At 60.1% G+C, this 909258-nt stretch carries 855 protein-coding genes, 4 tRNA genes, 2 other RNA genes, 2 pseudogenes and 3 riboswitches (1 of these 866 only partly in view); of the genes and pseudogenes, 457 read left to right on the top strand and 406 right to left on the bottom strand.

Annotation, left to right across the window (positions count from 1 at the left end):
* The 4 genes from DTW90_RS04340 to DTW90_RS04325 all read left to right on the top strand — a co-directional run.
* Nucleotides 1–173 carry the end of a histidine phosphatase family protein gene (locus DTW90_RS04340; protein WP_149336631.1) on the top strand. Its footprint begins 409 nt before the window's first position, so 173 of the gene's 582 nt are visible here — the last part of the coding sequence; the start codon falls outside the window, past its left edge; it ends in the stop codon at nucleotides 171–173.
* Between the two features lie 131 nt (nucleotides 174–304).
* Nucleotides 305–721, top strand: a complete 417-nt coding sequence (locus tag DTW90_RS04335; protein WP_149336629.1) for a helix-turn-helix transcriptional regulator — start codon at nucleotides 305–307, stop codon at nucleotides 719–721.
* Between the two features lie 59 nt (nucleotides 722–780).
* Nucleotides 781–2649 carry a hypothetical protein gene (locus tag DTW90_RS04330; protein WP_149336628.1) on the top strand — a complete coding sequence of 623 codons (1869 nt, stop codon included), beginning with the start codon at nucleotides 781–783 and terminating at the stop codon, nucleotides 2647–2649.
* A 26-nt stretch (nucleotides 2650–2675) separates the two neighbouring features.
* The gene (locus DTW90_RS04325) at nucleotides 2676–2894 is read left to right on the top strand and encodes a hypothetical protein (protein WP_149336626.1); all 219 of its coding nucleotides are present in this window, start codon (nucleotides 2676–2678) and stop codon (nucleotides 2892–2894) included.
* Nucleotides 2895–2953: 59 nt separating this feature from the next.
* Here DTW90_RS04325 and DTW90_RS04320 read toward each other — a convergent pair whose 3' ends face one another.
* Complete coding sequence (locus DTW90_RS04320) at nucleotides 2954–3352, bottom strand: hypothetical protein (RefSeq protein WP_149336624.1); 399 nt, start codon at nucleotides 3350–3352, stop codon at nucleotides 2954–2956.
* A gap of 151 nt (nucleotides 3353–3503) precedes the next feature.
* Here DTW90_RS04320 and mnmA point away from each other — a divergent pair, with 151 nt between their 5' ends.
* Nucleotides 3504–4703 (top strand): tRNA 2-thiouridine(34) synthase MnmA, encoded by a 1200-nt coding sequence (mnmA, locus tag DTW90_RS04315; RefSeq protein ID WP_149336622.1) that lies wholly within the window; start codon nucleotides 3504–3506, stop codon nucleotides 4701–4703.
* Between the two features lie 130 nt (nucleotides 4704–4833).
* Nucleotides 4834–4910, top strand: a tRNA-Met gene (locus DTW90_RS04310).
* Between the two features lie 676 nt (nucleotides 4911–5586).
* Here DTW90_RS04310 and DTW90_RS04305 read toward each other — a convergent pair.
* Nucleotides 5587–6108: a DUF992 domain-containing protein gene (locus tag DTW90_RS04305; RefSeq protein WP_132518390.1), complete on the bottom strand. Its 522-nt coding sequence runs from the start codon at nucleotides 6106–6108 to the stop codon at nucleotides 5587–5589.
* A gap of 258 nt (nucleotides 6109–6366) precedes the next feature.
* On the opposite strand from DTW90_RS04305, the gene DTW90_RS04300 reads away from it, so the two are divergent.
* A complete protein-coding gene (locus DTW90_RS04300) occupies nucleotides 6367–7611 on the top strand; it encodes an adenylate/guanylate cyclase domain-containing protein (RefSeq protein WP_149337038.1) in 1245 nt (414 codons plus the stop codon).
* A 7-nt stretch (nucleotides 7612–7618) separates the two neighbouring features.
* On the opposite strand, the gene DTW90_RS04295 is transcribed toward DTW90_RS04300, so the two are convergent.
* Entirely contained in the window at nucleotides 7619–8320 is a 702-nt protein-coding gene (locus DTW90_RS04295) for a TetR/AcrR family transcriptional regulator C-terminal domain-containing protein (RefSeq protein ID WP_149336620.1), read from the bottom strand.
* Nucleotides 8321–8515: 195 nt separating this feature from the next.
* On the opposite strand from DTW90_RS04295, the gene DTW90_RS04290 reads away from it, so the two are divergent.
* Nucleotides 8516–9736, top strand: coding sequence for a multidrug effflux MFS transporter (locus DTW90_RS04290; protein WP_132518396.1), 1221 nt, complete (start codon nucleotides 8516–8518; stop codon nucleotides 9734–9736).
* 524 nt (nucleotides 9737–10260) lie between these two features.
* On the opposite strand, the gene DTW90_RS04285 is transcribed toward DTW90_RS04290, so the two are convergent.
* From DTW90_RS04285 to DTW90_RS04270, 4 genes are read right to left on the bottom strand one after another with little or no spacing between them, the layout of a single operon-like run.
* A complete protein-coding gene (locus DTW90_RS04285; RefSeq protein ID WP_149336618.1) occupies nucleotides 10261–11127 on the bottom strand; it encodes an HlyD family secretion protein in 867 nt (288 codons plus the stop codon).
* Nucleotides 11124–11333, bottom strand: coding sequence for a DUF1656 domain-containing protein (locus DTW90_RS04280; RefSeq protein ID WP_132518400.1), 210 nt, complete (start codon nucleotides 11331–11333; stop codon nucleotides 11124–11126). Before DTW90_RS04280 ends, DTW90_RS04285 begins: the two co-directional genes overlap by 4 nt.
* The gene (locus tag DTW90_RS04275) at nucleotides 11330–13429 is read right to left on the bottom strand and encodes an FUSC family protein (protein WP_149336616.1); all 2100 of its coding nucleotides are present in this window, start codon (nucleotides 13427–13429) and stop codon (nucleotides 11330–11332) included. The genes DTW90_RS04280 and DTW90_RS04275 overlap by 4 nt, the downstream gene beginning before the upstream one ends.
* Nucleotides 13422–13889 (bottom strand): MarR family transcriptional regulator, encoded by a 468-nt coding sequence (locus tag DTW90_RS04270; protein ID WP_149336614.1) that lies wholly within the window; start codon nucleotides 13887–13889, stop codon nucleotides 13422–13424. Before DTW90_RS04270 ends, DTW90_RS04275 begins: the two co-directional genes overlap by 8 nt.
* Nucleotides 13890–14088: 199 nt before the next feature.
* On the opposite strand from DTW90_RS04270, the gene DTW90_RS04265 reads away from it, so the two are divergent.
* Nucleotides 14089–14928 carry a TIM barrel protein gene (locus DTW90_RS04265; RefSeq protein ID WP_149336612.1) on the top strand — a complete coding sequence of 280 codons (840 nt, stop codon included), beginning with the start codon at nucleotides 14089–14091 and terminating at the stop codon, nucleotides 14926–14928.
* 122 nt (nucleotides 14929–15050) lie between these two features.
* Nucleotides 15051–15650, top strand: a complete 600-nt coding sequence (locus DTW90_RS04260; RefSeq protein WP_149336610.1) for a DsbA family protein — start codon at nucleotides 15051–15053, stop codon at nucleotides 15648–15650.
* Nucleotides 15651–15854: 204 nt separating this feature from the next.
* Here DTW90_RS04260 and DTW90_RS04255 read toward each other — a convergent pair whose 3' ends face one another.
* From DTW90_RS04255 to DTW90_RS04210, 10 genes are all read right to left on the bottom strand, one after another.
* On the bottom strand, nucleotides 15855–16154 hold the full coding sequence (locus DTW90_RS04255; protein ID WP_149336608.1) for a putative quinol monooxygenase: 300 nt from the start codon (nucleotides 16152–16154) through the stop codon (nucleotides 15855–15857).
* Nucleotides 16155–16200: 46 nt separating this feature from the next.
* Complete coding sequence (locus DTW90_RS04250; protein WP_149336606.1) at nucleotides 16201–16584, bottom strand: DUF427 domain-containing protein; 384 nt, start codon at nucleotides 16582–16584, stop codon at nucleotides 16201–16203.
* Between the two features lie 110 nt (nucleotides 16585–16694).
* A complete protein-coding gene (locus DTW90_RS04245; RefSeq protein WP_149337036.1) occupies nucleotides 16695–18377 on the bottom strand; it encodes an ABC transporter ATP-binding protein in 1683 nt (560 codons plus the stop codon).
* Nucleotides 18377–19321, bottom strand: a complete 945-nt coding sequence (locus DTW90_RS04240) for an acetamidase/formamidase family protein (protein WP_132518414.1) — start codon at nucleotides 19319–19321, stop codon at nucleotides 18377–18379. The genes DTW90_RS04245 and DTW90_RS04240 overlap by 1 nt, the downstream gene beginning before the upstream one ends.
* Nucleotides 19322–19496: 175 nt before the next feature.
* Nucleotides 19497–21131, bottom strand: a complete 1635-nt coding sequence (locus tag DTW90_RS04235) for an ABC transporter substrate-binding protein (protein WP_149336604.1) — start codon at nucleotides 21129–21131, stop codon at nucleotides 19497–19499.
* Nucleotides 21132–21164: 33 nt separating this feature from the next.
* The gene (locus DTW90_RS04230) at nucleotides 21165–22085 is read right to left on the bottom strand and encodes an ABC transporter permease (protein ID WP_149336602.1); all 921 of its coding nucleotides are present in this window, start codon (nucleotides 22083–22085) and stop codon (nucleotides 21165–21167) included.
* Nucleotides 22085–22933 carry an ABC transporter permease gene (locus DTW90_RS04225; protein WP_132518420.1) on the bottom strand — a complete coding sequence of 283 codons (849 nt, stop codon included), beginning with the start codon at nucleotides 22931–22933 and terminating at the stop codon, nucleotides 22085–22087. The genes DTW90_RS04230 and DTW90_RS04225 overlap by 1 nt, the downstream gene beginning before the upstream one ends.
* The gene (locus tag DTW90_RS04220) at nucleotides 22933–23514 is read right to left on the bottom strand and encodes an ANTAR domain-containing protein (RefSeq protein WP_132518422.1); all 582 of its coding nucleotides are present in this window, start codon (nucleotides 23512–23514) and stop codon (nucleotides 22933–22935) included. The genes DTW90_RS04225 and DTW90_RS04220 overlap by 1 nt, the downstream gene beginning before the upstream one ends.
* On the bottom strand, nucleotides 23511–24644 hold the full coding sequence (locus DTW90_RS04215) for a transporter substrate-binding domain-containing protein (RefSeq protein ID WP_149336600.1): 1134 nt from the start codon (nucleotides 24642–24644) through the stop codon (nucleotides 23511–23513). Before DTW90_RS04215 ends, DTW90_RS04220 begins: the two co-directional genes overlap by 4 nt.
* Before the next feature lie 258 nt (nucleotides 24645–24902).
* On the bottom strand, nucleotides 24903–25922 hold the full coding sequence (locus tag DTW90_RS04210; RefSeq protein WP_149336598.1) for a Tim44 domain-containing protein: 1020 nt from the start codon (nucleotides 25920–25922) through the stop codon (nucleotides 24903–24905).
* 108 nt (nucleotides 25923–26030) lie between these two features.
* Between DTW90_RS04210 and DTW90_RS04205 the strand changes: the two genes are divergently transcribed.
* Both DTW90_RS04205 and DTW90_RS04200 read left to right on the top strand, forming a co-directional pair.
* Nucleotides 26031–27107, top strand: a complete 1077-nt coding sequence (locus DTW90_RS04205; RefSeq protein WP_149336596.1) for a DUF2252 family protein — start codon at nucleotides 26031–26033, stop codon at nucleotides 27105–27107.
* A gap of 98 nt (nucleotides 27108–27205) precedes the next feature.
* Nucleotides 27206–28570 carry an LLM class flavin-dependent oxidoreductase gene (locus tag DTW90_RS04200; protein WP_149336594.1) on the top strand — a complete coding sequence of 455 codons (1365 nt, stop codon included), beginning with the start codon at nucleotides 27206–27208 and terminating at the stop codon, nucleotides 28568–28570.
* A gap of 9 nt (nucleotides 28571–28579) precedes the next feature.
* On the opposite strand, the gene DTW90_RS04195 is transcribed toward DTW90_RS04200, so the two are convergent.
* The 3 genes from DTW90_RS04195 to DTW90_RS04185 form a co-directional block, all read right to left on the bottom strand.
* Nucleotides 28580–29236 carry a methionine ABC transporter permease gene (locus DTW90_RS04195; protein WP_132518431.1) on the bottom strand — a complete coding sequence of 219 codons (657 nt, stop codon included), beginning with the start codon at nucleotides 29234–29236 and terminating at the stop codon, nucleotides 28580–28582.
* Nucleotides 29217–30311, bottom strand: a complete 1095-nt coding sequence (locus DTW90_RS04190; protein ID WP_149336592.1) for a methionine ABC transporter ATP-binding protein — start codon at nucleotides 30309–30311, stop codon at nucleotides 29217–29219. The genes DTW90_RS04195 and DTW90_RS04190 overlap by 20 nt, the downstream gene beginning before the upstream one ends.
* Nucleotides 30312–30439: 128 nt before the next feature.
* A complete protein-coding gene (locus DTW90_RS04185) occupies nucleotides 30440–31285 on the bottom strand; it encodes a MetQ/NlpA family lipoprotein (RefSeq protein ID WP_149336590.1) in 846 nt (281 codons plus the stop codon).
* A 440-nt stretch (nucleotides 31286–31725) separates the two neighbouring features.
* Between DTW90_RS04185 and DTW90_RS04180 the strand changes: the two genes are divergently transcribed.
* The 3 genes from DTW90_RS04180 (at nucleotide 31726) to DTW90_RS04170 (ending at nucleotide 34784) form a co-directional block, all read left to right on the top strand.
* The gene (locus tag DTW90_RS04180) at nucleotides 31726–32109 is read left to right on the top strand and encodes a hypothetical protein (protein WP_132518437.1); all 384 of its coding nucleotides are present in this window, start codon (nucleotides 31726–31728) and stop codon (nucleotides 32107–32109) included.
* A 208-nt stretch (nucleotides 32110–32317) separates the two neighbouring features.
* Nucleotides 32318–33481 (top strand): CaiB/BaiF CoA-transferase family protein, encoded by a 1164-nt coding sequence (locus tag DTW90_RS04175; protein ID WP_149336588.1) that lies wholly within the window; start codon nucleotides 32318–32320, stop codon nucleotides 33479–33481.
* A 25-nt stretch (nucleotides 33482–33506) separates the two neighbouring features.
* Entirely contained in the window at nucleotides 33507–34784 is a 1278-nt protein-coding gene (locus tag DTW90_RS04170) for an L-fuconate dehydratase (RefSeq protein WP_149336586.1), read from the top strand.
* Here the strand turns inward: DTW90_RS04170 and DTW90_RS04165 are convergent.
* Entirely contained in the window at nucleotides 34781–35788 is a 1008-nt protein-coding gene (locus DTW90_RS04165; protein ID WP_149336584.1) for an AraC family transcriptional regulator, read from the bottom strand. The two genes, DTW90_RS04170 and DTW90_RS04165, sit on opposite strands and share 4 nt — an antisense overlap.
* Before the next feature lie 116 nt (nucleotides 35789–35904).
* On the opposite strand from DTW90_RS04165, the gene DTW90_RS04160 reads away from it, so the two are divergent.
* Nucleotides 35905–36906 (top strand): oxidoreductase, encoded by a 1002-nt coding sequence (locus tag DTW90_RS04160; RefSeq protein ID WP_149336582.1) that lies wholly within the window; start codon nucleotides 35905–35907, stop codon nucleotides 36904–36906.
* Here the strand turns inward: DTW90_RS04160 and DTW90_RS04155 are convergent.
* From DTW90_RS04155 to DTW90_RS04130, 6 genes are all read right to left on the bottom strand, one after another.
* On the bottom strand, nucleotides 36872–38428 hold the full coding sequence (locus DTW90_RS04155; RefSeq protein WP_149336581.1) for a VOC family protein: 1557 nt from the start codon (nucleotides 38426–38428) through the stop codon (nucleotides 36872–36874). The genes DTW90_RS04160 and DTW90_RS04155 overlap by 35 nt on opposite strands.
* A gap of 136 nt (nucleotides 38429–38564) precedes the next feature.
* Nucleotides 38565–40013, bottom strand: coding sequence for an MFS transporter (locus DTW90_RS04150; protein WP_132518449.1), 1449 nt, complete (start codon nucleotides 40011–40013; stop codon nucleotides 38565–38567).
* A 297-nt stretch (nucleotides 40014–40310) separates the two neighbouring features.
* On the bottom strand, nucleotides 40311–41024 hold the full coding sequence (locus DTW90_RS04145) for a hypothetical protein (RefSeq protein WP_245512592.1): 714 nt from the start codon (nucleotides 41022–41024) through the stop codon (nucleotides 40311–40313).
* Between the two features lie 120 nt (nucleotides 41025–41144).
* Nucleotides 41145–41993, bottom strand: coding sequence for a hypothetical protein (locus tag DTW90_RS04140; protein WP_132518451.1), 849 nt, complete (start codon nucleotides 41991–41993; stop codon nucleotides 41145–41147).
* A 130-nt stretch (nucleotides 41994–42123) separates the two neighbouring features.
* Nucleotides 42124–43137 (bottom strand): HAD family hydrolase, encoded by a 1014-nt coding sequence (locus DTW90_RS04135; RefSeq protein WP_132518453.1) that lies wholly within the window; start codon nucleotides 43135–43137, stop codon nucleotides 42124–42126.
* Nucleotides 43138–43230: 93 nt separating this feature from the next.
* Complete coding sequence (locus tag DTW90_RS04130; protein WP_245512622.1) at nucleotides 43231–44865, bottom strand: arylsulfatase; 1635 nt, start codon at nucleotides 44863–44865, stop codon at nucleotides 43231–43233.
* A gap of 811 nt (nucleotides 44866–45676) precedes the next feature.
* Between DTW90_RS04130 and DTW90_RS04120 the strand changes: the two genes are divergently transcribed.
* The 3 genes from DTW90_RS04120 to DTW90_RS04110 all read left to right on the top strand — a co-directional run bounded on the left by DTW90_RS04120 (nucleotide 45677) and on the right by DTW90_RS04110 (nucleotide 48272).
* Nucleotides 45677–46744, top strand: coding sequence for a hypothetical protein (locus DTW90_RS04120; protein ID WP_149336578.1), 1068 nt, complete (start codon nucleotides 45677–45679; stop codon nucleotides 46742–46744).
* 173 nt (nucleotides 46745–46917) lie between these two features.
* Nucleotides 46918–47712, top strand: coding sequence for a hypothetical protein (locus DTW90_RS04115; protein ID WP_149336576.1), 795 nt, complete (start codon nucleotides 46918–46920; stop codon nucleotides 47710–47712).
* Nucleotides 47713–47933: 221 nt separating this feature from the next.
* Complete coding sequence (locus DTW90_RS04110; RefSeq protein ID WP_132518459.1) at nucleotides 47934–48272, top strand: YciI family protein; 339 nt, start codon at nucleotides 47934–47936, stop codon at nucleotides 48270–48272.
* 19 nt (nucleotides 48273–48291) lie between these two features.
* Here DTW90_RS04110 and ggt read toward each other — a convergent pair whose 3' ends face one another.
* On the bottom strand, nucleotides 48292–50034 hold the full coding sequence (ggt, locus tag DTW90_RS04105; protein ID WP_149336574.1) for a gamma-glutamyltransferase: 1743 nt from the start codon (nucleotides 50032–50034) through the stop codon (nucleotides 48292–48294).
* A 130-nt stretch (nucleotides 50035–50164) separates the two neighbouring features.
* A complete protein-coding gene (locus DTW90_RS04100) occupies nucleotides 50165–50809 on the bottom strand; it encodes a ThuA domain-containing protein (RefSeq protein ID WP_132518463.1) in 645 nt (214 codons plus the stop codon).
* 719 nt (nucleotides 50810–51528) lie between these two features.
* Between DTW90_RS04100 and DTW90_RS04090 the strand changes: the two genes are divergently transcribed.
* Nucleotides 51529–51957 carry an OsmC family protein gene (locus DTW90_RS04090; RefSeq protein WP_132518465.1) on the top strand — a complete coding sequence of 143 codons (429 nt, stop codon included), beginning with the start codon at nucleotides 51529–51531 and terminating at the stop codon, nucleotides 51955–51957.
* An 18-nt stretch (nucleotides 51958–51975) separates the two neighbouring features.
* On the opposite strand, the gene DTW90_RS04085 is transcribed toward DTW90_RS04090, so the two are convergent.
* The 3 genes from DTW90_RS04085 to DTW90_RS04075 form a co-directional block, all read right to left on the bottom strand.
* On the bottom strand, nucleotides 51976–52521 hold the full coding sequence (locus DTW90_RS04085; RefSeq protein ID WP_132518467.1) for a hypothetical protein: 546 nt from the start codon (nucleotides 52519–52521) through the stop codon (nucleotides 51976–51978).
* 64 nt (nucleotides 52522–52585) lie between these two features.
* Nucleotides 52586–53932, bottom strand: coding sequence for an LLM class flavin-dependent oxidoreductase (locus DTW90_RS04080; protein ID WP_132518469.1), 1347 nt, complete (start codon nucleotides 53930–53932; stop codon nucleotides 52586–52588).
* Between the two features lie 108 nt (nucleotides 53933–54040).
* Complete coding sequence (locus tag DTW90_RS04075; RefSeq protein ID WP_149336572.1) at nucleotides 54041–54946, bottom strand: LysR family transcriptional regulator; 906 nt, start codon at nucleotides 54944–54946, stop codon at nucleotides 54041–54043.
* Between the two features lie 122 nt (nucleotides 54947–55068).
* Here DTW90_RS04075 and DTW90_RS04070 point away from each other — a divergent pair, with 122 nt between their 5' ends.
* The 3 genes from DTW90_RS04070 (at nucleotide 55069) to DTW90_RS04060 (ending at nucleotide 58305) form a co-directional block, all read left to right on the top strand.
* On the top strand, nucleotides 55069–55809 hold the full coding sequence (locus DTW90_RS04070) for an SDR family oxidoreductase (protein ID WP_149336571.1): 741 nt from the start codon (nucleotides 55069–55071) through the stop codon (nucleotides 55807–55809).
* A 232-nt stretch (nucleotides 55810–56041) separates the two neighbouring features.
* Nucleotides 56042–56944 carry an SDR family oxidoreductase gene (locus DTW90_RS04065; RefSeq protein ID WP_149336569.1) on the top strand — a complete coding sequence of 301 codons (903 nt, stop codon included), beginning with the start codon at nucleotides 56042–56044 and terminating at the stop codon, nucleotides 56942–56944.
* 152 nt (nucleotides 56945–57096) lie between these two features.
* A complete protein-coding gene (locus DTW90_RS04060; protein WP_149336567.1) occupies nucleotides 57097–58305 on the top strand; it encodes an adenylate/guanylate cyclase domain-containing protein in 1209 nt (402 codons plus the stop codon).
* Between the two features lie 27 nt (nucleotides 58306–58332).
* Here DTW90_RS04060 and DTW90_RS04055 read toward each other — a convergent pair whose 3' ends face one another.
* From DTW90_RS04055 to DTW90_RS04020, 8 genes are read right to left on the bottom strand one after another with little or no spacing between them, the layout of a single operon-like run.
* Entirely contained in the window at nucleotides 58333–60300 is a 1968-nt protein-coding gene (locus DTW90_RS04055; protein ID WP_149336565.1) for a 3-hydroxyacyl-CoA dehydrogenase NAD-binding domain-containing protein, read from the bottom strand.
* Nucleotides 60301–60307: 7 nt separating this feature from the next.
* Nucleotides 60308–60703 (bottom strand): RidA family protein, encoded by a 396-nt coding sequence (locus DTW90_RS04050; RefSeq protein WP_132518481.1) that lies wholly within the window; start codon nucleotides 60701–60703, stop codon nucleotides 60308–60310.
* Nucleotides 60681–61112, bottom strand: coding sequence for a thioesterase family protein (locus DTW90_RS04045; protein WP_149336563.1), 432 nt, complete (start codon nucleotides 61110–61112; stop codon nucleotides 60681–60683). The genes DTW90_RS04050 and DTW90_RS04045 overlap by 23 nt, the downstream gene beginning before the upstream one ends.
* A gap of 8 nt (nucleotides 61113–61120) precedes the next feature.
* Complete coding sequence (locus DTW90_RS04040) at nucleotides 61121–62308, bottom strand: acyl-CoA dehydrogenase (protein ID WP_149336561.1); 1188 nt, start codon at nucleotides 62306–62308, stop codon at nucleotides 61121–61123.
* A 14-nt stretch (nucleotides 62309–62322) separates the two neighbouring features.
* The gene (locus DTW90_RS04035; RefSeq protein ID WP_149336559.1) at nucleotides 62323–63504 is read right to left on the bottom strand and encodes an acyl-CoA dehydrogenase family protein; all 1182 of its coding nucleotides are present in this window, start codon (nucleotides 63502–63504) and stop codon (nucleotides 62323–62325) included.
* Between the two features lies 1 nt (nucleotide 63505).
* Nucleotides 63506–64357, bottom strand: coding sequence for an enoyl-CoA hydratase family protein (locus tag DTW90_RS04030; RefSeq protein ID WP_149336557.1), 852 nt, complete (start codon nucleotides 64355–64357; stop codon nucleotides 63506–63508).
* Nucleotides 64354–65142: an SDR family NAD(P)-dependent oxidoreductase gene (locus DTW90_RS04025; RefSeq protein WP_149336555.1), complete on the bottom strand. Its 789-nt coding sequence runs from the start codon at nucleotides 65140–65142 to the stop codon at nucleotides 64354–64356. Before DTW90_RS04025 ends, DTW90_RS04030 begins: the two co-directional genes overlap by 4 nt.
* Before the next feature lie 6 nt (nucleotides 65143–65148).
* The gene (locus DTW90_RS04020) at nucleotides 65149–67479 is read right to left on the bottom strand and encodes a bifunctional salicylyl-CoA 5-hydroxylase/oxidoreductase (protein WP_149337034.1); all 2331 of its coding nucleotides are present in this window, start codon (nucleotides 67477–67479) and stop codon (nucleotides 65149–65151) included.
* A 246-nt stretch (nucleotides 67480–67725) separates the two neighbouring features.
* Here DTW90_RS04020 and DTW90_RS04015 point away from each other — a divergent pair, with 246 nt between their 5' ends.
* From DTW90_RS04015 to DTW90_RS04000, 5 genes are all read left to right on the top strand, one after another.
* Nucleotides 67726–69336, top strand: a complete 1611-nt coding sequence (locus DTW90_RS04015; RefSeq protein ID WP_132518493.1) for an AMP-binding protein — start codon at nucleotides 67726–67728, stop codon at nucleotides 69334–69336.
* Nucleotides 69337–69593: 257 nt separating this feature from the next.
* Nucleotides 69594–69920: a hypothetical protein gene (locus tag DTW90_RS04010; protein WP_132518495.1), complete on the top strand. Its 327-nt coding sequence runs from the start codon at nucleotides 69594–69596 to the stop codon at nucleotides 69918–69920.
* A 155-nt stretch (nucleotides 69921–70075) separates the two neighbouring features.
* A complete protein-coding gene (locus DTW90_RS04005) occupies nucleotides 70076–70366 on the top strand; it encodes a hypothetical protein (protein ID WP_132518497.1) in 291 nt (96 codons plus the stop codon).
* 336 nt (nucleotides 70367–70702) lie between these two features.
* Nucleotides 70703–70867 (top strand): hypothetical protein, encoded by a 165-nt coding sequence (locus DTW90_RS36980; RefSeq protein WP_165927754.1) that lies wholly within the window; start codon nucleotides 70703–70705, stop codon nucleotides 70865–70867.
* A gap of 18 nt (nucleotides 70868–70885) precedes the next feature.
* Complete coding sequence (locus tag DTW90_RS04000) at nucleotides 70886–71233, top strand: hypothetical protein (protein ID WP_132518499.1); 348 nt, start codon at nucleotides 70886–70888, stop codon at nucleotides 71231–71233.
* Between the two features lie 352 nt (nucleotides 71234–71585).
* Here DTW90_RS04000 and DTW90_RS03990 read toward each other — a convergent pair whose 3' ends face one another.
* The 6 genes from DTW90_RS03990 to DTW90_RS03960 form a co-directional block, all read right to left on the bottom strand.
* On the bottom strand, nucleotides 71586–72194 hold the full coding sequence (locus DTW90_RS03990) for a VOC family protein (RefSeq protein ID WP_165927755.1): 609 nt from the start codon (nucleotides 72192–72194) through the stop codon (nucleotides 71586–71588).
* Between the two features lie 119 nt (nucleotides 72195–72313).
* A complete protein-coding gene (locus DTW90_RS03985) occupies nucleotides 72314–73156 on the bottom strand; it encodes an ATP-binding cassette domain-containing protein (protein ID WP_149336554.1) in 843 nt (280 codons plus the stop codon).
* The gene (locus tag DTW90_RS03980; RefSeq protein ID WP_132518505.1) at nucleotides 73156–74028 is read right to left on the bottom strand and encodes an ABC transporter ATP-binding protein; all 873 of its coding nucleotides are present in this window, start codon (nucleotides 74026–74028) and stop codon (nucleotides 73156–73158) included. The genes DTW90_RS03985 and DTW90_RS03980 overlap by 1 nt, the downstream gene beginning before the upstream one ends.
* A 13-nt stretch (nucleotides 74029–74041) precedes the next feature.
* A complete protein-coding gene (locus tag DTW90_RS03975; protein WP_132518507.1) occupies nucleotides 74042–74938 on the bottom strand; it encodes an ABC transporter permease in 897 nt (298 codons plus the stop codon).
* The gene (locus DTW90_RS03970) at nucleotides 74931–75941 is read right to left on the bottom strand and encodes an ABC transporter permease (RefSeq protein WP_132518509.1); all 1011 of its coding nucleotides are present in this window, start codon (nucleotides 75939–75941) and stop codon (nucleotides 74931–74933) included. The genes DTW90_RS03975 and DTW90_RS03970 overlap by 8 nt, the downstream gene beginning before the upstream one ends.
* 298 nt (nucleotides 75942–76239) lie before the next feature.
* Complete coding sequence (locus tag DTW90_RS03960) at nucleotides 76240–77775, bottom strand: ABC transporter substrate-binding protein (RefSeq protein ID WP_132518511.1); 1536 nt, start codon at nucleotides 77773–77775, stop codon at nucleotides 76240–76242.
* 360 nt (nucleotides 77776–78135) lie between these two features.
* On the opposite strand from DTW90_RS03960, the gene DTW90_RS03955 reads away from it, so the two are divergent.
* The 3 genes from DTW90_RS03955 to DTW90_RS03945 all read left to right on the top strand — a co-directional run bounded on the left by DTW90_RS03955 (nucleotide 78136) and on the right by DTW90_RS03945 (nucleotide 83240).
* Entirely contained in the window at nucleotides 78136–80289 is a 2154-nt protein-coding gene (locus DTW90_RS03955) for an indolepyruvate ferredoxin oxidoreductase subunit alpha (RefSeq protein ID WP_132518513.1), read from the top strand.
* Between the two features lie 10 nt (nucleotides 80290–80299).
* Nucleotides 80300–81850, top strand: a complete 1551-nt coding sequence (locus DTW90_RS03950) for an indolepyruvate oxidoreductase subunit beta family protein (RefSeq protein ID WP_149336552.1) — start codon at nucleotides 80300–80302, stop codon at nucleotides 81848–81850.
* Nucleotides 81851–81926: 76 nt separating this feature from the next.
* The gene (locus DTW90_RS03945) at nucleotides 81927–83240 is read left to right on the top strand and encodes an MFS transporter (RefSeq protein ID WP_149336550.1); all 1314 of its coding nucleotides are present in this window, start codon (nucleotides 81927–81929) and stop codon (nucleotides 83238–83240) included.
* Between the two features lie 55 nt (nucleotides 83241–83295).
* Here DTW90_RS03945 and DTW90_RS03940 read toward each other — a convergent pair whose 3' ends face one another.
* The 3 genes from DTW90_RS03940 to DTW90_RS03930 form a co-directional block, all read right to left on the bottom strand.
* Nucleotides 83296–83802, bottom strand: a complete 507-nt coding sequence (locus DTW90_RS03940) for a MarR family transcriptional regulator (protein ID WP_132518519.1) — start codon at nucleotides 83800–83802, stop codon at nucleotides 83296–83298.
* 26 nt (nucleotides 83803–83828) lie between these two features.
* Nucleotides 83829–85418, bottom strand: a complete 1590-nt coding sequence (locus DTW90_RS03935; RefSeq protein WP_149336548.1) for an NAD(P)/FAD-dependent oxidoreductase — start codon at nucleotides 85416–85418, stop codon at nucleotides 83829–83831.
* Between the two features lie 308 nt (nucleotides 85419–85726).
* Nucleotides 85727–86512: a cyclase family protein gene (locus tag DTW90_RS03930; RefSeq protein WP_132518522.1), complete on the bottom strand. Its 786-nt coding sequence runs from the start codon at nucleotides 86510–86512 to the stop codon at nucleotides 85727–85729.
* Between the two features lie 340 nt (nucleotides 86513–86852).
* On the opposite strand from DTW90_RS03930, the gene DTW90_RS03925 reads away from it, so the two are divergent.
* The 5 genes from DTW90_RS03925 to DTW90_RS03905 all read left to right on the top strand — a co-directional run bounded on the left by DTW90_RS03925 (nucleotide 86853) and on the right by DTW90_RS03905 (nucleotide 90660).
* Entirely contained in the window at nucleotides 86853–88421 is a 1569-nt protein-coding gene (locus DTW90_RS03925; RefSeq protein WP_149336546.1) for an NAD(P)/FAD-dependent oxidoreductase, read from the top strand.
* Between the two features lie 104 nt (nucleotides 88422–88525).
* Nucleotides 88526–89143, top strand: a complete 618-nt coding sequence (locus DTW90_RS03920) for a glutathione S-transferase family protein (RefSeq protein WP_132518526.1) — start codon at nucleotides 88526–88528, stop codon at nucleotides 89141–89143.
* A 116-nt stretch (nucleotides 89144–89259) separates the two neighbouring features.
* Nucleotides 89260–89775: a MarR family transcriptional regulator gene (locus DTW90_RS03915; protein WP_132518528.1), complete on the top strand. Its 516-nt coding sequence runs from the start codon at nucleotides 89260–89262 to the stop codon at nucleotides 89773–89775.
* Nucleotides 89776–89846: 71 nt separating this feature from the next.
* On the top strand, nucleotides 89847–90167 hold the full coding sequence (locus DTW90_RS03910; protein ID WP_132518530.1) for a nucleotidyltransferase domain-containing protein: 321 nt from the start codon (nucleotides 89847–89849) through the stop codon (nucleotides 90165–90167).
* Nucleotides 90154–90660, top strand: a complete 507-nt coding sequence (locus DTW90_RS03905; protein ID WP_246664884.1) for a hypothetical protein — start codon at nucleotides 90154–90156, stop codon at nucleotides 90658–90660. The genes DTW90_RS03910 and DTW90_RS03905 overlap by 14 nt, the downstream gene beginning before the upstream one ends.
* Here the strand turns inward: DTW90_RS03905 and DTW90_RS03900 are convergent.
* From DTW90_RS03900 to DTW90_RS03885, 4 genes are all read right to left on the bottom strand, one after another.
* Nucleotides 90657–91331 (bottom strand): amino acid ABC transporter permease, encoded by a 675-nt coding sequence (locus DTW90_RS03900; RefSeq protein ID WP_132518532.1) that lies wholly within the window; start codon nucleotides 91329–91331, stop codon nucleotides 90657–90659. The genes DTW90_RS03905 and DTW90_RS03900 overlap by 4 nt on opposite strands.
* 93 nt (nucleotides 91332–91424) lie before the next feature.
* Complete coding sequence (locus tag DTW90_RS03895; RefSeq protein WP_132518534.1) at nucleotides 91425–92222, bottom strand: ABC transporter substrate-binding protein; 798 nt, start codon at nucleotides 92220–92222, stop codon at nucleotides 91425–91427.
* A 75-nt stretch (nucleotides 92223–92297) separates the two neighbouring features.
* Nucleotides 92298–93503 carry a pyridoxal phosphate-dependent aminotransferase gene (locus DTW90_RS03890; protein WP_149336544.1) on the bottom strand — a complete coding sequence of 402 codons (1206 nt, stop codon included), beginning with the start codon at nucleotides 93501–93503 and terminating at the stop codon, nucleotides 92298–92300.
* Between the two features lie 194 nt (nucleotides 93504–93697).
* On the bottom strand, nucleotides 93698–94474 hold the full coding sequence (locus DTW90_RS03885; RefSeq protein ID WP_149336542.1) for an aldolase/citrate lyase family protein: 777 nt from the start codon (nucleotides 94472–94474) through the stop codon (nucleotides 93698–93700).
* Between the two features lie 141 nt (nucleotides 94475–94615).
* Here DTW90_RS03885 and DTW90_RS03880 point away from each other — a divergent pair, with 141 nt between their 5' ends.
* Nucleotides 94616–95707, top strand: a complete 1092-nt coding sequence (locus DTW90_RS03880; RefSeq protein WP_149336540.1) for an LLM class flavin-dependent oxidoreductase — start codon at nucleotides 94616–94618, stop codon at nucleotides 95705–95707.
* Between the two features lie 53 nt (nucleotides 95708–95760).
* On the opposite strand, the gene DTW90_RS03875 is transcribed toward DTW90_RS03880, so the two are convergent.
* A complete protein-coding gene (locus DTW90_RS03875; RefSeq protein ID WP_132518542.1) occupies nucleotides 95761–96000 on the bottom strand; it encodes a hypothetical protein in 240 nt (79 codons plus the stop codon).
* 156 nt (nucleotides 96001–96156) lie between these two features.
* The gene (locus tag DTW90_RS03870) at nucleotides 96157–97434 is read right to left on the bottom strand and encodes a cysteine desulfurase-like protein (RefSeq protein WP_149336538.1); all 1278 of its coding nucleotides are present in this window, start codon (nucleotides 97432–97434) and stop codon (nucleotides 96157–96159) included.
* 239 nt (nucleotides 97435–97673) lie between these two features.
* Between DTW90_RS03870 and DTW90_RS03865 the strand changes: the two genes are divergently transcribed.
* Nucleotides 97674–98546 (top strand): aldose 1-epimerase family protein, encoded by an 873-nt coding sequence (locus tag DTW90_RS03865; RefSeq protein WP_149336536.1) that lies wholly within the window; start codon nucleotides 97674–97676, stop codon nucleotides 98544–98546.
* A gap of 100 nt (nucleotides 98547–98646) precedes the next feature.
* Here the strand turns inward: DTW90_RS03865 and DTW90_RS03860 are convergent, their stop codons facing one another.
* A complete protein-coding gene (locus DTW90_RS03860) occupies nucleotides 98647–100098 on the bottom strand; it encodes an MFS transporter (RefSeq protein WP_149336534.1) in 1452 nt (483 codons plus the stop codon).
* A 114-nt stretch (nucleotides 100099–100212) separates the two neighbouring features.
* Between DTW90_RS03860 and DTW90_RS03855 the strand changes: the two genes are divergently transcribed.
* Entirely contained in the window at nucleotides 100213–101088 is an 876-nt protein-coding gene (locus tag DTW90_RS03855) for a helix-turn-helix transcriptional regulator (protein WP_149336532.1), read from the top strand.
* A gap of 46 nt (nucleotides 101089–101134) precedes the next feature.
* Here DTW90_RS03855 and DTW90_RS03850 read toward each other — a convergent pair whose 3' ends face one another.
* Nucleotides 101135–101863, bottom strand: a complete 729-nt coding sequence (locus DTW90_RS03850) for a GntR family transcriptional regulator (RefSeq protein ID WP_149336531.1) — start codon at nucleotides 101861–101863, stop codon at nucleotides 101135–101137.
* A gap of 105 nt (nucleotides 101864–101968) precedes the next feature.
* Nucleotides 101969–102739, bottom strand: coding sequence for a polysaccharide deacetylase family protein (locus DTW90_RS03845; protein WP_149336529.1), 771 nt, complete (start codon nucleotides 102737–102739; stop codon nucleotides 101969–101971).
* 244 nt (nucleotides 102740–102983) lie between these two features.
* Between DTW90_RS03845 and DTW90_RS03840 the strand changes: the two genes are divergently transcribed.
* Nucleotides 102984–103511 (top strand): hypothetical protein, encoded by a 528-nt coding sequence (locus DTW90_RS03840; protein WP_132518556.1) that lies wholly within the window; start codon nucleotides 102984–102986, stop codon nucleotides 103509–103511.
* Nucleotides 103512–103644: 133 nt separating this feature from the next.
* Nucleotides 103645–103809, top strand: a complete 165-nt coding sequence (locus DTW90_RS03835) for a DUF1328 domain-containing protein (protein WP_132518558.1) — start codon at nucleotides 103645–103647, stop codon at nucleotides 103807–103809.
* Nucleotides 103810–103852: 43 nt separating this feature from the next.
* Here DTW90_RS03835 and DTW90_RS03830 read toward each other — a convergent pair whose 3' ends face one another.
* Nucleotides 103853–105544 (bottom strand): FAD-dependent monooxygenase, encoded by a 1692-nt coding sequence (locus DTW90_RS03830; RefSeq protein WP_149336527.1) that lies wholly within the window; start codon nucleotides 105542–105544, stop codon nucleotides 103853–103855.
* Between the two features lie 20 nt (nucleotides 105545–105564).
* Between DTW90_RS03830 and DTW90_RS03825 the strand changes: the two genes are divergently transcribed.
* Nucleotides 105565–105780: a hypothetical protein gene (locus DTW90_RS03825; protein WP_132518562.1), complete on the top strand. Its 216-nt coding sequence runs from the start codon at nucleotides 105565–105567 to the stop codon at nucleotides 105778–105780.
* A 39-nt stretch (nucleotides 105781–105819) separates the two neighbouring features.
* Here DTW90_RS03825 and DTW90_RS03820 read toward each other — a convergent pair whose 3' ends face one another.
* The gene (locus DTW90_RS03820; protein WP_149336525.1) at nucleotides 105820–106806 is read right to left on the bottom strand and encodes a DMT family transporter; all 987 of its coding nucleotides are present in this window, start codon (nucleotides 106804–106806) and stop codon (nucleotides 105820–105822) included.
* Between the two features lie 132 nt (nucleotides 106807–106938).
* Here DTW90_RS03820 and DTW90_RS03815 point away from each other — a divergent pair, with 132 nt between their 5' ends.
* Entirely contained in the window at nucleotides 106939–107703 is a 765-nt protein-coding gene (locus DTW90_RS03815) for a helix-turn-helix transcriptional regulator (RefSeq protein ID WP_149336523.1), read from the top strand.
* Nucleotides 107704–107749: 46 nt separating this feature from the next.
* On the opposite strand, the gene DTW90_RS03810 is transcribed toward DTW90_RS03815, so the two are convergent.
* Nucleotides 107750–107971, bottom strand: a complete 222-nt coding sequence (locus DTW90_RS03810; RefSeq protein ID WP_149336521.1) for a hypothetical protein — start codon at nucleotides 107969–107971, stop codon at nucleotides 107750–107752.
* Nucleotides 107972–108165: 194 nt separating this feature from the next.
* Nucleotides 108166–109080 (bottom strand): LysR family transcriptional regulator, encoded by a 915-nt coding sequence (locus tag DTW90_RS03805; protein ID WP_132518570.1) that lies wholly within the window; start codon nucleotides 109078–109080, stop codon nucleotides 108166–108168.
* 170 nt (nucleotides 109081–109250) lie between these two features.
* Between DTW90_RS03805 and DTW90_RS03800 the strand changes: the two genes are divergently transcribed.
* From DTW90_RS03800 to DTW90_RS03790, 3 genes are all read left to right on the top strand, one after another.
* Nucleotides 109251–110063, top strand: a complete 813-nt coding sequence (locus DTW90_RS03800) for an alpha/beta hydrolase (protein WP_132518572.1) — start codon at nucleotides 109251–109253, stop codon at nucleotides 110061–110063.
* A 62-nt stretch (nucleotides 110064–110125) separates the two neighbouring features.
* Nucleotides 110126–111310, top strand: coding sequence for an efflux RND transporter periplasmic adaptor subunit (locus DTW90_RS03795; RefSeq protein WP_149336519.1), 1185 nt, complete (start codon nucleotides 110126–110128; stop codon nucleotides 111308–111310).
* A 123-nt stretch (nucleotides 111311–111433) separates the two neighbouring features.
* Nucleotides 111434–114619 carry an efflux RND transporter permease subunit gene (locus DTW90_RS03790; protein ID WP_149336517.1) on the top strand — a complete coding sequence of 1062 codons (3186 nt, stop codon included), beginning with the start codon at nucleotides 111434–111436 and terminating at the stop codon, nucleotides 114617–114619.
* 72 nt (nucleotides 114620–114691) lie between these two features.
* Here the strand turns inward: DTW90_RS03790 and DTW90_RS03785 are convergent, their stop codons facing one another.
* Nucleotides 114692–115555, bottom strand: coding sequence for a DMT family transporter (locus DTW90_RS03785; protein WP_149336515.1), 864 nt, complete (start codon nucleotides 115553–115555; stop codon nucleotides 114692–114694).
* A gap of 108 nt (nucleotides 115556–115663) precedes the next feature.
* Here DTW90_RS03785 and DTW90_RS03780 point away from each other — a divergent pair, with 108 nt between their 5' ends.
* The 5 genes from DTW90_RS03780 (at nucleotide 115664) to DTW90_RS03760 (ending at nucleotide 122835) form a co-directional block, all read left to right on the top strand.
* Entirely contained in the window at nucleotides 115664–117067 is a 1404-nt protein-coding gene (locus DTW90_RS03780) for a PLP-dependent aminotransferase family protein (RefSeq protein WP_149336513.1), read from the top strand.
* A 155-nt stretch (nucleotides 117068–117222) separates the two neighbouring features.
* Nucleotides 117223–118209 carry a D-erythronate dehydrogenase gene (gene denD / locus DTW90_RS03775; RefSeq protein WP_149336511.1) on the top strand — a complete coding sequence of 329 codons (987 nt, stop codon included), beginning with the start codon at nucleotides 117223–117225 and terminating at the stop codon, nucleotides 118207–118209.
* Nucleotides 118206–119102, top strand: a complete 897-nt coding sequence (locus DTW90_RS03770) for an NAD(P)-dependent oxidoreductase (RefSeq protein WP_281407553.1) — start codon at nucleotides 118206–118208, stop codon at nucleotides 119100–119102. The genes denD and DTW90_RS03770 overlap by 4 nt, the downstream gene beginning before the upstream one ends.
* Before the next feature lies 1 nt (nucleotide 119103).
* Nucleotides 119104–120888 (top strand): IlvD/Edd family dehydratase, encoded by a 1785-nt coding sequence (locus tag DTW90_RS03765; RefSeq protein WP_149336509.1) that lies wholly within the window; start codon nucleotides 119104–119106, stop codon nucleotides 120886–120888.
* A 117-nt stretch (nucleotides 120889–121005) separates the two neighbouring features.
* A complete protein-coding gene (locus DTW90_RS03760) occupies nucleotides 121006–122835 on the top strand; it encodes an EAL domain-containing protein (RefSeq protein ID WP_149336507.1) in 1830 nt (609 codons plus the stop codon).
* Here the strand turns inward: DTW90_RS03760 and DTW90_RS03755 are convergent.
* Nucleotides 122798–123820 carry a YeiH family protein gene (locus tag DTW90_RS03755; RefSeq protein WP_149336505.1) on the bottom strand — a complete coding sequence of 341 codons (1023 nt, stop codon included), beginning with the start codon at nucleotides 123818–123820 and terminating at the stop codon, nucleotides 122798–122800. The genes DTW90_RS03760 and DTW90_RS03755 overlap by 38 nt on opposite strands.
* A gap of 115 nt (nucleotides 123821–123935) precedes the next feature.
* Here DTW90_RS03755 and DTW90_RS03750 point away from each other — a divergent pair, with 115 nt between their 5' ends.
* The gene (locus DTW90_RS03750) at nucleotides 123936–124820 is read left to right on the top strand and encodes a LysR substrate-binding domain-containing protein (protein WP_132518590.1); all 885 of its coding nucleotides are present in this window, start codon (nucleotides 123936–123938) and stop codon (nucleotides 124818–124820) included.
* A 3-nt stretch (nucleotides 124821–124823) separates the two neighbouring features.
* Here the strand turns inward: DTW90_RS03750 and DTW90_RS03745 are convergent, their stop codons facing one another.
* Nucleotides 124824–125627 carry a DeoR/GlpR family DNA-binding transcription regulator gene (locus DTW90_RS03745; protein WP_132518592.1) on the bottom strand — a complete coding sequence of 268 codons (804 nt, stop codon included), beginning with the start codon at nucleotides 125625–125627 and terminating at the stop codon, nucleotides 124824–124826.
* A gap of 232 nt (nucleotides 125628–125859) precedes the next feature.
* On the opposite strand from DTW90_RS03745, the gene DTW90_RS03740 reads away from it, so the two are divergent.
* The 8 genes from DTW90_RS03740 (at nucleotide 125860) to DTW90_RS03705 (ending at nucleotide 134093) form a co-directional block, all read left to right on the top strand.
* Complete coding sequence (locus tag DTW90_RS03740; protein ID WP_149336504.1) at nucleotides 125860–126735, top strand: phosphotransferase; 876 nt, start codon at nucleotides 125860–125862, stop codon at nucleotides 126733–126735.
* Between the two features lie 7 nt (nucleotides 126736–126742).
* Nucleotides 126743–129193, top strand: coding sequence for an FAD-dependent oxidoreductase (locus DTW90_RS03735; RefSeq protein ID WP_188079887.1), 2451 nt, complete (start codon nucleotides 126743–126745; stop codon nucleotides 129191–129193).
* 97 nt (nucleotides 129194–129290) lie between these two features.
* On the top strand, nucleotides 129291–129992 hold the full coding sequence (gene ung / locus DTW90_RS03730) for a uracil-DNA glycosylase (protein WP_149336500.1): 702 nt from the start codon (nucleotides 129291–129293) through the stop codon (nucleotides 129990–129992).
* Nucleotides 129993–130056: 64 nt separating this feature from the next.
* Nucleotides 130057–130575, top strand: a complete 519-nt coding sequence (locus DTW90_RS03725) for an AAA family ATPase (RefSeq protein WP_149336498.1) — start codon at nucleotides 130057–130059, stop codon at nucleotides 130573–130575.
* A 165-nt stretch (nucleotides 130576–130740) separates the two neighbouring features.
* Nucleotides 130741–131673, top strand: coding sequence for a VOC family protein (locus tag DTW90_RS03720; protein ID WP_149336496.1), 933 nt, complete (start codon nucleotides 130741–130743; stop codon nucleotides 131671–131673).
* A gap of 74 nt (nucleotides 131674–131747) precedes the next feature.
* Nucleotides 131748–132359, top strand: a complete 612-nt coding sequence (locus DTW90_RS03715; protein WP_149336494.1) for an alpha/beta hydrolase — start codon at nucleotides 131748–131750, stop codon at nucleotides 132357–132359.
* 142 nt (nucleotides 132360–132501) lie between these two features.
* Nucleotides 132502–133398 (top strand): DMT family transporter, encoded by an 897-nt coding sequence (locus tag DTW90_RS03710; RefSeq protein ID WP_149336492.1) that lies wholly within the window; start codon nucleotides 132502–132504, stop codon nucleotides 133396–133398.
* A gap of 164 nt (nucleotides 133399–133562) precedes the next feature.
* Nucleotides 133563–134093 (top strand): flavin reductase, encoded by a 531-nt coding sequence (locus DTW90_RS03705; protein WP_132518608.1) that lies wholly within the window; start codon nucleotides 133563–133565, stop codon nucleotides 134091–134093.
* 13 nt (nucleotides 134094–134106) lie between these two features.
* Here the strand turns inward: DTW90_RS03705 and DTW90_RS03700 are convergent, their stop codons facing one another.
* Both DTW90_RS03700 and DTW90_RS03695 read right to left on the bottom strand, forming a co-directional pair.
* Entirely contained in the window at nucleotides 134107–135111 is a 1005-nt protein-coding gene (locus DTW90_RS03700; RefSeq protein ID WP_149336490.1) for an NAD-dependent epimerase, read from the bottom strand.
* Nucleotides 135112–135113: 2 nt separating this feature from the next.
* A complete protein-coding gene (locus DTW90_RS03695; protein ID WP_132528655.1) occupies nucleotides 135114–136448 on the bottom strand; it encodes a UDP-glucose/GDP-mannose dehydrogenase family protein in 1335 nt (444 codons plus the stop codon).
* A 400-nt stretch (nucleotides 136449–136848) separates the two neighbouring features.
* Here DTW90_RS03695 and DTW90_RS03690 point away from each other — a divergent pair, with 400 nt between their 5' ends.
* The 4 genes from DTW90_RS03690 to DTW90_RS03675 all read left to right on the top strand — a co-directional run bounded on the left by DTW90_RS03690 (nucleotide 136849) and on the right by DTW90_RS03675 (nucleotide 142731).
* Nucleotides 136849–137703 (top strand): GNAT family N-acetyltransferase, encoded by an 855-nt coding sequence (locus tag DTW90_RS03690; RefSeq protein ID WP_149336488.1) that lies wholly within the window; start codon nucleotides 136849–136851, stop codon nucleotides 137701–137703.
* A gap of 172 nt (nucleotides 137704–137875) precedes the next feature.
* Nucleotides 137876–138697, top strand: a complete 822-nt coding sequence (locus DTW90_RS03685) for a class I SAM-dependent methyltransferase (protein WP_149336486.1) — start codon at nucleotides 137876–137878, stop codon at nucleotides 138695–138697.
* Nucleotides 138698–138890: 193 nt separating this feature from the next.
* Nucleotides 138891–140186, top strand: coding sequence for an adenylosuccinate synthase (locus DTW90_RS03680; protein WP_149336484.1), 1296 nt, complete (start codon nucleotides 138891–138893; stop codon nucleotides 140184–140186).
* Nucleotides 140187–140247: 61 nt separating this feature from the next.
* On the top strand, nucleotides 140248–142731 hold the full coding sequence (locus tag DTW90_RS03675) for a hypothetical protein (RefSeq protein ID WP_149336482.1): 2484 nt from the start codon (nucleotides 140248–140250) through the stop codon (nucleotides 142729–142731).
* Nucleotides 142732–142815: 84 nt separating this feature from the next.
* Here DTW90_RS03675 and rpoH read toward each other — a convergent pair whose 3' ends face one another.
* Together rpoH and DTW90_RS03665 are read right to left on the bottom strand one after the other, a co-directional pair.
* Nucleotides 142816–143724 (bottom strand): RNA polymerase sigma factor RpoH, encoded by a 909-nt coding sequence (gene rpoH / locus DTW90_RS03670; RefSeq protein ID WP_149336480.1) that lies wholly within the window; start codon nucleotides 143722–143724, stop codon nucleotides 142816–142818.
* A gap of 331 nt (nucleotides 143725–144055) precedes the next feature.
* Nucleotides 144056–145081 (bottom strand): RluA family pseudouridine synthase, encoded by a 1026-nt coding sequence (locus tag DTW90_RS03665; protein WP_149336478.1) that lies wholly within the window; start codon nucleotides 145079–145081, stop codon nucleotides 144056–144058.
* A gap of 47 nt (nucleotides 145082–145128) precedes the next feature.
* On the opposite strand from DTW90_RS03665, the gene DTW90_RS03660 reads away from it, so the two are divergent.
* Together DTW90_RS03660 and DTW90_RS03655 are read left to right on the top strand one after the other, a co-directional pair.
* Entirely contained in the window at nucleotides 145129–145509 is a 381-nt protein-coding gene (locus DTW90_RS03660) for a hypothetical protein (RefSeq protein WP_149336476.1), read from the top strand.
* A gap of 10 nt (nucleotides 145510–145519) precedes the next feature.
* Entirely contained in the window at nucleotides 145520–146350 is an 831-nt protein-coding gene (locus DTW90_RS03655) for an RNA methyltransferase (RefSeq protein ID WP_149336474.1), read from the top strand.
* 1 nt (nucleotide 146351) lies between these two features.
* On the opposite strand, the gene DTW90_RS03650 is transcribed toward DTW90_RS03655, so the two are convergent.
* Both DTW90_RS03650 and DTW90_RS03645 read right to left on the bottom strand, forming a co-directional pair.
* Nucleotides 146352–147548, bottom strand: coding sequence for a hypothetical protein (locus tag DTW90_RS03650; RefSeq protein ID WP_149336472.1), 1197 nt, complete (start codon nucleotides 147546–147548; stop codon nucleotides 146352–146354).
* 150 nt (nucleotides 147549–147698) lie between these two features.
* Nucleotides 147699–148289 (bottom strand): EipA family protein, encoded by a 591-nt coding sequence (locus DTW90_RS03645; protein WP_132518632.1) that lies wholly within the window; start codon nucleotides 148287–148289, stop codon nucleotides 147699–147701.
* Nucleotides 148290–148491: 202 nt separating this feature from the next.
* On the opposite strand from DTW90_RS03645, the gene DTW90_RS03640 reads away from it, so the two are divergent.
* Together DTW90_RS03640 and DTW90_RS03635 are read left to right on the top strand one after the other, a co-directional pair.
* The gene (locus tag DTW90_RS03640; RefSeq protein WP_149336470.1) at nucleotides 148492–149139 is read left to right on the top strand and encodes a histidine phosphotransferase family protein; all 648 of its coding nucleotides are present in this window, start codon (nucleotides 148492–148494) and stop codon (nucleotides 149137–149139) included.
* 117 nt (nucleotides 149140–149256) lie between these two features.
* Nucleotides 149257–149619: a response regulator gene (locus DTW90_RS03635; RefSeq protein ID WP_132518636.1), complete on the top strand. Its 363-nt coding sequence runs from the start codon at nucleotides 149257–149259 to the stop codon at nucleotides 149617–149619.
* 287 nt (nucleotides 149620–149906) lie between these two features.
* Here the strand turns inward: DTW90_RS03635 and ctrA are convergent, their stop codons facing one another.
* Nucleotides 149907–150608 carry a cell cycle two-component system response regulator CtrA gene (gene ctrA / locus DTW90_RS03625; RefSeq protein WP_003542362.1) on the bottom strand — a complete coding sequence of 234 codons (702 nt, stop codon included), beginning with the start codon at nucleotides 150606–150608 and terminating at the stop codon, nucleotides 149907–149909.
* Between the two features lie 442 nt (nucleotides 150609–151050).
* Between ctrA and DTW90_RS03620 the strand changes: the two genes are divergently transcribed.
* Nucleotides 151051–151401, top strand: coding sequence for a flagellar export protein FliJ (locus DTW90_RS03620; RefSeq protein ID WP_149336467.1), 351 nt, complete (start codon nucleotides 151051–151053; stop codon nucleotides 151399–151401).
* A gap of 112 nt (nucleotides 151402–151513) precedes the next feature.
* On the opposite strand, the gene DTW90_RS03615 is transcribed toward DTW90_RS03620, so the two are convergent.
* Nucleotides 151514–151795 carry a GNAT family N-acetyltransferase gene (locus DTW90_RS03615; RefSeq protein WP_149336465.1) on the bottom strand — a complete coding sequence of 94 codons (282 nt, stop codon included), beginning with the start codon at nucleotides 151793–151795 and terminating at the stop codon, nucleotides 151514–151516.
* 137 nt (nucleotides 151796–151932) lie between these two features.
* On the opposite strand from DTW90_RS03615, the gene DTW90_RS03610 reads away from it, so the two are divergent.
* Nucleotides 151933–152397, top strand: coding sequence for a paraquat-inducible protein A (locus DTW90_RS03610; RefSeq protein ID WP_149336463.1), 465 nt, complete (start codon nucleotides 151933–151935; stop codon nucleotides 152395–152397).
* Nucleotides 152398–152422: 25 nt separating this feature from the next.
* Here DTW90_RS03610 and DTW90_RS03605 read toward each other — a convergent pair whose 3' ends face one another.
* The gene (locus DTW90_RS03605; RefSeq protein WP_034476390.1) at nucleotides 152423–152698 is read right to left on the bottom strand and encodes a DUF1153 domain-containing protein; all 276 of its coding nucleotides are present in this window, start codon (nucleotides 152696–152698) and stop codon (nucleotides 152423–152425) included.
* Nucleotides 152699–153070: 372 nt separating this feature from the next.
* On the opposite strand from DTW90_RS03605, the gene DTW90_RS03600 reads away from it, so the two are divergent.
* Complete coding sequence (locus DTW90_RS03600; protein WP_149336461.1) at nucleotides 153071–153796, top strand: LuxR C-terminal-related transcriptional regulator; 726 nt, start codon at nucleotides 153071–153073, stop codon at nucleotides 153794–153796.
* A 28-nt stretch (nucleotides 153797–153824) separates the two neighbouring features.
* Here DTW90_RS03600 and DTW90_RS03595 read toward each other — a convergent pair whose 3' ends face one another.
* The 3 genes from DTW90_RS03595 to cysQ all read right to left on the bottom strand — a co-directional run bounded on the left by DTW90_RS03595 (nucleotide 153825) and on the right by cysQ (nucleotide 156860).
* Nucleotides 153825–154460, bottom strand: coding sequence for a sugar transferase (locus tag DTW90_RS03595; protein WP_281024834.1), 636 nt, complete (start codon nucleotides 154458–154460; stop codon nucleotides 153825–153827).
* 427 nt (nucleotides 154461–154887) lie between these two features.
* Nucleotides 154888–155925: a DUF2793 domain-containing protein gene (locus tag DTW90_RS03590; RefSeq protein ID WP_149336459.1), complete on the bottom strand. Its 1038-nt coding sequence runs from the start codon at nucleotides 155923–155925 to the stop codon at nucleotides 154888–154890.
* A gap of 143 nt (nucleotides 155926–156068) precedes the next feature.
* Nucleotides 156069–156860, bottom strand: a complete 792-nt coding sequence (gene cysQ / locus DTW90_RS03585; RefSeq protein WP_149336457.1) for a 3'(2'),5'-bisphosphate nucleotidase CysQ — start codon at nucleotides 156858–156860, stop codon at nucleotides 156069–156071.
* 339 nt (nucleotides 156861–157199) lie between these two features.
* On the opposite strand from cysQ, the gene DTW90_RS03580 reads away from it, so the two are divergent.
* From DTW90_RS03580 to DTW90_RS03525, 12 genes are all read left to right on the top strand, one after another.
* Nucleotides 157200–158450: a sarcosine oxidase subunit beta family protein gene (locus tag DTW90_RS03580; protein ID WP_149336455.1), complete on the top strand. Its 1251-nt coding sequence runs from the start codon at nucleotides 157200–157202 to the stop codon at nucleotides 158448–158450.
* Nucleotides 158451–158462: 12 nt separating this feature from the next.
* Entirely contained in the window at nucleotides 158463–158741 is a 279-nt protein-coding gene (locus tag DTW90_RS03575) for a sarcosine oxidase subunit delta (RefSeq protein WP_149336453.1), read from the top strand.
* Nucleotides 158738–161695 carry a sarcosine oxidase subunit alpha family protein gene (locus DTW90_RS03570; protein WP_149336451.1) on the top strand — a complete coding sequence of 986 codons (2958 nt, stop codon included), beginning with the start codon at nucleotides 158738–158740 and terminating at the stop codon, nucleotides 161693–161695. The genes DTW90_RS03575 and DTW90_RS03570 overlap by 4 nt, the downstream gene beginning before the upstream one ends.
* A gap of 10 nt (nucleotides 161696–161705) precedes the next feature.
* On the top strand, nucleotides 161706–162260 hold the full coding sequence (locus DTW90_RS03565; RefSeq protein ID WP_149336449.1) for a sarcosine oxidase subunit gamma family protein: 555 nt from the start codon (nucleotides 161706–161708) through the stop codon (nucleotides 162258–162260).
* Nucleotides 162261–162490: 230 nt separating this feature from the next.
* Complete coding sequence (locus DTW90_RS03560; RefSeq protein WP_149336447.1) at nucleotides 162491–164917, top strand: FAD-dependent oxidoreductase; 2427 nt, start codon at nucleotides 162491–162493, stop codon at nucleotides 164915–164917.
* A 307-nt stretch (nucleotides 164918–165224) separates the two neighbouring features.
* The gene (locus DTW90_RS03555) at nucleotides 165225–166127 is read left to right on the top strand and encodes a branched-chain amino acid ABC transporter permease (RefSeq protein ID WP_132518662.1); all 903 of its coding nucleotides are present in this window, start codon (nucleotides 165225–165227) and stop codon (nucleotides 166125–166127) included.
* A gap of 4 nt (nucleotides 166128–166131) precedes the next feature.
* On the top strand, nucleotides 166132–167523 hold the full coding sequence (gene livM / locus DTW90_RS03550) for a high-affinity branched-chain amino acid ABC transporter permease LivM (protein ID WP_132518664.1): 1392 nt from the start codon (nucleotides 166132–166134) through the stop codon (nucleotides 167521–167523).
* Nucleotides 167523–168401: an ABC transporter ATP-binding protein gene (locus DTW90_RS03545; protein WP_246664882.1), complete on the top strand. Its 879-nt coding sequence runs from the start codon at nucleotides 167523–167525 to the stop codon at nucleotides 168399–168401. The genes livM and DTW90_RS03545 overlap by 1 nt, the downstream gene beginning before the upstream one ends.
* 1 nt (nucleotide 168402) lies before the next feature.
* Nucleotides 168403–169131 carry an ABC transporter ATP-binding protein gene (locus tag DTW90_RS03540; protein ID WP_149336445.1) on the top strand — a complete coding sequence of 243 codons (729 nt, stop codon included), beginning with the start codon at nucleotides 168403–168405 and terminating at the stop codon, nucleotides 169129–169131.
* A gap of 24 nt (nucleotides 169132–169155) precedes the next feature.
* Nucleotides 169156–169509, top strand: a complete 354-nt coding sequence (locus DTW90_RS03535; protein ID WP_132518668.1) for a DUF6867 family protein — start codon at nucleotides 169156–169158, stop codon at nucleotides 169507–169509.
* A 121-nt stretch (nucleotides 169510–169630) separates the two neighbouring features.
* On the top strand, nucleotides 169631–170758 hold the full coding sequence (locus tag DTW90_RS03530) for a branched-chain amino acid ABC transporter substrate-binding protein (RefSeq protein ID WP_132518670.1): 1128 nt from the start codon (nucleotides 169631–169633) through the stop codon (nucleotides 170756–170758).
* A 175-nt stretch (nucleotides 170759–170933) separates the two neighbouring features.
* A complete protein-coding gene (locus DTW90_RS03525; RefSeq protein ID WP_188079869.1) occupies nucleotides 170934–171272 on the top strand; it encodes a hypothetical protein in 339 nt (112 codons plus the stop codon).
* A gap of 2 nt (nucleotides 171273–171274) precedes the next feature.
* Here the strand turns inward: DTW90_RS03525 and DTW90_RS03520 are convergent, their stop codons facing one another.
* Both DTW90_RS03520 and DTW90_RS03515 read right to left on the bottom strand, forming a co-directional pair.
* A complete protein-coding gene (locus DTW90_RS03520; RefSeq protein WP_149336441.1) occupies nucleotides 171275–172198 on the bottom strand; it encodes a response regulator transcription factor in 924 nt (307 codons plus the stop codon).
* Nucleotides 172191–175580: an ATP-binding protein gene (locus DTW90_RS03515; protein WP_149336439.1), complete on the bottom strand. Its 3390-nt coding sequence runs from the start codon at nucleotides 175578–175580 to the stop codon at nucleotides 172191–172193. Before DTW90_RS03515 ends, DTW90_RS03520 begins: the two co-directional genes overlap by 8 nt.
* A 216-nt stretch (nucleotides 175581–175796) precedes the next feature.
* On the opposite strand from DTW90_RS03515, the gene urtA reads away from it, so the two are divergent.
* The 17 genes from urtA to ureG all read left to right on the top strand — a co-directional run bounded on the left by urtA (nucleotide 175797) and on the right by ureG (nucleotide 190963).
* Nucleotides 175797–177086: an urea ABC transporter substrate-binding protein gene (gene urtA, locus DTW90_RS03510; protein ID WP_149336437.1), complete on the top strand. Its 1290-nt coding sequence runs from the start codon at nucleotides 175797–175799 to the stop codon at nucleotides 177084–177086.
* Nucleotides 177087–177351: 265 nt separating this feature from the next.
* On the top strand, nucleotides 177352–178977 hold the full coding sequence (gene urtB, locus DTW90_RS03505; RefSeq protein ID WP_149336435.1) for an urea ABC transporter permease subunit UrtB: 1626 nt from the start codon (nucleotides 177352–177354) through the stop codon (nucleotides 178975–178977).
* Nucleotides 178974–180134: an urea ABC transporter permease subunit UrtC gene (urtC, locus tag DTW90_RS03500; protein WP_149336433.1), complete on the top strand. Its 1161-nt coding sequence runs from the start codon at nucleotides 178974–178976 to the stop codon at nucleotides 180132–180134. The genes urtB and urtC overlap by 4 nt, the downstream gene beginning before the upstream one ends.
* Nucleotides 180135–180137: 3 nt before the next feature.
* On the top strand, nucleotides 180138–180893 hold the full coding sequence (urtD, locus tag DTW90_RS03495) for an urea ABC transporter ATP-binding protein UrtD (protein ID WP_149336431.1): 756 nt from the start codon (nucleotides 180138–180140) through the stop codon (nucleotides 180891–180893).
* Between the two features lie 208 nt (nucleotides 180894–181101).
* Nucleotides 181102–181797, top strand: coding sequence for an urea ABC transporter ATP-binding subunit UrtE (urtE, locus tag DTW90_RS03485; RefSeq protein WP_132518686.1), 696 nt, complete (start codon nucleotides 181102–181104; stop codon nucleotides 181795–181797).
* 173 nt (nucleotides 181798–181970) lie between these two features.
* The gene (locus tag DTW90_RS03480; RefSeq protein WP_149336429.1) at nucleotides 181971–182792 is read left to right on the top strand and encodes an urease accessory protein UreD; all 822 of its coding nucleotides are present in this window, start codon (nucleotides 181971–181973) and stop codon (nucleotides 182790–182792) included.
* Between the two features lie 22 nt (nucleotides 182793–182814).
* Entirely contained in the window at nucleotides 182815–183117 is a 303-nt protein-coding gene (locus DTW90_RS03475; protein WP_028751899.1) for an urease subunit gamma, read from the top strand.
* Between the two features lie 14 nt (nucleotides 183118–183131).
* Nucleotides 183132–183437: an urease subunit beta gene (locus tag DTW90_RS03470; RefSeq protein ID WP_149336427.1), complete on the top strand. Its 306-nt coding sequence runs from the start codon at nucleotides 183132–183134 to the stop codon at nucleotides 183435–183437.
* A 32-nt stretch (nucleotides 183438–183469) separates the two neighbouring features.
* Nucleotides 183470–183892 carry a lysozyme inhibitor LprI family protein gene (locus DTW90_RS03465; protein ID WP_188079868.1) on the top strand — a complete coding sequence of 141 codons (423 nt, stop codon included), beginning with the start codon at nucleotides 183470–183472 and terminating at the stop codon, nucleotides 183890–183892.
* A 28-nt stretch (nucleotides 183893–183920) separates the two neighbouring features.
* Nucleotides 183921–184535 (top strand): Urease operon accessory protein, encoded by a 615-nt coding sequence (locus DTW90_RS03460; RefSeq protein ID WP_149337026.1) that lies wholly within the window; start codon nucleotides 183921–183923, stop codon nucleotides 184533–184535.
* An 8-nt stretch (nucleotides 184536–184543) separates the two neighbouring features.
* Nucleotides 184544–186256, top strand: coding sequence for an urease subunit alpha (gene ureC, locus DTW90_RS03455; RefSeq protein ID WP_132518694.1), 1713 nt, complete (start codon nucleotides 184544–184546; stop codon nucleotides 186254–186256).
* Between the two features lie 11 nt (nucleotides 186257–186267).
* The gene (locus tag DTW90_RS03450; protein WP_149336425.1) at nucleotides 186268–187032 is read left to right on the top strand and encodes a SprT family zinc-dependent metalloprotease; all 765 of its coding nucleotides are present in this window, start codon (nucleotides 186268–186270) and stop codon (nucleotides 187030–187032) included.
* A 168-nt stretch (nucleotides 187033–187200) separates the two neighbouring features.
* Nucleotides 187201–187740: a peroxiredoxin gene (locus tag DTW90_RS03445; RefSeq protein ID WP_132518698.1), complete on the top strand. Its 540-nt coding sequence runs from the start codon at nucleotides 187201–187203 to the stop codon at nucleotides 187738–187740.
* A 372-nt stretch (nucleotides 187741–188112) separates the two neighbouring features.
* Complete coding sequence (locus DTW90_RS03440; protein ID WP_149336423.1) at nucleotides 188113–188979, top strand: GGDEF domain-containing protein; 867 nt, start codon at nucleotides 188113–188115, stop codon at nucleotides 188977–188979.
* 86 nt (nucleotides 188980–189065) lie between these two features.
* Complete coding sequence (gene ureE, locus DTW90_RS03435; protein ID WP_132518702.1) at nucleotides 189066–189563, top strand: urease accessory protein UreE; 498 nt, start codon at nucleotides 189066–189068, stop codon at nucleotides 189561–189563.
* A 7-nt stretch (nucleotides 189564–189570) separates the two neighbouring features.
* Nucleotides 189571–190242 (top strand): urease accessory protein UreF, encoded by a 672-nt coding sequence (locus DTW90_RS03430; RefSeq protein ID WP_149337024.1) that lies wholly within the window; start codon nucleotides 189571–189573, stop codon nucleotides 190240–190242.
* 109 nt (nucleotides 190243–190351) lie between these two features.
* Nucleotides 190352–190963 (top strand): urease accessory protein UreG, encoded by a 612-nt coding sequence (gene ureG / locus DTW90_RS03425; RefSeq protein ID WP_132518704.1) that lies wholly within the window; start codon nucleotides 190352–190354, stop codon nucleotides 190961–190963.
* A 42-nt stretch (nucleotides 190964–191005) separates the two neighbouring features.
* On the opposite strand, the gene DTW90_RS03420 is transcribed toward ureG, so the two are convergent.
* From DTW90_RS03420 to DTW90_RS03400, 5 genes are all read right to left on the bottom strand, one after another.
* Nucleotides 191006–191404, bottom strand: coding sequence for an HIT family protein (locus DTW90_RS03420; RefSeq protein ID WP_149336421.1), 399 nt, complete (start codon nucleotides 191402–191404; stop codon nucleotides 191006–191008).
* Nucleotides 191405–191573: 169 nt separating this feature from the next.
* Nucleotides 191574–194900 carry an efflux RND transporter permease subunit gene (locus tag DTW90_RS03415; protein WP_132518706.1) on the bottom strand — a complete coding sequence of 1109 codons (3327 nt, stop codon included), beginning with the start codon at nucleotides 194898–194900 and terminating at the stop codon, nucleotides 191574–191576.
* Between the two features lie 16 nt (nucleotides 194901–194916).
* Complete coding sequence (locus tag DTW90_RS03410; RefSeq protein ID WP_149336419.1) at nucleotides 194917–196107, bottom strand: efflux RND transporter periplasmic adaptor subunit; 1191 nt, start codon at nucleotides 196105–196107, stop codon at nucleotides 194917–194919.
* A gap of 462 nt (nucleotides 196108–196569) precedes the next feature.
* The gene (locus tag DTW90_RS03405; protein WP_149336417.1) at nucleotides 196570–197586 is read right to left on the bottom strand and encodes an iron ABC transporter substrate-binding protein; all 1017 of its coding nucleotides are present in this window, start codon (nucleotides 197584–197586) and stop codon (nucleotides 196570–196572) included.
* A gap of 138 nt (nucleotides 197587–197724) precedes the next feature.
* Nucleotides 197725–198339, bottom strand: coding sequence for a TetR/AcrR family transcriptional regulator (locus DTW90_RS03400; RefSeq protein WP_132518712.1), 615 nt, complete (start codon nucleotides 198337–198339; stop codon nucleotides 197725–197727).
* A 118-nt stretch (nucleotides 198340–198457) separates the two neighbouring features.
* Between DTW90_RS03400 and DTW90_RS03395 the strand changes: the two genes are divergently transcribed.
* A complete protein-coding gene (locus tag DTW90_RS03395) occupies nucleotides 198458–199216 on the top strand; it encodes an SDR family NAD(P)-dependent oxidoreductase (protein WP_149336415.1) in 759 nt (252 codons plus the stop codon).
* A gap of 62 nt (nucleotides 199217–199278) precedes the next feature.
* Nucleotides 199279–200310 (top strand): aldo/keto reductase, encoded by a 1032-nt coding sequence (locus tag DTW90_RS03390; protein WP_149336413.1) that lies wholly within the window; start codon nucleotides 199279–199281, stop codon nucleotides 200308–200310.
* A gap of 257 nt (nucleotides 200311–200567) precedes the next feature.
* On the opposite strand, the gene DTW90_RS03385 is transcribed toward DTW90_RS03390, so the two are convergent.
* The 5 genes from DTW90_RS03385 to DTW90_RS03360 form a co-directional block, all read right to left on the bottom strand.
* Nucleotides 200568–201536, bottom strand: coding sequence for an ABC transporter substrate-binding protein (locus DTW90_RS03385; RefSeq protein ID WP_149336411.1), 969 nt, complete (start codon nucleotides 201534–201536; stop codon nucleotides 200568–200570).
* A gap of 62 nt (nucleotides 201537–201598) precedes the next feature.
* Complete coding sequence (locus DTW90_RS03380; RefSeq protein ID WP_149336409.1) at nucleotides 201599–202726, bottom strand: ABC transporter permease; 1128 nt, start codon at nucleotides 202724–202726, stop codon at nucleotides 201599–201601.
* Complete coding sequence (locus tag DTW90_RS03375; protein ID WP_132519867.1) at nucleotides 202723–203610, bottom strand: ABC transporter permease; 888 nt, start codon at nucleotides 203608–203610, stop codon at nucleotides 202723–202725. Before DTW90_RS03375 ends, DTW90_RS03380 begins: the two co-directional genes overlap by 4 nt.
* A 2-nt stretch (nucleotides 203611–203612) precedes the next feature.
* Nucleotides 203613–203948, bottom strand: coding sequence for a hypothetical protein (locus DTW90_RS03370; RefSeq protein WP_132518722.1), 336 nt, complete (start codon nucleotides 203946–203948; stop codon nucleotides 203613–203615).
* Between the two features lie 201 nt (nucleotides 203949–204149).
* Nucleotides 204150–204941, bottom strand: coding sequence for an ABC transporter ATP-binding protein (locus DTW90_RS03360; protein ID WP_132518724.1), 792 nt, complete (start codon nucleotides 204939–204941; stop codon nucleotides 204150–204152).
* A 124-nt stretch (nucleotides 204942–205065) separates the two neighbouring features.
* On the opposite strand from DTW90_RS03360, the gene DTW90_RS03355 reads away from it, so the two are divergent.
* On the top strand, nucleotides 205066–205485 hold the full coding sequence (locus DTW90_RS03355; protein ID WP_132518726.1) for a cupin domain-containing protein: 420 nt from the start codon (nucleotides 205066–205068) through the stop codon (nucleotides 205483–205485).
* A gap of 187 nt (nucleotides 205486–205672) precedes the next feature.
* Here the strand turns inward: DTW90_RS03355 and hydA are convergent, their stop codons facing one another.
* From hydA to DTW90_RS03340, 3 genes are all read right to left on the bottom strand, one after another.
* Complete coding sequence (hydA, locus tag DTW90_RS03350; RefSeq protein WP_149336405.1) at nucleotides 205673–207127, bottom strand: dihydropyrimidinase; 1455 nt, start codon at nucleotides 207125–207127, stop codon at nucleotides 205673–205675.
* The gene (locus DTW90_RS36975) at nucleotides 207124–207564 is read right to left on the bottom strand and encodes an endonuclease domain-containing protein (RefSeq protein ID WP_188079867.1); all 441 of its coding nucleotides are present in this window, start codon (nucleotides 207562–207564) and stop codon (nucleotides 207124–207126) included. Before DTW90_RS36975 ends, hydA begins: the two co-directional genes overlap by 4 nt.
* Nucleotides 207565–207767: 203 nt before the next feature.
* On the bottom strand, nucleotides 207768–209021 hold the full coding sequence (locus tag DTW90_RS03340) for a Zn-dependent hydrolase (protein ID WP_149336403.1): 1254 nt from the start codon (nucleotides 209019–209021) through the stop codon (nucleotides 207768–207770).
* A gap of 298 nt (nucleotides 209022–209319) precedes the next feature.
* On the opposite strand from DTW90_RS03340, the gene DTW90_RS03335 reads away from it, so the two are divergent.
* Complete coding sequence (locus DTW90_RS03335; RefSeq protein ID WP_149336401.1) at nucleotides 209320–209967, top strand: TetR family transcriptional regulator C-terminal domain-containing protein; 648 nt, start codon at nucleotides 209320–209322, stop codon at nucleotides 209965–209967.
* 3 nt (nucleotides 209968–209970) lie between these two features.
* Here the strand turns inward: DTW90_RS03335 and DTW90_RS03330 are convergent, their stop codons facing one another.
* The 3 genes from DTW90_RS03330 to DTW90_RS03320 form a co-directional block, all read right to left on the bottom strand.
* Entirely contained in the window at nucleotides 209971–212553 is a 2583-nt protein-coding gene (locus DTW90_RS03330) for an HWE histidine kinase domain-containing protein (RefSeq protein WP_149336399.1), read from the bottom strand.
* On the bottom strand, nucleotides 212550–213089 hold the full coding sequence (locus DTW90_RS03325) for a biliverdin-producing heme oxygenase (RefSeq protein WP_149336397.1): 540 nt from the start codon (nucleotides 213087–213089) through the stop codon (nucleotides 212550–212552). Before DTW90_RS03325 ends, DTW90_RS03330 begins: the two co-directional genes overlap by 4 nt.
* Nucleotides 213090–213253: 164 nt before the next feature.
* Entirely contained in the window at nucleotides 213254–213679 is a 426-nt protein-coding gene (locus DTW90_RS03320; protein ID WP_149336395.1) for a rhodanese-like domain-containing protein, read from the bottom strand.
* Nucleotides 213680–213747: 68 nt separating this feature from the next.
* Between DTW90_RS03320 and ftrA the strand changes: the two genes are divergently transcribed.
* Complete coding sequence (ftrA, locus tag DTW90_RS03315) at nucleotides 213748–214773, top strand: transcriptional regulator FtrA (RefSeq protein ID WP_149336393.1); 1026 nt, start codon at nucleotides 213748–213750, stop codon at nucleotides 214771–214773.
* Nucleotides 214774–214828: 55 nt separating this feature from the next.
* Here the strand turns inward: ftrA and preA are convergent, their stop codons facing one another.
* The 4 genes from preA to DTW90_RS03295 all read right to left on the bottom strand — a co-directional run bounded on the left by preA (nucleotide 214829) and on the right by DTW90_RS03295 (nucleotide 219834).
* Nucleotides 214829–216142, bottom strand: a complete 1314-nt coding sequence (gene preA, locus DTW90_RS03310) for an NAD-dependent dihydropyrimidine dehydrogenase subunit PreA (protein ID WP_132518743.1) — start codon at nucleotides 216140–216142, stop codon at nucleotides 214829–214831.
* A 15-nt stretch (nucleotides 216143–216157) separates the two neighbouring features.
* The gene (locus tag DTW90_RS03305) at nucleotides 216158–217519 is read right to left on the bottom strand and encodes an NAD(P)-dependent oxidoreductase (RefSeq protein WP_132518745.1); all 1362 of its coding nucleotides are present in this window, start codon (nucleotides 217517–217519) and stop codon (nucleotides 216158–216160) included.
* A gap of 338 nt (nucleotides 217520–217857) precedes the next feature.
* Nucleotides 217858–218811, bottom strand: coding sequence for a sensor histidine kinase (locus tag DTW90_RS03300; RefSeq protein ID WP_132519870.1), 954 nt, complete (start codon nucleotides 218809–218811; stop codon nucleotides 217858–217860).
* Nucleotides 218812–219039: 228 nt separating this feature from the next.
* Complete coding sequence (locus tag DTW90_RS03295; RefSeq protein ID WP_132518747.1) at nucleotides 219040–219834, bottom strand: response regulator; 795 nt, start codon at nucleotides 219832–219834, stop codon at nucleotides 219040–219042.
* Nucleotides 219835–220095: 261 nt separating this feature from the next.
* Here DTW90_RS03295 and DTW90_RS03290 point away from each other — a divergent pair, with 261 nt between their 5' ends.
* Entirely contained in the window at nucleotides 220096–220302 is a 207-nt protein-coding gene (locus tag DTW90_RS03290; protein WP_149336391.1) for a NepR family anti-sigma factor, read from the top strand.
* A gap of 11 nt (nucleotides 220303–220313) precedes the next feature.
* Entirely contained in the window at nucleotides 220314–220868 is a 555-nt protein-coding gene (locus DTW90_RS03285; RefSeq protein WP_132518751.1) for an RNA polymerase sigma factor, read from the top strand.
* A gap of 303 nt (nucleotides 220869–221171) precedes the next feature.
* Here DTW90_RS03285 and DTW90_RS03280 read toward each other — a convergent pair whose 3' ends face one another.
* The 7 genes from DTW90_RS03280 to DTW90_RS03250 all read right to left on the bottom strand — a co-directional run bounded on the left by DTW90_RS03280 (nucleotide 221172) and on the right by DTW90_RS03250 (nucleotide 226205).
* Complete coding sequence (locus DTW90_RS03280) at nucleotides 221172–221576, bottom strand: hypothetical protein (RefSeq protein WP_132518753.1); 405 nt, start codon at nucleotides 221574–221576, stop codon at nucleotides 221172–221174.
* A gap of 9 nt (nucleotides 221577–221585) precedes the next feature.
* Nucleotides 221586–221924, bottom strand: coding sequence for a DUF883 family protein (locus DTW90_RS03275; protein WP_149336389.1), 339 nt, complete (start codon nucleotides 221922–221924; stop codon nucleotides 221586–221588).
* A 206-nt stretch (nucleotides 221925–222130) separates the two neighbouring features.
* Nucleotides 222131–222922 carry a heme ABC transporter ATP-binding protein gene (locus DTW90_RS03270; protein ID WP_149336388.1) on the bottom strand — a complete coding sequence of 264 codons (792 nt, stop codon included), beginning with the start codon at nucleotides 222920–222922 and terminating at the stop codon, nucleotides 222131–222133.
* Nucleotides 222923–222929: 7 nt separating this feature from the next.
* Nucleotides 222930–224015, bottom strand: a complete 1086-nt coding sequence (locus DTW90_RS03265) for an iron ABC transporter permease (RefSeq protein WP_149337022.1) — start codon at nucleotides 224013–224015, stop codon at nucleotides 222930–222932.
* Between the two features lie 37 nt (nucleotides 224016–224052).
* The gene (locus DTW90_RS03260; RefSeq protein WP_149336386.1) at nucleotides 224053–224985 is read right to left on the bottom strand and encodes a hemin ABC transporter substrate-binding protein; all 933 of its coding nucleotides are present in this window, start codon (nucleotides 224983–224985) and stop codon (nucleotides 224053–224055) included.
* 11 nt (nucleotides 224986–224996) lie between these two features.
* The gene (locus DTW90_RS03255; protein ID WP_149336384.1) at nucleotides 224997–226052 is read right to left on the bottom strand and encodes a ChuX/HutX family heme-like substrate-binding protein; all 1056 of its coding nucleotides are present in this window, start codon (nucleotides 226050–226052) and stop codon (nucleotides 224997–224999) included.
* A 9-nt stretch (nucleotides 226053–226061) separates the two neighbouring features.
* Nucleotides 226062–226205, bottom strand: a complete 144-nt coding sequence (locus tag DTW90_RS03250; protein ID WP_348633727.1) for a hemin uptake protein HemP — start codon at nucleotides 226203–226205, stop codon at nucleotides 226062–226064.
* A gap of 179 nt (nucleotides 226206–226384) precedes the next feature.
* Here DTW90_RS03250 and DTW90_RS03245 point away from each other — a divergent pair, with 179 nt between their 5' ends.
* The 5 genes from DTW90_RS03245 to DTW90_RS03225 all read left to right on the top strand — a co-directional run bounded on the left by DTW90_RS03245 (nucleotide 226385) and on the right by DTW90_RS03225 (nucleotide 229392).
* On the top strand, nucleotides 226385–226831 hold the full coding sequence (locus DTW90_RS03245) for a hypothetical protein (RefSeq protein WP_149336382.1): 447 nt from the start codon (nucleotides 226385–226387) through the stop codon (nucleotides 226829–226831).
* 59 nt (nucleotides 226832–226890) lie between these two features.
* On the top strand, nucleotides 226891–228267 hold the full coding sequence (locus DTW90_RS03240) for an energy transducer TonB (RefSeq protein ID WP_149336380.1): 1377 nt from the start codon (nucleotides 226891–226893) through the stop codon (nucleotides 228265–228267).
* A 126-nt stretch (nucleotides 228268–228393) separates the two neighbouring features.
* Entirely contained in the window at nucleotides 228394–228792 is a 399-nt protein-coding gene (locus DTW90_RS03235; protein ID WP_149336378.1) for a DUF2325 domain-containing protein, read from the top strand.
* On the top strand, nucleotides 228789–229067 hold the full coding sequence (locus DTW90_RS03230; RefSeq protein ID WP_149336376.1) for a hypothetical protein: 279 nt from the start codon (nucleotides 228789–228791) through the stop codon (nucleotides 229065–229067). Before DTW90_RS03235 ends, DTW90_RS03230 begins: the two co-directional genes overlap by 4 nt.
* Before the next feature lie 10 nt (nucleotides 229068–229077).
* Nucleotides 229078–229392 carry an antibiotic biosynthesis monooxygenase gene (locus tag DTW90_RS03225; RefSeq protein WP_132518773.1) on the top strand — a complete coding sequence of 105 codons (315 nt, stop codon included), beginning with the start codon at nucleotides 229078–229080 and terminating at the stop codon, nucleotides 229390–229392.
* Between the two features lie 48 nt (nucleotides 229393–229440).
* Here the strand turns inward: DTW90_RS03225 and DTW90_RS03220 are convergent, their stop codons facing one another.
* Entirely contained in the window at nucleotides 229441–229827 is a 387-nt protein-coding gene (locus DTW90_RS03220) for an ester cyclase (RefSeq protein ID WP_149336374.1), read from the bottom strand.
* A 309-nt stretch (nucleotides 229828–230136) separates the two neighbouring features.
* Here DTW90_RS03220 and DTW90_RS03215 point away from each other — a divergent pair, with 309 nt between their 5' ends.
* The gene (locus tag DTW90_RS03215; RefSeq protein ID WP_149336372.1) at nucleotides 230137–230781 is read left to right on the top strand and encodes an outer membrane protein; all 645 of its coding nucleotides are present in this window, start codon (nucleotides 230137–230139) and stop codon (nucleotides 230779–230781) included.
* 105 nt (nucleotides 230782–230886) lie between these two features.
* On the opposite strand, the gene DTW90_RS03210 is transcribed toward DTW90_RS03215, so the two are convergent.
* The 3 genes from DTW90_RS03210 to DTW90_RS03200 form a co-directional block, all read right to left on the bottom strand.
* On the bottom strand, nucleotides 230887–231699 hold the full coding sequence (locus DTW90_RS03210) for a class I SAM-dependent methyltransferase (RefSeq protein WP_132518779.1): 813 nt from the start codon (nucleotides 231697–231699) through the stop codon (nucleotides 230887–230889).
* Between the two features lie 122 nt (nucleotides 231700–231821).
* Nucleotides 231822–232190: a DUF423 domain-containing protein gene (locus DTW90_RS03205; protein WP_149336370.1), complete on the bottom strand. Its 369-nt coding sequence runs from the start codon at nucleotides 232188–232190 to the stop codon at nucleotides 231822–231824.
* On the bottom strand, nucleotides 232187–232588 hold the full coding sequence (locus DTW90_RS03200) for a group II truncated hemoglobin (protein ID WP_149336368.1): 402 nt from the start codon (nucleotides 232586–232588) through the stop codon (nucleotides 232187–232189). The genes DTW90_RS03205 and DTW90_RS03200 overlap by 4 nt, the downstream gene beginning before the upstream one ends.
* A 206-nt stretch (nucleotides 232589–232794) precedes the next feature.
* Here DTW90_RS03200 and DTW90_RS03195 point away from each other — a divergent pair, with 206 nt between their 5' ends.
* The 5 genes from DTW90_RS03195 (at nucleotide 232795) to DTW90_RS03175 (ending at nucleotide 236746) form a co-directional block, all read left to right on the top strand.
* Nucleotides 232795–233358 carry a TetR/AcrR family transcriptional regulator gene (locus DTW90_RS03195; RefSeq protein ID WP_149336367.1) on the top strand — a complete coding sequence of 188 codons (564 nt, stop codon included), beginning with the start codon at nucleotides 232795–232797 and terminating at the stop codon, nucleotides 233356–233358.
* Between the two features lie 15 nt (nucleotides 233359–233373).
* Complete coding sequence (locus tag DTW90_RS03190) at nucleotides 233374–233715, top strand: SMR family transporter (protein ID WP_132518787.1); 342 nt, start codon at nucleotides 233374–233376, stop codon at nucleotides 233713–233715.
* A gap of 163 nt (nucleotides 233716–233878) precedes the next feature.
* Complete coding sequence (locus tag DTW90_RS03185; protein WP_149336365.1) at nucleotides 233879–234664, top strand: ThuA domain-containing protein; 786 nt, start codon at nucleotides 233879–233881, stop codon at nucleotides 234662–234664.
* 8 nt (nucleotides 234665–234672) lie between these two features.
* A complete protein-coding gene (locus tag DTW90_RS03180; protein WP_132518791.1) occupies nucleotides 234673–235716 on the top strand; it encodes a Gfo/Idh/MocA family oxidoreductase in 1044 nt (347 codons plus the stop codon).
* Nucleotides 235717–236173: 457 nt separating this feature from the next.
* Complete coding sequence (locus DTW90_RS03175) at nucleotides 236174–236746, top strand: helix-turn-helix transcriptional regulator (protein ID WP_165927758.1); 573 nt, start codon at nucleotides 236174–236176, stop codon at nucleotides 236744–236746.
* 55 nt (nucleotides 236747–236801) lie between these two features.
* Here DTW90_RS03175 and DTW90_RS03170 read toward each other — a convergent pair whose 3' ends face one another.
* The gene (locus DTW90_RS03170; RefSeq protein WP_149336363.1) at nucleotides 236802–237695 is read right to left on the bottom strand and encodes a LysR family transcriptional regulator; all 894 of its coding nucleotides are present in this window, start codon (nucleotides 237693–237695) and stop codon (nucleotides 236802–236804) included.
* A 120-nt stretch (nucleotides 237696–237815) separates the two neighbouring features.
* On the opposite strand from DTW90_RS03170, the gene DTW90_RS03165 reads away from it, so the two are divergent.
* Both DTW90_RS03165 and DTW90_RS03160 read left to right on the top strand, forming a co-directional pair.
* Entirely contained in the window at nucleotides 237816–238211 is a 396-nt protein-coding gene (locus DTW90_RS03165; RefSeq protein ID WP_149336361.1) for a cupin domain-containing protein, read from the top strand.
* Between the two features lie 11 nt (nucleotides 238212–238222).
* Nucleotides 238223–239212 (top strand): aldo/keto reductase, encoded by a 990-nt coding sequence (locus DTW90_RS03160; RefSeq protein WP_149336359.1) that lies wholly within the window; start codon nucleotides 238223–238225, stop codon nucleotides 239210–239212.
* Nucleotides 239213–239385: 173 nt separating this feature from the next.
* Here DTW90_RS03160 and DTW90_RS38020 read toward each other — a convergent pair whose 3' ends face one another.
* Nucleotides 239386–239511, bottom strand: coding sequence for a hypothetical protein (locus tag DTW90_RS38020; RefSeq protein WP_281407552.1), 126 nt, complete (start codon nucleotides 239509–239511; stop codon nucleotides 239386–239388).
* Nucleotides 239512–239767: 256 nt separating this feature from the next.
* Between DTW90_RS38020 and DTW90_RS03155 the strand changes: the two genes are divergently transcribed.
* The 5 genes from DTW90_RS03155 (at nucleotide 239768) to DTW90_RS03135 (ending at nucleotide 244267) form a co-directional block, all read left to right on the top strand.
* Nucleotides 239768–240592, top strand: coding sequence for an aspartyl/asparaginyl beta-hydroxylase domain-containing protein (locus tag DTW90_RS03155; protein ID WP_132518801.1), 825 nt, complete (start codon nucleotides 239768–239770; stop codon nucleotides 240590–240592).
* Nucleotides 240593–240783: 191 nt separating this feature from the next.
* The gene (locus DTW90_RS03150; protein ID WP_149336357.1) at nucleotides 240784–242172 is read left to right on the top strand and encodes an MFS transporter; all 1389 of its coding nucleotides are present in this window, start codon (nucleotides 240784–240786) and stop codon (nucleotides 242170–242172) included.
* Nucleotides 242173–242307: 135 nt separating this feature from the next.
* Nucleotides 242308–242871 (top strand): DJ-1/PfpI family protein, encoded by a 564-nt coding sequence (locus DTW90_RS03145; protein WP_188079866.1) that lies wholly within the window; start codon nucleotides 242308–242310, stop codon nucleotides 242869–242871.
* A gap of 51 nt (nucleotides 242872–242922) precedes the next feature.
* Nucleotides 242923–243273 carry a ribbon-helix-helix domain-containing protein gene (locus tag DTW90_RS03140; protein WP_132518805.1) on the top strand — a complete coding sequence of 117 codons (351 nt, stop codon included), beginning with the start codon at nucleotides 242923–242925 and terminating at the stop codon, nucleotides 243271–243273.
* A 193-nt stretch (nucleotides 243274–243466) separates the two neighbouring features.
* On the top strand, nucleotides 243467–244267 hold the full coding sequence (locus tag DTW90_RS03135; RefSeq protein ID WP_149336355.1) for a DUF1444 family protein: 801 nt from the start codon (nucleotides 243467–243469) through the stop codon (nucleotides 244265–244267).
* A 58-nt stretch (nucleotides 244268–244325) separates the two neighbouring features.
* Here the strand turns inward: DTW90_RS03135 and DTW90_RS03130 are convergent, their stop codons facing one another.
* On the bottom strand, nucleotides 244326–244823 hold the full coding sequence (locus DTW90_RS03130) for a GAF domain-containing protein (RefSeq protein ID WP_149336353.1): 498 nt from the start codon (nucleotides 244821–244823) through the stop codon (nucleotides 244326–244328).
* Nucleotides 244824–245101: 278 nt separating this feature from the next.
* On the opposite strand from DTW90_RS03130, the gene msrB reads away from it, so the two are divergent.
* The 4 genes from msrB (at nucleotide 245102) to DTW90_RS03110 (ending at nucleotide 247344) form a co-directional block, all read left to right on the top strand.
* Entirely contained in the window at nucleotides 245102–245548 is a 447-nt protein-coding gene (msrB, locus tag DTW90_RS03125) for a peptide-methionine (R)-S-oxide reductase MsrB (RefSeq protein ID WP_149336351.1), read from the top strand.
* A gap of 1 nt (nucleotide 245549) precedes the next feature.
* Nucleotides 245550–246059 (top strand): peptide-methionine (S)-S-oxide reductase MsrA, encoded by a 510-nt coding sequence (gene msrA, locus DTW90_RS03120; protein ID WP_149336349.1) that lies wholly within the window; start codon nucleotides 245550–245552, stop codon nucleotides 246057–246059.
* A gap of 31 nt (nucleotides 246060–246090) precedes the next feature.
* Nucleotides 246091–246486, top strand: a complete 396-nt coding sequence (locus tag DTW90_RS03115) for a DUF6314 family protein (protein ID WP_149336347.1) — start codon at nucleotides 246091–246093, stop codon at nucleotides 246484–246486.
* A gap of 471 nt (nucleotides 246487–246957) precedes the next feature.
* Complete coding sequence (locus DTW90_RS03110) at nucleotides 246958–247344, top strand: hypothetical protein (RefSeq protein WP_149336345.1); 387 nt, start codon at nucleotides 246958–246960, stop codon at nucleotides 247342–247344.
* A 59-nt stretch (nucleotides 247345–247403) separates the two neighbouring features.
* On the opposite strand, the gene DTW90_RS03105 is transcribed toward DTW90_RS03110, so the two are convergent.
* Both DTW90_RS03105 and DTW90_RS03100 read right to left on the bottom strand, forming a co-directional pair.
* Nucleotides 247404–248336, bottom strand: coding sequence for a cobalamin biosynthesis protein CobT (locus DTW90_RS03105; RefSeq protein ID WP_149336343.1), 933 nt, complete (start codon nucleotides 248334–248336; stop codon nucleotides 247404–247406).
* Between the two features lie 158 nt (nucleotides 248337–248494).
* Nucleotides 248495–249388, bottom strand: a complete 894-nt coding sequence (locus DTW90_RS03100) for a LysR family transcriptional regulator (protein ID WP_149336341.1) — start codon at nucleotides 249386–249388, stop codon at nucleotides 248495–248497.
* Between the two features lie 213 nt (nucleotides 249389–249601).
* Between DTW90_RS03100 and DTW90_RS03095 the strand changes: the two genes are divergently transcribed.
* Together DTW90_RS03095 and DTW90_RS03090 are read left to right on the top strand one after the other, a co-directional pair.
* Nucleotides 249602–250378: a methyltransferase domain-containing protein gene (locus DTW90_RS03095; RefSeq protein WP_149336339.1), complete on the top strand. Its 777-nt coding sequence runs from the start codon at nucleotides 249602–249604 to the stop codon at nucleotides 250376–250378.
* Nucleotides 250379–250388: 10 nt separating this feature from the next.
* A complete protein-coding gene (locus DTW90_RS03090) occupies nucleotides 250389–251033 on the top strand; it encodes a pyridoxal 5'-phosphate synthase (RefSeq protein WP_149336337.1) in 645 nt (214 codons plus the stop codon).
* Nucleotides 251034–251065: 32 nt separating this feature from the next.
* Here DTW90_RS03090 and DTW90_RS03085 read toward each other — a convergent pair whose 3' ends face one another.
* Complete coding sequence (locus DTW90_RS03085) at nucleotides 251066–251503, bottom strand: universal stress protein (RefSeq protein WP_132518825.1); 438 nt, start codon at nucleotides 251501–251503, stop codon at nucleotides 251066–251068.
* 449 nt (nucleotides 251504–251952) lie between these two features.
* On the opposite strand from DTW90_RS03085, the gene DTW90_RS03080 reads away from it, so the two are divergent.
* Complete coding sequence (locus DTW90_RS03080) at nucleotides 251953–252153, top strand: hypothetical protein (RefSeq protein WP_132518827.1); 201 nt, start codon at nucleotides 251953–251955, stop codon at nucleotides 252151–252153.
* 36 nt (nucleotides 252154–252189) lie between these two features.
* Here the strand turns inward: DTW90_RS03080 and DTW90_RS03075 are convergent, their stop codons facing one another.
* Nucleotides 252190–253260 carry a D-TA family PLP-dependent enzyme gene (locus DTW90_RS03075; RefSeq protein ID WP_149336335.1) on the bottom strand — a complete coding sequence of 357 codons (1071 nt, stop codon included), beginning with the start codon at nucleotides 253258–253260 and terminating at the stop codon, nucleotides 252190–252192.
* Between the two features lie 191 nt (nucleotides 253261–253451).
* Here DTW90_RS03075 and DTW90_RS03070 point away from each other — a divergent pair, with 191 nt between their 5' ends.
* The 6 genes from DTW90_RS03070 (at nucleotide 253452) to DTW90_RS03045 (ending at nucleotide 257755) form a co-directional block, all read left to right on the top strand.
* The gene (locus tag DTW90_RS03070; protein WP_132518831.1) at nucleotides 253452–254300 is read left to right on the top strand and encodes a transporter substrate-binding domain-containing protein; all 849 of its coding nucleotides are present in this window, start codon (nucleotides 253452–253454) and stop codon (nucleotides 254298–254300) included.
* A gap of 74 nt (nucleotides 254301–254374) precedes the next feature.
* Entirely contained in the window at nucleotides 254375–255037 is a 663-nt protein-coding gene (locus DTW90_RS03065) for an amino acid ABC transporter permease (RefSeq protein ID WP_149336334.1), read from the top strand.
* Nucleotides 255038–255041: 4 nt separating this feature from the next.
* The gene (locus DTW90_RS03060; protein WP_188079865.1) at nucleotides 255042–255707 is read left to right on the top strand and encodes an amino acid ABC transporter permease; all 666 of its coding nucleotides are present in this window, start codon (nucleotides 255042–255044) and stop codon (nucleotides 255705–255707) included.
* A 10-nt stretch (nucleotides 255708–255717) separates the two neighbouring features.
* Nucleotides 255718–256488 (top strand): amino acid ABC transporter ATP-binding protein, encoded by a 771-nt coding sequence (locus DTW90_RS03055; RefSeq protein ID WP_149336332.1) that lies wholly within the window; start codon nucleotides 255718–255720, stop codon nucleotides 256486–256488.
* Nucleotides 256489–256508: 20 nt separating this feature from the next.
* Nucleotides 256509–256898 carry a RidA family protein gene (locus DTW90_RS03050; RefSeq protein ID WP_149336330.1) on the top strand — a complete coding sequence of 130 codons (390 nt, stop codon included), beginning with the start codon at nucleotides 256509–256511 and terminating at the stop codon, nucleotides 256896–256898.
* 56 nt (nucleotides 256899–256954) lie between these two features.
* Nucleotides 256955–257755: an IclR family transcriptional regulator gene (locus DTW90_RS03045; protein WP_132518839.1), complete on the top strand. Its 801-nt coding sequence runs from the start codon at nucleotides 256955–256957 to the stop codon at nucleotides 257753–257755.
* 95 nt (nucleotides 257756–257850) lie between these two features.
* Here DTW90_RS03045 and glf read toward each other — a convergent pair whose 3' ends face one another.
* From glf to DTW90_RS03010, 7 genes are all read right to left on the bottom strand, one after another.
* The gene (gene glf / locus DTW90_RS03040; RefSeq protein WP_149336328.1) at nucleotides 257851–259008 is read right to left on the bottom strand and encodes a UDP-galactopyranose mutase; all 1158 of its coding nucleotides are present in this window, start codon (nucleotides 259006–259008) and stop codon (nucleotides 257851–257853) included.
* Between the two features lie 138 nt (nucleotides 259009–259146).
* On the bottom strand, nucleotides 259147–260397 hold the full coding sequence (locus tag DTW90_RS03035; protein ID WP_132518843.1) for a hypothetical protein: 1251 nt from the start codon (nucleotides 260395–260397) through the stop codon (nucleotides 259147–259149).
* A gap of 40 nt (nucleotides 260398–260437) precedes the next feature.
* Complete coding sequence (locus tag DTW90_RS03030) at nucleotides 260438–262486, bottom strand: glycosyl transferase (protein ID WP_149336326.1); 2049 nt, start codon at nucleotides 262484–262486, stop codon at nucleotides 260438–260440.
* Between the two features lie 200 nt (nucleotides 262487–262686).
* On the bottom strand, nucleotides 262687–264075 hold the full coding sequence (locus DTW90_RS03025) for a hypothetical protein (protein ID WP_132518847.1): 1389 nt from the start codon (nucleotides 264073–264075) through the stop codon (nucleotides 262687–262689).
* A gap of 578 nt (nucleotides 264076–264653) precedes the next feature.
* Complete coding sequence (locus DTW90_RS03020; protein WP_149336324.1) at nucleotides 264654–268253, bottom strand: hypothetical protein; 3600 nt, start codon at nucleotides 268251–268253, stop codon at nucleotides 264654–264656.
* Between the two features lie 470 nt (nucleotides 268254–268723).
* Nucleotides 268724–268924 carry a hypothetical protein gene (locus DTW90_RS03015; RefSeq protein ID WP_132518880.1) on the bottom strand — a complete coding sequence of 67 codons (201 nt, stop codon included), beginning with the start codon at nucleotides 268922–268924 and terminating at the stop codon, nucleotides 268724–268726.
* 22 nt (nucleotides 268925–268946) lie between these two features.
* Nucleotides 268947–270050 carry a hypothetical protein gene (locus tag DTW90_RS03010; protein ID WP_246664881.1) on the bottom strand — a complete coding sequence of 368 codons (1104 nt, stop codon included), beginning with the start codon at nucleotides 270048–270050 and terminating at the stop codon, nucleotides 268947–268949.
* A gap of 342 nt (nucleotides 270051–270392) precedes the next feature.
* Between DTW90_RS03010 and DTW90_RS03005 the strand changes: the two genes are divergently transcribed.
* Nucleotides 270393–270683 carry a hypothetical protein gene (locus tag DTW90_RS03005; RefSeq protein ID WP_149336322.1) on the top strand — a complete coding sequence of 97 codons (291 nt, stop codon included), beginning with the start codon at nucleotides 270393–270395 and terminating at the stop codon, nucleotides 270681–270683.
* 205 nt (nucleotides 270684–270888) lie between these two features.
* Nucleotides 270889–272622: a tetratricopeptide repeat protein gene (locus tag DTW90_RS03000; protein ID WP_149336320.1), complete on the top strand. Its 1734-nt coding sequence runs from the start codon at nucleotides 270889–270891 to the stop codon at nucleotides 272620–272622.
* A 71-nt stretch (nucleotides 272623–272693) separates the two neighbouring features.
* On the opposite strand, the gene DTW90_RS02995 is transcribed toward DTW90_RS03000, so the two are convergent.
* The 3 genes from DTW90_RS02995 to DTW90_RS02985 all read right to left on the bottom strand — a co-directional run bounded on the left by DTW90_RS02995 (nucleotide 272694) and on the right by DTW90_RS02985 (nucleotide 274246).
* Complete coding sequence (locus tag DTW90_RS02995) at nucleotides 272694–273086, bottom strand: DUF1236 domain-containing protein (protein WP_149336318.1); 393 nt, start codon at nucleotides 273084–273086, stop codon at nucleotides 272694–272696.
* A gap of 148 nt (nucleotides 273087–273234) precedes the next feature.
* Entirely contained in the window at nucleotides 273235–273819 is a 585-nt protein-coding gene (locus tag DTW90_RS02990; protein WP_132518888.1) for an OmpA family protein, read from the bottom strand.
* 4 nt (nucleotides 273820–273823) lie between these two features.
* On the bottom strand, nucleotides 273824–274246 hold the full coding sequence (locus DTW90_RS02985; protein ID WP_132518890.1) for a cysteine rich repeat-containing protein: 423 nt from the start codon (nucleotides 274244–274246) through the stop codon (nucleotides 273824–273826).
* Nucleotides 274247–274639: 393 nt separating this feature from the next.
* On the opposite strand from DTW90_RS02985, the gene DTW90_RS37595 reads away from it, so the two are divergent.
* Nucleotides 274640–275002 (top strand): hypothetical protein, encoded by a 363-nt coding sequence (locus DTW90_RS37595; RefSeq protein WP_246664880.1) that lies wholly within the window; start codon nucleotides 274640–274642, stop codon nucleotides 275000–275002.
* Nucleotides 275003–275058: 56 nt separating this feature from the next.
* Here DTW90_RS37595 and DTW90_RS02975 read toward each other — a convergent pair whose 3' ends face one another.
* The 6 genes from DTW90_RS02975 to DTW90_RS02950 form a co-directional block, all read right to left on the bottom strand.
* A complete protein-coding gene (locus tag DTW90_RS02975; protein WP_132518892.1) occupies nucleotides 275059–275871 on the bottom strand; it encodes an SDR family oxidoreductase in 813 nt (270 codons plus the stop codon).
* A complete protein-coding gene (locus DTW90_RS02970; RefSeq protein WP_149336316.1) occupies nucleotides 275868–276653 on the bottom strand; it encodes a 2-oxo acid dehydrogenase subunit E2 in 786 nt (261 codons plus the stop codon). Before DTW90_RS02970 ends, DTW90_RS02975 begins: the two co-directional genes overlap by 4 nt.
* Before the next feature lie 11 nt (nucleotides 276654–276664).
* Nucleotides 276665–277252 carry a protein-S-isoprenylcysteine O-methyltransferase gene (locus DTW90_RS02965; protein WP_149337014.1) on the bottom strand — a complete coding sequence of 196 codons (588 nt, stop codon included), beginning with the start codon at nucleotides 277250–277252 and terminating at the stop codon, nucleotides 276665–276667.
* A gap of 89 nt (nucleotides 277253–277341) precedes the next feature.
* A complete protein-coding gene (locus DTW90_RS02960) occupies nucleotides 277342–277920 on the bottom strand; it encodes a hypothetical protein (RefSeq protein ID WP_132519888.1) in 579 nt (192 codons plus the stop codon).
* A gap of 156 nt (nucleotides 277921–278076) precedes the next feature.
* Entirely contained in the window at nucleotides 278077–278196 is a 120-nt protein-coding gene (locus tag DTW90_RS02955) for an ABC transporter (RefSeq protein ID WP_132518896.1), read from the bottom strand.
* A 167-nt stretch (nucleotides 278197–278363) separates the two neighbouring features.
* Nucleotides 278364–278957: a L,D-transpeptidase gene (locus tag DTW90_RS02950; protein ID WP_149336314.1), complete on the bottom strand. Its 594-nt coding sequence runs from the start codon at nucleotides 278955–278957 to the stop codon at nucleotides 278364–278366.
* Nucleotides 278958–279157: 200 nt separating this feature from the next.
* Here DTW90_RS02950 and DTW90_RS02945 point away from each other — a divergent pair, with 200 nt between their 5' ends.
* From DTW90_RS02945 to DTW90_RS02925, 5 genes are all read left to right on the top strand, one after another.
* On the top strand, nucleotides 279158–279913 hold the full coding sequence (locus DTW90_RS02945; RefSeq protein ID WP_132518900.1) for a glucose 1-dehydrogenase: 756 nt from the start codon (nucleotides 279158–279160) through the stop codon (nucleotides 279911–279913).
* A gap of 243 nt (nucleotides 279914–280156) precedes the next feature.
* Entirely contained in the window at nucleotides 280157–281005 is an 849-nt protein-coding gene (locus tag DTW90_RS02940; RefSeq protein WP_149336312.1) for a hypothetical protein, read from the top strand.
* 304 nt (nucleotides 281006–281309) lie between these two features.
* Nucleotides 281310–281960: an HAD-IA family hydrolase gene (locus tag DTW90_RS02935; RefSeq protein ID WP_149336310.1), complete on the top strand. Its 651-nt coding sequence runs from the start codon at nucleotides 281310–281312 to the stop codon at nucleotides 281958–281960.
* Entirely contained in the window at nucleotides 281957–282910 is a 954-nt protein-coding gene (locus DTW90_RS02930) for a phosphotransferase (protein WP_132518906.1), read from the top strand. The genes DTW90_RS02935 and DTW90_RS02930 overlap by 4 nt, the downstream gene beginning before the upstream one ends.
* On the top strand, nucleotides 282907–283962 hold the full coding sequence (locus tag DTW90_RS02925) for a hypothetical protein (RefSeq protein WP_132518908.1): 1056 nt from the start codon (nucleotides 282907–282909) through the stop codon (nucleotides 283960–283962). The genes DTW90_RS02930 and DTW90_RS02925 overlap by 4 nt, the downstream gene beginning before the upstream one ends.
* Before the next feature lie 108 nt (nucleotides 283963–284070).
* Here DTW90_RS02925 and DTW90_RS02920 read toward each other — a convergent pair.
* From DTW90_RS02920 to xylF, 4 genes are all read right to left on the bottom strand, one after another.
* Nucleotides 284071–284147 (bottom strand) — tRNA-Arg (locus DTW90_RS02920).
* 171 nt (nucleotides 284148–284318) lie between these two features.
* On the bottom strand, nucleotides 284319–285104 hold the full coding sequence (locus DTW90_RS02915) for an ATP-binding cassette domain-containing protein (protein WP_132518910.1): 786 nt from the start codon (nucleotides 285102–285104) through the stop codon (nucleotides 284319–284321).
* Between the two features lie 14 nt (nucleotides 285105–285118).
* A complete protein-coding gene (locus DTW90_RS02910; protein ID WP_132518912.1) occupies nucleotides 285119–286447 on the bottom strand; it encodes a sugar ABC transporter permease in 1329 nt (442 codons plus the stop codon).
* A gap of 271 nt (nucleotides 286448–286718) precedes the next feature.
* The gene (gene xylF / locus DTW90_RS02905; RefSeq protein WP_132518914.1) at nucleotides 286719–287759 is read right to left on the bottom strand and encodes a D-xylose ABC transporter substrate-binding protein; all 1041 of its coding nucleotides are present in this window, start codon (nucleotides 287757–287759) and stop codon (nucleotides 286719–286721) included.
* Nucleotides 287760–287979: 220 nt separating this feature from the next.
* On the opposite strand from xylF, the gene DTW90_RS02900 reads away from it, so the two are divergent.
* The 3 genes from DTW90_RS02900 to DTW90_RS02890 all read left to right on the top strand — a co-directional run bounded on the left by DTW90_RS02900 (nucleotide 287980) and on the right by DTW90_RS02890 (nucleotide 292401).
* Nucleotides 287980–289227: an ROK family transcriptional regulator gene (locus DTW90_RS02900; RefSeq protein WP_246664879.1), complete on the top strand. Its 1248-nt coding sequence runs from the start codon at nucleotides 287980–287982 to the stop codon at nucleotides 289225–289227.
* A gap of 103 nt (nucleotides 289228–289330) precedes the next feature.
* Nucleotides 289331–290671 carry a di-heme oxidoredictase family protein gene (locus tag DTW90_RS02895; RefSeq protein ID WP_246664878.1) on the top strand — a complete coding sequence of 447 codons (1341 nt, stop codon included), beginning with the start codon at nucleotides 289331–289333 and terminating at the stop codon, nucleotides 290669–290671.
* Nucleotides 290668–292401, top strand: a complete 1734-nt coding sequence (locus tag DTW90_RS02890; protein ID WP_246664877.1) for a CRTAC1 family protein — start codon at nucleotides 290668–290670, stop codon at nucleotides 292399–292401. The genes DTW90_RS02895 and DTW90_RS02890 overlap by 4 nt, the downstream gene beginning before the upstream one ends.
* Before the next feature lie 222 nt (nucleotides 292402–292623).
* On the opposite strand, the gene iolG is transcribed toward DTW90_RS02890, so the two are convergent.
* Nucleotides 292624–293616 (bottom strand): inositol 2-dehydrogenase, encoded by a 993-nt coding sequence (gene iolG, locus DTW90_RS02885; RefSeq protein ID WP_149336306.1) that lies wholly within the window; start codon nucleotides 293614–293616, stop codon nucleotides 292624–292626.
* Nucleotides 293617–293771: 155 nt separating this feature from the next.
* Here iolG and DTW90_RS02880 point away from each other — a divergent pair, with 155 nt between their 5' ends.
* Nucleotides 293772–294044 (top strand): hypothetical protein, encoded by a 273-nt coding sequence (locus DTW90_RS02880; RefSeq protein WP_149336304.1) that lies wholly within the window; start codon nucleotides 293772–293774, stop codon nucleotides 294042–294044.
* On the opposite strand, the gene DTW90_RS02875 is transcribed toward DTW90_RS02880, so the two are convergent.
* The 3 genes from DTW90_RS02875 to DTW90_RS02865 form a co-directional block, all read right to left on the bottom strand.
* On the bottom strand, nucleotides 294041–294541 hold the full coding sequence (locus DTW90_RS02875; protein ID WP_149336303.1) for a GNAT family N-acetyltransferase: 501 nt from the start codon (nucleotides 294539–294541) through the stop codon (nucleotides 294041–294043). The two genes, DTW90_RS02880 and DTW90_RS02875, sit on opposite strands and share 4 nt — an antisense overlap.
* A 97-nt stretch (nucleotides 294542–294638) precedes the next feature.
* Nucleotides 294639–295181 (bottom strand): hypothetical protein, encoded by a 543-nt coding sequence (locus tag DTW90_RS02870; protein WP_132518928.1) that lies wholly within the window; start codon nucleotides 295179–295181, stop codon nucleotides 294639–294641.
* A gap of 51 nt (nucleotides 295182–295232) precedes the next feature.
* Nucleotides 295233–296240: a LysR family transcriptional regulator gene (locus DTW90_RS02865; RefSeq protein WP_132518930.1), complete on the bottom strand. Its 1008-nt coding sequence runs from the start codon at nucleotides 296238–296240 to the stop codon at nucleotides 295233–295235.
* A 272-nt stretch (nucleotides 296241–296512) separates the two neighbouring features.
* Between DTW90_RS02865 and chvE the strand changes: the two genes are divergently transcribed.
* From chvE to araD, 6 genes are all read left to right on the top strand, one after another.
* On the top strand, nucleotides 296513–297577 hold the full coding sequence (chvE, locus tag DTW90_RS02860) for a multiple monosaccharide ABC transporter substrate-binding protein (protein WP_132518932.1): 1065 nt from the start codon (nucleotides 296513–296515) through the stop codon (nucleotides 297575–297577).
* A 97-nt stretch (nucleotides 297578–297674) separates the two neighbouring features.
* On the top strand, nucleotides 297675–299210 hold the full coding sequence (mmsA, locus tag DTW90_RS02855) for a multiple monosaccharide ABC transporter ATP-binding protein (RefSeq protein ID WP_132518934.1): 1536 nt from the start codon (nucleotides 297675–297677) through the stop codon (nucleotides 299208–299210).
* On the top strand, nucleotides 299210–300520 hold the full coding sequence (mmsB, locus tag DTW90_RS02850) for a multiple monosaccharide ABC transporter permease (protein ID WP_149336301.1): 1311 nt from the start codon (nucleotides 299210–299212) through the stop codon (nucleotides 300518–300520). The genes mmsA and mmsB overlap by 1 nt, the downstream gene beginning before the upstream one ends.
* Before the next feature lie 119 nt (nucleotides 300521–300639).
* Complete coding sequence (gene araD1 / locus DTW90_RS02845; RefSeq protein WP_132518938.1) at nucleotides 300640–301638, top strand: AraD1 family protein; 999 nt, start codon at nucleotides 300640–300642, stop codon at nucleotides 301636–301638.
* A gap of 71 nt (nucleotides 301639–301709) precedes the next feature.
* On the top strand, nucleotides 301710–303143 hold the full coding sequence (locus DTW90_RS02840) for an aldehyde dehydrogenase family protein (protein WP_149336300.1): 1434 nt from the start codon (nucleotides 301710–301712) through the stop codon (nucleotides 303141–303143).
* A 59-nt stretch (nucleotides 303144–303202) separates the two neighbouring features.
* Nucleotides 303203–304942, top strand: coding sequence for an L-arabinonate dehydratase (gene araD / locus DTW90_RS02835; protein WP_132518942.1), 1740 nt, complete (start codon nucleotides 303203–303205; stop codon nucleotides 304940–304942).
* Between the two features lie 101 nt (nucleotides 304943–305043).
* On the opposite strand, the gene DTW90_RS02830 is transcribed toward araD, so the two are convergent.
* The 4 genes from DTW90_RS02830 to DTW90_RS02815 form a co-directional block, all read right to left on the bottom strand.
* On the bottom strand, nucleotides 305044–306099 hold the full coding sequence (locus tag DTW90_RS02830; protein WP_149336298.1) for an HD domain-containing phosphohydrolase: 1056 nt from the start codon (nucleotides 306097–306099) through the stop codon (nucleotides 305044–305046).
* Nucleotides 306100–306359: 260 nt separating this feature from the next.
* Nucleotides 306360–307184 (bottom strand): transglutaminase family protein, encoded by an 825-nt coding sequence (locus tag DTW90_RS02825; protein WP_149336296.1) that lies wholly within the window; start codon nucleotides 307182–307184, stop codon nucleotides 306360–306362.
* Between the two features lie 106 nt (nucleotides 307185–307290).
* Nucleotides 307291–308235, bottom strand: a complete 945-nt coding sequence (locus DTW90_RS02820) for an alpha-E domain-containing protein (RefSeq protein WP_149336294.1) — start codon at nucleotides 308233–308235, stop codon at nucleotides 307291–307293.
* Nucleotides 308236–308241: 6 nt separating this feature from the next.
* The gene (locus DTW90_RS02815; protein WP_132518951.1) at nucleotides 308242–309651 is read right to left on the bottom strand and encodes a circularly permuted type 2 ATP-grasp protein; all 1410 of its coding nucleotides are present in this window, start codon (nucleotides 309649–309651) and stop codon (nucleotides 308242–308244) included.
* A gap of 408 nt (nucleotides 309652–310059) precedes the next feature.
* Here DTW90_RS02815 and DTW90_RS02810 point away from each other — a divergent pair, with 408 nt between their 5' ends.
* Nucleotides 310060–311319: a GNAT family N-acetyltransferase gene (locus tag DTW90_RS02810; RefSeq protein ID WP_149336292.1), complete on the top strand. Its 1260-nt coding sequence runs from the start codon at nucleotides 310060–310062 to the stop codon at nucleotides 311317–311319.
* A gap of 120 nt (nucleotides 311320–311439) precedes the next feature.
* On the opposite strand, the gene DTW90_RS02805 is transcribed toward DTW90_RS02810, so the two are convergent.
* From DTW90_RS02805 to DTW90_RS02770, 9 genes are all read right to left on the bottom strand, one after another.
* Entirely contained in the window at nucleotides 311440–313149 is a 1710-nt protein-coding gene (locus tag DTW90_RS02805; protein ID WP_149336290.1) for an arylsulfatase, read from the bottom strand.
* A gap of 364 nt (nucleotides 313150–313513) precedes the next feature.
* The gene (locus tag DTW90_RS02800) at nucleotides 313514–315295 is read right to left on the bottom strand and encodes a radical SAM protein (protein WP_149336288.1); all 1782 of its coding nucleotides are present in this window, start codon (nucleotides 315293–315295) and stop codon (nucleotides 313514–313516) included.
* Nucleotides 315296–315668: 373 nt separating this feature from the next.
* Entirely contained in the window at nucleotides 315669–317360 is a 1692-nt protein-coding gene (locus DTW90_RS02795; RefSeq protein WP_149336286.1) for a DEAD/DEAH box helicase, read from the bottom strand.
* Nucleotides 317361–317710: 350 nt separating this feature from the next.
* Nucleotides 317711–318037 carry a nuclear transport factor 2 family protein gene (locus DTW90_RS02790; protein WP_210251405.1) on the bottom strand — a complete coding sequence of 109 codons (327 nt, stop codon included), beginning with the start codon at nucleotides 318035–318037 and terminating at the stop codon, nucleotides 317711–317713.
* Complete coding sequence (locus tag DTW90_RS38015) at nucleotides 318018–318140, bottom strand: hypothetical protein (protein ID WP_281407551.1); 123 nt, start codon at nucleotides 318138–318140, stop codon at nucleotides 318018–318020. The genes DTW90_RS02790 and DTW90_RS38015 overlap by 20 nt, the downstream gene beginning before the upstream one ends.
* A gap of 72 nt (nucleotides 318141–318212) precedes the next feature.
* Entirely contained in the window at nucleotides 318213–320270 is a 2058-nt protein-coding gene (locus DTW90_RS02785; protein WP_132518966.1) for a hybrid sensor histidine kinase/response regulator, read from the bottom strand.
* The gene (locus DTW90_RS02780) at nucleotides 320254–321762 is read right to left on the bottom strand and encodes an ATPase domain-containing protein (RefSeq protein WP_132518969.1); all 1509 of its coding nucleotides are present in this window, start codon (nucleotides 321760–321762) and stop codon (nucleotides 320254–320256) included. The genes DTW90_RS02785 and DTW90_RS02780 overlap by 17 nt, the downstream gene beginning before the upstream one ends.
* 174 nt (nucleotides 321763–321936) lie before the next feature.
* Nucleotides 321937–322242, bottom strand: a complete 306-nt coding sequence (locus DTW90_RS02775; protein ID WP_132518972.1) for a hypothetical protein — start codon at nucleotides 322240–322242, stop codon at nucleotides 321937–321939.
* A 137-nt stretch (nucleotides 322243–322379) separates the two neighbouring features.
* Nucleotides 322380–323966 carry a trimethylamine methyltransferase family protein gene (locus tag DTW90_RS02770; protein WP_149336284.1) on the bottom strand — a complete coding sequence of 529 codons (1587 nt, stop codon included), beginning with the start codon at nucleotides 323964–323966 and terminating at the stop codon, nucleotides 322380–322382.
* Between the two features lie 216 nt (nucleotides 323967–324182).
* Between DTW90_RS02770 and DTW90_RS02760 the strand changes: the two genes are divergently transcribed.
* On the top strand, nucleotides 324183–328010 hold the full coding sequence (locus DTW90_RS02760) for a response regulator (protein WP_246664876.1): 3828 nt from the start codon (nucleotides 324183–324185) through the stop codon (nucleotides 328008–328010).
* On the opposite strand, the gene mnmD is transcribed toward DTW90_RS02760, so the two are convergent.
* Complete coding sequence (mnmD, locus tag DTW90_RS02755; protein ID WP_132518978.1) at nucleotides 327991–328737, bottom strand: tRNA (5-methylaminomethyl-2-thiouridine)(34)-methyltransferase MnmD; 747 nt, start codon at nucleotides 328735–328737, stop codon at nucleotides 327991–327993. The genes DTW90_RS02760 and mnmD overlap by 20 nt on opposite strands.
* On the opposite strand from mnmD, the gene DTW90_RS02750 reads away from it, so the two are divergent.
* The 9 genes from DTW90_RS02750 (at nucleotide 328736) to uraH (ending at nucleotide 334884) form a co-directional block, all read left to right on the top strand.
* A complete protein-coding gene (locus DTW90_RS02750; protein WP_132518981.1) occupies nucleotides 328736–329920 on the top strand; it encodes an FAD-binding oxidoreductase in 1185 nt (394 codons plus the stop codon). The two genes, mnmD and DTW90_RS02750, sit on opposite strands and share 2 nt — an antisense overlap.
* A 108-nt stretch (nucleotides 329921–330028) precedes the next feature.
* Complete coding sequence (locus tag DTW90_RS02745) at nucleotides 330029–330736, top strand: DUF1045 domain-containing protein (protein ID WP_149336282.1); 708 nt, start codon at nucleotides 330029–330031, stop codon at nucleotides 330734–330736.
* 112 nt (nucleotides 330737–330848) lie between these two features.
* Nucleotides 330849–331787 carry an allantoinase PuuE gene (puuE, locus tag DTW90_RS02740; protein ID WP_149336275.1) on the top strand — a complete coding sequence of 313 codons (939 nt, stop codon included), beginning with the start codon at nucleotides 330849–330851 and terminating at the stop codon, nucleotides 331785–331787.
* The gene (uraD, locus tag DTW90_RS02735) at nucleotides 331787–332284 is read left to right on the top strand and encodes a 2-oxo-4-hydroxy-4-carboxy-5-ureidoimidazoline decarboxylase (protein ID WP_132518989.1); all 498 of its coding nucleotides are present in this window, start codon (nucleotides 331787–331789) and stop codon (nucleotides 332282–332284) included. Before puuE ends, uraD begins: the two co-directional genes overlap by 1 nt.
* Nucleotides 332285–333307, top strand: a complete 1023-nt coding sequence (alc, locus tag DTW90_RS02730; protein ID WP_132518992.1) for an allantoicase — start codon at nucleotides 332285–332287, stop codon at nucleotides 333305–333307.
* Nucleotides 333308–333375: 68 nt separating this feature from the next.
* Nucleotides 333376–333666, top strand: coding sequence for a nucleotidyltransferase family protein (locus tag DTW90_RS02725; RefSeq protein ID WP_132518995.1), 291 nt, complete (start codon nucleotides 333376–333378; stop codon nucleotides 333664–333666).
* Nucleotides 333663–334025 (top strand): DUF86 domain-containing protein, encoded by a 363-nt coding sequence (locus tag DTW90_RS02720; protein ID WP_132518998.1) that lies wholly within the window; start codon nucleotides 333663–333665, stop codon nucleotides 334023–334025. Before DTW90_RS02725 ends, DTW90_RS02720 begins: the two co-directional genes overlap by 4 nt.
* A gap of 5 nt (nucleotides 334026–334030) precedes the next feature.
* A complete protein-coding gene (locus DTW90_RS02715) occupies nucleotides 334031–334531 on the top strand; it encodes an ureidoglycolate lyase (RefSeq protein ID WP_149336274.1) in 501 nt (166 codons plus the stop codon).
* Complete coding sequence (gene uraH, locus DTW90_RS02710) at nucleotides 334528–334884, top strand: hydroxyisourate hydrolase (protein ID WP_149336273.1); 357 nt, start codon at nucleotides 334528–334530, stop codon at nucleotides 334882–334884. Before DTW90_RS02715 ends, uraH begins: the two co-directional genes overlap by 4 nt.
* A gap of 141 nt (nucleotides 334885–335025) precedes the next feature.
* Here the strand turns inward: uraH and DTW90_RS02705 are convergent, their stop codons facing one another.
* Nucleotides 335026–336168, bottom strand: coding sequence for an alpha-hydroxy acid oxidase (locus tag DTW90_RS02705; protein WP_149336272.1), 1143 nt, complete (start codon nucleotides 336166–336168; stop codon nucleotides 335026–335028).
* A 97-nt stretch (nucleotides 336169–336265) separates the two neighbouring features.
* The gene (locus tag DTW90_RS02700) at nucleotides 336266–336682 is read right to left on the bottom strand and encodes a helix-turn-helix domain-containing protein (protein WP_132519010.1); all 417 of its coding nucleotides are present in this window, start codon (nucleotides 336680–336682) and stop codon (nucleotides 336266–336268) included.
* Nucleotides 336683–336779: 97 nt separating this feature from the next.
* Between DTW90_RS02700 and DTW90_RS02695 the strand changes: the two genes are divergently transcribed.
* Both DTW90_RS02695 and DTW90_RS02690 read left to right on the top strand, forming a co-directional pair.
* Complete coding sequence (locus DTW90_RS02695; RefSeq protein ID WP_132519013.1) at nucleotides 336780–337109, top strand: nuclear transport factor 2 family protein; 330 nt, start codon at nucleotides 336780–336782, stop codon at nucleotides 337107–337109.
* The gene (locus tag DTW90_RS02690; RefSeq protein ID WP_132519016.1) at nucleotides 337106–337906 is read left to right on the top strand and encodes an SDR family oxidoreductase; all 801 of its coding nucleotides are present in this window, start codon (nucleotides 337106–337108) and stop codon (nucleotides 337904–337906) included. Before DTW90_RS02695 ends, DTW90_RS02690 begins: the two co-directional genes overlap by 4 nt.
* A gap of 7 nt (nucleotides 337907–337913) precedes the next feature.
* Here DTW90_RS02690 and guaD read toward each other — a convergent pair whose 3' ends face one another.
* Both guaD and puuD read right to left on the bottom strand, forming a co-directional pair.
* A complete protein-coding gene (gene guaD, locus DTW90_RS02685) occupies nucleotides 337914–339230 on the bottom strand; it encodes a guanine deaminase (protein ID WP_132519019.1) in 1317 nt (438 codons plus the stop codon).
* Entirely contained in the window at nucleotides 339227–340468 is a 1242-nt protein-coding gene (gene puuD, locus DTW90_RS02680) for a urate hydroxylase PuuD (RefSeq protein ID WP_149336271.1), read from the bottom strand. Before puuD ends, guaD begins: the two co-directional genes overlap by 4 nt.
* Before the next feature lie 300 nt (nucleotides 340469–340768).
* Here puuD and DTW90_RS02675 point away from each other — a divergent pair, with 300 nt between their 5' ends.
* The gene (locus DTW90_RS02675; RefSeq protein WP_132519025.1) at nucleotides 340769–341107 is read left to right on the top strand and encodes a hypothetical protein; all 339 of its coding nucleotides are present in this window, start codon (nucleotides 340769–340771) and stop codon (nucleotides 341105–341107) included.
* 16 nt (nucleotides 341108–341123) lie between these two features.
* Here the strand turns inward: DTW90_RS02675 and DTW90_RS02670 are convergent, their stop codons facing one another.
* Nucleotides 341124–342020, bottom strand: coding sequence for a LysR substrate-binding domain-containing protein (locus tag DTW90_RS02670; protein WP_149336270.1), 897 nt, complete (start codon nucleotides 342018–342020; stop codon nucleotides 341124–341126).
* 101 nt (nucleotides 342021–342121) lie between these two features.
* Between DTW90_RS02670 and DTW90_RS02665 the strand changes: the two genes are divergently transcribed.
* Nucleotides 342122–342325: a hypothetical protein gene (locus DTW90_RS02665; RefSeq protein WP_149336269.1), complete on the top strand. Its 204-nt coding sequence runs from the start codon at nucleotides 342122–342124 to the stop codon at nucleotides 342323–342325.
* On the opposite strand, the gene xdhC is transcribed toward DTW90_RS02665, so the two are convergent.
* From xdhC to DTW90_RS02640, 5 genes are all read right to left on the bottom strand, one after another.
* Entirely contained in the window at nucleotides 342301–343113 is an 813-nt protein-coding gene (gene xdhC / locus DTW90_RS02660; RefSeq protein WP_149336268.1) for a xanthine dehydrogenase accessory protein XdhC, read from the bottom strand. The two genes, DTW90_RS02665 and xdhC, sit on opposite strands and share 25 nt — an antisense overlap.
* 49 nt (nucleotides 343114–343162) lie before the next feature.
* Nucleotides 343163–345502 carry a xanthine dehydrogenase molybdopterin binding subunit gene (gene xdhB / locus DTW90_RS02655; protein WP_149336267.1) on the bottom strand — a complete coding sequence of 780 codons (2340 nt, stop codon included), beginning with the start codon at nucleotides 345500–345502 and terminating at the stop codon, nucleotides 343163–343165.
* A 178-nt stretch (nucleotides 345503–345680) separates the two neighbouring features.
* A complete protein-coding gene (xdhA, locus tag DTW90_RS02650) occupies nucleotides 345681–347147 on the bottom strand; it encodes a xanthine dehydrogenase small subunit (protein ID WP_149336266.1) in 1467 nt (488 codons plus the stop codon).
* A 66-nt stretch (nucleotides 347148–347213) separates the two neighbouring features.
* A complete protein-coding gene (locus tag DTW90_RS02645; protein ID WP_149336265.1) occupies nucleotides 347214–347990 on the bottom strand; it encodes a 3-hydroxybutyrate dehydrogenase in 777 nt (258 codons plus the stop codon).
* A gap of 69 nt (nucleotides 347991–348059) precedes the next feature.
* Nucleotides 348060–348557 carry an N-acetyltransferase gene (locus DTW90_RS02640; protein ID WP_149336264.1) on the bottom strand — a complete coding sequence of 166 codons (498 nt, stop codon included), beginning with the start codon at nucleotides 348555–348557 and terminating at the stop codon, nucleotides 348060–348062.
* A 171-nt stretch (nucleotides 348558–348728) separates the two neighbouring features.
* Here DTW90_RS02640 and glpK point away from each other — a divergent pair, with 171 nt between their 5' ends.
* The 5 genes from glpK (at nucleotide 348729) to DTW90_RS02615 (ending at nucleotide 354540) form a co-directional block, all read left to right on the top strand.
* Nucleotides 348729–350219, top strand: coding sequence for a glycerol kinase GlpK (gene glpK / locus DTW90_RS02635; RefSeq protein WP_149336263.1), 1491 nt, complete (start codon nucleotides 348729–348731; stop codon nucleotides 350217–350219).
* Nucleotides 350220–350403: 184 nt separating this feature from the next.
* Nucleotides 350404–351165, top strand: coding sequence for a membrane-anchored protein (locus tag DTW90_RS02630; protein ID WP_149336262.1), 762 nt, complete (start codon nucleotides 350404–350406; stop codon nucleotides 351163–351165).
* Between the two features lie 55 nt (nucleotides 351166–351220).
* Nucleotides 351221–351297: riboswitch (Fluoride riboswitch) on the top strand.
* 113 nt (nucleotides 351298–351410) lie between these two features.
* The gene (locus tag DTW90_RS02625; RefSeq protein WP_149336261.1) at nucleotides 351411–352799 is read left to right on the top strand and encodes a voltage-gated chloride channel family protein; all 1389 of its coding nucleotides are present in this window, start codon (nucleotides 351411–351413) and stop codon (nucleotides 352797–352799) included.
* Between the two features lie 95 nt (nucleotides 352800–352894).
* Nucleotides 352895–353269, top strand: a complete 375-nt coding sequence (locus DTW90_RS02620; RefSeq protein ID WP_132519058.1) for a YciI family protein — start codon at nucleotides 352895–352897, stop codon at nucleotides 353267–353269.
* Nucleotides 353266–354540, top strand: a complete 1275-nt coding sequence (locus DTW90_RS02615; protein ID WP_132519061.1) for an RNA polymerase sigma factor — start codon at nucleotides 353266–353268, stop codon at nucleotides 354538–354540. Before DTW90_RS02620 ends, DTW90_RS02615 begins: the two co-directional genes overlap by 4 nt.
* Here DTW90_RS02615 and DTW90_RS02610 read toward each other — a convergent pair.
* A complete protein-coding gene (locus DTW90_RS02610) occupies nucleotides 354537–355436 on the bottom strand; it encodes a LysR family transcriptional regulator (protein ID WP_149336260.1) in 900 nt (299 codons plus the stop codon). The genes DTW90_RS02615 and DTW90_RS02610 overlap by 4 nt on opposite strands.
* Before the next feature lie 190 nt (nucleotides 355437–355626).
* Here DTW90_RS02610 and DTW90_RS02605 point away from each other — a divergent pair, with 190 nt between their 5' ends.
* The 5 genes from DTW90_RS02605 (at nucleotide 355627) to map (ending at nucleotide 360087) form a co-directional block, all read left to right on the top strand.
* Nucleotides 355627–356937: an MFS transporter gene (locus tag DTW90_RS02605; RefSeq protein ID WP_149337006.1), complete on the top strand. Its 1311-nt coding sequence runs from the start codon at nucleotides 355627–355629 to the stop codon at nucleotides 356935–356937.
* 134 nt (nucleotides 356938–357071) lie between these two features.
* Nucleotides 357072–357539, top strand: a complete 468-nt coding sequence (locus tag DTW90_RS02600; RefSeq protein WP_149336259.1) for an SRPBCC family protein — start codon at nucleotides 357072–357074, stop codon at nucleotides 357537–357539.
* A 30-nt stretch (nucleotides 357540–357569) separates the two neighbouring features.
* Nucleotides 357570–357992 (top strand): DoxX family protein, encoded by a 423-nt coding sequence (locus tag DTW90_RS02595; protein ID WP_149336258.1) that lies wholly within the window; start codon nucleotides 357570–357572, stop codon nucleotides 357990–357992.
* A gap of 233 nt (nucleotides 357993–358225) precedes the next feature.
* On the top strand, nucleotides 358226–359287 hold the full coding sequence (locus DTW90_RS02590; RefSeq protein WP_149336257.1) for an LLM class flavin-dependent oxidoreductase: 1062 nt from the start codon (nucleotides 358226–358228) through the stop codon (nucleotides 359285–359287).
* A gap of 41 nt (nucleotides 359288–359328) precedes the next feature.
* The gene (map, locus tag DTW90_RS02585) at nucleotides 359329–360087 is read left to right on the top strand and encodes a type I methionyl aminopeptidase (RefSeq protein WP_132519076.1); all 759 of its coding nucleotides are present in this window, start codon (nucleotides 359329–359331) and stop codon (nucleotides 360085–360087) included.
* Nucleotides 360088–360113: 26 nt separating this feature from the next.
* Here map and DTW90_RS02580 read toward each other — a convergent pair whose 3' ends face one another.
* Nucleotides 360114–360686, bottom strand: coding sequence for a PadR family transcriptional regulator (locus DTW90_RS02580; protein ID WP_132519900.1), 573 nt, complete (start codon nucleotides 360684–360686; stop codon nucleotides 360114–360116).
* A gap of 419 nt (nucleotides 360687–361105) precedes the next feature.
* Here DTW90_RS02580 and sbmA point away from each other — a divergent pair, with 419 nt between their 5' ends.
* Complete coding sequence (gene sbmA, locus DTW90_RS02575) at nucleotides 361106–362371, top strand: peptide antibiotic transporter SbmA (protein ID WP_149336256.1); 1266 nt, start codon at nucleotides 361106–361108, stop codon at nucleotides 362369–362371.
* A gap of 241 nt (nucleotides 362372–362612) precedes the next feature.
* Complete coding sequence (locus DTW90_RS02570) at nucleotides 362613–364484, top strand: glycoside hydrolase family 15 protein (RefSeq protein WP_246664875.1); 1872 nt, start codon at nucleotides 362613–362615, stop codon at nucleotides 364482–364484.
* Between the two features lie 188 nt (nucleotides 364485–364672).
* On the opposite strand, the gene DTW90_RS02565 is transcribed toward DTW90_RS02570, so the two are convergent.
* Nucleotides 364673–365653: a polysaccharide deacetylase gene (locus tag DTW90_RS02565; RefSeq protein WP_149336255.1), complete on the bottom strand. Its 981-nt coding sequence runs from the start codon at nucleotides 365651–365653 to the stop codon at nucleotides 364673–364675.
* A 123-nt stretch (nucleotides 365654–365776) separates the two neighbouring features.
* Between DTW90_RS02565 and DTW90_RS02560 the strand changes: the two genes are divergently transcribed.
* From DTW90_RS02560 to der, 3 genes are all read left to right on the top strand, one after another.
* Complete coding sequence (locus DTW90_RS02560; RefSeq protein WP_149336254.1) at nucleotides 365777–366364, top strand: NnrU family protein; 588 nt, start codon at nucleotides 365777–365779, stop codon at nucleotides 366362–366364.
* Nucleotides 366365–366465: 101 nt separating this feature from the next.
* Nucleotides 366466–367149 carry a tetratricopeptide repeat protein gene (locus DTW90_RS02555; protein ID WP_132519088.1) on the top strand — a complete coding sequence of 228 codons (684 nt, stop codon included), beginning with the start codon at nucleotides 366466–366468 and terminating at the stop codon, nucleotides 367147–367149.
* Between the two features lie 75 nt (nucleotides 367150–367224).
* A complete protein-coding gene (gene der / locus DTW90_RS02550; protein ID WP_132519091.1) occupies nucleotides 367225–368643 on the top strand; it encodes a ribosome biogenesis GTPase Der in 1419 nt (472 codons plus the stop codon).
* 177 nt (nucleotides 368644–368820) lie between these two features.
* On the opposite strand, the gene DTW90_RS02540 is transcribed toward der, so the two are convergent.
* Nucleotides 368821–369879 carry a glycosyltransferase family 1 protein gene (locus DTW90_RS02540; RefSeq protein WP_245512625.1) on the bottom strand — a complete coding sequence of 353 codons (1059 nt, stop codon included), beginning with the start codon at nucleotides 369877–369879 and terminating at the stop codon, nucleotides 368821–368823.
* Between the two features lie 339 nt (nucleotides 369880–370218).
* On the opposite strand from DTW90_RS02540, the gene DTW90_RS02535 reads away from it, so the two are divergent.
* Both DTW90_RS02535 and DTW90_RS02530 read left to right on the top strand, forming a co-directional pair.
* Complete coding sequence (locus DTW90_RS02535; protein ID WP_149336252.1) at nucleotides 370219–371118, top strand: hypothetical protein; 900 nt, start codon at nucleotides 370219–370221, stop codon at nucleotides 371116–371118.
* Nucleotides 371115–371432 (top strand): hypothetical protein, encoded by a 318-nt coding sequence (locus DTW90_RS02530; RefSeq protein ID WP_132519103.1) that lies wholly within the window; start codon nucleotides 371115–371117, stop codon nucleotides 371430–371432. The genes DTW90_RS02535 and DTW90_RS02530 overlap by 4 nt, the downstream gene beginning before the upstream one ends.
* Here the strand turns inward: DTW90_RS02530 and DTW90_RS02525 are convergent, their stop codons facing one another.
* The 6 genes from DTW90_RS02525 to DTW90_RS02500 all read right to left on the bottom strand — a co-directional run bounded on the left by DTW90_RS02525 (nucleotide 371433) and on the right by DTW90_RS02500 (nucleotide 378109).
* Nucleotides 371433–372368: a sugar kinase gene (locus DTW90_RS02525; RefSeq protein WP_149336251.1), complete on the bottom strand. Its 936-nt coding sequence runs from the start codon at nucleotides 372366–372368 to the stop codon at nucleotides 371433–371435. It lies immediately after the preceding gene.
* Between the two features lie 256 nt (nucleotides 372369–372624).
* A complete protein-coding gene (locus tag DTW90_RS02520) occupies nucleotides 372625–373635 on the bottom strand; it encodes an oligopeptide/dipeptide ABC transporter ATP-binding protein (RefSeq protein WP_149336250.1) in 1011 nt (336 codons plus the stop codon).
* Nucleotides 373628–374635, bottom strand: a complete 1008-nt coding sequence (locus DTW90_RS02515) for an ABC transporter ATP-binding protein (RefSeq protein ID WP_149336249.1) — start codon at nucleotides 374633–374635, stop codon at nucleotides 373628–373630. The genes DTW90_RS02520 and DTW90_RS02515 overlap by 8 nt, the downstream gene beginning before the upstream one ends.
* Nucleotide 374636: 1 nt before the next feature.
* Nucleotides 374637–375554 (bottom strand): ABC transporter permease subunit, encoded by a 918-nt coding sequence (locus DTW90_RS02510; RefSeq protein ID WP_149336248.1) that lies wholly within the window; start codon nucleotides 375552–375554, stop codon nucleotides 374637–374639.
* Nucleotides 375551–376474 (bottom strand): ABC transporter permease subunit, encoded by a 924-nt coding sequence (locus DTW90_RS02505; RefSeq protein ID WP_149336247.1) that lies wholly within the window; start codon nucleotides 376472–376474, stop codon nucleotides 375551–375553. Before DTW90_RS02505 ends, DTW90_RS02510 begins: the two co-directional genes overlap by 4 nt.
* Nucleotides 376475–376528: 54 nt before the next feature.
* Entirely contained in the window at nucleotides 376529–378109 is a 1581-nt protein-coding gene (locus DTW90_RS02500) for a peptide ABC transporter substrate-binding protein (protein WP_149336246.1), read from the bottom strand.
* A 292-nt stretch (nucleotides 378110–378401) separates the two neighbouring features.
* Here DTW90_RS02500 and DTW90_RS02495 point away from each other — a divergent pair, with 292 nt between their 5' ends.
* Complete coding sequence (locus DTW90_RS02495) at nucleotides 378402–380051, top strand: alpha-glucosidase family protein (RefSeq protein WP_149336245.1); 1650 nt, start codon at nucleotides 378402–378404, stop codon at nucleotides 380049–380051.
* Here DTW90_RS02495 and DTW90_RS02490 read toward each other — a convergent pair whose 3' ends face one another.
* From DTW90_RS02490 to choX, 10 genes are all read right to left on the bottom strand, one after another.
* On the bottom strand, nucleotides 380052–380306 hold the full coding sequence (locus DTW90_RS02490; protein ID WP_149336244.1) for a hypothetical protein: 255 nt from the start codon (nucleotides 380304–380306) through the stop codon (nucleotides 380052–380054).
* Nucleotides 380307–380581: 275 nt separating this feature from the next.
* Nucleotides 380582–381790 (bottom strand): TIGR03862 family flavoprotein, encoded by a 1209-nt coding sequence (locus tag DTW90_RS02480; protein ID WP_149336243.1) that lies wholly within the window; start codon nucleotides 381788–381790, stop codon nucleotides 380582–380584.
* Between the two features lie 17 nt (nucleotides 381791–381807).
* The gene (ade, locus tag DTW90_RS02475; protein ID WP_149336242.1) at nucleotides 381808–383505 is read right to left on the bottom strand and encodes an adenine deaminase; all 1698 of its coding nucleotides are present in this window, start codon (nucleotides 383503–383505) and stop codon (nucleotides 381808–381810) included.
* 133 nt (nucleotides 383506–383638) lie between these two features.
* Nucleotides 383639–384124, bottom strand: a complete 486-nt coding sequence (locus DTW90_RS02470; RefSeq protein WP_149336241.1) for a RidA family protein — start codon at nucleotides 384122–384124, stop codon at nucleotides 383639–383641.
* 69 nt (nucleotides 384125–384193) lie between these two features.
* Complete coding sequence (locus DTW90_RS02465) at nucleotides 384194–385522, bottom strand: aspartate aminotransferase family protein (RefSeq protein ID WP_149336240.1); 1329 nt, start codon at nucleotides 385520–385522, stop codon at nucleotides 384194–384196.
* 315 nt (nucleotides 385523–385837) lie between these two features.
* Entirely contained in the window at nucleotides 385838–386155 is a 318-nt protein-coding gene (locus DTW90_RS02460; RefSeq protein ID WP_132519142.1) for a metalloregulator ArsR/SmtB family transcription factor, read from the bottom strand.
* Between the two features lie 116 nt (nucleotides 386156–386271).
* Nucleotides 386272–387021 carry a pyridoxamine 5'-phosphate oxidase family protein gene (locus DTW90_RS02455; protein WP_149336239.1) on the bottom strand — a complete coding sequence of 250 codons (750 nt, stop codon included), beginning with the start codon at nucleotides 387019–387021 and terminating at the stop codon, nucleotides 386272–386274.
* Between the two features lie 41 nt (nucleotides 387022–387062).
* A complete protein-coding gene (gene choV / locus DTW90_RS02450; RefSeq protein WP_132519148.1) occupies nucleotides 387063–388118 on the bottom strand; it encodes a choline ABC transporter ATP-binding protein in 1056 nt (351 codons plus the stop codon).
* Nucleotides 388115–389008, bottom strand: coding sequence for a choline ABC transporter permease subunit (gene choW, locus DTW90_RS02445; protein ID WP_149336238.1), 894 nt, complete (start codon nucleotides 389006–389008; stop codon nucleotides 388115–388117). The genes choV and choW overlap by 4 nt, the downstream gene beginning before the upstream one ends.
* Nucleotides 389009–389143: 135 nt before the next feature.
* Nucleotides 389144–390106: a choline ABC transporter substrate-binding protein gene (choX, locus tag DTW90_RS02440; protein ID WP_149336237.1), complete on the bottom strand. Its 963-nt coding sequence runs from the start codon at nucleotides 390104–390106 to the stop codon at nucleotides 389144–389146.
* A gap of 238 nt (nucleotides 390107–390344) precedes the next feature.
* Between choX and DTW90_RS02435 the strand changes: the two genes are divergently transcribed.
* From DTW90_RS02435 to DTW90_RS02420, 4 genes are all read left to right on the top strand, one after another.
* A complete protein-coding gene (locus tag DTW90_RS02435; protein WP_132519157.1) occupies nucleotides 390345–390926 on the top strand; it encodes a thymidine kinase in 582 nt (193 codons plus the stop codon).
* 103 nt (nucleotides 390927–391029) lie between these two features.
* Nucleotides 391030–391416, top strand: coding sequence for a cytochrome c family protein (locus tag DTW90_RS02430; RefSeq protein WP_188079863.1), 387 nt, complete (start codon nucleotides 391030–391032; stop codon nucleotides 391414–391416).
* Nucleotides 391417–391500: 84 nt separating this feature from the next.
* Nucleotides 391501–392526, top strand: a complete 1026-nt coding sequence (locus DTW90_RS02425; protein ID WP_149336235.1) for a hypothetical protein — start codon at nucleotides 391501–391503, stop codon at nucleotides 392524–392526.
* Nucleotides 392527–392637: 111 nt separating this feature from the next.
* Nucleotides 392638–393774: a DUF2333 family protein gene (locus DTW90_RS02420; RefSeq protein ID WP_132519166.1), complete on the top strand. Its 1137-nt coding sequence runs from the start codon at nucleotides 392638–392640 to the stop codon at nucleotides 393772–393774.
* A 21-nt stretch (nucleotides 393775–393795) separates the two neighbouring features.
* Here DTW90_RS02420 and DTW90_RS02415 read toward each other — a convergent pair whose 3' ends face one another.
* The 3 genes from DTW90_RS02415 to DTW90_RS02405 form a co-directional block, all read right to left on the bottom strand.
* Nucleotides 393796–394251: a diguanylate cyclase gene (locus tag DTW90_RS02415; protein ID WP_132519169.1), complete on the bottom strand. Its 456-nt coding sequence runs from the start codon at nucleotides 394249–394251 to the stop codon at nucleotides 393796–393798.
* Between the two features lie 46 nt (nucleotides 394252–394297).
* Complete coding sequence (locus tag DTW90_RS02410) at nucleotides 394298–395029, bottom strand: LuxR family transcriptional regulator (RefSeq protein ID WP_132519172.1); 732 nt, start codon at nucleotides 395027–395029, stop codon at nucleotides 394298–394300.
* A gap of 136 nt (nucleotides 395030–395165) precedes the next feature.
* A complete protein-coding gene (locus tag DTW90_RS02405; protein ID WP_132519175.1) occupies nucleotides 395166–395627 on the bottom strand; it encodes an Lrp/AsnC ligand binding domain-containing protein in 462 nt (153 codons plus the stop codon).
* Nucleotides 395628–395739: 112 nt separating this feature from the next.
* Here DTW90_RS02405 and putA point away from each other — a divergent pair, with 112 nt between their 5' ends.
* Complete coding sequence (putA, locus tag DTW90_RS02400; protein ID WP_149336234.1) at nucleotides 395740–398859, top strand: bifunctional proline dehydrogenase/L-glutamate gamma-semialdehyde dehydrogenase PutA; 3120 nt, start codon at nucleotides 395740–395742, stop codon at nucleotides 398857–398859.
* Between the two features lie 171 nt (nucleotides 398860–399030).
* Nucleotides 399031–400020, top strand: coding sequence for a hypothetical protein (locus DTW90_RS02395; protein ID WP_149336233.1), 990 nt, complete (start codon nucleotides 399031–399033; stop codon nucleotides 400018–400020).
* Here DTW90_RS02395 and DTW90_RS02390 read toward each other — a convergent pair.
* The gene (locus tag DTW90_RS02390; protein ID WP_132519181.1) at nucleotides 400010–400549 is read right to left on the bottom strand and encodes a TIGR00645 family protein; all 540 of its coding nucleotides are present in this window, start codon (nucleotides 400547–400549) and stop codon (nucleotides 400010–400012) included. The two genes, DTW90_RS02395 and DTW90_RS02390, sit on opposite strands and share 11 nt — an antisense overlap.
* 223 nt (nucleotides 400550–400772) lie before the next feature.
* On the opposite strand from DTW90_RS02390, the gene DTW90_RS02385 reads away from it, so the two are divergent.
* Nucleotides 400773–402452, top strand: a complete 1680-nt coding sequence (locus tag DTW90_RS02385; protein ID WP_149336232.1) for a formate--tetrahydrofolate ligase — start codon at nucleotides 400773–400775, stop codon at nucleotides 402450–402452.
* A 15-nt stretch (nucleotides 402453–402467) separates the two neighbouring features.
* On the opposite strand, the gene DTW90_RS02380 is transcribed toward DTW90_RS02385, so the two are convergent.
* The 3 genes from DTW90_RS02380 to DTW90_RS02370 form a co-directional block, all read right to left on the bottom strand.
* Nucleotides 402468–402758: a type II toxin-antitoxin system RelE/ParE family toxin gene (locus DTW90_RS02380; protein ID WP_149336231.1), complete on the bottom strand. Its 291-nt coding sequence runs from the start codon at nucleotides 402756–402758 to the stop codon at nucleotides 402468–402470.
* On the bottom strand, nucleotides 402758–403003 hold the full coding sequence (locus DTW90_RS02375) for a hypothetical protein (RefSeq protein WP_149336230.1): 246 nt from the start codon (nucleotides 403001–403003) through the stop codon (nucleotides 402758–402760). The genes DTW90_RS02380 and DTW90_RS02375 overlap by 1 nt, the downstream gene beginning before the upstream one ends.
* Before the next feature lie 95 nt (nucleotides 403004–403098).
* Entirely contained in the window at nucleotides 403099–403944 is an 846-nt protein-coding gene (locus tag DTW90_RS02370; RefSeq protein ID WP_246664874.1) for an extensin family protein, read from the bottom strand.
* Nucleotides 403945–404224: 280 nt separating this feature from the next.
* On the opposite strand from DTW90_RS02370, the gene DTW90_RS02365 reads away from it, so the two are divergent.
* The 5 genes from DTW90_RS02365 to DTW90_RS02345 all read left to right on the top strand — a co-directional run bounded on the left by DTW90_RS02365 (nucleotide 404225) and on the right by DTW90_RS02345 (nucleotide 412000).
* Nucleotides 404225–406441, top strand: a complete 2217-nt coding sequence (locus tag DTW90_RS02365; RefSeq protein WP_149336228.1) for a TonB-dependent hemoglobin/transferrin/lactoferrin family receptor — start codon at nucleotides 404225–404227, stop codon at nucleotides 406439–406441.
* Nucleotides 406442–406861: 420 nt separating this feature from the next.
* Nucleotides 406862–408388, top strand: coding sequence for an ABC-F family ATP-binding cassette domain-containing protein (locus tag DTW90_RS02360; RefSeq protein ID WP_149336227.1), 1527 nt, complete (start codon nucleotides 406862–406864; stop codon nucleotides 408386–408388).
* Between the two features lie 257 nt (nucleotides 408389–408645).
* Nucleotides 408646–410835, top strand: coding sequence for an anthranilate synthase (locus DTW90_RS02355; RefSeq protein WP_149336226.1), 2190 nt, complete (start codon nucleotides 408646–408648; stop codon nucleotides 410833–410835).
* Nucleotides 410836–410883: 48 nt separating this feature from the next.
* Nucleotides 410884–411441: a DUF2199 domain-containing protein gene (locus DTW90_RS02350; protein WP_149336225.1), complete on the top strand. Its 558-nt coding sequence runs from the start codon at nucleotides 410884–410886 to the stop codon at nucleotides 411439–411441.
* Between the two features lie 52 nt (nucleotides 411442–411493).
* A complete protein-coding gene (locus tag DTW90_RS02345; RefSeq protein WP_149336224.1) occupies nucleotides 411494–412000 on the top strand; it encodes a GNAT family N-acetyltransferase in 507 nt (168 codons plus the stop codon).
* A gap of 54 nt (nucleotides 412001–412054) precedes the next feature.
* On the opposite strand, the gene DTW90_RS02340 is transcribed toward DTW90_RS02345, so the two are convergent.
* The gene (locus tag DTW90_RS02340; RefSeq protein ID WP_246664873.1) at nucleotides 412055–412945 is read right to left on the bottom strand and encodes a LysR family transcriptional regulator; all 891 of its coding nucleotides are present in this window, start codon (nucleotides 412943–412945) and stop codon (nucleotides 412055–412057) included.
* A 105-nt stretch (nucleotides 412946–413050) separates the two neighbouring features.
* Here DTW90_RS02340 and DTW90_RS02335 point away from each other — a divergent pair, with 105 nt between their 5' ends.
* Nucleotides 413051–413272: a tautomerase family protein gene (locus DTW90_RS02335; RefSeq protein WP_149336223.1), complete on the top strand. Its 222-nt coding sequence runs from the start codon at nucleotides 413051–413053 to the stop codon at nucleotides 413270–413272.
* 54 nt (nucleotides 413273–413326) lie between these two features.
* Here DTW90_RS02335 and DTW90_RS02330 read toward each other — a convergent pair whose 3' ends face one another.
* Together DTW90_RS02330 and DTW90_RS02325 are read right to left on the bottom strand one after the other, a co-directional pair.
* Nucleotides 413327–414010, bottom strand: a complete 684-nt coding sequence (locus tag DTW90_RS02330; RefSeq protein WP_149336222.1) for a GNAT family N-acetyltransferase — start codon at nucleotides 414008–414010, stop codon at nucleotides 413327–413329.
* A complete protein-coding gene (locus DTW90_RS02325; protein ID WP_149336221.1) occupies nucleotides 414010–414498 on the bottom strand; it encodes a MarR family transcriptional regulator in 489 nt (162 codons plus the stop codon). The genes DTW90_RS02330 and DTW90_RS02325 overlap by 1 nt, the downstream gene beginning before the upstream one ends.
* A 253-nt stretch (nucleotides 414499–414751) precedes the next feature.
* Between DTW90_RS02325 and DTW90_RS02320 the strand changes: the two genes are divergently transcribed.
* Nucleotides 414752–415666, top strand: a complete 915-nt coding sequence (locus DTW90_RS02320; protein WP_132519213.1) for a cation diffusion facilitator family transporter — start codon at nucleotides 414752–414754, stop codon at nucleotides 415664–415666.
* Complete coding sequence (gene queF / locus DTW90_RS02315; RefSeq protein ID WP_132519216.1) at nucleotides 415667–416131, top strand: preQ(1) synthase; 465 nt, start codon at nucleotides 415667–415669, stop codon at nucleotides 416129–416131. It abuts the gene before it with no gap.
* A gap of 211 nt (nucleotides 416132–416342) precedes the next feature.
* Here queF and DTW90_RS02310 read toward each other — a convergent pair whose 3' ends face one another.
* Both DTW90_RS02310 and DTW90_RS02305 read right to left on the bottom strand, forming a co-directional pair.
* Nucleotides 416343–417146 carry a DUF2076 domain-containing protein gene (locus DTW90_RS02310; RefSeq protein WP_149336220.1) on the bottom strand — a complete coding sequence of 268 codons (804 nt, stop codon included), beginning with the start codon at nucleotides 417144–417146 and terminating at the stop codon, nucleotides 416343–416345.
* A gap of 104 nt (nucleotides 417147–417250) precedes the next feature.
* Nucleotides 417251–417970 (bottom strand): hypothetical protein, encoded by a 720-nt coding sequence (locus tag DTW90_RS02305; RefSeq protein WP_149336219.1) that lies wholly within the window; start codon nucleotides 417968–417970, stop codon nucleotides 417251–417253.
* A gap of 142 nt (nucleotides 417971–418112) precedes the next feature.
* Between DTW90_RS02305 and DTW90_RS02300 the strand changes: the two genes are divergently transcribed.
* Nucleotides 418113–418715, top strand: a complete 603-nt coding sequence (locus DTW90_RS02300) for an ATP-dependent Clp protease proteolytic subunit (RefSeq protein ID WP_132519912.1) — start codon at nucleotides 418113–418115, stop codon at nucleotides 418713–418715.
* 89 nt (nucleotides 418716–418804) lie between these two features.
* Here DTW90_RS02300 and DTW90_RS02295 read toward each other — a convergent pair whose 3' ends face one another.
* A complete protein-coding gene (locus DTW90_RS02295; RefSeq protein WP_149336218.1) occupies nucleotides 418805–419836 on the bottom strand; it encodes an aldehyde reductase in 1032 nt (343 codons plus the stop codon).
* A gap of 130 nt (nucleotides 419837–419966) precedes the next feature.
* Here DTW90_RS02295 and DTW90_RS02290 point away from each other — a divergent pair, with 130 nt between their 5' ends.
* Nucleotides 419967–420938: an AraC family transcriptional regulator gene (locus tag DTW90_RS02290; protein ID WP_149336217.1), complete on the top strand. Its 972-nt coding sequence runs from the start codon at nucleotides 419967–419969 to the stop codon at nucleotides 420936–420938.
* Nucleotides 420939–420993: 55 nt separating this feature from the next.
* Here DTW90_RS02290 and DTW90_RS02285 read toward each other — a convergent pair whose 3' ends face one another.
* Nucleotides 420994–421722, bottom strand: coding sequence for an alpha/beta hydrolase-fold protein (locus DTW90_RS02285; RefSeq protein ID WP_149336216.1), 729 nt, complete (start codon nucleotides 421720–421722; stop codon nucleotides 420994–420996).
* Nucleotides 421719–422684 carry an acetylxylan esterase gene (locus DTW90_RS02280; RefSeq protein ID WP_149336215.1) on the bottom strand — a complete coding sequence of 322 codons (966 nt, stop codon included), beginning with the start codon at nucleotides 422682–422684 and terminating at the stop codon, nucleotides 421719–421721. Before DTW90_RS02280 ends, DTW90_RS02285 begins: the two co-directional genes overlap by 4 nt.
* A 241-nt stretch (nucleotides 422685–422925) precedes the next feature.
* On the opposite strand from DTW90_RS02280, the gene DTW90_RS02275 reads away from it, so the two are divergent.
* Together DTW90_RS02275 and leuA are read left to right on the top strand one after the other, a co-directional pair.
* Nucleotides 422926–424110, top strand: coding sequence for a benzoate/H(+) symporter BenE family transporter (locus DTW90_RS02275; protein ID WP_149336214.1), 1185 nt, complete (start codon nucleotides 422926–422928; stop codon nucleotides 424108–424110).
* Nucleotides 424111–424434: 324 nt separating this feature from the next.
* Nucleotides 424435–426162, top strand: coding sequence for a 2-isopropylmalate synthase (gene leuA, locus DTW90_RS02270; RefSeq protein ID WP_149336213.1), 1728 nt, complete (start codon nucleotides 424435–424437; stop codon nucleotides 426160–426162).
* 128 nt (nucleotides 426163–426290) lie between these two features.
* Here leuA and DTW90_RS02265 read toward each other — a convergent pair whose 3' ends face one another.
* The 4 genes from DTW90_RS02265 to DTW90_RS02250 form a co-directional block, all read right to left on the bottom strand.
* Entirely contained in the window at nucleotides 426291–427106 is an 816-nt protein-coding gene (locus tag DTW90_RS02265; protein ID WP_149336212.1) for an anti-sigma factor, read from the bottom strand.
* Between the two features lie 20 nt (nucleotides 427107–427126).
* Complete coding sequence (locus DTW90_RS02260) at nucleotides 427127–427636, bottom strand: RNA polymerase sigma factor (RefSeq protein ID WP_149336211.1); 510 nt, start codon at nucleotides 427634–427636, stop codon at nucleotides 427127–427129.
* Between the two features lie 242 nt (nucleotides 427637–427878).
* Nucleotides 427879–428433 (bottom strand): tetratricopeptide repeat protein, encoded by a 555-nt coding sequence (locus DTW90_RS02255; RefSeq protein WP_246664899.1) that lies wholly within the window; start codon nucleotides 428431–428433, stop codon nucleotides 427879–427881.
* Between the two features lie 159 nt (nucleotides 428434–428592).
* Nucleotides 428593–429531, bottom strand: coding sequence for a metallophosphoesterase (locus DTW90_RS02250; protein ID WP_132519299.1), 939 nt, complete (start codon nucleotides 429529–429531; stop codon nucleotides 428593–428595).
* A gap of 143 nt (nucleotides 429532–429674) precedes the next feature.
* On the opposite strand from DTW90_RS02250, the gene DTW90_RS02245 reads away from it, so the two are divergent.
* Nucleotides 429675–430106, top strand: a complete 432-nt coding sequence (locus DTW90_RS02245) for an NUDIX domain-containing protein (RefSeq protein ID WP_245512609.1) — start codon at nucleotides 429675–429677, stop codon at nucleotides 430104–430106.
* A gap of 2 nt (nucleotides 430107–430108) precedes the next feature.
* Here DTW90_RS02245 and DTW90_RS02240 read toward each other — a convergent pair whose 3' ends face one another.
* Nucleotides 430109–431098 carry a glutathione S-transferase family protein gene (locus tag DTW90_RS02240; RefSeq protein WP_149336209.1) on the bottom strand — a complete coding sequence of 330 codons (990 nt, stop codon included), beginning with the start codon at nucleotides 431096–431098 and terminating at the stop codon, nucleotides 430109–430111.
* A 266-nt stretch (nucleotides 431099–431364) separates the two neighbouring features.
* On the opposite strand from DTW90_RS02240, the gene DTW90_RS02235 reads away from it, so the two are divergent.
* Entirely contained in the window at nucleotides 431365–431928 is a 564-nt protein-coding gene (locus DTW90_RS02235; RefSeq protein ID WP_132519305.1) for an N-acetyltransferase, read from the top strand.
* Between the two features lie 10 nt (nucleotides 431929–431938).
* Here DTW90_RS02235 and DTW90_RS02230 read toward each other — a convergent pair whose 3' ends face one another.
* The 5 genes from DTW90_RS02230 to DTW90_RS02210 are packed head-to-tail and all read right to left on the bottom strand — an operon-like array spanning nucleotide 431939 to nucleotide 439218.
* Nucleotides 431939–432379, bottom strand: a complete 441-nt coding sequence (locus DTW90_RS02230) for a GNAT family N-acetyltransferase (protein ID WP_132519308.1) — start codon at nucleotides 432377–432379, stop codon at nucleotides 431939–431941.
* Entirely contained in the window at nucleotides 432376–434448 is a 2073-nt protein-coding gene (locus tag DTW90_RS02225; RefSeq protein WP_149336208.1) for a hypothetical protein, read from the bottom strand. The genes DTW90_RS02230 and DTW90_RS02225 overlap by 4 nt, the downstream gene beginning before the upstream one ends.
* Nucleotides 434448–437273 (bottom strand): DUF4159 domain-containing protein, encoded by a 2826-nt coding sequence (locus DTW90_RS02220; protein WP_149336207.1) that lies wholly within the window; start codon nucleotides 437271–437273, stop codon nucleotides 434448–434450. The genes DTW90_RS02225 and DTW90_RS02220 overlap by 1 nt, the downstream gene beginning before the upstream one ends.
* The gene (locus DTW90_RS02215) at nucleotides 437270–438190 is read right to left on the bottom strand and encodes a DUF58 domain-containing protein (RefSeq protein ID WP_132519317.1); all 921 of its coding nucleotides are present in this window, start codon (nucleotides 438188–438190) and stop codon (nucleotides 437270–437272) included. The genes DTW90_RS02220 and DTW90_RS02215 overlap by 4 nt, the downstream gene beginning before the upstream one ends.
* A gap of 14 nt (nucleotides 438191–438204) precedes the next feature.
* Nucleotides 438205–439218 carry a MoxR family ATPase gene (locus tag DTW90_RS02210; RefSeq protein ID WP_149336206.1) on the bottom strand — a complete coding sequence of 338 codons (1014 nt, stop codon included), beginning with the start codon at nucleotides 439216–439218 and terminating at the stop codon, nucleotides 438205–438207.
* A 159-nt stretch (nucleotides 439219–439377) separates the two neighbouring features.
* On the opposite strand from DTW90_RS02210, the gene DTW90_RS02205 reads away from it, so the two are divergent.
* Genes DTW90_RS02205 through DTW90_RS02195 form a run of 3 tightly spaced genes read left to right on the top strand, consistent with a single transcriptional unit; the run spans nucleotide 439378 to nucleotide 441886 of the window.
* Complete coding sequence (locus tag DTW90_RS02205; protein WP_132519323.1) at nucleotides 439378–440001, top strand: DUF1285 domain-containing protein; 624 nt, start codon at nucleotides 439378–439380, stop codon at nucleotides 439999–440001.
* Nucleotides 439998–440633, top strand: coding sequence for a CoA pyrophosphatase (locus tag DTW90_RS02200; protein WP_149336205.1), 636 nt, complete (start codon nucleotides 439998–440000; stop codon nucleotides 440631–440633). The genes DTW90_RS02205 and DTW90_RS02200 overlap by 4 nt, the downstream gene beginning before the upstream one ends.
* The gene (locus DTW90_RS02195) at nucleotides 440630–441886 is read left to right on the top strand and encodes a CCA tRNA nucleotidyltransferase (RefSeq protein WP_132519329.1); all 1257 of its coding nucleotides are present in this window, start codon (nucleotides 440630–440632) and stop codon (nucleotides 441884–441886) included. Before DTW90_RS02200 ends, DTW90_RS02195 begins: the two co-directional genes overlap by 4 nt.
* A gap of 2 nt (nucleotides 441887–441888) precedes the next feature.
* On the opposite strand, the gene DTW90_RS02190 is transcribed toward DTW90_RS02195, so the two are convergent.
* From DTW90_RS02190 to hemF, 3 genes are all read right to left on the bottom strand, one after another.
* Nucleotides 441889–442074 carry a DUF1059 domain-containing protein gene (locus tag DTW90_RS02190; RefSeq protein ID WP_132519332.1) on the bottom strand — a complete coding sequence of 62 codons (186 nt, stop codon included), beginning with the start codon at nucleotides 442072–442074 and terminating at the stop codon, nucleotides 441889–441891.
* A gap of 152 nt (nucleotides 442075–442226) precedes the next feature.
* Complete coding sequence (locus DTW90_RS02185) at nucleotides 442227–442496, bottom strand: hypothetical protein (RefSeq protein WP_149336204.1); 270 nt, start codon at nucleotides 442494–442496, stop codon at nucleotides 442227–442229.
* Between the two features lie 84 nt (nucleotides 442497–442580).
* Nucleotides 442581–443492, bottom strand: coding sequence for an oxygen-dependent coproporphyrinogen oxidase (hemF, locus tag DTW90_RS02180; protein WP_132519338.1), 912 nt, complete (start codon nucleotides 443490–443492; stop codon nucleotides 442581–442583).
* A gap of 171 nt (nucleotides 443493–443663) precedes the next feature.
* On the opposite strand from hemF, the gene DTW90_RS02175 reads away from it, so the two are divergent.
* Nucleotides 443664–443924, top strand: a complete 261-nt coding sequence (locus DTW90_RS02175) for a hypothetical protein (protein WP_132519341.1) — start codon at nucleotides 443664–443666, stop codon at nucleotides 443922–443924.
* 13 nt (nucleotides 443925–443937) lie between these two features.
* Here the strand turns inward: DTW90_RS02175 and DTW90_RS02170 are convergent, their stop codons facing one another.
* The 4 genes from DTW90_RS02170 to DTW90_RS02155 form a co-directional block, all read right to left on the bottom strand.
* Nucleotides 443938–444348, bottom strand: coding sequence for a VOC family protein (locus DTW90_RS02170; RefSeq protein ID WP_149336203.1), 411 nt, complete (start codon nucleotides 444346–444348; stop codon nucleotides 443938–443940).
* Nucleotides 444349–444424: 76 nt separating this feature from the next.
* Nucleotides 444425–446065, bottom strand: coding sequence for a Na/Pi cotransporter family protein (locus DTW90_RS02165; RefSeq protein WP_149336202.1), 1641 nt, complete (start codon nucleotides 446063–446065; stop codon nucleotides 444425–444427).
* 216 nt (nucleotides 446066–446281) lie between these two features.
* Nucleotides 446282–447412 carry a hypothetical protein gene (locus DTW90_RS02160; RefSeq protein WP_246664872.1) on the bottom strand — a complete coding sequence of 377 codons (1131 nt, stop codon included), beginning with the start codon at nucleotides 447410–447412 and terminating at the stop codon, nucleotides 446282–446284.
* A gap of 109 nt (nucleotides 447413–447521) precedes the next feature.
* On the bottom strand, nucleotides 447522–447983 hold the full coding sequence (locus DTW90_RS02155; RefSeq protein WP_132519350.1) for a tRNA (cytidine(34)-2'-O)-methyltransferase: 462 nt from the start codon (nucleotides 447981–447983) through the stop codon (nucleotides 447522–447524).
* 390 nt (nucleotides 447984–448373) lie between these two features.
* Between DTW90_RS02155 and DTW90_RS02150 the strand changes: the two genes are divergently transcribed.
* Entirely contained in the window at nucleotides 448374–450227 is a 1854-nt protein-coding gene (locus tag DTW90_RS02150) for an ABC transporter ATP-binding protein (RefSeq protein ID WP_132519924.1), read from the top strand.
* Nucleotides 450228–450272: 45 nt separating this feature from the next.
* Here the strand turns inward: DTW90_RS02150 and DTW90_RS02145 are convergent, their stop codons facing one another.
* Together DTW90_RS02145 and DTW90_RS02140 are read right to left on the bottom strand one after the other, a co-directional pair.
* The gene (locus DTW90_RS02145) at nucleotides 450273–450548 is read right to left on the bottom strand and encodes a type II toxin-antitoxin system RelE/ParE family toxin (RefSeq protein ID WP_149336201.1); all 276 of its coding nucleotides are present in this window, start codon (nucleotides 450546–450548) and stop codon (nucleotides 450273–450275) included.
* A gap of 4 nt (nucleotides 450549–450552) precedes the next feature.
* Nucleotides 450553–450807, bottom strand: coding sequence for a ribbon-helix-helix domain-containing protein (locus DTW90_RS02140; RefSeq protein ID WP_149336200.1), 255 nt, complete (start codon nucleotides 450805–450807; stop codon nucleotides 450553–450555).
* Between the two features lie 142 nt (nucleotides 450808–450949).
* Between DTW90_RS02140 and DTW90_RS02135 the strand changes: the two genes are divergently transcribed.
* Complete coding sequence (locus DTW90_RS02135; protein WP_149336199.1) at nucleotides 450950–452812, top strand: ABC transporter ATP-binding protein; 1863 nt, start codon at nucleotides 450950–450952, stop codon at nucleotides 452810–452812.
* Nucleotides 452813–452815: 3 nt separating this feature from the next.
* Here DTW90_RS02135 and DTW90_RS02130 read toward each other — a convergent pair whose 3' ends face one another.
* Complete coding sequence (locus DTW90_RS02130; protein ID WP_149336198.1) at nucleotides 452816–453751, bottom strand: endonuclease/exonuclease/phosphatase family protein; 936 nt, start codon at nucleotides 453749–453751, stop codon at nucleotides 452816–452818.
* Nucleotides 453752–454134: 383 nt separating this feature from the next.
* Here DTW90_RS02130 and petA point away from each other — a divergent pair, with 383 nt between their 5' ends.
* The 4 genes from petA (at nucleotide 454135) to DTW90_RS02110 (ending at nucleotide 457555) form a co-directional block, all read left to right on the top strand.
* Complete coding sequence (gene petA, locus DTW90_RS02125; RefSeq protein ID WP_149336197.1) at nucleotides 454135–454713, top strand: ubiquinol-cytochrome c reductase iron-sulfur subunit; 579 nt, start codon at nucleotides 454135–454137, stop codon at nucleotides 454711–454713.
* Nucleotides 454714–454728: 15 nt separating this feature from the next.
* Nucleotides 454729–456003: a cytochrome b N-terminal domain-containing protein gene (locus DTW90_RS02120; protein WP_132519374.1), complete on the top strand. Its 1275-nt coding sequence runs from the start codon at nucleotides 454729–454731 to the stop codon at nucleotides 456001–456003.
* Nucleotides 456004–456026: 23 nt separating this feature from the next.
* Nucleotides 456027–456893 (top strand): cytochrome c1, encoded by an 867-nt coding sequence (locus DTW90_RS02115; protein WP_132519377.1) that lies wholly within the window; start codon nucleotides 456027–456029, stop codon nucleotides 456891–456893.
* 119 nt (nucleotides 456894–457012) lie between these two features.
* On the top strand, nucleotides 457013–457555 hold the full coding sequence (locus DTW90_RS02110; RefSeq protein WP_149336196.1) for an adenine phosphoribosyltransferase: 543 nt from the start codon (nucleotides 457013–457015) through the stop codon (nucleotides 457553–457555).
* 54 nt (nucleotides 457556–457609) lie between these two features.
* On the opposite strand, the gene DTW90_RS02105 is transcribed toward DTW90_RS02110, so the two are convergent.
* Nucleotides 457610–458077, bottom strand: a complete 468-nt coding sequence (locus tag DTW90_RS02105) for a MaoC family dehydratase (RefSeq protein ID WP_132519383.1) — start codon at nucleotides 458075–458077, stop codon at nucleotides 457610–457612.
* Entirely contained in the window at nucleotides 458074–458538 is a 465-nt protein-coding gene (locus DTW90_RS02100) for a MaoC family dehydratase (protein ID WP_149336195.1), read from the bottom strand. The genes DTW90_RS02105 and DTW90_RS02100 overlap by 4 nt, the downstream gene beginning before the upstream one ends.
* Before the next feature lie 173 nt (nucleotides 458539–458711).
* Here DTW90_RS02100 and DTW90_RS02095 point away from each other — a divergent pair, with 173 nt between their 5' ends.
* Nucleotides 458712–459854 carry a hypothetical protein gene (locus tag DTW90_RS02095; protein ID WP_149336194.1) on the top strand — a complete coding sequence of 381 codons (1143 nt, stop codon included), beginning with the start codon at nucleotides 458712–458714 and terminating at the stop codon, nucleotides 459852–459854.
* A 40-nt stretch (nucleotides 459855–459894) separates the two neighbouring features.
* On the opposite strand, the gene ychF is transcribed toward DTW90_RS02095, so the two are convergent.
* Nucleotides 459895–460998, bottom strand: coding sequence for a redox-regulated ATPase YchF (gene ychF / locus DTW90_RS02090; protein ID WP_149336193.1), 1104 nt, complete (start codon nucleotides 460996–460998; stop codon nucleotides 459895–459897).
* A gap of 144 nt (nucleotides 460999–461142) precedes the next feature.
* On the opposite strand from ychF, the gene DTW90_RS02085 reads away from it, so the two are divergent.
* The 3 genes from DTW90_RS02085 (at nucleotide 461143) to clpS (ending at nucleotide 462192) form a co-directional block, all read left to right on the top strand.
* A complete protein-coding gene (locus DTW90_RS02085) occupies nucleotides 461143–461400 on the top strand; it encodes an AbrB/MazE/SpoVT family DNA-binding domain-containing protein (protein WP_149336192.1) in 258 nt (85 codons plus the stop codon).
* Entirely contained in the window at nucleotides 461397–461798 is a 402-nt protein-coding gene (locus tag DTW90_RS02080) for a type II toxin-antitoxin system VapC family toxin (protein ID WP_149336191.1), read from the top strand. The genes DTW90_RS02085 and DTW90_RS02080 overlap by 4 nt, the downstream gene beginning before the upstream one ends.
* A gap of 82 nt (nucleotides 461799–461880) precedes the next feature.
* The gene (clpS, locus tag DTW90_RS02075; RefSeq protein ID WP_149336190.1) at nucleotides 461881–462192 is read left to right on the top strand and encodes an ATP-dependent Clp protease adapter ClpS; all 312 of its coding nucleotides are present in this window, start codon (nucleotides 461881–461883) and stop codon (nucleotides 462190–462192) included.
* Nucleotides 462193–462206: 14 nt separating this feature from the next.
* Here the strand turns inward: clpS and DTW90_RS02070 are convergent, their stop codons facing one another.
* The 5 genes from DTW90_RS02070 to DTW90_RS02050 form a co-directional block, all read right to left on the bottom strand.
* Nucleotides 462207–462671, bottom strand: a complete 465-nt coding sequence (locus DTW90_RS02070; protein WP_149336189.1) for a GNAT family N-acetyltransferase — start codon at nucleotides 462669–462671, stop codon at nucleotides 462207–462209.
* A gap of 1 nt (nucleotide 462672) precedes the next feature.
* On the bottom strand, nucleotides 462673–463404 hold the full coding sequence (gene pth / locus DTW90_RS02065) for an aminoacyl-tRNA hydrolase (protein ID WP_149336188.1): 732 nt from the start codon (nucleotides 463402–463404) through the stop codon (nucleotides 462673–462675).
* A gap of 91 nt (nucleotides 463405–463495) precedes the next feature.
* Nucleotides 463496–464212, bottom strand: a complete 717-nt coding sequence (locus DTW90_RS02060; RefSeq protein WP_149336187.1) for a transporter substrate-binding domain-containing protein — start codon at nucleotides 464210–464212, stop codon at nucleotides 463496–463498.
* 28 nt (nucleotides 464213–464240) lie between these two features.
* On the bottom strand, nucleotides 464241–466607 hold the full coding sequence (locus DTW90_RS02055; protein ID WP_149336186.1) for an EAL domain-containing protein: 2367 nt from the start codon (nucleotides 466605–466607) through the stop codon (nucleotides 464241–464243).
* Between the two features lie 255 nt (nucleotides 466608–466862).
* Nucleotides 466863–467474 (bottom strand): 50S ribosomal protein L25/general stress protein Ctc, encoded by a 612-nt coding sequence (locus DTW90_RS02050; protein WP_132519410.1) that lies wholly within the window; start codon nucleotides 467472–467474, stop codon nucleotides 466863–466865.
* A 353-nt stretch (nucleotides 467475–467827) separates the two neighbouring features.
* On the opposite strand from DTW90_RS02050, the gene DTW90_RS02045 reads away from it, so the two are divergent.
* The 5 genes from DTW90_RS02045 to DTW90_RS02025 all read left to right on the top strand — a co-directional run bounded on the left by DTW90_RS02045 (nucleotide 467828) and on the right by DTW90_RS02025 (nucleotide 474776).
* On the top strand, nucleotides 467828–469927 hold the full coding sequence (locus DTW90_RS02045) for a bifunctional diguanylate cyclase/phosphodiesterase (RefSeq protein WP_149336185.1): 2100 nt from the start codon (nucleotides 467828–467830) through the stop codon (nucleotides 469925–469927).
* 93 nt (nucleotides 469928–470020) lie between these two features.
* Nucleotides 470021–471511, top strand: a complete 1491-nt coding sequence (locus tag DTW90_RS02040; protein WP_149336184.1) for a hypothetical protein — start codon at nucleotides 470021–470023, stop codon at nucleotides 471509–471511.
* Nucleotides 471512–471643: 132 nt separating this feature from the next.
* Nucleotides 471644–472603, top strand: coding sequence for a GAF domain-containing protein (locus DTW90_RS02035; protein ID WP_149336183.1), 960 nt, complete (start codon nucleotides 471644–471646; stop codon nucleotides 472601–472603).
* A gap of 201 nt (nucleotides 472604–472804) precedes the next feature.
* Nucleotides 472805–474313, top strand: a complete 1509-nt coding sequence (gene adh, locus DTW90_RS02030) for an aldehyde dehydrogenase (protein WP_132519422.1) — start codon at nucleotides 472805–472807, stop codon at nucleotides 474311–474313.
* Between the two features lie 76 nt (nucleotides 474314–474389).
* Entirely contained in the window at nucleotides 474390–474776 is a 387-nt protein-coding gene (locus DTW90_RS02025) for a DUF779 domain-containing protein (protein WP_149336182.1), read from the top strand.
* Here DTW90_RS02025 and DTW90_RS02020 read toward each other — a convergent pair whose 3' ends face one another.
* Complete coding sequence (locus DTW90_RS02020; RefSeq protein WP_149336181.1) at nucleotides 474777–475688, bottom strand: LysR family transcriptional regulator; 912 nt, start codon at nucleotides 475686–475688, stop codon at nucleotides 474777–474779.
* 115 nt (nucleotides 475689–475803) lie between these two features.
* Here DTW90_RS02020 and DTW90_RS02015 point away from each other — a divergent pair, with 115 nt between their 5' ends.
* Nucleotides 475804–476832 (top strand): aldo/keto reductase, encoded by a 1029-nt coding sequence (locus DTW90_RS02015; protein ID WP_149336180.1) that lies wholly within the window; start codon nucleotides 475804–475806, stop codon nucleotides 476830–476832.
* Nucleotides 476833–476867: 35 nt separating this feature from the next.
* Here DTW90_RS02015 and DTW90_RS02010 read toward each other — a convergent pair whose 3' ends face one another.
* The 6 genes from DTW90_RS02010 to lgt all read right to left on the bottom strand — a co-directional run bounded on the left by DTW90_RS02010 (nucleotide 476868) and on the right by lgt (nucleotide 482882).
* Nucleotides 476868–477800 (bottom strand): ribose-phosphate pyrophosphokinase, encoded by a 933-nt coding sequence (locus tag DTW90_RS02010; RefSeq protein WP_132519434.1) that lies wholly within the window; start codon nucleotides 477798–477800, stop codon nucleotides 476868–476870.
* Nucleotides 477801–477906: 106 nt separating this feature from the next.
* Nucleotides 477907–478782, bottom strand: coding sequence for a hypothetical protein (locus DTW90_RS02005; protein ID WP_149336179.1), 876 nt, complete (start codon nucleotides 478780–478782; stop codon nucleotides 477907–477909).
* Between the two features lie 80 nt (nucleotides 478783–478862).
* Nucleotides 478863–480014, bottom strand: a complete 1152-nt coding sequence (locus DTW90_RS02000; protein WP_149336178.1) for a Xaa-Pro peptidase family protein — start codon at nucleotides 480012–480014, stop codon at nucleotides 478863–478865.
* Entirely contained in the window at nucleotides 480015–480812 is a 798-nt protein-coding gene (gene pgeF, locus DTW90_RS01995) for a peptidoglycan editing factor PgeF (protein ID WP_149336177.1), read from the bottom strand.
* Between the two features lie 95 nt (nucleotides 480813–480907).
* Nucleotides 480908–482008 carry a class I SAM-dependent methyltransferase gene (locus DTW90_RS01990; protein ID WP_132519443.1) on the bottom strand — a complete coding sequence of 367 codons (1101 nt, stop codon included), beginning with the start codon at nucleotides 482006–482008 and terminating at the stop codon, nucleotides 480908–480910.
* Between the two features lie 22 nt (nucleotides 482009–482030).
* Nucleotides 482031–482882 carry a prolipoprotein diacylglyceryl transferase gene (lgt, locus tag DTW90_RS01985; protein WP_132519446.1) on the bottom strand — a complete coding sequence of 284 codons (852 nt, stop codon included), beginning with the start codon at nucleotides 482880–482882 and terminating at the stop codon, nucleotides 482031–482033.
* Nucleotides 482883–483087: 205 nt separating this feature from the next.
* Between lgt and DTW90_RS01980 the strand changes: the two genes are divergently transcribed.
* From DTW90_RS01980 to DTW90_RS01965, 4 genes are all read left to right on the top strand, one after another.
* Nucleotides 483088–483348: an accessory factor UbiK family protein gene (locus DTW90_RS01980; protein ID WP_132519449.1), complete on the top strand. Its 261-nt coding sequence runs from the start codon at nucleotides 483088–483090 to the stop codon at nucleotides 483346–483348.
* A 390-nt stretch (nucleotides 483349–483738) separates the two neighbouring features.
* Entirely contained in the window at nucleotides 483739–484239 is a 501-nt protein-coding gene (locus DTW90_RS01975; protein ID WP_132519452.1) for a YbjN domain-containing protein, read from the top strand.
* 7 nt (nucleotides 484240–484246) lie between these two features.
* Nucleotides 484247–485077 (top strand): pyrroline-5-carboxylate reductase, encoded by an 831-nt coding sequence (proC, locus tag DTW90_RS01970; RefSeq protein ID WP_132519455.1) that lies wholly within the window; start codon nucleotides 484247–484249, stop codon nucleotides 485075–485077.
* 15 nt (nucleotides 485078–485092) lie between these two features.
* Nucleotides 485093–485434, top strand: a complete 342-nt coding sequence (locus DTW90_RS01965) for a tRNA-binding protein (RefSeq protein ID WP_149336176.1) — start codon at nucleotides 485093–485095, stop codon at nucleotides 485432–485434.
* Nucleotides 485435–485500: 66 nt separating this feature from the next.
* Here the strand turns inward: DTW90_RS01965 and DTW90_RS01960 are convergent, their stop codons facing one another.
* The 3 genes from DTW90_RS01960 to DTW90_RS01950 are packed head-to-tail and all read right to left on the bottom strand — an operon-like array spanning nucleotide 485501 to nucleotide 488045.
* The gene (locus tag DTW90_RS01960; protein ID WP_132519461.1) at nucleotides 485501–486880 is read right to left on the bottom strand and encodes an ATP-binding protein; all 1380 of its coding nucleotides are present in this window, start codon (nucleotides 486878–486880) and stop codon (nucleotides 485501–485503) included.
* A 16-nt stretch (nucleotides 486881–486896) separates the two neighbouring features.
* Entirely contained in the window at nucleotides 486897–487601 is a 705-nt protein-coding gene (locus DTW90_RS01955; protein WP_132519464.1) for a response regulator, read from the bottom strand.
* A complete protein-coding gene (locus DTW90_RS01950) occupies nucleotides 487602–488045 on the bottom strand; it encodes a MarR family transcriptional regulator (protein WP_245512628.1) in 444 nt (147 codons plus the stop codon). It lies immediately after the preceding gene.
* 311 nt (nucleotides 488046–488356) lie between these two features.
* Between DTW90_RS01950 and DTW90_RS01945 the strand changes: the two are divergent.
* Nucleotides 488357–489249: pseudogene (locus DTW90_RS01945) on the top strand (branched-chain amino acid aminotransferase).
* A gap of 59 nt (nucleotides 489250–489308) precedes the next feature.
* Here the strand turns inward: DTW90_RS01945 and DTW90_RS01940 are convergent.
* Nucleotides 489309–489584, bottom strand: coding sequence for a hypothetical protein (locus DTW90_RS01940; protein ID WP_132519473.1), 276 nt, complete (start codon nucleotides 489582–489584; stop codon nucleotides 489309–489311).
* Between the two features lie 239 nt (nucleotides 489585–489823).
* Nucleotides 489824–490456: a DUF1236 domain-containing protein gene (locus DTW90_RS01935; protein ID WP_149336175.1), complete on the bottom strand. Its 633-nt coding sequence runs from the start codon at nucleotides 490454–490456 to the stop codon at nucleotides 489824–489826.
* 185 nt (nucleotides 490457–490641) lie between these two features.
* Between DTW90_RS01935 and DTW90_RS01930 the strand changes: the two genes are divergently transcribed.
* A complete protein-coding gene (locus tag DTW90_RS01930) occupies nucleotides 490642–491286 on the top strand; it encodes an MBL fold metallo-hydrolase (protein ID WP_149336174.1) in 645 nt (214 codons plus the stop codon).
* A 66-nt stretch (nucleotides 491287–491352) separates the two neighbouring features.
* Here the strand turns inward: DTW90_RS01930 and DTW90_RS01925 are convergent, their stop codons facing one another.
* The 4 genes from DTW90_RS01925 to DTW90_RS01910 form a co-directional block, all read right to left on the bottom strand.
* The gene (locus DTW90_RS01925; RefSeq protein ID WP_132519482.1) at nucleotides 491353–491781 is read right to left on the bottom strand and encodes a BA14K family protein; all 429 of its coding nucleotides are present in this window, start codon (nucleotides 491779–491781) and stop codon (nucleotides 491353–491355) included.
* 145 nt (nucleotides 491782–491926) lie between these two features.
* Nucleotides 491927–492142: a cold-shock protein gene (locus tag DTW90_RS01920; RefSeq protein ID WP_004116423.1), complete on the bottom strand. Its 216-nt coding sequence runs from the start codon at nucleotides 492140–492142 to the stop codon at nucleotides 491927–491929.
* A 501-nt stretch (nucleotides 492143–492643) separates the two neighbouring features.
* Nucleotides 492644–493534: a DMT family transporter gene (locus DTW90_RS01915; protein WP_149336173.1), complete on the bottom strand. Its 891-nt coding sequence runs from the start codon at nucleotides 493532–493534 to the stop codon at nucleotides 492644–492646.
* Nucleotides 493535–493665: 131 nt separating this feature from the next.
* A complete protein-coding gene (locus DTW90_RS01910; protein ID WP_149336172.1) occupies nucleotides 493666–494817 on the bottom strand; it encodes a PQQ-dependent sugar dehydrogenase in 1152 nt (383 codons plus the stop codon).
* A 446-nt stretch (nucleotides 494818–495263) separates the two neighbouring features.
* On the opposite strand from DTW90_RS01910, the gene DTW90_RS01905 reads away from it, so the two are divergent.
* Nucleotides 495264–496466 carry a pyridoxal phosphate-dependent aminotransferase gene (locus DTW90_RS01905; RefSeq protein WP_149336171.1) on the top strand — a complete coding sequence of 401 codons (1203 nt, stop codon included), beginning with the start codon at nucleotides 495264–495266 and terminating at the stop codon, nucleotides 496464–496466.
* 171 nt (nucleotides 496467–496637) lie between these two features.
* Nucleotides 496638–497825: an OpgC domain-containing protein gene (gene opgC / locus DTW90_RS01900; protein WP_149336170.1), complete on the top strand. Its 1188-nt coding sequence runs from the start codon at nucleotides 496638–496640 to the stop codon at nucleotides 497823–497825.
* A 58-nt stretch (nucleotides 497826–497883) separates the two neighbouring features.
* On the opposite strand, the gene DTW90_RS01895 is transcribed toward opgC, so the two are convergent.
* Entirely contained in the window at nucleotides 497884–498978 is a 1095-nt protein-coding gene (locus tag DTW90_RS01895) for a calcium:proton antiporter (protein WP_132519497.1), read from the bottom strand.
* Between the two features lie 232 nt (nucleotides 498979–499210).
* Here DTW90_RS01895 and DTW90_RS01890 point away from each other — a divergent pair, with 232 nt between their 5' ends.
* Entirely contained in the window at nucleotides 499211–499492 is a 282-nt protein-coding gene (locus tag DTW90_RS01890) for a DUF2188 domain-containing protein (RefSeq protein WP_132519500.1), read from the top strand.
* A gap of 42 nt (nucleotides 499493–499534) precedes the next feature.
* On the opposite strand, the gene DTW90_RS01885 is transcribed toward DTW90_RS01890, so the two are convergent.
* Complete coding sequence (locus tag DTW90_RS01885) at nucleotides 499535–500419, bottom strand: LysR family transcriptional regulator (protein ID WP_149336169.1); 885 nt, start codon at nucleotides 500417–500419, stop codon at nucleotides 499535–499537.
* A 93-nt stretch (nucleotides 500420–500512) separates the two neighbouring features.
* On the opposite strand from DTW90_RS01885, the gene DTW90_RS01880 reads away from it, so the two are divergent.
* A complete protein-coding gene (locus DTW90_RS01880; RefSeq protein ID WP_132519506.1) occupies nucleotides 500513–501481 on the top strand; it encodes an SDR family NAD(P)-dependent oxidoreductase in 969 nt (322 codons plus the stop codon).
* Between the two features lie 554 nt (nucleotides 501482–502035).
* Here DTW90_RS01880 and DTW90_RS01875 read toward each other — a convergent pair.
* The 5 genes from DTW90_RS01875 to trxB all read right to left on the bottom strand — a co-directional run bounded on the left by DTW90_RS01875 (nucleotide 502036) and on the right by trxB (nucleotide 507104).
* Nucleotides 502036–503148 carry an alkene reductase gene (locus tag DTW90_RS01875; protein ID WP_149336168.1) on the bottom strand — a complete coding sequence of 371 codons (1113 nt, stop codon included), beginning with the start codon at nucleotides 503146–503148 and terminating at the stop codon, nucleotides 502036–502038.
* A gap of 43 nt (nucleotides 503149–503191) precedes the next feature.
* Nucleotides 503192–504352, bottom strand: coding sequence for an MFS transporter (locus DTW90_RS01870; protein ID WP_149336167.1), 1161 nt, complete (start codon nucleotides 504350–504352; stop codon nucleotides 503192–503194).
* A 1-nt stretch (nucleotide 504353) separates the two neighbouring features.
* Nucleotides 504354–504647 (bottom strand): metalloregulator ArsR/SmtB family transcription factor, encoded by a 294-nt coding sequence (locus DTW90_RS01865; RefSeq protein WP_132519515.1) that lies wholly within the window; start codon nucleotides 504645–504647, stop codon nucleotides 504354–504356.
* A gap of 562 nt (nucleotides 504648–505209) precedes the next feature.
* Nucleotides 505210–506106 (bottom strand): LysR family transcriptional regulator VtlR, encoded by an 897-nt coding sequence (locus tag DTW90_RS01860; protein ID WP_132519518.1) that lies wholly within the window; start codon nucleotides 506104–506106, stop codon nucleotides 505210–505212.
* A 23-nt stretch (nucleotides 506107–506129) separates the two neighbouring features.
* On the bottom strand, nucleotides 506130–507104 hold the full coding sequence (gene trxB, locus DTW90_RS01855; RefSeq protein WP_149336166.1) for a thioredoxin-disulfide reductase: 975 nt from the start codon (nucleotides 507102–507104) through the stop codon (nucleotides 506130–506132).
* Nucleotides 507105–507342: 238 nt separating this feature from the next.
* On the opposite strand from trxB, the gene DTW90_RS01850 reads away from it, so the two are divergent.
* Genes DTW90_RS01850 through DTW90_RS01840 form a run of 3 tightly spaced genes read left to right on the top strand, consistent with a single transcriptional unit; the run spans nucleotide 507343 to nucleotide 509719 of the window.
* The gene (locus DTW90_RS01850; protein WP_132519524.1) at nucleotides 507343–507810 is read left to right on the top strand and encodes an Lrp/AsnC family transcriptional regulator; all 468 of its coding nucleotides are present in this window, start codon (nucleotides 507343–507345) and stop codon (nucleotides 507808–507810) included.
* 4 nt (nucleotides 507811–507814) lie between these two features.
* Nucleotides 507815–508747 (top strand): glycosyl transferase, encoded by a 933-nt coding sequence (locus DTW90_RS01845; RefSeq protein ID WP_132519527.1) that lies wholly within the window; start codon nucleotides 507815–507817, stop codon nucleotides 508745–508747.
* A gap of 60 nt (nucleotides 508748–508807) precedes the next feature.
* On the top strand, nucleotides 508808–509719 hold the full coding sequence (locus DTW90_RS01840) for a glycosyltransferase family 92 protein (protein ID WP_149336165.1): 912 nt from the start codon (nucleotides 508808–508810) through the stop codon (nucleotides 509717–509719).
* A gap of 6 nt (nucleotides 509720–509725) precedes the next feature.
* Here DTW90_RS01840 and DTW90_RS01835 read toward each other — a convergent pair whose 3' ends face one another.
* The 3 genes from DTW90_RS01835 to DTW90_RS01825 all read right to left on the bottom strand — a co-directional run bounded on the left by DTW90_RS01835 (nucleotide 509726) and on the right by DTW90_RS01825 (nucleotide 512587).
* Nucleotides 509726–510793, bottom strand: coding sequence for a glycosyltransferase family 4 protein (locus DTW90_RS01835; RefSeq protein ID WP_188079886.1), 1068 nt, complete (start codon nucleotides 510791–510793; stop codon nucleotides 509726–509728).
* Between the two features lie 30 nt (nucleotides 510794–510823).
* Complete coding sequence (greA, locus tag DTW90_RS01830) at nucleotides 510824–511300, bottom strand: transcription elongation factor GreA (RefSeq protein ID WP_132519536.1); 477 nt, start codon at nucleotides 511298–511300, stop codon at nucleotides 510824–510826.
* A gap of 216 nt (nucleotides 511301–511516) precedes the next feature.
* Entirely contained in the window at nucleotides 511517–512587 is a 1071-nt protein-coding gene (locus DTW90_RS01825) for a serine hydrolase (protein ID WP_149336163.1), read from the bottom strand.
* A gap of 79 nt (nucleotides 512588–512666) precedes the next feature.
* Between DTW90_RS01825 and DTW90_RS01820 the strand changes: the two genes are divergently transcribed.
* The 3 genes from DTW90_RS01820 (at nucleotide 512667) to DTW90_RS01810 (ending at nucleotide 516485) form a co-directional block, all read left to right on the top strand.
* Nucleotides 512667–513899: a putative DNA modification/repair radical SAM protein gene (locus DTW90_RS01820; RefSeq protein ID WP_149336162.1), complete on the top strand. Its 1233-nt coding sequence runs from the start codon at nucleotides 512667–512669 to the stop codon at nucleotides 513897–513899.
* Nucleotides 513899–515350, top strand: a complete 1452-nt coding sequence (locus DTW90_RS01815; protein ID WP_149336161.1) for a UdgX family uracil-DNA binding protein — start codon at nucleotides 513899–513901, stop codon at nucleotides 515348–515350. The genes DTW90_RS01820 and DTW90_RS01815 overlap by 1 nt, the downstream gene beginning before the upstream one ends.
* A 154-nt stretch (nucleotides 515351–515504) precedes the next feature.
* Nucleotides 515505–516485: a GGDEF domain-containing protein gene (locus DTW90_RS01810; protein ID WP_246664871.1), complete on the top strand. Its 981-nt coding sequence runs from the start codon at nucleotides 515505–515507 to the stop codon at nucleotides 516483–516485.
* Nucleotides 516486–516504: 19 nt separating this feature from the next.
* On the opposite strand, the gene DTW90_RS01805 is transcribed toward DTW90_RS01810, so the two are convergent.
* The 5 genes from DTW90_RS01805 to DTW90_RS01785 form a co-directional block, all read right to left on the bottom strand.
* Complete coding sequence (locus DTW90_RS01805; RefSeq protein ID WP_149336160.1) at nucleotides 516505–517743, bottom strand: DUF2235 domain-containing protein; 1239 nt, start codon at nucleotides 517741–517743, stop codon at nucleotides 516505–516507.
* 103 nt (nucleotides 517744–517846) lie between these two features.
* Nucleotides 517847–521344, bottom strand: a complete 3498-nt coding sequence (carB, locus tag DTW90_RS01800; RefSeq protein ID WP_149336159.1) for a carbamoyl-phosphate synthase large subunit — start codon at nucleotides 521342–521344, stop codon at nucleotides 517847–517849.
* A 189-nt stretch (nucleotides 521345–521533) separates the two neighbouring features.
* Nucleotides 521534–522700: a glutathionylspermidine synthase family protein gene (locus DTW90_RS01795; RefSeq protein WP_149336158.1), complete on the bottom strand. Its 1167-nt coding sequence runs from the start codon at nucleotides 522698–522700 to the stop codon at nucleotides 521534–521536.
* A gap of 15 nt (nucleotides 522701–522715) precedes the next feature.
* Nucleotides 522716–523297, bottom strand: coding sequence for a DUF1190 domain-containing protein (locus tag DTW90_RS01790; protein WP_149336157.1), 582 nt, complete (start codon nucleotides 523295–523297; stop codon nucleotides 522716–522718).
* Between the two features lie 95 nt (nucleotides 523298–523392).
* The gene (locus DTW90_RS01785; RefSeq protein WP_149336156.1) at nucleotides 523393–524412 is read right to left on the bottom strand and encodes a zinc-dependent alcohol dehydrogenase family protein; all 1020 of its coding nucleotides are present in this window, start codon (nucleotides 524410–524412) and stop codon (nucleotides 523393–523395) included.
* Between the two features lie 220 nt (nucleotides 524413–524632).
* On the opposite strand from DTW90_RS01785, the gene DTW90_RS01780 reads away from it, so the two are divergent.
* Both DTW90_RS01780 and DTW90_RS01775 read left to right on the top strand, forming a co-directional pair.
* Complete coding sequence (locus DTW90_RS01780) at nucleotides 524633–525748, top strand: phosphatase PAP2 family protein (protein WP_149336155.1); 1116 nt, start codon at nucleotides 524633–524635, stop codon at nucleotides 525746–525748.
* Between the two features lie 141 nt (nucleotides 525749–525889).
* Nucleotides 525890–526828 carry a neutral zinc metallopeptidase gene (locus DTW90_RS01775; RefSeq protein ID WP_149336154.1) on the top strand — a complete coding sequence of 313 codons (939 nt, stop codon included), beginning with the start codon at nucleotides 525890–525892 and terminating at the stop codon, nucleotides 526826–526828.
* Nucleotides 526829–526964: 136 nt separating this feature from the next.
* On the opposite strand, the gene DTW90_RS01770 is transcribed toward DTW90_RS01775, so the two are convergent.
* Nucleotides 526965–527960, bottom strand: a complete 996-nt coding sequence (locus tag DTW90_RS01770) for an aldo/keto reductase (protein WP_149336153.1) — start codon at nucleotides 527958–527960, stop codon at nucleotides 526965–526967.
* A gap of 115 nt (nucleotides 527961–528075) precedes the next feature.
* Between DTW90_RS01770 and DTW90_RS01765 the strand changes: the two genes are divergently transcribed.
* The 3 genes from DTW90_RS01765 (at nucleotide 528076) to DTW90_RS01755 (ending at nucleotide 531931) form a co-directional block, all read left to right on the top strand.
* A complete protein-coding gene (locus DTW90_RS01765; RefSeq protein WP_149336152.1) occupies nucleotides 528076–529014 on the top strand; it encodes a LysR family transcriptional regulator in 939 nt (312 codons plus the stop codon).
* A 128-nt stretch (nucleotides 529015–529142) separates the two neighbouring features.
* Complete coding sequence (locus tag DTW90_RS01760) at nucleotides 529143–530384, top strand: TCR/Tet family MFS transporter (RefSeq protein ID WP_149336151.1); 1242 nt, start codon at nucleotides 529143–529145, stop codon at nucleotides 530382–530384.
* A gap of 149 nt (nucleotides 530385–530533) precedes the next feature.
* Nucleotides 530534–531931 (top strand): MATE family efflux transporter, encoded by a 1398-nt coding sequence (locus DTW90_RS01755; protein WP_149336150.1) that lies wholly within the window; start codon nucleotides 530534–530536, stop codon nucleotides 531929–531931.
* Between the two features lie 18 nt (nucleotides 531932–531949).
* Here the strand turns inward: DTW90_RS01755 and DTW90_RS01750 are convergent, their stop codons facing one another.
* The gene (locus tag DTW90_RS01750) at nucleotides 531950–532267 is read right to left on the bottom strand and encodes an antibiotic biosynthesis monooxygenase (protein ID WP_149336149.1); all 318 of its coding nucleotides are present in this window, start codon (nucleotides 532265–532267) and stop codon (nucleotides 531950–531952) included.
* 169 nt (nucleotides 532268–532436) lie between these two features.
* Entirely contained in the window at nucleotides 532437–533642 is a 1206-nt protein-coding gene (carA, locus tag DTW90_RS01745) for a glutamine-hydrolyzing carbamoyl-phosphate synthase small subunit (RefSeq protein WP_149336999.1), read from the bottom strand.
* A gap of 313 nt (nucleotides 533643–533955) precedes the next feature.
* Between carA and DTW90_RS01740 the strand changes: the two genes are divergently transcribed.
* On the top strand, nucleotides 533956–534408 hold the full coding sequence (locus tag DTW90_RS01740; protein ID WP_149336148.1) for a GatB/YqeY domain-containing protein: 453 nt from the start codon (nucleotides 533956–533958) through the stop codon (nucleotides 534406–534408).
* Here DTW90_RS01740 and DTW90_RS01735 read toward each other — a convergent pair.
* Both DTW90_RS01735 and DTW90_RS01730 read right to left on the bottom strand, forming a co-directional pair.
* On the bottom strand, nucleotides 534389–535309 hold the full coding sequence (locus DTW90_RS01735) for a hypothetical protein (protein ID WP_246664870.1): 921 nt from the start codon (nucleotides 535307–535309) through the stop codon (nucleotides 534389–534391). The genes DTW90_RS01740 and DTW90_RS01735 overlap by 20 nt on opposite strands.
* A gap of 264 nt (nucleotides 535310–535573) precedes the next feature.
* On the bottom strand, nucleotides 535574–535840 hold the full coding sequence (locus DTW90_RS01730) for a DUF1344 domain-containing protein (RefSeq protein ID WP_132519587.1): 267 nt from the start codon (nucleotides 535838–535840) through the stop codon (nucleotides 535574–535576).
* Nucleotides 535841–536434: 594 nt separating this feature from the next.
* Here DTW90_RS01730 and dnaG point away from each other — a divergent pair.
* Nucleotides 536435–538450, top strand: a complete 2016-nt coding sequence (gene dnaG, locus DTW90_RS01725) for a DNA primase (protein ID WP_149336147.1) — start codon at nucleotides 536435–536437, stop codon at nucleotides 538448–538450.
* Between the two features lie 506 nt (nucleotides 538451–538956).
* Nucleotides 538957–540861: a DNA helicase RecQ gene (gene recQ / locus DTW90_RS01720; protein ID WP_149336146.1), complete on the top strand. Its 1905-nt coding sequence runs from the start codon at nucleotides 538957–538959 to the stop codon at nucleotides 540859–540861.
* Nucleotides 540862–540880: 19 nt separating this feature from the next.
* Here recQ and DTW90_RS01715 read toward each other — a convergent pair whose 3' ends face one another.
* Both DTW90_RS01715 and DTW90_RS01710 read right to left on the bottom strand, forming a co-directional pair.
* Nucleotides 540881–541918, bottom strand: coding sequence for an acyltransferase (locus DTW90_RS01715; protein ID WP_188079859.1), 1038 nt, complete (start codon nucleotides 541916–541918; stop codon nucleotides 540881–540883).
* 50 nt (nucleotides 541919–541968) lie between these two features.
* Entirely contained in the window at nucleotides 541969–542979 is a 1011-nt protein-coding gene (locus DTW90_RS01710) for an SGNH/GDSL hydrolase family protein (protein WP_188079858.1), read from the bottom strand.
* A gap of 403 nt (nucleotides 542980–543382) precedes the next feature.
* On the opposite strand from DTW90_RS01710, the gene DTW90_RS01705 reads away from it, so the two are divergent.
* The 8 genes from DTW90_RS01705 (at nucleotide 543383) to panE (ending at nucleotide 551985) form a co-directional block, all read left to right on the top strand.
* A complete protein-coding gene (locus tag DTW90_RS01705) occupies nucleotides 543383–544570 on the top strand; it encodes a glycine C-acetyltransferase (protein ID WP_149336143.1) in 1188 nt (395 codons plus the stop codon).
* Between the two features lie 36 nt (nucleotides 544571–544606).
* The gene (gene tdh, locus DTW90_RS01700; protein ID WP_149336142.1) at nucleotides 544607–545644 is read left to right on the top strand and encodes an L-threonine 3-dehydrogenase; all 1038 of its coding nucleotides are present in this window, start codon (nucleotides 544607–544609) and stop codon (nucleotides 545642–545644) included.
* Nucleotides 545645–545655: 11 nt separating this feature from the next.
* Nucleotides 545656–546003, top strand: a complete 348-nt coding sequence (locus DTW90_RS01695) for a GFA family protein (protein ID WP_149336141.1) — start codon at nucleotides 545656–545658, stop codon at nucleotides 546001–546003.
* A gap of 466 nt (nucleotides 546004–546469) precedes the next feature.
* The gene (gene rpoD / locus DTW90_RS01690) at nucleotides 546470–548530 is read left to right on the top strand and encodes an RNA polymerase sigma factor RpoD (RefSeq protein WP_149336140.1); all 2061 of its coding nucleotides are present in this window, start codon (nucleotides 546470–546472) and stop codon (nucleotides 548528–548530) included.
* A 309-nt stretch (nucleotides 548531–548839) separates the two neighbouring features.
* Nucleotides 548840–550147 carry a DUF930 domain-containing protein gene (locus DTW90_RS01685; RefSeq protein ID WP_188079857.1) on the top strand — a complete coding sequence of 436 codons (1308 nt, stop codon included), beginning with the start codon at nucleotides 548840–548842 and terminating at the stop codon, nucleotides 550145–550147.
* A 121-nt stretch (nucleotides 550148–550268) separates the two neighbouring features.
* Nucleotides 550269–550430 (top strand): hypothetical protein, encoded by a 162-nt coding sequence (locus DTW90_RS36970; RefSeq protein WP_188079856.1) that lies wholly within the window; start codon nucleotides 550269–550271, stop codon nucleotides 550428–550430.
* 143 nt (nucleotides 550431–550573) lie between these two features.
* Complete coding sequence (locus DTW90_RS01680; RefSeq protein ID WP_132519617.1) at nucleotides 550574–550864, top strand: GYD domain-containing protein; 291 nt, start codon at nucleotides 550574–550576, stop codon at nucleotides 550862–550864.
* Nucleotides 550865–551046: 182 nt separating this feature from the next.
* On the top strand, nucleotides 551047–551985 hold the full coding sequence (gene panE / locus DTW90_RS01675; RefSeq protein ID WP_149336138.1) for a 2-dehydropantoate 2-reductase: 939 nt from the start codon (nucleotides 551047–551049) through the stop codon (nucleotides 551983–551985).
* Nucleotides 551986–552030: 45 nt separating this feature from the next.
* On the opposite strand, the gene DTW90_RS01670 is transcribed toward panE, so the two are convergent.
* On the bottom strand, nucleotides 552031–553008 hold the full coding sequence (locus tag DTW90_RS01670; RefSeq protein ID WP_149336137.1) for a zinc-binding dehydrogenase: 978 nt from the start codon (nucleotides 553006–553008) through the stop codon (nucleotides 552031–552033).
* Between the two features lie 98 nt (nucleotides 553009–553106).
* Between DTW90_RS01670 and DTW90_RS01665 the strand changes: the two genes are divergently transcribed.
* Both DTW90_RS01665 and DTW90_RS01660 read left to right on the top strand, forming a co-directional pair.
* Complete coding sequence (locus tag DTW90_RS01665) at nucleotides 553107–554042, top strand: LysR family transcriptional regulator (protein ID WP_348642622.1); 936 nt, start codon at nucleotides 553107–553109, stop codon at nucleotides 554040–554042.
* 93 nt (nucleotides 554043–554135) lie between these two features.
* A complete protein-coding gene (locus DTW90_RS01660; RefSeq protein ID WP_149336135.1) occupies nucleotides 554136–555362 on the top strand; it encodes an MFS transporter in 1227 nt (408 codons plus the stop codon).
* Here DTW90_RS01660 and DTW90_RS01655 read toward each other — a convergent pair.
* On the bottom strand, nucleotides 555354–556280 hold the full coding sequence (locus DTW90_RS01655; RefSeq protein ID WP_149336134.1) for an AraC family transcriptional regulator: 927 nt from the start codon (nucleotides 556278–556280) through the stop codon (nucleotides 555354–555356). The two genes, DTW90_RS01660 and DTW90_RS01655, sit on opposite strands and share 9 nt — an antisense overlap.
* Before the next feature lie 166 nt (nucleotides 556281–556446).
* Here DTW90_RS01655 and DTW90_RS01650 point away from each other — a divergent pair, with 166 nt between their 5' ends.
* Nucleotides 556447–557226, top strand: coding sequence for an SDR family oxidoreductase (locus DTW90_RS01650; protein WP_149336133.1), 780 nt, complete (start codon nucleotides 556447–556449; stop codon nucleotides 557224–557226).
* Nucleotides 557227–557315: 89 nt separating this feature from the next.
* Here DTW90_RS01650 and DTW90_RS01645 read toward each other — a convergent pair whose 3' ends face one another.
* Nucleotides 557316–557768 (bottom strand): VOC family protein, encoded by a 453-nt coding sequence (locus DTW90_RS01645; RefSeq protein WP_132519638.1) that lies wholly within the window; start codon nucleotides 557766–557768, stop codon nucleotides 557316–557318.
* A gap of 114 nt (nucleotides 557769–557882) precedes the next feature.
* Between DTW90_RS01645 and DTW90_RS01640 the strand changes: the two genes are divergently transcribed.
* Together DTW90_RS01640 and zwf are read left to right on the top strand one after the other, a co-directional pair.
* Nucleotides 557883–558416: a GNAT family protein gene (locus tag DTW90_RS01640; RefSeq protein ID WP_149336132.1), complete on the top strand. Its 534-nt coding sequence runs from the start codon at nucleotides 557883–557885 to the stop codon at nucleotides 558414–558416.
* Nucleotides 558417–558690: 274 nt separating this feature from the next.
* Nucleotides 558691–560205 carry a glucose-6-phosphate dehydrogenase gene (gene zwf / locus DTW90_RS01635; protein WP_149336131.1) on the top strand — a complete coding sequence of 505 codons (1515 nt, stop codon included), beginning with the start codon at nucleotides 558691–558693 and terminating at the stop codon, nucleotides 560203–560205.
* Nucleotides 560206–560265: 60 nt separating this feature from the next.
* Here the strand turns inward: zwf and DTW90_RS01630 are convergent, their stop codons facing one another.
* Nucleotides 560266–561600, bottom strand: a complete 1335-nt coding sequence (locus tag DTW90_RS01630; protein WP_246664869.1) for a DUF2778 domain-containing protein — start codon at nucleotides 561598–561600, stop codon at nucleotides 560266–560268.
* Nucleotides 561601–562144: 544 nt separating this feature from the next.
* On the opposite strand from DTW90_RS01630, the gene DTW90_RS01625 reads away from it, so the two are divergent.
* From DTW90_RS01625 to DTW90_RS01605, 5 genes are all read left to right on the top strand, one after another.
* The gene (locus DTW90_RS01625; RefSeq protein ID WP_149336130.1) at nucleotides 562145–563170 is read left to right on the top strand and encodes a methyltransferase; all 1026 of its coding nucleotides are present in this window, start codon (nucleotides 562145–562147) and stop codon (nucleotides 563168–563170) included.
* Between the two features lie 54 nt (nucleotides 563171–563224).
* Nucleotides 563225–563998 (top strand): 2'-5' RNA ligase family protein, encoded by a 774-nt coding sequence (locus DTW90_RS01620; protein ID WP_246664868.1) that lies wholly within the window; start codon nucleotides 563225–563227, stop codon nucleotides 563996–563998.
* 529 nt (nucleotides 563999–564527) lie between these two features.
* Nucleotides 564528–564950 carry a secondary thiamine-phosphate synthase enzyme YjbQ gene (locus DTW90_RS01615; RefSeq protein WP_149336129.1) on the top strand — a complete coding sequence of 141 codons (423 nt, stop codon included), beginning with the start codon at nucleotides 564528–564530 and terminating at the stop codon, nucleotides 564948–564950.
* 148 nt (nucleotides 564951–565098) lie between these two features.
* Nucleotides 565099–565422: a hypothetical protein gene (locus tag DTW90_RS01610; protein WP_149336128.1), complete on the top strand. Its 324-nt coding sequence runs from the start codon at nucleotides 565099–565101 to the stop codon at nucleotides 565420–565422.
* 166 nt (nucleotides 565423–565588) lie between these two features.
* Nucleotides 565589–565945 (top strand): hypothetical protein, encoded by a 357-nt coding sequence (locus DTW90_RS01605; RefSeq protein WP_132519656.1) that lies wholly within the window; start codon nucleotides 565589–565591, stop codon nucleotides 565943–565945.
* Between the two features lie 128 nt (nucleotides 565946–566073).
* On the opposite strand, the gene DTW90_RS01600 is transcribed toward DTW90_RS01605, so the two are convergent.
* Complete coding sequence (locus DTW90_RS01600) at nucleotides 566074–566820, bottom strand: SIMPL domain-containing protein (protein WP_149336127.1); 747 nt, start codon at nucleotides 566818–566820, stop codon at nucleotides 566074–566076.
* A 157-nt stretch (nucleotides 566821–566977) separates the two neighbouring features.
* Between DTW90_RS01600 and DTW90_RS01595 the strand changes: the two genes are divergently transcribed.
* A tRNA-Ile gene (locus tag DTW90_RS01595) sits at nucleotides 566978–567053 on the top strand.
* A gap of 126 nt (nucleotides 567054–567179) precedes the next feature.
* Here DTW90_RS01595 and DTW90_RS01590 read toward each other — a convergent pair.
* Nucleotides 567180–567689, bottom strand: coding sequence for an arsenate reductase ArsC (locus DTW90_RS01590; protein WP_149336126.1), 510 nt, complete (start codon nucleotides 567687–567689; stop codon nucleotides 567180–567182).
* Nucleotides 567690–568228: 539 nt separating this feature from the next.
* Between DTW90_RS01590 and DTW90_RS01585 the strand changes: the two genes are divergently transcribed.
* A complete protein-coding gene (locus tag DTW90_RS01585; protein ID WP_149336125.1) occupies nucleotides 568229–568447 on the top strand; it encodes a hypothetical protein in 219 nt (72 codons plus the stop codon).
* A 178-nt stretch (nucleotides 568448–568625) separates the two neighbouring features.
* On the opposite strand, the gene DTW90_RS01580 is transcribed toward DTW90_RS01585, so the two are convergent.
* The 3 genes from DTW90_RS01580 to DTW90_RS01570 all read right to left on the bottom strand — a co-directional run bounded on the left by DTW90_RS01580 (nucleotide 568626) and on the right by DTW90_RS01570 (nucleotide 570483).
* Nucleotides 568626–568832, bottom strand: coding sequence for a hypothetical protein (locus tag DTW90_RS01580; protein ID WP_132519668.1), 207 nt, complete (start codon nucleotides 568830–568832; stop codon nucleotides 568626–568628).
* A gap of 319 nt (nucleotides 568833–569151) precedes the next feature.
* Nucleotides 569152–569448, bottom strand: a complete 297-nt coding sequence (locus tag DTW90_RS01575; protein WP_132519671.1) for a hypothetical protein — start codon at nucleotides 569446–569448, stop codon at nucleotides 569152–569154.
* A gap of 87 nt (nucleotides 569449–569535) precedes the next feature.
* Complete coding sequence (locus DTW90_RS01570; protein ID WP_246664897.1) at nucleotides 569536–570483, bottom strand: polysaccharide lyase; 948 nt, start codon at nucleotides 570481–570483, stop codon at nucleotides 569536–569538.
* A gap of 391 nt (nucleotides 570484–570874) precedes the next feature.
* Here DTW90_RS01570 and DTW90_RS01565 point away from each other — a divergent pair, with 391 nt between their 5' ends.
* Entirely contained in the window at nucleotides 570875–572014 is a 1140-nt protein-coding gene (locus tag DTW90_RS01565; RefSeq protein WP_246664867.1) for a polysaccharide biosynthesis protein GumK, read from the top strand.
* A gap of 14 nt (nucleotides 572015–572028) precedes the next feature.
* Here the strand turns inward: DTW90_RS01565 and DTW90_RS01560 are convergent, their stop codons facing one another.
* A complete protein-coding gene (locus DTW90_RS01560) occupies nucleotides 572029–573525 on the bottom strand; it encodes a lipopolysaccharide biosynthesis protein (RefSeq protein WP_149336123.1) in 1497 nt (498 codons plus the stop codon).
* Nucleotides 573526–573607: 82 nt separating this feature from the next.
* Between DTW90_RS01560 and DTW90_RS01555 the strand changes: the two genes are divergently transcribed.
* Together DTW90_RS01555 and DTW90_RS01550 are read left to right on the top strand one after the other, a co-directional pair.
* The gene (locus DTW90_RS01555) at nucleotides 573608–574549 is read left to right on the top strand and encodes an ATP-grasp fold amidoligase family protein (RefSeq protein ID WP_149336122.1); all 942 of its coding nucleotides are present in this window, start codon (nucleotides 573608–573610) and stop codon (nucleotides 574547–574549) included.
* 173 nt (nucleotides 574550–574722) lie between these two features.
* Nucleotides 574723–575217: a heme-degrading domain-containing protein gene (locus tag DTW90_RS01550; protein ID WP_132519683.1), complete on the top strand. Its 495-nt coding sequence runs from the start codon at nucleotides 574723–574725 to the stop codon at nucleotides 575215–575217.
* Nucleotides 575218–575390: 173 nt separating this feature from the next.
* Here DTW90_RS01550 and DTW90_RS01545 read toward each other — a convergent pair whose 3' ends face one another.
* On the bottom strand, nucleotides 575391–576647 hold the full coding sequence (locus DTW90_RS01545; RefSeq protein ID WP_149336121.1) for an AGE family epimerase/isomerase: 1257 nt from the start codon (nucleotides 576645–576647) through the stop codon (nucleotides 575391–575393).
* Nucleotides 576648–576822: 175 nt separating this feature from the next.
* On the opposite strand from DTW90_RS01545, the gene metH reads away from it, so the two are divergent.
* The 3 genes from metH to DTW90_RS01530 all read left to right on the top strand — a co-directional run bounded on the left by metH (nucleotide 576823) and on the right by DTW90_RS01530 (nucleotide 581416).
* Entirely contained in the window at nucleotides 576823–580596 is a 3774-nt protein-coding gene (metH, locus tag DTW90_RS01540; RefSeq protein WP_149336120.1) for a methionine synthase, read from the top strand.
* A 188-nt stretch (nucleotides 580597–580784) separates the two neighbouring features.
* Nucleotides 580785–581018, top strand: a complete 234-nt coding sequence (locus DTW90_RS01535; RefSeq protein ID WP_149336993.1) for a type II toxin-antitoxin system prevent-host-death family antitoxin — start codon at nucleotides 580785–580787, stop codon at nucleotides 581016–581018.
* Nucleotides 581015–581416, top strand: a complete 402-nt coding sequence (locus DTW90_RS01530) for a type II toxin-antitoxin system VapC family toxin (RefSeq protein ID WP_149336119.1) — start codon at nucleotides 581015–581017, stop codon at nucleotides 581414–581416. Before DTW90_RS01535 ends, DTW90_RS01530 begins: the two co-directional genes overlap by 4 nt.
* Before the next feature lie 2 nt (nucleotides 581417–581418).
* Here the strand turns inward: DTW90_RS01530 and DTW90_RS01525 are convergent, their stop codons facing one another.
* Nucleotides 581419–582183 (bottom strand): GntR family transcriptional regulator, encoded by a 765-nt coding sequence (locus DTW90_RS01525; RefSeq protein ID WP_132519698.1) that lies wholly within the window; start codon nucleotides 582181–582183, stop codon nucleotides 581419–581421.
* Nucleotides 582180–583061: an N-acetylglucosamine kinase gene (locus DTW90_RS01520; protein WP_149336118.1), complete on the bottom strand. Its 882-nt coding sequence runs from the start codon at nucleotides 583059–583061 to the stop codon at nucleotides 582180–582182. Before DTW90_RS01520 ends, DTW90_RS01525 begins: the two co-directional genes overlap by 4 nt.
* A gap of 543 nt (nucleotides 583062–583604) precedes the next feature.
* On the opposite strand from DTW90_RS01520, the gene DTW90_RS01515 reads away from it, so the two are divergent.
* The 5 genes from DTW90_RS01515 to DTW90_RS01495 all read left to right on the top strand — a co-directional run bounded on the left by DTW90_RS01515 (nucleotide 583605) and on the right by DTW90_RS01495 (nucleotide 588933).
* Nucleotides 583605–584864, top strand: coding sequence for an ABC transporter substrate-binding protein (locus DTW90_RS01515; RefSeq protein ID WP_132519704.1), 1260 nt, complete (start codon nucleotides 583605–583607; stop codon nucleotides 584862–584864).
* A gap of 194 nt (nucleotides 584865–585058) precedes the next feature.
* Entirely contained in the window at nucleotides 585059–586003 is a 945-nt protein-coding gene (locus DTW90_RS01510) for a sugar ABC transporter permease (RefSeq protein WP_149336117.1), read from the top strand.
* Between the two features lie 12 nt (nucleotides 586004–586015).
* Nucleotides 586016–586855, top strand: a complete 840-nt coding sequence (locus DTW90_RS01505) for a carbohydrate ABC transporter permease (RefSeq protein WP_132519710.1) — start codon at nucleotides 586016–586018, stop codon at nucleotides 586853–586855.
* Nucleotides 586852–587916: a Gfo/Idh/MocA family oxidoreductase gene (locus DTW90_RS01500; protein ID WP_149336116.1), complete on the top strand. Its 1065-nt coding sequence runs from the start codon at nucleotides 586852–586854 to the stop codon at nucleotides 587914–587916. The genes DTW90_RS01505 and DTW90_RS01500 overlap by 4 nt, the downstream gene beginning before the upstream one ends.
* Before the next feature lie 12 nt (nucleotides 587917–587928).
* Complete coding sequence (locus DTW90_RS01495) at nucleotides 587929–588933, top strand: ATP-binding cassette domain-containing protein (RefSeq protein ID WP_149336115.1); 1005 nt, start codon at nucleotides 587929–587931, stop codon at nucleotides 588931–588933.
* 77 nt (nucleotides 588934–589010) lie between these two features.
* Here DTW90_RS01495 and DTW90_RS01490 read toward each other — a convergent pair whose 3' ends face one another.
* A complete protein-coding gene (locus DTW90_RS01490) occupies nucleotides 589011–589574 on the bottom strand; it encodes an acyltransferase (RefSeq protein ID WP_149336114.1) in 564 nt (187 codons plus the stop codon).
* A gap of 197 nt (nucleotides 589575–589771) precedes the next feature.
* Here DTW90_RS01490 and DTW90_RS01485 point away from each other — a divergent pair, with 197 nt between their 5' ends.
* On the top strand, nucleotides 589772–590458 hold the full coding sequence (locus tag DTW90_RS01485) for a class I SAM-dependent methyltransferase (RefSeq protein WP_149336113.1): 687 nt from the start codon (nucleotides 589772–589774) through the stop codon (nucleotides 590456–590458).
* Nucleotides 590455–591192 carry a phosphonate metabolism transcriptional regulator PhnF gene (gene phnF, locus DTW90_RS01480; protein ID WP_245512618.1) on the top strand — a complete coding sequence of 246 codons (738 nt, stop codon included), beginning with the start codon at nucleotides 590455–590457 and terminating at the stop codon, nucleotides 591190–591192. The genes DTW90_RS01485 and phnF overlap by 4 nt, the downstream gene beginning before the upstream one ends.
* 5 nt (nucleotides 591193–591197) lie before the next feature.
* On the opposite strand, the gene DTW90_RS01475 is transcribed toward phnF, so the two are convergent.
* Nucleotides 591198–592091 carry a LysR substrate-binding domain-containing protein gene (locus DTW90_RS01475; protein ID WP_245512619.1) on the bottom strand — a complete coding sequence of 298 codons (894 nt, stop codon included), beginning with the start codon at nucleotides 592089–592091 and terminating at the stop codon, nucleotides 591198–591200.
* Nucleotides 592092–592178: 87 nt separating this feature from the next.
* Between DTW90_RS01475 and DTW90_RS01470 the strand changes: the two genes are divergently transcribed.
* Complete coding sequence (locus DTW90_RS01470; protein ID WP_132519725.1) at nucleotides 592179–592400, top strand: hypothetical protein; 222 nt, start codon at nucleotides 592179–592181, stop codon at nucleotides 592398–592400.
* A gap of 94 nt (nucleotides 592401–592494) precedes the next feature.
* On the opposite strand, the gene DTW90_RS01465 is transcribed toward DTW90_RS01470, so the two are convergent.
* The 6 genes from DTW90_RS01465 to DTW90_RS01440 all read right to left on the bottom strand — a co-directional run bounded on the left by DTW90_RS01465 (nucleotide 592495) and on the right by DTW90_RS01440 (nucleotide 598327).
* Complete coding sequence (locus DTW90_RS01465) at nucleotides 592495–592968, bottom strand: 6,7-dimethyl-8-ribityllumazine synthase (RefSeq protein WP_132519728.1); 474 nt, start codon at nucleotides 592966–592968, stop codon at nucleotides 592495–592497.
* Nucleotides 592969–593060: 92 nt separating this feature from the next.
* Nucleotides 593061–593229, bottom strand: a riboswitch (FMN riboswitch).
* A 102-nt stretch (nucleotides 593230–593331) separates the two neighbouring features.
* The gene (locus DTW90_RS01460) at nucleotides 593332–594393 is read right to left on the bottom strand and encodes an ABC transporter ATP-binding protein (RefSeq protein ID WP_132519731.1); all 1062 of its coding nucleotides are present in this window, start codon (nucleotides 594391–594393) and stop codon (nucleotides 593332–593334) included.
* A gap of 11 nt (nucleotides 594394–594404) precedes the next feature.
* On the bottom strand, nucleotides 594405–595193 hold the full coding sequence (locus DTW90_RS01455) for an ABC transporter permease (protein WP_132519734.1): 789 nt from the start codon (nucleotides 595191–595193) through the stop codon (nucleotides 594405–594407).
* Complete coding sequence (locus tag DTW90_RS01450; RefSeq protein WP_132519737.1) at nucleotides 595190–596086, bottom strand: ABC transporter permease subunit; 897 nt, start codon at nucleotides 596084–596086, stop codon at nucleotides 595190–595192. The genes DTW90_RS01455 and DTW90_RS01450 overlap by 4 nt, the downstream gene beginning before the upstream one ends.
* Nucleotides 596087–596162: 76 nt before the next feature.
* Entirely contained in the window at nucleotides 596163–597266 is a 1104-nt protein-coding gene (locus tag DTW90_RS01445; protein WP_132519740.1) for an ABC transporter substrate-binding protein, read from the bottom strand.
* A gap of 188 nt (nucleotides 597267–597454) precedes the next feature.
* A complete protein-coding gene (locus DTW90_RS01440; RefSeq protein ID WP_132519743.1) occupies nucleotides 597455–598327 on the bottom strand; it encodes a MurR/RpiR family transcriptional regulator in 873 nt (290 codons plus the stop codon).
* A gap of 179 nt (nucleotides 598328–598506) precedes the next feature.
* On the opposite strand from DTW90_RS01440, the gene DTW90_RS01435 reads away from it, so the two are divergent.
* The 7 genes from DTW90_RS01435 to DTW90_RS01405 all read left to right on the top strand — a co-directional run bounded on the left by DTW90_RS01435 (nucleotide 598507) and on the right by DTW90_RS01405 (nucleotide 606663).
* A complete protein-coding gene (locus tag DTW90_RS01435) occupies nucleotides 598507–599274 on the top strand; it encodes an N-formylglutamate amidohydrolase (protein ID WP_149336112.1) in 768 nt (255 codons plus the stop codon).
* A gap of 123 nt (nucleotides 599275–599397) precedes the next feature.
* Nucleotides 599398–600993 (top strand): amino acid permease, encoded by a 1596-nt coding sequence (locus DTW90_RS01430; protein ID WP_132519749.1) that lies wholly within the window; start codon nucleotides 599398–599400, stop codon nucleotides 600991–600993.
* 132 nt (nucleotides 600994–601125) lie between these two features.
* Nucleotides 601126–602496, top strand: a complete 1371-nt coding sequence (locus tag DTW90_RS01425) for a glutamine synthetase family protein (RefSeq protein WP_149336111.1) — start codon at nucleotides 601126–601128, stop codon at nucleotides 602494–602496.
* 120 nt (nucleotides 602497–602616) lie between these two features.
* Nucleotides 602617–604002, top strand: coding sequence for an aldehyde dehydrogenase family protein (locus tag DTW90_RS01420; protein ID WP_149336110.1), 1386 nt, complete (start codon nucleotides 602617–602619; stop codon nucleotides 604000–604002).
* Entirely contained in the window at nucleotides 603999–605150 is a 1152-nt protein-coding gene (locus tag DTW90_RS01415) for an iron-containing alcohol dehydrogenase (RefSeq protein ID WP_149336109.1), read from the top strand. The genes DTW90_RS01420 and DTW90_RS01415 overlap by 4 nt, the downstream gene beginning before the upstream one ends.
* A gap of 82 nt (nucleotides 605151–605232) precedes the next feature.
* Nucleotides 605233–605775: an AAA family ATPase gene (locus DTW90_RS01410; RefSeq protein ID WP_149336108.1), complete on the top strand. Its 543-nt coding sequence runs from the start codon at nucleotides 605233–605235 to the stop codon at nucleotides 605773–605775.
* A gap of 174 nt (nucleotides 605776–605949) precedes the next feature.
* Entirely contained in the window at nucleotides 605950–606663 is a 714-nt protein-coding gene (locus DTW90_RS01405) for a ParA family protein (RefSeq protein WP_149336107.1), read from the top strand.
* A gap of 75 nt (nucleotides 606664–606738) precedes the next feature.
* On the opposite strand, the gene DTW90_RS01400 is transcribed toward DTW90_RS01405, so the two are convergent.
* Entirely contained in the window at nucleotides 606739–608172 is a 1434-nt protein-coding gene (locus DTW90_RS01400; protein ID WP_149336106.1) for a L,D-transpeptidase, read from the bottom strand.
* A 180-nt stretch (nucleotides 608173–608352) separates the two neighbouring features.
* Here DTW90_RS01400 and DTW90_RS01395 point away from each other — a divergent pair, with 180 nt between their 5' ends.
* From DTW90_RS01395 to DTW90_RS01385, 3 genes are all read left to right on the top strand, one after another.
* Nucleotides 608353–609192: a DUF4432 family protein gene (locus DTW90_RS01395; protein WP_149336105.1), complete on the top strand. Its 840-nt coding sequence runs from the start codon at nucleotides 608353–608355 to the stop codon at nucleotides 609190–609192.
* A gap of 72 nt (nucleotides 609193–609264) precedes the next feature.
* Complete coding sequence (locus DTW90_RS01390) at nucleotides 609265–609603, top strand: sulfur transferase domain-containing protein (RefSeq protein WP_132519773.1); 339 nt, start codon at nucleotides 609265–609267, stop codon at nucleotides 609601–609603.
* 95 nt (nucleotides 609604–609698) lie between these two features.
* Nucleotides 609699–610043 carry a RidA family protein gene (locus DTW90_RS01385; RefSeq protein ID WP_132519776.1) on the top strand — a complete coding sequence of 115 codons (345 nt, stop codon included), beginning with the start codon at nucleotides 609699–609701 and terminating at the stop codon, nucleotides 610041–610043.
* Between the two features lie 340 nt (nucleotides 610044–610383).
* Here the strand turns inward: DTW90_RS01385 and DTW90_RS01375 are convergent, their stop codons facing one another.
* Genes DTW90_RS01375 through DTW90_RS01360 form a run of 4 tightly spaced genes read right to left on the bottom strand, consistent with a single transcriptional unit; the run spans nucleotide 610384 to nucleotide 615180 of the window.
* A complete protein-coding gene (locus DTW90_RS01375) occupies nucleotides 610384–612042 on the bottom strand; it encodes a thiamine pyrophosphate-binding protein (protein WP_149336104.1) in 1659 nt (552 codons plus the stop codon).
* Nucleotides 612042–613256 carry a CaiB/BaiF CoA-transferase family protein gene (locus DTW90_RS01370; protein ID WP_149336103.1) on the bottom strand — a complete coding sequence of 405 codons (1215 nt, stop codon included), beginning with the start codon at nucleotides 613254–613256 and terminating at the stop codon, nucleotides 612042–612044. The genes DTW90_RS01375 and DTW90_RS01370 overlap by 1 nt, the downstream gene beginning before the upstream one ends.
* Nucleotides 613257–613272: 16 nt before the next feature.
* On the bottom strand, nucleotides 613273–614232 hold the full coding sequence (locus DTW90_RS01365; protein ID WP_149336102.1) for a DMT family transporter: 960 nt from the start codon (nucleotides 614230–614232) through the stop codon (nucleotides 613273–613275).
* A gap of 15 nt (nucleotides 614233–614247) precedes the next feature.
* Nucleotides 614248–615180 carry an alpha/beta hydrolase gene (locus DTW90_RS01360; protein WP_149336101.1) on the bottom strand — a complete coding sequence of 311 codons (933 nt, stop codon included), beginning with the start codon at nucleotides 615178–615180 and terminating at the stop codon, nucleotides 614248–614250.
* 188 nt (nucleotides 615181–615368) lie between these two features.
* Here DTW90_RS01360 and DTW90_RS01355 point away from each other — a divergent pair, with 188 nt between their 5' ends.
* The 5 genes from DTW90_RS01355 to DTW90_RS01335 all read left to right on the top strand — a co-directional run bounded on the left by DTW90_RS01355 (nucleotide 615369) and on the right by DTW90_RS01335 (nucleotide 621129).
* Complete coding sequence (locus DTW90_RS01355; protein ID WP_246664896.1) at nucleotides 615369–616091, top strand: ribonuclease; 723 nt, start codon at nucleotides 615369–615371, stop codon at nucleotides 616089–616091.
* A gap of 122 nt (nucleotides 616092–616213) precedes the next feature.
* On the top strand, nucleotides 616214–617863 hold the full coding sequence (ettA, locus tag DTW90_RS01350) for an energy-dependent translational throttle protein EttA (protein WP_132519797.1): 1650 nt from the start codon (nucleotides 616214–616216) through the stop codon (nucleotides 617861–617863).
* 171 nt (nucleotides 617864–618034) lie between these two features.
* Nucleotides 618035–619060: a metalloregulator ArsR/SmtB family transcription factor gene (locus tag DTW90_RS01345; RefSeq protein ID WP_149336099.1), complete on the top strand. Its 1026-nt coding sequence runs from the start codon at nucleotides 618035–618037 to the stop codon at nucleotides 619058–619060.
* Nucleotide 619061: 1 nt separating this feature from the next.
* Entirely contained in the window at nucleotides 619062–619967 is a 906-nt protein-coding gene (gene metF / locus DTW90_RS01340; protein ID WP_149336098.1) for a methylenetetrahydrofolate reductase [NAD(P)H], read from the top strand.
* Between the two features lie 625 nt (nucleotides 619968–620592).
* Nucleotides 620593–621129 carry a GNAT family N-acetyltransferase gene (locus DTW90_RS01335; protein WP_149336097.1) on the top strand — a complete coding sequence of 179 codons (537 nt, stop codon included), beginning with the start codon at nucleotides 620593–620595 and terminating at the stop codon, nucleotides 621127–621129.
* A gap of 95 nt (nucleotides 621130–621224) precedes the next feature.
* Here the strand turns inward: DTW90_RS01335 and DTW90_RS01330 are convergent, their stop codons facing one another.
* From DTW90_RS01330 to DTW90_RS01315, 4 genes are all read right to left on the bottom strand, one after another.
* Complete coding sequence (locus DTW90_RS01330) at nucleotides 621225–622469, bottom strand: lytic murein transglycosylase (protein ID WP_132524207.1); 1245 nt, start codon at nucleotides 622467–622469, stop codon at nucleotides 621225–621227.
* A 79-nt stretch (nucleotides 622470–622548) separates the two neighbouring features.
* Complete coding sequence (locus DTW90_RS01325; protein ID WP_132524382.1) at nucleotides 622549–623343, bottom strand: GH25 family lysozyme; 795 nt, start codon at nucleotides 623341–623343, stop codon at nucleotides 622549–622551.
* A gap of 138 nt (nucleotides 623344–623481) precedes the next feature.
* Complete coding sequence (locus DTW90_RS01320; RefSeq protein ID WP_132524383.1) at nucleotides 623482–624129, bottom strand: class I SAM-dependent methyltransferase; 648 nt, start codon at nucleotides 624127–624129, stop codon at nucleotides 623482–623484.
* Between the two features lie 23 nt (nucleotides 624130–624152).
* Entirely contained in the window at nucleotides 624153–625400 is a 1248-nt protein-coding gene (locus DTW90_RS01315) for a DUF3419 family protein (protein ID WP_132524208.1), read from the bottom strand.
* A gap of 187 nt (nucleotides 625401–625587) precedes the next feature.
* Here DTW90_RS01315 and DTW90_RS01310 point away from each other — a divergent pair, with 187 nt between their 5' ends.
* Nucleotides 625588–626967, top strand: a complete 1380-nt coding sequence (locus DTW90_RS01310; protein ID WP_149336096.1) for a serine hydrolase — start codon at nucleotides 625588–625590, stop codon at nucleotides 626965–626967.
* Nucleotides 626968–626999: 32 nt separating this feature from the next.
* On the opposite strand, the gene DTW90_RS01305 is transcribed toward DTW90_RS01310, so the two are convergent.
* From DTW90_RS01305 to DTW90_RS01295, 3 genes are all read right to left on the bottom strand, one after another.
* On the bottom strand, nucleotides 627000–627908 hold the full coding sequence (locus DTW90_RS01305; RefSeq protein WP_246664895.1) for a lytic transglycosylase domain-containing protein: 909 nt from the start codon (nucleotides 627906–627908) through the stop codon (nucleotides 627000–627002).
* Between the two features lie 482 nt (nucleotides 627909–628390).
* On the bottom strand, nucleotides 628391–629026 hold the full coding sequence (locus tag DTW90_RS01300; RefSeq protein WP_149336094.1) for a LysE family translocator: 636 nt from the start codon (nucleotides 629024–629026) through the stop codon (nucleotides 628391–628393).
* Between the two features lie 58 nt (nucleotides 629027–629084).
* Complete coding sequence (locus DTW90_RS01295; protein WP_149336093.1) at nucleotides 629085–630296, bottom strand: pyrophosphate--fructose-6-phosphate 1-phosphotransferase; 1212 nt, start codon at nucleotides 630294–630296, stop codon at nucleotides 629085–629087.
* Nucleotides 630297–630608: 312 nt separating this feature from the next.
* On the opposite strand from DTW90_RS01295, the gene DTW90_RS01290 reads away from it, so the two are divergent.
* From DTW90_RS01290 to murB, 17 genes are all read left to right on the top strand, one after another.
* On the top strand, nucleotides 630609–631316 hold the full coding sequence (locus DTW90_RS01290; protein ID WP_132524213.1) for a DnaJ family molecular chaperone: 708 nt from the start codon (nucleotides 630609–630611) through the stop codon (nucleotides 631314–631316).
* Nucleotides 631313–632074, top strand: a complete 762-nt coding sequence (locus tag DTW90_RS01285; protein ID WP_149336092.1) for an N-acetylmuramoyl-L-alanine amidase — start codon at nucleotides 631313–631315, stop codon at nucleotides 632072–632074. The genes DTW90_RS01290 and DTW90_RS01285 overlap by 4 nt, the downstream gene beginning before the upstream one ends.
* Nucleotides 632075–632352: 278 nt before the next feature.
* A complete protein-coding gene (locus tag DTW90_RS01280; RefSeq protein WP_149336091.1) occupies nucleotides 632353–632910 on the top strand; it encodes a transglycosylase SLT domain-containing protein in 558 nt (185 codons plus the stop codon).
* Between the two features lie 93 nt (nucleotides 632911–633003).
* Nucleotides 633004–634197 (top strand): FAD-dependent oxidoreductase, encoded by a 1194-nt coding sequence (locus DTW90_RS01275; protein WP_149336090.1) that lies wholly within the window; start codon nucleotides 633004–633006, stop codon nucleotides 634195–634197.
* A gap of 67 nt (nucleotides 634198–634264) precedes the next feature.
* An RNA gene (rnpB, locus tag DTW90_RS01270) (RNase P RNA component class A) lies at nucleotides 634265–634665 on the top strand.
* Between the two features lie 432 nt (nucleotides 634666–635097).
* A complete protein-coding gene (mraZ, locus tag DTW90_RS01265) occupies nucleotides 635098–635538 on the top strand; it encodes a division/cell wall cluster transcriptional repressor MraZ (RefSeq protein ID WP_188079885.1) in 441 nt (146 codons plus the stop codon).
* 14 nt (nucleotides 635539–635552) lie between these two features.
* A complete protein-coding gene (rsmH, locus tag DTW90_RS01260) occupies nucleotides 635553–636578 on the top strand; it encodes a 16S rRNA (cytosine(1402)-N(4))-methyltransferase RsmH (RefSeq protein WP_149336088.1) in 1026 nt (341 codons plus the stop codon).
* Between the two features lies 1 nt (nucleotide 636579).
* A complete protein-coding gene (locus tag DTW90_RS01255) occupies nucleotides 636580–637098 on the top strand; it encodes a hypothetical protein (protein WP_132524219.1) in 519 nt (172 codons plus the stop codon).
* Nucleotides 637098–638843, top strand: coding sequence for a penicillin-binding protein 2 (locus DTW90_RS01250; RefSeq protein ID WP_132524220.1), 1746 nt, complete (start codon nucleotides 637098–637100; stop codon nucleotides 638841–638843). Before DTW90_RS01255 ends, DTW90_RS01250 begins: the two co-directional genes overlap by 1 nt.
* Nucleotides 638844–638907: 64 nt before the next feature.
* The gene (locus DTW90_RS01245) at nucleotides 638908–640371 is read left to right on the top strand and encodes a UDP-N-acetylmuramoyl-L-alanyl-D-glutamate--2,6-diaminopimelate ligase (protein WP_149336087.1); all 1464 of its coding nucleotides are present in this window, start codon (nucleotides 638908–638910) and stop codon (nucleotides 640369–640371) included.
* A complete protein-coding gene (locus tag DTW90_RS01240; RefSeq protein WP_149336086.1) occupies nucleotides 640368–641798 on the top strand; it encodes a UDP-N-acetylmuramoylalanyl-D-glutamyl-2,6-diaminopimelate--D-alanyl-D-alanine ligase in 1431 nt (476 codons plus the stop codon). Before DTW90_RS01245 ends, DTW90_RS01240 begins: the two co-directional genes overlap by 4 nt.
* A 24-nt stretch (nucleotides 641799–641822) precedes the next feature.
* The gene (gene mraY, locus DTW90_RS01235; RefSeq protein ID WP_132524223.1) at nucleotides 641823–642923 is read left to right on the top strand and encodes a phospho-N-acetylmuramoyl-pentapeptide-transferase; all 1101 of its coding nucleotides are present in this window, start codon (nucleotides 641823–641825) and stop codon (nucleotides 642921–642923) included.
* Nucleotides 642924–642930: 7 nt separating this feature from the next.
* Complete coding sequence (gene murD, locus DTW90_RS01230) at nucleotides 642931–644343, top strand: UDP-N-acetylmuramoyl-L-alanine--D-glutamate ligase (RefSeq protein WP_149336085.1); 1413 nt, start codon at nucleotides 642931–642933, stop codon at nucleotides 644341–644343.
* Nucleotide 644344: 1 nt separating this feature from the next.
* Nucleotides 644345–645499, top strand: a complete 1155-nt coding sequence (gene ftsW, locus DTW90_RS01225) for a putative lipid II flippase FtsW (protein WP_132524225.1) — start codon at nucleotides 644345–644347, stop codon at nucleotides 645497–645499.
* Nucleotides 645500–645503: 4 nt separating this feature from the next.
* The gene (gene murG / locus DTW90_RS01220) at nucleotides 645504–646628 is read left to right on the top strand and encodes an undecaprenyldiphospho-muramoylpentapeptide beta-N-acetylglucosaminyltransferase (protein WP_132524226.1); all 1125 of its coding nucleotides are present in this window, start codon (nucleotides 645504–645506) and stop codon (nucleotides 646626–646628) included.
* The gene (gene murC, locus DTW90_RS01215; protein ID WP_132524227.1) at nucleotides 646625–648040 is read left to right on the top strand and encodes a UDP-N-acetylmuramate--L-alanine ligase; all 1416 of its coding nucleotides are present in this window, start codon (nucleotides 646625–646627) and stop codon (nucleotides 648038–648040) included. Before murG ends, murC begins: the two co-directional genes overlap by 4 nt.
* Nucleotides 648037–649011, top strand: a complete 975-nt coding sequence (murB, locus tag DTW90_RS01210) for a UDP-N-acetylmuramate dehydrogenase (protein ID WP_149336084.1) — start codon at nucleotides 648037–648039, stop codon at nucleotides 649009–649011. The genes murC and murB overlap by 4 nt, the downstream gene beginning before the upstream one ends.
* 93 nt (nucleotides 649012–649104) lie before the next feature.
* Here murB and DTW90_RS01205 read toward each other — a convergent pair whose 3' ends face one another.
* Entirely contained in the window at nucleotides 649105–650415 is a 1311-nt protein-coding gene (locus DTW90_RS01205; RefSeq protein ID WP_149336083.1) for an MFS transporter, read from the bottom strand.
* Between the two features lie 256 nt (nucleotides 650416–650671).
* On the opposite strand from DTW90_RS01205, the gene aqpZ reads away from it, so the two are divergent.
* From aqpZ to recN, 8 genes are all read left to right on the top strand, one after another.
* Nucleotides 650672–651358, top strand: coding sequence for an aquaporin Z (gene aqpZ, locus DTW90_RS01200; protein ID WP_149336082.1), 687 nt, complete (start codon nucleotides 650672–650674; stop codon nucleotides 651356–651358).
* Between the two features lie 305 nt (nucleotides 651359–651663).
* Entirely contained in the window at nucleotides 651664–652590 is a 927-nt protein-coding gene (locus DTW90_RS01195; RefSeq protein WP_149336081.1) for a D-alanine--D-alanine ligase, read from the top strand.
* Nucleotides 652578–653510: a cell division protein FtsQ/DivIB gene (locus DTW90_RS01190; RefSeq protein ID WP_149336080.1), complete on the top strand. Its 933-nt coding sequence runs from the start codon at nucleotides 652578–652580 to the stop codon at nucleotides 653508–653510. The genes DTW90_RS01195 and DTW90_RS01190 overlap by 13 nt, the downstream gene beginning before the upstream one ends.
* A complete protein-coding gene (gene ftsA, locus DTW90_RS01185) occupies nucleotides 653507–654838 on the top strand; it encodes a cell division protein FtsA (RefSeq protein ID WP_132524232.1) in 1332 nt (443 codons plus the stop codon). The genes DTW90_RS01190 and ftsA overlap by 4 nt, the downstream gene beginning before the upstream one ends.
* Before the next feature lie 104 nt (nucleotides 654839–654942).
* Nucleotides 654943–656685 (top strand): cell division protein FtsZ, encoded by a 1743-nt coding sequence (gene ftsZ / locus DTW90_RS01180; RefSeq protein WP_149336079.1) that lies wholly within the window; start codon nucleotides 654943–654945, stop codon nucleotides 656683–656685.
* 288 nt (nucleotides 656686–656973) lie between these two features.
* Nucleotides 656974–657927 (top strand): UDP-3-O-acyl-N-acetylglucosamine deacetylase, encoded by a 954-nt coding sequence (gene lpxC / locus DTW90_RS01175; protein WP_132524234.1) that lies wholly within the window; start codon nucleotides 656974–656976, stop codon nucleotides 657925–657927.
* Between the two features lie 275 nt (nucleotides 657928–658202).
* Nucleotides 658203–659072, top strand: coding sequence for an outer membrane protein assembly factor BamD (locus DTW90_RS01170; RefSeq protein WP_188079855.1), 870 nt, complete (start codon nucleotides 658203–658205; stop codon nucleotides 659070–659072).
* 13 nt (nucleotides 659073–659085) lie between these two features.
* Nucleotides 659086–660759: a DNA repair protein RecN gene (gene recN, locus DTW90_RS01165; protein ID WP_149336077.1), complete on the top strand. Its 1674-nt coding sequence runs from the start codon at nucleotides 659086–659088 to the stop codon at nucleotides 660757–660759.
* A gap of 2 nt (nucleotides 660760–660761) precedes the next feature.
* On the opposite strand, the gene DTW90_RS01160 is transcribed toward recN, so the two are convergent.
* Nucleotides 660762–661277 (bottom strand): GNAT family N-acetyltransferase, encoded by a 516-nt coding sequence (locus tag DTW90_RS01160; protein WP_149336076.1) that lies wholly within the window; start codon nucleotides 661275–661277, stop codon nucleotides 660762–660764.
* A gap of 114 nt (nucleotides 661278–661391) precedes the next feature.
* On the opposite strand from DTW90_RS01160, the gene ligA reads away from it, so the two are divergent.
* Nucleotides 661392–663542 carry an NAD-dependent DNA ligase LigA gene (ligA, locus tag DTW90_RS01155; protein ID WP_149336075.1) on the top strand — a complete coding sequence of 717 codons (2151 nt, stop codon included), beginning with the start codon at nucleotides 661392–661394 and terminating at the stop codon, nucleotides 663540–663542.
* A gap of 30 nt (nucleotides 663543–663572) precedes the next feature.
* Here the strand turns inward: ligA and DTW90_RS01150 are convergent, their stop codons facing one another.
* On the bottom strand, nucleotides 663573–664109 hold the full coding sequence (locus DTW90_RS01150; RefSeq protein ID WP_149336074.1) for a GNAT family N-acetyltransferase: 537 nt from the start codon (nucleotides 664107–664109) through the stop codon (nucleotides 663573–663575).
* Between the two features lie 273 nt (nucleotides 664110–664382).
* Here DTW90_RS01150 and DTW90_RS01145 point away from each other — a divergent pair, with 273 nt between their 5' ends.
* Both DTW90_RS01145 and DTW90_RS01140 read left to right on the top strand, forming a co-directional pair.
* The gene (locus DTW90_RS01145; RefSeq protein WP_149336073.1) at nucleotides 664383–664973 is read left to right on the top strand and encodes a 3'-5' exonuclease; all 591 of its coding nucleotides are present in this window, start codon (nucleotides 664383–664385) and stop codon (nucleotides 664971–664973) included.
* 69 nt (nucleotides 664974–665042) lie between these two features.
* Nucleotides 665043–665531 carry a CreA family protein gene (locus DTW90_RS01140; RefSeq protein ID WP_149336072.1) on the top strand — a complete coding sequence of 163 codons (489 nt, stop codon included), beginning with the start codon at nucleotides 665043–665045 and terminating at the stop codon, nucleotides 665529–665531.
* 288 nt (nucleotides 665532–665819) lie between these two features.
* Here the strand turns inward: DTW90_RS01140 and DTW90_RS01135 are convergent, their stop codons facing one another.
* Both DTW90_RS01135 and DTW90_RS01130 read right to left on the bottom strand, forming a co-directional pair.
* Nucleotides 665820–666284 carry a chemotaxis protein CheW gene (locus DTW90_RS01135; protein WP_132524241.1) on the bottom strand — a complete coding sequence of 155 codons (465 nt, stop codon included), beginning with the start codon at nucleotides 666282–666284 and terminating at the stop codon, nucleotides 665820–665822.
* A 2-nt stretch (nucleotides 666285–666286) separates the two neighbouring features.
* Complete coding sequence (locus tag DTW90_RS01130) at nucleotides 666287–668248, bottom strand: methyl-accepting chemotaxis protein (protein WP_149336071.1); 1962 nt, start codon at nucleotides 668246–668248, stop codon at nucleotides 666287–666289.
* 316 nt (nucleotides 668249–668564) lie between these two features.
* On the opposite strand from DTW90_RS01130, the gene DTW90_RS01125 reads away from it, so the two are divergent.
* The 3 genes from DTW90_RS01125 to DTW90_RS01115 all read left to right on the top strand — a co-directional run bounded on the left by DTW90_RS01125 (nucleotide 668565) and on the right by DTW90_RS01115 (nucleotide 672594).
* Nucleotides 668565–669170, top strand: a complete 606-nt coding sequence (locus tag DTW90_RS01125) for an SCO family protein (RefSeq protein WP_132524243.1) — start codon at nucleotides 668565–668567, stop codon at nucleotides 669168–669170.
* Nucleotides 669171–669245: 75 nt separating this feature from the next.
* Nucleotides 669246–670124: a 50S ribosomal protein L11 methyltransferase gene (locus tag DTW90_RS01120; RefSeq protein ID WP_132524244.1), complete on the top strand. Its 879-nt coding sequence runs from the start codon at nucleotides 669246–669248 to the stop codon at nucleotides 670122–670124.
* Between the two features lie 631 nt (nucleotides 670125–670755).
* Complete coding sequence (locus DTW90_RS01115; RefSeq protein ID WP_149336070.1) at nucleotides 670756–672594, top strand: aminopeptidase P family protein; 1839 nt, start codon at nucleotides 670756–670758, stop codon at nucleotides 672592–672594.
* A gap of 10 nt (nucleotides 672595–672604) precedes the next feature.
* Here the strand turns inward: DTW90_RS01115 and DTW90_RS01110 are convergent, their stop codons facing one another.
* The gene (locus tag DTW90_RS01110; protein ID WP_149336069.1) at nucleotides 672605–672913 is read right to left on the bottom strand and encodes an AzlD family protein; all 309 of its coding nucleotides are present in this window, start codon (nucleotides 672911–672913) and stop codon (nucleotides 672605–672607) included.
* 2 nt (nucleotides 672914–672915) lie between these two features.
* Nucleotides 672916–673638, bottom strand: coding sequence for an AzlC family ABC transporter permease (locus DTW90_RS01105; protein ID WP_149336068.1), 723 nt, complete (start codon nucleotides 673636–673638; stop codon nucleotides 672916–672918).
* A 137-nt stretch (nucleotides 673639–673775) separates the two neighbouring features.
* Between DTW90_RS01105 and DTW90_RS01100 the strand changes: the two genes are divergently transcribed.
* Both DTW90_RS01100 and DTW90_RS01095 read left to right on the top strand, forming a co-directional pair.
* Entirely contained in the window at nucleotides 673776–674030 is a 255-nt protein-coding gene (locus DTW90_RS01100; RefSeq protein ID WP_149336067.1) for a DUF2164 domain-containing protein, read from the top strand.
* A 105-nt stretch (nucleotides 674031–674135) separates the two neighbouring features.
* The gene (locus tag DTW90_RS01095; RefSeq protein ID WP_149336066.1) at nucleotides 674136–675533 is read left to right on the top strand and encodes a hypothetical protein; all 1398 of its coding nucleotides are present in this window, start codon (nucleotides 674136–674138) and stop codon (nucleotides 675531–675533) included.
* Between the two features lie 29 nt (nucleotides 675534–675562).
* On the opposite strand, the gene DTW90_RS01090 is transcribed toward DTW90_RS01095, so the two are convergent.
* The 3 genes from DTW90_RS01090 to fucP form a co-directional block, all read right to left on the bottom strand.
* On the bottom strand, nucleotides 675563–676648 hold the full coding sequence (locus DTW90_RS01090) for a glycosyltransferase family 1 protein (protein WP_149336065.1): 1086 nt from the start codon (nucleotides 676646–676648) through the stop codon (nucleotides 675563–675565).
* Nucleotides 676649–676714: 66 nt separating this feature from the next.
* Nucleotides 676715–677344, bottom strand: a complete 630-nt coding sequence (pncA, locus tag DTW90_RS01085) for a bifunctional nicotinamidase/pyrazinamidase (RefSeq protein ID WP_149336064.1) — start codon at nucleotides 677342–677344, stop codon at nucleotides 676715–676717.
* 150 nt (nucleotides 677345–677494) lie between these two features.
* Nucleotides 677495–678775: an L-fucose:H+ symporter permease gene (gene fucP / locus DTW90_RS01080; RefSeq protein ID WP_245512806.1), complete on the bottom strand. Its 1281-nt coding sequence runs from the start codon at nucleotides 678773–678775 to the stop codon at nucleotides 677495–677497.
* A 1078-nt stretch (nucleotides 678776–679853) separates the two neighbouring features.
* On the opposite strand from fucP, the gene DTW90_RS01075 reads away from it, so the two are divergent.
* Nucleotides 679854–682271 (top strand): arylsulfatase, encoded by a 2418-nt coding sequence (locus DTW90_RS01075; RefSeq protein ID WP_149336991.1) that lies wholly within the window; start codon nucleotides 679854–679856, stop codon nucleotides 682269–682271.
* 231 nt (nucleotides 682272–682502) lie between these two features.
* Here DTW90_RS01075 and DTW90_RS01070 read toward each other — a convergent pair whose 3' ends face one another.
* Nucleotides 682503–683381, bottom strand: a complete 879-nt coding sequence (locus tag DTW90_RS01070) for an aldo/keto reductase family oxidoreductase (protein WP_149336063.1) — start codon at nucleotides 683379–683381, stop codon at nucleotides 682503–682505.
* 124 nt (nucleotides 683382–683505) lie between these two features.
* A complete protein-coding gene (locus tag DTW90_RS01065; protein WP_149336062.1) occupies nucleotides 683506–684471 on the bottom strand; it encodes a helix-turn-helix domain-containing protein in 966 nt (321 codons plus the stop codon).
* Nucleotides 684472–684587: 116 nt separating this feature from the next.
* Here DTW90_RS01065 and DTW90_RS01060 point away from each other — a divergent pair, with 116 nt between their 5' ends.
* From DTW90_RS01060 to DTW90_RS01050, 3 genes are all read left to right on the top strand, one after another.
* Nucleotides 684588–684881 carry a hypothetical protein gene (locus DTW90_RS01060; RefSeq protein ID WP_149336061.1) on the top strand — a complete coding sequence of 98 codons (294 nt, stop codon included), beginning with the start codon at nucleotides 684588–684590 and terminating at the stop codon, nucleotides 684879–684881.
* Between the two features lie 18 nt (nucleotides 684882–684899).
* Nucleotides 684900–685766, top strand: coding sequence for an NmrA family NAD(P)-binding protein (locus DTW90_RS01055; RefSeq protein WP_149336060.1), 867 nt, complete (start codon nucleotides 684900–684902; stop codon nucleotides 685764–685766).
* 61 nt (nucleotides 685767–685827) lie between these two features.
* Complete coding sequence (locus DTW90_RS01050; protein ID WP_246664866.1) at nucleotides 685828–686568, top strand: hypothetical protein; 741 nt, start codon at nucleotides 685828–685830, stop codon at nucleotides 686566–686568.
* A 14-nt stretch (nucleotides 686569–686582) separates the two neighbouring features.
* Here DTW90_RS01050 and DTW90_RS01045 read toward each other — a convergent pair whose 3' ends face one another.
* The gene (locus DTW90_RS01045; protein WP_149336059.1) at nucleotides 686583–689063 is read right to left on the bottom strand and encodes a UvrD-helicase domain-containing protein; all 2481 of its coding nucleotides are present in this window, start codon (nucleotides 689061–689063) and stop codon (nucleotides 686583–686585) included.
* A 345-nt stretch (nucleotides 689064–689408) separates the two neighbouring features.
* Between DTW90_RS01045 and DTW90_RS01040 the strand changes: the two genes are divergently transcribed.
* A complete protein-coding gene (locus DTW90_RS01040) occupies nucleotides 689409–690077 on the top strand; it encodes an OmpA family protein (RefSeq protein ID WP_132524258.1) in 669 nt (222 codons plus the stop codon).
* Between the two features lie 323 nt (nucleotides 690078–690400).
* On the opposite strand, the gene DTW90_RS01035 is transcribed toward DTW90_RS01040, so the two are convergent.
* Nucleotides 690401–690808 carry a DUF2000 family protein gene (locus tag DTW90_RS01035; protein WP_149336058.1) on the bottom strand — a complete coding sequence of 136 codons (408 nt, stop codon included), beginning with the start codon at nucleotides 690806–690808 and terminating at the stop codon, nucleotides 690401–690403.
* Between the two features lie 54 nt (nucleotides 690809–690862).
* On the opposite strand from DTW90_RS01035, the gene DTW90_RS01030 reads away from it, so the two are divergent.
* Nucleotides 690863–691732, top strand: coding sequence for an AraC family transcriptional regulator (locus DTW90_RS01030; protein WP_246664894.1), 870 nt, complete (start codon nucleotides 690863–690865; stop codon nucleotides 691730–691732).
* Between the two features lie 11 nt (nucleotides 691733–691743).
* Here the strand turns inward: DTW90_RS01030 and DTW90_RS01025 are convergent, their stop codons facing one another.
* Nucleotides 691744–692646 carry a LysR family transcriptional regulator gene (locus tag DTW90_RS01025; protein WP_132524260.1) on the bottom strand — a complete coding sequence of 301 codons (903 nt, stop codon included), beginning with the start codon at nucleotides 692644–692646 and terminating at the stop codon, nucleotides 691744–691746.
* A 94-nt stretch (nucleotides 692647–692740) separates the two neighbouring features.
* On the opposite strand from DTW90_RS01025, the gene DTW90_RS01020 reads away from it, so the two are divergent.
* The 3 genes from DTW90_RS01020 to DTW90_RS01010 all read left to right on the top strand — a co-directional run bounded on the left by DTW90_RS01020 (nucleotide 692741) and on the right by DTW90_RS01010 (nucleotide 699237).
* Complete coding sequence (locus tag DTW90_RS01020; RefSeq protein ID WP_149336057.1) at nucleotides 692741–693775, top strand: aldo/keto reductase; 1035 nt, start codon at nucleotides 692741–692743, stop codon at nucleotides 693773–693775.
* Nucleotides 693776–693945: 170 nt separating this feature from the next.
* A complete protein-coding gene (locus DTW90_RS01015) occupies nucleotides 693946–695358 on the top strand; it encodes an FAD-linked oxidase C-terminal domain-containing protein (protein WP_149336056.1) in 1413 nt (470 codons plus the stop codon).
* 153 nt (nucleotides 695359–695511) lie between these two features.
* Nucleotides 695512–699237: an AsmA family protein gene (locus DTW90_RS01010; RefSeq protein WP_149336055.1), complete on the top strand. Its 3726-nt coding sequence runs from the start codon at nucleotides 695512–695514 to the stop codon at nucleotides 699235–699237.
* 66 nt (nucleotides 699238–699303) lie between these two features.
* Here DTW90_RS01010 and DTW90_RS01005 read toward each other — a convergent pair whose 3' ends face one another.
* The 4 genes from DTW90_RS01005 to ssrA form a co-directional block, all read right to left on the bottom strand.
* A complete protein-coding gene (locus DTW90_RS01005; protein WP_149336054.1) occupies nucleotides 699304–699519 on the bottom strand; it encodes a ribbon-helix-helix domain-containing protein in 216 nt (71 codons plus the stop codon).
* Between the two features lie 104 nt (nucleotides 699520–699623).
* Nucleotides 699624–699818, bottom strand: coding sequence for a DUF4169 family protein (locus DTW90_RS01000; RefSeq protein WP_149336053.1), 195 nt, complete (start codon nucleotides 699816–699818; stop codon nucleotides 699624–699626).
* 52 nt (nucleotides 699819–699870) lie between these two features.
* A complete protein-coding gene (locus DTW90_RS00995; RefSeq protein WP_149336986.1) occupies nucleotides 699871–700377 on the bottom strand; it encodes an SspB family protein in 507 nt (168 codons plus the stop codon).
* Nucleotides 700378–700501: 124 nt separating this feature from the next.
* Nucleotides 700502–700862, bottom strand: a transfer-messenger RNA (tmRNA) gene (gene ssrA / locus DTW90_RS00990).
* Nucleotides 700863–700998: 136 nt separating this feature from the next.
* Between ssrA and DTW90_RS00985 the strand changes: the two genes are divergently transcribed.
* The 6 genes from DTW90_RS00985 to DTW90_RS00960 all read left to right on the top strand — a co-directional run bounded on the left by DTW90_RS00985 (nucleotide 700999) and on the right by DTW90_RS00960 (nucleotide 707128).
* Nucleotides 700999–701793, top strand: a complete 795-nt coding sequence (locus DTW90_RS00985) for a thymidylate synthase (RefSeq protein WP_132524266.1) — start codon at nucleotides 700999–701001, stop codon at nucleotides 701791–701793.
* A 65-nt stretch (nucleotides 701794–701858) separates the two neighbouring features.
* The gene (locus DTW90_RS00980) at nucleotides 701859–702179 is read left to right on the top strand and encodes a hypothetical protein (RefSeq protein ID WP_132524267.1); all 321 of its coding nucleotides are present in this window, start codon (nucleotides 701859–701861) and stop codon (nucleotides 702177–702179) included.
* 25 nt (nucleotides 702180–702204) lie between these two features.
* The gene (locus tag DTW90_RS00975; protein ID WP_132524268.1) at nucleotides 702205–702723 is read left to right on the top strand and encodes a dihydrofolate reductase; all 519 of its coding nucleotides are present in this window, start codon (nucleotides 702205–702207) and stop codon (nucleotides 702721–702723) included.
* 151 nt (nucleotides 702724–702874) lie between these two features.
* Nucleotides 702875–703981 (top strand): FtsH protease activity modulator HflK, encoded by a 1107-nt coding sequence (gene hflK, locus DTW90_RS00970; protein WP_132524269.1) that lies wholly within the window; start codon nucleotides 702875–702877, stop codon nucleotides 703979–703981.
* Nucleotides 703981–704961, top strand: coding sequence for a protease modulator HflC (locus DTW90_RS00965; protein ID WP_132524270.1), 981 nt, complete (start codon nucleotides 703981–703983; stop codon nucleotides 704959–704961). The genes hflK and DTW90_RS00965 overlap by 1 nt, the downstream gene beginning before the upstream one ends.
* A gap of 262 nt (nucleotides 704962–705223) precedes the next feature.
* Nucleotides 705224–707128, top strand: coding sequence for a Do family serine endopeptidase (locus tag DTW90_RS00960; RefSeq protein ID WP_246664865.1), 1905 nt, complete (start codon nucleotides 705224–705226; stop codon nucleotides 707126–707128).
* A 9-nt stretch (nucleotides 707129–707137) separates the two neighbouring features.
* On the opposite strand, the gene DTW90_RS00955 is transcribed toward DTW90_RS00960, so the two are convergent.
* Genes DTW90_RS00955 through serB form a run of 3 tightly spaced genes read right to left on the bottom strand, consistent with a single transcriptional unit; the run spans nucleotide 707138 to nucleotide 709205 of the window.
* Entirely contained in the window at nucleotides 707138–707704 is a 567-nt protein-coding gene (locus DTW90_RS00955; RefSeq protein WP_149336052.1) for a GNAT family N-acetyltransferase, read from the bottom strand.
* Nucleotides 707701–708267 carry a GNAT family N-acetyltransferase gene (locus tag DTW90_RS00950; RefSeq protein ID WP_149336051.1) on the bottom strand — a complete coding sequence of 189 codons (567 nt, stop codon included), beginning with the start codon at nucleotides 708265–708267 and terminating at the stop codon, nucleotides 707701–707703. The genes DTW90_RS00955 and DTW90_RS00950 overlap by 4 nt, the downstream gene beginning before the upstream one ends.
* A gap of 47 nt (nucleotides 708268–708314) precedes the next feature.
* Nucleotides 708315–709205: a phosphoserine phosphatase SerB gene (serB, locus tag DTW90_RS00945; RefSeq protein WP_149336050.1), complete on the bottom strand. Its 891-nt coding sequence runs from the start codon at nucleotides 709203–709205 to the stop codon at nucleotides 708315–708317.
* A 27-nt stretch (nucleotides 709206–709232) separates the two neighbouring features.
* On the opposite strand from serB, the gene miaA reads away from it, so the two are divergent.
* On the top strand, nucleotides 709233–710114 hold the full coding sequence (miaA, locus tag DTW90_RS00940; RefSeq protein WP_149336049.1) for a tRNA (adenosine(37)-N6)-dimethylallyltransferase MiaA: 882 nt from the start codon (nucleotides 709233–709235) through the stop codon (nucleotides 710112–710114).
* A 10-nt stretch (nucleotides 710115–710124) separates the two neighbouring features.
* On the opposite strand, the gene DTW90_RS00935 is transcribed toward miaA, so the two are convergent.
* Nucleotides 710125–712188, bottom strand: coding sequence for an ATP-binding protein (locus DTW90_RS00935; RefSeq protein ID WP_149336048.1), 2064 nt, complete (start codon nucleotides 712186–712188; stop codon nucleotides 710125–710127).
* A 338-nt stretch (nucleotides 712189–712526) separates the two neighbouring features.
* On the opposite strand from DTW90_RS00935, the gene DTW90_RS00930 reads away from it, so the two are divergent.
* Both DTW90_RS00930 and ilvN read left to right on the top strand, forming a co-directional pair.
* The gene (locus tag DTW90_RS00930) at nucleotides 712527–714320 is read left to right on the top strand and encodes an acetolactate synthase 3 large subunit (protein ID WP_149336047.1); all 1794 of its coding nucleotides are present in this window, start codon (nucleotides 712527–712529) and stop codon (nucleotides 714318–714320) included.
* 24 nt (nucleotides 714321–714344) lie between these two features.
* Entirely contained in the window at nucleotides 714345–714917 is a 573-nt protein-coding gene (gene ilvN / locus DTW90_RS00925) for an acetolactate synthase small subunit (RefSeq protein WP_149336046.1), read from the top strand.
* A 92-nt stretch (nucleotides 714918–715009) separates the two neighbouring features.
* On the opposite strand, the gene DTW90_RS00920 is transcribed toward ilvN, so the two are convergent.
* Nucleotides 715010–715354 (bottom strand): helix-turn-helix domain-containing protein, encoded by a 345-nt coding sequence (locus DTW90_RS00920; RefSeq protein WP_149336045.1) that lies wholly within the window; start codon nucleotides 715352–715354, stop codon nucleotides 715010–715012.
* 144 nt (nucleotides 715355–715498) lie between these two features.
* On the opposite strand from DTW90_RS00920, the gene gstA reads away from it, so the two are divergent.
* A complete protein-coding gene (gstA, locus tag DTW90_RS00915) occupies nucleotides 715499–716134 on the top strand; it encodes a glutathione transferase GstA (RefSeq protein WP_149336044.1) in 636 nt (211 codons plus the stop codon).
* 18 nt (nucleotides 716135–716152) lie between these two features.
* On the opposite strand, the gene DTW90_RS00910 is transcribed toward gstA, so the two are convergent.
* On the bottom strand, nucleotides 716153–716998 hold the full coding sequence (locus tag DTW90_RS00910) for an aldo/keto reductase (RefSeq protein WP_149336043.1): 846 nt from the start codon (nucleotides 716996–716998) through the stop codon (nucleotides 716153–716155).
* A 207-nt stretch (nucleotides 716999–717205) separates the two neighbouring features.
* Here DTW90_RS00910 and DTW90_RS00905 point away from each other — a divergent pair, with 207 nt between their 5' ends.
* Both DTW90_RS00905 and DTW90_RS00900 read left to right on the top strand, forming a co-directional pair.
* Nucleotides 717206–717769, top strand: a complete 564-nt coding sequence (locus DTW90_RS00905) for a hypothetical protein (protein WP_132524279.1) — start codon at nucleotides 717206–717208, stop codon at nucleotides 717767–717769.
* A 145-nt stretch (nucleotides 717770–717914) separates the two neighbouring features.
* Nucleotides 717915–718511, top strand: a complete 597-nt coding sequence (locus tag DTW90_RS00900; protein ID WP_149336042.1) for a LysE family translocator — start codon at nucleotides 717915–717917, stop codon at nucleotides 718509–718511.
* Here the strand turns inward: DTW90_RS00900 and DTW90_RS00895 are convergent.
* From DTW90_RS00895 to DTW90_RS00885, 3 genes are all read right to left on the bottom strand, one after another.
* The gene (locus DTW90_RS00895) at nucleotides 718503–718979 is read right to left on the bottom strand and encodes a DUF2269 domain-containing protein (RefSeq protein ID WP_149336041.1); all 477 of its coding nucleotides are present in this window, start codon (nucleotides 718977–718979) and stop codon (nucleotides 718503–718505) included. The genes DTW90_RS00900 and DTW90_RS00895 overlap by 9 nt on opposite strands.
* Entirely contained in the window at nucleotides 718979–720268 is a 1290-nt protein-coding gene (locus DTW90_RS00890) for an SDR family oxidoreductase (protein ID WP_149336040.1), read from the bottom strand. The genes DTW90_RS00895 and DTW90_RS00890 overlap by 1 nt, the downstream gene beginning before the upstream one ends.
* A 72-nt stretch (nucleotides 720269–720340) precedes the next feature.
* Nucleotides 720341–720937: a TetR family transcriptional regulator gene (locus DTW90_RS00885; RefSeq protein WP_149336039.1), complete on the bottom strand. Its 597-nt coding sequence runs from the start codon at nucleotides 720935–720937 to the stop codon at nucleotides 720341–720343.
* A 139-nt stretch (nucleotides 720938–721076) separates the two neighbouring features.
* Here DTW90_RS00885 and DTW90_RS00880 point away from each other — a divergent pair, with 139 nt between their 5' ends.
* From DTW90_RS00880 to DTW90_RS00865, 4 genes are all read left to right on the top strand, one after another.
* Complete coding sequence (locus DTW90_RS00880) at nucleotides 721077–722045, top strand: SDR family NAD(P)-dependent oxidoreductase (RefSeq protein ID WP_149336038.1); 969 nt, start codon at nucleotides 721077–721079, stop codon at nucleotides 722043–722045.
* A 156-nt stretch (nucleotides 722046–722201) separates the two neighbouring features.
* On the top strand, nucleotides 722202–722849 hold the full coding sequence (gene nthA, locus DTW90_RS00875) for a nitrile hydratase subunit alpha (protein WP_149336037.1): 648 nt from the start codon (nucleotides 722202–722204) through the stop codon (nucleotides 722847–722849).
* The gene (gene nthB / locus DTW90_RS00870) at nucleotides 722846–723505 is read left to right on the top strand and encodes a nitrile hydratase subunit beta (protein WP_149336036.1); all 660 of its coding nucleotides are present in this window, start codon (nucleotides 722846–722848) and stop codon (nucleotides 723503–723505) included. Before nthA ends, nthB begins: the two co-directional genes overlap by 4 nt.
* A complete protein-coding gene (locus tag DTW90_RS00865; RefSeq protein WP_149336035.1) occupies nucleotides 723492–723863 on the top strand; it encodes a nitrile hydratase accessory protein in 372 nt (123 codons plus the stop codon). Before nthB ends, DTW90_RS00865 begins: the two co-directional genes overlap by 14 nt.
* Nucleotides 723864–723925: 62 nt before the next feature.
* Here DTW90_RS00865 and DTW90_RS00860 read toward each other — a convergent pair whose 3' ends face one another.
* From DTW90_RS00860 to DTW90_RS00845, 4 genes are all read right to left on the bottom strand, one after another.
* Nucleotides 723926–724717, bottom strand: a complete 792-nt coding sequence (locus DTW90_RS00860) for an anti-sigma factor (protein ID WP_149336034.1) — start codon at nucleotides 724715–724717, stop codon at nucleotides 723926–723928.
* Complete coding sequence (locus tag DTW90_RS00855; protein WP_149336033.1) at nucleotides 724714–725268, bottom strand: RNA polymerase sigma factor; 555 nt, start codon at nucleotides 725266–725268, stop codon at nucleotides 724714–724716. The genes DTW90_RS00860 and DTW90_RS00855 overlap by 4 nt, the downstream gene beginning before the upstream one ends.
* Complete coding sequence (locus tag DTW90_RS00850) at nucleotides 725252–725632, bottom strand: hypothetical protein (RefSeq protein WP_149336032.1); 381 nt, start codon at nucleotides 725630–725632, stop codon at nucleotides 725252–725254. Before DTW90_RS00850 ends, DTW90_RS00855 begins: the two co-directional genes overlap by 17 nt.
* Nucleotides 725633–725748: 116 nt before the next feature.
* On the bottom strand, nucleotides 725749–726738 hold the full coding sequence (locus tag DTW90_RS00845; protein WP_149336031.1) for a LysR family transcriptional regulator: 990 nt from the start codon (nucleotides 726736–726738) through the stop codon (nucleotides 725749–725751).
* 116 nt (nucleotides 726739–726854) lie between these two features.
* Between DTW90_RS00845 and DTW90_RS00840 the strand changes: the two genes are divergently transcribed.
* Nucleotides 726855–728264: an MFS transporter gene (locus tag DTW90_RS00840; protein ID WP_149336030.1), complete on the top strand. Its 1410-nt coding sequence runs from the start codon at nucleotides 726855–726857 to the stop codon at nucleotides 728262–728264.
* A 121-nt stretch (nucleotides 728265–728385) separates the two neighbouring features.
* The gene (locus DTW90_RS00835) at nucleotides 728386–729513 is read left to right on the top strand and encodes an ATP-dependent RecD-like DNA helicase (protein WP_149336029.1); all 1128 of its coding nucleotides are present in this window, start codon (nucleotides 728386–728388) and stop codon (nucleotides 729511–729513) included.
* 15 nt (nucleotides 729514–729528) lie between these two features.
* Here DTW90_RS00835 and DTW90_RS00830 read toward each other — a convergent pair whose 3' ends face one another.
* Nucleotides 729529–730224 (bottom strand): MerR family transcriptional regulator, encoded by a 696-nt coding sequence (locus DTW90_RS00830; protein WP_132524293.1) that lies wholly within the window; start codon nucleotides 730222–730224, stop codon nucleotides 729529–729531.
* A 444-nt stretch (nucleotides 730225–730668) separates the two neighbouring features.
* Here DTW90_RS00830 and DTW90_RS00825 point away from each other — a divergent pair, with 444 nt between their 5' ends.
* Nucleotides 730669–731421, top strand: a complete 753-nt coding sequence (locus tag DTW90_RS00825) for a pyridoxine 5'-phosphate synthase (RefSeq protein WP_149336028.1) — start codon at nucleotides 730669–730671, stop codon at nucleotides 731419–731421.
* 137 nt (nucleotides 731422–731558) lie between these two features.
* On the opposite strand, the gene DTW90_RS00820 is transcribed toward DTW90_RS00825, so the two are convergent.
* Complete coding sequence (locus tag DTW90_RS00820) at nucleotides 731559–732446, bottom strand: SDR family oxidoreductase (RefSeq protein ID WP_149336027.1); 888 nt, start codon at nucleotides 732444–732446, stop codon at nucleotides 731559–731561.
* Between the two features lie 133 nt (nucleotides 732447–732579).
* Here DTW90_RS00820 and DTW90_RS00815 point away from each other — a divergent pair, with 133 nt between their 5' ends.
* Nucleotides 732580–732996 (top strand): helix-turn-helix domain-containing protein, encoded by a 417-nt coding sequence (locus DTW90_RS00815; RefSeq protein WP_132524296.1) that lies wholly within the window; start codon nucleotides 732580–732582, stop codon nucleotides 732994–732996.
* A 39-nt stretch (nucleotides 732997–733035) separates the two neighbouring features.
* Here DTW90_RS00815 and DTW90_RS00810 read toward each other — a convergent pair whose 3' ends face one another.
* Nucleotides 733036–734256, bottom strand: coding sequence for an MFS transporter (locus DTW90_RS00810; RefSeq protein ID WP_149336026.1), 1221 nt, complete (start codon nucleotides 734254–734256; stop codon nucleotides 733036–733038).
* A 58-nt stretch (nucleotides 734257–734314) separates the two neighbouring features.
* Entirely contained in the window at nucleotides 734315–734929 is a 615-nt protein-coding gene (locus tag DTW90_RS00805; protein ID WP_149336025.1) for a TetR/AcrR family transcriptional regulator, read from the bottom strand.
* A 286-nt stretch (nucleotides 734930–735215) separates the two neighbouring features.
* On the opposite strand from DTW90_RS00805, the gene DTW90_RS36965 reads away from it, so the two are divergent.
* The gene (locus tag DTW90_RS36965; protein WP_188079854.1) at nucleotides 735216–735386 is read left to right on the top strand and encodes a hypothetical protein; all 171 of its coding nucleotides are present in this window, start codon (nucleotides 735216–735218) and stop codon (nucleotides 735384–735386) included.
* A gap of 104 nt (nucleotides 735387–735490) precedes the next feature.
* On the opposite strand, the gene DTW90_RS00800 is transcribed toward DTW90_RS36965, so the two are convergent.
* Nucleotides 735491–736702, bottom strand: a complete 1212-nt coding sequence (locus DTW90_RS00800) for an alpha/beta hydrolase (RefSeq protein WP_149336024.1) — start codon at nucleotides 736700–736702, stop codon at nucleotides 735491–735493.
* Between the two features lie 120 nt (nucleotides 736703–736822).
* Nucleotides 736823–737542 (bottom strand): aspartate/glutamate racemase family protein, encoded by a 720-nt coding sequence (locus DTW90_RS00795; protein WP_149336023.1) that lies wholly within the window; start codon nucleotides 737540–737542, stop codon nucleotides 736823–736825.
* 151 nt (nucleotides 737543–737693) lie between these two features.
* Here DTW90_RS00795 and DTW90_RS00790 point away from each other — a divergent pair, with 151 nt between their 5' ends.
* The 5 genes from DTW90_RS00790 (at nucleotide 737694) to DTW90_RS00770 (ending at nucleotide 741004) form a co-directional block, all read left to right on the top strand.
* The gene (locus DTW90_RS00790) at nucleotides 737694–738158 is read left to right on the top strand and encodes an Lrp/AsnC family transcriptional regulator (protein WP_149336022.1); all 465 of its coding nucleotides are present in this window, start codon (nucleotides 737694–737696) and stop codon (nucleotides 738156–738158) included.
* A 319-nt stretch (nucleotides 738159–738477) separates the two neighbouring features.
* Entirely contained in the window at nucleotides 738478–738687 is a 210-nt protein-coding gene (locus tag DTW90_RS00785) for a cold-shock protein (protein ID WP_132524302.1), read from the top strand.
* Nucleotides 738688–738816: 129 nt separating this feature from the next.
* Nucleotides 738817–739041: a hypothetical protein gene (locus DTW90_RS00780; protein WP_149336021.1), complete on the top strand. Its 225-nt coding sequence runs from the start codon at nucleotides 738817–738819 to the stop codon at nucleotides 739039–739041.
* A 32-nt stretch (nucleotides 739042–739073) separates the two neighbouring features.
* Entirely contained in the window at nucleotides 739074–739454 is a 381-nt protein-coding gene (locus tag DTW90_RS00775; protein WP_149336020.1) for a DUF6481 family protein, read from the top strand.
* A gap of 287 nt (nucleotides 739455–739741) precedes the next feature.
* Nucleotides 739742–741004 carry an NAD(P)/FAD-dependent oxidoreductase gene (locus DTW90_RS00770; protein ID WP_149336019.1) on the top strand — a complete coding sequence of 421 codons (1263 nt, stop codon included), beginning with the start codon at nucleotides 739742–739744 and terminating at the stop codon, nucleotides 741002–741004.
* A gap of 50 nt (nucleotides 741005–741054) precedes the next feature.
* Here the strand turns inward: DTW90_RS00770 and DTW90_RS00765 are convergent, their stop codons facing one another.
* A complete protein-coding gene (locus DTW90_RS00765; protein ID WP_149336018.1) occupies nucleotides 741055–742101 on the bottom strand; it encodes an NAD(P)-dependent alcohol dehydrogenase in 1047 nt (348 codons plus the stop codon).
* Between the two features lie 156 nt (nucleotides 742102–742257).
* Nucleotides 742258–743307, bottom strand: coding sequence for an NAD(P)-dependent alcohol dehydrogenase (locus tag DTW90_RS00760; RefSeq protein ID WP_149336017.1), 1050 nt, complete (start codon nucleotides 743305–743307; stop codon nucleotides 742258–742260).
* 191 nt (nucleotides 743308–743498) lie between these two features.
* On the opposite strand from DTW90_RS00760, the gene DTW90_RS00755 reads away from it, so the two are divergent.
* From DTW90_RS00755 to ilvC, 3 genes are all read left to right on the top strand, one after another.
* A complete protein-coding gene (locus tag DTW90_RS00755) occupies nucleotides 743499–744407 on the top strand; it encodes an AraC family transcriptional regulator (protein ID WP_132524308.1) in 909 nt (302 codons plus the stop codon).
* A gap of 109 nt (nucleotides 744408–744516) precedes the next feature.
* Nucleotides 744517–745167 carry a TetR/AcrR family transcriptional regulator gene (locus DTW90_RS00750; RefSeq protein ID WP_132524309.1) on the top strand — a complete coding sequence of 217 codons (651 nt, stop codon included), beginning with the start codon at nucleotides 744517–744519 and terminating at the stop codon, nucleotides 745165–745167.
* A 41-nt stretch (nucleotides 745168–745208) separates the two neighbouring features.
* Nucleotides 745209–746228, top strand: coding sequence for a ketol-acid reductoisomerase (gene ilvC / locus DTW90_RS00745; protein WP_132524310.1), 1020 nt, complete (start codon nucleotides 745209–745211; stop codon nucleotides 746226–746228).
* Nucleotides 746229–746337: 109 nt separating this feature from the next.
* On the opposite strand, the gene DTW90_RS00740 is transcribed toward ilvC, so the two are convergent.
* Nucleotides 746338–746910 (bottom strand): TetR/AcrR family transcriptional regulator, encoded by a 573-nt coding sequence (locus DTW90_RS00740; RefSeq protein ID WP_149336016.1) that lies wholly within the window; start codon nucleotides 746908–746910, stop codon nucleotides 746338–746340.
* Between the two features lie 170 nt (nucleotides 746911–747080).
* Between DTW90_RS00740 and DTW90_RS00735 the strand changes: the two genes are divergently transcribed.
* Nucleotides 747081–747644: a DUF308 domain-containing protein gene (locus DTW90_RS00735; RefSeq protein ID WP_149336015.1), complete on the top strand. Its 564-nt coding sequence runs from the start codon at nucleotides 747081–747083 to the stop codon at nucleotides 747642–747644.
* A 133-nt stretch (nucleotides 747645–747777) separates the two neighbouring features.
* Here DTW90_RS00735 and DTW90_RS00730 read toward each other — a convergent pair whose 3' ends face one another.
* The gene (locus tag DTW90_RS00730; RefSeq protein ID WP_132524313.1) at nucleotides 747778–748035 is read right to left on the bottom strand and encodes a GlsB/YeaQ/YmgE family stress response membrane protein; all 258 of its coding nucleotides are present in this window, start codon (nucleotides 748033–748035) and stop codon (nucleotides 747778–747780) included.
* Between the two features lie 153 nt (nucleotides 748036–748188).
* Here DTW90_RS00730 and DTW90_RS00725 point away from each other — a divergent pair, with 153 nt between their 5' ends.
* The 5 genes from DTW90_RS00725 (at nucleotide 748189) to DTW90_RS00705 (ending at nucleotide 752581) form a co-directional block, all read left to right on the top strand.
* Nucleotides 748189–748659, top strand: coding sequence for a YidB family protein (locus DTW90_RS00725; RefSeq protein WP_149336983.1), 471 nt, complete (start codon nucleotides 748189–748191; stop codon nucleotides 748657–748659).
* Nucleotides 748660–748904: 245 nt separating this feature from the next.
* Nucleotides 748905–749261: a YciI family protein gene (locus DTW90_RS00720; protein WP_132524314.1), complete on the top strand. Its 357-nt coding sequence runs from the start codon at nucleotides 748905–748907 to the stop codon at nucleotides 749259–749261.
* A gap of 18 nt (nucleotides 749262–749279) precedes the next feature.
* Complete coding sequence (locus tag DTW90_RS00715) at nucleotides 749280–750521, top strand: DUF6596 domain-containing protein (RefSeq protein ID WP_149336981.1); 1242 nt, start codon at nucleotides 749280–749282, stop codon at nucleotides 750519–750521.
* Nucleotides 750522–750721: 200 nt separating this feature from the next.
* On the top strand, nucleotides 750722–751945 hold the full coding sequence (locus tag DTW90_RS00710) for a PLP-dependent aminotransferase family protein (RefSeq protein WP_132524315.1): 1224 nt from the start codon (nucleotides 750722–750724) through the stop codon (nucleotides 751943–751945).
* A 189-nt stretch (nucleotides 751946–752134) separates the two neighbouring features.
* Entirely contained in the window at nucleotides 752135–752581 is a 447-nt protein-coding gene (locus tag DTW90_RS00705) for a GNAT family N-acetyltransferase (protein WP_165927871.1), read from the top strand.
* A gap of 44 nt (nucleotides 752582–752625) precedes the next feature.
* Here DTW90_RS00705 and DTW90_RS00700 read toward each other — a convergent pair whose 3' ends face one another.
* Both DTW90_RS00700 and DTW90_RS00695 read right to left on the bottom strand, forming a co-directional pair.
* Nucleotides 752626–753006: a cupin domain-containing protein gene (locus DTW90_RS00700; RefSeq protein WP_132524317.1), complete on the bottom strand. Its 381-nt coding sequence runs from the start codon at nucleotides 753004–753006 to the stop codon at nucleotides 752626–752628.
* 295 nt (nucleotides 753007–753301) lie between these two features.
* On the bottom strand, nucleotides 753302–754360 hold the full coding sequence (locus tag DTW90_RS00695) for an aldo/keto reductase (protein ID WP_149336014.1): 1059 nt from the start codon (nucleotides 754358–754360) through the stop codon (nucleotides 753302–753304).
* A gap of 185 nt (nucleotides 754361–754545) precedes the next feature.
* Between DTW90_RS00695 and DTW90_RS00690 the strand changes: the two genes are divergently transcribed.
* The 7 genes from DTW90_RS00690 to DTW90_RS00660 all read left to right on the top strand — a co-directional run bounded on the left by DTW90_RS00690 (nucleotide 754546) and on the right by DTW90_RS00660 (nucleotide 761475).
* Entirely contained in the window at nucleotides 754546–755529 is a 984-nt protein-coding gene (locus tag DTW90_RS00690; RefSeq protein WP_149336013.1) for an ABC transporter substrate-binding protein, read from the top strand.
* Between the two features lie 17 nt (nucleotides 755530–755546).
* A complete protein-coding gene (locus DTW90_RS00685; protein ID WP_149336012.1) occupies nucleotides 755547–757241 on the top strand; it encodes an iron ABC transporter permease in 1695 nt (564 codons plus the stop codon).
* Entirely contained in the window at nucleotides 757229–758260 is a 1032-nt protein-coding gene (locus DTW90_RS00680; protein ID WP_149336011.1) for an ABC transporter ATP-binding protein, read from the top strand. Before DTW90_RS00685 ends, DTW90_RS00680 begins: the two co-directional genes overlap by 13 nt.
* Before the next feature lie 177 nt (nucleotides 758261–758437).
* Nucleotides 758438–759550: an endonuclease/exonuclease/phosphatase family protein gene (locus DTW90_RS00675; protein ID WP_149336010.1), complete on the top strand. Its 1113-nt coding sequence runs from the start codon at nucleotides 758438–758440 to the stop codon at nucleotides 759548–759550.
* On the top strand, nucleotides 759547–760287 hold the full coding sequence (locus DTW90_RS00670) for an NUDIX hydrolase (RefSeq protein WP_149336009.1): 741 nt from the start codon (nucleotides 759547–759549) through the stop codon (nucleotides 760285–760287). Before DTW90_RS00675 ends, DTW90_RS00670 begins: the two co-directional genes overlap by 4 nt.
* 69 nt (nucleotides 760288–760356) lie before the next feature.
* Nucleotides 760357–761274: a PhzF family phenazine biosynthesis protein gene (locus tag DTW90_RS00665; protein ID WP_132524324.1), complete on the top strand. Its 918-nt coding sequence runs from the start codon at nucleotides 760357–760359 to the stop codon at nucleotides 761272–761274.
* A gap of 125 nt (nucleotides 761275–761399) precedes the next feature.
* Nucleotides 761400–761475, top strand: a tRNA-Lys gene (locus tag DTW90_RS00660).
* A gap of 285 nt (nucleotides 761476–761760) precedes the next feature.
* Here DTW90_RS00660 and DTW90_RS00655 read toward each other — a convergent pair.
* The 6 genes from DTW90_RS00655 to DTW90_RS00630 all read right to left on the bottom strand — a co-directional run bounded on the left by DTW90_RS00655 (nucleotide 761761) and on the right by DTW90_RS00630 (nucleotide 768842).
* The gene (locus DTW90_RS00655; RefSeq protein WP_149336008.1) at nucleotides 761761–763008 is read right to left on the bottom strand and encodes a polysaccharide biosynthesis/export family protein; all 1248 of its coding nucleotides are present in this window, start codon (nucleotides 763006–763008) and stop codon (nucleotides 761761–761763) included.
* Nucleotides 763009–763022: 14 nt separating this feature from the next.
* Nucleotides 763023–765167, bottom strand: coding sequence for a polysaccharide biosynthesis tyrosine autokinase (locus tag DTW90_RS00650; RefSeq protein WP_149336007.1), 2145 nt, complete (start codon nucleotides 765165–765167; stop codon nucleotides 763023–763025).
* A 50-nt stretch (nucleotides 765168–765217) separates the two neighbouring features.
* Nucleotides 765218–765991 carry a response regulator transcription factor gene (locus tag DTW90_RS00645; protein WP_132524327.1) on the bottom strand — a complete coding sequence of 258 codons (774 nt, stop codon included), beginning with the start codon at nucleotides 765989–765991 and terminating at the stop codon, nucleotides 765218–765220.
* Nucleotides 765992–766096: 105 nt separating this feature from the next.
* Nucleotides 766097–766750: a PIG-L deacetylase family protein gene (locus DTW90_RS00640; protein WP_188079853.1), complete on the bottom strand. Its 654-nt coding sequence runs from the start codon at nucleotides 766748–766750 to the stop codon at nucleotides 766097–766099.
* A complete protein-coding gene (locus DTW90_RS00635) occupies nucleotides 766747–767550 on the bottom strand; it encodes a sugar phosphate nucleotidyltransferase (RefSeq protein WP_132524328.1) in 804 nt (267 codons plus the stop codon). Before DTW90_RS00635 ends, DTW90_RS00640 begins: the two co-directional genes overlap by 4 nt.
* On the bottom strand, nucleotides 767547–768842 hold the full coding sequence (locus DTW90_RS00630; RefSeq protein WP_149336006.1) for a class I SAM-dependent methyltransferase: 1296 nt from the start codon (nucleotides 768840–768842) through the stop codon (nucleotides 767547–767549). The genes DTW90_RS00635 and DTW90_RS00630 overlap by 4 nt, the downstream gene beginning before the upstream one ends.
* 312 nt (nucleotides 768843–769154) lie before the next feature.
* Between DTW90_RS00630 and rfbC the strand changes: the two genes are divergently transcribed.
* Nucleotides 769155–769697, top strand: a complete 543-nt coding sequence (gene rfbC / locus DTW90_RS00625) for a dTDP-4-dehydrorhamnose 3,5-epimerase (protein ID WP_149336005.1) — start codon at nucleotides 769155–769157, stop codon at nucleotides 769695–769697.
* Here the strand turns inward: rfbC and DTW90_RS00620 are convergent.
* The 4 genes from DTW90_RS00620 to DTW90_RS00605 all read right to left on the bottom strand — a co-directional run bounded on the left by DTW90_RS00620 (nucleotide 769694) and on the right by DTW90_RS00605 (nucleotide 774477).
* Entirely contained in the window at nucleotides 769694–771025 is a 1332-nt protein-coding gene (locus DTW90_RS00620; protein WP_149336004.1) for a DUF4910 domain-containing protein, read from the bottom strand. The two genes, rfbC and DTW90_RS00620, sit on opposite strands and share 4 nt — an antisense overlap.
* 9 nt (nucleotides 771026–771034) lie before the next feature.
* Nucleotides 771035–772084 carry an NAD(P)-dependent oxidoreductase gene (locus DTW90_RS00615; RefSeq protein ID WP_149336003.1) on the bottom strand — a complete coding sequence of 350 codons (1050 nt, stop codon included), beginning with the start codon at nucleotides 772082–772084 and terminating at the stop codon, nucleotides 771035–771037.
* 99 nt (nucleotides 772085–772183) lie between these two features.
* On the bottom strand, nucleotides 772184–773551 hold the full coding sequence (locus tag DTW90_RS00610) for a glutamate-1-semialdehyde 2,1-aminomutase (protein ID WP_149336002.1): 1368 nt from the start codon (nucleotides 773549–773551) through the stop codon (nucleotides 772184–772186).
* 254 nt (nucleotides 773552–773805) lie between these two features.
* A complete protein-coding gene (locus tag DTW90_RS00605) occupies nucleotides 773806–774477 on the bottom strand; it encodes a response regulator transcription factor (RefSeq protein WP_149336001.1) in 672 nt (223 codons plus the stop codon).
* A gap of 1025 nt (nucleotides 774478–775502) precedes the next feature.
* On the opposite strand from DTW90_RS00605, the gene DTW90_RS00600 reads away from it, so the two are divergent.
* Entirely contained in the window at nucleotides 775503–776702 is a 1200-nt protein-coding gene (locus tag DTW90_RS00600; protein ID WP_149336000.1) for a glycosyltransferase family 4 protein, read from the top strand.
* A gap of 25 nt (nucleotides 776703–776727) precedes the next feature.
* On the opposite strand, the gene DTW90_RS00595 is transcribed toward DTW90_RS00600, so the two are convergent.
* Nucleotides 776728–777909 carry an alpha-hydroxy acid oxidase gene (locus tag DTW90_RS00595; protein WP_149335999.1) on the bottom strand — a complete coding sequence of 394 codons (1182 nt, stop codon included), beginning with the start codon at nucleotides 777907–777909 and terminating at the stop codon, nucleotides 776728–776730.
* A gap of 387 nt (nucleotides 777910–778296) precedes the next feature.
* Here DTW90_RS00595 and DTW90_RS00590 point away from each other — a divergent pair, with 387 nt between their 5' ends.
* From DTW90_RS00590 to DTW90_RS00580, 3 genes are all read left to right on the top strand, one after another.
* Nucleotides 778297–779409: an MraY family glycosyltransferase gene (locus DTW90_RS00590; RefSeq protein WP_165927873.1), complete on the top strand. Its 1113-nt coding sequence runs from the start codon at nucleotides 778297–778299 to the stop codon at nucleotides 779407–779409.
* A gap of 382 nt (nucleotides 779410–779791) precedes the next feature.
* Entirely contained in the window at nucleotides 779792–780145 is a 354-nt protein-coding gene (locus DTW90_RS37585; RefSeq protein WP_246664864.1) for a putative colanic acid biosynthesis acetyltransferase, read from the top strand.
* Nucleotides 780146–780335: 190 nt separating this feature from the next.
* On the top strand, nucleotides 780336–781319 hold the full coding sequence (locus DTW90_RS00580) for a phosphotransferase (RefSeq protein WP_149335997.1): 984 nt from the start codon (nucleotides 780336–780338) through the stop codon (nucleotides 781317–781319).
* A gap of 76 nt (nucleotides 781320–781395) precedes the next feature.
* Here the strand turns inward: DTW90_RS00580 and DTW90_RS00575 are convergent, their stop codons facing one another.
* Together DTW90_RS00575 and DTW90_RS00570 are read right to left on the bottom strand one after the other, a co-directional pair.
* Complete coding sequence (locus tag DTW90_RS00575) at nucleotides 781396–782664, bottom strand: glycosyltransferase family 4 protein (RefSeq protein ID WP_149335996.1); 1269 nt, start codon at nucleotides 782662–782664, stop codon at nucleotides 781396–781398.
* Entirely contained in the window at nucleotides 782661–783917 is a 1257-nt protein-coding gene (locus DTW90_RS00570) for a glycosyltransferase family 4 protein (RefSeq protein ID WP_149335995.1), read from the bottom strand. Before DTW90_RS00570 ends, DTW90_RS00575 begins: the two co-directional genes overlap by 4 nt.
* Before the next feature lie 305 nt (nucleotides 783918–784222).
* On the opposite strand from DTW90_RS00570, the gene gmd reads away from it, so the two are divergent.
* The 5 genes from gmd (at nucleotide 784223) to DTW90_RS00545 (ending at nucleotide 791607) form a co-directional block, all read left to right on the top strand.
* The gene (gmd, locus tag DTW90_RS00565; RefSeq protein ID WP_132524342.1) at nucleotides 784223–785293 is read left to right on the top strand and encodes a GDP-mannose 4,6-dehydratase; all 1071 of its coding nucleotides are present in this window, start codon (nucleotides 784223–784225) and stop codon (nucleotides 785291–785293) included.
* On the top strand, nucleotides 785277–786242 hold the full coding sequence (locus DTW90_RS00560; RefSeq protein WP_149335994.1) for a GDP-L-fucose synthase: 966 nt from the start codon (nucleotides 785277–785279) through the stop codon (nucleotides 786240–786242). Before gmd ends, DTW90_RS00560 begins: the two co-directional genes overlap by 17 nt.
* A gap of 158 nt (nucleotides 786243–786400) precedes the next feature.
* On the top strand, nucleotides 786401–788869 hold the full coding sequence (locus tag DTW90_RS00555) for a glycosyl hydrolase family 28-related protein (RefSeq protein WP_246664863.1): 2469 nt from the start codon (nucleotides 786401–786403) through the stop codon (nucleotides 788867–788869).
* A gap of 282 nt (nucleotides 788870–789151) precedes the next feature.
* Nucleotides 789152–790621, top strand: coding sequence for an oligosaccharide flippase family protein (locus DTW90_RS00550; RefSeq protein WP_149335993.1), 1470 nt, complete (start codon nucleotides 789152–789154; stop codon nucleotides 790619–790621).
* 14 nt (nucleotides 790622–790635) lie between these two features.
* A complete protein-coding gene (locus DTW90_RS00545; RefSeq protein WP_246664862.1) occupies nucleotides 790636–791607 on the top strand; it encodes a glycosyltransferase family 2 protein in 972 nt (323 codons plus the stop codon).
* Here the strand turns inward: DTW90_RS00545 and DTW90_RS00540 are convergent.
* Nucleotides 791590–792843, bottom strand: a complete 1254-nt coding sequence (locus DTW90_RS00540; protein ID WP_149335991.1) for a polysaccharide pyruvyl transferase family protein — start codon at nucleotides 792841–792843, stop codon at nucleotides 791590–791592. The two genes, DTW90_RS00545 and DTW90_RS00540, sit on opposite strands and share 18 nt — an antisense overlap.
* A gap of 325 nt (nucleotides 792844–793168) precedes the next feature.
* Here DTW90_RS00540 and DTW90_RS00535 point away from each other — a divergent pair, with 325 nt between their 5' ends.
* Nucleotides 793169–794524, top strand: a complete 1356-nt coding sequence (locus DTW90_RS00535; RefSeq protein WP_149335990.1) for a DUF4038 domain-containing protein — start codon at nucleotides 793169–793171, stop codon at nucleotides 794522–794524.
* 148 nt (nucleotides 794525–794672) lie between these two features.
* A complete protein-coding gene (locus DTW90_RS00530) occupies nucleotides 794673–795830 on the top strand; it encodes a glycosyltransferase (protein ID WP_149335989.1) in 1158 nt (385 codons plus the stop codon).
* Here the strand turns inward: DTW90_RS00530 and DTW90_RS00525 are convergent.
* The 4 genes and pseudogenes from DTW90_RS00525 to DTW90_RS00510 form a co-directional block, all read right to left on the bottom strand.
* Nucleotides 795799–796380: a YdcF family protein gene (locus tag DTW90_RS00525; protein ID WP_188079852.1), complete on the bottom strand. Its 582-nt coding sequence runs from the start codon at nucleotides 796378–796380 to the stop codon at nucleotides 795799–795801. The two genes, DTW90_RS00530 and DTW90_RS00525, sit on opposite strands and share 32 nt — an antisense overlap.
* An 86-nt stretch (nucleotides 796381–796466) precedes the next feature.
* Nucleotides 796467–797300: a glycosyltransferase family 2 protein gene (locus tag DTW90_RS00520; RefSeq protein ID WP_149335987.1), complete on the bottom strand. Its 834-nt coding sequence runs from the start codon at nucleotides 797298–797300 to the stop codon at nucleotides 796467–796469.
* Between the two features lie 298 nt (nucleotides 797301–797598).
* Nucleotides 797599–798018: an organic hydroperoxide resistance protein gene (locus DTW90_RS00515; RefSeq protein WP_149335986.1), complete on the bottom strand. Its 420-nt coding sequence runs from the start codon at nucleotides 798016–798018 to the stop codon at nucleotides 797599–797601.
* A gap of 366 nt (nucleotides 798019–798384) precedes the next feature.
* A pseudogene (locus DTW90_RS00510) lies at nucleotides 798385–799644 on the bottom strand (cytochrome c biogenesis protein DipZ); the annotation flags it as partial.
* A 300-nt stretch (nucleotides 799645–799944) separates the two neighbouring features.
* Between DTW90_RS00510 and DTW90_RS00505 the strand changes: the two are divergent.
* Nucleotides 799945–800829, top strand: coding sequence for a GntR family transcriptional regulator (locus DTW90_RS00505; protein WP_149335984.1), 885 nt, complete (start codon nucleotides 799945–799947; stop codon nucleotides 800827–800829).
* On the opposite strand, the gene DTW90_RS00500 is transcribed toward DTW90_RS00505, so the two are convergent.
* Nucleotides 800830–801894 carry a lactonase family protein gene (locus DTW90_RS00500; protein WP_149335983.1) on the bottom strand — a complete coding sequence of 355 codons (1065 nt, stop codon included), beginning with the start codon at nucleotides 801892–801894 and terminating at the stop codon, nucleotides 800830–800832.
* A 154-nt stretch (nucleotides 801895–802048) separates the two neighbouring features.
* Here DTW90_RS00500 and DTW90_RS00495 point away from each other — a divergent pair, with 154 nt between their 5' ends.
* Nucleotides 802049–803386, top strand: coding sequence for an MFS transporter (locus tag DTW90_RS00495; RefSeq protein ID WP_132524355.1), 1338 nt, complete (start codon nucleotides 802049–802051; stop codon nucleotides 803384–803386).
* Between the two features lie 31 nt (nucleotides 803387–803417).
* Nucleotides 803418–806045 carry an aconitate hydratase AcnA gene (gene acnA / locus DTW90_RS00490; protein WP_149335982.1) on the top strand — a complete coding sequence of 876 codons (2628 nt, stop codon included), beginning with the start codon at nucleotides 803418–803420 and terminating at the stop codon, nucleotides 806043–806045.
* A gap of 47 nt (nucleotides 806046–806092) precedes the next feature.
* Here acnA and DTW90_RS00485 read toward each other — a convergent pair whose 3' ends face one another.
* Both DTW90_RS00485 and DTW90_RS00480 read right to left on the bottom strand, forming a co-directional pair.
* Complete coding sequence (locus DTW90_RS00485) at nucleotides 806093–807082, bottom strand: substrate-binding domain-containing protein (RefSeq protein WP_149335981.1); 990 nt, start codon at nucleotides 807080–807082, stop codon at nucleotides 806093–806095.
* Between the two features lie 47 nt (nucleotides 807083–807129).
* The gene (locus tag DTW90_RS00480) at nucleotides 807130–808110 is read right to left on the bottom strand and encodes an NAD(P)-dependent oxidoreductase (protein WP_149335980.1); all 981 of its coding nucleotides are present in this window, start codon (nucleotides 808108–808110) and stop codon (nucleotides 807130–807132) included.
* Nucleotides 808111–808320: 210 nt separating this feature from the next.
* Between DTW90_RS00480 and DTW90_RS00475 the strand changes: the two genes are divergently transcribed.
* Both DTW90_RS00475 and DTW90_RS00470 read left to right on the top strand, forming a co-directional pair.
* Nucleotides 808321–809088, top strand: a complete 768-nt coding sequence (locus DTW90_RS00475; RefSeq protein WP_132524394.1) for an ATP-binding cassette domain-containing protein — start codon at nucleotides 808321–808323, stop codon at nucleotides 809086–809088.
* A gap of 42 nt (nucleotides 809089–809130) precedes the next feature.
* Nucleotides 809131–810129 (top strand): ABC transporter permease, encoded by a 999-nt coding sequence (locus DTW90_RS00470; protein ID WP_132524359.1) that lies wholly within the window; start codon nucleotides 809131–809133, stop codon nucleotides 810127–810129.
* Between the two features lie 53 nt (nucleotides 810130–810182).
* On the opposite strand, the gene DTW90_RS00465 is transcribed toward DTW90_RS00470, so the two are convergent.
* On the bottom strand, nucleotides 810183–810458 hold the full coding sequence (locus DTW90_RS00465; protein ID WP_149335979.1) for a DUF1127 domain-containing protein: 276 nt from the start codon (nucleotides 810456–810458) through the stop codon (nucleotides 810183–810185).
* 179 nt (nucleotides 810459–810637) lie between these two features.
* On the opposite strand from DTW90_RS00465, the gene DTW90_RS00460 reads away from it, so the two are divergent.
* The 3 genes from DTW90_RS00460 to DTW90_RS00450 all read left to right on the top strand — a co-directional run bounded on the left by DTW90_RS00460 (nucleotide 810638) and on the right by DTW90_RS00450 (nucleotide 814875).
* Nucleotides 810638–812308 (top strand): winged helix-turn-helix domain-containing protein, encoded by a 1671-nt coding sequence (locus tag DTW90_RS00460; RefSeq protein ID WP_149335978.1) that lies wholly within the window; start codon nucleotides 810638–810640, stop codon nucleotides 812306–812308.
* Nucleotides 812309–812763: 455 nt separating this feature from the next.
* On the top strand, nucleotides 812764–814203 hold the full coding sequence (locus DTW90_RS00455) for an FAD/NAD(P)-binding protein (protein WP_149335977.1): 1440 nt from the start codon (nucleotides 812764–812766) through the stop codon (nucleotides 814201–814203).
* A 213-nt stretch (nucleotides 814204–814416) separates the two neighbouring features.
* On the top strand, nucleotides 814417–814875 hold the full coding sequence (locus DTW90_RS00450; RefSeq protein WP_132524363.1) for an Rrf2 family transcriptional regulator: 459 nt from the start codon (nucleotides 814417–814419) through the stop codon (nucleotides 814873–814875).
* A gap of 58 nt (nucleotides 814876–814933) precedes the next feature.
* Here the strand turns inward: DTW90_RS00450 and DTW90_RS00445 are convergent, their stop codons facing one another.
* Nucleotides 814934–816151, bottom strand: a complete 1218-nt coding sequence (locus DTW90_RS00445) for an SfnB family sulfur acquisition oxidoreductase (protein ID WP_149335976.1) — start codon at nucleotides 816149–816151, stop codon at nucleotides 814934–814936.
* A gap of 199 nt (nucleotides 816152–816350) precedes the next feature.
* Between DTW90_RS00445 and DTW90_RS00440 the strand changes: the two genes are divergently transcribed.
* From DTW90_RS00440 to DTW90_RS00400, 9 genes are all read left to right on the top strand, one after another.
* Nucleotides 816351–816950, top strand: coding sequence for an alpha/beta hydrolase (locus DTW90_RS00440; RefSeq protein ID WP_149335975.1), 600 nt, complete (start codon nucleotides 816351–816353; stop codon nucleotides 816948–816950).
* A gap of 326 nt (nucleotides 816951–817276) precedes the next feature.
* Nucleotides 817277–818692, top strand: coding sequence for an FAD/NAD(P)-binding protein (locus DTW90_RS00435; RefSeq protein ID WP_149335974.1), 1416 nt, complete (start codon nucleotides 817277–817279; stop codon nucleotides 818690–818692).
* A 138-nt stretch (nucleotides 818693–818830) separates the two neighbouring features.
* Nucleotides 818831–820345: a CHASE3 domain-containing protein gene (locus DTW90_RS00430; RefSeq protein WP_188079851.1), complete on the top strand. Its 1515-nt coding sequence runs from the start codon at nucleotides 818831–818833 to the stop codon at nucleotides 820343–820345.
* Complete coding sequence (locus DTW90_RS00425; protein WP_149336975.1) at nucleotides 820345–820788, top strand: response regulator; 444 nt, start codon at nucleotides 820345–820347, stop codon at nucleotides 820786–820788. Before DTW90_RS00430 ends, DTW90_RS00425 begins: the two co-directional genes overlap by 1 nt.
* Nucleotides 820785–821843 carry a histidine kinase dimerization/phosphoacceptor domain -containing protein gene (locus tag DTW90_RS00420; protein ID WP_149335972.1) on the top strand — a complete coding sequence of 353 codons (1059 nt, stop codon included), beginning with the start codon at nucleotides 820785–820787 and terminating at the stop codon, nucleotides 821841–821843. The genes DTW90_RS00425 and DTW90_RS00420 overlap by 4 nt, the downstream gene beginning before the upstream one ends.
* Before the next feature lie 77 nt (nucleotides 821844–821920).
* On the top strand, nucleotides 821921–822481 hold the full coding sequence (locus DTW90_RS00415) for a DUF924 family protein (RefSeq protein ID WP_149335971.1): 561 nt from the start codon (nucleotides 821921–821923) through the stop codon (nucleotides 822479–822481).
* Between the two features lie 151 nt (nucleotides 822482–822632).
* Nucleotides 822633–825230: a mechanosensitive ion channel family protein gene (locus DTW90_RS00410; protein ID WP_246664893.1), complete on the top strand. Its 2598-nt coding sequence runs from the start codon at nucleotides 822633–822635 to the stop codon at nucleotides 825228–825230.
* A 209-nt stretch (nucleotides 825231–825439) separates the two neighbouring features.
* A complete protein-coding gene (locus tag DTW90_RS00405; protein WP_132524371.1) occupies nucleotides 825440–826270 on the top strand; it encodes a response regulator in 831 nt (276 codons plus the stop codon).
* 279 nt (nucleotides 826271–826549) lie between these two features.
* A complete protein-coding gene (locus DTW90_RS00400) occupies nucleotides 826550–827797 on the top strand; it encodes a diguanylate cyclase (RefSeq protein ID WP_188079881.1) in 1248 nt (415 codons plus the stop codon).
* A 33-nt stretch (nucleotides 827798–827830) separates the two neighbouring features.
* On the opposite strand, the gene DTW90_RS00395 is transcribed toward DTW90_RS00400, so the two are convergent.
* The 3 genes from DTW90_RS00395 to DTW90_RS00385 all read right to left on the bottom strand — a co-directional run bounded on the left by DTW90_RS00395 (nucleotide 827831) and on the right by DTW90_RS00385 (nucleotide 829801).
* Nucleotides 827831–828850 (bottom strand): GlxA family transcriptional regulator, encoded by a 1020-nt coding sequence (locus tag DTW90_RS00395; protein ID WP_132524372.1) that lies wholly within the window; start codon nucleotides 828848–828850, stop codon nucleotides 827831–827833.
* A gap of 263 nt (nucleotides 828851–829113) precedes the next feature.
* Complete coding sequence (locus DTW90_RS00390; protein WP_149335968.1) at nucleotides 829114–829344, bottom strand: hypothetical protein; 231 nt, start codon at nucleotides 829342–829344, stop codon at nucleotides 829114–829116.
* Nucleotides 829345–829498: 154 nt separating this feature from the next.
* Nucleotides 829499–829801 carry a DUF1330 domain-containing protein gene (locus DTW90_RS00385; RefSeq protein WP_149335967.1) on the bottom strand — a complete coding sequence of 101 codons (303 nt, stop codon included), beginning with the start codon at nucleotides 829799–829801 and terminating at the stop codon, nucleotides 829499–829501.
* A gap of 492 nt (nucleotides 829802–830293) precedes the next feature.
* Between DTW90_RS00385 and DTW90_RS00380 the strand changes: the two genes are divergently transcribed.
* Together DTW90_RS00380 and DTW90_RS00375 are read left to right on the top strand one after the other, a co-directional pair.
* Complete coding sequence (locus DTW90_RS00380) at nucleotides 830294–830968, top strand: type 1 glutamine amidotransferase domain-containing protein (RefSeq protein ID WP_132523979.1); 675 nt, start codon at nucleotides 830294–830296, stop codon at nucleotides 830966–830968.
* Nucleotides 830969–831368: 400 nt separating this feature from the next.
* The gene (locus DTW90_RS00375) at nucleotides 831369–831953 is read left to right on the top strand and encodes a hypothetical protein (protein ID WP_149335966.1); all 585 of its coding nucleotides are present in this window, start codon (nucleotides 831369–831371) and stop codon (nucleotides 831951–831953) included.
* Here the strand turns inward: DTW90_RS00375 and DTW90_RS00370 are convergent.
* On the bottom strand, nucleotides 831925–832170 hold the full coding sequence (locus DTW90_RS00370; protein ID WP_149335965.1) for a hypothetical protein: 246 nt from the start codon (nucleotides 832168–832170) through the stop codon (nucleotides 831925–831927). The genes DTW90_RS00375 and DTW90_RS00370 overlap by 29 nt on opposite strands.
* A 120-nt stretch (nucleotides 832171–832290) precedes the next feature.
* On the opposite strand from DTW90_RS00370, the gene DTW90_RS00365 reads away from it, so the two are divergent.
* Complete coding sequence (locus tag DTW90_RS00365; protein WP_149335964.1) at nucleotides 832291–833187, top strand: LysR family transcriptional regulator; 897 nt, start codon at nucleotides 832291–832293, stop codon at nucleotides 833185–833187.
* Between the two features lie 91 nt (nucleotides 833188–833278).
* On the opposite strand, the gene DTW90_RS00360 is transcribed toward DTW90_RS00365, so the two are convergent.
* The 7 genes from DTW90_RS00360 to DTW90_RS00330 form a co-directional block, all read right to left on the bottom strand.
* Nucleotides 833279–835282: an ASKHA domain-containing protein gene (locus DTW90_RS00360; protein WP_149336973.1), complete on the bottom strand. Its 2004-nt coding sequence runs from the start codon at nucleotides 835280–835282 to the stop codon at nucleotides 833279–833281.
* A 48-nt stretch (nucleotides 835283–835330) separates the two neighbouring features.
* Nucleotides 835331–835684 (bottom strand): hypothetical protein, encoded by a 354-nt coding sequence (locus tag DTW90_RS00355; protein ID WP_132523983.1) that lies wholly within the window; start codon nucleotides 835682–835684, stop codon nucleotides 835331–835333.
* On the bottom strand, nucleotides 835681–836652 hold the full coding sequence (locus tag DTW90_RS00350) for a methyltetrahydrofolate cobalamin methyltransferase (protein WP_149335963.1): 972 nt from the start codon (nucleotides 836650–836652) through the stop codon (nucleotides 835681–835683). Before DTW90_RS00350 ends, DTW90_RS00355 begins: the two co-directional genes overlap by 4 nt.
* A 98-nt stretch (nucleotides 836653–836750) precedes the next feature.
* Nucleotides 836751–837851, bottom strand: coding sequence for a methylenetetrahydrofolate reductase (locus DTW90_RS00345; protein WP_149335962.1), 1101 nt, complete (start codon nucleotides 837849–837851; stop codon nucleotides 836751–836753).
* Between the two features lie 3 nt (nucleotides 837852–837854).
* The gene (locus DTW90_RS00340; protein WP_149335961.1) at nucleotides 837855–838433 is read right to left on the bottom strand and encodes a methylenetetrahydrofolate reductase C-terminal domain-containing protein; all 579 of its coding nucleotides are present in this window, start codon (nucleotides 838431–838433) and stop codon (nucleotides 837855–837857) included.
* Complete coding sequence (locus DTW90_RS00335; protein WP_149335960.1) at nucleotides 838426–838725, bottom strand: virulence factor; 300 nt, start codon at nucleotides 838723–838725, stop codon at nucleotides 838426–838428. The genes DTW90_RS00340 and DTW90_RS00335 overlap by 8 nt, the downstream gene beginning before the upstream one ends.
* Nucleotides 838726–838964: 239 nt before the next feature.
* Entirely contained in the window at nucleotides 838965–839555 is a 591-nt protein-coding gene (locus DTW90_RS00330; protein WP_149335959.1) for a DUF1638 domain-containing protein, read from the bottom strand.
* Nucleotides 839556–839626: 71 nt separating this feature from the next.
* On the opposite strand from DTW90_RS00330, the gene DTW90_RS00325 reads away from it, so the two are divergent.
* Nucleotides 839627–839785: an entericidin gene (locus DTW90_RS00325; protein WP_149335958.1), complete on the top strand. Its 159-nt coding sequence runs from the start codon at nucleotides 839627–839629 to the stop codon at nucleotides 839783–839785.
* A gap of 56 nt (nucleotides 839786–839841) precedes the next feature.
* On the opposite strand, the gene DTW90_RS00320 is transcribed toward DTW90_RS00325, so the two are convergent.
* Complete coding sequence (locus tag DTW90_RS00320) at nucleotides 839842–840543, bottom strand: B12-binding domain-containing protein (protein WP_132523990.1); 702 nt, start codon at nucleotides 840541–840543, stop codon at nucleotides 839842–839844.
* Nucleotides 840544–840825: 282 nt separating this feature from the next.
* Here DTW90_RS00320 and DTW90_RS00315 point away from each other — a divergent pair, with 282 nt between their 5' ends.
* The 3 genes from DTW90_RS00315 to DTW90_RS00305 all read left to right on the top strand — a co-directional run bounded on the left by DTW90_RS00315 (nucleotide 840826) and on the right by DTW90_RS00305 (nucleotide 844014).
* Nucleotides 840826–842406, top strand: coding sequence for a trimethylamine methyltransferase family protein (locus tag DTW90_RS00315; RefSeq protein ID WP_132523991.1), 1581 nt, complete (start codon nucleotides 840826–840828; stop codon nucleotides 842404–842406).
* A 101-nt stretch (nucleotides 842407–842507) separates the two neighbouring features.
* Nucleotides 842508–843197 carry a 4Fe-4S dicluster domain-containing protein gene (locus tag DTW90_RS00310; RefSeq protein WP_149335957.1) on the top strand — a complete coding sequence of 230 codons (690 nt, stop codon included), beginning with the start codon at nucleotides 842508–842510 and terminating at the stop codon, nucleotides 843195–843197.
* Nucleotides 843198–843273: 76 nt separating this feature from the next.
* Nucleotides 843274–844014, top strand: a complete 741-nt coding sequence (locus DTW90_RS00305; RefSeq protein WP_246664892.1) for a phosphodiester glycosidase family protein — start codon at nucleotides 843274–843276, stop codon at nucleotides 844012–844014.
* A gap of 1 nt (nucleotide 844015) precedes the next feature.
* Here DTW90_RS00305 and DTW90_RS00300 read toward each other — a convergent pair whose 3' ends face one another.
* From DTW90_RS00300 to DTW90_RS36960, 6 genes are all read right to left on the bottom strand, one after another.
* Complete coding sequence (locus tag DTW90_RS00300; protein WP_149335955.1) at nucleotides 844016–844363, bottom strand: hypothetical protein; 348 nt, start codon at nucleotides 844361–844363, stop codon at nucleotides 844016–844018.
* A gap of 102 nt (nucleotides 844364–844465) precedes the next feature.
* Nucleotides 844466–845479, bottom strand: a complete 1014-nt coding sequence (gene bmt / locus DTW90_RS00295; RefSeq protein WP_132523995.1) for a betaine--homocysteine S-methyltransferase — start codon at nucleotides 845477–845479, stop codon at nucleotides 844466–844468.
* A 120-nt stretch (nucleotides 845480–845599) separates the two neighbouring features.
* Nucleotides 845600–846652, bottom strand: a complete 1053-nt coding sequence (locus DTW90_RS00290) for a glycine betaine/L-proline ABC transporter ATP-binding protein (RefSeq protein WP_149335954.1) — start codon at nucleotides 846650–846652, stop codon at nucleotides 845600–845602.
* Entirely contained in the window at nucleotides 846645–847556 is a 912-nt protein-coding gene (locus tag DTW90_RS00285) for a proline/glycine betaine ABC transporter permease (RefSeq protein ID WP_149335953.1), read from the bottom strand. The genes DTW90_RS00290 and DTW90_RS00285 overlap by 8 nt, the downstream gene beginning before the upstream one ends.
* A gap of 237 nt (nucleotides 847557–847793) precedes the next feature.
* Complete coding sequence (locus tag DTW90_RS00280) at nucleotides 847794–848792, bottom strand: ABC transporter substrate-binding protein (protein ID WP_149335952.1); 999 nt, start codon at nucleotides 848790–848792, stop codon at nucleotides 847794–847796.
* 717 nt (nucleotides 848793–849509) lie between these two features.
* The gene (locus tag DTW90_RS36960) at nucleotides 849510–849653 is read right to left on the bottom strand and encodes a hypothetical protein (protein WP_165927861.1); all 144 of its coding nucleotides are present in this window, start codon (nucleotides 849651–849653) and stop codon (nucleotides 849510–849512) included.
* A 233-nt stretch (nucleotides 849654–849886) separates the two neighbouring features.
* Here DTW90_RS36960 and DTW90_RS00275 point away from each other — a divergent pair, with 233 nt between their 5' ends.
* Nucleotides 849887–851344 carry a cobyric acid synthase gene (locus DTW90_RS00275; protein ID WP_149335951.1) on the top strand — a complete coding sequence of 486 codons (1458 nt, stop codon included), beginning with the start codon at nucleotides 849887–849889 and terminating at the stop codon, nucleotides 851342–851344.
* 76 nt (nucleotides 851345–851420) lie between these two features.
* Nucleotides 851421–851708 (top strand): hypothetical protein, encoded by a 288-nt coding sequence (locus DTW90_RS00270; RefSeq protein WP_149335950.1) that lies wholly within the window; start codon nucleotides 851421–851423, stop codon nucleotides 851706–851708.
* A gap of 39 nt (nucleotides 851709–851747) precedes the next feature.
* Here DTW90_RS00270 and DTW90_RS00265 read toward each other — a convergent pair whose 3' ends face one another.
* Nucleotides 851748–853538: a chloride channel protein gene (locus DTW90_RS00265; protein ID WP_149335949.1), complete on the bottom strand. Its 1791-nt coding sequence runs from the start codon at nucleotides 853536–853538 to the stop codon at nucleotides 851748–851750.
* A gap of 207 nt (nucleotides 853539–853745) precedes the next feature.
* Nucleotides 853746–854167, top strand: a riboswitch (cobalamin riboswitch).
* A gap of 153 nt (nucleotides 854168–854320) precedes the next feature.
* On the opposite strand from DTW90_RS00265, the gene cobU reads away from it, so the two are divergent.
* Genes cobU through cobO form a run of 5 tightly spaced genes read left to right on the top strand, consistent with a single transcriptional unit; the run spans nucleotide 854321 to nucleotide 861141 of the window.
* Nucleotides 854321–854845, top strand: a complete 525-nt coding sequence (cobU, locus tag DTW90_RS00260) for a bifunctional adenosylcobinamide kinase/adenosylcobinamide-phosphate guanylyltransferase (protein WP_149335948.1) — start codon at nucleotides 854321–854323, stop codon at nucleotides 854843–854845.
* A 4-nt stretch (nucleotides 854846–854849) separates the two neighbouring features.
* Complete coding sequence (cobW, locus tag DTW90_RS00255; RefSeq protein ID WP_149335947.1) at nucleotides 854850–855899, top strand: cobalamin biosynthesis protein CobW; 1050 nt, start codon at nucleotides 854850–854852, stop codon at nucleotides 855897–855899.
* 9 nt (nucleotides 855900–855908) lie between these two features.
* Nucleotides 855909–859907: a cobaltochelatase subunit CobN gene (gene cobN / locus DTW90_RS00250; protein ID WP_149335946.1), complete on the top strand. Its 3999-nt coding sequence runs from the start codon at nucleotides 855909–855911 to the stop codon at nucleotides 859905–859907.
* Complete coding sequence (locus DTW90_RS00245) at nucleotides 859904–860503, top strand: dimethylsulfonioproprionate lyase family protein (RefSeq protein ID WP_149335945.1); 600 nt, start codon at nucleotides 859904–859906, stop codon at nucleotides 860501–860503. The genes cobN and DTW90_RS00245 overlap by 4 nt, the downstream gene beginning before the upstream one ends.
* Nucleotides 860500–861141, top strand: a complete 642-nt coding sequence (gene cobO, locus DTW90_RS00240) for a cob(I)yrinic acid a,c-diamide adenosyltransferase (RefSeq protein ID WP_149335944.1) — start codon at nucleotides 860500–860502, stop codon at nucleotides 861139–861141. The genes DTW90_RS00245 and cobO overlap by 4 nt, the downstream gene beginning before the upstream one ends.
* A gap of 8 nt (nucleotides 861142–861149) precedes the next feature.
* On the opposite strand, the gene DTW90_RS00235 is transcribed toward cobO, so the two are convergent.
* On the bottom strand, nucleotides 861150–861734 hold the full coding sequence (locus DTW90_RS00235) for a YigZ family protein (protein ID WP_149335943.1): 585 nt from the start codon (nucleotides 861732–861734) through the stop codon (nucleotides 861150–861152).
* 182 nt (nucleotides 861735–861916) lie between these two features.
* Here DTW90_RS00235 and DTW90_RS00230 point away from each other — a divergent pair, with 182 nt between their 5' ends.
* Nucleotides 861917–862579, top strand: coding sequence for an isochorismatase family protein (locus tag DTW90_RS00230; protein WP_132524008.1), 663 nt, complete (start codon nucleotides 861917–861919; stop codon nucleotides 862577–862579).
* A gap of 29 nt (nucleotides 862580–862608) precedes the next feature.
* Here DTW90_RS00230 and DTW90_RS00225 read toward each other — a convergent pair whose 3' ends face one another.
* Nucleotides 862609–864996 (bottom strand): glucan 1,4-alpha-glucosidase, encoded by a 2388-nt coding sequence (locus tag DTW90_RS00225; protein WP_149335942.1) that lies wholly within the window; start codon nucleotides 864994–864996, stop codon nucleotides 862609–862611.
* A 250-nt stretch (nucleotides 864997–865246) separates the two neighbouring features.
* On the opposite strand from DTW90_RS00225, the gene DTW90_RS00220 reads away from it, so the two are divergent.
* The gene (locus tag DTW90_RS00220; RefSeq protein ID WP_132524010.1) at nucleotides 865247–865978 is read left to right on the top strand and encodes an ROK family protein; all 732 of its coding nucleotides are present in this window, start codon (nucleotides 865247–865249) and stop codon (nucleotides 865976–865978) included.
* A 24-nt stretch (nucleotides 865979–866002) separates the two neighbouring features.
* Here the strand turns inward: DTW90_RS00220 and DTW90_RS00215 are convergent, their stop codons facing one another.
* The 3 genes from DTW90_RS00215 to DTW90_RS00205 all read right to left on the bottom strand — a co-directional run bounded on the left by DTW90_RS00215 (nucleotide 866003) and on the right by DTW90_RS00205 (nucleotide 868089).
* On the bottom strand, nucleotides 866003–866818 hold the full coding sequence (locus DTW90_RS00215; RefSeq protein WP_149335941.1) for a helix-turn-helix transcriptional regulator: 816 nt from the start codon (nucleotides 866816–866818) through the stop codon (nucleotides 866003–866005).
* Nucleotides 866815–867183 (bottom strand): nuclear transport factor 2 family protein, encoded by a 369-nt coding sequence (locus tag DTW90_RS00210; RefSeq protein ID WP_149335940.1) that lies wholly within the window; start codon nucleotides 867181–867183, stop codon nucleotides 866815–866817. Before DTW90_RS00210 ends, DTW90_RS00215 begins: the two co-directional genes overlap by 4 nt.
* Nucleotides 867184–867303: 120 nt before the next feature.
* A complete protein-coding gene (locus tag DTW90_RS00205) occupies nucleotides 867304–868089 on the bottom strand; it encodes a TSUP family transporter (RefSeq protein WP_149335939.1) in 786 nt (261 codons plus the stop codon).
* A gap of 114 nt (nucleotides 868090–868203) precedes the next feature.
* Here DTW90_RS00205 and DTW90_RS00200 point away from each other — a divergent pair, with 114 nt between their 5' ends.
* Nucleotides 868204–868644: a cobalamin biosynthesis protein gene (locus tag DTW90_RS00200; protein WP_149335938.1), complete on the top strand. Its 441-nt coding sequence runs from the start codon at nucleotides 868204–868206 to the stop codon at nucleotides 868642–868644.
* Between the two features lie 148 nt (nucleotides 868645–868792).
* Nucleotides 868793–869743, top strand: coding sequence for a nucleoside hydrolase (locus DTW90_RS00195; protein ID WP_149335937.1), 951 nt, complete (start codon nucleotides 868793–868795; stop codon nucleotides 869741–869743).
* 60 nt (nucleotides 869744–869803) lie between these two features.
* Here DTW90_RS00195 and DTW90_RS00190 read toward each other — a convergent pair whose 3' ends face one another.
* Together DTW90_RS00190 and DTW90_RS00185 are read right to left on the bottom strand one after the other, a co-directional pair.
* Nucleotides 869804–870835, bottom strand: coding sequence for an aldo/keto reductase (locus DTW90_RS00190; RefSeq protein ID WP_149335936.1), 1032 nt, complete (start codon nucleotides 870833–870835; stop codon nucleotides 869804–869806).
* A gap of 248 nt (nucleotides 870836–871083) precedes the next feature.
* Entirely contained in the window at nucleotides 871084–871680 is a 597-nt protein-coding gene (locus DTW90_RS00185) for a DUF922 domain-containing protein (protein WP_132524017.1), read from the bottom strand.
* Nucleotides 871681–871836: 156 nt separating this feature from the next.
* Here DTW90_RS00185 and cobA point away from each other — a divergent pair, with 156 nt between their 5' ends.
* The 12 genes from cobA (at nucleotide 871837) to DTW90_RS00125 (ending at nucleotide 883103) form a co-directional block, all read left to right on the top strand.
* Nucleotides 871837–872679, top strand: coding sequence for a uroporphyrinogen-III C-methyltransferase (cobA, locus tag DTW90_RS00180; RefSeq protein ID WP_132524018.1), 843 nt, complete (start codon nucleotides 871837–871839; stop codon nucleotides 872677–872679).
* Nucleotides 872676–873983 carry a cobyrinate a,c-diamide synthase gene (locus DTW90_RS00175; protein WP_149335935.1) on the top strand — a complete coding sequence of 436 codons (1308 nt, stop codon included), beginning with the start codon at nucleotides 872676–872678 and terminating at the stop codon, nucleotides 873981–873983. Before cobA ends, DTW90_RS00175 begins: the two co-directional genes overlap by 4 nt.
* Nucleotides 873980–874981 carry a threonine-phosphate decarboxylase CobD gene (gene cobD / locus DTW90_RS00170; protein ID WP_149335934.1) on the top strand — a complete coding sequence of 334 codons (1002 nt, stop codon included), beginning with the start codon at nucleotides 873980–873982 and terminating at the stop codon, nucleotides 874979–874981. Before DTW90_RS00175 ends, cobD begins: the two co-directional genes overlap by 4 nt.
* The gene (gene cbiB / locus DTW90_RS00165; protein ID WP_132524021.1) at nucleotides 874978–875958 is read left to right on the top strand and encodes an adenosylcobinamide-phosphate synthase CbiB; all 981 of its coding nucleotides are present in this window, start codon (nucleotides 874978–874980) and stop codon (nucleotides 875956–875958) included. Before cobD ends, cbiB begins: the two co-directional genes overlap by 4 nt.
* 145 nt (nucleotides 875959–876103) lie before the next feature.
* Nucleotides 876104–876532, top strand: coding sequence for a L,D-transpeptidase (locus DTW90_RS00160; protein ID WP_149335933.1), 429 nt, complete (start codon nucleotides 876104–876106; stop codon nucleotides 876530–876532).
* Between the two features lie 204 nt (nucleotides 876533–876736).
* Entirely contained in the window at nucleotides 876737–877021 is a 285-nt protein-coding gene (locus DTW90_RS00155) for an acyl carrier protein (protein ID WP_132524023.1), read from the top strand.
* 134 nt (nucleotides 877022–877155) lie between these two features.
* Nucleotides 877156–877629 (top strand): 3-hydroxyacyl-ACP dehydratase FabZ family protein, encoded by a 474-nt coding sequence (locus DTW90_RS00150; protein ID WP_132524024.1) that lies wholly within the window; start codon nucleotides 877156–877158, stop codon nucleotides 877627–877629.
* 37 nt (nucleotides 877630–877666) lie between these two features.
* The gene (locus tag DTW90_RS00145) at nucleotides 877667–878869 is read left to right on the top strand and encodes a beta-ketoacyl-ACP synthase (protein ID WP_149335932.1); all 1203 of its coding nucleotides are present in this window, start codon (nucleotides 877667–877669) and stop codon (nucleotides 878867–878869) included.
* A 13-nt stretch (nucleotides 878870–878882) separates the two neighbouring features.
* Nucleotides 878883–880169, top strand: coding sequence for a beta-ketoacyl-ACP synthase (locus DTW90_RS00140; RefSeq protein WP_149335931.1), 1287 nt, complete (start codon nucleotides 878883–878885; stop codon nucleotides 880167–880169).
* A gap of 59 nt (nucleotides 880170–880228) precedes the next feature.
* Complete coding sequence (locus tag DTW90_RS00135; protein WP_149335930.1) at nucleotides 880229–881257, top strand: zinc-binding dehydrogenase; 1029 nt, start codon at nucleotides 880229–880231, stop codon at nucleotides 881255–881257.
* A 5-nt stretch (nucleotides 881258–881262) separates the two neighbouring features.
* Nucleotides 881263–882201 (top strand): lipid A biosynthesis lauroyl acyltransferase, encoded by a 939-nt coding sequence (locus DTW90_RS00130; protein WP_149335929.1) that lies wholly within the window; start codon nucleotides 881263–881265, stop codon nucleotides 882199–882201.
* A gap of 188 nt (nucleotides 882202–882389) precedes the next feature.
* Nucleotides 882390–883103 carry a PAS domain-containing protein gene (locus tag DTW90_RS00125; protein WP_149335928.1) on the top strand — a complete coding sequence of 238 codons (714 nt, stop codon included), beginning with the start codon at nucleotides 882390–882392 and terminating at the stop codon, nucleotides 883101–883103.
* A gap of 190 nt (nucleotides 883104–883293) precedes the next feature.
* Here the strand turns inward: DTW90_RS00125 and DTW90_RS00120 are convergent, their stop codons facing one another.
* Both DTW90_RS00120 and DTW90_RS00115 read right to left on the bottom strand, forming a co-directional pair.
* Complete coding sequence (locus DTW90_RS00120) at nucleotides 883294–884499, bottom strand: GTP-binding protein (protein WP_149335927.1); 1206 nt, start codon at nucleotides 884497–884499, stop codon at nucleotides 883294–883296.
* Between the two features lie 87 nt (nucleotides 884500–884586).
* The gene (locus DTW90_RS00115) at nucleotides 884587–885558 is read right to left on the bottom strand and encodes a zinc ABC transporter substrate-binding protein (protein ID WP_149335926.1); all 972 of its coding nucleotides are present in this window, start codon (nucleotides 885556–885558) and stop codon (nucleotides 884587–884589) included.
* A gap of 101 nt (nucleotides 885559–885659) precedes the next feature.
* Between DTW90_RS00115 and znuC the strand changes: the two genes are divergently transcribed.
* Genes znuC through DTW90_RS00095 form a run of 4 tightly spaced genes read left to right on the top strand, consistent with a single transcriptional unit; the run spans nucleotide 885660 to nucleotide 888749 of the window.
* Nucleotides 885660–886538, top strand: coding sequence for a zinc ABC transporter ATP-binding protein ZnuC (gene znuC / locus DTW90_RS00110; protein ID WP_188079850.1), 879 nt, complete (start codon nucleotides 885660–885662; stop codon nucleotides 886536–886538).
* The gene (locus tag DTW90_RS00105; RefSeq protein WP_149335925.1) at nucleotides 886531–887358 is read left to right on the top strand and encodes an iron chelate uptake ABC transporter family permease subunit; all 828 of its coding nucleotides are present in this window, start codon (nucleotides 886531–886533) and stop codon (nucleotides 887356–887358) included. Before znuC ends, DTW90_RS00105 begins: the two co-directional genes overlap by 8 nt.
* Nucleotides 887355–887750, top strand: coding sequence for a Fur family transcriptional regulator (locus tag DTW90_RS00100; protein ID WP_132524032.1), 396 nt, complete (start codon nucleotides 887355–887357; stop codon nucleotides 887748–887750). The genes DTW90_RS00105 and DTW90_RS00100 overlap by 4 nt, the downstream gene beginning before the upstream one ends.
* Nucleotides 887751–887801: 51 nt before the next feature.
* A complete protein-coding gene (locus tag DTW90_RS00095; protein ID WP_149335924.1) occupies nucleotides 887802–888749 on the top strand; it encodes an alpha/beta hydrolase in 948 nt (315 codons plus the stop codon).
* Nucleotides 888750–888753: 4 nt separating this feature from the next.
* Here the strand turns inward: DTW90_RS00095 and DTW90_RS00090 are convergent, their stop codons facing one another.
* Together DTW90_RS00090 and DTW90_RS00085 are read right to left on the bottom strand one after the other, a co-directional pair.
* Nucleotides 888754–889284 carry a gamma carbonic anhydrase family protein gene (locus tag DTW90_RS00090; protein ID WP_149335923.1) on the bottom strand — a complete coding sequence of 177 codons (531 nt, stop codon included), beginning with the start codon at nucleotides 889282–889284 and terminating at the stop codon, nucleotides 888754–888756.
* Nucleotides 889285–889298: 14 nt separating this feature from the next.
* Nucleotides 889299–889991, bottom strand: a complete 693-nt coding sequence (locus DTW90_RS00085) for a fumarylacetoacetate hydrolase family protein (protein ID WP_188079880.1) — start codon at nucleotides 889989–889991, stop codon at nucleotides 889299–889301.
* A gap of 398 nt (nucleotides 889992–890389) precedes the next feature.
* On the opposite strand from DTW90_RS00085, the gene DTW90_RS00080 reads away from it, so the two are divergent.
* Nucleotides 890390–891484 carry a porin gene (locus tag DTW90_RS00080; protein ID WP_149335921.1) on the top strand — a complete coding sequence of 365 codons (1095 nt, stop codon included), beginning with the start codon at nucleotides 890390–890392 and terminating at the stop codon, nucleotides 891482–891484.
* 84 nt (nucleotides 891485–891568) lie between these two features.
* Here DTW90_RS00080 and ugpC read toward each other — a convergent pair whose 3' ends face one another.
* The 6 genes from ugpC to DTW90_RS00050 form a co-directional block, all read right to left on the bottom strand.
* Nucleotides 891569–892648, bottom strand: a complete 1080-nt coding sequence (gene ugpC / locus DTW90_RS00075) for a sn-glycerol-3-phosphate ABC transporter ATP-binding protein UgpC (RefSeq protein WP_149336970.1) — start codon at nucleotides 892646–892648, stop codon at nucleotides 891569–891571.
* A 38-nt stretch (nucleotides 892649–892686) separates the two neighbouring features.
* Nucleotides 892687–893757 (bottom strand): Gfo/Idh/MocA family oxidoreductase, encoded by a 1071-nt coding sequence (locus DTW90_RS00070; protein ID WP_149335920.1) that lies wholly within the window; start codon nucleotides 893755–893757, stop codon nucleotides 892687–892689.
* A 6-nt stretch (nucleotides 893758–893763) separates the two neighbouring features.
* On the bottom strand, nucleotides 893764–894789 hold the full coding sequence (locus DTW90_RS00065) for a Gfo/Idh/MocA family oxidoreductase (protein ID WP_149335919.1): 1026 nt from the start codon (nucleotides 894787–894789) through the stop codon (nucleotides 893764–893766).
* A gap of 28 nt (nucleotides 894790–894817) precedes the next feature.
* Entirely contained in the window at nucleotides 894818–895591 is a 774-nt protein-coding gene (locus DTW90_RS00060) for a carbohydrate ABC transporter permease (protein ID WP_245512783.1), read from the bottom strand.
* Between the two features lie 103 nt (nucleotides 895592–895694).
* Nucleotides 895695–896606, bottom strand: coding sequence for a sugar ABC transporter permease (locus DTW90_RS00055; protein WP_149336968.1), 912 nt, complete (start codon nucleotides 896604–896606; stop codon nucleotides 895695–895697).
* A 58-nt stretch (nucleotides 896607–896664) separates the two neighbouring features.
* A complete protein-coding gene (locus DTW90_RS00050) occupies nucleotides 896665–897951 on the bottom strand; it encodes an ABC transporter substrate-binding protein (protein WP_149335917.1) in 1287 nt (428 codons plus the stop codon).
* Between the two features lie 535 nt (nucleotides 897952–898486).
* Here DTW90_RS00050 and DTW90_RS00045 point away from each other — a divergent pair.
* Nucleotides 898487–899920, top strand: a complete 1434-nt coding sequence (locus tag DTW90_RS00045; RefSeq protein ID WP_149335916.1) for a mandelate racemase — start codon at nucleotides 898487–898489, stop codon at nucleotides 899918–899920.
* 61 nt (nucleotides 899921–899981) lie between these two features.
* Nucleotides 899982–901247 carry a Gfo/Idh/MocA family oxidoreductase gene (locus DTW90_RS00040; RefSeq protein ID WP_149335915.1) on the top strand — a complete coding sequence of 422 codons (1266 nt, stop codon included), beginning with the start codon at nucleotides 899982–899984 and terminating at the stop codon, nucleotides 901245–901247.
* A 15-nt stretch (nucleotides 901248–901262) separates the two neighbouring features.
* Here DTW90_RS00040 and DTW90_RS00035 read toward each other — a convergent pair whose 3' ends face one another.
* Nucleotides 901263–901841 carry a hypothetical protein gene (locus DTW90_RS00035; protein WP_149335914.1) on the bottom strand — a complete coding sequence of 193 codons (579 nt, stop codon included), beginning with the start codon at nucleotides 901839–901841 and terminating at the stop codon, nucleotides 901263–901265.
* Between the two features lie 168 nt (nucleotides 901842–902009).
* Here DTW90_RS00035 and DTW90_RS00030 point away from each other — a divergent pair, with 168 nt between their 5' ends.
* Nucleotides 902010–902411 (top strand): hypothetical protein, encoded by a 402-nt coding sequence (locus tag DTW90_RS00030; protein WP_149335913.1) that lies wholly within the window; start codon nucleotides 902010–902012, stop codon nucleotides 902409–902411.
* A 53-nt stretch (nucleotides 902412–902464) separates the two neighbouring features.
* Here DTW90_RS00030 and DTW90_RS00025 read toward each other — a convergent pair whose 3' ends face one another.
* Genes DTW90_RS00025 through DTW90_RS00015 form a run of 3 tightly spaced genes read right to left on the bottom strand, consistent with a single transcriptional unit; the run spans nucleotide 902465 to nucleotide 906377 of the window.
* Nucleotides 902465–903475, bottom strand: coding sequence for a hydroxyacid dehydrogenase (locus DTW90_RS00025; RefSeq protein ID WP_149335912.1), 1011 nt, complete (start codon nucleotides 903473–903475; stop codon nucleotides 902465–902467).
* Complete coding sequence (locus DTW90_RS00020) at nucleotides 903472–905328, bottom strand: DUF2264 domain-containing protein (RefSeq protein WP_149335911.1); 1857 nt, start codon at nucleotides 905326–905328, stop codon at nucleotides 903472–903474. Before DTW90_RS00020 ends, DTW90_RS00025 begins: the two co-directional genes overlap by 4 nt.
* 26 nt (nucleotides 905329–905354) lie before the next feature.
* A complete protein-coding gene (locus DTW90_RS00015) occupies nucleotides 905355–906377 on the bottom strand; it encodes a LacI family DNA-binding transcriptional regulator (protein WP_149335910.1) in 1023 nt (340 codons plus the stop codon).
* Nucleotides 906378–906524: 147 nt separating this feature from the next.
* On the opposite strand from DTW90_RS00015, the gene DTW90_RS00010 reads away from it, so the two are divergent.
* Nucleotides 906525–907823 (top strand): extracellular solute-binding protein, encoded by a 1299-nt coding sequence (locus DTW90_RS00010; RefSeq protein WP_149335909.1) that lies wholly within the window; start codon nucleotides 906525–906527, stop codon nucleotides 907821–907823.
* A gap of 279 nt (nucleotides 907824–908102) precedes the next feature.
* Nucleotides 908103–909104, top strand: a complete 1002-nt coding sequence (dusA, locus tag DTW90_RS00005; protein ID WP_149335908.1) for a tRNA dihydrouridine(20/20a) synthase DusA — start codon at nucleotides 908103–908105, stop codon at nucleotides 909102–909104.
* The last annotated feature ends 154 nt before the right edge of the window (nucleotides 909105–909258 follow it).

The raw sequence follows: 909258 nt of genomic DNA, 5'->3' as shown, positions 1-909258 counted from the left end.
GCACGATCCTGGTGTTTTCAAGCGCACATTTTCTGCGCGTGCTTGCCGCACGCTGGTTGGGCCTGCCTCCGGAAGGCGGCGCGTATTTTGCGCTCGATACCGCCAGCATCAGCGTTCTCGGCTATGAGCACGATCTCACGGAGCCGGTTGTCCGCAGGTGGAACCAGAAGTAAACGGAGCCAGCGGTAAGCGTTTCTCAGCAACCATGGTTCCGGTCGATCGCCAGCGTGTCTTTCTACGTGAATTTACTTGGCAACCATACGCAGAGGTTGCATATCCGCATCGGATACAGCAGAGTGCATCCATGGCCGCCCAGGACGTGAACGATATGGCGTCTGATTCGATCAACAGATTTATTGGATCCCGCGTAAGGGCACGTCGCCTAACTCTGGGGATTGAAGCCGCAACGTTTGCCGGGGATCTAGGCCTTGCAATTCGGGACCTGGAGGAATTTGAAATAGGTGCCAAGCCGATCGGCGCTGCTCTGCTTCAGAGGATCGGGAAAATACTTCTTGTTCCTGCCATGTATTTTTTTCAGCAAGAACCGGAGCAGCCTTTGACGTTGAATGGGGTCTACGAGCCCGATCGTGAGCCTGACGTTCCACCGCAAGGGTTGAACCTGGGAAACGCAATGCACAAGATAACGGATCCCGATCTTCGTGAGCAGCTCATGTTGGTCGTTCAAGCCTTGGTCCAGGCACGCCCAAGATATCGTTCCTGATCGGTGGACAATGATGCAACCGATCGCGCAATCTTGCATGAATACCGAAAGGTGAGGGCATGACACAGCCCGAATTCAAACTCGTAACACTTGGTCGGTTGCGGCTTGTTGATGGAGCCGGAAATACCGTTTCCTTCCCGGAAAAGGGGCTGCTCATTCTTGCGCATGCGTGCCTGAAGAATTGGGAGCGGAAATCGCGGACGGAAATCGCTCGCCAGTTTTGGGCGGATGTCGATCAGGCCCAGGCCTCTGCGAACTTAAGAAAAACCGTAAGCCGCATCAGCGACCGGCAGGCGCAGCTCGATTTCCGGCCTTTCGAATTTGACAGTCGCTCGGTCGCAGTTTCGCAGTCCGCGTTCCGGCACGATATAGACGAACTGACGTCTGTAGAGGGTGTTTCGCCGCTCGATCACTTTCTCAAGTTGGCCGGGTTGCTTCAGGAAGAGTTTCTTTCAGATGTCAGGGCTCACGATGAGACGCTGAACGGCTGGATCGAAGATCGCCGCAATGAATGTTTTGCCATGCTGCGCGAAGCCTTTCTGGGGGCTGCGGAAGCTGTTCCCGAGGCGCATAGGTCGGTTTTCAAGACGGTCGCCATGCGGCTTCTCGACCGGGATTCCGGAGACGAGACCGTTCGCGCGGCAATAACGTCGATCTATGACTATCAAGGTTACGGGCAGGAGGAACGGGGTCTCGACGTCAGGGGATTGCAGGCTGGGCGCCGGCTTCCTGCCGAGGCTGCTGCAGCCGCAATTCAGCTCGAGGGCGAAACCAGGCGGCCCCCGAGGATGGTTCTCCTTCCGCCGAAAATCAGCGGCAACAGCGCCGACGCCTATGGTGCAGCGCTTGTGGAAGATGTGACGATCGGCCTGTGTGCGTTACGATCGGTTTCGGTGCTTGCGCCTTATACGGCCGCGCAGATTGCAGGCCGCGCGAACAAATCCCAAAGCTATGAGCGACATAGCATCAGCTACGTGCTCGAGACGCGGATAACCGATGAGGCTCAGGGGCATACGCTTTTCGCCCAATTGATATTCTTCGGGAACGACGAAATCGTGTGGGCGGATCGTTTCAATATAGCCGAAGCGGGCCTCATCCACTCGCGCAGGGAACTTGCGGGCAAGATAGCGTCGGCGATTTCGAGACAGGTCGAGAGAAATGAGCTGCAGCGTCTTTTCTTCGAAGAGAATGCTGCAGCCTACAAGCATTTCCTGATCGGGCAGCAGACGTTGACGTTCCTCGACCTTGCCCGCGTTCGCCGCGCACGTGGGCATTTTCGCGAGGCACTGAAGGAGCAGTCCAGCTTTGCGCCGGCCTTGAGCGGCCTGGCGCGGAGTTTCTTCTTCGAATGGCTTCTGACTGCTCGTGGCGACAGCGAACTTCTGTCGCTGGCGGAACGGCATGCCAATGACGCCATCACCGCAAACTCCTCGTTGGCGCCGGGATATCGTGAACTCGGCGTGGTGAAGCTTTACCAGCGGCAATATGACGAGAGCATCGCGTTCCTCAGCACTGCGGAAAAGCTGAGCCCCAACCATGCCAATATTCTGGCGAGCCATGCCGACACGCTGGTGCAGGCATCCCAACCGGGTGAGGGGCTGGAGAAGATCAAGGCGGCCCTGGATCTCAATCCGCTCGCGCCTGATGAATATTTCTGGACTGCCGCCGGAGCGAGCTATTCGCTGGAAAAATACGAGGAAGCGCTCGGCTATATCGACCAAATGAAAGATAAGCTTCCGGCAGACCGCCTTGCGGCGGCGAGTTGGGGCATGCTCGGCAACGCAAAAAAAGCAAAACAGTTTGTAGCGAGTACCTTCGAGGTTCATCCAGACTTTAGTTTGGAGAAATGGATGTCAATTGTGCCATTCAAAGAAGATTGGCAGAAGGCGCATTACCTCGAAGGCCTGAAAAGTGCGGGCTTCAAGTAAATCCAGTTAAATCAAAGGAGATAATCATGGCGAATGTTGTCGTATTCGGAATTGAAGGCGAAAGCGACCTCTGGATCGCTGATTTGAGTGCTGGCACGGTGTCGAAAATCGGCAAGCCCACGCAGGGCGAGCTGGCGACCGTCGACAAGCTGCGCGCGGCAGGAACCACCATCGTGAAGGGCGTCAACCTGGCGGTTACCGCACAGTCCAGCGCTTCCGTCGCCGGCGGTTTCATGGACGGCTGATCGAGCCGCGTTAGATACCAAGATTGATGGCGAGGCTGCCTCGCCATCAGTTCAGCCTATCAGTTTGGGATGTGGTCGTTCTGCGGAGCGAGAGCAATGTCCGGCCTGGCCTGCTCGCCGATTTCGTCCAACAGGGCGACCAGGGCTATGTTCAGGGATTCAGCGACTTTTTCGAAGCCGATCTCTTCGGCACTATCGCGGGCAGAGGCTACAAGTCTAGCAAGAGCAGCAAGTTCCTGCTCTCGTTCATTGGGATGCGACGTCATCTCGGGTATTTCACTCACAATTTTCAAATCAATTCTTTCACTATAGCTGCCTCCGTCTCTTCTGTGCGTAACATCGGCGTTACACCTCCCGTTATTATTGGTGTTAGCGCTATCCAAGGACAGGTTCTTCGTGATGGTCAGTTGCCCGGGCTGCCGTGAAAGTGCGTCGTGACGGCCAACCCTTGCGCGCAAGGGCAATCCTTTCTATATCCGTCAGGAAATAGTCCGGCGGCTGGTCATCTCCCGACGGCTGGCAGCATGAAATCCGCCGCATTTGCATGACACTCGACGGATCGACATTATCAATTGAACACTGTGACGAAAGCATCGACGGTAGGTGGCCGTGAACACGCTCGATTTTGACAAGAAGCCGGAAGATACCCGCGTCGTGGTCGCCATGTCGGGGGGCGTCGATTCATCCGTCGTTGCCGGTATTCTGAAACGGCAAGGCTATGACGTGCTCGGCATCACGCTGCAGCTCTATGATCACGGGGCGGCCGTCCATCGCGCCGGCTCCTGCTGCGCAGGGCAGGACATAGACGATGCGCGCCGCGTCTGCGAGACGCTCGGCATTCCGCATTATGTGCTCGATTACGAGAAGCGTTTCCGCGACACAGTCATCAATCCCTTCATGGAAAGCTATGTTGCCGGCGAGACGCCGATCCCGTGCGTGTCCTGCAATCAGACCGTAAAATTTGCCGATCTGCTGGCGACGGCGAAGGAGCTCGGCGCCGATGCCTTGGCAACCGGCCATTACATCCGGTCGCGCGCCAATCCTTCGTCCGACAATCCCGGTCGCCGTGCACTCTATCGCCCGGCCGATGCCGATCGCGACCAGAGCTATTTTCTCTTCGCAACGACGCAGGAGCAGATCGACTATCTACGTTTCCCGCTCGGCGGACTGCCCAAGTCTGAGACACGCAAGCTGGCCGAAGAGATGGGCCTCGTCGTTGCCAAGAAGGCGGACAGTCAGGACATTTGCTTTGTGCCGCAGGGCAAATATTCCGACATCATCACCAAGCTGAAGCCGAATGCGGCGCTCGCCGGCGAGATCGTTCATCTCGATGGCCGCGTGCTCGGAAGCCACGAGGGCATATTGCACTACACGATCGGCCAACGTCGCGGTATCGGCATCGCAACCGGGGAGCCGCTCTATGTGGTCTATCTCGACGCCCGTTCGCGCCGCGTCATCGTCGGGCCGAAAGAGGCGCTGGAGACCCACCGTGTCTATCTGCGCGATGTGAATTGGCTGGGCGACGAGCCGCTCTCGGTCGCTGCTTCCGGTGAGGGGTTCGCCTGCTATGCCAAGGTGCGCTCGACCCGCGCGCCTGCGCCTGCCGTTCTGCATGCCGACGAGACCGGCATCTATGTCGACCTGACGGTCGGCGAGGCCGGTGTGGCGCCTGGACAGGCCTGCGCGCTTTATTCCGCGCCCGGTGACGATGCCCGTGTCTACGGCGGCGGCTTCATCGAACGTTCGGAGCGCGAACCTGCGGCCGAAGCTTCGCTCAAGGCCCTCCTTTGCCAGCCGGTTGCTGCATAAAATTCTTTGGAAAAGGCCGGGCTTTAACGCGGCCTTTTTCTCTATGACATGCTTGACACAAAGGCGAGACGCCCTTTATAAGCCGCTCATTCGACGGGCCGGGCGCTTTGCAAACGGCATTGTTGTTCATGGCTGGGTAGCTCAGTTGGTGAGAGCGCAGGATTCATAACCCTGAGGTCGGCGGTTCAATTCCGCCCCCCGCTACCATTCAAGCTTAAAATTGTTGAATGAATTCCTTGCCTTGCGAGCGTAAGGCTTGTGGTCTCTGTTTAGCGCCGTCCTTAGGCTACGGGTTGGCCACATTCGCTGTGTAGTTTGAAACCATGCGCCTCCAGATTTATATCATCGTGGTTCTCCTCAGCGCCATAATGTGGGTCCTGTCTTTTCATGCCACGCCGGACGGGTATCGCCATGCCTGGCGCGCCGGATTGATGCCGGATCTGCATATCAAGCATCATATCCATCGCGTGCTTTGACCCACCCCTAGTCCGGTAGCAGCATCGTGATTCAACGATCCTAAAAAGAGCTGCCAAGGCATTTGCAAAATAATCGATAGCAGGCTACCATTCGCACAACTACTGAATGTGAGGAATGGGGTAACACACATACGCCCGCCCGTATGGCAATGACGATGCTCGTGGCTAAGAACCTCCGTCCCATTCCCTGCGTCGTCAGGAACATAGCGGACAAGCACGTAAGGCGGACGAAATTTTACCAATCTATTGGTTCAGCTGGGCTGCTGAATAGCCCCGCGGCGCTGATCAGCATCAGCCTTCGATAATCTTGAAAGAAAAATAAGGTCGCCAAAACGGCTACCGGGAAAAGCCGCGACGACAATGACGGCGTCGCGGCCAAATAATAATAGAAATAACCCGAACCGCTATCAGCCTTCCGGCGTCAGCGTCATCGAGGTGCCGGTTGCCGCGACATTGAGGCCGAGCTGACCGGTTACGCTGATGGTCTGAAGATGGATCGAGCCCTCGGTTCCTCCGAAGAGGATGTTGGTGCCGACGCCTGCTGCAACGGTGGCCTCAGCGGTAGCGCCCTGATAGAGGCCGGCCAGCGAGCCATGGTGATAGCCCGATGTCGGCGCGAACACAGCCCAGATCAACCGTCCGCGCGTCGTGAAGCCGAGGTCGACACCGAATTTGCGAATGCTTCCGGAATAATGATCGACACGGTCACCGCCGAAGCTCGAATGAAATGTGCAGTCGACGGTTTTCGAGGAACCGAGAAGGTAGCCCACGCCGGGGCCGATCAAGCAGTCGAGGTATCCGATCTTTACGCCGCCCTGGACATCCGTTTGTTGTGGGCGCGTCGTCACCAGGTCTGCAGAATTTGCGCTCGAGATGCAAACCTGCGTTAGGGCTGCCGCGCCAAGCAATACTGCAATGGTCTTTTTCATCGGGTTCTCCTTTAAATATGACATGTCGGATATAGAGTTCGCCTGCGGTTTACCAAGGCCATGTCTGAAGAATGCCTTAACGGAGGGTTGGGCGACGATGGGGCAATGCAAATCGAACTGTTGACCGCGCCATCCATCATCGGCATCTGTGGCGGAATTCTGAATGCAGATTTCACCACTTATCAAAGCCGGGCCAATCCCCCACATTACGCAGCAGCCACCCAATCCTATTGTCTGGACGAGAATACGGAGTGCATCATGGAACCTCTCAACGACAATACCGCTCGAGCGGCTGCCGCAGAGGACGGCGTGTGGCCGGCTCAGCGGCACAGCATTCTCGACTGGTTGATCACCGATACACGCAACGAGCGTTTCATCGACAATATCTTCGTGGAGATGTGCCGGCGGCTTTCTGAGGCCGGGGTCCCGGTCGCGCGGGCGACGCTGCATTTCAGAACGCATCATCCGCAGTGGCTCGGCGCACGCATCCTATGGCGCACCGGTTTGACGGAGGCGAAGATAACGACGTTCGGATACGGCGTCGAAACCACTCCGCAATTTCAGAACAGTCCGGTCAACGTAATCTATAGTGGATCGGAAGAGGTCCGCCAGCGTCTCGAAGGTCTCCCAAAAGATGCTGAGGTGAATTCGCTTTATCTGGAACTCAGCGAAGATGGCCTCACCGACTATGTCGCCTGGCCGATCCATCACACGTTCGGCAAGCGTCACGTGGTGACTTTTTCGAGCGACAGGCCCGGTGGCTTTGCGGAGAAGGATATCGCTTTCCTCAGGGATCTGCTGCCTGCCCTGACGCTAGTCAGCGAGATCAGGCTGAAGAATGTGATGGCGCGGACGCTGTTGCAGACATATGTCGGGCCGCATGCCAGCGAACAGATATTGGCGGGTGCTACGACACGCGGCAGCGGCGTGACGGTTGGTGCCGCGATCATGATATGTGATCTGCGCGACTTCACGTCCATTTCCGATCTCTGGCCGCGCGACGATGTGATCGAACTGCTCAACGCCTATTTCGACGCCATCTGTGACCCCATCCAAAGGCATGGCGGCGAGATATTGAAGTTCATGGGTGATGGCCTCTTGGCTATTTTTCCGCTCAGCAAGCCGACGGCCTGTGCCGATCTCCTGCAGTCCATCCGAGAAGGTCAGGCGGCGATGGCCGCTCTTAACGCTCAGAATGCCGGCAAGGGGCGTCCCGTGTTGAACTATGGCGTTGGCGTCCATGTCGGAGACGTGATGTACGGCAATATCGGCTCGAGCAAGCGGCTGGATTTCACCGTCATCGGTCCGGCCGTTAATGTCGCTTCGAGGCTGGAGACGCTGACGAAGGATATCAAGCGGCCGGTTTTGCTCTCAAAGGCTTTCACCGAAATGGCAAAATGCGAGTCCGAGCTGGAAAGCCTCGGTTCCTTCCCGCTTCGGGGATTGGGCGAGCCCGTGGATGTCTTTGCCTTGCCGGTCGGAGATGGCGCTCAGGCCGTATGATCGGCAATTACCCCGGGAGTAATTGATTCTCATTCGCTGCCGCGGTTTTGTCCGATGACCTTGTATAGGCGCGCAGGAAGGTCTGCACTGCCTTGCGAGCTGCGGTCTGGACCTGCTCGTCGCTCGGCGTTTCGCCGAAGAGGATCATCATCTGCAGATCGGCATTGACGAGTGCGAGGAATTGTCGTGCTGCAAGATCGAAATCATCGATATCAAAGTGAGCCTGGCGCGAAAGGCGCGACAGGAGTGCGGCGAGCGCCGCATCGATGCGACCCGGACCCTGCTTGCGCCAGGCCTCGAAGAGGTGCGGATAGCGCTCGCCTTCCGTCTGAACCAGGCGGCGGAGGAATTTTCCATCATGATTGCAGGAGCAGTTGCACATAAGCCCGGCGGCAAAGGCCGTCAGCTCGTTTTCGAGATCGTCCGCATTGCTGGGGAATGTTGCCAGGACAGAGAAGAGCGCGGCGTTGGCGCGATCCATGACATCCTGCACGACCGCCATGAAGAGCGTCTCTTTCTCGCGGTAGTGATTGTAGATCGTCTGTCGGGAAACGCAGGCCTCCATCGCGATCTCATCAATGCTCGCTCCGGAGAAACCTTCCCGGCAGAAGACGTCGGCGGCCGCATCCAAAATGGAGACGCGCTTGGCGAACTGGCCTCGCTGGGTATGCCCGCTTGCCTTTCGTGCCGAGGGAATTCGATCTTTCATAAGCGGAAGATAAGACGTGTTGACGTTTTAGACAATAGTGTCTAATTTTACATCTGTGTCCAAGTTTATGGACGAAGAGTACCAACGGGATGTGTGGTTCTCCCAAGTCATCGCATTTGCCCGACCAATCCATTGAAACTCCGCCAAAAGCGATGCGACGCGCTAAGCGTTGCGCCTTCTTGAAAGATCATCATCATGACGACATCCTTCTTTCGCATGGCGCTCATCCTCGGTCTGCTATCCGCCATCGGTCCTTTTGCAATCGATATGTATCTTCCGGCGTTGCCGTCGATCGGCAAGGACTTGCATGCCGAGACCAGTGTCGTGCAGCTCAGCCTCCTGTTTTTCTTCATCCCATTTGCGGTTGCGCAGCTTCTCTATGGTCCCATCTCGGACATGTGGGGACGCAAGCTGCCGCTTTACATGGGTATCGGCCTGTTTGCCGTCGCCAGCGTCGGTTGCGCGCTCGCCGACAATATCGAAACGCTGATCGCGTTCCGTTTCGTTCAAGGCATCGGCGGAGCCGCCGGCATGGTTGTTCCGCGCGCGGTCGTGCGCGATATGCACACGGGCGTTCAGGCCGCCAAGCTCATGTCACTGCTGATGCTGGTTTTCAGCATCTCGCCGATCCTCGCGCCGCTGACCGGCAGCGCCGTCATCAGCTTCTATGGCTGGCGTGGTGTGTTCTGGGCAGTGACGATCGCCGCCGCCATCGGGCTCGTTCTCCTCTCGACCCAGCTTGAGGAGACGCGGACGAAGGCCGATCGCCATGGAAGCAATCTCGGCAGCGCCATGAGGGCCTATGGAATGCTGTTGAAGGACGGTCATTTCCTCGCGATGACATTCATCGGCGGCTTCGGGCTTTCCGGATTTCTGGTCTATCTGGCGAATTCGTCCTTCGTGCTGATCGAGCATTACGGCCTGACGCCGACGGAATACAGCTTCGCGTTCTCGATCAATGCCGTATCCTTCTTCGCCGTCTCGCAGCTGACCGGCTGGCTTGGCCACAGGTTCGGCCTCGTCCGCGTCATGCGGATCGCGGTGATCGCTTTCGCCGTTGCGATGGTGGCACTGGTCATCGTGATGAGCGCAGGGCTCAATCAGTTGCCTGTCATGGCCGCCTTCCTGTTCGTCGGCTTCGGCTGCCTCGGGTTGGTTATCCCGACGACCGGGGTGCTTGCGCTGGAGGATCACGGCGCGATTGCCGGCACGGCGTCGGCATTGATGGGAACGCTGCAATTCGTGGCGGCCGCCGTCGCGATGACTATCTCCGGCCTCTTTTTCGATGGGACGGCACTACCGATGGTGATCGGCATCGCACTCTGCGCGCTGATTGCCTTCGGGCTGGCGCAGGCAACGTCAAGTCGGCGGCACGCTGCTATCAACATCGAGGCCGAAGCACCGGCTGCGGAGTAGCCTTTGCTCCCCTAACTATGAAAAGGCCCGGCTGTCGTCCGGGCCTTTTGTGTGAGGGTCGTCACACAGAAACTTCCGCCCATCGCTGATTTCTGCAATGCGGGGAGAGCTTATTTTTTCTGGTTATAGTTGCCGTACGAAGAACCCCGTAGACTGGCAGGCCGATATTTATCTAATTGATATTAGCGGATTTCTCTATTTGTGAAGGTTGCGTGACGTGATCTTTATGCAACGCATCGTAATGCTGTCTTGCTTTTTGCCAAAATCTGACGTCCGCAATCTTGTTGTGCAAAATTGAATCCCCCATATGGCCTTTCGTAAGGAAAGGCGGACGGCCCGGTTACTCGAATCGCGGCCAAATCAGTTGGATGCTGACGACGAGGATCACCCCGGTCATCGCTGCCTTTCGAGCGCAGATTCTAATCTGATCCGATTGACCTCCGATCAGAGAAGTGGAAAGGCCCGGCTGTTCCCTGCCGGGCCTTTTTCAATATTGCGAGATAACAATCGAGCGTGGCTCGATATCAGTTGACGATGGTGACGCTTGCAGTGCGGCCGGCAACGAGTGCCGTATCGGCTGGGACGTCGTCGAGTGCGACGCGGACAGGTACGCGCTGGGCGAGCCGGACCCAGGTGAAGGTTGGCGTCACGTTGGCAAGCGAGCTCGATGTATCGGAGCGCTCGCGGTCCTCGATACCGCCGGCAACGCCAACGACGTGGCCCTTGAGGCCGTTCTTGCTGCCCATCAGGTTGACGATGGCGGTGTCACCAACTTTGATGCGGTCGAGCTTGTTCTCCTCGAAATAGCCGGCGATGTAGTAGGAATCACCGTCGATCAGGGCAGTTACCGCGCTGCCGGCCGTGACATAGTTGCCGGGCTGCAGCGAGAAGTTGGTGAGGATGCCGTTGACGGGTGCGCGGACGGTCGAGCGGTCGAGGTTAAGCTGGGCGGTGTCGCGGGAAACGATGGCCTGGCTGAGCGCCGCTTCGTCCTGCTGGACCGTCGTCTGCGCCTGCTGGATCTTCTGGCGGGTGACAGAACCGTCGCCGAGCTTCTGGTAAAGATCGAGGTCGCTTTTGGCCATGTCGAGCGCTGCCTGGGCGCTCGTAACCTGGGCCTCAGCCTGGCGCAGCGCCAGATCGAAGCGAGCAGGGTCGATGCGGAAGATCACGTCGCCCTTCTTGACCATCTGATTGTCCTTGACCTCGACATCGCTGACGAAGCCCGAAACGTCGGCCGCGACATGAACCACGTCGGCTCGAACCTTGCCGTCACGGGTCCATGGCTCGTTCATGTAGTAGTCCCAGAGGTGCCATCCAAGCACACCGGCAAAGACGACGACGACACCGGTCAGCACGAAGCGACCGAGAAAAGCGAAGAACGATTTCATAGCGGTATCCGATTGATTGACAGCGTAATGACGCCGAGCAGGCAGAAATACATCGCCGTGTCGAACAGCGGTCGATGCCAGACGAGGCGGTAGAAGCCGATATAGGCGAGTACCCGTCTCAGAATTGCGTTTAGGAAGAAGCAGACGAGGGCGATGGCGGCAAGTGTCGGGATGTACACGCCGTAGATATTGACATCGGTGATCATGCCGCATGCTCCTTCAGGTCCTGTTCGCCGGGCTTTTCAGCCGGGCGGTTCTCGTTCGCCGCAAAGTCCCGTGCATCGGGGAACAGGCTGTAACGCAGGCCCGTCAGGGCGCGGCGCGCACCCTCTGCCGCCGACGAGGATCCGTTGTCGCTGAGGGCGCTCAGCGAATGGTCGAGCGTTTGCAGCAAGTTATTGTCCGGGGCGGCTTCGGTCTTCTGTTGCTTCCTTTGATAGAAGGAGGCGACCGAGGAGAGCACGTCGTCGATTGCCATGCGGCTAGGCTGGGGAAGCAGCTGCTTGTGGCGCTGAAGCTCGACCGTATTCAGCCCATTGCGCAGGTCCTTCATCACATCGTTTTGAACGACGTAGGAGTCGGCAGGCAGCGCGGCCAGGCGGGGAGCGAGCAGGCCGAGGCGATCGACCATGCGGTGCAGGAGTGCGGTTACGTCGGAACCCTGCGGCTTGCGGGCGGCAGCGGCGATATCCGTCCAGCCGGCGCGTAGCAGGCGGAAGGCGCTCCATTCGGTACCGACCGAGCGAACAAGCGCGGTCGTTCCGCAGGCGATGATCAAGCCGAGGACGAGTGCGGTGTTCGAATTGAGGAACGATGCCAGGTCAAGGCTGAGCCGGCCCTGCAGGCCGAGCATGCTCGGCAGGTTGACGCCGAAACCCATGCCGACCAGCATGGTCGACGGACGCGCCATCAAGGTGCCGACGGGGATCAGCACCAGCCCCAGAGCAGCAAGAAGCATGACATAGCCATGTATGGCCGGGAAGACGGCGAATTCGAGCACGAAGGCGCATCCCACCGCCGCGATGCTGGCGAAGAGGAATTGCTTCATCATCGGCGTCGGGTCGTCCGTTGTCGCGAAGATGCAGCAGAGCACACCGGCCATCATGGCTGCGGCACTGCCCTGGGACCAGCCGGTTGCTATCCAGAAAGCCGTGGCGATGAAGGTTGCAAGCATTGCGGAAACACCGGAATAGAGCGCCATGCCGTAATCCTTGTGCATCGGCCGCTTGTCGAGAGAGGAGCCGAAACGGTTCCATCTCAGGTCATGGCGAGACCCTGCAGTGATATCCTGCTTCAGGTCGATGCAATCGCTCCAGATCTGGATAAGGTCGCGCAGCCGGGCGACGGCATTGTGAACGAGCAGTTCCTGCCATTGCGGCATTGCGGCTGCTTCGGTCTCTGCGCGGGCGATGATGTCGAGGAATTCCGCCCGCTTGTCTTCCGACAGCGCCTGTCCGCTTTCGAGCCACACAGCGGTCTGGTCCTTGAGTTCTACGATGGCGGGCGTTTGCTGGCCGTTCGTTGCGCGTGACAAGGCCGAGAGCACGTCGGCGAGGCCCGACACGATCGGCAGCATGGCGACCATGCGACGTTGCAGCGTCCGTGCCAGTCTGACGAGATCCCTGTGTCCCGACGTGTCATAGGCAACATGCGTGGTGAAGCCATGCAGGTCGACGGCATCGGCGGCCATTTTCTGTGCTGTCGAAGCCAGTTCCGGATCGTTGCGCTCGCCTTTCAACGTAGCTGTCGCCAGCGTGGTCGCATCTTTCATCCAGGCATCGATGCGGTCTGCAAGGACCGGACCGGCATGGCGCGGGAAGACCAGGCGGCTGACGAGGGCGGCGCAAATGATGCCGACCGCAATCTCGATGACGCGAGCAGTGACATAGGTAAAGGCGGTATCGGGGCTGTCGACGATCGGAAAGCCTGTCAGCGCGGTGGTGTAGCCGGCGAGCATGAACGTGTAGCTCCGCGGCGTGCGATCCAGCAAGCTGATGGCAAGGCAGATGCCCATCCATAGCGAAATCGCCAGTGTCAGTAGCACGGGAGAATTCACGAGGTTCGGTATGAGGATGACAGTCATCGCACCGCCGATGACGGTTCCGAGCAGACGATAGATCGCCTTCGAGGTGCTGGCACCCGAAAGCGGGTGCGAGACGATGTAGACCGTTCCCACGGCCCAATAGGGATTCTGCAGGTCGAAATAAAGCGCGACGAACAGTGCCAGCATTGCCGCTGCAAAGGTCTTAAGCGAGAAGACGACATCCCGTATTTCGGGCCAGAGAATGGCGTATCTATTCATCGCTGTCCTGAGCCCCTGCAAATGTTGCCGACTTCGCGGCGATGATGCGCAACACCTCAAGGGCGGCGCCTACGCGCTCGGGATCGATATCGCCGAGCATCTTTTCGCGCAGTGCTGCGGCTTCCGCTTCGCAGTGCTCGGCGACCTTGGTGCCTTCCTCGGTCAGCTGCACCAGCTTGATGCGACGATCGGTATCTGCCGGTACACGGCAGATCAGGCCGTCGCTTTCGAGGCCGTCGAGTACGCGGACCAGTGTAGGCCCCTCGACGCCGACGCGTTCCGCAAGCACACCCTGTGGCACGAGATCGCCGTGGCGCAGCAGCATGATCAGCGGCGTTGCCGTGGCATCCGACAGATTGTGTTCCATCAGCATGACGTTCAGCGCGCGTCTCCATCCCCGGCCGCAGGCAAGCAGCAAGGGGGCGAATTCGATCCAGGATTTCTTGGGGTCATCGTTCATAAGCTATTAGATAGTATCCTACTGATTTGAATGCAATCGTTGTCGATGGCTGATGAGACCGTTATTTTCGCATGGCTGATATTCGCATGCGACGCGGGTGAACGGTCGCGCTATAACCGGACGCGAACCGCAGGGTTCGTTCTTTCGCCGATCGGATGGAGGTCGATCGACGGATTGGCATCATGGAGGAAGTGTTGACATGACCGATAATTCGAAGACCGACCGCTTTGCCGTCTCGACATGGTCTCTGCATCGCGCGCTGGGCGTGACCTATCCGTATCGACCGGGTGACGAGCGTGAGCCGGAGCGGCGGCCGTCCTATGGGGAGGGCTCCGTCGATCTCATCGATCTGCCCTCGGCCCTGCGCGATCATGGACTATCCCGGCTGGAAATCTGCTCATTCCACCTGCCGACGCTTTCGGCATCCTATCTTGCCGAACTGTCCGATGCCTTTGTGCAAGCCGGCGTTCGCGTTCAGACGTTGCTCGTCGAAGATGGCGATCTCAGCAATCCGGAGACGGCCGCGCGCGATGCCGAATGGATCGCAAGCTGGATTCCTGTTGCCTCGGCGCTGAAGGCCGAGAATATGCGCGTCATCGCCGGCAAGGCGCAGCCGACAGAAGAAGCGCTGTCCCGGGCCGAGGGCCATCTGCGTTGGTTGGCGCAGCAGGCGGATGGGTCCGGCATTCGCATCGTCACCGAAAACTGGTTCGCTTTGCTGCCGGGTGCGCGAGAGGTCAAAAGGCTGCTTGGCGCGCTCGACGGCAAGGTCGGTCTCAACGGCGATTTCGGCAATTGGACAGGACCCGGCAAATATGACGAGCTTGCGCAGATCATGGGCAAGGCCGAACTCTGCCATGCCAAGGCGCATTACGGCGCTGGCGGCATGGACGCGGAGGACTATCGGCGCTGCGTCGAACTTTCCGAAGCTGCGGGATACCGAGGTCCCTATACGCTGATCTACGATTCCGATTTCCATCCGAACGAGTGGAATGGAATTGTCGAGGAGCGCGATTTGATCGTGAAGGTCTTGGGCTGACCAGTCGGGGTTCGATCATTGATTCAAAACGCTAATTTGATCGCCGAACGGGCTTGCGAACCCGTCGCGATTGTCGATCATGCACCCGTGTTCGATTTCTCTTTCAACAGGACAAACAGGCAATGGCCAAAGTCATAGACTATTTCTTTTCGATCAGTTCTCCCTGGGCCTTCATCGGCCTGAAGCCGTTTGCCGAGCTGGCCGAGCGCATGGGTGCCGAGGTTCGCCCGTATCTGACGACTGTTGTCGAGGAAAATGGAGGCATCTATTCGCGCAATCGCCCGGATGCGCGCAGGCTCTATTGGCAGAAGGATCTGCAGCGGTGGAGCCGCGTGCGCGGCCGCGAGATGAAGATGGATGGCCGTGCATCGCTGAGCGACGCCACGCCCGCATCCTTCATGGTCATCGCCGCGATCCTCGACGGCAAGCCTTGGATCCCGCTGACATTGGCACTGCAGGAGGCATTCTGGACGCGTGCCGAAGACATCGGCAACCCCGAGGTTCGCAAGCAGCTTGCCGACGCTGCCGGCCTGGATGGCGCCGCACTCTTGAAGCGCGAGCAGGATGCCGACGTGCAGGCGAAGTGGAAAGCGGATCGCGACCAGGCGATCGAAAAGGGCGTCTTCGGCTTCCCCACCTTCCTGATCGATGGGGAACTCTATTGGGGGCAGGACAATCTGCCGTTCCTCGAGCAGCATTTGAAGACCGGGAAGCCGGCCTGATCTAGGCTGCCTTGGAGATGGCAGGCACCATCTCCCGCCGTCATTCCTGTGCTCGTCACAGGAATCCAGCGCATTCAAGTCTTTGAATGCAAAAGACTCTCTTCACGGCGCAGACGCGCCGTTGCTGGATTCCTGTCACAAGGACAGGAATGACGAGAGTGGGGAGGACGAGCGCCGGCAAAATGGTCGCCGGCGCAAATTGCCTTAAGCTGCCTCCAGAACATGCACAGCGCGTGCGGCGACCAGATGCGCGGTCTTCTCGCCAAGCGCCTTCATATGCGGCGCGGCCGCATGTGCCTTCAGCGCAGCCATGCTCGCCCACTTCTCGACAACGACGAACGTATCGGGACCGAATGCCGGATCGGCGCCGGCGACGTCGACGGTTGCGGCATATTCAATGCAGCCGTCTTCGGCATGTACCGCCGGGACGTTGGCCTGGAACAGTTCCAGATATTCGGCCCGCTTGCCGGGCTTTGCAGTCAGTATGGCGATGACATGGATCACGTCGAAGGTCCTTTGATGTGGGATTGCAGGCGGTGAGACGAGGTGATCAGGCTATCGGGAATTCCTCTATCGCGTCAACACGATCCGGATAGAAGGCGAGGTGGTCCTTGATCTCCGAGACGGCATCATGCGGGGTCTCGTAGGTCCACACCGCATTCCTGGAACGCTCGCCGCCGGCGGGGATGCTGTAATAGGAGGCGTCGCCCTTGTAGGGGCAATGGGTCTCGTGATCGGTCCGCTGCAGCATCGACATGTCGACATCTTTGCGCGGAATATAGAAGACCGCGGGGTAGGAGGCTTCCTTCAGCCTCAGCGCATCCTTCGTGTCGGCGATCGTGCGGCCGGCGATCTTGACCACCACATGCGATCGGCTCGGCTCCACTGATATCGGATGGTCGGGGCCGGGGATCTTCATCAGCTTCACGGACATGTCTCTTCCTCGCGTGTTGCGTTTGACTTGAAACAGAGAGGTGGGGCGCAGACGCCGCCACCGCAATGCGTGGAAGAAGAGTTTTTGGCCGAAAGCCGGGGAAAAGTCCGTCAGGCGATTTTCCGATAGGCTTCCGGGTCCGGGATCGGAACGGCGGCCATCAGCGTCCTCGTATATTCATCCTTCGGATTTTCGAAGATCTCGCGGCGCGTGCCCGTTTCCACGATCCGGCCGCCGCGCATGACGGCGACGTGATGCGACATGCGCTCCACGACAGCCATGTCATGGGAGATGAAGAGGTAGGAAAGGCCCATCTCTTCCTGCAGCTCCAGCATCAGATCGAGCACGCGGGCGCGCACGGACACGTCGAGGGCGGCCACGCTTTCGTCCGCGACGATCAGTTTCGGCTTCAGGGCCAGTGCGCGGGCGATGCAGATGCGCTGGCGCTGGCCGCCGGAAAATTCGTGCGGATAGCGGGTTGCGGCGTCAGGCGTCAGGCCGACGCGACGGAGCAGCTCCGCCACCGTATCCTGCCGTTCCGACTTGTCGCCGAGGCCATGGATGACCAGAGGTTCGGCGATGGCTGCGCCGACGCTCATGCGCGGATCGAGCGAGGCATAGGGGTCCTGGAAGATCATCTGTGCGGTGCGGCGGATCGGCTGCATGGCGCGTTGTCCAAGGCCGCCGATTTCCTGGCCGCCGATCGCAACACTGCCGGTAAAGGGGATCAGGCCGAGCACGGCCTTGCCCGTCGTCGACTTGCCGGAGCCGCTTTCGCCGACAAGGCCGAGCGTCTTGCCGGGCAGGATGTCGAACGAGACATCATCGACGGCTGCCGCCGGCGCCTTGCCCTTGAACAGCCAGCCTGCCTGGCTGCCATAGGTGACGTTCAGGCCGCGCACGTTGAGGATCGGCGTCCGGTCTGCCGGCGTGTCCGATGCAATGCCTGGGGTAATGCGTGGCGGGCCATCGGTGCCCGACAGCGCGCCGAGCCTCGGGACGGCGGCCAGCAATTGCTTGGTGTAATCTTCCCGCGGCTGCTTGAAGACGGCGAGCGCACTGCCGTCCTCGACGATCTGGCCGTTCTGCATGATGACGACGCGGTCGGCCATCTCGGCGACCACGCCCATGTCATGGGTAATGAGGATGATCGAGGTGCCGAATTCGGCCTTCAGCTCGCGCATCAGCTTCAGGATCTGCGCCTGCACGGTCACGTCGAGTGCCGTGGTCGGCTCATCGGCGATCAGCACCTTGGGCCGGCAGGAGAGCGCCATGGCGATCATCACGCGCTGGCGCATGCCGCCGGAGAGTTCGTGCGGGAACTGCTTCAGGCGTCGGGCGGGATCGGTGATGTGCACGGCGTCGAGCATGCGCAGTGCGGTTGCCTCGGCCGTGTTGCCTTCCGTGCCCTGATGCTCGCGGATCGCTTCCATCAGCTGGGTGCCGATGGATATGACCGGATTGAGCGAGGTCATCGGCTCCTGGAAGACCATGGCGATATCGCCGCCGCGGATCCTGCGCATCTGCCGGTCGGAGAGTTTTGCAAGGTCGCGGTCGCCGAAGAGGATGCTGCCTGACGCAATCTGGAGCGATGCCTTGGGAAGCAGCCCCATGATCGCGAGCGAGGTAACCGACTTGCCCGAGCCGGACTCGCCGGCGATGCACAGCGTCTCGCCGGCCTTCAGGTCGAAGCCGACGTGATCCAGGACCCGCCGCCGCCCCTCCGGGGTACGGGCGTCGATGCTGAGCTCGCGAACCGAGAGCACGGAGGGGATGGCGGAAGGGGCATGCATCACGCGAACACGATCCTCGGGAAGTAGAAGGAGACGACCCAGTTCGGGACGTCGACGATTTCGCTGATGCGCAGGTCGCCGCAGACGGAGCAGAGCAGATAGGCATCGACCGCGCTCATGCCGTGTTCGGCTCCAAGGAGATCGATCATGCGCATCAGGCTTTCGCGGGCGCCGGTCATCAGGTCGGGGCCGATACCAGTCGTGACTTCGTATCCCGCGCCGTCGAGATGGCGGGTCACGGGCTCGGTCGTGGTGAAGCGCGGGCTCTTCAGCCTGGCGTCCTTGACGAGTTCCAGCGTTGCCTCGACGTTCATCTGGCTCTCGATCGCGGTACCGCAGACTTCGCCGTCGCCCTGGGCGGCATGGGTGTCGCCGATCGAGAAGAGCGCGCCTTCGACTTCGACGGGCAGGTAGAGCGTCACGCCGGCCGAGAGATCGCGGATATCCATGTTGCCGCCGACATTGCGCGGCGGGACGACGGAATGCAGGCCCGGCTCGGCGGGAGCAAGGCCGATGGTACCGGCAAAGGGCTTCAGCGGCACGCGGCCACCGGGGCCGTAAAGGGCCGGCGTCAGGCTGTTCGCATCATATTTCCACATGTGCAGGGCCGGATCGGGGAACTGGTCGGCCAGCAGGCCGAAGCCCGGAATATTGGCCGTCCAGCCCACCCCCGACGGAATGAAGCGGCGGAGCGTCACCTTCAGCGCATCGCCGGGCATCGCGCCTTCGACATAGATGGGACCGGAGACGGGATTGATCCTCTCGAAATCGAGATTGTTCAGCGTGTCTAGCGTGGCGCCGTCGCCAAGCTGTCCGCCTGAGGAATCGAGGCATTCGAAATGGATGGTCTCGCCCGGCTTGGCGACCAGGGCAGGCTCGAAGTCGCGGTTCCAGCCGAAATTATGCTGCGCGCGGTGAATGGTGTGGGTGCATACGATGCACATGGGAATTTCTCCGTATCTAGATATTCGCTCCTAACCCTCTCCCCGCTCGCGCCGAGAGGGGACGTGCCCTGAGAGGGGCGGGAGAAGGGACGAAGAGGTCGCCACTTGTTCCTTCGCCCCGCTTGCGGGGAGAAGGTGGCGGCAGCCGGATGAGGGGCTGCCGCGCAATCCAGACTTACTTCTTCACGTAGATCGCGTCGTAATCGATGACGCGGGTCGGATCGATGTAGATCTGGTCTTCACCGCCCATGCGCTTAGACTTTGCGACCACGCGGCGCTCGTTGAATACGGGGATCCACGGTGCATCCTTTTCCTGGATTTCCGTGAAGATCTTGCCCCATTCGGCGTTGCGCTCGGTTGCCTTCGCCGGAAGCGGCAGGGCGTCTGCGGCCTGGGCGCGCGGCTCCATGTCCTTGTTGCAATACCACGACCAGTTCCAGCCGCCGGCGACCGCGCTGGAGCAGGAGAGGATCGGCCCGTAGAAGTCGGACGGATCCGGGAAGTCGGCAATCCAGCCGAGACCGCCCGACCAGACCATTGCCGCCTGGCCCTGCGTGCCGCCTGCGGCGATCACGTTCGGGTTGGCGAGCGCCTTGATCTCGGCCTTGATGCCGATCGCGGCCAGATCCTGCTGGATCGCCTGGGCGATGCGCGGCTGCGGATCGGTGTTGGATGTGTAGAGCTCGGTCGTGAAGCCATCCTTCAGGCCGGCTTCGGCGAGCAGTGCCTTGGCCTTGGCGACGTCATAGGCATAGCCCTTGTAGTCCTTGTCGTAGCCGGCCATCAGCGGCGGCAGCACCTGGTTTGCCGGTACGGCGCGGCCGTTGATGATGCGGATGATGCGATCCTTGTTGATCGCCATGTTGACGGCCTGGCGGACCTTGACGTTGTCGAAGGGCTTCACCTGCGTATTGAGCGTCACGTAGCTCGTCTCGAGCTGCTGGCGGTCGACGATCATGCCTTCGAAGTCCTTGGACTTCTTCATTTCGAGGTACTTGGCCGGCGGGATGCCGTCGCCGGCGATATCGACCTCACCCTTCTGCAGGCGCAGCAGAGCGACCAGCGGCTCCTGGCCGATTTCGACGGTGTAGCCATCGATGCGCGGACGATCCTTGACGAAGTAATCCGGGTTCTTTTCGAAGACGAGGCGCTGGCCGACGGTCCATTCCTTAAGGATGAAGGCGCCCGATCCAACCGGCTTCTTGCCGAAATCGCCACCGGCGGCGTCGACGGCTTCCTTCGGAACGATCGAGGCGAAATTGAGCGCGAGATCGTTGAGGAAGGTCGCATCCGGCTGGGTCAGCGTGAATTCGACGGTGTGGTCGTCGACGACCTTCACGCCGTCGAGCGAATCCGCCTTACCGCCGATCATCGCATCATAGCCTGATATTGAGTGGTAGAAGCCGGCGCCCGGGCTTTGCGTCTTCGGGTTGACGGTACGCTCGATCGAATATTTGACATCCGACGCAACCAACGGGCGGCCGTTGGTGAACTTCACACCGTCGCGCAGCTTGAACGTATAGGTCTTGCCATCGTCCGAAACGGTGTAGCTCTCGGCGAGCGAAGGCTTCAGGTCGGCTGTGCCCGCCGGATAGTCGACGAGGCGCGAAAACATGGCGTTGATCATCGACCAGTTCTGCCAGTCGTAACCGATGGCGGGGTCGAGGGTGGCGATATCGTCCTTGTAGGTGACGATGATCTTGGCGCCGGGGGCAGCTTCGTCGGCTGCGTGAGCGACGACGGCCGGCACGAGCGAACTCGTGGCGAGCATGGCGGCAAGTGCCGCGCGTTTTAGAAATCCGTTGGTCATCAAATGCTCCTCTGAGGTTTTGCTTTTGCTTGGTTATTGCGCGCGGATGCGCGGGTCGATGAACGGGGCAATGACATCGGCAGCTAAGTTGCCGAGGACGATGGCGAGGGCGGAGATCAGGGTCACGCCCATGATGATCGGGATGTCCACCTGCTGGATCGCCTGCCAGGCAAGCTGGCCGATGCCGGGCCAGCCGTAGACGGCCTCGACGACGACCACGCCGCTCATGAACTGGCCGATATCGATGCCGATCATGGCGATGATCGGCAGGATGGCGTTCGGCAGGACATGGCGGAAGATGATGCGGCGACCTGAGAGGCCCTTGGCGCGGGCCGTGCGGACATAGTCGTGGTTCAGGACATCGATCATTGCAGAGCGGACCATGCGGGCATACCAGCCGGCGCCGAGGACGCCGAGGGTGGTTGCCGGCAGCACCACATGGGCCGGGGTGCCGAAGCCCGACATCGGAAACCAGCCGAGAGTGGCGGCAAAGACGTAGAGCAACAGCAACGCGACGACGAATTGCGGCGAGGAAACGCCGACAAAAGAGAGCATCATGACCGTGCGGTCGACAAGCCCGCCGCGCCTGATGGCGGCGATGATGCCGAAGGTCAGGCCGAGCACGACTTCGACGACGATACCTGCAGCCATCAGGATCAGCGTTGCCGGCAGGCGGGCAAGGATCAGCGGCAGGACCGCGGTTCGCTGGGTGTAGGAGCGGCCGAGATCTCCATGCACGAGATTGATGAGATAGTGCAGGAACTGCATGAGCAGCGGCTGGTCGAGGCCGAGTTCATGGCGGATGTTGGCTACCATCTGCGGCGTGGCGCTGCGGCCGGCGATCAATACGGCTGGGTCGGCGGGAAGCGCATAGAGCAGCAGGAAGGTGATCGCGGCGACCCCGAGCAGGATCAGCACCGATTGCACGAGGCGGCGAAGGATGACTGCTATCATCAGCCCCTCCCGCGCTGGGTCGGATCAAGGATATCGCGGAGCGCATCGCCGACCAGATTGAAGGAGAGGGCGGTCAGGAGAATGACGGCGCCGGGGATGAAGACGAGCCAGGGCGCATCCTGGAAATAGGTCTGGTTGTCGAAGATGATATTGCCCCAGGAAGCATCCGGCGGCTGCACGCCGATGCCGAGGAAGGAAAGGGTCGCTTCGAGCAGCACGGTCGTTGCGATGCCGAGCGTGCCCCAGACGATCGCCGTCGGCATCAAATGCGGCAGGATGTGCTTGAAGAGAATGCGGAAATGGCCGGCCCCGAGCGAGCGCTCGGCCATGATAAAGTCACGCTCCACGAGGCCACGGGTCTCGGTATAGACGATGCGCGCCACCTGCACCCAGTTCACCAGCGCGATGACCAGCGCGACGATCCAGAGACTCGGCTTCAGCAGGGCAGCCAGCACGATGGCTAGCAGCAGGGCGGGGAAGGCCATCATCAGGTCGGTGAAGCGCATCAGCAGATTGCCGACAAAGCCTCTGATATAGCCGGCAAGGATGCCGATGAAGAGGCCGATTGCGACGGCGACGCCGTTGGCGACGAGGCCGATGACGAGCGAAGTGCGCGCGCCGAAGAGCAGGCGCGAAAAGAGATCGCGGCCTAGCGTGTCGGTGCCGAGCAGGAATTCATGGCCGGGCGGCAGCGGCGCGCCTTCGAGCGAGAGGCCGTCGGCGATCTGCTCATCTGGGCTGAAAGGGGCGATCAGTGGTGCGGCGATTGCCATTGCGACGACGAGGATGACGACGATCAGGCCGAAGACCGCCGCCGGCTGGCGCAACATGGATTTCAGGACGCGCATCAGCCTGCCTCCGGCAGCGGCTCTGCCCCGCCAAGAATAAAGGCCGATAGTTGCTCCATCGGCAGGCGACGACGCATCGCGCATTGGCGCAGGATGCTGTAGGCACGCTCTTCATCCACCTTGTGCTGCTCCATGATCTTCTGGACGGCGGCATAGACCAGGGGCCGCAGGCGGATACGCTCTTCCAGATATTGCAATTTTTCCGTGGCGGCCTTCCGTTCCTCGTGGATCGAGAGCGCCATGACGAGTGCCGGATAGACGGCAGAGGCGGCAACGGGCTTGGCGACGATGGCGCTTGCGCCCTGTTCCAGCGCCCAGGCGATGCGGCCCGGCGCTTCGGAGCCGAGAAGGGCGACGACGGGGATCGGCGGATTTGTGCCGCGCCAGGGCAGGAGATCGTCCCAGCCCTGGTCGGCATCGACGATGACCATGTCGGGAAGTGCGGCCGCCTCGATCGGCTTCCACTGCACCGACGGGCGCAGGCCCAGCAGCTTGAGCTGGCGGATCAGGCGTTCGGTATTGCTGTCCTCACGGTGGAGGATGATCGCGTTCCAGCCCGCGAAGTTCGGTGTCTCTCTCATGAAACCACCCGCAATTTCGGGCTCGCACGTCCGCGTTTGCCGGTCAGGTAGGGGTCGGCTGCCAGTGCCGGTCGCGAGGCGATGACGTCGAAGCCGTTCTCGGCGTTGATCCGACCGAGATGAAACGGCAGCGCCGCGTGATTGGTTTCCGCGTCGATGGCAAGCGGGCCGAAGAGGCTCGGCCAGGATGACGCGTAGAGTTCGCGGCGGACGGCCTGCGGCTCGTCGCTGCCGGCGGCAAGGATCGCCTCGGCGCAGAGCTTCACGGCGGTATAGGCGCTGGCAAATATGCTGGAAACGCGGCGATCGGGACCATATTGCGCTTCCACCCGTGCCTTGAAGGCAAGGTTTTCCGCGGAATCGACGCTATCGAAATAGGAAGCCGCGCAGAGCTGGCCAGTAGCGGCTCCAGCCTTGATGTCGTCGAGCTCGCATTCCATCAGGTCGCAGCTGACGACGGGGCAGTTTTCCGCCGAAAAGGCTTGGTCGCGCTCGCCGAGCGCCTTGATCGCCTCCAGGAAGGCATAGCTCGACGGTCCGATCAGATTGTTGAGGATGAAGCTTGGGCGGCGCTGTTCGATATCCGCGACGATGCGCTCGACCGATGTCTCTTCCAAGGGCAAATAGCGTTCGCCCAGCACTTCGCCGCCGGCATTGGTGATGAGTTCGCGGGCCAGCCGGTTCATCTCCCAGCCCCAGACGTAGTTGGCGCCGACGAGATAGGGGCGCTTGCCGTAGCCGGGAAGCAGATGGTCGAAGAGCGGCAGAAGATGCTGGTTCGGGCATCCGCCGACATAGATCACGTTCTCGTTGGCCTCGAACCCTTCGTAGGGGCACATGTACCACAGAAGGCCGTCATGCTTTTCGACGAGCGGGATCACCTCCTTGCGCGCGGCCGAGGTGATCGTGCCGACGATATGGCGGCAACCGGCGTTGCGCAGCATGTGCTTGGCGGCTTCGAGATAGGCGGGAATGTTGGCGTGCGGATCGATGAAGACGGGTTCGATGCGCTTTCCGGCCGCCGTCAGCTCCTCGATGGCGAACAGTGCGCCGTCGCGCGCATCACGGCCCATCGAGCCGTAAGGCCCGGTGGTGGAATAAAGGATGCCGATCTTCAGCGCGTCATTCATCAGCTGCTCTAAAACGAAAAACCTCACGACGCGGATCCCATCGAGCGATGGGGCGTCATGAGGCGAAACTGCCCGGCGACTATCGAAGTCATGTGATTGCAGCCGGCGCATGCCTAATCTGCGAGCTTGATTAAAATCCGGGCACGTGGCCGTTGTCAAGGAGCTTTCACGCAGATTCGGTTCGAAACGCCCCACGTTTTACGCAGGACGTTTCAAGCTTCAAGAAATGTCCGGGCAGAGGTCAAATCGACCGGACCCCTAAGCCTCTGAAACTCGGGCTGCGTGACGATCGACGCCCTGAATGGCGGAAAGCTTCCATTCGGAGCCGGGGCGGCGGACGAAGGTCCAGATTTCAGTCGTCTCGGACGCGTTATGGTCGTCGCCATCGACGAGGCGGCCGGTGTTGCGGTCCACCATCGCGTCGATGCTGGAATAGCGCATGGCAAGGGTGGCGTACTCGCCGCTGTTCTCACGCCAAGCCTCGGCGATGTCACCCTGCAGCAGGTGAACGTTCGAGACGCTGTTGCGGACCCCGCGGGTTGCGTTTTCCCCGAGTTCTTCGGCGAGATAGGACATGGCCTCCGGCGTCGTCAACGTGCGCAGCCGGCCGTAATCCTCCATGCCATAGGCGGTCTGGATTTCCGTCAGCAATTGTTCGAAGCGATCCAGGTCGCGCTGGCTCAGGCCGATTTCGTCATTCGCGCGGGCGTTGCGCGGCTGCGTGTTCGCGGCTGCGCCGCCACCGATCGCGGGAATGCCGAAGGAGGGCCGCTGCGAAGGCTGCGGCGGGCTCATATTGTAGCTCTGGCCGCCCCCGGAGGCCGATGAAGCCGAGCCCTGGCGGTTTGCGAACAGGCGAAAGACGAAGGATGCGGCCCAGACAAGCAGCACGATCTGCAGCAGCATGCCGAGGAAGCCGAAACCGCCGCCGAAGCCATGACCGATCAGCATGCCGAGCAAGCCGCCGGCGATCAGGCCGCCAATCATGGATCGGCCGAAGCCACCATTGAAGAAGCCAGGCCTCGGCTGCGCGCCGAGCGGAGACTGGGTGGCGACGCTGGGTTGCTGCGTCATCGAGCGATTGATCGGGGCTGCCTGCGTCGGAGCGGTATTGGTGACCGGCGGCGCCTGGAAGGTGCGCGCCCCACGGCTGCCGAAGCCGCCGCCAAAGCCTCCGGCCCTGCGTGCCTCGGCGCTGTCGAAAGTCGCGACGACGGAGGCGAGCGTCAGTGCGGCGATGGCTGCGATCTGGGCGATACGCGGAACGGTGCGAAGCATTGTTTTCCTGTCCTTGGGCAGAAAGATTGTTCCATGCGTATATAGGAATGCTTTTTGCGATTATAAGTTCGTATTGCAGGACGGGTCTAACCTCCAAGGGCCAAACGGATGCTGACGATCGTACAATCGACGCATAATTACGAGGCATGGTTGCGGGCGCAACTCGGCAACGATCTGGTTGAAGCCGATCTGCAGAAAAAACACGCCAGGATGCGGGACAGCAGTTTTGCCTTCCTGCGCGCCACCTATTGGCGGTGGAGCGAAACGATCCTTGATATCTGTCCGCAACTTGCCTCGGCGCCCAAGCTTCTTGCGATCGGCGATACGCATCTCGAAAACTTCGGAACATGGCGCGACGCGGAGGGACGGCTTGTCTGGGGCGCCAATGATTTCGACGATGCGGCGGTCATGCCCTATGCGCTGGATCTCGTGCGCCTGGCGGCCAGCGCAATACTGGCGCGGGAGGGGGACATTCCTTCCTCCCACGATATCTGCGACAGCATCCTTGGCGGTTATCGGCGCGGCCTTGCCGCTCCATCGCCGATCATCCTCGAGCGCGATCATAAATGGCTGCGCAATACCGTCCTGCTGCCGAATTCCGAGCGCGAGGATTTCTGGCAGAAATTCGAGGAACTGAAGCCGGACGCGAGACCCGTGCCGCCGCCGCATCTGCAGGCACTTCGCTCGTCCTTGCCGGAGCCGGCTACCGCGATCGTCGCGATGCCGCGGACGGCGGGAACGGGAAGTCTCGGCCGTCCGCGCTTCGTGGTGCAGGTGGAATGGCGAGGCGGACCCTTGCTTCGCGAGTCGAAATCCCTGCTGCAGTCGGCCTGGTCGCTCCCTCACGACCCGCGCGATACTGCGATCCATGCGGCCGTGATCGCGGACGGTGCGGCCCGCTCGCCGGATCCGGAATACAAGCTGATCGGCACGGTCCTTGTTCGCCGGCTCTCGCCCAATAGCCGCAAGATCGAAGTGAAGAACGATCCTTCCACGCTGTTGTCTTCGCAGATGCTTGATCTGATGGGCTTCGAGATCGCCAATTGTCATGTTGGCGATGCGGCCCAGACCCACGCGATCCTCAGCGACCTTCGCCAGCGGGACGGCGACTGGCTGCGCGATGCCGCAAAGGCGGCCGTCGCGACTATCGAGGCCGAACAGAAGCTCTTTGCAGCTTCGCCATGAGGCTTGCTCCTAAACCTCAGGGTGCAGAAGTCGAAAGCACTTGACGAAGGGAGGACAGCGGGAAGAAATGTCGCTCCAACTCACCGGCGAAAGAGCGACTGGACCCAATGCAGATCTATGCCTTTGACATGAATTGTATCGGCCACATCAATCATGGCCTGTGGACGCATCCGCGGGACATGTCGCTCAACTATACGGATCTGGACTATTGGGTCGACTTCGCCCGGACTGCCGAGCGCGGTAAGCTGGACGGCATCTTTCTGGCCGATATCGTCGGCGTCTACGATGTCTACAAGGGGAGCCCGGATACGGTCATCCAGACGGCCGCGCAGATACCGGTCAATGATCCGATCATTCCGATCTCGGCCATGGCCTATGCAACGACGCATCTCGGCTTCGGCGTCACCGTCAATACCAGCTACGAAGCACCCTTCCTGTTTGCGCGGCGCATGTCGACGCTCGATCATCTGACGAAGGGACGAATCGGCTGGAACATTGTCACTGGCTATCTCGACAGCGCCGCGCGCAGCATGGGCTTTGACCGCCAGCCGGATCATGACGCCCGCTACGATGCCGCGGAAGAATACCTGGAGGTGCTCTACAAGCTCTGGGAGGGAAGCTGGGACGACGATGCCGTGCTCCGCGACAAGGCAGGCGGCGTCTTTGCCGATCCCTCCAAGGTGCGCGCCGTAAAGCACGAGGGCAAACATTACCGCATGGAAGGCATCCATCTGAGCGAGCCTTCGCCACAGCGCACGCCTCTGCTCTTCCAGGCCGGTGCTTCGGCGCGAGGCCAGGATTTTGCCGCCCGCCATGCCGAATGCGTCTTCATTGCTGGGCCTTCGGCGCAGGCAGCGCGCTCGACGGTAGAGGCTCTACGTGGGCGTGCGGTTGATTTCGGGCGCGGGGTAGACGATCTGCGCGTCCTCAGCCTCGTCACGGCCGTTGTGGGGCGCACGGAAAAGGAAGCGCAGGACAAGCTCGAGGACTATCGCCGCCATGCCAGCGTCGAGGCGTCGCTGGCCCATTATTCCAGCTCCATCGGCGTCGACCTCTCCAAGTTCGGCATGGACGAGCCGATCGTCGATCAGACGAGCAATGCGCAGCAGGCGGCGCTTGCCAATGTCACCGGCAAGGCCGGCAAACCGCCGATGACGCCGCGCCAGATCATCGACCAGATGGTGCTCGGCAGCCGCATGAAGCCCATCGTCGGCTCTGCCGAACAGGTTGCGGATTATCTTCAGGCCTGGGTGGAGGAAAGCGGTATCGACGGCTTCAATCTTGCCCGCACGGTGGCGCCGGAAAGCCTGCGCGATTTCGTCGATCTCGTCATTCCCGTCCTACAGGAACGCGGCCTGTTCAAGGCCGACTATAATGAAGGTCCGATGCGCCAGAAGATCTTCGGCAGGGATAATGGCCGGCTGCCGTCATCGCATCCGGCAGCCGTTCATCGGCTGGGATAGAGCGCCGGATCAGGCCCGATGATCGAGGCGGGCGACCAGGCGGTCGCCGAGCCATTGCATGCCGCAGACCAGAATGATCAGGACGATGACGACAGCGATCATGACATTGGTCTCGAAGCGCTGGTAGCCATAGCGGATGGCAAGATCGCCAAGGCCGCCGGCGCCGATCGCGCCGGCCATGGCCGAGGCGCCGATCAGGGTCACCAGCGTCACGGTGAAGCCCGCGACAATGCCGGGCAGGGCTTCGGGCACCAGCACCTCGCGAATGATCGTCCAGCGATTGCCGCCCATGGCGCGCACCGCGTCGATCAGGCCGCGATCGACTTCGCGCAGCGAGACTTCTGCGATGCGGGCATAGTAAGGCGTCGCCGCGATCGCGAGCGGGACGATGGCTGCCCATGTGCCGATCGCGGTTCCGACGATCAGTCGCGTCAACGGTATCAGCGCGACAAGCAGGATGATGAAGGGCACGGAGCGGAAGCCGTTGATGACGGCGCCAAGGACGCGATTGATCCAGAGATGCTCCGCTATGCCGCCGCGTGCGGTCACGACGAGCGCGAGGCCGAGCGGCAGGCCGGCGACCAGCGAGATGAGGCCGGATGCACCGGTCATCAGGATCGTTTCCCAAAGGGATCGAAGCAGCATTTCAAGCATGATCGGTGTCATAGCCCAGCACCTCCACCCGGGCGGACCGGGCTTCAAGAAATTGTTGTACGCGGCCGGCAAGTGCTGCATCGCGTGCGGGGACGGCGATGAAAAAGCGGGCGACCGGCTGGTTCTGAATATGGTCGATGCCGCCGTGGACGAGGCGGAAGGAATGCGGCAGGGCGGCCGAAAGGTCGGAGAAGACTGCCCCTTGTGCATCCGGGCCGGCGAGATCGACGCTGAGGATCGCTTCGGTGCCGCCAGTCTGCGAAAGGCGGGCGGCGATATGCTCTGGAAGCTGCGGGCGGATGCCGCTCAGCAGGCTTGCCGTGATCGGCGTTTGCGGGTTGGCGAAGACGGACCAGACCGGGCCTTCCTCGACGATCCGCCCGGCGTCGATGACGGCGACGCGATCGGCGATGCCGCGCACCACTTCCATCTCGTGAGTGATCAGGAGAATGGTGAGGCCAAGCTTGCGGTTGATATCCCTAAGGAGCGCCAGGATCGAACGCGTCGTCTCGGGATCGAGCGCCGAAGTCGCTTCGTCGGATAGCAACAGGGCAGGGCGGGCAGCAAGCGCGCGGGCAATGCCGACGCGCTGTTTCTGGCCGCCGGAAAGTTCTGCCGGATAGGCCTTGGCCTTGTCCGAGAGCCCGACGAGATCGAGCAGTTCATGCGCTCGTTTAAGACGTTCGGCTTTCGCAACACCTTCGATCTTCAGCGGCAGGGCGACATTTTCCTCGACCGTCTTGGCCGAGAGCAGATTGAAATGCTGGAAGATCATGCCGATGCGACGACGAAGCGGCTGAAGGTCGCGCTCCGCTAGGCCGGTAATGTTGCGTCCCTCGATGTGGATCTCGCCGGAATCGGCCCGCTCCAGCCCGTTCAGGCAGCGGATCAACGTAGACTTGCCGGCACCGCTTCGACCGATGATGCCGACGATCTCTCCGCGCCGGGCGCTGAAGGTGATGCCGTCAAGTGCCGCGGTCCTGCCGAAGCGGCGGCGAACATCGATGAGGCGGACGATGTCGTCCTTCTGGCGCTCGCCGGGGGAGGAATTTCCCTTAATTGCGGAGGCGGTGACGATGGAATTCATGTCTGTCCTTTCTGGCGCCAGGGTATCCAGCTATCGAAGTATCGCGCCCAACACCGAAGGCGGCCCAGGCATCCGATGCCCAGGCCGCCCCGATGCCCTGCGCTGCCCCCCAGCGCGCGAACCGATGCTTAGTAGGCGCTGATGCCCGTGCCCTTGTAGACCTTGTCGAACACCGCCTTGACCGCGTCGTTCTGGTAGGAGGCGACCAGCGTCTTCACCCAATCCTGGTTTTCGTTGCCCTGCTTGACGGCGATGAAATTGCGGTAGGGATTATCGGCGACCGGTTCCTGCGCGATACGGTCCTTGTCCGAAAGGCCGCTCTTCAGCGCCCAGTCCGTGTTGACGACCGCAGCGTCGAGATCATCGACCGAACGGCCGACGATGCCGGCATCGAGTTCCTTGATCTCGACATTCTTCGGGTTTTCGACGATGTCGGCGGTCGTGGCCAGAATGCCGGTGCCAGCCTTGAGCTTGATGACGCCTTCGTTCTGAAGCACGCGAAGCGCACGGCCTTCGTTGGACGGATCGTTGGGCAGGCCGATCACAGCACCTTTCGGCAGTTCGGCGACGGACTTGTACTTCTTGGTGTAGAGGCCGATCGGCCAGACGCCGGTGTAGCCGACGCGAACGATATGGTAGCCGTGCGTCTTGATCTGGTTGTCGAGATAGGGCTGATGCTGAAAGGCGTTGGCATCGACTTCGCCGCGCTCCAGGGCTTCGTTCGGCTGGGTATAGTCGTTGAAAACGACGGTCTCGATCTTGAGGCCTTTCTTGGCGGCCTCTGTGGTCACCGCGCGCCAGACATCCTCGTCCTCGCCACTCATGATTCCAACCTTGATTGTCTTGTCGGCGGCGAGTGCCGGGGCTGAGGCGCCGACGCCGAAAAGGACGAGAGCGGAGGCGGCGAAGGCGGCAAGGCCGGCGCGGCGCGTGAGGTTGAGCGTGGCAAGGCGCGGGTTGGACGTTTTCGTCATGGATGTTTCCTGTTTCGCACGGATAGGTTTGGTGTTTGTCTGACGCTTTGATCATTTCAGACGGTTGTGGCTGGCGCGACGCAGGATCATCCGTTGTATTCGAAGGACAGGAAAAACTCTTTTTGAAACTGCTGAAATTCAGAACTAATATTCTATAGATATTGTGGATAATTGAGTCGTCGGCGATTGTCGAAATTGCCTCGCTGGTCCGGAAATTTCATTCAATCGCTATGCGTAACAGGGCGAAATGGTCTGTGATTGAAACTTTAAATATTTGAAAATAATACACTATTCAGGAAAATTCAGAAAAGGACTTCCCAAAAAATCATAAGCCTATAGACTCTCTAGTGTTAAAAGCCGGTGAGACGGTGGTTGTTTGTCTCGTGTTGCACCCGGCGCCATAGGAGGACTAAAGGCTTCTAATCTGAGAGGAGACAGCCATGACGAATGTACTGCCACCCCTTCACCAGGGCCATGCCCCAATTACCCTTCAAGAGCTGTTTCGCGAGGCGCTCTATGCGTTCGAGGAATGGGATACAGAACTGACAGAGCCGATCGTGACGTTTGAGGGCAAGATCCTCCCGATCAGTGCCGTCTTTGAATCCATGCGCGATTGCACCGATATCGTGCCCAATGTCATCGTCGGCGCCGTGACCGAACGATTGACCAAACCCTGGGAAGGCGAAGGTCCGCTCGACCAGATGACTTTCTCCACTGCGGCCCGAGTGATGGGCGTTCTCGTCCGTAAACGTCTCTTTGCCAATGGCGGCGCTATTGCCGCAAGCGCCTCGAATTCCGAGCCGGCAGAGCTTTCGGGCAAGTAAGAAATAGCAGGATTTTTTGATCAAGCCGTCGGCAATTTGCCGGCGGCTTTTTCGCGTCCGGCTGTTTCAACAGGCTTGTCAAAATAACTCATATGTGAAAATAATCTTCACATAAGAAAATTAGGGGCAGAGAGTCCCGGCTTGGTTACAGGGCGGAACTGCCTTCCGAATGCCGATGTCTCTGCTTTTTTGAGGGAGGCTAGTCGCCATGACGCAGGAAAATGAATTGCCGCTGAGCGGTCTCGTCGTCATCGACATGAGCCAGTTTCTGTCAGGGCCTTACTGCTCGCTGCGGCTGATGGATCTCGGCGCTCGCGTCATCAAGGTGGAGCGCCCCGACGGCGGCGATCTGTCCCGGCGGCTCTACCTCAACGATTCCGAGATCGGCAATGATTCGACGATCTTCCACGCGATCAATCGCTCCAAGGAAAGCTTCGCGGTCGACCTCAAGAACGAGGACGACATGCGGGCGCTGCGGCAACTCATCTCGAAGGCGGATGTGCTGATCCAGAATTTCCGACCGGGCGTGATCGAGCGGCTCGGTCTTCACTACGAGGCCGTCAAGGAGATCAATCCGCGGCTGGTCTATGCCTCGATCAGCGGATATGGCGACGAAGGACCCTGGGTCAAACGGCCGGGACAGGACCTTTTGGCGCAATCGCGCTCGGGCGTCATGTGGCTGAACGGTGACGAAGAGCAGGGGCCGGTGCCTTTCGGCCTGGCGGTCGCCGATATGCTGGCGGGTGCGGCGACGGCGCAGGGCATTCTCGCGGCGCTTGTTCGGCGTGGGGTGACGGGCAAGGGCGGTCTGGTCGAGACGAGCCTGTTGGAAGCGCTGGTGGATTTCCAGGTCGAGGTGCTGACGACGCATCTGAACAGCGGCCGCAAGCTGCCGGTCCGCTCCTCCTTCCGCAGCGCCCATGCCTATCTTTCTGCGCCCTATGGCGTCTATCCGGCCAAGGACGGATATCTTGCGATCGCGATGACGCCGATCGCCAAGCTTGCCGATCTGCTTTCGATGCCGGAACTTGCGCCCTATCGCGACGATCCTTCCAAGGCGTTCACCGCCCGCGACGAGATCAAGCGGCTGATCGCGGTCAAGCTTGCGACCGGGACAATCGACGATTGGCTGGCGATCCTCGAACCGGCTGATATCTGGTGCGCCAAGGTGCTAAACTGGCAGGAGATGCTTGAGAGCGACGGTTTCAATGCGCTCGACATGCTGCAGACTGTCACGCGCGACGATGGCGTTTCCATCCTCACCACCCGCTCTCCGGTTCGCGTCGATGGCGTAAGACCAAAGGTGGAGCGGGCGGCGCCTGTCGTCGGCGAGCACAATGATAAGATCCGCCGTGAGTTTGGATTGGAATAATTTGGACCGGAATAGGGAGACCCTCATGACACGCATCACCAACCTTCGCGTTTTCGATCTGCGTTTCCCGACGTCGCAGAGCCTCGACGGATCGGACGCGATGAACCCCGATCCGGATTATTCGGCCGCCTACGTCATTCTCGATACCGACAAGCCTGGGCTCTCGGGCCATGGCCTGACGTTTACGATCGGCCGCGGCAACGACATCTGCTGCATGGCGATCAAGGCGATGTCGCATCTCGTCATCGGCACCGAGCTTTCGACCGTTCTCGAAAATCCGGGCAAATACTGGCGCCACCTGACGAGCGACAGCCAGCTGCGCTGGATCGGCCCGGAAAAGGGCGCGATGCACCTGGCGACCGGCGCCGTCGTCAACGCCGTCTGGGATCTGCTCGCCAAGGAAGCAGGCAAGCCGGTCTGGCGCCTTGTCGCCGAAATGGATGCCGAGCATATCGCCGACATCGTCGACTATCGCTATCTGACTGACGTGCTGACGCGGGACGAAGCCGTGGCGATCCTCAAGAAGGCTGAGACCGGCAAGGCCGAGCGCATCGCGACGCTCGAAGCCGAAGGCTATGCCTGCTACACGACCTCGGCCGGCTGGCTCGGCTATGACGACGCCAAGCTGCGCCGTCTCTGCCAGGAAGCGATCGATGCCGGCTTCAACCATGTGAAGATGAAGGTTGGCCGCGATCTGGAAGACGATATCCGCCGCCTGACCATCGCTCGCGAGGTGATCGGCCCTGATCGCTACCTGATGATCGACGCCAACCAGGTCTGGGAAGTCGGCCAGGCGATCGAATGGGTGAACAAGCTCGCCTTCGCCAAACCCTTCTTCATCGAGGAGCCGACGAGCCCCGACGATGTCGCCGGCCATCGAAAGATCCGCCAGGCGATCGGCCAGGTGAAGGTTGCGACCGGCGAGATGTGCCAGAACCGTATCATGTTCAAGCAGTTCATCGCCGAGGGCGCGATCGATATCGTCCAGATCGATTCATGCCGCATGGGCGGATTGAACGAGGTGCTGGCCGTACTGCTGGTGGCTGCGAAATACGGCCTGCCGGTCTGGCCGCATGCCGGCGGCGTTGGGCTCTGTGAATATGTGCAGCATCTGTCGATGATTGACTATGTCGCTGTATCGGGCACCAAGGACGGGCGCGTGATCGAATATGTCGATCACCTGCACGAGCATTTCATTGACCCCTGCATCATCAAGGACGCGGCCTATATGCCGCCAACCCTTCCCGGCTTCTCGATCGAAATGAAGCCTGAATCGATCGAAGCCTATACGTTCCGGGGCTAGAATCCGCTCTGGTTTCCGGAGGAGGGATGTCCCGCCGGCTCCGGGCCGTTGCGGGGCATGTCTCGTTTATCGGCGGGCTGGAAACTTTCATTGCGCATCCGGCGATAATGCTGCGGCGAGATGCCTGTCACCCGCTTGAAGGCATTGCTGAAGGCGCTTTCGGATTGGTAGCCGAGCGTATAGGCGATGGCAGAGACCGGCTCCGGACTTGTGAGCAGGGCCTTGGCTCCGAGACGCATGCGCCATTTCACGAGATAGTCGAGGGGTGACAGGCCGGCCAGCTCGCGAAAGCGCAGGGCGAAATTCGAGCGCGACATGCCGATCGAGGCCGCCAGTTCCTCCAGCCGCCATTGCCGCGCCGGATCGGCATGCATCAACCGAATTGCCCCGCCGATGCGGCGGTCGCCGATGGCGCGGAGCCAGCTTGCAGCCGGTGCCTCGGCAGAGCGCTGCCAGGCGCGGAGAATCTCGACCATCAGGAGCTGCGCCAGATGGTCGGCCGCGACGGAGCCGCCCGCTCGGCTGTCATGCCACTCGTCGCGCAGGCGCGACAGCATCCAGCGGATGCCCGAGGCCTCCTGCGTCTTGCCGCTGATGAGCAGGATCGGCGGAAGCTCGTCAAGAAGCAGGCTTGCATCCGTCTCGTCGAAGACGATGCGGCCGCCGACGATGAAGGTCGTCTCGCCCGGCGCATCGGGATTGAGCGAGGCCGTGTAGTCCTCACGAAAGACTGAACTCGCCTTGACCGGCGTGAGGTCCGGATCGCTGCAGAGGATATAGGCTCCGCAATTGACGAGGAGATAGCAATCTCCAGCTTCAAGATGGACAGGCTCCGGCAGGCTTTCGGAGATCAGGCAGCAGGAACCGTTCAATACCGCATTGAACTTCACGCCTTCCGAAATGAAGCGCACCGACCAGTCTGCCTTGGTGTGAATGGCTGCCGAAAGCAGGGTCCGGGCAGAAAGTACCGACAGAAGATCGGAGAGAGGATCCGGGAGTAGCATTTAGGACGATCGCGCATCTGGATTGGACTTTGCAGCATGGATCATCCCATGGCTGACGCGATAGGTCTAGGCATGGCGAGACGAAATCCGTTTCGCATCATTCGCAAGAGGCTATCATGCAAATGCTTCAACACCCCATTCCATCGGGCTTCGGCCCCAAGACAACCGCCGAGGAAGCGCTCGGCGCGACCGATCTTTCCGGCAAGCTCGCCATTGTCACCGGTGGTTATGCAGGGCTCGGGCTCGAGACTGTTCGCGTGCTCGTCAAGGCAGGCGCGACGGTCGTCATACCCGCGCGCGACGTCGAAAAGGCCCGCGCCGCGCTCGATGGCATGCCGCGCATCGAGATCGGCTCGCTCGATCTGGCCGATCCGGCCTCGATCGACGCTTTTGCTCGCGACTTCGTCGCGTCGGGTCGTGCGGTCGATCTGCTGATCAACAACGCCGGCGTCATGGCGACGCCGCTCTCTCATGATGCCAGAGGGTACGAACGGCAGTTCGCGACCAATCATCTTGGACATTTCCAGCTGGCCGGGCGGCTCTGGCCGAGCCTGCTGAAATCGGGCAAGGCCCGCGTCATCGCGCTTTCGTCAGGCGGACACCGCTTTGCGGGCGTCGATTTCGACGATCCCAACTACCAGCGCCGCGCCTATGATGCCTGGAAGGCTTACGGGCAGGCCAAGACGGCGAATGCGCTTTTTGCCGTCGGCCTCGACAAGCGCGGGCAGGATCGCGGCGTTCGTGCGTTCTCAGTCCATCCTGGTGTCATCATGACGGAACTGACGCGGTACGTTTCGCTCGAGGACATGCAGGCCATCGGTTTCCGCGATGCCGAGGGCAATCTGACGCCGTTCCTTCTCGATCGGATGAAGACGGTGGAGCAGGGAGCGGCGACCACGATCTGGTGCGCGACCAGCCCGCAGCTTGACGGCATGGGCGGCCTCTATTGTGAGGATTGCGACGTGTCGCCGGCTCTGCCCGCAGATTCCAAGGAGCTCTATGGCGTCTCACCCTGGGCGATCGATCCCAATGATGCGGAGCGGCTCTGGGCGCTTAGCGAAGAACTGACCGGCGTGTCGGCGCCTAGGCGCCGATCCGCTCCAACCATGCCCGGATAAGCTCGATATCCTCGTCGCCGATCCCATGGTGCTGCTTGATGGTCTCCAGCTGCAGCCTGGCGCCGCCGTTGCCGAGTTGCTCGACCAGCGCCGGAGTGCGCTGGTTGAACTCGTCCTCGCTGCCGGCGATGACCAGCACCTCGGCGTCGGACATGTCTGATGCTGGCGGGTTTTCCAGTGCCGGCTGCGAACGCAAGAGGACCGCGCGGCGGATCAGGTGGGGGTGCAGGGAAAGGATGGCGTTGATGAGGTTGGCGCCGTTGGAATAGCCGATGAAAGTGAGGCGATCGCGGTCGATATCGTAGATGCGGATCGCCTCCTCGACGAAGGCCGCGAAGGCTTGCGCCTCGGCGATGACGTCGGGCTGGTCGAAGACGAAGTTGGAGAAGCGGCGGAACCAGCGTGGCAGGCCTTCCTCCGACGCCCGGCCGCGGGCGCCGAGCAGGATGGCCTGCGGATCGAGCTTGTGGGCAAAAGCCATGACCGTCGTCTCGTTGCCGCCCGAACCGTGCAGCAGGATCAGCGTGCGTCCGTTCGGTTCGTCAGGCGTGAAGAAGCGATGGACGAAATCCAGTTCGCGGTAGATCACCCGCGGCTCGCCGGGCAGCGAGAATTGCGGCAGCAGCACGGTCTGTTCGGCGCGGCTTTCCGGCGTTTCGCCCGGGACGAAAAGGTGCGTGCCGAGCGTTGCCTCATTCTCGTCGACCAGCATGCCGGGCGCGTCGGTCGCCAGCTCGAATAGGATGCGGCCGGGCTCGCGGACATAGAGAGAGCGGAAATATTTTCGGTCATGCATGCTGGTCGGCCAGGAATTGGCGCCCTGCAGATCGCGTCGAACCGACAATATCTGCTCGTCGCTTTCGGCACGGAAGGCGATGTGGTCGGCGGTGCCGGTACCTGGCGCGCTCGCCCAGAAGCCGTTCGCGTCCCTGACGTCGACGATATCGCCGGATGGCGAAGCAAGGCGGCTGATCGTCCCTGAAGTCGCCTCGTGGCGATAGCCGAAATAGCGCTCGACGAAGCCTTGGGTTTCCGCCGGCGTTTCGGTGAAGAGCGTGGCGCCGCGGATGCGGCGGATGGCATCTTCCGGCGGGATGCCGTCGCTCGCCCAGGGTGCGCTCGACTGCAGCTTGCTGGTGCCGACGAGCTTCAGGATTATGCCGTCGGGATCCTTCAGCCGCAGCACGGGCTCGCCGAATTCCTCGCTCGGTCCTTCCGGCTTCAGGCCGAAGCGTAGGGCGCGCGTGAGCCAGAAGCCGATGCTGCCGGGATCGATCGCCAACGAAACCTCGCCGATCTGGCCGATGCCTGATCGCCCGGAGGAGCCGTCTTCCCAGACGAGGAAGGTAATCAGCGAGCCGGGAGAACCGACAGCATCGCCATAGAAGAGATGGAGCTGGGCGGTATCTTCGAAGCCGCCGGTGCGCTTGACGAGTCTCAGGCCCAGGAAGCCGACGTAGAAATCGACATTTGCCTGAACCTTGCGGGTGATCAGCGTGATGTGATGGATACCTGACGTCATCGTGCTCTCCTGCGTATGCATGAAGCGCATCTAAGACAGAAACCGTTGCGAATTCAATTCGGTGAGGCGCAATCCACCCGCCGTTGCCCGATAGCCACCGCGGCGAAGGAGCGCCGCCATGTTTGCGGCGTCGGGTCTAGTGGTCGCTGGCGGCGTCGGACTTCCTGCGGTGACCGCTCATTTCAGCGCCGGCGGTGCGTGAGAAACCGACGTTCCAGATCGTGGCGGTGAGCGCGATCAGGGTCACGACGATAAAGGCGACGGAGAAATCGTTGAGATCGGCATTTTCAGCGCCGCGAATAGCCATGGAGCCGTGCAAGGCAAGCGCTGCGACACAGATGCCGAGCGAGAGCATCAACTGCTGGAAGGTCGTGTAGAAACTCGTGGCCGAGCTCATGCGGTCCCTGTCGATCTCGTCATAGGCGATCGTGTTGTAGGCCGTGAACTGGAACGACATGAAGAAGCCGCAGAGGTAGAGGATCACGAAGATCAGCGCCATCGGCCAGTCCGGGCGGAAGATCGCGCAAAGGCCGTAGCCGAGCGTACCAATCAATCCGAAGATGATCAGGCTGGTGCGGAAGCCGAGCTTGCGCAGGATATAGGACTGCACCGCCTTCATCGTCATCGAGCCGAGCGCGGTGGCGATTACCACGCGACCGGCCGACGCAGCCGAAAGACCGAAGCCCAATTGCAGCATCAGCGGAATGAGAAAGGGCTGCGCACCCTGGCTGATGCGTGTCAGGGAGCCGGCGATGACGGAGGCACGAAAGTTCGTGAACTTCATCAGCGAGAAGTCCATGATCGGGGCAGGGTGCTTGCGCGCGTGGCGCAGGTAGGCGATGCCGAAGAGCAGGCCGATCGCGATCAGGAATATCGACAGCGATCCCTGGCCCTCATGGCTCGAAAGCTCGAAACCGAAAAGCAGGGAGCCGAGCGAAAGGCCTGACAGAATGAAGCCCAGAAGGTCGAACGGGCCGTCCGCCTTGCCTTTCACGTCCTCGATGAAAATGCTGACGAGGACAAAGCCGAGAAGGCCGATCGGCAGGTTGATGTAGAAAATCCAGCGCCAGTCGAGATAGGTCACGAACATGCCACCGATCGGAGGGCCGAGGATCGGGCCGATCAGCGCGGGAACAAGAAGCCAGGACATGGCCGAAACCAGGTCCTTCCGGGCCACGCTGCGCAAGAGAACGAGGCGGCCGACAGGGATCATCATTGCTCCGCCCAGACCCTGCAGCAGCCGGGCGATAACCAGGAAGAGAAGGGTTGGCGCCTGCGCGCAGAGGATCGAGCCGAGCATGAAGACGCCAATGGCGGTCCGGAATACGGTGCTGGAACCGAAGTGATCGGCGATCTTGCCGCTGGCAGGAATGAAGATGGCAAGGCTGAGCAGATAGGAGGTGAGCGCGATGCTCATCTCGGGGGCGCCGACACCGAAATCCCGTGCCATGGTCGGCAGCGCCGTCGCCAGTACGGTGGCGTCGAGTTGTTCCATGAACATGGCGCTTGCCACGATAAGGGCTATCGTACGAAAGTTAGGTGCGGCCCGCTGTCTGGCAGCGACCGGATACATTTGATCCGACATTGTCGGGTTCGCTCTCGATGGTGCGGTGGGGTCGGTTGACAGAACCGCAAATCTGGTGACGGCGCATAGCCCGTGTGAATTGTGGTCTCTATACGCGCAGGCTGGTTAATTGACTATATACAATTGCGCAAAGCTGCCTTCACGAATCCGAAAAAGCGCCATGGGTGGGCAGGTCTGCAACAGTGTCGATTTCCGCCCTTCGTAAGACTGCCGAGGGCGGCTGCAGGCCAGCGAATAACGGCGCCTGGTTGAAAGCGCCGATTGCTGTCAGGGATTGCCGGACGAAGTGGGTGTGGCTCAGTAACAAAGCTCAAACGGCTCATCGACGCAGTTGTTGTGATAATAGTTGCTATAGTAAGGCGGAGGGACGGTACTGGATTCTGCTTCCGACGCGATGCTGGGCAAGGAACTCCGATACCATGCGCCATGATAGACGGGCGCATGCCAATAGTTTCCTTTGCCGTCGTTTCCGGCGGCGTAATCGCGGCTGTCGCCACCATAGCCGCTGTCGAAGTTGTCGATAAAGACGGCGGCCGGACCGCTTAATCCAGTAAGGCTTCCTTCAAGCACGGAAACATCGAACGTCAGCGTATTGTTATCGAGTTTGGGTGATCTCAGTGTTACGACTGCGTCAGCGACCTGCGAGCCATCTCCTCCGAGAACGGAGACCGTGGCGTTCGGCGGGTTCCTGGCGAAATTGTTCTTCCCTTCATCCCACTGCATGATGAACTGCTCGGTCGTGACGTGACCGGCTGCCCGCACCGGGCGGTCGGCAAACACGATCGAACTGGCCGATACGCCAGTCAGCGTCAGCTTGCCATTCTCCAAGGTTGCCCCTGCCGAATTGATGACCGCCAGCGACGGAACCGGCCCGGTCGGCGTCACCTGTCCGATCGTCTTCTGAAGGGGTATATGAGGTTTGACATTCGCCTCCTGGGCAGACGCCCCGATAACGGTGCAACAAAGCACGGTTACGGCAAAGGCAAGGCAGGAGAGATTTCTGGCAAGCATTGCTGATCTCCATCTTCTGGGGCGGCCAGGCCGCATTGACCTTTCTTGAACCGTAGCCGTCGAAGTCCTGGTCTCGCTGACGAGGTGGTTCGGCGGGGCGGAGCGGTATCCGAACCGTCGTCAGTAGCACCGCGGATATGGATAGTAGCCGCACCGATAGCCGTTATAGTAGTACGGCGGGTACCCGTAATAAGGACGTGAAGCGGCTGCTCCAACGGCCACTCCGGCGGCTACGCCGGCCGCAACAGGCGCGCCGGCATACCACGCACCATGATAGACGGGAGCGTGCCAGTAGTTATCGCCATGCCATGCATATGTATTTCCCGTCCGGTTGCTGTGGTACACGCCCGTGTCTCCGACGCGCGCATAATCTCCACCGGCGCGGTCGAAGTCTCCTCCACCGAAGTCGCGACCGCCGCCGCCAAAACCGCCGCCACCGCCGAAGCCGCCCCCTCCGAATCCGCCGCCGCGATCGATGAAGAGTGCCGCGGGTCCGTTTGAACCGGTAAGGCTCCCCTCCAGGACCGAAACATCGAATGTCAGGTTGCCACCTTCGAGCTTGGGCTCCTTCAGCACGACGACAGCGTCGGCGACCTTGGAGCCGTCTCCGCCCAGCACTGAGATGGTGGCGTTGGGCGGATCCTTGATGAAGTTATCCTTGTCCTTGTCCCACTGCATGATGAACTGTTCGGTCGTTACATGACCTGCGGCTCGCACCGGCCGGTCGGCGAATACGATCGAGTTCGCCGCGACACCTGTCATGGTCAGCTTGTTATTTTGCAGCGTCGCGCCCGCCGAGTTGACGACGAAGAGCGATGGGACCGGTCCCGTCGGTTTGACCTGGCCGATGTTCTTTTGAAGCGGGACATGCGGCGGCGGGGTGCCAGCATCCTGCGCGAGCGCAATGCTCGCCGGCGCGAGGAAACTTCCAGCCACCAGGGTGGCGCGTACCAGATTTCCGGTGAGCATGACTTAGCTCCTTTTTCGTACTGGGTTCAACACATGAACCACCGGCTCTAGCCCTCAAGTCGAGCGCGGCGGTGTCCTGTGATCTTCGATATGCATGCGGAACCTTCAGAGTGGTTGTTCACATCGATCGTCAGTTCGGAGGAAAGATCTGTTTCCAGTCGGCCTTCATGTCGACGACGGTCCAATTGGCTATCGGAGCCGCGTTCAGTGCCTTGTCGAGGCGGCCGAAGTCGGTATCGCGGTCGTAGGCATATTCACGGTCCGCATCGGTGTGGTGGATGAGCATGCCAAGGCGCGCAGGCGCACCTCCCATCGTCGTCCACTGCAGCATTTCGAGATCACCGTCGGAATTGCCGAAGGCTGCTATCGGCCGGTGGCCGATATACTCGTTGATCCCGACCGGCTTTCCCGCGCCGTCGTCGACGAAGTTGACTTCAGGCAGGCGGTAGAGGGTCGGCGTGTCGTCCTGCATCTTGAACTGGGTCTTGATCGACGAGCCGACCACCTGTTCCGGCGGAATGCCATAGACCTGCTCCGTCCACGGCCGCATGAACTCGACGCCGCCGCCAGAGACGATGAACGTCTTGAAGCCGTTGGCGCGCAGATATGAAAGAAGCTCGAGCATCGGCTGATAGACGAGCTTGGTGTAGGGGCGATTGAATTTCGGGTCGCGCGCTGCAGCAAGCCAGTCGGTTACGATTTTTTCGAAATTGGTGGTGGTCATTCCCGCATGCGTGGCCATGACGAGTTGAACGACACCCTTTTCGCCCAATGTGCCGAGCGTCTTCATATCGCCCTCGATCGCTGCCTTGAAGGGTTGCGTGTCCTTCCACTCCGGATGCATCGGGGCAAGTGTCTTTATGCGATCCAGGACGAACGCCAGCTGCGTATACATCGGGTGCTCGACCCACAACGTGCCGTCATTGTCGAACACGGCGATACGTTCCGGCTCGGGAACGAACTCGGGGGAGCCCTGTTTGGTCACCTTTTCGACGAAGGCGACGATGGTCGCTTTCGGCGCGGTGTCGTTCCACGACGGCAGGGGATCGCTTTGCGCCTGCGCCGAGGCAAGAAAAAGAAGAGAGGCTACGATGCCGAATGCGGCGCTGCGGACGAGCCTTAAAATCTCTGTGAATTCAGGCATCATGGTACCCTTCGCTGGCGGATGAATGCGCATTTCTGAAGCCGCTTGGAAGAAGACGGGAGGCGCGAAAACGCCGCCCGTCATGATGTTTTCTCAGTTGCCCGGCTGTTTCTTGATTGCTTCGTCGATCTGCTTTTTCACGGCATCCAGGTTGAAGGATGCCGGATCCTGCATCGGCGGATAGTCGATCGCCGTCAGCGCCAGCTTCTTGACGAAGTCCTGCACCGATACGAACCGCCAGAATTCTCGAGCGTAGAAGTCGTTCATGTAGCCGCCGCCCAGATCGTTGAGGCTCTGCTCGCCGATCGATGGCGTCCGCTCGAAGGGATCCTGCCGGATATTGACCATGGTGGGCATGTCGGTCGTCACCTTCCCGCCCGGCCAGCCTTGCGGCTGCTGGAAGAACTGGAATTTGAAGTCGTCGATGCGAACGGCACCGAGCTGCGGGCCGCCGAAGTAGAAGAATTCGTGCCGCTTCGACGGTCCATTGCCCTGCAGCAGATCGATCTGGTTGTAACCGTCGAGGTGGTTCTTGTAGGTCTCGTCTCCGAGCTTCACGCCCTTCAGAAGTTGGTCGGTGATGTCAGAGTTGCCGGCTGCCGCCAGGAGCGTCGGGAACCAGTCGAGGGCCGAGAAGATGCCGTTTTCGACCGAGCCTGCCTTTACGTGTCCCGGCCAGCGGATAATCGCCGGCGCGCGGAAGCCGCCTTCCATGACCGTGCCCTTGGTGCCTTTAAACGGCGTCATGCCACCATCCGGCCAGGTGAACACCTCTGCACCATTGTCTGTCGTGAAGACGATGATCGTATTGTTGGCGTCGCCCGAGTCCTCAACGCACCTCAGCAGGGCGCCGACGCTATCGTCGAGTTGCGCCATTCCGGCCTCTTCGAGACCGTAGTTCGTCTGGCTGTTCATCATGGCCTGATATTTCGGCGACAGGAACGTCCAGACGTGCATGCGCGTGGTGTTGTGCCAGACGAAGAAAGGCTTTCCGTTCGTCTTGGCCTTGTCCATGAAGTCGCAGGACGCTTTGACGAGCACCTCGTCGAACGTCGTCATGTCGTATTTCGCCTTCGGCGTGATGTCGTGCATGTTCGGCACGTGGCTCATGTCGGGATAGGGGGCGAGCGGTCCCTCGTCGACTATCCTCTGCTTGCCGATCCGGCCCCAGCGCGGCTGCTCGGTCGCATCGTCGGTATCGGTCGCGAAGGTGTGGATCAGATCGCGTGGGCCGACCTTGTCGCGATAGGACTGGTCGTCCGGAAACGAATACCAGTAGGGATCGGACATGGCGTCGAGGTGATAGAGGTAGCCGAAGAACTCGTCGAAGCCATGCAGCGTCGGCAGGTACTTGTTAAGGTCGCCGAGATGGTTCTTGCCGAACTGTCCCGTATCATAACCCTGGGCCTTGAGTGCCGATGCTATCGTCGCTGCCTTGTCGGGCATGCCCACATCGGCGCCGGCCTGGCCAACTGTCGTCAAGCCGGTTCGCAACGGGATCTCGCCGGTGATGAAGCTGGCGCGGCCGGCCGTGCAGCTTGCTTCGGCATAATAGTCGGTGAACATCATGCCCTGGGACGCGAGCCTGTCGAGGTTCGGCGTCTTCCCGGACATGATGCCGCGATGATAGGCACCAATGTTGAACCAGCCGACATCGTCGCCCATGATGACGAGGATGTTGGGTTTCGTTTGCTCCTGAGCCTGTGCGGGCGTATGCCCGCCGAACATCAGCGCGCTGCCGCATAGCAGCGCAGTCGTTAGCATGCCCTGTTTCATGTTCATCGAATTCTCCTCTTGGGTCCCCGTTTCAATCCGATTTGCTTCGATCCGATTTGCCTGGGCTTCTGGGCCCGCCGCACTCGTAGATGTGCAAATGCGTAAGTAATCCGGGGCGCAAAAATTGAACTGCGCCCATTGGCAGGGAGAACGTCGGCCGGGAGAGCGTTGTTCTTCGCTCCTAAACGTGGCCCATCCCGCCTCGACTATGACCCTCCCGCAGGGAGATCGAGCATGCGTTCGATCTCGGCCTCGATCTCCACCGCCAGGCTGCTGTATTCCTCCGCCTTCGGCTCGCTGCCGGCGGCTTGCCAGTGCCGCATTGCACGAAGCGCTTCCTCGTAATCCTCGGATAATGTTCGAAAATCGACGTTCCTATTAAACAGCCTGCGTATGGATAGCTCGCGGTGAGGCCAACGAGCGACGAGGAGGTCTGGTCCCGACATGACGCTTGCCCTCTGATGGCGACAAAGGTCCGCGGGCGAAGGCTGCGCATTAGAGGGAAAAGGATCAAGATACGAACAGGTTCGCACTGCGAAGGCCAATGGTACGAACATGTTCGCACCGCCCCGCAGCTAAATGGTCTGTTCACTGTCCTCGGCGTGTTGGTGTATATTAGCTAATCTTAAATTTCTATACCAGTGAACACGGAAAAGGTGCATACTCCCGCGGTGTCTCGCGCTAGGGGAAGCTGGGTCGTCGCGAACGACAGGGCAGGTGGTGAAGGGTCGGCTTGTCGCTCGGACATCCAATGGGGGGATCGATGGCATCTATCCGGAACCTATTTGGCGACGAAGAAGGGGTGATCGCTGCCGAGCCGTCACCGAGAGAGCGGCGATTGCAAATGGAGCGGATCCTGGCGAACCCGACGCTTCAAGCCAGCGCCCGCCGCCGTCTGCTGCTTCGATATGTCGTGGAAGAGACGTTGGACGGAAGGGCGGATTTCCTCAAGGGCTATCCGATAGCGCGGGCTGTGTTCGGTCGCGACGAAACCTTCGACGCCCAGTCGGACCCTGTCGTCCGTCTGGAAGCCCGTCGTCTCCGGCGCGATCTCGACTGCTATTATGCCGGGGAGGGAAGCCGTGACATGATCCGCATTTCCATTCCACGCGGCGGATATATTCCTCATTTTGAATGGATGGATGCGAGTGCAAGATCGCGCCCACTCAACCTAGCGGAACCGAACGATGTCGCCACAGGCCCCCTGGAAAAAGAAAGCCAGACAACGGTGACGCTATCAGCTCCCGTGGAAATCCGTGAAGCTGACGGCCGCAAATGGCGGCCCGGACGGGCTACCGCCATGTTTGCAGTCCTCCTTATCTGTGCCGCGGCCGCCGGTGCCTGGATTTGGAACGACATGGGCGCACGGTCCTCCAACGCTGTGGCCGGAGGACCGGCAATAATCGTTCTGCCCTTCGACGCGCTGAGCCTGAGCGACAACGACCGATTTCTGGCCACCGGGCTGACCCAGCAACTCATCAGCAACCTGATCCAGTTCGACACGATGAGACTTTATTCGCTGCCCCCGGGCTTCGTTCAGGACAGTGTGACCGATATCGGGCGTCACCTTGCTGTCGCCTATGTCGTGAGGGGCAGCCTGCGTTCGCAAGGCGACACGGTTCGGCTGAATACGCAGCTTGTGGACGCACATAGCGGCCAAGTCGTCTGGAGCGAAACCTATGATCGCCCCTTTGCGACCACAACGCTTATAGATGTGCAAAAGGAACTGGCCGATCGCGTCGCGCGCGCGCTCAGCCAATCCCTCGGCGTCATGACGGCAAACCCGGACGATCGCCCAGTTGCCAAGGCGGCAGATGGCCCCGGCTCCTAGCGCAAGCGCAACCTCGAAGCATTGCGGCAGAAAAGCCACAACCGCCACTCGTTTTCGCAACGGTGTCGTGGGCTGCTGGACAGGTAGTATTAGAGCATCCTAACATCGTGGGGTAGAGACGGCGATTCTACGGGGTGTATAGCCTTGACTCATTGGATAGAGGGGATTCAGTGATGAAACTTAAGAATGCGGCTATTGCTGCCGTTGCGGTCGGTTTGGCGCTATTGCCTTCCACCATCCTGCGGGCGGCTGATCTCACGCCGCTTGCTCCTGCGCCTGCCGCGGTTCAGGCGCCGTCGGGATGGACCTTTGAAGTCACCCCCTATTTCTGGGCCGCCGGAATATCAGGGGATGTTGGCCACGGCAGACTGCCGCCCGCTCACGTCAGCGCGGATTTTGGCGATCTTTTCGACCATCTCGACTTCGCCGCCATGATCACCGGCGAAGCCCGATACGATCGCTTCAGCGTCTTCGGCGACGTGCTTTACACGAAGTTATCGTATAGCACAGGGACGCCGAGAGGCATCATAGCCAACAGCGTCGATGTCACTGCGAAGTCCTTTGCTGGCCTGATCGGGGTGGGATATGCGCTTCTCGACGACCCGAGCGGCCATCTGGATATCGTCGGCGGTGCGCGAATCTGGTCCGTCGATACCAGCCTGTCCCTCAACGGCGGCTTTTTGGGCGGATTCGACGGCGACCTTTCAAAAATCTGGGTCGATGCGGTCGCTGGGCTCAGGGGCAATTACTTCTTCACGCCGCATATCTATGGGACCGGGTGGGGCCTGGTCGGCGGTGGCGGCGCGAAGGTTGATTGGGATGTCGGCGCCGGGCTCGGATACAAATTCAACGACACAATCTCTGCCACGGCAGGCTACCGCGCCTTGGGTGTCAATTACGACAGGGACAACTTCCTCTTCGATGTCGTCGAGCAGGGCCCCATCCTCGGCCTGACGATCCGCTTTTAGGAACAGCGCAAACGGTTGTGCGCGATCGGTCTTCACGTGAGAAACGCCCCGTCCTGAGGGCGTCGTGGAGCGTTGTCCGCTCGCGCCAACGGCCGGCCAAAGGCCAAATCGGCACCGTGCTGGAAAAATCTCCCGGAAATTTGTCGGATCGCGATTCGATCGTTCGTCTAGACAGTGACGGCGGGGCGATCGGCCCGGCCGAAAACCCTGGAGGCAACGACATGGCGCGCTATCTGGTCGCAATCCACCATCCTGACGACTACGATCCGTCCACGGAGGACGAGGCGATGCACCGTGATATCGATGTCCTCAACGAGGAGATGATAGCCGCCGGTGTCAGGCTGTTCGTTGGCGGCCTGCATCCTGTAAGCAGCGCAAGATCGCTGCAGGCGAGGCCCGATGGTCAGGTGCTCGTCATCGACGGGCCTTATCTGAAAACCGGCGAGCATGTCGGCGGCTTCTGGGTGCTGGATGCCGCTGACATGGACGAGGCGATGGCATGGGGGAAAAAGGCGGCCATAGCCTGCCGTGCGCCGGTCGAGGTGCGGCCGTTTCACTGAGGAAACGGCCTGTCAGCTCTCAATATCCCTCGGCTGTGCCGGAGCCGGCACGGCTGTCCATGGCGCCGTTGTAGCGGGCGCCGCCGCCCTCACTGATTTCGCCAAGGCTCTTGCCGCCGACGAGGATGCCTGCGGCCTGACCCCAGACCGGCCAGCTCTTGTCGACCTGCACGTCATATCCCATGCCGGCCAGCAGCTTGAGGGTGTCGGGCGAGAGGGCGTAGGGTTCGGTATAGACCTTATCGGGCAGCCATTGATGATGGATGCGCGGCGTATCGATCGCCTGGCCGATATCCATGCCGAAATCGATGACGTTGATGATCGCTTCGAGTGTGATGGTGATGATGCGGGAGCCGCCCGGGCTGCCGATCACCATGAATGGCTTGCCGTCCTTAGCAATGATCGTCGGGCTCATGGAGGAGAGGGGGGTCTTCTTCGGCTGAATGGCGTTGGCCTCGCCCTGCACGAGGCCATAGAGGTTCGGTACGCCGGGCTTGGAGGTGAAGTCGTCCATCTCGTTGTTGAGTAGGATGCCAGTACCGTCGGCCACCACGCCGGCGCCGAAGGAGCCGTTCAGCGTGTAGGTCACGGCAACGGCGTTGCCGTCATTGTCGATGATCGAATAGTGGGTGGTCTCGTGACTCTCGCCCATGCCCTTCGGCATGAGATCCTTCGAGACGCCGGCGCGATAGGGATCGATGCTGTCGCGGATCTTGGCGGCATAGGCCTTGTCCAGCAGTTTGCTCACGGGATTGTCGACGAAGTCAGGATCGCCGAGGGCGGCATTGCGATCGACATAGGCATGGCGCATGGCTTCGACCATCAGATGCACGGTCTCAGCCGAACCCTGGCCGAGATAGGAGAGCGGATAGCCTTCCAGCACATTCAGGATTTCGCAGATGATGACGCCACCTGACGAGGGCGGCGGCGAGGAAATGATGTCGTAGCCGCGATAATTGCAGGTGACGGGTGCGAGTTCACGCACCTTGTACTGCTCGAAATCTTCCTTTGCCAGGATGCCATGCTTAGCCCCACTCGCCTTGACGATCAGATCGGCGATCGCGCCCTTGTAGAAAGCGTCCGGTCCCTGGTCCGATATGCTGGAGAGGGCGTTGGCGAGGTCCGGCTGCACGAGCTTGTCGCCCGAGGAGAAGGGTGCGGCATTCGGCTTGACGAAGATGGCGTCGGCGGCCGGATCTTGCGACAGACGCTTCTCGCTGTCATTCAGCGTCTTGGCATCGGCCTGGTTGAGGATGAAGCCTTCTTTTGCGTAGCGAATGGCCGGGGCCATCAGTTCCTGACGGGACTTGGTGCCGTATTTCTCCCGCGCCGTTTCGAAGCCCATGACGGAGCCGGGGACGCCGACGGCGAGATAGCCCTCGGTGCTTGCGCCTTTCACGACGTTACCCTTGTCGTCGAGATACATGGTCTTGGTGGCGGCGATCGGCGCACGCTCACGAAAATCGAAGAAAGTCGTCTTGCCGTCCTTCATGCGGATGGTCATGAAACCGCCGCCGCCGATATTGCCGGCCGTGGGATAGACAACCGCCAGTGCATACCCGACCGCAACAGCTGCGTCGACCGCATTGCCGCCGCTCTTCAGCACGTCGACGCCAATGTCGGTAGCCAGATGCTGAGCGGTGACGACCATACCGTGCTCGGCCTCGACCGGTTGCGGCGAGGCGGCGAAGCTGGTCGTTATACCAATGAAACCGAAAGACAGAGCAGTGATCGAGGCGAAAACGCTTCGGCGTAGATGCATGGTAACTCTCCCCCATTGATCCCGATAAGACCTAGGGGACCCTTTCGGGAAGGCCATGTCCAGCCCTCCCTTTCCACTGGTCCCTAGGTTTTTGCTGTCAGCGTGTGCTTTTTGGGGCTCACACATGCGGTCAGCGGCGTGCGGCCCAGGAAAGGCCACGCCGCAGGATGACCGGCATGTGGGGATGGTCGAATTCGGCCGCGACATGGCCGAGGGCGGAATAGAAGATGCGGCCGGCGCCGAAATGGCGCTTGAAGACGACGGGCATGGTGACGTTGCGCGTCGCCTGATCATGTTTGCCCGTGAATGTCGTGGTCGCCAGCACTTCGACCGACGGATCGTAGTGCAGGTAATATTGCTCCGAGCGGTAGTCGAAATCCGGGATGTCGGCCATGAGAGGGTCGTCCTGGCGGGTCACGGCGACGCGGAAATCGATAATGTTGCCGGGATGGGCGACCCAGGTGACGCCGGTCAGATAGTGGAAGGCGGGGCTTTCCTTGAAGGAGGTGGCAAGCGCGCAATGGAAGCCGGCGAGGCCTAAGCCGCCGCGGACGGCCGATGTCAGCGAATCGACGTGGGGCTTCTCGATCGTCTCGCCGGTAATGATCGGCACCAGCAGGCTTGCGCTGCGCAATGTCGGCGAGCCCAAGATGCCGAGATCCGGTGTGATCTCCACCTCGAAGCCGTCTTCAGCGAGCATCCGCCCGACGATATGCGCGCCTTCCTCGGGTTCGTGACCTTTCCAGCCACCCCAAACCACGATTGCCTTGCGCATATCGGCTCCCCTTCAAGTCTTGCTGGATAAGGCTTTCGCCAGTGAGCGTGCGATAGCCGCTTTACCCCGAGATAGCGTCAGATTTCGTCTGCGACCAGTGCAGCGCCGATTGCAACCACAATCGGTGGCGTCTGCAATGTGCCTTGACGACGCAGGGCGTCGGCGAATCGCGAATCAGGATGCCGATAACCCCTCGCGCCGCTTCGGACCGGTAACTAATACTTAAGAGTTACTACCCATGGGTTAAGCGAAAACGAAAGTATAACTCCATATCGTTAGAGCAATATTCGCCAAACTATCCTTTTGTGTCCTGTTTGTAGAGAATATCGGGGATAACTTACCGTTATTATCCACAGTAAGTCGGACTGGCGTTTTCTTAAATTTAGGATTTTCTACAATGAAGGAAATTGATCGAGCGGGGGATAGCATGATCACGAAGCTGGAGCAGTGGAGAGCGGAGCGGGTCAGCCGACCAAAGCCGTTTGTGGTTGCCAAGAAAACGCATGTCGTCGAAATCGAGTGCGTATATTGCCACCAACGGTTCTTCCGCTGGACATCCACGGCGCCGGCCTATGGATGTTGCGAAAGCTGCTGGACCGCCCATTGAGAGCCGGAACGGCCCGTATTGTGTTGTCGTAAATTCACTTGGATTGTTTCCGGTCGCGAAAATCCCTATTTGTTTTCAAACGTTGTTTTGAACAGGTAGGGCAAATTTTCCCATGGCTGAGCTGAAGATTAAGACGCGGCAGACGGGCGCAACCGCGGTCGTTGGACGCACCGGATTTCCGCATGTGACGACAGTTACCGGCGGCGCGCTCGATATCGTCACCGGCCCATCGCAGCCGGGATTCAATCCGCTCGATCTGCTCTATTCCTCGCTGTCGGCCTGCCTTGTGCTCAGCGCCCGCATGGCGGCAAGCAATATGGGCGTTCTCGACAAATTGACCGAGGTCACCGCGGTCGTGACCGGCGAGAAGGCGACCGAGGGCCTGTCGCGCGTCGAGAAATTCAACATCGCCTTCACGATCAAGGGTGCTTTCGACGAAGAGACCCGCGAGGCGATCGCGCGCGCCGCCGAAGACGAGATCTGCACCGTCAGCAACACGATCCGCGGCAACCCTGAGTTCTCGACCACGATTTCGGGGTGAGATGATCGGGCGGTAGCGTTACGATCTGGCTGGCAACTCAAAGCCTTCCAGATAAGGCCTCAGCTCCGCATCGACGTCCACATCCACGACATTGTTGAACACGGCCGTCGCGATCATGATGCCGGCGAAGGCGACGAGGTTCACCAAGGTCGGCTCGTCGTAGCGCGCTTTCAGCTGGTCCCACAGTTCCTGAGGCACGGCGTTGGCATCGACGACGATCGCCCTGCCGAATTCCATCAGCAGCGCCTCGTCTTCCGTCGCCACAACAGCATCGGGCGTAAGACCCGCATTGATCAATGCCCGGCGAAAGAAGCCGACGGGAATGATCGACCGGCTCTCCAGTGAGATGGACAGGCAGAAAAGCCAGACGGCGCGGTCGTCCAGTGCAGGCCGCAGTTCCTCGCGCAGCGTGAACCACTCGGCATAGATCCGGTGTGCCGCCGGCGAATGCAGCAGCGTGCGCTTCATGTTGGTCATGCGACCGCGCAGGGCGACTTCACGATCATGCTCGGCGCGGGCGGCTTCGGAGGCGGTGTCGTAGTCGAAATGGGATAGCTGGCTCATCGGCTGGTCTCTTGAAATGATGGTTTCTTCTGACCGATTTGGCTGCCGATGTCACCCGGATCCCTCATTGGGCCGCGTGTGCTGCCGGCGCAAAGAAGCGGTTTTCCGGGCGCGGCAGGCCAAGATGTTCGCGCAGCGTCGTTCCCTCATACTCCTTGCGGAAGAGACCGCGGCGCTGCAGTTCGGGAATGACCCGATCCGCGACGTCATTCAGGCCCTGGGGCAGGAAGGGGAAGACGACGTTGAAGCCGTCGGAGCCTCGTTCGTCGAGCCATTTCTCCATCTCGTCGGCGATGGTCGCTGGCGTGCCGACGAAGGCAAGCCCGCCATAGCCGCCGAGGCGCTGGGCAAGCTGCCGGACGGTCAGATTTTCCCTCTGCGCCAGACGGATCGCCTGCTCGCGACCGCTCTTGCTGGCGTTGCTCTCAGGGATTTCCGGGAGTGGAGCGTCGGGATCGAATTTCGAGGCATCGTGGCCGAGCGTGATCGACAGCTGGGCGATGGCGCTGTCGTAATGGACCAGGCTGTCCAGCTTGGCGCGCTTGGCCTTGGCTTCGTCGACCGTGTCGCCGACGACGATGAAAGCGGCCGGCAGGATCTTCAGATGGTCGGGATTGCGACCGACGCGCTGCATCCGGCCCTTGATGTCGGCATACATCGGCTTGGCCGTATCGAGGTCGCGGGGTGCGGCGAAGACGACTTCGGCGGTTTCGGCGGCAAGCTGTCGGCCGGCTTCGGATTGTCCGGCCTGCACGATAACCGGCCAGCCCTGCGGCGAACGGGCGATATTCAGCGGGCCGCGCACGCTCAGTTCCGCGCCCTTGTGGCCGAGGACATGCATCCTATCAGGATCAAAGAAAATGCCGCTTTCGGTATCGCGAATGAAGGCATCGTCGGCAAAGCTGTCCCAGAGGCCGGTCACGACATCGTAGAATTCACGGGCCCTGCCATAGCGTTCGTCGTGCTCCATGTGCTCTTCCAGCCCGAAATTCAGCGCTGCATCGGGATTGGACGTGGTGACGATGTTCCAGCCGGCGCGGCCACCGCTGATGTGGTCGAGCGAGGCGAAGCGACGGGCGATGTGATAGGGCGCATCGAACGTGGTCGAGGCGGTCGCGACGAGGCCGATCTTCTCGGTGAGGGCCGCAAGCGCGGAAAGCAGGGTGAAGGGCTCGAAGGAGGTGACGGTGTGGCTGCGCTTCAGCGCCTCGATCGGCATGTTGAGCACGGCCAGATGATCGGCCATGAAGAAAGCGTCGAATTTCGCCTGCTCCAGCTTCTGTGCGAAGCTGACAATATGCTTGAAATTGAAGTTGGCATCGGGATAGGCACCCGGGTAACGCCATGCGCCGGCATGAAGGCTGACAGGACGCATGAAGGCGCCGAGTTTCAATTGTTTCCGCTCAACCATTCGCCCCATCCTTCCGCAGATTCCTTGCCTGTATTGCAGGCCCGGCGTTTCTCTTCGCACGTAGGGATGTCGGCTGCATATTCAAAGGGCTGTTACCGCTTATTTGTTTCAGGCGGTGGTTTCATCCCGGTGCTGCGCGAAGACTCTGGTGAGCCAATCGATGAAGACGCGCACGCGGGGAGAAAGCTGGCGGTTGCGGGGATAGAGCAGCGATACCGGCGTCTTCGTCAGGGGATAGTCCGTCAGGATCGATACCAGCTCGCCGGAATCGAGATATTGTTGCATATGGTACCGCGGCACCTGGATGATGCCTAGCCCGAGCCTTGCCGCAGCGTGCATGCTTTCGGCAGCATTCACCGAAACCGTCGTCGGCAGCATGATATTGCGCACCTCCCCGTCGATGATGAATTCAAGGGGCAGCAATCCGCCTGCTGCCGTCGAACGGAAGCCGACCATGCGGTGGCCCTCCAGCCTTTCCGGATGCTCCGGCATCCCATGGCGTTCGATATAGGCGGGTGAGGCAAGTGTCAGCTCTTCCAGCATCGCAACGCGGCGGGCGACCATGTCGCTATCCTGGGGAATGCCGACGCGCAGCACGCAGTCGATACCCTCGCGCACCAGGTCCACCAGCCTGTCGCCCTCGCTCATGTAGAACTCGATGTCGGGATAAGTCTCGAGGAACGAGGGCAGGCTCGGCAGCACGAAATGCCGCGCCAGCGTCCCGTGGACATCGACGCGCAGCAGCCCTTTCGGCTTGGCGCCGGCAAAGGCGCCCTCGGCATCCTCGATGTCGGCGAGTATGCTGAGGCATCGCTGGTAATAGGCCTCGCCGTCGAGCGTCGGGCTGACATGGCGGGTCGTGCGCTGCAGCAGGCGCACGCCGAGGCGCGCCTCAACCTGCTTGACCGCATCGGTCACCGTCGAGCGTGGCAGCCCGGTGTCCTCGGCCGCCAGTGTGAAGCTGCGTCTTTCAACGACGCGGGTGAAGACCCGCATGGCATCGAACCTGTCCATCGTATTTGTTCGCATTTCCCGGATAGTGATGCCGGATAATGGCCGATTATCCGCCGTTCGAAAAGGGGCATCTTCCTCTCATCGAAACGCGCTGAGGCGCAAACACACTGAGGAGAAAGACAATGTCCGTTGAGAGCAACAAGGTCGCCATCGTCACCGGCGCTTCCAGAGGTATCGGCGCCGCGATTGCCGAGCGTCTCGGCAAGGATGGTTTCACCGTCGTCGTCAACTATGCAGGCAGCGCCGCCTCAGCCGAGGACGTGGTGCGCAAGATCGAGCAGGCCGGCGGCAAGGCCGTGGCGGCACAGGCCGACGTTTCGGATGCCGAAGCCGTCCGCCGGATGTTCGATACGGCAGAAACCGCATTCGGCGGCGTAGATGTGCTCGTCAACAATGCCGGCATCATGCTGCTTTCGCCTCTGGTGAATGTCGATGACGCCAGCTTTGATCGTCAGATCGCCATCAATCTCAAGGGCACGTTCAACACGCTGCGCGAAGCTGCAAAGCGCCTGCGCGAAGGCGGCCGGGTCATCAATTTCTCGTCGAGCGTCGTTGGCCTGAAGCCGGAAAGCTACGCCGTCTATGCCGGCACCAAGGCTGCGGTCGAAACCATGACGGGCATCATGTCCAAGGAAATGCGCGGCCGCAAGATCACGGTCAATGCAGTCGCTCCTGGTCCGACCGCCACCGATCTCTTCCTCAACGGCAAATCTGACGAACTCATCGACCGGCTGGCCAAGGCAAACCCGCTCGAACGTCTCGGCACGCCGGAGGATATCGCCAGCGTTGTCGCCTTCCTCGCCGGTCCCGATGGCGCCTGGGTCAATGGTCAGGTGCTGCGCGCCAATGGCGGCATGATCTGAGGTTCTAACTGGCAGGTGGGGCGCGTGACTCGGTCACGGCGCTGTCCCCCGTCATTCCTGCGCTTGTCACAGGAATCCAGTCACGGCGCGTCTGCGACGTGAAAAGACTCCCCTCGGCCCAAGGACTTGGGCCGGCTGGATCCCTGTGACGAGCACAGGGATGACGGAGGAGAGGGAGAGCCGCCTCCGCCTTTCGTAAATCCCATTTACCCCATCCCGAAGGATCAAGATCATGAGCAAGCAAGTTATCGTCATCACGGGCGCATCGAGCGGCTTTGGTGCGCTCACGGCTCGCGCCCTCGCCAAGGCCGGGCACACCGTCTATGCCGGCATTCGCGGCACTGAAGGACGCAACGCTCCTGCCGTTGCCGAGGCTGCCGCCTTCGCCAAGGACAACACCGTCGACCTTCGCACCGTCGAACTCGACGTCGCCAACGATGCCTCCGTCGAGGCGGGCATCGCCAAGGTCATTGCCGACGAAGGCCGCATCGACGTGCTCGTACACAATGCCGGCCACATGTCCTTCGGCCCGGCCGAAGCCTTCACGCCGGAACAATATGCCGAGCTCTTCGATATCAACGTCCTTTCGACCCAGCGCATCAATCGGGCAGCGCTACCCTATATGCGCAAGGCAGGGAAGGGCCTGGTCGTCTGGGTGTCCTCATCAAGCACCCGCGGCGGCACGCCGCCCTATCTCGCTCCCTATTTCGCTGCCAAGGCCGCGATGGATTCGCTTGCGGTCTCCTATGCAAGCGAGCTGAACCGTTGGGGTATCGAAACCGCGATCATCGTGCCCGGCGCCTTCACCAAGGGCACCAACCATTTCGCTCATTCCGGCTCTCCGGCCGACACGGCCCGCGCTGCCGAATATAATGACGGTCCCTACAAGGGCGTGACCGATCAGGCACTGAAAGGCCTTGCCTCGCTCGAACCGGCTGATGCGGACGCAGGCGCCGTGGCTGTCGCGATCGTCGACGTGGTCAACATGCCGTTCGGCAAGCGCCCGTTCCGTACCCATATCGATCCGTCGGAAGATGGAGCGGAGATCGTCAACGGCGTTGCCGACCGTGTTCGCGCCGAGCTCTTCCGCCGGATCGGCCTGGACGACCTTTTGAAGCCGACTGCCAGAGGCTGATTGCCTGTCGGTATATCCATCGCGTCAAATCGCCGCTTTGCAGCCCGCAAAGCGGCGATTTCCATGTTTTCGGCCGCGAATTCGATATCGCGGCTTTCTTGCGTCGTTGAATGGTATTAAAGCGAACCCTCAGAAGCCCCGGGATTACCTTCATGCAAGATAAAGATATCAGCGAGATTGCTGCATGGTTGATGCAGCAAGGCCTGAAAGGCACTTCGGAATCCGCGTTGCTCAGCGGTTTCTGCGATGCCTGCTATCAGCACGGCCTCGAGCTTGGCCGAGCGATGGCGCTCATGGACACGCTGCACCCCGTTTACGAAGGCCGCGCATTTCGCTGGGATCGGCGCGAAGCCGTCGAGCCGGTATTCGAATACGGCCCGACGGGACGCGGCATCGCGCAGGAAAACTGGCTGCGCTCGGCTTTCTATTACCTGCTGAGCAGCGGCGAGCCCGAAGTTCGCCGGCGCATCACGGGTGGCGATCCGATCGATTTCTACGGGCTGGACAGCATGCAGGAGTCCGGCCACACCGATTTCATCGCCTTTGCCCAACGCTTCGAAGAAGCCGGTACGATCGGCGAGATGGATTGCTTTTTCTCGCATTTCGCAAGCACTGCCAAGGACGGTTTTTCCGGGGAAGACCTGGCGACCCTGCGCCGCCTCGTGCCTGCGCTCGGGCTTGCGATCAAATGCACGGCGCTCGGCCGCATCGCGCGCACCATTGCCGAGGTCTATCTCGGCGAGGATGCCGCCCGGCATGTGCTGGAGGGCAAGATCAGCCGCGGCAAGGCAGAGCGGATCTCGGCGGCGCTATGGTTTTCCGACCTTGCGAACTATACGCGCATTTCGGATACGGCCGAGCCGGATGAGCTCATCCCGATGCTGAACGACTATGCCGATGCCGTCATATCCTCGATCCATGAGGCCGGCGGCAACGTGCTGAAATTGATCGGTGACGGGACGCTTGCCATCTTCAAAGCCGAGGATACCAGCGATGCCTGTGCTGCGGCTCTCAAGGCCGAATCCCTGTTGCGCCAGCGTCTGAGGGACCTCAATTCACAGCGGCAGATCGAGGGGCGGCCGGTGACGGAAGTCTATCTCGGGCTGCATATCGGCGATGTCTTCTATGGCAATATCGGCAGCCAGGATCGGCTGGATTTCACGGTCATCGGGCCTGCTGTCAACGAGGTGAGCCGCATTGCATCGATGTGCCATTCCGCGGATCGCGATATCCTGATGTCGTCGAGTTTCGCCTCATCGGCGCAGGTCGTGCAGCGCAACGATATCGTCTCCGTCGGCCGTTATGCACTGCGCGGCGTCAAGCGCGCGCAGGAGCTTTTCACGTTGATCTCCGCAGCCTGAGTAATTTCAGCAAAGGCGTCCTACGGCTTATCGACGGCCGGCGGCAAACATCGGGCCGCCGCGATGGGACGGGAAACCGTAGCCGTTGATCATGACGAGATCGATATCGCCGGGGCGTGCTGCCACACCCTCGGCAAGCAGCGCCTCTCCCTCGTCGGACATGGCCTTCAACAGGCGAGCGGTGATCTCGTCGGCGTTGAAATGTCTGGGTTCGATGTCTTTTTCGGCTCGGACCTGCTCGATCAAGGCGGTGACATCAGGATCGACAGAGCGCTTGCCGTTCGGATAGACGTACCAGCCCTTGCCGGCCTTCTGCCCGAAACGCCCGGCCTCGCAAAGCCGGTCGGCGATATCGACGTAGCGAGCTGCAGGATCGCGGGTTGCGGCCTGGCGTTTGCGTTTTGCCCAGGCAATCTCGAGGCCCGCCATGTCGTAGACCGCGAAAAGGCCCATCGGAAAGCCGTAGGCCTCCAGCGCCGCATCGATCTCGTGCGGCAGGGCGCCGTCCTCCAGCATGAATTCAGCCTCGCGGCGATAGGCCGAGAAAATGCGGTTGCCGATGAAGCCTTCGGTCACGCCGCAGACGACAGGCAGCTTGCCGAGCTTCTTGGCAACGGCGAGTGCGGTGACGAGGACGTCGGGTGCTGATTTCGCGCAGTTCACGACTTCGACCAGCCGCATGATATGGGCCGGCGAGAAGAAGTGCAGGCCGACCACCCGCTCGGGATGAGCGGTGGCGGCGGCAATCGCGTTCGGGTCCAGATAGCTGGTATTGGTGGCAAGGATCGCGTCCGGTCGGACGATGTTGTCGAGGCGCTGGAAGAGTTCGGTCTTGACCACAAGGTCGTCGAAGACGGCTTCGATGACGAGATCGGCGGCGGCAAGTTCCGACGCGTCAGATGTTACGGTCAGCCGCTGCAGGCGCCCGTCGCGTCCGGCGGCATCCAGCCGGCCGGTCTGCACGGCCTTGTCGAGAAGGCCAGAGATCCGCTCACGGCCCTTGTCGGCCGCATCCTGTGTCTGCTCGACGCCGATGACGCGATAGCCGCCATTGAGCGCAGCAACGGCGATGCCCGAGCCCATCAGGCCGGTGCCGACGATGCCGATCACGTCGACCTTGCGTGCCTTCACCGTTTCGAGGCCATCGACCTTGCCGGCGGCGCGCTCGGCGAAGAAGACGTGGCGAAGGGCGGCGGCTTCGTCGCTGTCGCGCAGTTCGAGAAAGGTGCGGCGTTCCTCTGCCAAGCCCTCGGCAAGCGGGGCAGTGGCGGCAAGGCGCACGAGGCGGATCGCTTCGAGCGGCGCGCGCTGGCCTTTGGCCTTGCGGGCGGCATCGGCGGCCGCCTTCTCGAGGGTGTCGGCCGGCGCATCGGGAACTGTCAGCGCGCCGGTGCGGCGAAGAGGCTTGCCGACGAGGCCTTTCGCGACCTCGGCAGCGGCGCCGACCACATCGGCGTCTACAACCGCGTCGACAATGCCAAGCGACCGCGCTTCACCGGCGCCGACGAGGCGGGCCGACGAGATCAGTTCGATGGCTGCGGGTGTTCCGGTCAGGCGCGGCAGGCGCTGCGTGGCACCCGCGCCCGGCACGATGCCGAGCTTGACTTCGGGCAGGCCGATCTTCGCCGAAGAAAGGGCGATGCGATGATGGCAGGCGAGCGTCAGCTCGCAGCCGCCGCCGAGGGCCGCGCCATTGATAGCGGCAACGGCAGCCTTCCTGAAGGCTTCGATGCGCTCGATGACCTGCGGCAGCGTCGGTTCGACGGGCGGCTTGCCGAATTCCTTGATGTCGGCGCCGCCGACGAAGGTATTGCCGGCGCCAGTCAGCGCGATTGCCTGCACTGTCGCGTCCACTTCGGCGCGGTCGAGCGCCGCCATCAGACCAGCGCGAACGTCCGCCGATGTGGCGTTGACCGGCGGATTGTCGATGGTGACGACAAGAACGCCGTTACGCACCGAGCCCGAGATCGTGTCGGAAAAGCGCAAGTCCGGCATGGTTCACCTATTCCGGGATGACGGCGGTTGCCTGGATCTCGATCTTGGCGCGGTCCTCGACGAGGGCGACGACCTGCATTGCGGCCATGGCCGGGAAATGCCGGCCGATGATGTCGCGATAGGCCTGGCCGATGCCTTTGAGGTTGCCGAGATATTCAGCCTTGTCGGTGAAATACCAGGTCATCGAGGTGATGTGCTGCGGTTCGGCGCCACCCTCGGCGAGGATCGCAACGACGTTCTTCAGCGTCTGACGCACCTGCTCGACGAAATCGTCGCTCTCGAATTCGCAGGCGGCGTTCCAGCCGACCTGACCGCCGACGAAGACCGTACGACCGGTTGCGGCGACGCCGTTGGCATAGCCGATGGGCTTGGCCCAACCTTCAGGTTGCAGGATGGTGTGCATCGGCGGTCTCCAAATGAGAGGTCAGCGCGGCACGGATATCCTCCGGCCAGGCAAGGGATTGATGGGTATCGAGCGAGGTCGAGACGACGCGGTGCTTGGCGCTCCACAGTAGCTTGCCGTTGGCGGATATCTCATGCTCGAGATCGAGCGAGGACCGGCCGACGCCGCGGACATGGAGTGCAAATTCCAGCGTATCGCCCTGGAAGCCGGGGCTGGAAAAGGTGAGATCGAGGCGCACCGTCGGAACGCCGATGCGCCTGTCGTCGACCATCATCTTCCAGGGAAAACCGAGCGACGCGAAGAAATCCTCCAGAACACCGACGAGGATGTTCAAGTAGGACGGGAAATAGGCGATCCCTGAAGGATCGCAATCCCCGAAGCGAAGCGGTCTTTCGGTGCGAAACGCCAATTCCGTCCTCAATTCGCGAAAGCGGCAATGCCTGTTATGGCGCGGCCGAGGATGAGGGCGTGGACGTCGTGGGTGCCTTCGTAGGTGTTGACCACTTCGAGGTTGACCATGTGGCGGGCGATGCCGAATTCGTCGGAAATGCCGTTGCCGCCGAGCATGTCGCGGGCTGCGCGGGCAATGTCCAGCGCCTTGCCGCAGGAGTTGCGCTTCAGGATCGAGGTCAGTTCGACCGGCGGATGGCCGTCTTCCTTCATGCGGCCGAGGCGCAGGCAGCCTTGCAGGCCGAGCGTGATCTCGGTCACCATGTCGGCGAGCTTCTTCTGGATCAACTGGTTGGCGGCAAGCGGCCGGCCGAACTGCTTGCGGTCGAGCACATATTGCCGTGCCTTGGCATAGCAGTCCTCGGCGGCCCCCAGCGCACCCCAGGCAATACCGAAGCGGGCGGAGTTGAGGCAGGTGAAGGGACCCTTGAGGCCCGATACGTTGGGCAGCAAGTTTTCCTCGGGCACGAAGACGTTATCCATCACGACTTCGCCCGTGATCGAGGCGCGCAGCCCGACCTTGCCGTGGATTGCCGGGGCGGTGAGACCCTTCCAGCCCTTTTCGAGAATGAAGCCGCGGATAACGCCGTCCTCGGTCTTGGCCCAGACGACGAAGACGTCGGCGATGGGCGCGTTGGAGATCCAGGTCTTGGCGCCGGTCAGGCTGTAGCCGCCATCGACCTTCTTCGCGCGCGTCACCATCGAGCCCGGGTCGGAACCGTGGTTCGGTTCGGTCAGGCCGAAGCAGCCGATCCATTCGCCCGTCGCGAGCTTCGGCAGGTATTTCTGCTTCTGTGCTTCCGAACCGAAGGCATCGATCGGCACCATGACGAGGGAGGACTGCACGCTCATCATCGAGCGGTAACCGCTGTCGACGCGCTCGACCTCGCGCGCGATCAGGCCATAGGCGACGTAACCGAGGCCGGCGCCGCCATATTCCGGTGCGATTGTCGGCCCGAGCAGGCCGAGTTCGCCCATTTCGCGGAAGATAGCGGGATCGGTCTTCTCATGACGGAAGGCGTCAAGCACGCGCGGCGCCAGCTTCTCCTGCGCATAGGCATGCGCGGTGTCGAGCACCATGCGCTCGTCGTCGTTCAACTGCTCCGTCAGCCGGAATGGATCCGCCCAATCAAAGACTTCGCGTGTCGATGCCATGAGTATGTCTCCCGTCAAATGGTCTTGAGGAGTTCGCGGGCGACGATGAGTTTCTGAACCTCCGTCGCACCTTCGTAGATGCGCAGCGCGCGAATCTCCCGATAGAGTTTTTCCGTTATTTCACCAGTCCGCACCCCGCGGCCGCCGAAGAGCTGGACGGCGCGGTCGATGACACCCTGTGCCGTCTCGGTCGCCGTCATCTTCGCCATCGCCGCTTCGCGCGTCGTGGAAAGCTTCTGCACATCGCGTCGCCAGGCCGCCCGATAGGTTAAAAGCGCTGCCGCATCGATGCCGGTCGCCATATCCCCGAGGGCGGCTTGCGTCAACTGAAGGTCGGCAAGCGCTGCGCCAAACATCGGCCGCGCCTTGGCATGAACGAGGGACTCGTCGAGCGCTCGGCGCGCGAAGCCCAGGGCCGCTGCGGCGACTGAGGCGCGGAAGATGTCCAGCGTGCGCATGGCGATCTTGAAGCCTTCGCCGGGCGCGCCCAGGCGGCGCGAGGCCGGGATGCGGCAGTTTTCGAACCGGATCGTCGCCAGCGGATGCGGCGCGATCACCTCGATGCGCTCGGAGATCGAGAAGCCGGGATCATCGGCAAAGACGACGAAGGCCGAGATGCCGCGTGTGCCCGGCGCCTCGCCGGATCGAGCGAAGACGGTATAGACGTCGGCGATGCCGCCGTTGGAAATCCAGGTCTTTTCGCCATCCAGCACATAATGGTCGCCATCGGCGTGGGCGGCGCAGGCCATGGCGGCGACGTCGGAGCCGGCATCCTTTTCCGAGAGCGCGAAGGCGGAGAGCCATTCGCCGGAGCGGACCTTGGGCAGAACGGCAGCGCGCAGTTCCGCGGAGCCGGTCAACCCGATCGCGCCGGTACCAAGACCCTGCATGGCGAAGGCGAAATCGGCAAGGCCGTCATGCCAGGCGAGCGTTTCGCGGGCAAGGCAGACGGAACGGCTGTCGATCAGCGGCTCGGCATCCGATGTCCCGGTCGCCGCAGTGAGGAGCCCGGCTTCGCCCAGCGCCTTCACCAGCTTGCGGCAGGCCCCATCGACATCGGCGTGATCGATGCTTGATATGACGCCCGATCTGGCGAAGTCGTCGACCCTGGCCGCGAAATCGCGGTGGCGCTGTTCGAAGAACGGCAAGTCCAGATGGTCCCGCGACGGACCGGGAAGCGTCGATGCCTGACCCATGTTAGTTCCCCTGGAACTCGGGCTTGCGCTTGGCGGCGAAGGCCTCGAAGGCGCGGCGGAAATCCTGTGTCGCCATGCAGACGGCTTGGGCCTGGGCCTCCGATTCGATCATCTCGTCGATGCCCATCGCCCATTCCTGATTGAGCATGGTCTTGGTCATGCCATGGGCGAACCAGGGGCCATCGGCGAGCGAATGGGCGAGTTTTTTGGCTTCGCCTTCGAGATCGGCGGCGGCGTGCAAGCCGTTGTAGAAGCCCCAGGCATTGCCCTCGGCAGCGCTCATGGAACGGCCGGTGAAGAGCAGTTCGGCGGCGCGGCCCTGGCCGATGATGCGCGGGAGGATGCCGCAAGCGCCCATGTCCGCCCCGGCAAGGCCGACGCGGGTAAAGAGGAAGGCGGTTTTGGCTTCCGGCGTCGCGAGCCTGAGGTCCGAGGCCATTGCGAGGATCGCGCCGGCGCCGGCGCAGATGCCGTCGACAGCCGCGATGATCGGCTGCGGGCACTTGCGCATCGCCTTGACGAGATCGCCGGTCATGCGGGTGAAGGCCAGAAGCTCCGGCATCGCCATGCGCGTCAGGGGCTCGATGATCTCGAAGATGTCGCCGCCCGACGAAAAATTGCCGCCGGAGCCGGCCAGCACGATCGCGCGGATATCCGAGGCATAGACGAGGTCGCGGAAGAGATCGCGCAGCTCGGCATAGCTTTCGAAGGTGAGCGGGTTCTTGCGCTCCGGCCGGTTCAGCCGGATGGTCGCGACGCGGTCGTCCTCACTGACTTCCCACACGAAATGCTTCGGCTGATAATCCCTGAAGGGCGTCAAATGACCCCGCATCGTCATATCATGATCGCTCATCCTGCCAAAACCTCCCCACCGGCAACCGCGATTGCCTGTCCTGTTATCGATGCCGCGTTGGGCGATGCGAGCCAGATCACCGTATCGGCGACCTCCTCCGGCCGCACCAGCCGCCCCTGCGGATTGGATTTCGTGAATTCCGCCATGGCCTGCTCGGGCGTGCGGCCAGTCTTGGCGACGATCGTCTCGATTGAGCGCGCGATGATCGGGGTGTCGGTAAAGCCCGGGCAGACAGCATTGACCGTCACGCCCGTCTTTGCCAGCTCCAGCGCCAGCGAGCGGGTCAGGCCGACGACGCCGTGCTTGGCGGCGACATAGGCTGAGACATAGCCGTAGCCGGTCAGCCCAGCCGTCGAGGCGATGTTGATGATGCGGGCGACGTTTCCATGCGCCTTCAGATCGGGCAGGGCGGCTTGCGTCACCAGGAAGACGCCGGTCAGATCGACAGAGAGAACGTGGTTCCACATGTCGAGGCTGGTCTTCTCGAAGGGCGCGGTCGGAGCCTCGCCGGCATTGTTGACGAGAACGGAGACCGGGCCGAATTTTTCCCGTGCGGCGGCAAAGCCTGCGGCGATCGCCTCGGGGCTGGTGACGTCGAAGCCGGCGGCGACGAAGGCGTTTTCGCCCAGGTCTGCGGCGAGCGCTTGCAGCGGTTCGCCGCGACGGCCGGCAAGCGTCACGCGGGCGCCCTCGGCAGCCAGCGCGCGGGCTATCGCCGCGCCGATGCCGCTGCCGGCGCCCGTGACCAGCGCATGACGTCCTGCCAGTTTGCCTTCAGCGCTCATCCTGCGTCACTTTGCCGGTGCTGGAGTGGATGTCGGCGCTGCCGCGCGGGCGAGGTTCGCTTCGTATTGATACTTGCTCGACTGATATTGCTTCGGCCACGGAATTTCGGTGAGGCCGATCTTGGCCGCCTCGTGCAGCGACCAAGCGGGATCGGCCAGATGCGGGCGGGCGACGGCGCAGAGATCGGCGCGGCCGGCGGCAATGATCGAATTGGCGTGATCGGCCTCCGAAATTGCGCCGACGGCGATCGTCGGAATGCCGATCTCGTTGCGGATCTTGTCTGAGAAGGGCGTCTGGAAGAGGCGGCCATAGACCGGCTTTTCCTCTTTCGAGACCTGGCCCGACGAGCAGTCGATCAGGTCGGCGCCAGCATCCTTGAACATCTGCGCGAAGATTGCCGCATCCTCGGGCGTGTTGCCGTCGTCGGTCCAGTCATGGCAGGAGAGGCGCACCGACATCGGCTTTTCCTCCGGCCAGACTTCGCGGATGGCGCGGAAGACTTCCAGCGGAAAGCGGGCGCGGTTCTCGTGGCTGCCGCCATATTCGTCGTCGCGCAGATTGGTAAGCGGCGACAGGAAGCTCGAGAGCAGATAGCCGTGGGCGCAGTGCAACTCCAGCCAGTCGGCGCCGGTCGTGGCCGCGAGCTGGGCGGCTCGGACGTGATCGGCCTTGACGCGGTCCATGTCCGATCGGTCCATGGCCTTCGGTACCTGGCTGTTCTTCAGATAGGCAATGGCTGACGCCGAGATCAGCGGCCATTCGCCTTCCGAAAGCGGCTGGTCGATGCCTTCCCAGGCAAGCTTCGTCGCGCCCTTGCGGCCGGCATGGCCGAGCTGGATGCCGACCTTGGCGGCGCTGCTCGTATGCACGAAATCGACGAGGCGTTTCCACTGCGCGGCCTGTTCCTCGTTCCAGAGGCCGAGGCAGCCGGGGGTGATGCGCGCATCCGGCGAGACGCAGGTCATTTCCGCGAAGATCAAGCCTGCGCCGCCGAGCGCGCGGGAGCCGAGATGGACCATGTGGAAGTCGTTGATGAGCCCGTCGTCGGCCGAATACATCGCCATCGGCGAGACGACGACGCGGTTGACGAGCGAGGTGCCGCGCAGCTGATAGGGCGTGAACATTGGCGGTAGGCAGCGGTCGCTGCCGACAGGCAGACCGGATTTCTTCGCAAACCAGCGCTCATAGCCTTCCAGCCAGGTCTTGTCGCGCAGGCGAAGATTCTCGTGGCTGATGCGCTGCGAGCGGGTCAGCATGGAATACATGAACTGTTCCGGCTCCAGCTGATCGGCATAGCGGCGGCCGACCACTTCGAACCATTCCATCGCGTTGCGCGCGGCATTCTGGATGCGGGCGACATCGACGCGACGGATTTCCTCGTAGGTTTCGAGGACATCAGGGATCCTGTCCTTGCCGTGGCCATGGATTTGGAACTGGTTGGCAAGCTCGATCGCATCGTCGATTGCAAGCTTGGTGCCGGAGCCGATGGCGAAATGGGCGGTGTGGGCGGCGTCGCCCATCAGCACAACATGCGAATTGCCATTGAAATGGCTCCATTTGCCGCAGATCAGGCGGTTGAAGTTCAGCCAGGCCGAGCCACGCAGATGGCGCGCATTGGTCATCAGCTCGGCGCCGTCGAGCACTTCCGAAAAGAGGCCCTGGCAGAAATCGATCGAGCCCTGCTGGTCGATCTTGTCGAGACCATGGGCGAGATAGGCTTCTTCCGTTGTCTCGACGATGAAGGTCGAGGTCTTGTCGTCGAACTTGTAGATATGCGCCTGGAACCAGCCATGATCCGTCTTGCGGAAATCGAAGGTGAAGGCGTCGTAGAGCTTGTTGGTGCCGAGCCAGATATAGCGGTTCGGCCGAGTGATCATGTCCGGCTGGAAGATATCGGCATAGCGATTGCGGATCTTCGAGTTCAGGCCGTCGGAGGCGATGATGAGGTCGGCGTCGGGGTAGTCGAGATCGGAACTGACGTCGGTTTCGAAGACGAGTTCAACGCCGAGTTCCTCACAACGCTTCTGCAGGATGTTCAGCAGCTTCTTGCGGCCGATGCCGACGAAGCCGTGGCCCGAGGTGCGCTGGCGCGTGCCCTTGAACAAGACCTCGATATCGTCCCAGTGGTTGAAGGCATCCTCGATCTCGGCCGCACTTTCGGGATCCCATTTGCGCATGGAAACCATGGTCGCGTCCGAGAAGACGACGCCCCAGCCGAAGGTATCGTAGGGCTTGTTGCGTTCGACGACCCTGACATCATGTTCGGGATGCAGCTTCTTCATCAGAAGGCCGAAATAGAGGCCCGCCGGGCCGCCTCCGATACAGACGATGCGCATGGCAATTCCTTTCCGCATTCCGAAGTCGGTCATTACTTTAAACCTAAAATATATCCACATCCTTCGGGTGGTCAAGCGATAGATGCGGCTTTCGACAGTAGAAATCAAATTTATTTTAGGCTTAAAATTTCAAGCTTGAAATGGAGAAGGTGCGATGCCATCCTGCTCGCGCAGGCACAGATCAAGGTCTCGTAGAAGGCCGTGCCGCCGCATGTTGCAATCGCGCTGCAGAGCAGGGGAACGAAGATGCTTGGACCGACCGGTCACGCCGATACATTTACCCGGGACAATCTACCGCCGCTTGCCGAGTGGCCGGAATTGCTGATGGATGGCTTCGACTATCCGGAATGGCTGAACGCCGCCTACGAGCTGACCGACCGCATGGTCGAGCGCGGCTTCGGAGACCGGGTGGCGCTGATCGGCAATGGCCGCCGCCGCACCTACAAGGAGCTGACGGACTGGACGAGCCGGATCTCCCATGCCCTCACCGAGGATTACGGGCTGAAGCCCGGCAATCGCGTGTTGATCCGATCCGCCAATACGCCGGCCATGATCGCGTGCTGGCTGGCCGTGACCAAGGCCGGCGGCGTCGCGGTCAATACCATGCCGATGCTGCGCGCAGGCGAGCTTGCCAAGGTCGTCGACAAGGCGGAGATCGGGCTGGCGCTCTGCGATACGCGGCTGATGGACGAGATGGTCGCTGTTGCCAAGGACAGCCGCTGCCTGAGGCAGGTGGTCGGCTTCGACGGCACCGCCAATCACGACGCTGAGCTCGACCGCATCGCGCTGAACAAGCCCGTGCATTTCGATGCCGTGAAGACCGGCCGCGATGATGTCGCGCTGCTCGGCTTTACCTCGGGATCCACAGGCGTGCCGAAGGCGACGATGCATTTTCATCGCGACCTGCTGATCATTGCCGATGCCTATGCGAAGGAAGTGCTTGCCGTCACGCCCGACGACGTTTTCGTCGGCTCGCCGCCGATCGCCTTCACCTTCGGGCTCGGCGGGCTGGTGATCTTCCCGCTGCGATTCGGGGCGTCTGCGGCTCTCTTGGAAACCGCCTCGCCGCAGAACATGGTGCAGATCATCCAGGATCTGAAGGCGACGATCACCTTCACCGCGCCGACGGCCTATCGCGCCATGCTGGCCGCCATGGATGCGGGCGCCGATCTCTCGTCGCTGCGCATCGCGGTCTCGGCGGGCGAGACCCTGCCGGCGCCGGTCTATCATGAATGGGTTACGAAGACGGGAAAGCCGATCCTCGACGGCATCGGCTCGACCGAGATGCTGCATATCTTCATCTCCAACCGGCTGGGCGATGCGAAACCCGGCTGCACCGGCAAGCCGCTATCAGGCTACGAGGCGCGCATCGTCGATGAAGCGATGAACGAGGTGCCGCGCGGCGGCATCGGCCGGCTCGCCGTTCGCGGGCCGATCGGCTGCCGCTATCTCGCCGACACGAGGCAGGCGGACTATGTCCGCGCCGGATGGAATCTGACGGGCGATTCCTTCACGCAGGACGAGGACGGCTATTTCCACTTCGCCGCCCGCTCGGACGACATCATCGTCTCCGCCGGCTACAACATCGCCGGCCCGGAGGTGGAAGCCGCGCTGCTGCAGCACCCTGATGTCCGCGAATGCGCCGTCATCGGCGCTTCCGACGAGGCGAGGGGGACGATCGTGCAGGCACACGTCGTTTTGGTCGATGGCGCGCAGGCGTCAGATGCCATGGCGAAGCTGCTGCAGGAACATGTGAAGGCGGTCATCGCGCCCTACAAGTATCCGCGGTCGATCGTGTTCACCGAGGCGCTGCCGAAGACGGAGTCGGGGAAGATCCAGCGGTTTCGGTTGAAGTGAGAGAGAAATCGCGCGTAGCGGTGATCCGCTGCCTGACCCCTTGGTTTGGGCAGTGTGAGTAGCCGTGGCCGTCGGTTCGTTAGGATGTCAGTGCAAAGACGTCTCTACAGGCGGGCTCGGGTCAACGCTGGTTTTCGCGCAACCTTTCGCTTGCTATCGGAGATGAGACGGCGCAGGGTGCCGCTGCCGATAGCCATTTATCCGGGCGCTGTCGCTAAAGGGCACTACCACCCTTGCCCCAACAAAAGGAGGACACGATGTCTTCCACTCACAACAGTACATATCTTTCTTCCTCAGACCTGAACATGCTTGAGGCCATTCTTTCCCAGGAAGGTCTTCTACAAGGAAAAGCGGGCGAACGAGCCGATATCGCCAGAAGATTGATTCGTTCCTTGTTTCACGCCGGTAAAAAGTCTTCAGCGGAGCTATCGAGCGCGCTTCGGCTTCAAATGAAGAGAACCCGATCGCGCGGCATGGCAACTGCACTTCATCGATATGCGATTCAGGGGCTTCCGGTTTCAATGCAGGCCAAGCCTAACTTAGAGGTAGGGCGAGAAAACCCAGCCTCATGTTCTGGGATTTAATCCTCCTCGCAATCATCGTCGGCGCCATCATCATACGGCACGAGGCCAACCTGATCCTCGCGCGTGCCCAGGCTCAGGGCTGGCAGCATCTTCCAATGCGATGATCCTTCACCGACCTTCGATTGAAAGCATATCGTAACACAAGGACAAAGTCGTTGGTGGACAAATGGGACTTGGACGAGCAAGGCAACATCCGGGTGAATCCTCTGTTTGGATATGAGACAGCTACTGTCGCGGCAAGGTTGGCACTCATCCGACTGGACTATGCCAACGGCGAAGAGGAATGGAACAGTCGAACGATCCATCGCCTTCAGATGACGCTCACCCCGACCCAATGTCGTGCCCTCGCTCAAACGCTGTTTGAGGTTGCAGAGGCCGTTGACGGTCGGGGTGGCGAACAAGAGCATTTTCGTTCGCGATTTGAGCAGGCGCCAGACCAAGGCTGAAAGAACTGGAACAATACCGCACACATCACTTCGGCGAATGGGGCGAAGATCATCCGAATTAACTCGCTATTATCCCGCGTATGTGAGCTAGTGCCGAAAGCCGGTGGTTTGTTCTCGAGGGGACCGTAGAACAGCCTCATGGAGCTCGTCGGAGCCCGCTTTGTGCCCTTAGCGGGCTCCTTCTGGGGCTGCGCTGGACTCTGCTGATTGGTGTCGGGGTGGCGATGCAGACCATACACGTTCTTACCTTCCCTCACGCTGTTCTAAAGTTGTTGCTAATAAAACAAAGCGAGCGCAAGGTGTTTTGTGGAAATATTTCCATGGAAGGAAAATGCCATGGATCGCCTCATCACAATCGCCAACATCCAGTACTTTCGCGAGCGCCTTGCTGCGGCAATGGACGAGAGTGAAATCACAGAATTGAGCTTCCTACTCGCACGGGAAAAGTGCCGTTTGCGCGGCATCAGCCCTCGGCAAGCTCAAATAACCACCCGCCATTGAGCTGCGGTGGAGCCGATCGTGTTCGACGCCTCGGCGATCGATTGGCTGCCTTTTGATCGATTTCAATCGGAGCGCTTGTCCGATCCGCAGGGGTGGTCAGGCGAAAGATTCGCTGCCAGAACCATCGCATCGGGCAGCAGCACCTTCCGTAAATCCGCAAAAACAAGGAATGCTATCGTGCCAGATAAAGTCAGCCATGTTTCGAAGGTCGCAAAGGGCTTTCAATGCAGCATACGCGAGAAGACGACCACGGTATTTCGCTCAATCAATTCCGGCGACGTTGCCAAACGACGGGAGAGGGCTGGCCTTCTCAAGGCGTTGCGTATCGAGCGCAACAGACCGACACGTCCACAACGCGAGGGGTGAAAATGCCAAACAAGCAAACAAATCTCAGGCGAGTCCTTCAACATGCCGACTATGCTACCTCGGATATGGAACCTTCGCATGGCAACGAGCATCATGAGGACATGATGATCATCCGCAGGATTCGCGCAGCGACGATTTCGCCCGCCGATTACCCGCGCACGCGGAGGCAAAAGCGGAATGCAGATCCAGGCGCCCTCGCAGCGTGGGAAAATGAAGGAGGAGCCCTTCGCAAAACATAAGGCGCACCTACACCCTTGATTAAGGAGGGGGCGAACCGACAGGGAGTGTCTGCCGCGATCACCCCACCCCGGAGCTGCGCTCCGACCCTCCCCCGAGGGGGAGGTTATAGCCGTTACTTCCCCGGATCCTTCGGAGACCAAAGCTTCACTTTGCTGGTCTTCTCATAGGCCATCCCCTTGGGATAGCTGATCGCTTCCAGCTGCAGGCCCCAAGGGGCCTGGAAATACATGATGGTCTGGCCGGCATTGGCGCCTTCGGTCATCGGCACGGGGCCCATGCGGGTGGCGATGCCCTTGCTGTCGAGATATTTCTTGGCGACACCGACATCATCGACATAGAGCGCGATGTGAAAGGCGCCGATGTCGCTGTTTTTCGCTTTCAGGTCGCGCTGGTCGGGCGCTTCGTACTGGAAGAGCTCGATATTGGAGCCGTAGCCGCAACGGACCAGCGTGACCTGGTCGATCGTGGCCTTGGCATCGACGCCGACGAGGTCGGACATCAGCGTGCCCTTGTCGTCGGAGATCGGGCCGAAATGCATGGCCTCCTTGCAGCCGACGACGCCGACGAAGAAATCCAGCGCCTGCTTCATATCAGGGACGGTGATGCCGGTATGGTCGTGGCCGCGCATGCCGGGAATGCCGTCGGCATGGGCGATGCCAGTACCGGCCAACGCAGCTGCTAGTGTAAGGGCGGCTGCGGCGATGCTTTTGCGAGATATCATGTCTTTGTTCCCCTGTTTGGCGGGCATGAAACGAAAGGCAACAGCCCTCCAGCGCCCGAAAGCCCGCGGCTTCGGAGCGTGTCTCTCATATCGGCATGCAATTCTCGGGCGCGGCCTGGTCAGGCCGCGTCTTCATGCTCCGTCCTGCGGCCGAGCCATTCCGGATCGATTTCTGGTAGAGGAATGGCGTCGAGCAGTATGCGGGTATAGCTCACGGCAGGCGCGGTGAAGACGCGCTCGCATGAACCTTCCTCGACCACCCGGCCCTGACGCATCACGTAGACGCGGTCGCAGACGGCGCGGATGACGGAGAGATCGTGGCTGATGAAGGCCATGGAGAGGCCGAGGTCGCGGGAGAGTTCCTTCAAGAGGTTCAGCACCTGGGCCTGGGTCGAGACGTCGAGGCCGGAGACGATCTCGTCGGCGAGCACGAAGTCCGGCTTCAGCAGGGCTGCGCGAGCAATGCCGACACGCTGGCGCTGGCCGCCCGAGAGTTCGTGCGGGCTGCGGTCGAGGCAGGCCTGCGGCAGCGTCACGCGCTCGAGGATTTCGACGACGTGGGCATCGGCTTCCTTCCGGCTCTTCGCGAGCCCGTGCAGCAGCAGGGGCTCGACGAGGATGCGGCGGATCGTATGGCGCGGATTGAGCGAGGCCATCGGATCCTGGAAGATCATCTGCATGCGCCGGCGTAGCGGCCGCATGGCATTGTCCGGCATATGGGTGATATCGGATCCGTCGAAGCGGATTTCGCCGGCGGAGACGTCAACGAGGCGCAGCAGGGCGCGACCGAGCGTCGTCTTGCCCGAGCCACTTTCGCCGACGATGCCAATGGTCTCGCCCCTGTTGATCGACACATCGATGCCGTGCAACACCTTGTGGCCGCCGCCTGATTTGCCGAGCAGGCCGTGGGTGGCGCCGTAGGTGACTTCGATGCCTGTGGCGGTGAGAAGCGCGTCGGTCATCAGCGGCCCCCCTTGGCGATGCCGATTTCGGAGCGCAGCTGGTCGAACACCGCCTGCGGCACCGGCGTCAGCCCGGCATCCGGCCGGTCGTAGCGGGGGCCGGCCGAGAGCAGCGATTTCGTGTAGACATGGCGCGGCTTGGTCAGGACGTCCACGGTCGGTCCTTCCTCGATGACCTTGCCGGAATAGAGGAGCGTGACCGTATCGCAGATCTGCGCGACGACGCCGAGATCGTGGGTGACGAAGATGACGCCGGTGCCATGCGCCTCCTGCAGGCCGCGGATCAGGCGCAGAATCTGCTTCTGCACCGTCACGTCGAGCGCCGTCGTCGGCTCGTCGGCGACGACGAGCTTCGGCTCCAGGGCGAAGGCGGCTGCTATCAGCACGCGCTGGCGCATGCCGCCGGAGAGTTCGTGCGGATAGCAACGCATGACGCGTTCGGGGTCGCGGATATGGACTTCTTCCATCAGCGCCAGCGACCGCAACCGCGCTTCCTTGCCGGAGAGACCGCGTTTCATTCGGAGCCCGTCCGTTAGTTGCGCCTCGATGCGCCGGCCGGGATTGAGGGCGGTTTGCGGGTCCTGCGGGATCAGCGTGATCTCGCTGCCCATGATGTTGCGCAGCTCTTTTGCCGGCAGCGCGAGCAGGTCGCGACCCTCGAAGAGCACGCTGCCGCCGGTGACGCGCACCGTGCGCGGCAGGATGCCGAGCAGGGCCTTGGCGATGGTCGATTTGCCGGCGCCGCTTTCGCCGACGAGGCCGCGGACTTCGCCGCGCTGCAGGCTCAGCGACACGTCGCGCAGGATCGGCGCGCCGCCGTCGCGGTCGGAGATGGCATCAAGGCCGGATATGGACAGAAGAGGCTGATTCATCGGCGCATCCCCTTCATCGGCGCATGACTGGGTCGAGGGCGCGGCGCAGGCCGTCGCCGAGCTGGTTGAAGGCGAGCACTGTGGCGAAGAGCGCGATCAGCGGCGCCACAAGCACCCACCAGCCGTCATAGATGATCTGCCGTCCCTCGGCGATCATGCCGCCCCAGGTCGGGGTGTCCGAGGAGACCGAGAGACCGACGAAGGAAAGGATGGCCTCGACGATGACGGCGATGCCCATTTCCAGGCTGACGAGGCCGATCAGGACAGGGCCGACATTCGGCAGGATCTCGCGGAAGAGGATGTGCAGGCGCGAGAAGCCGATGGTCCGGGCGGCGGTGACGTAATCCATCTGCGCCTGCGCCTGGGTCTCGGAGCGGACGACGCGGCAGAAGCGGGTCCAGTCGATGATGACGATCGCGGCAATGACCGAGTGCACGCCGGAGCCGAAGACGGCGACGAGCAGGATCGACAGCAGCACCGGCGGAAAGGCCATCCAGATATCGACGAGGCGGGAGATGATGCGATCCGCCCAGCCGCCGTACCAGCCGGCGACGAGGCCGAGCAGCGTGCCGATGACCGCGGCGAGGCTGGCGGCGACGAAGGCGACGGTCAGCGCAATACGGGTGCCGAAGATGACGCGCGAGAGCACGTCGCGGCCGAGATCGTCGGTGCCGATGAGGAAGCCAGGATCGCCGTTTTCCATCCAGGCGGGCGGCAGCGTGCCGGACATCAGATCCTGGTCGAGCGGGTTCTTCGGGGCGATCTCGGGCGCGAAGAGGGCGATGACGATCAATAGAAGGATGAAACCGCCGCCGAAGATGACCTTCGGTTCGCGCAGCAGGGCGCGGAGCTGCTTTGCGGCGGGAGAGCGGGTTTTCGGCATGGATGCCGCAGCGAGCGTATTAGCCATGGGCGAGCCTTGGATTGAAGGCGGCCACCAGCAGGTCGACCAGGATATTGACGATGATGAAGAGGGCGCCGAAGACGAGGACGAGGCCCTGGATCAACGGCAGGTCGCGATTGATGACTGCGTCGATCGCCATGTTGCCGATGCCCGGATAGGAGAAGATGCGCTCGACGATGACCGTGCCGCCGATCAGGAAGGTGAATTGTACGCCCGTCAGCGCGATGGTCGGGCCGACCGCGTTGCGTAGCGCCTCTCCGGCGACGAGCCGGAATTCGGACATGCCTTTCAGCCGGGCGAGAAGAATGTAGTCCTGCAGCATCGCCTCCGAGAGCGCCGCTTTCAGCACCCTGGCGATGATCGCGGCGAGCGGCAGCCCGAGCGCCAGCACCGGCATCACCATATGGGCTGCGACATCGGCAAAGACTGCGAAGCGGAGGGTGACGAGGCTTTCGATCAGGTAGAAGGGCGTTGCGAACTGTGCATCAGTACTGGGATCGATGCGGCCGGATAGCGGAAAGAGCGGCCAGGCGACGCCGAGAACAAGAACCAGCGCCAGCGCCCAGACGAAATCAGGCACGGCGAGGAAGAGGCCGTTGACGCCATCGACGACGGGCTCCGCCGGCGTGCGGCGCAGCAGCGTTCCTGTTATCGCGACCGCGCCACCGAGCAGGACGGCGAGGACGAGGGCGGCGACGGCAAGCTCCAGGGTCGCCGGCAGGCGATCACCGAGCAGCGAGAGGACGTCGCGTTTCAGCGAGATCGAGGTGCCGAAATCGCCCGACAGCACCGATTTCAGCCAGATGCCGAACTGCACCGGCACGCTGGCGTCTAGGCCGTAATGCGCGCGGAGCGCGGCAATGTCGGCAGGCGTGGCGCCGGGGGAGATCATCATGGCAATGGGATCGCCGGGCACGACGCGCAGCAGCACGAAGACGATGACGGCGACGCCGAACAGCGTGACTACGGCCATGATCAGGCGATTGAGGATGGCGAGGGCGATTGTCATGGTGCAATTCCACACGGCGCGGACGAGTCGGGATACCCCCCTCTTTCCTGCCGGACATCTCCCCCGCAAGGGGGGAGATTACAAGCGGGCTGATCACCGCGACTCTTGATCGTCTCGTCGTGTTGCATCGGGTTCTGTCCACCGGCGGAGGTGCGCCGAGCCGATCTCCCCCCTTGAGGGGGAGATGCCCGGCAGGGCAGAGGGGGGTGGCCTCCGCATCCTGCCCATGAGGTATCGACGCAAGACCGCTTCTCTCTCCCAGCAAGCTGGGAAAGAGAAGATGACAGGTTCCGTCGCATCAAGCCTTCGACACCAGCGTCGGCTGCAGGGCGCCCGACTTGTTTGGCGTCACCTTCAGGCTCGTCTTGTAGACGACTGGCTGAGCATATTGCAGCAGCGGCAGAACGTAGCCCTGCTCGGCGATGTACTTGATCGCGGCCTTCCAGCCGGCGATGCGCTTGGCCTCGTCTTTTTCGCCCCAGAGCGGGCCAAGCATGTCGTCGACATCCTTGGTCTTCCAGGCCGAGTGCGGCGAGGGGCCGAACATGGCAAAGCCGGTGGAGGTCGTCGGGTCGCCGATCGCGTTGCCCCAGTTGTAGAAGGCGGCCGGGCCGAGCTGGTGGGCGGCGCGCAGCTCGTAGTGCTTGGCGATTTCGTAGACCTCGATATTGGCCTCGATGCCGACCTTGCGCCACATGCCGACGATCGCCTGGATCATTTCATAATCCTTCGGCTTGAAGCCGCGGGTCGTCTTGATCGTGAACTTGACCGGCTTTTCCGGCGAATAGCCGCTGGCAGCGAGCAGCTTCTTGGCCTGTTCGGGGTCATAAGGCGTCTTGATCGAGGGATCGTAGGCGTCGTATTCCGGCGCTTCCAGCGTTTCGAGCGGAACGCCATAGCCGCGCAGCAGACGCTTGATGATTGATTCCTTGTCGACGGACATGATCGCCGCAAGCCGGACATTTTTGTCCAGCATGGGATCGACGTTGGAAATGAAAATCATGCCGATATCGGAGATGGGCGTCGCTTCGCCGGCATAGCCCTTCTTCTTTTTCAGGCGGTCGAAATCCTCATAGGGAATTTCGAGCGTGACGTCGGACGAGCCGGATTCGATTTCGGCGACACGGCTCGTCTGGTCGGTCACGAACTTGAAGATGACGGTGTCGAAGGCCGGCTTGCCGCCGAAATAGTTCGGATTGGCCTTGAGGCGCAGGAAGGAATTGCCCTCGTAGGCATCGAACATATAGGGGCCGGTGCCAACCGGCTTCTTCTCGAAGCCTTCGGCGCCGACCTTGGTGTAATAATCCTTCGGCAGCACGTAGCCGGTGAGGAAGGCCATCCACTTGAAATAGGTCGGCTCGAAGCGGACGACGTCGCCGGTGATGCGATTGCCTTCGACCTTGTAGTTGTTGGCCGTGGACCAGATGAAGGAGATCGGATTGCCGCCCTTCTGGTCGGCGGCGCGGTTCAGCGACCAGACGATGTCGTCGGGCGTGAACTTGGAGCCGTCGTGCCAGGTGACGCCCTCGCGGACATCCATCCAGACCTTGGTCTTGTCGTCGTTCCAGCCCCACTTGGTCAGAAGACCCGGCTGGAATTTCAGATCCGGGCCCTGGCCGATATATTGATCGAAGATCGAGCGGTAGATCGCCTGGATCGTCGGATTGACGGCGGACGGACCCGTGGTCGGATCGAAGGCCGGCAGGTTGACGTTGAAGGCTATGGTCAGCGTGCTCGCGTCAGCAGCTTCGACGACCGTGCGGCCCGATAGAATCCCCGTAATGAATGCGGCTGCGCCGAGGCTCAAGGCCTCGCGCCGAGTAAGCGTCGTCATGGTCACTCCGTTCCCCTGTTGAGCGGCAAGATGACACGACGCCGGCCTGCCGCTGGCGATTTATTGTCGGAATGTTTCAACCTTAAAATAAGCGTTGGGAACGTCAAGCGCTTTCTGTGCGGCAACTGTCGATTTCCGGGCACACATTGGAAGCGACTATTTTTTGATCTTTTGCCCACGTTGATGTATGCTGTTGCATATATTTTGATGCTGTACCGCAAGCGCATTGCCGCTCTGCAAAACTGTTTATCCCATGATCCCTCGTGGGATCGATTTGCCGATTGACAGTTCGATGACGCTCAAAATATGCTTTTGCAAATGATTGAATAAGAAGCCCCACAGGGGCAAAGGGGTACTGCAATGGCCGAACGGTCTTTTGCGCGCGAGGTCGAGGACCTCAAGCTGGGAGAAGGCGAGATCTTCCGGGGCGAGGGCATTCTCGCCATCACCAAGGCGCTGCTGCAATCCGGCGTCTCCTATGTCGGCGGCTATCAAGGATCGCCGATTTCGCATCTCATGGACGTTCTGGCCGACGCAAAGGACGTGATGCAGGAGCTGGGTGTCCACTTCGAGACCTCGGCGTCGGAAGCCGCTGCAGCCGCCATGCTCTCGGCCTCGGTCATGTATCCGGTGCGCGGCGCCGTGACCTGGAAATCGACGGCCGGCACCAATGTCGCGTCGGATGCGCTGTCGAATCTCTCTTCCGGCGGCGTTACTGGCGGCGCGCTTATTATCATCGGCGAGGACTACGGCGAGGGCTCCTCGATCATGCAGGAGCGCAGCCACGCCTTTGCGATGAAGTCGCAGCTATGGCTGCTGACGCCCCGCCCGAACCTGCCGTCGATCGTCGAGGCTGTCGAAAAGGGCTTCGAGCTCTCCGAAGCATCGAATACGCCCGTCATGTTGCAGGTCGGCATCCGCAGCTGTCATGTGCATGGACAGTTCGACGCCAAGGACAACAAGCGCCCGGCCTTTACGCTGAAGCAGGCGCTGGAAAATCCGGTGCGTGACGTTAACCGTATCGTGCTGCCGCCGGCCTCTTTCATCCATGAGAAGGAAAAGCTGGAGAAGCGCTGGCCGGCCGCAGTCGACTTCATCAAGAAGCACGCGCTCAACGAATATTTCGGGCCCTCCGAAGGCGAGGTCGGCATCATCCTGCAGGGCGGGCTTTACAATGGTGTGATGCGCGCGCTGCAGCAGCTGGGCCTCGCCGATGTCTACGGCAATTCCTCCGTGCCGCTCTATGTGATGAACGTCTCCTATCCCCTGATCGATGAGGAGATCGTCGATTTCTGCGCCGGCAAGCAGGCGGTGCTGATGGTCGAGGAAGGCGCGCCGGAATATATCGAGCAGTCGCTGAACACGATCCTGCGCCGCCGCGATATCCAGACCAAGGTGTCGGGCAAGGACGTGCTGCCGATGGGCGGCGAATATACTGCGCCGGTCATGGTGAAGGGCATCAAGAATTTCCTGGAAATGTACCAGCGGGTGCTACTGGGTAACCAGCCGCCGATCCCGGATCCGTCGCCCATCCTCAACGATCCGAAAGTGAAGGCTTTGGCCGAAGTCGTGCCGCCGCGGCCGCCGGGTTTCTGCATCGGCTGTCCCGAAAGGCCGATCTTTGCCGCCATGAAGATGGTGCAGAATGAGCTGGGCCAGCATCATATCTCCGGCGATATCGGCTGCCATCTCTTCTCCATCCTGCCGCCCTTCAATCTGGGTTCGACGACGATGGGCTACGGCTTGTCGCCGGCCGCGGCCTCCGCCTTCAACGTCAAGGCCGACAAGCGCGTGATCTCGGTCATGGGTGACGGCGGCTTCTGGCACAATGGTCTTGCCACTTCGATCGGCAATGCCGTCTTCAACAAGCAGGATGGCGTCATTCTCGTTGTCGATAATTTCTACTCCGCGGCAACAGGCGGACAGGACATTCTGTCGTCGCGCGCCATCAATCCGCGCCGCAAGACCAACAATTCCATCGTCGATGCCGTAAAGGGCGTGGGTGCCACCTGGGTGCGCCAGATCGACCGGACCTATGACGTCACCAAGATGCGCGACACGCTGCGCGAGGCGCTGACGACGAAGGAAGAGGGGCCGAAGATCATCGTCGCCTCCTCCGAGTGCATGCTGAACAAGCAGCGCCGCGTGAAGCCGCAATTCGCCAAGGCGGTCAAGGACGGCAAGCGCATGGTGAAGGAGCGCTTTGGCGTGGATGAGGATGTCTGCACCGGCGATCACGCCTGCATCCGCCTTTCCGGCTGTCCGTCGCTCTCGGTCAAGCATACGGACGACCCGCTGAAGGATGATCCGGTTGCGGCGATCGACAACAACTGCGTCGGCTGCGGCAATTGCGGCGAGGTCTCGGAGGCCGCAGTGCTGTGTCCGTCCTTCTATCGCGCCGATGTCATCCACAACCCGACCGGCTGGGACCGCTTCGTCGCCCGCATGCGTGCGCATGTCATTGGCTGGCTGCAGGCCCGCCGCGATGCCGGCCGCGTCGTCTTTGCGGATTGAGGAGGTCGCCATGAACGAGCATGTAAACTTCTCTTCGTCGCGTCTTTCTACCGACAAGCCGCTGTCGATCGCCATTCTCGCCATGGGCGGGCAGGGCGGCGGCGTCCTAGCGGACTGGATCGTTGGCCTTGCCGAAGAGCAGGGCTGGATGGCGCAGACCACTTCGGTTCCCGGCGTCGCACAGCGCACGGGCGCGACCATCTACTATATCGAGATGCTGCCGGCCCTCGACGGACATGCGCCGATCTTCTCGCTGATGCCGACGCCGGGTGATGTCGATGTCGTGATGGCGGCCGAGCTGATGGAAGCCGGGCGCTCCGTGCTGCGCGGTATCGTGACCCCCGACAAGACGGTGCTGATCGCCTCGACGCATCGCTCCTTCGCGGTCTCGGAAAAGCAGACGCCGGGCGACGGCATCGGCAATCCCGAAGTGGTGGTCGAGGCAACCGATTTCGCTGCCAAGCGTACTATTGCCTTCGACATGGAGACGCTGGCGATCAAGAACGGCAGCGTGATTTCCTCCTCCATGTTCGGGGCGCTCGCCGCTTCCGGCAGCCTGCCGTTTCCCAAGGAGGCCTTCGAAGCGACGATCCGCGCCGGCGGCAAGGGCATCGAGGCGAGCCTTCGCGCCTTCAACGCCTCCTTTGAACGCGCCAGTGGCAAGCCGAACGAGGCGCTGTCGGCGACGCCGTACAAGCGGCTGGAGGGGCTGCCGGAAACGGCCGGCCATCCTGATCTCGACCGGCTGGTGAACCGCATCCGCGCCGAGTTTCCGGAAGCAGCGTGGCCGCTGCTCTTCGCCGGCGTCAAGAAGCTGACGGATTTCCAGGATCCGGCCTATGCCGGCGAATATCTGGACCGGGTCGCGGTGCTGCATGCGCTTGACCGCAAGGCTGGCGGCGTGGACAAGGGCTTTGCCTTCACCGTTCAGGCGGCGAAATATGTGGCTGTCGCCATGGCCTATGACGATGTGATCCGCGTTGCCGATCTCAAGGTGCGGGCCTCGCGCTTCGATCGCGTCCGCAAGGAGGTCGGCGCCAAGGACGACCAGATCGTCTACATGACGGAATATATGCATCCGCGCATGGACGAGGTTTGCGGCACGCTGCCGAAGGGGCTCGGCCTCTGGATCGAGAACCGGCCTAGTCTTTTCAAGGCGCTTGATCGTATGGTCAACAAGGGGCGCCGGGTGCAGACGGGGACGCTCTTCTGGTTCCTCGGCCTCTATTTCGTGTCGGGGCTGCGCAAAGGGCGTCGCGGCACGCTGCGGCATGCGCGCGAGGTTGAGCATCGCGAAGCGTGGCTCTCCACTGCGACGGGGCTGCTCTCTTCCAACTACGATCTTGCTGTCGAGGTTCTGAACAATCGCCGCCTGGTAAAGGGGTATTCCGATACGCATGCGCGCGGCCTCTCCAAGTTCGACCGCGTCATGTCGGCGCTGTCGATGCTGCGCGACCGCGAGGACGGCGCGGCCTGGATGCGGCGGCTCCGGCAGGCGGCACTTCTCGACGAAAACGGCGTCGCGCTCGATGGAGCGCTGAAGACGGTTGGGACGCTCTGATTGCAATGATCAGAGCGAATGGAACAGGCAAAAGCCTGAACATGCGAGGCACAAGACCTCCAAAAGGGAACATAGAATGGATAATATTCAAAACACTGCTGTGGAGGGTGTAGCAACTCTCCGCAGGGGCGAGATCTCGCATTCAAAAAGTTTGCTCGTCGTCCTGCTCTGCTGGGTCGCGATCTTTGCGGAAGGCTATGATGTCGGCGTTCTCGGCGCGATCCTGCCGTCGCTTTCGACCGATTCCGTCTGGCACCTGTCGCCGCTGCAGCTTGGCGCCATGGGCAGCTATACCGTGTTTGGCATGCTCGTTGGCGGTATCGTCATCGGGACGCTCAGTGATCTCTATGGCCGCAAGCCGATGTTTCTGGCTTGCCTCTCGCTTTTTGCGGTCTGCACCGCCGTTACCGCGTGGTCGCCAACACCGACATGGTTTGCCGCCAGCCGCTTCGTCGCAGGCCTTGGTCTTGGCGGGATCATTCCCCTCGCAGCGGCGCTTACGATCGAATACTCGCCGGCTGCAAAGAAGAACGTCAATTACGGGCTGATGTATTCCGGCTATTCGCTCGGTCTCTTTGCCGCCGCGCTCGTCGGCCGCTGGCTGCTGCCGGATTACGGCTGGCGGCCGGTCGTGCTCATCGGGGCGCTTCCGGTTCTTTGCGTGCCCGTCATGGCCGCGTTGCTGCCGGAATCACTCGATTTCCTGGTCGGTCGCCGTCAGGACGACAGGGCAAAGAGGCTGGCTGCGAGGCTCGGCATTGCCGTTCCGGCCCCGTCGGCCCGTGAGGCTGGTGTCGGCTGGCGTGCCGTTCTCGGCGAAATCTTCTCGCCGAAGAATGCCTTTGCCACGGCCTGCTTCTGGATCGCGCTTTTCATGGGCCTGCTTCTCGTCTACGGACTGGCGCAATGGCTGCCGCAGATCATGCGCAAGAGCGGCTATGACCTGGGCGACAGCCTGCTGTTCCTGGCGGTTTTCAGCTTCACCTCCGCGATCGGCGGCATCGTTCTCGGCCGGTGGGCGGATCGGTTCGGCGTGCGTCGGACGGTGGCGCTGTCCTATCTGCTCGGCGCGATCGGCATTGCCCTTCTCGCCTTCAAGGGATCGATCCTGCTGAATTATATCGTGGTGGCAGTCGCGGGCTTCGGCACGGTTTCGGCTTCGCTCATTCTGACGGGATATCTTGCGGATTATCTTCGGCCATTCGTTCGCGCGGCCGGGACCGGCTGGGCATTGAGCTTCTCGCGTATCGGCGCGCTCAGCGGCCCGCTCATGGGCGGCTATATCGCCAGCCTCAATGTCGGCCCGGAGTGGAATTTCTATATTTTCGCGATCGTCGCGGCCAGTGCAGCACTGGCGACGGCGTTGATACCCAACAAACCCAGAGCGTAGATTTGCGTTTCAATGAGCCGCGACAAATCGCGGCTCATTGAGAGTACCGCAATGATCAAATCTCATGCTTCCTGATATTCACCAGCACCTTGTGCAGCGTCGAGAGAAAGGCGCGATATTCCGCCTCGTCCACGCCGTCGAACATCTGGAGAAACAGATCGTACATTGTCGGCCAGATCTTCTCGAAGGCGACACGGCCTTCCTCGGTAATGGAAACATCGCGGATGCGCATGTCTTCGGCACGCGGCTGGCGACGGATGTAGCCCTGGTCCTCTAGTGAATCCAGCGTGCGGCTCAAGGTCGATTGTTCGGTAACGGCGAAGACCGACAGCTCATTGATCGTCACGGAAGAGGAGACGCTGAGGACGGCCAATGCCCGCATCTTTGCCGTGCTGATATCGTATTCGCGGAGTTCTTCGGCAAGATTGGCGTTCCAGCGTGCCATCAGCCGGTTCATAAGATAAGGCGCGAAATGGTTGAGGCCGATCTCGCCCATGGTCGGGCGTCTGGCATCGCCTTCCTGCCTGCGCTGCAATACGGGGCCTGAAAACCGTTCCTCCATGAAAGATCCGTCTCCTTACGTTGCCGTTATTTCAGGGAGGAAGCGAGCAGGAAGCCCGAGCCACCGCCGAGCCCCGGTCCGGGATGGGTAGAAGCACCGATGTGATACAGGCCCGGAACGTGGGTGCGGTGGTTAACAGAAGACTTAAACGGGCGCCAGAGGAAAAACTGGTCCAATCCGGAGAAGCCGCCATAGGGGTCGCCGCCGACGAGGTTCATGTTCATGGCCTCGAGATCGGCCGGGGAATAAGCGCGGCGGGCAAGTTTTATCTCGGAAAAGTTCTCGATATGGCGGGCGAGCGTCGCCTCGATGCGGTCGGCATAGCGCTCGCGGATTGCTTCTGTCCATCGGCCATCGGCAGGTGTGGCGATCTCGCCCGCGGCATCGCCCTTGATGTGGCGCGGCGCTTCGGGCAGCTGCAGCCAGAGGATGGATTTGCCATCAGGCGCGCGGCTCGGATCAAAGGAGGCGGGCTGGCCGACGCAGATGGAGGGTTCGGCCGGCAGGAGGCCACGTTCGCATTCGTTGGTGGCGCGCGAAACGCCGTCTAGGCCCGGCGTCAGGTGCAGCAGCGCCACCTTGCCAAGTTCCGGATTGGCCTTCCAGCGCGGCGGGGCGGAGAGGGCATAATGGATCTGCATATTGCCCTTGCCGTAGCGATATCGGGCGACGCCATCGGTGATGGCGTCGGGCAAGGGCGCGGGCCAGTCCTTCATCAACCGCCCGTAGAGCTGGTTCGGCGTCGACGATACCACGACACCCGATGTCGCCATCAGCCGCTCGCCGCTCGCAAGCTTGACGCCGGTGGCGCGATGGCCCGGGCCGGGCAGAATGCGCTCGACATCAGCGCCGGTACGGATTTCACCGCCATGGTCGTTGATCAGGCGTTCGAAAGCGCCGAGCAGGCTCGCGGCACCGCCCTTGGCGACAGGGCACCCGGCGAGTTCGATCGCAAAGCCGATCACCTTCAACATCTGTGCAGAGTAAGCGCTTTCCGGGCCGATACCGCAATGTAGCACCCAGGGCGCCCAGAGCGCCTGGATGTCCTCGGATTTATAGGTCGTTTCGAGATAGGCGCGGGCGGGAACCAGCGCCTCGCCGAACCAGGCGACGAGGTTGCGGAGGCCGCGGCCCCAGCCCTGTTTGGCGATTGTCTTCAGCATGGTCGTGGACCAGAGCGCGCCGCCGAGCAAGGAGAAGAGGAATGGCGCGTCAGCGCCGAGCTTGTCCATGTCGTGGGCAAAAGCCTTGCCGTCGCCGGGGCTGAGCGCCTCGAAGGTCGCGATGTTGCGCTGGCGGTCCTTGGAGAAGATCACATGGGCGCCATCAGGGCGCAGAACGCCGGTCGGCAAGTCGGCATGGGCGAATTCCAGCCCCCGCGTTTCCAGATCCTTGCCGATCGCGCCATAGGCGGGCGAGGTCATGAACAGCACCATCGTCGTGGCCATGACGTCGTGGATGAAGCCGGGCTCGGTGATCTCCTCGGTGCGCAGGCAACCGCCGATGCGATCGTTGCGCTCCAGAACGAGGACCTTTTTGCCCTTCTTGCCGAGCATCGCGGCCGCGACCAGCGCATTGATGCCGCTGCCGACGATGATGAAATCATGGGTGCTCATGCAGGGGCTCCGGGAACTAAGATTTTAGTCTTCGCTCGACGGCGAGCGGGCGACTGCTGTGAATATCTTCTCCCCAGCGGGGAGAAGATGCCCTATAGGGCAGATGAGGGGCGGAGCGCTAAGCGACGCCTTGAGCGAAGCGAAGGGCAATTGCTTGGAGAAAAGGCGGCAAATGCTGTGCCGTGCCGCCACCTCATCCCCGGCGCAACGAGTTGCGCCTGACCTGCCTGCACCTTCTCCCCGCTGGGGAGAGGAGACTTGTGGCAACGCCTTGCCCCTGTAGCGGCAGCACGACGATGCGTCGCCTCTTACTTTGCAATCAGCGCCAGCGCGCGGACCGGCGAGCCGGTGCCCTTGACAAACTTCAGCGGGGCGGCGATCAGGACTGCGCCCTTGGCGGGCAGCTGGTCCAGATTGCTGAGGCTGGCGAGGCCATAGCGGTTGTTCTTGTGCATGAGATTATGCGCCGGGAAGGGCGGGTTCATGCCGCCGGCGGAACCGGCGTCGGTGCCGATCGTTTCCGAGCCCCAGCCGATGACGCCCTTGTCGACGAGATATTGGATCGCTTCAGCAGTCGGGCCGGGCGAATGCGGGCCGTTTTCATCCGCATTCAGGAAGGTCTCGGTCGAGCCGTTGCGCTTGTACCAATCGGTGCGCAGCAGCACCCAAGTGCCGGCTTCGATCTCGCCGTTCTCTGCTTCCCATTCCTTGATGCTATCGACGGTCAGCAGGTAATCGGGATTGGCGGCTGCTTCCTTGGAGCGGTCGATGACGTTGACCGGGGCGACGAAATTCTGCGGCGGGATCGTATCCGTGGTGTTGTTCGGATTGTCCTTGCCGGTGATCCAGTGAGAGGGCGCGTCGAAATGCGTGCCGGTGTGCTCACCGAGTTCCAGCCAGTTCCAGGCCCAGAACGGACCGTCCTGATTGTATTCGGAAATGGTGTGGACCTTCACCGACGGTGTGTTCTTGCCGAACTGCGGGGGCAGGTAGAGGACCGGCGTGTCCGGGCCGAGCGGCGCGGTCAGATCGACCACCTTGATGGAGCCCGAAACGAGGGCGGTGGCGAGACTTGCGAGAGTGTTGGATGTCATATTGAGTTCCCCTTAAAGGCCATGACAACAGGGAGAGGGCTTTGCGCGTTATTCCGGGCTATGCCCGTTCCGAGGTGTCTGGATGAGGGGAGCCTATGTCACAAAATATGATATTGCAAGTATTGGACAGGGCCGAAACCGATGCAAATCGGCGGCCCTTCCGGCACCCTGCCGTCATTTGGAATTGCGAGAAAATAAGGGCCTTTTAGCCGGCTTTCTTGCGTTTCGGCCGCCGTCATCTCGCGGGATTTGAGTGGTTCATCAGCCTTTGCCTCTTGAAGGCTTCCATTCAAGATGTATGCATATGCGAATAAAAATAAAAGCAAAGAGGGGTTGTTGAATGAGCTACGATGCGGTGGTTGTGGGCGCCGGTCATAATGGACTGGCAGCGGCGGTCCATCTGGCGGCGAAGGGATGGAAAGTCGCCGTCGTCGAGGGCAATGCCGAGCCGGGCGGCGCGGTGAAAACCCGCGAAGTGACGCTGCCGGGTTTCCGTCACGATCTCTGTGCCATGAACCTTTCGATGTTCGCAGGCTCCGCCTTCTTCGCGCAATACAAGGACGATCTCATCGCCCAAGGGCTCGATTTCGTACCGGCTGCGGATTGCTTCGCCAGCGTCTTTCGCGACAATACCTATCTCGGGGTCAGTACCGATCTTGAGAAGACGACAGGATCGATCGCCGACATCTCGCGGGAGGATGCGGCCGCCTGGCGCGCCATGCTTTCGGAATTCGGATCCGACGCGCCGCATATCTTCGGGCTGCTCGGCTCTCCCATGCCGTCCGCCGCAGCGGCCAAGGTGGTCTGGAGGGCGTGGCGGCAAAAGGGGACCGGCTGGCTCTACGATACGGCGCGCATGCTCTTTGCCTCGCCGCGCGATTTTTTAGATGCTCGCTTTCGCAGCGCCAAGCTGAAGACGATGATGGCGGCGTGGGGGCTGCACCTCGATTTCGCGCCTGACATCGCCGGCGGCGCGCTTTTTCCCTATCTGGAATCGATGGCGAACCAGGCATTCGGCATGGTGATCGGAAAAGGCGGCGCCGATACGATCGTCAAGGCAATGATTGGCGCATTTGAAGCCAAGGGCGGGGAGCTGATTCTCGGCACTTCAGTCGAGAAGATCATCACGTCAGGCAGGAAGGCGACGGGGGTTGTGCTGACGGACGGCCGGCGGCTGGAGGCCAGGCGCGCCGTGATCGCCAACGTTCATCCGAAGCTCCTCTTCGGCGGGTTGGTCGCCGCCGATGCGAAGCGCGAGCAGTTCGATCGGAAGGTCGCCGGTTTCCGCGCCGGGCCGGGGACGATGATGGTCCATCTGGCGCTGAGCGCTTTGCCAGACTGGGCTGCAGGGGCGGACCTCAAGAAGTTCGCCTATGTCCATATCGCCCCTGACATGGAGATGATGTCCAAGGTCTATGCCGAGGCGGCGGCAGGGTTGCTGCCGGTCGAACCGGCGCTGGTCGTCGGCCAGCCGACGGCGATCGATCCGTCGCGAGCGCCGTCCGGACAGCATGTGCTCTGGGTGCAGGTGCGCGTCTTGCCGGCGGAATTTACCGGCGATGCGGCTGGCCAGATCGCCGGCAAGAGTTGGGACGAAGCGAAGGAGGCCTATGCCGAGCGGGTCATCGACATCATCGAGCGCTATGCGCCAGGTCTTCGCGGCAAAATCCTCGGGCGCTCCGTCTTCTCTCCCGTCGATCTGGAGCGGGAGAACCCGAACCTGATCGGCGGCGATAATCTCTCCGGCAGTCACCATCTCGACCAGAATTTCCTCTTCCGCCCGGTCGCCGGCTATTCGCGCTACAGGACGCCGGTCGATTCCCTCTATATGTGCGGCGCCTCGACATGGCCGGGCGCCGGAACGGGGGCCGGCTCGGGCTTCATGCTGGCGAAAATGCTGGCCCGCTAAGAAGAGTGCGCCTGCCGAGGCTGGCGGCGCTTCAGAAATCTGATAGCCATTCAAGTTGGCAAATGCCTCGCCGAAATCAGGAGGCCAAAATCAGGAGGAATACGATGCGGCTGATCGGAATGCTCGACTCTCCCTATGTTCGCCGCGTGGCGATTTCGCTCACAGCTGTCGGCATCCCTTTCGAGCACGAGCCGCTGTCGGTCTTCCGGACCTATAAGGAATTCGAGGCCATCAATCCTGTTGTCAAAGCTCCGACGCTGGTGCTCGACGACGGCACGGTGCTGATGGAATCCTCGCTCATCCTGGAATATATCGAGCGCCTCGCCCCGCAGGAGCGGCGCTTGACGCCATCGGAGACGGCCGATTTCGCCAGGGCGCAGCGCATCGTCGGGCTGGCGCTGACCGCCTGTGAGAAGAGCGTGCAAATCGTTTACGAACACCATCTGCGACCTTCCGAAAAGCTGCACGAGCCGTGGCTCGACCGCGTGAAGGGCCAGCTTCTGGCCGCCTACGGCCTGCTGGAGAAGGAGATCGGCACGGGTGAAACCTGGCTGTTCGGCGATCGGCCGCTGCAGGCGGATATCAGCGTTGGCGTCGCATGGTACTTCACGCAGGACATGTGTTCGGGCGTTGTCGATCCGGCCGCATATCCTGCTCTAGCGCAATTTTCCCGGCGCGCGGAAGCATTGGACGCGTTTCGTGCGATGCCTCACGAAGGCTAGTTCCGCCGTCATCAATCGAAATCTGAATGGCCTCTACCGAAACCTTTGACATTTCAAATATTGCTCCGTAGACCTTGAAGGATGCGGATTGCAACCGAATGATTTGAGCGAGGATCATGGCCGAGGCCGATAGCGGAACCGTCGATCTGGAAATCATCGTCCAGGATGCGCAAGAGGGCAAGAAGCGCGAGCTTCGGCTGTGGTTGCGCATGCTGTCGACGACCAAGCTGATTTCGCAGGAAGTGCGTCGCCGCTTGCGCAACGAGTTCGGCGCGACCCTCCCGCAGTTCGACCTGATGGCGCAGCTCTATCGCGAAAGCGACGGCCTGCGCCTTGGCGAACTTTCCAAGCGCACCATGGTCACGAACGGCAATGTCACCGGTCTGGTCGAGCGGCTGGAGAGTGACGGCCTCGTGGTTCGCGAGACGCCCGACGGCGACCGCCGCGTTACCGTGGCCAAGCTGACGCCGAAAGGCGAGGAACTGTTCGGCGCCATGGCGGCCGCCCACGAAGGCTGGCTACGGGACATGATGGCGGATGTCGATCCCGCCATCATAGCGGAGCTCTGGGCCGACATCGGCGCCGTCAAATCCTCGGTGAACGATCACTTATCGGGCGCCGCGTTCGACTGATTGCTACCGGCTATGCTTGGCTTCACGATTGCCAGCCAATGCTATAGGGTTCTGTTTGCATGGAGCCCAGCATGAACCGGATGAATGCACTGACAGCAAAGAGACGTGCGACGCGGCAAGAGCTTGCGTCGGCGGCAGTCGTGCGCATTTTGCATGAGGCCAGCAGTAAGGGCATCGACGTCACGCTGGTCGGCTCGCTCGCGAAAGGCGATTTTCGCGCGCATTCAGACGTCGATCTCCTTGTCCGCGGGTCGGTGGATTCCAAGCGCCGCCTGCTGATCGAAAGATTGGTCGCAGATGGCATGCGCGGTCCCGGTATTCCTTACGATCTCATCTTCGAAGATGACTTGACTGAAGATCGCCGTCAGGAGCTTCTTGATGGCATCGTTTAGCCTACCGGTCTTTTCGAGACTTTCCCCGAAGATCGCCCGCGCCGAGCACGAGCTGGCGCAGATGGCGGAATATTATGCGAGCCATTCGGATCAGGTGGCAGCTGGAGACTGGGGAGCCATGGCGGCGGTCTCCTCCGGTGTCCACAATGTCTACAACGGGATCGAGGACATTCTTCTCAGCATCGCGAGAGACGTGGATGACTCCGTGCCGGCAGGCCCTTCAGCGCATCAGGATGTTCTCGATCAGATGGCGGCGCAGGTTGCCGGAACGCGTCCGGCTTTATTGGATACAGGCCTCTACGAAGCCTTGGTGGAACTCAAGGGATTTCGCCATCTGGTACGCCATAGATATGGCTTTGACCTCAAGCCCGAGAAGGTCATCGAGAACCTTGATCTTCTCCAGAAGGTGTTCCCCGCTTTCATCGAGGCGGTGGTTGAACTGGAGAAGATAATGAGGGAAGGCGACGATCTTATTCCCCGACCGCCGCGTTAGCGCGTGCGCTCAGCCTTGAATTTCTTCTCCAGCAGGCTGACGAGCCGGACCATCGGCCAGAGCAGGATGATGTAGACGATCGCAGCACCGATCAGCGGTGATGGATTGGCGTAGAGCGCTTGTGCATCCTGGCCTTCCTTCAGCAGTTCCGGCAGGGCGACGGTCGATGCGAGCGAGGTATCCTTGAACATGGAGATGCAGTTGCTCGTGGTCGGCGGGATGACGATGCGCAGCGCCTGCGGCAGCACCACTTTGTAGAGCGTCACCAGGAAGGGGATGCCGAGGGCGGCGGCGGCCTCGAACTGGCCGCGCGGTACGCTTTCGATGCCGGAGCGGAAGACCTCAGCCGAATAGGCGGCCATGACGATCGAGAAGGCCATGACGGCCGAGGTCCAGGAATCCAGACGGATGCCGAGGAAGGGCAGGGCGTAGTAGATCAGGATCAGCACGACCAGGACAGGCGTGGCGCGCAGGATATCGATGTAGCCCACGGCGAGATACTGCAGGGGCTTCGGCGCATAGAGTCGGATCAGGCTGATGACGAGGCCGCCGGGGACGCCGATGATGATGCTCATGATGCCAAGCAGCAGGGTGTTCCACAATCCGCGCATGAGAGCGGGAAAGGCCGACATCAGGACGTCAGTATTGAAGAAAGTATCGACGAGCGACATGGGCATTCCTTACAGGCGCGACGAAACGAGGACTATCACGAAAGTGCCGGCCGTTGGCCGGCCGGCACAATGTTTTGCACATTGATCTTTTGATCACGCCTTCGGGATGGGAGCTTCCGTAACGGTGGACGATCCTGCGGGAGCGGGATTGCCGAACCACTTCTGGTGGATCTTATCCATCGTGCCGTCCTTCTTCATGGACGTGATGGCGTCGTTGATCTTGGTGACCAGCGGCGAATCCTTGGTCATCATCAGGCCGTACTGTTCGCCGGTCTTGATGCGGTCCTTGATCGCGAAGCCCTTCATTTTCACGAAGAGGTACTGCATGCCGGGAACGTCGCTGACGACGGCGTCGACACGGCCTGCGCCGAGATCGAGGAACATGTCCTGCTGGCTGTTATAGCCCTTTACGTCAGCAAAGCCGTTGGCCGCCTTGTTGTCGTTGACCCATTTTTCGCCGGTCGAGCCGGAGAGAACGCCAACGGTCTTGCCCTTGAGATCGGCGATGCCCTTGACGGCGCTGCCGTCCTTGGTGGCGACGCCCATGTCGGAATCGTAATAGGGCTGCGTGAAGGACTGCGACTTCAGGCGCTCGGGCGTGATCGTGATCGAGGAGATCGCGACGTCGATGCGCTTGGAGCTAGTAGCGGCGAAGAGTGCCTGGAAGCCGTAATCTGCAATGTTCGTCGTCATACCGGCGCGCTTGGCGGCCTCATTGACGATGTCGACCTCGAAGCCTTCGAAGCTGCCGCTGTCGGTCTTGTATTCGAAGGGCGGGTTATTCGGGTAGGAGCCGACATTCAGCGTGTCGGCAGCATAGGCACAGGAAGCACCGCCGGCGATGCCGACGGCGGCTGCAAGCGCCAGAAGATTGCGACGTGTAAAGTTCATTCGTTAGTCTCCCTCTGGTTTTGACCCGCAGACACGATCTCCACGGGGTATCGCCGGCCGCCGCGAGGGCGACCGTCATTTCATGGCGTCGACCATGCGATCGAGCGCTGTTCGGATTTGTCCGATGTCCCTGAAGATACACATGCGCAGGAAGGCGCGCGAGCTATCTCCGAAAAGATAACCGGGGGCGAGGCCAACGCGCGCGCTATCGAGAATGCGGGCGCAGGCGGCGCGCGCATCTGTCTCGCCTTCGAGCGCGAAGAAGGCATACATGCCGCCGCGGGGCTTGTCCGGCAGGATCATGCCCGGGATCTGCGGCAGCTTTTCATAGGCAAGATCGAGGCCGGCCTTGATCTTCGTGCGGATTTCCTCGACCAGCGGTTCGCCATCGCGGATCGCAGCCAATGCACCGGCCTGCACCATACCCGCCGTGCCGCTGTTGATATACTGCGTCATGGCGGCGAGCTGGTCGGCGACGCCGGACGGATGCGTCAGCCAGCCGATCCGCCAGCCGGTCATCGCCCAGGCCTTGGAGAAGCTGTTGATCGAGATGACGCGATCGCCATCCTCAGCGATCTGCAGGATCGAAGGCGCGACCAGGCCGTCGAAATAGAGGCGGCCGTAGACCTCGTCCGAGATGATCCAGATGCCGGTGCGGCGGCTGAAATCGAGCAGCGCCTTCATCTCCTCGAGGCTGGCGGTCCAGCCGGTCGGGTTCGACGGCGTCGAAAGGAAGATCGCCCGCGTGCGGGCGTCGCAACGGGCGAAAAGCTTGTCGAGGTCGAGGCGCCAGTCGGTGTCGAAATCGAGTGCGACGGGGCGTGGCTCGCCGCCGATCAGGTGGATGGCATTGTGGATGTTCGGCCATTGCGGCGCGACATAGACGACGTTACTGCCGACGTCGACCAGAAGCTCCAGCGCTATATAGAGCGCCTGCATGCCACCCGGCGCGATCGTCGTGCGCTCGATCGGGATTGAACAGTCGTGCAGGCGCGACTGATATTCCGACAGCGCCTCGTTCAGCGGGCCGTAGCCACGCATGTTCGGGATGTAGAAGGTCGCGCCGTCGTCGAGCGCCTGCTTCGCCGCCTCGCGGATGAAGGCGGGAGTGACCATGTCGCCTTCGCCATACCATAGTGGGATGACGCCGCCGAGTTCGCGGGCGCGCATGGCAAGCTCGGCGATGTTTTCCGTATGCAGGTCGCGGATCTGCGCGCGAATGCCCTCGAAGGCATGGCGGGCGCCGTCAGTCTCGGCGCTATAAGGCGGTTGAAAGGACAATGAACTTTCCCTGAAAGCCTGACATGAAAACTATCGCCCGCCGCTCACGGCGACGGTCCGAGCGCTCCTTATTTGGAATGGTTATCCAAAATCGACGGCATTTCAAGAGAAAAAGTTTAAGCTTAAAAAATCTCCCTTCGAGATATATTTTATCGTTCGCTTATCTTCATATAACATTCTGAATTATTTCAGTTTTATGCTGATATTGGTTTGGTGCCGAGATGGCGCGCCTGTGCCAGTCCCGATGCAAGCGAGGCCCCCAGGAACATCGTATCGCTCGCCAACATGAAGAAGCTGATCCCGGCATTCGACCACTCCGCGATATCATCCGGCGAGGGGCGGAATATCCCGACGGTTCGGCCCGTATCGAGCGCTGTTCGCGCGATGGTGTGGATGGCTTCGTCAAGCTTCGTTTTGCCTGCCGGACCCATGGCGTCGATGGAGACGGAGAGATCGCCGGGGCCGATGAAAATGATGTCCACACCCTCGACCGCGGCGATCTCGGCAATGTTGGCAAGGCCGTCTGCGGTTTCGACCTGAATGGCAAGAACCAGTTCTTCATTGGCTTTCGCGAGATAATCGGGAATGCGGTAGCCGTAGGCGGCTGCGCGGCCAGGGCCGACGCCGCGGTTGCCGATCGGCGGATAGCGAGTCGCCATGACGGCGGCTTTTGCCTCCTTCGCAGATGATACCCGCGGTACCAGCACGCCCGCCGCGCCGGCATCCAATACCGCCGCAATCTGCTCCTGTCCGTGACCGGGAACGCGAACCATGGCTGGAACGCGATGGACATCGGCGGCGCGGATCAGGTCCTCGATCCGCTCGCGGCTGATCTGCGAATGCTCCCAGTCGATGCAGAGGAAATCCGGTCCGGCCTGCGCCGTCACCTCGATCGCGACGGGGTGGGGGATTGCGGCGAAGGGGCCGACGAGCAGGTCGCGGTTGAGGCATTGCTGACGGAAATTGCTCATGGGCGGTCCTTCGAAAATCGATATTCCTTTCGGTAAGGGATAGCGCCAAAGGTAATCGATGCGAAGTCTCAATCTATTTTATGCTTGAAATATTCTTGGCGGACCGTACCGTTCTGACGGCAGGCTAGAGGAGGCGCAGGCATGATCAAACAACATCCGCTCAAGGGTTCCAACCGGCTGAAGCTCGGTGTCTTCTCGGCCAATGCCGATGGCGGCCTTGCCATCACCGACGTGCCGGAGCGCTGGATAGCGAGCTGGCAGGACAATCTGACCGCGGCCCAGATAGCCGACCGCGCGGGCCTTGAATTCTTCCTGCCGATCGCCCGCTGGCGCGGCTTCGGCGGCAAGAACCGGGTTCGGGAATGGTCGTTCGAAACCTTCACTTGGGCCGCGGCACTGGCGGCCGCGACCGAACAGATCGGTCTTTTCATGACGGTGCACGTCCCGCTCTTGCATCCGCTTTATGCGGCCAAGTCGCTCGCAACCGTCGATCACGTCAGCCAGGGGCGGGCAGGGCTCAACATCGTCTGCGGCTGGAATCCAAAGGAATTCGGCATGTTCGGCGTGCCGCTGGTCGAGAAGGGCTATGACCAGGCGGCCGAATGGCTCGATATCGTCGAGCGGGTCTATGCGTCAGACGAGCCGGTGGATTTCAACGGTAGCTATTACAAACTTCAGGGGGCAGTGAGCCGCCCGGCAAGCCTGCAGACCCCGCGTCCGGTGACGATGAATGCAGCCTTCGGCGGCCCGGGACGGGATTTCGCGGCCGGCCATTGCGATTATCTTTTCACTACTTTCACCGAGATATCAGACGCCGGAAAGCATGTGGCCGATATCGGTGAACGCTCGGCAAAGCAGGGGCGAGAGGTCGGTGTTTATACCGTCTGCCACGTGGTCTGCCGCGAAACCCAGACCGAGGCGGAGGATTATTACACCCGCTATGCCGTCACCATGGCCGACCACGCCGCCGTCGATGACCACATGGCCGGAAAGAAGGAATTCTCGCAATCGCACGACCGTGACGCCTATGACCGCTATCGTCAGCGCTTCGCCGGCGGCGCGGGCAGCTATCCGCTGATCGGCACTCCGGACAAGATCGCTGCGGAGATGATCGCGATCGCCGAACAAGGCTATGCCGGCATCGCGCTCTCCTTCGTGAACTACACGCAGGAGCTTCCCTATTTCTGCGACCGGGTGCTGCCGATCCTGAAAAATGCCGGTTATCGTGGCTAGGCATGCGGAGATTACGGGGCTTATTCTCCGCATTCTTTGCGGAGATGGCGCTGTTAGCCGCCGTTGATGTCGGCGATCTCGCCGAATTGGGCGAGCAGGCGCGGCGAAGACATGTCACCGCTTTCTTCGTCCACGATGACGGCATAGGCGGCAACGCCGACGAAACGTTCCGACATCGACAATGCGATTTTCTCGGCACTGACGGCATTCGATGCTTGGCGCATTTCGCCGGGCACCAGATTGCCGCGGTTCTTGCGGTAGGGGATGACTATGAATTTTTCCGCATTTGCCACGATGTTCTTCCCGGATGATCGTTCGTGCAATGTTCTGATTTGATCGGGGAAGTCAATCGCCGTTTGTCGTGGGATGCGGGTGAGATGCGGCGGAGCGGGGAGAGAATGCGGTGGCGAGAGTTGTTCGGGCGCTCGCCACCGCTTCAGACACGCGGCTTATTTGCGCCGCGCGATGATGTCGCCGAGGACCTTGTCGAAGCGGGCTGCTTCCTCGACCTTGTTGTAGTGGACCATGGAGATGCGCAGGGCGCCTTGTTCCATCGTCAGGCCGAGGCGCTTCATCAGGCGCGGGGCGAACATGTGTCCGTCGCGCAGGCCGATGCGGGCTTCGCCCATTTCCTTGGCAATATCCTGCGGCGTGATGCCGGGGATGTTGAAGCAGATCGTCGGTACGCGGCCGGCAACCTTGTCTTCATCGGATATGCCATAGATGACAGCGCCATGGCGCTTGAGGATCGACAGCAATTCGCGCGAAAGCGTCATTTCATATTCCCGGATCGCGCCCATGGCAGCGACCAGAGCGTCGCGGCGGGAATGTTCTCCAGTCGGCAGGAAGCGGCGGCCGAGGGCTTCGAGATATTTCACGGCGGCGTTCATGCCGGCGACGTTTTCATAGGTGAAGGTGCCGACCTCGATCTTGTAGGGCGGAACGTCGGGAATGAAGTCTTCCTTGAAGGTCGGCAGCTTGACCAGCGCGTCATAGCGGCCCCAGAGGAAGCCCATGTGCGGCGAGAAATTCTTGTAGCCCGAGCAGACGAGATAGTCGCATTTCCAGTCCTGAACGTCGATCAGGCCGTGCGGGCCGTAATGAACGCAGTCGAGGAAGACTTCGGCGCCGGCGGCATGGGCGATTTCACCGACGGTCTTGACGTCGACGATGGTGCCGATCGAATGGGCGGTGACGGTGCAGGCGACGAGGCGGGTCGTGTCGTTGACAAGCGGCTTCAGGTCCTCGGTGTGAAGCGTGCCGTCCTCGCGCATGCGCCACCAGACGATCTTGGCGCCATCGGCTTCCAGCGCCAGCCAGGTGGCGATGTTGGCGTCGTGGTCCATGTCGGTCACGACGATTTCGTTGCGCTCCTTCAGCATCTTGGCGATGCCGAGGCTGACGAGGCGGATGAAGGAGGTGGCGTTGAGGCCGAAGGAGATTTCCTCCGGGCGATAAGCGTTCACCAGCAGGCCTACGCTTTCGCGGCCTTCGTCGAGGTTGCGGTCGACACCTTGGCTGTGCTGATATTTCGCCATGCGCTGGACGTTGTAGTCGACCAGATGTTCGGCGACGGCATCGACGACCGACTGCGGCACCTGGGCGCCACCGGCATTGTCGAGGAAGACGAAGTCGCCGGCCTTCTGGATCGCCGGGAACATGGCGCGGATCTCATCGACGGGGAAGCTGTTCTGGCCGGTGAACTTTGCGGATGGGGAAGCGCTCATGGGCGGGGCCTCTTTGGACTTGGAAACGGAATGTGAAGGCGCGGAACAAGACGCCGATCGCCAATGTTGATCATTTGATCACAAGATATTTTATAGTTCAACTAAATTCGTGTCATCCGTTGGTAACGGCGTGCGGCGAAGATCCGCTATCTGCCTGTGAGGGGACTTGCATGATGGAAATCCCTGATGGCTGGCGATATGGTTCGATGCAGAAGCGAAGCAACGTGAAAGGACACTCGATGTCAACTCCAAGCCGGATCGGGAACGAATATCTTACCGTCGATGTCTCCTCTCTCGGCGCCGAAATGCAGGCGCTGACCACCAAGGACGGCCGCTCCTGGCTGTGGAACGGCGATGCGGCATTCTGGACCGGTCGTTCGCCTATCCTGTTTCCGATGGTTGGCAGGGCGCCGGAAGATACGGTTACGATCGACGGCAAGGCCTATTCGATGGGCCAGCACGGCTTTGCCCGCAGAAGCGAATTTGTGCTTGCGGGTTCCTCACCGACCATGTGTCGCTACGAACTCGCCGCGTCGGATGCCACGCGGGCAGTCTATCCTTTCGAATTCCTTCTTGCCGTAGAGCATGCCGTTGAAGGCCGTTCGCTAACGGTTTCGGCCGAAGTGACCAATCGCGACGAAAAGCCGATGCCGTTCGGGCTCGGGTTCCATTCGGCCTTTGCCTGGCCCTTGCCGGGCGCCTCGGCGGGCACGGTTCACACGGTCACGCTCGACAACGGTGCAGAGCCGGCGCTGGCGCGGCTGGAGGGTGGATTGGTGCGTCCGGGCACCTTGCCTTCGCCCTTTGCGGCTGGCCGGCTGGTGCTGGATCATTCGATGTTCAACGAAGATGCGATGATTTTTCCGCAGGGCGCCGGCAACGGCCTGCGCTATGCCGCAGAGGGCGGTCCCGCGATGCATTTCAGCTTCGAAAACCTGCCGAACCTTGCGCTGTGGCAGAAGCCGGGCGCGCCCTTCCTTTGCATCGAACCATGGCATGGCACGGCGGCCGAACTCGGCGGTTCAAACGACCTTGCAAATCGCCCCTACAGCCAGACCCTGGCGCCGGGTGCAAAGGCCCGCTTTGCGTTTACGCTCGAGATTTTGGACTAGGACAATCTGCATTCGTCCCAGCTGGACTCTAGCTTCGGCGAGCGCCGGCTGACGTCTTTCGAAACGTCAGCCGGCGCGTTCGCCGAAGCGTTGCCGCTATTTATTCCGGCACCACGATCATCGCTTCGACCTCTGCGGAGACCGGCGCTACTCCCCGCTGGCTAAGGAGCCGGTGGATGGCTGCGGCCAGGAGGATGACCATCAGGCCCAGCTCTACCATGATGGTTGTGATGCCGGCGGTCAGGTAAAGGTTCGAATGCTGCAACGTCTCGGCAAAGACCGCGCCGAGTATCGCCGGCCCGAGGCCAAGCGAGACCTGCTGCATGGTGGCCAGCATTGCGCTGCCCGAGCCGGCATGCTCGTGCGGCACATCGGCAAGACCTGCCCTGTAGAAGCAGTTGACGATGAATGCCTGGCCGAAGCCGATCAGGGCGGTCGCGGGAATGAGGTTGACGAGACCGGGGTTCGGCCAGACCCATTCCAGCGTGACGATGAGCAGGCAGAGCCCCACCATCTGGATCAGGCAGCCGGCGACCAGCACGGCTTCGCGGCGGACGTCGGAAAGCCGCGGCACCACGACGACGGCGGAGAGGAAATAGGAGGCGCCCAGCGCGATCAGGGCATCGCCGGATTGTAGGGGCGTCAAGCCCGCGCCGCTTTGCAGCGTCAAGGCAAACACGAACATGAAACCGCTCCACGACGTGAAGAAGATGATCGCGATCAGCCCGCCAAAACGCATGCTGGATATGCGCACCAGCGAGGGTGGCAGGATCGGGAAGCTGCCGCGCTCTTCCTTGCGGCGCTCTATCCGCCAGAGCAGCGCGGTCAGCGGCAGGATCGGCACGTAGCCGAGCAGGCAGGTCCAGCTCCAGTGCAGCGAGGGGCCGAGCGCCGTCGGCAGCAGGATCGACAGCGTCAACAGGGCGAGCGTGATAGTGCCGGACCAATCCACCGGCACATTCCTCTGGCCGCGCGTCTCGGGCACCTGACGCCAGACACACAAGAGAATCAGCACGCAGATGGGAAGGTTGATCAGGAAGATGCTGCGCCAACCGGAGCCGGCGATATTCGCCGAGATCAGGAAGCCTCCCAGCACCTGGCCTACGATGAAGGCGAGGCCGCCGATTGCGCCATAGAGCGCGACGGCGCGCGCGTGATCCCGCCCGCTCAGCGTCACATGGATGGTGGCAAGGATCTGCGGCACCATCAGTGCTGCGGCAAGGCCCTGCAAGGCGCGTGCGGCGACCAGAAACATGACCGAGTTTGCCACTCCGCACAAAAGCGAGGCGAGCCCGAACATCACGACAGCGATGGCGAAGATCCGCCGGCGACCGAAATTGTCACCCAGGCGCGCGCCCATGGCGAGGCAAATTGCAAAGGCGAGGCCGTAGGCCGAAACGAACAGTTCGAGCTCGGTTTCGCTGGCTTTGAGGGAGGCGGATATGGCGGCAAGGCCGACGTTGATGATGGAAAAATCCAGCTGCAACAGCAGCTGGCCGGCGAGCAAAATCACAAGGCCGAACTGGCCAAGGCTGATTTTCGCGGAAGACATGGCGACCTCTAGGGGGAAATGGAAAATAGCGGTTTCCCGCTTTCTATACCAATGTTAGACTGGTACAAGACCCGTGGTTAGACTGGTATAAATAATGCCAGGCTGGAGGCTCGCATGCACGGAATGTTCGATGTAGATCTCAATTACGCCTCGTCGCGGGCGCAGGAGCTCGGCGATATGCTGCGCCGGCGGCGGGAAAGCCTCGATCCCAACAGCCTTGGCCTTTCGCGCAGCGGCCGCATCCGTACGCCGGGATTGCGGCGGGAAGAGGTTGCGACGCGCGCGGCTATCGGAATTACTTGGTACACCAAGCTGGAGCAGGGGCGTCCCATCAAGGTTTCGCCGCGCGTTCTCCGTTCGGTGGCGCAGGCGCTGGATTTCACCGATGTCGAGACCGAGCATCTGTTCAGGCTGGCTGGCCTGTCCGCATCGCCCCTGTCGGCGCCGTCTTCCGTCTGCGAGCCGCTTTCCGCGTCCAGTCAGGCCATCCTCGATCAGCTCTGTCCCTATCCGGCGCTTATCCAGACCAAGCGTTACAATATTCGCGGCTTCAACGAGGCCTATTGCCGTCTGGTCGGCGTCAATCTCAACGCCATCCCGCCGGAGGACCGAAACTGCATCTATCTTGCCCTGATAAATCCGGCATGGCGCGCCAGCCTTGTGAACCCGGAAGAGGTGGTCGCCAACATGGCCGCCCTATTTCGCGCCTCCATGGGGGAACATCTCGACGATCCCTTGTGGGAGCGTCAGCTGGAACGCTATCTGGCTGCATCCGAGCATTTCCGCACCACCTGGCAGCAATATCAGCTGCGTGGGGTCGAGAATATGGTGAAGCTCTTCCGCGCGCCCGATGGATCCATTCTCACCCTGCAATCCAACAACTGGTGGTCCACCCCTGGCCATAACGATCGGATGATCGTCTACACGCCGGTCAATGACGAAAGCGCTGCCGGGCTGAAAGCGATGATGAAGAGGAAAAGGGCGTGGTGAAGCGCCCGCGCTGAAGGCTATTCGGCAGCGATAATCGAAAGTCTGCTCAGCGCCGCAATCCGGAGGCGGGGCTCTTGAGGCGCTGCTCCTCTTCGGTTGCCGGGCAATAGTCCCGTAAAATCTCGTGCGTGCGGCGGATATCGTTGACTATTGCGTCGCGGGTTCGTGTCACATCGCCGGCCTTCAGAGCGTCGATGATGGGCAGGTGCGGGTCCGCGGGATCGATCTCGCCGCTTCTCATCAACGGCTCGACCGAGGCGGAAAGCATGCGCATGTAGGGGCCGAAGCGAAGCCACAGCGTCTCGATCAGCTGCAGCAGCACTTCGGAGCCCGAGGCGCCGTAGATGGTGAAATGGAATTGCTGGTTCTTCGCCATCAGCTCGTAGACGTTGCTGTTGCGGCCGATCGCATGCTGCTCGGCGGCGATCGTCTCCAGCTTTTCGATATCCCTGGCCGTGAGGTGCGGCACGCCGAGTTCAGTCGCCAATCCTTCAACGGCGATGCGCGCCCGGCAGAGATCGTCGAGCCGCGCGCGTGTCACCATCGGAATGCGCGCCGAGCCGTTCGGGGCCACTTCAAGCGCATTTTCCGCCGCAAGCCTGCGCAAGGCTTCGCGCACCGGCATGTTGCTTGTGCCGAAGGTTTCGGCGAGCGAGGCGATCGTCAGCGTCTGGCCCGGATCGAAGTTGCCGGCCATCAACGCGTTGCGCAATTGCTGGTAGACGCCCTCCTGGATGGTCGTTCGGGAGGATACGGGCTCCAATGCAATGCGCATGCTGTCAGTCCTTCTCCGCAGGCGATTCAATTCGAAACGTCATCCTAGATCGAAGGATAGCCGGAGGGAACAGAGCAGTTGAGCGAATTCTGAAGCACTGGCTGCCTACTGATGGTAACTGCCGATATCCCCGAAAGCGTAACCGCGCTGTTTCAAGGCATCGATCAATGCGGCCAGTTTTTCTCGTCCGTTGAACTGGTCCTGAAACATCTCGTCATGCATCAGTAGGATCATCTTTCCTGGTCGGACGAACTTATTGTAGCGGAAAAGATGGTCGATTTCGCTCACGAGCGTATCGACCGACTGAACGGGCTTGCCGTCGTTGCTGTGGATCCACTCGAAATCCCATCCGTAAAGATAGAACCCGGCCTCGGAGACGAGTTCGTAGTCCAGCCATTCCCGCTGCCATTCGGCGACATTGATCGACAGGTCTTCGGTGGCAATATGCGGCAGGCGGAAGACATCGCGTCCCGGCAATCGTGCGTTGACGATCGGCGAGAGGCCAAGCACCTGATTGGCGTGCAGCATGTCGGAAACGACAGCCCGGGTGTTGGAATAAAACACCCTGTAACGGTTATTGGCGTGGGTGTAGCTGTGGTTCCCCAATGTCACCAAAGGCAAGGCCTTGGCTTGTGCCAACAGCTCGCGCCCCCGAGGACTGGTCTCGACATGAAGGCCGACCATGAACATGGCGGCGGGCACGTTTTCCTGCTTCAGGACGGAGAGGACATTCTCCGTGCCGGGCAGGGGGCCGTCATCGAAGGTCAGGTAGATCGTTCTGTCTGTCGCCAAAGCTTCGGCGGAGCTGGCGAAGACGAGAAATGTGGCGGCAAGCAATGTTTGAAATATGTTTCGTGGAAAATCGTATCGACCCATTGGTGCCTCGCCCCGAATTCCCGGCAATCTGGCATATCGGTACCAGCAAAGGAAGCCGACGGCGGGTACGGGGCCAACGTGTCGCTGAAGGATCCCGGGAGATGAATTCGGCCGGTTGGCGTGATGCAATCATGCAAGCGTGACCCGGAATATTCATGATCGGTAATCTTTGCCCGTTCTCGCCACGATGATGACCAAATTCCGTGGTGTTCCCGCATTCCTGCAATAGGGAACCGTATCGGGCATGAACTGGATCAATCGCTATATCGACCATCCTTTGCTGGATGGCGCGGCTGGGTCGCTTCGGGCCTGGCATCTCTATACCGGACAGCCGCCGGAACGGCTGGAGCCGGTCTGGAATATCGTCGTTCTTGCCTTTCTGCTAGTTATCAGCGGGCATTTTCTGGATGGCCGCGCGCTTGTCCTCAGTGTCGCAGCACTTCTCATGCTGGCGCTGCCGTCGGCATGGCGGCTGATTTCCTCTTCGCGGCGGGGCGGGCAGGGCTACGGCGCACGGGAGTACAAGACCTTGAGGGCGCGGGCGATTTTCAACCGCGAGGCCCAGTGGGCGCTGAGGGTCATGGTTCTCTTCACATCCGCCTGCCTGCCGTTCCTGGCGCATACGAGCGATCCGGTCGGTGCGGCGTTCCTGCTCGGCGGCAGCATCTGGTTCGTCCTGACGGCGCCTGCCAAATTCTATCTGGATGCGGCCGAACCGCCGATGCCGAATGACGGCGACCGGGCATTCCGGAGCAATCTTCAGTTCGGCTGATTGCCCGTTCTTCAAGTCCAGCTGCGGCCGGCGACTATGCTGGCCGGCGATCTTTCGTCCTTGCGTTGAAGCAATCGGGAACCAATTTCGCAGGTCTCCGTTATCTTCGCAGCAGACGCAAAGGAGATCGCAAATGCTTTATTATGCCTTGGTATTCCTCGTTGTTGCCCTGATTGCCGGTGTACTTGGCTTCGGTGGTATTGCCGGTGCTTCGGCATCGATCGCTCAGGTTCTGTTCTTCATCTTCCTGGTGCTGTTCATCGTGTCGCTCGTCGCGCGCCTGATGCGCCGGGTATAGCTCGAACAGGAACGAACTGCCCGAATAATAAACAACCGGCGCATCAAGCGCCGGATGTTGCTATCTTGGCCGCGAGCCCCGCTAAATAGCTTTCCGCCTCTTCCCAGCCATCTTCGCGTGTCGAGAGGCCGATATAGCCATCGGGACGCACGATGAGCAGCGTCTCTTCGTGTGGAGGGGTTCTCGGGTCGGCGGCCAGCAGATGCGGATATCGAGCTGTCAGCTCGGCACCTTTTTTCCCGTCGGTTGCATAGAGTACGAAACGCGGCTCGCTGCCGGCGCCGGGAGGAGCGCCGGCATATTGTTCCGGTGCAAGCCGTGCGCCGGCTCCCCGGCCATGGGACAGCGGGCTTCTTGTATATTCGATCTCGATCTCGCTCATGGTCGCCGCCATCTTGTTGCGAACCATCTGGAAGCCGAGCAGGGTATGGAAGGCGAGATTGCGCAGCGCCTGAGCTGCCGGGTTACTGAGCGTTCCGATATCGGTGAGCAGGGTGGCGTTACGCAGCACCATATCTCCGACAACGGTCCGTTCCGGACTATAGCTGTCGAGCAGCGAGCTATCGGCCTGTTCGCGCATGACCATCGCTAATTTCCAGGCGAGGTTGATCGCGTCCTGCATGCCGGTATTCATCCCCTGGCCGCCTGCCGGGCTGTGCACATGCGCGGCGTCGCCGGCGAGGAAAGCCCGTCCGCGCCTGTAGTCGGAGACCTTGCGCTCGTTGATCCGGAAATTGGAAAGCCAGACCGGATCGGTCGGCCGAAAGCCGCCGCCGGCGCGACTGTCGATCATGGACTGAACGTCGGCGAGGGTCGGATCGGGGCGCGGATGCGTCGGGTCGGTCTTGCCGACGGTTGCGATCACGCGCACGCGACCGCCCGGTATCGGGAAGATCACGAAAGGCCCGTCGCGGTGAAGATAGGTCGAGATCTCGTCCCCGGCGGGTGCCGCATCACCTTCGAGCCGCACGTCGGCCAGCATCCAGTCGTCGCCCTGGGCGGAGCCGCGGAATTCGACGCCGAGCCCGTGCCGAACGGCACTATGGGCTCCGTCGCAGCCGATGAGCCACGGTGTTTGGACGTTCTCCTGCCTGCCGTCGGCATGGCGCAAGGTTGCTTCCATGTGGTCGCTGCCATCCGCAAAGCTGATGAGTTCAACCTGACGTTCGACGGTCACGCCGAAGCTTGAGAGGTGAGCGGTGAGCAGGCCTTCCGTATCGCTTTGCGGGATCATCAGGGCATAGTTATAGGCGCTTGCGATCTCGTCGAAATCGGTGTGGCCGAGAACGCGGCCCCCGCTGCGCATCGAGGCGCGCTGAGCACGCAGTCCCTTGTCGAGGAAAGCCTGTGTGCAGCCCATGCGGTCCATGAGCTCGAGGGTTCGCGACCAGACGGCCAATGCCTTTGATGTCCGCGTCGGTTCCGGGCTGCGATCGATGAGACGGACCGGAACGCCATAGCGCGCCAATTCCGCCGCCATGGTGAGGCCCACCGGCCCGGCGCCGACGATCAGGATCTGCTGCATCTCTTCCCTCCTTTTTAGGATTTCATCCTCGGCTATACCCCCGGCGAGTGACAGCAAATCTACATGAGGCCTTGGGCGAAGGACAGATTTTGCGCGACCGTTAGCCGCGATGATCGCGCCGGCTATACCGAGACGTGCGTGGGCCTTATCATGTGCGCTCAGATATGTAGCAGGCAAAACGCGAACGCCGGCCGGTGCGTTCGAAATCATCGGAAATGGAGGTCAGGACCATGCACAAGTTCACGGTGGCGGTCACGCAGGAGATCGAAGCGGATACCGCGGAGGAGGCCGCCCTCTTGATGTATCAGGAGCTGACCAAGGGACCGGTACCGATCCGCTATTCGGTGAGCGATGAGACAAAGCTGACGACCGATATAAAACTCGATCGCGAAAAGGCGGAGGAATTCGCTGCGGTCGATCACACTGCGGATCCTGGAAACTGGTGAGCGTGCCACCCGGAACCGGAATATCGGCGGCGGCCATACTTACAGCTCTTCTGTCTCCCAGGCTGCCAGATCGCCTCCTTCGACCGTTTCTCCTCTTGCCACCTTTGCCTCGCGCAGGCCGAGACCGACGCCGATCAGCGCGAGTGCGCCGCCGATGAAGTGATAGGAGAAGAGCTGTTCGCCGAGGATGCCCCAGGCGAGTGCTGCAACGACGATCGGAAGCAGATTGATGAACAGCGAGGTGCGCGCGGCACCCAGCTTCTGGATGCCGATCATCCAGCATAGCGGCGCCAGCAGGGAGGTCGGGATCGCAGCGTAAAGGACGAGCGGCAGGTTGGCCGATGTGATCGGGGAGATCGTGCCCATCAGCCAGATCGGCAGCAGAAGCAATGTCGAAAAGCCGATCTGCCAGAAAAGCTGCTGCCACATGGTGAGCGGAATGGTCCAGCGCCGAAGCATGACGCCGTAGAGCGAGTTCGCGAGCACTGCCACCAGCATCATCCCGTCACCACTATGGAAACCGCCCGTCAGCAAGCTTGCGGGAGCGCCGTGCGAGGTCAGGTAGATAAGGCCGGCCAGGGAGACGACGCCACCCAGAATGCGGCCGGTCGTCAATCTCTCGCCGGCGAGGATGCTGGCAAGCAGGGTAGAAAGCAGCGGCATGAGGGCCAGCATCACGCCCATGTTGACGGCCGTCGTCGTCTTGGCGGCCTCATAGGCAAGGCTCTGATAGATGACCATGCCGAGCGCGCCGAGGCAGGCGAGCCTCCACCAATGGTGGACAAGCACGGCGCGTCGCTCCCATACGCCTTTGGCGACGAAAGGCAGCAGAACGATGAAGGCCAGAAACCAGCGGTAAAAGGAGATCGACCCCGGCGAGATGACCCCCGCGGCAGCCTCTGTCACGATCACGTTGCCGGACCAGATGAGCACGGTCAGAAGCGGCGCAAGCGTCGTTCCTATCGTCGAGGAGGGGGCCATCGCGGAGGAGGGGCTCGAAGCAGCTGGGTTGGCTTGGGTGCTCATGATCGCAATCTCGTTGCGCCCATACTCGTCGGCATCGAAGAGGCGGGCGGATTGTCTTTCGGATGCGCTTTTACTCTTTGTCCGATTTCAGGTATATAACGATTTTCGGACAATGCCTGTCGGAATGCAGACATGAAGAGTAGCGCGCCACGCACGCAAGGGGATCCACCGAAGCCGGTCTCCTTCAGAACTGAGAATTACAAGGGCGGTACGCGATTTCCGCCGGCGCGACAGGATTGGGGCGAACTCAATTATGCTCTCGTCGGTGTCGTCGAATTCAACGTGGAGGGCGTGCGCTATCTCTCGCCGCCGCATTATGCTATCTGGCTGCCGCCCGATACGCTGCACGATGCCTGGAACCAGCACGACATCCGCTATGTCACCATCTATGTCGAGCGGGCGCTATGTGCCGACCTGCCGGCGACAACCTCAACGCTCAGCATCAGCCCGCTCCTAAAGGCAATCCTTGCCGACTTTGCTTCTAGGGATGTCACAGCGCCGGAGACCGCGGAAGACCTGCGGCTCGCGCAAGTGCTGGTCGATCAGATCAGGCTCGCACGCCGTTTCGATAGCTATCTTCCGCTATCCAGCGATGCCCTGCTCGGCCCGATCCTGCGGTCGCTACAGGAACATCCGGGCGACCGGCGATCGCTTGCGGAATGGGCGCGAATGGTGAAAACGACCGAAAGGACGCTCTCAAGACGCTGTCAAGATGAGCTTGGAATGTCGTTCAACGAATGGCGCCAGCGCATGAAATTGATCGCCGCGCTGGCCTTGCTCGACGCCGGACAGCCCGTACAGGAGATTGCGCGGCAATTGGGGTACAGCAACGCCTCCGCATTTATCGCCATGTTTCACCGGTTGACGGGAATGAGCCCGACGCAGATGAAGGGTTAGCCCTTAAGGAGCATGGAACTCAACGCGGCTTCGATTGCCTTGAAAATCAGGCGATGGCAGCGTCCGGCCGGTTCGCATGGGGCAGGTGTGCCAAGGTCTGCGACACGGCATAGTGGTTCATCTTGAGGGAAGATGCGTCGCCGCGTCCAAGAACGCGCGCTGCACTCTCAAGGAACTGAGCGAATGAACGCCGCGAAATATGATCGGCGTCCAGCATCATCGCGATCATCGGATCGTCGACAGCGTCGGAAATTGTGAGATCGGTCATCATAGGTCACCTCTGCTCTGGCTGCCGTTCTACAGCCATTGCGTTACACGCCGATGTCAGGAATTGTTAAATTAGAAATGAATTATACAGATCGTCGTGCTGTCGCAAATCGCACAAGCGGATTACGCCTGTGAACTAATGTGGAAACTTGAACTGGGGCTTGTTCCTATTCGATTCAAGTGGGCTTGGAAAATTCAGATTTCTCCGACCTTTGATGTCACCAGCAATTTCGCCAGCCAATCGACGAAGACGCGCACCTTGTTGCTGAGATGGCGGTTCGGCGGATAGACGATGTGAAGGGGAAGGGGACTGCGCTGCCACTCGGACAGGATGCGGACCAGCTTGCCCTCGGCCAAGGCCTCGCGGATCATGAAGCCGGGAGCCTGCACGACGCCAAGCCCGGTCATGGCCGCCGAAACATAGCTCCGGCTGTCATTGACGGACACCACATAGCGCGGAGATATTTCAAGCGCCTCGTTGCCGCGATTGAACTCGAATGGAATCGTTCGTCCTGTCTGGGCGCGGAAATAGCTGACGGCATGATGGGCCGGCGTTTCCAGGTCTTCCGGCCGCTCGGGAATGCCGAACTTTTCGATATAGAGGGGAGAGGCACAGGTGATGAGGTTGACCTCCGCCACGCGGCGCGCAATCAGCGACTGGTCCGAAGGCATGCCTGCACGCAGCGCGCAGTCGACGTTTTCTGCCAGATAATCCACGAGCCGGTCGCCGACACCCAGGTCGATATGGATGTCAGGATAGCGCAGATGGAAATCGCAGAGCGCCGGAATGACGATCTGGTCGGCAAAGGCACCGGCCATTTCAACGCGCAGACGCCCGCTCGGCAGGCTCTGGGAACTGCTGACGCTGCCGTCGAGTTCCTCTATTTCGGAGAGGATCTGCACGGCGCGCTCGTAATAGAGCGCCCCATCGGTAGTCACCATCACCCGGCGCGTCGTGCGGTTCAAAAGCTTGGTGTGAAGATGCGCTTCGAGAGACTGGATAAGCGTCGTTACAGTCGCCTTCGGCATGGAGAGGGTTGTCGCGGCGCGCGTAAAGTTACCCGTTTCGACAACGCGGGCAAAGGCGCGCATGGCTGAAAGCTGGTCCATCCTGTAATAATCCCTGAGGCCGTTTGAAAGATGCTCATTGTTCGTGAACTTGAACAGTCTGATCGAATATAGGGTACTTATTCTCAAAACGGAATAACAATATGTTCTGGTCAAGTGATGAGGCAGAATGACCTTTGGCTGGTTGATCGCCTCTGTATGGGAGCCCCTCGATGCGTGCCCCTTTTAAGGAAGTAGTACTGGAAGGCGTGGCCACTGGCCCCGTTTCCGCCCGCGTCTTTTGCGATGCGATGGATAACAAGACGGCGCCGATCGTGCTTTATCTGCATGGTGGCGCCTTCCTCGATACCGCGGTCAATATCGGCCGTCCCGTCGCGGAATGTCTTGCTGATGCCGGCGCAATCGTTGTCGATGCAGACTGCAGCGGACCGAGCCAGAACGGTTTTCCGAAGGCAATCGAATATGCCTACGGCGTTCTGGAATATCTCGCCCGCAAGCGTGAACTGGGCGGTAAGAAGTCGCTGCTGTTTGTCGCCGGTGAGGAATCGGGTGGCAATCTGGCAGCGGGTGTCGCACTGAAAGCGCGTGACGGGATGCCTGGCAAGCTCGATGGCCAGATCCTGATTTCGCCTCTGCTTGATCCCTTCATGGGGACCAAGTCTTTCAGGAAGGCCGAAGAGGCTGGCATGCGCGAGCGCTGGACGGAAGGTTGGAACCATTATCTGGGGTTCCTGGGTGGCGTTTGCCATCCCTACGCAGCGCCCTGCTACTGTTCGCGGCTTGCCGGTGTTGCGCCGGCGCTGGTGTTGACGGCGGAGGACGATCCTCTCCGCGACGAAGGTATCGGATACGGCGATCGCCTGAAATCGGCGGGCGTATCGGTCCTGCAGCAGGTTTTCCCCGCCGGGACCGGCTGGCCGACAATTTATGGTGGGCGATCGGACGATACGCCGCGCTGGCCGGAAAAAATCCGGCAGTCGTTCAGCGGCTTCGTCCAGGATATCCGGATGATGTCCGGCACATAGACATACGAATTCATTTCCGGTCCCGGTCCTCCCAAGTCGGGGCTGAAAAAGGAGAGAACACAATGAAGTCCAACGACAAGCGCTGGGCCCTGTGGGGCGCTAGCATAGCTGTTGTTGCGTCAGTTTCCGGCGCAGCATTCTATCTCGACCTGCCACGCGGCGCTGCTGCAAGCGAAACTGCGGCTGCTGCTCCGCCGGCAATTCCGGTGACGGTCGCAACGGTGCAGGCGCGTGACATTACCGCCTGGCAGGAATTCTCGGGCCGCCTCGAAGCGATCGATCGCGTCGAAGTCCGCCCGCGGGTTGCCGGTGCTGTCCAGTCCGTGCATTTCCGCGAGGGTGCACTGGTGAAGCCGGGCGACCTGCTTTTCACCATCGACCCGGCGCCCTATGAAGCATCCGTCGCCCAGGCCCAGGCCCAGGTTGCGGCCGCCAAGGCAAAGCTCGACCTTGCCAAGGTAGAGCTTGATCGTGGCCAGCGGCTTTCCGACAACCGCACGATTTCGCAGAGCGATCTCGACCAGCGTTCGGGCACCTATAGCGAGGCTGACGCCGACCTGAAGGCTGCGCAAGCTGCACTACAGACGGCCCAGCTGAACCTCGACTATACCCAGGTTCGCGCTCCGATTGCCGGCCGCGTCGGCAAGATTGCTGTCACCGTCGGCAACCTCGTTGCTGCAGGGTCTGCTTCTCCGGCTCTTACGACACTGGTATCGGTCAATCCGATCTATGCCAGCTTCAACGCCAACGAGCAGGTGGTGACGCAGGCACTGGCCCAGCTGCCGGCCGATGGCAATGCGGCGCCGCCGGTCGAGCAGATCCCGGTGCAGATCGGAACGACCAGCGATGATGGCACACCGATTTCGGGCAAGCTGCAACTCATCGACAACGAAGTCGATGCCGCAAGCGGCACGGTCGGCGTCCGCGGTGTCTTCGACAATGCCAATGGCCGCCTCATCCCGGGCCAGTTCGTTCGCGTGCGAATGGGCCAGCCGAAGACCGAGAACCATCTTCTGATCAGCGAGCGGGCAATCGGCACCGACCAGGACAAGAAGTTCGTCTTCGTTGTCGATGGCGATAACAAGATCGTCTATCGCCCGATCGTGGTCGGCGACATCAGCGATGGCATGCGGATTGTCGAAAGCGGCCTGAACGCCGGTGATCGCATCGTGACCAACGGCTTGCAGCGCGTGCGCCCCGGTGCGCTCGTCGATCCGCAGCCGGAACAGAAGGTCGCCGCAAACTAAGCGACCGCAGCCGGGAGGCTCAGTCTCCCGGTCATCCAATTCCTGAATTCGTCTTGCCCGTGGCGTCTTTTGCCGCGCGGCCATAGACGTCGTGTCCGTTGTTCATCCCGGAGAGGGTTAGATATGAACATCTCCAGATTTTTCGTCGACCGCCCGGTGTTTGCCGGGGTCCTATCGGTCCTCATCGTCGTTGCCGGTCTCATCGGCATGAAATTGCTGCCGATTTCCGAGTATCCGGAAGTCGTGCCGCCCTCCATCGTCGTCACGGCGCAATATCCGGGCGCCAACCCGAAGGTCATCGCCGAGACGGTCGCAACGCCGCTCGAAGAGCAGATCAACGGCGTCGACGGCATGCTCTATATGAACAGCCAGGCGACTTCGGACGGCCTCTTGACGCTGACCGTCACCTTCAAGCTGGGCACCGACCCAGATAAGGCGCAGCAGCTCGTGCAGAACCGCGTCAGCCAGGCTGAACCGCGTCTGCCGCAGAACGTCCGCGATCTCGGCATCACCACGGTCAAGAGCTCGCCCGACCTGATGATGGTCGTGAACCTGATCTCGCCCGACAATCGCTACGACATCACCTATCTGCGCAACTACGCGACCCTGAACATCAAGGACAGGCTGGCTCGCATCGACGGCGTCGGTCAGGTCGAAATCTTCGGCTCGGGCGACTATTCGATGCGCGTATGGATCGATCCGCAGAAGGCTGCCGAGCGCAACCTTGCCGCTGACGATATCGCCAACGCCATCCGCCAGCAGAACGTTCAGGCCGCCGCAGGCATCATCGGCGCGTCGCCGAACATTCCGGGCCTCGATGTCCAGCTCAACGTCAATGCGCAGGGCCGCCTGACGACGCCGGAGGAATTCGGCAACATCATCGTCAAGTCCGGCTCCAACGGCGAAATCACTCGCCTTCGCGACGTTGCCCGCATCGAAATGGGTGCTTCGGACTATTCGCTGCGCTCGCTGCTCGACGGCAAGGCTTCGGTCGCCGTTCCCGTCTTCCAGGCGCCTGGCTCGAACGCCATCGAGATCTCCGACAACGTCATCAAGACCATGAACGAGCTGCAGGCGGCCATGCCTGATGGCGTAAAGTACGAGATCGTCTACGACACGACACAGTTCGTCCGTGCCTCGATCGACAAGGTCGTTCACACCCTGCTCGAAGCGATCGCACTCGTCGTTATCGTCGTCATCCTGTTCCTGCAGACGTGGCGCGCCTCGATCATCCCGCTGATCGCGGTTCCGGTCTCGATCATCGGCACGTTCGCTGTCATGTATATCTTCGGCTTCTCGATCAACGCACTCAGCCTTTTCGGCCTGGTGCTTGCGATCGGTATCGTCGTCGACGACGCGATCGTGGTCGTGGAAAACGTCGAGCGTAACATCGAAAACGGCCTCAGCCCGCGCGATGCGACCTATCGGGCGATGAAGGAAGTGTCCGGCCCGATCATCGCGATCGCGCTCGTGCTCGTCGCCGTCTTCGTTCCGCTCGCCTTCATCTCCGGCCTGTCGGGCGAGTTCTATCGCCAGTTCGCGCTGACGATCGCCATCTCGACCGTCATCTCCGCCTTCAATTCGCTCACCCTGTCGCCGGCGCTGGCTGCTCTTCTCCTGAAGGGCCACCATGAGCCGAAGGACTGGCTGACGCGTGCGATGGACCGGGTTCTCGGCTGGTTCTTCCGCGGCTTCAACCGAGTGTTCCATGCCGGCTCGAACGGCTACGGCAAGGCTGTCGGCGGCCTCCTGTCGGGCAAGGGCCTCGTGATGATCGTCTACTTTGCGATGATCGGCGCGACCTACTTCCTGTTCCAGGCAGTGCCGGGCGGCTTCGTGCCGGCACAGGACAAGCAGTACCTCATCGGTTTCGCGCAGCTGCCTGATGGCGCCACGCTCGACCGCACCGAGGACGTCGTCCAGAAGATGAACGACATCGTCATGAAGCAGCCGGGCGTCGATCACGCCATCGCCTTCCCGGGCCTGTCGATCAACGGTTTCACAAACTCGTCGAATGCCGGTATCGTCTTCGTCAAGTTGAAGCCGTTCGAAGAACGCACGACGCCTGATCTTTCGGGCGGCGCAATCGCCATGCAGCTGAACAGGAAGTTCGGTGCGATCCAGGAAGCCTTCATCGCCATGTTCCCGCCGCCGCCCGTCCAGGGTCTCGGCACGACGGGCGGTTTCAAGCTCCAGATCGAAGACCGTGCCGGTCTCGGCTACCAGGCGCTCGACGAAGCCAACAAGGCCTTCCTTGCCAAGGCTTATCAGGCACCTGAACTAGCAGGCCTGTTCTCGAGTTACCAGATCAACGTGCCGCAGCTCTATGCAGACCTCGATCGCGCCAAGGCCGAACAGCTCGGCGTGTCCGTGACCGACGTCTTCGATACGCTGCAGATCTATCTGGGTTCGCTCTATGTGAACGACTTCAACGCCTTCGGCCGTACATACTCGGTCCGCATTCAGGCCGATGCCAAGTTCCGCTCGCATGCGGATGATATCGGCCAGCTTAAGGTGCGTTCGGCTTCGGGGCAGATGATCCCGTTGTCGGCTCTCTTGAACGTCAAGTCGACCGCCGGTCCTGAACGTGTGACCCGCTATAACGGCTTCCTCGCCGCCGATATCAACGGTGGTCCGGCGCCGGGCTATTCGTCGGGTCAGGCTCAGGCCGCCGTCGAGCGGATCGCCAATGAAACGCTGCCGAAGGGCATCGGCTTCGAATGGACCGATCTGACCTATCAGCAGATCATCGCCGGCAGCTCGGGTATCATCATCTTCCCGCTCGCGCTCCTGTTGGTCTATCTCGTGCTGGCTGCCCAGTATGAGAGCCTGGCTCTGCCGCTTGCGATCGTCATGATCGTGCCGATGGGCGTGCTTGCCGCGCTGACAGGCGTCTGGCTGATAGGAGGCGACAACAACATCTTCACCCAGATCGGGTTGATGGTGCTGGTGGGCCTCTCGGCGAAGAACGCGATCCTGATCGTGGAATTCGCCCGCGAGCTGGAATTCGACGGCCGCACGCCCTACCAGGCGGCGATCGAAGCGAGCCGGCTGCGTCTGCGCCCGATCCTGATGACCTCCATGGCCTTCATCATGGGTGTCGTGCCGCTGGTGACGTCTACCGGGGCAGGTGCGGAAATGCGCGCTGCCATGGGTGTTGCCGTCTTCTCGGGCATGATCGGCGTCACCTTCTTCGGCATCTTCATGACGCCGGTCTTCTACGTCCTCATTCGCCGCCTCTCGGGCAACCGTCCGCTGACGCAGCATGAGGAGCATACGGCGGAGATCATTCCTCTCGCTGCCGAATGAAAGCTTTGATACCGGCCGCTGACCCCCCGGTGCCGGTATCTTAGGGGCGGAGCCGAAAGGCTCCGCCCTTTTTTATTTGGCGAATTTCTTTGCGCCGGCCACGCAGGCGACGACCGCCAGCGTCACCGCGATCATCACGCCGCTGACGCTTTCGTGCAGCAGGGTCGCCGCCAGCACCAGGCTGAAGAAGGGCTGCAGCAACTGCAGCTGCCCGACCGCCGCGATGCCGCCGAGCGCAAGGCCGCGGTACCAGAAGATGAAGCCGATCAGCATGCTGAACAGCGACACATACCCTAATCCGATCCACGCTGGCCCGCTGATCTGGCTGAACGAGGCCGGCAGGAAGAGCAGCGCAATCGCGAGCATCACGGGTAGCGACAGCACCAGCGCCCAGGAGATGACCTGCCAGCCGCCGAGCTTCCTCGACAGCCGGGCGCCTTCCGCATAGCCGAGCCCACAGACGGTGATGGCCGCGAGCATCAGCAGATCGCCTACTGATGAGGCGGAACTTGCCTGCGAGAGCGCGAAACCGGCAACGAGCGCGCTGCCGAGGCAGGAGAACAGCCAGAAGACCGGCCGCGGTCGCTCGCCGCCGCGCAGCACGCCGAAGATCGCCGTCGAGAGCGGCAATAAGCCGATGAAGACCGTGGAATGGGCCGAGGTGATGTGCTGAAGAGCAAACGCCGTCAGCAGTGGAAAGCCGATGACAACGCCAAGGGCTACGACCGCTAGCGATATGAGATCGACGGAGGCCGGACGCTTTTCGCGAAAGGCGAGCAGCAGGATAAGCGCCAGCGCGCCCGCGATCGTGGCGCGCGCAACCGTGAGGAAAACGGGATCGAAACCCGTCACCGCCGCGCGCGTTGCCGGCAGCGATCCGCTGAAAATCAATATGCCGAGAAATCCGCTGATCCAGCCACTCGCAGTCTTGTCCATGATTCACTCCTGACATTTTCTCTCTCCTCATCTGCCGATGCCTCTGGATCGGCAAGAGACAGACCTGTACAATTGCTGCAAACTGTTGTGGTATCGAGGGCAGTACGGATGGCAGACGATCTGGCGGCGATTGATGTTGGCAATACAAGGATAGATGCGGTCATGGCGGCGGTCCGCAGCCGGGTTGCGGCGCGCAGCCTCGTGCCGGGCTCCCGGCTTCCCTCCGTGCGCGCCTTCGCCAAGACGATGCAGGTGTCTACTTCGACCGTCGTCGAGGCCTATGAGCGGCTTGTTGCGGAAGGGCTGATCCGTTCACGGCCGGGCTCTGGCTTTTACGTCTCGGCCCAACTGGCGCCGCTGTCGCTTTCCGAAATTGGCCCGAAACTCGACCGGGAGATCGATCCGCTCTGGGTTTCCCGTCAGTCGCTGGAGGCGGGCGAGGAGGTGCTGAAGCCCGGCTGTGGTTGGCTGCCTCCCTCCTGGATGCCCGAGGCGGGGATGCGCAAGGCGCTCAGGACGCTGGCGCGAGGGCCGGACAGCGTGCTGTCGGACTATGCCACGCCGCTCGGTCTGCCGGCCCTGCGCCAACTTCTGTCGCGGCGGATGGGCGAGCATGGCATCGGCGCATCGCCCGACCAGATCCTGCTGACTGAGTCGGGCACGCAGGCGATCGATCTTCTCTGCCGGTTGTTCCTGGAGCCGGGCGATACGGTTCTCGTGGACGATCCCTGTTACTTCAATTTCCATGCGCTGCTGAGGGCGCACAGGGCCAAGGTCGTCGGCGTGCCCGTCACGCCAGCGGGGCCTGACGTGCAGGCCTTTGCCGAGGCGCTCGAAGAGCATCGGCCGCGGCTCTACATCACCAATTCTGGTATTCACAATCCGACTGGTGCAACGCTCTCGCCCGTCACGGCGCATCGGATCCTGAAGCTAGCCGACCAGGCGGGGCTGACGATCATCGAGGACGACATTTTTGCCGATTTCCAGCATGTGCCGGCGCCCCGGCTCGCTGCTTTCGACGGGCTCGATCGGGTGGTCCATATCGGCAGCTTCTCCAAGACACTTTCGGCCTCGGCCCGCTGCGGCTTTATCGCGGCGCGGCCGGAATGGATCGAGGCGCTGACCGATCTCAAGATCGCCACCAGCTTCGCCGGCGGCAGATTGTCGGCGGAACTGGTGCTGGCGCTGCTGACCGATGGCAGTTATCGCCGGCATATGGAAGCTCTGCGCGCCCGGCTGCACAAGGCGATGGAGGAGACGATCGCGCGTCTCGGCTCGCTCGGCATCACGCCTTGGCTGAAGCCGCAGGCCGGCATCTTCCTCTGGTGCAGCCTACCGGAGGGATGCGATGCCGCTGACGTCGCGCGGTCCGTTCTTGCCGACAATATCGTGCTGGCACCCGGCAATGCCTTCAGCCTGTCGCTCACGGCCAACAGCTTCATGCGCTTCAACGTCGCGCAGTCTGGCGATACGCGGATTTTTCGCGCGCTGGAGAATGCGCTTCGACAATAAGGGTTCGGGCGAGGCAAGCCCGCGCAAAATTGTCCCAGCATGGCCGATTTGATTTGCAAGATCGGTCCATGGGTTTATCAAGCAAAGGGAAAATGATTGACGTACGTCGGCCGGAGGAGTGGTCGGCCAGCGCGTCTGTTTCGCGGAGGAGCGACATGCATATTGCCATCATCGGTGCTGCCGGAATGGTCGGCCGGAAACTGACGGCCAAACTGGTTGCCGACGGCGTTCTCAGCGGTGAGCCGATCAAGCGCCTGACCTTGCTCGATGTGGTCCAGCCGGCCGCTCCGGAGGGCTTTGCCGGCAGGGTAGATGCCCGCGCTTCCGATCTGTCAGACGAGGGCGAGGCGGAGAAGATCGTCGCGGCGCGGCCGGATGTAATCTTTCATCTCGCGGCCATCGTCTCCGGAGAGGCGGAGGTCGACTTCGAAAAAGGATATCGCATCAATCTCGACGGCACGCGGTTGCTGTTCGAGGCGATCCGCCATGCGAATGGCGAGGATGGATACAAGCCGCGACTGGTGTTCACCTCGTCCTGCGCCGTCGTCGGCGCGCCTTTTCCCTATCCCGTCCCCGACGATTTCAATCTCACGCCGCTCACCAGTTATGGCACGCAGAAGGCGATCAGCGAATTGCTGCTGGCGGACTATAGCCGTCGTGGTTTCTTCGACGGAATCGGCATTCGCCTGCCGACCATCTGCATCCGTCCGGGCAAGCCGAACCGCGCAGCATCGGGATTCTTTTCCGGCATTCTGCGCGAACCGCTGATTGGCATGGAAGCCGTTCTGCCGGTGCCGGAGAGCGTGCGCCATTGGCATGCCTCGCCGCGCTCGGCGGTTGGTTTCCTCGTTCATGGTGCGACGATCGATCTGGCGCCGCTCGGCGTGCAGCGCAGCCTCAATATGCCAGGTGTCAGCGCGACGGTCGGCGAGCAGATCGAGGCGTTGCGTCGCGTCGCCGGCGAAAAGGCCGTGAAGCTGATCCGCCGCGAGCCGGACGAGCTGGTTCAGCGTATCGTCTCCGGCTGGGCGCAAGGGTTCGAAGCCAAGCGTTCGCGAGAACTGGGCTTTACGGCGGAAAGCTCCTTCGACGAGATCATCCGCGTCCATATCGATGATGAGCTTGGAGGGCAGTTGCCGTGAATGCTGTGAGACGCAGGATAGCATTTCTCGGGCTCGGCCTGATGGGTGCTCCGATGGCGCGTCGGCTGATCGGGGCCGGCTTTACCGTCGCCGTCTGGAACCGCGACAGGGCGAAGGCGCAGGCGCTGTCGGGCGAGGGAGGTATCGTCGCCGATACCGCTGCAGAAGCGGCAGAGGGTGCTGTCGTCGTCGTCACCATGTTGACGAACGGCGAGGCGGTCGGAAAGGTGCTGTTCGACGGCGGGGTTGCCGATGCATTGAAGCCGGGTGCGGTCGTTATCGACATGAGCTCCATTCCGCCTTCTGTCGCCCGCGAGCATGCCGCAAGATTGGCGGAGCGCGGCATTCGCCATATCGATGCGCCGGTTTCCGGTGGCGTGGTCGGTGCTGCAGCCGGAACGCTGGCGATCATGGCCGGCGGTGAGCCGGAGGTGATCGCTGAGCTTGCTGATGTTTTTGCGCCGATGGGACGCATGACGCATGTCGGCCCCAGCGGCTCCGGCCAGCTTGCCAAGCTTGGAAACCAGCAGATCGTCGCGGTGACCATTGGTGCGGTTGCCGAAGCCATGATGCTGATCGAGGCGGGTGGCGGATCTGCCGAAGCGTTTCGAAACGCCATTCGCGGCGGCTTTGCCGAAAGCCGGATTCTTGACTTGCACGGCCAGCGCATGGTGTCGCGTGACTTCGAGCCCGGCGGTTCCTCGAATAACCAGCTCAAGGATTTGAACACGGTCCTGGCAACCGCGAAGGATCTGTCGCTGGCTCTGCCGCTGACGGAAGCGGTGCAGGCCGAGTTTGCCGCCTTCGTTGCCGATGGCGGCGGCGAAAAGGATCACAGCGGCCTGTTGCTGCATCTGGAAAAGCTGAATGCCCGTCCGAAAAGGGATGCCTGACATGACCGACAAGAACATGCCGAAGCGCCGCCTGCGTTCGCAGGATTGGTTCGACAATCCGGATCATATCGACATGACGGCGCTCTATCTGGAGCGCTTCATGAACTATGGCATCACGCCGGAGGAATTGCGGTCCGGCAAGCCGATCATCGGCATTGCCCAGAGCGGCAGCGATCTTACCCCGTGCAATCGACACCACATCGAGCTTGCCAAGCGCGTGCGTGACGGCATTCGCGATGCCGGCGGCATACCGATCGAGTTTCCGACACATCCGATCTTCGAGAACTGCAAGCGTCCGACGGCAGCGCTCGACCGCAATCTTGCCTATCTCAGCCTCGTCGAAGTGCTCTACGGCTATCCGCTTGACGGCGTCGTGCTGACGACGGGATGTGACAAGACCACGCCCTCGGCACTGATGGCGGCGTCCACGGTCGACATTCCGGCGATCGTGCTGTCCGGCGGCCCGATGCTCGACGGCTGGCATGACGGCGAACTGGCAGGCTCCGGCATGGCGATCTGGCGGTCGCGGCGCAGGCTGGCTGCAGGCGAGATCGACGAGGAGGAGTTTCTGCAGACGGCGTTGGATTCGGCGCCGTCGGTCGGGCATTGCAATACGATGGGGACCGCTTCGACGATGAATGCCCTTGCCGAAGCACTCGGCATGTCGTTGACGGGCTGCGCCGCCATTCCCGGACCTTACCGCGAGCGCGGCCAGATGGCCTATCGCACCGGCCGGCGGGCGGTGGAACTGGTTCTCGAAAACATCAAGCCATCCGATATTCTGACGCGTGAGGCTTTCCTCAACGCGATCCGCGTCAATTCCGCGATTGGCGGCTCGACCAATGCGCAGCCGCATCTGGCCGCCATGGCGAAGCATGCCGGTGTCGAACTCCATCCCGACGATTGGCAGGTGCATGGTTTCGACATTCCGCTGCTTGCCAATGTGCAGCCGGCCGGCGCCTATCTCGGCGAACGGTTTCACAGGGCAGGCGGGGTGCCGGCGATCATGTGGGAACTGTTGCAGGCCGGAAAGATCGACGGGAGCTGTCCCACGGTGACAGGCAAGACGATGGCCGAGAACCTGAAAGGACGTGAGGCGAAGGACCGCGAGGTCATCCGTCCGTTCGCCGAGCCACTCAAGGAGCGCGCCGGTTTCCTTGTCCTGAAGGGCAATCTGTTCGATTTCGCGATCATGAAGATGAGCGTCGTGTCGGAGGATTTCCGTCGCCGCTACCTGCAGGAGCCGGGCAGGGAAGGTGTGTTCGAGGGCAAGGCCGTCGTCTTCGACGGCTCGGAGGATTATCACAAGCGCATCAACGATACCGAACTCGGCATCGACGAAAATACGATCCTCGTCATTCGCGGCGCTGGGCCACTTGGTTGGCCGGGCTCCGCCGAGGTGGTGAACATGCAGCCGCCGGACGCGCTGTTGAAGCGCGGCATCAAGAGCCTGCCCACCATCGGCGACGGCCGCCAGTCGGGGACGGCAGACAGCCCCTCGATCCTCAATGCGTCACCTGAAAGTGCAGCGGGCGGCGGCCTGGCATGGCTGCGATCCGGCGACATCATTCGCATCGATTTCAATAAGGGCCTTTGCGACATGCTGGTGGAGGACGCGGAAATCGAACGTCGCAAGGGTGATGGCATTCCGCCTGTTCCTGCAGATGCTACGCCGTGGCAGCGCATCTATCGCGGCTCGGTCACGCAACTGTCTGACGGTGCGGTTCTCGAAGGTGCGGCCGATTTCCGAAAAATCGCGGAACATCCGCCGCGGCATAATCATTAACCAGGAAACAGCCCTATCAAAAGTTGCGAACGAAAAGCCATAAAATCACGAGGGTAGTCATTAAGCATCGCTAAAGGATGAGATGATAGGATCGCACGGAAATCATGCAATCTTTCCATGTGCTTCCGGGGAGGAGCAGCAAGCTCGGTGCCAAAGACCAGAAAACGCCGATCCGAACAGGAATTCCAGGATCTCTTGAGGAGATTGGAATTGGCTGTCGAGGCGTCCCAAATCGGGGTGTGGGAGCACAGCATCGGTGACGACAAGATCCTCTGGGACGACCAGATGCACCGGCTTTATGCCACGGGGCGCAGGGATCGGATGGTGAGCGCGGAAACATGGACGATGAGCATCCATCCCGACGACCGCGCGCAGGCCGAAGCGGAATTCGACGAAGCCATTGCGGCTAGGAGCCTCTATAACTCGCAGTTCCGCATCGTGTGGCCAAATGGCGAAATTCGCCATATGCGGTCGCGCGCCCATTTCTACGAAGGGCCTGGCGGCGTTCCGTCCTTTATCGGCGCCGAATGGGACATTACAGCGGATGTCCTGCTCAACCGGGAGCTTGCCGAGCAGAAGAGCGTTGCAGAGGCTCGCGCCGTAGCGCTCGAAGAAAGCAATGCGCGCATAGAATATGCCGCGGATCATGACTATCTGACGGGCTTGCCGAATCGCCGCTATTTCGACCGACGGCTGGCGGAATTGGGGGATGAAGACGGCGCTAATACAGCCGCCATTCTCCACATCGACCTCGATCGCTTCAAACAGATCAACGACAAGTCCGGTCATGCGGCGGGCGATGCCATGCTGCGGAACACGGCGGCGCGCATATCCGATGCAATATCGGAAGCCGACATGGTTGCCCGCATTGGAGGCGACGAGTTCGTGGTGTTGCTTCTCGATTTCGGCGGTGTCGAGGCGCTGAGAACGATCGCCGGCGACATTCTCGAACGTCTGAGCGCCGATATCCATTTCGGTCCGGAGACGCTTCAGAGCGGTGCTTCCATCGGTGTGGCCTGGGGCAGGGCGGCAGACGCCGGCAATCTATTGGCGGAATCCGATCTTGCGCTTTATCAGGCAAAGAAACTTGGCCGCAATCGCGTGGAGTTCTTCACGCTGAAACTGCAATCCGATCTGCAGGGCGAGCGGCAGCTTGCCGAGGAATTGAAGCTGGCGCTCTCGCGGCAGGAGATCGTGCCCTATTATCAGATCCAGGTCGATGCGCGCACGCGACAGATATTCGGGCTCGAGGCGCTCGCACGCTGGCATCATCCTGAGCGGGGACTATTGCTGCCCGGCGTGTTCATGAAGATCGCCGACGAATACGGACTGACGGCGGATGTGGATGCTGCAATCCTCAACCAGGCCCTGCGGGACCGGCGCGAATGGGAGCGGCATGGCATCGTTCCGCCTCGCATTGCGGTCAATATTTCAGGCAGTCGTCTCAACGATCCGCAATTGATCGAGGGGTTGGCGCGCCTCAACATCCCGCCGCATGCCATCGTCTTCGAACTGGTCGAGACCATCTTCCTCGACGATACCGACGAAAGCCTGCTGCTCGACATAGACCGGATCAAGAAGATGGGCATCGATATCGAGATCGACGATTTCGGTTCCGGCCACGCCTCGCTGATCGGTCTGGTCAAGCTGAAGCCGAAGCGGTTGAAGATCGACCGACAATTGGTCACCGCGATCACCGTCTCCGACGAGCAGCGGCGGCTCGTCGCCTCCATCGTCGAAATCGCCAGGGCGCTCAATGTCGAGGTCATAGCGGAGGGGGTGGAGACCGAGGAACATGCGCGGCTGCTGGCCCGCATCGGGTGTGATGGTCTCCAGGGTTACGCGCTCGGCTATCCGAGTTCGGCCGCGCAGACGAAAGCCCTTTTGTCCTCCGATCGGAGGCCCGTCGTCAGGGAATCTGCAGAACTGCAATCAGCCCATAACTGATCGTTCCAAGGACGATAAGCGACAGCGTTGCTGCGCATATCACCCGGCCACCGGCATGGGCGACGGAACGAATGTTGACCGAGAGCCCGAGCGCGGCCATCGCAATCACCGTCAGGACCGTGGAGACGGCTGCCATCGGCGCGATCACCTGTTCCGGGATGAGGCCGAAGGAACGCAGGGCCATCGTTGCAAGGAAGCCGACGATGAACCATGGAACCAGCGAATGATGATGCCCTGTTCGGGCGTCCTCACCCCCGGTTTCGGCCTTTACCAGAATGCCGAGCAGGAAGATGACCGGGCCAAGCATCAGGACGCGCACCAGCTTGACCAGCGTGCCTGTTTGAACAGCGAGGACGCCGACCGGTGCGGTTGCGGCAAGGACCTGGGGTACGGCATAGACAGAGAGACCGGCCAGCACGCCATATTGCGGAATACTCATGCCGGCGTCGAAGTAGAAGGTGGGAAGCAGGAATACGGCCGCGACGCCGAGGACCGCCGTGAAGGCCAGCGCCGCTGCGATCTCTTCCGAGCCGGCTTCGATGACGGGAGCAACCGCGACGATTGCCGAATTGCCGCAGATGGAATTGCCGCAGGCGATCAGCGTTGCAAGCTTCGGCGGCAGGCCGAGCAGGCGCCCGATCGTATAGCTGGCACCGATCGACAGGACGACGACAACGGCAATGCCCGCGATCAGGGCAACGCCGGCGCCGCGGATGGCGGCGAGGCTGATGGAGGCGCCGAGCAGCACGATCGCTATTTCAAGCAGGATCTTGGCGCTGAAATTGATCCCGGGACGGAAAGAGTCCGGCAGGGGGCGGATGGTGCAGACCGCAATTCCGAGCGCTATCGCAAGAACCAGGCTTTCGATCCATTTGCCGCCGAAGAGGTTCATTTCCGCTCGCTCGCCTAGATAGGCTGCCAGGGCAACGGCACTGCACAGAACCAGTCCGGGAACGATGTGGGAGGTGCGCTTGAGGAGGGGCATTCTGAACCGCCATTCGGAGTGTTATTTCTCAATGGCAGGAATGTCTCATCTGCGAACATCGACATCCATCGAATATTATCCTACGTTTCGTTCGCTAAAATAGAATGATTTGCCCATGACCTTTGAGCAGCTTGCCATCTTCGTCGCTGTGGCCGAGCGGGAGCATTTGACCCACGCGGCCGAAGCCATTCATCTGACGCCTTCGGCCGTCAGCACGGCAATCAAGAATCTCGAAGCCTATTACGGGGTCGAGCTCTTTCATCGCGTCGGACGACGGATTGAACTTACCGAGACCGGGCGGACCTTTCTCGACGAGGCAAGGGCGACGCTTGCACGAGTGAATGCCGCGGAACTTATGCTCTCGGAACTCGGCGGACTGCAGCGCGGGCGGCTTACGCTCTGCGCCAGCCAGACGATAGCGAGCTACTGGCTTCCCCCGGTCATGATGCGTTTTCATCGCGATTATCCGGGAATCGATCTCGATTTGATGATCGGCAATACGCGCACCGTCTCCGATGCCGTCATCGAGGGGCGGGCCGAGCTTGGCTTCGTCGAGGGAGAGCTGGATGCGCCGGTCCTTTCCTCGCGCGTCGTGGCCCAGGATGCGTTGGCCTTGATCGTGGCACCGGATCATCCCTGGGCGGACGGACGTCTGCTGTCGGCAGCAGATCTTGTCGCCGACAGCGGCTGGGTCATGCGCGAAGAGGGGTCGGGAACGCGATCGGAATTCGAAAATGCGATAGAGAGGCTCGGCGTATCGCGCAGCGATCTGCAAATTGCCCTGACGCTGCCTTCGAACGAGGCGGTCCTGGCGGCGGTGCGGTCGGGGCCTTGCGCGGCGGTGATATCAAGTGCTGCAGCTGCCCTCTATCTGCAGGAGGGATTGCTTGTCAAAGCAGCTTTCGATCTTCCGGTCAGGAATTTCCGGCTGCTGCGGCATAAGGAGCGCCATGCCAGCAAGGCGGCACTGACGCTCGAGGCGATGTGCAGAACCGGTTGAGCTTCAGTCCAGGCGCTTCTGGCCGGCGACGACGAGTTCGATTTCGTTGCGCGCCAACATCGCCTGGATGTCGCCCGGCGGTTGGTCGTCGGTCACCATGACGTCGTAGGTGGAAGGGTCGTCGATGATGATTGGCGCGCTTCGGCCGAACTTCTTGCTGTCTGCAACGATGATCCGGTTCTCGGCGCGCCGGGCCGCCTCGCGGGAATATTCCGCTTCCTCCAGATCGTGCAGCATGAAGCCTGACGTGGCGTTGACGGCGCCGACCGAAAGGATGGCGTGACGAACGCTGAAGCGCCGCAGGAAGTTGATCGCTTCCATTCCGAAGGCGCCGCCGTCATGCGTGCGCAGTTCGCCGCCGGCGAAGAAGACGCGATTGCCATTACGGGTCGCCAGCGCATGAGCAACCGAGACGGCGTTGGTGACGATGAAAAGATTCTGGTGCTTCTGCAGCGCGACAGCAATGAAGGCCGTCGTCGAGCCGATGTCCAGGAAGAGTGTGTCGCCGTTCTCGATCATGCTGGCGACGCTGGCAGCGATGAGCCGTTTGGCCTCGGGATTTTCGTTCATGCGAAAATGCAGCGGTTGCTCGATGACGGAATCCTTGATGTGGACACCGCCATGCACTTTCGTCACGAGGCCGTTGGCCTCCAGGGTGCGGATATTGCGCCGGATCGTTTCCTCCGACACGGCCAGCCGGTCAGCCAGAAACTGAATGCGACTGGCTCCCCCCGCAAGCCGCAACTCCTCCAGTATTTCGCGCTCGCGGTGGTTCGAATGTATTGGAAGTTGGTCGACGTCGGTCATTTTTCCAACCTGCTTGGTTCCCTTAAACCAATTTTTAAGTCAAATTTGACCGTTCGTGAAGCATTCCGTTCGCTAAGTGCTGCGAATTCGCGATTTCCAGAGGGATTCGCCCGATAAAACTCAACAAAAAGCCAAATATTCGTTTCTTTATGTGGTTGGCGCTTGACACGTCGGCGTTTGTGAAGAACCTTTTATCACAAATGGCTTAAATGCCATGCGGCTCGGAGGGGGAATGAGCGTAACGCCGGAAGACAGGATTCATACTCTCGGGATCTGGCATGGATCAATCGAGATAACTCCTCTCTTTGGCGGCCTCACCAACCGAAACTATCTGGTCAGAGACAATTGCCGCCGTTGCGTGGTACGTCTCGGTACCGATATTCCCGTCCACCATATCAGCCGGGCCAACGAGCTTGCCGCCAGCAAGGCCGCCCACGAGGCCGGCATTTCGCCCGCAGTCATCCACCATGCGCCCGGTGTCCTCGTCCTCGACTATATCGACGGGGCGCCGCTTGTGCCGGCAGATGTTCGACATGCATCGATGTTCGAGCGTGTGGTCGCGCTTGTACGCGAATGCCATTTCGAGATTCCAAAGCATTTCCGCGGTCCGGCGATGATCTTCTGGGTCTTCCATGTCATACGCGACTATGGAGCGGCCCTCCGTTGTGGCAACCGGCATGCAGAGTCGATCCCGTCGCTCATCGAGAAGGCGGAACGGCTGGAGCGGGCGGCGGGACCGTTCGAAATCGGTTTCGGCCACAATGATCTCCTGGCTTCCAATTTCCTCGACGATGGAAAGAAGCTCTGGCTGATCGACTGGGACTATGCCGGCTTCAACACGCCGTTGTTCGATCTGGGCGGGCTGGCGTCCAACAACGAGTTTTCCGCGGAGCAGGAAGCTGCAATGCTGGAGACCTATTTCGAACGGTCGATCGATGACGATCTGTGGCACCGCTACGTGGCGATGAAATGCGCTTCGCTCCTGCGCGAAAGCATGTGGAGCATGGTTTCGGAAACCCATTCCAGCATCGATTTCGACTATCCCACATATACCGATGAAAACCTGGCGCGGTTCGACCGCGCTTACGAGATATTTTGTGGATATTGAGGTTCATTTGATGAAGACCCTGCCAACAACAGCAAAAGCGATCGTCATAGGCGGCGGCATCATCGGGTGCTCCACGGCCTATCACCTTGCCAAGCTCGGCTGGACGGATACTGTTCTTCTGGAGCGCAAGAAGCTGACATCCGGCACGACGTTCCATGCCGCCGGTCTTGTCGGCCAGCTGCGGACGAGCGCCAATATTACCCAGCTGCTCGGCTATTCCGTCGGCCTCTACAAGGAACTCGAAGCCGAGACGGGGCTTGCCACCGGCTGGAAGATGAATGGCGGCCTGCGGGTTGCCTGCAACGAAGAGCGCTGGACCGAGGTCAAGCGCCAGGCGACGACAGCGCAGTCCTTTGGTCTCGAGATGCAGCTGCTGACGCCTAGGGAAGCACAGGACCTCTGGCCGCTGATGGAGATCGACGATCTCGTCGGCGCGGCCTATCTCCCGACCGACGGCCAAGCCAATCCCTCCGACATCACCCAGGCGCTGGCCAAGGGTGCAAGGATGGCCGGCGCCTCGATCTTCGAGGACACCGAAGTTCTCGATATCGAGATCGACAAGGGCCGCATCCGCGCCGTTGTGACAGACAAGGGCCGCATTGAATGCGAGCGGGTTGTCGTTTGCGCCGGGCAGTGGACGCGGGCCTTCGCCGCCCGTTTCGGCGTCAACGTGCCGCTCGTCTCGGTCGAGCATCAATATGTCATCACCGAATCCTTCGGCGTTCCTTCCAATCTGCCGACGCTGCGCGATCCCGATCGGCTGACCTATTACAAGGAAGAGGTCGGCGGCCTTGTCATGGGCGGCTACGAGCCCAATCCGATCGCGTGGGCGGTCGACGGCATTCCTGAAAATTTCCACTATTCTCTGCTCGATTCCAATTTCGACCATTTCAACCAGATCATGGTGCAGGCGCTCGGGCGCGTGCCGGCGCTTCAGACCGTTGGCGTCAAGCAGCTGCTCAACGGCCCGGAGAGCTTCACGCCCGACGGCAATTTCATCCTTGGCGAGGCGCCGGAGCTGAAGAACTTCTTCGTCGGCGCGGGCTTCAATGCTTTCGGCATTGCGTCGGCCGGTGGTGCCGGCATGGCGCTGGCCGAATGGGTGTCGAAAGGCGAGCCCCCCTACGACCTCTGGCCTGCCGACATCCGGCGCTTCGGCCGCCCGCATTTCGATACGGACTGGGTGCGCACCCGCACGCTGGAAGCCTATGGCAAGCACTACACGATGGCATGGCCATTCGAGGAGCATTCCAGCGGCCGGCCCTGCCGCAAGTCGCCGCTTTACGACCGGCTGAAGGCGCAGGGCGCCTGTTTCGGCGAGAAGCTCGGCTGGGAGCGGCCGAACTGGTTTGCGGATCTCTTTGCCGGCGAGGAGCCGAAGGATATATACAGCTATGCCAGGCAGAACTGGTTCGATGCCGTCGGCCGCGAGCACAGATCGACGCGCGAGGCTGCCGTCATCTTCGACCAGACCTCGTTTGCGAAGTTCCTGCTCAAGGGGCGCGACGCGGAAGCGGCGATCTCGTGGATTGCGTCCAACGATGTCGCGCGGCCGGTTGGTTCGCTTGTCTACACGCAGATGCTGAACGACAAGGGCGGGATCGAGTGCGACGTGACGGTTGCGCGCATTGGCGAAGAAGAGTTTTACATAACCACTGGCACGGGTTTCGCGACCCATGACTTCAACTGGATATCGAAGAATATCCCGCCCGATCTGCATGCCGAGCTGGTCGACGTCACTTCCGCCTATTCCGTCCTGTCGCTGATGGGGCCGAATTCGCGTCTCATTCTCGAAGCGGTCACCAATGCGGATATCTCCAACGCGAGCTTCCCTTTCGGTACTGTGCGTACGGTCGGGATTGCCGGGTGCCCGGTCAGGGCCTTGCGCATCACCTATGTCGGCGAACTCGGTTACGAGCTGCATGTACCGATCGAATATGCTGCGACCGTCTATGATGCGTTGATGATAGCGGGGCGGGACCACGGGCTCGTCAATGCCGGGTACAGGGCAATCGAGAGCTGTCGGCTGGAAAAGGGCTATCGCGCCTGGGGATCGGATATCGGGCCGGATCATACGCCTGTCGAGGCCGGTCTCGCCTGGGCGGTGAAGATGCGGAAGAACATCGCCTTCCGCGGCCGTGATGCGATCGAACGGCAGCTGGCAACGGGTGTACGCAAGATGCTCGCCTGCTTCGTGCCGGATGATCCTGATGTCGTGCTGCTTGGTCGCGAGACGATCTACCGGGACGGCAAGCGCGTCGGCTGGCTCTCGAGCGGCGGCTTCGGCTACACCGTCGGCAAGCCGATCGGTTACGGCTATGTGCGCGACCCGGAGGGTGTCACCGAGGACTTCGTCTTGTCAGGAACATACGAGCTCGACGTCGCCAGGCAGCGTGTGCCGTGCAAGGTGTCGATGAAGCCGCTCTATGACCCCGACATGCTGAGGATCAAGGCGTAAAATCTGTGACTCGTCGCCGCCTGGCGTGTGCTTTTCTTGACTCGGCAAGCTATTCGTCCTCAATCGGTTGACGGTTGAAAAGACGGAGCAGCGCGACATGGCAGAGGCAGGTGTCAAGCTGGAGGAGAGCTGGCGAGCAGCGTTGTCGCATGAATTCGCAAGCCCCTACATGCATCAGCTGAAAACATTTCTTGTCGAGGAAAAGGAGCGCGGCAAAAGCATTTTTCCGCGCGGCCCGGAATATTTCCGAGCGCTCGATCTGACGCCGATCTCTGAGGTAAAAGTCGTCATCCTCGGGCAGGACCCCTATCATGGGCTCGGGCAGGCGCATGGCCTCTGCTTCAGCGTCAGGCCGGGTGTCCGCATCCCGCCGTCGCTGGTCAATATCTACAAGGAAATGGAGAGCGATCTCGGAGTCCCTCCGGCGCGCCACGGCTTTCTCGAGAGCTGGGCGAAACAGGGCGTGCTCCTGCTCAACAGCGTGCTGACCGTCGAGGAGGCCCGCGCGGCTTCGCACCAGGGCAAGGGCTGGGAACGCTTTACCGATGCCGTCATCCGCACGGTCAACGATGAATGCGATGCCGTCGTCTTCATGCTCTGGGGCTCCTATGCGCAGAAGAAGGCCGCTTTCGTCGACACAGCGAAGCATCTGGTGCTGAAGGCACCACACCCATCGCCGCTTTCAGCCCATAACGGTTTCTTCGGCAGCAGGCACTTTTCCAAGGCGAATGCATTTCTCAAATCGCGCGGCCGCGAGGCGATCGATTGGGCGCTGCCGCAGGATCCTGGCGGCCATTGAGTAACTGCCGCCGGCCGAGGGGCGGATCGGCCGTGGATGCAGACCAAGGGGGAAGGGGGATTTCATGCTCATTATCTTCGGTGGTTTACCCGGCAGCGGAAAAACCACGACTGCGCGCGCTCTCGCCGCGCGCATGGAGGGTGTGTATGTGCGGGTCGATACGATCGAGCAGGCGATCCGGCGCTCAGACGTGCTGAAGGGGGAGGTAGGCCCGGCTGGCTATGTCGTGGCCTACAGTGTTGCCGAAGACAATCTCAGCCTCGGCCGAACCGTCGTTGCCGACTCGGTCAATTCCATTCAGATAACGCGGGATGCCTGGCTGGATGTCGCCAGGCGTTGCAACGTGCCGGCGGTCGAAATCGAGGTCATTTGTTCGGACAAAGCCGAGCATCGCCGTCGTGCCGAAACGCGTCCCACCGACATCGAAGGCCTGGTGAAACCGACATGGCAGGAGACGGTGGCCAGGGAGTATGATGATTGGGGCGGCCGCGCCATCGTGGTCGACACGGCAGCAAGGGGTGTTGACGAAATCGTCGCTGAACTCGTGGTGCAGCTACGACGTTACGAATTGCGGGACATGTAGGTCTCCACCATTCCTCAATTGGGTATTTTGAACGATCGAATTTCATCGTTCAGTAATTGAAGACAATCCGTTTGGCTCTTCGGGTCTATCCCTGAGGCGCCCGTGGGACCATCTTCTGCCTCATGGAAGCGCCCGACGGTTTCGGGCGAGATAAAGGGGTTTGAAATGCTCGACCAGATCAAGGGCCTGCACCACGTCACGTCGATGGCGGAGGACGCCCGCACCAACAACAAGTTCTTCACGCAGTCGCTCGGTCTGCGCCGGGTGAAGAAGACCGTCAACTTCGACGCGCCGGATGTCTATCACCTTTACTATGGTGACGAGATCGGAACGCCCGGTACCGTCATGACCTATTTCCCGTTCCCGAAAATGGCCCGCGGCCGTCCGGGTACCGGTGAAGTCGGCACGACCGTGTTCTCCGTTCCCGAAGGCGCGATCGGCTATTGGACCGAAAGGCTCGGCAAGCTCAATGTCGAGGGCCTGAAGACGGACGAATCCTTCGGTCAGAAGCGTCTGCACTTTGCCGGCCCTGACGGCGACGGCTTTGCACTCGTCGAGGTCAAGGACGACAACCGCCAGCCCTGGACACATGGCGGCGTTGCGGCCGACCTGGCGATCCGCGGCTTTCATTCCGTTGCCATGCGGCTTAGGGACGAGGGCGCGACTGCCGAGCTTCTGAAATACATGGGCTACGAAGTCGTCGACACACATGAAGGCGTCAAGCGCCTGGCAATTCCGGGCGGTAATGGCGCCGACTTCGTCGATCTCGAAACCATGCCGAACATCAACCGGTCTCTACCGGGTGCCGGTTCGGTCCACCACGTTGCCTTCGCCGTCGAAAACCGCGCAAAGCAGCTTGAGGTGCGGAAGGCGCTGATGGATACCGGTTATCAGGTAACCCCGGTTATCGACCGCGATTACTTCTGGGCGATCTATTTCCGCACGCCGGGCGGCGTGTTGTTCGAGGTCGCAACCAACGAGCCCGGCTTTGACCGCGACGAGGACACGGCCCATCTCGGCGAAGCTCTGAAACTGCCCGAGCAGCACGCGCACCTGCGCACGCTGATCGAACAGCATCTTGAGCCGCTGGAAGGCTAATTTGTTTTGACGCAATTCCGGACGGAAAGCCGCAGCGCGGTTTTCCTGGAATTGCTCTTGTCAGGAGAAACGACATGACCGACCAAGGTTATGTGCACCGGCTGCGGGCCGGTGCACCAGGGAAACCCATTCTCTTCGTCTTTCACGGAACGGGTGGGGACGAAAACCAGTTCTTCGATTTCGGAAGCCGGCTGTTGCCTGACGCGACCGTGGTTTCGCCGCGCGGCGACGTCTCGGAGTATGGCGCAGCCCGCTTCTTCAAGCGCACGGGCGAGGGGGTCTACGACATGGCCGATCTTGCCCGGGCAACCGACAAGATGGCTCGCTACGTCAAGGAACTGGCTGTCGAACACAGTGCATCGCAAGTCCTCGGATTGGGCTTTTCCAACGGCGCCAACATTCTGGCCAACGTGCTCATCGAGCATGGCGGGCTCTTCGATGCGGCGGCGCTGATGCATCCGCTGATCCCTTTCAAGCCGCGTGACAACGCGGCTTTGCAAGGCACAAAGGTCTTGATCACGGCGGGAGAGCGCGATCCGATTTCGCCTGTGCCGCTCACCCAGGCGCTTGCCGACTATTTTGGCCGGCAGAAGGCGGAGACGAAGGTCGAGTGGCATCCGGGCGGCCACGATATCCGCCCTAATGAGATCGAGGCCATCCGTGCTCTCTTTGCTCCCTATGCCTGACCGATCTTGACATAAAATCCGGCGTGGCGGTTTTGCAACCGGCACGCCCGAACGCCTGTCCACGACAGCCGACGGCGCAAGTCTTGCTTGTGGCTCATTCGCTCGCTCGCTAATAGTCGAAGCTTGAAATGGGGGATGCGTCGTGACGCTCGGGGAGCAAAAACAATATCGGCTGGGCGTCGCCTATGTTGCGCTCTCCGCGCTCGCCTGGTCATCGTCGGGCCTTTTCGTCCGCACAATCCACGCCGATTTCCTGACCATTCTCTTCTGCCGTGGCATCGTTTCCGGGCTTGGCGTTTTCGCGCTGTTTTTCTATATCGAACGCGGCCGGGCGTGGCGGATCATCCGGTCGATGCGCGGACCTTCGCTTGCAGCGACCGTGCTTTCCACGGCCGCGATGATCAGCGGCATCGGTTCGATCTATTACACCTCGGTTGCCGATGCGATGGTGATCTATGCGACGGTTCCCTTCGTGACCGCTGGCATCGCCTACCTCTTCATCCACGAACGGCCGAGCCGGACGACGTTGATCGCAAGTGCCGTGGCGCTCGCCGGCGTTATCGTCATGTTGCTGGGCGAGACCGGCGGCGGTGGAAGCTGGCTCGGCAAGGGACTGGCGGCTATCATGTCGCTAACGGTGGCAGGTCTGGCCGTTGTCATGCGTCAGCATCGCGAAGTCCCGATGCTGCCTGCCATGGCGGCGTCCGCTTGGCTCTGCTCCCTCGTCACCTTCTGGTTCGCATCCCCGGGTGCCGTTTCCGTCCATGACCTTGGATTGATCATTGCCTTCGGGCTTGTTCAGAATGCGATGGGGCTTAGCCTTTACACATTCGGCTCGCGCCTTATTCCGGCGGCCGATGCCAGCCTGCTGACCTCGCTGGAAGTGCCGCTCACGCCCCTTTGGGTCTGGATATTCCTCAGCGAAGCGCCGTCCCCTGCAACGATGATCGGCGGCCCGATCGTGCTTCTCGCGCTCTTCGGCCATATATTCCTCGAAGTCCGCAGAAATCGTGTGCCGGCAACGGTGGAGATCGCTTGAAATTCAGGCCGGGCAGCGGATGAAATTTGGCATAGTCGATAGTTTTTATAGAAAATTAAATACCACCGGCTGCTCGTTTGGCGGAATGCGCTTGCTTGAGATGGCAGATGGAGCGAACTAAGTTGAGACCATTGAAGGCCATGTCGGCCGGATGGGATGACGCTATGAACATGAAGACTTCCGCTTCGATCGAGAGTGCAACACCGTTTGCCGATCCGGAAGCCGTCAAATTCGAGTTTCGCAATGCGATGTCGCGCATGGCGGCGGCCGTCAATATCGTCACGACGAACGGTCCCGGCGGCCTTGCCGGTTTCGCAGCGACGGCAGTCTGCAGCGTCACCGACAGTCCGCCGACGCTGCTCGTCTGCCTCAACCGGACCGCATCCGTCCATCCCGCGATCTCGGCCAACAGCGTGCTTTGCGTCAACGTCCTAGCGCATGACCATCAGGAACTTTCGCGCCTATTCGGCGGCAAGACGCCGGTTGCAGAGCGCTTTGCGGCTGCGGCATGGTCGGAGCTGGTAACGGGTTCGCCCGTGCTCGACGATGCGCTGGTTTCCTTCGATTGCCGCATCGTCCATCGCGGCGATGGCGGCACGCATGACATTCTGATGTGCGAGGTCGATGCCATCCGTCGTCGCGACGACGGGCAGGGGTTGGTCTATTTCGACCGCAACTATCACCCGGCCGGCTGAGCGGCCGATCGGTTCAATAGTTTTCCAGATACCATTCGACGAAGCGGCGAACGCCTTCCTCGACCTCGATCTTTGGCTTGAAGCCTGTCAGCGCGACCAGCAGATCCGGGACGGCATAGGTGCGGTGCACGTCGCCGGGTTGCATCGGCAGCATGTGGCGGATCGCCGGCTTTCCAAGCGTCGCTTCGATCGTTTCCACGAAATGCATCAGTTCGACCGGCTGGCCGCCGCCGATGTTGACGACGCGGAAGGGGGCGTTCTTCGACAAGGTGTCGATCACCGTGTCGGAGACGATCCGGTTTTCCTCCGACGGCACGACACCGATCAGCCGCACGATGCCTTCGACGAGATCGTCGATATAGGTGAAGTCGCGGCTCATTTTGCCTTCGCCGTAGATCTCGATCGGCCGATCATGCTTCATGGCGTCGACGAACTTGAAGAGCGCCATGTCGGGGCGGCCCCAGGGTCCGTAGACCGTGAAGAAGCGGAAGGCGGTCGTCGGGATGTCGAAGAGATGGGCGTAGCTGTGCGCCATCAACTCCATGCTCTTCTTCGTCGCCGCATAGATCGTCATCTGCTCGTCGGCCTTGTCGCTTTCGGCAAAGGGGATTTTTTCGTTCGCGCCGTAGACTGACGAGGTCGAGGCGAGCAGCAGGTGCTTCGGCTTCAGCGCCCTTGCCAGTTCCAGAACGTTGAACGAGCCGGTCACGTTCGAATCCACGTAGGATTTCGGGTTCTCGAGGCTGTAGCGAACGCCTGCCTGGGCGGCGAGGTGGACGATCACTTCCGGTTCGGCCAGTTCGGCTGCCTTTTCCAGGGCGCCCTTGTCTTCCAGCAGGCCCGTCACGGCCTTGAAGCCGTTCGAGCGGGAAAGGATGGCTACGCGCTTCTCCTTCAGCCTCACGTCGTAATAGGGCGTCATGCCGTCGAAGCCGATGACGAAATGGCCTTCGTCCAGCAGGCGCTTGGCGAGATGGAAGCCGATGAAGCCGGCGGTGCCGGTGATGAGATAGCGCATGATCAGCCTTCCGAAGTTGCCGCAAGATCCATCGCCGGCCTGCCGACGGATGTGTAGGTGAAGCCATGCTTGGCGATTTCGTCGCGACGATAGATGTTCCTGAGGTCGACGAGCAGCGGCGCCTTCATGATCGACTTCAATCGCGCAAAGTCCAGCGCGCGGAACTGGTTCCATTCGGTGACGATAACGACGGCATCCGCGCCTTTTGCAGCCCCATAGGCATCTTCGGCATAGGCGATGCCGTCGATCACCTTGCGGGCATTCTCCATGCCCTCAGGGTCGTAGCCGATGACTGTCGCCCCCGCATCCTGCAGCGTCTGGATGATGGAGATCGCCGGGCTGTCGCGCATGTCGTCGGTGTTCGGCTTGAAGGTGAGGCCAAGCACGGCGATCGTCTTGCCGCGGACTTCGCCGCCGAGTGCTGCGATCACCTTGCGTCCCATTGCGCGCTTTCTGGCGTCGTTGATCGAGATCGTCGTCTCGATCAGGCGCACGGGGCTGTCATAGTCCTGGGCAGTCTTCGCCAGCGCGAGCGTGTCCTTCGGAAAGCACGAGCCGCCATAGCCGGGGCCGGCATGCAGGAATTTCGAGCCGATGCGGCCGTCGAGGCCGATGCCGCGCGACACTTCCTGGACGTTGGCGCCGACTTTTTCGCAAAGATCTGCCATCTCGTTGATGAAGGTGATCTTCATGGCGAGGAAGGCGTTGGCGGCGTACTTGATCAGCTCCGAGGTGCGGCGTTCGGTGAAGAGCAGCGGCGCCTGGTTGAGGTAGAGCGGTCGGTAGACTTCGGTCATCACAGGGCGGGCGCGATCGTCGTTCAGGCCGATGACGATGCGGTCAGGGCGCTTGAAGTCCTCAATGGCGGCTCCTTCGCGCAGGAATTCCGGATTGGAGACGACGGCGACGTCGGCATCAGGGTTGGTCTCGCGGATGATGCGCTCGACCTCGTCGCCGGTGCCCACAGGGACGGTCGACTTGGTGACGATGACGGTGAAGCCTTTGACATGCTCGGCGATCTCGCGGGCGGCGGCATAGACGTAGGACAGGTCGGCATGGCCGTCGCCGCGGCGCGATGGCGTGCCGACGGCGATGAAGACCACATCGCTCGCAGCCACGCTTTCCCTCACATCAGTCGAGAAGGACAGGCGCCCGGCGCGGACGTTGTCGGCCACCAGATGCTCGAGGCCCGGTTCGAAGATCGGGATCTCTCCGCGCTTCAGCGCATCGATCTTGCCTTCGTCCTTGTCGACGCAGATCACGTCATGGCCGAAATCCGCAAAGCAGACCCCGGATACCAGACCGACATAACCTGAACCAATCATCGTGATGTGCATGAAGCGTCCTCAAACTGCAAAACAGGCGCGGCTTTGGCAGCGGCTGCCGCGACGGCTGCGCTTATACACAGAGTTTGCGGCCTCGCCTATATCGCCATGCCGATGTCCACCCAAGTGTCACGAACATGTCATGAAATTGCCGATTGAAGTAAACGCGCAACCATGACGCCAATTCTTCTATCGGGTTTTGATTCAGGCGCAGTATATCGCTTGAGATTACAATGGCTTTGTCCCATGCTGATTCGTAAAGCAGTCGCGAATATATGCCGCTGGTCATCTTCGATCTTAATATTCTCGAAGGTTGCCGCCGGTGGTTGATGGGGGCGCTGCGGTTGTCGGACCTGCCGGGATAGTCCTCGCGGGTCGGCATCTTGTGGGCGCGGCAATTCGGGAAGGTTGCATGAATTCTGCATTTGCGGTGCGCACGATGCGACCGGGGGAACTGGAACTCGCTCTGGAGTGGGCGCGGCAGGAGGGATGGAATCCCGGTCTCGACGATGCCCTTGCCTTTCATGAGGCCGATCCTTCCGGCTTTTTCGTCGGTGTTCTGGGCAGGTTGCCGGTGGGTTGCATTTCGGTCGTCAAGTATAGCGAGAGCTTTGCGTTTCTGGGCCTTTACATAGTCCACCCGGATTTTCGGGGCAGGGGCTATGGCAAGATGCTGTGGGACAAGGCCATGGTCTCGGCTGAGGGCCGCACGGTTGGCCTCGATGGAGTTCCTGCGCAACAGGACAATTACCGCCGTTCCGGTTTCGAACTGGCGTTCCGAACCGTGCGTTACGGCGGCATTGCCGATCTGCCAAAGCAGCTTTCCGGAAGCCCTGATGTCGTGACGGTATCGCCGGAAAAGCTGGCCGGCTTGTTGCGCTATGATGCCCGCATTTTTCCGGGAGAGCGCCGATCTTTCCTTTCCGCATGGTGCGGCGCGCCGGAGAAACGGAAATCGGTAACGGTCGGAAGGGGGGGCAATATCCGCGGCTACGGCACCATCCGTCGTTGCTTCGATGGCTACAAGATTGGTCCCCTGTTTGCGAACGATACCGAGACGGCAAGAGCAATCCTGGGCGCTCTGGCATCGGAGGCAGAGGGTACGCGCGTCTATCTGGATATCCCGGTCGACAATGCCGACGGGATCGCTCTAGCCGAGAGTTTCGGGCTGAAACCGGTCTTCGAAACGGCGCGCATGTATCGCGGTACAATACCCGCCATGCCGCTCAATCGCGTCTTCGGAATTACGACGCTCGAACTGGGATAAGCGTTGGTCTCCAAGGCATTGGCGCGGCCCTGTTAACCTTAACAGGTGATTAACAGCCTTCTTCTCCCGTCATCTACTTTTCTTATTCCCTGTCGCGAAATACAAAACAGGCGGCTGTCTTTCGTGGGGCTGGACAACCATTGAGGGTTATTTTTATCGATGGAATTCAGCCATGCACGCAATGGAAGCGATCAACCGTCAGACCTGGCGCAACACCTGGGCTTTGCGGGATTACCGCCGCAGCAGCGGCTATCTCAATTCAGGTGAGCGCCGCGCCTTCGAGGCAGGTGCCTTCGACATGCGTCGAGGTCGGGGCCAGGGTAGGGTCCTTGATATCGGCGTTGGCGGTGGCAGGACGGCAGGGCTGCTGCGTGACGTGGCGGCGACCTATCTCGGCATCGACTATACGGCGGAGATGGTGCAATCGGCGCGCCAGAACCATCCGGACCTGCGCTTCGAGCAAATGGATGCGCGCGACCTTTCGGCATTGGCGGATCGCTCCTTCGATCTGGTGGTGTTCAGCTACAATGGTATCGATTCCGTCGACGCGGCCGGGCGGCGGGCAATCCTGTCGGAAGTGTCACGCGTGCTTGCGCCCGGTGGCTCCTTCGTCTTCTCGACCTTTCATCGCGATTGGCAGGGTTTTCAGGAGAGAATCGATTATTGCCGTCTCGAATGGACGTCCAATCCGGTAAAGCTCGGCTTCCGCACGTTTCGTTATGTCGAGGGCCGGATATTCGGGAGCTTGCGCATGCGCCGCTTTAGTGCGCTCGAGGAGCGGACGGGCGAACACGCCATTCTTCTGCACGGCGCCCATGATTTCGGCGTCATGGTCTATGCGACGACGCCGGTGCAGTTGCAGGCGCAGTTGTCTGAGGCCGGTTTCGAAACGCCGGCGCTTCTCTTCGACATTGATGGGAGTATCATTGGCTCCGTAGCGTCGAGCGATAACGAGTATTTTCATGTGGTGACGCGCAAGCCCATTCTGACATGAGGCTGAATGGGGGATCGAGACAGGGTTCACAATTGGGCCGGTTTTCCCCGAAAGAGACCGGGAAAAAGCCTGCATTGTCATGCAAAAAGCCCATTCTGATGGGATTGAAGGGTCGCTTTCGCAAAAACAAAGCTTTATAGATGCGCGGGTTTGAGCAAGGCGCAAAACATGCGCGGTAAGCGGGATTAGCTAAATGACGAATGTAGTCGTGATCGGTTCGCAATGGGGTGACGAAGGCAAGGGCAAGATTGTCGATTGGCTTTCGGAACGTGCGGATGTGATCGTGCGCTTTCAAGGCGGCCATAATGCTGGCCATACGCTGGTCGTGGATGGGGTGAGCTACAAGCTTGCGCTTCTGCCTTCCGGCCTCGTCCGTGGCAAGCTGAGTGTCATCGGCAACGGCGTTGTCGTCGACCCCCATCATTTCGTCGCGGAAGTCGAGAAGCTGCGTGCCCAGGGTGTTGCTGTTACGCCTGAGGTGCTGCGCATCGCCGAGAACGCGCCGCTGATCCTGTCGCTGCATCGTGACCTCGACGCCCTGCGCGAGGACGCCGCCTCCAACAGCGGCACCAAGATCGGCACCACGCGCCGCGGCATCGGCCCGGCCTACGAGGACAAGGTCGGCCGCCGCGCTATCCGCGTCATCGATCTGGCCGAGCCGGAAACGCTGCCCGCGAAGATCGACCGGCTGCTGACGCACCACAATGCGCTTCGCCGCGGCATGGGCCTCGACGAGATTTCCTTCGAGGCGCTGCATGAAGAGCTGACCTCGGTTGCCCATCACATCCTGCCTTACGTCGACCAGGTCTGGCGCCTGCTCGACGAAAAGCGCAAGGCCGGTGCGCGCATCCTGTTCGAGGGCGCTCAGGGCGCGCTGCTCGACAACGATCATGGCACCTATCCCTATGTCACCTCTTCCAACACGGTTGCTGGCCAGGCAGCTGCCGGATCTGGCCTCGGGCCGACGGCGCTCGGCTATATCCTTGGCATCACCAAGGCCTATACGACCCGCGTCGGCGAGGGACCGTTCCCCTGCGAGCTGCATGACGAGATCGGCAAGCATCTGGCGACCGTCGGCCGCGAAGTGGGCGTCAATACCGGGCGTCCGCGCCGTTGCGGCTGGTTCGATGCGGTTCTGGTGCGCCAGACCGTAAAGACCTCGGGTATTACGGGCATCGCGCTCACCAAGCTCGACGTACTCGACGGATTGGAAGAGCTGAAGATCTGCGTCGGCTACAAACTGGACGGCAAGGAGATCGACTACCTGCCGGCAAGCCAGGCGGCACAGGCACGGGTGGAGCCAATCTACATCACGCTCGAAGGTTGGAAGGAATCGACCGTCGGCGCGCGCAAGTGGGCCGATCTTCCCGCCCAGGCGATCAAATATGTCCGGCAGGTGGAAGAGCTGATCGGCACGCCGGTGGCGTTGCTTTCGACCAGCCCCGAGCGCGAAGACACCATACTTGTGACCGATCCGTTTGAGGATTAATGTCGCGGATTAACAAGGAATCCCTGTCCGGTTTTGGGTCGGACATCATGAGAAAGTGCTGATGGCGGATTTTGTAGCAGTCATTCGGCGGGCCGTTGACGGTCTGTCTGACAATACACCGGAAATGCGAGTCAAGGTCTACGAGCGTGCACGCGGCGCTGTGCAGCGGCAGCTCGAGAGCATGAAGCCGCGTCCGCCGGAAACAATGCTGCAGCGCCAGCTTGAAAAGTTGGATGCCGCCATCAGGGATGTCGAGGCTGAATATGCCGAGGCGCTGCCCGTCGCGGAAGAGCCGCCTGCTGAAGAGCCGCCCGCCGAAGAACTGACACTTCAGGAACAGCCCCAGCCTGTCGAAGAGCACTTTGCTGCCGAGCCCGAGGCTCCTGTGGAGCATGAGGAGCCGGTTGCGCCTCATTACGAAGAGCTCGAGCCGGTTCGCGCCGCAGAAGAGGAACCTAAGGCCTGGCATGCGCCCGCCGAGGAAAACCGGGCGGTAGAGGAATGGCACGCCGCGCAGCCGCAGGAGGTTGAGGCACCACCAGCCGAGGAGCCGCAAATCGAGGAGACGCCAGCCGCTGCTTATCAGCCGCCGGAAGAGCTTCACGATGTGCCCGAAATTGCCCGGCATGAGGAGCGCGTCGAGCCGAGCCAACACGTCGAGCCTATCCACGAAGAGTGGCCGCAACAGCCGCAGGCCGAAATTCAATATTCGGTTGACGACGAACACCATCGGCTGACCGAAGTCGCTGCGGAAGAGGCGGCGACACTGCCGCGTGCAGAATTCATCACCGAGCCGCTCTATGCCGATGGCAGCGGTCGTCTTGAGGACGTATGGGCCGAACAGGCCGCTCCCGCCGCCGAGAGCCGGACGGAGGAGCCTGCGCATAGTTGGGCGCCTGAGCCGGAGGTTGCCCCTGAGCCGCGTATTGCGGCGGTCGACGCTCCTCGTCCTATTCTTGCCTTCAGCGATCCCCTGGCTGATTTGGATACCCCGGTTCAAAGGCCTGTCGCCGCAAAAGCGGCTGCAGAGCCCTTTGCCTGGGATGCGGATGCGTTCGACGAGCTGCCGCCAATCCCCCCGGCGAAAAAGCCGGCAGAGCCGGTTGCGCTGGGCGATTTCGACGACGTCGATCTTTTTGCCGACGTGCACAATACTCCTGCAAAGCCGGCCCCGAAGAATGATGTTCCGGGCGACGGCTGGCGTGAGCTGAAGGAGCTTGCGGGCTACGACAGATTCGGCGGTGATGACCAGGTTTCGTCGACATCGGTGCCGCCAGACCTCGACGCGGTCACGGTCTCCAAGCTGCAGGGCAAGAGCTACCGCATGGAACCGAAGCGTCGGCGCTTCGGCATCAAGGGTATTTTGCTGACGCTCATCGGCCTCGCCATCGTCGGCGGCGCCGGCTATGCGGCATGGCAAAATCGCAATGCCATCAACGGCATGGTCGCAGGTCTGATCAGCTCGGCGCCGAAGACGGCGACGGTTGTCGACAGCAAGCCTGCGACACCGGCGGCCAACACGGCAGCCAATACACCGTCCACGCCCGCCCAAGCCAATAACGGGGCGGCCCAGAAGCCGGCAACCGGCAACACCGATGTCGCTTCGGCAGATGCGGATAACACGGTGAATACCAAGTTCACCCAGCGGCTTATGGCCAATGGCAATGAGGTCGACGACGGACCTGCACCGGCTCCCAGCCAGTCGCAGGTCGCCGAGGGCAAATCGGTCGCGCAACAGAATATAGCCGCTGCGCCTGTTCCTGCTCCCGCTCCGGCAGCATCCGCTCAGCCGAACGTAGCCCAGCCCGCCCCCGCAGCACCTGCTCCCCAGCCGCAATCGAATGCGGCTCCGGCAGCGACGCCGCCGGCAGGAGGCGATCCCGCCGCGCCGGCACAGGCTGCAGCAGCCGCCAATGCTGCCACTCCGGCTGCGACGGGCGATACGGCATCCGCAGCAGCGAGCTCGCAGCAGACGGCCCCGGTCGGTTCGGAAAAGATGTTCCTCTATGAGGAGCGCATCGGTCAGACCTCGCCAACCGCGATCGAAGGTTCGGTCACCTGGACGCTGCAACAGGAAAAAGGAACGGACGGCCGTCCTGAACCTTCCGTTCAGGGCAGCATCTCCGTGCCTGAACGTGGCCTGACCGCCATGATCACCTTCAAGCGCAACTCGGATCCGTCGCTACCCGCAAGCCATCTGGTTGAGCTGGTTTTCTCGGTACCGCCGAATTTCGAAGGCGGCAGCATCGATAGCGTCCAGCGCATCGCCATGAAGGCGACCGAGCAGGATCGCGGCGATCCGCTGATTGCAGTCCCTGCCAAGATCACCGACGATTTCCACATGGTGGCGCTCAACGACTTCCCGGATGCCCGCAAAACCAATCTGGATCTGCTGCGCAGCCGCGACTGGATCGATATCCCGGTCACCTATCGCAACGGCCGCCGTGCGCTGCTGACGATGGAAAAGGGTCAGACCGGCACCGACGACTTCAATAAGGCGATCACCGCCTGGGCAGCGCTTGGCGACGTTTCCAGCAGCCAATAAGGACTACGGATATCCCGGAATCAGAAAAGGCGGACCGCGATGCGGTCCGCCTTTTTGTTTGTCTCGAATGATGTGCAGGGCCGCTTAAGCCGTGGCTTCCACGACCCGCAGCGCCTTCGCGCGCTCCAGAGCATCCTTGCGGACGGCATCCTGGACCTTCTCGAAGGCACGGACCTCGATCTGGCGCACACGCTCGCGGCTGATGTCGAATTCGGACGACAGGTCTTCCAGCGTGACCGGCTCATCGGCAAGGCGACGGGCCTCGAAGATGCGGCGTTCACGATCGTTGAGCACGCTCATGGCCTTGGACAGCATGCGGCGGCGCGTATCGAGTTCGTCCTGCTCGATCAGCACGTCTTCCTGGCTGTCGTGATCGTCAACGAGCCAATCCTGCCATTGGCCGGAATCGCCCTCCGCAGCCTTGATCGGAGCGTTCAGCGAAGCGTCGCCCGACAAGCGGCGGTTCATCGAAACCACTTCCTCTTCAGACACGTTCAGCTTCGTTGCGATTTCAGCCACATGCTCCGGCTTCAGGTCGCCTTCGTCGATGGCCTGGATGCGGCCCTTGAGGCGGCGCAGGTTGAAGAACAGGCGCTTCTGATTGGCAGTCGTACCCATCTTCACCAGAGACCACGAGCGCAGGATATATTCCTGGATCGAAGCCTTGATCCACCACATCGCATAGGTCGCCAGACGGAAACCGCGCTCCGGATCGAATTTCTTGACAGCCTGCATCAGGCCGACATTGCCTTCGGACACGACTTCGCCAATCGGTAGGCCGTAGCCGCGATAACCCATGGCGATCTTCGCCACGAGGCGCAGATGGCTGGTGACGAGCTTGTGGGCAGCCTCGCGGTCGCCGTGTTCGGCATAGCGCTTGGCGAGCATATATTCCTGCTGCGGTTCCAGCATCGGGAACTTGCGGATTTCGTCGAGATAACGATTGAGACCGGCTTCGCCGGCCGTGATGGACGGCAAGGTATTACGGGCCATGAATGCACCCTCCTATTTCCAGAATTCAACCCCTCTAGCGGGCGCGGGGAGCGCCCCTCACGAAGCAGGCTGAGACGTGCAGGTCAGCTAGACCCCGCACTAAATCCATATACAGATAAGTACGGCGAAACAGTGATTCAAGGCCAGTTTCACGCAATGGTGACCCCGGTGTGACTGGTTTCGTCCCACCGCTATTTCGCGCAGCTATTGCAGTTTCTGCACTTCCCAGTCTTGTCGAAAACGATCAACCATTTCGGAAAATCGCCGTCGATTGCCGGAAGCTGCGGGCATTATAGTCTGCCGGGGCGCTTCGGTCCAGCCACAGGGCGGGTTAACCGCGAAGTGCTTCCGCCAGCTCTTCCATGTCTTCGGGCAACGGAGTCTCGAAGCGCATGACTTCGCCGGTGCGGGGATGTTCGAACTGCAGCATGTAGGCGTGCAGCGCCTGACGCGGGAAGCGGTTGACCACTTCGCGGGCTCCGTCCGGCAGCAGGTTCGCCTTGGTCCTGAAGCCGGCGCCATAGGTGGTGTCGCCGAGCAGCGGATGGCCGATATGGGCCATGTGCACGCGGATCTGATGGGTGCGGCCGGTCTCGAGGTGGCACTCGACCAGGGCGGCAAGCGCGGTGGCATCCGGCGCTTCGTGGAAGCGCTCGAGCACTTCGTAATGGGTGATCGCCTCGTCGGCATCCTGCGTGCCGGGTTTCTTGACCGTGCGCTTCGTCCGGTCGGTGTTCGAGCGGCCGAGGGGAGCATCGATCGTGCCGATCAGTTGGCGCGGACGTCCCCAGACGATCGCCTGGTAGGCGCGCTCGAGCTGCGTGGTGCGGCCGTGATCGGCGAACTGTTCGGAAAGATGGCGATGGGCCGTGTCGTTCTTGGCGACGACCATGACGCCCGTCGTGTCCTTGTCGAGGCGGTGAACGATGCCGGGCCGACGCACGCCACCGATGCCGGAAAGGCTTTCGCCGCAGTGATGGATCAGCGCGTTGACCAGCGTGCCCGTCCAATTGCCGGCACCGGGATGGACGACCAGGCCAAATGGTTTGGAGATGACGATGAGATCATCGTCCTCGTAGAGCACGTCGAGCGGAATGTCCTCGCCCTGCGGGGTCGGGTCTTCCGGCTCGGGCAGGGCGATCTCATAGGCGTCGCCGGGGCGAACCTTGCGGCTGGCGTCGGTGACGGGCTTTCCGTTCAGCAGGACCGCACCTTCGTTGACCAGTGCCTTGACGCGGCTGCGAGAGAATTCCTCGCCGAGTTTTCCGGTCAGCCAGGCATCGAGCCGGCCTTCAGCGGTTTCGTCGGCGGTTAGGACTTTTCTATTGTCCGCAGCTTCTTTAAAGGGGTCGCTCAACTCTTTCTCCAGCGCGGAAAGCGCTCACAAGGAACAAGGACGCATCGATGACGAATTTCGAGCCAGACGATCAGGAGGAAAAGCCTCTCGATCCGGCCCTGGAAAATGTTCGACGCAAGATGGTGCGACTGCAGATCGTCTCCGTCGCCATCATGGTGGTGAGCCTTATGGCGGTCTTCGGCGCCGTTGTCTACAAGACGATGCGCCCGGCCCCGAAGGCCGTGGCGGCGACAACGGCTGACGTGCCTTCCGATGCGCCTGTTGCGGCCACCGCTGCTCTGCCGCAGGGATTTGCGGTTCAATCCGTGGCGCTTTCGGGCCGCCAGGTTTTGTTCTACGGCGCGACGGCTGCCGGCCAGCATCAGGCGATCGTCTTCGACTATGGCATCGGCAGGATCGTCGCGACGATTTCTCTCGCCGGCAACTGACGGTCCTGACATGGAGAACGACCGGCTGATAGCGATTGATGATCCGGATGATCCCCGCATCGCCGAGTTCCGCGACATCCGCGAGCGTGACCTGACCGGACGCGAAGGCCGGTTCATTGCGGAAGGAACCGTTGTCCTGCGGCTGCTCGCCGATGCGCATTCGCGCCGGCGGGGTTTCGTGGCTGAAAAGCTGTTGCTCCTGCGCAATCGTGTGGCAGGTCTCGAAGAGATCATCGCAGCGTTTCCGCAGGACGTGCCGATCTATACGGCAGAAGCGCCTGTCATCGACGGCATTGTCGGCTTTCATCTGCATCGCGGCGTTCTGGCGCTTGGCAGGCGGACTGCCGAGGACAGTTTCGATGATTTTCTCGACCGTCTTCCGCCACAGTCCCTCGTGCTCGTGGGTTGCGGCATCTCCAACCATGACAATGTCGGTTCGATGTTCCGCAACGCTGCCGCCTTCGGCGCGGACGCAGTGCTGCTCGATGAGACTTCCTGCGACCCGCTCTATCGCAAGGCGCTGCGCGTTTCGGTGGGTTCGGTCCTGACCACGCCCTATTACCGGCAGGCCAATGCGCTCGATCTCCTCGCTGCGCTGGCCGCTCGCGGGTTTTCAATATGGAGCCTGTCGCCGCGCGGGAAAACGGATATCCGCGAAGTGCCCCCTTCGGGCCGCATGGCATTGGTGGTCGGAACCGAGGGCGAAGGGCTTCCGGAGGCTATCCTTGCCGCCTTCGGCAGCGCCCGGATTCCGCAAGCGCCCGGACTGGATAGCCTGAACGTCGCCACCGCAACCGGCATCGCCTTGTTCGAAATGGCCTCAGCGGCCGGGCGAATATAGGTCAGCGGTTCGGAAGCAGGTCGGCCACGCGCTGCGCGAGGCTGGTTCGCCCATCCTGGCCAGCCTCGATATTTTCCGGCAGAAGATTGCGAATGGCCGATTGCTCGCCTTCCTTCAGCGCAGTCAGCGCCACCATGTTGGCGGCGATGACGGCAATCTCCTCGCGCATGGCGTTGTCCTGGGCTGCGGAGCGTGATTTCAGCAGGCGGTCGGAGAGTGCCTTGCTGCGATTGCGCACATCGTCCGTCATCCTGGCAATCTCCGTCTCCACCTGACGTTCCGGCGCCGCGACAGCGGCAATGGTCGGGGTTTCCTTGCCCGTGTTTTCGGCAGGCTGCGGGCTGGGCTGCAGTTTCGCGAGCCTGGAAGAGGAGGGTCTCGGGATGCCGGCGGCGCGCAACGCGCGGCTCGCCTCCCGGGTTTCGGCGTTGGCCGCCTTCAGTTTTTCCTTAAGCCGTGCGACTTCGGCGAGACGGCGCTCGATGAGAGTTTCCCTGTCGGCATTGCCGGCAACCTCGCGGTTGAGCTTGTCTTCCAGCCGTGACGTCTTGTTTTCCTCCTGGCCGAGCCGCAATTCGGCATCTTTGGCGCGCTTGGTAACCAGGCTGACATCGTTGCGCAGCCCGTCGCGTTCGTCGCGCAAGGCGTTCATTCGGAACCGGAGATTCTCTATCTCGGTTTCGCGGGTGGCAAGGTCGATCTTCAGGTTGTCGGCATCCGCGGTTATCTTGGCAAGGCGCCGGCGCAGGGTCTCGATGTCGGATTCCTTTTCGGCATGCGCCTGCTCCGAAACACGAAGGCTGGCTTTCAGCTGGCTGATATAGCTTTCCTCGCGGCGCAGGCGGGAGCGCAGATTGCCGGCTTCCACGTCCATTTCGTCGATCTGCGACTGGAGGTCGGTGTTTTCGGATGCCAGCCGCCCGGCCTCCTTGAGCAGCGTATCCTGGCGAAGCTGCAGGCTGACGGCCTTTTCGCGTTCCTGGGACAGGGCCTGCTCGGTCTTGGCATTTTCAGCGGCATAAAGGGCACGCGCCATGTCTTTCTGGGCGCGCACTTCCTGCGGGCTCAGCGGCATGGTGGCTTTCAGTCGCTTTTCGGTGAACCAGACAATACGGCGATGGACCGCAGGCGCTATGAGGAAGACCAGAAAGATCGCGGTCAGGAAACCCAACCCGAACAGCAGAGCGAATTCAATCACAGGAGAGCCATCGTCTAACAGTTGATTCCGGTTCTAACAGCTCTCGATTAAACATGAGGCAGTGAGAGGGGCAAGCCTTTAAATGGGCGTAGCACTTGTTGTCTCAAGGCTGGCCCAAGCTCTGCGGCCTGGGCCAAATAGGAAATATCCTCAGAAGGGATTCCAGGTCGGGGTGCTGGTAACCTTTAGATAGCCGACGTTCAGGCCAAGGCGGGCGCCGATGCCGGTGCGGATCGGCACGATTAGCACATTGTCGTTCTTCAGCAGTGTCATGCCGACGCCGGCGACCATGAAGGCCTGGCCGCTGACGCCGCCGTAGCGGGCATAGAGCGCATTGGTCGAAGGAAGATCGTAGACGAGCATCATCACGCGCGTCCCCTGGCCGCCTGCATCCAGTCCGAGCGAGGGACCCTGCCAGTAAACGGGGTGCTCGCCGGCATTCTTGGTGTTCAGCTGGCCTTCGCCATAGGTGAGACCGGCGATGAAGGCGCCGGAGCCTTCCTGGCCGAGAATATAGCCGTTCGGCAGGCCATAGCGCTCGAAGGCGGTTTCCACCACCTTGGCAAGGCCGCCACTGGTGGAGCCGAAGAAGGCGTGACCCGAATCAACAATCTCCTGCATGGTGTACTGGCCGCTTGTCGCCGCCGAGGCCTGCCGCGGCGGGAGCGAAAAGCTCACAAACGCCAACAGGGCCAGAATCAGGCCCAGGCTCGAAATTCTCCGCGGAAATTGATGGCGCATAGTGTCACCCGTTCATCATGGTCGGTGCGATGAGTCGTCTGTTGCGACTGAGGTGCATTTTGCGGTCATCGTCTTAACAATGGGTTTACCAAATATGGTGTCATTATGACGCGCGATACACTGGCAATTGCAATGCTCGTGCAAACCTGCTGTGGCATCGTTTGGCGACAATTTCGTTTGCCCAGCATTCAGGAGACAATGAATGTCCAAGAATCCGAATCTCACTCTGGCAGGACCGGATCTGGCTGCGCTCCTTTGCAGCCGTGTTTGCCATGATGTCATTTCACCCGTTGGTGCAATCAACAACGGCCTTGAGCTCCTGGATGAAGGCGGCGCCGATGCCGACGCCATGGACCTCATCCGCACCAGCGCGCTCAACGCCTCTGTCCGGTTGAAATTTGCCCGCCTTGCCTTCGGCGCCTCCGGCTCGGTCGGCGCGTCGATCGATACGGGCGAAGCCGAACGCGCGGCCAAGGATTTCGCCGCCGCCGAAAAGAAGACGGAAGTCGTCTGGATCGGTCAGCGGGCGATCATCGCCAAGAACCGCGTCAAGCTGTTGCTCAACCTCTTTCTCGTCGCCTACGGGTCCATCCCTCGCGGCGGCACCATCGAAGTGACGATGGAAAATCCAGAACTCGATGCGACGTTCAAGATCGTTGCTCGTGGTCGCCTGATGCGGCTGCCGCCGAAATTCGTCGAGATATGCTCCGGTACCGTCGAAGAAGCGATCGATGCTCATTCCATCCAACCCTACTACACCGTCCTGCTGGCGGAAGAGAGCGGCATGGAACTGACCTACCATGCGACGGCGGAAGAGCTGATTTACACAGCTACGGTAAGCAATTCTTAGGTCATACGCGGCAAAATTGCGTCAATATCGGTAACGATTCCTTAGCCCGGCGTCATTATCGTCTCAGTTGAAGGCGGTGCTCGCCGGGACTTACAGGCGGGCACAGAGGAGTGACTGATGCAAAGGTTCATGATTACTGATACCTCCGACGTTGTACGCAAGGTCGGCAAGCGTATCTTGTCCGAACTCGACTTTCTGGTCAGCGAAGCCTCCAACGCCCAGGAAGCCCTTGCTCGCTGCCAGATGGAACTTCCAGAATATCTGATCGTCGATGCCGGAATGGAAGGCGCGCTGGAGCTGATCGCCAACATCCGGGCGATGCCAAACGGCAAGGACGCCAAGATTTACTACTGCGTCGTCGAGGCCGATCTGAAGAAGCTCATGGCCGGCAAGCGCGCCGGAGCAACCGATTTCTTGTTGAAGCCGTTCGATCGCAAGATCCTGACGGCCGTGTTCGGGAATCGGGCAGTCGCGGCCTAAGGCCCAGTTGCATTTCATCGCAGATATAGCCGCGCGCAGCCGCCGTTTGACCGCACTGCACGCCTCTTGCACCATCCTCGGGCCTGTCCCGAGGGTCTATGACCGTTGATTTTATTGATATGTTGCAGATCCTCGGCACAAGGCCGAGGATGACGAACATATTGTGCGGATCCATGCAGAAGTGTTGGCTTGCTCGATGCGCACGGCAACTTCCAGGCAAAAGAAAACCCGCCATAAAGGCGGGCTCTCGAAAAAGCGGCGGTGTCTGGGGTAGGCGGCGGTAGCTATCAGGCGGTTTCGGCGTATTCGGCGCCATCCGGCTCGCGCAGAACGTAGCCGCGGCCCCAGACGGTTTCGATGTAGTTCGCGCCGCCGGCAGCATTTGCGAGCTTCTTGCGCAGCTTGCAGATGAAGACGTCGATGATCTTGAGTTCGGGCTCGTCCATGCCGCCGTAGAGGTGGTTCAGGAACATTTCCTTGGTAAGGGTCGTACCCTTGCGGAGCGAAAGCAGCTCCAGCATCTGGTATTCCTTGCCGGTGAGGTGAACGCGCTGGCCACCAACTTCGACGGTCTTGGCGTCGAGGTTGACGATCAGTTCGCCGGTCATGATAACCGACTGGGCGTGACCCTTGGAGCGGCGGACGATAGCGTGGATGCGGGCGACCAGTTCATCCTTGTGGAAGGGCTTGGTCATGTAGTCGTCGGCGCCGAAGCCGAGACCGCGAACCTTGTCCTCGATGCCGGCCATGCCGGACAGGATAAGGATTGGCGTCTTTACCTTCGACAGGCGGAGCGTGCGGAGCACTTCGTAGCCGGACATGTCGGGAAGGTTAAGATCCAGGAGAATGATATCGTAATCGTAAAGCTTACCGAGATCGACGCCTTCTTCACCGAGATCGGTGGTGTAGACGTTAAAGCTTTCCGACTTGAGCATCAACTCGATGCTCTGCGCTGTCGCGCTGTCGTCTTCAATGAGTAGAACCCGCATAATTATCCCCTTTACCGCCGCCGAAAGGTCGTCAGCCCCTTTACGCGATACCGATCCAGTCACTACCTGATTTGGAAGCTGCCACGGAATGGTTAACAAATTCTGATTCACTCTGGCAAGATGTATCGAATTTATTAAATAATTTTTCCATTCCACTGTTTTCCAATGTGAATCAGCAAGTGCTATTCCTTAACCAACACCTTAAGAAAACGATCCAAACGATTCATTCGACTCATCAATGCCGTTGTATCGAAATCTGCTCGCTTCATTTACTGACCCTTAAAAGATCATGGCTATCATTAACGATGCCCGTAAACGAAAGGTTACCAGCGGTAGGTTTTTGTTAATGCCGCTGTAATTTTTTTAATCCAAGCCGTTTCAAAGCGGTGCGGAGGGCAATGTTGTAAGAGAGCCGGGGTCTCGCATCACGGGAGTAATGCGTATGAAGTCACGTGAGAGCCTAGTGCGCCTGAAGGAATTTCAGGTGAATGAAAAACGTCGCCAGCTGCAGCAACTGCAGATGATGATGGCGGAATTTGACCGGATGACCAAGGATCTGGAAAGCCAGATCGTCCTGGAAGAGAAGAAGTCCGGTATTTCCGACCCTAATCATTTCGCCTATCCGACCTTTGCAAAGGCTGCACGTCAGCGTGCCGACAATCTGCAGGTCTCGATACGGGAATTGCGGGCACAGGAAGAGGCGCTGGAAACAGCGCTCGAGGAAACGCAGGCGGAATATGCCAAGGCGGCAGCCATCGAGGAGCGCGACGGGGGTGTAAGAGCGCGCGCCTGATCCGGATTTTCCGTCGTCGGTGGCGGCGAAATTCCTGAAAAGCCGTGCATGACTGGCCATAAAGGCCGGCCATGCACGGCTTTTGGTGTTTTCTGAATGACGGGTTCAGCGCTCAGCCATTGATGACATCGCGCCACTCTTCATGACGTGTCGCCTGTGCCTTGAAGAACGGGCAGAGCGGAATGATCTTCCAGCCGCCACGCCTTGCTTCCTCGACTGCATGAAGGGCGAGCGCCTGGCCGACGCCCTTGCCGCGTAAGGCATCGGGAACGCCGGTATGGTCGATGATAATCAGCTTCGGCGAGGTCCGCGAATAGGTCATCTCGGCCTCGTGCCCGTCGACGGTCGCAACGTAACGTCCGCCGGACCCGGTTTCTTCAAGTCTTATGTCCATGATTTTTTCACCTTGGGATTCAAGACTTCAGCATAACTTCACATGGTGGAGCGTGGAAAGCTGATGTTCGCGCCCGGCTGGATTTACTAGGCTGAGACGAATTCCACTACAGGCGATTCTCGATAGGGGGTGGTTTCATGCGTCAATTGCAGGCCATTTTACTTGTGGCCGCGCCGTTCCTGCTCGCGCTCGGGCTCGTCCTGCCGCTCGTTCGTTTCGAAAAGCTCTATTTTTTCAGCGAGACGCCGTCGCTTTTGGCCATCGTCCTATCGCTGTGGCAGACCGGCGATGGTTTTCTGGCAGTGATCGTCACTCTCGTTTCGATCGCGTTGCCTGTTCTCAAGATATTCAGTCTTGCGATCGAAGCGATATCCGAGGGGAAAGGGGGAACCGGCACGTTCTTTTTCAATCACGTCGTACCGCAGCTATCCAGGTGGTCCATGATGGATGTGCTTTTGGTCGCGATCGTGATTGCCGCGGCAAAGACCAGCGGGCTTGCCAGCGCATTCACGCAGCCAGGCCTATGGTGCTATGCCGGTTCCACAATAATTTCGGGCCTTCTGCATTCCCTGCTCAGGAAAGCGTCCGGCCCGAAAAAATGAATTCATCAGTTGGTGAGAATTTCCATCAATGACGATATTGCTGGATGCGCGTCGTGCGCAAACCTGCAAGGCCATGGCTGCTGATGGAGGACTGCCAGGACAGGAATTCTTCAACTGTGAGCGTATAGCGCTCGCAGGCTTCTTCCAAGCTCAACAGGCCACCGCGAACCGCCGCAACAACCTCTGCCTTGCGACGGATCACCCAACGGCGCGTATTCGGCGGGGGCAGATCGGCAATCGTAAGCGGGCTGCCATCGGGGCCGATGACATATTTTACTCGGGGACGTATCATTTCGGTCATTGGGACTCTCTACACAACTCAAGACCACGTCCATCACTCTAGCTTGCCACATTTAAAAATTGACTAAGCGGTTAGTAAGACTTTGATAACAATTTTAAGCAGATGGCGTCGGGGCTGATTTGCCGGATCAAAAGAAGATCGTCAGCTTCCGTGCCGTGAATTTGAGTAAAATGCATGATAGGCATGCAAAAACGATGTTACAATCCTAAAGCGATCTAGACTATAAGGCAGACATTCAAGAACAAGTGTCGGTTTTCCGCTCTTATCGCGCCTTCTATCCAATCTCTTTTGCGTCGTTCCAGCCGTTTGTTTGGCCGGGCGATGTTTCGTTTTTGGTCGCTCGCGGAAAGACTTCGGCACCCGGAGTCCCATATGCCGAAGTATGAAAGCGCGGTTCGCCGCGCGCCGCGTGGCAAAGAACCGTCGCCCGAACCTTTGACGACTCACGCCGAGTTGCTTGGCGGGGCCGTCGCCAGAGCGGGTTTCGATTACTATTTGATGGCCCGCTTTCCGCGGGGAGACAGTGTCGGCTTTGCCGATAACCAGATCGCCTGCAATTGGCCACAGGAACTTGTCGAACATTATTCAAGCAGCGATGTGTTTCACTGCAGCCGCCTCGTATCCGCACTTAAATATACGAACATGCCTGTCTTCTGCGAGGGCGGCGGATTTGCAAGTGCGGCTGCGAACCACGAGAGCAGGGCACTGACCGGCTGGTTTATGGATCGCGGTTTGCGAACGACTTTTGCCTTCAGCCTGCACGATGCAGCATTGCGTCACTACATCTTCGCCTTCTCGGGCAAACGCGCGAAACTCTCTGACAGGGAGAGCATGGAGCTTGTCTACGGCGCGATGCAGATCCTGCATGCTTTCGCCCGCGATCTCGATGACGGCGACGGACCGGCAGAGCAACTGAGCAAACGGGAAATCGAATGTCTGCGCTGGTCGGCTGCAGGCAAGAGCAGCGAAGAGATCGCAATCATTCTCGATCTCTCGTCGCATACCGTCGCCAGCTACCTGAAGAGCGCGATGCGGAAGCTCGACTCGGTCAATAGAATGCAGGCGGTCGCCCGCGCTTTCCGGTACAGGCTGATATAGCGATCCGATCCTGAGGCGGCGCCGACGGTTAGAAACCGTTGCCGCCGCGCATTTCGGAGATGAATGTGCCGACGATGATCCGGATATCGAGGAAGACCGAGAAGTTCTCGACATAGAATAGATCGCTGGCAATGCGCGCCCGGGCTTTTGCGGCACGATCCGTTGGGCCGCGCAGCCCGCGCATCTGGGCAAGACCCGTGATTCCCGGCCGCACAAGATGGCGGTAGTGGTATTCGGGAACCAATTCCTCATAGACCATTCCTGCCGCCAGCATGCCGATTGCATGGCAGCGAGGTCCGACCAGCGACATATCCCCCTTCAGCACGTTCAGGAGCTGAGGCAGTTCATCAAGATTGGTTCGGCGCAGGATCGCACCGATACGGGTGATGCGCGGGTCGTTCTGCACGGTCTGGGCTACGCCGGATGCGTCGCACATATCGGTGCGCATCGAGCGGAATTTATACACCCTAATTTTTGTGCAGTTTTTGCCCCAGCGAACCTGGGTGAACAGCACCGGGCCGGGGCTGTCGATGCGAATCAACAGAGCAATTGCAGCAAAAAAAGGCAGAAGAATAATGAGGGCGCTCAAAGAAGCGGCAATGTCTATCGTACGCTTCAGGAAATGTTGAAGCGGGCGAGGCTTGCTGTTGGGGACGCGAATGATCCCAGATGAGGCCGAGCGACCAAGAAAGCGATTGCGCTCAATTTCGAATGCGCCACCGGGAATACTGTTATGTAAGTCCGTGATGCTCAAAATCTTGGCTCTTAATTCTGTTGGAGACCTAATGCTTAAACTTAAATATTCATTAAGTCATTCAAGCAGCTTTGTCACTATGTAGCTTAACGATTGGTTAATCGCATAAAAGCACGCATTTGCAACAATAGTATCACGTTACCCCACAAAGATCATTGCGTTGCAGTAACGCTTTTGCTGCAAATGCGTTATGTAGCTGATTTCCCGAGAAATTTGAGATTTTTGAAAAAGAGTTCAACTTGGTTGAACTTCATCCACAGCGTTTCCGCATATCTGGGTTGCAATTCATGCATGTTTCCAAATAGAACAAAGAACTGCTCCCTTTGGGCTATTGTTTCTAAAGCAAAAGGGCGACGATCTCCGTCTTGCCGTTACCGAATTCCACTTGCGCCGTTCCGGAATAAAGCAGTGTCAACCCATCGCCCGCGGTCAGAAAGGCTAGTCCTGCCGCGGTCTGACGCTCCGGCCCGGATAGGGCAGGCGAAGTAACCATCGCCAGCGTTACGGAACCATTTGCAAGAAGACTGATGGAATGACCGCCGGAGGAGACGACGCTGGCGGAGAGCAGCAGCAGATAAATTCCGCTGGCCGGCACCACGAGGCGATGCCCCACGCCGCCAGCGACCGCGTCCCCGAGCGAAAAGCCGCCTTGTACTATGCCTGGATCGCCAAAGCCGGTCTGGCTGCCGCTTGCGGGCGATGAGGTCCCTGATGGAGGCGAGGCTCGCACAAGGGGCTTGCCGGGCGTGGTGACGACGCCTTGTGGCGAGATGGCAAGTCCTGTTTGCCAGGCGCTGCCGTCGGGGCTGACCTTGATGGCGAAATCGTCGTTGCCGGCAAGTCCCATTTCGGCTCGCCCCGACCATGCCGTCTGGAAGAGAAGGGATGCCGTATCGGCCGGCGCCGCCTTATTGACCTTGATCTGATGCCCGTTTCCGACATGGCTGAAAAGGCTGGCGGGCGAGGCGACCGCCAGCCTGTTGGTCTCATCGGCCGTCGCATTTATCCCGAGCTTGGGCATTGAATCGGAGGAGGGCGGGTTGATCTCCGTCCATGCGCCGCCTGTCAGCACGCGAAGCTGCGCCTCGGACAGGAACCATGCCTGCCAGCCCTCCCGAGGCTCGATGAGGATCCAAGCGCCGTCCTGCCGGAAGGCGATCGATCCGGATTTGCCGGACCACGGTCCGGTCGATGCCGCAGCGATCAGATAGCAATCGCCTTCGACCGGGGCATCCGGGGGTGCGGAAAGCTCGGCCGATATGACTAGTTGCACGACGGCGTCGAGCCGCTGCAAAGCCTCGTTGTGGGTGACATGCTTCTGCGCCTGGGAGGGTAGGATGTAGGGCAGGGCAAGATTGACGGTTTCTTCGGACACAGGCGTTCTCCCGCTTGGCGGCAGGCAAGCGCCGATATGCGGGCCGAACCATGCCGTTGTTTCGCCACGAGTTTATGTGGGGCGAAACGAGCGGGGAAAAATCGGCGGTGTAGTGCTTGAATTCGTTCGGCTTTACGCCGTTCTCATGCCACAGCGGCGCTCTTGCCGCCCCAGCAGATGAAGCTGGGATTGGCGAAATCGGCGTCATGTGATTGATCCGTCTTGCCGTAACGCAGCGGCTGGCCATCCGTCATCACGGTAGTGCCGCCGGCGGCACGCAACACTGCGTCGCCCGCTGCGGTATCCCATTCCATCGTGCGGCTGAAGCGCGGATAGACGTCCGCCTTGCCTTCCGCAAGAAGGCAGAATTTCAGGGAAGAACCGATCGAGGTGCAGGCGCTTACCGCATTCTCCGCCAGGAAATCGTCGGTGCGGGCGTTGCCGTTGCATCGGCTTGCCAGCGCCAGCAGATTTTCCGGCCGTTCCCGGACGCGGATCGGAAGGCGTTCCGTGATTTCGAAATCTTTCCCGACTACCAGCCTCTCCGCCTTCCGGTCGTCAGCCACGAAGGCAACTCCGATTGCGGGTGCATAGACGATGCCGGTTACGGGAATGCCGTCCTTTATATAGGCGATGTTGACCGTGAACTCGTCGCGATGCTCGACGAATTCACGCGTGCCATCCAGGGGATCGACGAGAAAGAAGGACTTGCCTCGTACATCGGGAACATGTCCGGCAGAGACTGATTCTTCCGCGATGACGGGGATGTCGGGGAATTCCTTCGAGAGGTGAGCGAGAATGATCTGCTCGGCGCGTTCGTCGGCAATGGTGACCGGCGACAGATCCTGCTTGAGCGACACGGCACAGTCGGACCGGTAGACCCTAAGAATCGCCTTGCCCGCTTCCAATGCAGCCTGTTCGAATGTCTCGAGCATATTCCGGTCGTCTCTCCGCAGCAACTAAGCTTTCAATCTACACTAATCCTGCAATGCAGTATTTAAGAAGTCTCAACCGATAAGTTTAGGTCGTGGTTGCATCACATTTACCCTGTCTAGCCGCTGAAACGTGATTTCGCAATTGGCGACCCTTTGCCTGCTCTATTGGTCGCATCCACGATGCCCGCACTCTCGCGCTTCGGTTAAATTCATCTGCCGATTCAGCATATTCACAATAAACGAAATCACGTCTCATCCGGCCAAATTAGTGTCCTTTACGGGCTTGTCGTTTTTATTGCATGTGCGAATGTGTGCGCCGTTTGATACTAGGGCCTTTGCATGCGCTATTCCGCTTTTTCCATCCTGAAGAATGCGTTTTCCGGAAATCGTAACTGGGAGCCGGTCTGGCGAACGCCGGAACCGAAGCCGCATTATGACGTGATCATCGTCGGCGGCGGGGGACATGGGCTGGCGACAGCCTATTATCTCGCCAAGGAATTCGGCATCACCAATGTCGCGGTTCTGGAGAAGAGCTATCTCGGTTCCGGCAATGTGGGCCGCAACACGACGATCATCCGTTCCAACTATATGTTGCCCGGCAACGAGCCTTTCTACGAATTTTCCATGCAGCTCTGGGAAGGGCTGGAACAGGACTTCAACTACAATGCGATGGTCTCGCAGCGTGGCGTCCTCAACCTCTTCCATTCGGATGGCCAGCGCGATGCCTATGCGCGACGCGGCAATGCGATGAAAATGCATGGGGTGGATGCCGATTTGCTGGACCGGGAGCAGGTCCGCAGGATGGCTCCTTATCTAAATTTCGATCACGCGCGCTTCCCGATCATGGGCGGCCTCCTGCAGAAGCGCGGCGGCACGGCCCGCCACGATGCAGTCGCCTGGGGTTATGCCCGCGGCGCCGACATGCGCGGCGTCGACCTCATCCAGCAATGCGAAGTGACAGGCATCCGCCGCGAAAACGGCCGCGTCACCGGCGTCGAGACGACCCGTGGCTTCATCGGCTGCAACAAGCTTGGCTTGGCTGCTGCCGGCCACACTTCGACGCTTGGCCGCATGGCTGATCTCGAGTTGCCGATCGAAACCCATGTGCTGCAGGCCTTCGTGTCGGAGGGTCTGAAACCCGTCATAGACAACGTCATCACCTATGGCGCCGGCCATTTCTACATCTCGCAGTCCGACAAGGGTGGCTTGGTCTTCGGCGCCGATATCGACTACTACAGCTCCTACGCCCAGCGCGGAAACCTCGCCACCGTCGAACATACGATCGAGGAGGGGGTGGCGCTCATTCCCGGCCTGTCGCGTGTCCGCGTGCTGCGCACCTGGGGCGGCGTCATGGATATGAGCATGGATGGCTCGCCGATCATCGACCGAACGCCGATCGATAACCTCTATCTGAATTGCGGCTGGTGCTATGGCGGCTTCAAGGCGACGCCCGCCTCTGGCTTCTGTTTCGCGCATCTGATCGCCAACAACGATTCCCATCATGTCAGCCGGCTGCTCCGTCTCGACCGTTTCCAGCGCGGTTTCCCGATCGACGAGAGCGGCAAGGGCCCGCAGCCGAACCTGCATTGAGGCAATAGAGTCATGGCAAGTCTGATTAACTGTCCGCATTGCGGCGTCCGTCCGAAAGAAGAATTCTCGATCCGCGGCGATGCATCCGTCGAGCGCCCCGCACCGGCTGCTCCCGATGAAGACTGGCATCGCTACGTCCACATCCGTGACAATCCGCGTGGCCGCTATCTCGAGCATTGGCACCACACGTCAGGCTGCCGCCGCTGGCTGGTCGTCGATCGCAGCAATGTGACCCACGAAGTCTTCTCTGTCGGCGATGCCGCCGACAAGGCGCGGGAGAATGCGCAATGACCGCCTATCGTCTGTCCTCTGGCGGTCTCGTCAATCGCGGCCGGCCGCTCTCCTTCTCGTTCGACGGCAAGGAGATGAAGGGTTTTGACGGCGACACGCTGGCCGCGGCCCTGCTTGCCAACGACCAGCTGCTCGTCGGCCGCAGCTTCAAGTATCACCGCCCGCGCGGCATCGTGACCGCAGGCTCGGCAGAGCCGAACGCGCTGGTTACGATCGGCAAGGATGGCCGCACTGAGCCGAACACCCGCGCTACCGTCGCCGAGCTCTACCAGGGCATGACCGCCGTCAGCCAGAACCGCTGGCCGTCGTTGAAATATGACGTCGGCTCGGTCAACAGCCTGCTGTCGCCCTTCCTCGGTGCAGGCTTCTACTACAAGACCTTCATGTGGCCGGCCGCCTTCTGGGAACGGGTCTATGAGCCCTTCATCCGTCGCGCCGCAGGTCTCGGCAAGGCCGTGATGCAGGCCGATCCGGATCGCTACGAAAAGGCCTGGGCGCATTGCGACCTGCTGGTGATCGGTTCCGGCCCGACCGGATTGATGGCGGCGCTGGTTGCGGCGCGTGCCGGACTTCGGGTGATCCTCGCCGATGAAGGTTTCCGTCTCGGCGGTTCGCTGCTTTCGGAAAAGGTTTCGATCGGCGGAACTGCCGCTGACGCTTTTGTACAGGCGACGTTGGAGGAGCTTTCGAGCTTTACCAATGTGACGCTGATGCCGCGCACGACGGTTTTCGGCTGGTACGACGACAATGTCTTCGGTGCTGTCGAAAAGGTACAGAAACATGTCGCCATGCCATCTCCGGAGCTGCCGGTCGAGCGGCTCTGGCGCATTGTCGCCAAGCGCGCGATTCTGGCGACCGGTGCCGAGGAGCGGCCGCTTGTCTTCGGCGGCAACGACCGCCCCGGCGTCATGATGGCAGGCGCCATGCGCAGCTATCTCAACCGTTACGGCGTCGTTGCCGGCAAGAGCGTCGCGATCTTCACCAATGGCGGGTCGGGCTATCGCACCGCGCAGGACCTTGTCGCTCAGGGCGTCGACATTGCGGCCATCATCGATACGCGCAATGCCGTTCCCGAAACTGCGCCAAAGAACGTTCGCGTCATTCATGGCGGCACGATTTCGGCCACCAAGGGCGGGCAGCGTATCAAGGGCTTGCTGGCGGACCGCGGTGGCCTCGACGAGGTCATCTCCTGCGACGCGCTTGCCATGTCGGGCGGCTGGTCGCCGATCATCCATCTTGCCTGCCAGCGTGGCGCCAAGCCGGTCTGGTCGGACGAGAAGCAGGCCTTCATGGCGCCATCAGTCGGCGGCGAGCTGGAGGTTGCAGGCTCTGCGGCGGGCATCGAGAGCATCTCGGGATGCCTGAGGGACGGTGCGGATAAGGCTGCGCGCATTGCCGCGAGCCTCGGCGTGACAGCCGCAGCATTCGAAACGCCTGAGGTCGAGGGCGAGTATGATCCGGCATTCGCGGCGATGTGGCATGTGCCCGGCGCCAAGGACAAGGCTTTCATCGACTTCCAGAACGACGTGCATTCCAAGGATCTGAGCGCTGCCCTGCGCGAAGGTTTCGGGCATATCGAGCACGCCAAGCGCTACACGACATCAGGCATGGCGACCGATCAGGGCAAGCTTGGCAATGTCAACGCTGCCGGCATCATCGCGGGCATGCGCGGCGTCAGCCCGGCTGCCGTCGGCACCACGACATTCCGGCCCTTCTACACGCCCGTCTCCTTCGGGGCGATGGCGGGCACGGCGCGCGGCAAGCATGCGCGCCCGACACGCGAATCGCCGTTGCATGGCTGGGCGAAGAAGAACGGCGCCGTTTTCGTCGAGGCCGGCTTCTGGTATCGCTCCTCCTGGTTCCCGCGCGCTGGCGAAAAGACCTGGCGCGAAAGCGTCGACCGCGAAGTGCTGAACGTCCGTGCCAATGTCGGCATCTGCGATGTCTCTACCCTCGGCAAGATCGAGGTCTTCGGCACCGATGCTGCCGAGTTCCTCAACCGTCTCTACACCAATGCCTTCCTGAAGCTTCCGGTCGGCAAGGCGCGTTATGGATTGATGCTGCGCGAAGACGGTTTCGTCTTCGACGACGGCACGACCAGCCGCCTGTCCGAGAACCATTTCTTCGTCACCACGACGACGGCCTATGCCGGCGAGGTCATGACGCATATGGAATTCTGCGCCCAGACTCTCTGGCCAGATCTCGACGTGCGCTTCGTTTCCTCCTCGGATCAATGGGCGCAGATGTCGATTGCCGGGCCGAAGGCGCGGCTGGTGCTGGAGCAGGTGGTCGAGGATGATATCTCGAATGCGGCATTCCCGTTCCTGGCGGCAGCGCCCGTTACGCTGAAGGGCGGCCTCAAGGCGCGCCTGTTCCGCATTTCCTTCTCCGGCGAGCTTGCCTACGAACTGGCGGTTCCGGCCGGTTACGGCGAGGCGGTGGCGGATGCGATCATGGAAGCCGGAAAGGCGCATGATATCTGCGCTTACGGCGTCGAGGCGCTGAACGTCATGCGCATCGAGAAGGGCCATGTCACCCATTCCGAACTGGACGGCCGTACGACGCCCGACGATATCGGTCTGGGACGGATGATGTCGCAGCAGAAGCAGGATTTCATCGGCAAGCGCCTGTCCAGCCGTTTCGGCCTGACGGCTGCCGATCGCGGCCAGCTCGTCGGCCTCAAGCCGATCGACCAAGCGAAGATTTTCAAGGCAGGCGCGCATCTCTTGAAGGAGGGCGCAAAGCCTTCGACGGCGGCAGATCAGGGGCACGTTTCCTCGGTCTGCTTCTCGCCGGTGCTCGGCCATTCGGTCGCGCTCGCCTTCCTGAAATCAGGCCGCGAACGGCTGGGCGAGAAGATCGTCGTCTGGGACGGGCTCCGCGGCGAGGAGATCGCAGCAGAAGTCTGCAGCCCTGTTTTCGTCGATCCCGATAACAAGAAGCTGCATCTTTAAGGAGCTGGCCATGGGTTTTGCATTTGTAAACAGGCATCCGCTCGAGGATCATCTGGCCGGCTTCGAGGTAGGGCCGAACCCGAATCATCTCGCAGTGGTTCGCAACCCGGCGATCTTCTCGGTTCTTGCCCATGCCGGTCACGAGGATTGGGCCAATGCGGCCCTTTCCGCGATGTCGGATGTCTCCGTTCGCCGGGCGGCTCCCGCGGAATGGCTGGTGGTATCGGAAACGCTGCCGGCCGAGAGCCTTGCGCGCGATCTCGCCGCGCTCGATGCGACGCGGCTGTCCTTCTTCGAGCAGAGCGACGGAAGGGCGCTGATGCGCATTTCCGGGCCGAGCGTTCGCCGCATCCTGGCGAAATGCGTGGCTGTCGATCTGCATCCTTCGAACTTCGCCGAGGGTCATTCCGCCAACATGCTGTGCTGCCATGTCAGCGCCAATGTTGCGCGGATCGGTCCCGACAGCTTCGAGATAGCTGTCATGCGCTCCTATTCCGGGACGGTCTTCGAGGAGCTGATGGAGATGGGCCGCGAATTCGCGCTGACGGCCAGTTTCGCTTTGTGACAGCATGGCGCGATCCGGACAATTGCGATGGCGCAAACAGGCAGATCGGCTTCGCACATCGGGCTATGTGGTTTTTTGAATTGCCACTAGGCTGACCTACAATTCGGTTGATCGCCAAGGGTTTCCGGCCTGATTTCCAGGTATTCGCGGGATCCTTTTCGGCGGCGAAAGCCGAGGATCCCTGACCGTTTCGATCGCGCCTCGTTTGCGCCAATAGCCGGAGTGTTTTCATGAAAAGCCATGCCAAGGTCGTCGTCATCGGCGGCGGTGTCGTCGGGTGTTCCGTCCTTTACCACCTGACGAAATTCGGCTGGACCGATGTCGTTCTTCTGGAGCGCTCGGAGCTGACGTCGGGCTCCACATGGCATGCAGCCGGCGGCATGCACACGATCAACGGCGATCCGAACGTTGCCAAGCTGCAGAAATATACCGTGGAGCTCTACAAGGAGATCCAGGAATACTCCGGCCAGGACGTCGGCCTGCATATGACCTCGGGCCTGATGCTGGCGGCGACGCCGCAGCGTTTCGACTGGCTGAAGTCGATCCTCGCCAAGGGCCGATACAACGGTCTCGAGGCGACGCTGCTGACGCCGAAGGAAGCGCATGAGATGATGCCGCTTCTCGACCCCGACCAGTTCGTCGGCGCGCTCTATGACCCTGTCGAAGGCCATCTCGATCCCTATGGCACGACGCATGCCTATGCCAAATCGGCCAAGAAGAACGGCGCTGATATCTACCTGCACACCAAGGTCGAGGATCTCGTGCAGCGCGAGGACGGCAGCTGGCGCGTCATCACCAATCAGGGCGAGATCATCGCCGAGCATGTCGTCAACTGCGGCGGTCTCTGGGCGCGCGAAGTCGGCCGCATGGTGGGGCTGGAACTGCCGGTTCTTGCCATGGAGCACATGTACCTCATTACCGAGGATATGAAGGAAGTCACCGACTTCAACGCTGCATCAGGCAAGGAACTGATGCACTGCGTCGATTTCGACGGCGAAATCTATCTCCGCCAGGAGCGCCAGGGCATGCTGATGGGCACCTATGAAAAGGCCTGCCGCCCGTGGTCGCCGCTGAACACGCCCTGGGATTTTGGCCACGAGCTGCTGGCGGAAGACATCGAGCGCATCACGCCGGAGCTGGAAGTCGGCTTCCGTCACTTCCCGGCCTTCAACAATGCCGGCATCAAGAAGATCATCAACGGTCCCTTCACCTTCTCGCCCGACGGCAATCCGCTCGTCGGTCCGGTCCGCGGCCTGAAGGGTTTCTGGTCGGCCTGCGCGGTCATGGCGGGCTTCAGCCAGGGTGGCGGCGTCGGTCTCGCGCTCGCCAACTGGATGATCCACGGCGATCCGGGCTTCGACGTCTTCGCGATGGACGTCTCGCGCTACGGCGACTATGCGACGCTTGCCTATACCAATGCCAAGGTTCGCGAGAACTATCAGCGCCGCTTCTCGATCCGCTATCCGAACGAGGAACTGCCGGCCGGGCGTCCGCTGCTGACGACGCCGATCTACGACAAGCTGAAGGCATCGGGCGCAGTCTTCGGCGCATCCTACGGCCTCGAACAGGTGCTCTGGTTCGCGCCTGAAGGGGAGGAAGACAAGTTCTCCTGGCGCCGCTCGAACGACTTTGACGTCGTGGGTGCCGAGGCAAAGGCGGTTCGCGAAAGCCTCGGCCTGATGGAGACCTCCGGCTTTGCCAAGTACACGATCAAGGGCAAGGGCGCTGAAGCCTGGCTTGACAAGATGCTCACCTGCCGTATTCCTGATATCGGCAAGATGACGCTCGCGCCGATGCTGAAGGAAGACGGCAAGCTGATCGGCGACTTCACGCTCGCCAAGCTGGGCGAGGGGGATTTCCTGCTGATCGGCTCGGGCATCGCCGAGGCTTATCACATGCGCTGGTTCGAAAGCCATCTGCCAAAGGACGGTTCGGTGGAACTGACGGCGGTCGGCGTGGCTCTGCTTGGCCTTTCCGTTGCCGGCCCGAATGCGCGCAAGCTGATGGAGAAACTGACGCATCTCGACATGTCCGATGCGGCCTTCCCCTTCATGGCGATTCGCCGCATGGATCTCGGCATGGCGCCGGCCATCGTCGGTCGCGTGTCCTATACTGGCGATCTCGGCTACGAGATCTGGATGAAGCCGGAGTACCAGCGCTATCTCTTCGATCTCATCATGGAAGCCGGCGCGGAATACAACATCAGGCTCTTCGGCCTCAGGGCGCTGAACGCCCTGCGCCTCGACAAGTCCTATGGCAGCTGGGCGCGCGAATATCGTCCGCTCTATGGGCCTCTGGAGGCGGGGCTTGGCCGATTCGTGGCGCTGTCCAAGGATGCCGATTTCATCGGCAAGGAAGCGGCCCGGAAGGAGAAGGCGGAGGGCGGTGCGCTTCGCCTGCGCACCTTCATCGTCGAGGCGAAGGACGCGGATGTCATCGGCGACGAGCCGATCTACCATAAGGGCGCGGTTCGCGGTTGGGTCACGTCAGGCGGCTATGCTCATGCCTCAGGCGTATCGGTTGCAGTCGGTTACGTGCCGAAGGAAATTGCCGACGAAGCCGACGGCTGGTCCGTGGAATTGCTCGGAGATCTGCTGCCGGCGAAGTTGCAGCCGCAGCCGCTTTTCGACGCAAACGGCTCGCGGATGCGTTCGTAAGCGATATGTCCCGAAAGATATAAAGGCGGCATTTGCCGCCTTTATTTGTGAAAATAGTTTCAGCTTCAAATAATTTTTTACACCAAGTGTCTATTTTTGAGACAAACGGTGCTCTTTTTCTGTCAAGTCTGGCCTCAAATGCACCACCTCACGGCCGTTTGAAAAGAATTTGTCAATTTCCCGCCTTTTTGGCTTCACATTTCCTTCGAAAACGTTATGGAATCGAGCCAATGGGATGCCTCCTCAAGAGGTAAGCCTGAACAAATAAGAGATGCGACATATTCATCGCATCCAGGGGAAATGATATATGGAGTACTTCGTACAGCAGCTCCTTAACGGGCTGACTCTCGGATCCATCTATGGCCTTGTGGCTATTGGCTATACGATGGTTTACGGCATTGTCGGTATGATCAACTTTGCTCATGGCGACGTTTTCATGCTAGGCGGGTTTGCCGCCCTCATTGTCTATCTCGTTCTCGTCGGTCTCTTCGCAGGTCTGCCGGTAGCCGTCCTGCTTCTGGTGATGTTGGTCGTCGCCATGCTGATGACGAGCCTGTGGAACTGGGTCATCGAGCGGGTCGCTTATCGCCCGTTGCGCGGTTCGTTCCGCCTGGCGCCGCTGATCACCGCGATCGGCATGTCGATCACGCTTTCGAACTTCATCCAGGTTGCCCAGGGCCCGCGCAACAAGCCGATCCCGCAGCTCGTCGGCGAGGTCTTCACCGTCGAAGGCGTGGCGATCTCGCTGAAGCAGATCATCATCCTCGTCATCACGGGCGTGCTGCTGACGGTCTTCTGGTATCTGGTCAACCATACCTCGCTGGGACGTGCGCAGCGCGCAACCGAGCAGGATCGCAAGATGGCCGCTCTTCTCGGCATCAATGTCGACCAGACGATCTCCGTCACCTTCATCATGGGTGCAGCGCTCGCGGCCGTCGCAGGCACGATGTACCTGATGTACTACGGCGTTGCCTCGTTCACCGACGGTTTTACGCCAGGCGTAAAGGCCTTTACGGCGGCCGTTCTCGGCGGCATCGGTTCGCTTCCCGGCGCCGTGCTCGGCGGGCTCATGATCGGGCTCATCGAATCCTTGTGGTCGGCCTATTTCACCATCGCCTACAAGGATGTCGCAACCTTTGCGATCCTGGCTTTCGTACTGATTTTCAAGCCGACAGGTATCCTGGGACGGCCGGAAGTCGAGAAGGTTTAACGCCATGGACAATTCAAGAACTGTTGCAGGCAAGTCCGCTCCCGGTCTTGTCCGGCGAGGGCTTACCGAAGCCTTTTACACGGCGCTCATCACTCTCGGCATGTTCGTGCTCTATATCGGCCTCAAGACCGATCAGAACATCAACAACGAACTGATCATCGTTCAGCGCTGGGGACTGCTGGCGATCTTCGTTGCCATCGCCGCGGTCGCCCGCTTCGCCATGATCGTGTTCATTCAGCCGCACATCAACCAGCGCAAGCTGGAGAAGGCAAAGCGCGGCGAACTCGAGATTTCGACGGAAAAGAGCTTCTTCCACAAGCACTTCCTCAAAATCGTGCTTGTCATCCTGCTGCTTTATCCGATTGCGGCCATCCAGCTGTTCGGCGCTCAGGGATCGCTCAAATATGTCGATAATTTCGGCATTCAGATCCTCATCTACGTGATGCTCGCCTGGGGGCTCAACATCGTCGTCGGTCTCGCCGGTCTGCTCGATCTCGGGTATGTCGCCTTCTATGCGGTCGGCGCCTATTCCTACGCACTGCTGTCGACCTATTTCGGCCTGTCCTTCTGGTTGCTGCTTCCGCTTTCCGGCATCTTTGCCGCTCTGTGGGGCGTCATTCTCGGCTTCCCGGTTCTGCGTCTGCGCGGCGATTATCTTGCGATCGTCACGCTCGCTTTCGGGGAAATCATCCGGCTGGTGCTGATCAACTGGACCGACCTTACCAAGGGTACCTTCGGTATATCGGGCATTCCGAAGGCGACGCTGTTCGGCATCAAGTTCGACGCCTCGGCCGGCGGGTTTGCCAAGGTTTTCCACCTGCCGATGTCGTCGGCCTATTACAAGATCTTCCTCTTCTACCTCATCCTCGCGCTCTGCATGCTGACGGCTTATGTGACGATCCGTCTGCGCCGCATGCCGATCGGCCGTGCTTGGGAGGCGCTTCGCGAAGATGAGATCGCCTGCCGTTCCCTCGGCATCAATACCGTTACGACCAAGCTGACCGCTTTTGCGACCGGTGCGATGTTCGGCGGTTTTGCAGGCTCGTTCTTTGCAGCCCGCCAAGGCTTCGTTTCGCCGGAATCCTTCGTGTTCCTCGAATCCGCCGTCATCCTTGCCATCGTCGTTCTCGGCGGAATGGGGTCGCTGACCGGTATCGCGATCGCTGCCCTGGTTATGGTCGGCGGTACCGAGTTGCTGCGTGAACTGGACTTCCTCAAGGTGATCTTCGGCGATGATTTCACGCCGGAACTCTACCGCATGCTGATCTTCGGCCTTGCCATGGTCATCGTCATGCTCTTCAAGCCGCGCGGCTTCGTCGGCTCGCGAGAACCGACCGCCTTCCTCAAGGAGCGCAAGGCCGTTTCTGGAAGCTTTACCAAGGAGGGCCATGGCTGATGAGCGCTGCAGAAGCAACAACCATGTCCAGCGATACCCTGCTCAAGGTCGAGCACCTGTCGATGCGCTTCGGCGGCCTGATGGCCATCAACGACTTCTCGTTCGAAGCCAAGCGCGGCGACATTACCGCGCTGATCGGCCCGAACGGTGCCGGCAAGACGACGGTCTTCAACTGCATTACCGGCTTCTACAAGCCGACGATGGGCATGATCACCATGCAGCAGAAAAGCGGAAAGCAGTTTCTGCTGGAGCGGCTGCCGGACTTCCGCATCACCAAGGAAGCCAAGGTCGCCCGTACCTTCCAGAACATCCGCCTGTTTTCCGGCCTCACGGTTCTGGAAAATCTGCTGGTCGCGCAGCACAACAAGCTGATGAAGGCCTCGGGCTATACGATCCTCGGTCTTCTCGGCATCGGTCCTTACAAGAAGGAAGCCGCAGCGGCGATCGAGCTTGCGCGCCATTGGCTGGAAAAGGCCGAACTGATCGATCGTGCCGACGATCCGGCCGGCGATCTTCCCTACGGCGCCCAGCGCAGGCTGGAAATCGCCCGCGCCATGTGCACGGGTCCGGAGCTGCTTTGCCTGGACGAGCCGGCTGCAGGCCTCAATCCGCGCGAATCGGCTGCCCTTAACGCATTGCTGCGCAGCATTCGTGCCGATACCGGCACCTCGATCCTGCTGATCGAGCATGACATGTCCGTGGTCATGGAAATTTCCGACCACGTGGTCGTGCTCGAATACGGCCAGAAGATTTCGGATGGAACGCCGGAGCAGGTCAAGAACGATCCACGCGTGATCGCGGCCTATCTCGGCGTAGAGGATGATGAAGTGGGCGAGGTAATTGCCGCCGTCGAGCACCTCGAAGGGGGCGCAAACTAATATGACAAGCCAACCACTTCTCAAGGTACAGGGCGTCGAGACCTACTACGGCAATATTCGCGCACTTGCAGGCGTCGACGTTGAGGTAAAAAGCGGCGAGATCGTCAGCCTGATCGGTGCGAACGGTGCCGGAAAGTCGACCCTGATGATGACGATCTGCGGCAGCCCGCAGGCGCGCAATGGCTCTATCATCTTCGAGGGCCGCGACATTACCCGCCTGCCGACGCATGAGATTGCAAGGCTGCGTATCGCGCAGTCGCCGGAAGGGCGCCGCATCTTCCCGCGCATGACCGTGATGGAAAATCTTCAGATGGGCGCCGGTCTCGACAAGCTCAAACATTTCAACGAGGACCTGGAAAAAATCTTCACGATGTTTCCGCGTCTGAAGGAGCGCCATGCGCAGCGCGGCGGCACGCTTTCGGGCGGCGAGCAGCAGATGCTGTCGATCGGCCGCGCATTAATGGCGCGCCCCAAGCTGCTTTTGCTGGACGAACCGTCGCTCGGTCTGGCGCCGCTGATCGTCAAGGGCATCTTCGAGGCAATCAAGGCGCTCAACGAGAAGGAAGGCCTCACCGTGTTCCTGGTCGAGCAGAACGCGTTCGCGGCCCTCAGGCTTTCGCACCGTGCCTACGTGATGGTGAACGGCAAGGTCACGATGAGTGGCTCCGGCAAGGAACTCCTTGCCAATCCTGAAGTGCGCGCCGCCTATCTCGAAGGTGGACGGCATTGAGCGTCGCGCAGGGGAGAGTTTGATATGCAGGGACTGTTTTTCGAGGATGATACCGGTGTCCGTCTGGTTATCCGGGCGTTGGTCGTCCTCATCGGCTTCTGGACCGCTTGGCGGGCCGGCAAGGCCGTTGCCGAAGGCTGGGGTAACTATCCGTTGGTGATCGTCTATACGATCCTCCTGGCGGCGGCGATGCAGTTCCTGCATCACGCCCTGTTCGATGGACCCTTCCTCAGCGCCTTCTATTACATCATCGATTTCGTGCTGCTGCTGGTCTTTTCGACCGCGGGATTCCGCTATCGCCGCACCAATCAGATGGTCAACAACTATTACTGGCTGTACGAAAAAACATCCGCGTTTTCGTGGAAGAACAAACATTGACAGCCAGTTTAAACTGGGCATCAATTGCCCAAAAAAGTGGAACAGCTTCCCCGGTGCAGGCAATGGTGGGTAATGCACCGGGTCTAGGGTCCGAACCCACCCAAAAACTGGGAGTAACAATATGAAGAAGTCTCTTCTGTCGGCAGTGGCTCTGACGGCCATCATGGCTTTCGGTGGTATCGCCAAGGCCGACATCCTCATTGCCGTCGGCGGCCCGCTGACCGGTCCAAACGCTGCCTTCGGCGCACAGCTCCAGAAGGGTGCTGAGCAGGCTGCCGCAGACATCAATGCCGCCGGTGGTATCAACGGCGAACAGATCAAGATCGAGCTCGGCGACGACGTTTCGGATCCGAAGCAGGGCATCTCGGTCGCGAACAAGTTCGTTGCCGATGGCGTGAAGTTCGTGATCGGTCACTTCAACTCGGGCGTTTCCATCCCGGCGTCGGAAGTCTATGCCGAAAACGGCGTTCTTGAAATCACGCCTGCTGCGACCAACCCGACCTTTACCGAGCGCGGCCTCTGGAACACGTTCCGTACCTGCGGTCGTGACGACCAGCAGGGTGGCATCGCCGGCAAGTATCTGGCTGATCACTTCAAGGACAAGAAGATCGCAATCGTTCACGACAAGACGCCTTACGGTCAGGGCCTTGCCGATGAAACCAAGAAGACCATGAATGCCGACGGTCTCAAGGAAGTCATGTACGAAGGCATCAATGTCGGCGACAAGGACTTCTCGGCCCTCATCGCGAAGATGAAGGAAGCTGGCGTCTCGATCATCTATTGGGGCGGTCTGCACACCGAAGCCGGTCTCATCATCCGCCAGGCCAAGGACCAGGGCCTGAAGGCTACGCTCGTTTCGGGCGACGGTATCGTTTCGAACGAACTGGCTTCGATCGCCGGCGACGCCGTAGAAGGCACGCTGAACACCTTCGGCCCGGATCCGACGGTCAACCCGGCCAACAAGGATCTGGTTGCGAAGTTCAAGGCTGCTGGCTTCAACCCGGAAGCCTACACGCTCTATTCCTACGCTGCGATGCAGACGATCGCAGGCGCTGCCAAGGCCGCCGGCTCGACCGACCCTGAAGCAGTGGCCAAGGCCATGAAGGAAAAGGGACCGTTCCCGACCGTTCTCGGCGACATCTCCTTCGACGACAAGGGCGACCCGAAGCTTCCCGGCTACGTCATGTACGAGTGGAAGAAGGGCCCGGATGGCAAGTACAGCTACTTCCAGCAGGCTGCTGCGAAGTAAGGCTGAACGCCAGACAAGCCAATCTATCGGGAGCCCGGCCATGTGCCGGGCTTCTTTCTTTTGGTGGCGGTTTGAATTTGATGGAATTCAGCTTAACTGTTGCGACGCAAGGTGAAGCAGTAGCCGTCTAAAAATGATGTCGCCAAATCGTCTCGACGACAGGGATAAACTATCGTTGTTGCTGCCGTCCGCAGGTCGACAGGACGATATCCTTGTGCAGGCTGCGTTGGACCTCGGCGGCGAAGGTTCGGTCTACCATCTGCTTGCTCACATTCCCGAACAGGGCGAAGACATCTATGCGGTGTTGATCGACGATCACTCGGTTGCTTGTTTCGAGCTGTCTCGCGACGAAGGTACAATCATTCGGGAGCGGTCCAGCGTAATCTCGTTCGATCAGTATCGAAGCCAAATCGGCCAGGGCAAGCGCAGGATCGGGCTCGATAAGGCAGCTGCAAACGCCAGGGAACTGATCAAGCGCGCCGCAAGCGATGCTGGTCGGCCGTCGCAGCGCTAGCCTCAAATCTCATGCAGCACATGCGCCGCCTTGACCGCAGCCGAGGCGCGGTTTTCGACGCCGAGCTTCACATAAATCTGCTCCAGATGCTTGTTCACCGTGCGGGCCGAGAGGCCGAGGATTTCGCCGATGTCGCGATTGGCCTTGCCCTTGGCGATCCAGAGCAGCACTTCGGATTCGCGCTGGGTCAGCGAAAAATGTTGGCGCAGGATTTCGTCGTCGCTGCGCTTGCTCGACGCGGTGAGGCGGAAGAGATGTTCGTCCGGGCCGATCGTGCCGAGAAAGGCGAGCTGCAGCGCGGACTGGCCGCCGTGGCTGATCGAAAGAGCGTTGTCGCGCGGCGCGCCGGCCTTGTTGCGCTCGCGCATGAAGGCGCTGATTTCGCGGACGACGACATCGAGGCCATCGTCGCTGCCCGTCGCGGCATTCACGAGGCGGGTCGCCTGCGGCGTCGACCAGTGGATGGAGCCGTCGCTGCGCACCGCGAGCAGATGGCGGCCGGCGGCGTCGAGGGCGACGCGGGCGCTCTGGGCGGAACGAGCGTTGCGCAGGTGGACGCGGATACGCGCGCGCAGCTCATCGACATTGATCGGCTTCGTCAGATAATCGACGCCGCCCGATTCCAGCGCGTGGACGACATGCTCGGTCTCCGTCAGCCCGGTCATGAAGATGACGGGGACCTGGCTGATCGCGGCATTGGCTTTGATGCGCCGGCAGGTCTCGAAGCCATCCATGGAAGGCATGACGGCATCGAGCAGGATGATATCGGGCGTGATGCGCTCGACGATGTTCAGCGCTGCCTGCCCTGATGTCGCGATCAGCGCGGAAAAGCCGGATTGCTCCAGCGCATCCGTCAGGAATCCGAGCGCGTCCGGGGAATCATCCACCAGCAGAACGATATCGCGGGGAAGGGCGGGTTCAGCCAAGCGGTTCTACCTTTTCGTCGTCGAATGTCTTCAGGAAAGCCAGGAAGCCGTCGAGATCGAAGGCCTGGACATAGGGGCGGAGCGCTGTCGTGAAGGGCTGGTTTTCATCGAGCGCGGCAAGCTCGGTGAGCTTTGCGTCGATGCCCCTGACATAGCCGATTTCGCCGAGGCGGATCAACTCCTGCACATGCGCGATGCCGGGGGTTCTTAGCGGTGGTGGTGGCTTGGGGATAGGGGTCGCCTGCGGATCGGCGTAGGTCCACTTCAGACCGAGATGCAAAGCGAGCTTGTCGCGGATCTGGCGGATATCGACAGGCTTGGCAATGGCGTCGTTATGACTGTCGTCGCTACCCTGTGTGGCCGCGGCATCGCCAATATTGGCCGACAGCATCAGGATCGGCGCCGTCTGGCCGCTCTCCCTGAGACGAGAGACGAGCTGCCAGCCGTTCATGCCCGGCATGGAAATATCGACGAGGAAGAGGTCGGGCTTGATGCCCTCGATCAAGGTCAGGCAATCCGGGCCGCTCGCCGCTGTCAGCACCACGAAGTCGAGCGGCACCAGCACCTCGCGCATCAGCTCGCGGTGATCCTCATTGTCATCGACGACGACGATGGTGCGGCGGGGGCCGTCATAGCCCGAGATCTTCTGCTCCTGTGCCGGCGGCTTCATCTGGCGGTGGACGCCCGACAGCATCAGGCGGACGCGGAAGGTCGAGCCCTTGTCCTTTTCGCTGGCGACGGAGATTTCGCCGCCAAGCGTGTTGGTCAGGAGCTGGGTGATGGTGAGGCCGAGGCCGAGGCCGGGCATGGGACGGACGCTGTCTGCCTCGCCGCGCTGGAATGGCTCGTAGATGCGGCCGAGATCCTTCTCCGCAATCCCTCTGCCGGTATCGGCAACGGAAAAGGTCGCGACCTGGCTGCGATAGGCGACATCGAAAGTGACGCTGCCGTGGTCGGTAAATTTGATCGCGTTGGAGAGAAGGTTGACGAGGATCTGGCGAAGGCGTTTTTCATCGGTGCGCACGAAATCGGGAAGGCTGGGCGCGCGGGTATCGACGAATTCCAGGCCTTTGGCTATCGCTTGTGGGCGGAACATATCGACGATCTGGTCGAGGAAGTCGCGGATGTTGATCTCGTTGGAATAGACCTGCAGTCGGCCGGCCTCGATCTTGGAAATATCCAGCAGGCCGTCGATCAGGCCGGAGAGATGCTCGGCCGAGCGGCGGATGACCTTGATCGAGGATTGCCGGGGCGCCGGAATCGTCTCGTCGCGTTCCAGGATCTGGGCATAGCCGAGTACGGCGTTCAGCGGCGTGCGCAACTCGTGGCTGAGGCCGACGACATAGCGGCTCTTGGCGCGGTTGGCCGCTTCCGCCGCCTCCTTGGCGCTTTGCAGCGCCGCATCCGTCTTCTTGTGGGCGGCGATTTCCTTCAAAAGTAGCGTGTTCTGGCGCGAAGATTCCTCCTCGGCCACCACGCGGCTGTCATGGGCCAGCACATAGAACCAGCAGACCACGCCGGAAATGACGGCGAAGACGAAGAAGACGATCAAGATCGTGCGATCGACGACCTCTGCCGTCTCCGGTAAGGCCGAGCCGACCTGATGGGCGATCATGGCGAGGATCGCGCCGACGGCTGTTAGCGCAAGGACAACGGCGATGCCGTAGCGGCCGAGACGCGTCGTCAGTTTCTCGACGATGGCAATGGGCAGCAGCGTCTTCGCGACCGTGCCGACCTGCGCGTTGAAATGCGCCTTCGGCTTGCACATGTCGTGGCAGCGGCTGTCGAGCGAGCAGCAGAGCGAGCAGATCGGGGCGGCATAGGCCGGGCACCAGGCCATGTCCTCCGGCTCGAAGGGATGTTCGCAGATCGAGCAGGTGATGCTGGTGAGGTTCTTCCAGCTTTGGCGCGGCTTGCGGGCGAGATAGAACTTGCCCCTGGTCGCCCAGGCGATGGCGGGCGAGGCGGCAAAGGCGATGACCAGCGTGATATAGGGGGCGAGCGAGTCGGCGACCGCGCCGAAAGCGCCGAAATGGGCGATCAGCGAGATCGTTGCGGACAGCGTCATGGCGCCGAGGCCGACGGGGTTGATATCGTAGAGATGCGCGCGCTTGAACTCGATGCCCGGAGGGGCAAGGCCGAGCGGCTTGTTGATGAAGAGATCGGCGGAGATTGTGCAGAGCCAGGCCATGGCGACGATCGAGAAGATGCCGAGCGTTTCCTCCAGCAGCCGATAGATGCCGAGCTCCATCAGGAGAAGCGCGATAGCGACGTTGAAGACGAGCCAGATGACCCGGCCCGGATGGCTATGCGTCAGCCGCGAGAAGAAATTCGACCAGGCGAGCGACCCCGCATAGGCGTTCATGACGTTGATCTTCAGCTGCGAGACCATGACGAAGGCGGCCATCAGCAGCAGCGCCGCGTTATGCCAGGGGATCATGTAGCCGAAGGCCGTCAGATACATCTGCGCCGGATCGGCGGCGCGATCGGCGGGCACGCCCGATGTCAGCGTCAGCACGACGAGGAAGGAGCCGGCCATCAGCTTCGGCGCACCGATGATGACCCAGCCAGGTCCGGCGAGGAAGATCGCCAGCAGATGGCGCCATTTGCGATGGCCTTCCGGCGGCAGGAAGCGCAGGAAGTCGGCCTGTTCGCCGATCTGCGACATCAGGGCGAGGATGACTGCGGAGGCGGCGCCGAATTCGACGAGATCGAAGGGCGCGATGGTGCCTGCAGGGCCGGAGGAATGGTGGATGCCGGCAAAGGCGCGCCAGACATCGAATTTCTGCCAGTCGGAGAAGGCGATGAAGATGAAGGGCAGGACGTTCAGCACGATCCAGAAAGGCTGGGTCAGGAGCTGGAAGCGGCTGATCAGTCTCACGCCGTGCGTGACCAGCGGAATGACCATGCAGGCGCTAAGGATATAGCCGATCCACAGCGGGATGCCGAGCGTCAGTTCCAGCGCGCCGGACATGATCGAGGCCTCGATCGCAAACAGCATGAAGGTGAAGCTTGCATAGATCAGCGAGGTGATGGTCGAGCCGATATAGCCGAAGCTCGCGCCGCGCGTCAGGAGGTCGATATCGACGCCGTGGCGGATGGCATAGCGGCTGATCGGCAGGCCGATCGCGAGCATGGCGATCGAGGCAACGATGATGGCGAAAAAGGCATTGGTCGTGCCGTAGGAGAGGGTGATGGCACCGCCGATCGCTTCCAGCGCCAGGAAGGAGATGGCGCCAATCGCAGTCTGCGAAATGCGCTGCGAGGAGAATTGCCGGGCACTCTTGGCGGTGAAACGCAGCGCATAGTCTTCCAGTGTCTGGTTGGCGACCCAGCGGTTATATTCGCGCCTGACTGGAATGATGCGTTGCCGCGCTGCCATGCCTCTCCTTCAAGCTCTTCCTTCAGCCTGTCATGATGTCGTAACACGGATCGGAAGGTCGCTTAAGAGTGCAGGGCAGCATAAAACTGCACATTTCCCCCCGGCGCCTACGTCAAATTGCGTATACGGTTTTGCAGCGCAGCACCGGATAGTTCCCCCAGGCAGCGGTTAACCTTCGTTAAAAGCCGCTGAACTGCCTAAAAGAGGGGAACTATCATGAAACTCAAGGCACAGATCTCTGCCGCACTTCTCGCCGCCGTAATGTCGACGACCGCGCTTCACGGCGTCTTTGCCGCCGACGACACGATCAAGGTCGGCGTGCTGCATTCGCTTTCCGGCACGATGGCGATTTCCGAGACGACGCTGAAAGACGCCATGCTGATGCTCATCGACGAGCAGAACAAGAAGGGCGGCGTTCTCGGCAAGAAGCTCGAGCCTGTCGTCGTCGATCCGGCTTCCGACTGGCCGCTCTTTGCCGAAAAGGCGCGCGAACTGGTCGAGAAGGACAAGGTTTCGGCCGTCTTCGGTTGCTGGACTTCCGTTTCGCGCAAGTCGGTCCTCCCTGTTTTCAAGGAGCTGAATTCGATCCTCTTCTACCCTGTTCAGTTCGAGGGTGAGGAATCCGAGCGCAACGTCTTCTACACGGGTGCCGCTCCAAACCAGCAGGCGATCCCGGCTGTCGATTACCTGATGCAGAACGAAGGCGTTCAGCGCTGGGTTCTCGAAGGCACGGACTATGTCTACCCGCGCACGACCAACAAGATCCTCGAAGCCTATCTGAAGTCCAAGGGCGTCAAGGACGAAGACATCATCGTCAACTACACGCCGTTCGGCTTCTCCGACTGGCAGACGGAAGTCTCGAAGATCAAGTCCTTCGGTGGTGCCGGCAAGAAGACTGCCGTCGTCTCGACGATCAACGGCGACGCCAACGTTCCCTTCTACAAGGAACTCGGCAACCAGGGCGTCAAGGCTGAAGACATTCCCGTCGTCGCCTTCTCGGTCGGCGAGGAAGAACTCTCCGGCATGGACACGAAGCCGCTGGTCGGCCATCTCGCCGCCTGGAACTACTTCGAATCCGTCGATACGCCTGCCAATGCCGAATTCATCAAGGAATGGCACGCCTATACGAAGAACGACAAACGGGTAACGAACGACCCGATGGAAGCTGCCTATATCGGCTTCAACATGTGGGTGAAGGCCGTCGAAAAGGCCGGCACGACAGATCCGGACAAGGTCATCGACGCGCTGCCGGGCGTTTCCGTTCCGAACCTGACGGGCGGCATCGCGACGATGATGCCGAACCACTACATCACCAAGCCGGTTTTGATCGGCGAAATCCAGGACAACGGCCAGTTCGACGTCGTCTCCCAGACCCCCGAGGTCATCGGCGACGAATGGTCCGACTATCTGCCCGACTCCAAGGACCTGATGTCCGATTGGCTGGCGCCGATGAAGTGCGGCAACTTCAACGTCTCGACAGGCAAGTGCGGCGGCAAGGGCTCCTGATCGGCTCCGGCTCGATAATGAAAAAGGCCGCGGGCAGGATTTTTTGCCCGTAGCAGTCTGAGGCCGAGGTAAGTGCGTTTGGCTGCAAGACCCTCTCTGCCCTGCCGGGCATCTCCCTCACAAGGGGGAGAAGACCCGCGGCGCCCGCTCGCTTTCATGGGGACGCAGACGGTGCGGCGGGCGAGCCCCTCCTCCTTGTGGGGAGGGGTTGGGGAGGGGTCTTTGAGCCGCACGCACCAACCCGGCAATCCGAGGGGACGGCGCCATGTTCGACACATTCGTTTATCGCATAGGCCTGGCGATATCGGCCGGCTTTCTTCTTTGCGTCCTCGCCGTCGGCGGCTTGAGGGCGCAGGACGATCCGCATGGCCTGATCAATTCCCTCGGCCCGGCGAATTTCCAGCAGGCCGACGAGATCGTGAAGAACCTCGCCAAGACGGGCGATGCGAAGATCGTGCCAGCCCTCGAAGCCTTCTCCAACGGCGATCTCTATGTCCGCAAGTCGGACAACCAGGTCTTCATGACCAAGCCCGCCGGCTCCTTCGACCTTGCCATCATAGATCCCATCAGCGGCGAGAAGGTCGGTCAGGAAAACAAGGGCAACCTGACCAAGATCAAGGTCAACAACAATCTGCGCCGCTCGATCCGCGCGGCGATCGGCGGCCTGACGCTGATGAGCCCGGATCGCGGTGTCCGGCTCGAAGCCGCCGAATCCATCCTGAAAGCTCCTAGCGCCGACAGCCTCGAGGCCATCGAAACCGCGCTGAAGAGCGAGAAGGACAGCGAGATCCGCAGTGCTCTCGACAAGGCACGCTCTGTCGCCATCCTCTCCTCCGACCGGTCGATCGATGACAAGAAGGCGGCGATCCAGGCGATCCGCGAGGAGGGTGGCCGCGATGCCATCGGCATTCTGTCCGCCATTTCCGTCGATGACAGCTTGAAGCCCGATGTCGCCGCGGCGATCAAAAGCGTGCAGGAGAAACTGGCGATCTGGGACGGCGTGCAGAACGTATGGTACGGACTGTCGCTCGGCTCGGTGCTGCTGCTCGCCGCCATCGGCCTTGCCATTACCTTCGGCGTCATGGGCATCATCAACATGGCGCATGGCGAGATGGTCATGCTGGGCGCCTATTCGACCTATGTCGTGCAGGCGATCATCCGCTCCTCCTTCCCCGGTCTCTTCGACTGGTCGCTGGCGATCGCGCTGCCGGTTGCCGTCATCGTCACGGGCGCGGTCGGGCTGGTCATCGAGCGCTGCGTTATCCGTTTCCTCTATGGCCGGCCGCTGGAAACGCTGCTCGCCACCTGGGGCATTTCGCTGATCCTGCAGCAGGCTGTGCGTTCGATCTTCGGGCCGACCAATCAGGAGGTCGGCAATCCCTCCTGGATGTCCGGTTCCTTCGACGTCGGCTATATGAGCGTCACCTGGAACCGTGCCTGGATCATCGTCTTCTCGCTCGCGGTCTTTTTCGCCCTGCTGATGCTGCTCAAGCGCTCGTCCTTCGGGCTGCAGATGCGGGCGGTGACGCAGAACCGGCGCATGGCCTCCTCCATGGGTATCCGCACGCCCTGGGTGGATGCCTTCACCTTCGCGCTCGGATCGGCGATCGCCGGCATGGCGGGTGTCGCGCTTTCCCAGATCGACAACGTCTCGCCCAATCTCGGCCAGAACTACATCATCGACAGCTTCATGGTCGTGGTCTTCGGCGGCGTCGGCAATCTCTGGGGCACGCTGGTCGGCGCCTTCTCGCTCGGCATTCTCAATAAGTTCCTAGAGCCCTATGCCGGTGCCGTTCTCGGCAAGATCCTGGTGCTCGTGCTCATCATCCTCTTCATCCAGAAACGTCCGCGCGGCCTGTTCGCGCTCAAGGGAAGGGCGGTGGAAGCATGATTACGGCCTTCCTCCTGCGGTCGCTGGACCGCAAGATCAGCATCGCGATCCTTATCCTGCTGGCGGTCGCTGTGCTGGTGCCCGTCTCCAATCTCATGACGCAGGAAACGAGCCCGCTGCACATTCCGACCTATCTGATGTCGCTGTTCGGCAAGTATCTGACCTATGCGCTGCTGGCGCTGGCGCTCGATCTCGTCTGGGGCTTCTGCGGCATCCTTTCGCTCGGCCACGGCGCCTTCTTTGCGCTCGGTGGTTATGCGATGGGCATGTATCTGATGCGCCAGATCGGTTCGCGCGGCACCTACGGCAATCCGATATTGCCCGATTTCATGGTGTTTCTGAACTACAAGGCATTGCCCTGGTTCTGGTACGGCTTCGATCATTTCTGGTTCGCCGTGCTGATGGTCTTTGCAGCACCCGGCCTGCTCGCCTTCGTCTTCGGCTGGTTCGCCTTCCGCTCACGTGTCAACGGCGTCTATCTGTCGATCATCACGCAGGCCATGACGTATGCGCTGCTGCTCGCCTTTTTCCGCAACGACATGGGCTTCGGCGGCAATAACGGCCTGACCGACTTCAAAGATATCCTCGGCTTCAACATCCAGGCCGACGGCACGCGCGCCGCGCTCTTTGCCGCGACCGCCATCATGCTGGCGATCTCGCTGATGCTTTCCTCGGCGATCGTGCGCTCCAAGTTCGGCAAGGTGCTCGTCGGCGTGCGCGATGCCGAAAGCCGCACGCGCTTCCTTGGCTACCGCGTCGAGCATATCAAGCTCTTCACCTTCGTCGTCTCGGCGATGATGGCGGGTGTCGCCGGCGCGCTCTACGTGCCGCAGATCGGCATCATCAATCCCGGCGAATTTGCCCCCGCCAATTCGATCGAGGTCGTCATCTGGACGGCGGTCGGCGGCCGCGCCACCCTGATCGGCCCGATCATCGGCGCGATCCTCGTCAATGGCGGCAAGACGATCTTTACCGGCCTGTTTCCCGATTTCTGGCTGTTTGCGCTGGGCGGCCTCTTCGTCCTCGTCACGCTCTTCCTGCCGCGCGGCGTCGTCGGCACGATCATGAGCTACGGGGCGGGCGGGCGGCGCCTGCGCAAGGCCTCGGCCGAGGCGGAAGACGGCGAGAGCGACAAGAAAATCCAGGCGGCGGAGTAGACCATGATTCCGGACGGCAAACCCACCAGCATGCTCTACCTCAACAACGTCTCGGTCTCCTTCGACGGCTTCAAGGCGTTGAATGCGCTGTCGATCGTCATCGAACCCGGCGAACTGCGCGCCATTATCGGCCCGAACGGCGCTGGCAAGACGACGATGATGGACATCATCACCGGCAAGACGCGGCCGAATTCTGGCGAAGTCTTCTTCAACGGCAGCATCGACCTGACCAAGAAGGATGAGGCTGACATCGCCCAACTCGGCATTGGCCGGAAATTCCAGAAGCCCACGGTCTTCGAGAGCCATACGGTCTGGGACAATATCGAACTTGCGCTGAACCGCTCGCGCGGCGTCTTCTCGACACTGTTCTACCGGCTCTCCAATGCCGATCGTAATCGCATCCATGAAATCCTCGATACGGTGCGCATGCATCACCGCAAGGACGAACTCGCCGCCAATCTTTCGCACGGCCAGAAGCAATGGCTGGAGATCGGTATGCTGCTGGCACAGGAGCCGAAACTGCTGCTCGTCGACGAACCGGTCGCCGGCATGACTGATGCGGAGACGGCCGAGACGGCGATCCTGCTGAAGGAGATCGCCAAGACCCGCTCCGTCGTCGTGGTGGAACACGACATGGGCTTCATCCGAGACCTCGGCGTCAAGGTGACGTGCTTGGCGGAAGGCTCGGTGCTGGCCGAGGGATCGATCGATTTCGTCAGCAGCGATCCGAAGGTGATCGAGAATTATCTGGGGCGGTGATGGGGATGAGTGTTGTGCGCGTGATACCCCCCTCTGCCCTGCCGGGCATCTCCGCCACAAGGGGGGAGATTGACTCGTGGCGGGCGTCTCACCAATCCATGAACGTTGGAGCGAGCGGGTGCGCCCAGCCGATCTCCCCACCTGTGGCGGAGATGCCTGGCAGGGCAGAGGGGGGCGTCCCAGCCTCAAACCATCATAGGGGACAGCCATGCTGAAAGTCGAAAACGCCAACCTCCACTACGGCGCCGCCCAGGCGCTGCGCGGCATCTCGATCAAGGCCGAGATGGGCAAGATCACCTGTGTTCTCGGGCGAAACGGCGTCGGCAAGAGCTCGCTGCTGCGGGCCGTCACCGGCCAACACGCTTTATCGGGCGGCAGCGTCACCTTCAACGAGGTGAAGCTGAACGGCATGGCGCCGTTTGCGCGCGCCAAGCAGGGTATCGGTTACGTCCCGCAGGGGCGCGAGATCTTCCCGCTGCTCACCGTCAAGGAAAATCTGGAAACGGGGTTTGCGCCGGTCGGCCGCAAGGACAAGAACATCCCTGACGACATCTACAATCTCTTCCCGGTGCTGAAATCCATGCTCGGCCGTCGCGGCGGCGATCTGTCGGGCGGGCAGCAACAGCAACTGGCGATCGGCCGGGCGCTGGTGATGCGGCCGAGGATCCTGGTGCTTGACGAGCCGACCGAGGGCATCCAGCCGTCGATCATCAAGGATATCGGCCGGGCGATCCGCTACCTACGCGACTCCACCGGCATGGCGATCCTGCTCGTCGAGCAATATCTCGATTTTTGCCGCGAGCTTGCCGACTACGTCTACATCATGGATCGCGGCGTGATCATGCATGAGGGACTTGCCGAAACTTTGGACACGCCCGAAGCAAGGCGTCACCTGACCGTATGATCCGTGCTGCAGATTTCATCCCCTGCTGAAAAATCGTGCAGTCTCGTGCATCGGACGTTCCATGCGTCTTCGACGCGCGCTCGCTTCTGCATGAGGCACGGAAATTGCGTCAATGTCTCGGTAGACGGGTTCGGTAAAGCCCGTGGAACGACATGCCAGGATCGGAAGAGCAGATGACCGCAGCAGCGGTGAGCACCAGACCGCAGAGAGCCGAGGGATACGGACATCTCGCCGCAAAGGCATTGAATGGTCGCACGCGCCTTGCCGAGCTTTTTCAGGAAGGTGCAGCGAAGATCCGGCTGCCCGACACGTTCGACCATTCCATGGAAGCGGTCATCATCAATACCGCGGGAGGTCTCACCGGCGGTGACCGCATGAACTGGAGCGTGGTCGCAGCGCCAGGCACGCGCATCGACGTGACGACGCAGGCTTGCGAGAAGATCTACAAGGCTTCGGCAGGGACCGCCGAAGTCTCCACGTCGATCAAGGTTGGGGCCGGAGCGCGCGTCGACTGGCTGCCGCAGGAAACGATCCTCTTCGATCGGGCATCGCTTTTCCGCAGGCTCGACGTCGATCTCGCCGAAGGCGCCGAATTCCTTGGCGTCGAGGCGGTCCTGCTGGGGCGCAAGATGATGGGGGAGGCGATGGTGACGGGCCTGTTTCGTGACCGCTGGCGCATCCGCCGCTCCGGCAAGCTCATTCACGCGGAAGAGCTCCGGCTGGAGGGCGCTGTCGCCGACCTTGCCGCTACTCACGCCGTGCTCAGCGGTCAGGTCGCCTTCGCGACCTTGCTCTACGCGGGTGCATCCGCCGAAGCCTACCTAGCGAAGGTGCGGCCGCTGCTTGAAGGGCATATGGGCGGTGCCAGCCAGTGGCGCGACAAGCTGGTGGTGCGGCTTGCCGCTGCCGATGGCTTCGCGCTCAGAAAAATTCTGATCCCGGTCATTTCCGCCTTGCGTAACGGCGGGCCGGTGCCGAAAGTCTGGAATCTGTAAATTCGAAGCACATAGGTAGACGATGAACCTCACTCCGAGAGAAAAAGACAAGCTGTTGATTTCCATGGCGGCAATGGTGGCACGGCGACGCTTGGAACGGGGCGTCAAGCTGAACCATCCGGAAGCAATCGCATTGATCACCGACTTCGTCGTCGAGGGCGCGCGGGACGGCCGCCCGGTTGCCGAGCTGATGGAAGCCGGCGCCCACGTCATCAGCCGAGACCAGGTGATGGAAGGCATTGCCGAAATGATTCACGACGTGCAGGTCGAGGCGACGTTCCCTGATGGAACCAAGCTCGTCACCGTGCACGAGCCGATCCGGTAAGGTTAGGAATAGACATGATCCCAGGTGAAATTATTGCCGCAAGCGGCGATATCGAGCTCAATGCAGACGCGCCGACCGTGTCGATCGAGGTGTCCAATACCGGCGACCGGCCTGTTCAGGTCGGCAGCCACTATCATTTCGCGGAAACCAATGGCGGCCTTTCGTTCGATCGCGCCAAGGCACAGGGCATGCGTCTTGATATTCCCGCCGGAACAGCGGTGCGTTTCGAGCCCGGGCAGACCCGCTCGGTGACGCTCATTCCGCTTTCCGGCAAGCGTGAGGTTTATGGCTTTCGCCAGAAAGTCATGGGCAAGCTCTAGGCTGCCTCGACAAATGCAGCCGGGAGGGCGGAATGAAATTTTCATGGTTGGGAGCATGTGCGGGGATCGGCATGCTGTGTTTTGCAGGCATGGCGCATGCCGAAGACGATGCGCAGGTCGATTGCAAGAATGCGGTCACGCAGACGGACATGAACATTTGCGCGGATCGCGACTACAAGGCGGCGGATGCCGAGCTGAACGTGCAGTACAAGGAGACCCGCGCCACGATGGTTTCCTGGGATGCGGACCTGGATGACGATCTGAAGGGAGCGGAAAAAGCGCTCCTCAAGGCACAGCGCGCATGGGTCGATTATCGCGACGGCGAATGCGAGGCCGAGGGTTTCGAGGCGCGGGGCGGAACGATGGAACCGATGTTGGTTTCGGCCTGCCTCGCCTCGGTGACGCGTGAGCGGACGAAACAGCTGAAGCAATTGGCCGATGGGCTTGGGAACTAGTACGACAGTGAGTGTCAGGCAGATCATCATGATCGTCGGCAACGGCGAGGTTTCCGAGGCGGCGGCAAAAACGATCGATGCTGCCGACCTCGTCGTACGCTTCAACGATTGCCGTTCGGCGACCGATATTCGATGCCGCACCGATGTCGTTGCGGTCTGCAATACCGGCAGGCCGGGAAAGGCGATGCTGGCCTCGCCGGACTGGCGCAATCATTTCGCCGTCAAGTCCGCCTCGGAAATCTGGAGCGTGCGTGATCCAGCGAAATTCGCGGAGATGCGGGCGCCGCTTGCCGTCTCCCATCCGGAACTCGATGATTTCTGCGACGATTATACGGATGGCTTCGAGGCCTTCGCGCGGGAGACCGGCAAACGGCATGTGATCATCGATCGCACCATCCACGAAGGTGTCGACGAGGCACTCGAGGCTTATCAGCCAGGCCCTTACGTCGTGCCCAGCAGCGGCATGGTTGTCATCGCCGAGGCGCTTGCCCGCTATCCCGACGCCGATGTGGCGATTGCGGGCTTCGGGCATGTCGGCTGGGAGTGGCATCCCTTTTCCGCAGAAAAGAAGCTGGTCGAAGCAATGATATCGGCCGGGCGGCTCCGGCGCCTGGACCCCAATTTTTCCGAACCCCAGAGGTAGAACAGACGATGCCCTACAAGATCTCCCGTGCCGCCTATGCCAACATGTTCGGCCCGACCGTCGGAGACAAGGTTCGTCTCGCCGATACCGAACTCTTCATCGAGGTGGAAAAGGATTTCACGACCTATGGCGAAGAAGTGAAATTCGGCGGCGGCAAGGTCATCCGCGACGGCATGGGGCAGAGCCAGGTGACGCGGGCGAACGGCGCGGTCGACACCGTCATCACCAATGCGTTGATCGTCGATACCTGGGGGATCGTGAAAGCCGATATCGGGCTGAAGGACGGGCGGATCGTGGCTATCGGCAAGGCGGGCAATCCTGACATGCAGCCTGGCGTCAACATCATTGTCGGCCCGGGCACCGAAGCGATCGCAGGCGAGGGCAAGATCGTCACTGCCGGCGGCATGGACAGCCATATCCACTTCATCGCGCCACAGCAGATCGAGGAAGCGCTGATGTCGGGCATTACCTGCATGCTCGGCGGCGGCACCGGCCCGGCGCACGGGACGCTTGCGACCACCTGCACGCCCGGCCCCTGGCACATTGCCCGGATGATCGAGGCGGCCGACGCATTCCCGATGAACCTTGCCTTTGCGGGCAAGGGCAATGCCTCGCTGCCCGGCGCGCTGGAGGAGATGGTGCTTGCCGGCGCAACTTCGCTGAAACTGCATGAGGACTGGGGTACGACGCCGGCTGCGATCGATTGCTGCTTGACGGTTGCCGACCAATACGACGTGCAGGTGATGATCCATACCGATACGCTGAACGAAAGCGGCTTCGTCGAGGACACGATCGGCGCGATCAAGGGTCGCACCATCCACGCTTTTCACACCGAAGGTGCGGGCGGCGGGCACGCGCCTGACATCATCAAGATCTGCGGCCAAGCGAACGTCATTCCCTCGTCCACCAATCCGACGCGGCCCTATACGGTCAACACGATCGCCGAGCACCTGGACATGCTGATGGTCTGCCATCACCTGTCGCCGTCGATCCCGGAAGATATCGCCTTTGCCGAAAGCCGCATCCGCAAGGAGACGATCGCCGCGGAAGACATCCTCCACGACATCGGCGCCTTCTCGATCATCTCGTCCGATAGCCAGGCCATGGGTCGGGTCGGCGAAGTGGCGATCCGCACCTGGCAGACGGCAGACAAGATGAAACGCCAGCGCGGCCGGATGAAGGAAGAAAAGGGCGAGAACGACAATTTCCGTGTCAAGCGCTACATCGCCAAATACACGATCAATCCGGCGATCGCCCATGGCCTCAGCCATGAGATCGGCTCGGTCGAAGTCGGCAAGCGCGCCGACCTCGTGATCTGGAACCCGGCTTTTTTCGGTGTGAAGCCGGACATGATCCTGCTCGGCGGCTCGATCGCAGCCGCCCCCATGGGGGACCCGAACGCCTCGATCCCGACGCCGCAACCGGTCCACTACCGCCCGATGTTTGCGTCCTACGGCAAGAGCCTCACGAATTCCTCCGTCACCTTCGTCAGCCAGGCCTCGCTCGATGCAGGCCTCAAGGGCAAGCTCGGCGTCGCCAAGGATCTCCTCGCCGTCAGGAACACGCGCGGCGGCATCTCCAAGGCCTCCATGGTGATGAACAGCCTGACGCCACATATCGAGGTCGATCCGGAGACTTACGAAGTGCGCGCCGATGGCGAGCTCTTGACCTGCGAGCCCGCAACCGTGCTACCCATGGCGCAGCGTTATTTCCTGTTCTAGCAGGGGCATAGATGTTCTGGAAAGCGAAGCCGACGATCAGCTTCCACGATGAAGAGTGGCAGATCTCTGCCTGGGAATGGCTATTCGACAATCTGGGTGGACTTGAGAGGCTGAAGCGGCTGCCATCTCACTATCCGCGACAGGTCGATTTTCCGCGTTCGGGCCTCTCCGGGCACGCGCATGTCGCCTTTGTGTTCTCGCAGCTTTGCGGATTGCTGGGGCTTGATAGTGGCGCTTTTGAGCTGCTTCCCCAGCAGGCCGCGATTAATCCGCATCTTGGCCCCCTGGCTGTCGTCCAAAATGCGCCACATGAGCCATTGGGTACCTATAGCAGCCACGAGAACGCCCATGTGATTACCTACGATCCGGTGGCCGCCAAGGATTTGGAACGCCTGATCGCGACACTGGCGCATGAGCTTTGCCACGCCATCCTCTTTTCGATCCCGGAACGGCCGGCAGACTGGGCTGAAAACGAAGAGTTCGCAACAGATCTTGCGACAGTCTTCTTCGGGTTCGGAATATTTGGAGGGAATGGTTCCTTCGAATTTTCTCAGTTTCGTGACGACGCCACCGGCAGTCAGGGTTGGTCGACAAGACGGGCTGGATACCTGACGCAAAACGAGTGGGGTTTTGCTCTCGCCGTACGTGCCATCCTGACCGGCGAAGATGTCGCGCCGATCAAGAAGTATAGCAGCGACGGCCTCTATCTCAATTTCCGAAAAAATTACGCCTACCTTGAGCGGAATCCGGATAAATTGGCGGGTCTGCGAGCTTAGCGCCGCCCCAATCCATGCGCTCACGGAATAGCTGTCATGCGCTGCAATATATTAGCGCATTTTATGCTGCGGCGCGGCAAAGTCTCCGTTAGTGAGGGGCCACAAAATAGGGGTCGCGGATTTTCCCAAGACTTGCCGCGACCCCACCCCTCGACCAAGGAGATTTCGATGATCGGCAAAAAGGTTCCCGCCGTTACCTTCCGCACCCGCGTTCGTGACGAAGCCGTTGGCGGCCCCAATCCGTTCCGCTGGCAGGACGTTTCGTCCGAGGATTATTTCGGCGGCAAGCGCGTTGTATTGTTCTCGCTGCCGGGGGCCTTTACCCCGACATGCTCGACCTACCAGCTGCCCGACTTCGAAAAGCTCCATGAGGATTTCAAGGCCGAGGGCGTCGACGAGATCTACTGCATTTCCGTCAACGACGCCTTCGTCATGAATGCCTGGGGCAAGTCGCAGAATCTCGAGAACGTCAAGCTCATCCCCGACGGCTCGGGCGAATTTACGCGCAAGATGGGTATGCTCGTTGCCAAGGATAATCTCGGCTTTGGCATGCGCTCCTGGCGTTATGCCGCCGTGATCGATAACGGCGTCGTAGAGCACTGGTTTGAAGAAGAAGGCTATGCCGACAATTCGGAAACCGATCCGTACGGCGTTTCTGCCCCGCAGAACATCCTTGAGAGCCTGAAGTCTCTGAAGGCTGCTGCCTGAGCGAAGCTCGGTTCTCTTTAACGAATCATTGATGGAGGCCCTTTCGAGGGCCTTTTTCATTGGTGGCCAGGGGACCAAAATTGAAATTTAAAAGACGATGCTAAAATACAACTATGTGTGTCGTCGCGTCGCCATGAAACACAATTTAATCGCTAATTTGTGATCTGCGATGTTAAAGTAAATATTATCATAGGCTTGGCTATCCCAACCTGGCACGTGCCATTTTTGAGCGCTTCCTATACGTGTAGTTCGCTTATTTCTCACCAGTCACATATCATAGAATAGTTGCATTTTAACTGCGCTGTTAAGCACTTGGAAGAGTCTTGGCCTCTATCTGAACGCATTGGATTCTGGAGCGTGAGGGGCCAGAGCATGAAAAAGTGGATTTCGCTCCAGGCCGAATTTGGTAACTTTCATCGACGGGCGACCATTTTTGTTTTCGCCATTAAGATGAGTTTTTCTTCGGTGATTCTCTCGTCGATTGTTATCGCCGTTGCGCTTCCGTTGATGCAGTTCTTCGGTGTGCTTCCGCTTCCGCTCCTGCCCGCAATTCAGTTCGGGGTTGTTCTATCCTGGCTCATAGGCGGCGGCGTTTCCGGCGTGCTTGCCATGTTTGCCGGTGTCGCTATTCACGAGCTCTCCGTCTCCCGTGTAGAGTTTGAGCGGCTGAGCAGGACCGACACGCTGTCCGGCCTTCTCAATCGACGCGCATTTACCGAGGCGCTGGAATGCGTTGAAGAGGACGCCTCATTGGCCATTTTCGACGTCGATCGGTTCAAGGCGATCAACGACCGCTATGGACATGCATCCGGCGATGCCGTCATCGTTGCCGTCTCGAGAATATTCGCCAGCGTTTTCAATGGCTGCAGCGTTGTAGCGCGCCTCGGAGGCGAGGAATTCGGCGCCATCCTGCGAGGTGGCACTCTTAGCGAGCGCATCGAAGATATCGAAAAGGCAAGAGCGATGATCTCGCGGGAGATGATCCCGGTCGAAGGCGGAGATGCACGGATCACCATATCGGCCGGCATCGCGGATATCTGGAGCGGACGCAAGAAGGAGGCCGTTTATGCGGCGGCAGACAAGGCGCTTTATCTTGCCAAGGCGCTGGGTCGTAATCGCATGGTCCACGAAAGCGAGAACCTGCAGCATGGCTGGCATCCGCGGGCGCCGGAGAGCATTTCAGAGATACAGATTTCGCCAAATGCCTATGAGTGGCAGCAATATGGCCACGGAATATAAGGCGACTACCGGCGATTACGGCATTGGCTCTTGTCGCGCAGGGCGCTATTTTGCATGGTCTTTTAGAAGCTTGAAGCGAGATCAACATGCAGCGCGTCACCTCCTATCTGCCGGCAGGCACTCCATCCTCCCATCCCATCGATCGCGTGGTGCTGTCGCACGACCTGCGCCATCTGCGGCGGAAACTGCTGCATCTCGAGAATGGCGAGATGGTGATGCTCGACCTGAAGGAGCCGGTGCTGTTTGCAAGCGGCGACCTTCTGGTGCGCGAAGACGGCGAACTGATCGAGATTGTTGCGGCAGAGGAAAAGCTGTTCGAGATCAAGGCGCGTGACACCAGGCACCTGATCGAACTCGCCTGGCATCTCGGCAATCGCCATTGGACTTCGCAGATCGACGAGGACCGCATCCTCATTCCGCGCGACCATGTCCTGCGGTCCATGCTGGAAGGTCTCGGCGCCACGGTGCGCGAGGTGACCGAAGCGTTCCAGCCGATGCGCGGCGCCTATCATGGCAATAGCGGCCATTCCCATGGCCACGACCATCATGGACACGACCATGATCATCACCATTCCCACGACTGATTCCACGCTGTCGGAAGTCAGCGACCTGCAGGCACTGCTGCGATTGATGGCCTGGCTGTCGCCGGCTTTTCCTGTCGGGTCCTTTGCTTATTCGGGCGGGCTGGAGAGGGCTGTCCACGACGGGCTTGTCGGCGATGCTGCCGGGCTCGGAGAGTGGATATCGACGCTGCTGAGACACGGCACGGCGTGGAACGACGCCGTGCTCGCGGCTGAGGCCCACAGGGCGTTTGATGATGCCGCACAATTGGCTGACGTTGCCGAACTCGCTGAGGCGCTCGCCGGTTCGCGGGAGCGGCATCAGGAGACAATGCTGCTTGGCGAGGCTTTTCTTTCGGTCGCCGCCGCCTGGCCACACCCTGTCTTCTCGCTGCTTTCGCCAAAAACGGCTTACCCCGTTGCAGTCGGGGCAGTGGCAGGCGGGCACCGGATCGGTTGCGAAAAGATGCTCGCCGCCTTCCTGCACGCGCTGGTTTCCCAGGCCGTATCGTCGGGCATTCGTCTCGGTGTTGCGGGACAGAAGGATGGGGTGGCGATCCTCGCCAGGCTCGAGGTGGATATCAGCGATATCGCCAGGCGCGCATCGCGTTCCAGCCTCGACGATCTCGGTTCGGCCACTGTTCAGGCCGATATCGCCAGCGTCCGGCACGAAACTCAGGCAACGAGGCTTTTCCGGTCGTGATCTCAGCATCGCGCAGCGATGGTGAATCGGGCGTTAGTCCATACGTCATTCGCCGCTGTGCGCCCGGCACAGTGTTCGCTATTCTAGCGTTTTATCGGAGTTTTAAATCATGAAATCCAGAAACGGACCCTTGCGCGTCGGCATCGGCGGCCCTGTCGGCTCGGGTAAGACGGCGCTGACCGAAAAGCTCTGCAAGGCCATGCGGGAAGATTATTCAGTCGCCGTCGTCACGAACGACATCTATACGACAGAGGATGCAGAGGCGCTGGTGCGCATGCAGGCGTTGCCGTCCGACCGCATCGTCGGCGTGGAAACCGGCGGCTGCCCGCATACGGCCATTCGCGAGGATGCGACGATCAACCTGCAGGCCATTGCCGGCCTCAACGAGCGCATCCCCGACCTCGACGTCGTGTTCATCGAGTCCGGCGGCGACAATCTCGCGGCCACCTTCTCGCCCGATCTCGCCGACATCACCATCTACGTCATTTCCGTCTGCCAGGGCGAGGAAATCCCCCGCAAGGGCGGCCCGGGCATCACCAAATCCGACCTTCTCGTCATCAACAAGAAGGACCTCGCCCCCTTCGTCGGCGCTGATCTCGACGTCATGGATCGCGATGCGACCAAGGGGCGGGCTGGGCGGCCTTTCGTGTTCTCGGACATGAAGCGCGGCGACGGCATCGGCACGATCGTCGGCTTCTTGAAGGAGTATGGGGGGCTTTGAGGCCAGTTCGGCTCGAAGACGAACGCACCGAAATTGCTTCGGTTAGTCCGGCCGCCCGACTGGCGCTTGGCGGTGCATAAAGCGAATGCCCTTTCCGGCGTTGGGCTCGTTGGCGAAGCGGGCGATTACATGCAGATGTGTATGGAAAACATGCTGGCCCCCAACGGCGCCGACGTTCCAGCCGATGGTGAAGCCATCCGGCTTCAAGGGCGAGAGATGCGATTTCGCGAGTGCAAGCATCTCGGGCATTTGCTGCCATTCCTCGGCGGTCATGTCGAAGGGTGTTTCCGAATGCTGGCGCGGGATGATCATGACTGACGTCGTCAAGTCGGGATCGATGCTGCCGAGCATATAGAACGCATGATTTTCGCCGAGTGGCGTATCGGCGAGCAGGTCGTTTGCGAGACAGAAACGGCAGTTCGGAACTGTGTCTGATGGCATGATACGGTCGTCATCAAGGAGCGGGAGGTGATTTTCCGCTTTTAGTCGTGGAATGTGACAGGACCTTCAGTGGCATGAAATCAGTCAAAACAGAAACACCCCGGCCGCGTTTGCGGCGGGGTGTCCCGATAGGTTGGCGGGTCATTCCTGTTGAATGACCGTAGTGCCGTCACTCTGCCCTGAACGGCGGCATCTTGAAGATGTTGGTCTTGCCGCCGGCGGCGCGCTGTTGCTGCTCGCCGCTGTCGTCGGCACTGATCCGGTCCTGGAGCACTGCAATCGCCTGGCTGTTTGCGGCAACTGAGGCGGCAAGCGTTTCCTTGGTCACGACCTCGTCGTCCGGATCCTTGCCGCCGACCATACGGCCAAAGAGCTTGGACATCAGCCATGACAGGTCGTCCATGATCAGGAAGAAGGACGGAACGACGACGAGGCTCAGCACCGTCGAGACGATGATGCCGCCGATCACCGCGATCGCCATCGGGGCGCGGAAGGAGCCGCCTTCGCCGACGCCGAGCGCTGACGGCAGCATGCCGGCAGACATAGCGATCGAGGTCATGATGATCGGGCGGGCGCGCTTGCGGCCGGCCTCGACCACGGCCTCGAGCCGTCCCATGCCCTGATGCTTCATCTCGATTGCGAAATCGACGAGCAGGATGGCGTTCTTCGTCACGATGCCCATCAACATCAGGATGCCGATCATGACGGGCATGGAGAGCGGATTGGACGTGATGATCAGAGCCAGCGCCACGCCGCCGATCGCAAGCGGCAGCGACAGCAGGATGGTGAAGGGCTGGATCACGTCCTTGAAGAGCAAGACCAGCACGGTCAGCACGAGCAACAGGCCGAGCAACATCGCATTGACGAAGCTCTGCTGCATTTCGTTCTGGACCTTGGTGTCGCCGCTTTCGGCCAGGTGCACCGTTGCCGGGATCTTGGCGTCTGCGACGATCTGGCGGAAGCGGTTGGACGCTGAATTCAGCGCCACGCCCTGCGGCAGGTCGGCGCCGATCGAAACAACGCGGAAGCGGTTGTTGCGCTTGATCGAGCTCAGGCCCTCCGAATAATCGATATCCGCGACGCTGGCGAGCGGCACTGTCGCACCCGACGCGGTTTGAATACGCAGCGAACGCAGGGCGGCAAGATCGCGGCGCATGCCGATGGCGGCCTGCACGCGGATCGGGATTTGCCGGTCATCGAGCGAAATCTTCGGCAGGGCGGCGTCGATATCGCCGATCGTCGCAACGCGAATCGTGTCCGATATCTGCTGCGGTGTGATGCCGAGGCGGGCTGCCTCGTCCTTGCGCGGGAAGATCTGCAACTCCGGCCGTGGCAGGGCGCCGTCGGCGCTGACATTGGCGAGCAGCGGGTCGGCGCGGAGTTTGGCTTCGAGAATGCCGACCGCCTCGTTCAGGTCCTTGTCGTTGCGCGACAGGAAGTTGAAGGCGAGGTCGCGGTCGCCGCGGTCGTTCAGCTTGGTGATGCGCACGTCGGGGATCGAGCGGAGCTTGGCGAAGACTTCCTTCTCGATCGCCCATTGGGGCTTCACGCGGCCATGGACGGCGACTTTCGGCAGATACGGACCGATGACAGGGATGCTACCCAGAACGTCGTTAACCAGCTTCTTGACGAGTGACTGATCGAGCTTATTCAGCGCCAGCGTCACGGTTGCGCGGCGCAATTCGAGATCGCCCTTCGGCGAAGCGCCGCCGAGCACAAAGACGCTTTCGACGCCGTCTATGTCCTTGACCCGGTTGTAAACGACGTTGGTCACCGCAGACGTGTCGTCCAGCCGCGCGTTGGGCGGCAGCTCGACCGACAGCACGATGCGCGAGGCGTCGTCAGGCGGCAGGAAGCTGCCGGGCACGAACATGACGAGGGCGACGACGGAGCCAATCGAGAACAAGAAGGCGGCAATCAGCGTGGTGTAACGCATGTACCAGCGCCGGGTGGTTGCCTTCACGAAGCGCGTATAGCCGCGCATGAAGAAGCCATCATTGTCGTGGTGATCGTCGACACCGTCCTCGCCGCGCATCAGGTAGGCGGCCATCATCGGCGTTATGAGGCGCGCCACCATCAGCGAGAAGAAGACGGAGAAGGCGACGGTCAGGCCGAACTGGATGAAATACTGGCCGGGAATGCCGGGCATGAAGGACACGGGCACGAAGACCGCGATGATCGTGAACGTCGTAGCGATAACGGCGAGGCCGATCTCGTCGGCTGCCTCGATCGCGGCGCGATAGGGCGTCTTGCCCATCTTGATGTGACGAGCAATGTTTTCGATTTCGACGATGGCATCATCGACGAGGATACCGGTCGCCAAGGTCAGCGCCAGGAAGCTGACGAGGTTCAGCGAGAAGCCCATCAGGTCCATGATCCAGAAAGTCGGGATCGCCGAAAGCGGCAGTGCGACTGCCGAGATCAGCGTCGCTCTCCAGTTCCGGAGGAACAGGAAGACGACGATGACGGAGAGCAGCGCGCCTTCCATCAGCGTATGGATCGCGGCTTCGTAGTTGCCGTAGGTGAAGTAGACGGAATCGTCGATCAGCTCGATGGTGACGTTCGGGTTCTCGGCGCGCACCTTATCCAGCGTGTCGGAGACGGTCTTTGCGACAGTCACTTCGCTGGCGCCCTTGGCGCGGAAGACGCCAAAGGTGACGACCGGCGTGTCGTTGAAGCGCGAGAAGGACTTCGGCTCCTCGTAGGTGTCCTTGATGACACCGAGATCGGAAAGCTTTACGAAGCGGCCGTTGGTGAGCGCGATCGTGGTGTTGGCAAGCTGCGCGACATCGCGGGCATCGCCGAGCACGCGGATCGCCTGCTCGCTGCCGGCCACCTGGCCGCGGCCGGAACCAAGATCGATATTGGTGCCGCGGAGCTGCTGGCTAACGCCTGCTGCGGTAATTCCGTAGGCGTTCAGCTTGTTCGGATCGAGCTCGATGCGGACTTCGCGGTCGGCGCCGCCGTAGCGGTCCACGCGGCCGATACCGGCCTGTCCCTGCAGCGCGCGCTTGACGGTGTCATCGACGAACCAGGAGAGTTCCTCAAGCGTCATGTTGGGCGAGGAGACGGCAAAGCTCTGGATGGCCTGACCCTCGACATCCACCTTGGAAACGATCGGCTCGTCGATGGTGGAGGGGAGGTTGCCGCGAATACGGTCGATCGCGTCCTTGGTGTCTTGCACGGCCTGCTCGGTCGGCACTTCGAGACGGAAGATCACGACAGTCTGCGACTGGCCATCCGTTACCGTCGACTGGATTTCGTCGATGCCGTTGATGCTGGCGACCGCGTCCTCGATCTCCTTGGTCACCTGCATTTCCAGCTCGGCAGGCGAGGCGCCGCTCTGCGTCACCGTGATGTTGACCACGGGAACGTCGATGTTCGGAAAGCGCGTGATCGGCAGCTTGTAGAAGGCCTGTATCCCGACGAACATAAGCAGGAAGAAGACCAGAAGCGGGGCGACCGGATTTCGGATGGACCAGGCGGAGAAGTTCATCGTGCGGCTCTCTCGCTCAATTGGCGGCGGCGGGCATGTCGTGCACCGGCGTGATGTGGTCGCCGTCGCGGACATAGGCCCCGGCCTTGGCGACAACTTCCTCGCCGGCGTTCAGGCCGTTGACGATCTGGACATAGGCACCGTCCTGAATGCCGGTCTCGACATTGGCGAACTTGACGACGCCGTTCTGGACCTTGCGGACTGAGGAGCCATCCTCGTCGCTGTTGACGGCGGTCAGCGGCAATGCCACGCCCTGAGTTTCGCGAATGATGATCTCGGCGCTGCCATACATGCCGGCGCGGGCCTTGGAATCGTCATCGATGGAGATATGAACCGCGCCGAGGCGCGTCGTCGCATCAACTGTCGGCGAGACCAGTCGGACGGAGCCTGTCAGCTTGTCACGGCTGCCCGAAAGGGCGATCGTCGCCTTTTGCCCGGGAACGATCTTCACGATATCCACCTCCGAGACATCAGCGATCAATTCTACGTCGCTGTCTCGGATGATGGTGAAGAGCGGATCGCCGCTGCCATTGGCAATTGCGCCGACGCGGGCGTTGCGTGAGGCGACCGTGCCCGAGACCGGCGTCTTCACGCCTGTTCGAGCGAGCTTGAGATCGATATCTGCGATCTGGGTGGCCGTCACCTTGAGATCGGCCTCGGCGACGATGATCGCCTGCTGGGCGGAGACGACGCGGGCATTGTTGGCGGCAGCAGACGCATTCGCCTGTTCTACCTGCGAGGTCGAGACGGTGCCCTTGGCGCCCATTGCGACCGCACGGGCGCGCTGCTGTTCGGTTTCGGCCGCATTGGCCTGGGCTTCGACGAGCTGGGCATGAAGCTGGGCAAGCGTCGCCTCACCCTTTGCATTCGTCGCTTCCATCTGGCTCTTCTGCAGGACAAGCGCGTCGTCGTTAAGTGTCGCGAGCGTGCTGTCTGCCTTCACGCGGTCGCCGACATCGGCGTTCAGCGTGCGGATCGACAGGCCGTCGACCTGCGGCTGGATATAGACCTCTTCCACTGCCTTGACCGTGCCTGTCGCAACGACCTTGTCGGTGAGCATGCGGGTTTCAGCCTTCGTCACGACGATGGCGGGCAGGTTCTGCTTGGGAGCGGTCACGACCGGTTCCGCGGCAAAGCTCGCCGTGGAGGCCAGGAGTGCGAGCAGCATTGCGGAGGCGCTGAGGATGTTAATCGGCGTGCGAGCCATACGTCGGTTCCGGTTGTTTGATAGTGTCTTGCAGTAGATGCATGCGGCCGATCCACCCGGGTGGATCATGCTTTCGGGCAGTTCCAGAGGACGAACAAATCCGTCCTTCATGGCCTGCAGGTTCCTCATCCTAAAGTCGATCTTGTACGTGGGAATCCCTTCCAACTTTCACAAGATCACGAGAAAATGATTTCTCGTCGGTGATAATTTTAGTTTGCCCAATTGGGTAAATCAATCACGCGACCGTGATGAGTTCCATTCCTATCGTTGATCGCCATTCGGCATCTCTGTGACATAGACGTTTGATGGGGCGTTTTTCCGACATAGACGCCGAAAATATTTTCGGGGTGGTCTGCGGATCAGGGGCTATCCAGGATGCCGTCAGTCGTGAGCAGGTTCATCAAAAAGCAAACGGCCGCCTCCCGGGCGGCCGCGACATTTTTAATGAGCGTACCGAGCAAATCAGAGGATACCGGCCGCGGTCATGAGATCCGCCACCTTGGCGCTGTTCAGCTTGGAAGGTTCGACCTTCGGGGCCTGTAGATCCGCCAGCGGTATGAGCTTGGGGTTGGAGGCATCGCCTGTTCCAACCGCATATTCAAACGAATCGCCGTCGCGCAGAATCGCCTGGCCGGCCTTGCCGGTGACGTATTTGAGGAAGGCCTGGGCTTCCTTCTGATGCTTGCTGGAAGCGAGCACGCCGCCGCCTGATATGCTGACGAATGCGCCCGGGTCCTGGTTCTTGAAGTAATGAAGCGCGACGTTCTTGCTGTTCTCGCCAGTCTTCGCCTGATCGCCGAACCAGTAGTAGTGGTAGATGACGGCGCCTTCGGTCTGCCCGGCATTGACGGCCTTCATGGCGACGCTGTTGCCCTTGTAGAAGGTCGCGTTCTCCTTCAGCGCCTTCAGCCACTTTGCCGTCTCGTCTTCGCCCTTCAGTTCCAGAAGCGCGCTGACGATCGCCTGGAAGTCGGCGCCGGTCGGGGATGCGGCCCAGCGGCCCTTCCATTTCGGGTCGGCGAGATCGAGCATCGACTTCGGGAGATCGGCTTCCTTGAGCTTGGTCTTGTCATAGGCAAAGACGGTCGAGCGGGCGGCAACGCCGGTCCACTTGCCGTCGGCCGACTTGAAGGTCTCCGGCACCTGGGCGAGCGTGTCGGTATCGACCGGCGCGAAGAGGCCCTTGGAATCGACGAGCGTCATGGCCGGCGAGTTCTCCGTGAGGAAGACGTCGGCCGGCGAGTTTTCGCCTTCCTGGATGATCTGGTTGGCCATTTCGGTGTCGCCGCCGTTGCGGATCGTCACCTTGATGCCGGTCTCCTTGGTGAAGCCGTCGATCCAGGCCTTGCCGAGCGATTCATGCTGGGCGTTGTAGACCACGATCCCGGCAGAATCGTCAGCGAAAGCCGGTCCGGTCGCGACGATTGCCGCCGTGCCGATGGCAAGAAGGGTACACAGCTTTGAAGATAGGAATGTCATTGATTAGGCCCCACACGTTAAACGACGAGCGAGCTTTAAATAAACATGACTATTTAGATCAACTTAATTTCGCATTCCTGGGATCACGATAATGTGAACGCCGAGGGCGAGTTAGGGGAGGCGCCCGCTGCGCGCAAATTACCCCTTTGCTCCGTAGCGCAGGCCGTCCACAAGGAGGGCGACCATGCGCCGACCCATTTCGATATTCCCGTCGGGTCCGGGCGCCGCGAGCCTTGGAACGGCATGCAGCAATTCGTTCGGATCGATGCCGTCCCTGACATCGCCGGCCGCCACGGCCGCATCGAGCAGGGATTGGAGTGCTGGGCGCAGCCGCTTGTCGAAATAGGAGGGCAGGGCCTCATAGGCCGGGTCGCCGGAATGCAGGGCGGCGGCGAGGCCGCGCTTGGCTGAAATGAAATCGACATAGCGCTGCATCCAGCGCGCCAGCGCTTCGGCGGGCTCATATTCCCCAGCCAACAGGGGAGCTGAATCGGCGCAGGCATCGATCTCGCGGCGAAACACGGCCTTGATGAGATCGGAGCGCTGCGGGAAATGCCGGTAGACCGTGCCGACGCCGACGCCAGCTTCCTTGGCGATCTCGCGCACCGGCGCATCGACGCCCGAGGTGGAAAAGACCTTCATTGCAGCCTGCAACAGCCCATCGAGGTTGCGTTGCGCATCGGCGCGGACGCGCTTTTCCGCAGGCTGCGGCGACTCCAGGGCATGATTCTGCTCGTCGGACTGGTCTTCCATCACATTCCCACTTGATAAACGGAACAATGTTCCGTATTTAAACGGAATGTTGTTCCGTTTCTTATGTAGCACGGTGCGGAGCGGCTTACCACAGATGAGCAGGGAAAAGGAGATCAGCATGCAGGACAAGCGCATCGCCCTGGTAACCGGGGCCAACCAAGGAATTGGTCTTCAGATCGCCAAGGATCTCGTGTCGCACGGGCTGACTGTATTGGTCGGGTCTCGCAATCTCGCGCGCGGTGAGGCGGCAGCCGAGGAGATCGGGCCAGATGCCCGTGCACTTCAGCTCGACGTCACCGATCGCGCCTCGATCGCTGATGCAGCCGAGCGTATCCGCAGCGAATTCGGCCAACTCGACATTCTCATTCAGAATGCGGCGATCTCGAATACCAACCGAAAGCCCGGCCAATCGGTCGAGGACTATGCAAAGACGACGCGGGCCAGCAATGTTTCGCTCGACGAAATGCGTGCGGTCTGGGAGACGAATGTCTTCGGCGTCCTCGCCGTTTATCAGGCGATGCTGCCGCTCCTGCGCAAGGCGCCTGCGGCCCGGATCGTCAACGTCTCCAGCGGCGCCGGCTCGCTGACGATGAATGCGGCGCCCGATGCCCCCTACCGCTCGATCTTCGGACCCGTCTATCCGGCCTCCAAGACGGCGTTGAATGCGCTGACGCTCGCCATGGCGATCGAGCTGGAGCCGGAGGGGATCGCGGTCAACGCCGTCTCGCCCGGCTTCACTAAGACCAATCTTAACGGATTTGCCGGCACCGACAGCGTCGAGGAGGGGGCTCGCGAGGCGGTGCGCGTCGCATTGCTCGACGCGGAAAGCCCGACCGGAACCTTCACCCATGCAACGCTCGGGACGATCCCCTGGTGAGCCGGCCCGTAATGATCCGGTCGCGCCTGTCCATGCCAATCACCACACGAAAGGAATAGACCATGCAATATCGCACGCTCGGAAAAACCGGCATCAAGGTCAGCCCCTATTGCCTCGGCGCAATGATGTTCGGCGCCGCCGGCAATCCGGATCACGAGGAAGGCATCCGGATCATCCATAGGGCGCTGGATGCCGGCATCAACTTTATCGACACGGCCGATTTCTACAGCCGCGGCGAATCCGAAGAGATCGTCGGCAAGGCGCTGAAGGGAAGGCGAGACAATGTCGTGCTGTCTACCAAGGCGCATCTGCCGATGGGCGAGGACCCCAATCAGCAAGGCAATTCGCGCCGCTGGATCACGCAGGCGCTGGAGGATTCGTTGCGCCGGCTGCAAACCGACCATGTCGATCTCTACCTGATCCACCGCCCGGCGCCGGACACCGACATCGAGGAGACGCTCTCCGTGCTGAGCGACCTGATGCGGGCAGGCAAGGTGCGCGCCATCGGTTCCTCCACCTTCCCTGTCTCCGAGATCATCGAGGCGCACTGGGTTGCCGAGAAGCGGGCGCTAGCCCGATTCCGTGTCGAGCAGCCGCCCTATTCGATCCTCGACCGTGGCATCGAGCGCGAGGTGCTGCCGGCCTGCGAGCGTTACGGCATGGGCGCGATGGTTTGGAGCCCGCTTGCCATGGGCGCTCTGACCGGCAAGTACCGCAAGGGCCAGGAGCAGGCCGAGAGCGCCCGTGCCAAGCGCTTTCCAAAGCAGATGTTCGACGAGCGTCGGCTCGATGCCGTCGAAAAGCTGATCCCGCTCGCCGAGGAGGCCCGGCTATCGCTGACCCACATGTCGATGGCTTTCGTCATGGCCCACCGCGGCGTCACCTCTGCCATTCTCGGACCACGCACCATGGCGCATCTGGACGATCTGCTCGAGGGATCGCAGGCGCGGCTGACGGACGATATTCTCGATCGCATCGACGCGATCGTGCCGCCGGGGACGGATATCGGCGGGCTCGAGGCGAACTACAGGCCGCCGGCGGTTATGAAGGCGGAGCTGCGGCGTCGGCCGCTGGGGGATCGGGCGGCGGCGTGAGGTTTCCTTCGCCGCGCGGGGAGAGTGGTCGCTTAAAAAAGACCCCTTCTGGCCTGCCGGCCATCTCCCCCACAAGGGAGGAGAAGACTCGTGGCGGCGGCTTGCCCCAATTGGAATCTCGGCCGCCCGGCAGGTTAGCCCCTCCCCTTGTGGGCAGGGGTTGGGGAGGGGGGTTACCGCCACTCAAGCCCAGCAAACAAAAAATGCGCGGAGGTCTCCCTCCGCGCATCCGTTTCTCCATGTCTCGACGCAGTCGCCTACTTCAGGGCAGCGTCGGTGATTTCATGCGTATAGGCGCCTTCGGGCTTCTTGGTGATGATCTTCTGGTCCAGCAGGGCCTTCTCGGTGCGCTCGTAGAGCGCCTTGTCGAGCTTGCCATTACCGATCAGCTTGGCAACTTCGCCAGCCATGAACTTCTGGTGCGCTTCGTCCTGGCCGCCATTGTCGGTGACGATCTCGGCAGCTTCGTCAGGATGCTCAACGGCGTATTTCCAGCCCTTCATCGAGGCGCGGACGAACTTGACCATCTTTTCCTTGAAAGCCGGGTCCTTGAGCTTGGTCTCGTTGGTGTAGAGGCCGTCTTCAAGCAAGTCGACGCCGAGCTTGGTGTAGTTGAAGACGGTGAGGTCGGACGGCTTGAAGCCGGCATCGAGCACCTGGCCATATTCGTTATAGGTCATGACGGAGATGCAGTCGGCCTGCTTCTGGATCAGCGGCTGAACGTCAAAACTCTGCTTCAGGACGGTGACGCCGTCCTTGCCGCCTTCGGTCGGGATCTTCAGCTTGTTCATCCAGGCGAAGAACGGATATTCGTTGCCGTAGAACCAGACGCCGAGCGTGTGGCCCTTGAAATCGGCTTCCGTCTTGACCGGGCCGTTCTTGCGGCAGACCAGTTCCAGGCCGGATTTGTCGAAGGGCTGGGCGATGTTGATCAGCGGCACGCCCTTTTCGCGGGCAACCAGAGCGCCACCCATCCAGTCGACGATGACGTCAGCGCCGCCGCCGGCGATGATCTGTTCGGGCGCTACGTCAGGGCCGCCCGGCTTGATGTCGACGTCGAGGCCCTCATCCTTGTAGAAACCCTTGTCCTTGGCGACGAAATAGCCGCCGAACTGGGCCTGCGCGACCCATTTCAGCTGCAGCGTCACCTTGTCGGCAGCCGACGCTGCCTGCGCGGCAGCAAGCGCCATGGTGCTTGCCATCAATGTAACTATCAGTCTTTTCATGTTTTTTATCCTTTTCCCTCTGAAGTTATGCCCTGTCCCCTTAGTGAGGACTTGAGCGACGCCTAGCCACCACGGATAGACGGATGCCAGAATGTCGTCAGTCTTTCCAAGAAAGCGATGACGCCATAGAAAACAGAACCGGCGACCGCGGCGACCGCGATTTCCGCCCAGACCATGTCCACGTTCATACGGCCGATTTCCGTGGAGATACGGAAACCCATGCCGACGATCGGAGTCCCGAAGAATTCCGCCACGATGGCACCGATCAGCGCCAAGGTCGAGTTTATCTTCAAGGCATTGAATATAAAGGGTGCCGCGGCCGGTAGCCGCAGCTTTACCAGCGTCTGCCAGTAGCTCGATGCATAGGTGCGCATCAGGTCGCGTTCCATGTTGCCCGAGGCGGCAAGCCCGGCCACCGTGTTCACCAGCATCGGGAAGAAGGTGATGATGACGACGACGGCAGCCTTCGACTGCCAGTCGAAGCCGAACCACATGACCATGATCGGCGCGACGCCGATCATCGGCAGGGCGGAGACAAGATTGCCTATCGGCAGCAGCCCGCGGCGCAGGAAGGCGACGCGGTCGGCGAGGATGGCGACGATGAAGCCTGAGCCGCAGCCGATGACGTAGCCGGCGAGCACGGCCTTGAAGATGGTCTGCTGTACGTCGGCGCCGAGGATCGGTAGGGAATTGGCGATCCGGGCGGCAATCGCGCTCGGCGGCGGCAGCAGGATGAAGGGGATGCCGGCACCGCGCGTCACGCTTTCCCAGATGACCAGAATCCAGACGCCGAAAATCGTTGGTATCAAGAGACGCAGCAGCGACCGGCTGAAGGTCGAGCGCGCTCTGATGTCGGAGAGGATAGTGACGCAGCGCCAGGCGAGCAGCCAGGCGGCCGCGATCAGCAGGAAGTAAGAAGGGCGCGCCGTGCCCTCGTCGCCGGCAACGCCCGTCACGAGTAGCCAGGCGCTTTCATGGGCGCCGATGAAGAGGATCGCGGCCGCAATTGCCGCCGGCATGTTGATCTGTGACAGCACCGCCGAGACCAGCAGCAGGAAGAGAACGAGCGCGGTGACGCCGGGCGAGATCGGATCCTTTGCGCTCTCGACGAGCAGCGGCAGGAAGAAGAAGGCGGCGATGCAAAAGAGGATCGCGAGGACACTTTGCCAGGCGGGATGGACGATCTTCATGCCGGCCGCCCTCCCATCGCCTTGTCGACGATCTTCGCGACGATGCTGACGATCGCCACCAGGATCGCGGCCAGGATGGAGCCGGCGATCAACGCGGCCCAGATATCGATGGTCTGGCTGTAATAGGAGCCTGCAAGCAGCTTGGCGCCAATGCCGGCGACAGCGCCGGTCGGCAGCTCGCCGACGATCGCGCCGACGAGGCTCGCAGCGACCGCGACCTTCATCGAGGTGAAGAGGAAGGGAACCGAGGCCGGTACGCGCAGCTTCCAGAAGGTTTGCATGGCGCTGGCATTATAGGTCCGCATCAGGTCGAGATGCATCATTTCCGGCGAGCGCAGTCCTTTCACCATGCCGACGGCGACGGGGAAGAACGAGAGGTAGGTCGAGATCAGCGCTTTCGGCAGCAGGCCGGTGATGTTGACGGCGGCGAGAACCACGATGACCATCGGCGCGATGGCGAGGATCGGGATCGTCTGCGAGGCGATGATCCAGGGCATCAGGCTGCGGTCGAGTGTGGTGACATGGACGATGCCGACGGCGATCAGGATGCCGAGCACGGTACCGAGGACGAAGCCCACCGCCGTGGAGGACAGCGTGACCCAGGCATTGTAGACGAGGCTGCGGTTGCTGGTGAGAGGCCGCAGGAAGGTGTTCTCGAAGACGTTCTGCGCCACCTGATGTGGCGCCGGCAGCAGCGGCTTCGGCTGCGACATGGTGCCGGCGATGAATTCCAGCGTCGTCGGGGTGGCGTCGGTGCGACTGTCGAGATCTTGCTGGAAGGGCGTGTTCATGATGATGGCGGCGATATACCAGATGATGATGATCGCCAGCGTGATGACAGCGACGGGCAGGACCTTGTGCCTGAAGAAGCGTTCCTTCTCCATACTCACGCCTTTCCCTGCAGCGGAAACATCATCAGCGCCATGGCAAGGATGCCGAGACCGACGCCGGCAAGCTGCGGCGTGCTGAGGCGCTCGCCGAAGACGACGAAAGCGATGATGTTGACGACGATCAACTGGACGATGGCCGAGGCCGAGATCGCAAGGCCGAGGCCCGCCTCGCGCATCAGCTTCACCATCATGAGGTTGCCGATGCAATAGAGCGTCAGGGAGAGGACGAGGATGAGGACGTTGCTGGTGGCGATATAGGCGCGCGAGGCCGTCGCGCCTGATATGAAGATCGCCATGGCGCCTGCGAGCCAGAGGAAGAAGGTGGGGTTCATTGGCAGGGTCCTTCGAAAACACCCCCCTCTGCCCTGCCGGGCATCTCCCCCCCAAGGGGGGAGATCGGCAGGATGCAAGGCGTTGTTCCACGATTGAAAAGGAGCGGATGACGAGCGCTATGGATTGAGAGTGATCTCCCCCCTTTTGGGGGAGATGTCACGAAGGTCCGAAGGACGAGGGGGATGGCCACCGTCGCAGACCTATTCCTCATAACTATGCCCCGCTCTCAGCCCGTCGCGGACGCGGCGGGCGATTTCCAGGAATTCGGGGGTCTCGCGAATGTCGAGGGGGCGTTCGGCCGGAAGGGTGGATTCGATGACGTCGGTGACACGGCCGGGGCGGGGCGACATGACGACGATCTTGGTGGAGAGGTAAACGGCTTCGGGGATGGAATGGGTGACGAAGCAGATGGTCTTGTTGGTGCGCGCCCAGAGCTTCAGCAACGCCTCGTTCAGGTGGTCGCGAACGATTTCGTCGAGTGCGCCGAAGGGCTCGTCCATCAAGAGCAGATCGGCATCGAAGGCGAGTGCGCGAGCGATCGAGGCGCGTTGCTGCATGCCGCCGGAAAGCTGCCAGGGGAATTTCTTCTCGAAGCCGGAGAGGTTGACGAGATCAAGCGTCTGGGCGATGCGCTTTTTCTGCTCCTCGCGCGGATAGCCCATGATCTCAAGCGGCAGGGCGATGTTCTTTTCGATGGTGCGCCAGGGATAAAGCGCCGGCGCCTGGAAGACATAGCCGTAGGCGCGCTTCTCGCGCGCTTCTTCCGGTGTCATGCCGTTGATGTCTATATCGCCCGACGTCTTTCTCTCGAGATCGGCGATGACGCGCAGGAAGGTCGTCTTGCCGCAGCCGGAAGGGCCGATGAAGGAGACGAAATCCCCCTTGCGGACTTCGAGATCGACATCGCTCAGCGCATGCACCGGCCCGTCATTGGTTTGATAGGTGAGACAGAGGTTCCGTGCGGAAACGACGGAATTATCGGATGATGTCATGAATACGGACCAGTCAGGTTTTCGCAGGTCGGCCGGGGCGTATTGCGTGCTATTGTTATTGAGGAGCAGTCTTGCGGCAAACGGAGAAGAACCACCGTCGCGCCGGTTTCAGAGGAGGAGTGCAATGAGCGTATCGTCAAAGCCCACCTGCCATGTCGTTCGGCCGAACCATGCCTATGACGGCAAGCAGGGGCTCAGCTATTTCCAGGGCATCGCCGCCGAGACGGTCGGCGCCAAGGGCATCTGCATGCACCTCCTGACGATCCCGCCGGGTGTTCGCGCGCGGGCGCATTTGCACGAGGCGCACGAGACGGCGATCTACATGCTCTCCGGAGAGGCGCATACCTGGTACGGCGACAACCTGGAAAACCACGTCGTCGTCCATGCCGGCGAACTCTTCTATATTCCGGCCGGTGTTCCGCACCTGCCGGCGAATTTGAGCAGCACGCCCTGCACGGCAATCATCGCCCGCACCGATCCGAACGAACAGGAGAGCGTTGTCTTGCTGCCGGAGCTCGATGCGCTGGCGATCGTGCCGGCGTGAGGGCCACCCCCCTCTGCCCTGCCGGCCCCGGGGGCGAGCCACTCGTCTCGCGCCGTCCTTCGGACCCCCACAAGGGGGGAGATCGGATGGAGCGATGCCGCGAGCAACCAATCTCCCCCCTTGTGGGGGAGATGTCACGGAGTGACAGAGGGGGGTAATGCCACAAAAGCCTGCCATCTTTACCCGATCAAACCCCGCTCGCCGGTATGCCCGACCGCTCGACCTTGCGCGGCGCGGTGATTTCCTTCCAGGTCGAGAGCGCCTTGCTGACCGTCGTGACAGGCTCGCGCTTGACGAATTCGCCGTGGCCTTCCTGGGTCTTGATCGTATCCTCCTCGATCGCGACGACGCCGCGGGTCAACGTGTAGCGCGGCAGGCCGGTCACCGTCTTGCCTTCGAAGACGTTATAATCAATCGCCGATTGCTGCTTGGCTGATGTAATCGTCTTCGAACGCTTCGGGTCCCAGACGACGAGATCGGCGTCTGATCCAACGAGGATCGCGCCCTTCCTTGGATAGATGTTGAGGATCTTGGCGATATTGGTCGAGCTGACGGCGACGAATTCATTCATCGTCAGGCGGCCGGTGTTGACGCCATAGGTCCAGAGCATCGGCATGCGGTCCTCGAGGCCGCCGGTGCCGTTCGGTATCTTGGTGAAATCGCCGACGCCGAAGCGCTTCTGCGCGGTCGTGAAGGCGCAGTGATCGGTCGCAACCACCTGTAGCGAACCAGCGGCGAGACCTGCCCAGAGACTGTCCTGATGCTGCTTGTTGCGGAAAGGCGGCGACATGACGCGGCGGGCGGCATGGTCCCAGTCCTTGTCGAAATATTCGGTCTCGTCGAGCGTCAGGTGCTGGATCAGCGGTTCGCCGTAGGCACGGATGCCCTTCTGGCGGGCGCGGCGGATCGCTTCATGCGCCTGTTCGCAGGAGGTGTGGACGATATAGACGGGGCAGCCGGCCATGTCGGCGATCATGATGGCGCGGTTGGTGGCCTCGCCCTCGACCTCGGCAGGACGGGAATAGGCATGCGCTTCCGGGCCGTTGTTGCCTTCCGAGAGCAGTTTTGCCGATAGCGAGGCGACGACGTCGCCGTTTTCGGCGTGAACCAGCGGCAGGGCGCCGAGTTCGGCACAGCGCTGGAAGGAGGCAAACATCTCGTCGTCGTTCACCATCAAGGCGCCCTTGTAGGCCATGAAGTGCTTGAAGGTGTTGATGCCCTTGTCCTCGACGATCGTCTTCATCTCGTTGAAGACCTGCTCGCCCCACCAGGTGATCGCCATGTGGAAGGAATAGTCGCAGTTGGCGCGGGTAGATTTATTGTCCCACATGGTCAGCGCTTCGAGCAGCGACTGGCCGGGCGACGGCAGGGCGAAATCGACGACCATCGTCGTGCCGCCGGAAAGCGCTGCGCGGGTGCCGCTCTCGAAATCGTCGGAGGAATAGGTGCCCATGAAGGGCATTTCGAGATGGGTGTGCGGATCGATACCGCCCGGCATGATGTAGCAGCCCGTCGCATCGAGCGTTTCCGTGCCCGACAGGTTCGGCCCGATCTCGACGATCTTCCCGCCGTCGATCTTGATGTCCGCCTTGTAGGTCAGGTCGGCGGTGACGATGGTGCCGTTCTTGATGACTGTGGTCATGCCTTGATCTCCTCATGCCTAGAAGCCGCGTGTGCGGGCGAAAAACGCGCTGTCGCGCATGGAGCAGAAAGCCTGCCCTCCAATAAGGAAAGTATCGTTTCGAGAACCGCGCGGCGCTCGCGAAGAATTTCATCGTTCCAGAAGCGCAGGACCGAATATCCTTGCGCATTCAGCCAGTTTGTTCGCGTAACGTCGTGTTCGCTCTCGGCGTGCTGAGAACCGTCGAGTTCCACGATGAGGTTCTTTTCGCGGCAGATGAAATCGACGAAATAGGGACCTAGCGGAATCTGGCGGGCGAATTTGTAGCCGTTCAGCCGGCGGTTTCTGACTTCGATCCAAAGGCGGTATTCCGCATCCGTCTCGGTTTGGCGAAGATTGCGAGCGCGGCTGGTTGCGCCGGATTTTCGGACCCAGGCGTCGGTTTTATCGCTTGCCATTGGGAACCCCTCATCGCCTCGCTCTGCTCGGCACTTCTCCCCAAGGGGAGAAGGGGGCGCGAGCCTCGCCCTTGCGTTTTCAGCCTGTCTGCGCCGAACTGAAGATATGTCGCTGAGCGTGTGCCGTAGGCCTGTCTTCTCCCCTTGGGGAGAAGGTGCCCGAAGGGCGGATGAGGGGTTCTCAGTGGCGTAGGCGTCGCGACTCACGCCACTATCTCCGCCGTCTCCACCACCGCATGGAACAGCACGTCCGCGCCGGCGGCGGCCCATTCCTTGGAGATATCCTCGGCTTCGTTGTGGCTGAGGCCGCCGACGCAGGGGCACATGACCATGGTCGCCGGCGCTACCTTCGCGGCCCAGCAGGCGTCGTGGCCGGCGCCGGAGATAAGGTTCATGTGGCTGTAGCCCAGCTTTTCGGCTGCTTCGCGAACGCGCTCGACCAGAACTGGGTCGAAGGTGACGGGCTCGAAATGGCCGATCGCCTCAACCGAACAGCCGACGCCGAGCGCGTCGCAGATCTCGGGCGCCTTGGCCTCGATTTCCGCCCGCATGCGGTCGAGCTTGGCCTTGTCAGGCGTGCGGATGTCGACCGTGAAGACTACCTTGCCCGGCAACACGTTGCGGGAGTTCGGTGAGAAGAAGACCTGGCCGACGCCGCCCACCGCACCCGGCTGGTTTGCCATCGCGACCGATTGCACCATTTCCAGGATGCGCGACATGGCAAGGCCGGCATTAACGCGCATCGCCATCGGCGTCGAGCCCGTATGGGCTTCACGGCCGGTCAGCGTGAATTCCAGCCACCACAGGCCCTGACAGTGGGTGACGACGCCGATCTGCTTGTTTTCGGCTTCCAGGATCGGGCCCTGCTCAATGTGGTATTCGAAATAGGCGTGCATCTTGCGCGCACCGACCTCTTCCTCGCCGAGCCAGCCGATGCGCTTCAGCTCGTCGCCGTAGGTTTTGCCCTCGGGGTCCTTGCGACCATAGGCGTAGTCCAGCGAATGCACACCGGCAAAGACGCCTGACGCCAGCATGGCGGGGGCAAAGCGGGCGCCTTCCTCGTTGGCCCAGTTGGTGACGACGATGGGGTGCTTCGTCTTGATGCCGAGATCGTTCATCGTGCGCACGACTTCGAGCGCCGAAAGCACGCCAAGCACGCCGTCATACTTGCCGCCGGTCGGCTGGGTGTCGAGGTGACTGCCGACATAGACCGGAAGAGCATCTGGGTCGGTGCCGGGACGGGTCGCGAACATGGTGCCCATCTTGTCGACGCCCATGGTCATGCCGGCCTTTTCGCACCAGGACTTGAAGAGATGGCGTCCTTCGCCATCCTCGTCGGTCAGCGTCTGGCGATTGTTGCCGCCGGCAATGCCGGGGCCGATCTTCGCCATGTCCATCAACGCATCCCAAAGGCGGTCGCCATTGATACGCATGTTCTCGCCTGGCGCTGCCACCATCTGAAAGTCCTCACCTGTTTTTCGCGGGGCAATGCAAGTCGCATGCCCATTTTGTTCCCGTGGTCTCGACCGGAGCGCTGTTGTTTTTGTAGCCCCGGAATTTCCGCGATTGCCTTTACTTGACAACTGACAGATAATTTGACCGATTGGTAAACATTACAACTTCCGTGGCAACGCTCAAGACGAAAAAGACGAAAAGCACCGACAAAATTACAGGCAGCTGCCCAAAATTCCGTCAATGAATACTTGGCGCAAACCTGACTGAAAGGGTTGGATTTTCAAGGGAATTAGAATCGACATGGCTATTCCGAGAGCCGCGAAGACGCAGCGCCGCACCCGCATCCAGGAAGAGAAGGAAGAGCAGATTCTCGAAGCGGCGCTCGACGTGTTTTCCGTACATGGATTTCGCGGATCGACCATCGACCAGATTGCCGAGGTTGCCGGCATGTCGAAGCCCAATCTTCTCTACTATTTCCGCACCAAGGAAGCCATGCATCGCGCGCTGATCGACCGGGTGCTGTTCACCTGGCTGGAGCCGTTGCGCGCCTTCAATGCCGAGGGCGATCCGGAGAGCGAGATCCGAAGCTATATCCGCCGCAAGCTGGAAATGGCGCGCGATTTTCCGCGCGAAAGCCGGCTGTTTGCAAACGAGATGCTGCAGGGCGCGCCGCATGTGGTGGATGAGTTGAAGGGACCGCTGAAGAGCCTTGTCGACGAGAAGGCCGAGGTGATCCGCGCCTGGGCGAAGGCCGGCAAGATCGCCAAATGCGATCCCTATCACCTGATCTTTTCCATCTGGTCGACGACGCAGCATTATGCCGATTTCGACGTCCAGGTCCGCGCCGTGCTGGGCGACCAGCATTCCGGCGAAGGGCGCTTCGAGGATGCTGCCCGCTTCCTCGAACAGCTCTTCATGGGCGGACTGTCGGTGCCGCCGCCGACTTAAAGCTCATTTTCCGTTTGTTGCCATTGCCCGCAGCAGGAGTTCGGCGGCGCGTTCAATCGTGTATGGCTTCTGCAGGATCGGTGCATCGGCATGGCTTTTTGCCTGAGCGACCCCTTCGCCGTAACCGGTTGCGAAGGCGAAGGGAATGCCTTGCGCCTGCAGCTTTTCGGCAATCGGGAAACTGGTGTCGTCGCCGAGATTGACGTCGAGAAGCGCCAGGTCGAAGGTCTTTTCGCCGAGGATTTCCAGGGCATGAAGAACGGTGGCGGCGGTGATCACTTCCGACGCTCCGAGACGATGCAGTATGTCCTCGCTGTCCAAGGCAATGATGAGATTGTCCTCGACCAGCAGCACGGACAATCCCTCGAGCGGCCGCTCCGGAATGTTCTCGCGGTTGGGGTCCATGGCGTTTTCATTCAGGGATGCGAGTGCCGTGGTGCCGGACGCAAAGGTCGCGTATGCGGCCGGTATGCGGAAATCGGCTTCCAACCCCGTTGACGAAAAGCGCATCTCCGCCTTGCCCTCGAGGTCATAGGGGATCGAGCGGCGAATGATGGTGGTGCCGAACCCCTGTCTCTTCGGCTCCTGCACCTTTGGTCCGTCGCTTTCGCGCCATGAGATCAGGAGATCGCCATCCTTGCCCTTCTCCCCGTCCTTGCCCTTTTCCCAGGTGACGGAGACGGTGCCTCTTGCAGACAGGCTTCCGTATTTTGCGCTGTTGGTCACCAGTTCGTGGAAGACCAGGGCTGCCGTCGAAAAGGCCCGTGGGGCCAGAAGGACGTCTGGACCTGACATGTGAAGACGGTCGGCATTCCTGCCGAGATAAGCGGCGGCCTCCGCCTGCAGCAATTGCGGGAAGGACGCCGGCGCCCAGTTGTCGCGCGTAATCTGGTCATGGGCGCGGGCGAGCGATTGCACGCGGCCTTCAAGCTGGCTGACATAGTCGCCTATCGACGTTTCCGACGTCTTGGATTGGCGCACCAAGCCGTTGATGAGGCTTAGAATATTGCGGACGCGATGGTTCAGCTCGGCAATCAGCAGTTCCTGGCGTTCGCTGGCCTGCTGGCGCGCCACGCTTGCCTCATCCGCCAGCCGAAGCACGACCTCGATCAGCGTCACGCGGATCGTGTCGGCGACGCGCTGTTCGGCTGACGTGAAAGGCGCCGAACGGCCGCGCACGAGTTCCGACCAGGCCTCAAAGCTCTTGCGCGGTGTCAGGCGAGGGCCGTTCGGTCCGTATTCGACAGGCTTGTGGGGGTCGCCGGCCCAACGGACCGAGCGCACGATTTCCTGGCGGAATAGAATGACGTAATCGCGCGGCGAGCGGGAAATCGGGATCGCGAGCAGGCCGGCGATGTCCTCGCTTTTCAGTTCGGGATAGGTCTTGCCGATATTGTCCGTTGCAAAGACCTTGCCGGCGGCGGTGCGGTTGAGCAATCCCACCATCTTTGCGAAATCGGTCTGCGATGGGGCAAGCCCGCTGAGGGCCGAACGGCCGTTAATCCAGACCCCGATGCCATCGGCGGGGATCGCGTTGGCAAGTGCGTCGATCAGCCAGGCGGGATCATCGAGCAGGCTTGCATTGTCTGCGACAGATGTCAGCAGCTTGTCGGCGATCTGCCGGGCTTTGGTTTCGTATTCCAGAGCCATGCGTCGCTCTCGGCTCTCCAGGCGCGAGGCGAACATCTGGCCAAAAAGCTCCGATGTCGAGCGCCGCTCGGCGGAGGGCAGGCGAGGGCTGTAGTGATGGCAGGCGAACAGGCCCCAAAGCTTACCATCGACGACGATGGAGATCGAAAGCGAGGCCCCGACCCCCATGTTCTTCAGATACTCAATATGGATCGGCGAGACCGAGCGCAGCACCGACATGGAAAGATCGAGTGTACGGCCGTGCTCATCGACCTCGGGCAGGACCTGTACCGGCTTGGCATCGATGTCGGAAATGATGCGGAAGAGGTTGCGGAGATAGAGCGCGCGGGCCTGGACCGGGATGTCTGACGCCGGATAGTGCAGGCCGAGGAAGGAGCCGATGCCGGGGCGGGCGACTTCGGCCACGACCTCGCCGGAGCCGGTCTCGTCGAAGCGATAGACCATGACCCGGTCGAAACCCGTCAGTGCGCGCGCCTGTCTTGCTCCTTCACGGAAAAAGGCTTGCAACGTTTCCGCCTGGTCGAGCCGACCCATCATGCTGCGGATCGATATGGCGGAGCCGTGGTGTTCCTCCTGCGAGGGTTCCGCCTCGATGATGACCTGTCCCTCGACCACGTGGACGGCGACGTCGAACGCACCGCGTCCCTCCTGCAGGACCACGCCAAACAGCCTTTCCACGACATCTGGCCCGTGAATGATGGCCAGGCGGTTGCGTAACGCGTGCACCGCCACCTTCGACAGGATTTCGCCGACAGGCCGGCCCAGGATCTCCGAATGGGGAACGCCGAGGAAGGTTTCGACATTGACCGATGCTCGCGAGACCAGCCAGTCCGACGACAGGACCAGAAGGAAGCCGAAGGGCTGGATCGCCCCGAGACGGTGGATGGGTTCGCGGTCGCAATTCGTCAGGTCGACATGCGTCAATTCGACAGTCACGAGGGGATAAGCTCCAGTTCGAGTTCGGCAGCTCTCTTGAAGAGAGTGAAGACGGATCTCGCGGCGGCGATGGCTCGATCCTCTTCGAGAGGGCTGAACTCGTCGAGCTTTTCCATGAATGTCTTCATTGCGCCCTTCGGTCCCTGAAAGCCGAGGTAGCTAGACGGAAATTCCACCGGCACCTGCCTTGCCAACATTGCGCCTCCAAGCTTCGATCCCTCCAGCACGTATGCAGCCCCCCAGATTTCGTCCTCGGTCGAGAATGTCGGGGCGGGGAGGTGCTCAGGAGCGCTCGTGCCGAGAGCCGTCAGATCATCCATCAATTTTCCCCGCCTGCGTCGATCGCGCCAGTCGGGAATAATGTCTTCGACGCCAGCTTGTTCCAGCGCGATCTCGATGGGTGGCAGAACCCGCGCATGGGCGCAGAGGAAGGAGGCGTATCGGTTCCGATCGGCAAGATCGAAGTGCCCGAAAATGTGGTCTACGGCTTTGTGATCATCACTTGTGTCTGTGCGAAGCGTCATACGGAGGGGCATTTATGGCTATGTCCGAACTGATATGATTTCCCAATCTATTCAAGGGTTAGCCATATGTCGCGGTGGCGGACGATTTCCAGAGCATTTGCAAAAATACTGCCCGTGCGCGGGCGGCGAGCCGCACACGGGCCGAACCTTCGGACTCGACCGCGACAGTTCTCCTCCTATGCAGCAGTCTCCACGCCGCTCGCAAAGGTGTAACCTTCGTCGGCCCAGCCGGTCAGGCCGCCGATCATGAGCTTGACAGAGAGGCCGAGGCGAGAGAGGCGGAGTGCTGCCTTGTCGGCGCCGTTGCAGTGCGGGCCGGCGCAATAGACGACGAAGAGCGTATCGGCAGGCCATTGCGACATACGATGCGCGGTCATCTTGCCATGCGGCAGGTTGATGGCGCCAGGCACATGCTGAAGCGCGAAGAGCGCCGGCGAACGCACGTCGAGCAGCACGAAATCTACCTTATCGGCTGCGAAGGCGGCATTGACATCGGAGCAATCGGTTTCGAATGCCAGCTTGCGGGCGAAATGATCGGCAACAGTTTGCGGATCGGCGGCAGGGGTTTCGGAGACGGGGCTTTTTGAAACGGAGTTTGTCATGATTTTCCTTTCTTGATTTCGTTGCCGCCGATCCTCGCCGATGTTAGAGCTTGGCGAAATTGGCCGTAATGACAGATAGCGTAAAGATCATGCCAAATTCATCTATGCATAAGACGCAAGGGCCACACGTGGTTGTTCTCGCCTATGACGGGCTCTGCACCTTCGAATTCGGGATCGCCTATGAGGTCTTCGGGCTGTCGCGTCCGGAAATGGGGGAGGGGTGGTATCGCTTCTCCGTTGCCGGCGTCGAGCCGGGGCCGCTACGCGCAAGTGGCGGGCTGACAGTCGGCGTTGATTGCGGGATTGAACTGCTTGAAGAGGCGGACCTGATCGTCGTGCCCGGTTGGAGGGCGATCGATGCGCCGGTGCCGGAGCCTTTGGTTGCCGCGCTGCGGGCCGCGCATGCGCGTGGCGCGCGCGTGATGTCGCTCTGCTCCGGCGTCGCGGTACTTGCCGCTTCCGGCCTGCTCGGCGGACGCCGCGCCACGACGCATTGGCGATATGTCGCTTCCATCGCGGCACGCTATCCCGAGATCACGCTCGATGCCGACGTGCTCTATATGGACGAGGGCAGCATCATGACGGCGGCAGGCAGTGCGGCCGGCATCGATCTCTGCCTGCACGTGGTGCGTCGCGATTTCGGCGCGGATGTCGCCAACAGCGTAGCGCGTCGGCTCGTCGTGCCGCCGCATCGCGAGGGCGGGCAGGCGCAGTTCATTGCCGCGCCTGTGCCGGAGGAGCGCGAAGGCATCCGCCTCGGACCGCTTATCGAATCGATGCGCGAGCGCCTGTCGGAAGACCAGCCGATCCGCATCCTAGCGGACCGGGCCGGCATGAGCGTGCGTACCTTCCAACGCCGCTTCGAGGCGGCGACCGGCGATAGCGTCGGCGAATGGCTGATGAAGGAGCGGCTGCGCCGTGCCCGCGACCTTCTGGAAAGAGAGCTTGCCGTCTCGCTCGACGACATCGCCGCCGCGAGTGGTTTCGGCACACTTGCCACCATGCGCCATCATTTTCGCCGGCGCCTCGGAACAAGTCCAAGCGCCTATCGGCGTTCCTTCGGGGGATGCATGGAGAGTGCGGCGCGCAGCTAGCTTCTAACCGCCGGTCATCCCAAGGGGCGACCGGCGTTATATCGTTGCAGCCGGATTACTCCGCCGCCTGCCTTGCCATCGGGTTGTTCGGGTGGGTCGTCCAGTTGGCATAGTTGGGATCGACCACCTTGCCGGTGCGTTTGTCGAGGGCGCCTGCGGGCAGGGCTTCCATGGTGATGCAGTTCTCGACGGGACAGACGCTGACGCAAAGATTGCAGCCGACGCATTCCTCGTCCTTCACCTCGAAGTGGCGGACACCGTCCACGAAGTTGGTGATCGCCTGATGCGAGGTATCCTCGCAGGCGATGTAGCAGCGGCCGCACTTGATGCAGGCGTCCTGGTCGATCTTGGCCTTGGCGATGTAGTTGAGGTTCAAATATTGCCAGTCGGAGACATTCGGCACGGCACGACCGGTAATATCATCGAGAGTGCGGTGGCCCTTTTCGTCCATCCAGTCGGACAGGCCCGTGATCATCTCTTCCACGATCTTGAAGCCGTAGGTCATGGCCGCCGTGCAGACCTGCACGTTGCCGGCGCCGAGCACCATGAATTCGGCTGCATCGCGCCAGGTGGTGATGCCGCCGATGCCCGAGATCGGCAGGCCGCGCGTATCGGGGTCACGGGCGATCTCGGCCACCATGTTGAGCGCGATCGGCTTCACCGCCGGGCCGCAATAGCCGCCGTGGCTGCCCTTGCCGCCGACCGTCGGGTTGGGGGCGAAGTTGTCGAGATCGACCGATACGATCGAGTTGATGGTGTTGATCAGCGAAACGGCATCGGTGCCACCGGCCTTGGCGGCGCGGGCAGGTTTGCGGATGTCGGTGATGTTAGGCGTCAGCTTGGTGATGACGGGCATGCGCGTATATTGCTTGCACCAGCGCACGACCATCTCGATATATTCCGGCACCTGGCCGACCGCGGAGCCCATGCCGCGCTCGGACATGCCGTGCGGACAGCCGAAATTGAGTTCGATGCCGTCGGCTCCGGTCTCTTCGACCAGCGGCAGGATCGCCTTCCAGGCATTTTCCTCACAAGGGACCATGATCGAGGCGATCAGTGCCCGATCGGGCCAGTTCATTTTCACCTGCTTCATTTCGCGCAGGTTGGTAAAGAGGTCGCGGTCGGTGATGAGCTCGATATTGTTGAGACCGAGAAGACGGCGGTCGGCCCCCCAGATCGCGCCGTAGCGCGGGCCGTTGACGTTGACGACGGGCGGGCCTTCCTCGCCGAGCGTTTTCCAGACCACGCCGCCCCAGCCCGCCCTGAAGGCACGCTCGACGTTATAGGCCTTGTCGGTCGGCGGCGCGGAGGCGAGCCAGAACGGGTTCGGGGATTTGATGCCGACGAAATTATTGCGGAGATCAGCCATTGTTCATCCTCCCCTTCAAGCGACGGCCACGGCCGGCTGCGCACCGGCAGCAAGCACGCGGTTGATGGATTCGGCGGCATCCCGTCCTTGCGCGACGGCCGCAACGGTCAGGTCTTCTCCGCCGAGTACGCAGTCGCCACCGGCCCATACGCCTGATAGCGAGGTGCGACCATCGGTATCGATGACGATGCGGCCGGCTTCCATCTTGAGAGCGCCAAGACCGGAGGCCTCAAAGGTCTGGCCGATCGCCTTGAAGATCTGGTCGGCGGCGATGACGCCTGTATCGCCCGTGCCGGTCAGCTTGCCGTCGACGAGTGCGGTATATTCGACCTCGATGCCGGCGACCTTGCCGTCCTTGGCGATGATCTGCTTCGGCGCCAGCCAATGGCGGATGATGACGCCCTTGGAGGCTGCCAGGTCCTGCTCGAATTCCGAGGCGTTCATGTGCTCCTTGCCGCGGCGATAGCAGATCGTCACCTCTTCGGCGCCGAGGAGTTTTGCCTGCACGGCGGCGTCGATCGCCGTCATGCCGCCGCCGATGACGACGACGCGGCGGCCGATCGCCATGTCGGCCTTGTCGTCGGCCTGGCGCAGATCGGCGATATAGGCGACCGCATCGGCAACGCCGTCGAGGTCTTCGCCGGCTGCACGCAGCGCGTTGACGCCTGAGAGCCCGAGACCAAGGAAGACGGCGTCATACTGGCTCGAAAGATCGGCGAGCGAGAAGTCACGGCCGAGCATCTGGCCGTTCCTGACCTCGATGCCGCCGATCGAGAGCACGTAATCAACTTCCTTCTGGGCGAAATCATCGACCGTTTTATAGGTGGCGATGCCGTATTCGTTGAGGCCGCCGGCCTTTTCGCGCGCGTCGAAGATGACGACGGAATGGCCCTTGACAGCTAGGCGGTGGGCGCAGGCAAGGCCGGCGGGTCCCGCGCCGACGACGGCGATGGTCTTTCCGGTCGCCGCGGCTCGGCTGTAGAACTGCTTGTTCTCGGCCATGGCTATATCGGTTGCATAGCGCTGCAGGCGGCCGATCTCGACCGGGCGCTCTTCGGCCGTGTTGCGCACACAGGCCTCTTCACAGAGCTGTTCGGTTGGACAGACGCGGGCGCACATGCCGCCGAGGATGTTCTGGTCGAAGATCGTCTTTGCCGAGCCGATCGGATTGCCCGTCGATATCTGCCGGATGAACATCGGGATATCGATCGAGGTGGGACAGGCCGTCATGCACGGCGCGTCATAGCAGAAATAGCAGCGGTCGGAAGCGACCAGCGCCTCGTGCTTGTCGAGGCGCGGATGAAGATCGGAAAAATTAGCCTCGTACTCGGCGGGCGTGAGCCGGCCTTTCTGAATCCCAGTTTCCAGTCGTCCCATTGAAGTTCCCTCATTATTGGATAACGGCCAGTAAAGGGGAGCGTAACCCAGTCCAAAAAATTTATCAAACGGTAAAATTTTGAGCTAAATAGAGCGCAGAAAAAGGTTTCGAAAAAAATCGAGATTTTTTTATTTGAGTGGGAACCAACTTTATGGCGGGTAGTTATTCGGGTGTCCGGATGACGATCGCATCGACCCAATGCGCGCCCCCAATCATCCGGATTAATGTACTCACGGTCCCCTCCCGATGAGTAGAAAAAGCAGCCGGTGCGCCGCCCTCGCACTGGCTGTTTTTCGTTGTGAAATCATCAAGAAAGGGATCGCGGCCAGCGCAGCTTCTAGGGGCGCCTGAGGATCTCGTATTCGGTTTCCGGAATGAGGATGCTGTAGTCAATACGATCGGGGCGCAGCTCGAACTTCACGCGGCCGTTCATCGATGTGGGCACGACACGCTCGAGGACAGTTCTGCTGAAGCTGTTGTCTTCGAATTCCTGTACGGCCGAGGGCGTCGATATCTGCTCCGACCAGATCACCTCGATGGCTTTCTTGCCGTCCAGATTTGACTCATTGCAATTCAGCAGGATCTTGGTCGTGCCGGCCGATATCGCGCCATGCGAGGCGGAATTGACGATCAACTCGTGTAATGCCAGCCCCAGATGGACGGCGGCGTTGGGCGTCAGATGCGCGTTGATGCCGTAGATCGGCATGGGCACCGCGACATCGGGCCAATAGGGGGCGAACTGCTTTTCCGCCAGTTCGAAGAGATAGGCGCCGCGCCAGCTTGAATCGGTGATGAGATCCTGGGAGTTGGAAAGGGACTGCAGGCGGCCTCGGAATTTTATGAGAAAATTGTCCAGCGACAATGTATGCCGCGCAGTCTGGGTGGCGATGCCCTGAATGATGGCAAGCAGGTTCTTCGACCGGTGAGACAACTCCCTGAGCAGCGATTTCAGGACCTTTTCGCGATGACGGCTCTCGGTGATCTCCGACATAACCGAAAGCAGGCCATAGTCGCCGGATCGTCCGGTTCGTTCGATTTTGATTTCGAAGATTCTGGAACCATCGGTCGTCAGAAAGTCTATTTCGGTCCTGGACGGCGCACCGTTCTCCAGCACCTTGCGCTTGAGGTCTGCAAGACGCTGTCCGTCCCTGGCCCCGAATAGCTGCAGGTCACCCTTGCCGAGAATGAGGGAAGGCTTGAGATGTTCGGGGAGATTTTCAGCGTAGACAATTGCCAGGCTGGAATCCTGGAACATGATCGAAATGCCGGCGCTACCGAGCGCCCGCTCCATTATGGCGGCCTTGCCCTCCAAACCGAAGGCGGCGCTCGACAATGGTTCAGTGGTATTCACAAAGTCGCCTTTCCCTCGGTTTTCCCTGAACAACGCCGGAATCGCGTGCCCCGTGGAAATCCATGGTGTTACTCATATAACAATTCGTCACGAAAGCTAGCGAAGCGCTTCGGCTGAGCCGAAACGCTTGCTGCTTTTCTTTGTTCCATTCTGAAATACAAGGGTAACTCAGGCTGCGACGCGCGTCGTTTCGTTGAAGAACAGAGCTTGGCTGATCAATGCCTTGACCATATCGGGGTTGAACGGCTTGGTGACCAGGAAAGTCGGTTCCGGCCGTTCGCCGGTCAGCAAGCGCTCCGGGAAAGCGGTAATGAAGATCACCGGGACGCTAGAGGTCTTCAGGATGTCGTTGACGGCATCGATACCGGAGCTGCCGTCGGCGAGCTGAATGTCGGCCAGAACCATGCTCGGCTTGGTCGCATTGTAGAGCGCCACTGCTTCGGAGTGGGTACGGGCGATGCCGGTGACACGGTGGCCGAGGCTTTCGACCATCTGCTCGATATCCATGGCGATCAGGGGCTCGTCCTCGATGATCATGATATCGGTTGCCACCTGGCGAGAGATTTCCTGCGATGCCTTGTCGAGCAGGCGAACGACTTCCGGTTCTTCGACCTCGAGAATATCGGCTATTTCCGCAAGGCGGAAATTCTCGACGGAGGCCAATAGGAATGCCTGCCGCGCGACCGGAGAAACCTTGGCAAGATTGACGGTTGCGCGCTGCTCCCACGCATAGGGGGAAGTAGGCTCCGGTATCTGCACTGCGGTGGAACCAAAGAGCTTGGTGAAAAGTTTATAAAGTGCGACCCGGTCATTGGATGTATCGGGGAAGATGGAGATGTCTGCGATAATCGCTTCCAGCACCGCCGCGACATAGGCGTCGCCTGAAGTCTGTGTTCCGGTGAGTGCGCGGGAATAGCGACGCAGATAAGGAAGGTGCGGCGCAATTCGAGTGGAAAGTGTCATAAATAACTCCCGTCCTTAAGACGCTATCGGCTTTAATGAGAGCTAAATGCCAGGGGGTCAAAAAAGTTCCGAAATGCAGGAACTTTTTTTATTGCCGGGCATTATGGTGGCGACAAACGGTGGGTTTGTTCGCGTGTGATCCGTTCCTGATGGCGACAGCGTGGATGAGGCTTCTCCCTACCTTATCCACGACGTGAGAACGGTGATCCCCAGGCTGAAGACGACCCGCAGATGTAAACGATCCGAAAGCGAATTTTTTAGATGACAGCACAGAAGCAGGAAAAAGCAGATGCCAAACAGCCCGATCTCCGGGTTGTCGACATTCTGGATCCCACCAATCAGATCGGCGTCAAGCTGCGCTCCCTTTATGCAGCTGCCCAGGACGAGGCAATCCCTGACCGTTTCCTGGATTTACTGGAGAAGCTGGACCGTGCGGAAAGCATGGCTTCAGCCAAAGTGGCCGAATAGGGATATCCCGGATGGAAAAAGCGGAACCGAGTTTCAAACGTGAACTCCTGGCAGCTCTCCCGAGCCTGCGTGCGTTCGCCATTTCGCTCATTGGCCGACATGACCGTGCCGATGATCTCGTTCAAGACACCATCATGAAGGCCTGGGCCAAGCAGGACCATTTCGAGATGGGCACGAACATGAAAGCCTGGCTCTTCACGATCCTGCGCAACGAGCTTTACAGCCAGATGCGCAAGAGCGGTCGTGAAATCCAGGACAGCGACGGGCTCTTTACCGAATCTATGGCGACGCATCCGTCTCAATACGGTGCGCTCGATCTGCAGGATTTCCGAAAGGCGCTCGATCAGCTGCCGCCGGACCAGCGCGAAGCGATCATCCTGGTCGGCGCCTCCGGCTTCTCATACGAAGAGGCTGCCGAAATTTGCGGCTGTGCGGTCGGCACGATCAAGAGCCGCGTCAACCGCGCCCGCCAGCGTCTGCAGGAACTGTTGCAGATATCAGGCGAAGCGGATTTCGGACCGGATGCAACATCGTCCCCGCTGACGTCGAGGGCGTTTGCTTTCTGAGGAAGACTGCTTGCTACAAAAGAAAGCCTCCGGGCAGGGATGCGCGGAGGTTTTGTTTTTTGTTGGCGCGCCTGCGTTGGTGAAAAACCCCTCATCCGTCCTTCGGGCACCTTCTCCCCAAGGGGAGAAGACAGGGGCGCCGCACCGTCGCAGCGTATATTCCACTCGGACAAAAAAGGCCTACAACGCGATGGGGCGGCTCGCTCCACTTCTCCCCTTGGGGAGAAGTGCCGAGCGTAGCGAGGCGATGAGGGGTTCCCTCTCGGCGAGAGACTGGGGCCTAAGTTAGGCGGGCGGCCCCAATCAATCCTCTTCGCGCTTCGATCCCAAAAGGTTGCTCAGCACAAAGGCCGCGGCGATGGCGACCGTCAACAGCGGCTGGCTACGCACGACGCCCAATGCGGCTGCCGCCATCGATTCCAGTTCTCTCTTTCGTTCGCGGGCGCGGCGCTCTTCCTGCGCATTCATGACGGCCATGACCACGAGAACGATGATGCCCAGGAGCAGGGCGCCGGCTGCCATGAACAGTGCCGCGCCGATTGCGCCGTATATGGTCGCGAGCCAGATCGCGGTCGCGACGAGCGCAAAGACATAGGCCGTCAGCAGCAGCAGGACGGCAATGGCTACAAAAATACCGTTGCGCTTGGTGCGCGCAACGGTGCGGCTGACGGACCCTGACAGCAGGAGGCTGACGATCGGAAACAGCATCAAGCCTCCTCAGCGGCGGGCAAGAAAGGCGATCAACAGGCCGACGGCTGCCGCCGCGCCGATGGTTGCTGCCGGATGGCGGCGAACGGTTTCGCGCATTTCGCGGGCGCCGCGGCTGTAGCTATCCTGGAGGTCATGCAGAATGTCTTCGCTGCGGCTCAGGAGATCGTCGTATCCCGCCTGCGCCTGATAGCGGATCTTCTTGCTCGTGTTGCTCTTGCTGATGAGCTTGGTCAGCGCAGCGATCTCGTCGCGGAGCGTTTCGAGTTGATCCTCGATCGTGGCCTCGAGATCGTGCAGGCCGCCATTGTGCTTGCTGCGAAGGGGATGGAGGAAGGACGTCACCATAATCGGGTCTCCATTGTTCTGACGCGTCGCTCGCGTCGTTCTAGTCTGTAGTCGCCACTCTGTGCTGGATCCGCCTTGCTGCTGGCACACGCCTGCTCATCCGGCATTGATCCATGTCGTTGGCAAATCAACGCGTCGAACGATGAAAGGTTCCAGTGGTCGCTCGCTGCGAGAGACGTCTTGGAGACTGCGCAAGGGTGCAGCTGTCATTCATCGAATGCGCTGTGGGCGAGGACGAAGGGAGTGGCATCCTTCGGTACGCGATTGACCCTGAGCGGGCAGCCGAAGACCTGCTCCAGCATCTCGTCGGTCATGACCTCTGCGACCGACCCGCCAGCGGCGAGCATGCCGTTCTTCAACAGGACCATTCGGTCGGCGAAGAGGGCAGTCAGGTTCAGGTCGTGCATGACTGATATGACGCCGCCGCCGCGCCGGCAGAAGTTGCGCGCCAGGGTCATAATCGTCAGCTGGTGGCTGATGTCGAGGCTGGAGACCGGCTCGTCGAGGAACAGCCAGCATGGCTTTCCGTCGACGGCGGGCTCGGGGATCTGGCAGAGAACGCGAGCAAGCTGGACGCGCTGCTGCTCGCCACCGGAAAGTTCCTGATAGAAGCGCCCTTCGAAACCGGCGAGATCGACGGCCGCCAGGGCGTCGGCGACGATCCGCGCCGTCTGTTCCGGATGGCTGTTGCGCCCTGATGTCAGGCCCATGGCGATGATTTCGCGAACGGTGAAAGGAAAGGAGATGGTGCTTGCCTGCGGCAGCACTCCGCGCATCATCGCGAGCTGCCAGGGCGCCAGACTATGGATCTCCTCGCCATTCAGCCGGGCCGAACCCTTATAGGCAAGCTCTCCCGAGATTGCCTTCATCGTGGTGGTCTTGCCCGAACCGTTGGGGCCGCAGATCGCGGTCAGTTCACCGGCTCGCGCAACGAAGGATAGATCGCCGACGACTGTCTTGCCAGACAGCTGGACGGAAAGGTTTTTGGCTTCGATCATGTTGATGTCACAGGCTGAGGCGCGAGCGCTGGCGCAGCAGGATCCAGAGGAAGAACGGTCCACCGACGGATGCGGTGATGATGCCGATCGGCAATTCTGCCGGCACGACGAGGGTACGTGCCAGAACGTCGGCAAAGATCAGGAGCGAGCCTCCGAGGAGTGCCGAAGCCGGCAGGAGATAACGATGATCGGGGCCGATGACCATGCGCAGCAGATGCGGCACGACGATGCCCACGAAGCCGATGCCGCCGCTGACGGCGACGGATGCGCCTGTCGCGCCGGCGACGGCAACGATCGCGATCGTCTTCAGCCGCTGGACGGGTATGCCCACGTGGAAGGCTGCCGCTTCTCCAAGCGTGATCGCGTTGAGGCCGCGGGCTATGAAGGGCATGGCGACCAGCGACAGCAGGATGATCGGGCCGGCGGCCGCGATCTTGATCCAGGTGGCTCCGGAGAGCGAGCCCATGCCCCAGAAGGTGAGGTCGCGCAATTGCCGGTCGTCGGCCATGTAGATCAGCACGCCGGTCAACGCCATGGTCATGGCGCCGAGCGCGATGCCGGCAAGAAGCATCGTCGCAACAGAGGTTTGGCCGTTGCGGGTGGCGATCCGATAGAGCAGCAGTGTCGTCACCAATCCGCCCGTGAAGGCGGCTAGCGGCAGGGCGTAGATGCCGAGCCCATTGTAAAGCGGCGCGGCAATTCCGTTGCCGAGTACGATCATCACGACCGCGCCGAAGCTTGCGCCCGAGGAAACGCCGACGAGACCGGGATCGGCAAGCGGGTTGCGGAACAGCCCCTGCATGATCGCGCCCGAGACTGCCAGCGAGGCGCCGATCAGGAAGCCCAGCGTGGCGCGAGGCATGCGGATGTCGAAGATTATGATCCGGTTGCGGGTGCTGAGCACACCATCGGCATTGCCCATGGCCACGCTTCTGACGACGTCGACGAAGGAGGCGTCCGATGCGCCTGTCGTTACGGAAAACAGCAGAGAGAAGATCGCCACGACAATCAACGCAGCGATCATCAGCAGAGCCAGCCGCGAGCGATCGCCGGCGCGATAGCGTGACAGGATGGTGTCTTGCCGCCTTGCCATGTCCGTCTGCCGCGGCGCCGCTTCGCCGAAGGCCATGTCAGCCCCCGTAGATCGCGGTGTTCAGTTCGCGCACCGTGCTTGCGGTGCGCGGGCCGAAGCCGAGCAGATGAAGGCCGTCCATGCGGATGACGGCCTTCTTTTCGGCAGCCGGCGTCAGCGACAGAGCCGGCTGCTTCAGCAGCTCGTCGTTGGTGATCGGGTGCTCTCCGCCATTGCTCATGACCAGGATCACGTCAGGTTTCGCCTCGATGATCGCCTCGTCGGTCAGCGGCTCGTAGCCGGGGAAGGTGCCGACCGCGTTGACGGCGCCGGCGAGCTTTATGATGCCGTCGGCGGCGGTGCCGGTGCCCGAGGCGAGGATCTTGCCGCCCTGGGCGCTGAGGACGAAGAGCACGCGCTTGCGCTCGGCCTCCGGACGCTTGGCAGCGTCGGAGATCGCAGCATCGAGATCGGCGGACACCTTGTCTTCCAGCGCCTTGGCCTTGTCGGGCACGCCGAGGACTGCACCGACAGTCTCGATCTTCTTGACGATGCCGGCGCGGTCATAGCTCTGCGGCACGGTCTCGAAGGGGACGCTGGCATTGCGCAGAACAGCAAGCGCCTCCGGCGGTCCTGATCCATCGACGGCGATGATCGCGGTCGGGTTGACCGCAAGGATGCCTTCCGGCGATAGCTGGCGCATGTAGCCGACATCGGGAAGCTTTTTTGCTTCCTCCGGATAGGTGCTGGTGGAGTCGCGGGCGATCAGGCGTTTCTCTTCGCCGAGCGCGTAGACAATCTCCGTCACGTCGCCGCCGATCGAGACCAGGCGGGAGGTGTCGACCTTGGCCGATTCCGTGGCATGGGCTGGCCGGACGAAGCCGTAGCTGCCCTTGACCGGACCGACGGGCACAAAGGGTAGCGACATGACGACGAGCGTCAACGCGACTTCCCAGGGTCTGATGCGCCGGGCATTCATCAGAATGTTCATGATCCCAACCCTCAAGCTGCGACGCTGGTTCCGGCCTTCGGCAAGGCCTCGATGATCGCGCGCCATTCCTCGCGTTCCGCAACCCCTTCCTTCCGCTTGCCGAAGAACTGGATGATCATCTCGCCCTTGGCATCATAGGCTTCGAAAGATGTGACATGGCCGTCGATGGTTGGCTTGCGCACGGCCCAGGCCTCAGCGATGTGGTCCTGGCGCAGATGCAGGTGGAAGGTCGGGTCCATGACGTTGATCCACGGACCCATGGTCTTGACGTTGAAGATCGGCCCTGAGTGAATCTGGACGATGCCGTCATTGGCGACGAAGCACATGATCGGCAGTCCATCTTCGACGGCGGCCCGCATCATCTCGGCCACGGTGCCGTCTTCGAGCTTCCAGGCATAGTCGTCGCCGACGCTGCGGATCGCGGCCTGACGCCCGATCTTCAGCTTCTTCAGCATGCCGAAGAACTGGTGCGTATCCGTCATGCGGCTCCAGTGGTCGCGCAGCTCCTCGCGGCTGACATCGCCATCCGGCTCGTCGTTGCCGCCCGCGGAATGGTCCTCGATGAATTCCTGGGATTGATCGTCGATCCCGAGCTCTGCGACCATGGCGTGATAGGCTTCCACGTTGGAATCCGGCCGTAGGTGAACCTTGTGGACCGCGGTGCCCGCCTTGTCGAAGAACTGAAGGCTGAGACGCTGCGTCTCGCCATCATCCTTGGTGACGGCAAAGCCGTGAACCCAGCGGCTGGGGAAGATGCGCAGGTCGATGTTCTCGCCGAGGACGATCGCCGATTGCTTACCGGCCTTGATGTTCTCGTAGACGCCGATTTTCTCGTGCACGGCACTCTCGTTTCGCGACAGAGCGAGAACCTCGCCCAGCCCTGCGACGCGCGCCAGAAAACGTTCGACATCGGCGTCGATGCGGGTTGCCGTCAGCCCGACTTCGGCGGCAACGAGAGCCGCCTCGGAAATGCCGAGCCGGGCTGCGATATCGCGCTCACGCATTTTCGGGTTTTCGAGCCGGTAGGCGCGGATTTCGGCGGGGGTCGGTCTGGTCCTGTCAGTCATCGTTCATGCCTATTTGTTGAGAATGAGCTTGCCTTGGCGGGTGATCTTCATCCGGTAGACGGCGCCCTCATGCCTGATCATGATTTCGCTCTGGCCACGGAAAATCTCCGCACTTTCGACGGTTCTTACCTGCTGCACGACCGGTGGCGGCATCGGTTGTAGTGGTTTCTTCTCAGCAATCATCTTGCCTTTTTGCCTGAAAATTCATGGGGCCCTGGGGGTGCTTCCGGGCCAGATTTATCTTGACTCACATACTCATCATTTTTTAATGACGCAATAGAAGACAATAAGAGTCAAGTTTAATTTTCAGTCCGGATATTTGGAGTAGATCGATGCGAATGAAGACGATCCTGACAGTGGTTGCCGCCGGTGTGGTCGGAGCTTTCAACGTCGTTCAGGCAGGCGCTGAGGATGCGCCTGCCGCGACCGCCCAGACGCAGAAAATCAATGTCGAACTGAATGCGCTCGCCCCCTCGCAGAAGGGCTGCATGATGACCTTCGTCGCTGAAAACGATCTTCCGACTGATATCAACAAGATCTCCTTCGAGCTCGCCTTCTTCAACGAGAGGAACACCGTCGATCGCGTCACCGTACTCGATTTCCGCGATCTGCCAGTCGGCAAGAAGCGGGTGCGGCAGTTCGATATGCCTGGTGTCAAATGCGAAAGCGTCAGCCGCATCATCATCAACGACACGCCTGTCTGTGACGGGCCGGCTGCGGGTGAATGCAAGAAGGCGCTTCAGACTAGATCACAGCTTTCCGTTCCCTTCGAGGGCTGAGCAATCGAGCCGGCGCCGATTCCGGTTTGCCCGGCATGCCACCAACGGCGGATAGTGTCATGAAGAGTTCAATCAAGGTCAGATCGAAGCCTCCCGTCGCGATCATCCCGCGCGTCGAGGATGGGCCGGGTGTCAACGACAATGTGCCGGCAATGCTGCCGGGCCACCAGCTCTCTGATCTCGAAGGCGTACCGCGCCAGCCGGCGGCGGAGTCGGTCGTCTACTACAACCGCGTGACGCTGATTGAATCCTTTCCAGCGCATCCGAAGCAAGAGCCCGATAAGGCCGCCGACGTGCCTGTCATGGAGGCTAAGCGCGAAGCAAAGGTCTCGATCGCGAAGCCCGGCAAGCGCCGTGTTGCGATTGCCTGCCTCTGCTCCTTCGTGTTTCACGCTGCCGTCTTTGCGGCGCTGGTGACGACCTTCGTCGTCACGCCTGAGGAGCCGCAGGAAGAGGCGGGTGAGGTCGTCAGCGTCATCATGCTTGGAAGCGATGCAGACGAGCAGGCTGCCGGCGAGGAAAGCAAGGAGCCGGAACAGGTCGTTGCCGATGCCGTCCAGCCGGATACCGTGCAGCCGACAGAGACAAAGCCGGAGCAGGTCCAGCCCGTGGAGCCGCAGCCGACGGAGGCCCAACCGACCGAAATCACCCAGGCGGTGCAGCCGACGGAAGCACAGCAGCCGCAACCGGATGAAGTTCAGCCCGCCCAACCCGAGGTCTCGCAGGTTTCGCCCGAGACCGTGGTGACGCCCGAGCCTGAGGTGTTGACCTCGACGGCACCCGCAGAGTCGACCGTCGTCCAGCCGATGGCGACGCAGGTGCCTGAGACCGTCCAGCCGGAAGCGCAGCCGCCGCAGCCGGCGGAGGTTCAGCCGAGTGTGCAGCCGGTCGAGGCCGCCGAAGTCCAGCCGGAGCCGCAGGCGCCCGAACAGGTCGTAACGCCGGTCGAAAAGCCGCCTGCGCCGAAGCCGCCGGTGGAGAAGCCGAAAGTCACCAAGAAGGAGCCGCCCAAGCCGGCGAAGGTCAAATCCGGATCGAGGGGGCAGGACGAGGAAGACACCAAGAAAGGCGCCTCGACGGGCAGCGAAACGGCACAGTCCGATCAGAATTCGGAAGGTGCTGCAAACCGTAATGGCTGGGGTAGTGCGGCGGTCGCAAATTATCCCGGCAAGGTGCAATCGCGCATTCGCCGGTCCGTGCGTGTGCCGACCGAATACAAGCGCATGACCGGCAATCTCAGGGTTCTGGTGAAGCTCACGATCAATGCGAGCGGCGATGTGGCCTCCCTGTCGCTGGCGCGCAGCTCGGGCATACCGGATCTCGATCAGGCCGTTCTCGATGGGGTCCGCCGTGCCGCACCGTTCCCGTCGCTGCCGCCTGAGTGGGGCAAACCGAGCTGGACCTTCACTCAGGAGGTACAGGTAACAGGTCCCTGAGATTGGCATGGTAAAATATGATAAGAATAATCAACTTTATACTTTACTGTAAAAATCAAGTTTTGTAGGGTCCGTTCGCGGTCGGGGAATCAAGCCGCATCAGAGCAATCAGCGAACGGGTGATGCATGGCGCGTAAGGGCAAGAGGGACTTCAACCGCGATACCCGCGAGGAGGAGATTGCAGTGCAGGTCTCCGGCAAGTCCAAGCTGGACGGGCGCAGCTTTCTTTATGTCGGCGGACGCGATTGCCAGGTGGCGCATCTGCGCCAGATCGCCAGCAATTTCGGCGCCGAGCTTATCCATCATGACGGTGGCCTTCGCGAGGCGGTTTCGCGGATCGATACCGTTCTGCCTTCCGTCGACTGCGTCTTCTGCCCGATCGACTGTATAAGCCACGACGCGTGCCTTCGCGTAAAGACCGGCTGCAAGAAGTTCGGCAAGGCCTTCATTCCCCTGCGCAACGGCAGCAAGTCCAGCCTTGAGCGGGCGCTGCAGACGATGAACGACCGAGACCATTCCCGATGAAGGATAAAGGCCCTGACGGCTACACGATGATCGGCCTGCACAAGCTTGCCGGCAAGACCGGAGACGCGCTGGTGCCGGAGCTTTACCAGCTGCTTATCGAGCGCGACCGGGAGCGCCGGATCGCGCCCAACGTCGTGTGCTTCCCATTCTGGGCCGCGAGGCTTCCGGGCGAAGCATCGAGCGAGCCGCTCGGCACTGCCACCGACGAAGGCCGGAATGTGATTGCCTTCGCGCAGCCGGCGCGCAAGACTGCCGATCGCAGGAAAAAGGTCTGAGAGGTCCCTCATGTATATCGCCATGAACCGTTTCCGCGTGGCCGTCGGCTCCGAAAGCGAATTCGAGACCATCTGGAGAAATCGCGATTCCAGCCTTGCGCAGGTGCCCGGCTTCGTCGAGTTCCGGCTGCTGCGCGGTCGCACCAATGAGGAGGAGGGCTTCACGCTCTTCGCCTCGCACACGATCTGGCGCAGCGAGGATGATTTCCAGAACTGGACGAAGTCTGAGAATTTCCGCATGGCGCACCGCAATGCCGGCGACCACAAGGCCATCTACAAGGGACCGCCCGTGTTTGAAGGCTTCAACGTCGTCGAGGGAATCTGAAGCAATTCCAGCAATATAAGTTGGCCGCAGGCATCAGCTTCCGGGGCGCTAGAGCTGCGCCTCGATCGCTGCCTTGTCTACGACCGACCATACCTGCCAGATCCGGTTCTCGCGAAATTCGTAGAAGACATTCTCGGCGAAGGAAACTTTCCTTCCGTTTATATCAAGTCCGAGGAATTTTCCCTTCGGCGTACAGTCGAATTGCAGTCGGCTCGCGATGTAGGGGTGGTCCGATACCAGCAGGCGAATGCTGAAACAAAGATCGGGAATTTCCAGGAAATCGTTCTCCAGCATCTCGCGATAACCTGATAGCCCGATAGAATGGCCGTTGTGGTGTACGTCGTCGTCGACGAACTCTCCTAATCCAGGCCAATCCCGTGCATTGAGACAGGCGATATAGTCTCGGTATGCGTTTGAGAGGTCGATCTTGGTCATGGACGCTGCTCCGGTGCCTTTGCCGAAAACAATCTTTCAGGGATGGATTGTGTTCCGTTTTGACCGTGATCGCAGGCACAAATTTTCGCGATGGAGGTGCGCCGGATCGCTGAACGCGGGTGGCGATTTGCGCCATAATATCCCATGTTTTCATGGCATTTTATCGGTCTGTGGCCGATCTGTCGCTTTTGGCACAAAAGGGCGGCGATTCGACACGACCATTAGAATAAGCTATTGAATATGGGACATGACACATTAGATGTTCGATTAGATGAGACGGCCCCGTCGCAGTCCAGTCGAGGAAGCATCATGAAGACGCTTGTTCTTTCATCCATATTCGCCACATTTGCCGCCGCAGCCGCCTTCGCGCCAGCCATGGCCGCAGACGCGGTTACTGCGCCGCCGGCTCCTCCGATTGCGGAACAGGTTCCCGTCTTCACCTGGACTGGTCCTTATGCCGGTATCCGCGGTGGCGGATCCTGGGTTGATGGCGATTTCGATTTTCCTGGCGGCAGCGCCTCGCAGCATTTCAACGGCGGTCTGATCGGCGGTTTCCTCGGCTATAACTGGCAGATGGACAACAACGTCGTGATCGGCGCGGAAGGCGACCTGAACTATAATTGGAATAAGGAAGAGATCGTGCCCGGCGTTGACGGCGGCACTGATGTCGACGGCTCGGTACGCGCGCGTGTCGGTTATGCCTTTGACAAGACGCTGGTCTATGCGACCGGTGGCTGGCAGATCAGCCGCGGTTATCTCGATGCCGGTGACGGCAAGGAGACAAAGACGTTCAATGGATGGACGCTCGGCGCCGGTGTCGACCATGCCTTCACCAACAATATCTTCGGCCGGGTCGAGTATCGATATACGGACTTCGGCAGCAAGGACATCGGCAACACGAATGTCGATCTTAATCAGAACGCCGTCGTGGTCGGCGTCGGCGTGAAGTTCTGATATCAGCTTTCTTTTTTGCCGCAGCCGCGTGGATATCGACGCGGCTGTTTCATTTTGTGATTTTCTCTTGCCAGTCCCGATGAAGCGCCGCGATCATCGGCTCGCCTAGCGGACCGCCTCAATGACATGTGCGGTTATCCTGCTGTCGATGGAGCCGGTTCCGAAGCGCCGTGTAAGCGCCTCGGCGACTACTTCGGTTGCCTCATCGAGACCTGATGGAGAGCGGGCTTCGATCTCCACTCTCAGCGGCGTTCCCTGACAATAGGCGATGGCGACCTCATGCGCGGAACGAGCTCGGCATTTCTGCTCGGATGTATCGACAGTCACCTCGCGGAAGCCGCTGGCTTTCAGGTCGTTGCGAATGGGGTCGATCGCCCAGTAACCATGCGGCGTCCTGCCCATGAAGCGCGGCGGGTCCTGCGGAAAATGATCGGCAAGTGTATCCTCCACGAATTGGGCAAATTCGTTGTTTTCCAACTTGTCCCAGACGCTGAAAATGTAATGACCGTTCGGCCTTAGCACGCGGTGTGCCTCGCGGTAGCCCTTGGCCTTGTCGGGGAAGAACATCGCGCCGAACTGGCAGACCACGATATCGAAACTCTGTGCTTCGAACGGCAGCGACAGGGCGTCGGCCTGCTGCCAGGTTATCCTGCCATTATTGCCTTGCCGCGATCTCGCAAAGTCTATCATCGGCTGGTTGAGGTCGGATGCCAGGATCCGCACCTTCTCATCCAGCCGCAAGGCGAGCGCGCGTGTGACGGCTCCGGTCCCGGCTGCGACCTCCAGCAAGCTCTGCGGCTTCAGTTTCTCCACGCGTTCGGCGAGGTGGCGGGCGTAAGGTTCGAAAATGAGGGGGACGAGGAGACGGTCGTAGATTTCCGGGATAGGTCCGGCAAAGGCTTTCTCTGCTGCGGTCATGGCGGTTGCTCCCTCAAGCCATATCAGGACAGACGGCAGGCGTGTCGGTCGGGCCGGAGGAAGCCTACGCTCGAAGGGTTCCGTGCGAAAGAACTATCTAATTTTCCCGCTCCCTTCGGCGGTTAACGCCGGACCGGGAGAAATGCGCCCAGCGCTGCCAGAATCCAGCCGGCCATCATGGCGAAGCCGCCGATCGGGGCGGCGAGCGGAAAAAGCCCGGTGTCGTGAAAATGGCGATAGATCAGGTCGCCGCCGAAAAGCAGCGTGCCGAGCCCAAGGACAAGGCCGGCGGCCGGCGCGGTGCGGAAGCGATCGTAACCGGCATAGACTGCTAGAAGGGCAGGGGCATGGGCAAGACACATGGTCGATGCCGCGCCGAAATAGTGCGCATCGGCGCCATGCGTGGCGGCCGCGGCCAGCGCAACACCGGCGCAACCGAGCAGGCCGGCAAGAAAGAGGATCAGGCTGCGAATGCTGGCAGTCGAATTCATGGGGCGTCCTGTTCGCGGTTCTGCATGTGGTAGGCAAGGCGCTCCACCGGCTCGAGGATGATGGCCCGGAGCTTTTCGTTCCCGATCGTTTCATCCATCGCGCGACGGAAGCAGAGCAGCCATTCGTCGCGTTCAGCGGGTCCGATCGCTGCCACAAAATGCCGGCTGCGCAGGCGGGGATGGCCGCGTTTCTCGATATAGAGCTGCGGGCCGCCGAGATAGCCGGTCAGGTATTCATAGAATTTCTCGCGGCTGCCTTCGAGGCTCGGCGGATGGACGGCCCGGCAGCGTGCAGCTTCGGGCAAGCTGTCCATCAGATCATAGAAACGCTTCGTCAGCGCCCGAACGGTCGGATCGCCGCCGATCGCCTCGTATAAAGTAATGGTTTCGTCGCTCACTGTCCTACACCCGGTTCGTCGTCTTACATGGCGTTTTGTCGTGACCGCTGCAACAGGGGAACGGATTTCTGCGGCGTTTGGGCGCTGTCGCATGGACGTCATCCGGGAAGCGCATGCTTTCTTCGAAGCGCCGAGCGCGTTCGATTTCAAAGAGTTTATCGCTGCTATTCTTGACAAAACCGTCCGGACGGTATGTTGTCTCAGGCATGTCTGAAGCGCACCATAGAAGAAAGCAGCCCGTTCTCGTCCGCCAGCAATTGCTGGAGGTTGCCGCGCGGCTTGCGTCTGCGCAGGGAATGACGGCGGTGACGCTTGATGCGGTGTCGGCTGCGTCAGGTGTCAGCAAGGGCGGGCTCCTGCACCATTTCCCGAACAAGAATGCGCTGCTGGAAGCGCTGTTCGACAGCCTGGTCATACGTCTGGATAGCGCGATCGAGGATGTGATGCGGGATGATCCCATTCCGCATGGGCGCTTCACGCGCGCCTATCTCCAGGCGGTTCTTGCATTGCGCAACCGGTCCGAGGAATCCAAGGACTGGGCACAGGTAACGATGGCGATGCTGGTGGAGCCGCGGCTGCGCCAGCGCTGGCGGGACTGGGTGCGCGAGCGCAGCGAGGAATATATCGGTACGGATTCCTCGGCGAACGCACAGATCGTCAGGCTCGCAGCCGATGGCCTCTGGCTTGCCGATATCCTTGGCAGCCACGAGATGGATGAGCGCGAGCGGCAGTCGCTGATCGCCAGCCTCATCGAACTCACCCTGAAGTAATCGAGGAAAATAGGAATGGCCGGGGCCTCCGTCTATGCAATGTTGTTCGTCGCGATCGTGCTCGAAGTGATCGGCACGACGGCGCTGCAGATGTCGCAGCAGTTTACCCGCATAGGGCCGACCGTCGTCCTGATCCTCTGCTATACCGGCGCCTTCTATTTCCTGTCGGTGACGTTGCGGACCATTCCTGTCGGTATTGCCTATGCGATCTGGAGCGCTCTCGGCATCGTGCTGATTTCGGGCGTCGGGCTCGTTTTCTTCAAGCAGAAGCTTGATCTTCCCGCCATGATCGGGCTCGCGCTGATCATTGCCGGCGTGCTTGTGGTCAATCTCTTCTCCAAGGCCGTTTCGCACTGACGAACAGTCGCGCCAGCGCGGCGATTTTGCCTTTGTCAAATCATTGCAGGCGCTCTATGTCTTCGTCGGGAGGACCGAGGCGAGGCGGCACAGCAATTTTCCAAAGCGCTTTGGATTCGGCCAACCCCATTCTATTGGAAAGAAATTTCAGAGGAGCGTAGCAATGGCCATTCGCACAGTCGTGTGGGGGGAGAATATCCACGAGCAGACCAATGAGGTGGTAGCAAGCATCTATCCCGAGGGGATGCACAACACCATCGCCAAGGCGATCAATTCCGATCCCGCGATTACCGCCACGACCGCGACGCTGCAGGAGCCGGAGCACGGTTTGAGTGCTGCACGCCTGAAGGATACCGACGTTCTCATCTGGTGGGGGCACAAGGATCATGGCGCCGTGGCTGACGAGATCGTCGAGCGTGTCGCCGAGCGCGTCTGGGAAGGCATGGGCCTGATTGTCCTGCATTCCGGCCATTTCTCGAAGATCTTCAAGCGGTTGATGGGAACGCCCTGCGCGCTGAAATGGCGCGAGGCTGGCGAGCGGGAAAGGCTGTGGGTGATCAATCCACGGCATCCGATCGCTGCCGGGCTCGACGAGAATTTCGTTCTGGAAAACGAGGAAATGTACGGCGAGGCTTTCTCCGTTCCCGAGCCGCTCGAGACCGTCTTCATTTCATGGTTCCAGGGCGGGGAAGTGTTTCGATCCGGCATCACATGGCGCCGCGGTGCGGGAAACATCTTCTATTTCCGTCCCGGTCACGAAACCTATCCGACCTATCACGACGCGAACGTGCACAAGGTCTTGGTCAATGCGGTCAAGTGGGCGCACAACCCGCAGGGATCGCTGACGACCATCCATGATGCTCCGAACGTGCCGGTCGAGCAGGCTCCGGAGCCGATCGTCGAGCGTGGTCCAAAGCTCCACCAGGCCGGCGAAGCCGGTTATCGCTGAGGTAGTTCATGCGTCTCATCATCATTGGTACGGGCGGCATGGCGAAGAACCAAGTCGACCAGTTCACCACCATCGACGGCGTCGAGATTGTCGGCGCCGTGGACACGGACGCCACGCGGCTCGCGGCTTTCGCCGATAAATACAATATCGGGAAGCGTTTCCTATCCCTCGACGAGGCAATCTCCTGGGGTGAATTCGACGCTGCGACGAATGTCACACCGGATCGGGCACACCATCCGACCACGTTGCCGTTGCTCGCAGCCGGAAAGCATGTCCTATGCGAGAAGCCGCTTGCCGAGAACTACGACAAGGCGCTGGAGATGACGGAGGCGGCGGAGCGGGCCGGCGTCATCAACATGGTCAATCTTACCTATCGCAACGTCGCGCCGCTGCAGCGGGCCCGCGAAATGGTGATCGCCGGCGAGATCGGCACGGTCAAGCATGTCGAGGCGTCCTATCTGCAGAGCTGGCTCGTCTCGAAGGCCTGGGGCGATTGGCGCAGCGAATCGACCTGGCTGTGGCGACTATCGACGGGACATGGCTCGAACGGCGTGCTCGGCGACGTCGGCATCCACATCCTCGATTTCGCGGCCTACGGGGCGGCAACCGACATTGACCATGTGTTTGCCCGGTTGAAGACCTTCAACAAGGCGCCGGGCGGGCAGATCGGGGAATATACGCTCGATGCCAATGACAGCTTCTCGATGTCGGTCGATTTCGCCAATGGTGCGCTCGGCGTGGTTCATGCCAGCCGCTGGGCGACAGGCCATCTCAACGAGCTGAAGTTGCGCATCTATGGAGAACGGGGCGGGCTCGAGGTCTCGCATCGCCCGGGAGAGTCCGAACTGCGCGGTTGCCTCGGAGAGGATGTGGAGAGCGCAACCTGGAAGACGATCGAAGTTCCTCCGGTGCCGACCAACTACCAGCGTTTTGCCGAAGCTGTTGTGAGCGGCATCCCCCAGGATCCGAACTTCCGCCATGCCGCGAACCTGCAAAAGGTGCTCGATCTCGCCATGGTCACGGAACGGGAGCGGCGCGAACTCAAGGTTTAAAGCACCGCGAAAGACCTAGCGCGCGATCGAATCAGTCGAACGTCTTCGACGACTTTGAAAACGATATAGCGCCGCAAGCCCTACAGTAGGCTTGCGGCGTCTTTATTTTTGCGTCGCATCAAATCCAATTGGCTTTACTTAACGTAAGGTAAATTGGATTTGATGTGATTGAATCGATATTCTGTGAGTGCGACATATTTATCTCATTTACGTCATTTTGCGTATGCAGAGCAGGCATATTTTTCAATAAACTTATATTAGGATGTGGTATTATTGGCTGTTTCGGTCGATTGGAGTGTGAGTACAGTCGCAGGAGAGCGTTCCCACGCTGGAGAGTTATGATGAGGAGAGGGGTACTGTTCTCAGAGAAACTAAAGCCGCCGGTTGGGGATTAGGGCATTAGCGGATGGTTTCTACAACGACAATGCATGACATATCTGCAAGTGAAGTGAAGGGAATGGCAGCCGCTTTCGAGATGGCCAACGTTGCCTGCATCTTTGTCAATGGACAGGGGCAGGTCACGATGATCAATGAGAAGGCGCGGGGCCTGCTTGGCGTCGATCTTCAGATCGTCCAGGGTGAATTGCGGCCGGCAAAGGCAGACGAGGCGGTTGCTTTCAATCGCGGCCTCAAGGCAGTGCTGGGTTCCGAGCTGTCAACGCAAAACGGCGAGGCGGATATCGTCACGCTCACGCGTGCCGGCAAACGGCCGCTTGTCGCCCATATCCAGCGCATCGGCGGGGAAATGCAGGGTGTGTTCTCGCACTCCTATGCGGTCGTGCTGATCGACGATCCCGAAGAGAAGTTTCAGCAGCGGCCGGCAACGCTGGTCAAGCTGTTTGGCCTCACCCGCGTGGAGGCCGAGATCGCGCTTCTGCTCGGGCAAGGCATGAGCCTCCATGAGATCGCGACCCATCGTGCCGTCAGTTATGAAACTGCGCGGGCGCACCTCAAGTCGATCTATCGCAAGACCGACACCAACCGGCAGTCGGAACTGTCACTGCTCCTGTCGAACATCCGGATGAGATGATTCCGGCAAGTCGGCGGGTGCGGCAAGGCGACCCCATGACGCTCATTCCATCCGTTCAGCCGCGATAACGCAGCGGATCGACCAGCAGCGCGAAGGCCGGCGAGGACTGCCGGCGGCTGGGATAATAGAGGTGATAGCCGGGGAAGGGCGGACACCAGTCTTCGAGGAGCCGGACGAGGCGACCTTCCTCAAGATGCGGAAGAACGACATCTTCCGGCAGGAAGGCCAGACCCAGGCCCGCCAGTGCTGCATTCAGTCTGAGGGCAATATTGTTGAAGACCAGCTGGCCTTCGGTGCGAACCTTCACCTCCCGGTCGTCCCGCTCGAATTCCCAGGCATAGATTCCGCCGTAGGTCGGCAAGCGCATGTTGATGCAGGTGTGATCCGTCAGGTCCTGTGGCGTCAGCGGCGTTCCTCGCCTCGCGATATAGGCGGGCGATCCGACAACGGCCATGCGCATGTCCGGCCCGATCCTGACCGCGATCATGTCTTTCGCGACCTGTTCGCCCAGCCGAACACCCGCGTCATAGCGCTCGGCAACGATATCGGTAAGGCCGTAGTCGATGATCATTTCGACGTTGATATCGGGATATTGTGGCAGGAGCCTTTCCAATGCGGGCCAGAGGATCGTTCCCGCCGGATGCTCTCCCGTCGTGATGCGGATGGTGCCGGCAGGCTTGTCGCGAAGTTCGCTCAGCGCTGCAAGCTCGCCTTCGATCTGTTCGAAATGGGGGGCGAGGCTGAGTAAAAGTCGCTCGCCGGCCTGCGTCGGTGAAACACTGCGCGTGGTTCGCGTCAGGAGGCGGAGCCCGAGACGCGCCTCCAGCGCCCGCATCGTGTGGCTCAGTGCCGACTGCGAGACGCCCAGTTGCGCTGCGGCTCTGGTGAAACTCCGTTCGCGCGCCACGGCGACGAACGCTAGCAGATCATTGACGTTTTCGCGCAGCATTCATGAATCTCACTCATGGGTCCTTGCGGTTTCTATCATCTAATCGAGGTTGAGAGCAGCTGCTAAATCATTCCCTGATGTCAGGCAGCCCTGACGGCTTCCTCAGAGAAAGGTATGACCATGGATATCAAGAGAAACGGTTCGCAACCGTCGGCCAAGGGACCCGCCGATTATTTTACCGGCTCGGTACGGATCGACTCGCCGTTCAAAGGAAGCGATGCGGCGCGTGTCGGCGGGGCAATCGTCACCTTCGAGCCTGGCGCACGCACCGCCTGGCACACGCACCCGCTCGGCCAGACGCTGATCGTGACTTCAGGATGCGGCAGGGCGCAGCGCCAAGGCGGTCCGGTTGAGGAGATTCATCCCGGCGACATCGTCTGGTTTGCTCCAGGCGAAAAGCATTGGCATGGCGCGGCCCCTGGAACGGCTGTGACCCATATCGCCATTGCAGAAGCGCTCGACGGCAAAGTCGTCGACTGGATGGACCATGTAACAGATGAAGAATATCCCGCCTGAAGGAGATGGATATGCAAAAGCGCAAACTCGGAAATAGCGGGCTGGAAGTCTCGGCAATCGGCCTCGGTTGCATGGGATTAAGCTATGGCTACGGACCGGCGACAGAAACGCAGCAGGCGATCACGTTGATCCGGACCGCGTTCGAACGCGGTGTCACCTTCTTCGATACCGCCGAGGCCTATGGTCCCCACAAGAACGAGGAGCTGTTGGGCGACGCTCTGGCGCCTATCCGCGATCAGGTGGTGATCGCAACCAAGTTCGGATTCGAATTCGGTAAGGACGGCGGACAGAGCGGCATGAACAGCCGGCCGGAGCATATTCGCGATGTCGCGGATGCCGCGCTGAAGCGCCTCAAGACCGATGTCATCGATCTCTTCTACCAGCACCGGGTCGACCCGGACGTTCCCATCGAAGACGTGGCCGGCACTGTGAAGGACCTTATCCAGGAAGGGAAGGTCCAGCACTTCGGCCTGTCGGAGGCCGGGCCACAGACGATCCGGCGCGCCCACGCCGTCCAACCGGTAGCCGCCCTGCAGAGCGAGTATTCGCTCTGGTGGCGCGAGCCGGAGGCAGAGATCCTCCCGACGCTTCAGGAGCTGGGAATAGGCTTTGTGCCTTTCAGCCCGCTCGGCAAGGGCTTCCTCACGGGGGCGATCAGCGAGAGCACCACATTCGATGCCAAGGATTTTCGCAACATCGTCCCGCGCTTCTCGGCGGAGGCCCGAAAGGCCAATCAGGCTCTGGTGGATCTGCTCGGCCAGATCGCGGTCGCGAAGAATGTCACATCCGCCCAAGTCGCACTCGCCTGGCTCCTGGCTCAGAAGCCATGGATCGTTCCCATTCCGGGCACCACGAAACTGCATCGGCTTGAAGAAAATATCGCGGCTGCCGACGTGGAGCTGACGCCCGCCGATATCGGCGAGATCGAATCCGCCGTTTCCAAGATTGCGGTGCAGGGGGATCGCTACCCCGCGCATCTGCAGGCGCGCATCAATCGCTGACGGCTCGTCCGGAGGGAAAATCGAGTGCGCCCGGGAGAGAATTTGCCGTAGGGCAGTTCGATCGATGGGCGCACTTCTTTCGATCGTGGTGGCGGTCGGCTGAAGGTCAATCTTTTCGCCGGGTCGGGACAGCTACCTTTGCCGCGACACCCGCGATGCACCGCGGCGTGATTTCAATTCTTCTTGAGCGCCTGGACCGCAGAAACGCCGAAATCGCGCAACTTGCCATGTCTGGCGTTGATGCGGCAACAGTGGCCGGTCAAGTTGAGTGCCAAGGTTATCTTTTTAGTATTCGGCACTGGAGACTCCTTGCGTAAGTCTCTATTTCTGTTCGGCACAATTTGTCATGATATGCGGCGCTTGCCATTTTTTGGCCTTCGTCGCGCGGCCATCTAAAGTGGCTTTTCTAATATTGTGACAGTTGTATAACATGCAGAATAGAGCTTCGGCACGATAAGCCCCCCGGCTGGATCCCAAGTTTCGATGTCGTTGCGCTTCAAAGGCTTCCATACTTTCATGACCCCACAAATTAAAAGACAGTGACGGAGTGCATTCGTGACCATTCCAGCTCCCACAAATAACGATCCCCAGCAAACTTTCGGCACCAGCGGCATCGCACCGATGGATCGCCCGAGCGCTATGACGCGCTTCTTCATGGGCATCGTCGCCTGGGCAGAAAGCCTCAATCTGAAACATGCCAAGCTCGGCAATCCGCCGGTCTATGACAACGCGACCTTCCCCTGGGCCGCTGACATCGAAAAGGAATGGCCGGCGATCCGCGCGGAACTCGACAAGGTTCTGCTGCGTCAGAGCGAGCTGCCGACCTTCCAGGACATTTCCACCGACGTGAAGACCATTTCCACCGACAATCGCTGGAAGACCTTCTTCCTGCTCGGTTTTGGCATCAAGTCGGAGCAGAACATCAAGGCGTGCCCGGAGACCTGGCGCATCGTCCAGAAGATCCCTGGCCTCAAGACCGCGATGTTTTCGATCTTCGAGCCGGGCAAGCACCTGCCGGCCCATCGCGGGCCCTATAACGGCGTGCTCCGCCTTCACCTTGGCCTTATCGTTCCCGAACCGAACGAGAAGCTTGCCATTCGCGTCGACCAGCAGATCTGCCATTGGCAGGAAGGCAAGGTCCTGATTTTCGACGATGCCTACGAGCATGAAGCCTGGAACCACTCGGACAAGACCCGCGTTGTCCTCTTCGTGGACTTCCTCAAGCCCACGCGCTTTCCGGCGACCTTCGTCAACTGGATTCTCATGAACCTTGCGATCTTCACGCCCTTCATCCGTGAGGGGCTCGACAATCACAAGGAATGGGAAAAGAAGTTCTATGCACAGGCGGAAGCCCTGCGCAATCGGCCGAAGGCTGATTGAGCAGCGTGCGCACCGACGGCCGGTTGCTCGGCCGATGACAAGGGGTGAGAGCATCGATCGAGATGCTCTTGCCGTTCCCATCCAGCAAATTACCTTGTCCTGAAGTCCCGTAAGCCTCGCAACAGTTCGGTCGCCACCGAAGCATTGTCGCGTTCCGTTGCAATAGGCTTGAGGCATTCGGGAGATTCAAAATGATAGATAAATCCTTCAAAGACCATTCCGTTGCCAGCGTGGTTACTGCCGCCAGTTTTGGCTTCGTCGTCGTGCAGCTCGACGTGACAATCGTCAACGTCGCCCTGCCTGCCATTGCCCGAAGCCTCGGGGCCGGCATTTCCGAGTTGCAATGGGTCGTGGATGCCTATTCGCTGGTCTTTGCCGTACTGCTCCTGACCGCCGGCGTCGTCGGTGACCACTTCGGCTCCCGCCGGGCCTATCTCGCCGGCTTCTGGGTTTTCGCGCTTGCCTCGCTCGGCTGCGGCCTCTCGACCGATGCGACAACGCTGATCATAGCGCGCGCGCTGCAAGGCATAGGCGCTGCACTGCTGGTGCCGAGTTCGCTCTCCATCCTCAATCATGCGAGCGGTCATGACCGGGCGCTCAGAGCCCGCATGGTCGGCCTCTGGACGGCCGCGGGCGGCGTGTCCATCGCGGCGGGACCGATCGTCGGCGGGTTGTTGCTTGGCTGGTTCGGCTGGCGGACCATCTTCCTCGTCAACCTGCCGATCTGCGCCTTTGCGATGATCCTGACGATGAAGGTCACACCGAAGGCGGAAGTGCCGGAGAGGCAGCGAAGCCTCGACCCTGTCGGGCAGGTCCTTGCCATTCTCGCGCTTACCGGCCTCGTCGGCGCCGTCATCGAGGCGCGACCCCTTGGGCTCACCCATCCGCTGGTCCTCGGCGGCTTCGCGATGGCCGTTCTGTCAGGTATCGGCTTCATCATGGTCGAGCATCGCTCGAAGGCGCCGATGTTGCCCCTGGAATTCTTCAGCCGGCCGAATTTCACGCCTGCCACTCTCTTCGGCATCGTCGCGAACATGACCTATTACGGCGTCATCTTCGTGCTCAGCCTCTATCTGCAGCAGGTCAAGGGATGGTCGCCGGCGATCAGCGGACTCGCCTTCCTGCCGCTGACCGGAGGCTTCATCATCAGCAACATGATCAGCGGCGCCGTCGTGGCGCGCTGGGGTTCACGTCCGCCCATGGTGATTGGTGGCCTGATCGGCGCCATCGGCTTTGCGCTGCTGGCGACGCTCAACGAGCACAGTAACTATCTGGCCATGCTGGCGCCGTTCATCCTCATTCCGGGCGGCATGGGGCTGGGCGTACCCGCCATGACGACGGCCATCCTCGGCAGCGTCGAGCGGCAGTCGTCGGGTGTGGCGTCGGCCGTGCTCAACACCGCGCGTCAGGCAGCCGGCGCCATCGGCGTCGCCCTGTTTGGCGCGCTTGCCGGCGGCGACCAGATCGTCTCCGGTCTCAGGCTTTCCGCCATGATCTCGGTCGTGTTGGTTCTCTTCGGCGCGGTGCTTGCGGCCGTGGGTATGCATGCACACAAGGCGGAGGGTGCGCAGAAGGCGTGAGGCCGGTAAGCCGCGGGGCGTATTACGTCCCGCGGCTGGCGCTCCGCCCGAAATCCCCTTTGTAGTATTCCGTTAGTACCCTCCCGTGTCAGGGCTGCGCTACAGTCGCTGCATTGGTTTCAAGGGAGGAACACGATGTCGAAGATTTTGATGATCACCGGTGACTTCACCGAGGACTATGAAACGATGGTGCCGTTTCAAACGCTGCAGGCTTGCGGCCATACGGTTCACGCCGTCTGCCCGGGCAAGAAGTCCGGAGATACGGTCGCAACCGCCATCCACGATTTCGAGGGCGACCAGACTTATTCCGAGAAGCGCGGGCACAATTTCGCGCTGAATGCCACGTTCGAGAGCGTCCGCGCCGAGGAGTACGACGCTCTTGTCATTCCGGGCGGCCGTGCGCCGGAATATCTGCGGCTGAATCCTGACGTCATCAAGGCAGTGCGCCACTTCTTCGATGCCCGCAAGCCTGTCGCCGCCATCTGCCACGGCGCGCAGTTGCTGGCGGCTGCGAAGGTGCTCGAGGGGCGCACTTGCTCGGCCTATCCGGCGTGCCAGCCGGAAGTGGAACTGGCCGGCGGCAAGTATGCGGAGATCGCCATCAACGATGCGGTCACGGACGGCAATCTGGTGACCGCACCCGCCTGGCCCGCGCATCCGGCATGGCTGAAGCAGTTCATGGCTGTGCTTGCACGCTAGCTTTTGCTATAACGACGGTGCCGCCGGGGAGGGCGGCACCGGAGGAATAATATGTGCGAATTGTTCATCAAAGCGGATGCACGGCTTTGGGAAAGCGCGACGCGATCACTGCGCATCGACGGAATGGTGACCAGCGTCCGTCTTGAAAATTTCTTCTGGGCGAAGCTGGAGGAGATTGCCCAGCGCGATGGCATGAACGTCGTCCAACTCATCACCAAACTGCATCATGAATCAATCGACGCCGGCCACGACCTCGGCAATTTCACCTCGTTCCTGAGGGTTTGCTGCGCCCGCTATCTCGACCTGCAGCTTTCCGGCGACGTTCCATCGGATCTGTCGCGGCCGATCGCCGGGCTCAACGCGCGTGACATTCTCGGGCGCGAGCGGGAGAAGTATCACTGAGCGTGCAGACCTATCTTCGTTGCCTCGAGGAAGACGGTGGCAAGCCGATCCAATAATCGAATTAACGCAATATGTTTAGTGCCGGCCGTCGGGTGCGGTCGATAAAAATGATCAACGCACATCGAGATGTGCTTGATCATTTTTGAGTTCTGTCGCCATAACATCGAGCGACAGAATAGTGAGGACATACGGCTTGCAGCGCAAATTCGTCAAACAGGACATCGTTGCGATTTTGCAGCGTCATCATCCCGATTGGCCGATTATTTCGACCGACGACCCGTTGGCGGTCGTTATCGGGAATATGAAAATCTCCTTGAACAACATATTGTTAATTGTTCGTAACGCGCCCGATGACGAGGCAGAAAAAGCCACCGTTGATTTCTTCGAAAATATTATGTCGGGCAAGCAAGGCGGTGGCTCGACCGAGGACCTGTCGTATGCGACGGCAAAAACGCGACTCTTGCCTCAGATTATTCCCGGAGAATTTCGTGAATCCGCACCTAACCTGCTGTTTCGTCCTTTCTTTTCTGGCCTCGGCGTTGCCTGTGCGCTGGATGAAGACGGAGGTTATGAGTTGCTGCAAAACCAGGTCTTAGCCGCTTGGGATGTGAGGCAGGAAACTGTAGAGGCCCAGGCAATTGCTAATCTGGAAGCCCATTGCAAGCTAGATGCGTTCGAGCCGAGAAGTGGAGAAGAAGGCGCCTTCGTGGTGGTCGCGGCGGAAGATTCCTATAGCGCTGTCAGGCTTCTTCTTCCTCAATTCATGGAGACATTGCGCGCTTCCCTGGGGGCGGAGCGCATTTTCGTTGGTATTCCGAACCGCGACTTTCTGGTAGCATGGACGCCAGATTTCTCAGGACGCCAAGCTTTCGCCGCGAAAATCAGGCGAGATGCAGAAAATGAGGCTTATCCTCTGACGGACGAACTTTTTGTTTTCTCCGAAAGGGGTGTAAGCCTCATGTCAGCCGATCAGATCAGCGATCACGGCCGCTGAGGGACAACGTGGCTTATCCTGTGGCTTTTGAGCCCATTCCACTGCGCAAAAAAAGCGCTCATTTCTCCACATAGCTAGCCGCTACAAAGATCTCTGCCAGCGCCTCGATGCCTGCCTGATCTTCTGCGTCGAATCTGGATGGAATCGGTGCGTCCAGGTCGATAACGCCAAGCACGCGGTCGCCATGATGCAACGGCACGACCAGTTCAGAGCGCGATGCGGCGTCGCAGGCGATGTGGCCGGGAAAGGCGTGGACGTCTTCGACCAGGATCGAATGGCCGCGCTCGACCGCCGTTCCGCAGACACCGCGACCGACGGCGATGCGCACGCAGGCGGGCTTGCCCTGGAAGGGGCCGAGGACGAGTTCGTTTTCCGAGCGCAGGAAATAGAAGCCGGCCCAGTTGAGGTCAGGCATCATCTGAAACATCAGGGCAGAGGTGTTGGCCGCATTGGCGGTCGCGTCGGTTTCGCCTTCGAGCAGCGCCTTCAATTGGCTCGCAAGCTCGCGGTAGAATTCTTTCTTGTTGCCCTGGTCTATCTGCTTGGTCTCGAACATCTGTCTGCCGTTCTCATGTCTGGAATATCCGGCGATCTCTAGCACCGGGTTGCGTGTAACGAAACCACCTTCGGCTGCGTATTACTTGCTGACAGGGGTGAAGGTGGTGTGCTGCTTCTGGAAGATCAAGCGAACAATGCCTATATCTCTGCCGATCCGCCAATCCGGCATTCGCCCAGACCTTTCAATCCGACCGATCGTTGCCGTTCACTTCAGCGCGCCGATCATGGTTGCCAAGGTTTCCGATTGCTGGAATGGTCGCCAAAAGGAGAACAGGAATGCCGACTTACAGCAAGACTGCTGATGCCATTGCCAAGCTTACTCCGGAGCAATACCGCGTGACGCAGGAGAGCGGCACGGAGCGCCCGGGCACCGGCACGTTGCTCAACAACAAAGCTGCGGGCATCTATGTCGACATCGTTTCAGGCGAGCCTCTTTTCGCCTCTGCCGACAAGTATGATTCCCATTGCGGTTGGCCGAGCTTCACCAAGCCGATCGAGCCTGCCAATGTTGCCGAGCTGGCCGACCGGACGCATGGCATGGTGCGCGTCGAAGTACGCTCCAAGCATGGTGACAGTCACCTCGGCCACGTCTTCCCCGACGGTCCCGAGGATCGCGGTGGCTTGCGCTATTGCATCAATTCGGCCTCGCTTCGCTTCGTCCCCAAGGACAAGATGGAAGCGGAAGGCTATGGAGACTACATCAACCAGGTGGAGGATATCTGATATGACAACGGAACGTGCAGTACTCGCCGGCGGTTGCTTTTGGGGCATGCAGGACCTCATCCGCCGTTTCCCCGGCGTCGTTTCGACCCGCGTCGGCTATTCGGGGGGCGAGGTCGCGAATGCGACCTATCGCAACCACGGGAACCATGCCGAAGCGATCGAGATCATCTTTGATCCGGCCCAGACCAGCTATCGCGATCTCCTGGAATTCTTCTTCCAGATCCATGATCCGTCCACGCTGAACCGTCAGGGCAACGACCGCGGCGCCAGCTATCGCTCCGCGATCTTCTATACCAATGAAGAGCAGAAGCGCGTCGCTGAAGACACGATCGCCGATGTCAACGCCTCCGGTCTCTGGCCGGGCAAGGTGGTGACGGAAGTGACGCCGGTCAGCGATTTCTGGGAAGCCGAGCCGGAGCACCAGGATTATCTGGAGCGCATCCCGAACGGCTATACTTGCCATTTCGCTCGACCGGGCTGGAAGCTGCCGAAGCGTTCGAGCGCAGCCTGATGCATTCAATGCCGGCTGCGGGGCTTTGACGATGTCCGGCCTCGACAGCTTCAAGGGCATATGGGAGGTAAGGCGGACGGTCTTCGACCGCCTCACGCGCTCCCGAGTGTCCTTTTCCGGCCGCGCCGAGATCGGCGCGGACGGCTTTCGAGAAGAGGGAGATACGCGCTACGGCGCCATGGTGCTGCAAAGCAGCCGCTCCTATCTCCTGCGCATCGAAGACGACCGCGTGGTCGTCGATTTCCCTGACCGTCGCGAATTCATCCGCATCGGCGAGGACGCCTCGCAGGCGCTGTTCCATCAGTGTGGCGCAGATGCTTATTCCGGGCGGCTGATCTTTCGCAACAGCGACGAATGGGGCGAGATCTGGCAGGTGCGGGGGCCGCGGAAGAATTATCGCAGTGTTGCGGTTTATCGGCGGGTGTGAGTGGGGAAGCGGCGCTCGCTATTGACGGGCAAGCCATCTGCATGCTTGATCAAGATGTGTCCATTTCGACCCGGTCGCCGGGTTTTAATATGCCAAAAAAATCAGATTTTGACCGGCTTTTGTGGGCTGTCTGCGTAGGTCATGGCTACTGTGGCAGCTTGCAAGATGATGGGTACCTATATGTTACCGATTTTATTCCCGAGCGCGGAACGGTAACGGCAGAGCAATTCGTCGACTGGCTTTTTATGGCAGATGGTGAGCAGGGGCCGCATGGACCGCGGGCGATGCTGAGGCGCGAAAGCCTTCGAAGTTGCTTCATCGCCTGTATGGGCTCTAATGTGGTTGATGCTAAAAGGTTAAGACGATCTCGCCGCTGCTAGAACATCCACAAAGGGCTGGCCGCGGTCATAGCGCAGATTCGTTAGGGCACGTCGGATGGTGTTGTTTCTCTACAGCGAATAAGGCCGTGAAATGCAGCACGATTACGCAGTGAAACCCTTGGATATTTATGTCGGTAACGCGTGGCAAATCTTCAACGCCGGCTTCGGTTGTGATCGTGCGGAGGCTGCCATGTTTGCCGTTATTGATCTGCTACGCGAATTCGAAGAGCTTAGACCTGATTTCTTGCAGCGCGTCAGCCTGACCTTGGGCAAGGTGGATTGCTGGGGCACGGAACCTGGTGCCGTACCCAGGGAATTAATTGAACTTGCGATACACGAATTGCGGTGGCCTGAATTTCTTCAATTGATCGAACATCGTCGCTTGTCGTTCAAACATGATCGATCGCATATCGCCCTGCTTGAGGCCTTCGAGGCAAACTGGCCGGATCGAGAATACTACCAGCGTTACCAAGGCTGAGCCTTGGATAAGCTCCGCAGCTATGCCGTAATTTCAATCAGGTCGGCTGCAAGAGCGGCTTATTTCCGAATTGCGTGCTCGATCGTTTCGATAAGCACTGAGCCAAGATCGTTCGGGTCTGAAATGGCAGCAAAATTCTTGTAGAATGCGGATGTGTCAAATCCGATTCCGATCCCAATTAACTCGACAATGCGCTCCCGCTCTATTCGAGCAATGACCTCTTTCAGGTGCCGGACGAGAAAACCTTTATCATTGGCAAGGAGGGTTGAGTCATCAGCCGGGACGCCATCCGAAAGAACAATCAGGATGCGTCTCTGGGCGGTAATTTCCATCTGACGGGATACTGCCCATTCGATTGCCTCGCCATCGATATTCTCTTTCGGGAGATCCGGCCGGAGCATCGGTTTGAGTAAATCGCCCATGGTTCCGGCCCGATGATTTTGGGCAGATTTGTATATGATGTGAAGTGTATCTGCGAGCCTGCCCGGCGCTTTAGGTTCGCCCCTGCGTTCCCAAAGTTGGCGTGATTGTCCGCCCTTCCATCCGACCGAGGTAAAGCCAAGGACTTCAGTCCTAATTCCCAATTGGGTCAAGAAGTCCTGCGCGATATCGCAGGCCGCGGCGGCCATCAACATTTTCTGACCGCGCATTGAACCTGACTGGTCAATCAGAATGGTTACGACGACACCATGAAGTTCTTCAGACTTTAAAGTTGCGCGGATTTCACTCGAAGCTTCCAAGGAAGCTATATGAGCTTTTGTTCTCCAATGTTGCAGTGCGCTAGAGAATTCGTCCCATGCTTGCGCGTGATCTGTCTTTTGGTTGGCAGGTAGACGACCTAGGATCGAATCCAACTCATATGCATGCACAGTGACATCGAATTCTCTCGTGAAGACATGATAGCTCTTTGGCACATTCTCGTCTTGTCGAGGTGTCTTAAGCGGTTGCTGTGCCGTGAATAACGACTTGATGCCACGAAAAACCTGAATCATATTTTGCGCCATTCATTTGAAATGAGAGGCAATCTACACGAAGTTGATTGCGCAAACAGTGGTTGTATTAATTCTCGAGATCACAAGAGCTCTTTTAGGGTTAGTCGAATCCATCACGGCAATTGCCAATCAAAACGCCGCAGACCTGTCAGCAGCGACTATTCCACTCCCGGCGCCGGATGGCTCAGCGCAAAAGTCTGCGCCTCCTTCTGCAGCCATTCACAGAACAGAACCGATTTCCTGTTTCGCCGTGCCCGCCGCAGCGCTACATATTCGTGACCGCTTTCGAGGAAGCCCATGGGCGCGATGAGGCGGCCGAAGCGGATGTCGTCGGTCACATAGGGCCAGGGGGCGACGCAGACGCCGAGCCCGGCGCCCGCTGCCTCCAGCATGAAATAGAAGTGCTCATATTCGACGCGCCCGCCGCCTTCGACTGATATGCCTGATCGCGCCAGCCAGTCGCCCCAGGCGCGAAGGCGGGTGCGGGTGTGCAGCACGGGCATGCCGGCGAAATGCGTTGCGACCGTCTCGGCAAGCGATGGGGCGAGCACCGGGCCGGTCTGCTCCGGGAATAGCGCGATCACTTCTGCGCCCTCGGGCCAGGGTGCGGTGCCGACACGGATTGCGACATCGAAGCCGTCGCGGGCAAAGTCCACCGGCTTCGGCGAGGCCGTCAGGCGCACCTCGATGTTGGGATATTCCGCCTGAAACCGATAGAGCCTGGGGATCAGCCAGCGCATGGTGAAGGTGCCGGGGCAGGAGACATCCAGGGGGCCTTCCTCGGTATCTGCCACCGAGCGCACCGACATATCCATCTGGTCAAAGGCGGCGTTGAGGCCGGACAGAAGGACAGAGCCGGCCTCGGTCAGGCGCTGCCTGTTCTTCGGTCCTTCGAAGAGCGGAACGCCGAGCACCTCTTCCAGATGCTGGATCTGGCGACTGACGGCGCTGTGGGTGACGTTCAGCTCTTCTGCCGCCAGCGTCATGCGACCATGACGGCCGGCAGCCTCGAAGGCGCGCAGGGCATTGAGCGAGGGTAGGCGGCGCGCCATCTCCATTCTCTCATGTGAGTTTTTCGAACAATATTTGTTCAATCATATCGGTTTTCTTCCTTTCCGCCATGGTGTTTCTTGATCTCGAAAATCAGACTATGTCCTTGAGGGAACAATGATCGACGAAGCTTCTCGTTTTTCGCCCCGGCGGAGCTATGTCTGTATCCAACCTTTCAGCCGCAAGCTGCGGCCAGTGCGATGACGGAGACCCAGATGTCCAGCAGACACAATGACGGCAGTGCAGGCGATGCCAATTACGGCGTGATCGGCGTCGACTACACGAAATACCGCCAGCCCGATCCGCATATCGCGGAATTTATCCGCGCGGCGCTCGGGGATGCAAAGAAGGTGCTGAATGTCGGTGCCGGTGCCGGTTCCTATGAACCGGTCGACCGGGATCTGACGGCGGTGGAGCCTTCGGCTTCGATGCGGGCGCAGCGTCCGTCGCATCTGCCTCGGGCGATCGACGCGACGGCGGAAAAGCTTCCCTTCGAGGACGATGCCTTCGATGGCAGTATGGCGACCTTCACCGTGCATCAATGGTCCGACCTGAAAGCGGGCATCGGCGAGATGCGCCGCGTCACCCGCGGCCCGGTGCTGATCCTCAGTTGCGACCCGGACGAACTGGAGCGTAGCTGGCTGCACGATTATGCGCCTGAAATGATCAAGGTCGAGGCGCGGCGCTATCCCGCCATGAAGACGATCGCGGAAATGCTGGGCGGCACGGTTGAGATCAAAGCGGTTCCGATCCCGCTCCATTGCGTCGATGGATTCGGGGAGGGGTATTACGGACGGCCGGAGCGGCTGCTCGATCCCGGCGCGCGGCTTGCAAACTCCGCATGGAGTTTCGTCGACAAGTCGGTTGGCGATCGCTTCGTCGAAGAGCTCGGGCGCGACCTGAAGGACGGAACGTGGGATGCGCGCTACGGCCATTTGCGCAGCCAGCCTTTCTTCGAGGGATCGCTGCGCCTCATCATCGGCAGGCCGTAAGGAGCCGGTCATGAAGGACGAGCTTCGCGCCCTCAAATCGCTTGCAGGTTCCTTTCCGTCCTTCAATGCGGAGGATGCGCCGGATGATCCGAAAGACCTGTTTTCCGCATGGCTTCGAGAGGCAATCGAAGCCGGCATCCGCGAGCCGCATGCAATGACGCTGTCGACCGTCGACGAGACGGGCTCGCCGGATGCCCGCGTGCTGATCCTGAAGAATCTCGATGAACGCGGCTTTCACTTCGCCACGTCCAATGCCGGTCCGAAGGGCTGGCAGATCGCGGTCAGCCCCTATGTCGCGCTCACCTTCTATTGGTCGCCGCTTGGCCGGCAGGTTCGCATCCGCGGCGTTGCGATCGAGACGGCATCGCATGAGCGCGATGTCGATTTTCTGGCGCGACCGGCGGGATCACGCGCCGCAGCGCTTCTGAACCGGCAGAGTGACGTGCTCTCATCGGATGCTGATCTCGATGCCGGGCTTGCGGAGCAGCGCCTTCGTCTGGCGGATCAGCCCGATCTCATCGCACCGAACTGGGCGGTCTTCGTTGTCATGCCACATGAGGTGGAGTTCTGGCAGGGCAACCAGGAGCGCCGTCACCAGCGGCTGCGCTACCGCCGCGACCGGGGAGGTTGGATACAGGAGCGGCTCTGGCCGTGAGAGCCGATATCAGCCAAAGCCGATTGCGCCGTCTACCTGACGACGAGGACCGGGATCGTCGAATTCGCCAGAACCTCTGATGTCTGGCTGCCCAGCAGCAGCCGGCTGACGCCGCGGCGTCCGTGCGAGGATATGACAATCAGCCCGCAATTCCGTGTCAGCGCGGCCTCGAGAATGGCTGAGGCAGGGGAGACGTCGATTTCGGTGACGAAATCGATCGCAACGTCCGCCTTCGCCGCTTTCTCGCGGACAAGCGCTTCCAGTTCCTTCAATTCTGTCTGAATGCCCTGATTATAACTATCCAGCGCCTGGCCCTGCACGACACCCTGAAGCGCAAAGCCGGTGAGCGGGACAATGACCGTCAGAATCGTTGCCGGAATATTGAGAGCCTTGGCAAGAGCGAGACCGTGATCAACGCCCTTGGCTGCGAGTTCGGACCCGTCCGTCGGGAGCAATATGCGGTTGTACATGGGAATTCCATCTCCACTGATTGAACTATGGACTTCATCTATCATCCGTAGCGCCGCGTCCTGACCTCCGTCAATCGGCCATGCCTCCAGCGCCTAAATCGCCGCAGGCCAAAATGATGCGTTGGAGGCCCGACCCATACTCTACGCGCCTTCGACGGCATCAGTCGATGGTTTTTCAAAGGGTTGAGAGCGTGGCATGAGCAGATTAAACGTAACATCCCGGACGTCATTCCATTGAAGGTCCAACGGTTCAGCGAGGTCGCTGCGCAACAAAGACGCCTTGCTATGGCCCGGGATCGGCGTATGGTCTTCCTATCGGTGCTGCATGCATATCCACCGGCTTGCGATGGCCTGGGATTATTACATGTCTTGCTACAACCGGCCGCCTTCAAATCTTTGGAACAACGCACCGCGGTGTGAATTAGCCTTGGAAACCCAAGGAGCGAGCGATGATATTTGATCCAGATGACGGCATTGTCGTTTCCTCTGAACGACTTGAAGCCTGCGAAGCATCGCTTGAAGGCGAATTCGGCGACATGATTGACCATGCCCTGAGCCGCGGATGGTCCCTCGACGAGGCGCTGGTCGCAATCGCCGAACTGGTCTCCAAGGAGTTCGCGTCGCCCAAACGGTCCGTCACGACGCACTGACCGCGCGCTGTCAGTGCGGTCGATATCACCAGCCAATCAGACGATTCGGCCTCGCGCGGCGACTGGCCATACGCCGGAAATCCCACCCTTTTCGAGTACGGTCACGGCATCGACCATGTTGGTTACGACGCAGGCGTGGTTCGGCACGATGCGGAGCTTGTCGCCGACCTTCAGATTGATCGGGCCTTCTGTCACGAGGCGGCCGTGTTCCTCCGAAAGCTGGTCGATGGCGATGTCATCGCGGCCAAGCACATGGCCATAGCCGGAAAGTCCGAGGAGGTCGGAGGTCAGCGTTTTCGAGCCGGCATCGATGATGGCGCGGTTGGCCGCCGGCACCGAAACGACGGTCGCCAGCACTGTCAGCGCGCAATCGTCCCAGCTGCAGACTCCGCGGGCAACCAGCGAACGGTCGTTATAGACATAGGTGCCGGGCCGGTATTCCGTCGTGACCGGGGCATCGGCTGCATGCATCATCGACGGCGTTCCGCCCGAGGTAATAACAGGGACCGCGATGCCCGCCGCTTCGATAAGCGCCTTGGCGCGGGACATGAAGGTCTCGACGGCGGCCGCGCCATTGACCGGCGGATAGGTCATCAAGCCGCCGAAAACGAGGCCGGGTGCCTTGGCGATCCGCTGTGCGAGCGCGGCTGCGGCTTCCGGGGTCGCCACGCCGCAGCGGTCGGCGCCGGTGTTACATTCCACCAGGACTGAAAGCGGTGCGGGCTGCGAAGCAAAGGTGCTGGAAAGGCCGTCGATGATCACTTCATTGTCGGCAACGACGCTGAGCGTCACCTTCCGGGCGAGCGCTGCCAGGTGCTCCAGCTTTTCCGCACCGAGGATGTTGTAGGTGATCAGCACGTCGCGGATCTGAGGGCTGCCCTCGATCATTGCCTCGGCTTCCGACACCTTTTGGCAGGTGATGCCTATCGCGCCTGCTTTCAGCTGCATTTCCGCGATGGCCGGCAATTTGTGCGTCTTGATGTGCGGGCGGACCTTGAGCCCGTGAGCGTCGGCATAGGCCTGGAAGCGATCGATGTTGCGGTGGACGATATCGAGATCGACCAGGACGGCCGGTGTGTTCAGCGTTTCAAGCGTCTTTGCGGCCATGATCGTGAGAACTCCCAAAAATTTTGATGCAATTTCAGGCAGAAGAAAATGCTGCACGCTCCTGTGCAGAATCCTGCCCGGCCATCCCTTGACAATTTATGCATCTTGGCTCTGAATACGTCAATCCAGTAAAACAGACACGTGTCCAAAATACTGGACATCTGAAAATGACCGTTCATTAGGGGAACATCATGATCAATTCACTCCGCGCCAGCGCGCTTTCGCTGGCAACCGCACTCCTTCTTTCCGCCATGCCCGCATTCGCCCAGCAGGCGACCAGCAAGCTCGACGAGGTTCTGGCCCGCGGCCATCTCGTCCTCGGCACCGGCAGCACCAATGCGCCGTGGCACTTCAAGAGCGCCGACGACAAGCTTCAGGGCTTCGACATCGACATGGGCCGCATTATCGCCAAGGCGCTGTTCGGCGATCCCGACAAGATCGAGTATGTCGTCCAGTCGTCGGATGCGCGTATCCCGAACATCACCACCAACAAGGTCGACATCACCTGCCAGTTCATGACTGTCACCGGCGAGCGCGCCCAGCAGATCGCCTTCACCATTCCCTACTACCGGGAAGGCGTCGGCCTCATGCTGAAGGCTGACAGCAAATATGCCGATTATGCCGCGCTGAAGGCTGCCGGTTCGTCCGTGACCATCGCCGTCTTGCAGAACGTCTATGCCGAAGACATGGTGCATGCGGCCCTGCCGGGCGCGACCGTCGACCAATATGAATCGGTCGACCTGATCTACCAGGCGCTCGAATCCGGCCGTGCCGATGCGGTTGCAACCGACCAGTCGTCGCTGGCCTGGTACATGACGCAGAACCCGGGCCGCTATAAGGATGCCGGCTACGGCTGGAATCCCCAAACCTATGCCTGCGGCGTCAAGCGTGGCGATCAGGATTGGCTGAACTTCGTCAACACCGCCCTGCACGAGGCGATGACGGGCGTCGAGTTCGACTTCTATGCCAAGTCCTACAAGACCTGGTTCGGCAAAGATCTCACTCCGCCGCCGATCGGCTTCCCGGTCGAGTACAAGTAAGCCAAACATAAGCCGTCGGGGACGAGGGGGTTGCCCTTCGTCCCTTTCCTACGCCTCTACGGCAGGATGCCGCCATGGGTTATACGCTCAATTTCGCCGCCGTGTGGCGCAGCTTCGACCAGCTTCTTGAAGGTTTGCTGCTCAGCCTCGGCCTGGCTTTCATTTCCATTCTGATCGGCGCTGCCATCGGCCTGCTCGTCGCCTTCGCTCTGACCGCCAAGAGCGGCTGGATCAGGCGGCCCGCCGCCGGTTACGTAACGATCATCCGCAACCTGCCGATCCTGGTACTGGTGCTTTTCGCCTATTTCGCGCTGCCGCAACTGGGTTTTCGTATCACGAAGATCCAAAGCTTCGTGGCGGTCCTTTCGATCTATTCCGGTGCCTATCTGGCCGAGGTCTTTCGCGCCGGGCTTGTCTCGATCCCAAAAGGTCTGACGGAGGCGGGGCTGGCCATCGGGCTGACGCCTTTGCAGATCCGGGTATCGATCATCGTGCCGTTGATGCTGCGCAATGTCCTGCCGTCGCTCTCCTCCACCGTGATCTCGCTGTTTAAAGATACGTCGCTGGCGGCGGCCATCGCCGTGCCCGAACTGACCTTCGAGGCGCGCAAGATCAATGTCGAGACCTTCCGGGTCATCGAGACATGGATCGTTGCCTCAGGTCTCTATATCGCCACCTGTTCCGTGCTGGCCGCGCTGATGCGCGTGGTCGAGCGTCGGCTTGCCGTTCCGAGGTGACGCCATGATGGATTTTTCCGCTTTCCTCGCTCAGCTCTGGATTGCCCGCTTCGTCATCCTCAAGGGGCTTGGCGTCACGGTTTCGATTTCGCTTCTGTCGATCGTCGTCGGCTCGCTGCTCGGCGTGCTCGTCGGTCTGGCGCTGGTTTACGGCAACGGGTTCGTGCGCTTCGTGGTGCGGTGCTATACGGACTTCATTCGCGGCACTCCGGTGCTCGTGCTGGTTCTTGCCAGCTATTATGTGCTATCCGCTGTCGGCATCGACCTCGGTACCTTCCAGGCCGGTGTGCTGGCGCTGGCGATCTTCTGCTCTTCCCATGTGGGCGAGATTGTCCGTGGTGGACTGCAGGCTATTCCAAAGGGCCAGACGGAAGCTGCCAAGGCGATCGGCCTGACCTTCCGGCAAACCTTTGCATACGTGCTCTGGCCGCAGGCGCTGCGCCAGTTCCTGCCCACCTGGGTGAATACGGCAGCCGAGATGGTCAAGGCGTCGACACTTCTGTCCGTCATCGGCGTCGCCGAGCTCCTGCTGCGCACGCAGGAAATCATCTCGCGCAATTTCATGAGCCTGCAGTTCTATTTCTTCGTTGGGCTTCTCTATTTCGTCATCAACTACGGCATCGAGCGGTTCGGCAAATATGTCGAACGCAAGACTGCCGTACCGTCGTAAGGCTGCGGTCATGAGCAAGGTACTTCTCGAAATACAGGGTCTGCGCAAGCAGTATGGCGCCGTCGAGGTGCTGAAGGGCGTCGACTGCACGATGCACCAGGGCGAGGTGATCTCGATCATCGGCTCCTCCGGTTCCGGCAAGACGACGATGCTTCGCTGCATCAATATGCTGGAGGATTTCCAGGGCGGACATATCCGTCTCGACGGCGAGGAAATCGGCTACGACCAGAGCGGCTCGTCGCGCAAGCGCAAGAGCGAGAAGGAGATTGCCCGCCAGCGCGCGCTGACCGGCATGGCCTTCCAGCAATTCAACCTCTTTCCGCATTTGACGGCGGCGAAGAATGTGATGCTCGGCCTCGTCAAGGTGAAGAAGATGCCGCATGACGAGGCGCGTGCGCTCGCCGAAAAATGGCTCGACCGCGTCGGCTTGGCGTCCCGCGCCGATCACTATCCCGGGCAGCTTTCGGGCGGGCAGCAGCAGCGCGTCGCCATCGCTCGCGCCATCGCCATGGCGCCTCGCCTGATGCTGTTCGACGAGGTGACGTCGGCGCTCGATCCGGAACTGGTGGGCGAGGTGCTGCAGGTAATCAAGGGGCTCGCTGCCGACGGCATGAGCATGCTGCTCGTCACGCACGAGATGCGCTTTGCCTATGAAGTGTCCTCCCGGGTCATCTTCATGAACCAGGGCGTCATCTGCGAGGAAGGCAATCCGAAGGAGATGTTCGTGAAGCCGAAGACGGAACGGCTCGCCGAATTCCTCAAGACATCCAGTTTCAACTAAAACAAAAGAGAGAACATCCTATGACTATCAAGCGTTATGGTGCTGGCGAAACGGGTGCCGGCGGACAGCCCCTGCCTTTTGCGCGTGCTGTCGAAGCCAATGGATGGCTGCATGTTTCCGGTCAGGTGCCGATGGAGAAGGGCGAGATCGTCCGCGGCGGCATCGTTGCCGAAAGCCGCAAGGCGATTGAAAACCTGATCACCATCCTGCATGAGGCCGGCTACGGCATCGAGGATGTGGTTCGTGTCGGCGTCTGGCTGGACGATCCGCGTGATTTCTGGAGTTTCAACGGCGTCTATGCCGAATATTTCGGCGCCAACCCGCCAGCCCGCGCCTGCGTACAGTCGCGTATGATGGTGGACTGCAAGGTAGAGGTCGATTGCATCGCCTATCGGGCGGACAGGGCTTGAATTGACAGGCGCGGCTTGCAAAGGTCGCGCTCTCATTTTTGACGAGGATAGATCGAATGGCTGACGGCGCAGAAGACATCGTATCAAGGCGCACCCGCGGCCTCGATCGAGCCTTCGAGATCCTGGAGTTTCTTCGCACGAAGCGCCAGCCGATGCGCCCGAACGAGATTGCCGTCGAGATCGGTGCGCCGCGCTCTTCGGTCTATGAACTGATCAATCTCCTTCTGCGCCATGGCATGCTGGATTATCAGGGCGGGGATGGCCGCGTGTTCCTCGGCCGCAAGCTCTATTTCTTCGGCACGGCCTATGCCGACCAGTTCGACCTGATGCGTGAGTCCGAAGCCATGCTGGCCCGACTGGCGGAAGAAACCCGCGAGACGGCGCAGATGTGTCTGCTGGAGGGCAACAAATATACCGTTGCCATGATGCGCGAGGGTATTCGCGCATTCCGCATTTCTTCGAATGTCGGCGAGCTGGTTCCGATCCCCTGGACGGCTTCCGGCCGCTTGCTTGTTTCGCATCTCACCGATGAAGAGATTTTAGATCTCATTCCGACTGACGATTTCCTGTTGCCGAGCGGTAAAAGGCTCGATCCCGAGAAGTTCATCGCCGAGGTCCGGCAGGCGACATCGGACGGCTATTTTACCTTCAATAGCGAAGTCGAGACCTTTACCCACTGTTTTGCGGTGCCGGTGCACCAGGCTGATGGTCAATGTGTCGCGACGCTCTGTCTCGTGGCACCGAAGGAAGACGGCCTGAGAAATCGGCAGGCCTATCTGAAGAGCCTGCTTGCCGCAGCACATGAGCTATCCGAACAGCTCGGTTACGCCACCGGCCGAAAGCGCGCCGAGAAATAGTTCCTCAGAAATAGATAAACCGGCGTCCGAATGGCAAGATCGGGCGCCGGTTTGCTCTCAGGCAGCCTCAAGGCTGCACTTGTCTTTGATTTCGTTTAGACCGGCGAATGCAAGAATACCGGCATCACGCCGCCGGCTGCCTTCTTGGAAAGATAGAGCCGGCTGGTATCGAGGGCCTCGCGAATGGTGACATCCATATCGAGATAGCGGTAAGTGCCGAGCCGTCCAACGAAGGTAACTGCGGTTTCCCGTTCAGCGCGCGAAACGTATTGCGCAAGCTGTTCCTTCTCTTCGACCAGACGGATCGGGTAATAGGGGATGTCGTCGGGGCCGCAGACGCGGGAGAATTCACGATAGCAAACGGTACCAGCATGCTCCTCCCAGGGAGAGAAATGCTTGTGTTCCGTCACGCGCGTATGGGGGACAGAGACATCCCCATAGTTCATGACCGCGCAGCCCTGGTAGTCACCCTGGTAGGTGAAGCGCTCGAAATCGAGCGTGCGATAGCCGAGCCGGCCCAGTTCATAGTTGAAATAGCCGTCAAGCGGACCGGAATAAAAGACGTGGGCGAAGTTCTCGCTCTGGGAACGATGAAAGTGCGTCTCGAGGTTCACCGTGATGTTGGGATGATCGAAAATACGCTCGATCATCGCGGTGTAGCCGTTCTCGGGCATTCCCTGGTATTTGTGGAAGAAGTAGTTGTCGTCGTAGTTGAAACGCACCGGAAGCCGCTTCAGGATGGAAGCCGGCAGATCAGTGGGCGAGCAGCCCCACTGTTTCTGGGTATATCCCTTGAAAAAGGCCTCATAGAGGTCTCCACCGACAAAGCGCAGCGCTTGCTCTTCGAAGGTTTTCGGATCCTCGATGGTCTTATCGGCCTGTTCGTCGATGAAGGCGCGTGCCTCGTCCGGGCGGAAGGTCTTGCCGAAGAACTGGTTGATCGTGTGCAGGTTGACGGGAAGGGAATAAACCTGACCCTTGCTCGTCGTCTTGACGCGGTTCTTATAGGGCATGAATGTCTGGAAGGCGTTCACATATTCCCAGATCTCGGTGTCGTCGGTGTGGAAGATGTGGGGTCCGTAGACATGAACCATGACCCCGGTCTCTTTGTCCCGCTCCGTATGGCAGTTGCCGGCGATATGGTTGCGAGTGTCAAAGACCTCGATCTGATAGCCGGCCTGTGCGAGTTCACGCCCGATGACCGCACCCGAAAGTCCAGCCCCAACCACTGCAATTTTCCCGTTCGCGCCCATTCCAAACCAGTCCCGTTTTGCGTTTCGTCGTGCAGAGTTGCCTGCACCGGCGGACGGCCGCTGCAGGCGAGAAGACTTACCGGCAGCACGTCGATCGACGCGCTGCACTGTCGCGGGCGGCGGCCCGCTCAATGGCCTCTACGACGCAAGCCTGCTGCGCATGAGTTCGCCATAGGCATCGATCAGGCGATCCAGTTCCAGACCTTGTTCCTGCGTCCCGAAACTCAGGTGACTGACGATAAAATCCGAATAGATCGCTGAGGGACGGTCGAGGAAGGTCGGCAGGTCAACCGTCAGGGCATACTCGTCGTCGCACTTCGGCAGGGCCAGATGCATCAGGTCCTTGCCGAGCCAAGATATGAAGTTGATCGAGTGGCGCTCTTTCCATTCGACAACGCTGGTCGCCAAGGGCAGGTGCTTGCTCTCCGTCTGGAGGAAGTAGTCATGCAGCGCGGTGGCCCGTTCCGGACTTTGCCACAGGCTGCCCCCGAAACCGCCGGGGGGCCGCTCGAACTCCCCGAGATAGTAGGGAAGCGACCCCGCCGCCTGCTGAAAATAGGCGCAGACGCCATTGTTCACGACATTGGCCGAGACGACGAAATAATTAGGGTTGGCTCTTCTGAATTCAATGAATTCGCTGAGCTTCTCAAGATTCATGTAAACGATGTCGTCGTCGCACTTCAAAAAGAGCGCGTCGGAGAAATTCTGTAATCTTTTCGAATAATAATCGTAGGCCTGCCAGTAAGGCGTGCTCTCCTGGTTGCCGACGTAACGGCGAATGGGGGAGTGCACGTCGCAAAGTTCGAGATCGGCTCCCCAGCCGCCACTGATCATCACCGATGCGCCGGACTGCAGGTTCAGGTCAGCCCACTTGCCGATCGTCACATCATTCACATGAAGTGCCAAGACGCCGTCTGCCTCGATATTGAGGACAATCTGGTTCGCCATGCCCGGCGAAAGAGCGCCGGGTGTCGACCGAGCCCATAAATTTGGTACATTTGCGCGATCGAAGTTCTTCAATCCCGTGCGGGGGACATGCCGCAGCACGGACTGTTTGTTGCCCCATCCGCCGACGACAAGTTCGAAGAAAGTATCGCTGTTGTCGTTAGGAACGACGGCAATATGAAGGTCGCGGATGATCTTGGCGCTCGTGCGGAATGAGGAACGCGGCGTCACCGTGCCCTTGAACTGGTAAGGTACCGCGGATCCCATATAACGAGCCGGGCCGAATTCGCGCGTTACCCATTCGTGATCTTCGGGCGAGCGCGTGAAATCCCAGATGTGCCATTCATCTATGATCCCATCATCCATCGCCTTGCGGATGTACTGGGTCAGGATTTCCATTCTTTTCTGACGCCCGGCAAACGTCACCAGTATGACTGGGGTCATCGTATCCTCATAGCATTGCAACGAATGATGTTCATGGCGCTTATGCCGTCTGGCCGTTCCACAAGCGGGAATCGCGTGCCAGCGGGGCGAAATCGTTCCATTGAGCCAATTTTTCGCTATAGCGCTTGCGGTAGGCAGCGTTGTCCTCGAACTCCATATTCGCCAAAACAAGCTCTGCCCCAATCTCATAGTAGAGATCGAGATTGGTGAGATCCGGCACCGGCGTTTCGCCGCGCTCGGCCTCGCCCTGCATCTGCCAGAACAATTCCTCCAGCCGGTGCGCCAGAGCGTTCATATCGCGTAGGACGCTGGTCTCACGCTGGCGCAGCAAAGACTCCTTGACGGCAGCAAGGCTCTTACGGTCACGGTGAAGTGCAATGGCGCGCTGCACATATTCTTCCGGTGTTGCGCAAATCATTTCCGGAATGCCGGCTGCCGCAACGATGCTGGCGCAGAAGCGGGCTGCGAAAGTCTTTCCGGGGACGGTCAGGACCGGCAATCCCATCGTGATTGCATCCGCTGCGGTGGAGTGCGCGCCATAGGGGAAAGTGTCCAGGAAGAGATCGGCCAAGCCTATGCGCGCCAGGTGATCCGGATTGAGCGCCTTGGGCGCGAAGATGATCCGTTCGGGCGCAATGCCACTTTGTGCGGCCATGTCGCGCAGACGTTGATTGACGTCGTCGCTCGCAGCAAGCAGCCACAGTACGCTGCCCGGCGTTGCCGCAAGAATGGTCATCCAGCGCGCAAAGCAGCCGGCGGTGATTTTCTGCGTGCCATTGAAGCTCGCATAAACGAAAGCGTTTTCCGGCAGACCAGCCTGCGCCCTGCTCGGGCGCGGGGCGATCTGTCGCTTGCGATCGACGGGCTGGGTGCAGGGAATACGCAGCACCTTTTCGGTGAAATAGATTTCGTTTTCGGGCGGTACAGCGCGCTCGTCAGTAATCATGTACTGATGGAACGGGCTGGCCATCGTGCCGGGGTAACCGCAGAAATTGACGATGACCGGTGCCGGACGATAAGCGAAAATCTTCGCCCGCGCATGCTTGGTATAGCCATTGACATCGATGAGGATGTCGATTTCATCGGCGGAAATCTGCCTTGCCGCCTCTAGGTCGCTGAGCGAAGCGATATCGCGCCAGCAATCGACAGCGTTCTTGAACCGCGTCTGCGTTGGGTCGTTGGTGCGTGGTTCGCCACAATAGTAGGCGAAGATCTCAACACGGCTCTTGTCGTGCAATTCCATAACTTCGCTCAGCGCAAAACCCACCGCGTGCTCACGCAGGTCCGAGGAGACATAGCCTACGCGCAAACGCTGTCCGGTACCCGATTTCTGCCGCACGGGCTTCCGCTCGACGCCACCGATGTCGTCGGGTCGCCCCACAAGGCTCTTGCCGTAACGATGGGCCTTGGCGAGCTGGAAGAGGGGGTCGTCGGCATAGCAGCTAAGCGACATTGAAGACATGGCGTCGACAATCTGCCGGAGCGAGACATGCGTTGAAGGAGTGAAAATCGGCCACTTGCATTGGTGCTGGCGCGCCGAGAGCCAATGCTGGCCCGCTTCGAGTTTCGCGGGCTGCAGCTCAAAAGCCTGCAAAAGGATTCTTTCGGCAGCTTCCTGCCGACCCGCAGATTCCAGGACGCGGCCCATGTGATGCATGGCCATCACGCGATGGTTCAGCCGATCGGGGGTGATGTCACGGGTTTCTTCGGTATAGGCTTGCCATTGCAATACGGCTTGATCGAGCAGGCCGCAATCTTCCAGAGCGCGACCGAGATTGATGTAAGCAGGGCCGAATGTCGGCGCCACTTTCACTCCAGAGCGCAGCGCATTGATCGCACCGGCGACATCGCCAATTGCGCGCAGGCCGACCGCATAGTTGAAGTAGGCGAGATGCAATAGGGGATTGGTGTCGTTGAAGGCGATCCAAGTCTTGTAGAGATCGACGACTTGAGTCTGCAGTCCAGGCCCGTTCAGACTTTCCGCAACATGAATCAAATCGGCCAGAGATAGCTGCTGGGTTCTCGCACGCTCCAATACATCGGCAAGGACCGAAGCCTGGTTCGAAGCGACTGAGTTGTTTACGTTCATGGATTTCCCCCGACAAAATGGCCGAAATACGCCAAAAGCGTTGGCTTCTTATTGCCGGTTTTGCTTGCGCGGGGCTGGTCGTCCTGAATCCTAGATTGCATAGGCAGAGCTTTGAAAGAAAAGCGGGCGGTGCTTTCGCACCGCCCGCTTCGCATTCAGATGAAGGAGTTTCAGCGCCGCCGAGGCGACGCTGTCGATCATTAGGAGACCGTGGTGTCGTTGTAGGCAGCGATGACAGCGGCGACCTGGTCGTTGGTCATGTTCGGCTGCTGAGTGCCGAAGCCATCGAGCTGAGCATCGGTCAGGGCCATAATGTCCGCCGAGCTCAGACCCTTCATGCCTGTAGCAGAGATCGAGGCGATCTCGGCGCTGGTGAAGGTCGCGATGTCGTCGGTGGAGAGCGCAGCGATCTGGACTGAGGACAGCTGGGCGATCTGCGTCGAAGTCAGAGCAGTAGCCTCGACGGTGGTGAATGCCGCCATCTGAGTGGAGGTCAGAGCCTTCAGGTGGTTCGCATCCAGACCGGCAACCTGCGTGCTGCTCAGTGCAGCGATGGCGTCGGTACCTACGGCAGCCAGAGACTTCACGTTGAGCTGAGCGAGGTCGTTGGTGTCCAGCGTTGTGACCTGATCGGTCGTCAGGCCGGCGGCGCCGGTTGCGCTCAGGCTAGCAAGCTGAGTGGACGACCAAGCAGCGAACTGCGTGCTGCTCATTTCGCCGACCTGGGTGCTGCCGAGTGCAGCGATCTGCGTGCCTTGCAGCTGGCCAACCTGGGTGGAGCTGAGCTGAGAGGCGTCGAGACCAACGATCTGCTTTGCGCTCAGCGACTGTACCTGGGTCGAGACCCAGTTGCTGATCTGGACAGTCGTCAGGGCCGCTACCTGGCTGGTGGTCAGTGCAGCGATCTGCGTCGACAACAGGGAAGAACCACCGACAGAGTTAAGTGCTGCGATGTCGTCGGTCGACAGGGCTGCCAGAGCCTTCGCGTTCAGTGCCTGCATGTTGGCGCTGTTGTTGAGAAGGCTGATCGAGTCGGTCGTAAGGCCGCTGGCGTTGAGCGAGGTCAGGCCAGCAATCTGGGTGGAGGACAGAGCCAGCAATACGGCGCCGGTGCTGAGAGTGTTTACCTGGCTGGAGGTCAGCTTTCCGACCTGAGTCGACGACAGGCGCGAGACAGTCTGAGTGTCGATATTGCCGGCGTTCAGGGCCGAAATCTGCGTCGAGGTGAGAGCCTGGATGTGTGCCGTGTCGAAGTTGTCGAGGTTGCCCTGCGTGAACTGAGAAACGACCGAAGCCGAGAGACCGGTGACCTGCGTGGTGGTGAGCGAAGAAGCGCCGCTTGCGAGAGCGCTGATCTGGTCGAGCGACAGGCCGCCAACGGCGCTTGCCGTCATGACCTGCAGGCTCGTCGATGCCATCGCATGTACATCGTCGGTGCTCATTGCAGCGACCTGGGTCGAAGAAAGCACGGCAGCCTGGGTCGTGGATAGCGCGTTGACCTGAGCGGTGCTCAGGTTCTGAATGGAGGTTGTGGTGAGAGCCTTAACTTGAGTAGCGGAAAGACCTTGAAGGAAAGAAACTGACGACATGGATGTACCCCTAGGTTAATGATAACAAATGTCATTCCCTGCTGCTAACCGCCCGTACGCCCAAAGCCTCTTTTCGACGGCATTGGCGCTTCTAAGACTGTTACAGTGACATCGCCTTCGCATGCCGCAACGGGCATCAAAGGCTGGATTCACTTCCAGCAGAAGATAGTTGGGTGAAACATGGCTCGCGTGAGCCAGCGCATCGGAATGGCATCATGCATCCAGAGCAACAATCGTCTCTGATTCCTACGCTTTGAAAACGAATCTTCCACGCCACTGTCGCATTCGGCCGGCTTACCTTGGAAATACCGGCACCATGCTTTGCGAAGAACTCCCGCGTTCGTATAAATCATTATGCGGCAGAGTTTAATTTTGGATTAACGCTCTGCGCGATTTGTTGTTGTCTTTGAACCGGCTCCTTTGTGAAACCCAGCAAACGCAGGCTATCTAGCCCCACGAGACGCGCTGCCCAAATGATTAATGTGCCGTGACTGAACAAGTCTCCGGACGAGGGGAATTTAATAAAAGGCAAGCGACGGCAAAACGCTACAACCGCTGCCGCCCATCAACTAGGACCCTCAGACTGCCGCATAGGCGGCGAGGACGGCAGCGACCTGCGCCGTATTCATCGCCTGTTCCTGTGACGTGCTGAAGGCATCAAGCTGCGCAGTGCTGAGCCCGGCAAGATCTTCGGCCGACAGTCCGGATATGGATTTCGTGCTGATTGCCGCGATATCCTCGGTGGAGAATGCCTGGATGTCCTCCATCAGCATTGCCGCGATCTGCCTGGCCGAGAGTGCCGTAATCTGTGTCGAACTCAGATTGCCGACCTGATCGGACGACAGCGCCGCGATCTGGTTCGGCGTCAAGGCGCCGATTTGGTTGGTCGTCAGCGCATTGATCTGGTTGGAAGAGAGTGCAGCGATGGCGTCGGTGGATAGACCCGGCAACGATCGTGTGCCGATTGCCGCAATCTCGGCGCTGGTGAAGACCGCCATGTCTTCCGACGGAAGAGAGAAGAGGGCTGCCGAGGTCAGTGCCGCAATCTGGCCGGTCGTCAAGGCGGCCGCCTGGTTGGTTGACAGGGCCGCGACCTGGCTGCCTTTCAATCCGGCGATCACATTGGTCGACAGGGCGGCTGTCTGATCGGTAGAAAGCGACGTCATATCCAGGCCAGCGGCTTGTCGCGGTGTCAGGGCATTGATCTGCGTGGTGCTCATGGCACCGACCTGCGTCGACGAAAGCGCTGCGACCTGAGCGGCCACCATTGAGGCGATCTGGCCTGTTGTCAGCGCTTGGATCTGATGGGAGGAGAGTGCTCCAACGGCATCTGTAGACAAGCCGGGAAGCGCTTTCGTGCTGATCGCGGTAATCTCGTCGGTCGTGAAGGTTGCGATGTCTTCCGCCGGAAGGGCAGTGATCGCCACTGCTGTCAATGCCGCGATCTGGCGGGTCGTCAAGGCGGCGGCCTGGTCGGTTGACCAAGAGGCGACCTGGCTGGCTTTCAATCCGGCAATCACATTGGTCGACAGGGCAGCGGTTTGATCTGTCGAGAGCGTCGACAGATCCAGGCCGGAGGCCTGCTGCAATGTCAAGGCGTCGATCTGCTGGCTGCTCAACGCTCCGGGCGCCATTGCTGCGAGCTGAGTGGCGGTGAGGACACTGACCTGGGCTGTTGTCAGCGCATGGATCTGAGTGGTGGATAGTGCGGCAACGGCATCAGTGGACAAGCCCGGCAGCGCCCGCGTGCTGATCGCCGTTATCGTATCGGTCGTAAGGGCCGAAACGTCTTCCTGCGGGAAGGCGCGAAGCTCGATTGCCGTCAGAGCAGCGATCTGGTTGGTGGTCAATGCGGCGGCCTGGGCAGTCGACAGTGTGGCGATCTGATCGGTTTTCAGCGCGACGATCAGGCTCGTCGACAATGCGGCTGTCTGGCCTGTGGACAGTGCCGTCAAATCCAGGCCAGCGGCCTGCCGCAATGCCAGGGCATTGATTTGCGTGGTGCTCATGGCACCGAGCTGCGTGGACGACAGCGCAGCAACCTGAGTGGCTGCCAGGGCGCCGATCTGGCCGGTCGTCAGCGCATGGATCTGGTCTGTCGTGAGTGCGGCAACTGCATCAGTGGACAAGCCCGACAGCGACCGCGTGCTGATTGCCGCGATCTCGTCGGTCGCAAAGGTTGCGATGTCCGCCGCAGGCAAGGCGCTGAGGGCTATTGCGGTCAGTACTGCAATTTGGCTGCTCGTCAAGGCGCCCGCCTGAGCGGCCGACAATGCAGCGATCTGGTCGGTTTTGAGGCCTGCGATCACGCTCGTCGACAATGCGGCGGTCTGGTCGGTGGATAGCGCTGTCACAGCCACGCCCGCGGCCTGTCGCAATGTCAATGCGGCGACCTGCGTGGTGCTCAAGGCGCCGACCTGCGTTTGCGACATCGCCGCGACCTGAGCCGGCGTTAGGACGCTGAGCTGTTTGGTCGTAAGGGCATGGACTTGGTCGGTGGTTAGTGCGGCAAAGGCATCGGTAGAGAGGCTCGGCAGCGCTTCTGTATTGATTGCCGCAATCGCACCGGTTGAGAAGGTCGCAAGATCTTCCGCCGACAGGGCGCGAAGCGCGATTTGCGACAGCGCGGCGACCTGGCTGCTGCTCAGCACGGTTGCTTGATTGGCAGAGAGGGCGGCGACCTGGTCAGTCTTCAGTCCCGTAATCAGATTCGTCGAGAGAGCGGCGACCTGATTGGTGGACAGCGCCGTCATATCCAGACCGGAGGCTTGCCGCGATGTCAGCGCGCTAATCTGAGCGGTGCTCAGGGCACCGACTTGCGCTTGCGTCAGCGCGGCGACCTGAGCCGCTGATAGAACTCCAAGCTGGCTGCTCGTCAGCGCCTGGATCTGAGCTGTGGAGAGGACGGCAACAGAATCGGTCGAAAGGCTTGGCAACGACCGTGTGCTGATCGCCGCAATCTCCGCGGTCGTGAAAATCGCAACGTCTTCCGGCGGCAAGGCGCGAAGATCGACCGCCGTCAGCGCGGCGATCTGGCCATTCGTCAAGGCAGCCGCCTGGTCGGTTGACAATGTCGAGATCTGACTGCTCGTCAGGGCGACGAGCAGGTTCGTCGAAAGGGCAGCGGTCTGGCTTGTCGACAGCGACGTCACATCCAGGCCGGCGGCCTGTCGCGATGTCAGGACGCCGATCTGCGTGGTGCTCAAGGCACCGACCTGTGTGGGCGACAGTGCAGCAACCTGAGCGGCCGTCAGGACTCCTAGCTCGCCGGTTGTCAGGGCACGAACCTGGTCGGTAGACAGTGCGGCGACCGAGTCGGTGGACAGCGACCCTATGGATTTCGTGCTGATGACTGCGATCTCGTCGGTCGTAAAGGTCGCGATGTTTTCCGGCGACATGAAGCGAAGCTCAGTCGCGGTCAGCGCCGCCACCTGGCTGCTCGTCAAGGCAGCCGCCTGGTCGGTCGACAACGCCGAAATCTGGTTGCTCCTCAGCGAGGCGATCACGCTCGGCGAAAGTGCTGCGACCTGGCTGGTGGACAATGTCGTCATATCCAGGCCGGCGGCCTGTCGCGAGGTCAGGGCGCCAATCTGCGTGGTGGTCAGCGCGGCGACCTGCGTGGCCGACATTGCAGCAACCTGAACGGTCGACAGGACCCCAAGCTGACCGCTCGTCAACGCATGGAGTTGATCCGAAGAGAGTGCGGCAACGGCATCGGTGGTCAGACCGGGCAAGGATTTCGTGCTGATCGCCGCAATCTCGTCGGTCGTGAAGGTTGCGATGTCTGCCGGCGTCAGAGCGCGAATTTCATTCCCACTGAAGGCAGCGATCTGCGTGCTGTTGAACGCGGCGACTTGGGTGGCATCAAGAGCGCCGATCTGGTCGGCATAGAGTACCGCGGCCTGTCCCGTGGACAAGCTCTGGATTTGCTGTGCGGAGAGAACCGCCATCTGATCGACCGACAAGCCGACGATGGCGCCTGGCGCAACGGCCGAGATTTGCTGCGCACTCAGCGCCTGGACATTTTGCTGGCTGATGGCGGCGACCTGGCGCGCATTCAGCACCTTGATCTGATCAGCGCTCAGTGCCTGCACGTCTTCGGTGGTCCAGGCCGCAATGGTCGCTGTGGAAAGAGTCCGGATCTGACTGACGGGCATCGAAGAAATGGGTGACGTCATGGTCGTACTTTCCAAATCACAAGGTCACTTTCCCGACATTAACCGCCAACAGAACCGGCAAGCCTCTTTTGGGCTCAAATACCCGGCTCTTGCTTGGCGGTTTGCCCGTTCCTCGAATGCCGTCTCGGCAACGATCACGCGGACACACGTCAAGAAAGATTGAGAAAACATGGCTCGTACGAGCCAGTGCGTTGGAAGGACATCATGCAACCAGAGCCTTGTGCGACCCTGACCCTCCACGCCGCTAAACGTGAAATATCTTCTTTGGCAACACGATCACGCCGTCTGCGAATCGTGTCTTCAATAGGAATTTAACAACCGGGTAATTTTCTATCCAGCACAATTTAATTTCGAGTTAACATCCCGCTCAGATTGTTTTTGCGCCGCATAGCAATTTCTATGCTTCAACCTCGAAAGGGCCGGGTGGCGGATGCCGGTGGGCCGCGTTTGTTTCGCGGCATCGCCGGAACTCATTCCGCTATTCCGTTCTTCCCGCGGACCCACTTCCAGATTCTCAGTGCGCAGATCAACAGGATGATGAAGGTCGCGAGCATGACCAGCGCTATTCCCGTCTGCACGAGTTCGAACCGAACGCTGTCGCGGCTCACGAAATGGGCGGCGATATCGCCTGCGATCGCCAGTGGAAGCTGCACGAAGATAGGAAAGGACATCAGGCTTCTCCTTCGGTTGCGGTCAAAGCAGTAGCAGCCGCTTCACGATCGTGCTCAGCTGCGCGTATGGAAGAAAGAATGCACCGACGGCCAGCAGCGGCAGCAGCGCTGGTAGTAACAGAGGCACCGCGTTCTTCGGTTTCAAAAGCAGCGCCGATGTTTTCAGGGCCGCCTGGTATAATGGTTTGACGTCATGAAGGTCTTCTGCATCGTCCTCGGCCACGTCGGGAAAGACGTTGACGCCGAGCGCCCGTCGTTCCGCGGATCGCTCGAAATCCGTCGCTCCCGTCAACGACCTCATGATGGTATCCCGCTTCAGCCGGGCGATCTTCATGCCGAGAGGAGCCAGCGGCAGTGCGTAGAACAGGAAGATGACGACCAGCCATCCTGCACAGACGAGCGTGAAGATGGTGGGCGTCACGGCCTCGCGCTGCATCACGTGGCCGAGCCCTCCGGCAATGACGGAACCGGCTCCGAGGCTGAAGAAAGCATAACCTTTGAGGTAGCCGCTGATAAAGCCCAGGCCGCCATGTCCATCCGGATGCGTGACCACGAGTCTCAGATGGCCGGACGCGATGGTAGACAGGAAGCCGGTCCACACGAGGTGCTTCCAGACGATCCGAACCAGCAGGAACCAGTAGAGCGTATTGCTGATGACGAGGCACCAGACGCCTGCAGAGGTCAGGCCGTCCTCCGAGACCGCCCAAACGGGGCCGGAGCCACCGAGGAAACGGTCGGCGTTCACGCAGGAGGCCGCGATGGCGACGATGAGGCAGACGAGTTCCGCTTGCCACATGCGTGAACGGGTTCGTGCCGTGGCGATGGCGGCGCCGGCGGCAGGGATCGATTGCGAGGAGACGAGCGGTATCCCGAACAGGATGCGAAGACAGGCGTCCAACGCAAACTCGATCGGCTTTTCCGATAGAGTCAGCAGGACTGGTGCGATCAGGAATTTCGCCCAGGCTCCTAGATCGCCAAGATAAAGGCCTGCCGCGTAGCCTCCGCCGTTTGCAAGCACCAGGAGCAACGGCACTGTCCAGCACAGCATGGCGAAGACGAAAGCGCGCCAGCCGCGTTTGCGTAGACCGAGCCGGCGCATCAGGCCGTGAAAGGGCCCTGCAGCCATGACTCGAATCCTCGGATCCGGTATGGCTGACGCCGTTCTCATGTCGGGCAACCATCGAGGATGACTAGAATTGCCGCCGAGCGGATCGTCGCGTCGGTCTCCCGAGCGCAAAGCAGCGGTGCCGATCCCAATGCCTCGAATACCCCCATTCATCGTCTCCTGGTCCCGCTGATGATTCAGACCACGGAATGGCAGGCCGGGGGAGTACTTTACTGTAAATTCCGAGTAACACCGCGGATTTTGTGGAGGCTCATACCCGTCAATTTACCGTAACGTACTTATGCAGATCACCGTCAGGAGTAGTATGGATAGATCGTGTCGAAGTGGGGCTGAGATTGCCTGATGGGCAGGGGAAACACGAGCGACAGGCCGCCGGATGGAGCGGCCCAGCGAGGTCTCTGGAGGCTTATGCTGAAGCTGCCTTCGATGCGCGGCGAACTCCAGATGTTTGCCGCCCGCAACCGCGCCCTCGACGATCTCTGCGAAGCTTACGAGGACGCCAGCGTTACTCTTGAGCGGATACGCAAGAAGCCCGGCGACACCGATGATGCGCTGGTTCGGGAATACGAGACCATCTGCACGGAGATCGAGGCAGAGGTCATCAAATATTGCGTCCAGCATCGCCAGAAATAGCATCGGATTTGAGGCGTCATGGTCCTTGAGATCGTCCGCCATGGGCGCGCCGCGACTCCTACCGGCATCTTCAACGGGTGCGAAGGTTGCCCCAGAACCGATCACCTATTGGTTTTGTTAGCTGTTTGGGTTGCAACTTGTTGCATTTTGGGCGATAAATTCAGTAGTTCTACTTTAGCCTGAGCGTATGCGTATGGGGGCGGCCATGAGCGCTGAAGTACACGACGAATCTTCTTGCGAAGTATCCCGGGACGAAGCCAAATCTGAACTTGAACGACTGCTGGCCGATAGCAGATTCCATGCGACGGAGCGCCAGCGGGCAATCCTCACCCATCTTGCGGAACGGCATTTTCTCGGATGTGCCGATAGTGTGAAAGCCTATACGATCGCCGTCGACGTGCTGGGCAGGTCTGCCGGCTTCGACGCGTCGCTCGATCCGATCGTGCGTATTGAAGTCAGCCGTCTGCGCACGGCCGTCGGCCAGTATTACGAGGCATTCGGCTCTCCCAATGGCGTATCCATCGAACTTCCCAAAGGGCGCTATGTGACGGATTTTGTCCGGGCCTCCGTTGGAATCAGCAGGGAACCGGCCACCGAGCTGGCAATCCCAAATTCGCCCGAAGAGGACGTGCCGAGCCAACGGGGCGCGTTGCCAGGGGCGTTGCCGTTTTCGGGCATAGACTGGCGCCCGCATGCGGCCATCGCAGCCGTGTTGGTTGCGACCATTGTCGCAGGCGTCTCGATCTATGGGACGCGTCCGGTCTATTCGACGCGACCCGTGGTCTCGATCGATATTTCTGCCGCCGACAGTCGGTTGAAGGATGAAGCCGACCAGACGCGCGACGTTCTGCTGACGGCACTGACGCAGTTCCGCACTTTATCGCTGGCGACGGGGCCTGAGCGGATCACTCATGGCGCGAGAAGAGCCGCCTCGACCGCCAATCGCTACGAGATCAGCATGAAATACTATGGCGATGGCGGGGACCGCAGTATCTGGTGGCAGATCATCGACGTTTCATCCGGCGACATCCTAAAGTCGGGGGTCGAGCGAGCGGATACCGAAGGACAGACACTGAGCGCGGTTCGCGACGAATTGGTCACCGCTCTGGCCCGGCATTTCGCCGCAAACGGTGGCGTCATCAACAACATCGAAATGCATGACAGCGCTGACGGCGCGCTTGGCAACGCTTGCGTCCTGCGGGCAGAATTCTCCCTCGACGTAGGAGGCACCGGCAGTGTCGCTCGATCCGAGGGCTGCCTGGAGCGGACACTCGCGGATAATCCCAACGATGCAGATGCGGCCGCGACGCTGTCGCGCATGCTGGGCACACCGAAAGTCGGCGATTTGGATCCTGCCGACAGAGCGCGCGCCATGGATCTCGCAAACCGGGCTGTGGCAATCGCGCCGATGTCCGACCGAGCGCAGATCGCGCTGATGATGGCCAGATTCTACAACGGCCGGACGGAAGCGGCCATCCAGGCGGGCAACCGTGCGCTCGCCCTCAACCCCAACAACCCGGACGTACCTGCCAAGCTCGGCATGGTCCTTTACCTCTCGGGTTTTAAGGATGCAGGTGTTGCAATGGCCCAGGATGCGGGCCGTTATGTCGAGTCGGTTCCGCGGGATGCGGCGGTCGTCCTTGCCCTGGAGGCATATCAGAAGAAGAACTGGTCGCAGGCGTCGCTTCTTTCCGAACAGGTCAACTGCAGCAATCTGCTGGTCCAGGCGCTGAGGGCGGCATCCCTCGGCCAGCTCGGATCGGACCAAGCGAAGGAGAGGCTGGCAGATTTCCGCAGCCGGAATCCGCAATTCGAGGTCACGTTCGCAAAGGACATGGCGGCGCAAAGGCTTCCGCAGGAGATATATGCCTCGCTTGAAGATGGCATGAAGAAAGCCGGGGCCTCGTTTGCGCCCAGCGCAGTCGCCAGTGCCTTCTAGAGTTCCGCTGCGCAATAGAAAGCGGGAGAAGCCGCACTTGACGTGGCATCTCCCGCTCTCTTCCGGTTTCGTTACTGGATGATCTGCACCACCTTATGGCTGCGCGGCTCGACGATGACGCGCTGCTGGCCCATGACGACGTAGCCATAATGCGGGTTCTCCGGAACGGGCGTGACGACGACGTCGGCAGGAAGCGTGCGGCCGACTGCGACAGGTCGCTGAACGACGACGGGCTGCTCGGGAGCAGGGGCCTGCTGGACATAGGTTACGACTTCACGCGGCGGCGGATCGATGGCTGCGCCAGTGATACCGCCTACGACGCCGCCGACGGCTGCACCGACTGGACCACCTACGATGGCTCCGGTCGCTGCACCACCGACGATACCTGTCACAGTGCCATCGGCGTAAGCGGAGGCACCGAACGAACACGCGAGAGCTGCGGCTGCAATCAGAACTTTCTTCATTTGCTCCACTCCTCTTTTTGTTGAGCGACTAGGGAATGAAGAAGGCGCGGTCGTTGTTCCGCGACCGGGACTTTGGTCTGATTCACGTTCGGGCATGGTTGGTAAGGTTACGTGAGGCGCCGACGCGAAAGTCGGCGCCGTTTTCAGCTTATTTTTTGCTTGTGAACACGCCGAGATTGACGAGCTGGACGCGCCTGTTGTTGGAGGCGTCGGTGCTAACGCCCTCGATCGGGAAGGCCTCGCCGACGCCGACGGCGTAAAGTCGCTGCGGGTCGACCGCGAATGTGGTCGCCAATGCTTCCTTAATCGCGATGGCGCGTTGCTGACTAAGATCGAGGTTGTGCTTTTCGTCCCCAGTCGAACTCGCATGGCCGATCACCAGGAACTTGTAGGCCCAAAGGTTCGGATGGTGCAGCGCATCTGCGATCATACCGAGCGTCCGATAGGATTTCGGCTGGATGGCGACCGAGTCATTCTCGAAATTGATCTCAACGACCATTTGAGGAAGTTTGGCAATCTTGCTCCAGTTGGGCAGAGCCGACATGTCCTTGCCCGCGCCGCTGATGGCCTCCTGGCGCAACAATTCGATGTCGACGGACGGGGCGGCGGCCTTGAGCTTGCCAAGGCCTGAAATGATCCGTTCCTGCGACACCTGTTGAGCGAAGGAGAGGCCCGCCGGCAGGATGCCGAGTGCAACGAGAACTGCGAATGTCTTGAAGAAACGCTGTCGCATCGGCTTATCTCCAGCCCGCATCTATGATCGCCTGGTTGCACTTGTCGCTCACCCGTTTTTGCGCTTTGTTCAGACAGGCAAGCTTGTAGCCGTCGCCCTTCACGCCTTTGCAGCGCATGGCGATATCACCTGCGCAGACGTCGCTATAGGCGCCCTGGGCCCGCTCGCGCTGGGTGATCGATTGAACGACACCAGCGACCGAGGCTTTGCAGGTTGGCGAGACCTTTGCCGCGTTCTGTTCGAGGCAGTCGGCGATCCGTCCTCCACCGAGATTCAATCCCTTGCAGAATTTGCCGATGTCGGCGCCGCAGTCGTCGGCAAGTTTGGTGATCGCATCCGCGTAGCTCATGGTCTCGGCCTGAACGAGCGTAGCCTGCGCCATACAGGCAAGGGCAACAGCCGCGAAAAAGTTGCTTCTCCTTGACATTCCCGGTCCCCCTGATCCTGTCTCATCGGCGCGCCACAGTCGGGCGTGCAGCGACGGCAAACCGTGCTCGAAAGCCAGAACGCAAGGAAGTATGTTACGGTAATATCGCCTTGGACATGCCTACGTTGTGCCGCAACGATTTTGCACGTTGCGAAGCCGTGAGCCTTCCCTGTTGGCTTAGTGTTGGCAGGTTGCAGAGAAGGCCTAAACGATCATCGCTACGTGTGAAATCTGCCTGTAAACTACCGTAAGATACGCGCTCCTTTTCCCTCTTCGCTTCTAAAGTGGATATTACTAAAGACGCAAGTTCGCTTGCTGGGGAGCAATGTCGTTGCTGCGGCAAGTCAGAATGAAAACATTGGTTCAATGAAAAGCTGGAGGAGTTTTCGTTCCATGGCCCAATCGTTGCTTCGGATGATTTGCGCTAGACCGACCAAAATGATGATGGTGATGTTATTTGCTAGCTGCGCATCGCAACAATTTTCGACAGCCTCGGGTTCGACTGCTCAGGCGGCTGACGCGTTTAGCAGCTTTCCGTTTGTGGTCGGTTGCGAATACAAGGGCACGTTCCATGCCTACTATTTGTCGAGAGTAACTCCGGAGGGTGTGGCAACGTACGTCGCTTCGGAGAAGATTGCCGGCACGATCACTCTTGACGGGCATGCCAAGGCCGTTGGCGGCTCAACCGGTGGAAGTTGCGTGGGCAAAACACTTGCAGAATTGAGAGCGTCCGGCCAAGCCCATGACTTGAAATAAGGGCGTCCATGCTGGGGCTGCTGTCGTTACAGCACTGGCCGAACCTGGTCCTCTGTCTATGAGGGCCTGGGATCTTTGCTTCTGCGCTGAAACAGACCGACCAGCGGGACGAGTGCTGCAACCGGCAGAGATACAGCGATCAACGCCGTCAGTTTGGCGGAGATGCCGGGAACGACGAGGCGACGGCCGGACTTGAAACCGCGCCACGCTCGCTCGGCGACATAGTCCGCATCCAGCTTGGGCAGGATTTTGAAAAGAGCGGCCCGGTCTGCGCCGGACTTTTCAAGGAACTCCGTCGACACCGGCCCGGGCGCCACACATGTCACGGTCACTCCGAAGCGACGGACTTCCTCATGAAGTGCGGCGGAAAAGGAGCGAACGAAACTCTTGCTGGCATAGTAGAAGGCCATATAGGGGCCGGGAACGAAGCCCGCGACGGACCCGAGATTGAGTACCCCGCCGCTCCCGCGAGCCACCATGCCTGGCAGGAAGCGAAGAGTCATGTCGGCCAGGGCGCGTATGTTGAGATCGATGATTCCTAGCTGATCTTCGGCGGGGAGGGATGCTGCCGGGCCACGCAGCCCATATCCGGCATTGTTGACAAGGACGCTGCAGATCAGATCGTTGGCGGCCAGAAAAGCCTCCAGGCGCGCTGACGCATCAGGGGCAACGAGATCCAGTTCCATTGTGAAGGCTTTTCCGCCGGCCTTCTCAACGTCGGCGGCTGTTGCCGCCAGACCCTCGGCAGAGCGTGCGACGAGCACAACGACGTTGCCTTCTCGCGCGGCAACCTTGGCAATTGCCCGCCCGATGCCGCGGGAAGCGCCGATGACGACGACAGCTGGGCGAAGCTCGCCGTTCAGGGTCATTTCGAAATTCCTATGCTCACCGTGCTGGCGGCAGCTTCGTTTTGGGCGAGGCTTCTTACTTCGTCAACGACCTGGCTGTTCAGGATTTTCTCAAATCGTTCCAAAGCTCTTGCGACATTTGCTCCATCCATGACCCTGTGGTCGTAATGGATACGAACTGTAACCGATCCATCCTCGCCGATAGGGCCATAGTTGAAGATGGTGGTCAACGGGGTGAGGGGGTTGAGCGATTCCGCGCCCAGGCCGGAATAGACCGATAGCTGGAACGTGCCGAAATAACGCCCGCGCTTTCGCCCGATATTGAGCCCGAGCCACATGAGCAGCCATCTCAACAAGCCTGGAGCGCGAGCAAGCTTCAGCGAGCGTCGAAATTCCTTGATTTCCGATATCGGAAGCGACCTTGCGTCCTGGATCAGTTTTTCCAGTTCGGGAATGGGGCGTTTCTCAGGGCCTTTGATGGTGCTCAAGAGAACGACTCGCTCGCCCTCATGCTCACGCTCGTGGGCAATCGAGGCCACGCTTGCCGGGTATTCATAGAGCTGGGGCCGTGGGAATTTGATGTACGCACGCCGCAGATCGGGGATCTCCTGCGAGAGGAGAGCGTATCCCTTCAGGAAAAGCACTGTCCAAGAAGGGCGGACGCAGGATGCACTCCTGGCGTCAACCAAGGGGCGGATATTCATTTGCCGCTGAACGGTGACGCGCGGTATCCCGATCGAGAATCTCATCAGATCCCCGACAAGCCGCCTTGCTGGCGAAAGCCTGACTGTTCTCCCCCTCATCTTTCTACCCCTTAGTAAAGATAAGGAATGATGCGTTTGGTCTTATCCATATAGGCGCGGTATTGCGGACCGAAGACTTCGAGCATCATACGTTCTTCTTTATCCACTCGCAGGAAGAATAGCACTGCGAAGCCAACAACCCCAGCCAGACCTGCCACCCAGTTCGACAATAGAAAAGCCTGTGCAAGCCCCATCAGAAGGAATGACGTGTACATGGGGTGGCGGACGAAGGCGTAAGGCCCCGCGCATATCAGTTCATGTTTCTGGCGGATTTCCAGCGTGATGGACCAGTTTCGTCCCAGCTGCTTGTGGGTTCTGCGAAAGACCCACATTGCCGCACAAATGAGTATTGCTCCGATCGCAACGGCCCAGGGATGGGATGAATAGTCGGCCGCTTTAGGGATTCCCGTCGCGACATAAACCCCCGGCACGACTGCGAGACCGGCGAGAGCTGCCGCAAGCCCGACGGCTTCAGAAACCGTCCGGCGTTTGCTGACTACAGGCACCCGCTTGGCGCGACGCTCAAATGGGTATCGAATAATGTACCATGCAACAATTCCGAGGACCCAGATGGCCTCGCCCACGACAGCCACTGACAAGTTCAAGTCCAATACCAAAGCCTCTCCACGATCCGGGTTGCGCGATCTCAAGAAGCCGCGCGAGATTCCCAAATCTACTCAACCTGTATTTATGTATTCATCTCACGAAGGTTTGTAATGAATTGTTGCGGCCTTAGCCAGATGGCAGGTGTCTTATAGCCCATGTGCGCCGCGATTTGGCCGACCCAGTTGTTGCAATTGTCGACTGTAGCCTGCCAGAAATGAGAGGTCGCTTGCTGCTTGCGGATAAAGGCGACAACGTCGTTATATTCTGAGTCCGAGAGCATTACCCGCCAGCTTGCTGACCTGTATTGCTCTTCAAGGTCGCCGTCAGTTGCTCCAGTCGTGGCCGGGACCGGTATGATATGCCCGATGACATAGGGCGCGGCATCCGGCGAAGCTGGGGCAAGGCCGGCAACCTCGGGATTGATCATATTTCCCTTCGCGTCCAAGGTTCCAAAAACGACGTAGGTGTGGCCATAGGTCAACGCATAGCGTGAGCGGAATTCGATGAAATGCCGATTTGCTTTGTTGTCGGCTGTCGCCGCCGGCGCGCCGGGGCCATTGGACGTATAACGCGGCAACGGCGCCTTATCTTCTGTCTGGCATGATGTTGCCGCAACCGCCAAAACGGCGACCAACCACCAACGGCTTCTTCCAAGCGCCATGACCACGCTCCATATGTAAGCTCTGACAAAAGCGAGCTTGATGCCAGCAGATATGCCATTCTGTGCCCTGAATTTGAGGTGGGATCAGTCCTGGCCGTTTGAAGGTATTGGAAAGGGAAGGGCCGACGTGGCCCTTCCGAAAAATCACAGGAATTCTTATTTATAGACCGCTGCTGCCGGCGGCGGGGCCTTCCCCTTGCCCTTGCCAATCGCTCCGCAGGAACTCAGATTGGCTACCGCTACCATTGCAACGATCACGAATAAAATTCTGCTCATCAAGAAGTCCTCTCCTGATCATGGGATAGCTTGTCGAAGGCTACACCCAAAAGTTTAGCGACATTCGGCATGTTGCATAATCTGGAAATGACACAACATGCAGCGAATCTACATTAGCAGATACTTTTTGCTAAGGCCAACCCCTCAATTTCAAATGGTAAACACCGTTATATGACCACCACGCGTGTACCGACGTGAGCGCGAGAATAAAGGTCGATAATGTTAGCGTTCGTCAGGCGAACGCACCCATTGGACACCGCATGGCCGATGGACCATGGAGCGTTCGTCCCGTGCAGCCGGAACAAGGTGTCCTGTCCGCCTTGATAGAGATAAAGAGCCGCCGCACCGAGGGGGTTGAGTGGTCCACCCGGGACGCCATCGGCATATTGGGCCAGGCGGGGTTTGCGCTGGATCATGTCGTCGGTGGGCTTCCATGATGGCCACTCTGCCTTGCGACCGATGGTGGCTTCGCCCTTGAAGCTCAGTCCTTCTTCTCCGACTGCAACCCCGTAGCGTGTAGCCCTTCCATCCGCTTCGACAAAGTAAAGGTAGCGCGTTGCCGTATCGACGACGATGGTGCCGGGCGGCTCGCTCCCCATATATGCAACCTCCTGTCGCCGATAGCGCGGATCCACATCTGGGTCCCTCCCAAATGTATAATATCCGAGCGGCGGTCCATCCTCCTGCGTAGCGCATCCTGCGAGCATCAAAGCGAGGCCACCCAAAAGGAGCGACCGGCGTGTTGCATCGTGTCCGTCCATTTTCACCTGCCCAAGTAGTTCAGTCAGTTCCGATGATTTGCAATCAACAGCAAGAAGTTTTTAGACCAAGGCGTTCACCTCCGGAGACAGCAAGCTTGAAAACTGGGGATCATCTCTAGTTGCACTTTCATGATCCATGAAACTCCTTGCATCGATCATCTCACTCTGCTCGAATATTAGCAGATGGGAAAGGGGGGTCGATGAAACTTTGCCTGGAAGGGAAAATCGCAATCATAACGGGCGCAGGTTCCGGCATTGGCGCGGCAATTTCGCGAGAACTGGCCAATGAAGGTGCCGAAGTTGTGGTTGCCGATATCAATGCCGAAGCAGCGCAGCAGACCGCAGTGGCGATTCGGTCCGATGGCGGGCGTGCTCGTGAGTTCATCGTCGATGTAAGCGATGCTGAAAGTGTGAAGAGGCTCGTCGACTTCACCGTCGAGACATGTGGTGGCCTCGATCTAGCCGTCAACAACGCCGGAATTGATGGGGTACGCGCAGCGGTCGCCGACTATCCGCTCGAATGCTGGCACAATTTGATGAACGTCAATCTGAACAGCGTTTTCTATTGCATGAAATACGAGATCGCCGCGATGATGAAACTGAGCGGGGGCGCGGTCGTCAATATATCCTCCACGCTCGGTTCCGTTGCATTGCCGACCGCGGCGGCTTACACGGCAGCCAAGCACGGCGTCGTCGGACTGACGAAAGCAGCGGCGATTGAGTATGCGCGATTCGGCGTTCGCATAAATGCCGTCGGACCAGGCTGGATCGAAACGCCGCTTCTCTCCGAGCATCTTGAGGCAGCGAGCACGCGACGAATGGCAGCGCTTCAGCCGATGGGCAGGCGTGGAAAACCGGAAGAGGTCGCAGCGCTCGTTTGCTTCCTGCTGTCTGAACAAGCAAGTTTCATTACTGGAGCTCACTATCTGGTCGATGGGGCCTATACTGCTCACTAGGCAGATTGATCTTGCTCAACAAGACGATCTGCCATCAGGACAAACGATGCGATCACGTATATATTATTGAAATTGCGAGATAATATTTGATTTTATATCTGTGATGGCCACCGGCAACTATGCGGCACCAGCTTAACAACAGCTTAATCGGATAAGAGCGACCCGAGGGTGTTTGCGTGCGGATTTTGCACGATCTCGCTAGCCTCTGGGTCGCCAATATTCAAAAAAGGTATGAAAACCAATATGAGGAAGATTCTTTTCTCGCTTCCTGTTCATGAACGGCCGGATATTCTGCGGGGCCAGATCGAGAACATCAATTATTTCTGCCCTGGATCGGTCATTTGCATTCACGTGTCCGCCGACGCTCTCGCTAGCAAGGACGAGTTCAGGCGTCATTGTGACTTCGAAAATGTGCATATCAGCCCATATTCCTATCAAACCGTCTGGTCGGGCGGCATCATGCACACGCATATCGCCAACTTTCTCTATGCGCTTGAAGCCGGTCTCGATTTTGACGCGGTTATGCTGATCTCGTCCAACGAGTTGCTGGTGAAGCACGGGCTTGCGGACTATGTCTCGCAATACGAATTGGGATCCCAGACCGAGGTCTACGATCCTTCCAACGACTGGGGCGTGTTCAATTCGAATTTTCTGAACCTGCCGGGAATGCAAGGTTTTCTGGCGGCCCTCGGACTTCCGCTGTTTTTTGGCGGCCAGGCGGAGGGGCAATTTGCGAGCAGGCAGATATTCATGCAGATCGCCAAGTTATTCGTCGAACATTTTCCGATGGGACCGATCGGCTTTCCTATAGAAGAAGTGATCCTTCCGACGATGGCTGCGTGTTTCGGCCTCATGGGCACTGACGTAACTTTGCCGATAACGCTCTGCAACTATTGCAATAATCTGGAAATGAACCCTCATGTTGTCGAACAGGTGAGGCGTGGCACCGGGTTGCTTGTCGCGCGCCGGATGCCGCGGGCGCTGCGCTCGCCGCATATCGGCGCCTCGGCGCTCAAGGGCGTCTTCAGCGTCAAGCGCGTTCCCCGCGAGGACTGCGATCTGCGCCGATATATTTTCAGCCTCATGACCTGATGCGATTCGGCAGATCGTCAGCCTTCTCGTCTATCCCAGTCTCATGATTTCCGGACGAAATCGGCTGAATACCTCATTGTCTGCGGGTGAAATGGCTATCCGCAGACCTTTCCAAGTATCGTTGCATGCCGGTTGAAGCGTCGGAGCCTCTCAGGGGCAAATCCGCAGGCCGGCGGCGGCAATGCGGTCATGTCGATGTTGCGTTGCATCTAATACAGCAGCTTAAACGTGCAAATCGGCATCTGCGACAGCTACGCACAAGCGCCATGACCAATAGTTTGGTCGAATAAATTGGGGTAGTTCGATGGGTATCCAGACAATGTTAGGCCGTGACCTTGGAGATCGCAGCGGCTCCGCGGTCGAGGCGATCCTTTTCGACCTCGACGGTACGCTGGTCGATACCATGCCGTTGCACTATCAGGCTTACAGAGATGTGCTGGCGGAGATAGGCATTTCTTTGGATTTCCAGGCGTTCATGGCTGCGTCGGGTGGTGCGGCCAGGGAGACGATTCCTCGCCTGCTGAATGGCGCCGCCTGCGAGGTTGCGGTCGAGGAGATCCATCGGCGAAAGGTGGCAAGGGCTACGCAACTCTTTCGCGATGTTCCGCCCACGCGGCTGCCTTGCTCGCTGTTGCTGCCGGTGTTGAGCAAGGTATTCCCGGTCGCGCTCGTCTCCTCTGGCTCCAGCAAAAGCGTGCATACGACACTGGATTCCATGGGATGGACTGACTTGTTTCACGCGATCGTCTGCGGCGACGACGTTGTCCGGGGCAAGCCGGATCCCGAAGGTTATCTGAAGGGGGCGGGCTTGTTGGGGGTGGCTCCGGAGCGCTGCCTTGTCTTCGAAGATATGGATGACGGCGTTGCGGCCGCGACGGCTGCGGGCATGCAGGTCTTTGATGTAAGGCTGACTCTTCCCGCGTGGAGAACTGCCTTGGAGGTTGGGGCGCGATGACAAGTCTGAAGCTCAAGATCTATCAAAGCCTCGAGGCTGCGCCAAACATTCATCCCGAACGATCGGAAATCGAGCTTTCAGGCTTTTCCGGTGCAAGGGTGCTGTTGATACGTGAAGGCGCTTCGCCTGCTTTCATTCGTAAGATTTCTGCGACACCGGCTGGGAATGCGCGACTGCAGGCGCAGGCGATCAAGCAGAAGCTGACGGCTGGCCTGTTGGATGGCTGCGCGACGACGCCCCACATTCTTGACGAAGGCTATGAAGGCGACCTCTATTATTTCGACATGGAATACATCCACGGACTAGACGGCATAAGCTTTCTGCGAACCGCCAGCTTTCCTGCGATCGCGCGGTTTACGGAAAAGCTCTGCAGGAGTCTTGAGCGTTTTGCCAGCCTGCAGGACCCTGCCTTGCAGGTCTCGCCGCGAGAAAGCGCATTGGCGAAATGCAGGGAGATACTCGCTGCCACGCCTGCCGTCGATATCCGGTCACATCGCTCCATCACGCGGCTGATGGAAGTCATCGAGGCTTCCGAGATGCCGGAAGCTCTTGCCGTCACGGCGTGCCACGGAGACATGACGCTCGAGAATATCGTCGTCACGGAAGCGGGCGAGATCGTCTTCATAGACCTCCTGGATACATTCTTCAATCATTGGATGGCCGATATTGCCAAGCTGGATCAGGACCTGAAGGCGGGGTGGTACATGCGCAAGTCGCAGCCATTGCCGCTCGGCGTCGTTTCCTACGTTCGCAAATCGCTGACCGCACTTGCTGAAACGCTCTCTGCGGGTTCGCCGCATTTCATTGCGCTGGTCGTCTGCATCCATCTCGCGCGTATCCTGCCCTATGCAAAGGTCTCCGACGACCGGCAATTCGTTCTCGATCGCCTGGATTTCCTGCTCGAGCAGGTCATGCCCGGCGACCTGTTTGAAAAAGGTTTGCACACATGAAGGTTATCGTTCCCTGCGGTGGACGCTCATCCCGTTTTCCGGGCGTTCCGCCCAAGTGGATGCTTCCATCCGGCAATGGGCGCCCGATGATCGTTGAGGCCGTCCGGAATCTGGAATTCGAGCTTGATGATCTGATCGTCACCATCCTAAAGGAGCATGACGAAAAATATGACGCGCGCGCCGGCATCCGCGCTGCTTTCGGCAAGGCGATCGAGGTTGTCGTCCTCGACGAGCCGACGGCCAGCCAGCCGGAAACGGTGACCCGGACGCTGAAGCTTACGGGGCTTTCCGAGCCCTTTTTCGTCAAGGACAGCGACAATAGTTTTGCTCTGACCGATATCGAGCGTCCGCATAATTATGTCAGCAGCGAATCGCTCAACAGCTTCGACTCCATCAATCCGCGGAACAAAAGCTACATCAAGACGGACGAGACCGGCGTGATCGTCGCGATCCGCGAGAAGGAAGTGATCTCCGATCTCTTCTCCGTCGGCGGCTATTTCTTCCGCAAGCCGGCGCACTACGTCAGCACGTTCGAAACGCTTCTGGAAGAAAAGGCGAGCTGGCAGCGCGAGCTATATACCTCGGACATCATCGCCAGCATGATCCTGGAAGGCGAACCCTTTTCGTCCCGCCGGGTCACCGAGTACGAGGATTGGGGTACGCTGAAGGAATGGCGCCGCAATCTCCAGCAGAAGGGCACCTATTTCGTCCTGCTTGACGGCTTCGTCCTGCAGCGCGGCAATGCCCATTTCTCCCCGAGATTCGGCGACGTCGCCGCCAATGACGAAGCGGTATCGGTCGTCCGCGAGCTGATTTCCGAGGGACACAAGGTTATCTTCATCTCCATCCGCCCGGCGAATACCCGCAAGGAGACTGAGGAACAGCTCCGTGCGCTCGATCTGCCCTTCGACGATATACTGTTCGATATGCCGATAGGCCGCTACAGCGTCGTAAGCGCACCGCATGCGACCGTGCCCTTTACGACGGCACACGGATTGGAACTGGCACCAAGCGATCCCCACCTAGTCGCGAAGCTGCGATTTGAGAACTAACAAATTGACGCGGACAGGGCACCCGGCCCAGCAGCCGGGTGTTCATGTAAACGCAGCATTCGTTTGCCGGCGAACTACGATTTATCGAGACTGTGGTAGAAAGGGAAATGGCGCACCCGACAGGATTCGAACCTGTGACCTTTGGAATCGGAATCCAACACTCTATCCAGCTGAGCTACGGGTGCATGCCTGAAGCGATGTGACTCGCTTGTCCGATGGGTGGTTCTTAACCTAGGAACCGTTTGGCTTCAATGCGGAAAATGCTGCAGAAGCATATAAGGGAGCATTGAAGTCGTTAAAAGCGAAAGGCCGCGAACCGGATGGTTTGCGGCCTCGTTGTCTTTATGACCAAGAGATCAAGCAACCTTCATGGCGCCGGGGCCGGGGATGGCTTTTGGCGGCACCTTGCCGAGGATGATCATGCCGAGGACTTCGTCCTTGGTGACGTCCTCGGTGCGGGCGTGGCCGACGACCTGGCCGTTCTTCATGACGGAGACGCGGTCGGCGAGATCGAAGACGTCGTGGATGTCGTGGCTGATGAGGAAGATGCCGATGCCTTCCTTCTTCAGCTGCTTGATCAGCTCGCCGACCTGCGCCGTTTCCTGGGGGCCGAGGGCCGCGGTCGGCTCGTCCATGATCAGGATGCGGGCGTTGAAGAGGATGGCGCGGGCGATCGCGACCGACTGGCGCTGGCCGCCCGAGAGCGCTTTCACCGGCTCCTTGAAGCGCTTGAAGTTCGGGTTGAGGCGCCCCATCACTTCGCGGGTCGAGGCTTCCATGGCGACGTCATCGAGCGTGCCCCACTTTGTCTGCAGCTCGCGGCCGAGGTAGAGGTTGGCGGCGGCGTCGACATTGTCGGCGACGGCGAGCGTCTGGTAGATCGTCTCGATGCCGAATTTCTTGGCGTCGCGCGGCGTCTTGATATCGACCGGTTCGCCGTTGATCAGGATGTCGCCCGAGTCGCGCTTGTAGGCGCCGGAGAGAATCTTGATCAGCGTCGACTTGCCGGCGCCGTTATGGCCGAGCAGTGCGACGACTTCGCCTGGATAGAGGTCGATAGAGGCGTTGTCGACTGCGTGGATGCCGCCGAAGGAAATGGAAATGTTCCTCATTTCCACGAGCGGAGTGGTTTGATCCGTCATAGTTCGGAATCCCTTTACTTGGCGCGCGAGCGATAGACGATGTCGAGCCAGACGGCGATGACAAGGACGACACCGACGACGACGTTCTGGATTGGCGTATCGACATTGGCAAGCCCCATGCCCGATTGCAGCGACTGCATCACCAGGGCGCCGATCATGGCGCCGGCGACCGTGCCGCTGCCGCCGGCAAGCGACGTGCCGCCAATGACGGCTGCGGCGATGGTGAAGAGCTCGTAGGTGGTGCCCTGTGAGTTGACAGCAGAATTCAGGCGCGCGGTAGAAATCGCGGCCGCGACCGCAGCCAGGAAGCCCATCAGCGCGAAGATCTTCACGATGACCCACCGCGTCTTGATACCGGCGAGTTCAGCCGCTTCCGGGTTGCCGCCGATCGCGAAGACATAGCGGCCGAAGCGCAGGCGCGTGGCGATGAAAGTCATCACGATGCCGATGAAGAGGGCGATAAGAACCGGAACGGCGATGCCGTAGGGGATGTCCAGCCCGGCCTCGGGCCACTGGATATTGTGATCGGTTGCGTACCGCTTTGCGATGCCGATCGGCCAGTAGTAGCTGTTGAAAAGATAGACAGTACCGAGCACCAGGGCCGAACCGAGGGCGCCCAGGAAATATTCCGCCCAGAGCGGACGCCGCGGAAAGTGGAAACGCTTTCGCTGTTGGCGGGAACCGATGATGCCGGCGATGATCAGCAGGCAGGCAATTATGCCGATCACCCAGCTCCAGGTCGCCCCGATCGAACCGGTTGCGCCGCCGCCGCCCATGACGACGAATGTGGAATCCATCGGCGCAACTGTCTGGCCTGATGTCACATACCAGGCCAAGCCGCGCCAGACGAGAAGCCCGCCGAGCGTGACGATGAAGGAAGGGACATTCATGAAGGCGGTGATGGCACCCTGGAAGGCACCTATGGCCGTACCGATCGCGAGGCCGCAGATCAAGGTAATGATCCAGGTCCAGGAACTGTCGAAGCCGAGATATTGCGGCAGCCATTTGGCCTGGATAACGCCCATGATCATCGCGACGAAGCCGAGCACCGAGCCGACCGAAAGGTCGATATTGCGTGTGACGATGACCAGCACCATGCCTGTCGCCAGCACCGAGATTTCGCAGGTCTGAACCGAGAGGTTCCAAAGGTTTCTGGGCGTCAGGAATTCCCGGCCGTCGAATATTCGCAGGTAAAGATCGAAGCCGATCCAGATGATCAGCAGCGCTCCGATCATGCCGAGCAGGCGGGTATCGATTTCGGTTGCGCGCAGGAAGCGGACGATTGCGCCGCTTTCCGCATTGCGGGGACCGCTCGATGTTGTGGACTGTGTCATGTCGGCCATCGCTTTGCCGTTCTCCACTGTTGGGCGCTGGCCCGCGACATCTTTCACCGTCGCTGGCAATAGTCTCGCGCTGATCTCATTATACGCCATCGCCGACCGGCAGTAATGCTTGGCGGTCGCGCCGACGCGCCCGTTGCGTGCGGCGGGCGGCTGCGGTGGCGCAGGGGTCGTGCAGTGAGGGGGTCCTCGTTCGGAGGCTTTGTCCTACTGCATTCGACGCCGCAACGGAGGGCCGCTACGGCGTCGGCAGTTCTAGCTGGTTAGGCGGCGATTAGTTGCAAGCTGCAACCGAGCCGGCCTTGACGCCCTGGCAAGCTTCAGCCTTGGAGATCCAGCCCGCGTCGATGACGAGGTTCAGGTTGTCCTTGGTGATACCGATCGGGGTCAGGAAGACCGACTTCATCGGAACGTGCTTCGCGCCGCCGGTGAAGGTCTGTACGCCGCTGATCTGGTCCATCGTCTTGCCGCCCGCGAGGTCGAGGGCGATTTCAGCAGCGCGCTTGCCGAGTTCGCGGCTGTCCTTCCAGACAGACACGGTCTGTGTGCCGAGCGCGATACGGTTCAGAGCAGCCTTGTCGGCGTCCTGGCCCGAAACCGGCACGGAGCCGGCGAGACCCTGGGCGTCGAGAGCAGCAACAGCACCGCCGGCGGTGCCGTCGTTGGAAGCAACGACTGCGTCAACCTTGTTGTTGTTGGCGGTCAGGAACTGTTCCATGTTGCGCTGTGCGTTCTGCGGCAGCCAGCCGTCGGTATAGGCTTCGCCGACGTTCTTGATCTTGCCGGCGTCGATTGCGGGCTTCAGCACTTCCATCTGGCCTGAGAACAGGAAGTCGGCGTTCGGGTCGGAGGAGGAGCCCTTGATGAAGACGTAGTTGCCTTCCGGCTTTGCCTTCAGGACTTCGCGAGCCTGCATGCGGCCCACTTCCTTGTTGTCGAAGGTGATGTAGAAGGCAGCCGGATTTTCGATCAGGCGGTCGTAGCCGACAACCGGGATGCCTTCGTCGGCGGCCTTTTCGATGGCCGGGCCGATGGCGTCGCTATCCTGAGCAAGGATGATCAGAGCGTTTGCGCCCTGCGAGATCAGGGATTCAACGTCCGTGAGCTGCTTGGAAGCGGAAGACTGGGCGTCTGCGGAAATGTACTTGGCGCCAACGGCAGCGAGTGCCTTCTTGATGGCGGCTTCGTCGGTCTTCCAGCGTTCTTCCTGGAAGTTCGACCAGGACACGCCGACCACCAGATCCTTGGCGAAAGCCGCCGTCTGCATGGTCAAAACGAGGGCCGCGCCAGCGGCCAGCTTGATAAATGATCTCAATTTACCCTCCCGAGTGAATGCGACCGCACGTACCCTAAAGCTCCCGCCGGCCGCCGCGATAACGCTGACGAGAAAGCTATGGATTTTTTTCTCGACAGTCGAGAAATTTAGTGTCAGAGATTTTTGAAGCTGTCAACACTGCATTCTTAGGTTTAAACGGCCCCATCAGAAGGGCATTCGGGAATTGCAGATGAGGGGGAAGGAATGGAGGGGGGACGGCTTGAATCAGAGCAAGTCGAGTACGGAATTGGTGCGCCAGCGAAACAGCGTGCTGGTGCTGCGGGCATTGCGGCGCCACGGTTCGCTCGCCCATACCGAGATCTCTGATTTTACGAAGCTTTCCTCCGCAACCGTGTCGGCGATCACCGCCGATCTCGAACGCGCGCAGATTATCGCGAAAACGGAACAGCAGGCGGCAACCGGCCGCGGGCGTCCTCGCGTTCTGTTTTCGCAGCGCCGCGATTGCGGCTACATCGTCATCGTCATCATCTCCTCGGATGCGGTCCAATATTCGCTGGTGGACTATGCTGGAACGCTGCTCGACCGATTTACCGAGGACCGCGTGCAGGAGGGGCAACCTGTCTCGCAATTCGTCAGGGCCCTGCAGGAGGGGCTGGAGCGAATCGTAGAGCGGTCGAAGATCGCCCGCGATCAGGTCCTGCTCATTTCGATCAGCAGCAAGGGGTTGGTCGACAGCCTCGCGCCGGTGCTGCGCTGGTCGCCGATTTTCGGGCGCAATCAGATCGATTTTGCCGAGGCGCTGAGGGGGCGCTGGCAGGCCAAGGTCATTCTGGGCAATGAAACGCTGCTGGTCGCCGCGGCACTGGGACTGCGGGATGAATATGATAAGGGCGAGCGGTTTCGCGCGCTGGCTGCGCTTTCGCTCGGCCACAGCATCGGGCTTGGGATCGTTTCGCGACAGCCGGGTGGCGAGCACGAGGTTTCGGCGCCGAATTTCGGGCATATGCTGCATATACCCGATGGCGCCCTCTGCCGCTGCGGATCGCATGGCTGCGTGGAGGCCTATGCCGGTTTTTATGCAATCCTCAGAGCCGCCTTCGACGTCCCGCGGGATACCATCCCGGCAAAGTTCGTCCCAATCTCGGAGCTCGACAAGATCGCCGCTAGCGCACGGCAGGGCAATCGCCGTAACGGATTTGCCTTCCGTCAGGCTGGTCTCGTGCTGGGCAACGGGATTTCGCGCGTCCTTAGCCTCAATGACCTGATGCCGATTGCGATCACCGGGCCGGGCGCGCGCTACTACGACCTGCTGCGCGAGGGCCTCGAGGAGGGACTTGCGCAGTCGCATATCGTGCGGATGGAGGGAATGCCTGAATTGCGGGTGGTCGCGGACGAGCCGGCGCTCGTCTTCGAGGGGCATCTGAACCGCGCGCTGGCGCTCATCGACAGCGATATCGTCATGTCGGGAGCAACGACGAACATGGAATTGAACGAACAGCTTGGCTAGTGCCCTGAAAGGATGCTGCCAAAGGGAGGGCGAGAATGAGGAAGCTGGTACTGATGTGCCTCTGTCTGGCAGCGGCGGGCGGCCCCGAGCTGGCAGGGGAGCCGTGAAAGGAAAATACGCCGGCGCTGGGGTAGGCGGGGCCGACGTCTGGGGTCATCTGACGGCTGACCAGCTGAACCATCTGACCGATATCGGCCAGCAGCTGTTTATGGCACGGTTCACGGTCGAGGACGGGGCAGGGCGGCCCGGCGCGACGCAGGCGATCGTGCCCACCAAGCGCAAGCATCCGGTCCTCAACGAATTCAGCCGAACGGCCGGCATCGATGCCAATGCCTGTTCCTCCTGCCATAACCTGCCATTTCCCGGGGGTGCCGGCGACTTCACCACCAATGTCTTCGTGTCCGAAGGCTTCGAGAGTGCCGATTTCGACACGACCGACCCGCAGTTCTCCGACGAGCGGGGCACCAACAGCCTGTTCGGCGACGGCCTGCTGGAGCTTCTGGCGCGCGAGATGACGACCGATCTGCAGAAGGAGCGCGGCGATGCGATTGCGCTCGCCGCCCAGACGGGCGAGCCGCAGCGTGTCGCGCTTGAGACCAAGGGCGTGAAATACGGCTGGATCACCGCCCAGCCGGACGGGCTCGTCGACATGCGCGAGCTTGACGGCATCGACATGGATCTGGTGATCCGTCCCTTCAGCCAGAAGGGTGTCATGACCTCGCTACGCCAGTTTACCGTCAATGCGCTGAACCAGCATCACGGCATGGAGCCGGTGGAGCGCTTTGGCGGACGCTGGACGGGCACGACCGATTTCGACGAGGACGGCCATCCCGATGAAGTCAGCGACGGCGACGTTTCGGCGCTGGTCGCCTGGCAGGCGACCCTGCCGGCGCCGGTGCAGAAAGTGCCGGACGATCCAAAATGGCGGCAGATGGCCGAAGACGGCGAAAAGCTTTTCACCGGTATTGGCTGCACCTCCTGCCACATGGAAAGCTTGCCGCTCGACAGCCTCTCCTTCTCCGATCCGGGACCGGAGGACATGGCGGGGACGCTGAACGTCACCCAGGTGAAGGAGCCGGCGGTCTACGATCTCTCGCAGCGCGACTGGACGAAGAAGCTGAAGCGCAACGACAAGGGCCAGGTGCTGGTACCGCTGTTCGGCGACCTCAAACGCCATACGATGACGGACAACGACATCGACCAGCTCGGCAACGAGCTGATCGCCCAGCGCTTCGTCGATCGCAACATCTTCATGACGGCTGAACTCTGGGGCGTGGCCTCGACGCCGCCATATGGCCACCGCAACGACATCACCACGATGGACGGCGTTATTCGCGCCCATGGCGGCGACGGCCGCAAGGCGCGCGATGCCTATGTCAACGCTTCGGACGAGGACCGTTCGAAGATCATCGCCTTCCTCAAGACGCTGGAGATCGAACAATGAAGAAGATCGTCTCCCTCATCGCCAGCGTCGGCATGGTCGCTTACGCACTCGCGCCCTTCGCCGCTTTCGCTGAAGACAAGCCGGCGCAGCCGGAAGCGCCTTTCCTGATGGATGTGCCGCATTTCCAGGAGGAGGCCGTCGCCGCCGGCATCGACCATCAATATACCGGCGGCTGGGAATATTTCGTCGGTGGCGGTGTCGCGAGCTTCGATTGCAACGGCGATCGCAAGCCGGACCTCATGCTGGCCGGCGGCACCAGTCCGATCGGACTCTATGTCAACCAGAGCCAGACCGGTGGGGCGCTGAAGTTCCAGCAGATTCCAGTCAATCTCTCGGACAAGGACCAGCGCTCGGTTCTCGGCATCTATCCGATCGATATCGACAATGACGGCTACACCGATCTGGTGCTGCTGCGCCTTGGCGAAAACATCATCCTGAAGGGCGGCCCTAACTGTACCTTCGAGAAGGCGAACAAGACATTCGCCTTCGACGGCGGCAAGGACTGGACAACGGCCTTTGCGGCCACTTGGGAGGCGGGCAACAAATATCCGACGCTCGCCTTCGGCAATTATGTCGATCGCTATGCGCCGGGCACGCCTTTCGGGACCTGCAGCGACGATGTCTTCGACCGGCCCGTCGGCAACGACAAGCCGGACTATTCCAATCCGCTGCCGCTGAAGCCGAGCTATTGTACGCTCTCCATGCTGTTCACCGACTGGAATCACTCCGGCCAGGATTCGCTGCGCGTCGCCAACGACCGGCAATATTATCGCGGCGGCCAGGAGCAGCTCTGGCAGATCGCGCCCGGCCGGCCGCCACGGCAATATACGGCAGCCGAGGGTTGGGCGGCGCTGCATATCTGGGGAACGGGCCTCGCCGAGGCCGATCCGAAGGCCAACGGCATGCCGGAATATTTCATCACCTCGATGGGCGACAACAAACTGCAGGTGCTTGACGAGGATGCTGACGAGAACAATCCGACCTATCGCGACACCGCCTATGAGGTGGGGGCCGCGGCCTACCGGCCCTATACGGGCAAGGATCATCGTCCGTCGACGGCCTGGCATGCGCAGTTTGCCGACGTCAACAACGACATGAAGACGGATCTGTTCATCACCAAGGGCAATGTCGAGGCCATGCCGGAATTCGCCGCCAGCGACCCGGGCGACCTGCTGATGGGCGGCTTCGACAACAAGTTCCACGAGAAGGGCGAGGAGGCCGGCATCGCGCTACCCGGCAAGGGCCGCGGCGCCGTCGTCGAGGATTTCAACAATGACGGCATGCTCGACATCCTCGTCGCCAACCGCATGCAGAAGGCCTTCCTCTACCGCAATCTCGGCGCCAAGACCGACTGGGGCTATCGCCCGCTCGGCAACTGGACGGAGATCGAGCTCGACAACGGCCCGATCAACCACATGGGCATCGGCGCCACCATCAATCTGCGCGCCGGCACCGTCACCCAGGTGCAGCGCGTCCAGGTCGGCGGCGGCCACGCCTCCGGCCATGTCGGCTTCACCCATTTCGGCCTCGGCACGAACGAACGCGCCGTCATTCGCGTGCAATGGCCCGATGGGGAATGGAGCCAGCCCTACCGCATCTTCGCCAACCAGCATGTGGTGATCAAGCGCGGCACGACGGCGGCGCAGTATTGGTTCCCGCCACCTGCGGCGGAGAAGCAGGCGGTGGCGGTTCCGGCTGCTGTTGAGGGCGCGGCGGCTGTGGGGAAATAGGGGATCGGAGCGGCAGCTTTACGAGTTGGTGCTCCTGCATTTTCGCCTTGCGATGACGCGGGAGCCTTCTCGCCATGTGGACGCATAGCGGCTGGATCCCTGTGACGGGCACAGGGATGAGGGAGGGTGGGGTGGCGGTATCGCGAAGAAACGCGCCGTAGGACCCAATAAAAACGGCCGAAGTTTCCTCCGGCCGTTCCCATAGAATCCTACGATCGGATATCACCCAATCTTCACCAGCTTCCCTTCTTTCACCGACTGCACGGCCGCATCGGCCAGCCGCAGGGCTGCGAGACCGTCGGCGCCCGAGGGCGTGATCTTGCCGCCCTTTTCGATCGCGGCGATGAAGCTGGCGATCTCGTTGGCATAGGCTTCGATGTAGCGGGTCATGAAGAAATCGTGCAGCGGCGGGCGGGTATAGCCGTCGCCGTTGGCGATCTCGATGGAGACCGGGCGCTGGTTTTCGGCGGCAACCATGCCCTTGGAACCGTGGATCTCGATGCGCTGGTCGTAGCCGTAGGTGGCGCGGCGCGAGTTGGAGATCATCGCCTGCTTGCCTGATGCCGTCTGCAGCAGCACAGAGATGCTATCATAGTCGCCGGCTTCGCCGATCGCCTTGTCGACGAGGACGGCGGCGGTCGCGGATACCGCAACCGGCTCTTCGCCAAGCAGGAAGCGGGCCATGTCGAAATCATGGATGGTCATGTCGCGGAAGATGCCACCGGAGCGCTTGATGTAATCGACCGGCGGGGCGCCCGGGTCGCGCGATGTTATCGTCACCATCTCGACCTCGCCGATCTTGCCGTCGTCGATCGCCTTGCGCACGGCCATGAAATGCGGATCGAAGCGGCGGTTGAAGCCGACCATCAGCTTGGCCTTGGTCTCGTCGACGACCTTGATGCAGGCCTGGACGCGGGCGACGTCGAGATCGATCGGCTTCTCGCAGAAGATTGCCTTGCCCGCGCGGGCGAAGCGCTCGATCAGGTCGGCATGGGTATCGGTCGGCGTGCAGATGACGACGGCATCGATATCCTTGGCGGCCTCGATGGCCTCGATGGAGCGCACCTCGCAGCCGTAGGCCGAGGCAATGGCATCGGCAGCCGCTGGAAAGGCGTCGGCGACAGCGACGAGCTTCGCATTTGCGTCGCCGCTCACGGCTTTCGCATGCACCTTGCCGATGCGGCCGGCGCCGAGCAGACCAAATCTTACAGTCATGTCATCCTCCCAATTTCGGAATAAACGAACCGAATAATAAATATTCTGGAATTTTCATTCCATTTTCAGCCGGCGGCGTCAAGCCGCCCGACTTTCACATTCTTGAAATTCAGCTTAAAGACATCGCACCCGAAGATTAAGAGTACAAAGCGCACATGCAGCTGATCGACCCGAACCATCCCTTTTACAAATCCCTCTGGCGCCGCATCCTGATTGTCGCGGTCTGCCTTGGCTGGGCGGTCATCGAGGCATCGACCAGAGAGCCGTTCTGGGCGGTCCTCGTCGGTGCGGTCGGTATCTACGCAGCCTGGATGCTGCTGTTGAATTTCGATCCGAAGCCACCGGAATCGGCCAGCGAGCCTGCAGTCGCCGACGATGAGGATGACGACGGCGAAAACGCAGGCAACAGCGAAAAGCGCGACGGCTAGCCGAAATCGATCCGCATCAATATTTCGTCGTAATAGGTGTCCGCAACCTTCAGCGCCTCGGTATCGACAGCCCATTGGCTGAAACCCATCGACTGATAGAGGCGGATGGCGGCAAGGTTGGAGGAAACGACGCTCAGCCGCAGCGAGCGGCACATGGTCTTTCCTTCCGCCATCGTTTCGGCAAGCAGGCTTTTCGCAAGGCCGGTTCCTCTTGCCTGCTGGCGCAGATACATGCCCCAAATCGATGCGATATGGCGGATCTTTGCGGGGTTCGAGCGCGCAAGGCCGATCACGCCGGCCAGCCTCTCGTCAGAGTCGAAGCCGCCGAAGATGACGCTTCGCCCGATTCGCCCGGCAATCTCTTCCGGAGACAGGCGCTCCTCCTCTTCCAGCGATGCGCCGAACGCTTCCGGATGCAGCCGCAGTCCTTCCAGGCGGATGTCACGGAAAGCGACGTGATCTTCGGGCTGCAGGCGACGAATATGAAATTGCGGCATGACGAGAGTTCCGGTGACGGCGATAGTCGGTGATAAGGGCAGTCGGCACGATAGTACGAAAATTAGCCTGGGCCAGAGGTTGATGATGCAGAGTCAGCTACCGCCGCAGCCTTGCGGCTTTCGCCAGGCGTCGCATTGCTTCATCGATCAAGAGATTGGCAATCTTCATGCGGATCGTCGCATTGTCCCGAAAGGGCAGGGCAACGCCGTCAGGGTGGTTTGTCTTGGCGAAGGCGCGGCGCTTGTCGCTCAGGCTGTGCATCGTGTCCCCGGAGGAAATCGATAGTTCCGCCGCAATCTGCTCGGGCCGCACTCGCGTCAGATGTTGCGGCATGACCGGTGGTTCCGGCACGACCGGTTCCGGTTTTACGGTCACAGTCTTGGTGTTTGCCGCAGAGTCTCCGCCTGTCGCTGCTTCTTCTTTAAAGCTTGCGAAGGGCCCGTCGGATCCCAGGTTGTCGACATAGGCCTGATCCGGCCGGGCAGACGGCACGGACACGCCTTCAAGAACGGTCGAGGCGAAACCTGTATTGAGGCCGTGAATGCGATGCGCACTTGGCTCGGCGCTTTTGGGAGTCTCTTCCTCTTCCGCGTCGAGGCGATCGAGAACCGATTGGAATACGGATTGTCCGAACAGCATGCTTTTCTCCAGGGTGCACAAGCATGCATCGCGAAGATGGTCCCGGGCTGGTCAGGTCATTATCAAGGTGCGGCTGTCCTCAAGAATCATGTCGTGCAGCAGGCGAGCGCTTGGCGGCATCGCCCGTTCGCGGGCAGTGATCAAGCTGAAGGGCTTCACGTCGATATCGAAGTCGATCGGCAGGATGCAGGCCTCACCCGCCTGAGAACTTTGGCCACAGATGAACTGCGCCATATCAAGCGCGATGGGAGCGATGGCGTCCGTCTTGCAGACGACCGCAAGCGTCAGGAGCAGGGACGAGGTGTTGACCGTATTCTCAGGCAGCGGCACGCCAGCTGTGATGAATATGTCCTCGAGCTTCCGCCGCAGCAGCGTGCCCGGCGGCTGGAAGACCCAGTCATGGCCGGACAGGTCCTGCAGGCTTGCAACACCCTTCTTCAGGAGGGGATGGCCGTTGCGGACGATCAGGCAGGCCTTTTCGATGCCGATTTCATGGGCCGCGAACAGCCGCGGATTGAGCTCATCTGGAATGCGGCCGATGATGAAGTCATGGCGGGCGGCGAGCAATTCGCGGGCAAGCACATTGCTCGTCTCGACCTGTATGTTGATCTCGATGCCCGGATAGGCCTGCGTCACGCGCTGGATCGCGGGGACGACGAGGCTCATCGCCGGGGCGGTGACGGCGCCGATATAGACCGACCCGCCCTTGCCGGTTCTAAGCTCACCGATCTCACGGGAAGCCTCGCGCAGCTCCAGCAGGATCTTGCGTGCCCGTTTGGCAAGAGCAGACCCAAAAGAGGTCAAGACGACGCCTCTTGCGACCCTCTCGTAGAGGGGAATTTTCACAATCGATTCCATTTCCGATAACATCCGCGAAGCGGCGGGCTGGGAGATGTTCAGAGCCTCCGCAGCGGCCGAAATCTGCCCATGATCTTCGATAGTGACGATCATTCGCAGGTGATTCAGCTTCAAACCGGCGCGCAAAAGCGAGTCGTCGCGAAAATTATCTGTGTGAATTTCTGTACCATCACGGGAATAATCGTAAAGAATTTTCTCCATAGTTGTAAAAATCAGCCTCCTGATGGCAAAAAGTACTATTTTTTAACGTTATACCAAAGATGATATATGAGACGCCATCTATTCTATTTGACAGTTATACGAATCCATACGAGTTTGCCCCTCGTGCGCTGGGTCAGCCGCTCAACATGCGTGAGATCGTGGAGGAGACGTACTTCGTTTCTCACAATTAGAAGTAACATCCATTCTACGGAACCTGCCACAGTTTCGGGGCGGGCATTGCCCGCCGATTTATTTAACAGAGGGAGAGAGAGATGAAATCCATTATCTCGTTGATGGCGGCCGCCGCTCTTGGCGTCGCTTCTTTCGTGGCTCCGGCCTTGGCCGCAGACAAGGGGACCGTTGGTATCGCCATGCCGACGAAGTCTTCGGCTCGCTGGATCGATGACGGCAACAACATCGTCAAGCAGCTTCAGGCAGCTGGTTACAGCACCGACCTGCAGTATGGCGACGACGACATTCCGAACCAGCTGTCGCAGATCGAAAACATGGTCACCAAGGGTGCCAAGGTTCTCGTAATTGCTGCTATCGACGGCACGACGCTTTCGGACGTTCTCCAGAAGGCTCATGACGCTGGCATCAAGGTTATCGCTTACGACCGCCTGATCCGCGACTCCGGCAACGTCGACTACTATGCCACGTTCGACAACTTCCAGGTTGGCGTTCTCCAGGCTGGCACGATCGTCGACGGCCTCGGCCTCAAGGACGGCAAGGGCCCGTTCAACATCGAACTCTTCGGCGGTTCGCCTGATGACAACAACGCCTTCTTCTTCTATGACGGCGCTATGTCGGTTCTGCAGCCCTACATCGACAGCGGCAAGCTGGTCGTAAAGTCGGGCCAGATGGGCATGGACAAGGTCGGTACGCTGCGTTGGGACCCGGCAACGGCCCAGGCTCGCATGGACAACCTGCTCTCCGCTTACTACACGGACGCTCATGTTGACGCCGTCCTGTCGCCTTACGACGGTCTGTCGATCGGCATCATCTCCTCGCTCAAGGGCGTTGGCTATGGTTCCGGCAACCTGAAGCTCCCGATCGTTTCCGGTCAGGACTCGGAAATCCCGTCGATCAAGTCGATCATTGCCGGCGAACAGTACTCCTCGATCTTCAAGGACACCCGCGATCTCGCCAAGGTAACCGTCGGCATGGTCAACGCTCTGATGACGGGCGGTACGCCTGAAGTCAACGACACCAAGACCTACGACAACGGTGTCAAGGTTGTTCCGTCCTACCTGCTGAAGCCGGTCGTTGTAACCAAGGACAACTATTCCAAGGTTCTTATCGACAGCGGCTACTACAAGGCCGACCAGCTGAAGTAATTTAAATCGCGTCGCCGGGACCCGCCATTGGCGGGTTCCGGTTATTATTTTATGATCGCCGGGTCTCGTTTCGGTCGTCGGCGTTGGGTTTTCGACTATGGAAAATATAATCCTGGAAATGCGGAATATCACCAAGACGTTCCCGGGCGTGAAGGCGCTCTCGAACGTGAACCTCAAGGTTCAGAAGGGTGAAATTCATGCGTTGGTGGGCGAGAACGGCGCCGGTAAATCGACGCTGATGAAAGTCCTCTCCGGCGTTTATCCGGCAGGAAGCTACGAAGGCGACATCGTCTATGAAGGTGACGTCCGCAACTTCAAGGTCCTGAAGGACAGTGAAGAAATCGGCATCGTCATCATTCATCAGGAGCTGGCGCTCGTTCCGCAGCTTTCGATCGCTGAAAATATCTTTCTCGGCAACGAGGTCGCCTCCAACGGGATCATCCGCTGGGACGAGGCTTTTGCCAAGGCGAAGGAGCTCCTGACCAAGGTCGGGCTCAAGGAATCCCCGGAAACGCTCGTGACCGACATTGGCGTCGGCAAGCAGCAGCTGGTGGAAATCGCCAAGGCCTTCTCCAAGAGCGTCAAGCTGCTGATCCTCGATGAGCCGACCGCCTCGCTCAACGAGAAGGATTCCGACGCGTTGCTCAACCTCCTGATGGAGTTCCGCAACCAGGGCCTGACCTCGATCATCATCACCCACAAGCTGAACGAAGTGCGCAAGGTTGCCGACCATATCACGGTGCTGCGCGACGGCATGACGGTCGACACGCTCGACTGTCACACCCAGGAAATCAGCGAAGACATCATCATCAAGAACATGGTGGGCCGCGAACTGGCCGATCGTTATCCGCCGCGCTCCGTGCCGATCGGCGAGACGATCCTCGAGGTCAAGAACTGGAACGCCTTCCACCAGCAGCACCGCGATCGCCAGGTCCTGCACGACATCAACATCAACGTCCGCAAGGGCGAAGTCGTCGGCATTGCCGGCCTGATGGGCGCCGGGCGTACCGAGTTCGCCATGAGCGTCTTCGGTCGGTCCTACGGCCACAAGATCAGCGGCGAAGTCCTGATGGACGGCAAGGCGGTCGATGTCAGTACGGTGCGCAGGGCGATCGACGCCGGTCTCGCCTATGTGACGGAAGACCGCAAGGTGCTCGGCCTCGTGCTCAACGATAACATCGTCCATAACACGACCCTCGCCAATCTGCAGGGCGTCTCGCGGGCGACCGTGATCGACAGTTTCGAGGAAGCGCGCGTCGCGACCGACTATCGCTCCAAGCTGCGCATCCGCAGCTCGGGCATCTTCCAGGAGGCGGTGAACCTCTCGGGTGGCAACCAGCAGAAGGTGGTTCTGTCCAAGTGGCTGTTCTCCAATCCGGATCTGCTGATCCTCGACGAACCCACGCGCGGCATTGATGTCGGCGCGAAATACGAAATCTATTCCATCATCAACCAGCTTGCCGCCGACGGAAAGGGCGTTCTGATGATCTCATCGGAAATGCCCGAACTGCTGGGCACATGCGATCGTATTTACGTCATGAATGAAGGGCGTATCGTTGCAGAGCTGCCGAAAGAGCAGGCGAGCCAGGAAACCATCATGCGCGCTATCATGCGCTCAGGGGAGAAGAAGTAATGACGCCGATCAACCAACCCGTCACCGAGGAAGGCAACGTCGTTTCCGTTTTTGACTTTATTCGCGGCAATATTCGCGAATACGGCATGTTGATCGCTCTCGTTGCGATCATGGTCTTTTTCCAGATCTATACGGGCGGCATTCTCTTCAAGCCGGTCAATCTGACCAACCTCGTGCTGCAGAACTCGTTCATCGTCATCATGGCACTCGGCATGCTGCTCGTCATCGTGGCAGGTCATATCGACCTTTCGGTCGGATCGATCGTCGCCTTCGTCGGCGGGGTGTCGGCCATCATGACGGTCAGCTGGCATATGAACTATGTCGTGGCCGGCATTCTGTGTCTCATCATCGGCGGCATAATCGGCGCGGCCCAGGGCTACTGGATCGCCTATCACCGCATTCCGTCGTTCATCGTGACGCTTGCCGGCATGCTGGTCTTCCGCGGTCTGACGCTCTTCGTCCTCGGTGGCAAGAACATCGGTCCGTTCCCGCCGGACTTCCAGGTACTCAGCACCGGCTTCATCCCCGACTTCCTGTCCTTCCTTGGCCCTTGGTCGTTCAGCGGTCCGTGGCTCCAGATCAACTCATTCCTGTTCGACTTCGATAAGATGACGGCGGCGCCGATTGACGTCCAGCTCGTGACCGCGACGTGGACGATCAACAACATTGCCGCGCTCGTCCTCGGCATCATCGGTGCAGCTGCATTGGTCTACAGCGCTGCTCGCCGCCGTGCATCGAAGATGGCGCATGGCTCGGATGTCGAGCCTGCGAGCTTCTTCGTTGTGCAGAACGCCATCATGGCGTTCGTCATCGTCTTCCTGGCGTTCCAGCTCTCGACCTACAAGGGGCTGCCGAACGTTCTGGTCGTCATGCTCGTTCTCATCGGCTTCTATGCCTTCATCACCCGCCGTACGACGATCGGCCGCCGCATCTATGCGATGGGCGGCAACGCCAAGGCGACGAAGCTGTCGGGTATCAACATCGAGCGCCTCAGCTTCTACACCTTCGTCAACATGGGCGTCCTCGCCGGTCTCGCCGGCATGATCGTCGCGGCCCGCCTCAACTCGGCCACCCCGAAGGCCGGCGTCGGCAACGAGCTTGACGTCATCGCGGCCTGCTTCATCGGCGGCGCCTCGGCTTCGGGCGGTGTCGGCAAGATCACCGGCGCGGTCATCGGCGCGTTCATCATGGGCGTCATGAACAACGGCATGTCGATCGTCGGCCTCGGCATCGACTTCCAGCAGATGGTCAAGGGCCTCGTGCTTTTGGCCGCCGTGTTCTTCGACGTCTACAACAAGAACAAGGGTTGATCGCATCTAGCGATCACCCACCGGATTTTGCATTCAGGCGCATGACCAATCCGGCCCCATCGGGGCCGGAGTTGCGGAGCTTAGCCCCCGTATGGCGCCTTACATAAAGGAAGAAAGCCATGCTCATTTCCCAGATCAAGGGCTCGAACGGCGAGATCATCGTTGCGGTACGCGACGAAGCCGGCAAGGCCGCCAAGGCCGTCAATAAAGCCGCCAGTGTCTACGCGCTCGCAATGGAAGCCGCCGATAGCGGCAAGTCGCTGGTATCGGTCATCGAGGCGCATGGTCTCGGCGAGGCGATCGATCTCGACAAGGCCTATGCCGCCGGACGTTTTCTGCCGCCGATCACGCATCCGGATGCCGCGCATCTGCATTTGACTGGTACGGGCCTGACGCATCTCGGTTCTGCCGCGACCCGCGACTCCATGCACAAGAAGACGACGGAAGCGGCCGAAGAGACGCTGACGGACTCCATGAAGATGTTCAAGATGGGCATCGAGGGCGGCAAGCCGGCCGTTGGCCAAAAGGGCGTTCAGCCCGAGTGGTTCTACAAGGGCAACGGCTATGGCGCAGCCGCACCGGGTGCAGCGCTCGTCTCGCCCTCTTTCGCGCTTGATGGCGGCGAAGAGCCCGAGATGGCCGGCATCTATGTCATCGCCAAGGACGGCACGCCGTTCCGCATCGGCTTTGCGCTGTCGAACGAGTTCTCCGATCACGTGACCGAACGGATCAACTATCTCTATCTCGCCCATTCCAAGCTGCGTCCGGCAAGCTTCGGCCCGGAAATCCGTATCGGCGTGGCGCCGGAAGACATCCGCGGCACGTCGCGGATCAAGCGCGGCGACAAGGTGATCTTCGAAAAGCCCTTCCTGTCGGGCGAGGCGAACATGTCGCACACGTTCGCCAACCTCGAATACCACCACTTCAAATACGGTCTCTTCCGCGTTCCCGGCGACGTCCATGTTCACATGTTTGGCACGGCAACGCTCTCCTTCGCTGAAGGCATCAAGCCGGAAGCGGGCGACGTGTTCGAGATCGAAGTGGCCGAATTCGGCCTCCCGTTGCGCAATCCGCTGGCTGTTGCTGCGGAAGAAGACGTGGCGGTCCGCCAGCTCTGATGCCCAGAAGTCCGGCCGCGAGGAGGTGGCCGGATGTTTCTTTGAATGAACAAGAGGAGGCCTCGAAGCCTATGACCATTCATCAGAACCTGATTGCCGGCGAGTGGACCGGTTCGAACGGCGCGGAAAACATCAACCCGTCGAACACGAATGAAGTGGTCGGGCTTTATGCGAGCGCCGATGCCAAGGATGTGGCCAACGCGATCGCAGCTGCCAAGGCTGCCTTCCCGGCCTGGTCGCGCTCGGGCATCTGGGAGCGTCACGTCATCCTGAAGAAGGCCGGCGACGAGATCATGGCGCGCAAGGACGAGCTTGGCGCGCTGCTTGCCCGCGAAGAGGGCAAGACCCTGCCTGAGGCAATCGGCGAGACGATCCGCGCCGCGCAGATCTTCGAATTCTTTGCCGGCGAGGCGCTGCGCTTGGCGGGCGAAGTGCTTCCCTCCGTGCGTCCCAATATCGGCGTCGAGATCACCCGCGAGCCGATCGGCGTCATCGGCATCATCACCCCCTGGAACTTCCCGATCGCCATCCCGACCTGGAAGATCGCGCCGGCGCTCTGCTACGGCAACACCGTCGTCTTCAAGCCGGCCGATCTCGTGCCCGGCTGTTCCTGGGCGATCGTCGATATCCTGCATCGCGCCGGCCTGCCGAAGGGCGTGCTGAACCTCGTCATGGGCAAGGGCTCGGTCGTCGGCCAGGCCATGCTCGACAGCCCGGAACTGGCGGGCATCACCTTTACCGGCTCGGTCGGCACGGGCAAGCGCGTTGCGGTTTCGTCCGTCGAGCATAATCGCAAGTACCAGCTCGAAATGGGCGGCAAGAACCCGATGGTCATTCTCGACGATGCCGACCTTACCGTCGCCGTCGAGGCTGCCGCCAATTCGGCCTTCTTCTCGACCGGCCAGCGCTGCACGGCATCCTCGCGCCTGATCGTGACCGAAGGGATACACGACAAGTTCGTCGCTGCCATGACCGAGAAGCTGAAGACGCTCAATGTCGATGACGCGATGAAGCCGGGCACCCATATCGGCCCCGTGGTCGACGAGAAGCAGCTGAAGACCGATACCGACTATATCGAGATCGGCAAACAGGAAGGCGCCAAGCTTGCCTTCGGCGGCGAGCTGATCAAGCGCGACACGCCCGGCTTCTACCTGCAGCCGACGCTGTTTACCGAAGCGACCAACCAGATGCGCATTTCCCGTGAAGAGATTTTCGGGCCGGTGGCATCGGTCATTCGCGTTAGGGATTACGAAGAGGCGCTGGCCGTCGCAAACGATACGCCGTTTGGCCTGTCGTCGGGCATCGCGACGACCAGCCTGAAGCATGCCACGCATTTCAAGCGCAATGCCGAGGCCGGCATGGTGATGGTCAACCTGCCGACAGCGGGCGTCGACTTCCACGTGCCCTTTGGCGGCCGCAAGGGATCGTCCTTCGGCTCGCGCGAGCAGGGCAAATACGCCGCAGAATTCTTCACAACGGTCAAGACAGCATACACGCTGGCATAAGACATCAGGGCTCGGATCGAAAACGAGGCGATCCGGGCGACTTCCAAGGAAAGAGCCAAATGTTCAAGAAAGCAGAATGGCCGCGCAAGCTGCGGTCGCAGGAATGGTATGGCGGCACGAGCCGCGACGTGATCTATCACCGCGGCTGGCTGAAGAACCAGGGGCATCCGCACGATCTGTTCGACGGACGCCCCGTGATCGGCATCCTGAACACCTGGTCGGACATGACCCCGTGCAACGGCCATCTGCGCGAACTCGCCGAGAAGGTGAAGGCGGGCGTATGGGAGGCCGGCGGCTTCCCGCTCGAGGTGCCTGTGTTCTCGGCGTCGGAAAACACCTTCCGTCCGACTGCCATGATGTACCGCAACCTTGCTGCTCTCGCTGTCGAAGAAGCGATCCGCGGCCAGCCGATGGATGGCTGCGTGCTGATGGTCGGCTGCGACAAGACCACGCCGTCGCTGATCATGGGTGCCGCATCCTGCGATCTGCCTTCGATCGTCGTGACAGGCGGCCCGATGTTGAACGGCTATTTCCGCGGCGAGCGCGTCGGCTCCGGCACGCATCTGTGGAAGTTCTCCGAAATGGTGAAGGCTGGCGAGATGACGCAGGCCGAATTCCTCGAGGCCGAAGCCTCGATGAGCCGTTCGTCGGGCACCTGCAACACCATGGGCACCGCCTCGACGATGGCGTCGATGGCTGAAGCGCTCGGCATGGCGCTGTCCGGCAATGCCGCGATCCCCGGCGTCGATTCCCGCCGCAAGGTCATGGCGCAGCTGACTGGTCGCCGTATCGTGCAGATGGTCAAGGACGATCTGAAGCCATCTGACATCATGACGAAGCAGGCTTTCGAGAATGCGATCCGCACCAATGCGGCGATCGGCGGATCGACCAATGCCGTCATCCACCTGCTCGCCATGGCAGGCCGCGTCGGCATCGATCTGACGCTGGACGATTGGGACCGCTGTGGCCGCGACGTTCCGACGATCGTCAACCTGATGCCGTCGGGTAAATACCTGATGGAAGAGTTCTTCTATGCCGGCGGTCTGCCCGTCGTGCTGAAGCGCCTCGGCGAAGCCGGCCTGCTGCACAAGGATGCGCTAACGGTTTCGGGCGAGACGGTCTGGGACGAAGTCAAGGACGTCGTCAACTGGAACGAAGACGTCATTCTGCCGGCTGAGAAGGCGCTGACGCAATCGGGTGGCATCGTCGTGGTTCGCGGCAATCTCGCTCCGAAGGGCGCCGTCCTGAAGCCGTCCGCTGCTTCGCCGCATCTGATGGTGCATAAGGGCAGGGCGGTCGTGTTCGAGGACATCGACGACTACAAGGCCAAGATCAACGACGACAATCTCGATATCGACGAGACCTGTGTCATGGTCATGAAGAACTGTGGTCCGAAGGGCTATCCTGGTATGGCCGAAGTCGGCAACATGGGTCTGCCGCCGAAGGTGCTCAAGAAGGGCATCACCGACATGGTGCGCATCTCCGACGCCCGCATGTCCGGCACCGCTTATGGCACCGTCGTGCTCCACACCTCACCGGAAGCCGCTGTCGGCGGACCGCTCGCGGTTGTCCGGAACGGCGACATGATCGAGCTCGACGTGCCGAACCGTCGCCTGCATCTCGACATTTCCGACGAAGAATTGGCAAAGCGCCTTGCCGAATGGCAGCCGAACCATGACCTGCCGAAGTCGGGTTACGCCTGGCTGCACCAGCAGCATGTCGAAGGGGCCGATACCGGCGCCGACCTCGACTTCCTCAAGGGATGCCGCGGAAACGCCGTTGGCAAGGACAGCCACTAACCGGCCCGTCTAAGAACATGAATCAGTGAAAAGGCGGAACTCTCGTTCCGCCTTTTTCTTTTGCGTCGATTGGCGCGTTCCGGGGCTTGCGGCGTTCGCCCTTAGGCGATGGAAGCGACCTGCTGACTTGATTCTTCGTTGCTGAACAGCGCCTTGATCGCCGGCCACTTGCGGCGGAAGGCTGCCACGCAGGCCGGATCGAAATGCGAGCCGCTGCAGGCGATGATTTCGTTATAGGCTTCCTCCAGCGACCAGGCCCGTTTGTACGGCCGGTCGGAACAGAGGGCGTCGAACACGTCGGCAACGGCAACGATGCGCGCCTCGATCGGGATTTCGTCGCGTGCGAGGCGGAGGGGATAGCCGTTGCCATCCCATCTTTCGTGATGGCCAGCGATGATGGCGGTGGCAACCCTCGCCACCTCCGCCGAGCTGCCGCGCAGGATATCGATTCCGATAGGCACATGCCGACGCATCTGCTGAATTTCATCAGGATTGAGTTTTCCGGGTTTCTGCAGCAGTGCGTCGGAAATGCCGATCTTGCCGATGTCGTGGAGCGGTGCGGAAAGGTAGATGTTGCGACGCTGGATGCGATCGAGCCCCACGCCTTCGGCGATCAACAGGGCGATGTTGGCAACGCGCTCGACGTGATCGCCGGTGTTGCCGTCCCTAAGCGCCATTGCCCGCGCGAGGCACCAAACGATCTCCTGTTCGCGCATGTCGGCCTGTTCGGTCGCATGCCGGAAAGCCTGATCCAGCGATTTCGCCCGATCCGCAAGCTCGAGCTGTGCCTGACGCAGCGCAATCAGGTTGGTGATCCGTGCTTTCAGTTCCAAGCGATCAAACGGCTTGTTGAGAAAATCGGTTGCCCCTGCCTCAAGCGCCTCCAGCTTGATTTCGCGCTCCGTCTGGGAGGTGATCATCACGATCGGCACGCCTTCGTAGCAGTCCTGTTGGCGTAGCTTGCGAATGAAAGCGATGCCGTCCATCTCGGGCATCATGTAATCGACCAGCACGATATCGAAGTTGATTTCCCGGCTACGCGTCAGCGCCTCAAGCGGATTGGTGAATGTCTCGATCGGACGGTCTGAAAACTCTCTGACCGCAGCCTTGAGCGCAGCGAGACTTGATTTGCTATCATCGACAATAAGAAGAGACATAGGCACCCTGCCAAAATTCATAAAATAATCGTTCGGCTCTCGAGAAAGCAGAAGATCAAACGCCCCGGTCGAGATCATCTTTTGTCGGATGCAAGCATATCAAGCGAAAGCTGCGTCATGCTGTTTTCGGCAATGGCGGCTTCGCTTGAGGCAGAAACCGCATTCTAGGGAGGGTGCAGCAGTAAAATTAAGATAACATTAGATTTGATGGCGAAATTTGAGATTTACGCAAGTATTGCGTGTCTTCGCGTGCATTTGCGTCAGCTCTGGCTTTGGCTTTGCGTCTGACTTTGGTTCTCAACCTTGACGGCGACCGACAGGGTTTCTCCCGGCGTCCCGATCCGCATTCCCGATACAGGTGCGGCATCGCGATAGCAGAGCCCGGTGGCAATACGGACATAGCCTGCATCGGGACAGACATTATTGGCGGGATCGAAGCCCACCCAACCGAGGCCCGGAATATGAACTTCGGCCCAGGCGTGGGTTGCAGCCTGCGCAACGGCATTTTCCATCAGGAGATAACCGGAGATGTATCGGGCCGGCAGGCCGATATGACGGGCGGCGGCGATGAAAATATGGGCATGGTCCTGACAGACACCGCTCTTGGCCTCCAGTGCCTCCTCAGCGGTCGTTTCAGTATCGCTGGAACCCGATCTGTATTCGACTTGTCGATGGATCTCGCCCATGAGCGTGTGCATCTTGGCCAGTTCGCTGTCGCCGGAAATGGACCGGGCAAGTTCCTTGACCAGCTTGCCCGCCTTCGTGCGTGGAGTATCCCGCAGGAAGAGCCACAGCGGACAGAAGCCTGTATGTGGCCCGGTTACGCCATTCAGATCTTCCGTCTCGACCTCGCCTGAGGAAACAATGCGAGTTGCGACCTGTTCGCCGTCGAAGGAAACGAGATCGACCTGATTGCCAAACTGATCCTGGTAGTTGACCTCCGTGCGGGCGCCTTCGACCTTAAGCGACCAGTTCAAGACCCTTTGCCCGGGGCCGGTCAGCGGCGTCAGCCGCAGCCGCTGCAACGAGAATTGCGTCGGCTCTTCGTAGCGGTATTCGGTGACGTGACTAATCTTCAGTCTCATATTCTGACCCGCTTAAAGCAATTCCAGCAAAAGTGAGAAGCGGTTTTGCGTCCGGAATTGCGTGACATCAAATGGCTGGAGCGTTCCGCCCGAAGGGCGGATTGCTCTAGCTGTAGAACCGGTAGCCTTCGGAGATTTCGACGCTGAGCTGATTGTTGCGCGAGACGAAATCCTCCAGGAACTCATGCAGGCCGCGATCCATGATATCGCGGATAGCGCCCTTACGCAGCGTCTCGCGAATTGCGTCGGCCGTGTCATGGGCCGCGAGCCGTTCACCCTCGTAGTTGCTGGCGAGATAGCCGAGGTTGCTGACGATCTTCTCGTAGCAATAGGCAAGCGAGCGCGGCATCTGGCCGTTGAGGATCAGGAAATCGGCGATATTTGCGGGCTTGTATTCGGCATCATAGGCCCAACTGTAGGAGCGATGGGCGGAGACGGATCGCAGGATCGATTCCCATTGGACATTGTCCAGCGACGATCCGACGGCCGAGACCGAAGGCAGCAGCACGTAGTATTTCACGTCGAGGATGCGGGCCGTGTTGTCGGCGCGCTCGATGAACGTACCGATGCGGGCGAAGTTATAGAGCTCGTTACGCAGCATCGAACCATGGAAGGCGCCGCGGATGAGACCGGCGCGGCGCTTGATCGCGTCGATTATCTCCGGCATCTCAGCAGTCTTCAGCCGTTTTTCAAGCAGCGCCTTCAGGTCGATCCAGCATTCGTTGGTCGCTTCCCAGGTCTCGCGCGTCAGGGCCGTGCGCACCATGCGCGCATTGTTGCGGCCATAGTCGATGCAGGACATGACGCTCGATGGGTTGGAGCGGTCACGCAGCAGGTAATCGATGGCGTCAGTGCCCGTCAGCTTGCCATGGCCTTCATCGAAGGCCTCGCGCACGCCGGCGCTTTGCAGCACGCCATCCCAGTCATCCTCGGCGGCGTCGCTTCGCGTCAGCGCCATGCGCAGGCCGGCATCGACGAGGCGGGCAATGTTTTCGGCACGCTCGATGTAACGGAACATCCAGTAGAGGCCGTTTGCAGTTCTTCCCAGCATCGCGCGTCAGTCCTCCAGTACCCAGGTATCCTTGGTGCCGCCGCCCTGGCTGGAATTGACAACCAGGGAGCCCTCCTTCAGCGCGACGCGCGTCAGCCCGCCGGGAATGATCTGCACCTTGTCGGAAACGAGCACATAGGGACGAAGATCGACATGCCGCGGAGCAATGCCCTTGTTGACCATGATCGGCACGGTCGAAAGCGACAGCGTCGGCTGGGCGATGTAGTTGTTCGGCTTCTCCTTCAGTTTTTCGGCGAAATCGGCGCGCTCCTTCTTGGAGGCCGTCGGGCCGACCAGCATGCCGTAGCCGCCGGAACCGTGAACTTCCTTGACGACGAGGTCGGCCAGGTTTTCGAGCACGTATGTCAGGCTCTGCGGTTCCGAGCAGCGCCAGGTCGGCACGTTTTCGAGGAGCGGCTTGCGGCCGGTATAGAATTCGACGATCTCGGGCATGTAGGAATAGATTGCCTTGTCGTCGGAAATGCCGGTGCCGGGCGCATTGGCGATGGTGATATTGCCGGCGCGATAGACGTCCATGATGCCCGGGATGCCGAGCGCGGAATCGGGGCGGAAGGTGAGGGGATCGAGGAAATCGTCATCGACGCGGCGATAGAGAACGTCGATCGCCTCATATCCGCGCGTCGTGCGCATTTTCACCTTGCCGTCGATGACGCGCAGGTCCGAGCCCTCGACCAGCTCCACGCCCATCATATCGGCGAGGAAGGAATGCTCGTAATAGGCGGAATTGTAGATGCCGGGGGTGAGCACTGCGACACGCGGCTTTCCGGTACAGCCTGGAGGCGCCAGCGATGCGAGGCTCTGGCGCAGCAGATAGGGATAGTCCTCGACGCGCTGCACCTTGTTCTCATGGAACAGTTCCGGGAACATCTGCATCATGGTTTCCCGGTTTTCCAGCATATAGCTGACACCGGACGGCGTGCGGGCGTTGTCCTCCAGCACGTAGAACTGGTCCTCGCCTGTTCGCACGATGTCGGTGCCGACGATATGGGTATAGACGCCGCCCGGCGGGCGGAAGCCGATCATCTCGGGCAGGAAGGTGACATTGTTCTCGATCAGCTCGCGCGGCACGCGGCCGGCGCGAATGATTTCCTGCTTGTGATAGATATCGTCGAGAAAAGCGTTGAGCGCTATCACGCGCTGCTCGATCCCTTGCGCGAGCTTGCGCCATTCGCGGCCGGAAATGATGCGGGGGATAAGGTCGAACGGAATGAGTTTTTCGGAGCTGTCGGCGTGTCCGTAGACCGCGAAGGTGATGCCCGTCTTGCGGAAGATGTTTTCCGCATCACGGGACTTGGAAATCAGATGCGCTCGATCCTGCTTGGCATACCACTCGAAGTATTTCCGGTAAGGGTCCCGCGGATTTTCACCCGCCGTGATCATTTCATCGAATGCCAAAGGTGTGTTCCCCGTTTTTAAGCATTTGAATACAACGCCTGTTGCAATGCAAGAAGCATGCACAGTTCGACATAGGATTTTGCGAGCGTCGGAGAGGAGCGAAAAGCGGCGATTTTCTGAGCAGGGCTGCTGAGCGCAAACGTCAACGAGCTGCCGCGCGTAAGGAAGCCGCTCAAACTTTGCGCATATGGCCAATTTTGCTGCAATTAAACCAAATAGCGAGGCAATTTATTGCTTCAATCTAAACTTGCTTTGAGGCGTGAAAACACTCTTGCCGAATGACCATTCGCAATCAGTTGCGAGGCCATTGTTTGATCCGATTTTCCGGAAATACGTTTAAAGTTATAGTATAATTGTAACTATTATTAACTATGGAATTAAGCTTGGCTTACATATTTTAAGGTTCTGGTGTATTTTCTAAACAGTTTATTACTACTCGCCGATCAGCCGGTAAAACCTACAGTTCAATTGAAGAAAAACGTAAAACGATTGCGTTCATTGATGGATTTAGAGATGAAAGCGTTGGATATAAACGGTTCTGCCGATCGAAACTGTCTCGTCATTACCGATCTAAGCCAGATGGCAGAGCTGGAAGGCGAGTGGAACGCGCTTTGGCTGAAAGCCCAAGGCTCATTTTATCAAAGCTATTCAGTCGCGTATCACAGCTGGGTTGAAATTTCCGAGCCGGCCGGTCGTTCGCTCTTTTGCGTCGTCGTTCGCGAAAAAGGCAAGCTCGTTCTTGTCTCTCCCTTGGTGAGATATCGCAATGGTCCGTGCTCGATGGTTCGCCCTCTCGGGCCGGATGCTGCGCAAACCACGGACGTTCTGGTTGATCCAGAATCAAAGTACCAAGAGAATCTCAGGCTGGCATGGCAGGCAATCGAACGATTGTCCAAAGTCGATATCGTCCGCATGCCCTTCGTGAAGGTCGGATCACATCTTGATCAATTGATCAATTCCAAGCGAAACTTCGCCAGCGAGCTCGATATCGCACCCTTTGCGGATCTGCAGGACCTGAAGAGCTGGGACGAATATGCCAAGATAATTGGCGCAAACTCCCGCCAGCAACTCAATCGGAAGCGGAAACGGCTTTCCGAAATGGGTGCCTTTGAGTTTATCGAAGTCGATCCGGTTGCTGATCCGACCTACGCCGTCGAGCTCATGGAGTGGATGTTTGCCCAGAAGAAAATATGGTCTGAGAGGGTCGGTAAACACGGTCCCTGGATAACGTCCCAAGACTATCGAAACTTTATGTACAAGTGGATCACGGATCCCAACAATATTCAGATGATGCGCATCTATGCGATCGTCATCGATAAAGTGCCGATTGCGATGAAGCTGGCATCTTACTGCCTATCGCATATGGATCTGATCATTGCCGCGTTCCATTCCGATCCGAAATACGCGAAATATTCGCCAGGATTCGTGCTCGATGAATTTTGGATGAAGATCGTATTCGAGAAGGGCCTGAACGTCGATTTTGGCGCGGGCAATGAGGCGTACAAGTTGTTCTGGTCGAGAAATGTCAAAAACGACCTGGCGAGCTATCACATTCCGCAAACTTTGATCGGAAACACGGCCACAGGATTGTGGCGCCTGAAGCGCGAGACAATGGCACATCTGGCCGAGCGCAGGAAGCGGCCGGTTGAGCTGTCGAATGCAGCCTGATCGATAGGCTCGGTTGGAATCCAAGTCTTCACGATGGGCAGGCTCGGCCGTTAAGCAACGGATGCACGTTTTCGAGCGATGTTGGCCTCGCGATGGAGACCAGCATCGCTCGTCCTTGTGTCAGTTGCCAGTGGGCATCGGGATATTGAAGCCCTCTTTGCCGAGTTCATCTCGCAACCATTGGAATTGCTGATATTTCGAAATTTCAATTGGACCGGTGTAAGTCTCGCTTTGAAGTTTACGCGGAGGATATTTTACGTAGGTCTGCATCAGTTGCTTGATGGAATCACTGATCGTCACCATGATCCATGTGCGTTCGGTGTAATTGTTCATGAAGATGTCGTAGCGTTCCTGCGGGTCCTGCCAGAGGTCGAAAACCTGCGGGACCGTGGCGACATACTTTTCCGCGCCTTTCCATCCCAGATTGCTGTCGACCGCCAAGCCACCGGTCGACTGCCCATCATCACCACGTAAGTTGAACACGGCCTTGTAATTACCGACGCGGGCGGCGCCGGGAGATAGTTCATTCTCGGTGAAATAGAACCATGACGTCCGCTCCGACTTGCCGGTTCCCAGAAGGATTGGCGACATGTCGAAGCTATCGAAGATGATCGGCTGGCCCTCACGATCCTTGTCGGGGAGGGCAATGCCCGCAACCGAAGCAAATGTCGCCATCAGATCCAGACCACCGACGATGTCGTGATTTTTGGAGTTGGGCTTGATCTTGCCGGGCCAGACCGCGATGGCGGGAACGCGATTGCCGCCCTCACGCACCGTTCCCTTCGTGCCGCGGAACGGCGTATAGCCGGCGTCGGGATAGACATCCTGCCAGGCGCCGTTGTCGGTCGTGTAGAACACCAGCGTGTTCCTATCCAGGCCGGTTTCATGGAGCTTGTCCATGATCCGTCCAATCCGGGTATCCAGTTCAACGATGCTGTCGGCATATTTCGACTTCGACATCGACTTATGCTCGAACTCCGGTGCTGGCATGTTCGGCTGATGCACCTTCATGAAGTTCACGTCGATGAAGAACGGCTTGTCGGATTTGGCGGCTTCATCGAGAAATCCGAGGGCTGCCTTCTCAACGTAGCTGTCGAAGAACGGAATGCCGACGACTCCCTCACCGCCGTTGATCGTGGGGGTATCGACATATTGACCGTTGATCTTGAAGTCTTCCACGGCTTTTTCGCCGGCCTTGCCCGACAGCGCGCCCTTGGTTACCCGCTGGAACATGGCTCGCAGTTTCGGGTCCATATCAGGAAACCAGGTCGGGTCGGCGTAGGTATAGGCATTGAGGTGGTAGAGGCCGCAATACTTCATTTCGTCGAAGCCCTGGGCATTGGGCAGCGCGTAATCCGCTTCGCCGAGATGCCATTTCCCTGTGAAATAGGTGTTGTAGCCGCCCAGTTTAAGAACAGAGGCAAGCGTCCATTCTGCAGCGGGAAGGCCGCCACCTTGACCCTGGAATGCCACTGTCGTCATGCCGCTCCGATTCGGAATGCGTCCGGTTATCATGGCGGCGCGACCGGGCGTACAGCTCGGCTGGGCGTAGAAATCGAAGAAGGTCATTCCCTGGTCGGCCATCTTGTCGATATTCGGTGTTGGCATTCCCCGTCCTTCGCCGCCGCCATAGGGGCCGAGGTCGCCATAGCCGGTGTCATCCGAAACAATCAGAAGGATGTTTGGTTTTGGCAGGGCTTGCTGCGCACTCGCCGGGAGCGCCAGGGGCGCGAGGAAGGTCAGCGCAGCAACGCACGACCCCAGGAGTTTCTTTTGTAAACCCGTAGACGCGTACCCTAACGAATTTGATTGATCGGCTTTCCCCAACATTGTCAGCTTCCTCCCTGCGATGGATCATCGCGCGAAAAATTGATCTCAGAAGACATGCGTCTGCATCGATTGACAGCTAACTCGCAAAGCTACGCCTGATTATTCGAAGCGAATTCCGACCCGCCAATACGGCGAAAGGGGAACAAGGGATCGGCAGCGCAAGGCCAGTTGTGGCCGCACTGAAAAGCTGCGCTTTCTCGTGGGAGTACACAAGTACGTTACGGTAACAACCGTCGTAAACGGATTGCACGGCCAGTGGTACAGGGGCGGTTCGGGCGCGAAGCGGCCAACGGCCGCATTCGCCCCGATACCGTTTAGCCTGGAGCGGCCTGTCGGCCGGCAAAGCCTCCCGAGCGGCCGGTGATCAGGCCGCCGAACTGCCGTGGGTCAATGCGGCGATCTTCTTGACGTGAGATACGGCTGCCGTGCCGCCTGCCGTCTTGGTGAAGAGCGAGAGCTTTTCATCGTCGTCATCGGCAACGGGCGTCAGGGCCTTGTCCATATAGGTCTTAGAGGCCGGGTCCTTGGCGATGAAATAGGCCGATATGGCCAGCTTGCCGATCACGCCGGCGAGCTTCACATGCTTGACGACGGTTTCGAATACGAAGCCCGGCCAGAAGAGCAGGGGGCTGACCGGCTTGAGGCCGGGGCGGCGCTCCGAGGGGTGCTTGAGGCGTAGCAGGCCGCTCTGCAGCGGGTGGACGTTTTCAAGCGGCACGGTCGTTGCGAAGGAGACCAACACCTTGACGAGACTGCTCAGTGAAATCCCGGTCGCGACAGCGCGGCGCAGCAACGTCTTCATGTGCTCTTTCGAGTAATAGAGCGACCAGGCTTCCTGATAGATGCCTTCCCACTCCTGCTTGGTCATCTTCGGATGAGCGGTGCAGACGTGCTCGACGTCGTAGATGTTGAGATCGGGGTCCATCTCGATGCCCTTCTTCCAGAGCACCTGATGGTCCTCGGAGCCGGGCAGAGGCGTCAGCACGAAGAACTCGATGACGTCGAGCGGCAGTTCTTCCTGAATGATCTTGATGTCGCGGCGGATCGATTCCGGCGTGTCGGCGGGGAAGCCGAGGATATAGCCGGCGAGCGTCATGATGCCCTGGGCCTTCCAGGCGAGCAGCATCTTGCGATATTCGGTGATCTTGTTCTGGTTTTTCTTGGCGGCCGTCAGATTGTCCGGATTGACGTTTTCCAGGCCGATGAAGACGCGGGTGACGCCGGCGCGCTTGGATTTCTCGATGAAGTTCGGGATCTTGTGGCAGAGCGTGTCGACCTGGATCATCAGGCCCAGCGGGATGCCGTCCCTTTCCTTCAGCTCGATCAGGCGGTCGAAGATCGCCTCCCAATCCTTGTTGCGGGCAAAATTGTCGTCGGTGATGAAGAATTTGTGGATGCCCTGCGCCCAGTTCATCCGAACGAGCCGCTCGACATCGTCCGCCGAGCGGAAGCGCGACTTGCGGCCCTGGACGTTGATGATGGTGCAGAAGGAGCACTGGTAGGGGCAGCCGCGGCCGGCATCGAAACTGGTGCTGAGGCCGAGCGTGTGCTGGATGTTATCTTTCGGCAGGAAGGGAACCGGCGTGCCGCCGATGCCCGGAAGGTCGTTCATGAAATTGTAGAGCGGCTTCAGCTCGCCGGCGACGGTGTCGCGCAGCACCATGTCCAACCGGCCTTCCGCTTCGCCGGCGAACATGGAGATGCCCATGTCGCGGCAGGCGTCGAGTTCGATCGCCGTTCCGTCGAGCATCGACAGGCAGCCCGAGATGTGGAAACCGCCCATGGATACGGGAAGGTTGGCCTTGCGGAACGGACGCGCAATATCGAGCGCGCGCGGATACTGGTTCGACTGCACGCCGATCAGGAAGATCATACCGAAATTGTCGTGCTTGCGGAACTGCTCGAGGATCGCCTTGGTATTCACACGAGTATTGGTCTCGTCGACAACGGTGATGTCGATCGCGACATCGGGGCCAAGAACCTGCCGTTCCGCGCAGTCCTTCGCTATCCCGTAGATCGCTGCCAGGGAATTCGAGGGGATCATCGCCCTCCACCAACGGATGACATACCCATCGTCGTCATAGTGTGACGGCTTGATCAGAACCAGCTGGAAACGTCTATGAGCAGTCTCTGGAGCATTTGACAAGGTATATCTTTCGCTTGAGGCGAGGGCTTTGGAAGCGCCGACGTGTCGGCCACAAGTAAGCGTCCGTCTTCTTGGGTTCAATACGACCGGCGTGTGTCAGATGGAAGAATGACGGCCGGCATATGTTGGAGTGATCGTTCAAATAAACCGCGGTCAGCGGGTAGAGCCAAATCCGGGCCGAAATCGGACGGGCGAGAGCCTTTCAGCTCTACATGAGAAATCCTCGGCTTGCAGTTTAGAGATTATCGGCAAGCGTTAACACTTACAAGGTGTCGACCTCGGGGCTCTCGCGACCGTCGCGCACCAGCCGTCGTAATCAACAGCTATTCAAAAAGCAAAGGGCCGGATTTTCGTCCGGCCCCTCTTTTCAAGATCAGGCGCGTTCGCGGCGCTGGCCGCCACCACCGTTGCGGGGGCCGCGGCGCTTCATGCCGCCGTTGCCGTCCTGACGCTCGCCGCCGCCATGGTTCTGGCCCTGGCCGCGCTCCTCATTGTGGCGTCCCGACGGACGGCCATGCGAATGACGCTGGCCGCGATGGGCGCCGTCATGGTTGGCGCCACCGTTTGCGTTGGCGGGACCGTTACGATGCGGCTTGGCGGCCGGGCGGAAATCCGACGTCGAAGCGAGATCGTTGTCTGGACCCTGCGGAGCGGCCTCGCCACGGCGCTGGCCGCGGAAGTCCTCGTTGCGACGGGGTTCGCGCTGCGGACGGGCATCGCGGGCAGGGCGCTCGCGCCGCTCTTCGCCATGAGCCCGGGCTTCGCCATGACCACGACCTTCGCCATGTGGACGGCCTTCGGCACGCTCGCCTTCGCGGCGCGGACGACGCTCCTGGCGCTGACTGGGCCGCTGTTCGCCGCCACGGTTTTCGCTACGGCCTTCGCCGCCGCGGTTACGGTTGTTGGCGCGGCGCGGGCCGGCGCTCATGTTTGCCGGCGGCTCGCCACTGGCAACGGTGATCTCGATGTTCATCAGCCGTTCGATGTCACGCAGCAGGCGTGCTTCGTCGGGCGCGCAGAAGGCGATGGCGATGCCTTCGCGGCCGGCGCGGGCGGTGCGGCCGATGCGATGGACGTAGGCGTCGGGAACTTCCGGCAGGTCGTAGTTGTAGACATGGCTGACAGCCGGGATGTCGATGCCGCGGGCAGCGACGTCGGTGGCGATCAGCGTCTTGATCTCGCCGTCACGGAAAGCCTTCAGGGCACGCTCACGCTGGCCCTGGCTCTTGTTGCCGTGGATCGAGGCAACCGAGTAGCCGACCGTTTCGAGATGCTTCATCAGCTTCTCGGCACCATGCTTGGTGCGCAGGAAGACGATGGCGCGGCCGTCAGGATTTGCGGTCAGCGACTTCTTGAGAAGGTCGGTCTTGTCGTTCTTGCCGCCGGTGAAGTGGACATACTGCTCGATCTTGTCGGCAGCCTTGCCGGGAGGCGTAACTTCCACCTTGACCGGATCGGTCAGGAAGTCGGCGGCCAGGTCTGCGATCGACTTCGGCATGGTCGCCGAAAACAGCATCGTCTGGCGGCGGGCCGGAACCAGCTTGGCGATCTTGCGCAGGTCATGGACGAAGCCGAGGTCGAGCATCTGGTCGGCCTCGTCGAGGACGAGATAACGAACGTTGCCGAGCGAGATGGCGCGACGGTTGATGAGGTCGAGCAGACGGCCGGGCGTCGCGACGAGGATGTCGGTGCCCTTTTCAAGCTGCAGCTGCTGCTTGTTGATCGACACGCCGCCGACGACGACGTTGATGCGCAGCGGCGACTTGCGGATGAAGTTCTTCAGGTTGGTGGCGATCTGGTTCACCAGCTCGCGGGTCGGCGCCAGGATCAGCGTCCGGGTCGTGCGGTTGTCAGGACGGCGCTCGTCCTTCATCAGCTTCTCGATCAGCGGCAGGCCGAACGCAGCGGTCTTGCCGGTGCCCGTCTGAGCGAGGCCGATCAGATCGCGGCCTTCGAGGAGGAGAGGGATGGCCTGTTCCTGGATCGGCGTCGGGGTTTCGATGCCGAGCTGGAAGAGGGTCGCCACAACCGGCTTGGAAACGCCAAGCGATTCGAAATTGGTCAATTCAATACCTTTCGGGGCGCCAAGACGAACAGCCGGGTCGCACCACGCGGTCCGGTTTCATTCTGGCGTCAAGAACCCCGCGTGAAGTGGGAACTTGTAAGTTGGAAAAAGCTTCCAGCGCGTCCGACTGCCAAAGGGCGGCAGTCTCATTTCAAAAGCGCTTTTGTCCTTCTCTTGCGATTTTCTTGTCTCGCAGGGCTCGCTCACGCGGCGGCCGGAAGGTGAAAGCTGGTCTGCATTTGGTCTTATTCGCCGGCAAAGTCAAGTGTGCAACTGCGAAAAGGCCGGATATGGGTATTGCTGCGACAGAGAAACTGCCGGATTGAGGATGGCAGTCACCACCCACTGCCTCAATCGGTAGCGGGCACTGAGTGATGCTCATGTGCGATGCGCCAGTGGCCGCCGACCTTGCGCAGGCCTACAGTCAGCCGAAACAGACAACCGTCCTTGTCGACGGGATTGCTGGACGAGTCCGGTCCGCACCACATGACGGCGACCGCGAAGGCAACGTCCGAGCCCGCGGTAATGGCGAGTTCCCGAAAGTCAAAAGGTGTATTGGGCTTGTGGTAGCGGAAAAACAGCTCCCAAGTCTGCGCGTAGGCTTCCATGCCTCTGCTTTGAAGCGGCGGTGGCACGTCGAACATCACCATGTCCTGCTCATGCTGCGTCCTGCTCATGCTGCGCCAGAATGGCAGAGATATCGTGTCGGCGAACGGCATCCGCCCAGCCCTCGAGAAGGGCCTCGATTTTGGCTTCTTCGCTGTCGGCCTGTTCGGGCATGGTCTGGACTCCTGCTTGCGATTTCCGGGCGGACTAAGACATCTCGGCTCGGGAAGCGAACACCGGCTATCGCTAAGCGGCCGCGACGACCTTGCCGATCTCGACGGCCAGCTGTTCCTGCGTATAGGGCTTGGCAAGCCTTGAGACGTCGAGGTCCACGCCGGGTGGCAGTTCGGCATAGCCCGATGCGATGAGGACAGGCAGATGGGGCGCAATTTCGCGTGCCGCCTTGGCAAGCTCGCCACCGGTCATGCCGGGCATCGAATAGTCCGTGATCATCAGGTCGAAGTCCATTTCGCTGCCGAGGTACTCGAGCGCTTCCTGTCCGGAATGTGCCTCGACCACCTCATGTCCGAGATCGACCAGCATGTCCGCGGAGCTCATCGCGATCAACAGATCATCGTCGACCAACAGTATCCGCTTTGGTCCTGATGTTTCCCGCCTGCTGCTCGGCGCCGTCTCTCGCTGTTCCGCTTCGGTGACGGCTGTTGTCGAAACGGGGATCCAGAGTTCTGCCGTCGTTCCTTTGCCGACCGTGCTCTCCAACTTCAGGTCACCATTCAGCTGCAGGGCAAGTCCATGGATCATCGAGAGCCCGAGCCCGGTCCCCTTGCCAAGCTCCTTGGTTGAGAAGAATGGCTCGATCGCCTTTTGAAGCGTCTCCTTGCTCATCCCATGCCCCTGGTCGGCAACGGAAAGGACGACATAGTGGCCCGCGGCGAGTTCCTCCGTTGTCGAATGCTGCTCCGCCTCTTTCAGCTCAATCCTGATGGCCCCCCCATCAGGCATCGCGTCACGGGCATTGACGGCCAGATTGAGAAGCGCCAGCTCGACCTGATTGGCGTCTGCCGAAACCGGAGGGAGATGGTCCGGAACCGCCATTTCGATGAGTATGGTGGAGCCGACCGACCGTTTCAGAAAATCTTCCATTCCGCGCACCAGCGCACAAAGATCGACCGGCGCGACATGCAAATCCTGCCGACGGGCAAATGCGAGCAGCCTTTGCGTCAGGGAGGCGCCGCGCCTCGCTCCTTGCAACGCACCTTCAATCAATCGCGTCGCCTTGTTGTCGTCTCCCACATATTTCCGAAGTAGCTCGAGATTGCTCAGAACGGCCATCAAGAGGTTATTGAAGTCATGAGCCACTCCCCCCGTGAGCTGACCAATCGCTTCCATTTTCTGTGCTTGGCGAAGCTGCTCTTCCGCACGTTCGCGCTGGGAGATTTCCGCCATTACGACGGCGTGAGCTTGCTTCAATTCGCGGGTGCGCTCAGCGACTCTTTCCTCCAGTATCTCGTTTAGCTGTCGCTGCTGCTCTTCTGCTTCGACACGCGCAGTAATGTCTGCAGAAACACCTACCAGCTTGATCGCTTTGCCCAAGCGATCCCTATAGAGCTGAGCATGGATTTCGGCCCAATGCACGGATCCATCGCTCCAAATTGTTCTGTATGCGATGGAATAGTCAGTGCCGGTTTCAAGAGTGGCCCTTACCGCTTCTTGCATTCGCTCCAGATCATCTGGATGAATGCTATCCAGAAGGTCGTGGTAGGTGAGATGATCGTCAGGTCCCCGACCGAAGACCTGTTTGCAAACGTTCGAAGTGGTCAGAACGTTGGTTGCAAGATCGAGTTCCCATGCGCCGAGCCGCCCGGCTTCGATCGCTGTCTGAAGGCGCCGTTCTCCCTCATCCAAAGCTTCGATACGGAGCCGTGCCTCGTACTGCCGACGCCGCCCACGCAACGCCGAACGGGCAACGCTGACAAACGTGGTCGCATGAAACGGCCTTTCGATAAAGCTGACATTGCCCAGCACTTCTGAAAGCCGGGCGGCGGCGGGGTTTCGCTCGGGGCCTCCGCCGCGATTTGTCAAAGTAATGAACGGCAGGTCGGACCAGCTTGGCTGTGCTTCGATCCATATCGAGATTGCGCGCAAATCCGCCGAACGCACCGCCTCTTCCGTGATTATGGCAAATGCGATGTCGTCGTTCAGTGCGGCGACAAATCCGGCGAGATCGGGCACTATTTTCGATCCCATGCCTGCCTCCTGAAGCAACGACGATGCAATCTGCGCGTCGCGCCCCAAGGGAGCTAGGATCAAGCCAATCGCGTCTCTGTTAGAAATGATCGCCATCCTCGTCTGACGGGGAAAGCATTGCCTGCGTTTCTCCTATGAATGTCGGTACTCCGCGCAGCACGCCTTGAAAGCCCGAAAGGGGGTCGCCCAAGCTGAGCCCAACATCGGTTATCCGGAATTCGCGTATGGTTTCCTCGTGCCTGCCGGTACGCTTCTTGATTACGGACACGGCCCTGCGGACTTTGCCCAGAGCTTCGAAATAGCGGAGCAGTATCACTGTGTCTGCGAGATAAGTCACGTCGACCGGCGATTTCATATCTCCGACAAGGCCGTGCTGGGCCACTGTCAGGAATGTGTTCACCCCCTGCCGATTAAGATATTGCAGCAGTTCATGCATGTGAAGGATTAGAGCATTTTCCTCCGGCATGGACGCCTGGTAGCCGTTGATACTGTCGATCACGACTGTCTTTGCGTCAAAGCTCGCGACCCGATCCCTGACACGCTGAGCGAATTCTCCGGGGGAGAGCTCCGCTGCGTCCAATTGCTCAATGTGGATCAGGCCATCGTCGTGCATCCTTTGCAAGTCGAGACCCATGGATTTGGTCCGCGAAAATAGTAGTCCCAATTCCTCATCGAAGATAAAAACGGCGGCCTTCTCGCCTCGTTTGATCGTGGCATCGACAAACTGCAGTGCAAAGAGGCTTTTGCCCGTCCCCGCCGGACCAATCAAAAGCGTGCTTGAACCGCGTTCGATCCCGCCACCGAGAAGGTCATCGAACTCCTTGATGCCGCTTTGCAGCGTCGTTCGTTCAAAGCCACTTCGATGTTCTATGGCACGCAGACGCGGGAATACGGCTACTCCGCCCGTCTTGATGATGAAATCGTGATAGCCGCCGCGAAAGGGCTGACCGCGGTATTTGATGACGCGCAGTCGCCGCCGCTCCGAACCATAGTCCGGAGCCAGCTGCTCAAGATGAATAACGCCGTGAACGACACTGTGGACCGTCTTATCGAGGGTGTCGGAGGTCATGTCATCGAGAAGCAGGACGGTTGCATCCGACCGCGAAAAGAAGTGCTTGAGCGCCAGAATCTGGCGCCGATATCGCAGCGAGCTTTGAGCAAGCAACCTGATCTCCGAGAGACTGTCGATCACAACCCTATGTGGTTTCAGCCGCTCGAACGCTTCGAAGATAAGTTTTGTCGTCTCGCCCAGCTCAAGGTCCGACGAATAGAGCAGACTTTGCTGCTGATCGGCATCAAGCAGGCTTTCGGGAGGAACGAGTTCGAAAATCTCGATCGTGTCGCCAAATTCCATTCCGTGTGAGTGCGCGCTATCACGCAACTCATCTTCGCTTTCCGAAAGACTGATATAAAGGCAGCGCTCGCCCAGCGCGGCACCTTCAAGGAGGAATTGCAAGGCGATCGTGGTTTTGCCAGTTCCCGGTGAACCTTCGAGAAGGAATACGTGACGACGTGTCAAGCCGCCAGATAGTACATCGTCGAGACCCCCAACGCCTGTTCGTGCCTTAATATTCAACGCTTCAACCACTTTTTTCTCCTAGGTAATTCTAGGAGATAGGTCGGGGTTCCTGAAAGCAAACACCACCTTCCGGCCAAAATCGAAATATCGCTCCATTGCCAGCGGCATGATGCGAGCCAAGAGGCTGGGCACAAAAAAAGCGCCGCCGAAAACGGCGGCGCTCTCGAATAAGCTCAGAGCCGATCAGCGGCAAACGCGGATGTGGTGGCGGTGGCCCCAACGATCGCGTTCCCAGGTCCACCAGCAGTGGCCGCGGTAATAGACCGGGTAGGCATAGGCGGGCGGATAAGCATAATATGCGGGGTAGGCCGGATAGGCGGGCGCAACGGCTTGCGCGGCGAGCGCGCCACCGATGATGCCGCCTGCAAGGCCGCCGACGACGGCTGCCCCGTAAGGACGGGCATTGGCGGTTTCGGCAGAGGTAAGCGCGACACCGCCAAGTGTCAGCGCTATCAGACCTGCCGCCGTTACAGAACGAAGCACGGACATGAAATTCCCTTTCCTCAAATAGGCTTATGTTAAGCCGCTAACAAATTCCGTGCGAAACGCGGCAATGTCGTGGCGAGGATCGGGGGGCAGGCGATTAAATTTTGTTCATGTTTCCGGCGAAAGCTGCTGATTTTACTCTAGAAATCGGTCGGCACACCGCCCTCCGCCTTACGTTTGGCGACGAAGGCGTCAAGCTCTTCCTCAATGGCGGGATCGATGGGCGGACGCTCGTAGGCGGCCAGCGTTTCCTTGAAGACCCGGTTGGCATGGTCGTAAGTCGTCGGCCGTCCCGCTTCGGTCCAGGTCTCGAAGTTGCGCCAGTCCGAGAGGATGGGCGAATAGAAGGCTGTCTCGTAGCGGTCGAGCGTGTGCTGCGTGCCGAAATAATGGCCGCCGGGGCCAACATCACGCACGGCGTCAAGTGCCAACGCCTCCGGGCTGACGTCGAGCGGCTTCAGGAATTCCGCGACCATCTGCAGAAGATCGACATCAAGGATGAATTTCTCGAAGGACGCAGTCAAGCCGCCTTCGGTCCAGCCTGCCGAATGCAGCACGAAATTGCCGCCGCCCTGCGTCAGCGCCCAGAGCGACAGAGTCGATTCATAGGCCGACTGCGCGTCGATCGTGTTCGAGGCATTGGTGTTCGATGTGCGGTAGGGGAAGCCGTAGCGGCGGGCGAGCTGGCCGCCGGCGACGACGGCCTTCATGTATTCCGGCGTGCCGAAGGCGGGCGCGCCCGTCTTCATGTCGACGTTGGAGGTGAAGCCGCCATACATGACCGGCGCGCCCTTGCGCACCATCTGGGTAAAGGCGATGCCGCAGAGCGCTTCGGCATTCTGCTGCACCAGCGCGCCGGCGATGGTTACAGGCGCCATGGCGCCGGCGAGCGTGAACGGCGTCATGATGACCACCTGATTGCGCGAGGACATTTCGATAATGCCCTGCAGCATCGGTCCATCAAGGCGCAGCGGTGAGGAGGAATTGATGACGGTAAAGAGGGAGGGTTCGGCCTCCATCTGCTCCATCGTGATGCCACGGCCGATGCGGGCGATCTCGATAGCGTCGAGATTGCGCTGTTTTCCAAGCGAATAACAATGGAAGGCCTTGTCCGTCAGCTTGACGATATCCGAGAGGCAGTCGAGGTGGCGCACCGAGGCGTGGATGTCGATCGGCTCGACGGGATAGCCGCCCGTCAGGTGGACGACATCATAGGATTGGGCAAGCTTGATCAGCTTGCGGAAATCTTCCTGGTTGCCGGCCCGGCGTCCGCCTTCGCGGTCCGAGACGAAGGGTGCGGATGCGACCTGGGCGAAGACGAGGTTCTTGCCGCCGATCTGGACATTGCGCTGCGGATTGCGCGCATGCAGCGTGAAGGTTGACGGGACCGTCGATATCAGCTCTGTGATCATGGCGCGATCGAAGCGCACGCGCTCGGTGCCCGGCGTCACGTCGGCGCCGGCTGCCTTCATCCGCTCGCGTGCCTCCGGCAGGATGACGTCCATGCCAATTTCTTCGAGAACGGTCAGCGACGCGTTGTGGATATCTTCCAGCGCATCCGCCGAGAGGATTTCCGTGCGGGCCAGATTGTTGACGAGATTGAGGTATTTTGAGCCGCTGGACTTGCGGCTGCGTTCGGCGCCGCGCCCACCGGCGCGCCGCCGCCGCTCTGCCGGGATGGTGGCGGTTTCAGTCTCGTGCAAGCCTGTCTTTGTAATGTCGCTCATTGTTCCCGGTCCGCTTGGGGTTCGAACGTGATTTTTGGCAGAGTTCGGCGATCGATGCTCTTGCCGTTTGCGACGAAGGCGTGACCGTTCTGGGATAGTCTGTTGTCTGGACGCGACGTTGCCTGTTGTCGGAATTATGGTTAACGACTTGTTAGCGTTGGGGGGATTAGTTTGGATAGCCGGCACGGTTTTACGACGCAGAAGAAAGAGCCTTTGTTGACTGAGCGGGGAGAATTGCTGGAGATCGCCTGTCGCCGGATCGCCGATCTGGAACAGCCGGCCTATGTCAAAAACAGCGATCTTCGCTACGTCGCCGTCAACAAGGCCTACGCGCGCTTTTTCCAGAGGGATGTTTCCGACTTCATCGGTCAGCGCAGTCGTGATCTTTTTGATTCGGCCGACGAGCATGATCGGGAAGACAAGGAGCGGCGCGCGCTTGTCTTCGGCAGCGAAGAGGTGGCGATCCGTTTCGACCCCGCTGCTCGAAACGCCTTCCGGATGCAGATCGAAAGTTTCCGTCCGACCGAAGAGCGGGCCTATGTCTTCGGGATGCTTATGGATGCTCCGCCGGAGCGGGCCGAGACGCCGGCGATGGCCGCGAAAAGATTGGCCGAGGACGCTGTCAGCGATCTTCAGCGCGTCCAGGAGCTCCTTGAAAATGCGCCTCATCCTGTCGGCATTTTTGCAGATGACGGGCGCGCGATCATTGCCAATGCCGCTTTTCGCCAACAGGTCGAAGATGCATCCGCCGGGAAGGAATCATCCCAGGCGTCGACAGCCGATGCCATCAGCCCTTCGAACACCGAGCAGGATTTTCACTCGCTTCTTGCCGGAAACGCATTCGATCTGATGGATGTAGGCTTCTGCATCTATAACGAACAGAACGTGCTGATCCACGCCAACGGTCCGTGGCGCGAGTTTTACGATCCGATCATTGGCACCGAACCCACCGGCCTTACCATACGCCAGATTTGCGAGAAGATTTTCGATTCCTACGTGGAGCATTATCCGGAGCAGATCGCTGCCGCCAGAATGGACCGTGAGAGTTGGGTCGGACGTCGCGTTACCGAATATACTCAGCCATATCAGGATGTCGTAGAGCGGCGGCTTAACGGCCGCTGGATGCGCAGCATCAACCGACGTCTATCGAACGGCCTCCTCATCGGCCTGCGGATCGATGTCACCGAATTCAAGCAGCAGGAAATCCTGCTGCGCAAGCATATCGACGAGACCGAGCTCTATCTGACAATTCTGGAAGACCTGCCGGTGGCGGCTTTCGTGCGCGATTCCGATCACAAGCTGTTCTATGCGAACGAGGCCTATGCCAGCATGACTGGTTTCTCGCGCGACGAAGTGCTCGGGAAAACCGAGCGCCAGATGTTCGATACCGGTGCGGAAGACTTTTTTGCCGAGAATGAACAGGTCCTGGAAGAGGGGCGCATGTTCGAATTCGAGGGCGAGGTCGTCGATTCGCGGCACGTCACGCACCCGATCATCACCCGCGTCAACCGCGTTACGACCTCGGACAAGCGGAGCTACGCCGTCGGCTCGATGATCGACATCTCGGCCTTGAAGCTCAGAGAAAAGCAGCTCATCCAGGAGCAGGCGCGGACCGAAGCGCTTCATCAGGATCTGGAACACATCCTGAAGGCCATGCCGGCCGGCGTGATGATCATGGACGCGGATTTCAAGGTCGAGTACGCGAACGACGCGCTCTACGACATCTGGGATTTTCCGAAAGACGAGCCATTGCTTGGCAAGCCGTTGCGCGACCTCGTTGCCAAGCACAAGGAGCTCGGCCGATACGGCAATGACGGTCGCAGCCTCGATGAAATATACCAGGACCGCCTGCAGGCATTCCGGTCCGCGGGTGCCCACAGCCGGTCCGAGCTGACCTTCGAGGACGGCAAGACCGTCATTCTGGATTTTCGGCGCATCTCCGGCGATCGGCTGTTGCTCTCCTATGCGGATATTTCCTTCGTTCGCCAGCAGGAGCGCGAGATAACCAAGGCTCGCAACGCGCTCGAAATGCTCGGGGAGCTGATGAAGGACACGACCCATGCCATGTCGCAGGGGCTTCTCATCGCGCAGGACGGCAATATCCTTCTCAGCAACGATACCTTGCCGGACATGCTGCGCGTCCCACCTGAGCTTTTTTCTGCCGGCCAGAGCTGGCGTGCTGCCTTCGAATATTGTGCGGCACGCGGCGATTTTGGCGACGATCCGGAGCAGCAGCGCTTGCTTTGGGCCGAAGACCTGAAGGCCCGCCGCCCGTTTTCAACGGTCTTTCGCGTGGCCGGCGAAAACTGGATACAGCTCGATGCATCCTTCAGCGAAGGCGATCGATGGGTCATCGTCCTCTCCGACGTGACGGACCTAAAAGAGCGCGAGGCGGAATTGCAGCGGCTTCTGGCCCGCAGCGAGACCGCCGATCGCGCCAAGTCGGAATTCCTCGCCAATATGAGCCACGAGATCCGCACGCCGATGAACGGTGTGCTCGGCATGGCCGAGTTACTTGCCAAGACTAATCTGGATGCGCGGCAGAAGACATTCATCGATGTCATCGTGAAGTCGGGCAACGCGCTGCTCACGATCATCAACGACATACTCGATTTCTCCAAGATCGATGCCGGGCAGATGGGCCTTCGCAAGGTTGCCTTCGATCCTATCGAGGCCGTGGAAGATGTTGCGACGCTGCTGTCGTCGCCGGCGGCGGAAAAAAACATCGAGCTTCTGGTGCACGCGTCTCCATCCATGCCGCCCGCGCTGCTTGGAGATGCCGGCCGGTTTCGGCAGATCGTCACCAATCTCGTCGGCAACGCCATCAAGTTTACCGAGCGCGGGCATGTTCTTGTCGATATCGGCTACAACGTGGTCGAGAACGGCGAAGTCATGCTGACTTTGCGTGTCGAGGATACCGGCATCGGCATTCCCGAAGACAAGGTCGATTCCATTTTCGAGAAATTCTCTCAGGTCGATTCATCCTCGACGCGCCGTCATGAAGGCACTGGTCTCGGACTGGCGATTACGGCGGGTCTGGTCGATCTCTTCGGCGGGTATATCGAGGTCGAGAGCGAATGGGGCAGGGGTTCCGCCTTCACCGTGCATCTGCCGCTACCTGTTGCGGGGACCCGAAACGAGGTCAAGCAGGTACCGGTCAATGTCAAGGGTGCGCGTATTCTCGTCATAGACGACAACGAGATCAATCGTCGCATTCTGAGCGAACAGCTCGAGATGTGGGGCTTCGACAGCTTCGCCGCCGAGGACGGCGATACAGGACTGGCAATTCTCAATGCTGCCGCCGAGATGGAGCTTCCGGTCGATGCCGTCATCCTCGATTATCATATGCCTGTTATGAACGGGGCCGAGGTCGCGAAGGTTATCCGCAGCGACCACAGACACGACGGTGTGTCACTGATCTTTTTGACTTCGATGGACGTGGCGGCCAGCGAGAAGGAATTCGCAGCGGCAAGCGGTCAGGCCCACCTCATGAAGCCCGTTCGTGGTAATGTGCTGCGCAATACGATCGTCGAGGTAGTCCGTGCGGGGCGTCAGCCGCGTGTGCGCGAAGCCGTGCAGGATGTCGTTGCGGCGATCGGCGCTGTCGAACAATCGCTGCCGTTGCGGCCGGTCAATGCCATCGATGTGCTGGTCGCCGAGGACAATGAGGTCAACCAGATCGTATTCACCCAGATCCTGCAGGCGACCGACCTGCGCTTTCTGGTCGTCGCGAACGGCGAGGAAGCGGTCGATGCCTGGAAACAGCTGCAGCCGGCACTGATCATGATGGACGTTTCGATGCCTGTCATGAATGGCCATCAGGCCACGCGCGCCATCCGCCGCCTGGAGGCAGAGGCCGGCCGTGACTGGCACACGCCGATCATCGGCGTGACTGCGCATGCGCTCGACGCCGATCGCGACATGTGCCTGGAGGCTGGAATGGACGACTACATGTCGAAGCCGATCAGCCCCGAACTGCTCGAAGGCAAGGTACGGCGCTGGCTTGGCGATCGCCTGGGCAAGGTCAGCGAAACCGGGGTGTGATCCGGCCTTTTACGCCGCAAAGCATTTCCCGCTTGCCGGCGAAGCCCTTGCGTCGTTCCACGGTAAAGCCGGCGGCCTGAAGACTGCGGCGGACGAAGCCGGCTGCTGCGTAGGTCGCAAAGGTGCCGCCAGGCGCCGACCTGTCGTGCACAAGCTGCAGTAATTCGGGCGACCACATGTCGCTGTTGCGCGACGGCGCAAACCCGTCGAGATACCAGGCATCGAAGCCCGGCGCGGCATTGCGCACACCCTCCAGCGCAGGGCCGCAGACGACGCTCAGACGAGTCTGCTCATCGAGACGCAGCTCAACCGTATCCTTGGGGTCCTTTGGCCACATCGCAACGAGAGCCTTGCGCTCCGAATCGATTTCCGGCCAGCGCGACAGGGCGCGATCGATTTCCTCGGCCTGCATCGGGTAAAGCTCGAAGGACATGAAATGCAGCTCTGCGCCGGCGCTGCGGTTCAGCTTCCATTGCCGCCATGTCTCGCAGAAATTCAGCGCGGTGCCGAAGCCGAGTTCGCCGATAAGGAAGGTGGCCTGTTCTTGCCAGCGGGCGGGCAGGCCGTTGCCGTCGAGGAAGACGTGGCCGCACTCGAGCCGGCCGTCGGTCTGGCAATAAAAGTGATCGCCAAAGGCCGTCGAATAGGGCATATCGCCGTCTCGCCATTCGAGGGCAGCGGAATTGCCCTCCTGCTTCGGCATCTGATCGGAAACTGGATCTGTCATGGGGAAAGCCGATAATCCTGCACGGCCCGCCGGTCAATCGTCTGCCGATCTCCTGATCGTCGGTGGCGGTATCATGGGGCTCTGGGCTGCGGTTCATGCCGAGCAGCTGGGCGTCGGCACGCTTCTGGTCGATGCGGGATATCTCGGGCAGGGCGCGAGCGGTGGCGTGCTTGGCGCACTGATGCCCCATATGCCGGATCGCTGGTCGGACAAGAAACAGTTTCAGCTGGAGGCGCTGGTCGCTCTGGAGACCGAGATCGCTCGGATCGAGGCGGAAACAGGGCTTTCCGCCGGCTATCGCCGTTCCGGTCGGCTCATTCCGCTGCCGAAGCCGCATCTGCGCACGATCGCTTTGCGTCATGAGCAGGATGCCGTGAACAACTGGCGCCATGACGGTCGCGAATTCCGGTGGCACGTGCTTGACGCACCGCCGGTCGATGATTGGATCGATCCCACCGCCGGAGCCAGCGGCTTCGTCCAAGACACGCTGGCTGCCCGCGTCGCGCCGAGATCGCTCGTGGCCGCTCTGGCCGCATTTCTGCGTGGGGCTCGGCATGTTCGCATCATCGAGGGACTGGCGATCGACGGCCTCGATCCCGACCGCGGGATCGCATCGACACGCCAGGGCGAAATCCGGTTTGACCGCTGTATTCTCTCCGCCGGCCATCGGTCCTTTCCGATGTTGGATGGGATGACAACGGCGCTGCAATCACCGCTCGGCCAGCCGGTGAAGGGGCAGGCTGCCTTGCTCAAGGCGGATGTCGACCCCGGCATGCCTGTCATCTTTCGCGACGGGCTCTATGTCGTCGCGCATGAGGGCGGCCACGTCGCGGTCGGCAGCACCAGCGAGGATCGTTTCGACGATCCCTTGTCGACCGACGAACGGTTGGACGACCTTTTGACTTCTGCCCGCAGCCTTGTCCCTTCGCTCGGCGGCGCCGAAGTGGTTGAGCGCTGGGCCGGGCTTCGGCCGAAGGCGATCGATCGCGATCCTATGGTCGGCGCCCACCCGGAGCATCCGTCGTTGATCGCGCTTACCGGCGGCTTCAAGGTCAGCTTCGGACTTGCGCATCAATTAGCGGCAGCGGCTGTTTATGAGGCATTTCGCATTCTACCTCTGATATATCTGCCTGAAACATTTACCTTGAAGAACCACATTGCTGTTGCTTCACGCAAAACGTGAATGTGAGACCGTCTCAGGTCGTTAATCTGTCATGCAAATCACCTATTTCCTTCGCCATCTGCTTCTAGCGGATTCGCCGATTGCAACCTGAACGAAAGAGGAGATCGCATGCGCCACGCCATTTGCTTCACGCCGTCTGTCAGCGATCCGCTAACGCTGGTTGCCGCCAATTGGCTGGGCCGCAACATATATTCCGGCGCCATGATCGATCCTCCGGCTATCCGGGGCCTCGGTATCCAGGAGATCGCCTACCATACCGCCGTGCCGCGCCGTTATGGTTTTCACGGCGAGCTGAAGGCGCCTTTCCGCCTTGCCAACGAGGCCGACGAACCGGCTCTTCTGCGCGATCTCATGCGCTTCTCCGGCACCCTCGCTCCCTTCGAGATCCCACGACTGGAAGTTGCTAGGCTCGGGAACGCTTTCGGGCTCGTGCCGTCCTTTCCCTGTGCGTCGCTCAACTACCTGGCGGCGGCGCTGGTGCAGGAATTTGACCGCTACCGTGCGCCGCTGACCGAGGCCGAGATCGACCGCTGCGATCCCGATGGCCTGTCGGCAACGCAGTTCGCCAATCTTCATCGTTGGGGCTGCGCGCATGTCATGGACGAATTTCGCTTCCATATGATGCTGACGGGACCTGTCTGTCAGGCCGACATGCCTCGCATCGAGCAGGCGCTGCGGGCCTTCTTCGAGCCGGTTCTTGCTGGGCCGGTTCCCGTTTCCAATATCGCCTTGATGATGGAGGAAGGAACAGGCGGGCCGTTCCGGGTGCATTCCCTACATCCGATGGGCAGGGTCAGTGCGCGCAAGAGCGCCTGAAGCCAATAATCTAAAGGCCTGCGTTTGAAGGGAAAATGACGGTTTCTTTCTTTCCGTCTCGACAATCCCGTTATCCATGCTTACCGTCTGTTCCATTCGAAAGGGTGGTTCGATGGTGTCCGATACATATCCTCGCAATCTGGTCGGCTATGGCCGCAACACGCCCGATCCGAAATGGCCGGGCGATGCCCGTGTCGCCGTGCAGTTCGTCATCAATTACGAGGAGGGCGGCGAGAGCTCTATCCTCGACGGCGATCCGGCCTCCGAAAACCTTCTGTCCGAGATCGTCGGTGCTGCCGCCTGGCCGAACCAGCGCAACCTCAACATGGAATCGATCTACGAATATGGTTCCCGCAGCGGGTTCTGGCGCCTCTGGCGGATGTTCACCGAACTCAAGGTGCAGGCGACCGTCTATGGCGTGACGCTTGCCATGGCGCGCAATCCGGAAGCGGTGGCAGCCATGAAGGAAGCTGGCTGGGAAATCGCCAGCCACGGTTATCGCTGGCTGGAATACAAGGATTTTCCCGAGGATCTGGAGCGCAAGCACATTCTCGAGGCGGTGCGGCTGCATACGGAACTCACCGGCGAGCGGCCCTACGGAATGTACCAGGGCAAGCCTTCCGACAATACGCTGCGGCTGGTGCAGGAAGAGGGCGGCTTCCTCTATTCTTCCGATTCCTATGCCGACGATCTGCCCTATTGGGTAAGAGGAGTGGACGGAAACCCGTTCCTGATCATCCCCTATACGCTCGAAACCAACGACATGCGGTTTGCGACGCCACAGGGCTTCAACTCGGGCGATCAGTTCTTCACCTATCTCAAGGACGCCTTCGACACGCTTTACGAAGAAGGCAAGGCCGGCAGCCCGAAGATGATGTCGGTCGGGCTCCACTGCCGTCTCGTCGGCCGCCCTGGGCGCGCCGCGGCATTGAGGCGTTTCATCGAATATGTGCTCAAGCACGACAAGGTCTGGGTCCCGCGGCGCATCGAGATTGCGCAACATTGGCACCAGCACCATAAGCCCGATTCAACTGCGGCAGGAGCGATCTGATGGTGACCCGCGAGGATTTCGTGGCGCGCTTCGGCGGCGTCTTCGAGCACTCTCCTTTCATCGCGGAGCGGGCGCATGATGCAGGTCGCATCGTCGAGCCGCTGCTGTGCGTCGAGGTGCATGTGGCGATGGTTGCGGCATTCCGCGCTGCGGAGGCGAACGAGCGGCTTGGTGTACTGAAGGCGCATCCGGATCTCGCTGGCAAGCTCGCGATTGCGGGCGAACTGACGGAAGACAGCAGGCGCGAGCAGGCCGGCGCTGGCCTAGACCGCCTGAGCGCCGAAGAGCATGCGCGCTTCACCGCGCTCAACACCGCTTACACCGAGAAATTCGGCTTTCCCTTCATCATTGCCGTGAAGGGGCTGAACAAGGACGATATCCTCGCGGCCTTTGAAACGCGCGTCGGCAACGATCGCGATGAGGAATTTTCGACCGCTGCCGCGCAGGTGGAAAAGATCGCCCTGCTGCGCCTGCAATCCATGCTTCCGGAGACCTGAATGACAGAGACTGCCAAGATCGAACTGCCGTCCTTTGCGGTAGGCGCCGTCAACCTCGCATCCGCCTTCCTGGGCGCCAAGGGGCTCTATGCGACCGACGAATTTTTCGCGCCGCTCGAGCGGATGCTGCAGGATGCACCGGCGGTTTTCGATCCCGATCTCTACGACGACAACGGCAAGTACATGGATGGCTGGGAAAGCCGGCGCAAGCGCGTTGCCGGCCACGACTGGTCGATCATCAAGCTTGCCATGCCGGGCCGCATCTTCGGCTTCGATGTCGATACGCATTTCTTCACCGGCAACTATCCGCCGCATTGCTCGATCGAGGCGGCTTTCGTCGAAAGCGGCGATCCGAGCGATGCGATCGAGTGGACTGAGCTTCTCGCTAAATCGCCGCTCGGGCCGAGCGCACAGCATTTCTTCGAAAATGTCGACAGGCAAAAGGTCTGGACGCATCTGCGCCTGCATATCTATCCCGACGGTGGCGTCGCGCGCCTGCGTGTCTACGGTTCGGCCTATTTCGACTGGTCGAAGGTTGGTGCTGCCGAAGAGGTCGATCTCGCCTATATCTTCAACGGCGCCAAGTCGCTCGCCTGGTCGGACGCGCATTACGGCCACCCCGACAAGATCCTGGGCCCCGGCCGCGGTCGCAACATGGGCGACGGTTGGGAAACCAAGCGCCGCCGCGGCCCCGGCCACGACTGGGCGATCATCCGCCTCGGTCATACAGGTACGATCAAGCGCGTCGTGGTCGATACGCACTTTTACAAGGGCAATTTCCCAGATACATGCGAACTGATGGGTGCCTATCTACCCGATCTCGGCGATACGCTGACCGAGGCTGAGATTACCGCTTCCGAGCAGTGGAAGCCGATCCTGTCGCGCAGCAAGCTCCAGGCGGACCATATCCACGAATACGGCGCCGAAGCCGTCGCTGATATCGGACCGGTCACGCATGTGCGCTACGCCATGCATCCCGATGGCGGCACGATGCGGCTGAGGCTCTACGGCAACAAGGGCTGAGAACCGGGCGTGAGCTTTTTTCTTTCACGGCACTTGGCTATAGTCGCGGCATCGGGAAGGATGCCGCGATGAGACCGTCGGAAGCATTGGAGAAGAATAGGCAGGCGATCCGGGAGATTGTCGCGCGTCGGCAACTTTCCAATCCGCGTGTCTATGGATCGGTATTGAGAGGCGAAGATCGCGTCGACAGCGATCTCGACATCCTTGTCGATCCCTCGGCCACGACGACCCTGTTCACGCTTGGCGGCGTTCAGTGGGAACTGGAAGATGCGCTCGGCATCCGGGTCGATGTGAAAGTTCCGGGCGATTTCCCCGCGAAGGTTAGGGACCGTATCCTGTCGGAAGCTCTGGCCATATGACCGAAGACCGGCTTTTCACCTATCTTGATCGAATGGAAACCGCGGCATCGCGGGCGATTGGCTATGTGGTCGATATGGAGAAGGCCACGTTTTATCGCGATCAGCGGACGCAGGATGCGGTGATTGCAAATGTCGCTGCCATTGGGGAGTGCGTGACCAAGATTATGGATACCTATCCCGAATTCGTGGTCGATCATCCGCAAATACCGTGGCGGGATATCCGCACCATGCGCAATCGCGTTGCGCATCAATATTTCGAAGTCGATGTCGATACCGTCTGGCTGACGGTCAAGATCAAGATGCCGGAGTTGCTGCAGGAACTCGATTCCCTCCGCAACTGGCGCGCCCAAGGCGAATGACATCCATGCCCCAGCATCTCGAGATTCACCCCCTGACCAAAGCCACTTTTGCGCCCTTCGGCGACGTCATCGAGGCTGATCCGGCGACGATGCGTTATATCAATGGCGGCACGACCGAGCGCTTTCATGCGCTGGCTTCTCCAGAGGCTGCGGGCGAGGGTGCGCGCGTCATTATCAATCTCTTCCGTGGCCAGCCGCGGGCCTTTCCCTATGAGGTTGGAATGATGGAGCGGCATCCTTTCGGCAGCCAGAGCTTTTCACCGATCTCGGGGCGGCCATTTCTGGTCGTGGTATCCGCAGACGAGGCAGGCCGGCCGGGCAGGCCGCAGGTGTTTCTTGCTCACGGCGACCAGGGCGTGAACTATCGCCGCAATGTCTGGCATCATCCGCTGATCGCGCTTGGCGAACCCAGCGATTTTCTCGTTGTCGACCGCGATGGTCCGGGAAACAATCTGGAAGAATTCTTCTTCGAAACGCCTTTTATCATCGGAGCGCCGACCCCATGACCGGACTGACCACCCATGTGCTCGATACCGCGCTCGGCAAGCCGGCGCAGGGGCTGCGGATCGATCTCTTCAAGCTCGACGGCGAGGCGCGCGAGCATCTGAAGACTGTCGAAACCAATGCGGATGGTCGTGTCGATGGCGGGCCTATCCTCATAGGCGAAGACTTTCGGGTCGGCTCCTATGAGCTTCTGTTCCACGCGGGCGATTACCTGCGCGCCACCGGCGCGAAGCTAACGGAACCTGCTTTTCTCGATCTCGTGCCGATCCGCTTCGGCATTGCCGACACGACGGGGCACTATCACGTGCCGTTGCTGATCTCGCCCTATGGCTACTCGACCTATCGCGGAAGTTAAAGCAATTCCAGCAAAAGTGTAACACGGTTTTGCGCCGGGAATTGCGTCAAATCAAAGAGATAGAGCTTTTCCGCGCTTCGAGGAAAAGCGGAAATGTTCTAGACGGCCTGCGACCATCAGGCCGCAAGCCGCGATACGCTTTTACTGCCGTCCGGCGATGATGGACGAGTTGACGTCCTTGATATCCCGCTTGCCGCAAAGCGCCATAGTGATATCCATTTCCTTGCGGATGATGCCGAGCGCGAGGCTGACGCCTTCCTTGCCCATGGCGCCGAGGCCGTAGAGGAAAGGCCGGCCAATGAAGGTGCCCTTGGCGCCGAGCGCCACAGCCTTCAGGACGTCCTGGCCGGAGCGGATGCCCCCATCCAGATGCACCTCAATCTTGTGCCCGACCGCATCGACGATCGAGGGCAGCATGCTGATCGTCGAGGGTGCGCCGTCCAGCTGACGGCCGCCATGGTTGGAGACGATGATCGCATCGGCGCCGCTGTCCGCCGCGGCCTTCGCGTCCTCGACGTCGAGAATGCCCTTGATGATGAGCGGTCCGCCCCATTGTTCCTTGATCCAGGCAACATCGGCCCAGGACAATTGCGGGTCAAACTGCTCCGCCGTCCAGACGGAGAGCGAAGAGAGGTCCGACACATTCTTGGCGTGGCCGACGATGTTGCGGAAGGTATGGCGCTTGGTCTGCAGCATGCGCATGCACCAGACCGGCCGGGTCGCCATCTGCCAGATATGGTTCGGGGTGAATTTCGGCGGGGCGGAGAGGCCGTTTCGCACATCCTTGTGGCGCTGCCCGAGAATCTGCAGGTCGGCGGTCAGGACCAGCGCGGAGCATTTGGCCGCCTTGGCGCGGTTGATCAGATTGAGGACAAAGTCCTTGTCCTTCATCACGTAAAGCTGGAACCAGAAGGGTTTCGAGGTGACCGAGGCAACATCCTCGATCGAGCAGATGCTCATCGTCGACAGCGTGAAGGGAATGCCGAATTCCTCCGCGGCGCGCGCTGCCAGCATCTCGCCGTCGGCATGCTGCATGCCGGTCAATCCCGTCGGCGCAAGCGCGACCGGCATCGATACTTTCTGGCCGACCATCGTCGTTTCCAGCGTCCGGTTCGTCATGTCGACGAGGACACGCTGGCGCAGCTTGATCTTTGCGAAGTCCGCTTCGTTGGCCCGATAGGTCGATTCCGTCCACGCGCCGGAATCGGCATAGTCAAAGAACATCTTCGGCACACGACGCTGAGCGAGTGTCTTGAGATCGGCGATGGTAAGCGGAGTGGCCATTGCGGATTGCCTTCACATGTGAATAGTTTACTCGCCCATAACACGATTTTCGCAGCAATGTTATGGAAATTTAATGCTCGCCGGGATTGTCCAGTGGCTAGGTATGCGGACCGTCGAGGACTTGTCCAGAGGGGACATCGACCGCCGGTTCCTTGCTTGCGGCCCATTTGAGCAAGGCGTCTAGGGCCGGGCAGAGCGCTTGTCCCCAATCGGTCAGACCATATTCTACCTTCGGCGGTACCTGATGATGGACGATCCGTCTGACGACGCCATCGGCTTCCATCTGCCGAAGCTGCTGGATCAGCATTTTCTGGGATATGGCCGGGATAGCCTTTTCCAGTTCCGAGAAGCGTAAAAGCTTGCCACCGAACAGGTGGAAGAGAATGACCAGCTTCCAGCGACCCTCGAGGATGCGCAAGACATTCTCCACGCCGCTTGCCGCGGCCGATGGTGTCGAGAAGTCGTTGGGCTTACTTTCGGGTAAGTACCCTACTTTTTCGTGCGTTCTTGCCATTTCTCTTGCTTAACGCCATTTTCCGGTCAGCGCAACGCCAAGGCGAAGCGTGAACGGCGGCGCCCCGTTTCCTGACATTCAACAGAGGAACCGAGAGATGACACTATCACTGCCTGAAAAGCTGGCAGCCTATTTCGCTGCCGTGAACAGACGGGATATCGACGGTATGCTGTCGTGCTTTGCCGAGGATGCTTTGGTCCGGGACGAGGGTGAGGATATGCGCGGACGTGCCGAGATCCGCGCTTGGATCGAGAGGACCACCGAGAAATATGGCATCACCGCCGAGATCGAGGGCATGGAGGCTCATGGCGATGCCATAAAGATCGCAGCCCGCGTTTCAGGCACGTTTTCCGGCAGTCCCATTACTCTGAACTATAATTTTACCCTCGGCGCCCGTGAGATCGTTGGTCTGGAGATCGGCCTATGAGACATGCATCGGCATTTTCCATCGATCGCCAAGAGTTTTCGGGCAGGCGCGTACTTGTGACTGGCGGCACAAAGGGTGCGGGTGCCGCCATCGTCCGACGGCTTTCTGCTGGCGGTGCGACCGTCGCCGCGACGGCACGCTCGCCATCGGAAGGGCAGAGGGATGGCTTGTTCATCCGGGCTGATCTTTCGACCCCGGAAGGCGTCGCTTACGTCGTCGAGCGCCTTCGTCAGGAATTCGGCGGTCTGGATATTCTGATCCACAATCTCGGCGGCTCCAGCACGCCGGGTGGAGGCTTTGCGGCTATCACCGACGCGCTATGGCAGCAGGAATTGAATCTCAATCTGATGGCTGCGGTGCGGCTCGACCGGGCGCTGCTGCCCGAGATGATCGAGCGCCGGTCGGGCGTGGTCATCCACATTTCCTCAATCCAGCGCAGGCTTCCCCTCCATGAATCGACGATCGCCTACGCTGCGGCAAAGGCGGCGCTTACGACCTATAGCAAGGTCCTCTCCAAGGAACTCGGTCCGAAAGGCGTCCGCGTGACTTCGGTCGCTCCCGGCTGGATCATGACCGAGGCGGCGGAAGCCATGGTCCAGCGAATTGCGGAGCATGGCGGTATCGATGAAGCTGCGGCGCACCAGAGCATCATGGATGCGCTCGGCGGTATCCCGATCGGCCGCCCGGCCTATCCGGAAGAGGTGGCGGAACTCGTCGCTTTCCTAGCCTCGGATCGTGCGGCATCCATCCACGGGGCGGAATACACGATCGATGGCGGGACGGTTCCGGTGGTTTGATCCCGCCTTAAAGGCGATGAAGAGCGTTCTTCATCGCCTTGCCGGCGACGTAGGTCTCGGCGATTGCCCTATCGTCACCCATCGTCTGCAGCAGGAAGAGTTCTTCGTGCAGGGTCGTCACCACTTCCATCTTCAGCGCCATGGCCGGCGTTGCCGATGCGTCGAGGATGGTGAGGTCCGCGTCGGTGCCGGGTTCAAGCGTGCCGATGCGGTCCGAGAGCGACAGCGCTTCGGCGTTGCCGAGGGTCATGTGGTAGTAGCTATCCAGCGGGTTGAGGCGCTCGCCGAGCAATTGCTGGATTTTGTATGCCTCGTCCATCGTCCTCAGCATCGAATAGCTGGAGCCGCCGCCGATATCCGTCGCAACGCCGATGCGAACCGGCTTTTCGCGGCGGGAGAGCGCCTTCAGCGGGAAGAGACCGGAGCCGAGGAAGAGGTTCGAGGTCGGGCAGTGGACGGCGATCGAGCCGGCTTCGCTCATGGCATCCGCCTCGCGCTCCGAGAGATGGATGCAGTGGCCGAAGAGGGTCTTTTTGCCGAGCAGGCCGTAGCGGGCATAGATATCCGTATAGTCGATGGCTTCAGGGTAGAGCTCGCAGGTATATTTGATCTCGTCGTGGTTTTCCGAGAGATGCGTCTGGATGTGCAGGTCGGGGAATTCGCGGGCGAGCGCTGCGGTCGCCTCCATCTGCTCGGGCGTCGAGGTGATGGCGAAGCGGGGGGTGATGGCGACATGGTTGCGGCCCTTGCCGTGCCAGTCCGATATGACCTGTCGGGTCTCGTCATAGCCCATATCAGGCGTGTCGAGCAGGCCCTGCGGGGCGTTGCGATCCATCATCACCTTGCCGCCGACCATGCACATGTTCCGGCGCATCGCTTCGGCGAAGTAAGCGTCGGCCGATGTCTTGTGGACGGAGCAGTAGGCGACGGCTGTTGTTGTGCCGTGACGGATCAGCTCGTCGTAGAAATGCGTGGCAATGCGCTCGGCGTGGGCGCTTTCGACGAAGCGGCATTCCTCGGGGAAGGTGTAGGTGTTCAGCCATTCCAGCAGGTTGGCCGCGTAGGAGGCGATGACTTGCATCTGCGGGAAATGCAGGTGCGTGTCGATGAAGCCCGGCATGATCAGGTGCGGGCGATGGTCGGCTTCGACTGCATCGGCCGGTGCCTTGGCCTTGATCTCGGCATAGGACCCCCGAGCGGCGATGATGCCGTCCTTGATCAGAAGACCGCCGTCTTCTTCATAGATATAGCTGCCGGTATCGGTCAGGCTCTGCGGCGCGCGCAGGAAGGAGAGCAGGCGGCCGCGGAGGAGTGTCGTCGTCATTCTTGTTTGCCCTGATTGATGGCGCTTTCATACCAGGCGACCAGCAGCTTGCGTTCGTCCGGCGTCACATCGGTGACGTTGCCGGGCGGCATGGCGTGGCTGCGGCCTGCCTGGATGTAGATCTCGCGGGCATGCATAGCCATTTCCGCGTCGTTTTCCAACATTACACCTTTTGGCGGTCGGGCGATGCCTTCATAGGCCGGCTCTGCCGCATGGCACATGGAACAGCGCGTCGAGATGATCTGCCTGGCGGCAGGAAAATGAGCGTCGGCGGCAAACTGCTGGAAGGCCGGGGCAACGGCGTTCGCATCCTTCTCGCCGGTCAGCACCTTCGGAACCGTCGATAGCCACATGATGAGAATGAACAGGATGACGGTCACCAGCCAGGTCCAGGTGGGCTTGCCCTTGCGCGCATGCGTCGTGTTGAACCAGTGGCGGATGGTGACCCCCATCAGGAAGACGAGGGCGGCGATGACCCAGTTGAACTCAGTGCCGAAGGCCAGGGGATAATGGTTCGACAGCATGAAGAAGATGACTGGCAACGTCAGATAGTTGTTGTGCAGTGAACGCTGTTTGGCGATCTGGCCATATTTCGGGTCCGGCGTGCGGCCGGCGATCAGATCAGCGACGACGATCTTCTGATTGGGGATGATGATCATGAAGACATTGGCCGACATGATCGTCGCGGTGAAGGCGCCGAGATGCAGGAAGGCGGCGCGACCGGTGAAGAGGTGCGTGTAGCCCCAGGCCATGAAGACAAGCACGACATAGAGCACCGCCATCAGGCCCCAGGTATTCTTGCCGATCGGCGACTTGCAGAGCCCGTCATAGACAAGCCAGCCGACCGCCAGCGAGGCAAGCGAGATCAGGATGGCGACGGGGGCGCTGACATCGAGCACATGCCGGTCGATGAGGAAGAGATCCGCGCCACCATAATAGACGATGCAGAGCATCAGGAAGCCGGAGAGCCAGGTAAAATAGCTCTCATATTTGAACCAGGTGAGATGCTCGGGCATCTGCGCCGGGGCGACCAGATATTTTTGGATATGGTAGAAGCCGCCGCCATGCACCTGCCATTCCTCGCCATAGGCGCCGGGGGGAAGATGCGGGCGCTTCACCAGCCCGAGATCGAGCGCGATGAAATAAAAGGACGAGCCGATCCAGGCAATGGCGGTGACGACGTGGAACCAGCGGGCAGCAAAGGCCAGCCATTCCCACGCAATGGCATATTCATACATTCAGTTCCCCTTTTTTCCTTCGACTCAACACCTTGCAAAATGTCGGGCGACTAGGGAAGGGGAGAGTTTCATTGCCGGCCTCTTTGATCGGTTGATCCTTGCCGCAGGAATTACACGATCCTGTGTATTGTGGAGTGCTCATATATCGGCAATCCTGATGCATTCGGCGGATTTTGTAGGTCTTGCCGCCGGGATTTGGCAGACATAGATGATTCAAGACGGTCGTATGACGATCGTTGCAAGGTCGGGCCGCCGGGCGAGACGCCTTCGCGGGAGCACATTGCCAGCGGAGAATTGCCCATGCGCTTTACTCTAACGCTTGTTATGTTTTTCTTTGCATTTTGCATCCATGCCTACGGCCACGATGCGCCCAGCGGTTGGGCTTACGATCCCTATTGTTGCAACGGTGACGGCGAGAGCGGCGACTGCCAGATGATACCCTCTCGCACCGTGAAGGTCGTCCAAGGCGGCTTTCAGATCACCCTCGAACCCGGCGATCATCGGCTCGTGACGCGCAATCATACCTTTCTGATCCCGCAGCGGAAAACCATGCACTCGCCGGATGGTGCCTATCACCTGTGCCTCTTCCCGGACGAGAATACGCTACGCTGCTTTTATGCGCCTGATATGGACTATTGATCGGCGTTGGTCGCTCTCAACTCTGCTCGATGTTGAATTTCTCCAGCAGCCAGTTCCGGAAAGACTTGATTTTCGGAACGTTTCTCCTGTTTTCCGGATAAACCAGCCAATAGTCGCGGCCATCATTGCAGGTAAGCGGGAAGGGTTGGTAGAGCCTGCCCGACGCGACATCCTCCTGAAAATGTCCGGGATTGAGTATCGCCACGCCTTGGGCCGCCATGGCGATACTGGCGTCGAGGATTTGTGTGCCAAACTCGTTCTTCGGAAATTTATCGAGCCCCGGATTCTCGACGCCGGCGGCCGCAAACCATTGTGCCCACCAATGATCGCCGGCGCTGATGATCGTCAGCTTCAACAGGTCGGCCGGCTCGTTGATCCCGCCGATCTCGGCGGCGAGTTTCGGGCTGAGCATCGGGGCGAAGTCCAGTTCCATGAATCGATGCGCCATCAATCCCGGCCAATTGCCTCGTCCCCAGCGAATGGCGACATCGGCCGTCTCGCGCTGGAAATCGATGACGGTTGAGGAGGTTACCAACCTGACAGCCATGTTCGGGTGCTTCAACTGGAACGAGCCGATGTAGCGCGACAGCCATTGCTGGGCAAAGGTCGCGGTCGAATGGATCGTCAGCGTTTCTTCGGTCGTCTTGCGCAGCGAGGCCATGGCCTCTGCCAGCATGTCGAAGGCTTCGGCCACTTTCGGCGCCAGCCGCTCGCCCGTCTCCGTCAGCGAAATCTGCCGAGGGCGGCGCAGGAAGAGCGGTTCGCCGACATTCTCTTCCAGAAGCTTGATCTGGTAGCTCACCGCCGTCTGCGTCATGCCGAGCTCTTCGCCGGCTTTGGTGAAGCTGCCCAGGCGCGCCACAGCCTCGAAGACGCGCAGCGCATTGAGAGGGAATTGCTTCGATAGCTTCATGGATAAGCTCTCTTTATGCATGCAGACGGTTGTTCGATTGGATTTACAGCACTTTCGGCCGCAGACTGCAATTCCATACATCAAACATCCGAGGTGATGTCATGAGTTGCCAAATTGTCGAACAAACATCCGTCGAGAAAATTCCTGCCTGGATGCGCCTGATCGAATTGTTGAGCCTGCCGCTATCGCGCGGTGATGGGACGCCCGGCAAGATCGATCTCGATGACATGCCTGACCGCGTCAAGCGCGACATGGGTTTTCTGGACGGGCGTGAGCCGCGCTACGAGGACGATCTGAGGCGGTAAAGGGTGAGGGCGGTCATGATTTCGGCCGCGGTCATGGCGGCAATCACTTCCGGCCGCTTGTCCCTGACCGTGGCGCCGCCGATCGGCAGCGTCAGCCTGTCCACCCATGCCTTGTCGCCGCTGCCGTCGCGCACCAGCCAGTGGGAGAAAGTCGCGCGCTTGGTCGCCGAGCCGATCATGCCGACATAGGCGAGATCGTCGCGGGCAAGCGCCTCGCGAGCAATCAGGAAATCGAGGGCGTGATCGTGCGTCAGGATCACGAGCGCCGAACCGGGGCGCATGTCGGCTACCTGTGCCTCGGGCATGGCGACGAGCCGGGTGGCTATGTCTGCGGGAAGCTCGTCGAGCTCTTGGCTGCGGGTCTCGATGACGGTTGTCAGCAGGGGCAGGGGCCTGAGCGCTACCGCAAGCGCCTTACCCACATGGCCGGCCCCGAAAATGTGAACCTCCGGCCAATCATGCGTCTCGTCCTCGATCCGTCGCTTCAGGTCGTCGATGACTTCAGCCGTCGCCGGCCGGCAGCGCAGTTGCGTACGCCCACCGCAGCACTGGCCGATCTCGGGACCGAGCGGAATGTCCATGAATTCCACACCCGCGCCTCGCAGCATGTCGCGGGCATTGGCAATCGCCAGGAACTCGAACTGCCCACCACCGATCGTACCCCAGAGATGCTCGGCCGAGACGAGCATGAAGGTTCCGGTTTCGCGGGGGGTGGAGCCCTGCGTGCCCACGATTTCGATCAGGATGGAGCCGGGGTTGGCGGTGAGGAAGGTCCGGAGCTCGGTCATGGCGTTGCGACCGGAGGGTTCGTGGGTGTGATGCGACCCCCCTGAATCATCACATCGCCTTCAACCGCTCGACCGCCATCAGCACGCGCTCCGGCGTTGCCGGCGCATCAAGCCGCGGGCAAACCTTGTAATCCCTGACGCTGGCGACGGCCATCGAGAGGGCTTCCAGGACCGAAATCGCCAGCATGAAGGGCGGTTCGCCGACGGCCTTGGAGCGGCCGATGGTGGGTTCGGTGTTTTCAGCCCATTCGGCGAGGCGGACGTTGAAGGTCTTTGGTCGGTCCGATGCAAGCGGGATCTTGTAGGTGGAGGGGGCATGCGTCCGCAGGCGGCCCTTGTCGTCCCACCACAGCTCTTCGGTCGTCAGCCAGCCCATGCCCTGGACGAAAGCGCCCTCGACCTGGCCGATATCGATCGCCGGGTTCAGCGAGCGGCCGACATCGTGGAGAATGTCCGTGCGGTCGATCAGGTATTCACCGGTCAGCGTATCGATCGAGACTTCCGTGCAGGATGCGCCGTAGGAGAAATAATAGAAGGGCGTGCCGCGTCCTGCCTTGCGGTCCCAATGGATTTTCGGCGTCTTGTAGAAGCCGGCCGCCGAAAGCTGCACGCGGCCGAAATAGGCCTGCTTGATGAAATCGGGGAAGGGGATTTCGACGTCGCGGACGCGAATCCGGTTCGGCAGGAAGACCACTTCCTCGGCCCCGACACCCCATTTTTCGGCGGCGAAGGCGACCAGTCGTTCCTTGATCTGCCGGGCAGCGTCATAGGCGGCCATGCCGTTGAGATCGGAACCGGAGGAAGCTGCGGTCGCCGATGTGTTCGGCACCTTGGCGGTCGTCGTCGCCGTTATCTTCACGCGTTCGATGTCGACCTGGAAGGCATCGGCCAGAACCTGCGCCACCTTGATGTAAAGGCCCTGGCCCATCTCGGTGCCGCCATGGTTCAGGTGGATCGAGCCGTCCTGATAGATGTGGACAAGCGCACCTGCCTGGTTGAAGGCGGTCATGGTGAAGGAGATGCCGAACTTGACCGGGGTCAGCGCGATGCCCTTGCGGATATAGCGGCTGGAGCGGTTGAACTCGATGACGGCGTTACGGCGGGCCTGGTAGTCGCAGCTCTGCTCTAGCTCGTCGACGATGAGGTGGATGATGTTGTCCTCCACCTCCTGGTGATAGGGAGTCGTCGTGCGGCCCGAGCCGGGCTGGCCGTAGAAATTCAACTTGCGGATTTCGAGCGGGTCCTTGCCGACGGCATAGGCGATTTCCTCGATCATCCGCTCGCCGCCGAGCATGCCTTGCGGTCCACCGAAGCCGCGGAAGGCAGTATTGGAGACCGTGTGGGTCTTCAGCGGCTTGGAGACGAGATGCACATGCGGATAGAAATAGCTGGAATCCGCATGGAAGAGCGCACGGTCGGTGACCGGGCCTGAGAGATCGGAAGAGAAGCCGCAGCGCGCCGCATAGGTGGCGTCGACGGCGTGAATGCGGCCGTCCCCGTCGAAGCCGACCTCGTAGTCGACCATGAAATCATGGCGCTTGCCCGTCGCTACCATATCCTCGTCTCGATCGGGACGGAACTTGATCGCGCGCTTCAACTTCTTGGCAGCGAGGGCGGCAAGGGCTGCGAACTGGTTGCCCTGCGTTTCCTTGCCGCCGAATCCGCCGCCCATGCGGCGCACGTTGACGGTCACGGCGTGGGAGGGAATGTTCAGGACGTGGCCGACGATATGCTGAATTTCGCTCGGATGCTGGGTGGATGACCAGACGGTGACCTCGTCGTCCTCGCCGGGGATTGCCATGGCGATATGGCCTTCCAGATAGAAGTGCTCCTGGCCGCCGATGCGCATGCGGCCGGTCAACCGGCGCGGCGCGTTCGCCATCTCCGCCTTTGCCTCGCCACGCTTCAGCGTCATCGGTTCGTAGACCACGGCGCCGCCATTTTCCAATGCGCCGTCGATGTCGCTCCAATGCGGCAGGTCGGCATATTCGATCTTGGCGAGCGTGGCTGCGCGGCGGGCGGCGTCGCGCGTCTCGGCGATGACGGCGAAGATCGGCTGGCCGTGGAACTCGACCCTGGTTTCCGCAAGCAGCGGCTCGTCATGCATGCCGTTGGAGGAAACGTCGTTGAGGCCGGGCACGTCCTTGCCTGTGAAGACCCAGACGACGCCCGGATAGGCCTTCACCGCCGAAAGGTCGATGGAAAGGATATCGGCATGTGCGCGGTCTGAGAGGCCGAGCGCACCATGCAAAAGATTCACGGGTTCCGGAATATCGTCGATATAATCAGCAGTTCCGGTCACATGCTTATGTGCCGAATCATGTCGCGTCGAACCGTGCATGGATCCGCTGATGACGGCCTTTGGGTTTTCGAAGGCGGACTTGTCCATCAGATGGCTCCTCCGGTCTTTGTGGTCAAAACCCCTCCCCAACCCTTCTCCATGAGGGGGAGGGGTTTGATTGCCCCGAGGAATTTCTGTCGGTGGGGCGAGGCAGTGCCATGCGTGATCTCCCCCCTTGTGGGGGAGATGGCCGGCAGGCCAGAGGGGGTATGGGCTTGCACAAACATCACGCCACCTCCTCGAACCGCTTCAGTTCCTGCGGTGCACCCGATGTCTCCAGATAGAAGCGGATGAGCAGGTTCTTTGCGGTCAACTGGCGGTATTCGGCCGTGGCACGCCAGTCGGTGAGGGGCTGGAAATCCGTGTCGAAAGCGGCGCGAGCGGCGTTGATGTTTGCTTCGGTCCAGGGTTTGCCCAGCAATTCGGCCTCGACCGTGCGGGCACGCTTCGGGATGCCGGCCATGCCGCCATAGGCGATCGTGATATCGGTGACGTTGCCTGTTTCGTCGAGCGTCAGGCGGAAGGCGCCGAGCACGGCGGTGATGTCCTCGTCGCGGCGCTTGGTGATCTTGTAGACGGCAAACTGGCTTTCAGCGGGCGGATAGGGGACGAAGATGCTTTCGATGAATTCGGTCTTCGCCCGATCCTGCTTGCCATAGGTGATGAAATAGTCTTCCAGCGCGACCGTGCGCGTGCCGCTAGCGGAGCGCAGCTTTACGGTTGCGCCGAGCGCGATCAACGGTGGCGGGCTGTCGCCGATCGGGGAACCATTCGCGATATTGCCGCCGATCGTGCCCATGTTGCGCACCTGCTCGCCGCCAATGCGGTTGATGAGATTGCCGAGCGTCGGGATCTTTGCGGCCATGGTCGCGAAGGCCTGGCTGTAGGTGACGCCCGATCCGATGGTGAAGCCCTTGTCGCCTTGTATGATCATCTGCAGGTCGAGGAGATGATTGATGAAGACCACGGGATTAAGCCGGCGCATCTGCTTCGTCACCCAGAGACCGACATCGGTGGAGCCGGCGACGATGGTCGCGTCGGGCTCGTCGGCAAGGATGCGGGAAAGATCGGTCATGGAGCCGGGGATGATAAGTCTGTCCTCGCCCGAGGAGACGGTGATGGTTTCCTTCGGACGCATGGCCCAGAGACGGGCTATGATATCGGAGCGATTTTTTTCCAGGGGATCAAAGAGGGCGCTCGGGCGCGTCCGGCTTATCTGCTCGGCGGCCCTGACGATCGGCTCGTAGCCGGTGCAGCGACAGAGATTGCCCTGCAGCGCCTTTTCGATCTCGGCCCGGTCAGGCTTCTCGGTTGCGAGCCAGAGGCCATAGAGCGACATGACGAAGCCGGGCGTACAGAATCCGCATTGCGAGCCGTGACAGTCGACCATCGCCTGCTGGACAGGATGCAGCGTGCCATCCTTGGCGGCCAGGTGTTCGACCGTGACCACATGGGTGCCATGGAGCGAGCCGACGAAACGGATGCAGGCATTGACCGATTCATAGCGCAGGCCGCCGTCGATCAGCCGCCCGACCAGAACGGTGCAGGCGCCGCAATCGCCCTCCGCACACCCTTCCTTCGTGCCTGTCAGATGCCGCTTGAGACGCAGGAAATCCAGGAGCGTCTCCGTCGGGCGCAGGCTGGATAGCGAAATCTCCTCGCTATTGAGGATGAAGCGGATGCTGTCGTTCATGTTGTTCCCGGCTTATTGTCTTTCTTGTCGAGCCGGCTTTTTTACGCCGGTCTCAACCTTGTATGGTTATGCCGCAGTCCATCCCCCGTCAATCGAGAGATGTGTGCCGGTGATCTGTCTCGCGTCGTCGCTGGCGAGATAGAGCGACATCGCCCCGATCTCCTCGGCCTTGACGAATTCGCGCGTCGGCTGCGCCTTGAGGATCACCTCGGTCTTCACCTGTTCCTCGGTCATGCCGCGGGCCCTGGCCGTGTCGGGGATCTGCTTTTCCACCAGCGGCGTCAGCACGTAGCCGGGGCAGATCGCGTTCACGGTCACGCCGAATTCCGCAAGCTCGAGGGCGGCAGTCTTCGTCAATCCCAGTATGCCATGCTTTGCCGCGACATAGGCGGATTTGAAGGGCGAGGCGACAAGGCCGTGCGCCGAGGCGATATTGATGATCCGCCCGTACTTCTTCTCCTTCATGAAGGGGATTGCAGCGCGCATCGTATGAAAGGAACTGGACAGGTTGATGGCGATGATCTGGTCCCACTTGTCGATCGGGAAATCCTCGATCTTCTCGACATGCTGAACGCCGGCATTGTTGACCAGAACGTCGATGCCGCCAAAGGTTTTTGCGGCCGTTGTGATGAGGTCTGCGATTTCGGCGGGCTTGGTCATGTCGGCCGGATGATAGAGCACCTTGCCGCCACCGGACGATTGCAGCCGATCCTTGATCGCCTCGATCTCTTCCGGCTTGCCGAAGCCGTTGATCACGACATTCTCACCCTTGGCCGCAAAGACCACTGCGATGGCGAGCCCGATGCCGCTGGTGGATCCTGTCACGACGACTGTTCTGGGCATGAAAACCTCCGCTTACGTTGCTGCACTGCAATCAGTGCCAGCCTAGTCCCGAATCAAGGGACATGTCCATCAGCTCGCGTTGAAGCCATCGTGATAGCGGACCTGCCCTGAGGGCAGGGGTTCGGTGAATACCAGTCGCATAAAATACTCGGTCGGCGCGTCCGCAAAGACCAGCCTGTCGTCGGTGCGGAAGCCGAAGCGCTGGTAGTAGCCGGGATCGCCCAGAACCACGCATCCCATGGCACCCATGTTTTGCAGCCGGGAAAGGCCGTCGCGGACGAGCCTTTCACCAATGCCCTGCCTTTGCTGGTCGGGCCGCACCGAAACCGGGCCGAGCCCGTACCAGCCTTTGTCTTCGCCATCGATCGTGACCGGTGAAAAGGCAACATGCCCGAGGACTTCGTCTTCCTCCGTTGCAACGAGCGAGATCGTCAGGGCGCCAGCTTGACGAAGAGCATCAATGATTTGGGGTTCCGTCTGGCTGCTGTGGGCGGCCGAGGCGAAGGCCGATTTGGTGATCCCGCGGATCGCTTCGACGTCGTTCGGCTTCTCTGGGCGGATATCCATGGCTACGTTCCTTGTCTTTCGACGATATGCGACACGAGTGTTGTGCAGACCACAGGCGGTGTGGCGCTTGCAGCCATCGCGCCTTGCTCGACAATATTTTCGATTTCTTTTCTTTTCACATTCGTTTTGGTGCCTTATTCATTCCATCCGAAGAGCTATGGGAGGGTGACAATGGCGGGATATGTTCTGGCGATCGACCAGGGAACGACCTCGACGCGGGCGATCGTCTTCGACGGCAAGATGAAGATCGCCGGAGCGGGGCAGATGGAGTTCCCGCAGATCTATCCGCAATCGGGCTGGGTGGAACACGATCCCGAGGATATCTGGCAATCGGTCCTGACAACAGTCAAGAAGGCGATCAAGGCTGCCGGTATCGAGGCAAAGGATATCTCGGCACTTGGCATCACCAACCAGCGCGAGACCGTCGTCGTATGGGAGAGGGCGACGGGCAAGCCGATCGGCAACGCCATCGTCTGGCAGGATCGCCGCACCGCCAGCTATTGCGAGAAGCTGAAGCGGCAGGATCTCGAGAAGCTATTCACCCGCCGCACCGGCCTGCTGCTTGATCCCTATTTCTCCGGCACCAAGCTTTCCTGGCTGCTCGCCAACGTCAAGGGTTCCCGCGCCCGCGCCGCCAAGGGCGAGCTTTGCTTCGGCACGATCGATACTTTCCTGATCTGGCGGCTGACTGGCGGCAAGAGCTTCGTGACTGACGCAACCAATGCCTCACGGACGCTGATGTACAATATCGGCACCAATGCCTGGGACGAGGATCTGCTCGACATCCTGCGCGTTCCCTCCGCCATGCTGCCTGAGGTGAAGGACTGCGCCGCCGATTTCGGCGTGACCGATCCGGAACTCTTCGGCGCCGCCATTCCTATCCTCGGCGTTGCCGGCGATCAGCAGGCGGCAACCATCGGCCAGGCCTGCTTCGAGCAGGGCATGCTGAAATCGACCTACGGTACCGGCTGCTTTGCGCTGCTCAATACCGGGCCGGACATGGTGCGCTCGAAGAATCGCCTGCTAACGACGATCGCCTACCGGCTGAACGGCGAGACGACCTATGCGCTCGAAGGTTCGATCTTCATTGCAGGCGCTGCCGTGCAATGGCTGCGCGACGGGCTCGGAATGATCAAGCAGGCTAGTGATTCCGGGGTCTTGGCGGAAAAGGCTGACCCGACGCAGGATGTTTATCTGGTGCCTGCCTTTACCGGCCTCGGCGCTCCGCACTGGGATGCGAATGCCCGTGGGGCTCTCTATGGCATGACCCGCAACACGGGTCCGGCGGAGTTTGCCCGCGCCGCTCTGGAGGCCGTCTGTTACCAGACGCGCGACCTGCTCGACGCCATGCACAGGGACTGGAAGAACGGCAGCAACACAGTGCTGCGCGTCGATGGCGGCATGGTTGCTTCCGATTGGACGATGCAGCGGCTCGCCGATCTGCTCGACGCGCCGGTCGACCGGCCGACCATTCTGGAGACGACGGCGCTTGGGGCAGCGTGGCTTGCCGGCAGCAGGGCGGGCGTCTGGCCCGACCGCGAAGCCTTTGCCAAAGCCTGGGCGCGGGATCGCCGCTTTAAACCTGAGATGGATGAGAAAACGCGGGTAGCCAAACTGAAAGGCTGGAAGAATGCGGTCAAGCGGACGCTAAGCGACGTCTGAGCGGTGCGGACCACGCCCTGATTGTGGGGAGGGCTAAATATTCATCGAGTGGATACCGTCGGCCAAGGCGGCGGGTGTGACAAAAATGTGAACAACCAATAGTTTCGTCCGGTGAAGGGTGGACTTTTCTCGCCTCTAATTTAGTTTCATTCGTTATTCGGTGAAGCTAGATTTCTAGGGCGGCATGACTCTCAACTTCGCGGACATGAAGAAGCAGGTTTATCGCAACATCAAATATCGGATCATTCGACCCGATCCCCCTGTTGCGCCGCAACCCTTTTCCGGTCCCGTCGTCGTTGTCGGTTCGGCGCCGATATCCCACAAGCCCGATGGATTTGACGAAAGCTTCCGGGTCATCACCATCAATGGCTCGCAGACGGTGGTGAAAAAATGGGGAGTCGAGGTCCCCGATATCACCCTGATGCAGTTCAATCAGATCGAGGGCACGAACACCAATGCGGTCGAGGTCCGGCGCGTTCTGAACGGACAGCGCACGAAGATACTCTACGTTCTCCTGTGGCGCGAAGGCCTTCCCCGCCTCGAGGCCGGCCTGAAAGCCTTCGACTATCGCTACGATCGCCTCCAGATGGTCGATCGATACCAGCGAATGGCTTTGCTCGATAAAATATGCGGCCTGAAGAATTGCGAGATGGAGGCCGAATCCAAATGTTCCAACGGCGTCAACGCCGTGCTTTTTGCGCTTTGCAACGGTGCCCCATCGGTGATCATCACGGGCATTAACCCGGATTCGGGCGGCCATGCTTATAACCAGGAAAACCTCGCGCGGATGCATGTCCAGATGGACAGGCAGATCCTGACAAGGCTGATGCAGAAGGGCTATCCGGTCTACACGGCCGATCCTGCCGTGTCGAAGGCGATCGGTCTGCCTCTCTGGACGGGCCAGGAATTCGCCGGCGCCAGACTTCCCATTTCCGCGAAGGCATAGATCGCGGCAGTCTCCAAATCGCGCCGTTGACAGCAGGGCTGCCGGGTGGCTATTCAGGCTGAACGGCAATGGATTCTGCCGGGCCATGACGGTCGAACCGCTTCCCGAGAAGCTGATGACTCCTACTCAACCCGCCGGCTAATGGCGAAGGAGTAGAGTCGTGCCTGAATTTACATTCCGTCTTTCCCTCAAATTTCGCGTTTCCGCGCTGCCTGCCTGTGCTCTGGCCGGAGGGGTCAACTGATATGTCCGCATCCGAATTTCTCGCCCCCCGCATCCTGCAATTGCGCAGCATCATAAAATGGATCGTGATCGTCCTGCCCATGGCAGCTGTGGTCGGCTCGCTTTGTGCGCTGTTTCTCTGGAGCCTCGATCGCGCAACGGAAGCCCGTTTCGCCCACCCTTGGCTGATCTACGGACTGCCGGTTGCCGGCTTCCTGATGGTTCTTGCCTATCAGCGGTTCGGACGCTCGGCAGAGGGCGGCAACAACCTCATCGTCGAACAGATCCATGAGCCCGGCGGCGGCGTGCCGCTGAGGATGGCGCCGTTCATCCTTGTCTCGACGGTGCTTACCCATCTGGTCGGCGGTTCCGCGGGACGCGAAGGGACGGCGGTGCAGCTCGGCGGCAGCATAGCCAGCGCCTTTGCCAAGGTGTTTCGACTGAAATCGATGGACGTGCGCATCCTGCTGATGGCCGGCATCGCTGCCGGCTTCGGTGCCGTATTCGGCACCCCGATTGCCGGAGCGGTCTTTGCGCTCGAAGTGCTCACCATCGGCCGCATGCAATACGAAGCGCTGCTGCCCTGTCTGATGGCAGCGATTGCCGCCGACTGGGCCTGCCATGCCTGGGGCATCGAGCATATCCAGTATCACATCGGCTATCTCTCGGGCGCGGGCGATGCCGGCGGATTCCATCTGGAGGCGCTATTGCTTCTCAAGGTCGGCATTGCCGGCATGCTCTTCGGGCTGATGGCGAGGGCCTTTGCCGAGCTGTCGCACTCCGTGTCAGCCTTTTTCAAAAGGATCTGCGCCTATGCGCCGCTGCGGCCGGTCGTCGGCGGCCTCATCCTCATCGGTCTCGTCCATCTGCTGGGGACACGCGAATATCTCGGGCTTGGCGTATGGTCGCCCAATCCCGCCGATGCGACGATCGCGAGCTTCTTCGAGCCCGCGCGCATCGACTACTGGAGCTGGCTCTGGAAGACGGTCTTTACCGTCATCACGCTGAGCGCCGGTTTCAAGGGCGGGGAGGTGACGCCGCTGTTCTTCATCGGGGCCGCACTTGGCAATGCGCTTGCTGCGATCTTCGGTGGCCCGCCGGATCTCTTTGCCGCGCTCGGCTTCGTCGCGGTCTTCGCCGGTGCCACGAACACGCCGCTTGCCTGCATGATCATGGGCATCGAACTTTTTGGCGCGACGCACGCGGTCTACCTCGCGGTTGCCTGCTTCCTTGCCTATCTCTTCAGCGGTCATTCCAGCATCTACCTGTCGCAGCGCATCGGCATCCCGAAGACGGCGGCCAACGATATCGCGCCCGGTCTTGCTATCAGGCATGTCCGCGAGCTCAACATGCGGGCGCTCGGGGACGTCATGGGCAGGATACGCGCCGGCAGCGGCGGAAAAGCAAAGTGAGGAGGCGACCGGCGCTTTCGCAAACCTGCTAAATTTCTGATGCGCTCTGTCGGCTGGAGCGTTACTCCTTCGTCTTATCGGAGAAGGAGAGAACGATGCTTTATGCCATCCTTTGTTATAACGACGAAAATGCCGTCTTTTCCTGGAGCAAGGAAGAAGAGGACGCCACGATGGCGCGGCTGATCGCGGTTCAGAAGCCGCTGGCGGAAGCCGGCAAGCTTGGACCGGTGGCGCGCCTGATGCCGACGACATCGGCGACGACGCTGCGCAAGGGCAAGGACGAGCCCCTGGTCCTCGACGGACCTTTTGCAGAGACGAAGGAACAGCTGCTCGGCTTCTATGTCGTCGATTTCGAGACGCTCGATGCGGCGCTCGATTTCTGCAAAGAGCTTGCGGCCGCCAATCCCGGCGTCGGTGCCTACGAGATCAGGCCGCTTTACGTCTTTCGGCCCGGAGAGGTCTCTACATGACCGATATTGGCTGGATCGAGCTTTCCCTTACCTCGGCGCGTCCGCAGGTGCTCGGCGCATTGCTCAGATATTTTCGTGATCTCGATACCGCAGAAGAGGCCTTTCAGGAGGCCTGCCTCAGGGCGTTGAAAACATGGCCCGACAAGGGGCCGCCGCGCGACCCGGTCGCCTGGCTGATCTTTGTTGGCCGGAACAGCGGCATCGATACCGTGCGGCGCCGCTCGAAGACGCAACCGCTGCCGGAAGAGGAGGTTTTCTCCGACACCGGCGATGCGGAAGCCGATATGGCCGATCGGTTGGATGGGGCGAATTATCGCGACGACATTCTTCGGCTGCTGTTCATCTGCTGCCATCCCGACCTGCCGGCGACACAGCAGATTGCGCTCGCGCTGCGCATCGTCTCCGGTCTGACGGTCGCGCAGATCGCCCGCGCATTCCTGGTCGGCGAGAGCGCCATGGAACAGCGCATAACCCGCGCGAAGGCGCGCGTTGCAGCCGCCGGCGTCGAATTTGAAACGCCGGGTGCAGTGGAGCGCGCCGAACGGCTGTCGCGGGTCAGCGCCATGATCTACCTCGTTTTCAACGAGGGCTATTCGTCGGAGGCCTCAGGTCGCGACGGCTCTGCCTTTTCGGACGAGGCAATCCGGCTTGGGCGGCTGCTACTGCGGATCTTTCCCGCAGAGCCCGAGACGATGGGATTGCTCGCCCTGATGCTGCTGCAGCACTCACGCAAGGTCGCCCGCTTCGATGCCGCGGGCCAGATCGTGCTATTGGAAGACCAGGACCGTTCGGTCTGGAACCGCGACATGATCAACGAGGCGCTGGCATTGCTCGACAAGGCGATCCGCCACCGCCAGCCCGGCCCCTATCAGATGCAGGCGGCGATTGCGGCCTTGCACGCCCGCGCCCAGCGCGCCGAGGAAACCGATTGGCAGGAGATAGAGCTTATCTATAGGGCGCTTGAGCAGATACAGCCGTCGCCTGTGGTCACTCTCAACCGCGCGGTTGCCCTATCCAAACTCAAGGGGGCGGACGAGGCCCTGGCGCTGGTCGAGACGCTTGGCAGCAGGCTCGGCAACTATTTCTATTTCCACGGGTTGCGGGGCGGACTCCTGATGCAGATTGGCCGCAACGGTGAGGCTTGCGAAGCCTTTGGCCGGGCGATCGCGCTCGCCAATTCCCCTGCCGAGGCTGCCCATATCCGGCTTCAGCTCGACCGGCTGCAGGCCGATGCGATTTCGCCCTCCGCCCCGACGCCTTCGTCGCACTAGCGGTCGTTCTTTGATCTGAAGGCTTCGAAGATCAATGCGCGCAGCCATCGATGCGCAGGGTCCGCATCCATGCGGGGATGCCATGTCTGTGCGATGACGAAGCCAGGGGTTGCTACCGGCAGCTCGAAAGTTTCGGTCTCGCCCGCCACGCCGACCTGATATGAGCGCGGTATCAGGCCGACAAGGTCGGTTGCGGCTGCGACGGCGATCACGGCCGGGTAGCTCGCCACCACGAGATTGACCTTTCTCGACAGGCCGAGCGCGGTAAGGGAGTCGTCGACCGGCCCGGAAAAATGCCCGCGTCTGGAAGACACGACGTGTCGGCAGGCCGCATAGCGCTCCGGCGTTATCCGGCCGGTGAGCAGCGGGTGGCCCGTTCTCGCGACCCCGACAAAACCATCCTCGAACAGCGTCTGGCCGCGCAGTTCCGCGCCGTCGCCGGCGACGACGCCGATGTCGAGGTCGATCGAGGCGTCCCGCAGCGGCTGAATTGCCTTGTTCGGCTTGGGTGCGAAGCGGAGCCGGATGCCCGGCGCGGCCTCCGAGACCGCGGTACTTAGGCGGGCGGCGTAGAGCAGGACGAAGGCCTCGTTCGCCCGGATGGTGAAATCACGCTTGATTTCGCTGATATCGATGTCCCTGGGCGGGCTGAGCACCGCCTGAACCGCTGAGGTCAGTGAGCGCACCTCCTCGGCAATAGCCTCAGCATGCGGCGTCGCCACCATGGCGCGTCCGGCGGAAACGAGAATGGGGTCCCCCAGCGCCTTCCTTAGCCGCGACAGTGTCCGGCTCATGGCGGATGTGCTGAGGCCGAGCTTTCTCGCCGCAGCCGATACGCTCCGCTCGCGAAGCAAGGCGTCCAGGGCTACCAGCAGGTTCAGGTCGAGATCGTGCATGCGCGCAGGTTACCGAGGAGAGGCGCTGAACGCAACGGACTGTTTCCTGTGTTGCGTCTGGTGCAATTGATAGGTCGCCGATATCGATAGGACAGACAAACGAATGGAGTGTCCGCCGATGTCCGTAGCTTCATCCCTGAATCCTGCCCATGACGGGCTGCCTTCGCCGCGCCTGTATCTGGCGGTCGGCGTGCTGCTTGTGTCGCTCGTCCTCGTCGTGTTGGACAGCGCCATCGCCAATGTCGCGCTGCCGTCGATCGCCGCCTCGCTCGGTGCCGATGCCAGCGACACCGTGTGGGTCGTGTCGAGCTATCAGCTTGCCGTGCTCGTTGCGCTTCTGCCCTGCGGAGCGCTGGGAGAGATCCATGGTCCGCGGCGTGTTTTCCTGATCGGCGTCGCCCTCTTCACGGCGGCTTCGGCGGGCTGCGCCTTTGCTCCAAATCTGCCCGTGCTTGTGGCTGCCCGGTTTGTTCAGGGGCTGGGCGGCGGCGCGATGATGGCGCTCGGGGCGATGAACCTGCGCTTTGCTGTGCCGCAACGGCTGCTCGGCACCATCATCGGCGTGAATGCCATGACGATTGCGATCTCGTCGGCTGCAGGCCCGGGCGTGGCCGGAGCGATCCTTTCCGTTGCCAGCTGGCCCTGGTTGTTTGCCGTCAACATACCGATCGGGATCGTCGTCCTTTTGTGCGGCGGGCTTCTGGGTTATCGCGAGGGCGTGAAGCGGCAGCTGAACATCACGGCATTGCTTGCCAATACGCTGATGTTCATCCTGTTCTTCTCCGGAGCAGACCGGATTGCCAGCGCGCCGATCAGCGGCTCCATCCTGGTTGGCGCTGCCATCCTGTGCCTCGTCGCGCTGCTATATGTCGAACGAAAGAGCGCTGCGCCGCTGATCCCGACGGATCTTTTGGCCGAGCCTGCCTTCCGCGTCGCGGTCATCGCGTCGATCTCGTGCTTTACCGGCCAGATGCTGAGCTATGTCGCGCTGCCGTTCTATCTTCAGCACACCCTGCATATGAGCCCGGTTCTGGCGGGGCTCTACATGATGCCGTGGCCCGCTGCGACGATCATCATTGCCCCGATTTCCGGGCGGCTGGCCGACCGCATCAAGACGGCTTGGCTTTGCGCCTCCGGCGGCGGGTTGCTGGCTATCGGTCTCCTGATCGCGGGCTTGTTCCCGGCTGAGCCGAGAGGGATCGCATTTGTGATCGGTACCGTTATCGCCGGTATTGGTTTCGGTCTTTTCCAGACGCCGAATAACAGAATTCTGCTTCTCTCAGCACCGAAGGCGCGCAGCGGTGCCGCGGGCGCCATGCAGGGCACAGCTCGTCTTCTCGGGCAAACTCTTGGCGCGATTTCGATGTCGCTCATTTTCGAAACCACGCCGCTGACAAGTGCGCCCGGCATAGCGCTTGTTCTGGCCGGTATCTGTGCGGCGGTTTCCAGCTGTGTCAGTCTCAGCCGTGCGCGCTACGAGAGGGTGGATGGGGTATCGTGACAGGCACAAGCTCGGACGATCCAACCTAATTCACTAAAATAATTCCGCGCACTTGTCGGGGCGGCGAAAGATGTAACGTCCTTGGGCTAGGACCCACTCAGGAATTGTTTCAGCAAAGAGGGAAGGAACGGACCATGACGACAGAAGCCAAATATGTACTTGAAGTGATCCGCGAGTTCGACGCGCCGTGCGAGAAGATATTTCGCGCGTGGACCGAACCGGAATTGCTGAAGCAGTGGTTCACGCCTCGGCCCTGGACGGTCAGCCTTGCCGAGCTCGACCTTCGTCCCGGCGGCGCGAGCCTCGTCGTCATGCGCGGACCAAATGGCGAAGAGTTTCCCAACCGCGGCGTCTATCTCGAAATCATTCCGAACGAAAAGATCGTCGTAACCGACGCCTATGTCAGCGCCTGGGTCCCGTCCGAAAAGCCGTTCATGACTGCGATCGTCCTGCTCGAGGATATCGGCGGCGGGCGCACGCGATATACATGGCAGGCGCTTCACTGGACCGCCGAGGACATGGAGACGCACGAGAAGATGGGCTTCCACGAAGGGTGGGGCAAGGCGGCCGACCAGCTTGCCGAGCTTGTTTCCGGGATCTGAAATCCTGAATCGATAATGGGGGTTAGGGCTATGTCCTATGTTGCCGATTCAACATCGATATCGAGACCGCAGCGTATCGCCGGGCTGACGCTTACGGGGCTGGTCGTGGCGTTTCTCACCTTCGACGGCGTTATCAAGCTGATCCCGATTTCTGCTGTCACCGAGACCATGACGGCATTGGGCTATTCCGGCGATCCGATGCTTGCCCGTGGTCTCGGGGTGCTGACACTTGTCTGCGCGCTGCTCTACGCAATCCCGCGGACGTCGATCGTCGGGGCTATCCTCCTGACCGGCCTGATGGGCGGGGCGACGGCCACGCATTTGCGGGTCGGCAGCCCGATCTTCTCGCATCTGCTCTTTGGCCTCTATCTGGGTCTGATGGTCTGGGGCGGTCTTTACCTGCGCTGTGAAGCGCTTCGCAGGCTGGTTCCGTTCAAGACCGCAAGTGATTGATTTTTGGTTCGAATTCGGCAAAGGCTGGCAAGCGAAAAACGGCAAACGCGAGGCTATCAGTCCAGATCTGATAGCCTCGCGATACCCTGACCGGGGAACTGCCGACGCTGCTTGCCAAGTATTGAGCTGCCGCGCCGCCCATCAATATTATCGAATGATCCGTTCCAGAATTTATATTTGCCACAGAGATGGGGCAACCTTATCTCAGCGAAAAGCTCAACGAGATAGGCACCATGGAACTCGGTCTTTATACATTTGCTGATGTTGATCCCAATCCCGCCGGTGGCAAGGGGCCGGCGGCGGCGCGGCGGCTCAAGAACCTGATCGAGGAAATCGAACTTGCGGACCAGGTGGGACTCGATGTCTTCGGGCTCGGCGAGCACCATCGGCCGGACTATGCCGCCTCGGCTCCGGCAGTCGCTCTTGCGGCGGCAGCCGTCAAGACGAAGAACATCCGGCTGACGAGCGCCGTCACCGTACTGAGTTCGGACGATCCGGTACGCGTGTTCCAGCAGTTCTCCACGCTCGATCTTCTGTCGAACGGTCGCGCAGAGATCATGGCGGGCCGTGGCTCGTTCATCGAATCCTTCCCGCTGTTCGGCTACAATCTCGAGGACTATGACCAACTGTTCGAGGAGAAGCTCGACCTGCTCCTGTCGATCCGCGATGGTGAGATGGTCAATTGGGAAGGGCAGCTTCGCGCGCCGATCCATGATCGCGGCGTCTATCCGCGCCCTCTGCAGGAACCGTTGCCGGTGTGGATCGCCGTTGGCGGCACGCCGCAATCGGTGGCGCGGGCTGGCGCACTCGGCCTTCCCGTGGCGCTTGCCATCATCGGAGGTGAACCGCGCCGGTTTGCGCCGCTCTTCGATCTCTACCGCGAGGCCGCCCGCCGCGCCCATCAGGATCCGGCGAAGCTCAGGACATCCATCAACGTCCACGGTTTCATCGCCGATACGACCGATGTGGCCGCCGACCAGTTCTACGGTCCGCAGGCGGAGGTCATGAATCGGATTGGCCGCGAGCGCGGCTGGGGACCGACCAGCCGGGCGCATTTCGACATGGCGCGCAGCCCGACCGGCAATCTCTTCCTTGGCGATCCCGAAACGGTGGCGGAAAAGATCATCACGCATCACAGGCTGTTCAGGAACGATCGCTTCCTGCTGCAGATGGCGATCGGGCAGATGCCGCATGAGCAGGTCATGCACGGCATCCAGCTCTACGGCACGAAAGTCGCGCCGCTGGTTAGAAAGGCATTGACTGCCGAAGGCGGAGAGGCGAAAGCCTCGGCCTGATTTCTCTCGACCGCAAGGTCGCTGGCAAGCCGGAAGCCTAGATGATCATTTCGAACGAGGACGAACTCACCAAGCTGAAGGAGATTGGCCGCATCTGCGCCAACGCGCTGCAGGCGATGGCGGCAGCGCTGGAGCCCGGCATCACCACGCTGGAACTCGATGCGATCGGCCGCAAGCTGCTGGAGGATTCCGGCGCGCGGTCGGCCCCCGAGACGGTCTACCAGTTTCCGGGCGCGACCTGTATCAGCGTCAACGAAGAAGTGGCGCACGGCATTCCCGGTCCGCGCAAGATCCAGGCGGGCGATCTCGTCAATCTCGACGTGTCGGCGGAAAAGGACGGGTTCTTTTCCGATACTGGCGCGTCCTTCGCCGTGCCGCCGGTCAAGCCGAAGATCGAGCGGCTTTGCCGCGACGGCAAGCGGGCGCTTTGGGTCGGCCTCAACCAGGTGCGCAGCAATGCGCCCTTTTCCAAGGTCGGACACGCGATCGGCGCGTTTGCCGCAAAGAACCGCTACACGCTGGTTGCCAATCTCGCCAGCCACGGCATCGGCCGCTCGTTGCACGAGGAGCCGGCGGAAGTTTCCACCTGGGCCGATCCTGATGAAACGCGCATCATGGAAGACGGGCTGGTCTTCACCGTCGAGCCGTTCCTGTCGCTTGGGGCCACCTGGGCCGAAGGCGGGGATGATGCCTGGACGCTCTATGGCGATCCGCGCGCGCCGACCGTGCAGTTCGAACACACGGTCGTCGCCACGCGGAACGGTCCCATCATCCTGACGCTTGCCGACGATCGCGGCTGACTGCCGCTTCGTCGGCTATTCGCCGGTCACTCTTCGTCCGGCTCGGACCTGGCACGCAGGATATCGGCGGCCGCCTGTTCGAGAATGGCAGCGATGCGCTTGCCTTCCTCTTTCGACCACGGATATCTCGACCGCAGCGCCGAGCGCAGAAGCTGGCGCGCAACACGGATGTCGCCCGCATCGCGATCGAAGCGATCGCGGTCTTCGCCAGCATCATCGTCTTCGCGCCCGAAGACGCGACGGACATGCTCCATTTTCTCGCCGATGCGTTCGAGCTTCGAAAGCGTCAGCTCGATGGTCACGCGGTTCTCTTCCACACGCTTCCGGCCAGCCTCGGTGATGCTGTAGAGCTTCTTGGTGCCACTGACCTCGACCTCGGTAAGGCCGGTTTCTTCCAGGTAGGTCAAAGCCGGATAGATCACGCCCGGGCTCGGGACGTAGAAACCGCCGGAGCGCTCTTCCAAGGTCTTGATCAGTTCGTAGCCATGCCGCGGCTGTTCGGACAGAAGTGCGAGAATGATCAGCTGCAAGTCCGCCGCGTCGAATTTACGGCCGGTCCGGAACCCGCCGCCGAACATGCCGCCCTTGAAGCCTCTCATGAACTCTTTCTCCTCAGCAAAGCGTGAATCATGACCACCGCCGTGCCGGAACATATACGCCTCGGCCATGTGAAAGCCACCGCCGAACCTGCCTCCATGAAATCCTCTCATCGTGTTTGTCTCCTTTGAGATGAATGACGAGCACTATCGTTCGTCATGTCGTAAGACATATATCGTAAGATAATTGATTTCAAGTATCGTACGATAATTCATCGTCGCGGTGATCGCTGTACGATTGCTCAATGGGAGGAGGGAGGGTGGCGCGGCCGCACTCACCCATTGCTGCAGCGCATTAAGCGATTACAAATACGTTAGAAACGGGTGAAGGGCGTTGCCGCTTCATTCGAACTGCCTTAGTTTCGCGCCACAACAGTATCATCTGATACGTCCGATATTCCAGTTCAGGGAAGCGCCTAGCAGTGTTCCATTCCTTTTTCCCGCAGCCCAGGCTGTTCTTTACCTCGCTTGTCGTCTGGACGCTGGTTGCCATCTTAGGCTGGTATTTCTTCGCGGCAGGTTTCGGTGCGGCCCATGGTTTCGCGCCAGTTGCGGAAGAGCAACAGCCCTATGATCTGTCGTTTTTTCTGCTTCGCGAGAATATCTGGTTCTACGGCTACTTCGTTTTGATGACCGTCATTTTTTGCGGCTTCTGGCATTTTAAGGCGATACACCATCCGTGGAAGCTCTGGTCTATCTGGGGCTCGGCTCTGATCATCTTCGTGACCTATTTTGGCGTGCAGATTTCGGTTGTGATAAACAACTGGCGCCGGCCCTTCGGTGATCTTCTGCAGAACGCGCTGTCTAAGAAACCAGGGATCGTAGAGGGAAATTTCTACGATCTGATGATCACCTTTGCGCAGATCGCCTTCCTCAGCATGTTCGTGTCGATCATAACCGACTTCTTCACCAGCCACTATATTTTCCGCTGGCGAACGGCCATGAACAACTTTTACATGGCGAAGTGGGAAAAGCTGCGGCACATCGAAGGTGCCTCACAGCGTGTTCAGGAAGATACGATGCGCTTTTCGAGCACGCTCGAAGGCCTGGGTATCAGCCTCATCAATTCAGTCATGACGCTGGTTGTTTTTCTACCGATCCTTCTGGCTCTGTCGAGCTACGTCACCGACCTACCGTTCATCGGGAAAGTGCCGAATTCATTGTTTTGGCTGGCGCTCTTCTGGTCAATATTCGGCACGTTCTTGCTGGCTTTCGCCGGCATTAAACTGCCCGGCTTGAATTTCCGCAATCAGCGCGTCGAAGCGGCCTATCGCAAAGAGCTGGTCTACGGTGAGGACCACGCTGACCGGGCCCAGCCTATTACCGTTGTTGCTCTTTTCGACAACGTTCGCCGTAACTATTTCCGAATATACTTCCATTATATGTATTTTAACTTGGCCCGATATGCCTATCTTCAAGCCGATAATCTCTTTGTATTTTTCTTCATGGTGCCGACAATCGTGGCCGGCGCCATTACTTACGGCATATTCCAGCAGATTTCGACCGCCTTCGGCCAGGTGAGCAACTCGTTCCAGTATCTCGTCAACTCCTGGACGACCATCATCGAGCTGTTGTCGATCCACAAGCGCCTGAAGGCCTTCGAGGCGGCAATTGATGATGAACCCTTGCCGAACATTGACCAGCACTATCTTGAACGTCAGGCCCAGAACGCCGAGGTCGATGGGTAACGACAAGAAGGCGCCGGTAACGGCGCCTTTTCGTGGTTGGCAAGAATTCATGCTCGTGCCTGGTCGCGGCGACTTGCTTCCAGATAGAGGGAGGCAGATGACTGGGAGCGCGTTGTTCACCATCCTCAATCTTTATCGACTGCACACAATCTAACTCCCTCTTGATCCTCGCCTCATCCGCCAGGCGCAACCGATACCGCCCTAAAAGCGTTGTCACATCGGACAGAACGAGGATGTCGATGTGAGCAGGCATAAGCGGGCTACGCCGCGGTCGGATGCAAAGGGCGAAACCGAGGGACGGGTGGCCGAGGTGCCGATCCCGCGGCCGATTGCGGAACATGGCGCCATCGGCAATCTCGCGACGATGGGGCTGGTGGCGCGAGACGGTACGCTCGATTTCCTTTGCTGGCCGCAGTTTGACAGCCCGAGCGTCTTTGCCGCCTTGCTCGATCCCCACAGGGGCGGGGCGTTCGAGATCAAGCCCGTCATCGACGGCGCGCGGGTCATCCAGATGTACATCCCGGAAAGCAACGTGCTTCTGACCCGCTGGCTGGGCGAGGAGGCGAGCGCTGAAATCATCGACCTTATGCCGAGACCCGGCGGCGATGGAGAGTGCGTCGGCAAGGTCATCCGCAGGGTGCAGGCGACGCGGGGAATCGTGCCTGTCAAGCTGCATTGCTGGCCGCGGTTCAACTACGCCCGCTCGACGCCCGACGTGAAGGTCAGCAAGGGCAAGGCGATCTTCGACAGCGGAGAGGGCCTCAGACTGCGCCTGGCCGGCACCGTCCCGTTTGAAGCGGGCAAGGGCAGCGTCAAGGCGAGCTTCGAACTCAAGGCCGGAGAGACGGCGGACTTCGTCCTCGAAGAGGAGGGGGACGATATTCCCGACTTGAAGCCCGAAGACGTTACCGAGCTGATAGAGGCGACCACCCAATATTGGCAGAGATGGGCAGCCCGGTCGAATTATCGCGGCCGCTGGCGCGATGCGGTCACCCGCTCGGCGCTGACGCTGAAGCTCTTGACCTCAAGTCAGCACGGTTCGATCGCGGCTGCGGCGACCTTCGGCCTGCCGGAATCGGCCGGCGGGTCACGAAACTGGGATTATCGCGCCACCTGGATCCGCGATGCTTCTTTCACCGTCTATGCGCTGATGCGGCTCGGCTATCAGGAAGAGGCTTCCGCCTTCACGCGCTGGGCCAATGCGCGCGCCAAGGATTCGCCTGATGGCCACCTGAACATCATGTACGAGATCGACGGCAGCCAGGAATATCAGGAGGCGACGCTCGATCATCTTGCCGGCTATGGCGGCGCAAGGCCGATCCGCGTCGGCAACAATGCGGCGGGGCAGCTGCAGCTCGATATTTACGGCGAACTGCTCGATTCCATCTACATCAGCAACAAGTATGGCGAGGCGATCTCCCATGCCGGCTGGCTTGCCGTCCGCAAGGTGGTCGATCGGGTCTGCGATACATGGCAGGAACCGGATGCCGGTATATGGGAAATCCGCAGCGAGCCGCGCGAGCATCTGCATTCCCGACTGATGTGCTGGGTGGCGGTGGACCGCGCGATCCGGCTGGCCTCGAAACGCTCGCTTGCCGCGCCCTTCGAGAAGTGGATCGAGGTGCGCAATGCGATCAACGAGGATATCTGGCAGAGCTTCTGGAACGAGGAGAAAGGCCATTTCGTACAGAGCAAGGGCGGCACCGAGGTTGATGGCGCAATCCTGATGATGCCGCTGGTGCGGTTCATCAGTGCTACGGATTCGGCATGGCTGAAAACGCTCGATGCCATCGGGCGGCAGCTCGCCGACGACAGTCTTGTCATGCGCTATCGCTCCGAAGACGGGCTGACGGGGAAGGAGGGCTCATTCGCAGCCTGTTCCTTCTGGTATGTCGAATGCCTTGCCCGGGCGGGGCGCCTGCAGGAGGCGCGGATCAATTTCGAGAAGCTGCTGCTCTACGGCAATCACCTGCAGCTCTATCCGGAGGAGTTCGACGAGCGCGGCCATTTCCTCGGCAACTTCCCGCAGGCCTTTACGCATTTGGCGCTGATCAGCGCCGCCTTCTACCTCGATCGGGCGCTGGATGGGCGGTATGCGGAATGGCGGGCTTGAGCCGCCTCGTTTGTTGTTGAAAGCCTGGAGAAGAAAGACCCCCCCAACCCCTCCCCACAAGGGGGAGGGGCTAGCCGGACGCACCCTCAGAATCCTCCTGGGCGAGGCGTAGCTACGAGTCTTCTCCCCCTTGTGGGGGAGATGGCCGGCAGGCCAGAGGGGTCTTTGCGGTGGATCGCGATCGTTGCTTAAAGCCCTGAAGCCTTGCCCCTTGCTGCGATGACAGGCAGCGCCTCGGAATAGCTGATGCAGGCGACATCCTGTTTGTGGCAGACGTCACTGACGAAGCGGTCGAGTGCGTTCCAATAGGCGCCGGCATTCATTTCGACAAAGTGGAAGCCGAATTGCAGCGGGATGCGCTCGCCCTCATATTGCTGCTTGAAGGCGTCCTCGTATGCGGTGAAGGCGCGGTCCTCGTAGGTCTTCTCGTTGGCCTTGTCCTCGACGCCCTTGGAATCGTGGACGTAGAAATTGTAGTCCATGCCGATGACGGGATGGTGGTCGGGACCATAGGGAATGAGCGGTAGGCCGAAACGGTAGAGATCGCCGACCTTTTGCGGCATCAACGGCCCCTTGGTGACGAGGCTCGCGTCATATTGGAAGCCCATGGCCTTTTCCGCAGGCACAAGGCCATCGCTTGTGGAGAGATAGGGCGCGCGGAAGCCTTTGACGTCATGGGTTGCGAAGTCTTCCCACCCCTGCGGCTCCTTGTCCGCTTCGCCGACATTCTTCCAGGCATCCCGCAATGCCACGCGGGCGCTCATGAATTCGTGCTCCCAGTCGGCTTGGGTCCACTTTTTGCCGTCGAAATGGCCGCAGGCATGACTGGAAATATCGCTGCCTTCCAGATGCGCCGCCCAGATATTAGCGATGCGGGTGCGCACGTCGTCGTCGCTCTTGGCGAAGCCGACATTGGATTTGCCCGGCTTCTGGCCCGGCGCCTGGTAGGCCTTGGCCTGATCGTGGTTCATCAGGAAGGTGCAGGAGAGGAAATAGGTGAAATGCGCGCCGTTGCGCGTGGCGATCTCGCGGCTACGGGTCCAGAGCTTGACGTCGTGGGCGCCGTCGAAGGAGATCAGCACGATCTGTTTCGGTTTCTCGTCCGCGCGCACGGCGTCCGGCAAAAGAACGGAAAGGGCGATGGAAAAGGCTGAAATGAATCGAAACATGTGAACCGCGACAATTTGCTTTGTGGTTCCCTGTCGCAGGAATGCGGCAAAGCTTTGAAGCTTGTGGAATTTTCTCGCACAAGTCGATAATTGATAGGCATCGGGGCAGAGGGATTTTAAGCCATGGCAGTGCTCGTCGTCGGCATCATTCTATTTCTTGGCGTGCATCTCATCCGGGTCGTCGCGCCCGGCTTCCGGCAGTCCATGGTGGAGCGCATGGGCGTTTCCGCATGGCGAGGCGTCTATTCGGTTGCCAGCATCCTGACGCTGATCCTGCTGATCTACGGCTTCGGCATCGCCCGCGCCCAGACGACGGTGCTCTATACGCCGCCTCAGGGCATGGTGCACCTGACATTGCTGCTGATGCTGCTGGCGCTGATCTGTCTGACCGCCTCACTGCTGCCGGCGGGGTATATCGCGACCAAGACAAAGCATCCGATGGTGCTGTCGGTGAAGATCTGGGCGCTCGCGCATCTGCTGGTGAATGGCGACAGCGCCTCCGTCCTGCTCTTTGCCGCCTTCCTCGCCTGGGGCGTCGTGCTGCGCATATCGCTCAAGCGCCGGGAGCGGGCGGGCGAACTGACGCTCCGGCCCTTCGTATCGGCGCGTTACGATCTGCTGGCCGTCATCATTGGCGCCGTTGCCTGGGCACTGATCCTCTTTAAGCTTCACGAGTGGATTATCGGGGTTTCGCCGCTCGCAATGCTATGATTTCTGCCTCTCCCCCTTACATAAACCGCAAAATGGAGTAGAAGGCCCCTTCATGCGTGGCATCCAGGCGGATGCCTTGGTTTTGCAGGCCGGAGACGAGAATGGCATTCAACGACGACAGCTTTATCCGCGAGGTGAACGAAGAACTGCGTTCGGACCGGTTGCGGTTCGTCTGGCGCCGTTTCAGCCGCGTCATTATCGCTGTCGCTGTCCTGATCGTTCTCGGTACTGCAGCCTATAGCGCTTATCGCTACTGGGCGAGCAATCAGGCTAGCGACACGGGCGACAAGTTCATCGCAGCGCTGGCGCTCGCCGACCAGAACAAGCCCGATGAAGCGCTGGCGGCGCTGACGGCCATCGAGAAGAACGGCCACGGCGATTATCCGCTGCTTGCGCAGATGCGCGCGGCAACGCTGCTGGCGCAGAAGGGCGATAAGGCCGGTGCGATTGCCGCTTTTAGCGTGATCGGCAAGGATTCGAGCGCCCCGGCCGTGATCCAGGATGCAGCCCGCATCCGTGCCGGCTTCCTGCTGGTCGAGACCGGCACCTATGAGCAGGTTTCTGCGGAGGTCGAGGAAATGGCTGTGCCCAGCAACAGTTTCCGTGGCTCCGCCCGCGAGGTTCTCGGTCTTGCCGCCTACAAGGCCGGTAATTTCGCCAAGGCTCGGGAATGGTTCCAGGCGATCGCCGACGATGCCCAGAGCCCGCGCAATATTGCCAATCGTGCGCAGATGATGCTTGATATCATCACCGCGTCAGGCAAGGCGCCCGTCGCCAAGGGCTAGAGCATTTAGACGCAATTCCGGACGCAAAACCGCGTTACACTTCTGCTGGAATTGCTAGAGGGGAAACATCATTCCATGAGTTTTACGGTCGCCATCGTCGGTCGCCCGAATGTCGGCAAGTCCACGCTGTTCAACCGTCTGGTTGGCAAGAAGCTGGCGCTTGTCGATGATACGCCGGGCGTAACACGCGACCGCAGGCCGGGCGATGCGCGGCTGATGGGTCTCAACTTCACCATCGTCGACACCGCCGGCCTCGAAGAGGCTGACGAGGAAAGCCTGCAGGGTCGCATGCGCCTGCAGACGGAGGCCGCAATCGAAGAGGCTGACGTCTCGCTTTTCGTTGTCGACGCAAAGACTGGCCTGACGCCGGTTGACCAGGCGCTGGCCGAGATGCTTCGCCGCAGCGGCAAGCCGGTCGTGCTTGTCGCCAACAAGTCCGAGGCGCGCGGGTCCGACAGCGGTTTCTACGACGCCTATTCGCTCGGGCTGGGCGAGCCTGTGCCGATCTCGGCCGAGCATGGCCAGGGCATGATCGACCTTCGCGACGCGATCGTCGACGTGATCGGCAAGGAGCGGGCCTATCCGAAGAAAGAAGATGTCGCCGTCACCGATGTCGACATTCCGCAACTGGCCGAAGGCGAAGAAGAAGACGAAGAACCGGCCTATGACGACACGAGGCCGCTCCGGGTGGCGATCGTCGGCCGTCCGAACGCCGGCAAGTCGACGCTGATCAACCGCTACCTCGGCGAAGAGCGCCTGCTGACCGGCCCCGAGGCGGGCATCACTCGCGATTCCATTTCCGTCGATTGGTCCTGGCGCGGACGCACGGTCAAGATGTTCGACACGGCAGGCATGCGCCGCAAGGCACGCGTGATCGAAAAGCTGGAGAAGCTTTCCGTCGCCGATACGCTGCGCGCCATTCGCTTTGCCGAGATCGTTGTCATCGTCTTCGACGCGACGATCCCGTTCGAGAAGCAGGATCTGCAGATCGTCGATCTCGTCATCCGCGAAGGCCGCGCGGCCGTGCTTGCCTTCAACAAGTGGGACATGATCGACGACCGGCAGGCCGTGCTTGCCGACCTGCGTGAAAAGACCGACCGGCTGCTGCCGCAGGCGCGCGGCATTCGCGCCGTGCCGATATCAGGCCAGACGGGCGACGGGCTCGACCGGCTGATGCAGTCGATCGTCGATACCGACAAGGTCTGGAACAAGCGTGTCTCGACCGCCAAGCTCAATCGCTGGCTCGAAACGCAGCAGGTCCAGCATCCGCCACCGGCGGTTTCCGGCCGCCGCATCAAGCTGAAATACATGACGCAGGTCAAGGCCCGCCCGCCGGCCTTCATGATCAACTGCACGCGTTCCGACGCGTTGCCGGAATCCTACGTGCGCTATCTGATCAACGGTTTGCGCCAGGATTTTGCCATGCCGGGCGTGCCGATCCGCATCCATTTCCGCTCGTCAGAAAATCCCTTCGAAAACAAGAAGAAGCGCTGATTTTTTCTCGTTTGGAAGGTGCTGTGTGACGTCTGAGGTCTAGCCTCTCGACGTCATCCTCGGCCTTGTGCCGAGGATCTAAACACGTCAACACAATCAGGCGATTGCAGATTCTCGGGACAAGCCCGAGAATGACGAAAAGAGCTGTCAGCAGCCGGGCATGGCACCCAAAAAACATCATGCCTGCTTTGCAGCCCTGCCGATCATGCGGCCGCGATGGTTGGCCACCCGGACGTTTTCGATGAACTGCGCGGTTGCCGCTGTCCAGGAATAGTTGAGCGCCAGCGCGCGGGCCGCTTCACGGGAGCAGGAGAGGGCGGCAAGGCATGCCTGCCGCAGGTCCTCGTGGACAGCGCCTGCCGTCTCGTGGCCGCCCAGGATGTCGCCGGGTCCAGTCACCGGATAGGCGGCGACAGGGACGCCGCTCGCGAGTGCCTCGATGATGGTGTTACCGAACGTATCGGTCTTCGACGGGAAGACGAAGACGTCGGCCTGCGCATAGGCTTCGGCGAGTTCCGTGCCAAACTTGGCGCCGGTGAAGAGCACTTCGGGATATTGCTTCTGCAGTTCAGCCCGGGCCGGTCCATCGCCGACCACGACCTTCGAGCCCGGCAGATCGAGTTCCAGGAAGGCAGGCAGGTTCTTTTCCAGCGCGACGCGGCCCACGGTCATGAAGATCGGGCGGGGCAGGCCGAAGGGATTGTCCTGCTGTTCCTGCGGATGGAAGAGCGTGGAATCGATGCCGCGGCTCCAGGGCATGAGATTGTTGATGCCCTTGGCCTTCAATTCGCTGGCAAGGCTTGGCGTTGCGACCATGCAGCCCGAACCGGCATTGTGAAACCACTTCACGAAGGCATAGAGCCAGCTTTCCGGGATCGGCAGGCGGGCGGCGACATATTCGGGAAAGCGGGTGTGATAGCTTGTCGAAAACGGCATGCCGTTCTTCAGGCACCAGCGGCGGGCGGTCAGGCCCAGGGGTCCTTCGGTGGCAATGTGCACGTAGGATGGCGTAATCCTTGCGATCTCTGCAGCGACGCGGCGGTAGCTCGCTATCGATAGACGAATCTCCGGATAGGTCGGGCAGGGGATGCTGGGGAAACCTTCCGGCGTGATCATGGACACGTCGATGCCGAGCTTGGAAAGTTCACGGTTGGTATTCTCGATCGAACGTACGACACCGTTGACCTGAGGGTGCCAGGCATCCGTGACGATCAGCAGACGTTCGGGTACTGCCATGGCAGCGGCCGCCTCAGCCCAGGTCTTGTGGTCGATATCCGACAAACGTTGCAACATGTCCAAAACAATCCGTTCGCGCCGCACCCTCATGGTGTCGGCACAACTCTTTGCCGTATCAGCGAAGATGATTCCCGCGCCGGCCTTATTTTGCGGGGCATCCATGATGGAAATATTACAGTGTTACGTCATCCCCTTCGAACCCTCATACGGACATTGGAGTCACCGCAACCGCGCAGTCTCTAAGGTTGTATTATTTAAAAATGCTCTTTTTAGTAAATATTTCTGTTGAACTGCGCCGAGACTTTGCTAACAATCCCCTCAGGGTTGAGGGGGATTGAAATGTATCCATTTGCGAGATTTCTCGCTGTGCTCTCCTTGGCGGGCGCGGCAGGGTGTACTGCGACCATAGATGCCCAAAATATCAAGAGCTTCGGCGATGCGGCGAAGGCTGTGGCCACCGCCACACAGGATGCGCGCACCATCGACAACAAGCTTGTCGCCGATATTGCGACGGAAGATCAGGCGACGCAATTCATGCGCGGTGGCGGGCCGTATGAGTTTCCTCTTGAGGTCAAGCCGACGAAGGCGACAGGCAAAGTCTGGGATGTCAGGATCGCCTACGCCAAGGCGCTTGCGGACTACGGCGACGCCCTCGCTGCCGCGGCAAGTGGCGTGCAGGGTGACAGCTTGGACAACGCCGTCGACAATCTGCAGAAGGCCGCAACGACGGCGCTCCCCCATCTGTCCGAGGCAAAGAACTTCCAGACCGTGTCCGATGCCAGCGAGAAGGTCGTCAAGACGGTCGTGACGCAGGCGGCGCTCGACCGCATTCACAAGGCCATCGTCAGGGCGCATCCGTCGGTCGTCAAAGGGCGGGAGATATTGGGCTCCGATCTCGCAAAAGTGGCCGGCCAGGTCCAAAGGCACTACGATGAGTGGTTGACCGAGAAGAAGACGGCGCTTGATACGATTCAGGCCGGGAGCAGTGCGGACGAGAAATACCAGGCCTATCGCAACTCCCTGGAGGAGCAGGCAAGCATGGAGAATTCAATCGGGTTGCTTGTGGCGACCGGCGGCGCGCAGCAAGCGAACTACATCACGGTTCTCGACAAGATGGTTGCTGCCCATGCGGCGCTCGCCAAATCCACCTCCGACTCCCTGTCGCTCCAATCCTTCATCGATGCAACGAAACAGCTTCAGGCATTCTCGGATGCCTTGCCCAAGGGAGGTCAATCATGACGACGAACAAGGCCGCATATGATTGCATTCGCTCGGCCATTGCTGCCGCCCAGCTTGGCTTTCACGATGCCAAGGCGGCAAAGGATGGCGCCGTCTTCCTCGATATCTATCACAAGCTGGACGACGAACTGGATGAGATGGTGGCGCAGAGCCTCAACGCCTCGAGCGCAGCCTATGGGGCGCTGACTTCGGGTATGAAAAGCGCAAAGAAGGAAGTCAGCGATGTTCTCGACGACATTCAGGATATCGTCAAGGCGACCGACACGGCTTTGAAGATCGCGACCCTTTTCGCCAAGCTCCTGGCGATCCTTTAATCAGGCCTTGGGTGCGGTGACTTTTTCCAACTTCAGCTTCTCCGGAGCGATCAGAGCACCATGCTCGCCGATGACTTTTGCCGCGACGACGGCAGCGAAGTGCGCGGCCGCGACGGCATCGTGGGCCTTCAGATATTCGGCGAGGAACGCGCCGTTGAAGCTGTCGCCGGCGCTGGTCGTGTCGACGATCTTCGCTACTTTCACGGCCGGAACCAGGGTCTCGTCGTCAGCCGTGCCGATCGTCGCTCCCTCGGCGCCGTTCTTGACGACGACCATGCGGGCACCAAGCGCGCGGTAGCGATGGATGGTGGCGGAGATGGAGTCGTCGCCGAAATGGGATGCCTCGTCGTCGAAGCTCGGCATGACGATCGTCGAGGTGCGGGCGCCCTCGCTGATCGTCGTGTGCATGGCATCGAAGCTCGACCAGAGCCGAGGACGCAGGTTCGGATCGAAGACGACGAGCTTGCCGATCGCCTTGGCGCGGCGCAGTTCCGAAAACAGTGTTTCGGCATCCTCGTGGGACAGGATGGCGAGCGTGATGCCGGAGAAATAGATGACGTCCGAGGCTTCGATCGCCTCGCGCAGGCGGTCGCCGTCGGCCGCCAGCTGGCGTGCGGCAGAGCTGTCGCGCCAATAGCTGAACGAACGCTCGCCGTCCTTCAGGTTGATCATGTAGAGGCCGGGCGTCTTGCCTCGGATGCGGCGGATATATTGCGTGCCGATGCCTGCCTTCGCGATGAATGCCGACATCTCGTCGGACATGGCGTCGTCGCCAAGGGCGGTGAAATAATCGACCGTCCAATCGTCGGTCAGGCATGCGCGGGCATACCAGGCGGTGTTGAACGTATCTCCGGCAAAACCCTTACGCAGATGCCCATCCTTGGCCTGCGACAGCTCCACCATGCACTCACCAATCGACAGAAAACGCCCGCTCAATGCCACGACTCCCAATGCCTTGTCGGTATTGCTGATACGCGTTTGGGAGGGTGGAGGCAAGGACGGGGAGGGTTTCGAGAAAGACCCTTTCTGGCCAACCGGCCATCTCCCCTACAAGGGGGGAGAAGAATTAGCGGTGCCGTTTTGCCTCAATTGAAGTTTGAGCGGTGCGGCAAGACCCCTCCCCTTGTGGGGGGTGGGGAGGGTTCTTGAGATCGCGTCAGATTGTCCATTGCGGACAAGGGCGGTACTGCTGTTAAGGCCTGTCCATATGATAGCAAGCAGCCGTCTGGCCAGGCCTGACCTGCTCCGTCGGCGGCATTTCCTTGCGGCAGACGTCGGTCGCCTTCCAGCAGCGGGGCGAGAAGACGCAGCCCGGTGGCGGGTTGAGCGGCGAGGGCGGGTCGCCCTGCAACAGGATGCGCTTGCGCTGGCGGGCGAGCTTCGGGTCCGGCACCGGCGCTGCCGAAAACAGCGCCTGCGTATAGGGATGAGTGGGATGTTCGAAGACGGTCGCGCAATCGCCGGCCTCGACGACCTTGCCGAGATAGAGCACCAGCACGTCATCCGAGATCAGGCGCACGACCGAGAGGTCGTGGCTGATGAAGATCAGCGTCAGCCCGAATTCCTTGCGCAGCTTGCGAAGCAGCGTGATCACCTGGCCCTGGATCGAGACGTCGAGGGCCGAGACCGGCTCGTCGCAGACGATCAGCTTCGGGCGGGTGACGACGGCGCGGGCGATGCCGATGCGCTGCGCCTGGCCGCCGGAGAATTCATGCGGATAGCGGTTGATCATTTCAGGCACGAGGCCGACCGCGTTCATGATCTCACGAACGCGGGCCTGCCGCTCGGCCTTGCTCAGCTTCGGCTCGAAGACGGTGAGCGGTTCGGCGATGATGTCGCCGACGGTCATGCGCGGATCAAGCGAGGCGATCGGGTCCTGGAAGATGATCTGCATGTCGCGGCGGGCGGCGCGCATCTCTTCGTCCGACAGGTTCAGCAGGTTGCTGCCCTGCCACATGATGCGGCCCTTCTGCGCCTTGATCAGCCGCAGGATCGAGCGGCCGAGCGTGGACTTGCCGCAGCCGGACTCGCCGACGATGCCGAGCGTGCGGCCTTCCTTCAGCTCGAAGGAGACGTCGTTGACGGCGGTCAGCAGGAGTGGCGGCTTGAAGAAGGATTTCGATGGCAACTCGAATTGCGTCGTCAGGTGCTCGACCTTCAGCAGCGTGCGCGCGCTCTTGGCTTCAGGCGTTATGTCAGTCATGGGCCAAGATCTCCTCGCGGCGAGGGAAGGGATGGAAGCAGGCTGCGCAATGGCGCTCGCCTACAACATCCAGCGCGGGCGGCCGGTCGATGCAGTCGTCCTGCACCATCGAACAGCGCGGCGAGAAATTGCAGCCCTTCGGCAGGTGCTGCAGGTTCGGCGGGCGGCCGGGGATGACGGCGAGGTCGTCGACATCCTGGTCGGCGCGCGGGATCGAGGCGTGCAGCGCTGCGGTATAGGGATGGGCCGGGTTCTCGAACAATTCGTCGACCGGCGCTTCCTCGACAATGCGGCCGGCATACATGACTGCAACGCGGTCAGCGAGGCCGGCAACGACGCCGAGATCGTGAGTGATCATGACGAGCGCCGTATTCATCTCCGCCGTCAACTCATTGAAAAGATCCAGAATCTGGGCCTGGATGGTGACGTCGAGAGCGGTCGTCGGTTCGTCGGCGATCAGCAGCTTCGGCTTGGTGAGGAGCGCCATGGCGATGACGATACGCTGGCGCATGCCGCCCGAAAGCTCGTGCGGATAGAGCGTGTAGCGCCGCGTCGGGTCCGGGATGCCCACCCTCTTCAGCATATCGAGGGCGGCAGCGGAGGCGGCGCGCGCCGTCATGCCGCGGTGAACCTCAAGCTGTTCAGTCAGTTGCCGCGAAATCCTGAGAGACGGATTCAAGGCGGTCATCGGGTCCTGGAAGACCATGGCCATGTCCTTGCCGCGGACCTGGTCGAGTTGCCGGGGCTTCAGCGCCAGCAGGTCCTTGCCCTCAAGCAGCGCCTGACCCGATGTCTTGCCGTTCTTGGCAAGCAGGCCCATCAGACCGAGGAAGGTCTGGCTCTTGCCGGAGCCGGATTCGCCGACGATGGCAATCCGCTCGCCGCGGCCGACCTTCAGGTTCATCTTCGAGACCGCGGCAACATCGCCCTCCGGGGTGCGGAAGGTGATCGAGTAGTCCTTCAGTTCGAGCAGCGTTTCGTTATTCTTGTTGGTCGTCATGTCAGCGATCCTTCGGATCGAAAGCGTCGCGCAGGCCGTCGCCGATGAAGAGCAAGCTCATCAAGAGGGCGACAAGGAAGCCGGCGGGGAAGAAGAGCATCCAGGGCGTGGTCTCCATGCCCGCGGCGCCGTCCGCGATCAGCGTGCCGAGCGAGGTGAGCGGCTCCTGAACGCCGAAGCCGAGATAGGAAAGGAAGCTTTCTGTCGCGATGATTTCGGGCACGGTCAGCGCTGCATAGATCACGACCGGCCCTACAAGATTGGGGACGATGTGCTTGAGGATGATCTTGAACGACCGCTGGCCGGAGGCACGCGCCGCCTCGATGAATTCGCGGTGTTTCAGCGACAGCGTCTGGCCGCGCACGATGCGGGCCATAGTCAGCCACTCGAGCGCGCCGATCGCGGCAAAGAGCAGGTAGACGTTGCGGCCGAAGATCACCATCAGCAGGATGACGAAGAGGATGTAGGGCAGGGCGTACATGATATCGACGAAGCGCATCATGATTGCATCGAGACGTCCGCCGAAATAGCCTGACACCGCGCCATAGAGCACGCCGATGAAGACGGAGACGAAGGTGGCGACGATCGCGACCGTCAGCGAGACACGCGTGCCGTAGAGCGTGCGTGCGAGCAGGTCTCGGCCATTGGCGTCGGTTCCGAAATAGTGGCCGGCGGCGAAATCCGGTGGGCTGCGGAACGCATTCCAATCCGGGTCTTCGTAGTTGAAGGGAATGAGGCTCGGTCCGAAGATCGCGAGGATGACGAGGAGCGCAAGGACGACGATGGCAAGCGCTGCCGCCTTGTTGCGGAGCAGGCGGCGGATGGCATCCTTGGTCAGCGACCGGCCTTCCACGGCGAGGCCTTCGGCGGCAAGCAGTTCTGCAGCCAGCAATTCCCGTTTGGCAGGATTGAGGATCATCGCATTCTCACTTTCGGGTCGAGCCACGCATAGGTGATGTCGACCAACAGGTTCAGGAGCACGATCAGGCCCATGTAGAAAATGACCGTGCCGAGCACCATGCCGTAGTCGCGGTTGAGTGCTGCGGCGATGAAATAACGGCCGACACCGGGCAGGCCGAAGATGGTTTCGACGATCAGCGAGCCGGTCAGCAGATAGCTCGCCGCCGGGCCGAGATAAGAGACCACCGGCATCATCGCCGGCTTCAGCGCATGGCGCATGACTGTCAGCCGCGGGCCGATGCCCTTCGCCTTGGCGGTGCGGATAAAGTTCTGGTTCATCACCTCGATCATCGAGCCGCGCATCAGCCGCGAGATGCGGGCCGCATGCGGCAAGGCGAGGACGACGACCGGCAGGATGAGGTATTTGATCGAGCCGTCACCCCAGCCGCCGACTGGCAGCCAGGCAAGCTGGATGCCGAAGACAAGCTGCAGGATCGGCGCGATCAGGAAGCTCGGCAGGACGAGGCCAATCAGAAGCACTCCACCGAGCCAGTAGTCCGGGGCCTTGTTCTGGTAGAGCGCGCCAAGACAGCCGACGAATACGCCGAGCACGAGCGACAACACGAAGGCCGAGCCACCGATCGTCAGCGTATAGGGAAAGCCTCCCATGATCTGCTGCGTGACGGTGAAGTCCTGGTTGGCGAAGGAGGGACCGAGATCGCCCTTCAGCACGTCAGTGACGTAGATGACGTATTGCTGCAGCAGAGGCTTGTCGAGATTGTAGTGCGCGGCCAGATTTTTCAGCACTGCCGGCGGCAACGGCCTTTCGCCGTCGAAGGGACCGCCTGGCGCGAGGCGCAGGATGAAGAAACACACTGTCACGGCAATCCACAGAACGGGGATTGTCGACAGCAGGCGACGGAGAGCGTAACGGATCATGGGCGGGGACAGACCCCTTCGGCATTGCAGCCGAAAGGGGTCCTTTTTCCTGTTTTACTGCTTGATGGACAGCCAGCGGGTGCGGTGGATGTCCTGTACGTTGTCCTCGTAGCCCTCGATCTTCGGAGAGACGATGCTCTGGGAAACGTAGTAGTAGATCGGGATGGCGGCGCTGTCGTCGAGGGCGAGCTGTTCAGCCTGCTTGTAGATGGCTGCGCGCTTGGTGAGGTCGGTTTCGGCGTTGCCCTGATTGATCAGCTTGTCATAGTCAGCGTTGGACCAGCGGCCGTAGTTCATGTCGACGCCGGTCGAAAGCAGGTTCAGGAAGTTGATCGGGTCGTTGTAGTCGGCGAGCCAGCCGGCACGGCCGATTTCCACCTGGCCACGCTGCATTTCGTCGTAATGCACCTTGGTCTCGGTGTTGTAGAGCTCGACGTCGACGCCGAGCGGCTTCCACATGGCAGCGATTGCGACTGCAATCTTCTTGTGGTTGTCGTTGGTGTTGTAGCGCAGCTGCGCATGCAGCGGATGGTCGGGACCGAAGCCTGCGTCGGCAAGCAGCTTCTTGGCGTCAGCGACCTTCTGGCTATAGGGCTCGTCCTTCCAGCTGACATAGGCCGGCTCGCCATAATGCGCGGTGCCCGGCGGGACCCAGGAATACATCGGCAGTTCGCCGGTGCCGAGGATCTTCGGACCGATGACTTCGCGGTTGACGGCCATGGAAAGGGCCTGGCGGACGCGCTTGTCGTTGAAGGGCGGCTTGGTGGCGTTCAGCACGTAGTAATAGGTGCCGAGGAACGGAACCACATGCGCCTGTCCGGGCAGGTTCTTCTTGATCCATTCGTACTGGTCGGCGGGGAAGGAGGTCAGAATATCGAACTCGCCAGCGCGGTAGCGCTTCAGCGCGGCAGACTGGTCTTCCAGGGTGTAGAAGGTGGCGCCGTCGATCTTGACGTCCTTGGCATCCCAGTACTGGTCGTTCTTGACCGTCGTTACGTGCGAGCCCGGAACCCATTCGGTCGGCTTGTAGGGACCGTTGGTGACGATGTTGCCGATCTTGACCCAGTCATCGCCCTTGGCTTCGACCACATGCTTCGGCAGCGGATAGGCCGTGTAGTGCATGAGGGCGTTGAGGAAGTAAGGGGTCGGGTTGTCGAGCGTGATTTCAAGCGTCTTGGGGTCAAGCGCCTTGACGCCGAGCTGGCTGAAATCCTTGATTTCGCCCTTGTTGATCTTCTCGGCGTTGTGGATCGTGAACTGCAGATAGGCGTAGTTGGCGGCGGTCTTCGGGTCCATCAGTCGCTGGAAGGCGAAGACGAAATCGTCCGCCGTGACCGGCTGGCCATCGGACCACTTGATGCCGTCGCGCAGCTTGAAGGTGTAGACCTTGCCGTCGTCGGAAACCTTCCAGCTTTCGGCCTGGCCCGGGATCGGATTGTCCTTCGGATCTTCGGTGACGAGACCTTCGAAGATGTCGCCGTCGATGCGGTTCTCCCAGTCACCGGAAATTTTCTGTGGGTCGAGCGAGGTAGGGTCGCCGCCATTGTGGATATTGATGGTCGCGGCATGCGCGGAGAAGGCGAGCAGCGTGCCGGCAAGCGCCGAAGCAAGGAATTTTTTGTTGATGTATGTCATAGGATCGGACCCTACCTTTCTGGTTTTTGCCTTGTTTCAAGGTCTATCGTTGTTCCCGCAGGTGACCTTAACGTGCAGGTCAACGTCGCAACTTATCCATTAGGGTGTCGCTTTCAACCCCTAAATGCGGGGGTGGCGCAATGATCGCTTTCTACCTATAAGCCGCGCCCCCGTTCCGCTTCACGGTCTTTTGCGGAATAAGGCAAAGCTTGCCTGTCTTTCGAATTGTATTTTACGGCCTGCCCGCTAACTTGTGCGTCGATCAAGCGAGCGAGCGGAGGCGAATTGTCCCATGGAATCAACAGGCAAAGCGGCGGCGAAGGACTGGTGGCGCGGTGCGGTGATCTATCAGGTCTATCCGCGATCCTTCCAGGATACTGACGCCAACGGGCTTGGCGACATCAAGGGGATCACAAGACGGCTGCCGCATATCGCCTCGCTGGGGGTCGATGCGATCTGGCTTGCGCCCTTTTTCACGTCTCCTATGGCCGATATGGGCTACGACGTTTCAGATTATTGTGATGTCGATCCTATCTTCGGGACGCTGGCCGATTTCGACGAGATGCTTGTTGCGGCGCATGAACTCGGTCTCAAAGTGATCATCGACCAGGTGATTTCGCACAGTTCCGATCGTCATCCTTGGTTTGTCGAGAGCCGGTCAAGCCGGACCAATCCGAAGGCGGACTGGTATGTCTGGGCCGATCCGAAGCCGGATGGAACGGCGCCCAACAACTGGCTGTCGATCTTCGGCGGCCCTGGCTGGGAATGGGATGGCGTGCGCCGGCAATATTACCAGCACAACTTCCTGACGTCGCAACCCGATCTCAACTTCCATAATCGCGATGTGCAGGACGCCGTACTTTCCGCCGTCAGATTCTGGCTCGACCGTGGCGTCGACGGTTTCCGGCTCGATACGGTGAACTATTACTTCTGCGACAAGCAGCTTCGAAGCAATCCGCCGCACGAAGCCAATGAAAGCGATGCCGGCCTCGACGCGCCCGATACCAATCCCTACGGCATGCAGAACCATCTCTATGACAAGACGCAGCCGGAAAATCTGGGCTTTCTGAAGCGTCTGCGCGCGCTGCTAGACACCTATGAGAACCGCACGACGGTGGGCGAGGTCGGCGACGGCGCCCGCTCGCTGCAGACGCTGGCCGCCTATACCAGCGATGGCGACAAGCTGCATATGTGCTACACCTTTGACTTGCTCGGCCCTGAATTCACGCCGACGCATTTCCGCAGCTGCATCAGCGCCTTTCAGGAAAACGTGCGCGACGGCTGGGTTTGCTGGGCCTTCTCCAACCACGACGTCAACCGCCATGTGAGCCGCTTTGCCAAGACGGAAGAGGAGCGCCCGCGCATCGCCAAGCTGGCGATCTCGCTGCTGTCGACGTTGCGCGGCTCGATCTGCCTCTATCAGGGCGAAGAGCTGGGCCTACCCGAGGCGGATCTCGCCTTCGAAGACCTGCGCGATCCCTACGGGATCCGCTTCTGGCCGGCCTTCAAGGGCCGCGACGGATGCCGCACGCCGATGCCCTGGGAAGCGGGCAGAGTGCATGCCGGCTTCACCACGGCCGAAAAATCCTGGCTGCCGGTTCCCTATCAGCATGCAGCACTTTCGGTCGACAAGCAGGAGGCGGACAATGATTCCGTGCTCCAGCACTACCGCCACACGCTCGCTTTCAGAAAGGCGTATCCGGCATTGATCGACGGCGACCTGACCTTCGTCAACACCAAGGAAGACGTGCTCGCCTTTACCCGCGAAAGGCATGGCGAAACCATGCTCTTCGTCTTCAACCTCGCCCGCAAGCCGGTGCAGGTGGCGCTGCCGAAGGGAATGAAGGTGAAGGAGGTCCTGCCGATGCCGGGCTTCGTGCCTGGCGCTGCGGTGGAGACGGTAAAGCTCGATGGGCTGGATGCGTTTTGTGGGCGGCTTTGATCAGCGCAGGAGCTTGTCGTAGTCCGCGTAGCTGCCAATCCAGAACCAGAACATATCTTCACCATCAGCCACAGCGAGGGCACGCCAGGATTTTCCAACGCGAGCCGACCAAAATCGGCCCGCGGCTTTGAAGTGCAACGATGGATGCCTTGGATCGCGTTTAAGCAGTTCGAAGTTTCGATCCGCCAGCGCCCTCACGTCGACCGGCAGGCTGTCATAGGCCTTCCAAAATGCCGGCGTGGCGTGATGGTTCATAGTGGCTTGGTTTTGCCCGTGCGAAAATCAGCCAAGGCCTGATCTGCAAAACGGTCGAGTTTGCCGGATGCAGAGTCCGCTTCTATTTGCCGATCCCATCGCTGCGGCTGCAAAGATCGAACCATTCCGCGAAGGCGGCGAAGTCTTTGGCGTTGAGTTCTTCAACTGTTTTTTCGATCTGCTCGAGTCTCGTCATCACATATTCCCGAGGTACAGTGCCTTAGAGGATAACAGGGACCAAATTCTTATGGAGGTAAGCGTTGCCGGTTTTTCCGTTATTCAACCTGTTCAAGCCACTCCACCATCCCCTTCGCCGCCGCTCGTCCGGTCGCCATGCAGGCCGTCAGCAGATATCCGCCGGTCGGTGCTTCCCAGTCCAGCATCTCGCCTGCCACGAAGGCGCCGGGCAGGGTCTTCAGCATGTAGCGCTGGTCGATGCCCCTCCAGCGGATGCCGCCGGCTGACGAGATTGCCTCGTCGATCGGGCGGGGACGGAGGAGGGGGATCGGCAAGGCCTTGATCAGGGTGGCGAGCCGGTCGGGGTTGCTCCTATCGGCCTCGTCGGTCAATTCCCGTAGCAGAGACGCCTTTACGCCATCGATGCCGGCGCCTTTTCGCAGGCGGTTGGTGAAGCTTGCCTTGCTGTCCTGTTTGGCGAGATCATGGGAAAGGCGTTCTGCCGTGCGGCCGGGCGCAAGATCGACGACGAGTGCCGCCTTGCCGTCCTTTTCGAGCCGATCGCGCAGACTGGCGGCATGGGCGTAGACCAGGCTGCCTTCGATGCCGTGCTCGGTGATGACGAATTCGCCAGGCAGCGTGCCGGCACCCGAAGTGGCGGTCACTGATTTCAGCGGTTCGCCGGCAAAGCGCGTCCGGAAAGCCTCGGTCCATTCGATATCGAATCCGCAATTGGCAGGGCGGAAGTCGCTGATCTCGACGCCTTTCTCCTTGAGCCACGGCACCCAGGTGGCATCGGATCCCAGCCGCGGCCAGCTTGCGCCGCCGAGCGCCAATAGGATTGCATCGGCTTGAACGAGTTTTTCGCCCTTGGGCGTCTCGAAGAGGTAACCGCCTTCGGCAAAGCCGCACCAGCGATGGCGGATCTGAATGTGAACGCCCTGCGTTTCCAGCCGCCGCAGCCAGGCGCGCAGCAGCGGCGAGGCCTTCATCGCCTTCGGGAAGACGCGACCTGACGTGCCGACGAAGGTCGCCGTGCCCAGCCCTTCGGCCCAGCTTGTGAGGTCGTCGGGCGTGAAGGCGTCGAGCGCTTCGCGCAAGCGCGCGGATGCGTTGCCGAAGCGCGTCGCAAAGAGGCTGTAGTCTTCAGCATGGGTGATGTTCAGGCCGGATTTGCCCGCGAGCAGGAATTTGCGGGCGACGGTCGGCATCGCCTCATAGACGGTCACGGCATGCCCGGATTGCGACAGCGTTTCCGCCGCCATGAGGCCGGCGGGACCACCGCCGACAATCGCGATGCGCCTCATGGGATTTCGGGCGCCCGTCACCCGAGCAGCCTGAAAGCATCGACATCCACCATGCCCATATCTGATATTTTCAGATGCGGAATGACCGGCAGCGGCAGGAAGGCGAGCTGCAGGAAAGGTTCTTCCAGCGTTGAGCCCAGTGCGAATGCCGCCTGGCGGAGATGATGCAGCGTGTCGCGCACGCTCTCATAGGGCTCCAGGCTCATCAGACCAGCGACGGGGAGCGCGATCTCGCCGGTCACCTTGCCGTCCTCGACCACGACGAAGCCGCCCTTGATCTCGCTGAGGCGATTGGCGGCCTGAGCCATATCATCCTCGCTGACGCCGACGATGCAGATATTGTGGCTGTCATGGCCGACCGTGGAGGCGATTGCTCCCTTTTTCAAGCCGAAGCCCTGGACAAAGCCATTCGCGTGGTTGCCGTTCTTGCCGTGACGCTCGATGACGGCGACCTTGATGATATCGCGGCCAAGATCGACGGTTGTCTGGTTCCCCTGTGCAGGCAAGCGGAAACGGCGATGTTCGGTGATGATCTTGCCGGGCATGACGCCAATGACCGAGGTCTCGCCTTCGGCGACTGGCACGCCGAAATCGGCCGCGTTGATCGTGCGGGCCTTGACGCTGTCGAGGCCGACCGGTTCGACGGGCTTGCGGGTGGAAAACAGCGCGTCGGTCACGCGGCGACCGCCGGAGAATACGATCTCGGCCTTGCAGTTTTCCAGGCTGTCGAGGACCACGAGATCGGCGCGCCAACCGGGCGCGACGAGGCCGCGGTCGCTGAGGCCGAAGGCGCGGGCGGCGGAAATCGAGGCCGCGCGGTAGATCGCCAGCGGCTCGACGCCCGACGCGATCGCGGTGCGGATCATATGGTCGAGGTGGCCGTATTCGGCGATGTCGAGGGGATTGCGGTCGTCTGTGCAGAGCGCGAGGTACGGTGACAGACGCTCGGTGATGATGGGCATCAGGGCGACGAGGTCCTTGGAGACCGAACCTTCGCGCACCAGGATGTGCATGCCCTTGCGGATCTTTTCCAGCGCCTCTTCGGCCGTGGTGCATTCATGTTCCGTGCGGATGCCGGCGGCAAGATAGCCGTTGAGGTCCCTGCCGCGCAGCAGCGGCGCGTGGCCGTCGATATGATCGCCATAGAAGGCGTCGAGCTTGGCGAGGCAGGTCGGATCCTTGTGGATCACGCCGGGAAAGTTCATGAATTCGGCAAGGCCGATGACTTTCTCATGGTCGCGATAGGGCAGCAGCGTCTCGATCGGCAGATCGGCGCCTGACGTCTCCAAGTGAGTTGCCGGAACACAGGAGGACAGCTGGACGCGGATGTCCATGATCGTCTCGCGGGCGCTGTCGAGGAAGAACTCGATGCCCTCGGTGCCAAGCACGTTGGCGATCTCGTGCGGATCGCAGATGGCCGTCGTCACACCATAGGGCAGGACGCAGCGGTCGAATTCATGGGGCGTAACGAGAGAGGATTCGATATGCAGATGCGTGTCGATGAAACCCGGCACCACGATCTTGCCGGAAATGTCGATTTCTTCGCGACCCTCATAATCGGCGCAAGTGCCGACGATCCGGTCGCCGCAAATGGCGATGTCGGAGGCCACCAACTCGCCGGTGACCAGATCGAAGAAGCGGCCACCCTTGAGCACGATATCCGCCGGCATGCGGCCGGTGCCCTGGTCGATCAGGCGTTCAAGATGGGCGGTCATGTCGCTTCTTCCTGTCCATGCGATTCTTGCATTTTATTCGTTAAGCGGTTCCGGCTGTAGAGGGAACGATTCAGGCAGACGAAATCGAGGAAACGGGAATAATCAATGCCCCCGACGCCGCCATTTCAGCTGCTCAAGGTTTGAAGGCCAGTTCTGCGGCAATAACCACGGGGCAGCGGAGTGGGGTCGCCGCAACGCCCATGGCGGTCCGCGCATGACTTGCTATACCTGGGCCGAAAAGATCCCAAAGCAGGCGCGAGCAGCCATTTATAACGTTGGTCGTGCGATCGAAGCCGGGAGCAGTGAGCACGAAACCATCGATGCGCAACCAGGCTGTGATGCGATCCAGATCCCCGATCGCGCGTTTGACGCTTGCAAGAACGGAAAGGGTGGCCAAGCGTGCAGCGTCGGTAGCCTGCTCTGGCGTCACGTCCGCTCCAACCAACCCAAGAGGACCGACGATACTGCCATCCGGTGCCTGTGGACCGTGGCCCGAAACGTAGACCCTGTTGTCGAAGACACGTGCCCAGGCGAAATCGATCACCACATTTGCGGGGACTTTTGCGGGATCCGGCAGATAGAGGCCCATTGATCGGATACGCTCTTCGATCACAGCCATTGGGCTCTCCATTGATTGTAAAGGGTGTGTAGAAAAGGCGAAACCTTGATCGTCTCGCCTTTGCCTTCGTCAGATATTGTTCTGCAGAATTTCCCTAAGCTTGCCGAAGAGTTCATCGATGTGATGCTTTTCGATGATCAGCGGCGGGGAGAGGGCGATGATGTCGCCGGTCGTGCGGATCAGCAGGCCGCTTTCATAGGCCTTCAGGAAGGCGGTGAAGGCGCGCTTGGTCGGTTCGCCGGCGATCGGGTCAAGTTCGATGGCGCCGATTAGACCGGTGTTCCTGATGTCGATGACGTTGGGGCAGTCCTTCAGCGAATGCAGGCCGTCAGCCCAGTAATCGGCGAGTTCGGCAGCGCGGGTGAGCAGGCCTTCTTCCTTATAGGTGTCGAGCGTCGCGAGCGCCGCGGCCGAGGCGATCGGATTGCCCGAATAGGTATAGCCGTGCATGAACTCGATCATGTGCTCGGGGCCGTTCATGAAGGCATCGTGGATTTCGGAGGTTACGAAAACCGCGCCCATCGGGATGACACCGTTGGTCAGGCCCTTGGCTGTCGTGATCATGTCGGGAACGACATCGTAATACTGGGCCGCGAAAGGCGCGCCGAGGCGACCGAAGCCGGTGATGACTTCGTCGAAGATCAAAAGAATGCCGTGCTTGGTGCAGATCTCGCGCAACTTCTGCAGATAGCCCTTCGGCGGGATCAGGACGCCCGTGGAGCCTGCAACCGGCTCGACGATGACGGCGGCGATGGTCGAGGCGTCATGCAGGGTGACGATGCGCTCCAGTTCGGTTGCGATATCGCCGCCGTGCTCGGGCTCGCCCTTCGTGAAGCGGTTCTTGTCGGGCTGGTGGGTATGCGGCATGTGGTCGACGCCCGTGAGAAGGGTGCCGAACATCTTGCGGTTCGAGACGATGCCGCCCACGGAAATGCCGCCGAAGTTGACGCCGTGATAGCCGCGCTCGCGGCCGATCAGGCGGAAGCGCGAGCCGTTGCCCTTCACGCGATGATAGGCGAGCGCGACCTTCAGCGCAGTCTCGACCGATTCGGAGCCGGAATTGGTGTAGAGGACGTGGTTCATGCCTTCAGGCGCGATATCGACCAGACGGTTGGCAAGCTCGAAGGCCTTGGGATGGCCAAGCTGGAAGGCGGGAGCATAGTCGAGTTCGCCAGCCTGTTCGCGGATCGCCTCGGTGATCTTTGGGCGGCAGTGGCCGGCATTCACACACCACAGGCCCGCCGTTCCGTCCAGCACCTTGCGCCCGTCATGGGTGGTGTAGTGCATATCCTTCGCGCTGACGAACAGGCGCGGCTCCTTCTTGAACTGACGGTTTGCCGTAAACGGCATCCAAAAAGCCCGCAGATCATTGGGGGTGGTATTCAAACGGTTGGACATGATGTTCTCCCTGGTCATTCGGTGACCATTCCCGGCCGCGGCTCAACGCGTGATTATTTATCGCCCGGTCAAATTATCAGGAGGCCGGGGGCGGTCAAGACGATGCTACGAATTATGAACCGGCCAGAAGGAACCAGCAGTGCTGACGGGCCGGTCGAGATGGGAGATCCGGCACAAGGCAATAAAGGCCGGCAGTTTTCACTGCCGGCCAAGGTCGTTATGCATGTCGTGATAAAATCGGCTCGGCCACGATTGCCGGGAAGCATTCCCAGCGATCGAAAACGTGCCTACGCTAACGTGATGTCAGCGCTATCATCAGGCGGCCGATTTGCTCTTTTCAGGCTCGCAATAAATGTCCTCGAGAGTCGACAGAACCTTCATTACGGATTCCGACGAACTGGAGTAGTAAATCGTTTGAGCATCCCGGCGGGTCTTTACCAGTTTCTGAGCACGAAGCTTCGAAAGGTGCTGGGAAAGGGCCGATTGGCTAAGGCCGACCTGATTGGCAAGAACACCAACCGGGACTTCACCCTTAACCAGACTGCAAAGAATCATGAGGCGCTTCGGATTCGCCATGGCAGATAATAAGGCTGCCGCCACATTGGAGTGGTCGGCCAAATTGCTAGTTTTCATCTTCTCAAACTTCCTAATGCGGGGGCGTACATCAGAAACGGGGAGGTTCGTTCACCGGGGAATTTACCCGATGCTAAAAAATAGCAACACAGCCTGAAGATTGTATATACCTAAATTTAAGGTATCGAGTATTCTATTTTAGATATGTATGAATTTGGCCCATTATAGAGTTCCAATTGGCTGTCAAACTCATATCGGAGCATGTTTTCGCCCCAAAAAAGGTCCAAACCGGCTGCATCCAGGCCACATATTCGCCCATTTCGATGCGACTTCTGGTTCAACCTTTCCGTGATTCCTCGGACTATCAGCGGATGCTGTTCTAGTAATTCTCGCACTATGATGTCGCCGTCAGCCGCGATCGCCTCGTTCGCCTCGGATCGAATAAGGAGGTCTTCCCCGGGCAGAATATAGGCCTTTCCAAAGCCTCCATTGAGGCTCACTGCGAGAGGCACGAGGCGGAAAAAACAGAAATCCCGGAAGTCGATATAGAGCGCCGACTTGGGGTGGCGAGCCAAAAATCGTCCACGAAGGCGTGCATGAAGCGCGCTGTCATGGTTAACTTTTTCTGCTTGGCATTGCACACTCAATCGCGGGTGCGCCAGCGGGTCTCCCTTGCCGGGTTCGCCGGCGAGAAGCGAGGCGCGCGGATCGGCCAGGAGCGCTTTCGTATGCGCTGAAAGCGCCGATACGAGAATCACGGGTACGCCGTCGATATCGGTCCCCACCAAGGTGCGGCTGACGGAAGGAAAGCCGCTGTCCGGCTCGATGACGGCAAGAGGGGCATGCTGCGTCGAACGCAGAAGGATGCGCGCGAGCCTGCGCGCCTCCTCATCCGTCTCCCGCAATACCGACGGTCTGTCGTTCATCATAGTCTCCAGAGCCTCGCCTGGGCGGCGAGGCGGATGGATCAGGCCTTTTCCCTGCGCCGATGGCTGGTCAGGCCGGCGACGATATCCTGTGCGGAAATCGTCCCGATAATGGCGCCGTTGTCAACCACGCCGATACTGCCCGGCTGGCGGGCGAGGGCGTCGAGAATATCGATCAGCGGCGTGGTGATTTTCGCAGTTGCCGTGACCGTGCTGCCGGCGGCCGCATGACCGAGGCCCGGCTGCATCACGTCCTTTGCGGTCAGCATGCTGATCGGGTTCATGTGCTGGACAAAGTCGGCGACATACTGGTCGGCGGGATTCTTGACGATCTCCTGGGGCGTCCCGCATTGGATGATCCGGCCGCCCTCCATGATGGCGATACGGTTGCCGATGCGAAAGGCTTCGTCGAGATCGTGGCTCACGAAGAGGATGGTCCTCTTCAGGCGGCGCTGGAATTCCAGCAGTTCGTCCTGCAGTCGCGTGCGGATCAACGGGTCAAGCGCCGAGAATGGCTCGTCCATGAGCAGGATCGGCGCTCCGGTCGCAAAGGCGCGGGCAAGACCGACGCGCTGCTGCATGCCGCCCGAGAGCTCGTTGACCTTGCGGTCGGCCCATTGCGTCAGATTGACGAGTTCCAACTGCTCGGAGACGCGCTTCTTGCGCTCCATCTCCCGTACACCGGCGAGCTCGAGCCCGAAGCCGACGTTCTCTGCCACCGTTCGCCACGGCAGCAAGGCAAACTGCTGAAACACCATGGAAACGGTGTGCATGCGCAGGTCCCGTAACGCCTTTGCGTTGCGGCTGTAGGGGTTGACCGGGCCGTTGGCCGATTGAACGGTGACATTGCCGCGGACCACCGGCGCGAGGCCGTTGACAGCGCGCAGTAGCGTGGACTTGCCGGAACCGGAAAGCCCCATCAGGACGAGTATCTCGCCTTCCTCTATTTCCAGCGAGGCATTGGCGACGCCAAGGACAAGCCCCGTCTGTGCGCCGATCTCATCGCGGCTTTTGCCGGCATCCGCAAGGGCCAGAGCGCGGTCTGGCTTGTTGCCGAAGATGATGCAGACATCGTCGAATTTGACCGCCGCCGTCATGCGGTTTCCCCTTCGTCAAAGAACTTGAAGATTCGGTCGAGGATGATGGCAAGAATCACGATGCACATGCCCGAATCGAAACCCATCGGAACGTTCATCTGACCGAGTGCTCGCTGCACCAGCGTCCCAAGGCCCTCGGCGCCGACCATCGAAGCAATGACCACCATCGACAGCGACAGCATGATCGTCTGGGTGACGCCTGCCATGATCTGGGGAAGGGCGTAGGGCAGCTCCACCTTGGTCAGAACCTGCAGCGGCGCTGCGCCAAAGGCTTGTGCCGCCTCGATCAGCGCCGGCGGGGTCGAGATGATGCCGAGGCGTGTCAGCCGGATCGGTGCGGGGATTGCGAAGATCACGGTTGCGACCAGGCCGGAGACGGCGCCAAGGCCGAACAGAATCAGTGCCGGGATGAGGTAGACGAACGTCGGGATCGTCTGCATGAGATCCAGGATCGGACGTATGAAGGCGTAGAACCATGCCCGCCGCGCGGCCAGGATGCCAAGCGGCACGCCGATGACCATCGACACGGCCGTTGCCGCCAGCACCAGCGACAGGGTTTCCATCGCCTCTGTCCAATATTGCTGATTGTAAATCAGAAGCAGCCCGAGTGCCGTGAAGATCACCACGCCGACATGGCGGCGCACGAGCCAGGCGATAAGACAGAATACGGCGATCATGAAGAAGGGGTAGTAGGGCTCAAGGCCCGTGCCCTCCAGGAAGGTGCCGAGCAGGACGTAGAGCAGGCCGTCGATCGATTCGCCGAGAATGGTGGAGATCGCGTCAAAGAGGCCGGCAAGATTGTTCGTCAGCCAGTCGACGACGACCTGCGCCCCCTTGCCGATCTTGATCTTGTAGTTGTCGTCAAGCAGCCATGTTTGGAGCCAGTCCATAGCGTCCCCTCGCTGGAATTTACAGCATAACATCATGCCCAGCGCCGGCCGCACATCCGCATGTGCTGCAATGGCTTCCGGGCATATGTTCCGCCAAAAGGAAGGGCGGCAGGGCCGCCCCTCGTACAGTCGAGCTTAGAGGCCGAGCGCCTTCTTCACGGCGGCTTCTGCATCGCCGCCATCCTGGGTCGTCACGCCTGCGAGCCAGGGCTTGATGGTTTCTGGATGCGCCTTGAGCCACTTCTTGCCGGCGTCCTTGCCCTGCATGCCATCATCCATGATCGATCCCATGATCTCGTTTTCCATGGGAAGGGTGAAGGCAAGGTTCTGCAGGAACTTGCCGACATTCGAGCATTCGCTGGCATAGCCGGCGCGGGTGTTGGTGTAGACGGTCGCGCCGCCGAAGTTCGGGCCGAAGACGTCGTCGCCGCCGGTCAGATAAGTCATCTTGTACTTTGTATTCATCGGATGCGGGGCCCATCCGAGGAAGACGATCGGCTTCTTGGCCTTGTCGAGCTTGGTGACCTGGGACAGCATGCCCTGTTCAGAAGACTCGACGACCTTGAAGTCCTTATCATTGAGGCCGAACTTGTGCGCACTGATCATGTCCAGCACGAGCTTGTTGCCGTCGTTGCCCGGCTCGATGCCATAGATCTTGCCGTCCAGTTCCTTTTCGTGCTTGGCGATATCGGAAAAGTCCTTGATGCCGAGCTTGGCGCCGAACTCGTTGGTTGCCAGCGTGTACTTGGCGCCCTCGAGATTGGCACGGACGGTGTCGATCGTCTTGGCGTCCGAATACTGCTTGATCATGGGCGCCTGCGACGGCATCCAGTTCCCCAGGAACACGTCAAGCTGCTTGTTTGCAAGCGATTGGAAGACGATCGGAACATCGAGATCCTTGATGTCGGTCTTGTAGCCGAGAGCATCGAGGATAGTGGTGGCGGTTCCCGTCGTGGCCTGGATATCGGTCCAGCTCACTTCGGCGAAATGGATGTTGGCACAGCTTGCCGGTTCGGCAGCCGAGGCAGCGGAAGCTCCCAGCGTCAGCGCAGAAACGGCTGAAGCAAGGGCGAATGTCATTAAAGTCGTTTTTATCATTGTGTGACTCCCAGTCTAACGTTCCCAAGCAATCACCAATAACCGACATTTTCAAGCGGCCTGCGCGCATTTGCGGCGGTTTGGAGGTTCCGATTGCGACGCCTTCATTTTTATTGGCTTTTTCGCGTTGAGCGGCGACACCATAGAGCCTGCAAATGCATTTCCTGTGGTTTTCTCGCAAGACCGCTTTTCTTCTGCGGCCGCTGCTTTCATGAAGCGGAAATCAAGGAGAATCCTCATGGCCAAACTGTATTTTCACTACTCGACGATGAACGCCGGGAAATCGACGATGCTGTTGCAGGCCTCCTATAACTATCAGGAGCGCGGCATGCGCACCGTGATCCTGATCGCCGCCTTCGACGAGCGCGCCGGCAGGGGCATCGTGTCGTCGCGCATCGGCCTTGAATCCGAAGCCATTCCTTTCGAGTCGCATGACGATCTCTTCGTGTTGATCGAAAGACTGCATTCGGAGGCACCGCTTGCATGCGTCTTCGTCGACGAAGCGCATTTCATGTCCACCGAGCATGTCTGGCAACTGGCCCACGTCGTCGACCGGCTCGGCCTGCCGGTCATGGTCTATGGCTTGCGCACCGACTTTCGCGGCAAGCTGTTTCCGGCATCGCAGGAGCTGCTGGCGATCGCCGACGAGCTGCGCGAGGTGCGAACGATCTGCCATTGCGGCCGCAAGGCGACGATGGTGGTCAGGCTGGACAGCGAAGGCAATGTCCTTCACCAGGGCGCCCAGATCGAGGTCGGCGGTAACGAGAAGTATGTGTCGCTGTGCCGCCGGCACTGGGAAGAAGCTATGGGAGAAGAGTGAGGGCGCGCGACTCGTGTCATCGCGTCACCATCAAACCGTGGATGGCATGATTTACCGTGGGAAGATGATGCCAGCGATTCGGATGGCGATCCGGGGGAGAATGATGAGATTACACTGTCTGTTGATCGCTTCGGTGCTCCTCCTGTCCGCCAGTGCATCCCTTGCGGATGGCGACGCCAAGGCTGGCGCGCAGGTCTTCAAGAAATGCCAGGCCTGCCACACCGCGACCGAACCCGTGAACAAGGTGGGGCCATCGCTGATGGGCGTGGTTGGCCGTCCGGTCGCGTCGGTTGCGACTTACAGCTATTCCCCAGCCATGAAAGCCTTCAGCGAAGGCGGCAAGGTGTGGGATGAGGCGCTGCTGCGCCAATATCTTCCCAGCCCGCAATTTCTCGTCAAGGGAACGCGGATGACCTTCCCGGGTCTTAGGAGCAGCAAGGATCTCGACGATATAATCGCCTATCTGAAAAATCCTGCTGCCGCGCAATAGGTCCCGATATTGGTTTCGAGAGCCGTTTTCTTTGTGCGTCCGGCAGGTTAGTTTCGAGCGCATCTGCATTCACGGAAAGTCCAAATGGCCAAGGCGTCGTCCTTTGCAAGTGATATCGACAAGGCTCGTATTGTCTTCGAGGATGCCTTCAAGGGCGTTGAGGCTTCGGGCGCGGCCCTGAAGGATCATTCCAGGGGCGATGCGAAGCTCGACGCCATCAATCTGCCGGTCGAAGAGGCGACGGTACGAGAGACAATTGCCCTGCTGGAACGATGGAAAGGGCAGGCGGCAGCGCTCGTCAAAGCCCTGGACATCGCGACCGCGACCGAGCAGCTTCAATTCGAGCGGCTGTTCGATGAGAATGCAGGCCGGGAGAAATCCGGGTTTCTTGCCCGCAGGATACATCGCGGTCGCGCAAATCCTCAATCGATCTCGTCGGATATCCGCCACCTGCTGTCGGTATCGACGTATCTGGATGCCCTGCTGAATTCCGCCCGTCCTGCCATCCTCGAACACAATCGCAGCTCCGAAGATCATCTGCTGAGGATCATCGACCGACGTCAGCGGATCGATTTCGAAATCGAGGAATCGCAACGGCGGATCGATGTACTGATACCGAAGATCGCAGACCGAAAGAGCCGGATAGGATCCGCGCGCAATGCGACGACCCTCGCGAATTTCGAGGAAGATCTCCGTACACTTGTAGCGGAAGACGAAATGCATCGGGAGAGGGAACGCAGCCGTCTGCCGGAGCGCGAGACGCTTCAGCGCCTGATTGCGATCTACGAGGAATTCGTCGAAGCGTTGAACGCGCAGGTGGCTGCACTCAATGTGACGGTCAGCAAGCTCAGGCTCGATATCGAACAGCGCATCGCCCTGTTGAAGGCAGTGGAAGCCCAGGAGGCCGAAGGTATCCGGCACGAGGCTGTGCCTGATGTAGAGGTGCTGATCGCCGCTTTTGAAGCCAATGTGCTTGCCGGGTACAACCTTGCGGAACGCAAGGCGAAGGTCGATGCGGCTTTCGCGAGACGGTTGGAGCCGGAGCCGAAGCAGGCTGATTTGCCCTCTGAAGAGAGAGAGCCGGAAGAAGCGACACCGCCCGAGGCTTGACGTTGCCCGCCAAAAAATCTGGGGGACGCCGGTTGCCCTGTCGGCGGCAAACACATATCTCACCCATGCCAGCTGTAGCGAGCCTACAGTCCGACCCGCGAGGAGATTTGCATGCTTGATCCGATCGTTGCGTTCCTCGGACGGATTTTCCGCTCCATCGGACGCGGATTTGGAATTCTCACCGCTTGGGCTGTCTGGCCTTTTCTCGCAGCACACGGGTGGTATCGCCAGCGCAACTGGATCATCCAGGTCCCGATAGCCGCATTCGTTGCCCTCATGGTTGTGCTCTACGTCTATTTCATATGGCAGACGCAGGCGTGGACCGGCTTCGACACGCATTACATCGACAGCTACAAGCTCAGCGACCGCAAGTTGGGCGCAGGGCAGGCAGTGCAGGCTGCCGACAACAATGCGAACGGCGCCGCGCCAAAGACCTGCCAGACTTCGGCGGTCGTTGATGTAACGGCCGACCTCATCGACTTCAACGTCAACAAGAATGCCTGGATATCGTCGATGCTGCTCTACAAGCTGGGCTTCTTCGGCATCGATTGGGACGACACCCCGTTTCTCGACAACAAGGCCTCGTTCCAGCGTGGCGTCAACCAGGCTATCCGGCGCACGTCAGTGGAACTGGTCGACTCGCTCGGTCGCGTTCGCGGCACGTCGGGTATCAATGCTGATCTGCAAAGGGCTCGCGGCAATCTGCAGTTCGATGAAGGCAGCTGGTATTTCGGCGTTGCGCCATTCGGTCCGAAGACGCCGACGCCAAGCTATTATCGAGCCGCGATGAACAGTTTGCGCAAGTTCAACACGGACCTCGGCAATTGCAATGCCACTTTCGACAGTCGTGCGGACAATCTGATCGAATTCATCGATCGTATCACCAGCGACCTCGGCAACACTTCCGATATCCTGGCTGAGCGTTCGGAGAACCACAATTACGGCTGGTTCGACATGCGCGCCGACGATCGCTTCTGGTTCGCCTATGGACAGCTCTACGGCTATTACGGGATATTGAGCGCCGCGGGCGCGGATTTCTCGCAGGTCATTGCCGAGCGAAACGTGGGTGCGCTCTGGGGCGATACGATGAAGCAGTTTCAGGCTGCCCTGAAGATCCAGCCGTTCATGATCTCCAATGGGCGGGAGGATGGCTGGATCATGCCGAGCCATCTGGCAACGATGGGCTTCTATATTCTCAGAGTGCGCTCGAACCTCGTGGAGACGAGGGCAGTTCTCGGAACGCGGTGATGTTTCGACGGGGCTGCCTTATCAGGGTAGCCCGTCCTTCTCCGTGAAGCCGATGATGTTAAGCTGCTCGGCGAATTCATAGGTGATGCCGATGAGGTCGCCGCTTGTCCCCGGAATGTTGCGGAATTCAGCGACGGTGCGGACCATCTTATATCCGCCCATGCCGTTCTTGACGCGATAGGCGTGATGAAAACCCGTCTTGTGCAGGCTCGCCAGCTCGTAGGTTTCCATCATGTTCTGCTTGTCCTCTTCGTGGACACGCCCCATCGTCTCGACCAGGTTCATGGGACCAGTCGAAAACGGCAAGTCGAAAATGCGATACACGTCTTCGGAAGCGAAGAAATGTCCCGCATCCAGGTCGAGGCGCCAGAAACCGAAGTTTCTGTACGCGGATACCATCTGAACGATTTCCGCATCGCTGATCCCTACATGGGACCGATCCTGAATGGTGGGCTTCGGCTCGAATCGAACAGGCACAAGACTTCCCACTGCGATTATTTCGCTGAAGCTGCGTTGCGAATTGTCAGCTTATGAGCTTCAGCCTGATGGCTTTAGCTACCAACTGCGTGCGATTCACGCAATCCAGTTTTTTAATGGCATTGGTCATGTACGCGTTAATCGTGTGGTCCGAGAGGGAGAGGATCTGGCCGATTTCGATCGATGTCTTGCCCTGCGCGGTCCAACGAACCACCTCCAACTCGCGGGCCGAAAGCGAATGTGGCGGAGAGACATTGCCGCGCTTGATGGAATTGTAGCTGTCCGATGCTTGCAACATGATCATTGCAAGCTCGTTCATCTCGCTCTGGCTGAGGCTGGTGCGGTTTCCCGAGAACCAGAAGATCAACCGTTGGCCGTCGGTGGAGTTCACTGGAACGGTTATGCCCATCGATTGTTTGTAATTGACCAGCAAAAGCTGGAAATCGCGGGAAAACTCCATCTCCGGAATCGGCGCCTTTTCCCCCATATGCCAGGATTGCGGCAAAACCGAATGGCGTGCACGAGTGATCATCGTGCAGCTTCGAAGCATTTGTCCCTGGTCAAGATCGCGCACGAAGGATCGCGGCATCGAGGCTTCGATGATCAGCGGCCCGAGCATAGCATCTTCGGGCGCCGGCGCGTTCATCAGCAGGAAATAATTGAAGCCGAAAGCAACCGTCGTCCGCTCCAGAGCCTGGAGAAGCGCGCTTTGCGTCCGGGCTGTCGCCAACTCGGCGGAAAGCAATATTTGTCTCTCGGCGGTAATCATATAGGACATTAGTGGGTAAGTGCCTATCGAGTGTTACCGCTATCAAATAGCGGAATTAAAGGGGAATGCTAGCCTTAAAATTAGCGGCTGGAGCACACGTTATGATATCTTCATATGATCAATGGGTTGCCCGTACCTTGCATTTCTAAACAGGAAGAAGCGAGGTCCCTTTTACTTCCTCCATGACGGCATAGGTATGCGTTTCCCGTACTCCCGGCAGGGGCAATATGACCTCGGAGAGGAATTGCCGGTAAGCCTCCATTCCGGCGACACGCGCCTTGACGAGATAGTCGAAGCCGCCGGCGACCATGTGGCACTCGATGACATCATCGCTGCGCTTCACCGCGGCTGAAAAGGAATCGAAGACATCAGGCGTCGTCCGGTCGAGCTTGACCTGTACGAAGACGAGGAGAGATCGACCGAGCTTTTCAGGCGAGAGGATCGCCATGTAGCCGATAATGTAGCCGTCGCGTGTCAGCCGCTTCACTCTTTCGGCTGTTGCCGTCGGCGACAGGTGAACGCGGTCAGCGAGCTCAGTGTTCGAGAGGCGTCCTTCCTTTTGCAACGCGCGCAGGATCTTTCTGTCGAGACGGTCAAGTTCTTTCAATTTTCACTGCCTTGTCGGTGATGTGCAGATAATTCTGCTGCAATGATGCGCTATTTTGGTGAAAAGCACCAGAAGCCTATAGCTATGTTGCTGAAATCACGGAGAATCCTTCATGCCGAGTCAGACTTCGCCAGCAATGCCACTTTTCAATGCCCCTTTCGCCGGAGACGACGACCGGCTTCTCAATCGCTTCGCCGACGAGCTTTCCTTTTCCGAGAGCCAGGATGCCGCCATCGACAAGCGCGCTTCCGGCATGATCGAGGCAATCCGCGCCAATTCCGGTTCGATCGGCGGGGTCGAGGATTTCCTGCGCGAATACGGACTTTCAACGCGCGAAGGGCTCGCCCTCATGGTTCTCGCCGAGGCGCTGCTGCGCGTGCCTGACGCGCTGACGCAGGACAAGCTGATCGAGGACAAGCTGAAGGAAGGCGGATGGAGCGAGCATGAGGGCAAGGCCGAGAGCTGGTTTGTTTCGGCCTCGGCATGGGCTCTTGGCATCTCGGCCCGCATTCTGCGTCCCGGCGACACGCCCGAAGGCGTCGTGCGTGGCCTCGTAAAGCGGCTCGGCCTGCCGACCGTGCGCAATGCGACCAAGCAGGCGATGCGCTTCCTCGGCTATCATTTCGTTCTCGGCGAAACCATCAAGGATGCGCTGTCGCGCGCCGGCAAGAGCGAGGAGAAGGGCTATCGCCATTCCTTCGACATGCTGGGCGAGGGTGCCCGCACGGCTGAAGACGCCAAGCGCTATTTCCAGTCCTATGCCATGGCGATCGAGGCGATCGGCACCTGGCTTGCGAAGAACGGCAAGGGCAAGCAGTTGCCGGATCGCATGGGCATATCAGTCAAGCTTTCGGCGCTGCATCCGCGCTATCTCGCCACCCATCGCGACCGGGTGATGGAGGAACTCGTACCCGATCTCCTGAAGCTCGCGCAGATGGCCAAGGCCCATCAGCTCAACTTCACCGTCGATGCCGAAGAGGCCGATCGCCTGGAACTGTCGCTCGACGTCATCGCCGCGGTCTTTGCCGATCCGTCGCTCGACGGCTGGGATGGTTTCGGCCTTGCGATACAGGCCTATCAGAAGCGCGCTGTCGGCGTTATCGACTATATCGACGAACTCTGCGCTAGATATGATCGCCGGATGATGGTGCGCCTCGTCAAGGGCGCCTATTGGGATACAGAAATCAAGCGAGCGCAGGAACGCGGTCTCGACGATTATCCGGTCTGGACCCGCAAGCAGGCGACGGACCTTTCCTATCTCGCCTGCGCGCAACATCTGCTTGACAAGCGGGCGCGCATCTTCCCGCAATTTGCGACGCACAATGCGCTGACGGTATCCACCATTTTGGAACTGGCCGGCAACGATCGCTCCGGCTTCGAATTCCAGCGCCTGCATGGCATGGGCGAGGCGCTCTATAACCACCTTCTGTCTGGCAATGACCGGATTGCCTGCCGCATCTATGCGCCTGTTGGCGGCTATCGCGACCTGCTTGCCTATCTCGTTCGTCGCCTGCTGGAAAACGGCGCGAACTCCTCATTCGTGGCGATGGCCGGCGACAAGAACGTGCCGATCAAGGCTTTGCTGGAACGGCCGGCCACCAAGCTGCAGCTCGATGTCGGCGCAAGCACCCGCAATGGCAAGATCCCCATGCCATTGGATCTCTACGGCAAGCGCAAGAACAGCGCTGGCCTGGAATTCGGGCATCGTCAGACGCTCGCAAAGCTGCAGGCCAATGTCGGCAAGGGCGCGGGCAGCATCAAGGCCGAGCCGCTGATCCCCGGGGTCGTTCTCAAGGGATCGGAAGTCCCGGTCGTTTCGCCGTCGGATCACACAAAGACCGTCGGCACTGTCCACAACGCGACGGCGACCGATGTCGACAAGGCCTTCGCGGTCGGTGCCAAGGGATTCAAGGCCTGGTCGCGCAAGCCTGTCGAAGACCGCGCTGCTGCGCTTGAGCGCATGGCGGATCTTCTGGAAAGCAATCGCGACCGGCTGCTAGCCCTCTTGGCGGCGGAAGGCGGCAAGACGCTGGATGACGGCATTGCCGAAATCCGCGAGGCGGTCGATTTCTGCCGCTCCTATGCCGGAGAGGCGCGCCGCCATTTCGGTTCGCCACAGAAGATGCCGGGACCGACCGGCGAGGACAATCGCTACCTTTGGCGCGGTCGCGGCGTCTTTGCCTGCATCTCGCCTTGGAATTTCCCGCTTGCCATCTTCCTGGGACAGGTTTCTGCAGCGCTGGTGTCCGGCAATGCCGTCATCGCCAAGCCCGCGCCCCAGACGCCGCTGATCGCTTATGAGGCGGTTAAGCTCTTCCACCAGGCCGGTGTGCCCGAAGACGTGCTGCTGCTCGTGCCCGGAGGACCCGATGTGGGCGCCGCGATCACCGCGCATCCCGCCCTGGCTGGCGTTGCCTTTACCGGCTCGACGAAGACCGCCTGGGCGATCAACCGGGCGCTGGCTGCCAAGGATGGCCCGATCGTGCCGCTGATCGCCGAGACCGGCGGCCTCAATGCGATGATCGTCGATGCGACGGCGCTGTCGGAGCAGGTGGCGGATGACGTCATTCTCTCCGCCTTCCGTTCCGCCGGCCAGCGCTGCTCGGCGCTGCGGTTGCTCTTCCTACAGGAAGACGTGGCCGAACAGATGACGACCATGATCGAAGGGGCCGCACGTGAGCTGAAGCTCGGCGATCCGAGCCTTGCCAACACCGATGTCGGTCCGATCATCGACGACAAGCAGAAGGCGATGCTGGAAACGCATATTGCCGACATGCAGAAGACGCAGAAGGTGCGTTTTGCTGGCAAGGCGCCCTCGGGCGGCAGCTTCTTTGCTCCGCACATCGTCGAGCTGGACAAGGCCGGCGCGCTGACGAAGGAGGTCTTCGGGCCGGTGCTGCACATCGTCAAGTGGAAGGCGAGGGACCTGTCGAAGGTGCTCGCCGAGATCGATGCTTCCGGTTACGGTCTGACGCTCGGCGTCCACAGCCGCATCGAGGCAACGGTGCGTACCGTCGCCGATGCCCTCGACACCGGCAACGTCTACGTCAACCGCAATATGATCGGCGCGGTCGTCGGCACGCAGCCATTCGGCGGCTCCGGCCTGTCGGGCACGGGCTTCAAGGCGGGCGGCCCAGCCTATTTGCTGCGGTTTGCGCTGGAGCAGGTCGTCTCGGTCAACACCGCAGCGGCGGGCGGAAATGCCAGCCTTATTGCGATGGGAGAAGGCTGAGCCGCGAAAACGTCCGGGTCGAGCGCTTGTGACTTGCAGAAGCCTAGCGTCATTGCTATCGATCGCTGAAATGCGGCTGCAACCGGTGTTTCAGGTTTGATGATCCCAGTCCTTTTTCGTCGGCTTTTGTCCTGGTGCCGTGATGGGGCGGTGTGCTTTGCCGCAGCCTCAATGCTTGCCGTTGTGCCTCTCGGTTCGGTCAGTGCGGAGGACTCTCCGCTCGACCGGCCCATGGAGTTCGTGCTCGTTCATGGCGATGCGGCCTATTGCGATCGTGACGGGACATGTGCGGACTGGATTGCGGCCGAAGGGCAGATCAAGGCCGATACGCCGAAGAAGCTACAGAAAATCCTGAAGACGGTCGGCAAGAAAAAGCTGCCGATCATCGTCCGCTCTCCCGGTGGCGACGTCGCCGCCGCGATGGAGATGGGCCTGGTGATCCGCAAGAAGGGCCTGTCCGTCGCCGTTGGCGGCAGCAGATTGTCCGGATGCGGGTATACCGATCCGTTTTGCACGTCCGGACGCAGCAAGGATGGTTCGGCAACGGGTGAGGTCTATTCCTCGGGTGCTGTATGCTTTTCAGCCTGTCCGCTGCTGCTTGCAGGCGGCGTTCGGCGCATTGCCAGCCCCTTCGCGCTGATCGGCGTGCATCAGATTACCACCACCTACCGCGAGGAGCGCGTCCGCTACCGCACCGAATACCAGATGGTCAATGGCCGGAAGAAGATCCTTTCGCAGAAGGAAATCGGCCGCAAGATCGTCGGCCAGCACGATACGACCAAGCTCGGCAAGAAGCAGAAGGCGGCGCTGATCGCCTATCTCGACAAGATGGGTATCGACGACGCGATCTTCGACATGATGATGAGCGCCACGCCTTCTTCCATCCGGTTGATCAAACAGGATGAGGCCATCCAGATCAAGATGACGACGGAGCAGGAATCGGCTGACGACCTCGTTCTCGTCAATGGTTGCGCCGACGGCAAGACGATTGCGAGCTGCATCGCTGCCCTGCATCCTGCGCCACCGACACCGCCGCCGGCCCCGGTTTCCACGCCGCCCGTGCTGCCGGCAACGGACCCGGCGCCTCAGACGCCGCCGCAGACTTCTCCGTCACAGCCCGTCCAGTTGCCGACGACAGGAAACGACGAAGTCATTCTTTGACTTCGGTTGCGGGCTTGGCTGAGTAATCCTTGCCCTTCGCCTTTGCCATGATCTGCTCTAGGAAGCCCAGCAGCAGCGCAGACACCACGAATGCGAGGTGGATGAAGGTAAGCCACATCAGCTTGCTGTTGTCATATTGCGTGACATTGAGGAAGACCTGCAGCAGGTGGATCGAGGAGATGGCGACGATCGAGGAGGCGACCTTGATCTTCAGACTGCCGCTGTCGAGCTTGCCGATGAAGGAAACCTTTTCATCCGGCTCGTCGAAGCGGCTGACGAAGTTTTCGTAGCCCGAGATCATCACCATCACGATCAGGCTTGCCACCAGCGCCGCGTCGATGAGGCCGAGCATGGCCAGGATCATGTCCGCCTCCTCGTAATCGAAGACATGGATGGCGACCTTGAGGAACTTGTAGCCGAAGGACAGGGCATAGAGCGCAAGAGCGGCTGCGAGGCCGATATAGAAGACGACGAGAATCCAGCGGCTCGACAGGATGATTCGCTCGACCAGCAGTTCCAGGGATTTCATCTCGTTGCGGCTCCGTCGTTTTGGTTTTGGTGCTTTGGCTTTCGAGCAAGAATTAAGGTATCCGCGTCTCGATCTGCAAGCCCAGCTCTATTGCGGCTGCTTTAGATACAGCCTGAAGGCGACGTTTACGCGTCTCATAGCGGCAAATCTGTTCACGGCCGCCTCTTTTTCGGTTATTGCCAAGCCAAGGCGACATGCGCCGATCAGTCTATGGGGAAGTGTCATGGCAGTGGTGAAATCCGATATTGAAATTGCGCGCGCGGCAGTCAAAAAGCCGATCTACGAGATCGGCGACCGGCTCGGCATTCCGGCGGATCAGCTGGCTCCCTATGGCCATGACAAGGCAAAGATCAGCGCCGATTTCATTGCATCCCAGGAAGGCAAGAAAGACGGAAGACTGATCCTTGTTACCGCGATCAACCCGACCCCCGCAGGCGAGGGCAAGACCACCACGACGGTCGGCCTCGGCGACGGGCTGAACCGCATCGGCAAAAACGCTGTCATCTGCGTGCGCGAGCCTTCGCTCGGCCCCTGCTTCGGCACCAAGGGTGGCGCTGCCGGCGGCGGCTATGCACAGGTCGTGCCGATGGAAGACATCAACCTGCATTTCACCGGCGACTTCCACGCCATCACCTCGGCGCACAATCTGCTCGCCGCCATGGTCGACAACCACATCTATTGGGGCAATGCGCTCAACATCGATAGTCGCCGCGTGACCTGGCGGCGAGTGATGGACATGAACGACCGGGCGCTACGCGAAATCGTCTCCTCGCTCGGCGGCGTTGCCAACGGCTTTCCGCGCGAGAGCGGCTTCGATATCACCGTTGCGTCCGAAGTCATGGCGATCCTTTGCCTTGCTTCCGACCTGAAGGATCTCGAACGGCGGCTGGGCGAGATTATCGTCGGCTATCGCCGTGACCGGTCACCGGTCTATGCCCGCGACCTGAAGGCTGACGGAGCGATGGCTGTGCTTTTGAAGGATGCCATGCAGCCGAACCTCGTGCAGACGCTGGAGAACAACCCGGCGCTCGTCCATGGCGGACCCTTTGCCAATATCGCCCACGGCTGCAATTCCGTCATCGCCACGCGCACGGCGCTGAAACTCGCCGATTATGTCGTGACCGAAGCAGGCTTCGGCGCGGATCTCGGCGCTGAGAAATTCTTCGACATCAAGTGCCGCAAGGCCGGCCTGAAGCCGGATGCAGCCGTCATCGTCGCGACCGTGCGGGCGCTGAAGATGAATGGCGGGGTCGCCAAGGAAGATCTGGGAACGGAGAATGTCGCGGCGCTGGTGAAGGGTTGCTCCAATCTCGGCCGGCATCTTGCGAATGTCCGCAAGTTCGGCGTTCCCGTCGTCGTCGCCATCAACCACTTCACTTCGGATACCGATGCGGAGGTCGCCGCCGTGCAGAATTATGTCTCGCGGCTCGGCGCCGAAGCGATCCTCTGCCGCCACTGGGCAGAGGGTTCCGCCGGCATCGAGGACCTTGCCTACAAGGTCGTGGAGCTTGCCGAATCCGATCAGGCGAAATTCCAGCCGCTCTATCCCGACGATCTCTCGCTGTTCGAAAAGATCGAAATCGTCGCCTCGAAGATTTATCACGCGGGCGAGGTGACGGCCGACAAGGCGGTGCGCGATCAGCTGATCGCCTGGGAGGAGCGGGGCTACGGCCACTTGCCCGTCTGCATCGCCAAGACACAATATTCCTTCTCGACGGATCCCAATCTGCGCGGCGCGCCGGAGGGGCATGTCGTTCACGTTCGCGAAGTCAGGCTCTCGGCCGGCGCCGGCTTCGTCGTTGCGATCACGGGCGAGATCCGCACCATGCCGGGCCTGCCAAGCGTGCCTTCCGCCGAGCGGATTTTCCTGAATGATCAGGGGTATGTGGAAGGGCTGTTTTAGCCGTTCGGCCTGACGTCAGAAGTCCTTGGGCCAGCGCCGCGAGGTGTGCATGACCGTCAGGATTTCTATGTCCTGATCGCGAAGGCGATAGACAATGATGTAGGGCAGATCAGCAAGGATGAGTTCCCTTGTGCCCTCGACGCGTCCGGATCGCCCCTGGTTTGGGAAATCACAGAGTAGGTCTGCCGCATCTGCGATGCGGCTCACGACCGCCTCTGCGGCAGCGGGATTGTCCTGGCTGATGTAGGTTCCGATGTAATTCAGGCGGGCAAGCGCACGTCTGGTCCCGCGAAGTGGTGTGCTCATCAATCGGACGATTTGGTGCCGGAGAACTTGGCACGAACGGCGGCTACCTCATCGGGGGATGCAAAATCACCCGCGTCGGCTTCCCTGAGGCCGGATTGGATTTCTTCAATCTGCCACTCCTCGCGCTCGACAAACTCCTCGATCGCCGACGCCGCCATTTCTTCCGGCGAGACGTTGCGCTGCTTCGCCAGATGGTCGAGCCGGAAAGCAGTCGCGTTCTGAATTTGCAATTTCAGCAGCGTCATGGATAGCGCCTCGTCAGTGTTCGGGCGTCAGTTTAAGTCGTTGCGACCTCGATTCAAGCGGGAAACACAACTGTTTGATGCGGAATCGCTTTCCATCAATGGCAATACCTGAATCCGCCGTGTCTTTCGATGACGTCGAGGTGGAAATGGTGCTCGTGGTTGGCGTCGCTTTCGGGGTCGAGGACTGTCGTGAAGTAGAGGCAGCCGGCGGCGCTGACGGCGCGCTGGAAGGCGCCTGTCAGCGTTGAATCTTCCTTGCGCGGTTGGACTGCGACAACCGTGCCGTCCTGGAAGGTGAAGCTTGCGACATCGACCGCGTTGCCGCGGGCGTGCTCGGAGATCTTGCCCGTCGTCGCGTTGTTGCGTAGGCGGCAGATATAGGTCGAGGCCTGGTTGATGGTGACGATCGGACCGGCATCTTTCAACGCCACTTCGCCAGATGGGATGACGCTCTGTTTCATCCAGTGGGCGAGCGCCAGCGCAGTCTGGCAGCGCATCGTGCCTTCCGGTTTCAGCTTGATGCCGGGAAGTGCCTCCGTCAGCGAGATCGGCTTGTCGATGCCGCAACCATTGCCGTCGTCGATCCGCGGGACGTCCTTGAACACAGCGCCCATCGCCTGAAGCTCTTTCTCGCATTCCTGATGCTCATCGTCCGGTTCCGAGGCGATCGTCAGGGGCGGCTTCGGCGGTCCTTGCATTTCGCCGGCCTTCTCTTCGGCCGGCGCCGTTTCTTCGGGCGCCTGCTCCGCATCGGAAGGGGTGGCGGGTTTTCCTGCCGCCGGTTTTTCAGCCGGCTTTTCCTGCGGTATCGGTGTTTCCGGCGGGGTGGGCTGCGTGTCTTCCGTATCCGGCTTTATCTCGGGCAGGGGGCCGGTTTCCGGCAGGGAAGTGCCTGTCAGAATGGCCAGGCAGGCAAAGGCAAGCGTCATCTTCAACCGCATCTCGTTCCTCACCCATCGGTGGTATCGCTTGGGGAAAGAACGCGCTGGCAGCGGTTTTCGTTGCAATTTCGCAACGAGGGCATGTTCGCCTTTAAATATGATAATTTTAATCATGTTTATGAGCGGTCGATATATTGACAATCATACTCATGTTTTTTATGCGGCAGAACGAAGGCGGAAATTGCTCCGTCTCTCTCTAAGAACGAACCCAGCCAGCCCCTTGGAAAGCCTAGCGCAGACCGACCAGCCAGCCCGGTGATATCACTCGAAAGGAATGGTTATGGTGGTCCGGCGATCGCGCTCGGTTCTTTTGGCGTGCACGGCGTTTCTGGCGCTCGGCACGGTATCTTTTGCGCAGCAGGCAGGCAGCACGGGGAAGACCGATGCCGGGGACAACAAGGACGCGACGACGCTGCAAAAGATCGTCGTGAAGGGCGCGAGGCCGAAGAAGGATCCTGTCGCGGATACGCCGCTCGCGTCGCAGACGACGGCCGACGAGATCAACAACAAGCAGATCAATCGCATCGAGGATCTCGGCCGTAGCACCGAGCTCGGCGTCGGCTTCGACCGCACGAGTGGCAGCGTCAATATCCGCGGTTTGGAAGACGACCGCGTGCTCACGACGATCGACGGAATTCCGATCCCCTATATGCTCGATGGCGCTCGCGGCGCCGATGGCGGTATCAACAGCTTCAACTTCAACACGCTGTCGACGGTGGACGTCGTGCGCGGCGCCGATTCCAGCCGTGCCGGTGGCGGTGCCCTTGGCGGCGCACTGGTGTTGCGCACGCTGGAGCCGGAAGATTTGATCGATCCGGGCAAGACCTGGGGCGGCGTCTTCAAGCTGGATTACAACGGCGACGACCGCAGCTTCGGCGGCTCGGCCGCTATTGCCAAGCGGATCGACAACACCGCTGTGCTCTTCCAGGGCGGCTATACCAAGGGGCATGAGCTGGAAAGCAACGGCGATGTCGGCGGATACGGCGCGACGCGCACCGAGGCGAACCCGGCCGATTACAACAGCCGCAACTATCTCTTCAAGCTGCGCCAATATACCGACGGCGCCGGTACCTTCGGCCTGACGGCCGAGCATTACGACAAGGACCAGACGACGGATCTGAAGAGTGCCCAGAGCCTGACGGGCAACTACCGCCCCGGCCAGGACAGCGGCTCCGAAGACATCAAGCGAGATCGCGTGTCGCTTGACTATAACTTCGAGTCGACCGACGACGACTCCCTGTTCGACACGGCGAATGCCGTCTTCTACTGGCAGCGCTTGCTGCGCGAGGATGGTCAGGACGCTTACCGCTACACCTCGGTCATCGGTGACTACTGGCGCCGCAACACCATGCAAGACCGCACCTTCGGCTTCAACGGCAATGCCTCGAAGTCCTTCGACACAGGAACCCTGCATCACAAGGTGACCTTCGGCCTCGACGCTTCCTTCACCAAGACGACGCAATATTCGGCTGGTGATGACAACTGCGGGCCGGGACCATTCTCACCCTTCAGTACCTGCAGCTTCCTGCACACCAACCAGTCCGATATGCCTGACGTGGACGGCAAGAAGATCGGCGGCTTCGTCGACGACAAGATCGCGCTTGGCGATAGCCGCTTCTCACTGACGCCCGGCTTGCGCTTCGACTGGTATGACTACACGCCGAAGAACACACAGGCCTACCAGGACAGCTCCAACTATAACGGGCTCGAGCCCGGCCAGTCCGACAACCGCTTCTCGCCGAAGCTGCGCGCCTCCTTCGAGCCGCAGAACGACGTGGAATTCTATGCGCAGTGGGCCATGGCCTTCCGTGCGCCGAATGTCACCGAACTCTACGAGAACTACGGCGTTCCGGGCGGCTATCTGAGCATCGGCAATCCCGATCTCAAGCCCGAGACGAGCAATGGCATCGAAGTCGGCGCCAATCTCGGCGACCAGGATTTCGGCGGCCATCTTGGCGTCTTCTATAACCGCTACAAGAACTTCATCGACACCTACAGCGTCCCCGATACGACGGGCACCTATCCGCTCGGTATCACCGAATACTTCAACCGCGCCAATGTCCGCATCTATGGTTTCGAGGCGAACGCCCACAAGACCTTCAATAACGGCATCCATATCAACGGCGCTTTTGCCTATGCCAACGGCCGGGACATGGACACGGGCGAATACGTGAACTCGGTCGCGCCGGCCAAGGGCTCGATCGGCGTCGGCTATGCGACCGACACATGGGGTACCGATGTGACCTTCATCGCGGCGGCGAGAGATTTCGAGAAGAGCGGCAATACCTATCGCGTTCCCGGATACGGCATCGTCGATCTGACCGGCTGGTGGCAGCCAGAGAAGCTGAAAGGCCTGCGCGTCAATGCCGGCGTCTACAACGTCTTCGATCAGACCTACTACGACGCGCTCAACACGCAGGGCACGCTCTCGCAGGCGCGGGAGTTCTATTCCGAGCCCGGCCGGACCTTCAAGATCTCGCTCGTCCAGCGCTTCTGATCACAGGTTTGCAGCCTGACCAACCTGGGCGGTGCTGCGGCATCGCCCTTTTTTGTCTGCGCCATCCGATGCCTGGAGTTGTGCGCTGCGCGCAGTGATGGTATTGAAAGCGCACAGTTTCTTGAAAAGAAAGGAGGGCCGCAAAATGATCACGTATTTCTGGCGCAATCGCCAGTTCGGCCCGAGACATGCCCTGCGGATGCGTTTGCAGGGCTGATCAGAGGCCGTAGCTCACTCATATCCTTTCTGGTCTGCCCTTGATGGCAAGGCGGCGCCGAACACTTCGCGTTCGTGTGTCTGCTTCCTGACAATTACCGAGAAAACGGCCGATGCCACAATGATGCATCGGCCCGGCATCAACCTCAGCGATCCCTGGACGGGCGCGAGCTGACGTCTCCTCGGATAGACCAGAGAACGATCATGGCTTTGATTAGTTTGCGCAATTTCGGCGTCACACTCGGTGCGCCACTCTTTTCCAATCTTAATTTCGCGCTGAATGCGGGAGACCGCGTCGGCATCGTCGCTGCCAATGGCAGGGGCAAATCCACGCTTCTCAACTGCATCGCCGGCCGGCTCGACCCGACCACGGGCGACATGACGCGGTCGCGCGGCCTGACTATCGGCTATGTCGAGCAAAATATGCCCGAGCGGCTGATGACCGCGTCCTTTAATGAGGCAGTCAGACAGGCGCTGCCGGCAGAGCAGGCGGATAGCGAGAGCTGGCGGGTGGATGTCGTGCTGGATCAACTCGACGTGCCCACAGCCTTTCGCGAGAGGGCGATCGCCGAGCTCAGCGGCGGATGGCAGCGGCTGGCGCTGCTTGCCCGCGTCGCCGTCACCGAACCGGACGTGCTCCTGTTGGATGAGCCGACCAACCATCTGGATCTTGCCAAGATCGCGCTCCTGGAGGACTGGCTGAACGCCCTGCCGCGCGAGACAGCCGTGCTGCTCTCCAGCCACGACCGGGCATTTCTGGATGCTGTGACCAACCGGACGCTTTTCCTGCGCGCAGAGCAATCGCAGGTCTTCCAGCTGCCCTATAACAGGGCGAGGGAGGCCCTGGATGAGGCCGATGCATCCGAGGAACGGCGTTTCCAGAAGGATATGAAGGTTGCGCAGCAACTGCGGCGGCAGGCGGCCAAGCTCAACAATCTCGGCATCAACTCCGGCAGTGACCTGCTAACGGTCAAGACGAAGCAGCTGAAGCAGCGGGCGGAACGGCTGGAGGACGCCGCGCGTCCGGGCTACCAGGAGCGTTCCTCGGGCGCGATCCGCCTCGCGAGCCGGGAGACACAGGCAAAGATCCTCGTGACGCTCGATAATGCGGATGTGACGACGCCTGATGGAACACTGCTTTTCAGGACGGGCAAGCAATGGATTCGTCAGGGCGACCGTGTCGTATTGCTCGGGCAGAACGGAACGGGCAAGTCGCGGCTGGTCGAGATGATTCGCAGGGCAATCGAGGGGCAGGGGTCGGGACCGGAAGGGATCAAGGCGACGCCGTCGCTTGTGCTCGGCTACAGCGATCAGGCCCTGGCAGGGCTGGGCGATGGCGATACGCCGCTTGGCGTCGTCACGCGGCTCTTCGAGCTTGGCGAGCCGCGGGCGCGCAGCCTTCTGGCCGGTGCGGGCATTGATGTCGAGATGCAGGGCCGGGCAGTCGGTCGCCTTTCCGGTGGCCAGAAATCCAGGCTTGCGATGCTGGTGCTGAGGCTTCGCAACCCGAATTTCTACCTGCTCGACGAGCCGACCAATCACCTCGATATCGAGGGGCAGGAGGCGCTGGAAAGCGAGCTGATGGCGCAGGAGGCCAGTTGCCTGCTGGTTTCGCACGACAGAAGCTTCGTTCGCGCCGTCGGCAACCGCTTCTGGCGGATCGAGCGAAAGCGGCTCGTCGAGGTCGATGATCCTGAGGATTTCTTCGCCGCGGCAAGGCAAGAGGCCTGAGTTTTCAGGGGTTTCGGGCAGCTTGCTGCTGGCCGAAACTTTCCTCGGAATTGCCGCTTGCGCATCGGCGCGTCTCACGCTAACAATTTGGCCCATGAACACGTCCTTGAACATTGCATCGTGGTGGTGGGCTCGCTGAGGCGGCCTCGACCAATCGTGTCCAAAGACGACGACGAGTGAGCCGCCCGAAACTTCGAGGCGGCTTTTTTGTTTTAAAGCGCCTGTCGTCTGGGCCCCGAGGAATGGAGTGAGGAAGAATGGTTACGATCCTGCGGGATGATGGTGCGGAGATTTACGAAACCAAGGGTGGCATATCCGTCACCCGGCAGCGCAGGGCCATTCCCTATGCTGACGCTGTTTCGTCCTATATCGACAAGCTCGACGAGCGCCGCGGCGCTGTCTTCTCGTCGAATTACGAATATCCGGGCCGCTATACCCGCTGGGACACTGCTATCGTCGATCCGCCGCTCGGCATTTCCTGCAATGGCCGCAATGTCTGGATCGAAGCCTATAATGAGCGCGGCGAAGTGCTGCTCGGCTTTATCACGGAGCGGCTGAAGACCGTCTCCGAGCTGGAACTCGGCATCCTGACCGCTCGCCGACTGGACCTGACAGTCAAGCTGCCGGATCGCGTCTTCACTGAGGAAGAGCGCTCGAAGATGCCGACCGTCTTCACCGTTCTTCGCGCCGTTACCGATCTCTTCTATTCGCAGGCTGATGCCGCCATCGGGCTCTATGGTGCCTTCGGCTACGATCTCGCCTTCCAGTTCGACGCGATCAACCTGAAGCTGGAGCGGCCCTCCGACCAGCGTGACATGGTGCTCTACCTGCCGGACGAAATCCTGGTCGTCGACAACTATTCGGCCAAGGCCTGGATCGACCGCTATGACTTCGAGAAGGGGGGGGGCACGACCGAGGGCAAGGCCGGCGATATCGCGCCGGAGCCGTTCGTGCGCACCGATGCGATTCCGCCGAAGAGCGATCACAAGCCGGGCGAATACGCCGGGCTGGTCACCAAGGCCAAGGAAAGCTTCCGCAAGGGCGATCTCTTCGAAGTCGTGCCCGGCCAGAAGTTCATGGAGCGCTGCGAGAGCAAGCCGTCCGATATTTCCAAGCGGCTGAAGGCGATCAACCCGTCGCCCTATTCCTTCTTCATCAACCTCGGAAACCAGGAATATCTCGTCGGCGCTTCGCCTGAGATGTTCGTGCGCGTCTCCGGCCGCCGCATCGAGACTTGCCCGATCTCGGGCACGATCAAGCGTGGCGAGGATCCGATTGCCGATAGCGAGCAGATCCTGAAGTTGCTGAACTCCAAGAAGGACGAATCCGAGCTGACCATGTGCTCCGACGTTGACCGCAACGACAAGAGCCGTGTCTGCGAGCCGGGCTCCGTCAAGGTCATCGGTCGCCGCCAGATCGAGATGTATTCGCGCCTGATCCACACCGTCGATCACATCGAGGGACGGCTCCGCGACGACATGGACGCCTTCGATGGCTTCCTGTCCCATGCATGGGCAGTGACTGTTACAGGCGCGCCGAAACTCTGGGCGATGCGCTTCATCGAGGCGCATGAAAAGAGCCCGCGCGCATGGTATGGTGGCGCGATCGGCATGGTCGGCTTCAATGGTGACATGAACACCGGGCTTACGCTGCGCACCGTGCGCATCAAGGATGGTATTGCCGAAGTGCGGGCAGGAGCGACGCTGTTGAACGATTCCATTCCCGAGGAAGAAGAAGCCGAAACCGAACTGAAGGCCTCCGCCATGCTTTCCGCCATCCGTGATGCCAAGGCCGGCAATTCGAGCAAGGCGAGCCGCGACGTCGCCGCCGTCGGCAAGGGCGTCAATATCCTGCTGATCGACCACGAGGATAGCTTCGTGCATACGCTGGCGAACTATTTCCGCCAGACGGGCGCGACCGTCTCGACAGTGCGCACGCCCGTTCCCGAGGAAGTGTTCGACCGGCTTAACCCGGATCTCGTCGTTCTGTCGCCTGGCCCTGGCAATCCCAAGGATTTCGACTGCAAGGCGACGATCAAGAAGGCGCGGGCGCGCAACCTGCCGATCTTCGGCGTCTGCCTCGGTCTGCAGGCGCTGGCGGAAGCCTATGGCGGCGAGCTACGCCATCTGGCGCTGCCGATGCACGGCAAGCCGTCGCGCATCCGCGTGCTGGAACCCGGCCTTGTCTTCTCCGGCCTTGGCAAGGAAGTGACCGTCGGCCGCTACCATTCCATCTTCGCCGATCCCTCGACGCTGCCGCGTGATTTCATCATCACGGCGGAGAGCGAGGACGGCACGATCATGGGTATCGAGCACGCCAAGGAGCCGATCGCCGCGGTGCAGTTCCACCCGGAATCGATCATGACGCTCGGCGGCGATGCCGGCATGCGGATGATCGAGAATGTGGTGGCACATCTGGCAAGAAGGGCGAAGACCAAGGCGGCGTGAGCGGGTGCAGATGGTCAGATGACTGTTAAAGACGGGGTATCACAGTAAATGGAAGTGGGAACTCTGTCTTACCGCTGTGCGTGTTGCGGCAAGGAATATTCCGGTGCGCCTTCCTTCGGCTATGAGACGCCGCCCTTTATCCGCGAGGTGCCGGAGGAGGAGCGCCAGTCTCGCGTCGTGTTCGACAGTGATCTTTGTCACGTGCGGCTTCGGCCGAACGAAAATTCTCCCGATGATATCTTCTCCATCCGCGTCAACCTGGAGATACCGATTTGGGACTCACCCGAGACCTTCCTCTGGGGTGTCTGGGTCACTCAATCGGAGGAGAGCTTCTTGCGATATATCGAGACCTATAAGGAGGATCAGTCCAGCGAAGGTTCGTTCGGCTGGCTTCCAGTCGTTATGTCCCCCTATCGTGACCACGCAACGGAACAGAACAGTGGATACCTCGCCTGCGATGTTTATTGGGGCAAAAGCGGTCAAAGGCCGACGATCACGCTGCATGAGTGTGACCACCCTTTGTATCTTGACCAGCGAGACGGCATAAGTTGGCAAAGAGCAGTCGAGATCGCTCAGTTGCAGTGGCAAGGGCTTCACGGCAAGTAATTGAGGTGGCTCTTTCGGGAGCCGCTCCACCCGGTTCGAAAGTCATGAGGCCATGACATCAGATGACGAATTAACGCTGTTTCCCATCAACGCCAGCCATGTCGACAGCTTTCACCGGGCGCTCGATATGGTCGCGCGGGAAAAGAAATATCTGACGCTTCTGGAAGCGCCACCGCTGGAAGAGACGCGCGGTTTCGTGCTCGGCATGATCGAGAAGAAAAATCCCCAGATTGTAGCGCTGGTGGGAGACGAGGTGGTCGGCTGGTGCGATATCAGCCGGCACTTTTTCCCTTCGCATGCGCATCGGGGAAGCCTCGGGATGGGGGTCATCCCTGCCTACCGTGGGCGTGGTCTCGGTTCCCGCCTGCTCGAAAGGACGCTTACGGAAGCGCGCAAGGCGGGCTTCGTGCGCGTCGAGCTTGATGTCCATGCCGATAATGCGCGTGCGATCGCGCTTTACGAGCGCTTCGGCTTTGCCAGGGAGGGCGTTGCCAAGTACGCAGCCTGCATTGACGGGAACTACATCGACACGATCGGCATGGCGATCATCTATCGCTGAGACTAGCGTCCTTCGATGCCTGGGCTGGCCGGAAACGCCCGGTCCAACTTGCAGCTAAGCTCCCCACTGCGAAGCAATGCTATCCCTGAACCAGCGTTGGGCGGGATGGGTATCGTTGCGCCGATGCCATGACATCACGAAGGTTATGGGGTCTAGATCGAGCGGCGGATCGTGACGGACGAGATCTCCGCCGTGGCCCGACGCCTCCACCACCCCAGACATCAGCGTCGCTATCATGTCCGATCGCGCGACAAGGAGCGGTGCGGCGTACATATTCGGCAGGGTCAGAGCAAGCCTTCGCTTCAACCCTTGCCGAGCAAGTGCCGCATCGACATGGCCGAAGCGTTCGTTTTCCGGCGAGACCAGCAAGTGATCCAGTGCCAGGAACCGCTCTATCGTCAACGGCGTCACCGCCGACGGATGATCCTTGCTCATAACGCAGACGAAGCGTTCCTCGAACAGCGGTTTCGTCAGGATACGGCCGGTCGACGATGGCGGGACGCCGATTGCGACATCCACTTCGCCGGCGTCGAGCAGGGTGGTCGCATCGTCTCGGGCATTGAAATGCTTGACCTGCAGGCTGACGCCGAGCGCACTGTCCCGCAGGAATTCCAAGAGGCGCGGCAGAACGACGAAGGTCGGGTGATCGGAGAGGCCGAGTGTGAAACTCGCCTGCGATGTCATGGGATCGAAGCCCTGCGTGAACTCGAGCGTGCGCTGGATCTCGGCGAGCGCCCGGCCAAGCGGTTCCGCCAAATCGAGGGCGCGAGCGGTCGGCTGCAGCCCGGCGGGACCGCGAATGAAGAGTTCGTCTTTTAGAAGCGTTCTCAGCCTCGTCAATGCCGCGCTCATCGCGGGCTGAGTGCGGCCGATGCGGATGCCTGCCTTGGTGACGCTTCGCTCCGCCATCAGGGCGTCGAAGGCGACGAGGAGGTTGAGATCCATGCCATGCAAATCCATGGCATGGATGAATGCATATATCATCAATCGATTTCAAGCATGTTCGTGCAAGCGCTAGGTTTGCTCCGTTGCTCGAACAAGGAGGCAGTCATGCCATTTGCAAACTACAAATTCCCGCAGGGAACGCTGACTTCAGAACAGAAGGAAGAGATCATCCACAAGACCACGGATATGTTCGTGGGCTACTTCGGCGAGGGTGTCAGGCCCTATACCATGGTGCTGGTCGATGAGGTCGTCGATGGCGGCTGGGGGCGAGCCGACGAGGTGCTCACCATGGCAAGAATGAGGGAGTGGTCACAGCCGAAAGGATAATTCTACCGGCCGTGCAGATGCCTTGGAGGCTCTGCACGCCGTTCCTGTCGACGGTCAAGCGGCCCGTCGCTTCACTGCACGAAGATTGAATGTCGCGCGCAGCTTGAAACCCAATGCCTCGTAGAGCGAGATTGCCGTCGTGTTGCCGGAGAAGGCGTGCAGATAGACCGTATCGCCGCGCGCCGAAATCTCGCCGGCGACGAAGCGGAAGAGCAGCTTGCCGAAGCCGCGACCCTGGAAATCGGGATGGGTGCAGAGGCCGCTGAGTTCGGCAAAACCCGGCTGGCGCAGGCGCTGGCCGCCCATCGCCACCAGCTTGCCGTCGACCTTGATGCCCCAGAAGGTGCCAAGCTTCTGCGCGCCGAGCGTGAAGGGGCCAGGCTTGGTGAGGTTTGCGAGGTCCAGCATTTCCTCGGCGTCGGCTGATGTCAGCGGCTCGATGCGCGGATCGGAGATGCGCTCGTAAGGCCCTTGCGCGATCATCTGGACGAGCTGCATTTCTCGAACGACTTCCAGCGTCGGCGGAATTTCCAACGGGCCAAGCTCGACGATTGCCGCGACCTCTTCGCCGGAAAGCAGGTTTGCCAGCGCATCCCAGCTCTCGGGCGACTGGTCGCGCATGGCGGCGAAAGGCACGATGGACGGCGGATAGCGCCGGGCGAGATCGCCGCCTTCGGCGATATCCGCATGGGAGGTCTGAAGCGCGTTCCAGGCGGCGCGATCGAGTATGTGGCTCACTATATTTTCTCCTGATGCTTTATCCGACGGGCGAGGGGTGCTTCTGCAAGCCCGTCCTCGATCGTCGCCAATTGTTCGAGAAGAGGGCCGGAAAGCTCGCCGCAGAGGTCGCGCACGGCAGCTTCGATCACCGGCCAGATGTCACGCCGCGAGCGCTCCACCAGCGCGCGGCCTTTGTCGGTCAGCGAAACCAGCTTGCGTCGCTGGTCTTCCTCGGAGGCGCGGACTTCAACGAGACCGGCATCGGTGAGTTGGCCGAGGGTGCGCGTCGCCCCCGGCTGCGTGATGCCGACGGATTCCGCCAGCTCGCCGATGGTCAGAGGCCCGGCGCGATCGATCGCCCCCAGAAAGGGATACTGGCCGGCCTGGATGGTGACGCCGAATTCCTCGATGATCGCTTGCGTATCCGCCTGCAGCCGCTCGCCGATGCGGCGAAAACGGCTGCCGAGGCATAGGAAACCGAAATTGCGGACGACATCTTCAGCCACAGCTTTCTCCTGTGTAAATATCACGAGTTATATAACGTGTAATGTAATTTACGGCAAGTATGTCCCGCTCTGTCTATCAAATTGTCCAGAATGACAGATAGCCTTTGTGAGCGGCGCTATTTCGAGGTTTGACAAAGCTTCGCCAATCGACCATATCACGCGCAACAAGCCGCCTGCGCGAATCTCGCGCGGGCGGTTTTGCGTTCTAGGGCGCAAATTCTGCAATTCATTCGCATCTGCAATGGAGACGGTCGTGAGCGGACAGGGCAACAAGACGATACGAAAACTCGCCTTCTGGGGCATGCCGATCTCGCTCGTCGTATTGGCGTTGAAGCTGGCCGCATGGCGGGTGACCGGCTCGGTGGCGCTTTTGTCGGATGGGCTGGAATCACTGGTCAATGTGGTCGCCGCCTTCATCGCCTTCTTCGTCATCCGTTATGCGCAGAAACCGGCCGATCACGACCATCCCTTTGGACATCACAAGGCGGAATATCTTTCCGCCGTTACCGAGGGTGTGCTCATCGTGGTTGCGGCTCTGATGATCGTGCAGGAGGCGGTGGGGCACCTGGCGCATCCCTTGCCAATGGACGCGCCTGCACTCGGCCTTGCGATCAACTTCGTCGCCGGTATCATCAACGCCGTCTGGGGCTATACCCTCGTCAGGGAAGGGCGCGTGCACCGTTCCCCGGCGCTGACTGCCGACGGGCAGCATATTCTCTCCGATGTCTACACCTCGGCGGGCGTGCTCGTCGGTCTTGTGCTGGCGGTCGTGACCGGCTATCCGATCTTCGACCCTGTGCTTGCCATCCTCGTCGCGATCAACATCCTTTATCAGGGCTATACGGTCATTTCGGCCTCGATCGACGGCTTGATGGACAAGGCCGTGCTGCCGGAAGAAGAGGCTGCCCTTAAGGAGGTTATCGGGACGCATGCTGCCGGCTCGCTCGGTGTGCATGACCTGAAGACCCGCAGGGCCGGAGCGGTAACCTTCGTCGACTTCCACCTCGTCGTGCCGGCAAGCATGGCGGTCGGCGAGGCTCACAATATCTGCGACCGCCTTGAAGATGCCATACGCGCCATACATGCGGGCGCCGAAATAACCATTCACGTGGAGCCCGAGGGCGAAAAGGCCCATGGCATCCGCGTCAAAGTGATCAAGGAGGCTTGAATGCCCAAGACAGATGTCTCCGGCCTGTCGATGCTCGGCAGCCATACCGAAACCGCTTCCAACCCGGAGGACGCCGTCCTCGAAAAGGTGCCTGCCGGGCATCAGGGAACGGATTATGTCGTGCGCTTCACCGCGCCTGAATTCACCTCGCTTTGCCCCATGACCGGGCAGCCGGATTTCGCGCATATCGTCATCGACTACATTCCGAACGAATGGCTGGTGGAATCGAAGTCGCTGAAGCTCTTCCTGCATTCCTTCCGCAATCATGGCGCTTTCCACGAGGATTGCTCGATCTATATCGCCAAGCGCATCGTCGATCTCCTCGACCCGAAGTGGTTGAGGATCGGCGCCTACTGGTATCCGCGCGGCGGCATTCCGATCGACGTGTTCTGGCAGACCGGCAAGGCGCCGGAGGGTGTCTGGCTGCCGGACCAGGGTGTCGCGACTTATCGTGGGCGTGGGTGAGAGAGTTCTTGCGGTCGAGGTGTTGGCCTTAAACGGCTGGAACCCCTCATCCGCCCTTCGGGCACCTTCTCCCCAAGGGGAGAAGGTCCCGGCAGGGGGATGAGGGGTTCTCACAAAGAGACGCTAACGGGACTACGTCCTGTAAACATCTGACAGCCGGAAACAAAAAGGCCGGCGCTGCGCCGGCCTCCGTCATTCCCAAAAAACAATCTCAGACGTTGTAGCTGTCGTCACCGCTGTTGTCGAAATCGTCGTCGTTGTCCGAATCGTCCTGGTCGTCCGAAGCGTTAATGACGTTGTCGTTGTTGTCGTCGTTCTGGTTGTTGCCGTCATTGCCGAAGTAGTTGTTGTTGATGACGGTTTCCTCGACCGGGCGCTCGTTGCCACCGAGACCTGCAAGGCCTGAGCCAAGCCCGCCGAGGCCGGTGCCGCCAAGATGCGGGCTGAACAGGCTGCTTATTCCTTCCGCCAGCATGACGCCGCCGGCAACGCCGGCTGCCGTGCCGAGCGCGCCGCGCAGGAAGCTGCCGCCAGCTGATGGAGCCGATGGCTGCGCGTTCCACGGGCCGGAAGGCTGTTGCTGTCCCCATGGGCCGGCGGACTGCTGCGGCGGGGCGCCACGACCGTAATCGTCATAGCCGCGGCCTTGCTGCTGAGTGTTGCCGCCCTGCGGACCGTAATCAGGCGCTGCGCTGCGCTGGGGCTGTGGTTGACCGCCGCCGAAGAGCGAGCCGATGCCGCCGAGGAAACCGCCGGACTGCTGGGCCTGCGGATGGGCAGCACCCTGCTGTTCCAGCTCGTGCACACGAGCCTCGAGCTGCTGGATGCGGTCGGCGGCTGCCTTCATGCCCTGTTCCTGCACGATGACGGCCTGGGCGAGAAGATAAGGAGCGTAGGGCTGCTCCCGGACGGATTGATTGATGAGCGCCTCGGCGTCTGCATCGCGCGGCGCTGCCGCGGATGTACGGACGCGATCGAAGAGAGAGCTGAGCAATTGACGTTCTTCGGGCGACATGATGGCCTCCTTGGCTATCTGGGACGCGGATTTCTGCCGCGCTGAGCTGACGTAGGATCAAATTTCGGTTTTTCAAAGCCTTGGCAACTTACATTTCTGTAAGTTCAGCCACGAACCCACACCCGCAGAGGTCCGAGGGCGGTGAAGCCAAGCGCCAGTGCGCTGGCGAGATCATTGCTGCGTTCGTAACCGACGACCGGTTGGCCCGGAAAGAGCCTGCGTGCCTCGCGGATGAGCCCGCCGCGGACAAGGTCCTCCTTGTTTCCGATGGCAAAGAGGTTCGAATGGCCGACTACACCGCCCTGATGGTTCAGAATGCCGCCGCCCGACAAATCGCCGTTAGCGTAGGCTGCAAGAATGACGATGGCGGGATCACGCAGCAACCGCTCGGCAAAGATCGTCCTCTCGTGCCGTTCGCCGCCGGCCCAAGCCGTTTCCCAAGCGTCGAGTTCGGTCGTCGTCGTGATGCGTCTCCACGTGAGATCGTCATGGCTGCTCTTGAAAGGGGTGTTGGCTTCGAGGCCGATCCATTCGGCCTCGAAGAGAATTTCGAATTCCTGCGGGGAGAGGTCGATGGCGCAATAGCTGTCTTTTACGCCCCAGCCGCCTGGACGCAGACGGGTCAGGCCGGCGATCGCTGTTTCCTGTTCGCTGGCGGTTGCCTCTCCGGTGAGCGTAATGGCGTTGGGATAGAAGGGGGGCGTGCCCTCTGAAATTTGCCAGAGTGTAGGGGAAAATTCGCCGGCGCTGCCCTGCGCGGCGCAGACGGCGTCGCACCAGAGTGCGTTATTGAGAACTGCCCGGTGCAGCAATGGCGATGTCATTTTCTCCACTCCGCTCGAGACAGCGGCATAATACGGCCAGTTCTCGGGTTTGCCATAAGAATATCTTCACCCGTTCCGTGGCTTGTCTTTTTCCCGCATTGTTTTACGCATTGAGTCACACTATGTCCGGGAAACCCGAATGATGGCGAGAGAGGTTCGAATGAACGACGAAGAACAAGAAGACAAGACCAAGGAACTGCCTTTGGGGAAAGACGCGGAGGCAAATCTCTTCAAATCGCGTTCGATCTTCATCTACGGCACCATCACCATGGAGCTCGCCCAGAAGGTATGCTCGCAGCTCGTGGCGCTCGCCGCCGCCAGCGACGAAGACATCCGCATCTATGTGAGCTCGCCTGGCGGCCACGTCGAATCCGGCGATTCGATCCACGACATGATCAAGTTCATCAAACCGAAGGTCTGGATGATCGGCACGGGCTGGGTCGCGTCCGCTGGCGCGTTGATCTATGTCGCCGCTCCGAAGGAGCAGCGCCTTTGCCTGCCGAACACGCGCTTCCTGCTGCACCAACCGTCCGGCGGCACGCGCGGCATGGCGTCCGATATCGAGATCCAGGCACGCGAAATCATCAAGATGAACGAGCGCCTGAACAAGATCTTCTCCGTGGCGACCGGCCAGCCGGTCGAAAAGATCGCCAAGGATACCGACCGCGACTACTGGCTCTCCGCCGAAGACGCCAAGGCCTACGGCCTCGTCTCGCGGATCATCACGTCGCAGTCCGACATCTGATCTGAACTAAGCTGAATTCCAACGCCCCGCTTGCGATTTGCAGGCGGGGCGTTTTGTTAAGCGGCAAGGCTTAGGGAGATCCCGCCTGCTTAGCCGTTGAGCAAGCCAAGCTGGATCAAGCTTTCGGCGCAGGATATGATCGCCTCTTCCCTCGATCGTGGAGCCCAGCCGAGAAGGCGTTCGGCCTTCTTGCCGGTTGCGTTCATGTCATAGTCGAGCAGCGGCACGACGGCCTTCAGCTGCGGGTTCGTTTCACCGGCGATGCGCACCTGCTCGTCGGGCCATACTTCCGTCGACACTTTTTCGGCTGCCTTGCCCAAGCGCTGCTTCAGCAGTTCGGCAACTTCGATCATCCACATGCTCTCGCCCACCGTGGCAAGGAAGCGCTCGCCCCTGGCGGCGGGGTCGATCATGGCGCGAAGATGCAGATCGGCGACATCGCGGACGTCCACGCAGCAGGAATTGACGTTCAGGCAGCCCGGCTGGCCATTCAGCATGTTGGTGATCAACCGGATCGAATGGGAGTAGTCTGCGCCCAGAGCCGGGCCGTAGACGGTGACCGGATTGACTGATGTAAGCTCCAGTCCATTGCCTTCCCGCGCGATGAAGTCCCAGGAGGCGCGTTCCGAAAGGGTTTTCGATTTCTGATAGGGCGCGACGTTGCCGCTCAGATCGCTCCAGTCGGTTTCGTCGAATGGTCTGCGGTGATCGGGCCTGTGGCCGACGCCGATCGCGCCGAAGGCCGAGGTCAGCACGACACGCTTCACACCCGCGTCACGGGCCGCGCGGAGAACCCGGAGATTGCCGTTGACGGCCGGCTCGATCCAATCCTCCTCGCGGATCTGGTCACCTGACGGCGTGGGGGAGGCGCCGTGCATGACATAGTCGCATCCTGCAGCAGCCTCCGCCCAGCCGCGGTCCTCGGTGAGATTGGCGACAACGAAGGAAAGCCGATCGCCGGCATCCACGCCCCCCACCTTGAGATGCTGGCGCACTTCCGCCTCCCGCTCAAGCGAGCGGACGGTCGTGCGCACTCGGTAGCCGGCGTTCAGCAGCACCAGCATGCAATGTTGCGCAATGAAGCCGGTGCCACCGGTCACGAGTACAAGCCTGTCGGTCATTGATGTCATACCTCATGGTGTTGAATTCGTGCCGCATTTCCGTTGCGGCTTGTCGATGAGGCGAAAGTAGGTGGCGGTGCCTGGACTGTGAATGCTTGAAAGTACGGGTTGCTTTCGCGATAGTACGAGAATGTTGATCGATCCATTCTCCGAAGTTCTGACACTGACCAATGCCGAGGCCGTCGTGACGGGCGGGTTCACCGCCGGCGGTCCCTGGGCGATCCGTTTCCCGGCTCGCGAGAAGATCAAATTCTTCGCGGTCGTGAAGGGAAGTTGCTGGGTAACGCTTGATGGAGAGCCCGATCCGGTTCTCTTCGAAACCGGCGATGTCGGTCTCCTATCGGTTCCGCGAGGCTCGGTTCTTGCCAGTGATCCCGGCGTCGGCCCTGTCGGGGCGATGGAACTGTTCACCGGAGCCGGACGGAACCTTGCGACGATCGGTGATGGTAACGACTTCGCCTATATCGGCGGCCACGTCCTTCTCGATCCGATCCGCGGAAAGCTGTTCGCGGAGATCCTGCCACCGTGGATTCACACGCGGGCGGCATCGCCGCAGGCCGCTGTCTTCCGCTGGCTCCTTGACCGGCTCATTGAGGAAAGGGATGCAGCCCAGCCGGGCGCGCTTCTCGCCTCCGCGCAGCTGACGCAACTGCTCTTCATCCAGATCCTGCGCTCCCATCTCGAGACGGCAAGCCTCATGCCCGCCGGCTGGCTGCGCGCGCTCGCCGATCGTCGGATCGCACCCGCGCTCCGGCTGATGCATGGCGATCCGGCCCGGTCATGGCATCTGGAGGAACTCGCCAACGCCTGCGCGATGTCGCGAACATCCTTTGCCTTCCACTTCAGGACGGTCGCAGGCGTTGCGCCGCTCACCTATCTGACCGAGTGGCGGATGCACCTTGCCGAACGTGCTTTGCGGGAGGAGAGGACGACTGTCGCGACAGTCGCACGCTCGCTTGGCTATGCCTCCGAAAGCGCCTTCAGCACTGCCTTCAAACGCATCAAGGGCAGCTCGCCGACCGCCTATCGCGCGGCTCTGATTGCTTCGAATTTGAATAGTCCGGGAGAGCCGCGCCCGGACGATGTCGCTGATGCCACTTAGGCGAGCCAGCCGCCTTTAACATCCATTTTGCCGGTCTATCGGGCCGGGCATCCCCTCAAATATAAAGCGGCGCCATCTTCCGCCAGGCGCCGGCGCGGTGCGCGCGGCCGTCCCAGCGATGCAGCTGGTGGCCGACCTGCTTTTCTGCCAGCAAGCGGCTGAGATGGAGATTGTTGTCAAGGAAGGGATCGGCGTCCCCGATGGTCAGCACGATGTCGATCTGCCGGAGTTTCTCAAGCCGCCAATCGCAATTCAGGCCGGGCAGGAAATGCGTCGGCGTGTGGAAATAGACGGTATCGTCGTAATAGCCGTCGAAGAGGTCGCCGAAGGATTCGACTTTCAATGTCAGGTCGTAGCGACCGGAAAAGGCGACGAGCTTGCGGAAGAGATGCGGATGGCGGAAGACGAGGCTGGCTGCTTGATAGGCGCCGAGGCTACAGCCCTGCACGATGGTGCAATCGTTAGGGTTCTTCTCAGCCATCAGCGGCAGGACTTCATTCAGGATATAGTTTTCGAAGGCCTCGTGGCGGCGGATGCGCTCGGCGGGGTGGCGGTGCGATCCGTAGAAGGTCTCGGTCGCGAGGCCCTCGATGCAGTAGAGCTGCAGGTAACCGGCCCGCAGTTTGTCTGCGAGACTGGCGACGATACCGAGCTGTTCATATTCCCAAAAGCGCCCGTCGCGCGTCGGAAACATCAGCACCTTGGCTCCGGTATGGCCGAAAACAAGAAGCTCCATGTCCCGCTGCAGGCGATGGCTATACCAACGCAGATATTCGCGGTTCATAACACCTGGAAGAAGTGACCCACTTTCCGACGGAGATCAGCGTTCTGTTCTCCGCTACCAGGATAATCGAAGTGGCCAGCGTCCAGGATGAAGATTTCGTTAAAGTTTGATTGCGGAATTGCGTCGGCGACCGCGAACTGGCAGGGCGGCGCAACAGCCGGATCGAAGAGGGCGACAGCGACAAGCATCGGTATCTTGATCCTTTCCGCAGCACTCGCCGAATCGAACAGGCGCAGGGTTTCGAACACGCTGCCGTGGGTCTTCTGGTAGGTCTGGACGGAATCGGCGCTGCCGACCGTCGGCAGGCTCAGCCACAGTTTCCTTTGTCCAAAGGTCGGCACGACGAGATGGCCGCGAGTGATGCGGTCGTCGAAGGGGATGGCCAGCGCGCCGATGCCGCCGCCGAAGCTGATGCCGCTATAGCCGATATGGCCTGACAGCCAGGGATAGAGCACGAGTAGTGTCGAGACGGCGATCCAGAGGTCGTCGACGCAGCCGCCGATAATGTAATCGTCCGGCTTGTCGATGCCGTAGAGGACGTGGCCGCTGGCGTCCGCCGGGATCGGTGGACAGGCGCTGAGTGACAGGCCGCGAGCGCAGGGGAAAAGGACTGCCGTCTCCTCGACCGGCAGATCGAAATCCGGCTGGTCGCGCCCGCCATAGCCATGTCCGACGACGAGCCCGCGACGCACCGGCTTGTCGCGTGGCAAAAGCAACCAGCCGCCGATCTTGAAGGAGCCGGTCGACATGTAGGTAATGTCGAGAACCTGCCATTCTGGATGGTCGAGCTTGCTTTTGCGAAGCACCGGCTGTGGGTCGGTTGCGAGAGCCCGGCTATATCGTTTCTGCCAGAAATTGTCGAAACCAGGCGGCGCCTCTGGAGGCTCGACCGCGAGAAGCTGTTCGAGCTTCATGCCGTAGGTGGGGTCGAAGGGGAAGGGGTGTGTTGTCGGAACGCTCATAGGTTCGTTTTTCCGCGAAAGGACCGGCAATGCAAGACAGTCATGTCTGTCCAAGCGGACAAAACTACGTCATCTGCCCCCGGATCTTTCTCCGGCTTCAGGTAGAAGAGCGAAAAGTGCAATGGGCCTAGGGCAATAAAGGCCGATATAACGCCAATTCGGGCGGGATCAGAGCTTGCGCAGCCTGTCTCCGTCATGCTCCATGACGTTTCCTTTTTTCCCATCCAGTCGTTCGCCCGCCATGCTCAAAGATTTCTCCGTGCAAAGCCTGTTCATGGGCTGCCTCACCGCCTTTGTCGGTTTCGCCAGTTCCTTTGCCGTTGTGCTGCACGGGCTGCAGGCGGTGGGTGCGACGGATGCGCAGGCCGCGTCCGGCCTGACGGCGCTCTCGATAGCGATGGGCATCTGCGCCATCGTGCTCAGCCTTACCACCCGGTTGCCGATCAGCATTGCGTGGTCGACCCCGGGTGCAGCCCTGCTTGCCAGCGCCGGTATGATCGAGGGTGGGTTTCCGACTGCGGTCGGCGCGTTTCTCGTCTGCGCCGTGCTGATCGTCATTGCCGGGCTGTTCCGGCCGCTAGGGCGAGCGGTGGCTTCCATTCCGGCGCCGCTTGCCAATGCCATGCTGGCCGGCGTGCTGATCGGGCTCTGCTTTGCGCCGGTCAAGGCGATCGCGTTCAACCCGCTCTTCGGCCTGCCGATCGTCCTTGCCTGGATCGCCGTCGGTGCGTTCAGGCGGCTCTGGGCAGTGCCTGCCGCGTTGGCTGCCTTCGCGCTGGTGCTCGCCTTTGGCGTCCATGTTCCGGATGGTGCGCTGGCATCGCTTGAAGGATCGCTGCTGCCGCGTGTCGAGTTCGTCATGCCGGTCTTCACCGTTGCCGCCCTGGTCTCGATCGCCCTGCCGCTCTTCATTGTCACCATGGCCTCGCAGAATATTCCTGGTATCGCGGTGCTGAAGGTCAATCACTACAATCCGAAGCCTGGGCCGCTCTTTGCCGCCACCGGCCTGTTTTCCATCCTCAGCGCGCCCTTTGGCGGACATGCCGTCAATCTGGCGGCGATCACGGCCGCCATGTGCGCCGGGCAGGATGCGCATGCCGATCCGTCGCGGCGCTATTGGGCCGCTGTCGTTGCCGGTATCGCCTATATCGTGCTCGGGCTGCTCGCCGGCGCGGTTACCGCCTTCGTCGGGCTGGCGCCGCCGATCCTGATCGAGGCCGTCGCCGGTCTTGCGCTCGTTGCTGCATTTTCAGGTTCGGCGATGGCAGCCTTCCAGCATGCGGAAACGCGGGAGGCGGCGGCCATCACCTTCCTTGTTACCGCCTCTGGCGTCTCCTTTGCCGGCATTTCCGGTGCCTTCTGGGGCCTGCTGGCGGGCGGATTGATGATGCTGCTGCAGAAATTTGTGCAGATGACAAAAAGGTAGACCGGGGCTTGCTTGTTTTTGATGCCTTGGCTATAGCTCGGCTCATGAAGTCCACTGGCGCAAAGATTTCCGAGCAGATTGTACGCGGGCGTATCGCCCTGCGAGACAACACGCGCGCCCTTACCTCGCTTCTTCTCCTCGGCCTTACGCGCGGTTGCCGGGTCCGTTGAGGGGCGCCCGGCGGCCGACAAGCCCGCCAGGCCAACGCTCCTCGCACAAACATTCAAGACCTGAGCATACTAGACCCATAAAGGTCCGCATCAGCGACGGCTTTTACCCCTAGGGGACGCCAAGCAATGCGTGAATCGAGGAAAGACGACGATCATGGACTCCAAGGCATCTTCCAACACGAACGGTTCGACCAAGCGCGGCATGCCCGACGCCGCGCAGAAATATCGGGCCTATCCGCAGGTGAATATTCCGGACCGTACCTGGCCGACCAAGGTGCTGACCAAGGCGCCGATCTGGTGCTCGGTCGACTTGCGCGACGGTAACCAGGCGCTGGTCGACCCGATGGGCCACGACCGCAAGGCCCGCATGTTCCATCTGTTGCTCGAGATGGGCTTCAAGGAAATCGAGATCGGCTTTCCCTCGGCGTCACAGACGGACTTCGATTTCGCCCGCTGGTGCGTGGAGCAGGGCAACGTACCTGATGACGTCTCGCTGCAGGTCCTGGTGCAGTGCCGCCCGGAACTGATCACGCGCACCTTCGAGGCTCTGGAAGGCGCCAACCAGCCGATCGTGCATTTCTACAATTCCACCAGTGAGTTGCAGCGCCGCGTTGTCTTCGCCAAGGACGTTCAGGGTATCAAGCAGATCGCGGTGGATGCGGCCAAGATGATCAGCGACATGGCGGCAAAGGCAGGCGGCGGCTACCGTTTCGAATATTCCCCGGAGAGCTTCACCGGCACCGAACTCGAAGTGGCGCTGGAAATCTGCAATTCCGTCATCGAGGTGATGAAGCCGACGCCAGACAACAAGCTGATCATCAACCTGCCCTCGACCGTCGAAATGGCGACCCCGAACATCTATGCCGACCAGATCGAATGGATGTGCCGCAACCTCGACAACCGCGAAAATCTGATCATCTCGCTGCATCCGCACAATGACCGCGGCACGGGTATCGCTGCGGCCGAACTGGCGCTGCTCGCCGGTGCCGATCGCGTCGAAGGCACGCTGTTCGGTAATGGCGAGCGCACCGGCAATGTCGACGTGGTGACGATGGCGCTGAACATGTTCACGCAGGGCGTCGATCCCGGGATCGATTGCTCCAATATCGAGCGTATCAAGGAAGTGTTCGAATATTCGAACCAGATGGCGATCGGCGAGCGCCACCCCTATGTCGGCGAACTGGTCTACACCGCTTTCTCGGGCTCGCATCAGGACGCGATCAACAAGGGCATGAAGGCGGCCAAGGTCGCCAACCATCCGGTCTGGGAAGTGCCATACCTGCCGATCGATCCGCAGGATGTCGGCCGCACCTATGAGGCGATCATCCGCATCAACTCGCAGTCCGGCAAGGGCGGCATCGCCTATATCCTGCAGCAGGATTACGGGTTGAACCTGCCGCGCAATCTGCAGGTGGAGTATCGCGAGGAGATCCAGCGCATCACCGACGAAGAGGGCAAGGAATTGCCATCGAAGCGCATCTACGAGCATTTCATCGATCGCTACGTGACGCAGCCGGGTGGGCGGATCAAGTTCGTCGATCATCACACCTATCCCGATACCGAGCGCAAGGGCCAGCGGATCGTTGCTGCCGAGATTATCGACAATGGTGAGCTCAAGCGGATCGAAGGTCGCGGCAACGGCCCGATCGACGGCTTCATCAATGCGCTCTCGATCTATCTCGGCATTCCGATGAGCGTTGAGGACTATTCGGAGCACTCGCTCCAGCATGGCTCGAACGCTGCGGCCATATCCTACGTCGAGACGTCCTATCCCGGCGGCAAGCTCTTCGGCGCCGGCATCAACACCAATATCGTCGCCGCCTCGCTCGAGGCGATCGTATCTGCCGCGAACCGGGTCATGGAAGCGAAGGCAAAGGGCTGAAATTCAGCCGGCACGAAATGAAGCGATGGAAAGGCAGCGGGATCAAATCCGCTGCCTTTTGCTTATCAGGCATCTGCATGATTGATCGCTGTGGTCATCCTCGGATGGGCGGAGCCGTCGGCGGCCCGTCAGATCTGGTTGGAAACCCGGTCGGCGATATCGTCCAACGTCGGATCGGAGGAGGGGCCGGCGACTGCATAGGCAACGCCGCTGCGATGCCAGGACACAACGCCGACATCGTCCTTGATGACCTCGTTGAATTCGTCGCTGGCCGTGGTGTCGTTGTCCTTGAGGAAATAAATCGCAATGATGTCGCCATCCCCGTTCGTATAGCTCAGCTGACCGACGGGTTTGCCGGCGGCGACGAGCAGGCGTGCTCCCTGGAAGGTGAGCCCGTCACTGGCGAGGTCGGGAACGGCGAATTTCACGCCGACGCTTTGGGTCAGCCAGCGGTTGATCTCATCTGCCTGTATCGCCGGCACTTCGGAAATATGCTGCGGCTGGTGGGAATAGATACGGTGCGACGCGGCGATCTCGTCCAGCCACGTATGGCTTGGAATCTGGGCGATCGGCGTCGGCGCGGGAGGGGCTGCCGGTTGAGAGCCAACGAAGTATCCGATCCCGCCACCGATGACGAACAGGATAAGCGAGGCGGCAAGCGCCTGACGTCCATTCGGAGCGAGCTTCAGTGGCGGCCTGGCCAGGCGCGGCGTTTCCCGCATCTTCGGCGGCTGCACGCTCTTGATCGCGCGTACGAGAGAGAGCGGAACGGGCTCTTTCAGAACTTCATCAAAGGCCTTGCGTCCAACATCCGAGCCATGCCGCAGCGTCTCATAAATCTGGCGGGCTTCCGGATCCGAGGCGATGAGATGCTCGAGTTCCTCTTTTTCCTCGCGGGTAGTCTCTCCGTCCATATAGGCGGATAGACGTGCCTCGATCGGCATTTTCCTGTTATCCTGCACGCTTAGAACTTTCGAGGAGAACGGCTGCGGCCCATGGTTGCGAGTTTCAGGCGGGCACTTGCAAGACGCGTTGCGACCGTCGACTGGGGTATGCCAAGGATTTCCGCCGCCTGCTTGTACGTATGTCCTTCCGCATCCACCAGAAGAAACACACTAGCAAGACCTTCGGGCAAAGATATGACGATCTGGTGCGATTCGCTGGCTTCGACCGGGTTCATCTGCGCCGCGAGTTCGCCATGCTCCAGCGCACCACCCTTGGCGGAGCCGCGGCGCATCTTATGACGGCGGGATTCGTCGATCCATTGATGGCGCGCAATCGTGTAGAGCCAGCTATCCAGTCTGATATCGCTGCTCCACTGGTGGATCTTTGCGATGCCGCGCTGACAGACATTCTGGACAAGCTCATCGGCGTCAGCGGTGTCGCCGGTCATGGTCACTGCAAAACGGCGCAGCTTCGGCAGAAGGCCGACCAGATCGCGCCTGATATCCATAGCTGCTACCGACGGACGCATTGTCTTTCCAGGGAAACGTTAGGGGTCATTCTGCAGTATGATCGGCATTGGATCTCCGCGCCTCGCGTCGATCCTTCCAGTGGAAAACAGGTCTCATGGAAAGGATCGAGCGAATAGCAGAAGATCGTTTCATATTGATATGAACCATTTCGGTGATGCTTCGCAAGTCCGTAAAATGGGTGGTTGTCTTTGTGTTTCGTTTGCTCACGCGAACTTTATAATGGGTAACGCAGCTGATCCGTTCAGTACTGTCGGTAGCCGTTCAGGGATTGCAGAAGCGAGCGATAGGCCCAGGTGTTTTCCCCGCCGCGATCGCGTATTTCGACGAGCTGAACGCGGGCTGCCTGTACGTCACCCTGTTCCAGAAGCGCCTGTCCCATATAGGAACGCGCGAGGATGTAGTTTTCATCCTGCTGAAGTGCCTTGTGGTAATAGTTCATGCCGACTTGCATTCGCCCGGCCTTGCGGTTGGAATAGCCGAGATAGTTGAGGATGCGCGGATCGTCCTGATTCTTGGCGAGCTTCAGCACATTGATCGCGTTCTGATATTGCCCCGCATAGGCGAACTCACGCGCTGCCTGGAAAAGCTGATCGTCGTTCAGGCTGCTCTTCTTGGCGTTGACGCATTCCTTCTTGTCCTTGTCCCAGACCTTGCCGTTCTTGCATTTGGTCGTGGTCTCGGTTTTCGGCGGAGGTGCTGTGTCATCGTTCTCGGTACCGGCGGCCCATGTTTCGGTTGAAAATGTGAGCAACAGACCTGCCGTAACTGCGGTGATCGCAAAGCCTTTTGAGAACATGCGCATGAGCTTTTTTCCTCCCAAGCCAAGATGCCAAAGTCTAGTCCCAGGCGATGGAAAACACCATGGAAACCGTGCGCCGACGCTCGCAAAAAGCACCTGCTTTTGAAACTAAGGCAGTCTTTCCCGCAGGAAAGGGGAAGTTCGATTTTTTGGACGCTATCTGCGCAGAATATCTGTGCTTTCGCCTGAAACCGCGTCGCCCATGGGATTGAGGCTGAAGCGTTCCGCCTGCAGATTCCAGGAGCCCGGTGCCCCCGAGATCGTGAAGAGATTATAGGCGGCCGGCGGCTTGTGGCTGCCCGGTCCCTGCGAGGCGGAAGCGATGCCGACCACGGGCACCGGCCCCGTCTGTCCCCGCAGCCAATGCAGCGTGTTGAGATGGGTGTGACCGTGCAGGACGAGTTCGGCGCCGCCGGTCGAGACCACGGCAGCAAAGCGGCGGATGCCGATCATGCGCTTGTAGAAGGAGGTCGCGCCACGGATCGGAGGATGATGGATCATGACGACGCGAAACAGGCCGGCCTCGCCGGCGGCGCGCAGCATATTGACGGTCTCGCGGGCCTGCCTCGGACTGAAGTAGCCACTGGCTGCAAAGGGTGGTGTTGCGACAGCCGTCGAGCAGCCGATCAGGGCGACGCGATCGCGGATGCGCAAGTACGGGAAGATGTGACCTTCCTCGCTCCATTCCGCAGGCGCGTGATCGCCGCGAACATAGGGATACCAGGCGCGCATCGATTTTTCGTAGGCGCCGGGCACATAAGCGTCATGATTGCCCGGCACAACGGAAGCGAAGGCCGGATCGCCCACCGTTGTCAGCCATTCGGCTGCCGTGCGGATTTCGATGCCGCTGGCGAGGTTGACCAGATCGCCTGTGACGGCAAGGTGGTCGACGTTTTTTGAGGCAATGTCTTGCAGAAGGACGTCGAGCGTGCTGCCAAAAAGGTGCTTGCGCCGGTTTCGGTGCCAGTTCACAAATCCGGTTATGCGCTTGGAAGCGAGTTCCCGAATCGAAAGCCGGGGGAGGGGTCCGAGATGGATATCGGAGATATGCGCGAGCTTGAACATGAAATGAGACATAGACCAGGCTACTGTCAAATCAAACACTTCAGCTGCAGCGCAGCAAAAGGTTTCGCCGGATTTCCTCCGGCATGCGGCGGAACGTCACGCAGGGGAGTGACATTTTGAACGAGCGGTCTTCACCGTCCATGCGCAGTTGGCGGGGCCGGATACTCGGCTACATGATCCATAGTTATTTTGCCGTTTCGCGCGGCATGACGATGGGCGTGCGCGCCGCCTGTTTCGATAGCGAAGGGCGGCTTTTCCTGGTGCGACATTCCTATCTTCCCGGCTGGCATATGCCGGGCGGCGGCGTCGAGCGGCGCGAGACCGTCGAGCAGGCTCTGATCAAAGAATTGCGCGAGGAGGGAAACCTCGTGATGACGGCGCGACCGCAGTTCTTCCATGTCTATTACAACAAGGCGGCGAGCAAACGCGACCATGTCCTGTTCTATCGTGTGACGGTCGAGCAGACCGCTCCACGGAAGCCCAATCTCGAGATTGTGGAATCCGGCTTCTTTCCTCTCGACGACCTGCCTCCCGAGACGACGGCCGCCACGCACCGCCGTCTGAGGGAGCTGGAGGGCAGCACGCCGCTCTCCGATTATTGGTGACCTCAGGCGGCAACCGCTAACGCGTTGCGACCGTGTGGCCGGTCGAAGTCCAGATCAGGGCCGACGGGGACGATGCCGGTCGGATTGATAGTCTTGTGGCTGCGGTAATAGTGTTCCTTGATATGAGCGAGGTTCACCGTTTCGGCCACTCCCGGCACCTGGTAGAGGTCCCTGAGATAGCCGGGCAGGTTCTTGTAATCGTCGATGCGGCGGATGTTGCACTTGAAATGGCCGACATAGACGGCGTCAAAGCGCACCAGCGTGGTGAACAGCCGCCAGTCGGCTTCGGTTATCGAGTCGCCGAAGAGGTAGCGGCTCTTGCCCAGGCGCTTGTCCAGCATATCCAGCGTTTCGAACAGCTTGGCCACGTTTTCACCATAGGCTTCCTGCGTGGTCGCAAAGCCCGCCTTGTAGACGCCGTTGTTGACGGTGTCGTAGACGACCGCATTCAGCGCATCGATCTCGGCCTGCAGGGGTTCGGGGTAGAAATCCTCCCTTGAGCCGGTGATGCCATTGAAGGCGCTGTTGAACATGCGGATGATTTCGGACGATTCGTTGTTGACGATCGTTTCGTTCTTCTTGTCCCAGAGCACGGGCACGGTGACGCGGCCGGAATAGCGCGGATCGGCCTTCACGTAGATTTCCCAGAGGGCCTTTGATCCGAAGAGATGGTCCACGGTCCCGCCGTCGCGGTTTTTGAACTCCCATCCGTTTTCCAGCATCAGGGGATCGACGATGGAGACGGAAATGATGTTCTCCAGCTTCTTCAGCTTGCGGAAGATGAGGGTGCGGTGCGCCCAGGGGCAGGCCAACGCCACATAGAGGTGATATCGTCCGGCCTCGGCCTTGAAGCCGCCCGTGCCGCTTGGGCCCGGAGCGCCGTCGGCCGTCACCCAGTTTCGGAACTGCGATGCAGCGCGCTTGAAATGGCCCTTTGATTCCTTTGTGTCGTACCAGACGTCATGCCAGACGCCGTCAACCAGCATGCCCATAATCTCGTCCTTTCGGTGAACCTGTGTGAAAAATACGATGGAATGGCGAAAATTCGAGATGGCAAAGATTGAACAGTGCGTCTGCACTCCAATCCGGATATTTTGCATTGGACGGGCAGCTTATTTCCTGCTATCGCGCTTTTCACAATTTGTTTGAGGTCCCGATTGATGAACGCAGCGAGAAGCCTGCGACGACGCTGATGCTCCCGAACGCCTGACGGCGTGTTCGAGATTCATCCCTTTTGTCTATCCGGTTTCTTACGTTCATGCACAAGCACGATCTGGTCTACCTCACTGAGGACGCGTCGCACGACGACGTCATCGAACTCATCAACGAAGAAGCATTTGGTCCCGGACGGTTTGTCCGTGCCGCTGCGCGGATCCGCGAGCAGGGGCCGCACGATCGCTCGCTCTCCTTCATCTGCGCCGATGATGGCGAGACGATCGCATCCGTCAGGATGACGCCGGTGCTGGCCGGCACGGTCAAAGGTCATCTGCTCGGGCCGCTCGCGGTTCGGCCTTCACACAAAAACAAGGGCATCGGCCGTGAGCTGGTCCGCATCGCCGTGGAGGCTGCGAGGCGCAAGGGGTCGGAGGCGGTGATCCTCGTCGGCGATCCGCCCTATTACGGGCCGCTCGGCTTCGAGAAGGTCGCCTATAACGCCTTGGCTTTCCCAGGCCCGGTCGATCCCGGCCGCGTGCTGGTCGTGCCGATTGCGGCAGATGTGCATGAGCGGCTGCACGGGACGATCGCCTGGCGCGAGCAAGCCGAGGAGGCTGTCCTCGAAGACGAGGAAATTCCAGCACTGGCCTATAGGGCTCGCGCCTGATCCTGAATGCTCAGCTTTCCGAAATCAGCCGCTTCTGCAGAAAGAAGCGGCTGCGGCCGATCGGGAATTCCGGAAGCTCTCCGAAGATCACATAGCCCTGCCGCTGATAGGCTCGCAACGCCTGCGGGCTGAACGTGTCGATCCACGCGCCGTGGCAGCCGCGTGTGATTGCTTCGGCTTCCGCCGTTTCCAGTAACCTCCCGGCCATGCCCTGGCCGCGAAATTCCGGCGGGACAAAGAGCCATTGGGTGAACAGCCAACCCCAGGCGGTATAGCCGGATAGTCCTCCAACCACTTTGCCTTCGGCATCGCGGATGAATACGGCAACCGATCGTCGGCCCGACGGGCCGACATCGTCGGCGTTGAAGCCGGTAAGGCGTTCGCTGATGACGGCCAGATCCTCCTGGGAGGGCTCGTCCGTCAGATCGAGGTGCGGTCCGCTGACGCTCATCGGCCCTCACGCCACCAGGTTGCGGCAAAGACGAAGAGGAGGGCGGCAAGGCCCGCGAAGCCGGCAAAGAGCGGCAACGTATTGATCCCCTTCAGCACCGTCTCGTCGGTCATGCGGATCGTGAGCCGCTGATCGTCGGGCGAGCGAACGGCGCCGCGCACCGGCAGGATCGGCGGTACGGTGACGCCGCCGCCGTTGCTCGCGACGCGGGTCACTAGCCCCTTGGTCTTGTCAGCCAAGGGCTTCAGTGTGTCCGTGGTCGAGATCATCGCCTTGAATTCCGGCGCATCGACGGCCCCGACATGGACCAGCGTCGTCAGATTGCCGTTGGCGATCTGGAAGAGGCCGATTTCATCCATGTGTTTCTCTGCACGATAGAGGCCGGGCTCCGACTGGGTGAGCGGCACGGTTTCCGTCCTACCGGAAGGGTACTTGATCGTGGCGTTGCCGGGATTGTCGCCCAGCGTCTGGCGGGTGATCTGCAGGTTGCGGCCGGATGCGGTCGCGGTCAGAGCTTCCTCCTCGAGCGCCGGCTCCTTCAGCAGCCAGTGTGCGATGCGGCGATAGAGCGAGACGTGCGGACCGCCGCCTTCGAAGCCGCGCGCCCAGAGCCAGCCCTGATCCGATAGAAGCATGGCAACGCGGCCCTGGCCGACGCGGTTCAACACCAGCAGCGGATGATTGTCCGCCCCGACCATTACGGTCTGGCCCTGCGGCGGCTCGACGTCGACGCTTCGGAACCAGCGGCCCCAATGCGGCGGCTCCTGATCGGCGCCATCAAGGCCTCGGGTGACCGGATGCTTCTTGCCTTCGTCGGAAAGGCGCGGATAGAAGGGCTTCTCGATCATCTGGCCGGTCGGCGCCGCAGGCAGCACCGAGGAGAGCGGCGTCAGCGCGATCGAGGATTCGCTCGCATGTTCGGGACCGGCCGCGACCAGCAGCGCACCGCCATTCTGCACGTACTGGGCGATGTAGTCGTAGTAGAGCATCGGCAGCACGTTGGCGCGATCCTGATAGCGGTCGAAGACGATCAGGTCGAAATCATTGATCTTGTCGACGAAGAGCTCGCGGGTCGGGAAGGCGATCAGCGACAGCTCATTGACGGGCGTGCCGTCCTGCTTGTCCGGCGGACGCAGGATGGTGAAATGGACGAGATCGATCGATGCGTCCGATTTCAGGAGGTTACGCCAGGCGCGCTCGCCGGAATGCGGCTCGCCCGAGATCAGCAGAACGCGCATGTTCTGGCGAATGCCTTCGATCAGCTGGACGGTCCGGTTGTTGGTCGATGTGACCTCGCCGGGCAGTTCGGGCACGCTGAATTCGAGGACATTGTTGCCGGCGCGCGGCACCTTGAAGCTCAGCGGGATTTCCTGGCCGGGCGTTGCCTGCAGCGTCGCGATCTCGTCGCCATTCATCCGCACCGTGACGGGCGCCGAGCCGCCGGGGCTCTTGCCGTCGTCGACGACGCGGAAGGTGAGCTGCTGGTCCTCGTTGACGATGCCGAAGCGAGGCGCGCGCACCACTTCGATGCGTCGGTCGAATTCGTCGGCACGGCCGGTAATCAGCCCATGGATCGGGGCATCGAAGCCGAGCGCCTGGTTGACGCCGGGAATATCGTGGATCTGGCCGTCGGTCAGGAAGATGGCGCCGCCGATGCGCGCGGGCGGAACGTCGGCGATGGCCGTATGGAGGGCGGCAAAGAGGCGCGTCGAGGGGGACTCGGCTTCCGCCGGATCCTTGGCGTCGACGAAACGCGGCTCGATGCGCGGGAATTGCGCAAGACGATCCTTCAGCGCCGCCAGCGCATCATTCGTCATCTTGATGCGCTCGGGCGTCTGTTGGCTCTGGCTGCGGTCGACGATGACGGGCACGATGGTCGAGAGCTGGTCGCGGTCCTCCTGCATGAAAACAGGATTGGCCAGCGCCGCCAGAAGGCAAAGCGCTGCCAAGGCGCGAATCCAGGCGCCGCGGATGCGCCGCCAGAAGGCGAAGGCTGCGATCAGCACCATCACGGCCGCAAGGACTGCCAGAAAGGACCAGGGGAGGAAGGGCGAAAAACCTAGCGTCATTACTGGCCCAATCGTTCCAGGATATCGTGGACGTGGACCTGATCCGATTTGTAGTTGCCGGTCAGCATATACATCATGATGTTGACCCCTGTTCGGAAGGCATATTCGCGCTGCGTCTCATCCTGGGGAACGGTTGGAAGCAGCGGGGAGCCATTCTCATCGACGGCCCATGCGCCGGCTAGGTCATTGCCCGTTATCATGATGGGCGTAACGCCATCCGACGATGCCACGGGCCGGTCGGGCTTGTTCTTGCTGTTGTCCTGGCTTTGCTCGATCCATAGCGGACTGCCGGTATAGCGGCCGGGAAAGCTGGACAGGAGATAGAAAGACTTGGTCAGCACGTGGTTCGACGGAACCGGCTCGAGCGGCGGTATGTCAAGATTGGCAAGGATTGCCTGCAGGCGCTGGCCGTTCGGGCTCGGTGCGCTGTTGTCGCCGAGCGAATTGAGCGCGTCGCGCGTATCGAAGAGGACGGTGCCGCCGCTGCGCATATAGGCATCGATGCGGTTGATCGCCTCGTTTGAGGGCATCGGCGCGGTCGCGGAAATCGGCCAGTAGATGATCGGGTAGAAGGAAAGCTCGTCCTTGTTTATGTCTATCCCGATCGGCGGGCCGGGCTCCAGCGTGGTCCGGTATGTCAGGAATTCGGTCAGGCCCTCGAGCCCTCGGTCGGAAATATGGTCGACATCGCTCTCGCCCGTGATGACATAGGCAAGATGCGTCTTGTCGAGCCGCGAATATATTGCTTCGTCACCCGGCTTGGAGTCGTCGGCTCGCATGTCTACGGGATGCAGGAACGCGGCTGCGGAAAATGCCAATCCGATGATTGCAGCCGCCTTAGCGACGCTGCCGGCTGTTTTGCGCATGCGCGGCAATGCGCCGTTCATCAGAAGCACGATCAGGCTATCGGCCAGAAGCAGCAGGAAGGCGATGAAGAAGAGTAGCGGCTTGGCAGACCAAGCCTCTCCGCCGATCAGTCCTTCCCGTATCACATTCACACCGGCAGCCGAGGCATCAAGCGGCTTGAGTTCAGCGCCCGGCGGCAGGATGTTGAGAGCCGTAAAGCCTTCTTCCGATCCGTAAAGGCCGGGAGGGTTGTCGAAGCTCGACAATAGCGGTCCCTTTTTCGCGGTTTCCAGCGGGCGGGCAGAGCCGGTTTCGCTGACCAATACGCCCTTGGCGTTGAGGAGCCGGAACGGCGGCAGCACTTCCGCGGCCTTCGCCGCGCTCGCCTGCGAGGTCACGCCGCCGGAGCGCGAGAGCTGTACGAGACGCCGCAGCATCTCGACGAAATCGCCTGATATCGGCAGGTCCGACCAGGTCGCTTCGGCGCTGACGTGGAAGAGGACGATGCGCCCCGTTCCCATTTCCTTTTCCGTCACCAGCGGCGTGCCGTCGGCAAGGCTTGCCCAGGTGCGCTCGGCAAGATCCGGGGTCGGCTCCGCCAGGACCTGACGTTTGACAAGCACATTGGTCGGCTTTGCCATTCCGGCGAAGGGGCCGAAAGAGGGGAAATCGGCGAGCGGTTGCGGCTGGGCCCAGGAGAGCGCGCCGCCAAAGGCGCGTTCGCCCTGGCGCAGCGTAACCGGCACGAGCGGATCATCGGCAGGCGCTGCGGCAAGGCGAGGCCCAGCGAACCGGATCAGCGTACCGCCATTCTCCAGCCAATGCTGGAGCGGCGCATAGCTTTCCTGCGGCAGACGGCCGATATCGGCCATGATGATCACGGAGGGATTGCCGGTCAGCAATTCATTTATGGACTTCGCCAGATCGGCGGCGTCAGGCTCGACGAGATCGGCATAGGGCTGCAGGGCGCGGTGGATGTAATAGAGCGGCGACAGCAACGGCTGGTATTCATCGGTTGCCTGCCCCGAAAGGAGAGCCACGCGGCGGCGCTTGAAGCCGTCGTCGAGCAGATGGACTGCGCCCACCGTCGCATGATTGTCGATGCTGATACGGGCGAAATCGTTGCGCATTTCGAAGGGAGCGGCGATCGAACCCGTCGAGACCGTCTGCCCGGCAGAGAAATTCAGGCTGCCGGCGGCAATGGCGCGTCCCTGGTTGTCCTGGGCACTAAGCGCCAGCCGCGTCGGGCTGCGGCCGTTCAACCGGGTAGCGGTGACGGTCATGTTGTCAGAAGCGTTTGCGGCGCCGGTTATGGCGACCGTGTCGCTGCCGTCGCCTTCGATCAGGCGCATCTCAGCCGGCTGCAGGGCGGCGAGCTGCGCTACGGCGTCATCCTTTTCCTCGGAGGCTATACCGTCCGTGAGGAAGGCGAGGGTGCCGGGGTGCGTACCGTTGAGTGCCGCCTTGACCGATTGTATCGCGCGATCGCGATCCGGAACCAGCGGCTTGGGGGCGGCGGCATGGAGCTTTTCACGCGCCGCAGTCGCAGTACCTGCGACCGCATCGTTAGTGGATTCCGCGGTGAACGCGATGACAACCGGCGTACTGTTTGCATCGGCATCGCCGATCAGCGCGTCGGCGGTTTGAACACGGCGCTCCCAATCCGGCGCGCTTGCCCAGCTGTTGTCGACCACGAGAACCAGCGGTCCGTTCGACGCCAGCGAATTGACGCGCGGATTGAAGACCGGATCGGCAATGGCGAGAATGACGACTGCCGCCAGCAGCATGCGCAGCAGCGTCAGCCACCAGGGGCTCTTCGACGGTGTCTCTTCCCGCTTGAGGACCGACGCGAGGATCTTCAGCGGCGGAAACACTTCCGGCTTCGGCATGGGTGGCGTCAGGCGCAGCAGCCACCAGATAACAGGCAGTACGACCAGCGCGCCGAGAATGGCCGGATAGGCAAAGGCGAAAGCGCTCATGATCGCCCTCCGTGCATCGCTCTGGCGGGCATGCCAGACAGATACATATGGACGGCGACAAGCGCTGACGATGCTAGATGATCGGTGCGATGGCTGACGAAGGTCCAGCCGAGGTGGCGAAGGGATTCGCCAAGGGCCTCGCGGCGGCCGAGATAGGCGCGCTGATATTCCTCACGCACGTTTTCGGCGCGTCCGGCGACCAGCTTGGTGCCCGTTTCCGGATCGGTGAATTCGGTTCTGCCGCTATAGGGGAAGACCTCTTCGGCGGGATCTGCGACTTCGACCACATGGCCCTGCAGGCCCCGGCGGGCAAGCGGGCCGAGCCGCGCCATGATGCTTTCGGCATCGTCGAGGAAATCGCCGATCAGGACGAGGTCGCTCCAGCCGCGGATCATGTTCGTCTCGGGCAATCCGCCCGTCAGGGGGGCATGCATAAGAGCTGCCGCCAGCCGCTCGGCGGCGTTGCGGGCAGAAATCGGCTCCATGACACCGGGGCAGCCGATGCGCTCGCCGGAGCGGGCGAGGATTTCGGCAAGCGCCAGCATCAGAACCAGCGCACGGCTTTCCTTGGAGACGCTGCCATAGGTCGATTTGTACATCATCGACGGCGACATGTCGGCCCACAGCCAGATCGTGTGGGCAGCTTCCCATTCGTGGTCGCGAATGTAGGTATGGTCGTCGCGGGCCGAGCGGCGCCAGTCGATGCGCGCCAGGCCTTCGCCTTCGGTATAGGGACGGAACTGCCAGAAATTCTCGCCGATACCGCGCTTGCGCCGGCCATGCCAGCCGGCAATGACGGTATTGGCGATACGCTTGGCCTCAACGAGGCAATCGGGCACGAGGGCGGCGCGGCTGCGAGCGCGAGCAAGGGCATCATTGCCAGGGGTCGGGCTGACGATCTGTCCGATGGATGCCACGCGCCGGTTTCTCCTTACGCCTTGGTCTGCTTGACAAGCCCCGCAATCACATCGCGTACCGACATGCCTTCCGCACGCGCGGCGAAGGTCAGCGCCATGCGGTGCTCGAGGATCGGCTCGGCGAGCGCATGGACATCGTCGATCGACGGTGCGAGCCGGCCCTCATAGAGCGCGCGAGCGCGCGTGCAAAGCATCATGGCCTGGCCGGCGCGCGGGCCTGGTCCCCAGGCTACATGCTTGTCGGTCGATGCGTTGCCCTGTCCCGGGCGCGCGGAGCGCACAAGCGACAAAATGGCTTCGACAACGCCGTCGCTGACCGGCATCTGCCGGATCAGCTTCTGGATTTGCAGCAGCCGGTCGGCATCGATGACAGCGCACGGCGTCGTTTCGTGCAAGCCTGTCGTCTCGAGCAGGATCTTGCGCTCGTCGGCGAGTTCCGGATAGCCGACATCCACCTGCAGCAGGAAACGGTCGAGCTGCGCTTCGGGCAGCGGATAGGTGCCTTCCTGCTCCAGCGGGTTTTGCGTCGCGAGCACGTGGAAGGGAGCGGGCAGATCGAAACGCTGGCCGGCGATGGTGACGTGGTATTCCTGCATGGACTGTAGCAGCGCCGACTGCGTGCGCGGCGACGCGCGGTTGATCTCGTCAGCCATCAATAGCTGCGTGAAGACCGGGCCCTTGACGAAACGGAAGGAGCGTCGGCCATTCTCATCCTGGTCCATGACCTCGGAGCCGAGGATATCCGACGGCATCAGGTCCGGGGTGAACTGGATACGGTTGGAGGAAATGCCGAGAACGTCGCCAAGCGTCGTCACGAGCTTGGTCTTGGCGAGGCCGGGTACCCCGACGAGGAGCGCATGGCCGCCAGCCAGCACCGCGAGCAACGTCTTTTCGACCACGCCTTCCTGACCGAAGATGACCTTCGACACTTCCTGGCGGATGGAGGCGATATCGCCTAAAGCCTGTTCAGCCGAAGCGATCATTGCCTGTTCGTCGAGGCCAGTCTCAGTCGAATTCATCATGCCCATGTGCATCTCCAGCATCTGGAAGGTGGTAACGGAGATTCGCAGTTCTTACACATTCGCCTCGCAACAGATAGAACTTATCCCCACGAAGATGGCTGACAAGCGGCGAGCGAATGACTATCTCGTGAGTTTAAATGGTTAAGGTCAAACCGGGACGGAAGAATGGCAGCCGAAGAAATCAGAGGGACGAGCGATGCCGCAGGCCTTGCCGCGCTGATTTCGCGTGCGGCCGGCGAGAGCGGTGATGGCAAGCGCGGTCTGCCCCCGGTGGAGCGTTGGAACCCGCCGTTCTGCGGCGATATCGACATGGAAATCCGCGCCGACGGCACCTGGTTCTACATGGGAACGCCGATCGGCCGCGCCCCGCTCGTCCGGCTTTTCTCGACCGTCCTGCGGAAGGACGAGGACGGCAAGACCTATCTCGTCACCCCTGTGGAAAAGGTCGGGATCAGGATTGTCGATGCGCCGTTCCTGGCGGTCGAGATGAGCAGAACCATGCGCGGCCAAGAGCAGATCCTGACGTTCCGCACCAATGTCGGCGACGTCGTCGAGGCGGGCGAGGAATATCCGATCCGCTTTGTCATTCATGGCGAAAACAAGGAGTTGAAGCCCTATCTGCACGTCCGTGGCCGCCTTGAGGCGCTGGTATCGCGGGCGGTGATGTATGACCTTATCGAGCTTGGCGAAACGCTTGAAATATCAGGGGTGGATATGTTCTGCGTCCGATCCGGCGGCGCCGTCTTTCCGGTCATGCCCGCGGCGGAACTGGATGCTCTGGCGTCATGAACGAATTACCCCTCTATTCTGCCGATGAATTTCGTCGTCGCGCGCTCAACCAGAATGGCAATCCGGTCGAGCTCTCATGGCGAGAGCATGGCGACCACCTGCTCAATCCGCTGACCATCGAGCATGTCGAGGGAATGAAGCTGCGTGATGCGGCGGTGCTCGTTCCCGTGGTCGATGACGGCGAGGAGGCCAAGGTCATCTTCACGCTGCGCACGTCGACGCTGCGCAAGCATTCCGGGCAGATCGCCTTTCCCGGCGGCGCTGTCGACCCGAGCGACGACTCGCCCGAAATGGCGGCGATGCGCGAGGCGCAGGAGGAGATCGGTCTTGCCGATATCTTCGTCGAGCCGGTGGCGCGCCTCCCGCATTATCTGGCGGCAACGGGGTTCCGCATCACGCCGGTGCTGTCGGTGGTCAAGCGCGGCTTCGATCTCGACCTCAATCCGACTGAGGTCGACGATGTCTTCGAGGTTCCGCTCTCTTTCCTGATGAATCCCGAGCACCACGTCCGCGACAGCATGAACTGGCAGGGCATGGAGCGGCATTTCTACCGGATGCCCTATGGTTCAAGGATGATCTGGGGCATTACTGCCGGTATCGTCCGCACTCTTTATGAAAGGCTTTATGCATGACCACGGTCGCGGCCGAGACTTGGTTCAACGATCCGGCATTGAAGCGCGTGCTGGCCCTTCTCAACGCCGATGGCGGCGAGGGGCGGGTGGTCGGCGGCGCCGTGCGCAACAGCCTGCTGGGACTGCCTGTCGCCGACGTCGATATTGCGACGACGCTGCTGCCGGAGGCGGTGACCGAGCGCGCCGTTGCCGCCGGCATCAAGGCCGTGCCAACAGGTATCGCCCACGGCACCGTAACTCTCGTCGTGGATGGCAGGCCGTTCGAAGTGACGACCCTCAGGCGTGACGTGGAAACCGACGGCCGCCATGCGCAAGTTTCCTTCAGCACGGATTGGCAGTTGGACGCCGAACGGCGGGACCTGACGATGAACGCGCTCTATGCTACCGCGGATGGGGAGGTGATCGACCTCGTCGGCGGATTGCCCGATATCGAGAAGCGCAATGTCCGCTTTATCGGCGAGGCGGCTCAGCGGATTGCGGAAGACCGCCTTCGTATCCTCCGCTTCTTCCGCTTCTTTGCCTATTATGGCAGCGGTCGCCCGGATGCCGACGGCTTGCGCGCCTGTGCTGCCGCCCGCTCGACGCTGAAGTCGCTTTCGGCGGAACGTGTATGGTCGGAAACGAAGAAGCTGCTCACAGCACCTGATCCCGGTCGCGCGCTGCTCTGGATGCGCCAGGTCGGCGCCCTGACTGAAATCCTGCCGGAAACGGAGAAATGGGGCATTGATGCCGTTCCGGGCCTCATCGCCACCGAACAGGCGCTCGGCTGGGTTCCCGATCCGCTGCTGAGGCTTGCGGCTATCGTTCCTCCTGATGCGGAACGGCTGGCGAAGCTAAGCGAAAGGCTGAGGCTTTCCAAGGCCGAAGCGGCCCAGTTGCAGGCTTGGGCCATGTCATCAGAGGTCAAGGATGATCTGTCGGAGGCTGCTTTCGACCGGCTGCTCTACCGGCAATCCGTCGAAGGCGTCATCATGCGCCTGAGGCTGGCGCTGGCGATTGCCAGAAGCAAGGCCGAGGGGGATTTCAACGAGATGGCCCGGTCGGCGAGGCTGAGCAATCTGCTGCAGCGCGCCATCAAATGGAAGAAGCCGTCATTTCCGGTCAACGGCGCCGACGCTCTCGCAGTGGGGATCGCGTCGGGGCCGCAGGTCGGCGCGGTGCTCGGCAAGCTTGAGCAGCAGTGGATCGACGCAAACTTCTCCATTGACCGGGCGACGCTGCTCGCCCGGCTGAAAGAGATGGCAAATTCCTGATGTCAGGCCGCGTTCGCCTCGTTGCGGATGCGGGCCTTGATGTTGTCGACCATGTTTTCGCGAATAATGGTTTCGCCATGGGCGGTTCTCATGTGTTCCACGGCACGTCTGACGACTTCAGCATCGTTGTCGGCGCGGGTGTGCCAGTCGCATCCGGGAACGAGAGTGCCACATTCGAACAGTCGCATAGCTGTCTCCTTACGTTTGATTTAGGCATGCAAAGGCCTCGTGCATATCGATCTCATATGCACGAGGTCTGACGGTGAAACGCAGAGCGTCGAGAAAAGTTCAGCGCCTGATCTGCCTCCTCCGGCAACCAGGCGTCCAACATCTCATATCGTTATTCGGGCATCGCCCAGGCTCGGAAGCAATCCGACGTTTCGTAGGTCGGCATTGGCATCGGCTTCTTGCTTTGATTGGCGGCTATCCGCAGCACTTCAGCTCGGGATTTTCCGGCGAGCTGCATTTTCACCTGCTCGATGAAGCAGGAGAGCGGCAGATCGGAACCGCTCTTTTCCTTCAGATCTTCGGCAAGACGTTTTAGGAATTCCGGCGTCTCAATTGTTCGCGAAACGTCATCCGTATCCGCGGCACTACTTTCCTTAGACATAACAATCTCCTCCAGACTGTAACGTACTAATGATAACGTAGTATGTTTACGGAATTATTGTAGCCCGTTCGCCATGATTTAATATTAGGGCCACCGGACGACCGGGGGCAGCGAAGACAGGATCGACTCGACGTTTCCGCCCGTCTTTAATCCGAAAATGGTACCGCGGTCGTAGAGCAGGTTGAACTCCACATACCGGCCGCGGCGGATCAATTGCTCGTCGCGATCCTCCTCGGTCCATGGTTGATTGAAGTTGGAGCGCACGATCTTCGGATAGACCATCGAAAATGCCCGGCCGACGTCGCGGGTGAAGGCGAAATCGGCATCCCAGCCGCCGGCCTCTTCCGCCGAATGCAGCCAGTCGTAGAAGATGCCGCCGACACCGCGGGCCTCGTTGCGATGCTTGAGGTAGAAATACTCGTCGCACCAAGTCTTGTAGCGCTCGTAATCGGCGACCGGATGCCGGTTGCAGGCGATCTGCATCGAACGATGGAAGAGCTGGGTGTCAACATCCTCCTGGGTGCGGCGACGGACGAGGACCGGCGTCAGGTCGGCGCCGCCGCCGAACCAGCGGCTTGTCGTGACGACCATGCGCGTATTCATGTGCACGGTCGGGACATTGGGATTGACCGGATGGGCAATCAGCGAGATGCCCGATGCCCAGAAGCGAGGATCCTCGCTTGCGCCGGGGATTTGGCTGCGGAAATCGGCGGAAAATTCGCCGAAGACTGTCGAGGTGTGGACGCCGACCTTTTCAAAGACGCGTCCTTCCATGATCGACATGCGACCGCCGCCGCCTTCACCATTATCCCGTTGCCAGTCCTTGGCGACGAAACGGCCAGGCTCCTGGTCGGCGAGCGGGCCGGTAAGCTCGTTTTCCAGCGCCTCGAATTGGGCGCAGATCGTATCGCGCAGCTCTTCGAACCAGGCACGCGCAGCTACCTTCTTGTCTTCAATGTCGGCGGGGAGTCCCGTCGGGATTTGCGGGCGTTCCATTCATGCTCTCCGGCAGGTCGCCGTTCCCGGCGACTCGTATGACTTCGATTTCCGCTTCTACTTAGCAGCAAGGCCGGGTTGCGGCCAGCATGAGCGGTCACAGCCGATCCGAGATTCGACTCGCAAATTGCCGCAGGCAATATTATCTTTTTGGGGCACAGGCGAGGCTTTATGACGAAAATTCCAGGACCGCCGCCCCTTGATGGGTTGAAGCGCAGAATTGCCCGTCACCGGCAGGAGAAGACCGCCGGGGGCAGGGGCGAGTTCGTTCGCGAGACCTACTGCCTCAGCCGTCCCGAGGCTCGCGCCAAGGCGCGCGAGTGGTTCGATGCGTTTCCGAAAGCTGCCTATTGGACCGAAGTCGAAAGCTGGCGGCAGGTCGAGGGTGACCGTATCGAATTCACCATGCGCCGCCTGCCTTCGGCCGATTGAGTTTTCGGTCGGGTCAACCCATCGGCCTCTCGCAATTGACCATCCACGACACGCCATAGCGGTCGACGAACATGCCGAAGCGTGACGACCAAAAGGTCTCGCCGATCGGCATCGTCACTGTCCCGCCTTCCGACAATGCGGCGAATATCCGCTCGGCTTCTTCCTCGTCGCTCACCTGAACCGCGACGGAAAAGCCGTCGTTCTTTCCCGTCTCTCCGCGGTTGTCTGATCCCATCAGCACGGCGTTGTCGGTAACAAGGCGTGCATGCATGATCTTGTCATGCCAGTCGGGCGGAACGTGATTGGCAACCTCGGGGTGGCTGTAATCCACCATGGCGACGATCTCGCCGCCCAGGCATTGATGATAGAATTCGAAAGCCTGTCGGCAATCGCCGTTAAAGGCCAGGCAGGGTACAAGCTGCATGATGTTTCGCTCCTTTCACCATATGGTTCCAGGAGGTGCTATCATGGAAATGTGAAGGGGGTAGGAAGGCAGCGGCTCATGCGTTGCGCAGGCGGCTCTCAATCAGCAGCCCGCTCTCGTCGAGGATCGGGTGGGCGACCGAGATGATATGGGCGTTGATGCGCTTCAGGTCTCTCAGCATGTCGAGATGAAGCGAGCTGGTCTGCAGGCTGTCGACGCGGCCGTCGCGAAGGCGTTCCAGATGGCGTTCGGAGGATTCCTTCTCCATCCGCCGCACGTTGACCTTCACTTCCATGAGCTGGCGGGCAAGGCCGAAGTCGCGAGTGACCAGGATTGTCTGGGCCACGCGCAGATTGTCGATGGTCAGGTCGAAAAGGCTCTGCAGCTCCTTGTAGCCGTCGTCGGAGAATGCCAGGCCATTGGCAATCTTCTTGCGGACCTGCTCGCACAGGCCCTTCTCGATGATGTCGCCGATGTGCTCGAGGTTGATCGCATAGTCGATGATGACGATCGAGCGGCGTCCGGTTTCCTCGTCGAGCCCAGTCCTTCCGAGCTTTGAGAGATAGAGCTTCACCTCCTGTTGCAGCTGATCGACACGCCGCTCGAGCGGAGCGATTTCGCTCAGCGGGGCCATGTCGTCGCGGTTGAAGGCATTCTCCGTGCGAATGAGCATCCGCTCGATCAGGTCGCCCACTGCCAGGACCTCGCGGGTCGCATTGGCCAGAGCCATGGTCGGGGTGCCGAGGGCGTCATCGTCCAGAAATTTGGGTCCGTCGTCTTTCGCCGGATCGTCCCGCACAAGCCGCGTCATCAGCCGCGACAACATGGGGGAGAAAGGCCAGGCGAGCAGAGCGAGGGCGATATTGAAGAGAAGATGGGCGTCGACCGGCAGTTTGGAGGGCGGCGTCGGCAGCAGCTGCAGGAGATCGCCGAGCGGGCCTGCGAGCGGCATGGCGATCAGGCAACCGATGGCGCGGACGATCAGGTTGCCGAGCGTCACCCGGCGGGCGGTCGCTGGACCGCGCAGCGTTGCCAGGACCGGCGGTATGGCGCCGCCGAGATTGGCGCCAAGAACGAGAACGACGGTCAAACCGGGCGACAGGATGCCGGCAGATGCGAGCGACAGAATGAGGACGACGACGGCAAGGCTCGAGGACGAGACGAACGCAAGCGTTGCCGAAAAGATCAACGCCACTGGCAATGCGCCGTCGAGCAGGCCAATGAAGGCGGCCAGCGCGGGCGACTGGCGCATCGGCTCCGTTGCAAGGCTCAGCAATTGCAGCGACAGCAGCATCAGCCCGACGCCGATCAGCGCAAGACCCATGCCCTGCTGGCTGCTCGAGGCACGGCGATAGAGACCTATGCCGATGAGGATGATCAGCGGCGACAGCCATTCGATGCCTGTTGCCACGATCCATGCCGTGACGGCGGTGCCGACATTGGCGCCGAGGAGGACGATCTGCGCCATTTTCGGCTGCATCAGCTCGCGCTCGACGAAGGAGGCGACCATCAGCGCGGTTGCCGTCGAACTCTGCAGGGCGATCGTCGCGATGAAACCGGAAAAGAACGAGCGGATGCCGCCCTTGGTGCCGCGTGCGAGGCCCGTCCGAAGCTTCGCTCCGAAGGCGCGCGATACACCATCTTTAACCTGAGCCGGGCCGAACAGCAGAAGCGCCACGGCACCGAACAGATTAATCATGACGACGGTCGATTGCATCTAAAGTCTTTTTATTCTTTCTCATGCCGTCGGACGGATTGATTCAGAAGATTGGCGCAAGTTGCTGAAAAGGCATGTTTTTCAGCATTGAAAGGCGCATGGCTCCTAGGGCCGGATTCAGTTGCCGGCTAATGTTAATATGAGCTAAAGCGCCGGCTTTTCAACACCGGGTGCGACATATTCCGGCGGAGTCCGGCCAATGCGCGGGTTCTGCGATCAATGCGGCTTGGAGTATTCCGGTGGCTGCTCTCTGGCGGCTGCCTCTTGAGCTGCGACACTGACAATTGCCTCTTTTGAAGGAGGTTTCTTGGCCGATCTACTGCCCGTCTTGCGGGCAGGTGGGGCCGGGGCAATATCCGGAGCGGCCGCGACATGCGGGTCGGACGCAGCAGGGCTTTCTTCAACCCTTGTCGCCGTTTGCAAAATCTCCCGCAGCGTGTCGGTCACCGGCATATGATTTGGAAGGTCGGTATTGGTGTGGTGGCCGGCATTGGATATGTACCGATCCGCAGGGATGAAGGAGCGGGAGTTGATCTCGCCGAACCAGTCCCAGGCTCCCATGACATCGACGACATCGGTGAAGACTGGCGGCATGGCGATGCGGGAGCCGAAGGTGACGATCTTGATGTGCCGCGCCAGCAGGTCCGCGCGGCCGGCATCGCTTTTGACGAGGTCGTGCAGGGCGGCCGACAGCACGAGATTGCCCTTGGAATGGCCGACGAGAAGATTGAACGACAGGCGGGCATCGCCGAGCAGGGCGCGCACCGTTCTGGTGTCCAAGCAGGCGCGTGACGGATGCTCGGTCTCGGTCTTTTCAGCGGCACCGAATTTCGGCCTGCCCGCAAGATCGTCCAGCGCTTCGAAAGTCGGGCGCAGGCCGCGGAGATGACCGAAGAAAAAGTGGCCGCCGAATGCTTCCGTTACGATATCGGCAAGGCCGTAGCCTGACACAACGACAGCGGCCGGGGCATTTGCTGCGTCCGCCACGTTGCGGGCGAAGGCAGCGGCACCGAGCGCCGATCCGCCGATGCCTGCTATAGCCAATGCGTGGACGTCACGTCCGCCGCGCAGCACGAATTCCTCAAAGGTGTCGCAAAGGGTCAGGGAGCCCTGTCCGGTCGGCGGCACGATCATGATCGAACCCTGCGCAGCAAGGGAATCGCTGATGTAGAAGGCTTCCTCCGGCGTGATCACCTTCACGTCGTAGAACAGGGCATCCAAAGCCGTGTTGCGCTGGCGTAGTGCTTCCAGCGCCAGATTTCTCGATGGCGTCCGCTGCAGCCTTTCGGGAAGGCTGAGGCTGCGCGCGAATTGAGCCATGGTAAGGGTGAATGCTGTCTGAAACATGGGTGACCTCGCCAAGGTTGCCGAAAGTTAGAGCATTCCTGGGGCAAGCTTCGCATAAACTGCATAGGATGCCAACGGCAATCCGGGCGCAGACCGGGACCTGCGGCGATTACGCCCAGCCTGTCTGGCGCAGTGCCTCGCCCGCAATCATGGCAGCAGACATGGCGACGTTGATGGAGCGCTGGCCTTCCATCATGGGGATCAGAATGCGGCCGTCGGCCTTGTCATGCACATGGTCCGGCACGCCGGCGCTTTCCCGTCCGAAGAGCAGGATGTCGTCGCTCTTGAAGGAAAAATCGGTATAGCGCTCGGCTGCCTTGGTGGAGGCAAGGATCAGGCGACGCCCGGTTTCTGCCCGCCATTCCTCGAAGCGATCCCAGTTCACATGCCGCGTCAGCGTGACAGCCGCGAGATAGTCCATGCCGGCGCGCTTCAGGTTTCGGTCGGAAATATCGAAGCCTGCAGGTTCTATGATGTCGACGGCAAGGCCGAGGCAGGCGGCGAGACGCAGGATCGTGCCGGTGTTGCCGGGAATGTCGGGCTGGTAAAGGGCGATTTGCAGGAGGCTCATCATGTCCGTCTAGACGATATCGGACGCCAATCTCAACCGCGATCTGCTGTCGGACCCGGCAAAATTGATAGCTCCCATCAGAAAAAGTGCACATTCCGTGGGCGTTTTCGGCCGATTTTCACTTTTCAAAGCCGGAAATGACGGGTAAAACGCCTGTGCTCCACAACCAGCGACTAGGGAGGCTCGAATGATCAGTTTTGCAAATGTGCGCCTCCTTACCGTGATGCCATGGTAACCATCCGAGCATCCTAGCGGTTTTTCGCACACTTCCTGATTTTTCGATCCGTTGCGCGGCCATCGCGGCCTCGTTCTTCAATCTCCGGGCTCCCATATAGGCTGCAAATCAAGATGCAGCGGTCCGAGCCGGATGCAGACGTTCTGGAGCATTTCATGTTTGGCTGGTTCGAACAGCGGTTGAACCCTTTTCCGGGCGAGGAACCCGATGTTCCGCCTCGGGGTCTCTTTGCCTTCTGCTGGCACTACAGCAAGCCCGCAGCGCCCTGGCTTGCCATGATGAGCTTGCTCACCATGTCGATTGCCATCGGTGAGGTGTTTCTCTTTCAGTTCCTCGGCGAGATCGTCGACTGGCTGTCTCATGCCGATAAAGCGACGTTCCTGCAGACGCAGGGTTGGAAGCTCTTCTGGATGGGCGCAATGGTGCTTGTCGGCCTGCCGGTCGCCTCCATCCTCGATTCGCTGATCATGCATCAGGTGCTCTTGGGTAATTATCCCATGATCGCCCGCTGGCAGATGCACCGTTTCCTGCTGCGTCACAGCATGACCTTCTTCGCCAACGAGTTCGCCGGACGCGTTGCGACCAAGGTGATGCAGACATCGCTTGCCATTCGCGAGAGCGTGATGAAGGTGCTCGACGTCTTCGTCTACGTCGTCACCTATTTCATCTCGATGATCGTCATCGTCGCGGCTGCCGACTGGCGCCTGATGATCCCGATCCTGTTCTGGCTCGCGATCTATGTCAGCATCGTCAGCTACTTCATTCCGAGGTTGCGGAAGATCGCGGCGATGCAGGCGGATGCACGTTCGACCATGACCGGACGCGTCGTCGATAGCTATACCAACATCAGCACGGTTAAGCTCTTTTCCCATGCCGGCCGCGAAGAAGGCTATGCCAGGGAAGCGATGGACGAGTTCCTGCAGACGGTCCACGGGCAGATGCGCTACGTCAGCGTTTTCCAGGCGAGCGTCTACGTCAACAACTGCGTGGCGCTCTTCGTCATCGCCAGCCTGTCCATCTGGTTCTGGATGACGGGGTCGATTTCCATTGGTGCGATTGCGATCGCCGTCGGCCTCGCGATGCGTTTCAACGGCATGTCGCAATGGATCATGTGGGAAGTCTCGGCTTTGTTCGAGAATATCGGCACGGTCTATGACGGCATCGAGATGATGACCAAGAACCACGACATCGTCGATGCTGCCAATGCGCCGACCATGGCCACGAAGCATGGTGCGATCCGTTTCGATCACATCCGCTTCCACTACGGCAAGGCGAAGGGTGTCATCGAGGATCTGACGCTCGATATCCATGCGGGCGAAAAAGTCGGTCTCGTCGGACGTTCGGGCGCCGGCAAGACCACGCTGATGAACCTCTTGTTGCGCTTCTACGATCTGGAGGCCGGCCGCATCACCATCGATGGGCAGGATATCTCGAAGGTGACGCAGGAAAGCCTGCGGTCGCTGATCGGCGTCGTCACGCAGGATACCTCGTTGCTGCATCGCTCGATCCGCGACAACATCGCCTATGGCCGGCCAGACGCCACCGATGCCGAGGTGATCGAGGCGGCAAAGCGCGCCAATGCCTGGGAGTTCATCGAGGGGCTCTCGGACATGCAGGGCAGGGCCGGTCTCGACGCGCAGGTCGGCGAGCGCGGCGTCAAGCTTTCGGGCGGACAACGTCAGCGCATCGCGATCGCTCGCGTCTTCCTGAAGGACGCGCCGATCCTGGTGCTCGACGAGGCGACCTCGGCGCTTGATTCCGAAGTCGAAGCGGCGATCCAGGAGAACCTGTTCGCGCTGATGCAGGGCAAGACGGTCATCGCGATCGCCCACCGGCTTTCGACGCTGACCGAGATGGACCGGCTCGTCGTGCTCGACAAGGGGCGCATCATCGAGATGGGCTCGCATCATGATCTGGTCAGCAAGGGTGGCATCTACGCCGACCTCTGGAACCGCCAGTCCGGCGGCTTCCTCGCCGATCATGAAGAGGCGGAAGCGGCGGCGGAGTAGAGTACGATCGGAGACGGGGCCTTGTGAAAGGACAAGGCTCCGTTTCTACCTGTCTTCGCGGCCGTGCCAAATGCGAAGGATGTAGATCGTTTCGTCCGCGATTTCATAGCGCATTTCATAAGCGCCGATCAGGATGCGGCGGACGTCCCGCGGTTCGAATTCCTCGAGCTTTTCGCCGAGGCGGGGATGACGCAGAAGCTGAACGGGTGCTGCGACGATCGCCTGTACAGACTTGGCGGCTGCCTGCCGATTGGCTGGGGCCAGGAAGTCATAGAGCCGCTTCAGGTCTGAATGAGCCTTTTCCGTCCATTTGATCTGCATCAGATCATTCCGGCAAGTCAGAACGCTTGTTCAAGCCCTGGGCCCATTCCTCCACAGCACTGTGATCGACAACGGCGCCGCGATCGACGTCGTCGAGGGCTTCGACCGTAAGCCGATAGCGCTCTTCCTGCTGTTCGACCCATGCCGTCAGTGCCTGCTTCATCACCCAGCCGCGCGAGCGCTCAAGGCGGGCGGCAATTTCATCCACCTTTTCCGCGAGCGGCAGGGGCACATGGGCGGTCATCACCTTGGTGTCCATCAGGGACTCCTTTTATCAAGTCTAATCATACTGATTAACTTCGATCAGGTCGATATAGCGACACTTAACATGACGAAAATATAACCCGCCGTTCGCTTCCGTCTTGCTAGGCGCGGGCGGGCAATGAGCCTATATCGGCTTTATGCTCGTCAAATCCCTTTTCCGATTCTTCGAGACCTGGATCGATCCTTTCCAGCACCGTGAGAACCTTCAGCCGCCGAAATCGGCGAGCGGGTTCATCTGGTTCTATGTCGGGCAGGCGAAATGGGCCTTCGCGGCGATGCTGTTGCTTGGAGGGACGTCGGCGGCGATCGAGGCGACGCTCTTCTGGTTCGTCGGGCGCCTCGTCGATATTCTCGCGACCATCAAGCCCGCGGATGGCTGGAACGGGCTGATGGCGGCCCACGGCTTCGAGCTTTTCGGCATGCTCGGGCTGATCGGCCTCGTGCGCTTCGCCGTCGCCTTCCTCATCGCCCTGATCGACCAGCAGGTGATCACGCCAGGCTTCTACAATCTGGCGCGCTGGCAGGCCTATCTCTATGTCTCCCGGCAATCGCTGTCATTCTTCCAGAGCGATTTTTCCGGACGCATCGTCACCAAGGTCTGGTCGGCCGGACAGGCGGCGGGCGATCTCGTGACGTCGCTGATGGAGAGCGTGTGGTTCGTAGGGATCTACGCGGTTACGACGATTGCGCTGGTCGGACGGCTCGACTGGTCGCTGGCGGCTGTCGTGGTCTTCTGGCTGTGCGCCTTTTCGGTGTTGGCGCGCTACTTCGTGCCGCGCATCCGCTATCACTCGCGCGAGACGGCGGAAGCCGCCTCGATGATCAATGGCCGCATGGTGGACGCCTATGCGAACATTCAGACGCTGAAGCTTTTCTCGCGTGACGAGGAAAGCGACCGCTACATGCGGCAGGGCTTCGATTTCTTCCAGGAAACGGTGCTGAGCTTCACGCGCTTCATCACTGGCGTTCGCGCATCGATGGCGCTTCTTTCCGGCCTGATGATCGTGACCATGGCTGCCATCAGCGTGCATCTCTGGCTGAACGGGATTGTCAGTTCCGGCGCCGTGGCCTTCTCGCTGGCGCTGGTTTTGCGGCTGAATTTCCTGCTCGCGCGGCTGATGACGCAGTTCAACGGCATCATGCGCAATCTGGGAACGGTGCAGAACGCGGCCGAAATGATCTCGCAGCCGCTGTCGCTGGTCGATCGGCCCGGCGCTAAAGACCTGATCGTCAGGCAGCCCGGCATCCGCTTCGAGAATGTCTCCTTTCACTACGGAAAGGGGAGCGGCGTGATCGACCGGTTCTCGCTGACCATCAATCCGGGCGAAAAGGTCGGCATTGTCGGGCGTTCGGGGGCTGGCAAGTCGACGCTGGTCAGCCTTTTGCTTCGACTTTACGACGTCGAGGGCGGGCGCATCCTCGTCGATGGTCAGGACATCGCCGGGGTGCGTCAGGAATCCCTGCGGATGCAGATCGGTGTCGTCAGCCAGGATACGGCGCTGCTGCACCGCTCCGTTCGCGACAACATCCTTTTCGGCCGTCCCGATGCCGGTGAGGCACGACTTGTCGAAGCTGCCCGGCGGGCCGAGGCGCTCGATTTCATCCAGCGACTGCATGACCAGCAGGGGCGGACGGGTTTCGACGCGCATGTCGGTGAACGCGGCGTGAAACTATCGGGCGGTCAGCGCCAGCGGATTGCGATCGCGCGGGTCATGCTCAAGGATGCGCCGATCCTCGTTCTCGACGAGGCGACGTCGGCGCTGGATTCCGAAGTGGAAGAAGCGATCCAGTCCAATCTGTCCGGCATGATGGAGGGCAAGACGGTGCTTGCGATCGCACACCGGCTTTCGACCATCGCCGCGCTTGATCGCCTGATCGTCGTCGACAAGGGCAAGATCATCGAGGAGGGGACCCATGCGGAATTGATCGCAAGGGGCGGCCTCTATTCCGAGCTATGGGCGCGTCAGTCCGGCGGCTTCATCGCCGTCGACGCCGTGTGACGCCTATTTGGCGATCGTGAATTCCGTCATCAGCCCGTAGTGGTTCGATCCCATCGCATCGGGGATCTGCTTGACCGATTTCAACTGAAGTGGTGGCCTTGCAAAGACGTGGTCGATGCTGATGCCGTAGGCGCCCGCTTCAATCGGCCAGGTCGAAGGCTCCGGGAAGACGTGATTCAAACCCGCGCGTGCCAGGAATTTCTGCATATCCGGAGCGATGACCGACGCATTGAAATCCCCGGCCAGGATCGTCGGGCCCTTTATCCAGTAGAGGATGTAGTAGAGCACCGTGAGTTCGTATTCGTGGAATTCGTCGAAATAGGGTTTGCTGAGATGGGCGGAGGCGAAATTGATCGACTGCCCGTCAAAATCGATTATTGCCATAAAGAAGCGCTGCTGCCACAGGACGCTGAGGTTGCGGATCAGCTGCCGCTGAAACGGGCGCGTTGAAAGCAGCAGCGAATCGCAATCCTTCGTGACGGCTCCGCATCCGATGCGATAGGGATAGGCCTGCTCGAGACGAGCCATCTGCGACAGCAACGGCTGCGCTTCAAACACTTCCACAACGTCGGCCTTCGAGCCGATGATCAGGTCAGCGATGCGCTCGCCGTTGGCAAAATTGTCGTTGTCGATATTGAAGGAGAGCAGCCTGTAGGTCGGCGTTGCAGCCGCGGCAGGTGCTGTTGCCGAGTGTTCTTTCAACATGATCACGGAATGCACAAGCAGGGCGACTCCGACGATGCCGAGAACGACCGCATACCAATGCCGCTTGACGGCGAAGGCAAGAAGCGCGCCGACGATACACGCGATGCTGAAATGGGCCTGCAGGCTTTCGAAAAAGGCGAGCAGCCAGAGATCGCCTATAATGTAGCGGCCGGAGAGTACGACGAGTGCAAGGGTAAGGAGGACACATAGAACGCAGTAGATCGTGTCTCTCATGATGCCGTTCTAGACCTCGGTTGGAGAGTTGCGGTCAAGCGCGTAGCACAGCGCTCGTATTGTTGCAACGCAGCAAGAATTTCAGGGTTTATTTCGCTTTGCGGCGAGAATTCTTCTTGGGTGAATCATGCACCATTTCATGCGGTTAGGGCGACTTAACCGATGAAGCTGAAACTAAGCTGATCTGTGACGGCCCGATGGGAGGCTTTTCCCGCGACATTGTGCCCCCACTGCTTGCCAAGACTGGACATAGTTTGCGATCAAGCTTAGAACGCGGCGGGATACGGAGGAATCTATGGCGGAATTATGTCGTAACGATTCGCCGTTAGAGGGGGTGCTGCGGTCTTTTGAACCGCGGCCTTTGCGGAAGAGGATGGTCCAGCGTGAGCGAGCATATCACGAGCAGTGAAGCCGGAGGCGAGCCTACTCGCCGAGATTTCCTATATTTGGCTACTGGAATGGCAGGTGCTGTCGGCGCCGTGTCGGTTGCGTGGCCCTTTATCGATCAAATGCGGCCCGATGCATCGACGCTTGCTCTTGCCTCGATCGAAGTCGACATTTCGAGCCTCGAGCCGGGCATGTCGCTGACGGCAAAATGGCGCGGCAAGCCGATTTTCATCCGCAACCGCACGGACAAGGAAATCAACGACGCAAAGGATACGCCGATTTCGGACCTCAAGGATCCGATCGCGCGCAACGCCAACCTGCCGGCAGACGCGCAGGCGACGGATGTTGCGCGAACGGCAGGGCAGGGCAAGGAGAACTGGATCGTAATGATCGGTTCCTGCACGCATCTGGGATGCGTTCCGCTTGGAACCTCGGGAGAATATGGTGGGTGGTTCTGTCCCTGCCATGGTTCGGTCTATGACACCGCCGGTCGCATCCGCAAGGGTCCGGCGCCAATGAACCTCTTCATTCCGCAATATGCATTTACATCCGACAAAGTGATCAAGATCGGTTGAGGGGGATACTGAATCATGAGTGGTCATTCGTCCTACGAGCCGTCCACAGGGCTCGAAAAGTGGATTGACTCGCGGCTTCCGCTGCCGCGTATGGTCTACGACAGCTTTGTTGCCTATCCGGTTCCTCGCAACCTCAACTATGCCTATACGTTCGGCGCCATGCTGGCGGTCATGCTCGTGTTGCAGATCCTGACCGGCGTGGTTCTCGCCATGCACTACGCAGCCGACACGACCATAGCCTTCAATTCGGTTGAGCACATCATGCGCGACGTCAATCACGGTTGGCTGCTGCGCTATATGCACGCCAACGGTGCGTCGTTCTTCTTCGTTGCGGTCTATCTGCATATTGCACGCGGCCTTTACTACGGCTCGTACAAGGCGCCGCGCGAAATCCTCTGGATCCTCGGCGTGATCATTTACCTGCTGATGATGGCCGCCGGCTTCATGGGCTACGTGCTTCCCTGGGGGCAGATGTCCTTCTGGGGCGCGACCGTCATCACCGGCTTCTTCTCCGCCTTCCCGCTGGTCGGCGAGTGGGTGCAGCAATTCCTGCTTGGCGGCTTCGCCGTCGATCAGCCGACGCTCAACCGCTTCTTCTCGCTGCACTACCTGCTGCCCTTCATGATCGCCGGCGTCGTCGTCCTGCATATCTGGGCGCTGCATGTGACGGGCCAGACCAACCCGACCGGCGTCGAGATCAAGTCTAAGACCGATACGGTTCGCTTCACGCCCTATGCAACGATGAAGGATGCGCTTGGCGTTTCCATCTTCCTGCTGGTCTACGCCTACTTCGTCTTCTACCTGCCGAACTATCTCGGCCATGCCGACAACTACATCCCGGCAGACCCGTTGAAGACGCCGGCGCATATCGTTCCGGAATGGTACTTCCTGCCGTTCTACGCGATGCTGCGTTCGATCACCTTCTCCATCGGACCGATCGACTCGAAGCTCGCCGGCGTTCTGACCATGTTCGGCGCCATTGCGGTCCTGTTCTTCGTGCCCTGGCTCGATACCTCGAAGGTTCGCTCTGCCGTCTATCGTCCCTGGTACAAGCTGTTCTTCTGGCTCTTCGTCGCCAATTCCATCCTTCTCGGCTGGCTTGGCTCGCAGCCGGCTGAAGGCCTCTACGTGACGATCTCGCAGTTTTCGACGCTTTACTACTACGTCTTCTTCCTCGTCATCATGCCGGTTCTCGGCCTTGTCGAGACACCGAGGCGCATTCCGAACTCGATTACGGAAGCGGTCCTCGAAAAGCAGAACGGCAAGGCTGCCGTTCCGGTCCAGGCTTGAGTGACGGGAGAGGGAAGAGAACAATGAAGAAGCTCGTTGCAAGCCTTCTGGCGGTCGCAATCGTGGGTGGCTTGGCCACCGCTGCGGCCGTCGCTCAGGATGCCAAGCCCAAGCCGGCCGAAGCCGCGCTGCCGACCTATCCGATCAAGGAGCCCCGGGAGCAGCATTGGACCTTTTCCGGTCCCTTCGGCTACTACGACAAGGCTCAGCTCCAGCGCGGGCTGAAGGTCTACACGGAAGTCTGTTCCGCCTGCCACTCGATGAACCTGGTCCCGTTCCGCACGCTCGCCGATCTCGGCTACAACGATGCGCAGATCAAGACCTTCGCGGCGAACTACCAGACGCAGGATGGGCCGAACCCGCAGGGCGAAATGTTCATGCGGAAGTCGCTTCCGTCGGACCATTTCCCGGCGCCTTTCGCCAATGCCGAGGCAGCCGCTGCCTCGAATAACGGCGCCGTGCCGCCGGATATGTCGCTACTCGCCAAGGCGCGCGAAGTGGAGCGCGGCTTTCCGCGTTTCGTCTTCGACATCTTCACGCAGTATCAGGAAAGCGGCCCGGACTATATTTACTCGCTGCTGACCGGCTACGAAGACGCACCGGCCGGTTTCCAAGTGCCGCCGAACGCGCATTACAATCCTTACTTCCACGCTGCCGCGGTCTTCGCCATGCCGAAGCCGCTGTCGGACGGTCAGGTGACCTATGACGATGGTTCGCCGCAGACGGTCGATCAATATGCCAAGGACGTGGCGTCCTTCCTGATGTGGGCATCCGAACCGCATCTTGAGGAGCGCAAGCATACCGGCTTCATGGTCATGGTGTTCCTGCTGATCTTCACAGTTCTGATCTATCTCACCAAGCGGTCGATCTACGCCAACAAGGAACACTAAGTATCCTTCTGTGCTCCATGCAAAAGGCGACCCGGGTGGTCGCCTTTTTTATTGGTAACGGAGGCGGGCAATTGATAGTGTGCGCCGTCAATCATGCCCCTCGACTATACGGAATTTCCATGGACACCATTGCCTCCGAGCTTGCCGCTAGCATCCGTTCCATCCCGGATTACCCCAAGCCCGGCATTATCTTTCGCGACATCACCACGCTGCTCGGCAATCCGCGCGCTTTTCGCCGCGCCGTCGACGAGCTGGTGCAGACCTATGCGGGCACGAAGATCGACAAGGTCGCCGGCATGGAGGCGAGAGGCTTCATTCTGGGCGGCGCCGTTGCGCACCAGCTTTCCGCGGGCTTCGTGCCGATCCGCAAGAAGGGCAAGCTGCCGCACGAGACCGTGCGCATCGCCTACAGCCTGGAATATGGCGTTGATGAAATGGAGATGCACCGCGATGCCGTCGCGCCCGGCGAGAAGGTGATCCTCGTCGACGATCTTATCGCAACGGGCGGCACGGCCGTCGGAGCGACGCAGTTGCTGCGCCAGATGGGCGCCGAAGTGGTTGCCGCCTGCTTCGTCATCGACCTGCCCGATCTCGGCGGCCGGACCAAGCTCGAAGCCTTGGATGTTCCGGTGCACACGCTGGTGGAATTCTCCGGTCACTGAGCCGGCAGACCGGCGTGTCGGCCGGCCACTGTCCGCAAGATCGCTGCAGTAACCTCACTCGAATTCGAGGACGCTGCTCTCGAAGCGCAGGACGGCAATGCCGTCCTGATTGACGCCTTCGCAACGGATCGTGTTCATCAGCCAGCCCGGCCGTGAGGCCATGGGCCGGCTCTCCAGCAAGGTCACGAAGAAGGTCACCGTGTCGCCGGCAAAGACCGGGCGCAGCCATTGCAGCTTCTTGAAGCCTGCGGATGGACCAAGCTTCGGTGGTTGAAGACCATCGCGCTCTAGCTGTGCCGCCTCCCTCGACCAGTGGTCCATGAAGGCGCGCATCCATTGCGCGCAGGTGTGCCAGCCGGATGCGCAGAGGCCGCCGAACAATGTGTGGCGCGCCGCTTCCGGATCCACGTGGAAGGGCTGCGGGTCGAAGCGCTTGGCGTAGCGAATGATTTCTTCCGTCGTGAAAACATGGCTGCCAAGCTCGATCTTTCGATCGATCGGATGGTGCTCCTGCAATCTCATGCTGCAGCCTCCGAGCGCATGCGGATCATGACGGAATTCTCGGCGCGTACGACCAGTTCGCCACCCTGGTTCCTGATCTCATGGCGAAACTTGGTGATGCCGATGCCGGGTCTGGAGCGCATCGGACGCGCATCGAGCACGACAGACTCGCCCGACAGCGTATCGCCGGCAAGCACCGGCTTCTTCCAATCCATGAAATCGATGCCGGGGGCGCCTTCCGAGCGGGATTGCAGGATGTAGCTGTCGATCATCATCCGCATGAAGATCGACGATGTATGCCAGCCGGAGGCGGCGAGCCCGCCCAGAATACTGGCGCGACCGGCGGCTTCGTCGAGATGCATGGGTTGCGGATCGAATTCTGTGGCGAATTCAATGATCTCCTCCGCCGTGACAGTCACGGGGCCAAGCGGAAAGCTCCGGCCGACGGGAAAATCCTCATAGCTCAGTTTCTGATTGTTCATTGCAGGCCTCGTCACTCCCTGACCGGGCAGATGGCATGCGACGCGGGGGGAGGCAAGTGTTTTTAGACAGGAAGGTGGAAAGGTCGCATTGAGAGGAGAGCCGATTTTCGCCTATTGATTGAAAAGCGGTCCTGTGATCTTCATTCGGCTGTGTATGACCATGCGGAAAAGATATGAGCAATCTAGAGACCGCGCTTAGTGGCGCAGCCGAGGCCGGCATCATCACAAGAAACCAGGCCGACACGCTTTTCTCCTACCTTAGGGAAAGGAACGTCCCGCTCGATCCCGCCGAAGGAATGGCAGCATCTTCCGGCACTCGCGAGGATGACGTAAATCCCCTGGAGGATACTGAGGCGCCGAGATTTGTCCGTGGCTTTCACGATATCCTGATTACGATCGGCATCATCGTATTGCTGGTCGGGCTGCGTGGCCTTTTCTCCATCTATGTGCAGTTGCCGGTGATAATCGTGCTTGCCGAAATTCTCGTGCGGCGGCAGCGACTGGCGCTTCCCGCTGTCGTGCTCACGCTTTGGCTCGTTTACTGGATCGGGACGGTCGTGGTTGCGCGCCATGCCCTTGGCGATTTTGACGGTCTGAGTGCCCTGGCGGCCGGTATGCTGATGCTGCTACCGTTCCCCCCATTGCTCGGCCTGTTCTATTGGCGGTACCGAGTGCCCCTGTCGCTTGCCGCGGTGCTGCTGTCTTTGTTCGCGCTGGCGGTCACGGGGATTTTCTATCTGATCGGAGTGCCTTTCCTGATCGGCGGCGTCAGCGATCCGGCGCATCCACAGGGTGCGAGCCCATTCTTGACACTCTGCATCCTGTTCGGCGCCGCGCTCGCAATGTTCGCGGTCGCCATGTTTTTCGACCTGAAGGATCCGCGTCGCGTCACGCGGAATTCCGATGTAGCGTTCTGGATGCATCTCGCGACGGCGCCCGCGCTTCTCTACACCACGATCATGCTGGTGTTCTGGCTTCAGATCGACAAGGCCGGAGCCGATCCCGGGCTGCTGTTTCCGAGCCTCGACAACTATTCGCGAGCGCCGGTCATTGTCGCGATCGTTCTGATCCTGATGTTCGTGGGGGTAATCATCGACCGTCGCGCCTTCGTCACCTCGGGGCTCGTATCGCTTGGCGTCGCGATCGTGAGCATTCTTCGCCAGAGCCAGGCGCAGGTTGATACGGCGGGCTTTGCCGCGCTTCTGCTCGTGGGGCTCTTTGTGCTTATGATCGGTGTCGGCTGGCCGCATCTTCGCCGCGCCATCGTCGGACGGTTGCCGCTTGGCATACAGACGAAATTGCCGGCGTTGAGATAACGCCGGCAAGAGATGTTGTCGGGTCCGGGATGCCTGTTGATCAGGTATTGAAGCGGAAATGGATGACGTCGCCGTCCTGGACGACGTATTCCTTGCCTTCGTCGCGGCCTTTGCCGGCTTCCTTGGCGCCGACTTCACCCTTGAAATTGATGTAGTCGTCGTAGCCGATGGTGAAGGCGCGGATGAAGCCGCGTTCGAAATCGGTATGGATGACGCCGGCGGCTTGCGGGGCCTTGGTGCCGCGCACGATCGTCCAGGCGCGGGTTTCCTTCGGGCCGACCGTGAAATAGGTGATGAGGTCGAGCAGGTGATAGCCGGCGCGGATCAGGCGGTCGAGACCGGCTTCCTCAAGGCCGAGGGCCGAGAGGAATTCACGGGATTCTTCTTCCGGCAGCTGCGCCACTTCCGCTTCGATCGCGGCCGAGATGATGACGCATTCGGCGCCCTGTTCCTTCGCCATGGCGGCGACGGCTGCGGTGTGTTCGTTGCCGGTGCCTGCATCGCCTTCCGCGACGTTGCAGACGTAGAGAACCGGATGCGAGGTCAGAAGATTCAGACCCTTGAGGATCTCGATTTCCTCGGGCGACAGCGTCTTCAGGAGCAGGCGGGCCGGCTTGCCTTCGTTGAGCAGCCTGACCACAGCTTCCATGATCGGCAGCTGCGCCATGGAATCCTTGTCCTTGCCGGTCGCACGCTTGCGGGTCTGCTCGACGCGGCGTTCCAGGCTTTCGAGGTCAGCGAGCATCAGCTCGGTCTCGATCGTGTCGGCATCGCCGACCGGATTGATGCGGCCTTCGACATGGGTGATGTCGTCATCCTCGAAGCAGCGCAGCACGTGCACGACGGCATCGACTTCGCGGATGTTGGCGAGAAACTTGTTGCCGAGGCCTTCGCCCTTCGATGCGCCGCGCACAAGGCCGGCAATGTCGACGAAGGAGATACGGGTCGGGATGATTTCCTTGGAGCCGGCAATCGCCGCCAACTTCTGCATGCGCGGATCGGGAACGGCGACTTCGCCGGTGTTCGGCTCGATCGTGCAGAAGGGATAGTTTGCCGCCTGCGCCGCCGCCGTCTTGGTCAGCGCGTTGAAGAGAGTGGACTTGCCGACATTGGGCAGTCCGACGATACCGCATTTGAAGCCCATGGCTCTTGAACCTGCTCTGCTTGAATTGTTTGGCTGTGCGTATGGGGGAACGGCGCTTTCGGGTCAAGACTTTCCCCGCCAAACATCGGGTTTACTTGCCGGTAAGGCATATTTGCCTTACTTTATCGGCCGAAGGAGATGCGAATGGTTCGGCTGAAAGTCACAGCGAAAGGGCAGGTCACCTTGCGGCGGGAGGTGCTCGATCATCTCGGAGTGCGCCCCGGAGACGAGATCGAAATCGACCTGCTGGCGAAGGGGAATGGCAACATTCACGCGGTCAAACCCAGACAGCCGATCAAGAAGCTCTTCGGCATGTTCGCGCACAAGGCGGTGCGAGCCTACTCCATCGAGGAAATCAACGAGGCCATTGAGGCCGGCTACGCCCGTGAGGCCGATCATTGAGTGTCGTCGTCGATACGAATGTTCTTGTACGCATGTTCACCGGTGACGATCCCCGTCAAAGCGAGATTGCGGAGCGCTTTCTTTTATCGAACGAGATCGTTATTCCAAACCAGACGTTATGCGAATTGATATGGGTTCTCCGTCGTCTGTACAAATTCACCGCTGCCGAGTTGCGCTTGGCTATAGAGGAGTTGCTGCAGACCGAGCGCATCATACTGGACCGTGCAGCCGTCGCGAATGGTATCGATTTCATGGATGCCGGCGGTGATTTTGCAGATGGCATCATCGCCGCTGAAGGTCTGAGGTTGGGCGGCGAATTCTTTGCGACCTTTGATCGAAAGGCTGCCGCTGTCTTCGATCAGACCGGCCGCAAATGTTATTTGTTAGGTGAAGATTGATCGCGTAGGCATTGATCGATGACCGCAAATGGCAATATAGGTTTGCAAACGATTTCCCTATGTCATCGACGGTGGAATTCCGATGAGTGACAACGACATTGCCCTTAAACCGAAAACCAAAGTTACGCCGAAGCTGGATAAGCCGAAGCTTTACAAGGTTATTCTCTTCAATGATGATTACACACCGCGTGAGTTCGTCATCATGGTGCTGAAAGCCGTTTTCCGTATGAGCGAGGAAGCGGGCTACAAGGTGATGATGACCGCCCACAAGCTCGGTTCGTGCGTGGTGGTCGTCTGCGCCAAGGATATCGCCGAAACGAAGGCTACCGAGGCAATCGACCTTGCCAAGGGCATGGGTTTCCCGCTCATGTTCACGACGGAACCTGAAGAGTAGTCTTCAATGCTTGTTCAGATTGCTGTGGGCCGGCGCATCTGGTAGCCGGTCTTGTTTTGTGCGAGGCCGCATCCTTCGTAGAAGCGATGCGTCGCTGGATTCTGGGAGCCCGTCAGTAGCATCACCTTGTAGCAGCCGGCGTCCCAAGCCGCAGTGACGGCCGTGTCGATCAGGGATCGCGCGTGCCCCTGTTTGCGATAATCGGCGTGCGTCACGACATTCTCGATCAATGCATAGGATGCGCCGCCGCGGGTAAGGTTCGGTATGACGATCAGCGTGACCGATGAGATCGCCATCGCGCTGTCGAAGGCTGCAAACAGTGTAATGCCGGGGTGGGCGGCTATCTGGCGGAAGCGGCTTTCGGCGTCACCGCTTTCCATGTGCGGATCGTCGGGATTGAGATGCCGGTAGAGAGCAAGCAGTGTCGACAGATCACCTGACGCTACCGGCCGGATAATGATCCTGGGGAGGGGCGCCATCTCAATCGTCCTTCTTGCCGAACATCTTCTTCAGCATGTCGGCCATGGGGCCTGATGTCGGCATTTTCGGCTGGTTGTGATTGCGGGCCTGGTGGATGTGGGATTTTGCCGCCGGCTTCTTTTCCGGCTTCTTCTCCGATTTGGGTGGCGTCTCCTCCTCGGCCTTGCCGCCGAGAGCCAGGGCGATCTTGTTCATCAACTGCGAGTCCTCGCCGCGCACCAGCATGTCGGCGTGATCGGCCAGCGTATCGAGCAAAGGCTCCAGCCAGGCCTGATCCGCCTTGGAGAAGTCGCCGAGGACATGATTGTGCACCAGCTCCTTTGCTCCGGGATGGCCGATGCCGAGGCGTAAGCGACGGTATTCCTTGCCGCAATGGGCGTCGATGGACTTGATGCCGTTATGGCCGCCATGCCCCCCGCCGATCTTCAGTCGGGCCTTGCCCGCGACAAGATCGAGTTCGTCGTAGATGACGGCCAGATCGGAGGCCTCCAGCTTGTAGAAGCGCATGGCCTCGCCCACGGCTTCGCCCGACAGGTTCATGAAGGTTTGCGGCTTCATCAGGAGCACCTTCTGGCCGCCAAGCTCGCCATCTGCGATCTCCGCCTTGAACTTCTTGCTCCAGGGCGAAAAGCTGTGACGGCGATAGATCGCGTCGACGGCCATGAAGCCGATATTGTGACGGTTGGCTTGGTATTTGCCACCGGGATTGCCGAGGCCTGCGATCAGAAACATGCGTTTCGCCCTTGCTGACGTGACGATGCCGTTCACGACAGCGAAACGGCGGCAATGTCAAGGTCGAAGTGGGAAACGGCCGAAAGAGGCGTCAGTTATCGAGCTTCAGTCCGTATTGCAGGAACATCTGCTTCTGCCGTCCGTCTGCGATCAGCCGGTTGAGCGCAGCCTGCATCTTGCCGAGCAACTCGTCGGGGAAATCCTTCTGGCAGGAGATGCCCATCGGCTGGCTTGAAAGCAATGTGACAGCCTCGATAGGCTGACCTTCCTGCTGCAGCTTCTGGAAGTAGAATTCCGATATCGGCATGAGGTCGATGCGATCGCTGACGAGCTTCTTCATCGTCGACTTGAAGTCTGCAGCAACATCGATCTTCGGAAAGTTCGCCTGGCGGAGCAAGGTTTCCGTGTAGTCCTGCCGCCATGTGCCGACCACATATTTACGGGCCTCGTCGAGATCCTCCGCCTGAACGTCGGATCCCGTGTGCTTGATCAGGATGTTGTGATCTATCAGCAGTGGCTCGACCCATTTGAAGAGTTTGTCGCGTTCGGCATTGTGGGCCGTGACAAAGGCGCAGGTGAAGGGGGTTGTCTGCGCTAAGGTGTAGGCGCGCGCCCAGGGCATCACGTCGATCGTATACGGCGTGCCGATATCGGCCATGATGGCGTTGATCTCGTCGATGGTCGCGCCCTTGATGTCCTTTCCGTCCCTGTAGGCGAAGGGCGGATAATCTTCGGTGATGAAGCTGATGGTCTCCGCATGGGCGATCGAGGCCAGTCCCCAAAAGACGAGAAAAAGGAGCTTGCGCATGGGATTTCTCCTCTCCGCTCATCCGCGGTCAAATGGCGTGCGCTACCGGACCGGTTTCCTGATGCGACAGCTTGTTCAAGGTTTCCAGCAAAATGTCAGGGTGTTGCGGGCGATGGAAAAGATAGCCCTGCCCATGATCGAGGCCCATGGCGCGTAACGTCGCGCATTCGTCTTCGGTCTCGATGCCCTCGGCAATGACGGTGCAATTCATCTTGTGCGACAGCGTCGTGATGCTTTCGACCAGCATGCGGCTCTTGCGGCGGACGTCCACCGACGCGTCGTTGACTGCACGGGTAAAGGACTGATCGATCTTGATGATATTGACCGGGAAGCGGTTGATATAGCTCAGCGAGGAATAGCCGGTGCCGAAGTCGTCGAGTGCGATACGGCAGCCGAAGCGGCAGATCTCATTGATGATGGTGCGGATTTCCGGATTGTCGTCCATCAGCACCGCCTCCGTGATTTCGACCACGACCCGCTCCGGACGGATATCGTAGCGCGAGAGCAGACCGGCAATGCGCATCGGCAGGCCGGGTTCGAACTGGAGCGGCGAGAAATTGATGGCGATATAGGTGTTCTGCATGCCGTCGATGCGGGAAATCCGGGCAAGATTGGCAATCGCCTTTTCCATGATGCGGTTGCCAATGCGGATGATGGAGCCGGTTTCCTCGGCGACGTCGATGATGTCGGCTGGCGGCAGGACGCCTTTGTGCGGATGATGAAGGCGCATCAGCGCTTCGAAGCCGGCGATGGACCGATCCTCGATATTGACGATCGGCTGCAGATGGGCTTCGAACCAGTCTTCGTTGAGACCGTTCTCGATATAGCTTTCGAATTCGGCGCGGCGACGGGAATCGTCCATCATGCTGTTGTCGAATATCTGCGCACCGTTCTTGCCATCGCGCTTCTTCGCGTACATCGCCATGTCGGACTTCAGCAGCAGCTCGGATGCGTTGGCTGCCTGCCGCGGATAGATCGCGATGCCGATGCTGGCGCTGAGGCGCGCATCGCCGACAAAGGGTGCGTGGAAGATTTCGGAGATGAGGGCCGACATTTCGATCGCCCTGGCTTCGGCATCCTCGGCCAAGAGTAGGACGGCGAATTCATCGCCTCCAAGGCGGGCCGCGATGTCGCCGGGCGACATACGCGACTGGAGGCGCGAGACGAGTTCACACAATGCTTCGTCGCCAGCCGCGTGGCCGAGATTGTCGTTGATCCATTTGAAGCGATCGAGGTCGATGAACAGGCAGGCGAGTTCGCGCTTGCGCAGATCGGCTTCATTGATCTTCGCATCGAGTGCGGTCTCGAAGCCCTGGCGATTGAGAAGGCCGGTCAGATGGTCGGTGATCGCCTGTCGCAGGTTGCGGTCTTCGGACTGCTTCAGGTCGGTAACGTCGGTCATGACCGAAAGCGCCAGACCGTCCTGGGTGGCCGTCGATTCAAGGATGAGCACATCCATGACCCGCTCATCCTTGCAGGAGAATTTCACGGTCACATCGAGCCGGGCAGCGTTGTCGCTGCGGTTTACCTTGCGCCGTCCGTATTTTTCGCGGGACTCCGGCAGGATCAGGCTCTCGAACTTACGGCCGATGACATCGGTCCGAGCGTAGCCCGTGGCGGCCAGCCAATAGTCGCTGACGGCGGCGATACCGTCATCGCAGTCCAGAGAGAAGAGCATTGCCGGGGTGAGATTATAGGTATCCGTCGCGCGGCGATGCGCGAGCTTCAGCTCGGTTTCCTCTCGCGCCAGCTTGATCTGCATTTCGTTGAAGCTTTGGGCGAGGCGCCCCATTTCGTCGTTCGATTGCCAGTCGACGTGATGGCGCGAGCCGAGCTGGCGCGTTGCCTCGATGGCATGGGTCAGCCGCATCAACGGCTGGATGACGAATATGCGATTGCCGATCAGCGCGGTGCCGAAAACAGTCAGCACGGCGAAGATGAAAATCGAGATGAAGACGATTTCCTCATGCTTCAGGCCGTCGAACAGACCGAGCTTGGGATAATAGACGGTGATCGCGCCGAGATTTTTGGTGCCGTCGACCGTTGTGTAGACGATCGAGTGGGAGATCGATTCCAGTTCGCCCTTGTAGGATTTGGGAATTGTCGACTGCGTGACGTCGAGCTGTCCGGAAATATCGCGGACATTGACCCTGACCACTGCTCCCTCGGCGACCGTCGTGGCGCTGATCTGGGTGACGCTATCCTCGTCGAGGTCCCACAGCGGCTTGGCGAGCGCCTGGGCGTTGGCCACGAGCAGGACCGAAATATGGTCCTTTATTTCCTTTTCGGCGCGCTCGGACGAAAGAAACAGGAACAACACAAAAAGCGGCGCGACAAATACGAGAAGCGCACCGCAAACGATTGCAAAAAACCTGTTCTCCACGGAGTTGTTCATCGTTCCGCTTCTTTCCGGGATCGTAGAAACATCATCCTGTCACCGTCGAGGAGGAAGTGTTTCTACAACTTCCGGCGTAAGCTTTCATGAATCCGTTAAATGTTGCTGAAACGTCTCGGTTAACATTCTGCAATGCCTCGCAAGCATCAGAAATGGAACGCTTTTACTTGTGCAGACGATTTTTGCGCCAAATAAAAAACCCGCCATCCCAAAGGGAAGGCGGGTCTGACTGCGGAAAGGCAAATATGCCGAAGCTTAAGCTTCGCCGCCTTCGCTCGTTTCTTCTTCCTGGGCGCCGCCAGCCGGAGCAACGATCGTCGCGATCGTGAAGTCGCGCTCAGTGATCGTGGGCGTAACGCCCTTCGGCAGGGTCACATGCGAGATGTGGATGCTGTCGCCAATCTTGTGGCCGGAGAGGTCGATCGTGAAGGCTTCCGGGATCGCATCGGCCGGGCAATGGACTTCGACTTCGTGGCGAACGATGTTCAGTACACCGCCAGCCTTGAGGCCCGGGGACTTGTCCTCGTTTGCGAAGTGAACCGGGATTTCGACCGTAACCTGCGTGTTGCCGGATACGCGGAGGAAGTCCACATGCATCGTGAAGTCGCGGACCGGATCGAGCTGGTAGTCCTTCGGCAGAACCTTGTACTTCTTGCCGTCGACTTCGATCGTCGCGATGGTGGTCATGAAACCACCAGCATGAATGCGCTTCGTCACCTCATTGGTGTTGAGAGCGATAGAAATGGGGGCCTGCTTGTCACCATAGATGACAGCGGGAATCAAACCGTTGCGGCGAAGTTCACGGGCGGACCCCTTACCAACCCGTTCGCGCGCCTCGGCCTTGAGCTCGTAAGTTTCCTGGCTCATGGCTATTCCTTTCGAGGTTATTTGGAGAGCTTGCCCGCCTGCGGCATGCCGCATAAGGGGTAAGCTGGAGGAGGGCGAGCCCTGCCTCGTCCGCGTTGCCTCCAAGGGTGTCTACACGGACGCGTGGCCTATAATACAATGGCCGGGGAAACGCAAGTTTGTACGATGCAGCCCCGCAATGGGCCAAAATGGATTCTGGATACAACTTTTTGTGATCAAAGGTTGAAAATTTCAGTCGACGATTGTCCGCCTAGAGGAAGTTTTAAGCATCAAATTTGAAATATTACGAAATTAACGGATAGTACCATTCGCAGTGTCTATAGAGGACCCGTCAAAATTCGCGGTTTCTCTTCATGCTCAAGATCATTTCCTGCATCGCCGTTCAACATAGCCATTCCCACCTACTGTTTGCCAGCTGTATCTGCATCCTAGGCTCGCTGCTGACGATGCGGCTTTTCGGTCGGGTGCGCCGGACGCATGGGCTGCAGAGGTCCAACTGGATCTTCCTTACCGGTTTCGTCGGCGGAGCAATGATCTGGACCACGCATTTCATAGCGATGCTCGGCTACCAGACTCCGGTCATCAACGGCTACGATCCGACGCTGACGCTCGCTTCGCTGCTCTTGAGCATTGCGGTCACCGTCATTGGCTTCACAATCGCAGGATTGAGCCCAAGGGGCGCCCTGATCGAGGCGGGCGGAGCAATCGTCGGTCTCGGCATCGTCGTCATGCATTATACCGGCATCGCCGCCTACCGGGCGACCGGCGAGCTGCAATGGGATCACTCCTATGTGCTGGCTTCGGTGATCTTCGGCGCTTTCTTCGGCGGTCTTGCGACCAACCGGGTCTCGCGTCCGATCACCCGTTTCTGCAAGCATAGCGGGGCATTGGCATTGGTCCTTGCCATCGTACTGACACACTTCACCGGCATGGCCGGCCTTACGATTTCGCCCGACCCGGCGATGGAGATACAGCGGGAGATCATTTCGGCCAACATCATGACGGGCATCATCTGCGTTGTCATGTTGATCATTCTGCTGCTCGGCGCCTCGACCTATATTATCGACATGCAGTCGAACCAGGCGGCGGTGGAACGCTATCGGCATCTGTCCCTGCACGATCCGCTGACCAACCTTCCGAACCGGACGGCCTTCAACGAGCATCTTACGGGGCTGATCGAGCGCGCGAACGAGATCAAGAGCCAGATTGCGGTGCTCAGCTTCGATCTCGACCGTTTCAAGGAGATCAATGACGTCCACGGCCATTCGGCCGGCGATGCCGTCCTGCGGATCGTGGCGGAGCGCCTTGGAACCATCATGCAGAAGGGCGAATTCGTCGCTCGTATCGGTGGCGACGAATTCGTGGCTGTCCTGTTCGATTATTTCGTCCGTGCCGACGTCCGGGCGATGGCGCAGCGGGTGCTTGATGAGCTCAGCAAGCCGATCGCCTGGAATGACCAGGTTCTCTTCATCGGCTCCAGCGTCGGGATATCGACCTTTCCCCGCAACGCCACCAATATCGACGATCTGTTGTCTCAGGCCGACGTTGCCATGTATCGCGCAAAGACGACTGCGACGAACACGATCTGCTTCTACGATCCGTCGATGGACCAGGCGGCAAGAGAGCGCAATGCGCTTGCCATCGAAATGCGCGAAGGCATCGAAAAGGGCGAGTTCGAGCTGTTCTATCAGCAGCAGAATGACACGGTTACCCGCAGGATAGTCGGATTCGAAGTATTGCTGCGCTGGCATCACCCAGTGCGGGGCATGATCCCACCAAGCGAATTCATTCCGATCGCGGAAAAGACCGGCTTCATCCTGGAACTTGGTGAGTGGGTCCTGCGCGCGGCCTGTGCGGAGGCGGCGACCTGGAAACAGCCTTTGCGGATCGCCGTCAATGTCGCGCCGCAGCAGCTTGCAGACAACAGGCTGCCGCAGGTGGTGCATCAGATCCTCTTGGAAACCGGCCTTTCCGCCTCTCGTCTCGAACTCGAGATCACCGAATCCAGCATCATCGCAAACCATCAACATGCCCTGCATGTGATCCGCCAGTTGAAGAAGCTTGGGGTCAAGGTGGCGATGGACGATTACGGCACCGGCTATTCGTCACTGTCGACGCTGCAGAGCTTCCCCTTCGACAAGATCAAGATCGACCGCGCGTTTGTCGATGGCGTCGTCTCCAGCAAGCAGTCTGCTGCCATCGTTCGTTCGACACTCATTCTTGCCGCCAGCCTCGACATTCCCGTTCTGGCCGAGGGGGTGGAGCGCGAGGAGCACATGGATTTCCTGCGCCGGGAAGGATGCCTGCAAGTTCAGGGCTTTCTCTTCGGCAAGCCGATGCCACGCTCCGGCATCGAAAACTTCGTCAATGCGCCCAACGTAGCGGTTGCGACAACAGACGAGCAAGCGTCGCCGCCCACGCCGGAAGAACCCGGCAACGCCGCGGCCGCCTGATTCACCTAAACTTGTCGTTTCCTTTCAAACGCATGGGTTGACATTGAGCCCGCGCCTCTTCCACAGTCGCATCATGCGTAACGGGAGAGTCAGATGGTGCGTCCTCAAATCATCGTCGTCGCGGGAATGTTCGTTTTCGGTCTCGCAGGTGTCTCCCAGGCTGCTGAAATCAGCGAGCAGGGCGCCCGCGAGCTTAGAAACGCCATCAATCACGCTTTCTCGCAGGATCTCGTAAAAAGCGGCTTCATACGTGTGAAGCCCGCCGAGAACGCCTATGAAGTCACCTTCGATGTGGGGCAGTTTCTCGACAAGGTCAGTTCGTCCGATTTCTCGATTACCGGGCTGAAGCCCCAGATGTACCTGGTCGCACCGCTTGCGAACGGCCTCTGGAATATCGAGCAGAACAACGATGGCATCAATCTGACGATGCATTCGAAGTTCGGGCCGGAGCCGGCGACTGACATGACCGCCTCGCTGGGTCCTTCGACCTATAGTGGCGTCTTCGATCCCGAGATCAGCTATCTTCGCTCGGCCAATTTCTCCGGGAAGGACTTCAAGTCGTCCTCTGTAACCGGCGCTCAGGCGACGGAGATGACTGCGGGCGCAATAAATTCGACGCTGGCGACCATAGACAGCGGCGAGGGCCATAAGGTCGATTTTCATATCAGCAGCAACATGTCGTCGCTCTACAACAAGGTTGTTGCCCCGAATCTGGCCGGTTTTGAATTTCGCTCTGACTCAATGGGCGTCGAAGCGTCCGCAACAGGTGTCCCGGTCATCGAGGTGCGCGATCTGTTGCGTTTCCTCTTTCAACATATCAAGGCGAAGACTCTTTCCAAAAAGGGTAGCGACCGCTTCAAGGAGTTGGTGCGCGGCGCGTTGCCGGTCTTCAATCACTTTCAAGAGTCTGTCGATGCTCAAGGCGTGACTGTAACGACCGAGAAAGGAAACGCCGGGATCAAGAGGCTGAATTATTCCTTCCAGATGGATGGTATAACCAAGGCGTCACGCATCGATTTCGGCGTCCGGGCACAGGACTTCACGCTCGCGGATGGGCTTGTGCCTGCGATTTATGCTCCGCTCGTTCCGAGTGCTGCGGAACTTCAGTTCGGTATTCCGAACATGAATTTCGCCGATGCCGTCGACCTTGCGTTGCATGCCGATTTTTCCAAGGCTTCGCCGCTCTCGAAGGAGGACAGCGACAAGATCGGGCAGATCATATTCCCCGGCCAAAACCTGATGATCGACATGCCCAAGCTGAGCGCGATTTCATCCGTCTATGATGTCGAGGTATCCGGCAAGCTGCTAGCGAATTTGAAGGAAAAAAATCACTTCTCGATGCAGGCTTCGATCCTTGCGCGCGACTACGACAAGACGATTTCCTTCATCCAGAATGTGGCCAAGACCGATCCTGAGCTCAATAAGGTATCCTTCAGCCTGATGGCGGCCAAGGGGTTTGCCAAGACTGATCCCGATGGCCGTCAGCGCTGGGACATCACCGTGGCCGAAGACGGCACTTTTACCATCAACGGCCAAGTGATGAAAATACCGGCAGCGCCGTCCGGTCCCACCGGGACTCCCTGATCCGCTCTTAAAAGCGGGTTTTGCAGCATCGCTGGTTGCGCAGTCGCTAAATTATGACCGGCGCTGCGACTTTTATATTTGCAACAGATGCCGTTGCGAGACACAATCCGCATCGTGCTTTGGGAGGAGCCGATGCTGACCGATAGAGCGCACGCCGAGCGTGTCTACGCAAGTGCGCAGCAGAAATCCGCAGCCGCCAGTTCTCCGATCGTTGCGTCCTGGTGCCGCTGCATGACCGAGTACATGCTGGCACCAGAGGAGCAGCGCTCGCCGTTGCGGCTGACGGAACAGGAATTCCGCGAGGCGAGGGAGCAATCCACCCGTCTGATCGCAGACGCTGCCGACGAACTCGATCGGCTGTTCCTGACTGTCGGCAAGGCCGGCTGCTGCCTGCTTCTTACCGATGGGAATGGTGTCGCATTGGATCGCCGCGGCGCCGTCACCGACGACAAGGATTTCTACAGGCTCGGGCTCTGGCCGGGGTCGATCTGGAGCGAAGCAAGCATCGGCACCAACGGCATCGGCACGGCGCTTGCCGATGGGCGGCCGGTAGCGGTTTTCCGGGACCAGCATTTTCTTTCGTCTAACATTCGTCTCAGCTGCACGACGGCGCCGATCCGGGATCATCGCGGCCAGCTTGCTGCGGCGCTGGATATTTCCACTTGTCGCGAAGACGTCAACGAGATGGGTCTTGCGATCCTTTCACAAGCGGTGCGGGATGCGGCACTCCGCATCGAGACCAATCTTTTTCGCAGCGCCTTTCCCGGTGCGCGTTTCGTCATGGTGCCGGCAGGCGCCAACCCAACCGCTGCTCTTCTTGCCGTGGACAAGGATGATCTTGTGCTCGGTGCAACGAGGGCTGCTCGCATAGCGCTCAAGCTCGACGATGCCCGCATTGCGGCAGGATTGCCGGCGGCCGATGCACTGCATGAAAGCCGCAGCGACGATGGGTCGGATTTGTTGGAGGCGGAGCGGGCGGCGCTGCGGCGCGTGCTGTCGCGCGCCAACGGCAATGTCTCGCAGGCGGCAATGCTGCTCGGAATCAGCCGCGCGACCATGCATCGGAAGATGAAGAAGTTCGCGGTCCACTAGGAAAATACGTCGTTATTAGCGCCCTCGAATCCTCGTCAGTGTGACGCTGGGCATGGGACGTTATTCCTTGCTTCCATCCTGTCGCACAAGTGAAACACTGTGCACTGCGGTATGGATTTGTAGCCCTATGTAATACCGCAAAGCCGCGACAGATTTGCCCCCATTGGTTCGCCTCGGACCATTTCATCATGGGAGGATGACATGCTGCATCAGAAAGTCGTCGAGTCGCCGTTCAAGCTGAAATATGGCAACTATATTGGCGGTGAATGGCGCGAGCCGATCTCGGGCAAATATTTCGAAAACGTCACGCCCGTCACAGGCGGCAAGCTTTGCGACATTCCCCGTTCCGATGAGAAAGACATCAACGCAGCCCTCGACGCTGCCCACGCCGCAAAGGAAAAGTGGGGCCAGACCTCGACGACCGAGCGCTGCAATATCCTGATGAAGATCGCCCAGCGGATGGAGGACAAGCTGGAGCTGCTTGCGCAGGCCGAGACCTGGGACAATGGCAAGCCAATCCGCGAAACGATGGCTGCCGATATTCCGCTCGCGATCGACCACTTTCGTTATTTTGCAGCCTGCATCCGCGCGCAGGAAGGTTCGATCGGTGAAATCGACCATGACACGATCGCCTATCATTTCCACGAGCCGCTCGGCGTGGTCGGGCAGATCATTCCGTGGAACTTCCCGATCCTGATGGCCACATGGAAGCTGGCGCCGGCACTTGCCGCCGGCAACTGCGTCGTCATCAAGCCGGCCGAACAGACGCCGGCCTCGATCTTGCTCTGGGCGGAGCTCGTCGGCGACCTGCTGCCACCGGGCGTCTTGAACATCGTCAACGGCTTCGGCCTCGAGGCCGGCAAGCCGCTGGCCTCCAGCCCGCGTATCGCCAAAATCGCCTTTACCGGCGAAACGACGACAGGTCGGATGATCATGCAATATGCCAGCCAGAACCTGATCCCCGTCACCCTGGAGTTGGGCGGAAAGTCGCCGAACATCTTCTTCGACGACGTGATGGCAGCGGATGACGATTTCCTCGACAAATCGCTCGAAGGCTTTGCCATGTTTGCCCTCAACCAGGGCGAAGTCTGCACATGCCCCAGCCGCGCTCTTATCCAGGAATCCATCTATGACCGGTTCATGGAGAAGGCCGTAAAGCGCGTGGAAGCGATCAAGCAGGGCAACCCGCTCGATCCGGCAACGATGATCGGCGCCCAGGCATCCAGCGAGCAGCTGGAAAAGATCTTGTCTTACCTCGATATCGGCAAGCAGGAAGGCGCGCAGGTACTGACCGGCGGTTCGCGCAACGATCTCGGCGGCGAGCTGGCGAGCGGCTACTACGTCAAGCCGACGATCTTCAAGGGACACAACAAGATGCGCGTGTTCCAGGAAGAAATCTTCGGTCCGGTCGTCTCGGTCACGACCTTCAAGGACGAGAAGGAAGCGCTGGAGATCGCCAACGATACGCTTTACGGCCTCGGGGCCGGTGTCTGGAGCCGTGATGCCAACCGTTGCTATCGCTTCGGCCGTGGCATCCAGGCAGGTCGTGTCTGGACGAATTGCTATCACGCCTATCCGGCCCATGCGGCCTTCGGCGGCTACAAGCAATCCGGCGTCGGCCGCGAGAACCACAAGATGATGCTCGATCACTACCAGCAGACCAAGAACATGCTGGTAAGCTACAGCCCGAAGGCGCTCGGTTTCTTCTGAGAGCCCGTAGCGTTATAGTATCCAACTCGCCCACTCCCTCAGCGGGGAGTGGGCATATTTGCCTTAGGAGGCCGTTATGGACTCAGTTGTGAATGGCGAACCGCGGGTTCTTGCCACCGATGTCGCGCTCGATCTCATCCGGGAGATACAGAAGGACTATCCGGATATCCTGTTCCATCAGTCCGGTGGCTGCTGCGACGGGTCTTCCCCCATGTGCTATCCGGCGAACGAGTTCATGATCGGCGATCACGATGTGAAGCTCGGCGAGATTGGCGGAGTGCCGGTCTATATCAGCGGCAGCCAGTTCGAAGTATGGAAGCATACGCAGCTGATCATCGATGTCGTGCCTGGCAGGGGCGGGATGTTCTCGCTCGACAACGGCCGGGAGAAGCGCTTCCTTACCCGCTCGCGCCTTTTCGGAGGCGGCGAGGCCTGCGAAATCCCTTCGGTCGCTCGCGTCTGATCAGCTTTCCGTTCGGCCGCGGGCATGGTTCGTCGCCATGTCGATGAAGGCGCGCAGCTTTGGCTGCGTCTGGGATCGGGCGGGAAAATAGAGGAACAGACCCGGCGATGTCGGCAGATAATCGTCGAGGACGCGTTCGAGACGTCCTTCGGCGATTGCATCGCGCACCGAAAGATTTGCAAGATACGAGAGCCCAGCACCCGACTGCGCCAGCTGCATTAGCAGATCGAAGTCGTTTACGGTGATCGCGCCCGGTACATCCACCGAGAACTCTCGGCCGTCGCGCTCGAACTCCCAGCGGTAGATCGCGCCGGACGCGGGATATCGATAGCGGATCGTCTCGTGATGCGTCAGATCTTCCGGTGTCTCGGGGCGGCCGGCCCGGGCGAAATACCCGGAAGAGCCGACGACGCACCATTTGATTTCAGGCGTCAGGCGAATAGCGATCATATCCTTTTCGATTGCTTCGCCGATGCGGATGCCTGCGTCAAAGCCGCGTTGGGTGATATCGACCGCGGCGTCTTCGACGGATATTTCGACCGATATGTCCGGATAGGCCTCACGAAACCGGGGCAGCAGCGGCATCACGATCAGCGGCAGGGCCATGCGCGGGACGCTGAGCCGCAGATTGCCGACAGGCCGATCGCGGAAATTTGCCAGCATGTCGATCGCGTCGCCAATCTCTTCCGCTGCGGGGCGAAGCCGCTTTACAAGTGCCTCGCCCGCTTCAGTCAGTGCGACACGTCTTGTCGTGCGGACAAAAAGAGGAACGCCGAAGCGCCGTTCGATAGCGCGGATCGATTGGCTGACCGCAGTTGGCGTGACACCGAGGGCTGCGGCAGCGGCGGTAAAGCTGCGATGCTCCGCAACGCTGAGAAATTCCGTCAGGCCATCGAATGGGTCGTCTGGCATGCCATTATGAACTCTTGCTTCATGGCTCTTATAGCTATCACCGATTTCTCAACATAATAAAATGATGCATTTTCTTCCCGAGCCGTACCGGCTGATATCAGCGATGGAGGACGATATGCAGTACAGGACCCTTGGAGAAACCGGCCTTGCCGTTTCACGGCTTGCCTTCGGCGCCATGACGTTTACCGCCGGCGACCGGTCGATCGGCAGCATCTACAAGACCGAGGCTGGTGTCGCCGATCAGCTCATCGGCCAGGCGCTGGATGCGGGCGTCAATTTCTTCGACACTTCCGATGCCTATGCATCCGGACAATCGGAGAGAATATTGGGCGCGGCTCTGAAAGCGCGGCGCAACGATGTTGTCATTGCCACCAAGGTCGGCTTTCGCACAGGGCCGGCGCTTACCCAGGCGGGTCTCTCCCGACGGCATATAGTCTGGTCGGTCGAGGAGAGCCTGAAGCGGCTGGGTAGCGAATGGATTGACGTCTACATCGTCCACAAGGAGGATTCCTATACGCCGCTTGAAGAGACGTTGTCGGCTCTTGACGCGGTCGTTCGCTCCGGCAAGGTCCGCTATATCGGCTTTTCCAATTGGTCCGCCTGGAAGGTCGCGGCAGCCATGGAGATCCAGAAAGCCAATGGGTTGGCCCGTTTCACGCATGGACAGATGCACTATTCGCTGCTCGGCCGCGACGTTGAACGCGATGTCATTCCGATGATGGGACGATATGGTCTCGGCCTGACGGTCTGGAGCCCGCTGGCATCAGGGTTCCTTTCAGGGAAGTACACGCGCGAAAACCTGGCCGATCCCGACAATCGCTATTCCGGCTTCGATATCCTGCCTTTCGACAAGGAGCACGGGTTCCGGCTCGTGGAGCGCATGAAGGCGATCGCGGATGCGCATCGGGCAAGCGTCGCGCAGGTGGCGATCGCCTGGCTTCTCGCCAAGGAGGCCGTCACAAGCGTGTTGCTCGGCGCATCAAAGCCGCATCAGCTTGCAGATAACCTAGGTGCTGCCGATCTTGTCCTCAGCGATGCGGATGTTGCCGCACTCGATGCAGCGACGCCTCTTTCGCCGGTCTATCCCAACTGGTTTATCGACAATCTGGCCGATGAACCGATGAAAACAGCGTTGGAAAAATAGGTCGAGACAAAAAGACCGGCGATAGGCCGGTCTTATCAATCGAAGAGGCTGGAAACGGATTCTTCCTGGCTCGTGCGGTTGATCGCTTCGCCGATCAGATTGGCTGCGCTGACGACGCGGATATTGTGGGCCGAAAGAACGGCCGTCGTCGGCTGGATGGAGTCGGTGATGACAAGTTCGCGCAGCTTGGAGGAGGTGACGCGCGTGACTGCGCCGCCCGAGAGAACGCCGTGCGTAATATAGGCCGTGACGCTCGATGCACCCTTGGCAAGCAGGGCCTCGGCTGCGTTGACGAGCGTGCCACCTGAATCGACGATGTCGTCGATCAGCAGACAGTCCTTGCCCTCGACATCGCCGATGATGTTCATCACTTCCGATTCGCCCGGCCGGTCGCGACGCTTGTCGACGATCGCCAGCAGGCAATCGAGGCGCTTGGCGAGGGCGCGGGCGCGCACGACACCGCCGACGTCGGGCGATACGACCGTGACGTTCTTCTGGTCGTAATTGGCCTTGATGTCGCGGGTGAGCACCGGCAGCGCGAAGAGGTTGTCGGTCGGGATATCGAAGAAGCCCTGGATCTGGCCCGCATGCAGGTCGAGTGTCAGGACGCGGTCAGCGCCAGCCTCGGTGATCAGGTTGGCGACCAGCTTGGCCGAGATCGGCGTACGGCCGGATGCACGACGATCCTGGCGGGCATAACCGAAATAGGGGATGACAGCGGTGATGCGCCGGGCAGAGGACCGCCGCATCGCGTCGATCATGATCAGCAGTTCCATCAGATGGTCATTGGCCGGAAACGATGTCGGCTGAACGACGAAGACGTCTTCACCCCGGACATTTTCCTGAATTTCTACGAAAATTTCCTGATCAGCAAAGCGCCGGACGGTGGCCCTGCCCAAGGGAACATTGAGATAATTGCAGATCGCCTCGGCAAGCTGCCGGTTCGAATTCCCTGCGAAAACCTTCATCTTGGTCCGCCTATTTCCGATTTAATAGCCGCGCTTTTACCCAGCTTGCACTCGAATGCAAGGGGTTAACGCCTTCGTTCTTTAACATTTCTGTAAAGAGGCGGGACTATCCACCGCGTGTGGTGCGCCAGGAGTTAAATTCCGCGATGGTTTTCGAGGCAATTTGCTGCATCACGGATGGGGGAACCGCGGTCCAGGGATCGCCACCCTTCAGGGGTACGCTCTCGTTGCCCTGGATGCGATGGAGCCGCGCGCCGCTATTGTCGAGCACGTCCCAGACATAGGTGACCGTTATGGCCGGGCCGTCCTGGAAGGCCGAGAGATAGCCCTTCAGGATGTAACTGCTGCTGTTGTCCGTCGAACTCTTGATCGTCAGACCATGGGAGCGGGCCTCAGCGCCGAGCTGGCGCGACAGGGGCGTGACGGCCTGAACGGGGGCGCCGATGATCGGCAAAAAGCGGATGCTGCCGTCATCGGAGGAAGAGCTGGGTGGCAGCGATGCCTGCTGCTGCTGCTCTTCCTGCTGCGGCTGATCCTGTGCCTGATCTTGAGGCTGACCCTGAACGGGCGCTTGGTCGTTCAGCCGGCGGTCGGCTTCTTCCTGCTCGTTACTGGGATATGACTGCTGGTCGCTGCGGGCAGAATATTGAGGCCGGCCGTCTTCAAGGGGTCTCGATGCAACCGGATTATTGCCGCCGTTTCTCAGCGCATCGGCCTGGCTGTCGAGGGTCGAAGAGGACGAGCCCTGGTAACCCTGCTGGTCGTAGCTGGAATGGTAGCTGTCCTGCGTCTCCGAGCCGTAGACCGGCTGTACGGGGGCTGCCGCCATGCGCATCGTATCGCGCTGGGTGACCGGAGAGGAATTGAAGGAGGACGAACCATCGCCGACATCGACCTGCGGCGTCAGCGCATCAGTTGTGTTGCAGGCGGCAAGCAGGAAACAGAGCAAGACGCTTGCCGTTGCTGTTCTGACCACTCCCATCGCCCAGACCCGCCTTTCCTCGCGCCGTTATCGAATTGCCAGAAGCCGGCAATTGCTATCGTGCGAGGCAGTCTACGGTATCACCGGTTAAGAAAGTCGAGCGAATGGCGAGAAAGTGCCCTGGGTGCATCCGATGTCGTCAGATAGGTCTGGCCGAGCGTCATGGCGGTGCCGGTGTCGGAGTCCATGATGATCATGTGCACGAACAGCGACATGCCCGGCTCGATTTCCTGCGGATTGCCGGCGTGGAACATCTGGTGCTCCATCCAGGAAGGGGAGAAGCGGGCGCCGAGCGAATAGCCGCAGGCATTCAGTCGATGGCGGGCAAGACCGCGTTCGTCCATGATCTTGGCATGCATATCGAAGACATCGCCGAAGACATGTCCCGGCCTCAGGACGGTTTCGATCGCCTGGATGTTTTCGAGGCACGCGCTGTAGAGTTCGCGATGGCGGTGCGACGGCTCTCCGACTACCACGGTGCGCATCATCGCCGCATGGTAATGGACATAGGCGCCCGCCCATTCCAGCGTGATCTGGTCATTGGCATCCAGCTTACGACGCCCCGCCTTGTAGCGGCAGAGGAGGGCATCGACACCGGAGCCGATGATATATTCATTGGCGGGATAATCGCCGCCGCCGGAAAATACCGCACCCTGCATGGCGGCAAGGATGTCGGCTTCGTCGGCACCGGGTTTGATCAGCGCAAGGGCTGCATCAAGCGCATCGTCTGCAAGGGCGGCGGCACGCTCAATATAGGCGATTTCCGTCGGGCTCTTGAGCAGCCGGAGACCGCTGACGAGATAGGAAGCGTCGACGATCTGGCCGAAGGCTGCAAGCTGGCTGTCGAGAAGGCGGGCGACACGACCGGTCATGCCGTGGGTGTCGTATTCGACCCCGATGCGGGCGCCGAGCAAGTCCATTTCAATGAGCAGGTTCTTCAGATCCAGCGTCGGGTCCGCGTTGACGCGGTCAACCCAGATATGGATGTCGTCGATGATGGATGTCTGGCGCGCCTGGCGAAGATCGGCGGACCGCGTCAGCAGCGCCATAGTGCCGTCTGCCTTGACGACCAGTGTCTGAAAGAAGCAATAGCCGAACGTGTCATAGCCGGTCAGCCAGAACATGCTCTCCTGCGCGAAGAGCAGCATCGCATCCAGTTTCTCTTCCTGCATCTTCGCCGTAAGACGGGCCAGGCGGTCGGAAAATTCGCTCCGTTCGAAATGCAGTGTCATTTAGAAAGTATCCTCAATTGCGATGGCGGAAACCTGCCGCCCGTAGTCGGGCTCCTTGGCATGGGTCGTCCGGCGATAGGAAAAGAAACGCTCTTTATCGGGATAGGTGCAGAGGTTGAGGCTTTCGGCCTTGACGCCGGCGGCGCGCAGGCGGTCGACCGTCAGGGCCTGAAGGTCGAACATGGCGTGCCCCGGTCGCTCCGAGGGTATGAAATATCGCTCGTAGCTCGGGTCATAGGTGACAAAGCGTTCCACGAATTCCGGGCCGACCTCGTAATTTTCCTGGCTGATGGAGGGGCCGAGGCAGGCGGTGATTGCCTCGCGCCTGGCGCCAAGCGCGGTCATCGCCGATATCGTGTTTTCCAGAACGCCGGTCAGGGCGCCTTTCCAGCCGGCATGGGCAGCACCGATCACGCGGTTCTCGGCATCGGCAAAGAGGATCGGGCCGCAATCGGCAGCGAGCACGCCAAGCGCGATGCCCGGCGTCGCCGTGACCATGGCATCGGCCTGGGGCCGCGTGCCGTCGTAGTCTCCGTTGATGGTAATGACATCGGGCGAATGGATCTGATGGACAGTCGCCAGTTTTTCGACCGGCAAGCCGAACCAGCCGGCGACACGCCGGCGATTCTCATCGACCTTTTCGCGATCGTCATTCGAGCCGAGGCCGACGTTCAATCCACGATAAATGCCCTCGGAGACACCGCCGTCGCGGGTGAAATAGCCATGGCGAATGCTGCTGCCGGAGGTTTCGTTCAGCAGCCTGCTTTCGATCGGAGTCGGCAAGGCTTCGTCCTTCATTATTTGCACGAGGTCTGTGGTAGCAGGGGTTCCTGTGGCCGCGTCCATGACGCGCATCGATCGGGCCGGATGTTGGCCCAGCGATGCGCGCTCTGTCAATCCACCGGGCGGAAAGGCATGAGATCGATATTGGTGCCCGATACGGCGAGCACCTTGAAAAGCTCGCCCATCCGGCCTTCGCCAGCGCCTGCAAGGCGATCCACCGCAACCTGGATTGCCTCCTGCACGGTGCGGCTCTGATCTCGGCCGAGGGCAGCACCACGCTCCAGCAGGCCGAGACCGACCAGGAAATCACCCTGATGGACGCAACCGTTGATATGGACTCCTGATGTCTGGGCGGTTTCGGCCAAATGCTGGAAATCGACATGGCTCGTCAGGTCGGCTTCGCCCGGATGTTCCAGCGGTGGATCGTATTCATGCATGCGCACGGCCTGCAACGTATCGCCAAAGCCGGTGACCATATGACCATAGTCGATAATGAGCGCCGTTCCGCCCTGATCGATCACCCGATCGCAGATGGCGGACATGACCGCCTGCCTTGCGGGCGCGATCTCGAACACGGTGCCGAGCGGCAGCTTCTGCGAGGTTTCCGGCAGGAAAGCGGGGTCGATGCCGGCGACGCCGGCCGCAAAGGTCAGTTCTTCCTCGATATCCAGCCCGATCATCCGTTCGCGAAAACCGGTCGCGGTTCGGACGAACTGGCGGATCGGGATCGCATCGAAAAGTTCATTTGCGGCGAGCAGCGTAAAGCCCCGCGGCACGGCGTCGAAATCGCTGTGCCAGTTCACTTTGGTGCCGTGCGGCGCGAGCTTTTCCTGCTGGAGTTCACTCAACCGCTCGCTGGTCTCGATGAGATGAACGGTCATGTCATCGTAAAGCGCCGGTGCTAGGCGCTGGATCACGCGCAGCATGTCCGACATCATCGTGCCGCGGCCGGGGCCGATTTCGAGCAGGCGCACATCTGCCGGGCTGCCATGCCTCTGCCAGGCATGGACCATGAAGACGCCGATCATCTCGCCGAAAAGTTGGCTGACTTCCGGCGCCGTGACAAAATCACCGGCGCGGCCAAAAGGCTCACGCGTGCGGTAATAGCCATATTCCGGATCGGCCAGGCATAAAGAGAAGTAGTCTGTCACGCTGATCGGGCCATTGGCGCGGATAATGGCCTTGATCTTTTCCCCCAACGCAGTCGTCATACAATTGCCCCCACGAACAATTTCAGGCGTGCTGTCTGTCGGCGGCGCGACGAGCGCGTGCGATTGCCCAGATGCCGAGGAGAATCATCGGCGAGGACAATATCATGCCCATCGTCAGCCAATCGGTGCCGGCAAGATAGCCGAGTTGGGCATCAGGTTCGCGGAAGAATTCGACAAAAATACGGGACAATGCGTAACCGATGACAAAGATGCCGCTGGTCAGGCCGGGCGTCTTAAGCGATCGGAGGAAACGTGTTGCCACAAACAGAAGCAGAAACAGAGTGATGCCCTCCAGCCCAGCCTCATAGAGCTGGCTTGGATGGCGTGCGAAAGGTCCGCCTGTCGGGAAAACCATGGCCCAGGGGACGTCGGTGATGCGGCCCCAGAGTTCGCCGTTGATGAAATTGGCGATGCGCCCGAAGAAAAGACCGATCGGCACGACGGCGGCGATGATGTCGAACAGGCTCCAGGCCGGAATGGAATTGCGACGGGCAAACAGGATCATGGCGATCGTCGTGCCGATCAGTCCGCCGTGGAAGGACATGCCGCCGTTCCAGATCTGGATGGCGCGGATCGGGTTCTGGATCACGGCGTCCAGATCGTAGAACAGTACATAGCCGATCCGGCCGCCGAGCACGATGCCGAGCGCCACCCAGACGATGAAGTCATCGAGATGGGCAGCCGTCATCGGCGCCGTGTCCTTCGGCCAGAGCCTGCCGTTGGAAACCAGCCTTTTGGCGTACATCCAGCCGACGAGAATGCCGGCGACATAGGCAAGACCATACCAGTGGACGGCAAGCGGCCCTATCGAAAAGGCGATAGGATCGATTTGCGGAAAAGGTATTATGGCGAGGAGGTTAGCGGCTGATAGCAAGATATTGGATCCGTTGATGTCGGCGGAACATGGCGCTGCAATGCAAAACGGTCAAGTCGATTGTATGGCATATCCGCGACTCATCGCCCGCAGTTTCTTAAACCGCTTGCATCCGCACTTCTGAAATCCTAACTCAACACTATGTAACTGTCGGAGCGCATCAAAGCCAAACCGACCCCGAACCGACGGCGCAAGGGAGAGTATCATGACCACTGGAACCAACCGCATCATGGACGAATTCGCCAAGCTGATGACGGATGCTGCAGGGGCCGCGCAGGGCGTCCGCCGCGAGGTCGAGACAGTCTTCAACGCCCAGGCCGAACGCTGGTTGAACAGCATGGATATCGTCAAGCGCGAGGAGTTCGAAGCCGTGCGCGAGATGGCGATCAAGGCGCGCGATGAAAACGAGGCGCTGCTTGCCCGGATCGAAGCACTCGAAGCGCGTCTGGCAGCCGAGGGCAAGTAATCGACTCTCGGTGCACTTTCAAACGGGCGCAACTTGCGCCCGATCTTATTTTATCCTCTGAAAAATACAGTTTTTTTCCTGCCTGTGGACACTGCCAAAAAAGCCAATCGGCAGAGTCGCTTATGACTCCCTCCTGAAACGAAATCGGAGAAGCTTTCCACAGCCTCTGAGGCTAATTGCCCGGGGAGGGGATGGCGCGGGGTGCTTCGCATTATACACTGATTTTAAATGATGATTCGAAACGGACTTGGTAAGCTCCGGGCATGGTGAGTGAGTTAGTCTGGCAGCCGTTCGACGTCATCCCAGTGTGGTCCCGGAGTAAAGGTGTACGTGTCATCTTGTGTGTCGAACACGAAGAAGCGTCATCGATTCCGGTCAAGAAGGTGCTGCATGAGCCTTATGGAAGTGGAAGTAGAACGCCAGTCGAACCCGGTCGATATGATCGAGTTCGTAGCCGCAAACAATGACTGGTCGTTCGAACGGTCAGGCGAAGACGAAATCGCCATGACCGTCGAAGGGCGTTGGGCAGATTACCATGTTTCCTTCTCCTGGATGGAGGAGTTCGAGGCACTGCATATTGCCTGTGCCTTCGACATCAAGGTTCCCGATATCAGGACGAATGAGGTCATCAAGCTGCTGTCCTGCATCAACGGACAGGTGCTGATGGGGCACTTCGACCTCTGGCGGCAGGAGGACATCGTGATCTTCCGGCAGTCGCTGCTGCTTTCCGGCGGCGCTGAACCCACCAATCGGCAGGTGGAAGTATTGCTCTCGAACGCGCTCGATACCTGCGAGGCCTATTATCAGGCATTTCAGTTCGTTGTATGGTCCGGCATGGAAGCCAACCGCGCAATGGAAGCCGTGCTGTTCGAAACCGTAGGCGAGGCTTGATACTGCAATGGCTGCATCCGAAAATCTTTCCGTTTCCGAGCCGATCATTCTGGTCGGTGCGGGTAATATGGGCGGCGCCCTGCTGACGGGATGGCTGAAGAGCGGCGTGCCCGGCTCTTCGATCATCGTTGTCGATCCCAGCCCTTCGGAAGCGACGTTGAAGCTAATCAACGAGGCAGGCGCCCGGCATGTGGCCGGCGCGCCGGGCGGCGTGGTTGCGAGCGTGTTGTTCGTGGCGGTCAAGCCGCAGGTGATGGAAGCGGTGCTGCCGGCGCTGAAGAGCACCATCGGTCTCAACACCGTGGTTGTTTCGGTCGCGGCTGGCAAGACGCTGGCATTCCTCGAAAAGCATCTCGGCGAGGCGGCAATGGTTCGCGCCATGCCGAATACGCCGGCGATGATCGGTCGCGGCGTCACCGGCGCTTTTGCCAATTTCAGCGTCAGCGAGAGCCAGCGGCAGCTGGTGCAGGATCTTTTGGCGGTCTCCGGTCCGGTCGAATGGGTTCCGGGCGAGGCGGATATCGATTCCGTCACCGCCCTGTCGGGCAGCGGCCCCGCCTATGTGTTTTATCTCGTCGAATGCATGGCGGAGGCGGGGCGAAAGCTCGGCCTGCAGGCGGACCTCGCTATGCGCCTCGCACGGGAAACTGTCGCGGGGGCTGGTGAACTCCTACACCAGTCCCCCGATGACGCTTCGCGGCTGCGCCAGAACGTGACCTCGCCCGGCGGTACAACTGCAGCTGCACTTTCCGTTCTGATGGCAGAGCGTGGCATGCAGCCGCTGTTTGATGAGGCAATCGCTGCAGCACGCAAGCGTGCTGAGGAGCTGGCCGGCTGATATAGGAGCTTTCCCGTGGCAGATGAGATCAGCTTTGGCGACTTCGAGCGTGTCGATATTCGTGTCGGCACCATCGTCGAGGCTGAGCCCTTTCCGGAAGCGCGCAAGCCGGCCATCAAGCTGAAAATCGATTTCGGGCCTGAGATCGGCATCAAGAAATCCTCAGCCCAGATCACCGCCCATTATTCTCCGGAACGCCTCATCGGCCGACAGGTCCTCGGCGTCGTCAATTTCCCGCCGCGCCAGATCGGACCGTTTCGGTCTGAAGTTCTGACGCTCGGGTTCGAGGACGAGGCCGGAGCCATCGTCCTCGCCGCGGCCGAGCGGCCGGTGCCAAACGGCAAGAAGCTGATGTAGCCATCAGCTTCAATGAATGTCGCGGGAGACCGGATCGGTGACAATCGGCATCGCGCGATTTTCCTATCAGGCGGGGAGGCGGATGGTGGCTCTCAAGCCGCCACGCGGGCTGTCGCCCAGCGTGACGTTTCCGCCGTGGCTGCGGGCGATGTCCCGCGCAATGGCCAGGCCAAGACCGGTTCCCGAATTGTCGAGATTACGCGCGGCGTCGAGCCGGAAGAACGGCTTGAAGACGTCCTCGCGCGATTCCACCGGGATGCCGGGGCCGTCGTCATCGAAGATCAGCGTCAGCCATTTGGCGCTGTGCTTGGCCTCGATGTTCAGCGTATTGGCGTAGCGGCGCGCATTGGAGGCAAGGTTCGTTACAAGACGGGTAAACGCGTTGGGGCGGACGGATATTTCGTTGTCGCCCTCGATCGAATAGTTCAACACCTTCTTGTGCAGATCGAAATCAGCCTTCAGCTTCTCGAGCAGCTCGGTCAATTTCAGCTCGCCGACATCCTCTTCCGCTTCGCCGCGTGCAAAGGCCATATAGCCCTCCAGCATGCTTTGCATGTCCTCGACGTCTTCGCTCAGACCCTGGAGGTCCGGATTGTCGCCGACAAGGGCAAGCTGAAGCTTGAAGCGCGTCAGAACCGTGCGCAGATCGTGACTGACACCGCTCAGCATAGCGGTGCGCTGTTCCATCTGCCGCTCGATGCGCTCTCGCATCAGGATAAAGGCAAGACCGGCGCGGCGGATCTCATCGGCGCCGCGCGGAAAGAAGTTTTCCAGCCGCTGGCCCTTGCCGAAGCTTTCCGCAGCCCGCGTCAACGCCAGAATCGGCCGGATCTGGCCGCGCAGGAAGAGCACGGCAATGCCGATCAGCACGAGCGAGGTGCCCAGCATCCAGAAGATAAAGATCTGCGTGTTCGAGGCATAGGTCTGGCTGCGCCGGGCAAAGACGCGCAGGACTTTATCCGGCATCTTGATGCGGATTTCCACGAGCTTGGAATCACCAACGGTATCGATCCAGTAGGGCAGATCGATCTGGTCCTTGATCTCGTCGCTGAGAATCCCGTCGAGAATGGAGAAGAACGGCTTCGAGCGAGTAGGCGGGAGTTCGCCACCCGGTTCGATCGAGATCGTCAGCCCGAGCTTGTCGCGGGCAATGCGGGTAATCTCGGTATAATCCGCATCCTGCGGATAGGTCTGGATGATGTCGATGATGCCGGCGATGTCGCGGGTCGTTGCCATGGAGAGGCGTTGCGTCACCATCTGCCAGTGCCGCTCCATGAAAACAGCGGCGACCACGGCCTGCAGGAGCACCATCGGGATGATGATGATCAGGAGCGAGCGCGCATAGAGGCCGGTCGGCAGCTGCCGGCGCAGCCAGCGCCCAAACCAGCGCATCCCCGAGGAGGCGGGGTGTTCACGTTCGCGTCTGAAGGTGTCAAGTATTGCCATCGTTGGGACCGCTGCCTTAGTCGATACTCAAACGATAGCCGATGCCGCGTACAGTCTGAAGCCAGACAGGATTGGCGGGGTCATCCTCGATCTTGCGGCGAAGCCGGTTGATCTGGACGTCGATGGTGCGTTCTCCCACCTCGGCGTCGTTGCCGATCAGCTCATGGCGGGGAATGGTGTCGCCGGCACGCTTGGCAAAGAGCAGCATGATTTCCTGCTCCCGGTCCGTCAGGCGGATGAGCTCGGACGACTTCTTCAATTCCTTGCGGCTCAGCGAGAATGTGTAGGGCCCGAACATGACCTGTTCGATCTTCGGGGCGTCGGCCGGCGCATTGCGTTTCAGGATATTGTTGATGCGCAGAACGAGTTCGCGCGGATCGAAAGGCTTGGAAAGATAATCGTCTGCCCCGGCCTCAAGCCCGGCGATGCGGGAATCGGATTCCGCCAGCGCCGTCAGCATGATGATCGGTATATTCTTGATGTTGCGCAGCGCTTCCGTCAGAACAATGCCCGATTCGCCGGGCATCATGACGTCCATGATGATCAGGTCGAAATCGAGACCTTCCAGCTTACGGCGTGCTTCCGCCCCTTCGGCTGCGACCGTTACCCGGAACCCCTTTTCCATAAGATAACGGTTGAGCAGTGCGCGAATGCGCGTGTCGTCATCGACCACCAGAAGGTGGGCAGCATCGTCGGAAATGGCAGTCTTCGTTGTTGTCATTCAATCCGTCTCGATCTTGTTTCTGTCCCGCATACCCCTCAGAAACTTTTTCACGCTGTCGCGTGCACCGGGCGAGGCATTCTCGAATGCCCTTTCAATACGGCGCGATTGCGGCTCAGCCAGTGCAAGCGCCAGATCGCGGCCCGCCTGGGTCGGATAAAGCTTCCGTTGCCGGCGGTCTTCAGGCCCGGCCACCTGCTGAATATAGCCTGAATCGATCAATTGTTTGAGGACTCTTGCAAGACTCTGCTTGGTGATCTTCAATGTTTCCAGAAGGTCCGCAACGGTCATGCCCGGTTCGCGGTTAACGAAATGCACGACCCGATGATGCGCGCGTCCGAAACCGCTCTTGTCCAGTATGGCGTCAGGATCGGACACGAAATCACGATAGGCGAAGAAGAGAAGCTCGATGATCTCGAAATCGATGATCCCCGTATTCTCCATCGATGTGGCCAGCAGATCCGGTTTCGCTGCTTTCTGGCTCGTGTGTCGCGGCACCTGGCGTTTCCTTTCCTGTTGCGGTCTGACGGCGAAATTTCCGCAAAAATATGTCAGCTTTGTTGACATAAATTTACGCCGCTGTTAGCTTTTGTGCAACTTGTGAAGCCCGGACCCCATGGCCTCGCCCGAGGAAACTAAGCCCGGCTCCGCAAAACTCCAATACAGCAACCGCTTTCCTACACTTGAATGAGTGGATAAAATGCATTGGAGGAAGCAATCAACAGCATGGCGTTCGCGCGCCGGAGGATGGAAATATGGCATCGGTTCCTTTTGACCAATTGGATGGAGAAATCTGGTTCAACGGCGAGTTCGTCGCCTGGAAGGACGCCAAGATTCACGTGCTGACGCACGGACTGCACTATGCGAGCGCCGTGTTCGAAGGCGAGCGCGCCTATGGCGGTCGCGTGTTCAAGCTGACGGAGCATAACCAGCGCCTGCACAAGTCCGCCGATATTCTCGGCTTCAAGGTGCCCTATAGCGTGGAAGAGCTGGATGCGGCAACGATCGAACTCCTGAAGCGCCAGGGCTTTTCCGAGGCCTATGTCCGGCCGATCGCCTGGCGCGGCAGCGAAATGATGGGTGTTTCCGCACAGAACAATCGCATCAATGTTGCTATCGCCATCTGGCAGTGGGGCAGCTACTTCAATCCGGCTGAGAAGCTGAAGGGCATTCGGCTCGATATCGCGGAATACCGCCGCCCTGATCCGAAGACCGCGCCCTGCGCCTCCAAGGCGGCCGGTCTTTATATGATCTGCACGATTTCCAAGCATGCGGCGGAAGCCAAAGGCTATGCCGATGCCATGATGCTCGACTATCGCGGCCAGGTCGCGGAAGCCACTGCGCCAACATCTTCTTCGTCAAGGACGGCGTCATCCATACGCCGACGCCGGATTGCTTCCTGAACGGCATCACGCGCCAGACTGTCATCGATCTTGCGAAGCGCCGCGGCTACGAAGTGGTGGAGCGGGCGATCATGCCGGAGGAGTTGCCGAGCTTCAGCGAATGCTTCCTGACGGGCTCGGCTGCGGAAGTGACGCCGGTTTCTGAAATCGGTCCTTACAAGTTCACCCCGGCGACGATTTCGGAAACGCTGATGAACGACTACATGAAGGAAGTCTATCCGGCCTCGGCTATCGCCGCCGAATAATCTTCTGCATTCTTAAACAGGCCGACGCGGCAGATAGCCTGCCGCGTCGGCCTTGTCGTTCATACGACCGGCCTGCTGCGGCTCATCACAGCGCCGACGATAGCAGACAGAATTCCGCCGCCGATAAGGCCGCCTATTCCGTCGGATACCATCTGGGTAAGGGCAGCTTCACCTCCCACCAAATGAAGAATGATGCCTCCTCCAAGGCCACCTATCGCGCCCGCAATGGTTCGAGCTGCGACGTTGACTGCCTGCTGCTTCAACATGCCGCTTGTCAGATTTCCACCAACTGCTCCGGCAACCAGTTGTGTGATGATAGGTACCAGCGATTCCATGCCTGCCCTCCCTTTCCTGAACGTATCCGTTCAATGTCCCGCGCCTCGCTCTGGAGGCGTGGCCGCGATACTCCCTCGGCAGACGTAAGAGTATCATATTTTAGGATAATTATATATATTGGCAATTATTGCGGGAAATTGAGTGCGCGTGGGCGGCTTCTGTCCGGTTGGGTGCACCAAAACGGAATCGGCCGACGCTGATGCGCCGGCCGATTCTTGTGGATAAACAGCAAGTTGCGTCAATTGTAGACATAGACGATGCGGTGCGTGCCCGGGTCGACCAGAACCTGCTGGCCGTTTATGCGCGTATAGCTGTACTGATAGTCCGGTATGGTGCGTACTCTGACGCCCTGGGGAAGGGTCGCGCCTACCACGACATCTCCCTGCAATTGCACCGCGCTCACCGGATTGCTTTCAACATAGGTGGTGACCGTTTCCGGCGGGGTGATTGCATCGACCTGATCGACCGGCCCTATCAACTCGTCGTTCGGACCCGGCTGTGCTACGTCAGGCGCAACGCTGCCGACACTCATTTCGTCAGTCTGCTGGTAGGTGACCACAGGCACGCCAAGATCGGCACTATGCTCTTGGACCACAACCGGGCTGCCATCCTGTTCAACACTCAAGTATTGGGCATAGACCCAGCCGCGCATGCCGTTTACATCGATCCGGCACCAGCGGCTGCCTTCGATGCAGCCGTCAAGAACTGCGTCCGAGCCGCGTGTAGCCGTGCCGATTGCCGGATATTGCTGGCCGGGGCCTGAACGGACATCGATATCCGTCATCGTCGTGGCTGCCATCTCGGCACGCGCAAGGCCCGCCGTCGATGCGAGCACTACGCCCGCCAGCAGCAGGTTTCGTGTATGGCTCATAGAATTTCTCCCTTAGCGCCTTCAATACGGGATCAACGTCTCGTGCAGGTTTGAGGTTCCCTTTCACTGCCCATCATCGCGGGAAGGAGACACAGCGTTCACATATTTATTGCGGAAGAAAGGGCTGTTTCGGAGGCGCTTTGGGGGTATATCCCGCGGGTAGCCATTCAACGCGAGAGACGCTCATGGGCATGCTTCAGGCCGGCATCATTCCGGTGACCCCCTTCCAGCAGAACTGCACGGTCCTGTTCGATCCGGAAACGAAGGAGGGTGTGGTCGTCGATCCCGGCGGGGATGTGCCCGCAATCCTGCAGGGCCTGAAGGACAACGGTCTTGTTATCAAGGAGATCTGGCTGACGCATGGCCATCTCGACCATGCCGGTGGTGCGAAGGAACTGAAGGAAGCGCTTGGCGTCGATATCGTCGGGCCGCACGAGGGCGACCGGCCGCTGTTGCAGCGGATCGAAACCCAGGCAGCGACTTATGGAGTGCAGGGTCTGCAGAACGTATTGCCCGACCGCTGGCTGAAGGACGGAGACAAGGTCTCCTTCGGCGAGCATGAGTTCGAGGTCTATCACACGCCGGGTCACGCTCCCGGCCACGTCATCTACTTCAACCGGGAACAGAATTTCGCGCATCTCGGCGATGTGCTGTTCAACGGCTCGATCGGGCGAACCGATCTGCCCGGCGGCAACCATCAGCAATTGCTGGAGTCCATTCGCGACAAAGTTCTGCCGCTGGGTGACGATGTCGGCTTCATCTGCGGCCATGGTCCGGGCAGCCGCATCGGCGACGAGCGCCGGAACAATCCGTTCCTCCGCGGTATCTGATGCGCAAACGAAAAGCGCCGCTCGATGAGCGGCGCTTGAAGCAATAGCGGTAAGTTATTCCTGCGATCAGCCGGCCGTGCAGAAGTGACGCGCGCCGTCATAGCCGACGTAGGTGCCAGTGCGGCCATCGAACGTCTGGTAGCGGTCCGAGCAATAGCGCATCCACTGCGGCGACCAGGGACGCAGCCCGTAAGCCGGACCCGGATAATAAGCTTCGGCCGGTGCGACATAGACCGGGCGGGGGGCGCGGTAGTAGTAGGGCGGGGGAGGCGGCGGATAATCGCCGTAATAGTAGCCCGGCTCAACATAGCGCGGCTGGCTCGCGATGGCGGAACCAACGATGAGGCCAGTCGCAAGACCCGCAGCGCCGACAGCCCAGCCATTATTGTAATAGCCGTGATGGTGCCAATCATCGGCCGATGCAGGCGAGATCGATGCAACTGCCAAAGCGGCGGCAGCGGCCGATATGAGGATGGATTTGCCGAGCGTATTCATGGGTCCTGTCCTAGAAGTGAAACGGTCTACATCCGTTCCTAGGCTTCGATTATGCCAATCTAGAGGCGACAAGCTGAATACACGCTGAATGACAAAACCCGGCATTTCTGCCGGGCCTCAACTCGAATATGACAGCCTTTAGGGCTCAGCCGGCAATCTGCAGATTGACAGCCTTCGGTCCCTTACCGCGGCGATCCGGTTCCGTATCGAAGCTTACCTTCTGATTTTCGGACAGACCCGCCAGGCCGGAGGCCTGAACAGCGGAAATGTGAACAAAGATGTCCGCGCCACCCTTGTCAGGCTTGATGAAGCCGAAGCCCTTGTCGGTGTTGAAGAATTTTACAGTGCCAGTCTCGGCCATGCCTAAGGTCCTTTTCTCCCTGCTCGCCATCCACACGAGCAGCATTACTGTCTTAACCCTTGCGGGCGTTTACAGGCAGTTCTCGCAATTTGAGGAAAAGGTCCCCTCTACCTCGGCCGTCACTTCCGAAACGAGTATCTCAAGATCGTTTCCAATGTCGGCTGACCGGAATATTAGCGTTTCCGGCGCGCAACTCTTATAAGGACTTCCCATGCTCATAAAATGCCCGAACGACAGTAAGAGTGCTGTGTTTATTTAAAATTGGCAAGCAAAAGTTTTTTAACGTGTTGTCCGGAGGACACTCGCGAAAGCGGTGCGACATAAGGCGAATCGCAAATTTTCCCACTCCGGCATTCGAAGATTAGGTTTTTGTATCGTCTGCGATATAGTTTTAGTGAAATTTTCTACAATTGTTGGCTTGAACAGGGCGTTTCGGACGAATGGAAAAATTTTCGTTAATGTGGTGCCGCGAGATGCAAAAAGGCCTCCAAGCGCGGATTTTCAAGCCGCCAAAGTGCGGCGGCGCATGATCTCGGGAACCAGTTCGACCATCAGCATTGCCGAGAACATGAGGCCGCAGCCGACATAACCGATCGGCGAAATGGTCTCCCCGAGGAGCAGCGCGCCGAGCGAGGCGCCAAACAGGGCCTCCGAGGATAGGAAGATCGCTGCCTGCGAAGCCGTCGTGTAGCGCTGGCCGATCAGCTGCAGCGCAAAGGCAAGTCCTGACGAAAAGATGCCGACGTAAAGTATTTCCCAAATAGCGCTCAAGATAACATCGACACTGATGGGCTCGAGAAAGATGGCGACGGCGATGCCGGCAACGGCGGTCACGGCGAACTGTATGGCCGAAAGTGCGAGCGGGCGCCCGGTCGCGGTCAGGGCCACCCCGGCGAGCGTGATCTGCAATGCCCAGAATACGGCGCAGACAACGGTCAGGAGATCGCCGCCCGTCAGATGGGAGAGGGCTCCTCCGGAGAGCAGGAATATTCCCGCGAGCGCCAATATTGCAGCCGGCCAGACGATCGGATGCGGAGGACGCTTCAGGAAAACCACAGCGATCAGCGGCACGAAGACGACATAGAGACCCGTGATGAAGCTGGAATTGGTGACCGTCGTGGTGAGGATGCCGACCTGCTGGGTCGCTGCGCCACCGAAGAGGGCGAGGCCGACCAAAAGAAACAGCCGAAGATCATGCCGTTGCAGGGGAGCAGCGGCTTTTCGCGCTTCCAGCCAGACGAAGGGGAGGACGACGAGGGTGGCGACAGCGAAGCGAAGACCGATGAACCAGAATGGTCCGATCATGTTCATGGCCGTCGACTGGGCAACGAAACCTCCGCCCCAGATGGCAGCAGCAAGCAATAGAAGGAGATTCGCCTGAACGCGCGTCATAGTCACCCTGATGTCGGGAAGGTCGTCTTGCGGGGAGGGTTAGCAGTTGCTTTTGCTCGCTGCAAGGGGAGGATACCTCTGGCGGGTTCAGCGTTGCCTTGTCGAAGGAGGCCCCGGAGAGCCTGTCGTGCTCAGTTGGTCGAATTCGCTCTTGAAATGCGCAGGAGTGCGCCGTTGCTTTCGTCGGTCGTGATAAGCAATGCGCCGTCGGGTGCAACGATGACATCGCGAAGTCGGCCGTAGCTGCCTTTCAGAAACCGCTCCTTTTCCTCGATCTTGCCGTTGCCGTTCCGCTCCAGTCGCGACAGAAGCTTGAATTTCAGTGCCGCGACGATGAAATCGCCATTCCATTCCGGAAACATTTTGCCGCGATAGACGGCGATTGCGCCGGGTGCGATCGATGGGTCCCAGTAGAAGAGCGGCTGCTCCATGCCTGCCTTGGCGGTTCCGACGCCGATCTTGGCGCCGGAGTAATCGCGTCCATAGGTGACGACAGGCCAGCCATAGTTCTTCCCGGCCTGAGGGTTGTTGATCTCGTCGCCGCCCATTGCGCCATGCTCGACCGTGTACAGCGTTCCGTCGGCGGCATCGAAGGTGATGCCCTCTGGGTTGCGATGTCCTTTCGACCAGATCTCGGGGAGCGCCTTCTTGCCGTCCTTGAAGGGATTGTCGGCGGGAATGCTGCCGTCGGCATTGATGTGAATGACGGAACCTGCATCGTCTCGAAGATCTTGGGCGCGATCTTTCTCATAGCGGTCGCCGAGGCTGATGAAGAGGCTGCCGTCCCTGGCAATGGCGATGCGCGAGCCGAATTGAAGGGTGCCGCTGGAAAGGCGGTTCATCAGAAAGATGCGCTTGAGGTCGGCGAGGCGCGTTTCATCCCTTGAGAGGGTCGCTCGAAACGCCGCAGTGCCCATTCCGCCTTCGCCCTCGATCGAGGCGGTAAAATAGATCGTCCGGTTTGAAGTGAAGTTCGGGTCGAGCGCGACGTCGAGAAGGCCTCCCTGGCCGCTGGCCGCGATATCGGGCAGCCCCTCGATCGGGGCCGAGATCTTGCCGTCCCGGATGATGCGCATGCGGCCCGATCGTTCCGTGACGATGTAGGCGCCGTCGGGCAGCACTTCGACCGCCCAGGGATGGTTCAGTCCACGCGCAATCGTCTCGACCTTGATTGCGACCTTCTGCGTTTCGATCGTGCCGCTATCCTCGGCGTGCGCGTTACCTGATAGACAGAGTGCGAAGGCGACTGCCGCTGCCGACCTGAGCTGCAAAGAGCAAAGCATGCTGTTTCCTCGCAATGCGGTTCGTCAAGAAGTGGAAGGGGCGAGCCTCTCTTCAAGACAGCCGGTGGTCTGGATAACGCATTTGTGTCCGGTCGCCTGGATTGCGACGCGCGAACGCCCGGTTGCGTCATTTCATTTCGGGTCCCCGAAATTCGGGTGTGCGTTAATCATTTGATATAAAGAGAGAAATCAGACTCTCTTCATGTGTTGATTCAAATGCTTGATGCAATGATTCAGATGTCTGACTTGTGGCGTGGAGTCCGACGGACGATCCGCGGCCATCCAATCAGCCTCGAAAGCCCTCGCGCAAAGGGATTCATCATCACAAATCATGTCTCCATAACGCCTTTACCCTTGAAACGTCGTCGCACATTCGACATAGAGCTAACCGCAGAAATCTGGTCCGCAGGCTTTCTGCTGTTTTCAACCGAATAGGACCGATCAACATGGCCTTCCTTGCCGACGCTCTTTCCCGTGTTAAGCCCTCCGCTACCATTGCCGTTGCTCAGAAAGCACGCGAGCTGAAAGCGAAAGGACGCGACGTGATCGGCCTCGGCGCCGGCGAGCCCGATTTCGATACGCCGGACAATATCAAGCAGGCTGCGATCGACGCGATCAATCGCGGGGAGACGAAGTACACGCCGATCTCGGGTATTCCTGAACTGCGCAAGGCGATTGCCGCGAAGTTCAAGCGCGAAAACGGCCTTGACTACGACTGGCAGCAGACGATCGTCGGCACCGGTGGCAAGCAGATCCTGTTCAACGCGCTGATGGCGACGCTGAACCCGGGCGACGAAGTTATCATCCCGGCGCCTTACTGGGTGTCTTACCCGGAGATCGTCTCGCTGTGCAGCGGCACGCCTGTCACCGTCATGACGAGGCAGGAAGACAACTTCAAGCTCCAGCCCGCCGATCTCGAAAAGGCGATCACCGACAAGACGAAATGGTTCATCTTCAACTCGCCGTCCAATCCGTCGGGCGCTGCCTATACCCATGACGAGCTCAAGGCGCTGACGGACGTGCTCTTGAAGCATCCGCATGTCTGGGTGCTGACCGACGACATGTACGAGCACCTGACTTATGGCGACTTCAAGTTCGCGACGCCGGTTGAAGTCGAGCCGAAGCTCTATGACCGCACGCTGACGATGAACGGCGTCTCCAAGGCCTATGCGATGACCGGCTGGCGTATCGGCTATGCTGCCGGCCCGCTGCAGCTCATCAAGGCGATGGACATGATCCAAGGCCAGCAGACCTCGGGCGCTGCCTCGATGGCGCAGTGGGCTGCTGTCGAAGCGCTGAACGGTCCGCAGGACTTCATTCCGCGCAACAAGAAGATCTTCGAAGGCCGCCGCGATCTCGTCGTGTCGATGCTGAACCAGGCCAAGGGCATTTCCTGCCCGGTTCCGGAAGGCGCATTCTACGTCTATCCATCCTGCGCCGGCCTGATCGGCAAGACCGCGCCGACGGGCAAGGTCATCGAGAACGACGAGGATTTCGTAACGGAACTGCTGGAATCGGAAGGCGTTGCCGTCGTTCAGGGCTCCGCCTTCGGCCTCGGCCCGAACTTCCGCATCTCCTATGCGACGTCGGAAGAGCAGCTGGAAGAGGCGTGCCGCCGCATCCAGCGCTTCTGCGCGAACTGCAAGTAAGAGCGGATCGACTATCGAACTGATTGGAGGCCCGCCAGCGATGGCGGGCCTTTGCATTGGTCGGCGCTTGCGATCACTATAGGTTGATGCAGCGCACCCATTCATCCCCTATTCATGCGCTGTTCCTAGCTTGAATGATGGTGGTACGCGGTTTTGAGGGCGGGTCCGAAGATGCAGCGAAACGAGTTGATGGATGGGCTGCGGGGATACTTCCTCGTCTTCATGCTGATCAACCACCTGATCTTCATCGGCGGCTACTGGATGCTGCTGATCAACCACAATCAACTGGCTTTCGTCGAGGATGCGCAGGGCTTCGTCTTCCTGTCAGGCCTGCTTGTCGGCATGGTTTATAGCCGGAAGATGGCCAAGAGCGGCTATGAGGCGGCGAGCCGGCAGATCTGGGGGCGGGCCTTCGAGCTCTATCGCTATGCAATGGCGACGGTTCTCGTCGTTTTGTTGGCCGCAATGATCCTGCCGCATGCCCGGCACATCTGGTTCGACTGGCTGGGCGGAACGAGCTTCAGGGATCTGCTGCGGCTTGCGGCGATCGCGGCATTCCTTTTCCAGCCGACCTTCATGGATATCCTGCCGCAATATGTCGTCTACATGCTGCTTGCGCCGCCGGTGGTCTGGCTCTGCCTGCGCGGCCGCTGGCTCGAAGTGATGTTCGTTTCCGCTGCGCTGTGGATGGCAGCGCAGCTCGGCCTGCAACGGCTGGTGACCGAGGCCGTGAACAATTGGCTGCTGCGAGGCGACCAGCAGGGCATTCGTGTCAGCTTCAATCTGCTGGGCTGGCAGATCGTCTTCTTTTCAGGGCTCGTTCTCGGCGTGCTGACCGCAAGCAGGAAGGTGGATTGGTCCAAGGTCTTTCGCCCGGAAGCGACATTGCTGCCGAAACTGGCGCTCAGCATCTGCATCTTCTTCCTGCCGCTCAGGATCGCGACGGCGCATGACCTGTTGCCCCAATCGGTGCTCGACAAGTTCACGACGATGGAAGTACGCGCCGATTTCAGCCTCGTCTATCTCATCAATTTCCCCGCGGCTGCGATCGTGCTGGTCTGGCTGCTGATTGCCGGACCGAAGCATGCGAGCCCGCGTATCCGCTCCTTCGCCGCCGGCGCGCGGTGGGTTCTTTCCCTGAGTTTCCTGCGGCTGCTCGGTCGGCATTCGCTGCATGTCTATGTCTGGCATGTCGCGATCGTCTATCTGGTTTACTATATCGACCAGCGGACGCCGCAGTTCTCCCAACTCACGAAGACCCTGATCGCGCTGATCTCGGTCATGCTGCTTTCGCTGCCGGCGCTATGGCGCGAGCGCAAGAGGCTGGGTGGAGAGCCGCCGGCGATCGTGCCGGGCTGACGATTTCCTGCCTTCACAATCCGATTCAGCACTTCGCCCCAAGCCCTTGAAATCAGATTCAAAGCCCGAGCGCCGTCAGCATGATGAAGGTGGCGAAGAGGATGAAATGGGTCATGCCTTCGATGGCGTTCGTTTCGCCGTCGTTGAGGTTGATCGCGGCCGCAATCAGCGTGATGAGGATCATCACCGTCTGTACCGGTGACATGGCCATGACGAAGGGCTGGCCGGTATAGAGCGCTATCGCCTCCATGACGGGCACGGTCAGAATGACCGTCGAGAGCGAGGCGCCCATGGCGATGTTGACGGTCGCCTGCATCCGATTCCTGAGGGCTGCGCGCAGGGCCGTCAGGATTTCCGGTGCAGCTGATATCGCCGCGACCACGATGGCCGCAACCGCCGGCGGGGCGCCGCTGTCCTTCAAGCCTGTCGTCATGAAGGTGGACATGAATTCCGCCAGGACACCGATGATCACGACTCCGACGACGATCGTGCCGATCGAGGTGGCGGTCGAATTGTCTTCGTGGTCTTCCTCGGCGCCATGCAATTTCTTTTCCGTACGCGGATAGCTGTAGCTGAAGAAATAGCTGTGCTGGCCGACCTGCATGCGCAGGAAGAGGGCGTAGAGGGCGATCATGGCAAAGATCGTGAATGCAGAGTAATAGTGCCATTTCGCATCGGGGATGAATTCCGGCACGATCATCGAGATGCCCATGGCGGTCAGGATCATCACGCCATAGGTCTTGCCGGAGTCGTCATTATAGGGCTGCTCGCCATGCTTCAGTCCGCCGAGCAGGGCGGCAAGGCCAAGGATGCCGTTGATATCGAGCATGACGGCCGAATAGATAGTGTCGCGCACCAGGGTAGGGGAGCTCTCTGCGCCATTCATCAGGATGGCCAGGATGATGACCTCGACGGCGACCGCCGACAGCGTCAGGATCATCGTGCCATAGGGATCGCCGACCTTGGCGGCCAGGATTTCGGCATGGTGAGCCACGCGCATAGACGCGAGTACGATGGTGGCGATCAGGACGACCGCGCCCACAATTGCCCCAAGACGACCCATTTCAAGGATCGCGTGTTCCGTTACGAATGCCGCGATCGCAACGATGACCGCAAGGATCAGAAATTTCTCTTCCCGCAATATGCCGGCCATGCCCTGACTTGACGCTCCGCTTTCGATTCATTGCCACAATCTAAGGTAATGATTTTACGCATCAAGCGTTTAAGGAAGCATAGAGATTTGCAGTCGGGCGGTTTTAATGGAATACTGCGATCAATGGTTCGTAGGACGCATGACGCGGTATCCTAGACAGAGTGGGCAAGCCGCGACCGACCCCAGCAATGCGCGGCCCGCGACCTTTCCAGGGATCGAGAGGAGGCATTGTATGGTCAAAGTCACTTACGAAATCGTGCCGCATGACGGGGGCTGGGCTTACCGGTTCGGCGGCGTCTATTCCGAGGCGTTTCCGACGCATGCGGAAGCGGTGGAGGCTGCGCGGATCGTAGCAGCGGAACAGCAGGTCGGCGGCGACGATGCCGAAATCAGCTATCAGGACGAAAAAGGCCGTTGGCACGAGGAATATACCGACGGTGGCGATCGGCCGGAGACTGAAGTCGTCGATGGCAAGAACCATTTCCCGCCGGCAGAAAATGCTCCCGGCGCCTGATCCATCCACATTTCCTGCTTCGCGCCACGTCGATGGCGCCGGTCAGGCGATATAATCCTTGAGCCCTTCGACCAATGCGTCGAAGGCGACGCGGCAGCGTGGCGAGGATTTCAGATTTTCGTGCATCACAACCCACGTTTCCAGCGAGATCGAGATCTCAGGCAGCAGGTGTATGAGATCGGCATCCTGTTTTGCCAGCGGGTTCTGAAAGAAGCCGACGCCCAGTCCGCAGCGCACAGCATTCAACAGCGCGATGCTGTGATCCGATCTGAAGGCAAAGGAAATGCCGTCCAGCATTGGATATCGCTTCGTCATGAGGCGGGTATAGGCCGTCTGGCGATCGAAGCCGATCAGGCGGTGACTGCGCAGTTCCTCGACTGATCGCGGTTCGCCATATTGCTCCAGATAATCCCGGTGCGCGAAGAAGCCGAGCCGGATCGTGCCGATATGGCGGGCGAGCAGCGCGTCCTGCGATGGCTCGACCATGCGCACCGCGATATCAGCCTCGCGCTGCAGGAGGTCTTCAAGATTGTCGGAGGCCGACAGTTCGATCGTCAGGCCTGGATGCGCTCTCTGCAGCTTTGCCAGGATGGGCGGCAATATTTCGACGCCGACCACTTCGCTGGCGCTGATGCGGACGGTCCCGCCTATCCCTTCATTGCCGCCGGATGCAGCCCGCAACAGCGCGGCGGTCGTGCTTTCCAGCATCTCGGCATAAGGCTTCAGCGCAAGGGCGGCATCGGTCGGAAGCAATCCCTGTTGCGAGCGGGTGAAGAGCTCGGTTCCGAGCGCTTTCTCCAGCGCCTCCACATGGCGGCCGATCGTCGGCTGCGTCAGGCCGAGGTCACGTGCCGCACCCGACAGCGAGCCTTGCCGCAGCACGGCGAGGAGGGTGCGATAATAGTCCCAGTTCGATTCCTTGATCATACATTTTTGTATATTGACTGCACGCATTTCGTCAATTTCGTTTATCGGGCGCGTACGGCATAGTCTGCTCATCGATTTACCAAGGAGTTGATCATGACCGATACGGCAGAGAAGACGGCATTGATACTGGGCGCGACCGGCGGCATCGGCGGGGCGATTGCTCGGAAGCTGCTGGCCAAGGGATGGCGCATCCGCGCGCTCAATCGGGACGCAGCCAAGGCGGCGCAGAAGGCGCCTGATTTCGAATGGATCCAGGGCGATGCCATGAATGCCGGCGATGTTCTGAGGGCTGCGCAAGGCGCGGAACTAATCGTCCATGGGGTCAATCCGCCCGGCTACCGGGATTGGGAGAAGCTGGTTCTGCCGATGCTCGACAACACGGTTGCCGCCGCTCGCGTTGTCGGCGCGCGGATCGTTCTTCCCGGCACGGTCTATAATTTCGGCCCCGACGCCTTTCCCGTTCTGACGGAGGAAAGCCCGCAGCATCCCGTGACCAAGAAGGGGAGGATCCGCGTCGAGATGGAGAAGCGGCTGAAAGTAGCCGCCGAGAATGGCAATAGCGTCATCATCGTGCGGGCCGGCGATTTCTTCGGTCCCGGCGCCACGGGCAATAGCTGGTTCTCGGCGATGGTGACGCCGGGCAAGCCGGTCAAGACGATCAAGAACCCGACGCGTTATGGCATCGGCCATCAATGGGCCTATCTGCCTGATGTGGCAGAGACGGTGGTGCGGCTAGTCGAACGGGCCGATCAACTGCCTGCCTTCGCGGTCTATCACATGGACGGCCATTTCGATCACGACGGCAAGCAGATCGTCGAGGCGATCAAGAGGGTGACCGGTAGCACAGCAAAGATCACTGCCTTTCCCTGGTGGATCGTCCCCTTGGCAGCGCCCTTCGTCACGTTGATGCGCGAGGTCAAAGAGATGCGCTACCTCTGGACCGAGAAGATGCGGATGAAGAACGATCGTCTGGTGGCGACCCTCGGAGAGGAGCCTCATACCGATCTCGACGAAGGCGTGCGCCAGGCGCTCATTTCTCTCGGGTGCCTTCCGGCAAGGTGAGGCGCCGATAGGAGGGGGCGGCACACAGGCCCCGCTACCACGAAAGGCTTCTGGTTTTCACCCGATGCGAAATCGAATAACATCCCGTCATCAGAGATTGCAAAAAGAGGGCAATAAGGATGTCGTTGCAGCCGATCCACCACGGGCTCACGAGGGCAGTTGCCCTAGGCATCCTGATTATTCTTCCGGCTGTCGTCTTGGTGTCCTGCTCGACGGCCAGCCGCCCATCAACTGCGGCTGCAAGCAAATCGACCGAAACCGATAAAGAAAAAGCGGCCGCCCGTCAGCGATGGGCAGACAGGGTGCAGCGAGACAACAGTTTGGATTCGAGCGGATCGCAACCGGGTTACTACGGGTCGTCTTTTGGCCCACGGATCACTTGGTGATCAAGCCGGAGCCGGCTCCAGTGGACGCTTTGGCGCTTTGCGATGGTTTCCCTAGAAACGCTCTCCAATAAAATCACCGGCAACGCTTGCGTTGCCGGCGGCTGATGATCGCCTCCCGATCAGGGGCTGAACCGGGAGGCGACTTTGCTTCCTAGATAGAGGCGCAGATCAAGCAGCGTCCAAAGCCGGATAGTCCGTATAGCCCTTGGCGCCTTGACCACCATAGAGATTGGCCGAGTCGACCGCGGTCAGCGGTGCATTTTCCTTGAGGCGGCGGACCAGATCCGGATTGGCGATGAACGGCTTTCCGAAGGCGACGACATCGGCCTTGCCGCTGTCGATGGCAGCAACCGCCATGTCCTTGTCATAGCCATTGTTGGTCATCCAGGCTGCCTTGCCGCCGGCTGCCTTGTAGGCGGCGTGGAGCGCGTCATAGTCGAAGGGCAGGAAGTCGCGTGCGCCGCCGGTCTGGCCTTCGACGATATGGATGTAGGACAGGCCATAATTCGCCAGGCCTTCGACGACATAGGTGAAGAGCTTCTGGGGATCCGCATCGGAGACGTCGCCCGACGGTGTTACCGGCGAGATACGGATCGCGGTGCGGCCTGCGCCGATTTCCTTGGTGACGGCATCGACGACCTCGAAGAGCAAGCGGGCGCGGTTTTCGATCGAGCCGCCATACTGGTCGGTACGGTCGTTGACGTTGGAGCGCAGGAACTGGTCGAGCAGATAGCCGTTGGCACCATGAATTTCGACACCGTCGAAGCCGGCTTCGTCGATCGCCGCACGGGCTGCCTTGCGGTAATCTTCAACGATGCCCGGAATCTCGGAGGTTTCCAGCGCACGGGGTTCGGAAACGTCAGCGAAGCCTCCGGTGCCGTCGGCGTTGACAAGGTATGTCTTGGCATTGGCGCGCTTATTGGTCGATGAGACCGGCTTGCCGTCGTTCGGCTGCAGCGTCGTGTGGGAAATACGGCCGACGTGCCACATCTGGACGACGATCTTGCCGCCGGCAGCGTGAACGGCGTCGGTGACCTTTTTCCAGCCTGCCAGTGCTTCCTTGGTGTAGAGGCCGGGAACGTCGGCATAGCCCTGGCCCTGATGCGTGATCGCCGTTGCTTCGGTGATGATCAGGCCGGCCGTGGCGCGCTGGCGATAATATTCGACGTTCAGCTCGTTTGGAACGGCATTCGGGGAGCGGTTGCGGGTCAACGGCGCCATGACGACACGATTGGTGAGGGAAATATCGCCGAGCGTGATCGGCTCGAAAAGCTTGGTCATAAGCTGTCCTTTCAGGTTTTCGATTGGAAGGGGTAGGAGGTGATCAGGAGGGAAGCGTCGCCTTCGCGCGGACGGTTACGAATGTCAGGCCGACGAAGACGAGCCCGATGACGGCCATAGCGGCGCTGGCGATCGGGACCTCCGAAAGAGAGTAGCCGCGGTTCAGGACCGTGCCGCCCACCCAGGCACCGAGCGCATTGCCAATATTGAAGGCGCCGATGTTGATGGTGGAAACGAGGTTCGGCGCGTCCTTGCCGAAAGTGACGACGCTGATCTGTAGCGCCGGCACTGCGGCAAATGTCGCGATGGCCCATATGAAGAGAGTGATCTCGGCCGGGACAACGGCGCGGCTCGTCACCGTGAAGACGGCCGCCGTCAAGGCCATGGCAGCAAAGACGCCGGCAAGCGTCGCATCCAGGCGCCAGTCTGCGAGCTTGCCGCCGACAAGATTGCCAATCGTCAGGCCGATGCCGATGAGGAACAGGGTCCAGGTAACACCATCCGGAGAGACGCCGGTAACATCACGCAGCAGCGGTGCGATATAGGTGAAGAGCGCGAACATGGCAGAGGAGAAGGACACAGTCGTCAGCAGCGCAAGCAGAAGACCGGAGCCGCGCAGCGCCGAAACCTCGCGCATCAGATTGCGCTGACGGGCTTCCTCGCCCTTCGGCAAGACAAGCATCAACCCGGCGATGGACGCAACACCCAGCAGTGTGACGACCCAGAAGGGTGCACGCCATCCATAGGCCTGGCCAATGGCTGTGCCGGCAGGCACGCCCAGCACATTGGCGAGCGTCAGACCGGTGAACATCAAGGCTAGGGCACGGGCCTTGCGGTCTTCGGTGACGAGGTTCGCTGCAACGACGGAGCCGATGCCGAAGAAGGCGCCATGGCAAAGCGCTGTCACCACGCGGGCGATCATCAGGACCCAATAGTTAGGGGAGATCGCACAGAGTAGGTTCCCGAGAATGAACAAGCCCATCAAAAAGATGAGGGTCGTTCGTTGGCGCAGATGCGACGTGGAAATCGCCATGATGGGGGCGCCAATCGCAACCGCGAGCGCATAACCCGTCACGAGCCAGCCGGCCTGTGGAATGGTGATGGCAAGATCGGTGGAGACCTCGGGCAACAGGCCCATGATGACGAATTCGGTCGTTCCGATCGCGAAGGAGCTGAGCGCCAGCACAAGGAGAGCAACAGGCATATCAAAGTTCCTTTTGCAGGCAGGCGAGGAATTCAGCGATGACTTCCTCATTGCGCTTGTAAAAAACCCATTGGCCGACGCGCTTGGTCGTCACCAGCCCGGCGCGGTGAAGGATGCCGAGATGGGAGGACATGGTGGATTGGGAGAGGCCGCAGCGCTCGAACTGGCTGGCACAGACGCCCATGTCGAGCGGATGCTCCTGGTCAGCAAAATGCTCTTCCGGGTTCTTGAGCCAGTTGAGGATATCCAACCGCACCGGATTGGAAAGCGCCTTCAGAATTTCGTCCCTGTCCATGGCAAACGTCCACTACATCGAAATTTCTCGATACATGTATCGACGCTTTTCGATATATCAAGGGGCGAAAGCGCGATTGGACGAGAAATTCTTCCGGAGCATAGCTTCGCATAAATTTTGAGCAAAAAAAGAGGGCCACCGGAGTAAACCAGGGCCCTATAGGTATGAAGGTCAAAAACCTCCAGAGGGGAACAGCTGCTGCGGTGGAACTGGGAGGAAAGCCACCATGTGCATCAGCTATGTGCGGTATGATCTTTTATTGTGCAGTGCGCAATGCTTTTTTGTGCAGGGCAGCTATGCATTTGGGCGCTCGGGCCAAAACAGGCAAAAAAAAGGGCCGCTGGAATAACCAGGGCCCGTATAGGTGTGAAGGTTAAAACCTCCAGAGGGGAACAGCTGCTGCGGTGGAACTGGGAGGAAAGCCACCATGTGCATCAGCTGAGTGCGATATGGTGTTTTAATGTGCAGCTAACAATGTCGTAGAATGCATGGCAGCCATGCGCTGACTGCAACGCAATGTCGCAGTCACGCAAGCTGTTGATATATCAGGGTGTTTCTGGGGTCAGAAATTCCAGTTGCGTGCTTTCGCAACGACAAAGTCACGGAAGACTTTGAGCTTCGCCGCATTTTTCATCTCATCCGGATAGCAGAAGTAGGTATCGAAGGACGGAACATCGGCGTTGATTGCAAGCTGAATGAGCCCGGGGTCGCGGCCGACAATGTAGTCCGGCAGGCAGGCGATGCCGATGCCGAGAAGGCAGGCGCGCTTGATCGAGGTCTGGCTGTTGATCTGAAGATGTGGAGGCCGCTTGTTGTCGGACGACCGGCCGGCAATCTCCAGCCAGTTGACGTCGAGCAGGTAGTTCGGCGCAGGTTCGCCGAAGCTGATGATACGGTGATCGTCGAGATCCTCGACCGACTGCGGCTCGCCGTAGCGGTTGATATAGGACGGCGCCGCATAGACGTGCATGTGCACGGTGAAGAGCTTGCGCTGGATCAGGTCCGACTGCTGCGGCTGGCGCAGACGGATGGCGCAATCGGCATGACGCATGTTCACATCCAGCTCCTCGTTGTCGAGGATGAGCTGGATCTGCATATCGGGATAAAGCTGCAGAAATTCCTGCACCTTGTCCGTCAGCCAGCCCTGGCCGAGACCGACCGTCGTGGTCACACGCAGTTTGCCGCTCGGCTTTTCCGTCGTCTCGGTCAGCTGCATCTTGACCGTCTCGAGCTTCAGAAGAACGTCGTGGGCGGTGCGGTAAAGCAACTCGCCCTGTTCCGTTAGGATAAGACCGCGCGCGTGGCGATGAAAGAGCTTGATGCCGACATCCTGCTCCAGGGCGCTGACCTGCCGGCTGATGGCGGACTGGGACAGGTGAAGCTTGTCGGCTGCATGTGTAAACGAGCCTGCCTCGGCAGCTGCGTGAAAAATACGCAGCTTGTCCCAGTCCAACGGCATTCCTGTGCCCCTCATCGTCTATATTACTCCGCTGCGACGGCAACGGGCATATGCCCGGCCAGATAACGTTCTGCTTCGAGTGCGGCCATGCATCCCATGCCGGCTGCGGTGATGGCCTGACGGAACGTGTCGTCCGTCACGTCGCCGGCCGCGTAGATGCCTTCGACGCTGGTCGCTGTCGAATCCGGGGCGGTCCAGAGATAGCCGTTGTCCTTGAGCTTCAGCTTGCCCTTGAAGAGCTCGGTCGCCGGTGCATGGCCGATCGCGACGAAGACGCCGTCGATAACAACATCGGTGATCGCGCCTGTCGTCAGGTCGCGCAGCCGCGCGCCGCTCACGGACGGAGGCATCGGGGGCTTGGCCGGCGTGCCGGTGATTTCGGCAACTTCGGTGTTCCAGAGCACCTTGACGTTTGCCTTGGCGAAAAGCCGTTCCTGCAAGATCTTTTCCGCGCGGAAGGAATCGCGGCGGTGAACGACCGTCACCGACTTGGTGATGTTCGAAAGATAGAGCGCTTCCTCGACGGCGCTGTTGCCGCCGCCGACCACGATCACGTCCTTGTTGCGATAGAAGAAGCCATCGCAGGTGGCGCAGGCCGAGACGCCGAAGCCCTGGAAGTGCCGCTCACTCTCGATGCCGAGCCACTTTGCCTTGGCGCCGGTCGCGATGATCAGCGTATCGGCGGTCCAGATGGTGCCGGAATCCGTGCGCACGACGAAGGGGCGCTGATGTGTGTCGACTTCGGTGACGAGGTCGTTGACGATTTCGGTGCCGACGTGCTTTGCCTGTTGCAGCATCTGCTCCATCAGCCAGGGACCCTGGATGGGATCGGCGAAGCCCGGATAGTTTTCCACGTCGGTCGTGATCATGAGCTGGCCACCCTGTTCGAGGCCGGCGATCAGAACGGGTTGCAGCATGGCGCGGGCGGCATAAACGGCAGCCGTATAGCCGGCTGGACCGGAACCGATGATCAGCACCTTGGTATGGCGGGCAGGCATGTCATGTCCTTTCGATGACGCGTTTCGCGAAGGTGGGCGCCTATTTGGGATTCAGCAATCTCGCGATCCGCCGCCCCATTTAGGATTGTCGAGTGCAATTATTCAAGGGCAGCTTTGCATTGCTAACAAAGCAAATGTGTAGCGTGTGTAAGAATCGGTTACCACAATGAAACTTTCTTGCGAATTCTTCCACTTTATATAGAAGGCGCGAGAGGGGAATTAAAGGAAGGCAATCACCGTGCTGCGGGCCGAACTCGACGCCATCGATATAAAAATCCTCCGCGAACTGCAACGTGACGGGCGCATGACAAATGTCGAGCTTGCCGACCGCGTTGGGATCTCGGCTCCACCTTGTTTGCGTCGCGTTCGCAAGCTGGAAGAGGCCGGCGTCATCGAAGGCTATCACGCGATGTTGAACAGCCCCAAGCTGGGCTTCGACCTTGTCGCCTTCTGCATGGTCGGCCTGAAGCACCAGTCGGAGGCCAATCTGAAAGCCTTCGCAAACGCCACCTCGGAATGGCCGCTCGTGCGTCAGGCATGGATGGTGTCCGGCGACAGCGATTTCCTGCTGCATTGCGTTGCGGAAAACCTCACCCGCTTCCAGGATTTCGTTATCGAGGTGCTGACGGCGAACGAGCATGTCGACACCGTGCGCACCATGCTGACCATTCGGCAGGTGAAGAAGTTGGGGCTGGTGGAGCTTTAGAAGCATGGCGCCTTCCGACCGTCCCTGGCATCGATCGCTGGTCAAGACTGGTGCGCGTGTCCTGCTTGGCGGTTCGCTTGCTCATATGCAGGATTGGTTTCCCGGGCTGTCCATCGAGCGTAGTGCGGGAACGGGAAGGGGCGAGGTTCGCTACAAGGGCGAGACGGTCGCCTCCCTTCTCGGGGCAGACGCGTTGCGCGAGCGCGCCAACGGCTCGATCTACATCATCGGCTCCGGTCCGTCCGTCAATGATTGCGATCTGACGCGGCTTCCCGATGGCAGCGCCATTCTGCTCAACGGCGCGATCAACCTGATCGGGTCGCCGATCGGAACACCGCTTGGCGTCGCCGTCGAGGACGAGCGTTTCATCTGGCGGCATTTCGATCTCCTGAAGCAGAAGGTCGTGCCCGGGACGATCTGCCTGCTCTCCGTGTCAGTGCTTCGCGCGATCTGCGAGAACGATCGCGGCTTTCTCGCCGACAAACGCGTGATCTTAATAGACGATATCCGCAAACCCTATGGTGCCAAGCGCCTGTCGATGCAGGACTTGCAACGCCTGGACTTCGTGCGATGCAACGATGGCCTGACGGCCGGGTTTTCCCTGCAGCCGGATCGTGGCGTGGTGCTGGGAGGATCGGTCGCGATTTCTGCGCTGCAATTCGCCTTATATTGCCGACCGCGGACCATCGGTCTCATCGGCATCGACATTTCCAACGCGCGTGGCCCGCGCTTCTACGAGAGCGTTGGCGAATCCGCTTTTTCGGGCATCGCCCAGGCCGAGGCACGTATCGTTGACCACATCACGCTTGCTCGCTCGATCGCCGCTGAAATGGGTATCGCGCTCGTGAACCATTCGCCGGTTTCGGTGCTGCTCAAATATGGTTTCGGGTATGACGACCAGTTTGCCCGCGCAAGGGCAAGCGCCGGATCGCATTGAATTTACAGCCTTTTAGCCGGGCGATACGGCAGGCGTCGGAATGTAGGAAAGGCAGCCCTCATGCGCTGGTTCAAAACCAAGAAAACCGCAATCAAGAAGCTCGCCATTCGGCCGCCGAAACCCGAGCCCGACCGTCGGGGCATTGCCATTGCCGTCTGCGTCAAGGATGAGGCGAACTATATCGAGGAATGGGTCCGCTTTCACAGGGCTGTCGGCATTTGCCACTTCATCGTCTATGACAATGGCTCTTCGGACCAGACCTGTGCGCTTCTTCGTCAGGCACTCGACGCCGATATGCTCACCATCGTTCCCTGGGCGGGTCAGATGAGCGATGCCGGAGAGGATCGGTTGATCGACGGGCAGGTCGTGGCTTTCGCCCATGCGATCCTCAATTTTGGCGGTGCCTTTCGCCGCATGGCATTTGTCGATGCCGACGAGTTTCTCCTGCCGATGCGAGGCAAGACCGTCGAGGAGGCGCTTGCTGAGGTCGGCGATTTCCCGAATGTTTCCTTGCCGTGGCACATGTTCGGGACGAGCGGGCACAAGACGAAGCCTAAAGGTCCGCTAGCGCTGAACTACACCAAACGAGCATCGGATCCGCTCAGCAATGAAGAGCATGTCACCAATTTCAAATGCATCGTCGATCCCTGCGAGGTGATCGAAGTCAGCGTGCATCAGTTCAAGACACGTGAATTCGGCGATCTGACTGCCAACGATGCCGGCAAACGCTTTTCGCGCCGTGCGCGCAAGTCGCGTGAGTTCTATTCCAATCGTTTCCTGCAACTCAATCACTACTACAGCAAGTCCGAGGAGGAGTTGCGGGCCAAGATAGCGCGAGGATCGGCCTATGCGGTTTCCAAACAGCAGCTCGAGGAAAAGATGCTGACGACGATGCGGCATATCGAGGCCGATGTCGTCGAGGACCGCGCGATGATCGAATTCCTGGAGCGCAACGGGATCGACCTTAGATAATAGCCGTCAGCGGCTTTCGATGAGGCGAGGGCCGAGGAGAGTTTGGTAGATTTCTCCGATCGCCATCGCTTCCTTTTCGACCGCGAAGTTGCTGCGCACGTGCAGGACGGCATTTTCGCCCTGACGCAAAGCGTCATCGGGATCAGCGAGATAGGCAGCAATCGCCTTGGTCAGCGCCCCGCCGTCATCCGGCGGCACGATGGCGCCGGTTTCGCCGGGAACGATCATTTCGGCATAGGCGCCGGCGGTTGTTGCGACGACGGCCGTGCGCGAGGCCATCGCTTCCAGTGGCGTCAGGCCGAAGCCTTCGTTGCGGGATGGGGCGACGTAGAGCGTGGCGCGGCGATACCAGGGGCGGATATCATCGACCTCGCCAAGAAAACGGATACGGTCGGAAAGGCCCGCGGCGGCGACACTCTTTACCAACTCTTCGCCGAAAGCCCGGTGCTCGGCCGTGACCCTGCCGCAGACGATCGCGGTCCAATCAGGATATTGCGGCAGGAGCTCGATCATCGCCTTGACGAAGAGGTCCGTGCCCTTTTGATGACGCACGCGGCCGAAGCAGCCGACAAGATATCTGCCCGGCAGTCCCGTCGCGGCCATGCGGTCGTCAGCCGTCTCGGGCGGATGAAACAGTTTCAGATCGACGCCATGCTGGATGACGGTGTGCGGCACCTGCAAGAAGGCGCCCGAGCCCGCGCTGGTTGCGATGACCGCGTCCATGTGACGGATCAACCAACGGGTATAATGTGAGTGCTTGCGTTGCGCCGCCGAGGTGAACAGCAGCTTCAATGGCATGCGCAGCACTGCCTTCATGAGCCACCCGGTAAGCATCTCGTTGTTGCGACGCGCATGCCAGACGCGGACGCGATGGCGGCGCGGACGCATCCAGAGGCCGGGCAGCCGGCTCCAGCCGAGCTTGGGCAGGTTTTCCGGCAGACCGGGGCCGAGGGTCACGATGCGGCAGCCGAATTCGATCTGCTTCGGGATCAGCTGCACGATCGTAGAGGTAACGCCGGAAAGCCGGCGCTTGAAATTCGGCGCGATGACTTCGATTTCGCTGATGTCGCCCAAGTGCGACGGATCGCGATCACGCACGGACAATCAACCCCAGGAGACGGAGAGGATCTCGTAAGCCTTGGCGCCGCCGGGCGCATTGACCTCGATGGAATCGCCGACTTCCTTGCCGATCAGCGCGCGGGCGATCGGGGAGGAGATGGAGATGCGGCCCTGCTTCACATCGGCCTCCTGGTCGCCGACGATCTGATAGGTCTTTTCTTCTTCAGTATCCTCATCGACAAGCTTTACCCTGGCGCCGAACTTGATCTTATCGCCGGACATCTTGGAAAGGTCGATCACCTCGGCGCGGGCCGTCAGGTCTTCCAGTTCACTGATGCGGCCTTCGTTGTGGCTCTGAGCTTCCTTGGCGGCATGGTACTCAGCATTTTCCGAGAGGTCGCCATGGGCGCGGGCTTCGGCAATTGCCTCGATGATTCGCGGGCGCTCTTCCTGCTGACGCCAGCGCAGCTCTTCCTGCAGCTTGACGAACCCGCCCTGTGTCATCGGTACCTTTTCAACCATTTCCTTATCCTTCACTCCCTGTGCTGCGCTCTCGCAGACACAAAAGAAAACAGGTCCCGAAGCGGAACTTCGGAACCGTGCAAATTGGTCATTCGCAGGAATATAGCAGATCGACTCAACCGATTTCCAGAAAATTCGCATTGAGTTCACTGAAGCTCAGTTGGGTACGTTGCTTCTCCAATAAAAGGGATGAGACAAATTTCCTGCTGTTCGAGATCATTCCGACTTGCCGGTCGGGGGCCGACTTTCGTGACGGGCCAGCATTTCGGATCCGTAACGCGTTACAGGCCCCTGGATTGGCCTGCGCATCAGCTTGCTACCGAGAAGTTTGTTCTGAAGCGTTTCCAATTGTTCATCCGTTGGGCCGTTGTTCGTATCGGCGACCGTATGGACAATTACGGTGCCCAACAGCGGAAAGACCATTAGATACTGGTTGCCGAGGCCGGATGCCCAATAGAAGGAATGATCCGCGCAGCCTGAGTTATCTTCAGACGAGTCCAGTCGATATTTGCCGATCCACCAGCTGTAACCGTATCCGATAGCCGGCCCCGGATGGGCGTAGGCAGTCGCGCTCGCACGAATCCATTCGGCCGGGATCAATTGCCGATCCTGCCACCGACCCTCTCGCTGAAACAAAAGCCCCACCCTGGCGAGATCGCGCGGCGACATTCGAATTTTGTAGGCTGGATGCAACGATTGCGGACCGGTCTTGAAATAGAAGTGATCGCGACGGAAATCCTGCATCTGCAGAGGTGTTGCAATCCGCTCGTCGAAATCGTCGGCCAATGGAATGCCGGTCAGTTGCCGCACGGCGACGCCCAAGACGTTGAAATCCCAATTGTTATAGAACCAATATTCGCCTCGCTGATATCGTCCCCGAGCCGGGGGAGTGGAAGGGCCTTGATCGACCGCTGCGTGGTAGACACCAGATCTTGATGTCAGCAGGTCGGCGATCGTCGCCTGCTTTTCCTGCTGCGTCAGGACGGGTTCGCAATCATCAATGCCAAGCTCCGCTATGGTGGTTCGCAGATCGATCGTTCCTTCTGCGACATGAATGCCGATCAATGCACTCAGAAGGCTTTTGCGCATCGAGGCGATACCGCCGGTATATGACACCGCTCCCCACTCGCTGGCTACGATGCCGTCTTGCACGACGAAGATCGCGCTGGTTCCGATGGTGGCGGCGAAATCATAGGCGGCTTCAAGCTGCGCGCCGGACCAGCCAACGGCTTCGGGCGAGGCGGCATAGGTCCAATTTTCGGCTGGGTATGCGATGTCTGCTGTCACGAATCATCTCCATCCGATTTCCTCCCAACATTATGCTCTTCATTGACTTCCGTATCTGGAACATATAGAGAACATACGCATGAAGAAGTCGCTTAAAGAACGCCTCGCTATTCTTTCGGATGCTGCCAAATATGACGCCTCCTGCGCGTCGAGTGGGACGGAAAAGCGCAATTCCTCGATGTCGGGCGGACTTGGCTCTACGGAGGGTTCGGGCATCTGTCATGCCTATGCGCCGGACGGGCGCTGCATCTCGCTATTGAAAATACTTCTCACCAATTTCTGCATCTACGATTGCGCCTATTGCATCAACCGGTCCTCCAGCAATGTCGAACGCGCGCGTTTCACGCCGGAGGAAGTGGTCTGGCTGACGCTGGAATTCTATCGGCGGAATTATATCGAAGGGCTGTTTCTATCGTCAGGTATCATCCGTTCCTCTGATCACACGATGGAGGAGATGGTGCGGATCGCCCGCGAGCTTCGCACCACCCACAATTTCCGTGGTTACATTCATCTGAAGTCCATTCCTGAAGCCTCGGCGAAGCTGGTCGAGGAGGCGGGGCTTTATGCCGATCGTCTTTCGCTCAATATCGAGCTGCCGACAGACAAGGGAATTGCGCATCTCGCACCCGAGAAGAAGCCGTCAGGCATTCGCCGCGCCATGGGCGAGCTTCGGCTGAAAATCGAGGAGGCAGGGGAGCCGACGCTGAGGAGCAAAAGCCGCAAGCGGTTTGCGCCCGCGGGCCAGAGCACACAAATGATCGTCGGTGCCGACGGTGCCAATGACGCGACCATCCTTGGCACCAGTGCCCGGCTTTATGGCAGCTATGGCCTGAAGCGCGTCTATTACTCCGCCTTCAGCCCCATTCCTGACTCGTCTAAGAACCTGCCGCTGATCAAGCCGCCGTTGATGCGCGAACACCGGCTTTATCAGGCCGATTGGCTCTATCGCTTCTATGGTTTCGGCATCGAGGAGATCACGGCAACGCGGCAGGACGGCATGCTCGATCTTGACCTTGATCCCAAGCTTGCCTGGGCGCTTGGACATCGCGCGGATTTTCCTGTCGACGTCAACAAAGCCGACCGCGAGAGGTTGCTGCGGGTGCCGGGCCTTGGCACCAAGACGGTCAAGGCCATCCTTTCCGGTCGTCGTTTCCGGCGCCTTCGCCTCGAAGATCTCGCGCGGCTTGGCGTGTCGATCAAGAAGGTACAGTCTTTCATTGCCGCCGAGGGGTGGACGCCGCGCAGATTGCTTGATCGCTCGGATTTGCGTGCGATGTTCGAGCCGCAACCCCAGCAGTTGACGTTGCTGTGATGCACAGGGTCATGCTGGAGGGCCGGGGAGATTTGGCCGAGTGGCGTGATGCTGCCCGCGGCCTTGCCATGGCGGGCGTGCCTCCCGAGGAAGTGGAATGGGTGGAAAAGGGCGCCGACAAGCAGCTCTTCTGGGAGCACGATGCGGCACCGCCACTGGCCGGCTCGCGACAAATGACGGTGCCTCCGGTCTTTATCGAGCTTGCCGAGTCCGTGATCTGCCATTCTGATCCGGCCCGGTTCGGACTGCTTTATCGCCTGCTATGGCGATTGCAGGTCGATCGTCGCCTGCTCGATGTGGCATCTGACGAGGATGTGTCTCTCGCGCGGCTGATGGCGAAGAGTGTCTCCCGTGATGCGCACAAGATGACGGCTTTCGTTCGCTTCAAGGAGATCAAGGCGGAGGCTGAGAACGGGCGGCGGGGGTTCGCTGCCTGGTTCGAACCTGACCATCATATCGTTGCGCGGAAAGCGCCGTTCTTTCAGCGTCGCTTTGCCGACATGGACTGGATTATCGCCACGCCGAAGGGATCGGCTGCCTGGGACGGACAAAAGCTGACTGTCAGCACAGAGCCATGCATCAAACCGGATCTCGCTGACGAGACGGATGAACTCTGGCGCACCTACTATGCGAGCATCTTCAATCCCGCGCGGCTGAAGGTAAAGGCGATGCAGGCGGAAATGCCGAAGAAATACTGGAAGAACCTGCCGGAGGCATCGCTCATTCCGGGCCTGGTTGCAGATGCCGAGGCGAAGGTTCTGGACATGGCAAAACGTCAGGCGACGGAACCGTTGCCATTCCATCAGCGACTGCAGGAGGCTGTGGCGCGTGTACCGGCCGCGCCTCAATCCCTTAGCGGGACGCTGGAAGCGCTTCGCGAAGAGGCGCGCCATTGCATGCGCTGCGAACTTTACTGCCACGCGACACAGACGGTCTTCGGCGAGGGACCGGCGGATGCGCAGGTCATGTTCGTCGGCGAACAGCCCGGCGATCAGGAAGATCTGGCCGGTCGTCCCTTCGTCGGCCCGGCCGGCAAGTTGTTCGATCAGGTTCTTTCGGAGACGGGCATCGAACGGCAGGCGCTTTACATAACGGGCGCGGTGAAGCACTTCAAATATGAGCCGCGCGGCAAGCGCCGTATCCACCAAAGGCCGAATTTGGGTGAGGTGAAGCGCTGTCGCTGGTGGCTGAACCTTGAGATCGAGCTGATAAAGCCGAAGCTGGTGGTCGCCATGGGTGCCACGGCCCTATTTGCGTTGACCGATTCCAAAATGCGCCTATCCGACATTCGCGGGAGTACAATTCCTCTGGCCGAGGACAGAATGCTCTTTGTGACGGTGCATCCGTCTTATCTCCTGCGTATTCCGGATGAAGACAGGAAAGCGGAGGAGTTGACGCGGTTTCATGCGGATATGACCGCAGTGCATCAGCTTATGCAGTCATTCTCGTGAGTAGCTTCTATAGATAAGATAACAACGTCAGTCGAAACGGATGAAATTTGGAAGGCTTTGCTAGCTGGTATTTCAGTATCATTGAATCGCTCATTTCAGGAACATCTTAATATCTTCACTATAGTCTCGCTTGCGCTGCTGTATCGGGGCTAACATGGAAGACAAGGAAATCATCGAGCCGAGCGTATTGGCATCCATGCTGATGCGGCTATTCGAGTTCGCGCCGATCGCGATGGCGATCACGACCAGCGGTACGAAAACTTCCAGCTATGCCAAAGTCAACGATGCCTATCTGAAGCTGACGGGTCTGCGCTGGGAGGATATCTGCGGCAAGAGACTGATTTCCAAGGGATCGGCGATCGACAGCCCGGCGCGTGACCGCAGGCACAGACTGCTTGCGGAGGAAGGTTCCTACGTTCTCGAAGAGGTCGATATCCGTCATGCCGACGGTACGATCATTCCAACGCTCATTTCGGCGCAACGGACGGTCATAGACGGCGTGTCGTTCGATGTGGAAGTGATCCTCGACGTATCGACGCGTGTGCGCCATCAGCGCGAGATGGAGCTAGCGCTCCTGGAATCGGCGCGTACCGATTTTCTTACCGGCCTTCCCAATCGAGCAGGCTTCGAGGTCGAAGTGACGGAGCGCCTCTCGCTGGAGCGGGCGGGAACGAGCGACTTGGCACTGGTCTATATCGACTTGAACGGTTTCAAGCCGGTCAATGACACGATGGGACATGCCGCCGGTGACGAGGTGCTGAAGACGATCGCCAGCCGGTTGCGCGAGAATTTCAGGAGTGGAGACTATATCGCCCGCGTCGGCGGAGACGAATTCGTTATCCTTCTGGATGTCGAAACGCCCAAGATGGCAGGCCTCTTGCACGACCTCGAGGCTGCGGCAGAACGGATATTCAAGCCAATTGCGGTCGAAGGTCTTGTTGCTGACGTTGGCGCTGCCGTCGGCGTTGCTTTCCTGCAGCCGGACGATACGAGCGTCTCCTTCACCAAGCGCGCCGACAGCTACATGTACATTGCGAAGTCGACCCGCCAACGTATCGCAATCGTTGCTCTCGGTGCCGCCATGAGCGAGATGGCGACAGCGGTGCTCGCGGAGCGCCGTTCCGACGTCGCCTGATCTTTCCGGCGTCGGCTCATCAGTAAGGTTCCACCTCGTATTGTTCCGGCAGGTTCGGCGGCTTGTAGGGATCGCCGACGTAGTTTTCATCGAGGCGATCGACCACGGATTGGTGGATCAGCGCGCCATCAGGAATGAAGCGATGGTCGGCCATCGGCAGGTAGATGCCTGTCGTGTCGCCGCGCTTGCGCCATGAGGTGATCGGCGTCCGGCGCGGCACATATTCCAGCAACCGCCAGGCCCAGTTCATGGAATCGTGCCGCGCCGCGTCGATGCCGGGCTGGACATAGGGTTTGGACGGATCCTTGCCGAGGACGACCTGATCGACGGCATCGTCGTCGTAGTGGAGGCCGCAGGGCTTGGTTTCCTGGATCATCCAGACGAGCGGTATCTTGATCTGCCGGCTCTCAGCCTCTGGATAGCCGCCACCGACATCGCCATGGACGCCGGCGAACCAGACTTGCTTCAGATCCTGCGGCGGCGCTGATGTCGCCGGTCGGAAGGGGCCGCCCCAATATTCCTGGCCAGGCGTCCATGGTAGCGGATTGAACATGGTCCGCCGCTCATCGATGGCGAAGGCCTGCCGAACGATCTCGACGCTCGGGTTCTTGTTGGTAAAGGGCAGGGTTTCCAATTGCGGCGCCCATTTGCCCGCTTCGATAACGGAGGAAACCGTATCGAAGAGCCCGAGCAACTTGATCGGCGGGCGAAAAGTCTGCAGCGTCCGCTCGTAGAGTCGCATGGCCTCGAAGGCTGACGGCGCCTTGTGCAGTCTCGCCGAGAAATCCCCGCCGCCGCGATGCTGCTCGGCCTTCGGGATACCCTTGTAGGCACGGTAGGCATAATCGACGAGATTGAGGTGGTAGGGGTTCATAAGCCCGAGCGCGTGGATAAAACCCGCCAGCACCCGGGCGGTATAGGCGCCGCGACTGAAGCCGAAGATATAGAGGCGGTCATGATCGGGCGTATGGCCCTCGGCGTCGACAGGATCGTGCCGATAGTTCTCGACGATGAAACGATAGGCTTCCTTGACGTTCTGATCGATGCCCCAGCCGGTCGCAAGGCCCCAGATTTCAACGGTCTTGCGATAGGCGTTCGACCAGGAATCGGCTGCGCCGAAGGTGCCTACACCGGGGTCGTAATAGACGATTTGTTCCTCGTCGCGCTTCAGAACGCCGAAGAGCCTCAGAATATTGGTGCGATCCCTCGAGATTTCGTTCGACGTTCCGTCGAACAGAATGACGATGTTTTTCGGCATGCTGCTCCCCTCGGATAAACCTCGGGTAGAAGTTTAGCATGGTCTGGAGCGCGTTGTAATTTGGGGTCGTGGATTGTGGGGGGCGCAGCGCGCCCCAGCCACATCAGAAATAGGCCTGCAACGGCTGCACTTCGAGATTGCCGGCCTTCAGCGCCTTGATCGCCATGGCTGCAGCTTCGGCGCCGGCCATGGTCGTGTAATAGGGCACCTTCTGCATCAAGGTGGCGCGACGCAGCGACTTCGAGTCCGAGATCGCCTTGTTCGAGTCCGTCGTGTTGATGACCAGCTGGACCTGACGGTTGCGGATCGCATCCTCGATATGTGGGCGGCCTTCCAGCACCTTGTTGATCTTGGTGGCTGCGATGCCGTTTTCGGCGAGGAAGCGCTGTGTACCGCCGGTTGCGAGAACCTTGAAACCCAGCTCGGTCAGCATACGGATCGCCGGCAGGACGCGCGGCTTGTCGTCGTCTCGGACCGAAACGAAGACCGTCCCGTCGCGTGGCAGTTCGACGCCGGCGCCGAGCTGGCTCTTGGCGAAGGCCAGCGCGAAATCCGTGTCGAGGCCGATGACTTCGCCGGTTGAGCGCATTTCCGGGCCGAGCAGCGTGTCGACGCCGGGGAAGCGGGCGAAGGGGAAGACGGCTTCCTTGACGGCGATGTGCTTCAAGTTGCGGGGATCTGGCTTATTGCCATAGGCGGCGAAGGCCGCATCCAGCTTTTCGCCGGCCATTGCGCGTGCTGCGATCTTGGCGATCGGCGCGCCGATGGTCTTGGCGACGAAGGGCACGGTACGGGAGGCGCGGGGGTTGACTTCCAGCACGTAAACGGTGCCGTCCTTGATTGCGAACTGGACGTTCATCAGGCCGACGACGTTCAGTGCCTTGGCCATGGCCTTCGCCTGACGCTCGAGTTCGTCCAGCATCTCCTTCGACAACGTGCGCGGCGGCAGCGAGCAGGCGCTGTCGCCGGAGTGAATGCCGGCTTCCTCGATATGCTCCATAATGCCGGCGACATAGGCGTCCGTGCCGTCGGAGAGGCAGTCGACGTCGACTTCGATGGCGTTGCTCAGGTAGCTATCGAAGAGCAGCGGGTTCTTGCCGAGAAGCGTGTTGATCTGGCCGGTCTTGTCGTTCGGGTAGCGCTGCTTGATGTCTTCAGGCACCAGCTCCGGAACCGTGTCCAGAAGATAGGTCTGCAGCATCGATTCCGAGTGGATGATCTGCATGGCGCGGCCGCCGAGAACGTAGGAGGGGCGAACGACCAGCGGGAAGCCGATTTCAGTCGCGACAAGGCGGGCCTGCTCGACGGAATAGGCGATGCCGTTATTCGGCTGGTTGAGGTCGAGCTTCATCAGGAGCTTCTGGAAGCGGTCGCGGTCTTCGGCTAGGTCGATCATATCAGGCGCGGTGCCGAGGATCGGAATGCCGTTCTTTTCCAGCGCTTCCGCGAGTTTCAGCGGAGTCTGGCCGCCGAACTGGACGATGACGCCGACGACTTCGCCATTTTCCTGCTCTGCGCGCAGGATCTCGATGACATCCTCGGCCGTCAGTGGTTCGAAGTAAAGGCGATCGGATGTGTCGTAGTCGGTCGAGACCGTCTCCGGATTGCAGTTGATCATGATTGCTTCATAGCCAGCGTCGCGCAGCGCGAAGGCGGCATGGCAGCAGCAGTAATCGAACTCGATGCCCTGGCCGATACGGTTCGGACCGCCGCCGAGGATGACGACCTTCTTGCGGTCGGAAATCTGTGCTTCCGAGCGCGCGGCGCCGAGGAAGGGCGTCTCATAGGTCGAGTACATATAGGCGGTCGGCGAGGCGAATTCGGCGGCGCAGGTGTCGATGCGCTTGAAAACGGGGCGAACGTTCAGGCTGTTGCGCAGCTCGGCCACTTCCTTCGGGCGCTTGCCGGTGAGGGTCGCGAGGCGGGTATCGGAGAAGCCCATGGCCTTCAGCATGCGCAGGTTTGCGGCATCGGTCGGCAGGCCATGCTCGCGGATGCGGGCTTCCATGTCGACGATCGCCTTGAACTGGGCGAGGAACCAGGGGTCGATCTTGCAGCCCTCATGCACCTCTTCAATCGAGAGACCCATGCGCAGCGCCTGGGCGACCATGCGCAGACGGTCCGGCGTCGGCGTGCCGATCGCGGCGCGGATGGCATTCTGGCTGCCTTCGCCTTCTTCCATGCCGGGGATCTCGATCTCGTCGAGGCCGGTCAGGCCGGTTTCGAGACCGCGAAGGGCCTTCTGCAGCGACTCGGCAAAGGTGCGGCCGATCGCCATGACTTCACCGACCGACTTCATCGCTGTCGTCAGGACAGGCGAGGCGCCCGGGAACTTCTCGAAGGCGAAGCGCGGGATCTTCGTCACGACATAGTCGATGGATGGTTCGAAGGAGGCCGGGGTCGCGCCGCCGGTAATGTCGTTTTCAAGTTCGTCCAGCGTGTAGCCGATGGCGAGCTTGGCCGCGACCTTGGCGATCGGGAAGCCTGTTGCCTTCGAGGCGAGAGCGGACGAGCGCGAGACGCGTGGGTTCATTTCGATGACGACGAGGCGGCCGTCCACCGGGTTGACGGCGAACTGCACGTTCGAGCCGCCGGTTTCGACGCCGATCTCGCGCAGCACCGCGATCGAAGCGTTGCGCATCATCTGGTATTCCTTGTCCGTCAGCGTCAGGGCCGGCGCGACGGTGATGCTATCGCCCGTGTGGACGCCCATCGGGTCAATGTTTTCGATCGAGCAGATGATGATGCAGTTGTCCGCCTTGTCGCGGACGACTTCCATCTCATACTCCTTCCAGCCGAGCACCGATTCTTCGATCAGCACTTCGGTCGTGGGGGAGGCGTCGAGGCCACCGCCGATGATTTCGAAGAATTCAGAGCGGTTATAGGCAATGCCGCCGCCGGTGCCGCCCATGGTGAAGGACGGGCGGATGATGGCGGGCAGGCCGACGACGTCGATCGCCTGCGCAGCGATTGCCATGGCATGGCTGATATAGCGCTGCTTGCGGTCGGTCTCGCCGAGGTTCCACTCGTTTTCGAGCGCATCGAGCGCCTTGTCGAGCTCCTTCGCGTTTTCCGGGCCTGACAGGCTTTCGCGCAGCTTTGCGCGCTCGGCCTCATGGGTCTTGCGGTCGGCGTCCTTGATGTCGGTGGCGTTTGCCAGCATCGAGCGCGGTGTTTCCAGACCGATGCGGTTCATTGCCTCGCGGAAGAGGGCGCGGTCTTCGGCCATATCGATTGCGGCGGGCTTTGCGCCGATCATCTCGACATTGTAGCGGTCGAGCACGCCCATGCGCTTGAGGGAAAGCGCGGTGTTCAGCGCCGTCTGGCCGCCCATGGTCGGGAGCAGCGCATCCGGGCGCTCCTTCGCAATGATCTTGGCAACGACTTCAGGCGTGATCGGCTCGACATAGGTCGCGTCCGCCAGGCCCGGATCGGTCATGATCGTTGCCGGGTTGGAGTTGACGAGGATGACGCGGTAGCCTTCCTCCCTGAGCGCCTTGCAGGCCTGGGTGCCGGAATAGTCGAACTCGCATGCCTGGCCAATGACGATCGGTCCCGCGCCGATGATGAGGATCGATTTGATGTCTTGGCGCTTCGGCATGGGCGATATCCGTTTCTAGCTGCGCAGAAAGCCGGCCAGGGTGGGAGATCACCGGGTCGGGTCGCGCATGGAGGGTCTTTTCAGGCTAGAAGCGGCTTATAGGCAAATGTTTTTGCAAACGGAACCCCATAAATTGCGCCGCCGACAGGAATCTGCCTTTGGCCGCCTCTGCCCATGGCCGGGCGCGATTTATGCGCCCAGAATATAATGCGGCACGAAGCGCGAGGTGTTGCGTGTCACCGGGGTGTCGTCCTCGCGAATACCGATGCCTGCGGATTTGCCGGCGACAATCCAGGAACCAATCACCGCCCAGTCGTCGCCGAAGCGCGGTAGGAAATGCAATGCCTGAACCACGTAGCCTTCCCCGCCGTAGGGACCGTCGACTGAAATCGATGTCTCGTCGCCTCGCTTCAGCGTCACATTGGCACCCTCGCGCGACAGAAGCGGCTTGCGCGCATAGGTCTCGCCGAGATGCCTTGCCCGCGGATCATCCTCAAAATAGGCCGGTAGCAGATTGGGGTGATCGGGAAAGATCTCCCAGAGCACCGGCAGCAGGCCCTTGTTCGACAGCGCCAGCTTCCACAAGGGCTCCATGATACGCGTCGATGTCAGCGGCAGGTGATGGCCAAAGGGCTCGCGCACCATGGATTCGAGCGGATATAGCTTGAACAGCCGCTTGATCCGTCGCCGGCGAAGATCCCTGAACCAATGGTCGGCATCGACGCCGACCTGCCGCATGTCGATCCTCGTCGTTCTCCAGCCGGCCTGGGTGGCACAATCCATCAGATAGTCGATCGTGACGAGATCTTCTTCGGAATCCAAAATTCCGGCGAAATGCATGCGGCCAAGCCAGGTCTTCACGCTGCGTAAAGCGTTGATCAGTCTCTCATGGATAGAGTTGAACTGGTCTGCCGTCGCCGGCAGATGTCCGCGAGACTTCATGTCCTCGAGCCAACGCCATTGAAAGACGGCGCTTTCGAAGAGGCTCGTCGGGGTATCGGCGTTGAATTCCAGCAGCTTCGCCGGACCATTGCCGTCAAAGGCTAGGTCGAAGCGGCCATAGAGATCATAGTCGCGCCGCTTCCACGAGGCGCTAACTGCGTCGTGGTAGTCGTCGGGGATTGCCATTCGGCGCATCAGGCCGCGATCGGCGGTGATGTGATCGACGGCGCGGTAGCACATTGACATCAATTCCTCCGACGGTGCTTCGAGTTCCTCCTCGATTTCCGTCAGGGTGAATTCGTAGGCATGCCGTTCGTCCCAATAGCGCTCGCCGTATATGGAGTGGATGGTGAAGCCACAGACTTCTGCATCGGCCTTCCAGTCAGGCCGTTCCGTCATCTCGACGCGTTTCATAACCGTAACCCCGCCTCACTCGCCGCCGCCGCCGTGGCCGCCACCTTCGCCGCCGCCGAAACCGAAGCCGCCTCTTGCGATGCCAGAGGAGAAGTCGCTATTGCCTCCGCCAGATCCTCCGCCAGAGCCGTTATTCCCTGACGACTGATCCTGCTGCAGACTAGCCAACTTTACCTCAACATGGCCGGGTCGGTCCGCGATGAGCGTGCCTGCATCGTCGCGAAAGCTGCTCCGGTTGACTTTCCGATAGAGCGCGCGAGAAGGCAGCGCTTCGCCCTCGTGGGTGTGCGTGCCCATGAGATAGCCGCTGAGTTTCGGGATGAAGAGGCCGCCGGACGTGTGAGCCGCAGTGACCGGCTGACATTGGTCGATCCCATAATTCGCCTGGCAAGCGTCCAAGCCGGAAAAGGCGGGAGCATTCGTATCATGGTCCTTCAGCGCAACCGCGTAATCAGCCACGCATTTATCGGCATCATATTTGGCGCTAGCAATGCAGCTGTCGGCGTCGACATAGACATCGGATTGCACTTTTTCGCCGCAACTCGTCAGAGCCGCCGTGCCCATCAGCAACAGCGGAACAGTCACAGATCGTTTCATCAAACCCTCATGCGGCGCGCGGTATCGCGTCGGCCGCCAATTGCGAGATATGCGCGAATTATTTGGTCATGCGCAATCGATTTTTCAACGGGGGGTTACGGCAGAACGAGTACGCGTATCTCGCCGGACCGCGCAGGACGGCCGATTGCATCCGGCGCTTCATCAAGCGAAATGGTGCGCGAGATCAGGGGAGCGACTTTGATCGCGCCCGAGGCGATAAGGTCGGCGGCGCGGGCGTGGGTGAAGGGGTTGACGAAGGAGCCAATGATCCTCAGTTCGCGGAAGAGAATGTCGAAAGGCTCGATCTCGATCTTTGTGCCTTGCGGCATGACGCCCAGGATAACGACGGTGCCGCCGGTTCTTGCCATGCGCACGGATTGCTCGACCGTTTCGCGCACTCCGGCACATTCGATGATGACGTCGGCGCCACCAGGCAACAGGCCGCTGGTACCATTGATGGCAGCGATCGGATCGCGACCGGTGGGATCGAGGGTTGCGGTTGCGCCCAGCCGCTCGGCGAGCGCTCGCTTTTCCGGATGTCGGGTGACGAGGACGACGCGGCTCGCGCCGGCAAGACGCGCCAGTTGGACGACAAGCAGGCCGATGACACCACCGCCGAGCACGACGACGGAGTCTCCCGTCTTGATCTCCGCGAGATCGACGCCATGCAGGCAACAGGCGAGGGGCTCGCAGAAGGCGCCGTGGAGCGGGTCGAGATCGAGCGGCAATTCGACGGCCTGGCTCTGCGCAAGGAGGACATATTCGGCAAAGCCACCATCCCGGTGGATGCCGATCGCCTGCAGCTTTTCACAAAGGTTGACGCGTCCGCGGCGACACTGGCTGCAGCGGCCGCAGGCGATGTTCGGATCGCCGGTGACGCGCATGCCAACCCGAAAATCCGTTACGCCTTCATCGATCTCTGCGACGATGCCCGAGAATTCGTGGCCGAGGGTGACGGGCGGCGCTGCAGGAAATTCACCGAGATAGAGATGCCGATCCGTCCCGCATATGCCGCAGGCTTCGACGCGCACGAGCATCTGGCCCGGACCCGGAGAGGGTTTTTCGATATCGCGGGCAAATAGTTGTCCGACGGCTTCCAGGCGCACGGCTCTCATAGGCTACCTCCCAACTCTCTCCTGCCTTCATGGAGATCGAAATTTCGGCGGTGGTCAAGCTCGCGATCGTCTTTATGGTCCGCATGCGCTACCGGTGATGGAGGTGCAAAGCAGTTAAGCCACCATTAATGGTAATTCGTGATAATATATTGCAATCGTAGCGAGATTTTTGTTCAGTCGACGTGAGAATATGCGCGATAGATTGAGGGCGAGGGGCTGAATGGGCAATCCAGCGCTGTGGCGAAGCCAATTGATGATTTGGGCCAAGGATTGTGTCCGAGAAACTTGGCAGAAGATCCGTGCGGATCTGCCAGCTTATACTTTCATCGCTATTTATACTGTTATCGGGCTGATCTTGCTTGAGACAGCCGGCCATCCGGAATTGTCCGCATATCAGATCTATTTCAATCAGTGGACTACCCTCTTCCTTTTCTCCTTGCCGACGATGACGATCGCTATCGAGCTCGCGGTCGTCATTAAAAGGTTTGACAAGCGCCGCCGACTGGCGTTTCGGCACGCATTTTCGCCGGCGCGCATTGCCCGGCTGTTATCCGGAATGTTGCTTCTCATGGGAATGATGTTTTTTCAGGGCACATTTACGTCTGTGAAGAACATCCTGCCGATTTTGCGTGGCGGTTTCCTCTATGATCGGGTCCAGGCCGACCTGGATAAAATGCTTCACTTCGGCAATGAGCCCTGGCGTCTTCTTTATGCTTTCGGTCGCAGCGATCTCGTCTTGAAGCTCCTGGAATTGAACTATGACGTCTTCTGGTTCATCGTATGTTTCCTGACCCTGTTCCTCGTCGTGACCTCGCCGAAGGCAGAGGCAATCCGTTTCCGTTATATCGCGATGTTTATGGTAGTCTGGGTGGTCTGCGGCAATCTTCTCGCAGGTGTCTTCATCTCGGCAGGACCAGCTTTCTATGGAGACGTGACCGGTGATACGGATCGCTTTGCCGATCAGATGGCATTCCTCGCGACCAGTTCGTCATCGCACTCGGCCGTTGCCGTTCAGAGGTATCTCTGGTCCCTCTATGCCCACGGTGTTGCCGGTTTCGGATCCGGGATATCCGCATTTCCAAGCGTTCATGTTGGTCTGGTAACGATGAACGCTTTCTTCGCTGCTGAAGTGTCGCGGCGCTTGGGCATCGCCGCCTTCTGCTATGCGTTTTTTGTGGCGGCAAGCTCTATCTATCTCGGCTGGCATTATGCAATCGACGGATATGTTTCCATGATTGTGGTCGGTCTTTGCCATTTTGCGGTCAAGTGGCTTATGGCACTTCGTTGGCGTGGTCGGTCGGAGGAGACGGCTGCCGCTGTTCGGCATGGCATTTGAGATCGGGATTGATATTTTTTCATCAGGCTCCGCTTGCGAAAAGCCGTCAATCCGATAGGGCTGCTGGAATTCTGTCACCCTCAGGATATATAAGTACCTTCTAAGACCCTTTCGGGTTCAGCACACGCCGGGGAGGTGCAAATGGAATGGAAGGGACGTCGGCAATCCGACAATATTGAGGATGATCGCAGCGTATCGCCTGGCGGCGGGCTGGGGGACGATCCATTCCGGCGCGGCGGTTTCGGCTTTCCCGGCGGTGGCGGGGGAGGGATGCGGCGTGTCGGCGGCGGCATGAGCATCGGCACGATCATTTTCCTCGTCGTCATCTACCTGGTGCTGAAGGCCATGGGCATCGACATGCTGCAGATTCTCGATCAGGGCGGCGGCACGATCGGCGGCTCCGGCTACGAGCAGAGCAATTCGGTGCCCAACAATGGGGCGACGGACGAGACGAAGGCCTTTGTCGCCACGGTTCTGGCGGAAACGGAGGACACCTGGAACGGCATCTTCAAGGCGAGCGGACAGACTTACGAGGAGCCGAAGCTCGTGCTCTTTTCCGGTCATATCGATTCCGCCTGTGGCCTGGCGTCGGCGGCGACGGGGCCGTTCTATTGCCCGAGCGACCGCAAGGTCTATCTCGACATGGCCTTCTTCCAGCAGATGAAGAACCAGCTCGGCGCCGATGGCGATTTCGCCCAGGCTTATGTGGTGGCGCATGAGGTCGGCCATCACGTCCAGAATCTTCTCGGCATCCTGCCGAAGGTCAACCAGATGCGGCAGCGGATGAGCGAGGCAGATTCCAACGCGATGTCGGTTCGTGTTGAATTGCAGGCAGACTGCTTTGCCGGCATCTGGGGCAAGTATACGCAGCAGAAGGGCATTCTCGATCCGGGCGATCTGGAGGAGGCGCTCAATGCAGCCCAGCAGATCGGCGACGATACGCTGCAGAAGAAGGCTCAGGGCTATGTCGTCCCCGAGAGCTTCAATCACGGCACGTCGGCACAGCGCGTGAAGTGGTTCAAGCAGGGCTTCGATACGGGCAAGGTCAGCGCCTGTGATACGTTCTCGAATCCGGTTTGAGCGCTTACACCCTCCCCTCGAGGGGAGGGTCGGCCAACGGCCGCAGCGGGGTGATCACCTGATCTCCGCAGACGCCGAGGGCGTCACCCCCACCCGCAGCTTTGCTGCGACCTCCCCCCTCAAGGGGGAGGTATGATCACTTCTCGCTGTCCATGTGTGCGAGCTGCGCATCGGGATAGCGATTGCCGGCTGCGGCATCCCTAGGGACGGCCTTTTCGATTGCCGCGAAATCCTCGGATGACAGATGAACGGATTGCGAGCCCAGCGCTTCCGTCAAGCGATCCTGGCGGCGTGCGCCGATCAACGGGATAATGTCATGGCCGCGCGACGCGACCCAGGCGATGGCAATCTGGGCGACCGAAGCGCCCTTTGCATCCGCGATCTTTCGCAGTGCTTCGACAAGAGCAAGGTTCTGGTCGATATTGGCGTCCTGGAAGCGCGGGCTGAAGGCGCGGAAATCGCCCTTTTGCTTTCCGTCGCCCTTCTGCCAGTGGCCGCTGATCAAGCCGCGCGACAGAACGCCATAGGCGGTGATGTCGATGCCGAGGTCGCGGCAGGTCGGCAGGATCTTGTCCTCGATGCCACGGGAGATCAGCGAATACTCGATCTGCAGGTCGACGATCGGATGGACTGATGCGGCGCGGCGGATTGTGTCGGCGCCGACCTCGGACAGGCCGATATGTCTGATATAGCCGGCCTTGATGAGATCGGCGATGGCGCCGACAGTCTCTTCGATCGGCACATTCGGATCGAGCCGGGCCGGGCGGTAGATATCGATGTGATCGACGCCGAGGCGCTGCAGGGTGTAGGCGAGGAAATTCTTGATGGCCGCCGGGCGCGAATCGTAACCCGCCCAGCCGCCGGCCGGATCGCGCAGCGCGCCGAACTTGACGCTGATCAGGAAATTATCACGGTTCAGGCCCTTGATCGCTTCGCCGATCAACATCTCGTTGTGGCCCATGCCGTAGAAGTCGCCGGTGTCGAGCAGGTTGATGCCGGCATCGAGCGCAGCATGGATCGTCGCGATGCTTTCGGCGCGATCGGATGGCCCGTACATGCCCGACATGCCCATGCAGCCGAGGCCGACGGCGGAAACGTCAGGGCCGGTCTTGCCCAATCGATGCATCTTCATTTGCCTTCTCCTTCGTTATCGGCGCCGTGGCGGCGTCTTTGGAACTGGTTTTACCCCAAGACATTTTGTGCGATAATTCGGATCGAATTGAACGAGTTGTACGGAATTTTGGACAATGAGCGACTTGCCCCTTGCCGATCTCGATGCATTCACCATCGTCGCCCGCGAGCGCAGCTTTCGCGAGGCCGCCCGCAAGCGCGGTGTCTCGGCCTCGTCCCTTAGCGAGGCGCTGCGACGGCTTGAAGAACGTCTCGGCGTGCGTCTCCTCAACCGCACGACCCGCAGCGTCACCCCGACAGAGGCCGGTGAACGGCTGATCGAACGGCTTTCGCCCGCAATCGGGGAAATTGCCGCTGCGCTCGACGATATCAATAGCTTCCGCGACAGTCTCGCCGGTACACTGCGGTTGAATGTCCCGAATGTCGCGGCCATCGTCTTCATGCCCGATCTCGTCAACCGCTTCCTGAAGGCCTATCCGGGCATAGTGCTGGAGATCGTAGCCGAGGACAGTTTTATCGATGTACTGGCCGCAGGATATGATGCCGGGGTCCGCTATGACGAGCGGCTGGAGCGCGATATGATTGCGGTGCCGATCGGGCCGCGGCAGCAGCGCTACATAACAGCCGCATCCCCGGCCTATCTTAAGGCAAATGGCGAACCGAAGCATCCGCGCGATATCCTCAATCATCGCTGCATTCGTCACCGTTTCGTCAGCGGCAACGTGCTGGCCTGGGAGTTCGAGCGGGATGGGCAAGTGGTGATGATTTCGCCGCCGACCAGCCTGGCCGCCAATTCCGTCGATATCGAGCGCAGCGCTGCGGTCGCCGGACTTGGGATCATCCGCACTTTCGAGGAGTTCCTGGCTCCTGCGCTTGCCAGCGGCGAGTTGGTGCGGATCCTGCCGGAATGGGAGACAGTATTTTCCGGTCCGTTTCTCTATTATGCTAGCCGCCGACATATGCCTGCGCCGCTGCGCGCCTTCGTCGATTTCCTGCGGCTGGAACAGCGCGCTGCCGGCCGGCGTTCTGCGGTCGAGGATCAGCAAAATAACTAGACCAATCAATAAGTTTGAAATGTTCACGGATTGTTTCTGTGTTCATCTTTCAGTATTGAAGTCTTAACGCGAACCGTTCCCGTTCTGTCTCTTCATGGAGGCGGAGCCCATCAAAAGGCAAAAGCTCCATGATCGATCCAAAATTCGTCCGCCGAGGCCTCTTCCTCGTCTTCGTCATCCTCTTTCTCGACATTATCGGCATCGCCATCATCATGCCGGTGCTGCCGGTCTATCTGGAGCAACTGACGGGCGGGACGATCAGTTCTGCTGCTGTCGATGGTGGCTGGCTGCTTCTGGCCTATGCGGGGATGCAGTTCCTTTGCGCGCCGCTGATCGGCAATCTCAGTGATCGTTTCGGGCGCCGGCCGATCCTGCTCGTTTCGGTTCTGACCTTTGCGATCGACAATTTCATCTGCGCGGTTGCAACGAGTTTCTGGATGCTGTTCGTCGGGCGCATTCTGGCGGGTATCAGCGGCGGCAGTTTTGCGACATGCTCGGCATACATTGCCGACATCAGCAACGAGGAGAACCGGGCGAAGAATTTCGGGCTGATCGGCATCGCCTTCGGCGTCGGTTTCACGCTTGGTCCCGTCATTGGCGGGGTCCTTGGCGAATTTGGGCCGCGCGTTCCGTTCTTCGGCGCGGCGGCGCTTTCCTTCGTCAACTTCGTCGCCGCCTGCTTCCTGCTTCCGGAAACGCTGGAAGCGAAGAACCGCCGCAGCTTCGAATGGAGCCGGGCCAATCCGCTCGGCGCGCTGAAGCAGATGCGCAATTATGTCGGTATCGGCTGGGTTTGCCTGGTCATGTTCCTCTATTGGCTGGCTCATGCGGTCTATCCATCGGTTTGGTCCTTCGTCTCGTCCTATCGCTATGGCTGGAGCGAAGGCGAAATCGGTCTGTCGCTGGGCATCTATGGCATCGGGGCAGCTCTCGTCATGGCGCTGGTGCTGCCGCGGCTCGTACCGCTGCTCGGGGAGTGGAAGACGGCCGTACTGGGCCTGCTGTTTTCTGCAGCGGGACTAACGGGATATGCCTTGGCTTGGGAGGGATGGGTCGTCTACCTCGTCATCGTCGGGACCGTCATCGAGAATGTCGCCGATGCCCCGCTGCGCAGTATCGCTGCCGGCAAGGTTCCCGCATCCGCGCAGGGCGAATTGCAGGGCGCGCTCACCAGCCTCAGCAGCATCACCACGATTGTCGGGCCGCTTATCTTTACCCAGCTCTTCGGCTACTTCACTTCGGCACATGCGCCGGTCACTTTCGCTGGCGCGCCCTATCTCATGGCCGCCATCTTCATTCTGGCGGCCGTCGCAATCTTTTCGGCAAGGGTTCGCGTCACGCGACAGAAGAGCGAATTCGAGATCGCCTAAAAACACATCAGATTTTTTGATAGCTTGATGAATTCTTCGGCAATTAGTCGCTCCGGACTGGCTTTCGCAGGTTGTTTCAGGTAAGTCGACTATCTTCGCGCGCCACGCGGTGGGGCGATTTGCGCGCACTTTAAAGACGAGATTCCGATATGGATACGCCGGTGGATGCGCGCTTCGTCGCGCAAGACTATAGCAATTCTTGGCCTGCGCATTTCCGCGCCACGCTTGCGCTCGGCATCCCGCTGATCGGTGCGCAGCTGGCCCAGCTCGGCATCAATACGACCGACGTCATGATCGTCGGGCGTCTCGGCGCGGAGCAGCTTGCTGCCATGGTGCTGTCGGCGCAGTTCCTGTTTACAATCCTGATCTTCGGTTCAGGCTTCCCGATTGCCGTTATTCCCATGGTAGCACAGGCCTTTGGCAGCGGCGACGTGACCTCCGTGCGCCGCTCGCTGCGCATGGGCCTCTGGGTCGTGATCGCCTATTGGCTGCTGATGCAGCCGGTATTCTACAATGCCGAATCCATTCTGCTGGCTGTGGGACAGAAGCCCGATGTGGCGAAGCTTGCCGCCGGCTATATCGCGATCGGCCACTATGCCGTGCTGCCGGGCCTGCTTTATAACGTGCTGCGGGCCCTGGTCAGCGCAATCGGCCGGGCAGGGGTCATCCTTTACGTCACGATCGCCATGCTGGTGATGAATGCCCTGCTCGCCTATATCGTCGTGCTCGGTCATTTCGGGCTGCCGAGCTACGGCCTGAAGGGTGCTGCCACGGTTTCGCTTGTGGTCCAGACGGTAGGTTTCCTCTTCATCGTCGCCTTCGTGCAGGCGAGGGCTGAGACTCGTCGCTACGAGATATTCGTGCGGTTCTGGCGGCCGGATTGGCATGCCTTCTGGGAGGTCATCCGGCTCGGCCTGCCGATCAGCGTGACCATCCTTGCCGAAGTCAGCCTCTTTACGGCTGCTTCGCTGATGATGGGACATATCGGCACGATCGAGCTTGCTGCGCATGGTATTGCTCTGCAATGGGCGTCGATCGCCTTCATGATCCCGCTCGGCCTGTCGCAGGCCGCAACGGTGCGCGTCGGCGTCGCACATGGGCGGGGTGATATCGAAGGCCTGACGCGGGCGTCGATTGCGGTCTTGATCGTTTCCTGCGCGGTCACGCTCGGCGGCAGCATCCTCTTTGCGACCAAGCCGGAGTTTCTTGGAAGCTGGTTCCTCGACGTCAACTCGCCGGAGGCGCCGCAGGTCTTGGCCTACGCTGCGCCGCTGATCGTCGTTGCCGGCCTCTTCCAGCTCGTCGATGGGCTGCAGGCGATCGCCAACGGCCTTCTGCGTGGTCTGAAGGATGCGCGCGTGCCGATGATCATGGCGCTGATCGCCTATTGGCCGATCGGCTTCTTCCTGGCTTGGCTGCTGGCTTTTCCGCTCGGCTTCGGAGGCATCGGCATCTGGTTCGGCTTCCTGCTGGGCCTCGCCTCGGCAGCCGTCATGCTGTGCGCGCGCTTTTACATACTCTTGCGCGAGGAGCGTAAGGCCGGCTGATGCCGGCCTTCACGTCGATCAGGCGGCATAGCGATAGTTGCCGAGTTCCATGCGGATATCGAGGCGACGGAAGAGTTCCTGCGGATCGCAATTTGCTTGGCGATGCGATGCCATGACCGCCGCCTTGGCGGGCTCCATCACTTCCGCATTCTCCCATTCGGCGATCGTTACGATGTTGAATTCGTCCGAGCCCGCATCGTTTTCCAGAATGGCATCCCAGATGAAGCCGCGCTGCTCGCGCAGCACAGAGTGGACCCTGTTGATATTCTTCAGGAACTCATCGCGGGCGGATGCCGGGACGACGAACCTGTCGAGCCTGTAAACGGATGATCTCATTTCATTGCCTTTCGTCATGGGTCACTGCATCTCCGGATGGCGGTTTGCTCTCACGACGAGCGGTCTACTTCCTCAAGTTTGGTTGAGGTCAAGATCATTTTACTCCGCGAATGAAAAAAGCCCGGCGAAGATATCTCCGCCGGGCTTTGTCCGTTCCGAAATCACATGCTTACCGCTCTGCCAGAGCCGCTTCGCCCTTCTTCTCGCGCACGAGATTGATGAAGCGGCGGAAGAGGTAGTGGCTATCCTGCGGGCCGGGAGAGGCTTCCGGATGATGCTGGACGGAGAAGACCGGCTTGCCGGTCAGGCGAAGACCGCAATTGGAGCCGTCGAAGAGAGAAACGTGAGTCTCTTCAACACCTTCGGGGAGCGAATTCGAGTCGACCGCGAAGCCGTGGTTCATTGATACGATCTCGACCTTGCCGGTCGTGTGGTCCTTGACAGGATGGTTGGCGCCGTGATGGCCCTGATGCATCTTGGCGGTCTTGCCGCCGACTGCGAGGCCGAGCATCTGGTGGCCAAGGCAGATGCCGAAGAGCGGGATGTCGGTCTTGATCAGGTCCTTGATGACAGGCACGGCATATTCGCCCGTTGCCGCCGGGTCGCCCGGGCCGTTGGACAGGAAGATGCCATCCGGATTGAGCGACAGCACGTCTTCGGTGCTCGACGTCGCGGGCAGAACGGTCACCTTGCAGTCGAGGCCGGCGAAGAGGCGCAGGATGTTGCGCTTGACGCCATAGTCGAGGCAAACGACGTGATACTTGGCGTCATCGGATCCAAGCGTGCCGTAACCTTCGTTCCAGACCCAGGGCGTCTGCGCCCATTGCGAAGACTGGCCGGAGGAGGCGACCTTTGCAAGGTCGAGGCCCTCGAGACCGCTCCAGGCCTTGGCTTCTGCCTTCAGCGTGGCCAGATCGAAGACGCCGCTCGGATCATGGGCGATGACTGCGTTCGGCATACCGTTCTCGCGGATCCAGGCGGTCAGCGCGCGGGTGTCGATGCCGCACATGCCGATGATGCCGCGAGCCTTCAGCCATGCGTCGAGATGCTTGATGGCGCGGTAGTTGGACGGATCGGTCATCTCGGCTTTGAAGATGACGCCGACGGCGCCGTGGCGTGCAGCAGGCGTCAGGTCCTCGATGTCTTCCTCGTTGGTGCCGACATTGCCGATATGCGGGAAGGTGAAGGTGACGATCTGGCCGAGATAGGACGGGTCCGTCAGGATTTCCTCATAGCCGGTCAGCGCCGTGTTGAAGCAGACTTCGGCCTGGACCTTGCCGGTCGCGCCGATGCCCTTGCCTTCGATCACTGTGCCGTCTGCGAGGACGAGCATGGCGGTAGGCTTTTCGGTGGTCCAAGGGGCGGTTGCGGTCATGGTCATCCCGTTTCCGGCGATCGCGGCCGCCTTGCAAAGGTCGGGTTCGTTCGCCATTTTGGTTCGCGGACAGGGGCGCGCAACAATGGTCGCGTGTCGGCCCCTGATGTCGATTTTCGTGCAGGTGCCGGTAAATAGCCAAACCTGGCCCGCCGGTCAATTGCTGCTATGCAGATGAAGCCGGGTTCCTGTCGATTCAATGCGGCATATTGCGCCATTTTATTTGATTGTGCCGGGCGGGCTGGTCTAAGACGCTCGCAAATGAAAAGCATTGCCGGCTGCTTCGAAGCACGGCCTGCCAAGGAGAACGAGAATGATCCGCGAAACCCTCTCCAATGCCCAGAAGGAAGCGATGAAAGCCAAGGATACGGCGCGGCTTTCCACCGTCCGTCTCATCCTTGCCGGCATCAAAGATCGGGACATCGCCAATCGCGGCGCCGGCAAGGAGCAGGCGAGCGAAGACGAAATCATGCAGCTGCTGGCAAAGATGATCAAGCAACGCGAAGAGTCTGCCAAGGTCTACACGGATGGCGGCCGGCCTGAGCTTGCCGAAAAGGAGCGCGAGGAAATCACGGTCATCCAGGGCTTCATGCCGGAGCAGCTATCCGACGACAAGGTCCGCGAAATCTGCGCGGCCGTTGTTGCGGAGCTCGGAGCACAGGGCCTGAAGGACATGGGCAAGTGCGTGGCGGTTCTGAAGGAACGTTATGCCGGCCAGATCGATTTCGCCAAGGCCTCGGCCATCCTCAAGGATCTGCTGAAGTAAAGCGATGCGGGCCGGCCTCGTCGGAGGCCGGTCGCACATCCGTGCCATGCGAAGCGTTCGACGTTGCCTCGTAGGCCGCATCGATCACCGCGAATTTTGCGGCCTGATAATTCCAGTATTCGGACACGAAACCGCGCGACAGCCAGAAGCTGCTGCGCCCGGGGGATCCTTCCCAGCCGACGCTTCCCATCTGTGCGGCCTGCTTCAGCAATCGCTTCAGATGCGTGTTGGAAATCATGAACTGGTCGCGAATGTCCTTCATGGAGATCCGGCCGATGGCGATTCGCTCCAGCGACGGCTCCACGCTCTCGACCTTCGAGACGAGATAATCCATCACCACGCCGCCTGAATTCGCCCAGTTGAACAGGTTGAACGTCGGGCCCGGATTTCTGATGGCCTGGCTGGTGAATATGGCCGCTGCTATCCGCGGCTGTAGACCCGCGATCATCTGAGGATTTGCCTGAAGATTGTCCGCGCGGTTGCCGCCATCCAGCAAGTCGAGGATAAACAGGTGGGTGCTGATCCATCGCCCGAGGTGCGTTATGGTGTAATCAGTGGGGACCAGCAAGCGCGTGCGCCGGTCCGGAAGATCCTGCAAAGGCTGCAGAAATTTATAGGCCAGCATTTCCTGGACGAAAGCGACGGCCGTGTTGCGGCTGGCGATTCGATGGATGAGAACGGAATCGACGAAGCGAGCGGCGTAAAGGCCGGAATTCGGCTCGCCGGGCATGCCGTAATGCAGCGCAAAACCGGCATGGGCCATCAACCAGCGCTGCTGGGCTGCGAAGATGGAAGCGATACGCGGACTTTCATTGTAGATTGCGATCAATTCATGCGCGCAACGCAGAATAGCTGCAAGAAACTTTTCGTTGGAAGCAAGCTCTTCTGCGGCGATCGGCATTGATGTTATTCCAGATGAGAGGCCGAATTCATGATGTGAGGACGGCTTTTATCAACGGATTCGCTTGAAAAGCAACAGATCACTTAAATGCCAAAGTAAACCTGAAAATCAAAGAAGGCAGGAACTGGGGGAGTTCCTGCCTTCTTGCGCTTTGCATGCGTCTGATGACGCAGGGTGGGGCCCAAAATCAGACGTTGATTGCAAAGGCACCCAAGTGAGGCGGCGCCGGGGGTAGGGATGGTGCCTCACATGGGGATGGGTGAATTACTTGACGATCTTGACGCTATGGGCCCAATCGGTGCCCTTGGATTTCTGCCAAGATATTTGAACTTTATCGCCGGTCTTTACGTCCGGGGTCTTTGCGTTTTTCGGCAGGTGGTAGACCGTGCCGTTGTCGAGTGCGATTGTCATTGCCGATGCGTCGTAAGTCTTGACGGTGCCTGTTGTCGTGTGGCTCGCCATCGCCGCCGAACCGTAGGTCGCGGTGGCAAAGAGGGCTGCGGCAGCAAAGGGTACGAGAAGAATGCGCATCACAACTCTCCTAAACAGTAAGCCCGCATGTTTGGCTTCCAGTTCGGCAGGCTGTCCGGGCATGTCGCGTCGCGAAACCTAAGTAAGTCCCGCCGGCATGTCCCAGCCTGTGAGACAAAAACTATTGCGCCGCAAAATAATATTCAAATTACAAAAAAATAATGTTTAGCCGGGAGTGTCGCCGCAAATGCGCCACCAAAAAATTGGGCTGGCGGCAAGGTCACTCCGATTTGAAGCCTTTTCGGTCGCTGCTTACGCGGGCAGTTCGATGTTGAAGCAACTGTATCCATTTGGTTTTTGCTACTTTTGCTCCGCCGGGCAACGGCGGATTGCGCCCGTGGCGCGAGTCTGAAATCTCCTCCAGTTGCCTCGGGAAGACGGGCAACGTTCTGGTCGTGCGGGTCTGATAAGGCGGTCTTCACGATACGGTGAACGACTAAGGCTTCTGGTTTGGCCTCGCACGTCGCAGAGACTGCGGCGCCCCGGCATATGCGCTACGCCGTAGGTCAACCCTGTGGAAAGCGGTTATCCTGACGCTCATTGATAGCAAAGCACGGCTTTCCTGCTTATATGGATGCTAGCCCAGAGGTATGTATGCGATTTCCCAATTCATTTCTCGACGAGATTCGTGACCGCGTTCCGATATCGGACGTGATCGGTCGTCGTGTCACCTGGGATCGGCGCAAGACCAATGTGCCGCGCGGCGATTACTGGGCCTGCTGCCCCTTCCACGGCGAGAAGTCGCCGAGCTTTCACTGTGAGGATCGCAAGGGTCGCTATCATTGCTTCGGCTGCGGCGTTACCGGAGATCACTTCCGCTTCCTCACAGAATTCGAAGGCCTGAGTTTTCCGGAGGCTGTGCAGCAGATTGCCGATATGGCGGGCGTCGCCATGCCGATCGCCGATCCCGTTGCCGAGAAGCGGGAGAAGGAACGCACGTCGCTGCTCGATGTCATGGAAATGGCGACACAGTTCTTCCAGGATCAGTTGCAGACGGCAAATGGAGCAAAGGCGCGCGCCTATCTTCGCGACCGCGGCCTGACCGGCCGCACCATCGAGACTTTTCGTCTCGGTTATTCGCCGGATAGCCGTAATGCGCTGAAGGAACATTTGGCGGCAAAGGGTGCGTCCAAGGAGCAGATAGAGGCCTGTGGCCTTGTCGTCCACGGCCCCGACATTCCTGTTTCCTACGATCGGTTTCGCGACCGCATCATGTTTCCCATTCTGTCGTCGCGGGAAAAGGTCATCGCCTTCGGCGGACGCGCCATGTCTGCGGATGCGCCGGCGAAATATCTCAACTCCAATGAGACGGAGCTCTTTCACAAGGGCAACGTTCTCTACAATTTCTCCCGTGCGCGCCGCGCCGCACAGGATGCCAGCCGTACCGGTTCCGAGGAGAGCTCTGCCGGCACCATTATCGCCGTTGAAGGCTATATGGATGTGATCGCGCTGCATCAGGCGGGCGTCGAGAATGCGGTTGCGCCGCTCGGTACGGCGTTGACGGAAAACCAGCTTGATCTGCTCTGGAAGATGACGCCGCAACCGGTTCTCTGCTTCGACGGCGATGGCGCCGGCGTTCGCGCAGCCAATCGCGGCGTCGATCTGGCGCTGCCGCATTTGAAGCCCGGCAAGAGCGTGCGTTTTGCGTTGCTTCCCGACGGGAAGGATCCCGACGATCTGGTGCGTCACGAAGGCCGCGCACCTTTCGACAAGGTGATGGCGCAGGCGCGGCCATTGGCCGAGATGGTATGGAACCGCGAGATCGGCAGTGGCCGGTTCGACACGCCCGAAGCCCGCGCGGAGCTCGAGGCGCGGTTGAAGCAGATCGTTGCCGTCATCGCCGACGAAAATGTCCGCCGTCACTACCAGCAGGATATTCGCGACCGGCTGAACGCATTCTTCCAGCCGCAGTTTCAGAACCGCGGCGGTCCACGTGGCGGCGGTTTCGAGCGCAGTGGTAGCGGGCGCGGCTTCAACGGTCGCGGCGGTGAGCGGAGTGGAAATCCGCGTGCTCCGGCATCGACGGCTGCATCGGATCGGCTGGTCCGCTCCAGCATGATCAAGGGTCATCAGGATATTCCGGGCCTGCGAGAGAGTGTTTTGGCGCTGACCGTGGTCAATCACCCCCAGCTTCTCCAGGACGAGTATGACGAGATTGCCGCGATCGACTACCAGAGCCGGGATCTCCAGCGCCTGTGGTCTGCGATGCTTGGCACAGTGGCGACGGTGGCTGCGCCGCATCTGACGCGGGAACATCTGCTCGAAAAGCTGGAAGAGCAGGGGTTTGCCACGCTGCTCAGGGGTCTCGAACAGCAGGTGCGCAACGCCCGCCTTTGGACCGCGACGGAAGATGCGGCCATGGAGGATGCGCGCGAGGGCTATCGTCAGTCGCTCGCGCTGCACAAGCGCTCGAAGGCCCTTAGATGGCAGAAGAATGAGCTTGAGCGCGAGATTGCCGAGGCGACCGAAGAAGCCGATGGGGAAAGGATCGAGCAATTGATGCGGGCGCTTCAGGAAGTGCACCTCGAAGGTCTGCGGCTCGAAAACCAGGAAGCCATCATCGATGGCTTCGGCATCATGTCCGGTCGCGTCAAGGTCGCGGGAAAGTGATGCTGGCGCCAGACGCTTTGGAAATCGCGACAGCCGAATACTGCAAGCCGGCCCCGACCTCTTGAAAGTAGTCAAAGCTTCCTGAGCTTGCGAACTCGCAGCAGGAAGGCAAATCGCTTAAGGCTAAAGAGCGACAGCGGGGGACCGAATTCTCGTTCCAGCTGGTAAAAATGCATGCACGGAGCGTAGTGGGCGAAAATCTGTGCGGGGATAGAGCGATCAACGTTCGAATAAACGGTAATTCGGCGTTTCCGATCTTCGACGGCCATCCGACATTGGACCCCGTCAAAATACAGCGCGCGCAAATCGCCCGACTGAAATTTTGCCTTTGCGATACCCGCGTATTCGATTGTTTTTGGAGACCCCATAAGCGGGATGCTTTAGTGGATTCGGCTATGACGTCAAGATGACAAGGCGATTTCGCCTGTGAGCTTGTCGGGCACGGTATCTTCGACCAAGAGGCATCTTGGAAAGTGTGGGGAAGTGATTCCTCGTGGAAGGACGGAATGTCAGAGACAGAGAGATACGATCCGAGCTTTTCGGCGGATGATGCGCTTTTCGGCGAATCCCGTGGGGAGGAAAGGAGTTCCGGGACGCGGCGATCTCTTGAGCGCCCTCTGGATGTCCTCAACCGGATCTACGGATATCCCGCCTTTCGCGGCAAGCAGCAGCAGGTGGTCGAGCATGTCGTCGGCGGCGGCGATGCCGTGGTGCTGTTTCCGACGGGTGCCGGCAAATCGCTCTGCTTCCAGATTCCAGCGCTTTGCCGCGATGGCGTCGGCATCGTCGTTTCGCCGCTGATTGCCCTGATGCGCGATCAGGTCGAGGCGATGAAGCAGCTCGGCATCAGGGCTGCGGCGCTCAATTCCTCCTTGTCGCGCGAGGAATTCCTCGATATTCGCCGAGCAATCTCCAACGGAGCGCTCGATCTGCTTTATGTGACGCCGGAGCGCATCGTTACAGACGGTTTCCGCGAGATGATCGGCGGGGCGAAGATCGCGCTGTTTGCGATCGACGAGGCGCATTGCGTTTCGCAATGGGGGCATGATTTCCGCCCGGAATACCGTGAACTCGGAAAGCTTGCCGAACTGCATCCGGGCGTGCCGCGTATCGCGCTGACGGCAACGGCCGATCCGCACACGCGTGACGACATTATCGAGCGGCTGGCTCTGGATCGCGCGGCGGTCTTTACGACCAGCTTCGATCGTCCGAACATTGCGTACGAGATTGTCGAGCGCGATCAGCCGCGGCAGCAGCTGTTGCGGTTTCTCAATGGCCATAAGGGCAATAGCGGTATCGTCTACTGCCTGTCGCGGGCCAAGGTCGAGGACACCTCGGAATGGCTGAACGGGCAAGGCATCCGGTCGCTGCCCTATCATGCCGGCATGGACCGGGCGCTACGCGATGCCAATCAGGATGCCTTCCTGAAGGAAGAAGAGCTTTGCCTCGTTGCGACCGTCGCCTTCGGCATGGGCATCGACAAGCCCAATGTGCGCTATGTCGCCCATCTCGATCTGCCCGGCTCCGTCGAAGCCTATTATCAGGAGACGGGCCGCGCCGGGCGCGATGGCCTGCCGTCAGAGGTCTGGATGGCCTATGGCATGGCCGATGTCATCCAGCGGCGGCGGATGATCGACGAAGGTGCCGCTGCCGAGGAAATCAAGCGGGTGGAGCGCGGCAAGCTGAACGCTTTGCTTGCCATATGCGAAACGGCGGGTTGCCGGCGCCAGGCGATCCTCGCGCATTTCGGCGAGGCGCATGGCGGCGGCTGCGGCAATTGCGATACCTGCCTCAAACCGGTCGAGACCTGGGATGGCACGGAAGCGGCAATCAAGGCGCTTGCCGCAGTCTATCGCACCGGCGAGCGTTTCGGCACCGGCCATGTCATCGATGTGCTCATGGGAACGGTCAATGAGAAGACTGAACGCTTCGGTCATGTCTCGATGCCGGTCTTTGGGGCGGGCAAGGACATCGCCTCGCGGACATGGCAATCCATTTTCCGGCAGTTGCTGGCGATGGGGCTGATTACCATCGATCACAGCGCCTTCGGGGCGATGAAGCTGGAGGCGGAGGCGCGCGCCGTCTTCAAGCATGAGCGGCAGGTCCTGTTCCGCAAGGACCGGCCGACCTCCGGTCGATCCACAAAGAGGATGGAGCGAACCGAGCGCCGGTCGACGTTGACAGGTGCCGACGGAACCCTGTTCGAGGCGCTGAGGGCGGAGCGCATGTCGATTGCCAAATCGCTCGGCGTGCCGCCCTATGTCGTCTTTCCCGATACGACTCTCATGGCTTTCGCGACCGAGCGTCCGCGCAGCCGCAAGGAACTGCTTGGCATTTCCGGCGTCGGCCAGTCGAAGCTGGAGCGCTATGGCGATGCGTTTCTGGACATCATCCTTTCCCACGACGGATAGGCCTGCGGTTCAAAAGGATCTAGTCGCTGCCGGATGACACTTCGACGGCAGGCAGAAGCGCCTTCGGTCGGGGTTTGAGTAGGAACCTTTGCGCTGGTCGTTCAACCAGCTGGTAAAGGGCAAGCGATATAGCCACCGTCCAGATGATCGCGGCGCATAAAAGCAGGAACACCAGCCCCAGCGAAGCATCTTTGCTGAGCAGCTTCATAACGAGCTGGATTGTGTAGGGGTGCACCAGATAAAGGGAATAGGAAGCGTCGCCCAGGAGGACAAGCGCAAGGATCAGGCGCGTTTTCTGTACCTTCCAGAACAGGCATCCGATCACAACGAGCGCCGAGAAAATGGCGGGCGGCACAATTCCCGGCAAGACAAGCGACGCGGTAAAATAGGCGACCGGCGCGCAGATAATGCTCATTAGAGCAAGGAGCTGGGAACCGTTCCTGAAGTAGTCCGAGCCTGAAAAGATCTCCTGCAGCCCCATTCCAAGAACGAACTCGACGAGAATGGGACTGGTGTAGAAGCGCCATTCGGCGGGTCCGTCCGGCCATAGGGAATTGAGCCCCACCAGGAACAGGAGGACGCCGGACGCCAGCCAGGACGCCCCGCGTCCGGAGACCAGCGCGCACAGGCCGTAAATCAGGTAGAAAAACATTTCGTAGCAGAGGGTCCAGCCCAGGAACAACAGTGGCTGGATAGCCCCGTTGCTCTTCTCATAGGGCACGAACAGGAAGGACCTGATGATTGCCTGCTGCGTCAGCACCGTGGAATTGAGCAAATCCGGCTTCGCCAAGGCAATGATGATGACCGCCAGCGTCAGTAGCCAATAAAGGGGTACGACGCGCGCCACCCTTCGGCGGGCGAAGTCGAGGAAGCCCCGCGCGGGGTTGGTCGTGTAGCTGATGATGAAGCCGCTCAGCACGAAGAATATGTCGACGCCGGCAGCACCGAGGCCGAACGGATTGGTGGTGAGTTGATATTGGATTTGCAGTCCACTGCCGACATGGAAAAGCACGACAAAGAACGCCGCTGCAAAACGCAGAACCTGTAGCGACGGCAAGTGTTTTTTTCCGCTTCGAGGTGGTGTTGGCACCTGAAGACCCTGGCCGGTCATGGTGCCGCGCTCCAGTTCAAATCCTTACGCAGCCTGTCCGTCAGGATCTGCGCCATAGCGGCGTGCGTCGGGGGGCTGGGATGCCAGTTGCACCCATAGCTTCCGACGGCGACCCTTAATCGCAGATAGTGCAAATGGGTGTCGCCCGCGGCAATCCGGGAATCGACCACGGCTTTGACTGCCGCTTCCCCCGCAGCGAAATCGGGATCCGAAAGCATCGGTCCGAGAGCGGCATAGATCAGCGCGTCCGGGTGCTCCGTCCTCAGCTTTGAGAGAAGCGCCGCATAGTCTTTCACGAAGGTCGGCGGGCGAAGGCCACTTCCGAAATCGTTGGTGCCGAGGTTGACTATTATCGCCTGATAGTCCGGATCGCCGGATGGGGGCGAGCCATTCTTGTCGGTGGGTGTCAATCGATCGATCAAGCCTGCCATGACCTCGCCGTCGTCATTAGCACGGGAGACTCCGATGCCGGATTTCGCCAGCGTCGTTACATCCGCGCCGAGCGTCCGGCCTGTGATGGCTTCGTAAGTCAGATATTGGTTTTCGGTCTCGGCATTGGCGTCGGGTTTACATCCCTTGGTCTTTGCCTCGACGCCGTAGCCTGCCGAGATCGAATCTCCGACGACCAGCAAACGCCGCGGCGACGGTCGAGATTGCAGAAAGCTGCCGTCTGTCTCTGCGGAAAGGAAGCGAGTGTTTCCGAACAGGCCCTCTGTTCGACGCGTCAATCGTACGGAGTGTTGTCCGTTCGGCAGCCCATCGGCAACGACGTAGAGTTTGCTCCCCTTGGCAAGATCGAGCCGCGAGACACGCCCGTCCACATCCAGCATGGCGCTGTTGTTGCCGCTATCTTCCAAGCGCAGCTTAAGAGATGTTCCGCGAAACACCATTTCGAGGCCGCTGCCGGGCCACCCAAACTCCCTGCGATCCTCCGCAACCCGACCGATCCAGCGCGAAGGCGCTGATACCTCTTCGGCTATGGCGGACTGAACGGAGATCAGAAGCAATAAAGATGCGTACAAACAAGGAAATATACCCATCAGCGAAAATCTATCTCTGTTTGAAATGCTGATCTTCGTCGGCCGCCCGGTGCCCAAGCGTAACAGGCATGCCGTTGTTGCTGAATGCACGAAATCCTACGTCACCTTACGTGACCCTGGCAGCCAAATCGGCAAGGGCATTATTCAATTTTTATATGTGAGCATATAGGTCGAGCATAACCTGCTCAGACATGTCGGCGTCGACTGAGCTTCGCCCGCCACGGCATTGCTCCCTCCGGGCCGTCCGTCCTGGTATATCTTGAGAACGCCGTTTTCTGCCGCTCGCTATTCGCGACATGGTGGGCGATGATATGGTAGTTGCTGTGGTTACCGGAACAGTTGTATCTCATTATGATAGGCGGCCTTCCTCATGACGTCAGCGTTCATCTCTCACCTGAAATCCGAGCTCATGGGCCTCAAGGAGGCCGGCCTATTCAAGGCCGAGCGTGTCATCACCTCCAAGCAAGCGGGCGAGATCGCCGTTCTCGGCGGCGCGCGGGTTCTCAATTTCTGCGCCAACAACTATCTCGGCCTTGCCGACAATGAAGAGCTCGCCGAGGCGGCGAAGAAGGCGCTCGACCGCTATGGCTACGGCATGGCCTCCGTGCGCTTCATCTGCGGCACGCAAGAGGAGCACAAGCAGCTCGAGGCGCGCATTTCCTCCTTCCTGAAAATGGAGGACACGATCCTCTACTCCTCCTGCTTCGATGCGAATGGCGGGTTGTTCGAGACGTTGCTCGGCGAAGAGGACGCCATCATTTCGGATGCGCTGAACCATGCCTCGATCATCGACGGCGTGCGGCTCTCCAAGGCAAAGCGCTTCCGCTATGCCAACAATGATATGGCGGCGCTTGAGGAGGAACTCAAGAAGGCCGAGGGCAGTCGCTTCAAGCTGATCGCGACGGATGGCGTCTTTTCCATGGACGGCATCATCGCCAATCTACAGGGCGTCTGCGATCTGGCGGAGAAATACGGCGCCATGGTCATGGTCGACGACAGCCACGCCGTCGGCTTTGTCGGTGATCACGGCCGCGGATCGGTCGAATATTGCGGCGTCGAAGGCAGGGTCGATATCATCACCGGCACGCTCGGCAAGGCGCTGGGTGGGGCCTCCGGCGGATACACCTCGGCGAAGGCCGAGATCGTCGAGTGGCTGCGGCAGCGCTCGCGGCCTTATCTGTTTTCAAATACGTTGGCGCCTGTCATCGCGGCGGCGTCGCTGAAGGTCTTCGAGCTGATCGAAAATGGCGATGCGCTGCGCGACCGGCTTTGCGGCAATGCCGAGTTTTTCCGGTCCGAGATGACCAAGCTCGGCTTCACGCTCGCAGGGGCGGATCATCCGATCATTCCGGTCATGCTCGGCGATGCCAAGCTGGCACAGGACATGGCAGCGCTGATGCTCAAGAAGGGTGTCTACGTCATCGGCTTTTCCTTCCCTGTCGTGCCGAAGGGGCAGGCCCGCATCCGCACGCAGATGTCGGCGGCGCATTCGCGCTCGGATGTCGAACGCGCGGTGGCCGCCTTTGCCGAGGCCGGCCGGGAACTTGGAATCATCTGAATCCGAATCATTTGAATCTCTTGGAGACGGCAGGTCATGTCGAACATGATGAAGGCGCTGGTTAAGGCAAAACCTGAAGTCGGGCTCTGGATGGAGAACGTGCCGGTGCCGGAGGTCGGGCCGAACGACGTGCTGATCCGGGTGAAGAAATCCGCGATCTGCGGCACCGACGTGCATATCTGGAACTGGGACAGCTGGGCACAGAAGACCATTCCCGTCCCGATGGTCGTCGGTCACGAATTCTGCGGCGAGATCGCGGAGATCGGTTCGGCCGTGACCAAGTACCATGTCGGCGAGCGGGTGTCGGGCGAGGGGCACATCGTCTGCGGCAAGTGCCGCAATTGCCGCGCCGGCCGTGGCCATCTCTGCCGCAACACGCTGGGTGTCGGCGTCAACCGGCCGGGTTCCTTTGGCGAATTCGTCTGCATTCCGGAATCGAATGTCGTGCCGATTCCGGCCGATATTCCCGACGAGGTCGCCGCGATCTTCGATCCCTTCGGCAATGCCGTCCACACAGCGCTGTCTTTCGATCTGGTCGGCGAGGACGTGCTGGTGACCGGGGCGGGGCCGATCGGCATCATGGGGGCGATGGTCGCCAAGCGTTCCGGAGCCCGCAAGGTCGTCATAACGGATATCAATCCGAACCGCTTGGCGCTCGCTCGCAAGGTCGGCATCGATTACGTGGTCGACGCGTCGAAGGAAAATCTGGCCGATGTGATGAAATCGATCGGCATGACCGAAGGCTTCGACGTCGGGCTTGAAATGTCGGGGGCCGCCGCCGCCTTTCGCGACATGATCGACAAGATGAACAATGGCGGCAAGATCGCCATTCTCGGCATCGCGCCAGCCGGCTTCGAGATCGACTGGAACAAAGTGATCTTCAAGATGCTTAACCTGAAAGGCATCTATGGTCGCGAAATGTTCGAGACGTGGTACAAGATGATCGCCTTCGTCCAGGGTGGATTGGACGTCTCGCAGGTCATCACCCACCGTATCGGGATCGACGATTTCCGCGAGGGATTCGAAGCCATGCGCTCGGGCAATTCCGGCAAGGTGGTGATGGACTGGAACTAGTGGAGGGCGGAATGCAATACGAGGGAAGCTGTCATTGCGGCAGGATCGCCTTTGATGTGGAGGGCGAGTTTTTAACTGGAATGGACTGCAACTGCTCGATCTGCCGCAGGCGCGGCTCCATCCTTGCCTTCGTACCGCGTTCCGATTTCCATTTGAGGACACCTGAGGAGAATGTCTCCACATATACCTTCAACACGCACACGCTGCAGCATCATTTCTGCGCGACCTGCGGAGTGGCGCCCTATGCCGAAGGCAAGGGGCCTGATGGCTCGCCGATGGCGGCGATCAATTTGCGCTGCGTTCCGGCCGTTGATCTATCCGAATTGCAGATGACTCACTTCGACGGTGCCAGCCGCTGATATCAGGCGCGGCATTTTGCAGCGGATGGTGCCCGATGGTTGCCAAAGATCCGCACCACTACCGCCGTCGAGAGAAGGTATTGGTATCAGGACCCTTGTCTTTGTCGGGCGCATTCCTAAATGAGGGAAGCAATCGATAGTGGCGGGCAAGCCTGTGGAAAAGGCTTTTTCTCGTCTTTCTCAGGCTTTTTTGCTGGAAAAGCTTGACGAGAACAAAAATTGTGGGAATCACCGTTTGTCTTCGGAATACGGTGAACTACTGGGTCAGGCGGATCACACAACCATGGCCGGAAATCCAAACGCAATCCAGCTTTGCTGTCCGGCGCCGGCGATCGTGGTTAATCAGGAATTAAGGTCATTCCGTTAGGTGGATATGGGTGATTCGAAGCCGGCGCGTCGCGCGCCAGGGCAGGCGAGGCCATTCACCGTAGCGAAGTTTAAAGCGTCAGGGAAAGCGACGATATAGATGGCAACCAAAGTCAAAGAAAACGAAGAAGCTGAAGTCGAACGCGACGGCGCCTCCGATGGCCCGCTTCTCGATCTTTCCGATGACGCGGTCAAGAAGATGATCAAGGCCGCGAAGAAGCGCGGCTACGTGACGATGGACGAGCTCAACGCCGTCCTGCCGTCCGAGGAAGTGACATCAGAGCAGATCGAAGACACGATGGCGATGCTGTCCGACATGGGCATCAACGTGATCGAGGATGAAGAGGCCGAAGAAGCCGGTGCTGCGCCTGCGGGCGGCGACGACGACGATTCAGGCGGCGACGAGGACAGCGAGGGCGGCGAACTCGCGCCTTCTTCCGGCACATCGCTTGCGACCAGCAAGAAGAAGGAACCGACGGACCGTACCGACGATCCGGTGCGCATGTATCTGCGCGAAATGGGTTCCGTAGAGCTTCTGTCGCGCGAAGGCGAAATCGCCATTGCAAAGCGCATTGAGGCTGGCCGCGAAACCATGATCGGCGGCCTCTGCGAGAGCCCGTTGACGTTCCAGGCGCTGATCATCTGGCGCGACGAACTCAACGAAGGCACCACGCTGCTGCGCGAGATCATCGATCTCGAAACCACCTATTCTGGTCCGGAAGCGAAGGCTGCTCCGCAGTTCCAGAGCCCGGAAAAGATCGAGGCTGACCGCAAGGCTGCCGAGGAAAAGGAAAAGACCCGGCGCATGCGCACCGGCGACGACGACATCACCGATGTCGGCGGCGAAGGCCTGCCGCCCGAGGAAGAGGAAGAGGACGAAGACGAGTCCAGCCTCTCGCTCGCCGCGATGGAAGCCGAGCTTCGCCCGCAGGTGATGCTGACGCTCGACACCATTGCCGAGACCTACAAGAAGCTGCGCAAGCTGCAGGATCAGCAGGTCGAGCAGCGCCTTGCCGCTTCCGGTACGCTTTCGTCTGCGCAGGAGCGCCGCTACAAGGAGCTCAAGGACGAACTGATCAAGTCGGTCAAGTCGCTTTCGCTGAACCAGAACCGCATCGACCTGCTCGTCGAGCAGCTCTACGACATCAACAAGCGTCTCGTGCAGAACGAAGGCCGCCTGTTGCGTCTGGCTGAATCCTACGGCGTCAAGCGCGACAGCTTCCTCGAGCAGTATAGCGGCGCCGAGCTCGATCCAAACTGGATGAAGTCGATCGGCAACCTGGCCGCTCGCGGCTGGAAGGAATTCGCCAAGAGCGAGAACACGACGATCCGCGATATCCGCCAGGAAATCCAGGATCTCGCCACGGAAACCGGTATTTCGATCACGGAATTCCGCCGCATCGTGCATATGGTGCAGAAGGGCGAGCGCGAAGCGCGTATCGCCAAGAAGGAAATGGTCGAGGCGAACCTTCGTCTCGTCATCTCCATCGCCAAGAAGTACACGAACCGCGGCCTGCAGTTCCTCGACCTCATTCAGGAAGGCAATATCGGCCTGATGAAGGCGGTCGATAAGTTCGAGTATCGCCGTGGTTACAAGTTCTCGACCTATGCGACGTGGTGGATCCGTCAGGCGATCACCCGCTCGATCGCCGACCAGGCCCGCACGATCCGTATTCCGGTGCACATGATCGAAACGATCAACAAGATCGTTCGTACCTCGCGCCAGATGCTGCACGAAATTGGTCGCGAGCCGACGCCGGAAGAACTGGCCGAAAAGCTCGCCATGCCGCTCGAAAAGGTCCGCAAGGTCCTGAAGATCGCCAAGGAGCCGATCTCGCTCGAAACCCCTGTGGGTGACGAAGAAGATAGCCACCTCGGCGATTTCATCGAAGACAAGAATGCGCTGCTGCCGATCGACGCCGCCATCCAGGCGAACCTGCGCGAGACGACGACCCGCGTTCTGGCATCGCTGACGCCGCGCGAAGAACGCGTGCTGCGCATGCGCTTCGGCATCGGCATGAACACCGACCACACGCTCGAAGAAGTCGGCCAGCAGTTCTCGGTTACCCGCGAACGTATCCGCCAGATCGAGGCGAAGGCTCTGCGCAAGCTGAAGCATCCGAGCCGGTCCAGAAAGCTGCGCTCGTTCCTCGACAGCTGAGGCCAGCAGGCGCATCACAAGATCAAGCCCGGTCAGCCCTGCTGGCCGGGTTTTTGTTTGGATGAGGCAGCTTGGCGCTATATTCGCGATTGCAGGTTGCGTTAGCGACTGACAAGCTGGTCACATGATCGCCTCTTTCGGGTTGGGTTTCGAAAGATTATAAGCGCAGGATTGAGTTTTCGACTTCTTATCCGGCATGACCATGATGAGGCCCACATCATACTGCTTAACGCCCCTTTGGATTTCATGGTTGTCGTCTGAGTGATGGAAAATACTCCCGAAAAACGCCGGGGGAAGTTCGGCAGGATCGTGGCTGCGTCCATCGCGGTCCATCTTGTCGTCGCCGCGTTGATCTTCGTGAGGCTGCCGGACCAGCAGACGCCTGAGAAGGAAGACGCCGTCAACGTCGACCTGGTGCCGCCTCCGGAGGAAAAGAAGCCCGAGCAGCAGATGGCGCAAAAGGCGCCGGAACCGCAGCCGGAAAAGAAGGCCGAGAAGGCGCCCGAGCCGCCCCCGCCAGCGGCTCCAACGCCCGAAAAGCAGGAGGGGCAACAGGCACCGCAGCAAAAGCCGCCGCAGGAAAAGACTGAGGAGAAAAAGGCCGAGCCGCCGCCGCCCAAGCCGGAGGAGAAGCCGCCGGAAAAAGCACCTGAGCCCCCGAAGCCGCCGGAGCAGAAGCCACCGGAAGCGCCTAAGCCGCCACAAGCGCCAAAGCCTCCGGAAAGGCAGCCGGAGCCGCCAAAACCGCCTGAGCCTCAGAAAGAAGAGGCCAAGGCTGAGGAGCCGCCTAAGCCGAAGGAAAAGCAACCGCAGCCGCCGAAGCAGGAGGTGGCGCAGGCGCAACCCGAGCCGCCAATACCCACAGAGCTTCCAGTTCATGAGTACACGGACAAGGATGCCGGGCACAAATCCCCGGATGACAATGCGACGGAAGATTCCGGCGATGCTGATGGCAATGCCAACAAGGTCGCCGAAGCTGCTGGTGGGAAACTACCGTCAAACATCGACGACGCAGCAAAACCAGGCAAGCAGGCGCAATCTGCAAGCCCTGTGGCAAAGGATATAAATTTACCTGAGACTGATGTGAACGATGTTCATTCGGAAAACGACGCCCCGAATTCAGATGGCGATGGCAGTCTGCATACGAGCTTTGCGACCGAAAAAAAGCTGGAGGATGCGAAGCCGCCAACGGACAACTCCAAGCCAGGGGCAAAGACAGTCTCCTCGGCCGACGCTCAAGATGGTACCGGGCTTAAGCTGAAGACAGCCAAAACGCTATTCTCAACAGAGGAGACGTCTGACCCTACCACCGTAAGGGCGCTTCGCAATCTTCCCCGGGGAACGCGATTTGGAACGCTGTGTTACAATCAGTTGGTCGCTCAACTCACGCAGGCTGAGGGACATTTTCCCACGCAAGTTCCGAATTATCCTGGCGTTTCCGGCAACACACTCAACATCAGCCGGGCTGCCTTCCAAGACCCAACGGGCGTTTGGCGCCGCATGATTTTCAAATGCGAGGTCAATAACGATGCGACCAAGGTCGTATCCTTCTCGTTCGATGTTGGCGGTGCCGTCCCGCGTAGTGAATGGAAGAGCCTTCAGATTCGGGGGGATTAGCCGCAAGTTACCGCCGGAGGATGGACGCCGACTGGCATCCATCCCACCAGCCTTGCGCAAGAACCGACCTCTATTTCTAACCCCACTACCGGGGATGGTTCCGGAAATTGGGGGCAATGACGTGTCTGAAGAACTTATCCGTTTTCTCGAAAACCAGGACGAATCCGTGAGCGCGATGCTCGTCCAGAACATAGGCGACGAGCTGACCGATATATTGGTCGCAGCGCTCGAAGAAGCGCTTGATGTGCTCGCTGCCGAAGAGCTGCCAACTACCCTGCATTGATTAAGCATTTTCGTACCGGTCCGTTTGCTTGTTTGGTTACGGCGGCAGGTCTATAGTTCCTGTTGCGGGGGCGACGGGAGCCATGAGGCGCCGGACCGACGAACGCACACCGGCGTGGGCTATGCCTCCAGGGGAGGTATGCGATGACCACTTATATCGTGCTGATCAACTGGACTGAGCAAGGCATTAAGAATGTTCGCGAATCGCCGAAGCGGCTCGATGCCGCGCGCAAGATGCTCGGCGAATTGGGTGGGAATTTTCGTGAATTCTATCTGACTATGGGCGAGTATGACATGGTCGCCGTTTGCGAAGCGCCGAACGATACCGTCGTTGCCCGGTTTACGCTTTCTCTCGGAGCTGCTGGCAGTGTCAGGACGAAGACGCTGAAGGCGTTTCCCGAGATGGCATATCGCGACATCATCGGCTCTCTATAGGATAATATAGCTTGCGCGGGCTTACCCCGCGTTACATCGCCTTCGCTTTTGCGGCGAGGGCTTCAGCTTCTGACGCATTTGTGAACGCAAGAGGTCATCTGCCGGGGCAGGTGACCTCTTGCGCGGATTTAAAAATTACATGATGATCGTCATCTAAATAAATGTACGGATTGGTGGATATTATGCGCATTCTCGTGGTCGGTGCCGGCGGCATTGGTGGTTATTTTGGCGGCAGACTGGCAGCGGCCGGTCGGGACGTGACTTTTCTGGTTCGTCCGAAACGAGGCGAGCTCCTGCGCGAGAGCGGCCTGAGCATCCGCAGCCCAAAGGGAGATTTGCATATTGCGCAGCCGAAGCTTGTCACCGCCGATAGCCTGAAGGAGACGTTCGACCTCGTTCTGCTTGGCTGCAAGGCCTATGACCTTGACGATGCGATGGCGTCCTTCGCTCCGGCTGTTGGCCCTCAGACGATGATCCTGCCGACACTGAACGGCATGCGGCACCTGGAACGGCTGGAAGCGCGTTTCGGCGCGGAGGCGGTTCTCGGCGGCGCTTGCTTCATATCGTCGACCATTGCGTCCGATGGCGCCATCCTGCACTTCAACGACCTGCATCGCATTGCCTTCGGCGACCGCAGGGGTGGCATGCCGGCGCGGATCGAAGCGATTGCCGAGACTTTTTCCAATGCCGGTTTCGATATCGAGGCAAGCCCCAATATCCTTAAGGCCATGTGGGACAAATGGGCGTTCATCGCATCGACGGCGGGCATGACCTGCCTGATGCGCGCTGCGATCGGCGACTATGTGGCCGCCGGCGCGTCCGATCTGGCGTTGAAGCTGATCGACGAATGCCTTGACATCGCCGCAGCCAACGGTTTCGCCCCCGGTGAAGCCGCCGTCCAGCGCATCCGCGGCTTTCTGACGACAGCCGGCTCGCCGATCACCGCCTCGATGCTCCGCGATATCGAAGGTAACGGCCGTATCGAAAGCGACCAGATCGTCGGCGATATGCTTGTCCGCGCGGCGCCGGACAAGCGCGCCTCCTATACGATGCTCAACATCGTTCTCGCCCATCTCAAGGCATATGAGGCACAACGGGCGAGACAGGCTGCGAACGGTTAGCGCAGCCTGTTCCGGACAATTTCGATTGCTGACTTTGGCAATCGTTTAGAGGGTTACGACGAACTTGCCCATCGACTGGTCCGCCTCCATCAGCCGATGCGCCTCGCGGATATCGTGAAAATCGAAGACTCGCGCAGGGTTGGCCTTGTAAAGGCCAGCCTCCGATCGCTCGACGATGGCTTGCAGGGGGACGTCGTCGAGCTCGTAGCCGGGCGTACCGAACATGAAGCTGGCAAAGAAGCTGAGCTGAACGCCGCTCGGCATATGTGTGAGCGGATCGAAGCCTGCAATTCCACTGCCGCCGCCCAGGAAGCCCGCCATGCAGACATGGCCGCCTCTTCGGACGATCTTGAGCGAGTCCAGCAATGTTGATGTGCCGACGATGTCCAGAACGGCGTCGATGCCGGAAGGGTATTCTTGGCGCAAAGTCTTGCTTAGGAGAGGTTCGTCCAGGAGTACCTGATGAGCGCCAAGCTCTCGAAGAGCGGGGAGCCTCTCAGGCCTCCTGGTTGTTGCTATGATCCTGATATCTTCAGCGGCGGCGATGTTGATCGCCGCCTGGCCAAGCGCTGATGTCGCGCCTCTGATCAGCAGGGTCTGTCCAGGGGTCAGCGAGAGATTACGATGCAGGCATGTCCATGCCGTTGCATAGGATTCCGGAAGAGCCGCGAGATCCGGCCACGGCAGGCTTGAACGAATAGGGATCACATTCGTCAGCGGTACACGTGTGCGTTCGGCGTAGCTGCCGTTGATGCTGTGACCCATGCCGCCCATGAGGGCGGCAACGCGTGTTCCAGCCGAAAATCGGCCGCTCGGATCGTGCAGCACCTCTCCGACACATTCTATGCCGCTGATTTTTGCGACGTCCCCCCACTTGCCGCTACGCATGTAAGTTTCAGCTCGATTGAGGCCGAAGGCACGCACTGCAATGACGACGTATCCCTCTGTGGGTTCAGGATCCGGCTGATCGGTAATGTCGAGGACATCCGGTCCTCCATATTCTCGGAAGGCAATGGCTTTCATGGCTAGGCTCCTTGTTAACACCAGAGCCTTTCTATCTTGATGCGCTGTAGATATATTGTTCAAAATTACGGCGAACTTGGTAGATAGGATCTACAATAATGGATATCACTCTTCAGCAGCTCAGATGTTTTGATGCGGTGGTCACAGAGGGCAGTTTCCAGGCAGCGGCAGACCGCTTGATGCGCACGCATCCGACCGTGGTTTCAGCCGTCCGCAATCTTGAGGAACAACTTGGATTTTCGCTTCTCGATCGCAGCGGCTACCGCGTCGTGTTGACGGACAGGGGACGGGTCTTTCATGCCAAGGCTCAAGATTTCCTCCGTCAGGCTGCCGGCCTTCGTACGTTTGGAAAACAACTTTCCATGGGCGAGGAGACTGCACTGCGGGTCGTGATCGGCGACTTGTGTCCGCTTGAGCCAACGTTGCAGCTTTTGCGAAATTTTTTCACCGATAATCCAGCCACCCGCCTCGATCTCTATTTCGAAGCGATTTCGGGCCCATGGGAACGGCTGGCAGACGACGAGGCAGATCTGATCCTTCACCACATCGACGAGAGCGATCCGATGATGGAATATATTGATCTGCTGTCGGTCGACATCATTCCTGTCGTGGCAGGAGAAATATTTCCGAATGTATGTCCCGAGAATATCACGCCATCACATCTGCAAGGTCTCGCGCAATGCATCATTCGCGATACTGCGCGCCATTCACCGCCAAGGGATTATTATGTCCTTAAGGGTGCGCGACAACTGACGGTGAGCGATCAGCTCATGAAGAAGCAAGTGATCTTGAATGCTATGGGCTGGGGACATATGCCACGCTTTCTCGTGGAGAAGGAGGTAGGCGATGGCACGTTGGTTGATTTCACCAACGGTGATTTCAAGGGTGGACGCGTAGACCTCGTCGCTGCTCGTCGCCGTGACCGTCCGCATGGACCGGCCGGGGAGCGTCTTTGGCACTACATCCGATCGGAAGTCTCCACTTGGCAAGGTAACGACTGCGACAAATTGTCAACTTCGCAGCTGCAGCATTGACAAGAGTTCTGATGCGGCAGAGCAGGGCCCCATAAGTTTCTTATATCAATTCCGATCCGCCGGCTGCGGCATGGCGGACCCAGGACAGTTCTGATGGACAGCTATCAATCCAGACGGGGCAGCGTTTTTCGCCACCCCGGTTATCTAAATTTTGCCGCCTCGCGGGTTTTTTCCTCCATATCTTTTCAATCAGCGACCGTCGCGATGGGCTGGATGATTTACGACCAGACCCACAGCGCGTTTGCGCTCGGTCTCGTCGGCTTCTGCCAATTCCTGCCTATGGTCATCCTGACCTTCGTGGTCGGCCATGTCGCTGACCGTTTCGATCGGCGGCGGATCGGTCTTGCCTGCCAGTTGCTGGAGGGGATCACCTGCTTGATATTGGCCGTCGCGACCTGGCAGCACTGGCTGACGCCAACGGGTATTCTCGTCGCCGTAACCGTGATGGGCGCTGTGGTTTCCTTCGAGCGTCCGACCATGGCGTCGCTGCTGCCGAACGTCGTCGGCCCATCTCTTTTGCAGCAGGCGATCGCCACCTCGACATCGATGATGCAGACGGCCTTCATCATCGGCCCTTCGATCGGCGGCCTGCTCTATGGCCTCGATCCGGTAGCGCCCTTTGCCTTTTCCGCCATCTGCTTTGCGATTGCGAGTTTCAACGTCATTTCGATCAGGATGGAGCGGCAGCAGAAATCGGGACGTGAGCCGGTGACGTTGAAATCGGTCTTTGCCGGCGTTGCCTTCATCCGCAGCAAGCCACTGATGCTCGGCACTATTTCGCTCGATCTCTTCGCCGTGCTGCTCGGTGGCGCCACCGCGCTGCTGCCGATGTTTGCACGCGATATCCTGCATGCCGGTCCCTGGGGCCTCGGCCTTCTGCGTGCCTCTCCGGCGATCGGCGCGCTGGTCATGTCGATTGTTCTGGCACGCTGGCCGATCCAGAGCGAAGCCGGCAAGAAGATGCTGATCGCCGTCGCCATCTTCGGCGTGGCGACGATCGTCTTTTCGCTGTCGAGCAACGTTATCCTGTCCGTCGGGGCGCTGCTCATCGTCGGCGCGTCGGATACGGTCAGCGTCGTCGTGCGCAGCTCGCTCGTTCAGCTGCTGACGCCGGATGAGATGCGCGGGCGGGTCAACGCGGTCAATTCGCTGTTTATCGGCACGTCCAACCAGCTTGGCGAATTTGAATCCGGCATGCTGGCGGCCGTGCTCGGCCCAATCGTAACGGGCATTGTCGGCGGCGTCGGAACGATCGCGGTCGTGTTGCTCTGGATGCGGCTCTTCCCCGATCTCGGCAAGGTGAAGACGCTGTCAGGCTGACAGCGCAATCGCCTGCAATGAGTAGGCCGGCGCCGTACTGCGCAGCTCGCTGGCATCACGGCGCGGCGGTGCGCCGAACATACGATTATATTCGCGGCTGAACTGCGATGCACTCTCATAGCCTACCTGATGGGCCGCTTCGGCGACGCTTGCCGCTTCGCTTACCAGCAACCGGCGCGCCTCTATCAGCCTCAGATGCTTCTGATACTGGAGCGGGCTCATCGAGGTGATCAGCTTGAAATGCTCATGGAAGGAAGAGGGGCTCATGTTCGCGGCTGCCGCCAGCTCATTGACGCGGATTGGCTTGGCGAAGTCTTCGCGCAGGATGAAGATGGCATCGGCGATGCGCTGCATGTGGCTGTCCGGCAGGGTCAGCTTGCAGATATCGCCGCCATGCTCGCCATTCAACAACCAGAAGCAGATTTCCTGCATGATGGCGGGATAGAGCACGGGGATCGCCTTCGGCGTTCTCGCAAGCCGTATCAGGCGCACCATGCAATCGGTTAGCTGTTCGTCGGCATCCTGTACGAAGATGCCGAGCCGGCTTCGATTGGCAGGTCTCGGTCTTCTCGGCATCTTTCGCATGACATCGCGCAGCACTGCGACGTCGAGTTCCAGCGTGATGCCGATATAGGGCTCGTTTCGGCTTGCCTGGACCACGCGGCCGATGCCGGGAAGCTCTATGCCGATCACGAGCGATTGCTGCTCTTCATATCTCAGGACGTCGTCACCGAGCATGATCTGCTTTGCGCCCTGCACAACGAAGCAGAGCGACGGCCTATAGACCATGTGGCGCGGCAGCGTCTCGGTGCTCGATCGCATGATGCAGAGGGACGGCATCGGCGTGCCGAACAGACCGTCCTCGCCGCCCTCCGCCTCGACATATTCCCGGAGGATATCCTTCACCTGTGACGACATCTGCGTCTCCCGTCCTTTTCAATGGTTCAGAGATAGGTCCGCCGGCTGTTCTTCGCAAATCGATAATTCGGAGGAATAGGCAGAAACAGCGTGTATTCCGGCATTAAGCGAATGCCTGTCGGCGACTAGATTCCGGGGCAGATCACAATCACCAAGGAGACATGTGATGCCTAGCCAAAACAATCCGAGCGCCCAGCCCAAAATCGCCATCATCACCGGCGGCAGCCGCGGCCTCGGCCGCAACACCGCCATTGCGCTTGCGCGGGACGGTGTCGATTCCATCATCACCTATCATTCCAATCGGGAGGAAGCGGAGAAGGTCGTCTCCCTTGTTGCGGAACACGGACGCCGCGCCGTGGCGCTGCAGCTCGATACCGGCAAAATTTCCGCTTTCGACGGTTTCGTGGAAAAGGTCCGCGGTGCGCTCTCCGAGCTTGGCACGGATCGGTTCGACTATCTCGTCAACAATGCCGGCACCTCGCATCACAACAGCTTCGAAAAGACGACGGAAGCGGAGCTGGATGGTCTCTACGAGGTTCATTTCAAGGGCGTGTTCTTCCTGACCCAGAAGCTTCTGCCACTGATCAGGGATGGCGGCCGGATCATCAACGTCTCTTCCGGCCTCACCCGTTTCAGCAATCCGGGCAGCGGCTCCTATGCCTCGATGAAGGGCGCGGTGGAGGTTCTCACCCGCTACCTCGCCAAGGAGCTCGGGCCGCGCGGCATCACGGTCAACACCGTTGCTCCCGGCGCCATCGCCACGGATTTCAGCGGTGGCATCGTGCGCGACAATCCCGAGATCAACAAGCGGGTTGCGGACATGACCGCACTTGGCCGTGTCGGCCAGCCGAACGATATCGGCCCGATGATTGCCTCGATGCTGTCAGACGCCAATCGCTGGATCAACGGTCAGCGCGTCGAAGCTTCGGGCGGCATGATGCTCTGACAAGGGGGGTGGCCGGGCTCGGTCCGGCCATCCCTTCTGTTTTGTTCAATAGCGGCCCGCCTTGCGCACCGGCGGCGAGGGGCGCCAACCTAGCCGCGATAGGCCTTCTCCAGTTCCGCGACGTCGAGCTTCACCATCTTCATCATCGCTTCCTGGACGCGATTGGCCTTTACCGAATCTTCGTCGTTCATAAAGCGGATCAGGGCTTCGGGGACGATCTGCCATGACAGGCCGAAACGGTCCTTGAGCCAGCCGCACTGCTGTTCTTTGCCGCCGTCGAGCAGATGCTCCCAGTAATAATCGACCTCCGCCTGGTCCTTGCAATCGACGAAGAACGAAACCGCTTCGTTGAATTTGAAATGTGGTCCGCCGTTGAGGCACATGAACTTCTGGCCGGCAAGTTCGAAGTTGGCAAAGAAGGCCTTGCCGTCAGGCGCTCTCTTCATCTGTGTCACGCGGCTGTCCCTAAAGATCTTGCTGTAGAAGGTGATCGCCTCTTCGAGCTGGTTGTCGAACCAGAGGCAGGGGGTAATTTTCTGCATGCTTTCCTCCATTTGCAGTGTTGCTGTGCCAAGGACGGACAAGGATCGGACGTTCCGACAGCGGCCCTCGGTTTTTTCTGCAACCCAGCTCGATCATCGTGCTAGAAGCCGGATATGATCAGTCTTGTCCCGTTTTCTACCGACCATATCGAAACTCTACTCACCTGGTTTCCGACCGATGCGGATCTGGTGCAATGGGCAGGGGCGACCCTCGTTTTTCCGCTCGACAGACGGCAGCTCGAAGACATTCTCGCTGAAACACAGGTTGTTCGGCCGCAGCGCAATGCCTGGATGGCCGTCACCGATGAGGGCCGTATCGTCGGTCATGTGCAACTGGTGACGGATCGGCGCAATGGTATCGGGCGGCTTGCCCGCGTCGGCGTCGCGCCGGCCGAGCGCGGCCGCGGATATGGCATTCAGATGGTCCGGTGCGTGGTGGACAAGGCGTTTTCCGATCCGAATACGGAGCGCGTCGAACTCAACGTCTTCAGCTTCAACACTGCTGCACTGCGCACCTATGAAAGGCTGGGTTTCGTTCGCGAAGGCACGCGCCGATCCTCAGCTCGCGTTGGCAGCGAGCGTTGGGACACCGTCATCATGGGGCTGCTCAGAAGTGAATATCTAAGCCATGTCGAGGCTGTGGCCTGACGGTCACGGCGGAATGGAGCATTGAGGGCTGGAGTCACCTCCCGGCGACCCGTGCGCTCAAACGAAAAGCCATCGCCCACATTACGCAGCGCATCGCAGATTCCCGAAAGAATGCGGAAGCTCGATATCGTGAACGGGAATCTCTGGACATTCGCGTCGTTGCTTGAAAGCTTGTAATATAAAGGCTCTACGTCATATCTGGCGAAGCAAATGAACAAGGAGGCCCCCACATGTTCCGGATGTCGATCGATCGTCTCGTTTCCTGGGTGCGGCTATGACCGGCCCCTATGTTGCTCCCGCCCCGCCGGTCACCCTCGTTATCTTCGGCGCCACCGGCGACCTCACGCGTCGCCTGCTGGTGCCGACGCTGATCAACATGATCAAGTCCGGCCTGGTCGGAGACGGCTTTGCCGTGCTCGGCGTTGGCATCGAGCCCGGCGGAGACGAGATGTTGCGCGAGCGGCTGGGCAAGTTCCTGCTCGACAACAAGATCCAGTTTGAGGATGGCGGTATCGGCTGGCGAAACCTCAGCGAGCGGATTTCCTATATTTCGGGCGACTTCACCCGGGACTCGATCTACGAGCAGATCGGCCAGCGCCTTGAGAAATCGGGCCATGGCAATGCCGCTTTCTACCTGGCCGTACAGCCGCGCTTCTTCGGTGACATCATCGACAAGCTCGGCGATCATAAGCTGACCACGGAGACCGCGGGCTATTTCCGTCGCATCGCGATCGAGAAGCCATTCGGCACCGATCTGGCTTCTGCCAAGGCGCTGAACGTGCGCATCCTCAACCGGGTCGCTGAGATGCAGGTCTACCGGATCGACCATTTCTTGGGCAAGGAGACGGTGCAGAACATCATGACGGCGCGCTTTGCCAACATGATGTTCGAGTCGCTCTGGAACAGCAATTATATCGACCATGTCCAGATCACCGCTGCGGAAATCGTCGATGTCGGCACGCGCGGCAAATTCTACGACGAGACCGGCGCATTGCGCGACATGGTGCCCAACCACCTGTTCCAGCTTCTGGCCATGGTGGCGATGGAGCCGCCGAACAGCTTCGACGCCGAGGCGATCCGTAACGAAAAGGGCAAGCTTCTGAAGGCGTTGCGCGTCTATTCCCCCGAGGAAGCGAAGCACAACGGCGTACGCGGTGCCTACACGGCGGGTTCGCTCGCCGGCAAAGACCTGCCGGCCTATACGCAGACACCCGATGTCAACCCTGATAGCAAGACCGAAACCTTCGTGGCGTTGAAGCTCTTTGTCGATACATGGCGCTGGGCGTGCGTTCCCTTCTATCTGAGAACCGGAAAGTCGCTGACGGCGCGGGATACGGAAATCGTCGTCACGTTCAAGCAGGTGCCCTTTGCGCAGTTCCACGGCACCGAGGTGCAGCGCATGCTGCCGCCCAATAAATTGATCATCCAGGTGCAGCCAAACGAGGGCCTGCACATGGAAATCTCGATCAAACGGCCAGGCCTCGTCGTCGATACCGTGCCCGTGTCGCTGGATTTCCGATATTCTGATATGTTCGATATCGGGAATACGACCGGCTATGAATCGCTGCTTTATGATCTTTTCATCGGCGATCAGACGCTGTTCCAGCGGGCCGACGCGATTGAGGCGGGCTGGGCTGCGGTGCAGCCTTTCCTCGATCTCTGGTCACATAGCGATGACAAGCCGGATCCCTACACGCCGGGTAGCATGGGTCCACAATGCGCCGACGATCTGATCGAGCGCGACGGGCGCAAGTGGCACGAGCCGCAAGTGCTACGGAAGGACAAGTAACCTACATTGGATCGAAGGAACGGTGCCGGCATCCGGCATCGTTCCTAGAGCCGCCTGTGATCAGCGGGAGAAAAGCCTGCCGAAGAGCGTACGGGAAGGCTCGGCGGACGCCGTTGCAGTGCCGCTATATTCCGACATGCGCCGTACGACGACGAGTTGGCGGATTTCGCCACGCTGGTAGGCGGCGAGGAAGCGGCGATAATCCTTGAACGAAACGCAGCCGTTTGAATCGCCAGCCTTGCCAAGCATGTAGGTATGCGCAAGCAGGCCGACGCGGTTATAGACCGCGCCCTGGCCGCCGACAGGCGTCAGGCGGATCGCCTGCACGCCATGGAACAGGCTTTCGCGCAGGGTCAGGGCGTAAGTGTGCGGCGGGGTCGGGCCGCGGTTCTTCTGGTTCACGAAGCGCGGGTTGTCGCGCATGTTGCCGAGACCGGAGTGAGCCTCCAGCCGGGCGCCGCTCGGCAGATAGACCATGCCGGCCTCGATATCGTAGATGGCGGTGCCATTTGCAGCACGCTGGACCGTCGTCGGCTTGCGGACGCTCGGCATATCGCTGTTATCGTCGTCCTCCTCCGTGCGAGCATAGGCAAGCGCCTGCTCAGGCACGTTTCGCGTGCGGCCGGGGGGGGCTGCGTCCCGCAGGGCATCGTCCGGGCGGGCCATAGGCAAGGGGACGGCGCTATCCGGATTGGAAAGAACAAGGCCGAAGGCCTTTTCCGCTGAGTCGGCACCGGTCGAATTGCTATCGTCGCCGGCGTCGTCCGAAGTGTCGAGGCTTGCCATCATGACGCTATCGGCATCGTCCGGCCGTGCGGTCGGGATTGGCGGGGCGATGGTGGCAAAGCCGTCATCCGGCTCTGCGCTTGCCAGCACCTGGCTCTGCAGCTGCGCCAGAGTCGGTCCGGTGTCCGCCGCCGGGGTGGTCGACATGGGGGTAGCCGCCACGGGGGCAGAAGGGGCCGCAGAGGCAACGACAACGTCGTCCTTCACCCTTGTCGGGGCGGTGATGTCAGTGGTTGTTTGATGGGGATGATCGAGGGAGGCGACTGCGATTGATGGCTTTGGTTCGAGTGCGGCGGTGTCTCTGGATGGTGATGCCGCCGCATTGGCCATCGCAAGACGCATGATCAATTGCCTGCGCACCGCGTCCGGCATTGCGTGAGCGCCGTTGGCAGCCTGCTGGACCGGCGCTGCCGCCGGCGGCTGGATGCGGGCCATGCGGATGGCGGCAACGGAGCGGGACGCAGCCGCATAGGCTTCGATCACACGCTTTTGCTCTGCCTTCGACGGTGTCGAAAGGGCGGCCATCTGCAGTCGCTGCAAGGGATCGGCAAGTGCCACGGATTTCGGGCCAAGCGAATTTTCTACGATCTGGGCGGAACCAACTGACATCACCATCGTTTGCATGGTGAAAACGGTGGCTACCACCCACGCGAAACCGACAGTCGCCGCTCCCATAAGAGCGGTGCTGAGCATGATGCTGCGAGACTTTGGGCTTCGAAGCGTAAATCCGCCAAACGGATTTACGTCACTGAATGACTCGGTCGCAAACGCCATAATACACGTCTTCCAAACTGATTACGCAGGCCGAGGGCTTTTACCGACACACTGCTCCCGGACCGGCATAGCGGCGATGAGCGTTTTTGAAATGCTCATCGTGACATGCCAGTTCTTGAACAATGGAGAATTATGGTAACTATTTCCTTTACGCCGCCCGCTTTAATTTCAGAAGTGAGGAATATTAGACCCTGAGAATTTAAGGGTTGTTTTTTCGCTCATGTGTGTCCCTTTTGCATCGTATCGAGACTTTTTTGTGTTGGGATTAAGCCAGTCATAAGGCGTAAGTGCTAAATTAGCTACTTCTTTCTGGCGAATGCCGAGCCCCTGTGAATTCTGCTAGGCTGCCAGCGGCTCCGATCCGACGAGGGAGAATCCGATGTCTCTGACAAAAGATGAGGCGGCCACGGGCGAGGTTTCTCCCGCTCTGGCCATTGAAGCCATGTTTGCGTTTCGCAGCACTGCTGCCATCAAAGCCGCAATCGAACTCGATGTCTTCACCGCCATTGGTGCCGGAGATGCGACGGTCAAATCGCTCGCCGCAACAGTCGGTGCTTCAGAGCGAGGATTGCGCATCCTTTGTGATTTCCTGGTCGTGGAAGGCTTTTTGCTCAAACAGGAGGATCGGTACCTGGCGACGCCATCCACCCGCATGTTCCTCGATCGGCAATCGCCGGCCTATATGGGGGCGGCGGTCGATTTCATTGCCGCGCCCGAGATGGCGGAGTTGTTCCTCAACGATCCCTCGTCCTATGTCCGCAACGGCGGAGCCGTCGGCCTTGCCAATGTTTCGCCAGACAATCCAGTCTGGATCAGGTTCGCGCGGGCGATGGGCGCCTTTACCGGCAGCAGTGCGGAAAGCCTAGCTGCCGAAGTCGCGACATGGCCGCAGCCGCCGAGAAAAGTGCTCGATATTGCCGCAGGCCCAGGCCGTTTCGGCATAGAGATCGCAAGAACCATACCGTCGGCAAAGATTGTTGCAGTCGATTGGCAGTCGGTCCTTGCGCTTAGCGAACAAAATGCTCAGGAGGCGGGTGTTGCCGAGCGATACCAATCCCTTGCCGGAAGTGCGTTCGATGTCGACTGGGGCGGGGATTATGACCTCATATTGCTTCCAAACTTCCTGCACCATTTTGACGCAGATACTTGCGTTGGACTGCTGAAAAAGGTGCGCAGCAGCCTCGGCTCCGGCGGGAGGGTTGTCGGCGTCGAGTTCGTGCCGAACGAAGACCGCATCAGCCCATCATTCGAGGCGGAATTTTCCTTCGAAATGCTGGCGACCACGCCCGCGGGAGACGCCTATACGAAGAAGGAATTGGACGAGATGGCGAGACGGGCGGGTTTTCGCGGCGTCACGACGAAGCCGCTTTCACCATCGCCTGCGAGCCTCGTCTTCTTCGAATGATCGCGGCACCATAGAGCAAATGCCACAAAGCCAAATTCGCTGGGGAGCTTGGTCATGGCTGATCGAAAGCAAAGTCTGAGGATGCCTGCATCTTTGGTTCGCCCGCGACGTCTGCGAGCATTGGTCTTCGCGATCACGGGCCTCGGGCTGTCGCTGGCGCCGGGATTTACCCAGAGATCCCTTGCACAGCAGGTTCCCGTAACCGCGGTCGATATCGCGCTCGAACCCGACGCGACCATGCTTCAGCACGCGACCGACGCCAATGCCCGCCTGCTGAAATCTTTCCCGAAGGGCTTTTCTCTGGATGAGACGCACCATCCCCACGTCACGATGCTGCAGCAATTCGTCCGCACGGGCGACCTCGACAAGGTATTTGCGGCGGCGGATGCGGTTCTGGCCAAGGAGAAGCCTGCCGGATGGACGCTGAAGGCATTCAAGTATTACTACATCCCAGCTCCGCCTGTCGGCCTTGCGGGAATTGTCGTCCAACCGACCGACGACCTGCGCCGGCTGCAAGCTGAGCTTATCACGGCCGTCAAACCTTATACCGAGAAGACCGGCACGCCGGCGGCTTTCTTCAGCGACGCGGATGGTCGCGACATTCAGAAATCCCTGATCAACTACGTCGCCAATTTCGTCACGGAGGCGGCCGGCAAACATTTCAATCCCCACGTGACCATCGGCGTTGGAACGGAAGCCTATTTGAACAAGATGCTGGCGGAGCCATTCCCCTCGTTTACGTTTTCAGCGACGGGCGCGTCGGTCTATCAGCTGGGCACATTTGGCACGGCCCGAAAGAAGCTCCATGATTTTACACTGACGCCCTGAGGCTGGATCGGGTAGGGCGAATGGCAACTCGCGATCGATCACAGGCCTGATGCCTTTCGCGGACAGCCGGTAAAGTCCTTGGGGTGCGTCGGAACGTTTGAGCCTTTCTTGCGTTGAAATGGTCTTGTAACCGGGGGAACGTCATGTTGCGATCAAACATTAAATACGTCATTCCAGCCTTTGTAATTGCAGCGACTTTAATCGAAGCCGCTCCAGTCATGGCGGCGGATATGGTTACCTATGTCGAGCCCCACAAATCCCACGTCTCACGGGTTTATCACCCCCGCGTCGTTCGCACCACATATCGGGTGAGGCCGACGACTTGCAGCGAGAGGATCGTCGAATATCGCGCTCCTTATGTGCCACATACCCAAGTCTTCCGGGTTTGCAGCCGCTACCAATTTTGACGGATGTGATCTTTCGATCTGGCGCCTGAGCGGGATCGGGGCGGTTCACCCTTGACTTCGCCTTGCCGAAAGCCGACTTCGGGCATGATCAAGGATCTGCCCGCGACGGAAGGTTTGCCGCAGTGCCCCAGAAAATCCTCACCATTTCGACCCGTGGCCAGGGCCTCTACGAGTTTACCGGCGAGGTCGCCGATTTCCTGCGGAGTGCCGGCGCAGGCGAGGGGCTGCTGACCGTCTTCGTGCGGCACACATCCTGTTCGCTGCTGATCCAGGAGAATGCCGATCCGGATGTGAAGACGGATCTCAACGCCTTCTTCCGCCGGCTCGTGCCACCGTCCTCCGATCCCTCGATGCGCTGGATCGTGCACACGACCGAAGGGCCGGACGATATGCCGGCGCATATCAAGGCTGCGCTGACGCAGGTTTCGGTCGGCATTCCGGTCATCGGCGGGCGGCTCGCTCTCGGCACATGGCAGGGCATCTATCTCTTCGAGCATCGCGATCAGCCGCATCGGCGCGAGGTCGTGCTTCATTTCGGCAGATGAAGCGTTAGTCCCCAGTGAGCCGTTAACCGATTTGAATGCCGGCTGAATACGCGGTTCGCGCCCGGTTCAGTTTTGGTAGCCTATCTTTTTCCTCAATCCCGCAGGAAACGGGATCCGATGAGAACCGAAGCAATCAAGAGGAAATCCCATGAGCAGTCTTTTTGCCAAGGCCGGTATCGCAGCGCTGATGGCGCTTGGCGCAGTCTCTACCGTCGCCTCGACGGCATCCGCCGGCGATCTGCCGATGAAGGTCCGCGAGGTTCGCTACGATCCCCACGCCCCTCGCACATGCTCGCCCGTGCTTGCCGTGCAGAAGGCCCGCTATGATGGCATGCGCTATGCGCACATTGCCGATATGTCGGCACGCCGCGTTGTCGTCGAGGGTCGCAACCATCGTGGTCCGGACCGTATCGTGTTCGCCAATGTTCCCGGTTGCCCGCGCTGGCATCGCGGTGAATTCCATGTTCAGTAAAGCCATCCTAAAGAAAGGAAGGGCTTTATTATCGCTGGCGCAAGTTTTAACTGAACGACTCGTGAACGGCCGATTCTGAATCCGTTCAGAATAGACCACTATCCTTCCGGTCATCGCCTGTGATGCGGCGGACCAAGATGAAGCGTTTTGTTTCGAGGAGAAGAACATGAAGGAAATTCTGGCAAAGGCAGGGATCGCGACGGCGATTGCCGTCGCCGCCCTTTCGGGCGCGGTGACCAGCGCCAGCGCGCAAGGTGTCGATATCTACGTCGGCCCCGGCTATCATCGTCCGCCACCGCCGGATTACTACCGCCCGCCACCGCCGCCTCCGGGCTATGGCTACGGTCGTCCGCGTGGCTGCGATCCGCGACAGGCTGAAGACATCGCTCGCGATTATGGCTTGCGCCGAGCCCGTGTTGCGGACATCACGCCGCGCCGGGTCATCGTCAACGGCTTTGGCCGTCGGGGTCCTGATACGATGGTATTTGCCAATGTTCGCGGTTGCCCGCTGATGGGCCGTTGATCCACATGCGTTGAAGATCCGGCTGTCTCTCAGCCGAGAGCAGCCAATAAACAAACCGCCCCGGCGATCCCGATGGATCAGCCGGGGCGGTTTTTCTTTGCCCGCTTCTTTGGGCCGGCAGCGACGCCTTACTGGTCGATCGCGTAGGTGACGTTGACCGACACGTCATAGGTATTCTCGCCGCCCTGGACCGGTACGGCGGGGGCGGCAGCATCCTTCATCATCGCGGCGCGGAAAACGGGCTGCGGGGCAGGGCGGATGGAATTCTCGCTGATCTCGATGACACGACCGAGCTTGACGCCGGCTGCATCGGTCAGCGTCTTCGCCTTGGCAAGAGCATCGGCCACCGCATCCTTGCGCGCGGCAGTCAGCGCCTCCTGCGGCTTGTCATTGGTGAACTGGATGTCTCCGCCCTGGTTGATGCCGAGGGTGACGGACTGGTCAATGATGGAGCCGAGCTTGGAAAGATCACGAATGCGCACCGAGAGCGAATTAGTCGCCTGGTAACCCACAAGCTCAGGCGGCTGAGGCTGGCCGTTGTTATTGTTGGGGTAATTGTATTGCGGCTGGATCGAGAAGCCAGATGTCTGAAGATCGCGCTCGGCAATGCCGGCATCCTTCAGCGTCGCGAGGACTGCACCCATGGCCTTGCTGTTTTCGTCAAGCGCTTCGCGCGCGGTCTTGGACTGCTTGACGACGGCAAGCGTGACGATCGCCATATCGGGTGCGATCGAGGAATGTCCTTCCCCTGTCACCAAGACCACCGCCTCGCGTGGCTTCGCCTCCTGCGCAAGCGCGCCTGCGGCGGCAAGCGGCAAAAGGGCTGCGGCCAGAAGCGTCGAAAAGGCAAAATCTCTGGTTTTCCTCAGAGGCATGGTTCGTTCCTTGATTGATGTTCCGGGGCACAAGCTTTTTGCGGATTGATTGTGAAGGTATTGCGGCAGTCCCTTGTGAGCGAAAGAGAATTGCGTTAGAGGCAGGGCAGCCCCGGGGAACCATTGTCCCGGCGCGATGCGCTGTATCCTTCGCGCAGGGCCTGTAGCTCAATGGTTAGAGCCGGCGGCTCATAACCGCTTGGTTGGGGGTTCGAGTCCCTCCGGGCCCACCATCTTCGCTTCCTGTTATCGAGCGCAGGGCTCATTGATCACTCGCTCGCCGTGTTGAGAATTGCTAATCGGTATTCCTCCGTGCGCTCTACCGACGAAGCTCGGTGCAGGATCACAGATCCCCGCCCTCAACTTGCCATCGGCTCGGCGCGGCCGATCTCTTCGATGTGGCTTTGCAGGACGTGCCGTTCGATCGACGTAATGGGGAGATTGACGAACAGGGAAATTCTGTTCTTGAGATATCGCGCGGCCTGCGCGAAGGCGCGGGCCTTTTCCAGGTCCGGGCCTTCGACGGCCTTGGGGTCCTCGATCCCCCAATGGGCGGTCGCGGGGTGTCCGGGCCATACGGGACAGGCTTCACCGGCGGCGTTGTCGCAGACGGTGAAGATGAAATCCATGTGCGGCGCGTCGGGTTCTCCATAGACGTCCCAGCTCTTGGAGCTCAAGCCGGAGGACGGATAGCCGAGCGCTTCAAGGGTTTTGATTGCCCAAGGGCTGACGGCGCCGCTCGGTTGGCTTCCAGCCGAAAACGCCCGGAAGCGGCCCTTGCCGTCGATATTCAGAATGGATTCGGCCATGATCGACCGGGCCGAATTGGCGGTGCATAGAAAGAGAACGTTGAATATTTTGTCACTCATCGATGTCCTCCCAACAATTGCAAAGTGACGGCGTGGATGATCGGTTGGCAGAGTCCCGGCGAGCCCTGATGCCGCACGAACAAGACCCGCTACGATCTTCTCGGCGGTGACGCTCTCTCCGCCCGCCGTCGCAACCAACCAGAACCTCTCCGGGGTGTCCTGATCGGGCGCCTGATGGCAGCGAGAGCCGTTTTTTTATCCGTATCCAGATCTGTTATCTTTATATCGCGTTCGCGTCCTGCTGACCACGGGGAGTGGACGGAAGTTCGACCTTGCAGGCTGTTCTGCCGGGCGCTTTGCCCGGCAAGCGGGTAGATATTCAACCTGCAGGCCCGGACGCGCGGAAATGCCCGCGCGATTTTGGAGCAGCCGGCAGAAGCGATGAGAGAAAAGGGATATTCGGGCGCTTGACATTTCGCCGGCAAAGTAGCTCAGAATAGAAGTTGCCGATTGAGGGGTCCTGTTTTCTCGAAAGCCTTGGAACCAGATCACTGCGGTGCGCATTTCGCTCATTCGTACAAAACGAAAAAGAGAGAGCCATGCCGATGCAGAACAGCTCAACGATACCCACGCCCGACGAGCATGTCGTAACAGCAAAAGAAGCTCTGGAACCGCTTTACATGAGGCTGGAGCAAGAGGCCGAGATGAAGCTGCTTGCGGCAGCCATGCGCGCAGGCTGGTCCGCCGACGAGGCAATGTCGGCCATCGACGAGCTGCGGCGCGAAGAGCTACGGACCTCGACTGGTCGAAGCCACTAGGGCTGCGGGCGCGTTCTACCGAGGGCTGTGCAGCTTCCGAAATGGCGCGCTATTGGGGTTGGTCCGCCTTGTGAAAGGCTGGGCGATATCGGGCCAGAATATTCAGACCGCATCAACCGCCTCAAACTGCTGACCTTCGCGTCACATACACCTTCAACAGTATTGAAGGTGTATCGTTTCAGTGCGCCTCGTGGTCGTGCAGTGCGCCCAGCAATTGATCCTGGGTCTGATGGCCGGCATTGTAGAGATCGATGGCGATGCTCGCAGCAAACAGACCTTCCTGGCTGTGAAGCCGGACGCTGCGTTCCGCGCACCAGGCATAGAGTGCGCCGGCAAGTACATCGACATCATCGGGATAGAACTGCGAGTTGGCCATCATCGACATCAGCGACACCTTGGGATTTGCGGGGGCAGGGGTTCAGGAGCGGATTTCTCCAGACTGATTTTATTCCTGAAATTTGCAAGGTCGTTCAAATGGCGGCGTTAATGACGATCAAACCTTAAACGGGGCGTGCTTCAATTCGGCACAGTTAAGATTTACGATCGGGGAAAGAGCGATTATCGCGGCGTCTGCTCCGGTGCATAAAGTGCTGGATTGGCTGATAAGCTCGGCTTCTCGCCGGCCGGATGCACAAATAAAACCAATGCGAGTATGACGGCCACAGCCACCATCCCCGCGAGAATAAGTTTTGGTCTCGACCACATCATTGGTGGATAGGATGCGATGCCTCTATCGCTGCTTCTATGAGTTCTTCCGCAAAGCAGATTGCGGATATTGAATCTTCCTTGTCGAGCTTGAGCTCGCTGCATTTGTCGCGCATTGCCTTGCGGATTTCCGCAAGCAGGCTGGCATCGACAACCTCGTCGCCTTCATCGAGTGCATGGGTCAAGGCCGATTGCGCAACGACTTCAAGCACAGCCATGCGGCCCTCGATCTCGCCCATGGTTGGAATGGCATTCCTTGCGCCGTCGCGCTGGCAGTCACGATTCGTGGTGAGCATCTGACGCGTCTCCTTGTGCTGGGCAAGAAACGCGCAAAGCGCCGAAAAGTTCGCTCTCGGACGATCACAATTTGATCACAGCGGCCGTTATTTCGGCGGGCAGAGGTTGCTCTGTTCCAGCACGTCTGCGCAGTTCGGAGAGCGCCGGAAATCGTCGTAATACATGGTCCAGTCGGTGGTGTCGGCTGCGCGATAGGGACCGAACTTGAAATACTGGTTCTTGCCGAGACCCTTGTCGGCATGGCCGATATGTCCCTTGACGGTGACAATCCATTTGTTGTTCGCGAAGATTTCAATTCGGCCTGTCCCATCGGGTCCAGGCTGGGTGTAGATCGCGAAATCGATCCAGCCGGAATCCGGGGTCGGCAGCTTGTTGCCGTGCTCGGTAATGGTGATCGCGTCGGTGCAATTCTTGAACTCGGCGCCATCCTCCTTTGACCAATTGGCGTCGGTGGCGACAAGCGCGCGCATCTGGTTTGTGTCCGGGCGATACCAGACCGGCGCCTCTGTGCCGCCGCAGGATTTCGTCTCGCCATTGCCGCTTCCGGTCGGCGGCGCGACATAGTTCGTTTCGACGGTGGCGAAGAGCTTGCCGTTGTTGAGGCGGAGCGCAAGAAAGGGGCTGAAGTCGCCCTGCGCCTCCGGGCCGATTTCACGTTTCCACTGCGCGATGAGATAGCGATGATCGCCCGATGGGATGGGATCTCCAAACTTGACGGCGAAGCCGTACCAGACGCCCTGATCATAGGGGACCCGGTGGCTTGTGCGTTCCCAGATTTCTGCGCGTTCGCTGCAGTTCTGTTCGGATGAGGTACACAGGGGCTTCACGCTCAGCTTCAGTGCCCCGCCACCATTGCGGGTCACCGCTGACTGAAATTCGTAGCTGCCGGCTTCCTGCTCGGTATTGTCCCGATAGTAGAGATGGCCCTGCGGGGAAAAGTCCTTACCGTCGAATCCATCACGCAACACTTCCTGGCCGGGATTTTCAGCATAAGCAGTGGCAACGCTGGAAAACGCAGTCAAAATTGCGCACATGACGATCTTCACTTTCATTGGGAAGGATTCTCCGGCGGGATTTCAGTGCGCTATCAATGACCTGAACCGCATCGGCGGGCAAGGGGCGGGTATTCGTCGCATCGGCTGGACTTGTCGTTATTGCCGACAGATTTTCTGACAGGGCCGACTACCGGAAGTCGCAGCCGTTGCTTAACCGCCTGTTAGGTCCTTTTCGGCTCAAATCGACACATCGAGGGCTTGTCGTGGATTTCAGCGCCCCGGACATGATTGTCCGCTTCCCGCGGCATATTTCATCACTTCCCACTTTGGGCCATGAGAGAGGCCGGCCGGGGGATGCAGTTTCAGGATCGTAGGCAACCAGTCATCCGCAGTCTGGTTCGTTCAATACGGTTCCGCGAGCGGGGATCCATTGGCAGATGACTTGAGTGGAGAGCGCCTGAAGATCGTCATTCTGACATCGCACGTGTTCTTGCGAGGATATCGCAAGGCGTCCATTCACTTCGTCGCACGCAAGTGGGCGGAGCAGGGACATAAGGTCCATTTCGTTACGATCGGACATAGCTGGCTGACGCGTCTGAAGGACCGTCCGCGATTTAATGCCTTGTCGAAGGTACAGGCGAACCGTTTCGAGACAGTAGAGCCAAATCTTGATGCCGGGGCCTATCTTCCGCCGCTGCATGCGTTTAGCTCGAACAACAGGGTGCTGAATCGGGTGAACGAGGTCGCCTTCCGCGTCTACGGCAGTTATCTGCCGGATTTTGCCCGCAAGGCCGTCGCAACGGCCGATCTCGTCGTCATCGAAAGCGGTTCGGCGCTCAGCTTTTTCAACTATGTTCGCAAGCTCAATCCTCGTGCCAGGACGCTCTATTTCTGTCGTGATCTCTTAAGAAGCGTCGGTGCGGCGCCCATCCTGCAGAAAATGCAGGAAGAGGCGATCCCGCGCTTCGATGTCATCTGCGTGCCGTCGCAGCGTCTTGGTGCTTTGTTGCCGACTGGTGGCCGCATTCGCGTCATCCCGCAGGGTGTGGATACGGCACTGTTCGATCGTCGCTATGCTTCGCCCTACAAGCCCGGCAGCCGAAATGCCATTTCGGTCGGCAACATGCTTTTCGACCAGCTGGCTGTCGACCAGATGGTGGCTGCGGCGCCCGAAGTGACCTTCCATATCTTTGGGGCGACATGGCGCGGGGCGCCGTCGCCGAATATCGTCGTCTATGGCGAGCGGGATTTCGAAAGCATCGTGCCCTATATCCGTCATGCGGATATCGGCCTTGCGCCCTACCGACTGACGACCGATGAGGTTTATCTTGCGGAATCGAGCCTCAAGCTCTCGCAGTATAGCTATTGCCGTCTGCCGATCCTGCTGCCCGATCTCATTCCATTCAAGCGCGCCAACGGCATTCCCTATCGCCTCGATGGCGAAACCGGCTGGCGGCAGAAGATCGATGCGGCGCTGGCTATGCCGCGTTTGCCTGAATTCAGCGAAGGAATTCTGACTTGGGGCGATGTCGCCAAACAGACGTTGCGAACTGCATTCGACCAGGCTTGATTCCTAGGCGCGGCTCAGGAGGGTGCGAGGAAGCCGAGCAACCCATTGACCAGGGGTCGTGACGGCCCGGGCAATTTGCCCCCGAGGCTTTCCATCAGCATCTCTCCATCAGCTGCCTCGATGAGGCCCAGCAGGCGCACTGCAAGCGCATAGACGACGGCACCGGCAGGGATCGCAACGATGATGGCAGCAGGACCGTCGAGGAGATAGACGGCGGTTCCCGCGGCTGCCGCACACAGGGCGGCGGCCAGGACGTTCCTGGCAAGGGCTCCCACGGGAACAGCAACGCCGACATGCCTTCGAGCCGTCAGCGCCAGCAGGATAAATGTGAGCGTGGTGATCGCGGCGCGGGAGGCCGCCGCGCCTTCGAGGCCGGCAAGTGGCACCGAAAGGGATAATAGCAAGACTGTTAGGATGCCGCTGATTACTTGCACGCGCAGCAGAAGCCAGCTGCGACCGGCAGCGCCGACCACGCCCCAGGGGATGACCGAGAGGCCTGCAATCCAGACAAAGGCCAGGAGCGTTGCAGCTGCGGGTACGGCAGGCAGAAAGGCATCACCAAAGATCAGCGGCAGCAGGTCGGGCATGATGGCGGCGCCGCCGAAACTGACCGGCAGCATGACGAGCGCGACCATGCGGATGACCCGCGAATAGGCATTCTGCAGAGCCTTCTGGTCGCCTTTGGCATGGGCGTCGGAGAAGCTGACGATCAGGGCGGGTGAGATCTGCAGCATGACCTGCTCGATCAGACCCGCAAGGCCGAGGCCGACGGCGAAATAGCCGATGCCTGTCGCCGAGAAGAAGAAACCGAGGAAGAGGAATTCGACGCGCGAGAGGACCAGGATTTCGATGAGGTCACTCAGCCACATATAGCGGCCATAGGTTCGCATTTCCGGTGTCAGCGCGTGGGAGGAAGCAGGGATGCTCCGGTCGAGGTAATGACCGAGCCGGAGCGCCTGCGGCAGATACCTTGCGACATAGCCGAAGAGAGCGCCGGTTGGGCCGAGAAGCCATGCACCGACAAGAACCAGCGGAACCTGCAGTGCGCTGCCGAGGGCCGTGCTATTCGCCGTCTGGCCAAAACGGTTCCGGCTGCGCGCAACCGCCGTCGAGAAGGCGGAAACGGCATAGCTGAGAAAGAGAATGGCGGTTACGACCCAGAACCAGGCATGGCGTGCGTCGCGATAGGCATAGGTCATCGCCGCATAGACGAGGATTGCAGCGCAAACCATCAGGAGCGAGATCGTGAATGCCCGCAATGCGGCGCGCACCAGCGACTTCCAGGCGCTGCCGGTGCCCGACAGTGCGCCGGCGTTTCGCAACAGTGTCTGTGGCAGGCCCATGTCGGCGATCGCTGCTGCCGAGGTTGCGGCCCACAACGCGTAGGCCACCTTGCCGGAGCCGGCGGGGCCAAGCAGACGTGCTGCGATGATGTTGCTCGCAAAGCCCGCGATAAGCGAGATGATCGTTGCTGCAAGGCTGATCAGGGAGCTTTTGAGTAGGTTCGACATGGGCCAATCATGATAGTGCTTCCATAACCTTGTGTTAAAGGAGCATTGGTATTCCTCGCAAAACAGGAGTGGCTAAGCGACCTTGACCGATAGTATTGGCGATCGAGATACTTTCCTCATTCCCGGATACTTGCAGAAGAGTATCGGCGAGCGGGCGCTTAACCTCGTCTGGCGGCTGATTTCGCCTTTGCCGGATCGAGCCTACTGCAATCTCAAATACTTCACGATCCGCGGCAAGTTTCCCAATCTCAAGTCGCCGCAGACGTTCACCGACAAGATGCAGGTGCGCAAGCTCTACGATCGCAATCCGCTTTTCCCGCGCTTCGTCGACAAGGCCGGTGCCAAGGAACTGATCGCGGAGCGGGTCGGCAGCCAGCATGTCATTCCCACGCAATGGGTGGGAACCGATCTTACCGATGTCGACTGGTCGGCGATCACGCTGCCGGCGGTCGTCAAGCCGACGCATGCGAGCGGTGTCGGCCGCTTTCTCTACAGCGATGCCGATATCCGGAAGTTATTGAAGGAAAATCCCTCGTCGCAATGGCGCGCCATCGACCATGCATCCTACAATCGCGAGTGGGCCTATAGCGGGCTGGAGCGGCGCATCATCATCGAGACGATGCTTCTCGCCGATGGTCGCGTTCCCTGGGACTACCGGCTGTTCACCTTTGGCGGCAAGGTTTCCCATATCGAGATCGACATTCGCGAGGGCGGGCAGGGCTATTCCTGCAACTACACGACCGAATGGAAGAAGCTGCCTTTCTACGATCCGGACTATCTCGGGCTCTACCCCGGCGAAGTGCCCCGGCCGGCGCGGCTGGAGGAGATGATCCGCATTGCCGAGACGATTGCCCATGATATCGATTTCGTCCGGGTCGATCTCTACGCTTCCGCCGACTGGGTCTATGTCGGAGAACTCACCTTCTACCCCGGTGGTGGCTTCGAGGCATTCGAGCCGGCAGAATACGATTTGCTGCTGGGGCAGAAATGGCAGCTCGGCTTCGATCTGCCGGCCAGACCCTAGAGCACTTCCGCTTTCTTCGAATCGCCGAAGCGCTCTATCCCTTTGATTTGACGCAATTCCGAACGCAAAACCACGTCACACTTTTGCTGGAATTGCTCCAGAAGGCCGTAGACAAATCGGCGCATAGGCGCTTGATAGGGTCGACTAGGATATTTTGGAGGAGAATTTCACCGATGACGATCGACCACGATCTGAGCCGCATTGCGGTGCAGGAGGAAACACTGCGTTTCGACGCGTTCGACCTTTCAACCGCCTGGGTGCTCGGCAAGCTGCTGCATGACCTTGCGAGCGAGCGCAATCTTGGCGTGGCGATCGATGTTACTTTCCACTCCATGCCGGTCTTCTACATCGCTTTGCCGGGATCCACGCCCGACAATGCCCAGTGGATCAGGCGCAAGCGGAACATGGTGCTGCGCTATTTCCGCAGCAGCTATGCGAGCGGCCTGATGCTCGAGAAAGCCGGCAAGAGGGTCGAAGACAATGGTTTGCCGCCGACCGACTACGCCTCGCATGGCGGCAGCTTCCCGATCAATGTGAATGGGACGGGTTGCGTGGGGGCCGTTACGGTTTCCGGTCTGCCCCAGCGTGACGACCACAATCTCGTCGTGGAGGCTCTTGCGCTAATGCTCGGGCACGAGCTTCATAATCTCGCGCTTTCGGAGGGCTGAGAGACTAAATTAAGAAGACGGCTTCAACCCGCCCTTCGTCATGCTCGGCTCGGGCCTGTCCCAAGCATCTGCAACGGATGATTTGATTGCAACGTGGCAGATCCTCGGGACAAGCCCGAGGACGACGATTGAACGTGTGAACCCGTGGCTAGCAGCCGTTTCGCCAGCAGCAGTCAGATCTTGCCGCTGGCTTCCGGAATGACCTTCGTCAGGCTGCCGGTTGCCGGGAAGAGCGGGATCAGGCAGGCCTGGAGTGCGTGGTAGATGTCGCCCTTGCCGGGGAAGATCGTGTGGGCGGGCTTGAGGTCTTCCGTCAGTTCCTCGTGCCAGCCGCCGTTCTTGTGGTCGAGGAAATTCCGGCCGATGACACCCCAGATCTTGCGGTAGCTTGCCTCGTGGAAATCGCTCGGATCATTCTCGTTGAGGAAGTGCGCCGCGCCCGCGCCCTCACAGGCCGGCCACCACAGCTTCTCGCGCTTTGCGGGGGTGTCGTTCCAGTCAAGCGTATAGAAGAAGCCGCCCTTGTCATTGTCCCAGCCCAGTGACATGGATTGTGCGAATAGAGCGCGCGCCGCATCCGGCATCCAGTCGTGGCGCTTGCCGCCGAGTGCCCAGAGCTGCAGCGTCAGCCGCGCCCATTCGAGCCAATGGCCCGGCGTCGTGCCTGACGGGCGGAACATCTCGTTGCCGCGATAATTCTTGTCGAGCACCCATTGTGCGTTGAAGTGCTCTGCGACGCGCCAATCGACCGAACCGGCGGAACGGCGGATGATGAGATCGGCGATGCTTTCGGCCTTGGTCAGATATTCCTTGTCGCCCGTCGCTTCAAAGGCCGCCATCAGGGCTTCGGTCAGGTGCATGTTGGAGTTCTGGCCGCGATAAGTGCCGCCGTCGATCGGCGACCAATCCTGATTGTATTCTTCCTTGATGGCGCCGTGCTCGGCTTCCCAGAACTTCGTGTTCAGGATCTCGGTGACGTCGGCGATCATTCCATCGGCGAGTGGATGGCCGACTGTTTTGGCGGAGGAGGCGGCGAGCAGCACGAAGGCATGGCCGTAGCCCTGCTTGCTCGAATCGACCTGCCCGTCATTGTTGCGCGACCAGCAATAGCCGCCGAACTTTTCATCGCGATGCTGGTTCCAGAGATAGGTCATGCCGTGATCGACGATTTCGTCGGCGCCGGGACGACCGAGCAGCGAGCCGACGGCGAAGCAGTGGATCATGCGGGCGGTGAGGTGGACGCTGCGAAGCGGATTGACGGCATCGAGCGGGTTGCCGACATCGTCCATGTCGTGAAAGCCACCCGTGGCGTTGACGCCGTTATACTGGAAGAAGTCGAAAAGTCCGTTCGCCTGATCGAGAAGCCAGCGGCGATGGTAGTCGCGCGTGGTCCAGTTTCCGAGTTTTGGCGATTCTGCTTCGAGATTCATGCTCATCCTCCGACTCCCTCCATAGGTTTGTTGCCATTTCTATATAGAGCGCCCGGTGGGATGTCACGGTCACGAAGGGCTTGTGATCGATAGATCGATGCATAGATATGTTGACATAAAGATATCTTTATGTGATTTGATTGCGAAGTCGCAATCAGGCTAAAGGAGTCCGCTCGTGTTCAATGATCTTTTTGGTTCGGAAGCGACGAAACGAGATGGAAGCGAAGTCTTCGCGGCGCTGCGGAAAGCGGCGAGCGAGCGCATTCTCGTTCTCGATGGCGCCATGGGCACGCAGATCCAGGGGCTCGGCTTCGACGAGGATCATTTCCTCGGCGACCGCTTCATCGGCTGTGCCTGCCACCAGAAGGGCAACAACGATCTTCTGATCCTCTCGCAGCCCAATGCGATCGAGGAAATCCACTACAAGTACCTGAAGGCCGGCGCCGATATCATCGAGACCAATACCTTTTCCTCGACGCGTATCGCGCAGGCCGACTATCAGATGGAAGGCGAGGTCTATGCGCTGAACAAGGAAGGCGCCGAAGTCGCGCGCCGCGCCGCTGTTCGCGCCGAGCGTGAGGACGGCAAGCGTCGGTTCGTTGCCGGCGCCATCGGGCCGACCAACCGGACGGCTTCAATTTCCCCTGACGTCAACAATCCAGGTTACCGTGCGGTGACATTCGACGATCTACGCATTGCCTATGGCGAGCAGATCGACGGCCTGATCGACGGCGGAGCCGACATCATCCTGATCGAGACGATCTTCGATACGCTGAATGCCAAGGCCGCGATCTTTGCCTGCGAGGAGCGTTTCGTGGCAAAGGGCGTTCGTCTTCCCGTGATGATCTCGGGCACGATCACCGACCTTTCCGGCCGCACGCTTTCCGGCCAGACTCCATCCGCATTCTGGAATGCCGTGCGCCATGCCAATCCATTCACGATCGGCCTCAACTGTGCGCTCGGCGCCAACGCTATGCGTCCGCACCTGCAGGAGCTTTCGGGCGCTGCTGATACTTTCGTCTGCGCCTATCCGAATGCCGGCCTGCCGAACGAATTCGGCCAGTATGATGAAACGCCTGAAATGATGGCAGCACAGGTCGAGGGCTTTGCCCGCGATGGCCTGGTCAATATTGTCGGCGGCTGCTGCGGTTCGACGCCTGAGCATATTGCCGCCATTGCCGCTGCAGTTTCGAAGTACAAGCCGCGCGAGTTGCCGGCACATCGGCCTTTCATGTCGCTTTCGGGTCTGGAACCCTTTGAGCTGACCAAGGAGATTCCCTTCGTCAATGTCGGCGAGCGCACCAATGTCACCGGTTCGGCACGCTTCCGCAAGCTGATCACCAATGCCGACTATACCGCGGCTCTCGCCGTCGCCCGCGACCAGGTCGAGAACGGCGCGCAGGTCATCGACATCAACATGGACGAAGGCCTGATCGACTCCGAAAAGGCGATGGTCGAGTTCCTGAACCTGATCGCAGCTGAGCCCGATATCGCTCGCGTGCCCGTCATGATCGATAGTTCGAAGTTCTCGATCATCGAGGCCGGTCTGAAATGTGTGCAGGGCAAGCCGATCGTCAACTCGATCTCGCTGAAGGAGGGTGAGGAGAATTTCCTCAAGCAGGCAAGGCTGTTGCATGCCTATGGCGCTGCCGTCGTCGTCATGGCCTTCGACGAGACCGGGCAGGCCGACACCTATCAGCGCAAGGTCGATATCTGCACGCGCGCCTACAAGCTGCTGACGGAGCAGACCGGCATCTCGCCCGAAGATATCATCTTCGATCCGAACATCTTTGCGGTCGCGACCGGCATCGAAGAGCATAACAATTACGGCGTCGACTTCATCGAGGCAACCCGGACGATCCGGCAGACCATGCCGCTCGTCCATATTTCCGGCGGCGTCTCAAACCTTTCCTTCTCCTTCCGCGGCAACGAGACCGTGCGCGAGGCGATGCATGCCGTGTTCCTCTATCACGCCATCCAGGCGGGCATGGACATGGGCATCGTCAACGCCGGCCAGCTTGCCGTCTACGACAATATCGATGCCGAACTGCGCGAGGCCTGCGAGGACGTTGTGCTGAACCGCCGATCCGACGCCACCGAGCGACTGCTCGAAGTCGCCGAACGCTTCCGCGGCGCGGGGGGCCGGGAAGCAAAGGTGCAGGATCTGGCATGGCGCGAATGGTCGGTCGAGAAGCGGCTAGAGCATGCGCTGGTCAATGGCATCACCGACTATATCGAGGCCGATACCGAAGAAGCCCGTCAGCAAGCGGAGCGCCCGCTGCATGTCATCGAGGGGCCGCTGATGGCCGGCATGAACGTCGTCGGTGATCTCTTCGGCTCCGGCAAGATGTTCCTGCCGCAGGTGGTCAAGTCGGCGCGCGTCATGAAGCAGGCGGTCGCCGTGCTGCTGCCCTTCATGGAAGAGGAGAAGCGTCTGAATGGCGGCGATGAGCGGAAGTCGGCCGGCAAGGTGCTGATGGCGACCGTCAAGGGCGATGTCCACGATATCGGCAAGAACATTGTCGGCGTCGTGCTCGCCTGCAACAATTACGAGATCATCGATCTCGGCGTCATGGTGCCGGCGACGAAGATCCTCGAAACCGCTGTAAAGGAGAAGGTCGATATCATCGGCCTGTCCGGCCTGATCACGCCGTCGCTCGACGAAATGGTGCATGTCGCATCCGAAATGGAGCGGCAGGGTTTTGATATCCCACTCCTGATCGGCGGCGCGACGACCAGTCGCGTCCACACGGCGGTCAAGATCAATCCGCGCTACGAAAAGGGCCAAACGGTCTACGTCACCGATGCCTCCCGCGCGGTCGGTGTCGTGTCGGCGCTGCTGTCGCCTGATGCCAAGCAGGGCTATGTCGAAACCGTCCGGGCCGAATATACCAAGGTCGCGACCGCCCATGCGAAAAGCGAAGCGGAGAAGGTACGCCTGCCGCTCGCCAGCGCCCGTGAGAATGCGGTCAAGATCGACTGGTCGGCTTACAAGCCCAAGGCTCCGGAATTTTTCGGCACCAAGGTCTTCGACGATTACGATCTGGCGGAACTCGCGAAATATATCGACTGGACGCCGTTCTTCCAGACTTGGGAGCTAAAGGGCCGGTTCCCGGCCATTCTCGAGGACGAGAAGCAGGGAGAGGCGGCGCGACAACTCTATGCCGACGCGCAGGCCATGCTCGAAAAAATCATTGCGGAAAAATGGTTCCGTCCCCGCGCAGTCATCGGCTTCTGGCCGGCGGGCGCCGTCGGCGACGACATCAAGCTGTTCACCGATGAAAGCCGCTCCGCCGAACTCGCCACCTTCTATACGCTGCGCCAGCAGATCGCCAAGCGCGAGGACCGGCCGAACGTGGCGCTCTCGGATTTCGTCGCTCCAGTCGCAAGCGGGGTGAAGGATTATGTCGGCGGTTTCGTCGTAACCTCGGGCATCGAGGAAATCGCCATTGCCGAACGCTTTGAACGGGCGAACGACGATTACTCCTCGATCCTCGTCAAGGCGCTCTCAGACCGCTTCGCCGAGGCGCTTGCCGAGCGCATGCACGAGCGTGTGCGCCGCGAGTTCTGGGGCTATGCCAGGGACGAGCACCTCTCGAACGAGGAACTGGTGTCTGAAGCCTATGCCGGCATTCGCCCGGCACCCGGCTATCCCGCGCAGCCCGATCACACCGAAAAGGAAACGCTTTTCCGCCTGCTCGATGCGGAGGTGGCAACCGGCGTGAAGTTGACGGAAAGCTACGCCATGTGGCCTGGCTCATCGGTGTCGGGCATCTACATCGGCCATCCCGACGCCTACTACTTCGGCGTCGCCAAGGTGGAGCGGGATCAGGTGCAGGATTATGCGGAGCGCAAGGGTATGCCCGTCGAAGAGGTCGAGCGCTGGTTGGGTCCGGTGCTGAACTATGTGCCGACAAAGACCGCTGCAGCGGTCGACGATGCGGCGTGATTGCAGGGAATTTCCCTGACTTAGGGTTATAGATCGAGACGTAGTGCGGCTGGGAGATTGATTCATCTTCCGGCCGCAAGTGTTTGATCGGGAATCGGAATTTGCGCTGGAGATAATTTGCGCAGAGAGTAGATGGAAATGAACGCCCTTTGAATGTATATATGGCTAAGTTAGCCAAGGGGCCGCCGATGCAATTTACTGTACACGCCGCAAAAACAAATCTGTCGAAGCTAATCGACGCTGCGCTGTCCGGCGAAGAGGTTATCATTGCCAAGGGCAGCAAGCCTGTCGTGAAAATCGTTCCCATTGAACAGGCCTCGTTTAGGATCGGCATCCTCAAAGGTAAGCTTGCCGGAGAGGGGCCCGATTTCTTTGAGCCCATGCCAGAAGACGAACTTGCGCTTTGGGAAGGCGCCGAGTGAGCTCATTCCTACTGGACACACATGCCTGGGCATGGTCGCTAACGGGCGATGCGCGTCTTTCGCCGAGAGCGGTTGAACTCATCGAGGGGACTGAGAATGTTTTCGTCAGCCCAATTAGCCTGTTTGAAATCGGTCAGAAAGTGCGCATCGGCAAGTGGCCGGAGATGGCGCCCTTCGTTGACAGGTTGCCCGGGCTGCTTCAGGAGCAGGGCGGACGAATAGCTGCGATGACACCCGAAATATGTCTTGGCGCGTCGATGCTGACCTGGAACCATCGCGATCCTTTCGACCGGTTTCTAGCCGCTACCGCGATCGAAAACCGGATTGCGGTCATCTCGGCGGACGTGGTTTTCGATGGACTTGCCGACCATGATGGTTGGATCGCTCGGCTTTGGTGACCTCAGCTCGGCCCAATCGTCAATTCGGCGACAAAATCATAGGCATCGCCGCGATATAGCGAGCGGGTGAATTCCACCGCGCGGCCGGAGCCGAGGTAGGAGATGCGCTCGATCGAAAGGCCTGCGGCGCCGACCGGTACGCCGAGCAGGCCCGCGTCGGCTTCCTTCATATTCGTTGCGGAAATCCGCTGGACGGCACGAACGGGGCGAACCTGGCGTCGCTCCAGTTCGGCATAGAGCGAGCTTGTGACGGTCGACGGGTCGGGCAGGAATTCGCCGGAAACGCTGGCGTGTTCGATGGCGAGCGGCTGGTCGTCGGCGATGCGCAGACGGCTGAGGCGGGAGACCTTTGTGTCCGCCGCCAGTCCGAGAATCATCATTTCATCGGGCGAGGGGGTGTGGATGCCCTTGTGCAGCCATTCGGAGCGGGCCTTCATGCCGCGCCGCGCCATGTCTTCCGTGAACGAGGTCAGCTGCGAAAGCCGTTGCTCCACTTTCGACACTGGCTTGGTCACGAAGGTGCCGGAGCCGTGGCGGCGAACAAGGACGCCTTCGGCGACGAGGTCATCGATGGCTTTGCGCACGGTCACGCGGCTCACGGCGGCGTATTCTGCGATATCGCGTTCCGGTGGCAGCGCATCGCCGTGCTTCAGCGTTCCGGCCTTGACCGCGTCTTCCAGCGTTCGCCGCAGCTTGACGTAGAGCGGGCCGGTGCCACCAGCGAGGAGGCGCTCAGGAGAAAATATGTGGGTGAGGTCTTCGGTCATGCCCGGACCCCTTCTTCTCTGGCGAGATCGACCGCAAAGGCGACGGCGCCCTGCAAGGCGTCGCCCTTCGGCTCCGCCATCAGGGTCTGATGGCTGGTGGCGAGCCGCGACCTGTAGGCGCCGGCGAGACCGCCGAGAAGGCAGATCGCGCGGCACTCCGGCCAGAGCAGCGACTGGATCGTATCATCGATATCGCGCGCCGCCTTGCTGACAATGGCAAGCGCAACGGGATCGTTGCGTTCGGCATGGCCGAAAACGAGTGGGGCGTAGCGGGCGAAATCCTTGGGCTTCGATATGTGGGCGAACTCCACCACCTTTTGTGGATCATTGCTAAATTCAGCCATCACCAACGTCGTGACAGGCGTGGCGGGGTAAACGCCGTCATGGGCGAGGAGGGCGGCTTCCAGCAGATCGCGCCCGAGGCGCGCGCCGCTTGCCTGATCGCCGACCACGAAGCCCCATCCGCCGATCTCGGTCACCTTGCCATCACGTCGCGCGCTGTAGACCGAACCGGTGCCGAAAGCGCCGACGACACCGTCACCATCACCAAGGGCGCCCTGTAGCGCGATCAGCGAATCCGTGACGACGCGGCTTCTGGCGAAGGGAAGGGATGCCTGGATGCGGGCGCCATAGGGGCCGACATTGGCGCCCGCGACGCCCAGCACGACGCTTGCCTTGTCGATGTCGGATACGGGCAATCCGGCGCCTTGAAATGCTGCCTTGGCGGACTCGACGATATTGGCAAGGGCTCCTTCCGGATCAGACATGATGTTGGCGGCGCCGGCCTTGCCGGTGCCGAGAATATTGCCCGTTCTGTCTGCCACAGCGGCACGGCAGCTTGTCCCGCCGCCGTCGATGCCGATCGCGAACCCTGTCATCTGACCCTCCGGATGCCGTCAGTTCCCTTTTTTCTTTACAATACCAAAAAAATACCATTTACCAAGAGGTAGGCCCTGGCTTTATTTTTGCAGTTATCGTACTGTTTTTGCTGATGAAAATTTTTAAAGACGATTTTCTGGCGCCAAAAAGTTAAATTCGGCTGGACAATTGGTATTTTTTTGGCCTTAATTCTTCCCAAGGGAACAGTGCAGGCAAGCATCGGCGGAACCGGCAAAAAATAGCCGGAAGGCCCTCGAAAAGATGGTGGACCTAGCCGTTGTCAGGTGAGCATGGATCTTTCGGGATGCCATCGCCATTGGTCGGCACGTATTGCTTCCCTGGAAAGAATTCCTTGCGCTCCGGCTGGGATGCCGGCGTGCGAAGAGACGGGCGGCTTCGGGAAGAGAGCCCAAGCGCCCTTGCGCATTCGGAGCCGGCAAGATTGGCGGCTCCGCTGGGGCGTTGGGTGTTTCCTCAGGCACGCCAATTGCTTGTTTCAGACCGAGAACAGCGCTTTCGAGCGCGTAAACAAGGAGAGGGAAATGAAAAATACTGTTCTGAAAAGCTTGCTCCTCGCATCCAGCCTTCTGGCAACGGGTGGCTTTGCTCATGCGGCCGACGTAACGCTGAACGTCGAAAGCTGGCGCAATGACGACCTGCAGATCTGGCAGCAGAAGATCATCCCGGCTTTCGAAGCCAAGAACCCGGGCATCAAGATCACTTTCTCGCCGACTGCACCGACCGAATATGACGCTGCAACCGACGCAAAGCTTGCTGCTGGTTCGGCAGGCGACATCATCACCTGCCGCCCGTTCGACAAGTCGCTCGGCCTTTTCAAGGCTGGCAACCTGACGAGCCTCAACGACCTGCCGGGTATGGAGAACTTCTCAGCTGTCGCCAAGGCCGCCTGGACCACCGACGATGGCAAGACGACCTTCTGCGTGCCGATGGCTTCGGTCATCCACGGCTTCATCTACAACAAGGACGCTTTCGACAAGCTCGGCATCAAGGTACCGACGACCCGCGACGAGTTCTTCGCAGCGCTCGACAAGATCAAGGCTGACGGCACCTACATCCCGCTGGCCATGGGCACGAAGGATCTCTGGGAAGCCGCAACCATGGGCTACCAGAACATCGGCCCGAACTACTGGAAGGGCGAAGATGGCCGCAAGGCTCTGATCGACGGCAAGCAGAAGCTGACGGATGCCGATTGGGTCGCTCCCTACCAGGAACTCGCCAAGTGGAAGCCCTACCTTGGTGACGGCTTCGAAGCACAGTCCTACTCGGACAGCCAGAACCTCTTCACGCTCGGCCGCGCTGCCATCTATCCGGCCGGTTCTTGGGAAATCGCGCTGTTCAACAGCCAGGCTCAGTTCAAGATGGGCGCCTTCCCGCCGCCGGTCGCCAAAGCTGGTGACACCGCCTACATCTCCGACCATCCGGATATCGGCGTCGGCATGAACGCAAAGACCACGCATCCGGAAGAAGCCAAGAAGTTCCTCACCTGGGTTGCCTCGCCGGAATTCGCTGAAATCTACGCGAACTCGCTGCCGGGCTTCTTCAGCCTGAACTCCAAGGACGTGAAGATGGCCGATCCGCTCGCTCAGGAATTCGTTTCCTGGCGCAAGGATCACCAGTCGACGGTCCGCTCGACCTATCAGATCCTGTCGCGCGGCACGCCGAACCTTGAAAACGTAACGTGGACCGAATCCGCGAACGTCATCAATGGCACGGATACGCCGGATGCTGCTGCCAAGAAGCTGCAGGACGGTCTCGACAGCTGGTACAAGCCGGGCAAGTAAGCCTCAATGACAGAGGGCGGCGCGTTATCGTCGCCCTCTATCCTGTGTTCGTCACAGACATTCCGTCATGCGAACGAAGTCTTCGCATGAAAGAGTCTCCCGCTGCTGCACAAGCATTATCCGATTCCTGATGCGTCCAGACCATGTCGTGGGCAGGGATGGGGAGAGAACGAAGCCAAAGCGAGCCTGAACCAATGACCGATACGACATCGGCGAATGTTACTCCGATCAAGCGCCCGGTGCGGTGGCATATCGGCGTCTTTCTCCTGCCGGCCTTCCTCGTCTACACGGCGATCATGATCCTGCCGCTGATCGAAACGCTCAGGCTTTCCTTCTATAATGTCGTGGATGGTGCTCCGGCCTTCGTCGGCTTTGCCAACTACAAAGTGCTGTTCGGGGATCCGCGCTGGGGGCATGATTTCTGGAATGCCTTCCGCAACAACCTCATCTTCTTCGCCGTTCATATGTGCGTGCAGAACCCGATCGGAATTGCGCTGGCGGCGCTGCTGTCGACGCCGAAGCTGCGTTTCGTTTCGTTTTATCGCACCGCGATTTTCCTGCCCACGCTGCTGTCGTTCGTCATCGTCGGCTTCATCTGGAAGCTGATCCTTTCGCCGATCTGGGGCGTCGCGCCCGGCCTTATGAGCATGGTGGGCCTGCGATCCCTGTTCGAGCCATGGCTCGGCAAGACCGATACCGCGCTGGTCACGGTGTCGCTGATTTCGAACTGGCAGTATATCGGCATTCCAATGATGCTGATTTACGCCGCGCTACTCAGCATTCCGGAAGAGGTGATCGAGGCTGCGGAATGTGACGGCATCACCGGATGGTCGCAGTTCTGGAAGATCAAGCTGCCACTGATCCTGCCGGCGATCGGCATCATTTCGATCCTGACTTTCGTCGGCAATTTCAACGCGTTCGACCTGATCTACACGGTCCAGGGTGCGCTTGCCGGCCCTGACGGAGCGACGGACATTCTCGGCACCTTCCTTTACCGCACCTTCTTCGGTTTCCAGCTGCAGATGGGGGACCGCTCGATGGGAGCGACTGTCGCGACGGTCATGTTCCTGATCATTCTCGCTGGCGTTTCGCTCTATCTTTTCACGATCCAACGGCGCATGCGCCGCTACCAATTCTGAGGAGTGCTGCCCATGTCGAAAGCACGCACATCCCCGTTCCGCACCGGCTTCGTGCATCTGGCGCTGCTGGCTTATACGCTGATCGCTCTCTTTCCCGTCTTTCTGACGATCGTGAATTCGTTCAAGGACCGCGGCGCCATCTTCCGTTCGCCGCTGTCGGTGCCCACGCCGTCGACTTTCAGTCTCATTGGCTACCAGACGGTGTTGGGGCAGGGTAATTTCGCTCTCTATTTCCAGAACAGCTTCGTCGTCACAATCGTCTCGATCTTTCTCGTGCTGCTCTTTGGAGCCATGGCGGCCTTCGCGCTCTCCGAATATCGCTTTCGCGGTAACACCTTGACTGGTCTCTACATGGCGATCGGCATCATGATCCCGATCCGTCTCGGCACGGTCGCTATCCTGCAAGGGATGGTCGCGGCGCATCTCGTCAATACACTGACGGCATTGATCCTCGTCTATACGGCTCAAGGGTTGCCGCTTGCGATCTTCATCCTGTCGGAGTTCATGCGCACCGTGTCGGACGATCTGAAGAATGCAGGCCGCATCGACGGGCTCTCGGAATATGCGATCTTCTTCCGCTTGGTGCTGCCGCTCGTTCGGCCAGCCATGGCAACCGTGGCCGTATTCACTATGATCCCGATCTGGAACGACCTCTGGTTCCCGTTGATTCTCGCGCCCTCGGAAGCCACCAAGACGGTAACGCTTGGGTCGCAGATCTTCATCGGCCAGTTCGTGACCAACTGGAACGCAGTGCTTGCGGCGCTGTCGCTAGCGATCCTGCCGATCCTCGTCCTCTATGTCATCTTCTCGCGGCAGCTTATCCGCGGCATCACATCGGGAGCCGTCAAATGAGTTCCTCTGACAAGCCAATCCGCGTTCTCGTTGCCGGTCTCGGCAATATGGGGCGCAGCCATGCGCTCGCCTATCACAACAATCCGGGCTTCGACATCGTCGGCCTTGTCAATCGCTCGAAACCGCGATTGGCGGAAGAGCTCAACGGCTATACGATCCATCCGGATTTCGAGACGGCGCTGAAAGAGTTAAAGCCGGACCTCTGCTCGATCTGTACCTATTCGGATAGCCATGCCGATTATGCTGTCATGGCTTTCGAGGCGGGCTGTGATGTGTTCATCGAAAAGCCGCTGGCAACGACTGTGGCCGATGCCGAGCGTGTCGTCGCCTCGGCGAAAAAGGCGGGACGCAAGCTGGTCGTCGGCTACATCCTGCGCCACCATCCGTCCTGGGTGCGGCTGATCGCTGAAGCCCGCAAGCTGGGCGGCCCCTACGTCTTCCGCATGAACCTCAACCAGCAGTCCAGCGGCCCGACTTGGGAGACGCACAAGGCACTCCTGCAGACCACGCCGCCGATCGTGGATTGCGGTGTGCACTATGTCGACGTCATGTGCCAGATCACCGACGCCCGGGCGGTTGAGGTGCGTGGCATGGGGCTTCGCCTCTCGAACGAAATCGCGCCTGACATGTACAATTACGGCCATCTGCAGGTTCTCTATGAGGATGGCTCGGTTGGCTGGTATGAGGCTGCCTGGGGACCGATGATCTCCGAGACGGCTTTCTTCGTGAAGGACGTCATGTCGCCGAACGGTGCCGTTTCGATCGTCATGGACCCGAATGCAAAGTCCGACGATATCGATACACACACCAAGACATCGGTGATCCGACTGCACAATGCCGAGACTGGTCCCGATGGCAAGTTCATTCGCCCCGACCAGGATCTGAAGATGGATGGCGAGCCCGGCCATCAGGAGCTTTGCGACCTGGAGCAGGCCTATGTGCTGAAGGCCATCCGTGACGATATCGACCTGACGCGCCATATGGACGACGCCGTCCAATCGCTGCGCATCTGCCTTGCCGCGGACGAAAGCGTTCGCACTGGCAAGCCTATCTATTTGTAAGGATCAGAGACTGTGGGATCGCTTCAACTGAAATCCATCCGCAAGGCCTATGGCAACCACGAGGTGCTCAAGGGCATCGACCTTGAGGTGAAGGACGGTGAGTTCGTCATCTTCGTCGGTCCTTCGGGCTGCGGAAAGTCGACCCTGCTGCGCAGCATCGCCGGGCTGGAGGACGTCACCTCAGGGGCAGTTGCCATCAATGGCAAGGACGTGACCCTTGCACCGCCGGCCAAGCGCGGCATTGCCATGGTGTTCCAGTCCTACGCGCTCTATCCGCACCTGACCGTCAAGGACAATATGGGGCTTGGCCTGAAGCAGGCCGGTACCGCAAAGGACGAGATCGAGCGTCGAGTGGACAAGGCATCGGGCATGCTGTCGCTCGGGCCGTATCTTGCGCGCCGCCCCGCCGAGCTCTCCGGTGGCCAGCGCCAACGCGTTGCAATCGGCCGCGCCATCGTCCGCGAACCGGACCTCTTCCTGTTCGATGAGCCGCTGTCGAACCTCGACGCGGCGTTGCGCGTCCAGACGCGCCTTGAGATCGCCCGCCTGCACCGCAGCCTCAAGGCGACGATGATCTACGTCACCCACGACCAGGTCGAGGCGATGACGCTGGCCGACAAGATCGTGGTCCTGAACGCCGGTGCGATCGAGCAGATCGGCTCGCCGATGGAACTCTACAATCGTCCGGCCAATGTTTTCGTTGCCGGCTTCATCGGTTCACCGCAGATGAATTTCATTCCGGCTGAAAAGCTCGGTGACACTTCGGCCAAGACGATAGGTATTCGGCCCGAGCACATTACGCTCTCGCGCGATCAGGGAATGTGGTCCGCCAAGGTCGTCCATGTCGAACATCTGGGCGCCGACACGATCATCTACCTCGAATCGGAACATACCGGGCTTCTGACCGTACGTCTCTTCGGCGAGCACAAGTACGAGCCGGACGACGTGGTATACGCAACGCCGGACGGGAGTCACATGCATCGCTTCGATGCCAATGATCAGGCGATCAGGAACTGATCGTCCAACAGCTCCAAAGCAGAACTGCCCCGCCTTAGTGCGGGGCTTTTTTTGCCGCCGGCAAGCCTGGCCGCATCTCAATCCCACTCGACATCCCTGATATAGCGCGCCGGATTGCCAGCCCAGAGGGTGCCCGGCGGTATATCCTTGGTCACGACGGAGCCGGCGCCGATCACGCAGCCGTCGCCGATCGTCACGCCCGGCAGGATCGTCACCCGCGCGGCGATCCAGACGTGATTGCCGATGACGATCTTCTTCGGCCGCGGTTTGCTGCCCGTTATCCTATGGTGATTCTGGTCGAGCATATAGAGCTGCGGGCCGATGACCACGTCGTCGCCGATGGTCAGCTCTCCCGCGATGGAGATACGGGCCTCGTTGTTGATATAGCCGCTGCCGAGCTTTATCCGCGCGCCTTCGCCCACCCCGAAGATGCTGCCCGAATAGATCTGGAAGTCGCCCTTTACGGAGACTTCGGAAGCTTTGCGGATGAGGATGTTGGATTGCAGTGGGAGGGCGGTTCCCCACTGGATGCCGAACCAGAGATGGCCGGGGCCGGTTATTTTTCCATCGAGAATGGCGGTCGTCTTGCGGCCGAGCGTCAGGCCCTTGGGAGACGTCAGGCGTCTGAACAGTGCTCTCATTATATATCCGTTATGGCTGAAAACCTTGAGGAAATGGAGCGGGCACGCGGACAATCAAGCCGGGAAAATTGGCGGTATTGCGCTCTCCGCTATTCTTAATTCGATTTCACATGAAATAGTCTGGTCGTCCGGACGAATTCATGTGACTGTCATAGTCTGCCGCTAGGTTTGCTGCATCAACTCGAACGGAGAGCATCATGACGGACGCAGCCAATACCTATACCACCTGGCACACCGAACCGCAGGGCGACGCACGGATGGCGGAATCCCACAGCCGCTACTGGCGGCATTTCATCGAGACGATCCCTGAGCGGGATTTCGCGGCGAAAACCGTTCTCGACTTCGGTTGCAATCGCGGCGGCTTCCTCCAGCTTCTGCACGGGATCCGGCCGTTTCGCCGCGGCGTCGGTATCGACATCGCATCGGAATCGGTTGCCGTTGCCGAAGCGAACAAGGGAAACCTGCCGGTTCAATTTCATGTCACGACCGATCTCTCGCCATGGGCGGACAGTTTTGATGTCGCCTTCAGCTACGAGGTCGTCTATCTGCTGCCCGAGTTGCGCCGCCATACCGAACAGATGTTTCAGGTGATGCGCAATGGCGGGGTCTACTATGCCGTCACGGGTTGCCATACGGAAAACCCGCTTTGGCCCAAATGGCGCGAACTGATCGGCGGAAACAGCAACGCTCCGGTGCAGGACTATTCGCCCGAAGATTATATCACTGCCTTCGTGGCTGCCGGCTTTGACGTATCGGTCAAGCGTTTCGGCTACGATGGCTTTGTGACCGCCTCGAAGGACCGCAAATATTATCCGAGCATCCTGGATGCGCTTGCCTATCCGGCTGAATATAAGCTGCTTTTCAGGCTCGAAAAACGCGTGTGAGTGGTTTGAATATGGTGGATCGCAAGAGCGGAAGCGCATTGTGGCATCAGATTGGGGAGGTTCTGGCGGCGGAGATTGCCGCCGGAACGCTTTCGCCCGGCGAGCAGCTGCCGACGGAGCCACAGCTGATGGAGCGTTTCGGCGTCAGCCGCTTCACTGTGCGTCAAGCGCTGGGACATCTGGAAACACGAGGACTGGTGCGCGCGGAGCAGGGGCGGGGAACCTTCGTCCACAAGGGCGCGCTGGACTATACGCTGTCGAGGAAGACGCGCTTCTCCAGAAACCTGATCGAGCAGGGGTTCGAGCCGGGCGGCGAGTTGCTGCTGCACGCGGTTATTCCTGCGCCGACTGAAGTGGCGTTTCGGCTGAGGATTGCGGAGGGCACGCCTGTCATTCACCGTCGCGGCGTCATGACGGCTGACGGGATGCCTGTCGAGCTGGGCAATACCTTCTATCCCGCTGACCGGTTTCCCGATTTCGAGCGGGTCAGGCGGGAAAATCCGACCATTTCCGCGTCACTCGCGGTCTACGGCATAACCGATTACGATCGTCAGTCGACTGAGATCGAAGCGCGGATGCCCGATGCGGAGGAGGCGCGGTTGCTACGGCAGCCGAAATCGTCCCCTGTTCTCGTCGTGCTCAAGGTCGATGCCGACAAGAATGGGCAGCCGATCGCCTATTCGGAAGGGCTGTGGGTGGCCGAGCGCGTCACGTTCAAGCTCGATTTCGGCTGATGCGGTCATGCTTGCCGCAGGCCAGCCTGGTTTATGGGGCGGAAAGCGGCGCGGATGACCTCCGCCATGCTCTCGACAGCGGGGTTGGAGTGATAGGCATTGCGGCGCAGGACGACGCGGGAGGAATCGATCGGCGGGAAACCGTCCTCGATTGTCAGCTCGCGGCAATCCGGCGGGATATTGCTGCGCGACAGCGGTGCGATGGCAAGCCCTGCGGTGACCGCGATCTTCAGGCCGCCGCTGGTGTCGCAGCTATAGGCGATGCGATAGGGCAGGCTGTGCTGTTCGAGCGAACGGATGGCAAACTCCGTGCACCAACTCGAACGGCCATAGACGGCGATCGGCATCGGGTTTCGCTCATGCAGGCGATGAACCGTGGAGGTGACCCAGACGGTCGGGTCGATGAAGAGCACTTCGCCGTGGACCTGTGCACTCCAGTCGAACACGACGGCCAGATCGAGGCGGTCGTTTTCCAATGCGTCCATCTGCTGGGCCGTGTAGCCGCACATAACTGTTACGTCGACTGAAGGGTGGCTTTCGGCGAAGACCCCAAGTGCGCGAGGCAGGATGGTATGACCGTACTCCTCCGGGATCCCGATGCGCACTAGGCCATCAAGCGGCCTGCGCCGCATGGCGGCTGTCGTCTCGTCCATCAGGTCGACAATGCGGCGGGCATAGGGCAGGAGCTGCTTGCCGCTTTCCGTCAGCGCGACACCGCGCGGGCCGCGTTCGAAAAGCGGCTTGCCGACGCTTTCCTCCAGCCGCTTGAGCTGCAGGCTGACGGCAGATTGGGTCCGCCCGACATCGGAGGCGGCGCGGGTCACGTTGCCGGCTTCCGCGACGATCAGGAAGACCCGCAGCAAGTCGCTTTCCAGGGGAACATGCATTTGTGCCGCCATGAGTTTTCTCAATGGCAGGCATTGTCACTATTCGTTTGTGCAATGTCAAAGCGTGGATGACGATTGTGCCTGCAAGGGAGATCGACCATGCTGATGCTGAGCAGCAAGACGATGAGAGTGGAGCGGAGGACATGGGCTGAGCGTTGGCGTCAGTGGTGGACGGAGCGCAGGGCGCTTGAGGACGCTTTGCTGAGTCGAAACAAATACCTGCTGGATGATGCCGGCATTTCGCATGAGGAGGCGCGTGACAGTCTTAGTCTTTGGGTCTCGTTGAAACGCCTGCTCCGGCCGCCGGACGGGGGTCTCTAGGCAATCGGGATTTTGCCGCTTGCCGGCGTCTCACTCGATCGCCGCCCTTTGCCGTAAAGCCAAGAGCGGCGTCACTTGTGAAAGAGATTGTGCGTTACGCCGCGAATGTCAGGAACTTTGCGCGTTCGGTCAGGATCTGGCGGCAGGCGCTGGCGACTTCGCGGCCCTTGAGTACGAAGTGCTCCTTGAAGAAGTTGATGTGCGCTTCGCTTTCCTGGAAATGATGCGGCGTCAGCACCGCCGACAAGATCGGAATGCCGGTGTCGAGCTGTACGCGCATCATCGCTTCAAGGACGGTATCGGCCACGAATTCGTGGCGGTAGATGCCGCCATCGACGACGAATGCGCTGGCGACGATCGCAGCATAGCGACCGCTGCGGGCAAGCAGCTGAGCGTGCAAGGGGATCTCAAGTGCGCCGGGCACGTCGAAAACGTCGACCGCTGCCGCGCCCTCGGTTTGCTGCCATTCCGATATGAAACCTTCGACGCTCTGATCGACGATTTCGGAATGCCAGCGAGCGCGGATGATCGCAATGCGGCTTTGCTGAGGGGAAACGGAGATTGTCATGGTTCTTTGCCTTTCAAGGGTTTTCAAAACTATCCCTTGGGCGAACAGGCTTGACCAACCGGCACCCTTCACGCGTGAAGGTGGCTGATCCTGCGTGCTCTCTTCCATCCGGACTATACCGTCGGCTCCGGCCTCTCACCGGATCTGCTGACCCTTCCACCCTTGTGGGCAAAAGGCGCTCGCGGGCTCCGGGCCTTTCTGTTCGAAAACATGAGGCCCGATACCGCCGGTGGGGAATTTCACCCCGCCCTGAGAACGAGCAGACTATAGACTTAAGCAAATCAGGAAATCAAAGCAAAAACGCCGGGCTGATACCCGGCGTTTGAGAACAGTGTGTCGGTCTTTTCCGACCAATCCGAAAAATCAATCCTGGAGGACCAGAAGATCGGATGCGGAGAAGCGCAGCGTGACCTTTTCGCCGACGGACGGCGGCAGCAGGCCGGGGCTGTTGAACATGTCGAAAGAGATCGTGTTGCCGGCAACGTTCATGCGCGTGCGGATAACGGAGCCGAGGAAGTGGGCCGAGGAGACTTCGCCGGTCAGTGCGGTGTCGCCCTTTGCAGATTCAGCGAGCGAGCCGGCTTCGGGACGCAGCGCGAGCGAAACCTTGTCGCCCGGCTTGAAGGCGGTGACGGACTGCTTGAGCGTGATGTCCTGATCGCCGATCTTGATGCGGTTGGCATCGGGGTCAACGACGCTGCCCTCGATCATGTTCAGCGTGCCGACGAACGATGCAACGAAGCGCGTTGCCGGCGTGTTGTAGATTTCGAAGGGCGTGCCGATCTGATCGGCGCGACCGGCATTCATGACGACGATGCGGTCGGAGATCGACAGGGCTTCTTCCTGGTCGTGCGTCACGAAGACAGTGGTGATACCGAGCTTCTGTTGGATGGCGCGGATTTCTTCGCGCAGCGAAACGCGGATCTTGGCGTCCAGCGCCGAGAGCGGTTCGTCGAGCAGGAGAACCTGCGGCTTGACGGCAAGCGCGCGGGCGAGCGCTACGCGCTGCTGCTGGCCGCCCGACATCTGGTAGGGGTAGCGACCGGCCAGATGGTCGAGCTTGATCAGGCCGAGCATTTCCTTGACGCGGCCGTCGATCTCGTTCTTCGGCGCGCCGGCGACCTTGAGGCCGAAGGCGACGTTGTCGTGCACGGTCATGTTCGGGAAGAGGGCATAGGCCTGGAAGACCATGCCGATATTGCGCTGGTTCGGCTTCAGCGGGCGCTGGTCCTTGCCGGCGATCGTCAGCGTGCCGGCGGTCGGCGTTTCGAAGCCGGCGATCATGCGCAGCACGGTGGTCTTGCCGCAGCCCGACGGTCCGAGGAAGGAGATGAACTCGCCCTTCTCAATGTGCATGTTGAAGTCATGCACGACCTGGGTTTCGCCGAAGGATTTCTTGATGTGGGTCAGTTCGAGAAAAGCCATGGTACAAAACCTTACGCTTTAGCCGGAGCGGCATTCGTGAAACGGGAAACGAGCTGCAGGAGGCCCATGCTGAGCCAGGTCACTGCGAGGGCGATGATAGCGAGCGCCGAAGGCTCATAGGCCCTGTTGGCGCCGACAAGCTGCATGTAGGGGCCGAATGCCGGGCGGTTGAGCAGTGCCGCCATGGTGAATTCGCCCATGACGATCGCCAGCGTGATGAAGGCGCCGGAAAGGACACCGCTCATCACATTCGGGAAGATGCACCGAAACAGGATCGTCGTCCACTTTGCGCCGAGGCTTTCAGCTGCTTCCGTCAGCGTGCCGACGTCAATGGTGCGCATCGCGGTGTCGACGGAGCGGTACATATAGGGAAGCGACAGAACGATGTAGGAGCAGACGAGCAGGATGTTCGTCGTCAGGTCGTAGCCCGTCAGCGGCAGAATCGAGGACGAGTTATAGAGGCGCAGATAACCGAAGACGATGACGATGGCCGGAATGACGAGCGGCAGCAGCGTGACGAATTCTACGATCGGACGGAGCTGCGGCAGACGCAGGCGAACCCAATATGCCGTGGGTACGACGAGCAGCATACCGAAGATGATGGTGAGCAACGCCATCAGCATCGAGAAGCCGAAGGCGGTGAGGAAGTGGAGATCCGAGAAGACCGATACGTAGGCATCGAAGCTATAGACGCCACGGCGCATGCGGAGCGAGAACTCCAGCGTGCCGATGAGCGGCACGAGGAAGTAGATGGCACCGATGGCGACAGCAAGCCATGCGAAGAATTTTTGCAACTTCATTTTTGCCACCGTTCAGCGCGCATGCGCATGACAATATAGACGATGTTGGAGACGCCTGTGATCACGATCATGCCAAGTGCCATCGCGTAGCCGAGGTTGGCGTTGTGCAGCACGTCACCGCGGATCTGGGCGTAGAGCTGGATCGGCACGATGTTCAGCGAGCTACCGGTTAGCGCAATGGCCGTTGCGATGGCGCCGAAGGAATTGGCGAAAAGGAGCAGAGTGGTGCCGAGCAGGCTCGGCCACAGGATCGGCAGCGCGACCATTGTCCAGTACTGCTTGTTCGTGGCGCCGAGGATCGAGGCGGCCTCGCGCCATTCCTTCTTCATACCATCCAGTGCCGGCGTGATGATCAGCACCATTAGCGGGATCTGGAAGTACATGTAGGTGATGGTCAGGCCGAAGAAGGTCAGAAGGTTGAAACCGGTCGCGTAGAGATTGAAGTGGAAGAGGTTCATCAGGATGATGGTGATCAGACCCTGACGGCCGAGCGTGGCCACGAAGGAGAAGGCCAGCGGCACTCCAGCGAAGTTCGAAGCGACACCGGAGAAAGTCAGAAACACGTGGCGAAGCCAGGTGGGCAGGCCACCCATGACGAGCGCCCAGGCGAGGTAGAAGCCGAGCAGCGCGCCGCCCAGAGCCGACGCGACCGAAATCTTGATACTGATCAGGTAGGACGACATGATCGTATCGGTGAACAGACCTGCGATATTGTCGAAGGTAAAGGCGCCGTCAGGCGTCAGGAACGCGCCGGCAACCAGATAGATCGTGGGAAGAATGAGGAATAACAGCGCAAAGATGGTGAAGGGCGCAATGCCCAGCCAGTCGATGATCACCTTCTTGTTGAAGGTCGTCGCAGGTGCGGAAACCGCCGAAGTCGAAATGCTGCTCATGGAAAAGCCCAGCCATTCGTGCGTCTGAGTGAGGAAAGCTTCCCCGCCGTGTGACGGGGAAGCTTCTGGTCGCAGATTACTTTACGGCAGCGCCTACAACGCTGTCCCACTGCTTGCTGATGACAGAAGCGCCAGCGTTCTGTTCGTCGAGCGTCGGGAAGACAGCCTTTTCATAGGAAGCAGCCGGCGGCAGCTTGTCGAGAAGGTCCTGCGGGATCTTCTTGTTCTTGGCCAGATCATTGAAGCGGATCGGGTGGCAATAGCCCTTCAGCCAGCCAACCTGACCTTCGTCCGAGTACAGGTATTCCATCCAGAGCTTGGCAGCGTTCGGATGCGGAGCGAAAGCGGAGATCGCCTGAACGTAGACGCCAGCGAGAACGCCCGATGCCGGAACGGTAACTTCGAGCGGCGGGTTGCCCTTCAGGCTGTCGCGCCATGCGAGAGCGTTGTAGTCCCATGCGACGACGATCGGGGTCGAGCCCTGAGCCATCGAAGCGGACTTGCCGATGACCGGAACGAAGTTGCCAGCCTTGTTGAGGGCTGCGAAGTACTTCAGGCCGGCTTCGCCGATCTTTGCGCCATCCTTCTCACCAGCAGCGAGACCGGCTGCGTAAACAGCCTGGGTAGCCTGGTTGGAAACGCGCGGGTCGCCAGCGAGAGCAACGGTGTTGGCATAGTCAGACTTCTGGAGGTCTGCCCAGTCCTTCGGCGGATTCTTGACGATATCCGTGTTCACGGCAAAGGTCAGAACGCCGTAGTAGTCGCCGTACCAGTAGCCTTCGCCATCCTTGGCGCTATCAGGAATGGAGTCCCAGGTGGAGACCTTGTAAGGCTGCAGGAGACCGTCCTTCTTGGCGGTCGGGCCAAAGGAGAGACCAACGTCGATGACGTCAGGAGCCTGCGGGCCGGTGTTGCCCTTGTTGGCCTTGATGGCTTCAACTTCATCGCCCGAACCAGCATCCGGGTTCAGTTCGTTGACGGAGATGCCGTACTTGGCCTTGAAGCCTTCGATCAGGTCGCCGTAGCCGCACCAGTCGTGCGGAAGAGCGATCGTGGTCAGCGTGCCTTCCTTCTTGGCGGCAGCGATGAGATCGTCGCTCGGAGCAGCAGCGGCAATCGCGGACGAAGCCACGACCATCGCGGTGGTGAGCGAAAGGAGGCGATGAATTTTCGAGATCACTGTTGTTCTCCTTTGGTGTCAGTGTCTGACGTTGCTGTTAAAGACCTTAGATGAAGCTTGTGTGACACTTTCATGTAAGGTTTTTTCCAGAAAAGCCGGAGGTTTTACTTATATAAGCGAATTGTGACATCAGGTTTTTACATGAGCTCGATCCGCAGATCGGTGTCATGCCTGTTCCCTTGTCCCCACTAGCCAAGTTTGCTGAAAAGCTTGGTCTGCTCGAACAGGCCTTCCAGTGTTTTCATACGCTCGCTCGTCTCGTCCCAGGTTGAATTCTGGACAGCTTCGATCAGAGCTTCGACGATGAAAAGTGTGACAACCGATGAATCCCACGCTGAGGGCGCTTCGATTTGCACGCGAAACGTGTGTTTTGCGTATTTCGTCGCCGGGGTAGCCCATTGGTCGGTAAAAACGATGATTTCCGCGCCGCGTCGCTTCGCGGCGATCGCCAGGCTAACCATCTCCTGCTCGTAGCGCCTGATATCGAAGATTATCAGCACGTCTCCCGGGTTCATGTTCAAGACATATTGCGGCCAGGAGCTTGAATTGGACGAAAGCAGGGTTGTGTTCGGCCTGATAACCTGCATATGCGTGAAAAAATACTCGGCAAGCGCACCGGTAATACGTCCTCCTACAAAGTAGAGGCCGCGCTGCCGTTCCGACAGCAAGCTGGCGACACTATCGAAGGTTGCCGTATCGAGATTTGTTAGCGTTTGGCGTAGATTGCCCATGATGGCATCGGCAAAGCGGTTCAGGATATGGGTGCCCGGGGCATTCGAGGCCCAGCGGTCGTGCTTTGTCAGCGGGTTGGAAATGGTTGCTTCGACCTCCTGATGGAGGCGGGACTGAAATTCGGAATAGCCCTTGAAGCCGAGCTTCTGCACCATGCGTGCCACGGTCGGGGTAGAGACACGCGCGTTCTCGGCAACGGTCGTAATACTGCCCAGTCCGGAGACGGGGTAGTTATCGAGCAGGCTATGGGCCAGCTGCTTTTCCGCACGGGTCAGTGCCTCGAAACGGGCATGAATGACGTCCGAAACGGTCTTCGACGCATGGTCCACTCGATTTTTGCTCCCCGGGACGGTCTTTGCCTGTCTCCATAAGGATTTAACAACGCGGGAATATGACAAGTCAATGTCAAAAATGAAGAGAAAATTTCAGTTTCCGATTGACAGTGGCAGAAAGCTGAAGAATTCTTTTCTTATAAGCTTTTTATTAAGATTTCGGCGGAACGGCTTCGATGCTTGCACAGCAAGGCATATTGACGGAAGCGGATGGAGATTGCGTCGCGGTCGAGAGGCCGGATGGCAAGGGTTCCTTCTTTATCATATGTGAGCATGCGTCCCGAAGGCTTCCCGAGTTCTTCGGTGATCTCGGATTGACGAGCGAAGCTTTGTCGAGCCACATCGCCTGGGATCCGGGTGCCCTTTCAGTGGCAAGGCATATCTCGGCAAATCTGGATAGCACCCTGGTTTACCAGCGCTTCTCGCGATTGATCTATGACTGCAACCGCCCGCCGGAATCTCCGGCAGCAATGCCGGAGACCAGCGAGATCTACGCCATACCCGGCAACAGGGATTTGAAGGATACCGAGCGCCGCGAGCGGACCGAGGCGCTGTACACGCCCTTTCACGATCGCATTCGTGCGCTGCTTGCAGACCGGTCTGCGCGGGGGCAGGCGACGATGATCGTCACGATCCATAGCTTCACGCCTGTCTACCTGGGCAAATCCCGTGCCGTGGAACTTGGCATCCTGCACGACGAGGACAGCCGCCTGGCAGATCGCATGCTGTCGGCTGCAACGAAAGCGGCGGTCTATCGCACCGAGCGAAACGAGCCTTACGGGCCAAAGGACGGCGTCACCCATACGCTGAAACTGCATGGGATCGCCAACGGCCTGCATAACGTGATGATCGAGGTCCGCAACGACCTCATCGTAGACGAGGTCAGCCAAAGGGTCATGGCTGACTATCTGTCTGGGCTAATCCAGCAAAGTCTGGACGCCTGAAACCATAAAAAACGACCCGTGGGAGCAGTTCAACTGCGGTTATGTCGATCGGTAAATTCCGAGAGGCACTTGGCAACTGGGATCATCCGTAATTCCGCGGGTGATCGGCAAGAGGGGAATATCATGTCGGACTATACCGATCAGGATAAGAAGCAGGACGTGCAAGTCCTGCATTCCATGGGCTATGCCCAGGAACTAGAAAGACGCATGAGTTCGTTTTCGAACTTCGCAATCTCCTTCTCCATCATCTGCATTCTCTCCGGTGGTATCAATTCACTCGCGCAGGCAACATCAGGTGTCGGCGGTGCTGCTATCGGTATCGGTTGGCCGGTCGGCTGCATCATTTCGTTGTTCTTTGCGCTCGGCATGGCGCAGATTTCGTCGGCCTATCCTACGGCAGGCGGCCTTTACCACTGGAGTTCGATCCTTGGAACGCGCTTTACAGGCTGGCTGACGGCATGGCTAAACCTGCTCGGTCTCATCACCGTGCTTGGCGCAATCAACATCGGTACGGCTCTGTTCCTTGGCGGGACTTTTGGTGCCCAGCTCGGGATCGCTGATGCCAACGGCGTCGTTTCTCCGGGCATGCAGGTTGTGCTCGTCGTCATTTTCACGATCATTCAGGCGGCCATCAATCACTTCGGCATCGGGCTGACGGCGAAATTGACGGACTTTTCCGGCACTCTGATCCTCGTGACAGCCGCCGTGTTGACCGTAGCTTGCTTCTATTTCGCGCCGACTCATGATTTCTCGCGCCTATGGACGTTCACCAACTATTCCGGTGATGCAGGCGGCGCGGTTTGGCCTCAGTCCGACAGCATGTGGTACATTTTTGCGCTTGGCCTGCTGCTGCCGATCTATACGATCACCGGCTACGACGCCTCCGCGCATACATCCGAAGAAACCAAGAAGGCGGCGCTTTCCGTCCCGCGCTCGATGGTTTCGGCCGTTATCTGGTCGTCGCTGGCTGGCTGGGTCATGCTCTCGGCCTTCGTCATTGCCATTCCGGATATGGCTGCCGGCGCAAAGCAGGGCTGGAACGTGTTCTTCGCGACTATCAATGCCATCATGCCGGCATGGCTGGTGACTATTCTTTATGTCGCGATTTTCATTTCGCAGTTCCTGTGCGGCTTGGCGACTGTCACGTCGTGCTCGCGCATGATCTACGCCTTCTCGCGTGACGGGGGCGTTCCGGTCGGTTCCAAAATGCTTGCGAGCGTCAGCCCGAAATTCCGGACGCCGGTTGCAGCGATCTGGACGGGTGCCGTCCTCGAAAGCCTGTTCGTCTGGGGTGCACTTTTCATCTCCGTCGGTGAGGCAAGCCTCTACGTCACCGTGGTGAACGCGACACTGATCTTCCTGTTCCTCTCCTTCCTCTTCCCGATCGTGCTTGGCATCTTTGCCTACGGCACGAAGAAGTGGCCGGCTCCGGGACCTTGGAACCTCGGAGGCGGCGTCTACAAGGCCGTCGGCGTTCTCGCAACGCTCGGAATGATCCTGATCGTCTACATCGCCATCCAGCCGCCGAACGACAAGGTTTTCGGCGTAACGGTCGGCTTCATCATCCTCGCCGTCGTCATCTGGTTTGCCGTCGAGAACCGCCGCTTCCAGGGCCCGCCGATCGGCGATATGATCGCCAAGCGCAAGGCTGAGATTGCGGCGGCCGAGGCTGCAGTCGGTGAGACGACAGCAGTCACGGGGGCCGTTCCGGGCGAGTAAGTATCATCATCCGCTCCTAGCAGGGGGCCGCGTCGTGCGGCCCCTATCGGTGCAAGGCTTGGCCAGCGCTTCGGCGCCGGATATGCATTTGTCGTCCCGATTTTCCGACTTTGTTTTTTAGGTGGACCAATCATGACCAGCAGCTATACGTTCGACGACCTCAAAAAAGACGTTGCCGAAGGGCGCATCGACACCGTTCTCGCATGCCAGGTGGATATGCAGGGCCGGTTGATGGGCAAGCGCTTCCAGGCAGAATATTTCATCGAAAGCGCATGGAAAGAGACGCATAGCTGCAATTATCTGCAGGCGACCGACATCGAGATGGAGACGGTCTCCGGCTACAAGTCAACCAGCTGGGAAAAGGGCTATGGCGACTATACCATGAAGCCGGATCTTGGCACGCTTCGTCGGATACCCTGGCTCGAGGGTACGGCGCTGGTTCTCTGCGACGTGCTCGACCACCACACCCATGACGAGGTTGCGCATTCGCCGCGCGCCATCCTCAAGAAGCAGGTCAAACGCCTCGAAGCCATGGGGATGAAGGCCTTCATGGCGTCGGAGCTGGAATTCTTCCTGTTCAACCAGAGCTACGAGCAGGCGCAGAATTCGGGTTACCGCGACCTCAAGCTCGCGAGTGCCTACAACGAAGACTACCATATCTTCCAGACGACCAAGGAAGAGGACGTGATGCGGGCGATCCGCACCGGCCTGCAGGGTGCTGGCATTCCGGTCGAGAATTCCAAGGGCGAGGCCTCGGCAGGGCAGGAGGAAATCAACGTCCGCTATGCCGATGCACTGACCATGGCGGACCGCCATTCGATCATCAAGAACGGCTGCAAGGAGATTGCCTGGTCAAAGGGCAAGGCGATCACCTTCCTTGCCAAGTGGAGCTACACCGCTGCCGGCAGTTCCTCGCATATCCATCAGTCGCTTTGGAGCGCCGATGGCAAGACGCCGCTCTTCTTCGACGAGACGGCTGATCACGGCATGTCACCGCTGATGCGGCACTATGTGGCCGGTCTTTTGGCCCATGCCAGCGAGATCACCTATTTCCTGGCGCCCTACATCAATTCCTACAAGCGTTTCGTCGCCGGCACCTTTGCACCGACCAAGGCGATCTGGAGTACGGATAACCGCACCGCCGGCTACCGGCTCTGCGGCGGCGAGACCAAAGGTATCCGCATCGAATGCCGCGTCGGCGGCTCCGACCTCAATCCCTATCTCGCCTTCGCGGCCCTGATCGCGGCCGGCATCGATGGCGTCGAAAACAAGCTGGAACTGGAGGCGCCCTACGTCGGCGACGCCTATGGCGCCCGTGACGTCCGCGAAATCCCGCGCACCCTGCGGTCTGCCGCTGTCGCCATGAACCAGTCAAAGATGTTGCGTGACGCCTTCGGGGACGAGGTGATCGATCACTACACGCGGGCCGCCGAGTGGGAGCAAGAGGAATATGACCGCCGCATTACCGATTGGGAAGTAGCGAGAGGCTTCGAAAGGGCGTAAGTATCGCAACAATTTCGCCGCCTTTTCCGCGAAAACGGAAGTAAGGTAGGCAACCAAATGCAGGGCTGATTCAGCCCTGCGCCAATCCATTCGTTTGCAGATAAAAGACAGGATTTGATCATGGCCATGATCCAATGCATATCGCCGGTTGACGGTTCGGTTTATGCCGAGCGGCCGGCGCTTTCGCTTGAGGCGGCAAAGGATGCCGTCGCGCGGGCGCGCAAGGCGCAGAAGGCTTGGGCGAAGCGTCCGCTCGAGGACCGTGTTCAGCTCGTTCTCAAGGGCGTGGCGCGCCTGAACGAGATGGCCGATGTCGTCGTGCCGGAACTTGCCTGGCAGATGGGTCGCCCGATCAAGTACGGCGGCGAATATCGAGGTTTCAACGAGCGTTCCAACTATGTCGCCTCGATCGCAGCAGATGCGCTTGCGCCGCTCGTCGTCGAGGACAGCGCGAGTTTCGAGCGCCGCATCGAGCGCGAGCCGCATGGCGTCGTCTTCGTGATTGCGCCGTGGAACTATCCCTACATGACGGCGATCAACACCGTTGCCCCGGCTTTGATGGCCGGCAATTCGATCATTCTCAAGCATGCCAGCCAGACGCTGCTGGTCGGCGAGCGGCTGGTGCAGGCTTTCGTCGAAGCCGGCGTTCCTGCCGATGTCTTCCAGAATGTTTTCCTCGACCACGAGACCTCGTCGGCGCTGATTGCCGCCGGCAGCTTCAACTTCATCAATTTCACAGGTTCGGTCGAAGGCGGGCGTTCCATCGAGCGCGCCGCGGCCGGCACCTTCACCGGACTTGGCCTGGAACTCGGCGGCAAGGATCCGGGCTACGTCATGGAAGACGCCGATCTCGACGCGGCCGTCGATACGCTGATGGATGGCGCCACCTATAATTCCGGCCAGTGCTGCTGCGGCATCGAGCGCATCTATGTCCATGAATCGCTCTTCGACTCCTTCGTCGAGAAATCGGTCGCCTGGGTGTCGAACTACAAGCTCGGCAATCCGCTCGATCCCGAGACTTCGCTCGGGCCGATGGCGCATAAGCGCTTCGCAAAGGTGGTTCGCGACCAGATCGCCGACGCCGTTTCGAAGGGTGCCAAGGCGCTGGTCGATCCGAAGCTTTTCCCGGCCGATGATGGTGGCGCCTATCTCGCGCCGCAGATCCTGATCAATGTCGATCATTCCATGGCCTTCATGCGTGAAGAAACCTTCGGACCGGCCGTCGGCATCATGAAGGTCAAGAGCGATGCGGAAGCGCTTGAGTTGATGAACGACAGCCCCTACGGCCTGACGGCATCGCTCTGGACGAAGGACCCGGAAAGGGCAGGGCGCCTCGGCCGCGAGATCGAAACCGGCACTGTCTTCATGAATCGCGCCGACTATCTCGATCCCGCGCTTTGCTGGACCGGCGTCAAGGAAACCGGCCGCGGCGGCTCGCTTTCCGTCCTCGGCTTCCACAATCTCACGCGCCCGAAATCCTACCACCTGAAGAAAGTCACAGCATGAGCATCAATATTTCAGCCAATTGGAGTTATCCGACAGCTGTCAAGCTCGGTCGCGGCCGCATCAAGGAACTGGCCGACGCAGCCAAGAGCCTCGGCATGAAGAAGCCGCTGCTGATCACCGACCGGGGGCTGGCCTCGATGGCGATCACCAAGACGGCGCTCGACATTCTGGAAGAGGCGGGCCTCGGCCGCGCCATCTTCGCAGATGTCGATCCGAACCCGAACGAGAAGAACCTCGAAGCCGGCATCAAGGCCTTTAGGGATGGCGGCCATGACGGTGTCGTTGCCTTCGGCGGTGGCTCCGGTCTCGATCTTGGCAAATGCGTCGCCTTCATGGCCGGGCAGACGCGTCCCGTCTGGGATTTCGAGGATATTGGCGACTGGTGGACGCGTGCCAATGTCGAGGGCATCGCGCCGATCGTCGCCGTTCCGACGACGGCGGGCACCGGCTCGGAAGTCGGCCGCGCAAGCGTCATCACCAATTCGGTGACGCATGTGAAGAAGATCATCTTCCATCCGAAGTTCCTGCCCGGCGTCGTCATCGCCGATCCGGAACTCACCGTCGGCATGCCGAAGCTGATCACGGCAGGCACTGGCATGGATGCCTTCGCGCATTGCCTGGAAGCCTATTCTTCGCCCTTCTACCATCCGATGTCGGCCGGCATCGCGCTGGAAGGCATGCGCCTGGTCAAGGAATACCTGCCGCGCGCCTATAAGGAAGGAACCGACCTCGAAGCCCGCACCAACATGATGTCGGCGGCAGCCATGGGTGCCGTAGCCTTCCAGAAGGGCCTCGGCGCCATTCACGCGCTGTCGCACCCGATCGGCGCCGTCTACAATACGCATCACGGCATGACCAATGCCGTCGTCATGCCGGCCGTGTTGCGCTTCAACCGCAAGGCTATCGAAGAGAAGATCGGTCGCGCTGCGGCCTATCTCGGCATTTCGGGTGGCTTCGACGGCTTCTACGATTATGTGCTGAAGCTGCGCGCAGAACTCGGCGTTCCCGATACGCTGACCGCGATGGGCATTGCGCCTGATCGCATCGACGAGCTTTCGGCCATGGCAATCGAGGATCCGAGCGCCGGCGGCAATCCGGTGCCGATGACGCTCGAAAACACCAAGGCGCTCTTTAGGGATTGCTTCTAATCAGCGATATCAGGAATTCCGCGGCGGTGGTTCGTCGCGGAATTCGACACTGGTGACATCCCAGAAGCCGGAGGAGATCAGCATGACCGGACTGGTCGTCATTTCCGGCTGCTCCGGCGGCGGCAAGTCAACCTTATTGGCTGAGCTTGCCGATCGTGGTTTTGCTGTCGTGGAAGAGCCGGGCAGGCGGATCGTCAAGCAGGAACTGGAAGGAAGCGGCGCGGCGTTGCCTTGGGTCGATATGGTCGCCTTCGCTCGGCGCTCAATGGAGATGGCGCGATCCGACGTAGCCGCTGCATGGGTGAACGCCGGCTGGATATTCTTTGATCGCGGCATGATCGATGCTGCCGTTGCCCTGCAATATATTACGGGCCAATCCATACCGGACGAGCTTAAAGCCGGTGGCTTTTACCACGGCCAAGTCTTCCTGACGCCGCCTTGGCCCGAAATCTATGTGACTGATTCCGAGCGTCTTCACGGCTTCGATGAGGCGGTAGCGGAGTATGACCGGCTTGCGACCGTTTATCCCTCGCTGGGTTACGAGGTGATCCTGCTGCCAAAGGTTAACATTCAGCAGCGAGCAGATTTCATTCTGGATGCTCTAAAAGCCGGATTTTCCGAATGAATCTTGCGGTTGTGGCGGTCGCCCCATTTCACCCCTGGAAATAGACGGTCAAATTCGACTCTCCTATTTAGATTTTATTAACCATGATCGGAAAGGATGTATTAACCGCACGATGCTCCCGACGGTGCGGAAAAGAGCGATGCTAGCGCTCGCATTCCCCCTCAAGGATCAGACATGCCAGTCATCACATTTGCAAATACCAAAGGCGGCGCAGGCAAGACGACGGCTGTGCTGCTGCTCTCCACGGAACTGGCGCGGCGCGGCTATCGCGTCACCATCCTGGATGCTGATCCGCAGCATTGGATCTCGCATTGGAAGGAAATCTCCGGCCCGATCCCGAATGTCTCGGTCATCGATTTCGTGACGGGCACGTCGCTGCCGTTGCACCTACGGGAGAGCAAGGACAGCACCGATTTCTTCATCGTCGACCTGCCCGGCGCGCGCAATCCGCTGCTGGCAACCGCGATCGGCCTTTCCGATCATGTGCTGATCCCGATCCAGGGCTGTGCCATGGATGCTCGCGGCGGCGCGCAGGTTCTGGAACTGCTGCAATATCTGGAGAGCAAGGCGGGGATCAGCATCCCTCATTCGGTCGTGCTGACCCGCGTCAACTCCATGGTCACGACCCGCGCCCTGCAGACGGTCAAGGCGCTGCTCAACCAGCGTCAGGTGCCCGTGCTCGAAACGCCGATCATCGAGCGTTCGGCCTTCCGCGATATCTTCGACTGTGGCGGTACGCTGCACACGATGGATCCTTTCAGGGTGAGCAACCTCGAAAAGGCGCAGGAGAATGCGGCCGCATTCGCCGACGAGATGCTGAACAAGCTGCCGGTTCGACTGACGGCTTCGGCATTGATCGCTGCCCAGCGCCTGCGGGATGCTGCCTGATCTTCAAACGGTAAAAGCAAATCAGCCGCCGGAGATCGCTTCGGCGGCTGATTCGTTTCTGAAGGGATGGTATTCTTACTCGACGAACTCGACTGTGACGCCGGGCTTCACCATTTTGGCCAGTTCGTTGGCGTCCCAATTGGTCAGACGCACACAGCCATGGCTCTGCGATTTGCCGATTTTGGATGGATCGGGCGTGCCGTGAATGCCGTAGGTCGGCTTCGACAATGCCATCCAGACATTTCCGACCGGCCCGTTGGGTCCCGGCGGAATATCGAGGATCTTGTCGTTGGCGCCCTGTTTGAAATTGATCTTCGGATTATAGGTGTATCCCGGATTGAAGACGACGCGCTCGACTGTGACCGTGCCTGATGGCGAGGGCGTATCGGTCGAACCGATCGTGGCGGGGTAGGCGGCGAGAAGCCCGCCGTTTGCATCATAGGCAAAGACCTGCTTGCGGCCCTTGTCGGCGATGATGCGGGCAACGGCGCCAGACTTGTTGTCGCCGGGATTGACGACCTTGATCACGGAGCCGGGGACAGTGAAATCCACGCCCGGATTGAGCTGCTTGAGATAGTCCTCATCCATATGGAAACGTTCGGCCAGCATTTCGGTGGTCGACGTATAGCTGAGCGAGGTCAGCGTCGCCTTCTGGGCATAGTCTTCCGGGATGGACGCGACGTAGGGGCCAGCGGCGTCGGCCGGCGTGATGGTGTAGTTGATGATGGGCATGCCGCCCGACAGCCGAAGCTGCTCCAGGATCGCGTCCGTATTGTTCGGATCGAGCTGCTGGCCTGTCATCTGCTGGTAGGCATAGATCGCCTTGGTCACGTTGGCGCCCATGCGGCCGTCGATCGCGCCGGGAGAGATGCCCTGGCGGTCGAGGAAGACCTCCAGCGCCGTAATTTCCATCTTCGACTTGTTCTTCAGCGTGATAACAGGCTGTGCCGGCACAGCGGGCGGCAGCGCCTGCTGCTGGTCGAGCGAGGCATAGTCGTCGCCACTGTTCGGGTTGCCATCGGGCATGGGCTGGTTGTCCAGCGGCACGCGTTGGATCGAGCCTTCCCCCGGGATGGCGCCGGTGATGGCTCCCGGTTCCTGCTGACCGTAGCCGTTGTCGGCATAACCGCCGTCATCGTTGCGAACGCCATAACCACGATTGTCATAGCGCGTGTCGCCGTAGCGGTCGTTACCTTCACCGTTATTATAGTACCCGTCGTTGTAAGCATCGCGTCTCGGCGCCCTCGGATAATAGGTGCTGGCGCGCATTTCGGTCGCGATCAGGTTGCCGTAACGGTCGATCAAAACCCGCCGGCCACGGCGATCTCTGGCGACGATGACATTGCCGCCTTCGGGAATCTGGTCGAGAATATGGCCATCGGGAGTGACCATGAAGGTGTCGCTGTTTGCGCTGCGATAATATTGCTGCGCATGAGCCTCCGGCAAGGTGCCGGCCAACATGACGATGGCGGCTGCCAGGACAAGGCTTGATTTTACGACTCTGCTCACGTCAGTTTTCCTCGATCGGGGATACAACGGACAAACACACGGGAATTTTGACGCCAATGTGGAATCTTTCCATATCATACTGAATAAAAGATAAAAATTTGTGTGAAGCAGCGACCGAGATTAACGTTTGGTAAGGTTGATGGTTGCATCGGTTCGGGAACAGGAAAGGGAGAGAACAGGATGATGGAATTTGCGAGTGCCAAGGGCCCAAAGCTGATGCTGGATGAGAGCTCCGTGCTCGATATCGGCGGCTGCTTCGTCGATGGAGTCGATATCGCGCCCGGCAAGGCTGTCCCTGACGACGGCGATGCGCGGATTTCGCATTCGGTCGAGGGTTTTCTGTTTACCTGCGGCCCCGATCATATCCGGCACCGGGAGCCTATCCCCGGCCGCAAAGATGGGAAAGTCTATCCGCTGCATGGCTCCGCCTCCAGCCATCCGGCCAAAATCCTCTCGACGCGATTCGAGAACGGCAATGCCGAATGCCACGCCGTGATCGACATTGTCACCGTGGAAGGGCAGCCCGCCCGAATCGAGCGGCGCTGGCGCATCGATGGAACCACCGGCGAGGTGCATCTGGAAGATCATGTGGTCAACACGAGCGCCCAGGCGGTGCCGACCTTTCTGATGTACCACATGAATATCGGCGGCAAATGGTTCGATGCGAAAACGCGGCTCGAAGGCAAAATGCTTGACGGCGGCGGCTTTCCCTGGACGTTCGGCCCGGAGCTGGGTGGCATTTTCTGTGTCGAGGCACTAGGAACCGAGAACGGATTTGCGGAAGTTCGTCTCGGGCCGATCGCTGCTATCAGCGGCAAGACGCTACGTGTCCGTTTCCGCGCGGACACGCTGCCGCATCTGCAGGTCTGGCGGAACCAGAAGGCGCCGGCCGATGTGCTCGGTATCGAGCCGGTTTCGCATCGCTGGGTCTCGCGGGCGGAGCTTGAAGCCGGCGGCGAATTCAACTGGCTGAAGCCCGGAGAGAGCCGCAGCTACGCACTGAGCTTCGCCTTCGTGTGAGCCCTGTCGACGGTTGACGCTGTGCGTGTGGCGGCGTAGATCAAAAGCCCTGATTTCAGAGAGGAACGTGCCATGGACATCCGCCCGATCGATGATGAGTACTCCGTTTCCGGCCAGATCACGGTTGGGGATCTCGACGAGATCAAGGCCATGGGCTTCCAATCGATCGTCTGCCATCGCCCGGACGGCGAAAGCCCCGACCAGACTCCGTTCGACGACATCGCGACCCGGGCCGAAGAACTCGGCCTGATCGTCGCGCATGTTCCGGTCGGCCCCATGGGCGTGACCGAGGAAGCCGTCCAGAGCATGGTCGATGCGCTTGACGAATTCCCGCGTCCGATGCTCGGCTACTGCCGTTCCGGTGCACGCTCGACTGCGATCTACCAGAAGACACATCACATCCGCGGCTGATCCGCGGTCATTTCGGGACCATTTCCGTCCCTGGGGCGCTGCGATTGCGGCGCCCGCTTAAACATCGTTCACACGACAGTTCAGGAGAGAACATCATGAGCATCAAGCGCATCGACGTTGGCCCACGCATGAGCGGCGCCGTCATCCATGGCAACACCGTCTATCTGGCCGGCCAGGTCGGCGAAGGCGAGAGCGTCACGGATCAGTGCAAGTCGGCACTGGCCGAAGTCGACCGGCTGCTGGCTGCCAGCGGCTCGAGCAAGTCGAAGATCCTGCAGACGCTGATCTACCTCTCCGACATCGCCTATTTCGCCGAGATGAACGCTGCCTGGGAAGCCTGGGTCGATCCGGCCAACACGCCGGCCCGCGCCACGAGCGAAGCCAAGCTTGCTGCGCCGAAGTACAAGGTCGAATTCATCGTGACCGCTGCGATCGACTGAGCTGATTGACGCATTGTGAATATCGAAGCCGGTGGGTTCGCCCGCCGGCTTTTTTGTTTGGCTCAGCCTACGAGGCGTCGGAAATGATCCTCGATATCGTGAAGAAGCCGGAGGCGATCGGTTTCGCTCTCGGCGATGCCGTCCTGATTGACCACGCCATGCAGAGCATTGAACAGAAAGACTGCGGTGAATGCCGGATTGGTGAGCGACCAGGCGTTCGCGCGATTTCCGGCCGTCAGCAGTTCTGCAAGGTAACATGTCTTAGTTTCAGAAAGCGGTCGCAGAACCTCAATTCTGCGACCTCAAATGCCTGGTATCTAGGGGGTGGCGACGAAGTCGCTCAGCCGCTTTTCGTCCGTGAAATTTCCGCCAAGGTCCTCGACGGCGTGATCGCTTCGGGGTCGAGCTTCACCTCGATGATTGCCGGTTTGCCGCTGGCTCGGGCGCGTTCGAAGGCGAGGCCGAATTCTTCGGTTGTTGCTACCGTTTCGCCGTGGCCGCCATAGGCGCGGGCCAGCGCCGCGAAATCGGGGTTGCTGAGCGCCGTTGCGCTGACGCGGCCGGGATATTCGCGTTCCTGATGCATGCGGATGGTGCCGTACATGCCATTGTTGATGACGAGCGCGATCAGCGGCAGGCCGTATTGGACGGCGGTTGCGAATTCCTGTCCATGCATCATGAAGCAGCCGTCGCCGGCAAAGCAGATCACTTCGCGTTCCGGGAACAGCTGCTTGGCACCGACCGCTGCCGGCAGGCCGTAGCCCATGGAGCCGGAGGCGGGGGCCGCCTGGGTGTTGAACCGGCGGAAACGATGGAAGCGATGCAGCCAGGTGGCGTAGTTGCCGGCGCCATTGGTGAAGATTGCGTCGCGCGGCGTGTTTGCCTCGATCCAGTCCATAATGCGGCCCATATGGACGGCGCCGGGGCTTGTTTCCGGCGTGGTCGACCATTTCAGATAGGCGTCGTGCATCTGCTTCGTCCGCCCGGCCCAGCATGGTTCGACGGGGGCTTCGAGATTGGCAAGGGCCGCGGTGAAGTCGGCGGGGCTGGCGCAGATCGCCAGATCAGGGCGATAGACGCGGCCGAGCTCTGACGGGTCAGGATAGACATGCACCAGCGCCTGCTTGGGGTAGGGAATGTCCATCAGCGTATAGCCGGAGGAGGGCATTTCAGACATCCGGCCACCGATAAGTATCAGCAGGTCGGCTTCCTTAACCTCCTTGGCGAGCGCTGGATTGATGCCGATGCCGACATCGCCGGCGTAACTGTCGTGCAAATGGTCGAACAGCATCTGCCGGCGGAAGGAGCAGCCGACGGGGAGCTGGAAGCGCTCGGCGAAACTCCTGATCTCGGCGACGGATTTCTCATTCCAGCGTGTGCCGCCGAGGATGACCATGGGGCGTTCGGCAGAGGTCAGGCGGCCGTAGAGGTCGTCGATCTGGCTGCGGCCCGGATGGGCGGCGACGGGCATATAGTGCCTGGGATGCGCAGCCTCGACTTCGTCGCGCAGCATGTCTTCCGGCAAGGTCAGGACAACAGGGCCGGGGCGGCCGGAGGTGGCGACCGCAAAGGCGCGGCTGACGAATTCGGGGATGCGCGCGGCGTCATCGATTTCGCCGACCCATTTGGAAAATTCGGTAAAGGCGCGGCGGAATTCCACTTCCTGGAAGGCCTCACGCTCGCGGGCATCGCGCTGCACCTGGCCGATGAAGAGGATCATGGGGATCGAATCCTGCATGGCGATGTGCAGGCCGGCAGAGGCGTTGGTGGCGCCGGGACCGCGCGTCACCATGCAGATGCCGGGCTCGCTCGTCAGACGGCCCCAGGCATCGGCCATCATCGCCGCTCCGCCTTCCTGGCGGCAGACGAGCACGTCGATATCGCTGTCATGCAAAGCGTCGAGCACGGCGAGAAAGCTCTCGCCGGGGACGCAGGAGATGCGCTTGACGCCATTTGCCTTCAGCGCCTCGACAATGAGCTGGCCGCCGGTGCGTTTCATCAGTTTGCCTTTCCTTTTAATTCCCCGAGCTTGGCCAGTTCCGCGAGTTCCGCCAGAACTTCCTGCTGGTGTTCGCCGAGACGCGGGCTCGGCCTGTCGTAGACAAGCGGCGTTTCGGACAGAACGACCGGGGTGCGCACGCTTGGGATACTGGTGCCGGCCATATCCTCAAGATCGATCTTCAGGCCGCGCGCCTTGATCTGCGGATCGGCGAACATCTCTTCGATCGAGTTGATCGGGCCGGCGGGAACGGCGTTCTTTTCACATGCGGTCAACAGCTCGTGTTTCGGCCATTTCGCCGTCTCGGCGCAGACGAAGCTGCGCACCTCTTCGCGATTGGCGACACGCGCCTTGTTGGTCGCGAAGCGTTCGTCGTCGGCTTTGTCCGCAATGCCAAGAATGGTGCAAAGGCGGCGGAACTGGCCGTCATTGCCGACTGCGAGGATGAGGTAGCCATCCGACGAAGGAACGACCTCATAGGGCGAGATATTCGGATGCGCGTTGCCGAGCTTGACCGGCGCCTTGCCTGAAATGAGGTAGTTCATGTTCTGGTTGGCAAGGACGGCCGACTGGACATCCAGCAGCGCCATGTCGACGAGCTGGCCTTCGCCCGTCTTCAGCGCGTGGATCAATGCCGCCTCGATGGCCGAGACCGCATAGATGCCGGTGAAGATATCGGCGATCGCAACGCCTGCCTTCATCGGCTGGCCGTCGGGCTCGCCCGTTATCGACATGAAGCCGGACATGCCCTGGACGATATAATCGTAGCCGGCGAGATTGGCGTAAGGACCGGTCTGGCCGAAGCCTGTTATCGAGCAATAGACGAGCTTTGGATTGATCTTCCTTAGGCTCTCATAATCCAGCCCGTATTTGACGAGACCGTCGAGCTTGAAGTTCTCGATGACTACATCTGCCGTCATCACCAACTGGCGGACGAGATCCTGGCCTTCTTCCGTCTTCAGGTCGGCGACGACTGAGCGCTTGCCACGGTTGGCGGAGTGATAGTAGGCAGCGGAGAGGTTTTCGCCATCCTTGCCTTCGACGAAGGGAGGTCCCCAATGGCGTGTGTCGTCGCCACCGTCGGGGTTTTCCACCTTGATGACGTCGGCGCCGAGATCGGCGAGCATCTGTCCGGCCCAGGGGCCGGCGAGCACGCGGGCAAGTTCGATGACGCGGATGCCGGAGAGGGGTGGCTTTTTCATCTGTTGGGTCATGTCTGTCCAGGTGCGTTCAGGGTGCTCGCGCACCCTCTGATGTATCGGATACGGGCTTGGATGCAAAGCGGCGCTCGCGCCAGATGATGTAAAGCCCCGAGGCGATGATGATGAAAATGCCGGTCCATTTGAGTGCGTCCGGGAAGTCGCCGAACACGAGCCAGGCAAAGATCGTCGCGGAGACGATTTCGAAATACTGCAACGGCGCGAGTGTCGAGGCGGGTGCTGCGCGATAGGCGTAGACGCCGAGTATCCCCGAGATCGCGGCCGAAATGCCGACGCCGAGAAGCCAGATATGGGCAGTCGCGTCCGGGATGACAGGATCGAAGACATCGGAACCCGACCCGTGCCCCAGAAACAGCAGTACGGCGCAGAAGAACAGCCCCCACAGCCCCATGTGGAACTGCATGACCCAGGGGTCCTCGCGCTGGGCGAGGGCGCGGTTCATCATGGCGGAAATGGCAATACAGACTGCGCTGACGATCGGAAGCAGCGCGACGTAGCCGACCTGTTCGAAACTCGGCTGGATAATCAGGATTGCGCCGAAGAAGCCGACTGCGCATGCGGTGTAGCGCCGCCATCCGATCGTTTCCCCAAGGAAGAGGCTGCTGAGGATCGTAAGGATGATTGGCTCGACGAAGAAGATCGCGATCGCATCGGCAACCGCCATATATTTCAGCGTCGTGACGAAGGAGATCATCGAGATGGTGATGATGGCGCCGCGGATGGCATGAAAGAGGCTTTGCTTCCAGGATGCGTCGGCAAGGCCGTTTCGCCACAGCACGATCGGCAGCATGCAGGCGGCCTGAATTGCAAAGCGTGCCGCAGTGATTTCCGCCGACGGGATCGTCGTGATGGCGAGCTTCGAGAAGATGTCGATGATCGGTGACACGAGGACCGACAGAAACATCAGGCCAAGTCCTATCGTGACTTCGGAGGCGGCAGGCTTGGCGATGCTGGCTTTTGCGCTGTTCATTATGAGATCTTCTATTCAGGAATTCGCAATCGCTCTGTCGCACCAATCGGCGAATTCAGCCATTGCCCGATCAGCGCCGATCTCGTTCAGCGTCTCGTGGCGCATGCCCGGATAGATGGCCGCGGTCACATGCGAAAAGCCCATGCTTTTCAGGCGCTCCGCCAGCCATTTCACGACCTTCGCACCATCGGTCGCCGGGTCCTGTCCGCCGCCGACAAGATGGATCGGGAGGTTGCGGGGAAGGCGGCCAAGATGCGTCGTTTGCGGCGCGCGAAACGACAGTTCGAAGATATCGAGCCAGAGCGAAGTGGAGGCATCGAAGCCGCAGAGCGGATCGGCGATATATTTATCGACCTCGGACGGGTCGCGCGACAGCCAGTCGAAATTCGTCCGCCGATCGCGGATCGAGCTTCCCCAGACACCGAAGGTGAGTTTCGGTAGCAGGCCGCTCGGCACATCCGAGCCTTTCAGCATCCGTTCGGCTCTGAGGATGAGTTGCGCGATGCGACCGGCAAATCCGGGGTGGAGGTTCGAATTCCACACGGCGACCGCGCTAAATTTTTCCGGGTGGGTGACAACAGTGTTGAGGCTGATCAAGCCGCCCATGGAGTGACCGAAGAGGATAATGGGGAGGCGAGGGTGGGCAGATGCTGCGAGATCGCGCATTGCCATCACGTCGCCGATCACGCGCCCGATACCGTCTTTTCGCGAAAACTGCCCACGCGGAGCATCCGGAGCCGTCGTCTCGCCATGGCCGCGATGGTCGTGGACATAGGTGTGATAGCCGCGTTTCGCCATCGCCTCCGCAAAGCGCTGGTAGCGGCGGGAATGCTCGGCAAGGCCGTGGCAGACGATAAGAATACCGCGTTCGGCACCTTCCGCGGGCTGATGGTGATAGGCAAGCAAAGCGCCTGTCGGGCTCTCGTGCCGCCGCAATTCTGAAAACATGGATTTCCTCCGGTCCGGCGAAGAAAGGTCATCGCCGCCGAAAAAACAATGGAGGAGATCTGGACCACACAAATAAATGTGCATCTTTAGGTTATTCAGGCTTGCCGGTATCGTGGCGACCTGATTATTTGTTCCTATATTGTTCTTGTTTGGAGGGTGCGAGAATGAAGCTTTTCAGCCGTGGATTGATGATTGCGGTTCTGTGCCTGCCAATGCTGGCTGCGGGGGCATTCGCACGGGATGCCGGAGGCGGGCGTACACGCTTCATTCTTGCCGCGAGCTGGGAGCCGGCCTTTTGCGCGACGAACCAGAAGAAGACGGAATGCCGGGGGCAGAAGGCCGGGGATTTCGACGCCACCAATTTCTCCCTGCATGGCCTCTGGCCGATGCGTCAGGAATATTGCGGCGTATCTGATGACCAGAGGGACGCCGATCGCCGCAGCGACTGGAACGATTTGCCGGCAGTCTCGCTGACCGCGCAGACCCGTTCCGCGCTCGACAAGGTCATGCCGGGCACGCAATCCGGCCTGGAGCGCCATGAATGGACGCGGCACGGCAGCTGCACCGGCATGAGCGCGGATGATTATTTCAACGCTGCCGTCGGCCTGATCAACGAGCTGAACGCATCCGCCGTCCGCGATCTCTTTGCGCAGAATATCGGCAAGACGCTGGATGCTGAAACAATCAAGGCGGCTTTCGACGAGAGCTTCGGCAATGGGGCCAGCGACAGGGTCAAGATGAGTTGCCGGCGCGTGGGCAACGTACGGGTGATTTCGGAAATCACGATCGGCCTTTCCGCTGATGCAACCCAGCCATCGAGCGGCGGTCCGCGGCTTGGAAAGCTCATCCAGGAGGCAGGCAGAACTTCCTTCGGATGCAATCAGGGCGTGGTGGATGCGGCAGGATTTTGAGGCCTTCTGCGCCTTCCTGCCCGGGATAAATAGCCCCTGAAGCCGGTTTCGACGTTGCCGCGGGCGTGCGTTTCGCCTACATAGCGCACAACTCAATTCGTCCGTCCGTGGAGCATCGCAGAATGGCACGCCAGTTCATCTATCATATGTCCGGCCTGAACAAGGCTTACGGCAACAAGAAGATTTTGGAGAATATCCATCTTTCTTTCTACCCTGATGCCAAGATCGGTATCCTCGGCCCGAACGGCGCCGGTAAGTCGACGGTGCTGCGCATCATCGCCGGTCAGGACAAGGAATTCACCGGTGAAGCCTGGCTCGCAGAAGGCGCGACCGTCGGCTACCTGGAGCAGGAGCCGAAGCTCGATCCGGCCAAAACCGCGTTCGAAAACGTCATGGAAGGCGTGGCCGACAAGCAGGCCGTGCTCGACCGCTACAACGAACTGATGATGAACTATTCCGACGAGACTGCGGAAGAGGGCGCCAAGCTCCAGGACATCATCGACAGCCAGAACCTCTGGGACCTCGAACAGCAGGTCGAAATGGCGATGGAAGCACTGCGCTGCCCGCCGCGGGATTCCGAGGTCACCAACCTGTCCGGTGGTGAGCGTCGCCGTATCGCGCTCTGCCGCCTGCTTCTGTCGCAGCCGGACCTGTTGCTACTCGACGAACCGACCAACCACCTCGACGCCGAGACGATCGCCTGGCTTGAAAAGCACCTGCGCGACTATCCGGGCGCCGTGATGATGATCACCCACGATCGCTACTTCCTCGATAACGTCACCGGCTGGATCCTCGAACTCGACCGCGGCCGTGGCATTCCGTATGAAGGCAACTACTCGGCCTACCTGACCGCCAAGGCCAAGCGCATGCAGCAGGAATCCCGCGAAGAGGCTGGCCGCCAGAAGGCGCTGTCGCGCGAACAGGAATGGATCGCCTCCAGCCCGAAGGCTCGCCAGGCCAAGTCCAAGGCTCGTATCAAGGCCTATGAACAGCTGGTCGATGCGGCCGAAAACATCCGGCCCGGCGACGCACAGATCATCATCCCGGTCTCCGAGCGTCTCGGCAACGTGGTCATCGAACTGGAAGGCATCAAGAAGGGCTTCGACGACCGCACGCTGATCAACGACCTCTCGATCAAGCTGCCGCCGGGCGGCATTGTCGGCATCATCGGCCCGAACGGCGCCGGTAAGTCGACCCTGTTCAAGATGATCACCGGCCAGGAAAAGCCGGATGCCGGCTCGATCCGCATCGGTGACACCGTACATCTCGGTTACGTCGACCAGAGCCGCGATGCGCTGGACGGAAACAAGACCGTCTGGGAAGAAATCTCCGGCGGCGCTGAAATCATCAAGCTCGGCAAGTTCGACATGAACTCCCGCGCTTACTGCGGCGCCTTCAACTTCAAGGGCGGTGACCAGCAGCAGAAGGTCGGCAACCTCTCGGGTGGTCAACGCAACCGCGTGCACCTTGCCAAGATGCTGAAGGCCGGCGGCAACGTTCTGCTGCTCGACGAACCGACCAACGACCTCGATACGGAAACGCTCGGCGCTCTGGAAAGCGCGCTCGAAGCCTTCGCCGGCTGCGCCATTATCATCAGCCACGATCGCATGTTCCTCGACCGTCTGGCGACCCATATCCTCGCTTTCGAAGGTGATGGTCATGTCGAGTGGTTCGAAGGCAACTTCGAGGACTACGAGGAAGACAAGGTCCGCCGCCTCGGCCCTGACGCCCTCAACCCGGGCAGCCAGGCCTACAAGCGCCTGACGCGCTGAGGCCTGTATAAAATCTGATTTCGAGAGCCCCGGTCTCTGGCCGGGGTTTTTCTTTGGCTGCAAAGGTCTGTTCCCGACCTCCGGTTACAAATCCCCGACCTCTGCCAATTGGGTCTTGCGATTTAAAGTCAAATCACATAAAGATATCTTTATATCTTGATTGGGTGACGAATGGCTGATCTGGTAAAATTCGGACTCGATGGTCTGGTGGATGTGCTGAAGGCAGCGGGCGAGCCGACGCGGCTGCGATTGCTGGCGCTTCTGGCCGCCGGTGACCTGACCGTTACCGATCTTACCGAAATTCTCGGGCAATCGCAGCCTCGCATTTCACGGCACCTGAAGCTGCTCGGCGAGGCGGAGCTTATCGATCGATACCAGGAAGGTGCCTGGGCCTATTTCCGGCTGAAGCAGGACGGCAAGGCTGTCGCGCTGACCCGAGCGCTTCTGAAATATGCCTCCGAAAACGACCCGGTGTTGCTGCGTGATGGCGATCGTCTGGCCGCCGTCAAGCGGGCGCGGTCCGAGCGCGCTCAAGCTTATTTCAGCCGCAACGCGGCCGAATGGGACGAGTTGCGCCGCCTGCATGTGGCGGATGAGGACGTGGACAGCGCGCTCATCAATCTGATTGGAAACCAGCCGATCAATGCCTTTCTCGATCTCGGCACCGGCACCGGACGCATGCTCCAGCTTCTCTCCGGTCTTTATCGCAGGGGCGTGGGCGTCGATGCGAGCCGCGATATGCTCGCGGTCGCGCGCTCCAATCTCGACAAGGCGAATATTACGACGGCTTCCGTGCGCCATGGCGATATCTTCAATCTGCCGCTCGACGCGCAGGATTTCGATCTCATCACCATTCACCAGGTGCTGCATTTCCTTGATCAGCCGGAACTTGCCATTGCCGAGGCGGCGCGGATGCTGCGGCCCGGCGGCCGGCTTGTCATCATCGATCTCGCGCCGCATGCACTGGAATATTTGCGCGCCGAACACGCCCATGTGCGGTTGGGCTTTTCGCATGCCGTGATGGAGGAGTGGCTTAGGAAAGTCGGGCTCCACATGGAAAAGGTACAGGATCTTCATTCGGGGAAAGAGGGTGGACAGGACCTGACGGTAACGATCTGGCTGGCGCGCGACCCGCGGCTGCTGATCGCTGCGGGACAGGATCATCCATCATCCCCCGCTCTTGCCGGGAGGGCTTGATATGGCTTTGAAAACCGAAAGCAGCCGCCGCGACATCCGCATTTCATTCGAATTTTTCCCGCCGAAGTCGGACGAGATGGAAGCCCAGCTATGGGAAACGGTGCCTGAACTCGCCGCCTGGCAGCCGGAGTTTGTCACCGTGACTTACGGCGCCGGCGGTTCCACCAAGGAGCCGACGCTTGCAGCCGTCCGCCGCATGATCAGCGAGAAGCGTCTGCCGACTGCCGCGCATCTGACCTGCGTCGATGCTTCGCAGGACGAGGTGAAGGCTGTGGTTGAGGAATATCGGGCGGCTGGCGTTCGGCGCATTGTCGCGCTCAGGGGCGATCCGGCTGCCGGGATAGGGTCTGCCTATACGCCGCATCCGCAGGGCTTTTCCGATACGGCCGATCTCGTGCGGATGCTGGTCGACTACGGCGATTTCGACATTTCGGTCTCGGCCTATCCGGAAAAACATCCTGAGAGCCCCGACATGGCGGCTGATATAGCAACGCTGAAGCGCAAGGCAGATGCCGGTGCGACGCGGGCGCTGACGCAGTTCTTCTTCGAAAACGATGCGTTCGAACGATATCTGGAGCGCGCGCATGCAGCGGGCGTGACCATGCCGATCGTGCCCGGCATCATGCCGATCCAGAACCTGACGCAGCTCAAGCGCTTTGCCCGCCGCTGCGGCTCGACTGTGCCGGCTTTCCTTGACGACCGCTTCGAAGGTCTGGACGAAAAGCCGGAGGAGAGGGCTGAAGTGGCGGCTGATGTTGCGGCCGAGCAGATCGAGGACCTGATCCGTCGCGGCATTCGCGAATTCCATCTCTATACGATGAACCGCGCGCCGCTGATCGGCGCGGTGCTGGAGCGTCTGGGCTTTCGGCGGGATACGGACATTCGGGCTGCTGGCGCTGCGGCCTGAGCCTCAAGAAAAAACGCATGTCCTGAGGACATGCGTTTTTGAAATGTCTGACCGTTAGCTTTCAGGAGTAATGCATTCCCTGCCACTGTCTGTTCGTCGGGCTCAGGCCTCAGATGAACAGCATTGCCGTCACGAACACGAACGCTGCACTGACCAATAGGACGTTAAAAGATCTCGTCAGTCCCATGTCTGCCTCCTCCGTTAACCATCAAATTCTATGTCGGAAATGTGTTGCTTGGAAAGCGAATTCCTTAATGCGCTGCAGCGGTTTTCGGGCGGATCTCTTCGCGCCTCCCTTGCAAGCATCTGATAATTAAGGGTTATATCCGGCGAATTGTCGTTCACGAAATTTAATGAGATGTTAAATTAGCGGCGCAAAGGGTTAACTGACATTGCCTTGCGGCGACATTTTTGCCCGGTTTGAACGCACTTTTTTCGGCGAAGCATTCGGGCAAAATCGAACGGCGGCGGTCAGGCCTTACTCGTAACCAGTGGTGAACTCCAAATTTGCCATGGTAGCGCGCATGCTCGCGGCAGCCCCTTTGCGACCGCTATACTTGCCGAAAATGACTTCGTGCGGCAGTCTCTACGCTCGATCCTCTGAGGATCGAGCGTGGGGGATGAGATGACAACAGGGCGCGGCTTGAGGGGATCATTTGAGATCAGGCGTGCGCATAAAGCGGATGCTGCGGCCGTATCCGGCTTTGCAGCAAGGCTGTTCCGCGCGACCTATGGCGATGACACGCCAGCCTCCGATCTTCATTCGTATATCGAGAAGAATTTCAGCACGGAACGCCAGGAGGCGGAGATCGTCGATCCCTTCGCTGCTGTTTTCCTCGCAATGGCCGATGGGCAGGTAGTTGGATATGCCCATGTCATTTTGGATGGAGCAAATGGATCTGCGGCTTTTCTCAATCGAATTTACGTCGATGCCGAATGGAGAGGAATCGGATTGGCCGATGATCTTCTCGAAGCAGTCACCGGCGAGTGCCGGGAGCGTGACTTTGCAAGTTTGGAACTGACGGTCTTCGAGCGAAACTCGCGAGCGCTGGCGTTTTATAAGCGGATCGGATTTGCGGCAACCGGCACCACGACGTTCGTGGTCGGTGAGGACATACAGAGCGACATAGTGATGGCGCTGGATTTGGCCAGACCAGCTTAACGACCCGAACAGCCCACGTAAGTGCCAACAGCCGTCGCGACATTCAGCTTGTATAGTTGAGTATCGCGACAGTAGCCATTCTGCGGTTCGGCTTATCAGAGCGCCTTCAGCAGCGACTGCGTCGCCCATCCGTCCGCGGGAAGGCCAAGGCGCTGCTGCTCTTTCTGGATGGCGACGCGGGTGCCGGAGCCGAGGATGCCGTCGATCTCGCCGACATCGTAGCCGCGTGCCTGTAGCTTGGTCTGGAGCGCCTTCATGTCGACATCGCTCAGACCCTGCTCGGGCGTGCCCTTGTCGTAGCCGGGGGCTCCGGACAGGCGGGTCGCGAAGTAGGCCGCCGATGTCGTGTAGATGAACGACTGGTTCCATGCCAGGTATGCGTTGAAGTTGGGATAGGTCAGGAAGGCAGGTCCCATGCGGCCCTGGGGCAGGATCAGAGCCGTCTGCAGGTTGCCGAAGGACGTATTGCCGTCGCGGGGCTTCACACCGAGATTGAACCAGTCCGCCGCTGTCATCGTACCGCCAATACCCGATTTCTCGTAGGGCAGGCTGGCGGGCAAGGTGACTTCCTGAAGCCAGGGTTGGCCGCGCTGGAAGCCGAGGCTCTGGATGAACTTGGCGGTCGTCAGGATGACGTCAGGAGCGCTTTCCTTGAGCTTGATGTGGCCATCGCCATCACCATCTTCGCCGTAAGTGAGGATAACCTTGGGCACGAGCTGCGTCTGGCCGATTTCGCCGGCCCATGCGCCTGTGGTCGTTGCCGGATCGACATCGCCGAGCTCAACTAGCTTCGTCAGCGCGATAAGCTGCGGACGGAAGAAATCAGGCCGGCGGCAATCGTGGGAAAGCGTCACAAGCGAATTGCGGATATTGAAATTGCCCTGGACGGCGCCGAAATCGGTTTCCAGTCCCCAGAAGGCGGTGATGACGCCGGCGGGCACGCCGTAATCCTTCTCGGCCTTGGCAAAGACATCAGCATATTGCTGCATTTTCTTGCGGCCGATATCGAGCCGCGCCTGGCTGACCGCCCGCTGGGAGAATTCGAGGAAAGTCTGCTTGAAGACGCCCTGGGCGCGGTCCATGGACAGGGTCTTCTGGTCGATCTGGACGCCTGCAAAGGTGCGGTCGACGGCCTCAGGGCTTGTGCCCGCAGTAACGGCTTCCGTCTTGACGCCGGCGAGGAAGGCGGAGAGATCACCGCCGCAGGGAGCCTTGGGCGCGTTCGCATCGGCGCCCGCCGGGGCTGCCGTTGAAGATGCGTCCTGGGCGACGGCTACACCGGATAATGCCGAAGCAAGCATGATCGCGAATGCGGTGCGTCGAATGGTTAAACGGTCCATGGACAATCCTCTTTGCTGACGGGATGGGGTCGCTTTTCCAGAAGATTGTGACCGAAGCAAGAAGTAATTCTCGATGAACTTAAGAATTTCCGCTCTTTGTCACAGCGGCCACCCAATTGTGCCAGTTTTTCTCCGAACCGGCGAAGACGTTGATGTCAGTCGGGCCCTTGATGCCGGGGATGACGCCTGTCGACGTATATTGCCAGAAGGCCCAGCGGCGGTCGGCATAGGTGACCGTCGGATGCTTGGCGACCGAGCGAACCCAGAAATGATAATCCTGGAAATAGCCGACGAGATTGTCGCGGTGGAAGTCCACGGACGTGTAGATGATCGGCCGCATGCCGTAATAGGCCTCGAGCCTGTCCATGAAGCGCTGGAGCTGAGCGCGGACGGTCAAAGGATCGGGCCGGAAGCGGCAGGTTTTCGACTCGTTGTTCCATTCGACGTCGAGTACCGGCGGCAGCGTCATTGACGCCTTCGGCACGTTGCGGATGAACCAGTCGGCCTGTTCGTCGGCCGTGGAGCAGAAATAGTAGAAATGATAGGGCGCGCTGGGGATGCCGGCTGCGCGCGCTTCCTGCGAATATTCGAGGAAGCGCGGATCGATCATATCCTTGCCCTCGGTCGCCTTGATGAAGGCAAAGGCGACGCCTGAAGACCTTACGGTCGCCCAGTTGATATCACCCTGCCATTTGGAAATGTCGATGCCGTGGATCGGACGCTTCTCGGGATGATCGGGGCCGAAGTCCTGCGGCTTCGTATCGTGGAAGCGCGTCTTAGGCTTGATCGCTGCGGTCGGCATGAGGTCATAGGCCGATGTGCAGCTATTCAGGAGCATGACGAGCGGCAATAAGCAGAACAGAAGCCGGCGCATGAATATCCCGTACTGGCGCGAGTGATCTTGCTGCCCCACGTTGGCTTCCGTGACTTTGCGAATCCCCTAGTCGAGAAAACGAGGCAGTAACCTCGTTTTCACCATATCAATGTAAAAAATCGGTTATTTTCAAGCGAATTATGAGCGATTGGTAATAATAACCGCTCGCCAGGCATATCCGCCCCCGATTTCCTCGAATGTCAGCCTTGCGTTGTGCGCTTTTGCCGCCGCTCCGAGCACTGTGCGCAGGTCGGCGCGTGGCGTCACATGGAACTTGCGCAGCCAGGATTGCAGCATCGACCGGAACCAGCGCGGCAGGCGCTCCTGCTGGCCAAAATCGACGATATGGAGCTCGCCGCCGGGCGCGAGAGCCGCCAGAGCGGCGTCAACCGCGCGCTGCCATTCCGGGATCATCGAGAGCGCATAAGGGATCATGATACGGTCGAAGCCGTCGGTGCCGAAATCCTGCGCCGTGAAGGCGGTCGCATCGGCAACGCGGAAATCCGGCATCTGTTTCATGCCGCGAAAGGTGTTCCGGGCCGAGATCAGCATCTCCTGAGAGATATCGAGCCCGTAAAGCTTGGCCGACGGAAACTGGCGATGGGCAAAGAGGAGGTTGCGGCCCGTGCCGCAGCCGACTTCGAGAAGCGAGCCGCCGAACGGAACATTCAGATTCTGAATGGTGCGGTCGCGGCCAAACAGGTAGTATTTGCGGGTCACGTCATAGATGTGCCGCTGGTAGCGATACATGCCGTCCATAAGGCCAGCATGGTTGTCGCCATTCATCTTGGCACTTGTGTCCGCCTGGCTCACGCTTTTTTCCCGTAAATATGGAAGCCGCCGTAGATCGCCGAGCGATCGCGGATGTTGAGTTCCTGAGAGCGTTCTTCGAAATAGACCCACTGATCGCGGATAGCCGGCGACAGGCGGCCTTCGATAATGCTCTTTTCAGCAGCGGTTCGGAAAATCACACGAGCGCCTTCACGTGCCGTCCGGCTGATCTCGGCCCAGACGTCGTTGAGCTGCGCATCCGTCATCCAGTCCTGTGCATCCAGAAGGATGTAGCGGTCCATGGAGGCTGCAGGCTTTGCAGCCAGCATTTCCGTGAAGTTCAGATGATGGACGGTGACGCGTTCGGCATTGGCGCGGATCGCCGGATAGTGCTCCGGCTTCAGATAGGTCGGCAGCGGGCCTTCATGCTGGCTTGCGTAGCGACGCGCGAAGGCCTGCCAGGCGAAATAATTGTCGTTCATCGGGAAATGGCAGGCGAGCTTTTCCAGACGATATCTCAGCACAGCCGAAATCGAATCGTCGCCAGCGAGGCTTGCGAGCTCATCATACTGCTGCGGCGGAATGCCGAGACCGAAAAGCGAGCTCTTGCGGCCGAGCAGCCAGCGGACCATCGGGCGGTCGAAGATCGGCGCGATCTGGTCGTCGAAGAACTGGCGCTGTTCGCGCATCGTGCGCGCCTGTGTCATGCCGGCAAGCTTGACGCCATGCAGGCGGGCCAGCACATGAGCGGCGCCGATGAAGCGACCGAGAAGGCCGGTCTTGTAGATGTTGCGGGTAAAGACCGTAACGCGGCGGCGGCCGTACATGTCGCGGCCGTTCCAGTAGCCCAGCGTTGCCTCATCGAGACCAGGGGCGACAAAGCGATCGAAGGCGGCCGTATTGGTCTTGACGCCAGGTGTCGCAAAGAAGCGCACCAGATCGGCATGATCTGGCATCAGGCGAAATGCGGCAAGCTTCAGCCGGTTCAGCGCGATGTGGTGTGGATTGAGGTCCACCACGTCGATCGAAGCGGGGCCTTTCGACAGATAAGCCAGCATGTTGCAGCCGCCGGAACCGATCGTCGCTATGCGGTGATGCGGCTGGAGCTCCATCGCTTCCATGTCGATATCCGGATCTTCCCAGATCTGCGGATAAACGAGACCAGAAAACAGCAGGCCAAACAGGCGCTCGGAGAGGCCGGCCTTGGAAAGCGCTTTGTGCTGGAGGAGGGCATCCTTCAGTTTCCGATTCTTGCGGAAACCGGCATCGGGGGCAAATTCTGTCATATGAGTCTGTCACCGTTTTGTCAGGTTCAGCGCGTGTAACCCGCCAATGCTACAGTCTGATGACGCGGCCTGTTGGTATCGGCTTATCTGATTGCGACATGGATGAGTTCGCGCGGTTTTGAACGAGTTTGCTCTTTAACATCCGTCGTTTTCCTGATTGTCTCTGGCCGTTCAGAGGAAATATGGCATGCGATGGATTTCGAAGGTTGTCCGCGGAGCGGTAATTATATTGCTGCTCGTTATTGTTGGTGCGGTGGCGTGGTTGGCGTTGGCCCCTCCGGCACTCCTGCGGATAGGTGACGGTTACGCCGCCAAGATCGTCTGTTCCAATGTTTTCATCGCGGGGCGTGATGCCGCAACCGTGCTTGCGCAGGATGTCCAGGCGCCGGGCAATCCGGCGCTGAAGCTCATTCGTGTTTCCGTCGACCGGGAGGAGGGGATCGTCACCGCGCGAATCCTGGGGCTCTTCGCGCCGAATTATGCAGTTTATCGTGGGGCGCTCGGCTGCGTCAGCGTGCCGGATGGCGATATCCGCGCGGCCCATAGCCCGCCCATGTTGGAAGAGACGTCCGTTGCTGAAAGTGATGAGCCCTGGCCGGATGGCGGGCATGTTGGCGTCGATGCCGACGATCCGGTTTCCGGCCTGTTGAAGAACAAGGATCTCGCGGGGCCGGCCATGCGCGCCGTCGTCGTGGTCAAGGACGGGCGAATCGTGGGCGAAGCCTATGGGGACGGATTCAGCGCCGAAACCCCGCTGATCGGCTGGTCGATGACGAAGACGGTCAACGCCGCGATCATCGGTCGCCTGATGCTGGCCGGCCGTATGTCCTTCGACGATCAGGATCTGCTGCCTCAATGGCATAATGATCAGCGCAACCGCATCCGGCTGAGCGATCTGCTCGGCATGGAAAGTGGTCTTGCCTTCAACGAGGACTACGGGTCGGTCACCGATGTTACCCGCATGCTGTTTCTCTCGCCGGATATGGCGTCGCTGCCGGCCGCCGCAAAGCAGACCTCGCCACCCGGCACACATTTCAATTACTCGACCGGGACGGCCGTTCTTCTGTCGCGAATATGGATGAACCGATTCGCCAACAAGACCGCCGCCATCGCCTTTCCGCACGACGCGCTGTTTGCGCCGCTCGGCATGACCAGCGCGGTGTTGGAGACGGATGAGGACGGCACCTTCGTCGGCGGCTCCTATCTCTATGCGACGGCGCGCGACTGGGCACGCTTTGGACAGTTCCTGCTGCAGGACGGGGTCTGGCACGGCCAGCGGCTGCTGCCGGAGGGTTTCGTCGGCGCCATGCGCACGCCGACGCCCACCTCGAACGGCATCTACACACAGGTCCAGGCCTGGCTTAGCGGCCCGGGCGGATCTAACCGTCAATTCGGGTTGCCGGAAGATACGTTCTGGATGACGGGTCACGACGGGCAGACGATCGCGATCGTGCCGTCGGCCAACGTCGTCGTCGTCAGGCTGGGTCTTACGCCGGGCCATCAGGGCTACCGGCCGCAATTGCTGGTGAAGAAGGTCCTGGACGTACTAGCGCCGGTCAAAACCTGAACCGACGTTCAATCCAAAAGCGGCTGAGGGGATTAGTAATCGCCGTTTGCGATATCGCTCATGCCCTTGTTCTTGGCATCCATGTAGTAGCCACGAGCATATAGGGCAACGGCATTGTCAGGCTTGTTGTCCGAAACCATCCATGCGCCGCGAAGGTACTTGGCTGCATATTTGATGTTGGTTTCGGCGTCGAGGAGACCCTTTGGCGGGCCCTGGTAGCCCATCGACTTCGCGGTATTGTACTTGATCTGCATCAGGCCGAAATATCCGGCTTTGTTGTATGCCGATGGATTATAGCGGCTCTCGCGGTGCACGACGCGATGGATCAGCGATTCCGGTACTTCGTAGAGCTTGGCGTATTTCTGAATGAGCCGGCCGATGAAGTTCTTCTCGGCCGGAGAGACCACCGCGTCATCGTCATTATACGATTCGCTGAGAACCGCTGGAACGACGGTCGGCCCGGACGTGTCGAAGTTGAAATCATAATGCGGGCGGCTGTCGACATAGCCGAGCTGAGGGGCAGGAGTCGCATAGGCGACTTCGGTCACCGGAATGGTGTTGCCCTGATCAGGCCGCGGAATCGGAATGACGGACTGGATCGCCACCATTTCCGGCGTAAGCGGGATCGGCGACTGATCTTCAGCACTATTCTGCGCTGCCAGAGCCTGCATGGAGGCTGTTTCCCCCGGGCGTGCCGGATTCGGGATCGGGATGGCGACTACGGATGGCACTACTGGCTCGTCCGACGCGGCATAAGCGGCGGACGCGGAGGGCTGAGCGCCTGGCGTGCCCGTTACGGCAGCGATTGCGGCCTGGCCCTGGTTGGCTGCCATCTGCTGCTGGGCCGTGGGCTGCTGGCCGAAGCGGTCCTGCGCGACCTGAGGCTGTCCCGGTTGAACCGGCTGGCCGCCTTGCGGCTGAAGCCTTCCGGTTTGCTGCAGGACAGTTGTTGTTGCCTGCGGCAGGCGATCAGACTTCGACAAGATTGCGGATGAGGCCGGCTGCGCCATGGCCACCGTCGGCTGTCCCGTGAGTGCTGCAGGCTGCGCTGCAAGTGTTGTCGGCTGGGCCGGGTTAGCGGAGGCGCTTACGACAGCCGTACCGGGGGCAGCTGTGTTGGACACACCGGGGAGTGCTGTATTTCCGGCTACAGCCGAACCGGCAACCGGATGCGGCATGTTGGATTGTGCCGGCGAAAGTCCTGCCTGGGACGTCTGCTGCTGGGTGCTTGCACACCCGGCGAGCGCACCGCACAGGATCGCTGACATCGCGACGCTGCGCTTCAGGCTGGAAAATCCGATCGCTACCATTCTGTCACTTTCGAAAATCTCGCCCCCCGGCGATGCAATTCAGTCACAGGGACAATAAATTAATAAATCCCCCATTAACCTATTCGTGAACGGGCCGCAAGCAGGCAAGGCGTTCAGGCGGCCATTCTGCGATATCCGGCGGTGACGGCGCCGGCTGCGATCAGGAGCGTTCCGCCTGTCCGGTTGACGGCGCGCTGCACGCTGGCCTTGCGGATAACGCCCCGCGCCATGTCCGCCACAAAGACGTAAACCAGCGAATTCAGCGCCGCCAGGGTGAGGAAAGTTGCTTCCAAAGCAATGGTTTGTGGGATGAACGGCCTGTTGAGGTCGAGGAACTGCGGCACGAAGGCAATGAAGAAGACGATGCTCTTGGGATTGAGTGCCGTTACAATGTAAGCGTGCACCAGAATCTTGAGGGGTTTTTCCTCTGGAAGGTTGTCGTTGTCACCCATCGGGCCTGTAACAATTGGGGCTCTCCAAAGCTTAACGCCGAGGAAAACGAGGTAGGCAGCGCCGATCATCTTAAGAATCGTAAACAGCGATGCAGAGGCGGCGAGCAGCGCGCCGAGGCCCGCCAGCGAGGCCGTCATGGCGGTAAAATCGCCAAGCGTCACGCCGGTCACCGTCGCAAGAGCCGTCTTGCGGCCGTGACCGAGGGCGTAGGAGACCACGAGGAGAATGGTCGGGCCTGGAATGGCCAGCATGATGGCGGATGCGGCGGCGAAAGCGAGCCACGTTTCGATCGGCATGGAATCCTCCTAATTCCTATTCGCCGCCAGCAAAGACATCGTCTTTATGATCCGTCAATCATGCTTCCCGGTATTTTTGACCCACATGCACCATCACATCGGCGAACCATTTGACGGATATGTCGAAATGCTTTCCGCCCTTGATGCGCGGGAATTCGATGGTGCGCAGCTTGCCGTTCTGACCTTCGTCGTGGCCGGTCACGCCGGAGACTTTATTGAGGGCGCTTTCGACTGCGAGATCGACCATCCCCTGGATGAGTCGCAAATCCTCGCCGTTCGCCGGCGCGGAGCGGGCGAAGTAGCCCGACTTCTGCACCATCGAGCGTTCGGCGCCAATCAGGCCGGCGAACTGCTTCTGGAACCAGTTGCCGACATTGATCGTGTCGATCTTCACATGGCCGAATGCGTCGCGCTTGATGGTTTCGCCGGCGGCTTCACGCTCGGAGACGATGGCGTCGAGGGCGGCACCTTCAGAGACGAAGAGGGTGACATGGCCGGTCTTTTCCATGATCGCCTTCAGGCGGTCTGCTTCCTCTTCTATGTTGAAGGCCATTTCCGGCAGATAGATGCCGTCGATGTTCTTCAACTCGGCACTCATCATGAAGCCTTCGGCATATTCGTAGGAATTCGTCTTCTGGATATAGGCGCGGGCAGTTGCTGCTGTCAGCCAGCCGCAATGGCGGCCCATGACTTCATGAATGACCAGCGTGCGCGGCGCCGCCGTCTGCTCGTTGCTGACGTTGTCGAAGAAGTGAGCGCCGACTTCGGCCGCCGTCCAGGCGCCGAGCGACTGGCGGATCGGCACGACGTCGTTGTCGACCGTCTTCGGCAGGCCGACGACGGTCAGGTCGTAGCCGTTGGCGCCGAGATAGGCGGCAAGGTCGGCTGCTGTCGTATTGGTGTCGTCGCCGCCGATCGTGTGGAGAATGGTGATGCCGTCGGAGGCGAGGCGTTCCGCCGCGACCCTCAGCGGGTTTTCCCCGTCCTTGACCATGCCGCGCTTGACGAGGTCGGCGGTGTTGGTGAGCTTCACGCGGCTGTTGCCGATGGGCGAGCCGCCGTAGCGGTGCAGCAGATGCGCTTTCTCGCGCATGGCCGGGGTGATCTTGATGCTGTCGCCGAGCAGGACGCCCTGGTAGCCGGAGCGATAGGCGACCATTTCGATATCCGGCGCCACGTCGCTGTAGCGCTCGATAAGGCCACCGACCGCGGAAGAGAGGCAGGGCGCCAGTCCGCCAGCGGTGAGCATTGCGACTTTCTGTTTGGCCATAGTCCCTCCTAGAGCAGCACGACTGCGTCATTTGACAGTGATGCCCGCATGGATGCGACAGGGATTGGTGGCTGTAAAGTAAAGAATTTAAGAAAGCGGCTCATCCGCTGCAAAGAAGCAGGCGAGCCTCTGAAGGCATTCCCTTGCTACCTTCTCACTCCACTGGGGAAGGGCTCTATAATATGGGCCAGCCAAGCCGCATCGTTACAAATTTGTGAAAAGTGTTTTCGGACTTGCGACCAATGGACTGCTTGCAATCGCAACCATTATTTGGTCAAGGTGTTCTTTATTAAGGAGAGCGGTCGAAGCGCCATGTCTTTTTGGGAAAAATTGCTGAACGCCGTCAGCGAGACCGCCGGCAACGCATTGTCGTCGGTGGTAGAGGCTATACGCACGCTGTTCGAAGGTGATCCGGAGACCCGCCGAAAGGTGGCTTTCTCCGTCGCGATCATCGCGCTTTCGGCCAAGATGGCGAAGGCGGACGGCGTTGTCACCGAAAAAGAGGTCCAGGCGTTCCGCGATATCTTCGAATTCCCCCCTGATCAGGCCAAGAACGTCGCCCGCCTTTACAATCTGGCGCGCCAGGACGTTGCCGGCTACGAGGCCTATGCCGAGAAGCTTTCTTCGCTTTGCGTCACCTGCGCGAAGAACTGCCCTGTGCTGGAAGACGTGCTGGACGGGCTGTTCCACATTGCCAAGGCCGACGGCTCGATCCATGAGAAGGAACTGGCGTTCCTTGCGCATGTCGCCGAGATCTTCAAGATGAACGAGGGCCGGTTCGAGCAGATCATGGCTCGCCACGTTCATGTCGGCCGTGATCCCTATAAGGTGCTCGGCGTTTCACCGTCGGACGATTTCAAGACGATCCGGCGCCGTTATCACGGGTTGGTCTACGAACACCATCCCGACCGTCTCGTGTCGCGTGGCGTGCCGGAAGAGTTCCATGTCATCGCCAATGAGCGCATGGCGGCACTCAACGCAGCCTATGCCGAAATCGAGAAAGAACGCCGGGCCGCATGACTGCCTTCAAGGCCGACTATGCCAAGGCGACGGTTCAGCCGTCGCCGAACCACGGCGAGCGGGCAGCAGGTCGCAAGCCGGACATGATCCTTCTTCATTACACCGGCATGGGCAGCGCAGATGGTGCGCTCGATTGGCTGTGTCGCGAGGAAAGCCAGGTATCGAGCCATTACTTTGTCCACGAGGATGGCCGCGTCCTTCAGCTTGTGCCGGAAGAGCGTCGCGCATGGCACGCGGGCAAGGGGACCTGGCAGAACGAGGGCGACATCAATTCGATGTCGATCGGGATCGAGATCGCCAATGCCGGCCATCCCGGCGGGCTGCCCGATTTCCCCGCTGCGCAGATAGATTCGGTGATCGAATTGTGTCGCGACTGCGGCGATCGTTGGGCCATCGCGCCGGAGCGGGTGCTTGGTCACTCCGATATAGCACCCATTCGCAAGGTCGATCCGGGCGAAAAGTTTCCCTGGGGAAAACTGCATGCGGCAGGTGTCGGCCACTGGGTGGAACCGGCTCCGATCACCGGCGGTCGTTTTTTCCAGAAGGGCGACGTCGGCCAGCCGATCGAAGCCCTACAGTCCATGCTTTCGATTTATGGTTACGGGACGGAAATCAATGGCGAATTTTCCGACCGGCTTGAAGGCGAGCTGATCGCATTCCAGCAGCATTTCCGGCAGGAACGCGTCGATGGAATCGCCGATTTTTCGACGATCGATACGCTGCATCGATTGCTGTCTGCACTGCCGCGCTTTGCCTAGCGTAAGTTGCGCCTTCTCCCACAGGCGATACGGCAGCAAAAGATTGAGAAATCGCTAACGCTGTGATCCGCCACATCATTTCCCTATTATTTCCTCATTACGATGGTCTAACGACGCTCGCTTAACGGCGACCGCACAACCCTATTTTGTTTGTCTGGGTGCGGTCGTAAATCGAATAACGGGGATCGTTGCGGCACGCCGGCTGCTCCCAAGCTGGCGTCCGAACAGGAGAAGTCGTGTGCTCTCCAGCTGTCCCACGCTCGGAGACTAAAGACTGCATGAAAAAATTGATTATTGCGGCTGCGGCATGCATCGGCATGCTGCTGACAGGGTACAATTGTGCGTTTGCAGGGCCTCGCCAGGAAAAGATCGAAACGAAATCCCTCAAGGTCGTCACCCGTAGCACGGGCTATGCCACTTCACCGGTAAACACGGCCGCTCTCAATCCCGGCGTCACGATCACGATGGATACCCCTTACTCGCAGCTGATCGGCCAATATGCCAAGCTCAACGGCGTGCCAGTCGAGCTCGCCACAGCGGTGGTTCATATCGAAAGCAACTTCAATCCCAGGAAGCGCGGCAGCGCCGGCGAAATCGGCCTGATGCAGATAAAGCCTGCGACTGCGAAGCTGATGGGCTACCGTGGCTCCGCCAAGGGGCTCTATGATCCGGAAACCAACATCAAGTACGGCATGCTTTATCTCGCCAAGGCGCAGCTGCTCGGCGGCGGCCCGACCTGCAACACCATCCTGAAATACAATGCCGGCCACGCTGCTACGCGCATGAACCCGGTTTCTCAGGCCTATTGCGGCAAGGTGCTGGCGCTCCTCGATTGAGGAGTCAAAGCAAGGCGCTGCGTGGTTGCTTTAAAGTGATGAATCCGATGGTTTGCCATGCTATCCCAATCGAAACATTGATGAGGGCGAAGCATGGCAGCGGATTTCAAATACATCATTGTCGGGCGCGGCATGATGGGGGCGGCAGCGGCACGGCATCTGGCAAAGCAGACGGATGGCGTCGCGGTCATCGGCCCGAATGAGCCGGAGGACCGCAAGAACCACACAGGTGTTTTTGCCAGCCATTACGATGAAGGCCGTATCACCCGCACGATCGATCAGGACGCGGATTGGGCAAGGCTCGCCAACCGCTCCATCGCGCGCTACGCAGAGATCGAGCAGGAAAGCGGTATCCAGTTCTACTCGGAGACCGGCTGCCTTCTGGTCGGGCCGAAGCGCGGCGGCAGCAATCCTTTCGTCGCCGACGTCGTTGACGCCTCGCAGCAGCTGCAGGCGCGGATCGACGTTCTAGACGGTGGCGGCCTGAAGGCGAAGTTTCCCTATTTCGCATTCGACCAGGCAAGCGAAGGCGTCTACGAGCCCAGGAATGCCGGCCATATCAGCCCGCGCAGGCTGGTGAAGGCCCAGTCGCTACTGGCCGAGAAGGCCGGCGCCACTGTCATCAAGGATATCGTCAAGAGCATCCGCGACGAGGATGGACTGGTCGTGGTGACGACAGTCGAGGGAAAGACCTATCGGGCGGAGAAGGTGCTTTCGGCAGCGGGCGGATTCTCCATTACGCAGAATCTCTTGGCTGAGCCAGTTGAGATGAAGGTTCGAGGCCGCACGGTCGTCTATTTCGAGATCAGCCAAGAGGATGCGCAGACATATGCCGGCATGCCGTCTGTCATCACGGAGGATGCCAATCCCGTCGACAGCATCTACCTGCTGCCGCCGATCCGCTATCCCGATGGCAAGCTCTATATCAAGATCGGCGGCGATCCTGATGATTTCGAGCTGGACAGCGATGAAGCGCTGCGCGCCTGGTTCCGCACCGACGGCCGTCCGCATGTGCGTGAGCATCTGACCCGGATCATTCGCAAGCTGATACCCGATCTCACGCCGCTCTCCATATCGACGGCCTCCTGCGTGACCTCCTATTCGCGCAGCACCTATCCGATGATCGCCTATACGTCTTCGCCGCGCATTGCGGTCATGACGGGCTGCGCGGGGACATCGGCGAAAAGCTCCGATGAGATCGGCAGGCTCGGCGCCGAGCTGCTGCTCGAAGGTCGAATCAAGGATCAGGGCTACAAAACGGATTTTGCAGCCTATTTCCGCGATTGATGGATGCCGGCGTGAAGCCGGCATATTTCGGTGGCAATTGCGGTTCGTCTCGGCTAATGAGCCCCTGCCAGTTGGCCGGGCAGCCGCGCTTCACCAATGCCGAAAGGCGGTGAGGGGAGGAAAGTCCGGGCTCCACGGAAACACGGTGCCGGATAACGTCCGGCGAGGGCGACCTCAGGGAAAGTGCCACAGAAAGCAAACCGCCCGGTCCATCGGATCGGGTAAGGGTGAAAGGGTGGGGTAAGAGCCCACCGCGTCTCTGGCAACAGCGACGGCACGGTAAACCCCACCGGGAGCAAAACCGAATAGGGATGACGTGGTGCGCGCAAGCGCTCCAGCCCGTTTCCGGGCCGGTCATCCGGGTGGGTTGCACGAGGCGGCGCGCAAGCGTCGTCCCAGATGAATGGCTGCCACGTTCCGGTTCGCACCGGAGCCATACAGAACCCGGCTTACAGGCCAACTGGCGAATTATCTCTTGCCCCCGTGGTTGTCACCAGACCTCCGGCGCAACTTCGGAAAGCCCGCTGAAATTCGCGGCCTTTCCCTTTGAATACAGAGCCTTGCGGTTCCAAAGCGAAGCTCATTTCGGAGCGATCGCAAAGCTGATCCTAACCTTTCGTTAAACTTAACGGCTTATGAATATTCATAGCTGCGACCGCTTCGGCGTGGTCGTATCCCATTGACGCCCATATGGTCCCATGGTATCCCATAACAACACTGCACAGGGGCAATTCACTGCCCATTCATCGCAAAGCGGAAAGGGCTCCCAGGTCGGGAGTGCCGAGAGGGTATTCGCCCTTGCGGCTAGCGAAGCTGTGTCCGGTTTTGCCGGTTGTTGTAGTGACCGTGCCGAGGGGCGGGTGACTGCCCTGAAGTCATTGGGAACGGGTGTTTCGCGTGATGAACCGCTTCCTGTCGAATGCGACCAACAGGATCGATGCCAAGGGGCGGGTTTCCGTGCCTTCGGTGTTCCGTTCCGTGCTGGCCGAGCGCAATATCCGGGAGCTTTACTGCTTTCAGGATTTCGTGTTTCCGGCGATCAGCATCGGCGGCCTGGAATTGCTGGATCGGTTCGAGCGTCAGATTGCGGCGGAGGATCCTTTTTCGCCGGAGGCAAATCAGATGTCGCTCCTCATTCATGGGGGCGGGGTCTTCATGAAGCTCGACGCCGAGGGTCGGTTGATGGTCACGGATTTCATCCGGGATTTCACCGGCATCACGAACGAGGTGGCCTTCGTCGGTCGAGCGGATCATTTTCAGCTGTGGCGCCCGGAGGAATTCCAGGTGCGGCAGTCGCAGGCAAGAGAGGGGCGCAGGCCGGTGGGCGGGCGCTCGAACTGAGATGGGGAATCGGAATGGTGGCGAATCCTGGCGGAGGTTCTACTGATGCCGGTGGCGGACCGGTTCGTCACATTCCGGTTCTTCTTTCCGAGGTGCTGCAGGCACTGCAGCCTGCCCCCGGCAAGATCATCCTCGACGGGACCTTTGGTGCCGGCGGCTACACGTCAGCTATTCTGGCGGCGGGTGCCGATGTGATTGCGCTGGATCGCGATCCGACGGCGATCGCCGCGGGTCAGGCCATGGTGGCTGCGCATGGCGGTCATCTTTCCCTCATTCATTCGCAGTTTTCCGATCTTGCGAACCATGCGCCTGAGGGCGGTCTGGACGGTGTCGTGCTCGATATCGGCGTCTCCTCGATGCAGATCGACGAGGCCGAGCGCGGATTTTCCTTCCAGAAGAATGGGCCGCTCGACATGCGCATGTCGGCGTCGGGCGTTTCTGCCGCCGACGTCGTCAACCGTGCCAAGGTCGCCGACCTCATTCGCATTTTTCATTTTCTCGGCGAGGAAAGTCAGGCCCCGCGCATCGCTCATGCAATCGAGAAGAAGCGTGCGGAAAAGCCGTTCGAGACGACCCGCGATCTCGCTGGCCTCATCGAAATCGTGACGCCTCGCAAGATGAAGGACAAGATTCATCCGGCAACGCGTGTTTTTCAGGCGTTGCGTGTCTTCGTCAATGACGAGCTGGGAGAACTGGCGCAGGCACTGTTTGCCGCCGAGCGGTCGCTGAAGCCTGGCGGCCGGCTTGTCGTTGTCACCTTCCATTCGCTGGAGGATCGCATCGTCAAGAAGTTCTTCTCGGATCGTTCTGGGCGGGCTTCCGGTTCGCGCCATCTGCCCGTCGTTCACGAGCGTGCGGCGACTTTCGAGGCGATCGGAAGGCAGATGGTGAGCGCGAGCGAAGCGGAGGCCGAGGCCAATCCGCGTGCGCGTTCGGCCAAGCTGCGTGCCGGCCTGCGGACGCAGGCTGCCGCCGAAGCTGCCGATCTTTCGATTTTCGACCTGCCCAATCTCGCAAGTCTCGGAAAGCTCGGAGCCTAGGATGCTGAGAACCTTCGACATCGTGCTCATCGGCGTCATGACGGCAGCGGCGACCGTTACCTATACGATCAAGCATCGCGCCGAGTTGAAGCTCGAGGAAGTTCATCACCTCGAGTCCGAGATCAAGCTCGAAAAGGATACGATCGAGCTCCTGAAGGCGGACTGGGCGCTGGTGGTCCAGCCCAACCGGCTCGAGAAGCTCGTCAACATCTATAATGACGATCTGAAGCTGCAGCCGACCATTTCCACATCGCTGGCGCAGCCAAACGAATTGCCGATGCTGCGTTCGCAGCTTCCTCCGCCGCCTGTCGTGGCGGATACGAAGAATGTTGCGCCGGCTAAGCCGACTAAGGGAAGTCTCGCCGCCAAGAACGGCGATGCCACCGACGCGGAAATCCGCGCCGTGATCGCCGACGTCGCTTCGAAGCCGGCGCCGAAGCCGGTCGCCAAGGCGACGGGGCTGATCAAGCGCCCGGCAGGCAAGACGGACAATATTTCAACAGGATCGGTGAAGCGCTGATGGCCTTTCTCTCTCGCATCATGATCCTGAAGAGCAAGGCACATTTTTCGACCGGGGTAGATAATCGTCCAAGCGACGCATATGCGTCCGCCGTCGAGGGCTCGCGCAAGCGCAAGGCGAAACAGGCCAGGAGCCGCGTCGTCCTGCTGATCGCCAGTTTCGGCGTCATCTACTGCGTCATTGGTGGACGTCTGGTCGAATTCGCGATGAGAGAGCCGGAGACGACATCGAGCATCCTGCCGCCGGATCGCCTGATGGCCTCGCGACCCGACATCGTCGATCGAAACGGCGCGCTGCTGGCGACGGACATCCGCACGGTCTCCCTCTTTGCCGAACCGAACAAGATCGTCGATGCAGACGAGGCCGTCGAAAAACTGCAGACCGTCCTGCCCGACCTCGATGCCAGGGGCACCTACCGCAAGCTTTCCAACAAGTCGCATTTCCAGTGGCTGCGTCGGCAGCTGACGCCGAAGCAGCAGAGCCAGATTCTTGCGCTCGGCATTCCCGGCATCGGTTTTAGGCCGGAGAAGCGTCGCTTCTATCCAGGCGGTCCTACTGCCGCGCACATTCTCGGTTACGTCAACATCGACAACCGCGGCGTTGCCGGGATGGAGAGATATATCGACGACGAGGGGCTCGCCGATCTCGCCGCCGTCGGCATGACCAGCGACCAGCCGCTGGAGCCGGTCAAGCTCTCGATCGATCTGCGCGTCCAGGACATCGCTCGTGACGCCGTCGCCAATGCGGTCACCAATTTCCAGGCAAAGGGCGCCGGCGCGGTCGTGCTTGATGCCCGTACCGGCGAAGTGCTGGCCATGGCCTCGGCGCCCGATTTCGATCCGAACGATCCGACCGCCGGCGGCGAAGAGGGCTGGCTGAACCGCATGTCGAACGGCACGTTCGAAATGGGGTCGACCTTCAAGACCTTCACGATGGCGATGGCGCTCGATTCAGGCAGGGTGACCCTGCGCGATGCCTTCGACGCCACCAACCCGATCCGCATCGGCGGCTTTACCATCCATGACTTCCATGGCCAGCATCGGGTGCTGACCGTTCCGGAAATCTTCCAGTATTCGTCGAATATCGGCACGGCCAAGATCGCGGACTTGATGGGCATAGACGTCCACAAGGAGTTCCTGACGCGCATGGGCCTGCTAACCAAGCTGGACACGGAGCTTCCCGAGGTGAAGATGCCGAGCCAGCCGCATGTCTGGAAGAAGATCAACTCCATTACGATCTCCTTCGGCCACGGCGTCTCGACGACACCGCTACAGACGGCGGTCGCAGGCGCCGCGCTCGTCAATGGCGGCCGGCTGATCCAGCCGACCTTCCTGCCGCGTTCGCGCGACGAGGCGGACCAGATTGCCAGGATGGTCGTCAAGAAGAGCACGAGCGACGACATTCGCTTCCTGCTGGATTTCAACGGCTCCAAGGGCTCGGGCAAGGCGGCGCGTGTTCCTGGCTTCGACGTCGGCAGCAAGACGGGAACGGCCGACAAGGTCGTCAATGGCCGCTATTCGCACACGCTGAACTTCAATACTTTCCTTGCGGCCTTCCCGATCGACGACCCGCAATATGTGGTCCTGACATTCTGCGACGAGCCGAAGACGGGCGAGCATGGCGGCACGATCTCGGCCTATACGGCAGCGCCTATTGCTCGTGATATCATTCAGCGCGCTGCTTCGATTCTCGGTGTACAGACGAAGTTCGGGGATGATAGCTCCGCCTTGCTGGTGTCTTATTGAGAATGAATGAATGAAACGGCCGATTCGCAGGGGGTGAAGCGGCCAGAAGAGAAAAGTACATTCGATGAAACTGCGCGATCTCACCGGAGAAGGGTTTCCGGATCTCAACGGCCAAGTGGGCGGGGCACTCGGCGATCTGGACGTCAAGGGTCTGTCCGCCGACAGCCGCAAGATCACGCCCGGAATGGCCTTTGTGGCCGTTGCGGGCAGCAAGGCGGATGGCGCGAGTTTTATTGCCGATGCAGCTGCCCGCGGCGCTGCCGTCATCTTTGCAGCCCATGCAGCAGAGGCCGGCAATGTTCCTGTTCTGACCGTTTCCGAGCCGCGCCGGCTGCTGGCCGTGGCTGCTTCCCGCCTCTATGGCAAGCAACCTGAGACGATGGTCGCCGTGACCGGCACGGCCGGCAAGACCTCGGTTGCCTCCTTCACGCGCCAGATCTGGGCGCACGCGGGCCATCCCGCCGCCATGATCGGCACGACCGGTGTCATTTCCCCAAGCCGCAACGACTATGGTTCCCTGACGACGCCCGATCCGGTTTCACTGCACCAGTTGCTGGCGGAATTGGCGGATGAAGGCGTCACCCATGCGGCGATGGAGGCTTCCAGCCACGGTCTCGACCAGTTTCGCCTCGACGGCGTGAAGCTGTCTGCCGCAGCCTTCACCAATCTCGGCCGCGACCACATGGATTATCATCCGACCGTCGAGGACTACATGGCCGCGAAGATGCGGCTGTTCGAGGCGCTGCTGCCCAAGGGCTCGCCGGCAGTCATCTTCGCCGATGACGCCTGGTCGGATAAGGCGGTCGCCGTCGCTTCGGCCACGGGGCATGATGTGCGCACTGTCGGCCGCAGGGGTGGTTTCCTAACGCTGAAGCGCGTCGAGCATTTCCGCCACAAGCAGGTCGCCGAAGTTCACATCGGCGATGATATTTTCGAGGTCCATATTCCGCTGGCTGGTGATTTCCAGATCGCCAACGCGCTGGTCGCCGCCGGCCTCGCGATATCGACCGGCGTTCCGGCTTCGGTCGCCATGGCCGCACTCGAAAAATTGCAGGGCGCCTCCGGCCGGCTGGAGCTGGTCGGCCATACGAAAGACGGCGCGCTTGCCTATGTCGATTACGCCCACAAGCCGGACGCGCTTGAAAACGTGCTGACCTCGGTCAGGCCCTTCACAACGGGGCGCGTCATCGTCGTCTTCGGCTGCGGCGGGGATCGTGATCGCGGGAAACGACCGATCATGGGCGAGATCGCCTGCAGGCTGGCCGACACCGTCATCGTCACGGACGACAATCCGCGCTCGGAGGAGCCAGCGGCCATCCGCGCCGAGATCATGGCTGCTGCTGCTTGCGCCACCGAGATCGGCGACAGGGCGGCCGCGATCCGCGAGGCTGTTGGGATGCTGAAATCGGGCGATACGCTGATCGTCGCCGGCAAGGGACACGAGGAGGGGCAGACGATCGGAAGCGTCACCTTGCCTTTCTCCGACCATGCCGAAGTGCGCAAGGCGCTGGAGGAGCTTAAGTCGTGAGCTGGTTGTGGACATCCGAAGACATGGTCGCCGCCATGGCAGGTCGTCCCTTCGGGACACTGCCTGAGGGCATTACGGGTATTTCCATCGATAGCCGTTCGATCGCGCCGGGCGAGGCCTTCTTCGCTATCAAGGGCGATCGCGTCGACGGCCACGACTATGCCAGCATGGCGATGGCGAATGGTGCGGCACTGCTCGTGGTCAGCGAAGCGCGGCTTCCGGCCATGGGCCGGCTGACCATACCGATGATCGTCGTGGAAGACGTGCTCGATGCGCTGGCAAGACTTGGTGTTGCCGCCCGGCAGCGGACGGCCGCCAAGATCATCGCGGTCACGGGTTCCGTCGGCAAGACGACGACGAAGGAGATGCTGCGGCATGTTCTCAGCCCCTCTGGCAAGGTGCATGCGTCGGTCGCTTCCTTCAACAATCACTGGGGCGTGCCGCTGACGCTGGCGCGCATGCCGCGGGATACGGATTTCGGTGTCTTCGAAATCGGCATGAACCATCCCGGCGAGATTCGTCCGCTGGTGAAGATGGTGTCGCCGCATGTTGCGATCATTACGACGATCGCGCCGGCACATCTTGGCAATTTCAAGAGCATAAAGGAAATTGCTGCAGCAAAGGCTGAGATATTCGAGGGCCTCGTTCCCGGTGGTCATGTCATTCTCAATCGGGATAACGACCAGTTCAATTTCCTCGATCGCTCTGCCCAGGCCGTTGGTGTCGAGAACATTCATACTTTCGGCCAGCATGCCAAGGCGGATTTCCGCCTGGCTGAGTTCAACGGCTCGGAAGAGAATTCGGCGCTTTGGCTGACGCTCGGTGGCGAGACCGTCGAGATCGTGCTTGGGGCGCCCGGCCGCCACATAGCGGAAAATGCGCTTGCGGTGCTCGGCGCGGTGACGCTGGTTGGCGCCAACCTCGACGAGGCGATTGCAGCACTTGCGACGTTGAAGGCGGAAAAGGGCAGGGGCAAGCGGCACAAGCTTGCGATCGGCCACGGCCAGTTCACGCTGATCGATGAAAGCTACAACGCCAATCCCGCATCCATGCGGGCCGCCATTGCCTTGCTTGCCGCCGCCTCCGAGGGCAGAAGCCGACGGATCGCCGTTCTCGGCGACATGCTGGAGATGGGAGAATACGCGCAGAAGGTTCATGCCGATCTTGCAGGGCCCCTGCTGACTGCCGGGATCGAGCATGTCTGGCTCGCCGGTCCCGAGATGGCAGCGCTGAGGGATTCTCTGCCTGACAGCGTGCATGTGGAATATCGCGAGAAGACAGAGGATCTCGCGGCTTTTGTACTCAATTCGGTCGCTCCTGGCGACGTTTTGATGGTGAAATCGTCGCTGGGGACGGGTTTCGGGAAGATCGTGGCGGCTTTGCTTGACAAGTTTCCCGCATTCTCCGACACGGAGCCCTATTCGTAATCGGGGCTGCAGAAAGGGCTCTTAATGCTGATCTGGCTGGTCGAACTGTCGGACCATATAAAATTTTTCAACCTTTTCAGGTACATTACGTTCCGCACAGGGGCCGCACTGTTCACCTCGGCTGCGATCGTTTTCCTTTTCGGCCCGAGAATCATTGCTTCGCTGCGCGTTCGCCAGGGCAAGGGTCAGCCGATCCGTGCCGACGGCCCCCAGACCCACTTCAAGAAGGCCGGCACGCCGACCATGGGCGGGCTGATGATCATCGCCGGCATCGTGGGGTCCTGCCTGCTTTGGGCCGACCTTTCCAGCGTCTATGTCGTCGCGGTGCTGCTTGTGACGCTCGGTTTCGGCGCGATCGGCTTCTATGACGATTACCTCAAGGTCACCAAGCAGAGCGACAAGGGTTTTTCGGGCCGCGCTCGCCTTGGCATCGAGTTCCTGATTGCCGCGATTGCCGTCTATTTCATGATGCGGACGGCGCTTGCGTCCGGACCGGCGGGATCGACATTCGGCTCCTCGATCGCCTTTCCCTTCTTCAAGGACTTCATGATCAATCTCGGGATGTTCTTCGTCCTGTTCGGCGCCTTTGTGATCGTGTCTGCCGGCAATGCCGTCAACCTGACGGACGGTCTGGATGGTCTTGCCATCGTGCCTGTGATGATTGCTGCGGCGTCCTTCGGCGTTATCGCCTATCTCGCCGGTAACGTGGTTTTCGCCAACTACCTGCAGATCAATTTCGTTCCGGGCACGGGCGAACTGTCAGTGGTGCTCGGCGCTGTGATCGGGGCGGGTCTTGGTTTCCTGTGGTTCAATGCGCCGCCGGCCGCTATCTTCATGGGGGATACCGGCTCTCTCGCGCTCGGCGGCATGATCGGTACCGTGGCTGTTGCCACCAAGCATGAGATCGTCATGGCGATCATCGGCGGTCTCTTCGTGATGGAGACGCTTTCGGTCATCATCCAGGTCGGTTTCTTCAAGTTGACCAAGCGCCGCGTCTTCCTCATGGCGCCGATCCATCATCACTTCGAAAAGAAGGGTTGGACGGAAAGCCAGGTTGTCGTCCGCTTCTGGATCATTGCCGTGGTGCTTGCCATGGTCGGCCTCTCCACGCTGAAGCTGCGGTGAGGCAGAGATGATCCCGGTCACCACGCTCAGGGACAAGAAGGTCGCGCTCTTCGGATTGGGTGGCTCGGGTTTCGCCACGGCTCGCGCGCTGATGCTCGGCGGGGCCGACGTGACCGCCTGGGACGACAATCCCGATAGCGTGACGAAGGCGGCGGCCGAGGGCATCCATACCGCCGATCTCAGGACGATCGACTGGAGCGTTCTTTCGGTCTTCGTGCTCTCGCCCGGCGTGCCACTGACGCATCCGAAGCCGCACTGGACCGTCGATCTGGCCCGGGCTGCCGGCGTCGATATCATCGGCGATGTCGAGCTGTTCGTTCGCGAACGTCGCGCCCATGCGCCGGATTGCCCGTTCATTGCGATTACGGGCACCAACGGCAAGTCTACGACGACGGCATTGATTGCGCATATCCTGAAGGCAAGCGGTCGTGATACGCAGCTCGGCGGCAATATCGGTACGGCGATCCTGACGCTGGAGCCGCCCAAGGCCGAACGTTACTATGTGGTCGAGTGCTCGTCCTACCAGATCGACCTTGCCCCGACGCTCAACCCTACCGCCGGCATCCTGCTCAACCTGACGCCTGACCATCTCGACCGCCACGGCACGATGCAGCATTATGCCGACATCAAGGAACGACTGGTGGCCGGCAGCAATGTCGCGGTCGTGGGCGTTGATGACAGCTATTCGACGCTGATTGCAGATCGCGTGGAGCGGGCCGGGGTAAAAGTGATGCGTATCTCCCGCCGTCTTGTGCTGGCTGACGGGCTTTACGCGGACGGCAGCCGCATTGTTCAGGCTTCCAGCGGTGCGACATCCGATATCGCCGACCTGGAGGGTATCCAGACGCTGCGCGGCAGTCACAACGCACAGAATGCGGCAGCCGCGATTGCCGCGTGCCTTGCGGTCGGAGTTTCCGCTGACGACATCAGGGCCGGCCTAAAGTCATTTCCCGGCCTGAAGCATCGCATGCAGCCCGTTGGACGCCGCGGCGATGTCGTCTTCGTCAACGACAGCAAGGCGACCAATGCCGATGCCGCCGCACCGGCGCTTTCCAGCTACGACCGGATCTACTGGATCGCCGGCGGCCTTCCGAAAGAGGGTGGCATCACGACGCTGTCGCCAGTGTTCCCGCGGATCGTGAAGGCCTATCTGATCGGCGAGGCGGCACCTGCTTTTGCAGCAACGCTTGGTGAAGCCGTTCCTTACGAGATATCAGGCACGCTTGAGCGCGCCGTGTCGCATGCGGCAGCCGACTCAGAGAAAGACGAGAACGGCCCATCCGCCGTCATGTTGTCTCCGGCTTGCGCAAGCTTCGACCAATATAAGAACTTTGAAGTTCGCGGTGATGCATTCGTCAGTCACGTGGCCGCGCTCGATAACGTCACCATGCTGATCGGTTCAGCGACAGGAGGCAAATGAGATGGTAAGCCGCGTGGAACGTGGGGCTCTGGCCGATTGGTTCTGGACGATCGACCGATTTTTCCTGGCGATATTCATCCTCTTGATGGGCATCGGCTTCATGCTCTCTTTTGCCGGTTCGCCGGCGGTGGCGCAGCGTATCGGCCTTGAGCCCTTCTTTTTCGTCAAGCGCCACGCGATATTCCTGGTGCCCGCCATCGGTGCGATGATCGGTCTCTCTTTCCTGACGACCCGGCAGGTACGCCGCGCTGCGGTGATCATTCTGGTCCTGTCGCTGGCGATGATGGTGTTCGCACTGTTCTTCGGTGTCGAGGTCAAGGGATCGCGGCGCTGGGTCAACATCGCGAGCCTGTCGATCCAGCCCTCCGAGTTTATGAAGCCGGCCTTCGTTGTCGTCTGCGCCTGGCTGTTTGCAGAGCACGCCCGCCAGCCGGAAATCCCCGGTAACCTCTTCGCCATCATTCTCTATGGTATTGTTGCGGCTCTGCTGGTTGCGCAGCCCGACCTTGGTCAGACCATTCTGACGACGGCGGTCTGGGCCGGCATGTTCTTCATGGCCGGCATGCCCTGGCTATGGATCGTGGTGTTTGGCGGCATGGGTGCCGGCGGTCTCGTCAGCGCGTACTATGTCTTCCCGCACGTGGCGCTTCGAATAAACAAGTTCCTCACGGGCGAGGGCGATACGTTCCAGGTCGATACGGCCCGTGAGGCGATCATCCGTGGTAACTGGTTCGGCGTCGGGCCGGGCGAGGGCATCGTCAAGCGCATCATCCCGGATGCGCATACCGACTTCATCTTCTCTGTCGCTGCCGAGGAATTCGGTATTATCTTCTGCATCACCCTGGTGCTGATCTTTGCGGTGCTGGTGCTACGCGGCCTTTCGCTTGCCTATCGTGAAAGGAACGACTTCAACCGCTTTGCGGTGGCCGGCCTCGTGCTGCAGATCGGTATCCAGTCGATCATCAATGTCGGCGTGAACCTGCAGCTGTTGCCGGCAAAGGGCATGACCCTGCCGCTGATTTCCTACGGCGGCTCCTCGATGACGGCGATCGGCGTCACGGCAGGTTTCATTCTGGCGCTCACACGGCATAGGCCGGAAAAGCGCGCGCAGGAGCGCAGCCTGTTCCGTGTAACGCACGGCCTGCCGGCGGAGTAAGCACATGAGCAAGGGTATCATTCTTCTCGCAGCCGGTGGCACGGGCGGTCATGTCTTCCCGGCTGAAGCGCTTGGCCACAAGTTGAAGGAACGCGGCTATTCGGTGCATCTGGTCACAGACAGCCGTGCCGAGCGCTATGCCGGCAAGTTTCCGGCGGACGAGATCCATGTCGTTCCATCGGCAACGATCGGCTCCAAGAACCCGATCAAGCTGGCGCGCTCGCTGCTGACGCTCTGGATCGGCATGCGTGCTGCGCGAAAGCTGCTGCGCAATATCCGGCCACTATGCGTCGTCGGCTTTGGCGGCTATCCGACCATTCCACCGTTGCTTGCCGCAACGCGCATGGGTTTGCCGTCGATGATTCATGAGCAGAACGCTGTCATGGGCCGCGCCAACAAGGCCTTAGCGCCGCGCGTTGCGGCAATCGCCGGCGGCTTTCTTCCTGAAACTGGCGGCGCCTTTCCCGAGAAGACCGTGACAACAGGCAATCCGGTGCGCCCCGCGGTCATCGAGGCTGCCAAGCGGCCCTACGTGCCCTCCGGCCCGAATGATCCATTCAATCTGGTCGTCTTCGGCGGTAGCCAGGGTGCGCAGTATTTTTCCAAGGTCGTGCCGACCGCCGTCAGCCTGTTGGACGACGATCTGCGCAAGCGGCTTCGGATCACCCAGCAGGTCCGGCCGGAGGATATGGAAACCGTCCAGAACTGCGCCGTCCGGTTGGAAATGGGCGTCGAGATTGCGCCGTTCTTCAACGACATGGCGGAGCGAATTGGTGCTGCCCATCTCGTCGTCTGCCGGTCGGGAGCATCCACCGTTTCGGAAATTTCGGTTATTGGACGTCCTGCCATTCTCGTGCCCTATCCCTATGCTCTGGATCATGACCAGGCGGCGAATGCGGCGGCACTGGCAGCGACGGGCGGAGCCAAGGTCATCGTCCAGTCAGAACTTTCGGCAGAAAAACTGTCTGCAATCCTGCGTGGTGCCATGACCTCGCCTGAAAAGCTCGCGAAAATGGCGGCGGCGGCCAAGCTCGCCGGCAAGCCTGACGCGGCGAGCTTGCTTGCCAACATGGTCGAGGCTATTGCGGGCAAACGTTCAATTGCAGAATTCAAGGGGGCAGGCGCATGAAGCTGCCGAAGGCTATCGGCCTTGTACATTTCATCGGTATCGGCGGCATCGGCATGAGCGGCATCGCCGAGGTGCTGCACAATCTCGGCCATAGGGTCCAGGGCTCGGACCAGTCGGAAAGCGCAAACGTCCAGCGGTTGCGTGACAAGGGGATCGAGGTCCATATCGGCCACAAGGCCGAAAACCTGGGCGATGCGGAAGTCGTTGTCGTTTCCACCGCCATCAAGAAAAGCAATCCGGAACTGATTGCCGCGCGCGAAAAGCTGCTGCCGGTCGTCCGCCGCGCCGAGATGCTGGCCGAATTGATGCGCTTCCGCAATGCGATCGCCATTGGCGGCACGCATGGCAAGACGACGACGACCTCGCTGGTCGCAACGCTGCTTGAGGCCGGTGGGCTCGATCCGACGGTTATCAACGGCGGCATCATCAATGCTTACGGCACCAATGCGCGCATGGGCGAAGGCGAGTGGATGGTGGTCGAGGCCGACGAATCGGACGGGACCTTCCTGAAGCTGCCGGCCGACGTTGCCGTCATCACCAATATCGATCCGGAGCATCTGGATCACTACGGCAATTTCGATGCCGTCCGCGCCGCCTTCCGGCAATTCGTCGAGAATGTGCCGTTCTATGGTTTCGGCGTCCTGTGCCTCGATCATCCCGAGGTGCAAGCTCTCGTCGGTCGTATCGAGGATCGCAAGGTCGTCACCTACGGCGAGAACCCGCAGGCGGATGTCCGCTTCAAGAATGTACGCATCGATGGCACGCGTTCGCTCTTCGACGTCGAAATCCGCAGGCGGCGCACGGGCAGGGTGATCGAGCTGAACGATCTCGTCATGCCGATGCCGGGGCGGCACAATATCGCCAATGCGACGGCAGCCGTGGCGGTTGCCAATAGGCTCGGCATTTCGAACGAGAATATCGCCAAGGGCCTCGCTTCTTTCGGCGGGGTGAAGCGGCGGTTTACGCTGACGGGCGAGTGGAATGGCGTGAAGGTCTTCGACGACTACGGCCACCATCCGGTCGAGATCAAGGCTGTGCTGAAGGCGGCGCGCGAAGCCTGCGCCGGGCGCATCATCGCGGTCCATCAGCCGCATCGATATACGCGCCTGTCGAGCCTCTTCGAGGAATTTGCGGCCTGCTTCAACGATGCGGACAGCATCTTCCTCGCGCCGGTCTACTCCGCCGGCGAAGAGCCGATCGAAGGCGCGGACTCGGAGTCGCTCGTTTCCCGCATCAAGGCAGGCGGCCATCGTGATGCACGCTTCCTTCCGTCGCCCGATCGTCTGGCACCCATGGTTGCGGAGATTGCGCGTCCGGGTGATTTTGTGGTTTTGTTAGGGGCTGGCAGCATAACGTATTGGGCAGCAGCGTTGCCAAAGGAACTGGAAGGCCTCTCGGGTAAGTCCGTATGAAACAAGTGAATGGGGAAAAGCTTCTCGCCTCCCTGGGCGACGGCGTAAAAAATATCAGGGGTCGACTGACACCGGACTCTCCGATGGACCGTGTGACGTGGTTCCGCGCGGGTGGCTTGGCGGAGCTGATGTTCCAGCCACATGACGTGGACGACCTCGTCGCCTTTCTGAATATTCTGCCGGATGAGGTTCCGCTGACGGTTGTCGGCGTCGGGTCCAACATCCTGGTGCGCGATGGCGGGATCCCCGGTGTCGTTCTCAGGCTTTCCGCCAAGGGCTTCGGTTCGGTGGAGTTGGCCGGCGAAAACCGTATCATCGCCGGCGCGATCTGCCCGGACAAGCACGTCGCCGCCATGGCGATGGACAACGGTATCGGCGGCTTCCATTTCTACTACGGCATTCCCGGCGGCATCGGCGGTGCGGCACGGATGAATGCCGGCGCTAACGGTGTCGAGACCCGTGAACGTGTGGTCGAGGTTCATGCGGTGGACCGCAAGGGCAACAAGCGGGTGCTGTCCAACGCAGAGATGGGATACACCTATCGCCATTCTTCCGCGCCGGACGATCTGATTTTCACGCACGTCGTTTTCGAGGGGTATCCCGAGGACCGTGCGAAGATCCGGGCCGAAATGGACGAGGTGCGCAGTCACCGCGAGACCGTTCAGCCGGTGCGCGAGAAGACCGGCGGTTCCACCTTCAAGAACCCTGAAGGTCATTCCGCCTGGAAGCTGATCGACGAAGCGGGCTGCCGCGGTCTGGTCATTGGCGGCGCGCAGATGTCCTCGCTTCACTGCAATTTCATGATCAACATGGGTCAGGCGACCGGCTATGATCTCGAATATCTCGGCGAGCAAGTCCGCCGCGAGGTATTCGAGAAGTCGGGCATCAAGCTCGAGTGGGAGATCAAGCGGCTTGGCCTGTTCATGCCCGGTCGCGAGGTCCGCCCGTTCCAGGGCGTGATGAGCGAATAACGCTTTCAATACTGCCTAAAAGGAAAGGCCGCGGCGATCACTCGCCGCGGCCTTTCTGCATTCAGATCGGGAGGCTTGCGCCACCCGAGAAGCTTAGACTTCCTCGTTGCCCGACAGCAGGATGCCGATCAGCGAGAGGACGGCGGCGCCGGCCAGATAGTAGCCGACATAGCTCAGGCTGTAATTGGTCGCGAGCCAGGTGGCGATGTAAGGCGCCAGCGACGCACCGACGATGCCGCCGAGGTTGAAGGTCATCGAAGCGCCGGTATAGCGCACCGCGGTCGGGAAGGGGGCTGCAAGCGCTGCGCCGATCGGACCGTAGGTGAAGCCCATCAGGGCGAGACCGATGATCGAGCAGGCAAAGGCGCCGCCGAGGCCAGCCGTCAGCAACGGTGCGTAGAACAGGCCGAAGATAAAAATGCCGATCGTCGTCAGGATCAGGATCAGGCGGCGCGAGTAGAGGTCGGAAAGCCAGCCCGAGAGCGGGATGGTCAGGCCGAAGAAGACGACGCCAACGAGCTGGACCACCAGGAACTGCTGCTGCGAGTAGCCAAGGCCCTTCGGGCTCGTACCCCAGCTCAACGTGAAGGCGGTCATCAGATAGAAGAGCACGAAGGTGGCGACGGCGATGATCGTGCCGAGGATGAGGCTGCGCAGATAAGTCGAGAAGATGACGGCGACCGGAACGGAAACGCGCTCTGCCTTCTCGATTGCCCGCTGGAATTCCGGGGTCTCGGTGATCTTCAGGCGGACGTAGAGGCCGATTGCCACAAGCGCGATGCTGATGATGAACGGAATGCGCCAGCCATAGTTGTTGAAATCCTCAACCGTCATGCTCGTGCGCAGGATCAGGAAGAGGCCGGCAGACAGGATGAAGCCGATCGGCGCGCCAAGCTGCGGGAACATGGCATACCAGCTGCGCTTGCCTTCGGGCGCGTTTTCGGTCGCAAGCAGGACGGCACCGCCCCATTCGCCACCGAGGCCGAGGCCCTGGCCGAGACGGCAGGCAGCCAGCAACAGCGGCGCCGCAATGCCGATCGAGGCGTAGCCCGGCAAAAGGCCGATGACGACGGTCGAAAGGCCCATGGTCATGAGCGCTGCAACCAGCGTCGCCTTGCGGCCGATCCGGTCGCCGAAATGGCCAAAAATCATGGCGCCGAGGGGACGGGCGAAGAAGGCGATCGAGAAGGTGGCGAAGGACTGCAGCGTTGCAGAGGTCGGATCGCTCGAGGGGAAGAACAGCGCCGGGAAGACAAGCACGGCCGCCGTCGCGTAAGCATAGAAGTCAAAAAATTCAATCGTTGTGCCGATCAAACTCGCGATCAGAACACGCGCCGGAGAATTCAAGACGACGTTGTTCGAAGACGAGGGGCTCGGCGACAAGGGTGTTATCGCATCAGTCATTATACTACCAATCCCGGATATTTCGTTTCCTTAACGGGCATTAACGCAATTTTCGGTCGGGGCAAACGTCAAAAGCGCAACAATGCTACGAAAATTGATGTAGCGTCGCAGCAAAGCGGCATCGGAGATCGGTAAGGTGCGGATGTTTGCTTTTCCGTGCGACACAGGCGAACTCCTCTCAAGTTCCCTTGACGAGAATCGCCTTTGAGTTGAAATTCCTCGGCATTTCGGAATTGAACCCCAACAGGAGGGTAGTATGCAGCGGAAACTCATTGCTGAATTTCTAGGAACGTTCTGGCTTGTCTTCGGTGGCTGCGGTGCCGCTATTTTCGCAGCTGCATTCCCAACTCTCGGGATCGGCTTTTTGGGTGTGGCGCTGGCTTTCGGTCTGACCGTTCTGACCATGGCCTTTGCTGTCGGCGGTATCTCGGGCGGACATTTCAATCCTGCCGTCACTGTCGGCGTTGCGGTTGCGGGCAAGTTTCCCGCTTCGAATGTCATTCCCTATATAGTCGTGCAGGTCATCGGCGCGATCGTTGCGGCCGCAGTCCTCTATCTGATCGCCAGCGGCAAGGCCGACTTCCAACTCGGTGGATTTGCTGCAAACGGCTATGGCGAGCATTCGCCGGGCGGCTATGGCATGGTATCGGCGCTGGTGGCGGAAATCGTGCTGACGATGTTCTTCCTGATCGTCATCCTGGGTTCCACGAGCGGACGCGTGCCGGCAGGCTTTGCCCCTATCGCCATCGGATTGGCGCTGACCCTCATTCATCTTATCAGCATTCCGATTACCAATACGTCAGTCAATCCTGCCCGGTCGACAGGTCAGGCGCTGTTCGTCGGCGGCTGGGCGCTGCAGCAGCTGTGGCTGTTCTGGCTGGCGCCGCTGGTCGGCGGTGCGCTGGGCGGAATCGTCTGGAAGCTTCTGGACGAAGACGGCTGATCCGTTAACGCTCTTTGCCACATTTTCCTAAAGGCCCGCGGCGATACCCGCGGGCCTTTTTGCTTTCGTAAACCTGTGGAAAATGCTTGCCTAAGTCTCAACTCTCTGATTCTAAGGGAGGAATTCCCCCGCCTGTTTGATTCCATGACGGATGTTCGGCTTGGGGACATCATCTGCAGGTTAACCAAAGTAAACACTTCATTAACCATAATGCAGTTCTAATAAGCGTATTGCAGCACAGTGAGATTCTCCGGAGCGGAGGGTGAAGGCGCTGCGTAGCTTGAGTGTGGTGATTGGGGGTATTTATGGGCGACAAGCATGTTGCTGTCCTTTTGGGCGGATTTTCCTCGGAGAGGCCCGTCAGCCTGTCCTCGGGGACAGCGTGCGCAGAAGCGCTCGAAGGCGAGGGCTTTAAGGTTACGCGTCTGGATGTCGATCGCGATATCTCGGCCCGGTTGGCGGATTTGAAGCCTGACGTCGTTTTCAACGCCTTGCACGGCCCGTTCGGCGAGGATGGCACCATCCAAGGCATCCTCGAATATCTCGGCATTCCCTACACCCATTCCGGCATCCTTGCGTCCGCGCTTGCGATGGACAAGTCCCGCGCCAAGACCGTGGCTGCGGCCGCTGGCATCCCTGTTGCGGAATCGCTGGTGACGAGCCGGTTTGCGATCAAGAACGTGCATCCCCTCAAGCCGCCATATGTCGTGAAGCCCGTAAAGGAAGGTTCCAGCTTCGGTGTCGTCATCGTGCAGGAGGATCAGTCTCACCCTCCGCAGGTGATCTCTTCTCCCGAATGGCGCTACGGCGATGAAGTGCTCGTGGAGCGCTACGTTCACGGCCGCGAACTGACCTGCGGCGTCATGGGCGATACCGTGCTTGGCGTGACGGAGATCGTGCCGCTGGGGCACAGCTTCTACGACTACGACGCCAAGTATGTGAAGGGTGGATCAAAACACGTCATCCCTGCAGAAATTTCACCGATTATTTACCAAAAAGTACAAGAATTGGCGTTAAGGGCGCATCAAGCAATCGGCTGCCGCGGCGTCAGTCGGTCTGACTTCCGTTTTGACGATCGCTTTTCCGAAGAGGGTGAACTTATCTGGCTGGAGATCAATACTCAGCCCGGCATGACTCCCACCTCGCTGGTGCCTGAAATGGCCGCTCATGCCGGCTACTCGTTTGGCGAATTTCTCCGTTGGATGGTGGGGGACGCTTCTTGTTTGCGCTGACGGTCAAGGGGATGAGGCGATCCCGCCATCGGGTCGTGACCTCCATGGATGAGGCGGAAGACCTCTTCGTGCTGCCGCGCCCTCTGCGCCGCACGGTTCGCTTCCTCGTGAGCCTCGGCTCCGGGCGCATCAACATTCCCGCACACACGGGTACCGTCTCTGCTCTCGCATTCCTGGCGGCAACGGGTCTCTACGGCATGTCCCTTGGTGGCCATGCCCAGACCGTTGCGCAGGCGACGACGACCGCTGCCGGTTTTGCCATCGAAGACGTGAAAGTTTCCGGCAACGCGCAGACGTCGGAGATCGAAATCCTGCAGTTGCTCGGCCTTGACGGCACGACCTCGCTTGTTGCGCTCGACGTGGATGCTGCCCGGCAGAAGATTGCCAGCCTTCCCTGGGTCGAGAGCGTCGATGTTCGCAAGGTCTATCCGAAGACCATTGAGGTAAAACTTGTTGAGAAGACCGCTTACGGCATCTGGCAGCACGGCTCTGAATTGTCGCTGATCGAGAAGAACGGCACCGTGATCGCGCCCCTGCGTGACAACAAGTTTGCCTCGCTGCCTCTCTTTGTCGGGCGCGATGCGGAAACGGCTGCGGCTTCGATCGAGGGTGAATTCGGCGACTGGCCTGACATTCGCAGCCACGTGAAGGCATTCGTGCGTGTCGCCGGGCGCCGCTGGGATCTCTATCTCGACAATGGCATCGTCATAAAGCTGCCGGAAGAAGGCGTTCCGCGCGCGCTGGCGCTGCTGACGAAGATGAACAAGGAAGACAATCTGTTGCAACGCGATATCGCGGCAGTCGATTTTCGTCTGGAAGACCGTACGGCCATTCAGCTGACCCCGGATGCGGCAGTTCGCCGTCAGGCTGCTGTCGACGCCAGAAACAAGGCTTTGAAGAAGGCGGGGCAGGATACATGAGCTTATTTGGTTCGTCCCATTTCGGTCTGCCGCGCCTGAAGCCGCTGTCATCGAAGCGGTCGCATATCGTCTCCGTGCTCGATATCGGCTCGACCAAGGTCGTGTGCATGATTGGCCGCCTGACGCCCCGCGAGGAAAGCCAGGTTCTGCCGAATCGTACGCACAATATCGAGATCATCGGGATCGGCCACCAGCGGTCGCGCGGCATCAAGACCGGCGTAATCACCGACCTGGATGCGCTCGAAGGCGTTATCCGTCTTGCCGTCGATGCGGCCGAGCGAATGGCAGGGCTGACCGTCGAAAGCCTGATCGTCAACGTTTCGGCCGGCCGGCTGGGCAGCGACATCTATACCGCGACGATCGATCTCGGCGGCCAGGAAGTTGAAGGCAACGATCTGAAAAAGGTGCTTGCCGCAGCCTGCCAGCAATCGCTTCGCCAGGATCGCGCGATCCTGCATTCGCTTGCGACCGGCTATTCGCTCGACGGCGAGCGCGGCATTCGCGATCCGCTGGCGATGTTCGGCGATGCCCTCGGTGTCGACATGCATGTCGTGACCGCCGAGCGCGCAGCACTTCGCAACATCGAACTCAGCGTCAACCGCGCCCATCTTTCGGTCGAGGGCATGGTGGCGACGCCCTATGCAAGCGGACTTGCCGCTCTCGTCGACGATGAGGTCGAGCTTGGCTGCGCTGCAATCGATATGGGTGGCGGCACGACGACGATCTCCGTCTTTGCTGAGGGCAAGCTGGTGCACACGGATGCAGTGAGCATCGGCGGCCATCACATCACGACAGACCTTGCTCGCGGCCTTTCCACCCGCATCGAGGATGCGGAGCGGCTGAAGGTCGTGCATGCTTCGGCTCTGCCGAATTCATCTGATGAACGCGAGCTGATCTCGATCCCGCCGATCGGCGAGGACGATCGCGATCAGCCGACACAAGTTCCGCGCGGTTTGGTATCGCGCATCGTGCGGGCCCGTATTGAAGAGACGCTGGAGCTGATCCGCGACCGTATCCAGCGTTCGGGCTTCAGCCCGATCGTCGGCAAGCGCGTCGTCTTGACCGGCGGCGGCAGCCAGCTCACCGGCCTGCCGGAAGTAGCCCGCCAGATCCTGGCGCGCAACGTCCGCATCGGCCGCCCGATGGGTGTGTCCGGCCTGCCGACAGCGGCCAAGGGCCCGGCCTTTTCGACGGCCGTCGGGCTGATGATCTATCCGCAGGTCGCGGAGATGGAGACACATGCGTCGGGAAGCGGACTGCTTTCCTCGCTTGGGGGTAACAACAGCCGGATCGCCCGCGTCGGGCAATGGCTGAAAGAGAGTTTTTGAGTAAGTGGCACCGGAGCGTACGAGGCGCTTCCAGGTGTTCGAACAGGAACATTGAGTGATTGGCCGGCGTGGCGATGCGGCCATAAAGAGAAGGAATAGGTACCATGACTATTAAGCTGCAGAAGCCAGATATTACCGAGCTGAAGCCGCGCATCACCGTGTTCGGTGTCGGCGGTGGTGGCGGCAATGCCGTCAACAACATGATCACGGCCGGTCTCCAAGGTGTCGATTTCGTCGTCGCCAACACGGATGCGCAGGCTCTGACGATGACGAAGGCAGAGCGGATCATCCAGCTCGGCGCAAACGTCACCGAAGGTCTCGGTGCCGGTTCGCAGCCGGAAGTCGGTCGTGCCGCCGCAGAAGAATGCATCGACGAAATCGTCGATCATCTGAACGGCACGCATATGTGCTTCGTCACCGCCGGCATGGGCGGCGGCACCGGTACTGGTGCTGCTCCCGTCGTCGCACAGGCCGCCCGCAACAAGGGCATCCTGACGGTCGGCGTCGTCACCAAGCCGTTCCACTTCGAAGGCGGTCGCCGCATGCGCCTTGCCGAAGCGGGCATCCAGGAACTGCAGAAGTCGGTCGACACGCTGATCGTCATCCCGAACCAGAACCTCTTCCGTATCGCCAATGACAAGACGACGTTCGCCGACGCCTTCGCCATGGCCGACCAGGTTCTCTATTCGGGTGTCGCCTGCATCACCGATCTGATGGTCAAGGAAGGCCTCATCAACCTCGACTTCGCCGACGTTCGCTCCGTCATGCGCGAAATGGGCCGTGCGATGATGGGTACCGGCGAGGCTTCCGGTTCGGGCCGCGCGATGCAGGCTGCTGAAGCCGCGATCGCCAACCCGCTGCTCGACGAAACCTCGATGAAGGGCGCCCAGGGTCTGCTGATCTCCATCACCGGCGGTCGCGACCTCACCCTCTTCGAAGTCGACGAAGCAGCGACCCGCATCCGTGAAGAAGTCGATCCTGATGCCAACATCATTCTCGGCGCCACCTTCGACGAATCGCTGGAAGGCATCATCCGCGTTTCTGTCGTCGCAACCGGCATCGACCGGGCGGTCAACGCGGTTCCCGACCGGGAATTCCGTCCGGCAGCAAAGCCGGTTGTCCGTCCCGCCGCGGCTGTTGCTCCGGCAGCGGCCGCAGTCCAGCCTGCTTACGTAGCGCAGGCACCGAAGGCCGCCGATCCGATCGCCCAGACCATCCGCATGGCGGAAGTCGAAATGGAACGCGAGTTGGATGTTGCTCTTTCGCGCCAGGCAGCTCCGGTTCAGCAGCCGGTCATGCAGCAGCCGCAGATCCAGGAAGAAACCTTCCGTCCGCAGAGCCGCATCTTCGCGGCAGCACCGGAAGCTCCGGTCGTCCGTCAGGCTCCGGTCGCTCCGCAGCCTGCTCCGGTCATGCAGCAGCCGGTAGCGGTCCACCAGCCGGCTCCGATGCAGCAGCCCGTTCGCCAGGAGCCGATCATCCGTCAGGCGCCTGAGCAGGTGCGCATGCCGAAGGTCGAGGACTTCCCGCCGGTCGTCAAGGCCGAGATGGATCATCGTTCGCAGCCGGCAGCCAGCCACGCTGCGGAAGAGCGTGGCCCGATGGGCCTTCTGAAGCGGATCACCAATTCGCTCGGACGCCGTGAAGAGGAAAACGTCTCTGCCGACATGACGGCAGCGCCGGCCGCCGCCTCGCAGCAGCGTCGCCCGCTGTCGCCGGAAGCAAGCCTCTATGCACCGCGCCGTGGTCAACTTGACGACCAGGGTCGCGCAGTACCGCAGGCACGCATGACGAATGAGGATGACCAGCTCGAGATCCCGGCGTTCCTGCGCCGTCAGTCGAACTGATCGGAACTTGCAGAAATGCCATATCCGGCGCTCACGGCCCCGGATATGGCTCTTTCAATTTCAGCCTTTAATTCTGTGATTACCTAGCAAATTCAGTCACCTGATTCCGTTACAAAGCGAAAGAAACAGTGATTTGGAATGCCGAGTTCCCGCGAGTATGTAGATACTCAGCGCAGTGGAATCGCATTCATTCAAAGTTTGCTTCCGTTGCAAGGTAAGAAGCCGGAACAGCTCGGGGAGCGCCAATGGCGTGCTGGGTCGGTACAGGACGATAAAGGCAGAATTTGAATGGCAATTAGATTGCTCGGTTTTCAGACGACGATTGCAAGCCCCGTTACGCTCTCGGGCACTGGTGTCCATTCGGGCTACAATGTATCGATTACCTTCCTCCCGGCCGAAGCCGATACCGGCGTCGTTTTCCAGCGTATCCACGATAATGGTGATGTAACGGAGTTGCGTGCGGTTTCTTCGCAGGTCGGCAATACCGATCTTTGCACGGTACTCGGCTTCTCTCAGGCTCGGTCCATCGCGACTGTCGAGCATGTCATGGCCGCCGTTTATGCCATCGGCCTCGACAATGTCGTCATCGAAGTGCAGGGCGCCGAGATGCCGATCATGGATGGCAGCTCCCATCCCTTCATCGAAGCCTTCGAGCAGACCGGACTTGTGTCGCTTGGCGTGAAGCGTCGCTACATCCGCATCGTCAAGCCGGTCCGTATCGAGGCTGGCGGTTCATGGTGTGAATTCCGTCCCCATGACGGCACGCGCTTCGAAGTCGAAATCGACTTTACGTCGCCGGTTATCGGTCGCCAGAAGTGGGAAGGCGAGCTGACCGCCGAGAGCTTCAAGAAGGAGCTTTCGCGGGCTCGTACGTTTGGCTTCATGCGTGATGTCGAGCGCCTGTGGGCATCCGGCCATGCGCTCGGTTCGTCGCTCGAGAACTCCGTCGTCATTTCCGATGACGATACCGTCATCAATGTCGAAGGCCTGCGTTACGCCAAGGACGAATTCGTGCGTCACAAGACGCTGGATGCCGTTGGCGACCTCGCTCTCGCCGGCTGCCAGTTCATTGGCTGCTATCGCTCCTATCGTGGCGGTCACAAGATGAACGCCAATGCGCTGAAGGCTTTGCTCAGCGATCCGACCGCTTACGAAATCGTCGAGACTTCTGCGCCGCGCCGCACCGGCGCGCGGAGCTTCGTTACGGTGAATGCTCCGGAATTTGCTCCCTGGTCGGCATGACCTCCAGAATTTAAGGACCAGGGTCCTGCCGCCCCCGAAAGGGGGCGGCTTCTTTCTTTATGGGCCTGAGAATCACTATTGCAGTCATTTGCTCAAGATTGAGCGCTCCAGACGAAATCTCCTGTCAATACAGAGGCTAAAGCTGGGAAACTTTCGGGTACTGCCACAAAAATGCGTTAATGCATCATCATTGCGTTGCCCTAGTGATGCTTTTGTGGCTAGAAACGCCAGCGAGAAGCGGCCGCTTAACCATGGCGGCGATTGGGATTTGTCCGATGGGTTTTGCAGGATCTGATAGCATGAAGATTACAGCACGGGCGCTGCTCGTAACGCTTCTCTTGGCGAGCACGGGCATGGCTGTTTCCAGCTGCCAGGCGGACAGGGATATCGATATTACGAAGCTCGGCGTCGAAACCGATCCGCCGGAAACGCTTTACAATCAAGGCCTGGCCAATATCAAGGCCGGCAACATGACCGAAGCCGGCAAGAAGTTCGACGCGATCAACCAGCAGGAGCCTTTCTCCGAGTGGGCGCGCAAAGCCTTGGTCATGAGCACTTTCGTGAAGTTCCGCCAGGGCCGCTACGATGACGCTGTAACCACCGGCAACACCTACCTGAAGCAATATCCGCAGTCCGAAGATGCCGCCTATGTGCAGTATCTGGTCGGCAATTCCTACTCCAAGCAGATTGTCGACGTAACGCAGGATCAGCGCGCTGCCCAGCAGACGATCGAGGCGATGCAGAAGGTCGTCACGAACTATCCGACATCGGAATATGTCAACGACGCCCAGGCCAAGATCCGCTTTGCCAAGGACCAGCTGGCCGGCAAAGAGATGCAGGTCGGTCGCTACTATCTCGAGCGCAAGGACTATCTTGCTGCGATTTCGCGCTTCCGCATTGTCGTCGAGCAGTATCCGACGACGAACCAGATCGAAGAAGCGCTGGCGCGACTCGTCGAAGCCTATTATGCCATGGGCATCGTCCAGGAAGCTCAGACGGCAGCTGCCGTTCTCGGGCACAATTACCCTGATAGCAAATGGTACGACGACTCCTATAAACTCCTGAAGAGCGGCGGCGCCGAGCCACGTGAGAATTCTGGTTCCTGGATCTCGCGCGCCGGCAAGAAGCTGCTTCTTGGCACGTGAGATCTAAGCGCAGATGCTGATCCAGCTTTCGATCCGCGATATCGTTCTGATCGAGCGGCTGGATCTTGCCTTCGAGACCGGGCTCTCCGTCCTGACGGGCGAGACGGGCGCCGGCAAATCCATCCTGCTTGACAGCCTGTCGCTGGCGCTCGGTGGGCGCGGAGACGGCGGTCTCGTGCGCCACGGCGAAGACAAGGGGCAGGTGACTGCCGTCTTCGATGTCGGCGCGGACCATGCGGCCCGCAAGCTGCTGCGCGACAACGGCATAGACGACGCTGGCGATCTGATTTTTCGCCGCAGCCAATCCGCCGATGGCCGCACCAAGGCCTATGTCAACGATCAGCCGCTGAGTGTTCAGCTCATGCGTCAGGCAGGCCAGTTGCTGGTCGAAATCCATGGCCAGCACGACGACCGCGCCCTTGTCGACACCAATGCTCACCGCATGTTGCTCGATGCCTTTGCCGGCCTTGGCGAGGATGTGCAGAACGTTTCGCGGCTCTACAAAATCTGGCGCGACACCGAGCGGACGCTGAAAAAGCATCGCGAGAAGGTCGAGAACGCCGCGCGCGAGGCGGATTATCTTCGTGCCTCCGTCGAGGAACTGGAGGCTCTGTCGCCGCAGGACGGCGAGGAAGAGGAGCTTGCCGAGCGCCGTTCGCGCATGATGAAGGCAGAACGGATCGCCGGCGACATTTCCGAGGCATCCGAATTCCTGAACGGCAATGCCTCTCCAGTGCCCCATATCGCCTCGCTGGTGCGCAGGCTGGAGCGCAAGAGCCACGAGGCACCCGGACTGCTCGAAGAGACTGTAGCGCTGCTGGACGCGGCGCTGGACCAGCTTTCCAACGCGCAGATGGAAGTCGAGGCGGCGCTGCGCAAGACCGAATACGATCCCAAGGAGTTGGAGCGTGTCGAGGAGCGGCTGTTTGCCCTTCGTGGTGCGTCCCGCAAATATTCCGTGCCTGTCACCGGTCTGCCGGCGCTCGCCGAACGGATGATCGCCGATCTCGCCGACGTCGATGCCGGCGAGGAACGGCTGACCAAGCTCGAAGCGGAGCTCGCTGTCGCCAGATCCGATTTCGATGAGGCGGCGCGGTCGCTCTCCGACAAGCGCCATCATGCCGGCGAGGCGCTTGCCGCCGCCGTTATGAGCGAACTGCCGGCATTGAGGCTGGAGCGGGCGCGCTTCATGGTCGAGATCTCGAGCGATCCGCAAGAGGCTGTCGCCGAGGGGATCGACGTTGTGGAATTCCACGTTCAGACCAATCCGGGGACCCGGCCGGGACCCATCATGAAAGTGGCATCGGGTGGTGAGCTCTCGCGATTCCTGTTGGCGCTCAAGGTGGCGCTCGCAGATCGCGGCTCGGCACCGACGCTCGTTTTCGATGAAATCGATACCGGTGTTGGCGGTGCCGTGGCTGACGCCATCGGCCAGCGGTTGAAGCGCCTTTCGGAGCGCGTGCAGGTTCTGTCCGTCACGCATGCGCCGCAGGTTGCGGCCCGCGCGGAAACGCATCTGTTGATCTCCAAGGGACCGGCGGCCGAGGGCTCCGAAAAGATCTCGACCCGTGTCGCCACCATGGAGCCCAGGGATCGCACCGAGGAAATCGCCCGTATGCTTGCCGGCGCTTCGGTCACCGAAGAGGCGAGAGCGGCGGCCAAGCGGCTGCTGGCCGGGAACGGCTGAACCTATTTCCCAACGACGGGATGGGGGTGTCTATACACCAGGTCCGCCGGATCAGGACGCGGTGCCTGCGCATCGAGTTCGCCACCCAGTCGCTCCGCGAGCTTGCGGGAACGGATATTTCCGGGCGCGATGTAGCTGACGATGGTTTGCAGCCCACGCACATTGAACGCCCAGTCGCGTAGCGCGCTTGCTGCTTCGTAGCCGTAGCCTTTTCCTTCCGCGTGTGCGTAGACCAACCAGCCGAGTTCATGTTCGGGAAAGAACGGTCCAGAATTGATGCCGACCTGCCCGAGGCAGCGCCCGGTGTCGCGCTCCTCAAGCATCAGGGCGCCTTGGCCCGTTAACGTCCACAGAGCCGCGTCGTGGCAGAACATTCCCCAAGCGGCTGTGGTCGCATGCGGGCCGCCCATATAGATTGCCCGCGGCGAGGACATGAGTTCGGCATATTCAGGCCAGTCATCCATCGTTAGCGGACGCAGAATGAGCCTCTGTGTTTCGATCGTCGGAATCTCGGTCATCTGCTCTCTCCCCTATCCGCAGGCGATAATCTCCCATGCCGGAAATACGGTGTCTCTTTTAATCCGGAAATTTTGCTCTAAAAAAACAAACCAGATTCTCCGGAGTGATCAAAGATGTCCACCGAAGTCGATAGCCTGACGATCGAAGAGGCCGCTGCCGAACTGGAGCGCCTGGCAAAGGAGATTGCCCGCAACGATGCGCTCTATCACGGCAAGGACGCCCCGGTTATTTCCGATGCGGAATACGACGCGCTGAAGCGCCGCAATGATGCGATCGAGGCGCGATTTCCCGAGCTTATCCGTGAAGACAGCCCGTCGCGCCACGTTGGGGCTGCGCCGTCGGCAACCTTCTCTGCCGTCGTTCATGCCCGACCGATGCTGTCGCTGGACAATACTTTTTCCCAGGAAGACGTTCAGGACTTCGTCGCCAGCGTCTATCGCTTCCTCGGGCGCTTGCCGGATCAATCGATCGCATTCACTGCGGAGCCGAAGATCGACGGGCTTTCGATGTCGATCCGCTACGAGAACCGCAAGCTCGTCACGGCCGCGACCCGCGGCGACGGCACGACGGGCGAGAACGTGACGGCCAATATCCGCACCATCAAGGAAATCCCGCAGACATTGCCAGCGGGGGCGCCTGACATCGTCGAAGTGCGCGGCGAAGTCTATATGGCCAAGAGCGATTTCCTGGCGCTGAACGCGCAGATGGAGGCCGAGGGCAAGCAGACCTATGTCAACCCACGCAACACCGCCGCTGGCTCCCTGCGGCAGCTCGACGCCAAGGTGACGGCGAGCCGCAAGCTCAAATTCTTCGCCTATGCCTGGGGCGAAATATCGGACATGCCGTCGGATACGCAGTTCGGGATGGTGGAAAAATTCAAGGATTGGGGCTTCCCGGTCAATCCGCTTATGAAGCGGTTGAACTCCGTTGCCGACATCCTTGCGCATTATGACGATATCGGCCTGAAGCGCCCGGATCTCGACTATGATATCGACGGCGTCGTCTACAAGGTCGACAGCCTGGAACTGCAGGCCCGCCTCGGCTTCCGTTCCCGTTCTCCGCGTTGGGCGACCGCGCACAAGTTCCCGGCCGAGCAGGCTTTCACCAAAGTGACTGCCATCGATATCCAGGTCGGGCGCACCGGCGCGCTGACGCCGGTGGCGCGTCTTGAACCGATCACCGTCGGCGGCGTCGTCGTCACCAATGCGACGCTCCACAACGCCGACTATATCGAGGGCATCGGCAATTCCGGCGAGCGCATCCGCGAGGAGGGGCACGACATTCGGATCGGTGATACGGTCATCGTGCAGCGCGCCGGCGACGTCATACCGCAGGTGCTTGATGTTGTCATGGAACGTCGGCCCGAAGGGACGGAGCGATACAAGTTTCCGACGAAGTGCCCGGTCTGCGGCAGCCATGCGGTCCGGGAGAAGAACGAGAAGACCGGCAAGCTCGATTCGGTGACCCGCTGCACCGGTGGATTCATCTGCCGCGCGCAGGCGACCGAGCATCTGAAGCATTTCGTCTCCCGCAATGCTTTCGATATCGAGGGCCTCGGAACAAAGCAGGTGGATTTCTTCTTCGAGAGCGAGGACCCGGCGCTGCAGATCCGAACTGCGCCTGATATCTTCACGCTTAGAGCGCGGCAGGAAGCGTCTCCGCTGACCAAGCTCGAAAACATCGAGGGCTTCGGCAAGGTCAGCGTTCGCAAACTCTTCGATGCCATCGACGAACGGCGCCAGATTGCGCTCCACCGCTTCATCTATGCCCTCGGCATTCGTCATGTTGGGGAGACAACGGCCAAGTTGCTGGCGCGTTCCTATGGCACATACCAAGCCTTCGAAGCTGCCATGAAGGAGGCGGCACCGCTCTCCGGTGATGCCTGGAACGATCTCAACGACATCGAGGGTATCGGCGAAATCGTGGCGCGCGCCATCGTCGAATTCTACAAGGAGCCACGCAATGTCGAGGTGATCTCGCGGTTGCTCGCCGAAGTGAAGCCGGAGGAGGCCGAACAGCCTGTCACATCGGGCAGCCCCGTTGTCGGCAAGACCGTGGTCTTCACCGGCTCGCTGGAAAAGTTCACGCGCGACGAGGCCAAAGCCCGCGCGGAAAGCCTTGGCGCCAAGGTTGCCGGCTCCGTCTCTAAGAAGACCGACATCCTCGTCGCAGGCCCGGGCGCCGGCTCCAAGCTCGACAAGGCGAGGGAACTCGGTGTGCAGACGATGGACGAGGACGAGTGGCTGGCGTTGATCGGGGGGTAGCATGTGGGCAGCAGGCTGCCACAGCCCGGTTCAGGTGCTGATCCGCGCCATAGCATATACGTCTGCAAATCGGCCGGCGCGGAAGGCGTAGTCTTTGAGCACGCCTTCTTCGATAAAGCCGAATTTCCGATAAAGCGCTATCGCGGATGCATTGTCGATGAACACCGTCAGCTCGATGCGGCGGATGTTCAGCCAGTTGTCGGCGATTTCAACCAGCTCGCCCAGCAGGGCGCTGCCGATACCGCGGCCGGTGAAGTCGTCATGCACGCCCATGCCAAGGCTTGCGACATGCTGCCTTCGATCGACAAACCGACGCAGCCCGGCATTTCCAACGATCACGCCGTCGATAAGGGCCACGAGATTTGGCGAGCCCGGCTCGCGCTTCTCCAGCCAGCTTCTGGTTTCCTGGATGGTCTGGTGGGGCAGGCGCAACGTGCCGGTGCGGTACCCCGGAAGGTTCGCGATGGCCGCTATTCCCTCTGCGTCGGTTGGCTGTGCGGCGCGGATAAGCAGTCCCGGCTGACGGGCAGGTTTCGATATATCGGATTGATCGGCGATTTCATTCATGGGTCTCTCCTGGATTTTGCCGAGAAGAGCCGGTTACCAAAAACCCTGCTCGTCTCAGCAGGGTTGTCGGAATGATCGGATGCTAGTGACGCACCATCTCTTCCGCGCACCCCTGAAGGGACGTGGTAAGAAGGGTCATCATGGTCATAGCGATAGAAGCGATCATGCGCGCAGTTTTCGTGCTTTCGCGGATGTTGTCAACCAATCGGCGAAAATTGCGTCTCGTGATGCGGGCGGCTATTCCTGTATCTCGACGCGAATCGGGATTTCGACTTGAAGACCATTGCCATTGATTTCGAGACAGCCAATGAGCAACGCGGCAGCGCGTGCTCCGTCGGACTTGCCTGGATCGAAGAGGGCAGGGTCACTCGTGTCGAGGAACGGCTGATTCGGCCGAGGAATATGCGCTTTTCCGGCATGAATATCGCGATCCACGGTATCCGCCCGGAGCATGTCGAGGATGCGCCGGAATTTCCGGAAGTCATGGACGAGTTCATCGATGATTTCAGCGGTGCGACGATGATCGCGCACAATGCTGCCTTCGATTTCAGCGTCTGGCGCGCGAGCCTTGATCTTTATCGACAATCCTATCCCGAGCTTACTTATCTCTGCAGCCTGAAGATGGCGCAGCGGATCTGGCCGCATTTCCTGTCGCACCGCCTGAACCTGATCGCAGAGCATCTCGGCCTGCGCTTCGTGCATCATAATGCGGCCGAGGATGCCGCTGTCTGCGCGGCTGCGGCAATCGAGATGGCCAAGGCTGTGAAGGTTGCGACAGTCAATGCGATCCCCGGTCTGATCGGCATGCGTCCCGGTAAGCTGACGGCACGCGGCTACGAGCCCTGTACCTGCCGGAAGGCCTGACCGCTTTCTTGCAAAGCCCTGGTCCACTCTTATCTAGAGTTCGGGATCATCCAGGGAGATTTCAGGCCCATGCAGCGTTTTCAGAGCCTTGCCGTTGCTTCTCTTCTCACTCTCATTGCCGGAACCGCCTCGGCCGACGTGGTCGGCAAGGTCGGTGTGGATTGGACGGGCAACGACATCATCGTCGATGCCGTGGCTGATCCGGAAGTATCCCGGGTTACCTGCCACGTCACCTATTTCGATCGCAGCGTTATCGACAGGCTGAAGAACGGCAATTGGTTCGAGGATCCTTCGAACAATTCGATTGCGTGCCGCCAGACCGGACCGATTTCCATCGGCGACATCAGCCTGTCGCAGAGCGGAGAAGAGGTGTTCCGTGCCGGCATGTCGCTGATCTGGAAGAAGCTGGTGGTCAACCGAATCTATGACAAGAAGAACGACACGCTGATCTATCTGGCGCATTCGCGCGAACTGACGGATGGTTCGGCGAAAATGTCGATCTCCACCATTCCGCTCTTCGGCCAGAACGTCAGCTGGAAAAACGGAAAACCGAACTAACGTCGGCCTCGTCCGTGACAAGAAGATGATACCAAAAAAGGTCAGATGGTTTGGCTGTTAAAATGGTTTTTGTCGCCGCGCTGGGCTTTTGATCGTTACGGTTTTGATGCAGGTTGCTAACTGAACGTGGAGGTGGAGTCGGACCAAGCCGACCTAGCTTTCAGCTGTTCATGCTACGCCCCAGCAGGCATTTGGACACCACCCCGTCCCTTTGCTTGTTGTCTAATACGCAACGCCCTGGAGTTTTCAGCTCCAGGGCGTTTTTCATTCGTAACGATAAGATTGCTATCAGGCGGCCTGGGCCAGCTCGTCGGCAATGACGGTGTCGAGGTTGAGGAAGCAGACCATGGTCTTTTCGAGCGCGACGATGCCGCGGCAGAAGGCGCGCTGTGCTTCGGGAATGATTTCCGGCGCCGGCTGCAGGTCTTCGCTCTTGATGGTCATCATGTCGGAAACCTGCTCGACCAGCAGGCCGACGAGCTTGCCGGCGATGTCCGTTACGATGATGGCGGAACGCTCGGACGGCTCGGTCATTTTCATGCCGAGGCGGCAGGCCATGTCGATAACAGGGATCACGGCGCCACGCAGGTTGATGAGGCCCAGCACGTAGGGCGGCGTGTGCGGCATCGGCGTAACGGGCGCCCAGCCGCGGATTTCACGGATGGCCATGATGTCGATGCAGAATTCCTGATCGCCAAGATGGAACGATACGATTTCGAGATAGGCGCCCGACTGTTTGATGGCATTGGTCATGATCAGAACTCTTCCCAGTTGCCGCCGGCCGCCGAGGCCACTGCCTTCGGGGCGACGCTGTTGTTGAATGCTCCCGCAACTTTGCTCATCAAGCTCCGCGCGGGGGAGGGTTTGGGTTGCGAAGCAGCGTTTGCTGCCTGCGGTGTCTTGCGGGCGTTCATGCCCTCCTGAATTCGGAACTGGCTCACCAGCTGAGTCAGATTTTCAGCATCCGTTGCTAGCGCGTGGCTGGAAGCGTTGGTCTCTTCCACCATGGCCGCATTTTTCTGCGTCACCTGGTCCATCTGGCTTATGGCAGAGTTGATCTCGCCAAGGCCTGTAGATTGTTCGCGCGCCGAGGTTACGATCGACTTAACGTGCTCGTTTATCTTCAGCACATCTTCGCCAATTTCTCGCAAAGCGTTGCCTGTTGCCGTCACCAGCTCGCCGCCGGTCTGCACTTCATGGCTGGATTTGCCGATAAGAGCCTTGATGTCCTTCGCAGCACCGGCTGCGCGGCCGGCCAATTCCCGCACTTCCTGGGCGACGACCGCGAATCCCTTGCCGGCCTCGCCGGCGCGGGCGGCTTCGACACCTGCATTCAGCGCCAGGAGATTCGTCTGGAAGGCGATCTCGTCGATGACGTTGATGATCATTCCGATCTCGCGTGAGGCGGCCTCAATCCGCTCCATGGCAGCCATTGCTTCGCCGACGACGCGATCCGATTTCTCGGTGTTCTGGCGCGTGTGCTCAACCATGTGGCCCGCTTCCTCGGCCCGTTGCGCTGCGCTGCGGACGGTGGCGGTGATCTGGTCGAGCGCGGCCGACGTCTGCTCGAGGGAGGCGGCCTGCTGCTCCGTTCTCTTCGAGAGATCGTCGGCGGCGGCGCGCATCTGGCGGCTGTTGGCTTCGATCGAGCCGGTGTTGGCGGCAATATCCAGCATCGCGCGCTGCAGCCGCTGGGACGTCTGGTTGAAATCGGCCCGCAGTCGTTCGAGATCCTGACGGAAGGGCTGGTCGAGCGTCGCCGTGAGGTCGCCTTCAGCGAGACGGTTCAGGCCATGGGCGAGCTGGTCGACGGCCGAGGAGACCGCCTTTTCGTCCGCCATGCGGACGGCGTCCCGCTGCTGCCGTTCCTCGTCGCTGCGCAGGCGATCCTCGTTGCTGCGGGTCTCCAATGATTGCTTTTCGATGGCAGCATGGCGGAAAAGCTCGGCTGCACGCGCCATGTCGCCGATCTCGTCTCCGCGGGCGGTGCCGTCGACTTCGGTTTTGAAATCGCCGGCAACGATCCGCTGCATGCTGAGGCGCACGGCATTGATGCCGCGACGGATCGAACCGCCGTGAATGTATTGCAGAACGCAGATGATCACCAAGGCCAGGAGACCAGCGAAGATCTGGTAGTAGAGGGAATCGGTGGCGATCGCATCGGCCGCGTTCACCCGCGATTCGGCAAGATTGCTGCCGTCGGTCGCCAGCTTTTCGAACAGGGACGTGAGCTTGTCGCCTTCACCGTCGATCGTATCGTCGATCTTGGCGAAATCGTCGTCGCTACCCTTGTTTTCCACGAGGCTCTTCAGGTCGCCGAGCGTGGATTTCCGGATGGCTGCAACGTCGGCGTCGTAGGTCGTGACAAGATTGCCGTCGTTTAGCTCGGTGGCAAGATGGCGCATCGAATCGACGTTTTTCGTCAGCACGTCGAGCGATTTGCCCATGATGCCGAGGCGTTCCGGATCGACCTTGCCGTCGGCGCGATCGACGATCGTGTCCATGGCGGCAAGGGAGAGGTCGACGGCCGCAAGACGCATGGCGGTGACGTCATCGACGCTGTCCTGAGTGTGATTGGCAACGCGCAGTGCGGCGTCCACCTCGGCGTTTTCGTACCAACCGACAGCGATCATCGCTGCGATGCCGACAAATGCGGCGGCCCCCAGGGTCCAGAGCCGGTGGCTCACCGAGAAGCTTCTTCTTACCTGCGTTGACATGAAATCTACCCTTTCCGCGTCTTCGTGCTTTTCGCTCATGCCTATGCGGAAAAAGCCGAATATTCATTCGGGTGACATCATGTCTGGCTGGCGTCCGCGCCATTAAGTTATGCTAAAATTAGCAATGACAATTTAAACTTTTGCTAACGCTATTTCCGGGTCAGAGCAGCATGCCGTTGTCTGTCCCAGGGACATATGATCGCGGGCTCGCGGGAAACGGCTTGTTGAATTGCGCGGAAGACGTTGCCGCGCTATCACGCGCCTTCCCGCACGCACGTATGATTGCGGCGGTCGATCGGATTGAGGAAACGAGCGCATGAACAAAGCACGCATTGCCGTCTGGGTGGCCGTCTTCATCCTCGCAGGCATTTTGGGCGCGTGGACGTTTCACATCACCAATACGCCGCAAGCGCTTGTTGCGGATGGCCCTTATGGCGTGCCTTTCAGCCTCGTGTCGCAGAAGGGGCAACCGATCACCGAGCAAGCCTTCCGCGGCAAGCCGGCAGCGCTGTTTTTCGGCTATACCCATTGCCCCGACGTCTGCCCGACCACGCTTTTCGAACTGAACGGCTGGATGCAGAAGGCCGACCCTGACGGTAACAAGCTCAACGCCTATTTCATCACCATCGATCCGGCTCGCGATACGCCCGAGATCATGGACCAGTACGTGTCCAACGTTTCGCAGCGAATCACCGGCATTTCCGGCCCGCCGGACAAGGTCGAGGAGATGGCGAAGGGCTTCCGGGTCTATTTCAAGAAAGTGCCGACGGATGAGAAGGATCCGAACGGCGACTATACGATGGATCACACCGCTTCGGTCTTCCTGCTTGATTCCTCCGGCCGCTTCGCAGGCACGATCGCCTACCAGGAAGACCCTGACATAGCCGTCAAGAAGCTCGAGAATTTGATCAAGCGCGGATAGGCTGATAACGATGCCGCCCTGCAAGGTCGCGCTTCGCGCGGCCGTCGATCGATTTGCCTATGAAAGAACGAAGCGTTGAGTGAAATCCGCCTTTATGTGACGACCACCGAAAAGAAGGCCGAGGAGATATTGGATCTCCTGACGCCCGTTTTCGAGGATGAAGATTTCCCCATCGCGACGACCGAAGTCGACGAGAAAAAGGATATCTGGGAAGCCTCGGTCTATCTGATGGCTGACGAGGAAGACGAGATTCGCGCCCGGTTCGCCGAGGTTCTGAAAGACGGCTTTTCCGATCTCTTCATCGAAAAGGAAGTCATTCCGGATATCGACTGGATCGCAAAGTCGCTCGAAGGCCTGAAGCCCGTACGGGCAGGGCGGTTCCTCGTCCACGGCTCGCATGATCGCGGCAAAGTGCGCTCCAGCGATATCGCCATCGAGATCGATGCCGGCCAGGCTTTCGGCACCGGCCATCACGGGACGACGGCGGGCTGCCTGGAAACGATCGAGAATGTGCTGAAGAGCCGGCAGGTGCGCAACGCACTCGATCTCGGCACCGGCAGCGGCGTATTGGCGATCGGCGTGCGTAAGCTTAAGGATATTCCGGTCCTTGCGACCGACATCGACCCCGTGGCCGTCCGCGTGGCCCGGGAGAACGTTCGACGCAACGGCATTGCATCGGGCATCACGATGGAAACGGCGCCGGGCTTTCACTCGACCTCCTTCTCCCGGCACGGCCCCTTCGACCTGATCATCGCCAATATCCTTGCACGACCGCTGATCAAGATGGCGCCGCAGCTCGTCGCGCATCTGGCGCCGAGCGGCTCGGTCATTCTGTCGGGCATCCTCGCCAGCCAGCGCTGGAAGGTGCTGTCGGCCTACAATGGCGCGAAGCTGCGGCATGTCCGCACGATCTGGCGCAACGGCTGGGTGACGATCCATCTCGATCGTCCCTGAGACGCTGATTTTCACTTACCTGAATGCAGAAGCCCCAAAATGCAAAAGGCGGTGCCATTGGCACCGCCTTGCAGATCAGTCTTTGCTGATCTAACCCGCGAGCTAGGAGGAGGAGCGCTCAAGCGGGTTCTAGCGTTCAGATCGTTGGGCCGGCGAGGGAGGAGGAGAGCCAGACCTTCGACTTTATTAGAACGCGTAGCTGTTTACGCCCTTGTGGCGAATATCACCGCGGCTTACGCCGATCATTCTCGACGTTTCAGCTTCGAGATGACGAAGCGCGCCGATTACATGGCGCACAGTCCGGCGTTCGCCAGCCTGCGCAGGGCTGCTATATGCGAACCGAGAGTTGGCCATTTTCATTTCCTTTCGAGCGGGCTTTGTTCAGCCCCGTTTGATGTGCTCGATATAGTCATTCTTTTTGCAGTGCGGCAGAGGGTCTGCATCATGGGAGGCATGCGGCAGACGCATAGTGGATTTCACCATTGCGTCATAATTGACGAGCGATGCACACGAAATAGGCGTTTTCGTTAATGCGGATTTTCTCCGATCTTCTCTCCCGCTGGCGTCAAATTCGGATAACATGGGCGGGCAGCTTGCTGCGCAAATTCCAGTTCAGCCATTCGGATAAGCCATGTTCCAGTCTTTTGACGTCACTTCCACCCCGCAATTCGGCCCTGAACGCGTGGCCGGCCTCAGGGCCGCTTTTGCCGCGCTCGGCATAGATGCCTTTCTGGTGCCTCGTGCTGATGAATTTCAGGGCGAATATGTGCCGGCCTGTTCGGAGCGTCTTGCCTGGCTCACAGGCTTCACAGGGTCGGCCGGTGTTGCTTTGGTGACACAGTCGCAGGCTGTGGTTTTTGTCGATGGACGGTACACGACGCAGCTCGTCGAGCAAGTCGACCAGACGGTGTTCACCGGCGGCGATCTCGTCAACGAACCTCCGCATGTGTGGCTCACCAACCATGCGCCGACGGAACTGAAGCTCGGCATCGATCCGTGGCTGCATACGGGCGCCGAAGTGCGCCGCCTTGAAAAAGCGCTGGGCGAGATCGGTGGCTCGCTGGTATTCCTTCCGCACAACCCTCTCGACCGGCTTTGGAAGGATCGGCCGGCCGAGCCGTTGGGCGACGTCATCATCCAGAACGTGGCGCAGGCAGGCATCCTTGCCACCGACAAGCTGACCGTCATCGCGCAGCAGTTGGAGAAGAAGAACCTCGCGGCCGTATTGGTCACGGATCCATCTTCGGTTGCCTGGATCTTCAACATTCGCGGCAATGACGTGCCGCATACGCCGCATCCGCTGGCACGGGCGATCGTCTATGCGACAGGCAAGGCCGATCTCTTCCTCGACAAGCGCAAGACGCGGATCGAGGCCGAGGCCTATCTCGGGCAGATTTGCGCCCAGCTTGAGCCTTCCGAGCTTTCCGCGCGGCTGTCGGCGATCTCTGCCGGGGGCGGGCGCATTCTCGTCGATCCCGATCTCTGCGCCTATGCGCTTACCGACCTGATCCGTCGCGAGGGCGGCGAGGTCGTCGAAGGAACGGATCCGGCCAAGCTGCCGCGTGCACGCAAGAACGCCGCAGAACTTAACGGCTCGGCTGCGGCGCATTTGCAGGACGGCGCGGCCATGGTCGAATTCCTCTATTGGCTCGAGACCAGCAAGCCGGGCACGGTGAGCGAGATCGCTGCCGCCCAGAAGCTGGAGGCAGTCCGCGCCAAGGTCGGCAGGGACATGCAGAACCCGCTCAAGGACATCTCCTTCGACACGATTTCAGGTGCCGGAGATCATGGTGCCATCATCCACTACCGCGTCACGACCGCGACGGACCGGCCGCTCAATCCGGGCGAGCTCTATCTGGTCGATTCCGGTGCGCAATATATCAACGGCACGACCGACATCACCCGCACGGTCGGGATCGGCAGTTCGGTACCGGAAGAGCAGCGGCAGTTCTTCACGCTGGTGTTGAAGGGCATGATCGCTATCAGCACCGCGCGCTTCCCGAAGGGCACGCGGGGTTGCGATCTTGATCCGCTGGCGCGCATCGCGCTCTGGAAATCCGGTGCCGACTATGCCCATGGCACTGGCCACGGCGTCGGGTCCTATCTCTCGGTGCATGAGGGGCCGCAGCGTATTTCGCGGTTGTCGACGCAGGAACTGCTGCCCGGCATGATCCTCTCCAACGAGCCCGGCTACTACCGTCCCGGCAGCTTCGGCATCCGTATCGAGAACCTGATCTATGTTCGCGACGCCGAGGAGATCGAAGGCGGCGACATGGCCATGCTCGGCTTCGAGACGCTGACCTATTGCCCGATCGACCGCAGCCTCGTCATTCCGGAACTGCTGACGCATGAGGAGCTGCATTGGCTCAATGATTACCATGCCCGCACCCGCGAAGCGCTTATGCCATTGATCCATGATCATGACATCCGCGCGTGGCTTGAGAATGCCACCCTGCCGCTCAGTTTCTGAGCGGCAAATCTTAACCGGCCAGATATCGCCACGCCATGACGACGATCCATCCGGCGATCAGCATCGGCGTGGAGGAGAAGCGCAGCCCGACCAATAGGGCGACGAGCAGCGAGACCTTGACATCCCAGCCGCCGATGAAAAAGGCCGGCGCCACAAGCGTGGTCAGCACGGCGGCGGGAACCGCGTTCAGCGCCGCTTCGACACGGGGCGGGATGCGGGTCATGCGGGTGATGAGGATAAAGCCGCCGATGCGGGTCAGGTAGGTGACCACGGCGGCGGCGAAGATCAGCAGGACCATATGCGGATCGAATTGCGTCATCGTCAGGCCTCGTGGTTTTCGTGAACGAGATCAGGCTTGCGGTTGGCCTTCACGGGCGGCAGCAGCGCTGCGAGCAGGACGCCGGCCAGTGCGCCGAGGCTGACATGCCAGGGCGAGCCGACATAGCGAAAGGCAATGGCGGAACCGATGGCGCTGGCTGCGACGACCGGCAAAAAATTGTCTCTGCTGCGGAAGCCGATGACGATGCCGAGAAAATAGATCGGCAAAAGGATGTCCAGGCCGATCGATCTCGGATCACCGATCAGGCTGCCAAGCAATCCGCCGATGAGGCTTGCGATCACCCAGGGCACATAGATCACGAGGGCAAAGCCGAGATACCAGATGAAGGTGACGCGCTTGCCTTCCTCGCCGCGCTTGACGGCTGCCGCAAATTGCGGGTCGACCAGCAGGAAGAAGGTGAAGAATTTTTCGACGGGCGAGAAATGCCGGATGTAGCGGGCGATCGCAGCGGAATAGAGCACATGGCGAAAGTTCACCGCCAGGATCGAGAGTACGATCAGCCAAGCTTGGACATTGTGGCCGAACAAATCAAGGCCGACCATCTGGCTTGCGCCGGCATAGACCGTGCCGCTCATCAGCGTGAGTTCGCCGAGCGACATGCCCTGATCACGGGCCAAAGCACCGAAGAGCGCACCGAACGGCGCTGACGCAAGCCCGACCGGAATGCCGCCGCGCAGGCCTTCGAGAAAGTCCGTCCTCTTCATATGTGGCTTCCATCCCCGCCGAACGTGAGGCTGTGTAAGGTGCGCACTCTCCGATGGCAATTGAATTTCATGAATTGTCCTATTGATTTCGCTGAACGATTCCTGAAGTTTTCTGGGGGCGTGGAGGGGAGGAACCTATGAAGAAGATCGAGTTTTCTAGGGAAGACAAGGCCGAGATCGTCTCCAGGATTCAACGACATTTCAGCGACGAACTCGACCAGAAAATCGGTGTTTTGCCTGCCGAATTCCTGCTGGATTTATTCGCGACGACGATCGGCGCGCATTACTATAATCAAGGTCTTCGCGATGCGCAGGCGGCCTTCCTGAAGAAGATGGAGGATGCCAGCGAGGCCATCTATCTGCTGGAGCGACTGCCCGACGACAAGGGCTGAATTCGGCACGCGTCCTTCGCCGGCAGCCGTGCCAAATCGGCCGTCAAACGGCATTTGTGCATCCGATTTAGCATTTTCCTCAGCTTTTTGCGCATAATGGCGGCCATGGCAAAGATCGTGGCATTGACGGCATATTTCTATCAGGCAGCGGTGGCCTTCGGGCTGCTGATCGCCGTCGCGCATCTGCTGTCGCCGTCCGATTATGCCGGCTATTCCCTGTTCATCTCCATCAGCCAGTTTGCGGCCATCTTCTGTTTCGAGTGGATCCGCTTTGCTTGCAGCCGTTTCTATCCCGGCCAGAGGGAAGGCAGCGAGGCTTCGGAGCGCAAGGCGCTGACGGTTGAATTTTCCGCCTGTGCCGTTCTCTGCATCCTGGCTGGCGTCGCCTCCATCTTCTTCGGCGTGCCGCCGGAAGTCGCCTTGCTCGGCGGTCTCGTGGCCGTTCTCCAGGGTGCGAGCGATCTGCATCTGACCATGCTGCGCTTTCGCCAGCAGTTCCGCGCCTTTTCCCGGCTGCAGGGTTCGCGCGCGACGATCCTTGCGGCAGGCACGCTTGCCGGCGCTGCGATCTCGCCGACATTCACCTTTACTGTTGCCGGGCTCCTTGCCGGCTATGTCGGCTACAGCCTGCTTGCCTTTCTCCTGACGCGCGGCGTGCTGCAGGAAAGCGCACCGTTCGACAGAACGCTGGTGCGCAAGCATTTCGTCTACGGCAGTGTTGCCGCGGGCGCCTCCGTCGTCGGCATATTGGCGCCGCTCGGGCTTAAGTCGATCCTGACTGCAAGCCTTGGCGCGGAAGGTGCGGCCGGCGCGCTGCTGGCGCTCGATCTGCTGCAACGGCCGTTCATCCTGATCGTGTCGGCGCTGCAGGCGATCCAGTATCCCGATGTGGTTGCCCATTACGACCGGGACGGCGAGACACCCGCCCTGCGGCACCGTCTCGGCGAATATTATTCGCTGCTGACCGGCTTCACGCTGATGACCGCTGCCGGCATTTTTGCGCTGCTGCAGCCGGTTGGATATTTCGTCGTTTCCGCCGGCCTGCGGGACGGGTTTCTCGCGGCTGCTCCCTTCGTCACTGGCCTTGCCGTCTTTAGGGCAATCACGCTCAACATGCTGCCGACGCCCGCGCATCTGCGACACCGTCTGCTGTCGATCTTCCTGTTGTCGGTGGCCGACTGCCTGCTGCTGAACGGCGGCACGCTTGCTGCCGGGCACCTGATCTCCGCGAGCAGCGGCGCGTTGATGGCGGGCGGCATGGTTGGGGCATTCATCGCGATGCTGATCGGCATCCGCGTGCTCCTGTCGCTGCCCTTCGATTTCATCTGGCAGCCGGTCGTGCTCTCTGCGGCCGGGCTTGCCGTGCCTGTGCTGGCGACCGCCGGTTTCGACTACAGTCTCTGGATTTCCGTCGGTGCGGGCATTGTCGGGGGCGCGGTCTTCTGCCTGCTGGGACTGCATAGCTATTTTACCCGCATGTTCCGTCTGCAGGCAGCATCATAGATCGCTCCGCAGCGGCGGGGATGTGAGGGCTAGAGTTTTTCCAGCAGTTCAAGCACGCGGTCGGCACTGGCATCCCAGGAGAAGCGGGCGACATTTCGCCGGCCTTCTGCACGCAGTTCATCCCGCAGGTCCTGATCGGCAGTGATTCGCTTCATCGCGCTGACCAGCTCATGTTCCTTCACCGGATCGAAATAGAGTGCTGCTTTACCGGAAGCCTCGCGAATAGACGGGATGTCGGCAGCGAGCACGGGACAGCCCTGTGTCATGGCTTCCAGTGGAGGAATGCCGAACCCTTCGTAGAGGCTCGGGAAGATGAAGGCCGTGGCATGGCGCTCCAATGCGGCGATTTCCGCATCGGTCAGGCGACCGGCATAGATGATCTTTCCCGTCGAGGCTGCACCCTTGGCCCGGAAAACTGTTGGCGCGGTGCCGCCAACCACCACCAGCTTTTGCCCTGTTTGACCCAAGGCCTCGAAGGCGCGGATGGCAAAATCGAGATTCTTGTTCGGCTTCATCGTACCGACGAGCAGGAAGAATCCGCCTGTTTCCAAACCCAGCCGTCCGATGATGCTTTCGTCCGGGACGATGGTGGCGAAGTGATCGACCGCATTGTAGATGACGTCGATACCCGAGGCCGGTACGCGGAAAACCGATGCCAGTTCCCGGCGGGAGAACTCCGAGACCGTACCGATCTTGGCGGTCCGGGTCAGGGCAAAGCCGAGTGCGCCATGCAGAAGCCGATAGCTGCGCCTGAAGGACTGCGGATGGCGGAAAATGGTGACGTCGTGGATGACCACCAGCTGGCGGCGTCCGAACAACGGGCCGCTGCCGCCGAACCCGATGAGGCGGCCGCCGCGCGAACGCCGGTAGAGCGCCGTCTGCTCCCATAGATGACCGGGGCCGGAGCCGAAGGAATCCACTGTTATCGCCTTGAGATCGATATCGGCAGGCGCGTCGCCTGGGACCGCGAGACGCCAGCTTGCGCCCTTCAATGCATCAGGAACTGTCCCGGCTGCGATCTTCCGGTCAAGCGCAAGCGTCAGTTCCCGGGCAAAGCGCTGCACGCCGGAGAGCGGCTGTCCCAGGAAGCGGCCGTTGATCGTGATCGTCTGCAAGCGCAAAGCCCCGTATCATTTTTCGGGGCAGCTTCCGCTATTTTCGTGAATTAAGACTTAGCAACATTACCATCCAGCCAAGATTGCTCTACTGGAGGTTATATCGATGCCGCGAGACACCATTTCTTCCATGGCGGCCGTCACGCCGACGGGATCGATGCCGCGGCTGGCGTCCTCGATGAAGCGCACCTTGACGCCGGGCAGCATATCGACCGCATCGAGAGCGGAGAACTTCACGCAATAATCGGTCGCAAGGCCGCAGATGTCGAGCTCGGTGACGCCTTGCGAACGAAGGTAGTCTGCAAGGCCGGTATGGGCCTCCTGATCGTTGTCGCGGAAGGCGGAGTAGCTGTCGATGTGCTGCTTTTGGCCCTTTTGCTGGATGAAGTGGATGCCGTCGATATTGAGGTCCGGATGCAGTTCCGCATCGTCGGTTCCCTGGACGCAGTGGTCGGGCCATAGCATTTGCGGCTTGCCCGAAAGCACGCCCATATCGAAGGGGTTCTTGTCGGCATGGGTGGAGGCGAAGCTGCCGTGATCCTCCGGATGCCAGTCCTGCGAGGCGACGACGAGGTCGTATTTGCCGCTATCGATCAGTGCGTTGGCGAGCGGCACTACCTGATCGCCCTCGGGCACGGCGAGGTTACCGCCGGGGCAGAAGCCGTTCTGGATGTCGATGAGCAGCAGGGCTTTCATGGATGACGTCCTTCCTTACCTTCATTGCGTTGGCACGATGCCAAGGGCAGGGGCAGGGATCAAGTGCTGTTCTCACTCAAACAGGCGTCGTCCTGAAGCAGAGCCCCGCCGTGGGAACGGCGGGGCTCGGTATGACCGGCTTGCCGGGTCTCAGTTGGCCGGCTTGTGGCCCTTGAGACCGTAATAGGCGATGTAGATGTAGCAGATGACGGGCATCAGGAAGGCGAGGTGGATGCCGATCGTGTCGGCGAGGAAGCCCTGAATGACGGGCAGGACCGCGCCGCCAACGATGCCGAGAACCAGAATGCCCGACCCCTGGCTGGTGTAGCGGCCAAGGCCATGTACACCCAGCGAGAAGATCGTCGGGAACATGATCGAGTTGAACAGGCCGACAGCCAGCACCGACCACATGGCGACATGGCCGGTCGAAAGCACGGTGATGAGAAGCAGAATGATCGCGATGGCAGCATTGAAGGCGAGCGCCTTGCCGTCATCAACAAAGCGCATCAGGAAAGCGCCGACGAAACGGCCGATCATGGCGCCGCCCCAGAAATAGGAGACATAGTGGGCCGCATCGGCCTCCGACAGGCCGCCGATGTCGGGCTGGCTCAGGAAGTTGACGAGGAACGAGCCGACGCTGACTTCGGCGCCGACATAGAGGAATATCCCGATCGTGCCGAGCACGAGGTGCCTGAATTGCCATGCCGAGCCGGTGTCGCGCATCGGCTTGATCTCGTCTTCGTTTTCGACTTCCGGCAGCTTCAGGATGGCGAAGATGATGGTCAGGACGAGGAACGCGGCGGCAAGCAACAGGTAGGGGAACTTGACGGCGGCGGCTTCGCTGGCGTGCATCGCATCCAGCTGTTCGGGTGTCGCGTTGGTGGCGGCAACGGTGGCCGCGCCGAGGATGAGCATGGCGCCGAAAATCGGTGCGATGGTGGTGCCGAGCGAGTTGAAGGCCTGGGTCAGGTTCAGGCGGGATGCTGCCGTATCAGGGGCGCCGAGCACTGTCACATAGGGATTGGCGGCCACCTGCAGGATGGTAACGCCGGTGGCAAGCACGAAGAGCGCGCCGAGGAAGAGGGCGTAGACGCGGTAGCTGGCAGCCGGAATGAAGAGCACGCAACCGACGGCGCAAATTGCCAGGCCGACGACGATGCCCCATTTATAGCTGATGCGCTTGACGAGTGCGCCGGCCGGCAGGGAAATGATGAAATAGGCGCCGAAGAAGCAGAGCTGGATCAGCATCGACTGCGCGTAGTTCAGCTGGAAGACATTCTTGAGGTGCGGTACCAGAATGTCGTTCAGGCAGGTGATGAAGCCCCACATGAAAAAGAGCGAGGTCAGCGCAATGAGCGCGAATTGGTAGTTGCTCTGGCCTTGTTGCGCGGATGTGCCGGCGCGGGCGGTGGCAGAGCTGCTTGTTGTTATTCCAGCCACTTTCTTGATCCTCAAAATATTGGTCCTGCCAGCGGTAAACCCCTCCGCTCCCGCGGGACAGCAGGCTGGCAGCGGCTTGGCGGGAAAACGCGGAAAGCGCGAAATGCTGAAAGCCGCTGGATGGATATATGCCATTGGCCGATTATTGGTAGCGTCTAAGCAGCGTTTATTCCGCAATGCAGCAATGAATAAATGACTTGTCTTCTTCCGAAGTTATGCGATTTTCGCATTTCTAAATGGACTCCGCCCTTGGTGATTCGATTGTCAAAGTTCGGACGGGGCGCTGAAAGCTGCCTCGTAGTGAAATATAATAGGTGACACCTTTCAGCGCCCCGTTCGGCGGTTTATGCCCGCAACTCCGGTCTCTCTGCGACTTCCGTTGAACCCGAGTGCCAATTCGGACGGAAACCATGTGTGCCGCACAGGCACGCCCGAAGCGAAACCCGAAGAGTTGCCTCTTCGCCGTCTTCGGAGGGAGACCATTTTCTGCGGACCCCGAATGAGAGAGCTTGCGTCGTTCTCCAACATCCAGCGCCGGTCCCGCCTCACTGCCACGCCTGGCAGCGTATCCGAGGACGGAACGAAGGAATTGTAGGCGCGGGTGAGGGGATGGGGAAAACGCGACAGGACATGTTGGGTAAACCATTGTATTCGCTGCGCTTACGCGAACGTTTTGTCATCATGGTTCGCTCACACTACCCCTTCCGCCATTCTGGTGGTCCGGTTAAATCTGGAATTCGGTAGCACATGCCACCAACGGTGACGTTTATAGCAGCTTTGCGCCAAAAGCCGCCATGGCCCGTCGCCACAGCAACACGACGGCCCTCGACCAGAATCTTGTGGGGCTGACGCTGAAATCGATTACGTCGACGAGCCCTGCAATCGCTGGCGTTTCGCATTGCGACCGGGACGGGGTTAATCCGATCTTACTGGCCGAACCGCTCGACCATTGTGCTATACTCGCATGTTGGGCCTCAATGGTCAGACGTCGCCTACCGCAAGTGAATGAACCGTATGGAATGAAAGGAAATTCGATCATCACTTAGTTGGAGAAACCGTCATGAAACCTATGAGATTGATTTCATTGGCCTCGACCGCCGCGGCTTTGGCCTTGTCGGTCGGCGCGGCATACGCTCAGCAGGTCACCGGCACGCAGGGCTCGCCCGATGCAACGACGACGATTGATGGGAGATACTTGCCCCCACAACCAACACCGTTCGGCGGCGAAATCAACCTTCAGGCCAGTCAGTCGAAACCGTATTGGCCGCCCCAAGTGGTGCCGCCCAAGGGTGCTCCTAACATCCTCCTCATCATGACCGATGATCAGGGCTATGGCGTTTCGGGCACGTTCGGCGGCGTAATCCCGACGCCGACAATGGATCGAATAGCGCAAATGGGGCTGCGTTATACTCAGTTCCATTCGACCGCACTTTGCTCACCGACGCGGGCCGCGTTGATCACCGGACGGAACCACCACTCGGTCGGCTTCGGCATCATTTCCGAGCAATCCACCGGCTATCCCGGCTACGACAGCGTCATGGGCGTCGACAATGCCACCATCGGCACGATCCTGAAGCAAAGTGGCTACGCGACATCCTGGTTCGGCAAGAACCACAACACCCCGAGCTACCAGTACAGTGCGGCCGGGCCATTCGACCAATGGCCTGTCGGCATGGGGTTCGATTATTTTTACGGCTTCATGGGCGGCGAGACCGACCAATGGACGCCCTACCTCTATCAGAACATGACGCAGATTTTCCCCTGGGTCGGGAAGCCAGACTACAACCTGACCACCGATCTGGCGGACGAAGCGATCCGCCATTTGCGGCAGCTCAACTCAGCCGCGCCCGACAAGCCGTTCTTCCTCTACTATGTCCCAGGTGGCACCCATTCTCCGCACCAGCCAACCAAGGAGTGGATCGACAAGTTCAAGGGTAAGTTCGACATGGGTTGGAACGCCCTGCGCGACCAGATCTTCGCCAACCAGAAGCGGCTTGGCGTGATCCCCGCGAACACCGAACTGACGCCCTGGCCGGATGATCTGAAAAAATGGGACACGTTAACTGCCGACGAAAAGCGACTGTTCGCGCATCAGGCGGAAGTGTTCGGCGCTTATGCCGCCTACACCGACCATGAGATTGGCCGGGTAATCCAGGAGGTCGAGGACGAGGGGAAGCTCGACAACACTCTGATCATCTATATCAGCGGCGACAACGGCACCAGCGCGGAAGGCACCACTGTCGGCACGCCAAACCAGATGACCGCCTACAACGGCATTCTCGATCTTCCGATCGCGGATCAGTTGAAGGCCTATGATGCCTGGGGACTCCCTCCAACCTATCCACATATGTCCGTCGCTTGGTCATGGGCGTTTGACACACCGTTCAAATGGACCAAGCAAGTGGCGTCGCATTTCGGCGGCACCCGACAGGGTATGGTGATCGCATGGCCCGGCCATATCAACGATGCGGGCGGGATCCGCACGCAGTTTCACCACATGATCGACATCGTGCCGACCATACTGGAGGTGACCGGCATCCCAGCGCCTCTGGTTGTTAACGGCATTGCGCAAAAGCCGATCGAGGGGGTGAGCATGGCCTCCACCTTCGACAAGGCCAACGCCAACGCTCCCTCGAAACGCACCACGCAATATTTCGAGATGTTCGCGAACCGCGCGATCTATCACGATGGTTGGATCGCGGCGACGACACCGCCGGCCCCACCCTGGCTCCTCGGCACCGCCAAGCTCCCCGAGGATGTCATCAACGGCTATAAATGGGAGCTCTACAACCTCACCGACGACTATTCGGAGAACAACGACCTCGCGGCCAAAATGCCCGACAAGCTGCGCGAACTGCAGCAGCTTTTCCTGGTGGAGGCGGAGAAGTACAATGTATTTCCTCTCGACAACTCCGTCCTGCCACGCATCATAGCGCCGCGGCCGAGCGCGACTGCAGGGCGAAGCCTCTTCACCTACCAGGGCGAGGTGTCCGGGATACCGGTTAGTGACGCACCAAGTATCCTGGACAAGTCTTACACCATAACCGCCGAAGTAGATGTTCCCCAAAGCGGAGCAGAGGGAATGATCGCGACCTTGGGTGGCCGCTTCGGTGGCTATGGCCTTTATCTGCTCAAGGGCAAGCCGGTGTTCCTCTACAACCTCGTTGACCTTGAACGCTTTCGCTGGGAAGGGCAGGACGCTCTGGCACCGGGCAAGCACACTATCGTTTTCGACTTCACTTACGATGGCCCCGGCTTCGGAAAGGGGGGCACCGGCGTGCTAAAGGTGGACGGCAAGGAAGTCGCCAACCAGAAAGTCCCGCACACCGTGCCCTTCATCATGTCAATCGATGAAACCTTCGACGTGGGTGTCGATACCAGAACTCCCGTCGATGACGGTGACTACAGCGTGCCTTTCCCGTTCACCGGAAAGCTCGACCAGGTTGCCTTCAAGCTAGGCCCGACACAGCTAGGAGCAAATGAATAAGCAATTGCCCGTGGTAAGCTCGCCAAAGCGAACAACTACGCACTATAGGCATAAGGCTCCATCAGGTTCCTCCGGCTACATGCTGTCCAACGTCCGCTATGGGCCGAAAGTAGTCATTGGTTGCATTTGCTGCATAACACCAGTTACCCCCGGATGCAGGGTGCGCTATCTGCGCACCCTTGGTGTGACCGATCAGCCTGCTGCAAGCGGGCGCGACGCGGTCGATGCTCATCAGGCATGGTCGAGCTTTGCCACTGAATCCAGTTCCTTGATGACGTCGTCCGACAGCTCGAGCTCTGCCGCGGCAAGGTTCTCCCTGAGATGCCCGACAGAGGAAGTACCGGGGATCAGGAGAATATTGGGCGCGCGATGGAGCAGCCAGGCCAGCGCCACCTGCATGGGGGTAGCGCCAAGGCGCGTCGCGACATCCGACAGGGTCGATGACTGCAGCGGGCTGAAGCCGCCGAGCGGGAAGAAGGGCACGTAGGCGATGCCGTCACGGGCGAGGGCGTCGATCAGGGCATCGTCGCTGCGATGCGCCAGATTATACTGGTTCTGCACGCAGACGATCTCGGTGATCTTTCGTCCTTCCGCGATCTGGGCAGCCGTAACGTTGCTCAGCCCGACACGACGGACGAGGCCTTTTTGCTGGAGTTCGGCAAGGACGGTCAGCGGCGCTTCGATCGAGCCTTCCGCAGGACCATGAGTGTCGAACATGATCCTGAGGTTGACGACATCGAGTGCGTCCAGCCCGAGATTGCGCAGGTTGTCGTGCACCGCCTTCGCCAGTTCCTCCGGTGCGAAGGCCGGGAGCCATGCTCCCTTGTCGTCGCGCCTGGCGCCGATCTTGGTGACGATGACGAGGTCGTCGGCATAGGGGTGAAGGGCTTCGCGGATCAATTGATTGGTGACATGCGGGCCATAGAAGTCCGAGGTGTCGATGTGATCGACGCCTGACGCCACGGCTTCGCGCAGCACGGCAAGCGCCGCGTCATGATCTCTGGGCGGGCCGAATACGCCGGGGCCTGCGAGCTGCATGGCGCCGTAGCCGAGCCGCTTTACTGGTCGGTCGCCGAGGGTGAACGTGCCTGACTGTTCGATGCTGGTCATGTCTTATCTCCTTTTCAGAATGAGAGAGAAATAGACGATACGGCCTTGCGCGATAACGGGGTGTAATCGGTACGGTCTGTGCGGAATGGCGAACAGTGAAGGTCGATCTCGATTTTCCGGGCGATCACCGCAGATCGGCACGCAGGTCGCGGACTCCCCGTCCAAGGCGCTGGCGCAGGAGTGTGCGTAGCGTTGCTCCATCGACATAGCCGACCTCTGCCGCAATGGCGTCGATATCGAGGCCGCTGCCGTGGAGAAGGGATTGCGCCCGTTCGACGCGAAGGTCCTGAAAATAGTCGAGCGGGGACTTGCCGAGCACGGCCTGGCAACGGCGCTGCAATGAGCGTGCGCTCGTCGCCAGCGCACTCGCAGCCTCCTGCAGCGAGAATCCGCCCTTGAGATGCTCGCGGGCCCAGCGTTCGAAACGCAGGACGAGGGGATCCGCCTGAGCCAGATGATTGGGGATGATGTAGGAGGCCTGCGAGGACCTGATGTCGGCGAGCAGGTAGCGCGAGACGACGGCCGCCAACTCAGGACTGGCCTTGCGGATCAGCCAAAGGGCGAGATCGAGATGCCCCATCGCAGCACCTGCCGTGACGCCGATATCGGTCGGGATCAGCATCCGGGACTCGTCGAGGCGAACATTCGGGTAGCGTTGCCGGAAGAGCGGGGCGAGCCACCAGGTCGTCGTCGCCTCCCTGCCGTCGAGCAGCCCGGCCTCGGCCAGATAGAAGGTCCCTATGCAGGAGGCGGCGATCTGCGCGCCCTCGGCATGCCAGTTCAGCAGGTGCTTCTTCGCCTGCTTCATATCCGCTCGCTCCAGGGCGGGGATAAGTTGCTCCGGTGTTCCCGTCGCCAGCGCCGGAATGATCACCCAATCCGGCTTCAGCTCATCAGTCACGGACTTCACGGGTATCGTGAATCCAAGGCCCGAGCGGACTTTCCGGCGGACGCCGACGAGCGTCATGTCGAAATGGGGCGTGCCTCCCATCATTCGGGATGAAAATTTGTTGGCGAGCGCGAAGGCGTCGAGCGTCACGGTCAGTCCGGTATCGAAGACGTCGTCCAGAGCAAGCACGGAAATCCGCATGGCGTAAATGACCTCAAAGTTGGCATTTACGACAATATCGGTTTTGCAGCGCGCCGGCTAGGTTCCGCTCGCCAATAACTCACAGGCACAATTTCACTGACACAGGAGAACACCCCATGAAGGTATTTGCTATCGGAGCAATCACCACTCCGCCCACGCCGGAACAACAGCAGCAGGTCATGCCGAAGGAAGTGCCGCATACGCTTCAACTCTATCTCGACGGCAAGATCGAGCAGTTCTGGTTCCGCCAGGATCGGCTTGGCGTGGTCTTTCTGATGAACGTCGACTCTGTCGAAGATGCCAAAGCGGCGGTGGACACGCTTCCGCTGACCGAAGGTGGCTTCATGACATTCGATCTGATCCCCGTCGGCCCGCTCGCGCCGCTGGCGCGCCTGCTGCCGACCACCTAAGCGCTGGAGGCGCCGCCAATGAATATTCCTATCCTCATCGGCGGCGCCACAGGCGCTACCGGCAGCGTCGCGACGAAGCTCCTTTTGCAGAAGGGCTTTCCTGTCCGCGCCTTCGTTCACAAAATCGACGATCGCGCTCGTCAGCTCGAATCCCACGGGGCCGAAATCGTCGTCGGCGACCTGCTCGACTTTCGCGCCGTCCAACAGGCTTTTGACGGCATGAAGCGCGCCTACTTCGTCTATCCGATGCGCCCTGGCCTGGTGCAGGCCACCACGAATTTTGCGCAGGCCGCTCGCGAGGCGAGGGCAGAATTCATCGTCAACATGTCGCAGAAGACGGCCAGGTCGGACGCCAGGAGCGACTCGGCGCTCCAGCATTGGCTCGCCGAACAGGTCTTCGATTGGGCCGGCACGCCGGTCACGCATCTGCATCCGACAGCCTTCAACGAATGGCTCTTCTACATGCGCAACATGATCCGCGAGGGCCGCTATGCGGTTGCCTTCGAGCCGACGGGCCGCTTTGCGCCGATCTCCGCCGAGGACCAGGGGGCTGTCATTGCCGCGATCCTTGCCGACCCGGCGCAGCATGCCGGCAAGACCTATCCTCTCTACGGTCCCGTCGAGCTGACGCCGCCGGAGATTGCCGAGATCGTTGCCGCGACCTTGGGAAAGCCGGTGCGCTACGAGAGGATCACCGGCGAGCAATGGGTCCGCGAAGTTGCCGGTCAGGACATCCCGTTCCTTTCCCAGCACATCCAGGCCATCGCCGAGATGCATCGAGAGGGGCTTATGGCGGGGACGAACAACGTGGTCGAGACGATCACCGGCCGTCGCCCGATGACGGTTGCCGAATTCGTTGAGAAGCATCGGGCGGTCTGGCAGTAGATCGCGACGGGCAGACGGCAAAAGGGCGTGTTCCCAGTGCGGGGACACGCCGATCACGACAATGAAGGCTCCACTTATGCTCGAACTCATCAAGTCATCGATTGACGCGCATGGCGGCCTGGAACGCTGGGAACAGGTCCGGCGGATTTCCGCCACACTGACCCCTGGCGGTCTTGCCTTGCAGTTGCGAGGCCAGGAGGCTTTCGCGAAGAACTCGCTGCGAGTCACCATCGACACGCGGAAACAGCGAACGGTGTTCGATCCGTTCCTGGCCCGAGGGCACATCGGCATTTTCGAGCCCTATCGAACGGCTGTCGAGACATCAGAGGGCGCGGTCCTTGATGAGCTGCAAAATCCGCGAGACTCGTTCGTGCCCGAAGCTCCATGGAGCGCTCCGCAATTGGCCTATTTCGCAGGCTATGCGATGTGGACGTATCTCACGCTACCGTTCTCGTTGGTGCGGGACGGTATCCACCGTGAGGAGATCGGGTTTCACAATGAAGGCGGGGAAAGCTGGCGGGCAGTGAAGGTCATCTTCCCCAGATCCTACGTCACTCATTCCTCCGAGCAGGTTCTTTATTTTGACGACAAGGGATTGATCCGTCGGCAGGACTATTCCGTCGATGTTGCCGCAGGCTCCGTGGCCGCCCATTACCTTTACGATCATCAGGAATTCGATGGGATCATCTTTCCCACGCGTCGCCGCATCTATCCGCGCGGACCGGATCAGCTGCCGAACAGGGACGTGGTGATCATGTCGGCGGATCTTACAGGGTTCGAGCTATCAGGCGTGGCCCTCTGAGCCCGCCTTCCGCCTCAGACCCTTTCTACAAACCCGTCCAGCACACGCTTTTCGCCGGCGCGGTCGAATTCGATCGTCAGCTTGTTGCCTTCGATGCCTGATATGTTGCCGTTGCCGAACTTGATGTGGAAGACGCGGTCACCAACGGCGAATTTCGACGGTTCCGTCGAGGTGGACTTTGCGACAAGTTCGCCATCGATGGTGCGACCCTTGGGGCCGCTTTCGCCGTAGCCGATGCGCTCGACGGCGTGGCCAGAGCGCGTGCCCCAGTTGTCGCGGGTGGCATCCGAGCGGTTCTGCTGCGCGCGTTTCCAGCCGGGAGTGGAATAGTTGTTGGCGAAGGGATCGGCCTTGTCGAAGCGTGAGGCGCCATATCCACCACCGCGACCATATCCGCCGTAGGATTGCTCGGTTTCCGCCACTGTGACGTGATTAATCGGCAGTTCGTCGAGGAAGCGCGAGGGCATGGTGGATTGCCAGAGGCCGTGGATGCGTCGGTTCGAGACGAACCAGATGTGGCAGCGGCGTTTCGCGCGGGTGATGCCGACATAGGCGAGGCGGCGTTCCTCCTCCAGACCGGCGCGGCCGCTTTCGTCGAGCGAGCGCTGGTGCGGGAAAAGGCCTTCCTCCCAGCCCGGCAGGAAGACGGTGTCGAATTCCAGGCCCTTGGCCGAATGCAGCGTCATGATCGAGACGGCGTCGAGGTTCTCGTTGGTCTCGGCATCCATGACAAGTGCTACGTGCTCCAGGAAGCCGCGCATGGACTCGAAGCTGTCCATCGAGCGGATCAGTTCTTTCAGGTTTTCCAGTCGGCCCGGCGCTTCGGCCGACTTGTCGTTCTTCCACATGTCCGTATAGCCGGACTCGTCGAGGATGGTCTCGGCCAGTTCGGTATGCGGTGTATTCTCAAGAAGGCCCTGCCAGCGGCGGAAGGACATGACGACGTCGAAAAGCGCCTTGCGCGGCTTCGGCTTCATCTCGTCGGTCTCGACCATCTCGGCGGCAGCCGCCAGCATCGGGATGTCGCGGGCGCGGGCATAGTCGTGCAGCGAGCGGACGGCGGTGTCGCCGAGGCCGCGCTTCGGCGTGTTGATGATGCGCTCGAAAGCCAGATCGTCGGCCGGCTGGCAGACGAGCCGGAAATAGGCCATCGCATCGCGGATTTCGAGCCGCTCATAGAAGCGCGGGCCGCCGATGACGCGGTAGTTCAGGCCAAGCGTGACGAAGCGGTCTTCGAATTCGCGCATCTGGAAGGAAGCGCGCACAAGGATCGCCATGTCGTTGAGATTGTGCTTCTTGCCGGATGAATCGCCGCGCTGCAGCGCCTCGATCTCTTCGCCGATAGCGCGGGCTTCTTCCTCTGAATCCCAGGAGGCATGCACCTGAACCTTGGTGTCGTCTGGATCGCTGCGGTCGGTGAAGAGCGTCTTTCCGAGGCGTCCTTCGTTATGGGCGATCAGATGGGCGGCCGCTCCGAGGATATGCTCGGTCGAGCGGTAGTTGCGCTCCAGCTTGATCACCTTGGCGCCGGGGAAATCCTTCTCGAAGCGCAGGATGTTGTCGACTTCGGCGCCGCGCCAGCCATAGATCGACTGGTCGTCATCGCCGACGCAGCAGACGTTCTGCGGCTCGCCCTTCGGCCGCTGGGCGAGCAGCCGCAGCCACATGTACTGCGCCGTGTTGGTGTCCTGATACTCGTCGACGAGGATATAGCGGAAACGCTGATGATAGTCCTTCAGGATATCCGGGTTCTGGCGGAACATCGCGATCGGGTGCAGCAGCAGATCGCCGAAATCGCAGGCGTTCAGCGTCTTCAGCCGGTTCTGATAGGCCGCATAGAGTTCGCGGCCGCGGCCGTTTGCAAAGGCGCGGGCGTCGCCCTCCGGAATGTCTGCCGGCAGCAGGCCCTTGTTCTTCCAGGTGTCGATCATGCCGGCGAACTGCTTGGCCGGCCAGCGCTTGTCGTCCAGACCCTCGGCCTGGATGATCTGCTTGATCAGCCGTACGACGTCGTCGGTATCGAGAATGGTGAAGCTGGAGGAGAGGCCGACCAGCTCTCCGTGCCGGCGCAGAAGCTTGACGCCGATCGAGTGGAAGGTGCCGAGCCACGGCATGCCCTCGACCGCGCCGCCGACGAGAAGCGCAATGCGCTCCTTCATCTCGCGCGCCGCCTTGTTGGTGAAGGTGACGGCGAGGATCTGGCTGGGGAAGGCGCGGTTGGTCGACAGGATATGGGCGATGCGCGTGGTCAGCACGCGCGTCTTGCCGGTGCCGGCGCCGGCGAGCACGAGAACCGGGCCTTCCAGCGTCTCGACGGCTTCCGTCTGTTCGGGATTGAGGCCGGCGAGGTAGTCCGGCCGGCGCCCGCTATCGCGCGCGGCCATCGCCCGGGCGGCGATGCCGCCGGCAACGGGCGGAGCGCCCGCCGCTGCAGGCGGTTTGCGCGGGGCGGGCTCTTCATCGAAGAAGGGAATATCGTCGTATCCGGTCGTCATGCGGCTCAATGTAGTGATTCGGCCCCGAAAGGCAAAAGGAACGGCTGATAATAAGAACAAAAAGGGCACATTTATGTGAGAGAGATGCTGGATTGCGCGCATCGCAGTGTCATTGCGCCGATTTTCAGCGGCCGCGCGCGCATTGGGCCGTGGCGTTAATATCCGGGGCGAGCGAGGGGATGGGGCTCGGTGTGTATGGCAACGAAATCGGTGCCGTTTGTGTCTTTAAGGAAGCGGTCGCCAAGAATTGCGTCTTGAGCCAAGTGCTTGAAAACGCCTCATCATCATATTGCCTTATTCCTTAATATTGGTCTCGACATCAAATTCGGGGAGACCAGCGATTCCATGATCAAGAAACTTGTCCTTGTAGCCATTTGCGCCACCTATCTGAGCGCCTGCACGACGACCGATCCCTATACGGGGCAGCAGAAGGTCTCCAATACGGCAGGCGGCGCTGCGATCGGTGCCGGCCTGGGTGCCCTTGCTGGTCTCGCGGTCGGCGGGTCGCCGGTCGGACGGCGCAATGCAGCCCTGATCGGCGCCGGCATCGGTGCGCTGGCAGGCGGCTCGATCGGCAGCTACATGGACCAGCAGGAAGCCGAGCTGCGCCAGCAACTGCAGGGTACGGGCGTCTCCGTCACCCGCGTCGGCGACCGCATCATCCTCAACATGCCTTCGGCGATCACCTTCGATACCGACCAGGATGCGGTGAAGCCGGAATTCTATCCGACGCTGAACTCGGTCGCGATCGTGCTGCGCAAGTTCAACAAGTCGCTGATCGACGTCAACGGCCACACGGATTCGACCGGCAGCCTGCAGCATAACCAGGACCTGTCGCAGCGCCGCGCCATCTCGGTCGCCGGCTATCTCGGCAGCCAGGGCATCGACCAGCGTCGCGTCTCGGCCGTCGGCTTCGGCCCGTCGCAGCCTGTTGCCACCAATGCGACCGAAGCCGGCCGCGCCCAGAACCGCCGTGTCGAGATCCAGATCTCGCCGCTCACGCAGAATGGGTGAGGCGCGGTCCGGCGTAGCCGGAGCAATCGATCCAGTGAATCGATTGCAGCGCCGAACGCCCGAAGCGTAAGCGCAGGGCCGGTTGGTTCGGCGCGACGAGGGGCTTCTTGCTTGCGTGGGAACCCCTCATCCCCCTGCCGGGACCTTCTCTCCTCGGGGAGAAGATACAAGCGCCGACGCTTCGCAGATCTCAGCGGTCGAAATAGGAGTGATTTGGGTGCAGCGGCATCCGTCTTCTCCGCTTGGGGAGAAGGTGCCCGAAGGGCGGATGAGGGGTTCCCATCCGTCATATACCGCGGGATGCGCGGCACAAACCTCACCCCTCACTCATGCATCTTCGCCCCCTTGACGATCTTGTCGACAAGCTTCTTGTCCGCCCGTAGCGCAATGCCGACGACCTTGGCGTCCTCCGGCGCGAATTCCGAAAAGACCGCGCGGTTTGCCGCATCATGGCCCGTCGCAAACATTTCCTCGATGAAGACGGAGGCTGCCACTTCGCGTTCAAGGGACCGGCGATGGACCGCTGCGATCGTTTCTTCATCGGCGGACAGCACGATGATCGGCTGGACCGATAGCGCATTGTAGATATTGCCCGCCCGGTCGCGATAGGGCTCGCCGATGATATCGGGATATTGCCCGACGATACCTGATGTCAGGAAGGCGGTGACGTTCAGCTTTTGCCATGACGCAAGATTGTTTCGCAGAACGATCGCGATTTTGGTATCAAACATGGATGGTCTCTTTCATGCGGTGCCAAGGGGGCGGATTCGGGAGATAGAAGAGTGATCGATGTATCCGGGCAGATACTTAGAGGTCTTGAACGTTCGTGCGTGCCGGCCGAGCGCGACCGGATCGTCGCGGCGCCCACCAATCCCGGTATCGAGCGCATCCAGGCGCAGTTCAGGGGTAATGCCTTCGGGCTGCACCGCCACGACACCTATGGCCTTGGGGTGACGATGCGCGGCGTGCAGACCTTCGCCTATAGGGGCGAGCGGCGCTACAGCGTGCCAGGCCGGGTTATCGTGCTGCATCCGGGCGAGCTGCATGACGGCGGCGCGGCTACGGATGACGGCCTGCTGTACCGCATGCTCTACATGGAGCCGCAGCGGCTGCTTGAGGGGCTGGAGCAGGCGGGCGCCAGCTTGCCTTTTGTCGACGATCCCATCATCGAGGACGGGCCGCTGGCGTCGCTCCTGATGAGCGCGCTTACGGATCTCGAACAGACGCTAGACGAACTGTTCCTTGATGATTTCATCGTCCGGCTGGGATCAGGTCTTGCTGTCCACGCCAAGCAGTTGCAAAGGCCGCTCGGCGCCGTCGCGTGGAATCAGGCGCGGGCGGCGCGAGACTATCTCGAAGCTCATGTGCTGCGCGGCGTCGGCTCGAAGGAGCTGGAAGAGGTCACCGGCCTTGACCGATTTGCCCTTTCTCGCCATTTCCGCGCTGCTTTCGCCACAAGCCCGCACCGCTTCCTGCTGATGCGCCGCCTGCAGTGGGCAAAGGCGATGATTGCCGATGGCGAGCCGCTGGCGGAGGTTGCCGCTGCCACGGGCTTTGCCGACCAAAGCCATCTGACGCGGCATTTCAAGAAGACCTTCGGGATTGCGCCCGGCGCTTGGGGTGCCATGGTCGGGGCAGGGCGGGCGTCTGCCTGATCTTCGGGGCCTTAAAGCCGCACGCTCTCGCCCAAGAAATCAAGCAGCGCGCGGATGCGGGCCGGCAGCGGACCGCCCTGGCCGAGATAGACCGCATGGAATTCCTCGAGATCACCGGGATTGGAATCCTCCAACAGCGGCACCAGGCGGCCGCTCGCAATGTCGTTGCGGATCGTGAAGCTCGCAAGGCGGGCTATACCGACGCCCGAGAGCGTCAGGTGGCGGATTGCCTCGCCATCACCGGCGAGGACAGTGTTCCTGAGTGGAAGGACGATGCGCTCGCCACCCATGCGCAGCGGCCAGCCTTCAACAGCACGCTGATAGGATAAGCCGATCGTCCTGTGATGCGCTAACTCGTCTGGCGAGACGGGCAGACCGTTGGCCTTGATATAGGCAGGGGAGGTCGCGATGATCATCCGTGTCGCGCCGAGCTTGCGGGCGACGAGTTGCGAACTCTTCATCGGCCCGGCGCGGATTGCCACATCGGCACGCTCTTCCATCAGGTCGACGACGCGGTCGGTGTGGCTGATATCGAGCGTGACGGCCGGATGGAGGGAGAGGAAGGCGGGGACGAGGGGTGCCAGAATGTGGTTGCCGAAGGAAGCGCTGGTGTTGATGCGGATTGTGCCGACGGGCTGCTCGCCGGCAGAGGCGTGGCGCTCGGCCTCCGCCATGTCGGCAAGGATTCGGATGCTGCGTTCATAGAATGTGCAGCCTTCCGGCGTCAGCTGCAGCTTGCGTGTCGAGCGGTTGACGAGCCGGGCGCCGAGCCGCGCCTCCAGTCGTGAGAGAAGTTTGCTGACGGCCGAAGGTGTCATGCGACAGGCGCGGGCGGCCGCGGAAAAGCCGCCGAGATCGACGACGCGCACGAAGACTTCCATCTCGCCGGAGCGGTTCACATCCTGCCTGCTCATGATGAATTCAACTCACAAATCCTGTTCTTTCCGGAAGTCTAGTTCATCGCAGAAAGCGGGTCTACCTCTTGGAAAACAACAGGAGATCGCGATCATGGACTATAGATATCTCGGCAAATCCGGCCTCAGGGTGCCAGCCTTGAGTTTTGGCGCCGGCACATTCGGCGGCAGCGGGCCGCTGTTTGGCGCATGGGGCACGACGGATGCAATGGAGGCCCGGCGATTGGTGGACATCTGCCTAGAAGCCGGCGTCAATCTCTTCGACACCGCTGATGTCTATTCCGCCGGTGCCTCGGAAGAGGTTTTGGGGCAGGCGATCAAGGGGCGGCGCGGCGAGGTGCTGATCTCGACGAAGATGGGCCTGCCTATCGGCGATGGTCCCAACGATGCCGGCACGTCGCGCTCGCGGCTGATCGGGGCTGTCGAGGATGCACTACGGCGTCTCGGCACGGACTATATCGATCTGCTGCAGCTCCACGCCTTTGATGCCCATGTGCCTGTCGAGGAAGTGCTCTCGACACTCGATGGGTTGGTGAGCGCCGGCAAGGTCCGCTATGTCGGCGCATCCAATTTCGCCGGCTGGGAGCTGATGAACTCGCTCGCGACGGCCGATCGCCACGGATATTCCCGCTACGTCGCCCATCAGGTCTATTATTCGCTGGTCGGGCGGGACTACGAGTGGGAACTAATGCCCCTCGGCGCGAACCAGGGCGTCGGCGGGCTGGTCTGGAGCCCGCTCGGCTGGGGCCGGTTGACCGGAAAGATCCGCCGTGGCCAGCCGTTGCCGGAAGGCAGCCGGCTGCATCAGACGGCGGAATTCGGACCGCCGGTAGATAATGAAAGGCTGTTCGACATCGTCGATGTGCTGGACCGGATATCGGACGAGACGGGCAAAACAGTGCCGCAGATTGCCATCAACTGGCTGCTTTCCCGCCCGACGGTATCGAGCGTCATCATCGGTGCGCGTAACGAAGAGCAGTTGAGGCAGAATCTCGGCGCCGTTGGCTGGAACCTGACGGCGGAGCAGATCGGGCGGCTCGATGCGGCAAGCGCTGTCACCGCACCCTATCCCTATTTTCCGTACCGGCGGCAGGAGGGATTTGCCCGGCTCAATCCGCCGCTGGTATAGGGCTGCCCGGTTCCCCGGCAGCGTGGCGCAGACCGGGGACTGTTTCGGCTCGAACGGCGAGGCGAACAACCTGTTTCAACGACATCTTTGACTGGACAGAGCGGCCTCCTTGTCCCATAGAACTCTCAAATATGGACTGCCGAATGGTGTGACGAAAAGGGTATGCTCCGATGGCGCTCAGGGATGCGAAGGCGGGTAGACGCAACGAGGTGGGGATTGCGGCAGCTGTCGGCATTCTGAAGCAGCTTTTCGGCGAGCGTTTTCAGACCGGCGAAGCCTTTCGCGCCCAGCACGCGCATACGACTACCTACATTCCCCCGCAGCTTCCGGATGGCGTGCTCTTTGTCGAGACGAGCGACGATGTGAAGGCGGCGGTGAAGGTCTGCGCCGAACACAAGGTGCCGGTCGTGCCTTTCGGAACCGGGTCTTCGCTGGAAGGCCAGGTCAATGCGCCGAATGGCGGAATCTCCATCGATTTCAGCCGGATGAATCGGGTTCTTGAAGTCAATGCCGAGGATCTGGACTGCACGGTCGAGCCGGGCATCACGCGTGAAGAACTGAACGTCTATCTGCGCGATACCGGCCTGTTCTTCCCGATCGATCCCGGCGCCAACGCCTCGATTGGCGGCATGGCGTCGACGCGCGCGTCAGGAACGAATGCCGTCCGCTACGGCACGATGAAGGACAATGTGCTCGCGGTAAGCGCCGTGACGGCGAGCGGCGAGGAAATCCGGACTGCACGACGCGCCCGCAAATCTTCAGCCGGTTACGATCTGACCCGGCTTTTCGTCGGAGCCGAGGGTACGCTTGGCGTTCTCACCTCGATCACGCTCCGGTTGCAAGGTATTCCGCAGAAGATTGCGGGCGGGGTCTGCGCCTTTCCCTCGGTCAAGGCTGCCTGCGACGCCGTGATCATGACGATCCAGATGGGCATTCCGGTCGCCCGTATCGAGCTTCTCGATGCGGTTCAATTACGCGCCTGCAATCTCTATTCGAACCTGTCCTATGACGAGCAGCCGACGCTGTTCCTGGAATTCCATGGCACGGATGAAACCGTGCCGCTGCAATCGGCCCAGTTTGCGGAAATCGCCGCGGAATGCGGCGGCGGCGAGTTTCACTGGACGGCCAATCTCGAAGAGCGCAACAAGCTCTGGAAGGCTCGTCACGACGCCTATTGGGCCTCACGGGCACTGGCTCCGCAGCTTGGCGCGCTGTCGACGGACGTCTGCGTGCCGATCTCGCGACTTGCCGATTGCGTCACGGAAACGCAGGCCGACATCGAGGAGCATGGATTGCTTGCGCCGATCGTTGGCCACGCTGGCGACGGCAATTTCCATGTTCTCCTGCTCTTCGACGACAAGACGCCTGAAGGGATCGCGGTGGCTGAGAATTTCGTTGCGCGCCTGAATGCGCGGGCGCTGGCGATGGACGGCACTTGCACCGGCGAGCACGGGGTCGGGCAGGGCAAGATGTCCTTTCTTGAACAGGAACTCGGGGGTGCCGTCGATGTTATGCGCGGTATCAAGCAGGCGCTCGATCCGGACAACATCTTCAATCCTGGCAAGATATTCCACGCGCGATGAAAATTCGGAAATCACCCTCATCGCGACTTGCCCCTGACACGATTGGCGCTAGGCTAGCACATGCGCAGATTCAAGGCGTTATCGCTGCCATCGTGGGAGGGCGGGCGAATTGCCTTGGGATGATGACGGAATGCGGAATGGAGATGGTTGGCATTGTTAGGTAAGTTTCTGGTCTTCCTGGGTGGATTGCTCGTGGTGGTGCTTTTCGTGGCGCTGCTCGCTCCGCTCTTCATAGACTGGACCGACTTCCGCAAGAATTTCGAGGACCAGGCGAGCCGGATCATCGGCAAGAAGGTGACCGTCCACGGCTCCGTCGACGCCCGCCTGTTGCCGTTTCCTTCCGTGACTTTGCATGATGTGCGGGTCGGGCAGGGGGCGGACGGCAATCCGCTGGTTCAGATTGCGCAATTCTCCATGGACGCCGAGCTTGCGCCGTTTCTCTCGGGCGAGGCACTGATCTTCGACATGCGTGTCTCGCAGCCCAAGGTGCAACTGCGGCTGCTGAAGGACGGCACGCTCGACTGGATGCACGGCAGCCAGCCGGAAATTCCGGCAAAGACTGTCGTGCTCGAGAACGTGCATGTCGATGGCGGCGAGGTGGAATTCGTCGACGAGCAATCCGGTCGCACGCGCAAGGTGACTGATCTCAACGCCGAAATGTCGGCCAAGTCGCTCGCGGGACCGTGGCATATCGAAGGCGATGCGGCGCTCGACGGCGAACACGGCAGTTTCACCATTGCGAGCAGCCAGCCTGATGACAGCGGCGTCCTGCGCATGCGCACGCATTTTCAGCCTGACACCCATCCTGTCAGCATCGATCTCGATGGCGAGCTGAAGCTGGTCAACAGCAAGCCGGATTATCTTGGCGCCTTCACCGCTGGCCTGGAAACGAAGGAAGCGCGCAGCAAATCCGCAGACCAGGCGCCGCCGCCACGGGTCAAGGGCAAGTTCGAGCTGACCAACGAGCGTATTCGCGTTCCCGAATACCGGCTCGAAATCGGCGCCCTCGACGACCCCTATGTGATTACCGGCGAGGCGACGCTCGATGCCGGCAACCAGCCCGAATTTCTGCTGACGGCAGACGGCCAGCAGATCGACGTCAACCGCCTCGGCAATCAGGGCGCAACCGGCAAGACGACGCGCGATCCGGCCGTTTCCGCGCGCCAGCGGCTCAACAATCTGATCGCCATCGCAGGCGCCATTCCCATACCTCAGGTGCCGGGCAAGGCCACCGTCCGGCTGCCGGCAATCGTTGCCGGCGATACAACCATCCGCGACGTGCAGCTCGACCTCCAACCGGCAGGAACCGGCTGGAAGATCGACAATGCGGTCGGCACGCTGCCGGGGCGAACGCAGGTCGAGGCCAAGGGCAGTCTGACGCTGAAGGGCGAACCGAGTTTTTCGGGCAATCTCGTCGTGGCCTCCAACCAGCCTTCCGGTCTGGCATCCTGGCTTGCCGGCTCCGTCGATCCGGCGATACGGCAGCTCAAGGCAGCCGGCTTTTCGGCCGATGTCAGCCTCACGCATAACGAACAGCGGTTCGAAAATCTTGAAGTGGCAATCGGCCCTGCAACTCTGAAGGGTCGGCTGGACCGGCAGGCGCCCGCCAACCAGGCGCCGAAACTTGCGGTCGATCTCGCCGGCGATACGCTCGATCTCGATGCACTGAAGGCCCTGACCGGCCTGTTCACTGGACAGGATGCGGGCGAGGCGGTGCTGGACCACCACATCACCGCGCATCTGAAGGCCGACAAGTTCTCCGCGTTCGGCGTGCAGGCAGACAATGTCGAGACGTCCTTCGGGATTGCCGACGGCGCGCTGACGATGGACAAACTCTTCGTTCGCAACGTTGCCGGCGCGGAAGTGACCGCAACGGGCAAGGCGGAAGGTTCGCTGCTCGACTACAAGGGATCGGGCGAGATCACCTTCAAGGCGGCGGATCCCGGGCCGTTCTTCGAGATGATGAGCAAGCATCTGCCGCATCATCCGGTCATGGATCGGCTGGTGCGCAATGCGGCGTGGTATGGCAACACGGCGCTGCGCGGTGCGCTGACGCTCGGCGGAGACCAGGGCGACGGGCTTGCGCTGACGCTTGCGGGCGTCTCCAACGGCAGCCGCGTCAATCTCGACTACCGCATGTCGGACCTGCTCGCGCTGACCGGCAAGGGAACGACCACGCTCGAAGCGACGCTCGAGAATTCCGTGACCTCCATCCTCTTCGGCCAGGCGGGGCTCGATCCGTTGCCTGTCGAAGCCGATGCCAATGGTCGCCTGACGCTGAAGGTGACCGCAGACGGCACTGACCCGGCCGATGCCGCGCTGACATTTGCCACCGACAAGACGTCGTTTACCGCCAACGGCAAGGTCGACGTGCGGCCAGCCACTTTCCTCAACGGCAATATCGCGCTGTCGCTGGAGAGCGCCGATCTCGATCCCTATTTCGTCATGAACGGTATCGGCCTGCCGCAGATGGGGACGGGGCTGCCGGTGAAGTTTCAGGCGAATGCCGGCATCGATGCCGACAAGATCGTCTTTGCCAACATGAAGGGCCAGCTTGCCGACAATGCTCTCTCCGGCGAACTGACCTTCGACCGCAAGGCGCCCGATGTGAAGGCCAGCGGCCAGATCGCGCTCGACAAGGCCGATCTGGATTGGTTGGGCGAGGCAATCTACGGGCCGATGACGGATGCAACGAGCGGCAAGTTCAGCAAGGGCAAGCTTGGCTTGCCGATGTTTACCGGCCTCGATCTCAATCTGAAGCTATCGGCCAAGCAGCTCTGGCCCGGCGTTTTCGGGCCGATATCCAATTTCACCACCAATGCCGTCTACAAGGGCGAGGAACTGCAGCTGAACGATATCGCCGGCGCCTGGAGCGGCGGCAATCTCAGCGGTAACGTGGTCTTCACGAACTCAGGCGGAACCGGGCTGATGCAGAGCAAGCTTGCGCTTGCGAACGGTGACCTGGCCGCTGTCGCCTGGCAACGGGACGGCGCGCCGGTCGCAGGCGGCCGCTTCGGCCTGTCGCTGGTCATGCAGTCCAGCGGCAAGAGCATGGCCGATCTGGCCGCTTCCGCTAGCGGTTCCGGCGAAATCAAGCTTGGCGACAGCCGCATTCGTGGGCTCAATCTCGGAATACTGCCGCCGCTTCTGTCCGCCACGGACCAGATCCAGGGCGACATTACCGCCGACAAGGTGATGCCGATCGTCCAGACGCTCGTCAACAATGGCGAAGCTGCGCTCGGGCCGATCAGCATTCCGTTCAATATCTCTGGCGGCGTTGTCCGCGCCGAGAATGTCACGGTCGCGAACGATCTTGCCAAGCTCTCGGGCGACGTCGAGCTCGACCTGCCGAACCAGCGCATGCGCGGCTCCATCGGTGTCGATCTGAATGCCGGCGACGAAGCGCAGACCGGCGCCGATCCGGCTCTGCGTCTCGATTTCAACGGGCCGCTGGCGACACCGCGCCGAACGATCGACGTTGCCGACATTACCGGTTTTCTCTCGCTGAGGGCGTTTGAGCGCGAGCGCCGCCGGGTCGAGCGTCTCCAGGCAAATGTACTGGAGAAGCAGCGGCTGCGGCGCGAGGTGGCTCTCTACAAGTTCGATGCCGCTCAACGCGAAATCCAGCGGCAGCACGATGCCCTGGTCGAGCAGCAGCGAAGCGCCGAAGAGAAGCGCCTGCGCGTGCTGGCGCAACAGGCCGAGGAAGAGCGCCAGGCGGAGGCTGAAGCGAGGGCAAAGGCCGAGGCCGATGCGAAGGCAAGAGCGGATGCGGAAGCGAAGGCGAGGGCGGATGCCCAGCGGCAGATCCAGGGCGGCCTGCCGTCAACGACGCCGGGAACTCTCAACTTCAACGGATTGCCGGGGGTCGCGCGGTAGCCGCAGCCGACGCGAATGGTCGTTAGCGGCTTCGACCATTCTTTCGGGATTGTTTTCCCCGAGGGCTCAGGTGCGGCGTTCCTTCAGCCATTTCAGGACGCAGAGGCGTAGCGCGGATGACAGATTGCTGTCCGGCTCGCGTTCGTCGTCCACTTCGGAAATCAGGGCGGCAAGCGATATTTCGCGCGCGGCGGCAATTGCCTTCAACTCGTCCCAGAAGGCGTCTTCCAGGGAGAAACTCGTTCGGTGGCCGTGAAGTGTCGCGGAATGCTTGCGGATCATCGTCGATCCTTATGAAATATTGGAAGGTGTTCGGAATTAAAAAATTGATTCAGCAGTGTCGCGCAAGCGTTTGATTTCAGAATAGTTCGGCAAAAGAGCGGCTGTCAATCTTCCGATTTCGGCGGCTCCAGGCGGCCTTGATCGTGGGATCTTTCGGCCTTGTCGTTCAGGGCCTTGGTCAGGTTCTTTTCGGTCTTGGTCCGGCCGAAGCTGATGCGGTGCTGTTCAGCCTGCTTGTCTTTTTCGGAGCGAGCCTGCTTCTTGCGAAACTGGCGCAGATTGACGATTTCAGCACTCATCGGCTTCATCCTCGCAATATCAAAAGGGAGGCTACTGCCTCCCTCAAAGTGATCACTGCTTCTTGCGGAACGCATCCAGCGAGACGACGGAGCCGGGTTTCTTTTCATCCCCGTCCTTCGGAGCGGCAGTTTCTTCCCCACCTTCAGCGGCAACGGGATAGGCCGTGATCTCTGCTGCGGGCAGTTCTTCCTCGTCGGCGAGCGGCACATCGAACTCGAGTTCGAAATTCACCGACGGGTCATAGAAGCCCCGGATGGCGTTGAAGGGGATCACCAGCTTTTCCGGCACGTCGGAAAAGGAAAGACCGATCTCGAAATGGGTTTCGGTGATCTTCAGTTCCCAGAACTGGTGCTGGATGACGATGGTCATCTGTTCCGGATATTTCGATTTCAGGAGCTGCGAGATGCGCACGCCCGGTGCGCCGGTCAGGAAAGTGATGAAGAAATGATGATCGCCGGGCAGGCGGCCCGTCGTGCCGACTTCAGTCAAAACCTTGCGAATAACCCCGCGCAGCGCGTCCTGTGCCAGAATGTCGTAGCGGATATGGTCCTGACCCATGCTTTCCTGTCTTTCGTTGGCCGTCGTCTTAACAAGGCTATATGGCACGGCATGCGGCATCGGGAAACCCCCGGGGCACGAGTCATGCGTCACCAACCATACATGATTTCTAAAAGGGGGAGAAGGTGAAGGCTTCTGTTGCCAGGTGCCTTCGGACCCCGCCTTAAGGTGCGAACCTTCAGGACTTGATTTGAAGTGTCACACTGCGATTAAGCAGCGAGACGAGCTTCCGCATAGTTGTCGTTTGCAACTACAATTTTAGCCCGATAACGGCGGAACAATGCCGAGCAAAAAGTCGATCTTTACACCCTTGTCGATCCTATTTCGCCCCCATCAAAAGCCGGTCTCGATCGGCCGGTTTTTGGTGGAGGCGCCGGGTACCGCCCCCGGGTCCAATAGGCTTATTCCATCGCTCATTTATCGCCATAGCCGGCCCGAAGACCGGCATGGGTGATATAGTGTTTTCCGAAGCCCAAGGAAAGGGCAATCGTCATAAATGGTTCGTCAATCCGACAGGTTAGCCGTTAAAAGCGGGGAAAAGGCCCGCGGTCCTGCGGCGGCAATTGGTTTTGCGATCCGTTATGCTTAAATGCGAATCGATAGAATCGGCGGCGGAACGCAATGAAACAGTATCTCGATCTTTTGAGCCATGTGATGGAAACCGGCACCGACCGCGGCGACCGCACCGGCACCGGCACACGCTCGGTCTTCGGCTATCAGATGCGCTTCGATCTTGCCGACGGCTTTCCTGTCACGACCACGAAGAAGCTGCATCTGCGGTCGATCATCCATGAACTGCTCTGGTTCCTGAAGGGCGATACGAACATCGCCTATCTCAAGGAAAACGGCGTCTCCATCTGGGATGAATGGGCCGACGAGAACGGTGATCTCGGCCCGGTCTACGGTGCTCAGTGGCGCTCCTGGCCGACGCCTGACGGAGGTCATATCGACCAGATCGAGCGGCTGATCGAGGGTATCAAGACCAATCCGAATTCGCGCCGCCATATCGTTTCCGCCTGGAACCCGGCCGAGGTCGACAATATGGCGCTGCCGCCGTGCCACTGCCTTTTCCAGTTCTATGTCTCCGACGGCAAGCTTTCCTGCCAGCTCTATCAGCGTTCGGGGGACATCTTCCTTGGGATTCCCTTCAACATCGCATCCTACGCGCTGCTGACGATGATGGTAGCGCAGGTGACCGGGCTCAAGCTGGGCGATTTCGTCCATACGCTTGGCGATGCCCATATCTACAAGAACCATTTCGAGCAGGCGAAGCTGCAGCTGAGCCGGACTCCGAAGGCGCTGCCGACCATGCGGATCAATCCGGCTGTCCGGGATATTTTTTCGTTTAAATACGAGGACTTCGAGCTGGTCGGCTACGAAGCTGATTCAAATATCAAGGCGCCGATTGCAGTCTGAGGCGGCGGGTTTGCAGCTCGCCTAGGATGCCTCGTTTCACACATCTATTTGTCTTGAGGGATAGAATGAAATTCATTTCGACCGCACTCGCCGCCACTTTGGCCGCGGCAGCGCTTTCCGGCTGTGTCGATCAGGCCAATACGCCGATCCTCGTCCCGGTCTCCTCGGCCGAACAGGTTGCTCCGGCTGTCCATGCAATGTGCGTCGGTGACGCCAATGCGGCCTATAACAGGCAGGTCGAGGAATTCAACAAGCGGGCGCAGATGAGCGGACAGTACACCCTCACATCCCAGATGAGCTACGATCAGCTCCTGCAGGCAAAGGGCGCTGCCCGGCGGAAATATCTGTCCTGCGTGGCGAGTGAGGGCTACAAGCCGATCTATTGATGCCTTGGTCTGGGAGGAAGCCCTGATGTCCCATGTTACGAAAACCATTGTGGTTGCGGTTTCCCGAAACGGCATCATCGGACGCGAGGGCGGGTTGCCATGGCGGCTGTCGACCGACCTGAAGCGCTTCAAGGCTTCTACACTGGGCAAGCCCGTTGTCGCCGGGCGCAAGACATTCGAATCCTTCGGTAAACCGCTGCCCGGCCGCCCGAACATCGTCATCACCCGCGATCGCGACTACAGCCCGGCCGATGTGCATGTCGTCCACTCGCTCGTCGAAGCTTATCGGCTCGCCGAGCAAGTGGCGGGCGAAATGGGGGCGGAAGAGATCTGCATCATCGGTGGTGGCGATATCTATCGGCAGGCGATGGACGACGCCGATAAACTGCTGATCACCCATGTCGAGACCGAGGTCGACGGCGACACGTCCTTTCCTCCGGTCGATCCGGCCATATGGCAATCAATCGAGGAGATCGCCGTCCCGGCCGGTGAAAAGGACAATTATCCGACCCGCTTCGTCACCTATGTCCGGCGACAAGCCTAGGCAAAATCAACTATTTTTCCAATAAATCAGCCGAAGTTCCTCAAGTCTCGTTGAAAGCCTATGCGCCGATACCTATAACGGTGACAATCGCTGCTGCCTGCCGGTTTCCGCAGGCGAATGCGTGGGGCGTATTATCAACGAAGAGGTCTTGATGCCTTGGAGCAATCAGAATGGCGGCGGCCCATGGGGCGGCGGCGGGGGGAACAATCAGGGTGGACCTTGGGGGCAAGGACCGAACCGACCGCGCGGAAGCGGCGGGCCTCCAGATCTGGAAGACATCATCAGGCGTGGCCAGGATCGTCTGAAGCGCTTTCTGCCCGGTGGATTCAACGGTGGCGTCTTCGTGATCATACTCGGCGTTATAGTCGTCTTCTGGCTTATCCAGTGCATCTATACCGTTCAGCCTGACGAGCGTGGCGTCGAGTCCCGCTTCGGAAGGCCGCGCGAAGAAATCTCCATGCCCGGCCTGCATTTCCATTTTTGGCCAATGGATAGCGTCGAGATCGTCAAGATCACCGAGCAGCAGCAGAATATCGGCGGCCGCGCAACATCGAGCTCCACTGCCGGCCTGATGCTGACGGGCGACCAGAACATCGTCAATGTTCAGTTCTCGGTTCTCTATACGATCAGCGATCCCAAGGCCTATCTCTTCAACCTCGAGAGCCCGGCCGAGACGCTTCAGCAGGTCGCCGAAAGTGCGATGCGCGAGATTGTCGGCCGTCGTCCGGCGCAGGATATTTTCCGCGACAACCGCCAGCAGATCGCCGTTGAAGTGAAGAACATCATCCAGGATACGATGGACCGCTACCAGTCGGGCATTTCCATCAACGCCGTGCCGATCGAGGATGCTGCTCCGCCACGCGAAGTGGCCGATGCCTTCGACGAAGTACAGCGCGCGGAGCAGGACGAGGACCGTTTCGTGGAAGAGGCGAACCAGTACGCCAACCAGAAACTCGGCCAGGCCCGCGGTCAGGCGGCCCAGATCCGCGAAGAGGCTGCTGCCTACAAGAATCGCGTGGTCAAGGAAGCCGACGGTGAAGCCCAGCGCTTCGTTTCCATCTACGATCAGTATGCAAAGGCACCTGACGTGACCCGTCAGCGCATGTTCCTTGAAACCATGGAATCCGTGTTGAAGAACTCCAACAAGGTCATCCTCGACAACAAGCAGGGTGTCGTGCCCTATCTTCCGTTGAACGAAATCAACAAGCCGCTCAATCCGGCTCCGTTGTCGCAATCGCAAGCGCAGGAGGTGAAGTGATGTCCTCCAGCCGTTTGCCAGCCATCTTCATCGGTATCGTCATCATCCTTGTGATTGCCTACTCCTCGGTCTTCGTCGTCAATCCCCGCGAACAGGCAATCGTCCTGCGCTTCGGTCAGATCCGTGACGTGAAGACGGAACCGGGCCTCTACTTCAAGCTGCCCTTCGCCTTCATGGATGCTGACCGCGTGCAGTATATCCAGGACCAGGAACTGCGCTTCGATCTGGACAATATCCGTGTCCAGGTCTCGGGCGGCAAGTTCTACGAGGTCGATGCTTTCGTGGTCTATAGGATCACCGACGCACGGAAATTCCGTGAGACGGTGTCCGGTGACCGCGACGCGGCGGAATCGCGCTTGCGCACCCGCCTCGATGCGTCGCTGCGCCGGGTCTACGGTCTGCGTGGCTTCGAAGCTGCTCTTTCCAACGAGCGCGCATCGATGATGACGGAAGTGCGCGACGACCTGCACCGCGATGCAGAAACGCTCGGCCTCAACATCGAGGACGTTCGCATCCGCCGGACCGACCTGACGCAGGAAGTCTCGCAGCAGACCTATGACCGCATGAAGGCGGAACGTCTTGCCGAAGCAGAACTCCTGCGTGCTCGTGGTAACGAGGAAAGCCAGCGCCGCAAGGCGGTAGCCGACCGCCAGGTGGTCGAGATCGTTGCGGATGCGCAGAAGGATTCGGAAGTCCTGCGCGGTGAGGGCGATGCCGAACGCAACCGCATCTTCGCCGACGCCTTCTCCAGGGATCCTAGCTTCTTCCAGTTCTACCGCTCGATGACGGCTTATCAAAACGCGCTCGGCTCCAGTGGCACGACGCTCGTGCTGCAGCCGAATTCGGATTTCTTCCGTTACTTCGAGAACCCGAACGGCACGCCTCCGGCACCGCAGCCCGGCGCTCCGGCGCTCGCTGCACCGTCATCCACGGCGCCGGCTGCTGCTCCGTCCGTTCCGGCGGCTCCTGCAGCGAACTGATTTGCTGATAGCCTGATGCGATGTTTTTGCGGGGCCGTCCGAAAGGATGGCCCCGCAATATATTCGGGCTTTTCTGCTCGCTCAGACGCGGCAATTGCGTCGGTTCCACGGAAACTATATTGAAGTCCGAAAAGAGCTTGGACGGTCGTCTTAAGGCTGGCTATATGCAGTACGAAATCGCTAAAAGGTGATTTCGTGCTTCATTATTCCGCCTTATGTTGATGTTCATATCCGCGACTTCCCTGTTCCATGAGGATGCTTGATGGCTGCCACCATTCGCTTGTCCGTTAGACGCTCGTTCGCCTTGATGGCCAGCGTGGCATTCATTGCCGGTTCTACCTTGGGCAGCGCCCAGCAAGCGCTTGCGCAGAGTGCGGAGGTCGCGCCAAGCGGCACCACCGCGCCTGCAACACCAACTCCGCCGGCAGCGCCAACTGCGCCGGACGTGCAAGCCGCACCCTCGACGCCACCAGCTGCGCCTCAGCCAGCGGCTCCGGCGGCACCTGCACCCGCTCAGGCAGCCAATCCCGCGCCTGTCGCCCCTGCAGTACCTCCCGTTGCCGCAAGCCCAACCGCTCCGCAGCCAGCGGCTCCGGCGCCCGAAGCACCCGCACCAGCTCAGGCAGTCAATCCTGCGCCCGTTGCTCCGCCAGCGCCTCCCGTCGTCGCGAGCCCGGCTGTGGCCAACGGTCCGGCTTCGGTGGCCGATCTGGCGCAGGGCCTGCTCGGCGCCGTCGTCAACATCTCGACGTCGCAGAAGGTCAAGGACGAGGGCGTCGGTCCGTCGCCGAAGGTGCCCGAGGGTTCTCCCTTCCAGGATTTCTTCAACGATTTCTTCAAGAACAGGAACGGGCAGAGCAATAATCACAAGGTGAGCTCGCTCGGTTCCGGCTTCGTGATCGATCCCAAGGGATACATCGTCACCAACAACCACGTCATCGAAGGCGCGGACGATATCGAGGTGACGTTCCCGAGCGGCAACAAGCTGAAGGCGCGGCTGATCGGCACGGATACGAAGACCGACCTTTCCGTGCTGAAGGTCGAGCCGAAGCAGCCGCTGACATCAGTGCATTTCGGCGATTCCTCCACCATGCGCATCGGCGACTGGGTGATGGCGATCGGCAATCCCTTCGGTCTCGGCGGCTCGGTTACGGTCGGCATCGTGTCGGCACGCGGACGCAACATCAATGCCGGGCCCTACGACAACTTCATCCAGACGGATGCTGCGATCAACAAGGGCAATTCCGGCGGGCCGCTCTTCAACATGAAGGGTGAGGTCATAGGCATCAACACTGCGATCATTTCGCCGAGCGGTGGTTCGATCGGCATCGGCTTCGCCGTGCCTTCCGAGCTTGCTTCGGGCGTCGTGGCGCAGCTGATGGATTTCGGCGAGACGCGCCGTGGCTGGCTCGGCGTACGTATCCAGCCGGTTACCGATGATGTCGCCCAGAGCCTCGGCCTTGATGCGGCCAAGGGCGCGCTTGTCGCCGGCGTGATCAAGGGTGGTCCGGTCGACAACGGTTCGATCAAGGCAGGCGACGTCATTCTCAAGTTTGACGGCAAGGTGGTCAACGAAATGCGCGACCTGCCGCGGGTCGTCGCCGAGAGCCCGGTCGGCAAGGAAGTCGATGTCGAGATCATGCGCGATGGCAAGCAGCAGACCGTCAAGGTCACGCTTGGCCGGTTGGAAGACAGCAACGACAAGGCTGCCGCGGCCGATACCGACAATTCGGCACCGGGTCTTGCACCCGACGACAACGGCAATGACGACGGCAATGGGGTCATCAATCCCGATCAGGGCGATGAGGGCGACGATTCGGACGGCCAGGATCAGGGCGATCAGCAGCAGAATCCGGCACCGCAGGCAGTCCAGAACGTGCTGGGCATGAAGCTTCAGGCGCTCAATGCCGACAACCGCAAGTCCTTCGGCATCGCCGACAGCGTCGACGGCGTCGTGATCATGGAAATCGCCCCTGGTTCGGCCGCAGGCGAAAAGGGGCTGAAGGCCGGTGACGTAATCGTCGAAGTCGCCCAGGAATTCATGCAGAGCCCAGGCGCCGTTCTGGCAAAGGTCAATACGCTGAAGAAGGAAGGCCGTCGCAACGCGCAGATGATGATCGCTTCGGCCAATGGCGACCTGCGCTTCATCGCCGTGCCGCTGGAATAGCCTGATCTCTCAACCGGCCTGCCGGCGGCGCCACTGCTTAGCCGTCAGCCGATAGAGGATGTGACGCCTCAGCTGCGGATGGCTATCGGGTATATCGGGATGGTCGAAATCGCCTGATGGGTCGCGCTGCATGCCGATCCGGCGCATCACGGCTTCGGAGCGGTCGTTGCCTTCCACCGAGAAGGATATGATCTCGTCGAGCGGCAGCGTTTTGAAGCCATATGCCAGTACGGCTGCTCCCGCCTCGCTGGCAAATCCATGACCCCAATGCCGGGCCGAAAGCCGCCAGCCGATCTCGACGGCCTCGGCGGGCAGGAGCGGCGCAAGATTGGGCTTCGACAGGCCTGAAAAGCCGATGGGCTCTGCCGTTTCCCTGATTTCCAGCACCAGAAAATCCAGACCGTCTTTTGCCGGCATGTTCAGCAGCATGTCGAAGATCGCGTCGGCATCGGGTCGCGTTCGCTGGAAGGGGTGGAAGACAAGCACGCGGGGATCGGAATTGACTTCAAAAAACAACTCGCGATCGCGCTCCTCGCAATTGCGCAGGATGAGCCGGTCCGTCTCGATGCGTGTCATTGCTCGGCTCGCCATTTCTCGGCGGTGATGCGGTAGAGTACGTGCGGTTTGAGGTAGAGGTGGGTGTCCGGAACACGCGGATGAATGAAGCTGCTCGGGATATCCTGGCGCATCCCGATGCGTTTCATGACAGCGGTCGAGCGTTCGTTGTTGTAGACGGCGAAGGAGACGATTTCGTCAAGGCCATGCGTCTCGAAGCCATGGGCGAGGGCGGCTTTTGCCCCCTCGCTGGCGAGGCCCTTGCCCCAATATCGGGCTGCAAGCCGCCAGCCGATCTCGACGGTTCCCAACGGAATATACGGCTCTATATCCGTACGAACCAGCCCGATGAAGCCGATCAACTCGCCGGTCGACTTGAGTTCGGCCGCATAGAAGCCGAGGCCAGTCTCTGCGATCATCTCCTGCATTCGCGCAAAAACGGCATCGGTCTCGGCGCGAGTGCGGCGAAAGGGGAAGAATTCCATGACCCGGTCGTCGGAATTGATTTCGAAGAACAGCTCGCGATCGCCGTCACTGTCGTCCCAGTTGCGGAGGATCAGCCGCTCGGTTTCAAAAATGTGCATGGCATGGCTCTGCTTATGGCTGTATTATCAATCGAAGCGGTTGTATTTCAGGCTTTGACAAAATCCGTCTTGCGGTAGCCCTGGATGTAGAGAAGGGCGGTCAGGTCAGCGTTGTCGATGCGCATTCTGGCTTCGGCGGCTACCGCCGGCTTGGCATGCAGGGCGACGCCGGAGCCGGCGAGTTGGAGCATGCCGAGATCGTTGGCGCCGTCGCCGACGGCCATTGCCTCGTCGGGTGAAATGCCGAGTGTTCCGGCGATCTCGTTGAGTGCATCGACCTTGGCCTGCTTACCGAGGATCGGCTCGGCGACGAAGCCGGTGAGCACGCCGTTTTCCTCGAGCAGGATGTTGGCGCGGTTTTCGTCGAAGCCGAGGGTTGCGGCGATACGGCTGGTAAAGACGGTGAAGCCGCCGGAGACTAGGGCGGTGTAATAGCCCTTGGCCTTCATCGTGGCGATCAGTTCCGGGCCACCAGGCGTCAGCGTGATGCGCTTGGCGATGACGTCGTCGACGACTGACAGGGGCAGGCCTTTCAGCAGGGCGACGCGTTCGCGCAGCGCCGGCTCGAAGGCGATCTCGCCGTTCATGGCGCGGGCGGTGATCGCGGCGACCTTTTCCTTCAGGCCGACTTCGGCGGCAAGCTCGTCGATGCATTCCTGGCCGATCATGGTGGAATCCATGTCTGCGATCAGCAGCTTCTTGCGCCGTGTGTCCGCATTCTGGACCACGAGATCGATCGGCGCGTTGCCGATGACCGCCAGAATATCGGCTTCCATCGCGCGGATGTCGCTTCCGTCCCTAAGCGCTATATCGCAGGCAATGCCATCCGCGAGCCAGTAGAGACCTGAGCCGTTGACGGCTTTTGCAGCCTCTTCGGCGAGGGCGGGTGTCAGAACGGGATTTGACGGATTGGCAATAAGCGTGGCAACGAAAGCCATGATCAGAAACCTTGTGAGCGACAAGTCTTGAGCGAGATCGATGCGATCCTGATAACCGGGCCGACCGCCAGCGGCAAGTCCGCGTTTGCCGTCGAACTGGCGAAAGAGCATGGCGGCGTGGTCGTGAACGCCGACAGCATGCAGGTCTACGACACGCTGCGGATCCTGACGGCCCGGCCTTCGGATGAGGATATGGAGGGCGTTCCACATTACCTCTACGGCCATGTTCCCGCCGGCCAACCCTATTCGACGGGTACTTGGCTGCGCGAGGCTTCCGCGTTGATCGGCGAGTTGAAGATTAAGGGCCGGCTGCCGGTTTTCGTTGGCGGCACGGGGCTTTATTTCAAGGCTCTCACCGGCGGTCTGTCCGATATGCCCGAAATTCCGGACGATATTCGCAGTCGGTTGCGGCAGCGCCTGCTTGATGAAGGACCGGCAGGATTGCATGGAGAACTTAGAGGTCTCGATCCCTCGATGGCGGAAAGTCTCAATCCGCAGGACGGTCAACGCATCGTTCGGGCGCTGGAAGTGCTTGAAGCTACCGGCCAATCGATTTCCGCATTTCAGGACCGCCGCGGCCCAGTCATCGTCGACCCGGATCGCGCCCGGAAGATCGTTGTCTTGCCTGATCGAGCCTTGCTGCATCAGCGCATCGACAGCCGCTTTGAGAAGATGTTGGCAATGGGAGCGGAAGAAGAGGCCAGGGCGCTGCTCGCCCTTGATCTGCCGCCCGAAATGCCGGTCATGAAGGCAATCGGTGTTTCGCAGATTGCGGCGATGATCCGAGGGGAAATGACTGTCGCTGATGTGTTGCGGACGGGAGCCGCGGCGACCCGCCAATATGCCAAACGGCAGATGACCTGGTTCCGAAACCAGATGGATGAAAGCTGGGAGCGGATCGCGCCTTAGGCAGGCTTGCTCAGTCCTTGTTGTAGAGGCTGCTGAGCGGCTTCTTCAGGATGCTGTCGCGGAGCGACAGGCCGGGCTCGCGGCGCGGTGCCGGCTCGCCGTCCCGAGCCGGCGCAGGGCGGAAACGGTCGGGCGCAGCTTCATCGTTGCGGATTTCGCGACGAAGTTCGGCCAGGCGACTGTCGATCGATGTCTGTGGGGCGGCAAAGCCTGTGGTGGCGTCGGATCCGCGAGGCAGCATCTCCGGACGATAGGGTTCGACTGCCGGGGCGGAGGGGCGGGGAAGCGGCGCTGCAGACGTCCGGACAGGTTCGGGAACGAAATCCTGTGCCGTAAAATCGGTGTCCGGCTCCTCGTCTCTCGCAACATTGACGGCGGAGGCATAATTCTGCTGGAAGGCGAAAATGTCGGGGCCGGCGATCGAACGCATGCGACTGATGATGGAGCGCAGGTCGACGTTGTCGGGCGAGTGCTCGAATTCCCTCTCCGCGGTCGCAGCGGCTTTTGGTATGCGGTTCTCCGCCACGCGGGAAAACCGCATGCGCATCGGCACGGCCACCGCTTCACCGAAGGCGATTGCCTCGCCATTGCCGATCGAGGACAGGAAGCTGGTGGTCGAGATCGACGAATTCGGGATGGCAGAGCGGATGATGTCCTGGTCGCGGTCGTTGGCCAGGCGCATGGCAAACAGCGTCGAGCATTGCGAAAGGATGGTCTGATCGAGTTCGCCGGGGCGCTGCGTGATGATGCCCAACGAAACGCCATACTTACGGCCTTCCTTGGCGATTCGGGCGATCGCCTGTCGCGTGGGCACGAAGCCGAGGCTCGGATCGGCCGGGATATAGCGATGCGCTTCCTCGCAGACGACAAGCATGTGGATTGCGCCTTCGCTCCATAGCGCCAGCTCGAAAGCCATGCGGCAGAGCACCGATGCAACGGAATTGACGACTTCCGAGGGGATGCCGGCCAGCTGGAAGGTGCAAATCGGCTTACCATCGCCGGGAATGCGGAATATCTGCGCGATGGTCTCCATGATCGTGTCGCTGATCGTATTGTTGGAGAACATGAAGTGGTAGCGCGGATCGTTGATCGCGGAGACGATGCGAATTTTCAGCGAGCGAAGATGCGGCTTTTCCTGGCGTCCTTCGAGCCTGCCGATGCGCTCGTCGATAAGCGCCAAGAGATCGGCCATGCGGTAGGGAACCGGAGTATCCGCGGTGATCGAGCTTTTTTCCGACTGACGGCGCATCAGCGCCGAGTCGCCGCCACGGAAAGCGCGCTTGGCCTCCGGAATGATGTCGCGCAGCATGTCCAGTTCTTCCGGAACGGGCGGACGACCGCGGAAGACGACTTCGGCAAATTCCTCAAGCCGCATCAGCCAGAAGGGCAGATCGAGCGTGTCGGTATCGATTCCGACGGCGTGATCGGGAAATGCGGCGGCGAATTCGTTGTGGGGATCGAGGATCAGGACACGCAGCTTCGGGTCGGAGGCGATCGCCTTGTGCAGCAGAAGCGAGACGGCGGTCGACTTGCCGACGCCGGTCGAGCCGACGACCGCGAAATGCTTCGACAGCATCGACGGAATATGGATCGCAGCATCGATGGTTTCGTCCTGGGTCAGCTTGCCGATGGCGCAGCTGGTGTCCTTGCCGGAATCGTAGATGCGCATCAGGTCGCTTGCACGAATACGGTGGGCGATCGCGCCGAGATAGGGATAGCGCGAGATGCCGCCGGAGAACTCTTCGCGGCCATCATCGTTGACCCGGACTTCTCCTAAGAGTTCCACTTCGATGCGGAAGAGGTTGTCCTGTCCTTCGCCCCAGGCGTCGTTGCCTGTATGCATGGAATAGACGAGGGCGGCAACGCGGTTTGCCCCGACGCTGATGGAAATCAGCCGGCCGACGGACCAGAGTTCGGTCAGGTCGGTGCCGCCTGCTTCTGCCACTGCTGCGATGGTTGCTCGGGATCCGCTGCACGCGACGACGCGACCGAGGAAACGGTTCCCCGGTGTGAGAGCATCGCGGCGGTCATGCTCGCCAGCTTTGCCAGACGTCTGCAAGTCACTGTTCAGCAACGGGCCACTCCCTGCTTTCGCACGAAGATAGGACACTCGCCTTAACAAAATCCTTTCAGTTTCGCCTCATTTTGAAGCGACGGCGTCCGGAATGCCTTTCAGGCCGACGATTTTTTATTGCGGAATGCGTTGACGCTATGAAATTTTCTGTCTATCAATTCGCCCCATGAAAATCTCGATGGCTCTTATCGTGGTGGGAAGGCGCATGGGCAGGATGGTGTGACCATCCGGCGGTAGCCACCCATGCGCTAGACGACAGGCTCCCCAAGGAGCCTTTTTTTATGCCCAAAATCGGGCTCAAGCTTTCCAGAACAATCAGCGGATATTGGATCAAAGGCATGACGGGCACAGACAAGCAGGCGAGCAACAATCAGATGACCGGGGCGGAGATCGTCCTGCAGGCGCTCAAGGACAATGGCGTCGAACATATCTTCGGCTATCCCGGCGGCGCCGTGCTGCCGATCTATGACGAGATATTCCAGCAGGAAGAGATCCAGCACGTCCTCGTGCGCCATGAACAGGGCGCCGGCCACGCTGCCGAAGGCTATGCCCGCTCGACCGGCAAAGTCGGTGTCATGCTTGTCACCTCCGGCCCCGGCGCGACCAATGCCGTCACGCCGCTACAGGATGCACTGATGGATTCCATCCCGCTCGTCTGCATCTCCGGCCAGGTTCCGACATCGCTCATCGGCTCCGACGCATTCCAGGAGGCCGATACGGTCGGCATCACGCGCCCCTGCACCAAGCACAACTGGCTGGTCAAGGACGTCAATCAGCTTGCCAGCATCATTCACGAGGCTTTCCGGATCGCGCAGAGCGGCCGTCCCGGTCCCGTTGTCGTCGATATCCCGAAGGACATCCAGTTCGCGACTGGCACCTATACGCCGCCGGAAATGCATGCCGTTCAGAAGAGCTATCAGCCGAAGCTGGAAGGCGATCTGAACAAGATCAAGGAGGCGATCGAGCTGATGGCCAGTGCCCGCCGGCCGATCATCTATTCCGGCGGCGGCGTCATCAATTCCGGCCCGGAAGCCTCCAGGCTGTTGCGCGAGCTGGTCGAAATCACCGATTTCCCGATCACCTCGACGCTGATGGGTCTGGGCGCCTATCCGGCTTCGGGCAAGAACTGGATGAAGATGCTCGGCATGCACGGCTCCTACGAGGCGAACATGGCCATGCATGATTGCGACGTCATGGTCTGCATCGGCGCGCGCTTCGACGACCGAATTACCGGCCGTCTCAATGCCTTCTCACCGAACTCCAAGAAGATCCACATCGACATCGACCCCTCGTCGATCAACAAGAACGTCCAGGCCGATGTCGGCATCCGCGGCGATGTCGGCAGCGTTCTCGAAGACATGGTTCGCCTGTGGCGGGCACTGCCGAACAAGCCGGAAGCCAAGCGCCTGGAAGACTGGTGGGCCGAGATCAATCGCTGGCGGGCTCGCAACTCCTTCGCCTACACGATGAATAACGACGTCATCATGCCGCAATATGCGCTGGAACGTCTCTATGCGCTGACAAAGGATCGCGACACCTACATCACGACCGAAGTCGGCCAGCACCAGATGTGGGCGGCACAATTCTACGGCTTCGAGCAGCCGAACCGCTGGATGACCTCGGGCGGCCTCGGCACGATGGGTTACGGCCTGCCGGCGGCGCTCGGCGTCCAGATCGCGCATCCCGACGCGCTGGTCATCGATATTGCCGGCGATGCCTCGATCCAGATGTGCATCCAGGAAATGTCGGCGGCGATCCAGCACGATGCGCCGATCAAGATTTTCATCATGAACAACCAGTATATGGGCATGGTGCGCCAGTGGCAGCAGCTGCTGCACGGCAACCGCCTGTCCCACTCCTATACCGAAGCGATGCCTGATTTCGTCAAGCTCGCGGAAGCCTACGGCGCGGTCGGCCTGCGCTGCGAAAAGCCGAGCGAACTGGATGCGACCATCCAGGAGATGATCGACGTCAAGAAGCCGGTCATCTTCGATTGCCGTGTCGCCAACCTTGCCAACTGCTTCCCGATGATTCCCTCGGGCAAGGCTCACAACGAAATGCTGTTGCCTGACGAGGCGACGGACGAAGTGGTCGCCAACGCGATCGATGCCAAGGGCCGTCAGCTCGTTTAATTCCAGGGAATAGGAACACCCACAATGAACGCACACCTTCAACCCACCGGTTCCGCCTACTTCATTTCGCCGGAAACCGCAGCAGTCGAAAACCACACGCTTTCGGTTCTCGTCGATAACGAGCCGGGCGTCCTTGCCCGCGTCATCGGCCTGTTTTCCGGCCGCGGCTACAACATCGAAAGCCTGACGGTTTCAGAAACCGAGCACCAGGCGCACCTCTCGCGCATCACCATCGTGACGCGCGGCACGCCGCAGGTGCTGGAGCAGATCAAGGCGCAGCTCGAGCGCATCGTTCCTGTCCACCGCGTCGTCGACCTGACCGTGCGTGCTCGCGAGCTTCGCCAGGAGCGGCCGATCGAACGCGAAGTAGCGCTGATCAAGGTGATCGGTAGCGGCGAGACCCGTGCCGAGACGCTGCGACTGGCCGATGCCTTCCACGCGAAGGTGGTCGACGCGACAGTCGAGCACTTCATTCTTGAGATCACGGGCAAGTCGTCGAAGATCGACCAGTTCGTGGCGATCATGAAGCCGCTCGGCCTGATCGAAGTGTGCCGCACGGGTATCGCTGCGATGAACCGCGGGCCGCAGGGAATGTAATCGGCACTGCAACAGAGTAATTCCAGCGAATGCTCAATGTAGCTTTGCTGGAATTGCCTGACGCGAGCATACTTGCAGCGTCAGGCGCTGGCTTACGCATTCCTGGCTGCTGGCGCCGGCTGCTCCCGCTCCAGCAACCACTTTCCAAATTCCTGCATGACCTTGACGACTGGAACCAGCCGTTTGCCGTCTTCGGTGAGCTCATATTCGACTGTGACCGGCACCGTCGGATAAGCCGTACGCTTGATCAGCTGGGCCTCCTCCAGAGCGCGAAGATCGAGCGTCAGCATTCGCTGCGAAATGCCGGGGACGCTGCGCCTCAATTCGTTGAAACGCTTGGGGCCATCCAGCAGGAAGAACACGATCAAAAGCCGCCACCTGCCGCCCAGAAGCCGCATTGCTTCCTCGACGGTGCAGTTCGTGACGCTTTCCTTCATGTCCTTCCCCTCATGCCTGCTCCCCAGTATAAAATATGTACCTACACCACATTATAGTGCCTTCTTTAAAAAATAGCCCGACCTTTTAGATTGCCGCCAACCCCAATGCGTCGGGTGTTGGTGGACATCGAAAAGGGAAAAAACATGAAGTTGTACTATATTCCGGCCGCTTGCTCGCTTTCGCCGCATATCGTGCTCAACGAACTCGGTATCGACGCCGAACTTGTGCTGGTGGACAGCAAAAAGCAGAGCGTCGGCGCGGCCGAGAATTTCAAGGACATCAGTCCGCTCGGTTATGTCCCTGCGCTCGAACTCGATGACGGCACGATCCTCACGGAAGGCCCGGCAATCGTTCAGTATCTCGCCGACCTAAGGCCGGAACTGAGGCTGGCGCCCACGAATGGCACGATGGAGCGCTACAAGCTTCAGCAGTGGCTGAGCTTCCTGAATTCTGAAATCCACAAAGGATTCATTCCGCTGCTCTATGCGCGGCTGGCCGGCGAATATGTCGAGACTGCCAAGCCGAAACTGGAAAAGCGCTATGCGTTCATGAACGAGGAGCTGGCAAATCGTCCCTATCTCCTGGGAGACAATTTCACGGTTGCCGACGCCTATCTTTTCGCGCTCACGAGCTGGGGTCAGGCGCCCTGGCTGACAAGCCACTACAGGGCCGACATTCATTTCGATGATTTGTCGAACCTGCAGGCATGGTACGGGCGCGTGCGGTCCCGCCCTTCAGTGCGGAAGGCTCTGCAGGCAGAAGGATTGTCGGTGCTCTAGAATCTAGAGAGCCGCAGGTCAGATCATTTCCAGCGGCTTTTTTCTCCTCGGCGGCGGGAAGGCTCTGTCGAGGGCGGCGCGATCGGCTTCAGTCAGCTCAATCGATACCGCCTCTCGATTCTCGCGGACGTGCTCGGGCTTGGCTGTCTTCGGTATGGCGATCACACCTTTCTGGCCCAGGACATAGGCGAGCGCGATCTGAGCCGGCGTTGCCTGGTAGGCCTTGGCGAGATGGATCAGGTCCGGATGGTGGGCGAGGCGGCCTTGCTCGATGGGTGAATAGGCCATGACCGGGATATTGCGCTGCTGGCACCAAGGCAGGAGGTCGAATTCGATACCGCGGCGGCCGAGATTGTAGAGCACCTGATTGGCGGCGACATTCTTTCCGCCGGGAACGGCCAGAAGTTCCTCCATATCGTCAGCGTCGAAATTCGAAACGCCCCAGGCGCCGATCTTGCCGGCGGCTTTCAAGCCTTCGAAGACCTCGACCGTTTCGGCGAGCGGGTGGTTGCCGCGCCAATGCAGGAGATAGAGATCGATGCGATCGGTCTTCATGCGCTTCAGGCTGCGCTCGCAGGCGTCGACCGTGCCTTGGCGGCTGGCATTCCAGGGATAGACCTTGCTGACCAGAAAGACCTCGGCGCGTCGTCCTTCGACCGCACGCCCAACGATTTCCTCGGCGCCGCCTTCGGCATACATCTCGGCGGTGTCGATCAGCGTCATGCCGAGATCGATGCCAGCCTTCAGGCTTTCGATCTCCTCGCGGGCGCGGGCAGGGTTCTCACCCATGTTCCAGGTGCCCTGGCCGAGGGAGGGGACGCTAGCGCCGGAAGGGAAGGCGATGGTGGGGATGGAAGACGGCATCGCTGGATCTCGATTTTGTTGGCTAGCGGTGGCTAAAGGGGTGCCGGAACGCTAAGGATACAACTTTCAGGAATGTTTACTTTATCAATTTTTAACCAGATTTTTCCACAATCCTGAATTGATAATGGTCTTTCAGCTACAGCATGATGCCGTATCGAACCAAGCCGCTGCTCCATGACGGTCGACCAGCGGAGATTGGAGATTACGATGACATCGGTTTTTTCAGCAAGCAAAGTAGCCCTGCAAGTTCTTCAGCAGCCAGTCGTTTTGTCCGGGCCGGCGAAGAAGACGTCTGTGGCGGATGCCATCGTGTCGATTGCCAATGGCAACCCCGCCAATAAATCTTCCGACGCGCAGGTCGGTTCCCAGCCGACGAAGGCGCAATCGAAGGTTTCCGACGATATTTTCAGCGTCAACAGTGTCGATATCACCAAGATCAAGCTCAATCTTTATAAGCGCCTGGGGCAAGAGATTGGCATCAATGAAGACGATTATGACACGCTGCCTGAGTATGGCGAAGCGATCGCTCGCCAGCTGGAACATGTAAGCCCAGCGGCCCTCCAGGAAGTCGCTCACAAGCTTGGCTTGGACAAGATGGGCGTGTCCATCCAAACCCTCGTCCAATCCATGGTTGACCCGAACGGCAAAGCGAACGAAACTTTGACCAAGGCGCTTGAGGCCTATTACAACAAGGACAGCGACGGCAAGGACAAGCAGCTTCTGGTTAAGCCGGACGATACCGGGATCTATACGATCAACAGAACCGAGTGATTTGCCTTGGTGCTTGTGGCGCCGCCAACGTTCAATCCTGTCACCATGACAACTGCGTGGCTGGATCGTCTCCGATAGGTCAGCTATACTGACATAATAAGAAGCCGCCCGGCTTGATCGGAGCGGAACTCCTCGGGAGGATCTCATGCCGCTGGATACGTTTCTGGCCCTGTTGCTGTTTGCTTTCACCACCTCGATCACGCCAGGGCCGAACAATATGATGCTGTTTGCGTCGGGCGTGAATTTCGGGTTTCGCCGGACGATCCCGCATATGCTCGGCGTCGCCATCGGCTTCCTGGTGCTGCTGCTCGCTGTCGGCCTTGGTCTCGGCGCGGTGCTGCATGAGGTGCCGGTCCTCTATACGGCGATGAAATTTGCCGGCGGGGCCTATCTCGTTTGGATTGCCTGGAAGATCGGTACGTCGCGCAGCCTCGCCGAGAAAAAGCAGGACGACGTTGCGCCGATGTCCTTTCTTTCGGCAGCGGCTTTCCAATGGGTCAATCCGAAGGCCTGGGTCATGGCCGTCACGGCAATGGCCACCTATACGATTCCGCAGATCTATCTCGTCAGCGTGCTGATCGTCGGGCTTGCCTTTGCCGCGGTCAATTTCCCGAGCGTTTCGACCTGGGCCGGTTTCGGCTCGGCGCTGCGCAACTGGCTGTCCGACCCTGTTCGCCTCAAATGGTTCAACATCAGCATGGCGGTGCTTCTCGTCCTCAGCCTTTGGCCGATGCTAAAATAGCGCGATCGGGGGCTTGTTCAGCATCAGCCAGAGAATGCCGATCACTGCGAAGAAGGCCGGAAAGCCGCAGGCGAACCAGATGCGGTAGAGGCTGAAATAGGCTGGCGGCAGCGGCAGGCCTTTTGCCGCCGCGGCGCGGGCGAGGTTGCGCAGGCGGATCTGGATCCAGACCACAGGCAGCCAGAAGACGCCGGTCACGACGTAGAGCAGCAGCGACAGCGCGATCCATCCTTCCTCCAGCGACCAACCGATGCTTTGGGCGAGCAGGTAACCTGTCACCGGCTGGAGAATAGCTGCTGTCGCCGTGAAGACCGTATCGGCGATCACGACGGTTTCGGCGACATGGGCAATCAGCTTGGGGTCGCGGGTGCGATGTGCCATGACCATGAAGAAGGCGATGCCGGCGCCTGTGCCGAAGAGTACGGTCGCGCCGATGACATGCAGCAGCAGAAGCAATTCCACCGGCATCAACGCTCCTCCAGGATTGCAAGCGTCATCAAAGTCAAAAGCAGCGAGGGGATTGCCTTGACCAGCGGCCCCAGCGGATCGAGCCAGAGGGAGGGCTCAAGCAGGGTGCCGCCGGCGAGATAGGCGAGTGTGGTTGCGATCATTCCGCAGAGAGCGAGGCGCGAAAAGAGTTTGACCAGAACACCCGCGCCGAGCGCGATATCGAGCAGGCAGGTTGCAACGGTCAGCAGGATGGCTGAAGTCTTCGGCATGAAGGCGAGGAAATGCCCGGCCGCAGCCATCGGCGAGAGGAGAGGGATCAGTCCGGACAGCAGCCAGAACAGCGACAGGCCGCCTGTCGCAAGCGGTTTCAGCAGGTAAAGCCGCGCAAACCAGAGATCCTGGACGGCGGATGGATTGGCATCAAGCGTTTCGGCTGCCGTCTTAAGCTTCAGGTCGAAAGCGGGTTGGGCAGTCGGTCGGCTGACGACGCCTTCGGACATGATGGCCATCGCCGTCGATCGCAACGGCGAGCGCCAACCGAGCCGACCGGCCATATCGGCAAGCCAGGTGATCGGCCGCGCCAGGCTTCCGGAAATGGGGATCACATGGGCGGGCGGCAGGCCGAGCCAGCGGCGATGGAGCAGGACGAGATCGGCAAGCTTGGACACTTCGCCACTCGCAAGGTCGATGTCCATGCCCTGTTGCAACCGACCGTCGACAGCAGTGCTGACCACGGCCGCGACATCGTCCACCGCGACCGTTTCAATGGGGCTTGATGCATGAACCAGCGGAAGGATGAGGGGCAGGGCGGCAAGCGAGCGCAACAGGGCGGTTCCGCCATGCGCATTGCGGCCGATGACCAGTGCCGGGCGCAGGATCACATGCGGCAATCCAGATGCAGCAAGCGCGCGATCGGCGTTGCGCTTTGTTGCGAGGAATGGACGATCGCTGCCGGCGCAATCCGTGCGGGCTGAAATCTGGACGACCAGTCTTATGCCTGCGTTCCTTGCTTCGGCGTAGAGCGCAAGCATCGCTTTTTCCTGCGCGGCAAAGAGATCGTCCGACAATCCGTCCTGCAGCGCACCGGCGCTGTTTACGACGACATCGCAGCCTTGCAATGTCTGCCGCCAGTCCGAAGGCTCTGTCATTGCCGCAAGATCGGCCTTGATCCAGGAAATCGACGGTTGCTTGATCCCGGCACGACCGGGATTGCGCGACAGCCCAGTCACGTCGTGCCCGTCGCCGAGCAGTCGCGCGGCGATCGTCGAGCCGATGAAGCCTGTGGCACCGAGAATCAGGATTTTCATGGAGGGCAAGCTAGCGAAGAATGCGTTACCATGTGGCAAATGCCGCCAATCGCGACAGCGCATCCAAAGGCATCAGGACCCTTCCTTAGCCGTGGTCTTGAGCCCCGCGATCATGATGTCGACGAGACGGCTTGCCGCCGCCTTCCAGTTGGAATCCGGCGCGACGTTCGCGACTCCAGCCACCGCACGCAGAAGGTCGAGAGGATCCATGTCGAGCTTGATCTCGCCACTTGCGATGGCGCGGGCAGTCAGCATTTCGATCCCCTGCCTAATCTGGGTGCCTGAAGCGGCGTAGAGATCCGAGGTGCCGCCGACAAGCGAATTGAGCGCCGCGAACATTCCATGCTTCGTGGCGATATAGTCGATGAACACAAGCAGCCATTCCCGCAGCGCCTCGGTGGGCGGATGCGTGGCCGACAGCCGCTCCGCTGCGCGGACGAGCTGCTCGGTTTCGTTGCGATAGACGGCCGAGATCAACGCGTCGCGGTTCGGGAAGTGGCGGTAGAGCGTTCCGATCCCGACCCCCGCGGATTGCGCGATTTCCTCGAGGCTCGCATCGGCACCCTTCTGCGCAAAGGCGGTCTTTGCGGTCTCAAGCAGCCGCAGTCGGTTGCGTTCGGCATCTGCGCGCGGCTTGCGGGGAACGGGTTGCTCGATTTTTTTCGTCACACTACACGATGACCCATTGATAAACGGAGGGTGCCTCCGTATTTAATCGGAGGCACCCTCCTCTTATTCCATTCGGGGGCAACGGACAATGGTCCACCGCGATGGGTGCCGACTACGTCCACATGTGAAGGAGATTTTCATGACGGGACTTTTTGGAGCCACTTCCACGACTGACGATGTACTTTCCGGTGTCGACCTCAGCGGCAAACGCGTGCTGGTGACAGGCGTTTCGGCCGGCCTCGGCGTCGAGACGGCGCGGGCGCTTGTCGCGCACGGTGCGCAGGTTGTCGGTGCAGCCCGCGATCTTGCCAAGGCGGAGGCCGCGACAGCAGCGGTTCGCGCGCTGACCGCAAACGCCGGCAGCCTCGAACTGATAGAACTCGACCTTGCTTCGCTGACGAGCGTTCGCGCTTCTTCCCACGCGCTGCTGGCGGACAAGCGGTCGTTCGATATCGTCATTGCCAATGCGGGCGTCATGGCGGCGCCGTTCGGCCACACGGCCGATGGCTTCGAGACGCAATTCGGAACCAACCATCTCGGCCATTTCACCTTCGTCAACCGCATTGCGCCTTTGATCAAAGAGGGCGGCCGGCTGGTCAATCTTTCTTCGTCGGGCCATCGCTTCGCCGATGTCGATCTCGACGATCCGAACTTCGAGCACACCGCCTATGATCCCTGGCTCGCCTATGGCCGGTCGAAGACCGCCAACATCCTGTTTGCCGTCGAATTCGACCGCCGGCACAAGGAGCGCGGCATTCGCGCGACTGCCGTGCATCCCGGCGGCATCCAGACCGAGCTTGCGCGCCATCTCGATCCCGGGGCGCTTGGAGCGATGCTCGACAAGATCAACTCGGATCTCGCAGCCGAAGGCAAGCCGCCATACCAGTTGAAGACCATTCCGCAGGGTGCGGCGACATCCGTCTGGGCTGGCGTTGTTGCGATCGGCGAAGAGGTTGGCGGCCGGTATTGCGAGAATTGCCACGTTTCGACCGTAACCGAAGGGGTCATCAGCCCCGTCAGTGAAGGCGTTCTCGCCTATGCGCTCAATCCGGAACGCGCCAAGGCGCTTTGGGCGAAGAGCGAAGAAATGGTCGGCGAGCGCTTCTGATCGCTGGTCTGATTGTTCCGGCTGCGGTGTCTGCAAGGGCACCGCAGCCGAGTCGATGATGGCCTGGAGACCGGCTGCGAGCGGCGCCCCTCAAGAACCCGCTTGGCGGAGATGGAGCGAGCGCTTAGGATGGCGCTCTGTTTCGGGGAGGGCGCCTTGCACGATAACGACGACCACGACGGTCATGATCATCATCACCATCATGACCACGACAACAGCTATTCCGACATGCAGGCCCGTGTGCGGGCGCTTGAGACGCTGCTGACGGAAAAGGGATTGATCGACCCTGGGGCAATCGACGCGATCGTCGAGATTTATGAGACCAAGGTCGGGCCGCGCAACGGGGCGCAGGTGGTGGCGAAAGCCTGGAGTGATCCCGATTTTGCCGAATGGCTGAAACGGGACGCGACGGCGGCAATCGCCAGTCTCGGTTTCACCGGCCGGCAGGGTGAGCATATGCGCGCCGTTTTCAACACGCCGGAGACGCACAACCTCGTCGTTTGCACGCTTTGCTCCTGCTATCCGTGGTCCGTGCTCGGCTTGCCGCCGGTCTGGTACAAGGCGCCGGCCTATCGCTCCCGTGCCGTCATCGATCCGCGCGGTGTACTTGCCGAATTCGGGCTGACGCTTTCGGCGGACAAGAAGATACGTGTCTGGGATTCGACGGCCGAGCTGCGCTACCTCGTCATCCCCGAGCGGCCGGATGGTACGGATGGTTTCAGCGAGGAGCAGCTGGCAGGTCTCGTCAGCCGCGACGCGATGATCGGCACTGATATCGCCGGGCGTGCGGAGGCGAGCGCATGAACGGGCCGCACGATCTTGGCGGGCAGATGGGCTTCGGTCCCGTCGCGCCCGAGCGCAATGAACCCTATTTTCATGCCGACTGGGAAAAGCGGGCGCTCGGCATCACGTTGTCCTGTGGCGCCTTTGGTGCCTGGAACATCGACGAAAGCCGGCATGCGCGGGAGAACATTCCGCCCGCCGAATATCTTTCGGCCAGCTACTACGAAATCTGGATTCGCGGCATCGACATGCTGCTGGAGCGCCATGGTTTCGCAACGCCGGAGGAATTGGCCGAGGGACGCGATCTGCTGCCGGGCACCGTTCCAAAGCGGGCGCTGAAAGCCGAAATGGTGGCGGGCGTCCTTGCCAAGGGCGGGCCTTGCGACCGGCCTGTCGAAACTGCGGCGGTTTTCACCGTCGGTGACCGCGTGCGCACCAAGAATTTCAATCCGACAACCCATACCCGCCTGCCGCGTTATGCGCGCGCAAAGACGGGGGTAGTCGAGGCGGTGCAGGGTTCCTTCGTGTTCCCCGATGACAATGCCCATGGCAAGGGGGAGAACCCGCAATGGGTCTATACCGTCGTCTTCGATGCACCGGAAATATGGGGCGAGGGAGCCGATCCCTCCCTGACGGTATCGATCGATGCCTGGGAGAGCTATCTTGAGCGTGTGTGAGACGGCGTCACCGCTCAGGGACTCGCCGCAGCTGCCGCGATCGACCGACGGAGAGCCGGTGTTTCCAGAACCCTGGGCCGCCGAAGCTTTCGCGATGACCGTGCATCTTCACGAGCGCGGTCTCTTCAGCTGGTCGGAATGGGCGGAGCGTCTGTCAGCGGAATTGCACAAGCCCGATCGAGCGGAGGATGGCAGCGATTATTTCGACTGCTGGGTCGCCGCCCTTTCCAGCCTTCTGGTCGATCGCGGCGTGACGGACGGGCAAACCATTCGGGCGCTGCAGGAAAGCTGGCAGCGCGCGGCGGAGGCGACACCGCACGGCATGCCGATCCTTTTGGAGAACGATCCGCAGCGCTGATTTCTGTTTGGTTTCTCGCAATTCCGGACGCAAAACCGCTGCACACTTTTGCTGGAATTGCTTCAGGAGGACGGAAACTGCTTGTAGCATTCCTCCGCCACCTGCCTAAGCATGTCGCGCGAGATCTCGCCCGTAACCGCATAGCCGATATCGCCGTCGATCCAGTAGAAGGTATCGAGCGTGCCTGCATTGGCGAAGCGGAAGCTCGTCGTCGTGTTCAGCTTGTTGCGGCCGACGAGAACGGTGATGCGCTTGCCGGTCGCGTCCTCATACATGAAGAGCGCACCGGGCGTGCCATTCACTGGCAGCAGCCTGCCGCCGACGAGCTGGAAGCCGAGCTTCTGAAGGCTCGGAACCCTAAGGTCGGCGATATTCAGCCGCTTGCCCAGCCAGGTCGCAAGGTGCGGTTCCTGATCGGCGCCGACCTCCACGGGATGCCGGACCTCGCTCGCATAGACGAGAAAGGCAGATTGCGCCTGGCGCGGCAGCGCCTCGATGCTTGCAAGCTGGATCTCGGGGCGGCCCAGCAATTGCGGGCCATAGTGGCCGGCGGCAGCACCCGCCAGGAAGACGAGAGCAGCGGCGGCGGCAATGGACAGGCGTCTGCTCAGCCTGCTGCGATCCTGGCGTCTCTGGCTGGTGACAAGGAGGCGGTCGCTGTCCTTCGTTCGGGCATAGGGCGCAAACAGCGTCTTGATCTCGGCATTCTGGGCCTTCCAGCCGGCGACCTTGGCGGCCTCTTCCGGATTGTCCGAGAGCCACGCTTCCAACCTCGCATTTTCGCCGGGCGGCAAAAGCCCGTCTGCAAAGGCATGCAGGTCCGCTTCGGTCACGGTTGGGTTTCGTTCGTTCATTTCGGTCTCCGAAGCGTCACGACATTGTCGGAATTCATCAGGTCGCTCAGCCGCTTGCGCGCGCGCGACAGGCGCGACATCACGGTACCGATCGGTATGTCGAGCATGTTGGCGACGTCCTGGTAGCTGTAGCCCTCGACGACGATGAGCATCAGCACTGCGCGATTCTCCTCCGGCAGCGTGTTCAGTGCGATCTCAAGCCGTGAGCGTTCCAGCGGATCGGCATCGATCTCGGGCGAGGGCAGGTCGGTGCTGTCGTCCAGATCGACAAAGGTTCGACCGCCCCGCTGGCGCAGGCCATTGCGATAGAGATTTGTCATGATGGTCAGCACCCAGCCGCGCAGGTTCAATCCGCGCCATTGGCCGCGCCGCATCAATACTTTCTCGACGCAATCCTGCAGCAGGTCTTCGCCATCGATATCCGATCGCGTCAGGCTGCGGGAATAGCGCCGCAGCGAGGGCAGGAGCGCAAGCACCTGCGTCTCGAAAGCATCGGGCGCGGGGGAAGTGCCCCCCGCGGCCCTGTCGGTCCAATCAGGGCCGTGCGACATCCCATACGCCCTTGAAGCCGTCGCCGGCAACGTCGCCAGCCTTGGTGTCCTTGACGAAGAAATAGAGCGGCATGCCGCCCTTGGCCCACTGCATGGAGCCGTCCTTGCGCTTGATGATCGAGTAACCGTTGCCAGCCTTGGCCTTGGCGTCCGCCATCAGCGGCGGCCATGCCTTGGCGCAATCATCGTTGCAATTGGACACGTCCTTCTTGTCGTTCTTGAAGGTGTAGAGGGTCATGCCATTCTCGCCGGCAAGAACCTTGCCCTTGGAGGTTTCGACGGTCTTCACCGGTTCAGCGGCGAGGGCTGCGGTTGCGGCAGTGGATGCCAATATCAGGATCGGCAGAAATTTTACGGCTTTCATGGGGGCTGTCTCCTCGGTTGCAAAGGGCTCGCAATGTGCGGCGCCGGACATGAGACACGGTTTGCTGCGATTTTATTCCCGGCCATTCCAGAGTTTTTTGGTGATCGTCTGACCCTTTAAACCCTCGCTGCCACGGGTTCCACTTTGCCGCAGGTTTCCGGGAAAATGCCGACGGCGCAACCGCAATCCATCAGGGCTTCGTCTGCGACCTCGATGAACAGCCGCCTGAACCATTGCGCGCGCGGATCCGTCTCGTCTATGCGCCGATAGAGCATCGTTACCGGAATGGCCGGCAGGTCGAAGGGCGGTGCGGCGACGGCGAAGCCGTGCAATTGCGCCATGCAGCGGGCGATCGATTCCGGAATGGTTGCGATGACAGGCAGGCGGCTGAGCGTCATCGGCAGGGCCGAAAAGCGCGGTACTGCAGCGACAACGCGGCGGCAGCAGCCAACTGCCCGGGCAACAAGGTCGATATCCGCCGTCGTGCCCTCGAAAGAGACGGCCACATGCGAGGCTTTGGTGAATTCCTCCAGAGTGAGCGGCGTCGTCAGCTGGAGCTGTTTCGGGTCGTAGATGCAGAGCGATTTCTGATCGAAGAGCGGCGCGCGGACATGCCAGGAGGCCGGCTCGTCATGGACGGCCACGCTGAAATCATAGAGGCCTTCGTCGAGCATCCGTCCGCCGTCGCGCTTTTCCGACGCGAGACCGACCAGCCTGGCGTTCGGCGCCAGCTTGCTCAGCCTTGCCGCGAGCGGGCCGAAGAAGGCGGATTCGAGATTGTCGCACATGCCGATGCGGAACTCGCCTTCCCAGGTCGAGGGGTCGAAATCGAGCGGCGGGCGTATAGCGCGTTCGATGCCGGACAGCGCATCCTCGATCGCAGGGGCGATGGAAAGCGCGCGTGGCGTGGGCTGCAGGCTGCGGCCAACCCGAACGAAAAGCTCGTCATCCAGCGTCTCGCGCAGTCGTCGGAGCGCAGCCGAAAGGCCCGGCTGGCCGAGGAGCAATCGCTCGGCAGCGCGACTGACATTGCGTTCCTGCATCAGCACCGAAAATGCGAGCAGGAGATTGAGGTCGACTTTGCGGAGGGCGGCGTCATTCATCATTGTGAGTAATACCTGACATGGATACTATCAATTTGCAATAGGGAAGGAAGATGTACATTTTCTCGTTCCCTGCCGTTTTCACCTCCCAGGCGGCAGCATCAAAAGGAACGATTTCGATGACCCTTTCCAAATCCCAAGGTGGGGCAGGGCTGGCTTTGTTGCTGCTCTGCGCTGCCAACTTCCTTGACGCCATGGACGTCTCGACCATCGGCGTTGCTCTTCCCGCGATCCAATCCGAACTTGGTATGCCGGCGACCTCACTGCAATGGGCCGTCAGCGCCTATGTGCTCGGCTATGGCGGCTTCCTGCTGCTTGGCGGGCGCGTGGCCGATCTCTTCGGCCACCGCCGCGTCTTCCTCTGGTCGCTCGGTGTCTTTGCGGCCGCAAGCATTGCTGGCGGTTTCGTCGATAGCGGCACGACGCTGATTGCTGCGCGCCTGATCAAGGGCATTGCAGCGGCCTTCACCGCGCCGGCAGCACTCGCGCTACTGCTGTCCGTCTTCGGCGAGGGCGAAAAGCGGGCGAAGGCGCTCGGCGTCTTTGCCTCGACGGGCGCGGCCGGCTTTGTTCTCGGCATGGTGCTCGGCGGCGCCGCCACGCTGATCAGCTGGCGTGCGACCCTGGTCATGGGCGCGCCGGTGGCAATCCTCGCGCTCGTCGTTGCTCCCTTTGTCCTTCCGAAAGATCATGCCCGGACTGGACACCGACCGCGCTTCGACTGGGCCGGCGCGATCACGATCACGCCCGGACTGCTTCTCTTCGTCTTCGGCATCACCAATGCCGCCGCTGCCGGCTGGGCAACATTCCCGACATGGGGTTCGTTGCTGGCGGCGCTGGTGCTGATCCTGCTCTTCCTCAGGGTCGAGTCGCGCCATGCCGATCCCATGGTGCCGCTTGCGATATTCCGACGGGCAAAGCTCAGCCATGCCAATGCGCTGGCGGCCCTTTTCCAGGGCGTCTATGTCGGTTTCCAGTTCATCGCGACGCTTTATTACCAGAATGTCTTCGGATGGTCGGCCTTCACGACAGGCTTCTGCTTTGCCATCGGCGGAGCCTGCGTGATGTTCCTCGCTCCGCGTTTTGCGCTGATTGCGCAAAGTCGTGGCGCCACGGGGCTGATGACATCAGGCGTCGGGTTGCAGGCGATCAGCTATATCTTCTGGGTCGGCGCTTTCGGGCAGATCAACCCGATCGTTCTCGTCGGCGTGTCGCAGCTCCTGCTCGGCGTTGGCTATGCCATGACCTATCCCTCCGTGCAGGTGGCAGCACTGTCTGATGTCGAAGACGAACAGTCGGGACTAGCCTCGGGGCTGCTCTTTGCCTCCTTCCAGATCGGCGGCGGCATTGTGCTTGCGGCGGCTTCGGCGATTTTCGCCGCAGCTCCTGATTTCGGCTGGAACGCCTATGTTGCCGGGACGGCCTTCGTCGCTGCGCTCTCCGTTGCCGTGACGTTGCTCGCCGCGCTCGGACCGCGGACGGCGGCTGCAGCCACCTTGCAAGACGACATTCGCCAGGCTGCAGAGTAACGGCGACATGCCCGCATCTCTGGATGCGGGCATCCTTGCTTGATTGCAAAGGTTTCGGATCGAGGCCGGTTCGAAGGATTTCTTCCTTGCCTCCGTCGCCCGAATCCTGCCAAGTCGCAGGATGCAATTTGCCCCTCAACAGGATGAAGCCCTCAAGGCCGTTTCGAAATGGCTGAAGGAAGGGCGCTCGCCGCTGTTTCGCCTTTTCGGCTATGCCGGAACGGGCAAGACGACGCTTGCCAAGCATTTTGCCGAGCATGTCGACGGCGAGGTGCTGTTTGCCGCCTTCACCGGTAAGGCGGCGCAGGTGCTGCGTTCGCGCGGCGCAAGCAACGCCAAGACCATTCACTCGCTGATCTACCGGCCCCGCGGCGAAGAGGCCGTCGAGGACGAGGAAACCGGCAAGACCTCGATCGCGCCGATGTTCACTATCAATCGGCAGAGCCCGGTCGCCAAGGCCGCGCTGATCATCATCGACGAATGCTCTATGGTGGACGAAGCGCTCGGCAAGGACCTGATGAGCTTCGGCACGCCGATCCTGGTGCTTGGCGATCCCGGACAGCTGCCGCCGGTCTCGGGCGGAGGGTTCTTCACGAATGAGGAGCCGGACTACCTGTTGACGGATATCCATCGTCAGGCCCGCGACAACCCGATCATCAAGCTTGCCATGCAGGTGCGCGAAGGCAACGAGATCATGTATGGCGACTACGGCACCGCGCAGGTCATCTCCAAGAACGAGGTGACGCAGCCGCTCGTCATGGACGCGGACCAGGTGCTGGTCGGCACGAACAAGACGCGGCGGCGCTACAATCAGCGTTTGCGCGAATTGAAGGGCTTCACGACCGACTATCCGCAATCTGGCGACAAGCTGGTCTGCCTGCGCAACGATCCAGCAAAGGGCCTTCTCAACGGCTCGCTCTGGCAGGTGATGACGTCTTCACGCGAGACGACCAAGCCCGGCATCAACCTGCTGATCAAGCCGGAAGACGACGACATGGATCGGGGCGCTGCCAAGATCAAATTGCTGAAGCAGGCCTTCGAGGATGTGGACGGCGAGATCCCCTGGTCTACGCGCAAGCGTTACGACGAGTTCGACTATGGCTATGCGCTGACCGTGCACAAGGCGCAGGGTTCGCAATGGAACAATGTCGTGCTGTTCGATGAAAGCTGGGCATTCCGCGATACCCGTGAACGCTGGCTTTATACCGCAATTACCCGGGCGGCCGAGACGCTGACGATCGTGCGCTGACGCATTGGCGGGATACTATTCCGTCTTGACGATGCCGAGCAATACGGCCTTGGCAACGGTCTGGAAGCGATTGCTCGATCCGAATTTTTTGATGACGGATGCTTCTAGGGCCTGGGCTTCCTCGGTCTTGATATCCAGCGCCTTTGCTATTCTGGCGGGCGTCAGACCTTCCACCATCTTTTCTAGACAGCGACGCTCCTGATCGGTCAAAGCCGAGGGGTCGCGATTGTCATTCAGCCGCTCCGTTTCGGCGACGCTGTTGTAGTCGAGGAGGTCGTTTACTTTCTGCATCTGCCGCTGGATTGTCGTGGCCTCGCCACCGAGTTCGCGCTTGCGCGCGTAGAGCGCGGTGTGGAACACCTCTTCTGCATCTTCCTGTGTTTCTGCCCGATGCAGCTCTTCCATCAATTCCTGGATGACGGCGATGGGCATTCCTGTTTCGCGGCAGACGTTGATGACGGCCATGCGCAGCACGTCTTCGATGCCGTAGACGCGCATCAACCCGATGCGGTCGGCCGAAATCAGGCCCTTCTCTTGGTAGAAGTGCAATGTCCTGTGGGTGACGCCAAAGGCGTTTGCCATATCGGCAATGGCAATCGGCCCGTTAGGGAGCTCCGGCGGCAGCGCTGCGGCGGGCAAGAACCTGTACCTCGCCCGGGCTTCCGAGGCGAGTTTGGCGGCAGCAAACAGACGTTTGGAACCGTCAGGCATATACCCCTCCTTAGGATATTGTCTTCTTCACCTCATGTCCTTTCCCCTGCCGGCCCGACTGCCTTGTCCAAGGCAAACGAACATCCTCGGCGCTCCCAAGGGAAGGCCGATGCGGCATAGGCTTTCGATTCATCATCGCGCAGAGCTGGGTTCAGCTCCCCCGAGAACGCTGAAAACGCTTACCCTGAAACGGGATAGCCTTCGTCGCAGACCTTCGCTCCTACCATCGGCGGTCTGCAAATAACCGATCACCGACATAGGAGGCTATCTGCTTTTGCCTGGATTAGGAATCGCCCGAAGGAGGTAGCATCGCGCTGAACCCCCAGAGAATGCGGGTGACATCATCAATCTTTTGCATGAGTTGATATCGGAAACTCGTTGGCCTCGGGGCCTCTCTTGGCATAAAAGCGAGGTACCTTCCGTTTATGCAATATGGACGTCGCTATGCCAGCCAAGCTCTCCGTCAATGTTAATGCCATCGCCATGCTGCGGAACCGGCGCGATCTGCCCTGGCCGAGCATCGAGGGCCTCGGCCGTATCGCGCTCGATGCCGGCGCAAGCGGCCTGACGGTGCATCCGAGGCCCGACCAGCGCCACGTCCGTTTCTCCGATCTGCCGGTCATTCGCGCGCTGATCGACGATGAATTTCCCGATGCGGAATTCAACATCGAAGGTTATCCGACCGACGAATTTTTCGACCTTTGCGCTGGTGTCGAGCCGGAGCAGGTAACGCTTGTGCCCGACGATCCCTCGCAGGCGACTTCGGACCACGGCTGGGATTTCCGCAAGCACCGCGATTTCCTCAGCCGCGTGACCGAGAAGTACAAGAAGATCGGGTGCCGCGTTTCCCTCTTTGCGGATGGCGACGGCGACGCGGAGGCAGTGGCGATCGCCAAGGAGATTGGCGCGGACCGTATCGAGCTTTATACCGGACCCTATGGCGGCTGCTTCGATGCGCCGGAGCGCGCGGCTGTTATCCTAGAAGCACTGGGAAAGACTGCGGATGCCGCAACCGCAAATGGACTTGCCGTCAATGCCGGGCATGACCTGACGGTCGCAAACCTGCCGGCGCTGCTCAAGCGCATTCCGCAAATCGCCGAGGCTTCGATCGGTCATGGTTTGACCGCCGACGCATTGGAATACGGCATGGCGGAAACGGTGCGCCGCTTCCGCCGGGCCTGCGGCCAGAAGGTTTGATCGGCTCGAACGGTCAATGGTTTTTCGTCATGCTCGGGCTTGTCCCGAGCATCTGCCACGTTTCATTTTGTTGATATGCTGCAGATCCTCGGCACGAGGCCGAGGATGACGAAAGACATTGGCGCAGCGGCGTAAAATCAAGCAGCCAGGACGGCCTTGCGCTCTTCAAGGAAGCTCTTCAGCGTCTGCGGCTCCTTGCCGGTCAGTGTCTTGAAATCACTGCTGACGACATCGAAGTTGCCCGCGCGGATATTGGCATCGGCGGAGACCAGCATGTCGACGACGAATTTCGGCAGGCCGGCACCGGTCAGGCCGGCGGCGAGCTGTTCGTCGGTGACATTGATCACCTGCAGCGGCTTGCCGACGATTTCGGCGACAGTGGCGGCAACGTCCTCGATCGACAGCGACCTGGCGCCTGTCAGCGTGTAGGTGGCGTTGCCGGTTGATGAGGAGGCGAGTGCGGCGGCGATTGCCAGAGCGCAGTCTTCACGCGAAATGTAGGGAGCGCGGCCGCTATGGGCCGCCGTATACCAGCTGCCGACCTGCAGATTGTGCGGCAGCGACAACATGAAATTGTCCATGTACCAGGCATCGCGCAGGATCGTATAGGTGATGCCGCTCGCCTGGATGGCCTGTTCGGTGCCGAGATGGTCCGGGGCGAAAGTGACGAGCGAATTGTCCGGGCTCGGCATGGAAGTGTAAAGGATATGCTTCACGCCGGCCTTTTTCGCTGCCTCGATCGCTGCCTTGTGCTGGGCAAGACGCTTGCCTGGCGTGTCGAGGCTGTCGGTGCTGATGATCAGCAGGCGATCAATGCCGGCGAAGGCGTCGGCGAGCGTGACGGCATCGTCGAAATCCGCCTTGCGGGTAACGACGCCCTTGGCCGCCAGATCCGAAAGCTTTTCCGGACTGCGGGTGGCCGCGACAATGTCCGATGGCGCGACCTTGTAGGTTTCCAGGAGATGATGGATCACGCGCTGGCCGAGCTGACCGGCTGCGCCGGTAACGAGAAGTTTGTTGCTCATGGGGCTTTCCTTTATCTACGGCCGATTGGCCGCTGTTTCTGGTCTCAAAAAGAGACTAGCACTAGAATAGGAATTGACGTCTTGCTGTAAAGAAGGCAGTTTTTGCGCTCTACGTTACCAAAAGGGAACCTACATGGCCGCCTCTGTCGTCAATCTGCGTAACAAGGCTGAAACGCCGGTGCGAACGGTTGAGTTCAGCAAGCTCGATTTCACCAATTGCCCGGTTCGTGATCTCATTGCGCAGATTGGAGGCAAGTGGTCGACCCTGCTTTTGGAGGCGCTGGCGCAGAAGCCCTATCGTTTCGGGGAATTGCGGCGCATGGTGCCCGATATTTCGCAGCGCATGCTGACGCAGACGCTGAGGGACCTGCAGCGGGACGGCTATGTCGAGCGGGAAGTCTTTCCGACGAAGCCGCCGAGTGTCGAGTATCGCATGACCGATCTCGGCCGGTCGCTCTATGGGCCGCTGGCGCAGCTTCTGAACTGGGCCGAGGCCAATCACGACGCCGTTCGCGCAGCACGCAAGAAATTTGACGAAACGGAGAAGTGAGAGGCGCCGCCGAAGTCCGGCGCCTCTATGATCACATTGTTACCTGCGGCGAAGTTCCGTTGCGAAGAACAGCAGGGCGACTGTCGGGAAGCAGAAGCCGATCCAGGCCGTGAGCGTCCAGCCGCCTGTCGCAAAGGCCCAGCCGCCGATTGCCGAACCGAAAGCGCCGCCGGCAAAGAAGGTGGCCATGAACAGGCCGTTGAGGCGGCTGCGATGTTCGGGGCTTAGCCCATAGATCGCACGCTGGCCGCAGACGAGGTTGGTCGTCACGCCGAAATCGAGCAGGATGGCTGCCGCGGTCAGCAAAAGCAGGGCTGAAAGCGAGCCGGTGGTGGCGAAATGGCTGAGCAGGAACGATCCCATTCCGAGCAGCATGGCAAGGGTGGTGGCGATCTGCGTCAGACCACGGTCGGCAAGCCGTCCGGCAATCGGCGAGGCGATGGCGCCGGCAGCGCCCGCCAGTGCGAAAAGGGCGATGCCGTTCTGCGAGAGGCCGAAGGCCGGGCTTGCCAAGAGCAGCGGCGAGGTCGTCCAGAAGAGGCTGAAGGCGCCGAACAGGCAGGCCTGATAGAGCGCCCGGCGCTGGAGCACCCGGCTGTGTATGGCCAGGTGTCCCATCGAGGCGAGGAGCTGGCCATAGTGCAGCTTTGCCTGCGGAACACGCGTCGGCAGCACGGCGCGCAGGATGACGGCCAGCACGATCATCACCACAGCCGAGACGATGTAGACGGTCTGCCAGGAGGAGGCTTCGGCAACAAAGCTCGCAAACGGGCGGGCAAGCATAATGCCGCAGAGCAGGCCACTCATGACGTTGCCGACCACGCGGCCGCGCGACGCATCAGGCGCCATATTGGCAGCAAAAGGAACAAGCACCTGGACGGCGACGGACGAGAGGCCGATGCAGAGTGAGGCAAGCAGGAAGATACCGGGCGTGGTCGAGATCGACGCGCCGATCAGGGCGATCGCCGAGACGACGGTCAGAACAAGCACCAGCCGGCGGTTTTCAAGCAGATCGCCGAGCGGCACGATCAGCAGCAGCCCGAGACCGTAACCGATCTGCGTCAGCGTCACGATAAGGCCGGTCGCAGCCGGCGAAAAGCCGAGTTCACGGCTAATGGGGCCGGCGAGCGGCTGGCCATAATAGAGATTTGCGGCCACGAGCCCGCAGGCTGCGGCGAACATGAAAGTGAGCCACGGCGATATGGTCGGCTCCGAGACGGGTGCGGCCGTCTCCCGCGCTTGTGCGGCAGTTGCGGTCATAAGATGCTCCTTGGCGATAGAAGTGGAGCCCAAGGGGCTCCAAAATTATTTTCGAAAATCAGTTCAGTAATTTCATTGCGGTTTCGGCCACGGCCTTCATTTCCGCGTGACTGCGATCGGTCTTGCCGACGATGCGCATGCCCTTCATGAGGCAAAGCAAAGTGCGGGAGACCGCTTCTGCGTCGACTTCTGCACGGATGGAACCGTCGCTCTGGCCAAGCTTGATCAAGTCGACCATGACGCGCTCGTCGGTTTCAAAGGCAGCTGCAACACGTCTCGCAGCTTCTTCGTCGAAGAGGGCCATATCCGTGGCGCTGTTGACAACGAGGCAGCCGCGCCGGCCCTCGACCCCGTGCGATGCGTTCGCATAGACATGGAGCATGGCGAACAAGCCGTCGCGTCCCGTCTCCGCCTTGCTCACGTCATTGCGCAGGACGCCGAGGCGCACTGAGCGATATCGATCAAAGGCGGCCAGAAAGACTCCACGCTTGTCCTTGAAGGCCTTGTAGACGCTGCCTGACGTCAATCCCATTGCCTCCGTCAGCTCGCTGATCGAAGTTGCATGATATCCACGCTCGGAAAAAACACGGAGCGCCTGGTCAAGCGCGGCGTCCATGTCGAACTCACGGGGACGTCCCCGAAGTTTTCCGGTGCTGGAGAGAGTTGTCGTCATGACTGAATGATTAGGGAATGACCGTTTCCAAATCAACCAAAATTTTGCGCTGCAGCAAAATATTCACAAGCGACGAGTGTTATCGCGGGTTGAAGACCAAGTCCTGTGGTTGAGTTCGGCTATCCGTTTTCAAGCCGGAATCAGCCTTGAATTGTGCGAATTCGGTCTAAACACGAGGGAATGCAAAGCGGTAACAGGAGGCAATAGAATGTGACGGCGTCCGCGGCGTAAGCGAGGAACTTTTACGAATCTGGGATCGTTTCAGGCTCACATCAGGGAGATCGAAATGGCAAAATATCTCGCGGCATCGGAAGACATTGGTCCCGTTGAAACAGCGGCTCCTTCCATCGAACCTCTCTTCAGGAGACGCAGGTTTCTCACGGTGTTCTGGACGATGATCTCGATCGTGTGGGTGGTCGCTGTCGCGGGCCTCATTGCGAGTTCGATGCTTTCCTGAAGATGAAGGCCGACCGACCTTATCAGGCGCAATCGTCGTTGCGCGTTCCTGCTATCGTGTTCAGCAATTCCCAACCTGTAAAGCCGGCGTCAGGCGCGCAAATTCTACTGCGTCAGCAACTTGGACTGAGGATCGTTCTGCAAGCTATCGCCGACGTCGGTTGCCTTTTTCTGGGTGATCGGGTGTTCGACGGCGTTCAGGGGGGCCGCAATCGTGGTGGCCGTCACGGCGCCAACGGTCCGGGCCGTTCCGCCGATGACCGCGGCCACGCCTTCGCCGAGCGAGATGTTGGAATCCGTCAGCTTTTGTCCGACCATCAGCCGCTGGCCGATCAGCTGGACGATCTCGGGGCTCTCGGCGAACTTGCCATGGTTCAGCCTGTCGCCGGTCCTGACCTTGGTGAGGTCGATCGCGGTGATGCCGGCTTCCTCAAGCTTCGTGCGGTAAGGCTCTTCGGCGGGATTGATGCCGCCGAGACGCGCGACGCGACCGGTGATGAAGCTAGATGCCGCGAGCGCCTTGTCGTCCTGGGACACGAAGATCGTGAATTTCGGCCGCGGCGTTCCCATCTCGACATACTGCTTGGCAAAGACCTGGATGTCGATGTCAGGAGAGGCGAGGATGACGTCGCGGATCTTCGAATTCACATGGCCGTCGCGGATGCCCATCTGCCGCAACGCTTCCATCGCCAGCCACGTCCCCATCGAATGGGCCAGAATGGTGATGTCCTTGACATCCTTGTCCTCCGAGAGGACGCGCAGCGCCTGCTCAAGCGCGCTACGGGAATAATTGGTGCTTTCCTTGTCATATTCATAGGCAAAGAGGCTGGCGCGCGACGGCCAGGTGAAGAGGACAGGCGTCGCGTGCATGCCTGAATCGTGGACGATCTGTGCGAGGCGGAAGACCGAATCCTCGTACTTGTTGTTGAAGCCATGGATGAAGACCAGCGCGTGGCCGCCCTCCAAGTGCTGCCTGAACCAGGCGCGGCCTTCGGCACGCGTATCGAGCTGCTTGACGCGGGTGACGGCGAAATCGGTTGCCGGATTGGGCGGAAGGCGCCTGGGCCACTGGACGGTGCCGGCCTCGCGCTTCGGCGGGATCGAAACCTCGATATCCGTCAGAAAGGGCTTCGGACTGCGCTCGCCGTTGAAGAGCGTCGCCGGATTACCGCTGGGCTGCCGGTTGGTCGCAACCAGCATCTCGACCTGCGACGTCTTCGGTGTGGTCGCCGTCAGCGCGACGGGCGTCATCACGCCGCTTGGATGACCGCATCCGGACAGGACGAACAAGGCGGCTAGAACGATCTTCTTCGGCATAGGCGCTCCGAGCGGTCGTGGTCGGCACAACCTAGAGGACGAGGCCGAAGATACAAGTGCGTTACGGCAACACCTGTAAACTCTCTTCTTCTAATGTAGTAGCTCGTTCCGGTGCTGCGACTATGCGGCGTTGGTTGCTCTCATGGGTTCGTCCTCAAGGGCAAAGGCAACAGCCGCCTGCGCGTGGATCGTTGTCGTGTCAAAGCCGGGCAGGGGCAGCGCTTTCGGATCCAGGATCAGGCAGATCTCCGTGCAACCGAGGATAACGCTGTCGGCGCCTACCGCCTTGGCGCGTTCGATAATCGCCATCAGCTTTTCGCGCGAACTGTCGAGGATAGTGCCGGCGCAGAGTTCGTTGAAGATGATGTCATGAACGATGGTGCGATCATCGGACTGCGGCACAATGACGGAAATGCCGTGACGGTCCATGCGCTCGGTATAGAAGCCGTGCTCCATCGTATAGCGGGTCGCAAGCAGCAGCGGACGGGTCTTGCCTGAAGCCTTCAAGGCGGCGGCAGTCTCGTCGATGATATTGATGACCGGCACGGAGATGTGGGAAGCCACGTCATCGGCGATCAGGTGCATGGTGTTGGTGCAGATCAATACGCAATCGGCGCCGCCGATCTGCAGGCGAATGGCAGCATCGCCCAATCGCGCGGCGGCGTCGCTCCAGCGTCCGGCCTTCTGCAGCGCGACAATATCGGCGAAGTTGACCGAATGCATCAGCAGTTCAGCGGAGGCGAGCCCTCCCAGGCGCTCGCGGACCATCTCGTTGACGAGCCGATAGTAGACCGCCGAACTTTCGAAGCTCATGCCGCCGATAAAGCCGATTGTGCGCATTCCGGTATTTCTCCTCCTTGGACTTGAGTGACCGTATCATGTCGCAATTCACTTGCGCAGTGTTTGCATTTTTTGTGTATGCTTATGAGAAATGCGCAAAATTTTGCGCTGTCTTTTATTTGTACGCAAATTCTCGGCGCGAGGTGATGCAATGCTTGATGATCGCGATCGCAAGATTCTCGACTTTTTGCAGAACGATGCGGGCATTTCGGTGACCGACCTTGCAGATCGGGTCGCCCTTTCCGTTTCAGCCTGTTCCCGGCGCATCCAGCGGCTGGAAGAGAGCGGCCATATCGCGCGGCGGATCGTGGTGCTCGACCGTGAGAGAATGGGCGTGCCGACGACGGTCTATGCGCTGATCAAGACGGCGCACCATTCCGATGACTGGATCGAAGGCTTTCGGCGGGCGATCAGCGACATTCCCGAAATCGTCGAAGCGCATCGGTTGACGGGCAATTACGACTATATCCTGAAAATCGTGCTGCCGCGGGTCGAGCAATATGACGTTATCTACAAGACGATCGTGCGGCGGGTGGAATTGTTCGATGTCGCCGCCTCCATCTCGATGGAGGAACTTAAGAGCGGGATTGCCATTCCCGTCAGCTATGCGAGTTGAGCTTCGGAATATCGGAGCAACAGCCGCCAAGATGGGCAGGGGTGAAAGACGATGTCTACATGCGGTGCCCCGGTTCTTTTTCGATTGTGAAATGCCCGGATACAACCGATTAACGAATCCATATTTTTGTCGTAACTTTTGGTTGACTTTGAGGTGAGGCGAGACTATATGTACGGTATCGAGTTTTGCTTGCTGAGCTTTGGTTACCGCGCGACTAGCACCGCGCCTTGAACGAACCTTCCCTTTCAAAAATCGCTATCTCCATCTGCGGCGCTTTTGTGTCGCGGGTTTCTTCAATATTGCTATGAAAGGGTTCATCATGACCACTGGCACAGTTAAATGGTTCAATTCCACCAAGGGCTTCGGCTTTATTCAGCCCGATAACGGCGGCGAAGACGCCTTCGTTCATATTTCTGCCGTCGAGCGCGCTGGTATGCGTGAAATCGTCGAAGGTCAGAAAATCGGCTACGAGCTTGAGCGCGATCAGAAGTCGGGCAAGATGTCCGCCTGCAAGCTTCAGGCCGCTTAATTGATATCTGCTTTCCTTTGACCACGGATGTACTGGCACTGCTGAGAGCACGATATCGACCAAGGTCAGGCTGAAACCGCCTGACCTTTTTTATTGCCGCCGTTTGGCGGTCTATCTGTCAGGATAAACATGACACAAACACAAAGCAGATCTCGCCAGCAGGCCGAGGTAGCCTTTGCCGAAGCGCAATCGGAGTTCTTCGCGCGGGGCCGCGCGGTCGACGAACTCGATTCGATCGCGCAGGCCCGCGAGGAAAAGACGTTGCGGTTGCGGACCCTCCGCCTTGCCAAGGAAGAGGAAGCGCAGAAGCGGGCCACCGTTGCCCTGATTTCCAAACGCAAACCAAAGATTTGACCATCTGGTCGACTTCCAGCAAAGCGAATGATTTGAAAAACTCTAGAAGCAACGATCTTTCGGACCGCCTTGGCGCATCTGCCCAGGCAAAAGCTGCACTTCTCCAAGCCCATCGTTCTGCCAAAGAAGCCGCGGAGCCAACGCGTATGGAAAGGCAGGCGGAGCGGCTTGCAGTCGCCGCCGCCAGAGACGAGCGACGCGCAGACCGAGAGCGGCAGAAAATAGCCGAGCGGACACGTCTCGAGGCAGAAGCAGAAGAGCATCAGACCGCCATAAATGCGGCTGCCAAGGCCGAAATTGACGCACGCAAGGCGGCCGAGGAAGGCCGTATCTCCCGGGTGATCGAAGACGAGGCTGCCCGAAAGGCCGAACGTGATCGGCGTTATGCCAATCGGAAGGCCAGACAAGCCTGACTTCCGTTCGAGCACAGACGCGGCTGGCAACAAATTCGATAGAAACCCGAATGTTGTCTCTCAGATTCCGGTGAAGTCGATTATTCTTATCTGATCCAGAATGACTGTTGTCGGCGCAATCCTGCCTCCGCCGCCTTCCGGTCGATGCTATGTTAGCCAGGTTCAGAATTTAAAAATCGGAGACCGAGACCGCCATCAAGCTTGCAGAGTAGCCATGCGCAAATACAGGTTGATTGCTGTGGCAGCCTGCTTACCTTGTTTGCGGGGGGACAACACGAGGAATTTCCATGCAGGAACATCATGTTGTCGTAGTCGGTGGCGGTTTTGCCGGATTGCAGCTTGTTAACGATCTGAAGGGGGCTCCGGTACGAATCACTCTCGTCGATCGTCGCAACCATCATCTGTTTCAGCCGCTGCTCTATCAGGTCGCCACGACCTTGCTTTCAACCTCGGAAATCGCCTGGCCGATCAGGAGCCTGTACGGCGACCGCCCCGAGGTGACAACGTTGCTCGCCGAGGTCGTCGGTGTCGATCGCGAGGCGCGCACGATCAAACTCAAGAACGGTCAGACCATCTCCTACGACACGCTGGTGCTGGCGACCGGCGCGACGCATGCCTATTTCGGCCATGACGAATGGGAGCCCGTCGCGCCAGGACTGAAGACACTCGAGGATGCGACCACGATCCGCCGCCGCGTGCTGATCGCCTTCGAGCAGGCGGAGCTGGAAACCGACCCCGCCGTTCGCGACGCTCTGTTGACCTTTGTGATCGTGGGTGCCGGTCCGACGGGTGTCGAGCTCGCAGGCATCATCGCAGAACTGGCGCACGTCACCCTGCCGAAGGAATTCCGCAGGATCGATACCAGGAAGGCGAAGATTATCCTTGTCGAAGCCGGTCCGCGGGTTCTGCCGAGCTTCGTCGAAGACCTGTCGGCCTATGCGCAGCGGACGTTAGAGACGCTTGGCGTGGAGGTCCGCCTCGGTCATGCCGTCACCAACTGCATTGCGGAAGGCGTGACAATGGGCGAGAGCTTCGTGCCGTCGAGGACGATCGTCTGGGCAGCGGGCGTGCAGGCCTCGCCTGCCGCACATTGGCTCGGCGTTCCCGCCGACCGCGCCGGCCGCGTCATCGTCGATGCGGAGTTGAGGCCCCCCCGTGCTGACAATATCTTCGTGACAGGAGATACGGCACTCGTCATGTGGGAAGGTGACAAGCCGGTTCCGGGGATTGCGCCCGCGGCCAAGCAGCAGGGTGCCTATGTCGCCAAGGTCATACGTGCCCGCCTTGCGGGGCAGGCCGAGCCCGGCGCCTTCCGCTATCATCATCAGGGGAGCCTTGCGACGATCGGCAAAAGCTCGGCGATCATCGATTTCGGCTGGATCAAGCTCAGGGGCTGGATCGCCTGGTGGATATGGGGCATCGCCCATATCTACTTCCTCATCGGCACGCGTTCGCGCTTTGCGGTCGCGTGGAGCTGGCTGTGGATCTATCTCAGCCGCCAGCACAGCGCGCGGCTGATCACGCAGAAGGAAACGATGCGCGAGAATTAAAAAAGGGCGGCTCGCAAGGGCCGCCCTTTCCGCATTCGATATAGTGACGATCAAGCTGCCAGCGAGGCGATGTCGATGACGAAGCGGTAGCGGACGTCGCTCTTCAGGACACGCTCATAGGCTTCGTTGATCTCCTGCATGTTGATCTTCTCGATCTCGGCAACGATGTTGTGCTTGCTGCAGAAGTCGAGCATTTCCTGGGTTTCCTTGATCGAGCCGATGCCTGAGCCGGTCAGGGCCTTGCGGCCGCCGATGACGGAGAAGGCGTGGACCGGCACCGGATGTTCGGGAACGCCGACCAGGACCATCGTGCCGTCGATCTTCAACATGCTCAGATAGGCGTTCCAGTCGATGACAGTGCCGACCGTGCAGATGATCAGGTCGAAAGTGCCCGCGAGCTTCTTGAAGGTTTCGGCATCGCTGGTGGCGTAGTACTCCTTGGCGCCGAGCTTCAGACCGTCTTCCTTCTTCGACAGCGACTGGGAAAGCACGGTGATGTCGGCACCCATGGCAGCGCCGATCTTGACGCCCATATGGCCGAGGCCGCCCATGCCGACGATGGCGACCTTCTTGCCGGGACCGGCTTTCCAGTGAGCGAGCGGCGAGTAGAGCGTGATGCCGGCGCAGAGAAGCGGAGCACCGGCGTCGAGCGGGATGTTGTCGGGGAAGGAGAGGACATAGCCTTCCTTGACGACGATCGAGTCGGAATAGCCGCCATAGGTCGGCGTTACGCCGTCAGCCTCGAAATCGTTATAGGTCTGGATGCAGCCCGGCAGGTACTGCTCGATGTCGACATTGCGCTCCGGCATGCCGACGCAGGAATTAACAAAGCAGCCGACGCCGACATGGTCGCCAACTTTGAACTTGGTGACCTTGGAGCCGATGGCGGAAACCACGCCGGCGACTTCATGGCCCGGCACCATCGGATATTTGGAATTGCCCCATTCGTTGCGGGCCTGGTGAATGTCCGAATGGCAGAGGCCGCAATATTTGACCGAGATGACGACGTCGTCATCGTTCGGTTCGCGGCGCTCGAAGGTGAAGGGCGTCAACGGCTTGGATGCGTCCGTCGCAGCATAGCCTTTTGCAATAGCCATCTGAATCTTCCTTTGAGTTGGGGGATTGGACAGATGGAGTATGCACGAGACGGAGTGGAGACGTTAGCGCGATCCTCCTAGCTTCTTGTCCGATCCTGCAAAAATGCAGAAAGGCGGCCCTAGGGCCGCCTTCCATTGTCGTTTCTGCCGATTTTCTCAGGCTGCCAGCGAGGCAATGTCGATGACGAAGCGGTAGCGCACGTCGCTCTTCAGAACGCGCTCGTAAGCTTCGTTGACGTCCTGGATGTTGATCTTCTCGATCTCGGAGACGATGTTGTGCTTGCCGCAGAAATCCAGCATTTCCTGGGTTTCCTTGATCGAGCCGATCATCGAGCCGGAGATGCTCTTGCGGCCCGGGATCAGCGAGAAGGCGTGGACCGGGATCGGATGTTCCGGTGCGCCGACGATGACCATCGAGCCGTTGACCTTGAGGAGGCCGAGATAGGCGTTCCAGTCGATAGCAACGCCGGCCGTGCAGATGATCAGGTCAAAGGTGCCTGCAAGCTTCTTGAAGGTCTCTTCATCGCTCGTTGCATAATATTCCTTGGCACCGAGCTTCAGTCCGTCTTCCTTCTTCGACAACGTCTGGGAGAGGACCGTGATGTCAGCGCCCATGGCTGCGCCGATCTTGACGCCCATGTGGCCGAGGCCACCCATGCCGACGATGGCGACCTTCTTGCCGGGGCCGGCCTTCCAGTAGTGCAGCGGCGAATAGAGCGTGATGCCGGCGCAGAGCAGGGGAGCAGCGGCATCGAGCGGCAGATTGTCCGGGATCGACAGGACATAACCTTCCTTGACGACGATATGGTCGGAATAGCCGCCCTGGGTGCGCGTCTTGCCGTCGATTTCGAACTCGTTATAGGTGCCGACAAGACCGGGCATATATTGCTCATTGTCGACGTCGCGGGTGGCGCAGCCGACGCAGCTGTCGACGAAGCAGCCAACGCCGACGCGGTCGCCGACCTTGAATTTCGTGACCTTGGAGCCGACGGCGGTCACAATGCCGGCGATTTCATGGCCGGGGACGATCGGGTAGACGGCGTTGTGCCACTCGTTGCGAACGGTATGGATGTCGGAATGGCAGATGCCGGCAAACTTGATGTCGATGACGACGTCGTCTTCCTTCGGGTCGCGGCGCTCGAAGGTGAACGGGGTCAGCGGCTTCGAGGCGTCAGTTGCGGCATAGCCTTTTGCGATGGTTGGCATGCGTAGTTTCCTTCTTGGCAGGAGGGTGGAAGGGACGGCGGACTATATGCCCCGACTTGCCGAACATGTGGTATAGCGATCCTGCAAGCTTCTTGTACGATCCTGCAAATCTCCTTGCGCGGACCTCTCATTCGCGTGATGATGACCCCAAGTTTACATCGCCTAACATCAAGAAAACAAATGGTAATGTTATGACGTTACATATCGGTCCATTCGATGAAATGATATCGCTCGTTGCCCGTTTCGCCGAGAGGGACGGGGATTCCGCCACCGCGATCGAGAACCTGCACGTCTTCAAGGGCAGCTGCCCGACGCGCCTTCAACATATGGCCTACAAGCCTGGATTTTCGCTGATCCTGCAGGGCAGCAAGCGGCTGATGGTCGGCTCCGATGTTCATATGTATGGCGCCGGCGAGTATGTTCTGACCTCCCTCGACCTGCCTGTGGCGTCGCATGTAACCGAAGCGACGCCAGATATTCCCTATCTCTGCTTCACCCTTTTCATCGACAGCGAGAAGCTGAACGAACTGCTGCCTCGGACCAGCATTACGCGCCTGGCCACCCCGGCGGATGACACCCGTGGCCTTGTGGTCAACATTGCCCCGCCGGACCTTCTCGATGCATCGACCCGACTTTTGCGCCTGCTGGACAAGCCGGAGGATATTCCGGTCATGGCGCCGTTGATAGAGCGGGAGATATCCTACCGGCTGCTGACCGGTCCCGATGGTCCACGCCTTCTCAACATGATGCTGTCCGAAAGCCAGAGCCACAAGGTCCTGCGCGCCGTCTCATGGCTGCGCACGAACTTTGTCCAGTCGCTGCGCATCGAAGAGCTGGCCGAGCATGTGAGCATGAGCGTTTCGTCGCTGCACCATCACTTCAAGGCGGTGACGGCGATGACCCCGATGCAGTATCAGAAACAGCTCCGCCTGCACGAGGCGCGCCGGCTGCTGCTGACCGAACGTCTTGATGTCGGGACTGCCGGCTATCGCGTCGGATACCAGAGCCCGTCGCAGTTCAGCCGCGAATACAGCCGGCTCTACGGCCTGCCGCCGCTGAAGGATATTGAAGCCATGCGCGGACAGATCGCCGCCGAATAGCTCTCCTTTTGATGCGCCGCAGCATCGAATTCTGCTTGACGCAGAATATCGACTGAGCGATAACGCGCCACGAACCGTACCGTACGGTACGTATTTGGGAGTGGCGATCGTGCCAAGTGATGCAGGACAGGTAGGCGAATTTTCGCCTCGACAGAACGCGGTTCTGGAGCAGGCATTGCGCCTGCTCGTCGACGGCGGCGAGAAGGCGCTGACGACATCAGGCGTGGCGCGCGCGGCCAATTGCTCAAAGGAAAGCCTCTACAAGTGGTTCGGCGATCGCGACGGGCTGCTGTCGGCGATGATCGCCTATCAGGCGAGCAAGGTCAGGACCTTCGAGCGCAATGGCGAGCGGCTGACCGTCACCAGCCTTCACGATCACCTTGCGATTTTTGCACGTGACCTGCTCGAGGTGCTGGCCGGCGATGTTTCACTCGCCTTGAACCGGCTGGCGATCGGTCAGTCGCATCGCGACGGCTCCAAGCTCGGCAAGCTTCTTCTGGAACGCGGCCGCAGGCAGATCGATCGGCGGGCGATGGCGCTGATCGATGCCGGAAAGCGGGCAGGGCTCTTGCGTTTTACGAATGCCGACGAGGCCTATCACACGCTCTACGGCCTCGTGGTTTCGGATCTGCATGTGCGCATGCTGCTGGGCGAACCAGGTCTAAAAGATACCGCAATGCAGGCGGAGAGAGCGGTGAGCGCTTTTCTCCGGCTCTATGGCTCCGAAAAGGTTTTGGCGGAAGCGACCGCGACCGTCTGATCATCTGAACTAAACAGACAAGCGAAGGGAAGGAACTTCAAATGCGCGTCTATTACGATCGTGATGCCGATCTCAACCTCATCAAGGCAAAGAAAGTCGCCATCATCGGCTATGGTTCGCAGGGCCGCGCCCATGCGTTGAACCTCAAGGATAGCGGCGCACAGAACGTTGCTATCGCGCTGAAGGCCGGTTCTGCCACCGCCAAGAAGGCTGAAGCCGACGGCTTCAAGGTCATGACCGTTGCCGAAGCTGCTGCCTGGGCCGACCTGATGATGATGGCAACCCCGGATGAACTGCAGGCCGACATCTACAAGAGCGAGATCGCCGGCAACATCCGTGACGGCGCTGCTATCGCCTTCGCACACGGCCTGAACATCCATTTCGGCCTCATCGAGCCGAAGGCTTCGGTCGACGTCGTCATGATCGCTCCGAAGGGCCCGGGCCACACGGTTCGCGGCGAATACCAGAAGGGCGGCGGCGTTCCCTGCCTCGTTGCCGTTCACCAGAACGCTTCCGGCAACGCACTTGAACTCGCTCTCTCCTACGCTTGCGGCGTCGGCGGCGGCCGTTCGGGCATCATCGAAACCAACTTCCGCGAAGAGTGCGAAACCGACCTCTTCGGCGAACAGGTCGTTCTCTGCGGCGGTCTCGTCGAGCTGATCCGCGCTGGTTTCGAGACGCTGACCGAAGCCGGCTACGCTCCGGAAATGGCCTATTTCGAATGCCTGCACGAAGTGAAGCTGATCGTCGACCTGATCTATGAAGGCGGCATCGCCAACATGAACTACTCGATCTCGAACACGGCTGAATGGGGCGAATACGTCTCCGGTCCGCGCATCATCACGGCTGAAACCAAGGCTGAAATGAAGCGCGTCCTGAAGGACATCCAGACCGGCAAGTTCACCTCGGATTGGATGCAGGAATACCGCGCCGGCGGCTCGCGCTTCAAGGGCATCCGCCGCTTGAACGACAGCCACCAGATCGAAGAAGTCGGTGCCAAGCTGCGCGGCATGATGCCCTGGATCGGTAAGAACAAGCTGGTCGACAAGGCTGTCAACTGAGCGATTTCAATCCAAGCGATTGCGGAATGGCCGGGGCGCAAGCTCCGGCCTTTTCAATTGTGAACGCGATGCGCTTTCTCGACGACGTCGACCGTCATCTTCCTCGATTTCACGCCCGTAGTCTGGCGATCTGTGGCTCGACGACCGCTGGGAAGAGTTCGGGATTGGCAAGAGCCCGCGCGGACAGCATCGCTCCATGGACCGAGGCCATCAGAATTTGCGCTTCTTCTTCCGGTGACCGGTCCAGCCGAAACTGGCCCTCCGCGACGCCGGCCTCCAACACCGAGACTAGCCATTCCGTCAGATGCCGGAAATGCGCACGCACGCCTGATGCCACATCCTCCGGCAACATCTGCATCTCCGCTGCGAGCATCGCACAGATGCAAAACGGCTCGGAGGAATCGCGGATACATGCCTGCCAATAGTTCAGATAGGCCTGCAGCTGTTCGAGGGGGCTCATTCCACTTTCGCGGAGCGAGCTCAAGCCGGCTCTAGCGCGTTGCGCATATTGCTCCACCAATACGGCGACCAATTCCGACTTCGTCGGAAAATGATGGTGTATGCTGGCCTTTCTAATGCCGATGGCATCCGAAATATCGGCATAACTGAAACCATTGTAGCCGCCAGCTCCAACGAGAAGCTGGGCGACGTCCAATATCTTCTGTGATGTCGTGGGTTCCATAAAGTGCGCCCTACCTTCTAGTAGAATTGCTGTCAAGGCCGAACGTCCATCAACTCCTTCACTAATATTTGCGCTCGCGAGCCCGGATTCTCCTCCGGAGAGTTGCTGCGATCGATTGACAGAAATTGATAATCTACCTACTAGTAGGATGACAAATCAAGGAGACTAACATGCAAGGTCAATCTTCCAATCCATCCCAATGGCTGCGATCCTATTATTTCGCCCGTGCCATATTCTCGATCGCGTGGGTCGCTGCCGCCGTGGCATTGGCCGGTCAGTCGGCTATCGCATCCGTATTGCTCGTCATCTACCCGGCATGGGATGCGGCGGCTAATCTTGTCGATGCTCGGGTGAATGGTGGTCTGAAGGCAAACCCTTCCCAGACGCTGAATGTGGGTGCCAGTACCATAGTGACGGTCATCGTTATCCTGGCTGTCATGAAGGATACTTACGCCGTTCTGGCGGTCTTTGGCGTTTGGGCCATTTTGTCGGGCATTCTGCAGCTCTACACGGGCGTCCGCCGCTGGCGTTCTTATGGAGCGCAGTGGGCGATGATCCTGAGCGGGGCGCAGTCAGCTCTGGCCGGTGGCTTCATGATCAAGCAGTCTTTCGGCATCGTCCCGCCGACGATCCTCGACGTCGCTCCCTATGCGGGTTTTGGCGCGTTCTATTTCCTGCTTTCGGCGGTCTGGTTGACGGTCGCAGCCAATCGCAAGACGAGTGCAAGAGCCTGAAAAGCGGCTCGCCCCGCTGGGCGAGATCGATGTAATTTGTCAGTACCTTATGTCCGCTCCAGGCGGACATAAGGTTTATAAGGTCGCAGGTCCCAGGGTCTTCCAGACGAGACGCCTTGGTGCTTGGCAGTTCTCAAATCGACCGCCGCCCTGCCACTGCATGGTAGAGCCACAGCACCACGACCGCTCCGATGACTGCGACTACCAGGCTATAGATATTGAAGCCGGTGACGCCGGCTGCGCCGAAGAAGCTGAAGATGAGACCGCCGACGATCGCTCCGACGATGCCGAGCACGATGTCCATCAGCATTCCCGAGCCACTCTTGTTGACGATCTTGCTGCCGATAAACCCGGCGATCAGACCAAGAATTATCCACCCGATTACAGACATTTGGCATTCCCCTCCTTGATTGCTCAGGCATTCGAGCCATTTCACTTTATGCTAAATAAAGAAACTATGAAATCACTGTTGCGGTGGTTTCATTCGGTCGTCTCACTTCTGTTCCGCCAATTGATTTTGGGGAAAATACGAGAGGAGAATGGCATGGGTATCTTTGACGACGCCGTCCCGGGCGGCAGCATCTCGAAACCGATCATGATCGCGCTCGGCGCGCTCCTCGTCGGCAAGCTCATGAGCGGCAGGGGCAATCCGGATCCTGCTGCAGACCCTCGGCAGGCGGCCCCGCAAGCCAATGACGGCGGATTGATGGGTGGTCTTGGCGGTGCCTTGGGTGGCGGCCTTGGTGGTTTGCTCGGCAAGTTGACCGCGGCGGGGCAGGGCTCTGTTGTGGATTCCTGGGTGAAGCCCGGGCCCAACCAGCCGATCGCTCCCGGCAATCTCGAAAATGCGCTCGGTTCACAAACGATCAGCGATCTGGCCCGCCAGGCCGGTGTGAGCGAACAGGAACTCCTGCGTCAACTCTCCACCGTGCTGCCGGGCGTGGTAGATAAACTGACACCGCAGGGGCAGATCCCGGATCAGGGTCGGATTGCCGCGCTGTTGCAGCAGTACTGACACTGCGATATCTAGCCTTGCGACAAGACAGGCCCTGCTGCCGGTTCGGGAGTGGGGCCTTTTTTTGACTGTTACCAACGATTTACCGTGCTGTGGCCCGCTGTCGATCCCCGGAGATTTGCGGCCCTGTTGCCGCCTACACCGCGCTTCGCTAGATTTTTTCCGACTGTTGTCGAAATCCTGCCCGCTCGGACGACATTGGTTCAGCGGCGCATCGAGGCCGCTCTCAACAGAGGAGACCTTTCATGCAATATATGATGCTTATCCACGCGAACGAAGCGGGTTTTGCCGCCCTGCCGAAGGATCAAGTCGAGCAAGCGCTCGGCGCTTACACCGCCTATACGGAAGCGCTGAGAAAGGCTGGCGCCCTGGTCGATAGCAATCGTTTGCAGCCGACCGCTGCGTCCACAACGGTGCGCGTCGCCGATGGCAAGACGCAGGTTCTCAACGGCCCCTATGCCGAGACCAGAGAGCAGCTTGGCGGTTATTATCTGATCGAAGCGCCCGATCTCGACGCGGCGATTTCCTGGGCAGCGCGCTGCCCCGGCGCTTCGCATGGCACGATGGAGATTCGGCCTGTCTGGGCGATGTATTCTGCTTAAGCGCGTGTTAAGCGCGTGATAGCGGATCACGACAATCAGGCGCATGAGGCGGCCGCGGCTGCGGCGCGCCGCAGCTATGGCCGCCTCGTCGCCTTCCTGAGCGCTCGCACGCGCGACGTCGCGGGAGCCGAGGACGCTTTGTCCGAGGCTTTCGTCGCGGCACTCGCCGATTGGCCGAAAAACGGTGTGCCGCGCAATCCGGAAGCCTGGCTGCTTGCCGCGGCGCGGCGGCGCTCGATTGATGCCGCACGGCGACGGCAAACCGCAGCTAAGGGCAGTGGCCAGGTCCAGTTTCTGGCCGAAGAGATGGCGGCGATGGCCGAGGAATCGGCATCGATTCCGGACGAGCGCCTGAGCCTGATGTTTGCCTGCGCCCATCCGGCGATCGAGGCCTCGATCCGGGCGCCACTGATCCTGCAGACCGTCCTCGGCTTCGACGCCGCGACCATCGCCTCCGCCTTTTTGGTGGCGCCGGCGACCATGGGGCAAAGGCTCGCTCGAGCCAAGGCCAAGATCAGGCTCGCGGGCATTCCGTTCCGTATGCCCGAACGCGAGGATATTGCGGAGCGTCTGGACGCGGTGCTTGCCGCGATCTACGCGGCCTTCACCGAGGGGTGGAGCGATCCGGCCGGCGCTGAAGCAAAACGGCGCAATCTCGCCGAGGAAGCCATCTGGCTCGGCCGGCTCGTTGTCGAGCTGCTGCCGAACGAGGCGGAAGCGCTCGGTCTGCTGGCGTTGATGATCTATTCCGCATCGCGGTGGCCGGCGCGCCGCGATGCTGACCGCGAATTTGTGCCGCTCGGCGAGCAGGACCCGGCGCACTGGGACGACCGCCTGATCGGGGAAGCGGAGGCTCTGCTGACCCGCGCGCACCGGCTTAACGCGGCCGGCCGCTATCAGCTGGAGGCCGCGCTGCAATCGGCGCATGTCGCGCGGCGGCTCGGCCGCGGCGTCGATTGGCCGGCCATCGTCACGCTTTATGACGCGCTCTGCAGCCTGACCGGCTCGCCCGTCGCCGCGATCAATCGCGCCGTGGCACTGGCGGAAACGCAGGGTGCCTTTATCGGTCTCGCCGCCCTTGACGCTATCGCTATGGACGAGCGGCTGGCAGAGTATCAGCCCTATTGGGCAGCGCGCGCCGATCTGCTGGCGCGAACCGGCGAGCGCATTGCGGCGCAACAAGCCTATGATCAGGCGATTGGCCTTGAGGTCGATCCGGCAGTGCGGCGGTTTTTGCAGCGGCGGCGGGCGGCAGTATGATATTGTAACGTGCCGCGCCGCTGCCTCAAACGCGCCCGAGACCGGAGTGCTGGGCACCTCTTTTCCCATCGCTCCGATAGGTCCTTTCCGTTAAAGTCCCGGCATCCTTTGTCACTTCAAATAAAATAGGTCAGCATCGTTGACTTATTGTTTATTGCGTGATTTGGTCGCCTAAAGACAAAAAATTACGAGGAAGCCCCATGTTGAATTGGGATAATATCTTTGCGACGCGTTCCACCCGTATGCGCGCCTCCGAAATCCGCGAACTGCTGAAGCTTTTGGAGCGGCCGGACATCATCTCTTTTGCCGGCGGCATTCCCGATCCCGCACTGTTTCCGGATGCGGCTTTCAAGGAAGCCTATAACGAGATCTTTTCCAGCACGGCCGTCAACGCGGCGCTGCAATATTCCGTCAGCGAAGGTTACAAGCCGCTGCGCGAATGGCTGGTTGGCGAAATGGCAAAGCTCGGCGTTCCCTGCGAGCTCGAAAACGTCTTCATCGTCTCCGGTTCGCAACAGGGCCTGGATTATCTCGGCAAGCTGTTTCTCTCGCCGAACGATACGGCGCTCGTCACCGCGCCGACCTATCTCGGCGCGCTGCAGGCTTTCAATGCCTATGAGCCGACCTATGACCAGCTGACGCCGAACGGCAACCGCACGCCGGAAGCCTATCGCGCGACTGCCGAACAGGCTGGCGGCCGCGTCAAGTTTGCCTATCTCTCGGCCGACTTTGCCAATCCGACCGGCGAGACGATCGATCTTGCCTCCCGCGAGAAGCTGATCGATCTCGCCGACGAGCTCGACATCGCCATCATCGAGGATGCCGCCTATCAGTCGCTGCGATATGACGGCGAGGGGATCCCGCCGATCCTGGCGCTCGAAATCGCCCGCAAGGGCAACATCAACGATACGCGCACGATCTACTGCGGCAGCTTCTCGAAGACGCTCGCTCCGGGCCTTCGCGTCGGCTTCATCGTCGGCAATGCGCCCGTTATCCGCAAGCTGGTGCTGATGAAGCAGGCGGCCGACCTGCATTCCTCGACCATCAACCAGATCGCCATCGAACATGTCGCGCGTCGCGGCTTCGACGAACAGGTCGCCAAGGTCCGCAAGACCTACAGCCATCGTCGCGATTGCATGCTGGCAGCACTTGCCAAGTACATGCCCGAGGGCACCAGCTGGACGAAGCCGGAGGGCGGCATGTTCGTCTGGATCACCCTGCCAAAGGGCATGGACGGCGCCAAGCTGCTTGCCCGTTCGCTGGAAACCGCAAAGGTCGCTTTCGTTCCGGGCCAGGCCTTCTTTGCCGACGGCTCCGGCCCGAACACCTTCCGTGTCAGCTTCTCCTGCGCCAACGATCAGATGATCGACGAGGGGATCTCGCGGCTGGGCAAGCTGATCGCCAGCGAGATAGCTGCGCTCTAAGGGCTGGCATAGCGAACAGCTTTCGCTTACCGCTCAAGCTGTTCGCTGCCTTGCTCCTCACGCGCCCTTTATCTGCACATTGAAGATTTTGTGCGACTAAAGCGACCGAGCCTCTTTCCGAGCGCCCGGTTGCATCGACTCAGCCCGCGTTGCATGGTCCCGCCGGTTTGGAAGGTTAAGGGAAAGACCATGAGCGGGATCAAAGTCAGGGCAGCAACCCCATTGGATGTCGACGAGCTCGCGCGGCTGATGGCCGAGCTTGGCTATCCGACAACGTCGGAGAAAATGGCCGCCCGACTTGAGCGGGTGAGCGACCGCCAGGACTACGCTACATTTGTTGCCGATGAAGACGGTGCAATTGCGGGAATGATCGGCTTGTTTGTCTCTCCAACTCTCTATCGAGACGATCTTGACGGTGTCATCTCGGCCCTTGTCGTTTCTTCGGACTTCCGAGGTAGGGGCATCGCCGGACTATTGATCGATCACGGCGAGCGCTGGCTCTATGACCGTGGCGCCCGCCTCGTGTCAGTGAAACCCAGCACCCGCCGCGAAGACGCGCACCGCCTCTATAAGCGCTGTGGATATGAACATACCGGCTTGAGATTTACGAAGGTGCTTGAAGAGGTCGACGGATAACGGTTCGCGATGCTTTCAAAGCACCTGTTTTAGATCTGAACGGCTCAGATCCAGACGTCGTTCTGAGCCGTACTCTCGCCGCCTTCTTCGCCGGTATTTAGCGTGCCACGCGGCTCGATCAGCATCATCTGGACTTCATGTGCCGCATAAGGCTTATGTCGTACACCTTTGGGAACGACATATATTTCGCCCTTGCGCAGCAGGACGGCGCCATCCTCGAAGTCAATGCGCAGCTCGCCCTCTATGATGAGAAAAGCTTCATCGGTCTCCGGGTGATCATGCCAGAGGAAATCACCCTCGATCTTCACGACCTTGAACTGATAGTCGTTCATCTCGGCGATGACGCGCTGCTGCCATTGGTCGGAGAAGAGGGAGAGCTTTTCGGCGAGATTGATCGGCTTGTAGGTTTGGGGGGCGTTCGGCATCGGGGTCACCATTTGTTTTGATGGCGAGGGGATACCGGCTGCTAACGTTGTCGTCTTGAACGATTGTGCAGGCGGTTGCCGCGAGTCCCTTCGCCCCAGCGGGGAGAAGGTGGCCCGAAGGGGCGGATGAGGGGGCGGCACGGCAGGACGAAATTTGTTTCGCGCCTTGCCGCTTAACCCGTTCTTCCGTTGTGCCGCGTGGCCCCCTCATCCGGCTGCCGCCACCTTCCCCCCGGGGGAGAAGGGGATTCGCGGCGCCGTCCCGATCCCCTGAGACGGAGGAGAAGCGGTGCCGCTATTTCTGCAAATACGGCCCCAGCAGGCTCAAATCAGCCTCTCCCAACCGGTCGCTCGCGGTGTTGCGCTGGTGCCAGTAGGGATATTGCAGCCAGGGCAGGCTGACGTCGTCGAGGCGCTTGCGTTCCTCGGCGTTGAGCTTCAGATCCGCGGAAGCGAGGTTATCCCTGAACTGCGCTTCCGTGCGCCCACCGATGATGACCGATGTCACTCCCTTGCGACCGATGAGCCAGGAAAGCGCGACCTGTGCTGCCGAGACGCCGCGGCTTTCGCCGATTTCGACCAGCGCGTCGACGATGTTCCAGAGACGGTCTTCGTCGCGGATCGGCGGCTCGGTCCAGCCGGCGAACTGGCGGGTGCCTTCCGGTGCGGCCTGGTTGCGGCGATGCTTACCGGACAGCAGGCCGCCGGCGATGGGGCTCCAGACGAGGATGCCGAGGCCCTGGTCGATGCTGACGGGGATGAGTTCGTTTTCGGCATCGCGGGTTTCCAGCGTGTAGTGGATCTGCTGGCTGACGAAGCGCTCGCGCTTGTCTTTCTCGCTGACGCCAAGTGCCTTCATGATGTGCCAGCCGGAGAAATTCGAACAGCCGATATAGCGCACCTTGCCTTGACGGACGAGCGTATCGAGTGCTTCCATCGTCTCTTCGAGGGGCGTCTGCCCGTCCCATTCGTGGATCTGGTAGAGGTCGATGACATCGGTCTTCATGCGGCGCAGGCTCGCCTCGCAGGCCTCGATCAGATGATAACGGGAGTTGCCGGCATCGTTTGGGCCGGTGCCCATCGGGAAGCGCGCCTTGGTCGCGACCATGACACCCTTCTTGCGCGGGCCGCCGATGATCTCGCCGAGGATTTCCTCCGATGCGCCCGAGGAATAGACGTCTGCCGTGTCGATGAAGTTCACGCCCGCATCGAGGCACATGTCGACGAGCTTGCGCGCTTCGGCAACGCCGACGGCGCCGACGGTCTTTGCCCAACCCACACCGCCGAAGGTCATCGTGCCCATCGTGATTGCCGATATCTTGAGGCCCGAACGGCCAAGCAAACGATATTCCATGTGTTTTCCTCCAGAAAATGGAATGTGGATTGGTCTGAAAATGGATGGTTTTAGCAAATAGAGGTCATACCGGAGCGTCAAGGGCAGAAGCCGGCTAAGACGGTGTCGTAATCCGTTAGTTGGCTGTCACATTCATGTTAATCAGCCTGTCTAAGGAACCTCTCGAACCAGATGAGGATGCCATCATGAAAACGCTAGTTTCCACCGTCGCCGGCCTGCTTGCAGCCGGCTTCCTCTCCGTGTCGGCCCAGGCTGCCGATCTCGTGCTTTACACCAGCCAGCCGAACGAGGACGCCCAGGCGACCGTCGACGGTTTCATGGCGGCCAATCCCGGCATCAAGGTCGATTGGGTGCGCGACGGCACGCCGCAGATCATCGCAAAGCTGCAGGCCGAGATGCAGGCGGGCAACCCGGTGGCCGATGTTCTCCTCATCGCCGACACTGTCACGCTGGAGCGCCTCAAGGAAGCCGGCAAGCTGATGGCCTACAAGTCGCCGGAAGCCGCAAACTACGACGCGGCGCTCTATGATGCCGACGGCTATTACTATTCCACGAAGCTGATCACGACCGGCATCGTCTACAACACGGCCGCCGCGATGAAGCCGACGAGCTGGCAGGACCTGACCAAGCCGGAGGCCAAGGGCCTCGTCATCATGCCGAGCCCGCTTGCTTCGGGTGCAGCGCTCATTCACGCACAGACCCTTGCCGGTGTCGACAGCCTCGGCGGCTGGGACTACTACAAGAACCTCGCCGCCAACGGCGCGATCGCTGCCGGTGCCAACGGCGGCGTTCTGAAGTCGGTCGCATCGGGCGAGAAGGCCTACGGCATGATCGTCGACTACCTGCCGATTCGCGCCAAGGCCAAGGGTTCGCCGGTTGAGTTCGTCTTCCCGAAGGAAGGCGTATCGGCTGTGACCGAACCGGTCGCGATCCTTGCCGGCACCAAGCATGAGGACGCTGCCAAGAAGTTCGTCGACTACGCTCTGTCCGAAAAGGGCCAGGAAGGCTTCCTGAAGCTCGGCTACATCCCGGCTCGCAACGGCATGAAGCTGCCGGACGGTTTCCCGGCGCGTGACAGCATCAAGGTTTTGCCTGTAAATGCTGCTTCCGCCCTGAAGAACACCGATCAGGACCTCAAGACCTTCACCTCCTACTTCGGATCCAAGTGATCCCAGCCGGACTCTAAATGTACGGATATATTCGAGGAGGAAACAGCCAGCCTGCCTGGCTGTTTCCTTTTGTCGTTATCGTCGTGATCATCCTGAGCGTGCTGCCACTGGCGCGGCTGGCAGAGGTCGGCATTTCGGTGCTGCTGCGCGGCGGCGCCTATGAGCTGCTCACCGATCCGGCGTTGTGGCGATCTGCCTGGTACACGGTCGAAACGTCGATCCTGGGCATGGTCATCTCGGTCTTGCTCGGCTGCCTTTTCGCTTTCCTGCTGACGCTTACCGACTTGCCCGGCCGCGGCGTGCTCAGCTTTCTCTTCGTGTTGCCGATGATGATCCCGCCGCAGGTGACGGCGCTTGCCTGGGTGCAGATGTCGGGACCCTCGAGCCCCCTCCTGAAGGCGCTGCATATCGCGCCGCCGCTCGGCTCGCCGCAGCCGCTCTATTCGATCGGCGGCATCGCGCTTCTCTATGGGGTGCAGCATGCGCCGCTGGTCTACCTAGCGCTCAGGGCCGGGCTGATGGCGCTGCCGCGCGACGGTATCGAAGCGGCAAGGTTGTCAGGTGCTGGCAGTTTCCGTGTCTTTCGCGATATCGTCTTTCCGCTATCACTGCCTGGCGTCATTGCCGGGGCGGCGATCGCCTTCGTCTCCTCGGTCGGCAATTTCGGCATTCCGGCGATCCTCGGCATTCCGGCCTCGATCTTCACGCTGTCGACGCTGATCTTCACGAAATTCGCCTCCTTCGGGCCGCGGACGTTCGGCGATGTCGGGGTGTTGTCGACGGTTATCGCCGTGATTTCGATCGCAGGCCTTGCCGTGCAGGGCAGGGCGCTGCGTGGCCGCGATTATCGCGTCATCGGCCTTTCGGGCGCTTCCGCCGCCTTCCAGCTCGATCGCTGGCGCTTTATGGCCATTCCGTTGCTCTGGGCGATCCTGTTCATCATGCTTGTCGCACCCTTCTTTGCGCTGGTCGCAGGCGCCCTGGTGCCGGCCTATGGCGTTCCGCTGACGTTGAAGACCGCATCCTGGCACGCCTTCGACGAGATCCTGTTTCACCAGACGGTGACGCGGGTGGCGTTTTCCAACTCGCTGTTCCTCGCGAGCATGACGGCCATCGGCCTGCTCGTCGTGGCGGTGCTCGCCGCCTATACGCTGACGAAACGCAGGGATCTCATGAGCCGCATCGTGGCGATGATGATCGAGATACCCTATTCGCTGCCGGGCATCATCGTCGCCGTCTGCTTCATCCTCGTCTTTGCTGCTCCGCTGCCGGTGCTCAATGTCACGCTCTACGGCACGATCTGGATCATCTTGCTTGCCTATTTCTCCGCCTATTTTGCCGTCAGCCTGAAGCCGGTCATGAGCGCTTTCCTGCAGCTCGATCCGGCATTGGAGGAAGCGGCGCGGCTTTCGGGCGCCGGCTTTTTCCGCAGGCTTGCCGATATCATCGTGCCGCTGATCGCACCGGCCGCGGGCGCCTCGGTGATCCTCGTATTCCTGATTGCCTGCAACGAGCTCACCGTGTCTGCGCTGCTCTGGGCGGCGGGTACGCAGACGCTCGGCGTGGTGATCTACAATCTCGACGATGGCGGCAGCGCCGATCTTGCATCGGCCATGTCGGTTCTGGTTGTCTGCATGGTCGTCGCGATGATGCTGCTTCTCGAGCTTCTGGCGAAGCGGCTGCCAAAGGGAGTGGTGCCTTGGCGAAACTGATCCTGAACCACCTCAGCAAGGATTTCGGCACGGGGCGCGCGGCCGTGAGTGCGCTCTCGCTGGATGTCCGCGAAGGCGGGTTCCTTGCGCTTCTCGGGCCGTCCGGCTGCGGCAAGACGACGGTGCTTAGAATGATTGCCGGCTTCGAACAGCCGACCGACGGTTCCATCCATCTCGGCGAACGGCTGCTGGCGGACGCGGAAAAGCAATTGCCGCCGGAGCGGCGCAATATGGCGATGGTGTTCCAGTCCTATGCGCTCTGGCCGCATATGAACGTTGCCGACAATGTCGGCTATCCCCTGAAGGTGCGCGGCATCTCCGGCGAGCGCTACCGCGAGAAGGTGCATGAGGCTCTGTCGACGGTGCGGCTTGCCGACTATGCGAGCCGCCGTCCGGCCGATCTCTCCGGCGGCCAGCGCCAGCGTGTGGCACTGGCTCGCTGCCTGGTGACATCGCCCGATGTGGTGCTGCTCGATGAGCCGCTCGCCAATCTCGACCGCCATCTCAAGAAGGAGATGGAGGAGACGTTTCGCGAGTTCCACCAGCGTTCCGGCGCGACCATGGTCTACGTTACGCATGACCAGAGCGAGGCGATGGCGCTTGCGACGGATGTGGCCGTCATGTCGGAGGGACGGTTGCTGCAGGTGGCCGCACCGGCGGAGATCTATGCTCGACCGGAGGGCCGTCTGGTCGGCAGCCTGATCGGGCAGGGGGCGATCCTGTCACTGCCGGGACCTGCAGATACGAAATCGCGTTCGTTCGATTGGCCGGCGCTGAGGGCGATTATGGTTGCTGATGGCGCCGCCGCGACCTCCGTCGACGTTCTCGTGCGGCCGGAAGACGTGGTTGCGGATGGTGACGGCATTGTCTGCCGGGTTGAATCGGTCCTCTACGAGGGAGAGCGCTATGCGCTTCGCCTTGTGCTGCCTGATGGCCAGACGCTGCGCGCCTATAGCCGCGATGCGGTGAGGTCAGGTGAAACATTCAGCGTCGCCATTCGTTCGGCATGGCGGCTTTGATCGGGGACGGGCGTGGATGGGGGACACAATGCGGTTGTTCCTGTTGCCTGCCTGTGCTTGATTTGGGCGCGTGCCGTAGGAGTCGCCTGCATCCCGATCCGATATCCCGCTTGCGGGAACACCTGAAAAAATGAAGAAGCCGAAATCGGCTGATCCATTCGCCAAGTGGAATGCTTTATGTCGTTGCGTCTTGCCACCTTCAACATCGAAAACCTGATGGCCCGGTTCGATTTCACCGGTTTTCGCAATCAGCTGAAGCAGGATCGCGTCCTGCAGCTTTTCAATGTACCGACCGAGGCTGTGTACCAGCAGTTGGAGCAGGCACGCGTGGTGGCCGCGACCGACGACACTCGCCAGATGACGGCGCTTGCCGTTGCCGCAGCCGATGCGGATATCATCTGCCTGCAGGAGGTGGATAATCTGGCCGCGCTACACGCCTTCGAATACGGCTATCTTTACCGCATGATGGGTAACGGCTACCGGCAAAAATACCTCGTCGAGGGCAATGACAGCCGTGGTATCGATGTTGCAGTCATGATGCGCGAGCAGACACGTGACGGACAGAACATCGAGCTCAAGGAAATCACCAGTCACGCCATGGTGACTTACGGCGATTTCGGTCTTTTTACCGACGAATTGGCAGCTCTCGGCTATCACCCCCACGACAAGATCTTCAAGCGCGATTGCCTCGAGCTCGATCTCAGGATCGGCGGCGTGCCGTTCACGCTCTATGTCGTGCATCTGAAATCGATGGGAGGCCCCCGCGAGGGTGTCGACGGGCGGCGCGCGACCATGCCGCTGCGCCGCGCCGAGACGTTTGCCGTGCGGCGGATCATCGAAGACCGTTTCGGCCGGGGCAAAACTGCCACGAAGAATTTCGCCATTTGCGGTGACATGAACGACTATCAGGAGCGCGTCGACGTCATCGGATCACGGCGCAGCGGATACCGCTTCGAATATCACAGGGAGCAGACGAGCGCGCTCGATGTCTTCAGCGATGATGGCTTTGCGGAGAATGTGCTGCGTCGCCGGGACCAGATGGAGCGTTGGACGCTTTATCATGCCCGCGGACCGCAGGAGCAGTGGCTCTGCCAGCTCGACTACATCTGGCTTTCGCCGGCAATGGCAGCAAGAAACGCCAAGGCGGTGCCCGAAATCATCCGCGCCGGGCAACCCTATCGAACCGTCTTTCCTCCCGGTCAGGAGGTCGAGCGTTATCCCCGCACCGGCTGGGACCGCCCGAAGGCTTCCGACCATTGTCCCGTTGTCATCACACTGGATTTGATATGAGCGTTTTGTTGAGTGAAGACACAACGGGCTGGCCGCCGGAAAAGATCGTATTTCCGGTCGGTCGCATTGAACTGCGCGTGATGGATGGAGATCATCCCTACCATGTCGAACATGCGGCCGCCGCCAGGGACAATTGGAACAGGGAACTGGCCGCCAACCCCGCATTTTACGACGGGCGTATGCTTTTCCAGCATCGGCTGTCGGTCAGCGAAGAGGCGATCACCGGCGAATCCTATGTCAGCCCCTTTTCCACCTTCATGTATTGGCGCGGGCAGCGAGAGCGCGCCGGCGGCTTTCACGTCTTCGCCTTCGGCATGGTCGTGTCTTCGGATGGCGCCCTGATCGCGATCCGCATGGGCCAGCACACCGCCAATCCGGGGCAGGTCTATTGCCCGGCCGGGTCGATGGATGAAAACGACATCGTCGACGGCTATTGCGATGTCGAGGGCAATATGCGCCGCGAGGTTCTGGAAGAGACGGGCCTCGATCTCCGGGATGGCGTTGCCGATCCCGGCTATTTCGCGACTCATTCCGATCGCAGCGTCACGCTTCTTCGCGTCTATCGGTTTCCACTTACGGCAGACGAGATACTGGCGCGCGTCCGGCAACACATGCTGGTGGACGAGGAGAAGGAGATCGATGGCGCTCTCGCCATCAGGTCCGCCGATCCGGCGGCGCATCACTATAGCGCGGCCATGCCGGCTATTCTTGCGTGGTTTTTCGGGGAAGCGAAGTGAGTATATCGCCTTGCGCTTAAATGCGCGGTCGGGCAGGTTGGCAATTTGTGGTCAAAGCAGGAGGCAGGGTTGGCTCGAAGCTACAGCGTCTATGATGTGTTCACCGACAGCAAACTCGCGGGAAATCCGCTGGCGGTTGTTTTCGACGGGGAAGGCCTGAGCGACGAGGCGATGCAGGCAATTACGCGGGAATTGAATCTCTCGGAGACGGTTTTCGTACGCACTTCGCCCAATCCGGCGCATACGGCCAGCCTTCGCATCTTTACGCCCGGCCGGGAACTTCCCTTTGCCGGGCATCCCACCGTCGGTGCGGCCATCGCGCTTGCGGAGCGGGCTCATGCCCACCATGGCGGCGATCTCGATCTTGTCTCCGTGCTCGAAGAAAGGGTGGGGCCGGTGCGCTGCGCCGTGCGCCTGCGGCAGCAGCAGGCAAGCTTTGCCGAATTCGACCTGCCGCGCAAATCGCAGCAGATTAACCTGTCACTCGACAAGCTTGGAATCGCCAATGCATTGGGCTTGAGAACGACGGATATCGGTTTCGAGAATCACGTGCCTTCGATCTGGAGCGCCGGCGTGCCGTTTCTCTTGGTGCCCGTGCATGATGTCGGTGTTGCCGAGCGGATCGAGTTCGACCCGCAGCTTTGGGAAAAGACGGTCCCCTTCGTCGATGGTGCGCTCGCCTCGGCCTACATCTACTGTCGCGGCGCGGTCAATCATACGGCGAAGTTTCATGCGCGCATGTTTGCGGCTGGCATGGGCATCGTCGAAGACCCGGCGACGGGATCCGCCGTCGCGGCGCTATCGGGAGCTATCCATCATTTCGACCAGCTTCCTGACGGTCACCGTCCTGTCATCGTCGAGCAGGGTGTCGAGATGGGCCGACCCTCGTTCATTCACCTGCATATCGACGTCGATGGAGGGGAGATATCGAACGCACGGATTGGCGGTCAGGCAGTGCGCGTGGCAACCGGAATGCTGGATCTTTGATTTTCAATGGTTTTTTGCGTCGTTCGAATTTTTTTTGACAATTAACCAAAGAAAATTCATCTGGCCGCTGGACAACGAAACCGATCCTATTTATATGCCCGGTCACACCGCGAGCAAGCGGTTACGGGTGATTAGCTCAGTTGGTAGAGCAGCTGACTCTTAATCAGCGGGTCGTAGGTTCGAGCCCTACATCACCCACCATTTTCTCTCAATGAAATCAAAATGTTACGCTGATTTGCTTAGCCAGCGGCAGGAAAAATGAGTTCTCGCAGGATCGCTATAAGATCAAGCGGGTAAATAGCTGAATTCGGCTGATTTCTTTTCCTTGTGCCCACAGAATCGCAAATGAGTCGGCGCCACGACGGTCGCGGCCGGAATCGAACCGGTTCATGCGAGTAAACGCGCATCCGATTCCGTTGTCGCGGCTGGGGGGAACACTCGAGGGCAGGGTTCCTATCGGCAAGCCGGAGAGCCTGCCACTCCGACTTATTTGGCGCTTCCCACAGTTATCGTTGGGTCCGGTCCCACCAGGCGCACGCGGATCAGGTCGCCGGGCTGAACCTGCGTATGTTCGTCGATCGTCGTCTCTTCATACTGGCCGTCCGTGAGCCGCACGACGGAGAATTCCGTCTGGATGATCTTTGATCGGTCGGTGACGCGCCGCGCAGCAGCGCTGATCTCAGCCATGACCTGCACGTTGTATTCCATTTTTTTCCGGATGCGCAGCATGTCGAGATTGACCTGGCGCAACTCGGTGACAGCGTCGCCCTTTCGTTTGCTATCCAAATCCTGCAGCCGGCGTTCTACTTCATTTTTGCTCTGCTTGGCTCGAGCGAGATACGAACCGAATTCCAGCAATTGCTGGTTCATCTGCAGCAGCTCTCTCTTTCGTTCCCGCAGCACCGATTCTGAAGCCGCGCCTCGCGTAACCAGCCCCTGCGAGGCATCGACGTCGAGCTTGAGAAGGTCGAACTGCTGGTTGCGCAGATCGGTGCTCTTATTGAGCATGTCGATTTCTTCGGCGAAATTCTGCCGCTGGTCCTGAAGATTGGTTCGGTCGCTTTGCATGACCGTCAGGCGCTGCTGATAGAGATTGCGCTCCGAATCCACGATGCTTTGCAGCGTCGCCGGATCACGCAGCGCGCCCTGGTTCGTGATCGGGTAGTCGAACGGCTTGTCGTTGAATTCCGCTTCCAGGCGTACGCGCTTGACGTCCAGCGAGAGCAGCTGGAGGGTCAGATCCTCGTATTCCTGTTGAACGTTGATCAGCTGAACGCCAGAGGTATCGGTCTGGACCGTGGGCTCGCGCAGGCCGCCGCCGAGCGCGAAGAGCTCAAGTGCGATCATGCCGGGCCGGAATTCGAATTTGCCGGGTTTCTGGACGTCGCCCATGATGAATACGGGCGCATATTCCTTGATTGCTACCGCCGCCGAGAGATTGGGGATATGGGGCTTCAGGCCAGTGTTGATCTGGTCGCTGATCTCATCGAGCGTATGCCCCTCCACCGGGATGTTGCCGAGGATGGGATAGCCAATGGTCCCTCCCGGGCCGACGGGAAACGCTCCGCTCAAGCCTGCGTCCCCGTAAACCGTGATGGACAGGGTGTCGCCCTCCGCGACCTTGTAGGACTCATCCTGCGCCGACGATTGCTGCGGCAGCGGGAGAAGAAAACAGGTGGAGATGGCGGTGCCGAGAATAAACGTCTTCACCCGTCGAGAATGATGCTTCAGCATGAACATGGTCCACCTCAACTCTGCACGGTCACAGGCCGGGCAGGCTTGTATTTACGTCCGCGTTTCGATTTTCCTGCCGATGAGAACAGCCAACCGAAGAGCGGCGACCGGTGCCGCTTGCGCCTGATGCCGTTGAGAACGATCCCGCTGATCGGCCGATTCGTCAGTCTCAGCTTCTTGATCGATGCTTCGACTTCGGTGATCTTGGCGATGTCAGGATTGATGACGAAAGCGACGGTGTCGGAGAAGGACGCCACGCGAAGCAGATCGAAACCATCCGCGGCCGTGGGTCCGTCAATGAGGACAAGATCGTAACGGCGCTTCATTTCCTCCATCAGCGTCGCGAAGCGGCGGCTGCCAAGGATGAATTCCGGCGGTACGTCACATTCCTCAGCGAAGACGATATCGACATCCGATCCTGGATCGTGCTGGATCAGCTCGTCCGCCGATATTTCCTCGGTCACGAATTGAGCGAGATGCCTCGACGTTTGTAGTGCAAATTCCTTCGAAAGCGTCGGGTTTCTGAGGTTGCACTCCAGTACGGCAGTCTTCACGCCGGTTGCTGCGAGTGAGCGAGCGAGATTTCCGATAATGAATGTCTTGCCTTCACCGTTTATGGACGAGGTCAGCACGACGACGCGGGCGCGTTCCGTAGAGAGCCGAAGATAGGTCTGCAGATCCGCAATCGCTGCCCGGAAATCCGGTGCACTGCGGTTGATATCAGCGGCCAGGACAACTTCCTTGCGTGAGAGGCGCGGTATTCGCCCGATGATGGCCAATCCGAGCTTCGCTTCGAGTTTGTTTGGCGAGCGGACCGACTTGTCGGTGAAGTTCAAGAGAAGCGCGAGTGCGATTCCTCCCAGTATGCCGAAGACGAGGCCTGCAATTGCCCATAGTTTGGCATCGGGGCTGGTTGGATGCGGGCTTGGCATGGCGCGAGAGATCAGCCGCGCTTCGGCCGTGGCGATGCCATCCTGTTCGATCGTCTGCTTGTATCGTGACAGGTAGCTTTCATAGAGAACGCGGTTGGCTGCTGCTTCGCGGTCGAGCTGGCTCAACTGGACCTGAGCCTGGCTGGTTTTCGACATCGCCGTCTGGATGTCTTTCAAATTGGCTTCAAGGGCTTCCTGCTGCTTGTCGTTGACGACAATTTCGCTTCGAAGACCATTGACGACCTGCGTCACCTCGTTGGCAACCTGCTGTTTCAACGATGCGCGCTGGGACAAGAGTTGCGGCAGTTGCGAGTTCATCAGCGCGCCGCTCTTGTCGATGTCGGCGATGGCACGTTCAACCCTTGCCTGCTCGGCTCGGAGCGCCTGAACGCTGGGGGAGGAGAGAACCTCGTACAATCCGAGGATATCGCCTTCCTTTTGCATTTGTTCCGCCGTCTCAAGCCGCGCGACGGACCCGGCCATTTTCGTCTGCAGCGAGGTCAATTCGTCGTTCATCCGGGAAATCTGCTGGGATTGCAGCGGTGCGCCACCCGTATCGACAAGCCCCGCCTGCGTACGGAAATCGTTGGCTGCCCGTTCGGACTCTTCGAGTTTGGTCCTGAGGCTCACCAGGCGCTCGCCGAGCCACTCACTGACGCGTCTCGTCGCCGATGTCTGCTGATCGATCTGGTAGTCGATATAGGCTTCCCCGTAGGCATTGGCGACTTGCGCCGCGTAAACCGAATCGGTGGCGTAATAGTCGATGTAAATCGTGTAGGAGCGTCCGTCGTTGATGACACGGACGTCATCCATCATCTTGTCCAGCTTAATTTTCTTCTCACGCGGGTCCAGGGTCGTCTGCTCTGGCTGAGGTCCTGGACCGTTGGCGCGTCTTTCGGCGGCAATATCCTGTTTGCTCAGCTTATCGAGCACGCGTTCGGCCATCGATCTCGATCCGATGATGTCGAGTTCGGTGCGCAGAACGGGACTGTCCTGGGGCAATGGGGAGATGACGGATTCCGTCGGCAGGACCTGAAGCTTGCGGGCGTCCAGCGCCAAAATCGCCTCTGCCTTGTAGCGTGCCGGTGTCGCGAAGTAGGAGACCGCGGCTCCGATCAAACCTAGAATGAGACACTGGAATACGACATACCGTCTTTCCCACAGGATCGAAAGGAAGCGGGGCCCTGACTCCTGTTCCTGTGCCTGCGGACTCTGGGATACTATCATCAAACAATTCCCGTACTTGGATGACAAACACTCGGTCGGGTTTTGGCCGATCAGCAGGCCCGATCCTTCATCGCTATATCTCCGATCTTGCAGGCCACCTCCGTTCGGTTGGTCGCTCCAAGCTTCTTCATGATATTGCGAATGTGGACTTTGATGGTGCTTTCACAGAGGTTCAGCTCGGAAGCGATCACCTTGTTTGCCTTGCCGCAACGAAGCGCCTGCGCCACCGCCGACTGCCGGCTCGTGAACGTGGAAGCAGAGGCGGGTCGGGCCATTTTGGAAATTCCAAGGGACTCGCGCATGTTGAGCAGGCTGCTTGCCGGGACAAAGCGTCCGCCGGCGATGGCGAGGCCTATCGCCTGGATGCAGACGTCGATGCTGACGGAGCTTGGAATATAGCCGCGCACGCCGAGCTGGATGATATGCAGAACCTCGGGGAGTTCCTGGCTGTTCGACAGAACGATGACCGGGGTAGGGGCCATCGCTGTCACGAGCGTCTTGATTTCCTCGCTCAGGCTCTCGTCATTGATGTCGGTATTGCCGGCATTGAAGAGAATGGCACGCGGCAGACCCAGATCCCTCTTCGTGTCGCCCCATTCCTCCAAGTCGCTGCAGGCGACGACCTTCATGCCGATGTTATGAATGGCAAGGCCATGGGCCAGGCATTCCCGCTCCAGCGCACGCCTGTCGATCAGCGCGAGATACCCAGTGGTTCGCAGTTGCGGCGATGGCTGCACCTGAGTGAGGCCGTTATCGATCGTCCTCACGCTCCCAGGATGAACGGTGATGTCCTTCGTACCAAAGTCGAGACGCTCAGTGCTCATCTTCAACCCCCTCTCCTCAACTGAATATTGATCCGCTTGGGTTTCTCTTTGTGGTTCTCGGTGTTCCTTTTGTTCGGGCGCCTTGCCATGTTCGCGCCGATATCGTCATGCCAGTAGAAGTTTCCTCGCCGTGAACGCCTCCGCAAAACGCGCCGGCGCGCGGCATTCCATCCCGCGCAGTCGCGCCAGGCTGCGGAACGTATCCGCATCGAACCAGTCCTTCGACCGCTGCGTTCCGAAATTCTTCAGAAGCAACTCGACCTTGGCCTCCATGATGGCCTCGGCTATCGGGACGTAGGTGTTGCGCCGCATCAGATCGCCGTCCCATTTCGGAATTTCGTATTCCAGGATGAAGTGGTCGCGGAACACGTTGGTGGTCAGCATGTTGATCTCGCGATGGTCCTGATGTTCATCCTCCCGGCTGTGCGTGAAGATGACATCCGGACTGACGCGACTGCGAAGCTCGATCAGCCATGCCTTGATCTCTCGGCTCTGGCTCGGGAAATAGCTGTCCTCGAAATTGCCGAGCTCGATCTTGCAGCTCTCGGTTTCGCTGAGGAAAGCTTCAGCCGATCTCCGCGCCTCGGTCTCGCGTTCGCCTGAAGCGCTGAAGACGCACCAGTGGACGTCAAGGATGACGCCGCGTGAAAGCAGGCTCAGTATCGTGCCGCCGACGCCGATTTCGATATCGTCCGAATGTGCACCGAGGCACAGGACCGACAGGCGTTCACCACGCGATGCGAGCGCAATGTTTCTCATGGGCGCAGCGCTGCTCCGCTTCGCACCGCTCCGGTCTCGCGAATCCAGGGCATATCACCGCGTTCGACCATTGCTTCCAGCGTCTGCCAGTCGCGCAGCGTGTCCATCGAGCGCCAGAAGCCGGTGTGCTTGTAGGCCATGAGCTTGTCTTCGGCGATCAGACGGGAGAAGGGTTCGAGCACAAGCTCCTCGCCTTCGCGCATGTAGTCGAAAATCTCGCCGCGCATCAGGAAGTAGCCGCCATTGATCCAGATGTCGGACCTGTCCGACGACCTGAATTCGCGCACCCGACCGTCGTCCTCGATATCGGCGAGATGATAGGTGAGGGGCGGGCGCACCGCGAGGAAGCAGGCAAGCTTGTCGCTCGCCTCGAAGCGGGCGATCATGTCGTCAAGGTCGACATTCGTCAGCCCGTCGCTGTAGTTCGCCAGGAAGATCTTCTCGTTCTTGACGTGATCGCGCACGGCCCAGAGCCGCTCGCCGATGTTGCGCCAGATGCCCGTATCGATCAGCGAAACGCGCCATTCCTTGCGCATCTCGCCCAGCAATTCGACCTGGCCGGAACCCGACACGACGCAATCCGAAAAGGCATGCGGTTTGCTGTTCAGGAAGAAGTCTTTGATGACATTGGCCTTGTAGCCGAGGCAAAGAATGAATTCGTCGTGCCCGTAGTCCGAATAATATTGCATGACGTGGCGCATGATTGGCTGCGAGCCGAGCGGGATAAGAGGCTTCGGCACGCTCTCGGAATATTCGCGGATCCGGGTTCCCATGCCACCGCAAAAAAGGACGACTTTCATGGCTGGATCTCCGTTGGATCGATGACGGCTACGTGGGGGATCGGAACGATGAACTTGCCGCCCCAGTCGCCGATATGTTTCATCTGCTTGACGATCTCGCCTTTGAGATTCCAGGGCAGGATGAGGACGTAGTCTGGCTTGTGCATGTCGATTTCGTTGACCGGCCGGATCGGTATGTGCATGCCTGGCGTGAGCCGGCCGTGCTTGTACGGATTGCGGTCGACGGTGAAGTCGAGGAAATCGGTGCCGATTGCGCAATAGTTGAGAAGCGTATTGCCCTTGCCAGGCGCGCCGTAGCCGCAAATGGTCTTGCCTGCGTTCTTCAGCTGGATGAGGTAGGAAAGCAGATTGCGTTTCGTCGTGCGCACCGCTTCGCCGAAAGACGTATAGGTTTCGACGAGGTCCAGGCCGGCCTTGAATTCAGCCATGCGCAGCGCGTCGACCCGCTCTTCGCGATGGATGTTTTCATCCCTGTGGCAAAGGTAGATGCGCAGCGAGCCGCCGTGCGTCGGCAGTTCTTCGACATCGAAGACCCTGAGGTCGTGAAGTCGCGCCATCTTCTCGATCGTCATCAGGGAGAAGTAGGAGAAGTGCTCGTGGTAGATCGTGTCGAATTGGCTTTCCGCGATCAGCGTGGCGATATGCGGAAACTCGAGCGTGATCACACCCTGTGGCTTGAGCAGCAGCTTCATTCCGGCGACGAAGTCGTTGAGGTCGGGAACCTGTGCCAGAACATTGTTGCCGACAATCAGGTCAGCCATTTTGCCTTCAGCGACCATTTCACCGGCAAGTGAGGTTCCGAAGAAGCGCGTGACCGTGGGCACGCCTTTTTCGATGGCGACCTTTGCCACGTTGATTGCCGGCTCAATGCCGATGACAGGTATGGCCTTCTTCACGAAGTGCTGCAGGAGATAGCCGTCGTTGCTGGCAAGCTCGACGACAAGGCTTTCCGAATTCAGGCCGAAGCGATCGGCCGCCATGTCGCAATAGCGACGGGCATGCTCGACCCAACTGTCCGAATAGGAGGAGAAATATGCGTATTCCTCGAATATATGCTGCGGACTGATATGCTCTTCGAGCTGAACCAGTAGGCACTCGCGGCAGACAAAGGCATGGAGCGGGTAGTAGGCTTCCATGTTGCCTATTTCCGCCGCGGGTACGAAACTTTCGCATGGCGGTGACATTCCCAGATCTACGAAAGTATCTTGCAGAGCTGCCCCGCAGAGCCGGCAAAGCCGAGCATTCTGAATGGCAGCCGTCATCGATAAGCTCTGACCGGCCTGAAGATTCATGCCCCCGTCCCCTATATGATTCAAGATGACCTGATCGCGGACCTGATAAGCCCGTCGTTGATGTTGGCAAAGTATCTCCGGGGGGCGTTGAAAACGATACCGCAATACGAACACCGATATCGTCCAAAAGCCGTATGAATTCTGTCTTGTTTTTGAACAATAATTCGATAGTCGACTATCGTTATTCTGAGTATCACCTTAAGTACTTGTTCTCATTTGCCTTGTATTGGAGTAATATCTGATCAATAGCTTGCAGTGTTGGTGTTTTGCCCATTGGTGGTAAGACTTTTGAGACTATTGCTGGGGGATCGGATGCGCTTCAACAGGACGAGAATTGAGGGTCTCTGGATCGTCGAACCCATACCGTCGGTGGACAGTCGCGGTTCGTTTGCGCGAACCTTCTGCAAGGAGGAGTTCGCCCAACACGGGCTCATCCAGGACTTTGTCCAGCACAGCTACTCTCATTCGCGCCAGAAACACACGATCCGCGGCCTACATTTCCAGAAGGCCCCGCATGGGGAAGACAAACTGGTCTCCTGCATGCAGGGCGCAATATGGGACGTCGCCGTGGACCTGAGGCCAGAATCTCCAACCTACCTCGAATGGGCAGGGGCTGTGCTCTCCAGCGAAAACCGGGCGCAGTTCTATATTCCGAAAGGCTTTGCCCACGGCTTTCAATCACTCAGTGACGATGCCGTGGTGTCCTACCTGATATCGACGCCATACGAGCCCACCGCCGCCAGCGGCATACGCTTCGACGACCCGGTCGTCGGCGTCAGTTGGCCTGCGGATCCCGCCGTCATGTCCGACAAGGATAAGAGCTGGCCGCTGCTGCGCGTCAGCGATCCCGTCTAGTTTTCGGCGGCGCTGATGTCTGCAAGCAGTCCTGCATCCCTCAGTCTCGCAGCTGCTTCCGCGATTTCCGAAAACACCATGTCGGCCCGCTCGGCGATATCAAGAAGCGAATGATTACCGTCGGCCAGATTTAGTACCCATAGGTAAGCCATTGTTTTCGTACTGTTGGTCTTGTGACCGCCAACGGGCGAAAACAGCCCGCGCTTGCCAAGCTGCGGTTCGCCTTTGGGGGAGAGGTTGAGGGGCGTCCAATTGCCCTCGAGCGCATCGATCACATCGGTGAGCATCCGTAATGACGAGGCAAGATGTTCAGGACGTATGAAATCGAGATTGTCCGCTGACGTGTGGTATTCCGCAAAGGTCCCGAAAGCGCTTCTTTGCAATAGCCCAACCGACATATTGAAGCCGGGCGAACAGAACTGCCTTTCGTCATAGCCGTAAGGACTGAAGTTCTGGACGGTCATCGGCGTTTCGTTGCAGGAAATGCGTGCCATCAAACGATCTATGATCGCATTGCCCCGACGGCTTTTCTTGTAGATCGGTCCGCCTCCATCGCCGACGCAGGACACGACCAGGCCGTGGTCGATGTTGCCGAGGCGATCCTCGTTCCGGGAAAGCCAGGTGAGCGATCCGATCGTGCCCGGAGCGAAGAGAAAGCGGTAGCTGTAGCGCGTCTTCCGGCCCCGCAGCAGCTGAGCAAGGCTGGTCAGCACTGCAAGTCCCGAGCAATTGTCGTTGGCAAGCGACGGATGGCAAATATGCGCCGATAGCAGGACCTCCCTGCCGCTCGTTCCCCGATGGAGGTATTCCCCATAGGACAGGTGTCCATCCGATTTCGTGGAGTCGATGACGACTTCGTAATCGCCATCCTGCAGCTCCAGGAGCTGGTTATGCGACAGGCAAAAGGCCCAGTCGTCGATATAGTAGGCGGTCTTATAGGGGATGAGGTCAGGTTGCGCCGGCAGCGTATAGATATGGCTCTTCAGCTCACTCAGCGGCATGACTTGCCGAACGTTCCGGCTATAGCTCATGACATGAAGGTTCGAACGGGCGAAATCGACGACTCTTCGTCCGGCGGCATCCTTGATGTATGCGTCCCTGATGTTCCATTCTGGCGGAATGACCCAGTCGAAGACCTGGGTTCCGGTCGCGACCTCATGGAGTTCGAGGTCGATATGTTCGCGCAGAATGTTGATGGTCTCGCGCACACCATTGCCGGTAATGCTGCGGCAGATCGGAAAAAGGCGACTGGCGAGAGCATAGATCGCCGGACCTATGCTCTCGCTGTTCTCTGCTAGGTTGGGTCGGGGTGGCAGAGCAGAGTCCATGCGACAGGCCTATTCTGCCGCGGCGGCTGGAGCGGACGAGCGCAGATTTTCGTCAAGCTCATGACTGGCAAGGAGTTGTTTGAGCTGCGCAATCCGCTGATAGCGGGGGCCTTCAAACTCGGCGAGCGTCAGGCCGGCGCTAGTATAGGCATTGTAGAGCTGAGCAGCACCAGCGGCTGCATCCCAGGTCGGCTTGAATGCCGGCAGAAGGCGGCCGATCTTGCTGAAATCGACTCGATAGGAGCGCGTATCCGGGCTTGCATCGGCGGCGAATGCCAGATGGCAGTCGGGTACGGTTTTGGCGACGATTTCGGCGATCTCCCTGATCTGGTAGTTGTGCGCCGCCTGGCCGACATTGAAGGCCTGGTTGTGAACCGCAGCAACGGGCGCCTCGAGGGCGGCAAGAAATGCCCTGGAAATATCCTCGATATGAACGATCGGCCGCCAGGGCGTACCGTCGGATTTGAGCAGGATCTGGCCTTCGGTTACGGCCCACGCAACCAGATTGTTCAGTACGATGTCGAAACGCAGCATCGGCGAGAGGCCATAGGCGGTTGCCGGGCGCATATAGGTCGGGCAGAAATCGTTGTCCGCGAGCTGGGCAATATCGCGTTCCGCGAAAACTTTCGATGTTCCGTAGGCGGAAACCGGTTTGAGTTCGGCGGTTTCGTCGACGAGGCCTTCTCCTGCCGCACCGTAATTGCTGCAGGATGAGGCGAAGAGAAAGCGCTTCACCCCTGCCTGTTTGGCCGCTTTGGCTACGCGCACGCTGCCGCGATGATTGATTTCATAGGTGATTTCCGGATTAAGGTTGCTCAGCGGGTCGTTCGAGAGAGCCGCGAGATGGATGACGGCGTCGAAGCCCCTCAGATCCGCCGCCGATATATCCCGCACATCCTTCTTCACACCGGGCACGGTGGGCAGATCGCCGCCGGGTGCATAGTGGCAACGATGATATAACTCGCAATCGTAACCGTGAACCTCGTGGCCTACCTTGCGCAGGATCGTAATCATGACGGATCCGATGTAGCCGCGATGTCCGGTGATCAATACCTTCATTGTCATTGCCTCTCTGGAATTGAGCCCTGTGCCCGGCACATCGGCGTTTCGTCTTGGTGGCACTTATCGTGCTCATCGGCATCGGCCACTGCGATCCGATCAGGCGAGACGCGCGATCGGTCGCTGCTCACTCGGCGGCGGATTGTTGAAGCGGCGGAAGACGACCTGCGACGGACGACCGACGAGATATTTCCCGACGCCGTTTTCAAGGGCGAGCTTGTAGACGCGAAGGGCGCCATCGAACGCGTCGATCGTGCGCGCGATGTCTTCGTCCGAATGGGTGTAACTGACCACCAGGGAGGGAGCGAGAATCCCGCGCCGAATAATCTCCTGCAGGAACAGCGTGCGGAATGCCTGCGACGGTTTTCCATCGTCGTCGCGAGTGGTGAAGCTGAGGCAGGCGGGATGACCGACCACGGAGAAGAAGTCCTGGAGCCCGTGCGCAGCAATAAGCCCGTCAATGCCGCTCTGGAGCGCTTTGCCCTGCCGCACCAGGTGCTCGATCACAGGCTCCGTTCGATAGACATGCATCGTGGCGATTGAGGCCGCCATCGCATGCGTCTCCGCGCCATGTGTCGTCGACAGGAGAAATACGCGGGGCAGAAATGCCTGGTCGATGCCGCCCTGTTCCATGAATTCCCGCTTGCCGGCAAGCGCGGAGACCGAGAAACCGTTGCCGAGTGCCTTGCCGAAACAGGACAGGTCGGGTGTGACGCCAAAGAGTTTCTGTGCTCCGCCGACATGCCACCGAAAGCCGGTAATCATTTCGTCAAAGATCAGCAGCGCCCCGTTTTCGTGGCAGAGCTGCTGCAGCCGCTGCAAAAAATTGTCTTTCGGATTTTCGCCGCGCGTCGGCTCCAGCATGAAGGCGGCGATCTTGCCGGGATGGGCCTGAAACAGCCTGCGTGCGCTTTCGAGATCGTTGTATTTGAAGCCAAGGGTCAGTTCGCGAACGGCAGCCGGAATACCGGCATTCATCTCGGTCGCACCGATGAACCAGTCGTCGGTAGAGAAGAACGGATGGTCTTCGCAGCGCGCGATGAGGTCACGGCCGGTGACGGCGCGGGCGAGCCGCATGGCGCCTGACGTGGCGTCCGATCCGTCCTTGCAAAATTTGACCATGTCGGCGGTGGCGATGGTTTCAAGAAAGGCGGCCGCGCATTCGGCCTCGATCTTCGACGGGCGGGTGAAATTGCAGCCGAATTCAAGTTCGCGCCTTACTGCGTCGAGCACCGGCTTGTAGGCATGCCCGAGCCCGACGGCGCGATTGCCCATGCCATATTCGATATATTCATTGCCATCGACATCCCACACATGGCAGCCGCTGCCCCTGGCAATAAAACCGGGGGAAAGGATGGGATATTGATCGTCACCTTTCGCATAGGTATGGGCACCGCCCGGAATAAGCGCCTTGGCGCGTTTGCGAAGCTGGTCGGATTTCTCAAAATTCTCAATGAAGCCGTTCACCTTGCGCCCTCGGTCCGCTCAATTGACGTCAGGCAAGTATGGCAAGATCGATGGAAGGGATCATTCCCGCCGTTCGGCGTCTCGGGCTAGCCGAAAGACTTAGAAGGCGAAATCAAGGGTCTTGAAAATTGCGGATCGTATTACCCTGCATGGAGGCCGAGCTTTACCCTTCGGTTCGTCCTTTGCTGGGAGTGGACAATTGGAAGGGCAAGCCCGTCCGGCCGCCATGCTATCCAGGCAGTCATTATCAGCAATCAGTTGAAGAGGTCGCCCAGCTTGAACATGACCTCGGTCCGGTTGCTGGCGTTCAGCTTTTTCATGATGTTACGGACATGAACCTTGACAGTGCTTTCGCGCAGATTGAGCTCGTAGGCGATGATCTTGTTGGGTTTGCCTCGGCTAAGTGCGTCGATCACGTCCTCTTCGCGAGGTGTGAAGAGTTCGGCGCGTTGACGCTCCTTGTGCTCGGCACTCGCAACAAGCTTATGCAGATCGGTCAGGCTTTCCGCTGAGATAAAAACCCCTCCCGCCAAAGCGAGCCCGATCGCCTCGACGCAAACAGACAGCCCGATTGCCGATGGTATATAGCCTTTGACACCGGCTTCCAGCGCCACAAGCACCTGTCTCAGATCGTGATTTTCCGACAGGATGACGACCGGGATATTCGGAAACTGGTCGACCAGTTGCCTGATCTCGTCGACCATCTTTTTTTCGGAGAATTCGCGGTGGCCCGTGTTGATCAAGATGCCGGCGAAGTCGTGCTCCGGCAATTTGATCCAATCGCTGATCGAGGCAAAGAGCCTTATGTCCAAATCGAGCCCGTGCGCGATCAGACTCTGGGCCAGGCATTCCCGGTCCAGCGCGCGATCGTCGATTATCGCGAGTGTGTTCGCGTTATGGGTCTCCGCCGTCAGCGATTTTTTCATTGTGTTAGATACGACGTGAAACCGGCCAGTTTTATGTAGCTGCGATGTATTGTTCCCGTTGACCATGACAGACATTGGCATCCCCTATACTTTCTACACGCCGCCCTCGATTGATGAAACGCTTCCATGCTTCCGACGCGCAGTTGCCGATGCGATCGGTCAGGCAATAACGGGTTCCGTAGTCGGTAATCTGTACAGCCGCATGGCTTCGTCAGGGAGCCATTTCCGGATTTCCGTTGCGATGCCTACACTTATCCTCAGTTGTGGACCTTTTTGGCGTTTCCTACAGTGAGGTTGTATTCCTATAGCATCATTCTATAGACAAATTGAATATAAAATTTAATATAGATACCGGATATGTTGGAAAATAGATCGAAAATCCGGAAATCATCACATGATATTGGAGTTAATCTGTTTTTCGGTGGTGTTATTCTGATTATTAAAACGAATTAAATCGTTTGGGTAAGCCATCGCCAACCCCTTTGACATAAATCAGTGAAACAATTCTGATTTCTTATCAGTATTGATCCGATATTGGATATATTATCGCGAATAACTCATCGTTCAAGGCTATAAAATTAAGTAGAACGCATCTCTTCGGGCTTTTAATGGCACCCAATTCAACGCGGGTGCGCATACCGATCCGTTCCCCTGTCGCTGCATTCGCCAGAATTGGACCCGTCAATAACCCGGCAGTAATAGGGCAATCAAATGATCGTGAAGTATAGCGCGAACCTGCATTGAAGGCTCATGGAAGAATGGGCCATCAATCTTGCCCCGGGAGGCGTCAAATCCAAGCCAACAGCACTCAACACGGCATGGCAGACCATCACAGACAAAGAGGGAAGGTAGCCTTTGGTATAATTGTCTAGTCCGAATGGCAGCCAGCCGCATTTGGCTTCCATCGAAGGGCGACAACTGTCCGCCAACCATTCATCTATTGCCCAGAGATGAAGCAGCTATTGTTCCCGTTATCGCTAACGATTGCGCCATGAACGATGCGCGATTTTTCGAAAGAGAATGCGGTGAGATTTGCATATTTCGCTCTGCCGCACATCGGCGGCACATACTCCGTCTTCAAGCAACTGAGGCATGGGTTGGCCGATTTCGGCATCGATGTCCGTTGGCTGGCGCAGGGCACTGGGCACCAGACTGTGACGCCTGACTTGCGCGACGAGATGGCGTTCGGAACGCTTCTCAACATGCCCGATACGCTCGATGAGCGGACCTGCGCTCGATGCCTCGCTGCGGCGATTGAAAGCCGGGGCTATGACGGCGTGTTCATCAACGTCCTCGGTGATCGCATGCAGATGAATATCGCGCGTTATCTGCGCGAGGATATTCTACGCATCATGATCGTGCATAACATTACTCCCGGCACTTATGCGGCTGCCACTTCCATTCGGGATTATGTGCACGCGACAGTCGGCGTTTCAGAGCGCTGCCGCAGCGACCTCGTTGCTCGCCACGGCTTTTCACCCGACTCGACATTCGCAATTCCGAACGCGCTCGACAGGATGAAATTCGCTGAAGTTGAGCGCAAGCCGTCCCCGCAATCGCCTTTACGCCTGCTCTTCCTCGGCAGGGTCGAAGACGCTTCCAAGGGGGTGCTGTGGCTTCCGCCCATTCTCGAGGGCCTGCCGAACACCGTCATGCTGACCATAGCCGGTGACGGACCGGATCTTTCAAGATTGAAGGCAAGGTTTAGTGCTCCGCACAACGCGCGCGTTTTCTACGAGGGAGCCGTCAGTCCGCACAAGGTTCCGGAACTGGTCGCGCATCATGACGTGCTCATCATGCCCTCGCGTTTCGAGGGATTCGGGATGACCCTGATTGAGGCGATGGCGGCCGGATGCGTCCCAGTCGTATCGAATATTCGCGGGGTTACGGATACAATCGTCGATGACGGTCAGGACGGCCTGCTTTTCCCCGTGGGCAACTACGGGCAAGCGGTTCGGCTCATTGCCGGCCTTGAGCGTGATCGTAACCTGTTGGCTCAGATGTCAGCAGCAGCGATCCGAAAGGTCGCCGAGAGGTTTTCATCCGATGAGATGGCGCGTCGCTATCATGAGGTCATCGGGTCGATAAAGGCTGATAGCCTGGATCTTTCGCCGCCTCTCGATCTCAATGGCTGGTCCATGCCGCCGGGTCTGCGCCCCGGGTTGAGGACCTATATTCCGGGGCCATTGAAGAACTGGCTACGCGTCATGCGCGAGAGGCTGTAGGCCATCCCGCTGCGGTCCTGCTCGGCTAGATATGCTCAAGGAAATCCGGCGACAGTTCATCGAAACCGGTGATGCCCAGCAACGCCATGTCGCGGCGTACCTGTTCGCCGAGTATCGATGCGGCTTTCACGACCCCCGCATAGCCGCCGACCGCCGCGGCATAGAGAAAGGGACGGCCGACGAAGACGAATTCGGCTCCGAGCGCCAGTGCCTTCAAAACGTCGGTACCGCGGCGGATGCCACCGTCGACCATGACTGTCATCCTGTCGCCGACCGCTTCGGCAATCCTCGGCAAGGCGCGCAGAGGTGACAGCGTACCATCCAGCTGACGCCCTCCGTGATTGGAAACGATAATGCCGTCGACGCCGGCCAGCGCTGCCGCTGCGGCATCGTCCTCGCGCATGATGCCTTTGACCACGAGCCGTCCCTTCCAGCGACTTCTGATCTGCTTCAGATGTTCCCAGTTGAGATGATCGCGCTTTCCGAAATCGCGCGTGACGGAGCGTGCGATGATCGGCACGCCGCGGGTTGCGTAGGAATTTTCGAAATGTGGGATGCCGTGGCTCATAATCGTTCGCCCGAACGTACCGATCGACCAGGCGGGATGGCTGATGCCCTGCCATGCCAGCCGCAAGCTCGGCCGAAGCGGTGTCGAGAAGCCGGCGCGGATATTGTTTTCCCGGCTAGGCAGGATGGCCACATCAACAGTCAGGACCAATGTCTTGAAGCCGGCGGCGGCAACGCGATCAATAAGCGCGTCAATGCGATCCGGTTCGCCGGGCAAATATGCCTGGAACCATGACCCCGGCGCGACCTCGGCGACCTCTTCCAGACGAATGAGGGAGGAGCCGCTCATGATCATCGGAATGTTGCTTTGCGTTGCGGCTGCGGCGAGGACGATATCACCCCGATAGGCCATCAATGCGCTGATACCCATCGGAGCGATGCCGAAAGGTGCGTCGTATTCCGTGTCGAAAATCTTTTTTCTGGATGACCGGGAAGAGACGTCCCGCAGCACATGCGGCCGAAAGTAGTATTCCCCGAAGGCCCTGCGATTGTCGGTCAACGACTGGTTGGTTTCGCTGCCGCCGACAATATAGGCAAAGAGCGGGACCGGCAGATGCCGCCGGGCCAGAGTTTCGAAATCATCGAGTGATAGCGCATTGCGAATTCGGCGGGACGCACCTGCCTGGTTTGGAATTTTCAATCGTCAGTTCCTCCCCGAACCGATGCTCGACATACCAATAATCCGCGATCGGAGCATTGTGCATCATCTGACAGGAACTGATGCTTGTGTCTATCGATCCAATGGTGGGAGAGAAACGGTTCCTACTCCCCGATGGAGTTAGGCGTGGCCTCCTAGCCTGCCAAACGCCTCCATGGCCTCGGTCCCGGCGCCGGCGGCGGAAGTGAGGGTCCTCTTCACCTTAAGCATGAGCCAGCTAAGCCTAAACCTAACTCCTCACCAATAAGGTGAAGGTTGGAGATCGATTTTGCGAATATGCCGCTCCCGAGGCCCTCTTATACTGTCGTCAAAGCATTGTGCACCGTCCAAGTGCCTTGGGCGTGGTTCGGCGTGGCCAAGGGGGCTGATATGGAAGTCGTGATAAGCAATATCTCAATCTTCGTATTGTGCGTTGCCCTTATCGTCGTCCTGCGCAAAGCTTCCGTCGCCCTTGCTCTCGTGGATCATCCCGATGCCCGCAAACAGCATGTCGGTGCGGTTCCATTGTGCGGTGGTCTTGCGATCTTTACGACCTTTGCCCTGGTAAACTTCGTTAGCGGTCACATGAGCGCATTCGGTCTGAATTTCTGGGTCGGGCTGTTTGTCGTCGTCGCGGTCGGTACTCTTGACGATCGTCACCCGCTGCCGGCCTCGCTGCGCCTCATCATGCAGTTTCTCGTGGCGGCGATTTTGATCGGAGGATTGAATATCGGGCAGATTTCTTCGGCTGAATTTGCGCCTGGTGTCGCAGCCTCGGCCGGGGCTCTGATCGTCGTCGTCGGGCTCTGCTTCATCGCCGGCCTCATGAATTCGTGGAACATGATAGATGGCGTCGACGGACTGGCGGGCGGAGCGGCGGTGGTCGCGCTGGTCTGGCTGATGCTGGTCGCCGAAATAAAGGACATGGGCGAACTGATACTGCCGTTCGAGCTTCTGCTGACCGGTCTTTGCGGTTTCCTGATCTTCAACATGCGCAGCCCGTGGCGAATTCGCGCGAGCATCTTTCTCGGTGACGCCGGCAGCATGGCGCTCGGGGCGACGATTGCCTATGGCATTCTCCTGCTCGCATCCGACAAGTCTCCGGCTCCTTTCATGGCGCTCCTGTGGATCGTCATCATTCCGGTGACGGATACGCTGAGCCTGATGATCCGGCGCGTCCTGGCGGGCCGCAGCCCGATGTCGGCCGATCGCTGGCACCTGCATCATCTCCTTCTCGACGCCGGCTTCATGCCGATGGCGACCACCAACATCATACTGGTGGCTTCGGCTGTCTGCGGAGGCATCGGCTATCTCGGAATTCGCAACGATGTGCCTGAGGTCGTCATGGCGGCCGGCCTGCTGATCCCGGTCGGGATTCATACGCTCTTCGTTATGGCCGCCAGCGGCTCGATCGCCAAACTGCGAATTGCGCTGGCAAAGAGCCGTCGTTCGGTCGGGGTCGCTGCAACGGGCATGTCCGGCAAGACAAATCTCAAGATTTGAAGTTGCGGGTGTTCCATTGATCGGTCCGTCGTATTCGCGTTGACCGCCATAGCGTTCCGGCTGCTTGCGGCGACAGGGCATGAAAGATTTGGAGACAGCTGCTTCCGCCGAGCCAAGGGAACCCGCCATGCAGTCGCGTTATGAAGACCCGACATTCGACCAGCGGTCGACTCCTCTCCCGCGCTTCGGAGGAGCAACGTTTGCCGTGCGTTTCAGGATAATGCAGCTTATCTGGCGGATCTCATGGACGCTGCTTGCCTCCTGGACGCCGCCACCCTTCCGGAGATGGCGGAATTTTCTGCTCTGCTGCTTTGGGGCACAGCTGGATCCGACCGCAATTATCAGCGCAAGCGTCAGGATCTGGTGGCCGGGACACCTAGTCATGGGCAAGCACACATCGCTTGGGCCGGGCGCGATCTGCTACAACGTCGCGACCGTCACGCTGAAGGATTTCTCGATCGTCTCGCAACGGGCGCATCTTTGCACCGGATCCCACGATATCCAGGACAGTCAGTTTCCATTGATCTCCCGGCCGATCGTGCTTGAGCCGAATGTCTGGATCGCCGCAGAGGCCTTCGTCGGGCCGGGCGTGGTTGTCGGGGAGGGGGCTGTGCTTGGCGCCCGAGGCGTTGCCGCAAAGTCGCTACAGCCCTGGACCATCTATGTCGGCAATCCCGCCAAGGCAGTCGGCAAACGCAACCAGTCCGCCGCCGCCGGCTATGCGCTTGTGTCTTGAGTGGTTAGAACGCGTTTCTTTAGAGGCGGCCGGCTAATTCGGAATTCCGCGGCAAGGGCCACCACTGTTGTGATGTCCGCAGCGGCAACCATGCGCCAATTGCGGTCGTCAACGGATCGACGCTTGACTTTCGTACAGCCCTGGCAATCCTCCGGCTCGAATACTTATGACGCAGCCAGAGGCATCGATCATGCTCGACTTCCGTCCACTATATTCAACACCGCAGCCTGACGCGGTCGCGGAGTTTATCGAGAAAAACTACGCGATCGAAGGGCCGATCTCCTGCCGAATGCTCCAGCGTGGCCTGAATGACGTTTATCTCGTCGTTGGGAAAAATACGGAGCGCTACGTATTTCGACTTTCTCAACACAGGGCACGCGGTCCAGCTGATGTGAAAAGCGAGACGGCATTCCTGACACACCTTTCCCAATCACGCGTCCCGGTCGCTGCTCCCATTCCAACGCTGGATCGTGCGTTCTCCCTACAGGCGCAGGCACCGGAAGGTTTGCGCTCCGGAGTGCTCTTTAAGGCACTCGACGGTCGCGAACCTCACGCGAGCGACCTTGGCGATGCCAGAGCCAATGGGAAAACCCTCGCAATGCTGCACAATGCAGCGGAGGTATTCCCTCACGATGGAGCGCTTTATCGACTTGATCTTGAGTACCTGCTGTGGCGACCCCTCGCACGAATACGAGAGAGTGGCATTGTTGAGGACGCGGAGGTGTATGCCGATCTCGAGCGTATAGCTGGAGATACGGGGAAAGCGATTGAAGCTTTCGGCAATCTGACATGGACCTACTGTCACGGGGACTGCCATGGTTTCAATTCGCGCATCAACGAGGTTGGTGAAGCAGTATTCTTCGACTTTGACGACAGCGGCCCAGGTTACCTTGCTTATGACTTGTCGGTTTTTCTATGGGCGAATGTATCTTTTGGCAGGAACTCGACACGCAGATGGGGTGCGTTCATCGAAGGATATCGAGCCGTCCGACCCATAACTCCGGCCGATTTCGAAGCCGCTCTGCACTTCGTAATTGTCCGCCATTTTTGGCTTATGGGAGAGTACGCAGCGCGCGCCAACGAGTGGGGAAGCAACACCGTCGGTTGGATTGCGAGGGAGACCAACTTTCTTAAGATGTGGGAGACCGAGCAACTCCTCGACCGTCTGCTCTAGCTACCTCAGTCTCATCAGAATGCGATGATCGCAAAGGACAAACTGCTGCCATGGTAGCCTCCGCGCTGACCTGCGATCAGCTGCCGGTGCACGCTATCGTCCTCACCCCAGCATTATGCCGTTCTGCCGGCAGGACCGATAATGCTGCGACAAGTCGCTTGCCATATTCGTTCACCGTGAACTCGGACGCCCTTCGTGTCGCATTGAGTGACATTGCCGCTCTGAGTTCGTCATCGGCAACAAAACGATCGATGGCCGAGGCGATCGCCTCGGGATCGCCGACGGGCACGATGAATCCCTCGATGCCGTCACGAACCACGGTACCGGTATTTTCCGTCGTCACGACCGGCAAGCCTGAAGCAAGTGCCTCATAGACAACGGTTGCGGAACCCTCGCAGACCGACGGCAGTAGAAAGATATCCGCCCAGCGAAATTCGGCCGCCATTTCGGCGCGTGGCACAACGCCCTTGAGTTCGACCTTCGTGGAAAGTTCCTGTCGAGGCCCGTCTGCCAGATTGAGCCGCCCGACCATACGGAAGTTTGTAGCGCCGCCGAGAATCTCTGCCGCAGCGGCGACGTAAGGTGATCCCTTCCGCAGCCCGACCTCACCAGCGGTCAGCACGCGCAGAGGGCCAGGGCGCCTTGCTTTTCGCTCCGGCGAGAATTTCGGATCGACACCATAGGGAAGGAGAACGCAACGTTCCGCCGGGCCGCCGCAGGCGATGACATGCCGGCGGACGAATTCGGATGGACATAGGATGAGATCGGCAAGCGACCACTCCGCCCGTTCGCGGTCCGCGAAGGACCTGGCGAAAGGGTTCTGCTTCGGCAGCCCCATCCATTCCGGAAACCGCGTCATTTCTCGAGAGACGAGTTCTTCCAGGACATCTCTTGGGGCGACCATCTGTTCGACGACCGTCCACATTCCTTGCTGCTTGGCAGCCTCCATCTGTTCCAGAGCATCGCCGCTGAAAGCGTAGAGCCCTGACGCGCCATGAAAGCCGCTTTTGGCCACCAAGGTCGAAAAGCGGGAGCCGGCCCACACGGCATGAGAGGTTTCATCGGCGATATTACCGATACGCGAACGTCGGATAGCCGAAAGTGCGCCAAAGCTTGCAAAGGTGGTCGTCAATGCGTTGGGGACACCCTTCGGCGCCCGGCCGGCGAGCCGCCTGATGGCCGAAGGCAGAATTTTTGTCGGAAGGACTTTTACGATGCCCGGCCAGCCCTTGGTTGCCGTAATGTCCGTATAGAAATGCGCAAGCTGCCCATGGTTCACGAAAATCCGGGGAACAGCGTAGTGCATGCGTGCCCCCAGCTGGCTGACAACAACTTTTCCATTCATGGAGATACCCGTTGTTCGATATGAGGCACCCGGTCACCGGAGCGGTCTAGTCGGTCGAGAAGGGCGCACCATTTGTCGATGGCCTGATCGTAGGAATAGTCGTTTGTCAGGACACGGCGGGCGATCTGACCCATCTCCAGGCGTCGCGCGGTGTCGTCTCGTAATTCGCGAATGGCAGCGGCAAGCCTTTGTCCTTCGCCAATCGCGATGTTTTTGCCGCAGCCATAGGCATCGATGACTCGGGCGACTTCGCCGTTGAGGTCGCCGATGAAGATTGTCGGCCGGCCGGCCGCAAGAATTCCATAGAACTTGCTCGGAATGATGCAGTGCTCGAGCTGCGGTAGCAGGGACACCAGATGGACGTCTGCCGCGCAGAGACTCTTTGCCAGATTTTCAGCCGGTTGAAGGGGTTTGAAGATCATGTTGTCGAGGCCGAGTTTTTTCGCGGCGTCGACCACGCGTGCATGTTGATGGCCGTTGCCGATCATGAGGAAGCGAATGTCGGGCTGATCCCTCAGCAGGGCGGCGGCATTCAAAATCGTATCGAATTCGTGCGCGCGTCCGAAATTGCCGGAATAGCCGATAACCAGTTTATCGTCCAAGCCCCATTCGGTTCGCAGCTCGTTGTCGGCTGCGGCGATCGGGTAGATCTCCTTTCCATCCGACCATTGGCGCAACAGGCTGATGGGGCAACGCGGCGACAACTCGTCGCGCAGATAATCCGCCATCGTTGTTGTCGGGCAGGCAATCGCTGCCGATGTTCCGATCGACCAGTTTCTCAGGCTGCGTGCGAGCCTGCCGACGATTGGCGAGCGCTTGAACAGGCCCAGTTCGATTGCGGTTTCCGGGAACAGATCCATGACCCAGTTCACCGAGGACGCTCCACGAAGGCGCAGTGCAACGGCTGTTGTCACCGACAGAAAGGGCGGATCAGTGCAAACTACGGCGATATCGTCGCGCGATGCATGGCGGACAAGCCAGGTGAAGGCGGAGAGATGGAAGAAGAAATAGTCAATCGCGCGCCCGAACGTTTTGAGCCTGCCGAAATGGGACGTCGTCAGCCGCACCACCTTGATGCCGGAAATGACTTCGTTCGGGGGAAGAACGGTCTGATCCTCGTTATGGAGATGGCGACTTGCCACCGCGACGACTTCATAGCCGCGCTGGGCCAAGGCGGATGCAATCGATGTTATCATTCGACTGGTCGCGGACTGATCGGGGGAGACGTAGCGATTGACGAAGATGACTTTCATTCGATGATCCCTGAGATCGCCGGCGCTGGATGGCTTGACCAGGTCTCAAATCCCATCATCGTGGCGCGTCGCGCGCTCACAAGCTGACCAAAGGCGATAATTTCCGCCAAAGGGGTGGCGCGCCCCCTACCTCATAAGAGGTGATGTTTCCCCATTCGAATAATCCGGCACACCGGTTTGGCGGGTATCGGGTGCCCGCATTCTCCCTATTGGCAAGGTGTCGATGGACGACCGGCACCTATACTGCCTTCATCGGCAGCCATGAGTGGACGCCGGCCCTGTGGACAACATGGAGAAGCTGGCGCATGCCCGACAAAGTCGCATTGATTATCGGCGTTACCGGACAGGATGGCGCCTACCTCAGCGAGCTTTTGCTTTCGAAAGGCTATGTGGTTCACGGCCTGAAAAGACGCTCGTCTTCCTTCAACACCGGGCGCATTGACCATCTCTATCAAGATCCACACGATGAGCCGGTCCGCTTTCGCCTTCACTTCGGCGATCTGACTGATGCCACCAATCTCTGCCGCGTCATTCAGGACGTCCAGCCCGACGAGATCTACAATCTCGGTGCGCAAAGCCATGTGCAAGTCAGCTTCGAGACCCCTGAATATACCGCGAATACCGACGCGCTTGGAACGCTTCGTGTGCTCGAGGCGATCCGCATCCTCAAACTCGAGAAAAAGTGCCGCTTCTACCAGGCCTCCACTTCCGAACTCTTCGGCGGCATGAGCGAGATTGCGCAGCACGAGCAGACGCCCTTTTATCCCCGAAGCCCCTATGCCGCAGCGAAGCTCTACGCCTACTGGATGGCGGTGAACTATCGCGAATCCTACGGCTTCCATGCATCCAACGGCATCCTGTTCAATCACGAAAGTCCGCTGCGCGGCGAAACGTTCGTGACGCGAAAGATCAGCCGTGGCGTGGCGGCAATCGAGCGCGGACTGACGCAGAAGCTTAGGCTCGGCAATCTGAACGCCAAGCGGGATTGGGGCCACGCTCGCGATTATGTCGAGGGCATGTGGCGGATCCTGCAACAGGACGAACCGGACGATTACGTTCTCGCCACAGGCGAGACGCACACCGTGCGCGAATTCGTGGAGCGGGCATTCCGCGTGGTCGACAAGGCCATCGAATGGGAAGGCGACGGTGTGGACGAAGTCGGCTTCGATAGGAAGACCGGCAATCGGATCATCGAGATCGATCCGCGATATTTTCGGCCGGCGGAGGTCGACACTCTCCTCGGCGATCCGAGCAAAGCCAGACGGAAGCTCAACTGGCAGCATTCGACCTCATTCGGGGCTCTCGTCTCGGAAATGGTCGAAAGCGATCTACGCACGATCATGCGCGAAGAGGGCAGAAATGACTTTTATGGCTAAGATCAACGAGAAGTTCGATTTGACCGGAAAGCGTGTCTGGGTCGCGGGTCACAATGGTTTGGTCGGTTCGGCGATCGTTCGGCGCCTTCAAAGTGAAGATTGCGAAATCGTCACCGTTTCCCATCGTGAGCTCGATCTGACGCGTCAGGCCGATACGGAAGAGTGGCTGCGGCAGATGCGTCCGCAAGTCATCTTCGTTGCGGCGGCGCGGGTCGGCGGTATCGTTGCGAACGCGACCTATCCGGTGGATTTTCTCTACGTCAACACCATGATCGCAATGAACATCATGAAGGCGGCTGCCGATCTCGGAACAGAGAAGCTGCTCTGGCTCGGCTCCAGTTGCGTCTATCCGAAATTTGCCTCGCAGCCAATCGACGAGCATTCGTTGCTAACCGGGCCGCTTGAGCCGACAAACGAAGCCTATGCGATTGCGAAGATTGCGGGAATCAAGCTCGCTCAGGCCTATTCGAAGCAATATGGCGTAAGGTCGATCTCGGCGATGCCGACCAATCTCTACGGCCCGAATGACAATTTCGATCTCGAGACATCGCATGTCCTCCCGGCTTTGATCAGGAAGATCCACGAGGCAAAGATTGCTGGCACTGACGCGGTCGTATGGGGCACGGGCAACGGACTGCGCGAGTTCCTGCACGCGGACGATCTCGCCGATGCCTGCGTCTATCTGATGAAGAATTATTCCGACAGCCATCTGATCAATGTCGGTTCCGGACGGGAGATATCCATTCGCGATCTCGCCTACCTGATTGCCGATATCGTCGGCTTCAGGGGAAGGATCGTTTTCGACGTTACGAAGCCCGACGGAACTCCGAGAAAGCTTGTAAACAGCGACCGCCTGCGGGCCCTGGGCTGGACAGCCAGGACGGAATTGCGAAGCGGGATAGAACAGGTCTATCTGCATTGGCTCGATAAGGTGGCGATGCCAGCGTAGTATCAACGGAGTTGGACCGCTCCTCAATTACGCTTTGAAAAACTCAAAGCGCTTCAGCCTTTTGGGCGCAGTTGCGCCTCACGCTTGTGGCCTCAAACGCAAGTGACTTTCTGCTTCTCCCGTTAGGGAAGCAAATCAGCTCGCGGGAGGGGGCGATCATGAAAGTATTGGCGTCGATCTTGGTTGCATCACTTGTCGCTCTGACGTTGATCGGAGCGGCAGTTGCCCAGCGTGGAACCGGTGATACTGTCGCTTTCCTCGACGCGGCTTTGCGCGGCGCGTTCCAGGCGGAGGAAGCCACGGGACCGGCTGACTTCGGGATGCCGGTTCCAACTCCTGAACCGTCTCTGCCTGAGGGGGCCGATCCCTTCAATCCTCCATTGCTCCGTATCAGCAAATCGCCCCCGGCGGTCGCCGAGTTTTCGAGGACCGCAGACCGAGATGAGATCGTCTCGATGACGGGCATCAAGCTGGATCACTCGGCAGAGTTCGAAATCTTCTCCCAGGCTCCATCCGCCGCAAAAGGAAATGTTACCGCGGTCAATTCCCTGCGCGCTGACAAGACGGCGGCGACGGTCCTGTTGCCCGCCGCTTTGCCAGAATGGTCGATGTATCTCATGTGGCCTAACAGGAACGGCTACCGCGGCCAGCCTATCGCGATCAATCGCACTGAAGCGTGGTGGCTTGGGCCGAACAAGGGAACGGCCGGCACAGTTATCTCGGTCTATGGGCGCAACCTTACCCGCAGCGACGGGACGTCGCTCTCCTATCTCTATATCAAGCCGCCCGGTGCCAGCGGCAGCTATGTCAAACCCAGCGCGGTCAACCCTTTCAAGGTGGACTTCGCGATCCCTGACATGCCGGCTGGCAACTATGAGGTCTGGGTGCATAACACCCATGGCGGTCGCTTCGGCTGGAGCGGTCCGTTGAGGCTTGATGTTCTCGCCCGGTCTCCATGGGCGGACCAGAAAAACAATCTGCTGGATGTGAAACGTTTCGGCGCCGTGGGAGACGGGACAACCGACGATACGGCGGCATTGCAGCGCGCCCTAGAGGCGGCAAAGAATGCCGCGCCCGCGACCATTCACTTTCCCGCGGGAACCTACCGTATAACCTCTTTTCTGACAGCGCCCGCCAATGTCGGATGGGTCGGCGATGGCATGAATACGACGGAGATCCGTCTTGATCGCAGCATTGACCACAGCATGATTGAGATTGCCGGCGAAAACGTTCAGTTCGAAGGGCTCGCGCTGAACGCAAATCGCAATACCGGCAAGCAGGTCCTGATGCAGGTATCTTCAGCCGAGAATCTCCGGATAGCCTCTGCCAAGCTCAATGCGTGGGGTGTCGCCGCACTCCAGGCCAATGGCGCTTCGGGTCTCTCCATCAGCGACTCCGATTTGGTGGAAAACGGGTCGTTCTATGGAAGCAGCAGGCAGGTCTTCTTATCAGGCAACAAGTTCCGGATGACGGGCTATGGGGAGTCCGTCGCGGCTCTGTGGGGAGGTCGCGATTTTTCCATGGTCGGCAACGAGCTTTCAAATGCCGATGAGAGCCGGGACGATGGCCATGGCATTGGCCGGTTCTTTGTCGGCCAGGCGCAGTTTGGAAGCATAAGCAATCTCTATTGGGGCAACAACACGTCGCTGAACGCTGCTCCGCATGATTGCGACAAGGTCGATTGCAACAAGGGTGAACAGATCTGCTTCGAAATGGTCGGCAGCAAAATCAAAAGCGATTTTGTGAAGGCAACGGCAGACACGGTGTCCTTCAAAACTCTCTCGGATTTGGGTGAACCAACGCCCGGCGGCCAGGATCTCGTCATAGTCGGAGGCAGGGGAGCCGGCCAGCATCGGCATATCGTTTCCTCCGCCGATTCAACCGTAATGCTCGATGCTCCGTGGAATGTCATTCCCGATCGCACCAGCCGTTTTGCGCTGGCGGCAACCGCGTCGAAGGTCGCGATCTACAACAACAAATTCGACGGGCGCTCGAGCTACAGCCAACACGATTCCGATTCCACGAGCGTTCTACTTTATGGGAACGTTTATGACGCCGTCGTCGATAGCAACCGCATCTCCAGGATGCGGCATGGAATGATGACTATCGCGCTGGATTCGACGCGGGGCCTTGCTCCTTACTTCCTGCAATATTCAAACAATACCGTCAGCGACAGCAACAGCGGTCTCTATGTAGGGACGACGTTCGCGGAGTCCGGCAAGCCCGGTATCTGGGGCGGTCTCGGCAATATCTATCGCAACAACCGCTTTGAAAACCTTGCTCATATAGGCGTCGAATACGAAACCTGGGCGCATGACGGCTCGGATTACAACGGCACCGTATTCGAGCGAAACAGCTTCAAGAACGTCCCCTACGGCTTCGTCGAAGCCTACCAGCTGATGTGGACCTATGATGGCCGGTTCAAGGCTGCACCCGGCAGTCATTCGATGAAGGTGAACACCATTCTCCACAGGAACGATTTTGATCGGGGCTCTGCCGTTGATGACGGAAGCGTCGGCTTCGTCACGCTCCACCCTTCGAACAGTTGGCTGAATATCGGCTCGACATGGACGGATTTTGCCTCGGGCAATGACGGACCTGTCGCCCCCAAGGCTCTTCCCAATTGATGCAGCGAAGTTTTGCAGGACTGCGAGGACGGGGCAGGGTCATCCTTAATAGTCTGTTCGGTTGAAGCTGTGCCCCTACTACGTCAAAGGGCTAAATTGTCGTCCAATCCGAATACCACATAATACGCGTCGTGATTGGTGCGGGCGGCAATCTCGGCACATTGCCGAGGATTTCGGCATGGAGTTCCCGCCATAGACAGACTTAACCCGGCGACGCATACCCACGATGCGAGCGTTCGTTGTCGGACAAGAATCCTGCAACAAAATCAAGGATCTGGTTCCATGGGGACTGTTCGCCGAGCCTTCTTTATGGCGACGCTGGATCAATACTCTCAAATTGTCGTCAGCATGGTATTGATCGCGGTTCTCTCGCGATTGCTCGACTCCACCGACATTGGTGTCGCCGCGATCGGCCTGAGCATCGGGACCATCGCATTCACGGTGCGGGAATTTGCGACATCGGAATTCCTGATCCAGCGCGAAGAGCTCCATGCGACCGATATCAGGACCGGGACGACGCTGGTTTTCGGCCTGTCGGCCATCATCGCGGTCGGGCTTGTTCTTCTTTCGCCCTACATCGCATCGTTCTACAATCTTGCCTCCTTGCAAACATTCATCTGCCTGGTGGCGATCTCAGGCGTGATAGACGGGCTGGTCAGTCCCCACACCGCGTTGCTGCGTCGGGAAATCGAATTCGGTTCGCTGACGCGCATCAATGTTGCCGGTGCGGTCGCGAACGCCGTGACGGCACTGGTTGCCGCATGGCAGGGTTACGGCTTCATGAGCCTGGCGATTGCGGTGATTGCGGCGGCAGCCGTCCGGGCTGTCCTGACATTCCAAGCCAAGCCGGAGATATGGATGTTCCGGCCTTGTCTGGTCGGCAGCAGGTCCATTTTCAGCTTCGGCGGATACAAGGGCGCTTCTTCGGTTCTGGACCGGGTCTATGAATCGCTCCCCCAGCTTGTCCTGGGGCGCATCATGCCCCTGTCGGCCGTGGGTATCTTCAATCGTGCCAATCTTGTCTGCGGTCTGCCTGACAAGCTGATGCTGTCGGCGGCCTTCTCAGTCGCGTTTCCTGCCTTCGCCGCCGAAGTGAGAGCCAAGCGCGCCATCAAGGAATCCTATCTGAGGATGGTGAGCTATATCTCCGTTCTCTTCTGGCCCTCGTCTCTGATGCTGGCGATCCTCGCCGATCCCATCGTCAATATCGTTCTGGGAAACGGTTGGCTGCCCGTCGTGCCGATCCTGAGGATATTGTGCTGCGCAACCATATTCTCCTTCGCCAATATCCTGACCTATCCAGTGCTCGTTGCCTTCGGAGCGAACAGGGACGCGTTCACGGCGAATTTCGTTGGACGGGGCGTTTCGACAGTCATCATTTGCGTTGCAAGCTTTCAGGGGCTCGTGGCCCTGGCCCTCAGCCAGTTCATCTCGCTGCCGTTCCAGATGTACGTCTCCTTTCACTACATCCGGCGGCGCGTACACTTCGAGTGGAAGGAATTGCTCGGCGTTCTCGCCAAAAGCGGCGTAGTCACCGTGATGGCGATTGCGGGTCCCCTCGCAATCGTCGCGCTGAACGGGTTCCACTTCGATCTTTCGCTCGGGGAGACCGCGGTTTGCATTCTTCTGGCGGCAGCCGGATGGATGGCCGGTCTTATTGTCTTTCGACATCCTCTGCTGGATGAGCTGCCCGCGATCCTGGAAAGACTATTCGGGCGCTGGGTTCGAAAATCCACCGCAGCGGCAGAATGAGGGGGAGGAGTGTCATGCCCAGCCTTGATGTCGCCATCCCGAACTACAATTACGGCCACTACCTCGAAGGCTGTGTCCAGAGCATACTTCGGCAGAATGTCGAGACGCTGCGCGTATTGATCATCGACAACGCATCCACTGATGACAGCGCCCGGATCGCACGGAAGCTTGCTGCGTCGGATCCGCGGATAGAGCTTCGGCTGCGCTCTCAAAATCTCGGCCCTCATGCATCCTTCAATGAAGGCATCGATTGGGCGCAATCGGATTATTTTCTCATCCTCTGTTCCGACGATCTGCTGACGCCGCATGCATTGTCAGACGCGGCGAGCGTCATGGAAGAACATCCTCAGGTCAACCTGACCTATGGCGAGGCTCTCTTCCTTAAGCCGGAGGATGTCGAGACACGCGTGATCGATCCGCAGCCGGCGACATGGTCCGTCGAAGAAGGGATCGCGCTGATTGAAAGACTGTGCAGGAGTGGCCGCAACCCGATCAGTGGCCCCACGGTCGTGGTTCGGACCGCGATCCAGAAAGCGGTCGGCCACTACAATCCAGAGCTTACCCACACGGACGATCTGGAAATGTGGTTGCGCATAGCGGCCAGAGGCAAGGTGGCGCACACAAACAGCCACCAGGCGATCGCCAGGGTGCATTCCTTCAATCAGTCCTCATCCGTCAAGAACATTCATCAGTGGAACCTGCAATTCGAAGCCGCCTATCGCTCCTTCTTTCGGGGCGACGGTGCCTCCCTGCAGAATGCTTCGGAGATGTTGAGGATGGTGAAACGGGCGCTGAGCGACAGATCCTACAGTTCAGCCCTTTCCAGCCTGAGCCGTGGCGATCTGGGTTCCGCTCAGCTCCTACTGAATGCGATCCGGTTGCGTCCGGCCGCTGCCGTTTTTCCTCCGGTGGGCTATCTGGCGGCCAAGATGCTGCAGGATCGGGCGCTTAGGAAGCACGCTGCGCTATCAGCCAAGAGCTCGTGAATCGCCGCCGATCGGGCTTGCAAGTTTTCTTCTTGCATTGCGCGGCGCAAGCAGGCGTTCCGTCAGAAGGTCGTCTTGCTCGGCAAGGCTTTTCTGGACCCTGTCGTTGCCGTCAGCAATCTGTTTCCGGATATCATCGAAATTGGCCAGTATCTGCTCAAGCTGCAGCCGGAGCATATCGAGATCGAACGTCTCGATGTGCTGGCAATATTGCGACTGCGAGAATTCCGCCAGAAGGTTGTCGTTCTTTTGCGCGTATCCGAGCGAAATGATCGGTCGGCCGAGTTTCAGTGAGCAGACGACGTTGTGGTAGCGCGAGACGATCACGACGTCGGTTTTGTCTATTTCGCGCATGAGATCGTGCAGCGTTTCGCCGAGGCCGACGGCGACATGCTCGAGCGCGCTTTGCGCCTCCATGTCCTTGATTTGCTTCATCAGGTCATGGACGGCAATCTGGTCGCGCAGATCGCCGGTCAGCAGCCTGATATCGTAACCTTCGCCGGCAAGCCAGATGACGAACTCTGCAAGCTTGCCAATATAGGTCTGGTAAATCTCCTTGCCATTAAGGCTCGATTTGGCCCAGCCACGATAATGCATGACGCCGACGCCGACAGTGCGGCGCGGCCCGGAGGCGATCCTGGATAGCTTCGGCGTCGGCAGCCGGAACGCAATATCCGGAAACCGGAAATCCTGCTCTACATTCATGCCGATATCTTGAAGATACCGGCGGGAGAAGTCGTCGCGATAAGATCGGTATTTTGCGGTTTGTGCGGCGGTTTTCAGGAAGAAGCGGCTGAGCGGATGCGAGATCGGGCCGGCGCCGATGCTGACGAAGGCGACGGGAACATTGCGCAGCCTGGCGGCCATGCACCATCTGAAGATGACGAAGGGCCATCCCCAGGGCGTCTCCTGATAGTCGTCAAGGATACCCGTTCCGGGTATGATGATGAGATCGAGGCCCTTGAGTTGCTTGAAAAGGGAGCTGATACGCGCGAGCCGGTGCGGCATGTTTCCCAACATGCGGTTCAACCTGTCCGCCCGCGGACCGCCTGATATCGTGCCGTTGAGGCTGACGGAGAGAATCCCGTATTTTTTCCTGACGAGATCCGGATTGGAGCAGATGCAAAGGAGCTCCGCCTCGGGGCAACGCTCGCGCAGCAAATTCAACATTGCTTCCAGGGAACCGTCATTGCCGCTGTTTCCACTCCCGAACTGGCCGAATAATCCGATTTTCATGGAAGCTCCTGCATTGCTAGCCAACGAAAAACGTGCGCGGGCGACAGGGCGGCGGCCGCACATGTTACTCTCACAACTAAGGAAAAGGCCTGCCGGTTGCCACTTGGCCGTTGGAGGGTTTTGATGGATCAAAAGACTTAGCCTTTGGAGCTTCCGACACCAAAATGCTGGCAATGATGCCGCCATGAGGCACTTCGGCCAAATCCGCCCTTTGATTTATGATCTGCTCGCGGTTGCGGGAATGATCGGCACTGTACCGCAGAGTTCGCAAGATGCGCGCATACCCTCGGCGCCCGGATCTTTTGAGTAGAACGGAACCAAGCAAGTGACGCGCAGAACATCGACGATATCAGGCCTAATGCCCCCCTCCTGGGCTTTTTTCTGTCTCCTCGCAATGCTGATATCCTGCGCCGGTTCTGCCGGTGCGCAGGACGTCGTTTTTCCGCTGCATGTCGCCGAGGACCGACGGTACCTCGAGGACGCCTCCGGCCATCCCTTCCTGATGACCGGCGACGCCGCGTGGTCGATGATTGCCGAACTCTCGCGCGAAGACGCCGAGGCCTATCTCGACGACAGGAAGAAGCGAGGTTTCAACACGCTGCTTGTCTCGCTCATCGAGCATCGCTTCAGCCGCAACGCGCCCAAGAACATTTACGGAGCGGCGCCGTTCCTGGCCGGCAAGGATTTCGCCGCGCCGAACGAAGCCTATTTCGGGCATGCGGAATGGATCCTGCGCCGCGCCCGGGAGAAGGGATTCCTGGTGCTGCTCGCGCCAGCCTATCTTGGTTCGGGAGGCGGTGAGCAGGGCTGGTATCAGTCGATGAAGGCTGCCGGTCCTGACGTGCTCCGCTCCTATGGCGAATATGTCGGCAAGCGCTTCGGCGGGCTTGGCAATATCGTGTGGATCGAAGGCGGCGACTACGATCCGGAGGACAGGAGCTTGGTCCAGGCCTTGGCCGAGGGCGTGAGGCAAGCGGCTCCCGGCAGCCTGCAGAGTTTTCATGGCAATCCGGCCTCGGCGCCGCGCAGCTTCTGGGGCGATCCTGACTGGCTGGGGATCGATTCGCTCTACACCTATGGCGATATCGCAGCCGCCTCGCTCGATCGCTATCGGCGGCAGCCTGCCATGCCCTTCTTCCTGATCGAGAGCCGCTACGAAGGCGAGGGGGCGAATGAATTCGATGTCCGACGCAGCGCTTACAGCACGCTATTGTCAGGCGCCAGCGGACAGATATTCGGCAATAATCCGATATGGCATTTTTCCGCGCCGGGGCTCTATCCGAGCCCTGTCACGTGGCAGGAAGCGCTTTCCAGCCGAGGGGCAGAGAGCATGTCGCATCTGCGCACCCTGTTTGACCAGGTCGAATGGTGGAATTTGAAACCCGACCTGACTGGAGCACTCGCGGATCGATCTTCAGGCAAGGGTGGCGTTGTTGCGGCCAGCGCGGCCGATGGCTCGTTTGCGCTCGCCTATGTGTGGGACGCTCCTGATATTTCGGTCAATCTGAACAAACTCGCGCCTTCCGCACGGCGGGCGCGATGGTTCGATCCTTCGTCCGGCACATTCTATGATGCTTCGGGTGAGCAGACTCCTGCGGGGACATCGCTGTTTCGGGTGCCGAAGGCGAGCAACGCTTCCGGCTTCAGCGATTGGGTGCTTCTGATCTCTCGGCCGCAATGATTGCTGTCCATGAGGTCGCGGGAAGCTCGATCCGGGGTAGGGCTCCCCGTTCACCCCTTAGTGCTTTTGTGTAGCTTGTCTGTGCCCATGCACCTGCGAGAATTGCGGTAACGGCAGCAACCACTGGCTTACCCAACGGGATGAGATCGTGAGAATCGTTCATGTTATTGCGTCGATAGACCCGAAATTCGGCGGCCCGCAGGCGGTCGCCCAGCGGATTGCAGCCGCTCAGTCGGCGCTCGGCCACGATGTGCATGTCGTCAGCTACGGCAGCGCCGATGCCCAGAGGAAGCTGTTCGAGATGGGCCGCGGCATTCCGAATTTCAGCGATATCAAATGGCATATTCTTCCCGAGCCGGATCTCTTTGAAAAGCTGGCCTGCCCTGGAGGGCGGAAGCTCCTGCGCACTGTCGCGCAGTCCGCATCCTTTCTCCACCTGCACGGGGTCTGGGATCCGATCCTTCTCTATGCCGCCAACACTGCCAAGGCTTTTCAGGTTCCCTACTGCCTCTGCACATCCGGAATGCTCGATAGCTGGAGCATGCAGCAAAAGTCCTGGAAGAAGCAGATCGCATTCCTCCTTGGCTATCGCAGGATGCTGAACCAGGCGAAATTCCTGCATGCCCTGAATGTGGATGAGGTGCTGCTGATGCAGCCGCTCGGCCTGCGCGCGCCTGCTGTCATCATCCCGAATGGCATTTTTCCGAAGGAGTTCGATGCCTTGCCTGACAAGGGACGGTTTCGTCGACAGATCGGGTTGCCGGAGGGACGCCGCTATGTCTTGTTTCTGTCGCGGCTGCACATCAAGAAGGGGCTTGATATCCTGGCCAGGGCCTTTCAGCTCGTTTCCTATTCCCATCCAGATGTCGATCTCGTCGTTGCCGGACCTCCTGATGGTGCGGAGGAAGAGTTTGCGCAGCTCGTCAAGGAATTTGGCCTGGAGAGCCGCGTTCATGTCGTCGGCCCGATCTATGGAGAGACCAAGATCTCAGCGTTGGTTGATGCCGCATGTTTCTGCCTTCCAAGTCGACAGGAAGGTTTCAGCATCGCCATCACCGAGGCGCTCGCTTGCGCCACGCCAGTCGTCATCACCGACGCCTGTCATTTTCCAGAGGTCGGCGCTTCCGAGGCGGGGTTCATTGTTTCGACCGATCCGGCAGCAGTTGCCCTCGGCCTGATCGCCATGCTGGACAATCCTGTTATGGGCAAGAGCATGGGCGTCAACGGCCGTCGCCTGGTCATGGAAAACTTCACCTGGCCGGCGATCGCCGAACTCACGATCCAGAATTACCGCTTTGCGACTTGACCGGTGCGGCCTCCGGCTGACGTACTGGGGCGCAGAGGCCGTTCAATTCATACCAGACGGTCTTCAGGCCTTCCTGAAGCACGGCAATGCCCTCGGGATCGAAGAAGAGCATCCAGGATATCGGCCGCGGCTTTGCTGGAACGGAAGTCCAGCGGATCCCGCTTGAGGTCTCGGAGAAGCAGGCGATTGCCCGGCGCGAATGGTACCAGCTGGTAACGAGAACCGCCTGCCGAACGTTCATGCTGGCGAGGATCGGCGCGGAAAATGCCGCATTCTCTTCAGTGCTGTGGGAGCGGCATTCGACGCTGATGGCGTCCTTGTCGACGCCTTTCCGGATCATTGTGTCGCGGTTCGACAGGCAATCTCCGGCTCCGCTCACCAGCACACGGGGCGCGACGCCGGCAAGCCACAGCTCGGCACCACGAGCAGCGCGCGGTGGTCCGTCACCGCCGATGACGACGATGACGTCAGCATGGCTTACCCGGTCGCGCAAGGTAAGCAATGGTCCTGCGGCGACGAGGATGATCACGTCCAGCAGAGCGAGGACCAAGAGGAAGAAGCCGAGGTAGCGTAAAAGCGGTCGGCCTTTCGGCGGAGCGAACGCCGCTGGGAAAGGGACCTTCTGATTGGGCATCACTAGACGGGCAGGCCCCGTTCGCGCCGCTGCAATTCCTTGGTCTTGATGACGATCATATATTCGTAGGCCGCGATCAGCCGGCAATAATGATAGCCCTGAAGTCCATCAAGGAAGCCGCCGCGGACGATATACATATACATGAAGCGAGCCTGCGAGCGGAACGGAACGCGCATCGACAGTTCTTTCAATCCGCGTCGACGAACCTCGGATCGGGACGAGAAAACCTTGTGCCAGGACACGCTGCCGCCCCGCAGGCTTTCGACCGTTTCGCGCGCTTCGGACGACGAATAGCGATTGTGCTTTTCGTACCAGGCTCGCAGGCCGTTGTTGAAGCTATAGTGGAGATAATGCTCGTTGAGCCGTCCTTCCGGGCCGTCGCCGATCGGGATTGCATGTTCTTCGCGCTCGAAGCGGATGATCCGGTCGGGACGGAAGAAGCGCGTCATCCAGGTCGGGTAGAGGCTGCTGTGCTTGATCCAGCGACCCATGAACATATTCTTGTAGCGAATGCGGAAGAAGGATTCGGGCCGGCTCGGGTCCGCGGCGATTGCCAGCATCTCATCGCGCAGCTCGTCTGTCGTGATCTCGTCGGCGTCGGGCATGAAAACCCATGTATGCTTGTATTCAATGCCCTTAAGGGCGAACATGCGCTGGCGATCTTCTCCGTCATAGGCGCGCTGATAGACGCGTGCGCCTGCCTCCTTGGCAATCTCGACCGTTCTATCGGTGCTGAAGGAATCGAGGACGACGATGTCGTCGCACCAGCTGAGAGCTGCAAGGCAGGCCGGAAGATTGCGTTCCTCGTTCAAGGTGAGAATGCATACTGAGATCACGTGCTAACTCCCCAGCTAACTCTTGCCGATACAGTTCGCCCGTGGCCGATTCGGTTCATTGTGGTCACCGGCGACGGGCGCAGTTCTAACGGCAGGTTAAAATCCGACGAGCTGTCTGGACACGTGGAAAAAGGGAGCAGGACATCCGCCAAATGTGGAATTGGTCGTATCTTGGGATAGCCACTACCACTTTGGGAGGAGGCCGACGCGCCGGAACCTCGCTATGCATTTCCGGGGCGCATTTCGTTGCTTAAGGTGACCCGTCCGGGGCTGGACGGGTCACTCGCGGAAGCCTGGCTCAGACGACCTTGATCACGACATCGATGTTGCCGCGTGTGGCCTTCGAATAAGGGCATGTCTGGTGCGCAGCCTCTGCGACGGCCTGGGCAACGTCAGCTTCGAGACCGGGCAGGCTGACATTGAGGCGCGCCTGAAGGAAATAGGCGCCATCAACCATGCAGAGGTCCACTTCGGCGTCGACCGCGGTCTCGGCCGGAAGGGCGATCTTCATCTTGCGGGCAGCAAGCCCCATCGCGCCGATAAAGCATGTCGACCAGCCGGCGGCAAACATCTGTTCCGGATTGGTGCCGGCGCCCGTGGAGCCGGGGACGGAGAACTTGACATCGAGACGGCCGTCGTCGCTGCGAGCGCTGCCGCCGTCGCGACCGCCTGCGGTGTGGGTCTTGCCTGTGTACAATGCCTTTTCAACTTGGGTCATGATGTCGTTCCTCTTGAGATGGGTGATGCGCCCAGACGCGATAGCTGACGATCAGCCATTGGCCGCATAAGGCGCCGGCGACGTATCCCGGATGTGTCCGGATTTGCCGGAAGTGTAACGAAGTGTGTAGGAGAGCCGGCCCGAGGGATGACGGATACAAAACAGCTGTCGGAATATGATGCGGAGCCGGGACCGGGCCGGCTGGGATGGAAGACTATCTTCAGCCGCAACGCCGCGCGGCAGATATGACGCGCGGCGTAGCAGCATTTTCAATCCAGTTGCCTGGTTTTCTCAGACGTGGTCGCGCTTTTCAGCAAGTGCGCCTGCGTTCTGGGTGTCCGATTTGACAGAGGTGTTTTCTGCACGCTCGCTCTTGGCCTCGGCCAACAGATCCTGGATGACCTTTTCGGATTCGTCGTAAGCGCCTTCGCCGAAATGGTGGTATCTGATCTGCCCCTTGGCATCGATGAAGTAGTGGGCCGGCCAATAGCTGTTGTCGAACGCCCGCCAGATTTTGTAGTTGTTGTCGATGGCGACGGGGTAGTCGAGCCCGAAGTCCTTGACCGCCTTCTTGACGTTGTCGATCTTCTTTTCGTAGGCGAATTCTGGAGCATGCACGCCGATCACAACGAGTCCCTGATCTTTGTATTTTTCGGCCCAGGCTCGAACGTAGGGGACGGTGTGAATGCAGTTGATGCAGGAGAAAGTCCAGAAGTCGACGAGCACGACCTTGCCGCGGAGCTGTTCCTTGGTGAGCGGCGGCGAGTTCAGCCATTCGACAGCGCCGTCCAGCGAGGGGAATTGTCCCTCGACCGGCAGATTGCTGCGATAGGGCTGGGGGCCGTCGCTTACCCGCTGCAACATGCCGCTATCCCCGGGCTCGGCGGTCTGCTTCGACCTGTCATTCCCGGCGGCGTCTACGAGACTTTGCTCGAACTTGCTGGTGCTGACGCCTTGAATGCGGGCAAGAACTCCGACATCGGCTCCAAACCCGACAAACGTTACGCCTGAGAGGACGGCGACGCCGAGGCCGCGACGGATCCATTCGCCGGCGCCTAGCGATTGCTTCATGGCTGCAAAGACGCGCCCACCGATCAAGAGAGCAATGGCAAGCGAAGTGGCAGCTCCTGCAGAATAGGCCAGGAGAAAGAAGGTTGTGCTGGCGCTGGCGCCCTGGAGAGCGGCACCTGTCAGCACCAGCCCGAGGATGGGACCGGCACACGGTGCCCACAGCATGCCGGTCGCAACGCCGAGAAGCAGGGATTTACCCATACCCGGAATTGCGCTCGACCGACCGGTCGAATTCACGATCCGGTTTCCGAACGCAACGATCGGTCGTGTCAGGACGGCGGCGACTTGCGGTGAGAGAAGCATGAGGCCGGTGACGGCGAGCAGTGCGATCGCGACATAGCGGCCAAATTCATTGGCGTGAACCGCCCAGCTGCCACCGACAGCAGCCAGTGTTGCAACGGCGGCGAATGTGATCGCCATTCCGGCGAGCATCGGTAGCGTGCTTTTGACGAAGGGCTGTCCCGCACTTAAAAAGACGAAGGGCAGGACCGGCAATATGCACGGACTGAGTATGGTCAACACGCCGCCCAGGTAGGCTATAACGAGAAGAAACATCATCCGTTTCCTTTGAAGTCGTTGATGGATGTGCCGGGCTCAGCGTTCCTGGCCCAGCACGCACCATAAGCGGAGACGGATGTATCCCGGATGTGTCCTGATCCGGCGGAATTGTAACGAAATGTGCAACCTGGCTAGCCGAGCTAGCGACCGCTCACCGCCTCATGCATTTCGCGTGGCGGGTCGGGCAGATGATGTTGCTGCTCGACAGCGATCTCATTTTTGTCATATCTCGGCTGTCTAGCTCTTTCCCGGCTAGCCGATAAAATGGCAGTGAAATCAGTTTTCTGGATTGTGGTCATGGCGAGAAACGGCGTCTCACTTCAGATCAGCACCGACATCATCGAATTCGTGAAGTCGAAGGATATGCAGCGGGGACAGCACCTTCCCCTGCAGATGCTCGCCGACCATTTTCGGGTGTCGCGAGCGCCCGTGATGAGCGCGCTGAAAAAGCTGGAGGGAAGGGGCATCGTTCAAGCCGAGCCCAATCGCGGCTATTTCCTGCTGGTCGATGGCGATCAGATCGAGACGCCGGCAACGCAAGTCCCGCAGGAAGCGGATGGGAATGACCCCGCCTATTTCCGGATCGCGGAGGATCGCCTGGCGGGGAAGCTTCCGGAGCGCGTCAGCGAGAACGAGCTGATGCGGCTCTACGACCTTCCGCGCACCAAGCTGCTCAAGCTGCTTCACAGAATTGCCGACGAGGGCTGGATCGAACGTCTTCCGGGAAACGGCTGGGCCTTTCGGCAGACCCTGACCTCCCGCGAGAGCTACGAGGAAGGCTACGTCTTCCGCGCGGTCATAGAGCAGCAGGCGATGCTGCTGCCCACCTTCCAACCCGATGCGGAAGGCTTTCGGAGAGCGCGGGAATTGCAGACGGCACTGCGCGACGGCGGCTTTGAAACGTGGTCGCGCGCCGAGATATTCAAGACGAACAACGAATTCCACGAAATGCTGGTAGCATGCTCACGCAACGGCTTTTTTCTGGATTCGCTGAAGCGCATCAATCGGCTCCGGCGGCTGATCGAATACCATATCACCATCGATCGCAGCCGATTGCCGCAGCAAACGGCCGAGCATCTCCACATCCTCGATCTCGTCGAAGGCGGCCGCCGCGAGGAAGCCGCGGCATTCCTTCATGATCACATCCTCGGCGCCAGCCGCATCAAGACACCAAAGGTCTGATCACGCCGGTCTCAGCAGGATGCATACGGGACTTCCAACGGACAGCGTCGCTTCGGCATTCTGAAGCTCTCCTGTGATAGGGTCCACACCGAAGGTGACGACGGTATCGCTGTCCTCATTTGCGGCCAGAAGCTGATTGCCGCCGGGTACGAAAGTGAAGAATCGCGGCGTCTGTCCTTCGGTCGTCCGCCATCCCGCGGGTGTCATTCGGCCATCCTCCGACAGCGAGAACGTGCCGATCGTGTCGCTACCGCGGTTGGAGACATAGACGAATTTTCCATCCGCGGAGACGGCAATTTCGGAGCCTCTGCTGAATGCTGTGAAGCTGTCCGGCAACGCCGAGAGAATCTGGAACGGCTGAAGCACTCCGGTTGCGGGGTTAAAGCGATAGGCGGTCACCGTGGAATCGAGTTCGTTGACAACATAGGCGAGGGTGCCGCCAGGATGGAAAGCCAGGTGCCGCGGCCCGGAGCCCTCGCGCGTCTGAACTGAGGACACCTCGACCAGCTTGGCGGCCGCCGAATCGAGGCGGAAGACGAGGATATTGTCGAGGCCTTTGTCGGGGACGGCAATGTAGCGTCCGCTCGGATCGAATTCGACCTGGTGCGGCTTAGCGAATGGTTGCTCGATCCGGTGCGGGCCGATTTTGCCTGATATCGAGACGAGATCGACGACCGCCCCCAAGGTCCCGTCCTCGCGACGCGGAAGAAGAGCAAGCGTCGACGTCACGTGGTTCGCGACCAGGAGGAAACGGTTCTCGGGGTCAAATGCCAAATGCACCGGATTGCGGCCCTCGGTGGACTGCTCATCGATCAATGTGAGGCATCCCGAGGCCGGATCGATGGCAAAGGCGCTGACCCGATCCATGTCCCCATGGACCGTGTAGAGAAAATCCCCGGTCCGGTCGAAGGCGAGAAAGGAGGGATTTTCGAGTTCCAGGAGCTGGAGATGCGTCCAGCGCACACCGTCCTCGAGACGGTAGACGTTCAGCCCGTTTCCGCGTGCGTTGCGCTGCTTGGTCGTGCGGGCGCCGATATAGGCGATGTGTCGATTGCTGCTGGTCATTGGTGGTCTTTCGACGTTCTCATGTCTTCGATCGTGTCATTTCAATATCGCGTGAGGACAGAAACCTCAATTGCATTTTATAATCATATTGTGTAATCGACACGAAGAAGCTCGGGGAGGAACATATCCCGAGCGCCCTTTTGGGAGGAAACAAATGACGTCGTCAGCGATCTCGGCCATCGAGAAAACGACGATGCGCAAAGTCTTCTGGCGCATCATTCCGTACACATTCATCATTTATGTCATTTCGTACCTCGACCGCGCGAACATCGGATATGCCGCGCTCGAGATGAACAAGGAGCTGGCCCTGAGCGCAGAGGCGTTCGGCTTTGCCGGCGGCATTTTCTTCATCGGTTATTTTCTCTTCGAAGTTCCAAGCAACGTCGCGCTCCAGAAGTACGGCGCGCGGATATGGATCTCGCGCATCCTGCTGACCTGGGGGATCATCGCGACGCTGACGGGGTTCGCCCAGAACGCGACGCAGCTATATATTCTCCGCTTCCTTCTCGGCGTCGCCGAGGCGGGCTTTTTCCCGGGCGTGATCATCTATCTGACCTACTGGTTCCGCGAGAAAGAACAGGCAACGACCGTCGCCTATTTTACCGCGGCGATACCGGTCTCGTTTTTGCTCGGCGCGCCGCTCAGCACGTTCATCATGGATTATCTGGCCGGCTATGGGCTTTCCGGATGGCGCTGGATGCTCGTTCTTGAAGGCGTGCCTGCCTTCGCAGCGGGCATCTTCAATTTCTTCTACATGACGGATCGTCCCGAGAATGCGAAGTGGCTGAAGCCCGAAGAGCGGGATTGGCTCATCAAGGAACTCGCCGCCGATCACGCCATTCGCAAGAACGTGAAGCAGCTCGGACTGTTCAAGGCGATCACCAATCCGAAAGTCCTCTTCCTGTCTGCGATCTATTTCATCTATCAGGTGGGCAACCTCGGCATCGGCCTCTGGATGCCGCAGATCGTCAAGGATTTCGACGGCCACCTCAGCAATTTTCAGGTCGGGCTCATTTCGATGATCCCTTATGCGGTCGCGACCGTCGTGATGGTGCTGTGGTCCTATAATTCCGACAGAACAGGAGAGCGCCAGAAGCACACGGCCATCCCGCTGCTGATCGCGGCGGCGGCACTGGCGCTCACCGGCCTCAGCCGCAATCCCTACCTTGCCGTCACGCTGATTTCGATCTCTCTGGCCGGCATCTACGCCTTCAAGTCGCCTTTCTGGTCTCTGCCCGGGCTCTTCCTCACCCGTTCGACCGCCGCCGTGTCGATTGCGGCGATCAACTCGATCGGAAACCTCGGCGGCTTCGTCGGTCCCTATACGATGGGAGCGATCAAGGCATGGACCGGGGGAGCGTTCGGAGGGCTGCTGTTCCTCAGCGGTCTGCTTCTTCTGTCGTTCCTGATGACGTGGTTCATGCGAGTTGCGGCAACTGACGGCAACCAGGAACAGGTCGCCAACACTGAAACGACGGCGTCTCGGGCTTGAAAGGCTGAGGTCTAACGCAAGGAGTGACCGCATGGCGGCAATCGGCAAACTGAACGTCAACGCGACCGATTATCGTATCATCGACCTACCACAGGAGGCGGGAGCGGCTTTACAGCGGCTTCCCTACATCCATCGCATTCTCCTGGAAAATGTGATGCGAACGGCTGGTGATGAGGCCGAGCGCGCGAAGGCGGCGATCCTCGGATGGCTTGAGACGGGAACGAGCGAAGACGAGATCCCGTTTCTGCCACACCGGGTGCTGATGCACGACACGACATGCGGCCCGGCACTCGTCGACATTGCCGCGATGAGATCCGCCATGGCCGAGGCCGGCGGCGATCCGTCCTTGCTCAATCCGGTCGTTCCCGTCGACGTGTCGACCGATCACTCGGTCGCGGTCGACGTCTTCGGAGGGGCCGGCTCCCTTGAGAAGAACATGAAGCGGGAGTTCGAGCGCAATGCCGAACGCTACCGTTTCATGAAGTGGGCGACCAATACGCTGACAGGATTCCGTGTGCATCCGCCGGGAACGGGGATCATGCATACGCTCAATCTCGAGCGGCTCGCGAGCGTGGCAACAAGCAAGGTCGAGGACGGCATCCTCTGGGCAGTCCCCGATACCTTGATCGGCACTGACAGCCACACCCCGATGGTCAACGGTATCGGGGTTCTGGCCTGGGGCGTTGGCGGGCTCGAGGCCGAAAGCGTGCTGTTTGGCATGCCGGTCGCGCTCCGCGTTCCCGATGTCATCGGCGTGAAACTCACGGGACGGATGGGCGATAGCGTTCTTGCCACCGATCTTGCGCTGACCGTCACGCATCTGCTCCGCCAGATCGATTTGCAGGATCGCTATGTCGAATTTTTCGGCCCCGGCGTTTCGACGCTGACTGCGGGTGATCGTGCCGTCGTGGCCAATATGACGCCGGAATTCGGCGGCAACAGCGGCTTTTTCCCGATCGACGATTCGACGCTCGCCTATCTGCGGGCTACCGGCCGTGATCCGGAGCATGTGGCATTCGTGGAAGCCTACGCGAAACGGCAGGGCATCTGGTTCGATCCATCATCCGAGCCGCGCTATACCGGCGTCATCGAAATAGACCTTTCCGATGTGAAGGCGAGTTTGGCAGGGCCGCAGCGTCCGCAGGACCGCATTTCCATCAGTGAAACCGCGGCTTCCATCGCAGGCATGAAGAAGGCGCCAGGGTCGGCGGCGGTCGATGGACCCAATGACGGTGCGGTTGCCATCGCGGCGATTACCAGCTGCACGAACACATCCGACCCGCGTCTGGTCGTTGCTGCCGGCCTGGTCGCCCGCAAGGCGCGAACCTTCGGCCTTCACCCTCCTTACTGGGTCAAGACCTCGCTCGCACCGGGATCGCCGACGGCGGAGCGGTATCTGCGCCGGAGCGGCCTTCTGGAAGACATGGAAGCCGTGGGTTTCGGCATCGTCGGCTATGGCTGCACGACATGCATCGGCAACTCGGGACCGCTGACGGAGCCGATCGCAAAGGCGATGGCCGAGCGCGGAATCCTTCCCGTTGCCGTGCTTTCTGGAAACAGAAACTTTCCCGGCCGCGTTCATCCGCAGCTGGAGGCTGGTTTCCTTGCGTCTCCGCCGATGGTTATCGCGTTTGCTCTCGCCGGAACCGTGGAACTGGACATAACCAGGGATGCGATCGGAGTTTCAAAAACGGGGGAACCCGTCACCCTTTCGATGCTTTGGCCTTCCAGCGAGGAGATCGATGCCGCTGTTGCAGCGGCGACTGATGCAGAGGACTTCAAGCCGGCCTATGACGAGGCCGAAGCGAGCCGCGTGTGGGCGGAGCTGGATGCACCGACCACAACCCTGTTTCCCTGGGACGATCGCTCCACTTACATTCGGCGGCCGCCATTTGCCGGATTTCGAAATGGCACGCTGCTTGGCGATTATGAAGCCCGGCCGCTGCTGGTGCTCGGCGACGACATAACGACCGACCATATTTCTCCGGCCGGAGCCATACCCGCGCAGAGCGAAGCGGGACGCTACCTCGTCGAGCGGGGCGAGAACCCGACTGATCTCAACGTCTTTGCTTCCAGGCGCGGAAACTGGGAGACGATGGTGCGTGGCCTCTTTACGAACCGCACCGTGCGCAACAATCTCGGCGACGCGATCCCGCCCGGCGAGACGATTCACTCTCCATCCGGAGATTTGCTTCCGCTCTACAAGGTGGCAAATCGCTACGCCGAGGAAGGCCAGTCTGTCGTGATCGTCGCGGGAGAGCGTTACGGGATGGGATCATCGCGCGATTGGGCGGCAAAGGGCGTATCGCTGCTCGGTGCTCGTGCCGTTCTGGCTCTGAGCTTCGAGCGCATCCATCGATCCAACCTGATTGGCATGGGTATTCTGCCGATGCGTCTGCCCGCCAAATTCGGCCCGGAAGCCCTCAATCTCAGGGCAGGAGATACGGTGCTGATCGACGCTGGCATCGAGCGGCTTTCGCCTCGTTGTCCGATACCGGTGATCGTTCGCCGCGCTGATGGTACGACATTGTCCTTTGTCGCGACCGCTGCGGTCGAGACCGGCGCCGAGGTCGAGACCCTTCGCGCCGGCGGCATTCTTCCGCTGATCCTGCAGAAGCTCATGCAGAAAGGCAAGCAGGCTACGACGTCTGTTGCCTGAATTATCCGGCTCCGTTCAGGAGCCGGATAGACGCTTCGAACCAGAGGTTACTTCTGGATGCAGGTATCGACGGTGTCCTTGGTGCATTCGTCGAGGCCGGTGAAGACCGGATCAGCGACCGCCTTGCCGGCGATCAGGTCCATCATTACCGACGGAGCCTTGTAGCCCATTTCGAACGGCCGCTGGCCGACGAGCGCCGTCACCAGGCCCTCCTTGGCAATCGCGACCTCGTCGCCGATCGTGTCGGCTGCGCCGATGACGAAGGCGTTGCTGGCGATCTTGTCAGCCATTGGCTTGAACAGGTCGCGATAGGGCTGCGGTGCACCGAAGAGCGGCCATCCGCCCATGATGCCGAATGCGTCAAGCTTCGGATTGGCCGCAAGAATGTCGGTCATCGCCTGGACGCCCTTTGCGCCGTCATCGTTGGTGAAGACCGGGCAACCGGCAACTTCGGTCCAGCCGCCTTCGCCCTTAAGCGCGGCAATACCCTTCTGGCCAGTCAGCGTATCGCGCATGCCCTGCGCACGGCGAAGGATATTGTCGGCGCCTGCATTGCCCTCGATCGTGCAGATCGTGCCACCATTCGGCTTTGCCTTCTTGATATATTCGCCGATGCGCACGCCCATCAGGTAGTTGTCGGTGCCGAGGTAGGTCTTGCGCAGGCCCGAATCCTCAGCCGCAAGGTCTGCGTCAACAGTCATGACCGGGACCTTCGGGCTTGCGGTTTTCAGCGTCTGGGCAATCAGTTTGGCATTGGAGGGCGAGATGGCGATCGCCGCCGTCTCGGCCTTGCCTAGTATGTCCTGGACGATCTGCGCTTCGCCAGCCTCGTCTGATGTCGATGCGGGGCCGGTGTAGAAGCACTCATATTCGGAGCTGGCGTTTTCCTTGTTCCACTTCTGGCAACCCTGGTTGATTGCTTCGAAGAATGGGTTGTCCAGGCCCTTCACGATGATGACGAGCTGTTTCTTGGCTGCGAGGGCTTGTCCGGCGGTAAGCGCAAGCACTGCGACTGTAAGCAATAATGCCTTCCTCATGGTTTCCTCCCCTTTTGAAAAAGGCGGGCACAATGCCCGCCACGTCATCAACCCGGATACCAGACGATACGAGGATCATCCTTCGAACGCTCGTAATCCCAGGCCGAGTCGATAAGCATTTCGAGATCGTAGGCCGGGCTCCAGTCGAGCAGGTACCTGGCCTTGCTGTTGTCCATCCAGTTCGAATGGAACTGGCTTGCAATGTCGATGGAATCCAAACCCCTGGTGCGGGCGAGGTAGGCTGCGACCTCGCCGTAATCGACAGGGCGATCCATGCAGATGTTGAAGAGCTGGCCTTCGGCGCGCGGATTGTCGATGGCCGAGAGGATCGCCGAAACCAGGTCTTCGACATGGACGAAATTGCGCTTCAGGGGCCGGCCATCTGCATCGAGCAGCAGCGGCACCGTGCCGTTCCTGGCGTAACGTTCGGCGTCAGCCGAGGGCACAAGCGTCTTCCAGTCGGGTCCGCCGAAGACATCGGGGCCGAATGAGAGGCTGAACCTGAAGTCGTCCTTTTCCATGATCCAGGGCGCGCGCAGGCAGCAGGTGTTGATGCCGTACTGGATGCGGAATTGCTCCAGCATCACCTCTTCCAGAACCTTCGACAGCGCGTAGCATCCCGGATATGCCTGATGTGGCGTGGCTTCGGTGATGGGCGCTTCGTGGTGATAGAAGAAATGACCGATGGCGGCGTCGCCGCCAATGAGGATGAACTGGCGCGCGGTTGCGCTCGTCCTGAACTCCTCAAGCAGCCAGAACAGTCCCTTGACGGTGACATCCATCACATCGGCAGGGATTTCCTTGCAAGTGGCGAGATGTACGACGTGGGTGACGCCGGCAAGCGCTTTTGCGACCGTCTCGCGGTCGGCGATCGAACCGCTGATGACCTCGACCCGCTCGGTTTCTGGGCGCAAGCGGTTATGGCAAAGCGCGCGAATACGCGCCTGCGAAAACCCCGGATCGTTGAGCACCCCCGATATGAAGTGCTGCCCGACCTTGCCCGTTGCCCCAGTAACAAGGATCAGCATGCGCTCCTCCATCAATAGCTAATATACGGACGCCCCGGCGCGTCAATGGAATTGTATTGGAAAGCGAATAATTCTAGCGGAGGCCGTAAATTAGCGACATTCGATTGACGGTCTCGTGCGGTTCTGGATAAATGTTTCCTGAAGCTCGCGAGGGAGGAAACTGGCGGGCGAAACCGCGGTTCGGATCGAGACGAATACGTTCGGGCGAGCTTGCGACCTTGGGAGGGTAGACGACTAGTGGCAGTTCTCGAGCTTGCCAACATTTCGAAACATTTCGGCGCCATCCAGGCGGTCAACGACGTTTCATTTTCGCTGGAGCCGGGCGAGGTCGTCGGGCTGATGGGCGATAACGGCGCGGGCAAGTCCACGCTGGTCAAGATGATCGCCGGCAATTTTCGGCCGAGCCACGGCATCATGCGCCTCGATGGCCAGGAACTCATCATGCATCGGCCGGTGGAGGCGCGACAGCGCGGCATCGAGATCGTGCATCAAGATCTTGCTCTTTGCGACAATCTGACGGCTGCGGCAAACGTCTTCCTCGGGCGCGAACTTCACCGCGGTTCGGGCCCGCTGCGGATCCTCGACTACAAGGCGATGTACAAGCGCGCCGGCGAGATTTTCAAGGAGTTGAAATCCGAGACGCGCCCGCGTGATCTCGTCAAGCAGATGTCGGGCGGCCAACGACAGGCGGTGGCAATCGCCCGCACCATGCTCGCGGAGGCAAAGATCGTCCTCATGGACGAACCGACCGCCGCGATTTCCGTTCGGCAGGTCGCTGAGGTTCTCAGTCTTATCAGGCAGCTGCGTGATCGCGGCATCGCCGTCATTCTGATCAGCCACCGCATGCCCGACGTCTTTTCCGTCGCCGATCGGGTGATCGTGATGCGGCGCGGACGGAAGGTAGCCGACAAGAACATCGCGGCGAGTTCGCCGGAGGAAGTCACCGGGCTCATCACCGGAGCGATCGAACAGGTTTGATCGGCCCGCCGGGCCGGTATCGAAAGCAAATGAAGGTCGACCATGGCAATTACTCTTGATCAGACCATTGCACACCGGCAGCGGAGCTGGATTTCAGCAATATTCGCCAGCCAGACCTTCTGGGTGCTGATTGCCGTCGCTCTCGCTTGCATTTTCCTGTCCTTTGCGACGAGCTCCTTCGCAACGCCCACCAATCTTTACAACATCACGCGCAACGTCACCTTCGTCGCCATCATCGCGCTCGGCATGACGCTGGTCATCATAACAGGCGGCATCGACCTGTCTGTCGGCTCCGTGCTCTGCCTTTGCAGCATGGTGCTCGCAGTCGTGATGCACGCGGGCTATGGGATCGGAACCGGCGTTGCCGCTTCGATCGCGACAGCCCTTGTCATCGGCGCCTTCAATGGCATTCTGATCGCCTATCTCGGCTTTCCGCCATTCGTCGTCACGCTCGGAATGCTGTCGATTGCGCGCAGCCTTGCAATGGTCGCGTCCAACAATACTGTTGTCTTTCAGTTCGGCCCCGATCACGACAAACTGTTGGCGTTCGGCGGGGGCGCCTGGTTCTTCGGCATTGCGAACCCGGTTGTTTATACTGCCGTGCTGGCGCTCCTGACCGGCTTCATGCTCCGATGGACCAGGTTCGGCCGCTATGTCTTTGCCATCGGCGGAAATGAGAAGGCCGCGACGCTTACCGGCGTTCCCGTCAGGAGGATCAAGGTGGCCGTCTATATGATTTCAGCTTTGTCAGCTGGGGTCGCGGGCATCATCCAAACTGGCTGGCTGGGCGCGGTCACCACCAACATCGGCGCCGGCATGGAGCTGCAGGTGATCGCCGCAGCCGTCATCGGCGGCGCAAATCTCGCCGGCGGCGTCGGCACCGCTTTCGGCGCAATCATCGGGGCAGCGCTGATCGAGGTGATCCGCAACAGCCTCGGCCTGCTCGGCATCAACGCCTTCTGGCAAGGCACTTTCATTGGCGGCGCCATCATCCTTGCGGTTCTCTTCGATCGAATCCGCAACCTCAGGCACACCGAATGAGACATCGCCAACGCCGACCAAACGAAAGACGTCAAACACGTTTGTCGTTCGGCTCAGAAGGGGCCCGGCCTCGATTGGTAGGAGGTCGTTACAATCGATGTCGGGTCATTGCCATGGGCGGCCGGTGTCCAGCCGACGATCGTGTTTTTCCGCTCGATGCCCACATCTGAGAGGAGATGCTCGTCAAGGTCGTCGAGCTCGCGGGAGGATGCGGATGTGTCTCGATGGTCGACCTTATGCGTCAGGTGTCGTCGAAGCCATTCGATCAAGGTAGGTGAACCTGTCGAGTGTGGGTCGAATATTGTTGTGTTGAAGCGTGCGTCAGCCATCGCATCCCCCTGTGCTTTGATAGTCAAGGGTCGCATTCGCGGCCCGGAATGTAAGGAAAGGCAGCTGACCGACTTCTGAAATTTTGCTGAAATTCCGAGCCGTGCATCCGGACCTTTGCCCTGCGAGGTTGTTGTGAAGGGGTGGCTTTGCTACTCTTGTGGAAACTGGGTAGGGGCGCATGTCGATTTTCGAATTTGCGGGACACCAGCTCGATCTTCGCGAGGGACGCCTTTTGAAAAAGGGCCGGGATATATCTCTGCGTCCCAAGTCCTTTTCCCTTCTTATCTATCTTCTTGAGAATGCCGGACGCGTCTTATCCAAGGACGAGCTCGCGGCCGCTGTCTGGCCGAACGTAATGGTCACGGACGACTCCCTGACCCAATGCATAAAGGACATTCGCAGGACGTTGGGCAAAGACGGGGACGGCTTGATCCGGACGGTTCCGTGCCGCGGCTACGCGATCGACAAGGCAAGGATCGCGCGTGTCGAGCCGGCCGATAAAACCGCGGATCGCCGCACCGACAGGCAGTCTATCGCGGTGCTGCCTTTCACCTCTGTCGAAGGAACCGACTGCCATCCGTGGCTGTCTTACGGGGTCGCCGAAGACATCATCACGGCGCTGGCAAAAAGTCCGACATTATTCGTTATTTCGCGAAACGTGAGTTTCGCGAAAAGCCGCCTGAGTTCCGATTTCGTGTCGCTCGGACGTGAGCTTGGCGCCCGGTATGTTCTTTGCGGAAGCTTCCAGCTTCGATCGAAGCAGCTGCGTCTGACCGCCCAGCTTGTCGAGGCGCATACCGGCGGCGTGGTTTGGGTGGAGCGGTTCGAGAGGGAACTCGGCCGAATCTTCGAGATACAGGATGAGATCACAAATTCCATCGTCGAGCGGCTTAAGGCTGAGTTTTTGCCCGAAGCGAAGTCTGAAATCGGGTCGTCGCGGCCCGACGATCTCGAAGCATATATCTGCTGCCTGCGTGCCCGGGAACTTTCGCATGAGTGGACCACGCCGCTGGTCATCAAGGCTCGCCGGCTTTTCGTCAGGGCATCAGAACTCGATCCGGCCTATGCACGCGCGCTTTCCGGGATCGCAGTCTGCGACGCCTTTCTGCATGAGTGGCATTCGGTGACCCTGCACAAGGCGAGGACGGTTGAGGCGGCCAGCGGGGCGCTGAAACTCAATCCCGCAATCCCCGAAGCATATGCGGCAAGAGGTTTTGCAATGTTTCGCGAAGGGCTTGAAGGTCAGGCGCGCCGCGATCTTCAGATGGCCTTGTCTATCGATCCTGACTGCTACGAGGCGAATTTTTTCTACGCCTTCATGTGCCGCAGCATTGGCGATTACGAGGAGGCGATCAGGCACTACGAATTTGCAGCATGGCTTCGCCTGACGGACTATGTCTCTCCGAACGCACTGACCGGCCTGTTTCCTCCGGGAGACCCGCGTATCCGGAAATGGGCACATCTCTGCGTCGACAGAGCCGAAAGGGCGGTCGATCTGCATCCGGAAGATTCTGGCCCTCTGTGCCGCGGCGCCGTGGGACTGATGTATATCGGGCAGCGGGAGAAGGCTCGACGCTGGATTGGGCGGGCGCTTGCGATCGATCCGGAAGACCTGATCGTGATTTACAACGCAGCCTCCGTCCACGCGTTAATGGGGGAGGTTGAGACCGCTGTCGAACTGCTCGAACGCTATATGATCGGCAGCGATTGGAAGGCGGCGAGAGGCACCATTCTCCATGACAGAGAGTTTGATGCGATCCGCGACCACCCTCGCTACCTGGCGTTGCTGCACGTCGGGAACCAAGGCACCGCGATCACGGCGGGCCAACGCATGCGCGATCTAGCTTGAGTCCGCCACCGGCTCTAGCCGTCGGATGATTGTGAACGCCGAGGTCGTGGCCTCTGAAATGAGCCTGGACGCGCGTGCAAACCGTGCCTTTCCAGCGCGATATCGTCTTATGGTTCTTCGACCGACGCGCTAGTGCTTTCTGTGGCTTCCGCCTTGTACGGCGCTTGCCACAAAGACGGCAAGCAGGGCGACGATCAGCAAATAGTCGAATGGTGTTAGCAGATGCAGGATTTCCATAGTTTTCTCCTCCCAGAGGAGAAAAAGCATACACCTATGCAGTTGTTCCGTGCATTAGCATTTTTTATCATGGAAATAGTCTAAAGCGCTGTCTGGACAGACCGGCGGGTCGGGCGCGGATGCGCTCTATTGTCAATAAAATTTGTAGAGTTTATGATTCAGCCATGGCCGGCGGGCGTTTTCGCTCCGAGGCGAGCATTAGGTAAAAGGATATTGCGATGGACACCCAAGCCCACGGAAAGCCCGTCGTCGTGATTGTCGGAGGCGGTGTTTCCGGAGCGGGCGTCGCCTATTATCTGGCGCAGTCAGGGCTCGTGGCACCGGGCCATCTCATCGTGTTCGAGCCACGCAGGAAGCTCGGCGCAGGGCTTGCCTACGACACGCCCGATCCTGCTCATCGCATCAATGTCCCCTCGATCAAGATGAGCCTGTTGCCGGATGATCCGGAACACTTCCAGCGCTGGGTCGACGCCAGCGATGCAATTGCCGGCGATGAGGATGCGCGTTCATTCCTCGGCCACCTGTTTCCGCGGCGGGCCGTTTTCGGCGACTATGTGAATGCGATGGTACAGCCCCTGGTCGACAGCGGTGCAATCACGCATCTCGCCCGAAAGGTTTCCGATGTTCGGCGACGGAATAATCGCTGGCTGGTGTCCGACGAAGAGGGGCGGCGAGTGGAGGCGGATATTCTCGTCCTGGCAACCAGCCATCCGTCGCCAACGCCGCCGGCGTCGCTGGCAAGGGCGCTTGGCCATCATCCACGCTTCGTTGCCGATCCGACCAGGCCGGATGCGCTCGATGTGATCGGTGCCGATGATCGCGTGCTTGTCGTCGGCAATGGTCTGACATCGGCCGACGTCATCGCGTCGCTCGATCTGCGCGGACATCGGGGAGCGATCACTGCAATCTCCCGCCGTGGCCTGCGTTCGCGCGGACATGCGCGGACGCCGCAGGATCCCTATGGCGATTTCACCACTGCGCCGGCCAAGACCGCGCTGGAGCTTCTGAAAAAGATTCGAAGCACGATTCGCGAGGCGGAAGCCGGCGGGGCGAGCTGGCACGGCGTCATCGACCAGGTAAGAGGGCAGGGGCATTTGTTGTGGCGGGCGCTGCCGGTGAGCGAGCGGCGGCGGATCGTTCGGCATCTCAGACCCTATTGGGATGTGCATCGCTTCCGCATCGCGCCACAGGTGGAGGAGGTCGGCGACCGGGCCATCGCGGCAGGACGTCTGGAAATTCTGGCGGCTTCTATCGAGTCCGTACGCGTGGATGGCGAGAAGATCGATTGCGTGCTGCGCGTCAGCCGCTCACAGAACAGGATCGAGCGGCTGTTCGATGCCGTCGTCGTCACGACCGGGCCTGGCCATCGGGCCATCTTCGAAAGCCAGGACTGGATCGCGAGATTGGCCGAGGCGGGTTATCTGGCACTTGAGCCGACCGGCCTCGGTCTCGATTGCACGATGACATCGCAGGCGCTCGGGCCTACCGGCGAGATCGCGCCTTCATTCTATATTTCCGGCCCACTGGCGCGAGGGACTTTCGGAGAGCTCATGGGGCTGCCGCAGGTCGCCGAACATGCGGTTTTTGTTGCCGGCCAGGTCGCAAAGGAAATCGAGCGTATGGGGGATCTGACGCGGCTGGATAACAGCGCTGCTTGAGCTTGAAAGTAGTATATCGTTGCAGACTCGATACATTTGCCCAAATTTACTCACATAAACTATACAATATGTGCGTTATCGCCTTGTAGGCGGGGGCCTGCGGCGCTATTTCGGTGGTGAAACGTGCAAGCCGCTGCCGGACGAACCTGTTCTTCGAACTCACGACAATGTGCCGGTCTTGTAGAGCTTATTTTTCCAGTAAAGCGAAATACGATGCTCACGAAAAAAGGAAAATACGGACTGAAGGCGCTGGTAGACCTGGCTCGCCTGGCTCCGGGCGAAACGGCGTTCATCAATGACATCGCCTCGCGCAACAACATTCCGAAGAAGTTCCTCGATACGATTCTTCTCGAATTGCGCAATTCCGGCGTGTTGCGTTCCAAGAAGGGACCGGGCGGTGGCTATTCGCTTTCGCGTCCGGCTTCGGAAATCCGCATCGGTCACGTGATACGCACGCTCGACGGTCCGCTTGCGCCGATCCGCTGCGCCAGCCGCACGGCCTATGAGGCCTGCGACGATTGCTCCGATCCCGAGCGCTGTCACGTGCGCCGGTCGATGACCGAGGTCCGGGACGCGATCGCTTCCATTCTCGACAATATGACGCTGGAGCAATTCGTTGCCGGGGGCGACAGCATCGAAATCGAAGAGGAAGATTTTCGCACGGCCGGATGAGCGATCCATGCGGATTTGATGTTGCCTCGTCGCCGGCCACCGCGCCGGCGATTTTGCATCAAAGAGCGCCGTTTTTCGGCGGCTTCACATCATTCAAGTGGTAATTCCCGACGACGTGGTACTTCCATCGCACCGGATCGTGCAGCGTGTGGGTACGGGCGTTGCGCCAGTGCCGATCGAGATTGAGGCCGATGCGGGTCGACGAGGTTCCCGCCAGTTCGAACAGGGTGTTTGCGGCTTCGAGGGCGATTTCCGTGGTCAGCACCTTGGCTGCCGCAACGGCGAGCGTAGCCTCAACCACATGCCTTTCCGTCGTGCTGATCTGGGCGACATCGACCTTCTTGCCGGCGCGCTCGACCATGGCCGACGCGGCTTCGATGCGGATCGCGATCTGGCCGATCCGGGCGATGGTCAGTGGATCGTCCGAGGCCCGCTCGACGCCGCTGTCCATCCAGGGCCTTGCCTTTTCCCGGACAAATTCCACCGCTTCCGCAAAAGCTGCACGAGCGATGCCGAGATCCACGCCTGCATGGATGATCTGGCCGACCGAGCCGATCGTCGTTGCGCGCTCGAAACCCTTGTGATGGAAGACGACGGCATCGCCATTGACGTAGACGTTATGCAGGATTGTCGTGCCGCTGCCCGTCGTGCGCTGGCCGAAACCGTCCCAGTCATCGATGATCTGGATCCCCTCGGTACCGCGCGGAACAAAAGACATGGTCAGCTTGTCGCTGGGATCAAGCGCAAAGATCGCGATCCAATCGGCAAATAGGACACCGGTCGAATAGAATTTTCGGCCGTTGATGCGGTAGCCGAAACCATCAGGCGTCAGCCGCGTATTATAATGACCGACCGTCTTGGTGCCGGTTTCGGAAAGGGCATTGCCGAAACGATCGCCTGCAAGAGCCCTACCGAAGAAGAACTTCTTCTGTTCCTCGCTGCCATCGGTGCGGAGCGCTTCCAGGATATAGAAGTGGTTCTGTGGAATCTGTGCGATGGAGGGATCGGCTTCCGCCAGGATCGCGACGATCTCTGCCAGAACGGCGTTGGAAATGTCGAGGCCGTCATACTCTGACGGGACCGTTATGCCGAGCAGGCCGGACTGCGAAATGGCATCCAGTTCCTCATAGGGCAGAACGCGGTTCATGTCGCGATCGCTTGCCTGGCGGGCGAAGCCTGATGCCAGGGTGCGGGCGATCTCAAGCGCTTCCTCGTCGCTTTGAATGCGATAGGCGGGCTGCCTGCTGCGCTCGTGCAATTGAGATATCGTCCCCATCGTTCACTCCACCATATGATGCACTATCAGTGGCTTAGTCGGCTTCGATCGATAAGCTCGTATATTCTATAGAACTAGTGGACATTAGATTTTCTTTGCTTATCGTCCACGGCGTCTCAGCCATAATAGGCTTCGGATCGAGAATTTGTAAGTTGGCGCGGCGGAATGGTCGCGTTTGCGAACGTCTCAGGAGAAGGCGATGGCTGCGACGCTGGTCGTTCCGGGATTGAATGGTTCTGCCGAAGGTCACTGGCAGCGTCACTGGGCGCGCGATCATGCAACCGCTTCGATTGTTCGGCAGTCGTCGTGGTCGAAACCAGTACTCCACGAATGGCTGGCCAATCTGGAGACGGCGATCGAACGGACAGGGGAAGCGTGGCTCGTCACCCATAGCCTCGGCTGTCTCCTCGCCGCTAATCTGGCCCGGCGTCCCATCGCATCTCGGGTGAAGGGCGCATTGCTCGTCGCCCCCTGCGATCTCGAACGAACCGCAAGGCTACATCCCGGCATCATCGATTTCGGAGCGATGCCGGATACGCCACTGCCATTTCCGACTATCGCTGTCGGGAGCCGCAACGATCCCTACATGGCCTTCGAGCAGTTGCATCGCATCGCTTTCTTTTGGGGAAGCGATGTGGTCGATCTCGGTTATGCGGGCCACATAAATATCGCGAGCGGTTTCGGCCGTTGGGAGCAGGGTTACGACCTCTTTGCTGCCCTTGCGACAAAAGCCGATCAGCGCAATGTCCGGCGGCCGGCTGCACGTCCTCTCGAGGTGCTTTTCGGAACGCTTCATTGAGACCGTCACACCGGCTCTGGAAAGAGGCCGTGGCAGGCCTCGCCAAGAAAGCGCTTGCTAAGGCCGCAGTTTCGCGCTTTCATATACGACCAAAGAGGTAGATTATTATGGCGACCTAGCCTGCATGGTCGGACCGGAGCGGTTCCGGGCATGGGATGCAAGGTAAGCTTGATGGCCACCGACGGGTGGAAAGGGTTCCGGGCCATAGCCGGAATCGAATGGGCGGCCAGGCGTTTGTAACGGCCGCAAAGCTGCGGCGATTGGCAGGCGTATTTTTCAGAGTGCCGAGAAAAGCATGATCGACCACCTCCGGTGAAGGAGTTGATATGACGGTTCGAGGACTATTTTCTTCCAAGGCGAGCGCTTCGGCCCAGCCGTACGGCATGCCTCGCATCGCTGTCGTCGGTCGCGGGTTTTCAGGCATGATGACGGCGATTGCTCTGATGAGGACGGTGATGACGCCGTTCCATCTGCAGCTTTTCGATCCCGATTCCCGCGTCAGCGGCGGGCAGGCACTCGCCTCGGGGCATTCCAGCGAAATTCTCAACAGCCGTGTGCGCGATCTTTCGGTTTCCGCCGGCGATCCCGATGATTTCAACGACTGGCTCTGTAGCAACGCCGATTTCCGAGCGGCCGTCCCGGCTGCCATTCCCGGTTTTCTACAGATATTCGTGCCAAAGAGTATTTTCAGCGATTATGTTTACCAGCGCTTTTCCGAAGCTCTTTCCTCCCGCCGCGATATTACAGTGCAGGTCAGCAACGAGCCGGTGATCGGTGTCAGCCGTAGCCATGGAGGCCGCTGGCTGGTGAAGAGCGCTGGTGCTACCAACCCGCTGTTCGATACCGTCATCCTCGCAACCGGATATGGTCTTGGCAATCGGTCCGAAAGTCCGGTAGACCAAGCGGTCGAGCCGACCGCGGTGCGGGCAAGGCGGCTGGTCTCTCGTCCCCATACTGTTCTGCTCGGCAGCGGCCTGAGAGTGGTCGACCGGCTGCTGCAGATGCGCGACAGCGGCTATACCGGCCAGATCACCATCATCTCGAAGCATGGTTTCCTGCCTCAAAGCCATACGCGGATATCCGCGGACCCCGTCTTTCCCTCAGAGACCATGCCGACGCGGTTGAGCGAGATCGTTCGATTTATCCGCAAAGCTTGCCAGGATGCGGAGGCGGAGGGGCAAAACTGGCAATCGGTCATGAACGGCCTGCGCAAGCATGCGCGTTCTCTCTGGCGCTCCCTGCCGGCGCACGAGAAGCAGCAATTCAACCGGCATCTTCGCGCGCTCTATGACAGCCACCGCAATCGACTGCCGGAGGCTTTGCATCTGCGGTTGAAGCGGGAGCTTGCCGAGGGCAACACCCTGCTGCGCCGGGGCGAGGTCATCAGGCAAACGCCGACGGGGCTCGTGTTCAAGCAGGCCGGGCAGGTCGGCGAAGAGACGATCTACGCGGATCAGGTCCTTGATTGCCGCTGCCAGGCGCCTGACCTCGGTACCCCGCTGATGCGCAGCCTGATCGATGGCGGACTTGCCGGGCCTGATGAGCTTGGCCTGGGGCTTGCTGTTACGGCCATCGGCGAGCTTTCCGCAAATGGACGAATGACGGACGGTCTTTTTGCCATCGGGCCGGTGGGACTGGGGAGTTTGCCGGATATCGATCTCGTGCCGGAGATCGTTACGCAATCCTATGCCGCCGCAGAGAGCATCGCCTCGCGTTTCTATCCGCGCTGCAAGGCGGTCTAGGCGCTTAAAACGCCAAGAAAATTTTCCACTTGTCGGAACCTTCCGCCAGCTGGCGCGTTGACGGCGCGGATTTATGATTTCATGGGTCCGAGGGGGAATACTTATCATTCTTAAATGCCCTGCCGAAAGATATGCGGTATGGGCTCTGTCGTGAACATGATCCGGTTTCATTATTCTTTTTTCAAATCTGTGCCTGTCATCCTCGCTATTGGGGCAGTCATTCTGTTTGCGATTGTTTTGGGCGCTCTTTTCTTCAGCCAGCGCGCCGGCGATGAGTCGACCGATGCGGTCGCCGCCAACCGTTTGAACCTGCGCATTCTCAGGCTTCTGAGTTCAATCCAGGATGCTGAAACAGGTCAGCGTGGTTTTCTTCTTACCGGTGACGAGCGATATCTGGGGCCGTTCACCAGATCCGTTTCCACATTGCCGTCGGAGATGGCTGCCGTGTCGCCGCTGCTGGCTCAGCTTGACTTGCCTCAGGCGTCCATCGATCAGTTGAAGGATTTGATGGCGAAGAAGCTTTCAGAATTGCAGCGGACGGTCGATCTGCAGAGAGCTGGCGATACGGCGGGTGCGCTTGCCGTCGTCAAGTCGAACGAAGGCATCCGTCAGATGGACGAGATCCGCGATATCATCGGCCAGCTCCAGCAATCGGGGATTCAAAATTCCGCGGTCCACATCAATGCGTTGAGATCCACGACGACATGGCTCTCGACCATCATCGCCATCAGCGCGGCACTTCTCGTTGTCCTGGCAGGTGGAGCAATGAAGCTCATTTACGATCATACCCGTCAGATCGAACAGGCTCAGAACGAGCTGTCGCACATCAACGAGAATCTGGAAGCGACGGTTGCCGCTCGCACCGAGAGCCTGCAGCGGGCCAACAGTGAATTGCAGACATACGCCTACATCGTCAGCCATGACCTGCGGGCGCCGCTGGTCAACATCATGGGCTTCACCGAGGAGCTGGATCGCGCAAGCGGCGTATTTCGAAGCTATCTGAGCAGGATGGATGCCAATCCCGCCGATCCGGATGCAAAGCTCGCGATCGAAGCTGTCGAAACCGACATCCCGGAAGCACTGGGTTTCATCCGTTCCTCCATGCGCAGGATGGACAATCTCATCAACCAGATATTGGTGATGGCAAGGGCCGGCAATCGAGAGCTCAGGCGCGAACGGATCAAGCTCGGCGATCTCGTCGAGGAGATGCTTGCGACTTTGAGGCATCGTCTCGACGATAACGATATTGCGGTGGACATGGCGGACAATCTGCCCGATGTTCAATCCGATCGGCTTGCGCTACAGCAGATCGTCGGCAACCTGCTCGACAACGCCATCAAATATATGGATCGCGAAAAGGCGGGGCGGATCGGGATTCGTGGCTGGCGTCATGGCATGTCGGTCACCCTGGAAATCAGTGACAATGGCAGAGGGATCGCCGATGGCGATCGGGAGCGAATTTTCGAGCTCTTTCGACGTTCCGGCCGGCAGGATCGGCCGGGTGACGGCGTGGGGCTCGCGCATGTTCGTGCGTTGACGAGGCGCTTGGGTGGCGACGTCAGAGTGCAGTCGACCTTCGGTGAGGGAACGACCTTTCAGGTTACGGTCGCGGCCGATCTGGAAAAAATGAAAAAGGAAGAAGCAGGGGCATGATGCAGGTACCGCATACCGTCAAGATCGTGATGATCGAGGACGATGAAGGGCACGCAAGACTGATCGAGAAGAACATCCGGCGGGCCGGTGTGACCAATGAACTGGTGCCTTTCGTCACCGGCGGCGAAGCGCTCGACTATCTGCTCGGTCCGGACGGCACCGGCGAGGTCTGGCGTGGGCAGCCGATCCTCATTCTGCTCGACCTCAATCTCCCCGATATGAGCGGGCTCGACATTCTCGAGCGCATCAAGGCCAACGCCCATATGCGCCGGATCATGGTGATCGTGCTGACGACGACGGATGACCCGCGCGAGATCGCGCGTTGCTATGATCTCGGCGCCAATGTCTATGTCGCGAAACCGATGCAATATGACAAGTTCGTTCACGCGATCCAGCAGCTTGGCATGTTCGTCTCGATCATGAAGATACCGGAGGTCGAATGAGCGACCAGGGCGCCGATGGGGATGCAGCCATCCACATCCTCTATATCGATGACGATGATGCGCTGGGCATGCTCATGCGCCGGAACCTGGGTCGACGCGGCTTTCAGGTGCACCTGGCGCTTGATGGCAAAGCAGGGCTTGAGAGGCTTGCAGAAGGCGGCATCGATGCCATCGTGCTCGATCATTTCCTGAAAGGAGAGACGGGACTCGATATTCTGCCGTCGATCGTTGCGATACCCGACCATCCGCCGGTCATTTATGCCACCGGTTCCGTCGATACCAGCGTCGCGGTTGCGGCGCTGAAGGCCGGTGCCGACGATTACGTGCTGAAAAGCGCATCGCCCGATTATTTCGATCTCCTGGCGGCGGCGCTGGACCAGGGCCTAGAGCGGGCGCGCTTTCGCCGCGACACCCTGAAAGCGCAAGACGAGATTCGGCAGTCCAGGGATCGGGCCGAACTGATGCTTGCCGAAGTCAATCATCGCATTGCCAACAGTCTCGGCCTCGTCGCCGCGCTCATCCGCATGCAGGCATCTGTGGCGAAGGACAAGGGAACGGTCGACGCGCTGCAGGAAACGCAGATGCGTATCAATGCCATCGCCAGCGTTCATCGGCGCCTCTACACAAGCCACGAGGTCGGCACAGTCCAACTCGACGAGTATTTGGAAAATCTGTTGAACGAGCTTGAGGCTTCGATGCGCGACGACGAGCGTCCGCATCGCATAGCGCTCGTTTGTCGCGGCCTCAATCTGTCGACCGACAAGGTCATCACGCTTGGCCTTATTGTCAGCGAGCTTGTGACCAATGCCTTCAAATATGCCTATCCGGAAAGTGTCCCCGGCGAAATCCGGGTGACGGTGGCTTGCAGCGAGGATGGCCTGTTGACTGTGCACGTCGAGGATGATGGCGTCGGCTTCGATCGAAATGCGGCAGCAAAGGGTACTGGCCTCGGAACCAAGATCCTTTCGGCCATGGCGTCCAGTCTGAAGTCCGAGATCAACTATGATCCGGATCATCAGGGCACGCGCGCCATTCTGGTTTTCTCCATCGACTGAGCGCCAGAGCCGGCATTGCTTCGATCATCGATGAACCTATCTGCGCATGCGATGTCCGTTGCGTCTAGGAGAAACAAATGACGGAAAGGCTTTTGGTGTGCAAACCGGAGGAGGTGCTTTCCTTCTGGTTCGAGCAGTGCTCGCGAGAAGATTGGTTCGGGTCGTCGCTTGCCCTGGACGAACAGATTCGCCGCCGCTTCGGCGATACGCATCTGGCTCTCGCAGGCGGTGTTCTCGGCACCTGGCGTGCCAGCCCGGAAAATCGGCTTGCAGCGATCATCGTCCTCGATCAATTTCCACGGAATATCTATCGCGGTACTGCGCTGGCGTTTGCGACCGACGGTCTGGCACTTCATGAGGCAAAGGCGGCGCTGAACGTCGGAGCCGATCAGGCTGTCCCGCGGGAGCATCGGCATTTCTTCTATTTGCCATTCGAACATTCGGAAGACCTGATCGAACAGGAGAAATCGGTCGAATTGTTCACGTCGCTCGGCGACGAGGAATACACCGACTATGCGATCCGCCATCAATCGGTCATTGCGAGATATGGCAGGTTTCCGTACAGGAATGTCGTTCTCGGCAGGATATCGACCGTGGCCGAACAGGATTATCTGGCCATGCCCGATGCCGGCTTTTGAATTATAAGCACGAGCGTCGCCTTTCTGTCGCCTTTCTTTGCTTTAGAACGCAACGGACCTATTGTGGCGCCCGGCGACTCTGTTCCGTTACGCCGGAAATTCAATCTGCGACGAGGAGCTTTGCTTGCGTTTGCCAAAACATCTTCTCCGGATCTTCCTGCTGCTTGCCATTGCCGCCGGCGCTTTCGATCTGCCGACAGGACCGGTATGGGCGCAGGAGCAGCAGTCGCAACAACCGGCGCCGTCGGCTGCCCAGCAGCCCGCACAGCCCCAGCCTGCACAGCCGCAGAAGCCACAGCCAGAAGCTACCCAGCTGGCCAATGGCCTGCTCGACCGGGCGGCTTCCGATCTTGACGCTGCCAAGAAGCAATTTGCGACTCTTGCTGACAGTGCAAAGCAAAGCGCATCCGATGACGAGACGCTTGTCGCGCTTTCCGGCAAGGCCGACACGCTGAACCGTTCCGTTGCCGGCATAACCGGAACGCTGAAACCGCGCTTTGACGAGATCAATGCACGGTTGACGCAGCTTGGCGATCCTCCGAAGCAGGGACAGCCGCCGGAAGCCGCAATCGTCACGCAGGAACGCGACCGCCTGATTGCGGAGCGGACCCAGATCAATGCCGTCATGGGAGACGCTGACAATCTGACCGCAGCGACGTCGAGGCTTTCGGGTAACTTGATGGAGATGCGACGCGAACTCTTCACCGAGACGCTGTTCAAGCGCACGGAGGTCTCGGCTTCCATGCTCGACGATGCCGGCGCCGCCTTCGTCCAGGAGATCGGGGAATTCAGCGGCGCGTTGGCGAGCTGGGCGACCTTCGTCTGGAAATTCAAGCAGGTGTCTCTCTTTACGTCGGTGCTTCTGTCGCTGGCGGCCGCGCTGATTTTCCTTTCCGGCGGTTACCGGCTCTTTGGCCGATATTTCCAGCGTGACGAGACGATCGAAAATCCGTCCTATATCAGCCGGCTTTCGATCGCCTTCTGGTCGACGACAATCCGGACCTTGTCGCTGACGGCCTTTCTCGTCACCTCCTATTTTTTCCTGTCCAATTTCAATGTGCTGAGACCTGACATTGCGCCTGTCATGGCCGCGGTCTTCGGACTGATCGGGTTCGTCTATTTCGTCGGCCGCGTGATCAACGCGGTATTCACGCCGTTCCAGCCTCACTGGCGCCTCGTGAAGCTGTCGAACAAGGGCGCATATTCGCTAGGCTGGTGTCTGCTGGCCATGACGATCGTCAACGGGCTGGATTTCGTGCTCAATCGTGTGAGCGAATCTCTGGGGTCGCCGGTCGTCGTCACGGTGGCAAAGAGCTTCGTTGCATCGCTGATCATCGGGCTCATCTTCATCGCGGCATCCTTCGGCAAGCCGATCCTTGCCAAGAATGGAGATCCGGATGCGCCGGGCAGGCATTGGCCGCACGGCATGGCGATCATTCTAAGAGTGATCGGCTTCCTGCTGATCTTTACCGCGATGATCGGCTATGTTGGGCTTGCGCGCTTCATCGCCGGACAATTGATCGTTACCAGCGCTGTCATCGTCACCATGTATCTCGGCATCCAGCTCGGAAAGGCCGTATCGAGCCAGGAGACTTTTCCCGAAACGAAGTTGGCGCGTTTCCTGGAGAAGCGCTTCAAGATCGGCGAAGTCGCACTCGATCAGGCGGGGCTGGTCGCAGGGCTTGCCATCTACGCTTTCGCCTTGATGACCGGCATTCCGTTGATCCTGCTCTCCTGGGGCTTCCACATCCAGGATCTTGAGTTGTTTGCCTACCGGCTGTTTACGGAAATCAAGCTCGGCAACATCAGCATTTCGCTGGTCGGCATTTTTGCCGGCGTCCTGTTTTTCCTGGGCGGCTATCTCATCACGCGCTGGTTCCAGCGCTGGCTCGACGGCAATGTCATGGCGCGCGGCCAGATCGACATGGGCGTGCGCAACTCGGTCAAGACGGGCATCGGCTATCTCGGTGTTGCTGTTGCGGCGATCATCGGCATTTCGGCGGCCGGCATCGATCTCTCCAGTCTTGCTCTGGTCGCCAGCGCGCTCTCCGTCGGTATCGGTTTTGGCCTGCAGAACATCGTGTCGAACTTTGTCTCCGGCCTGATCCTGCTTGTCGAACGGCCATTCAAGGTCGGTGACTGGATCGTGTCGGGCACATCCGAAGGCATCGTGAAGCGCATTTCTGTCCGCGCGACGGAGATCGAGACTTTCCGCAAGCAGTCCATCATCGTACCGAATTCTGAACTGATCAACGCATCGCTCGGCAACTGGACGCACCGCAATCGCCTCACGCGCGCCGAGATTCCCGTTTCCGTCAGCTACGATTGCGATCCGCAGAAGGTGATGGATATTCTTCTGGAACTCGTCCACCAGGTTCCCAAGGTGCTGAGAAATCCGGAACCGCATGTCGAGTTCCTGCGCTTCGGTCCGTTCTCGCTGGACTTCGAGATGCGCTTCTATTTGGCCGATCTTTCCGACGGAATGCCGATCAAGAACAATCTGCGCATCGCGATCCTGCAGCGTTTCAAGACAGAGGGGATTACTATCCCCTATCCGACGCAGGAGCTGAATATCCGGCAGGATCAGTTGCAGCCGAGCTTCGTGGAGGTGCCCGCGGATGCCGTTGAGACGCCTGCCGAAACGCCTGCTGAGCCGGTTGTAGCTACCGATCGCGAGGAAGCTCCGACCATCGCCGCCAACGAGCGGCATGAAGTCCAGAGCCGTGCCGGTCGTCGCCGCGGCGGATGATCGCACCTGTCGGATTACGATCTGATGGGAAACCCCGTCTAATGATCGGGATTCGGTATTTGATCGATAGTTATTGCTGAGGACTATACTCGGGCGGCCAAGTGCCGCCCGTTTCATTTTGTGACGACATTGGTCGAATTAACTGAAATTCAAAAGCTTACGTGTAAGGCTATAGCCAGTGGGAGCCAATTTTCATTTGAAGGTTTGTCATGGCGTTTTTAGGCGTTTCGGGAATGCAATATTCCGGAGGATCTTTTGCGGGCGCTCGTATTCTGCTCGCGGAGGACTCCAATGTTTTTACATCGATGATCGGCTCCAAGCTGAAGGAGTTATTCGACATCGACGTCGAAATCTGCCGGAGCTTCGAAGAGCTGCAGCTCGCGTATGACAAATCTTCCGAGCCGATCAAGCTGGCGATCTCCAACATCAATCTTCCGGGTGCCGAAAACGGCGAGGCCCTGGAATACCTCGTCGATCTCAGCATCCCGACGATTGTCTTCACCGGCACCTTTCATGAAGGCATGCGCGACGAGCTGATGGCGAAGGATGTGGTGGACTATATCCTGAAGGATAATATCTACGCCGTCGACCTGCTGGCAGAGTCCGTCTGCCGCTTCCTGACGAACCATCGCCACCATGTTCTGATCGTCGACGACAGCGCGACGGCCCGCGCGCTGCTTTCGAGCCGCCTGAAGCGCTATAATTTCCGCGTCAGCGTCGCCGATAGCGGCGGCAAGGCGCTGGAGATCCTCAAGGCGCATCGCGATATCGGCCTGATGATCACCGACTACAACATGCCCGATATTGACGGTTTCGAACTGACGCGGCGTATCCGCGCCAATATCGGCTCGCACCAGCTGCGTATCATCGGCGTCTCGTCCTCGACCAACCGCCTCTTGTCCGCACGCTTCCTGAAGGCCGGCGGAAACGACTTCATGCTCAGGCCCTTCATCGACGAGGAATTCTACTGCCGCGTCAACCAGAACCTGGACACGCTGCTGCAGATCCAGACGATGCACCGCGCGCCTGTCAGGGCGTAATGACATCAGCTGGCGGTTGGGTGCCCCGACAGTTGGTGCATCCACCGCCTGCTTGCGGGCTCCGCACGCTTTCTGCAATTTTTAGTTCTATTTTAATCACGAATTCCCTTCACGCCTCACTGTCGGGGCGATATCGCTTTGGTCAGAGGAAGCGCGTGCGAATCGAGCATGCGTGCACGTGAGGGGATGAACAGATTGTCAGTCCAAGTGGATTTGCTGGAAGATGCTCATGTGCATCGCCGCGATCGCCAGAAGATACTTCTGGTCGAGGACTCGCGCATGTTTTCCTCTGTTCTATCCCATCGCTTCCAGACGGAGCTTGGCCTCGACGTCACCCATTGCGCTTCGCTGAAAGTCCTGAACGAAGTTCTGGGCAACAGCGGACATGATTTCACCATGGCTGTCGTTGACCTGAATCTTCCGGATTCGCCTTATGGCGAAGCACTGGATGCGGCAATCGGCTACGCTGTGCCTACTATCGTCTTCACCGCGTCCTTCAACGAGCAGGTGCGCGACCGGATCATGGAACATAGCGTCGTCGATTATGTGCTGAAGGACAACGAGTTTGCGCTCGACAATCTCGTTTCAGCTGTCAGGCGTGCGATTTCCAATCGCAAGACTCGTGTTCTTGTCGTGGACGATCTGGTCTCGGCGCGTCGTGCGCTCGTCGACCTGCTCGAGGCCCAGCAATTCATGGTGGTCGAAGCGGGCACCGGCGTCGAAGCGCTCGCGGTGCTGGATGAATATGCCGACATCGAGCTTGTGGTGACGGATCACCACATGCCCGATATGGACGGCTATGAACTGACGCGGCGCATTCGTCGCCGCTATGGATCGGACCGGCTACGGGTCATCGGCGTCTCCTCGTCGACGGACCGGTTGCTGTCCGCGGCCTTCCTGAAGGCTGGTGCCAGCGATTTCGTCTATCGTCCCTTCGTTCCGGAAGAGCTGGCCTGCCGCATCGCGCACAATGTCGAGACGCTGATGCAGATCAAGCAGCTGCGAGCAGCCGCTTCCAGCGACTACCTGACCGGGCTCTACAACAGGCGCTATTTCTACGACCAGGGGCCGAGGATCGTGAATGAATGCCTGCGTGAATCCCGCCCGGCTTCGGTTGCCATTCTCGATATCGATCATTTCAAGCGGCTGAACGACACCTATGGCCACGAAATCGGCGACAAGGTTTTGAAGGCCGTGGCGATGCGACTGAATTCCCTGTTCGAGGGAAGCGACAACCTGCTGTCGCGGCTTGGCGGCGAGGAATTTGCCATACTATTCAACGAGTTGGATTCGAGGGCTGCCACGGCGCTTTGCGACAAGGTGCGCGCCGATCTGGCGACCCTAAAGGTCAATGCCGACGGTGAGGACCTGTCGGTGACAGTTTCGATCGGCGTGGCCGAAATCGTCGATTACGAAACCTTCGAGAACTACCTCAACGCCGCCGACCAGTTCCTCTATATGGCCAAGCACAAGGGCCGCAACCTGGTCTATTCTGACGTCAAGATGGCAGAAGAGGCGGCCCGCTGAGCCGCCCCTGGATATCCTACTTCCCGATCAACTTCAGATGACCACGCCGGTTCGCGACGTCGACATGTTGAGCTTGCGTTCGGCACGCTCCTGCTGCGGAGAGCGATTGTAGAGTTCGCGATAACACTTGGAAAAGTGCGAGGCGGAGACGAATCCGCAGGCGACCGCCACTTCGACAACAGGCATGGAAGATTGCACCAGCAGGTGGCGAGCGCGGTCCAGACGGATTTCCAGATAGTAGCGGGCAGGGGAGCGGCCCATTTCCTGGCGGAAAAGACGTTCGATCTGACGGCGCGACAGGCCGGCATCGTCGGCGATATCGAGCAGCGACAGCGGTTCTGCCAGGTTGCTTTCCATATGCTCGATAATCGACAGCACCTTGGCATTCTGGACGCCGAGACGGGCCCGGAGAGGCAGACGCTGGCGATCGTGCGGGCTACGGACGCGATCGGTCAGCGCCTGCTCGCAGACGCGGTTGACCAGCGTTTCGCCGAAATCCTGTCCGATGAGATTGAGCATCATATCGAGGGATGCGGTGCCGCCGGCGCAGGTGTAGAGATTGCTGTCGACCTCATAGAGGTCGGCGTACACTTCCGCCTGCGGAAATGCCTCGGCAAAGCCGGGCAGGTTTTCCCAGTGGATCGCGCAGCGCTTGCCGTTCAGCAATCCAGCCTGGGCAAGCACATGTGCGCCCGTACAGAGGCTGCCGACGGCAACGCCACGATTGTAGCTCTCGCGCAGCCAGGCATTGACCGATTTGTTGTGGAATTCCTCGACATAGATACCTGAGGATACGAGCACCATGTTCGGGCGGTTCTCGCCGCCGAGATAGCGCCGCTCGTCGGCCAGCGACGAGTTCACCTCTATGCCGATGCCGCTGGAGGAATAGACCTTCTGACCGTCCGTCGACGCCAGCCGCCATGTGTAGGCGGAGTAGCCAAGCATTCTGTTCGCGATCCGCAGCGTTTCGATCGCAGCGGAAAACGGCAGCATGGTGAAGTGAGGAACCAGAAAGAAAACCAGTGAACGCTTCTTGATCGGTGTCTTGCTCATGTCGGAAAATCCATGCTGTACAACCATCATACATTTCTCGCGTCAAACGTGGCGGGCCGATAGTCTGATAGCGACATTCACATGGATATTCGCGGCTGCAAAGTGTTATTTGTGCGACATTTCTAAACTTGATGACGTCACAGCGCCGCAGAGAGCGGTCTTCGCCGGTACTTGTTTTTTATGTGTATGAAAATCAATGTAAAAACGGGAAGTGAAATTGGGGAAGAGCAGCGCTGCTTGGGGTTGAGCGCTGCTCTCAAATTTTATCGCATGTCGCAATCATTGCATCCCCTTGCGGCGATTGCGATGTCGGTTGCTGGCCAGCCGAAATCCTTGCGCATGTCGAAGGACATGGATTCAATTTCACGCGCATCGCGCCACTGCTGCCACTTGTCGGCAAGCCGGCCTGCATAGGCGGAGATTTGCGTAAAGATACCGCTGTCGGAATGAAGCGAGTGCCCCCGTCCGCTGTTTCTATACATGATCGTCGTCATTTCAAGGTTCCTTTTGCCTCATGTGGTCAAAAGGTCGCGACCCTTGCGTATCTATATGGGTGTATTCGATCAATCATTCAAACGAATAGATCTTATAGTTGTCATAAAAGATATTGAACTGAGGGATGGGCAAGAGCGTGAGGGCTCGTCGTCGTTACGCTCCCGGCGCCGGAACGCCTTCAACGATAAAGACGCGATATTCAGCGCCCTTCAGGCGGTGTACCCGGGCGTCCTGGTAAAGCGGACTGTCATACCAGGCTTGAGCGGCATCCATCGTCGGAAACTCTATGATGACAGATCCGTCTACTGTGGGGCCCTCCAGCGTCCTGGACGGTCCGTAGAAGGCGAGCGCCTTCATATCGCGACCTTCTCTCGCAAGAGGCGCCATCTGCCCATATGTCTTGAATTCCTCGGGATTCGTGATGCGGTCACGGACGAATACAACATAGGCGCTCATTTTGGTTCCTTTCCTCTTGCAATCCGACGCTCGTGATCTCCAATCAGTGACATCGTCAACTGACCTTGTCGAGCCAGCTCCAGCAAAACGCAGGTCGGCCCCCGGCGAAATTATCATGGAGTGAACTACCAAAGGAGGAACTTTCGTTCGAAATCGAATGAAGCTATATTGCCGCCGTCCGGCAAAGCTGGGGTGCCGGAGGGGGTAGAATACTTTAACGAAGTCGCCGTGTAGCCGCCTTAACCTGGCTTGGTAAGCAAGGTTAAGGCTGGGGCCCGATACCTGTTGCCAGATAGATCCGCAGACTTTCCCTGGTGCGCAAGAATTCGCTTTCGCAGTTTCGCAACCGAATTTGCGTGAGGAACATCGTGGCTTGCCAAATTATGGGCCTATTGGTCTTCCGGAGGGCGGCCGATTCCGGTCCTCGGCCCGGATTACAAACGCCGAACATGTGAACTCGCATCTGCATCATCGTTGATCAAGGAGAGAGGCATGACACAACACGTTCTGTTCATTGTGACCAACGCGGCCGCGATCGGCCCGAACAACCGCAAGACTGGTTTCTTTTTCGCCGAGGTCGCGCATCCTTTCGATGTCCTCGACAAGGCGGGAATTGCGGTAGAATTCGCGTCGCCCGCGGGCGGATGGACACCGTACGACGCGTACGATGAAAAGGATCCTGCCCAAAAGCAATTTATGGAAAGCAAGGCATTTCGTCGGCTCAATCGCAGCCGAAAGCTGTCTGAGGTGGATGCGTCTGACTACGACGCGATCCTTATCCCGGGTGGGCTTGGCCCGATGGTCGACATCCAGCGCAATTCCGATGTCCAAAAGGCTGTCGTGCGCGCATGGACCACGGGCAAGCTGGTGACCGCTGTTTGTCACGGGCCATGCTCGTTGCTGAGCGTAGACCTTGGCGATGGCACGCCATTTGTGCGCGGAAAGAAGCTGACATCCTTCTCGAAAAAGGAAGAGTACGACTACGCGCGCGAGGACGTGCCATATGAGCTTGAGGACGCATTGAGGGCGGAGGGCGCCGTGTACTCGTCCGTTGCAAACTGGGAGCCTCATGTTGTCGTTGATGGCCGTCTCATCACCGGTCAGAACCCTGCCTCGGCGGGACCACTGGCAAAGGAATTGCTCGCCGCTCTGAAAAAGTTGGCGTGAGGTGATGAAGGGTCGGCTGCCCTGTGGGGATCGCGGGGCAGCCGGCCAGTCGTACGCGATCATGAGCCGCCGGCTCTAAGGACTCATATCCAGGCGCGTCGCGAACGCTTTCTGACCTCCTGCGGGGTGGTTTGCCTTTCGAATTTTGAAATATTAGCGCAAGGCCTATACTTATTGACCTCCATCTGCACCGAAGGGACGATGGTGAGCGTTACTTGCGTTTGAAATTGAGGAAAGCGGCCATCAAGCCATCGGCGAATCAAATTTCCTCCACGAGTGCGCTTTATCAGGCACTTAGCAGAAGCAAACCGAATTTCCGTCGACATTTGACCGCAAATGCTATCGATGTAACATTACACTACCCGATAGTGATGATCTGTTTGAGAAGAGAAGAATACTGATGTCGGCGAGATTTGATTATTTTGTCAAAATAGTAGCAGCGACGTGGATTGCGGCATTTCTTTCCTTGCCCGGCATGGCGATCGCCGAGGGCAATGGCGGCGGAGGCGATGGGATTGACAATGCCGACGTCCCCTTGACCGAATTCGTGACGACAAGCACCGCCCGTAACATTCAAGCCGTTCAAGCCGAATGTTCTGCGCGCGACAACATCTATCAGTTGGACTGCCTTCGTCAGGGATTGGAACTGGTCTGGCGGCGCTTGCCCTATCACGGCGACTATGGCCCGATGCGGGAGGCAATTCAAAGGGCAAGTGCCGCCATGTCCGGCATCATCAATGCCAACGCCGATACGAACACGCCTAGGCTGGATAGCGGGCTGAATGCCAATTCGCGTTTTCAGGCGAGAAGGCATTATACGCCGATCCTGAAGGACAAGCTTGCGTCTGCCAGTGCGGCGACCCGGCAGGCGCTTGGAAAACTCGAAACGTCGTTGGATAGTCTCGGCGAGAAATCCGCGATCTGGAACCAGAACTATTCGCGTATCGCGGCGTTGATCAGGCAGATCGCAGCGCACCTGCCTTGATGGGTCTGAACTGAATCACTGACGGCGAGCCTTCAGATTGCCCCGAAGAGGGTGCGATGTGGTGGTCCAATGGGAGGCCCCGCGCGTTGACATCGTCGACGAGATGCGGCGGAAGCCGCGCCATGTCCTTGAGTGTCTTGTTGCTCTCGGTTGGCCAGTTTTGGCGGGTCCGGGTCGTCTCGAAGAGGTAAATGACTTCCTGAAGCGATGCGATCATGATCAGACTCCTTTCCGGCTGTCTGCTTTGTTTTTGTTGTCTCTAATATGGTCTGTCGTTGACATTCAGGCAAACGAAATGATATGGTCATAAAGATCAGAAAAATTGAAAGATGAGACGATGACCATTTCTCTTCGCCGTCCCATTCCGTTGCTCGACAACGAAGTTCTGCGGACCTTCGTCGCCATTGCCGAGACAGGTAATTTTTCCACTGCCGCGGATGCGGTTTTCCGGACGCCATCTGCGGTCTCGATGCAGATCAAGAAGCTTGAGGAACAGCTCGGCGTGATCCTCTTTCTGCGCGATGCGCGCTCCGTCAGTCTGACGCAGCATGGCGAGATGCTGCTTACCTATGCCCGCAATATATTGGCGTTGTCGAACGAGGCGGTTTCTCGGTTCATCATGCCGGAGCTTGCCGGCGTGGTTCGGCTTGGCGCGCCCGATGATATCGGCGAACGGCTTCTGCCGAGCATCCTCAAGAGCTTCTCGGAAAGCTACCCGGGCATCATGGTCGACGTAACGGTCGACATGAGCATCAACCTTAAGAAGCGCATGGAAGAGCAAAGGCTTGATCTTGCACTGATCAATTGCTCGACCAAGCCTTTTCCGACTGAGGGCGAAATTATCTATACCGAGCGGCTCGTCTGGGCGGGGGCAAAATGCGGTACGGCCTATCGCCGCGATCCTCTGCCGATCTCCATCTGGGAGGACGGCTGCATCTGGCGTTCTGATGCCATCACCAAGCTCGAGCAGAATGGCCGGCCGTTCCGGATTGCGTTCCTCAGTGCCCACACGATGGCACAGCGCGCAGCCGTCGTGTCGGACCTGGCGATTGCGCCGTTCCCCCGGTCCTATATTACCGATGATATGAGGATATTGGGCACGAACGAAGGCTTGCCGGACCTGACATCCTTCGACATCCGCCTGCTGACCGCGTCGCAGATGACCGATCCCATCCGTGCGGTTGCCAACAGTATCCGCGAAGCTTTCGTGGAAATTGCCCGCGTCGCTGCTTGACGGACTTTCTCTCCCTCATTCCTGTCACAAGGACAGGAGTGACGAAAGAGAATGAGGCGCCCCGTCATCGTTTCTGGGGCGCTCGGTCGTATTATTCTCTGCTGCGCCGGCGCCGGCGTCCGCCACCATCGCCGCCGCTATCATCGGCAAGGACCTTGCGCTCGGGTAGGGTGATCACCTTCGACAGTTCCGGGAAGGCATCGACCTTGTTCGGTAGCGCCATGGCGTAGACGAAATGCTCCTGAAATTTTGATTCAAGAGCCGTCTCTATCTTCTCGATTTTGCTGACAGTTTCCTCGATCTCGCGGCGGTAGTCGCGGTTGAGGAGAGCCATGCGCGCGCCGGTGCCGGCGGCGTTGCCGACGGCCTTGACCTTGTCGAGCGGGCAGTCTGGAATGAGGCCGAGGACCATGGCGTACATCGGGTCGATGAAGGTGCCGAAAGCGCCGGCGAGGCCGATGCGGTCGACATGGGTGACGCCCTGCTTGTCCATCAACAGCTTCACGCCGGCATAGAGAGCGGCCTTGGCGAGCTGGATAGCGCGCACGTCATTCTGCGTTACGGTGATGCGCTGGGCGCCCTCGTGCAGCAGGTAGGAGAAGGTGCGGCCGTTCTGCAGGATGCGCGGCGAGCGGGCGGCCATGCTGCCGTCGACGACGCCGTCCTCGGAGATGATGCCTGATAGAAACATCTCGGCGACCACCTCGATGATGGCAGAGCCGCAGATGCCCGTTATACCGACCTTTTCGGCTGCTTCGGCAAAGCCCGGCTCATCTGACCAGGGCTCGACGCCGATCACGCGGAAGCGGGGTTCCAGCGTCGAGGGATCGATGCGGACGCGCTCGATGGCGCCGGGCGCTGCGCGCTGGCCGCTGGAGATTTCGGCGCCCTCGAAGGCGGGGCCTGTTGGCGAGGAGGCCGCGACAACGCGCGTGCGGTTGCCGAGCACGATTTCGGCATTGGTACCGATATCGACGAGCAGCATCATCTCATCCTGGCGGTGCGGGCCTTCGGCAAGCGTGGCCGCCGCGGCATCGGCGCCGACATGGCCGGCGATGCAGGGCAACATGTACACGCGCGTGCCCTTGTTCATCGGCAGGCCGATCTCGGAGGACTTGAGATGGACGGCGCCAGACACGGCCAGCGCGAAGGGCGCGCCGCCAAGTTCCGTCGGGTCGATGCCGAGGAAGAGGTGGTGCATGATCGGGTTGCCGACGAAGACGGCGTCGAGAATGTCTTCGCGCGAAACGCCACCGTCGGTGCAGACCTTGTCGATCAGGCCATTCAGGGCTTCGCGGACAGCCGTCGTCATGCCCTCGCGGCCATCCGGGTTCATCATCACATAGGAGACGCGGCTCATCAGATCTTCGCCGAAGCGGATCTGCGGATTGGACGTGCCGGCCGACGCCACCGTGCGGCCAGAGAGCAGTGACGACAGATGCATGGCGATGGTGGTCGAGCCGATATCGCAGGCAATGCCGTAGGCCTCGTTCTTCAGGCCGGGGTAAAGCGCGATCAGGTGCGGACGGGCGGTCTCCTCGTCCTTGTAGATTGCGGCTGTGACTTTCCATTCGCCCTTGCGCAGGATCGACTGGACCTGCGGGATCAGGTGGAAATCGACTTCGAGGTTCTCGTATTTCCAGTCGGTCGCGATCGCCGCCTTCAGCCGATCGAGATCGCCTGATGGCTTGTGCATGTCGGGCTCTTCGACCTCGACATAGCACATGTGCAGCGCCGCATTGCGCTCGATGACGCGGGCATCGGCATCCTTGCGGACGACCTGGGCATTGATGACGGTATCCTGCGGCACATCGATGACGAGGTCGCCTTGGATGAGCGCGGAGCAGGAGAGGCGACGGCCATCCGGTAGACTGCGCACGGAGGCATAGCGCTGCTCCTTCGGGCCGATCGGCGAGAGGTGATCCAGCGAGGAGACGATCTGATGCTTGGCGAAATTGCCTTCCTGCACGGAAACCTGACAGCGACCGCAGGTGGCGCGGCCGCCGCAAACGCTTTCCACATAGACGCCGAGCTGGCGGGCGGCATCCAGCACCGGCATGCCGAGCGGGAAGCGTCCACGCTTGCCCGAAGGCATGAAGAGGACGAGGGCGTCGGTCCGGTCAGGTCTGCTGGAATCCACTTTTCAATCTTTCTTCACTGACAGTCTGCGCACGTTCGAGCGAACGCGCTTGCTATAGGGCTTGACCGCCGCCTCGGCGATCTTCTCGGCCGTGCGACCGGCCGAGGCAGGCTTTCGTCCCGATGCCATGGCGAAGGACGCATCGACCGCCTGCTGTGCGAAGGCCAGATTGAGCGCCACCATGCTTTCGGCCGTCGCCGCCATCTTTTCGGTCACCATGCGGTTGAACTCGGCCGAGGACTTCGAGCCGCCGGTCATCATTTCCATCGCAGCGGCCTGCGTCCGCATGGCGATCACCATAGGCGCCTCGAACCACAGGCTGATCAGATCACGGCCAAGTCCACGGTTGGGCGTCATTCGCTTCGCGCTCCGGCACCCGCACGTGCTGCCCGGCCGCCGCGGCGGCCACCGCCTGCGGAGGCGGATGCCGTGGCGCTGGCGGATGCGGAGGCACCGGCTTCCGCCGGCTTATAGTCGCGGTAGGTCATGATCCAGTTGCCGCAGTTCGGGTCGGTGCCGTTCAGCACGTTGGCGGCGCGGACGGCTTCCATTTCCTGCGGGCGGCAAGGGTTCATGATCGCCGAAGTCATGCCGGCGCCGATGACCATCGGAATGAAGCCGGCATTGATGCCGTGGCGATGCGGCAGGCCGAAGGAGATGTTGGAAAGGCCGCAGGTGGTGTTGACCTTGAGTTCGTTGCGCAGCCGGTGCAGCAGTGCAAAGACCTGGCGGCCGGCGTCACCCAGCGCGCCGATCGGCATAACGAGCGGATCGACGACAACGTCTTCCGGCTTGATGCCATAGTCCATGGCGCGCTCGACGATCTTCTTGGCAACGGCGAAGCGGACGTCGGGGTCCATCGAGATGCCCGTTTCGTCGTTGGAGATCGCGACGACGGGAACGTCGTATTTCTTGACGAGCGGCAGGATCGCCTCGAGCTTTTCTTCCTCGCCGGTGACGGAATTGACCAGCGGACGGCCCTTGGCGACCTTGAGGCCGGCTTCGATGGCTGCCGTCACGGAGCTGTCGATCGACAGCGGCAGGTCGACGAGGCCCTGGACGATTTCCAGCGTCTTCACCAGCAGGCCGGGCTCGGTTGCGTTCGGATCGACTGCTGTCACACCGGCATTGACGTCGAGCATAGTGGCGCCGGCGGCGGCTTGTTCCAGCGCGTCCTTGATGACCGTGTCGAAATTGCCTTCCATCATTTCGGCGGCAAGCTTCTTGCGGCCGGTCGGGTTGATGCGCTCGCCGATCACGCAGAATGGCTGGTCGAAGCCGATGATGATTTCGCGGGTGGCGGATGCGACGATGGTGCGCGTCATTACTGATCCTTTTGGTCAGGGGGCACGATAGATCTGGTCTATCGTGCCGCGATGGGTGTTACAAGCGAGCCGTGGTCCTCCGCCGGCTCATCTCGAATTCAATGGGTCGGTACGTGATGGGCGGCGATTTCCGCCATCTCCTGCTGGTTCTCTTCCTTGCCTTCGCGAATATGCTCCATGCGTTCTGCGACAAGCTCGTCGCCGCGATTGGCTTCGCGCTTCCAGGGCTGGCGGCCTTTCAGCACGCCGGAATCATGCACCATCTCTGCGACATATTCTTCCTGGCGATAGGCCATGACGTGGATGCCGGCGACGCCCTCGATCTCCTTCACCTCGTTGATGATGTCGATGCAGAGCTGCTTGCCTTCCTTCTTCTGGTCCTCAGCGCCTTCGATGCGCTTGATGATGTCATCAGGGATATGGACGCCGGGCACGTTGGAACGCATCCATTTCGCCGTTCTGGCCGACGCCAACGGACCGACGCCGACGAGGATGAAGCACTTCTCGTGAAATCCGAGATCGCGCACTTTCTTCATGTATTCCCGGAACATCGGTACGTCGTAGCAATACTGGCTCTGGACGAACTGCGCGCCGGCCTCGATCTTCTTGCCGAGGCGGTAGGGGCGGAAATCATAGGGCGGCGCGAAGGGGTTGATGGCTGCGCCGAGAAAAACCTTCGGCGGCTTCGTCAGCTTGCGGCCGGACAGAAACTTGCCGTTATCGCGCATGATGCGAACGGTTTCGAGCAGAGACATGCAATCGAGGTCGAAGACGGGCTTGGCGCCCGGCTGGTCGCCGGCCTGTACGCCGTCGCCGGTCAGGCACATCATGTTGGCGACGCCCATGGCGGCGGCACCCAGCACGTCACCCTGGATGGCGATGCGGTTCTTGTCGCGGCAGGCGATCTGCATGATCGGCGCGTAGCCCATGCGCGTCAGCAGGGCGCAGATGCCCACGGAAGACATGTGGCAGTTCGCGCCGGATGCGTCGACGGCGTTGATGCCGTCCACCCAGCCTTCGAAGACGGAGGCGCGCTCGTAGACGTCTTCCGGATCGGCGCTGTCGGGCGGATTGAGTTCGGCGGTCACGGCGAATTCGCCGCGGCGCAGCACGCGTTCCAGCCGGCCGAGCGAGGAATGGCCAGGCAGGGGATCGAGCGGCAGGTGGACGCCGAGCGGATTTTCGTCGATCTGCGACATGCCTCAGGCTTCCTTTCGTGCCGCTTCGCGGCTTGCCGCTGCCTCGGCCGTCACGCGCAGCCAGGAGGAGGTTTCGCGCAGCGACTGATTGACCGGCTTCTGGATGTTCAGGATCTTGTCGCCTTCGACCATATTGCGGGAGCCCTTCCACGCCTGAACCCAGACGCAGGGCATATCGGGTTCCACCTCGCAGTTGCCATTGGCCCTGACGCCGCCGCAGGGACCATTGCGCAACTGCTTCGGACAGTTCATCGGGCAGGACATGCCGGTCGACGAGAGCGCGCATTGCCCGCACATGCGGCAGTCGAACAGGAAGCCCTTCACATGTCGCTCGACGAAGGTGACGGGGCGCTCGACGCGATCATAGCCGAGGCCTTTCCAGACCGGATGCAGCAGCAGGAAGGCATCGGCGAAGCGCCGATAGAACCACTCGAGGAAACGCGAATTGCGCACCGCCCAGAGACGGATCGTATATTTGTGGCGGGCGCGGCGATTGGGCGAGACGCCGGCCGGCGTATAGGCGCCCGTCGCGGCCTTGCTGGCCGGCGCGGCATTGCCGGGGCGCTGTTTCTCCTCAGCCATTGCGGCCTCCGGATTTCACGAGAGCGACGAGGCGCTCCTTGTCATAGGCGGCTTCCAGCTCGGCGGCGGCCTTGTCGGCTTCGGCTTCGAGATCGTCAGAAACCGGCACCGGATCGGCCTTGCGCCATTCGGCCAGATAGTCGTCTGTCTCGGCAGCGCCAGTCCGCATGGCGCACATGTCGATCGCCTCGGTAAAACGCAGCGACAGCTCACGCTTCGCCGTCTTGCGGCCCTGCTTGATGATGACCTGGGCGGGGATATCCCGCCAGTAGACGACGATGCGATCGGCCATATTCCGAAATTCTCCTCTTTGATGCAGCATGCACATCGGGCTGCTTGCAGACTGCGCTCGCCACGACGCGCGTGATGTCGAAAAGCGACGCTTGCCATCAAGTCGGCGGCGTCAGTTGCTCGCTCGTCGCGGTCAGTGACAGATTCGCGATTTTTGCCTGAAATTCAACTGCTCGGAACGATTGGTAAAGGCCTAACTCAGAACGACGCGCGCCCCTTGATGCGGTGCTCATGTCGCAATTAGACGGCCAGCAATTCCTTGCCGAGGTCGCCATATCCCGTGAAGCGATATTCGTATTCCAGGCCGAGATAATCGGCAGCCTGCCGGGCCTTTTCCTGGAGCCCCGGATCCTCTTCCTGGGAGATGTAGACCAGCTTGCGGTAATTGCCGAAATACATCTCCTTCAGTTCCGGATGCCGGTCGAGACCCAGCGTCTTGACGACGAAGGTGTCGAATTGCCGGGCGAGGAAATCGGTCAGGAAGAAGGAGGTGAAGTCCTCGTCGGCACGGGCGGCGAATTCCTCGTTGCCGGTGAAGAAGGAATAACAGTGAGGGCCGGAAAGGCGCTCGATGCCCTCGCGCTCGCAGATCTTGTCGATGTCGCCGCCGGTGCCGCAATCGGCATAGCCGATGAAGATCTTTTCGAAGCCCTTGGCTCGGGCTTCGGCGATGGCCTTTTCGAGTTCGGGCGCGATCTTCTGCGGATAGCAATGCAGGATCGCGGGAAGACAGTGCAGATCAATATGGTCGAGGGAATTTATCCGGCTCACGGCCAGAATTTCGCGCGCGATCGCTCCGCACGCAATCACGTGAACCTTTTGCGAATTCATGCGTTTAGTGTCCGGCAGGATCGTCTCCGGCTCATTTCGATCAAAACCCATTTTACAAAGGACTCCCGACCATGACCGCATCCAAGATCGCAGTACTCAGCGCAGCGTGCATTGCTCTCATGACCCTTGCCTCGTGCGCCAACACCATTCGCGGCATGGGCAAGGATACTGCCAATACCGTGAATGCAACACAACAGGCTGGTCATACGGTCAAAAAGGCCGCGCAGTAAGATAGTCCGGCAAGGTTGCGGCTCAAAGCCGCAACCTGTCGTTCAACCGGAACGCCTCAGGCGCCAGCCGCAAGCTTGTTGTGCTTGCGCTTCATGAATTCCTTGGCGGTTTCGACCGCCACGGCAGCATCGCGGCAATAGGCGTCGGCACCGACGGCCTTGCCGAATTCCTCGTTCAGCGGCGCGCCGCCGACCAGCACGACGTAATCGTCGCGCATGCCCTTTTCCTTGAGCGTGTCGATGACGACCTTCATGTAAGGCATCGTCGTCGTCAGCAGCGCCGACATGCCGAGAATGTCCGGCTGCTCGCGCTCGATCGCATCGAGATAGTTCTCGACCGGATTGTTGATGCCGAGGTCGACGACGTCGAAGCCTGCACCTTCCATCATCATGCCGACGAGGTTCTTGCCGATGTCGTGGATGTCGCCCTTGACGGTGCCGATGACGAGCTTGCCCTGCTTCGGAGCGCCGGTTGCGGCAAGCAGCGGGCGCAGGATGAACATTCCAGCCTTCATCGCATTGGCGGAGAGAAGCACTTCCGGCACGAAGAGGATGCCGTCGCGGAAGTCGATGCCGACGATGCGCATGCCTTCGACGAGGGCTTCGGTCAGGACATCATAGGGTGCCCAACCGCGCTCCAGGAGAATGTTGGTACCTTCCTCGATTTCCTCTTTCAGGCCATCGTAGAGGTCGTCATGCATCTGCTGCACGAGTTCCTCATCAGACAATTCCGCGAGAATGATTTCGTCGTCAGACATGCTTTCCACCCCATTTGCGCGCTGCTTGAGCGGCTTGCAGACAATATGAGTCACAGGCTTTTATTAAAGACTGCCTGATTAAGAGTTAAACCTCAACCTTCGGAAAACTCTTTTCGAAAGCGACGCCGCCGGAATAAATAACGACGGACGCATTCGGCAATTTGTCGATGCGAATGTCTGTCCTATGCTAATTGCTGGCGCATAAAGGATCGTCTTTGCGACGAAATCGAATAGCATGGCGGCGATAATAGGCGCGCACAGGCGCAGCAGTGAGGAGACATCATGGACGAGATGATCGAACAGCCGGCAGCGGGCGGCGATGGTGGCGGACGGCGTTCGCGTGGCGAGGGCAGGGGTGCGGCAGCACGGCGCGCATCGCGCACCGGCGGCGGCGCAGGTCCTTCGCTTCCCTATATCACCCGCAAGATCGGCGTCTATGAAGTGCTGGACGAAGAGGGACTCCAGCTGATCGAGCGCAATGCCGATACGGTTCTCGAAGAAATCGGCATCGAGTTTCGCGACGATGCGGAAGCCCTGGAGTTGTGGAAGCAAGCTGGTGCCGACATCAAGGGCGAGCGTGTGCATTTCCCGAAAGGCCTCTGCCGCGAACTGCTGAAAACAGCGCCGAAGGAATTCACATGGCATGCGCGCAATCCTGAGCGCAGCGTCCATATCGGCGGCAAGGCGACCGTCTTTGCGCCGGTCTATGGTCCTCCCTTCGTCCGCGACCTCGAAGGCAATCGCCGCTATGCGACGATCGAGGATTTCCGCAATTTCGTGAAGCTTGCCTATATGGCGCCGTCGATGCATTCGTCGGGCGGTACGGTTTGCGAGCCGGTCGATATTCCGGTCAACAAGCGCCATCTGGATATGGTCTACAGCCATATCAAATATTCCGACAAGCCGTTCATGGGCTCGGTGACTGCGCCGGAACGCGCTGAAGATACCGTTGCAATGGCGAAGATGGTGTTCGGCGACGATTTCGTCGAAAACAACTGCGTCACGCTGAACCTCATCAATGCCAACTCGCCGATGGTATTCGACGAGACCATGCTCGGCGCGCTGAAGGTCTATGCGCGGCATAACCAGGCTTCCGTCGTGTCGCCGTTTATCCTGTCCGGGGCGATGAGCCCGGTCACAGTTGCCGGCACGCTGACGCAGATCCTGGCCGAAGTTCTGGCCGGCGCCTCCTTCACGCAGCTGATCCGCAAGGGTTCGCCGGTTCTGTTCGGCACATTCGCTGCGTCGATCTCGATGCAATCAGGCGCGCCGACCTTCGGCACGCCGGAACCGTCGCTGGTTTCCTACGGTGCGGCACAGCTTGCCCGCCGTCTCGGCCTGCCGTTCCGTACCGGCGGTTCGCTCTGCGGCTCCAAGGTTCCGGATGCGCAGGCAGCGCACGAATCGGCCAATACGCTGAATATGACGCTTCTTGCCGGCACCAACTTCGTGCTGCACGCGGCAGGCTGGCTCGAAGGCGGTCTCGTTTCTTCCTATGAGAAGTTCATGATCGACCAGGACCAGCTCGGCATGATGCAGAAGATGGCCGAGGGCGTCGACCTCTCCGAGAACGGTCAGGCGATGGACGCTATCCGCGAGGTCGGTCCCGGCAGCCACTATCTCGGCTGCAACCATACCCAGGCCAGTTTCCAGACGGCCTTCTATCGCTCTGCTCTGGCCGACAACAATTCCTTCGAACAGTGGGAAATCGAAGGCCAGAAGCGCATCGAAGACCGCGCCAATGCGCTCTGCCGCTCCTGGCTCGACCACTACGAAGCGCCGCCGCTCGATCCCGCGATCGACGAGAAGCTGCTCGCCTACATCAAGAGCCGCAAGGACTCGATGCCGGACGCTTTCACCTGAAGAGAGCCCGATCCCGCCAGGGAGCAAGGCGGTGCGGTGCGGGTTGCCGATCTCATTCAGAAAGAGGTCTGGCGGCCGCACTATGGATATAGGGGACCGCGATGAATGGCGGTCCCGCTTTGCTGTCGGATCTAAAGGCAGCCCTTGAGCCGCATGGGATATTCCTGCGCGGCGTCATCGGCTTCGACGGCGATGGGCCGGCATTGAATAACGGGACGCAGGCGCGAACCGTCATTCTGCTCGGCAATATCGGCGGCTCCATCTGGGAGCCGTTTTCTCGTTGGCGTGCACAGCCGGAAAATACTCAGCGTCTCGATCCGCTCGACGATTGGTCGAAGGCCGTGATTGGTCCGGTGGCGGCGCGTTCCGGCGCGACCGCCTATTTCCCCTCCGATCCGCCCTGGCAGCCGTTTCAGCAATGGGCGATGCGGGCGGAGGGTTTGCGGGCCTCACCGCTGGGTATCTTGATTCATCTGGAATACGGGCTCTGGCATGGGTATCGTGGTGCGCTGGGATTTGGCGTAGCGCTCGATATCGCGTCGGCGCCTGTGACGACGGAGCATCCCTGCGATCGATGCGAGACCAAGCCGTGCCTTTCGCACTGTCCGGTCAATGCAGTCACGTCATCCGGCTTCAGCGTCGCGGATTGCCGGTCGCATTTGCGGAGCGGCGAGGGGCAGGCAGGCTGCGTGAAGAAGGGGTGTCTCGCAAGAGCGGCTTGCCCCATAGGCGTCAGCTACCAATATCCGCCCGAACAATTGGCCTTCCACATGGCGGCACTTTCTCTCTAAGCAAAAAACGTCTTCGCTTTTGCCGCATTTTTTCGAATCTGTGTAGATGCGGAACCGGAGCGCGATTTTGATTCGTTTGACGATTGCATTGATCTTGTGGCTAGCGGCTCAGGCGGCTTGGGCGGATGAAGGCTGCCGGAGACTCGACTATCTCGGCGCCCATTACACGGTTTGTACCTTCGATCCCGCCACCTCCGGCATCCGGCTTTACGAATATGACCGCAGCGGCAAGCCCTATGGATCGTTCCGGGCGCTGGAAAACGACCTGCGGCAGGATCGGACTTATGTGCGTTTCGCGATGAACGGCGGAATGTATGACGACGCGCAGGGGCCGGTCGGCCTCTATGTCGAGAACTTCAAGCAGATGAAGGCACTCAACACCAATAGCGGCTGGGGCAATTTTCACCTGTTACCGAATGGCGTCTTCTATATCGAGCCCGGGAAGGCAGGCGTGATGGAGGCCAAGGCCTTCGCCACGTCAGGCATCAAGCCCTTCTACGCCACGCAATCCGGCCCGATGCTTGTTATCGACGGCAAGCTGCATCCATCCTTCCTCGTAGACAGCACGAGCTTGAAGACGAGAAACGGCGTGGGCGTGAATGGAGCCGGGCAGGTGATCTTCGCTCTTTCGGAAGATGCCGTCCGGTTCTACGATTTCGCGACGCTGTTTCGTGACGCGCTTGGCTGCCCGAACGCGCTGTTTCTCGATGGCAGCATTTCCAGCGTCGACATACCGGACTGGCAGCGTCGCGACGGCCTGTTTCCTCTCGGGCCGATCATCGCCGTCACCGAGATGCTGCCCGGCAGCTTCCCTTGATTCACACCGATGGATAGGCTCGCTCAAGCCCGCCCGCCCGTTTTAGACCGATATGGAAGGCAGCGAAGGCCGGATGCTGGCTCGACTTAGCCGCTTCCATCAATCGGATCTGCAGTCGGTCGGGGGCGTTGTTGCCAAGCCATTCGCCGAGCCTCTCCAGCTTCAGGCTATTGAGGAAGGAGGCGCCTGCGGCGAGATCGAGATAGCGATGCAGCCCGTCGATCAGGCTGTCGTCCTGCAGCGGGTTTTCCATCAGAAGCATGAGGAAGGATTTGTCGGTTTCCGCAAAGCCGGAAAGCCTGACCGCAACGGTTTCGCGGTCGGGGAAGGAGGTTGCCGTAGCCGTCATGTCGAATTCCGCCTCATGCAGGTGAGTCTGTCGGCGGACTATGACGGGATCGGCTTTCGTCAGGCTTGCGGAGGCGCGAACGCCTCCGCTTCATGGGTGCGATCAGCCCCGACGACGTCTTTCGCGGGCCGGTGCGGCACCACTTTCGTCGGCGGTCTTGTTCCGCATCGGGCCGATGCGCTCGATGATGGTTTCGAGCGTCGGGCGCGGGCCGGGAGTGTAGTCGTCGAGCGCCTGGCGCATTGCAGCCAGATGGCCGCATGACGTGCCGCAGCAGCCGCCGATGATCTTCGCGCCGGCGTCGCGAGCAAGTCGGGCATAGTCGGCCATTAGCGGCGGCGTGCCGGAATAGTGGATTTCGGCGCCGCGATATTCGGGAATACCGCAATTGCCCTTCACGATGACGATCGCATCGGGATCGGCATTGGTCATGTCGAGCAGGCTTGAAAGGATGTCCGACGCGCCGACGCCGCAATTGGCGCCGACCGCAAGCGGGCCGCCGGCGATGTCCTTAGCGACGCCGTGGATATCCTTCGGATGCAGACCCATCATCGTCTTTCCGGCAGTGTCGAAGGAGCCGGTGTAGGTATAGGGGAGGTCCGTCTTGATTGCAGCATCGGCTGCCGCGCGGATCTCTTCCGGCGAAGACATGGTTTCGATCCAGGCAACATCGACGCCGCCGGCTTTCAGGCCTTCCATCTGCTCGACGAAAGCCGCAACGGCGTCCTCATAGGTCAGCGCGCCAAGCGGGATCAGCAGTTCGCCGGTCGGGCCGACGGAGCCGGCAACGATTACCTTGCGGCCTGCCTTGTCGGCAACGGCGCGGGCGATCTCGGCAGCTTGTCTGTTGAGGCTGTGGACCCGATCCTGCGCATGGTGCAGCTTCAGGCGGTGGCGGGTGCCGCCGAAGGTGTTGGTCAGAATGATGTCGGCGCCGGCATCGACGAAGTCCTGATGCAGCTTGGTGATCTTCTCCGGGGCGCTTTCGTTCCAGAGTTCCGGTGCTTCGCCTGCTTCGAGGCCCATCGCGAAAAGATTCGTTCCCGTCGCGCCGTCGGCGAGAAGCACGCCCTTTTCGGCAAGAAGATCGGTCAGCGGATTTGCTGCGGTCATGATGTTTCCTCGGTGTCGTTAGCGAATATATACATAAAGATATCTTTATATGATTTCAACCGTGCCGTGGACAAAAGGAAAGCGCCCGAGGGGGCGCTTTCGACGCGGCTGGATCCATAAGCTTCAGGCTGCAGCCATCTGGGCCTTCTCGTGGCTCGCCGGGGTTACCATCGCGGCAATGATCGTGTGCAAATCGATCGTGCCGATCGGCCTGCCGCCAGCGTCAGTGACGAGGGCGAGGGAGTGACCGGCGCTCGTCATCTCCTTGGCGGCGACCTCCAGGATGGTGTCGGCGGCAATTCGGGGACCCTGTGTCTCGCCGGCGAACGGCTTCATGACCGTGCGAACCTGGAGGACGCGGCTGCGGTTCACTTCCTTCACGAAGGCGGTGATGTAGTCATCGGCCGGGTTGAGGACGATTTCCTGGCCGCTTCCCTGCTGGATGACCTTGCCGTCCCGCAGGATCGCGATCCTGTCGCCAAGCCGTAGTGCCTCGTCGAGATCGTGGGTGATGAAGACCACAGTCTTCTTCAGTTCCTTCTGCAGGTCGAGAAGCACGCTCTGCATGTCGACGCGGATGAGCGGGTCGAGTGCCGAATAGGCTTCGTCCATCAGCAGGATGTCGGCATCGTTGGTGAGCGCCCGTGCCAGGCCGACGCGCTGCTGCATGCCGCCGGAAAGCTGGTTCGGATAATGGTTCTCGAAGCCGCTCAAGCCGACGCGGTTGATCCAGTGGCGGCCCTTCTTCTCGCTTTCGCCGCGAGGCACGCCCTGGATCTGCAGGCCGTAGATCGTGTTTTCGATGACGGTGCGGTGCGGCAGCAGCGCGAATTTCTGGAACACCATCGCCGTCTTGTGTCTGCGGAATTCACGCAGATCGTTTTCGTTCATCTTGCAGACGTCTACGCCGTCATAAAGCACTTCGCCTGTTGTCGGCTCGATCAGGCGGTTGATGTGTCGGATCAGGGTCGATTTTCCCGAGCCTGACAGGCCCATCACGACGGTGATGGCGCCGGCCGGCATGTCGATATTGATGTCCTGCAATCCGAGAACATGGCCGTGCTGTTCGTTGAGTTCGGTCTTGCTGACGCCCTGCTTGACCATGTCGACGAACCTAGCGCCGTGCTGCCCGAAGATCTTGTAGAGGTTTTTGATCTGGATCGCGTGACTAGCCATGAATGACCTCCGAATGCTTTTGAAGCCGTCTGCCATAAGCCTGACTGGTGCGGTCGAAAATGATGGCGATGGCGACGAGTGCAAAGCCGTTCATGAAGCCGACGGTGAAGAACTGGTTGTTGATTGCCTGAAGCGTGTTCTTGCCCAGGCCGCCGACACCGACCATGGAGGCGACAACGACCATGGCGAGCGACATCATGATGGTCTGGTTGATGCCCGCCATGATGGTCGGCAAGGCCAGCGGAATCTGGACGTTGAACAGCTTCTGCTGATGCGACGAGCCGAAGGCGTCAGCCGCTTCCAGTACTTCCTTGTCGACCAGCCGTATTCCGAGATTGGTGAGGCGGATCATCGGCGGGACAGCATAGATCACGACGGCGATGAGGCCCGGAACCTTGCCGATGCCGAAGATGACCACGACGGGGATCAGATAGACGAAGCTCGGCATCGTCTGCATGACGTCGAGAATGGGGTTGACGATCGACTGCAGTCGATCCGATCGCGCCATCAAAATGCCGATCGGTAAGCCGATCACGATGGCGATGAGCGTACAGACCGTCACCATGGCGAGCGTGACCATGGTGTCGTTCCACAGACCACAGGCGCCGATGAGAAGCATCGAGATTGCCGTGCCGATGACGATCTTCACGTTGCGGCTGGCGAAATAGACGACTGCCATCATCACAATCAGAACAATCACCCACGGCGTGTTGGTAAACAGCCATTCAAGATAGTTCAGGAACCATTGAAGCGGCTGCACGATTGCGTCTATGATATTGGCGTAGGTGCGCACGAGGGCACGAAAGCCGTCGTCGATATTCTTGCGCGCTGCACGGATGTACATGTCGCTGATCGCCGGAAAATTGCACAATACGTCCGGCAAGTAACTGCATTGCAGAGCCATCACTTTCCCCTTTTTATCCGGTTTGGGACCAGCCTGTCCGTGTGGCCTTCAGTATCAGGCGGCCGATGCGGGCTGTCACCGGTTTTTTCAGCCTGCATACTACCGTCTATAACAATAGCCGGCGAAACCATTTGCTTTCTGCGACCTCGGCGATGCCCCTGCTGTCGGCATCGGTGTATCGCATGCCTGTATGCGGAAGAAGCGGCGGCAGATGGCCGCCGCTTCCCGATTCAAGCGTTAGAGCGAGGCCTTGACCTTGGTAGCAACGTCAGGGGCAACCCACTTGGTCCACATGTCAGGATAGGTCTTGAGGAAGTACTTGGCGCCGTCCTCGTTCGTACCCTGGTTGTCGGTCATCCAGGCAAGAACCTTGCCGACAGTGCCGTTGTCCCACTTGCGGGTCTTGACGTAGTCCATGGCAATGCCGGCCTTGTCGGAGAAGGACTTGGTCACGACGGTGAAGACGTCAGAGACAGGATAGGAGTTGAGCTTCGGATTGGCGCAGTCCTGGATTGCCGTGCAGGCGTCCCATTCCTTCTTGTCGTGCGGAACGCCGAAGCTCAAACGAACCATGTCGTACTTGCCGAGGATGGCGGTCGGAGCCCAGTAGTAGCCGAGCCAGCCGGTCTTCTTTTCGAAGGCGTTGGCGATCGAGCCGTCAAGGCCGGCAGCCGAACCGGTGTCGACAAGCTGGAAGCCCAGCTTTTCAGCACCCAGAGCCTTGTAGAGGTTTGCGGTGGAAATCTGGCAATTCCAGCCCGACGGGCAATTGTAGATCGCAGCCTTGGACGAATCTTCCGGCGCGGGGAAGAGTTCCGGATGCTTCAGGGCATCCTGAACCGTCTTGATGTCGGGATGGGCATCGGCAAGGAACTTCGGAATCCACCAGCCTTCGACGCCGCCGTCGCTGAGCAGCGGCGCTGCCTCGATCAGGCGTCCTTCGGAAACGGCCTTGTCGAGCGCGGTGCGCACGGCGTTGACCCAGAGTTCGGGCGCAACGTCAGGTTCGCCCTTTTCATCCATGGAGGTGAAGGTCGGCTGGGTGTCGCCGGTTACCAGCGTCACTTTGCAGCCGTAGCCATTCTCGAGAATGATCTTGTCGACCTGCGCGGCAACGCCTGCGGAGGCCCAGTTCATTTCGGCGATCGATACGTCGCCGCATTCCGCCGCGTGTGCCGAGCCAGCCAAGGCATAGACACTTGCGGCGAAGATGGCGGAAGCGATTAGCTTCTTCATGTTTTAATGTCTCCCAGTGTTCTTGCAGTTAGAGATGCGGATCGCTCCGGCATTGTACCAGCCGATCCCCGTCAGCGTCACCAAAAGGCTTAACCGTGCAATTGCCGCTGACGGCGCATGTTCGGCCCCCTGTCGCGATACGCCTGCTTTTCTTTACCCGCGGAACCTTGCCGCCGGCCTGCCATCTTCGTATCGCTTCAAAGAAGCCTAAGGATTTGAGGGGAGAAATCAACTGGTTCCGCGATGGTCCGCCTTCGACGGCTCTATCGGGAAGCGTCAATAACTAGCTGAAATAGCCTAATTTCTGGCATTCACGACTGGAAATGAAGCATTGGGGCCGGTTCGGACAGCCCTTGCTACGGCAGGATACGAAAACGGGGAAAAGTCACGCCTTTTTGAAGACCTTTTATATTCTATTCGCGGCGTGGGAAAAAATTGGCGACCGCCATGAAAAAATTAGAAAAAAGACGAAATTTATTCTTCGTTAGGCGCTCGATAACTATCCGGTAAGAATGTCTGGCTATGACTTGGGTGCCGCGGGTGATCTCGCAGCATCTCCGGATCAGGTATTGCGTCCCGGAGACAACATATTCTGCAGTGTCATTGCAAGGCCATGTTAAACAAAACCGCGCACGGCTGTTCGCCAAGCGCGGTTTTTGTTTTTACGGCCTCCCGCGTGGAGGGCGTTGATCAAGGAAGCGTCGCTGTTGACGCGGTTCAGCCGGCGTTATAGGTGCGGATCAGGCCGACCGTTCCGACACGAACATCGAGCTCGCTGACGCGGCTTTCGCGCTTGGGCGAGGGCAGCTTGCCACCCCAGGCGATCTGTATGGAATTCTTGTTGTTGAAGACGAACAGCATGGGGTAATCCTCCGGGCCGAAGGGCCGTTATTGGTGCATTGTTTGACAGCGCAAATAAGCCTGTTTCCGACATCCCACAATGGAGGAAGTCGTCATCAAATGTCGCAAATAGACTGCGCTGCGCGATGGTGCATTTTTGTCTCGGAAGAGGCGTTGCGACCGAGGCCGATTGCGGCGAAAATCAGGCAGGAATCGGCGATTTCGATCGGTTCACAACCTCGGAGTCACAATTCATGACCAAGGCCATCATGCTGCAGGGAACCGGTTCCGATGTCGGAAAAACGGTATTGGTGGCGGGGCTTTGCCGACTTGCCGCAAATAGAGGATTGAGGGTTCGACCCTTCAAGCCTCAGAACATGTCTAACAATGCGGCTGTGGCCGAGGACGGCGGCGAAATCGGGCGGGCGCAATGGCTGCAGGCGCTTGCCGCGCGAACCGCTTCGTCCGTGCACATGAACCCCGTGCTCCTCAAACCGCAGTCCGATATTGGCAGCCAGATCGTCGTGCAGGGAAAGGTCTGGGGTCAGGCGAAGGGGCGGGATTACCAGGCGCTGAAGCCGCAATTGCTGGGCGCCGTACTGGAAAGCTTCGCAACGGTACGGGCCGGGACTGATCTCGTCATCGTGGAGGGGGCAGGCTCGCCGGCGGAAATCAATCTTAGGCCGGGCGATATCGCCAACATGGGATTTGCGACGCGCGCCAACGTTCCCGTCGTCCTGGTGGGCGACATAGACCGGGGCGGTGTGATTGCGTCGCTGGTCGGCACCCATGCCATTCTTGCCGAGGAAGATCGGCGGATGATCTCCGGCTATATCATCAACAAATTCCGCGGTGACATCTCGCTGTTTGCAGACGGCGTCAAAGCGGTTGGAGATTTCACCAGCTGGCCCTGCTTCGGCATCGTGCCCTGGCTGAAAGCGGCCGGCCGTCTGCCGGCTGAAGATTCCGTCGTGCTGGAACGGCTGGTGCGCGGCGCGTCCCAGGCGCTGAAGATCGCCGTGCCGGTTCTGCCGCGTATCGCCAATTTCGACGATTTCGATCCGCTCCGTGCCGAACCGGATGTCGATCTCGTCTTCGTGCGGCCCGGAGAGCCTTTGCCTACCGATGCTGCGCTCGTCGTTCTACCCGGTTCGAAATCGACGATCGGCGACTTGGAGGACCTGCGGGCGCAGGGATGGGATCGCGACATTTCCCGGCACGTCAGACGCGGCGGTCGCGTCATCGGCATTTGCGGGGGGTACCAGATGCTCGGCCGAACGGTCCGGGATCCGCTCGGCATCGAGGGAGCGGTCCTGGAGACACCCGGTCTCGGCCTTTTGGATATCGAGACGGAAATGGCGCCGGAGAAGACCGTACGCAACAGCCGAGCGTGGTCGACCGAGCATGATGTGGCCCTTGAGGGCTATGAAATTCATCTAGGTGTGACCCAGGGCGCCGATTGCTCCCGGCCATCCGCTGTCATCGATGGCCGGCCCGATGGCGCTGTATCGTCGGACGGGCGGATCATGGGCACCTATCTGCACGGGCTCTTCACAAGCGATGCCTATCGCGCCGGGTTGCTTGGCAGCTTCGGTCTTAGCGGAGAGCGGGTGAATTACCGGGAAAGCGTCGACGCCGCATTGGACGAGGTCGCGGCTGAACTAGAGACTGTCCTTGATAGGGACTGGCTCGATCGGCTGCTTGCGGTGTAAAATCTTTGCACTGGGTGCGCAGATCGTTATTCTGATCCGCGATGACTGCCGACGCCTGCCGACAAGGAGATTTTACATGGCCAGCCTTTTGACCTCCCTGTTCGTCTCGGCGATGCTTGCCACTGCGATCCTATTTCCGCGGCCGAGGTTGACGTTCGCATCGGACCGGGTTCTGGATTGCAGCGATGTCGTGGAGCGTGTGCTTGAGAAGTCAGGCGGTCGTCTTTTGTCGGTGCGGCCACATGACGACACATGTACCGTGACGGTGCTGGTTCACGAAGACGGCAAGCGCCCGTATAAGCTAGTGGTCAGAATGGATAGCAAAGATGCCGCCGACGGTGCGCCGAATCAGGCCGGCCAGTAATTTGCGATACGGCGGCCTGAAGGCGATCGCCGTGGATAATCAAAGTTCGCCCGAAATTTCGCGCCGCCGCCTGTCCAGCTCTTCCGCGTAGCGCCTCAGCGTATAGCTTTCCGAAAGCTGGCCGACGACCTTGCGTTCGATCAGGTTGTTGACAACGGCGAGCGCTTCGCTCTCGGTCTTGTCGAAGATTGCGGCCGCCTGCTTGGCGTTCATTTGCGGCTGCAGGAAATCGTTCCGGTATTTGGTGAAGTCAGCGATGCGCTTGCCTTCGTCGTTCTTGTCCACCGGGCTTGCGTAGATATCAGGTACAAGCACGATGCCGGCATATTTGTCGGCGTCGTCGACAAGGATCACGCGCTGGGTCGAGCCGATCGGGAAGTCGTGGCGGAACTCCTCGACCGTTATGTTGACGCTGGCGGTGCGCACGTCTTCGCGCATCATCCGGCCGACCGTCAGGCTGCGGATCCAGCCGACATCGTGGGCGCTGCGAATGCTCTCGCCGCGAAGGTGAAAACGCCAGGTCGCGAAGGAGTAGCCGAAGGTCGAGCGGACGACGAGCGACGAGGTGATGACGGCGGCAAGCACCAGCGCGGTGATCGGGAAGTCGCCGGTGATTTCCAGCGCGAGGAAGGTCATGGTCAGCGGGCCGCCGATGATAGCGACGGCAAGCGAACTCATGCCAACGACAGCGTAGATAACCGGCGTCAGCGTCGCGTGATCGAAATAGGGGGCGGAATAGGCGAAGATCTTGCCAAGCAAGGCGCCCATGAAAAGCGAGGCGAAGAACAGGCCGCCTCTGAAACCGGAGCCGATCGAGACGGCTGACGCTAGGGATTTCAGGAGCAGAATGCCGATCAGCGTCGGGATTGCGATGGTGTTGGCGAGATTGAGATGCAGGGCGCCGTGACCCGCCGAAAGCACCTGCGGCGTTATCAGGGCGAGGAGGCCGACAACGATACCGCCGAGTGCCGGACGGAAGGGCAATGCGATGGAGCTCTTTCGCGCCAGTTCCTCGATGAAGGAAACGCCCTGCATGATCAGGATTCCGGCGCCGGCGCAGAAAGCGCCGAGCAAGAGCGCCGGAATATAGTCCGCCGGAACGACGCTGCCGAAATCGCCGACGTCGATGTTGAAATCGTTGCCGGAGAGAAGGCGCGCCACGAGGGTGGAGATCAGTGCGGAGACGACGACGGGCGTCAGCGTGATGATCGAATAGGTGCCGATGATGAGCTCGAAGGCGTAAAAAGCACCGGTCAGCGGTGCGTTGAAGGCGGCGGCGATGGCGCCGGCGGCGCCACAGCCGACGAGCGTTCTGAGATCGGAGCGGCGAAGCTGAAGTTTGTAGCCGAGCTTTGACGCTATTCCTGCCGCGATCTGGGTGTAGCCGGCCTCGAGGCCGACGGAAGCGCCGAAGCCGTTCGAAATGAGATTCTGCACGGCGACCAGGATGCTGTCGGTCAGCGACAGCCGGCCGCCATGCAAGGCGTTCGCTTCGATCGGGTCGACCATCGGCTTCTTGCGGGTCTTGGCCAGAATGAAGATCATCAGGCCCAGGACGATGCCGCCGACAACAGGAGATGCGAGCAGCAGGAACTTGTCGTCAACCTGCGCCGAACTCAAGCGCCCTGAGTCGTCGATACCGAAGATCAGCGTGTGCATCGTCCGCGATATCACGCTCATAGCGGTGACCGCGCAGCCGGATGTGATCCCGACGAAAGCGCCGGCAAAGATCATACCGAGCTCGCTGCGACGCAACGCAGCTCTCATGCGGCCGAGATCAAAGAAGGAATACAGGGCGCCAAAACGGCGCTGTTTGAATTTCTGCAGCATCGGGAGGACGAACTTTTACAGGCATTCGAAAGCTTGAAGCAGTCTATAGACTGCTAAGGTCAAAGAATTACGGCAAAAGACCGACATCTTCTTCCTTTTTCCCGCCAATTGCCCCTCGCGTCGAAAAATAATGGCTGCCGGGGCAAGGTCCCGGCCGTTTTCCGTCCGCCGAATGCGATTGACTCGGAATGGCGGTTTCCGTAACCATCGGGCTTCATAACGGATGGTTCCCGGGCGGCGGTCGTCGCAAGGGATGAAAAGGGAATGTGACGGGACGGACCCAAGCCGGGCGTTTTCATCACAGCCGACCCCGCGACTGTAGAGCGGTCAGGGTCTTCTGTCCGGTTTTAAAGCTTTTTCGCAGACGGTTCCCAATGGTGGGGACGGGCGAAAAAGACCGGAAGCCGGAAAAGCCACTGGCGTGGCATCATGATCAGCCGGGGTTGGACGCCTCTAATTCTACGAATCGTCCACCTTTTCATGATGACTGCCGGGAAGGCGAGGACGACCCGCTGGCGCACGACCCGGGGCGACCGTTTCGGTCTGCTCAGGCGACCGACTTCGGTCTGCCCCGGTCGCCGCGCCTCAAACCGCGAGCCAGGAGACCTGCCATGCGTGCCGGGCGAAGAGCCCATAGCTCAAGGGGCGAAAGCTCCGCTGCCAGCACGGAGGTTGTCATGGCTGTGAAACCATTTCGGCATCCGTTTTCGGATGCTCGCGCGACCATATTCGCCGCATCGAGCGCCGCGCAGCATCTCCATGCGTGACGATCGGCGGCGCAAATGACATCCCCATCCTTCATCTCTGTTCTCATCCTCGGCGGCGCCCGATCGGGCAAGTCGCGCTTTGCTGAATCGCTGGTGACGTCCTCTGGCCTCGATCGTCACTATGTGGCGACCGGGCGGGCGTGGGACGACGAGATGCGGTCGCGGATTGCGCAGCATCGGGCGGATCGCGGCGATCTCTGGACGACGTATGAAGAGCCGCTTGATCTCGTCTCTCGCCTTGCCGACATCGACGGCGAGGGGCGGGTCATCCTGATCGATTGCCTGACGCTCTGGGTCACGAACCTGATGATGGAGGAGCGCGACATTGCGGCGGAATTTGCCGCTCTTTCAGAATACCTGCCGAATGCGAAAGCGCGGCTCGTCCTCGTCTCCAACGAGGTCGGGCTCGGGATCGTGCCGGACAATGCAATGGCGCGCGCCTTTCGCGACCATGCCGGACGCCTCCACCAGATGATCGCGGCGCAAGTCGCGGAAGTTTATTTCGTTGCGGCCGGTCTGCCGCTGAAAATGAAGGGTTGATTTGATGAACCAGCAGAAAATTCCAGCCACCGTCATCACCGGCTTTCTCGGTGCCGGCAAGACGACGATGATCCGCAACCTGCTGCAGAATACCGGCGGCAAGAAGATCGCGTTGATCATCAACGAATTCGGCGATCTCGGCGTCGACGGCGACGTGCTGAAGGGCTGCGGCGCGGAAAACTGCACCGAGGACGATATTATCGAGCTGACCAACGGCTGCATCTGCTGCACCGTCGCCGACGATTTCATCCCAACCATGACGAAGCTCCTAGAGCGCGACGCCCGGCCGGACCATATCGTCATCGAGACCTCGGGGCTTGCGCTGCCGCAGCCGCTCGTTGCCGCCTTCAACTGGCCGGATATCCGCACGCAGGTGACCGTCGATGGCGTCATCACCGTGGTCGACAGCGCAGCGGTTGCGGCCGGCCGTTTCGCCGACGACCATGATGCGGTCAATGCCGCCCGCGCCGAAGACGCGTCGCTCGACCACGACAATCCGATCGAGGAGCTTTTCGAGGACCAACTGACCTGCGCCGACCTGATCGTTCTCAACAAGACCGATCTTCTCGACTCGGCAGGCATCGCCGGCGTACGCGCCGAGGTCTCCTCGCGCACGCATCGCCGGCCGACGATGATCGAGGCAAAGAACGGCGACGTGCCTGCCGCTGTGCTGCTCGGCCTTGGCGTCGGCACGGAGGAGGACATTGCGAACCGCAAATCGCATCACGAGCTGGAGCACGAGGACGGCGCGCCACATGACCACGACGAGTTCGACAGTTTCGTCGTCGAGCTTGGTGCCGTCGCCGATCCCAATGCCTTCATCGAGAAGCTGAAGGGCGTGATTGCGGAACATGACGTGCTACGCCTGAAGGGCTTCGTCGATGTTCCCGGCAAGCCGATGCGCCTGCAGATCCAGGCCGTCGGCAGCCGCATCGATCAATATTTCGACCGCGCATGGATATCTGGCGAAGCGCGTGCGACCCGGCTCGTCGTCATCGGCCTGCACGATATGGACGAGACGGTCGTTCGCGGGGCGATCGAGGCGCTGGTGTAAGGCAGAACGATGCATCTCCTGCTGGCACAGAAGGGTACGATCAGCGATGGCGACGAGGCGATTGATCTCGGCCAATCGCCAGGCGATATCCTTTTCCTGTCGGCTGCCGACACGGAGCTCGCCGCTATCGCGGCGGCTCACGGCCACGGGAATGCCGGATTTTCCCTGAGGCTCGCCAGCCTGATGAGCCTTAAGCATCCGATGTCGGTCGATACCTATATCGAGCGTACCGCGTGTCATGCGAAGCTGATCATCGTTCGGGCGCTCGGCGGGGCGAGCTATTTCCACTATGCGCTGGAGGCGCTGCATGCCTGCGCTGCTCGTCAGGGAGCGCTGATTGCGGTGCTGCCGGGAGATTCTCGAGCCGATCCGGGGCTGACGCCGTTTTCAAATGTGGCGCTGGATGACCTCAATGCGCTCTGGTCGTATCTGATCGAGGGCGGGGATGCGAACTCGCGGGCGTTTCTGGCCTATGCTAACGCGATGCTTTCCGGCGGCGAGACGCCGGAGCCCGCGGTGCCGCTAATGAAGGCGGGCATCTGGTGGCCGGGCAGGGGCGTTATAGGCGTTGAGGAGTGGCGGCGGGTTTCTGAGGAGGCGCTACGCCAGCCCCCGGACAATATGGCGACCCCTGCAGGGCTCGCACTTCCGACCATTGCCATCAGTTTCTACCGTGCCCTCGTTCAGAGCGGTGAAACAAAGCCGGTCGAAGCTCTGATCGAAGCTCTGATCGCCAAGGGCATCCGGCCGCTGCCGGTCTTTGCCTACAGCCTCAAGGATCCTGTCTCCAAGGGCATTCTCGAAAGTGTATTCTCCGAAATAAAGCCCGGCGTGGTGATCAATACGACGGGCTTTGCCGTTTCGGCACCCGGCGCCGATCGCGAGCCGACCGTGTTGGAGGCCAATCAGGCGATCGTTCTGCAGGCGATCTTTTCGGCTTCGTCTCGTGAAGCCTGGGCCGCCTCGGCACAAGGTTTGTCCGCGCGTGATCTCGGTATGAACGTTGCGCTGCCAGAAGTCGACGGCCGCGTGCTGTCGCGGGCGGTCGCCTTCAAGGCAGCTGCTCGTTATGACGAGCGGGTTGAGGCCAATATCGTCGGCAGCGAGCCGGATGCGGGACGCATGCGCTACGTGGCCGAATTAGCGGCAAATTGGGCGACGCTTCGGGGGACGCAGCCTCAGAAAAGGCGCGTCGCCCTGGTCATGGCGAATTACCCGAACCGCGATGGCAGGCTCGGCAACGGTGTCGGGCTAGATACGCCGGCGGGAACTGTCGAGGTGTTGCGGGCAATGCAGGCGCAGGGCTATCCGGTTTCGGATCTGCCTGCCGATGGCGACGCGCTGATCCGCCATCTGATGGAAGGGCCGACCAATTCCGGCCATGATGGGAAGCTGGTCCGCGAGAGGCTTTCTGCGAGTCATTACAGGGTCTTCTTCACATCTCTTCCCAATCAGATTCAAGAGGAGATCACTGCGCGCTGGGGCGCTCCGGAGTTGGATCCCTATTTCCGCGACGGCGCGTTTGCCCTGCCGTTTACACGGTTCGGCGAGGTGCTGGTCGGCATCCAGCCGGCGCGCGGCTACAATATCGATCCGAAGGAAAGCTATCATTCGCCGGATCTCGTGCCGCCGCATGGCTATCTCGCCTTCTATGCGTTCCTCCGCCAGGAATTCGGCGCCCATGCCGTGATCCACATGGGCAAGCATGGCAATCTTGAGTGGCTGCCAGGCAAGGCGCTGGCGCTTTGCGAGACCTGCTATCCCGAAGCAATTCTCGGGCCTTTGCCGCATCTCTATCCCTTCATCGTCAACGATCCGGGCGAGGGTACGCAGGCCAAACGTCGCTCCAGCGCCGTTATCATCGACCACCTGACGCCGCCTTTGACACGGGCCGAAAGCTACGGGCCGCTGAAGGACCTCGAAGCGCTGGTGGACGAATATTACGAGGCTTCCGGCGGCGATCCACGCCGCATCCGGCTGCTGCGCAAGCAGATCCTCGATCTGGTCGCCGATATCGGGTTGGATGCCGATGCCGGGATCGCCAAGGGTGAGAGTGAGGACAGCGCGCTGCAGAAGCTGGATGCCTATCTCTGCGACCTCAAGGAAATGCAGATCCGCGACGGCCTGCACATTTTCGGCGTCTCGCCGCAGGGGCGGCTGCTCACGGATTTGACGGTGGCGTTGGCGCGTGTGCCACGAGGGCTGGGCGAGGGCGGGGATCAGAGTTTGCAGCGGGCGATTGCGGCGGATGCTGGGCTGGTGGAGGTGGCTTGCGAGGCCCCCCCCTCTGTCCTGCCGGACATCTCCCCCACAAGGGGGGAGATCGATATGCCGCGCCGTTTCGATGATACCCCGACGTTCAGCGGGGCCGCTTTCTCAGACGGGGCTTTTGGCCGAGTGGCTGCATCCCCAATCTCCCCCCTTGTGGGGGAGATGTCCGGCAGGACAGAGGGGGGTATGCCAAGCTCTCCTCGCTTCGATCCCCTCGATTGCAACATGGCCGCCCCGTGGGCCGCCCCGAAACCCGCAATTCTTGCTGAAGTCTCCGATGCTCCCTGGCGTACGAATGGCGACACCGTCGAGCGCATCGAGCTGCTGGCGGCAAAGCTCGTCTCCGGCGAGACCGAATGCCCGACCTTCTGGCCCCAAACCAGAGAGGTTCTAACCGAGATAGAGGCCCGCCTGAAGCCCTCCATCCTCGCCTGCGGCGATGCCGAGATCGCGGCGTTGCTGAAGGGGCTGGAGGGCCGTTTCGTGCCGCCCGGGCCTTCCGGTGCGCCGACGCGCGGAAGGCCGGATGTGCTGCCGACAGGGCGGAATTTCTATTCGGTGGACAGCCGCGCCGTGCCGACGCCGGCGGCTTACGAACTTGGCAAGAAATCGGCGGAACTGCTGGTTCGCCGCTACGTGCAGGATCATGGGGAATGGCCTGTTTCCTTCGGGCTGACGGCCTGGGGCACGTCCAACATGCGCACGGGGGGCGATGACATTGCCCAGGCGCTGGCGCTGATCGGCGTCAAGCCGATCTGGGACATGACGTCGCGCCGTGTCACCGGATACGAGATCATTCCACCGGCAATATTGCGTCGTCCGCGCGTCGATGTGACGCTCAGGATTTCCGGCTTCTTTCGTGATGCATTCCCTGAACAGATCGCGCTGTTCGACAAGGCCGTTCGTGCCGTGGGCCAGCTCGACGAGGACGAGGCGGACAATCCGATTGCGGCGCGCATGTGTGGCGAGGCCAAGCGGCTTGTTTCGGCAGGACTCGATGAGGTTTCGGCGCTGCGAAGGGCGGGCTATCGCATCTTCGGTTCGAAACCCGGGGCTTACGGGGCAGGGCTGCAGGCACTTATCGACGAAAAGGGCTGGGAGCGGCGCGCGGATCTCGCCGAGGCCTATCTCGTCTGGGGCAGCTATGCCTATGGCGCCGGTGAAGAGGGGCGCTCCGAGCGCGGTGTCTTCGAGGACCGGCTGCGGTCGATCCAGGCGGTCGTCCAGAACCAGGACAATCGCGAACACGACCTGCTCGACAGCGACGATTATTACCAGTTCGAAGGCGGGATGGCTGCTGCGGCCGAGCAGCTTGCCGGCGAGCGGCCGTCGATCTACCACAACGACCATTCCCGGCCGGAGAAGCCCGTCATCCGCTCGCTGGAAGAGGAGATCGGCAGGGTGGTGCGCGGCCGGGTGGTCAATCCGAAATGGATCGCAGGTGTCATGCGCCACGGTTACAAGGGCGCTTTCGAGATCGCCGCGACCGTCGATTATCTCTTCGCTTTCGCCGCCACGACCGGTGCGGTGCGCGACCATCATTTCGAGGCGGTCTATCAGGCCTTCGTCGCCGATGCCCATGTGCGCGACTTCATGGCGGAGAAGAACCCGAGCGCTCTCGAGGAGATGAAGGAGCGACTGCTTGAGGCAATCGACCGGCAGCTCTGGACCCCGCGCAGCAATTCGGCACGGTTCGACCTGCAAGCCGTCAGCCCCGAGGAAGAGATGATCCCATGAGCGATTTTACGTCCCTGCTTCAGAGCTTTCGGGCTTACCTGGCGTCGCATCACGAGGCAGTGTTGGCGCGGTTCCTTGAGGGCTTCGACTGGCAGATGGCGGAGCGCGCGCTCGAACCGCGCGGCCTGCCGGTCGTGGAGTACCTCTCAGACATTGCAGTCCCCACTGACGATCACGACAACACGCTTCTGTCTGCGCTGATCAGGGATGCCGCATCGCTCCATTGGGCGCAGACCTACAGCACCGGCGATTTCGGCGATGCCTTTCTCAAGCGCTACGGCTGGGTGGAATTGTTCGGAACGCGCGGCCATTTCGATAGCGATGTCATGGCTGGCGGATTCCTCATGCTTGGGCCCGATATCCATTATCCGGACCACCACCATGTCGCCGAGGAAATCTATATTCCGCTGACGGATGGTTCTCTCTGGAGCAAGGATGGCGGCCCGTTCGTGCCGCGTCATGCCGGAGAGATTATCCATCATCCATCGGATATCAGCCACGCCATGCAGACGCGGCAGGAGACGCTGGTGGCGCTCTATCTCTGGCGGGGCGGTCCGTTGGCACAAAAATCGACAATTTCCGGGAGAAACACATGAGCGAAGAAATGACGGAACCGGCCGCTGGAGCCGAAAAGGACGATGCGCGCCATGCCGACAAGATGGCCAAGAAGAAGGCCGCGCGCGACAAGATCATGGCCACCAAGACGGATGAGAAGGGCCTGATCATCGTCCATACGGGCAAGGGCAAGGGCAAGTCATCCTCCGCCTTCGGCATGATCTTCCGCCATATCGCCCACAAGAAGCCTTGCGCCGTCGTCCAGTTCATCAAGGGCGCGATGTGGACGGGCGAGCGCGACCTGATCGAGAAGCATTTCTCCGATATCTGCCAGTTCTACACGATGGGTGAGGGGTTCACCTGGGAGACACAGGACCGCGCCCGCGATGTGGCTGCGGCGACCACTGCCTGGGAGAAGGCGAAAGAGCTGATCCGCGACGAGCGCAATTCGATGGTGCTGCTCGACGAGATCAACATTGCGCTGCGATACGACTATCTCGATCTCAACGAGGTCGTGGAATTCCTGAAGACGGAGAAGCCCTACATGACCCATGTCGTGCTGACCGGCCGCAACGCCAAGGAAGAACTGATCGAGATTGCCGATCTCGTCACCGAGATGGAGCTGATCAAGCATCCGTTCCGCTCGGGCATCAAGGGACAGCCCGGTGTCGAGTTCTAGGCGCCCCGCTATTTGATGCTGACGACGGCGCGGCCGCTGGTCAGGTCCGAGAGTTTCCGAACGATCTCGTCGGCGAGTGCTTCGGGAAGGGCGAGGTGGAGGATCGCGCCCGTTTCGATGAAGCGTTCCTCGGTGATCCGCGTATCCGCTTGCGCCAAGAGCTTTGCCTTGATCAGCGCCAGATCGGAAAATTGCAGCTCGACGCTCGCCTGGACCATCGGGATGATAGGCCGATAAGGAACTGCCTGGAGGCAGAGCGCCGCCGTTCCGCCATAGGCGCGGATCAGGCCGCCGCTTCCGAGCAGCACGCCGCCGAACCAGCGTGTTACGATGACGGCCACCGTATCCAGTTTCTGGCCGTCGATCGCCTGCAGGATCGGCTTGCCGGCAGTGCCGCTCGGTTCGCCGTCGTCGCTGAACCGGTAGTTCTGGCCGACACGCCAGGCCCAGCAATTGTGGTTGGCATCCGGAATGCTGTTTCGTGCGATGAAATCCTTGGCTGCGTCCATATCCGCGATCGGGGCAGCCGTCGCGGTGAAACGGCTGCGTTTGATTTCCTGGCTATAGGTCGATGTCGATTCCAGAGCGAACATGCTGTTGTTTAGCGGAACTTGTCGGGCCTGCGAAGCCGGCAGATGGTTCGATGTGAAATGCTAAGGGCAACATATCAACCGGCGATCACCTTTTTGCGTTTTCTGGTGATTTGACTTGACCCCGATGCCTCCGGAAATATCGCGCCGCATCGTGCGAAAAAGCCGCGACAGGGGGAAGTACCATGACGACTGCACGCCGAACCATGACCAGCATTGCCGCCGTTCTTCTGCTCTGCGCCGCTGCGCCCTTGCCGGCGTTTGCCGAGACGATCATCGACGACTGGTCGAGCGTGAAGGTGCCGGCCGCGCCCGCGCTGAAGCCTGTCACGATCGACGTCAAGGATACTGCGCTTCTCGTGCTCGACTTCAACGGCGCGCAGGATCCGACCAAGGGGCCCTGCAACAGCAACACCAAGCCGCGCTGCCTTGCCTCGCTGCCGAAGATGGAAAAGCTGATTGCCGCCGCGCGCGACGCCAAGGTGCCCGTCATCTACAGCATCACGGCTCAGGCCGAGCCGAAGGACATCGCGATGGCGTTGACGCCGAAGGAGGGCGATCCGATCGTCAAGTCCGGGCCGGACAAATTCGTCAAGACCGATCTGGCCGACATCCTGACGAAGAAGGGCATCAAGACCGTCATCGTGACGGGGACGGCCTCCGAAGGCGCCGTGCTCGATACTGCGACACATGCCGCGCTCTGGATGGGCATGAACGTCATCCTGCCGGTCGACGGCATGTCCTCGACCGAGCCCTATGCCGAGCAATATGTCGCCTGGCACATGATGAATGCGCCCGGCGTTTCGGCAAAGACGACGCTGACGGCGATCGACATGATCAAGTTCTGACGCGGGGTCGCGTCAGTCGATTGGGCGCATTAGCCGATCACGACAGCGAAATCCGATCCTTCCCATCTTTCGTCCTGAACCCAGAAAATGGCAAAACGGATGACGGTGCCGGCCTGAATTGTGGCCGGCAGATCGAAGATATGGGTGCCGAGGCCGGTGTTGCACGTGAGGGTGTCGGTCACCGTTTCCCAGTCGTCCGATGACCAGTGGATGATCGCAGGCGCCATGAGTTCGATGCGCAGCGGTCTTCCCCAGTCTATCTGCTCGACCATTGATGTCAGCCGCCAAGCTATGGGGGCGATTGGTGGCCTGTTCTTCACATAGCGTTCAAGCGTTTGCGGCGGCGTGTCGAAGACCGCGCCGTCCCTCAGCGAGCGCAGCAGCTTGATGTGCTCCGCATGCGCCCAGACCAGCGGCATGGCGCTGCCAGACGGTTTTCCGAGGAAGAGTTCGCGCTCGGGAATATCGGCCTCATCCCATATCTGCTCCGGCAGAAGACCACCTGAGCTGGCAGAGGCCTCAAGGGCGGCGAGCAGGCGCTTTGCTTCGGCGACATTGCCTGCCGCAAGCTCGTAATGGGCCCGCTCGCCGGTCAGGAGAGGCCAGAGACGGCCTATGCCTGTCCCGTGGAAGGGCGCTCCGTCCTCCTGCTCGCCATAGCCGTCGTCATTGTAGCGGTACCAATAGGGTCCGGCTGGCAATTCGCGCTTCAGCAGGGTGTCGATCGCGGTGATCGTGTTCAGGATGCGCGGATCGTCGGGGGCACGAAGACCGAAGCGCACGAGGGCGAGTGCATCGGGGCTGACGAGCAGGCCTGCTTCCAATGCCTCGTTGCTGTCCGGCCGGTTCTTGATCGGGATGAGGCCATGGGTCCGCGGCAGGCCGTCTTCGGCAGAGAGTGCGATGCGCATATAATAGCCATCGATACCTAGTTCCCTCGATAGCTCCGTATCTGTCGCATAGGTCCAATCCTCGACCCGCTCGTTCCAGCCGTCAGCCACTTCGCGAAGATATTGTGCCTCCTCATTCATTCCTGCCACCTGCATGGCGTCGGCCGCAGCCAACAGCGCCGCGATCTCGACGGCGAGCGTGAAGGGCGAATATCCGGCATCTTCTTCCCAGCGATCCTGCTGGGTCGCCGGTCCGTTGCGGACGATGTAGCTCGCGGCTGCCTCGATCATCGGCAGATACTGGTCGGCCTCTTCGGGGGCGATGGCCTTGGCTCTCAGCAGCATGTCGTAGAGCAGGATGGGGAAGGCGGTCTCGTCCATCTGGATGCCGTACCAGTAGGGCCGGCCGTCGAGCCAGGCGTTCTGGACCCAATGCCCGTCGCCTTCCTGGATGGCAACGAGATAGTCGAGGACGGATCGAGCATCCTTCTCACTGCCGGCCGCAAGGAAACCACCGGCGGTCTCGACGAGATCGCGGGTCCAGACGAGGTGGTAGCCACCGAGGTCGTCATCGCTCTTGTTGAAGCCCCAGGGGATGGAGAGGCTGGCGATGATGGCGCCCGAGGCATCGTCGCGATGGGTGGCGAGAACAGATGTGCTGACTCGATATCGGTTCAGCGTCTGCGGATCGTGCGGTTCGTCGAGGGGCAGGAGGCTTGCCTGCCACTTTCGCCAGCCCGCACGATACTGCTTCAGAGCCGGTTCCACACCTTTCCGGAGGCTGAGGAGCGCCCGGAATGCCGCCTCCTCGGGCTGCGTCCCGAAGCCCAACGCCAGGACGGCGCTGCCCTCTCCGGCTAGGAGATCAATCGTTCCTGACAGCGCGACATTGCCGCATTCGGCGCGCTGGAATTCCAGCCGCAGACCCTCGCCCTTGTGCAATGTCTGCCAGCCGTCCGACAAGCCAACATAGCCTGCCGACCGGGCAATCCAGGGCGTGGAGGAGGCAAGGGCGAGAGAGCGACCGGCTCCCTGCGCAAAGAGCATTTGACGCCCCTTGAAATCGCCATACCACGCAGTGTTGTTGGCACCAGCATTGACGAGATGCGGGGCGACGAGCGCGTGCAGCCGATAATCCTGCAATTGGCCGATGAGAGCCTCGAACCGGATGTCCTGCAGAACGACTTCGCGTTCGGGGTCGGTGAGAACGATCTTGGTGATGCGATAGCGGCCATCCTTGGCGGTGTTGATCAGCCGAAAGGCGGGAACGCCATCCTCGATCATTTCAACTGTATGGTTGGTATCGCGCTTTTCTTCGGAGAAGTAATCGGTAGCTGTTACGACGAAGCCGAAATCGCGGATGCTGGCCATGTCGAGACGTGGCGCGTAGATTTCGTTCAGGATTCCGTGGCTGGCTGTGAACCACACCTGGCTTTCGGGGCTGACGGCGGTGCCGACGGCGCTCTTGTCGCTCGAAGTCCAGCGCGGCTCAATGCCGGGGGCGCCGGGTGCATCTGTCGTATCCATCGTCTGGTCGTCCTTTGATGGGGCAAGCTCCCGATTTTCGACCGTCGCCCGGAAAAAAAGGGCTGGCGGCGATCGTGAACGAAGTTGCCCAAGTTGACGTCGCGTTCGGCATCTAAAACTGTAATTTGCCCGACGAATCGTAGAAACGATAGCCGGCGCGTGAGCGGGCCCTAGATAAATATCGACTTGATGGTCACCGGGTGGAAATAGCGGGATTGCCCAAGGCGGCAACCGGAACAAGGAGTGGCAGATGACCGATGAAATTGGCGCGGCGATCAACCAGAGTCTGAAGACGAAAAAGAGTGCGCAGAAGACGGTGCTGGCAATCGATCTCGGCGGATCGCACGTCAAGGTTTCGCTCAGCACGATCGGCGGAAAGCGGGCGGTGGAATCCGGGCCGCATATGACGCCAAAGCAGATGGTCGAAGCCGTCAAGGATCTTGCTTCGGGATGGGATTACGACGCGATCGGCATGGGCTATCCCGGTCCGATCGCCGACAACAAGCCGGCGCTGGAACCGCACAATCTCGGCAGCGGCTGGAAAGGGTTCGACTTCCAGGCGGCATTCGACAAGCCTTTGCGATTGGTCAACGATGCCATGATGCAGGCGATCGGCAGCTATGAGGGCGGGCGGATGCTCTTTCTCGGACTAGGCACCGGGCTCGGCGCGGCAATGGTGGCAGAGAATGTCTGCCTACCGATGGAGCTTGCGCATCTGCCCTACAGGAAGGGCAATACGTTCGAGGACTACGTTGGCGAGCGTGGCCTGCAGCGTCGCGGTAAGGCCAAGTGGCGCCTGTCGGTCGTCGACGTCGTCGAACGGCTGCAGGCGGCGCTCCAGTCCGACTACATCGTCATCGGTGGTGGCAATGTCGATAAGTTGAAGGAGCTTCCGCCCAACTGCCGGCGCGGCTCGAACGAGAATGCTTTCCTCGGCGGCTTCCGGCTGTGGCAGGACGAGAAGCTCATCGTTCGCTATTAGGATTTTCTCGAATCATTCCAGTGGTTACCCGGGCTTTGTTACATCAGCGAATTCTTTCAGGATGCTCGCGGTTTCAGCATTCGCCGGGAAGAAGGATTCCACTGCAAGCTCGGACAAGGTGATATCCACTGGCGTGCCGAACACCGTTACTGTCGAGAAGAGCGAGAGGATACCTTTCTCGGTCTCCAACTCGAGCGGAACGACGATGCCGCCATAGTCGCGCTCAGGCGACGGCTTGTTTCGCCGCGCGGACGGCTCCGGATAGGCGGACAATTCGGTCAGGAGGCCGGCAAGCACACGGTCACGGGTGGAGGATATCTGCTGGTGCAGGCGCTCCAGAAGATGCGTGCGCCACTCAGCCAGGTTAATGATCTTCGGTGCCATGCCCTGCGGATGCAGGCTGAGGCGCAGAACGTTGACCGGCGGTTCGAGCAGTGCTGCGTCGGCGACGCCGGTCAGCAGAGGCGCAACCGCTGCATTGGCGGCGATCAGCGTCCAGTGACGATCGACAGCGAGCGCGGGAAATGGCTCATGCCCCTTCAACACCATGTCGACAGCCTGCCGAGCCGGAGCTAGCGCTGGATCGTCCAGCGAGCGCTCGGCGAAGACAGGAGCAAATCCTGCTGCCAGCAGCATGGGGTTTCGCTCCCTCAGAGGCACGCCCAGCCGCTCCGCCAGATGAAGTAGCATCTCGCGGCTGGGGGTCGCGCGCCCGCTCTCGATGAAGCTCAGATGCCGCTGCGAGATGTCGGCTTCGAGGGCGAAATCGAGCTGGCTCAGGTGGCGGCGCTGCCGCCATTCGCGCAGGTAGTCGCCGAGAGAGCGGGCGGCGGGCGTCATGCCGCCTCTGCAGGAAGCTGGTCGATAAAGCCATTGACCGTCTTAATCCGATCGCCGTCCAGAAGCGCGAAATCCGTGCCCATAATCATGTCCGGCTGATGCTGCGGCCCGAGCTGCCAGGAAAAGCGCAGATTGTCGCCATAGCGGTCAGCTGGCTTTACCAGGGAAAAGCGGAAGCCCGGGAACCGACCATGCACCGCGGCGACCAATCCATCGATCTCGGCATGACCTTGAGCCTTCATCATCGGATCGATATAGACCGCATCTTCGGTCCAGCATTCGGCAATCATCTTGCGCCGCCGACCCGCATCGGTTTCGTTCCAGATCGCGATGTAACGCTCGGCCAATTCAGTCGCATCAAACATCGTCTCGTCTCCTTTGTGATCGCCCGGTCCATCCAGGCCTTGCGATCATGCGAAAGGCAGCATGCAGCATCAATTACGCCAGAGGTAATTGAACGAGGCAATAATAGAGCAAAGTGCTCTTTAAAAACCCAGCCAAACCCGCACGGGATTGGACGGATCGGCGATCAGCTTGATCGCGAAGGCGATGCAGACGACGACAAGCAAGGGCTTGATGATCTTTGCGCCGTTGCGCATGGCGAGCCGCGATCCGGCCTGCGCGCCGAGGAACTGACCGACGCCCATGGTCAGGCCGACTTTCCAAAGAATGACCCCGTAGGACATGAAGACGATCAATGCGCCGAGATTCGAACCGAAATTCAGAAGCTTGGTGTGCGCCGTCGCCTTCAGGAGGCCGAAGCCGGCCAAGCTGACGAAGCCGAGCATCAGGAAAGAGCCGGTGCCGGGGCCGAAGGCGCCATCGTAGAAGCCGATCAGCGGCACCAGCGTCAGTCCGAAAGCAAGCGCGCTCATGCGCCGGTGTTTTTCGACATCGCCGAGATTGGGTTTGAAGGCGAAGTAGAGCGCGATGGCGATCAGCAGGAAGGGCATGACGATACCCAGAACCTGGCTCGGCATGATGGTCGCAAGCGCTGCGCCCAATGCGCCGCCGCCCACGGCCATCAGAGCCATCGGCAATTGCTCGCGCAGCTGGACATGACCCTTGCGGGCATAGGCGAGCGTTGCCGAGCCTGCGCCGAAGATGGACTGCACCTTGTTGGTCCCGAGCGTCTGCAAGGGCGGAATACCCGCGATCAGCATGGCCGGCACGGTGATCAGACCGCCGCCGCCGGCAATCGAATCGACGAAACCGGCAAAGAAGGCAGCGGCAAAGAGCAGGGGGAGAAGGTGGAGGGTAATGTCTTGCAAGATGAGGGACTCTGGGCGATTGGAATGGTGCGCCTTGTTGCATTCCATGGCCTTGTCAGCAATTGCCATTCCGACACAGTGCAGCAAAATTGACAAATCCGGTGAGTGGTGGAGATGCCCGAAGATCGTGACGTGACAAATGTGGGCGAACCGTGTCATTCCGATGCGGAGTCGAGGCCTTTTGTGCTTGGCATAGGTTGCGAGCGCGGTGCTCCTATTGAGCATATTCGCATGCTTGCAGAGGAGGCCTTGTCTTCAGCAGGAATTGGGGCAGGGCAGGTGGCATGCCTCTCCTCGATCGACATGAAGCGGGAGGAGCCTGCAATTCTTGCGCTTGCCGATTATCTCGAGGTGCCGCTTCGTTTCTTTGATGCCGCGACGCTGGAGAAGGAAACGCCGCGGCTGAAGAATCCTTCCGAATTGGTCTTTGCCCGCGTCGGCTGCCACGGTGTGGCCGAAGCTGCGGCTCTGGCTGCTGCCGGACCTTCCGCAATCCTTGTCGTGCCGAAGCTGAAATCAGCGTTCTCGACCGCCGCGATCGCTGAAATCTGCTGAAAATTCGGGATTTCTGACCTGATTCACCGCAAGCTGTGACGAAATCGCTCAAAATTGCGTCGGATATTGCAGAAATGGCGTCGGCCGGTATGGTGAGGCATTTCGCCGGTCATGCCGTGACGCGGCGACTGAATAGCAAGGAATAATCATGCACAAAGTCATTTACGACACGGACCCTGGCGTCGACGATGCCATGGCGCTCCTCTTTTTGCACCGCCACCCTGACATCGACCTGCTTGGCGTAACGACGGTTTTCGGGAATGCGTCGGTCGAGACGACGACCCGCAATGCGCTTTTCCTGAAGCGCGAATGGGACATTCCGTGCCCCGTCGCCAAGGGCGCCAGCGTTACCTTCGATCCCTCGCGCCACGAACGTGCATGGCCGACATGGGTTCATGGGGTTAACGGCCTCGGTGATATCGACGTCCCCGAGACAGTCGATATTTCACCCGATCCGCGTCCGGCCTACCAGTTCATCATCGACACCGTGCGTGCCAATCCGGGCGGGGTGACCCTGGTCGCGGTCGGTCGCATGACCAATCTGGCGCTGGCACTGAAGCATGACCCTGACATCGCCAAGCTGGTGAAGGATGTCGTCATCATGGGCGGCTCCTTCTACGTGCCGGGCAACGTTTCGCCGGTCGCCGAAGCCAATATCCATGGGGACCCGGAGGCCGCCGATGTCGTCATGACGGCCGCCTGGAAGGTCGTGGTCGTCGGCCTCGACGTAACGGCGGTCACGACCATGAGCCGCAGCTATCTGGGCGAGATGGCGAAATCGGGCGGCAAGTCGGTCCAACTGCTCAACGATTTGTCGCAGTCCTATATCGACTTCTACAAGCATGCGGTCGAGGACGGCATGATGGTGCATGACAGCTGCGCCTGCGTCTATGTCGTGGCGCCCGAATTGTTCGAGACGATCACCGGCTCCGTCCGCGTCGTCTGCGGCGGCATTGCCGACGGCCAGACCATCGTGAAGCCGGATGGCAAGCGCTTCCCACCAGGCGACTGGGACAATCTGCCAAGCCAGATCGTCTGCACCGGCATCCAGTCGGAAAAGGTCATCGACCTTATCCGCGATACGATCCTGACGGCTTAAGCCGCCAGATCACTTGGGAGTAAGGAGGCTCGCCGCAGATCGCGGCGGGCCTCGTCTCTATTAGCGGCCGCCTTCCATCTTGCGGTGCCGCTGGTTGGTGCCACCGTCGCCATAGGGATAGGATGACGGCTGCGGTGCGCTGATGTCGTTCAGCGTCGCCATTTCTTCTTCGGTGAGGCGCAGCTTGGCCGCGGCCAAGTTATCGGCGAGTTGCTCCTTCGTGCGGGCACCGAGAATGACCGACGTTACCGCCGGTCGTGCCGCGGTCCAGGCAAGGGCAACCTGCGCCATGCTGACATCCCGGGCCTTTGCGATCTTTTCCACTGCTTCGATGATCGCCCAGGTGCGTTCCTGAGCGTTACGCTGGGCATAGGATTCCATACCGCGGGATGGATTTTCGCCAAGGCGGGTGGCACCGGTCGGCGTATTGTCCCGCTTGTACTTGCCCGTCAACCAGCCGCCGCCAAGCGGTGACCAGGGCAGGAGCCCCATGCTGGCATCCTGGCAGGCCGCGACGATTTCGAGCTCGATGTCGCGGACCAGCAGATTATATTGCGGCTGCAGCGTCACAGGGCGCGTGTAGCCCTGCGCCTTGGCGATTTCGGAAGCCTTGGCAATGTGCCAGCCGACATAGTTGGAAAAACCGTAATAGGCGATCTTGCCTGCACGAACCGCGTCGTCGAGGAAGCGCAATGTCTCCTCGATCGGCGTCAGCGCGTCCCAGGCATGCATCTGGTAAAGGTCGATCTGCTCAATGCCGAGGCGGCGAAGCGAATCATCCAGCGCCTTGCCGAGATGGCGGCGCGAAAGGCCGAGATCGTTCGGACCCTGTCCCATCGGGAAGCGCCCTTTGGTGGCGATGACGGCCTGGTCGGCTTCGGTCGGTCGCGCCTTCAGCCAACGGCCGATGATTTCCTCGGACTTGCCGGCGCTGTAGACGTCGGCGGTATCGATGAAGTTTCCGCCGCCGGCGAAATAATCGTCGAGCAATGTGTGAGATGTTTCCTCATCGGCCTCGTTGCCGAAAGTCATGGTGCCCAGGCAATAGGCGGTGACGATAGCCCCGGTGGGACCGAGCTTGCGATATTCCATTCCTGCCTCCTCTTTCGGAGCGCCGGCGGCGACGCAGACAGCCGTCGAGCAGAGCCAACGCTCCCTCATTCAGTCGCTATGTGTTGGTTGACACGGCAAATGCCGCCAAGTGATCCGGCGATCTGTGCCGGCGCGCAGACGATAGTCGACTTTTGTAACTTCAAGAAATCAAAATAATGAAAGCTGCGCTCTGATGCGTCTGCGCAATTCCGGACGCAAAACCGCTGTTGGCTTTTGCTGGAATTGCCTTACGGACCGTTCGCCAGGGCAAGAATGAGTTGCTGGATGTTGCCATCCTTGCTCATCTCGACGCGGTCGAATTCGGTGTCGCGCTGCCGCTGCTGCAGGGACAGGTCGCCGAGGCGCTTCGTCAGCTCGACGCGGATTTTCTTGCAGTCCGGATCATCAGGGGCCGACAGGCCGACGCTCGTCTGCTCGATTTCCCTGACCAACTGCTTGATGCTGTCGCCATGGACCGCCTCGTGCTTGCGCACGCCCGCGATGAAAGTCTCCCAGCTTTGGCGGACCGGCGCGGGGAGCGTCGATGCAGGCCTGGGCAGCGTGTAGGTAATAATCAATTTCGGAACGGCTGAGACGAGGACGCACGCATTGTCTTGCGGAACGTATTGCCGGGTCCAGGTCAGCTTGAAACCTGTATGCGCGATCGTGCGCCCAGTGCCGAGAGTAGGCCCGTGTTCGCCGATCGATTCGTAAAGTTCAGCGCCGGTCTTGCCTGTGATGGGATAGGTCTGCACCTTTTCGACCGCCTGCCATTCGGCAGATGCGGCAATCGGCAGCGCCCCTGATATCAGCGCCGTTAGACAAACTTTCAGAATCGCCTTCACGCATCCTCCGGACAAGCTTTGCGGTGCGAAGACTAGCGTTGGCGGATTGCGCTTTCAATGCTGTCCGGTGGCGTTCGATGCCGCAAACGAACATCCGCTTCGGCGGCATTGCTGCCAATATTGCAATTCCGCCCGACCGGGCATAGGACAGCTTGGATGAACGACACCGCATTTTCCAATCTTCCGGCGATCGAGCCGGGCAGCGTCTGGCTCGTGGGCGCCGGGCCGGGCGATCCTGGGCTCTTGACGCTACTTGCGGCCAAAGGGCTTTCGGAAGCCGATGTCATCGTCCATGACGCGCTCGTAAATGAGGATTGCCTGAAGCTTGCCCGTCCGGGTGCGGCGGTGGAATATGCCGGCAAGCGGGGCGGAAAGCCGTCGGCGAAGCAGCGCGATATTTCGTTGCGCCTAGTGGAGCTTGCCCGCTCTGGGAAGCGGGTGTTGCGGCTGAAGGGCGGCGATCCCTTCGTATTCGGTCGCGGCGGCGAGGAAGCGCTGACGCTCGTCGAACATAATATCCCGTTCCGGATCGTGCCCGGAATTACGGCCGGCATCGGTGGCCTTGCCTATGCGGGAATTCCCGTGACGCACCGCGATGTCAACCATGCCGTCACCTTCCTGACCGGCCACGATTCATCGGGTGTCGTGCCTGACGCAATCAATTGGGAAGCCATCGGCAAGGGCTCTCCTGTTATCGTCATGTATATGGCAATGAAGCATATCGCTCAGATCAGCGCCAATCTCATCGCTGCCGGTCGCTCGCCGGACGAGCCGCTCGCCTTTGTCTGCAATGCCGCCACCTCGGCGCAGCAGGTGCTGGAGACGACGTTGGGCGAGGCCGAGGCAGCGGTTGCCGCCTCCGGACTGGAGCCGCCGGCGATCGTCGTAGTCGGCGAGGTTGTGAAGCTCAGGCCGTCGCTCGATTGGCTCGGCGCGCTGCAGGGACGCAAATTGCAGCCCGCGCCGCATGCGGCCGACGGCCGGAAGGCATCGGCATGAGCGGCCTGCTCATAGCGGCACCTTCCTCCGGGTCCGGCAAGACCACGGTGACCCTGGGATTGCTGCGCGCGCTAAAGAAAAAGGGAATTCCCGTCGCACCGGGCAAGGCTGGTCCGGACTATATCGATCCGGCCTTCCATGCGGCTGCCGGCGGCACGCCTTGCCTCAATTTCGATCCATGGGCGATGCGGCCGGAGTTGATCTCAGCCAACGCATCCCGACATGTGGCTGGCGGCAAAACCCTGGTCATCGAAGCAATGATGGGACTTTTCGACGCGGCGGCTGACGGCAAGGGATCGGCGGCGGACCTTGCAGCCCTGCTTTCGCTCTCGGTCGTGCTTGTCGTCGATGCCTCGCGGATGTCGCAATCGGTGGCAGCCCTTGTTAGCGGCTTTGCCAATTTCCGCGCCGATATCCGCATCGCCGGCGTCATTCTCAACCGTGTCGGCAGCGAGCGGCATGAGACGATGCTGCGGGATGCACTTAATGCGATACGGATGCCCGTCATTGCGGTCGTTCGCGCGGACAAGAGCCTGGCGCTGCCGGAGCGGCATCTTGGGCTTGTTCAGGCCGGAGAACATAACGGTCTTGAGGATTTCATCGAGCGTGCGGCGAAGGCCGTTTCCGCGGAATGCGATTTCGAAATGCTGCTGCGCGCGGCGCATCAGGGCATGAAGCGCGCGGCGGCAGCGAATATCGAGCGATTGCCGCCTTTGGGTCAACGCATCGCTGTTGCGCGCGACATCGCCTTCGCCTTCTCCTATGAGCACATGCTGCTCGGCTGGAAACGGCGGGGAGCCGAGATTTCCTTCTTCTCACCGCTTGCCGACGAAGCGCCTGCGATTGATGCGGATGCGATTTATCTGCCCGGCGGCTATCCGGAGCTGCATGCAGGCAAACTTGCCGCCGCGGGTCGCTTTCTTGAAGCCATGCAATCGGCGGCAGCCCGTGGCGTGCGCATTTACGGTGAATGCGGTGGCTACATGGTGCTGGGCGAGGGCCTTGTTGACGCATCGGGCGAGCGGCATGAGATGCTCGGTCTTTTGCCCGTCGTCACCAGCTATGAGACGCGCGAACGCCATCTCGGCTATCGGCGGGTAAAGCCACTCGCGGGCTCTTTCTTCGATCGCCCGATGACGGCTCATGAGTTTCACTATTCGACGATCGTTTCCGAGGGACAGGCGGAACGGCTGTTCAGCGTCCACGACGCGCGTGGCACGGATCTCGGCCTTGCAGGCCTGCAGCGAGGGAATGTCGCGGGCTCCTACATGCATCTGATCGATATCGCTCGCGAGGCTGCATGAGCGGCAGGATATTGCATGGCGGCGGCATCACCGCGGCGGCGCGGCTGTTCGGCGGGAAGCCCGAGGACTGGCTCGACCTATCGACCGGCATCAACCCCAATCCGATTGTGCTCCCCGAAATTCCGGTTTCGGCATGGCATCGATTGCCGGATCAATATTTGACAGAACGGGCACGCAAGGCGGCGGGGGATTATTACCGGAGCGGCGACATTCTGCCATTGCCGGTCCCCGGGACGCAGTCGGTCATCCAGCTCCTTCCACGCCTTGCCGGACGGGTCGGGCGCGTCGCGATCCTGTCACCGACCTACGGTGAGTATGCCAAGGCATTCGAGGCAGCTGGTTTTGAGATTGACAGGATTTGCGATCTCGATGTGGTGGGTGGCGAGCATTCAATCGTCGTCGTGGTCAACCCCAACAATCCGGATGGCCGGGTGATCGGCGTAGAGCGCCTGCGGAAAATGCACGATCGATTGGCGGCGCGGGACGGTTTCCTCATCGTCGACGAGGCCTTCGGCGACATGCGGCCCGAGGCGAGCCTTGCTCCGGTTTCAGCTTCGATGCCGAATCTCGTCATCTTTCGCTCCTTCGGCAAGTTCTTCGGCCTGGCCGGCTTGCGCCTCGGATTTGTCATCGCCAAGGCTTCCCTCCTCGATTGCTTCGAAGACTGGCTCGGTCCATGGGCGGTCTCGGGCCCCGCTTTGTCGCTGGCGGCCTCGCTGCTTACCGAGGATACAACATCGATCCGGGCACGCATCGCCGAGCGCCGAAATGCGCTTCAGGAGGTCTTGTCAGGGGCGGGGCTGACGGTTGCCGGCGGTACGGAACTTTTCGCGCTCGTTGCCGATGGCCAAGCGAGCGACATATATTCGCATCTCGGCCGTCATCACATTCTGGTCCGCAAATTCGACTATGCGGCGGATTGGTTGCGGTTCGGCCTTTGCCCCGACGAGGATGCCGACATCAGGCTCGCCGAGGCTCTTGCGGATTTTAAGACATGATAATCGACGAACACCTGCTCATTCTCGTCCTGGCCCTGATCCTTGACCGAATCCTCGGCGATCCGGACTGGCTCTGGTCACGGATGTCGCATCCCGTCGTCGTTTTCGGCAAGCTGATCGAAATCTTCGACCGAAGGTTCAATCTCAAGCATCTGCCGGGGATGATCCGCCGTCGCAACGGCATCATGTCGATCGTGGCCCTGCTCTTCATTGCGCTGATTGCCGGTTGGGCGGTGCACGGCTTCCTCGCCTTCTTCGGCTGGCTCGGCATCATGCTGGAAGCGCTTCTGGTTGCTGTTTTCATGGCGCAGAAAAGCCTTGCGGACCACGTCAACGAGGTTTCCAAGGCATTGCGGAGCGAGGGCCTGGAAGGTGGACGCGCTGCCGTTTCGCGCATCGTCGGACGCGATCCCGAGACTTTGGACGAGGCGGGGATCTGCCGTGCCGCGATCGAAAGCCTGGCGGAAAATTTCTCGGATGGGGTCGTGGCGCCCGCGCTCTGGTATGCCGTCTTCGGGTTGCCGGGACTGTTCATCTACAAGATGCTGAACACGGCCGATTCGATGATCGGCCACAAGTCGGAAACCTATATCGACTTCGGCTGGGCGGCTGCCCGGCTTGATGATCTCGCAAACTGGCCGGCGGCGCGGCTGTCGATCCTGCTGATTGCCGTTGGGGCTTTTGCCAAGAATGGCCTTGCTGCACTGGGCAACACCATACGCGTTGCGGTTCGCGACGGCGGGCTGCATCGCTCGCCCAATTCCGGGCGGCCCGAAGCCGCCATGGCGGGCGCATTGGATATCCAGCTTGCCGGTCCGCGCGTCTATGGGGGCGAAATGGTTCGGGAGCCGATGATCAACGGGGCGGGCAGGGATATCGCGACCGTCAGCGATATCGAGGCTGGCGTTTCGATCTTCTACTCGGCCTGCTCGGTGCTTGTCGCCCTGGCGTTCGTCGCCTTTCTGATGCTGCTTTAATCGTTTCCTTAATGCGTCCGGTAAAATTCCCTCGACAATATTGTGATCGCAATCAGCATGGGCATTAAGCAAATGTAATCTCGCCTTCAATAGTGTCTCCCCGGGTTCTGAATATCCAAAAGTGGATTTTATGAAGGGGACGATTATGACGAAGACAATGACGGCTCTGGCCGCGATTTTATGTTTGCAGTTTCACGTCGCTTCCGCAAATGCCTCTGTTCTGGTGGCCCAAGTCAACATTCCTACGCAGACGATGACGGTAACGGAAGACGGCGTCACCATGTATCGCTGGAAAGTTTCGACGGCTCGCAGGGGCTATGTTACGCCAGCGGGCTCCTATACTGCGAAGTGGCTATCGCGCGACCATCATTCGAAGAAATACGACAATGCGCCGATGCCATACGCGGTTTTCTTCAATGGCGGCTATGCCGTTCACGGGACCTATGAGCTGAAGCATCTCGGCCAGCCCGCTTCGCATGGCTGCGTTCGCCTGCAGCCGCAGAATGCCGCGACTTTCTTCTCGCTCGCGCAGGAAGCCGGGCTCAGGAACACGCACATCATCATCGGCGACTGAATCGCAATGAGCGCCGGTGATGCGCTCAGGACCGGTGCGAGAAGGCGTTCTACCTCTCATGGGGCGCCTTTCGCCATGAGGCACCTTGTTTCATTGCTCTTTGGGCAACAGTTATTGGGCAAATTTCCGGGGCTTCGGGCGGAAAGCATTGGCTTTTGAAATGGATTTCCCTATGAGGGGGGTTAAACTTTCATTTCAAGAGGTATGGGCGTGACCGCTACATTCGACAAAGTTGCCGACATCATCGCAGAAACCAGCGAAATCGACCGCGATACGATTACGCCGGAAAGCCATACGATTGATGATCTCGGTATCGATAGCCTCGACTTCCTGGACATCGTTTTCGCCATCGACAAGGAATTCGGCATCAAGATTCCGCTGGAAAAGTGGACGCAGGAAGTCAACGAAGGCAAGGTTTCCACAGAGGAATACTTCGTCCTCAAGAACCTCTGCGCCAAGATCGACGAACTGCGCGCCGCCAAGGGCTGACATTCGTCCAATCTTTTTTGAACGCCCTGCCGCTCTGAAATATGGCGGCCGGGCGATTTCGTTCCTAACTATCGAATCCCGCCCACGCTTTCCTTCCCTATCGTGTCGGATCGGGGGCCGGATTGGAGACTGCGATGCTGCTGGAATATTTCCAGATGATCGACCGGGTAGAAGCCGTCGACCTGTCCAAGGGCGTGCTGAAGGCGCGCTCGGTCGTTCCTGCCAAGAGCCCGGTTTTTGAAGGGCATTTCCCCGGCATGCCACTGGTTCCCGGTGTTCTTTTGATCGAGACCATGGCGCAGGCATCAGGCATGCTGGTTCTCGCCGTCACCAATTTTGCCGCAATGCCGTTTTTGATGACCGTCGATGGCGCCAAGATGCGCACCTTCGTCGAGCCGGAGGCCGTGCTCGATATCGAGGCGCTGCTGGAGCATGACGGGTCGGGGTTCGCGGTGACGAAAGCGAAGATTTCCATTGCGGGCAAGAAGGTTTGCGATGCGCAGTTGAAGCTGCGAACCATGCCGTTTAATGAAGTGCCGCTCGGCGATATCGTGCGCAAGCGGGCAGGTGAGGTCGGGCTTCTCGACGCCATTGCCGCGGGCGCTTGAAGGTGCATGCCGGCTGGCGCAGCAAGAGGATTGATGAATGGGCAAGGCTCAGAATGATGTGGTGATCACGGGTATCGGCATCGTCACATGCCAGGGCGTCGGCAAGGACGCGCATGTGGAAGTGCTGACGGCCGCCACCACGCCGAAGACCATTATAGAGACCGAGAAGTTCAAACCCTATCCGGTGCATCCCCTGCCTGAGATCGACTGGTCGCAACAGATCCCGAAGCGCGGCGACCAGCGCCAGATGGAAAACTGGCAGCGCATCGGTGTCTTCACCGCCGGCCTGGCACTCGATGATGCCGGCTTCAAGGACGATCTCGAAGCCTGCGGCACGATGGACATGATCGTGGCAGCCGGTGGCGGCGAGCGCGACATCAATGTCGATACGCTGATCGTCAACGAAGGCCTGAAGCGTAACGACCGCGAATTGCTGCTGAACGAGAAGCTGACGACCGAGCTGCGTCCGACCCTGTTCCTAGCGCAGTTGTCCAATCTTCTGGCGGGCAACATTTCGATCGTCCACAAGGTCACCGGCTCGTCGCGAACCTTCATGGGCGAAGAAGCCGCCGGCATTTCTGCCGCCGAGACCGCCTTCTATCGCATCAAGTCGGGAGAATCGAGCCATGCGCTCGTTGGCGGCGCCTTTGCGGCCGAACGCCAGGACATGATCCTGTTGTTCGAGGCGATCAACGGCCATGCGCAGGGTGGCTGGCAGCCGCTTTGGTCCCGCAAGCCGGAAGACGGCGGCGGCATCATCAGCGGGTCGGTCAGTGCATTCCTGGTGCTGGAGTCGCGTGCGCATGCCGAAGCCCGTGGCGCGCATATTTATGCCACCCTCGACGCGATCGAAGGCGATCGCGGCAACCGCGACGACGGCAAGTTCGAAGCCCGTCTGGAACGGCTTTTGGACCAGGCTGGCAAGAATGCGGGCGAGGCGCTGATCCTGTCCGGCAGCAGCGGAATGCTTGATCTGGCTGCGCGCGAGAAGGCGGTGATCGACGCAAAGTTTCCTGACGCGCCGATCCGCGGATATGGCGGGGTCACCGGCCACGGACTTGAGGCACAATTCCCGCTCGGGCTTGCGTTGGCCGCCCTTGCCGTTGCCAACAAGGCGAAGGTTCCGGCCTTCGACAGCGAGAATGAAAAGCCCATGACAACGGGTGCGACGACTGCAATCGTAACGACGGTCGGCCATGTGCGCGGCGAGGGTGTCGCCGTTCTTTCGGCTGAAGCGTGAGGAGCCAATCATCATGACAGATTCCGCCTACAAGGATCATCTCGGTCGCCCGATCGTTGCCGTGACCGGCATGGGCATAATCACGTCTCTGGGCCAGGGGCTGAAGGACAATTGGGACGCGCTTTCTTCGGGAACCTCCGGGATCCACGATATCACCCGGTTCCCGACCGACGGTCTGTCGACCCGCATCGCGGGCACGGTTGATTTCATTGATATTCCGGTTCCGAACGCCGTTGAGCGCTCCTATGCGTTTGCCCGCGAGACGACGATCGAGGCGCTGGCGCAGGCCGGGCTTTCCGGCGACTTCAACGGCCCGCTTTTCCTTGCCGCGCCGCCGATCGAGCCTGAATGGAGCGCCCGCTTCGAGCTTGCCGACCGTTCGCCGCCAGCCGATCATGACGGTGACGTCTACGAGCGTTTCATGGCCGCCATGCGTCAGCGGCCGGATCCGGCCTTCCAGGAAGCGGCGCTCTTCGGCGCCATTTCGGAGCGCCTGTCCGATCGTTTCGGTACGCGCGGTCTGCCGATCACGCTGTCGACGGCCTGTGCATCGGGCGTGACGGCAATCCAGCTTGGCATCGAAGCGATCCGCCAGGGCCGCACGACCCGGGCGCTTACGGTTGCGACCGACGGTTCGCTGAGCGCCGAGGCGCTGATCCGCTTCTCGCTTCTGTCGGCTCTCTCGACGCAGAACGATCCGCCGACCAAGGCGTCGAAGCCCTTCAGCAAGGATCGTGATGGCTTCGTCATCGCAGAAGGTGCTGCAACGCTGGTGCTTGAATCGCTGGAATCGGCCGTTGCCCGCGGCGCCAAGATCCTCGGCATCATGAAGGGCGCCGGCGACAAGGCGGACAGCTTTCATCGCACCCGGTCTTCGCCCGATGGTGGCCCGGCGATCGCAACGATCCGAGCCGCACTTGCAGATGCAGGTATCGAGGAAAGCGCCATCGGCTATATCAACGCCCATGGCACCTCGACGCCCGAGAACGACAAGATGGAATATGGCGCGATGTTGGCCGTCTTCGGCGAGCCGCTATCTGCCATTCCTGTGTCTTCGAACAAGTCGATGATCGGCCACACGCTGACGGCAGCCGGTGCTGTCGAAGCGGTGTTCTCGCTGCAGACGATGTTGACCGGCACGCTGCCGCCGACGATCAACTACAGCAATCCGGACCCGGCCATCGCGCTCGACGTCGTGCCGAACAAGAAGCGGGAAAAGCAGGTCAATGCCGTGCTTTCCAACTCCTTCGGCTTCGGCGGACAAAACGCAAGTCTTGTCATGGCGCTTGAACCGGCTTAAGCGGTTCGCCGACAAAAATTCAATACTGACAGAGACGCCCGAGGGCGAAGGATTTTGCCATGCGCGCCTTGCAACTGATCGATGACCGTAAGCTCGAAATCACCGACTTGCCTGAACCGGATGCTCCGGGTCCCGGCGAGGTCACGCTGCGCGTCAAGGCCGTCGCCCTGAACCATATCGATGTCTGGGGCTGGCGCGGCATGGCCTTTGCCAAGCGCAAGATGCCGCTGGTCATCGGCGCCGAGGCGTCGGGTGTCGTGGAATCGATCGGCCCGGGCGTGGCCAACGTACTGCCGGGCCAGCTGGTCGCCGTCTATGGTGCGCGCACCTGCGGTCTCTGCCGTCCATGCCGCGAAGGTCGCGACAATCTCTGCGAACATGTCGGCGGCGTTCACGGTTTCCATCTGGACGGCTTTGCGCAGGAGAAGGTCAATCTGCCGGCCCGCCTGCTCGTTCCGGCGCCTCCCGGCGTCGATGCGGTTGCCGCTGCCGTGGCGCCCGTCACCTTCGGCACCGTCGAACACATGCTGTTCGACAATGCCAAGCTTGAGCCGGGTGAAACGATCCTCGTCCATGCCGGCGGTTCGGGTATCGGCACGGCTGCGATCCAGCTTGCCAAGAAAATCGGCTGCACCGTCATTACGACCGTCGGCTCCGACGACAAGATCGAGAAGGCGAAGGCGCTCGGCGCCGATCACGTCATCAACTATCGCACCGACCGCTTCGAAGGCGTGGTGCGCAAGCTCACCAAGAAGAAGGGCGTCGACGTCGTCTTCGAACATGTCGGCAAAGACACCTGGGCGGGCTCGATGCTCTGTCTGAAACGGGGCGGTCGCCTGGTCACCTGCGGTTCCACCTCGGGCGTTTCGACCGAAATGAACCTGATGATGCTCTTCCAGCAGCAGTTGAAGCTGCTCGGCTCCTTCGGCTGCCGCATGGAGAACATGGCAGATGCCATGCAGAAGATGGGGCGCGGGCTCGTTCATCCTGTCATCGATACCGAAGTGGGCTTCGATGATATCGACCGGGCGCTGGAGCGGATGGAGTCGCGTCAGATCTTCGGCAAGATCATCCTCAAGATGGACTGATCGGGTTGAAACTCTTTATTACCCGCATCGTTCTGTCGCTGATGCATTTTCGGCAGTGGCTGGTTGCACAGATCATCTTCGGATTCCTGAATTTCCTGAAACTGTTTCCGGCTGACGGCGGCATTCGTTTTGCCGACTGGCTGACGCGGCTCATCGGGCCGCGGATGCAGCGTCACAAGCTGATGGTAACAAACCTTCGCAACGCGTTTCCGGAAAAGAGCGACGCGGAAATCGAAGAGATCGCGCTTGCGAGCTGGGGCAATATGGGCCGGTTGGCGGCGGAGTATGTCTTTCTCGACCGGCTCTTCGATTTCGACCCTGAGCGTGCCGAGCCGGGCAGGGTGGAAGTCTCAGGCATTCCGATCTTTCTTGAGCTGCGGGACAATCCGCGGCCGTTCATCGTCTTCACTGGCCATACAGGCAATTTCGAGCTGCTTCCGGTAGCGGGCGCCGCTTTCGGATTGACGGTCACCGTTCTATTTCGTCCGCCGAACAATCCTTACGTCGCGCAAAAAGTGTTCGATTTCCGCAGTGCGCGCATGGGTCATCTGGTGCCATCCCATGCCGGCTCATCCTTCGCGCTCGCGCGGCAGTTGGAGGCGGGGGCTGGCGTCGGGGTGCTGGTCGACCAGAAGTTTCGCAAGGGATTGAAGACGACTTTTTTCGGCCGCGAGGTGAAGACAAATCCGTTGCTGCCGAAGCTTGTGCGGCAGTTCAATTGCGAGGTGTATCCCGCGCGATGCATCCGGCTGCCGGGAAATCGCTACAGGCTTGAAATTGAGCCAAAATTGGAATTGCCCCGTGACGAGCGCGGCAACCTTGACCTGCCGGCGACGGCGCAGATGTTGAACGACAAGGTCGAGGGATGGGTCAGGGAAAATCCGGAGCAGTGGCTCTGGTATCATGACCGATGGAATATCAAGAAGGCGCTGTTCAAAAAATAATCGCGGGCTGAAAGCTGAGTTTATCCACCGCTGGTTTAGGCGCTCACGTTGAACGTGAGAAGGATTCATGTTAGTCCGGTCCCAATAAATCTGTCGGGGATAACAAACGACAGGTGGGGATGTTCCCTGTGTATGGCCAGGGTCTGGTGGGGTCCGGATTCTGCAAATATGCGGGATAGGAGGTCATCTTGCTGGCACTCTTCCACGCTTTTTCGTCCAAATGCGTTCAGATCCAACGGGCGATCAAGATGGGCGACGACGTTCTCGTCGCGGCTCTTGATAGAGAACTAGCCCCGCTCGTTGCTGCTATTCTGGCTTACCGGGCATCCAGTATGCTCGAGATCTACATGCAGCTTCAGTTCATGAGCAATCTCATCCGCCAGGAGGCCGATGACCGGACAAGCGTGATGCGCAATTGTTCAGCGCTTGCCACGCTCCTGCATCGCTATTTTGCCGGGGCTGAGGTTGCGGCTATGGATGCGCTGCTGTCGTTCGCCAGCGAGGGGCCCGATCGCGGGAATGCGGTCTTTGGCGATGATGAGGTGCTCAGCGATCTCGTGCTCGACAGCCTTCCCGACCGGGTCGCCGTCATTACGCGGGATTATCGCTATCTCTATAGCAACGCCGCCAATAACGCGTACTTGAATACCAAGCAGATGGATCTGCTTGGTAGGCATCTTTCGGAATTTATCGGCCTCGAACGGTTCGAGCAGCGTGCCAAACACAAGCTGGATGCCTGCTTCGCCGGCGAGAGCGTGGATTATATCTATCGCTCCTACTTTACCGCCGATGCCGGGCAACCCATACGATGCCGGATGACCCCGGTCCGTGCGAAGGGCGAGATCATCGGCGCTCTGCTCATGCTTCAGGATGTCAAGGTTGCGGCCGACGTGGTGGCCTGAGCCGCCTAGGGGCCGAAGAGCAACCGTTCGATCACGCCGACGGCGGTTCGGGTACGCGTGACGACGGGTTTGTCCTGGTGCTCACCTAATGCGGACTTTGGCGCAACCGCTTTGTCCGCCTCCGGCTCTTCAGTCTCATCGCTCTCGCATTCCGTGCAGAAGCATCGGAACGCCGTTGCTTGCGTGATACTCATGCGGCCGACCTGTTCCAACTGGCAAACGGATCGGGGAGGTTGCGCCATAGATCGGGTGTAAATTCCTCGGCCTCGATCAGGCAGGCATCGAGTTCCGCTCTGATCTTGCCTTCGTCCATCGGATCGGCGCCGATGAAGACCAGTTCTTGGCGGCGGTCACCCCAGATCGGATCGAGGTAAGGCGTCAATGCCCTGGTAAAGGCTGGTTCGCTTGGCCATTGTTCCTTCGGTACGGAGGACCACCAGAGGCCCATGCGGCCGGTGCGAACCAGAGCGCCGGCCTGGCTCATTTCGCCGACATGATGCGGCCGAGTTGCCAGCCAGAAGAAGCCCTTGGCGCGCACGACGCCCCGCCATGAGCTGTCGAGGAAGTGTTGAAATTTCGTGGGATCGAAGGGTTTCTTCGCGCGATAGACGAAGGACCGGATGCCGTATTCCTCGGTCTCGGGGATGTGGTTCTTGAAACCGTGAAGCTCCTTGTACCAGAGCGGATGAGTCTCCGCCTCGGCAATATCGAAAAGCCCGGTGCCCAGAATGGCCTTTGGATCGACCGTCCCGAAATCCGTTTCGATCAGACGGGCATCCGGATTGAGGCCGACGATGATTTTCCGGGCAGCGTCTCGTTGTTCTGATGTCGCCGTCCCGACCTTGTTGACGATGACGACATCGGCAAACTCGATCTGCTCGACCAACAGGTCGATGATGGTTCTGACATCGCCTTCTCCGGCCGTTTCGCCGCGATCCGCGAGGAAGTCGGTTGAACCATAGTCCGCCAACAGGTTGGCGGCATCGACAACGGTCACCATCGTATCAAGCTTGGCGACGTCAGAGAGGCTGTCGCCGTTTTCATCGCGGAACTCAAAGGTGGTTGCGACGGGAAGCGGCTCGGCGATACCGGTCGATTCAATCAGGAGATAATCGAAGCGGCGCTGCTCGGCGAGCTGACGGACCTCCTTCAGCAGATCGTCGCGCAACGTGCAGCAGATGCAGCCGTTGGTCATCTCGACGAGTTGTTCTTCCGTACGAGAAAGATTGGCGCCGCCATCCCGCACCAGCGATGCGTCTATGTTCACTTCGCTCATGTCGTTGACAATCACGGCGACGCGCATGCCTTGTCTGTTGCTGAGGATATGGTTGAGCAGCGTCGTCTTTCCGGCTCCGAGGAAGCCGGACAGGACGGTCACCGGAAGTTTGGTATTCATGATAACCTCTTAGTTATGTTATAAAATAACACGCGATGTTAAAGAAAAAGGCGGATCGATGCCCGCCTTTCATGGGACGTGAATGCTTCAGCTGTTTTGAGAGAGGCAGGTTTTCAGGGAAGCGGCAATGCCGTGCATCAGATCGAAATAGAGGTCAGGGCCTTCTTTCAGCGTCGCGGCCTCGGGATCAAGCACGCCGGACTTGGCCTCGGTTCCTTCGATGACGACGTTGATGAGGCGCGGTTCGAACTGAGGTTCGGCAAAGACGCATGTCGCACCCAGAGTGCTGACCTTGTCATGGATTTCCGATACGCGGGCCGCACCGGGAATGGTTTCCGGGCTGACCGTGATCGAGCCGGCGACATGCACGCCGTAGCGGCGCTCGAAATATTGATAGGCGTCGTGGAAGACGACGAAGGGCTTTTCCTTGACAGGCGCAACGGTTGCCGCGATCTCCGCGTCGAGGGCATCGAGCTTGTCGTCGAGAGTTTTCTGGTTTGACTGATAGGTCAAGGCGTTGGCGGGATCGGCAGCCACGAGCGTGGTGGTGATTTCCGTTGCCATGGCCTTGGCGTTCATGGGGTCGAGCCAAAGATGCGTGTCGAATGCGTCTAGGCCGCCATGGTCATGCCCGTCGCTTGCCGTGGCGCTGGGTTCATCGCCATCATTGTCGGCCTCGAAGGCGCCGCCCTCGCGGTAGCGGAGCTTGGTCAGGCCCGGCGCCTTGTCGAGTTCGGCGATCACGGCATTGTTCCCCAGTGCCGACAGAGGCTTCTCCAGGAAAGCTTCCATGCCAGGGCCGACCCAGAATATGACCTTGGCGCTTTCCAGCGCGCTCGCATTCGAGGGCTTCAGCGAATATGTATGCGGAGAGGAAGCGCCTTCGACGATGAGCTTCGGTGCGCCAACGCCATCCATGATCGCTGCCACGAGGGAGTGGATCGGCTTTATCGACACCACGACATCAGGTGCGTCGTCGGCCGCCGCTGTTCCGGCGACGAGCAACGTCGCTGCGAAGGGAAGCATGAGCCGGGCAAGGATGGCACCTGTCAATTTCATTCGAAAGCTCCGCTTGAATGGAGTCTGTTATATTATTACATCAATTGCGTAACGCTATAACGTGTGCGATAGCAGGACGCAACAGTGCAAACGGAAAATTGATGCTTTCACCCGCGAACAATCAGGCTGAAACGCTGGTCTCGCTTAACGGCGTCGGTGTCCGACGTGGTGGCCGCTGGCTGGTACGCGGCGTCGATTTCTCGGTCAGCCGCGGCGAGATCGTAACCTTGATCGGGCCGAACGGTTCGGGGAAGTCGACGAGCGCGAAGACGGCAATCGGCGTGCTGAAGCCTGACGAGGGCCGCGTGGAGCGGAAGGCGGGCCTCAGGGTCGGCTACGTGCCGCAGAAGCTTGCAGTCGACTGGACCTTGCCGCTGACCGTGCGGCGGCTGATGACGTTGACCGGCCCCTTGCCGGAGCAAGAGCTTGTAGCCGCACTTGAATCGGTCGGCATTTCCCATCTGGCGAAGGCGGAGGTACAGCATCTCTCCGGCGGCGAATTCCAGCGCGCGCTGCTTGCCCGCGCCATTGCCCGCAAGCCCGATCTGCTGGTGCTCGACGAGCCGGTGCAGGGTGTCGACTTCAACGGCGAGATTGCGCTCTATGATCTCATCAAGTCGATCCGCAATTCCATCGGCTGCGGCATCCTTTTGATTTCTCACGATCTGCATGTTGTCATGGCGGCGACCGATACTGTGGTCTGCCTGAATGGCCATGTCTGCTGCCGTGGTACGCCACAGACGGTCAGCCAGAGCCCGGAATATGTCCGGCTGTTCGGGACCCGCGCCGCACAGTCCCTGGCGGTCTACAGCCATCATCACGATCACACGCATCTGCCGGATGGCCGGGTGCTTCACGAGGATGGCTCGGTGACGGACCATTGCCATGCCGGCGACGGGCATCACCACGACCATGGACATGATCACTCCCATCATTCTGCTGACGATGTAAGCCACGCGGGAGGTGTCCGCGGTGCTTGACGAGTTCTTCCTGCGCGCGCTCGTTGCCGGGGTAGGGCTGGCGCTGACGACCGGTCCGCTGGGCTGCTTCATCATCTGGCGGCGCATGGCCTATTTCGGAGACACGATCTCGCATTCGGCGCTGCTCGGCGTCGCGCTGTCGCTGCTGTTCCAGCTCAATCTGACGATCGCTGTCTTTGCTGTCGCCGCGACGGTGTCGATCCTGCTGCTTTTCCTGCAGCGACGACAGGCGCTTTCGGCCGATGCGCTGCTCGGCATTCTTTCCCACGCGACGCTCGCGATCGGTCTTGTCATGGTCGCCTTCATGAGCTGGGTCCGCATCGATCTGATTGCCTTCCTCTTTGGCGATATTCTCGCCGTCAGCTGGACGGACATAGCCTTGATCTGGGGCGGCGGCATCGTCGTCCTGGCGGCCATCACCTGGCTCTGGCGGCCGTTGCTGGCATCCACCGTCAATCCTGATATCGCCGAGGCGGAGGGCCTTAGGCCGGAGCTGGCAAGGCTGTGCTTCATGCTGCTGATGGCGGTCGTGATCGCGATTGCCATGAAGATTGTCGGCATCATGCTGATCACTTCGCTTCTAATCATTCCCGCCGCCACGGCCCGGCGTTTTGCACTCACGCCCGAGACAATGGCGATCTTCGCCTCGCTGATCGGTGCCGTCGCGGTTGTCGGCGGCCTGTTCGGCTCGCTCCGCTACGATACGCCCTCCGGTCCCTCGATCGTGGTCGCGGCGCTGATCCTTTTCGTCATCAGCCTGCTTCCCTTTGCGCAGAGAGGCCATGGCCGGGGCGGTCAACAGGAAGGACAAGGTTCATGAGCACTCCGCAGCTGACAAAGAACCAGGCGCTTGTCTTCGACGTGCTGACCAAGGCGGAAAGCCCGCTCAGCGCGTATACCATTCTCGACAAACTGCGTGACCAGGGTTTCCGGGCGCCGTTGCAGGTCTATCGTGCGCTGGAGAAGCTGCTGGAATATGGCGTCGTCCACCGGCTCGAAAGCATCAATTCCTTCGTCGCCTGCGCGCATCCTGACGAGAACTGCCATAACCATGGGCTTGTGGCATTCGCGATCTGCGAAAGCTGCGGCCAGGTCATCGAATTTCACGATCATGAGGTCGATCATCGCCTGATGGACTGGCTGCGATCACAAAAATTTAAACCTGAAAAGGCAACCATCGAAATCCGTGGGCATTGTGCAACGTGTTCGTAAAAAACATGTGGCATACGCTCAGCACAGTTTGTTGGGCGAGGCAGGCGGATTATGGATGTAAAAAGACGGAATTTTCTGGCCGGCATTGCTCTGGCCGCAGCAGCTTCGCAATCCAAGGCAGTAGCAGTCGCTTCGACACCCGATCCTAACCTTGAGATCATCAATCTCTGGCCCGGCCGTCCTCCCGGCGGCGCAGGGCCGGCGGCGAGTGAAGATTTGACGCCACGCGGCGCGCTGACACAGATTTCTACACCGCGCATGATCGTGCACAAGCCTGACAAGCCGAGCGGCGCTGCCATGCTGCTCTGCTCCGGTGGTGGCTACGAGAAGGTCGATATCGTCAACGAAAGTACCCCAGCCTCGATATATTTCGCTTCTCGCGGCATTACCGCGGTGGAACTGGTCTATCGCGTGCCTCAGGAAGGTTGGAGCATCCATGTTCCGTTCCTCGACGGGATCCGGGCGTTGCGCATGCTGCGGTCCGAGGCCGAGCGGCTGCAGATCGATCCGGCAAGAACCGGGGTCGTGGGCTTTTCTGCCGGCGGACATGTAGCCGGTATGCTGGCGACCGGTGCGGCTGAGAGCTTCTATACGCCGGTAGACGATATGGATCAGGAACCTTTCAAGCCTGCGTTCGGCACCCTGCTTTATCCCGTCATCACCATGACGGCGCCTTTCGACCAGACACAAAGTCGCCTCAAGATCTGCGGCAAACATCCGCTCGAAGATATGCGGGAGATGTTTTCGGTCGAAAAGCACGTGACGAAGGAGACGCCGCCGATCTTTCTTGCCCACGCGATGGATGATCCGATCGTGCCGGTCGACCATACTCTGATGATGTTTCATGCGCTGCGTCAGGCGGGGGTCGATACCGAGATGCACATCTTCCAATCGGGCGGCCATGGCTGGGGCATGGGGAAAACGCGCCCGGCGGTGCGAAGCTGGGCGCAGCTTGTCGAGACCTGGCTGCATGTGAACGGCATGCTGACGACGGTTTGACGTCTCAGTCGATGCGTCGCAGATCGCGGGCAAAACGCCGCCAGTTGGCGACGTAGTTGCGAGCGGAGCGGCGTAGCCCTTCCACCTGTTCCTCATCCAGCGATCGGACCACCCTTGCCGGCGAGCCCACGATCAGCGAGCCGTCCGGAAATTCCTTGCCTTCGGTGATCAGCGCGTTTGCGCCGACAAGGCAATTGCGGCCGATCTTTGCGCCATTCAGGACGGTCGCGCCCATGCCGATCAGCGAATTGTCGCCGATCGTGCAGCCATGGACGATCGCATGGTGGCCGATGGTGCAGCCTTCGCCGATCGTCACTGGAAAGCCCGGATCGGTATGGATCATCACGCCTTCCTGAATATTGCTCGCGCTGCCGATACGGATCGGCTCGTTGTCGCCCCGCAGGACGGAGCCGAACCAGATGCCGACATCTTCTCCGATCGCCACCTGACCGATGACAAAGGCGTCGGGCGCCAGCCAGAAGCGATCGGAGGGCGGGGTTTTCGGAGCAAAGTCGGCAAGCGCGTAGAGCGGCATGATTTCCTCCTCGGTCAGATTACCGAGAGCGTCAGCGTGCCGACGCCGTCGACGCCGCAGATGATGCGGTCACCCTTCTTCACTGGCCCGACGCCGGCGGGCGTGCCCGTCATGATGACGTCGCCGGGCGCGAGGGTAAAGAGCTTCGAGAGCTCGGCGATAATCTCCGGGATTTTCCAGATCATCTGGTTCAAGTCGCCATTCTGGACGCGATCGCCATTGAGTTCCAGCCAGATGGCGCCCTTGTCGGGATGGCCGATCCGCTCGGCGGGGACGAGGCTGGAGACGGGGGCCGAATGCTCGAACGCCTTGCCGATCTCCCAGGGACGCCCGGCCTTCTTGGCTTCGCCCTGCAGGTCGCGGCGGGTGAAATCAATGCCGACGGCATAGCCGTAGATACAATCCATTGCCTTTTCGGCCGGAATATCCGCGCCGCCAGCCTTCAGCGCGATGACCAGTTCGACTTCGTGGTGGACGTCGGAGGACAGCGGCGGGTAGGGGAAATCGCCGCGCTGCAGCAGGTTGTCGGCGTTCTTCTGGAAGAAGAATGGCGCTTCGCGACTCGGGTCGTGCCCCATCTCGATCGCATGGTCGGCATAGTTGCGACCGACACAGTAGACGCGTCGCACCGGAAAGGCAGCGTCGCTCCCTTCGATCTGCAGGAGAGTGGGCTTGGGAAAAGGGATAACAGTCTTCGGATTTTCAATCATTGTGGGCTCACTTGGTGAAGGCGTCGACAATCTCACTCAGCGGCACGCTAGCGCAAACGCTATTGGACTGAAATCGGCTAAGCCGGATATTTTGCCGCATCCGATTTTTTGACTGTGTCTTGGGTGCAACGCCGGGGAGGTTTGATTCGGGCTCGACGTTTGGAAAATCTTTCTAATCGGCTGTGCTTCATTTGCAACATCGGCGCCTTTTCGATACCGGCAAAAATAGTTTGCCTGACTTAGCATATTGCCAAATCACGCCCCGGGGGCCTAGCACTGGGCCGTGGAGCTTGATTGCTCCCACCGAAAGAAACCGTCTGGAGGAGGCGCGACAGGGCGCAAAATCTATTGCGAAATCCTGATCTTCCATCCGACATTTCGAATTGGAGTAACTGATGAATATCAAGGGGCTTCTTTTTGGCTCCGCTGCTGCACTCGCAGCAGCATCCAGCGCTCACGCGGCAGATGCTGTCGTCGCCGCCGAGCCTGAACCGCTCAACTACGTCCGCATTTGCGATGCCTATGGGGTTGGCTATTTCTACATTCCGGGTACCGAGACCTGCATCAAGATCGGCGGCAAGATCCGCACCGAAGGCGAGTGGTATGACGCCTACAACCCGAGCAGCCGCGTTGGCACGCTCTGGCATGACCGTACCGAGCTCAATATCGATACAGCGACGGATACCGAATTCGGCGCTCTGAAGACCAACACCATCTTCCGTTGGGAATGGAACGACGGAGGCAGCACCTCCTCGAAGCTCCTGTTCGCCAATATCAGCCTTGGCGGTTTCACGGTCGGCAAGCTCGATTCGCAGTATAATCTCTATGCGGGTTATGCCGGCGACGTCATCAACGACGACGTGATCTATGACGGTCCTTACGAACTGAACCAGTTGACCTACAACTACGACAGCGGCACCGGTTTCACCGGCGTGATCTCGTTGGAAGACAGCAACTCGACCTCGACCGGCGACGCCTCGTACGGCGCTTCGTGGTGGACCGACGATAAGGAAAACCACTACGCTCCCGACGTTGTCGCGGGTCTCGGCTACACGACCGGTACGCTCGGCTTCAAGGTTGTCGGCGGTTACGACTCGATCGTTGAAGAAGGTGCCATCAAGGCTCGTATCGATGCGAAGCTCGGCGGCGTGGAAGCCTTCCTGATGGGCGGCTGGAACACCGACGGCGACAAGCTGAACAAGTATGCCGGCACCAACCAGGACCGCTCGGCTTGCCCGGTTGATCATCCCGAGCTTTGCGGCTGGGGCGATTGGGCTCTGTGGGGCGGCGTTGGCGTTCCGTTCAACGACAAGCTGAAGTGGAACCTGCAGCTGGCCTACACGGACTCCAAGATCTTCGAAGCCACGACGAACCTGAAGTTCAACCCGGTCAAGAACCTGCTCGTCGAGCCGGAACTGACCTACGTCCATTACGACTCGATCAACGACGATACCGTTGCCGGTATCCTTCGCTTCGAGCGTAACTTCTGATTTGACCTAATCATCGACGAAGAGAAGGCCCGGCATATTGCCGGGCCTTTTGCTATGCAGACGCCAGTACCCGCGATAGGGTGCCTAGAGCGCGGAGCCATCAGCGGCAAAGAGGTGGCAGCGCTCCGGATCGATACTGATCGTCACCGTTTCGCCGGCGCGCATGGGCTGCTGGTCCTCCAGCGCGACAGTCAGCGTCTGCCCACCCTTCAGGGACGTGTAGAGTACGGTCTGCCCGCCGAGATGTTCGACGAGATCGACGCGTGCCTCACCGAGCGAAACGCCGCGATCGGCAACCGTCAGGTGCTCAGGACGCGCGCCGAAGGTCACGGGATCGCCGGTCTTGGCTGAGGCAAGGTGACGGGGAAGCCGCACCGATTTTCCGTTGATTTCGACCGTCGTCGCGCCATCCTCGGTGCCGGCGATTTTTCCCTCGATGAAATTCATCTTCGGCGAGCCGATGAAGCCGGCGACGAACTTGTTCTTCGGCTTGTTGTAGAGGTCGAGCGGCGCGCCCACCTGTTCGATGCGCCCAGCGTTCAGCACCACGATCTTGTCGGCCATGGTCATGGCTTCCGTCTGGTCGTGGGTGACGTAGATCATGGTGTTGCCGAGGTTCTGGTGAAGCCGGGCGATTTCAACACGCATCTGCACGCGCAGTTCGGCGTCGAGGTTGGACAGCGGCTCGTCGAAGAGGAAGATATTGGGCTCGCGCACGATCGCCCGGCCGATCGCGACGCGCTGGCGCTGGCCGCCGGAGAGCTGCTTCGGCTTGCGCTGCAGAAGCGGCTTGATCTGCAGGATATCGGCGGCACGCTCGACGCGCGGCTGGATTTCCTGCTTCTTCATGCCGGCCGTTTCCAGGCCGAAAGCTAGGTTCTTGTAGACGGTCATATGCGGATAGAGCGCGTAGGACTGGAAGACCATGGCGATGCCGCGCTTGGCGGCGGGCACGTCGTTCATTCGCTCGCCGTCAAGCAGCAGCGATCCGCCCGAGATCGGCTCAAGGCCGGCGATCATTCGAAGGAGCGTGGACTTGCCGCAACCGGACGGGCCGACGAAGACGGCGAATTCTCCCGGCTCGATTTCAAGGTCAATGCCGTGCACGACCTGAAATTCGCCATAGCGCTTGACGACCTTCTGCAGGGAAACGCTCGTTGCCATGGTCTTCTCCTTCAGGTCCGACGTTGCGATATGCAGGTTCATGCGGGCCTCCAGCTTTTGTATTTCCGGCTCTCAGGACCGACGGGAAAGCGAACTTCCGTGCGGGTCTCCGAGGACTCGTAGAAAGCGGTTACCAGCTCCAGCGCACGACGGGCGTCGACCGTTGTCACCGGTAGGGGACCGCCAGACACAAGAGCGTCGTGGAACAGCTTCATCTGGGTCTCAAAGCGTATCGGCACCGGCGTCCAGTCCTTAAGCACTGCGTCGATCTTGGCTGCAATCTCGTCATTGGCGGGGACGATCGTCCAGGGATCCTGACCAGGGCTATAGGGTTCGTGGTTGCTTTCGAAAAGCACGTTTTCGAAGCAGAGGCGCAGGCGGCTGATCTGCGAAGTCGAGCCAAGGGTGGCGCTGATCGTCGCCAGCGCGCCGTTTTCCATCAGCAGGCTGGCGCTGGCGCAATCCTCAACCTCGATATCGTTGACGCGGGTTGCCACCCGACCGAAGAGGCCCGCTATCGGTCCCATCAGATAGGTCAGCATGTCGTGCAGATGGATGGAATGCGTCATCAGCACGCCACCCAGTTCCGTCGCCCATTTGCCGCGCCACGGCACGGCGTAATATTCGGCTGTGCGCAGCCAGTGGGTTTCCGAGGTCGCGACATAGGGCTTGCCGGCGATACCGGCATCAATGATACGCTTGGCCTTCTGGACGCCGTCGCCGTAGCGATACTGGAAGATCGGCATGAGCATACCGCGCGCCGTCTTTTCGGCTTCCATGACCGCATCGACATCGGCGAGCGAGCCGACCAGCGGCTTCTCGCAGACGACGTGCTTGCCTGAAGCCAGAGCCTGCAGGATGAGTTCAAAATGCGAGCCGGGAGGCGTGCAGATGTCGATGATGTCGATTTCGGGCATGGCAAGGACCTCGGCAAAATCCCTGGTGCGGCCCTTGATGCCGAACTCGTCGCCGACGGCATTCAGGCGCTCGTCGTTGAGATCGCAGAGGATGGCGACCTCGAACCGGTCGGGATGCGGCAGATAGCCCTCGACGATGTGGGAACGGCCGATGCCGAGACCGATCACTGCGACTTTTTTGATATCAGACATGCGCGACTACTTTCGAAAATCTCTTTGGGAAGTGGCTTCAGCCAGTGCTTGAGCTTTCAGCGCCAACTCCATGGTTTTGAAGCAATGTTCCTGACCCATGGCCGTCTCGGTGCGATCGCGGATATCGGCAGCGAGCTGCCGGCCATAGGGCAGTTCCACATCGCTGCAATCGATGTGCTGCATGCCCTTGCGGTCGACCAGGAAGAGGTGATCGGTGCCCGGGCGCCCGGCGATATCGAGATATTTCCTAAGCTCGATCGATCCTTCCGTCCCGACGATGAAGAGGCGGCCGTCGCCCCAGGTCGGCAGTCCGTCCGGGGTGAACCAGTCGACGCGGATATAGCCCGTCGCATCAGGCGTACGCAGATGCACGTCGCCATAGTCCTGCAACTCCGGCGTATCGGGATTGGCGCGATTGGCGACCGTCGCCGATAGCACCTCGACGTCGAGCGAATCCGTGAAGAACAGGAACTGTTCGAACTGATGTGCGGCAATATCGGTGATGATGCCGCCGTAGCGCTGGCGCTGGAAGAACCATTCCGGGCGGGTCGGCTTGCGCAGGCGATGCGGACCGAGGCCGGTCGTGTGGATCACCTTGCCGATGGCGCCTGATTTGACCAACTCGCCGGCCTTGACTGTCGAAGCTGTCTCGAAATGCTCGGAATAGAGAATGGAGACGATGCGCTTGGTCTCGGCCTGGACGCGTCGGACTTCCGCCAGCTGTTCCAGCGTCGTCATGCCGGGTTTGTCGAGCATGATGTCCTTGCCGTGATGCATGGCTGATATTGCGACGCCCGCTCGTTCGCTTGAGATCGCGGCGCTGAGGATCAGATCGATCGAGTGGTCCTCGAGGATCTGCCTGCGGTCGGCTACGCGTTCCACCTGCGGGAAGCGTTTTGCGAAGGCGGCGGAGAGGTCGTCCTCGACGGCATAAAACGAGACCAGTTCGGCGCCCGCCCTCAGCATGACGTTGACCTGGCCGTAGATATGGTCGTGATTGAGACCGATGGCGGCGAAGCGCAGAGCGCTCATGCGACATGTCCTTTCATAAGTCTTGGCATCAGCGTTTCAGGCCGGCGGTGGCGATGCCATCGATCAGCAGGCGCTGGAAGAAAAGGAAGATGAGGAAGACCGGGATCAGCGAAATGCTCGACATGGCAAAGAGGCTGCTCCAATCGGAACTGCCGGTCGAATCCACGAAGGAGCGCAGTCCGAGCTGGACGGTATAGGTATTGATGTCGCTCAGATAGATCAGAGGCCCGAAGAAGTCGTCCCAGGTCCAGATGAAGGAGAAGATTGCCGCCGTTGCGAGAACGGGCAGGGAGAGAGGCAGCATGATCTTCCAATAGATGCGCCAGGGGCTGCAGCCGTCCATCATCGCGGCTTCGTCGAGTTCGCGCGGAATGCCGCGGAAGAATTGCACCATCAGGAAGATGAAGAAGGCATCGACGGCGAGGAACTTCGGCACGACGAGCGGCAGCATCGTCTTCACCCAGCCGAGCTTGAGGAAGAGGATATATTGCGGGATGAGGGTGACGTGATAGGGCAGCATCAGCGTCCCCAGCATCAGCGCGAACCAGAAGTCACGTCCCCAGAAGCGCAGCCGCGAGAAGGCATAGGCCGCAAGCGAGCAGGAAACGACATTGCCGATGACCGAGAGGACGGCGATGACGACTGAATTCCAGACGAAGGTGCCGAAGGTCACCTGGGCGCCCATCCACCCCCTGACATAGGCGCTGAAATCGAGCGAACTCGGGATCAGCGAGGCGCTCTGGAAGATCTCGTTCTGGTCCTTGACCGAGCCTGACAGCATCCAGAGCAGGGGATAGAGCATGACGATCGAGGCGATGATCAATGCCGCGTGGATCAGCACCGACAGGATGATGGGGCGCTCGCGCGGCGGGTTGAGGTCGTCGGAGAAGGAAACAAGCTTCGCATCAGTCATCGTAGTGGACCCAATACCGTGCTGACAGGAAGGAGAAGGCGGTGAAGATCGCGATGATGATCACAAGGATCCACGCGAGCGCCGCCGCATATCCCATGCGGAAGAAGCCGAAGGCTTCCTGGTAGAGGTAGAGCGTGTAGAACAGCGTCGAATCGATCGGGCCGCCAGTGCCCGAGGAGATGACATAGGCCGGCGTAAACGCTTTGAAGGCGTCGATCGTCTGGACCACGGCGTTGAAGAAGATGACCGGGGTCAGAAGCGGCAGCGTGATCTTGAAGAAGATGCGCGTCTTCGAGGCGCCGTCGAGGCTTGCCGCCTCGTACATGTCCGTCGGGATCTGCCTCAGGCCGGCGAGGAAGATGATCATCGGCGAGCCGAACTGCCAGATCGCAAGAACGATCAGCGTATAGAGCGAATAGTCGGGGTTCGAGATCCAGCTCGGGCCTTCGATGCCGACATACCAGAGCAGCGTATTGACCACGCCATCGCCATCGAAGATCTGCCGCCAGAGAACGGCGATCGCGACGCTGGAGCCGAGCAGCGACGGCAGGTAGAAGATGGCGCGATAGACCGTCAGGCCGCGTATGCCGCGATTGAGGAGCAGCGCGACGATAAGCGCGAAGGCGAGCTTCAGCGGGACCGAGCAGACGACATAGAACAGCGTCACCCTCATCGACGAAATAAACTTGTCGTCGCCGCCGGCGATGCGGGCATAGTTGTCGATGCCGACGAAATGTGGCGCCTGCAGCAGGTTATAGTCGGTGAAGGACAGATAGAGCGATACCAGCGCCGGCCCGAGCGTCAGGCCGAAGAAGCCTATGAACCAGGGCAGCAGGAAGAGATATCCCGGCAGGTTGCGGGCAAGCGCTCCGGGCGGTTTCGTTCGTTCGCTATTGCGCGCGATGGTGCGCAGGCCGACAGCAGAGCTGCCGGCGGCGCTTGATGTTTGCGTGCCCAAGGTCTCAGCCTCGCGTTATGTTTGCGGCTGCCTGTTCGGTGAATTTCGTTCCGGCATCCGTCGGGGATGAACGGCCGAAGGCCACTTCCTCTGCGATCTTCTTCAGGAGGAACGCATTTTCGCCAGCGCCGTTCGGCGGCGGCGGCGGCAGGGCGCCGACCTGCGGCGTCAGGCGGCCGATATAGTCGACGACGAGCTTGCTATTGTCGTCCAGGCCTGCGGTCAGCGCCTTGCGGACCTTGTCGGAGGCGGGAACGCCGCGCTCGACGCCGAGCGCCTTGGTGCCATCGGGATCCTCGACGAGATAGTTGACGAAGGCGACGGCGGCATCCTTGTTCTGCGACTGGGCCGAGACCGACATCAGCATCGAAGGCTTCAGATATTGGCCTGGCTTTCCGTTTGCGCCGGCATTCGGATAGGCGAAGATGTCAAACTTTTCCTTGCTCAGGCCCTGGATTGCCAGGAACTGATTGGAGTGCGCGAAGCTGACGGCGGATTTGCGCAGGACGATAGTGCTCGTCTCGATCGTCTGCTGGTCCAGCGCCTGGACGTCGGCGGGCACGCAGGCCTTGCTGTCGCGCATGTGCGCCCAGAAGGTGAACCAGTCGGCCGTATCCTTGGCGTCGAAAGCGAGCTTGCCGTCATTGCCGTAGAGCGCCTTGCCGCGCTGGCGCAGCCAGCATTCGAAGGCGGGTTCCAGGCCGCTCGCATCCTGCGATCCATAGAAGGTGCGGCGCTTCTTGGCAGCGGTGAGCTTGGCGCAGGCATCGGCGAACTGGTCCCAGGTCATGCCGTCATGCAGGGGATCGAGGCCGGCCTCTCTCCAGGCATCGGTGTTGTAGACCACCATACTGGAATTGACGCCGAGGTTTACCCCGTAGAGCTTGCCGTCGACCTTGCCGGAATCGATGTTGGCATTGCCGAAATCATCGATCGCCAGCGACTTGCCCATATAGGGCGTGAAGTCGAGAAGCGTGCCGCGGCGGGCATATTCGAAGATATAGCGATAATCCATCTGGATCAGGTCGGGGGCATTGCCGCCTGCCGTCTGAGTGGCGAGACGGGTCCAGTAATTGTCCCAGCCAAAGGATTCGCCGGCGATGGTGATATCGGAATTCTTGGCACCATATTGCTTGATCGCATCCATCGTTCTGTCGGTGCGCTCCTTCGAGCCCCACCAGAGGAAGCGCATGGAGGTGGCGGCCCGCGCAGGGGCCAATCCCATGGCGCTGAAGGCGATCGTGGTTGCCATGCCGCATAGAAGCTGGCGGCGGTCTATCGTCAACGTCATCCTGGTCTCCTCCCCAGTTTACCGATGATCTACGAGACTGCTGTGCATCACATAACTATTTGGTTACAAAATGGAGAGAATTTGAGACGTGTCAAGCCATCATTCCACTATCGGCTCGAAACAGCTTTGGGTTGTTCGCGCCCCAGGGCCGTTTGTGACAGGCAAATCCGGATGGGCATCGTGGTTCCACGGAGAGAATTGCCGCAATACTGGCTTTGCAGGGGGTATTTGGCCTGCGGCAGAAGGTCACGCTGTTCCGACCGGGCCAGATTGACATGATCTGTCGATCGCTCCGTTGCCACATGAAATTTTTTCTGGGGCAGTTGACAAATGATGGTGTCCGGGTCGATCTTGTAACTGTACAGTTACATCTTTGAAATGGTAATCTATTGTTTTTTCAATGTATTCCATTTTGCAGACTTCTGGGAGGAGGAATGTGATGTTCACCTGTCGTTTTCGGCTCCCCGTGGAGGCTGATGTCATATCGCCTCTGCCGTCTCGACCGGCCGCCACATGCGCTCGGGTGGGTTGAGCCATGGCTGATCCTTTGAACATTAGACTCGTCGAGGCGCGGGCCTTTGAACGCCCGGTCCGCCTGCGGCTGCCGTTCCGCTTCGGTGCGGCGACCTTGCGCGAGGCGCGGCAGATATTTCTGCGCGTCCGCATCGAGGATGCTGCAGGCCGCTCGACCTACGGTATGGCGGCGGAATTGATGGTGCCGAAATGGTTCGACAAGTCTCCTGAACTTTCCAACGGCGACAATGAAAACCAGCTTCGCCGGTCGCTGACGCTTGCCCTCGATTCGCTTCAGGGGGCGGGGTTGGGTAGCGCCTTCGCGCTCCACGCAGTCGTCGAGACAGAGCATCACAAGCGTGCAGCATCCGAGAGATTGAACGGGCTCGTCGCGTCCTTCGGACTGGCGCTGGCCGACCGGGCCATCATCGATGCCGTCTGCCGCATGGAAGGCATTTCTGTTGCACAGGCGGTTCAGGCGAATCGTTTTGGCATTGATATCTCTACCGCTCCCGATCTTACAGGCTTCGATCTGTCGATGTTCCTGTCCAGCCTACAGCCATCCAGTCATATTGCTGCCCGTCACACCGTCGGCTTGGTCGATGCGATCGCCACGGGCGATATTGCCGAGGAAGATCGGCTCAATGACGGTTTGCCCGAAAGCCTGGAGCAGGCGATTGACGCCTATGGCCTGACCTTTTTTAAGGTGAAGGTCTCGGGCGATCCGGTTGCTGATATCGATCGGCTTTGCCGCGTCGCCGGGCTGATCGATTCCAAAGTGCCGGACTATTCGGTGACGCTCGACGGCAACGAACAATTCTCGTCTGCAGAGGCCGTGGCTGACCTGCTTATGCGTATCAAGGCCGCGCCGCGCCTTGCTCGTTTCGCTGCCTCCATTCTCTTCGTTGAACAGCCGATCGCCCGCGCTCACGCTTTCGAAAAGCCGGTTTCGGCGCTCGCTGCCTTCAAGCCTGTCGAGATCGATGAATCTGACGCCACGATGGATGCCTTCATCACTGCTCGGGGACTTGGCTATGACGGCATCTCGTCGAAATCCTGCAAGGGCTTCTATCGCTCGCTGCTGAACCGCGCGCGGGTCGCGAAATGGACTGCCGAGGATGGCCGCGCCTATTTCATGTCGGGCGAGGACCTGACGACACAGGCGGGTCTTGCCGTGCAGCAGGATCTCGCGCTCGCGGCTTTGATTGGCATGACCCATATCGAGCGCAACGGCCACCATTACGTCGACGGCATGGCCGGCGCCCCGCTTGCCGAGCAGGCAGCTTTCGCAGCCGGACATTCCGACCTTTACCGTCTCCATGACGGCCGCGCGCGTCTTGCCATTAAGGGCGGACGCATCGCGATCGCTTCGGTCATCGGCGCTGTCGGCCTCGGCTCGTCCGTCGAGCCGGACTGGGGCGCCATGGAGCCTTCGCCGGTCGCGCCGAAAGCCTGACATTTTGTGTTGAATGTTTCCGGACGGGAGCCGACGCGCCGTCCATCTCTGGAGGAGAGATATGCAGCCGTCATCAAGGAAACGATATGCGCTGGTCGGCGCGGGCAACCGCGGCACGACCATGTGGGGCAAGGATCTGATCGGAGGGTGGGGCAATGAGGTCGAGCTCGTGGCGGTCTGCGATCTTAATCGGATGCGCGCGGAAAGGGCACTTGAGTATATCGGCGTGAGAGCGCCCATCTACACGGATTTCGATGAGTTGTTGCGGGTCGAGCGGCCGGATCTGGTCATCGTCTGCACCCGCGATTCCACCCATGACGACCTGATCGTCAAGGCGATGGAAGCGGGCGCCAATGTCATCAGTGAAAAGCCGATGACGACGACGGTCGACAAGATCAAGCGCATCCTCGAGGCCGAGAAGCGCACGGGCAAGAAGCTCGATGTTTCCTTTAACTACCGCTTCGCGCCGACGGCGGCAAAGATCAAGGAATTGCTGAATTCGGGCGTCATCGGTGAGGTTACCTCGGTCGATTTTCACTGGTATCTCGATACCAGTCACGGCGCAGACTATTTTCGGCGCTGGCATGCCTTCGTCGAAAATTCCGGCAGCCTTTTCGTTCATAAGGCGACCCATCATTTCGATCTCCTGAACTGGTATCTGGATTCCGATCCACAGACGGTCTCGGCCTTTGCCGATCTCAAGCATTACGGCCGCAATGGGCCTTTCCGCGGCGAGCGCTGTCGCACCTGTCCGCACAAGGGCGAGTGCAATTACTTTCTCGATATCAGCAAGGTGCCGCTGCTCCAGAGCCTCTACGAGGATCCCTCGTCGGAGGACGGCTATGTCCGCGATGCCTGTGTGTTCCGCGAGAGCATCGACATTCCCGACACGATGGTGGCCTCCATCCACTATCAGAACGGCGTTCAGGTCTCCTATTCACTGAATACCTATATGCCGATCGAAGGGCATCACATTGCCTTCAACGGTCACAAGGGCCGTATCGAGCTGCGTCAGTACGAGGCGCAGGCCTGGACCATGCCGCCGGCCGACGAGATCGTCGTCATGAAGAATTTCGACGGCGTCGAGCGCATCTGGGTGCCTTATTCCTCAGGCGGTCATTACGGCGGCGACGACCGGCTGCGCAACATGCTCCTGAAAACAGGGCCGAACGACGAACTCAGGCAGCGCGCGGGATCACGGGCAGGGGCAATGTCTGTTCTCTGCGGCATCGCGGCGCTGAAAAGCAGCCGCACCGGCACCCCCGTCTCCATTGCGGACATATGGGGTGACGATAACGGCCTCAACCTCTTGGATACGCGGCCCTAGAGCCGCGTCGTCCGCTTATTCGCATTGCGGCAATTGATTGGAGTAGAGTGCGGCCATGCCGGCGACGCGCCTTGCCGTCGCCTGCAGGCTGGCATTGCCGCGCCAGCTTCCCTGCGCGTAGGCCTTGGGGCCAACGTAGTAAGCGATGTAGAGGCTGTAGGCGTCGTTCAGCGCAATGCCGTTCTGCAGGTGGCTCTGCTCGTGATACCAGCCGATGAAGTCGATCGCGTCGACGAAGTTCGATCGCCGGGCGCCCCAATGGCCGGTTTCCCGCTGGTATTTGTCCCAGGTGCCATCGAGCGCTTGCGAGTAGCCGTAGGCGGTGGAAGGACGCGTCCAGGGGATGAAGCCGAGCAGCTTCGTCCGGGGCGGCCGCGCATAGGGGCTGAAGCCCGATTCCGCATAGACCGTCGCCATCAGAATAGGCACGGGGACACCATATTCGCGTTGGGTGTTCTCCGCCGCCCGGCGCCAATTGTTGAACCAGCCATCGCGCTGATCGAAGATCGCGCAGACGTTTCTCGTCTGATGAGGAGCCGTCGCGCAGCCGGCCAAAAGCGCCAAGGCGACGATAAAGACGGTACGGGGACGCATGACTAACCTCTCTTTCGAGAGATTACTAAGTCATGAACGTTAAAAACGGGTTTTTAGACAATCCCAAATCTAAGCATGTGTCTTTTGGTAGGTTCGGTCCTGTTGACAAAATAACCGTTCATGGCGAACGGTTTTTCGACCTTCCATCACCCAATGGCGAGATTAATAATGCAAGTAGCAGTTGCTCAAGAGGCCTTTGCTGAGTTGGGGAAAGTCGCCAACCCTGCAGCGTTCTTTGATGGAAACGATGCTTTCATTTGTTATGAAGCTTCAGTGCGTGCAGGAGGTGGCAATGTGGTACTCAGGTTCGAGGATGTCATCGACTTTCGCATTACGCCAATGAACGTTGAGGGGCTGAAAGAGTGTCGCTATCCCATTCAGCCATGGGCATTCAATGAAATTTTGGATAGCGAAGAAGCGTCTCGATGGAAGGCACTCAAGCCGAGATTTTGGCTGATATCCTTGAATGATGTTACGATCGAAGTTCTCTTCGATACGGTTTCTGTTATAGGCCGCGACACTGAAGGCGGGCCACAGCACAAGACGTTGATAAACGTCCTATCGAGTTGAAGGCGTCCACTTTTACGCTCCTGCGTAACCGGCAGTGCCGTCAGCAGCCAAGTTCATGCCATATGTTGAAGATCCTGCCGATGAACCTGATATAGCAGCGGTTTTCCTTTTATGAAGCGGCAGACCTCGTCGACCGCCATCTCGCCGAGCCGCGTTCTTTCCAGTCCTACGGCGCCGGCGATATGGGGCGTCAGAAAGACGTTGGGCAGATCGTAGAAAGGCGAGGCGGCGTCCGGTATTTCCGGATCGGTCACGTCGATCACGGCATCGATGCGTCCGGACTTGAGCACGTCGATCAATGCGGGTTCGTCTACGATCGCGCCGCGCGCCGTGTTGATCAGGGTCGCCCCGGCCTTCATCAGCGACAGGCGTCGGACATCGATCATGTGCCGCGTTGCCGGCAGGGAAGGCGCATGAATGGAGACGATATCGGCTGTAGTCATCAGCGCGTCGAGATTGACTTTTTCGACGCCCAATCGCTGTGCCTCGCTGTCGTCCATAATGGGATCGTAGACAATCACGCGATAGTCGAAGGGTCGGAGCAGCTCGATCACCCGCCGTCCGATCCGCGAAGCGCCGACAATGCCGACGATGCGCCGGTAATTGCCGATCGCTTCCGCCTGTATCGGCACCGTGCGCGCACGGTTACGGTCTGCGACATAGAGATCGCGAAAGCGGAAGACTTTCTTGCCGGCAAACAGGATCGCAGCGAGCGTGAATTCGGCGACGGGCATGGCATTGGCCTGCGCGGCGTGGCTAACCGCTATGCCGGCATCGAATACGCTGTCATCGACGAGGCCTTTGACCGTGCCGGCCGCATGAACAATCAGCTTCAGATGTGGAGCGCGGCAGAGCACGCGGGCGTCGATCGGTTGCGCTCCCCAGCCGGTGACAAGGATTTCCGCCTCCGCCAATAGCTGCACGGACCGCTCGTCGTCGAAGCGCTCCATCGGCGCGACATCGAGAAGGTGGCCGATCCCGCCCAGCTTTTCAAGAAGGAGCGGCGTCAGCACATGCTGGGTGCGGCTCGGCTGCATGGCAAGGGCGATGGTGGGTCTGATCACGGCAGTCGGCTCGGTGCTTCGATGGCGCTGATGGTAACGCCGTCCCGCTCGACGAGTGCGCGCAATGCATCGATATCGGGCGTGCCGGGTGCATTGGGCCAAGCGGTGGAAACAGCATTGGGATCGCGCAAAGCAAGAACGGCCGAGATCAAAATCGTCTCGCCCGCAGGGATCTCGGCGCGCAATTGCGGGACCAGTGTCCTTGCGACGATGAGATTGGTGTTGGGCGGCCCCTTCTGCGCTATGCCTGTCCGTTCGACCGAAGAGCCGAGGTCGAGAATGCCGCTGAAATCCGCTTCACCGACAGCATAGGCAGAGCCTTTGTCCGCGACGAAAGTGTCGGCATTGAAGTCGCGACGCGCTATGGCGAAGCCGCCTTCGGCAGTCTGCAAGGGTCTTGGCGTCACGACACGGTGGGCGCGGATATGCCACGGTGCCGAAGGGATGAGCCATGTTTCTACTGATACATCACTGAAGGGTGACCATTTCGAATAGAGGACATCGCCGGCAAGCCTGGCGTCGCTGTTGGTCTCGCGAACCCGATAGTGCAGGCCGTCGTCACTGAAGGCGAGCATGGAATCGAAGGCGCCGCCGACAAAGGCGCGCTCATCGCTTTCAACGCTGAAACCGTAGCGGGCCGAATAGGCGAATTTGGCATATTTCTCGGAGCCAAACCGCATCTGCAGGTTCTCCTGACCGGAGGAGAGCGCGATGACATCGCCCCCGGTGCGCATCATCACCATGCCGGGATGGCGTTGGGGCGCAATTGTCGCTTCCACGACCAGCGGCTTTTCCTCCGCTGTCCAAAAGGGATGGTCTTTGCCCAGTGCAAGCGGCAAGAATGCCTTGAAGGCCCAATAGGGCGAGCCGGCGGAATTATAGTTCTCCGACATCAATAGGTTCGGATATCCGTAACCGATCGGCAACGTCCCGTCGCTATTGGCGATCGGCTTGTCGGACCACCAGCGCAGATGCCGCAGGCACAGCCCTTTGATTTCACCCCAGGGCAACGCCTCCAGATCGGCAAAGGCCAGCGCCGACCAGAAGCCGGCGCAGGCGAAGCGATAGGTCAGGCTGCGGCCAAACGGGATGACAGCGCCATCCTCGGCGAACCAGTTGCGAAAGTCCTTCGCAAAGAGCACGGCGCGTTCGCGATAGCGTTTCGCGTGATCGTCATCGACGAGCTTCGAATAGATCAGCCCGTAGAAATGCATGGCGAAGGGAATGTAATGATCGATGCGCCGAACACTACCGTCACGATACCAGCCGTCGCCGATATAGAAACCGTCGAGTTCGCGGAGATAGGTCTTGGTCAGGCTGCGATCGAAATCCGCGCCGAGGCGATCGAGTGCGATATCGACGAAGATGCGGAAGAATTTCCAGTTGTTGTCGGCATAGTCGAATTGGCGAGCCTGCTTGAGGTAGTTGATGACATTGTCGCGGGCGCGGCGATCGAGCGGCTCCCATATTTTCTCAGGCACGAGGGCAAGCGCAAAGCCGAGAGCGGCGAGTTCGACCATGCGCTGGTCGCGAGTGGCAACGGTGCCCCAATACTCCGGATGCGAGGGATCGGTTCCGTTCGCGATTCCCTCGGCATATTTGTCCCAATGGGCAAATTCGCTTCCGCCGGCTCCAAGCGGGGCGAGGCCCCACAATGGACGGGCAAAGCCTTCCAGATCGGCAGCCGCGCGATCGAAATGAGCAGCAGTCGCATCCAGCCTTACACGGGCATTGCCCTGCGAGAAGTAGGGCAGCAGCGGATCGAAGAGATCTGTCAGCGCGCGCTCCATGTCTTTCCGATTGCGGAGCAGGTTGCCGGAGAGTGGATTGCTGCTGACAGGATCGTACGTCATGGAGTGGCTCTTTCGGGAACGATGGATCAGTTCTCGCTTGGAAGGGTGCCGCCGCTCACCGGCACAACGGCATGGCATATCTGCCGCGTCGGCACGTTCCTGTCGCGGAAGCGGGATATCATCAGGGACACGGAATCGCGTCCGATTGCGGCCCGGTCCACGCGCATGGTGGAGAGCGGCGGATCGGTCATCATTGCACAGGGAAGGTCGTCGAAGCCGACAATGGCGAAATCCTCCGGCACGCGACGACCTGCCTCCTTGACCGCTTCCAGCACGCCGACGGCGACGAAGTCGTTCATGCAGAATGCCGCCGTGAAGTCGGGGCTTTCCGTCAGCACGGCAGCCGTCACGGCATGTGCTTCCGCACTGGCACTTCCCTGAAACGACAGGGGCAGGAGACGGCTGGTGGCACCTTCGACGGCAGATATGGCCGCGTCGAAGCCGCGCGTGCGCTCGTGGATCGTCTGGCGATGCAAGCCCGTCAGGTGGAGAACGCGGCGATGGCCGGCGGCCAGAATCCGGCTGGTCGCCTCGAATGCGCCAAAGAAATTCGCAGGCGATACGCCATCGAAGCGCATCCTGGGATCCGTGCCGTTGACCAGGACGAGCGGCGTGCCGCTCTCCTCCAGCCAGAGACGCAGTTCATCCGAGGGATCGATGCCGACGAGAAACAGGCCCTCCGCCTTTGCGGTCGACATCTGCTCCCGAACGTTTTCAGGCGTTATCCGCGCCTCGCGAACGAGGCGTATATCGAACGGCATTCCTCGTTCGAGGGCATTGGCCCGCAATCCCTCTACGATGCCTTCGTAGAAGACGCTCAGCCCGCCGGTGGCGCTGTCGCTGGCGATCAGCGCAAGCCCGCCGGGCAATGGTTCGGCAGAGGACTTCACGGGATAGCCGATATCGGCTGCGACCTTGAGGATATGCTGACGGATGACCGCGCTGATGCCGGGTTCGTTGGCAAGGACGCGCGATACCGTCGAGATCGACACGCCCGCTTTTTCGGCGATGTCTGCCTGACGCAGACGTTTTGAGCGAATTTCATTCATGGCTCGATCCTATGCAAATAATGCAAATTTGCAATAGAAAGATATAATCTTGCAAAAAACTTTCATATTGCATACCCTTTCTCCCATGGACACGATCGGTCGGAGGGCCGTTCCTGTGCAAGGTTTCGCAAGAGAAGGAGGAAACTCATGCGATTGAACCGCCGTTCATTCATGGTTGCATCCGCAGGCGCCGCAGCGGGCCTGGCCTTTGGAGCTACGCAATCCCGATCTGCCTTTGCGGCGGACAGTGTTCAGCTTCGCGCGATGTGGTGGGGCGGCAACGACCGCACCAAGCGCACTGTCGATGTCGCCAAGCTGTTCCACGAAAAGAATGCCGACATCGACGTCATCGGCGAAAGCATCAGCGGCGACGGCTACTGGACCAAGCTCGCAACTGAGATGGCGAGCCGCGACATTGCCGACGTCTTCCAGCTGGAGCCGAGCACGATCTCGGATTATTCCAAGCGCGGCGCTTGCCTGGCGCTTGATCAGTTCGTTCCTTCCACCTTGAAGGTCGATGCCTTCGGCAAGGATGTGCTGAAGCTGACGACGGTGGACAACAAGCTGTGGGGTATCGGCCTCGGCCTGAATTCCTTCGCACTGTTCTATGACGAGGACATGTTCAAGAAGGTCGGCATCAATCCACCCGGTCCGGATACGACCTGGGATGATTATGCCAAGATCGCCGTCGAGATGACCAAGGCGGCGGGCAAGCGCAGCTATTGGGGCGGACCATATGGCGCACGCTACAACTATGTTTTCGATGCCTGGCTGCGCCAACGCGGCAAGATGCTCTATACCAACGAGGGCGCACTCGGCTTCGGCGTAGACGACGCTAAGGAATGGTATTCCTACTGGGAGGACCTGCGTCAGAAGGGCGGCACGGTCTCCGCTGATGTTCAGACGCTCGACCAGAACGTCATCGAGAGCAATTGCCTGGCGCTCGGCAAGTCGGCAATGGGCATGGCCTATTCCAACCAGCTGGTCGGATATCAGCTGGTCGTGAAGGACAAGCTTGCCGTCACCATGTTGCCGCGCGAGAAGAAAGGCGGGCCGTCCGGCCATTACTATCGTCCCGCGCTGATCTGGAGCGTTGGTGCGACGACGCAGCATGGCGAACAGGCGGCAAAATTCATCGACTTCTTCGTCAACGACGTGGAGGCCGGCAAGATCCTCGGCGTCGAGCGCGGCGTTCCTATGTCGCCAGCGGTTCGCCAGGCGATTCTTCCCGGTCTCAACCCGACGGAACAGGCGACCGTCAAATATGTGGAGCTTCTGAAGGATCAGGTCGGCGACTACCCGCCGCCGGCGCCGCTCGGATCGACGGAATTCGACCAGAAGGTCATGCGGCCGATTGCCGACCAGCTTGCCTTCGGCAAGATTACGGTTGCCGAGGCCGCAGAGAAGCTGGTGTCGCAGGGCAAGACGACAATCAAAGCCGGCTAATCTTTTGCGGGCAGGCGGCGCGTTTGCCGCCTGTCTCCGTTCGGTGATTCCTTCTCTTGCCTCCTGCGAGAGGTTCCTGGCGAACCCGTTTGCTTCGATGAGACCGCGCTTTTTGGCGCGGCGACGGTGGAGCGTGCCGGCATCCTCCGATCTTCCGGCAAGTCGAGCAATCGAGGGGCGGATAAGTTTTTCCTCGCATTTTAGGGTGATCTTCGCCATATGAGCGGCAAGATGCTGCACGCGGCCTTTAATGGTGAGACCTGAGGTAAGAGTAAGACGATGATTTCCGGGCGTCCTGTTTTCGCCGTTGCTCCCATGATCGACTGGACCGATCGGCACTGCCGCTTCTTTCACCGGCAGATCAGCCGCAATGCGCTGCTCTATACCGAAATGGTGGTGGCCGACGCGATCATTCATGGGCCGCGGGATCGTCTGCTTGGCCATGATGCAGCGGAACATCCTGTTGCGCTGCAGCTTGGCGGGTCGGATCCGGCAAAGCTTGCCGAGGCGGTGCGGATCGCCGAGCCCTATCGCTACGACGAGATCAACCTCAATGTCGGCTGCCCCTCGGACCGCGTGCAGTCCGGGACCTTCGGCGCCTGCCTGATGCAGACGCCTGATGTCGTGGCGGCAAGCGTTGCGGCGATGAAGGCGGTCGCAACCGTGCCGGTCACAGTCAAATGCCGCATCGGCGTCGACGATCAGGAGCCGGAAGAGGTGCTGCCCGACTTCATCGCCCGAGTCATTGACGCCGGCGCGGACGTGGTCTGGGTGCATGCGCGCAAGGCCTGGCTGAAAGGCCTGTCGCCCAAGGAGAATCGCGAGATCCCGCCGCTCGATTACGATATCGTCTATCGCATGAAGCAGCGCTGGCCGGATGTCTTCATCGGCATCAATGGCGGCATCCAGACGCTTGATGAGGGCGAAGCCCATCTGCGCCATGTCGATGGCGTCATGCTCGGCCGCGCCGCCTATCAGAACGCAGCGATCCTGTCCGAAGTCGATCATCGCTTCTATGGCGCGCCGGCCGCCGAGCCGGACTGGAATGCCCTGCGCGACGCGATGATGGCCTATGCGGCTGATCATATCGCCAATGGCGGCAGGCTGCAGCATGTCGCGCGGCATATGGTCGGCCTGTTTACCGGCCTTCCCGGCGCGCGGCGTTACCGCCAGATTCTCTCCACCGACGCTACGAAGAGCGGGGCAGGGCCCGAAGTGATCGCCGCTGCCTTCGCCGCTGTCGAAGCCGCTGCCGCGGAACGCGAGGCGATCAGCGCCTAAGCTGCATCGATCCGCTCAGTGCAGCGCTAGACTAGTGCCCATCCATAAACGCCTGTTTTTCTGCGGTTTTGAAAGGTTGTTTGCCGGCTGCCATCGTTTTTTTGGACGAGTGATGGCAGAGAGCGCGCAGATTATGGCCCGAAGAGCGATCTGA

Origin of the sequence: Neorhizobium sp. P12A (genome assembly GCF_008365395.1) — a bacterium.
In the GTDB taxonomy this organism is placed as follows: domain Bacteria; phylum Pseudomonadota; class Alphaproteobacteria; order Rhizobiales; family Rhizobiaceae; genus Rhizobium.
The sequence above is the reverse complement of the archived record's forward strand: the minus strand, read 5'-3'. Positions and strand labels throughout refer to the sequence as shown.

Bases quoted from the DNA above. Each gene is read 5' to 3' on its own strand.
- DTW90_RS04335 (WP_149336629.1), top strand. From the start codon at position 305: ATGGCCGCCCAGGACGTGAACGATATGGCGTCTGATTCGATCAACAGA.
- DTW90_RS04330 (WP_149336628.1), top strand. From the start codon at position 781: ATGACACAGCCCGAATTCAAACTCGTAACACTTGGTCGGTTGCGGCTT.
- DTW90_RS04325 (WP_149336626.1), top strand. From the start codon at position 2,676: ATGGCGAATGTTGTCGTATTCGGAATTGAAGGCGAAAGCGACCTCTGG.
- DTW90_RS04305 (WP_132518390.1), bottom strand. From the start codon at position 6,108: ATGAAAAAGACCATTGCAGTATTGCTTGGCGCGGCAGCCCTAACGCAG.
- DTW90_RS04300 (WP_149337038.1), top strand. From the start codon at position 6,367: ATGGAACCTCTCAACGACAATACCGCTCGAGCGGCTGCCGCAGAGGAC.
- DTW90_RS04295 (WP_149336620.1), bottom strand. From the start codon at position 8,320: ATGAAAGATCGAATTCCCTCGGCACGAAAGGCAAGCGGGCATACCCAG.
- DTW90_RS04290 (WP_132518396.1), top strand. From the start codon at position 8,516: ATGACGACATCCTTCTTTCGCATGGCGCTCATCCTCGGTCTGCTATCC.
- DTW90_RS04285 (WP_149336618.1), bottom strand. From the start codon at position 11,127: ATGAAATCGTTCTTCGCTTTTCTCGGTCGCTTCGTGCTGACCGGTGTC.
- DTW90_RS04280 (WP_132518400.1), bottom strand. From the start codon at position 11,333: ATGATCACCGATGTCAATATCTACGGCGTGTACATCCCGACACTTGCC.
- DTW90_RS04275 (WP_149336616.1), bottom strand. From the start codon at position 13,429: ATGAATAGATACGCCATTCTCTGGCCCGAAATACGGGATGTCGTCTTC.
- DTW90_RS04270 (WP_149336614.1), bottom strand. From the start codon at position 13,889: ATGAACGATGACCCCAAGAAATCCTGGATCGAATTCGCCCCCTTGCTG.
- DTW90_RS04265 (WP_149336612.1), top strand. From the start codon at position 14,089: ATGACCGATAATTCGAAGACCGACCGCTTTGCCGTCTCGACATGGTCT.
- DTW90_RS04260 (WP_149336610.1), top strand. From the start codon at position 15,051: ATGGCCAAAGTCATAGACTATTTCTTTTCGATCAGTTCTCCCTGGGCC.
- DTW90_RS04250 (WP_149336606.1), bottom strand. From the start codon at position 16,584: ATGTCCGTGAAGCTGATGAAGATCCCCGGCCCCGACCATCCGATATCA.
- DTW90_RS04245 (WP_149337036.1), bottom strand. From the start codon at position 18,377: ATGCATGCCCCTTCCGCCATCCCCTCCGTGCTCTCGGTTCGCGAGCTC.
- DTW90_RS04240 (WP_132518414.1), bottom strand. From the start codon at position 19,321: ATGTGCATCGTATGCACCCACACCATTCACCGCGCGCAGCATAATTTC.
- DTW90_RS04235 (WP_149336604.1), bottom strand. From the start codon at position 21,131: ATGACCAACGGATTTCTAAAACGCGCGGCACTTGCCGCCATGCTCGCC.
- DTW90_RS04230 (WP_149336602.1), bottom strand. From the start codon at position 22,085: ATGATAGCAGTCATCCTTCGCCGCCTCGTGCAATCGGTGCTGATCCTG.
- DTW90_RS04225 (WP_132518420.1), bottom strand. From the start codon at position 22,933: ATGCGCGTCCTGAAATCCATGTTGCGCCAGCCGGCGGCGGTCTTCGGC.
- DTW90_RS04220 (WP_132518422.1), bottom strand. From the start codon at position 23,514: ATGAGAGAGACACCGAACTTCGCGGGCTGGAACGCGATCATCCTCCAC.
- DTW90_RS04215 (WP_149336600.1), bottom strand. From the start codon at position 24,644: ATGAATGACGCGCTGAAGATCGGCATCCTTTATTCCACCACCGGGCCT.
- DTW90_RS04210 (WP_149336598.1), bottom strand. From the start codon at position 25,922: ATGCTTCGCACCGTTCCGCGTATCGCCCAGATCGCAGCCATCGCCGCA.
- DTW90_RS04205 (WP_149336596.1), top strand. From the start codon at position 26,031: ATGCTGACGATCGTACAATCGACGCATAATTACGAGGCATGGTTGCGG.
- DTW90_RS04195 (WP_132518431.1), bottom strand. From the start codon at position 29,236: ATGACACCGATCATGCTTGAAATGCTGCTTCGATCCCTTTGGGAAACG.
- DTW90_RS04190 (WP_149336592.1), bottom strand. From the start codon at position 30,311: ATGAATTCCATCGTCACCGCCTCCGCAATTAAGGGAAATTCCTCCCCC.
- DTW90_RS04185 (WP_149336590.1), bottom strand. From the start codon at position 31,285: ATGACGAAAACGTCCAACCCGCGCCTTGCCACGCTCAACCTCACGCGC.
- DTW90_RS04180 (WP_132518437.1), top strand. From the start codon at position 31,726: ATGACGAATGTACTGCCACCCCTTCACCAGGGCCATGCCCCAATTACC.
- DTW90_RS04175 (WP_149336588.1), top strand. From the start codon at position 32,318: ATGACGCAGGAAAATGAATTGCCGCTGAGCGGTCTCGTCGTCATCGAC.
- DTW90_RS04170 (WP_149336586.1), top strand. From the start codon at position 33,507: ATGACACGCATCACCAACCTTCGCGTTTTCGATCTGCGTTTCCCGACG.
- DTW90_RS04165 (WP_149336584.1), bottom strand. From the start codon at position 35,788: ATGCTACTCCCGGATCCTCTCTCCGATCTTCTGTCGGTACTTTCTGCC.
- DTW90_RS04160 (WP_149336582.1), top strand. From the start codon at position 35,905: ATGCAAATGCTTCAACACCCCATTCCATCGGGCTTCGGCCCCAAGACA.
- DTW90_RS04155 (WP_149336581.1), bottom strand. From the start codon at position 38,428: ATGACGTCAGGTATCCATCACATCACGCTGATCACCCGCAAGGTTCAG.
- DTW90_RS04150 (WP_132518449.1), bottom strand. From the start codon at position 40,013: ATGTCGGATCAAATGTATCCGGTCGCTGCCAGACAGCGGGCCGCACCT.
- DTW90_RS04145 (WP_245512592.1), bottom strand. From the start codon at position 41,024: ATGCTTGCCAGAAATCTCTCCTGCCTTGCCTTTGCCGTAACCGTGCTT.
- DTW90_RS04140 (WP_132518451.1), bottom strand. From the start codon at position 41,993: ATGCTCACCGGAAATCTGGTACGCGCCACCCTGGTGGCTGGAAGTTTC.
- DTW90_RS04135 (WP_132518453.1), bottom strand. From the start codon at position 43,137: ATGCCTGAATTCACAGAGATTTTAAGGCTCGTCCGCAGCGCCGCATTC.
- DTW90_RS04130 (WP_245512622.1), bottom strand. From the start codon at position 44,865: ATGTTCGGCGGGCATACGCCCGCACAGGCTCAGGAGCAAACGAAACCC.
- DTW90_RS04120 (WP_149336578.1), top strand. From the start codon at position 45,677: ATGGCATCTATCCGGAACCTATTTGGCGACGAAGAAGGGGTGATCGCT.
- DTW90_RS04115 (WP_149336576.1), top strand. From the start codon at position 46,918: ATGAAACTTAAGAATGCGGCTATTGCTGCCGTTGCGGTCGGTTTGGCG.
- DTW90_RS04110 (WP_132518459.1), top strand. From the start codon at position 47,934: ATGGCGCGCTATCTGGTCGCAATCCACCATCCTGACGACTACGATCCG.
- ggt (WP_149336574.1), bottom strand. From the start codon at position 50,034: ATGCATCTACGCCGAAGCGTTTTCGCCTCGATCACTGCTCTGTCTTTC.
- DTW90_RS04100 (WP_132518463.1), bottom strand. From the start codon at position 50,809: ATGCGCAAGGCAATCGTGGTTTGGGGTGGCTGGAAAGGTCACGAACCC.
- DTW90_RS04090 (WP_132518465.1), top strand. From the start codon at position 51,529: ATGGCTGAGCTGAAGATTAAGACGCGGCAGACGGGCGCAACCGCGGTC.
- DTW90_RS04085 (WP_132518467.1), bottom strand. From the start codon at position 52,521: ATGAGCCAGCTATCCCATTTCGACTACGACACCGCCTCCGAAGCCGCC.
- DTW90_RS04080 (WP_132518469.1), bottom strand. From the start codon at position 53,932: ATGGTTGAGCGGAAACAATTGAAACTCGGCGCCTTCATGCGTCCTGTC.
- DTW90_RS04075 (WP_149336572.1), bottom strand. From the start codon at position 54,946: ATGGACAGGTTCGATGCCATGCGGGTCTTCACCCGCGTCGTTGAAAGA.
- DTW90_RS04070 (WP_149336571.1), top strand. From the start codon at position 55,069: ATGTCCGTTGAGAGCAACAAGGTCGCCATCGTCACCGGCGCTTCCAGA.
- DTW90_RS04065 (WP_149336569.1), top strand. From the start codon at position 56,042: ATGAGCAAGCAAGTTATCGTCATCACGGGCGCATCGAGCGGCTTTGGT.
- DTW90_RS04060 (WP_149336567.1), top strand. From the start codon at position 57,097: ATGCAAGATAAAGATATCAGCGAGATTGCTGCATGGTTGATGCAGCAA.
- DTW90_RS04055 (WP_149336565.1), bottom strand. From the start codon at position 60,300: ATGCCGGACTTGCGCTTTTCCGACACGATCTCGGGCTCGGTGCGTAAC.
- DTW90_RS04050 (WP_132518481.1), bottom strand. From the start codon at position 60,703: ATGCACACCATCCTGCAACCTGAAGGTTGGGCCAAGCCCATCGGCTAT.
- DTW90_RS04040 (WP_149336561.1), bottom strand. From the start codon at position 62,308: ATGGCATCGACACGCGAAGTCTTTGATTGGGCGGATCCATTCCGGCTG.
- DTW90_RS04035 (WP_149336559.1), bottom strand. From the start codon at position 63,504: ATGGGTCAGGCATCGACGCTTCCCGGTCCGTCGCGGGACCATCTGGAC.
- DTW90_RS04030 (WP_149336557.1), bottom strand. From the start codon at position 64,357: ATGAGCGATCATGATATGACGATGCGGGGTCATTTGACGCCCTTCAGG.
- DTW90_RS04025 (WP_149336555.1), bottom strand. From the start codon at position 65,142: ATGAGCGCTGAAGGCAAACTGGCAGGACGTCATGCGCTGGTCACGGGC.
- DTW90_RS04020 (WP_149337034.1), bottom strand. From the start codon at position 67,479: ATGCGCATCGTCTGTATCGGAGGCGGCCCGGCGGGCCTCTATTTCGGC.
- DTW90_RS04015 (WP_132518493.1), top strand. From the start codon at position 67,726: ATGCTTGGACCGACCGGTCACGCCGATACATTTACCCGGGACAATCTA.
- DTW90_RS04010 (WP_132518495.1), top strand. From the start codon at position 69,594: ATGTCTTCCACTCACAACAGTACATATCTTTCTTCCTCAGACCTGAAC.
- DTW90_RS36980 (WP_165927754.1), top strand. From the start codon at position 70,703: ATGGATCGCCTCATCACAATCGCCAACATCCAGTACTTTCGCGAGCGC.
- DTW90_RS03990 (WP_165927755.1), bottom strand. From the start codon at position 72,194: ATGATATCTCGCAAAAGCATCGCCGCAGCCGCCCTTACACTAGCAGCT.
- DTW90_RS03985 (WP_149336554.1), bottom strand. From the start codon at position 73,156: ATGACCGACGCGCTTCTCACCGCCACAGGCATCGAAGTCACCTACGGC.
- DTW90_RS03980 (WP_132518505.1), bottom strand. From the start codon at position 74,028: ATGAATCAGCCTCTTCTGTCCATATCCGGCCTTGATGCCATCTCCGAC.
- DTW90_RS03975 (WP_132518507.1), bottom strand. From the start codon at position 74,938: ATGGCTAATACGCTCGCTGCGGCATCCATGCCGAAAACCCGCTCTCCC.
- DTW90_RS03970 (WP_132518509.1), bottom strand. From the start codon at position 75,941: ATGACAATCGCCCTCGCCATCCTCAATCGCCTGATCATGGCCGTAGTC.
- DTW90_RS03960 (WP_132518511.1), bottom strand. From the start codon at position 77,775: ATGACGACGCTTACTCGGCGCGAGGCCTTGAGCCTCGGCGCAGCCGCA.
- DTW90_RS03955 (WP_132518513.1), top strand. From the start codon at position 78,136: ATGGCCGAACGGTCTTTTGCGCGCGAGGTCGAGGACCTCAAGCTGGGA.
- DTW90_RS03950 (WP_149336552.1), top strand. From the start codon at position 80,300: ATGAACGAGCATGTAAACTTCTCTTCGTCGCGTCTTTCTACCGACAAG.
- DTW90_RS03945 (WP_149336550.1), top strand. From the start codon at position 81,927: ATGGATAATATTCAAAACACTGCTGTGGAGGGTGTAGCAACTCTCCGC.
- DTW90_RS03940 (WP_132518519.1), bottom strand. From the start codon at position 83,802: ATGGAGGAACGGTTTTCAGGCCCCGTATTGCAGCGCAGGCAGGAAGGC.
- DTW90_RS03935 (WP_149336548.1), bottom strand. From the start codon at position 85,418: ATGAGCACCCATGATTTCATCATCGTCGGCAGCGGCATCAATGCGCTG.
- DTW90_RS03930 (WP_132518522.1), bottom strand. From the start codon at position 86,512: ATGACATCCAACACTCTCGCAAGTCTCGCCACCGCCCTCGTTTCGGGC.
- DTW90_RS03925 (WP_149336546.1), top strand. From the start codon at position 86,853: ATGAGCTACGATGCGGTGGTTGTGGGCGCCGGTCATAATGGACTGGCA.
- DTW90_RS03920 (WP_132518526.1), top strand. From the start codon at position 88,526: ATGCGGCTGATCGGAATGCTCGACTCTCCCTATGTTCGCCGCGTGGCG.
- DTW90_RS03915 (WP_132518528.1), top strand. From the start codon at position 89,260: ATGGCCGAGGCCGATAGCGGAACCGTCGATCTGGAAATCATCGTCCAG.
- DTW90_RS03910 (WP_132518530.1), top strand. From the start codon at position 89,847: ATGAACCGGATGAATGCACTGACAGCAAAGAGACGTGCGACGCGGCAA.
- DTW90_RS03905 (WP_246664884.1), top strand. From the start codon at position 90,154: ATGGCATCGTTTAGCCTACCGGTCTTTTCGAGACTTTCCCCGAAGATC.
- DTW90_RS03900 (WP_132518532.1), bottom strand. From the start codon at position 91,331: ATGTCGCTCGTCGATACTTTCTTCAATACTGACGTCCTGATGTCGGCC.
- DTW90_RS03895 (WP_132518534.1), bottom strand. From the start codon at position 92,222: ATGAACTTTACACGTCGCAATCTTCTGGCGCTTGCAGCCGCCGTCGGC.
- DTW90_RS03885 (WP_149336542.1), bottom strand. From the start codon at position 94,474: ATGAGCAATTTCCGTCAGCAATGCCTCAACCGCGACCTGCTCGTCGGC.
- DTW90_RS03880 (WP_149336540.1), top strand. From the start codon at position 94,616: ATGATCAAACAACATCCGCTCAAGGGTTCCAACCGGCTGAAGCTCGGT.
- DTW90_RS03870 (WP_149336538.1), bottom strand. From the start codon at position 97,434: ATGAGCGCTTCCCCATCCGCAAAGTTCACCGGCCAGAACAGCTTCCCC.
- DTW90_RS03865 (WP_149336536.1), top strand. From the start codon at position 97,674: ATGTCAACTCCAAGCCGGATCGGGAACGAATATCTTACCGTCGATGTC.
- DTW90_RS03860 (WP_149336534.1), bottom strand. From the start codon at position 100,098: ATGTCTTCCGCGAAAATCAGCCTTGGCCAGTTCGGCCTTGTGATTTTG.
- DTW90_RS03855 (WP_149336532.1), top strand. From the start codon at position 100,213: ATGCACGGAATGTTCGATGTAGATCTCAATTACGCCTCGTCGCGGGCG.
- DTW90_RS03850 (WP_149336531.1), bottom strand. From the start codon at position 101,863: ATGCGCATTGCATTGGAGCCCGTATCCTCCCGAACGACCATCCAGGAG.
- DTW90_RS03845 (WP_149336529.1), bottom strand. From the start codon at position 102,739: ATGGGTCGATACGATTTTCCACGAAACATATTTCAAACATTGCTTGCC.
- DTW90_RS03840 (WP_132518556.1), top strand. From the start codon at position 102,984: ATGAACTGGATCAATCGCTATATCGACCATCCTTTGCTGGATGGCGCG.
- DTW90_RS03835 (WP_132518558.1), top strand. From the start codon at position 103,645: ATGCTTTATTATGCCTTGGTATTCCTCGTTGTTGCCCTGATTGCCGGT.
- DTW90_RS03830 (WP_149336527.1), bottom strand. From the start codon at position 105,544: ATGATTTCGAACGCACCGGCCGGCGTTCGCGTTTTGCCTGCTACATAT.
- DTW90_RS03825 (WP_132518562.1), top strand. From the start codon at position 105,565: ATGCACAAGTTCACGGTGGCGGTCACGCAGGAGATCGAAGCGGATACC.
- DTW90_RS03820 (WP_149336525.1), bottom strand. From the start codon at position 106,806: ATGAGCACCCAAGCCAACCCAGCTGCTTCGAGCCCCTCCTCCGCGATG.
- DTW90_RS03815 (WP_149336523.1), top strand. From the start codon at position 106,939: ATGAAGAGTAGCGCGCCACGCACGCAAGGGGATCCACCGAAGCCGGTC.
- DTW90_RS03810 (WP_149336521.1), bottom strand. From the start codon at position 107,971: ATGACCGATCTCACAATTTCCGACGCTGTCGACGATCCGATGATCGCG.
- DTW90_RS03805 (WP_132518570.1), bottom strand. From the start codon at position 109,080: ATGGACCAGCTTTCAGCCATGCGCGCCTTTGCCCGCGTTGTCGAAACG.
- DTW90_RS03800 (WP_132518572.1), top strand. From the start codon at position 109,251: ATGCGTGCCCCTTTTAAGGAAGTAGTACTGGAAGGCGTGGCCACTGGC.
- DTW90_RS03795 (WP_149336519.1), top strand. From the start codon at position 110,126: ATGAAGTCCAACGACAAGCGCTGGGCCCTGTGGGGCGCTAGCATAGCT.
- DTW90_RS03790 (WP_149336517.1), top strand. From the start codon at position 111,434: ATGAACATCTCCAGATTTTTCGTCGACCGCCCGGTGTTTGCCGGGGTC.
- DTW90_RS03785 (WP_149336515.1), bottom strand. From the start codon at position 115,555: ATGGACAAGACTGCGAGTGGCTGGATCAGCGGATTTCTCGGCATATTG.
- DTW90_RS03780 (WP_149336513.1), top strand. From the start codon at position 115,664: ATGGCAGACGATCTGGCGGCGATTGATGTTGGCAATACAAGGATAGAT.
- denD (WP_149336511.1), top strand. From the start codon at position 117,223: ATGCATATTGCCATCATCGGTGCTGCCGGAATGGTCGGCCGGAAACTG.
- DTW90_RS03765 (WP_149336509.1), top strand. From the start codon at position 119,104: ATGACCGACAAGAACATGCCGAAGCGCCGCCTGCGTTCGCAGGATTGG.
- DTW90_RS03760 (WP_149336507.1), top strand. From the start codon at position 121,006: ATGTGCTTCCGGGGAGGAGCAGCAAGCTCGGTGCCAAAGACCAGAAAA.
- DTW90_RS03755 (WP_149336505.1), bottom strand. From the start codon at position 123,820: ATGCCCCTCCTCAAGCGCACCTCCCACATCGTTCCCGGACTGGTTCTG.
- DTW90_RS03750 (WP_132518590.1), top strand. From the start codon at position 123,936: ATGACCTTTGAGCAGCTTGCCATCTTCGTCGCTGTGGCCGAGCGGGAG.
- DTW90_RS03745 (WP_132518592.1), bottom strand. From the start codon at position 125,627: ATGACCGACGTCGACCAACTTCCAATACATTCGAACCACCGCGAGCGC.
- DTW90_RS03740 (WP_149336504.1), top strand. From the start codon at position 125,860: ATGAGCGTAACGCCGGAAGACAGGATTCATACTCTCGGGATCTGGCAT.
- ung (WP_149336500.1), top strand. From the start codon at position 129,291: ATGGCAGAGGCAGGTGTCAAGCTGGAGGAGAGCTGGCGAGCAGCGTTG.
- DTW90_RS03725 (WP_149336498.1), top strand. From the start codon at position 130,057: ATGCTCATTATCTTCGGTGGTTTACCCGGCAGCGGAAAAACCACGACT.
- DTW90_RS03720 (WP_149336496.1), top strand. From the start codon at position 130,741: ATGCTCGACCAGATCAAGGGCCTGCACCACGTCACGTCGATGGCGGAG.
- DTW90_RS03715 (WP_149336494.1), top strand. From the start codon at position 131,748: ATGACCGACCAAGGTTATGTGCACCGGCTGCGGGCCGGTGCACCAGGG.
- DTW90_RS03705 (WP_132518608.1), top strand. From the start codon at position 133,563: ATGAACATGAAGACTTCCGCTTCGATCGAGAGTGCAACACCGTTTGCC.
- DTW90_RS03700 (WP_149336490.1), bottom strand. From the start codon at position 135,111: ATGCGCTATCTCATCACCGGCACCGCCGGCTTCATCGGCTTCCATCTC.
- DTW90_RS03695 (WP_132528655.1), bottom strand. From the start codon at position 136,448: ATGCACATCACGATGATTGGTTCAGGTTATGTCGGTCTGGTATCCGGG.
- DTW90_RS03690 (WP_149336488.1), top strand. From the start codon at position 136,849: ATGAATTCTGCATTTGCGGTGCGCACGATGCGACCGGGGGAACTGGAA.
- DTW90_RS03685 (WP_149336486.1), top strand. From the start codon at position 137,876: ATGCACGCAATGGAAGCGATCAACCGTCAGACCTGGCGCAACACCTGG.
- DTW90_RS03680 (WP_149336484.1), top strand. From the start codon at position 138,891: ATGACGAATGTAGTCGTGATCGGTTCGCAATGGGGTGACGAAGGCAAG.
- DTW90_RS03675 (WP_149336482.1), top strand. From the start codon at position 140,248: ATGGCGGATTTTGTAGCAGTCATTCGGCGGGCCGTTGACGGTCTGTCT.
- rpoH (WP_149336480.1), bottom strand. From the start codon at position 143,724: ATGGCCCGTAATACCTTGCCGTCCATCACGGCCGGCGAAGCCGGTCTC.
- DTW90_RS03660 (WP_149336476.1), top strand. From the start codon at position 145,129: ATGACGAATTTCGAGCCAGACGATCAGGAGGAAAAGCCTCTCGATCCG.
- DTW90_RS03655 (WP_149336474.1), top strand. From the start codon at position 145,520: ATGGAGAACGACCGGCTGATAGCGATTGATGATCCGGATGATCCCCGC.
- DTW90_RS03645 (WP_132518632.1), bottom strand. From the start codon at position 148,289: ATGCGCCATCAATTTCCGCGGAGAATTTCGAGCCTGGGCCTGATTCTG.
- DTW90_RS03640 (WP_149336470.1), top strand. From the start codon at position 148,492: ATGTCCAAGAATCCGAATCTCACTCTGGCAGGACCGGATCTGGCTGCG.
- DTW90_RS03635 (WP_132518636.1), top strand. From the start codon at position 149,257: ATGCAAAGGTTCATGATTACTGATACCTCCGACGTTGTACGCAAGGTC.
- ctrA (WP_003542362.1), bottom strand. From the start codon at position 150,608: ATGCGGGTTCTACTCATTGAAGACGACAGCGCGACAGCGCAGAGCATC.
- DTW90_RS03620 (WP_149336467.1), top strand. From the start codon at position 151,051: ATGAAGTCACGTGAGAGCCTAGTGCGCCTGAAGGAATTTCAGGTGAAT.
- DTW90_RS03615 (WP_149336465.1), bottom strand. From the start codon at position 151,795: ATGGACATAAGACTTGAAGAAACCGGGTCCGGCGGACGTTACGTTGCG.
- DTW90_RS03610 (WP_149336463.1), top strand. From the start codon at position 151,933: ATGCGTCAATTGCAGGCCATTTTACTTGTGGCCGCGCCGTTCCTGCTC.
- DTW90_RS03605 (WP_034476390.1), bottom strand. From the start codon at position 152,698: ATGACCGAAATGATACGTCCCCGAGTAAAATATGTCATCGGCCCCGAT.
- DTW90_RS03600 (WP_149336461.1), top strand. From the start codon at position 153,071: ATGCCGAAGTATGAAAGCGCGGTTCGCCGCGCGCCGCGTGGCAAAGAA.
- cysQ (WP_149336457.1), bottom strand. From the start codon at position 156,860: ATGCTCGAGACATTCGAACAGGCTGCATTGGAAGCGGGCAAGGCGATT.
- DTW90_RS03580 (WP_149336455.1), top strand. From the start codon at position 157,200: ATGCGCTATTCCGCTTTTTCCATCCTGAAGAATGCGTTTTCCGGAAAT.
- DTW90_RS03575 (WP_149336453.1), top strand. From the start codon at position 158,463: ATGGCAAGTCTGATTAACTGTCCGCATTGCGGCGTCCGTCCGAAAGAA.
- DTW90_RS03570 (WP_149336451.1), top strand. From the start codon at position 158,738: ATGACCGCCTATCGTCTGTCCTCTGGCGGTCTCGTCAATCGCGGCCGG.
- DTW90_RS03565 (WP_149336449.1), top strand. From the start codon at position 161,706: ATGGGTTTTGCATTTGTAAACAGGCATCCGCTCGAGGATCATCTGGCC.
- DTW90_RS03560 (WP_149336447.1), top strand. From the start codon at position 162,491: ATGAAAAGCCATGCCAAGGTCGTCGTCATCGGCGGCGGTGTCGTCGGG.
- DTW90_RS03555 (WP_132518662.1), top strand. From the start codon at position 165,225: ATGGAGTACTTCGTACAGCAGCTCCTTAACGGGCTGACTCTCGGATCC.
- livM (WP_132518664.1), top strand. From the start codon at position 166,132: ATGGACAATTCAAGAACTGTTGCAGGCAAGTCCGCTCCCGGTCTTGTC.
- DTW90_RS03545 (WP_246664882.1), top strand. From the start codon at position 167,523: ATGAGCGCTGCAGAAGCAACAACCATGTCCAGCGATACCCTGCTCAAG.
- DTW90_RS03540 (WP_149336445.1), top strand. From the start codon at position 168,403: ATGACAAGCCAACCACTTCTCAAGGTACAGGGCGTCGAGACCTACTAC.
- DTW90_RS03535 (WP_132518668.1), top strand. From the start codon at position 169,156: ATGCAGGGACTGTTTTTCGAGGATGATACCGGTGTCCGTCTGGTTATC.
- DTW90_RS03530 (WP_132518670.1), top strand. From the start codon at position 169,631: ATGAAGAAGTCTCTTCTGTCGGCAGTGGCTCTGACGGCCATCATGGCT.
- DTW90_RS03515 (WP_149336439.1), bottom strand. From the start codon at position 175,580: ATGGCAGCGCGGCAACGCATCATTCCAGTCAGGCGCGAATATAACCGC.
- urtA (WP_149336437.1), top strand. From the start codon at position 175,797: ATGAAACTCAAGGCACAGATCTCTGCCGCACTTCTCGCCGCCGTAATG.
- urtB (WP_149336435.1), top strand. From the start codon at position 177,352: ATGTTCGACACATTCGTTTATCGCATAGGCCTGGCGATATCGGCCGGC.
- urtC (WP_149336433.1), top strand. From the start codon at position 178,974: ATGATTACGGCCTTCCTCCTGCGGTCGCTGGACCGCAAGATCAGCATC.
- urtD (WP_149336431.1), top strand. From the start codon at position 180,138: ATGATTCCGGACGGCAAACCCACCAGCATGCTCTACCTCAACAACGTC.
- urtE (WP_132518686.1), top strand. From the start codon at position 181,102: ATGCTGAAAGTCGAAAACGCCAACCTCCACTACGGCGCCGCCCAGGCG.
- DTW90_RS03480 (WP_149336429.1), top strand. From the start codon at position 181,971: ATGACCGCAGCAGCGGTGAGCACCAGACCGCAGAGAGCCGAGGGATAC.
- DTW90_RS03475 (WP_028751899.1), top strand. From the start codon at position 182,815: ATGAACCTCACTCCGAGAGAAAAAGACAAGCTGTTGATTTCCATGGCG.
- DTW90_RS03470 (WP_149336427.1), top strand. From the start codon at position 183,132: ATGATCCCAGGTGAAATTATTGCCGCAAGCGGCGATATCGAGCTCAAT.
- DTW90_RS03465 (WP_188079868.1), top strand. From the start codon at position 183,470: ATGAAATTTTCATGGTTGGGAGCATGTGCGGGGATCGGCATGCTGTGT.
- DTW90_RS03460 (WP_149337026.1), top strand. From the start codon at position 183,921: ATGATCGTCGGCAACGGCGAGGTTTCCGAGGCGGCGGCAAAAACGATC.
- ureC (WP_132518694.1), top strand. From the start codon at position 184,544: ATGCCCTACAAGATCTCCCGTGCCGCCTATGCCAACATGTTCGGCCCG.
- DTW90_RS03450 (WP_149336425.1), top strand. From the start codon at position 186,268: ATGTTCTGGAAAGCGAAGCCGACGATCAGCTTCCACGATGAAGAGTGG.
- DTW90_RS03445 (WP_132518698.1), top strand. From the start codon at position 187,201: ATGATCGGCAAAAAGGTTCCCGCCGTTACCTTCCGCACCCGCGTTCGT.
- DTW90_RS03440 (WP_149336423.1), top strand. From the start codon at position 188,113: ATGAAAAAGTGGATTTCGCTCCAGGCCGAATTTGGTAACTTTCATCGA.
- ureE (WP_132518702.1), top strand. From the start codon at position 189,066: ATGCAGCGCGTCACCTCCTATCTGCCGGCAGGCACTCCATCCTCCCAT.
- ureG (WP_132518704.1), top strand. From the start codon at position 190,352: ATGAAATCCAGAAACGGACCCTTGCGCGTCGGCATCGGCGGCCCTGTC.
- DTW90_RS03420 (WP_149336421.1), bottom strand. From the start codon at position 191,404: ATGCCATCAGACACAGTTCCGAACTGCCGTTTCTGTCTCGCAAACGAC.
- DTW90_RS03415 (WP_132518706.1), bottom strand. From the start codon at position 194,900: ATGAACTTCTCCGCCTGGTCCATCCGAAATCCGGTCGCCCCGCTTCTG.
- DTW90_RS03410 (WP_149336419.1), bottom strand. From the start codon at position 196,107: ATGGCTCGCACGCCGATTAACATCCTCAGCGCCTCCGCAATGCTGCTC.
- DTW90_RS03405 (WP_149336417.1), bottom strand. From the start codon at position 197,586: ATGACATTCCTATCTTCAAAGCTGTGTACCCTTCTTGCCATCGGCACG.
- DTW90_RS03400 (WP_132518712.1), bottom strand. From the start codon at position 198,339: ATGGAAGACCAGTCCGACGAGCAGAATCATGCCCTGGAGTCGCCGCAG.
- DTW90_RS03395 (WP_149336415.1), top strand. From the start codon at position 198,458: ATGCAGGACAAGCGCATCGCCCTGGTAACCGGGGCCAACCAAGGAATT.
- DTW90_RS03390 (WP_149336413.1), top strand. From the start codon at position 199,279: ATGCAATATCGCACGCTCGGAAAAACCGGCATCAAGGTCAGCCCCTAT.
- DTW90_RS03385 (WP_149336411.1), bottom strand. From the start codon at position 201,536: ATGAAAAGACTGATAGTTACATTGATGGCAAGCACCATGGCGCTTGCT.
- DTW90_RS03380 (WP_149336409.1), bottom strand. From the start codon at position 202,726: ATGAAGATCGTCCATCCCGCCTGGCAAAGTGTCCTCGCGATCCTCTTT.
- DTW90_RS03375 (WP_132519867.1), bottom strand. From the start codon at position 203,610: ATGGAGAAGGAACGCTTCTTCAGGCACAAGGTCCTGCCCGTCGCTGTC.
- DTW90_RS03370 (WP_132518722.1), bottom strand. From the start codon at position 203,948: ATGAACCCCACCTTCTTCCTCTGGCTCGCAGGCGCCATGGCGATCTTC.
- DTW90_RS03360 (WP_132518724.1), bottom strand. From the start codon at position 204,941: ATGACATCATCCGATAATTCCGTCGTTTCCGCACGGAACCTCTGTCTC.
- DTW90_RS03355 (WP_132518726.1), top strand. From the start codon at position 205,066: ATGAGCGTATCGTCAAAGCCCACCTGCCATGTCGTTCGGCCGAACCAT.
- hydA (WP_149336405.1), bottom strand. From the start codon at position 207,127: ATGACCACAGTCATCAAGAACGGCACCATCGTCACCGCCGACCTGACC.
- DTW90_RS36975 (WP_188079867.1), bottom strand. From the start codon at position 207,564: ATGGCAAGCGATAAAACCGACGCCTGGGTCCGAAAATCCGGCGCAACC.
- DTW90_RS03340 (WP_149336403.1), bottom strand. From the start codon at position 209,021: ATGGTGGCAGCGCCAGGCGAGAACATGCGTATCAATGGCGACCGCCTT.
- DTW90_RS03335 (WP_149336401.1), top strand. From the start codon at position 209,320: ATGGCTATTCCGAGAGCCGCGAAGACGCAGCGCCGCACCCGCATCCAG.
- DTW90_RS03325 (WP_149336397.1), bottom strand. From the start codon at position 213,089: ATGCCCCTCCGTATGACGCTTCGCACAGACACAAGTGATGATCACAAA.
- DTW90_RS03320 (WP_149336395.1), bottom strand. From the start codon at position 213,679: ATGACAAACTCCGTTTCAAAAAGCCCCGTCTCCGAAACCCCTGCCGCC.
- ftrA (WP_149336393.1), top strand. From the start codon at position 213,748: ATGACAGATAGCGTAAAGATCATGCCAAATTCATCTATGCATAAGACG.
- preA (WP_132518743.1), bottom strand. From the start codon at position 216,142: ATGGCTGATCTCCGCAATAATTTCGTCGGCATCAAATCCCCGAACCCG.
- DTW90_RS03305 (WP_132518745.1), bottom strand. From the start codon at position 217,519: ATGGGACGACTGGAAACTGGGATTCAGAAAGGCCGGCTCACGCCCGCC.
- DTW90_RS03300 (WP_132519870.1), bottom strand. From the start codon at position 218,811: ATGGAGCGGGCGCTCGGTAGCGCCGGCATTTCGATCATGTTCCAGGAT.
- DTW90_RS03295 (WP_132518747.1), bottom strand. From the start codon at position 219,834: ATGACACTTTCCACTCGAATTGCGCCGCACCTTCCTTATCTGCGTCGC.
- DTW90_RS03290 (WP_149336391.1), top strand. From the start codon at position 220,096: ATGACAGCACAGAAGCAGGAAAAAGCAGATGCCAAACAGCCCGATCTC.
- DTW90_RS03285 (WP_132518751.1), top strand. From the start codon at position 220,314: ATGGAAAAAGCGGAACCGAGTTTCAAACGTGAACTCCTGGCAGCTCTC.
- DTW90_RS03280 (WP_132518753.1), bottom strand. From the start codon at position 221,576: ATGCTGTTTCCGATCGTCAGCCTCCTGCTGTCAGGGTCCGTCAGCCGC.
- DTW90_RS03275 (WP_149336389.1), bottom strand. From the start codon at position 221,924: ATGGTGACGTCCTTCCTCCATCCCCTTCGCAGCAAGCACAATGGCGGC.
- DTW90_RS03270 (WP_149336388.1), bottom strand. From the start codon at position 222,922: ATGATCGAAGCCAAAAACCTTTCCGTCCAGCTGTCTGGCAAGACAGTC.
- DTW90_RS03265 (WP_149337022.1), bottom strand. From the start codon at position 224,015: ATGGCAAGGCGGCAAGACACCATCCTGTCACGCTATCGCGCCGGCGAT.
- DTW90_RS03260 (WP_149336386.1), bottom strand. From the start codon at position 224,985: ATGAACATTCTGATGAATGCCCGGCGCATCAGACCCTGGGAAGTCGCG.
- DTW90_RS03255 (WP_149336384.1), bottom strand. From the start codon at position 226,052: ATGACTGACAGGACCAGACCGACCCCCGCCGAAATCCGCGCCTACCGG.
- DTW90_RS03250 (WP_348633727.1), bottom strand. From the start codon at position 226,205: ATGCCGCCACCGGTCGTGCAGCAGGTAAGAACCGTCGAAAGTGCGGAG.
- DTW90_RS03245 (WP_149336382.1), top strand. From the start codon at position 226,385: ATGCGAATGAAGACGATCCTGACAGTGGTTGCCGCCGGTGTGGTCGGA.
- DTW90_RS03240 (WP_149336380.1), top strand. From the start codon at position 226,891: ATGAAGAGTTCAATCAAGGTCAGATCGAAGCCTCCCGTCGCGATCATC.
- DTW90_RS03235 (WP_149336378.1), top strand. From the start codon at position 228,394: ATGGCGCGTAAGGGCAAGAGGGACTTCAACCGCGATACCCGCGAGGAG.
- DTW90_RS03230 (WP_149336376.1), top strand. From the start codon at position 228,789: ATGAAGGATAAAGGCCCTGACGGCTACACGATGATCGGCCTGCACAAG.
- DTW90_RS03225 (WP_132518773.1), top strand. From the start codon at position 229,078: ATGTATATCGCCATGAACCGTTTCCGCGTGGCCGTCGGCTCCGAAAGC.
- DTW90_RS03220 (WP_149336374.1), bottom strand. From the start codon at position 229,827: ATGACCAAGATCGACCTCTCAAACGCATACCGAGACTATATCGCCTGT.
- DTW90_RS03215 (WP_149336372.1), top strand. From the start codon at position 230,137: ATGAAGACGCTTGTTCTTTCATCCATATTCGCCACATTTGCCGCCGCA.
- DTW90_RS03210 (WP_132518779.1), bottom strand. From the start codon at position 231,699: ATGACCGCAGCAGAGAAAGCCTTTGCCGGACCTATCCCGGAAATCTAC.
- DTW90_RS03205 (WP_149336370.1), bottom strand. From the start codon at position 232,190: ATGAATTCGACTGCCAGCATTCGCAGCCTGATCCTCTTTCTTGCCGGC.
- DTW90_RS03195 (WP_149336367.1), top strand. From the start codon at position 232,795: ATGTCTGAAGCGCACCATAGAAGAAAGCAGCCCGTTCTCGTCCGCCAG.
- DTW90_RS03190 (WP_132518787.1), top strand. From the start codon at position 233,374: ATGGCCGGGGCCTCCGTCTATGCAATGTTGTTCGTCGCGATCGTGCTC.
- DTW90_RS03185 (WP_149336365.1), top strand. From the start codon at position 233,879: ATGGCCATTCGCACAGTCGTGTGGGGGGAGAATATCCACGAGCAGACC.
- DTW90_RS03180 (WP_132518791.1), top strand. From the start codon at position 234,673: ATGCGTCTCATCATCATTGGTACGGGCGGCATGGCGAAGAACCAAGTC.
- DTW90_RS03175 (WP_165927758.1), top strand. From the start codon at position 236,174: ATGGCAGCCGCTTTCGAGATGGCCAACGTTGCCTGCATCTTTGTCAAT.
- DTW90_RS03170 (WP_149336363.1), bottom strand. From the start codon at position 237,695: ATGCTGCGCGAAAACGTCAATGATCTGCTAGCGTTCGTCGCCGTGGCG.
- DTW90_RS03165 (WP_149336361.1), top strand. From the start codon at position 237,816: ATGGATATCAAGAGAAACGGTTCGCAACCGTCGGCCAAGGGACCCGCC.
- DTW90_RS03160 (WP_149336359.1), top strand. From the start codon at position 238,223: ATGCAAAAGCGCAAACTCGGAAATAGCGGGCTGGAAGTCTCGGCAATC.
- DTW90_RS03150 (WP_149336357.1), top strand. From the start codon at position 240,784: ATGATAGATAAATCCTTCAAAGACCATTCCGTTGCCAGCGTGGTTACT.
- DTW90_RS03145 (WP_188079866.1), top strand. From the start codon at position 242,308: ATGTCGAAGATTTTGATGATCACCGGTGACTTCACCGAGGACTATGAA.
- DTW90_RS03140 (WP_132518805.1), top strand. From the start codon at position 242,923: ATGTGCGAATTGTTCATCAAAGCGGATGCACGGCTTTGGGAAAGCGCG.
- DTW90_RS03130 (WP_149336353.1), bottom strand. From the start codon at position 244,823: ATGTTCGAGACCAAGCAGATAGACCAGGGCAACAAGAAAGAATTCTAC.
- msrB (WP_149336351.1), top strand. From the start codon at position 245,102: ATGCCGACTTACAGCAAGACTGCTGATGCCATTGCCAAGCTTACTCCG.
- msrA (WP_149336349.1), top strand. From the start codon at position 245,550: ATGACAACGGAACGTGCAGTACTCGCCGGCGGTTGCTTTTGGGGCATG.
- DTW90_RS03115 (WP_149336347.1), top strand. From the start codon at position 246,091: ATGTCCGGCCTCGACAGCTTCAAGGGCATATGGGAGGTAAGGCGGACG.
- DTW90_RS03110 (WP_149336345.1), top strand. From the start codon at position 246,958: ATGCAGCACGATTACGCAGTGAAACCCTTGGATATTTATGTCGGTAAC.
- DTW90_RS03105 (WP_149336343.1), bottom strand. From the start codon at position 248,336: ATGATTCAGGTTTTTCGTGGCATCAAGTCGTTATTCACGGCACAGCAA.
- DTW90_RS03100 (WP_149336341.1), bottom strand. From the start codon at position 249,388: ATGGCGCGCCGCCTACCCTCGCTCAATGCCCTGCGCGCCTTCGAGGCT.
- DTW90_RS03095 (WP_149336339.1), top strand. From the start codon at position 249,602: ATGTCCAGCAGACACAATGACGGCAGTGCAGGCGATGCCAATTACGGC.
- DTW90_RS03090 (WP_149336337.1), top strand. From the start codon at position 250,389: ATGAAGGACGAGCTTCGCGCCCTCAAATCGCTTGCAGGTTCCTTTCCG.
- DTW90_RS03085 (WP_132518825.1), bottom strand. From the start codon at position 251,503: ATGTACAACCGCATATTGCTCCCGACGGACGGGTCCGAACTCGCAGCC.
- DTW90_RS03080 (WP_132518827.1), top strand. From the start codon at position 251,953: ATGATATTTGATCCAGATGACGGCATTGTCGTTTCCTCTGAACGACTT.
- DTW90_RS03075 (WP_149336335.1), bottom strand. From the start codon at position 253,260: ATGGCCGCAAAGACGCTTGAAACGCTGAACACACCGGCCGTCCTGGTC.
- DTW90_RS03070 (WP_132518831.1), top strand. From the start codon at position 253,452: ATGATCAATTCACTCCGCGCCAGCGCGCTTTCGCTGGCAACCGCACTC.
- DTW90_RS03065 (WP_149336334.1), top strand. From the start codon at position 254,375: ATGGGTTATACGCTCAATTTCGCCGCCGTGTGGCGCAGCTTCGACCAG.
- DTW90_RS03060 (WP_188079865.1), top strand. From the start codon at position 255,042: ATGATGGATTTTTCCGCTTTCCTCGCTCAGCTCTGGATTGCCCGCTTC.
- DTW90_RS03055 (WP_149336332.1), top strand. From the start codon at position 255,718: ATGAGCAAGGTACTTCTCGAAATACAGGGTCTGCGCAAGCAGTATGGC.
- DTW90_RS03050 (WP_149336330.1), top strand. From the start codon at position 256,509: ATGACTATCAAGCGTTATGGTGCTGGCGAAACGGGTGCCGGCGGACAG.
- DTW90_RS03045 (WP_132518839.1), top strand. From the start codon at position 256,955: ATGGCTGACGGCGCAGAAGACATCGTATCAAGGCGCACCCGCGGCCTC.
- glf (WP_149336328.1), bottom strand. From the start codon at position 259,008: ATGGGCGCGAACGGGAAAATTGCAGTGGTTGGGGCTGGACTTTCGGGT.
- DTW90_RS03035 (WP_132518843.1), bottom strand. From the start codon at position 260,397: ATGACCCCAGTCATACTGGTGACGTTTGCCGGGCGTCAGAAAAGAATG.
- DTW90_RS03030 (WP_149336326.1), bottom strand. From the start codon at position 262,486: ATGAACGTAAACAACTCAGTCGCTTCGAACCAGGCTTCGGTCCTTGCC.
- DTW90_RS03025 (WP_132518847.1), bottom strand. From the start codon at position 264,075: ATGTCGTCAGTTTCTTTCCTTCAAGGTCTTTCCGCTACTCAAGTTAAG.
- DTW90_RS03020 (WP_149336324.1), bottom strand. From the start codon at position 268,253: ATGACGTCACCCATTTCTTCGATGCCCGTCAGTCAGATCCGGACTCTT.
- DTW90_RS03015 (WP_132518880.1), bottom strand. From the start codon at position 268,924: ATGTCCTTTCCTATCTTCGTGCAGCTTCCACTGGCGATCGCAGGCGAT.
- DTW90_RS03010 (WP_246664881.1), bottom strand. From the start codon at position 270,050: ATGGCTGCAGGGCCCTTTCACGGCCTGATGCGCCGGCTCGGTCTACGC.
- DTW90_RS03005 (WP_149336322.1), top strand. From the start codon at position 270,393: ATGGGCAGGGGAAACACGAGCGACAGGCCGCCGGATGGAGCGGCCCAG.
- DTW90_RS03000 (WP_149336320.1), top strand. From the start codon at position 270,889: ATGAGCGCTGAAGTACACGACGAATCTTCTTGCGAAGTATCCCGGGAC.
- DTW90_RS02995 (WP_149336318.1), bottom strand. From the start codon at position 273,086: ATGAAGAAAGTTCTGATTGCAGCCGCAGCTCTCGCGTGTTCGTTCGGT.
- DTW90_RS02990 (WP_132518888.1), bottom strand. From the start codon at position 273,819: ATGCGACAGCGTTTCTTCAAGACATTCGCAGTTCTCGTTGCACTCGGC.
- DTW90_RS02985 (WP_132518890.1), bottom strand. From the start codon at position 274,246: ATGTCAAGGAGAAGCAACTTTTTCGCGGCTGTTGCCCTTGCCTGTATG.
- DTW90_RS37595 (WP_246664880.1), top strand. From the start codon at position 274,640: ATGGCCCAATCGTTGCTTCGGATGATTTGCGCTAGACCGACCAAAATG.
- DTW90_RS02975 (WP_132518892.1), bottom strand. From the start codon at position 275,871: ATGACCCTGAACGGCGAGCTTCGCCCAGCTGTCGTCGTCATCGGCGCT.
- DTW90_RS02970 (WP_149336316.1), bottom strand. From the start codon at position 276,653: ATGAGGGGGAGAACAGTCAGGCTTTCGCCAGCAAGGCGGCTTGTCGGG.
- DTW90_RS02960 (WP_132519888.1), bottom strand. From the start codon at position 277,920: ATGGCGCTTGGAAGAAGCCGTTGGTGGTTGGTCGCCGTTTTGGCGGTT.
- DTW90_RS02955 (WP_132518896.1), bottom strand. From the start codon at position 278,196: ATGAGCAGAATTTTATTCGTGATCGTTGCAATGGTAGCGGTAGCCAAT.
- DTW90_RS02950 (WP_149336314.1), bottom strand. From the start codon at position 278,957: ATGGACGGACACGATGCAACACGCCGGTCGCTCCTTTTGGGTGGCCTC.
- DTW90_RS02945 (WP_132518900.1), top strand. From the start codon at position 279,158: ATGAAACTTTGCCTGGAAGGGAAAATCGCAATCATAACGGGCGCAGGT.
- DTW90_RS02940 (WP_149336312.1), top strand. From the start codon at position 280,157: ATGAGGAAGATTCTTTTCTCGCTTCCTGTTCATGAACGGCCGGATATT.
- DTW90_RS02935 (WP_149336310.1), top strand. From the start codon at position 281,310: ATGGGTATCCAGACAATGTTAGGCCGTGACCTTGGAGATCGCAGCGGC.
- DTW90_RS02930 (WP_132518906.1), top strand. From the start codon at position 281,957: ATGACAAGTCTGAAGCTCAAGATCTATCAAAGCCTCGAGGCTGCGCCA.
- DTW90_RS02925 (WP_132518908.1), top strand. From the start codon at position 282,907: ATGAAGGTTATCGTTCCCTGCGGTGGACGCTCATCCCGTTTTCCGGGC.
- DTW90_RS02915 (WP_132518910.1), bottom strand. From the start codon at position 285,104: ATGACGGATCAAACCACTCCGCTCGTGGAAATGAGGAACATTTCCATT.
- DTW90_RS02910 (WP_132518912.1), bottom strand. From the start codon at position 286,447: ATGGCCGACATGACACAGTCCACAACATCGAGCGGTCCCCGCAATGCG.
- DTW90_RS02890 (WP_246664877.1), top strand. From the start codon at position 290,668: ATGAAGAAGATCGTCTCCCTCATCGCCAGCGTCGGCATGGTCGCTTAC.
- iolG (WP_149336306.1), bottom strand. From the start codon at position 293,616: ATGACTGTAAGATTTGGTCTGCTCGGCGCCGGCCGCATCGGCAAGGTG.
- DTW90_RS02880 (WP_149336304.1), top strand. From the start codon at position 293,772: ATGCAGCTGATCGACCCGAACCATCCCTTTTACAAATCCCTCTGGCGC.
- DTW90_RS02875 (WP_149336303.1), bottom strand. From the start codon at position 294,541: ATGCCGCAATTTCATATTCGTCGCCTGCAGCCCGAAGATCACGTCGCT.
- DTW90_RS02870 (WP_132518928.1), bottom strand. From the start codon at position 295,181: ATGCTGTTCGGACAATCCGTATTCCAATCGGTTCTCGATCGCCTCGAC.
- DTW90_RS02865 (WP_132518930.1), bottom strand. From the start codon at position 296,240: ATGGAGAAAATTCTTTACGATTATTCCCGTGATGGTACAGAAATTCAC.
- chvE (WP_132518932.1), top strand. From the start codon at position 296,513: ATGAAATCCATTATCTCGTTGATGGCGGCCGCCGCTCTTGGCGTCGCT.
- mmsA (WP_132518934.1), top strand. From the start codon at position 297,675: ATGGAAAATATAATCCTGGAAATGCGGAATATCACCAAGACGTTCCCG.
- mmsB (WP_149336301.1), top strand. From the start codon at position 299,210: ATGACGCCGATCAACCAACCCGTCACCGAGGAAGGCAACGTCGTTTCC.
- araD1 (WP_132518938.1), top strand. From the start codon at position 300,640: ATGCTCATTTCCCAGATCAAGGGCTCGAACGGCGAGATCATCGTTGCG.
- DTW90_RS02840 (WP_149336300.1), top strand. From the start codon at position 301,710: ATGACCATTCATCAGAACCTGATTGCCGGCGAGTGGACCGGTTCGAAC.
- araD (WP_132518942.1), top strand. From the start codon at position 303,203: ATGTTCAAGAAAGCAGAATGGCCGCGCAAGCTGCGGTCGCAGGAATGG.
- DTW90_RS02830 (WP_149336298.1), bottom strand. From the start codon at position 306,099: ATGTCTCTTCTTATTGTCGATGATAGCAAATCAAGTCTCGCTGCGCTC.
- DTW90_RS02825 (WP_149336296.1), bottom strand. From the start codon at position 307,184: ATGAGACTGAAGATTAGTCACGTCACCGAATACCGCTACGAAGAGCCG.
- DTW90_RS02820 (WP_149336294.1), bottom strand. From the start codon at position 308,235: ATGCTGGGAAGAACTGCAAACGGCCTCTACTGGATGTTCCGTTACATC.
- DTW90_RS02805 (WP_149336290.1), bottom strand. From the start codon at position 313,149: ATGTTGGGGAAAGCCGATCAATCAAATTCGTTAGGGTACGCGTCTACG.
- DTW90_RS02790 (WP_210251405.1), bottom strand. From the start codon at position 318,037: ATGAGCAGGACGCAGCATGAGCAGGACATGGTGATGTTCGACGTGCCA.
- DTW90_RS38015 (WP_281407551.1), bottom strand. From the start codon at position 318,140: ATGCCCGAACAGGCCGACAGCGAAGAAGCCAAAATCGAGGCCCTTCTC.
- DTW90_RS02785 (WP_132518966.1), bottom strand. From the start codon at position 320,270: ATGGCGATCATTTCTAACAGAGACGCGATTGGCTTGATCCTAGCTCCC.
- DTW90_RS02775 (WP_132518972.1), bottom strand. From the start codon at position 322,242: ATGTCCGTGCTTCGTTCTGTAACGGCGGCAGGTCTGATAGCGCTGACA.
- DTW90_RS02770 (WP_149336284.1), bottom strand. From the start codon at position 323,966: ATGAGCGACATTACAAAGACAGGCTTGCACGAGACTGAAACCGCCACC.
- DTW90_RS02750 (WP_132518981.1), top strand. From the start codon at position 328,736: ATGGGGAAAGCCGATAATCCTGCACGGCCCGCCGGTCAATCGTCTGCC.
- mnmD (WP_132518978.1), bottom strand. From the start codon at position 328,737: ATGACAGATCCAGTTTCCGATCAGATGCCGAAGCAGGAGGGCAATTCC.
- DTW90_RS02745 (WP_149336282.1), top strand. From the start codon at position 330,029: ATGCGCCACGCCATTTGCTTCACGCCGTCTGTCAGCGATCCGCTAACG.
- puuE (WP_149336275.1), top strand. From the start codon at position 330,849: ATGGTGTCCGATACATATCCTCGCAATCTGGTCGGCTATGGCCGCAAC.
- uraD (WP_132518989.1), top strand. From the start codon at position 331,787: ATGGTGACCCGCGAGGATTTCGTGGCGCGCTTCGGCGGCGTCTTCGAG.
- alc (WP_132518992.1), top strand. From the start codon at position 332,285: ATGACAGAGACTGCCAAGATCGAACTGCCGTCCTTTGCGGTAGGCGCC.
- DTW90_RS02725 (WP_132518995.1), top strand. From the start codon at position 333,376: ATGAGACCGTCGGAAGCATTGGAGAAGAATAGGCAGGCGATCCGGGAG.
- DTW90_RS02720 (WP_132518998.1), top strand. From the start codon at position 333,663: ATGACCGAAGACCGGCTTTTCACCTATCTTGATCGAATGGAAACCGCG.
- DTW90_RS02715 (WP_149336274.1), top strand. From the start codon at position 334,031: ATGCCCCAGCATCTCGAGATTCACCCCCTGACCAAAGCCACTTTTGCG.
- uraH (WP_149336273.1), top strand. From the start codon at position 334,528: ATGACCGGACTGACCACCCATGTGCTCGATACCGCGCTCGGCAAGCCG.
- DTW90_RS02705 (WP_149336272.1), bottom strand. From the start codon at position 336,168: ATGGCCACTCCGCTTACCATCGCCGATCTCAAGACACTCGCTCAGCGT.
- DTW90_RS02700 (WP_132519010.1), bottom strand. From the start codon at position 336,682: ATGGCAAGAACGCACGAAAAAGTAGGGTACTTACCCGAAAGTAAGCCC.
- DTW90_RS02695 (WP_132519013.1), top strand. From the start codon at position 336,780: ATGACACTATCACTGCCTGAAAAGCTGGCAGCCTATTTCGCTGCCGTG.
- DTW90_RS02690 (WP_132519016.1), top strand. From the start codon at position 337,106: ATGAGACATGCATCGGCATTTTCCATCGATCGCCAAGAGTTTTCGGGC.
- guaD (WP_132519019.1), bottom strand. From the start codon at position 339,230: ATGACGACGACACTCCTCCGCGGCCGCCTGCTCTCCTTCCTGCGCGCG.
- puuD (WP_149336271.1), bottom strand. From the start codon at position 340,468: ATGTATGAATATGCCATTGCGTGGGAATGGCTGGCCTTTGCTGCCCGC.
- DTW90_RS02675 (WP_132519025.1), top strand. From the start codon at position 340,769: ATGCGCTTTACTCTAACGCTTGTTATGTTTTTCTTTGCATTTTGCATC.
- DTW90_RS02670 (WP_149336270.1), bottom strand. From the start codon at position 342,020: ATGAAGCTATCGAAGCAATTCCCTCTCAATGCGCTGCGCGTCTTCGAG.
- DTW90_RS02665 (WP_149336269.1), top strand. From the start codon at position 342,122: ATGAGTTGCCAAATTGTCGAACAAACATCCGTCGAGAAAATTCCTGCC.
- xdhC (WP_149336268.1), bottom strand. From the start codon at position 343,113: ATGACCGAGCTCCGGACCTTCCTCACCGCCAACCCCGGCTCCATCCTG.
- xdhB (WP_149336267.1), bottom strand. From the start codon at position 345,502: ATGGACAAGTCCGCCTTCGAAAACCCAAAGGCCGTCATCAGCGGATCC.
- xdhA (WP_149336266.1), bottom strand. From the start codon at position 347,147: ATGAACGACAGCATCCGCTTCATCCTCAATAGCGAGGAGATTTCGCTA.
- DTW90_RS02645 (WP_149336265.1), bottom strand. From the start codon at position 347,990: ATGCCCAGAACAGTCGTCGTGACAGGATCCACCAGCGGCATCGGGCTC.
- DTW90_RS02640 (WP_149336264.1), bottom strand. From the start codon at position 348,557: ATGGATATCCGCCCAGAGAAGCCGAACGACGTCGAAGCGATCCGCGGG.
- glpK (WP_149336263.1), top strand. From the start codon at position 348,729: ATGGCGGGATATGTTCTGGCGATCGACCAGGGAACGACCTCGACGCGG.
- DTW90_RS02630 (WP_149336262.1), top strand. From the start codon at position 350,404: ATGACTCTCAACTTCGCGGACATGAAGAAGCAGGTTTATCGCAACATC.
- DTW90_RS02625 (WP_149336261.1), top strand. From the start codon at position 351,411: ATGTCCGCATCCGAATTTCTCGCCCCCCGCATCCTGCAATTGCGCAGC.
- DTW90_RS02620 (WP_132519058.1), top strand. From the start codon at position 352,895: ATGCTTTATGCCATCCTTTGTTATAACGACGAAAATGCCGTCTTTTCC.
- DTW90_RS02615 (WP_132519061.1), top strand. From the start codon at position 353,266: ATGACCGATATTGGCTGGATCGAGCTTTCCCTTACCTCGGCGCGTCCG.
- DTW90_RS02610 (WP_149336260.1), bottom strand. From the start codon at position 355,436: ATGCACGATCTCGACCTGAACCTGCTGGTAGCCCTGGACGCCTTGCTT.
- DTW90_RS02600 (WP_149336259.1), top strand. From the start codon at position 357,072: ATGACGACAGAAGCCAAATATGTACTTGAAGTGATCCGCGAGTTCGAC.
- DTW90_RS02595 (WP_149336258.1), top strand. From the start codon at position 357,570: ATGTCCTATGTTGCCGATTCAACATCGATATCGAGACCGCAGCGTATC.
- DTW90_RS02590 (WP_149336257.1), top strand. From the start codon at position 358,226: ATGGAACTCGGTCTTTATACATTTGCTGATGTTGATCCCAATCCCGCC.
- map (WP_132519076.1), top strand. From the start codon at position 359,329: ATGATCATTTCGAACGAGGACGAACTCACCAAGCTGAAGGAGATTGGC.
- DTW90_RS02580 (WP_132519900.1), bottom strand. From the start codon at position 360,686: ATGAGAGGCTTCAAGGGCGGCATGTTCGGCGGCGGGTTCCGGACCGGC.
- DTW90_RS02565 (WP_149336255.1), bottom strand. From the start codon at position 365,653: ATGTTTCGATTCATTTCAGCCTTTTCCATCGCCCTTTCCGTTCTTTTG.
- DTW90_RS02560 (WP_149336254.1), top strand. From the start codon at position 365,777: ATGGCAGTGCTCGTCGTCGGCATCATTCTATTTCTTGGCGTGCATCTC.
- DTW90_RS02555 (WP_132519088.1), top strand. From the start codon at position 366,466: ATGGCATTCAACGACGACAGCTTTATCCGCGAGGTGAACGAAGAACTG.
- der (WP_132519091.1), top strand. From the start codon at position 367,225: ATGAGTTTTACGGTCGCCATCGTCGGTCGCCCGAATGTCGGCAAGTCC.
- DTW90_RS02540 (WP_245512625.1), bottom strand. From the start codon at position 369,879: ATGGCAGTACCCGAACGTCTGCTGATCGTCACGGATGCCTGGCACCCT.
- DTW90_RS02535 (WP_149336252.1), top strand. From the start codon at position 370,219: ATGTATCCATTTGCGAGATTTCTCGCTGTGCTCTCCTTGGCGGGCGCG.
- DTW90_RS02530 (WP_132519103.1), top strand. From the start codon at position 371,115: ATGACGACGAACAAGGCCGCATATGATTGCATTCGCTCGGCCATTGCT.
- DTW90_RS02520 (WP_149336250.1), bottom strand. From the start codon at position 373,635: ATGACTGACATAACGCCTGAAGCCAAGAGCGCGCGCACGCTGCTGAAG.
- DTW90_RS02515 (WP_149336249.1), bottom strand. From the start codon at position 374,635: ATGACGACCAACAAGAATAACGAAACGCTGCTCGAACTGAAGGACTAC.
- DTW90_RS02510 (WP_149336248.1), bottom strand. From the start codon at position 375,554: ATGATCCTCAATCCTGCCAAACGGGAATTGCTGGCTGCAGAACTGCTT.
- DTW90_RS02505 (WP_149336247.1), bottom strand. From the start codon at position 376,474: ATGATCCGTTACGCTCTCCGTCGCCTGCTGTCGACAATCCCCGTTCTG.
- DTW90_RS02500 (WP_149336246.1), bottom strand. From the start codon at position 378,109: ATGACATACATCAACAAAAAATTCCTTGCTTCGGCGCTTGCCGGCACG.
- DTW90_RS02495 (WP_149336245.1), top strand. From the start codon at position 378,402: ATGGAATCAACAGGCAAAGCGGCGGCGAAGGACTGGTGGCGCGGTGCG.
- DTW90_RS02490 (WP_149336244.1), bottom strand. From the start codon at position 380,306: ATGAACCATCACGCCACGCCGGCATTTTGGAAGGCCTATGACAGCCTG.
- DTW90_RS02480 (WP_149336243.1), bottom strand. From the start codon at position 381,790: ATGAGGCGCATCGCGATTGTCGGCGGTGGTCCCGCCGGCCTCATGGCG.
- ade (WP_149336242.1), bottom strand. From the start codon at position 383,505: ATGACCGCCCATCTTGAACGCCTGATCGACCAGGGCACCGGCCGCATG.
- DTW90_RS02470 (WP_149336241.1), bottom strand. From the start codon at position 384,124: ATGGCTGTGATCGAAGAGCGTATCCGATCAATGGGCCTCTATCTGCCG.
- DTW90_RS02465 (WP_149336240.1), bottom strand. From the start codon at position 385,522: ATGTCCAACCGTTTGAATACCACCCCCAATGATCTGCGGGCTTTTTGG.
- DTW90_RS02460 (WP_132519142.1), bottom strand. From the start codon at position 386,155: ATGAAAACTAGCAATTTGGCCGACCACTCCAATGTGGCGGCAGCCTTA.
- DTW90_RS02455 (WP_149336239.1), bottom strand. From the start codon at position 387,021: ATGAACGACAGACCGTCGGTATTGCGGGAGACGGATGAGGAGGCGCGC.
- choV (WP_132519148.1), bottom strand. From the start codon at position 388,118: ATGACGGCGGCGGTCAAATTCGACGATGTCTGCATCATCTTCGGCAAC.
- choW (WP_149336238.1), bottom strand. From the start codon at position 389,008: ATGGACTGGCTCCAAACATGGCTGCTTGACGACAACTACAAGATCAAG.
- choX (WP_149336237.1), bottom strand. From the start codon at position 390,106: ATGATAAAAACGACTTTAATGACATTCGCCCTTGCTTCAGCCGTTTCT.
- DTW90_RS02435 (WP_132519157.1), top strand. From the start codon at position 390,345: ATGGCCAAACTGTATTTTCACTACTCGACGATGAACGCCGGGAAATCG.
- DTW90_RS02430 (WP_188079863.1), top strand. From the start codon at position 391,030: ATGAGATTACACTGTCTGTTGATCGCTTCGGTGCTCCTCCTGTCCGCC.
- DTW90_RS02425 (WP_149336235.1), top strand. From the start codon at position 391,501: ATGGCCAAGGCGTCGTCCTTTGCAAGTGATATCGACAAGGCTCGTATT.
- DTW90_RS02420 (WP_132519166.1), top strand. From the start codon at position 392,638: ATGCTTGATCCGATCGTTGCGTTCCTCGGACGGATTTTCCGCTCCATC.
- DTW90_RS02410 (WP_132519172.1), bottom strand. From the start codon at position 395,029: ATGTCCTATATGATTACCGCCGAGAGACAAATATTGCTTTCCGCCGAG.
- putA (WP_149336234.1), top strand. From the start codon at position 395,740: ATGCCGAGTCAGACTTCGCCAGCAATGCCACTTTTCAATGCCCCTTTC.
- DTW90_RS02395 (WP_149336233.1), top strand. From the start codon at position 399,031: ATGCTTGCCGTTGTGCCTCTCGGTTCGGTCAGTGCGGAGGACTCTCCG.
- DTW90_RS02390 (WP_132519181.1), bottom strand. From the start codon at position 400,549: ATGAAATCCCTGGAACTGCTGGTCGAGCGAATCATCCTGTCGAGCCGC.
- DTW90_RS02385 (WP_149336232.1), top strand. From the start codon at position 400,773: ATGGCAGTGGTGAAATCCGATATTGAAATTGCGCGCGCGGCAGTCAAA.
- DTW90_RS02380 (WP_149336231.1), bottom strand. From the start codon at position 402,758: ATGAGCACACCACTTCGCGGGACCAGACGTGCGCTTGCCCGCCTGAAT.
- DTW90_RS02375 (WP_149336230.1), bottom strand. From the start codon at position 403,003: ATGACGCTGCTGAAATTGCAAATTCAGAACGCGACTGCTTTCCGGCTC.
- DTW90_RS02370 (WP_246664874.1), bottom strand. From the start codon at position 403,944: ATGCGGTTGAAGATGACGCTTGCCTTTGCCTGCCTGGCCATTCTGACA.
- DTW90_RS02365 (WP_149336228.1), top strand. From the start codon at position 404,225: ATGGTGGTCCGGCGATCGCGCTCGGTTCTTTTGGCGTGCACGGCGTTT.
- DTW90_RS02360 (WP_149336227.1), top strand. From the start codon at position 406,862: ATGGCTTTGATTAGTTTGCGCAATTTCGGCGTCACACTCGGTGCGCCA.
- DTW90_RS02355 (WP_149336226.1), top strand. From the start codon at position 408,646: ATGGTTACGATCCTGCGGGATGATGGTGCGGAGATTTACGAAACCAAG.
- DTW90_RS02350 (WP_149336225.1), top strand. From the start codon at position 410,884: ATGGAAGTGGGAACTCTGTCTTACCGCTGTGCGTGTTGCGGCAAGGAA.
- DTW90_RS02345 (WP_149336224.1), top strand. From the start codon at position 411,494: ATGACATCAGATGACGAATTAACGCTGTTTCCCATCAACGCCAGCCAT.
- DTW90_RS02340 (WP_246664873.1), bottom strand. From the start codon at position 412,945: ATGGATCTCAACCTCCTCGTCGCCTTCGACGCCCTGATGGCGGAGCGA.
- DTW90_RS02335 (WP_149336223.1), top strand. From the start codon at position 413,051: ATGCCATTTGCAAACTACAAATTCCCGCAGGGAACGCTGACTTCAGAA.
- queF (WP_132519216.1), top strand. From the start codon at position 415,667: ATGCCCAAGACAGATGTCTCCGGCCTGTCGATGCTCGGCAGCCATACC.
- DTW90_RS02310 (WP_149336220.1), bottom strand. From the start codon at position 417,146: ATGTCGCCCGAAGAACGTCAATTGCTCAGCTCTCTCTTCGATCGCGTC.
- DTW90_RS02305 (WP_149336219.1), bottom strand. From the start codon at position 417,970: ATGACATCGCCATTGCTGCACCGGGCAGTTCTCAATAACGCACTCTGG.
- DTW90_RS02300 (WP_132519912.1), top strand. From the start codon at position 418,113: ATGGCGAGAGAGGTTCGAATGAACGACGAAGAACAAGAAGACAAGACC.
- DTW90_RS02295 (WP_149336218.1), bottom strand. From the start codon at position 419,836: ATGACCGACAGGCTTGTACTCGTGACCGGTGGCACCGGCTTCATTGCG.
- DTW90_RS02290 (WP_149336217.1), top strand. From the start codon at position 419,967: ATGTTGATCGATCCATTCTCCGAAGTTCTGACACTGACCAATGCCGAG.
- DTW90_RS02285 (WP_149336216.1), bottom strand. From the start codon at position 421,722: ATGAACCGCGAATATCTGCGTTGGTATAGCCATCGCCTGCAGCGGGAC.
- DTW90_RS02280 (WP_149336215.1), bottom strand. From the start codon at position 422,684: ATGAGCGTTCCGACAACACACCCCTTCCCCTTCGACCCCACCTACGGC.
- DTW90_RS02275 (WP_149336214.1), top strand. From the start codon at position 422,926: ATGCTCAAAGATTTCTCCGTGCAAAGCCTGTTCATGGGCTGCCTCACC.
- leuA (WP_149336213.1), top strand. From the start codon at position 424,435: ATGGACTCCAAGGCATCTTCCAACACGAACGGTTCGACCAAGCGCGGC.
- DTW90_RS02265 (WP_149336212.1), bottom strand. From the start codon at position 427,106: ATGCCGATCGAGGCACGTCTATCCGCCTATATGGACGGAGAGACTACC.
- DTW90_RS02260 (WP_149336211.1), bottom strand. From the start codon at position 427,636: ATGCGTCCGTCGGTAGCAGCTATGGATATCAGGCGCGATCTGGTCGGC.
- DTW90_RS02255 (WP_246664899.1), bottom strand. From the start codon at position 428,433: ATGTTCTCAAAAGGCTTTGCGATCACCGCAGTTACGGCAGGTCTGTTG.
- DTW90_RS02245 (WP_245512609.1), top strand. From the start codon at position 429,675: ATGATCCATAGTTATTTTGCCGTTTCGCGCGGCATGACGATGGGCGTG.
- DTW90_RS02240 (WP_149336209.1), bottom strand. From the start codon at position 431,098: ATGGGCATGCTGGTTGACGGCGTCTGGCATGACGTCTGGTACGACACA.
- DTW90_RS02235 (WP_132519305.1), top strand. From the start codon at position 431,365: ATGCACAAGCACGATCTGGTCTACCTCACTGAGGACGCGTCGCACGAC.
- DTW90_RS02230 (WP_132519308.1), bottom strand. From the start codon at position 432,379: ATGAGCGTCAGCGGACCGCACCTCGATCTGACGGACGAGCCCTCCCAG.
- DTW90_RS02225 (WP_149336208.1), bottom strand. From the start codon at position 434,448: ATGACGCTAGGTTTTTCGCCCTTCCTCCCCTGGTCCTTTCTGGCAGTC.
- DTW90_RS02220 (WP_149336207.1), bottom strand. From the start codon at position 437,273: ATGAGCGCTTTCGCCTTTGCCTATCCGGCCATTCTCGGCGCGCTGGTC.
- DTW90_RS02210 (WP_149336206.1), bottom strand. From the start codon at position 439,218: ATGGGCATGATGAATTCGACTGAGACTGGCCTCGACGAACAGGCAATG.
- DTW90_RS02205 (WP_132519323.1), top strand. From the start codon at position 439,378: ATGGCAGCCGAAGAAATCAGAGGGACGAGCGATGCCGCAGGCCTTGCC.
- DTW90_RS02200 (WP_149336205.1), top strand. From the start codon at position 439,998: ATGAACGAATTACCCCTCTATTCTGCCGATGAATTTCGTCGTCGCGCG.
- DTW90_RS02195 (WP_132519329.1), top strand. From the start codon at position 440,630: ATGACCACGGTCGCGGCCGAGACTTGGTTCAACGATCCGGCATTGAAG.
- DTW90_RS02190 (WP_132519332.1), bottom strand. From the start codon at position 442,074: ATGCGACTGTTCGAATGTGGCACTCTCGTTCCCGGATGCGACTGGCAC.
- DTW90_RS02185 (WP_149336204.1), bottom strand. From the start codon at position 442,496: ATGTCTAAGGAAAGTAGTGCCGCGGATACGGATGACGTTTCGCGAACA.
- hemF (WP_132519338.1), bottom strand. From the start codon at position 443,492: ATGGAACGCCCGCAAATCCCGACGGGACTCCCCGCCGACATTGAAGAC.
- DTW90_RS02175 (WP_132519341.1), top strand. From the start codon at position 443,664: ATGACGAAAATTCCAGGACCGCCGCCCCTTGATGGGTTGAAGCGCAGA.
- DTW90_RS02170 (WP_149336203.1), bottom strand. From the start codon at position 444,348: ATGCAGCTTGTACCCTGCCTGGCCTTTAACGGCGATTGCCGACAGGCT.
- DTW90_RS02165 (WP_149336202.1), bottom strand. From the start codon at position 446,065: ATGCAATCGACCGTCGTCATGATTAATCTGTTCGGTGCCGTGGCGCTT.
- DTW90_RS02160 (WP_246664872.1), bottom strand. From the start codon at position 447,412: ATGTTTCAGACAGCATTCACCCTTACCATGGCTCAATTCGCGCGCAGC.
- DTW90_RS02155 (WP_132519350.1), bottom strand. From the start codon at position 447,983: ATGAGCCTCCTGCAAATCGCCCTTTACCAGCCCGACATTCCCGGCAAC.
- DTW90_RS02150 (WP_132519924.1), top strand. From the start codon at position 448,374: ATGTTTGGCTGGTTCGAACAGCGGTTGAACCCTTTTCCGGGCGAGGAA.
- DTW90_RS02145 (WP_149336201.1), bottom strand. From the start codon at position 450,548: ATGCAGATCAAATGGACGGAAAAGGCTCATTCAGACCTGAAGCGGCTC.
- DTW90_RS02140 (WP_149336200.1), bottom strand. From the start codon at position 450,807: ATGGACACCAAGGTGATGACCGCCCATGTGCCCCTGCCGCTCGCGGAA.
- DTW90_RS02135 (WP_149336199.1), top strand. From the start codon at position 450,950: ATGCTCGTCAAATCCCTTTTCCGATTCTTCGAGACCTGGATCGATCCT.
- DTW90_RS02130 (WP_149336198.1), bottom strand. From the start codon at position 453,751: ATGAGAGACACGATCTACTGCGTTCTATGTGTCCTCCTTACCCTTGCA.
- DTW90_RS02120 (WP_132519374.1), top strand. From the start codon at position 454,729: ATGAGTGGTCATTCGTCCTACGAGCCGTCCACAGGGCTCGAAAAGTGG.
- DTW90_RS02115 (WP_132519377.1), top strand. From the start codon at position 456,027: ATGAAGAAGCTCGTTGCAAGCCTTCTGGCGGTCGCAATCGTGGGTGGC.
- DTW90_RS02110 (WP_149336196.1), top strand. From the start codon at position 457,013: ATGGACACCATTGCCTCCGAGCTTGCCGCTAGCATCCGTTCCATCCCG.
- DTW90_RS02105 (WP_132519383.1), bottom strand. From the start codon at position 458,077: ATGAGATTGCAGGAGCACCATCCGATCGATCGAAAGATCGAGCTTGGC.
- DTW90_RS02100 (WP_149336195.1), bottom strand. From the start codon at position 458,538: ATGAACAATCAGAAACTGAGCTATGAGGATTTTCCCGTCGGCCGGAGC.
- DTW90_RS02095 (WP_149336194.1), top strand. From the start codon at position 458,712: ATGAGCAATCTAGAGACCGCGCTTAGTGGCGCAGCCGAGGCCGGCATC.
- ychF (WP_149336193.1), bottom strand. From the start codon at position 460,998: ATGGGCTTCAAATGCGGTATCGTCGGACTGCCCAATGTCGGCAAGTCC.
- DTW90_RS02085 (WP_149336192.1), top strand. From the start codon at position 461,143: ATGGTTCGGCTGAAAGTCACAGCGAAAGGGCAGGTCACCTTGCGGCGG.
- clpS (WP_149336190.1), top strand. From the start codon at position 461,881: ATGAGTGACAACGACATTGCCCTTAAACCGAAAACCAAAGTTACGCCG.
- DTW90_RS02070 (WP_149336189.1), bottom strand. From the start codon at position 462,671: ATGGCGCCCCTCCCCAGGATCATTATCCGGCCGGTAGCGTCAGGTGAT.
- pth (WP_149336188.1), bottom strand. From the start codon at position 463,404: ATGTTTCTGATCGCAGGCCTCGGCAATCCCGGTGGCAAATACCAAGCC.
- DTW90_RS02060 (WP_149336187.1), bottom strand. From the start codon at position 464,212: ATGCGCAAGCTCCTTTTTCTCGTCTTTTGGGGACTGGCCTCGATCGCC.
- DTW90_RS02055 (WP_149336186.1), bottom strand. From the start codon at position 466,607: ATGAACAACTCCGTGGAGAACAGGTTTTTTGCAATCGTTTGCGGTGCG.
- DTW90_RS02050 (WP_132519410.1), bottom strand. From the start codon at position 467,474: ATGAGCCAGGAAACTTACGAGCTCAAGGCCGAGGCGCGCGAACGGGTT.
- DTW90_RS02045 (WP_149336185.1), top strand. From the start codon at position 467,828: ATGCTCAAGATCATTTCCTGCATCGCCGTTCAACATAGCCATTCCCAC.
- DTW90_RS02040 (WP_149336184.1), top strand. From the start codon at position 470,021: ATGGTGCGTCCTCAAATCATCGTCGTCGCGGGAATGTTCGTTTTCGGT.
- DTW90_RS02035 (WP_149336183.1), top strand. From the start codon at position 471,644: ATGCTGACCGATAGAGCGCACGCCGAGCGTGTCTACGCAAGTGCGCAG.
- adh (WP_132519422.1), top strand. From the start codon at position 472,805: ATGCTGCATCAGAAAGTCGTCGAGTCGCCGTTCAAGCTGAAATATGGC.
- DTW90_RS02025 (WP_149336182.1), top strand. From the start codon at position 474,390: ATGGACTCAGTTGTGAATGGCGAACCGCGGGTTCTTGCCACCGATGTC.
- DTW90_RS02020 (WP_149336181.1), bottom strand. From the start codon at position 475,688: ATGCCAGACGACCCATTCGATGGCCTGACGGAATTTCTCAGCGTTGCG.
- DTW90_RS02015 (WP_149336180.1), top strand. From the start codon at position 475,804: ATGCAGTACAGGACCCTTGGAGAAACCGGCCTTGCCGTTTCACGGCTT.
- DTW90_RS02010 (WP_132519434.1), bottom strand. From the start codon at position 477,800: ATGAAGGTTTTCGCAGGGAATTCGAACCGGCAGCTTGCCGAGGCGATC.
- DTW90_RS02005 (WP_149336179.1), bottom strand. From the start codon at position 478,782: ATGGGAGTGGTCAGAACAGCAACGGCAAGCGTCTTGCTCTGTTTCCTG.
- DTW90_RS02000 (WP_149336178.1), bottom strand. From the start codon at position 480,014: ATGACACTGCATTTCGAACGGAGCGAATTTTCCGACCGCCTGGCCCGT.
- pgeF (WP_149336177.1), bottom strand. From the start codon at position 480,812: ATGAAGGACGAAGCCTTGCCGACTCCGATCGAAAGCAGGCTGCTGAAC.
- DTW90_RS01990 (WP_132519443.1), bottom strand. From the start codon at position 482,008: ATGACGACTGCGTTGGGGGAAAAGATCAAGGCCATTATCCGCGCCAAT.
- DTW90_RS01980 (WP_132519449.1), top strand. From the start codon at position 483,088: ATGACCACTGGAACCAACCGCATCATGGACGAATTCGCCAAGCTGATG.
- DTW90_RS01975 (WP_132519452.1), top strand. From the start codon at position 483,739: ATGAGCCTTATGGAAGTGGAAGTAGAACGCCAGTCGAACCCGGTCGAT.
- proC (WP_132519455.1), top strand. From the start codon at position 484,247: ATGGCTGCATCCGAAAATCTTTCCGTTTCCGAGCCGATCATTCTGGTC.
- DTW90_RS01960 (WP_132519461.1), bottom strand. From the start codon at position 486,880: ATGGCAATACTTGACACCTTCAGACGCGAACGTGAACACCCCGCCTCC.
- DTW90_RS01955 (WP_132519464.1), bottom strand. From the start codon at position 487,601: ATGACAACAACGAAGACTGCCATTTCCGACGATGCTGCCCACCTTCTG.
- DTW90_RS01950 (WP_245512628.1), bottom strand. From the start codon at position 488,045: ATGGAGAATACGGGGATCATCGATTTCGAGATCATCGAGCTTCTCTTC.
- DTW90_RS01940 (WP_132519473.1), bottom strand. From the start codon at position 489,584: ATGGAATCGCTGGTACCTATCATCACACAACTGGTTGCCGGAGCAGTT.
- DTW90_RS01935 (WP_149336175.1), bottom strand. From the start codon at position 490,456: ATGAGCCATACACGAAACCTGCTGCTGGCGGGCGTAGTGCTCGCATCG.
- DTW90_RS01930 (WP_149336174.1), top strand. From the start codon at position 490,642: ATGGGCATGCTTCAGGCCGGCATCATTCCGGTGACCCCCTTCCAGCAG.
- DTW90_RS01925 (WP_132519482.1), bottom strand. From the start codon at position 491,781: ATGAATACGCTCGGCAAATCCATCCTCATATCGGCCGCTGCCGCCGCT.
- DTW90_RS01920 (WP_004116423.1), bottom strand. From the start codon at position 492,142: ATGGCCGAGACTGGCACTGTAAAATTCTTCAACACCGACAAGGGCTTC.
- DTW90_RS01915 (WP_149336173.1), bottom strand. From the start codon at position 493,534: ATGACGCGCGTTCAGGCGAATCTCCTTCTATTGCTTGCTGCTGCCATC.
- DTW90_RS01910 (WP_149336172.1), bottom strand. From the start codon at position 494,817: ATGCTTTGCTCTTTGCAGCTCAGGTCGGCAGCGGCAGTCGCCTTCGCA.
- DTW90_RS01905 (WP_149336171.1), top strand. From the start codon at position 495,264: ATGGCCTTCCTTGCCGACGCTCTTTCCCGTGTTAAGCCCTCCGCTACC.
- opgC (WP_149336170.1), top strand. From the start codon at position 496,638: ATGCAGCGAAACGAGTTGATGGATGGGCTGCGGGGATACTTCCTCGTC.
- DTW90_RS01895 (WP_132519497.1), bottom strand. From the start codon at position 498,978: ATGGCCGGCATATTGCGGGAAGAGAAATTTCTGATCCTTGCGGTCATC.
- DTW90_RS01890 (WP_132519500.1), top strand. From the start codon at position 499,211: ATGGTCAAAGTCACTTACGAAATCGTGCCGCATGACGGGGGCTGGGCT.
- DTW90_RS01885 (WP_149336169.1), bottom strand. From the start codon at position 500,419: ATGATCAAGGAATCGAACTGGGACTATTATCGCACCCTCCTCGCCGTG.
- DTW90_RS01880 (WP_132519506.1), top strand. From the start codon at position 500,513: ATGACCGATACGGCAGAGAAGACGGCATTGATACTGGGCGCGACCGGC.
- DTW90_RS01875 (WP_149336168.1), bottom strand. From the start codon at position 503,148: ATGACCAAGCTTTTCGAGCCGATCACGCTCGGCGATATTTCCCTCACC.
- DTW90_RS01870 (WP_149336167.1), bottom strand. From the start codon at position 504,352: ATGCCTGTTGCTCTCCTTGTGCTGGCGCTCAGCTCCTTCGCGATCGGA.
- DTW90_RS01865 (WP_132519515.1), bottom strand. From the start codon at position 504,647: ATGGACAGGGACGAAATTCTGAAGGCGCTTTCCAATCCGGTGCGGTTG.
- DTW90_RS01860 (WP_132519518.1), bottom strand. From the start codon at position 506,106: ATGCCGTTGGACTGGGACAAGCTGCGTATTTTTCACGCAGCTGCCGAG.
- trxB (WP_149336166.1), bottom strand. From the start codon at position 507,104: ATGCCTGCCCGCCATACCAAGGTGCTGATCATCGGTTCCGGTCCAGCC.
- DTW90_RS01845 (WP_132519527.1), top strand. From the start codon at position 507,815: ATGGCGCCTTCCGACCGTCCCTGGCATCGATCGCTGGTCAAGACTGGT.
- DTW90_RS01840 (WP_149336165.1), top strand. From the start codon at position 508,808: ATGCGCTGGTTCAAAACCAAGAAAACCGCAATCAAGAAGCTCGCCATT.
- greA (WP_132519536.1), bottom strand. From the start codon at position 511,300: ATGGTTGAAAAGGTACCGATGACACAGGGCGGGTTCGTCAAGCTGCAG.
- DTW90_RS01820 (WP_149336162.1), top strand. From the start codon at position 512,667: ATGAAGAAGTCGCTTAAAGAACGCCTCGCTATTCTTTCGGATGCTGCC.
- DTW90_RS01815 (WP_149336161.1), top strand. From the start codon at position 513,899: ATGCACAGGGTCATGCTGGAGGGCCGGGGAGATTTGGCCGAGTGGCGT.
- DTW90_RS01810 (WP_246664871.1), top strand. From the start codon at position 515,505: ATGGAAGACAAGGAAATCATCGAGCCGAGCGTATTGGCATCCATGCTG.
- DTW90_RS01805 (WP_149336160.1), bottom strand. From the start codon at position 517,743: ATGCCGAAAAACATCGTCATTCTGTTCGACGGAACGTCGAACGAAATC.
- carB (WP_149336159.1), bottom strand. From the start codon at position 521,344: ATGCCGAAGCGCCAAGACATCAAATCGATCCTCATCATCGGCGCGGGA.
- DTW90_RS01795 (WP_149336158.1), bottom strand. From the start codon at position 522,700: ATGAAACGCGTCGAGATGACGGAACGGCCTGACTGGAAGGCCGATGCA.
- DTW90_RS01790 (WP_149336157.1), bottom strand. From the start codon at position 523,297: ATGAAACGATCTGTGACTGTTCCGCTGTTGCTGATGGGCACGGCGGCT.
- DTW90_RS01785 (WP_149336156.1), bottom strand. From the start codon at position 524,412: ATGAGAGCCGTGCGCCTGGAAGCCGTCGGACAACTATTTGCCCGCGAT.
- DTW90_RS01780 (WP_149336155.1), top strand. From the start codon at position 524,633: ATGGGCAATCCAGCGCTGTGGCGAAGCCAATTGATGATTTGGGCCAAG.
- DTW90_RS01775 (WP_149336154.1), top strand. From the start codon at position 525,890: ATGGAATGGAAGGGACGTCGGCAATCCGACAATATTGAGGATGATCGC.
- DTW90_RS01770 (WP_149336153.1), bottom strand. From the start codon at position 527,960: ATGAAGATGCATCGATTGGGCAAGACCGGCCCTGACGTTTCCGCCGTC.
- DTW90_RS01765 (WP_149336152.1), top strand. From the start codon at position 528,076: ATGAGCGACTTGCCCCTTGCCGATCTCGATGCATTCACCATCGTCGCC.
- DTW90_RS01760 (WP_149336151.1), top strand. From the start codon at position 529,143: ATGATCGATCCAAAATTCGTCCGCCGAGGCCTCTTCCTCGTCTTCGTC.
- DTW90_RS01755 (WP_149336150.1), top strand. From the start codon at position 530,534: ATGGATACGCCGGTGGATGCGCGCTTCGTCGCGCAAGACTATAGCAAT.
- DTW90_RS01750 (WP_149336149.1), bottom strand. From the start codon at position 532,267: ATGAGATCATCCGTTTACAGGCTCGACAGGTTCGTCGTCCCGGCATCC.
- carA (WP_149336999.1), bottom strand. From the start codon at position 533,642: ATGACCGCAACCGCCCCTTGGACCACCGAAAAGCCTACCGCCATGCTC.
- DTW90_RS01740 (WP_149336148.1), top strand. From the start codon at position 533,956: ATGATCCGCGAAACCCTCTCCAATGCCCAGAAGGAAGCGATGAAAGCC.
- DTW90_RS01735 (WP_246664870.1), bottom strand. From the start codon at position 535,309: ATGCCGATCGCCGCAGAAGAGCTTGCTTCCAACGAAAAGTTTCTTGCA.
- DTW90_RS01730 (WP_132519587.1), bottom strand. From the start codon at position 535,840: ATGCGCATTCTTCTCGTACCCTTTGCTGCCGCAGCCCTCTTTGCCACC.
- dnaG (WP_149336147.1), top strand. From the start codon at position 536,435: ATGCGATTTCCCAATTCATTTCTCGACGAGATTCGTGACCGCGTTCCG.
- recQ (WP_149336146.1), top strand. From the start codon at position 538,957: ATGTCAGAGACAGAGAGATACGATCCGAGCTTTTCGGCGGATGATGCG.
- DTW90_RS01705 (WP_149336143.1), top strand. From the start codon at position 543,383: ATGACGTCAGCGTTCATCTCTCACCTGAAATCCGAGCTCATGGGCCTC.
- tdh (WP_149336142.1), top strand. From the start codon at position 544,607: ATGTCGAACATGATGAAGGCGCTGGTTAAGGCAAAACCTGAAGTCGGG.
- DTW90_RS01695 (WP_149336141.1), top strand. From the start codon at position 545,656: ATGCAATACGAGGGAAGCTGTCATTGCGGCAGGATCGCCTTTGATGTG.
- rpoD (WP_149336140.1), top strand. From the start codon at position 546,470: ATGGCAACCAAAGTCAAAGAAAACGAAGAAGCTGAAGTCGAACGCGAC.
- DTW90_RS01680 (WP_132519617.1), top strand. From the start codon at position 550,574: ATGACCACTTATATCGTGCTGATCAACTGGACTGAGCAAGGCATTAAG.
- panE (WP_149336138.1), top strand. From the start codon at position 551,047: ATGCGCATTCTCGTGGTCGGTGCCGGCGGCATTGGTGGTTATTTTGGC.
- DTW90_RS01670 (WP_149336137.1), bottom strand. From the start codon at position 553,008: ATGAAAGCCATTGCCTTCCGAGAATATGGAGGACCGGATGTCCTCGAC.
- DTW90_RS01665 (WP_348642622.1), top strand. From the start codon at position 553,107: ATGGATATCACTCTTCAGCAGCTCAGATGTTTTGATGCGGTGGTCACA.
- DTW90_RS01660 (WP_149336135.1), top strand. From the start codon at position 554,136: ATGGACAGCTATCAATCCAGACGGGGCAGCGTTTTTCGCCACCCCGGT.
- DTW90_RS01655 (WP_149336134.1), bottom strand. From the start codon at position 556,280: ATGTCGTCACAGGTGAAGGATATCCTCCGGGAATATGTCGAGGCGGAG.
- DTW90_RS01650 (WP_149336133.1), top strand. From the start codon at position 556,447: ATGCCTAGCCAAAACAATCCGAGCGCCCAGCCCAAAATCGCCATCATC.
- DTW90_RS01645 (WP_132519638.1), bottom strand. From the start codon at position 557,768: ATGCAGAAAATTACCCCCTGCCTCTGGTTCGACAACCAGCTCGAAGAG.
- DTW90_RS01640 (WP_149336132.1), top strand. From the start codon at position 557,883: ATGATCAGTCTTGTCCCGTTTTCTACCGACCATATCGAAACTCTACTC.
- zwf (WP_149336131.1), top strand. From the start codon at position 558,691: ATGACCGGCCCCTATGTTGCTCCCGCCCCGCCGGTCACCCTCGTTATC.
- DTW90_RS01630 (WP_246664869.1), bottom strand. From the start codon at position 561,600: ATGTCAGTTGGTTCCGCCCAGATCGTAGAAAATTCGCTTGGCCCGAAA.
- DTW90_RS01625 (WP_149336130.1), top strand. From the start codon at position 562,145: ATGTCTCTGACAAAAGATGAGGCGGCCACGGGCGAGGTTTCTCCCGCT.
- DTW90_RS01620 (WP_246664868.1), top strand. From the start codon at position 563,225: ATGGCTGATCGAAAGCAAAGTCTGAGGATGCCTGCATCTTTGGTTCGC.
- DTW90_RS01610 (WP_149336128.1), top strand. From the start codon at position 565,099: ATGAGCAGTCTTTTTGCCAAGGCCGGTATCGCAGCGCTGATGGCGCTT.
- DTW90_RS01605 (WP_132519656.1), top strand. From the start codon at position 565,589: ATGAAGGAAATTCTGGCAAAGGCAGGGATCGCGACGGCGATTGCCGTC.
- DTW90_RS01600 (WP_149336127.1), bottom strand. From the start codon at position 566,820: ATGCCTCTGAGGAAAACCAGAGATTTTGCCTTTTCGACGCTTCTGGCC.
- DTW90_RS01590 (WP_149336126.1), bottom strand. From the start codon at position 567,689: ATGAGTGACAAAATATTCAACGTTCTCTTTCTATGCACCGCCAATTCG.
- DTW90_RS01585 (WP_149336125.1), top strand. From the start codon at position 568,229: ATGCCGATGCAGAACAGCTCAACGATACCCACGCCCGACGAGCATGTC.
- DTW90_RS01580 (WP_132519668.1), bottom strand. From the start codon at position 568,832: ATGTCGATGATGGCCAACTCGCAGTTCTATCCCGATGATGTCGATGTA.
- DTW90_RS01575 (WP_132519671.1), bottom strand. From the start codon at position 569,448: ATGCTCACCACGAATCGTGACTGCCAGCGCGACGGCGCAAGGAATGCC.
- DTW90_RS01570 (WP_246664897.1), bottom strand. From the start codon at position 570,483: ATGTGCGCAATTTTGACTGCGTTTTCCAGCGTTGCCACTGCTTATGCT.
- DTW90_RS01560 (WP_149336123.1), bottom strand. From the start codon at position 573,525: ATGTCGAACCTACTCAAAAGCTCCCTGATCAGCCTTGCAGCAACGATC.
- DTW90_RS01550 (WP_132519683.1), top strand. From the start codon at position 574,723: ATGACGATCGACCACGATCTGAGCCGCATTGCGGTGCAGGAGGAAACA.
- DTW90_RS01545 (WP_149336121.1), bottom strand. From the start codon at position 576,647: ATGAATCTCGAAGCAGAATCGCCAAAACTCGGAAACTGGACCACGCGC.
- DTW90_RS01535 (WP_149336993.1), top strand. From the start codon at position 580,785: ATGCAATTTACTGTACACGCCGCAAAAACAAATCTGTCGAAGCTAATC.
- DTW90_RS01525 (WP_132519698.1), bottom strand. From the start codon at position 582,183: ATGACCGAAGACCTCACCCACATATTTTCTCCTGAGCGCCTCCTCGCT.
- DTW90_RS01520 (WP_149336118.1), bottom strand. From the start codon at position 583,061: ATGACAGGGTTCGCGATCGGCATCGACGGCGGCGGGACAAGCTGCCGT.
- DTW90_RS01515 (WP_132519704.1), top strand. From the start codon at position 583,605: ATGAAAAATACTGTTCTGAAAAGCTTGCTCCTCGCATCCAGCCTTCTG.
- DTW90_RS01510 (WP_149336117.1), top strand. From the start codon at position 585,059: ATGACCGATACGACATCGGCGAATGTTACTCCGATCAAGCGCCCGGTG.
- DTW90_RS01505 (WP_132519710.1), top strand. From the start codon at position 586,016: ATGTCGAAAGCACGCACATCCCCGTTCCGCACCGGCTTCGTGCATCTG.
- DTW90_RS01500 (WP_149336116.1), top strand. From the start codon at position 586,852: ATGAGTTCCTCTGACAAGCCAATCCGCGTTCTCGTTGCCGGTCTCGGC.
- DTW90_RS01490 (WP_149336114.1), bottom strand. From the start codon at position 589,574: ATGAGAGCACTGTTCAGACGCCTGACGTCTCCCAAGGGCCTGACGCTC.
- DTW90_RS01485 (WP_149336113.1), top strand. From the start codon at position 589,772: ATGACGGACGCAGCCAATACCTATACCACCTGGCACACCGAACCGCAG.
- DTW90_RS01475 (WP_245512619.1), bottom strand. From the start codon at position 592,091: ATGGCGGCACAAATGCATGTTCCCCTGGAAAGCGACTTGCTGCGGGTC.
- DTW90_RS01470 (WP_132519725.1), top strand. From the start codon at position 592,179: ATGCTGATGCTGAGCAGCAAGACGATGAGAGTGGAGCGGAGGACATGG.
- DTW90_RS01465 (WP_132519728.1), bottom strand. From the start codon at position 592,968: ATGACAATCTCCGTTTCCCCTCAGCAAAGCCGCATTGCGATCATCCGC.
- DTW90_RS01460 (WP_132519731.1), bottom strand. From the start codon at position 594,393: ATGGCTTTTCTCGAACTGACCCACATCAAGAAATCCTTCGGCGAAACC.
- DTW90_RS01455 (WP_132519734.1), bottom strand. From the start codon at position 595,193: ATGAAGTTGCAAAAATTCTTCGCATGGCTTGCTGTCGCCATCGGTGCC.
- DTW90_RS01450 (WP_132519737.1), bottom strand. From the start codon at position 596,086: ATGAGCAGCATTTCGACTTCGGCGGTTTCCGCACCTGCGACGACCTTC.
- DTW90_RS01435 (WP_149336112.1), top strand. From the start codon at position 598,507: ATGCTTGCACAGCAAGGCATATTGACGGAAGCGGATGGAGATTGCGTC.
- DTW90_RS01430 (WP_132519749.1), top strand. From the start codon at position 599,398: ATGTCGGACTATACCGATCAGGATAAGAAGCAGGACGTGCAAGTCCTG.
- DTW90_RS01425 (WP_149336111.1), top strand. From the start codon at position 601,126: ATGACCAGCAGCTATACGTTCGACGACCTCAAAAAAGACGTTGCCGAA.
- DTW90_RS01420 (WP_149336110.1), top strand. From the start codon at position 602,617: ATGGCCATGATCCAATGCATATCGCCGGTTGACGGTTCGGTTTATGCC.
- DTW90_RS01415 (WP_149336109.1), top strand. From the start codon at position 603,999: ATGAGCATCAATATTTCAGCCAATTGGAGTTATCCGACAGCTGTCAAG.
- DTW90_RS01410 (WP_149336108.1), top strand. From the start codon at position 605,233: ATGACCGGACTGGTCGTCATTTCCGGCTGCTCCGGCGGCGGCAAGTCA.
- DTW90_RS01405 (WP_149336107.1), top strand. From the start codon at position 605,950: ATGCCAGTCATCACATTTGCAAATACCAAAGGCGGCGCAGGCAAGACG.
- DTW90_RS01395 (WP_149336105.1), top strand. From the start codon at position 608,353: ATGATGGAATTTGCGAGTGCCAAGGGCCCAAAGCTGATGCTGGATGAG.
- DTW90_RS01390 (WP_132519773.1), top strand. From the start codon at position 609,265: ATGGACATCCGCCCGATCGATGATGAGTACTCCGTTTCCGGCCAGATC.
- DTW90_RS01385 (WP_132519776.1), top strand. From the start codon at position 609,699: ATGAGCATCAAGCGCATCGACGTTGGCCCACGCATGAGCGGCGCCGTC.
- DTW90_RS01375 (WP_149336104.1), bottom strand. From the start codon at position 612,042: ATGAAACGCACCGGCGGCCAGCTCATTGTCGAGGCGCTGAAGGCAAAT.
- DTW90_RS01370 (WP_149336103.1), bottom strand. From the start codon at position 613,256: ATGACCCAACAGATGAAAAAGCCACCCCTCTCCGGCATCCGCGTCATC.
- DTW90_RS01365 (WP_149336102.1), bottom strand. From the start codon at position 614,232: ATGAACAGCGCAAAAGCCAGCATCGCCAAGCCTGCCGCCTCCGAAGTC.
- DTW90_RS01360 (WP_149336101.1), bottom strand. From the start codon at position 615,180: ATGTTTTCAGAATTGCGGCGGCACGAGAGCCCGACAGGCGCTTTGCTT.
- DTW90_RS01355 (WP_246664896.1), top strand. From the start codon at position 615,369: ATGATTGCGGTTCTGTGCCTGCCAATGCTGGCTGCGGGGGCATTCGCA.
- ettA (WP_132519797.1), top strand. From the start codon at position 616,214: ATGGCACGCCAGTTCATCTATCATATGTCCGGCCTGAACAAGGCTTAC.
- DTW90_RS01345 (WP_149336099.1), top strand. From the start codon at position 618,035: ATGGCTGATCTGGTAAAATTCGGACTCGATGGTCTGGTGGATGTGCTG.
- metF (WP_149336098.1), top strand. From the start codon at position 619,062: ATGGCTTTGAAAACCGAAAGCAGCCGCCGCGACATCCGCATTTCATTC.
- DTW90_RS01335 (WP_149336097.1), top strand. From the start codon at position 620,593: ATGACAACAGGGCGCGGCTTGAGGGGATCATTTGAGATCAGGCGTGCG.
- DTW90_RS01330 (WP_132524207.1), bottom strand. From the start codon at position 622,469: ATGGACCGTTTAACCATTCGACGCACCGCATTCGCGATCATGCTTGCT.
- DTW90_RS01325 (WP_132524382.1), bottom strand. From the start codon at position 623,343: ATGCGCCGGCTTCTGTTCTGCTTATTGCCGCTCGTCATGCTCCTGAAT.
- DTW90_RS01320 (WP_132524383.1), bottom strand. From the start codon at position 624,129: ATGAATGGCGACAACCATGCTGGCCTTATGGACGGCATGTATCGCTAC.
- DTW90_RS01315 (WP_132524208.1), bottom strand. From the start codon at position 625,400: ATGACAGAATTTGCCCCCGATGCCGGTTTCCGCAAGAATCGGAAACTG.
- DTW90_RS01310 (WP_149336096.1), top strand. From the start codon at position 625,588: ATGCGATGGATTTCGAAGGTTGTCCGCGGAGCGGTAATTATATTGCTG.
- DTW90_RS01300 (WP_149336094.1), bottom strand. From the start codon at position 629,026: ATGCCGATCGAAACGTGGCTCGCTTTCGCCGCCGCATCCGCCATCATG.
- DTW90_RS01295 (WP_149336093.1), bottom strand. From the start codon at position 630,296: ATGGCCAAACAGAAAGTCGCAATGCTCACCGCTGGCGGACTGGCGCCC.
- DTW90_RS01290 (WP_132524213.1), top strand. From the start codon at position 630,609: ATGTCTTTTTGGGAAAAATTGCTGAACGCCGTCAGCGAGACCGCCGGC.
- DTW90_RS01285 (WP_149336092.1), top strand. From the start codon at position 631,313: ATGACTGCCTTCAAGGCCGACTATGCCAAGGCGACGGTTCAGCCGTCG.
- DTW90_RS01280 (WP_149336091.1), top strand. From the start codon at position 632,353: ATGAAAAAATTGATTATTGCGGCTGCGGCATGCATCGGCATGCTGCTG.
- DTW90_RS01275 (WP_149336090.1), top strand. From the start codon at position 633,004: ATGGCAGCGGATTTCAAATACATCATTGTCGGGCGCGGCATGATGGGG.
- mraZ (WP_188079885.1), top strand. From the start codon at position 635,098: ATGAACCGCTTCCTGTCGAATGCGACCAACAGGATCGATGCCAAGGGG.
- rsmH (WP_149336088.1), top strand. From the start codon at position 635,553: ATGGTGGCGAATCCTGGCGGAGGTTCTACTGATGCCGGTGGCGGACCG.
- DTW90_RS01255 (WP_132524219.1), top strand. From the start codon at position 636,580: ATGCTGAGAACCTTCGACATCGTGCTCATCGGCGTCATGACGGCAGCG.
- DTW90_RS01250 (WP_132524220.1), top strand. From the start codon at position 637,098: ATGGCCTTTCTCTCTCGCATCATGATCCTGAAGAGCAAGGCACATTTT.
- DTW90_RS01245 (WP_149336087.1), top strand. From the start codon at position 638,908: ATGAAACTGCGCGATCTCACCGGAGAAGGGTTTCCGGATCTCAACGGC.
- mraY (WP_132524223.1), top strand. From the start codon at position 641,823: ATGCTGATCTGGCTGGTCGAACTGTCGGACCATATAAAATTTTTCAAC.
- murD (WP_149336085.1), top strand. From the start codon at position 642,931: ATGATCCCGGTCACCACGCTCAGGGACAAGAAGGTCGCGCTCTTCGGA.
- ftsW (WP_132524225.1), top strand. From the start codon at position 644,345: ATGGTAAGCCGCGTGGAACGTGGGGCTCTGGCCGATTGGTTCTGGACG.
- murG (WP_132524226.1), top strand. From the start codon at position 645,504: ATGAGCAAGGGTATCATTCTTCTCGCAGCCGGTGGCACGGGCGGTCAT.
- murC (WP_132524227.1), top strand. From the start codon at position 646,625: ATGAAGCTGCCGAAGGCTATCGGCCTTGTACATTTCATCGGTATCGGC.
- murB (WP_149336084.1), top strand. From the start codon at position 648,037: ATGAAACAAGTGAATGGGGAAAAGCTTCTCGCCTCCCTGGGCGACGGC.
- DTW90_RS01205 (WP_149336083.1), bottom strand. From the start codon at position 650,415: ATGACTGATGCGATAACACCCTTGTCGCCGAGCCCCTCGTCTTCGAAC.
- aqpZ (WP_149336082.1), top strand. From the start codon at position 650,672: ATGCAGCGGAAACTCATTGCTGAATTTCTAGGAACGTTCTGGCTTGTC.
- DTW90_RS01195 (WP_149336081.1), top strand. From the start codon at position 651,664: ATGGGCGACAAGCATGTTGCTGTCCTTTTGGGCGGATTTTCCTCGGAG.
- ftsA (WP_132524232.1), top strand. From the start codon at position 653,507: ATGAGCTTATTTGGTTCGTCCCATTTCGGTCTGCCGCGCCTGAAGCCG.
- ftsZ (WP_149336079.1), top strand. From the start codon at position 654,943: ATGACTATTAAGCTGCAGAAGCCAGATATTACCGAGCTGAAGCCGCGC.
- lpxC (WP_132524234.1), top strand. From the start codon at position 656,974: ATGGCAATTAGATTGCTCGGTTTTCAGACGACGATTGCAAGCCCCGTT.
- DTW90_RS01170 (WP_188079855.1), top strand. From the start codon at position 658,203: ATGGGTTTTGCAGGATCTGATAGCATGAAGATTACAGCACGGGCGCTG.
- recN (WP_149336077.1), top strand. From the start codon at position 659,086: ATGCTGATCCAGCTTTCGATCCGCGATATCGTTCTGATCGAGCGGCTG.
- DTW90_RS01160 (WP_149336076.1), bottom strand. From the start codon at position 661,277: ATGACCGAGATTCCGACGATCGAAACACAGAGGCTCATTCTGCGTCCG.
- ligA (WP_149336075.1), top strand. From the start codon at position 661,392: ATGTCCACCGAAGTCGATAGCCTGACGATCGAAGAGGCCGCTGCCGAA.
- DTW90_RS01150 (WP_149336074.1), bottom strand. From the start codon at position 664,109: ATGAATGAAATCGCCGATCAATCCGATATATCGAAACCTGCCCGTCAG.
- DTW90_RS01140 (WP_149336072.1), top strand. From the start codon at position 665,043: ATGCAGCGTTTTCAGAGCCTTGCCGTTGCTTCTCTTCTCACTCTCATT.
- DTW90_RS01135 (WP_132524241.1), bottom strand. From the start codon at position 666,284: ATGACCAATGCCATCAAACAGTCGGGCGCCTATCTCGAAATCGTATCG.
- DTW90_RS01130 (WP_149336071.1), bottom strand. From the start codon at position 668,248: ATGTCAACGCAGGTAAGAAGAAGCTTCTCGGTGAGCCACCGGCTCTGG.
- DTW90_RS01125 (WP_132524243.1), top strand. From the start codon at position 668,565: ATGAACAAAGCACGCATTGCCGTCTGGGTGGCCGTCTTCATCCTCGCA.
- DTW90_RS01115 (WP_149336070.1), top strand. From the start codon at position 670,756: ATGTTCCAGTCTTTTGACGTCACTTCCACCCCGCAATTCGGCCCTGAA.
- DTW90_RS01110 (WP_149336069.1), bottom strand. From the start codon at position 672,913: ATGACGCAATTCGATCCGCATATGGTCCTGCTGATCTTCGCCGCCGCC.
- DTW90_RS01105 (WP_149336068.1), bottom strand. From the start codon at position 673,638: ATGAAGAGGACGGACTTTCTCGAAGGCCTGCGCGGCGGCATTCCGGTC.
- DTW90_RS01100 (WP_149336067.1), top strand. From the start codon at position 673,776: ATGAAGAAGATCGAGTTTTCTAGGGAAGACAAGGCCGAGATCGTCTCC.
- DTW90_RS01095 (WP_149336066.1), top strand. From the start codon at position 674,136: ATGGCAAAGATCGTGGCATTGACGGCATATTTCTATCAGGCAGCGGTG.
- pncA (WP_149336064.1), bottom strand. From the start codon at position 677,344: ATGAAAGCCCTGCTGCTCATCGACATCCAGAACGGCTTCTGCCCCGGC.
- DTW90_RS01075 (WP_149336991.1), top strand. From the start codon at position 679,854: ATGAGATTGATTTCATTGGCCTCGACCGCCGCGGCTTTGGCCTTGTCG.
- DTW90_RS01070 (WP_149336063.1), bottom strand. From the start codon at position 683,381: ATGACCAGCATCGAACAGTCAGGCACGTTCACCCTCGGCGACCGACCA.
- DTW90_RS01065 (WP_149336062.1), bottom strand. From the start codon at position 684,471: ATGCGGATTTCCGTGCTTGCTCTGGACGACGTCTTCGATACCGGACTG.
- DTW90_RS01060 (WP_149336061.1), top strand. From the start codon at position 684,588: ATGAAGGTATTTGCTATCGGAGCAATCACCACTCCGCCCACGCCGGAA.
- DTW90_RS01055 (WP_149336060.1), top strand. From the start codon at position 684,900: ATGAATATTCCTATCCTCATCGGCGGCGCCACAGGCGCTACCGGCAGC.
- DTW90_RS01050 (WP_246664866.1), top strand. From the start codon at position 685,828: ATGAAGGCTCCACTTATGCTCGAACTCATCAAGTCATCGATTGACGCG.
- DTW90_RS01045 (WP_149336059.1), bottom strand. From the start codon at position 689,063: ATGACGACCGGATACGACGATATTCCCTTCTTCGATGAAGAGCCCGCC.
- DTW90_RS01040 (WP_132524258.1), top strand. From the start codon at position 689,409: ATGATCAAGAAACTTGTCCTTGTAGCCATTTGCGCCACCTATCTGAGC.
- DTW90_RS01035 (WP_149336058.1), bottom strand. From the start codon at position 690,808: ATGTTTGATACCAAAATCGCGATCGTTCTGCGAAACAATCTTGCGTCA.
- DTW90_RS01025 (WP_132524260.1), bottom strand. From the start codon at position 692,646: ATGAGCAGGCAGGATGTGAACCGCTCCGGCGAGATGGAAGTCTTCGTG.
- DTW90_RS01020 (WP_149336057.1), top strand. From the start codon at position 692,741: ATGGACTATAGATATCTCGGCAAATCCGGCCTCAGGGTGCCAGCCTTG.
- DTW90_RS01015 (WP_149336056.1), top strand. From the start codon at position 693,946: ATGGCGCTCAGGGATGCGAAGGCGGGTAGACGCAACGAGGTGGGGATT.
- DTW90_RS01005 (WP_149336054.1), bottom strand. From the start codon at position 699,519: ATGATCCGCAAGCATTCCGCGACACTTCACGGCCACCGAACGAGTTTC.
- DTW90_RS01000 (WP_149336053.1), bottom strand. From the start codon at position 699,818: ATGAGTGCTGAAATCGTCAATCTGCGCCAGTTTCGCAAGAAGCAGGCT.
- DTW90_RS00995 (WP_149336986.1), bottom strand. From the start codon at position 700,377: ATGGGTCAGGACCATATCCGCTACGACATTCTGGCACAGGACGCGCTG.
- DTW90_RS00985 (WP_132524266.1), top strand. From the start codon at position 700,999: ATGAAACAGTATCTCGATCTTTTGAGCCATGTGATGGAAACCGGCACC.
- DTW90_RS00980 (WP_132524267.1), top strand. From the start codon at position 701,859: ATGAAATTCATTTCGACCGCACTCGCCGCCACTTTGGCCGCGGCAGCG.
- DTW90_RS00975 (WP_132524268.1), top strand. From the start codon at position 702,205: ATGTCCCATGTTACGAAAACCATTGTGGTTGCGGTTTCCCGAAACGGC.
- hflK (WP_132524269.1), top strand. From the start codon at position 702,875: ATGCCTTGGAGCAATCAGAATGGCGGCGGCCCATGGGGCGGCGGCGGG.
- DTW90_RS00965 (WP_132524270.1), top strand. From the start codon at position 703,981: ATGTCCTCCAGCCGTTTGCCAGCCATCTTCATCGGTATCGTCATCATC.
- DTW90_RS00960 (WP_246664865.1), top strand. From the start codon at position 705,224: ATGGCTGCCACCATTCGCTTGTCCGTTAGACGCTCGTTCGCCTTGATG.
- DTW90_RS00955 (WP_149336052.1), bottom strand. From the start codon at position 707,704: ATGACACGCATCGAGACGGACCGGCTCATCCTGCGCAATTGCGAGGAG.
- DTW90_RS00950 (WP_149336051.1), bottom strand. From the start codon at position 708,267: ATGCACATTTTTGAAACCGAGCGGCTGATCCTCCGCAACTGGGACGAC.
- serB (WP_149336050.1), bottom strand. From the start codon at position 709,205: ATGGCTTTCGTTGCCACGCTTATTGCCAATCCGTCAAATCCCGTTCTG.
- DTW90_RS00930 (WP_149336047.1), top strand. From the start codon at position 712,527: ATGACGGGCACAGACAAGCAGGCGAGCAACAATCAGATGACCGGGGCG.
- ilvN (WP_149336046.1), top strand. From the start codon at position 714,345: ATGAACGCACACCTTCAACCCACCGGTTCCGCCTACTTCATTTCGCCG.
- DTW90_RS00920 (WP_149336045.1), bottom strand. From the start codon at position 715,354: ATGAAGGAAAGCGTCACGAACTGCACCGTCGAGGAAGCAATGCGGCTT.
- gstA (WP_149336044.1), top strand. From the start codon at position 715,499: ATGAAGTTGTACTATATTCCGGCCGCTTGCTCGCTTTCGCCGCATATC.
- DTW90_RS00910 (WP_149336043.1), bottom strand. From the start codon at position 716,998: ATGCCGTCTTCCATCCCCACCATCGCCTTCCCTTCCGGCGCTAGCGTC.
- DTW90_RS00905 (WP_132524279.1), top strand. From the start codon at position 717,206: ATGACATCGGTTTTTTCAGCAAGCAAAGTAGCCCTGCAAGTTCTTCAG.
- DTW90_RS00900 (WP_149336042.1), top strand. From the start codon at position 717,915: ATGCCGCTGGATACGTTTCTGGCCCTGTTGCTGTTTGCTTTCACCACC.
- DTW90_RS00895 (WP_149336041.1), bottom strand. From the start codon at position 718,979: ATGCCGGTGGAATTGCTTCTGCTGCTGCATGTCATCGGCGCGACCGTA.
- DTW90_RS00890 (WP_149336040.1), bottom strand. From the start codon at position 720,268: ATGAAAATCCTGATTCTCGGTGCCACAGGCTTCATCGGCTCGACGATC.
- DTW90_RS00880 (WP_149336038.1), top strand. From the start codon at position 721,077: ATGACGGGACTTTTTGGAGCCACTTCCACGACTGACGATGTACTTTCC.
- nthB (WP_149336036.1), top strand. From the start codon at position 722,846: ATGAACGGGCCGCACGATCTTGGCGGGCAGATGGGCTTCGGTCCCGTC.
- DTW90_RS00860 (WP_149336034.1), bottom strand. From the start codon at position 724,717: ATGAACGAACGAAACCCAACCGTGACCGAAGCGGACCTGCATGCCTTT.
- DTW90_RS00855 (WP_149336033.1), bottom strand. From the start codon at position 725,268: ATGTCGCACGGCCCTGATTGGACCGACAGGGCCGCGGGGGGCACTTCC.
- DTW90_RS00850 (WP_149336032.1), bottom strand. From the start codon at position 725,632: ATGAAAGCCGTAAAATTTCTGCCGATCCTGATATTGGCATCCACTGCC.
- DTW90_RS00845 (WP_149336031.1), bottom strand. From the start codon at position 726,738: ATGATGAATGACGCCGCCCTCCGCAAAGTCGACCTCAATCTCCTGCTC.
- DTW90_RS00840 (WP_149336030.1), top strand. From the start codon at position 726,855: ATGACCCTTTCCAAATCCCAAGGTGGGGCAGGGCTGGCTTTGTTGCTG.
- DTW90_RS00835 (WP_149336029.1), top strand. From the start codon at position 728,386: ATGCAATTTGCCCCTCAACAGGATGAAGCCCTCAAGGCCGTTTCGAAA.
- DTW90_RS00830 (WP_132524293.1), bottom strand. From the start codon at position 730,224: ATGCCTGACGGTTCCAAACGTCTGTTTGCTGCCGCCAAACTCGCCTCG.
- DTW90_RS00825 (WP_149336028.1), top strand. From the start codon at position 730,669: ATGCCAGCCAAGCTCTCCGTCAATGTTAATGCCATCGCCATGCTGCGG.
- DTW90_RS00820 (WP_149336027.1), bottom strand. From the start codon at position 732,446: ATGAGCAACAAACTTCTCGTTACCGGCGCAGCCGGTCAGCTCGGCCAG.
- DTW90_RS00815 (WP_132524296.1), top strand. From the start codon at position 732,580: ATGGCCGCCTCTGTCGTCAATCTGCGTAACAAGGCTGAAACGCCGGTG.
- DTW90_RS00810 (WP_149336026.1), bottom strand. From the start codon at position 734,256: ATGACCGCAACTGCCGCACAAGCGCGGGAGACGGCCGCACCCGTCTCG.
- DTW90_RS00805 (WP_149336025.1), bottom strand. From the start codon at position 734,929: ATGACGACAACTCTCTCCAGCACCGGAAAACTTCGGGGACGTCCCCGT.
- DTW90_RS36965 (WP_188079854.1), top strand. From the start codon at position 735,216: ATGGCAAAATATCTCGCGGCATCGGAAGACATTGGTCCCGTTGAAACA.
- DTW90_RS00800 (WP_149336024.1), bottom strand. From the start codon at position 736,702: ATGCCGAAGAAGATCGTTCTAGCCGCCTTGTTCGTCCTGTCCGGATGC.
- DTW90_RS00795 (WP_149336023.1), bottom strand. From the start codon at position 737,542: ATGCGCACAATCGGCTTTATCGGCGGCATGAGCTTCGAAAGTTCGGCG.
- DTW90_RS00790 (WP_149336022.1), top strand. From the start codon at position 737,694: ATGCTTGATGATCGCGATCGCAAGATTCTCGACTTTTTGCAGAACGAT.
- DTW90_RS00785 (WP_132524302.1), top strand. From the start codon at position 738,478: ATGACCACTGGCACAGTTAAATGGTTCAATTCCACCAAGGGCTTCGGC.
- DTW90_RS00780 (WP_149336021.1), top strand. From the start codon at position 738,817: ATGACACAAACACAAAGCAGATCTCGCCAGCAGGCCGAGGTAGCCTTT.
- DTW90_RS00770 (WP_149336019.1), top strand. From the start codon at position 739,742: ATGCAGGAACATCATGTTGTCGTAGTCGGTGGCGGTTTTGCCGGATTG.
- DTW90_RS00765 (WP_149336018.1), bottom strand. From the start codon at position 742,101: ATGGCTATTGCAAAAGGCTATGCTGCGACGGACGCATCCAAGCCGTTG.
- DTW90_RS00760 (WP_149336017.1), bottom strand. From the start codon at position 743,307: ATGCCAACCATCGCAAAAGGCTATGCCGCAACTGACGCCTCGAAGCCG.
- DTW90_RS00755 (WP_132524308.1), top strand. From the start codon at position 743,499: ATGACGTTACATATCGGTCCATTCGATGAAATGATATCGCTCGTTGCC.
- ilvC (WP_132524310.1), top strand. From the start codon at position 745,209: ATGCGCGTCTATTACGATCGTGATGCCGATCTCAACCTCATCAAGGCA.
- DTW90_RS00740 (WP_149336016.1), bottom strand. From the start codon at position 746,910: ATGGAACCCACGACATCACAGAAGATATTGGACGTCGCCCAGCTTCTC.
- DTW90_RS00735 (WP_149336015.1), top strand. From the start codon at position 747,081: ATGCAAGGTCAATCTTCCAATCCATCCCAATGGCTGCGATCCTATTAT.
- DTW90_RS00730 (WP_132524313.1), bottom strand. From the start codon at position 748,035: ATGTCTGTAATCGGGTGGATAATTCTTGGTCTGATCGCCGGGTTTATC.
- DTW90_RS00725 (WP_149336983.1), top strand. From the start codon at position 748,189: ATGGGTATCTTTGACGACGCCGTCCCGGGCGGCAGCATCTCGAAACCG.
- DTW90_RS00720 (WP_132524314.1), top strand. From the start codon at position 748,905: ATGCAATATATGATGCTTATCCACGCGAACGAAGCGGGTTTTGCCGCC.
- DTW90_RS00710 (WP_132524315.1), top strand. From the start codon at position 750,722: ATGTTGAATTGGGATAATATCTTTGCGACGCGTTCCACCCGTATGCGC.
- DTW90_RS00705 (WP_165927871.1), top strand. From the start codon at position 752,135: ATGAGCGGGATCAAAGTCAGGGCAGCAACCCCATTGGATGTCGACGAG.
- DTW90_RS00700 (WP_132524317.1), bottom strand. From the start codon at position 753,006: ATGCCGAACGCCCCCCAAACCTACAAGCCGATCAATCTCGCCGAAAAG.
- DTW90_RS00695 (WP_149336014.1), bottom strand. From the start codon at position 754,360: ATGGAATATCGTTTGCTTGGCCGTTCGGGCCTCAAGATATCGGCAATC.
- DTW90_RS00690 (WP_149336013.1), top strand. From the start codon at position 754,546: ATGAAAACGCTAGTTTCCACCGTCGCCGGCCTGCTTGCAGCCGGCTTC.
- DTW90_RS00685 (WP_149336012.1), top strand. From the start codon at position 755,547: ATGTACGGATATATTCGAGGAGGAAACAGCCAGCCTGCCTGGCTGTTT.
- DTW90_RS00675 (WP_149336010.1), top strand. From the start codon at position 758,438: ATGTCGTTGCGTCTTGCCACCTTCAACATCGAAAACCTGATGGCCCGG.
- DTW90_RS00670 (WP_149336009.1), top strand. From the start codon at position 759,547: ATGAGCGTTTTGTTGAGTGAAGACACAACGGGCTGGCCGCCGGAAAAG.
- DTW90_RS00655 (WP_149336008.1), bottom strand. From the start codon at position 763,008: ATGCTGAAGCATCATTCTCGACGGGTGAAGACGTTTATTCTCGGCACC.
- DTW90_RS00650 (WP_149336007.1), bottom strand. From the start codon at position 765,167: ATGATAGTATCCCAGAGTCCGCAGGCACAGGAACAGGAGTCAGGGCCC.
- DTW90_RS00645 (WP_132524327.1), bottom strand. From the start codon at position 765,991: ATGAGCACTGAGCGTCTCGACTTTGGTACGAAGGACATCACCGTTCAT.
- DTW90_RS00640 (WP_188079853.1), bottom strand. From the start codon at position 766,750: ATGAGAAACATTGCGCTCGCATCGCGTGGTGAACGCCTGTCGGTCCTG.
- DTW90_RS00635 (WP_132524328.1), bottom strand. From the start codon at position 767,550: ATGAAAGTCGTCCTTTTTTGCGGTGGCATGGGAACCCGGATCCGCGAA.
- DTW90_RS00630 (WP_149336006.1), bottom strand. From the start codon at position 768,842: ATGAATCTTCAGGCCGGTCAGAGCTTATCGATGACGGCTGCCATTCAG.
- rfbC (WP_149336005.1), top strand. From the start codon at position 769,155: ATGCGCTTCAACAGGACGAGAATTGAGGGTCTCTGGATCGTCGAACCC.
- DTW90_RS00620 (WP_149336004.1), bottom strand. From the start codon at position 771,025: ATGGACTCTGCTCTGCCACCCCGACCCAACCTAGCAGAGAACAGCGAG.
- DTW90_RS00615 (WP_149336003.1), bottom strand. From the start codon at position 772,084: ATGAAGGTATTGATCACCGGACATCGCGGCTACATCGGATCCGTCATG.
- DTW90_RS00605 (WP_149336001.1), bottom strand. From the start codon at position 774,477: ATGAAAAAATCGCTGACGGCGGAGACCCATAACGCGAACACACTCGCG.
- DTW90_RS00590 (WP_165927873.1), top strand. From the start codon at position 778,297: ATGGAAGTCGTGATAAGCAATATCTCAATCTTCGTATTGTGCGTTGCC.
- DTW90_RS37585 (WP_246664864.1), top strand. From the start codon at position 779,792: ATGGGCAAGCACACATCGCTTGGGCCGGGCGCGATCTGCTACAACGTC.
- DTW90_RS00580 (WP_149335997.1), top strand. From the start codon at position 780,336: ATGCTCGACTTCCGTCCACTATATTCAACACCGCAGCCTGACGCGGTC.
- DTW90_RS00575 (WP_149335996.1), bottom strand. From the start codon at position 782,664: ATGAATGGAAAAGTTGTTGTCAGCCAGCTGGGGGCACGCATGCACTAC.
- DTW90_RS00570 (WP_149335995.1), bottom strand. From the start codon at position 783,917: ATGAAAGTCATCTTCGTCAATCGCTACGTCTCCCCCGATCAGTCCGCG.
- gmd (WP_132524342.1), top strand. From the start codon at position 784,223: ATGCCCGACAAAGTCGCATTGATTATCGGCGTTACCGGACAGGATGGC.
- DTW90_RS00560 (WP_149335994.1), top strand. From the start codon at position 785,277: ATGACTTTTATGGCTAAGATCAACGAGAAGTTCGATTTGACCGGAAAG.
- DTW90_RS00555 (WP_246664863.1), top strand. From the start codon at position 786,401: ATGAAAGTATTGGCGTCGATCTTGGTTGCATCACTTGTCGCTCTGACG.
- DTW90_RS00550 (WP_149335993.1), top strand. From the start codon at position 789,152: ATGGGGACTGTTCGCCGAGCCTTCTTTATGGCGACGCTGGATCAATAC.
- DTW90_RS00545 (WP_246664862.1), top strand. From the start codon at position 790,636: ATGCCCAGCCTTGATGTCGCCATCCCGAACTACAATTACGGCCACTAC.
- DTW90_RS00540 (WP_149335991.1), bottom strand. From the start codon at position 792,843: ATGAAAATCGGATTATTCGGCCAGTTCGGGAGTGGAAACAGCGGCAAT.
- DTW90_RS00515 (WP_149335986.1), bottom strand. From the start codon at position 798,018: ATGACCCAAGTTGAAAAGGCATTGTACACAGGCAAGACCCACACCGCA.
- DTW90_RS00505 (WP_149335984.1), top strand. From the start codon at position 799,945: ATGGCGAGAAACGGCGTCTCACTTCAGATCAGCACCGACATCATCGAA.
- DTW90_RS00500 (WP_149335983.1), bottom strand. From the start codon at position 801,894: ATGACCAGCAGCAATCGACACATCGCCTATATCGGCGCCCGCACGACC.
- DTW90_RS00495 (WP_132524355.1), top strand. From the start codon at position 802,049: ATGACGTCGTCAGCGATCTCGGCCATCGAGAAAACGACGATGCGCAAA.
- acnA (WP_149335982.1), top strand. From the start codon at position 803,418: ATGGCGGCAATCGGCAAACTGAACGTCAACGCGACCGATTATCGTATC.
- DTW90_RS00485 (WP_149335981.1), bottom strand. From the start codon at position 807,082: ATGAGGAAGGCATTATTGCTTACAGTCGCAGTGCTTGCGCTTACCGCC.
- DTW90_RS00480 (WP_149335980.1), bottom strand. From the start codon at position 808,110: ATGCTGATCCTTGTTACTGGGGCAACGGGCAAGGTCGGGCAGCACTTC.
- DTW90_RS00470 (WP_132524359.1), top strand. From the start codon at position 809,131: ATGGCAATTACTCTTGATCAGACCATTGCACACCGGCAGCGGAGCTGG.
- DTW90_RS00465 (WP_149335979.1), bottom strand. From the start codon at position 810,458: ATGGCTGACGCACGCTTCAACACAACAATATTCGACCCACACTCGACA.
- DTW90_RS00460 (WP_149335978.1), top strand. From the start codon at position 810,638: ATGTCGATTTTCGAATTTGCGGGACACCAGCTCGATCTTCGCGAGGGA.
- DTW90_RS00455 (WP_149335977.1), top strand. From the start codon at position 812,764: ATGGACACCCAAGCCCACGGAAAGCCCGTCGTCGTGATTGTCGGAGGC.
- DTW90_RS00450 (WP_132524363.1), top strand. From the start codon at position 814,417: ATGCTCACGAAAAAAGGAAAATACGGACTGAAGGCGCTGGTAGACCTG.
- DTW90_RS00445 (WP_149335976.1), bottom strand. From the start codon at position 816,151: ATGGGGACGATATCTCAATTGCACGAGCGCAGCAGGCAGCCCGCCTAT.
- DTW90_RS00440 (WP_149335975.1), top strand. From the start codon at position 816,351: ATGGCTGCGACGCTGGTCGTTCCGGGATTGAATGGTTCTGCCGAAGGT.
- DTW90_RS00435 (WP_149335974.1), top strand. From the start codon at position 817,277: ATGACGGTTCGAGGACTATTTTCTTCCAAGGCGAGCGCTTCGGCCCAG.
- DTW90_RS00430 (WP_188079851.1), top strand. From the start codon at position 818,831: ATGGGCTCTGTCGTGAACATGATCCGGTTTCATTATTCTTTTTTCAAA.
- DTW90_RS00425 (WP_149336975.1), top strand. From the start codon at position 820,345: ATGCAGGTACCGCATACCGTCAAGATCGTGATGATCGAGGACGATGAA.
- DTW90_RS00420 (WP_149335972.1), top strand. From the start codon at position 820,785: ATGAGCGACCAGGGCGCCGATGGGGATGCAGCCATCCACATCCTCTAT.
- DTW90_RS00415 (WP_149335971.1), top strand. From the start codon at position 821,921: ATGACGGAAAGGCTTTTGGTGTGCAAACCGGAGGAGGTGCTTTCCTTC.
- DTW90_RS00405 (WP_132524371.1), top strand. From the start codon at position 825,440: ATGGCGTTTTTAGGCGTTTCGGGAATGCAATATTCCGGAGGATCTTTT.
- DTW90_RS00400 (WP_188079881.1), top strand. From the start codon at position 826,550: ATGTTTTCCTCTGTTCTATCCCATCGCTTCCAGACGGAGCTTGGCCTC.
- DTW90_RS00395 (WP_132524372.1), bottom strand. From the start codon at position 828,850: ATGAGCAAGACACCGATCAAGAAGCGTTCACTGGTTTTCTTTCTGGTT.
- DTW90_RS00390 (WP_149335968.1), bottom strand. From the start codon at position 829,344: ATGACGACGATCATGTATAGAAACAGCGGACGGGGGCACTCGCTTCAT.
- DTW90_RS00385 (WP_149335967.1), bottom strand. From the start codon at position 829,801: ATGAGCGCCTATGTTGTATTCGTCCGTGACCGCATCACGAATCCCGAG.
- DTW90_RS00380 (WP_132523979.1), top strand. From the start codon at position 830,294: ATGACACAACACGTTCTGTTCATTGTGACCAACGCGGCCGCGATCGGC.
- DTW90_RS00375 (WP_149335966.1), top strand. From the start codon at position 831,369: ATGTCGGCGAGATTTGATTATTTTGTCAAAATAGTAGCAGCGACGTGG.
- DTW90_RS00370 (WP_149335965.1), bottom strand. From the start codon at position 832,170: ATGATCGCATCGCTTCAGGAAGTCATTTACCTCTTCGAGACGACCCGG.
- DTW90_RS00365 (WP_149335964.1), top strand. From the start codon at position 832,291: ATGACCATTTCTCTTCGCCGTCCCATTCCGTTGCTCGACAACGAAGTT.
- DTW90_RS00360 (WP_149336973.1), bottom strand. From the start codon at position 835,282: ATGCCTTCGGGCAAGCGTGGACGCTTCCCGCTCGGCATGCCGGTGCTG.
- DTW90_RS00355 (WP_132523983.1), bottom strand. From the start codon at position 835,684: ATGACGCCCAACCGTGGACTTGGCCGTGATCTGATCAGCCTGTGGTTC.
- DTW90_RS00350 (WP_149335963.1), bottom strand. From the start codon at position 836,652: ATGACGCGCACCATCGTCGCATCCGCCACCCGCGAAATCATCATCGGC.
- DTW90_RS00345 (WP_149335962.1), bottom strand. From the start codon at position 837,851: ATGTCGCAGATCGACGAAAATCCGCTCGGCGTCCACCTGCCGCTCGAT.
- DTW90_RS00340 (WP_149335961.1), bottom strand. From the start codon at position 838,433: ATGGCTGAGGAGAAACAGCGCCCCGGCAATGCCGCGCCGGCCAGCAAG.
- DTW90_RS00335 (WP_149335960.1), bottom strand. From the start codon at position 838,725: ATGGCCGATCGCATCGTCGTCTACTGGCGGGATATCCCCGCCCAGGTC.
- DTW90_RS00330 (WP_149335959.1), bottom strand. From the start codon at position 839,555: ATGAATTCGCAAAAGGTTCACGTGATTGCGTGCGGAGCGATCGCGCGC.
- DTW90_RS00325 (WP_149335958.1), top strand. From the start codon at position 839,627: ATGACCGCATCCAAGATCGCAGTACTCAGCGCAGCGTGCATTGCTCTC.
- DTW90_RS00320 (WP_132523990.1), bottom strand. From the start codon at position 840,543: ATGTCTGACGACGAAATCATTCTCGCGGAATTGTCTGATGAGGAACTC.
- DTW90_RS00315 (WP_132523991.1), top strand. From the start codon at position 840,826: ATGGACGAGATGATCGAACAGCCGGCAGCGGGCGGCGATGGTGGCGGA.
- DTW90_RS00310 (WP_149335957.1), top strand. From the start codon at position 842,508: ATGAATGGCGGTCCCGCTTTGCTGTCGGATCTAAAGGCAGCCCTTGAG.
- DTW90_RS00300 (WP_149335955.1), bottom strand. From the start codon at position 844,363: ATGACGGCTACGGCAACCTCCTTCCCCGACCGCGAAACCGTTGCGGTC.
- DTW90_RS00290 (WP_149335954.1), bottom strand. From the start codon at position 846,652: ATGGCTAGTCACGCGATCCAGATCAAAAACCTCTACAAGATCTTCGGG.
- DTW90_RS00285 (WP_149335953.1), bottom strand. From the start codon at position 847,556: ATGGCTCTGCAATGCAGTTACTTGCCGGACGTATTGTGCAATTTTCCG.
- DTW90_RS00280 (WP_149335952.1), bottom strand. From the start codon at position 848,792: ATGAAGAAGCTAATCGCTTCCGCCATCTTCGCCGCAAGTGTCTATGCC.
- DTW90_RS36960 (WP_165927861.1), bottom strand. From the start codon at position 849,653: ATGCTGTTCGTCTTCAACAACAAGAATTCCATACAGATCGCCTGGGGT.
- DTW90_RS00275 (WP_149335951.1), top strand. From the start codon at position 849,887: ATGACCAAGGCCATCATGCTGCAGGGAACCGGTTCCGATGTCGGAAAA.
- DTW90_RS00270 (WP_149335950.1), top strand. From the start codon at position 851,421: ATGGCCAGCCTTTTGACCTCCCTGTTCGTCTCGGCGATGCTTGCCACT.
- DTW90_RS00265 (WP_149335949.1), bottom strand. From the start codon at position 853,538: ATGCTGCAGAAATTCAAACAGCGCCGTTTTGGCGCCCTGTATTCCTTC.
- cobU (WP_149335948.1), top strand. From the start codon at position 854,321: ATGACATCCCCATCCTTCATCTCTGTTCTCATCCTCGGCGGCGCCCGA.
- cobW (WP_149335947.1), top strand. From the start codon at position 854,850: ATGAACCAGCAGAAAATTCCAGCCACCGTCATCACCGGCTTTCTCGGT.
- cobN (WP_149335946.1), top strand. From the start codon at position 855,909: ATGCATCTCCTGCTGGCACAGAAGGGTACGATCAGCGATGGCGACGAG.
- DTW90_RS00245 (WP_149335945.1), top strand. From the start codon at position 859,904: ATGAGCGATTTTACGTCCCTGCTTCAGAGCTTTCGGGCTTACCTGGCG.
- cobO (WP_149335944.1), top strand. From the start codon at position 860,500: ATGAGCGAAGAAATGACGGAACCGGCCGCTGGAGCCGAAAAGGACGAT.
- DTW90_RS00235 (WP_149335943.1), bottom strand. From the start codon at position 861,734: ATGTTCGCTCTGGAATCGACATCGACCTATAGCCAGGAAATCAAACGC.
- DTW90_RS00230 (WP_132524008.1), top strand. From the start codon at position 861,917: ATGACGACTGCACGCCGAACCATGACCAGCATTGCCGCCGTTCTTCTG.
- DTW90_RS00225 (WP_149335942.1), bottom strand. From the start codon at position 864,996: ATGGATACGACAGATGCACCCGGCGCCCCCGGCATTGAGCCGCGCTGG.
- DTW90_RS00220 (WP_132524010.1), top strand. From the start codon at position 865,247: ATGACCGATGAAATTGGCGCGGCGATCAACCAGAGTCTGAAGACGAAA.
- DTW90_RS00215 (WP_149335941.1), bottom strand. From the start codon at position 866,818: ATGACGCCCGCCGCCCGCTCTCTCGGCGACTACCTGCGCGAATGGCGG.
- DTW90_RS00210 (WP_149335940.1), bottom strand. From the start codon at position 867,183: ATGTTTGATGCGACTGAATTGGCCGAGCGTTACATCGCGATCTGGAAC.
- DTW90_RS00200 (WP_149335938.1), top strand. From the start codon at position 868,204: ATGCCCGAAGATCGTGACGTGACAAATGTGGGCGAACCGTGTCATTCC.
- DTW90_RS00195 (WP_149335937.1), top strand. From the start codon at position 868,793: ATGCACAAAGTCATTTACGACACGGACCCTGGCGTCGACGATGCCATG.
- DTW90_RS00190 (WP_149335936.1), bottom strand. From the start codon at position 870,835: ATGGAATATCGCAAGCTCGGTCCCACCGGGGCTATCGTCACCGCCTAT.
- cobA (WP_132524018.1), top strand. From the start codon at position 871,837: ATGAACGACACCGCATTTTCCAATCTTCCGGCGATCGAGCCGGGCAGC.
- DTW90_RS00175 (WP_149335935.1), top strand. From the start codon at position 872,676: ATGAGCGGCCTGCTCATAGCGGCACCTTCCTCCGGGTCCGGCAAGACC.
- cobD (WP_149335934.1), top strand. From the start codon at position 873,980: ATGAGCGGCAGGATATTGCATGGCGGCGGCATCACCGCGGCGGCGCGG.
- cbiB (WP_132524021.1), top strand. From the start codon at position 874,978: ATGATAATCGACGAACACCTGCTCATTCTCGTCCTGGCCCTGATCCTT.
- DTW90_RS00160 (WP_149335933.1), top strand. From the start codon at position 876,104: ATGACGAAGACAATGACGGCTCTGGCCGCGATTTTATGTTTGCAGTTT.
- DTW90_RS00155 (WP_132524023.1), top strand. From the start codon at position 876,737: ATGGGCGTGACCGCTACATTCGACAAAGTTGCCGACATCATCGCAGAA.
- DTW90_RS00150 (WP_132524024.1), top strand. From the start codon at position 877,156: ATGCTGCTGGAATATTTCCAGATGATCGACCGGGTAGAAGCCGTCGAC.
- DTW90_RS00145 (WP_149335932.1), top strand. From the start codon at position 877,667: ATGGGCAAGGCTCAGAATGATGTGGTGATCACGGGTATCGGCATCGTC.
- DTW90_RS00140 (WP_149335931.1), top strand. From the start codon at position 878,883: ATGACAGATTCCGCCTACAAGGATCATCTCGGTCGCCCGATCGTTGCC.
- DTW90_RS00135 (WP_149335930.1), top strand. From the start codon at position 880,229: ATGCGCGCCTTGCAACTGATCGATGACCGTAAGCTCGAAATCACCGAC.
- DTW90_RS00120 (WP_149335927.1), bottom strand. From the start codon at position 884,499: ATGAATACCAAACTTCCGGTGACCGTCCTGTCCGGCTTCCTCGGAGCC.
- DTW90_RS00115 (WP_149335926.1), bottom strand. From the start codon at position 885,558: ATGAAATTGACAGGTGCCATCCTTGCCCGGCTCATGCTTCCCTTCGCA.
- znuC (WP_188079850.1), top strand. From the start codon at position 885,660: ATGCTTTCACCCGCGAACAATCAGGCTGAAACGCTGGTCTCGCTTAAC.
- DTW90_RS00100 (WP_132524032.1), top strand. From the start codon at position 887,355: ATGAGCACTCCGCAGCTGACAAAGAACCAGGCGCTTGTCTTCGACGTG.
- DTW90_RS00095 (WP_149335924.1), top strand. From the start codon at position 887,802: ATGGATGTAAAAAGACGGAATTTTCTGGCCGGCATTGCTCTGGCCGCA.
- DTW90_RS00090 (WP_149335923.1), bottom strand. From the start codon at position 889,284: ATGCCGCTCTACGCGCTTGCCGACTTTGCTCCGAAAACCCCGCCCTCC.
- DTW90_RS00080 (WP_149335921.1), top strand. From the start codon at position 890,390: ATGAATATCAAGGGGCTTCTTTTTGGCTCCGCTGCTGCACTCGCAGCA.
- ugpC (WP_149336970.1), bottom strand. From the start codon at position 892,648: ATGGCAACGAGCGTTTCCCTGCAGAAGGTCGTCAAGCGCTATGGCGAA.
- DTW90_RS00070 (WP_149335920.1), bottom strand. From the start codon at position 893,757: ATGTCTGATATCAAAAAAGTCGCAGTGATCGGTCTCGGCATCGGCCGT.
- DTW90_RS00065 (WP_149335919.1), bottom strand. From the start codon at position 894,789: ATGAGCGCTCTGCGCTTCGCCGCCATCGGTCTCAATCACGACCATATC.
- DTW90_RS00060 (WP_245512783.1), bottom strand. From the start codon at position 895,591: ATGCTCTATCCCCTGCTCTGGATGCTGTCAGGCTCGGTCAAGGACCAG.
- DTW90_RS00050 (WP_149335917.1), bottom strand. From the start codon at position 897,951: ATGACGTTGACGATAGACCGCCGCCAGCTTCTATGCGGCATGGCAACC.
- DTW90_RS00045 (WP_149335916.1), top strand. From the start codon at position 898,487: ATGGCTGATCCTTTGAACATTAGACTCGTCGAGGCGCGGGCCTTTGAA.
- DTW90_RS00040 (WP_149335915.1), top strand. From the start codon at position 899,982: ATGCAGCCGTCATCAAGGAAACGATATGCGCTGGTCGGCGCGGGCAAC.
- DTW90_RS00035 (WP_149335914.1), bottom strand. From the start codon at position 901,841: ATGCGTCCCCGTACCGTCTTTATCGTCGCCTTGGCGCTTTTGGCCGGC.
- DTW90_RS00030 (WP_149335913.1), top strand. From the start codon at position 902,010: ATGCAAGTAGCAGTTGCTCAAGAGGCCTTTGCTGAGTTGGGGAAAGTC.
- DTW90_RS00020 (WP_149335911.1), bottom strand. From the start codon at position 905,328: ATGACGTACGATCCTGTCAGCAGCAATCCACTCTCCGGCAACCTGCTC.
- DTW90_RS00015 (WP_149335910.1), bottom strand. From the start codon at position 906,377: ATGAATGAAATTCGCTCAAAACGTCTGCGTCAGGCAGACATCGCCGAA.
- DTW90_RS00010 (WP_149335909.1), top strand. From the start codon at position 906,525: ATGCGATTGAACCGCCGTTCATTCATGGTTGCATCCGCAGGCGCCGCA.
- dusA (WP_149335908.1), top strand. From the start codon at position 908,103: ATGATTTCCGGGCGTCCTGTTTTCGCCGTTGCTCCCATGATCGACTGG.